The organism is Sterolibacterium denitrificans (assembly GCF_900174485.1).
Classification (GTDB): Bacteria; Pseudomonadota; Gammaproteobacteria; order Burkholderiales; family Rhodocyclaceae; genus Sterolibacterium; species Sterolibacterium denitrificans.
On the sequence record NZ_LT837803.1, the window covers coordinates 400,799 to 1,307,124 of the forward strand.

842 protein-coding genes, 8 tRNA genes and 4 pseudogenes (2 of these 854 running past the window's edge) are annotated in these 906,326 nt (G+C 63.3%); 479 read left to right on the forward strand and 375 right to left on the reverse strand.

The genetic code is table 11. The features are described 5' to 3' along the window. The 7 genes in view from SDENCHOL_RS01740 to SDENCHOL_RS01770 are tightly spaced (at most 19 nt apart) and all read left to right on the forward strand, a layout consistent with a single transcriptional unit that may run on beyond the window. Positions 1–2,226, forward strand: partial view of a hemagglutinin repeat-containing protein gene (locus SDENCHOL_RS01740; RefSeq protein WP_154715762.1) — the 3' end only. Its footprint begins 4,593 nt before the window's first position; the window shows 2,226 of its 6,819 coding nt (coding positions 4,594–6,819); its start codon lies off the left edge, out of view; the stop codon is at positions 2,224–2,226. An 11-nt stretch (positions 2,227–2,237) separates the two neighbouring features. Next, entirely contained in the window at positions 2,238–3,113 is an 876-nt protein-coding gene (locus SDENCHOL_RS01745; protein WP_154715763.1) for a hypothetical protein, read from the forward strand. A 10-nt stretch (positions 3,114–3,123) separates the two neighbouring features. Continuing rightward, positions 3,124–5,001, forward strand: coding sequence for a hemagglutinin repeat-containing protein (locus SDENCHOL_RS01750; RefSeq protein ID WP_154715764.1), 1,878 nt, complete (start codon positions 3,124–3,126; stop codon positions 4,999–5,001). Next, positions 4,998–5,309, forward strand: a complete 312-nt coding sequence (locus SDENCHOL_RS01755; protein ID WP_154715765.1) for a hypothetical protein — start codon at positions 4,998–5,000, stop codon at positions 5,307–5,309. Before SDENCHOL_RS01750 ends, SDENCHOL_RS01755 begins: the two co-directional genes overlap by 4 nt. A 19-nt stretch (positions 5,310–5,328) precedes the next feature. Continuing rightward, a complete protein-coding gene (locus SDENCHOL_RS01760) occupies positions 5,329–5,496 on the forward strand; it encodes a hypothetical protein (protein WP_154715766.1) in 168 nt (55 codons plus the stop codon). Then, positions 5,459–5,692 (forward strand): hypothetical protein, encoded by a 234-nt coding sequence (locus SDENCHOL_RS01765; RefSeq protein WP_154715767.1) that lies wholly within the window; start codon positions 5,459–5,461, stop codon positions 5,690–5,692. Before SDENCHOL_RS01760 ends, SDENCHOL_RS01765 begins: the two co-directional genes overlap by 38 nt. Further along, positions 5,689–6,060, forward strand: coding sequence for a hypothetical protein (locus tag SDENCHOL_RS01770; protein WP_231912887.1), 372 nt, complete (start codon positions 5,689–5,691; stop codon positions 6,058–6,060). Before SDENCHOL_RS01765 ends, SDENCHOL_RS01770 begins: the two co-directional genes overlap by 4 nt. 168 nt (positions 6,061–6,228) lie before the next feature. On the opposite strand, the gene SDENCHOL_RS01775 is transcribed toward SDENCHOL_RS01770, so the two are convergent. Further along, the gene (locus SDENCHOL_RS01775; protein WP_154715768.1) at positions 6,229–6,438 is read right to left on the reverse strand and encodes a hypothetical protein; all 210 of its coding nucleotides are present in this window, start codon (positions 6,436–6,438) and stop codon (positions 6,229–6,231) included. 222 nt (positions 6,439–6,660) lie between these two features. Here SDENCHOL_RS01775 and SDENCHOL_RS01780 point away from each other — a divergent pair, with 222 nt between their 5' ends. Further along, positions 6,661–7,614 carry a LysR family transcriptional regulator gene (locus tag SDENCHOL_RS01780; protein ID WP_172954963.1) on the forward strand — a complete coding sequence of 318 codons (954 nt, stop codon included), beginning with the start codon at positions 6,661–6,663 and terminating at the stop codon, positions 7,612–7,614. A gap of 61 nt (positions 7,615–7,675) precedes the next feature. Here the strand turns inward: SDENCHOL_RS01780 and SDENCHOL_RS01785 are convergent, their stop codons facing one another. Then, on the reverse strand, positions 7,676–10,147 hold the full coding sequence (locus SDENCHOL_RS01785) for a TonB-dependent receptor (protein WP_172954964.1): 2,472 nt from the start codon (positions 10,145–10,147) through the stop codon (positions 7,676–7,678). Positions 10,148–10,301: 154 nt separating this feature from the next. Between SDENCHOL_RS01785 and SDENCHOL_RS01790 the strand changes: the two genes are divergently transcribed. Beyond that, complete coding sequence (locus tag SDENCHOL_RS01790) at positions 10,302–10,508, forward strand: hypothetical protein (protein WP_154715771.1); 207 nt, start codon at positions 10,302–10,304, stop codon at positions 10,506–10,508. 68 nt (positions 10,509–10,576) lie between these two features. Here SDENCHOL_RS01790 and vapC read toward each other — a convergent pair whose 3' ends face one another. From vapC to acnA, 5 genes are all read right to left on the reverse strand, one after another. Further along, positions 10,577–10,987 carry a type II toxin-antitoxin system tRNA(fMet)-specific endonuclease VapC gene (vapC, locus tag SDENCHOL_RS01795; RefSeq protein ID WP_154715772.1) on the reverse strand — a complete coding sequence of 137 codons (411 nt, stop codon included), beginning with the start codon at positions 10,985–10,987 and terminating at the stop codon, positions 10,577–10,579. After that, positions 10,987–11,220 carry a type II toxin-antitoxin system VapB family antitoxin gene (vapB, locus tag SDENCHOL_RS01800; protein WP_154715773.1) on the reverse strand — a complete coding sequence of 78 codons (234 nt, stop codon included), beginning with the start codon at positions 11,218–11,220 and terminating at the stop codon, positions 10,987–10,989. Before vapB ends, vapC begins: the two co-directional genes overlap by 1 nt. A 96-nt stretch (positions 11,221–11,316) precedes the next feature. Beyond that, positions 11,317–12,117, reverse strand: coding sequence for a glycosyltransferase family 2 protein (locus SDENCHOL_RS01805; protein ID WP_154715774.1), 801 nt, complete (start codon positions 12,115–12,117; stop codon positions 11,317–11,319). Further along, positions 12,114–13,253: an O-antigen ligase family protein gene (locus tag SDENCHOL_RS01810; RefSeq protein WP_172954965.1), complete on the reverse strand. Its 1,140-nt coding sequence runs from the start codon at positions 13,251–13,253 to the stop codon at positions 12,114–12,116. The genes SDENCHOL_RS01805 and SDENCHOL_RS01810 overlap by 4 nt, the downstream gene beginning before the upstream one ends. Positions 13,254–13,481: 228 nt before the next feature. Beyond that, positions 13,482–16,223 carry an aconitate hydratase AcnA gene (gene acnA, locus SDENCHOL_RS01815; protein WP_154715776.1) on the reverse strand — a complete coding sequence of 914 codons (2,742 nt, stop codon included), beginning with the start codon at positions 16,221–16,223 and terminating at the stop codon, positions 13,482–13,484. A gap of 267 nt (positions 16,224–16,490) precedes the next feature. On the opposite strand from acnA, the gene SDENCHOL_RS14265 reads away from it, so the two are divergent. The 5 genes from SDENCHOL_RS14265 to SDENCHOL_RS01835 all read left to right on the forward strand — a co-directional run bounded on the left by SDENCHOL_RS14265 (position 16,491) and on the right by SDENCHOL_RS01835 (position 21,548). Continuing rightward, on the forward strand, positions 16,491–16,952 hold the full coding sequence (locus SDENCHOL_RS14265; RefSeq protein WP_197706810.1) for a Zn-ribbon domain-containing OB-fold protein: 462 nt from the start codon (positions 16,491–16,493) through the stop codon (positions 16,950–16,952). Positions 16,953–16,962: 10 nt separating this feature from the next. Continuing rightward, complete coding sequence (locus tag SDENCHOL_RS14270) at positions 16,963–17,496, forward strand: Zn-ribbon domain-containing OB-fold protein (protein ID WP_197706811.1); 534 nt, start codon at positions 16,963–16,965, stop codon at positions 17,494–17,496. Next, complete coding sequence (locus tag SDENCHOL_RS01825) at positions 17,496–18,551, forward strand: thiolase domain-containing protein (RefSeq protein WP_154715777.1); 1,056 nt, start codon at positions 17,496–17,498, stop codon at positions 18,549–18,551. Before SDENCHOL_RS14270 ends, SDENCHOL_RS01825 begins: the two co-directional genes overlap by 1 nt. A gap of 1 nt (position 18,552) precedes the next feature. Continuing rightward, positions 18,553–19,722, forward strand: a complete 1,170-nt coding sequence (locus SDENCHOL_RS01830; RefSeq protein WP_154715778.1) for a thiolase domain-containing protein — start codon at positions 18,553–18,555, stop codon at positions 19,720–19,722. Between the two features lie 170 nt (positions 19,723–19,892). Beyond that, positions 19,893–21,548, forward strand: a complete 1,656-nt coding sequence (locus SDENCHOL_RS01835) for a class I adenylate-forming enzyme family protein (protein ID WP_154715779.1) — start codon at positions 19,893–19,895, stop codon at positions 21,546–21,548. A gap of 1,158 nt (positions 21,549–22,706) precedes the next feature. Here the strand turns inward: SDENCHOL_RS01835 and SDENCHOL_RS01840 are convergent. The 4 genes from SDENCHOL_RS01840 to dnaA form a co-directional block, all read right to left on the reverse strand. After that, positions 22,707–25,091, reverse strand: a complete 2,385-nt coding sequence (locus tag SDENCHOL_RS01840) for a putative bifunctional diguanylate cyclase/phosphodiesterase (RefSeq protein ID WP_172954966.1) — start codon at positions 25,089–25,091, stop codon at positions 22,707–22,709. A 226-nt stretch (positions 25,092–25,317) separates the two neighbouring features. Then, positions 25,318–27,807 carry a DNA topoisomerase (ATP-hydrolyzing) subunit B gene (gene gyrB, locus SDENCHOL_RS01845; RefSeq protein ID WP_154715781.1) on the reverse strand — a complete coding sequence of 830 codons (2,490 nt, stop codon included), beginning with the start codon at positions 27,805–27,807 and terminating at the stop codon, positions 25,318–25,320. A gap of 14 nt (positions 27,808–27,821) precedes the next feature. Beyond that, the gene (dnaN, locus tag SDENCHOL_RS01850) at positions 27,822–28,925 is read right to left on the reverse strand and encodes a DNA polymerase III subunit beta (protein WP_154715782.1); all 1,104 of its coding nucleotides are present in this window, start codon (positions 28,923–28,925) and stop codon (positions 27,822–27,824) included. A 280-nt stretch (positions 28,926–29,205) separates the two neighbouring features. Beyond that, the gene (gene dnaA / locus SDENCHOL_RS01855) at positions 29,206–30,669 is read right to left on the reverse strand and encodes a chromosomal replication initiator protein DnaA (protein ID WP_154715783.1); all 1,464 of its coding nucleotides are present in this window, start codon (positions 30,667–30,669) and stop codon (positions 29,206–29,208) included. A 229-nt stretch (positions 30,670–30,898) separates the two neighbouring features. Here dnaA and rpmH point away from each other — a divergent pair, with 229 nt between their 5' ends. From rpmH to SDENCHOL_RS01970, 23 genes are all read left to right on the forward strand, one after another. After that, positions 30,899–31,033 carry a 50S ribosomal protein L34 gene (gene rpmH, locus SDENCHOL_RS01860; RefSeq protein ID WP_154715784.1) on the forward strand — a complete coding sequence of 45 codons (135 nt, stop codon included), beginning with the start codon at positions 30,899–30,901 and terminating at the stop codon, positions 31,031–31,033. Between the two features lie 100 nt (positions 31,034–31,133). Then, positions 31,134–31,553 carry a ribonuclease P protein component gene (gene rnpA, locus SDENCHOL_RS01865; RefSeq protein WP_154715785.1) on the forward strand — a complete coding sequence of 140 codons (420 nt, stop codon included), beginning with the start codon at positions 31,134–31,136 and terminating at the stop codon, positions 31,551–31,553. A 23-nt stretch (positions 31,554–31,576) separates the two neighbouring features. Next, positions 31,577–31,786: a membrane protein insertion efficiency factor YidD gene (yidD, locus tag SDENCHOL_RS01870; RefSeq protein ID WP_231913000.1), complete on the forward strand. Its 210-nt coding sequence runs from the start codon at positions 31,577–31,579 to the stop codon at positions 31,784–31,786. A 17-nt stretch (positions 31,787–31,803) separates the two neighbouring features. Continuing rightward, a complete protein-coding gene (gene yidC, locus SDENCHOL_RS01875) occupies positions 31,804–33,522 on the forward strand; it encodes a membrane protein insertase YidC (protein WP_154715787.1) in 1,719 nt (572 codons plus the stop codon). Between the two features lie 10 nt (positions 33,523–33,532). Continuing rightward, complete coding sequence (gene mnmE, locus SDENCHOL_RS01880) at positions 33,533–34,888, forward strand: tRNA uridine-5-carboxymethylaminomethyl(34) synthesis GTPase MnmE (protein ID WP_154715788.1); 1,356 nt, start codon at positions 33,533–33,535, stop codon at positions 34,886–34,888. Positions 34,889–35,023: 135 nt separating this feature from the next. After that, entirely contained in the window at positions 35,024–36,937 is a 1,914-nt protein-coding gene (mnmG, locus tag SDENCHOL_RS01885) for a tRNA uridine-5-carboxymethylaminomethyl(34) synthesis enzyme MnmG (protein WP_154715789.1), read from the forward strand. Continuing rightward, positions 36,934–37,596 (forward strand): 16S rRNA (guanine(527)-N(7))-methyltransferase RsmG, encoded by a 663-nt coding sequence (gene rsmG / locus SDENCHOL_RS01890; protein WP_154715790.1) that lies wholly within the window; start codon positions 36,934–36,936, stop codon positions 37,594–37,596. The genes mnmG and rsmG overlap by 4 nt, the downstream gene beginning before the upstream one ends. A 12-nt stretch (positions 37,597–37,608) precedes the next feature. Further along, a complete protein-coding gene (locus SDENCHOL_RS01895) occupies positions 37,609–38,373 on the forward strand; it encodes a ParA family protein (protein WP_154715791.1) in 765 nt (254 codons plus the stop codon). A gap of 29 nt (positions 38,374–38,402) precedes the next feature. After that, positions 38,403–39,260, forward strand: a complete 858-nt coding sequence (locus SDENCHOL_RS01900; RefSeq protein ID WP_154715792.1) for a ParB/RepB/Spo0J family partition protein — start codon at positions 38,403–38,405, stop codon at positions 39,258–39,260. A 151-nt stretch (positions 39,261–39,411) separates the two neighbouring features. Next, a complete protein-coding gene (locus SDENCHOL_RS01905) occupies positions 39,412–39,750 on the forward strand; it encodes an ATP synthase subunit I (RefSeq protein ID WP_154715793.1) in 339 nt (112 codons plus the stop codon). A 10-nt stretch (positions 39,751–39,760) separates the two neighbouring features. Then, positions 39,761–40,597 carry a F0F1 ATP synthase subunit A gene (gene atpB, locus SDENCHOL_RS01910; RefSeq protein WP_154715794.1) on the forward strand — a complete coding sequence of 279 codons (837 nt, stop codon included), beginning with the start codon at positions 39,761–39,763 and terminating at the stop codon, positions 40,595–40,597. Between the two features lie 88 nt (positions 40,598–40,685). Further along, positions 40,686–40,934 (forward strand): F0F1 ATP synthase subunit C, encoded by a 249-nt coding sequence (gene atpE, locus SDENCHOL_RS01915; protein WP_154715795.1) that lies wholly within the window; start codon positions 40,686–40,688, stop codon positions 40,932–40,934. 49 nt (positions 40,935–40,983) lie between these two features. After that, on the forward strand, positions 40,984–41,454 hold the full coding sequence (locus tag SDENCHOL_RS01920; RefSeq protein WP_154715796.1) for a F0F1 ATP synthase subunit B: 471 nt from the start codon (positions 40,984–40,986) through the stop codon (positions 41,452–41,454). A gap of 6 nt (positions 41,455–41,460) precedes the next feature. Beyond that, positions 41,461–42,006, forward strand: a complete 546-nt coding sequence (locus tag SDENCHOL_RS01925; protein ID WP_154715797.1) for a F0F1 ATP synthase subunit delta — start codon at positions 41,461–41,463, stop codon at positions 42,004–42,006. Between the two features lie 10 nt (positions 42,007–42,016). After that, positions 42,017–43,555, forward strand: a complete 1,539-nt coding sequence (gene atpA / locus SDENCHOL_RS01930) for a F0F1 ATP synthase subunit alpha (RefSeq protein WP_154715798.1) — start codon at positions 42,017–42,019, stop codon at positions 43,553–43,555. 24 nt (positions 43,556–43,579) lie between these two features. Then, positions 43,580–44,449 carry a F0F1 ATP synthase subunit gamma gene (gene atpG, locus SDENCHOL_RS01935; protein WP_154715799.1) on the forward strand — a complete coding sequence of 290 codons (870 nt, stop codon included), beginning with the start codon at positions 43,580–43,582 and terminating at the stop codon, positions 44,447–44,449. 47 nt (positions 44,450–44,496) lie between these two features. Then, entirely contained in the window at positions 44,497–45,876 is a 1,380-nt protein-coding gene (gene atpD, locus SDENCHOL_RS01940; RefSeq protein ID WP_154715800.1) for a F0F1 ATP synthase subunit beta, read from the forward strand. Between the two features lie 61 nt (positions 45,877–45,937). Next, positions 45,938–46,360: a F0F1 ATP synthase subunit epsilon gene (locus tag SDENCHOL_RS01945; protein WP_154715801.1), complete on the forward strand. Its 423-nt coding sequence runs from the start codon at positions 45,938–45,940 to the stop codon at positions 46,358–46,360. 311 nt (positions 46,361–46,671) lie between these two features. Next, a complete protein-coding gene (locus SDENCHOL_RS01950; protein ID WP_172954967.1) occupies positions 46,672–47,280 on the forward strand; it encodes a TetR/AcrR family transcriptional regulator in 609 nt (202 codons plus the stop codon). A 60-nt stretch (positions 47,281–47,340) separates the two neighbouring features. Then, positions 47,341–48,504: an efflux RND transporter periplasmic adaptor subunit gene (locus tag SDENCHOL_RS01955; protein ID WP_154715803.1), complete on the forward strand. Its 1,164-nt coding sequence runs from the start codon at positions 47,341–47,343 to the stop codon at positions 48,502–48,504. A gap of 12 nt (positions 48,505–48,516) precedes the next feature. Then, positions 48,517–51,669, forward strand: a complete 3,153-nt coding sequence (locus tag SDENCHOL_RS01960) for an efflux RND transporter permease subunit (protein WP_154715804.1) — start codon at positions 48,517–48,519, stop codon at positions 51,667–51,669. Then, positions 51,662–53,131 (forward strand): efflux transporter outer membrane subunit, encoded by a 1,470-nt coding sequence (locus tag SDENCHOL_RS01965; RefSeq protein WP_231912888.1) that lies wholly within the window; start codon positions 51,662–51,664, stop codon positions 53,129–53,131. The genes SDENCHOL_RS01960 and SDENCHOL_RS01965 overlap by 8 nt, the downstream gene beginning before the upstream one ends. A gap of 26 nt (positions 53,132–53,157) precedes the next feature. Then, positions 53,158–53,976, forward strand: a complete 819-nt coding sequence (locus tag SDENCHOL_RS01970; protein WP_231912889.1) for an ABC transporter ATP-binding protein — start codon at positions 53,158–53,160, stop codon at positions 53,974–53,976. A gap of 18 nt (positions 53,977–53,994) precedes the next feature. Here SDENCHOL_RS01970 and SDENCHOL_RS01975 read toward each other — a convergent pair whose 3' ends face one another. From SDENCHOL_RS01975 to SDENCHOL_RS01995, 5 genes are all read right to left on the reverse strand, one after another. Beyond that, entirely contained in the window at positions 53,995–54,606 is a 612-nt protein-coding gene (locus tag SDENCHOL_RS01975; protein WP_154715805.1) for a response regulator transcription factor, read from the reverse strand. 163 nt (positions 54,607–54,769) lie between these two features. After that, entirely contained in the window at positions 54,770–55,195 is a 426-nt protein-coding gene (locus SDENCHOL_RS01980; protein ID WP_154715806.1) for a type II toxin-antitoxin system VapC family toxin, read from the reverse strand. Next, positions 55,192–55,434 carry a type II toxin-antitoxin system Phd/YefM family antitoxin gene (locus SDENCHOL_RS01985; RefSeq protein ID WP_154715807.1) on the reverse strand — a complete coding sequence of 81 codons (243 nt, stop codon included), beginning with the start codon at positions 55,432–55,434 and terminating at the stop codon, positions 55,192–55,194. The genes SDENCHOL_RS01980 and SDENCHOL_RS01985 overlap by 4 nt, the downstream gene beginning before the upstream one ends. Positions 55,435–56,134: 700 nt before the next feature. Continuing rightward, positions 56,135–57,229 carry a porin gene (locus SDENCHOL_RS01990; RefSeq protein WP_154715808.1) on the reverse strand — a complete coding sequence of 365 codons (1,095 nt, stop codon included), beginning with the start codon at positions 57,227–57,229 and terminating at the stop codon, positions 56,135–56,137. A 329-nt stretch (positions 57,230–57,558) separates the two neighbouring features. After that, a complete protein-coding gene (locus tag SDENCHOL_RS01995; RefSeq protein WP_154715809.1) occupies positions 57,559–58,320 on the reverse strand; it encodes a Fic family protein in 762 nt (253 codons plus the stop codon). Positions 58,321–59,006: 686 nt separating this feature from the next. Here SDENCHOL_RS01995 and argS point away from each other — a divergent pair. Genes argS through SDENCHOL_RS02025 form a run of 6 tightly spaced genes read left to right on the forward strand, consistent with a single transcriptional unit; the run spans position 59,007 to position 63,725 of the window. Next, the gene (argS, locus tag SDENCHOL_RS02000) at positions 59,007–60,782 is read left to right on the forward strand and encodes an arginine--tRNA ligase (protein ID WP_154715810.1); all 1,776 of its coding nucleotides are present in this window, start codon (positions 59,007–59,009) and stop codon (positions 60,780–60,782) included. Position 60,783: 1 nt separating this feature from the next. Further along, positions 60,784–61,422, forward strand: coding sequence for an SPOR domain-containing protein (locus SDENCHOL_RS02005; protein ID WP_154715811.1), 639 nt, complete (start codon positions 60,784–60,786; stop codon positions 61,420–61,422). A 21-nt stretch (positions 61,423–61,443) separates the two neighbouring features. Then, positions 61,444–62,127 (forward strand): thiol:disulfide interchange protein DsbA/DsbL, encoded by a 684-nt coding sequence (locus SDENCHOL_RS02010; protein ID WP_172954968.1) that lies wholly within the window; start codon positions 61,444–61,446, stop codon positions 62,125–62,127. Positions 62,128–62,132: 5 nt separating this feature from the next. After that, positions 62,133–62,924 (forward strand): SDR family oxidoreductase, encoded by a 792-nt coding sequence (locus SDENCHOL_RS02015; protein WP_154715813.1) that lies wholly within the window; start codon positions 62,133–62,135, stop codon positions 62,922–62,924. Between the two features lie 50 nt (positions 62,925–62,974). Continuing rightward, positions 62,975–63,220: a hypothetical protein gene (locus SDENCHOL_RS02020; RefSeq protein WP_154715814.1), complete on the forward strand. Its 246-nt coding sequence runs from the start codon at positions 62,975–62,977 to the stop codon at positions 63,218–63,220. Beyond that, positions 63,201–63,725 (forward strand): hypothetical protein, encoded by a 525-nt coding sequence (locus SDENCHOL_RS02025; RefSeq protein ID WP_154715815.1) that lies wholly within the window; start codon positions 63,201–63,203, stop codon positions 63,723–63,725. The genes SDENCHOL_RS02020 and SDENCHOL_RS02025 overlap by 20 nt, the downstream gene beginning before the upstream one ends. 30 nt (positions 63,726–63,755) lie before the next feature. Here SDENCHOL_RS02025 and SDENCHOL_RS02030 read toward each other — a convergent pair whose 3' ends face one another. The 11 genes from SDENCHOL_RS02030 to SDENCHOL_RS02080 all read right to left on the reverse strand — a co-directional run bounded on the left by SDENCHOL_RS02030 (position 63,756) and on the right by SDENCHOL_RS02080 (position 73,302). Next, positions 63,756–64,223, reverse strand: coding sequence for a putative toxin-antitoxin system toxin component, PIN family (locus SDENCHOL_RS02030; protein ID WP_154715816.1), 468 nt, complete (start codon positions 64,221–64,223; stop codon positions 63,756–63,758). A gap of 31 nt (positions 64,224–64,254) precedes the next feature. Beyond that, the gene (locus tag SDENCHOL_RS02035) at positions 64,255–66,081 is read right to left on the reverse strand and encodes a PHA/PHB synthase family protein (protein WP_154715817.1); all 1,827 of its coding nucleotides are present in this window, start codon (positions 66,079–66,081) and stop codon (positions 64,255–64,257) included. Between the two features lie 63 nt (positions 66,082–66,144). Then, positions 66,145–67,152, reverse strand: coding sequence for an MBL fold metallo-hydrolase (locus tag SDENCHOL_RS02040; protein ID WP_197706813.1), 1,008 nt, complete (start codon positions 67,150–67,152; stop codon positions 66,145–66,147). A gap of 129 nt (positions 67,153–67,281) precedes the next feature. Continuing rightward, the gene (rng, locus tag SDENCHOL_RS02045) at positions 67,282–68,736 is read right to left on the reverse strand and encodes a ribonuclease G (protein ID WP_154715819.1); all 1,455 of its coding nucleotides are present in this window, start codon (positions 68,734–68,736) and stop codon (positions 67,282–67,284) included. Between the two features lie 74 nt (positions 68,737–68,810). Then, positions 68,811–69,434, reverse strand: coding sequence for a Maf family protein (locus SDENCHOL_RS02050; protein ID WP_154715820.1), 624 nt, complete (start codon positions 69,432–69,434; stop codon positions 68,811–68,813). Between the two features lie 81 nt (positions 69,435–69,515). Continuing rightward, complete coding sequence (gene rlmH, locus SDENCHOL_RS02055) at positions 69,516–69,986, reverse strand: 23S rRNA (pseudouridine(1915)-N(3))-methyltransferase RlmH (RefSeq protein ID WP_154715821.1); 471 nt, start codon at positions 69,984–69,986, stop codon at positions 69,516–69,518. Positions 69,987–70,001: 15 nt separating this feature from the next. Further along, a complete protein-coding gene (rsfS, locus tag SDENCHOL_RS02060; RefSeq protein WP_154715822.1) occupies positions 70,002–70,400 on the reverse strand; it encodes a ribosome silencing factor in 399 nt (132 codons plus the stop codon). Between the two features lie 36 nt (positions 70,401–70,436). Continuing rightward, on the reverse strand, positions 70,437–71,099 hold the full coding sequence (gene nadD, locus SDENCHOL_RS02065; RefSeq protein ID WP_154715823.1) for a nicotinate-nucleotide adenylyltransferase: 663 nt from the start codon (positions 71,097–71,099) through the stop codon (positions 70,437–70,439). Beyond that, entirely contained in the window at positions 71,092–71,961 is an 870-nt protein-coding gene (locus SDENCHOL_RS02070; RefSeq protein ID WP_154715824.1) for a BPSS1780 family membrane protein, read from the reverse strand. The genes nadD and SDENCHOL_RS02070 overlap by 8 nt, the downstream gene beginning before the upstream one ends. A gap of 141 nt (positions 71,962–72,102) precedes the next feature. After that, complete coding sequence (locus SDENCHOL_RS02075; RefSeq protein ID WP_154715825.1) at positions 72,103–72,447, reverse strand: DUF2782 domain-containing protein; 345 nt, start codon at positions 72,445–72,447, stop codon at positions 72,103–72,105. Between the two features lie 84 nt (positions 72,448–72,531). Continuing rightward, positions 72,532–73,302, reverse strand: a complete 771-nt coding sequence (locus tag SDENCHOL_RS02080) for a TIGR00730 family Rossman fold protein (protein WP_154715826.1) — start codon at positions 73,300–73,302, stop codon at positions 72,532–72,534. Positions 73,303–73,445: 143 nt separating this feature from the next. Here SDENCHOL_RS02080 and polA point away from each other — a divergent pair, with 143 nt between their 5' ends. Beyond that, positions 73,446–76,259: a DNA polymerase I gene (gene polA / locus SDENCHOL_RS02085; RefSeq protein WP_154715827.1), complete on the forward strand. Its 2,814-nt coding sequence runs from the start codon at positions 73,446–73,448 to the stop codon at positions 76,257–76,259. Positions 76,260–76,266: 7 nt separating this feature from the next. Here the strand turns inward: polA and nhaA are convergent, their stop codons facing one another. The 4 genes from nhaA to SDENCHOL_RS02105 form a co-directional block, all read right to left on the reverse strand. Beyond that, positions 76,267–77,640, reverse strand: a complete 1,374-nt coding sequence (gene nhaA, locus SDENCHOL_RS02090) for a Na+/H+ antiporter NhaA (protein WP_154715828.1) — start codon at positions 77,638–77,640, stop codon at positions 76,267–76,269. 99 nt (positions 77,641–77,739) lie between these two features. Next, on the reverse strand, positions 77,740–78,618 hold the full coding sequence (gene ispE / locus SDENCHOL_RS02095) for a 4-(cytidine 5'-diphospho)-2-C-methyl-D-erythritol kinase (RefSeq protein ID WP_154715829.1): 879 nt from the start codon (positions 78,616–78,618) through the stop codon (positions 77,740–77,742). Continuing rightward, positions 78,615–79,256 (reverse strand): lipoprotein insertase outer membrane protein LolB, encoded by a 642-nt coding sequence (lolB, locus tag SDENCHOL_RS02100; protein ID WP_154715830.1) that lies wholly within the window; start codon positions 79,254–79,256, stop codon positions 78,615–78,617. The genes ispE and lolB overlap by 4 nt, the downstream gene beginning before the upstream one ends. 3 nt (positions 79,257–79,259) lie before the next feature. Next, positions 79,260–81,122 carry a tetratricopeptide repeat protein gene (locus SDENCHOL_RS02105; RefSeq protein ID WP_172954969.1) on the reverse strand — a complete coding sequence of 621 codons (1,863 nt, stop codon included), beginning with the start codon at positions 81,120–81,122 and terminating at the stop codon, positions 79,260–79,262. A 218-nt stretch (positions 81,123–81,340) separates the two neighbouring features. Between SDENCHOL_RS02105 and SDENCHOL_RS02110 the strand changes: the two genes are divergently transcribed. The 3 genes from SDENCHOL_RS02110 to SDENCHOL_RS02120 are packed head-to-tail and all read left to right on the forward strand — an operon-like array spanning position 81,341 to position 82,476. Beyond that, a complete protein-coding gene (locus SDENCHOL_RS02110; protein WP_154715832.1) occupies positions 81,341–81,652 on the forward strand; it encodes a DUF883 family protein in 312 nt (103 codons plus the stop codon). A gap of 22 nt (positions 81,653–81,674) precedes the next feature. Next, positions 81,675–82,112, forward strand: a complete 438-nt coding sequence (locus tag SDENCHOL_RS02115; protein ID WP_154715833.1) for a phage holin family protein — start codon at positions 81,675–81,677, stop codon at positions 82,110–82,112. Next, a complete protein-coding gene (locus SDENCHOL_RS02120; RefSeq protein ID WP_172954970.1) occupies positions 82,102–82,476 on the forward strand; it encodes a YqjK-like family protein in 375 nt (124 codons plus the stop codon). Before SDENCHOL_RS02115 ends, SDENCHOL_RS02120 begins: the two co-directional genes overlap by 11 nt. A gap of 4 nt (positions 82,477–82,480) precedes the next feature. On the opposite strand, the gene SDENCHOL_RS02125 is transcribed toward SDENCHOL_RS02120, so the two are convergent. Then, on the reverse strand, positions 82,481–83,938 hold the full coding sequence (locus tag SDENCHOL_RS02125; protein ID WP_154715835.1) for an NAD-dependent succinate-semialdehyde dehydrogenase: 1,458 nt from the start codon (positions 83,936–83,938) through the stop codon (positions 82,481–82,483). 59 nt (positions 83,939–83,997) lie between these two features. Between SDENCHOL_RS02125 and SDENCHOL_RS02130 the strand changes: the two genes are divergently transcribed. Together SDENCHOL_RS02130 and SDENCHOL_RS02135 are read left to right on the forward strand one after the other, a co-directional pair. Beyond that, on the forward strand, positions 83,998–84,522 hold the full coding sequence (locus SDENCHOL_RS02130; RefSeq protein ID WP_154715836.1) for a C40 family peptidase: 525 nt from the start codon (positions 83,998–84,000) through the stop codon (positions 84,520–84,522). 20 nt (positions 84,523–84,542) lie between these two features. Beyond that, complete coding sequence (locus SDENCHOL_RS02135) at positions 84,543–85,607, forward strand: cobalamin-binding protein (protein WP_154715837.1); 1,065 nt, start codon at positions 84,543–84,545, stop codon at positions 85,605–85,607. Between the two features lie 10 nt (positions 85,608–85,617). On the opposite strand, the gene SDENCHOL_RS02140 is transcribed toward SDENCHOL_RS02135, so the two are convergent. The 4 genes and pseudogenes from SDENCHOL_RS02140 to SDENCHOL_RS14675 all read right to left on the reverse strand — a co-directional run. Continuing rightward, on the reverse strand, positions 85,618–86,646 hold the full coding sequence (locus tag SDENCHOL_RS02140; protein WP_154715838.1) for an AraC family transcriptional regulator: 1,029 nt from the start codon (positions 86,644–86,646) through the stop codon (positions 85,618–85,620). Between the two features lie 215 nt (positions 86,647–86,861). Then, positions 86,862–88,781: a sulfate adenylyltransferase subunit CysN gene (gene cysN, locus SDENCHOL_RS02145; RefSeq protein WP_154715839.1), complete on the reverse strand. Its 1,920-nt coding sequence runs from the start codon at positions 88,779–88,781 to the stop codon at positions 86,862–86,864. An 88-nt stretch (positions 88,782–88,869) separates the two neighbouring features. Continuing rightward, a complete protein-coding gene (gene cysD, locus SDENCHOL_RS14380; protein ID WP_269458643.1) occupies positions 88,870–89,769 on the reverse strand; it encodes a sulfate adenylyltransferase subunit CysD in 900 nt (299 codons plus the stop codon). Between the two features lie 222 nt (positions 89,770–89,991). Next, positions 89,992–90,783 (reverse strand): annotated as a pseudogene (locus SDENCHOL_RS14675) (winged helix-turn-helix domain-containing protein); the annotation flags it as partial. A 95-nt stretch (positions 90,784–90,878) separates the two neighbouring features. Between SDENCHOL_RS14675 and SDENCHOL_RS14275 the strand changes: the two are divergent. From SDENCHOL_RS14275 to SDENCHOL_RS02175, 4 genes are read left to right on the forward strand one after another with little or no spacing between them, the layout of a single operon-like run. Continuing rightward, positions 90,879–93,260 carry a sulfotransferase gene (locus tag SDENCHOL_RS14275; RefSeq protein ID WP_197706814.1) on the forward strand — a complete coding sequence of 794 codons (2,382 nt, stop codon included), beginning with the start codon at positions 90,879–90,881 and terminating at the stop codon, positions 93,258–93,260. Positions 93,261–93,271: 11 nt separating this feature from the next. Beyond that, positions 93,272–94,288, forward strand: coding sequence for an SDR family NAD(P)-dependent oxidoreductase (locus SDENCHOL_RS02165; protein ID WP_172954971.1), 1,017 nt, complete (start codon positions 93,272–93,274; stop codon positions 94,286–94,288). Further along, positions 94,285–95,079, forward strand: a complete 795-nt coding sequence (gene cysQ, locus SDENCHOL_RS02170; protein WP_154715842.1) for a 3'(2'),5'-bisphosphate nucleotidase CysQ — start codon at positions 94,285–94,287, stop codon at positions 95,077–95,079. Before SDENCHOL_RS02165 ends, cysQ begins: the two co-directional genes overlap by 4 nt. Continuing rightward, a complete protein-coding gene (locus tag SDENCHOL_RS02175) occupies positions 95,076–95,861 on the forward strand; it encodes an SDR family NAD(P)-dependent oxidoreductase (RefSeq protein ID WP_154715843.1) in 786 nt (261 codons plus the stop codon). The genes cysQ and SDENCHOL_RS02175 overlap by 4 nt, the downstream gene beginning before the upstream one ends. Here the strand turns inward: SDENCHOL_RS02175 and SDENCHOL_RS02180 are convergent. Then, complete coding sequence (locus tag SDENCHOL_RS02180; protein ID WP_154715844.1) at positions 95,845–96,564, reverse strand: TetR/AcrR family transcriptional regulator; 720 nt, start codon at positions 96,562–96,564, stop codon at positions 95,845–95,847. The two genes, SDENCHOL_RS02175 and SDENCHOL_RS02180, sit on opposite strands and share 17 nt — an antisense overlap. 94 nt (positions 96,565–96,658) lie before the next feature. On the opposite strand from SDENCHOL_RS02180, the gene SDENCHOL_RS02185 reads away from it, so the two are divergent. Genes SDENCHOL_RS02185 through SDENCHOL_RS02210 form a run of 6 tightly spaced genes read left to right on the forward strand, consistent with a single transcriptional unit; the run spans position 96,659 to position 102,219 of the window. Then, complete coding sequence (locus SDENCHOL_RS02185; protein ID WP_154715845.1) at positions 96,659–97,501, forward strand: VOC family protein; 843 nt, start codon at positions 96,659–96,661, stop codon at positions 97,499–97,501. Beyond that, positions 97,494–98,144, forward strand: a complete 651-nt coding sequence (locus tag SDENCHOL_RS02190; RefSeq protein ID WP_154715846.1) for a hypothetical protein — start codon at positions 97,494–97,496, stop codon at positions 98,142–98,144. The genes SDENCHOL_RS02185 and SDENCHOL_RS02190 overlap by 8 nt, the downstream gene beginning before the upstream one ends. Beyond that, on the forward strand, positions 98,141–99,349 hold the full coding sequence (locus tag SDENCHOL_RS02195; RefSeq protein WP_154715847.1) for a sulfotransferase family protein: 1,209 nt from the start codon (positions 98,141–98,143) through the stop codon (positions 99,347–99,349). Before SDENCHOL_RS02190 ends, SDENCHOL_RS02195 begins: the two co-directional genes overlap by 4 nt. Then, on the forward strand, positions 99,346–100,653 hold the full coding sequence (locus SDENCHOL_RS02200) for an aspartate aminotransferase family protein (RefSeq protein ID WP_172954972.1): 1,308 nt from the start codon (positions 99,346–99,348) through the stop codon (positions 100,651–100,653). The genes SDENCHOL_RS02195 and SDENCHOL_RS02200 overlap by 4 nt, the downstream gene beginning before the upstream one ends. Next, positions 100,650–101,720, forward strand: coding sequence for an NAD-dependent epimerase/dehydratase family protein (locus tag SDENCHOL_RS02205; RefSeq protein ID WP_154715849.1), 1,071 nt, complete (start codon positions 100,650–100,652; stop codon positions 101,718–101,720). Before SDENCHOL_RS02200 ends, SDENCHOL_RS02205 begins: the two co-directional genes overlap by 4 nt. 25 nt (positions 101,721–101,745) lie before the next feature. Continuing rightward, positions 101,746–102,219 carry an SRPBCC domain-containing protein gene (locus tag SDENCHOL_RS02210; RefSeq protein WP_172954973.1) on the forward strand — a complete coding sequence of 158 codons (474 nt, stop codon included), beginning with the start codon at positions 101,746–101,748 and terminating at the stop codon, positions 102,217–102,219. On the opposite strand, the gene SDENCHOL_RS02215 is transcribed toward SDENCHOL_RS02210, so the two are convergent. From SDENCHOL_RS02215 to SDENCHOL_RS02225, 3 genes are all read right to left on the reverse strand, one after another. Then, positions 102,165–103,436 carry a sulfotransferase family protein gene (locus SDENCHOL_RS02215; RefSeq protein WP_154715851.1) on the reverse strand — a complete coding sequence of 424 codons (1,272 nt, stop codon included), beginning with the start codon at positions 103,434–103,436 and terminating at the stop codon, positions 102,165–102,167. The genes SDENCHOL_RS02210 and SDENCHOL_RS02215 overlap by 55 nt on opposite strands. Then, positions 103,433–104,626: a DUF1214 domain-containing protein gene (locus SDENCHOL_RS02220; protein WP_154715852.1), complete on the reverse strand. Its 1,194-nt coding sequence runs from the start codon at positions 104,624–104,626 to the stop codon at positions 103,433–103,435. Before SDENCHOL_RS02220 ends, SDENCHOL_RS02215 begins: the two co-directional genes overlap by 4 nt. 102 nt (positions 104,627–104,728) lie before the next feature. Further along, positions 104,729–105,736, reverse strand: a complete 1,008-nt coding sequence (locus SDENCHOL_RS02225; RefSeq protein WP_154715853.1) for an SDR family NAD(P)-dependent oxidoreductase — start codon at positions 105,734–105,736, stop codon at positions 104,729–104,731. Between the two features lie 236 nt (positions 105,737–105,972). Between SDENCHOL_RS02225 and SDENCHOL_RS02230 the strand changes: the two genes are divergently transcribed. The 3 genes from SDENCHOL_RS02230 (at position 105,973) to SDENCHOL_RS02240 (ending at position 108,066) form a co-directional block, all read left to right on the forward strand. After that, entirely contained in the window at positions 105,973–106,416 is a 444-nt protein-coding gene (locus tag SDENCHOL_RS02230; protein WP_172954974.1) for a nitroreductase/quinone reductase family protein, read from the forward strand. Further along, the gene (locus tag SDENCHOL_RS02235; RefSeq protein WP_154715855.1) at positions 106,413–106,895 is read left to right on the forward strand and encodes a nuclear transport factor 2 family protein; all 483 of its coding nucleotides are present in this window, start codon (positions 106,413–106,415) and stop codon (positions 106,893–106,895) included. The genes SDENCHOL_RS02230 and SDENCHOL_RS02235 overlap by 4 nt, the downstream gene beginning before the upstream one ends. 76 nt (positions 106,896–106,971) lie before the next feature. Continuing rightward, positions 106,972–108,066, forward strand: coding sequence for an AraC family transcriptional regulator (locus SDENCHOL_RS02240; RefSeq protein ID WP_154715856.1), 1,095 nt, complete (start codon positions 106,972–106,974; stop codon positions 108,064–108,066). Between the two features lie 8 nt (positions 108,067–108,074). On the opposite strand, the gene SDENCHOL_RS14280 is transcribed toward SDENCHOL_RS02240, so the two are convergent. The 4 genes from SDENCHOL_RS14280 to SDENCHOL_RS02255 form a co-directional block, all read right to left on the reverse strand. After that, positions 108,075–108,287 (reverse strand): type II toxin-antitoxin system HicB family antitoxin, encoded by a 213-nt coding sequence (locus tag SDENCHOL_RS14280; protein WP_197706815.1) that lies wholly within the window; start codon positions 108,285–108,287, stop codon positions 108,075–108,077. Next, positions 108,284–108,415, reverse strand: coding sequence for a hypothetical protein (locus tag SDENCHOL_RS14595; protein ID WP_269458623.1), 132 nt, complete (start codon positions 108,413–108,415; stop codon positions 108,284–108,286). Before SDENCHOL_RS14595 ends, SDENCHOL_RS14280 begins: the two co-directional genes overlap by 4 nt. A 135-nt stretch (positions 108,416–108,550) precedes the next feature. Continuing rightward, positions 108,551–108,712, reverse strand: a complete 162-nt coding sequence (locus tag SDENCHOL_RS02250; RefSeq protein ID WP_154715857.1) for a Txe/YoeB family addiction module toxin — start codon at positions 108,710–108,712, stop codon at positions 108,551–108,553. Positions 108,713–109,233: 521 nt separating this feature from the next. Then, a complete protein-coding gene (locus SDENCHOL_RS02255) occupies positions 109,234–110,106 on the reverse strand; it encodes an alpha/beta hydrolase (protein WP_197706816.1) in 873 nt (290 codons plus the stop codon). 143 nt (positions 110,107–110,249) lie between these two features. Here SDENCHOL_RS02255 and SDENCHOL_RS02260 point away from each other — a divergent pair. After that, a pseudogene (locus tag SDENCHOL_RS02260) lies at positions 110,250–110,470 on the forward strand (IS110 family transposase); the annotation flags it as partial. Positions 110,471–110,928: 458 nt separating this feature from the next. Here the strand turns inward: SDENCHOL_RS02260 and SDENCHOL_RS02265 are convergent. From SDENCHOL_RS02265 to SDENCHOL_RS02280, 4 genes are all read right to left on the reverse strand, one after another. After that, positions 110,929–111,741, reverse strand: a complete 813-nt coding sequence (locus SDENCHOL_RS02265) for a hypothetical protein (RefSeq protein ID WP_154715859.1) — start codon at positions 111,739–111,741, stop codon at positions 110,929–110,931. 117 nt (positions 111,742–111,858) lie between these two features. After that, the gene (locus tag SDENCHOL_RS02270; protein WP_154715860.1) at positions 111,859–112,665 is read right to left on the reverse strand and encodes an NYN domain-containing protein; all 807 of its coding nucleotides are present in this window, start codon (positions 112,663–112,665) and stop codon (positions 111,859–111,861) included. Positions 112,666–112,741: 76 nt separating this feature from the next. Next, entirely contained in the window at positions 112,742–113,680 is a 939-nt protein-coding gene (locus tag SDENCHOL_RS02275; RefSeq protein WP_154715861.1) for a hypothetical protein, read from the reverse strand. A 380-nt stretch (positions 113,681–114,060) separates the two neighbouring features. Then, a complete protein-coding gene (locus SDENCHOL_RS02280; RefSeq protein WP_154715862.1) occupies positions 114,061–114,486 on the reverse strand; it encodes a PH domain-containing protein in 426 nt (141 codons plus the stop codon). Positions 114,487–114,659: 173 nt separating this feature from the next. Between SDENCHOL_RS02280 and SDENCHOL_RS02285 the strand changes: the two genes are divergently transcribed. Continuing rightward, entirely contained in the window at positions 114,660–115,697 is a 1,038-nt protein-coding gene (locus SDENCHOL_RS02285) for an IS110 family transposase (protein ID WP_154715863.1), read from the forward strand. Positions 115,698–116,169: 472 nt separating this feature from the next. Here SDENCHOL_RS02285 and SDENCHOL_RS02290 read toward each other — a convergent pair whose 3' ends face one another. After that, positions 116,170–116,685, reverse strand: coding sequence for an HNH endonuclease (locus SDENCHOL_RS02290; RefSeq protein ID WP_154715864.1), 516 nt, complete (start codon positions 116,683–116,685; stop codon positions 116,170–116,172). 109 nt (positions 116,686–116,794) lie between these two features. On the opposite strand from SDENCHOL_RS02290, the gene SDENCHOL_RS02295 reads away from it, so the two are divergent. From SDENCHOL_RS02295 to SDENCHOL_RS02305, 3 genes are all read left to right on the forward strand, one after another. Next, positions 116,795–117,784 carry an integron integrase gene (locus SDENCHOL_RS02295; RefSeq protein ID WP_154715865.1) on the forward strand — a complete coding sequence of 330 codons (990 nt, stop codon included), beginning with the start codon at positions 116,795–116,797 and terminating at the stop codon, positions 117,782–117,784. A 126-nt stretch (positions 117,785–117,910) separates the two neighbouring features. Further along, complete coding sequence (locus tag SDENCHOL_RS02300) at positions 117,911–118,186, forward strand: YlcI/YnfO family protein (RefSeq protein WP_154715866.1); 276 nt, start codon at positions 117,911–117,913, stop codon at positions 118,184–118,186. After that, positions 118,183–118,491 (forward strand): type II toxin-antitoxin system RelE/ParE family toxin, encoded by a 309-nt coding sequence (locus SDENCHOL_RS02305; RefSeq protein WP_154715867.1) that lies wholly within the window; start codon positions 118,183–118,185, stop codon positions 118,489–118,491. The genes SDENCHOL_RS02300 and SDENCHOL_RS02305 overlap by 4 nt, the downstream gene beginning before the upstream one ends. A gap of 118 nt (positions 118,492–118,609) precedes the next feature. On the opposite strand, the gene SDENCHOL_RS02310 is transcribed toward SDENCHOL_RS02305, so the two are convergent. The 4 genes from SDENCHOL_RS02310 to SDENCHOL_RS02325 all read right to left on the reverse strand — a co-directional run bounded on the left by SDENCHOL_RS02310 (position 118,610) and on the right by SDENCHOL_RS02325 (position 121,801). Further along, positions 118,610–118,900 (reverse strand): type II toxin-antitoxin system PemK/MazF family toxin, encoded by a 291-nt coding sequence (locus tag SDENCHOL_RS02310; protein ID WP_154715868.1) that lies wholly within the window; start codon positions 118,898–118,900, stop codon positions 118,610–118,612. A 36-nt stretch (positions 118,901–118,936) separates the two neighbouring features. Next, positions 118,937–119,182 carry an AbrB/MazE/SpoVT family DNA-binding domain-containing protein gene (locus SDENCHOL_RS02315; RefSeq protein WP_154715869.1) on the reverse strand — a complete coding sequence of 82 codons (246 nt, stop codon included), beginning with the start codon at positions 119,180–119,182 and terminating at the stop codon, positions 118,937–118,939. Positions 119,183–119,278: 96 nt separating this feature from the next. Further along, entirely contained in the window at positions 119,279–120,760 is a 1,482-nt protein-coding gene (locus SDENCHOL_RS02320) for a phytoene desaturase family protein (protein ID WP_154715870.1), read from the reverse strand. A gap of 267 nt (positions 120,761–121,027) precedes the next feature. After that, the gene (locus SDENCHOL_RS02325; RefSeq protein ID WP_197706817.1) at positions 121,028–121,801 is read right to left on the reverse strand and encodes an SDR family oxidoreductase; all 774 of its coding nucleotides are present in this window, start codon (positions 121,799–121,801) and stop codon (positions 121,028–121,030) included. A gap of 192 nt (positions 121,802–121,993) precedes the next feature. On the opposite strand from SDENCHOL_RS02325, the gene SDENCHOL_RS02330 reads away from it, so the two are divergent. Next, a complete protein-coding gene (locus SDENCHOL_RS02330) occupies positions 121,994–122,635 on the forward strand; it encodes an SRPBCC family protein (protein ID WP_154715872.1) in 642 nt (213 codons plus the stop codon). 29 nt (positions 122,636–122,664) lie between these two features. On the opposite strand, the gene SDENCHOL_RS02335 is transcribed toward SDENCHOL_RS02330, so the two are convergent. From SDENCHOL_RS02335 to SDENCHOL_RS02345, 3 genes are all read right to left on the reverse strand, one after another. After that, positions 122,665–124,044 (reverse strand): hemolysin family protein, encoded by a 1,380-nt coding sequence (locus tag SDENCHOL_RS02335; protein ID WP_154715873.1) that lies wholly within the window; start codon positions 124,042–124,044, stop codon positions 122,665–122,667. Positions 124,045–124,269: 225 nt separating this feature from the next. After that, positions 124,270–125,283 (reverse strand): carotenoid biosynthesis protein, encoded by a 1,014-nt coding sequence (locus SDENCHOL_RS02340; protein ID WP_154715874.1) that lies wholly within the window; start codon positions 125,281–125,283, stop codon positions 124,270–124,272. 59 nt (positions 125,284–125,342) lie between these two features. Further along, positions 125,343–125,732, reverse strand: coding sequence for a hypothetical protein (locus SDENCHOL_RS02345; RefSeq protein WP_154715875.1), 390 nt, complete (start codon positions 125,730–125,732; stop codon positions 125,343–125,345). A 125-nt stretch (positions 125,733–125,857) separates the two neighbouring features. On the opposite strand from SDENCHOL_RS02345, the gene SDENCHOL_RS02350 reads away from it, so the two are divergent. The 4 genes from SDENCHOL_RS02350 (at position 125,858) to SDENCHOL_RS02365 (ending at position 129,625) form a co-directional block, all read left to right on the forward strand. Beyond that, positions 125,858–126,307 carry an acyl-CoA thioesterase gene (locus SDENCHOL_RS02350; RefSeq protein ID WP_154715876.1) on the forward strand — a complete coding sequence of 150 codons (450 nt, stop codon included), beginning with the start codon at positions 125,858–125,860 and terminating at the stop codon, positions 126,305–126,307. Positions 126,308–126,396: 89 nt separating this feature from the next. Further along, positions 126,397–127,500, forward strand: coding sequence for a TIGR03857 family LLM class F420-dependent oxidoreductase (locus SDENCHOL_RS02355; RefSeq protein WP_154715877.1), 1,104 nt, complete (start codon positions 126,397–126,399; stop codon positions 127,498–127,500). Positions 127,501–127,559: 59 nt separating this feature from the next. After that, positions 127,560–128,459: a DMT family transporter gene (locus SDENCHOL_RS02360; protein WP_154715878.1), complete on the forward strand. Its 900-nt coding sequence runs from the start codon at positions 127,560–127,562 to the stop codon at positions 128,457–128,459. A gap of 26 nt (positions 128,460–128,485) precedes the next feature. Then, the gene (locus tag SDENCHOL_RS02365; protein ID WP_154715879.1) at positions 128,486–129,625 is read left to right on the forward strand and encodes a Y-family DNA polymerase; all 1,140 of its coding nucleotides are present in this window, start codon (positions 128,486–128,488) and stop codon (positions 129,623–129,625) included. A 39-nt stretch (positions 129,626–129,664) separates the two neighbouring features. Here SDENCHOL_RS02365 and htpX read toward each other — a convergent pair whose 3' ends face one another. The 3 genes from htpX to def all read right to left on the reverse strand — a co-directional run bounded on the left by htpX (position 129,665) and on the right by def (position 132,073). Further along, positions 129,665–130,513 carry a zinc metalloprotease HtpX gene (htpX, locus tag SDENCHOL_RS02370; protein ID WP_154715880.1) on the reverse strand — a complete coding sequence of 283 codons (849 nt, stop codon included), beginning with the start codon at positions 130,511–130,513 and terminating at the stop codon, positions 129,665–129,667. 70 nt (positions 130,514–130,583) lie between these two features. Continuing rightward, positions 130,584–131,552, reverse strand: coding sequence for a methionyl-tRNA formyltransferase (gene fmt, locus SDENCHOL_RS02375; RefSeq protein ID WP_154715881.1), 969 nt, complete (start codon positions 131,550–131,552; stop codon positions 130,584–130,586). Continuing rightward, a complete protein-coding gene (gene def, locus SDENCHOL_RS02380; protein WP_154715882.1) occupies positions 131,552–132,073 on the reverse strand; it encodes a peptide deformylase in 522 nt (173 codons plus the stop codon). The genes fmt and def overlap by 1 nt, the downstream gene beginning before the upstream one ends. Before the next feature lie 214 nt (positions 132,074–132,287). Between def and SDENCHOL_RS02385 the strand changes: the two genes are divergently transcribed. The 4 genes from SDENCHOL_RS02385 to SDENCHOL_RS02400 all read left to right on the forward strand — a co-directional run bounded on the left by SDENCHOL_RS02385 (position 132,288) and on the right by SDENCHOL_RS02400 (position 137,773). Further along, a complete protein-coding gene (locus SDENCHOL_RS02385) occupies positions 132,288–133,373 on the forward strand; it encodes a LysM peptidoglycan-binding domain-containing protein (protein ID WP_197706818.1) in 1,086 nt (361 codons plus the stop codon). A 29-nt stretch (positions 133,374–133,402) separates the two neighbouring features. Further along, a complete protein-coding gene (gene dprA, locus SDENCHOL_RS02390) occupies positions 133,403–134,548 on the forward strand; it encodes a DNA-processing protein DprA (RefSeq protein WP_154715884.1) in 1,146 nt (381 codons plus the stop codon). A 42-nt stretch (positions 134,549–134,590) separates the two neighbouring features. After that, positions 134,591–135,073 (forward strand): DUF494 family protein, encoded by a 483-nt coding sequence (locus SDENCHOL_RS02395; protein ID WP_154715885.1) that lies wholly within the window; start codon positions 134,591–134,593, stop codon positions 135,071–135,073. Between the two features lie 90 nt (positions 135,074–135,163). After that, entirely contained in the window at positions 135,164–137,773 is a 2,610-nt protein-coding gene (locus SDENCHOL_RS02400) for a DNA topoisomerase III (protein ID WP_154715886.1), read from the forward strand. Between the two features lie 570 nt (positions 137,774–138,343). Here the strand turns inward: SDENCHOL_RS02400 and msbA are convergent. Further along, positions 138,344–140,140, reverse strand: a complete 1,797-nt coding sequence (gene msbA / locus SDENCHOL_RS02405; RefSeq protein ID WP_172954975.1) for a lipid A export permease/ATP-binding protein MsbA — start codon at positions 140,138–140,140, stop codon at positions 138,344–138,346. A gap of 196 nt (positions 140,141–140,336) precedes the next feature. On the opposite strand from msbA, the gene SDENCHOL_RS02410 reads away from it, so the two are divergent. Beyond that, on the forward strand, positions 140,337–142,022 hold the full coding sequence (locus SDENCHOL_RS02410; protein ID WP_154715887.1) for an FAD-binding protein: 1,686 nt from the start codon (positions 140,337–140,339) through the stop codon (positions 142,020–142,022). Positions 142,023–142,073: 51 nt separating this feature from the next. On the opposite strand, the gene SDENCHOL_RS02415 is transcribed toward SDENCHOL_RS02410, so the two are convergent. Continuing rightward, the gene (locus SDENCHOL_RS02415; RefSeq protein WP_154715888.1) at positions 142,074–143,147 is read right to left on the reverse strand and encodes a tellurite resistance/C4-dicarboxylate transporter family protein; all 1,074 of its coding nucleotides are present in this window, start codon (positions 143,145–143,147) and stop codon (positions 142,074–142,076) included. 197 nt (positions 143,148–143,344) lie between these two features. On the opposite strand from SDENCHOL_RS02415, the gene SDENCHOL_RS02420 reads away from it, so the two are divergent. Both SDENCHOL_RS02420 and SDENCHOL_RS02425 read left to right on the forward strand, forming a co-directional pair. After that, complete coding sequence (locus SDENCHOL_RS02420; RefSeq protein ID WP_154715889.1) at positions 143,345–143,602, forward strand: hypothetical protein; 258 nt, start codon at positions 143,345–143,347, stop codon at positions 143,600–143,602. A gap of 277 nt (positions 143,603–143,879) precedes the next feature. Further along, positions 143,880–144,767, forward strand: coding sequence for a universal stress protein (locus SDENCHOL_RS02425; RefSeq protein ID WP_154715890.1), 888 nt, complete (start codon positions 143,880–143,882; stop codon positions 144,765–144,767). 21 nt (positions 144,768–144,788) lie between these two features. On the opposite strand, the gene mnhG is transcribed toward SDENCHOL_RS02425, so the two are convergent. From mnhG to SDENCHOL_RS02455, 6 genes are all read right to left on the reverse strand, one after another. Continuing rightward, a complete protein-coding gene (gene mnhG / locus SDENCHOL_RS02430) occupies positions 144,789–145,115 on the reverse strand; it encodes a monovalent cation/H(+) antiporter subunit G (protein WP_154715891.1) in 327 nt (108 codons plus the stop codon). Positions 145,116–145,188: 73 nt separating this feature from the next. Further along, positions 145,189–145,470: a K+/H+ antiporter subunit F gene (locus SDENCHOL_RS02435; RefSeq protein WP_154715892.1), complete on the reverse strand. Its 282-nt coding sequence runs from the start codon at positions 145,468–145,470 to the stop codon at positions 145,189–145,191. After that, positions 145,467–145,955, reverse strand: coding sequence for a Na+/H+ antiporter subunit E (locus SDENCHOL_RS02440; RefSeq protein WP_154715893.1), 489 nt, complete (start codon positions 145,953–145,955; stop codon positions 145,467–145,469). The genes SDENCHOL_RS02435 and SDENCHOL_RS02440 overlap by 4 nt, the downstream gene beginning before the upstream one ends. Further along, positions 145,952–147,595 carry a monovalent cation/H+ antiporter subunit D gene (locus tag SDENCHOL_RS02445; RefSeq protein ID WP_154715894.1) on the reverse strand — a complete coding sequence of 548 codons (1,644 nt, stop codon included), beginning with the start codon at positions 147,593–147,595 and terminating at the stop codon, positions 145,952–145,954. The genes SDENCHOL_RS02440 and SDENCHOL_RS02445 overlap by 4 nt, the downstream gene beginning before the upstream one ends. After that, positions 147,592–147,945, reverse strand: coding sequence for a Na+/H+ antiporter subunit C (locus tag SDENCHOL_RS02450; RefSeq protein WP_154715895.1), 354 nt, complete (start codon positions 147,943–147,945; stop codon positions 147,592–147,594). Before SDENCHOL_RS02450 ends, SDENCHOL_RS02445 begins: the two co-directional genes overlap by 4 nt. Then, on the reverse strand, positions 147,945–150,827 hold the full coding sequence (locus SDENCHOL_RS02455) for a monovalent cation/H+ antiporter subunit A (protein ID WP_154715896.1): 2,883 nt from the start codon (positions 150,825–150,827) through the stop codon (positions 147,945–147,947). The genes SDENCHOL_RS02450 and SDENCHOL_RS02455 overlap by 1 nt, the downstream gene beginning before the upstream one ends. Before the next feature lie 507 nt (positions 150,828–151,334). Here SDENCHOL_RS02455 and SDENCHOL_RS02460 point away from each other — a divergent pair. The 9 genes from SDENCHOL_RS02460 to SDENCHOL_RS02500 all read left to right on the forward strand — a co-directional run bounded on the left by SDENCHOL_RS02460 (position 151,335) and on the right by SDENCHOL_RS02500 (position 166,755). Beyond that, positions 151,335–153,665, forward strand: coding sequence for a hypothetical protein (locus SDENCHOL_RS02460; protein ID WP_154715897.1), 2,331 nt, complete (start codon positions 151,335–151,337; stop codon positions 153,663–153,665). Positions 153,666–153,731: 66 nt separating this feature from the next. Then, complete coding sequence (gluQRS, locus tag SDENCHOL_RS02465; protein ID WP_154715898.1) at positions 153,732–154,724, forward strand: tRNA glutamyl-Q(34) synthetase GluQRS; 993 nt, start codon at positions 153,732–153,734, stop codon at positions 154,722–154,724. Between the two features lie 20 nt (positions 154,725–154,744). Continuing rightward, a complete protein-coding gene (locus SDENCHOL_RS02470) occupies positions 154,745–155,155 on the forward strand; it encodes a CoA-binding protein (protein ID WP_154715899.1) in 411 nt (136 codons plus the stop codon). A gap of 155 nt (positions 155,156–155,310) precedes the next feature. After that, positions 155,311–156,297, forward strand: a complete 987-nt coding sequence (locus SDENCHOL_RS02475) for an ABC transporter substrate binding protein (protein WP_154715900.1) — start codon at positions 155,311–155,313, stop codon at positions 156,295–156,297. Between the two features lie 5 nt (positions 156,298–156,302). After that, positions 156,303–160,904, forward strand: coding sequence for an EAL domain-containing protein (locus SDENCHOL_RS02480; RefSeq protein ID WP_154717325.1), 4,602 nt, complete (start codon positions 156,303–156,305; stop codon positions 160,902–160,904). Positions 160,905–161,125: 221 nt separating this feature from the next. Beyond that, the gene (locus SDENCHOL_RS02485; RefSeq protein ID WP_197706819.1) at positions 161,126–163,000 is read left to right on the forward strand and encodes a thiamine pyrophosphate-binding protein; all 1,875 of its coding nucleotides are present in this window, start codon (positions 161,126–161,128) and stop codon (positions 162,998–163,000) included. Continuing rightward, positions 162,997–163,812 (forward strand): citryl-CoA lyase, encoded by an 816-nt coding sequence (locus tag SDENCHOL_RS02490; RefSeq protein ID WP_154715901.1) that lies wholly within the window; start codon positions 162,997–162,999, stop codon positions 163,810–163,812. Before SDENCHOL_RS02485 ends, SDENCHOL_RS02490 begins: the two co-directional genes overlap by 4 nt. After that, entirely contained in the window at positions 163,809–164,645 is an 837-nt protein-coding gene (locus SDENCHOL_RS02495) for a citryl-CoA lyase (protein WP_154715902.1), read from the forward strand. The genes SDENCHOL_RS02490 and SDENCHOL_RS02495 overlap by 4 nt, the downstream gene beginning before the upstream one ends. Positions 164,646–164,655: 10 nt before the next feature. After that, positions 164,656–166,755, forward strand: coding sequence for a TonB-dependent receptor plug domain-containing protein (locus tag SDENCHOL_RS02500; RefSeq protein WP_197706820.1), 2,100 nt, complete (start codon positions 164,656–164,658; stop codon positions 166,753–166,755). 14 nt (positions 166,756–166,769) lie between these two features. On the opposite strand, the gene clsB is transcribed toward SDENCHOL_RS02500, so the two are convergent. The 4 genes from clsB to SDENCHOL_RS02520 form a co-directional block, all read right to left on the reverse strand. Continuing rightward, positions 166,770–167,924: a cardiolipin synthase ClsB gene (gene clsB, locus SDENCHOL_RS02505; RefSeq protein WP_154715903.1), complete on the reverse strand. Its 1,155-nt coding sequence runs from the start codon at positions 167,922–167,924 to the stop codon at positions 166,770–166,772. A 14-nt stretch (positions 167,925–167,938) separates the two neighbouring features. Next, positions 167,939–168,691, reverse strand: a complete 753-nt coding sequence (locus SDENCHOL_RS02510) for an endonuclease/exonuclease/phosphatase family protein (RefSeq protein ID WP_154715904.1) — start codon at positions 168,689–168,691, stop codon at positions 167,939–167,941. Positions 168,692–168,721: 30 nt separating this feature from the next. After that, a complete protein-coding gene (nadA, locus tag SDENCHOL_RS02515; protein WP_154715905.1) occupies positions 168,722–169,831 on the reverse strand; it encodes a quinolinate synthase NadA in 1,110 nt (369 codons plus the stop codon). A 128-nt stretch (positions 169,832–169,959) separates the two neighbouring features. Continuing rightward, positions 169,960–170,412: a rhodanese-like domain-containing protein gene (locus SDENCHOL_RS02520; protein WP_154715906.1), complete on the reverse strand. Its 453-nt coding sequence runs from the start codon at positions 170,410–170,412 to the stop codon at positions 169,960–169,962. A gap of 137 nt (positions 170,413–170,549) precedes the next feature. On the opposite strand from SDENCHOL_RS02520, the gene SDENCHOL_RS02525 reads away from it, so the two are divergent. From SDENCHOL_RS02525 to SDENCHOL_RS02565, 9 genes are all read left to right on the forward strand, one after another. After that, positions 170,550–171,782 carry a cation diffusion facilitator family transporter gene (locus SDENCHOL_RS02525; RefSeq protein ID WP_154715907.1) on the forward strand — a complete coding sequence of 411 codons (1,233 nt, stop codon included), beginning with the start codon at positions 170,550–170,552 and terminating at the stop codon, positions 171,780–171,782. A 188-nt stretch (positions 171,783–171,970) separates the two neighbouring features. After that, complete coding sequence (gene glnA / locus SDENCHOL_RS02530) at positions 171,971–173,380, forward strand: type I glutamate--ammonia ligase (RefSeq protein ID WP_154715908.1); 1,410 nt, start codon at positions 171,971–171,973, stop codon at positions 173,378–173,380. Beyond that, positions 173,377–173,739 carry an MliC family protein gene (locus SDENCHOL_RS14390; RefSeq protein ID WP_231912890.1) on the forward strand — a complete coding sequence of 121 codons (363 nt, stop codon included), beginning with the start codon at positions 173,377–173,379 and terminating at the stop codon, positions 173,737–173,739. Before glnA ends, SDENCHOL_RS14390 begins: the two co-directional genes overlap by 4 nt. A gap of 203 nt (positions 173,740–173,942) precedes the next feature. Then, positions 173,943–175,418 carry a cytochrome-c oxidase, cbb3-type subunit I gene (gene ccoN, locus SDENCHOL_RS02540; protein ID WP_154717329.1) on the forward strand — a complete coding sequence of 492 codons (1,476 nt, stop codon included), beginning with the start codon at positions 173,943–173,945 and terminating at the stop codon, positions 175,416–175,418. Positions 175,419–175,427: 9 nt separating this feature from the next. Continuing rightward, positions 175,428–176,075, forward strand: a complete 648-nt coding sequence (ccoO, locus tag SDENCHOL_RS02545) for a cytochrome-c oxidase, cbb3-type subunit II (protein ID WP_154715909.1) — start codon at positions 175,428–175,430, stop codon at positions 176,073–176,075. After that, the gene (locus SDENCHOL_RS02550) at positions 176,072–176,317 is read left to right on the forward strand and encodes a cbb3-type cytochrome oxidase subunit 3 (RefSeq protein ID WP_231912891.1); all 246 of its coding nucleotides are present in this window, start codon (positions 176,072–176,074) and stop codon (positions 176,315–176,317) included. Before ccoO ends, SDENCHOL_RS02550 begins: the two co-directional genes overlap by 4 nt. Next, positions 176,310–177,236: a cytochrome-c oxidase, cbb3-type subunit III gene (ccoP, locus tag SDENCHOL_RS02555; RefSeq protein WP_154715910.1), complete on the forward strand. Its 927-nt coding sequence runs from the start codon at positions 176,310–176,312 to the stop codon at positions 177,234–177,236. Before SDENCHOL_RS02550 ends, ccoP begins: the two co-directional genes overlap by 8 nt. Beyond that, complete coding sequence (locus SDENCHOL_RS02560) at positions 177,220–177,492, forward strand: hypothetical protein (RefSeq protein ID WP_197706821.1); 273 nt, start codon at positions 177,220–177,222, stop codon at positions 177,490–177,492. The genes ccoP and SDENCHOL_RS02560 overlap by 17 nt, the downstream gene beginning before the upstream one ends. 118 nt (positions 177,493–177,610) lie before the next feature. Further along, positions 177,611–178,096, forward strand: a complete 486-nt coding sequence (locus SDENCHOL_RS02565) for a DUF4124 domain-containing protein (RefSeq protein WP_154715911.1) — start codon at positions 177,611–177,613, stop codon at positions 178,094–178,096. 289 nt (positions 178,097–178,385) lie between these two features. On the opposite strand, the gene accC is transcribed toward SDENCHOL_RS02565, so the two are convergent. From accC to scpA, 4 genes are all read right to left on the reverse strand, one after another. Beyond that, positions 178,386–180,377, reverse strand: a complete 1,992-nt coding sequence (accC, locus tag SDENCHOL_RS02570) for an acetyl-CoA carboxylase biotin carboxylase subunit (protein WP_154715912.1) — start codon at positions 180,375–180,377, stop codon at positions 178,386–178,388. A gap of 110 nt (positions 180,378–180,487) precedes the next feature. Continuing rightward, positions 180,488–182,020, reverse strand: a complete 1,533-nt coding sequence (locus SDENCHOL_RS02575; protein WP_154715913.1) for an acyl-CoA carboxylase subunit beta — start codon at positions 182,018–182,020, stop codon at positions 180,488–180,490. 71 nt (positions 182,021–182,091) lie between these two features. Continuing rightward, a complete protein-coding gene (gene meaB, locus SDENCHOL_RS02580; RefSeq protein ID WP_154715914.1) occupies positions 182,092–183,096 on the reverse strand; it encodes a methylmalonyl Co-A mutase-associated GTPase MeaB in 1,005 nt (334 codons plus the stop codon). A gap of 35 nt (positions 183,097–183,131) precedes the next feature. Then, on the reverse strand, positions 183,132–185,300 hold the full coding sequence (gene scpA, locus SDENCHOL_RS02585; RefSeq protein WP_154715915.1) for a methylmalonyl-CoA mutase: 2,169 nt from the start codon (positions 185,298–185,300) through the stop codon (positions 183,132–183,134). 350 nt (positions 185,301–185,650) lie between these two features. On the opposite strand from scpA, the gene SDENCHOL_RS02590 reads away from it, so the two are divergent. Next, positions 185,651–186,499: a M48 family metallopeptidase gene (locus SDENCHOL_RS02590; protein ID WP_154715916.1), complete on the forward strand. Its 849-nt coding sequence runs from the start codon at positions 185,651–185,653 to the stop codon at positions 186,497–186,499. A gap of 13 nt (positions 186,500–186,512) precedes the next feature. Continuing rightward, positions 186,513–187,829, forward strand: coding sequence for a hypothetical protein (locus SDENCHOL_RS02595; RefSeq protein WP_154715917.1), 1,317 nt, complete (start codon positions 186,513–186,515; stop codon positions 187,827–187,829). Between the two features lie 68 nt (positions 187,830–187,897). Here the strand turns inward: SDENCHOL_RS02595 and SDENCHOL_RS02600 are convergent, their stop codons facing one another. After that, positions 187,898–189,100, reverse strand: a complete 1,203-nt coding sequence (locus SDENCHOL_RS02600) for an acetyl-CoA C-acyltransferase (RefSeq protein WP_154715918.1) — start codon at positions 189,098–189,100, stop codon at positions 187,898–187,900. 117 nt (positions 189,101–189,217) lie between these two features. On the opposite strand from SDENCHOL_RS02600, the gene SDENCHOL_RS02605 reads away from it, so the two are divergent. Continuing rightward, positions 189,218–190,648 (forward strand): DHA2 family efflux MFS transporter permease subunit, encoded by a 1,431-nt coding sequence (locus tag SDENCHOL_RS02605; RefSeq protein ID WP_172954976.1) that lies wholly within the window; start codon positions 189,218–189,220, stop codon positions 190,646–190,648. A 3-nt stretch (positions 190,649–190,651) separates the two neighbouring features. Here the strand turns inward: SDENCHOL_RS02605 and SDENCHOL_RS02610 are convergent, their stop codons facing one another. From SDENCHOL_RS02610 to metK, 3 genes are all read right to left on the reverse strand, one after another. Then, complete coding sequence (locus tag SDENCHOL_RS02610; RefSeq protein ID WP_154715920.1) at positions 190,652–191,809, reverse strand: GGDEF domain-containing protein; 1,158 nt, start codon at positions 191,807–191,809, stop codon at positions 190,652–190,654. A gap of 106 nt (positions 191,810–191,915) precedes the next feature. Beyond that, a complete protein-coding gene (locus SDENCHOL_RS02615) occupies positions 191,916–192,713 on the reverse strand; it encodes an SDR family oxidoreductase (RefSeq protein WP_154715921.1) in 798 nt (265 codons plus the stop codon). A 21-nt stretch (positions 192,714–192,734) separates the two neighbouring features. Further along, entirely contained in the window at positions 192,735–193,901 is a 1,167-nt protein-coding gene (metK, locus tag SDENCHOL_RS02620) for a methionine adenosyltransferase (RefSeq protein ID WP_154715922.1), read from the reverse strand. A gap of 235 nt (positions 193,902–194,136) precedes the next feature. Between metK and SDENCHOL_RS02625 the strand changes: the two genes are divergently transcribed. The 11 genes from SDENCHOL_RS02625 to SDENCHOL_RS02675 all read left to right on the forward strand — a co-directional run bounded on the left by SDENCHOL_RS02625 (position 194,137) and on the right by SDENCHOL_RS02675 (position 207,990). Continuing rightward, positions 194,137–194,997, forward strand: a complete 861-nt coding sequence (locus SDENCHOL_RS02625; RefSeq protein ID WP_154715923.1) for a lysophospholipid acyltransferase family protein — start codon at positions 194,137–194,139, stop codon at positions 194,995–194,997. Next, the gene (locus SDENCHOL_RS02630; RefSeq protein ID WP_231912892.1) at positions 194,994–195,878 is read left to right on the forward strand and encodes a lipid A biosynthesis acyltransferase; all 885 of its coding nucleotides are present in this window, start codon (positions 194,994–194,996) and stop codon (positions 195,876–195,878) included. The genes SDENCHOL_RS02625 and SDENCHOL_RS02630 overlap by 4 nt, the downstream gene beginning before the upstream one ends. A gap of 78 nt (positions 195,879–195,956) precedes the next feature. Continuing rightward, positions 195,957–196,622, forward strand: coding sequence for a DUF484 family protein (locus SDENCHOL_RS02635; RefSeq protein WP_154715924.1), 666 nt, complete (start codon positions 195,957–195,959; stop codon positions 196,620–196,622). Further along, positions 196,619–197,584 (forward strand): tyrosine recombinase XerC, encoded by a 966-nt coding sequence (locus tag SDENCHOL_RS02640; RefSeq protein WP_154715925.1) that lies wholly within the window; start codon positions 196,619–196,621, stop codon positions 197,582–197,584. The genes SDENCHOL_RS02635 and SDENCHOL_RS02640 overlap by 4 nt, the downstream gene beginning before the upstream one ends. Positions 197,585–197,835: 251 nt before the next feature. Then, a complete protein-coding gene (locus tag SDENCHOL_RS02645) occupies positions 197,836–200,862 on the forward strand; it encodes a molybdopterin-dependent oxidoreductase (protein WP_154715926.1) in 3,027 nt (1,008 codons plus the stop codon). Positions 200,863–200,897: 35 nt separating this feature from the next. Next, positions 200,898–201,935, forward strand: a complete 1,038-nt coding sequence (locus tag SDENCHOL_RS02650) for a 4Fe-4S dicluster domain-containing protein (RefSeq protein ID WP_154715927.1) — start codon at positions 200,898–200,900, stop codon at positions 201,933–201,935. A gap of 23 nt (positions 201,936–201,958) precedes the next feature. Continuing rightward, positions 201,959–202,504, forward strand: a complete 546-nt coding sequence (locus SDENCHOL_RS02655; protein ID WP_154715928.1) for a hypothetical protein — start codon at positions 201,959–201,961, stop codon at positions 202,502–202,504. Between the two features lie 34 nt (positions 202,505–202,538). Beyond that, positions 202,539–203,111, forward strand: coding sequence for a hypothetical protein (locus SDENCHOL_RS02660; protein ID WP_154715929.1), 573 nt, complete (start codon positions 202,539–202,541; stop codon positions 203,109–203,111). A gap of 226 nt (positions 203,112–203,337) precedes the next feature. Continuing rightward, positions 203,338–206,370 (forward strand): molybdopterin-dependent oxidoreductase, encoded by a 3,033-nt coding sequence (locus tag SDENCHOL_RS02665; protein WP_154715930.1) that lies wholly within the window; start codon positions 203,338–203,340, stop codon positions 206,368–206,370. Positions 206,371–206,383: 13 nt separating this feature from the next. Beyond that, positions 206,384–207,421 (forward strand): 4Fe-4S dicluster domain-containing protein, encoded by a 1,038-nt coding sequence (locus tag SDENCHOL_RS02670; RefSeq protein ID WP_154715931.1) that lies wholly within the window; start codon positions 206,384–206,386, stop codon positions 207,419–207,421. A gap of 23 nt (positions 207,422–207,444) precedes the next feature. Continuing rightward, positions 207,445–207,990, forward strand: a complete 546-nt coding sequence (locus SDENCHOL_RS02675) for a hypothetical protein (RefSeq protein WP_154715932.1) — start codon at positions 207,445–207,447, stop codon at positions 207,988–207,990. A gap of 54 nt (positions 207,991–208,044) precedes the next feature. On the opposite strand, the gene SDENCHOL_RS02680 is transcribed toward SDENCHOL_RS02675, so the two are convergent. The 5 genes from SDENCHOL_RS02680 to rplM all read right to left on the reverse strand — a co-directional run bounded on the left by SDENCHOL_RS02680 (position 208,045) and on the right by rplM (position 212,561). Next, entirely contained in the window at positions 208,045–208,800 is a 756-nt protein-coding gene (locus tag SDENCHOL_RS02680) for a hypothetical protein (RefSeq protein ID WP_154715933.1), read from the reverse strand. 93 nt (positions 208,801–208,893) lie between these two features. Further along, positions 208,894–209,568 (reverse strand): response regulator, encoded by a 675-nt coding sequence (locus SDENCHOL_RS02685; protein WP_154715934.1) that lies wholly within the window; start codon positions 209,566–209,568, stop codon positions 208,894–208,896. Between the two features lie 3 nt (positions 209,569–209,571). Further along, positions 209,572–211,515: a type IV pili methyl-accepting chemotaxis transducer N-terminal domain-containing protein gene (locus SDENCHOL_RS02690; protein WP_154715935.1), complete on the reverse strand. Its 1,944-nt coding sequence runs from the start codon at positions 211,513–211,515 to the stop codon at positions 209,572–209,574. Between the two features lie 201 nt (positions 211,516–211,716). Continuing rightward, positions 211,717–212,118 carry a 30S ribosomal protein S9 gene (gene rpsI, locus SDENCHOL_RS02695; RefSeq protein ID WP_154715936.1) on the reverse strand — a complete coding sequence of 134 codons (402 nt, stop codon included), beginning with the start codon at positions 212,116–212,118 and terminating at the stop codon, positions 211,717–211,719. Positions 212,119–212,132: 14 nt separating this feature from the next. Then, positions 212,133–212,561 (reverse strand): 50S ribosomal protein L13, encoded by a 429-nt coding sequence (gene rplM, locus SDENCHOL_RS02700; RefSeq protein WP_154715937.1) that lies wholly within the window; start codon positions 212,559–212,561, stop codon positions 212,133–212,135. A 522-nt stretch (positions 212,562–213,083) separates the two neighbouring features. On the opposite strand from rplM, the gene SDENCHOL_RS02705 reads away from it, so the two are divergent. Then, the gene (locus tag SDENCHOL_RS02705) at positions 213,084–213,500 is read left to right on the forward strand and encodes an OsmC family protein (protein ID WP_154715938.1); all 417 of its coding nucleotides are present in this window, start codon (positions 213,084–213,086) and stop codon (positions 213,498–213,500) included. A gap of 30 nt (positions 213,501–213,530) precedes the next feature. Here the strand turns inward: SDENCHOL_RS02705 and coq7 are convergent, their stop codons facing one another. Together coq7 and SDENCHOL_RS02715 are read right to left on the reverse strand one after the other, a co-directional pair. Continuing rightward, the gene (gene coq7, locus SDENCHOL_RS02710; RefSeq protein ID WP_154715939.1) at positions 213,531–214,166 is read right to left on the reverse strand and encodes a 2-polyprenyl-3-methyl-6-methoxy-1,4-benzoquinone monooxygenase; all 636 of its coding nucleotides are present in this window, start codon (positions 214,164–214,166) and stop codon (positions 213,531–213,533) included. After that, positions 214,163–214,705, reverse strand: a complete 543-nt coding sequence (locus SDENCHOL_RS02715) for an RNA pyrophosphohydrolase (RefSeq protein ID WP_154715940.1) — start codon at positions 214,703–214,705, stop codon at positions 214,163–214,165. Before SDENCHOL_RS02715 ends, coq7 begins: the two co-directional genes overlap by 4 nt. A gap of 160 nt (positions 214,706–214,865) precedes the next feature. On the opposite strand from SDENCHOL_RS02715, the gene SDENCHOL_RS02720 reads away from it, so the two are divergent. Further along, entirely contained in the window at positions 214,866–216,407 is a 1,542-nt protein-coding gene (locus SDENCHOL_RS02720) for a carbonic anhydrase (protein ID WP_154715941.1), read from the forward strand. A 45-nt stretch (positions 216,408–216,452) separates the two neighbouring features. Here SDENCHOL_RS02720 and SDENCHOL_RS02725 read toward each other — a convergent pair whose 3' ends face one another. Genes SDENCHOL_RS02725 through SDENCHOL_RS02735 form a run of 3 tightly spaced genes read right to left on the reverse strand, consistent with a single transcriptional unit; the run spans position 216,453 to position 219,066 of the window. Next, complete coding sequence (locus SDENCHOL_RS02725; protein WP_154715942.1) at positions 216,453–217,226, reverse strand: SDR family NAD(P)-dependent oxidoreductase; 774 nt, start codon at positions 217,224–217,226, stop codon at positions 216,453–216,455. After that, positions 217,223–217,762 carry a flavin reductase family protein gene (locus SDENCHOL_RS02730; RefSeq protein ID WP_231912893.1) on the reverse strand — a complete coding sequence of 180 codons (540 nt, stop codon included), beginning with the start codon at positions 217,760–217,762 and terminating at the stop codon, positions 217,223–217,225. Before SDENCHOL_RS02730 ends, SDENCHOL_RS02725 begins: the two co-directional genes overlap by 4 nt. A gap of 14 nt (positions 217,763–217,776) precedes the next feature. Further along, the gene (locus SDENCHOL_RS02735) at positions 217,777–219,066 is read right to left on the reverse strand and encodes an acyl-CoA dehydrogenase family protein (RefSeq protein WP_154715944.1); all 1,290 of its coding nucleotides are present in this window, start codon (positions 219,064–219,066) and stop codon (positions 217,777–217,779) included. An 80-nt stretch (positions 219,067–219,146) separates the two neighbouring features. Here SDENCHOL_RS02735 and mutY point away from each other — a divergent pair, with 80 nt between their 5' ends. After that, positions 219,147–220,223, forward strand: coding sequence for an A/G-specific adenine glycosylase (gene mutY / locus SDENCHOL_RS02740; protein WP_154715945.1), 1,077 nt, complete (start codon positions 219,147–219,149; stop codon positions 220,221–220,223). 48 nt (positions 220,224–220,271) lie between these two features. After that, entirely contained in the window at positions 220,272–220,910 is a 639-nt protein-coding gene (locus tag SDENCHOL_RS02745; RefSeq protein ID WP_154715946.1) for an MBL fold metallo-hydrolase, read from the forward strand. Between the two features lie 53 nt (positions 220,911–220,963). Here SDENCHOL_RS02745 and mscL read toward each other — a convergent pair whose 3' ends face one another. After that, complete coding sequence (gene mscL, locus SDENCHOL_RS02750) at positions 220,964–221,392, reverse strand: large conductance mechanosensitive channel protein MscL (RefSeq protein WP_154715947.1); 429 nt, start codon at positions 221,390–221,392, stop codon at positions 220,964–220,966. Positions 221,393–221,456: 64 nt separating this feature from the next. On the opposite strand from mscL, the gene SDENCHOL_RS02755 reads away from it, so the two are divergent. Then, complete coding sequence (locus SDENCHOL_RS02755; RefSeq protein WP_231912894.1) at positions 221,457–222,974, forward strand: AsmA family protein; 1,518 nt, start codon at positions 221,457–221,459, stop codon at positions 222,972–222,974. 157 nt (positions 222,975–223,131) lie between these two features. Further along, positions 223,132–223,794 carry a carbonate dehydratase gene (gene can / locus SDENCHOL_RS02760; RefSeq protein WP_154715949.1) on the forward strand — a complete coding sequence of 221 codons (663 nt, stop codon included), beginning with the start codon at positions 223,132–223,134 and terminating at the stop codon, positions 223,792–223,794. Between the two features lie 47 nt (positions 223,795–223,841). Here the strand turns inward: can and SDENCHOL_RS02765 are convergent, their stop codons facing one another. From SDENCHOL_RS02765 to rsmI, 4 genes are read right to left on the reverse strand one after another with little or no spacing between them, the layout of a single operon-like run. After that, entirely contained in the window at positions 223,842–224,744 is a 903-nt protein-coding gene (locus tag SDENCHOL_RS02765; protein ID WP_172954977.1) for a DUF3025 domain-containing protein, read from the reverse strand. Beyond that, complete coding sequence (locus tag SDENCHOL_RS14115) at positions 224,677–225,135, reverse strand: hypothetical protein (RefSeq protein ID WP_172954978.1); 459 nt, start codon at positions 225,133–225,135, stop codon at positions 224,677–224,679. Before SDENCHOL_RS14115 ends, SDENCHOL_RS02765 begins: the two co-directional genes overlap by 68 nt. Continuing rightward, positions 225,132–226,178, reverse strand: a complete 1,047-nt coding sequence (gene pyrC / locus SDENCHOL_RS02770; protein WP_154715951.1) for a dihydroorotase — start codon at positions 226,176–226,178, stop codon at positions 225,132–225,134. The genes SDENCHOL_RS14115 and pyrC overlap by 4 nt, the downstream gene beginning before the upstream one ends. A gap of 10 nt (positions 226,179–226,188) precedes the next feature. Then, positions 226,189–227,052, reverse strand: a complete 864-nt coding sequence (gene rsmI / locus SDENCHOL_RS02775; RefSeq protein WP_154715952.1) for a 16S rRNA (cytidine(1402)-2'-O)-methyltransferase — start codon at positions 227,050–227,052, stop codon at positions 226,189–226,191. 53 nt (positions 227,053–227,105) lie between these two features. On the opposite strand from rsmI, the gene SDENCHOL_RS02780 reads away from it, so the two are divergent. The 5 genes from SDENCHOL_RS02780 (at position 227,106) to rfaE2 (ending at position 229,782) form a co-directional block, all read left to right on the forward strand. Next, complete coding sequence (locus SDENCHOL_RS02780; protein ID WP_154715953.1) at positions 227,106–227,471, forward strand: YraN family protein; 366 nt, start codon at positions 227,106–227,108, stop codon at positions 227,469–227,471. Between the two features lie 46 nt (positions 227,472–227,517). Then, positions 227,518–227,859 (forward strand): HIRAN domain-containing protein, encoded by a 342-nt coding sequence (locus tag SDENCHOL_RS02785; RefSeq protein ID WP_231912895.1) that lies wholly within the window; start codon positions 227,518–227,520, stop codon positions 227,857–227,859. 120 nt (positions 227,860–227,979) lie between these two features. Further along, positions 227,980–228,582 (forward strand): phosphoheptose isomerase, encoded by a 603-nt coding sequence (locus tag SDENCHOL_RS02790; RefSeq protein WP_154715955.1) that lies wholly within the window; start codon positions 227,980–227,982, stop codon positions 228,580–228,582. Next, a complete protein-coding gene (locus SDENCHOL_RS02795; RefSeq protein WP_154715956.1) occupies positions 228,579–229,250 on the forward strand; it encodes a BON domain-containing protein in 672 nt (223 codons plus the stop codon). The genes SDENCHOL_RS02790 and SDENCHOL_RS02795 overlap by 4 nt, the downstream gene beginning before the upstream one ends. A gap of 37 nt (positions 229,251–229,287) precedes the next feature. Continuing rightward, complete coding sequence (rfaE2, locus tag SDENCHOL_RS02800) at positions 229,288–229,782, forward strand: D-glycero-beta-D-manno-heptose 1-phosphate adenylyltransferase (RefSeq protein ID WP_154715957.1); 495 nt, start codon at positions 229,288–229,290, stop codon at positions 229,780–229,782. Between the two features lie 2 nt (positions 229,783–229,784). On the opposite strand, the gene SDENCHOL_RS02805 is transcribed toward rfaE2, so the two are convergent. Further along, the gene (locus SDENCHOL_RS02805) at positions 229,785–230,249 is read right to left on the reverse strand and encodes a hypothetical protein (RefSeq protein WP_154715958.1); all 465 of its coding nucleotides are present in this window, start codon (positions 230,247–230,249) and stop codon (positions 229,785–229,787) included. A 46-nt stretch (positions 230,250–230,295) separates the two neighbouring features. On the opposite strand from SDENCHOL_RS02805, the gene SDENCHOL_RS02810 reads away from it, so the two are divergent. The 10 genes from SDENCHOL_RS02810 (at position 230,296) to SDENCHOL_RS02855 (ending at position 239,356) form a co-directional block, all read left to right on the forward strand. Continuing rightward, positions 230,296–231,003 (forward strand): TonB C-terminal domain-containing protein, encoded by a 708-nt coding sequence (locus SDENCHOL_RS02810; protein WP_154715959.1) that lies wholly within the window; start codon positions 230,296–230,298, stop codon positions 231,001–231,003. 7 nt (positions 231,004–231,010) lie between these two features. Next, entirely contained in the window at positions 231,011–232,885 is a 1,875-nt protein-coding gene (locus SDENCHOL_RS02815; RefSeq protein ID WP_172954979.1) for an ankyrin repeat domain-containing protein, read from the forward strand. A gap of 20 nt (positions 232,886–232,905) precedes the next feature. Beyond that, positions 232,906–233,559 (forward strand): cytochrome c oxidase subunit 3 family protein, encoded by a 654-nt coding sequence (locus SDENCHOL_RS02820; protein WP_231912896.1) that lies wholly within the window; start codon positions 232,906–232,908, stop codon positions 233,557–233,559. Positions 233,560–233,562: 3 nt separating this feature from the next. Next, a complete protein-coding gene (locus SDENCHOL_RS02825; protein ID WP_154715961.1) occupies positions 233,563–233,871 on the forward strand; it encodes a hypothetical protein in 309 nt (102 codons plus the stop codon). A gap of 23 nt (positions 233,872–233,894) precedes the next feature. Then, positions 233,895–234,716, forward strand: coding sequence for an ABC transporter permease (locus SDENCHOL_RS02830; protein ID WP_154715962.1), 822 nt, complete (start codon positions 233,895–233,897; stop codon positions 234,714–234,716). An 11-nt stretch (positions 234,717–234,727) separates the two neighbouring features. Continuing rightward, positions 234,728–235,474, forward strand: a complete 747-nt coding sequence (locus SDENCHOL_RS02835) for an ABC transporter ATP-binding protein (RefSeq protein WP_154715963.1) — start codon at positions 234,728–234,730, stop codon at positions 235,472–235,474. 272 nt (positions 235,475–235,746) lie between these two features. Continuing rightward, positions 235,747–236,544, forward strand: a complete 798-nt coding sequence (locus SDENCHOL_RS02840) for a hypothetical protein (RefSeq protein ID WP_154715964.1) — start codon at positions 235,747–235,749, stop codon at positions 236,542–236,544. Beyond that, positions 236,541–238,229, forward strand: a complete 1,689-nt coding sequence (locus SDENCHOL_RS02845; protein ID WP_154715965.1) for a nucleotidyltransferase family protein — start codon at positions 236,541–236,543, stop codon at positions 238,227–238,229. The genes SDENCHOL_RS02840 and SDENCHOL_RS02845 overlap by 4 nt, the downstream gene beginning before the upstream one ends. Before the next feature lie 21 nt (positions 238,230–238,250). Further along, positions 238,251–238,667 carry a PqqD family protein gene (locus SDENCHOL_RS02850; protein ID WP_154715966.1) on the forward strand — a complete coding sequence of 139 codons (417 nt, stop codon included), beginning with the start codon at positions 238,251–238,253 and terminating at the stop codon, positions 238,665–238,667. After that, positions 238,664–239,356: a glycosyltransferase family 2 protein gene (locus SDENCHOL_RS02855; protein ID WP_154715967.1), complete on the forward strand. Its 693-nt coding sequence runs from the start codon at positions 238,664–238,666 to the stop codon at positions 239,354–239,356. Before SDENCHOL_RS02850 ends, SDENCHOL_RS02855 begins: the two co-directional genes overlap by 4 nt. A 4-nt stretch (positions 239,357–239,360) precedes the next feature. On the opposite strand, the gene SDENCHOL_RS02860 is transcribed toward SDENCHOL_RS02855, so the two are convergent. Genes SDENCHOL_RS02860 through SDENCHOL_RS02890 form a run of 7 tightly spaced genes read right to left on the reverse strand, consistent with a single transcriptional unit; the run spans position 239,361 to position 248,946 of the window. After that, on the reverse strand, positions 239,361–243,083 hold the full coding sequence (locus tag SDENCHOL_RS02860; RefSeq protein WP_154715968.1) for a glycosyltransferase: 3,723 nt from the start codon (positions 243,081–243,083) through the stop codon (positions 239,361–239,363). Further along, positions 243,083–243,364, reverse strand: a complete 282-nt coding sequence (locus SDENCHOL_RS02865) for a hypothetical protein (protein WP_154715969.1) — start codon at positions 243,362–243,364, stop codon at positions 243,083–243,085. Before SDENCHOL_RS02865 ends, SDENCHOL_RS02860 begins: the two co-directional genes overlap by 1 nt. 54 nt (positions 243,365–243,418) lie before the next feature. Beyond that, positions 243,419–245,347 carry a hypothetical protein gene (locus SDENCHOL_RS02870; protein ID WP_231912897.1) on the reverse strand — a complete coding sequence of 643 codons (1,929 nt, stop codon included), beginning with the start codon at positions 245,345–245,347 and terminating at the stop codon, positions 243,419–243,421. After that, positions 245,344–245,940: a hypothetical protein gene (locus tag SDENCHOL_RS02875; RefSeq protein WP_154715971.1), complete on the reverse strand. Its 597-nt coding sequence runs from the start codon at positions 245,938–245,940 to the stop codon at positions 245,344–245,346. The genes SDENCHOL_RS02870 and SDENCHOL_RS02875 overlap by 4 nt, the downstream gene beginning before the upstream one ends. 51 nt (positions 245,941–245,991) lie before the next feature. Next, on the reverse strand, positions 245,992–246,984 hold the full coding sequence (locus SDENCHOL_RS02880; protein ID WP_154715972.1) for a glycosyltransferase: 993 nt from the start codon (positions 246,982–246,984) through the stop codon (positions 245,992–245,994). Further along, entirely contained in the window at positions 246,981–247,928 is a 948-nt protein-coding gene (locus tag SDENCHOL_RS02885) for a UDP-glucuronic acid decarboxylase family protein (protein WP_231912898.1), read from the reverse strand. Before SDENCHOL_RS02885 ends, SDENCHOL_RS02880 begins: the two co-directional genes overlap by 4 nt. Beyond that, a complete protein-coding gene (locus SDENCHOL_RS02890; protein WP_154715974.1) occupies positions 247,918–248,946 on the reverse strand; it encodes a tRNA dihydrouridine synthase in 1,029 nt (342 codons plus the stop codon). Before SDENCHOL_RS02890 ends, SDENCHOL_RS02885 begins: the two co-directional genes overlap by 11 nt. Positions 248,947–249,123: 177 nt before the next feature. On the opposite strand from SDENCHOL_RS02890, the gene SDENCHOL_RS02895 reads away from it, so the two are divergent. The 3 genes from SDENCHOL_RS02895 to SDENCHOL_RS02905 all read left to right on the forward strand — a co-directional run bounded on the left by SDENCHOL_RS02895 (position 249,124) and on the right by SDENCHOL_RS02905 (position 251,986). Further along, on the forward strand, positions 249,124–250,149 hold the full coding sequence (locus SDENCHOL_RS02895; protein ID WP_154715975.1) for an amidohydrolase family protein: 1,026 nt from the start codon (positions 249,124–249,126) through the stop codon (positions 250,147–250,149). 118 nt (positions 250,150–250,267) lie between these two features. Further along, entirely contained in the window at positions 250,268–251,221 is a 954-nt protein-coding gene (locus tag SDENCHOL_RS02900) for an oxidoreductase (RefSeq protein ID WP_154715976.1), read from the forward strand. 3 nt (positions 251,222–251,224) lie between these two features. Further along, positions 251,225–251,986: an SDR family NAD(P)-dependent oxidoreductase gene (locus SDENCHOL_RS02905; RefSeq protein ID WP_197706822.1), complete on the forward strand. Its 762-nt coding sequence runs from the start codon at positions 251,225–251,227 to the stop codon at positions 251,984–251,986. A gap of 13 nt (positions 251,987–251,999) precedes the next feature. On the opposite strand, the gene SDENCHOL_RS02910 is transcribed toward SDENCHOL_RS02905, so the two are convergent. Further along, positions 252,000–252,746 (reverse strand): TetR/AcrR family transcriptional regulator, encoded by a 747-nt coding sequence (locus tag SDENCHOL_RS02910; protein WP_154715977.1) that lies wholly within the window; start codon positions 252,744–252,746, stop codon positions 252,000–252,002. A gap of 214 nt (positions 252,747–252,960) precedes the next feature. Here SDENCHOL_RS02910 and SDENCHOL_RS02915 point away from each other — a divergent pair, with 214 nt between their 5' ends. The 4 genes from SDENCHOL_RS02915 to SDENCHOL_RS02930 all read left to right on the forward strand — a co-directional run bounded on the left by SDENCHOL_RS02915 (position 252,961) and on the right by SDENCHOL_RS02930 (position 257,958). Next, positions 252,961–253,959 carry a GDP-mannose 4,6-dehydratase gene (locus SDENCHOL_RS02915; protein WP_154715978.1) on the forward strand — a complete coding sequence of 333 codons (999 nt, stop codon included), beginning with the start codon at positions 252,961–252,963 and terminating at the stop codon, positions 253,957–253,959. Between the two features lie 75 nt (positions 253,960–254,034). Continuing rightward, complete coding sequence (locus tag SDENCHOL_RS02920) at positions 254,035–255,507, forward strand: mannose-1-phosphate guanylyltransferase/mannose-6-phosphate isomerase (RefSeq protein ID WP_154715979.1); 1,473 nt, start codon at positions 254,035–254,037, stop codon at positions 255,505–255,507. A gap of 138 nt (positions 255,508–255,645) precedes the next feature. Then, on the forward strand, positions 255,646–256,806 hold the full coding sequence (locus SDENCHOL_RS02925; RefSeq protein WP_154715980.1) for a glycosyltransferase family 4 protein: 1,161 nt from the start codon (positions 255,646–255,648) through the stop codon (positions 256,804–256,806). 24 nt (positions 256,807–256,830) lie between these two features. Then, positions 256,831–257,958 (forward strand): glycosyltransferase family 4 protein, encoded by a 1,128-nt coding sequence (locus SDENCHOL_RS02930; protein ID WP_154715981.1) that lies wholly within the window; start codon positions 256,831–256,833, stop codon positions 257,956–257,958. Between the two features lie 64 nt (positions 257,959–258,022). On the opposite strand, the gene SDENCHOL_RS02935 is transcribed toward SDENCHOL_RS02930, so the two are convergent. Continuing rightward, positions 258,023–258,925 carry a TIGR03619 family F420-dependent LLM class oxidoreductase gene (locus tag SDENCHOL_RS02935; protein ID WP_172954980.1) on the reverse strand — a complete coding sequence of 301 codons (903 nt, stop codon included), beginning with the start codon at positions 258,923–258,925 and terminating at the stop codon, positions 258,023–258,025. Between the two features lie 197 nt (positions 258,926–259,122). Here SDENCHOL_RS02935 and SDENCHOL_RS02940 point away from each other — a divergent pair, with 197 nt between their 5' ends. The 8 genes from SDENCHOL_RS02940 (at position 259,123) to npdG (ending at position 267,907) form a co-directional block, all read left to right on the forward strand. Next, positions 259,123–261,129: a (Fe-S)-binding protein gene (locus tag SDENCHOL_RS02940; RefSeq protein ID WP_154715983.1), complete on the forward strand. Its 2,007-nt coding sequence runs from the start codon at positions 259,123–259,125 to the stop codon at positions 261,127–261,129. Between the two features lie 45 nt (positions 261,130–261,174). Continuing rightward, positions 261,175–262,365, forward strand: coding sequence for a CaiB/BaiF CoA transferase family protein (locus SDENCHOL_RS02945; RefSeq protein WP_154715984.1), 1,191 nt, complete (start codon positions 261,175–261,177; stop codon positions 262,363–262,365). Positions 262,366–262,379: 14 nt separating this feature from the next. Beyond that, a complete protein-coding gene (locus SDENCHOL_RS02950) occupies positions 262,380–263,606 on the forward strand; it encodes a CaiB/BaiF CoA transferase family protein (RefSeq protein WP_154715985.1) in 1,227 nt (408 codons plus the stop codon). A 125-nt stretch (positions 263,607–263,731) separates the two neighbouring features. Beyond that, positions 263,732–264,643 (forward strand): enoyl-CoA hydratase-related protein, encoded by a 912-nt coding sequence (locus SDENCHOL_RS02955; RefSeq protein ID WP_154715986.1) that lies wholly within the window; start codon positions 263,732–263,734, stop codon positions 264,641–264,643. 155 nt (positions 264,644–264,798) lie between these two features. Further along, a complete protein-coding gene (locus tag SDENCHOL_RS02960; RefSeq protein WP_154715987.1) occupies positions 264,799–265,962 on the forward strand; it encodes a thiolase C-terminal domain-containing protein in 1,164 nt (387 codons plus the stop codon). A 13-nt stretch (positions 265,963–265,975) separates the two neighbouring features. Further along, on the forward strand, positions 265,976–266,389 hold the full coding sequence (locus SDENCHOL_RS02965) for a Zn-ribbon domain-containing OB-fold protein (protein ID WP_172954981.1): 414 nt from the start codon (positions 265,976–265,978) through the stop codon (positions 266,387–266,389). Positions 266,390–266,416: 27 nt separating this feature from the next. Next, positions 266,417–267,196: an enoyl-CoA hydratase-related protein gene (locus tag SDENCHOL_RS02970; RefSeq protein WP_154715989.1), complete on the forward strand. Its 780-nt coding sequence runs from the start codon at positions 266,417–266,419 to the stop codon at positions 267,194–267,196. 33 nt (positions 267,197–267,229) lie between these two features. Then, positions 267,230–267,907: an NADPH-dependent F420 reductase gene (gene npdG, locus SDENCHOL_RS02975; RefSeq protein ID WP_154715990.1), complete on the forward strand. Its 678-nt coding sequence runs from the start codon at positions 267,230–267,232 to the stop codon at positions 267,905–267,907. 226 nt (positions 267,908–268,133) lie between these two features. Here npdG and SDENCHOL_RS02980 read toward each other — a convergent pair whose 3' ends face one another. Further along, positions 268,134–268,355: a hypothetical protein gene (locus tag SDENCHOL_RS02980; protein WP_154715991.1), complete on the reverse strand. Its 222-nt coding sequence runs from the start codon at positions 268,353–268,355 to the stop codon at positions 268,134–268,136. 119 nt (positions 268,356–268,474) lie between these two features. Between SDENCHOL_RS02980 and SDENCHOL_RS02985 the strand changes: the two genes are divergently transcribed. The 7 genes from SDENCHOL_RS02985 (at position 268,475) to SDENCHOL_RS03015 (ending at position 276,505) form a co-directional block, all read left to right on the forward strand. After that, positions 268,475–268,738 (forward strand): type II toxin-antitoxin system HicA family toxin, encoded by a 264-nt coding sequence (locus SDENCHOL_RS02985; RefSeq protein ID WP_231912899.1) that lies wholly within the window; start codon positions 268,475–268,477, stop codon positions 268,736–268,738. Beyond that, complete coding sequence (locus tag SDENCHOL_RS02990; protein ID WP_231912900.1) at positions 268,735–269,076, forward strand: type II toxin-antitoxin system HicB family antitoxin; 342 nt, start codon at positions 268,735–268,737, stop codon at positions 269,074–269,076. Before SDENCHOL_RS02985 ends, SDENCHOL_RS02990 begins: the two co-directional genes overlap by 4 nt. A 142-nt stretch (positions 269,077–269,218) precedes the next feature. Then, positions 269,219–271,723 carry a 5-amino-6-(D-ribitylamino)uracil--L-tyrosine 4-hydroxyphenyl transferase CofH gene (cofH, locus tag SDENCHOL_RS02995; protein WP_154715992.1) on the forward strand — a complete coding sequence of 835 codons (2,505 nt, stop codon included), beginning with the start codon at positions 269,219–269,221 and terminating at the stop codon, positions 271,721–271,723. 14 nt (positions 271,724–271,737) lie between these two features. Continuing rightward, positions 271,738–272,538, forward strand: coding sequence for an SDR family NAD(P)-dependent oxidoreductase (locus tag SDENCHOL_RS03000; protein WP_154715993.1), 801 nt, complete (start codon positions 271,738–271,740; stop codon positions 272,536–272,538). A 102-nt stretch (positions 272,539–272,640) separates the two neighbouring features. Next, positions 272,641–275,403 (forward strand): cation-transporting P-type ATPase, encoded by a 2,763-nt coding sequence (locus SDENCHOL_RS03005; RefSeq protein ID WP_154715994.1) that lies wholly within the window; start codon positions 272,641–272,643, stop codon positions 275,401–275,403. Positions 275,404–275,472: 69 nt separating this feature from the next. Beyond that, on the forward strand, positions 275,473–276,042 hold the full coding sequence (locus tag SDENCHOL_RS03010; RefSeq protein WP_154715995.1) for a DUF2062 domain-containing protein: 570 nt from the start codon (positions 275,473–275,475) through the stop codon (positions 276,040–276,042). 115 nt (positions 276,043–276,157) lie between these two features. After that, entirely contained in the window at positions 276,158–276,505 is a 348-nt protein-coding gene (locus SDENCHOL_RS03015) for a zinc ribbon domain-containing protein YjdM (RefSeq protein ID WP_154715996.1), read from the forward strand. Between the two features lie 16 nt (positions 276,506–276,521). On the opposite strand, the gene SDENCHOL_RS03020 is transcribed toward SDENCHOL_RS03015, so the two are convergent. Further along, a complete protein-coding gene (locus SDENCHOL_RS03020; RefSeq protein WP_154715997.1) occupies positions 276,522–277,949 on the reverse strand; it encodes a dihydrolipoyl dehydrogenase in 1,428 nt (475 codons plus the stop codon). Between the two features lie 144 nt (positions 277,950–278,093). Between SDENCHOL_RS03020 and SDENCHOL_RS03025 the strand changes: the two genes are divergently transcribed. Further along, positions 278,094–278,924 (forward strand): class I SAM-dependent methyltransferase, encoded by an 831-nt coding sequence (locus SDENCHOL_RS03025; RefSeq protein ID WP_172954982.1) that lies wholly within the window; start codon positions 278,094–278,096, stop codon positions 278,922–278,924. Positions 278,925–278,958: 34 nt separating this feature from the next. Here the strand turns inward: SDENCHOL_RS03025 and SDENCHOL_RS03030 are convergent, their stop codons facing one another. Together SDENCHOL_RS03030 and yghU are read right to left on the reverse strand one after the other, a co-directional pair. Next, the gene (locus SDENCHOL_RS03030) at positions 278,959–279,888 is read right to left on the reverse strand and encodes a DNA-3-methyladenine glycosylase family protein (RefSeq protein ID WP_154715999.1); all 930 of its coding nucleotides are present in this window, start codon (positions 279,886–279,888) and stop codon (positions 278,959–278,961) included. Further along, positions 279,866–280,768, reverse strand: coding sequence for a glutathione-dependent disulfide-bond oxidoreductase (gene yghU, locus SDENCHOL_RS03035; RefSeq protein WP_154716000.1), 903 nt, complete (start codon positions 280,766–280,768; stop codon positions 279,866–279,868). Before yghU ends, SDENCHOL_RS03030 begins: the two co-directional genes overlap by 23 nt. A gap of 199 nt (positions 280,769–280,967) precedes the next feature. Here yghU and SDENCHOL_RS03040 point away from each other — a divergent pair, with 199 nt between their 5' ends. The 8 genes from SDENCHOL_RS03040 to SDENCHOL_RS03080 all read left to right on the forward strand — a co-directional run bounded on the left by SDENCHOL_RS03040 (position 280,968) and on the right by SDENCHOL_RS03080 (position 291,846). Beyond that, positions 280,968–281,981 (forward strand): LLM class F420-dependent oxidoreductase, encoded by a 1,014-nt coding sequence (locus tag SDENCHOL_RS03040; protein WP_154716001.1) that lies wholly within the window; start codon positions 280,968–280,970, stop codon positions 281,979–281,981. Between the two features lie 124 nt (positions 281,982–282,105). Beyond that, on the forward strand, positions 282,106–283,740 hold the full coding sequence (locus SDENCHOL_RS03045; protein ID WP_154716002.1) for an AMP-binding protein: 1,635 nt from the start codon (positions 282,106–282,108) through the stop codon (positions 283,738–283,740). Between the two features lie 97 nt (positions 283,741–283,837). Next, complete coding sequence (locus SDENCHOL_RS14285) at positions 283,838–285,760, forward strand: site-specific DNA-methyltransferase (protein WP_197706823.1); 1,923 nt, start codon at positions 283,838–283,840, stop codon at positions 285,758–285,760. A gap of 7 nt (positions 285,761–285,767) precedes the next feature. Then, complete coding sequence (locus tag SDENCHOL_RS03060) at positions 285,768–286,073, forward strand: adenine methyltransferase (RefSeq protein ID WP_231912901.1); 306 nt, start codon at positions 285,768–285,770, stop codon at positions 286,071–286,073. 11 nt (positions 286,074–286,084) lie between these two features. Next, entirely contained in the window at positions 286,085–287,239 is a 1,155-nt protein-coding gene (locus tag SDENCHOL_RS03065; protein WP_154716003.1) for an AAA family ATPase, read from the forward strand. Further along, a complete protein-coding gene (locus SDENCHOL_RS03070; RefSeq protein ID WP_154716004.1) occupies positions 287,236–287,850 on the forward strand; it encodes a hypothetical protein in 615 nt (204 codons plus the stop codon). Before SDENCHOL_RS03065 ends, SDENCHOL_RS03070 begins: the two co-directional genes overlap by 4 nt. 90 nt (positions 287,851–287,940) lie before the next feature. Next, entirely contained in the window at positions 287,941–290,970 is a 3,030-nt protein-coding gene (locus SDENCHOL_RS03075; protein ID WP_154716005.1) for a type III restriction-modification system endonuclease, read from the forward strand. A gap of 66 nt (positions 290,971–291,036) precedes the next feature. After that, positions 291,037–291,846 carry an enoyl-CoA hydratase gene (locus SDENCHOL_RS03080; protein ID WP_154716006.1) on the forward strand — a complete coding sequence of 270 codons (810 nt, stop codon included), beginning with the start codon at positions 291,037–291,039 and terminating at the stop codon, positions 291,844–291,846. Positions 291,847–291,883: 37 nt separating this feature from the next. Here the strand turns inward: SDENCHOL_RS03080 and SDENCHOL_RS03085 are convergent, their stop codons facing one another. From SDENCHOL_RS03085 to SDENCHOL_RS03110, 6 genes are all read right to left on the reverse strand, one after another. Beyond that, a complete protein-coding gene (locus tag SDENCHOL_RS03085; RefSeq protein WP_154716007.1) occupies positions 291,884–293,053 on the reverse strand; it encodes an acyl-CoA dehydrogenase family protein in 1,170 nt (389 codons plus the stop codon). A 50-nt stretch (positions 293,054–293,103) separates the two neighbouring features. Further along, positions 293,104–293,517 carry a type II toxin-antitoxin system VapC family toxin gene (locus SDENCHOL_RS03090; RefSeq protein WP_154716008.1) on the reverse strand — a complete coding sequence of 138 codons (414 nt, stop codon included), beginning with the start codon at positions 293,515–293,517 and terminating at the stop codon, positions 293,104–293,106. Further along, positions 293,514–293,765 carry a type II toxin-antitoxin system Phd/YefM family antitoxin gene (locus SDENCHOL_RS03095; protein WP_154716009.1) on the reverse strand — a complete coding sequence of 84 codons (252 nt, stop codon included), beginning with the start codon at positions 293,763–293,765 and terminating at the stop codon, positions 293,514–293,516. The genes SDENCHOL_RS03090 and SDENCHOL_RS03095 overlap by 4 nt, the downstream gene beginning before the upstream one ends. 57 nt (positions 293,766–293,822) lie before the next feature. Then, a complete protein-coding gene (locus SDENCHOL_RS03100) occupies positions 293,823–295,007 on the reverse strand; it encodes a CaiB/BaiF CoA transferase family protein (RefSeq protein ID WP_197706824.1) in 1,185 nt (394 codons plus the stop codon). Positions 295,008–295,105: 98 nt separating this feature from the next. Then, positions 295,106–296,008 carry a pirin family protein gene (locus tag SDENCHOL_RS03105; protein ID WP_154716010.1) on the reverse strand — a complete coding sequence of 301 codons (903 nt, stop codon included), beginning with the start codon at positions 296,006–296,008 and terminating at the stop codon, positions 295,106–295,108. A 14-nt stretch (positions 296,009–296,022) separates the two neighbouring features. After that, the gene (locus SDENCHOL_RS03110) at positions 296,023–296,682 is read right to left on the reverse strand and encodes an FMN-dependent NADH-azoreductase (protein WP_154716011.1); all 660 of its coding nucleotides are present in this window, start codon (positions 296,680–296,682) and stop codon (positions 296,023–296,025) included. Positions 296,683–296,794: 112 nt separating this feature from the next. On the opposite strand from SDENCHOL_RS03110, the gene SDENCHOL_RS03115 reads away from it, so the two are divergent. Next, a complete protein-coding gene (locus SDENCHOL_RS03115; protein WP_154716012.1) occupies positions 296,795–297,712 on the forward strand; it encodes a LysR family transcriptional regulator in 918 nt (305 codons plus the stop codon). 25 nt (positions 297,713–297,737) lie between these two features. Here SDENCHOL_RS03115 and SDENCHOL_RS03120 read toward each other — a convergent pair whose 3' ends face one another. The 6 genes from SDENCHOL_RS03120 to SDENCHOL_RS03145 all read right to left on the reverse strand — a co-directional run bounded on the left by SDENCHOL_RS03120 (position 297,738) and on the right by SDENCHOL_RS03145 (position 306,532). After that, the gene (locus tag SDENCHOL_RS03120; protein ID WP_154716013.1) at positions 297,738–298,868 is read right to left on the reverse strand and encodes a nitronate monooxygenase; all 1,131 of its coding nucleotides are present in this window, start codon (positions 298,866–298,868) and stop codon (positions 297,738–297,740) included. A gap of 226 nt (positions 298,869–299,094) precedes the next feature. Continuing rightward, positions 299,095–300,624: an aldehyde dehydrogenase family protein gene (locus tag SDENCHOL_RS03125; protein WP_154716014.1), complete on the reverse strand. Its 1,530-nt coding sequence runs from the start codon at positions 300,622–300,624 to the stop codon at positions 299,095–299,097. Between the two features lie 112 nt (positions 300,625–300,736). Further along, the gene (locus SDENCHOL_RS03130; protein WP_197706825.1) at positions 300,737–301,429 is read right to left on the reverse strand and encodes a nitroreductase; all 693 of its coding nucleotides are present in this window, start codon (positions 301,427–301,429) and stop codon (positions 300,737–300,739) included. Positions 301,430–301,436: 7 nt separating this feature from the next. Further along, positions 301,437–303,080: a GMC family oxidoreductase gene (locus SDENCHOL_RS03135; protein ID WP_154716015.1), complete on the reverse strand. Its 1,644-nt coding sequence runs from the start codon at positions 303,078–303,080 to the stop codon at positions 301,437–301,439. Between the two features lie 32 nt (positions 303,081–303,112). Further along, complete coding sequence (locus SDENCHOL_RS03140; RefSeq protein WP_154716016.1) at positions 303,113–305,296, reverse strand: 3-hydroxyacyl-CoA dehydrogenase NAD-binding domain-containing protein; 2,184 nt, start codon at positions 305,294–305,296, stop codon at positions 303,113–303,115. A gap of 27 nt (positions 305,297–305,323) precedes the next feature. Further along, on the reverse strand, positions 305,324–306,532 hold the full coding sequence (locus SDENCHOL_RS03145) for an acetyl-CoA C-acetyltransferase (protein WP_154716017.1): 1,209 nt from the start codon (positions 306,530–306,532) through the stop codon (positions 305,324–305,326). 68 nt (positions 306,533–306,600) lie between these two features. On the opposite strand from SDENCHOL_RS03145, the gene SDENCHOL_RS03150 reads away from it, so the two are divergent. The 11 genes from SDENCHOL_RS03150 (at position 306,601) to SDENCHOL_RS03200 (ending at position 314,879) form a co-directional block, all read left to right on the forward strand. Continuing rightward, entirely contained in the window at positions 306,601–306,813 is a 213-nt protein-coding gene (locus SDENCHOL_RS03150; RefSeq protein WP_154716018.1) for a hypothetical protein, read from the forward strand. Positions 306,814–306,888: 75 nt separating this feature from the next. After that, entirely contained in the window at positions 306,889–307,674 is a 786-nt protein-coding gene (locus SDENCHOL_RS03155) for a TetR/AcrR family transcriptional regulator (protein WP_154716019.1), read from the forward strand. 133 nt (positions 307,675–307,807) lie between these two features. Further along, positions 307,808–308,128 (forward strand): hypothetical protein, encoded by a 321-nt coding sequence (locus SDENCHOL_RS03160; protein WP_154716020.1) that lies wholly within the window; start codon positions 307,808–307,810, stop codon positions 308,126–308,128. Between the two features lie 66 nt (positions 308,129–308,194). Continuing rightward, positions 308,195–309,586, forward strand: coding sequence for a TonB-dependent receptor (locus SDENCHOL_RS03165; protein ID WP_154716021.1), 1,392 nt, complete (start codon positions 308,195–308,197; stop codon positions 309,584–309,586). A gap of 12 nt (positions 309,587–309,598) precedes the next feature. After that, positions 309,599–310,522 carry a metal ABC transporter substrate-binding protein gene (locus SDENCHOL_RS03170; RefSeq protein WP_154716022.1) on the forward strand — a complete coding sequence of 308 codons (924 nt, stop codon included), beginning with the start codon at positions 309,599–309,601 and terminating at the stop codon, positions 310,520–310,522. Continuing rightward, positions 310,519–311,316 (forward strand): metal ABC transporter permease, encoded by a 798-nt coding sequence (locus tag SDENCHOL_RS03175; RefSeq protein ID WP_154716023.1) that lies wholly within the window; start codon positions 310,519–310,521, stop codon positions 311,314–311,316. Before SDENCHOL_RS03170 ends, SDENCHOL_RS03175 begins: the two co-directional genes overlap by 4 nt. A gap of 38 nt (positions 311,317–311,354) precedes the next feature. After that, positions 311,355–311,918 carry a DUF3617 domain-containing protein gene (locus SDENCHOL_RS03180; protein WP_154716024.1) on the forward strand — a complete coding sequence of 188 codons (564 nt, stop codon included), beginning with the start codon at positions 311,355–311,357 and terminating at the stop codon, positions 311,916–311,918. Positions 311,919–312,132: 214 nt separating this feature from the next. Beyond that, positions 312,133–312,930: a class I SAM-dependent methyltransferase gene (locus SDENCHOL_RS03185; protein ID WP_154716025.1), complete on the forward strand. Its 798-nt coding sequence runs from the start codon at positions 312,133–312,135 to the stop codon at positions 312,928–312,930. A 6-nt stretch (positions 312,931–312,936) separates the two neighbouring features. Beyond that, complete coding sequence (locus SDENCHOL_RS03190) at positions 312,937–313,266, forward strand: DMT family transporter (protein WP_154716026.1); 330 nt, start codon at positions 312,937–312,939, stop codon at positions 313,264–313,266. A gap of 80 nt (positions 313,267–313,346) precedes the next feature. Continuing rightward, entirely contained in the window at positions 313,347–314,402 is a 1,056-nt protein-coding gene (locus SDENCHOL_RS03195; RefSeq protein ID WP_197706826.1) for an alpha/beta hydrolase, read from the forward strand. 45 nt (positions 314,403–314,447) lie between these two features. Further along, positions 314,448–314,879, forward strand: coding sequence for a DUF2784 domain-containing protein (locus SDENCHOL_RS03200; RefSeq protein WP_154716027.1), 432 nt, complete (start codon positions 314,448–314,450; stop codon positions 314,877–314,879). On the opposite strand, the gene SDENCHOL_RS03205 is transcribed toward SDENCHOL_RS03200, so the two are convergent. Then, a complete protein-coding gene (locus tag SDENCHOL_RS03205; protein WP_154716028.1) occupies positions 314,845–316,194 on the reverse strand; it encodes a ferric reductase-like transmembrane domain-containing protein in 1,350 nt (449 codons plus the stop codon). The genes SDENCHOL_RS03200 and SDENCHOL_RS03205 overlap by 35 nt on opposite strands. After that, complete coding sequence (locus tag SDENCHOL_RS03210) at positions 316,191–316,625, reverse strand: PepSY domain-containing protein (RefSeq protein ID WP_154716029.1); 435 nt, start codon at positions 316,623–316,625, stop codon at positions 316,191–316,193. The genes SDENCHOL_RS03205 and SDENCHOL_RS03210 overlap by 4 nt, the downstream gene beginning before the upstream one ends. A 190-nt stretch (positions 316,626–316,815) precedes the next feature. Between SDENCHOL_RS03210 and SDENCHOL_RS03215 the strand changes: the two genes are divergently transcribed. Both SDENCHOL_RS03215 and SDENCHOL_RS03220 read left to right on the forward strand, forming a co-directional pair. Beyond that, positions 316,816–317,175: a PepSY domain-containing protein gene (locus SDENCHOL_RS03215; protein WP_154716030.1), complete on the forward strand. Its 360-nt coding sequence runs from the start codon at positions 316,816–316,818 to the stop codon at positions 317,173–317,175. Then, on the forward strand, positions 317,175–317,840 hold the full coding sequence (locus SDENCHOL_RS03220) for a response regulator transcription factor (RefSeq protein WP_154716031.1): 666 nt from the start codon (positions 317,175–317,177) through the stop codon (positions 317,838–317,840). The genes SDENCHOL_RS03215 and SDENCHOL_RS03220 overlap by 1 nt, the downstream gene beginning before the upstream one ends. Here SDENCHOL_RS03220 and SDENCHOL_RS03225 read toward each other — a convergent pair. Further along, a complete protein-coding gene (locus SDENCHOL_RS03225; RefSeq protein WP_269458624.1) occupies positions 317,837–318,232 on the reverse strand; it encodes a diacylglycerol kinase in 396 nt (131 codons plus the stop codon). The genes SDENCHOL_RS03220 and SDENCHOL_RS03225 overlap by 4 nt on opposite strands. Positions 318,233–318,294: 62 nt before the next feature. Between SDENCHOL_RS03225 and SDENCHOL_RS03230 the strand changes: the two genes are divergently transcribed. The 4 genes from SDENCHOL_RS03230 to SDENCHOL_RS03245 all read left to right on the forward strand — a co-directional run bounded on the left by SDENCHOL_RS03230 (position 318,295) and on the right by SDENCHOL_RS03245 (position 324,544). Beyond that, complete coding sequence (locus tag SDENCHOL_RS03230) at positions 318,295–319,020, forward strand: response regulator transcription factor (RefSeq protein ID WP_154717339.1); 726 nt, start codon at positions 318,295–318,297, stop codon at positions 319,018–319,020. Further along, entirely contained in the window at positions 319,011–320,384 is a 1,374-nt protein-coding gene (locus SDENCHOL_RS03235; protein WP_154716033.1) for an ATP-binding protein, read from the forward strand. Before SDENCHOL_RS03230 ends, SDENCHOL_RS03235 begins: the two co-directional genes overlap by 10 nt. Before the next feature lie 94 nt (positions 320,385–320,478). Then, on the forward strand, positions 320,479–322,923 hold the full coding sequence (locus SDENCHOL_RS03240; protein WP_154716034.1) for a phosphoethanolamine--lipid A transferase: 2,445 nt from the start codon (positions 320,479–320,481) through the stop codon (positions 322,921–322,923). A 208-nt stretch (positions 322,924–323,131) separates the two neighbouring features. Continuing rightward, on the forward strand, positions 323,132–324,544 hold the full coding sequence (locus SDENCHOL_RS03245; RefSeq protein ID WP_154716035.1) for a sensor histidine kinase: 1,413 nt from the start codon (positions 323,132–323,134) through the stop codon (positions 324,542–324,544). Positions 324,545–324,575: 31 nt separating this feature from the next. Here the strand turns inward: SDENCHOL_RS03245 and SDENCHOL_RS03250 are convergent, their stop codons facing one another. The 3 genes from SDENCHOL_RS03250 to SDENCHOL_RS03260 form a co-directional block, all read right to left on the reverse strand. Continuing rightward, positions 324,576–325,817: a helix-turn-helix transcriptional regulator gene (locus SDENCHOL_RS03250; RefSeq protein WP_231912902.1), complete on the reverse strand. Its 1,242-nt coding sequence runs from the start codon at positions 325,815–325,817 to the stop codon at positions 324,576–324,578. A 128-nt stretch (positions 325,818–325,945) separates the two neighbouring features. Then, positions 325,946–326,797 (reverse strand): enoyl-CoA hydratase/isomerase family protein, encoded by an 852-nt coding sequence (locus SDENCHOL_RS03255; protein ID WP_154716036.1) that lies wholly within the window; start codon positions 326,795–326,797, stop codon positions 325,946–325,948. 76 nt (positions 326,798–326,873) lie between these two features. Then, entirely contained in the window at positions 326,874–327,794 is a 921-nt protein-coding gene (locus tag SDENCHOL_RS03260) for a TIGR03619 family F420-dependent LLM class oxidoreductase (protein ID WP_154716037.1), read from the reverse strand. Positions 327,795–328,068: 274 nt separating this feature from the next. Here SDENCHOL_RS03260 and yjjJ point away from each other — a divergent pair, with 274 nt between their 5' ends. Continuing rightward, complete coding sequence (yjjJ, locus tag SDENCHOL_RS03265; RefSeq protein ID WP_154716038.1) at positions 328,069–329,418, forward strand: type II toxin-antitoxin system HipA family toxin YjjJ; 1,350 nt, start codon at positions 328,069–328,071, stop codon at positions 329,416–329,418. Here yjjJ and SDENCHOL_RS03270 read toward each other — a convergent pair. The 11 genes from SDENCHOL_RS03270 to SDENCHOL_RS03320 form a co-directional block, all read right to left on the reverse strand. Next, positions 329,412–330,632, reverse strand: coding sequence for a CaiB/BaiF CoA transferase family protein (locus SDENCHOL_RS03270; protein WP_154716039.1), 1,221 nt, complete (start codon positions 330,630–330,632; stop codon positions 329,412–329,414). The genes yjjJ and SDENCHOL_RS03270 overlap by 7 nt on opposite strands. A 12-nt stretch (positions 330,633–330,644) precedes the next feature. After that, positions 330,645–331,868: a CaiB/BaiF CoA transferase family protein gene (locus SDENCHOL_RS03275; protein WP_154716040.1), complete on the reverse strand. Its 1,224-nt coding sequence runs from the start codon at positions 331,866–331,868 to the stop codon at positions 330,645–330,647. 12 nt (positions 331,869–331,880) lie between these two features. Continuing rightward, positions 331,881–332,690, reverse strand: a complete 810-nt coding sequence (locus SDENCHOL_RS03280; protein WP_154716041.1) for a DUF2889 domain-containing protein — start codon at positions 332,688–332,690, stop codon at positions 331,881–331,883. A gap of 174 nt (positions 332,691–332,864) precedes the next feature. Continuing rightward, positions 332,865–334,028 (reverse strand): acyl-CoA dehydrogenase family protein, encoded by a 1,164-nt coding sequence (locus SDENCHOL_RS03285; protein WP_154716042.1) that lies wholly within the window; start codon positions 334,026–334,028, stop codon positions 332,865–332,867. Between the two features lie 29 nt (positions 334,029–334,057). Continuing rightward, a complete protein-coding gene (locus SDENCHOL_RS03290; protein WP_154716043.1) occupies positions 334,058–334,543 on the reverse strand; it encodes a MaoC/PaaZ C-terminal domain-containing protein in 486 nt (161 codons plus the stop codon). Then, entirely contained in the window at positions 334,540–335,076 is a 537-nt protein-coding gene (locus tag SDENCHOL_RS03295) for an FAS1-like dehydratase domain-containing protein (protein WP_154716044.1), read from the reverse strand. The genes SDENCHOL_RS03290 and SDENCHOL_RS03295 overlap by 4 nt, the downstream gene beginning before the upstream one ends. Positions 335,077–335,086: 10 nt before the next feature. After that, a complete protein-coding gene (locus SDENCHOL_RS03300; RefSeq protein ID WP_154716045.1) occupies positions 335,087–336,247 on the reverse strand; it encodes a CaiB/BaiF CoA transferase family protein in 1,161 nt (386 codons plus the stop codon). A 12-nt stretch (positions 336,248–336,259) separates the two neighbouring features. Beyond that, positions 336,260–337,441: an acyl-CoA dehydrogenase family protein gene (locus SDENCHOL_RS03305; protein ID WP_154716046.1), complete on the reverse strand. Its 1,182-nt coding sequence runs from the start codon at positions 337,439–337,441 to the stop codon at positions 336,260–336,262. A gap of 237 nt (positions 337,442–337,678) precedes the next feature. Beyond that, complete coding sequence (locus tag SDENCHOL_RS03310) at positions 337,679–338,509, reverse strand: TOBE domain-containing protein (RefSeq protein WP_154716047.1); 831 nt, start codon at positions 338,507–338,509, stop codon at positions 337,679–337,681. A 224-nt stretch (positions 338,510–338,733) separates the two neighbouring features. Continuing rightward, on the reverse strand, positions 338,734–339,612 hold the full coding sequence (locus tag SDENCHOL_RS14290) for a molybdopterin-dependent oxidoreductase (RefSeq protein ID WP_197706828.1): 879 nt from the start codon (positions 339,610–339,612) through the stop codon (positions 338,734–338,736). A gap of 167 nt (positions 339,613–339,779) precedes the next feature. Next, a complete protein-coding gene (locus SDENCHOL_RS03320; RefSeq protein WP_154716048.1) occupies positions 339,780–341,843 on the reverse strand; it encodes a TonB-dependent receptor plug domain-containing protein in 2,064 nt (687 codons plus the stop codon). Between the two features lie 272 nt (positions 341,844–342,115). Between SDENCHOL_RS03320 and SDENCHOL_RS03325 the strand changes: the two genes are divergently transcribed. The 7 genes from SDENCHOL_RS03325 (at position 342,116) to SDENCHOL_RS03355 (ending at position 347,604) form a co-directional block, all read left to right on the forward strand. Continuing rightward, a complete protein-coding gene (locus tag SDENCHOL_RS03325; RefSeq protein ID WP_197706829.1) occupies positions 342,116–342,952 on the forward strand; it encodes a biotin--[acetyl-CoA-carboxylase] ligase in 837 nt (278 codons plus the stop codon). Beyond that, the gene (locus SDENCHOL_RS03330) at positions 342,949–343,719 is read left to right on the forward strand and encodes a type III pantothenate kinase (RefSeq protein WP_197706830.1); all 771 of its coding nucleotides are present in this window, start codon (positions 342,949–342,951) and stop codon (positions 343,717–343,719) included. Before SDENCHOL_RS03325 ends, SDENCHOL_RS03330 begins: the two co-directional genes overlap by 4 nt. 58 nt (positions 343,720–343,777) lie before the next feature. Further along, positions 343,778–345,130, forward strand: coding sequence for a TrpB-like pyridoxal phosphate-dependent enzyme (locus SDENCHOL_RS03335; protein ID WP_154716050.1), 1,353 nt, complete (start codon positions 343,778–343,780; stop codon positions 345,128–345,130). 18 nt (positions 345,131–345,148) lie between these two features. Further along, on the forward strand, positions 345,149–345,904 hold the full coding sequence (locus SDENCHOL_RS03340; protein WP_154716051.1) for an SPOR domain-containing protein: 756 nt from the start codon (positions 345,149–345,151) through the stop codon (positions 345,902–345,904). Continuing rightward, positions 345,901–346,551 (forward strand): dephospho-CoA kinase, encoded by a 651-nt coding sequence (coaE, locus tag SDENCHOL_RS03345; RefSeq protein ID WP_154716052.1) that lies wholly within the window; start codon positions 345,901–345,903, stop codon positions 346,549–346,551. The genes SDENCHOL_RS03340 and coaE overlap by 4 nt, the downstream gene beginning before the upstream one ends. A gap of 80 nt (positions 346,552–346,631) precedes the next feature. Continuing rightward, entirely contained in the window at positions 346,632–347,390 is a 759-nt protein-coding gene (zapD, locus tag SDENCHOL_RS03350; protein WP_154716053.1) for a cell division protein ZapD, read from the forward strand. Positions 347,391–347,400: 10 nt separating this feature from the next. Next, the gene (locus tag SDENCHOL_RS03355) at positions 347,401–347,604 is read left to right on the forward strand and encodes a DNA gyrase inhibitor YacG (RefSeq protein WP_154716054.1); all 204 of its coding nucleotides are present in this window, start codon (positions 347,401–347,403) and stop codon (positions 347,602–347,604) included. A 22-nt stretch (positions 347,605–347,626) separates the two neighbouring features. On the opposite strand, the gene SDENCHOL_RS03360 is transcribed toward SDENCHOL_RS03355, so the two are convergent. Both SDENCHOL_RS03360 and SDENCHOL_RS03365 read right to left on the reverse strand, forming a co-directional pair. Continuing rightward, positions 347,627–348,574, reverse strand: a complete 948-nt coding sequence (locus SDENCHOL_RS03360; RefSeq protein ID WP_154716055.1) for a Nudix family hydrolase — start codon at positions 348,572–348,574, stop codon at positions 347,627–347,629. Then, positions 348,571–349,473: an ATP-binding protein gene (locus SDENCHOL_RS03365; protein WP_154716056.1), complete on the reverse strand. Its 903-nt coding sequence runs from the start codon at positions 349,471–349,473 to the stop codon at positions 348,571–348,573. Before SDENCHOL_RS03365 ends, SDENCHOL_RS03360 begins: the two co-directional genes overlap by 4 nt. Positions 349,474–349,544: 71 nt before the next feature. Between SDENCHOL_RS03365 and SDENCHOL_RS03370 the strand changes: the two genes are divergently transcribed. The 9 genes from SDENCHOL_RS03370 (at position 349,545) to SDENCHOL_RS03410 (ending at position 357,992) form a co-directional block, all read left to right on the forward strand. Then, on the forward strand, positions 349,545–350,810 hold the full coding sequence (locus SDENCHOL_RS03370; protein WP_154716057.1) for a murein transglycosylase A: 1,266 nt from the start codon (positions 349,545–349,547) through the stop codon (positions 350,808–350,810). A gap of 200 nt (positions 350,811–351,010) precedes the next feature. Further along, positions 351,011–351,970 (forward strand): electron transfer flavoprotein subunit alpha/FixB family protein, encoded by a 960-nt coding sequence (locus tag SDENCHOL_RS03375; protein ID WP_154716058.1) that lies wholly within the window; start codon positions 351,011–351,013, stop codon positions 351,968–351,970. A 95-nt stretch (positions 351,971–352,065) separates the two neighbouring features. Further along, positions 352,066–352,479 (forward strand): Zn-ribbon domain-containing OB-fold protein, encoded by a 414-nt coding sequence (locus tag SDENCHOL_RS03380; RefSeq protein ID WP_154716059.1) that lies wholly within the window; start codon positions 352,066–352,068, stop codon positions 352,477–352,479. Between the two features lie 21 nt (positions 352,480–352,500). Continuing rightward, positions 352,501–353,697, forward strand: a complete 1,197-nt coding sequence (locus SDENCHOL_RS03385; protein WP_154716060.1) for a thiolase C-terminal domain-containing protein — start codon at positions 352,501–352,503, stop codon at positions 353,695–353,697. A 168-nt stretch (positions 353,698–353,865) separates the two neighbouring features. Continuing rightward, positions 353,866–354,660 carry a hypothetical protein gene (locus tag SDENCHOL_RS03390; RefSeq protein WP_154716061.1) on the forward strand — a complete coding sequence of 265 codons (795 nt, stop codon included), beginning with the start codon at positions 353,866–353,868 and terminating at the stop codon, positions 354,658–354,660. 16 nt (positions 354,661–354,676) lie between these two features. Further along, positions 354,677–354,946, forward strand: a complete 270-nt coding sequence (locus SDENCHOL_RS03395; protein WP_154716062.1) for a hypothetical protein — start codon at positions 354,677–354,679, stop codon at positions 354,944–354,946. Next, entirely contained in the window at positions 354,933–355,451 is a 519-nt protein-coding gene (locus SDENCHOL_RS03400; RefSeq protein ID WP_154716063.1) for a nitroreductase/quinone reductase family protein, read from the forward strand. The genes SDENCHOL_RS03395 and SDENCHOL_RS03400 overlap by 14 nt, the downstream gene beginning before the upstream one ends. A 207-nt stretch (positions 355,452–355,658) precedes the next feature. Further along, positions 355,659–357,647, forward strand: a complete 1,989-nt coding sequence (locus tag SDENCHOL_RS03405; RefSeq protein WP_154716064.1) for an FAD-dependent oxidoreductase — start codon at positions 355,659–355,661, stop codon at positions 357,645–357,647. A 189-nt stretch (positions 357,648–357,836) separates the two neighbouring features. Then, positions 357,837–357,992, forward strand: coding sequence for a hypothetical protein (locus SDENCHOL_RS03410; protein ID WP_154716065.1), 156 nt, complete (start codon positions 357,837–357,839; stop codon positions 357,990–357,992). 41 nt (positions 357,993–358,033) lie between these two features. Here the strand turns inward: SDENCHOL_RS03410 and SDENCHOL_RS03415 are convergent, their stop codons facing one another. Next, the gene (locus SDENCHOL_RS03415) at positions 358,034–358,468 is read right to left on the reverse strand and encodes a YbaN family protein (RefSeq protein ID WP_154716066.1); all 435 of its coding nucleotides are present in this window, start codon (positions 358,466–358,468) and stop codon (positions 358,034–358,036) included. A 156-nt stretch (positions 358,469–358,624) separates the two neighbouring features. Here SDENCHOL_RS03415 and SDENCHOL_RS03420 point away from each other — a divergent pair, with 156 nt between their 5' ends. Further along, positions 358,625–359,104, forward strand: a complete 480-nt coding sequence (locus SDENCHOL_RS03420; RefSeq protein WP_154716067.1) for a DUF456 domain-containing protein — start codon at positions 358,625–358,627, stop codon at positions 359,102–359,104. Positions 359,105–359,136: 32 nt separating this feature from the next. Here the strand turns inward: SDENCHOL_RS03420 and SDENCHOL_RS03425 are convergent, their stop codons facing one another. Beyond that, complete coding sequence (locus SDENCHOL_RS03425) at positions 359,137–360,564, reverse strand: coniferyl aldehyde dehydrogenase (RefSeq protein WP_154716068.1); 1,428 nt, start codon at positions 360,562–360,564, stop codon at positions 359,137–359,139. Between the two features lie 223 nt (positions 360,565–360,787). Between SDENCHOL_RS03425 and rssA the strand changes: the two genes are divergently transcribed. Beyond that, a complete protein-coding gene (gene rssA, locus SDENCHOL_RS03430; RefSeq protein ID WP_154716069.1) occupies positions 360,788–361,792 on the forward strand; it encodes a patatin-like phospholipase RssA in 1,005 nt (334 codons plus the stop codon). 137 nt (positions 361,793–361,929) lie between these two features. Here the strand turns inward: rssA and SDENCHOL_RS03435 are convergent, their stop codons facing one another. The 4 genes from SDENCHOL_RS03435 to SDENCHOL_RS03450 all read right to left on the reverse strand — a co-directional run bounded on the left by SDENCHOL_RS03435 (position 361,930) and on the right by SDENCHOL_RS03450 (position 367,736). Beyond that, positions 361,930–363,321: a DUF1329 domain-containing protein gene (locus SDENCHOL_RS03435; RefSeq protein ID WP_172954983.1), complete on the reverse strand. Its 1,392-nt coding sequence runs from the start codon at positions 363,319–363,321 to the stop codon at positions 361,930–361,932. A gap of 272 nt (positions 363,322–363,593) precedes the next feature. After that, positions 363,594–365,519: an ATP-binding cassette domain-containing protein gene (locus tag SDENCHOL_RS03440; protein ID WP_154716071.1), complete on the reverse strand. Its 1,926-nt coding sequence runs from the start codon at positions 365,517–365,519 to the stop codon at positions 363,594–363,596. Further along, positions 365,516–366,124, reverse strand: coding sequence for a 1-acyl-sn-glycerol-3-phosphate acyltransferase (locus SDENCHOL_RS03445; RefSeq protein ID WP_154716072.1), 609 nt, complete (start codon positions 366,122–366,124; stop codon positions 365,516–365,518). The genes SDENCHOL_RS03440 and SDENCHOL_RS03445 overlap by 4 nt, the downstream gene beginning before the upstream one ends. A gap of 4 nt (positions 366,125–366,128) precedes the next feature. Further along, entirely contained in the window at positions 366,129–367,736 is a 1,608-nt protein-coding gene (locus SDENCHOL_RS03450) for an ABC-F family ATPase (protein ID WP_154716073.1), read from the reverse strand. 261 nt (positions 367,737–367,997) lie between these two features. Between SDENCHOL_RS03450 and dcd the strand changes: the two genes are divergently transcribed. Together dcd and SDENCHOL_RS03460 are read left to right on the forward strand one after the other, a co-directional pair. Then, on the forward strand, positions 367,998–368,564 hold the full coding sequence (dcd, locus tag SDENCHOL_RS03455) for a dCTP deaminase (RefSeq protein WP_154716074.1): 567 nt from the start codon (positions 367,998–368,000) through the stop codon (positions 368,562–368,564). 131 nt (positions 368,565–368,695) lie between these two features. Continuing rightward, on the forward strand, positions 368,696–370,948 hold the full coding sequence (locus tag SDENCHOL_RS03460; RefSeq protein ID WP_154716075.1) for an arginine/lysine/ornithine decarboxylase: 2,253 nt from the start codon (positions 368,696–368,698) through the stop codon (positions 370,946–370,948). A 191-nt stretch (positions 370,949–371,139) separates the two neighbouring features. Here the strand turns inward: SDENCHOL_RS03460 and SDENCHOL_RS03465 are convergent, their stop codons facing one another. Then, positions 371,140–371,637, reverse strand: coding sequence for a dihydrofolate reductase (locus SDENCHOL_RS03465; protein WP_154716076.1), 498 nt, complete (start codon positions 371,635–371,637; stop codon positions 371,140–371,142). Positions 371,638–371,972: 335 nt separating this feature from the next. Here SDENCHOL_RS03465 and SDENCHOL_RS03470 point away from each other — a divergent pair, with 335 nt between their 5' ends. From SDENCHOL_RS03470 to recG, 5 genes are read left to right on the forward strand one after another with little or no spacing between them, the layout of a single operon-like run. Further along, positions 371,973–372,548 carry a DUF2802 domain-containing protein gene (locus tag SDENCHOL_RS03470; RefSeq protein ID WP_231912903.1) on the forward strand — a complete coding sequence of 192 codons (576 nt, stop codon included), beginning with the start codon at positions 371,973–371,975 and terminating at the stop codon, positions 372,546–372,548. Then, complete coding sequence (locus SDENCHOL_RS03475) at positions 372,520–373,323, forward strand: SPOR domain-containing protein (protein WP_154716078.1); 804 nt, start codon at positions 372,520–372,522, stop codon at positions 373,321–373,323. The genes SDENCHOL_RS03470 and SDENCHOL_RS03475 overlap by 29 nt, the downstream gene beginning before the upstream one ends. A gap of 43 nt (positions 373,324–373,366) precedes the next feature. Continuing rightward, positions 373,367–373,816: a flagellar assembly protein FliW gene (gene fliW / locus SDENCHOL_RS03480; protein WP_154716079.1), complete on the forward strand. Its 450-nt coding sequence runs from the start codon at positions 373,367–373,369 to the stop codon at positions 373,814–373,816. A 1-nt stretch (position 373,817) separates the two neighbouring features. Beyond that, positions 373,818–374,204, forward strand: a complete 387-nt coding sequence (locus tag SDENCHOL_RS03485; protein ID WP_154716080.1) for a RidA family protein — start codon at positions 373,818–373,820, stop codon at positions 374,202–374,204. 10 nt (positions 374,205–374,214) lie between these two features. After that, entirely contained in the window at positions 374,215–376,329 is a 2,115-nt protein-coding gene (gene recG / locus SDENCHOL_RS03490; RefSeq protein ID WP_154716081.1) for an ATP-dependent DNA helicase RecG, read from the forward strand. A gap of 790 nt (positions 376,330–377,119) precedes the next feature. Here recG and apaG read toward each other — a convergent pair. Beyond that, entirely contained in the window at positions 377,120–377,503 is a 384-nt protein-coding gene (apaG, locus tag SDENCHOL_RS03495) for a Co2+/Mg2+ efflux protein ApaG (RefSeq protein WP_154716082.1), read from the reverse strand. 152 nt (positions 377,504–377,655) lie between these two features. Between apaG and rpe the strand changes: the two genes are divergently transcribed. The 3 genes from rpe to trpE are packed head-to-tail and all read left to right on the forward strand — an operon-like array spanning position 377,656 to position 380,556. Continuing rightward, positions 377,656–378,354 carry a ribulose-phosphate 3-epimerase gene (rpe, locus tag SDENCHOL_RS03500; RefSeq protein WP_154716083.1) on the forward strand — a complete coding sequence of 233 codons (699 nt, stop codon included), beginning with the start codon at positions 377,656–377,658 and terminating at the stop codon, positions 378,352–378,354. Positions 378,355–378,381: 27 nt separating this feature from the next. Beyond that, positions 378,382–379,059 carry a phosphoglycolate phosphatase gene (locus tag SDENCHOL_RS03505; RefSeq protein WP_154716084.1) on the forward strand — a complete coding sequence of 226 codons (678 nt, stop codon included), beginning with the start codon at positions 378,382–378,384 and terminating at the stop codon, positions 379,057–379,059. A gap of 12 nt (positions 379,060–379,071) precedes the next feature. Continuing rightward, positions 379,072–380,556, forward strand: coding sequence for an anthranilate synthase component I (trpE, locus tag SDENCHOL_RS03510; protein WP_172954985.1), 1,485 nt, complete (start codon positions 379,072–379,074; stop codon positions 380,554–380,556). Between the two features lie 36 nt (positions 380,557–380,592). On the opposite strand, the gene SDENCHOL_RS03515 is transcribed toward trpE, so the two are convergent. The 6 genes from SDENCHOL_RS03515 to SDENCHOL_RS03540 form a co-directional block, all read right to left on the reverse strand. Further along, entirely contained in the window at positions 380,593–380,952 is a 360-nt protein-coding gene (locus tag SDENCHOL_RS03515; RefSeq protein WP_197706831.1) for a c-type cytochrome, read from the reverse strand. Between the two features lie 78 nt (positions 380,953–381,030). Beyond that, positions 381,031–382,275, reverse strand: a complete 1,245-nt coding sequence (hemW, locus tag SDENCHOL_RS03520; protein WP_154716086.1) for a radical SAM family heme chaperone HemW — start codon at positions 382,273–382,275, stop codon at positions 381,031–381,033. Next, positions 382,272–382,865 (reverse strand): RdgB/HAM1 family non-canonical purine NTP pyrophosphatase, encoded by a 594-nt coding sequence (rdgB, locus tag SDENCHOL_RS03525; RefSeq protein WP_154716087.1) that lies wholly within the window; start codon positions 382,863–382,865, stop codon positions 382,272–382,274. Before rdgB ends, hemW begins: the two co-directional genes overlap by 4 nt. Next, entirely contained in the window at positions 382,862–383,611 is a 750-nt protein-coding gene (gene rph, locus SDENCHOL_RS03530) for a ribonuclease PH (RefSeq protein WP_154716088.1), read from the reverse strand. The genes rdgB and rph overlap by 4 nt, the downstream gene beginning before the upstream one ends. 37 nt (positions 383,612–383,648) lie before the next feature. Beyond that, on the reverse strand, positions 383,649–384,440 hold the full coding sequence (locus tag SDENCHOL_RS03535; RefSeq protein WP_154716089.1) for a PP2C family protein-serine/threonine phosphatase: 792 nt from the start codon (positions 384,438–384,440) through the stop codon (positions 383,649–383,651). Further along, positions 384,437–385,390, reverse strand: a complete 954-nt coding sequence (locus SDENCHOL_RS03540; RefSeq protein ID WP_154716090.1) for a serine/threonine protein kinase — start codon at positions 385,388–385,390, stop codon at positions 384,437–384,439. The genes SDENCHOL_RS03535 and SDENCHOL_RS03540 overlap by 4 nt, the downstream gene beginning before the upstream one ends. A gap of 120 nt (positions 385,391–385,510) precedes the next feature. On the opposite strand from SDENCHOL_RS03540, the gene SDENCHOL_RS03545 reads away from it, so the two are divergent. Then, positions 385,511–386,380 (forward strand): YicC/YloC family endoribonuclease, encoded by an 870-nt coding sequence (locus SDENCHOL_RS03545; RefSeq protein ID WP_154716091.1) that lies wholly within the window; start codon positions 385,511–385,513, stop codon positions 386,378–386,380. A gap of 109 nt (positions 386,381–386,489) precedes the next feature. After that, positions 386,490–386,566, forward strand: a tRNA-Arg gene (locus SDENCHOL_RS03550). An 82-nt stretch (positions 386,567–386,648) separates the two neighbouring features. Here the strand turns inward: SDENCHOL_RS03550 and SDENCHOL_RS03555 are convergent. From SDENCHOL_RS03555 to SDENCHOL_RS03570, 4 genes are all read right to left on the reverse strand, one after another. Then, positions 386,649–388,334: a J domain-containing protein gene (locus tag SDENCHOL_RS03555; RefSeq protein ID WP_154716092.1), complete on the reverse strand. Its 1,686-nt coding sequence runs from the start codon at positions 388,332–388,334 to the stop codon at positions 386,649–386,651. Then, the gene (locus SDENCHOL_RS03560; RefSeq protein WP_154716093.1) at positions 388,331–390,619 is read right to left on the reverse strand and encodes a GumC family protein; all 2,289 of its coding nucleotides are present in this window, start codon (positions 390,617–390,619) and stop codon (positions 388,331–388,333) included. Before SDENCHOL_RS03560 ends, SDENCHOL_RS03555 begins: the two co-directional genes overlap by 4 nt. Further along, positions 390,616–391,356 carry a polysaccharide biosynthesis/export family protein gene (locus tag SDENCHOL_RS03565; RefSeq protein WP_154716094.1) on the reverse strand — a complete coding sequence of 247 codons (741 nt, stop codon included), beginning with the start codon at positions 391,354–391,356 and terminating at the stop codon, positions 390,616–390,618. Before SDENCHOL_RS03565 ends, SDENCHOL_RS03560 begins: the two co-directional genes overlap by 4 nt. 148 nt (positions 391,357–391,504) lie before the next feature. Further along, positions 391,505–392,317, reverse strand: coding sequence for a tyrosine-protein phosphatase (locus SDENCHOL_RS03570; RefSeq protein WP_154717344.1), 813 nt, complete (start codon positions 392,315–392,317; stop codon positions 391,505–391,507). Between the two features lie 44 nt (positions 392,318–392,361). Between SDENCHOL_RS03570 and SDENCHOL_RS03575 the strand changes: the two genes are divergently transcribed. From SDENCHOL_RS03575 to SDENCHOL_RS03660, 18 genes are all read left to right on the forward strand, one after another. Beyond that, positions 392,362–393,528 (forward strand): nucleotide sugar dehydrogenase, encoded by a 1,167-nt coding sequence (locus tag SDENCHOL_RS03575; protein WP_154716095.1) that lies wholly within the window; start codon positions 392,362–392,364, stop codon positions 393,526–393,528. Positions 393,529–393,736: 208 nt separating this feature from the next. Beyond that, complete coding sequence (locus tag SDENCHOL_RS03580) at positions 393,737–394,105, forward strand: MarR family EPS-associated transcriptional regulator (RefSeq protein WP_197706833.1); 369 nt, start codon at positions 393,737–393,739, stop codon at positions 394,103–394,105. 1 nt (position 394,106) lies between these two features. After that, entirely contained in the window at positions 394,107–395,261 is a 1,155-nt protein-coding gene (gene wecB / locus SDENCHOL_RS03585) for a non-hydrolyzing UDP-N-acetylglucosamine 2-epimerase (RefSeq protein WP_154716097.1), read from the forward strand. Continuing rightward, entirely contained in the window at positions 395,258–396,544 is a 1,287-nt protein-coding gene (gene wecC, locus SDENCHOL_RS03590; RefSeq protein ID WP_154716098.1) for a UDP-N-acetyl-D-mannosamine dehydrogenase, read from the forward strand. Before wecB ends, wecC begins: the two co-directional genes overlap by 4 nt. A 41-nt stretch (positions 396,545–396,585) precedes the next feature. Further along, positions 396,586–397,899: a hypothetical protein gene (locus SDENCHOL_RS03595; RefSeq protein ID WP_172954986.1), complete on the forward strand. Its 1,314-nt coding sequence runs from the start codon at positions 396,586–396,588 to the stop codon at positions 397,897–397,899. Beyond that, a complete protein-coding gene (locus SDENCHOL_RS03600; RefSeq protein ID WP_154716100.1) occupies positions 397,896–398,918 on the forward strand; it encodes an adenylyltransferase/cytidyltransferase family protein in 1,023 nt (340 codons plus the stop codon). The genes SDENCHOL_RS03595 and SDENCHOL_RS03600 overlap by 4 nt, the downstream gene beginning before the upstream one ends. A gap of 38 nt (positions 398,919–398,956) precedes the next feature. Then, complete coding sequence (locus SDENCHOL_RS03605) at positions 398,957–399,685, forward strand: aspartate/glutamate racemase family protein (protein WP_083522905.1); 729 nt, start codon at positions 398,957–398,959, stop codon at positions 399,683–399,685. Positions 399,686–399,752: 67 nt separating this feature from the next. Beyond that, positions 399,753–400,514 carry a class I SAM-dependent methyltransferase gene (locus tag SDENCHOL_RS03610; RefSeq protein ID WP_160329888.1) on the forward strand — a complete coding sequence of 254 codons (762 nt, stop codon included), beginning with the start codon at positions 399,753–399,755 and terminating at the stop codon, positions 400,512–400,514. Further along, positions 400,515–401,972, forward strand: coding sequence for a lipopolysaccharide biosynthesis protein (locus tag SDENCHOL_RS03615; RefSeq protein ID WP_154716101.1), 1,458 nt, complete (start codon positions 400,515–400,517; stop codon positions 401,970–401,972). Between the two features lie 167 nt (positions 401,973–402,139). Further along, positions 402,140–403,327: a hypothetical protein gene (locus SDENCHOL_RS03620; RefSeq protein WP_153011297.1), complete on the forward strand. Its 1,188-nt coding sequence runs from the start codon at positions 402,140–402,142 to the stop codon at positions 403,325–403,327. 17 nt (positions 403,328–403,344) lie between these two features. Then, complete coding sequence (locus SDENCHOL_RS03625) at positions 403,345–404,439, forward strand: glycosyltransferase family 4 protein (RefSeq protein WP_067171102.1); 1,095 nt, start codon at positions 403,345–403,347, stop codon at positions 404,437–404,439. Continuing rightward, positions 404,436–404,969: an acyltransferase gene (locus tag SDENCHOL_RS03630; RefSeq protein ID WP_197706834.1), complete on the forward strand. Its 534-nt coding sequence runs from the start codon at positions 404,436–404,438 to the stop codon at positions 404,967–404,969. The genes SDENCHOL_RS03625 and SDENCHOL_RS03630 overlap by 4 nt, the downstream gene beginning before the upstream one ends. Next, positions 404,966–406,072, forward strand: coding sequence for a hypothetical protein (locus SDENCHOL_RS03635; protein WP_153011296.1), 1,107 nt, complete (start codon positions 404,966–404,968; stop codon positions 406,070–406,072). The genes SDENCHOL_RS03630 and SDENCHOL_RS03635 overlap by 4 nt, the downstream gene beginning before the upstream one ends. Beyond that, a complete protein-coding gene (gene asnB / locus SDENCHOL_RS03640) occupies positions 406,072–407,946 on the forward strand; it encodes an asparagine synthase (glutamine-hydrolyzing) (RefSeq protein ID WP_067171098.1) in 1,875 nt (624 codons plus the stop codon). The genes SDENCHOL_RS03635 and asnB overlap by 1 nt, the downstream gene beginning before the upstream one ends. Beyond that, positions 407,933–408,676 carry a WecB/TagA/CpsF family glycosyltransferase gene (locus SDENCHOL_RS03645; RefSeq protein ID WP_067171095.1) on the forward strand — a complete coding sequence of 248 codons (744 nt, stop codon included), beginning with the start codon at positions 407,933–407,935 and terminating at the stop codon, positions 408,674–408,676. The genes asnB and SDENCHOL_RS03645 overlap by 14 nt, the downstream gene beginning before the upstream one ends. Positions 408,677–408,846: 170 nt before the next feature. Further along, positions 408,847–409,194, forward strand: a complete 348-nt coding sequence (locus SDENCHOL_RS03650) for a VanZ family protein (RefSeq protein ID WP_197706835.1) — start codon at positions 408,847–408,849, stop codon at positions 409,192–409,194. Between the two features lie 81 nt (positions 409,195–409,275). Next, positions 409,276–410,718, forward strand: a complete 1,443-nt coding sequence (locus tag SDENCHOL_RS03655; protein ID WP_067171093.1) for an undecaprenyl-phosphate glucose phosphotransferase — start codon at positions 409,276–409,278, stop codon at positions 410,716–410,718. A 160-nt stretch (positions 410,719–410,878) separates the two neighbouring features. Continuing rightward, on the forward strand, positions 410,879–412,138 hold the full coding sequence (locus SDENCHOL_RS03660; RefSeq protein WP_067171090.1) for a hypothetical protein: 1,260 nt from the start codon (positions 410,879–410,881) through the stop codon (positions 412,136–412,138). Positions 412,139–412,266: 128 nt separating this feature from the next. On the opposite strand, the gene SDENCHOL_RS14295 is transcribed toward SDENCHOL_RS03660, so the two are convergent. Further along, positions 412,267–412,656 (reverse strand): hypothetical protein, encoded by a 390-nt coding sequence (locus SDENCHOL_RS14295; RefSeq protein ID WP_197706836.1) that lies wholly within the window; start codon positions 412,654–412,656, stop codon positions 412,267–412,269. Between the two features lie 245 nt (positions 412,657–412,901). Here SDENCHOL_RS14295 and SDENCHOL_RS03670 point away from each other — a divergent pair, with 245 nt between their 5' ends. Further along, positions 412,902–413,450 carry a hypothetical protein gene (locus SDENCHOL_RS03670; RefSeq protein WP_067171084.1) on the forward strand — a complete coding sequence of 183 codons (549 nt, stop codon included), beginning with the start codon at positions 412,902–412,904 and terminating at the stop codon, positions 413,448–413,450. A gap of 81 nt (positions 413,451–413,531) precedes the next feature. After that, on the forward strand, positions 413,532–415,136 hold the full coding sequence (locus tag SDENCHOL_RS03675) for an O-antigen ligase family protein (protein ID WP_083522901.1): 1,605 nt from the start codon (positions 413,532–413,534) through the stop codon (positions 415,134–415,136). A 39-nt stretch (positions 415,137–415,175) separates the two neighbouring features. On the opposite strand, the gene lipA is transcribed toward SDENCHOL_RS03675, so the two are convergent. The 11 genes from lipA to SDENCHOL_RS03725 all read right to left on the reverse strand — a co-directional run bounded on the left by lipA (position 415,176) and on the right by SDENCHOL_RS03725 (position 426,131). After that, entirely contained in the window at positions 415,176–416,135 is a 960-nt protein-coding gene (gene lipA, locus SDENCHOL_RS03680) for a lipoyl synthase (RefSeq protein ID WP_067171077.1), read from the reverse strand. After that, the gene (lipB, locus tag SDENCHOL_RS03685) at positions 416,132–416,740 is read right to left on the reverse strand and encodes a lipoyl(octanoyl) transferase LipB (protein ID WP_231912904.1); all 609 of its coding nucleotides are present in this window, start codon (positions 416,738–416,740) and stop codon (positions 416,132–416,134) included. The genes lipA and lipB overlap by 4 nt, the downstream gene beginning before the upstream one ends. Beyond that, on the reverse strand, positions 416,737–417,003 hold the full coding sequence (locus tag SDENCHOL_RS14395; protein ID WP_067171074.1) for a YbeD family protein: 267 nt from the start codon (positions 417,001–417,003) through the stop codon (positions 416,737–416,739). Before SDENCHOL_RS14395 ends, lipB begins: the two co-directional genes overlap by 4 nt. A 12-nt stretch (positions 417,004–417,015) precedes the next feature. Beyond that, positions 417,016–417,891, reverse strand: a complete 876-nt coding sequence (locus SDENCHOL_RS03690; protein ID WP_197706935.1) for a D-amino acid aminotransferase — start codon at positions 417,889–417,891, stop codon at positions 417,016–417,018. A gap of 40 nt (positions 417,892–417,931) precedes the next feature. After that, positions 417,932–419,080 (reverse strand): D-alanyl-D-alanine carboxypeptidase family protein, encoded by a 1,149-nt coding sequence (locus SDENCHOL_RS03695; protein WP_154716102.1) that lies wholly within the window; start codon positions 419,078–419,080, stop codon positions 417,932–417,934. A gap of 134 nt (positions 419,081–419,214) precedes the next feature. Continuing rightward, positions 419,215–420,291, reverse strand: a complete 1,077-nt coding sequence (locus SDENCHOL_RS03700; protein WP_269458625.1) for a septal ring lytic transglycosylase RlpA family protein — start codon at positions 420,289–420,291, stop codon at positions 419,215–419,217. A 74-nt stretch (positions 420,292–420,365) separates the two neighbouring features. After that, positions 420,366–421,463, reverse strand: a complete 1,098-nt coding sequence (rodA, locus tag SDENCHOL_RS03705; RefSeq protein ID WP_067171064.1) for a rod shape-determining protein RodA — start codon at positions 421,461–421,463, stop codon at positions 420,366–420,368. Continuing rightward, on the reverse strand, positions 421,463–423,349 hold the full coding sequence (gene mrdA, locus SDENCHOL_RS03710) for a penicillin-binding protein 2 (RefSeq protein WP_067171060.1): 1,887 nt from the start codon (positions 423,347–423,349) through the stop codon (positions 421,463–421,465). The genes rodA and mrdA overlap by 1 nt, the downstream gene beginning before the upstream one ends. A 106-nt stretch (positions 423,350–423,455) precedes the next feature. Beyond that, positions 423,456–423,980, reverse strand: coding sequence for a rod shape-determining protein MreD (gene mreD, locus SDENCHOL_RS03715; protein ID WP_067171057.1), 525 nt, complete (start codon positions 423,978–423,980; stop codon positions 423,456–423,458). A 1-nt stretch (position 423,981) separates the two neighbouring features. After that, positions 423,982–424,890, reverse strand: a complete 909-nt coding sequence (mreC, locus tag SDENCHOL_RS03720) for a rod shape-determining protein MreC (protein WP_067171054.1) — start codon at positions 424,888–424,890, stop codon at positions 423,982–423,984. Positions 424,891–425,087: 197 nt separating this feature from the next. Continuing rightward, on the reverse strand, positions 425,088–426,131 hold the full coding sequence (locus SDENCHOL_RS03725; RefSeq protein WP_067171050.1) for a rod shape-determining protein: 1,044 nt from the start codon (positions 426,129–426,131) through the stop codon (positions 425,088–425,090). 338 nt (positions 426,132–426,469) lie between these two features. On the opposite strand from SDENCHOL_RS03725, the gene gatC reads away from it, so the two are divergent. The 3 genes from gatC (at position 426,470) to gatB (ending at position 429,746) form a co-directional block, all read left to right on the forward strand. Next, positions 426,470–426,757 (forward strand): Asp-tRNA(Asn)/Glu-tRNA(Gln) amidotransferase subunit GatC, encoded by a 288-nt coding sequence (gene gatC / locus SDENCHOL_RS03730; protein WP_067171048.1) that lies wholly within the window; start codon positions 426,470–426,472, stop codon positions 426,755–426,757. A 65-nt stretch (positions 426,758–426,822) separates the two neighbouring features. Then, positions 426,823–428,295 carry an Asp-tRNA(Asn)/Glu-tRNA(Gln) amidotransferase subunit GatA gene (gene gatA, locus SDENCHOL_RS03735; protein WP_067171045.1) on the forward strand — a complete coding sequence of 491 codons (1,473 nt, stop codon included), beginning with the start codon at positions 426,823–426,825 and terminating at the stop codon, positions 428,293–428,295. Beyond that, complete coding sequence (gene gatB, locus SDENCHOL_RS03740) at positions 428,292–429,746, forward strand: Asp-tRNA(Asn)/Glu-tRNA(Gln) amidotransferase subunit GatB (protein WP_067171042.1); 1,455 nt, start codon at positions 428,292–428,294, stop codon at positions 429,744–429,746. The genes gatA and gatB overlap by 4 nt, the downstream gene beginning before the upstream one ends. Before the next feature lie 81 nt (positions 429,747–429,827). Here the strand turns inward: gatB and SDENCHOL_RS03745 are convergent, their stop codons facing one another. Both SDENCHOL_RS03745 and pyrE read right to left on the reverse strand, forming a co-directional pair. Then, positions 429,828–430,511 carry a hypothetical protein gene (locus tag SDENCHOL_RS03745; protein ID WP_067171038.1) on the reverse strand — a complete coding sequence of 228 codons (684 nt, stop codon included), beginning with the start codon at positions 430,509–430,511 and terminating at the stop codon, positions 429,828–429,830. 9 nt (positions 430,512–430,520) lie between these two features. Further along, a complete protein-coding gene (gene pyrE / locus SDENCHOL_RS03750; RefSeq protein ID WP_067171183.1) occupies positions 430,521–431,174 on the reverse strand; it encodes an orotate phosphoribosyltransferase in 654 nt (217 codons plus the stop codon). A 41-nt stretch (positions 431,175–431,215) separates the two neighbouring features. Here pyrE and SDENCHOL_RS03755 point away from each other — a divergent pair, with 41 nt between their 5' ends. Then, a complete protein-coding gene (locus tag SDENCHOL_RS03755) occupies positions 431,216–431,995 on the forward strand; it encodes an exodeoxyribonuclease III (RefSeq protein ID WP_197706938.1) in 780 nt (259 codons plus the stop codon). A 45-nt stretch (positions 431,996–432,040) separates the two neighbouring features. On the opposite strand, the gene SDENCHOL_RS03760 is transcribed toward SDENCHOL_RS03755, so the two are convergent. The 23 genes from SDENCHOL_RS03760 to SDENCHOL_RS03865 all read right to left on the reverse strand — a co-directional run bounded on the left by SDENCHOL_RS03760 (position 432,041) and on the right by SDENCHOL_RS03865 (position 455,096). Continuing rightward, positions 432,041–433,054, reverse strand: coding sequence for an enoyl-CoA hydratase/isomerase family protein (locus tag SDENCHOL_RS03760; RefSeq protein ID WP_067171180.1), 1,014 nt, complete (start codon positions 433,052–433,054; stop codon positions 432,041–432,043). A 17-nt stretch (positions 433,055–433,071) separates the two neighbouring features. Beyond that, complete coding sequence (locus SDENCHOL_RS03765) at positions 433,072–433,599, reverse strand: nuclear transport factor 2 family protein (RefSeq protein ID WP_067171033.1); 528 nt, start codon at positions 433,597–433,599, stop codon at positions 433,072–433,074. Between the two features lie 89 nt (positions 433,600–433,688). After that, positions 433,689–434,558, reverse strand: coding sequence for a TIGR03619 family F420-dependent LLM class oxidoreductase (locus tag SDENCHOL_RS03770; protein WP_067171030.1), 870 nt, complete (start codon positions 434,556–434,558; stop codon positions 433,689–433,691). Between the two features lie 128 nt (positions 434,559–434,686). Next, positions 434,687–435,922 carry a tetratricopeptide repeat protein gene (locus SDENCHOL_RS03775; protein ID WP_197706837.1) on the reverse strand — a complete coding sequence of 412 codons (1,236 nt, stop codon included), beginning with the start codon at positions 435,920–435,922 and terminating at the stop codon, positions 434,687–434,689. A 20-nt stretch (positions 435,923–435,942) separates the two neighbouring features. Next, entirely contained in the window at positions 435,943–436,374 is a 432-nt protein-coding gene (locus SDENCHOL_RS03780; RefSeq protein WP_172954987.1) for an ExbD/TolR family protein, read from the reverse strand. Positions 436,375–436,389: 15 nt separating this feature from the next. Beyond that, positions 436,390–436,842 (reverse strand): ExbD/TolR family protein, encoded by a 453-nt coding sequence (locus SDENCHOL_RS03785; RefSeq protein WP_067171027.1) that lies wholly within the window; start codon positions 436,840–436,842, stop codon positions 436,390–436,392. Positions 436,843–436,844: 2 nt separating this feature from the next. After that, complete coding sequence (locus SDENCHOL_RS03790) at positions 436,845–437,732, reverse strand: MotA/TolQ/ExbB proton channel family protein (RefSeq protein WP_067171024.1); 888 nt, start codon at positions 437,730–437,732, stop codon at positions 436,845–436,847. 159 nt (positions 437,733–437,891) lie between these two features. Beyond that, positions 437,892–438,533: an energy transducer TonB gene (locus SDENCHOL_RS14600; protein WP_067171020.1), complete on the reverse strand. Its 642-nt coding sequence runs from the start codon at positions 438,531–438,533 to the stop codon at positions 437,892–437,894. 199 nt (positions 438,534–438,732) lie between these two features. Then, on the reverse strand, positions 438,733–439,356 hold the full coding sequence (cofC, locus tag SDENCHOL_RS03800) for a 2-phospho-L-lactate guanylyltransferase (RefSeq protein WP_067171017.1): 624 nt from the start codon (positions 439,354–439,356) through the stop codon (positions 438,733–438,735). After that, positions 439,353–440,336 (reverse strand): 2-phospho-L-lactate transferase, encoded by a 984-nt coding sequence (gene cofD / locus SDENCHOL_RS03805; protein ID WP_154716103.1) that lies wholly within the window; start codon positions 440,334–440,336, stop codon positions 439,353–439,355. Before cofD ends, cofC begins: the two co-directional genes overlap by 4 nt. Next, on the reverse strand, positions 440,333–441,097 hold the full coding sequence (gene cofE / locus SDENCHOL_RS03810) for a coenzyme F420-0:L-glutamate ligase (protein ID WP_067171009.1): 765 nt from the start codon (positions 441,095–441,097) through the stop codon (positions 440,333–440,335). The genes cofD and cofE overlap by 4 nt, the downstream gene beginning before the upstream one ends. Before the next feature lie 93 nt (positions 441,098–441,190). Beyond that, complete coding sequence (locus SDENCHOL_RS03815; protein WP_067171006.1) at positions 441,191–442,738, reverse strand: FadD3 family acyl-CoA ligase; 1,548 nt, start codon at positions 442,736–442,738, stop codon at positions 441,191–441,193. A 98-nt stretch (positions 442,739–442,836) separates the two neighbouring features. Beyond that, positions 442,837–443,220: a nuclear transport factor 2 family protein gene (locus SDENCHOL_RS03820; RefSeq protein ID WP_067171003.1), complete on the reverse strand. Its 384-nt coding sequence runs from the start codon at positions 443,218–443,220 to the stop codon at positions 442,837–442,839. Between the two features lie 53 nt (positions 443,221–443,273). Continuing rightward, positions 443,274–443,729: a MaoC family dehydratase gene (locus tag SDENCHOL_RS03825; protein ID WP_067171000.1), complete on the reverse strand. Its 456-nt coding sequence runs from the start codon at positions 443,727–443,729 to the stop codon at positions 443,274–443,276. Between the two features lie 15 nt (positions 443,730–443,744). Next, positions 443,745–444,530: an SDR family oxidoreductase gene (locus SDENCHOL_RS03830; protein ID WP_067170997.1), complete on the reverse strand. Its 786-nt coding sequence runs from the start codon at positions 444,528–444,530 to the stop codon at positions 443,745–443,747. Positions 444,531–444,689: 159 nt separating this feature from the next. After that, positions 444,690–445,889, reverse strand: coding sequence for an acyl-CoA dehydrogenase family protein (locus SDENCHOL_RS14300; protein ID WP_067170994.1), 1,200 nt, complete (start codon positions 445,887–445,889; stop codon positions 444,690–444,692). A 21-nt stretch (positions 445,890–445,910) separates the two neighbouring features. After that, on the reverse strand, positions 445,911–447,059 hold the full coding sequence (locus SDENCHOL_RS14305; RefSeq protein WP_197706838.1) for an acyl-CoA dehydrogenase family protein: 1,149 nt from the start codon (positions 447,057–447,059) through the stop codon (positions 445,911–445,913). A 133-nt stretch (positions 447,060–447,192) separates the two neighbouring features. Then, positions 447,193–448,071 (reverse strand): SDR family oxidoreductase, encoded by an 879-nt coding sequence (locus SDENCHOL_RS03840; RefSeq protein WP_067170989.1) that lies wholly within the window; start codon positions 448,069–448,071, stop codon positions 447,193–447,195. Between the two features lie 311 nt (positions 448,072–448,382). Then, complete coding sequence (locus SDENCHOL_RS03845) at positions 448,383–449,468, reverse strand: cytochrome-c peroxidase (protein ID WP_197706839.1); 1,086 nt, start codon at positions 449,466–449,468, stop codon at positions 448,383–448,385. 13 nt (positions 449,469–449,481) lie between these two features. Then, complete coding sequence (locus SDENCHOL_RS03850; RefSeq protein ID WP_083522898.1) at positions 449,482–452,331, reverse strand: TonB-dependent receptor; 2,850 nt, start codon at positions 452,329–452,331, stop codon at positions 449,482–449,484. Between the two features lie 168 nt (positions 452,332–452,499). Then, positions 452,500–453,507 (reverse strand): FecR family protein, encoded by a 1,008-nt coding sequence (locus SDENCHOL_RS03855; RefSeq protein WP_083522897.1) that lies wholly within the window; start codon positions 453,505–453,507, stop codon positions 452,500–452,502. Beyond that, a complete protein-coding gene (locus SDENCHOL_RS03860) occupies positions 453,504–454,028 on the reverse strand; it encodes a sigma-70 family RNA polymerase sigma factor (protein ID WP_067170984.1) in 525 nt (174 codons plus the stop codon). The genes SDENCHOL_RS03855 and SDENCHOL_RS03860 overlap by 4 nt, the downstream gene beginning before the upstream one ends. A 291-nt stretch (positions 454,029–454,319) precedes the next feature. After that, a complete protein-coding gene (locus SDENCHOL_RS03865; RefSeq protein ID WP_067170982.1) occupies positions 454,320–455,096 on the reverse strand; it encodes a ferredoxin--NADP reductase in 777 nt (258 codons plus the stop codon). Positions 455,097–455,192: 96 nt separating this feature from the next. Between SDENCHOL_RS03865 and SDENCHOL_RS03870 the strand changes: the two genes are divergently transcribed. Further along, a complete protein-coding gene (locus SDENCHOL_RS03870; protein ID WP_067170979.1) occupies positions 455,193–456,119 on the forward strand; it encodes a LysR family transcriptional regulator in 927 nt (308 codons plus the stop codon). On the opposite strand, the gene SDENCHOL_RS03875 is transcribed toward SDENCHOL_RS03870, so the two are convergent. Genes SDENCHOL_RS03875 through SDENCHOL_RS03890 form a run of 4 tightly spaced genes read right to left on the reverse strand, consistent with a single transcriptional unit; the run spans position 456,107 to position 461,621 of the window. Then, positions 456,107–456,814, reverse strand: a complete 708-nt coding sequence (locus tag SDENCHOL_RS03875; protein WP_067170977.1) for a molecular chaperone TorD family protein — start codon at positions 456,812–456,814, stop codon at positions 456,107–456,109. The two genes, SDENCHOL_RS03870 and SDENCHOL_RS03875, sit on opposite strands and share 13 nt — an antisense overlap. A gap of 16 nt (positions 456,815–456,830) precedes the next feature. Next, entirely contained in the window at positions 456,831–459,821 is a 2,991-nt protein-coding gene (locus SDENCHOL_RS03880; RefSeq protein WP_067170975.1) for a molybdopterin-dependent oxidoreductase, read from the reverse strand. Positions 459,822–459,841: 20 nt separating this feature from the next. Beyond that, the gene (locus tag SDENCHOL_RS03885) at positions 459,842–460,918 is read right to left on the reverse strand and encodes a 4Fe-4S dicluster domain-containing protein (RefSeq protein WP_067170972.1); all 1,077 of its coding nucleotides are present in this window, start codon (positions 460,916–460,918) and stop codon (positions 459,842–459,844) included. 40 nt (positions 460,919–460,958) lie between these two features. Then, positions 460,959–461,621 (reverse strand): ethylbenzene dehydrogenase-related protein, encoded by a 663-nt coding sequence (locus SDENCHOL_RS03890; protein WP_067170970.1) that lies wholly within the window; start codon positions 461,619–461,621, stop codon positions 460,959–460,961. Between the two features lie 139 nt (positions 461,622–461,760). Here SDENCHOL_RS03890 and SDENCHOL_RS03895 point away from each other — a divergent pair, with 139 nt between their 5' ends. Then, the gene (locus tag SDENCHOL_RS03895; RefSeq protein WP_083522895.1) at positions 461,761–462,552 is read left to right on the forward strand and encodes a TetR/AcrR family transcriptional regulator; all 792 of its coding nucleotides are present in this window, start codon (positions 461,761–461,763) and stop codon (positions 462,550–462,552) included. Between the two features lie 49 nt (positions 462,553–462,601). Further along, the gene (locus SDENCHOL_RS03900) at positions 462,602–464,596 is read left to right on the forward strand and encodes a UvrD-helicase domain-containing protein (protein WP_067171164.1); all 1,995 of its coding nucleotides are present in this window, start codon (positions 462,602–462,604) and stop codon (positions 464,594–464,596) included. 74 nt (positions 464,597–464,670) lie between these two features. Here the strand turns inward: SDENCHOL_RS03900 and SDENCHOL_RS03905 are convergent, their stop codons facing one another. Further along, positions 464,671–465,216, reverse strand: coding sequence for a c-type cytochrome (locus SDENCHOL_RS03905; RefSeq protein WP_067170964.1), 546 nt, complete (start codon positions 465,214–465,216; stop codon positions 464,671–464,673). Between the two features lie 165 nt (positions 465,217–465,381). Here SDENCHOL_RS03905 and SDENCHOL_RS03910 point away from each other — a divergent pair. The 5 genes from SDENCHOL_RS03910 to ychF all read left to right on the forward strand — a co-directional run bounded on the left by SDENCHOL_RS03910 (position 465,382) and on the right by ychF (position 468,980). Further along, positions 465,382–465,458: transfer RNA gene (locus SDENCHOL_RS03910), tRNA-Gln, on the forward strand. 131 nt (positions 465,459–465,589) lie between these two features. Next, complete coding sequence (locus SDENCHOL_RS03915) at positions 465,590–466,540, forward strand: ribose-phosphate pyrophosphokinase (RefSeq protein ID WP_067170962.1); 951 nt, start codon at positions 465,590–465,592, stop codon at positions 466,538–466,540. Between the two features lie 59 nt (positions 466,541–466,599). Beyond that, positions 466,600–467,217 carry a 50S ribosomal protein L25/general stress protein Ctc gene (locus tag SDENCHOL_RS03920; protein ID WP_067170959.1) on the forward strand — a complete coding sequence of 206 codons (618 nt, stop codon included), beginning with the start codon at positions 466,600–466,602 and terminating at the stop codon, positions 467,215–467,217. A 32-nt stretch (positions 467,218–467,249) separates the two neighbouring features. After that, a complete protein-coding gene (gene pth / locus SDENCHOL_RS03925; protein WP_067170958.1) occupies positions 467,250–467,852 on the forward strand; it encodes an aminoacyl-tRNA hydrolase in 603 nt (200 codons plus the stop codon). A 33-nt stretch (positions 467,853–467,885) separates the two neighbouring features. Beyond that, positions 467,886–468,980, forward strand: a complete 1,095-nt coding sequence (gene ychF, locus SDENCHOL_RS03930) for a redox-regulated ATPase YchF (protein ID WP_067170955.1) — start codon at positions 467,886–467,888, stop codon at positions 468,978–468,980. A gap of 92 nt (positions 468,981–469,072) precedes the next feature. Here ychF and SDENCHOL_RS03935 read toward each other — a convergent pair whose 3' ends face one another. Both SDENCHOL_RS03935 and SDENCHOL_RS03940 read right to left on the reverse strand, forming a co-directional pair. Further along, positions 469,073–469,687, reverse strand: coding sequence for a porin family protein (locus SDENCHOL_RS03935; protein WP_067170953.1), 615 nt, complete (start codon positions 469,685–469,687; stop codon positions 469,073–469,075). Then, a complete protein-coding gene (locus tag SDENCHOL_RS03940) occupies positions 469,687–470,079 on the reverse strand; it encodes a hypothetical protein (RefSeq protein WP_067170951.1) in 393 nt (130 codons plus the stop codon). Before SDENCHOL_RS03940 ends, SDENCHOL_RS03935 begins: the two co-directional genes overlap by 1 nt. A 371-nt stretch (positions 470,080–470,450) precedes the next feature. Here SDENCHOL_RS03940 and SDENCHOL_RS03945 point away from each other — a divergent pair, with 371 nt between their 5' ends. The 4 genes from SDENCHOL_RS03945 to SDENCHOL_RS03960 all read left to right on the forward strand — a co-directional run bounded on the left by SDENCHOL_RS03945 (position 470,451) and on the right by SDENCHOL_RS03960 (position 474,342). Beyond that, the gene (locus SDENCHOL_RS03945) at positions 470,451–471,566 is read left to right on the forward strand and encodes a DegT/DnrJ/EryC1/StrS family aminotransferase (RefSeq protein ID WP_067170948.1); all 1,116 of its coding nucleotides are present in this window, start codon (positions 470,451–470,453) and stop codon (positions 471,564–471,566) included. 91 nt (positions 471,567–471,657) lie between these two features. After that, the gene (locus SDENCHOL_RS03950) at positions 471,658–472,656 is read left to right on the forward strand and encodes a glycosyltransferase (RefSeq protein WP_067170946.1); all 999 of its coding nucleotides are present in this window, start codon (positions 471,658–471,660) and stop codon (positions 472,654–472,656) included. 72 nt (positions 472,657–472,728) lie between these two features. Continuing rightward, positions 472,729–473,406: an acetyltransferase gene (locus tag SDENCHOL_RS03955; protein WP_154716104.1), complete on the forward strand. Its 678-nt coding sequence runs from the start codon at positions 472,729–472,731 to the stop codon at positions 473,404–473,406. An 18-nt stretch (positions 473,407–473,424) separates the two neighbouring features. After that, on the forward strand, positions 473,425–474,342 hold the full coding sequence (locus tag SDENCHOL_RS03960) for a 3-keto-5-aminohexanoate cleavage protein (protein ID WP_083522894.1): 918 nt from the start codon (positions 473,425–473,427) through the stop codon (positions 474,340–474,342). Between the two features lie 9 nt (positions 474,343–474,351). On the opposite strand, the gene SDENCHOL_RS03965 is transcribed toward SDENCHOL_RS03960, so the two are convergent. The 4 genes from SDENCHOL_RS03965 to glnE all read right to left on the reverse strand — a co-directional run bounded on the left by SDENCHOL_RS03965 (position 474,352) and on the right by glnE (position 482,682). Continuing rightward, entirely contained in the window at positions 474,352–475,290 is a 939-nt protein-coding gene (locus tag SDENCHOL_RS03965; RefSeq protein ID WP_083522893.1) for an NAD-dependent epimerase/dehydratase family protein, read from the reverse strand. Next, positions 475,290–478,544, reverse strand: coding sequence for an AMP-binding protein (locus tag SDENCHOL_RS03970; protein ID WP_154716105.1), 3,255 nt, complete (start codon positions 478,542–478,544; stop codon positions 475,290–475,292). Before SDENCHOL_RS03970 ends, SDENCHOL_RS03965 begins: the two co-directional genes overlap by 1 nt. A gap of 80 nt (positions 478,545–478,624) precedes the next feature. After that, a complete protein-coding gene (gene argJ / locus SDENCHOL_RS03975; protein ID WP_067170935.1) occupies positions 478,625–479,872 on the reverse strand; it encodes a bifunctional glutamate N-acetyltransferase/amino-acid acetyltransferase ArgJ in 1,248 nt (415 codons plus the stop codon). Positions 479,873–479,931: 59 nt separating this feature from the next. Next, positions 479,932–482,682: a bifunctional [glutamate--ammonia ligase]-adenylyl-L-tyrosine phosphorylase/[glutamate--ammonia-ligase] adenylyltransferase gene (gene glnE / locus SDENCHOL_RS03980; RefSeq protein ID WP_067170932.1), complete on the reverse strand. Its 2,751-nt coding sequence runs from the start codon at positions 482,680–482,682 to the stop codon at positions 479,932–479,934. A gap of 121 nt (positions 482,683–482,803) precedes the next feature. Here glnE and SDENCHOL_RS03985 point away from each other — a divergent pair, with 121 nt between their 5' ends. From SDENCHOL_RS03985 to SDENCHOL_RS04000, 4 genes are all read left to right on the forward strand, one after another. Next, positions 482,804–486,859, forward strand: coding sequence for a YhdP family protein (locus SDENCHOL_RS03985; protein WP_172954988.1), 4,056 nt, complete (start codon positions 482,804–482,806; stop codon positions 486,857–486,859). 2 nt (positions 486,860–486,861) lie between these two features. Further along, entirely contained in the window at positions 486,862–487,716 is an 855-nt protein-coding gene (locus SDENCHOL_RS03990; RefSeq protein ID WP_067170927.1) for a carbon-nitrogen hydrolase family protein, read from the forward strand. Between the two features lie 37 nt (positions 487,717–487,753). Beyond that, positions 487,754–489,229 (forward strand): metalloprotease TldD, encoded by a 1,476-nt coding sequence (tldD, locus tag SDENCHOL_RS03995; protein ID WP_408022502.1) that lies wholly within the window; start codon positions 487,754–487,756, stop codon positions 489,227–489,229. Positions 489,230–489,290: 61 nt separating this feature from the next. Then, positions 489,291–489,662, forward strand: coding sequence for a PilZ domain-containing protein (locus tag SDENCHOL_RS04000; RefSeq protein WP_067170925.1), 372 nt, complete (start codon positions 489,291–489,293; stop codon positions 489,660–489,662). Positions 489,663–489,706: 44 nt separating this feature from the next. Here the strand turns inward: SDENCHOL_RS04000 and SDENCHOL_RS04005 are convergent, their stop codons facing one another. From SDENCHOL_RS04005 to SDENCHOL_RS04050, 10 genes are all read right to left on the reverse strand, one after another. Further along, entirely contained in the window at positions 489,707–491,761 is a 2,055-nt protein-coding gene (locus SDENCHOL_RS04005) for a M3 family metallopeptidase (protein WP_172954989.1), read from the reverse strand. Positions 491,762–491,887: 126 nt separating this feature from the next. Further along, positions 491,888–492,778 carry a phosphoribosylaminoimidazolesuccinocarboxamide synthase gene (locus SDENCHOL_RS04010; RefSeq protein ID WP_067170922.1) on the reverse strand — a complete coding sequence of 297 codons (891 nt, stop codon included), beginning with the start codon at positions 492,776–492,778 and terminating at the stop codon, positions 491,888–491,890. Positions 492,779–492,799: 21 nt separating this feature from the next. Then, a complete protein-coding gene (gene fba, locus SDENCHOL_RS04015) occupies positions 492,800–493,864 on the reverse strand; it encodes a class II fructose-bisphosphate aldolase (protein WP_067170920.1) in 1,065 nt (354 codons plus the stop codon). Between the two features lie 26 nt (positions 493,865–493,890). After that, positions 493,891–495,327 (reverse strand): pyruvate kinase, encoded by a 1,437-nt coding sequence (gene pyk, locus SDENCHOL_RS04020; protein ID WP_067170917.1) that lies wholly within the window; start codon positions 495,325–495,327, stop codon positions 493,891–493,893. 44 nt (positions 495,328–495,371) lie between these two features. Beyond that, a complete protein-coding gene (locus SDENCHOL_RS04025) occupies positions 495,372–496,538 on the reverse strand; it encodes a phosphoglycerate kinase (protein WP_067170916.1) in 1,167 nt (388 codons plus the stop codon). Positions 496,539–496,622: 84 nt separating this feature from the next. After that, on the reverse strand, positions 496,623–497,621 hold the full coding sequence (gene gap, locus SDENCHOL_RS04030; protein ID WP_067170913.1) for a type I glyceraldehyde-3-phosphate dehydrogenase: 999 nt from the start codon (positions 497,619–497,621) through the stop codon (positions 496,623–496,625). Positions 497,622–497,752: 131 nt separating this feature from the next. Further along, positions 497,753–499,780 carry a transketolase gene (tkt, locus tag SDENCHOL_RS04035; RefSeq protein ID WP_067170910.1) on the reverse strand — a complete coding sequence of 676 codons (2,028 nt, stop codon included), beginning with the start codon at positions 499,778–499,780 and terminating at the stop codon, positions 497,753–497,755. Between the two features lie 192 nt (positions 499,781–499,972). Continuing rightward, a complete protein-coding gene (locus SDENCHOL_RS04040) occupies positions 499,973–500,827 on the reverse strand; it encodes an SDR family NAD(P)-dependent oxidoreductase (protein ID WP_067170907.1) in 855 nt (284 codons plus the stop codon). A 9-nt stretch (positions 500,828–500,836) separates the two neighbouring features. After that, a complete protein-coding gene (locus tag SDENCHOL_RS04045) occupies positions 500,837–501,709 on the reverse strand; it encodes a phosphoribulokinase (protein ID WP_067170904.1) in 873 nt (290 codons plus the stop codon). A gap of 19 nt (positions 501,710–501,728) precedes the next feature. Continuing rightward, positions 501,729–502,841, reverse strand: coding sequence for a class 1 fructose-bisphosphatase (locus SDENCHOL_RS04050; protein ID WP_154716107.1), 1,113 nt, complete (start codon positions 502,839–502,841; stop codon positions 501,729–501,731). Positions 502,842–502,951: 110 nt separating this feature from the next. Here SDENCHOL_RS04050 and SDENCHOL_RS04055 point away from each other — a divergent pair, with 110 nt between their 5' ends. Beyond that, complete coding sequence (locus tag SDENCHOL_RS04055; protein ID WP_067170898.1) at positions 502,952–504,406, forward strand: HDOD domain-containing protein; 1,455 nt, start codon at positions 502,952–502,954, stop codon at positions 504,404–504,406. Between the two features lie 22 nt (positions 504,407–504,428). Here SDENCHOL_RS04055 and SDENCHOL_RS04060 read toward each other — a convergent pair whose 3' ends face one another. From SDENCHOL_RS04060 to pcm, 10 genes are all read right to left on the reverse strand, one after another. Continuing rightward, positions 504,429–505,148, reverse strand: a complete 720-nt coding sequence (locus tag SDENCHOL_RS04060) for an ABC transporter ATP-binding protein (protein WP_067171152.1) — start codon at positions 505,146–505,148, stop codon at positions 504,429–504,431. After that, positions 505,141–505,938, reverse strand: a complete 798-nt coding sequence (locus SDENCHOL_RS04065) for an ABC transporter ATP-binding protein (protein WP_067170895.1) — start codon at positions 505,936–505,938, stop codon at positions 505,141–505,143. Before SDENCHOL_RS04065 ends, SDENCHOL_RS04060 begins: the two co-directional genes overlap by 8 nt. Next, the gene (locus tag SDENCHOL_RS04070; RefSeq protein ID WP_067170892.1) at positions 505,935–507,011 is read right to left on the reverse strand and encodes an ABC transporter permease subunit; all 1,077 of its coding nucleotides are present in this window, start codon (positions 507,009–507,011) and stop codon (positions 505,935–505,937) included. Before SDENCHOL_RS04070 ends, SDENCHOL_RS04065 begins: the two co-directional genes overlap by 4 nt. An 11-nt stretch (positions 507,012–507,022) precedes the next feature. Further along, positions 507,023–508,009: a branched-chain amino acid ABC transporter permease gene (locus tag SDENCHOL_RS04075; protein WP_067171149.1), complete on the reverse strand. Its 987-nt coding sequence runs from the start codon at positions 508,007–508,009 to the stop codon at positions 507,023–507,025. Between the two features lie 55 nt (positions 508,010–508,064). Further along, positions 508,065–509,318: a branched-chain amino acid ABC transporter substrate-binding protein gene (locus SDENCHOL_RS04080; protein WP_083522891.1), complete on the reverse strand. Its 1,254-nt coding sequence runs from the start codon at positions 509,316–509,318 to the stop codon at positions 508,065–508,067. 230 nt (positions 509,319–509,548) lie between these two features. Further along, entirely contained in the window at positions 509,549–509,878 is a 330-nt protein-coding gene (locus tag SDENCHOL_RS04085) for a c-type cytochrome (RefSeq protein ID WP_067170890.1), read from the reverse strand. Positions 509,879–510,079: 201 nt separating this feature from the next. Next, complete coding sequence (locus SDENCHOL_RS04090; RefSeq protein WP_067170888.1) at positions 510,080–511,618, reverse strand: protein adenylyltransferase SelO; 1,539 nt, start codon at positions 511,616–511,618, stop codon at positions 510,080–510,082. A 65-nt stretch (positions 511,619–511,683) separates the two neighbouring features. After that, positions 511,684–513,048, reverse strand: coding sequence for a TolC family outer membrane protein (locus tag SDENCHOL_RS04095; RefSeq protein ID WP_067170885.1), 1,365 nt, complete (start codon positions 513,046–513,048; stop codon positions 511,684–511,686). 47 nt (positions 513,049–513,095) lie between these two features. Further along, complete coding sequence (locus SDENCHOL_RS04100) at positions 513,096–513,422, reverse strand: rhodanese-like domain-containing protein (protein ID WP_231912905.1); 327 nt, start codon at positions 513,420–513,422, stop codon at positions 513,096–513,098. Positions 513,423–513,436: 14 nt separating this feature from the next. Then, complete coding sequence (gene pcm / locus SDENCHOL_RS04105; protein ID WP_067170882.1) at positions 513,437–514,090, reverse strand: protein-L-isoaspartate O-methyltransferase; 654 nt, start codon at positions 514,088–514,090, stop codon at positions 513,437–513,439. Between the two features lie 323 nt (positions 514,091–514,413). Here pcm and ccmA point away from each other — a divergent pair, with 323 nt between their 5' ends. Genes ccmA through ccmI form a run of 9 tightly spaced genes read left to right on the forward strand, consistent with a single transcriptional unit; the run spans position 514,414 to position 521,541 of the window. Next, positions 514,414–515,028 (forward strand): cytochrome c biogenesis heme-transporting ATPase CcmA, encoded by a 615-nt coding sequence (ccmA, locus tag SDENCHOL_RS04110; RefSeq protein WP_067170879.1) that lies wholly within the window; start codon positions 514,414–514,416, stop codon positions 515,026–515,028. Next, entirely contained in the window at positions 515,028–515,750 is a 723-nt protein-coding gene (ccmB, locus tag SDENCHOL_RS04115; protein ID WP_154716108.1) for a heme exporter protein CcmB, read from the forward strand. The genes ccmA and ccmB overlap by 1 nt, the downstream gene beginning before the upstream one ends. Positions 515,751–515,754: 4 nt before the next feature. Then, on the forward strand, positions 515,755–516,495 hold the full coding sequence (ccmC, locus tag SDENCHOL_RS04120; protein ID WP_067170878.1) for a heme ABC transporter permease CcmC: 741 nt from the start codon (positions 515,755–515,757) through the stop codon (positions 516,493–516,495). Next, complete coding sequence (gene ccmD, locus SDENCHOL_RS04125) at positions 516,482–516,661, forward strand: heme exporter protein CcmD (protein ID WP_067170875.1); 180 nt, start codon at positions 516,482–516,484, stop codon at positions 516,659–516,661. The genes ccmC and ccmD overlap by 14 nt, the downstream gene beginning before the upstream one ends. A 36-nt stretch (positions 516,662–516,697) precedes the next feature. Then, positions 516,698–517,144, forward strand: coding sequence for a cytochrome c maturation protein CcmE (gene ccmE / locus SDENCHOL_RS04130; RefSeq protein ID WP_067170872.1), 447 nt, complete (start codon positions 516,698–516,700; stop codon positions 517,142–517,144). A 41-nt stretch (positions 517,145–517,185) separates the two neighbouring features. After that, positions 517,186–519,159 carry a heme lyase CcmF/NrfE family subunit gene (locus SDENCHOL_RS04135; RefSeq protein WP_067170869.1) on the forward strand — a complete coding sequence of 658 codons (1,974 nt, stop codon included), beginning with the start codon at positions 517,186–517,188 and terminating at the stop codon, positions 519,157–519,159. Beyond that, positions 519,156–519,749 (forward strand): DsbE family thiol:disulfide interchange protein, encoded by a 594-nt coding sequence (locus SDENCHOL_RS04140; protein ID WP_067170866.1) that lies wholly within the window; start codon positions 519,156–519,158, stop codon positions 519,747–519,749. Before SDENCHOL_RS04135 ends, SDENCHOL_RS04140 begins: the two co-directional genes overlap by 4 nt. Then, complete coding sequence (locus tag SDENCHOL_RS04145; protein WP_067170863.1) at positions 519,746–520,246, forward strand: cytochrome c-type biogenesis protein; 501 nt, start codon at positions 519,746–519,748, stop codon at positions 520,244–520,246. Before SDENCHOL_RS04140 ends, SDENCHOL_RS04145 begins: the two co-directional genes overlap by 4 nt. Next, complete coding sequence (ccmI, locus tag SDENCHOL_RS04150) at positions 520,243–521,541, forward strand: c-type cytochrome biogenesis protein CcmI (RefSeq protein ID WP_067170861.1); 1,299 nt, start codon at positions 520,243–520,245, stop codon at positions 521,539–521,541. Before SDENCHOL_RS04145 ends, ccmI begins: the two co-directional genes overlap by 4 nt. A 100-nt stretch (positions 521,542–521,641) precedes the next feature. Here ccmI and SDENCHOL_RS04155 read toward each other — a convergent pair whose 3' ends face one another. From SDENCHOL_RS04155 to SDENCHOL_RS04175, 5 genes are all read right to left on the reverse strand, one after another. Further along, positions 521,642–521,854, reverse strand: a complete 213-nt coding sequence (locus SDENCHOL_RS04155) for a DUF3460 family protein (RefSeq protein WP_067170858.1) — start codon at positions 521,852–521,854, stop codon at positions 521,642–521,644. A 60-nt stretch (positions 521,855–521,914) separates the two neighbouring features. Continuing rightward, entirely contained in the window at positions 521,915–524,128 is a 2,214-nt protein-coding gene (locus tag SDENCHOL_RS04160; RefSeq protein ID WP_083522889.1) for a RelA/SpoT family protein, read from the reverse strand. A 26-nt stretch (positions 524,129–524,154) separates the two neighbouring features. Beyond that, complete coding sequence (rpoZ, locus tag SDENCHOL_RS04165) at positions 524,155–524,361, reverse strand: DNA-directed RNA polymerase subunit omega (RefSeq protein WP_067170855.1); 207 nt, start codon at positions 524,359–524,361, stop codon at positions 524,155–524,157. A 3-nt stretch (positions 524,362–524,364) separates the two neighbouring features. Beyond that, entirely contained in the window at positions 524,365–524,979 is a 615-nt protein-coding gene (gmk, locus tag SDENCHOL_RS04170) for a guanylate kinase (RefSeq protein ID WP_067170853.1), read from the reverse strand. A 96-nt stretch (positions 524,980–525,075) separates the two neighbouring features. Next, positions 525,076–526,347 (reverse strand): adenylate/guanylate cyclase domain-containing protein, encoded by a 1,272-nt coding sequence (locus SDENCHOL_RS04175; protein WP_197706841.1) that lies wholly within the window; start codon positions 526,345–526,347, stop codon positions 525,076–525,078. 260 nt (positions 526,348–526,607) lie between these two features. Between SDENCHOL_RS04175 and gshA the strand changes: the two genes are divergently transcribed. The 11 genes from gshA to SDENCHOL_RS04230 all read left to right on the forward strand — a co-directional run bounded on the left by gshA (position 526,608) and on the right by SDENCHOL_RS04230 (position 536,619). Next, positions 526,608–527,906, forward strand: a complete 1,299-nt coding sequence (gene gshA / locus SDENCHOL_RS04180) for a glutamate--cysteine ligase (RefSeq protein ID WP_067171135.1) — start codon at positions 526,608–526,610, stop codon at positions 527,904–527,906. Between the two features lie 48 nt (positions 527,907–527,954). Further along, positions 527,955–528,911 (forward strand): glutathione synthase, encoded by a 957-nt coding sequence (gene gshB / locus SDENCHOL_RS04185; protein ID WP_067170847.1) that lies wholly within the window; start codon positions 527,955–527,957, stop codon positions 528,909–528,911. Continuing rightward, a complete protein-coding gene (locus SDENCHOL_RS04190; RefSeq protein ID WP_067170844.1) occupies positions 528,908–529,996 on the forward strand; it encodes an FAD:protein FMN transferase in 1,089 nt (362 codons plus the stop codon). The genes gshB and SDENCHOL_RS04190 overlap by 4 nt, the downstream gene beginning before the upstream one ends. Positions 529,997–530,036: 40 nt before the next feature. After that, the gene (locus SDENCHOL_RS04195; protein ID WP_067171132.1) at positions 530,037–530,426 is read left to right on the forward strand and encodes a PTS sugar transporter subunit IIA; all 390 of its coding nucleotides are present in this window, start codon (positions 530,037–530,039) and stop codon (positions 530,424–530,426) included. Between the two features lie 14 nt (positions 530,427–530,440). Next, complete coding sequence (locus SDENCHOL_RS04200; protein WP_067170841.1) at positions 530,441–530,710, forward strand: HPr family phosphocarrier protein; 270 nt, start codon at positions 530,441–530,443, stop codon at positions 530,708–530,710. A gap of 38 nt (positions 530,711–530,748) precedes the next feature. Beyond that, positions 530,749–532,506 (forward strand): phosphoenolpyruvate--protein phosphotransferase, encoded by a 1,758-nt coding sequence (gene ptsP, locus SDENCHOL_RS04205; RefSeq protein WP_067171129.1) that lies wholly within the window; start codon positions 530,749–530,751, stop codon positions 532,504–532,506. 230 nt (positions 532,507–532,736) lie between these two features. Beyond that, a complete protein-coding gene (gene metX / locus SDENCHOL_RS04210) occupies positions 532,737–533,867 on the forward strand; it encodes a homoserine O-succinyltransferase MetX (protein WP_231912906.1) in 1,131 nt (376 codons plus the stop codon). A 2-nt stretch (positions 533,868–533,869) separates the two neighbouring features. Continuing rightward, on the forward strand, positions 533,870–534,508 hold the full coding sequence (metW, locus tag SDENCHOL_RS04215; RefSeq protein ID WP_067171126.1) for a methionine biosynthesis protein MetW: 639 nt from the start codon (positions 533,870–533,872) through the stop codon (positions 534,506–534,508). 38 nt (positions 534,509–534,546) lie between these two features. Next, entirely contained in the window at positions 534,547–535,779 is a 1,233-nt protein-coding gene (locus tag SDENCHOL_RS04220; protein ID WP_231913007.1) for an AmpG family muropeptide MFS transporter, read from the forward strand. Between the two features lie 131 nt (positions 535,780–535,910). Beyond that, the gene (locus SDENCHOL_RS04225; protein ID WP_067170835.1) at positions 535,911–536,120 is read left to right on the forward strand and encodes a hypothetical protein; all 210 of its coding nucleotides are present in this window, start codon (positions 535,911–535,913) and stop codon (positions 536,118–536,120) included. Between the two features lies 1 nt (position 536,121). Then, a complete protein-coding gene (locus tag SDENCHOL_RS04230) occupies positions 536,122–536,619 on the forward strand; it encodes an acyl-CoA thioesterase (protein ID WP_067170832.1) in 498 nt (165 codons plus the stop codon). Positions 536,620–536,640: 21 nt separating this feature from the next. Here SDENCHOL_RS04230 and SDENCHOL_RS04235 read toward each other — a convergent pair whose 3' ends face one another. Further along, a complete protein-coding gene (locus SDENCHOL_RS04235) occupies positions 536,641–537,861 on the reverse strand; it encodes a class I SAM-dependent methyltransferase (RefSeq protein WP_083522888.1) in 1,221 nt (406 codons plus the stop codon). A 55-nt stretch (positions 537,862–537,916) separates the two neighbouring features. Here SDENCHOL_RS04235 and tcdA point away from each other — a divergent pair, with 55 nt between their 5' ends. Beyond that, positions 537,917–538,717: a tRNA cyclic N6-threonylcarbamoyladenosine(37) synthase TcdA gene (tcdA, locus tag SDENCHOL_RS04240; protein ID WP_067170829.1), complete on the forward strand. Its 801-nt coding sequence runs from the start codon at positions 537,917–537,919 to the stop codon at positions 538,715–538,717. A 16-nt stretch (positions 538,718–538,733) separates the two neighbouring features. Here tcdA and SDENCHOL_RS04245 read toward each other — a convergent pair whose 3' ends face one another. The 4 genes from SDENCHOL_RS04245 to thiD are packed head-to-tail and all read right to left on the reverse strand — an operon-like array spanning position 538,734 to position 541,875. Continuing rightward, positions 538,734–539,051, reverse strand: coding sequence for a hypothetical protein (locus SDENCHOL_RS04245; protein ID WP_067170826.1), 318 nt, complete (start codon positions 539,049–539,051; stop codon positions 538,734–538,736). Next, entirely contained in the window at positions 539,048–540,325 is a 1,278-nt protein-coding gene (hemL, locus tag SDENCHOL_RS04250) for a glutamate-1-semialdehyde 2,1-aminomutase (protein ID WP_067170823.1), read from the reverse strand. Before hemL ends, SDENCHOL_RS04245 begins: the two co-directional genes overlap by 4 nt. Further along, a complete protein-coding gene (gene thiE, locus SDENCHOL_RS04255) occupies positions 540,312–540,986 on the reverse strand; it encodes a thiamine phosphate synthase (RefSeq protein WP_067170820.1) in 675 nt (224 codons plus the stop codon). Before thiE ends, hemL begins: the two co-directional genes overlap by 14 nt. Next, on the reverse strand, positions 540,973–541,875 hold the full coding sequence (gene thiD, locus SDENCHOL_RS04260; protein WP_067171120.1) for a bifunctional hydroxymethylpyrimidine kinase/phosphomethylpyrimidine kinase: 903 nt from the start codon (positions 541,873–541,875) through the stop codon (positions 540,973–540,975). Before thiD ends, thiE begins: the two co-directional genes overlap by 14 nt. 241 nt (positions 541,876–542,116) lie before the next feature. On the opposite strand from thiD, the gene SDENCHOL_RS04265 reads away from it, so the two are divergent. The 57 genes from SDENCHOL_RS04265 to rplQ all read left to right on the forward strand — a co-directional run bounded on the left by SDENCHOL_RS04265 (position 542,117) and on the right by rplQ (position 588,739). Beyond that, entirely contained in the window at positions 542,117–542,599 is a 483-nt protein-coding gene (locus tag SDENCHOL_RS04265) for a retropepsin-like aspartic protease family protein (RefSeq protein WP_083522886.1), read from the forward strand. Between the two features lie 192 nt (positions 542,600–542,791). Then, positions 542,792–543,151 (forward strand): response regulator, encoded by a 360-nt coding sequence (locus SDENCHOL_RS04270; RefSeq protein ID WP_067171114.1) that lies wholly within the window; start codon positions 542,792–542,794, stop codon positions 543,149–543,151. A gap of 31 nt (positions 543,152–543,182) precedes the next feature. Next, positions 543,183–543,548, forward strand: coding sequence for a response regulator (locus SDENCHOL_RS04275; protein ID WP_067171111.1), 366 nt, complete (start codon positions 543,183–543,185; stop codon positions 543,546–543,548). 41 nt (positions 543,549–543,589) lie between these two features. Beyond that, on the forward strand, positions 543,590–544,147 hold the full coding sequence (locus SDENCHOL_RS04280; protein ID WP_067170817.1) for a chemotaxis protein CheW: 558 nt from the start codon (positions 543,590–543,592) through the stop codon (positions 544,145–544,147). A 92-nt stretch (positions 544,148–544,239) separates the two neighbouring features. Continuing rightward, positions 544,240–546,525: a methyl-accepting chemotaxis protein gene (locus SDENCHOL_RS04285; RefSeq protein ID WP_083522885.1), complete on the forward strand. Its 2,286-nt coding sequence runs from the start codon at positions 544,240–544,242 to the stop codon at positions 546,523–546,525. Between the two features lie 74 nt (positions 546,526–546,599). Then, positions 546,600–552,092, forward strand: a complete 5,493-nt coding sequence (locus SDENCHOL_RS04290) for an Hpt domain-containing protein (protein WP_154716110.1) — start codon at positions 546,600–546,602, stop codon at positions 552,090–552,092. Between the two features lie 63 nt (positions 552,093–552,155). Next, positions 552,156–553,169 carry a ubiquinone anaerobic biosynthesis protein UbiU gene (gene ubiU / locus SDENCHOL_RS04295; RefSeq protein ID WP_067170812.1) on the forward strand — a complete coding sequence of 338 codons (1,014 nt, stop codon included), beginning with the start codon at positions 552,156–552,158 and terminating at the stop codon, positions 553,167–553,169. A 4-nt stretch (positions 553,170–553,173) separates the two neighbouring features. Beyond that, the gene (locus SDENCHOL_RS04300; protein ID WP_154716111.1) at positions 553,174–554,076 is read left to right on the forward strand and encodes a U32 family peptidase; all 903 of its coding nucleotides are present in this window, start codon (positions 553,174–553,176) and stop codon (positions 554,074–554,076) included. A 40-nt stretch (positions 554,077–554,116) separates the two neighbouring features. Next, positions 554,117–554,635, forward strand: coding sequence for a ubiquinone anaerobic biosynthesis accessory factor UbiT (ubiT, locus tag SDENCHOL_RS04305; RefSeq protein WP_197706842.1), 519 nt, complete (start codon positions 554,117–554,119; stop codon positions 554,633–554,635). Further along, positions 554,632–555,726: a VanZ family protein gene (locus SDENCHOL_RS04310; protein ID WP_197706843.1), complete on the forward strand. Its 1,095-nt coding sequence runs from the start codon at positions 554,632–554,634 to the stop codon at positions 555,724–555,726. The genes ubiT and SDENCHOL_RS04310 overlap by 4 nt, the downstream gene beginning before the upstream one ends. Then, positions 555,723–556,058: a nucleotide pyrophosphohydrolase gene (locus SDENCHOL_RS04315; RefSeq protein WP_154716113.1), complete on the forward strand. Its 336-nt coding sequence runs from the start codon at positions 555,723–555,725 to the stop codon at positions 556,056–556,058. The genes SDENCHOL_RS04310 and SDENCHOL_RS04315 overlap by 4 nt, the downstream gene beginning before the upstream one ends. Positions 556,059–556,183: 125 nt before the next feature. Next, positions 556,184–556,268: transfer RNA gene (locus SDENCHOL_RS04320), tRNA-Tyr, on the forward strand. 90 nt (positions 556,269–556,358) lie between these two features. Continuing rightward, positions 556,359–556,432: transfer RNA gene (locus tag SDENCHOL_RS04325), tRNA-Gly, on the forward strand. A gap of 25 nt (positions 556,433–556,457) precedes the next feature. Next, positions 556,458–556,532, forward strand: a tRNA-Thr gene (locus SDENCHOL_RS04330). 61 nt (positions 556,533–556,593) lie between these two features. After that, entirely contained in the window at positions 556,594–557,784 is a 1,191-nt protein-coding gene (gene tuf, locus SDENCHOL_RS04335) for an elongation factor Tu (protein ID WP_154716114.1), read from the forward strand. A gap of 60 nt (positions 557,785–557,844) precedes the next feature. Continuing rightward, a tRNA-Trp gene (locus SDENCHOL_RS04340) sits at positions 557,845–557,920 on the forward strand. Positions 557,921–557,936: 16 nt separating this feature from the next. Beyond that, positions 557,937–558,287: a preprotein translocase subunit SecE gene (gene secE, locus SDENCHOL_RS04345; RefSeq protein WP_154716115.1), complete on the forward strand. Its 351-nt coding sequence runs from the start codon at positions 557,937–557,939 to the stop codon at positions 558,285–558,287. After that, positions 558,287–558,820 carry a transcription termination/antitermination protein NusG gene (gene nusG, locus SDENCHOL_RS04350; RefSeq protein WP_154717348.1) on the forward strand — a complete coding sequence of 178 codons (534 nt, stop codon included), beginning with the start codon at positions 558,287–558,289 and terminating at the stop codon, positions 558,818–558,820. Before secE ends, nusG begins: the two co-directional genes overlap by 1 nt. 133 nt (positions 558,821–558,953) lie before the next feature. Beyond that, positions 558,954–559,385 (forward strand): 50S ribosomal protein L11, encoded by a 432-nt coding sequence (gene rplK / locus SDENCHOL_RS04355; RefSeq protein ID WP_154716116.1) that lies wholly within the window; start codon positions 558,954–558,956, stop codon positions 559,383–559,385. Position 559,386: 1 nt separating this feature from the next. Further along, the gene (gene rplA, locus SDENCHOL_RS04360) at positions 559,387–560,082 is read left to right on the forward strand and encodes a 50S ribosomal protein L1 (protein ID WP_154716117.1); all 696 of its coding nucleotides are present in this window, start codon (positions 559,387–559,389) and stop codon (positions 560,080–560,082) included. A gap of 319 nt (positions 560,083–560,401) precedes the next feature. Next, positions 560,402–560,926 (forward strand): 50S ribosomal protein L10, encoded by a 525-nt coding sequence (gene rplJ / locus SDENCHOL_RS04365; protein WP_154716118.1) that lies wholly within the window; start codon positions 560,402–560,404, stop codon positions 560,924–560,926. Between the two features lie 66 nt (positions 560,927–560,992). After that, positions 560,993–561,376, forward strand: coding sequence for a 50S ribosomal protein L7/L12 (gene rplL / locus SDENCHOL_RS04370; RefSeq protein WP_154716119.1), 384 nt, complete (start codon positions 560,993–560,995; stop codon positions 561,374–561,376). A gap of 240 nt (positions 561,377–561,616) precedes the next feature. After that, the gene (gene rpoB / locus SDENCHOL_RS04375) at positions 561,617–565,690 is read left to right on the forward strand and encodes a DNA-directed RNA polymerase subunit beta (protein ID WP_154716120.1); all 4,074 of its coding nucleotides are present in this window, start codon (positions 561,617–561,619) and stop codon (positions 565,688–565,690) included. A gap of 41 nt (positions 565,691–565,731) precedes the next feature. Further along, positions 565,732–569,934 carry a DNA-directed RNA polymerase subunit beta' gene (rpoC, locus tag SDENCHOL_RS04380; protein WP_154716121.1) on the forward strand — a complete coding sequence of 1,401 codons (4,203 nt, stop codon included), beginning with the start codon at positions 565,732–565,734 and terminating at the stop codon, positions 569,932–569,934. Between the two features lie 82 nt (positions 569,935–570,016). After that, the gene (rpsL, locus tag SDENCHOL_RS04385; RefSeq protein ID WP_154716122.1) at positions 570,017–570,394 is read left to right on the forward strand and encodes a 30S ribosomal protein S12; all 378 of its coding nucleotides are present in this window, start codon (positions 570,017–570,019) and stop codon (positions 570,392–570,394) included. Between the two features lie 32 nt (positions 570,395–570,426). After that, on the forward strand, positions 570,427–570,897 hold the full coding sequence (rpsG, locus tag SDENCHOL_RS04390; protein WP_154716123.1) for a 30S ribosomal protein S7: 471 nt from the start codon (positions 570,427–570,429) through the stop codon (positions 570,895–570,897). Between the two features lie 110 nt (positions 570,898–571,007). Then, a complete protein-coding gene (gene fusA, locus SDENCHOL_RS04395) occupies positions 571,008–573,101 on the forward strand; it encodes an elongation factor G (RefSeq protein WP_154716124.1) in 2,094 nt (697 codons plus the stop codon). 27 nt (positions 573,102–573,128) lie between these two features. Next, entirely contained in the window at positions 573,129–574,319 is a 1,191-nt protein-coding gene (gene tuf, locus SDENCHOL_RS04400) for an elongation factor Tu (RefSeq protein ID WP_154716114.1), read from the forward strand. A gap of 109 nt (positions 574,320–574,428) precedes the next feature. Beyond that, the gene (gene rpsJ, locus SDENCHOL_RS04405; protein WP_154716125.1) at positions 574,429–574,740 is read left to right on the forward strand and encodes a 30S ribosomal protein S10; all 312 of its coding nucleotides are present in this window, start codon (positions 574,429–574,431) and stop codon (positions 574,738–574,740) included. A gap of 109 nt (positions 574,741–574,849) precedes the next feature. Beyond that, positions 574,850–575,491, forward strand: coding sequence for a 50S ribosomal protein L3 (gene rplC / locus SDENCHOL_RS04410; protein WP_154716126.1), 642 nt, complete (start codon positions 574,850–574,852; stop codon positions 575,489–575,491). Continuing rightward, positions 575,491–576,111, forward strand: a complete 621-nt coding sequence (gene rplD / locus SDENCHOL_RS04415; protein WP_154716127.1) for a 50S ribosomal protein L4 — start codon at positions 575,491–575,493, stop codon at positions 576,109–576,111. Before rplC ends, rplD begins: the two co-directional genes overlap by 1 nt. Then, on the forward strand, positions 576,108–576,419 hold the full coding sequence (gene rplW, locus SDENCHOL_RS04420) for a 50S ribosomal protein L23 (protein ID WP_154716128.1): 312 nt from the start codon (positions 576,108–576,110) through the stop codon (positions 576,417–576,419). Before rplD ends, rplW begins: the two co-directional genes overlap by 4 nt. Next, positions 576,419–577,252, forward strand: a complete 834-nt coding sequence (rplB, locus tag SDENCHOL_RS04425) for a 50S ribosomal protein L2 (protein ID WP_154716129.1) — start codon at positions 576,419–576,421, stop codon at positions 577,250–577,252. The genes rplW and rplB overlap by 1 nt, the downstream gene beginning before the upstream one ends. 3 nt (positions 577,253–577,255) lie before the next feature. Then, positions 577,256–577,537, forward strand: a complete 282-nt coding sequence (gene rpsS, locus SDENCHOL_RS04430; protein ID WP_154716130.1) for a 30S ribosomal protein S19 — start codon at positions 577,256–577,258, stop codon at positions 577,535–577,537. A gap of 9 nt (positions 577,538–577,546) precedes the next feature. Continuing rightward, complete coding sequence (gene rplV, locus SDENCHOL_RS04435) at positions 577,547–577,876, forward strand: 50S ribosomal protein L22 (RefSeq protein ID WP_154716131.1); 330 nt, start codon at positions 577,547–577,549, stop codon at positions 577,874–577,876. 9 nt (positions 577,877–577,885) lie between these two features. Next, positions 577,886–578,788, forward strand: coding sequence for a 30S ribosomal protein S3 (rpsC, locus tag SDENCHOL_RS04440; RefSeq protein ID WP_154716132.1), 903 nt, complete (start codon positions 577,886–577,888; stop codon positions 578,786–578,788). Between the two features lie 3 nt (positions 578,789–578,791). After that, positions 578,792–579,205 (forward strand): 50S ribosomal protein L16, encoded by a 414-nt coding sequence (gene rplP, locus SDENCHOL_RS04445; RefSeq protein WP_154716133.1) that lies wholly within the window; start codon positions 578,792–578,794, stop codon positions 579,203–579,205. A 2-nt stretch (positions 579,206–579,207) separates the two neighbouring features. After that, a complete protein-coding gene (gene rpmC / locus SDENCHOL_RS04450) occupies positions 579,208–579,402 on the forward strand; it encodes a 50S ribosomal protein L29 (RefSeq protein WP_154716134.1) in 195 nt (64 codons plus the stop codon). Further along, complete coding sequence (gene rpsQ, locus SDENCHOL_RS04455; RefSeq protein WP_154716135.1) at positions 579,399–579,668, forward strand: 30S ribosomal protein S17; 270 nt, start codon at positions 579,399–579,401, stop codon at positions 579,666–579,668. The genes rpmC and rpsQ overlap by 4 nt, the downstream gene beginning before the upstream one ends. Before the next feature lie 181 nt (positions 579,669–579,849). Next, positions 579,850–580,218: a 50S ribosomal protein L14 gene (gene rplN / locus SDENCHOL_RS04460; protein WP_154716136.1), complete on the forward strand. Its 369-nt coding sequence runs from the start codon at positions 579,850–579,852 to the stop codon at positions 580,216–580,218. A gap of 8 nt (positions 580,219–580,226) precedes the next feature. After that, positions 580,227–580,544: a 50S ribosomal protein L24 gene (gene rplX / locus SDENCHOL_RS04465; protein WP_154716137.1), complete on the forward strand. Its 318-nt coding sequence runs from the start codon at positions 580,227–580,229 to the stop codon at positions 580,542–580,544. Positions 580,545–580,552: 8 nt separating this feature from the next. Continuing rightward, positions 580,553–581,092, forward strand: coding sequence for a 50S ribosomal protein L5 (rplE, locus tag SDENCHOL_RS04470; protein ID WP_154716138.1), 540 nt, complete (start codon positions 580,553–580,555; stop codon positions 581,090–581,092). Between the two features lie 7 nt (positions 581,093–581,099). Beyond that, complete coding sequence (gene rpsN, locus SDENCHOL_RS04475; protein ID WP_154716139.1) at positions 581,100–581,405, forward strand: 30S ribosomal protein S14; 306 nt, start codon at positions 581,100–581,102, stop codon at positions 581,403–581,405. A 14-nt stretch (positions 581,406–581,419) separates the two neighbouring features. Continuing rightward, positions 581,420–581,815 carry a 30S ribosomal protein S8 gene (gene rpsH, locus SDENCHOL_RS04480; protein WP_154716140.1) on the forward strand — a complete coding sequence of 132 codons (396 nt, stop codon included), beginning with the start codon at positions 581,420–581,422 and terminating at the stop codon, positions 581,813–581,815. Between the two features lie 10 nt (positions 581,816–581,825). Continuing rightward, entirely contained in the window at positions 581,826–582,359 is a 534-nt protein-coding gene (gene rplF, locus SDENCHOL_RS04485; protein ID WP_154716141.1) for a 50S ribosomal protein L6, read from the forward strand. Positions 582,360–582,371: 12 nt separating this feature from the next. After that, complete coding sequence (gene rplR, locus SDENCHOL_RS04490) at positions 582,372–582,725, forward strand: 50S ribosomal protein L18 (RefSeq protein ID WP_154716142.1); 354 nt, start codon at positions 582,372–582,374, stop codon at positions 582,723–582,725. A 44-nt stretch (positions 582,726–582,769) separates the two neighbouring features. Next, a complete protein-coding gene (gene rpsE / locus SDENCHOL_RS04495; protein ID WP_154716143.1) occupies positions 582,770–583,297 on the forward strand; it encodes a 30S ribosomal protein S5 in 528 nt (175 codons plus the stop codon). A 5-nt stretch (positions 583,298–583,302) separates the two neighbouring features. Further along, entirely contained in the window at positions 583,303–583,485 is a 183-nt protein-coding gene (rpmD, locus tag SDENCHOL_RS04500; RefSeq protein ID WP_154716144.1) for a 50S ribosomal protein L30, read from the forward strand. A 4-nt stretch (positions 583,486–583,489) separates the two neighbouring features. Next, positions 583,490–583,927: a 50S ribosomal protein L15 gene (gene rplO, locus SDENCHOL_RS04505; RefSeq protein WP_154716145.1), complete on the forward strand. Its 438-nt coding sequence runs from the start codon at positions 583,490–583,492 to the stop codon at positions 583,925–583,927. 31 nt (positions 583,928–583,958) lie between these two features. Beyond that, complete coding sequence (secY, locus tag SDENCHOL_RS04510) at positions 583,959–585,299, forward strand: preprotein translocase subunit SecY (protein WP_154716146.1); 1,341 nt, start codon at positions 583,959–583,961, stop codon at positions 585,297–585,299. A gap of 5 nt (positions 585,300–585,304) precedes the next feature. Continuing rightward, positions 585,305–585,523 carry a translation initiation factor IF-1 gene (gene infA, locus SDENCHOL_RS04515; RefSeq protein ID WP_154716147.1) on the forward strand — a complete coding sequence of 73 codons (219 nt, stop codon included), beginning with the start codon at positions 585,305–585,307 and terminating at the stop codon, positions 585,521–585,523. 44 nt (positions 585,524–585,567) lie between these two features. Continuing rightward, the gene (rpmJ, locus tag SDENCHOL_RS04520; RefSeq protein ID WP_154716148.1) at positions 585,568–585,681 is read left to right on the forward strand and encodes a 50S ribosomal protein L36; all 114 of its coding nucleotides are present in this window, start codon (positions 585,568–585,570) and stop codon (positions 585,679–585,681) included. Positions 585,682–585,758: 77 nt separating this feature from the next. Further along, entirely contained in the window at positions 585,759–586,124 is a 366-nt protein-coding gene (gene rpsM / locus SDENCHOL_RS04525; RefSeq protein ID WP_154716149.1) for a 30S ribosomal protein S13, read from the forward strand. A gap of 14 nt (positions 586,125–586,138) precedes the next feature. Further along, positions 586,139–586,528 (forward strand): 30S ribosomal protein S11, encoded by a 390-nt coding sequence (gene rpsK, locus SDENCHOL_RS04530; RefSeq protein WP_154716150.1) that lies wholly within the window; start codon positions 586,139–586,141, stop codon positions 586,526–586,528. Positions 586,529–586,576: 48 nt separating this feature from the next. Further along, positions 586,577–587,206: a 30S ribosomal protein S4 gene (gene rpsD, locus SDENCHOL_RS04535; RefSeq protein WP_154716151.1), complete on the forward strand. Its 630-nt coding sequence runs from the start codon at positions 586,577–586,579 to the stop codon at positions 587,204–587,206. An 84-nt stretch (positions 587,207–587,290) separates the two neighbouring features. Then, positions 587,291–588,277 carry a DNA-directed RNA polymerase subunit alpha gene (locus tag SDENCHOL_RS04540; protein ID WP_154716152.1) on the forward strand — a complete coding sequence of 329 codons (987 nt, stop codon included), beginning with the start codon at positions 587,291–587,293 and terminating at the stop codon, positions 588,275–588,277. Positions 588,278–588,352: 75 nt separating this feature from the next. Continuing rightward, a complete protein-coding gene (rplQ, locus tag SDENCHOL_RS04545; protein WP_154716153.1) occupies positions 588,353–588,739 on the forward strand; it encodes a 50S ribosomal protein L17 in 387 nt (128 codons plus the stop codon). A gap of 134 nt (positions 588,740–588,873) precedes the next feature. Here rplQ and SDENCHOL_RS04550 read toward each other — a convergent pair whose 3' ends face one another. The 7 genes from SDENCHOL_RS04550 to SDENCHOL_RS04580 all read right to left on the reverse strand — a co-directional run bounded on the left by SDENCHOL_RS04550 (position 588,874) and on the right by SDENCHOL_RS04580 (position 595,457). Next, a complete protein-coding gene (locus SDENCHOL_RS04550) occupies positions 588,874–589,380 on the reverse strand; it encodes a disulfide bond formation protein B (RefSeq protein ID WP_154716154.1) in 507 nt (168 codons plus the stop codon). An 87-nt stretch (positions 589,381–589,467) separates the two neighbouring features. Beyond that, positions 589,468–590,742: a sulfate adenylyltransferase subunit CysN gene (gene cysN / locus SDENCHOL_RS04555; protein WP_154716155.1), complete on the reverse strand. Its 1,275-nt coding sequence runs from the start codon at positions 590,740–590,742 to the stop codon at positions 589,468–589,470. Further along, the gene (cysD, locus tag SDENCHOL_RS04560) at positions 590,742–591,659 is read right to left on the reverse strand and encodes a sulfate adenylyltransferase subunit CysD (protein WP_154716156.1); all 918 of its coding nucleotides are present in this window, start codon (positions 591,657–591,659) and stop codon (positions 590,742–590,744) included. Before cysD (SDENCHOL_RS04560) ends, cysN (SDENCHOL_RS04555) begins: the two co-directional genes overlap by 1 nt. A 26-nt stretch (positions 591,660–591,685) precedes the next feature. Continuing rightward, the gene (locus tag SDENCHOL_RS04565; protein WP_154716157.1) at positions 591,686–592,414 is read right to left on the reverse strand and encodes a phosphoadenylyl-sulfate reductase; all 729 of its coding nucleotides are present in this window, start codon (positions 592,412–592,414) and stop codon (positions 591,686–591,688) included. 16 nt (positions 592,415–592,430) lie between these two features. Beyond that, the gene (locus SDENCHOL_RS04570) at positions 592,431–592,949 is read right to left on the reverse strand and encodes a DUF934 domain-containing protein (protein WP_154716158.1); all 519 of its coding nucleotides are present in this window, start codon (positions 592,947–592,949) and stop codon (positions 592,431–592,433) included. Further along, positions 592,942–594,636, reverse strand: coding sequence for a nitrite/sulfite reductase (locus SDENCHOL_RS04575; protein WP_154716159.1), 1,695 nt, complete (start codon positions 594,634–594,636; stop codon positions 592,942–592,944). The genes SDENCHOL_RS04570 and SDENCHOL_RS04575 overlap by 8 nt, the downstream gene beginning before the upstream one ends. Positions 594,637–594,677: 41 nt before the next feature. Further along, positions 594,678–595,457: a sulfite exporter TauE/SafE family protein gene (locus SDENCHOL_RS04580; protein ID WP_154716160.1), complete on the reverse strand. Its 780-nt coding sequence runs from the start codon at positions 595,455–595,457 to the stop codon at positions 594,678–594,680. 143 nt (positions 595,458–595,600) lie between these two features. On the opposite strand from SDENCHOL_RS04580, the gene cysB reads away from it, so the two are divergent. After that, positions 595,601–596,545, forward strand: coding sequence for an HTH-type transcriptional regulator CysB (cysB, locus tag SDENCHOL_RS04585; RefSeq protein ID WP_154716161.1), 945 nt, complete (start codon positions 595,601–595,603; stop codon positions 596,543–596,545). A gap of 30 nt (positions 596,546–596,575) precedes the next feature. Here the strand turns inward: cysB and hprK are convergent, their stop codons facing one another. The 13 genes from hprK to ribBA all read right to left on the reverse strand — a co-directional run bounded on the left by hprK (position 596,576) and on the right by ribBA (position 606,713). Then, positions 596,576–597,514 carry an HPr(Ser) kinase/phosphatase gene (gene hprK, locus SDENCHOL_RS04590; protein ID WP_154716162.1) on the reverse strand — a complete coding sequence of 313 codons (939 nt, stop codon included), beginning with the start codon at positions 597,512–597,514 and terminating at the stop codon, positions 596,576–596,578. After that, the gene (gene ptsN, locus SDENCHOL_RS04595) at positions 597,483–597,968 is read right to left on the reverse strand and encodes a PTS IIA-like nitrogen regulatory protein PtsN (protein ID WP_154717349.1); all 486 of its coding nucleotides are present in this window, start codon (positions 597,966–597,968) and stop codon (positions 597,483–597,485) included. Before ptsN ends, hprK begins: the two co-directional genes overlap by 32 nt. 112 nt (positions 597,969–598,080) lie before the next feature. Continuing rightward, entirely contained in the window at positions 598,081–598,401 is a 321-nt protein-coding gene (hpf, locus tag SDENCHOL_RS04600) for a ribosome hibernation-promoting factor, HPF/YfiA family (protein WP_154716163.1), read from the reverse strand. Between the two features lie 81 nt (positions 598,402–598,482). Next, positions 598,483–600,018, reverse strand: a complete 1,536-nt coding sequence (locus SDENCHOL_RS04605; protein ID WP_154716164.1) for an RNA polymerase factor sigma-54 — start codon at positions 600,016–600,018, stop codon at positions 598,483–598,485. A gap of 29 nt (positions 600,019–600,047) precedes the next feature. After that, positions 600,048–600,812, reverse strand: coding sequence for an LPS export ABC transporter ATP-binding protein (lptB, locus tag SDENCHOL_RS04610; protein ID WP_154716165.1), 765 nt, complete (start codon positions 600,810–600,812; stop codon positions 600,048–600,050). After that, on the reverse strand, positions 600,809–601,378 hold the full coding sequence (locus tag SDENCHOL_RS04615; RefSeq protein WP_154716166.1) for a regulatory protein RecX: 570 nt from the start codon (positions 601,376–601,378) through the stop codon (positions 600,809–600,811). Before SDENCHOL_RS04615 ends, lptB begins: the two co-directional genes overlap by 4 nt. Positions 601,379–601,412: 34 nt before the next feature. Further along, entirely contained in the window at positions 601,413–602,468 is a 1,056-nt protein-coding gene (gene recA, locus SDENCHOL_RS04620; protein WP_154717350.1) for a recombinase RecA, read from the reverse strand. A 38-nt stretch (positions 602,469–602,506) separates the two neighbouring features. After that, complete coding sequence (locus SDENCHOL_RS04625) at positions 602,507–603,010, reverse strand: CinA family protein (protein WP_154717351.1); 504 nt, start codon at positions 603,008–603,010, stop codon at positions 602,507–602,509. A gap of 2 nt (positions 603,011–603,012) precedes the next feature. Beyond that, positions 603,013–603,513 carry a phosphatidylglycerophosphatase A gene (locus SDENCHOL_RS04630; protein ID WP_154716167.1) on the reverse strand — a complete coding sequence of 167 codons (501 nt, stop codon included), beginning with the start codon at positions 603,511–603,513 and terminating at the stop codon, positions 603,013–603,015. After that, a complete protein-coding gene (thiL, locus tag SDENCHOL_RS04635) occupies positions 603,510–604,529 on the reverse strand; it encodes a thiamine-phosphate kinase (protein WP_154716168.1) in 1,020 nt (339 codons plus the stop codon). The genes SDENCHOL_RS04630 and thiL overlap by 4 nt, the downstream gene beginning before the upstream one ends. Positions 604,530–604,589: 60 nt before the next feature. Next, positions 604,590–605,030 carry a transcription antitermination factor NusB gene (gene nusB, locus SDENCHOL_RS04640; RefSeq protein ID WP_154716169.1) on the reverse strand — a complete coding sequence of 147 codons (441 nt, stop codon included), beginning with the start codon at positions 605,028–605,030 and terminating at the stop codon, positions 604,590–604,592. Then, entirely contained in the window at positions 605,031–605,501 is a 471-nt protein-coding gene (gene ribH / locus SDENCHOL_RS04645; protein ID WP_154716170.1) for a 6,7-dimethyl-8-ribityllumazine synthase, read from the reverse strand. A 96-nt stretch (positions 605,502–605,597) separates the two neighbouring features. Next, entirely contained in the window at positions 605,598–606,713 is a 1,116-nt protein-coding gene (gene ribBA / locus SDENCHOL_RS04650; protein ID WP_154716171.1) for a bifunctional 3,4-dihydroxy-2-butanone-4-phosphate synthase/GTP cyclohydrolase II, read from the reverse strand. A gap of 117 nt (positions 606,714–606,830) precedes the next feature. Here ribBA and SDENCHOL_RS04655 point away from each other — a divergent pair, with 117 nt between their 5' ends. After that, the gene (locus tag SDENCHOL_RS04655) at positions 606,831–607,616 is read left to right on the forward strand and encodes a DUF1295 domain-containing protein (protein WP_154716172.1); all 786 of its coding nucleotides are present in this window, start codon (positions 606,831–606,833) and stop codon (positions 607,614–607,616) included. Positions 607,617–607,643: 27 nt separating this feature from the next. Here the strand turns inward: SDENCHOL_RS04655 and SDENCHOL_RS04660 are convergent, their stop codons facing one another. Genes SDENCHOL_RS04660 through cutA form a run of 3 tightly spaced genes read right to left on the reverse strand, consistent with a single transcriptional unit; the run spans position 607,644 to position 610,578 of the window. Next, entirely contained in the window at positions 607,644–608,258 is a 615-nt protein-coding gene (locus SDENCHOL_RS04660; RefSeq protein WP_154716173.1) for a riboflavin synthase, read from the reverse strand. Between the two features lie 44 nt (positions 608,259–608,302). After that, positions 608,303–610,231, reverse strand: a complete 1,929-nt coding sequence (dsbD, locus tag SDENCHOL_RS04665) for a protein-disulfide reductase DsbD (RefSeq protein ID WP_197706844.1) — start codon at positions 610,229–610,231, stop codon at positions 608,303–608,305. Next, complete coding sequence (cutA, locus tag SDENCHOL_RS04670; protein ID WP_154716174.1) at positions 610,225–610,578, reverse strand: divalent-cation tolerance protein CutA; 354 nt, start codon at positions 610,576–610,578, stop codon at positions 610,225–610,227. Before cutA ends, dsbD begins: the two co-directional genes overlap by 7 nt. A 261-nt stretch (positions 610,579–610,839) precedes the next feature. On the opposite strand from cutA, the gene SDENCHOL_RS04675 reads away from it, so the two are divergent. From SDENCHOL_RS04675 to SDENCHOL_RS04695, 5 genes are all read left to right on the forward strand, one after another. Next, positions 610,840–611,715, forward strand: coding sequence for a glycosyltransferase family 2 protein (locus SDENCHOL_RS04675; RefSeq protein WP_172954991.1), 876 nt, complete (start codon positions 610,840–610,842; stop codon positions 611,713–611,715). A gap of 65 nt (positions 611,716–611,780) precedes the next feature. Further along, entirely contained in the window at positions 611,781–612,017 is a 237-nt protein-coding gene (locus tag SDENCHOL_RS04680; protein ID WP_154716176.1) for an oligosaccharide flippase family protein, read from the forward strand. 78 nt (positions 612,018–612,095) lie between these two features. After that, complete coding sequence (locus SDENCHOL_RS04685) at positions 612,096–613,418, forward strand: lipopolysaccharide biosynthesis protein (RefSeq protein ID WP_172954992.1); 1,323 nt, start codon at positions 612,096–612,098, stop codon at positions 613,416–613,418. Between the two features lie 9 nt (positions 613,419–613,427). Continuing rightward, on the forward strand, positions 613,428–614,237 hold the full coding sequence (locus SDENCHOL_RS04690; RefSeq protein ID WP_154716178.1) for a class I SAM-dependent methyltransferase: 810 nt from the start codon (positions 613,428–613,430) through the stop codon (positions 614,235–614,237). 124 nt (positions 614,238–614,361) lie between these two features. Next, a complete protein-coding gene (locus SDENCHOL_RS04695; protein ID WP_154716179.1) occupies positions 614,362–615,027 on the forward strand; it encodes an FkbM family methyltransferase in 666 nt (221 codons plus the stop codon). Positions 615,028–615,297: 270 nt separating this feature from the next. On the opposite strand, the gene SDENCHOL_RS14605 is transcribed toward SDENCHOL_RS04695, so the two are convergent. After that, complete coding sequence (locus SDENCHOL_RS14605; protein WP_269458627.1) at positions 615,298–615,420, reverse strand: hypothetical protein; 123 nt, start codon at positions 615,418–615,420, stop codon at positions 615,298–615,300. Between the two features lie 201 nt (positions 615,421–615,621). Here SDENCHOL_RS14605 and SDENCHOL_RS04700 point away from each other — a divergent pair, with 201 nt between their 5' ends. From SDENCHOL_RS04700 to icd, 6 genes are all read left to right on the forward strand, one after another. Then, positions 615,622–616,329 (forward strand): FkbM family methyltransferase, encoded by a 708-nt coding sequence (locus SDENCHOL_RS04700; protein ID WP_197706845.1) that lies wholly within the window; start codon positions 615,622–615,624, stop codon positions 616,327–616,329. 144 nt (positions 616,330–616,473) lie between these two features. Further along, the gene (locus SDENCHOL_RS04705; RefSeq protein ID WP_231912908.1) at positions 616,474–617,565 is read left to right on the forward strand and encodes a CgeB family protein; all 1,092 of its coding nucleotides are present in this window, start codon (positions 616,474–616,476) and stop codon (positions 617,563–617,565) included. A 32-nt stretch (positions 617,566–617,597) separates the two neighbouring features. Continuing rightward, complete coding sequence (locus tag SDENCHOL_RS04710; RefSeq protein WP_197706846.1) at positions 617,598–618,470, forward strand: glycosyltransferase family 2 protein; 873 nt, start codon at positions 617,598–617,600, stop codon at positions 618,468–618,470. Continuing rightward, entirely contained in the window at positions 618,467–619,600 is a 1,134-nt protein-coding gene (locus SDENCHOL_RS04715; protein ID WP_154716182.1) for a glycosyltransferase family 4 protein, read from the forward strand. Before SDENCHOL_RS04710 ends, SDENCHOL_RS04715 begins: the two co-directional genes overlap by 4 nt. 105 nt (positions 619,601–619,705) lie before the next feature. Then, on the forward strand, positions 619,706–620,566 hold the full coding sequence (locus SDENCHOL_RS04720; protein ID WP_154716183.1) for an SDR family oxidoreductase: 861 nt from the start codon (positions 619,706–619,708) through the stop codon (positions 620,564–620,566). Positions 620,567–620,789: 223 nt separating this feature from the next. After that, positions 620,790–622,019 (forward strand): NADP-dependent isocitrate dehydrogenase, encoded by a 1,230-nt coding sequence (gene icd / locus SDENCHOL_RS04725; RefSeq protein ID WP_154716184.1) that lies wholly within the window; start codon positions 620,790–620,792, stop codon positions 622,017–622,019. 220 nt (positions 622,020–622,239) lie between these two features. Here the strand turns inward: icd and SDENCHOL_RS04730 are convergent, their stop codons facing one another. The 8 genes from SDENCHOL_RS04730 to glgC all read right to left on the reverse strand — a co-directional run bounded on the left by SDENCHOL_RS04730 (position 622,240) and on the right by glgC (position 634,917). Further along, the gene (locus SDENCHOL_RS04730; RefSeq protein ID WP_154716185.1) at positions 622,240–622,443 is read right to left on the reverse strand and encodes a cold-shock protein; all 204 of its coding nucleotides are present in this window, start codon (positions 622,441–622,443) and stop codon (positions 622,240–622,242) included. 232 nt (positions 622,444–622,675) lie between these two features. Beyond that, positions 622,676–624,241 carry a glycogen synthase GlgA gene (gene glgA, locus SDENCHOL_RS04735; protein ID WP_154716186.1) on the reverse strand — a complete coding sequence of 522 codons (1,566 nt, stop codon included), beginning with the start codon at positions 624,239–624,241 and terminating at the stop codon, positions 622,676–622,678. 3 nt (positions 624,242–624,244) lie between these two features. Beyond that, positions 624,245–625,864, reverse strand: a complete 1,620-nt coding sequence (gene pgi, locus SDENCHOL_RS04740; RefSeq protein WP_154716187.1) for a glucose-6-phosphate isomerase — start codon at positions 625,862–625,864, stop codon at positions 624,245–624,247. Then, positions 625,861–628,434, reverse strand: coding sequence for an alpha-glucan family phosphorylase (gene glgP / locus SDENCHOL_RS04745; protein WP_154716188.1), 2,574 nt, complete (start codon positions 628,432–628,434; stop codon positions 625,861–625,863). The genes pgi and glgP overlap by 4 nt, the downstream gene beginning before the upstream one ends. A gap of 88 nt (positions 628,435–628,522) precedes the next feature. Then, a complete protein-coding gene (locus SDENCHOL_RS04750) occupies positions 628,523–629,575 on the reverse strand; it encodes a class I fructose-bisphosphate aldolase (RefSeq protein WP_154716189.1) in 1,053 nt (350 codons plus the stop codon). 68 nt (positions 629,576–629,643) lie between these two features. Then, complete coding sequence (locus SDENCHOL_RS04755) at positions 629,644–631,734, reverse strand: alpha-amylase/4-alpha-glucanotransferase domain-containing protein (RefSeq protein WP_154716190.1); 2,091 nt, start codon at positions 631,732–631,734, stop codon at positions 629,644–629,646. Between the two features lie 10 nt (positions 631,735–631,744). Then, on the reverse strand, positions 631,745–633,499 hold the full coding sequence (locus SDENCHOL_RS04760; protein ID WP_154716191.1) for a glycoside hydrolase family 57 protein: 1,755 nt from the start codon (positions 633,497–633,499) through the stop codon (positions 631,745–631,747). 104 nt (positions 633,500–633,603) lie between these two features. Next, positions 633,604–634,917, reverse strand: coding sequence for a glucose-1-phosphate adenylyltransferase (glgC, locus tag SDENCHOL_RS04765; protein WP_154716192.1), 1,314 nt, complete (start codon positions 634,915–634,917; stop codon positions 633,604–633,606). A 58-nt stretch (positions 634,918–634,975) separates the two neighbouring features. Between glgC and glgB the strand changes: the two genes are divergently transcribed. Further along, entirely contained in the window at positions 634,976–637,252 is a 2,277-nt protein-coding gene (gene glgB / locus SDENCHOL_RS04770) for a 1,4-alpha-glucan branching protein GlgB (protein WP_154716193.1), read from the forward strand. A gap of 17 nt (positions 637,253–637,269) precedes the next feature. Here glgB and glk read toward each other — a convergent pair whose 3' ends face one another. Then, on the reverse strand, positions 637,270–638,289 hold the full coding sequence (gene glk / locus SDENCHOL_RS04775; protein WP_154716194.1) for a glucokinase: 1,020 nt from the start codon (positions 638,287–638,289) through the stop codon (positions 637,270–637,272). Positions 638,290–638,313: 24 nt separating this feature from the next. Further along, positions 638,314–639,129, reverse strand: a complete 816-nt coding sequence (locus SDENCHOL_RS04780; protein ID WP_154716195.1) for a thymidylate synthase — start codon at positions 639,127–639,129, stop codon at positions 638,314–638,316. 66 nt (positions 639,130–639,195) lie between these two features. Here SDENCHOL_RS04780 and SDENCHOL_RS04785 point away from each other — a divergent pair, with 66 nt between their 5' ends. After that, entirely contained in the window at positions 639,196–640,818 is a 1,623-nt protein-coding gene (locus tag SDENCHOL_RS04785; RefSeq protein WP_231912910.1) for a M17 family metallopeptidase, read from the forward strand. 152 nt (positions 640,819–640,970) lie between these two features. After that, entirely contained in the window at positions 640,971–642,506 is a 1,536-nt protein-coding gene (locus SDENCHOL_RS04790; protein ID WP_154716197.1) for a hypothetical protein, read from the forward strand. Between the two features lie 128 nt (positions 642,507–642,634). Here the strand turns inward: SDENCHOL_RS04790 and SDENCHOL_RS04795 are convergent, their stop codons facing one another. From SDENCHOL_RS04795 to yjgA, 3 genes are all read right to left on the reverse strand, one after another. Further along, on the reverse strand, positions 642,635–643,360 hold the full coding sequence (locus SDENCHOL_RS04795; RefSeq protein ID WP_154716198.1) for a glycine zipper 2TM domain-containing protein: 726 nt from the start codon (positions 643,358–643,360) through the stop codon (positions 642,635–642,637). Positions 643,361–643,449: 89 nt separating this feature from the next. Continuing rightward, positions 643,450–644,079 (reverse strand): molybdopterin adenylyltransferase, encoded by a 630-nt coding sequence (gene mog / locus SDENCHOL_RS04800; protein ID WP_154716199.1) that lies wholly within the window; start codon positions 644,077–644,079, stop codon positions 643,450–643,452. Further along, on the reverse strand, positions 644,076–644,642 hold the full coding sequence (gene yjgA / locus SDENCHOL_RS04805; protein ID WP_154716200.1) for a ribosome biogenesis factor YjgA: 567 nt from the start codon (positions 644,640–644,642) through the stop codon (positions 644,076–644,078). The genes mog and yjgA overlap by 4 nt, the downstream gene beginning before the upstream one ends. Before the next feature lie 64 nt (positions 644,643–644,706). Between yjgA and pmbA the strand changes: the two genes are divergently transcribed. From pmbA to ribD, 5 genes are all read left to right on the forward strand, one after another. Next, positions 644,707–646,047 (forward strand): metalloprotease PmbA, encoded by a 1,341-nt coding sequence (pmbA, locus tag SDENCHOL_RS04810; RefSeq protein ID WP_154716201.1) that lies wholly within the window; start codon positions 644,707–644,709, stop codon positions 646,045–646,047. Positions 646,048–646,058: 11 nt separating this feature from the next. Next, positions 646,059–646,859, forward strand: a complete 801-nt coding sequence (locus tag SDENCHOL_RS04815; RefSeq protein ID WP_154716202.1) for a hypothetical protein — start codon at positions 646,059–646,061, stop codon at positions 646,857–646,859. A gap of 112 nt (positions 646,860–646,971) precedes the next feature. Continuing rightward, positions 646,972–648,216, forward strand: a complete 1,245-nt coding sequence (gene glyA / locus SDENCHOL_RS04820) for a serine hydroxymethyltransferase (protein ID WP_154716203.1) — start codon at positions 646,972–646,974, stop codon at positions 648,214–648,216. Positions 648,217–648,318: 102 nt separating this feature from the next. Continuing rightward, complete coding sequence (gene nrdR, locus SDENCHOL_RS04825) at positions 648,319–648,816, forward strand: transcriptional regulator NrdR (RefSeq protein ID WP_154716204.1); 498 nt, start codon at positions 648,319–648,321, stop codon at positions 648,814–648,816. 196 nt (positions 648,817–649,012) lie between these two features. Beyond that, entirely contained in the window at positions 649,013–650,149 is a 1,137-nt protein-coding gene (gene ribD, locus SDENCHOL_RS04830; protein WP_197706847.1) for a bifunctional diaminohydroxyphosphoribosylaminopyrimidine deaminase/5-amino-6-(5-phosphoribosylamino)uracil reductase RibD, read from the forward strand. Between the two features lie 48 nt (positions 650,150–650,197). Here ribD and SDENCHOL_RS14695 read toward each other — a convergent pair whose 3' ends face one another. From SDENCHOL_RS14695 to gpmA, 7 genes and pseudogenes are all read right to left on the reverse strand, one after another. After that, complete coding sequence (locus SDENCHOL_RS14695; RefSeq protein ID WP_420031043.1) at positions 650,198–650,686, reverse strand: CZB domain-containing protein; 489 nt, start codon at positions 650,684–650,686, stop codon at positions 650,198–650,200. Continuing rightward, a pseudogene (locus SDENCHOL_RS14700) lies at positions 650,672–650,911 on the reverse strand (methyl-accepting chemotaxis protein); the annotation flags it as partial. The pseudogene SDENCHOL_RS14700 and the gene SDENCHOL_RS14695, both read right to left, overlap by 15 nt. Positions 650,912–651,475: 564 nt before the next feature. After that, on the reverse strand, positions 651,476–652,225 hold the full coding sequence (locus tag SDENCHOL_RS04840) for a HesA/MoeB/ThiF family protein (protein ID WP_154716206.1): 750 nt from the start codon (positions 652,223–652,225) through the stop codon (positions 651,476–651,478). A 30-nt stretch (positions 652,226–652,255) separates the two neighbouring features. Next, the gene (locus tag SDENCHOL_RS04845; protein ID WP_154716207.1) at positions 652,256–652,720 is read right to left on the reverse strand and encodes a hypothetical protein; all 465 of its coding nucleotides are present in this window, start codon (positions 652,718–652,720) and stop codon (positions 652,256–652,258) included. Between the two features lie 32 nt (positions 652,721–652,752). Then, positions 652,753–654,156: a S41 family peptidase gene (locus SDENCHOL_RS04850; RefSeq protein WP_154716208.1), complete on the reverse strand. Its 1,404-nt coding sequence runs from the start codon at positions 654,154–654,156 to the stop codon at positions 652,753–652,755. Between the two features lie 100 nt (positions 654,157–654,256). Beyond that, positions 654,257–655,591: a murein hydrolase activator EnvC family protein gene (locus SDENCHOL_RS04855; RefSeq protein ID WP_154716209.1), complete on the reverse strand. Its 1,335-nt coding sequence runs from the start codon at positions 655,589–655,591 to the stop codon at positions 654,257–654,259. A gap of 39 nt (positions 655,592–655,630) precedes the next feature. Continuing rightward, positions 655,631–656,383: a 2,3-diphosphoglycerate-dependent phosphoglycerate mutase gene (gpmA, locus tag SDENCHOL_RS04860; RefSeq protein WP_154716210.1), complete on the reverse strand. Its 753-nt coding sequence runs from the start codon at positions 656,381–656,383 to the stop codon at positions 655,631–655,633. Positions 656,384–656,515: 132 nt separating this feature from the next. On the opposite strand from gpmA, the gene SDENCHOL_RS04865 reads away from it, so the two are divergent. The 6 genes from SDENCHOL_RS04865 (at position 656,516) to SDENCHOL_RS04890 (ending at position 659,653) form a co-directional block, all read left to right on the forward strand. Further along, the gene (locus SDENCHOL_RS04865; protein ID WP_154716211.1) at positions 656,516–656,839 is read left to right on the forward strand and encodes an ArsR/SmtB family transcription factor; all 324 of its coding nucleotides are present in this window, start codon (positions 656,516–656,518) and stop codon (positions 656,837–656,839) included. 72 nt (positions 656,840–656,911) lie between these two features. Next, a complete protein-coding gene (locus tag SDENCHOL_RS04870) occupies positions 656,912–657,319 on the forward strand; it encodes a rhodanese-like domain-containing protein (RefSeq protein ID WP_154716212.1) in 408 nt (135 codons plus the stop codon). 16 nt (positions 657,320–657,335) lie between these two features. Continuing rightward, positions 657,336–657,599, forward strand: a complete 264-nt coding sequence (grxC, locus tag SDENCHOL_RS04875) for a glutaredoxin 3 (protein WP_154716213.1) — start codon at positions 657,336–657,338, stop codon at positions 657,597–657,599. Positions 657,600–657,683: 84 nt separating this feature from the next. Continuing rightward, positions 657,684–658,148 carry a protein-export chaperone SecB gene (gene secB, locus SDENCHOL_RS04880; protein WP_154716214.1) on the forward strand — a complete coding sequence of 155 codons (465 nt, stop codon included), beginning with the start codon at positions 657,684–657,686 and terminating at the stop codon, positions 658,146–658,148. Between the two features lie 17 nt (positions 658,149–658,165). Then, a complete protein-coding gene (locus SDENCHOL_RS04885) occupies positions 658,166–658,609 on the forward strand; it encodes an SH3 domain-containing protein (RefSeq protein ID WP_154716215.1) in 444 nt (147 codons plus the stop codon). 42 nt (positions 658,610–658,651) lie between these two features. Further along, positions 658,652–659,653: an NAD(P)H-dependent glycerol-3-phosphate dehydrogenase gene (locus SDENCHOL_RS04890; protein ID WP_154716216.1), complete on the forward strand. Its 1,002-nt coding sequence runs from the start codon at positions 658,652–658,654 to the stop codon at positions 659,651–659,653. A 937-nt stretch (positions 659,654–660,590) separates the two neighbouring features. On the opposite strand, the gene SDENCHOL_RS04895 is transcribed toward SDENCHOL_RS04890, so the two are convergent. Next, entirely contained in the window at positions 660,591–661,073 is a 483-nt protein-coding gene (locus SDENCHOL_RS04895) for a tRNA (cytidine(34)-2'-O)-methyltransferase (protein WP_154716217.1), read from the reverse strand. Between the two features lie 92 nt (positions 661,074–661,165). Here SDENCHOL_RS04895 and SDENCHOL_RS04900 point away from each other — a divergent pair, with 92 nt between their 5' ends. The 3 genes from SDENCHOL_RS04900 to SDENCHOL_RS04910 all read left to right on the forward strand — a co-directional run bounded on the left by SDENCHOL_RS04900 (position 661,166) and on the right by SDENCHOL_RS04910 (position 664,705). Beyond that, the gene (locus tag SDENCHOL_RS04900; RefSeq protein WP_154716218.1) at positions 661,166–662,878 is read left to right on the forward strand and encodes a GspE/PulE family protein; all 1,713 of its coding nucleotides are present in this window, start codon (positions 661,166–661,168) and stop codon (positions 662,876–662,878) included. A 9-nt stretch (positions 662,879–662,887) separates the two neighbouring features. Next, positions 662,888–664,180, forward strand: a complete 1,293-nt coding sequence (locus SDENCHOL_RS04905) for a type II secretion system F family protein (protein ID WP_154716219.1) — start codon at positions 662,888–662,890, stop codon at positions 664,178–664,180. A 153-nt stretch (positions 664,181–664,333) separates the two neighbouring features. Beyond that, the gene (locus tag SDENCHOL_RS04910) at positions 664,334–664,705 is read left to right on the forward strand and encodes a prepilin-type N-terminal cleavage/methylation domain-containing protein (protein WP_154716220.1); all 372 of its coding nucleotides are present in this window, start codon (positions 664,334–664,336) and stop codon (positions 664,703–664,705) included. A gap of 131 nt (positions 664,706–664,836) precedes the next feature. Here the strand turns inward: SDENCHOL_RS04910 and SDENCHOL_RS04915 are convergent, their stop codons facing one another. Beyond that, positions 664,837–666,582, reverse strand: coding sequence for a PglL family O-oligosaccharyltransferase (locus SDENCHOL_RS04915; RefSeq protein WP_154716221.1), 1,746 nt, complete (start codon positions 666,580–666,582; stop codon positions 664,837–664,839). A gap of 295 nt (positions 666,583–666,877) precedes the next feature. On the opposite strand from SDENCHOL_RS04915, the gene SDENCHOL_RS04920 reads away from it, so the two are divergent. Then, the gene (locus SDENCHOL_RS04920; RefSeq protein WP_154716222.1) at positions 666,878–667,204 is read left to right on the forward strand and encodes a type II toxin-antitoxin system RelE/ParE family toxin; all 327 of its coding nucleotides are present in this window, start codon (positions 666,878–666,880) and stop codon (positions 667,202–667,204) included. Next, on the forward strand, positions 667,201–667,497 hold the full coding sequence (locus tag SDENCHOL_RS04925) for an addiction module antidote protein (protein WP_154716223.1): 297 nt from the start codon (positions 667,201–667,203) through the stop codon (positions 667,495–667,497). Before SDENCHOL_RS04920 ends, SDENCHOL_RS04925 begins: the two co-directional genes overlap by 4 nt. On the opposite strand, the gene dacB is transcribed toward SDENCHOL_RS04925, so the two are convergent. Beyond that, the gene (gene dacB, locus SDENCHOL_RS04930; RefSeq protein ID WP_231912911.1) at positions 667,472–669,061 is read right to left on the reverse strand and encodes a D-alanyl-D-alanine carboxypeptidase/D-alanyl-D-alanine-endopeptidase; all 1,590 of its coding nucleotides are present in this window, start codon (positions 669,059–669,061) and stop codon (positions 667,472–667,474) included. The genes SDENCHOL_RS04925 and dacB overlap by 26 nt on opposite strands. Before the next feature lie 230 nt (positions 669,062–669,291). On the opposite strand from dacB, the gene SDENCHOL_RS04935 reads away from it, so the two are divergent. The 15 genes and pseudogenes from SDENCHOL_RS04935 (at position 669,292) to SDENCHOL_RS05000 (ending at position 689,979) form a co-directional block, all read left to right on the forward strand. Continuing rightward, positions 669,292–669,552 (forward strand): PP0621 family protein, encoded by a 261-nt coding sequence (locus SDENCHOL_RS04935; RefSeq protein WP_154716224.1) that lies wholly within the window; start codon positions 669,292–669,294, stop codon positions 669,550–669,552. Next, positions 669,527–671,209, forward strand: coding sequence for a sensor histidine kinase (locus SDENCHOL_RS04940; RefSeq protein ID WP_154716225.1), 1,683 nt, complete (start codon positions 669,527–669,529; stop codon positions 671,207–671,209). Before SDENCHOL_RS04935 ends, SDENCHOL_RS04940 begins: the two co-directional genes overlap by 26 nt. Before the next feature lie 10 nt (positions 671,210–671,219). Then, positions 671,220–672,614 (forward strand): sigma-54-dependent transcriptional regulator, encoded by a 1,395-nt coding sequence (locus SDENCHOL_RS04945; RefSeq protein ID WP_154716226.1) that lies wholly within the window; start codon positions 671,220–671,222, stop codon positions 672,612–672,614. Continuing rightward, the gene (gene ampD, locus SDENCHOL_RS04950; protein ID WP_154716227.1) at positions 672,611–673,204 is read left to right on the forward strand and encodes a 1,6-anhydro-N-acetylmuramyl-L-alanine amidase AmpD; all 594 of its coding nucleotides are present in this window, start codon (positions 672,611–672,613) and stop codon (positions 673,202–673,204) included. Before SDENCHOL_RS04945 ends, ampD begins: the two co-directional genes overlap by 4 nt. A gap of 404 nt (positions 673,205–673,608) precedes the next feature. After that, complete coding sequence (locus SDENCHOL_RS04955; RefSeq protein ID WP_154716228.1) at positions 673,609–673,818, forward strand: hypothetical protein; 210 nt, start codon at positions 673,609–673,611, stop codon at positions 673,816–673,818. A 107-nt stretch (positions 673,819–673,925) separates the two neighbouring features. After that, complete coding sequence (locus SDENCHOL_RS04960; protein WP_231912912.1) at positions 673,926–674,642, forward strand: histone H1-like DNA-binding protein; 717 nt, start codon at positions 673,926–673,928, stop codon at positions 674,640–674,642. 554 nt (positions 674,643–675,196) lie between these two features. Beyond that, positions 675,197–675,673, forward strand: a complete 477-nt coding sequence (locus tag SDENCHOL_RS04965) for a GspH/FimT family protein (protein WP_269458628.1) — start codon at positions 675,197–675,199, stop codon at positions 675,671–675,673. Further along, positions 675,663–676,283 carry a type IV pilus modification PilV family protein gene (locus SDENCHOL_RS04970; protein WP_197706849.1) on the forward strand — a complete coding sequence of 207 codons (621 nt, stop codon included), beginning with the start codon at positions 675,663–675,665 and terminating at the stop codon, positions 676,281–676,283. The genes SDENCHOL_RS04965 and SDENCHOL_RS04970 overlap by 11 nt, the downstream gene beginning before the upstream one ends. Before the next feature lie 10 nt (positions 676,284–676,293). Then, complete coding sequence (locus SDENCHOL_RS04975) at positions 676,294–677,244, forward strand: prepilin-type N-terminal cleavage/methylation domain-containing protein (protein ID WP_154716230.1); 951 nt, start codon at positions 676,294–676,296, stop codon at positions 677,242–677,244. Continuing rightward, entirely contained in the window at positions 677,241–677,633 is a 393-nt protein-coding gene (locus tag SDENCHOL_RS04980; RefSeq protein ID WP_154716231.1) for an agglutinin biogenesis protein MshP, read from the forward strand. The genes SDENCHOL_RS04975 and SDENCHOL_RS04980 overlap by 4 nt, the downstream gene beginning before the upstream one ends. Before the next feature lie 209 nt (positions 677,634–677,842). Beyond that, positions 677,843–678,148, forward strand: a pseudogene (locus SDENCHOL_RS14705) (tetratricopeptide repeat protein); the annotation flags it as partial. 180 nt (positions 678,149–678,328) lie between these two features. Further along, positions 678,329–683,800 (forward strand): tetratricopeptide repeat protein, encoded by a 5,472-nt coding sequence (locus SDENCHOL_RS14710; protein WP_420031044.1) that lies wholly within the window; start codon positions 678,329–678,331, stop codon positions 683,798–683,800. A gap of 3 nt (positions 683,801–683,803) precedes the next feature. Next, a complete protein-coding gene (locus SDENCHOL_RS04990) occupies positions 683,804–684,952 on the forward strand; it encodes a DegT/DnrJ/EryC1/StrS family aminotransferase (RefSeq protein ID WP_154716233.1) in 1,149 nt (382 codons plus the stop codon). Then, positions 684,945–685,514, forward strand: coding sequence for a GNAT family N-acetyltransferase (locus tag SDENCHOL_RS04995; protein ID WP_154716234.1), 570 nt, complete (start codon positions 684,945–684,947; stop codon positions 685,512–685,514). The genes SDENCHOL_RS04990 and SDENCHOL_RS04995 overlap by 8 nt, the downstream gene beginning before the upstream one ends. Positions 685,515–686,049: 535 nt before the next feature. Beyond that, the gene (locus SDENCHOL_RS05000; protein ID WP_154716235.1) at positions 686,050–689,979 is read left to right on the forward strand and encodes a DUF6701 domain-containing protein; all 3,930 of its coding nucleotides are present in this window, start codon (positions 686,050–686,052) and stop codon (positions 689,977–689,979) included. A gap of 304 nt (positions 689,980–690,283) precedes the next feature. Here SDENCHOL_RS05000 and SDENCHOL_RS05005 read toward each other — a convergent pair whose 3' ends face one another. After that, positions 690,284–692,134: a phosphoenolpyruvate carboxykinase (GTP) gene (locus SDENCHOL_RS05005; protein ID WP_154716236.1), complete on the reverse strand. Its 1,851-nt coding sequence runs from the start codon at positions 692,132–692,134 to the stop codon at positions 690,284–690,286. A 522-nt stretch (positions 692,135–692,656) separates the two neighbouring features. Between SDENCHOL_RS05005 and SDENCHOL_RS05010 the strand changes: the two genes are divergently transcribed. The 4 genes from SDENCHOL_RS05010 to SDENCHOL_RS05025 are packed head-to-tail and all read left to right on the forward strand — an operon-like array spanning position 692,657 to position 698,479. After that, positions 692,657–694,942 (forward strand): NADP-dependent malic enzyme, encoded by a 2,286-nt coding sequence (locus SDENCHOL_RS05010; RefSeq protein ID WP_154716237.1) that lies wholly within the window; start codon positions 692,657–692,659, stop codon positions 694,940–694,942. Positions 694,943–694,963: 21 nt separating this feature from the next. After that, complete coding sequence (locus SDENCHOL_RS05015; protein WP_154716238.1) at positions 694,964–696,121, forward strand: patatin-like phospholipase family protein; 1,158 nt, start codon at positions 694,964–694,966, stop codon at positions 696,119–696,121. 13 nt (positions 696,122–696,134) lie between these two features. Then, positions 696,135–697,847 carry a tetrathionate reductase family octaheme c-type cytochrome gene (locus tag SDENCHOL_RS05020; RefSeq protein ID WP_231912913.1) on the forward strand — a complete coding sequence of 571 codons (1,713 nt, stop codon included), beginning with the start codon at positions 696,135–696,137 and terminating at the stop codon, positions 697,845–697,847. Further along, positions 697,844–698,479 (forward strand): cytochrome b/b6 domain-containing protein, encoded by a 636-nt coding sequence (locus SDENCHOL_RS05025; RefSeq protein ID WP_154716239.1) that lies wholly within the window; start codon positions 697,844–697,846, stop codon positions 698,477–698,479. Before SDENCHOL_RS05020 ends, SDENCHOL_RS05025 begins: the two co-directional genes overlap by 4 nt. Before the next feature lie 89 nt (positions 698,480–698,568). Here the strand turns inward: SDENCHOL_RS05025 and SDENCHOL_RS05030 are convergent, their stop codons facing one another. From SDENCHOL_RS05030 to SDENCHOL_RS05045, 4 genes are all read right to left on the reverse strand, one after another. Next, the gene (locus tag SDENCHOL_RS05030) at positions 698,569–699,699 is read right to left on the reverse strand and encodes an NAD(P)/FAD-dependent oxidoreductase (RefSeq protein ID WP_154716240.1); all 1,131 of its coding nucleotides are present in this window, start codon (positions 699,697–699,699) and stop codon (positions 698,569–698,571) included. Between the two features lie 73 nt (positions 699,700–699,772). After that, positions 699,773–702,142, reverse strand: a complete 2,370-nt coding sequence (locus tag SDENCHOL_RS05035; protein WP_154716241.1) for a sucrose synthase — start codon at positions 702,140–702,142, stop codon at positions 699,773–699,775. Continuing rightward, positions 702,139–704,292, reverse strand: a complete 2,154-nt coding sequence (locus tag SDENCHOL_RS05040) for an HAD family hydrolase (RefSeq protein ID WP_154716242.1) — start codon at positions 704,290–704,292, stop codon at positions 702,139–702,141. The genes SDENCHOL_RS05035 and SDENCHOL_RS05040 overlap by 4 nt, the downstream gene beginning before the upstream one ends. Then, positions 704,289–705,278, reverse strand: a complete 990-nt coding sequence (locus SDENCHOL_RS05045) for a PfkB family carbohydrate kinase (RefSeq protein ID WP_172954994.1) — start codon at positions 705,276–705,278, stop codon at positions 704,289–704,291. The genes SDENCHOL_RS05040 and SDENCHOL_RS05045 overlap by 4 nt, the downstream gene beginning before the upstream one ends. A 376-nt stretch (positions 705,279–705,654) precedes the next feature. On the opposite strand from SDENCHOL_RS05045, the gene pbpG reads away from it, so the two are divergent. Continuing rightward, positions 705,655–706,545, forward strand: coding sequence for a D-alanyl-D-alanine endopeptidase (gene pbpG / locus SDENCHOL_RS05050; RefSeq protein ID WP_231913010.1), 891 nt, complete (start codon positions 705,655–705,657; stop codon positions 706,543–706,545). 173 nt (positions 706,546–706,718) lie between these two features. Here pbpG and SDENCHOL_RS05055 read toward each other — a convergent pair whose 3' ends face one another. Beyond that, entirely contained in the window at positions 706,719–707,510 is a 792-nt protein-coding gene (locus tag SDENCHOL_RS05055; protein ID WP_231912914.1) for an IclR family transcriptional regulator, read from the reverse strand. Between the two features lie 109 nt (positions 707,511–707,619). On the opposite strand from SDENCHOL_RS05055, the gene SDENCHOL_RS05060 reads away from it, so the two are divergent. The 4 genes from SDENCHOL_RS05060 (at position 707,620) to SDENCHOL_RS05075 (ending at position 711,595) form a co-directional block, all read left to right on the forward strand. Next, entirely contained in the window at positions 707,620–708,354 is a 735-nt protein-coding gene (locus tag SDENCHOL_RS05060) for a (Fe-S)-binding protein (protein ID WP_154716245.1), read from the forward strand. 1 nt (position 708,355) lies between these two features. Continuing rightward, positions 708,356–709,783 carry a LutB/LldF family L-lactate oxidation iron-sulfur protein gene (locus SDENCHOL_RS05065; protein WP_154716246.1) on the forward strand — a complete coding sequence of 476 codons (1,428 nt, stop codon included), beginning with the start codon at positions 708,356–708,358 and terminating at the stop codon, positions 709,781–709,783. Next, positions 709,780–710,445, forward strand: a complete 666-nt coding sequence (locus SDENCHOL_RS05070; protein WP_231912915.1) for a LutC/YkgG family protein — start codon at positions 709,780–709,782, stop codon at positions 710,443–710,445. The genes SDENCHOL_RS05065 and SDENCHOL_RS05070 overlap by 4 nt, the downstream gene beginning before the upstream one ends. Positions 710,446–710,608: 163 nt before the next feature. Beyond that, complete coding sequence (locus tag SDENCHOL_RS05075) at positions 710,609–711,595, forward strand: diaminopimelate dehydrogenase (RefSeq protein ID WP_154716247.1); 987 nt, start codon at positions 710,609–710,611, stop codon at positions 711,593–711,595. A gap of 79 nt (positions 711,596–711,674) precedes the next feature. On the opposite strand, the gene SDENCHOL_RS05080 is transcribed toward SDENCHOL_RS05075, so the two are convergent. The 20 genes from SDENCHOL_RS05080 to thrS form a co-directional block, all read right to left on the reverse strand. Next, positions 711,675–712,340: a prepilin-type N-terminal cleavage/methylation domain-containing protein gene (locus SDENCHOL_RS05080; protein ID WP_154716248.1), complete on the reverse strand. Its 666-nt coding sequence runs from the start codon at positions 712,338–712,340 to the stop codon at positions 711,675–711,677. A gap of 152 nt (positions 712,341–712,492) precedes the next feature. Further along, on the reverse strand, positions 712,493–713,242 hold the full coding sequence (locus SDENCHOL_RS05085) for a prepilin-type N-terminal cleavage/methylation domain-containing protein (protein WP_172954995.1): 750 nt from the start codon (positions 713,240–713,242) through the stop codon (positions 712,493–712,495). Beyond that, a complete protein-coding gene (locus tag SDENCHOL_RS14120; RefSeq protein WP_172954996.1) occupies positions 713,242–715,383 on the reverse strand; it encodes a hypothetical protein in 2,142 nt (713 codons plus the stop codon). Before SDENCHOL_RS14120 ends, SDENCHOL_RS05085 begins: the two co-directional genes overlap by 1 nt. Further along, on the reverse strand, positions 715,380–715,814 hold the full coding sequence (locus SDENCHOL_RS05090) for a hypothetical protein (protein ID WP_154716250.1): 435 nt from the start codon (positions 715,812–715,814) through the stop codon (positions 715,380–715,382). Before SDENCHOL_RS05090 ends, SDENCHOL_RS14120 begins: the two co-directional genes overlap by 4 nt. Then, positions 715,811–716,410, reverse strand: coding sequence for a hypothetical protein (locus tag SDENCHOL_RS05095; RefSeq protein ID WP_154716251.1), 600 nt, complete (start codon positions 716,408–716,410; stop codon positions 715,811–715,813). Before SDENCHOL_RS05095 ends, SDENCHOL_RS05090 begins: the two co-directional genes overlap by 4 nt. Then, a complete protein-coding gene (locus tag SDENCHOL_RS05100) occupies positions 716,407–717,936 on the reverse strand; it encodes a hypothetical protein (RefSeq protein WP_154716252.1) in 1,530 nt (509 codons plus the stop codon). Before SDENCHOL_RS05100 ends, SDENCHOL_RS05095 begins: the two co-directional genes overlap by 4 nt. 10 nt (positions 717,937–717,946) lie before the next feature. Beyond that, complete coding sequence (locus SDENCHOL_RS05105) at positions 717,947–719,155, reverse strand: type II secretion system F family protein (RefSeq protein ID WP_154716253.1); 1,209 nt, start codon at positions 719,153–719,155, stop codon at positions 717,947–717,949. A gap of 12 nt (positions 719,156–719,167) precedes the next feature. Further along, the gene (locus SDENCHOL_RS05110; RefSeq protein WP_172954997.1) at positions 719,168–720,913 is read right to left on the reverse strand and encodes a GspE/PulE family protein; all 1,746 of its coding nucleotides are present in this window, start codon (positions 720,911–720,913) and stop codon (positions 719,168–719,170) included. 54 nt (positions 720,914–720,967) lie between these two features. Further along, positions 720,968–721,627 (reverse strand): tetratricopeptide repeat protein, encoded by a 660-nt coding sequence (locus SDENCHOL_RS05115; protein WP_154716255.1) that lies wholly within the window; start codon positions 721,625–721,627, stop codon positions 720,968–720,970. A gap of 253 nt (positions 721,628–721,880) precedes the next feature. Beyond that, positions 721,881–723,719, reverse strand: coding sequence for a pilus (MSHA type) biogenesis protein MshL (gene mshL, locus SDENCHOL_RS05125; protein ID WP_172954998.1), 1,839 nt, complete (start codon positions 723,717–723,719; stop codon positions 721,881–721,883). A 185-nt stretch (positions 723,720–723,904) separates the two neighbouring features. Continuing rightward, positions 723,905–725,134: a multidrug effflux MFS transporter gene (locus SDENCHOL_RS05130; protein ID WP_231912916.1), complete on the reverse strand. Its 1,230-nt coding sequence runs from the start codon at positions 725,132–725,134 to the stop codon at positions 723,905–723,907. 39 nt (positions 725,135–725,173) lie between these two features. Next, positions 725,174–726,676, reverse strand: a complete 1,503-nt coding sequence (locus tag SDENCHOL_RS05135) for a YifB family Mg chelatase-like AAA ATPase (protein ID WP_154716258.1) — start codon at positions 726,674–726,676, stop codon at positions 725,174–725,176. A 197-nt stretch (positions 726,677–726,873) separates the two neighbouring features. After that, entirely contained in the window at positions 726,874–727,242 is a 369-nt protein-coding gene (locus tag SDENCHOL_RS05140; protein ID WP_154716259.1) for a MerR family transcriptional regulator, read from the reverse strand. After that, positions 727,223–727,537, reverse strand: a complete 315-nt coding sequence (locus SDENCHOL_RS05145) for an integration host factor subunit alpha (protein ID WP_154716260.1) — start codon at positions 727,535–727,537, stop codon at positions 727,223–727,225. Before SDENCHOL_RS05145 ends, SDENCHOL_RS05140 begins: the two co-directional genes overlap by 20 nt. A gap of 84 nt (positions 727,538–727,621) precedes the next feature. Continuing rightward, positions 727,622–730,027, reverse strand: a complete 2,406-nt coding sequence (gene pheT / locus SDENCHOL_RS05150; protein WP_154716261.1) for a phenylalanine--tRNA ligase subunit beta — start codon at positions 730,025–730,027, stop codon at positions 727,622–727,624. Between the two features lie 34 nt (positions 730,028–730,061). Then, positions 730,062–731,093 carry a phenylalanine--tRNA ligase subunit alpha gene (pheS, locus tag SDENCHOL_RS05155; RefSeq protein ID WP_154716262.1) on the reverse strand — a complete coding sequence of 344 codons (1,032 nt, stop codon included), beginning with the start codon at positions 731,091–731,093 and terminating at the stop codon, positions 730,062–730,064. A gap of 70 nt (positions 731,094–731,163) precedes the next feature. Continuing rightward, positions 731,164–731,523, reverse strand: coding sequence for a 50S ribosomal protein L20 (gene rplT, locus SDENCHOL_RS05160; RefSeq protein WP_154716263.1), 360 nt, complete (start codon positions 731,521–731,523; stop codon positions 731,164–731,166). Positions 731,524–731,535: 12 nt separating this feature from the next. Beyond that, positions 731,536–731,733 carry a 50S ribosomal protein L35 gene (gene rpmI, locus SDENCHOL_RS05165; RefSeq protein ID WP_154716264.1) on the reverse strand — a complete coding sequence of 66 codons (198 nt, stop codon included), beginning with the start codon at positions 731,731–731,733 and terminating at the stop codon, positions 731,536–731,538. A gap of 168 nt (positions 731,734–731,901) precedes the next feature. Continuing rightward, positions 731,902–732,432, reverse strand: a complete 531-nt coding sequence (gene infC, locus SDENCHOL_RS05170; RefSeq protein WP_154716265.1) for a translation initiation factor IF-3 — start codon at positions 732,430–732,432, stop codon at positions 731,902–731,904. 85 nt (positions 732,433–732,517) lie between these two features. Continuing rightward, complete coding sequence (gene thrS, locus SDENCHOL_RS05175; RefSeq protein ID WP_154716266.1) at positions 732,518–734,437, reverse strand: threonine--tRNA ligase; 1,920 nt, start codon at positions 734,435–734,437, stop codon at positions 732,518–732,520. 215 nt (positions 734,438–734,652) lie between these two features. Here thrS and SDENCHOL_RS05180 point away from each other — a divergent pair, with 215 nt between their 5' ends. Further along, positions 734,653–734,913, forward strand: coding sequence for a GIY-YIG nuclease family protein (locus tag SDENCHOL_RS05180; RefSeq protein ID WP_154716267.1), 261 nt, complete (start codon positions 734,653–734,655; stop codon positions 734,911–734,913). Between the two features lie 11 nt (positions 734,914–734,924). Further along, positions 734,925–735,332, forward strand: coding sequence for a hypothetical protein (locus tag SDENCHOL_RS05185; protein ID WP_154716268.1), 408 nt, complete (start codon positions 734,925–734,927; stop codon positions 735,330–735,332). A 107-nt stretch (positions 735,333–735,439) separates the two neighbouring features. Here SDENCHOL_RS05185 and SDENCHOL_RS05190 read toward each other — a convergent pair whose 3' ends face one another. From SDENCHOL_RS05190 to SDENCHOL_RS05225, 8 genes are all read right to left on the reverse strand, one after another. Then, on the reverse strand, positions 735,440–735,868 hold the full coding sequence (locus SDENCHOL_RS05190) for a VOC family protein (protein WP_154716269.1): 429 nt from the start codon (positions 735,866–735,868) through the stop codon (positions 735,440–735,442). Positions 735,869–735,914: 46 nt separating this feature from the next. Beyond that, positions 735,915–736,769, reverse strand: a complete 855-nt coding sequence (gene rfbD / locus SDENCHOL_RS05195) for a dTDP-4-dehydrorhamnose reductase (protein WP_154716270.1) — start codon at positions 736,767–736,769, stop codon at positions 735,915–735,917. Continuing rightward, positions 736,766–737,320 carry a dTDP-4-dehydrorhamnose 3,5-epimerase gene (rfbC, locus tag SDENCHOL_RS05200; protein ID WP_154716271.1) on the reverse strand — a complete coding sequence of 185 codons (555 nt, stop codon included), beginning with the start codon at positions 737,318–737,320 and terminating at the stop codon, positions 736,766–736,768. Before rfbC ends, rfbD begins: the two co-directional genes overlap by 4 nt. 22 nt (positions 737,321–737,342) lie before the next feature. Continuing rightward, entirely contained in the window at positions 737,343–738,224 is an 882-nt protein-coding gene (gene rfbA / locus SDENCHOL_RS05205; protein WP_154717362.1) for a glucose-1-phosphate thymidylyltransferase RfbA, read from the reverse strand. A gap of 55 nt (positions 738,225–738,279) precedes the next feature. Then, the gene (gene rfbB, locus SDENCHOL_RS05210; protein WP_154716272.1) at positions 738,280–739,323 is read right to left on the reverse strand and encodes a dTDP-glucose 4,6-dehydratase; all 1,044 of its coding nucleotides are present in this window, start codon (positions 739,321–739,323) and stop codon (positions 738,280–738,282) included. Further along, positions 739,320–741,143 (reverse strand): sensor domain-containing diguanylate cyclase, encoded by a 1,824-nt coding sequence (locus tag SDENCHOL_RS05215; RefSeq protein WP_154716273.1) that lies wholly within the window; start codon positions 741,141–741,143, stop codon positions 739,320–739,322. Before SDENCHOL_RS05215 ends, rfbB begins: the two co-directional genes overlap by 4 nt. Before the next feature lie 61 nt (positions 741,144–741,204). Further along, positions 741,205–741,849 (reverse strand): response regulator transcription factor, encoded by a 645-nt coding sequence (locus SDENCHOL_RS05220; protein WP_154716274.1) that lies wholly within the window; start codon positions 741,847–741,849, stop codon positions 741,205–741,207. A 65-nt stretch (positions 741,850–741,914) separates the two neighbouring features. Then, positions 741,915–743,456, reverse strand: a complete 1,542-nt coding sequence (locus SDENCHOL_RS05225; RefSeq protein ID WP_172954999.1) for a sensor histidine kinase — start codon at positions 743,454–743,456, stop codon at positions 741,915–741,917. A 116-nt stretch (positions 743,457–743,572) separates the two neighbouring features. Here SDENCHOL_RS05225 and SDENCHOL_RS05230 point away from each other — a divergent pair. From SDENCHOL_RS05230 to SDENCHOL_RS05255, 6 genes are all read left to right on the forward strand, one after another. Further along, positions 743,573–743,648: transfer RNA gene (locus SDENCHOL_RS05230), tRNA-Thr, on the forward strand. A 102-nt stretch (positions 743,649–743,750) separates the two neighbouring features. Then, positions 743,751–744,275, forward strand: coding sequence for a pilus assembly FimT family protein (locus SDENCHOL_RS05235; RefSeq protein WP_154716276.1), 525 nt, complete (start codon positions 743,751–743,753; stop codon positions 744,273–744,275). Continuing rightward, the gene (locus SDENCHOL_RS05240; RefSeq protein WP_154716277.1) at positions 744,265–744,939 is read left to right on the forward strand and encodes a type II secretion system protein; all 675 of its coding nucleotides are present in this window, start codon (positions 744,265–744,267) and stop codon (positions 744,937–744,939) included. Before SDENCHOL_RS05235 ends, SDENCHOL_RS05240 begins: the two co-directional genes overlap by 11 nt. Then, a complete protein-coding gene (locus SDENCHOL_RS05245) occupies positions 744,936–745,790 on the forward strand; it encodes a PulJ/GspJ family protein (protein WP_154716278.1) in 855 nt (284 codons plus the stop codon). Before SDENCHOL_RS05240 ends, SDENCHOL_RS05245 begins: the two co-directional genes overlap by 4 nt. Next, positions 745,787–746,269, forward strand: a complete 483-nt coding sequence (locus SDENCHOL_RS05250) for an agglutinin biogenesis protein MshP (protein ID WP_154716279.1) — start codon at positions 745,787–745,789, stop codon at positions 746,267–746,269. Before SDENCHOL_RS05245 ends, SDENCHOL_RS05250 begins: the two co-directional genes overlap by 4 nt. Positions 746,270–746,338: 69 nt before the next feature. Continuing rightward, positions 746,339–748,336, forward strand: coding sequence for a DUF6701 domain-containing protein (locus SDENCHOL_RS05255; RefSeq protein ID WP_154716280.1), 1,998 nt, complete (start codon positions 746,339–746,341; stop codon positions 748,334–748,336). A 4-nt stretch (positions 748,337–748,340) separates the two neighbouring features. Here SDENCHOL_RS05255 and SDENCHOL_RS05260 read toward each other — a convergent pair whose 3' ends face one another. The 6 genes from SDENCHOL_RS05260 to ahpC form a co-directional block, all read right to left on the reverse strand. Continuing rightward, complete coding sequence (locus tag SDENCHOL_RS05260) at positions 748,341–748,655, reverse strand: helix-turn-helix domain-containing protein (RefSeq protein WP_154716281.1); 315 nt, start codon at positions 748,653–748,655, stop codon at positions 748,341–748,343. A gap of 158 nt (positions 748,656–748,813) precedes the next feature. Next, complete coding sequence (locus SDENCHOL_RS05270; RefSeq protein ID WP_154716282.1) at positions 748,814–749,116, reverse strand: helix-turn-helix domain-containing protein; 303 nt, start codon at positions 749,114–749,116, stop codon at positions 748,814–748,816. Continuing rightward, the gene (locus SDENCHOL_RS05275; protein WP_154716283.1) at positions 749,100–749,483 is read right to left on the reverse strand and encodes a type II toxin-antitoxin system RelE/ParE family toxin; all 384 of its coding nucleotides are present in this window, start codon (positions 749,481–749,483) and stop codon (positions 749,100–749,102) included. Before SDENCHOL_RS05275 ends, SDENCHOL_RS05270 begins: the two co-directional genes overlap by 17 nt. Before the next feature lie 385 nt (positions 749,484–749,868). Next, entirely contained in the window at positions 749,869–751,332 is a 1,464-nt protein-coding gene (locus SDENCHOL_RS05280; protein ID WP_154716284.1) for a catalase, read from the reverse strand. 202 nt (positions 751,333–751,534) lie between these two features. Continuing rightward, complete coding sequence (gene ahpF, locus SDENCHOL_RS05285; RefSeq protein ID WP_154716285.1) at positions 751,535–753,130, reverse strand: alkyl hydroperoxide reductase subunit F; 1,596 nt, start codon at positions 753,128–753,130, stop codon at positions 751,535–751,537. 171 nt (positions 753,131–753,301) lie between these two features. After that, the gene (gene ahpC, locus SDENCHOL_RS05290; protein WP_154716286.1) at positions 753,302–753,871 is read right to left on the reverse strand and encodes an alkyl hydroperoxide reductase subunit C; all 570 of its coding nucleotides are present in this window, start codon (positions 753,869–753,871) and stop codon (positions 753,302–753,304) included. 539 nt (positions 753,872–754,410) lie between these two features. Between ahpC and SDENCHOL_RS05295 the strand changes: the two genes are divergently transcribed. Together SDENCHOL_RS05295 and SDENCHOL_RS05300 are read left to right on the forward strand one after the other, a co-directional pair. After that, the gene (locus SDENCHOL_RS05295; RefSeq protein ID WP_154716287.1) at positions 754,411–754,872 is read left to right on the forward strand and encodes a YeeE/YedE family protein; all 462 of its coding nucleotides are present in this window, start codon (positions 754,411–754,413) and stop codon (positions 754,870–754,872) included. A 3-nt stretch (positions 754,873–754,875) separates the two neighbouring features. Next, complete coding sequence (locus SDENCHOL_RS05300; RefSeq protein ID WP_154716288.1) at positions 754,876–755,313, forward strand: DUF6691 family protein; 438 nt, start codon at positions 754,876–754,878, stop codon at positions 755,311–755,313. Positions 755,314–755,388: 75 nt separating this feature from the next. Here SDENCHOL_RS05300 and SDENCHOL_RS05305 read toward each other — a convergent pair whose 3' ends face one another. After that, positions 755,389–756,792, reverse strand: coding sequence for an aspartate ammonia-lyase (locus SDENCHOL_RS05305; protein ID WP_154717363.1), 1,404 nt, complete (start codon positions 756,790–756,792; stop codon positions 755,389–755,391). Positions 756,793–757,171: 379 nt separating this feature from the next. On the opposite strand from SDENCHOL_RS05305, the gene SDENCHOL_RS05310 reads away from it, so the two are divergent. The 9 genes from SDENCHOL_RS05310 (at position 757,172) to SDENCHOL_RS05350 (ending at position 771,206) form a co-directional block, all read left to right on the forward strand. Further along, positions 757,172–757,531 carry a sirohydrochlorin chelatase gene (locus tag SDENCHOL_RS05310; protein ID WP_154716289.1) on the forward strand — a complete coding sequence of 120 codons (360 nt, stop codon included), beginning with the start codon at positions 757,172–757,174 and terminating at the stop codon, positions 757,529–757,531. Between the two features lie 123 nt (positions 757,532–757,654). Beyond that, on the forward strand, positions 757,655–758,572 hold the full coding sequence (locus SDENCHOL_RS05315) for a 5'-nucleotidase (protein WP_154716290.1): 918 nt from the start codon (positions 757,655–757,657) through the stop codon (positions 758,570–758,572). Beyond that, positions 758,565–762,131 carry an exodeoxyribonuclease V subunit gamma gene (gene recC / locus SDENCHOL_RS05320; RefSeq protein WP_154716291.1) on the forward strand — a complete coding sequence of 1,189 codons (3,567 nt, stop codon included), beginning with the start codon at positions 758,565–758,567 and terminating at the stop codon, positions 762,129–762,131. Before SDENCHOL_RS05315 ends, recC begins: the two co-directional genes overlap by 8 nt. Continuing rightward, positions 762,128–765,901, forward strand: a complete 3,774-nt coding sequence (gene recB / locus SDENCHOL_RS05325) for an exodeoxyribonuclease V subunit beta (protein WP_154716292.1) — start codon at positions 762,128–762,130, stop codon at positions 765,899–765,901. Before recC ends, recB begins: the two co-directional genes overlap by 4 nt. Then, positions 765,898–768,063 carry an exodeoxyribonuclease V subunit alpha gene (gene recD / locus SDENCHOL_RS05330; protein WP_154716293.1) on the forward strand — a complete coding sequence of 722 codons (2,166 nt, stop codon included), beginning with the start codon at positions 765,898–765,900 and terminating at the stop codon, positions 768,061–768,063. The genes recB and recD overlap by 4 nt, the downstream gene beginning before the upstream one ends. A 36-nt stretch (positions 768,064–768,099) precedes the next feature. Then, on the forward strand, positions 768,100–769,074 hold the full coding sequence (locus tag SDENCHOL_RS05335) for a helix-turn-helix transcriptional regulator (protein WP_154716294.1): 975 nt from the start codon (positions 768,100–768,102) through the stop codon (positions 769,072–769,074). A gap of 224 nt (positions 769,075–769,298) precedes the next feature. Beyond that, positions 769,299–770,309, forward strand: coding sequence for a restriction endonuclease (locus SDENCHOL_RS05340; RefSeq protein WP_154716295.1), 1,011 nt, complete (start codon positions 769,299–769,301; stop codon positions 770,307–770,309). A 178-nt stretch (positions 770,310–770,487) separates the two neighbouring features. Continuing rightward, the gene (locus SDENCHOL_RS05345; protein ID WP_154716296.1) at positions 770,488–770,751 is read left to right on the forward strand and encodes an AbrB/MazE/SpoVT family DNA-binding domain-containing protein; all 264 of its coding nucleotides are present in this window, start codon (positions 770,488–770,490) and stop codon (positions 770,749–770,751) included. Further along, positions 770,751–771,206 (forward strand): type II toxin-antitoxin system VapC family toxin, encoded by a 456-nt coding sequence (locus SDENCHOL_RS05350; protein ID WP_231913012.1) that lies wholly within the window; start codon positions 770,751–770,753, stop codon positions 771,204–771,206. Before SDENCHOL_RS05345 ends, SDENCHOL_RS05350 begins: the two co-directional genes overlap by 1 nt. A 132-nt stretch (positions 771,207–771,338) precedes the next feature. Here the strand turns inward: SDENCHOL_RS05350 and SDENCHOL_RS05355 are convergent, their stop codons facing one another. Together SDENCHOL_RS05355 and xseA are read right to left on the reverse strand one after the other, a co-directional pair. Then, positions 771,339–771,923 carry a superoxide dismutase gene (locus tag SDENCHOL_RS05355; RefSeq protein ID WP_154716298.1) on the reverse strand — a complete coding sequence of 195 codons (585 nt, stop codon included), beginning with the start codon at positions 771,921–771,923 and terminating at the stop codon, positions 771,339–771,341. A gap of 126 nt (positions 771,924–772,049) precedes the next feature. Continuing rightward, positions 772,050–773,390 (reverse strand): exodeoxyribonuclease VII large subunit, encoded by a 1,341-nt coding sequence (gene xseA, locus SDENCHOL_RS05360; RefSeq protein ID WP_154716299.1) that lies wholly within the window; start codon positions 773,388–773,390, stop codon positions 772,050–772,052. Positions 773,391–773,823: 433 nt separating this feature from the next. On the opposite strand from xseA, the gene SDENCHOL_RS05365 reads away from it, so the two are divergent. Next, entirely contained in the window at positions 773,824–775,917 is a 2,094-nt protein-coding gene (locus SDENCHOL_RS05365) for a tetratricopeptide repeat protein (protein ID WP_154716300.1), read from the forward strand. 203 nt (positions 775,918–776,120) lie between these two features. Here SDENCHOL_RS05365 and ilvD read toward each other — a convergent pair whose 3' ends face one another. Beyond that, positions 776,121–777,980 (reverse strand): dihydroxy-acid dehydratase, encoded by a 1,860-nt coding sequence (gene ilvD / locus SDENCHOL_RS05370; protein ID WP_154716301.1) that lies wholly within the window; start codon positions 777,978–777,980, stop codon positions 776,121–776,123. A gap of 94 nt (positions 777,981–778,074) precedes the next feature. On the opposite strand from ilvD, the gene lgt reads away from it, so the two are divergent. Both lgt and SDENCHOL_RS05380 read left to right on the forward strand, forming a co-directional pair. Beyond that, on the forward strand, positions 778,075–778,860 hold the full coding sequence (lgt, locus tag SDENCHOL_RS05375; RefSeq protein WP_154716302.1) for a prolipoprotein diacylglyceryl transferase: 786 nt from the start codon (positions 778,075–778,077) through the stop codon (positions 778,858–778,860). After that, on the forward strand, positions 778,857–779,339 hold the full coding sequence (locus SDENCHOL_RS05380; RefSeq protein WP_154716303.1) for a VOC family protein: 483 nt from the start codon (positions 778,857–778,859) through the stop codon (positions 779,337–779,339). The genes lgt and SDENCHOL_RS05380 overlap by 4 nt, the downstream gene beginning before the upstream one ends. Positions 779,340–779,399: 60 nt before the next feature. Here the strand turns inward: SDENCHOL_RS05380 and SDENCHOL_RS05385 are convergent, their stop codons facing one another. Both SDENCHOL_RS05385 and SDENCHOL_RS05390 read right to left on the reverse strand, forming a co-directional pair. Further along, on the reverse strand, positions 779,400–781,700 hold the full coding sequence (locus tag SDENCHOL_RS05385) for a Tex family protein (protein WP_154716304.1): 2,301 nt from the start codon (positions 781,698–781,700) through the stop codon (positions 779,400–779,402). A gap of 65 nt (positions 781,701–781,765) precedes the next feature. Beyond that, positions 781,766–782,668 carry an NAD(P)-dependent oxidoreductase gene (locus SDENCHOL_RS05390; RefSeq protein ID WP_154716305.1) on the reverse strand — a complete coding sequence of 301 codons (903 nt, stop codon included), beginning with the start codon at positions 782,666–782,668 and terminating at the stop codon, positions 781,766–781,768. A gap of 171 nt (positions 782,669–782,839) precedes the next feature. Here SDENCHOL_RS05390 and purL point away from each other — a divergent pair, with 171 nt between their 5' ends. The 5 genes from purL to SDENCHOL_RS05415 all read left to right on the forward strand — a co-directional run bounded on the left by purL (position 782,840) and on the right by SDENCHOL_RS05415 (position 791,140). Then, complete coding sequence (purL, locus tag SDENCHOL_RS05395; protein WP_154716306.1) at positions 782,840–786,784, forward strand: phosphoribosylformylglycinamidine synthase; 3,945 nt, start codon at positions 782,840–782,842, stop codon at positions 786,782–786,784. 97 nt (positions 786,785–786,881) lie between these two features. Further along, positions 786,882–787,832: a glycosyltransferase family 2 protein gene (locus SDENCHOL_RS05400; RefSeq protein ID WP_154716307.1), complete on the forward strand. Its 951-nt coding sequence runs from the start codon at positions 786,882–786,884 to the stop codon at positions 787,830–787,832. Further along, positions 787,811–789,022, forward strand: coding sequence for a glycosyltransferase (locus tag SDENCHOL_RS05405; RefSeq protein ID WP_154716308.1), 1,212 nt, complete (start codon positions 787,811–787,813; stop codon positions 789,020–789,022). The genes SDENCHOL_RS05400 and SDENCHOL_RS05405 overlap by 22 nt, the downstream gene beginning before the upstream one ends. Before the next feature lie 10 nt (positions 789,023–789,032). Then, positions 789,033–789,938, forward strand: coding sequence for a glycosyltransferase (locus SDENCHOL_RS05410; RefSeq protein WP_154716309.1), 906 nt, complete (start codon positions 789,033–789,035; stop codon positions 789,936–789,938). Beyond that, positions 789,935–791,140 (forward strand): glycosyltransferase, encoded by a 1,206-nt coding sequence (locus SDENCHOL_RS05415; RefSeq protein WP_154716310.1) that lies wholly within the window; start codon positions 789,935–789,937, stop codon positions 791,138–791,140. Before SDENCHOL_RS05410 ends, SDENCHOL_RS05415 begins: the two co-directional genes overlap by 4 nt. Before the next feature lie 64 nt (positions 791,141–791,204). On the opposite strand, the gene flhC is transcribed toward SDENCHOL_RS05415, so the two are convergent. Both flhC and flhD read right to left on the reverse strand, forming a co-directional pair. Next, complete coding sequence (gene flhC, locus SDENCHOL_RS05420) at positions 791,205–791,747, reverse strand: flagellar transcriptional regulator FlhC (protein ID WP_154716311.1); 543 nt, start codon at positions 791,745–791,747, stop codon at positions 791,205–791,207. 67 nt (positions 791,748–791,814) lie between these two features. Then, complete coding sequence (gene flhD, locus SDENCHOL_RS05425; RefSeq protein WP_154716312.1) at positions 791,815–792,132, reverse strand: flagellar transcriptional regulator FlhD; 318 nt, start codon at positions 792,130–792,132, stop codon at positions 791,815–791,817. Between the two features lie 341 nt (positions 792,133–792,473). Between flhD and SDENCHOL_RS05430 the strand changes: the two genes are divergently transcribed. Continuing rightward, positions 792,474–793,007 carry an NUDIX hydrolase gene (locus SDENCHOL_RS05430; protein WP_154717364.1) on the forward strand — a complete coding sequence of 178 codons (534 nt, stop codon included), beginning with the start codon at positions 792,474–792,476 and terminating at the stop codon, positions 793,005–793,007. Positions 793,008–793,014: 7 nt separating this feature from the next. Here the strand turns inward: SDENCHOL_RS05430 and SDENCHOL_RS05435 are convergent, their stop codons facing one another. Then, positions 793,015–793,821, reverse strand: coding sequence for an energy transducer TonB (locus tag SDENCHOL_RS05435; RefSeq protein ID WP_172955002.1), 807 nt, complete (start codon positions 793,819–793,821; stop codon positions 793,015–793,017). Between SDENCHOL_RS05435 and SDENCHOL_RS05440 the strand changes: the two genes are divergently transcribed. Both SDENCHOL_RS05440 and SDENCHOL_RS05445 read left to right on the forward strand, forming a co-directional pair. Beyond that, positions 793,816–794,457: an HNH endonuclease gene (locus SDENCHOL_RS05440; protein ID WP_231912917.1), complete on the forward strand. Its 642-nt coding sequence runs from the start codon at positions 793,816–793,818 to the stop codon at positions 794,455–794,457. The genes SDENCHOL_RS05435 and SDENCHOL_RS05440 overlap by 6 nt on opposite strands. A gap of 45 nt (positions 794,458–794,502) precedes the next feature. Beyond that, positions 794,503–796,809 (forward strand): YgiQ family radical SAM protein, encoded by a 2,307-nt coding sequence (locus SDENCHOL_RS05445; RefSeq protein WP_154716315.1) that lies wholly within the window; start codon positions 794,503–794,505, stop codon positions 796,807–796,809. Here SDENCHOL_RS05445 and SDENCHOL_RS05450 read toward each other — a convergent pair. The 3 genes from SDENCHOL_RS05450 to aceB are packed head-to-tail and all read right to left on the reverse strand — an operon-like array spanning position 796,793 to position 799,130. Next, positions 796,793–797,014 (reverse strand): hypothetical protein, encoded by a 222-nt coding sequence (locus tag SDENCHOL_RS05450; protein ID WP_154716316.1) that lies wholly within the window; start codon positions 797,012–797,014, stop codon positions 796,793–796,795. The two genes, SDENCHOL_RS05445 and SDENCHOL_RS05450, sit on opposite strands and share 17 nt — an antisense overlap. Next, on the reverse strand, positions 797,011–797,487 hold the full coding sequence (locus tag SDENCHOL_RS14125) for a hypothetical protein (protein ID WP_172955003.1): 477 nt from the start codon (positions 797,485–797,487) through the stop codon (positions 797,011–797,013). The genes SDENCHOL_RS05450 and SDENCHOL_RS14125 overlap by 4 nt, the downstream gene beginning before the upstream one ends. A gap of 50 nt (positions 797,488–797,537) precedes the next feature. Continuing rightward, positions 797,538–799,130, reverse strand: coding sequence for a malate synthase A (gene aceB / locus SDENCHOL_RS05460; RefSeq protein ID WP_154716318.1), 1,593 nt, complete (start codon positions 799,128–799,130; stop codon positions 797,538–797,540). Between the two features lie 192 nt (positions 799,131–799,322). Between aceB and SDENCHOL_RS05465 the strand changes: the two genes are divergently transcribed. Beyond that, positions 799,323–800,228, forward strand: a complete 906-nt coding sequence (locus SDENCHOL_RS05465) for a LysR family transcriptional regulator (protein WP_154716319.1) — start codon at positions 799,323–799,325, stop codon at positions 800,226–800,228. A 1-nt stretch (position 800,229) separates the two neighbouring features. Here the strand turns inward: SDENCHOL_RS05465 and SDENCHOL_RS05470 are convergent, their stop codons facing one another. Together SDENCHOL_RS05470 and fur are read right to left on the reverse strand one after the other, a co-directional pair. Further along, positions 800,230–800,799, reverse strand: coding sequence for a TMEM165/GDT1 family protein (locus SDENCHOL_RS05470; protein WP_154716320.1), 570 nt, complete (start codon positions 800,797–800,799; stop codon positions 800,230–800,232). 112 nt (positions 800,800–800,911) lie between these two features. Beyond that, positions 800,912–801,343, reverse strand: a complete 432-nt coding sequence (fur, locus tag SDENCHOL_RS05475; protein WP_154716321.1) for a ferric iron uptake transcriptional regulator — start codon at positions 801,341–801,343, stop codon at positions 800,912–800,914. A 113-nt stretch (positions 801,344–801,456) separates the two neighbouring features. On the opposite strand from fur, the gene SDENCHOL_RS05480 reads away from it, so the two are divergent. From SDENCHOL_RS05480 to greA, 5 genes are all read left to right on the forward strand, one after another. Beyond that, entirely contained in the window at positions 801,457–801,891 is a 435-nt protein-coding gene (locus SDENCHOL_RS05480; RefSeq protein ID WP_154716322.1) for an outer membrane protein assembly factor BamE, read from the forward strand. Positions 801,892–801,952: 61 nt separating this feature from the next. Further along, positions 801,953–802,759 (forward strand): 4-hydroxy-tetrahydrodipicolinate reductase, encoded by an 807-nt coding sequence (gene dapB / locus SDENCHOL_RS05485; protein WP_154716323.1) that lies wholly within the window; start codon positions 801,953–801,955, stop codon positions 802,757–802,759. Positions 802,760–802,953: 194 nt separating this feature from the next. After that, positions 802,954–804,111 (forward strand): glutamine-hydrolyzing carbamoyl-phosphate synthase small subunit, encoded by a 1,158-nt coding sequence (gene carA / locus SDENCHOL_RS05490; RefSeq protein ID WP_154716324.1) that lies wholly within the window; start codon positions 802,954–802,956, stop codon positions 804,109–804,111. Positions 804,112–804,184: 73 nt separating this feature from the next. Next, positions 804,185–807,424 (forward strand): carbamoyl-phosphate synthase large subunit, encoded by a 3,240-nt coding sequence (gene carB / locus SDENCHOL_RS05495; RefSeq protein ID WP_154716325.1) that lies wholly within the window; start codon positions 804,185–804,187, stop codon positions 807,422–807,424. A gap of 4 nt (positions 807,425–807,428) precedes the next feature. After that, positions 807,429–807,911: a transcription elongation factor GreA gene (gene greA / locus SDENCHOL_RS05500; RefSeq protein WP_154716326.1), complete on the forward strand. Its 483-nt coding sequence runs from the start codon at positions 807,429–807,431 to the stop codon at positions 807,909–807,911. A gap of 202 nt (positions 807,912–808,113) precedes the next feature. Here greA and SDENCHOL_RS05505 read toward each other — a convergent pair whose 3' ends face one another. After that, the gene (locus tag SDENCHOL_RS05505; RefSeq protein WP_154716327.1) at positions 808,114–808,608 is read right to left on the reverse strand and encodes a YhbY family RNA-binding protein; all 495 of its coding nucleotides are present in this window, start codon (positions 808,606–808,608) and stop codon (positions 808,114–808,116) included. A gap of 33 nt (positions 808,609–808,641) precedes the next feature. Here SDENCHOL_RS05505 and SDENCHOL_RS05510 point away from each other — a divergent pair, with 33 nt between their 5' ends. The 24 genes from SDENCHOL_RS05510 (at position 808,642) to SDENCHOL_RS14615 (ending at position 831,708) form a co-directional block, all read left to right on the forward strand. After that, positions 808,642–809,274 (forward strand): RlmE family RNA methyltransferase, encoded by a 633-nt coding sequence (locus SDENCHOL_RS05510; RefSeq protein WP_154716328.1) that lies wholly within the window; start codon positions 808,642–808,644, stop codon positions 809,272–809,274. Positions 809,275–809,370: 96 nt separating this feature from the next. Then, positions 809,371–811,251 carry an ATP-dependent zinc metalloprotease FtsH gene (ftsH, locus tag SDENCHOL_RS05515; protein WP_154716329.1) on the forward strand — a complete coding sequence of 627 codons (1,881 nt, stop codon included), beginning with the start codon at positions 809,371–809,373 and terminating at the stop codon, positions 811,249–811,251. 72 nt (positions 811,252–811,323) lie between these two features. Further along, a complete protein-coding gene (folP, locus tag SDENCHOL_RS05520; protein WP_154716330.1) occupies positions 811,324–812,166 on the forward strand; it encodes a dihydropteroate synthase in 843 nt (280 codons plus the stop codon). A 20-nt stretch (positions 812,167–812,186) separates the two neighbouring features. After that, positions 812,187–813,554 (forward strand): phosphoglucosamine mutase, encoded by a 1,368-nt coding sequence (gene glmM, locus SDENCHOL_RS05525; RefSeq protein ID WP_154716331.1) that lies wholly within the window; start codon positions 812,187–812,189, stop codon positions 813,552–813,554. Between the two features lie 96 nt (positions 813,555–813,650). After that, positions 813,651–814,406, forward strand: a complete 756-nt coding sequence (tpiA, locus tag SDENCHOL_RS05530) for a triose-phosphate isomerase (RefSeq protein WP_154716332.1) — start codon at positions 813,651–813,653, stop codon at positions 814,404–814,406. A 20-nt stretch (positions 814,407–814,426) separates the two neighbouring features. After that, a complete protein-coding gene (gene secG / locus SDENCHOL_RS05535; protein ID WP_154716333.1) occupies positions 814,427–814,804 on the forward strand; it encodes a preprotein translocase subunit SecG in 378 nt (125 codons plus the stop codon). Positions 814,805–814,985: 181 nt separating this feature from the next. Then, positions 814,986–815,070, forward strand: a tRNA-Leu gene (locus SDENCHOL_RS05540). 162 nt (positions 815,071–815,232) lie between these two features. Continuing rightward, entirely contained in the window at positions 815,233–815,607 is a 375-nt protein-coding gene (gene ndhC / locus SDENCHOL_RS05545; protein ID WP_154716334.1) for an NADH-quinone oxidoreductase subunit A, read from the forward strand. Between the two features lie 10 nt (positions 815,608–815,617). Continuing rightward, positions 815,618–816,100 (forward strand): NuoB/complex I 20 kDa subunit family protein, encoded by a 483-nt coding sequence (locus SDENCHOL_RS05550; RefSeq protein ID WP_172955004.1) that lies wholly within the window; start codon positions 815,618–815,620, stop codon positions 816,098–816,100. Between the two features lie 16 nt (positions 816,101–816,116). Further along, positions 816,117–816,731 (forward strand): NADH-quinone oxidoreductase subunit C, encoded by a 615-nt coding sequence (locus SDENCHOL_RS05555; RefSeq protein ID WP_154716336.1) that lies wholly within the window; start codon positions 816,117–816,119, stop codon positions 816,729–816,731. Positions 816,732–816,737: 6 nt separating this feature from the next. Beyond that, a complete protein-coding gene (locus tag SDENCHOL_RS05560) occupies positions 816,738–817,991 on the forward strand; it encodes an NADH-quinone oxidoreductase subunit D (protein ID WP_154716337.1) in 1,254 nt (417 codons plus the stop codon). Position 817,992: 1 nt separating this feature from the next. Then, positions 817,993–818,472: an NADH-quinone oxidoreductase subunit NuoE gene (gene nuoE / locus SDENCHOL_RS05565; protein WP_154716338.1), complete on the forward strand. Its 480-nt coding sequence runs from the start codon at positions 817,993–817,995 to the stop codon at positions 818,470–818,472. Continuing rightward, positions 818,469–819,797 (forward strand): NADH-quinone oxidoreductase subunit NuoF, encoded by a 1,329-nt coding sequence (gene nuoF / locus SDENCHOL_RS05570; RefSeq protein ID WP_172955005.1) that lies wholly within the window; start codon positions 818,469–818,471, stop codon positions 819,795–819,797. The genes nuoE and nuoF overlap by 4 nt, the downstream gene beginning before the upstream one ends. After that, a complete protein-coding gene (nuoG, locus tag SDENCHOL_RS05575; protein ID WP_154716339.1) occupies positions 819,791–822,127 on the forward strand; it encodes an NADH-quinone oxidoreductase subunit NuoG in 2,337 nt (778 codons plus the stop codon). The genes nuoF and nuoG overlap by 7 nt, the downstream gene beginning before the upstream one ends. After that, positions 822,127–823,176: an NADH-quinone oxidoreductase subunit NuoH gene (gene nuoH, locus SDENCHOL_RS05580; protein ID WP_154717366.1), complete on the forward strand. Its 1,050-nt coding sequence runs from the start codon at positions 822,127–822,129 to the stop codon at positions 823,174–823,176. Before nuoG ends, nuoH begins: the two co-directional genes overlap by 1 nt. 4 nt (positions 823,177–823,180) lie before the next feature. Then, positions 823,181–823,669: an NADH-quinone oxidoreductase subunit NuoI gene (gene nuoI / locus SDENCHOL_RS05585; protein WP_154716340.1), complete on the forward strand. Its 489-nt coding sequence runs from the start codon at positions 823,181–823,183 to the stop codon at positions 823,667–823,669. Between the two features lie 58 nt (positions 823,670–823,727). Then, entirely contained in the window at positions 823,728–824,357 is a 630-nt protein-coding gene (locus tag SDENCHOL_RS05590) for an NADH-quinone oxidoreductase subunit J (protein ID WP_154716341.1), read from the forward strand. 10 nt (positions 824,358–824,367) lie between these two features. After that, complete coding sequence (nuoK, locus tag SDENCHOL_RS05595; RefSeq protein WP_154716342.1) at positions 824,368–824,679, forward strand: NADH-quinone oxidoreductase subunit NuoK; 312 nt, start codon at positions 824,368–824,370, stop codon at positions 824,677–824,679. A gap of 9 nt (positions 824,680–824,688) precedes the next feature. Beyond that, on the forward strand, positions 824,689–826,674 hold the full coding sequence (gene nuoL, locus SDENCHOL_RS05600; RefSeq protein ID WP_154716343.1) for an NADH-quinone oxidoreductase subunit L: 1,986 nt from the start codon (positions 824,689–824,691) through the stop codon (positions 826,672–826,674). Positions 826,675–826,746: 72 nt separating this feature from the next. Continuing rightward, positions 826,747–828,240, forward strand: coding sequence for an NADH-quinone oxidoreductase subunit M (locus tag SDENCHOL_RS05605; RefSeq protein ID WP_154716344.1), 1,494 nt, complete (start codon positions 826,747–826,749; stop codon positions 828,238–828,240). A 44-nt stretch (positions 828,241–828,284) separates the two neighbouring features. Then, positions 828,285–829,763 carry an NADH-quinone oxidoreductase subunit NuoN gene (gene nuoN, locus SDENCHOL_RS05610; RefSeq protein WP_154716345.1) on the forward strand — a complete coding sequence of 493 codons (1,479 nt, stop codon included), beginning with the start codon at positions 828,285–828,287 and terminating at the stop codon, positions 829,761–829,763. A gap of 66 nt (positions 829,764–829,829) precedes the next feature. After that, on the forward strand, positions 829,830–830,411 hold the full coding sequence (locus SDENCHOL_RS05615) for an NUDIX domain-containing protein (protein ID WP_420031034.1): 582 nt from the start codon (positions 829,830–829,832) through the stop codon (positions 830,409–830,411). Positions 830,412–830,663: 252 nt separating this feature from the next. Continuing rightward, entirely contained in the window at positions 830,664–831,449 is a 786-nt protein-coding gene (locus SDENCHOL_RS05620) for an alpha/beta fold hydrolase (protein ID WP_154716346.1), read from the forward strand. 130 nt (positions 831,450–831,579) lie between these two features. After that, entirely contained in the window at positions 831,580–831,708 is a 129-nt protein-coding gene (locus tag SDENCHOL_RS14615; protein WP_269458629.1) for a hypothetical protein, read from the forward strand. 79 nt (positions 831,709–831,787) lie between these two features. Here the strand turns inward: SDENCHOL_RS14615 and SDENCHOL_RS05625 are convergent, their stop codons facing one another. After that, a complete protein-coding gene (locus tag SDENCHOL_RS05625) occupies positions 831,788–832,129 on the reverse strand; it encodes a hypothetical protein (protein WP_154716347.1) in 342 nt (113 codons plus the stop codon). A 434-nt stretch (positions 832,130–832,563) separates the two neighbouring features. On the opposite strand from SDENCHOL_RS05625, the gene SDENCHOL_RS05630 reads away from it, so the two are divergent. From SDENCHOL_RS05630 to SDENCHOL_RS05645, 4 genes are all read left to right on the forward strand, one after another. Beyond that, entirely contained in the window at positions 832,564–832,860 is a 297-nt protein-coding gene (locus SDENCHOL_RS05630) for a type II toxin-antitoxin system RelE/ParE family toxin (RefSeq protein WP_154716348.1), read from the forward strand. 5 nt (positions 832,861–832,865) lie between these two features. Then, the gene (locus tag SDENCHOL_RS05635) at positions 832,866–833,165 is read left to right on the forward strand and encodes an addiction module antidote protein (RefSeq protein ID WP_154716349.1); all 300 of its coding nucleotides are present in this window, start codon (positions 832,866–832,868) and stop codon (positions 833,163–833,165) included. Between the two features lie 126 nt (positions 833,166–833,291). After that, positions 833,292–833,711, forward strand: a complete 420-nt coding sequence (locus SDENCHOL_RS05640) for a hypothetical protein (RefSeq protein ID WP_154716350.1) — start codon at positions 833,292–833,294, stop codon at positions 833,709–833,711. 177 nt (positions 833,712–833,888) lie between these two features. After that, positions 833,889–834,536: a hypothetical protein gene (locus SDENCHOL_RS05645; protein ID WP_154716351.1), complete on the forward strand. Its 648-nt coding sequence runs from the start codon at positions 833,889–833,891 to the stop codon at positions 834,534–834,536. A gap of 84 nt (positions 834,537–834,620) precedes the next feature. On the opposite strand, the gene SDENCHOL_RS05650 is transcribed toward SDENCHOL_RS05645, so the two are convergent. Next, on the reverse strand, positions 834,621–835,571 hold the full coding sequence (locus SDENCHOL_RS05650) for an MBL fold metallo-hydrolase (protein ID WP_154716352.1): 951 nt from the start codon (positions 835,569–835,571) through the stop codon (positions 834,621–834,623). Positions 835,572–835,703: 132 nt separating this feature from the next. Here SDENCHOL_RS05650 and ppa point away from each other — a divergent pair, with 132 nt between their 5' ends. Genes ppa through SDENCHOL_RS05685 form a run of 7 tightly spaced genes read left to right on the forward strand, consistent with a single transcriptional unit; the run spans position 835,704 to position 841,632 of the window. Continuing rightward, positions 835,704–836,252: an inorganic diphosphatase gene (ppa, locus tag SDENCHOL_RS05655; protein WP_154716353.1), complete on the forward strand. Its 549-nt coding sequence runs from the start codon at positions 835,704–835,706 to the stop codon at positions 836,250–836,252. Positions 836,253–836,292: 40 nt separating this feature from the next. After that, positions 836,293–837,057 (forward strand): hypothetical protein, encoded by a 765-nt coding sequence (locus SDENCHOL_RS05660; RefSeq protein WP_154716354.1) that lies wholly within the window; start codon positions 836,293–836,295, stop codon positions 837,055–837,057. Beyond that, a complete protein-coding gene (purN, locus tag SDENCHOL_RS05665; RefSeq protein WP_154716355.1) occupies positions 837,054–837,710 on the forward strand; it encodes a phosphoribosylglycinamide formyltransferase in 657 nt (218 codons plus the stop codon). Before SDENCHOL_RS05660 ends, purN begins: the two co-directional genes overlap by 4 nt. Next, on the forward strand, positions 837,707–838,600 hold the full coding sequence (locus tag SDENCHOL_RS05670; RefSeq protein ID WP_154716356.1) for a DUF3108 domain-containing protein: 894 nt from the start codon (positions 837,707–837,709) through the stop codon (positions 838,598–838,600). Before purN ends, SDENCHOL_RS05670 begins: the two co-directional genes overlap by 4 nt. A gap of 15 nt (positions 838,601–838,615) precedes the next feature. After that, positions 838,616–840,013, forward strand: a complete 1,398-nt coding sequence (locus SDENCHOL_RS05675) for an RsmB/NOP family class I SAM-dependent RNA methyltransferase (RefSeq protein WP_154716357.1) — start codon at positions 838,616–838,618, stop codon at positions 840,011–840,013. A 9-nt stretch (positions 840,014–840,022) separates the two neighbouring features. Next, positions 840,023–840,691, forward strand: a complete 669-nt coding sequence (locus SDENCHOL_RS05680; RefSeq protein ID WP_154716358.1) for a phospholipase D family protein — start codon at positions 840,023–840,025, stop codon at positions 840,689–840,691. Continuing rightward, a complete protein-coding gene (locus SDENCHOL_RS05685) occupies positions 840,688–841,632 on the forward strand; it encodes a formylglycine-generating enzyme family protein (protein ID WP_197706850.1) in 945 nt (314 codons plus the stop codon). The genes SDENCHOL_RS05680 and SDENCHOL_RS05685 overlap by 4 nt, the downstream gene beginning before the upstream one ends. A gap of 5 nt (positions 841,633–841,637) precedes the next feature. Here the strand turns inward: SDENCHOL_RS05685 and SDENCHOL_RS05690 are convergent, their stop codons facing one another. The 9 genes from SDENCHOL_RS05690 to SDENCHOL_RS05730 form a co-directional block, all read right to left on the reverse strand. Beyond that, positions 841,638–844,307: a 4Fe-4S binding protein gene (locus tag SDENCHOL_RS05690; RefSeq protein WP_154716359.1), complete on the reverse strand. Its 2,670-nt coding sequence runs from the start codon at positions 844,305–844,307 to the stop codon at positions 841,638–841,640. 111 nt (positions 844,308–844,418) lie between these two features. After that, complete coding sequence (locus SDENCHOL_RS05695) at positions 844,419–845,177, reverse strand: DUF4197 domain-containing protein (protein WP_154716360.1); 759 nt, start codon at positions 845,175–845,177, stop codon at positions 844,419–844,421. Positions 845,178–845,290: 113 nt separating this feature from the next. Beyond that, on the reverse strand, positions 845,291–846,463 hold the full coding sequence (locus SDENCHOL_RS05700) for a vWA domain-containing protein (protein ID WP_154716361.1): 1,173 nt from the start codon (positions 846,461–846,463) through the stop codon (positions 845,291–845,293). A 36-nt stretch (positions 846,464–846,499) separates the two neighbouring features. Then, positions 846,500–848,602, reverse strand: a complete 2,103-nt coding sequence (locus tag SDENCHOL_RS05705; protein ID WP_154716362.1) for a diguanylate cyclase — start codon at positions 848,600–848,602, stop codon at positions 846,500–846,502. Continuing rightward, positions 848,599–849,450 carry an AAA family ATPase gene (locus SDENCHOL_RS05710; RefSeq protein ID WP_154716363.1) on the reverse strand — a complete coding sequence of 284 codons (852 nt, stop codon included), beginning with the start codon at positions 849,448–849,450 and terminating at the stop codon, positions 848,599–848,601. Before SDENCHOL_RS05710 ends, SDENCHOL_RS05705 begins: the two co-directional genes overlap by 4 nt. Positions 849,451–849,537: 87 nt before the next feature. Beyond that, a complete protein-coding gene (locus SDENCHOL_RS05715; RefSeq protein ID WP_154716364.1) occupies positions 849,538–849,996 on the reverse strand; it encodes a DUF1841 family protein in 459 nt (152 codons plus the stop codon). 10 nt (positions 849,997–850,006) lie between these two features. Next, on the reverse strand, positions 850,007–850,666 hold the full coding sequence (nth, locus tag SDENCHOL_RS05720; RefSeq protein WP_154716365.1) for an endonuclease III: 660 nt from the start codon (positions 850,664–850,666) through the stop codon (positions 850,007–850,009). After that, positions 850,663–851,607: a ribosome biogenesis GTPase YlqF gene (gene ylqF, locus SDENCHOL_RS05725; RefSeq protein ID WP_154716366.1), complete on the reverse strand. Its 945-nt coding sequence runs from the start codon at positions 851,605–851,607 to the stop codon at positions 850,663–850,665. Before ylqF ends, nth begins: the two co-directional genes overlap by 4 nt. Position 851,608: 1 nt before the next feature. Further along, entirely contained in the window at positions 851,609–851,848 is a 240-nt protein-coding gene (locus SDENCHOL_RS05730; protein ID WP_154716367.1) for an RNA-binding S4 domain-containing protein, read from the reverse strand. Positions 851,849–851,973: 125 nt separating this feature from the next. Between SDENCHOL_RS05730 and SDENCHOL_RS05735 the strand changes: the two genes are divergently transcribed. Beyond that, positions 851,974–852,840, forward strand: coding sequence for a class I SAM-dependent methyltransferase (locus SDENCHOL_RS05735; protein ID WP_154716368.1), 867 nt, complete (start codon positions 851,974–851,976; stop codon positions 852,838–852,840). A 39-nt stretch (positions 852,841–852,879) separates the two neighbouring features. Here SDENCHOL_RS05735 and SDENCHOL_RS05740 read toward each other — a convergent pair whose 3' ends face one another. The 3 genes from SDENCHOL_RS05740 to SDENCHOL_RS05750 all read right to left on the reverse strand — a co-directional run bounded on the left by SDENCHOL_RS05740 (position 852,880) and on the right by SDENCHOL_RS05750 (position 857,140). Continuing rightward, positions 852,880–853,989 carry a DUF1513 domain-containing protein gene (locus tag SDENCHOL_RS05740; protein ID WP_154716369.1) on the reverse strand — a complete coding sequence of 370 codons (1,110 nt, stop codon included), beginning with the start codon at positions 853,987–853,989 and terminating at the stop codon, positions 852,880–852,882. Positions 853,990–854,028: 39 nt separating this feature from the next. Continuing rightward, a complete protein-coding gene (locus SDENCHOL_RS05745) occupies positions 854,029–856,263 on the reverse strand; it encodes a TonB-dependent receptor (protein ID WP_154716370.1) in 2,235 nt (744 codons plus the stop codon). A 364-nt stretch (positions 856,264–856,627) separates the two neighbouring features. After that, entirely contained in the window at positions 856,628–857,140 is a 513-nt protein-coding gene (locus SDENCHOL_RS05750) for a hypothetical protein (protein ID WP_154716371.1), read from the reverse strand. A gap of 80 nt (positions 857,141–857,220) precedes the next feature. Between SDENCHOL_RS05750 and SDENCHOL_RS05755 the strand changes: the two genes are divergently transcribed. Both SDENCHOL_RS05755 and SDENCHOL_RS05760 read left to right on the forward strand, forming a co-directional pair. After that, a complete protein-coding gene (locus SDENCHOL_RS05755) occupies positions 857,221–858,123 on the forward strand; it encodes a hypothetical protein (RefSeq protein WP_154716372.1) in 903 nt (300 codons plus the stop codon). Between the two features lie 66 nt (positions 858,124–858,189). Further along, the gene (locus SDENCHOL_RS05760) at positions 858,190–858,468 is read left to right on the forward strand and encodes a hypothetical protein (RefSeq protein ID WP_197706851.1); all 279 of its coding nucleotides are present in this window, start codon (positions 858,190–858,192) and stop codon (positions 858,466–858,468) included. 24 nt (positions 858,469–858,492) lie between these two features. Here SDENCHOL_RS05760 and dnaJ read toward each other — a convergent pair whose 3' ends face one another. From dnaJ to hrcA, 7 genes are all read right to left on the reverse strand, one after another. After that, the gene (gene dnaJ, locus SDENCHOL_RS05765; protein ID WP_154716373.1) at positions 858,493–859,617 is read right to left on the reverse strand and encodes a molecular chaperone DnaJ; all 1,125 of its coding nucleotides are present in this window, start codon (positions 859,615–859,617) and stop codon (positions 858,493–858,495) included. A gap of 93 nt (positions 859,618–859,710) precedes the next feature. After that, positions 859,711–861,654: a molecular chaperone DnaK gene (gene dnaK, locus SDENCHOL_RS05770; protein ID WP_154716374.1), complete on the reverse strand. Its 1,944-nt coding sequence runs from the start codon at positions 861,652–861,654 to the stop codon at positions 859,711–859,713. Between the two features lie 144 nt (positions 861,655–861,798). After that, on the reverse strand, positions 861,799–862,344 hold the full coding sequence (gene grpE, locus SDENCHOL_RS05775) for a nucleotide exchange factor GrpE (protein ID WP_154716375.1): 546 nt from the start codon (positions 862,342–862,344) through the stop codon (positions 861,799–861,801). A gap of 141 nt (positions 862,345–862,485) precedes the next feature. Continuing rightward, entirely contained in the window at positions 862,486–863,577 is a 1,092-nt protein-coding gene (locus SDENCHOL_RS05780; RefSeq protein WP_154716376.1) for a hypothetical protein, read from the reverse strand. 80 nt (positions 863,578–863,657) lie between these two features. Continuing rightward, on the reverse strand, positions 863,658–864,095 hold the full coding sequence (trxC, locus tag SDENCHOL_RS05785; protein WP_154716377.1) for a thioredoxin TrxC: 438 nt from the start codon (positions 864,093–864,095) through the stop codon (positions 863,658–863,660). 117 nt (positions 864,096–864,212) lie between these two features. Continuing rightward, a complete protein-coding gene (hemH, locus tag SDENCHOL_RS05790; protein ID WP_154716378.1) occupies positions 864,213–865,250 on the reverse strand; it encodes a ferrochelatase in 1,038 nt (345 codons plus the stop codon). Positions 865,251–865,255: 5 nt separating this feature from the next. Next, entirely contained in the window at positions 865,256–866,275 is a 1,020-nt protein-coding gene (gene hrcA, locus SDENCHOL_RS05795; protein WP_154717370.1) for a heat-inducible transcriptional repressor HrcA, read from the reverse strand. Between the two features lie 120 nt (positions 866,276–866,395). On the opposite strand from hrcA, the gene SDENCHOL_RS05800 reads away from it, so the two are divergent. The 4 genes from SDENCHOL_RS05800 (at position 866,396) to SDENCHOL_RS05815 (ending at position 872,203) form a co-directional block, all read left to right on the forward strand. Then, positions 866,396–867,301 (forward strand): NAD kinase, encoded by a 906-nt coding sequence (locus SDENCHOL_RS05800; RefSeq protein WP_154716379.1) that lies wholly within the window; start codon positions 866,396–866,398, stop codon positions 867,299–867,301. A gap of 19 nt (positions 867,302–867,320) precedes the next feature. Continuing rightward, on the forward strand, positions 867,321–869,021 hold the full coding sequence (gene recN / locus SDENCHOL_RS05805) for a DNA repair protein RecN (RefSeq protein WP_154716380.1): 1,701 nt from the start codon (positions 867,321–867,323) through the stop codon (positions 869,019–869,021). A gap of 224 nt (positions 869,022–869,245) precedes the next feature. Beyond that, the gene (locus SDENCHOL_RS05810) at positions 869,246–870,970 is read left to right on the forward strand and encodes a Na/Pi cotransporter family protein (protein ID WP_172955006.1); all 1,725 of its coding nucleotides are present in this window, start codon (positions 869,246–869,248) and stop codon (positions 870,968–870,970) included. Between the two features lie 138 nt (positions 870,971–871,108). Then, on the forward strand, positions 871,109–872,203 hold the full coding sequence (locus tag SDENCHOL_RS05815; RefSeq protein WP_154716382.1) for an aromatic ring-hydroxylating oxygenase subunit alpha: 1,095 nt from the start codon (positions 871,109–871,111) through the stop codon (positions 872,201–872,203). A gap of 23 nt (positions 872,204–872,226) precedes the next feature. On the opposite strand, the gene SDENCHOL_RS05820 is transcribed toward SDENCHOL_RS05815, so the two are convergent. Next, a complete protein-coding gene (locus SDENCHOL_RS05820; RefSeq protein ID WP_172955007.1) occupies positions 872,227–874,773 on the reverse strand; it encodes a LuxR C-terminal-related transcriptional regulator in 2,547 nt (848 codons plus the stop codon). A gap of 281 nt (positions 874,774–875,054) precedes the next feature. On the opposite strand from SDENCHOL_RS05820, the gene SDENCHOL_RS05825 reads away from it, so the two are divergent. From SDENCHOL_RS05825 to SDENCHOL_RS05845, 5 genes are all read left to right on the forward strand, one after another. Further along, positions 875,055–875,849: a hypothetical protein gene (locus SDENCHOL_RS05825; RefSeq protein WP_154716384.1), complete on the forward strand. Its 795-nt coding sequence runs from the start codon at positions 875,055–875,057 to the stop codon at positions 875,847–875,849. A gap of 36 nt (positions 875,850–875,885) precedes the next feature. Beyond that, the gene (locus tag SDENCHOL_RS05830; RefSeq protein ID WP_154716385.1) at positions 875,886–877,766 is read left to right on the forward strand and encodes an FAD-dependent oxidoreductase; all 1,881 of its coding nucleotides are present in this window, start codon (positions 875,886–875,888) and stop codon (positions 877,764–877,766) included. A 28-nt stretch (positions 877,767–877,794) separates the two neighbouring features. Beyond that, entirely contained in the window at positions 877,795–878,634 is an 840-nt protein-coding gene (locus SDENCHOL_RS05835; protein ID WP_172955008.1) for an acetoacetate decarboxylase family protein, read from the forward strand. Positions 878,635–878,770: 136 nt separating this feature from the next. After that, positions 878,771–879,673 (forward strand): DMT family transporter, encoded by a 903-nt coding sequence (locus SDENCHOL_RS05840; RefSeq protein WP_154716387.1) that lies wholly within the window; start codon positions 878,771–878,773, stop codon positions 879,671–879,673. Continuing rightward, positions 879,670–880,020: an STAS/SEC14 domain-containing protein gene (locus SDENCHOL_RS05845; RefSeq protein ID WP_154716388.1), complete on the forward strand. Its 351-nt coding sequence runs from the start codon at positions 879,670–879,672 to the stop codon at positions 880,018–880,020. The genes SDENCHOL_RS05840 and SDENCHOL_RS05845 overlap by 4 nt, the downstream gene beginning before the upstream one ends. Positions 880,021–880,050: 30 nt before the next feature. Here the strand turns inward: SDENCHOL_RS05845 and SDENCHOL_RS05850 are convergent, their stop codons facing one another. Next, a complete protein-coding gene (locus tag SDENCHOL_RS05850; RefSeq protein WP_154716389.1) occupies positions 880,051–880,791 on the reverse strand; it encodes a ComF family protein in 741 nt (246 codons plus the stop codon). Between the two features lie 168 nt (positions 880,792–880,959). Between SDENCHOL_RS05850 and bioB the strand changes: the two genes are divergently transcribed. The 3 genes from bioB to SDENCHOL_RS14130 are packed head-to-tail and all read left to right on the forward strand — an operon-like array spanning position 880,960 to position 882,982. After that, a complete protein-coding gene (bioB, locus tag SDENCHOL_RS05855; RefSeq protein ID WP_154716390.1) occupies positions 880,960–881,952 on the forward strand; it encodes a biotin synthase BioB in 993 nt (330 codons plus the stop codon). Positions 881,953–881,978: 26 nt separating this feature from the next. Then, positions 881,979–882,821, forward strand: coding sequence for a methyltransferase domain-containing protein (locus tag SDENCHOL_RS05860; RefSeq protein WP_154716391.1), 843 nt, complete (start codon positions 881,979–881,981; stop codon positions 882,819–882,821). Next, on the forward strand, positions 882,818–882,982 hold the full coding sequence (locus SDENCHOL_RS14130) for a hypothetical protein (protein WP_172955009.1): 165 nt from the start codon (positions 882,818–882,820) through the stop codon (positions 882,980–882,982). Before SDENCHOL_RS05860 ends, SDENCHOL_RS14130 begins: the two co-directional genes overlap by 4 nt. Here SDENCHOL_RS14130 and SDENCHOL_RS05865 read toward each other — a convergent pair. Both SDENCHOL_RS05865 and SDENCHOL_RS05870 read right to left on the reverse strand, forming a co-directional pair. Then, positions 882,966–883,679 carry a sulfite oxidase heme-binding subunit YedZ gene (locus tag SDENCHOL_RS05865; RefSeq protein ID WP_154716392.1) on the reverse strand — a complete coding sequence of 238 codons (714 nt, stop codon included), beginning with the start codon at positions 883,677–883,679 and terminating at the stop codon, positions 882,966–882,968. The two genes, SDENCHOL_RS14130 and SDENCHOL_RS05865, sit on opposite strands and share 17 nt — an antisense overlap. A 194-nt stretch (positions 883,680–883,873) precedes the next feature. Further along, positions 883,874–884,551 carry a c-type cytochrome gene (locus tag SDENCHOL_RS05870; protein ID WP_197706852.1) on the reverse strand — a complete coding sequence of 226 codons (678 nt, stop codon included), beginning with the start codon at positions 884,549–884,551 and terminating at the stop codon, positions 883,874–883,876. A 118-nt stretch (positions 884,552–884,669) separates the two neighbouring features. Between SDENCHOL_RS05870 and yihA the strand changes: the two genes are divergently transcribed. Together yihA and hemB are read left to right on the forward strand one after the other, a co-directional pair. After that, positions 884,670–885,428: a ribosome biogenesis GTP-binding protein YihA/YsxC gene (gene yihA / locus SDENCHOL_RS05875; protein WP_154716393.1), complete on the forward strand. Its 759-nt coding sequence runs from the start codon at positions 884,670–884,672 to the stop codon at positions 885,426–885,428. Positions 885,429–885,550: 122 nt separating this feature from the next. Then, complete coding sequence (hemB, locus tag SDENCHOL_RS05880) at positions 885,551–886,564, forward strand: porphobilinogen synthase (RefSeq protein ID WP_231912918.1); 1,014 nt, start codon at positions 885,551–885,553, stop codon at positions 886,562–886,564. Positions 886,565–886,599: 35 nt separating this feature from the next. On the opposite strand, the gene slmA is transcribed toward hemB, so the two are convergent. The 4 genes from slmA to SDENCHOL_RS05900 form a co-directional block, all read right to left on the reverse strand. Next, positions 886,600–887,172: a nucleoid occlusion factor SlmA gene (slmA, locus tag SDENCHOL_RS05885; protein ID WP_154716394.1), complete on the reverse strand. Its 573-nt coding sequence runs from the start codon at positions 887,170–887,172 to the stop codon at positions 886,600–886,602. Positions 887,173–887,211: 39 nt separating this feature from the next. Continuing rightward, a complete protein-coding gene (locus tag SDENCHOL_RS05890; protein ID WP_154716395.1) occupies positions 887,212–887,865 on the reverse strand; it encodes a pyrimidine 5'-nucleotidase in 654 nt (217 codons plus the stop codon). A 23-nt stretch (positions 887,866–887,888) separates the two neighbouring features. Then, positions 887,889–888,776, reverse strand: coding sequence for an acetylglutamate kinase (gene argB / locus SDENCHOL_RS05895; protein WP_154716396.1), 888 nt, complete (start codon positions 888,774–888,776; stop codon positions 887,889–887,891). An 85-nt stretch (positions 888,777–888,861) separates the two neighbouring features. Continuing rightward, entirely contained in the window at positions 888,862–889,608 is a 747-nt protein-coding gene (locus SDENCHOL_RS05900; RefSeq protein WP_154716397.1) for a TetR/AcrR family transcriptional regulator, read from the reverse strand. Positions 889,609–889,780: 172 nt separating this feature from the next. Here SDENCHOL_RS05900 and SDENCHOL_RS05905 point away from each other — a divergent pair, with 172 nt between their 5' ends. The 3 genes from SDENCHOL_RS05905 to SDENCHOL_RS05915 are packed head-to-tail and all read left to right on the forward strand — an operon-like array spanning position 889,781 to position 893,959. Further along, entirely contained in the window at positions 889,781–890,881 is a 1,101-nt protein-coding gene (locus SDENCHOL_RS05905) for an HlyD family secretion protein (protein WP_154716398.1), read from the forward strand. A 40-nt stretch (positions 890,882–890,921) separates the two neighbouring features. Next, positions 890,922–892,463 (forward strand): DHA2 family efflux MFS transporter permease subunit, encoded by a 1,542-nt coding sequence (locus SDENCHOL_RS05910; protein ID WP_197706853.1) that lies wholly within the window; start codon positions 890,922–890,924, stop codon positions 892,461–892,463. Then, on the forward strand, positions 892,463–893,959 hold the full coding sequence (locus SDENCHOL_RS05915; RefSeq protein WP_172955010.1) for an efflux transporter outer membrane subunit: 1,497 nt from the start codon (positions 892,463–892,465) through the stop codon (positions 893,957–893,959). The genes SDENCHOL_RS05910 and SDENCHOL_RS05915 overlap by 1 nt, the downstream gene beginning before the upstream one ends. Here the strand turns inward: SDENCHOL_RS05915 and SDENCHOL_RS05920 are convergent. Beyond that, on the reverse strand, positions 893,956–894,339 hold the full coding sequence (locus SDENCHOL_RS05920; RefSeq protein WP_197706854.1) for a MerR family DNA-binding protein: 384 nt from the start codon (positions 894,337–894,339) through the stop codon (positions 893,956–893,958). The genes SDENCHOL_RS05915 and SDENCHOL_RS05920 overlap by 4 nt on opposite strands. Between SDENCHOL_RS05920 and SDENCHOL_RS05925 the strand changes: the two genes are divergently transcribed. After that, entirely contained in the window at positions 894,274–895,764 is a 1,491-nt protein-coding gene (locus tag SDENCHOL_RS05925) for an NADH:flavin oxidoreductase/NADH oxidase family protein (protein ID WP_197706855.1), read from the forward strand. The genes SDENCHOL_RS05920 and SDENCHOL_RS05925 overlap by 66 nt on opposite strands. Before the next feature lie 62 nt (positions 895,765–895,826). Here the strand turns inward: SDENCHOL_RS05925 and SDENCHOL_RS05930 are convergent, their stop codons facing one another. From SDENCHOL_RS05930 to SDENCHOL_RS05965, 8 genes are all read right to left on the reverse strand, one after another. Then, the gene (locus SDENCHOL_RS05930; RefSeq protein ID WP_154716401.1) at positions 895,827–897,257 is read right to left on the reverse strand and encodes a coniferyl aldehyde dehydrogenase; all 1,431 of its coding nucleotides are present in this window, start codon (positions 897,255–897,257) and stop codon (positions 895,827–895,829) included. Between the two features lie 17 nt (positions 897,258–897,274). Further along, on the reverse strand, positions 897,275–898,906 hold the full coding sequence (locus tag SDENCHOL_RS05935; protein ID WP_154716402.1) for an acyl-CoA synthetase: 1,632 nt from the start codon (positions 898,904–898,906) through the stop codon (positions 897,275–897,277). A gap of 76 nt (positions 898,907–898,982) precedes the next feature. After that, a complete protein-coding gene (locus SDENCHOL_RS05940; RefSeq protein WP_197706856.1) occupies positions 898,983–899,744 on the reverse strand; it encodes an SDR family NAD(P)-dependent oxidoreductase in 762 nt (253 codons plus the stop codon). A 54-nt stretch (positions 899,745–899,798) separates the two neighbouring features. Further along, entirely contained in the window at positions 899,799–900,344 is a 546-nt protein-coding gene (locus SDENCHOL_RS05945; RefSeq protein WP_154716403.1) for a hypothetical protein, read from the reverse strand. Between the two features lie 19 nt (positions 900,345–900,363). Further along, positions 900,364–901,407 carry a 4Fe-4S dicluster domain-containing protein gene (locus SDENCHOL_RS05950; protein ID WP_154716404.1) on the reverse strand — a complete coding sequence of 348 codons (1,044 nt, stop codon included), beginning with the start codon at positions 901,405–901,407 and terminating at the stop codon, positions 900,364–900,366. Positions 901,408–901,420: 13 nt separating this feature from the next. Then, on the reverse strand, positions 901,421–904,435 hold the full coding sequence (locus tag SDENCHOL_RS05955; RefSeq protein WP_154716405.1) for a molybdopterin-dependent oxidoreductase: 3,015 nt from the start codon (positions 904,433–904,435) through the stop codon (positions 901,421–901,423). Positions 904,436–904,457: 22 nt separating this feature from the next. Further along, complete coding sequence (locus SDENCHOL_RS05960; RefSeq protein ID WP_154716406.1) at positions 904,458–905,858, reverse strand: DUF1329 domain-containing protein; 1,401 nt, start codon at positions 905,856–905,858, stop codon at positions 904,458–904,460. 34 nt (positions 905,859–905,892) lie between these two features. Further along, positions 905,893–906,326, reverse strand: partial view of a DUF1302 domain-containing protein gene (locus tag SDENCHOL_RS05965; protein ID WP_154716407.1) — the 3' end only. 1,402 nt of this gene lie beyond the right edge of the window; 434 of the gene's 1,836 nt are visible here — the last part of the coding sequence; its start codon lies off the right edge, out of view; its stop codon occupies positions 905,893–905,895.

Consider the following 906,326-nt stretch of genomic DNA (forward strand, 5'->3'; position numbering starts at 1 on the left):
CTGACCGTCAGCCTCGGCAGTCCGGTGATCTCGGCAGTGCAGACCGTGCAGCAGGTGACCCAGGCCGCCGGTGACACCCGCGATGGTCGCATGCAGGCCCTGGCCGCCGCCAGCGCCGGACTGGCCGGGTATCAGGGCTATCAGGCCGTGGTGGCCGGTCAGGCGGTGGAAGGCGGCAATCTGGCGGATCAGGCCGGCGGCGTATCGCTTGCCGTCAGCCTGGGTTCATCGAAGAGCCAGAGCACGAGCACCCAGACCAGCGATACGGCGGCAGGCAGCACCGTGGCAGCGGGTGGCGACGTGACGATCCTCGCCATGGGCAACGGCGAGAAGAGCGACATCACCGTGCAGGGCAGCAGCGTCTCCGCCGGGCGCAACGTCCATCTGCTCGCCGAGGATGAGATCAAACTGCTGGCCGCGGCCAACACCGGCCACAGCCAATCGAACAGCACGAGCAGCAGCGCGAGCGTGGGCGTAAGCCTCAACCTGGGCGCCCAGACCGGCCTGAGCGTGGGCGTTGCGGCCAGCAAGGGCACGGGCCGGGCCGATGGGCAGGACACGGCATGGACGAACGCACGCCTCAGTGCCGGCGAAACGGCGAGCCTGGCTTCCGGCGGGGACACCACACTCAAGGGCGCGGTCATCGAAGCCCCGCAGGTCATTGCCGACGTCGGCGGCAATCTGACCATCGAAAGCCTCCAGGACACCAGCACCTACGACAGCCAGCAGCACAGCAGCGGATTCAGCATCAGCGTGCCTATTGGCCCAGGCATGGCCAGCGGCTCGATTTCATCCGATAACAGCAAGGCGAAAAATAACTACGCCAGCGTTGCCGAGCAATCGGGCATTTTGGCTGGCGACGGTGGCTTCGACATCACGGTCAAGAGCAACACCGACCTCAAAGGTGCCGCGATTGCCAGTTCGGACAAGGCCATCGAAGAGCAAAAGAATCGTCTGACCACCGCCACGCTAACCACCAGTGACATCGAGAACCGGGCGGAAGCCAGCGCCAGCAGCAGCGGCTTTGGCATCGGCACCGACATGTTGACCCAAGGCAAGTATGGAATCACCAAGGGCATTCTCAGCAACGCACTGAATAACGCCAAGGATTCGGAAAGTAACAGTGGGCAAACCCGTACCGCCGTCAGCGACGCAGCGATCATCCTTACCAATGAGGATGAACAGCTTCAACGCACCGTCAAAAATGCCTGGCAAACTGTTGCCAGCCTCAATCGTGACGTTGCCACGGCTCACACGGCGGCCGAACGGATCGATACAGAAAAGCTGGAAAAAACTGTCGAGGCGGAACGGTCCATCAAGCAGGAAACGATCAAGGCCGTCACCACACTCTCCGATGAGGCTTACCGCTCCCGCTTCCAGCAGAAACCAACTCTGCTCAAGGTTGAATGCCATACTGAAAGCAAAGCCTGCATAAACGACCCAAGCTTGCTGGTTCTCAGCGTGGCAACTGAGGAAGATGTCGCCAATGCGCCGGCCGGGACGATCATCGCGATCAACGGTATCCTCAACGATGAAAAGCGAGGTGCCGAGTTGGCGTATCAGAATACGCTGCCGGACGAAATTACCAAGGAAAAACCAACCACTGTGTACCTGATGCACATTGCGCCAGCGAATAATACGCTTTCGGAACTGATGGGTGTCGCCTATGAAAAAATTACCGCCTCGGCCGATTATGGTCTGACCAACTTTCTGGGGTATACGAACGGGCAGGAACTGTATGCCAACCTACTGCGTAGTCGGGGAGATCTGGAAACCACATCACTCGGGCATAGCCGGGGAACGTTGATTCAGGAAGCCAGTTTCACGATTGTTACGAACCGTCTCGACGAAAATGGCAATTCTTACACCAATCCAAACTTGACGATACGTGGCGTGGCAGGGGCGGCAAATGCCGAAGCATATTCACAGAAAGCCATCCAGGTTGTCGAGGAAAAAAACAAAGACCAAGTTATGTACAACTATTTCAATAACGACCCGGTTTCTGTTACCACTGGCGGCAACGTCGGGTTTACCACTTTGCTCAATTTGTGGGAGGTCTACAAGACGAACAATAGCATGCACAGTTGTATGGGTACTGGAGCAGCGGGTTGCAAGCAAGTAGAAATGCCCGTTCCCGGCGGGCCACAAGGTACACCAGAAGGTAATGCGAAACTGATCGAATACGTCGGAGGAGTACGCAAACCCCAGCCTTCTGTAAAACAATAAAGGAGCTTGCCATGAAACCTTTTTTGATGGCAGTTCTAGTAGCCATGGGCAGTATTGCGGGTTGTAGCGCTGAAAATTTCATCCGCAAAAATGATGACCAATATGCAAAACCAAGCGTAACGGATTCGCCACTCACTGATGTTTACAAAACATATCAATACAAACTGCTGGATAAATATCGGGTAACGCACCAATGGTTGTTTTCTGGGTGCGGTTACAGTGCCTACGAACGTCCCAGTCAGGAACTGGACAAGCATACGTTTTTCTATGATGTTCTTGATATCTACGAAGAGGTAAATATTACGAAGCAACGTGGAAGCACAAAGCATTTCAACAACTTCATCCGCAGCGTCAAACATCAACAGCCCATTTACACACCGACGACCAAGGAAGAAGCGGAAGCCAGTGTCACGGCTGCGTTGGAACGGGCCAGACGCGGCAGTAGGACAGACATCTACGAAAGCCCTCCACCCGACACAAGAAAGCCCATCCGATATGAAGAAATGGAAATCGGGTTTCGCCCTCTCTGCTTTGAATCTTGGTGGACGACAAGTCATTCGTTAAGCCTGCGCTTGCACAAGCTGACGCTAGCAGAATTCGAGGCAATGTTCACCAAGCTCTATCCCGAGAGTCGGTGGTCAACCAAAACTCTCGATGGCAGACTCTGGCGCGTACAGGAAACGGATCGACAGCATCTACGTCCGCGACGTGGCGTTGGTGGTCCCTACCAGACTTGGGTAACGGCTATTGGCGACAGCGGCTACGTCATCGGGCTGGAAATGACGGCCAGTCAGGATTCGCTGACGTATCCGCAATTCTTCGATGCACTTGAGGCGGTTTATCACCATTTGATCAGCTCAGTACGTATCGAACCGTTAATTCCATAATCCTCTTTGGATATTTTCCAGGTCGACTACAGCAAACTTTCACCAGAGCACCCACCATGACCAACACAGCACTGTCGCGGCGGGCAAGGATGTGACCGTCGTGGCGACCGGCGCGGAAGAACGCAGCGACATCACCGTGCAAGGCAGCAGCGTCTCCGCCGGGCGAGACGTCAGTCTGATCGCCGAAGATGAGATCAAACTGCTGGCCGCCGAGAACACGGCCAACCAGCAAAGCAGTAGCCACAGCAGCAGCGCGAGCATCGGCGTGAGCCTCAACCTGGGTGTCCAGACCGGCCTGAGCGTAGGCGTTGCGGCCAGCAAGGGCACGGGCCAGGCCGATGGGCAGGACACGGCATGGACGAACGCACGCCTCAGTGCCGGTGAAACGGCGAGCCTGGCTTCGGGCGGGGACACCACGCTCAAGGGCGCGATCGTCGAAGCCCCGCAGGTCATTGCCGACGTCGGCGGCAACCTGGCCATCGAAAGCCTCCAGGACACCGGCACCTACGACAGCCAGCAGCACAGCAACGGATTCAGCATCAGCGTACCGATCCTCGGCGGCGTACCCGACCTGAAACGGATCGGCGGCAGCATCGGCGGTGGCAAGTCAAACATCGACAGCGACTACGCGAGCGTCAATGAACAGTCCGGCATCCGCGCCGGCGACGAAGGCTTCGACGTGCAAGTCGGAGGGGGTACCACGCTCACCGGCGGCGCCATCACCAGCACGCAGCCGGCCATCGACGAGGGCAAGAACCATTTCGAGACCGGCGGCAAACTCACCCTCGCCGACATCACCAACCAAGCCGAATACGAAGGCAAGGGCGCCAGCATCAATCTCGGCGCGGGCATCAGTCTCGACGGCAAACTCACGCCCCAAGGCACCAGCGCGGGAGTGGGAGAAGACGAAAACAGCGCCGGCAGCATGACGCTGGCCACCATCTCCGACATCGCCGGCAACAAAAACGCCCGAACCGGTGATGCCGAAACCGGCATCGCCCCCATTTTCGATGCGGAGAAGGTGCAGAGGGAAATCGATGCGCAGGTGCAAATCACGCAAACCCTCACCCATCAGGCGCACCAAGTGGTGGATGCCTACGTGCAGACCGAACGCAAATCCCTGCAAGAGCAACTCAAGACCGTCGAGACAGCAGCCGACAAGGCAGTAATTCAGCAGCAACTCGACGATCTGCTCCTGCAGGAGCGGGTGATGAACGTGCTGATCGGCGCCGTGACCGGCATGGGCGGCACGGCGCTGACCAGGGGAACCCTCTCGGCGGCAGCGGATGAGATGCGCAGGATTACCATCGAGAACTCGGAACGCTTCGCGGGCGTGACCGATGGAACAACGAAACTCGACAACATATCGGGAGAAAGCGAGGGGGTGCGAGGAGATGGAGTCAAGACCGGTGGCACGCGGGCCGATCTGGATATCCTGTGCGGGACGGATAACAAGCGATGCGCAACGAATAGTGATGGAAGTTTGAATCTTAATGAGAAGGGACAGGTTGTGTTCTTGCCGTCGGAAGCCGATGGTAAAACCTTGGCAGAGTTTCTCGAAACTGACGAAGGGAAGAAGGCAGCCGGCCTGACCGGCGGTATTCAGGGCTGGAAGGGGACATTCTTCGGTATCCCCTACGCTGCCGGCAGTTGGATGGACAAGCTCGTGGAATCCTTCGGCGGGTCGCATGACTTCCTCGGCGGACAAGTCACAGGGTTGTATGACGAACAGGGGAACATCAAGCGGGATATGAGTGATATCGAAAGAGCCGCCTACAACACTTGGAGTGTGGCCGCAATTGTGCCTTCGGCTCCTTTTGCGATGGCCGAGTTGTTACCGCCACAGGTATGGCAGGCGATTTCCATTTTCCTGAAGGATGCAAAATGAAGCGACAAGTATTGTTCTGGATGTCGATCATGCCCTGCCTTCTGTTGTCTGGTTGCGAGCCGGGGATAGTGCGCATCAGTGAATATCAGAAATCCATCAAACCCTACATCGCCTACTGGACGAAAGAAGGAATGACGGAGGAGGAGCGCCTGAAGGACTGGATGGAGTGCGGTGGTATGGCAAATGGAAGCTACTCAAGTGATGCTCCGCCGGGGGCAACGACAGAGATCATCTTGAAAGCGGCCGCAATTAAGAGAGAGACCATCGGCGAATGCATGAAAGCCAAAGGATACCGTTACGTAAAGTGACGGAGAAGAGGGCGAGAGAATGGCCGGCGATCTGTTCAACGGCGGCACGATTGCCGGACGCCAGCTCGTCGCCATCGACGCGGAGAACCTCCATAACCTGCAGGGCCGCATCCTGGGCAATACGGTTCAGGTGGCCGACCGGCAGTTGGATGGACAAGCTCGTGGAATCCTTCGGAGGGTCGCATGACTTCCTCGGCGGACAAGTCACAGGGTTGTATGACGAACAGGGGAACATCAAGCGGGAGATATCTGGAGCAGAAAGAAAGACTTACGACGCCTGGAGCACGGTAGCTCTCGTGCCTGCTGCACCCTTCGCAATGGCAGAACTCCTGCCGCCGGAAGTCTGGCAGGCCATCTCGATTTTTTTAAAGGTCGCGAAATGAAACCAAATCCCGTTATTGCAGCGATGTTGTTTCTGGCGCTCACACAAGCTGGATGTGGAACGCAGATTGGACTCACTGGTAGCGCCTATGAGGAGTATCAGAAATCCATCAAACCCTACATCACCTACTGGACGAAAGAAGGAATGACGGAGGATGGACGCCTGCGCGATTGGGTGGCATGCGGTGGACAAGAGAACGGCAATTTCTCGCTGGACCGGAAAAAGCGGCTTCAAGGAGAAAGCAGCGATACATTCCGTACTCGGCTGGAACACGACTTCGAGCGCTGCATGCTGCGCAGTGGATACCGCTATACCGGTGACTGCTCCAGTGAACGCATGAAGTCTCAACCTCTCTGCGGCGCGCCATGAAAACGACCGGACTGACAAACGGCATCCAAGGCTGGAAAGAAACACCCTTCGGTATTCCCTGTGTGGGCTGGCAGTTGGGTATCAACTTCTGGCAGGACAGGTCATCACAAACAAAAAAGCCGGTTACCCCGGCTTTTTTGTTGCGCGTGAAGATGAAGACGCGAAGATTTACAGCTTCTTCAGATCTTCGTCGACAGCGGCCAGCATTTCCTTGGTGATCTTGCCGCCGGAGAAGCCGGCGATCATCTTCAGGGACATGCCGCGGGCCATGCCGATTTGCGGGTTGGTGGCCAGTTCCGGCATGTGCTGATCGATGACGGCGCGCGGGCCGGCGTTGTCGAGCAGTTCGCCAACCTTGGAGTCGATGCTGTAACCCATATTGTTTCCTTCCTTGATTTAATTGTGATGAAAGTGACGGGGCGTGGCGGTTGCTTGTTGCTTGCCACCGGTGGTGCTTGCCCCAGCGGCCCGGATTGCCCAGGCTGCGCCAGGGACAGAACCGAATGCCGAATACCTCTAAGCAAAACAGACTGAAAGAGGTTGAGGCAATTGTAGGCCGCCAGTATTATGAGTCAACTGAATTGTCCTCATGGTTGGATTATGAACAATATCGATATCCGGCGCGTCGACCTGAATCTGCTGGTGGTTTTCGAGGCGGTTTACCGTGAGGGCACGGTGACCCGGGCGAGCGAGAAACTGCACCTGACGCAATCTTCCGTCAGCCATGCGCTGGGCCGTCTGCGCAAGCTTTTCGACGATCCGCTGTTCCTGCGCCACCATAACGGCATGACGCCGACGCCGCTGGCGCGCGAGCTTTATCCGCCGGTACTCTCGGCCCTGCGCATTCTCGAAGACACGCTCAACCAGCCGCCGCCGGGCGGCCAGGCGAAGCCGCGCCGCGTCCTCAACATCGGCCTGATCACCACCGATGAGGCGGCCTTCCTGCCGCAACTGATGGCGCGCCAGGGCAGCGCGCCGCAGTACGAGATCGTCACCAGCCTTTACGAGCCGGGGCGTTTCGAAAATCGGCTGGCCACCGGCAAGTTCGATGTCGCCATGCAGCCCTTTGCCTTCTCCTATCCCTCGGCCAATGTACAAAGCCGCTTGCTGACGCGCGAAGGGCTGTCGGTAATGATCCGGCGCAACCACCCGGCATTGCGCCGGGGCGCGCTCGATCTGGATGCCTATCTCAAGCTGCGCCACATCGTCGTCGCGCCACGGCGCATGGAAGCCAACTACCTCGACATGGAGTTCGCCCGCCGCCGCCTCGAACGCGAAGTGGTGCTGCGCTGCCAGGACTACTGGACGGCGGCGCGCATCGTCGCCGAAACCGACTGCATCCTCACCGCGCCGCACCGGCCGATGTCCTCGCTCATCGGCGACATGCGCGCCAACAAACTGGTGCCGCTGCCCGAGGGCCTCAACATGCCGGAGGCCGCCGACATCTACCTCTACTGGCACGCCTCGGCCACCAACGATCCGGACAACCTCTGGCTGCGGCAGAACCTCGTCGAAATCTTTCAGGCGCCACAGGGCAGCCACGGCGGGACATAAAAAAACCGCCCCTGGCGGGGCGGTTTACTTGCCGGATCAACCAAGCTTATCCGGCGCCTTCTCAATAGACGTAGGTCAGGTCGAGACCGACGCTGCGCGGATCGCCCCAGTTGCCGGACATGTCGGTGACCCAGCCGGGGTTGGTCATGGTCAGGTACTTCTTGTTGGCCAGGTTCTTGCCCCACAGGCCCACCGTCACGCGGCCCTCGTCGCCCGGGCCGGCCTTGATCTGGGACAGCGCGATGCGCGCGTTCCAGATGCCGAAGGCCGGCGTGGTCGAGCGCAGGGCGACCGTCGGGATGCTCAGGTTGAGCGGTGTCGACTGGCTGTCGCGGTGAGTGTAGTTGAGATTGGCGTCCAGCTTGCCGGGCAGGCCGAAGTCGGGGAAGCGGTAATCGAGGTTCATCGTGTAGTCGTTCTTCGGCACGATCAGCTTGCGCAGATTGGTGACGTCCACATTGTTCTCGACCCAGCGGTCATACCTGTGGTGCAGACGCGCATAGCTGAAGCCCAGACGCAGGTCGCGGGTGATGGCCGCCGTCAGGTCGAATTCCAGGCCGCGATAGGTGGAACCGCCGACGTTGACCGTCGCCCAGCCGCCCAGGCCGTTGTTGACCGACTTCTGCTCATCCTTGTACTTGCTCTGGAAGATCGCCAGGTTGGTACGCAGGCGACGGTCGAGGAACTCGCCCTTCATGCCCGCCTCGATTGACTTGATCGTCTCGGGGTTGAAGCCGGCGGCGAACTTCGTCGCATCGCCGGGGCCGGCCACCGGATCGAAGCCACCGCTGGTATAGGCCGTCGAGTACTTCAGGTAGGTCATCAGGTTCTGCTGCCAGCGGTAGTTGAACGACAGCGCCGGCGTCATCTTCGACCAGGAGCGGTCACCGACGACGTTGTTGAAGCCAGCACCGATGATTGCGGTGTCTTGTTCATCGACCGTTCCGGGAACAAGGCCAGGTGTTACGTCATAGGCATTGACAAAGCCCATGTTGTAACCCACCACCTTGCGATGATCACGGGTGTAGCGCAGGCCCGGCACGACGTCCAGCTTCTTGTCGAGGATGTTCGGCGTCCAGGTGGCCTGGGCAAAGACCGCCCAGGAGGTACTCTCGGCGGAAGACAGCCCCTTTTGGTCGAGTATCAACAAGTCGTTGCCCGTGGGGGTAAAAGTGGAATCAAATCCAGCGCCAGGCACATACTGGGCAATGTTCGGCCCGGAATGCTGATGGCCTTTCTCAGAGGAATAATAGACGCCCGAGGTATATTTCAGGTCCTGCGAGATGTCGCCGAGGAACTGAAATTCCTGCGACCAGCTCCGGTTGTAGAGCGTGATCGGCTGGCCGAGCTGCAGGGTACCGCCGCCGCTCAGATTGACGGTCAGCGGATAACTGTCGGAGCGGGCGTCGTCGCCGCCGGCATAGGCGCCGTAGTTGTAGTGGTTGAGGGCGTCGACCGTGCGGTAGCCGGTGATCGACTTGATGGTCAGCGACGGCGAGACATCCCAGGCCACGTTCAGGGTATGGGTCTCGGTCTTGTTGCGGTTCTTGCCGAACGGCGAGGAGACATAGAGCTGATCCAGCTTGTCCATGGAGCAGCCGGCAATCAGTTGAGCCGCGCGGGGATCGGTAAGTGCGGCGAATGCCAGCCAGGACTCGGCGGGATCGGCAGGATTGTAGGTGGAGTAAGCCTGCATATAACCCGGAATCAGGCACTGCGGCGGCGTGTCGTAGCTCTTGCTGTCGGTGTGGTCATAGCCGTAATCGACCATCACGTTGCTGGCCGGCTTCCAGCGCACGTCGAAGCGCCAGGCATCGCCTTTCTTCTCGCCGAACTTCACGCCGCCGGGGGCGCTGTTGTGCACGCCGTCGTGATCCTTCTCGTTGTGCAAGTAGGAGATCTTCATCGCCAGATCGTCATTGACCGGCAGGGTGAGGATGCTCTTCGAGATGAACTGGCCGCGATTGGCGAAGCTGAACATCTGCTTGAAGCCGATATGCTCCAGTCCCAGTTCGGGGCGGGCGGTATGGATGTTCACCGCGCCGCCGGTCGCATTACGGCCGGAGAGCACGCCTTGCGGGCCCTTCAGCACCTCGATGCGCTCGAGGTCGGCGGCCGGGTTGGACAGCCCGAACAACTGCGAGAAATAGACCCCGTCCATGTGCACGGCGATGGGGTTGGGCGAGCTGATGAACACGGCATTGGTGGTGATGCCGCGGAAGAAGGGGAAGAAGGCTTCACTGCTGCCCGGATAGGGCGCGAGATTGAGGCCCGGCACTTCGGCACCGATGTCGCCCAGCGCGACGATGTTGTGCTTTTCCAGATCCTTGGCGCCCAGCGCCTGGATGGAAATGGGCACGTCCTGCAGGTTTTCCTTGCGCTTCTGCGCGGTGACGACGACTTCTTCGATGGCGGCACTGTCGGCCTTGGCCTGGCCTTGTTCCTGGGCATGCACCAGCGGAACGGCAACCAACTGGGCCAGTGCGACGGACAGCGTCAATGCGATGGGCTTGCGGGGAAAATTGGGCTTCAAATCGCTCTCCTTGTTTATGGGTTTCCTGCCTAGAAAGAATAGTCAGCAATGTACGCCCCACAGGGATTACCTTTGGCCGTCCCACGGAGACTTTCTTTGGTCGTCATTCCCGCGAAAGCGGGAATCCACTCTCAGCCTGAGGGGCTCACAAGCCATGGATTCCCGCTTTCGCGGGAATGACGAGAACCTATGTGTAGTTCTGCTGACGTTCATTGCTAATCAGGATGGGCTTTATGTGTTGCTGTCGATTTGCTGGTTTGTTTCGATGGCGCGCCAGGGCAGCAAGACTGCGCCATGGTGGGCGCAGTATATGTCAGGGCTGGATACCGTGAAAAGGGGGGGGGAAGACGGGGAGGGTTGATGGAAAAATTCTTCAGATTTCCGGCGCCGCTTGCGCAGCGGCATTCGACATATGGTTCGAGCGCCTGCTCACTGGCTGACGCTGATCCAGTTCTCCACTTCAAGGGCAGGTACGCGCGCGAATTCCGACACGTTGTTGGTCACCAATACCAAGCCTTCGCTGCGTGCATGACCGGCAATGTGCAGATCGTTCACGCCGATGGGCTGGCCCTGCTTCTCCAGGGCTGCGCGAATGGCGCCGTAGTGCTGGGCGGCCTTGGGGCCATAGGGCAGCACATCGAGGCGGCTGCAGAAGTCCTCGATGGCGGACAGGTTCTCGCCGACACGGCTGCTTTTCTCCGCGCCATGCAGAAGTTCAGCCAGGGTGATGGACGAAATCGCCATGCGGCTGGCATTGGCATTGAATACGGGCAGCACCTCGACGGGACGCCGTTTCAGGACATAAATGACGATGTTGGTATCCAGCAGGTAGCGCAGCATCAGAGCGCTTCCCGCTCGGGCTGGTGCTGGCTGGCGCGCTCGGCCATGAAGTCATCGCTGACGCCGGGACCGTCCAGGAAAAAGCTGTCCCAGGACTGACCGAGCGGCGCGATGATGCGTTCATTGCCTCTGGCGCGCACTTCCACTTTGCGAACACCTTCGGGCAAGCGCACATCCAGCGGAAGTCGCACGGCCTGGGTGCGATTGTTGATGAAAACAGTGCCAATGGACATGCCACTCTCCCAGGGAAACAATGTATATCGCAATCGTATATGGCGTCGTGCGCAGCGTCAAGTTTGCCGCAGGGGAGGGTGAGGAAAAGAACCGGCTCAGGCCGCCCGGTTCTTTTCCCGCGCCGCCCACAGGTAGCGCAGGAAGGTGCCGCGGGCGTTCTGGCCGGCGATGATCCAGCCGGCGCGGCCGTCGAGCAGGCCACCGCGCAGCAGGTAGCCGCGCAGCCAGCTCCAACCGCCGTGCAGGCAGGCGCTGAAAAACCCACCCTTGCCGCGGGCGCACAGTTTCGCGGCGCCCAGGCGGGCGTAGCGCTCGGTTTTTTCGCGCAGCTCGGCGAAGGAAGTCATGCTGTCATGCCGCAGATAGCCGGCCAGGGTGGCGGTACGGCCGTCGCAAATCACCCGTTCATGCACCACGTCATCGCTGAAGCGCCCGGCACCGCGCCGGAACAGCCGCAGCACGCGGTCGTTGCGCCAGTCGCCAAAGCGAATCAACTGGCCGCAGTAGAGCGAGCGGCGTTCGATCCAGTAGCCGGCGATGTCCTGCGCCGCATCGGGTGATACGGCCTGCTTTATGGCGGCGGCCAGCGCCGGCGTGACGATTTCGTCGGCGTCGAGGGAAAGGATCCAGCGCCCGCCGGCCAGCGCCACGGCGCGATTCTTCTGCGGCCCGAAGCCCGGCCAGTCGGCGCAGACATGCACCCGGGCGCCATGCGCGGCGGCAATGGTCAAAGTGTCGTCCGTGCTGCCCGAATCGAGCACGACGATTTCATCGGCGAAACCGGCGGCTTCGAGACAGGCGCCGATGCAATGGGCTTCGTTCTTGGTGATGACGACGACGGAAAGTAAGGGGGCGGGGACAGCCTCACCCTGCGAGGCAAGTGGCGATGGCGTCATGTCGGCTCGGTGCGCGCAGCGCGCGGTGGGCAGCCGGCCAGCAGCACGCCCGTCATCCAGACGAACAGCAGGCTTTCCGCGTGGTCGAGAAGGAAGGAGTTGAACAGGTTGCCGACCATCATCACCAGCAGCAGGCCACGCGCGGCGAGTTGCCAGGGTTTGGGCAAGCTGCCGGCGCTGCGCCAGATGGCGTAGAACATCCACAGCAGCATGCCCAGCCCGACGATGCCGTACTGGGCGGCGGTCAGCAGATACTGGTTATGAGGATTGTTCCAGGCGACCTGGCCCGTACCGGCGACCACGGCGGCATAGGCGGCGGTGAAGCCGCCGGTACCCACGCCAAAAAACGGATGTTCGCGAATGATGCTCAGCGTATTGATGTAGAAATCCAGGCGCGCGCCGATCGAGGTTTTATTGGCACCCACGCCCGTCCATTGCCGGTATTCGCCGGCGGCCAGCGCGAAGCGCTCGATCAGCGGCGCCTGCAACTGGTAGGCGATGGCGACCACCACGACCAGTCCCGCCGTGGCCAGCAGCATCCCGCGCCAGCGGAAGCGGTCGATGAAGAAATAGCCGAGCAGACAGGTCAGCGCCAATTGGCCGGTACGGCCTTCGATCATGAACAGCACGTTGAAGGCCGCCAGCAGCGCCGCGCCGGCCAGTAGCAGACGCCAACGGCGTTGCGCGGGATCGAGGTGCAGGGCCGCCACGGCGGCCAGAAAGCTGGCCAGCGCCATGAAAATGCCGTGCGTGATGTGCAGCTTGAAGACCACCGGATTCTCCGCCAGGCGTTCGGCGAGCAGGCCGTCCGGCAGCAGGCCGCGCCAGAGCAACAAGGAGAGCAGCAGGGTGAGCCCCATCGCCGCGCCGAAGGCAGCCAGCGCCCGCAACCGGTCGCGCGGGTCGCGGAACAGCGGCAGCAACAGCAGGATCAGCAGCAGATTGGCGTACTTGCGCAGGAAGCGCAGTGTCTCGGCGTTATCGCTCGGACCGTAGAGGCAGCCGAGCAGAACGATGCCGCACAGCGCCAGCACCACCGGCGTCACCGGATGCCGGCGGATGGCGCTGAACTTTTCCCGCCAGCCGCCGCCCAGCACCCAGGCCAGCAGGAAGACGGCGAGCAGGAGATTGTCCAAAGCGACGGAAATTGGAATCGATGCCCCGAGCAGAATGGCGGCCCAGCGCGCCACCGGGAAGGAGGCAGAGGCAGCCGGGGCGGAAGGCGTAGACGGTGTGGGTGTAGGCGAAAACATTCCGCCAGTATATTCGCAAGGCGACCGGGCATCGGCGCAACAGTGCGCAGCAGTTCCGCTTTCCACGCGGCCATCGGTCAGACGCCGCCGCAAGCAGCCCCGCCCGAGGTTTCAACCGCGCGCCAGCGTCCGCAAGGTGTATTGCAGGATGCCACCGTGGCGGTAGAACTCGCGCTCCTTCGGCGTGAGCAGCATCACCTTGACCTGGAACCGTTTCTTGCCGCCGTCGGCAGCCGTGGCCGTCAGGGTGGCGGTGTGGGCATTGCCGCCGTCCAGGCCCTGGATGTCGAAGACTTCATGTCCCGTCAGACCGTGGCTAACCGCGCTTTCGCCGTCCATGAACTGCAGCGGCAGCACGCCCATGCCAACCAGGTTGGAGCGGTGGATGCGCTCGAAACTTTCGGCCAGCACGGCCTTCACGCCGAGCAGCAAAGTTCCTTTGGCGGCCCAGTCGCGGCTGGAGCCGGTGCCGTATTCCTTGCCGGCGATCACCACCAGCGGCACGCCTGCGGCCTGGTATTTCATCGCCGCATCGTAGATGGCCAGTTGCTCGCCACTCGGGATGTGGCGCGTGTAGCCGCCCTCGACGCCATCGAGCATGCGGTTCCTGAGACGGATGTTGGCAAACGTGCCGCGCACCATCACGTCGTCGTTGCCCCGGCGCGAGCCGTAGGAATTGAACTCCAGCGGCGGCACGCCGCGTCCGATGAGATAGCGGCCGGCCGGTGAATCCTTCTTGATCGAGCCGGCCGGCGAAATGTGGTCAGTGGTGATGGAGTCGCCGAACAGCCCCAGACAACGCGCGCCACGAATGTCCGCGACCGGCGTGAGCGCCATCGTCATGCCGTCGAAATACGGCGGATTCTTGATGTAGGTGGAGGCATCGTCCCAGGTGTAGAGCTTGCCCTCGGGCACTTCGATGGCATTCCAGTCCGGGCCGCCGTCGAAGACTTCGGCGTAGTTGCGGGCGAACATTTCATGATTCACCGCGCTGGCGACGAGAGCGGAAATTTCCTGGTTGCTCGGCCAGATGTCCTTGAGATACACCGCCTGGCCGTTCCGGTCCCTGCCCAGCGGCTGGCGCGTCAGGTCGATATCGATGGTGCCGGCCAGGGCGAAGGCCACCACCAGCGGCGGCGAGGCGAGGTAGTTCATTTTCACTTCGGAGTGGATGCGCCCCTCGAAGTTGCGGTTGCCGGAAAGCACGGAAGCGACGACGTAATCGTGATCGGCGATCTGCTGGCTGACGTCTTCGGGCAGCGGGCCGGAATTGCCGATGCAGGTGGTGCAGCCATAGCCCACCAGATAGAAGCCGAGCTTTTCCAGATCGGACAGCAAGCCGGTCTTTTCCAGATAATCCGTCACCACCTTGGAGCCGGGGGCGAGCGAAGTCTTCACCCAGGGCTTGGCCGTCAAGCCGCGCGCGACCGCCTTGCGCGCCAGCAGGCCGGCGCCGATCATCACATAAGGGTTGGACGTATTGGTGCAGGAGGTGATGGCCGCGATCACCACCGAGCCATGGCCCAGTTGGCAATGCGCATGATCCGGACAGGCGTCGGGGCCATGTTCGTGCTCGCTCTCGGCGTGCCCCACGGCGGTGCTGCCGCCTTCGCCGAGGAAACGCGCCTGCTGCCTGTCCCAGGCGGCATCATCGCCCTTCAGCGTCCGCAGCGCCTGGGCGTAACTCCCGGGCATGTCCGCCAGCGATACGCGATCCTGCGGCCGCTTGGGGCCGGCCAGCGAAGGCTGGACCGTGGCCAGGTCGAGTTCGACGATGGAACTGAAACCGGCCTGGGGACTGCCGGCGTCGTGCCACAGCCCCTGCGCCTTGGCATAGGCTTCGATCAAGGCGATCTGCGCGGCATCGCGGCCGGAGAGTTTCAGGTAGGCGATGGACTCCGCATCGATCGGACAGATCGCGCACGTCGCCCCATATTCCGGCGCCATGTTGCCCAGGGTCGCGCGCGTGGCCAGCGGCAGATGCTGCAGGCCGGGGCCGAAGAACTCGACGAACTTGCCGACCACGCCGTGCCGGCGCAGCAGGTCGGTGACCGTCAGCACCAGATCGGTAGCCGTCGCCCCTTCGGGCAGCGCGCCGGACAGGCGGAAGCCGACCACCTGCGGAATCAGCATCGACGAAGCCTGGCCGAGCATGGCGGCTTCGGCCTCGATGCCGCCCACCCCCCAGCCCAGCACGCCCAGGCCATTGACCATGGTGGTATGCGAATCGGTGCCGAACAGGGTGTCGGGAAACGCCCAGGTCGCGCCATCGATGTCGCGCGTCATTACCGTGCGCGCCAGGTATTCCAGATTCACCTGATGCACGATGCCGGTGGACGGCGGCACCACGCGGAAATCCTGCAGCGCCTTCTGGCCCCAGCGCAGGAAGGCGTAGCGTTCATGGTTGCGCTGGAATTCGATTTCGGCATTGCGCCCCAGGGCATCGGCGCGGCCAAACACATCGACCTGCACCGAGTGGTCGATCACCAGCTCGACCGGCGCCAATGGATTGATCCTGTCCGGATCGCCGCCCAGCGCCTGCATGGCATCGCGCATCGCGGCCAGATCGACGACGCAGGGTACGCCGGTGAAATCCTGCAGCAGCACGCGCGCCGGCAGGAAGGCGATTTCGGTAGCCGGTTCCTTCTGCGGATCCCAGTTCGCCACGGCCTCGATTTCCCGCTGCGTGACATTCACCCCGTCTTCATGGCGCAGCAGGTTTTCCAGCAGGATTTTCATCGAGTAGGGCAGGCGCTGGATGTCGAAACGCTCGCCCAGCGCCGGCAGACTGGCGTAGCTGTAGCTGCGGCCGGCAACTTCGAGGGTTCGACGGGTGACGTAGGAATCGATCATGGCGGGGCTCCCGGGCAAGACGGATGAATCGGTCGTGGCAGCCCGATGCGGCAAAGTCACGCGCCGGCTGCCACAAGTGCGCATAAGCATAATCCGCTGCGCGACAAAGTTCGAGTTTCGCAACCGAACGGCCAACGAACGGCGCTGCGCCAGCGCTGACCGGAACAACGCTTGACCACCCGGGAAAAAGGCGCAATACTCGCCAACTCAAGAATTAATCGTTCAGACAATTAATTATTTTTCAACCAGACGAGCATGGAGACGAGTATGGCTCAAGCAGGAACAGTGCAGGCCGGCGGCGACGTGTTGCGCGCCGGCTTCGAAGTCGGCTATACCTACACCCGCCTGACCGGACCGGTGATCGGCGAATTTCTCGCCGGTCTGCGCGACGGCCAGATCAAGGGCATCAAGGGCAGCAATGGCAAGGTCATCTGCCCGCCGACCGAATACGACCCGGTGACTGCCGAGGAGCTGAGCGAGTTCGTCGCCCTGCCCGATACCGGCACGGTGCAGACCTGGAACTGGGTAAATCAGCCCCGCCCCAAGCATCTGCTGAAAAAACCCTTCGCCTGGGCGCTGATCCGCATCGACGGCGCCGATACGGCGCTCTTGCACATGATCGATGCCGGCGCCGAGGCGAAAATGAAAAGTGGCATGAAGGTCAAGGCGCGCTGGGCTGCCGAGCGCAAGGGTTTCATCACCGACATCGAATGCTTCGAGCCGGCCTGAGGAGCGAGGAATGAGCGAAAAAATCGAAATGATCGAGTGTCCCGTCACCCTCGACTACAACTTCTCCGCTGGCGCCGCCCCGACGCGCTTTCTGCGCGGCATGAAGGAAGGCAAGCTGATCGGCCAGCGCTCGCCGCTGACCGGCAAGGTGATCGTGCCGCCGCGCGGCGCCTGCCCCGAGTCGGGTCTGCCGACCACCGAGGAAGTGCCGCTGCCCGACACCGCCACGGTGATCACCTTCACCATCGTCCATCTGCCGATCCCGACCTCCAAGCTGGATCCCCCGTTCATCGTCGCCAACCTGGTGCTCGACGGCTCCGACCAGACCTTCATCCACCTCGTTTCCGGCTGCGCCAACGAGGACGTGAAGATCGGCATGCGCGTCAAGGCCGTCTGGAAGGACAAGAGCGAGTGGGATTACTCGATGGACAACATCGCCTACTTCGAGCCCACCGGCGAGCCGCCCGTGGATATCGAGGAACTCAAGGCCAAGCGCCTGGCTGAAGCCAAGCGTTTCCAGCAGACGAAAGCGGGGAACAAATAATGCGTGAAGTCGCCATCATCGCCTACGCCCAGACGCCGCTCGTGCGCGACTGCGGCTCGAAGAACGACGTCGAACTGGTCATGGACGTGGTTCATGCCGTGAAGAACCAGGTCGGCTTTACCAACCAGGACATCGACTTCTTCTGCTCGGGTTCCTGCGACTACCTCGGCGGTTCCGCGTTCGCCTTCGTGAATGCGCTCGACGCGCTGGGCGCCGTGCCGCCGATCAACGAGTCGCACGTCGAGATGGACGCGGCCTGGGCGCTCTACGAAGCCTGGCTGAAGATCCAGACCGGCCATGCCGACACCGCGCTGGTGTATGGCTTCGGCAAGTGCTCGCAGGGCGACCTGCCCGACGTGCTGACGCTGCAGCTCGATCCCTACTACAGCCAGCCGCTGTGGCCGGACAGCATCAGCCTGGCCGCGCTGCAGGCGCAAGCCTTGCTCGACGCGGGCAAGATCACCGAGGCCGACATGGCGCGCGTGGTGCAGAAGAGCCGCGCCAACGCCAAGAACAAGCCGACGACGCAGCTCAAGGGCGACGTCACCGTCGAGCAGCTGCTGGCCCAGCCGAAGCTGGTCTCGCCGCTGCGCAAGCACGACTGCCCGCCAGTCACCGACGGCGCTTCGGCGGTGATTCTCGCCACGCGCGAAGTCGCCGAGAAGTTCCACAAGCGCAACGCCTACATCACCGGCATCGACCACCGCATCGAGGCGCACCAGCTCGGTTCGCGCGATCTGCTGAACTCGATGTCGACGAAGATCGCCGGCGAGGCGGCGGGCGTGGGCAAGGGCAAGGTCGACGTCGCCGAACTGCATGCGCCGTTCAGCTACCAGGAGTTGCTGCTCAAGGAGGCGCTGGGCCTCGGCGACGGCACCGCCATCAATCCGTCGGGCGGCGCGCTGGCCGGCAACATCATGATGTCGGCCGGCCTCAGCAACTTCGGCGAGGTGGCGATGCGCATCATCAAGGGCGAGGCGAATCGCGGCGTGGCGCACGCCACCAGCGGTCCGTGCCTGCAACAGAATCTGGTCGCCGTACTGGAGGGCAAATAAGATGGGTAACGCATGTGCAATCGTGGGCATCGGCCAGTCCGAGCGCTACAAGTCCAAGATCAAGAAGTCCATGGCCGGCCTGGTCCGCGAGGCGGCGCAGAACGCGCTCAACGACGCAGGCTGCACCTGGGCTGACATCGATGCCGTGATCATCGGCAAGGCACCCGACTTCTTCGAAGGCGTGGTGATGCCCGAGCTGTACCTGGCCGATGCGCTGGGTTGCGTCGGCAAGCCGATGATGCGCGTCCACACCGCCGGCTCGGTCGGCGGCTCGACCGCCATCGTCGCCGCCAGCCATATCCAGAGCGGCGTGTTCAAGCGCGTGCTGACGCTGGCCTACGAAAAACAATCCGAGTCGAACGCCATGTGGGCGCTGTCGACACGCCAGCCGTTCTCGCCGCACCTGAACGCCGGCGCCGGCGGCTTCTTCGCGCCCATCATCCGCGAATACAAGCGCCGCACCGGCGCGCCGGAAGACATCGGCTGCAAGGTGGCGATCAAGGACCGCACCCACGCGCTGAAGAATCCGCATGCCCACATGCATGAGGATCCGGCCAGCCTGACCGTCGAGAACTACATGGACTCCATGATGCTGTGGGATCCGATCCGCTACTCGGAAGTCTGCCCGTCCTCCGACGGCGCCTGCGCGATGGTGCTGTGCAACGAGGATCTGGCAAAGAAATCGCCGAACAAGCCCGCCTGGGTGCTCGGCACGGCGATGAAGTCCGAGCCGACCATGTATCCGTGGCGCGAGGAAGTGAACCCGCAGGCCGGCATCCTCTGCGCCAAGGAAGTCTATGCCCAGGCCGGCATCGTCAACCCGCGCAAGGATCTGGACATGGCCGAAGTGTATGTGCCGTTCTCGTGGTACGAGCCGATGTGGCTGGAAAACCTCGGCTTCGCCGACGTCGGCGAGGGCTGGAAGCTGACCGAATCGGGCGCCACCTCGCTCGACAAGGGCGGCGACATCCCCTGGAACGTCTCGGGCGGCGTGCTCTCGTCGAACCCGATCGGCGCCTCGGGCATGATCCGCTTCGCCGAAGCCGCGCTGCAGGTGCGCGGCCTGGCCGGCGAGCGCCAGGTGCCGGGCTGCAAGAAGGCGCTGGGCCACGCCTACGGCGGCGGCGCGCAGTTCTTCTCGATGTGGGTGGTCGGCAGCGAAAAACGCTGACACCCGGCTTTCCCTCCCCTTGCCCACAAGGATTACCTGCGGTCACAAGGGGAGGGACGCACGCTGCAGATTCAACCTATCCTTTCCACATCGTCATTCCCGCGCAGGCGGGAATCCATGGGTCCCCGCTTGCGCGGGGACGACACCGATAACCGATTCAGGAAATCGACATGACCGAAACCACCGCCCCCGCCCCGCAATTCGACAACCGCCACTCCAACGAGTACTACACCTTCGCCGGCAAGGACGTGCCCTGGCTGATGAAGCTGTGGGCCGAGCAGACGCCCGACAAGGCCTTCCTGATCTGGGAACCCAAGGAAGGCGAAAGCCAGTCCTGGACCTACCAGCAGTTCTGGCAGGCGGCCAACCGGGTCGCCTGCGGCCTGCTCCAGAAAGGCGTGAAGAAAGGCGACAAGCTGCTGATCCACGCCGAGAACTGCCCGGAAATGATGATCGCCTGGTACGCCTCGGCCATCGTCGGCTCGGTGGCCGTCACCACCAACACGCGCTGCATTGGCGACGAGCTGACCTACTTCGCCGAGCACTCCGGCGCGGTCGGCTGCATCACCCAGCCGAAGTTCATCAAGGAACTCGCCGCCAACGCCAAGAGCATCGGCTGGTTCGTCGTCACCGACGACAACTCGGGCGAAGCGCCCACCGATGATGAAAAGAATCACGGCTATCCATCCTACGCCAGCCTGCTGGGCCACGGCGAGCTGGCCCCGGCGCGCGATCCCGAGCCGATGCTGCCGGTCGGCATCCAATACACCTCCGGCACCACTTCGCGGCCCAAGGCCGTCGTGCATACCCACGCCAATGCGCTGTGGGGCGGCCGCAGCGGCTCGCAGAACCTGCTGATGGACAGTGACGACGTCTACATCGTGTTCCTGCCCTGCTTCCACGTGAATGCACAGAGCTGGAGCTTCTGGACGATGATGTGGGTGGGTGGCACGGTCGTCCTGCAACCGAAGTTCTCGTCGAGCAAGTTCTGGGAAATCTCGATGAAGCACAAGGTGACGCGCGCCTCGATGATCCCCTTCTGCTTCAAGGCCATCGCCATGCAGGAGATTCCCGAGCATCACTACAAGACCTGGTCGACCGGCATCAAGATGCATATGGTCGAGATGCGCTGGAACGTCAAGACCTTCGCCACCTGGGGCATGACCGAGACGGTCACCCACGCGACGCGCTCGGATCTGTTCCAGGATTCGCCCGACATGAACATCGGCGTGCCCTCGCCCGGCTATGAATTCGCCATCATGGACCCGGAAACCGGCAAGTACTGCGAGCCCGGCGTCAATGGCGACCTGTGGGTGCGCGGCACGCGCGGCGTGCAGATGTTCTACGAGTACTACAGGAACCCGGAAGCCATGGCCAAGTCCTTCACCGCCGACGGCTGGTTCAAGACCGGCGACACCGCGCGCCTGGGCACCGACGGCTATTTCTACTTCGCCGACCGCGACAAGGACATCCTCAAGGTCGGCGGCGAGAACGTCTCCGCCCGCCAGGTCGAGGAGTGCATCCACGGCATTCTCGGCATGGGCGTGCTCGACGAACTGGCCGTGGTCGCGCAGAAGCACGACATGCTCGACGAGGTGCCGGTGGTCTTCGCCATCAAGAGCCAATGGACGATGCTCTCCGAGGACGAAATCCGCCAGCAGATCATGGACGGCTGCGCCCGCGACCTGGCCGACTTCAAGCGTCCGCGCAAGGTTTACTTCGTCGAGGAAATGCCGCGCGCCGCGCTGGACAAAGTGGCCAAGAACAAGCTGCGCGAAATGGCCGATGAACTGGCCGATCAGGAGAAGGCAGCGGGCGGGAAATAAAGTCGAATCCGCAGCCGAATCCAAATCAACCCGATCAAGCCCGCAAAAAACCGCGGGCTTTTTCATGTGCGTTCGGCATGGGGGCACTCTTTTGGGTGGGGGGAAAAGCTCGATATTTTCTCGTTTTCTGATGGGGCGCTGAAGCCGATAGTTGTTTTGGTGATTTTTTCTTTTAAAGGCCAGGTTTCGCCCTGGCGGGCGACCTACTTTCTTGTCATGCGACAAGAAAGTAGGCAAAGAAGCGCACCCCGGTGTCTCGGCCCTGCGGGCTGCCCGAGTTTCGCCGCCGCCGAGCGGCCGGTTTCTAAACTCGCTGCGCTCAGACACACGAAACCGGAAAGCCCCGCTCGGCGACGGCGAAACTCGGCGAGACACAGGGGAAAGGGGTGCTACTCAACGCGTGGTGGTTGAAAAACCAAACACCAAACCTGTGTATCGGCTTCGTCATTCCCGCGCGGGTGAGAATCCAGCGGCATGGCCTACCCGACGAAGCGCGCATCGTCGTCATTCCCGCGAAAGCGGGAATCCAGTACGTCCCTGGGTCCCCGCTTTCGCGGGGACGACGAATATGTATCAAGCGTGCAACCCTGCATCAGCTTACCCGACGCAACGCGCCGCGCTCTGTCCGTTGGACTGTGACGCTTTTCCATTCCCCTGTGCGCCGCCGAGCGGAGCTGGCCTCGGACGGGGAAGTCCTGCTTTGCTGTTCGAGCGTAGCGAGTTTGCAAAGCAGGCCGGCCGAGGGTAGCGCAGTGAGGGCAGCCCGGCGACGCCGGGCCGGCAAAGCGGGGCGCGCTTTTTGGTTACTTTTTGCCGCGTGGCAAAAAGTAACTCGCCCGCCGGGGCGAGTCCCGGCTTCAGCGCGCCGGCAGAAAACAACCCGCCAACACCAAATCACAGCTTCGAAAATGCCGCCCCAAGGCGAAACCCGGCAATACCCACGGAGAAAAAGGGCAGGAAGCCCCTGGACTACAGCTTCTGGTTTCTCCAAGGAGGGAGCGAAGCGTCGGGTGCCCGACAAGCCGATGGCAACATTCAGGCAACGGAGACAAACCGCATGCCAGGTAGCGTAGGAGGAGCCCAGTCAGATAAACCGACCACCCCTATCCCGATGTGGTGCCAGCATCCCCGCCGACCAACGAAACCAACGGCTAACGACTAGCAATAGCTGGCCAGCTCATCATTGATGCGCATGGCGATGGTATTGAACTGGCTCATCGGCACGGGCCGGGAGAAGTAATTTCCCTGACCGAAACCGCAGTCGGACTGACGCAGCAGACGGAACTGCTGCTCATCCTCGATCCCTTCGGCAACCACGCCCAGGCCCAGGCTTTTCGCCATGGTGATGATGGCATTGACCAAGGCGAAATCGCTGTTGTCCGCGCTCATGTCACGTACGAAGGAGCGATCGATCTTGACCGTGTCGAGGGCAAAGCGCTTCAGGTAGGACAACGAGGAATAACCCGTGCCAAAGTCATCCATGTAGATGTGCAAACCCATGGCGCGCAGGCTGGCAATCCATTCCTGCGCGATGGTCACATCGTTCATCAGCAGGCTTTCGGTGATCTCGATGGCCAGTGCCTGGGGAGGCAGGCCGTATTGCTCCAGGGTCTTTGCCACCATGCCGGGCGCCAGCTCGTCCGGAATCTGGCGCACCGAGACGTTGACCGACACATACAGATCCAGCTCGACATTGCGCCAGTGCGCGATGTAACGGCAAGCCTCCTTCAATACCCAGCGGCCGATTTCACCGATCAGGCCGATTTGCTCGGCCATCGGCACGAAGGTCTCCGGAGGAACGGCGCCATGCTGTGGATGCGTCCAGCGCAGCAAGGCTTCGCCGCCCACGACGCGCCCCTGGCGCAGATCGACGATGGGCTGGCAATACAGCTCCAGCTCGCCCGTCGCAACCGCAACCCGCAGATCGTCCTCCATGCGCCGCCGATGCTCGACCGCCGCTTCCTGCACGGGATTGAAAAAGATGCAGGTATGGCTGCCGACCGGCACGTTGCCCAGCGCCAGTTCCGCGCGGCGCAGCAAGTGCTGCAGTTCGACGCCATCGTCCGGAAACCGGGCAGCGCCCACGCGCACGCCCAGCACCACGGGAACGCTCCGGTCGTCATCCAGACTCGGATACGGTTGTGCCAGGTGTTCGGCGAGCACGTCGATGCGGTGCGCGATCACCTCGCGGTCGTATTCGCCTTCCAGCACCAAGGCAAACTTGGTGCCACTGATGCGTGCGACGAAGTCGTTGCTTTCCATGGCTGCGCGCAGGCGGCTGGCAACGCTCAACAGCGCCCGGTCGCCCACGGGCACGCCCAGCGCTTCGGTAATCTGGCGGATGCCGTCGAAGTCGATGCGCACCAGAATGAACGGCGTCGTTCTGGATTGAAGCTGGGCGTACGCCTGGTTCAGACCCTCGCGATTGGCGAAGCTGGTCAGCGAATCGGTCACCGCCAGGCGGCGGGCGAAGAGTTCCTCCTGCTTGATCAGCGTGACGTCCGTCACCGTCCCCTGCACGCTGCCGTCGCCAAGCGGCACCACGGTCACGTGCAGCCAGCGCATATCGCCGCGGCGGCCGTCGAGCTGAAAATCGCTTTCATGCGTGGTGCCGTCGAGCAGGCTGGCGACGATCATGGCCAGCAGTTCCATCGGATTGCGCCACTGCGCCTCGGTCAGCCTGCGCCGGCCGCCTTCCTGATCCTCGGCGAGCGGCAACCAGGTCATTTCGGCAAATGCCCGGTTGAAGGAATCGATCCGGCCATCGCTGCGGGCAACGAAAATACCGGCGCTGGAGTTGTCGAACAGATCGTGATACTTGCGCTGGCCGATTTCCTGCCGCTGCCGCAGATCGCGCTCCTGATCGAGCACTTCGACCAGGCGGCCGGTGAGTTGATTGACGTCCTCGACCAGGCGGCCGATCTCGCTGCGCTCATGCCCCTGCGGCACCTTCAATGACTCGCCGCTGGTCACGTCGAGATCATGCATGCGGTCCGAAGTCTGCTTGATGGGCCGCACGATGAACAGGAATATGCTGCCCGTAGTCGCCGCAATCACCAGCAACAGCACGCCGAGCAGCAGCAGATAGGCAAAATTGACTTCTTCCGCCACGCGCGCATCGATCACCTGCTGATCGATTTCCACCTGCACCGTGCCGATGATTTCATTCGCCTTGAAAGGCGAACGCACCTGCCGCAGTTCCACTGCTTCGTCTTTGTACGCAGACACGCCACTGCGGGCAACCTGCGCGATCTCGCGTTCGCTGCCGCGGATCACCACCCTGCGCACTTCGCTGTTGCGCAGCAAGCCCTGGGCGACTTCGTAAGCCAGTCCCTCGTCATTGGTGAAGCATGCCACGCTGACCGTGCTTTCCACGGTATCGAGCAGCTCACCCAGCTTGAGCATGGCCTGGCTCTGCACGCGCTCGCCCACGATGCGGCCAACAGCGATACCGCCCGCACTGCCCATCAACAGGGCAATGCCCGCCATCGCCAGCAAGCTGCGGGCGAGGATGCCATGCCACCAACGCGTCGATAGACTCATGCCGTTACCGCCGAATCCGAAAATGGTGCGAACACCGCAGCGGCCGAGTGTACGCCAATCCGCTGCTTGCGTGCAGGCGAGCATGCGCCAAATTTCGGCTCAGAAAAATTATCATCCGAACGCCTGGTTGAGCGTATTCCTCGCGCTGTTGCAAGGAACACTCGTGGGCATTCAAACTGATGTTGGCGACTACCAACGCGGGGCTCAGATCAAAGTTTCCTAAGGCTTAAACATCGATATTCCGCGCCTGCAGCGCGTGCGTTTCGATGAAGTTTCGCCGCGGTTCGACGTTGTCGCCCATGAGGGTGGTGAAGATTTCATCGGCGGCGATGGCGTCGTCGATCTGTACCTTGAGCAGGCGGCGCACGGTGGGATCCATGGTGGTTTCCCAGAGCTGTTCGGGGTTCATTTCGCCGAGGCCCTTGTAGCGCTGCTTGGACAGACCGCGTTCGACTTCCTTGAACAGCCATTCGATGGCGGCGGCGAAGCTTCTGACGGTTTGCGATTTTTCGCCGCGGCGGATGGTGGCGCCGGCGCTGCTTTCGCCATCGATGAGGCCGGCAATCAGCGCGGCGCTGTGGCGGATCTGCTGATAGTCGCCGGAATGGAGGAATTCTTCGTCGATATGGCCGATCCGCAGGTTGCCGTGGCGCATGCGTTCGATATCGAGCTGCCAGCGTTCGGCCTTGTCGTTGAAGCGGGCGATGACCTTGATTTCCGGCGGTAGGTGCGGCGCGAGACGGGCGACCGATCGGCTGGCTGCATCCTCGCTGGCCAGGTCGATGGCGATGTCGTTGGCCAGCATGGCCTGCAGCACTTCGCCATCGATAAAGTCGCCGATGCGGCGCACGACGGCCTCCGACAACAGATAGCTGCGCGCCAGTTCGGCCAGCGCGTTGCCCTCGATGACGGCCGCCCCTTCCCTTGGCGTGAGCTGCGCGCCGTCGAGCGCCAGGGTGAGCAGGTGCTGGTTGAGGGCCTGGTCGTCCTTGATGTACATCTCGCTCTTGCCGTGCTTGATCTTGTAGAGCGGCGGCTGGGCGATGTAGATGTGGCCGCGCTCGACGAGTTCGGGCATCTGCCGGTAGAAGAAGGTCAGCAGCAGGGTGCGGATGTGGGCGCCGTCGACGTCGGCATCGGTCATGATGATGATGCGGTGGTAGCGCAGCTTGGCGATGTCGAATTCCTGCGCGCCGATGCTGGTGCCCAGCGCGGTGACCAGGGTGACGATCTGCTCGCTGGAGATGAGCTTGTCGAAGCGCGCCTTCTCGACGTTGAGCACCTTGCCGCGCAGCGGCAGGATGGCCTGGAACTTGCGGTCGCGGCCTTGCTTGGCCGAGCCGCCGGCGGAGTCGCCCTCGACGATGTACAGCTCGCACAGCGCCGGATCCTTTTCCTGGCAGTCGGCGAGTTTGCCGGGCAAGCCGATGTTGTCGAGCACGCCCTTGCGGCGGGTGAGTTCGCGCGCCTTGCGCGCGGCTTCGCGGGCACGCGCGGCTTCGACGATCTTGCCGGTGATGATCTTGGCATCGCCCGGCCGTTCGAGGAGGAATTCGGTGAGCTTGGCGGCAACGACTTCCTGCACCGCCGGCTGCGCCTCGGAGGAAACCAGCTTCATCTTGGTCTGCGAGGCGAACTTCGGGTCGGGCATTTTCACCGACAGCACGCAGGCCAGGCCTTCGCGCATGTCGTCGCCGGAAATATCCACCTTGGCCTTCTTGGCGATTTCGTTTTCTTCGATGTACTTGTTGATGACCCGCGTCATCGCCTGGCGCAAGCCGGTCAGGTGCGTACCGCCATCGGCCTGCGGAATGTTGTTGGTGAAGCACAGCACCTGCTCGGCGTAGGAGTCGTTCCACTGCATGGCCACTTCGACACCGATGTTGCCGCCATTCGGCAGGGTCGATTCGCCGCTGGAATAGAACACCGTGGGATGCAGCACGGTCTTGCTGCGATTGATGTAGTCGACGAAGCCCTTGACGCCACCGGAAAAGGCGAAGTCTTCTTCCTTTCCGGCACGCTGGTCGATGAGCTTGATCTTGACGCCGTTGTTGAGGAAGGACAGCTCGCGCAGGCGCTTGGCAAGGATGTCGTAATGAAATTCGACATTGCCGAATATGCTTTCATCGGCCAGGAAATGGACTTCGGTGCCATGTCCCTTGGCTTCGCCCAGCACCTTGAGCGGCGAGACTTCGACGCCGTCGTGCGTCTCGATGATGCGATCGACGACGTGACCGCAGTTGAATTCGATGAAATGCTTCCTGCCATCGCGGCGGATGGTCAGACGCAGCCATTTGGACAGGGCATTCACGCAGGAAACGCCGACGCCATGCAGACCACCGGAAACCTTGTAGGAGTTCTGGTTGAACTTGCCGCCGGAGTGCAGGCCGGTCAGGGCGATTTCGGCAGCCGAGCGCTTGGGCTCGTTCTTGTCGTTGTACTTGATGCCGACCGGAATTCCGCGCCCGTTGTCGATCACGGAGATCGAGTTGTCGGAATGAATGGTGATGACGATGTCGTCGCAATGACCGGCCAGTGCTTCGTCGATGGCGTTATCGACCACTTCGAACACCATGTGATGCAGGCCGGTGCCGTCGGAGGTATCGCCGATGTACATGCCCGGCCGCTTGCGGACGGCTTCAAGGCCCTCGAGTTGCTGGATCGAATCTTCGTTGTAGCCGTCGTTGCCGGCTTGGGGGTTGGTATTTTCAGTCATGCAATTTTCCAGATTCAGATGCGCATCGGCATCACGACGTACTTGAAGTCCTGATTGTCCGGCAATTGGAACAGCGCGCTGCTGCTGGCATCGCCGAGGTGGCATTCGATGTCGTCGCTGCTGGTGTTGTTGAGCACATCGAGCAGATAGTTCACGTTGAAGCCGATGTCGATGGCATCGTTGGCATACTGGATTTCGATCTCTTCCTGAGCTTCTTCGCGTTCGGTGTTGTTGCCGACGATCTTGAGCGTGTTTTCGGCAAAGATCAGGCGGACGCCCGGGGTTTTTTCGTTGGTCAGGATCTTCACGCGCAGCAGCGACTGCAGCAGCGAGGGACGCGACAGTTTGATCAGCTTGTCGTGATTTTTCGGAATCACCCGCTCGTAGTCGGGGAACTTGCCGTCGATGAGCTTGGAGACGAATTCGATGCTGCCGAAGCGGAACTGCGCCTGGGTCGGCGTCAGGACGATTTCCAGCGGTTCGTCCACGTCGTCGAGCTGGCGCGAGAGTTCGAGCACGGTCTTGCGCGGCAGGATCACTTCGATGGACGGCAGCGGCTCTGCCAGCGTTTCCTTGGCATAGGCCAGGCGATGGCCATCGGTGGCCACGACGCAGACTTCATTGCCCTTGACGACCAGCAGCAGGCCATTGAGGTAGTAGCGGATGTCCTGCTGGGCCATGGCGTACTGGACCAGCGCCAACAGGCGGCGAAACTGCTTCTGGCTGAGCTTGAGGCTGGTCTGGTTGCCATCGCTGAGCAGCATGCGCGGAAAATCCTCGGCAGGCAGCGTCTGCAGATTGAAGCGGCTGCGTCCGGCCTTGACCTGCAGACGCTTGTCGTCGAGGGTCAGGCTGACCTCGGCATCCTCGGGCAGGGAACGCAGGATGTCCTGCAGCTTGCGTGCAGCGACGGTGAGGGCGATTTTTTCCGGAGAAACGGTATCCGCGCTGGTCTTGATCTGGATTTCGATGTCCGTCGCCAGCAGGGTCAGCCTGTTTGCCTCGTTTTCGATCAGAACGTTGGAGAGTATGGGCAGGGTATGGCGCTTTTCGACGATGCCGCAAACCGACTGCAGAGGCGCGAGTATCTGATCGCGAGGGCCTTTGAATAAAAGCATTATATGTAAACCTCCTTAAAAGATTATGCTGCGCCAGTATCTGTGAGTAACCATGAAAACTTTAAATTAATCAGTTTGTTATGCTTTTCATAAGGCTCTGGGAAAGTCGCCGGGAAAGTTGTGGATGAATGTGGATGGATTTGGGCAGTGGGGATAATCGCCGACTTATCCACAAACTCTTCAGCGGCCGTACAGCAGTTATACCGCCGGATTTGTCGAGTTCGTTACCGTATCCGGATGGCTGGAAACTGTATCCCGCCGGTCGTCGTTCCATCTTCCATCAGCCTTTCAGCGTCTGCATCAGTACATGCACGTCATTGCCGAGACGTGCTTCCTTGCTGCGCAAGTCGTTGATTGTACGATAGGCGTGCAGCACGGTCGTGTGGTCGCGGCCGCCGAAGGCCTCGCCGATCTCGGGCAGGCTGTGATGCGTCAGCTCGCGCGCCAGCCACATGGCGACCTGGCGCGGCCGGGCGATGGCGCGGCTGCGCTTCTTCGAGTGCATCTCGGTGACCTTGAGCTTGTAGTAGTCGGCGACGGTTTTTTGGATCAGATCCAGGGTGAGCTGGCGGTTGGTGGCGCCGAAGATGTCCTTCAGGGCTTCCTTGGCGACATCCATGTTCACTTCCTTGCCATTGAAATTGACGTAGGCAAGGACCCGGTTGAGCGCGCCTTCGAGCTCGCGGACGTTGGAGCGCAGATTCTTGGCGATCAGGAAGGCGACGTCATCGCCGAGATTGATTTTCGCGGCTTCGGCTTTTTTCTTCAGAATGGCGACGCGCATTTCCGGCTCGGGGGGCTCGATTTGCACCGTCAGGCCCCAGTCGAAGCGCGAAACAAGGCGTTCTTCGAGGCCGGCGATATCCTTCGGGTAAGTGTCGCAGGTGATGACGATTTGCTTCTTGGCCTCGACCAGGGCATTGAAGGCGTAGAAAAACTCTTCCTGGGTGCGGTTCTTGTTGTTGAAGAACTGGATGTCGTCGATCAGCAGCAGGTCGAGCGAGCGGTAATAGCGCTTGAAGACATCGAAGGATTTCTGCTGGTAGGCGCGCACCACATCGGCGAAGTAGTCCTCGGCGTGGACGTAGCGGATCACCATGCTGGGATTGCGTTTCCACACTTCGTTGCCCAGGGCATGCACCAGGTGGGTCTTGCCCAGGCCTACGCCGCCGTAGATGAACAGCGGGTTGTAGGAATTGCCGGGATTCTGCGCGACCTGCTGGGCGGCGGCGCGGGCAAGATCGTTGGCGCGGCCGGTGACGAGGTTGTCGAAGGTGAAATTCGGGTTGAGGCGCGATTTTTCGTAGGCGCTGTTTTCGCTGCGGGTGTTGTCGAGCGTGCTGGCCACGCCGGGGGGCGCAAGGTTGATCGCCGGCGGGGTGAGCAGGGTAGCGAGCGGACCCGAACCCGAATTCGTTTCGTTGCCCGTGCCTGCGGCATTCGTTGCCGGCAGGGAAGATGCGCCGGACGAAGGGTCGACGTCGACCACTCCCAGACTGATGCTGACGGGGGTCTGAAAATAATCGCGGCTCAGGGCCTGTATCTGGCCGAGATAACGTTCGCGCACCCATTTCATGATGAAGAGGTTGGGAGCGATCAGTTGCAGTTCGGCGGGTGCGTCTGCCGTGCTATCGAGACCGGCGCCGTTGCCTTCGAGACGCAGGGGGCGGATCCAGGTGTTGTACTGTTGTGCCGGCAGTTCTTTTTCGAACCGGCCCAGACATGCCGTCCAGAATTCGTTCATTGATACCAAGGGAATCTGCTCGTATCCGTGAAGACGATCAAGCATGGTGATCGCCGTGTTTTTATTAGTGAACCGCGCAAGATCGGAATATCGGCGGCGCACCCTCCTTGAACCGGGCATTCTACGCCGTTTCGAGGAGAGTTATCCACAGCCCGGCAGTAAAAATAGCACTTGACAAAATAACGTCGAAAAGATGTAATCGAGGGTTCTTTTTTAGAGGAATAAAGTCATGAAACGCACTTATCAGCCTTCGGTTGTGCGTCGCAAGCGTACCCACGGTTTTCTCGTACGCATGCGCACACGCGGTGGCCGCGCCGTGATCCGCGCCCGTCGCGCCAAGGGCCGTAGCCGACTGGCTGCCTGAGACGGCAAGCGGTGCCGGCGTGCGGCATGTGGCGTGCTGCGTGCTGCATGGACTGTGACCGATGCGGGTGCATCGGTCCAACAAGAAAAACGGAAGCGGCATGGATGTCCTGAATCCGGAAAACCTGGATTTCAGCTTTCCCGACAAGCGCAGATTGCATGCCGCCGCCGAGTTTTCACAGGTGTTTGCCGCACGACGGGTCTTGCGCGGGAGTTTTTTCAACCTGCATTACCTGGCCGTCCGGCCAACGGCGCTGCCAGCCGGTATCGGTGCGCGGATTGGCCTGGTCGTTGCCAAGAAGCTGGCGCGCCGCGCCGTGCAGCGCAATCTTCTGAAGCGCCTGGCGCGCGAGGCTTTTCGCCATGCGCATGGCGGCCTGCCCCCGTACGATCTGGTATTGCGCCTGTCCAGGCCGGTGGCGGGTAGTCTGCAAGCCGAAACACGGCATGCCTGGCGTGCCGATATCGATCAGTTGCTGGGGCGGCTTGCCGGCCTGGCGCAGCGTCAGGGTCAGAATTAATGCCTGCAGCGATGAAGACATTGATGGTTTATCCACTGCTTGGCCTGGTTCGCTGCTACCGGTATTTCATCAGTCCCTTTTTGGGACGCAGTTGCCGCTTTTATCCAAGTTGTTCCGAATATGCCGACGAGGCCTTGCAGCGCCATGGCGCATGGCGTGGCACATGGCTGGCCCTGCGCCGCGTGTCTCGTTGCCATCCCTGGCATCCGGGCGGTTTCGATCCGGTTCCCTAGTTGAAAGATAGTCGCCGATGGATACCCAACGTCTGATTCTCCTGGTGGTGTTTTCCTTTTCCCTGATCATGCTCTGGGAAGCATGGCAGAAACAGGAACAGCCCGTGGTTGCCTCCGCGCCTGCGGCGGTTGCGGCACATTCGGCGGCCGCGAATGCCGTACCGGCACCGGTGGCCAGCGCGGCGAGCGCCGCGCCCGCGCCGATGGATGCGGCGACAGCGGTTCCGGGAACGGCGGCCGTGGCTGCTGCTGCGGGCGAAGCGTCGGTGCAGGTTGCCCGGCAGGTCATCAAGACCGATCTGTTCATCGCTGAAATTTCCGCCCAGGGTGGCGATCTGACGCGGCTGGAACTGGTCAGGCATCACGCGACCAAGGACAAGGACAAGAACTTCGTGTTGTTCGACAACGGCGAAATGCATTTGTACCAGGCGCAAAGCGGGCTGATCGATGCGGGCGCGAATGCTGCAAATGGCGCGGGATTGCCGAATCACAAGACGCTTTATGCGTTTGCGCCCGGCAGTTTCGAGCTGGAGGATGGCAGGAATGAGCTGAGCGTTCGTTTGCTGGCGCCGGAAGTCGATGGCGTGCGCACGAGCAAGATCTATACTTTCCATCGAAACAGCTATCTCATTGATATAACGTATGAAATCGAGAATGGCGGGGCCGCGCAACTGACGCCGACGGCGTATTTCCATACCTTGCGCGATGGCAAGCCGGGCGAGGCCAGCACCAGCGGTGCTTTCGGCGTCAGTGTGTTCACCGGACCGGCGCTGTATACGAACGAGGGAAAGTACCAGAAGGTCGGTTTCGAGGATATTGCCAAGGGCAAGGCCAAGTACGTGCAACAGGCCGACAACGGCTGGATCGCCATGGTGCAGCATTATTTCGTCTCGGCCTGGCTGCCCCAGAGCAGCAACGAGCGCGAGTTCTACATGGAAAAGCTTGACGGGGACCTGTATCGCGCCGGTCTGAAAATGCCCCTGGCAGGCATTGCGCCGGGCAACACGGGCAAGGTCGCCGTTTCGCTCTACGCCGGGCCGCAGGAGCAGGACAAGCTGGCGAAGATCGCGCCGGGGCTGGATCTGGTCGTCGATTATGGCTGGCTGACGGTGATTGCCGCGCCACTGTTCTGGGTGCTGGAGTTGTGCCACAAGTTGGTCGGCAACTGGGGTTGGGCGATCATCATCCTGACGGTGCTGCTCAAGCTCGTGTTCTATCCGCTGTCGGCAACGAGTTACAAGTCGATGGCCAAAATGAAGCTGGTGGCGCCGAAGCTGACCAAGCTCAAGGAAACCTTCGGCGATGACCGGGCGCGTCTGAACCAGGAAATGATGGAGCTGTACAAGCGTGAGAAAATCAACCCGCTGGGCGGTTGTCTGCCGATCCTGATCCAGATTCCGGTGTTCATCGCCCTTTACTGGGTGCTGCTGGGTTCGGTGGAAATGCGCTATGCGCCGTTCATCGGCTATATCCAGGATCTTTCGGCGAAGGATCCCTATTTCATCCTGCCCATCATCATGGGCGTGACGATGGTGCTGCAGACCCGGCTCAATCCGCCGCCGCCCGATCCGATCCAGGCCAAGGTGATCATGTTCCTGCCCATCGTGTTTACCGGCATGTTCCTGTTCTTTCCCTCCGGTCTGGTGCTGTACTGGATCGTGAATAACATCCTGTCGATTGCCCAGCAGTGGCAGATCAACCGCGTCATCGAGGGTTCCGGCAAGAAGGCTGCCTGATGAGGCTGGCGTGAACGAGGAAACCATTGCCGCCGTTGCCACCGCACCGGGGCGCGGCGGCATTGGCGTGGTGCGTGTTTCCGGGCCGCGGCTGACGGATTTTGCCCGTCGATTGTGCGGCTTGCTCCCGCTGGCGCGCCAGGCGACGCTGACCGATTTTCGCGATGGGCAGGGGCGGACGATCGACCGCGGCATCCTGCTTTATTTTCCGGCGCCGCACTCATTCACCGGCGAGGATGTGCTCGAGCTACAGGGTCATGGCGGCCCGGTGGTGCTGCATCTGCTGCTGCAGCGCTGCCTGGAATTGGGCGCCCGCCTGGCCGAGCCGGGCGAATTCACCCGCCGGGCTTTTCTCAACGACAAGCTCGATCTGGCCCAGGCCGAAGCGGTGGCCGATCTGATCGATGCTTCCAGCGTGCAGGCGGTGCGTTCGGCGCTGCGGTCATTGAGCGGCGAGTTCTCCCGCCAGGTACATGGAATAGTCGATCGGCTGATCGAATTGCGCATGCTGATCGAGGCGACGCTGGATTTCCCCGATGAGGAAATCGACGCGGCAACGCTGCTGCGCGAAGCCAATGTGATGTCGCGCCTGGAACAGTTGCGTGCCGACCTGGCCGGCATGCAGCGCCGGGCGCGGCAGGGCAGTTTGTTGCGCAGCGGTCTGCAGGTCGTGCTGGCCGGTCCGCCGAATGTCGGCAAATCCTCGTTGCTCAACCGTCTGGCCGGCGAGGAGCGCGCCATCGTGACCGAGATTGCCGGCACGACGCGCGATACCGTGCGGGAGCTGATACAGGTCGAAGGCATTCCCCTGCACATCATCGATACGGCCGGTTTGCGCGAGACCGGCGATACGATCGAAAAACTGGGCATAGAGCGCAGTTGGCAGGAAATCGAGCGGGCCGACGTGATTCTGCAGCTGGTCGATGCATGTGATGCACGTCACGGCCTTACCGCCGAGGATGTAGCGATTGCCGGTCAATTGCCGGAGCGCGTCGAGCGCATCGTCATCCACAACAAGTGCGATCTGTCCGGAGAGCCGGCCGGTCGCAGTGAGGAAGGCGGGCAGGTGCATCTGCGGCTTTCCGCCCGCAGCGGCCAGGGAATCGAACTTTTGCACGCCGAGCTGTTGCGCGTAGCCGGCTGGCAGGAACATGGCGAAGATCTGATTCTTGCCCGCGAGCGGCACTTGCAAGCCTTGCAAGCTGCCGATAGCCATCTGGCCGAAGCGCTGATCCGGGGTGATGCGCTGGAATTCTGTGCCGAGGAACTGCGTGGCGCCCAGGAGGCGTTGGGTGAAATTACCGGCAAATTCACGGCCGACGATTTACTGGGTGCCATCTTTTCCCGTTTTTGCATCGGCAAGTAGGTTTCACGTGAAACAATGATTTGCCTGCGGTAGTTGGCGAAGCGATTTGTTTCACGTGAAACGGTTCATGTTTTTGCCGTTGTCGGGTGAGTGGCGTATCATTGCGCCTCTTTTGTTGGACGTTCGGCGGGCCCGATGCTTTTTCCCCGGAAATTTGATGTGATCGTGGTGGGTGGTGGCCATGCCGGCACGGAAGCGGCGCTGGCGGCGGCGCGTGTCGGTGCGCAGACGCTGCTGTTAACCCACAATATCGAGACGCTCGGACAGATGTCCTGCAATCCGTCGATTGGCGGTATCGGCAAGGGGCATCTGGTGAAGGAGGTCGATGCGCTGGGTGGCGCCATGGCGCTGGCGACAGACGAGGCCGGCATCCAGTTCCGCATCCTCAATTCCGGCAAGGGCCCGGCGGTGCGTGCCACGCGGGCGCAAGCCGATCGCCTGCTCTACAAGGCGGCGATACGCCGCCGTCTGGAGAATCAGCCGAACCTGACCTTGTTCCAGCAGGCCGTCGATGATCTGATGCTGCACGGCGACCGCGTGGCGGGCGTGGTCACGCAGTTGGGTATCCGAATCGAGGCGCCGGCCGTGGTGCTGACGGCGGGTACTTTCCTGAATGGCCTGGTGCATGTGGGATTGAGCAATTATCCAGCCGGCCGGGCCGGCGATCCGCCGGCAATCTCGCTATCCATGCGCCTGCGCGAGCTCAAGCTGCCGATCGGCCGCCTGAAAACCGGCACGCCGCCGCGTATCGATGGACGCAGCATCGATTATTCGGTTTGCCAGATCCAGCCGGGCGATGATCCCGCGCCGGTGTTTTCCTATCTCGGCAGGCGCGAACAGCATCCGCGCCAGGTGCCGTGCTGGATCACTTACACCAATCCGCGCACCCACGACATCATCCGCGCCGGGCTGGACCGCTCGCCGATGTTCACCGGCGTCATCGAAGGCGTCGGGCCGCGCTACTGCCCGTCGATCGAAGACAAGATCCACCGTTTCGCCGGCAAGGACAGCCATCAGGTTTTTCTGGAACCGGAAGGGCTGACCACGCACGAGATCTATCCGCAGGGCGTGTCCACCAGCCTGCCTTTCGATGTGCAGCTTGCGCTGGTGCGCAGCCTGCGGGGGCTGGAGCAGGCGCATATCCTGCGTCCCGGCTATGCCATCGAATACGACTATTTCGACCCGCGCAACCTGAAATCCTCGCTGGAAACCAAGTCGATCGCCGGCCTGTTTTTTGCCGGCCAGATCAACGGTACCACCGGCTATGAGGAAGCCGCAGCGCAGGGCCTGCTTGCCGGGGTGAATGCCGCCCGGCAGGTGCGGGGTGCGGCGGCCTGGCGGCCGCGGCGGGATCAGGCCTATCTGGGCGTGCTGGTGGATGATCTGATCACGCGTGGCGTTTCCGAGCCTTACCGGATGTTTACCAGCCGCGCCGAATACCGCCTCAGCTTGCGCGAGGACAATGCCGATCTGCGCCTGACCGAGATCGGCCGCGAGCTGGGTCTGGTGGATGACGAGCGCTGGGAAGCTTACAGCCGCAAACGCGATGCCATCGCTGCCGAAAGCGAGCGTCTCAAAACGACCTGGGTGAATCCGAAGATCGTCAGCGCGGCGGATGCGCTGCGCGTGCTCGGCCAGCCGCTGGAGCGCGAATACCGCTTGTTCGATCTGTTGCGTCGTCCCCAGGTCGCTTATGCGGACCTGGCCAGCTTGCCGGGGTTTGGCGCTGCCGCCGCCGATGTGGCTGCGCTCGGCCCGCAGGTGATCGAGCAGGTCGAGATTCAGGCCAAGTATCAGGGCTATATCGATCGGCAGCAGGAGGATGTGCAGCGCAGTCTGTCCAGCGAGTCGCTGGCTTTGCCTGCCGACCTCGATTACGCCGGCGTGCATGGCCTGTCGATCGAGGTGCGCCAGTTGCTCGAACGGCATCGTCCGGAAACCGTCGGCCAGGCGATGCGCATCCAGGGCATGACGCCGGCGGCGATTTCCCTGCTGCTGGTGCATCTGAAGCGCCATGCCGCCGGCAAGCGGCAGAGGCGGGAGGCATGAACCTGAGTCCGGCGATCGTCGAACACATCCGCAGCGGGTTGCAGCGGTTGGGGCCCGATCCCGCATGGCGCGTGGAGGCGGGCGGCGAGGCGGCCGCTGCGCCGCGTTTCGCCGCATACCTGGCGCTGCTGGTCAAATGGAACCGCGTCTACAATCTGACGGCGGTACGCGATCCACGGCAGATGGTGACGCATCATCTGCTCGATTCGCTGGCCTTGCTGCCGAACTTGGGCGCGCCCGTCAGGCTGGCCGACGTCGGTAGCGGCGCGGGACTGCCCGGCATTCCGCTGGCCATTGCTCGGCCGCAAATGGCCGTGACGCTGATCGAGAGCAATCAGAAGAAAGCCGCCTTTCTGCAGCAGGCCAGAATCGAGCTGAAACTGGACAATGTGAGCATTCACTGTGGCCGAGTCGAAGAATACAGGCCGAATGTGCTTTTTGATGCGGTCGTCTCACGGGCATTTTCCGATCTTGCCCTGTTCGTCCGGGTGGCCGGCCACCTGCTTGCGCCGGGCGCACCCTTGCTGGCCATGAAGGGCGTCGAACCCCGTGATGAAATCGCCGATCTGCCGGCAGGCTGGCGGGTCGGCCGCAGCATACCCATCGTCGTACCTGGTCTGGCAGCGCAGCGCCATCTCATCGTGATTGAACCGTCTTAAAAGGACATTCGTATGCATATTTTCGCCATCGCCAACCAGAAGGGCGGGGTCGGCAAGACCACCACGGCGGTCAATCTGGCTGCTGCCCTCGCCGCCAAGGGGCAGCGCACCTTGCTGGTCGATCTCGATCCCCAGGGCAATGCCACGATGGGCAGCGGCATCGACAAGCGCGCCCTGGAAAAGTCGGTTTATCACCTGCTGGTCGGGCTGGCCGGCATGACGGAGGCGCGCATCACCTGCGAGGCCAAGTACGACGTGCTGCCGGCCAACCGCGATCTGGCCGGCGCCGAGGTCGAGATGGTCGAGCTCGAACGCCGTGAGATGCGCCTGAAGGAAGCACTTGCCGCCCATGCCGCCGATTATGACTTCGTGCTGATCGACTGCCCGCCCTCGCTGTCCATGCTGACGCTGAACGGCCTGTGCGCCGCCCATGGCGTGATCATCCCGATGCAGTGCGAATACTATGCGCTGGAAGGCCTGTCCGACCTGGTGAATACCATCAAGAAGGTGCATGCCAACCTCAACCGCGACCTGAAGATCATCGGCCTGCTGCGCGTGATGTTCGACAGCCGCGCGACGCTGGGTCACCAGGTTTCCGCCGAGCTGGAGCAGCATTTCGGCGACAAGGTATTCAGAACCATCGTGCCGCGCAATGTGCGTCTGGCCGAAGCGCCCAGCTACGGCATTCCCGGCGTGCTGTACGACAAGTCCGCGAAGGGCGCGCAGGCCTATCTGGCGTTTGCCAGCGAAATGGTCGAACGCGTCCAGACCATGTGAACCGCTTTCAGGAAACAGGAGAACGACGCATGAATTCCCCGAAGAAAAAGGGCTTGGGCCGTGGCCTCGGCGCCTTGCTCGATGCCAATAGCGACAGCGCGAGCACCCGTCAGGACAGCCTGCCGGTCGGCCGCCTGCAACCGGGCCGCTACCAGCCGCGAACGCGCATGGACCCGGATTCGCTCAACGAACTGGCGGCCTCGATCAAGGCCCAGGGCATCATGCAGCCCATCCTGGTGCGCCTGATCGGCGACGACAAATACGAAATCATCGCCGGCGAACGGCGCTGGCGCGCGGCCCAACTGGCCGGCATGAGCGAAGTGCCGGTGCTGGTGCGCGAGATTCCCGACGAGGCGACGCTGGCCATGTCGCTGATCGAAAACATCCAGCGCGAGAACCTCAATCCGCTCGAAGAGGCCGCCGGCATTCAGCGCCTGATCGACGAATTCGGTATGAGCCACCAGCAGGCGGCCGATGCGGTCGGCCGCTCGCGGCCGGCCGCATCCAACCTGTTGCGCCTGCTGAACCTGGCCAAGCCGGTGCAGGAATGCCTGTTTTCCGGCGAGCTCGACATGGGCCATGCGCGCGCCCTGCTGCCGCTGGCCAAGCCCGAGCAGGCGCGCCTGGCGGCGCTGGTGGTGCATAAGCGACTGTCCGTGCGCGAGACGGAAAAATTGGTGCAGCGTGAATTGCAGTCGCCGCCGGGCAAGGCCGGCGAGCAGAAAGCCGACCGCGACGTGCTGCGCCTGCAGGAGGAACTTGCCGATATTCTCGGTGCGCCGGTGAAACTGGTCGCCGGCAAAAAGGGCGCCGGCCACCTGACCATCGGCTTCAGCAGCCTGGACCAGTTGGACGGCATCCTCGAGCGTCTGCGCGACAAAAACTGAGTATCCGGCGTGGTCTGGATGGCATTCCGGCGCGACACGCCGTCAAGTTTCCAATCATGCCGATTTCTTTGACTAATCCAGAAAATACCCTTATAATTCTGGGCTTTTCGCACGGTCAGATCAGCACACAGGGCGCTGCGGCGCTGCCGTCATGCACAAGACGCTACTGCTACAAGTAGTTGCGACGCTTCTTGGCGGGGGCATAGGGTTCCTGTTTACAGGGGAAAGAGGCCTGTATTCGGCGTTGCTCGGCGGTCTTGCCTATGCTCTGCCCAACCTGGTTTTTGTCGTGCGATTGAAAATTGCGGCCGCCAGCGGCCGCGCCAGTGGCGTCAGTTTCTTTGCCGGCGAATTCGGCAAGATTGCCGCGACGATAGGAATTTTGGTAGCCGTGCAACAGTGGTATCCCGGTGCGCTCTGGCCGTTTCTGCTGGTCGGGCTGTTCGCGGCGCTCAAGGCAAATTTACTCGCATTCTTGTTGAAGACCTGACTGAACGAATATGGCAACTGGTCACGAAGCGGCAGCGCCCACTGCATCCGAATACATCGTCCATCACCTGGGTCACTACAACACCTCGGGCGAGCCCCAGAAGGCCATCATCGATTTCTCGATGGCCAATCTGGATACCCTGTTCTTTTCCCTGGGCATGGGGCTGTTCACCATCCTGCTGATGTGGTCGGTGGCGCGCAAGGTGACTTCCGGCGTGCCGGGCCGCCTGCAGGCGGCGCTCGAAATCGTCATGGAATGGGTCGATGACCAGGCCAAGTCGATCGTCCATGGCGACCGCACCTTCATCGCGCCGCTGGCGCTGACCGTTTTTCTCTGGGTGTTCTTCATGAATGCCCTCGACCTGCTGCCGGTCGACCTGCTGCCTTTCCTTTGGCAGGGCGCGACGGGCGATTCCCATGCCTATCTGCGCATCGTGCCGACGGCCGACCTGAACGGTCCGCTGGGCATGTCCCTGGGCGTGCTGCTGCTGATGATCTGGTACAGCTTCAAGATCAAGGGGGCCGGTGGTTTCCTCCATGAACTGGTGGCCGCACCCTTCGGCGACAAGATCTTCCTCTACCCGATGAACCTGCTGCTGAACCTGATCGAGTTCGCCGCCAAGGCGCTGTCGCTGGGCATGCGGCTGTTCGGCAACATGTACGCCGGCGAACTGATCTTCATGCTGATCGCGCTGCTGGGCGGCACGCTCACCTGGTGGGGCATCGGCATGCACCTCGCGCTGGGCGCGGTGTGGGCCATTTTCCATATCCTGATCATTACCTTGCAGGCATTCATCTTCATGATGTTGACGCTGGTGTATATCGGTCAGGCGCATGAAGGGCATTGAGTTTTTGGCAGGTCCGGTTTTTTGTCTTTTCCGTTTTTTTAGTCTCACCTGATTCATTCATTTTCATTCATCAAATCAAGGAGTCATCATGGAACACATTCTCGGTTACGTTGCCATCGCCGCCGGTCTGATCATCGGTCTGGGTGCTGTCGGCGCCTGTATCGGCATCGGCATCATGGGTTCGAAGTATCTGGAAGCATCCGCCCGTCAGCCGGAGCTGATGAATGCCCTGCAGACCAAGATGTTCCTGCTGGCCGGTCTGATCGATGCGGCCTTCCTGATCGGCGTGGGTATCGCCATGATGTTCGCCTTCGCCAACCCGTTCGTGCTCCAGTAATCGCGCTTCCTCCAAGTCCCTGATTGAAACGCTTTAAGGAGCGATTACCGTGAATCTGAACGCAACCCTGTTTGCCCAGCTCGGGGTGTTCTTCATTCTGGCGTGGTTCACCATGAAGTTCGTGTGGCCGCCCATCATGAAGGCGCTGGACGAGCGTGCGCAGAAGATCGCTGATGGGCTCGCGGCGGCAGACAAGGCAAAGACCGATCTGGTCAATACCGAAAAAAAGGTCGTCGAGGAAATCCGCAAGGCGCGTGAGTCCGCCACCGAGGTGCGTGCCGGCGCCGAAAAACAGGGCTCCCTGTTGATCGAGGAAGCCCGCGCCGAAGCCGCCCGCATCATCTCCCAGGCTCGCGAGGCCGCCGAGGCCGAAGCCGGCGTGGCTGCCCAGCGCGCCAAGGAAGCCCTGCGCGAACAGGTCGCCCTGCTGGCCGTGGCCGGTGCCGAGCGTATCCTGCGCCGCGAGATCAATGCCGACGTGCATGCCGATCTGCTGGCCAACCTGAAAACGGAGCTTTGATCCGTCATGGCCGAAAACGTCACCATCGCACGACCCTATGCCGAGGCGGCCTTCCGGCTGGCTCGGGAGGGAGAGGATAAGACCGCGCTGGCTGCTTGGGCCGAGGCACTGGAGCGCATGGTGACCATCGCGACCCATCCGGACATGCAAGCCTGCATCGACGATCCGCGTCTGTTGCCCGAGCAGTTGGCGAACCTGTTTCTCGGTGTCGCCGGGAATGACCTGAGTGCGGGTCAACAGAACTTCGTCCGCGTGCTGGTCGAAAACGACCGGCTCGGCGTCCTGCCGGAAATCCGCGATCTTTTCGTGGCTCTCAAGAATGAGCATGAAGGCAGCAAGAAAGCCCTGATCGCCTCCGCCTTCCCGATCGAGGCAGCAACCCAACAACAACTCGTGGCCGATCTCGAGCGCCGGTTCGCCTGCAGGATCCAGGCGTCCGTCAGCGTCGATCCCGAACTGATCGGCGGTGTGTGCATCACCGTCGGTGATCAGGTGATCGATGCTTCGGTGCGAGGCAAGCTCGCCGCCATGGCGACCGCGCTACAGAAATAGGAGCTTTTGAATGAACCTCAACCCCTCTGAAATCAGCGACCTGATCAAGGGCCGCATCCAGAACCTGGATCTGGCCGCCCAGGCCAAGACCGAAGGCACCGTGGTTTCCGTCACTGACGGCATCTGCCGTGTGCATGGTCTGGCCGACGTGATGCAGGGTGAAATGCTGGAGTTTCCCAACAACACCTTCGGCCTGGCGCTCAACCTCGAACGCGACTCGGTTGGCGCGGTGATTCTGGGTGAATACGAGCATATTTCCGAAGGCGATACGGTCAAGTGCACCGGCCGCATCCTGGAAGTGCCGATCGGCCCGGAACTGCTCGGCCGCGTGGTGAACGCCCTGGGCGAACCGATCGACGGCAAGGGTCCGATCAACGCCAAGCTGACCGACAAGATCGAAAAAGTCGCGCCGGGCGTGATCTGGCGCAAGTCGGTCGACCAGCCGGTGCAGACCGGCCTGAAGGCCATCGACGCCATGGTGCCGATCGGCCGTGGCCAGCGCGAGCTGATCATCGGCGACCGCCAGACCGGCAAGACGGCCGTGGCGGTGGATGCGATCATCAACCAGAAGGGCCAGGACATGTTCTGCATCTACGTGGCGATCGGGCAAAAAGCCTCGACCATCGCCAACGTGGTGCGCAAGCTGACCGAAGCCGGCGCGATGGAATACACCGTCATCGTCGCCGCTACCGCTTCGGAATCGGCCGCCATGCAGTTCCTCGCACCCTATTCGGGCTGCACCATGGGCGAATACTTCCGCGACCGCGGCCAGGACGCCCTGATCATTTACGACGATCTGACCAAACAGGCCTGGGCCTATCGCCAGGTCTCGCTGCTGCTGCGCCGTCCGCCCGGCCGCGAAGCCTATCCGGGCGACGTGTTCTACCTGCACAGCCGCCTGCTGGAGCGCGCCGCGCGCGTCAATGAGGATTACGTCGAGAAGTTCACCAACGGCGAAGTCAAGGGCAAGACCGGCTCGCTGACCGCCCTGCCGGTGATCGAAACCCAGGCCGGTGACGTCACCGCCTTCGTGCCGACCAACGTGATCTCGATTACCGACGGCCAGATCTTCCTGGAAACCGACCTCTTCAACGCCGGTATCCGCCCCGCCATCAACGCCGGTATCTCGGTGTCGCGCGTCGGTGGCGCGGCCCAGACCAAGGTCATCAAGAAGCTCGGCGGCGGCGTGCGTCTGGCGCTGGCCCAGTTCCGCGAACTGGCGGCCTTCGCCCAGTTCGCCTCCGACCTCGACGAAGCCACCCGCAAGCAGCTCGAGCGCGGCCGCATGGTCACCGAACTGATGAAGCAGGCGCAGTACTCGCCGATGAGCGTCTCCGAAATGGCCGTCACGCTGTACGCGGTTGACAAGGGTTATTACGACGATCTCGACGTCAAGCGCGCGCTGGCGTTCGAGGCCGGCCTGATGGGCTATCTGAAGCAGGGCCACGTGGCTGTGCTGAACAAGATCGAAACCTCCAAGGAACTCGACGGCGAAACCGAAAAAGCCTTGGCGGCGGCGATCGAATCGTTCAAGAAGACCTGGGCCTAAACCCTAGCCAGCCAGGAGCAGACCATGCCAAGCGGCAAGGAAATACGTAACAAGATCAAGAGCGTACAAAATACGCGCAAGATCACCAAGGCCATGGAAATGGTGGCGGCCTCGAAGATGCGCAAGGCGCAGGAGCGCATGAAGGCGGCCCGCCCCTATGGTGACAAGGTGCGCTGCATCGCAGCCAACCTGGCACGCGCCAATTCGGAGTACAAGCACCCTTTCCTCACCAGGCCTGAAAGCGTCAAGCGTGCCGGCCTGATCGTCGTCACCACCGACAAGGGCCTGTGTGGCGGCCTCAACACCAATATCCTGCGCCAGTCGCTGAACCGCATCAAGGAACTGGAAGGTGCCGGCGTCAAGGATATCCGCGTCACGGCCATCGGCAACAAGGGACTGGGTTTCATGCAGCGCCTGGGCGCCAACGTCGTTTCCAAGGTGGTCGGTTTGGGCGATACGCCGCATCTGGAAAAACTCATCGGGCCGGTGAAAATCATCCTCGATGCCTTCCAGGCCGGCGAGCTGGACATGGTCTACGTCGCCTACACTCGTTTCATCAACACCATGAAGCAGGAGCCGGTGATCGAGCAACTGCTGCCGCTGACGGCCGACAAGCTGCAGGACGAGAAGCAGCACGGCTGGGACTACCTGTACGAGCCGGACAGCCAGACGGTCATCGACGAACTGCTGGTGCGCTACGTCGAAGCGCTGGTGTACCAGGCGGTGGCCGAGAACATGGCCTCCGAGCAGTCGGCGCGCATGGTGGCGATGAAGGCCGCTTCCGACAATGCCGGCAACGTCATCAACGAATTGCAGCTTATCTACAACAAGACGCGCCAGGCGGCGATTACCAAGGAAATCTCGGAAATCGTCGGCGGCGCTGCGGCGGTATAAGCCGCCGCAGGCATCGATTAACGAATTTATTGTTTTGGGGAATGACGATGAGTCAAGGTGAAATCGTTCAGTGCATCGGCGCCGTGGTGGACGTCCAGTTCCAGCGCAACCAGATGCCCAAGGTCTATGACGCGCTCACGATGGACGGCAGCGAGTTGACGCTCGAAGTCCAGCAGCAACTCGGCGACGGCGTGGTGCGCACCATCGCGCTGGGTTCGTCGGACGGCCTGCGCCGCGGCATGATGGTGCAGAACACCGGCAAGCCGATTTCGGTGCCGGTCGGCAAGGCCACGCTGGGCCGCATCATGGACGTGCTCGGCCGGCCGATCGACGAAGCCGGCGCAATCGAGGCCGAAAACCTGCGCTCGATTCACCAGAAGGCGCCGAAGTTCGACGAACTGGCGCCCTCGCAGGAACTGCTGGAAACCGGCATCAAGGTGATCGATCTGGTCTGCCCGTTCGCCAAGGGCGGCAAGGTCGGCCTGTTCGGCGGCGCCGGCGTCGGCAAGACGGTGAACATGATGGAGCTCATCAACAACATCGCCAAGCAGCACGGTGGTTACTCGGTGTTTGCCGGCGTGGGCGAGCGTACCCGCGAGGGCAACGACTTCTACCACGAGATGAAGGATTCCAACGTGCTCGACAAGGTCTCGCTGGTCTACGGCCAGATGAACGAGCCGCCGGGCAACCGTCTGCGCGTCGCCCTGACCGGCCTGACCATGGCCGAAGCCTTCCGCGACGAAGGCCGCGACGTGCTGTTCTTTGTCGACAACATCTACCGCTACACCCTGGCCGGTACCGAAGTCTCCGCGCTGCTCGGCCGCATGCCATCCGCCGTGGGCTACCAGCCGACGCTGGCCGAGGAAATGGGCCGCCTGCAGGAGCGCATCACCTCGACCAAGGTCGGCTCGATCACCTCCGTCCAGGCCGTGTACGTGCCGGCGGACGACTTGACCGACCCGTCGCCGGCCACCACTTTCGGCCACCTGGACGCCACCGTCGTGCTGTCGCGCGACATCGCCGCGCTGGGCATCTACCCGGCCGTCGACCCGCTCGACTCCACCTCGCGCCAGATCGACCCCAACGTCATCGGTGAAGAGCACTACAACACCACCCGCGCCGTGCAGCAGACCCTGCAGCGCTACAAGGAACTGCGCGACATCATCGCGATTCTCGGCATGGACGAACTGGCGCCGGAAGACAAGCTGGCCGTGGCCCGCGCGCGCAAGATCCAGCGCTTCCTGTCGCAGCCCTTCACCGTCGCCGAAGTGTTCACCGGCTCGCCGGGCAAGTACGTGTCGCTCAAGGAAACCATCCGCGGCTTCAGGATGATCATCAACGGCGAATGCGATCACCTGCCGGAGCAGGCCTTCTACATGGTCGGCACCATCGACGAGGCCTTCGAGAAGGCCAAGACGCTGCAATAAGGCGGGAACGGGGCGCGTCTTCCACACTTTCGTACCTGCCCCGCCCATCATGGAGAAGTACATGGCTATGACCATACATGTCGATGTCGTCAGCGCCGAGGAGTCGATCTTCTCGGGCCTGGCCGAATTTGTCGCCCTGCCGGGCGAAGCCGGCGAGCTGGGCATCCTGCCCGGCCACATGCCGCTGCTGACCCGCATCAAGGCGGGCGCGGTGCGTTTGAAGCTGCCGCAGCAGAACGACGAAGAACTGATCTTCGTCGCCGGCGGCATGCTCGAAGTGCAGCCGAACCTCGTCACGGTGCTCGCCGACACGGCGATCCGCGGCAAGGATCTCGACGAAGCCAAGGCGCTCGAGGCCAAGAAGCACGCCGAGGAGGCCATGGTCAATCGCAGTTCCGAACTCGATTACGCCCGCGCCCAGGCCGAGTTGGCCGAGGCGGTCGCTCAACTGGCGGCGATCAAGAAGCTGCGCGGAAGGCATTGATGCGCTGAACGGCAAGGCGCCAGGAAACATGCAAAGGGACGGCTCAGGCCGTCCTTTGCGTTTTTTGGGTACGCCGGCCGGCCTTGGTTGCGCGCGCTGCCGCGTACGTTGGGCACGCCCGATACGCTATCGCGCTGATATCGCACATAAAACAAACCAAAAACCAAACGAAACGGCACTCCGTCTACACGCCATGGGTGTCGCGACAGGGCGGATAGGCTGCACCCTGCAGCAGGATGTGGCAAATTCGGCACCTCTTTTTTTTGATTTTCTATTGGACTGGACTGTCCAGTCCAGCTAAAATCACGCAGATGACATCTGCGACAGAGCCCATTCTTCCCGATACCCGGCTGCGTTTGATCGAAGCGGCGGCGGAGGCGTTTTATACGGGGGGATACAACATCAGCATGGAGACGATCGCGGCGCATGCCGGGGTGGCCAAGCAGACTCTGTACAACCATTTTTCCAGCAAGGAAGCCTTGTTTTCCGAAGTGGTGCGGCGCGACGCCGAGCGCATGACCACGGCGCTGGAGGAAGACGGCGGCGATCTGCGCGCGCGTCTGCTGCGGTTTGCCATTGCTTTCCGCGCCCTGGTCATGGACCAGCGCTGCATTGCCCTGCACCGGACGCTGATTGCCGAATCGCTGCGTTTTCCCGAGATGACGCGCGCCTTCTATGAGTCGGGACCGGCGCATACCTTGCGGGGACTGACGCAATTGTTCGATCAGGAAATGCGCGCCGGGCGTTTGCGCAGTGACGGTGCGGGGGCGGCGGAGTTTGCTGCCGACATGCTGCTGGGCATGCTCAGCGGCGCGGAGCGCACCCGTTACCTGCTCGGCATCGAAGTCCGCCCTGCGGAAAACGATCAGGACCGCGCGGAAAAGATCGTCGATTGTTTTCTGCGCATTTTCGTCAATTGACAGAACAGGCATTTCGCCATGTTCACTGTAAGCAAGCACTGACATACCAGGAGAATCCAGATGGCCAGCCTTCCATCCATCAACAAGCGCGAGCTGCTCGCCAGCCTGCTCGCTCTCGCCGTCGCGGCCTGCGGCGGAGAGGGACCGCCGGGCGCCGGCGGCCCGGGCGCGGGTCCAGGCGCGCCGCCGGCACCTGAAGTCGCGGTGATGATGCCGGCAAGCAGCACGGCAACGTTGACCCAGGATCTGCCGGGACGTTTGCAAGCGGTGCGTACGGCGCAAGTGAGGGCTCGCGTCGAGGGCATCGTCGAAAAACGCCTGTTTGCCGAAGGCAGCGACGTGAAGCAGGGCCAGACCCTGTTTCAGATCGATGATCGCGATTACAAGTCCACGGCGCTTTCGGCCAAGGTCGACGTCGAGGTGATGAAAGCCGCGCTCAAGCGCTATGAGCCGCTGCTGCCGAGCAAGGCGGTGAGCCAGCAGGAATACGACCAGGCCCAGGTCAAGCTGCTGCAGACTCAGGCGGCCCTGACGCGCGCGCAGATCAATCTCGAAAATACCAGGGTGCCGGCCCCCATCGGCGGCCGCATCGGCCGCGCCCTGGTGACCGAAGGCGCACTGGTGGGGCGCGGTGAGCCGACCCATCTGGCGACCATCGAACAGATCGATCCGATCTACGCCAATTTCACCCAGTCGAATGCCGAGCTGCTGCGTCTGCGCCAGGCCATGCAGACCGGCAAGCTGCAGCGCGCCGACCAGACCCGGCTGGAATTGATACTCGAAGATGGCAGCGTCTATCCACTGCCGGGCAAGCTGGAGTTCAGCGATCTGGCCGTCGAGCCGGAGACGGGGGCGGTGAATCTGCGCGCCCTGTTCCCGAATCCCAAACATGAGCTGCTGCCCGGCCAGTATGTGCGCGTGCGCTTCAACCAGGGGCAAATGGAAGGCAGCCTGCGCGTGCCGCAGGCGGCGGTCATGGCCGGCGAACAAGGCCAGTTCGTGCTGATCGTGAACGCCGAGAACAAGGTCGAGCCGCGGCCGATCGAGACGGCCGGCATGAGCGGCCCCGACTGGCTGGTCAGCGGCGGATTGCAGGGCGGCGAGCAAGTCATCGTCAATGGCCTGCAGAAGGTGCGTCCCGGCGCCACCGTCAAGCCGGTGCCCTGGCAGGCGCCCGCGCCTGCCCCGGCCGCCGCACAGCGCGCCACCCCGGCCGCCCACTGACGGAGAAACCACATGCTCGCCCGCTTCTTCATCGACCGCCCGGTATTTGCCTGGGTCATCGCGCTGGCCATCATCCTGGTCGGCATGCTGGCCCTGCGCAACCTGCCCGTGGCCTCCTATCCGTCGGTCGCCCCGCCCGCCCTGGCCATCTCGGTCACCTATCCCGGCGCCTCGTCCAGAGTCATGGAAGAGACCGTCATCGCCCTGGTCGAACAGGAGCTGAACGGCGTCGAACACCTGGCCTATTTCGACTCCAGCAGCGAGCAGGGTACCGGCACCATCAACCTGTCGTTCGAGGCCGGCACCGATCTGGACGTGGCCATGATGGAGACGCAGAACCGCGTCAAGCGCGTGGAAGCCCGCCTGCCCGACGAGGTGCGCCGCATCGGCGTGCAGGTGTACAAATCGGCGCGCAATCACCTGCTGATCTCGGTGCTGTTCTCGCCCGACAAGACCCATGACAACGTGGCCCTGGGCAGCTTTGCCGCCACCCACGTGCTGGACAGCATCCGCCGCGTGCCCGGGGTGGGCGAGGCGATGCTGCTGGGCACCGAATACTCCATGCGCATCTGGCTCAAGCCCGGGCAACTGGAGTCGTTCGGCCTCACCGCCGGCGATGTGGCGCGAGCGGTACGCAGCCAGAACGTTCAGCTGGCCACCGGCGAGCTGGGCCAGTTGCCCTCCGTCGAAGGCCAGCAGCTCAACGCCATCATCACCACCCACAGCCGCCTGACCAGCGTCGAGGAATTCGAGAACATCATCGTGCGCGCCAACCGCGATGGCAGCACGGTGCGCATCAAGGATGTCGCCAAGGTCGAGCTGGGCGCCCAGGACTATTCGGTGCGCGCCCGCTATGACGGCCAGCCGGCCGTCGGCATCGCCGTGCGCACCACGCCGAATGCCAACGCCCTCGATACCGCCCGCGCGGTGCGCGCCAAGCTGACCGAATTGTCGGCCGGCTTCCCGCCCGGGTCGGTGGATTGGGCCATCCCCTACGACACGTCCAAGTTCGTCGAAGTGTCGATCGCCGAAGTGGTGGAGACCCTGATCATCGCCATGGTGCTGGTGTTCGTCGTCATGTTCCTGTTCCTCGAGAACCTGCGCGCCACCCTGATCCCGGCCATCGTCATGCCGATCACCCTGTGCGGTGCGCTGGCCGGCCTGTACCTGTTCGATTACTCGATCAACGTGCTGACCCTGTTCGCCATGGTGCTGGCCATCGGCATCGTCGTCGATGATGCCATCGTCGTCGTCGAGAACGTCGAGCGCATCATGCGCGAGGAAGGTCTGCCCGCGCGCGCGGCCACGCGCAAGGCGATGGACCAGATCGTCGGCGCCATCATCGCCATCACCCTGGTGCTTACCGCGGTGTTCGTGCCCATGGCCTTCTTCAGCGGTTCGGTGGGCGCCATCTATCGCCAGTTCTCGGTGACCCTGGTGCTGGCCATGGGCTTCTCGGCCTTGCTGGCGTTGACGCTGACGCCGGCCTTGTGCGCCACCATGCTCAAGCCCCATCATCAGCAGCCGCTCGAACAGCAGCGCGGCTTCTTCGGCTGGTTCAACCGCTTCTTCGATCGCACCACGCGCGGCTACCAGTCGGGCGTCACCCGCATCCTGCGGCGTACCGGCCTCTACATGCTGATTTATGTGATCCTGCTTGCCGCCGTGGCGACCCTGTTCGTGCGCCTGCCCAGCGGCTTTCTGCCCGACGAGGATCAGGGCTACTACGTCAGCATGATTCAACTGCCCACCGGCGCCAGCCAGGAGCGCGCCCTGGACGTGCTCGGCAAGGTGGAAAAGCTGTATCTGGATCAACCCGAAGTGGCGCACGTCATCGGCGTGGCCGGCTTTTCCTTCATCGGCCGCAGCCAGAACGCCGGCACCACCTTCGTGCCGCTCAAGCCCTGGAGCGAGCGCAAGGGGGCGCACCAGGAGGCGGGTGCGCTGGTCGGCCGCGTGAATGGTCTGCTGCAGCAGATCAAGGAAGCCTTCATCGTCGCCATCAACGTGCCGCCGATTCCCGAACTCGCGGCGGCGGGCGGCTTCGACTTCCGCCTGCAGGATCGCAGCGGCCAGGGGCGTGACAAGCTGCTCGAAGCGCGCAACATGATGCTCGGCATGGCCGCCCAGCATCCGGCGCTTATGGGCGTGCGCCCGGAAGGACAGGAGCCGGGCGCGCAACTGGAAATCGACGTCGATCGCATCAAGGCCCAGGCACTCGGGGTGGATATCGCGCAAATCAACGAAACCCTGCAATCCACACTGGGCATTGCCTACATCAACGACTTCGTGCGTCAGGGCCGTATCCTGCGCGTGCAGATGCAGGCCGAAGCGCGGACACGCAGCAATGTCGATGAAATCATGCGTCTGACGGTACGCAATCAGAATGGCGGCCTGGTGCGTTTGGCCGAAATCGCCGCGCCGCGCTGGGTGGTGGGTTCCTCGCGCCTGGACCGCTACAACGGCCTGCCGGCGATGAAGCTGGCCGGCATGCCGGCGCCCGGCCGCAGTACCGGCGAAGCCTTGCAGGCGATGGAGGAAATCGCCGCCAAACTGCCGCCGGGCTTCGGCTATGAATGGTCGAGCACCTCGCACGAGGAGCGTGTCTCGGGCACCCAGGCCCCCTTCCTGTTCGCCGTCTCGCTGTTCGTCGTCTTCCTCTGCCTGGCCGCGCTCTACGAGAGTTGGACCATTCCGCTGTCGGTGCTGCTGGTGGTGCCGCTGGGCATTCTCGGGGCACTGGCGGCGGTGCATCTGCGCGGCCTGCCCAACGACGTGTATTTCAAGGTCGGTCTGATCGCCATCATCGGCCTGTCATCGAAGAACGCCATTCTGATCATCGAGTTCGCCCGCGAACTGGAAGAGCAGGGCCGCTCGCTGGTCGACGCGACGCTGGAAGCCTGCCGCCTGCGCTTCCGTCCGATCCTGATGACTTCGATCGCCTTCATCTTCGGCGTCCTGCCGCTGGCCATCAGCAGCGGCGCCGGCGCCAACAGCCGCCACGCCCTGGGTACCGGCGTGATGGGTGGCATGATCGCCGCCACCGTATTGGCCGTGTTGCTGGTGCCGGTGTTCTACGTCGTCATCCGGCGCATCTTTCCTGGTCATGCCCGTCATCACCGCGATGCGGCGGCAGACCAGGCGCAGGAGAATCCGCATGCCTAAACTGATCCGTCGGACCAGCCAACTGGTCCTGCTCATGGCCTTGGCCGGCTGTGCCAGTGGGCCTGATTACCAACGTCCCGCGCTGTCGCTTTTGCTGCCGTCGCAATGGTTTGCCAGCGATGCCGCTGTGGCTGGGGCCGCACCTGAGTCGGTTGCCGCGCTGCCCGACTGGCGCGACTATTTCACCGATACGCGCCTGCAGGCATTGATCGACCAGGCGCTCGAACACAACCGCGATCTGCGGATCGCCACGGCGCGGATTGCCGAGGCGCGCGCCATCCACGGCATCGAGCGTGCCGGGCGCTGGCCGCAGCTCGAAGTGCTCGGCCGGCGCGAAGCGGCGCACGTGCCGGGCGACCTCGGCATGACGGGTCAGCCGCAGTTTTCCCAGCGCTACGACGTGGGCGTCGAACTGCTCAACTACGAGCTGGATTTCTGGGGCCGTGTGCGGCGTCTCGATGAAGCCGCGCTGGCCGGCTACCTGGCCAGCGAAGAAGCGCAGCGCGCCTTTCGTCTGGCGCTGATTGCCGATGTCGCGAATGCCTATTACAGCCAGTGCGAGCTGCGCGAGCGGGCAGTGCTGACGCGTGCGCTGGCCGGAAACCGCAGCGAAGTCGCGCAGCTTTCCGACCAGCGCCGCCAGGCCGGGCTGATGGGCTCGATGGAATATCTGCGCGCTGCCGCGGCCGCCGAAGCCGCGCGCAGCGATCTGGCCGCCATCGAGCAGGCCGGCGCGGCGGCCGATCACTGGCTGCAATTGCTGGTCGGTAAGCCGATCCAGGAGACGGCGGACGCTGCCTCGCCGCTGCCGGCGATTCGGCCACTGGCCGAACAGCAACTGACGCCGCTGGCAGCGGATCTGCCGGCCGACGTGTTGCTGCGGCGTCCCGACGTGCTGGCCGCCGAGCAACGCCTGATCGCCGCGAATGCCAACATCGGTGCCGCGCGTGCGGCCTTCCTGCCGAGTCTGACGCTGACCGGCCTGTTGAGCACGGCCAGCTCCGGGCTCTCGAACCTGTTCGACGCCGGCAGCCGCGCCTGGATCTTCAAGCCGCAACTGCGCCTGCCGCTGTTCAACAGCGGGCGCGATGCGGCCAATGTCGACCTGGCCGAAGCGCGCACGCATGTCGCCGTCGCCGAATACGAAAAGACCATCCAGCAGGCTTTCCGCGAAGTCGCCGACCTGCTGGCCGCCCGCGTCCGGCTGGATGAACAGTTGCAGGCGCAGGAAGCCAATCGGCGTATCCAGCAGGAACGTGTGGAACTGTTCGAGGCACGCTACCGGGCGCAGATTTCCCACTACCTTGAAGTGCTCGACGCCCGCCGCGACCTGCAGCTCGCCGACCAGGCCGCGCTGCAGGCGAAGCGCGCCGTGCTGGCCAATGCCGCGCAGTTGTACAAGGCGCTGGCGGGCAGCGGTGCGGCGGCAGGGCAGACAGATCGGGTGGCGGCGGTAGAATAGGCGCTCTTTCGCAGCAGCGTCCTTGCATGCCGATGTCGATCCCCTCTTCCGCAGAAAATTTCGTCGAACTCCGCGACGTGCATTTCGCCTACGGCGAGCGCCGGATCCTGCGCGGCATCGACCTGAGGATTCCGCGCGGCAAGATCGTCGCCATCCTCGGCGTCAGCGGCAGTGGCAAGACCACGCTGCTGCGCCTGATGGGCGGCCAGTTGCGTCCCGCGCAGGGCAGCGTCAAGGTCGCCGGCAGCGAAGTGCCGCAGCTCGACAACGCCGGGCTTTACGCCCTGCGGCGCGACATGGGCATGATGTTCCAGATGGGCGGCCTCTACAGCGACATGTCGGTGTTCGACAACATCGCCTTCCCGATGCGCGAACTGACCGACCTGTCCGAGGAAATCATCCACGACCTGGTGCTGATGAAGCTGCATGCCGTCGGCCTGCGCGGCGCGGCAGGCATGATGACCGGCGAGCTTTCCGGCGGCATGGCGCGTCGCGTCGCCCTGGCGCGCGCCACCGCGCTCGATCCGCAACTGATCATGTACGACGAACCCTTCGCCGGCCTCGATCCGATCTCGCTCAACGTCATCGCCAACCTGATCCGTACCCTCAACGATGCCCTGGGCGTGACTTCCATTGTCGTCACCTACGACATGTCGGAATCATTGAAGGTCGTCGACTACGCCTACTTCATCCACGACGGCGTGGTGGTGGCCGAAGGCGTGGCCGCCGAAATGTTCGATTCCGACAATCCCTTCGTGCACCAGTTCGTGCACGCCAGGCCCGACGGCCCGGTGGCGTTCCACTATCCCGGCCAGCCCTATGCAGGAGATCTCGGGCTGGCTTGAGTCCGGAGTCCGGCCGGTTCAGGAAGCCGCATCGTCCGCTCCCAGGCTGATGCGCACCAACTGGGGAATGTTGTCGGCGTCGAGTTTTGCCATCATGCGGGCCTTGTGCACTTCCACCGTGCGCACGCTGATGCCGAGCAGTGCGGCGATTTCGCGATTGTGACGGCCGGCGATGACCTGTTCCATGACTTCCTGTTCGCGCGGCGTCAGGTTTTTCAGGCGCCGTGAAAACTGTTCCTGGGTCTGACGGGCTGCGGCGCTGGCGCTTTGCCGGCTGAAACTTTCCTCGATGGCCTGCAGCAGACGCGCTTCATCCAGCGGTTTTTCGAGAAAGTCGACGGCGGCGGCACGAAAGGCCTCGCGTGCCGAGGCCACGTCGCCATGTCCGGTGATGATGATGATGGGCAGCGCGCAGCCGCGCGCCTGCAATTCCCTTTGCAAAGCCAGGCCATCCATGCCCGGCATGCGGATGTCGATGATCAGGCAACCCTGCCAGTCGGCTTGCAGGGCGCCCAGCAGGCTGGCGGCATCGGCGAAGACGGTGGTGCGATAGCCATGCAGACTCAACAGCAGACTGAGCGAATCGCGCACGGCGGCATCGTCATCGACTATGAAAACGGTATTGTTCATGAGATTGTCCCGGCTGAGAGGCTGGGTTGGGGGTTCTTGACTTCAGCGCCTGCCTTGTGAGCGCCGAAGCTGGTCTGCTTCTGGTCATCGGCAGAGTTGCAGCCGGTCAGGGGAAGGACGAGCGCTGCAGCGATCACAGCAATCAGAATTCGGGTCTTGGTTTTCAGTTTCCCAAAAATTGCGCCACACCAGCGCGCTTTGCAGCACGCCGCAGGTCATCGTCCAGGGTCGCCAGGGGAAGATCCTCGCGCATGGCGAGTTCGAGGTACGAGGCGTCGTAGGACGACAGGTTGTAGCGCCGGGCCAGTTGCAGGATGCTCGATAGGGCCTGAACCGAGGTTGCACCGTCGATGCTGATGTCCATGCGGTTCAACATGCCAATGAAGGTCTCGGTGCGGGCTTCGGTCGTCAGTCCTTTCGCCTCGGCGCGTGCGAGGACGTTGGCAACCTCCAGACTCCATACGCCCGGCACCAGAACCCCGGCGCTGGTCATGCTGTCAAGGACACGGGATGCGTATTCCAGATCCACCGTGGCGCCGCCACCGAAATACCAGCGCATGACGACGGAGTTGTCGAGCACGAAGTTCATGCGCGGCCTTCCTCGATCAAGCCCTTGATGTCCACGTCCTTGACCGGATTTTTCGCCATGAAGGCCTTCATTTGCTCAACGGCAGCGGCGGTTTCATGGTGTCTGGCAGTCTTGGCCTGGACCAGATCGGCAATGGCCACGCCCCGGTTCGTGATGGTGTATTGCTTGCCTACTTGCACGCCCCGGAGAAGCTCCGGCAACTTGGTTTTTGCCTCGTAGGCGCCAACTTCGATTTTCATGATGCCCTCGGTCATTGATGATATAAATCAGCACATAGACCAGTGTATAGACTAGTTGCTGACAGGTCAAGACTTTTTGTATCAGGTTCGCGTGACTTGAATTGCCCGTGTGTTCACCGCGCATGCGGGGATGAAGTGGTATTTTGAAATTTCGATAGGTTGTTTTCTGACGGCGCGCTGAAGCCGGGACTCGCCCCGGCGGGCGACCTCCTTTCTTGTCGTGCGACAAGAAAGGAGGCAAAGAAGCGCACCCCACCTCTACGGGTGGCTCCGCCCTTCGGGCTCCTGCCGGTGCGCCGGCCCTGCGGGCTTCCCGAGTTTCGCCGCCGCCGAGCGGCCGGTTTCTAAACTCGCTGCGCTCAGACACACGAAACCGGAAAGCCCCGCTCGACGGCGGCGAAACTCGGCGAGACACAGGGGAAAGGGGGAGTATCTCAACGCGTGGTGGTTGAAAAACCAACCATCAAATCATCGGCTTCGTCATGCCCGTGCAGGCGAAAATCCAGCGGCATGGCCTACCCGACGAAGCGCGCATCGTCGTCATTCCCGCGCAGGCGGGAATCCAGTACGTCCCTGGGTCCCCCGCCTGAGCGGGGACGACGAATGGGTGTATCACACCCGGGCGCATGAAAAAACGGCCGCCCCCGTGAGGGAGCGGCCGTTTTGACTGCTTGCAGTCTAAACAGCGTGTTGCGGCTGATTAGAAGCTGTGGCGGATGCCGATCTGCAGGCCGCTGGGATCGATACCAGGAACAGACCAGTTATTACCGGGCTTGCGAACGGGATTGGTGGCAAAGTTGAAGTTGGCGTTATCCTCGTTGTTGAGACGGGCATAGACCACCTTCAGCATGGTGCGCTTGGACAGGCTGTGCTCGTAGCCGATTTCGAACAGCTTGGCGCCGCTGTCAGCGGCCTTGACGCCATTGTATTTTTCATCAGCAGCCTTGTAGAACTGAGCGATCAGCTTGCCGTTCGGCACGACGTTGTAGGTACCACCGATGCCCCAGACGCTCTGCTTGAAGTCGTAGCCAGCGTTGTCCTTTTCTTTGACTTGATCCCAAACCAGACGAATGCTGGCCACACCGAAGTCGTAGGCGCCGGCGACACGGAGGTTGCGGAGCTTGTCATCCCAGGTGTTCTTCTCTTGCCCAGTGACGTAGGCCAGACCGAGCAGGATCGGGCCGTTGTTGTAGTTCAGGCCCAGATCCCAGGCGCTGGAATTGCGCGGGGAGAGAGCGTTGGCACGCTTGTCTTCGCCGGAAACGTAGGCAGCGGCGGCGCTGAAGCCAGCCATGCTCGGCGTGGTGTACTGGACGGCATTGCCTTGGCGGGTATCAAAGCCGGCGCGGTTGAGCAGCGCCTTGTTGTCGCCGATGCCGGTGGAGCCGGCGTTGACGTCCATAGCCGTGCCTAGGGCGCGGGTCGGGGTGGTCAGGGTGCCGAGCTTGACTTCACCGAAGCCGCCGTTCAGGCCGACGAAGCTGTCGCGCGTGGTGCCGTCGCCGAACAGGCTGTTGCCGCCTTGGTTGCCATCTACATTGAGGCCGGTTTCGAGCTGGAACAGTGCCTTCAGGCCGTTGCCCAGATCTTCCGTGCCCTTGAAGCCGATGTAGGAGCCGTTCGAGGAGACGCGGGTGTAAGAACCGACGTTGAGGGCGCCGCCCGGAAAGCCCGAGGACTTGACCACGTCGAAGGACAGGTCGGCCACACCGTAGACGGTGACGGCGGAGGACTGGGCGAAAGCGCCGGTGGACAGCAGGCCGGTAACGGCCAGAGCGATGAGTTTCTTCTGCATTTGATTCTCCTGTTTAAGAACTTGCTGTAACTCGATGTTGAATTTCGAGATTTTGATTCTGCGTTGCCTCCCTGCGGAGGAAACTGAGATGAATTCTGCCGAACTCACCGGCAGCGGACAAGCAAAAAATCCAGTTTGTGTTGCGTACAAGGGATTTTGTTGTTTTTTTGCAACGGCTGGGTGGGCGAGGCGTCAAAAGACGCGAGAGAGGTGGCCGTGGATTGCCGCGTCGCGGTGTTCTTCGCCGTGATGGGGGTTGGATTGGAGGGCTGTGCTGGAATCCTGCAACTGCGTACAGGATGACGACGGCGGGGATGCGGGGAAACGCCTTATCGGGGCGATGCGTCTGCGGTATCCGGGTGGCAGGCCGCGAGGAATGCCATCATTTCGGTTGCATCACGGTTGAGGTAGAAGCGCACCATTTTTTCGTTGAATTCCTGCGCCCTGGCGGCGGGTACGCTGATCGCGTCGATGCCGTGCGACATGAGTACGCCATTCATCATGAAGCGCGAAGTGCGTTTGTTGCCGTCGAAGAAGAACTGCTGCAGGGCGCCGAACAGGAAGAAGGCGGTGGCCTGCTCGAACGGCGGGCAGGCTTGCAGCGCCGTCGTGCCTTCGTGGAATACCCGGTTCAGTTCGGGTGCGCCCGGCAGCGTGGGCAGGGGGGTATGCCGGCCATGCTCGCCGAGTCCTACATCCGGAGTGTAGTTTTGCTCTTGTCCTTCGCCACGGAATACGCCCCATTCCAGGGCTTCGTTGCGGGCAACGATGCCGTTCAGTTCGGTGAATGTCTGTTTGCGGAGTGAAAATTGGTTGGTCTTGACCATCGCCAGCAACCGCCTGGCGCTTTCCGCCAGGTTGAGGATTTGTTCCTGATCGGAAATCCGGCGGCCGCCAATGGTGATGCCATCGAGCAGTGTCTTGACTTCAGGGAAGGTGACCGGATTGCCTTCGAGTACGCCGGCGTCCCAGACGAACTCCGGCAGCATCCTGTGAAAGCGGAAGCAGACGCGCTCAATCGAGTGCACGGGGAGAGCGGCCGGTAGCGCCAGCCTGTTCCAATGGAATCCAAGCGCATCAAACAGCAACATGTTTACTTCATCCACCATCGGGTCAAATCGTCGAATATCGTCAATGCCTGCTTCAGATTGCCAAGGGAAACGCTGATTAAGTCAAATCCGTTCGGGCTGCGCCCTTCGGCGGTGCTCAGGACAGGCCTGTCGAAGCCCTTGTTCTTACATGGAGTGCCCTTCGACAGGCTCAGGGCGAACGGACCAGTATTTCCCAAGGCGTGGGCGCCCGGCATCGCTATAATGCCAGCTTTGCCGCGCAGGCGGTGTCCAGCCGGTGCAGGACAGTCTGCGATTTTTCGATTCTTTTTCCTGATTAGCAATGAACGTCAGCAGAACTACACATAGGTTCTCGTCATTCCCGCGAAAGCGTACTACTGTCCGGAATAATTTCATGCGAAGAGGCCGTCATCCCCGCGAAAGCGGGGATCCATTGACATACTGGATTCCCGCTTTCGCGGGAATGACGACCAAAGAAAGTCTCCGTGGGATGGCCAAAGGTAGTCCCTGTGGGACGTACATTGCTGACTATTCGTTCTAATGGAAACGCTGATTAAATCAAACCCGTTCGGGCTGAGCCCTTCGGCGGTGCTCAGGACAGGCCTGTCGAAGCCCTTGTTTTTACAGGTGGCGTCCTTCGACAAGCTCAGGGCGAACGGAATAAATCAGTGTTTCCCTAATCAGATTCTTTTTTCTTGTTCCGCATCATGACCGTCGATCCGAAATCCCATCTGGCCGAGTTGCTCGGCGTTGCGCTGGCGAGCGTGGCGCCTGAATTGCGCGAGACGGCGATCCTGCTGGAGCGGCCGAAGCAGGCCAGCCATGGCGATTTCGCCAGCAATCTGGCCTTGCAACTGGCGAAGGCGCTGAAGGCGAATCCGCGCGAGATCGCCCAGCGGCTGGTGCGCGAGTTGCCGGTGTCGCCGTGGGTGGACAAGGTCGAGGTGGCGGGCGCGGGCTTTATCAATTTTCATTTGTCGACGGCGCTGCGCAGCCGCGTGGTGGCCGAGGTGCTGGCGCGGGGGGCGGATTTCGGCCGCTGCCGCATCGGCGGCGGGCGCAAGCTGCAGATCGAGTTCGTTTCCGCCAATCCGACCGGGCCGCTGCACGTCGGCCACGGGCGCGGCGCGGCGCTGGGGGCGAGTCTGGCGAATCTGCTGTCCTTCGCCGGCTGGGCGGTGACGCGCGAGTATTACGTGAATGACGCCGGGCGGCAGATGGACATTCTGGCGGTGTCGACCTGGCTGCGTTATCTGGCCTTGTTCGATGCCGGCTGGAACGAGACGTTTCCGCCGAATGCCTATCAGGGCGATTATGTGGCCGCCATGGCGGCGCAGATCCGCGCGGCGCATGGCGAGCGTTTCGTGCAGCCGGTGGCGGCGGTGCTGGCGGAGGTGCCGGTGCCGAAGGATGAAGTCGGCGACGTGTCGAATCTGGAAGAGCGGCTGGATGCGCTGATTGCTGCCGGCAAGCGGCTGCTCGGCGAGGGCTGGGATTACATCCACCAGTATGCGCTGACCGAGCAACTGGCCGACGGCCGCGCCGATCTGGAAGAATTCGGCGTGCATTTCGACGTCTGGTTTTCCGAGCGCTCGCTCTACGATACCGGGATGGTGGCGCGGGCGGTCGAGCGGCTGGAGGCGAATGGCCACATCTATGTGCAGGATGGCGCGAAGTGGTTCCGCTCGACGCAGTTCGGCGACGAGAAGGATCGCGTGGTGCAGCGCGACAACGGCCTGTATACGTATTTCGCTTCCGACATCGCCTATCACTGCAACAAGCTGGAGCGCGGTTTCGAGAAGATCATCGACCTGTGGGGCGCGGATCATCACGGCTACATTCCGCGCGTGCGCGGCGCGCTGCAGGCGATGGGTTGCGACGGCAGGGAGGGCGGCCCGCTCGACGTGCTGCTGGTGCAGTTCGTCGCGCTGTGGCGCGGCAAGGAGAAGCTGGCGATGTCCACCCGCGCCGGCCAGTACGTGACGCTGCGCGATTTGCGCCAGGAAGTCGGCAACGATGCCTGCCGCTTTTTCTACATGCTGCGCAAGGCCGAGCAGGCGCTGGATTTCGATCTGGAACTGGCGAAGTCGCAGAGCAACGACAACCCGGTGTATTACGTGCAGTACGCCCATGCGCGGGTGTGTTCGGTGCTGAACCAGTGGGGTGGCGATGCGGCTGAACTGGCCGGCCTGGCCGGGACCGATCTCGCGCCGCTGGCCGGCGAGCGCGAGCTGGCGCTGTGCGCGCGGCTGGCGACCTTCCCGGAAATCGTCGAGGATGCGGCCGTCAATTACGCGCCGCAGGTGATCGCTTTCTATCTGAAGGATCTGGCCGGCGATTTCCACAGTTATTACAATGCCGAGCGCATCCTGGTCGAGGATGCGGCGCTGCGCGCTGCGCGTCTGGCGCTGGCCGCCGCCGTGCGCCAGGTGCTGAGAAACGGCCTGGGCATCCTTGGTGTTTCGACTCCGGAGAGCATGTGACATGACCCGCAAAATTTCTTCATCTTCGCGCCGGCCGGCGCAGCGGCAGCATCGCGGCGGCACGCTGATCGGCCTGTTCGTTGGCCTGGTGATCGGTCTGCTCTGCGCCTTCGGCGTCGCCTGGTATCTGCAGAAATCGCCGCTGCCCTTCCAGGACAACGGCATGCAGGAGCGCGTTGACGTGACGCAGCCGCCGGGCGCGCCGCTGCAACTGCCGGGCCGGCCCGGACAGAAGCCGGTGAATGGCGGCAAGAACAGCGCAGAAGGGCAGCGCTTCGAGTTTTACAAGATCCTGCCCAGCGGACAGATGACCCCGTCGCCGGCTGGCGAGGCCGGTGCCGGCGCGCCGTCCGCGCCAGCGCCGGACGGTTCCGATGCCTCGGCGGCCGGGACGAATGCCGTCTATCTGCAGGTCGGCGCCTTTCAGAAATCCGCCGATGCCAACAACCAGAAAGCCAAACTGGCGTTGATGGGTTTTGAAACCAGCGTGTTCGAGGTCGAGACGCCCGACAGGGGCACCCTGTACCGCGTGCGCGTCGGCCCCTTCGCCAGCCCCGAGGAAATGAACCTTGCGCGCAACCAGTTGTCGGAAAGCGGCATACCTGCCAGTATCGTGAAGGTCAAGAATCAGCCGCAGTAAATGGAGAGTCTGGAGAATCCCATGCAAAAACCCGCCCGTTTCCTGTTTCGCTTCTTCGCCGCCTTCTGCCTGGCGCTGGGCCTGGGACTTGCCGGCAGCAGCTTCGCCGTCGAGCTTCAGGAAGGCAAGAACTTCGTCACTTTGCCGCAGCCGCAGCCGACCGAGGCGAAGGGCAAGATCGAGGTGACCGAGTTTTTCTGGTACGGCTGCCCGCATTGCTATGAATTCGAGCCGACGCTGAATGCCTGGGTGAAGACCTTGCCGGATGACGTGGTATTCCGCCGCGTGCCGGCGGATTTCGGCCGCTGGACCGGCGGTGTCCGGCTCTATTACACGTTGCAGGCGCTGGGCGTGGAAGAGCGCCTGCATGCGGAACTGTTCAACGCCATCCACCGCGAGCGCCTCAACTTCAACAGCCAGGCGGCAGTGGGCGACTGGCTGGCGAAAAAAGGCGTCGACCGCAAGAGGTTCGATGACGCCTATCGCTCCTTCACCGTGCAGGCGAACATCAGCCGCGCCCAGCAACTGACGCGCAGCCACGGGCTGGACGGCGTGCCGGCCGTCATCGTTGGCGGCAAATACCTGACCAACAACGTGATGGCCGGCGGCTACGAGCCGCTGCCGGCGATCATGAACGCACTCATTGCCCGCTTGCGCGCGGGGGGTGCGCAGGGTACGGCGGCTACGGCGAAAAGCGGCAAATAAGCCCGATGCCGACCGAGGCAGCAGCGTTACGCATTTTCATCACCGGCGCTTCGACGGGTATCGGCGCGGCGCTGGTCAGACAGTATGCGCAGCAGATCGGCAGCGCGGGCGTGCTGGGTCTGGTCGCGCGGCGGCATGATGCGCTGCAGGATCTGGCGGCGAGCCTGCCCTGCCGCTGCCTGCTGTATCCGCTGGACGTGCGCGATGCCAGCGCGCTGGCAGCGGCGGCCGAAGATTTCATGGCGCAGGCCGGTTTGCCGGATGTCGTCATCGCCAATGCCGGCATCAGCGTCGGCACGCTGACCGGGGAAGCGGCGGATTTGCCGGTTTTCGCCCGCGTGCTGGAAGTCAACGTGCTGGGCATGGTGAATACCTTCCATCCTTTCGTCGGCGCCATGCGCGCGGCGCGGCGCGGTCAACTGGTCGGCATCGCTTCGGTGGCGGGCATCCGCGGCCTGCCGGGGGCCAGCGCCTATTGCGCGTCCAAGGCGGCGGCCATCAGCTATCTGGAAGCGTTGCGGGTGGAGCTGCATGGCAGCGGGGTGACGGTGACGACCATCCTGCCCGGCTATGTGGCGACGCGGATGACCGCCACCAATCCCTATCGCATGCCGTTCATTCTGCCGGCCGAGGAAGCCGCGCGGCGCATCGCCCGGCTGGTCGCGCGCAAGGTCAGTTATGCGGTGATGCCCTGGCAGATGGCCATCGTCGCCAAGCTGTTGCGCCTGCTGCCGAACGGCGCATTCGACCGCCTGTTTGCCCGCGCCAAGCACAAGCCCCGGCAGTTGCCGCTGTAGCTCGCCCGGTGATAGATTGGGCCGCCAGAATACGCGGCACGGAGATCGTCATGAAGACAATCGGTCGACGCAAGGAGCGCCCCATCGGACGGTTTGCATCGGGCGCCCTCCTGGCTGAAGGCGCTCGATTCAATGAGGAAATACATCGTTTGCCCACAGGCGGCACGACTTTCGTTCCCAAAGGCATTTATCGCTTCAAGACACTTGAAGAGGCCGATCAGCATCGGCTTGATTGCCTTGCCAGGGGAATGGCAAGAGTAGCGCTGGAGCGAGCCAATGGATGCAATGAACAATGAAAATGAATATTGCCGCCCGGCCTCCCTGGAGGACCTGAAGGCACTGATTGCGTCGTTGAATCGACAACATGTCGATTACCTGCTCATCGGGGGATATGCCCTGTTTGTGCATGGTTACCATCGGGCCACAATGGATATTGACGTACTGGTTCCGGCAACGCTGGAATCGGGTGCCAGAGTCAAGGCGGCATTGATGATTTTGCCTGACCAGGCGGCAAAGGATCTGGAGCCGGCATGGTTTACGGAAGGTGAAAATATCCGGGTTGCCGATAGCTTTCTGGTCGATGTCATGCTGAATGCCTGCGGTGAAACCTACGACACACTCGAACAGTATGCGGTGACCGTAGATCTGGATGGCATTCCTGTTCGTACGCTCAACCTTGAAGGGCTGCTACGTACCAAGCAAACCATGCGTGACAAGGATGTGGCCGACAGGCATGTTCTGGAGCGCGCATTGAGACTGCGCCGGGAACAGGCGGAACAACCTGGGCAATCCGGGGAATAGTCTCGCCAAGAGCGCTTCCGCGCTGCGCTGTCATGTGACGCCGAATTCCGCCAGCAAGTGCTCGGGGGTGAGGATGCGGAAGCGGCCGGCCAGCAGGCGGTGGCGCGCCAGTTTGAGGAGCGCCTTGTCGCTGGTGACCAGCGCGGCGGCCTGGCTGTCGCGGGCGAGTTCGAGAAACTTCTGGTCGTCGCGGTCGCTGCATTTCGGCAGGCGCAGGGGTTCTTCCGCGTCGGTTGCCGACACGGTGGATGCCGCGGATGCCGACGTTTGCAGCCGGTTGCGGTAATCGGCCAGGATGCTTTGCTGCGCGTCCGGCGTCAGCGCGAATTCCGGGTAAGCCAGCACGCGCTCGAACTCGGCCAGGCAGTCGGTACGGCTCAGGGGCAGCAGCGTGCCGGCGTCGATCAGCGCCCGCAAAGGTGCCAGCCGGCTGCCGCCGGGACTGCGGTCGAAGACCCACAGCGACAGCAGGACGTTGGTGTCGAGGACGAGGCGCAGGAGCGGAAGTCCAGGAGCCGGGGATCGGGAATCAGGCGGCTTCGGTCTTGCCCGCCGTGTCGAGGCGGAACTTGACGTAGGCGCCGGGGGCGTCCTCGATGACCTTGAGTTTGCCCTTGGCCGGGTTGCGCGCGGGCACTTTCTCGTCGTTCAACGCGGTCACCCAGGCCTGCCAGTCGTTCCACCACGAACCCGGCTGCTGCTCGGTGATGTCGAACCATTCCTCGGGCGTTTCCGGCAGTTTTTTGGCATCGCTGGTCCAATAGCAATACTTGTTGGCGGCGGGCGGATTGACGATGCCGGCGATGTGGCCGGAGCCGCCGAGGACGAAGCGCACCGGGCCGGCCATGCGTCGCGCGCCCAGGTAGACGCTCTTCCACGGCGCGATGTGGTCCTCGATGGTGGAGATGAAATAGCTCGGCGTCCTGATCTGGTTGACGTCGATCGGCACGCCCGCCAGGGTGATGCCGCCCGGTTCCTTGAGCAGGTTTTTCATGTACATGTTGCGCAGGTAGTAGCTGTGCATCCTGTACGGCATGCGCGTGGAGTCGGAGTTCCAGTAGAGCAGGTCGAAGGGGAAGGGCTGCTTGCCGAGCAGGTAGTTATTCACCACGAAGGACCAGATCAGGTCGTTGGCGCGCAGCATGTTGAAGGTGGTGGCCATCTCGGCGCCTTCGAGATAGCCGCGTTCCTCCATTTTCTTTTCCAGGCTGGAAACCTGCTGCTCGTCGATGAATACGCCCAGTTCGCCGGGCATGGAGAAATCGATCAGGGCGACGAAATAGGTCGCCGAGGCGATGCGTTTGTCCTTGATGGTGTCGAGATAGCCGATGGTCGAGGCCAGCAGGGTGCCGCCCAGGCAATAGCCGACGAGATTCACTTCTTTTTCGCCGGTCTGGCGGCAGACGGCTTCGAGCGCGGTGAGCGCGCCTTCGGTGAGATAGTCGTCGAAGGCTTTCTGCGCCAGCCGCTCGTCCGGATTCACCCAGGAGATGACGAAGATCGTGTGGCCCTGCTCCAGCGCCCACTTGATGAAGGAGTTCGACGGGCGCAGGTCGAGGATGTAGTACTTGTTGATCCACGGCGGGATGATCAGCAGCGGGCGCTTGTAGACTTCCTTGGTGGCCGGCTCGAACTGGATCAGTTGCATCAGTTCGTTCTGGAAAATCACCTTGCCTGGCGTGGTACCGACGTTGCGGCCGACTTCAAAGGCTTCCGGATCGGTCATCTTGACGCGCAACTGGCCATCGCCGGCCTCGATGTCGCGCAGCAGGTTGTTGAAGCCGTTGAGCAGGTTCTGGCCGTGGCTCTTGACGGTTTCGCGCAGCACTTCCGGATTGGTGACGGCGAAGTTGGTCGGCGCGAGGGCGTCGATGAACTGGCGGGTGAAGAAATTCACCTTCTTCTGCGAGTTTTCCGGCAGACCTTCGACGCAGCACACCGTGTCATGGATGTGGCGGGCGGTGATCAGGTAGGACTGCTTCATGAAATCGAAGAGGAAATTGTTTTCCCATTCCTCGTCGTTGAAGCGCTTGTCGCCCTTTTCCGGCGTGACGACCGGCTGGGTGTCCATGCCGGCGAAGCGCAGCATCGAATGCTGCCACAGCGAGAGGTAGTCGCGCACCAGGTTCATCTGCGCCTGGGCGAGTCTGTAGGGATTGGCCAGCAGGTTGGCCATCATGTCCATGAAGGCCTGGGCGATGCCCAGCTCGTCGGCCGGCGAAGCCACGCCTTTCTTGACCTGGCGCTGGATGTGGTCGGTCAGCAGCTTGGAGGCGCGCTGGGCGATTTCGCCATAGATCTTGGCGACTTCCTTGGGATCGGGCAGTTCGGGCTTGGGGGCTTCGGTCTTGCTCATGTCGGTCGGAACTCCGGTGTGGGGATGGTGAGGCGTGGGAAGGCGTGAGAAGGCGCTGCCGTTTCAGGCGGCGCGATAACGCAGCACCCGGCCATCATCCTCGGGCAGCAGGCGCTGCCGGCGGGTGAGGTAATTGATATGGGCGATCGTCTCGCCCATGGCGAACTGCAGTTGATGCGGATCCGAGATGTCGCGGTCGAACAGCGCCGGCAGCAGTTCGGCGGCGGATTTCGGCGCCGGCGTGGCGGCGGCCTTCAGCAACACCTCGCAACGCTGCGCGTGATGCCGTTGCAGTTGCGCGATGCGTTCGTGCAGGCCGCGAAAGGGTTTGCCGTGCGAAGGCAGCACCAGCGTGTCCGGTGGCAGCGGCAGGAAGCGTTCGAGCGAAACCAGATATTCCTGCAGGGCATCGTTTTCCGGCGCGGCGGCGCCGACATGGACATTGGTGGTGATGCGCGGCAGCAGCATGTCGCCGGAAATCAGCACGCGCGATTCGTCGCAGTACAGCGCCGCATGTTCCGGCGAATGGCCACTGCCGGTGATGATGCGCCAGTGGCGGCCGCCGATGAGGATGTCGTCGCCGTCGTGCAGGCGAATGAAGCTGGGCGGCATTTCCGGCACGCCGCGCAGGAAGGCATGGCCGCGCGATTCCAGTGCGGCCAGGCGCGCTTCGTCGAGGCCGTGGCGGGCGTAGAAGGCCACCATGGCCTGATAGCCGAAACCGTCGATCCCCGCGCGCAGCAGGTGGGCGATGGCGAATTCGCCCTGGGTGATCCACAGCCGCGCGCCGCTTTGTTGTTCCAGCCAGGCGGCCAGGCCCAGGTGATCGGGATGGCAATGGGTGACGAACTGGCGCGTCAGGCGGTATTCGCCGAGCAACTGCGTCCAGGTGTCCTTGATGGCATCCAGCGCGATGCCGGTATCCACGGCGGCCCAGCCGTCATCGTCGGCCAGCAGCCAGAGATTGACGTGATCCAGCGCAAACGGCAGCGGCATGCGCAGCCAGCGCACGCCGGCGGCCACTTCAAACGCGGTGCCGGCGGCAGGAAGCTGATCGTAGGGATAGTGCATGCGCATGCAATTGACGGAGCAACGGGCGGGCGAAGGCGCCATTTTACCCGACGCACCAGATTATTGTGCTGTGCACAAAAAAGGTGGCAGGGGAGGCGGTTGCCTGGCGGCGCGGTTACAGCAATACGGTTACATCAGCACGATGTCGTACTGCTCCTGGGTGTAGCCGCTTTCGGCCTTCAGCGAGACGGGTTTGCCGATGAAGTCGGAGAGCATCGCCAGCGCCTGGGATTCTTCGTCGAGGAACAGGTCGACGACCACCGGGGCGGCCAGCACGCGGTATTCGTCGGCGGCGAACTGGCGCGCTTCGCGCAGCAGTTCGCGGAGGATTTCGTAGCAGACGGTGCGCGCGGTCTTCACTTCGCCGCGTCCGCTGCAGGTCGGGCAGGGTTCGCAGAGCACGTGGGCGAGCGATTCGCGGGTGCGTTTGCGGGTCATTTCGACCAGGCCCAGGTTGGTGAAGTCGTTGACCGTGACGCGGGTGCGGTCCAGCGTCAGTTCCTTGTTGAGTTCGGTCAGCACGGCGGCTTTGTGCTGTTCGTTCTCCATGTCGATGAAGTCGGCGATGATGATGCCGCCGAGGTTGCGCAGGCGCAGTTGGCGGGCGATGGCTTGCGCCGCTTCGAGATTGGTCTTGAAGATGGTGTCGTCGAAGTTGCGCGAGCCGACGTAGCCGCCGGTATTCACGTCGATGGTGGTCATCGCCTCGGTCTGGTCGAAGATCAGGTAGCCGCCGCTTTTCAGGTCGACGCGCCGCGCCAGCGCCTTCTGGATTTCATCCTCGACGCCATGCAGGTCGAACAGCGGCCGGGTGCCGATGTAGTGTTCGAGCAGGCTGGCGACCTGGGGCATGTATTCCTGCGAAAAGGCCGAGAGTTTCTGGAAGTTTTCGCGCGAGTCGATGACTACCCGGGCGGTTTCGGCAGTCACCAGATCGCGCAGCACGCGCTGTTCCAGGCGCAGGTCGTGGTGCAGCATTTCCGGCACCCGGGCGTTTTGCGAGCGGTGGAGGATTTCGGTCCACAGGCGGCGCAGGTAATGAATGTCGGCGCGCAGCTCGTCATCGCTGGCGCTGACCGCCATGGTGCGGGCGATGAAGCCGCCGCCGTTTTCTTCCGGCGCCAGGCTCTGGATGCGCGCGCGCAACTGCTCGCGTTCGGCTTCGTCCTCGATGCGCTGCGAGATGCCGATGTGCTTGTCCTGGGCGAGAAACACCAGCAGCCGCCCGGCGATCGACATCTGGGTGGTCAGGCGCGCGCCCTTGGTGCCGATCGGATCCTTCAGCACCTGCACCATCAGGTTCTGTCCTTCACCGAGTATCTTTTCGATGGGCTGCGGCGCAGCGCCGCTGCTGCGGTCGACCCAGATGTCGGCCACGTGCAGGAAAGCGGTGCGCTCCAGGCCGATGTCGACGAAGGCCGACTGCATGCCCGGCAGCACGCGCACGACGCGGCCCAGGTAGATGTTGCCGACGATGCCGAAGCTGGCGCTGCGCTCGATGTGCAGTTCCTGAACCACGCCTTGCTGCATCAGGGCGACGCGGGTTTCCTGCGGGGTGAAGTTGATGAGAAATTCTTCGCTCATGGGATTCGGCTCGATGATGGAATGGGTGGAATGGATGGAATGGAAAATGTTCGCCGCTCCCGGCGCGCCCGCGCCTAGAGCGGATGACCGCAACGGCGCAGCAGCAGCGCGGTTTCGCACAGCGGCAGGCCGACGATGCCGCTGTGCGAGCCGTGGATTTCGGCGACGAACATGCCGGCATGACCCTGAATGGCATAGGCGCCGGCCTTGTCCAGCGGTTCGCCGGAATGGGCATAGCGGCGGATTTCTTCGCCGGCGAGGTCGCGGAAGCGCACCGTGCTGACGTTCAACACGTGCTCGATGCGCTCATGGTCGGTCGTGGCCACGGCCACGGCGGTCAGCACCCGGTGCGTGCGGCCGGACAGGCGCTGGAGGATGTCGATCGCTTCGATTGCATCGCGCGGCTTGCCGATGATTTCGCCGTCGAGATCCAGCGTCGTGTCGGCGGACAGCAACAGCCGCGCCGGCTGACGGCGCTTGCCGACGAGATGGCGGCCGTGCAGCGCCTTGGCGCGGGCGACGCGGATCACGTAGTCCGTCGGCGTTTCGCCGGGCAGCACGGCTTCGTCGACCTCCGGGTCTTCGCGCGGCGGCGCGCGAAACGCCAGCAGCTCGAAGCGCACGCCGATCTGGCGCAGCAATTCGCGCCGGCGCGGGCTGCGTGAAGCAAGATAAACGAGCGGTTCGACCGAGGTCATGGACGGCTGACCGGGAAATGCGGGATGCCCCGGATTATCTCATCGTCTGCGCGGAACAGGCTCTGGCCCTGACCCTAGCCCCTAACCTCTGTGATACGGATGTCCCTTGAGCAGGCTGCTGGCGCGGTAGAGGGCTTCGGCGAGCAGCACGCGCACCAGCGGGTGCGGCAGGGTGAGGCTGGAGAGGCGCAGCGTTTCGTCGGCTTCCTGCTTGATGTTCTCGGCCAGTCCGTCCGGGCCGCCGATGAGGATGGCCACGTCCTCGCCGCCGGCCAGCCATGCTTCCAGGCGCCGGGTGAGTCCTTGAGTGGTCAGGTCGGCGCCGCGTTCGTCGAGGATCACCTTGCGGCAGCGCGTGGGCAGCGCGGCGCGCAGGCGGGCGGCTTCGGCGGCCATCAGTGCCGCGACGGGCTTACCGCCGCTGCGCGGCTCGGGCTTGATTTCCAGCAGCGCCAGCGGCATTTCGCGCGGCATGCGGCGGGCGAAGTCATCATAGGCGGCCTGCACCCAGGCGGGCATGCGCGTGCCCACGGCGAGGATGTGGAGCTTCACCGCGCCGCCAGGGTATCAGTCGTCGTCGGCGGTGTCGGCATCGCCGGCCTCGGCTTCGGTGCTTGCCGCGGCCTTGCCGCGCTTGGGCCGGGTCCGGGTCTGCCAGAGTTCTTCCAGGTTGTAATGCTGGCGCACGGCCGGCTGCATGACATGGACGACGACGTTGTCCAGATCGACCAGCACCCATTCGCCGACTTCCTCGCCTTCCATGCCGATGACTTCGCCGCCGGCTTCCTTGACCTTGTCATGGACGTTGCGCGCCAGCGCCTTGACCTGACGGGTCGAGTCGGCGCTGGCGATGATGATGCGGTCGAACAACGGGCTAAGCTTGCGGGTGTTGATGACTTCGATGTCGCGCCCCTTGATGTCTTCGAGCGCGCCGACGACGATTTTCTGTAGTTTGCGTATATCCATTGAGCGTATCTGTGTGTGGTGGCTGATGACTGATGGTCAGGTTGAATACAGGTGCTGGCGGAAAATATAGTCGAGCACCGGATCGGGGAGCAAATAACGGGCGCTGCGGCCCTCGGCCAGGCTGGCGCGCAGCAGCGTGGCCGAGATGTCCAGCGCGGTGATGGTAAACGGCAGGATGCCGCCGGCCGGACGACCGCCGATTTCGTTGGCATGGTTGCAGCGTCGGGCGGCGAATTCCGCCGCCAGCGCGTCGGGCAGCTTGTCCATGGTCAGCGTGCTGCCGGGCCGCGTCGCCACGGCGATGTGGGCCAGGTCGAACAGCTCGCGCCAGCGGTGCCAATCGGCCAGGCCGAGAAAGGCATCGCTGCCCAGCAGCAGCACCAGCGCTTGCCGGGCGCCGAGTTCGCCGCGCAAACGGGTCAGCGTATCCACGCTGTAGCTTGGCGCGCGGCTGAACGCCTCGCCGGCATCCAGCGCAAAGGCCGGATTGCCGGCAATCGCCAGTTTCACCATGTCCAGCCGCTGCGCCGGCGTGCCGCGCGGCGTGTCGCGATGCGGCGGCTGGCCAGCGGGAATCCAGCGCACCTCGGCCAGTCCAAGTTGCTCGCGGGCCTGCTCGGCCAGGCGCAGATGGCCGTAGTGCACCGGATCGAAGGTGCCGCCGAGGATGCCGATCGGACCGGTCGAGGCTTCAGGCATCGGTGGAAATTCTCGTGCCGCCGCTGCCATTGTCGGCGGGCGCGGCGGGCGCCGTATCGGCCGTGGCAAAGATGTCGCGATAACTGCAGTAGGTGCCGGTGGCCAGTATCGGCGCGCCGACCAGCAGCACCAGCAATTGCAGCACGCTGGAGACGAGGCTGCCGAGTGTTGCGGAAACCAGGCTGAACAGGCTCATCAGCAATGCCGGCAGCAGCACGGCGAGCAGCGCGGCACTCACGGCATAGACGAGGAAGGCGCGCCAGTTGCGCCAGACGGCGACGAGGCTGAAGAAGGCCGATTTGAGCGGTGTTGCGCCGTGCCAGGCGGTCAGCAGCGGCGCGAACCAGAAGGTGGGGAGCACGATCAGGCCGATCACGCCCAGATGCAGGAACAGCTTGCCGAGTTCGCCGGCATCCAGGGCGATGGCTGCGCGTCCGGCTCGATCTGCCGTTTCGGTGGCTTCGGCGGCCTCGCGGACGGTGGCCAGCATGGCCGGGTCGATGCCGGGCAGCAGGCGGTCGGCGAGGACGACCACCAGCATCATGCAGAACGCCTGCAGCAGGCCCAGACGCAGCAACTGGCCGCCGCGTTCGCGCAGATTGCGCGTCAGCATCTGCGGTGCCAGTTGCCGCTGGCCATGGCGTTCGATGGCGACGCAGGCATTGGCGATCAGGGTGATGAACAGCGGCGAGGCGAGGATCAGCAACAGTGGGCCGAACGGCTGCAACTGGCTGCAGAGCAGCGCCAGGATCAGGTTGGCGAAGGTCAGCATGCTCAGCAGCGGCGCATTGCGCCGGTAGAGCAGGAAGCCGGCGGCAAGCCAGAAGGCGCCGCGCAGTGCGGGAAGGGTACGGACCTGCATACGGCAGTCGGGCGCAGAAAAGTCGGCGCGCTCGTTCTGGCTGCGCTTCAGTTGCGGCTCGATCGGCAACTGAAGCGGGCAGCGCAGCAGTTCAGCGTGCCATGGTTCAAAAGGAAAGACGGGGAAAGGCGGCTCAAGGGTTCAAAAGGTGCCGATCACCCACATCGGCACGCGCAGGCCGTGACCGCCGTCGGGGCTTTCCTGGCGCGTCATGCTGCCATCGCCGTGCTCGTCGATCAGGTAATAGCTGCGGCCGTGGGGCGGAGTGACCTTGAGCATGTAGAGCTTGCCATTGACGCGGTATTCCTCGACCTGGTCCTCGCCGCGCTTGGTGATGGTGACCTGCGGTTCGAGCGCCGGGTCGATATCGACGACGCCCGGCGGCGGGGGCGGCGGTTCCGGCAAGGGTTCCAGATCGGTCGGCAGTTGCTGCGCGGCGACCGGCAGCGCCAGCAGCGTGGCGAATAGCAGAAATGTGTGGCGCATGGGGTGATGGTCCTTGGCTGGGAATGGGATGCCCGAGTCGCTTGAGTTGGCTGAGCCGCCGGGATGGGCAGATTGTATCAAAGCTCAAAGATTGAGCAGCAGCTCGTGTTCCTCGGGCAGACGCTCGAAGCCGCGCCGCTCGTAGTACTTGAAGATCGCCGCGACCACTTCGGCGGGTTCGTCGATGACCTGGATCAGGTCCATGTCTTCCGGGCTGATCATGCCCTCGCTCACCAGGTGCGCGCGGAACCAGTCGAGCAGCCCGGCCCAGAATTTGCTGCCGACGAGGATCAGCGGCATGCGCGGCGTCTTGTTGGTCTGGATCAGCGTCAGGGCCTCGAGCAGTTCGTCCAGCGTGCCGAAGCCGCCCGGCGCCACCACGTAGGCCGCGGCATAGCGCACGAACATGTATTTGCGGGCGAAGAAGTGGCGGAAGGTCTGCGAAATGTCCTGATAGGGGTTCGCCGTCTGTTCCATCGGCAACTGGATGTTCAGTCCCACGCTGGGGCTGGAGCCGGCATAGGCGCCCTTGTTGGCCGCTTCCATGATGCCGGGGCCGCCACCGGAAATCACGCTGAAGCCGGCATCGGAAAGCTGGCGGGCGATGCGTTCGGTCAGCGCGTAGTATTCGGAACCCGGCGGCGTGCGCGCGCTGCCGAAGATGCTGACCGCCGGCCGGATGGCCGCCAGGCGGTCGGTGGCCTCGACGAATTCTGACATAATGCCGAACACCCGCCAGGCCTCGCGCGAAGCATAGGGCGCGGCGGCGGATGAGGCGGACGGTTTGGCGGGGATCCAGCTTTTACCGGCACGTGTCGGCGGAAACGGTTTCGGCGTCTTGCTCCAGGCGCTCATGGCAAAACCCTTGCGATCGCATTGCGGGGCGGCAGCGACAGGTGGCTGCGGTTCGTCAGACTCGTCAAATTTGCCGGGCTTGCCAGGCGTTCATTGCTTGCAATCAATTCGGCTCTCAATTCTCACTCCCCTTGCTCTGCGCCATGCCCACGTTATTGCTCGTCGATGGTTCATCATATCTGTATCGTGCATTTCATGCCATGCCCGACCTGCGCAACAAGGCCGGCGAGCCGACCGGCGCGATCTATGGGGTGATCAGCATGCTACGCCGGCTGCTGGCCGACTACAAGGCAGAGCAGCCGCAGGCCGGGGCCTCCGCCGTCTATCGCGCCGTGGTCTTCGATGCCAAGGGCAAGACCTTCCGCGACGACTGGTATCCGCAATACAAGGCGCATCGCCCGCCGATGCCCGACGATCTGGCGCAGCAGATCGAGCCTCTCCATGCCTGCATCCGCGCCGCCGGTTGGCCGCTGCTGATGGTCGACGGCGTCGAGGCCGACGACGTCATCGGCACGCTGGCCGCGCGCGCCACGGCCGCCGGTGTGGATTGCGTGATTTCCACCGGCGACAAGGATCTGGCGCAACTGGTGAATCCGCACGTCACGCTGGTGAATACCATGAGCAATGAAGTGCTCGACGTGGCCGGCGTGGAACGGAAATTCGGCGTGCCGCCCGAACGCATCGTCGATTACCTGGCGCTGACGGGCGATGCCGTCGATGGCGTGCCGGGCGTTGCCAAGGTCGGCCCGAAGACCGCCGTGAAATGGCTGACGCAGTACGGCACGCTCGACAACCTCATTGTCCATGCCGGCGAGATCGGCGGCGTGGTGGGCGAGAACCTGCGCCAGACGCTGGATTTTCTGCCGCTGGGGCGCAAGCTGCTGACCGTCGTTTGCGATCTGCCGCTGCCGCAGGAGGTCAGCGAGCTTACGGCGCAACCCGAGGACCAAGCGCAACTGATCGAACTCTACACGCGGCTGGAGTTCAAGAGCTGGCTGCGCGAACTCGGCGGCGGCAACGACGGCAGCGGCAGCCAGAGCGGCGCGATTGCCGATGATATCGTCGCTGCGCCGGCCGCGCGCGCGCCGAAGCGTGATGGAAATATGGGGGATGCGGGGCATGCAGCCACCGTCTTTGCCGATCGCAGCCGCTATGAAATCCTGCTCACCTGGCCGGATTTCGAGCGCTGGCTGGAGAAGCTCGAACGGGCGGGTCTGACCGCGCTCGATACCGAGACGACGGCGCTCGATCCCTTTGCCGCGCGGCTGGTCGGTTTGTCCTTTGCCGTTGCCGAGCCGGATGGCATCGCTGCCGCCTATCTGCCGCTGGCGCACGACTATGCCGGTGCGCCGGAGCAACTGCCCTGCGCCGAAGCGCTCGCCCGGCTGCGGCCTTGGCTGGAAGCGGCGGCGCGGCCCAAGCTCGGTCAGCACCTCAAGTACGATCGCCATGTCCTGGCCAATCACGGCATCGCGTTGCGCGGCATCCACGACGACACCTTGCTGGCTTCCTATGTGCTGGAAAGCGATCGCCCGCATGATCTGGGCGCGCTGGCGATGCGTCATCTGGGTCTGGCGACGCTGTCCTATGACGACATCACCGGCAAGGGCGCGGCGCGGATTCCCTTCAATCAAGTCGCGCTCGAACAGGCGGCGATCTACGCGGCGGAAGATGCCGACATCACCTTGCGCGTGCATCAGGTCTTCGTGTCGCAGTTCGCCGCCGAGGAAAAACTGGCGCAGCTCTACCGCGAGCTCGAACTGCCGGTGGCGGACGTGCTGTATCGCATGGAGCGCCACGGCGTGCTCATCGACGTTTTCGCCATGGCGCGGCACAGCGAGGAGCTGGGCCGGAGCCTGCTCGATCTGGAGCGCCAGGCCTTCGAGCTGGCCGGCCAGCCGTTCAATCTGAATTCGCCGAAACAGATCCAGGACATCCTGTTTGGACAGCAGGGCCTGCCGGTGCTGAAGAAAACGCCCGCCGGCGTGCCGAGTACCAACGAGGAAGTGTTGAGCGAGCTGGCGCTGGACTATCCGCTGCCCAGGCTGATTCTCGAATACCGCAGCCTGGCCAAGCTCAAGGGCACGTACACCGACAAGCTGCCGCGCATGGTGAATCCGGCGACCGGCCGCGTGCATACGCATTTCTCCCAGGCCACCGCGGTCACCGGCCGGCTGGCCAGTTCCGAGCCCAATCTGCAGAACATTCCGGCGCGCAGCCATGAGGGCCGGCGCATCCGCAGCGCCTTCATCGCGCCGTCCGGCTGCAGTCTGGTGTCGGCCGACTATTCGCAGGTCGAGCTGCGCATCATGGCGCACCTGTCGAGCGATGCGCGTCTGCTCGAAGCCTTTCACCGGGGTGAAGACGTGCATCGCGCCACGGCGGCGGAAATCTTCGGCATCACGCCGCTGGAAGTCGGGCCGGATCAACGGCGTGCCGCCAAAGTCATCAACTTCGGTCTGATCTACGGCATGTCGGCCTTCGGCCTGGCGCGCCAGCTGGGCATCGAACGCGGCGCGGCGGCGGCTTACATGGAGCGCTATTTCGCTCGCTATCCCGGCGTCGCCCGCTACATGGAAGAGACGCGGCAATACGCGCGCGAACACGGCTACGTCGAAACCGTGTTCGGCCGCCGCCTGTGGCTTTCCGACATCCGCGCCTCCCACGCCGGCCGTCGCCAGGCCGCCGAACGCGCCGCCATCAACGCGCCGATGCAGGGCACGGCGGCCGACCTCATCAAGCGTGCCATGCTCGCCGTGCAGGGCTGGCTGGATGCGCAAAATCTGGCCAGCCGGCTGATCCTGCAAGTCCATGACGAACTGGTGCTGGAAGTGCCGGATGCCGAACTGGCGCGGGTGCGTGCCGAGCTGCCGGGCCTGATGAACGGCGTGGCCAGCCTCAAGGTGCCGCTGGTGGTGGATCTCAGCGTGGGGCCGAACTGGGGCGCGAAGTCGTAAACATGGTTCAGCCACGCAGCCGGCGCGCGTAGATCGCGCCCCAGCCCAGCCCTAGCAGCGCCGCCACGAGCGAGCCGAGCAGCACGCCGAGTTTGGCGGCGTCCATCAATTGAGCGTCGGCGAAGGCCAGCATGGAGACGAAGATGGCCATGGTGAAGCCGATGCCGGCGAGCAGGCCGATCAGCAGGATGCCGTCCCAGCCGACGCCCGGCGGCAGCCGGCACCAGCCCAGGCGCACGGCCAGCCAACTGACGAGCAGCACGCCCAGGGGCTTGCCGAGGATCAGGGCCAGCATCACGCCGCTCATCACCCAGCGCGGATCGTCGAGCGCCAGGTCCAGTTCGCCGAGGCTGACGCCGGCATTGGCGAAGGCGAACAGCGGCATGATGCCGAACGCCACCCAGGGGTGGAGCGCCATTTGCACGCGGCTGACCGGCGGCAGCATTTCGCGCTGGGCCAGGCGCAGTTGCTTGAGCGGCTGCGCCAGTTGCCCGGCGTCGCCGATGTGCTTGTCGCTGGTCAGCGTCTGGCCGATGCGCCAGACGGTGTCGGCGGGATGTTCGCGCAGACGGATGGCATGCACCGGCGTCAGCAGGCCGAGCGCCACGCCGGCCAGGCTGGGGTGCGCGCCGGTGAGCAGCAGGCCCAGCCAGACCACGGCGCTGGGCGCGACGTAAGCCCAGGCGTTGCCGATGCCCATGCGGTGCAGGGCGAGTATCCACAGGATGCCCGCGGCGGCAACGAGAAAGCCGCTGTAATCGAGGCCGCCGGAATAGAACAGGGCGATGATCATTACGGCGATGATGTCGTCGGTGATCGCCAGGGTCAGCAGAAAGATGCGGACAGGACTGGGGATGCTGCGCCCGAGCAGGGCCAGCACGCCGACGGCGAAGGCGATGTCGGTGGCCGTCGGCACGGCCCAGCCGTGGCTGCGGCCCGCCTCGTGGTTGAAGAGCAGGTAGATCAGGGCGGGCATCAGCACCCCGCCGAAGGCGGCGGCAATCGGTAGCGCCGCCTCGCGCAGTTGACTCAGCGCGCCTTCATGGATTTCGCGGCGGATTTCCATGCCGACGACCAGGAAGAAGAACGTCATCAGTCCATCGTTCACCCAGAAGTGCAGCGAGCGGGAAAACTCCCATTCGCCCAGCGTCAGCGCCAGCGGCATCTGCCACAGCGCGTGATAACCGGCGGCCTGCGGCGAGTTCGCCCAGAGCAGGGCGATGGCGGCGGCGATCAGCAGGACGATGCCGCTGACGGCTTCGATGTGGAGGAAGTGCTCGAAAGTGAGCAGGGCACGCTCGGTGAGGCGCTGGGCCGGCGGCAGTTCGGCGCAGACGGGATGTCGCGGCGTGTGTTGGGTATGCTGGTTATCGGGGCTCATGAGGGTGGTCAGGAGTAGACGGGAACAGGCTGCGCGGCGGCCCGACCAGCGCAAGAACCTGTCATCCGCAACAAGCTGGATGACACCCAGCGGCGGATTTTAACAGTCTTGGCCCTGCTCTCGCCTCGCCGCATCGGCCAGCGCGTCGAGGGCCGGATTGCGCTCCAGGCCACGGGCGACGAAACCCTGCATGCCAACGGGCAGGGCGGCGTGCGCCTGGCGGGCCGAGGCTGCGGTGCCGAATTCGGCAAACACGCAAGCGCCCGAGCCGCTCATGCGGGCCGGCCCGAACTGGCGCAGCCAGGCGAGATATTCGGCGATGACGGGATACAGTCGACAGGCGACGGGCTGCAGATCGTTGCCGCCCATGCCGGGGCGCCAGTCGGCTGCGGCGATGCGCGGCGTGTCGCGGCGTAGGTCGGCGGCCTGAAAAATCTCCGCCGTCGCGACGCCGATCGGCGGCACCAGCACCAGATACCAGGCGGGCGGCAGGCTGACGGGACTGAATTGCTCGCCCACGCCTTCGGCAAAGGCGGCCTGTCCATGGATGAAGATCGGCACGTCCGCGCCCAGCCCGAGTCCCAGCGCCTGCAGTTGCGCCGAGTCGAGCCCGGCTTGCCACAGGTGGTTCAAGGCCAGCAGCACCGTGGCGGCATCGGCGCTGCCGCCGCCCAGGCCGCCGCCCATCGGCAGGCGTTTTTCGAGATGGATGTCCACGCCCTGGCGGATGCCGGCGTGCTGCTGCAGCAGACGCGCGGCGCGCACGCTCAGATCCTGTTCGGCCGGCACGCCGGGCAGCGGCGTGGCCGGCACGATGCGGCCGTCGGTGCGCGGGCTGAAGTGCAGCGTGTCGCCATGATCGAGAAAGCGAAAAACGGTCTGCAATAGATGCAGACCGTCGGCCCGCCGACCGACGACGTGGAGGAACAGGTTGAGCTTGGCCGGCGCCGGCCAGTCGCGTTGCCAGTCGCGGCTCATGAGGCGTTGCCTGCCGCCGTCGCCGTGACCGCCGCCGCATCGAGTTGCCAGGCGTCGATTTTCAGCCTGACCTCGGTTTCGCCATGGCGCAGTTCGAGCAGGGTCGGCAGCGCCTGGGCGGACGGGCTTTCATAGTCGAGATAGTCGATGCGCCAGCCATCGGCCTGCTGCCATTGCAGGCGTCCGGCGGCGTCGAATGCGCCGTTTTGCAGCGGCACGGCGGCCGGCTGGGCGAGTATCCAGCGCGGCAATGCCGACAGCGGCAGCGCGACGCCCAATAGTTGCTCTGCCAGGGTTTCCCAGTCGGCGGCGTCGAACTGGCGCTGATCGGCCAGTTGCAGGCGCGCGCCATCGGCCGTGCGGCTGAGGCGCGCCACGCCTTGGCCCAGCGGGCCGCTGAGCAGCAGTTCGTCGGCTTCCGGCCGGTGTTGCCAGTAGACATTGACGGCATGGCGCTGCGCTGCATGACGCACGGCAAGCCGCCCCTCGATGCTGAAGGCGGTAATGTCGGCGCGTGCCGGCCGCTCGATGGTCGGCGCGGCATCGAAATCCGTCAGCGTTGCGCAGGCGGACAGCAATCCGGCAGCACAGCAGGCGCAGGCCAGAATGCGTGCTATGGCGGACAGGCGCTGCGCCATGGTTTATTCGGCGACGGGTGCGGGTGGTGCGTTTTGCTCGCCCTGTGGCTGTGGCCCGAGGAATTTCTGCATGGTGTCCTTGAGCAGTTGATTGTCGGGGTTGCTCTTGGCCGACTCCTGCCAGGTTTTCGCCGCTTCTTCCTGCATGCCGCTGATCCACAGCACCTCGCCGAGGTGCGCGGCAATTTCGGCGTCGGGACGCACGTCATAGGCCTTGCGCAGGACTTCCAGGGCGGCCGCTTTCTCGCCGCTCCGGTAGAGCAGCCAGCCTTTGCTGTCGAGGATGAAGGCGTCCTCGGGTGCCAGCGCCAGCCCCTGGTCGATGAGCTGGCGCGCTTCATCCAGACGCAGTCCCTGATCGGCCAGCGAATAGCCGAGCGCGTTGTAGGCGTGGGCATCGTCGGGTTTGAGACGGATCAGCCGGCGCAGGTGGCGCTCCATGATGTCGTAGTGCTTGAGCTTTTCGGCCAGCAGCGCGGTTTCGTAGAGCAGCGTGGGCTGGTCGGGTTCGGCGGCGAGGCGCTGGCTGAGCAGCGCGTAGGCCGCATCGATCTGGCCGTTGCTGGCAAGCAGTTGAGCTTCGGCGATCAGCAGTTGCACGCGTTCCTGCGGGTTGCTTTCGGCGGCCTGGCGCAGCAGCGCGCGTCCGTCCTCCAGGCGCCCTTGTTTCACCAGCAGCGCGGTGGCGCGGCCGAGCGCGGGCAGATATTGCTCGCCCGGCGTGACCTTGGTGTACCAGTCGAGCGCTTCGGTCACCTGCTGGTTTTCCTCGGCGATCTGGCCGAGGTAGTAGCGCAGCAGGTTGATGTTGATGCCGGGTTTTTCATTGCTGAGTTCGAGCAGGCGCTTGAGGTGTTTTTCGGCAGTCGGCAGGTCGTTGAGCTGCATGGACAGCAGCGCCACGGGATACAGCACTTCGGGATTGTCGCGATTCATCTTCAGCAGGGTGCCGAATTCGCGCCGCGCGGCTTCGTAGTGCTTGTCGCCGATCAGGATGCGGGCATAGGCGAGGCGGACTTCGCTGGAGTCCGGGTGGGTGGCGAGAAAATCCTGCAGCGTTTGTCCGGCTTGTTTGCTGCTGATGCGTCGCTGCACCTGCGCCTTGAACAGCACGGCCGGTTCCCAGTCCGGGCGCAGGGCGATGGCGCGGTCGATGGCGGCCAGCGCCCGCGCGTCGTCCTTGGCATCGAGACTGGCCTGGGCGCGGATCAGTTGCGCCTCGGCCAGCGTCGCGTAGCCTGCCGTGAGCTGCTCGATCATGCGCAGGGCGGCGATCTTGTCGGGATAGTGGGCGAGCAGGCGATAGACCTGGTTGAGCCGCGCAAGGCCGCCTGCTTCCACTGCCGTTGCCACGCTGAGCGGCGTTTCGTCGTCGTCGGCAGCGTCGGCGCCGGCCGCAGGCGGCATCTCGATGGTCAGCAATTTGGCCAGATGCGGTAGCGCCGCTTCGGGCTGGCGGGCATTCAACAGCAGGCCGGCAATGGCCTGGCGCGCTTCGGCCGATTCCGGTGCGGTCGCCACCCAGATCTGCGCCGATTCGAGGGCCAGCTCGGTCTGGCGGACATACAGCGCGACTTCGGTGGCGCGCCGGGCGATGCGCGGATCGCGCGTGGCCTTGGCGAGGTCGGCATACAGGTGCGTTGCCAGCGGAATGCTGCCGCGATTGCCGGCAATTTCGGCAAGCAGGATCTGGTACAGCAGTTCCGGCGTCAGTTGCGTGACGGCAGGTTCGGTTTTGACCGCGGCGACTTCCGTTTCCGCTTCCGCGCGCCGTTCGGGCGTGCCGCCATCGCCGGGCATGGCCGGCGCCGCCAGCACGGCCAGCGGCAAACCCAGCCAGGCAAGAAAACCCGCCCTGCAGGACATGCGTGACGGAAAACGGCGAGGCGGGTGCAGGTTCGGGTTCATGGAATGGCGCGGATGCTGCGGCAGGCTCGAATAGAATGAGGTGAGGAATGTTAGCAGGTTCGCGCGATCGCGATCATACCGGCAGCGTATCGGGCATTGATCGGTTGCCTGCCGGCGCGAATGCGACTAGTCTTTCACGGCTGAGCCATTTACTTTCAACTGCCAAGGAGTTTGTCATGGTCGAAACACCGGATGTCACCAAGGAAAAACTGATTGCCGATTTCAAGCTCGTCGTCGCCGATGCCGAGGAGTTGCTGCGCGCCACGGCCGGCCAGGCCGGCGAGCGGGTGGCGGAGCTCCGCAGCCGTGCCCAGGAGAACCTGGCCATTGCCAAGGCCAAGCTGGCCGATGCCGAAGAGGCGGTGATTGCCCGCGCCAAGCAGGCTGGCCGCGCGGCCGACGACTATGTGCACGATCATCCGTGGAGCGCGGTCGGCATCGGTGCCGGCGTGGGCTTTCTGATCGGCCTGCTGATCGGCCGCCGCTGAGCCGTTTGCGGCGCACCCCGCAATGAGCACACCACCCGACGGCGGACTGTTTGCCGCGCTGCGCGGCCTGCTGGCCGATACGCTGGCATTGCTGCGCACGCGCGGCGAATTGCTCGTCGTCGAGATCGAAGAGGAAAAATTACGCGTCTCGCGCATATTGCTGTTCGGCGCGATGGCATTTTTCTTCCTGAGTTTCGGTCTGGTGCTGCTGACCGTGTTTCTCACGGTGCTGTTCTGGGATACGCATCGGCTGCTGGTGATCGGCATCTGCACGACCCTGTTCCTGGCCAGCGGCGCCGGCGCGTTGCTGGCCTTGCGCAATCAGTTGCGCACCGGGCCGCGGCTGTTTGCCGCCAGCTTGCGCGAGCTGGCGCAGGATGCCGAGGCGTTGCAGGGTAGGCAGGATACGCAGGCCATGGCCAGCGGACGCGGCCAGGCCTGCCGGACGCATGGACACTGAACGGCGCATCGCGCTGGCGCTGAGGAAACAGCGCCTGTTGCTGCGCAGCGCCGAACTGCGCGGACGCATCGGCGCTCAGGCGCAACCCTTGCTGCCGCTGTTTGCAGCGGCGGATCGTTTGCGTGCCGGCTGGTCCTGGCTCAGACGCCATCCGGCCGTGCCGGTTGCCGCGTTCGTCGCGCTGCTGGTGGCGCGGCCGTACGGCGTGTTGCGCTGGCTGCGCCGTGGCTGGCTGCTCTGGCAGATGAGCGCCCGCCTGCGTGCCGGTGCGGCATCGGTCGCGACAGGTACATCGGGCGCATCAGTCGCCTCGACCGGCGGTATCCTGCGGCAGTTGGGCAGGTTGCGGCGCTGGCTGAACTAACTCACTAAATCGCAATATTCAGATATTTCAGTTCGAGATATTCCTCGATGCCGTATTTCGAGCCTTCGCGGCCGATGCCGGATTGCTTGATGCCGCCGAACGGGCCGGCTTCGCTGGAAATCGCGCTGGTGTTGGCGCCGATCATGCCGTATTCGAGCGCTTCGGCGACGCGCCAGATGCGGGACAGGTCGCGGCTGTAGAAATAGCCGGCCAGACCGTATTCGGTGTCGTTGGCCAGGCGGATCGCTTCTTCCTCCGTTTCGAAGCGCAGCAATGGCGCCAGCGGGCCGAAGCTTTCGGCGCGGCTGCATTGCATTTGCGGCGTGACGTCGGCCAGCAGGGTCGGCGGGTAGAAGTTGCCGCCCAGGGCGTGGCGCCGGCCGCCGCAGAGCAGGCGCGCGCCGCCGGCCAGGGCGTCGGCGACGTGGCGCTCGATTTTTTCCAGCGCGGTCATGTCGATCAGCGGCCCGATGCTCACGCCGGCATCCATGCCGTTGCCCACTTCGAGCCGGGCGACGGCGGCCGTCAGGCGGGCGGCAAATTCATCGTAGATCCCGGACTGGATCAGCAAGCGGTTGGCGCTGATGCAGGTTTGCCCCGTGTTGCGGAACTTGCAGTGCATCACGCCGGACAGCGCGGCGTCGAGATCCGCGTCGTCGAAGACGATGAAGGGCGCATTGCCGCCGAGTTCCAGTGAAATCTTCTTCACCGTCGGCGCGCATTGCGCCATCAGCAGGCGGCCGACTTCGGTGGAGCCGGTGAAGGAGAGCTTGCGCACCGTCGGGCTGGCGGTTAGTTCGCCGCCGATGCGCGGCGCGTGGGCCGCGCTGCCGGTGACGACATTCAGCACGCCGGGCGGCAGGCCCGCGCGTTGCGCGAGTTCGGCCAGCGCCAGGGCGGTGAGCGGCGTCTGCTCGGCCGGCTTGACGATCACCGTGCAGCCGGCGGCCAGCGCCGGCGCGACCTTGCGGGTGATCATCGCCGCCGGGAAATTCCAGGGCGTGATGGCCGCGCAGACGCCGACCGGCTGCTTCAGCACCAGCATGCGCTTGCCGGCGATCGGGCTGTCGATCACGTCGCCGCAGACGCGGCGCGCCTCTTCGGCAAACCATTCGACGAAGCTGGCGGCGTAGGAAACCTCTCCCCGCGCTTCGAGCAGCGGCTTGCCCTGCTCGGCGGTCATCAGGCGGGCGAGGTCTTCGCCATGCGTTTCGATCAGCTCGAACCAGCGGCGCAACAGGTGGCCGCGCGCCTTGCCGGTCAGCGTGCGCCAGGCTGGCAAGGCGGCCTCGGCGGCGGCGATGGCGCGTTGCGTATCGTCTGCGTCCAGGTCGGCGACCTGCGCCAGCAGCGCGCCGCTGGCCGGGTTATGCACGGCGAAGCGGGTGCCTGCCGCGGCATGGCACCAGATGCCGTCGATGAGCGCCTGCTCGCGCAGCAGGCCGGGATCCTGTAATTGCATGGGCTTTCCTCTTTTGTTCGGTCGATCCGGGGCAGTCTACTTGAACACAATAGCCGACGATGATCCCGATCTTCCGCAAGCTGATATTGCTGCCCATGCTGCCGGCGGTGCTGGTCGGCTGCGGCGCGCTGCCGCCGGCCGGTCCTTCCGGTCCGCCGGCCTTGCACGCCGCGCGGCCGCCGGCCAGCGCGCTGGCGCTGGCGCAGAGCAACAACGTCGTGCTCTATTCGCTGGGACTGGTCGACGTCGGCTACCGCTTTGGCGGCAAGAATCCCGAGGCCGGCTTCGACTGCAGCGGCATGGTCAGCTATATCTTCGCGCAGGCGGCCGGCATGCAGGTCAGCGGCAGTGCCGCCGACATCGCCCGGCGCGGCAAGCCGGTCGACCTGCGGCAGTTGCGGCCCGGCGACCTGGTGTTCTTCAATACCCTGGGGCGGCCGTTTTCGCATGTCGGCATCTACATCGGCGATGACCGCTTCGTGCATGCGCCCTCATCCTCGGGACAGGCCCGGGTGCGCACGGAGAGCCTGAAGAACCGCTACTTCGCCCAGCGCCTCGAAGCGGCGCGCAGCCTGGTCGACTGAACGGCGGAAGGAAAGGCGGGATGCCGACCATTCAGCCCCGTGCATTGCCGCGCCAGAGCCGGATTGCCTGCGCGCTGCTCCTGGGCTTGTGGCTGGGCAGCCCTGCGGCGCAGACGGAGACGGGCAGCGATGCCGCGACCGTGGCAGCGGCCGGCAGGATCGTGGTTACCGACGATGTCGGCCACAGCGTGGCGCTGGCCGCCCCGGCGACCCGCATTGTCAGTCTGGCGCCGCACATCACGGAAAGCCTGTTTGCCGCCGGTGCCGGAGAGCGGGTGGTCGGCGTCAGCGCGGGCAGCGATCATCCCGAGGCTGCCGGCAAGCTGCCGCGCGTCGGCGGGCCGGCAGGTGGAGGCGGAGGCGATATTCGTCCCGGCGGCGCCGGTCGTCCGGAGCAGCGCTTCGATCTTGCCGCGATTGCCGCGCTCAAGCCGGATTTGCTCATCGTCTGGGAAGACGGGGCGGTTTCCAGCCACATCCCGCGCCTGAAGAGACTCGGGGTGCCGCTGTACGTCAGCAAGCCCAGGCGCATCGACGATGTGGCGGCGAACATCGAACGCTATGGCGAACTGGCCGGTACCCAGGAAATCGCGCGCGGCGCGGCGCAGGCTTTCCGTGCGCGCCATGCGGAATTGCGCAAGCGCTACGGCGCCCGTCCGGCAGTGCGGATGTTCTATCAGATCGGTCATCAGATCGGCAGCCAGCCGTTGACGACGGCCAATGGCGAGCAACTGGTCAGCGACGTCATGCGTCTGTGCGGCGCCGAAAATATTTTCGCCGGGCGTCCGCAAGCCTTGCCGGCCGTGACGCTGGAAGAAGTGCTGGTGGCCAATCCGGAGGCGGTGGTGGTCAGCGGCCGCGAGGAGGAGCGCGTGCAAAGGCTGGAGATGTGGCGCCACTGGCCCAGGCTGGACGCCAACTTGCTGAACAACCGCTTTTTCATCGCCACGGAGCTGATCGATCGTCCCGGGCCGCGCATACTCGATGGCGCACGACGCCTGTGCGAGCAGATGGAGCGGGCAAGGGCGCGGCGGGGACAGCAGGAATTACGGGAACAATCGCGGGAACAACAGGAGGCGAACTAGCCCGCCGCAGCTATTGTGGCTGTGGTGACTGTGCTGACTGCGTCGGCTGCGAACCTTCGCGGAAATCGGAAAGTTTCTTGTCCGTCCAGTTCTTGAAGGCGCGGCGGAAGTTGCTCACGCTGCTGTAGCCGAGCATGAAGCCGATCTGCTTGGGGGTCAGCGTGGTGTACTTGAGATACTGGATCGCCAGTTCGCGCCGCGTATCGTCGAGGATCTGCTGGAAGGTGACGTTTTCCCGAACCAGGCGCCGGCGCAGGGTGCGGGCGCCGATGTTGAGATGCTCGGCCATTTCCTCCAGCGTCGGAAACTTGCCGGGATTTTTCACCAGATAGTTGCGGATGCGGTTGGCCAGCAGATCGTCTTCCTCGCTCTTCGTCGCCAGCAACTGGCATTGGCGCTCGCAGAGCTTGAAGACTTCCGCATTGGCCAGGCTGACCGGGTCCTTCAGGCAGTTGATGTCGAAGACGACGATGTTGCGCGGCTGGTTGAAGTGCAGCGGACAGTTGAAGCGTTTCCGGTAGGCCGAAAGGTCGTCCGGCGCCGGATAGGTGAGGAAGATTTCCAGGATCGGAAACGGCTTGTTGGTGATGCTGCCGGTCAGTTCTATGGTGCGGCTGATGAACTCCTCGACGGCAAAGCGCAGCGCATCGCCGCCCAGCATGTAGCTGTCGCGGATTTCCGACCACCAGCGGCCATCGCTGATGTGGTTGATCGACGTGAAAATCTGCTCGTTGAGCGAGTAATACTTGGTGAAGACTTCGCGCGCCTGGCCGAGCGTGGCCGCGCTGAGCGCGGCATAGCCGAGCACGCCCAGGTCGCTGATCTTGAATTCGGCGCCCAGCGCGATGCCCAGATAGGGATCATCGGTCAGCTCGATCATGTTGAGGATGACCTGGCGGTATTGCTGCGGATTGGCGCGGAACGCGTCGCTGTGGATGCGTTCCGCGCTGAGGCTGGTGCCCGCGAGCACCTGCGCTGCCGTATAGCCCCGCGCGGCCATGCGGGACAGGTAGAAGCTCAGTTTGTTGGTCGATTTCACGCGTGCCCGGAATCCATATTCATGGATTTGGAGTGTTCAAAACGGGCCAAGTATAGCGCAAATGTGGACAGCGACCGGCCGGGTCTGCCGCCGGGATGGGCAATCGCATGAGGCCTTGTTTTCTCTTTTCTCTCTGTGGCCCCTCTCCCACAAGGGGAGAGGGGGCGCAGTTCCCGGCCCGTTCATGCGATTCCTGGCCGCCGGGATGGGCGGCTTCACTCGATCATGGCTACGTCGATGATGCCGGCTTCGGCCAGCTTGCGGATGACCTGGTCGGCGGCCTGGTCCGGCGTGCAGCGGGTCGTGTCGATGCGTAGCTCCGGATGCTCGGGCGCCTCGTAAGGCGAGTCGATGCCGGTGAAGTTCTTCAGTTCGCCGCGCCGCGCCTTCTTGTAGAGGCCCTTGGGATCGCGCTCCTCGGCAACGTTGAGCGGCGTATCGACGTGGATCTCGATGAACTCCTCGGCCTCGACCAGACTGCGCGCCATGCGCCGTTCGGCGGCGAAGGGCGAGATGAAGGCGGTGATGACGATCAGGCCGGCGTCGATCATCAGCTTGGCGACTTCGGCGATGCGGCGGATGTTCTCGACGCGGTCGGCTTCGGTGAAACCCAGATCCTTCGACAGGCCGTGGCGCACGTTGTCGCCGTCGAGCAGATAGGTGTGCTTGTCGAGCGCATGCAGCTTCTTTTCCACCAGGTTGGCGATGGTCGATTTGCCCGAGCCGGACAGGCCGGTCAGCCACAGCACGCAGGCCTTCTGCTTCTTCTGCGCCGAGCGCACCGATTTGTCGATGTCGACGTGCTGCATGTGGATGTTGCTGGCGCGGCGCAGGGCGAAGTCGAGCATGCCGGCGGCGATGGTGTTGTTGCTCATCCGGTCGATCAGGATGAAGCCGCCGGTTTCGCGGTTGTCCTTGTAGGGGTCGAAGGCGATCGGCTTGTCGAGACTGAGGTTGCAGACGCCGATTTCATTGAGCTCGAGCCGGGTGGCCGCGAGCTGCTCCAGCGTATTCACATTGACCTTGTGCTTGAGATGGCCGATCTCGGCATTCACCGTGCAGGTGCCGATCTTCAGCAGGTAGCGGCGGCCGGGCAGCATCGCCTCGTCGGTCATCCAGACGATGGTGGCCTCGAACTGGTCGGCCACGCTGGCCGGGCCGTCGATGGAGGAAATCACGTCGCCGCGCGAGATGTCGATCTCGTCGGCGAGCGTCAGGGTGATGGCCTGGCCGGCGACGGCCTGCGCCAGGTCGCCGTCGGCGGTGACGATGCGCGCCACCGTGCTTTCGCGCCCCGAGGGCTGGGTGCGGATGCGTTCGCCCACGCGGATGATGCCGCTGGCCACGGTGCCGGCAAAGCCGCGGAAATCCAGGTTGGGACGATTCACCCACTGCACCGGCAGGCGGAACGATGCGCGCTGCATGCGCTCGGCGTCGATCTCGACCGACTCCAGATAGCCCATCAGCGTCGTGCCGTGATACCAGGGCATGTTCGCGCTCTGGGTGGTGATGTTGTCGCCCTTGTAGGCCGACAGCGGGATGAAGGTGATGTGGCTCAGGCCGATCTTGCCGGCGAACTCCCGGTAATCCTCGACGATGGCGCGGAAAGTGGCTTCCGAGTAATCCACCAGATCCATCTTGTTGATGGCGACGACGATGTGGCGGATGCCCATCAGCGAAACCAGATAGCTGTGGCGGCGCGTCTGGGTGAGGATGCCGCGCCGCGAGTCGACCATCAGGATCGCCACGTCGGCGGTGGAAGCGCCGGTGACCATGTTGCGCGTGTATTGCTCGTGGCCGGGCGTGTCGGCGACGATGAACTTGCGCTGGTCGGTGGAGAAGAAGCGGTAGGCGACGTCGATGGTGATGCCCTGCTCGCGCTCGGCGGCCAGACCGTCGACGAGCAGCGCGAAATCGAGGTTCTCGCCCTGCGTGCCCATCTTCTTCGAGTCGGCCTCGAGCGCGGAGAGCTGATCCTCGAACAGCATCTTCGATTCGTAGAGCAGGCGGCCGATCAGCGTGCTCTTGCCGTCGTCGACGCTGCCGCAGGTGATGAAGCGCAGCAGTTCCTTGGTCTCGTGCGACTTCAGGTATTGCTCGATGTCTTCGGCGATGAGGTTGGAGACGTGCGCCATCAGAAGATCTCCCGAAGGGCCGCCCCGAGGGAGGCCGTAGCCCCCTCGGGGGGCAGCGAAGCGGCAGTGCCGCGAGCGTGGGGGTTCATCAAAAGTATCCTTCCTGCTTTTTCTTTTCCATGGAGCCGGCGGAATCGTGGTCGATGACCCGGCCCTGGCGTTCGGAGGTCGTGGTCAGCAGCATTTCCTGGATGATCGCCGGCAAGGTTTCGGCCTGCGATTCGACCGCGCCGGTCAGCGGGTAGCAGCCCAGGGTGCGGAAGCGCACCTTGCGCATCACCGGCACCTCGCCGGGGCGCAGCGGCATGCGCTCGTCGTCGACCATGATCAGCGTGCCGTCGCGCTCGACCACCGGCCGCTCCTTGGCGTAGTAGAGCGGCACGATGGGGATGTTCTGCAGATGGATGTACTGCCAGATGTCCAGCTCGGTCCAGTTCGACAGCGGGAAGACGCGGATGCTCTCGCCCTTGTGCTTCCTCGCGTTGTAGAGGTGCCAGAGTTCGGGGCGCTGGTTCTTCGGATCCCAGCGGTGCTGCGCCGAGCGGAAGGAGAAGACGCGCTCCTTGGCGCGCGATTTTTCCTCGTCGCGCCGCGCGCCGCCGAAGGCCGCGTCGAAGCCGTACTTGTCGAGCGCCTGTTTCAGACCCTCGGTCTTCATGATGTCGGTGTGGATCGCCGAGCCGTGGGTGAACGGATTGATGTTCATGCGCAGGCCTTCCGGATTCACGTGCACCAGCAGGTCGAGGCCCAGCTTCTGCACCATGGCGTCGCGAAACGTGTACATCTCGCGGAATTTCCAGGTGGTGTCGACGTGCAGCAGCGGGAACGGCGGCTTGGCCGGATAGAAGGCCTTCATCGCCAGATGCAGCATCACGGCGCTGTCCTTGCCGACCGAGTAGAGCATCACCGGATTTTCGGTCTCGGCGACGACCTCGCGCATGATGTGGATGCTCTCGGCTTCGAGGCGTTGCAGGTGGGTCAGGCTCATGGACGGCATATCTCCTCGGGCATTTTTCGCAGCATAGATCGGCGGCTGGGACTGTGTTTCAGCAATTAAATGTTTTATCTGGAGCGCGAGCAGGCTGCCGGTTTGACCCGGGGCCGGGGGCGGCGTCGCCGGCATGGGGCGCGCGTTCGCATTGACATTGCGCGGCGGGCGGGTTTGCGGCGCGTTCTGCTGCGTCGGCAGGCCGCCGGCCTCCGGCAGGTGGAAAGTCAGCAGGCGCTCACCACGCTCGGCGACCCAGTGGCTGAATTCCGCCGCGCGCTGCCAGTGCATGCCGTCGAGGATGGCGAAAGTCCGCCGGCCGCTCTCGCGCAGCAGGCGGTCGAAGAACTCGATCAAGAGCGGCGCCCGCAGCGCGCCCTCGTAAGCCAGCCACAGCAGCTTGCCGCGGTTAGTGACCGCTCGCATCACGCTGAGGCGGCGTCCGTCCTTGATTTTCGTTTCGTCAGTGACCAGGCGCGTTTCGTCCACCCAGTAGATCGCGACATCCTCGGCGCGCGCCCGGGCGCGGATCGCGCGCTGCGTCGTGACGTTCCAGCCGCGCAGGATCTCGCCGCCGGCAGCGATGCGCGCCGCCGGCTTGGCGGCGGCGAAGCCCCAGCGCTGCAGGTACAGCGACACCGTCCGTTCGGGCAACGAGATTCCCGTGCGAGTGGCCACTAACTCCCGGATCGCGCCGCTTTGCCACAGGGCATGGGGCAGGCCGAGCTGGTCCGGCGAGTGGCGGGTGACGAGGCGGAAGATTTCCGCTTCCTGCGCCGGCGCGAGACGCCGCCCATCGCCGGCGCTGCGGCCGCGCGGCCTGGCATCGACCGCCTCCCAGCCGCCGGCCAGATAGGCCTTCCAGGCGCCGATCACCGTCGGCTGGCTGAGTCCGGTCTGCGCCGCCACCGCTCCGGTGCCGACGCCATCGAGGCGCAGGCGCACCGCCATCCGGCGCTTTTCGTTGAGCGCGGCGAGCGGGAGGGTGCGCGCATCGGGGGATTGTTTAACCATTTAATTGCTCAATGACGCCCGCAAGATACTCGACTATTGTTCGATCGGCAACGACAGTCGGCCATCCGGGATAATCATTCGAGAGGAGCGCAGACATGAGCGATGAACTGGAAGCCGCCTTCGACGGGCTGCTGGCCGAACTCAACGGCGTCAAGGCGCGCCTCGAGACCGCCGAGCCGCCGCTCGACGAGCGCGAGCGCGTCGAGGGTTACCGCTGGGCCTTCGCGCTGCTGGAAACCGCGCTCGATGTCTACGTCCGCGCCGATGCGGGCCGGCCGCGCTTCACCGACATCGTCGGCCCCTATCGCAAGTGGGGCGGCGACAATGCCGACGCCTACTACCAGTTCGCTCCGATCGACCCGCAGCGCAGCTACCGCGTGCGCGTGCAGCCCGGCAGCGCCGCCTATTTTTCACTGACCATCTACGGCGGGCCGAACGACGGCCGTTATTCCAACCGCATCGTCGCCAGCGCCAACGACCGGACGCTGCGCGCCGGCCCGGACGGCGTGCGCGAACTCTGGCTGAGTCCCGAGCCGCCGCCCGACGCAGCACTCCACTGGCTCAAGCTCGACGCCGACGCCGTCTGCGCCATCACCCGCGACTATCTGGCCGACCCGCTGCACGGCCAGCGCGCGGTGTGGCGCATCGAAGCCGTCGATCCGCCGCGCGGCAAGACCGACGATGCCGCCACGCTGGCGCGCGGTTTGCGCGCCGCGCGCGTCTGGCTCGCCGAGCAGGCGCGCATGTGCCCGCTGCGCGTCAGTCCCGCCAACAGCGTGCAGGAACCCTATCCGGTGCCGAAGCAGACCTTCGGCTGGTCGGCCGGCGACGCCTCCTATGCCATGGGCAGCTTCGAGCTGGCAGAAGGCCAGGCGCTGCTCATCGAAGGCCGCTCGCCGGCCTGCGCCTTCTGGAACTTGTGCCTGTGGAATCCCTTCCTGCACACCTACGATTACGATTACGACCGCGTCACCATCAACGGCGCGCAAGTGCAGTACGAGGCCGACGGCTCGTGGCAGATCTGGATCGCCGCGGAGGATCCGGGAAAGCCGAACTGGCTGGCGACGCAGGGCCACCCGCGCGGCCTGCTGTGGTTCCGCTGGTTCCTGCCCGAGGCGGCGGTCGAGCGGCCGCGCGCCACGCTGTATGGCGCCGACGGCCAGCCGGTCGCCGCTGCAAACATTACTGGCGAGCGGCCGGCGCCGGTGCGCCTCGACGATCTCGCCGCGCCGCGCTTTCCCGAGGCGATGCAGCCCTTTGTCGACATGCTCGACACACGCGCCGCCGAACTGCGCATCGAGCCGGCAGCGCTCTGCGCCGAGGCGCAGGCGCGCAGCGGACTGGCGAACTGGGGCGATGAAGGTTTCCGCCGCCGCCTCGACGTGCTCTGCCGCGCGCTGCGCGACGAGGCGAACATGTCGGACTTCGGCAAGGTCATGGCTTTTGAATCCATCGCCAAGGCGCTGACCAATCGTCTGCGCATCGAAGACCTGATCGCGCGTCATCCGGAAATCGAGCAGGAACCGCTCGAACGACCGATCATCATCTGCGGCATGCCGCGCACCGGCACGACTCACCTGCACAACCTGATGTCGGCCGACCCGAACCTGCGCCACCTGCCCTACTGGGAGAGCCTGGAGCCGGTGCTGGCGGAAGCCGATCAACCGCCGGCCGGAACACCCGATCCGCGCCTCGGCGCCTGCGCCCAGGCCTGCATGTTCATGGACGGCCTGCTGCCGCATTTCAAGCGCATGCACGAAATGACCGTCGAACATGCCCACGAGGAAATCCAGCTATTGGCCAACGACATCTCCGGCATGCTGTTCGAGACCATGGCGCACGTGCCCGGCTGGCGCGACGACTACAAGGCGCACGATCAGACGTCCTCTTACCGCTACCTGCGCCGCACGCTGCAGGCGCTGTCCTGGCTGGATCGCCAGGCCGGGGATGCAGATCGCGCGCCGCGCCGCTGGGTGCTCAAGAGCCCGCAGCATCTCGAACAGTTCGGCCCGCTGCTGAGCGTGTTTCCCGATGCCACGCTGGTCATCACCCACCGCGATCCGGTGGCGGTGGTCGCCTCGATGGCGACCATGGTGGCCTACACGCGCCGGCTCAACACCGCCTGTCCGGACGTGCCGGCGATCGGCCGCTACTGGGCGGAGCGGGCGGCCGATCTGCTCGACGGCTGCCTCGCCGCCTGCGACCGCCTGCCGGCGGAGCGCACCGTGCATGTGCGCCTCGACGACTTCATGGCCGACGAAATCGGCACGCTCAAGCGCATCTACGCCGCCGCCGGCCAGCCGCTGGAAGCGCTGTCGCTGGCGCGTATGGCCGAATACACGGCGGCCAATCCGCGCGGCCGGCATGGCGCCGTCATCTACGACCTGAAGGCGCTGGGCCTCGATGCCGACGAGTGGCGCCAGCGTACGTGCGCCTATGCCGAACGCTTCGGCCTGCGCGACGAAGGGCTGGCCTGAGCATGGGCGCCATGGGTACGTTGCGTCGATTGTTCGTTCATCCCGCGCTGGCCGCGCCCGTCGACCTGCGCGGCCGGCAGATCGTCGTCACCGGCGCCGGGCCCGATTCCATCGGTGAGGCCACGGCGCGCACGCTCGTCGCCTGGGGCGCGACGGTCGTCGTCACGACGCGCAGCGCCGAGACGGCCGCGAGCGCCGCCGACGCCATCACGCGGGGATTGCCGGCAAACTGCCCCGGCCGCGTCGTCGGCCATGCGCTCGATCTTTGCGACGCGGCGTCGGTGGCCCGCTTCGCCGACGACTATCGCCACACGCAGGGCGAGCGCCTCGATGCGCTGATCAACAATGCCGGCATCCATCTCGATCTGCGTTCGCAATGGCGCGCGCCGCGGCTCACGGCCGACGGCCACGAGATCCACTGGCGCACCAACTACCTCGGCACCCTGCATCTGACGCATCGCCTGCTGCCGCTGCTGCGCGCCACGGCGGGCCGGCAGGGCGAGGCGCGCATCGTCAATGTCGTCTCGATGCTGCACGCGCGCGGCCGCAATGCCGCGCTGTTCGGCGGCCCGTCGGCATTGCAGCCGTACAACTCGTGGGTGGCCTACGGCACGTCCAAGCTCGCGCTGGTGCATGCGACGCGCGAGCTGCAGCGCCGCCATGCGGCTGAAGGCGTGCAGGCGTATTGCCTGCATCCCGGCGCGGTGCTGACGCGCATCGCCGACAAGGGGCTGGCCGGCCAAACGCTGCTTGCCGCCGTGCGCCGCGCTTTCGCGCCCGTCGAAGCCTTCTTCCTGCTGACGCCGGAGGAGGGCGCGCAGACCCAGATCCATTGCGCCACCCGGCCGCTGACCGAACTCGCCGGCGGCCGCTACTACCGCGACTGCCGGCCGGCGCAGGCCAGCGCCGATGCCGGTGACGACGCCGTCGCCGCGCGCCTGTGGGATGAGACGCAGGCCTGGCTCGAGCGCATCGAAAACGAAGCCAACACCAACACTTTCCCCTTGAATGGATGTCCTGCCCAATGACTGACGCGAACCCGAACCAGCAACTGCTCGAACCGCTTTGCGCCATCGCCCGCCGTGCCGGCGCGGCGATCATGGCGATCTACGCCACCGACTTCGCGGTGCGCGACAAGAACGACGCCTCGCCGGTCACCGAGGCCGACGAGAAGGCCGAGGCGGTGATCCTCGCCGAGCTGGCGCGCCTGACGCCGGAGATTCCGGTGATCTCGGAAGAGGCCGCCGCGGCCGGGCGCCTGCCGCAGGTCGGGCAGCGCTTCTGGCTGGTCGATCCGCTCGACGGCACCAAGGAATTCATCAGCCGCAACGGCGAGTTCACGGTGAATATCGCGCTGATCGAGAACGGCGCGCCGGCGCTCGGCGTGGTGCTGGCGCCGGCGCTGGGGAAGCAGGGAAGATTGTTCGCCGGGCAGGTCGGCGGCGCGGCCTTCGTCGAAGACGACGACGGGCGGCGCAGCATCCGCTGCCGCGCCGCGCCGGTCGAAGGCATGACGGTGGTGGCCAGCCGCTCGCACAATGATGCCGCCGCGCTCGATGCCTTCTTCGCCGAGCGCAGGATCGAGGTGGCCTCGCTGGCCTCGGCCGGATCGTCGCTGAAGCTGTGTCTGGTCGCGGCCGGCGAAGCCGATCTGTATCCGCGCCTCGGTCGCACCATGGAGTGGGATATCGCCGCCGGCCACGCCGTGCTCGCCGCCGCCGGCGGCCGCGTGACGACGCTGGCCGGGGACGAACTGCGCTACGCCAAACCCGGCCTCGACAATCCGCATTTCGTGGCGAGCGGGCTGGCGGCCCGATGAACGCCCATGACGGCAAGGTGGCGCTGGTCACCGGTGCCGCCTCGGGCATCGGCTACGCGCTTTGCCGCGAGCTGCATGCGCGTGGCGCGACGGTGCATGCCGCCGACCTGAACGAGGCCGGGCTGGCGCGCCTGCGGCAGGAATGCGGCGACCGGCTCGTGACGACGCGGCTCGACGTCGCCGACGAAGACGCGGTGCGGGACTGGATCGAGCGCGCGGCGGCGGAACGGGGGCGCGTCGACTATCTGTTCAACAACGCCGGCATCGTCGTCGGCGGCGACTTCGAGGCCATGGATCGCGCCGCCTGGCGGAAGATCATCGACATCAACCTGTGGGGCGTCATCCACGGCAGCCAGCACGGCTACGCGCTGATGCGGCGGCAGGGTTGCGGCCACATCGTCAACACGGCGTCGACGGCCGGCGTCATGCCGGTCGCGCGCTCCACCGCCTATGCGACGACCAAGCACGCCGTCGTCGGCCTGTCGACTTCGCTGCGCGAGGAGGGCCGCGCCCATGGCATCCGCGTCAGCGTGGTGATTCCCGGCCTCGTCGACACCAACATCTTCAGCACGGCCACCAACATCGGCGGCCACGACTACGACGCGGCGATCCGCAAGGTGCCGATCGGCAAGATCTCGCCGCAGCGGGCCGCGCGCGCCATCCTCGCTGGCGTCGCCGCCAACCGCCAGTACATCGTCTTCCCGGCCTACAACCGCCTGATCGTCGGCCTGAGCCGGGCGTTTCCCGGCGTCATGGGCTGGCTGATCAACCGCGCGACTTGACGCGGCCCGGCTCCGCCGGCTGCGCGCGCAAGGCACGAAGAAAGTGGCGTTCGAGATAGCCGCGCAACTGCGCTTCGGTCTTGTATTCGGTGGGCGGCAGAAGCAGCAGCGACAGCAGCAGGCGCGCGCCGTAGCCGACGATCTCGTCGAGATCGAGGTCGTCGCGGATTTCGCCGACGCGCCGCGCGACGCGGAAGGACTCGCGGAAAAAGTCGGTCGTCAGTTGCATCGACTCGGGATCGCCGAGGTAGTTGCGGCTGACCCACAGCGCCGCCTGCTCGGAGAACAGGGCTTGATGCAGCGGCGTCTTCGGCGCGTTCTTCAGCGTGAACACCAGGTAGTCGAGCAGGAATTCGCAGAAGGATTCCGCTTCGCCGACCGTGCGCCGGAACTGTTCGAGAAAGTCGCGCGCTTCCTCGCGGAACACGGCGAGCATCACCGCCTCGCGGTTGGGGAAGTAACGGTACAGCGTGGCGCGCGCGACGCGGGCACGGGTGGCGATGTCGGCCATCGTCGTCTGTTCGATCGCCTGCTCGGCATAGCAGGTGCGCGCGGCGAGGATCAGCTTGAGGCGCGCCTCGTCGGGCCTGGCGTTCTGGCCCGCGCCCCAGCGCTGGGTGGCGGTCTTGCGGCGGATGGTCTTGGCGGTAGCCGTGGTACGGGTGGTACTGGTGGTCTTGGCGGTCTGGTTCTTCGTGCTCATCGGCGCATCATATCCGATTCGGTGATCAAAAATATCACACAAAAAACAAAGTGCGTCTTATTATTCGGACAAATAATTCTAATCTGTCTCGTTCATGGAGGACGTCTTGGTGCAGGAATCTTCCGCTTCTTCGCATTTCGGCCCGGTTCGGCAGCTCGGCTACGTCGTTGCCGACCTCGACGCGGAACTCGAATGCTGGCGCCGCCAGCGCGGCGTCGGAACGTGGACCGTGATCCGCAATGTACGCCTCAACAGCCATTATCGCGGTGAACCGAGCAAGCCGCTGATCGACCTCGCCCTGGCCTACCACGGCGAGGTGCAGATCGAACTGATCCAGCAGCGCAACGCGGCGCCGTCGCCCTATCGCGCCTGCATCGAGGCGGGGCGTTACGGTCTGCATCATCTGGCCTTCCTCTGCGCTAACATCGCCGCCGCCGTGCGCCGCGCCGAGGCGCGCGGCTGGCAGGTGGCTTGCGATATCCGCATGACGGGCAGCGGCCGCTACGTGTATCTGCAATCGCCGCGCCTCGGCGCGGATGTCTATATCGAACTTCTCGAAGCGTCTCCGGTGATGCGCCGGATGATCGCCCGGGGCATGGCGGAGACGGCGCAGTGGCAGGGCGCTGGCGCGCCGCTCGAATTCGATCTGTCTTCGCTGTTCTCCACGCTGCGCCAGGCCGCCTGGCTGTGCGGCGCGTCGCTGCGCCGCCCGGCAAGCGATGCGGCAACGGCGCGGCAGTTGCCGCCGCTGCCGCGCGTCGACTATCCGGTCACCGATCTCGCCGCCGCCATCGAGTCATGGCAAGCGCAGTTCGGCATCGGCCCCTGGCAGCGCCCGACGGCCGGCCTGGCCGAGGCGCGCTGCGGCGAGGTGAGCCTGGCGCTCTGCGCTACCGATTCCACATCCCCAACTTCGCGAGGTCATTCCCATGCGTAACATCCTGGCGATGCTCAAGGCATTCGGCATCGAAGTGCAGTGGCTGCGCGCTCGCGTGCGCATTCCGCTGGCGACGCTGGAACAGTGGCTGGCCGGCCGCTTCCCGCGCGCCGCCTTCGCGCTGACGGCGCAAACGCCCGGCATCCACATCCGTGGCAGGATTCCGGCAGTCGGCGCGCGCATACTTTGCGCGGCGCGCCTCGACATCGGCGGCCTGACGGTCGGCGCCGATGCGCGCACGCTGGAAATCCGCATTGGCGCGCCGGAACTCGACGTCGGCGAAGGCTCGGTCGGGCCGCTCGCCGAGGCGATCCGCAAGGGCAGGATCGACCTGGCGCGGCCGGCCGATCTGGTCGGTAACCAGTTGGGCTTGCCGCCGCTGGTGACGCGGGCCAGCGGCGACACGGTGACGCTCGACTTCGCCCGGTTGCCGGCGCTGCGCGAGGGTCGCGCGCGGCGGCGCTTCATGCTCGGCAGCGCGCTGCTCGGCATCTCGCGCATCGAGGCGGCCGATGGCATCCTCGTCGTACAGTTGCGCCTGTTTCCCGCCGGCCTCGGCGGCTTCCTCAAGGCGGTCGTGCGCCATGCGCTGATTCCGGCGCTCGACCGCATGAGCGCCGCCCCGGCGGAGGCGCGCGCGTGAGCCGGGAGATCGCCGCATCACTGCGGCAGGGCGGGCGCTGGGCTTCGCGCGAGCAGGAATTCCACGAAATCGCCATCCGCATGTGCGATGGCTACGACGATTTCGGCGAAACCTCCTACCTCGAAGGTCTGCGCCGGCTGCTGTATTCCTACGACGAGGAAGCGCGCTTCCACACGCTCGGCGCACTGACCATGCGCTACCAGTTGGTCGGCCTGCTCGCCGAGCGCCTGCGCACCAACCGCTGGTTCGCCGCCATGCCGGAATCGGCCGAGATCCGCATCGAACGGCCGCTGGTCATCACCGGCATGGTGCGCACCGGCAGCTCGGCCCTGCTCGACCTGATGGGCGCCAACCCGGATACTCAGTGCCTGCCTTACTGGCTGGGTCTGCATCCGCAGCCGCGGCCGCCGCGCGCGCAGTGGGAGGCGGCCTACGATTTCCAGCACGCGCGCGTCGAACTCGATCTGATGTACCGCGCCGGGCGGAACGTGCTCGAAGCCATCCATTTCCTCAGTCCCGACGGGCCGGACGAGCCGGGCCGCATCATCGGCCAGGGCTTTTCCGACGACCGCTTCGAGGTCGTCAATACCGTGCCGACCTGGTCCGAGTGGTACGCCAATACCATCCACCGCGAGACTTTCCAGCGCTATCGGCGGGTCACGCAACTGATCGGCGCCTACGAGCCGGACAAGCGCTGGCTGATGAAATACCCGGTATTCATCCGCAACCTCGAAGCCTTCCTCGATGCCTTCCCGGATGCCTGCATCCTCTGGACGCATCGCGACCCGGCGCAGGTGCTGCCTTCCTACGTCAGCCTGGTGGCGCATTTTCGCGGCCTGATGGAAAAGGATATCGACCATGCGCGCATCGCCCGCGAGCAGCTCGAAATCTGGGCATCGGCGATGGAATGCGGCATGCGCCTGCGCGAAGGGCGCGAGCACCAGTTCCACGACGTCTACTTCAACGACTTTTATGCCGATCCGCTCGGCGAAATCGCCCGCGCCTACGCGCGCTTCGACCAGTCCTTTCCCGAGGCCGCGCGCGCCGCGATCCAGAAATGGCGCGACGACAATCCGCCCGGCAAGCACGGCGAACATACGTATTCGAAAACCTTCGTCGGCGTCGACCGCGCGGCGATACACGCGCGCTTCGCCGCCTACCTCGCGCGCTTTCCGCGCGTGCTCGAAAAGAGGAACAAGACATGACCCTCCTGCGCAACGAAAAAGAGCGCGGCCTGATCGCCGATGCCGAGCGCCTGCTGCCGACCGGTACGCGCTGCCTGACCTTCGAGGACGAGCTCAACTTCGTCGTCGGCCGCGCCCAGGGCAGCCGCATCTGGGACGTCAGCGGCAACGAATACATCGACTACCTGCTCGGCTCCGGGCCGCACATCCTCGGCCATGCGCATCCGGCGATCACCGGCGCGCTGGCGCACATCGCCGAGAAAGGCACGAGCTACCTCATCATCTGCGAAGAAGCCATCGAGGTGGCGAAGAAAATCGTCGAGCACGTGCCCTGCGCCGAACGCGTGACCTTCCACAGCAGCGGCTCCGAGGCGACCTTCTTCGCCCTGCGTCTGGCCCGCGCTTACCGCCGGCGCGACAAGATCCTCAAGTTCGAGGGCGGCTACCACGGCATGCACGACTACGCGCTGATGAGCAACCAGTGGACCGGCGGCCAGCCGCCGTATCCGACGGCGATCCCGAACAGCCACGGCATTCCCGCCGCGCTGCGCGACGAGGTGCTGATCGCCCCGTTCAACGACCTGGAGGCCACCATCGCGCTGATCGAGCAGCATCACGACGCGCTCGGCGGCATCATCGTCGAGCCGCTGCAAAGGAGCTTCGTGCCGCGTCCCGGCTTCCTCGAAGGCTTGCGCGAGATCACCCGGCATTACGACATTCCGCTGATCTTCGACGAGGTCGTCACCGGCTTCCGTCTCGGCCTCGGCGGTGCGCAGGCGCGCTATGGCGTCACACCCGACCTCTGCGCGCTGGGCAAGTGCATCAGCGGCGGCCTGCCGCTCGGTGTGCTGTGCGGCCGCGAAGACATCATGAGTCTCGCCGATCCGCGCCGGCGCATCCAGATGCTGCCCTTCGTCATGCTCACCGGCACCTTCTCGTCGAATCCCGTCGTCATGAGCGTGGCGCGCGCCATCATCGGCGTGCTGGAACAGCCGGAGACCTACGCCCGCATCGAACGGAACGGCAAGCGCCTGATGCAGGGACTGCAGCAGGCGATGAGTGATGCCGGCGTGCCGGCGCGCGTCTCGGGCGAGCCGAGCACCTTCCAGATCTGGTTCACCGACGCCGAGCCGGTGAATCACCGCTCGATGCACGGCGCCGACGCCTGGCTGAACTTCCGCCTCGGCGACCTGCTGCTGCGCGACGGCGTGCTCAAGGCGGCGGAGAAGTTCTTCGTCTCGGCGGCGCACGACGATGCCGACATCGAGCGCACGCTGGCGGCCTTCCGCCGCGCCGCGCAACGCATCGCGGAGGAGCGGCGATGAAGACGGTGCTCGTCACCGGCGCTTGCGGTGCCATCGGACGGCGCGTCGTCGCCGGCCTCGTCGAGCGCGGCTGCGCGGTGAGCACGCTCGACTTCGACACGTCGGCGAACCGTGCCGCCGCCCGCGATCGCGATGCGCGGGTGCGCAGCCACTTTGGGGATCTCGACGATGCCGCGCCGCTGCGCGCCGCCGTCGCCGGCGTCGCGCATGTGATCCATCTCGCCGAGCTGCGGCCGCCGGATACCGATGCCGACCAGTTCGCCGGCTACCGCGCCAACGTCTGCGCTACGCGCGCCCTGCTGGCGGCGTGCGCGGACCGGGTGACGCCGCCACGCTTCGTCTTCGCCTCAAGCGTCGCCGTGTTCGGCGGTCAACAAACGGATGCCGCGCGGCGCGCCGATGCGCCGGCGATCCTGGCCGCGGCCGACAGCTACGGGCGGCAGAAAGCGGCGGCCGAGGCGCTGGTGCGCGCCAGCGGGCTCGATCATCTCATCCTGCGCCTGGCCCTGACGCCCGATCTGGCACCCGACGCCGGCAGGCCGCATCCCTGGCTGTTCGGATTCCATCCCGACATGCGCGTCGAGTTCCTGCACCCGGCCGACGCGGCGCTGGCGCTGGTCAATGCGCTCGATGCGTTCGGCGTGCTTGATTCACTCGATGGCCAAGCCGTGCGCGGCCGCACGCTGCTGCTCGGCGGCGGCGCGCGCAACCGCTACCGTTATCTCGACTGGCTGAACATGGCGCTCGAAGCGCGCGGCTTGCGTCCGCTGCCGCGCACGGCCTTTGGCCGCGCCGACTACCTGACGGACTGGGTGGATACGGACGAGAGCGAGGCGCTGCTGCGTTACCAGCGCCACGACTATCCGGACTGGTTGCGCGAGCAAGTGGGCGCTGTCCGGCCGCGGTGGCTGGATGCCGGCTCGGCGCCGCTGGCGCGACGTTATCTGCTCGCGCATTCCGCGCATCACGCCGCCGCAAGCGGGCAGCGCCCGCGGCTGCTCGAATTGCGCCGCGCCTGGACGCTGGCGCGGCGCGGTCTGGCGGCCGCGCGCCTCTATCTTTCCTGATTTTCCTGACTTCCGGAGATTGACGATGCCCCGTTACCTTCGCGCCGAGACGCGCATTGCCGCACCCGCGGAAACGATCTACGCGATCCTCACCGACATGCCCGGCTATGCCCGATGGAATCCGTGGATACCGCAGTGCTCGGCCGGCGCAATGAAGGTGGGCGCGATCTACACGCTGACCGTGCTGCTCAACGGGAAGCCGAAGGTCGTCAGCCATGAAGTCACGGCGCTGCGTCCCAACGAGTATTTCGCCTGGCGCGACCTCGGCTGGATCACCTGGTTCGTGCAGGGGTCGCGGTCGCGCACGCTGGTGCCGCTGGCCGACGGACGGGTCGATTGCCGCATCGAGATGCGCCTCGGCGGTTTGCTCGCCTGGCTGGTGCCCCTGCTGTACGGCAGGAGTTTGCAGGAGGGCATGGCGATGGAGCTGGCCGGACTGAAGCGCTACGCCGAGGCCGCCTTGCCGTCATCCTCCGGAATACCGAAGAACTCGCAGTAGCGGCCATAGTCGCGGCGGATCTGCGCCAGGCTCAGGCCGAAGTCCTCCAGCGCGTAGCTGTGCACACCGTGCTTGTTCTGCGGGTTGTCGCGCCGGGTGGCTTCCATGGCGGCAATCGCGTCCGGCGTCAGCGCGAGGCCGGCGAATTCGTAGATGCGCCGCACCTGGGCCATGGGCTCCTCGATCACGTCGTAGTAGGAAACATCGATGAAGGACGCCGGATGCGCGGCGCGTACCTGCAGCGCCGCTTCGACCATGGCGACGTTCTTGCGATGCCAGTGCGCGGCGACCGCATGGGCATCCACCGTGTCGGTGAACACCCCGTGGCCGTGGGCCATCATGCTCGAGTAGGAAGCCGCGGTGCGCGCCGGATCGCGGTGCGTCTGGATGATCTTCGCATCGGGGAAGACCTGCAGAAGTATGTCGAGATGGCCCAGATGCGCCGGCGTCTTCAGTATCCACCGCCGCTTCGATCCCTGCTGCCACTGCATCAGTTGCAGCAGCGACTTCATGTATTCGTAGGCCGGCGTCACGTCCTGCCTTTTCAGCCAGGCCGCGTAGCTCGGCACGTCGGCGAGCGATTCGGCCACGTCGCTGAGGAAGGCGTAATCCAGCAGCAGGATTTCCTCTTCCGGCGCATCGGCGTCGACGGGATGAATGGCGAAGAATTCCGGCGCCATGTAACGCAGCGCCTTCTCCGCCAGGCGCGTGGCCTTGAGACGCGGATCGACCGCGCCTGCGGGATAGGCTTCGGCGATCGGGTTCATCGCTTCGAAGGAGCGCATCGCGCGCAGTTGCGGGTCGGCGGCCAGCAGGCGATGCAGCATGGTCGTGCCGGTGCGCTGCAGGCCGGCGATGACCAGCGGCGCCGTGATCGGCTGCTGGCGGATTTCAGGATGGCGGGTGAACAGTTGCTGCGCCTTGAGGCGCACGACCAGCAGGCCGATCAGCCGCTGGCGCATGATCAGGCGGCCGACCGGATGCAGATGCGCTTCCGTGTCGAGCGAGCGGGTCAGGATTTCCAGGCCGCTGCGGAAGGACTCGTCGCCGAAGTCCTGCAGGCCGGTCTTCTTGCGCGCGGCGGCGATCAGCGAAGCGGCGTCGAGGCTGGCGCGCAGGCCGAGCGCTTCGAGCAGACGGCCGATGCCGTTCAACGCGGCGATGAACTTCGGGCGATAGGGGCGGAAAGCCGGGTTGGAAAATGTGGCAGAGGTCATGGCAATTGGGCAAGTTCGGAGAATTTGACGACGCGGACCTGGGGCGTCGGATGCGATTCGGCGCGGATCCAGCGCCAGGTCATCACGCCGCAGTCATGGCCCACGGTGTTGATCCAGTTGTCTACCCCGGCGCCCGGATCGCTGTGGGCCACCACCACGCGTACCGAACCGTCGGGGCGATAGCGCGCGGTGAATTGATTGACGTGGATGCGGTAGTAGCGATAGTCGAGCGATTCCAGCCAGTGGTTGTCGAGCTGGAAGTTCCAGGCGTCGCACTGCGGCGGCATCACCTCGATGACCAGCGCCTCGTCCGGGGCGAGGCGCCAGTAGTTGTGGTAGTAGCGGATGTTCGGATCGCCGCCGGCGGCGGTCGCCGCGGCCGGGTCGAACAGCGTCAGCATGTTCTCTTCCTGCTGGAAGTCGCGCCCCCATTTGGCGAACAGGAAGGCGGCGCCGGCAACGAAGGTGCTGGCGGTATTCAGGCTCTTGTCGATGTCCGCCGCCGTCACCGGGCTGGGCAGGCCGTCGCCGCCGATGCGTTCTATCCTCAGCTCGGCGATGCGCTCGTTCTGCCGGTCGCCGAAGGTCTGGCGCACGATCACCGCGCTCGACTCGAGCTCCAGCGGCAGCCAGTTCTCGTCGCCGGCCGGCCGGGTACGGCTGAGGATCAGTTCGAACGAGCCATCGGGCTCGATCCTGAACTGCGAGGCATCGACATAGGCCGTCGTCTGCATGCCACCGGCCTGGCCGTACTGCCCCTTCTGCACGCCGAAGCCGAGGTAATGCACCGTGCCGCGCGTGCCATGGATGCGGTAGTCGTATTCGCCGCTGATCACGGCGTTCTGGTAATAGTTGTCCGGATTGTCGGAGCCGAGCTTGACCGTTTCGTTGCACAGCCGCATCAGCACCGGCGCGCGCGGATCGGCGCTTTCGATGAAGGCTTCCAGCCCCGCGCGCACCAGGCGCGTCAGATAGCGGTAGCCCTCGGCCTGGTTGAAGGCATCGCGCGGCGCGCCGGGAAACAGCAGCACGCCGCCCGCCGCCTTCAGCGCATCGCAGAATTCGTTCCACGCCTGGCCGCTGACGATGCGCTGCCCGGCGACGTCCGCCGGCGTCTTGCCGCGCAGCTTGAGCATGAACAACGCGGCATTGCGGTAGGCCGCCAGCAGTTTCATCAGCAAGGCTTTCATTGCGGTTCTCCTCCTATGTTTCTTCTTATTGGAACGACCTACTATATTGCCCGGTCTTGCGTCATTCCCGCGCAGGCGGGAGGTTCCTGGTGGGTCACTGCCTCAAACGCCTTCCATCTCCAGCATCCGCAAACCCGCATTCCACACCTGCCGCCGCAAGGCCGCATCGTCTGTCGGTTCGGCCGGCGCCTTCCGGCTCATCAGATGCAGATAGATGTCGGTGCGTCCCTCGATGGCCTGCGCCGCGGTGAGATACACGACCGGCTCGGCCGCCTTCTCCGGCGAGGCGAACAGCAGGCGCTTGACGACGTTGAGCAGCGGCTTGAATACCGCCGGCGTGCCGCGCGCGATGTTCGAGTCGACCGGGCCGGGGCACAGGTAATGCACCGCCACCTGGATCCGGCCATCCGGCTGCAGGCGCTGCATCAGCTCGCGGCAGAACATCAGCATCGCCAGCTTGCTGTGGCCGTACTGCTGCATGCTGCCCATGGTGCCGTATTCGACGAACTGCCCCAGCGTCGCCAGGTCGAGGGGCGGCGCCGAGCGATGGAGTTCCGAGCCGACGCAGACGATGCGCGGAATGCCGCCTGGCGCGCCTGCATCGGCAAACACCTCGTTCGGGATCGTGCCGTCGCGCAGCAGACCGAGCACGAAGCGCATGTTGCCGAGAAAATGCACGCCGAACATCATTTCAAAGCCCTGCGCCGTGCGTATCGCCTTCGGCGGCACCACGCCGGCATTGAGGATCACGCGGTCGAGCTTGACGCCTCGATCGCGCAGCTCGGCGCAGCAGCGGTCGATCGCCGCGAAATCGGCAAGATCGAGGCGCACCATCTCGATGTGCGGATTGCCGGTCTCGCGCTTCAACAGCTCGGCCGTCTCCGGTATGCCGCTGCGGCACGCCAGAATCAGCCGCGCGCCAAGCCCGGCGAGAATGCGCGCGGTGCCCAGCCCGAGGCCGGAATTCGCGCCGGTAATGAGGCACGTCATGCCGTCGAGCCGATCCTGCGGCGACAATGTGCCGATCGGCGCGCGCGGCCGCAACAGGTCGCGCAGGCCGGCGAATGTTGCCGTCAGGGGATTGCTGGTCTGGGTACGGGTTGGGGTCATGATCGATCACGCAGGAAAGTGGGCGGGAATATCGTCGCGGCAGTTTCACGTCATGCAGCGCATCATACGATGCGGCCAGGCGGTGATGTTGGCAAGCCCGGCCAGTCGATTGACAGAATGCGCCATGCGAATGCCGCCGTCCCCTGGAAAAATCACGCGCACGCTACGAACATTGTCGTTCGGCAGACATCGGGATAGACTCGACCCGTTCCAATCCAGTTTTCATGTGCAAAAACATGAACCTGTTCTACAAAATCCTGAATCCGGCCATCGCCTGCCTCTTGCGCGGCCCGCTGCACGGGATCGTCAGCGGCAACCTGATGCTGATCACCTTCACTGGCCGGAAGAGCGGGAAGACTTATACGACGCCGGTACGCTACGTGAGCAAGGGCGCGGACGTTCTCTGCTTCACTGCTCCTGCCATACCCTGGTGGCGCAACCTGGTCGGCGGCGCCGAAGTCGATCTGCTGATCGGGGGCAAGAGTGGACGCTACGTCGCCACGGCGCTCGTGGATGAGCCGGAGCGGATCAGGGAAAATCTGGACCACTATTTTTCCGTGTTTCCGGGCGATGCGATGTTCTACTACCTGAAACTCGACAGGCAGAAAAAGCTCGGCCCCGATGCGTTGCGAAAGGCGATGAAAAACATGGTGGTCATCGAGGCGAAGAAGCTTCCATGACCTCGTCCTTCGACGCCGACCGCCAGCAGTTGCAGCAGCTCGCCATCGAATACGCCAATGCCATCGATGCGCGCGAGTGGGATCGTCTCGACCGGGTATTCACGCCCGATGCGTGGATCGACTATACGGCGATGGGCGGCATCGCCGGCAGCTATCCGGAAGTGAAGGCCTGGCTGCCGCGTTCGCTGCGTTTCTTCAAGAGCTATATGCACTTCGTCGGCAACTTCCACTGCGAAATCGACGGCGACCGCGCGCGCGGCCAGGTGGCCTGCTTCAATCCGATGGTGGTGCCGGGGCTGCTTCCCGGCCTGCCGCGCACCGTCGCTTTCGGCGTCTGGTACGAGGACGACTACCGGCGCACCGCCGAGGGCTGGCGCATCGCGCGGCGCGGCGAACGCAAATGCTACGCGCTCAACGAGCCGCTCTGGATGAAGCTCGGCGTCTGGTTTTACCGGCGCTTCGGCAGCCGTGCTGCGTAACGGTACGTAACTGGGCGGTGATTGTGGTGATGCGCCGGTTCGTCGACATGCGGGAAACTCCCGAGCGATCCCGCCAATGAAATCAGGCATCGATCCGCTGGCCTCGCCTTCGTCTTCATTTTCATCCTCGCCGGAATCCCTGGCGCTGCTGCCCAGCGCCTATGCGCGCCTGCTTGTCGACTTCCTGCAATCGCGTCAAGGGCGCGAAGAACCCCAACTGGCCAGGCTGGCGGTGCAACTGCCGCGCGTGCGCTGGCTCGAGCTGCTGGCGGAAGTGGCGGCACAACTGCGCGAACCCGAACTGCCGGTCAGGATCGGCGCGGCCCTGCAGGTGCGCCACCTGGGTATCGCCGGGCAGGTCCTGCTGTCCTGCGATACGCTGGGCGAGGCGGCGGAGCAATTCTGCCGCTATTGCCGGCTCGTCGATGACATGGGCTATACGCGCATCCGGCGCGGCGAGCATACGGGCGAGGCGAGCTTTCACTGGGGCGCCGGTGGCGCGGAAGTGCCGCCGCCGGCGATGGAGCAGATCTGGGCCGGCGCGATGCTGGGCTTGAGCCGCTGGCTGACCGGACGCAGCGACCTCGTCTGCGATTTCGACTTCCACCAGCCGCCGCCCGCCGCCGCCGACCTTGCGCCTTTCGAGCGCCTGCTGGGTGGGCGGCTGCGCTTCGGCCGGCCGGCCACGCGCGCGATATTCCCCGCCTGGGTGATGGACTTGCCGGTGGCGACGCACTTCCCCGAGATGCGCCCCATCGTCGAGGCGCAGGCCGAGGCCTCCTTGCGGGCACTGGAGCGGAAAGACGACGCATCGCACGACCCGGCGCAGGCGCTGGTGCGCCGCACTCGCGAACTGATCGCCGAGTATCTGGCCAGAGGCACGGCGACCGCCGAACTGATCGCGCCGCAACTGGCGCTCTCGACGCGCACCCTGAACCGCCGTCTCGCCGAGGCCGGCACCAGCTTCCGCGCCCTCGGCGAAACCGTGCGGCGCCAGCGTGCGGAGCACTTGCTGGCGAACCCCGCCGTCTCGCTGGCCGAAATCAGCTTCATGCTCGGCTACCAGGAGCAGAGTACCTTCCAACGCGCCTTCAAGCGCTGGACCGGCCTGACGCCTGGCGAATTCCGCGCCGACTGCCTGCGGCTACGCCGCGAAACGGCGTCGGCTTGAATGAATTGTTAGCCACCTGGTTGAACTGCATGTTGTAACACCTCGGTAGCCCATTGGTTTAGGCTCTTGCCCGCAGCCTGCGCGGCGACCAGGGCGCGACCGTGAATCTCGGGTGGCACGCGCAGCAGCAACTTTCCAGACGCAGGCTTCTCGGGGTGTATGCCCTCCCGCTTGCAGTCAGCCAGATAGTCTTTGACCGCATGCTCGAATTCGGTCTTCAAAATTCAGTCACCGTCTCGCCATGAAAGCTGATGGTGCCGTGAATGTCGAGAATACGTCCAACAAAAATATTGTCTCGTTCGTCATATTCGACACGAGCGGTATAGCCTTTGTACGTCATGGTGTTCATCGCACTACTCCTGCACGCTCCAACAGTTCCCGCGCCTCTTCCACCTGATAGCGCTTGGCTTTCATGGCTTTTCATTTCCGTAAAACGTGCTTTCGTGCTTGGTCGCCTTGCGGGCGGAAAAGATGCGGATAGCTGCTACCCGTAGTGCGTCCACATGCGCAGCACTTTAACGACGTGCTCGGATTGCACCACCTCATAGACTAGCCGATGCTGAATGTTGATGCGCCTGGAATACGCGCCAGCCAGGTCACCGATAAGCTTTTCGTAAGGCGGTGGATTAGGCTTCAGACAGGGCATACCTTGGCCTGGCTTCCCCACACCTGCGCCCAACCGGTGGAAAGGATCTTCCAACCTGCCCCGGACTTGACGACGATGATCGTTACTGCCTGGCGCCTTGCCTCCTTGCAACCAAGACCCGAGACTTCGTAGTTCCCATTTGGCAGAGGCCTTGGAGAGGAGATCTTTACGACTTCCGGTGTCCACTTTCTGAGTTCATTGAACTGCGAGCGAGACGCTGCTTGAGCCTGTGCCTCCGCAATGGACTGCTTGTAGGCCGAGAAGTCACCCGTGACTAGAGCGGTATGCCACCGCTTGATCGCTGCAAGTTGCGGCGTCGACGGCGACAGAGGGGAGAACTCTTGCGCCGCTCCGACAGACGATAGGAATAGCAAGATACTCGCCAATGGGATTCGAACGCTTCGCATGGTCATGTGACGTAGAGCTCCTGAAGTCTAACGCCAAAACTCAGCCGCGGATTTGCCGGAGCGAAGCGGAGGCAAATACGTCGGCTGGAGTGTCTTGTTGGGCAATATTGCCTGCTATCGGCCTAATTGTCGTAGGAAGCTCAGTTGATGACCGATGTTCACGGAGAATGCAGGCTCGAAGTATGGATCAAAGTGGTTGGCGTCCAGCGTCTCAAGCCTCAAGCAAGGATTGCCAATTGCGCGAATCTTCTTTTCAACGAAAGGGGCCACGGTGTCGCGGGTTGCGCCTATAAGCAGCGTGGGAACCTTGATGTTCGCAAGTGCCTTGAATGGGCGATAAGGCCCCATGGTCAACAAGGAGCGCGCAGCAACCCGGTTGTCATAGGAGATCCCCACCCTTTCGATGTCGCGGTGCAGCGCCGCTTCGGCACCATCCCGATCCATGGATGAGAACGCGCCCTGTGCAGAGATCACCGGAATATAAAGTGGCTTGCCTCCACGCAGAAGATCGAGGCCGGCATAGATGCCAAAACGCAGCAAGCGCGGCAGCGGGGTCGCCAGAACTGCTGCCATACCGTCCAGCATGGGGACTTGCGCGATGATGCCGAGCAGTTCGGGATGCTTGGAGCCTACGCTGACGGCATGTCCTCCACCAAATGAAGTGCCCCACAGCACGATTCGTGCGGCATCAATCTGGGCTTGGGCCTTCAGATGAGACAGCGCCTGCTCGATGTCCTGCTCCCTGCACTGCGGGTCAATGACCTGACGGGGTTGACCTTTGCTCTCGCCCCAGCCGTGGTAATCGAATGTCATTACGGCGAAGCCCGCTTCAAGGAAGCGCGGATAGAAAGGCGTTGTCAGCGCGTCCTGCACGCCGCCCCAGCCATGCGCCATCAAGATTGCAGAGAATGGCGGCTCGCCCGGCGGCAGCCGCAAGGTCGCTGCACAATCAACGCCTTGGCTTTTGAATGTGGACTTCAAAATCACTGAATTCTCCCTTGTGTTGCCCAACGAATGAAAGGGACATCCCCGTCCCAGGCCGGCCGTGCAGAAAGGGCACGGGAACGGCAACGAAGTGCCAAGATGGGGTTTCTGACAACGCTCATCTACCTGACCTGGGAGGGGAAATCATGGAAATCGTAACGCTCGGCACTGATCTTGCCAAGAACATATTGCGCTGCACGGCGTGGATGCCGCAGGGAAGGTCATTTTGCAACGCCCGGCGGTGAAACGGGCCAGGCTGCTGGAGGTGACCGCCAGCTTGCCGCCGTGCCTGATTGGCATGGAAGCCTGTTCCGGTGCGCACCACTGGGCACGTGAGATGACTCGGCAAGGCCATGATGTGCGGCTGTCGTGGGATGGCTGCGTTGATGGGAACAGGTTCAAGACCTGTGCCGGGGAATGCTCGATGAGCTTTAGGAGACTGCCCTCGGGCAGGATGTCCTCGACTAACGAATGGAGCCCCCGGCGTGCGTCTTTCATCAGGGTCTGCGGCAAGAAAGCCGCGTCAATGACCGTTTGTAGTGTCGCCGTCGCGAACCTTGCACCCATAACATGCGCAGTGCCTGCGAAACCGGAGCAGCAACACCGATACGGCCAGTGTGCGCCCTGCGGGCGAGATTCAACGGCACGAACAATTCAACATCCACATCAGTGAAGCGCTGCGCGCTTCAGGAGAAAGGCAACGAAACACCATCAGCAATTTCATCCTTGACCTTCGCGAGGAAGCCCTTGTAGTTTGAGCTCAGGCTGCGGCCCGTCAGGGCCGTCGCGCCTGCAGCGAATGGTTGGGCCTTACCGATGAATGCGCTACGGCGCCTTCCGCATCTCCGCGAGAAGCGGAAACTCCGATTCTGTAACCCACATGTCTTCTGTATCCGACACTCTCTCGAAGCACTCGCCAACCGCGAAGTTATGATAGTGCGAAAGCCAGATGTATTTTGATAGCACCCCATCAAGGCCTTTCTTTCCAGAGACGTTACTCATTATCAATTTCTTACTATTCTCGAAGAACTCTGGAATTCTCTCTGGATTAGTAACATTTCTAGGAAACGCAACGAGATAGTCTACAAAGTAGAGCCCATCGTCGCCCCTCCGAACCTGACTGCGTATGAATTCAATTTCTTCACTTCTGTCGTTATGGAACGAGAACAAGCGCTCATCATTGTGCATATTCTCGATCATCTTTGGATCTAGAACGACCCTAGGATGCTGCGCAAAGGACGACTCAAGCTCATACGCTCGAATGAAGCCAGGACCAAATATAAGTTGATCGTCAAAGGAGATATCCCCAATCGTAATTCCGCCACGAATGGCAACTCCGAAATTCACCAGCTCACCCTGCATGAGAACAATATCGTTCAACTCATGGAAGAGCATTCCATAGGGATATTCCATATTCGCAGTAGCATCAAGTGGCCTGATTCTGATGATTGAGTCAGAAAACTGAACCGTCTTTGGAAGGTATCCGTCGCCATCTTCCTTTTCATCAAGCCCAGAGAACGCTCTGATAGCCTTCAATGATCTCTTTACCTCGCTTGCGCTTTTCGACCTCACCATCTCCTTAAACCCAAGAATATCTATAAAGGTGATGATCGCTTGCCTATAGAGTTCTTGTGCCATGAGTTACCTGCGAAAGGTTGTAGTAAGGCCCAACGTTCAAGCTAACCGGCGCTGCGCGGCTTTATCGCGCAGCGTCCAGTGACCGAAGGGAGCGAGGTTGAGCGCCATGTTAGAAAACTATTTCGCACGAAGATACAGAACTTTTTGTGTTGATCCCGGCGCTTGCCGTTCTTCGGTTATAAAGATTTCTGTCTTAGCTTTAACAAGATCAGAGAGTTTCTTGTAGCCGTAAATCCTGGAGTCAAAATCAGGCTGCAATTTGGTTAGATAGCTGCCGAAAGTTCCTAGATGTGCCCAGCCCGTGTCGTCACTTGATTGCTCAAGTGCGGCCAGTACAAATTTCTTGGGGAATTCTTGTTTTACTTCTGCAGTTTCAGCAGGAGACTGTGATTGGGGGGGAGGGTGATCATTCTCTGCTTTTTGGGGCTGAGCAGTGGGTTCATTTGTGGCACTCGGGCGCAGAACTTCGGTAAACAAAAACTTATGGCAGGCATTACGAAAAGCCTCTGGAGTTTTCTTTTCCCCGAACCCGAGAACGGTAAGGCCCTCTTCGCGTAGACGCATTGCAAGGCCAGTGAAATCGCTGTCACTTGTAATAAGGCAAAAACCATCAAATTTTCTTGTGTAGAGCAAATCCATCGCATCGATGATTAGCGTACTGTCCGTAGCATTTTTGCCTGTTGTATATGCAAACTGCTGGACAGGTTTAATGGCATATTTTTGAAGAACTTTCTTCCAGGAGGCACTTGTCGGAGCTGTGAAGTCACCGTATATGCGTTTTACGGTTGCCTCTCCGAACCGTGCAATCTCGGCAAGCAGTCCTTCAATGACAGCCGCTTGTGCGTTGTCAGCATCAATGAGAACGGCCAAACGAAGAGTCGGTTCTTCTGCTTCAATTTTGGCAACTAATCGCGGAGAGACCATGAAAGCTCCTGTTTTCTAACGTTCAAGGTAACCGGACTTGCGCAGATTTATGCGCGAGGTCCGGTTGACAGAAATGTTATACGCCGACGACAACACGCTTCTTCATCGTAATGAGGCTATCTGTACCAATAGAAAGCTGAAAGTCAATTGTGGCCTCGCCCTTTTTCCCTTTTGGGTAGAAGAGTTTAATAGTCAGATTATTTGCGCTTTGAGGCTCCACCTTATGGTCAAATATATTTCTACCCTCAAAACTTCTTGAGTCATCAGCCTTGTAAGGCCATTCCGAGAGCGCAGTAAGCCGAAGTTCCGCAGCAGACTTATTCACGACCCTAAATTGAATCTCTACAACGTCTCCTTTTCGTTCAACTTTCGTCTGATGAAGCGGGAATTCACCGTCGAGATAGTATTCCCGGAACGCTGAAGCAGAGTAACGATCAAATTCTTTCCACCCCTCCTTGCGGAGATAGTCTAGACGCGCTAATCGGGAAGACGTCAATTCCTCAGCAGCCACTTTTTTCGATTTGTAGTAGTAGTCGATGCCGGCAATAGGGGCGGCCATCAAGGCAAGGAAAGCCACTACCCCAAGTAGCGTTGTACCAGCATTTGGCGGAACACTTTCAATTCCGTTTAGGAGCTTCCCCTTTGTAGATTTCGACGAAATCGTCGATAGGCGCTCCCGAGAAAAATCACCACCCTCGACAAGTAATAGGACGGAAAAGTCATCGCCAGGTGGGATGCGCGGAATTTTGATTGCGGAGGACTCAAGCACACAGGTTGAATCGCTAGACGCGACAATTTCATATTTCAGGCTCGGGTCGAGCGCAATCAGTACGTCTTCTTCGGTGGAGCGTCCCTTATTGTAGGTACGCACCTCTGCGATTTTCCCGTTGGTGGTGAGAACAGAAACAGAGAACAGCCTGGGAATAACCACATAAAGCTGCTTAACACGAAATGCATATACAAGCAGAGTGCCCACAGTGGTAACTGCCAAGCCAATAATCAGTTTTTCAATCATCGCAATGCCAATCTAAAGACGTATAACGCCTGAGTTGAGCACCTTGCAGTCCGTAGGACTGCGAGTGTGCTCGAACGAATCGTTGGACGAGAGTGGGGGCGGGCAGATTATGACCATGTCGTTGCACCAAAACCCGTGAAACAACTGCGTATCTGCTTCTTACCCGAAGTGCTTTCTGGGCGTGTGTATCAACGCTCGCGTTATACAGCCGCTCTGAAATCACTTCGCTATTTAGCATTTTTCAACCACTTTATATAGCCACCCTACTTGTGATAAACCTACATCACTACTCATGCCGTATGTAGCCACCAATCTGGTGCAACGTAGAAGTCACCGGCGCTGCGCGGCTTTATCGCGCAGCGTCCGTGTGGACTGCCGGGTTAGGCTTTTGCTTCGCTCGCACTGTCTTGGGATTCCATAAAAGCGCGGCGGAATGACATTGGGTCGGAGATGCCCGGAATAGGTGCTTGGGGATTCCCGGCACCAGAAATTACCAAGGTTCCAAAGTTGCAAATGCGCCCAAGAATGTCTTGGTTGACCTGAATGCTTTCGACTTTGCTGATATTCAGTTCAATCGTTTGACGGCTGATGAACCCGAATTTTGCAATGACGCGCTTATTGGTAAAAGCAAGCTCGGTCGTTTTGTATTGAATGAAGGCCATGATCCAGAAGATCAAACCAAGCCCAAAGAAAGCTACCGTAAGCAACCCCAGCACGATCAAAGGAGCCAATGACCATAGGCTGATGTGGCCGGTGTAAATCACTTTCTCGTCTTTGATAAGCGCACCTTCAATGTAACTTGCCATTCTGTATTTTCCTTTCAAAAGTTCAGCGATTCAAAGGCATCGCCAAAAGCCTAACGAATGAAAGGGACTTCCCCGTCCCGAGCCGGCCGTGCGGGAAATGCACGGGAACGGCAACGAAGTGCCAAGATGGGGTTTCTGACAACGCTCATCAACTCGACTCGGGAGAGGAAATCATGGAAATCGTAACGCTCGGCATTGATCTTGCCAAGAACATATTCGCACTGCACGGCGTGGATGGCGCCGGCAAGGTGGTATTGCAACGTCCGGCGGTGAAACGGGTCAAGCTGCTGGAGGTGACCGCCAGTCTGGCGCCGTGCCTGATTGGCATGGAAGCCTGTTCCGGTGCGCACCACTGGGCACGTGAGATGACTCGGCAAGGCCATGATGTGCGGCTGATCGCGCCAAAGTTTGTCGCGCCGTATCGCATGTCCGGCAAGCGCGGCAAGAACGATGCCGCCGACGCGGCGGCGATCTGCGAAGCGGTGGCACGTCCGGCCATGCGCTTTGTGCCCGTAAAAACCATCGAGCAGCAAAGCGAACTGTTCCTGCATCGTGCCCGGCAAGGCTACGTCGAGCAGCGCACGGCGCTCATCAACCGCGTGCGCGGCCTGCTTGCGGAGATCGGCATCGTGCTGGCGCAAAAGGCCGACACCGTGCGCCGCGAACTGGTCCATCTGCTCGAAGACCTGCCCGGCTCCTGCAACATCGTCGTCGCCGATGCGATCACCGACCTGGAACGGCTGGACGCGCGTATTGCGGAATACGACCGGCATATCGCCGGGTGCGCCAAGGCCAACGCCGATGCCCGGCGCCTGATGCAACTGTCCGGCATCGGCCCGACCACGGCCAGCGCCTTGGTGGCCACGGTGGGCAATGGTCATGATTTCGCCAGCGGGCGGCAGTTCGCCGCCTGGCTGGGGATGGTGCCGGGGCAATACAGTTCCGGAGGCAAGCAACGGCTTGGCAGGATCACCAAGGCCGGGGATCGTTACCTGCGTACCTTGCTGATCCTGGGCGCCCGTTCCGTCCTGCAAAGTGGCAGGAAGAAGGAAGACGCCATCAGCCGCTGGACGAGGGATGTGGAAGGGCGGCGTGGTTACTGGAAGGCCGTGGTGGCGATGGCGGCGAAGAACGCGCGGTTGGCCTGGGCGGTATTGCGGCGCGGGGACGATTTCCGGTTGTACGGCCAGGAGGCTGCGGCGGGGGCATAGTGCCCGCCGGGATCGATGGCTGAAGGTGTTGTGCCAAGTGACGTGGGATGGCTGCGTTGATGGGAACAGGTTCAAGACCTGCGCTGGGGAATGCTCGATTAATTCAAGGAGTCTGCCTACGTGCAGGATATCCTCGACTAACGAATGGAGCCCCCGGCGTGCGTCTTTCATCAGGGTCTGCGGCAAGAAAGTCGCGTCAATGACCGTTTGTAGTGTCGCCGTCGCGAACCTTGCACCCACAGCATGCGCAGTTCCTGCGAAACCGGAGCAGCAACACCGATACGGCCAGTGTGCGCCCTGCGGGCGAGATTCAACGGCACGAACAATTCAACATCTACATCAGTGAAGCGCTGCGCGCTTCAGGAGAAAGACAACGAAACACCCTCGGCAATTTCATCCTTGACCTTCGCGGGGAAGCCCTTGTAGCCTGAATTAAGCCGCGCCGCGAAGCGGCGTCGGCTTGAATGAATTGTTAGCTGGCAACACGCTCGCCAGCACTTAGCGCAGATAAGAAGTTTGCCTCATATGCTTTACGCACTGACTCCAGCTTCCATTGTACGTCGGAGCGCTTGCGCTCAAGGATTGGCTGTAGCGCGGAAGCTATTTGGCTGACCACCTCAGAAGGACTGCCCATTGATGTGCGAATCAAGTCGCTCATGCTGATGGTGTTGGAGTCTCTGCTGGTTGTTGAGTTGCAAAAACTGCACGCTGTTACCGTATTCACTGCATCAATTTCTTTGGACAAGAACTCGCGTTCCACGCTGTCGAGATCGGGGAAGCGCTCTGCGACAACTAAACGGATTTCTTTGAGATAGCCGCCTTGGCTTTTGCCGATGATGTGTTCCACGGTCATCTGACGCCACAGGTCAAATGTCAGGTTTTCGCCGCCGCACCCGCACAGTTGGCAGGTGCCGCTAGAGCGGATATGAACATCAAAGGAGTAGCCAAACAGCGATTGGCATTGCTTGTAGTTGTACGGTGCGGTCATGTGTCTTTGCCAGCTAACGTGCAGTCTACACCATCCCCGGTGTAGACTTCTTTTCAAAAAGGTGTATAAAAAACAACAACCATTCTAACTGCATGTTTCATATACGCCTGTGAATTCAATCACACCGTCCGCTCCGCCAAACCCACCCAAACTGCTCGACCAGGTGCGCGACCGGCTACGTTTGAAGCACTACAGCATACGCACCGAAACGCAGTACATCCAGTGGGTACGACGTTTTATCATGTTTCATGACAAGCGGCACCCGCGTGAGATGGGGGCGCGGGAGGTCGAGGCGTTTCTGACGCATCTGGCGGTCGAGGGTCGGGTGGCGGCGGCGACGCAGAATCAGGCGCTCTCCGCGCTGTTGTTCTTGTATCGCGAGGTGCTGGAGATCGATCTGCCCTGGCTCGATAACGTGGTGCGGGCGAAGCGTCCGGCGCGCCTGCCGGTGGTGCTGACGCGCAATGAGGTGACGGCGTTGCTCGGCCGGATGGAAGGGACGCATGGTCTGATGGCGCGGTTGCTGTACGGGACGGGCATGCGGCTGATGGAGTGTGTGCGGCTGCGGGTCCAGGATGTGGATTTCGAACGCGCCGAGATTCTGGTGCGCGACGGTAAGGGGGCGAAGGATCGGGTGACGATGTTGCCGCAAACCCTGATTCCTGCCTTGCGCGAGCATGTGCAGCGGCGTCGCTTGTTGTATGAGGACGATCTCGCCCGGGGCATGGCTGCGGTGTATCTGCCGGACGCGCTGGAACGCAAATATCCGAACGCGGCGACGGAATGGCCCTGGCAGTATGTATTTGTGGCGAAGGGGCTGTCCGTCGATCCGCGCAGCGGCATCGAGCGGCGTCATCACATGGATGAGAAGCTGCTGCAGCGCGCGATGAAGAAGGCGGTGCTGGCAGCGGGGCTGACCAAGCCGGCCACACCGCATACGCTGCGTCATTCCTTCGCCACGCATCTGCTGCAGGCGGGTTACGACATCCGCACGGTGCAGGAGTTGCTGGGCCATGCCGATGTGGCGACGACGATGATTTACACCCATGTGCTGAACAAGGGCGGGCGCGGCGTGGTGAGTCCGCTGGATGAGATGTAGCGAGCCTTTGCGATCAGATCGCTTTTAGCGGAAGTTGGGTCTCGGGGCTTTTTGCTGCCGCCACGCTTGCTCGTGAAACAAAATATCGCCATACTGCATCGCAAATGCAACGCATTGGGTACCCAGATGAAAACTGCCACGATTCCTTCCTTGCGGGTTGATCCGGAACTGCGTCGCTGCGCAGAGAGCGTCTTGCACGACGGAGAAAGCCTGTCGAGCTTCGTCGAGCAGGCAATCCGTCAGACCATCGCTTGTCGTCAGGCCGAACAGGAATTCATCGCGCGTGGATTGAGGGCGCGCGATCAGGCCAGGCAGAGCGGACGCTATGTCGAGGCTGCCGCCGTCGTTGATCGGCTCCAGGGGATGCTTGACGAGGCCAGATCCGGCAAATCGCCAGCATGACGTATCGGGTTCGTTTCACCGAGGCAGCCGAGGCCGATCTGGTCAGGCTGTATGAATTCATTCTTGAGCGGGATGCTACGGATTGGGCACTGGCCGAGCGGGCGCTGGCGGCGATTCGCGCGGGCATGTCGATACTGGAGCAGACGCCCTTTAGCTGCCGCAAGGCGGCGACCGATACACCCTTTCTGCGCGAGTTGCTGATTCCGTTTGGCGCGGCGGGCTATGTTGCGCTTTTTGAAATCGATGATGCCGAGACGGTAACGGTGCTGGCGGTGCGCCATCAGCGCGAGAGCGATTACCTTTAATTTCGCTTTCCGCATCGAAAGAGGAAAGGGAGCGGGAAGGGGGAGGAAAACCGGCCAGTCCCGATATTTCGGCGCATCTACAGATCAAGCTTTATCTGCGCCGTTGATGCGGCTCTCGTCAGGCCAGCATTTCCAGCAGGGTCGGGTGCCAGCTTGCGCTGTCGATCTCGCCCATCCGGCCCTGCAGACGAGCTTTGTCCACGCAGCGCAACTGGTCGAGCAGGATACGCGCCTGTTTGCCATCGAAGTGCACTTGCGGACGACAACCCAGCGGCTGCCCCTTGCTGGTCAGGGGGGCGATGATGACGCACGGCAGGGCGGCATTCATGTCGTCTGGCGACACCACCAATCCCGGACGCGTCTTGCGGATTTCCGTGCCGATGGTGGGGTCCAGGTTGATCCAGTACACCTGCCCCGGCGTGTCATGCGTGCAGGCCTCATCCCGTCACCACACCCGTTCGCCGCCATCCGTATCATCGGTATCCACGGCCAGTCCCTCCCAGGCATCAACCTCCTGGGTGGCGTCCAGGGTGTCGAACCAGCCCTCACGGACGCGGCGCACCGGCTCGATCACGATGCGTTTGCCTTCCAGACGCAGATCAATCTCTCCCGTGATGCCACACTCAGCCAGCAGTGGCGCGGGAATCAACACACCTTGCGAGTTTCCGATTCGGTGCAGTGTCGTACGCATGACCACCTCCATGTAATAACCTGATTGTTACATCATGGGTGTAGCAAAATTGCAACCGCCCTCCCCCGGCGCTTCGGGGCAGGGCGGGTTCGGACATCAGCCGCGCAGGGCTTGATTCACTGCCTCGGCGACATTGAAGCCGGACATGATGGCCTGCTGGGTGCCGATGCCGCGGCCGCCGGCGTCGCAGCCGACGAGATAGAGGCCGGCCAGCGGCGTTTCGATCGAAGGCTTGCTCTTGCCGCACTGGCCGACGATCTGCGCCAGGCCGATGGTTTCGCCGCCGGTGCCCGGCATGGTGGCGTCGCGGGTGGCGTTGGAGACGCTGCGGGTGGTGTAGAGATCCTTTTCCTCGACCAGCTCGCGCGCTTCGGGGAACAGGCCGAAGAAGATTTCCTCGCCGGCATCGGCCCAGGCCTGGATGTCTTCCTTGCTCATGTCGGGGTCGGGCGGGCAGAAGGAGCCGGTGACGACGACCTGCTTGCCGTCGGGGGCAGAGCCGGGATCGTAGTTCCCCGGCACTTCGAAGTACAGCACGCCTTCGCGCGAGGCCTTGCCGGCGTGGGCGTCCTTGAGGCGCTGCGTGCTCCACGGGCTGGTCTGCGAGAAGACCACGCCGAAGCCCTTGTCGGTGATCGGCTGCTTGAGGAAGTAGCGGTAGCCGAGCAGGGCTTCCGAGGGCACCAGGTTCTTGACGCGGGCGACATAGTCGGCGGGGAAGTTCGCTTCGCCGGCGAGCTTCAGCACCGTCGGCTGGATGCCGGCATTGCTGATGATGATCGGGGCGCGGAATTGCTGCAGGCCCTCATTGCCCGAGCCATCCTTGCCGTTCACCTCGATGCCGATGGCGCGGCTGTTTTCCACCAGGATGCGATTGACGCGAGTGTGCATCATCACCTGGCCGCCGTTGTTGCGCACCACGTCGAGGCAGGCGTCCGACAGCTTGCCGTAGCCGCCGATGCAGAACAGGCCGCCGCCGCGCAGGAAGATGTCCTGCAGGCTGTAGATCGCCTCGGCCGCGTCGAGCTTGTCCACCGGCACCATGAACATGCCGTCCAGACAGAGGCTGACGATGAAGGCGTAGAGTGATTGCGGCAGCTTGGCGGCCTTGATGAAGCTGTCGAAATCCGTGCCTTCCAGGGCGTCGATCTGTGCCGGCTCCATGCTGATCAGGCCGCCGAAAAAGCCCATGGCGTTTTCGAATTCCTCCATCGGAATGCCCAGCCAGCCGAGCAACGAGACCGGATCGACGCTGCCGTCCATCTTCGGCATGGGTTCGTATTGGCCTGCCGGCGTCTTGTAGTAGCTGCCGGCTTCCGACGGCGTCAGCGTGACGCGCTCCTGCACACCCAGTGCATCGATCAGGCGCTGGCACTGGTTTTCCTGCACGGGCGCGCCCATCACCGGCCAGGCCGAGTAGGTGAAGCCCTTCTTGTTGAGCGTCATCGCCTTGCCGCCGGAAAGATTGTTCTTTTCCACCAGCAATACCTTGCGGCCTTGCTTGGCCAGCAGGGCGGCGCAGGCCGCGCCGCCGAATCCGGCGCCGATCACGATGGCATCATGGGTTTGAGTCGACATCTGCTGCACCTTTCAGAAGAAGTTACAAGGATGTAAAACCAAGCTCGTCAGTTTGCTTGCTCTGCCGACAAAAATAAAACGGGTTTCCCCAGATTGGGTAGGGCTTGCCGCCAAATGTTGGCGCTGGCTAGGTAGTGTTGCACGCTAATTTGTCGTCCCCGCGAAAGCGGGGACCCAGGTATGTACTGGATTCCCGCCTGCGCGGGAATGACGAAGTCAAATAGTTGGCTGTTCCGTCAGGAATGCAGCACGACACTAGCGCCGCAATCAATCCTTATTGACGCTCGCCGCATCGAGAAAAGCCGGTTTTTCGCCACCGCCGTGAATCAGCAGATTGGTGCCGCTGACATAGGCCGCATAGGGCGAGGCCATGAACATGCAGGCGTTGGCGATATCCTCGCCTTCGCCCATGCGGCCGAGCGGGATGGTCGCGGCAACCGAAGCCAGGCCGGCCTCGTCGCCATAGTGCATGCCGGATTTCTCGGTGCGGATCAGGCCGGGGCTGACGGTGACCACGCGCACTTTCGGCGCCCATTCGACGGCCAGGCTGCTGACCAGATTCAGCACGCCGGCCTTGGCCGCGCCGTAGGCGGCGGTGCCGGGCGAAGGGCGCAGCCCCGAGACGCTGCCGATGAATTCGATCACCCCGCCTTCGGCTTGCTTTTGCATGATGGCGTTGGCCAGTTGGGCCATGTAGAGCGGCGCCAGCAGGTTGAGGCGGATGATGCTTTCGTGGAAGCGCGGCGAAGCGGTGGCGGCGTCGGCATTCGGGCTGCCGCCGGCGTTGTTGATCAACACGTCGAGGCGGCCGTACCTGGCCGCGATGTCATCGAAAAAAGCCTTCACCGCATCGTTGTCGCGCACGTCGAGCGCAACGAATTCGGCCGTGGCGCCCGCCGCGCCGACCGGCGTTTCCGGCGGCGTGCGGCCGCAGATGACGACTTTCGCGCCGGCCCGGAGAAAGGCGGCGGTGATGCCGCGGCCGATGCCCTTGCCGCCGCCGGTGACCAGAACCACCCGATTCGAGAAATCAAAAGACATGTCGCGCCTCATAATGCAAGGATATTTGCGATAATCTAAGGGATTCGCTTGCGGTACACGTCGTCTGAACGGACGATGGGCGGTGTGGGTGGCGTAGGTGGTAAAGGGCTGGTAAAGGGCGGCGGTTGCCGCCGACATGCCCGCTGCCTGCATGGGCTGACCTATTTCAAAAATGAATGACGAGGAACTGGCATGGCCATAGAAATGAAGGAATCCTTCCAGGTTGCCGCACCGATCGGGAAGGTATGGGATTTCATGATGAAACCGGAAATGGTCGTCGCCTGCATGCCCGGCGCCGGGCTGAAGGAAATCGTCAGTCCCGAGAAATTCATCGGCACCGTCAAGCTCAAGGTTGGCGCGGTGACCGCGCAGTACGAGGGCACCATCACCTATGCCGAAGTCGATGAAGCGGCGCGGCGCCTCAAGCTGCTGGCCGAAGGCAACGAGCGCGGCGGCGGCACGGCCACCGCCACCATCGCCTGCCAACTGGTGAGCATCGAAGGCGGCACGGACGTGCAGTTCGAGTCCAGCGTCGATCTCACCGGCAAACTGATCCAGGTCGGGCGCGGCATGATCGAAGGCGTGGCCGGGCAGATCGTCAAGAAATACATCGCCAACGTGCGCAAGATGCTGGAGGTGGAGGCCCCGGCTGACGGAGTTGCGCCGGCGTCGGTTTCGGCTGCGGCCTCTTCCGCGGCGGGCGAAGCTACTGCTCAGACCGCGCCCGCCGCCGCACCGCCGCAGGAAGATTCCATCAACATGGGCGCCATCGTCTTCAAGGCGCTGTGGATGAGCATCGTCAACTTCTTCAAGCGCCTGTTCGGACGCGGCTGAAGACGAAGACTGCGGCGAGGATGCCGCGCCTACGGGGCGGCATCTACTGAATTTGCTCCCTTCGCCCCATCGCCACGTCCATTGTGCCCATCGTGTCCGTCGTGTCCATCATGTAGCTGCGTCTGCGGAATGATGCGCACGAGGACGATCTTCGGTCCCGACATCTTTTTGACCACCGCCGAGAACTGCGGAAACTCGATACGCTGACCTTCTTCCGGCAGGTTCTCGAGTTTCTGCATGATCAGACCGCCGATGCTGTCGACGCCGGATTCGTCGATGTCGATGCCCAGCGTGCGCTCCAGCGAGAAGATCGGCAGACTGCCCTTGCCGATCAGCGTGCCGTCATCGAGGCGGAACCATTCGTTGTGCGTCTGGCGGAACTCGTCGCGGATCTCGCCGACCAGGGCGCCGAGCAGATTGTCCAGGGTGATGAAGCCGAGCGGCCGGACATCCCTGTGGGCCACCACCGCAAAATGCGGCGCGCCGCGCTGAAAACGCCGGAACAATTCGGTTGCTGGCAACTGCGGTGAAACCACCTGCACCGGGCGCACCAGTTTGTCCAGCGATGTCAGCGCAGGGTTCTTTTGCAGGGCGAAGAAAACATCCTTCATGTGCAGCACGCCCTTGATGCGGTCTGCCGCATCCAGATAGGGATAGCGGCTGTAACGATGCCGGGCGATTTTTTCCAGGCTGTCTGCCAGCGTGTCGTCCTCGCGCAGCGTGACCGCCTCCTGAAAGGGGCGCATCAGATCGGCGACGTTCAGGCCGCGGAAATCGAGCGACTGGGCCAGCACCCGCCATTCGTCCGCCGTGAAATCCTGGCTGGCGCGGGAGGAGCGCAGGATGAGCTTCAGCTCATCCGCCGAATAGTGGCTGTCGTGGCCCTGCGCGCCATCCAGACGCGTCAGGCGCAGTATCCAGTTGGCACTGTGGTTGAGCGCCCAGATGGCCGGATACATCATCCAGTAGAAGGCGTACAGGGGCGGGGCGGTCCATAGCCCGATGACTTCCGGCCGGCGGATGGCCATCGACTTCGGCGCCAGCTCGCCGACCACGATGTGCAGATAGGAGATGATGAAGAAGGCCACGGCAAAGGCGATGGCATGAATCAATTGCGGATTGCTGATGCCGACGGCTGCCAGCAGGGGCGTGAGCAGATCGGCAAATGCCGGTTCGCCCACCCAGCCCAGGCCCAGCGAAGCCAGCGTGATGCCGAGCTGGCAGGCCGAAAGGTAGGCATCCAGATCCTGATGCACCCTGGCCAGAATGCGGCCGCGCCAGCCGTGAGCCTTGGCAATCGCCTTGACGCGCGTTTGCCGCAGCTTGACCAGGCCAAATTCGGCGGCAACGAAAAAACCATTGAGCAGAACGAGTAACAGAGCAACGATGATGAACAGCAGACTACTCATAGGGTGGGCACGGGGTGAGGGTGCCCTGGGTCCTTTCGGTTACGCGGGGTTGTCATGGTAACGCATTGGCGGGTGGATCAGCGGGATTGGTGGCGTGCGCATCCTGTCTGGCCAGCATTGCCACGGCAATCGTGGCGGGCGCGGCGTCATCCTGCAAAAGCACATCAGGCGCATGGACGCCCCCTGGGCATCGCATGCGCCTGATCGCGGTACGGCGCGGTCAGCTCAGGCCGCCTGCTTTTCCAGGGCCTGGCGGGACATTTCATGCCCCAGCGGATGCGGCTGGTAGCCCTGTTTTTCGAGGAAGATCTTGATCAGCACCAGCAGCACCACGCCGCCGGGGCCGAACAGGCCGAAGACGATCACGTCGTCGCGCTGTTGCATGAGGATTTCCTGCGACATGTAGTTGGTGAACCAGGTCGCGTACAGCGCCAGCGGGATGTAGATGTCGAGATACCTCGAGCGCACGTGGCGCTTGGACGGCGTGGTCTGGAGGATATAGGTCCAGGCGATCATCATGGTGAAGCCGCAAATCCACCAGCCGAGGAAGTTGGTGATCGGCTCGCCGCTGCCGGCCAGCCAGGGATAGACGCCGCCATTCACATGCCAGGTGAAGTTGCCGGCTTCGACCGAGATCGGATCGACGATGAAGTCCAGCACCACGCAGAATAAACCGCCCAACGCCGAGATCAGGGTGATGTTGATGAAGCGCTTGAGCTGCGAAGGCTCGCGACCCATCTGTTCGCTGGGCAGCAGGTAGAGCACCATGTAGAAGGCCGGATAGGCGAAGGATTCCCAGCCCAGCGCCACTACCCAGGGCACGCCGAGGAAGTGGCCGAGCAGCACGGTGTCGCTGTAGTGATAGGGGCCGAAAATGCCGCCACCGGAGAAGTTGGTGCCCAGCCATTCAAAAAACCAGGCGATGGTGAAGCCGACGCCGATGCAGGCGATCGTCCGCGCCCAGCCCTTGACGACGCTGGAATGCCAGATGACGATGCTGATGCCGAAGAAGGTCATCCACAGATTGGTCAGTACCTGGGGCTGGGCCACCGGCGCCTCCTTGGCCGATTCCCACCAGATCTGCATCTGTTCGGGACCATGCAGCAGGCGCAGGCTGAACAGGACCAGGGGGATGCCCAGTGCGCCGAGCAGGGCCAGCCAGAAGACGCGCTTGCCGCGTTCGGCTTGCTCAAGCGAGTAACCGTAAGTCGGTTGCAGTGCGGAAAGTTTGGAAGTCATGATGATCTAATCTATCGTCGGATTGCAGGAAACGGGAAAAGTGAAAGCCGGGCCGCTGCTTACCAGCGCTGGCGCGAAGTGAGCTGGTCGCGTACCAGGGGCGGCGCCGAGACCACCTGCCAGGCGCCGTCCCGCTGCTCGACCACCACGTGCTGCACCTGGCTGACCTTGAGGCCATCCTTGACGTGGCTTTCATCCGGTTCGGTGCGCGCCAGTTGGCCGGTGACCAGGATCTGCGCCGGGTTGTCGGCGGACTTCACCGTGGAGATGACGTGGCGATTGAACAGAAAGCCCTGGTCACGCAGGCTTTTCAGTACCTCGGTGCGCTCGGGCAGGTCGGTGCCGACGGCCGTGGAACATCCTGCCGTGGCGATGACCATGGAACCGGCAATCGCTGCCATAATCAGGCGCAGTTTTCCTTCGCCGCCTTCGCCGGAAAAAACGCTCATTTTTCTGCTCCCCTTTGCAAAAATTCTTGAAAAGCCGGCGATTCTATAGGAAGCGTCAAAGTGAACAAGCAGGAAACTGCCCGATCTGGTGAGGGTTCCGCTGCCGGCATGTCGGAGGTGGCCGCATGAGCGGCGCAAGACACGCCCCCGCCCTGTTGTCGGCACAGTCCTATCCCTTTGCCATGGATATCGTGCCGCGCTATGCCGACATGGACATCCTCCGGCACATCAACAATCTCTCGCTGGCCGAGTATCACGAGGAGGCGCGCACGCGCTTTCTCATGACGCTGTTCGGCGAGGATTTTCTGTTCCGCAAGCGTGAGTACCGCCTGCTGCCGGTGCGAACCACCTACGATTACCTGCGCGAGGCGCATTATCCGCAGCCGCTGGAAGCGCGGGCCGGCGTTGCCCGCATCGGCAATTCCTCCTTCGAGGTGGCCATGGCGCTGTTCCAGAATGAGCAGTGCGTTTGCCTGGCGACGGCGGTGACGGTGCAGGTGATGGATGGCAAGGCCGCCGCGCTGACGGCCGCGCAGCGGGCGTGCCTGGAGCGCGGCCTGTTACGGCGCGGCTGATACCGGCTATCGGTCCGGTTTCGGCTTCTGCCTCGGCGCCGGCTTTCGGCCATAATCCGGCGCTTCAGAGACCGCGCAAGGAGATCGATGTGAGCGATGTGATTGACGTGAGCACTTCCCGCTATCCCGAACTGGGCTGCTACCTGCTGCCCGGCCACACCCGCACGCCGGCCGATCTGCTTGATCAGGTGCGTGCCGCCGAGGCGCTGGGCCTGGGCACGGCGTGGATTTCCGAGCGCGTCGATGTCAAGGAAATGGGCGTGCTGGTCGGCGCGGCGGCCGCCGTCACGCAGCGCATCCGGATCTGCGCCGGGGTGACCAATATCAACACCCGTCATCCCATCATCACCGCCAGCCTGGCCAGCACCGCCAGCCGCCTGTCGGGCGGGCGCTTCGCGCTGGGCGTCGGGCGCGGCATCGGCGTGAGCATGGCCAGTTGGGGCGTGCCGGTGGCGACGAATGCCATGCTGGAGGATTTCGCCGGCCTGATGCGCCGGCTTTGGGCGGGCGAGCGGGTGTTCGGTCATGAAGGCGCATTGGGCAGCTATCCTTACCTGCATCAGGCCGACTGGCTGGATGAAGCCGGGAGGATTCCGCTGCTGCTCGGCGCCTACGGGCCGAAAAGTCTGGAACTGGCCGGGCGTTGCTTCGATGGCGTGATCCTGCCGACCTATTTCTCCGATGCGGCGGTGAGCCGCTCGGTGGAACATGTCCGCCGTGGCGCGGAACTGGCCGGGCGCGATCCGTCCAAGGTGAAAGTCTGGGCGATGGTGGCGACCGTCTGCGATCCGGATGAGGAACGCCGTTTGCGTTCCATCGTCGGGCGCATGGCGACCTATCTGCAAGCCCCCGATCTGGCCGAACTGCTGATCGCCATCAATGGCTGGGATGCGGCCGTGCTCGACGACTTCCGCGCCGCCCCGGTGGTGGCCGGCATGCGCGGCGGTATCGACAGCACGGCCACGCTGGACGAGCTGCGCGAAATCGAAAAACTGATTCCGCCGGAGTGGTTTCCCGCTGCCGTGGGCGATGCCGCCACCTGCGCGCAGCGCTGGCTGGATCAGTTCAAGGCCGGCGCCGATGGCATGATCATCCATGCCAGCACGCCGCAGCAGTTTGAGCGCATCCTGCCCGAGTACGAACGCATCCGCGACACGGCGCACCTCGCCGGGCGCGGCAAGCCGCCGGCCTGAGTCTCTGCCGCTTTCCTCTTTCCTGATTGCACTGCTCGCGGCCGGGCCGTGGCAGCACGATGTCTGCGTATTCATTGATGCGGCACAATCCTTACCTGCAACTGCATCTGTGCGTCCTGCTGTGGGGTTGCACGGCCATACTCGGCAAGCTGATCACGCTGGCGGCGATACCGCTGGTGTTCTGGCGCGTGCTGATCGTCAGCCTTTGTCTGGTGTCGTGGCGGCCGCTGTGGCGCCGTCTGGCCGGCGTCCCGCGGCGCGATCTGTGGTTGGCGGCCGGCAATGGCCTGGTCATCACCGTGCATTGGCTGTTCTTCTACGGCGCGGTGAAGGTGGCGAATGCATCGGTGGCGGCGACCTGCCTGGCCCTGGCGCCGGTGTTTCTGGCCTTGTTCGAGCCGCTGCTGCTGAAGCGGGCGTTTAACCGCCGCAACCTGTTGATCGGCGTGCTGGCGCTGCCTGGCGTGGCGCTGGTAGTGGGCGGCATTCCGCAGGGGATGCTCGCCGGCTTCCTGCTCGGCACGCTGGCGGCATTGCTGGCCGCGCTGTTCAGCAGCCTCAACAAAGGACTGGCCGAGCGCATGCCGGCCCTGCCGCTGACCATGATCCAGATGGCCAGCGGCACGCTGCTGCTGGCGTTGCTGATTCCGCTCTGGCCGCTGTTCGGCGCTGAGTCGGCGTTCCGCTGGCCGGGTCCGGGTGATCTGGGTTGGCTGCTGTTGCTGGCGCTGGCCTGTACCCTGCTGCCCTTTGCCCTGATCGTCATCGTGCTGCGGCGGCTGAGTGCGTTCAGCGTGCAGTTGGCGGTGAATCTCGAGCCGGTCTATGCCATTGCGCTGGCGGCGCTGTTGCTCGATGAAACGGCTGAATTGCACTGGCCGTTCTATCTGGGCGTGGCGCTGATACTCGCCGCGGTGCTGGGGCATGCGGCCTGGCAGCGCCGATGCGCCGAGTGTTGAGTGCCGATTGCTGAGCGCCGGATGGCATGAGCACGCGCTGCATCGCCCATCTCGACATGGATGCCTATTACGCTTCCGTCGAGCTGCTGCGTTACCCGCAATTGCGCGGTCTGCCGGTGGCGGTGGGCGGGCGCGGCGAGCATCGACCGCAGCAGCTGCCCGATGGGCATTGGCAATATGCGCGGCTGCGCGATTACGTCGGCCGCGGCGTGCTGACCACGGCCAGCTATGAAGCCCGCGCGCTGGGTCTGCATTCCGGCATGGGCACCATGAAGGCGGCGCGCCTGGCGCCCGAGGCCATCCTGTTGCCGGCGGATTTCAGCGCCTATCGTCACTACTCGCGGCTGTTCAAGGCGGCGGTGCGGCAGATCGCGCCCTTGATCGAGGATCGCGGCATCGACGAGATCTATATCGATCTGACGGCATTGAGCGCGAGCGAATCCGCCGGATCGTTGGCGCGGCGCATCAAGGCGGCGGTGCGCGAGGCTACCGGCCTGAGCTGTTCGATCGGCATCGCGCCCAACAAGTTGCTGGCCAAGCTCTGTTCCGAGCTGGACAAGCCCGACGGCATTACCTTGCTCGAAATGAGCGAGCTGCCGACACGCATCTGGCCATTGCCGGTCGGGCGCATCAACGGCATCGGGCCGAAAGCGGCGGCGCGTCTGGCCGGGCTGGGCATACAGCGCATCGGGCAACTGGCGGCGGCTGATCCGGCCGGGTTGGTGGCACAGTTTGGCCGCAGCCAGGGGCGCTGGCTGCACGAGGTTGCCAACGGTATCGACGCGCGGCCAGTGCAGACCGAGGGCGAACCCAAGTCGTTCAGCCGCGAAACGACTTTCGAGCGCGATCTGCATGCGCGTGAGGATCGCGGCGAGCTGGGCGCCATCTTCACCGCGCTTTGCCGCCAGCTCGCCGCCGATCTGGCGCGTCATCGGGTGCTTGGCCGCACCGTGGGCATCAAACTGCGTTTCGACGACTTCCGCACGGTGACGCGCGATCTCAGTCTGCCTGTCGCCACCGCCGATGCCGCCGCCATTCGCCAGGCCGCCGGCCTGTGCCTCAAGCGCGTACCGCTGGAGCGCCGGCTGCGGTTGCTGGGGGTGCGCATGGGCAGCCTCCAGTCCACCGACAGGCCGCAGGCCGAGTTGCCGTTGCTGAATGAGTGAGAACGCGTTCCGGAGCGTGCCGGGTACCGGGTGGATCGATCAACGCCCCGGGCGCATCGCCCGCAGTCGCGCCACGCGCTCCTCGGTGGCCGGGTGGGTTGCGAACAGCCCGGCCATGCCGCGTCCGGAGAGCGGATTCATGATCATCATCTGGGCGGTTTCCGGATGGGCTTCGGCGCTCATCATCGGCACGCCGCGCGCATGGGCGTCGATTTTCACCAGCGCATCGGCCAGCGCATCGGGGTCGCCGCAGAATTCGGCGCCGCCGCGATCGGCTTCGAACTCGCGGGCGCGCGAGATCGCCATCTGGATGAGGGCCGCAGCCATGGGCGCGAGCAGGGCGACGAGGAGGCCGACGATGGGGTGCGAGCGGCCTCCCGAGCCGCGGCCGCCGAAGAGCAGGGCGAAGTTGGCAAGCGCTGAAATGGCGCCGGCCATGGTCGCGGCGATGGTGGAAATCAGGATGTCGCGATGCTGGACATGGGCCATTTCATGCGCCATCACGCCGCGCAGCTCGCGCTCGGTGAGCATCTGCAGGATGCCGCGGGTGGCGGCCACGGCCGCATGTCGCGGATTGCGCCCGGTGGCAAAGGCGTTGGGCTGGGCTTCGTCGATGATGTAGACGCGCGGCATCGGCATGCCGGCGCGCTGGGCGATGTCCCTGACGATGCCGTAGAGATAGGGCGAAGTGCCGGCGTCGACTTCCCGGGCCTTGTACATCTTCAGCACCATCTTGTCGGAGAACCAATAGGCGAAGACGTTCATGCCGCCGCCGACGAGCAGCGCCAGCAGCATGCCGGATTGCCCACCGATGGCCGCGCCGATCATGCCGAAGAGGGCGACGATGGCGGCCATCAGGATGGTGGTCTTGAGCCAGTTGCTGAACATTTTTCAGTGCAGTGCAGTGAGGAAGGAGGGACGGCGGTTAGATGGCGTCAGCCGGAGAAAATTCAAGCCGTCAGTCAGTGTCGGCGTGGAAGCGGGCGCCGGGAGGCAGCGCAAAGCCGGCGAGGAATTCGCGCGCGGGCAGGCGTTTGCCGCCGGATTTTTGCAGTTCTTCCAGACGCAGATTGCCGCTCCCGCAGGCCACGACCACGCCGGCGGCGTCCGCGGAAAGGATGCTGCCGGGCGGTGGCTGTTCAGTTGCAGCCGCAGCCGCAACCGTATCGGCGGCCAGCGCTTCGGCGCGCCAGATTTTCAGGGTGCTGTCATCGATCCGGGCAGTGGCTCCCGGAAAAGGATCGAAGGCCCGGATCTGACGCGCGAGGGTTTCCGCCGCTTGCCGCCAGTCGAGCGCGGCTTCGCTTTTCAGGATCTTGGCGGCGTAAGTCACGCCTGCTTCGGGTTGGGGCGTGGGCGCCAGCGCGTCGAGGTCGGCCAGGGCCTGGGTGATGAGCCGGGCGCCTTGCGCGGCGAGCTTGTCATGCAGGCTCGCCGCCGTGTCGTCGGCCGCGATGGGCAGGGATTCGCGCAGCAGCATGGCGCCGGTATCCAGCCCGGCATCCATCTGCATCAGGGTGATGCCGGTTTGCGCATCGCCGGCTTCGATGGCGCGCTGGATGGGGGCTGCGCCGCGCCAGCGCGGCAGCAGCGAGGCATGGATGTTCAGGCAGCCGCGCGGCGGCAGATCGAGCACGGCCGGCGGCAGGATCAGGCCGTAGGCAGCGACCACCATCAGTTCGGCGCCGGCCGCCACCGCCGCGCGGATGGGTTCATGGCTGGCGGGGTCTTTCAGACGCTCGGGCTGGTAGATGCTCAGGCCATGCGCCAGCGCGAGGGTTTTCACCGCACTGGGCGTCGGTTGCATGCCGCGTCCTGCCGGCCGATCGGGCTGAGTGAGCACTAACGTCACTTCATGTCCGGCGGCCAGGATGGCGGTCAGGGCCGCAGCGGCGAACGCCGGCGTGCCGGCGTAGATCAGTTTCATCAGGCGATCACGCGCTCATGGTGCTTGACGCGCTGCTGCTTGTTGAGCCGGGTCTTGATGCGCTCCTGCTTCAAACGCGAGAGATATTCGACGAATACCTTGCCGTCCAGATGATCCAGTTCGTGCTGGATGCACACCGCCAGCAGGCCGTCGGCCGCCAGCTCGAAGGTCTCGCCGGCGAGATTCTGCGCGCGCACGCGCACTTCGGCCGCGCGGACCACCGTCTCATACACGCCGGGCACCGACAGGCAGCCTTCCTCGCCTTCGCATTCGCCGGAACGTTCGAGGATTTCCGGATTGATGAGAGTCAGCAATTGGTTCTTTTCTTCGCTGACGTCGATCACCACCAGACGCACGTGGCGGTCGACCTGGGTGGCGGCCAGGCCGATGCCGGGGGCGGCATACATGGTCTCGGCCATGTCGGCTGCCAACTGACGGATGCCGTCATCAACGCGCTCGATCTGCCGCGCCTTGATGTGCAGGCGCGGATCGGGATAGCTGAGTATGGGAAGAAGTGCCATGGCGAGTCCGTGAAATATTTTCCGATGAGTGTTGCCGAATTAGGCTATTGGATGCAGAATTTAATATGAATCATCAATTGTGCGGTATGCGTGTACGCATATATATGCGTATATATGCGTGCGGCGGGGCATATTGCTCGATCGCGACCTTGGTTCGCGGCTTCTTACGAAGGGTGCCACAATGACTGTGACCACGAAAACAAGAATTATATCTGTGCTGTTACTGGCTTATTCAAGCCTGACCCTCGGTTTGGCCAGCCCGGCGGCGCTGGCGCAGTCTCAATCTCAACTTCAATCTCAATCGGCCGAAGCGGCGGCTGCCACCCAGGGCAATGTGCTGGAGCTTGCCGAGAACGCGCCGGATCGTCATGTCGTGGTGCGGGGCGATACGCTGTGGGGCATCTCCGGCATGTTCCTCAAGCAGCCCTGGCGCTGGCCGGAAATCTGGCGTCTGAACAAGGCGCAGATCAAGGATCCGCACTGGATCTATCCGGGCCAGATCGTCTATCTCGATCGCAGTGGCGACCAGCCGCGGCTGCGCATCGGCACGCCGGTGGCTTCCGGCCCGGCGAAAGTCTCGCCCAAGGTGTATGCGGAAGACAACCTGGCCGCCATTCCGAGCATTCCGCAGAAGATCATCGAGCCCTTTCTGGTCCAGCCCAGGGTGATCGAGGCCGGCCAGCTCGACGGCGCGCCGCGCATCGTCGCCACCCAGGAAGACCGGGTGGTGGTCGGCACGGGCGATCTGGCCTATGTGACGGGATTGCAGAGCAAGCAGCCCAACTGGCTGATCTATCGTCCCGGTCAGGCGCTGATCGATCCGGAAGATGGCCAGGTGCTGGGTTATGAGGCGTTTTATCTCGGCAGCGCGCGACTGGTGCGCGAGGGTGAGCCGGCCACGCTGGAAATCACCCGGGTCGCTCAGGAAATCATGCGCGACGACCGGATCGTGCCGGCTCCGCTGCCCGAACTCATCAATTATGTGCCGCATGCACCGGAGGTGCCAATCAGGAGCCACGTGATGTCGGTATATGGCGGTGTGGCCGAGGGCGCGAGTTATTCCATCGTGACGCTGTCGCGCGGGGCCCTCGAAGGCATGGAAGTAGGGCATGTGCTGGCGCTGTCGCGTACCGGTGCGCGGGTCATGAACCGCTTCCAGGATCAGCAGGAAAGCTACCAGTTGCCGGATGAGCGCTATGGCCTGGCCTTCGTCTTCCGGGTCTTCGAGCACGTTGCCTACGCGCTGGTGATGAACGTCAACCGGCCGGTGATCGTCGGCGATCTGGCGGCCACGCCATAAGGACCGAGACCGCCAGGGCAACAGCAAGCATGACCGCGCCCGACGCGGAACTGGCCGACTGGCTGCGGCTGGCGCTGACGCCGGGCATCGGCGGTGAAACCCAGCGCAGCCTGCTGGCCGCCTTCGGTCTGCCCGCCCATGTCTTTGCCAGCAGCCTGAGCGCCCTGCGGGGTGTCGTCGGCGCGCCGCGCGCCGAGCGCCTGCTGCACAGCGATGCCGGGATCGAGACACAGATCGCCACCGCGCTGGCCTGGGCGACCGAGCCGGGCAATCACATCCTGACGCTGGCCGATGCGGAATATCCGCAAGCCCTGCTCGCCAGCGCCGATCCGCCGATACTGCTGTATGCCAAGGGGCGCTGCGAGCTGCTCAACCGCCCGGCGCTGGCCATCGTCGGCAGTCGCAACGCCACGCCGCAGGGCGAGGCGAATGCCGCCGCCTTTGCCGCCAGCTTCGCGGCCGCCGGTCTGACGGTGGTCAGCGGCATGGCTCTGGGCATCGACCGCGCTGCCCATCAGGGCGCCCTGACGGCCAAGGGAGAGGCTGCCGGCTCGACCATCGCCGTCATCGGCACGGGCGCCGATCGCATCTATCCGGCGCGCAATCGTGAACTGGCGCGGCAGATCGCCGTGGAAGGCCTCATCATCAGCGAGTTTCCGCTCGATACGCCGGCGCTGTCCGGCAACTTTCCGCGTCGCAACCGCATCATCGCCGGTCTTGCCCAGGGCTGTCTGGTGGTCGAGGCGGCGGCACGCAGCGGTTCGCTGATTACCGCGCGGCTGGCGGCCGAGGCCGGGCGCGAGGTGTTCGCCATTCCCGGTTCCATCCATTCGCCGCTGGCCAAGGGCTGTCACCAGTTGATCAAGCAGGGCGCCAAGCTGGTCGAGTCGGCGCAGGATGTGCTTGAGGAACTGGCCTGGCAGACCCAGGCGGCGCCAGTCGCCGTCAGCCCTGCCGCAGTGCCTGAAACGGGCAGCTTGCCGGAGGATGGCGCGGATGCCGCCGCCACGGCAAACCTGCTGGATTGCCTAGGATACGATCCTTGCGCGCTGGACGTCCTGGCCGAGCGCAGCGGCTTGACGGCCGATGCGCTTCTTGCCATGCTGCTGCGACTCGAACTCGACGGCCGGATTGCCAGCCTGCCCGGCGGCCGTTACCAGCGTCTGACGAAATAGCGTTCGCGGCAATACCCATCAATCCTTCGACAAGTCAGAAACATGTTCGACGTCCTCGTGTACCTCTTCGAAATGTATGCCCAGCCTGGCGTCTTTCCGGCTTCGGGCGTGCTGATGCGCAAGCTGTCTGCGGTCGGTTTCGAGCAGAAAGATATTTCGGCGGCCCTCGAATGGCTGTCCGGCCTGGAAAACCTGGCCGAGGAAGATTACCGTCATCATCGTCTGGTCGGCGCGCAGGACGTGCGGCCCATGCGCATCTACTGCGAGCGGGAAATGGCCAGGCTGCCGGCCGAGTGCCGCGGTTTTCTGGGTTTCCTCGAAGATGCCGGCGCGATCGACGGCGTGCTGCGTGAAATGATCATCGAGCGCGCCATGGTCTTGCGCGATCCCGGCGTGCCGCTGGCCAAGCTGAAAATCATCGTGCTGATGGTGCTGTGGCGCCGCCATCCAGCGATGGAATCGCTCGACACCCTGCTGCTCGAAGAGCTGTTGTCCACCGAAGACGGCTTGCCCGTCCTGCACTGACGCGGCGTTGCCTGACGCTGCGGCTTGCCAGTGGCTGTCGGGTGCGCTTATGATGCCGCGCTTCTACCGGCCCGAATTACCACACCGCCCATGAGCAAACAGTTGATCATCGCCGAAAAACCCTCCGTCGCCCAGGACATCGCCCGGGCGCTGGGTGGTTTCACCAAGCAAGGCGAGTACTTCGAAAGCGAGCAGTACGTGCTTTCCTCGGCCATCGGCCATCTGCTCGAACTGACGGTGCCGGAGGAATACGAAGTCAAGCGCGGCAAATGGTCGTTCGCCCATCTGCCGGTGATTCCGCCGCACTTCACGCTGAATCCGATCGAGAAGACGGCCGATCGCCTCAAGCTGCTCACCCGCCTGATCAAGCGCAAGGACGTGACCGGCCTGGTCAACGCCTGCGACGCGGGCCGCGAGGGCGAACTGATCTTCCGCTACGTCGCGCAGCATGCCAAAACCGACAAGCCGGTGCGTCGCCTGTGGCTGCAGTCGATGACCCAGGGCGCGATCCGCGACGGCTTCGCCCACCTGCGCAGCGACCAGGAAATGCTGCCGCTGGCCGACGCCGCGCGCTGCCGTTCCGAGGCCGACTGGCTGATCGGCATCAACGGCACGCGCGCCATGACGGCCTTCAACTCGAAGGAAGGCGGCTTCCACAAGACGCCGGTCGGCCGCGTGCAGACGCCGACGCTGGCCATCCTCGTCGAGCGCGAGGAAAAGATCCGCAACTTCCAGCCGCGCGACTACTGGGAAGTCGAGGGCGAATTCGGCGCCGTCGCCGGCGCCTATCGCGGCCGCTGGTTCGACGAGAAATTCAAGAAAAGCGACGACGAGCACGCCCGCGCCGAGCGCCTGTGGGACAAGGCGCGCGCCGAAGCGATCCGCCAGAAGTGCCTCGGCAAGCACGGCACGGTCGAGGAAGAAAGCAAGCCGGCGACGCAGCTCGCACCCCAGCTCTTCGACCTGACCTCGCTGCAGCGCGAGGCCAACGGCCGTTTCGGCTTTTCCGCCAAGGCCACCCTGGGCCTGGCGCAGGCGCTTTACGAAAAGCACAAGGTGCTGACCTACCCGCGTACCGATTCGCGCTGCCTGCCCGAGGACTACATCGCCAACGTCAAGGAGACGCTGGCGGTCTTCGGCGAGCGCAATTACGCGACGTTTGCCGGGCAGATTCTCCGCAACGGCTGGGTGCATCCGAACAAGCGCATCTTCAACAACGCCAAGATCAGCGACCACTTCGCCATCGTGCCGACGGCGCAGGCGCCCAAGCACCTGTCCGAGCCCGAACAGAAGCTCTACGATCTGGTCGTCAAGCGCTTCCTGGCGATCTTCTATCCGGCCGCCGAATACAACGTCACCACGCGCATCACCCGCGTCGAGGGCGAACCGTTCAAGAGCGAAGGCAAAGTGCTGGTCATACCCGGCTGGCTCGCCGTCTATGGCAAGGAAGCCCAGGTCGATGCCGACGAGAAAGGCGAAAAGGGCGAGAAGGGTGAAAAAAGCGGCGGCCAGCAACTGGTGCCGGTGCAGAAGGGCGAGCGCGTCTGGAGCAACGACGTCGAAGTCAAGGCGCTGGCCACCAAGCCGCCGCCGCGTTTCTCCGAAGCCACGCTGCTCTCCGCCATGGAAGGCGCGGGCAAGCTGGTCGACGACGAGGAACTGCGCGAAGCCATGTCGGCGCGTGGCCTCGGCACGCCGGCGACGCGCGCGGCGACCATCGAAGGTCTGATCCAGGAAGAATACATCCACCGCAACGGCCGCGAACTGCAGCCGACCGCCAAGGCTTTTTCGCTGCTCTTCGTGCTGTCCAGGCTGGGTGTCGACGAACTGCGTTCGCCGGAGCTCACCGGCCATTGGGAATACAAGCTCAAGCAGATGGAAGGCGGTCAGCTTGCGCGCGGCGAGTTCATGAAGCACATCATGGACCAGACGCAGGAAATGGTCGACCGCATCAAGAACGGCGAATTCCCCGACGAAGCCTTCAGCACGCTGAAAGCGCCCTGCCCGAAATGCGGCGGCGTGATCCAGGAAAACTACAAGAAGTTCCAGTGCAAGTCCTGCGACTTTGCGCTGTGGAAGGTCGTCGCCAGCCGCCAGTACGAACCCGAGGAAGTCGAAGAACTGCTGACCAAACGCACCATCGGTCCGCTGCAGGGCTTCCGCAGCAAGATGGGCCGGCCGTTCGCCGCTGTCATCAAGCTGAACGACGAGCATCAGCCTGAATTCGATTTCGGCAACAGCGACGCCGAAGGCGAGGAACCCGATTTCAGCGGGCAGGAGCCACTGGGCGCTTGCCCCAAATGCGCCGGCCGGGTGTTCGAGGGGCCGATGGCCTATGTCTGCGAAAAATCCGTCGGTGCGATGAAAAGCTGCGATTTCCGCTCGGGCAAGATCATCCTGCAGCAACCCATCGAGCGCGAACAGATGCGGAAGCTGCTGGAAACCGGCAGGACCGATCTGCTCAAGGACTTCGTTTCGTCCCGTACCCGCCGCAAGTTTTCGGCCTATCTGGTGCGCGGCAAGGATGGCAAGGTCGGCTTCGAGTTCGAGGCGCGGGCACCGAAGGCAGCAACCGCCAAGACTGCTGCTGCGGCAGCAGTGGATGGTGCAGATGGTGCGGCACCGCCGGCCAAGGCCAAGACGGCTAAGACTGCCAAGGTAGCCAAGACCACCAGAGTGGCTGCCAAGAAGAAAGCCTGAGGATCAGAGTTGTCTTGGTGGAGCGCCGATGCCGGGATTTCGTCTCGGTGGGTGCCCGACGAAGCGCGCATCATCGTCATTCCCGCGAAAGCGGGAATCCAGTACGTTCCTGGGTCCCCGCTTTCGCGGGGACGACGAATATGTATCAAGCGTGCAACCCTGCATCAGCTTCCCCGGCGCTACGCACCACGCTCTGTCCGTTGAGTTACGACGCTTTTCAATTCCCCTCTGCGCCGCCGAACGGAGCTGGCCTCGGACGGGGATGTCCTGCTTTGCTGTTCGAGCGCAGCGAGTTTGCAAAGCAGGCCGGCCGAGGACTGCGCAGTGAGGGCAGCCCGGCTTCGCCGGGCCGGCAAAGCGGCAGGAGCCCGAAGGGCGGAGCCACCCGTAGAGGTGGGGCGCGTTCTTTGGTTACTTTTTGCCGCGCGGCAAAAAGTAACTCGCCCGCCGGGGCGAGTCCCGGCTTCAACGCGCCGTCAGAAAACAACCCGCCAACCCCAAATCACCCACCAAGACGAAATCCCGGCATCATCACACCGCCGAAGAAAACCATCCAGTCCACCGCCAGACTCACCCCTCGACGCAATCACCACCCTCAGCAGCCCTCTCGAACTGCAAACTGTGCAGATGACTGTAGAGTCCGCCTCGCGCCAGCAGCTCGCCGTGGCGCCCCTGTTCGACGATGCGTCCGCGATCCATCACCACGATGCGGTCGGCATGTTCGATGGTGGATAGGCGGTGGGCGATGACCAGGGTAGTGCGGCCCTGGATGAGGTTTTCCAGCGCGGCCTGGATCTGGCGTTCGGATTCGCTGTCCAGCGCCGAGGTGGCTTCGTCGAGGATCAGGATGGGCGCGTTCTTGAGAAAAGCGCGGGCGATGGCGATGCGCTGGCGCTGGCCGCCGGAGAGCTTGACGCCGTTTTCGCCGACGATCGTCTGCAAACCCTGCGGCATCTGGCTGATGAATTCCCAGGCGTTCGCCGCCCGCGCGGCGGCGATGATTTCCTCTTCGGAGGCGGTTGCCGCATCGCCATAGGCGATGTTGGCCGCCACCGTGTCGTTGAACAGCACCACCTCCTGGCTGACCAGGGAGATGGCTGCGCGCAGGCTGGTCAGGGTCATTTCCTGCACGTCGAGGCCGTCGATCAGGATGCGTCCGTCGGTGACGTTGTAGAAGCGCGGCAGGAGCGCGGCCAGCGTGGTCTTGCCGCTGCCCGAAGGGCCGACCAGGGCCACGGTCTGGCCGGCGGGGATGTCGAGGTCGATGTCTTGCAGTGCGGCGCGCGGTGCGCCTTCGTAGCTGAAGCCGACCCGCTCGAAGCGCAGCGCATGGCTGCGGCCGGCCGGCAACTGGCGGGGGCCCTCATCGGCTTCGGGAAGCTGATCGAGCAGGGCAAAGACGTTTTCCGCCGAGGTCAGGCCGCGCTGCAGCGGCGCGTTCATTTCGGTCAGGCGCTTGACCGGCGCCAGCAGCATCAGCATGGCGGTCATGAAGGCGACGAAGCCGCCGACGGTGATGTTGTTTTCCATGGAATGCAGCAGGGCGACATAGATGATCACCGCCAGCGCCGTGGCCGAGGCCACCTGGGTCAGCGGCGAAGTGGCCGAGGCGGCCATGGCTTCGCGCATCGCGGCAACGCGGAATTCGTTGCTGACTTCCTCGAAGCGGGCGGCTTCATAACGCTGTCCGCCGAAGACCTTGACCACCTTATGGGCGCCGAGGGTTTCTTCCAGGATATGCGAAATCTGCGCCATGGCGTTGTAGCCGCGCCGCGTCGCCTTGCGCAGGCGCTTGCCGAAACGGCGCACCACGGCGACGATCAACGGGCCGACGGAAAGCGCGATCAGGGTCAGTTGCCAGTTGTAGTAGAGCATGTAGCCGAGCAGGCCGGCGACGGTCAGCGTATCGCGCACCATGGAGGTCAGCACGGTGGTGGCGGCGCTGGTGAAATCGGTGACGCCATAGGTGACGCGCGAAATCAGCACGCCGGAGGATTGATCATCGTAATAGCGCGTCGGCAGACTCAGCAGCCGCGCGAACATCTGCCGGCGCAGATCCATGATCAGGCGGTTGGTCACCCAGGCCATGGCATAGGACGAGGAATAGGTGAGGATGCCGCGCACGATGAAAATACCGATCAGCGCCAGCGGAATCAGATACAGATCGCTTTTCGCATCGGGCATGAAACCTTTGTCGAGCAGGGGTTTCATCAGCGCCGGGAACAGCGGCTCGGTGAGGGCGGTGAGGGCCATGCCGAGCAGCGCCAGACCGAAGGCGCGGCGATAGGGGCGGACATAGCCGAGCAGGCGCAGATAAAGCGCGCGATTGCCGAGGGGCGAAGGAGGAATGACGACGGGAGCGGTCATGGGCGGGCGGCGGAATGCCGCGTCAGGCGTGCGGATAGACTGGGCCGGGCATTATGCCACGCGGCCGTTAGTCCGTTCAGACGATGAGCCTGCTGCGGCTTGGTGCAACGATTCGCCGGTTTACCGAGCGTGGCCATGCCGCTTTGGCGCATGCCGACTACTTTACCGGCTATCACCAAGAACAACGAGGAGTGACATGAGCATCGAAACCAACACATATGACGTCATCGTCGTCGGCTCCGGCGCCGGCGCCATGCTTGCCGCAGCGCGCGCCCACGATCTCGGCCTGTCGGTGCTGGTGGTGGAAAAAAGCGACAAGTACGGCGGTACCTCGGCGGTTTCCGGCGGCGCGGTGTGGATTCCCAACAACAGCCAGATGCAGATCAAGGACAGCTTCGATGAAGCGCTGACCTACCTCAAGGCCGCGACCCAGGGGCTGGTGGCCGAGGACCGGCTGCTGGCCTACCTGGAAAGCGCGCCGCAGATGGTCGAGTACATCAACGCCAACATGACGCTGCAGTACTTCCCCTGCCATCGCTACCCGGATTATTACCAGCATCTGCCGGGCGCCAAACCGGGCGGGCGCACCATGGAACCCATGCTGTTCGATGCGGCCCTGCTCGGCGATGAGTTCGCCAACCTGCGCATGGCGTACACCGGCACCCTGCTGATGGGCAAGGCCAGCATGACCGCCACCGAAGCCCACGTGATGCTGGCAAAAGAACCCGGCTGGATGTTGCAGGTCATCAAGAGCCTGGGCCGCTATTACCTCGATCTGCCCTGGCGTCTGAAGAGCAGGCACGACCGCAAGCGCGGCCTGGGCAATGCCATGGCCGCCGGCCTGCGCCATGCCCTGCTGGAGCGCAAGGTGCCGTTGTGGCTGAACACGCCTTTCGAATCGCTGATCACCGAGGGCGCCGAAAACAAACGCGTCACCGGCATCGTCGTCAAGCGCAACGGCCAGACGCTCCAGCTCACCGCCCGGCGCGGCGTGGTGCTCGGCGCCGGCGGCTTCGAGCGCAATCAGCAGATGCGCGAGCAGTACCTGCCCAAGCCGACCAATGCCGCCTGGAGCGCGACGCCGCCGCACAACACTGGCGACACCATTCGCGCCGCGATGGACATCGGCGCCAGGGCCGAGCTGATGGACTGGGCCTGGTGGGTGCCGTCGATCCACGTGCCCGGCGAAGCCGCCCAGACCGGCCTGTTCGCCGAGCGCAACCTGCCCGGCTGCATCGTGGTGAATGGCAAGGGCCAGCGTTTCATCAATGAGGCTTCGCCCTATCTCGAATTCGGCGCGGCAATGTATGAAAACCACGCCAGGAGCGGTTCGGCCGTGCCAGCCTGGCTGATCTTCGATGGCAAATTCCGCTACAACTACCCAATGGGGCCGCTGATGCCCGGCCAGATCCAGCCGGATCGCAAAGCCTGGCTGGGCAAGGTGTACTGGAGGGACGACACGCTGGAAGGTCTGGCCAAACAGATCGGCGTCGATGCCGCCGGCCTGAAGCAAAGCGTCGAACTCAACAACCAGTATGCGCAGGACGGCAAGGACAGGGAGTTCGACAAGGGCGGCAACGTCTTCGATCGCTATTACGGCGACTACAACGTCAAGCCCAACCCCTGCCTGGCGCCGATCGGCAAGCCGCCCTACTACGCCATGCGCGTCGATGCCGGCGACATCGGCACCAAGGGCGGCCTGCTCACCGACAAGGACGCGCGCGTGCTGGATGAATCGGATCGGCCGATCGAAGGCTTGTACTGCATCGGCAACAACTCGGCTTCGGTGATGGGCAAGGCCTATCCGGGCGCCGGCGGCACGCTCGGTCCGGCGATGACCTTCGGCTTCCGCGCGGCCAACCATATCGCCGCGAGCAAGTGAGGCGCAGCGCTCGGGGGCGCCGTCCCTGAGCGGGTTTTGCAGTTCACCGTTTCATGTTCCGGCGCTGCAGCGCAAGCCCGTTACGTCCATGATCCGCCGCAGCAGACCCATGAATGCCAGGCTCCAGGCGGCCAGGGCGATATAGAAGAAGATGCCGGGCAGGGGTTCGAGAAATGGGAAATCCATGGCGCGAATCATTTGTTCGGTACTGACCGCATACATGCCCAGTGGGAAGACGGCGCCCCAGTAGAGCGGGTCGTAAGTGAGCGGAAAGCGCCGCGCGATGTAGCGCCAGCAACCCAGGATCAGCAGCATCGGGATCCACCAGCTGCCGGTCGCCCAGTAGAACACGGTGAAGCCCTTGATGAAGGGCAGCAGCGAAGTCAGGAAGGGCGCATCCGGTGCGTTGATGATCAGCAGCGAGCCGGCCAGGGTGGAAATCGCCATGGCGCCCATGTTGATCCAGTAGGGTGGCGCCAGGTCGCCCGGCGAGAAGGCAAAGAACGTATAGCGGTAGAAGATCAGCGACATCATCCAGATGTAGAGCATGCCGCCCCACAGCCACATCGACAGGGCGAGGAAGTTGATTTCCAGGCGCCAGGGCTGGTCGGCGTGGCTGGCGATCAGCGCGCCCAGCACGGCGATCGACTGCGTTGCCACCACTGCCAGCAGCCAGGCGCCGCTGATGCCGTGGGCCAGGTCGGGCTTGTTCTGCTTGATGGTGAAGCCGGCAAAAATCGTGTAGGTCAGCCCCAGCCAGAGCAGGATCGCCAGCCCCCACAGCCAGCCGGCGCTGCGGTAATCCCCCAGCAGCAGGATGAACTGGCAGCCGAGGATGCTGGTGGCGGCCACGCTGGTGAAAAACCCCGGGCCGCGCAGATGATCGATCATGTCGCCGAAGAAGCGTTGCGGATAGCGCAGGGCGCGCCAGCCGGTCATCAGCCAGAGCGTGCCGTAGGCCAGCAGGTTGAGTCCGAACAGCAGCCGGGCCAGGGTGTCGAAAGCCAGTAGCTGGGCGGCCAGCGAGACGATGCCGGTGGCCATCACCAGGCCGAAGTAGGCCGGCGAGAGTTCGCACAGTACCGCCGAAAAATGGCCGCGCAGGGCGGTCGCTTGCTCGGACATGGCAGTCTCCAATCGATTGACTCTGCAAAGGGCAGTTTAGGGCATGTTCCGGGCTGGATACACGTACGATGCACGCCTGTGAAATACGCCACGATGTGATTTACTTCACCGGCTTTAGCCTCTTCCTCCCGTTAAAGTTTCCGCTTTTCCAGTCGTATAAACAGCCATTGCCGGCAGGGAAACCAAGGGAGAATGTCATGCAGCACCTGGCTCTGGCGTTTCATCGAGCAAATGCGAGCGCAACCACCGCGCGTACTGCCGAGCGTCGCAACCTGATTCCGCAATTGCGCGAGCTGGCGAATCAACTGGCCGCCACGATTCGCGAGGGCAGCCCGGCCCAGGCGCGTCGCCTGGCGCATCAGTACATCCTGCCGCCGATTGCCTGGGGCTTTCTGGCCTCCTGCCTGCAACAGCAGAATATTTCCGCCGAGGTCATCGTCGGCGTGTTGTCCTGAGTCGTTCCGCGCATCGATGCCTGATGCTTGATGCCTGATCCGGCAGCGGCCGGGTTTTCCGCCGATTCCGTCTCCTTGCCTTCGTCCCGTGTGCGGGCCGGTGCCATGGCTCGCTTGCGTCGGCGCATTGCCGCCGTTTTGCAAGTCCGCCAATGGCAGGTATGCTTGCGCCGGAACGGCAGCGGCGGCAGGACGTGGCGTGTCTGCCGGTCGGTCGGGCAAGGAGTCGGTGTATGTGGCGCATGCATTGCGACAGGACGGAAAAGAGAGGGCGGCAATGAAAGTCGAACGCATCGTGGCGGCAACGGATTTTTCGCGTTCGGCAGAGGCAGCGGTTCATAGGGCTGCCCTGTTGGCCAAGGCGGCCGGCGCCCGTCTGGATGTGCTGCATGCCATCAACCTGTCGCCGCTGACCGGCGCCTGGCGCAATCTCATCGACGGCGACGGTTTCAGCGAGAGCCGTTTGCGCGAAAGTGCCGGCGCCCGCATGGCGCAGTTTGTCGAGGATCTGGCCCGGCGTACCGGCGTGATGCCGCAGACGCATATCCTGTCCGGCAAACCGGCGCAGGCCGTTGCCAACTGGGCCAAGGAGGCTGCAGCCGATCTGGTGGTCGTCGGTGCGCATGGCGAGCATCTATTGCTCGATCTGTTCATCGGCTCCACCGCACTCAAGCTGCTGCGCCTGGCAAACCAGCCGGTGCTGCTGGCCAAGCAGACGCCGCTGTTCGCTTACGAACGCATCCTCATCGCCACGGATTTCTCGCCAGCCTCGCGCGCGGCGGCCAATCTGGCGGCCAGTCTGCTGGGGGATGCCGAGCTGTACGTCTTTCACGTCTATGAAGTGCCGTTCGAGCGTGAACTGTATTACGCCGGCAGCGATGACGATGCGGTCGATTATTACCGGCGCATCGGACAGAACGAGGCGCGCCGGCAAATGGATGAGTTCATTCTGACGCTGGACGAGCCCGAGCGCTTCATCGGCCGCGTTCGTCATGGTTATGCGCCGGTGCTGGTGAACCAGTATGCCGCCGAGATCAAGGCGGATCTGCTGGTGCTGGGTTCGAACCGCCAGTCGGAACTGGCGGCCACGCTGTTCGGCAGCGTTGCGGCGCATCTGGTGAATGAATCGCGCGGCGATTTGCTGCTGGTGCCTTCAGCGGTCTGAGCGACGGAATTCGACGGAATTTCAGGACTTCTTCCGTTCCTGCCGCTCGCGCAATATCGCCGCCTGCATCAGCATGATCGCGGTGACCGGCGCGGTCAGCAGGATGAACAGGGTGATCAGCAGTTCATGGATCACCAGGCGCTGCGCCAGGGCCGAGGAAACGAGCATCGAGGCAATGATGATGCAGCCCGCGCCCAGGGTGCTGCCCATCGTCGGCGCATGAATCCGGGCAAAAAAGGACTGCAGGCGCAGCAGTCCGAGCGCGCCGACGAGCGTCAGCAGGCCGCCGCAGATCAGCAGCAGGGCGGCGGGCAGCGCGGCCCAGAGTGGAACGTCCGCCACGTTCATGGGTTCTCTTCCTTCCGACCCGTTTCAAGGAGGTGACGGGTGTTCGCCGCTGCGCGGTGCCGCGTCATGGGTTTCATGGTTCGATCACCTCGCCGCGCAGCAGGAACTTCGCCATCGCCGTGGAGCCGACGAAGCCGAACAGCGCGATCAGCAGGGCGATGTCGAAATAAACGGCGGAACCGAAGCCGATGCCGAGCATCAGGATGGTCAGCATGCCGTTGATGTAGAGCGTGTCGAGCGCCAGGATGCGGTCCTGGGCGGCGGGGCCGCGCAGCAGCCGGATCAGGGCGCAGAGGATGGCCAGCGCGAAGCAGGCCAGCGCGAAGTTCACGGCGAAAGGCAGGATGGCGTTCATTCGAAGATCTCCATCAATGGGCGTTCGTAGCGATGCTTGATCGTGCGGATCCAGGCCGCCTCGTCCTGCAGGTCGAGGACGTGCAGCGTGAGCATGCCGCTCGCCGGGTCGTAGCCGGACCAGACCGTGCCCGGCGTGCTGGTGATGATGATGGCAAGCATCGCCAGGCCGTGCGGATCGCGCAGGTCGAGCGGGATGTCCAGAAAGCCGATGGTCGGCTGGCGCTGCGCGGCGCCGAGCACGATGCGCCCGACGCCGATGTTGGAGCGCACGATGTCGAGGAGCACGTGCCAGATCAGGCCGATGGCGACGTGCAGACGGCGCGGCCAGGCCGACAGCGGGCGCAGGCGGGTGACTGCGGCGCTGACCAGCACGGCCAGGATGATGCCGAGCAGGAGGTTGGCGAAATCGAGACTGTCATTGAGCAGCAGCCACACGATCGTCAGCACGACCGGCAGGAGCGGCACCAGGAGCGGACGCTTCATCGCATGTCTCCTGCGGCCGCGCCCGGCAGCACTTCGCCGACATAGAGCGACACATCGTGCAGCGCGCGCGCGGCCGTCTCGAAGTAGGCCATGGCCGGGCCGGCGCCGAAGGCCAGCGCCAGGCACAGCAGCACCAGCCCGCCCACCGGGGCGGCTTCCAGCCATTGCAGGCGCGGCGTCGGACGCTGGCTGTCCCAGAAGACGCGAACTCCCAGGCGCGACAGGGCGATCAAACCGGCCAGTCCCGACAGCAGCAGGGCCGCGAAGAACAAACCCGTGTGCAGCGCCGAGGCCGCGGGCAGGGCGGCGACGGCAGCCTTGAGCAGCGCGAACTTGGCGACGAAGCCGGACAGCGGCGGCAGGCCGGAGAGCACCGCGGCGCAGGAGAAGAAGGCCAGCCCGAGGAAGGCCATCGCCGCCGGGATGGGGGTGCCGGCCTCTTCGCCCAGCGCGTCGGGATGTTCCGATTCGTGCCGGTCCTGCAGGCCGAAGGCCTCGGAGCTGATGGCCAGGAAATCGGCGGTGGCCGCACGGTTGCGCTCGGCCAGTTCGATCAGCATGAAGAAGGCGCCGCTGCCGAGCACCGAACTGGCGAGATAGTAGAGCGCCGGGCCGGTCAGGGTGGTGCCGGTGAAGCCGAAGGCCGCCAGCAGGGTGCCGGAAGAGACGATGACCAGGAAGCCGGCCAGGCGGTCGAGTTTCTGCGCGGCGAGCACGCCCAGGGTACCTGTGGCGATGGTGGCCAGTCCGCAGTAGAACAGCCAGTCGCCTTTGAAGGGCGCCGGGGCGACGTCCTGGCCGAACAGGATGGAAAAGCGCAGCAGCGCATACACGCCGACCTTGGTGAGGATCGCGAAAATGCCGCCCACCGGCGCCGTGGCTGTGGCATAGGTGGCGGGCAGCCAGAAGTTGAGCGGCCAGGCGCCGGCCTTGACGAGGAAGACGATGCCGAGCAGCAGCGCGCCCAGCTCGAACAGCGCGCGCGACTCGGCGTCGAGCCGCGGGACGACGAGCGCCAGCTCGGCCATGTTGAGAGTGCCGGAGACGCCGTAGATCAGCGCGGCGGCGACCAGGAACACCAGCGAGGCGACGAGGTTGACCGCGATGTAGTGCAGGCCCGCCTTCACGCGCGGCGCGCCCGAGCCGTGCAGCGCCAGCCCGTAGGAGGCCGCCAGCAGCACCTCGAAGAAGACGAACAGGTTGAACAGGTCGCCGGCGAGGAAGGCGCCGTTCAGCCCCATCAGCAGGAACTGGAACAGCGGCAGGAAGTGGCTGCCGGCGCGTTCCCAGCGCGCCAGCGCATACACCAGCGCGGCCAGCCCCAGGGTGGCGGTGAGGGTCAGCATGATGGCCGCCAGGCGATCCACCACCAGCACGATGCCGAAGGGCGCGGCCCAGTTGCCGAGCGCGTAGACGCTGATGCCACTGATGCTGACGCCGCTCCCGTCTGCGCCGCTCCAGGGCATGGCGAGCCGGCCGTCGGCGATGGCCAGCAGGGCGAGCGCGACGGCCAGTTGCGCCAGCGTGGCGGCCAGAGCGAACAGGGCGCGCCGGCCGTGGCGCGTTTCGCTGGAGAACAAGAGCAGCGCGCCCGTCAAGAGCGGCAGCAGGATCGGCAGGATGGGCAGGTGCTGCATCATTCCCGCTCCGGCTCGCGGCCGTCCACGTGGTCGGTGCCGGAAAGCCCGCGCGCGGCGAGCAGGACGACGAGGAACAGGGCGGTGACCGCGAAGCCGATGACGATGGCGGTCAGCACCAGCGCCTGCGGCACCGGATCGGCGTAGAGGGCCGGGTTGGCGGCCGCGCCGCGCGTCGCGTCGATCACCGGCGTTGCGCCGACGCGCAGGCGGCCCATGCCGAAGATGAACAGGTTGACCGCGTAGGAGAGCAGCGACAGGCCCATGATGACCTGGAAGGTGCGCGGGCGCAGCAGCAGATAGATGCCGGAAGCGGCCATGAGCCCGATGGCAAGGGAAAAGACGATTTCCATCAGCGTATTTGTGTTTCTTCGCCCGAAGTTTTGTATTGGAGGTTGCGCAGCGACTGGTGGGCGATGGCCACCAGCATCAGCACCGTCGCGCCGACCACCAGCATATAGACGCCCAGGTCGAACAGCAGCACGCTCGACAGGTGCAGCTCGCCGAGCCAGGGCAGTTCGCCATGCCAGGCATAGCTGGTGAGGAAAGGCGTAGCGGCAAACATGGCGCCGAGGCCGGCCACGGCGGCAGCCAGCAGGCCGCTGGCAATCCAGTAGAGCGGACGGATGCGCAGGTGCGATTCCACCCACAGGGTGCCGCCGACCAGGTATTGCAGGATCACCGCCGTCGCCAGCACCAGGCCGCCGACGAAGCCGCCGCCCGGCGCGTTGTGGCCGCGCAGCAGGAAGAACAGCGACACCAGCATGGCCAGCGGCAGCAACAGCCGCACCAGCACGGCGGGCAGCATCATGACGCCGCTGGGCAAGAGGGCGGCCGCGTCGTGGGGCGGGTTGCCGCCGTCCTGCTCGCGCTGCTGGCGCGGCAGGGGCACGCTCTCCGGCGCCGGGCGGAAGCGGCGCAGCAGCGCATACACGGTGAGGGCGACGATGCCCAGCACGGTGATCTCGCCGAAGGTGTCGAAGCCGCGGAAGTCCACCAGGATGACGTTGACCACGTTGAGGCCGCCGCCCTGCGGCAGGGACTGCTGGACGAAGAAGGGCGCGATGCCCTCCACCGCCGGCCGGGTCAGCACGGCGTAGGCGAGCGCGGCGATGCCCAGTCCGCAGCCGCCGGCCAGCAGGCCGTCGCGCAGCCGGTGCAGGCGCGCCGCCGCGCTGCCGCCGGTCCCGGCGATCCGCTCGTCGCGGCGCGGCAGCCAGCGCAGGCCGAGCAGAATCAGCACGGTGGTGACGACCTCGACCGTGAGCTGGGTCAGCGCCAGGTCGGGGGCCGAGAACCAGACGAAAGTCAGGCTGGTGGCCAGGCCCGCGCCACCGGCGAAGACGACGGCGGCGAAGCGGTGGTACGTGGCTTGCCAGGCCACGGCCAGAGCGCAGGTACCGCCGACCACCCAGAGCAGCGCGAAGGCGGGATCGAGCGGCAGCAGCGCTTGCCCGCCCCGGCCGACGCCGGCGCGCAGCGCCAGCGCGAGGGCGCCGCCGAGGGCCACGGCGAAGATCAGCAGCAGTTGCACCTGGAGACGGTTCGAGGACAGCCGCCGCAGCGTCCGCTCGGCGCCGTTCGTCGCCGTCTTCAGCAGCCAGTCGAAGATGTTGCGGCCGTCGATGGCCGCGAGCAGCGGCACTTCCATCGCGTGCCGGCGCAGCGCGACGAAGTAGAGCAGCGCACCGCCGCCGAGGGCTACCAGGCTCATGATGAGGGGCGTATTCAGGCCATGCCAGACCGCCAGGTCGTAGGCCAGCGCGTCGGCGCCGAGGATCGCGTCGGTGGCCGTGTGCAGATAGGGGCCGATGACCTGCGCGGGGAAAATGCCGACCAGCACGCAGGCGGTGACCAGCAGCGCGCTCGGCAGCAGCATCCAGCGGGTCGGCTCGTGCGGGGCATGGGGCAGATCCTCTGCCTGCGGGCCGAAGAAAACCTGGTGGATGAAACGCAGCGAATAGGCCACGCTGAACACGCCGGCCAGCGTGGCCGCCAGCGGCAGGCCGATGCGCTGCCAGTCGGGTCGGTCGAGGAAGACGGTCTCGGCGAAGAACATCTCCTTGGACAGGAAGCCGTTCAACAGCGGCACGCCGGCCATGGCCGCCGCCGCCACCACGGCCAGCGCGGCGGTGATCGGCATGGCGCGGGAGAGGCCGGAAAGGCGGCCAATATCGCGCGTCCCGGTCTCGTGATCCACGATGCCGGCGGCCATGAACAGCGAGGCCTTGAAGGTGGCGTGGTTGACGATGTGGAACACCGCGGCGACCAGCGCCAGATGGCTGTTCATGCCGAGCAGCAGGGTGATCAGGCCGAGATGGCTGATGGTGGAGTAGGCCAGCACGCCCTTCATGTCCTGCTGGAACATCGCCAGGTAGCCGGCGAGCACCAGCGAGCACAGCCCGGCGCCGCCGATGATCCAGAACCAGGCGTCGGTGCCGGCCAGCACCGGCCACAGCCGCGCCAGCAGGAATACGCCGGCCTTCACCATGGTCGCCGAGTGCAGGTAGGCCGATACCGGCGTGGGCGCGGCCATGGCGTGGGGCAGCCAGAAGTGGAAAGGAAACTGCGCGCTCTTGGTCAGCGCGCCCAGCGCGATCAGTACCAGCACGGCCGGATACCAGGGGTGTGCCCGGACTTGCTCGCCGGCGGCCAGCACGGTATCGAGGTCGTAGCCGCCGGCGATGTGGCCGAGCAGCAGCACGCCGCCGAACAGGGCGAGGCCGCCGGTGCCGGTGACGATGAGCGCCATGCGCGCGCCGCGTCGCGCCTCGCCGCGGTGGTGCCAGTAGGCGATGAGCATGAAGGAGGTCAGGCTGGTCATCTCCCAGAACATCACCATCTGGATCAGGTGGCCGGAGAGCACGACGCCGAGCATGGCGCCCATGAAGGCGAGGAAGAAGGAGAAGAAGCGCGGCACCGGATCGTCCGGCGACATGTAGTAGCGCGCATACACCACCACCAGCAGCCCCATGCCGCTGACCAGCAGGGCGAACAGCCAGGCGTAGCCGTCCATGCGCAGGCTTATGTCGAGGCCGAGCACCGGCGCCCAGGGCAGGTCGAAGCGCAGCACGCCTGCGGCGCTTACTTGCGGATACAGGTCGATGATGACGAGCGTGATCGCCAGCGCCACGGCGCCGGCCAGCCAGGCCTCGGCATTGCGTGCGTTTGCCGGCAGGAATGCCGCGCACAGGCTGCCGAGAAAAGGCAGGGAAAGAATCAGGAGAAGCTCCATGCCGGGCATTCTATTCCAGCGATGTCCTCCATATTGCCGTCGGCGGCTGGATCATGCCCGTTCATGGCGCGTGGCAAGCGCCTTGCCGGCATGCCGGAGCCAGCCATGTTTCAACGCCGTGCTCCGCCGGGCCTCATCCTTGCCGTCGGGATCAGCGCAGGCAATCCTGTGGCGTGTAGCGTGTAGCACGCACCAACTTCACGTATGATCAACGAATTACAACAAAATAATTGTGCTATACAATAGACTTTCAAGGGGCGGATGCACACTCTCCGGGCCTGGCGCGACGCTGCTGCGGGTACCTGTGTCCGGTTCTGGTTTTCTGTTTTTGGTGTTTTTGGTTGATTACGACCACCTTCGCGCCCGCACTCATTGTTCGTCACTTGCCACTCGTTAATTCGAGCCAACCTTTCGAATCAATATACCAATATGCGACAGGTACTCCATCAGGCACATAGACTTCCGTCCCGCTACCGTCTCAAGCTGCTCAGCGGGGTGTTCACGCTGATGGCACCGTTGTTCGCAACGGCACTCGAAATCGGGACGCCGCATGGCACGCCGGTGCTCGGCAATTCGCTGCACCTGGAATTTCCCATCGGTCTGTCCGGCAGCAGCGCGCTGCCCGCCAGCAACTGCTTTTACCTGGCACCGCGTCCCGATGATGTCGATGGCGATTTTTTCCTCAAGGACATGCGTTTCACCCTTGAGAAGCGCGGGGTCGGCACCGTGCTGGTCGTAAAGTCCTCGCGCGGCATATCCAGCCCGGTCATCGGTTTTCGTGTGCAGGTCGGCTGCGATGTCGGCGTTTCTCGGGACTTCATGTTCTTCTCGTCGCAGCACGAGATCGTCGCGCCGGCAAAGCCGGCGGCGGTTGTCCAGGCAGCGGCGGCGGTCGTGCCGGCATCGGCATCCGCGGCGGCGGCATCGGCGTCTGCATCCGGCATGGCGGAAATGACGGTTGCGCGCAACACTCGCCTCAACTGGCTGGCTCGCGGGCTGTATCCATCGAGCCGGCCGCTGCGTGACGAATATCGGCGCCTGATGAAGGCAGCCAATCCCGAGCTGTTTGGCCATGCCACCGATCGCGTAGGTTCGGTACACATTCCGGCGGGTACGGTACTGAGAATTCCGCCCAACTTGCCGAAGAAGGACGCGCCAGCCAAACCCGGCGCGGTTCCGCCGCCGGCACCATCGGCACCACCGACACCATTGGCGGCACCGGCAGCCGTGCCGCAGGCCAGCGCCAGCCGCAGCGATGCCGCGCGAGTCGAAACGGCGCCGCAACGCGCCACGCAGAAAACGGATCGGCTGGTCATAGGCAGCGGCCAGGGGCGGGTGCCCTCCCTGTCGGGACAAAACCTCAGGCAGACCCTCGAACGCCTGGAGCAGATGATGACCGAAAAGAGCGAGAGCGATATCGCCATGTCGGAAACGCTGACTTCGCTGGCAGCGAGCTTCGGTGAGGTGAAAACCTATCTGCAGGGTGTCGACGAACGCATCAAGCGCGCCGAGGCCGGGCAACTGCAGGCCCAGACGGAAATCCAGAGCTTGCGTGAGGAGTTGCACAGTTCCTTCAGCCTGGTCGAATTGCTGCTGGCCGTCGTCGGCGGCAGTATCGTCGGCGCGGGACTGATCGCGTTGTTTCAGCGGCGCCGTATTCTGGCTCCGGCTTCGCCTCGGCCGGATGTGTTTCCTCCTCCCGCGCCTCCCGCACCGCCTGCGTCCCCCACGCCTTCGAGCGGCAGGTCGGCAACGGTAAAAACAACCGGCCCGGCAGCAGCGTTGCGCGACGCCACCGAGCGCGTGGATCGTACGGATCGTGCAGAGCGTGCCGAACCCGCCAGTGGACGAGGCAAGGCCGCCCAAACCCGGCAGGAAGCGCCGGCAGCCTCGAAAGCATCGACTGCCGCGGCCGCCAGCGCCGCGCTACCCGATCGCTTCGCCGCACTCAAAAAGACCGATGCGGCATTCCCGGCCGGAAGTGAACGCGACAATCTGGACAACTCGGACAATCCATTCAATTTGTCCACGCCGTCCATCATTACGCCGGCGCCCCAAGCCTCTGCAGGCAAGGCGGCGGAGATGGAATCCGGCCTTGAGTTGCCGGCATCATCGGAAACTTCGGTTGTAGAAGCCTCAGCGCCCGTGACAAGAGAGCCCCTGGAATTCCGGATGGATGCTGAGCCTGACGACGCAGCCAAGGCCACCGGCGATGCCGAGCCGGAGCCGGCACGCAGTTTCGCCGATCCGGTGCTCGAACTCGCCGATGTCATGACCTCGCTGGGCTTGGCCAAGGAGGCTGCGGCTGCGGTCATCGAGCACATCCGCCAGCACCCGGATCAGGATCCGTCTCACTGGTTCAAGGTACTGGAGATCTATCGCAACACCGGCAACCGCGAAGCCTTTGACGCGGCGACGCAGGAATTGCGCCAGAAGCTGAATGTGGCGGTCGATGACTGGGCGAGCGATTCGGGCAAGCAGGAAAAGACCAGCCTGGAGCACTACCCGCATCTTGCGCAGAACCTGCAGGCGTTGTGGCCCCGGCCCGAATGCGAAGAGTTCCTGACGAAACTGCTGGAAGACAATCGTGATGGCAAGCGCCTGGGTTTCCCGCAGGCAGTGGCGGCGGAGATCGTGCTGCTGCGGGCCATGCTGCGCAACTCGCTGCAGATCGACTTTCCCCCGATCGGCAACGTGGCGAATGAGGATGCCGCGGAGAATGCGGCGCCCGTGGAGACGTCCAGGGACAATTCGGACAACACGGACAACACCGGCGGGTTGACGCTTGCCGATCCGGTGGAAGGCACCGCGCCGCGCGAAATTCGCCTGCTGCCGTAGCCGGACGGAAGAAATGAGCGACGTGCCTGCGACCCTTGGCTGTATTGCAGGATGTTCGCGCTAGTCATGCACCTTGCCCGCGCCGCGTTCCGTTATTGCGGTCGTTTCGCGCCGTCGCCGACCGGCCCCCTGCATTTTGGTTCGTTGATCGCCGCCGTCGGCAGCTATCTCGATGCGCGCCATCATGCGGGCCTGTGGCGCTTGCGCATCGAGGATGTGGATCAGCCGCGCTGCCAGGCCGGCGCCAGCGACGACATTCTGCGTTTGCTCGAAGCCTACGGTTTTGAATGGGATGGCGAAGTCATTTACCAAAGCCGCCGCACGGCCGATTACCGCGCCGCGTTCGAGCGCCTGCGGGCCGCCGGACAGGTGTTTCCATGTGCCTGCACGCGCAGTGAACTGGCCGATTCCAGAATCGATCGCCCCGAGTCCGAGTCCGAGTCCGAGCCTGAGCTTGCGTCCGCGCGCCTGGCGAATGACGGTGCCCGTGTTTATCCCGGCACTTGCCGCGATGGACTGCCCGCGGGGCGTGTGCCGCGCGCCTGGCGGCTGCGGGTGGGCGATGCCCGCATCCACTTTGCGGATGCCGTGCAGGGCCGTATCGAACAGGATCTGGCGCGGGATGCGGGCGACTTCATCCTGTTGCGCGCCGACGGCCTGTTCGCCTACCAGCTTGCCGTGGTCGTGGATGATGCCGAGCAGGGGATCAGCCACGTCGTACGCGGCGCCGATCTGCTCGATTCGACGCCGCGCCAGATGCTGCTGCAGCGCTTGCTGAATCTGCCGACGCCGCAATATGCCCACTTGCCGCTGGCCATCGATGCCGGTGGCGAAAAGCTTTCCAAACAGACCCGCGCCAGGCCGTTGATGCGCAGCCAGGCCCGCCCCGCGCTGTTTGCCGCGCTGCAATTCCTCGGTCAGGCGCCATCGCCGGACTTGCGCGATGCCAGCCTGGGTGAGCTATGGCAGTGGGCCATCGGCCACTGGTCCCTGAGCGGGGTTCCACGGCGCAACCGCCTGGCGGCGGATTTGCCCGAGGCGTATTCTTGCTCTTCCTGACTTCCTGAAGGAGTGTGTTCATGATCATCCGCACCGACGACGAGTTGCGCCGCATCCTGCGCGACAACCGGGTCATCGCCGTTGTGGGGCTGTCGGCCAATCCGGCACGGCCAAGCAACGCGGTGGCCAGATACCTGATGGCGCATGGTTACTCCGTCATCCCCGTCAATCCCGCCGAGACCGAGATTCTTGGCCAGCCGTGCTATCCCGATCTGGCCTCGATTCCGCAGCCGGTCGATATCGTCGATTGCTTCCGCAAGTCCGAAGACACGCCGCCCCTGGCCCAGGCCGCAGTCGCGATCGGCGCCAAGGTGCTGTGGCTGCAGTTGGGCGTGAGCAATGAAACCGCCGCGCAGACGGCCTCTGCCGGCGGACTGGCGGTCGTCATGGATCGCTGCGTCGAAATCGAACATGCGCGGTTGCTGAGCTGAGTCTGTGGACGGGATGAGCTGTGCCAATGTGAACACTTGAAAGGTCGCAAGGCTGAAAGGTTGAAAGATGGCTGCGGGAATGGAAAATGGCCTGGCATGAGCATTGAAACCACCCACCAGGTCGGCGATGCCTGGCCGAAAACCTGAGGCGGACCATGCGCCGGCGTCTTGTTTTCGGCGTGCTTCTGCTGACGGCAACGACCGGGTTGCCGCTGTCGCCGTTGGCATTGGCGCTGGCCGCGCCGCAAGCGCCTGATGAACGCAACTCCCCTGCTGCCGGCATTGCCGTGGTCTATCCGGATCTGAGGGAGCCGTATCGCAGTGTGTTTTCCAGAATCATCGAAGGGGTCGAGCTTCAGGCCAGGGTGCGCGTTACCGGCATACCGGTCGGCGCCGGCCAGAGTGCCGCCGACCTGGCCGGCGAGCTGCGGCGCCAGGAGGTCCGCAGCGTCATTGCGCTCGGCCGCAACGGACTGAAGGCGATCAAGAGCGCCGGGGGCATCCCCGACATCGGCATCGTTGTCGGTGGCGTGGTTTCCGTTCCGGAAGCGGAAATCCGCGGCATGTCGGTCCATAGCCTGGCGCCGGATCCGCTGCTGCTTTTCGAGCGCCTGCGCAACATGGCGCCGGGTACGCGGCGCATTTATGTGGCCTATGAGCCGGGGCAGAATGCCTGGCTGATGCGCCTGGCGCGCGAGGCGGCGCGCAATCTCGGCCTTGAGCTGATCACCCAGGAAACCGCGGACGTGAAGAGCGCCCTGCGCTTTTACCGCGATGCCATGGGCAGCATGGATCCGCGCCGGGATGCCCTGTGGCTGCCACAGGACTCGGTTGCCGCGGAAGAATCCGTCGTCCTTCCCCGGGTGCTGCAGGAAGCCTGGGGGCGCAACCTGCTGGTTTTTTCCAGCAGTGTGATGCACGTCAAGCGTGGCGCACTGTTCGCGCTGTATCCGGACAATCTTCAACTCGGCCGCCGCCTTGCCAGCAGCGCGCTGGCTGCGCTGGCGGGCAGCCAGACGGAACGGGGCATGACGCCGCTCAGAGAGGTGCTGGTTGCAGTTAATATACGCACGGCCAGTCATCTTGGTTTGGCGATCAACAGCAACCAGCAGAACTTCGACTTGGTCTTCCCTGAGCCATGACCCCCATGCAGTCATTCCGTCGTCTGTTGCGACGCACTGCCATCAGGCACCAGCTGGCCGCTGTGGTCGGCACTGCCGTTGCGGTCATTGCAATCGTTTCCTCGCTGGCCATTTCATGGCAGACCAGCCGCCAGATCAGCCGCCACCAGATCGAGCAGGGCCGCCAGGTCGCCGAAAACCTGGCGCGCCAGAGCCGGCTGGCGCTGCTCTACGATGCATCCGACAACGCCAGCGATGTTGCCGCGCTCACCCTGGCCTTTCCGGACGTCGTGTCGCTGGCGATCCATCGTGACGACGGTAGCGTGCTGCTCAGCAAAAACAATGCTTCCGATGCCTCGTCCATTGACGACGACAGGGCGCGCCCCATTCCTGCCAGAAGCTATCTGGCGCGGGAAACCGACGATGCCTGGTACTTCGTCGCGCCGGTGAAAATCGGCAGCGAGGAAGCCTCTCCGTTCAGCGTCAGCGAACCCAGCCAGCAGGCGCTCGGCTATGTGAGCGTGGTCAAAAGCAAGGCGACGCTGAGGCGGATGCAGGCGGAAGTCTTCGCCGTCAATTTCTCCGTATCCTTCATCATCGCCCTGATCGTTCTGGCCATCCTGCGTTCCCTGGCGCAGCGCATGACCCGCCCGCTGCTGCGTCTTTCCGACGTCATGGCCCAGGCGGAGGCGGGAACCCGCGGATTGCGCGCCGATACCGCCGGTCCGAAAGACATTGCCGACATGTCGATCGCCTTCAACAAGATGATGCGGGTGCTTGAAGAGCGGGAGACGGAGCTGCGCACGGCGCGCGACAACGCGCTGAAATTCGCGCAACTGAAAGCCGATTTTGCGGCAACCGTCAGCCACGAGATACGCACGCCGCTGAACGGCGTGGTCGGTACCCTCGATATCCTGATGGCGGCCGATCTGCCGCCGAAGCAGCACCAGTTCGTCGAAATTGCCTGGGATTCTTCGCAATATCTGCTCGACCTGATCAACAACATCCTCGATTTCTCGCGGCTGGAGGCCGACAAGGTCGCGCTGGAGAAAACCGACTTCGGCCTCGTCCATCTCGTCGAAGGCGTGCTGGAACTGCTGACTCCGCAGGCGGCGCAGAAAAAACTCGACCTCGGCTATCTGATCGCCGCCGAGGTTCCCGCGCGCATGCTCGGCGACCCGCGCCGCCTGCGCCAGATACTGATCAATCTGATCGGCAATGCCATCAAGTTCACCCAGCAGGGCAGCGTCAGCGTGCGGGTCTCGAAGGCGGCGGATGGCGGCGGCCCGGTCGATGGCGAAACCGTGCTGTCTTTCGAAGTCATCGATACCGGCATCGGTATTTCCAGTGAAGCGCAGGCAAACATCTTCGATTCATTCACCCAGGAAGACACGTCGACGACGCGGCGCTTTGGCGGCTCCGGACTCGGTCTGGCAATTTCCAGGCAACTGGTCGAACTGATGGGCGGCAGCATCGGCGTCGACAGCGCGCCGGGACAGGGCAGCAGATTCTGGTTTTCGATTCCCATGGGCACCACCGTGAGTACCATGAGCACCATGGGGGCGCATCCCGCGATGGAAGACGGGACGGCGGAACAGCCGCGCTGGTCCGGGGTGCGCGCGCTCATCATCGAGGAAAGCGAGCTTGCCCGGCGTTTTCTCCAGCAGACACTTTCCGCATGGGGTCTGGAATGCAAGGCCAGCAGCGATGCCAATGCCGCATTGAGCGAGCTGCACGCGGCGGAGCAGGCCGGCAGGCCGTACCAACTGCTGATCCTCGACACGACTTTTGCGACCGGCGACGGCAGCAGCCTGCCGCTGCGCATCCAGAGTGAACTCCAGCGGCCGCCGCGTCTGATTCTGATGAACCGCTTTGGCGCCGATTACGTGCCGGCGGCCGTGCATGCCGATGGTTATGTGGCCAAGCCCCTGCGTGTCGAACGCCTGCTCGAAACCTTGCGCGGGGTGCTGGGCGATTGCGGCGCGATATCACCTGCGCCTGCGCCCGCCGGCCCGATCCTGCTTCCGCTCCCGGCCGAACGGAAACGCGTCGCTGCCGACGTTCGCGAGGCAGCGCAGCCGGCTGGGGCCGAGGCCGGGCTCGAATGCGAGTGCGAGATCCTCGTGATCGAGGACAACCGTACCAATCAGGCCATCATTCAGGGCTTGCTGGAGGTGCTGGGCTGCAAGGCGGAAATTGCCGAGGACGGTCAGCAGGGGCTGCGCGCCTTCAAGCGCCGGGACTGGAGCCTGATCCTGATGGATTGCTGCATGCCGGAAATGGATGGCTACGAGGTGACGGCGGCGATTCGCGACATCGAACGCAATTCCGGCAAGCACGTTCCCGTCGTTGCGATGACGGCCAATGTGTCGCCGGGCGATATCGAAAAATGCCTCGCTGCCGGCATGGATGATCACCTGGCCAAACCGCTGAATCTGGAAAGCCTCTCCGACAAGCTGCAGCGCTGGATCCCTCGCTATGTCCCTGTGCGCGCCACGCCGCGTCCGGAGGCCAGATTGCACGCGCACGCGAACCGGGAGGCCGAGCCGGAAACCGCCACGATCGACAGCGACAAGCTGGCCAAGCTGCGCGAGCAACTGGGCAGTGCCTTTGGCCAGGCAATCCGTCCCTTTCTCGAAGACATGCCGGTCTATTTCGAGCGCATGGCGCAGGCCATCGAGAGGGACGACGCGGGCGCGCTTCATCGCGCCGCTCACGCGGTCAAGGGCGCTGCCGGCAACCTGGGTTGCGACGGCCTCGCCGAGCTTGCCCGCGAAATGGAGGACGGCGCCGCGGCGCTCGCCGTGGCCGACTTGCTGGAAATGCTCGCCCGGGCCCGGCTCGAATACGGGCTGGTGAAACAGGTTCTGCTCGGCGAATTGCAGACGCTGCCGCTGCTGCCGGCCGAAGACAGCAGCAAGGGGGCGCTGGTTCTGATCGTCGATGATGACCGCAGTACGCGCGCCACCTTGCGCTATGCGCTGCAGCGCAGCGGTTTCAGCGTCGAGGAGGCCGCCGATGGCCAGCGCGCGCTGGCGCTGCTGGATCGCAGCATCCCCGACGTGATACTGATGGATGCCATGATGCCGGTCATGGACGGCTTTGCCACCTGCACCCGGTTGCAGGATCATCCGCGCGGCAAGAACATTCCGGTATTGATGATCACCGCCTTGGAAGACACCCAGTCGATCGAACGCGCTTTCGCCGTCGGCGCCAGCGACTACATTCCGAAACCGCTCAATCTTGCCGTGGTCAGCCAGCGCATCAAGCGCGTGGTCGAGGCGCAGCGCGCCGAGAAGCACGTGCGCCACCTGGTTTTCAACGACAGCCTGACCGGCTTGCCCAACCGCGTCCAGTTCGCCGACTACCTGCATCGCGCCATCGAGCATGCGCGGGGCACCCAGCAGTTGCTGGCCGTGCTGTTTCTCGATCTGGATCGTTTCAAGTTCGTCAATGACACGCTTGGCCATGAGGTCGGCGACCGGCTGATCAAGGCCGTCGCCGGCCGTATCCGCAACTGCGTGCGCGCCAGCGATTGCGTTGCCCGTCTCGGCGGGGACGAGTTCGCCGTGCTGCTCGACGAACTGGACGACCCGGCTTCGGCGCTCAATGCGGCGCAGAAGATTCGCCGTTCCCTGACCTCTGCCTTCGAAATCGATGGTCAGGACATCTTCGTTTCCACCAGTGTCGGCATCGCGCTGTATCCCGCGGACGGTGCCGATGTCAGCACGCTGCTGCGGCGCGCGGATACCGCCATGTTCAGCGCCAAGCGCAGCAATACGGGCGTCGAATTCTACAAGGCGGACATGGAGGCTTCCGTCTCGGAGCAACTCCATCTCGACAGCTCGCTGCGCCGTGCGCTGGAACGCATGGAGTTCGAGGTGTATTACCAGCCCAAGGCGGATGCGCGGTCGGGACAGATCATCGGCATGGAAGCCCTGGTGCGCTGGATGCATCCGGATCGCGGCATGATCTCGCCGCTCGAATTCATTCCGCTGGCCGAGGAAAACGGCCTGATTTCCGCCATCGGCGAAACCGTGCTGCGGACCGCCTGCGGCCAGACCAGGCGCTGGCTGGATGCCGGCGTACCCAGCCTCAATGTGGCTGTCAATCTGTCGGGAGTGCAGTTGCAGGAAAAAGGCTTGAGCGAGCTGATCGAATCGATCCTGGAAGAGACGGGTCTGGATCCTTGCTACCTGACGCTGGAAATTACCGAAAGCATGCTCATGGAGCACAGCGGCGAGATCGTCGACACCCTGACGCGGCTCAAACGCATCGGCTTGCGCATGGATATCGACGACTTCGGCACTGGCTATTCCTCCCTGGCCTATCTCAAGCGCTTCCCGGTCGATGCCTTGAAAGTCGACCGGGCTTTCATCAGCGACATGGCCACCAATCAGGACGATGCCGCCATCGTCAGTGGCATCGTCGCGCTGGCGCATAGCCTGCGCCTCAAGGTGGTTGCCGAAGGCGTGGAAACCAGCGAGCAATTCAACCTGCTGCGGCAGATCGGCTGCGACAGCGTGCAGGGCTATTACCACTCCCAGCCGCTGCCGGCGCACGAGTTCGAACAGCAGATCCTGGTGCCGAATTTCCCCGGCTTTGCTTCTGCGCTGCAAGCCGGCTGAAACGGCCGATTGCTGCGCCGCAATAGACAAAAATACAACACTGCGGTTTGCAATTGGATAAATACCTCCATATTTTCCTTGAGTTATGCGTCGCCATTCAAGTAAAAGATTAGCTTGTCGCAAGCCTTGAATTGTTGGCGGCCTTGCAAAGAAAAAAACAATGCTGCAATGAGCAGCGAGCAAGGCGCCGGTCGCATGAGCATGACTTGAGGAGGAGCGGTGTGAACGACAGAGTCAGCCGCGGTGTGCTGGATCTCGATGTGGCCCTTGCCAGGGCATCCGTTCGGGCTGTCGATGCATCCACTCATCCGGAGCTGGCCGGCGATGCCGCGGATCTATTGGTCGCCTATCTCGAACAGATCGGCATCGAATATGTTTTCGGCGTGCCGGGCGGCGCCATCGAGCCGCTCTACAATGCGCTGGCCAGAAGCGCACGGCGCGGCGGCCTGAAGCACATCCTGGCGCGGCACGAAGCCGGCGCCGCCTACATGGCCGACGGCTACGCGCGCGAAACCGGCAAGCTCGGCGTGTGCTGCTCCACTGCCGGGCCGGGGGCCACCAATCTCATCACGGGCGTTGCCTGCGCGCGCGAAAACGGCATTCCCATGCTGGTGATCACCGGCCAGCCGGCACTGCCGCTGCTGGGCAGGAACGCGCTGCAGGAGTCTTCCTGCACCGGTATCAATACGCTCAGCATGATGCAGCATTGCACGCACTACAACACCATGGTGTCCCATCCGGACCAGATGGAGGCCAAGCTGGTGACGGCCCTGCAGCATGCGATCCGCCCGCCGCGCGGGCCGGTGCATCTCAGCTTTCCCTCGGATGTCTTTCGCACGCCACTGGCCAGCGCGACGCCGTCCTATGACCTGAAGAAACTGCTGCGTCCTTCGTCCCTGATCGACGAGGAGGCGCTCACCGAACTCGTCGATCGGCTCAATGAAGCGCGCAAGATCGTGATTCTGGTCGGCGGCTGGTGTGGTGAAGGCATCGGCGCCATGTTGCAGTTCGCCACCCTGCGCAACGCCGCGGTCGTCACCACGCCGGATGGCAAAGGCCTGCTCAGTCCGCGCCATCCGCTGTTCCGCGGCGTGTTCGGTTTCGGCGGCCACGGCAGCGCCGACGAGGTGCTGCAGGATCCGAGCGTCGATCTGATTCTTGCCGTCGGCGCGCGCATGGGCGAATGGAACAGCGGCGGCTGGAACAAATCCTTGATGAACGAGCGGCTGGTGCATATCGACGAATCGGAAGAACACCTGGCGTTGACGCCGATGGCACGCCTGCACGTGCGCGGCCGCATCGTTTCCATCTTCGACCGGCTCATCGAACAAGCCAACCAGGAATCGCGCTGCGAGTATGAGCAGCAGCGTGCCGAACAGGCGGCGCAAGCGGCGGTCTGGGAACCCGAATCGATACTTGCCGAGCGCGACAAGTGCCTCAGCGACAGCACGCCGATCAAGCCGCAGCGCCTGTTTCATGAGCTGGGCCGGCTCTTTCCGCAGCGCACGCGCTACCTCGCCGATACCGGCAACAGCGTGGCCTGGGCCATCCACTACCTGCAGCCGAGCGACCGTCGCCTCGGCGACCGTCGCCTCGGCGGTGGCATCAAGCGGGTCATCAGCCGCCGCCAGAGCAGTGGCGGCTGGCTGCGCCTGACCATGAACTTCGTGCCCATGGGCTGGGCCATCGGCGGCGCGGTCGGCACGGCCGCGGCCAATCCGGACGGTCCGGTGGTCTGCATCACCGGCGATGGCAGCATGCTGATGAACGGCCAGGAACTTTCCGTTGCCGTTGCCGAGCAACTGACCATCGTTTTCGTCGTCCTTAATGACCAGTCGCTGGGCATGGTGCGGCATGGACAGCGCCTCACCGGCGCGGAACAGCACGCCTGCACGCTGCCGTCCACCGATTTCGCCGCTCTGGCGCGGGCGCTGGGCGCGACGGCGCATACCATCGCCTCGCCGCAGGATTTGCTGAATCTGGATATCGAAACCATCTGCGCGCGCAAGGGGCCGACGCTGCTCGATGTGCGTGTCGCGGCCGATGAGGTGCCACCGATGAGCGTGCGCATGCGCGTGCTGGCCGCATCGCTATGAGCGAGCCGATCGCCGGGCAGCCGATCCACACCCGAATCTGGCAGGAAGAGCCGGAAGCCGACAATCCGTTTGCGACGCGCGTGGCGCGCTGCCATGGCTACGATGTTTATGGCGACATGCTCGGCAAGGCGGGCTGGATCGACATGCTCTACCTGCTGTTTCGCGGCGAGGCGCCGACGTCGCGGGAAGCCCGTCTCTTCGAGGCCCTTGCGGTCGCGCTCGCCAACCCCGGGCCACGCGATGCCTCGGTGCATGCGGCGATGTGCAGCGGAACCTGCGGTTCGCCCGCCGCCGCTGCGCTGATGGCGGCACTCGCCGTTGGCGCCGGCCAGCTCGGCGGAGGACGCGAAATCCTGCTGGCGGTCGACAACTGGCAAGCCTGCGGCACGGATCTCGATGCGTGGCGCTGCCGGTTGCAGGCGCCGCCGGTCGACGAAAAGATCAGCGCCTGGCCCAGGCCGGAACACCCGCCGGGCTTCGATCCGCATGGCGTTCATATTGCCGGCATCGTGGCGGACAGCCTGTCCCGTCTCGCCGCGCTCAGTCCCGGCCGCCATCTGCTCTGGCTTGCCGGCCAGCGTGAAATGCTGGAAGGGATGGCCGGCCTGCCGCTGAGTCTGAGCGGCATCGCCGCCGCCGCATTCGTCGATCTGGGGTTTACCGCGCCTCAGGCGGAAATGGCCTATCTGCTGCTGCGCCTGCCAGGGGCGGCCGTGCATGCACTGGAGCAGCAGGAATACGGCCACAAGCAGTTTCCGTTCTACGATATCGAGTTCGATCGACAACCCGCCACGATGGAAGCCGAATCATGAAGCGAGGGCCGGAGTTTCTCCGGCAACGCGTGGGAAAACTGCAGTCGCGCATGGGCGGCTTCGTTCCCGGCAGCCATGCCTCCTTTCGCGGCCTCGATCTCCATGCCGATCTGAAAGACATGGACTGGATCGAGTTGTACGTGTTCGGGATCACCGGCCGACGCGTATCGCAGCAGCAGTTGCGCATGTTCCACCGGCTATGGACATTCACCTGCTATCCGGATGCCAGGCTCTGGAACAACCGCATTGCCGCGCTGGCCGGCAGCAGCCGCAGCACGGGCAATCTCGCCATGTCGGCAGCCCTTGCCGCGTCGGAAGCCGCCATCTATGGACGGGGCGTCGATCTGCGTGCGATGGCCTTTCTCGTCAATACCAACGCGGCGGTTTCTGCCGGCGGCACGATTGCCGGCTGCGTCCGCGCGGAACTGGACAAATACCGGAGCATCGCCGGCTTCGCGCGCCCCCTGACCGCCCAGGACGAGCGGGTCGAACCCACCCTGGCGCTGGCGCGCGAATTGGGGCTGGATCGGGGGCCTCACCTGCGCTTGGCGCATGAAATCGACGACTATCTCGCCAGGGGCCGCTGGCGCATGCAGATGAACTACGCCGCGCTGGCGGCGGCCTTGATGGCCGATATGGATTTCACGCCGGAAGAATACTACCTGCTTGCTTTCCCAACTTTTCTCGCCGGCATGCAGCCGTGCTATATAGAAGCGCTGGAGAATCCGGCAGGCGCGTTGTTTCCCGTCCCTTGCACGCACGTTCTGTACCAGGGAGAGCCCGCCCGCGCCTGGCGCGAAATGCGCGGGGATGCTTCTGGCGAGAATGGATGAGGAGTCGGCGATGAAAGTCATTCCGGCCAGGATCGCCCTGGCATTGTTCGTCGTGGCCGGATCGGCGCAGGCCGATTTCTCCGATGAGGAGGCGCTTGCGCTCAGTTACGGCGACAAGACGATGGTCAGCATCACCACCGGCATGGCCCAGCCTATCAACCGCGCCCCCGCCGTGGCGACCGTGATCACTGCCGACGACATAGAGGCCATCGGCGCCACGGATCTCGACGAAGTCCTGGAGACCGTCCCCGGCCTGCATGTGTCCCACTCCACGCTGGGCTATGCGCCCATCTACATGATTCGCGGCATTGCCAGCCAATACAATCCCCAGGTTCTGATGCTGACCAATGGCATTCCGATGACCAGCGTGCTGGCGGGTGACCGGGGCACGGTCTGGGGCGGACTGCCCGTCGAGAACATCGCGCGCATAGAGATCATTCGCGGTCCGGGGTCGGCGTTGTATGGCGCCGATGCCTTTGCCGGCGTCATCAACATCGTCACCAAGAATGCAGGCAATATCGATGGCACCCAGGTCGGCGTCAGGTACGGCTCATTTTCGACGCGCGATGCCTGGCTGCTGCATGGCGGCGAGATCGACGGCATGCAGGTGGCGGCCTATCTGCGTGTCGGCGATACCGATGGCGCAAAGGAGCCCGTCCCGGCCGATGCGCAAACCAGGCTGGATGCGCTGTTCGGCACCAATGCCTCGTATGCGCCCGGCGTGACGAACCTGGGCCGCAGGATGCTCGATGGCAGCCTCGATATTGCCCGCGACAAATGGCGTTTCCGCATTGCGCTGAAGCGGCGCAGCGATGGCGAAAACGCCACCGGCCTGGCCCAGGCGCTCGACCCGGCCGGGCGCAGCTTCAGCCAGCGCGTCACCAGCGATCTGACCTGGCAGGACCGCAATTTCGCCCAGGATCTCGATCTCACCGTGCAGGGCAGCTACTACTATCTCAACGAAAAATCCGATCTGGTGCTGTTCCCCCCGGGCGCCACTTTCCCGACGGGCACGTTCCCCGACGGCATGATCGGCAACCCCTATCTGTGGGAACGCCGCTTCCTGTTTTCCGTGTCCGCGTTCTATACCGGCTTCGGCAACCAGCGCATCCGCATCGGCGCCGGACGCGGCAATGACAGTCTCTACAGGGTGCGGGAATCGAGAAACTATACCTATACCTATATTCCGGGCGTCGGCAATCTGCCGACGCCGCTCGGTTCGGTCGTCGATGTTTCCGGCAGCGGCGCCTTCATGAGTCCGCATTCGCGCAGCAACAACTATCTCTACGTCCAGGACGAATGGTCCTTCGCCCGCGACTGGACGCTGACCGGCGGCATCCGCCACGACGACTATTCGGATTTCGGCGGCACCACCAACCCGCGCCTGGCGCTGATCTGGGATGCCGGCTACAACGTCACGGCCAAGCTGCTTGCGGGCCGCGCCTTTCGCACGCCGTCGTTCCAGGAGCTTTACAACATCAACAACCCGGTGGCCACCGGCAACCCGGATCTGAAACCTGAAACCATTTCGACGGCCGAAGCCGCCGTATCCTGGCAGCCGGTCAGCAGCCTGCAGCTCGGCGCAAACATCTTTCACTACAAGATGAGGGACATTCTGCGCTTCGTGCCGAATGCCGATCCGACCACGGGCTCGACCGCGCAGAATACGGGCAGCCAGGCCGGCCACGGCCTTGAGCTCGAGGCGAGTTGGGATGCGAGCAAGACCGTGCGGCTGTCCGGCAACTACGGCTATCAGCGCTCGACCGACAAGGCGACCAGCCGCGATGCCGGCGATGCGCCGCATCACCATCTGTACATGCGCGGCGACTGGCGCTTCATGCCCGACTGGACTGCGAACGCACAGTTGAATTGGGTGATCGGACGCGACCGGATTGCCGGCGATCCACGGCCGAATGTGCCGGACTATCGCACGCTGGACCTGACCCTGCGCAAGGGCAACGCGCGCTATGGCTCATGGGATGTCGCCGTTTCGATCCGCAACCTGTTCGATGCGACCGTGCTGGAGCCCAGCCCGGCGCCGGGCAGCATTCCCTACGACTTTCCGCTGGCGCGGCGCTCGGCCTATATCCAGTTGCGTTACGGCCTGTAGCTGGCGGGCAGCATTCAATGCTCGTCGCCGTAGCCCAGCAGCTCGATCATCAGACGTACCAGGGAATAGGCCAGCCGGTTCGCCAGACGCTGGAATAGCGGCTGGTTATTCCAGCAATCGTCGCAAATTTCACTGGCGCCAGTGTCCATGATCTGCTGCAGGTTGTCATGCAGCTCACCGGCAAAGAGCGCATTCCTGATCACCACATTCGCTTCGCGCGCCAGCAGCAGGCTGAACGGATCGATGTTGGAGGAACCGACCGTCGCCCAGTCGCCGTCGATCACCGCCACCTTGGCGTGCAGGAAGCCGCGGCGGTATTCGTAGATCCGGATACCGGCCGCCAGCAGGGTGTCATAGAGCGCCTGGGTGGCATAGTGCAGCAGGGTGTACTCGACCCGCCCCTGCAACAGCAGCGTGACCCTGACGCCACGTGCCGCCGCCGCCATCAGGGCCTGGCGAAAGCGCCGTCCCGGCAGAAAGTAGGCACTGGCAATCAGCACTTCGCGCTGCGCCGCATTGATGGCGGCCAGGTAGGCGTTCTCGATATCGTAGCGATGCCGCAGGTTGTCGCGGATCAGGAAGGCGGCGGTGACGTTGCCGCGCACATTCGTCACCGGCGCACAGAGACGCTGTGGCTGGACATGCTGGCGAAAGGTCACCCAGCTCACCAGGCTCCACAGCCAGCTCATCGAGGCATGCACCTTGGCCAGCAGCGGGCCTTCGATGCGTACCGCATAGTCGTGGCGCGGCGGCGTGTGGCCGGGCGTGTTCATGTCGTCGATGATGTTGATGCCGCCGACAAAGGCGATGCGCGCATCGATGCTTGCCAGCTTGCGGTGCATTCGGCGCAGACGATGGCGGCGCAGGCGGAAGCGCGCCACTTCGGGACGATAGACCAGCACTTCCACGCCGGCGGCGGTCAGGCGTTCGCCGAATGACGGCATGAAATTCCGCGCGCCGAAGCCATCGACCATGACCCTGACCGACACCTTGCGTTGCGCGGCGCGGATCAGCGCATCGACCACCTGGCGGCCGGCACTGTCGTCCTCGAAAATGTAGGTTTCCAGATGGACTTCGACGGCGGCCGCGTCGATTGCTGCAATCAGTGCCGGAAAGTATTCTTTGCCATTGGTCAGCAGTTCGATGCGATTGCCTGGCAGGAAATACATACCGGCGCCGCGCCTCATTCCACCAGCAGATGGGCGGAGAGTGCGGCGTGATCCGAGATGCGCGCCCACGGCTGGCCGTGGTGCACGCTCATGGATCTGACCGTGAAGCCGCGCACGTAGATGCGATCGAGGCGCAGCATGGGACGCTGGCTGGGGAAGCTGCGCGCCGGTATGCCGCCCGTCTTGCCGAAGGCCTCATGCACGCCGAGGCGGCGGATCAGCATGTCGCTGGCCTTGTTGTTCCAGTCGTTGAAATCGCCGGCGATGATCAGCGGCGCATCGGGCGGCAGGTCGGCTTCGAGGTGTCTGGCGAGGGCGTCCATCTGCCGGCGCCGGGAAAGGCCGAGCAGGGACAGATGCACGCAGACGCAATGCAGCGGCTGGTTCCAGCCGGGCAGCTCGATCGCGCAGTGCAGCATGCCGCGCCGCTCGAAGCGCAGGTGGGTGACGTCCTGATTGTGCGCGCGCAGGATGGGGAAGCGCGACAGGATGGCGTTGCCGTGATGCCCCTGGTCATGGACGACATTGCGGCCATAGGCGGCATCCTGCCAGAACTCGGCGGCGAGGAATTCGTGCTGCGGCTCTTCCGGCCAGTCGTCATGCATCTGCGCATGGCCGAGATGCAGGCCCTGCACTTCCTGCAGAAAGGCGATGTCCGGCGCCAGATCGCGCAGGCGATTGCGCAGTTCGTGCACCATCATGCGCCGGTTGAAGTGCGAAAAACCCTTGTGGATGTTGTAGGTGGCGATGTGCAGCGTCCGCGTCATTGCAGTGCATCCTGTACGGATTCGAGAGGATCAGGAAAGATCGAGCATGCGTTGCAGGGCAACCTTTGCCAGCCTTGCTTCGTGCGGGGGCACGCTGATGTGATTGACCACCCGGCCTTCGGCAAGGTTTTCCAGCGTCCATGCCAGGTGCTGCGGATCGATGCGCTGCATGGTCGAGCACATGCAGATGTTGGTCGCCATGAACTGGACGATCTTGCCTTCCGCCTTGACTTCCTCGGCCAGGCGATCGACGAGATTCAGCTCGGTGCCGACCAGCCAGCGCGTATTCGGCGGGCCGGCCTTGATGGTGTTCAGGATGTATTCCGTCGAGCCGACGTAATCGGAGGCATGGCAGACCTCGAAGGCGCATTCAGGATGCGAAATCACGATGCCCTGCGGATGCTCGCTGCGGAAACGCTGGATGTTGTTCAGTTGGAACATCTGGTGCACCGAGCAGTGTCCGGCCCACAGCAGGATTTTTGCCTTGCGGATCCGCTCCGGCGTCAGGCCGCCCATTTCGAGGTCGGGATTCCATATCTCCATCTCATCGAGCGGGATGCCTTTCTTGAAGCCGCTCCAGCGGCCGAGGTGCTGGTCGGGGAAGAACAGCACCTTGCCGCGTTGGGCAAAGGCCCAGTCGAGGATGGTCGTCGCGTTGCTGGAAGTGCAGACGATGCCGCCATGTTCGCCGCAGAAGGCCTTCAGATCGGCGGCGGAGTTGATGTAGGTGACCGGCGTGATCTCCTCATCGGGATTCAGCACCGTGCCCAGCTCGCGCCAGCAGCGTTCGACCTTGGCCAGGTTGGCCATGTCGGCCATCGAGCAGCCGGCGGCCAGATCCGGCAGGATGGCGATCTGTTCCGGCCGCGAGAGAATGTCTGCGACCTCGGCCATGAAATGCACGCCGCAGAAGACGATGAATTCGGCATCCGACTGCGAGGCCAGGCGCGCCAGCTTGAGCGAGTCGCCGGTCAGGTCGGCGTGGCGATAGACATCGGCGCGCTGATAATGGTGGCACAGCAGCACGGCCCGTTTGCCGAGTCTGGCGCGCGCGGCGACGATGCGCTCGCCGGCCGCCTTGTCGGAGAGGCGATTGAAGGCATCGAAAGCGATGGTCCGGGTGTGATCGGTGGCTTGCATGATTCGGCTTCCATTTACGACGGGGACTGCACGGGTTGCGGCATGACTGAAATCTGCAGTGGTAATTGGTGGACTATCGGAGTGGCCGGCGGGGAAGGAGGTTCCGCTGGTCATCCGGCCCATCAGCCCTAGCCCTGTATCCAGGGCAGGCCGGCGACGCGCCAGCCGCCCAGGGTGTTGCGATGGCCATGGGCATCCTTGTTGCCCTCGAAACCTTCGAGAACATTGTAACAATCGATGAAACCGGCCTCGCTGGCCAGCCGGGCGGCATCGCCGGAGCGGATGCCGCTGCGGCAGATGAACAGCAGCAACGATTCGCTCGATACGGCGTGCTTCAGCTCGCTGAGGAAATGCGGGTTGAGCTGCCGGTCGGGATAATCCTGCCATTCGATTTCGATGGCGCCCGGAATGCGTCCGACCCACTCGAGCTCGGCATGGGTGCGCACGTCGATCAGCTTCGCTCCCGGCGCGTTCTGCCACAGGAACCAGGCCTCGGCCGGCGTCAGCGCGCCTTGATAGGGCAAGCCGAGGTGCTTGCCGCGCTGCTGGGCAAGTTGAAGGATTTCGCTAAGTCTGCCCATGGCGGGAGGGGTACATGCAGGTATGAGGTATGCAAGTGAAAGCGGCAGGTCGGCCAGCCCGGGAAGGCGATAGAATCGCAACCCCGGAAGCCAGGAAGTATACGTCCAAACAGGCCGGATTCAGGATTCCAGATTCCATGCCCAGCAAAGAACCCCTATTGCGCGCCGAGCCGCACCGCGAGCCGCAGCGCTATCGCGAGGTGCGGAAAGTCACCTGGGTCAGCGTGGGCGTCAATCTCGTGCTGACCACGGCGCAGATCTTCATCGGCCTGCTGGCGCATGCGCAGAGCCTGGTGGCGGATGGCTTCCACTCGTTGTCCGATCTGGTGGCCGATCTGATGGTGCTGGTGGGCAATCATCACAGCCGCCATCCGGCCGACGAGCGCCATCCCTACGGTCACCAGCGGATCGAGACGGCGGTTTCGCTGGCGCTGGGCCTGCTGCTGATCGGTACGGGGGCTGCCATCCTGTGGTCTGCGGCGACCCGCTTGCAGCATCTGGATGAGTTGCCGCAGATCGCACCGTACGCCCTGTGGGCCGCGCTGGCCACCCTGGTCGCCAAGGAAGCGCTGTTCCGCTACATGCTGGCGGTGGCCGAAAGGCTGCGTTCGCCGATGCTGGTGGCCAATGCCTGGCATGCGCGTTCCGATGCGGCTTCGTCGCTGGTCGTGGCGGTCGGCCTGGCTGGCAGCATGGCCGGCTATCGCTTTCTCGATCCAGTGGCCGCCATCATCGTCGGCTTCCTGATTCTGCGCATGGGCGCCAAGTTTGCTTACGAAGCCATGCAGGAACTGGTCGATACGGCACTCAGCGACGAGGAAATCCAGCGCATCCGCGACACGCTACAGACTACGCCGGGCGTGATCGGCCTGCATGAATTGCGCACGCGGCGCATGGCGCATCAGGTGCTGGCCGATGCGCACATCCAGGTGGATGCCCGCATCAGCGTCTCGGAAGGCCATCGCATCGCGGAAGCCGCCCGCCAGCGCGTGCTGGCCGCGCATCCCGACGTTCTCGACGTCCTGGTACATGTCGATGTCGAAAAGGACGTCCCGCCGTCTGCCGGCGTTGCTGCGCCGGCGTTGCCGGAACTGCCCGAGCGTGCCGTGCTGCTGCTTCGCTTGCGGCAGGCGCTGGGTGCCGGGGACGCGTCTTTTCCGCCGTTCGAAAAAGCCCTGCTGCATTACCTGGGCAACCAGGTGGACGTCGAGCTGTTCCTGCCGCCGGAATTCTGCGGCGATCCCGCCAGGATGCGGCTTTTCGAGCAGCGTGCCGCCGCCTGTCTCGAAACCCTGCCCTGGTTGCGCGCCATCAGCCTGAATTGCCGGGTGTTTCCCCCCAGGATGCGTAGCCGCGAAATGCGGCAATGAAACGCTGAAACGCTGGAACGTCGATACGGGTTTTTGCGGCAAGACCATGGCCCTGTGGCAAAATGATCCGCTTTTCGGGGGGTTGGGACAGCAGACCGGTTCACGGCATGCGGCGCCATGATTCCGCCGATGCAGCCCCGTCCCGCCTGATCCGTCATTATCGTCATCACCTTCAAGGAGTCCCGCGCATGTCGCCCCAAGACATCGTCAACCTGATCCAGGAAAGGGAAGTCAGATTCGTCGATTTCCGGTTTTCCGACATTCATGGCAAGGAACACCACGTCGGCGTGCCCGCGCACCTGGTCGATCTCGACAAGCTCGAGGAAGGCCATGCCTTCGATGGCTCGTCGATGGGCGGCTGGCGGGGGGTGCAGGCATCCGACATGCAGTTGATTCCGGATGCAGGCAGCGCTTACATCGATCCGTTCATGGACGAAACCACCCTGGTGATCACCTGCGATGTCGTCGAGCCGACCGAAGGCAAGGGTTATGACCGCGATCCACGCTCGATCGCCAAGCGTGCCGAGGCGTATCTGAAGAGCAGCGGCCTGGGGGATGTCGCCTATTTCGGTCCGGAGCCCGAGTTCTTCATTTTCGATTCCGTCGAGTGGCGGGTCGACATGTCGGGAAGCTACTGCAAGGTATTCTCCGAAGAGGCCGCCTGGGCCAGCGCCGACAAGACCGAAGGCGGCAATACCGGCCATCGTCCGGCGGTCAAGGGCGGCTACATGCCGGTGCCGCCGGTCGACAGCCTCAACGATATCCGCGCCGCCATGTGCCTGGCCCTGGAGGATTGCGGCGTGCCGGTGGAAGTGCATCACCACGAAGTGGCCACCGCCGGTCAGTGCGAGATCGGCACCGTCTTCAACACCCTGGTGCGGCGCGCCGACCAGACCCAGATCCTCAAATACATCGTGCGCAACGTCGCGCACAACTACGGCAAGACGGCGACCTTCATGCCCAAGCCCATCGTCGGCGACAATGGCTCCGGCATGCACGTGCATCAGTCGATCTGGAAGGGCGGCAAGAACCTCTTTGCCGGCAATGGCTACGCCGGTCTTTCCGAGTTCGCGCTCCATTACATCGGCGGCATCATCAAGCACGCCCGCGCGCTGAACGCCATCACCAATCCCGGCACCAACTCCTACAAGCGCCTGGTGCCCGGCTTCGAGGCTCCGGTCAAGCTGGCTTACTCGGCGCGCAACCGCTCGGCCTCGATCCGCATCCCGCATGTCCAGTCGGACAAGGCGCGGCGCATCGAAACCCGCTTTCCCGATCCGCTGGCCAATCCCTACCTGTGCTTTGCCGCACTGATGATGGCCGGCCTCGATGGCGTGCAGAACAAGATTCACCCCGGCGATCCGGCCGACAAGAATCTCTACGACCTGCCGCCGGAAGAAGACAAGAAGATTCCCACCGTCTGCTCCAGTCTCGAGCAGGCGCTCGACCATCTCGACCGGGATCGCGAATTCCTCACGCGCGGCGGCGTGTTCAGCGACGACTTCATCGATGCCTACATCGATCTGAAGATGGAGGAAGTCTCGCGTTTCCGCATGACCACGCATCCGCTGGAATACGATATGTACTACAGCCTGTGAAGTTCTTGCTGCCGTACCGTCGCGTCTTGCCGATAGCCGCGCTGGTACTGGCGGTCGCTTGCACCTCGCCGGAGCAGGCGGCGCCGGTCGTCGGCAGCGGTGTTTTCGTGGCGGATTCTGTTACTGGCACCGACGAGATGGTGCATGCCGAATACCGCGCCGATGATACGGTGGTCCTGAAGTTCGCCGATGGCAGGCGCAAGCAGTTGCCGCGGGCGATTTCGGCGTCGGGCGCGCGCTATGCGGCGAACGGCGAGGAATGGTGGGAACACCAGGGTGAGGCGCGGTATTCCGTCAATGACGCCACGGTTTTTGTCGGCCGTCTGCAGCCTCAGCCCCAGTCTCGACGCCAGCCTTGAAGTATTGCGCAGTGGTAAGTCATTCATAAAGCAGTACAAAAAATACAGGATTGCATTCGGGATTTTCCGGGCGTAGGATGCAAAGCCCCGGTTGCCCATGTCGCTGCCATTTTTTTCCGCTTCGTCGCATCGCCGCGAGCACCGCTGGAGCAGCTTCGGCTGCCAGGACAATCGCTCAATCGCTATCGTCACGGGTGCGCATGATGACTTCCGTCGAATACTACAACGACCGTGTGGTACGCCTGTTTCTGTTGGCGGCAGCGGTGTGGGGCATCGTCGGCATGCTGGTGGGGATGTACGCGGCAGCGGAACTGGCCTGGCCGGCGCTCAACTTTGAAATCCCCTGGCTGACCTTCAGCCGCCTGCGCCCCGATCACACTTTCGGGGTGATCTTCGCCTTCGGCGGCTCGGCCCTGATCGGCACCTGTTATTACATCGTCCAGCGTACCGGGCACTGTCGCCTGGCCTGGGATGGCGTGGCGGAATTCACTTTCTGGGGTTGGCAAGCCGTCTGCGTGCTGGCCATGCTGACGATGCCGCTGGGGATGACCCAGGGCAAGGAATACGCCGAGCCGGAATGGTTCGTCGATATCCTGCTGACCATCGTCTGGGTGGCGTTTGGCGCGGTGTTCTTCGCCACCCTGGCGCGGCGACGCATCGCGCACATCTACGTGGCGAACTGGTATTACGGCGCCTTCATCATCGCCGTCGGCCTGCTGCACGTGGTGAATAACCTGGCGCTGCCGGTGTCCTGGAGCAAGTCCTATCCGATCTATGCCGGCGTGGCCGATGCCATGGTGCAGTGGTGGTACGGCCACAATGCGGTGGCGTTTTTCCTCACGGCCGGTTTTCTCGGCATGATGTATTACTTCGTGCCGCGCCAGGCCCGGCAGCCGTTGTGGAGTTACCGCTTTTCCATCGTCAATTTCTGGGCGCTGATTTCCATCTACATGTGGGCCGGCTCGCATCATCTGATGTACACGGCGCTGCCCGACTGGGTGCAGTCGGTGGGCATGGCCTTTTCGCTGGTGCTGCTGATGCCCAGTTGGGGTTCGGCGGCGAATGGCCTGCTGACTTTCAACGGCTCCTGGCATCGGCTGAAGACCGATCCCATCGCCAAGTTCATGGTGCTCTCGCTGATCTTCTATGCGGCCTCGACGTTCGAAGGCACTTCGCTGGCGGTGAAGACGCTGAATTCGTTCTCTCACTACACTGATTGGACGGTGGCCCACGTGCATTCCGGCTCACTCGGCTGGGTGGCGATGATCACCATCGGCTCGCTGTACGCCATGGCGCCGCGGGTGCTGGGGCGTTCGGCCATGCACTCGCATGCGGCCATGGAGCTGCATTTCTGGCTGCATACCGTGGGCGTGCTGCTCTACGTCATCGCCATGTGGAGCTCGGGCGTCACGGCCGGCCTGATGTGGCGCGCCACCGAAGCCGATGGCTCGCTGACCTATGCCTTCATCGACAGCCTGCTGGCGATCAAGCCGTATTACGTGGTGCGCTGGTTCGGCGGGGTGCTGATCTGGCTGGGGATGTGGGTGATGGCCTGGAATCTGTGGCATACGGCAGCCGCTGCGCGGCGCGGCGACATTCAGCCGAATGCCGTGCCTCTGGAAGGGCATGGCGCGGCGGCCGCGTCCATGTCACTCGCCACGGCAACTGCGGTGGCCTGAGAGGGAATCATGGCCTATCGTCATTTTGAGTTCATCGAAAAGCATGCCTGGACGTTGGGCATCCTCACCGCGGTGATGGTGTCGCTGGGCGGGCTGGCCGAGGTCTTGCCGATCTATTTCAAGGCGCAGGTCGTCAGGAACGAGGCGCTGGTGCAGCCCTACGATCCGCTGCGTCTGGCCGGGCGTGACATCTATGTGCGCGAGGGCTGTTATCTGTGTCATTCGCAGATGATCCGCGCGCTGCGTTTCGAGACCCAGCGTTACGGCCCGTATTCGACGGCCGAGGAATCCATCCTCGACCGCCCCTTCCTCTGGGGTTCCAAGCGCACCGGCCCGGATCTGGCGCGTGTGGGCGGCAAATATTCCGATGACTGGCATCGCCTGCACCTGCGCGATCCGCGCGCGGTGGTGCCGGAATCCAACATGCCGGCCTATCCCTGGCTGGCCGGGGCCGCTCTGGACGCCAAGGAGATCACGACGCGCATGCGCGGCCTGCAGAAACTCGGCGATCCCTACACGGAAGCCGATTTTGCCGAGGTGGCCGCGGCGCTGGCCGACAAGACCGAGCTGGATGCCCTGGTGGCCTATCTGCAGGGGCTGGGCATTGCCAATTTGCCGCAAAGCCAGCCCGGCAGCGACGGCGGAGCCCGGCCATGAGCATGCAGCCATGGTGGGGGCATCTGAGCGGCGTCATCATTCTGCTGATGATGGCGGTTTTCATCGGCATCTGGATCTGGGCCTGGCGGCCACGGCACCAGGCCAGCTTCGGCCGGCTGGCGCGTTTGCCGCTGGACGATCTGGCGTCCGGCGTTGGGGCGGTGGATATGGATGCGGATAAAGATACAGATACGCGCCCGTCCGATGCAGCCGGTCAGGCGAAAGGAGCGCGCCATGAGTAACGCCTGGGCGTGGTGGGTGATCCTGCTGATCGTATTCAACCTGGGCCTGACCTTCTTCTTGTTTCTCTGGGCGCCCTGGGCCAGAGTGCCGGTATTGCCGGATGGCACCACCGGGCATAGCTGGGCGCATGGCGCCATCCGCGAAGGGCTGCATCGTTTGCCGGGGTGGTGGCTGTTCCTGTCGTTCGTCATGTTCATCGGCGCTTTTGGCTATTTCGTGCTGTATCCGGGTTTCGGCAACTTTGCCGGCACGCTGGGCTGGACTTCGTCGCAGGAGCATGCTCAGGCCGCGCAGGCGAATGCGGTGCGGCTGGCGCCGGCGATGGCGCGTCTGGCGAAGCTGGAGGTGGCTGCCGTGGCGGCCGATCCGCAGGGCCGGCAACTGGGCGCGCGTCTGTTCATCGACAATTGCGCCGCCTGCCATGGACGCGAAGGGCGCGGCAACATGCGGCTGGGCGCGCCGAATCTGACCGATGGCGATTGGCTCTACGGGGATGCGGACGAAGCCATGGCAAGCTCGATCCGCGACGGACGCAATGGCGTGATGCCGGCCTGGGAATCGCTCGGCGAACAGACCGTGAATCAGTTGACGGCCTATGTGCTGAGTCTTTCAGGCCAGATCCGCGAGACGGACGACGCGCTGGCCGGCAAGACGGTTTTCGCGGGCACCTGCAGCGCCTGCCATGGCCCGGAGGGCAAGGGCAATCCCTTGCTGGGCGCGCCGAATCTGACCGATGACATCTGGCTGCATGGCGGTAGCCGCGAGGCCATTCGCCAGACGATCCGCGACGGGCGCCAGGGCCACATGCCGGCCTGGAGCGGGCGGTTGAACGCGCAGGAAATTCATCTCCTGGCGGGTTATGTTCATCACCTCGCCCATCCGGATCCGGATGAAGCGGATAATGTCGCCCGCCGCTGAAACGGTCGAGGCCGGCGCCTGGTATCGTCAGCCGGTCGTGTGGCTGGGCCTGGTGATCCTGCTGGCCTCGGTGGCGGGTTGCATTGCCTTGATGGTGCTGGGCGCCCGGCATGATCACGATCCGTCATCGGCCGTGCAGGGCGGTTCGGTCTTTGGCGTGCCACTGCATGCCGTGACTGCGGTTGCGGAAGAAGGCCGTGAGCCTCTGTCGCCGCAGCCCATCGCACCGGCCGGGCGTGCGCAGGCGCATCCCTGATGAAACGCAGGCCGGCAGCGTAAATGCATGGCTGCCGGCTTTTTTTCCAGCGCACTTTCGCATAGACTGCAAGGCCCGGGGTTTCCATGTGGCTGCAGCAACGACCATGAAACGCTCTATGAAAATGTTGTTCTCCTGCCTGGCGGGCGGTTGCGTCATGCTCTGCACGAGTGCCGCGAGTGCCGATACGCTGTACAAGTGCATCGATGGCTCGGGCGTCGTCCTGTACACGAATCAGAAGGGTGCCGCCAAGAATTGCACGGTGCTTTCGCGCGACTTGCCCGTGACGACGCTCGGCACCGCCTCGCGCAGTGCCAGTGCGAATGCCGGCAGGTCGTCGCCGTCGAGTTTTCCGCGCGTCAATGACGACCTGCAACGCCGGCGCGACAACGACCGGCGCAGTATCCTCGAACAGGAGTTTTCCATCGAACAGCAGAATCTCGACAAGGCGCGCCAGGCGCTGACCGAGGGCGAGGCCTCGCGTCGGGGCGATGAGCAGAGCTATCAGAAGTATTTGAGCCGGATTCAGGAGTTGCGCAACGACGTCACGCTGCACGAGCGCAACATCGAGGCGCTGAAGCGCGAACTGGCCAATCTCAAGTAGCTCGCAGTTTCATGTCGCCGTACAAAAATGCCGCTTCGGAAGCGGCATTTTTGTTTCTGGTTAGCAATGAACGTCAGCAGAACTACACATAGGTTCTCGTCATTCCCGCGAAAGCGGGAATCCATGGCTTGTGAGCCTCTCGGGTTGAGAGTGGATTCCCGCTTTCGCGGGAATGACGACCAAAGAAAGTCTCCGTGGGATGGTCAAAGGTAGTCCCTGTGGGACGTACATTGCTGACTATTCTTTCTAATCAGGTTTTTGTTTGCTTTGCTGCCGGCGCGCCGGACGTTTACTTGAACTCGATGATCACCTCATCAACCGCCAGGCTGTCACCCACCTTGGCGGCGATTTTGTCGACCACGCCGTCCTGCTCGGCCTTGAGTACGTTTTCCATTTTCATCGCTTCGATGACCGCCAACTTCTCGCCGGCCTTGACCTCCTGACCGGGGGTGACGGCGATTTCCCGCAGCAGGCCGGGCATCGGCGAGAGCAGGAAGCGCGAGAGATCGGGCGGCGCCTTGTGCGGCATCAGCTTCTGGAGTTCGGCGACGCGCGCGGTGACGACCATCAGGTCGGCCTGGCTGCCCCAGTGGGTGATGCGGTAGCGCAGGCCGACGCGTTCGACCTGCAGGCAGATCGGCTGGCCGTTGAAGGTGCCCTGATACAGCAGATCGCCGAACTGCCAGTTGCTGCGCACTTCATGGACTTTCCCGGCGTATTCGATGTCATAACCGCCATCGACGGGCTTGGCATCGACGGGGTGATGCGTGTCGTTGATGATCACGACGAAGCCGTTGCCGGGCAGGTAGGCATGGCCGGGCATCTGGCCGGTGATGGTGGCATTGCCGGCCAGCACGCCGCGCTGGATGGCGGCGCCGACGGCAATCAGAATCTCCGGCGCTTCGTGCTGCAATTCGCTGGCGTTGAAGCCCTTGGGATACTCTTCGCCGATCAGGCCGGTGTTGAAATCGCCCGAGACGAAGCGCGGGTTCTGCATCAGCGCCGATTGAAAGCCGATGTTGGAACTCACGCCGCGGATGACGAATTCGTTGAGCGTTTCGCGCATGCGGGCAATGGCCTGCGCGCGCGTGGCAGCGTGGACGATCAGCTTGGCGATCATCGGATCGTAGTACATCGAGATTTCGCCGCCTTCATAGACGCCGGTATCGACGCGAACCTGGCCGGGAATCTCGCGCGGCGGCAGGTATTTCACCAGACGCCCGGTGGAGGGCAGGAAGTTCCTCAGCGGATCTTCGGCGTTGATGCGGCACTCGATCGACCAGCCGTCGAGCTTGATGTCGCCCTGCGCGAACGGCAGCTTCTCGCCGGCAGCCACGCGGATCATCAGTTCGACCAGATCGAGGCCGGTGATCATTTCGGTGACCGGGTGCTCGACCTGCAGGCGGGTGTTCATCTCCAGGAAGTAGAACTGCTTGTCCTTGCCGCCGACGACGAATTCGACGGTGCCCGCGCTCTGGTAGTTGACCGCCTTGGCCAATGCCACCGCCTGTTCGCCCATCGCCTTGCGCGTGGCCGCGTCGATGAAAGGGCTGGGCGCTTCCTCGACGACTTTCTGGTGGCGGCGCTGCAGCGAGCATTCGCGCTCGCCCAGATAGACGACGTTGCCGTGACCGTCGCCGAGCACCTGGATTTCGATGTGGCGCGGTTCCTCGACGTACTTCTCCATGAACACGCGGTCATCGCCGAAGCTGTTCTTGGCTTCGTTGCGGCAGGAGGAAAATCCCTCGTGGCATTCCTGATCGTTGAAGGCCACGCGCAGCCCCTTGCCGCCGCCGCCTGCCGAGGCCTTGATCATCACCGGATAGCCGATGCCCTGGGCGATCTTGACGGCCTGCTCGGGCGATTCGATCGGATCGTTGTAACCGGGAATGATATTGACCCTGGCTTCCTGGGCCAGCTTCTTCGAGGCGATCTTGTCGCCCATCGCCGCCACCGAATGATGCTTCGGGCCGATAAAGATGATGCCGTTTTCTTCCAGCGTGCGCGAGAACTCCTCGTTCTCGGAGAGGAAGCCGTAGCCCGGATGCACGGCTTCGGCGCCGGTCTGCTTGCAGGCGGCGATGATCTTGTCCATGCACAGGTAGGAGTCCTTCGACGGCGCCGGGCCGATGTGCACGGCCTCGTCCGCCAGTTCCACATGGCGCGCGTAGCGGTCGGCGTCGGAGTACACGGCCACCGTCCGGATGCCCATCTTGCGGGCGGTCTTGATGACGCGACAGGCGATTTCTCCCCGGTTCGCGATCAGAATTTTCTTGAACATGTCATGGTCTCCAAGGGGCTGGGTAGCGAGCGCCAGGGATCAGGGAAAGATGCGTGCGCACGTTGCGCATCCGTAACTTTCACTGGCCGCTGGCTCCCGGCCCCGAAAAATCAAAGAGGAATATTGCCGTGCTTGCGCCAGGGGTTGTCGAGCTTCTTGCCCTTCAGCATGGCCAGCGAACGGCAGATGCGCTTGCGCGTTTCGTTCGGCATGATGACGTCGTCGATGAAGCCACGGCTGCCGGCGATGAAGGGATTGGCGAATTTCTGGCGGTATTCCTCGGTGCGCTCGGCGATTTTCTGCGGGTCGCCGATGTCCTTGCGGAAGATGATCTCGACCGCGCCCTTCGGGCCCATGACGGCGATTTCCGCCGACGGCCAGGCGAAGTTCACGTCGCCGCGCAGATGCTTGGAGGACATCACGTCATACGCGCCGCCGTAGGCCTTGCGGGTGATGACGGTGACCTTGGGCACGGTGCATTCGGCGTAGGCATACAGCAGCTTGGCGCCGTGGGTGATGATGCCGCCGTATTCCTGCGAGGTGCCGGGCATGAAGCCGGGCACGTCGACCAGGGTGATCACCGGAATGTTGAAGGCATCGCAGAAACGCACGAAGCGCGCCGCCTTGATCGAAGACTTGATGTCCAGGCAGCCGGCCAGCACCATCGGCTGGTTGGCGACGATGCCGACGGTTTCGCCGTCCATGCGGGCAAAGCCGATGATGATGTTCTTGGCGTAATCGGGCTGCAGTTCGAAGAAGTCGTTGTCATCGACGATCTTGTAGATCAACTCCTTCATGTCGTAGGGCAGGTTGGGGTTGTCCGGCACCAGGCGGTCGAGCGACGGATCGAGCCGTTCGGCCGGATCGGTGGTGTCGCGGTGCGGCGCCTTCTGCTTGTTGTTGAGCGGCAGATAGTTGAAGAAGCGGCGCAGCATCAGCAAGGCATCGACGTCATTGTCGAAGGCCAGGTCGGCCACGCCCGACTTGGTGTTGTGCGTCACCGCGCCGCCGAGTTCCTCGGCGGTCACTTCCTCGTGCGTCACCGTCTTCACCACGTCCGGCCCGGTGACGAACATGTAGGAGGTGTCCTTGACCATGAAGATGAAATCGGTCATCGCCGGCGAGTACACCGCGCCGCCCGCGCAGGGGCCCATGATCAGCGAAATCTGCGGCACCACGCCGGAGGCCAGCACGTTGCGCTGGAACACGTCGGCATAGCCGCCGAGCGAGGCCACGCCTTCCTGGATGCGCGCGCCGCCCGAGTCGTTGAGGCCGATTACCGGCGCGCCGACCTTCATCGCGTGATCCATCACCTTGCAGATCTTTTCCGCATGCGCTTCCGACAATGCGCCGCCGAACACCGTGAAATCCTGCGAGAAGACGAACACCATGCGGCCGTTGATGGTGCCGTAGCCGATCACCACGCCATCGCCCGGAATCTTGGTGTCGGCCATGTCGAAATCGGTGCAGCGGTGCTCGACGAACATGTCCCATTCCTCGAAGGAACCCGGATCGAGCAGCAGCTCGATGCGTTCGCGGGCAGTCAGCTTGCCTTTGGCGTGCTGGGCGTCGATGCGTTTCTCGCCACCGCCCAGACGTGCTGCCGCACGCTTTTCGTCAAGCTGGCGGATGATGTCGTGCATAAGTTCTACTCCTTGATTTCCCCGCAGGGTTGGCTGATGCGAAAGCGAAAAACCGTGAAACCATAAAACCGTCAATTATGCTGCAAGACCGCGAGCAGACGCCAGGCTGCGGCACCTGGCGTGGTGCGGCCTTCGGCGACGGCCTGGCTGATCTCCGGCAAGCTTGCGCGTATCGTCGGGTGACGATGGAAGTACTGGCGCAGGCCGGCGTCGATCATGCTCCACATCCAGTCCACCGCCTGGCGCTGGCGCCGCGCCGCGAATTCGCCGGAGGACTGGAGGGCGGCGCAGAACTTGTCGACCTGCGCCCAGAATTCGCTGATGCCTTCCTTGTGCAGGGCCGACAGGGTGATCACCGGCGGCGTCCAGTGGGGACTGGCCGGGCGCACGAAGTGCAGCGCCTTTTTCCATTGCGCCTGTGCCACGCGCGTGGCGCGCGGATCGATGTCGGCCTTGTTGATGATCACCATGTCGGCCATTTCGACGATGCCTTTCTTGATCGCCTGCAGATCGTCGCCGGCATTCGGCAGTTGCAGCAGGCAGAACATGTCGACCATCCCCGCCACGGCGGTTTCGCTCTGGCCCACGCCGACCGTCTCGATGATGACCACGTCGTAACCCGCCGCCTCGCAGACCAGCATCGCCTCGCGCGTTTTCTCCGCGACGCCGCCCAGCGAGCCGGCCGAGGGGCTGGGGCGGATGAAGGCTTCCTCGCGCTGGCAGAGCTGTTCCATGCGCGTCTTGTCGCCGAGGATGGAGCCGCCGGAAATCGTCGACGAAGGATCGACGGCCAGCACCGCCACGCGCTTGCCCTGCTGGATCAGCCACAGGCCCAGCGCTTCGATGAAGGTCGACTTGCCCGCCCCCGGCACGCCCGAGATGCCGATGCGGATGGCCTTGCCGCTGTGCGGCAACAGGGTATCGAGCACTTGCTGCGCGCGCGTCTGATGATCGGGGCGCGTCGATTCGAGCAGGGTGATGACTTTCGCCAGTGCGCGGCGCTGCGCTGCGCCAGCGGCCAGGATGGCGTCGACGAGTTGCTGATCGGCGGGGGTGAGGGGCTGAGGCGCGCTCATTCCGGGCAGTCTGATGGCGGCTGCGCGGTCATGGTTCAGGCGCGGCGTGCCTTGCGGATTTCTTCCAGTACGCGCTGCGCCGAATCCTCGATGCGCGTACCCGGGCCGAAGATGGCCTTGGCGCCGGCGGCGTAGAGGGCATCGTAGTCCTGCGCCGGGATGACGCCGCCGGCGAAGACGATGATGTCGTCTGCGCCCTGCGCCTTCAGCGCCTGGATCAGTTGCGGCACCAGGGTCTTGTGGCCGGCGGCCAGCGACGAGCAGCCGACGGCATGCACGTCGTTCTCGATGGCCAGGCGCGCGGCTTCTTCCGGCGTCTGGAAGAGCGGGCCGACGTCGATGTCGAAGCCGAGATCGGCGAAGGCCGTGGCGACGACCTTGGCGCCGCGGTCGTGGCCGTCCTGGCCGAGCTTGGCGATCATCACGCGCGGGCGGCGGCCTTCCTCTTCCTTGAATTTCTCGATGTCGGCCTTGAGTGTTTCCCAGCTTTGCTGTCCTTCCACGACGCCTCCATAGACACCCGAGATGGTCTGATTGTTGGCGCGGAAGCGGCCGAACACCTTTTCCAGCGCATCCGATACTTCGCCCAGCGTGGCGCGCAGGCGCATGGCCTTGACGGTCAGATCGAGCAGGTTGCCTTCGCCCGTTTCGGCGCACTGTGTCAGCGCGTCGAGCGCCGCCTGCACCGCCGCGTTGTCGCGTGTGGCGCGGATCTTCTGGATGCTGGCGATCTGCGCCTCGCGCACGGCGTGGTTGTCGATGTCGAGAATCTCGATCTCGTCTTCCTTGGCGAGCTTGTACTTGTTCACGCCGACGATGACGTCCTTGCCCGAGTCGATGCGCGCCTGCTTGTCGGCGGCGCAGGTCTCGACCTGCATCTTGGCCCAGCCGGATTCGACGGCCTTGGTCATGCCGCCCATCGCCTCGATTTCCTCGATGATGCTCCAGGCCTTGTCGGCCATGTCCTGGGTGAGCTTTTCCATCATGTAGGAGCCGGCCCAGGGATCGACGACGTTGCAGATGTGGGTCTCTTCCTGAATGATGAGCTGCGTGTTGCGGGCGATGCGCGCCGAGAAGTCGGTTGGCAGCGCAATGGCTTCGTCCAGCGCGTTGGTGTGCAGCGATTGGGTGCCGCCGAACACTGCCGCCATCGCTTCGATCGTCGTGCGCACGACGTTGTTGTAGGGATCCTGTTCGGTCAACGACCAGCCTGAAGTCTGGCTGTGCGTGCGCAGCATCATCGACTTCGGGCTCTTGGCGTTGAAGCCGCTCATGATGCGATGCCACAAGAGGCGCGCGGCGCGCATCTTGGCGATTTCGAGATAGAAGTTCATGCCCACCGCCCAGAAGAACGACAGGCGGCCGGCGAAGGTGTCGACGTCCATGCCCGAGGCCACGCCGGTGCGCACGTACTCCATGCCGTCGGCCAGGGTGAAGGCCAGTTCGATCGCCTGGTTCGCGCCGGCTTCCTGGATGTGGTAGCCGGAAATCGAAATCGAGTTGAACTTCGGCATGTGCTGCGCCGTGTAGCCGAAGATGTCGGCGATGATCTTCATCGACGGCTTGGGCGGGTAGATGTAGGTGTTGCGGACCATGAACTCCTTGAGGATGTCGTTCTGGATGGTCCCGGTGAGCTGCTCCTGCGCAACGCCCTGTTCCTCGGCGGCGACGATGTAGCCGGCCAGCACCGGCAGCACGGCGCCGTTCATGGTCATCGAAACGGAAATCTTGTCGAGCGGAATGCCGTTGAACAGTACCTTCATGTCCTCGACCGAGTCGATGGCCACGCCGGCCTTGCCGACGTCGCCGACGACGCGCGGATTATCGGAATCGTAGCCGCGGTGGGTGGCCAGGTCGAAGGCCACCGACACGCCCTGGCCGCCGGCGGCGAGCGCCTTGCGGTAGAAGGCGTTGGAGGCTTCGGCGGTCGAGAAGCCGGCGTACTGGCGGATGGTCCACGGCTTCACCGCGTACATCGTCGCCTGCGGGCCGCGCAGGAAGGGCGCGAAGCCGGGCAGCGTGTCGGCGTAGGGCAGATTTTCGGTGTCCGCCTGGGTGTACAGCGGTTTGACGGTGATGCCTTCGGGCGTGGTCCAGTTGAGCTTGTCCAGATTGCCTTCCGGCGCCGACTTGGCCGCGGCCTTGGCCCAGGTTTCGAGAGAGGGGATCTGGATTTCGGTATGGGTGGCGCTTGGTTTGGTCATGGTGGATTTTTGCGCGAAAGACCCGGGAGGGTCGGCAGGCTCGAACCGTGGATGAAACGGAAGCAACGAAAGCAACGGAAAAAGTGGCCGGGCAGATGCGCGATCTGGACAGTAAAGGAGCGGAATAATAACGTACACACAATGGTCTAGCAATACGCTAAGCCATTGTTTCTCAGGACTGATTCCTCATTTTTGGGGATTCCTCCGGTTGTCTGCAAGCACCCGTCTTCGGTCGGCGGGATATAATTTTCGGCATTCGTTTGTTTTTGCCCATCTGTCGAAATCGTGCCACGAAGCCACGAAAACAGGACAGAACCGAACCGAGAACCAACCGTCTGCCCTTGCTCGCCATGCGAAACGTCCTGTCCAGGCTCTTCCGCCGTTATTCGCTGGCCAGCGCCGGCGTCCTGCTCCTTTCCTGCGGCAGCGGAACGGAGGTCATCTCCCATGTACAGGCCAATGACGGCATCCAGATCGGCAAGCCGTCGAAGTTGCGGCAACTGGTGCCGGCAGAAAGTCTGGAGCGCCAGGCCAGCACCGAATATGCGAAGCTCAAGCAGGAGGCCGCCAGCAAGCGCGCCCTGGCGCCGGACAATCATCCCCAGTTGCTGCGTTTGCGGGCGATTGCCGCGCGCATGACGCCGCTGGCCGCGCAATACAACCCGCGCGCGGCGCAATGGCAGTGGGAAATCAATCTGATCGGCTCGAAGCAGGCCAATGCCTTCTGCATGCCGGGCGGCAAGATCGCCTTCTTCAGCGGCCTGCTCGATGAGCTGCAACTGAGCGATGACGAGGTGGCCATGGTCATGGGCCATGAAATCGCCCACGCCCTGCGCGAGCATGCGCGTGCCCAGACGGCCAAGAGCGGCTTGACCAGCCTCGGCGCCGACCTGCTCGGCCAGCTCATCGGGCAGGGCAAGTTTGCCGGCGCTTTCCGCGTCGGCGGCGATCTGCTCAATCTGCGCTTTTCGCGTGACGATGAAAGCGATGCCGACCTCGTTGGCCTGGACCTTGCCGCCCGCGCCGGTTTCGATCCGCGTGCCGGCATCACGTTGTGGCAGAAGATGGATGCGGCCAGCCGCGGCGCGCCGCCGCAGTGGTTGTCGACCCACCCTTCGGGGCCGAATCGCATCCGCGAAATCGAACAGCATCTGCCGCAGGTGATGCCCCTGTACGAAAGGGCGGCCAGCCGCCGCTGAGTGCGGGGCCACGATGCCACGCTGGGCGCGGCGGGTCGTTTCCTCGCTCGTGTATATTTCCCGCATGACCGCCACCACGCCTGTCCGCAGCACCGTCGCTCTGGCGGCGCTGCCTGCGCTTGCGCCATTGGTCGGCATCGACCGGCCGCTGAGCGTGTCGGAGTATTGCCACGCAGCCGTCGGTCATCATCCGCAGTCGCATCTGCGAGCGCGTGAGGCGGTCGTCGTGCTGGAGGGCTGCGGCACGGTGGATCCGGCCGCCTGGCAGGCGGCGCTCGATCGGGTCGCGGCGGTGAATCCGGGGACGCGCCTGCGTTTGCTCGGCAAGCGCCGGCGCGCGCGCTGGGTCAGCGACGGCCCGCCGCCGCAACTGCGCGTGGTCGACGACTGCGCCTGGGACGGCCGCTGCAGCGCAGGCGCCGAGGCGCTGTTTGCCGGGCGGCTGGCGCTGGAAGCCGGCCAGGTGGCGGAAGTCATCGCCGTTCGCGCCCATCCGCAGGCCGGCGAGATGAAGCTGATCTTCCGCGTCTCGCATGCGGCGATGGACGGCGTCGGCGTCATTCATTTCATGCAGGAGACTTTCCGCGCCCTGCGCGGCGACCCCCTGCTTGGCAGCAATGCAGGCTTTACGGATACGGAACTGATGCTCAGCGCATCGCGGCCGGTCACCTGGCCGCCCAGGGCGCAGCTTGCCCACATGACGGGCGGGGCACAGGGCGATGAGCGCGGCGGCATCTGGCGCCGCATCAGCATCGAGGGGCCGCAGCCCAATCTGTTGCCGCGTTTGGTTGCGCTGCTCGGGGAATATGCCCATCGGCACAGCGACAAAATCGCGCGGATTGTCATGCCGTCCAATCTGCGTCGGCATGCGCCGAAGTTGCTGGCAACGGCGAACTTCGTCAACACGCTGTATTTCGACTTGCCGGCCGGCGCCGATCTGGACGTCGAAGACATCAAGGAACGCTTGCGGGTCTTGCATGACGACAATGCCGACCTGAATTTCCACAGGATGTTCGAGCTGCTGCGCCATCTGCCGTTCGCCTGGCTGGATGGCATGCTGGGCGTCACCGAGAAGAGTTATCGCAGCGGCAGGTTTTTTGAAACCGCCGTGCTGTCGATGTTGGGCTCGTACAAGAAGAGCCAGTTCAGCGGCGGCGGGTTCGCGGCCACGACCCTGTACGTCCTGCCGCAACTGGACAATGTTTTCCTCATGGTTGCCGGGCTGCAGGGCAACTACGAAATTACCGTCGGCATGCGCCGGGTCTTTGCCAGCAACGGCCGGCTGGAGGATTTTCTGGCGTATCTGGAGCAGCGGCTCAAGATGGGTTGAGCGCGGGTTGAGCGCCGTTGCCCGATGGTGTGTCAGGCAACGGCGCGGGATATTTCAGATTTCAGATATCAAATGACCTCGAACAGTCCGGCCGCGCCCATGCCGCCGCCGATGCACATCGAGACGACCGCATAGCGCTCGCCGCGCCGCCGCGCTTCGAGCAGCGCCGTGGCCACCAGGCGCGCGCCCGACATGCCGAAGGGGTGGCCGATGGCAATCGCGCCGCCATTCACGTTCAGGCGGTCGTTGGGAATGCCCAGTTGATCGCGGCAATACACCACTTGGCAGGCGAAGGCTTCGTTGATTTCCCAGATGCCGATGTCGGAGACTTTCAGATTGTGGCGCTGCAGCAGCTTCGGAATGGCGAACACCGGGCCGATGCCCATTTCGTCCGGCTTGCAGCCGACCACGGCGAGGCCGCGATAGGCGCCCAGCGGCTGCAGGCCGCGTTCGCGCGCCATGTCGCGGCTCATCAGGACGGATACCGATGCGCCGTCGGAGAGTTGCGAGGCATTGCCGGCGGTGATGTAGCGGCCTTCCTTGACCCACTTGCCATCCTTCCACACCGTTTTCAGGCTGCTCAGGCTTTCCAGCGTGGTGTCTGCGCGCGCGCCTTCGTCCTTGTCCAGGGTCACGCTCTGCTTTTCGGTGGGATTGCCCTCCTTGTCGAAAAGCTGCTTTTCCACCGTCATCGGCACGATTTCGTCGCCGAACTTGCCGGCCGCGGCCGCGGCGGCGTAACGCTGTTGGCTTTGCAGGGCGTATTCATCCTGGGCGGCGCGCGAGATGTCGTAGCGTTCGGAGACGATCTCGGCGGTTTCGATCATCGGGATGTAGGCCGCCGGCTCGGCGGCGACGGCCGCCTTCGACACCGAGCGGTGGGCGTTCTTGTACTTGTTCTGCACCAGTGAAATGGTCTCCAGGCCGCCGGCCACCAGCACGTCGGCCTCGCCGCAGATGATGGTCTTGGCCGCATCGGCGATGGCGATCATGCCCGAGGAGCACATGCGATCCAGCGCCATGCCCGGCACTTCGCGCGGCAGGCCGGCGACGTAGCCGGCCAGGCGGCCGACGGTATAGCCCTGAGTGCCTTGCTGGGCAGCGATGCCCAGGATCACGTCCTCGACTTCGGCCGGATCGATCCTGGCGCGCTCGACGGCCGCGCGGATCACATGGCCGCCCAGGGCCGGCGCCTCGGTGTCGTTGAAGGCGCCACGATAGGCCTTGCCGATGGCGGTGCGCGCAGTGCTGACGATGACGGCTTCTTTCATGAGCTGACCCCGTTGAAGTGATTGAGTGATGGAACGGCTTAGCATCGCGCAATTTGCCGCAGCCGCAATCGTCCGACAAGACTAAGCATGCCGGCCAGCCGCTATACTGCTCGTTCCATGTCGCAGACAGTCACTCCTCCGCCTGGCCCGCCGCAAACCGACAGCGAACGTCACAAATGGTATGTGATGGCGGTGATCGCGCTTGGCACCATCGGCGCGGTCATCCTCAGCACCAGTTTCAACGTTGCCGTGCCGGCCTTGATGCAGCATTTCCATGTCGGCAACGATGAGGTCCAACTGGCCGTCACCACGTTCATGGTGACCAGCACCATCGCCATGTTGCCCACGCCCTGGCTGATCCAGCGGTTCGGCCTGCGCGCCTCCTTCCTGGGCGCGGTGGCCTTGTTGACGGTGTCCAGCCTGGCCGGCAGTTTCAGTCCGAGTTTCAACCTGCTGCTGCTGGCGCGCAGCGTGCAGGGCATTTGTGCCGGCATCCTCTATCCGCTCGGCACGTTTGCCGTCATGTCGTTGTTTCCGCCCTCCCGGCAGGGACGGGCCTCCGGGCTGCTGGGGTTTTCCATCGTCCTCGCGCCGGCCGTTTCACCCGCCCTGGGCGGCGTGATCATCGATCACTACGGCTGGGAGGCCGTGTTCTACATCAGCATCCCATTCTGTCTGATCGCCCTTTTCGGGGGCTGGCGCCACATGCCGGTGCACGATGCCGCGCGGCATCAGGATTTCGACTGGAGCGGCATGCTGCTGCTGTCCACGATGACGCTGGCTTTCCTTGGCACCATCACCCATTTCCAGGGCAGCGGCGAGGGCGATCTCCTGCTTTATGGCGAGTTGCTGCTGGCGATCGGCACCCTGGCCGGTTTTCTGTATCACGCCAAACACAGTCCGCGCGCGCTGGTCGGCATCGAAATCTTCCGCCGGCCGACGCTGGTGATGGGGCTGGCCATTTCGAGCATCTACGGCTTCGGCATCTATGGTTCGACCTATCTGATCCCGCTGTATCTGCAGACCATCATGGGCCTCAGCGCCACGCATGCCGGGGCGATCCTGGTGCCCGGCGGGATCGGTCTGGCGCTCAGTCTGCCGCTGGCCGGCTGGCTGGCCGATCGCACCTCGCCGCGTTTCGTCGTGCTCGGCGGCCTGATCATGCTGGCCTTGTCATTCGCCGGCATGGCGCTGGTGGCGGCACGGGGCGCGTACGACTTTTTCATCGAACTGACCCTCCTCGGTCGCGTGGGCTCGGGTCTGATCATCGCTTCGCTGAATCAGGCGGCGATGCAGGGATTGCATGGCCCGCTGCTGGCCCAGTCGGCGATGTTCATCGGTTATGTGCGCCAGCTGGGCGGCGTGCTGGGCGTGGCCGCGGTCGCCGTGTATATCGCCTGGCGCAGCATCGAGCTGGGCGGCAGCAGCATGGAAAGCCATGCCCATGTTTTCGCCGAGGCTTTCCTGATCTCCACCGTCATTTTCAGTCTGGCGGCCTTCACTGCCTGGCGCATGCGCCCCAACCGCGACAACGATACTGCGGTTTGATTTTCAGGCCAGTTCGATGCGGTTGCGGCCGTTGCGCTTGGCCTGGTAGAGCGCCTGGTCGGCCAGGGTGTAGAGCCGCGTGGCATCGACATGGCCTGGAGAGGACAGTGCCAGACCGGCCGACAGGGTGCAGTGCAGCGCCGTTCCGTTGGCGCGCGTCAGGGCGTGGGTCTCGACCGCCAGCCGGAAGCGCTCGGCAACTTCGACCAGCGCCTCCGACGTGGTGTCCTCGACGATCAGGGCGAATTCCTCGCCACCGACGCGGGCGAAGAAATCGCTGTCGCGCAGGGTCGATGAAATCGTTGCGGCGACATGCCGCAGCAGCGCATCGCCGACCGTGTGGCCGCAGGTGTCATTGACCCGTTTGAAGAAATCGATGTCGATGACGGCCAGCCCCAGCCGCGTGTTGTTGCGCCGGGTGGCTTCGACGGCGCGGCGCATGGCGGCGTCGAAGGCGCGCCGGTTCGGGATGCCGGTCAGCGTATCGAGCAAGGCCATGTCGCGCAATTCGCGCCGGGTGCGATTGGCGGCCAGCAGCATGAAACCGAAGGTTTGCAGGATGCCGATCATGGCCATCGCGGCCATCGGCTGCACCCAACTCATCCAGCCCAGCACGGCTTCGATTTCGACATCCTTCGAGGCGAGGTAGATCACCAGCAGCAGTGCCGGCCCGAGAAAAATTTCCCAGAACGAGGAAAGCGCCAGCACCAGAATCCCGCTGAGGCCTTCCTGGCGGGCGATGTGCAGTTGCAGCAGAACCAGCAACAGAATGGCCACCACATGGCCGGCAACCAGAATGATGATACCGATATAGGTGTCGGGCATGGTCTGGGCGAAATAGCCCAGGCCGGCCAGAACCAGTGTCAGGGTGATCAGGGAGGTGCGCCGGAGGGGCGGTCGTCCGGCGAATTGGCTGAGTCCGTGTACCGCCAGAAAGTCGCCCAGCACGACGAGAAAATAACCGACCACATTGACCAGCATCACCGGCAGGGGATCGCCGATGGCGATCATGCCGATGCCGAGCATGCGGCTCACCGCCCCGGCTGCCCAGTGGGCCGGGCCGCGCATGTTTTTGTGGATGCGCCAGTTGACCAGTAATACGATCAGCGAAGCTGCCAGCAAAGGCAGCAACGTGAGGGCAAAAATCTGGATCTCGAACATGATTCCGCATCCTATCCCAGATAGGCGTCATCGTTCCGGGTTCTTGGCGTCATCCGATGCGGACCGTCGGCGCGGGTGAGCATCGAGGCATCAACATATCAACGCATCAACGCATGTATTCGCCACCATTGGCATCGAGGCAGGCGCCGGTGATGGCGCGGGCGTAATCCGAGGCCAGCATCAGCGCCGCGCGGGCGCAGTCGTCGTCGGTGACCATCTTGCCCAGCGGGATGTTGGCCTCGATGTCCGACAGCACTGCGGCTTCGCTGCGCTTTTGGTGTTGCGCCAGCATGCGGATGGCTTGCTGCACCGGCACGCCCCACATCCAGCCCATGAAGATGCTGTTCACGCGGATGCCGTGGCGTCCGACCTCCTGGGCAAGATAGCGCGCGGCGGTTTCCTGCGCGGCCTTGGACGCGGCATAAGCGCCTTCACCCGGATAGGGTTTGCGTGTCGCCATGGTGTTGATCATGACGATGGCGCCGCCGTCGTTGCGTTTCATCTGCGCGACGACGGCCTGCGTCAGGCGCAGCGTGCCGACGACGTTGGTGTTGAAAATCCGCTGCCAGCCGTCGAGGTCGCTCTGCGCCACCGGGTCGAAACTGCCGTGCTCGTAAGCGCTGTTGATGAGTACATCGATGCGCCCGCAGCGGCGCACGGTTTCTTCCACCAGCTGTGCGCACTGGGCCGCATCGTTGATGTCCGTCGGCACTTTGAGCACCGTGCAATCCGCTGCCGTCGCGCCCAGTGCGTGAATCGCCGCTTCCGTCGCATCGAGTTTTTCCGGCGTGCGCGCGGCGCAGACCACGGCCCGCGCGCCTTCGCGCGCCGCTTCGACGGCCAGCTTGATACCCAGCCCCGGACCGATGCCGGAGATGATGACGACTTTGTCCTTGAGCAGCATGTGCGGATCGCCTTCAGCGCGTCAAAGTCCGGCGTCGGCCTTCAGGGCGGCGGCCTTGTCGGTCGCTTCCCAGGTGAATTCCGGTTCGTCGCGGCCGAAGTGGCCGTAGGCCGCCGTCTTGCTGTAGATCGGACGCAGCAGGTCGAGCGCCTGGATGATGCCCTTGGGGCGCAGGTCGAAATGGGCGCGGATCAGTTCGACGATCTTTTCATCGCTGATCCTGCCGCTGCCAAAGGTGTTGACCATCAGCGAAACCGGCTTGGCCACGCCGATGGCGTAGGCAATCTGGACTTCGCAGCGTTCGGCCAGGCCGGCGGCGACGATGTTCTTCGCCACGTAGCGGCCGGCGTAGGCGGCCGAGCGGTCGACCTTGGACGGATCCTTGCCGGAGAAGGCGCCGCCGCCGTGACGCGCCGCGCCGCCGTAGGTATCGACGATGATCTTGCGCCCGGTCAGGCCGCAGTCGCCGTGCGGTCCGCCGACGACGAAGCGGCCGGTCGGATTGATCAGGTAGCGGGTATTGCCGTTCAGCAATTCCTGCGGCAGCACGGGCTTGACGATTTCCTCGATGACGGCTTCCGACAGGTGCTCATGCGTGATGCCGGGATCGTGCTGGGTGGAGACCACCACGGTGTCGATGGCGACCGGCTTGCCATCGACATAGCGCACGCTGAGCTGGCTCTTGGCATCGGGACGCAGGCCGGGGAAGCGCCCGTCCTTGCGCACCTCGGCCTGGCGCTGCATGATGCGGTGAGCATAGTAGATGGGCAGCGGCATCAGGCTGGGCGTCTCGTTGCAGGCATAGCCGAACATCAGACCCTGGTCGCCGGCGCCCTGGTCGAGATCCAGCCCCTCGCCTTCATTGACGCCCTGGGCGATGTCGGGCGACTGGCGATTGAGCGCAGTGAGCACGGCGCAGGACTTGTAGTCGAAACCGATTTCGGAATTGTCGTAACCGATGCGGCGCACCACATCGCGGGCAATTTCCATGTAATTGATGTGGGCGGCGGTGGTGATCTCGCCGGAAATGACGATCAAGCCGGTCGATACCAGCGTTTCGCAGGCAACCCGGCCCAGGGTGTCTTCGGCAAGAATGGCGTCGAGGACGGCATCGGAAATCTGGTCGGCGACTTTGTCGGGGTGGCCTTCGGAAACCGATTCCGATGAGAAAAGATAGTCTTGCGACATGTTGCGTGCGTCTCCTGATTGAACTCCCCGGATTCAGCATGACGACATGCGGCTCGCTGCAGGTTCCGGGGGGAGACCAGGCGACGCTTTAGCAGTATTTTGTCCGTCCGCTCACGGAAGTTCGCGGAATCTCCGCCCTGCAAGTTGTCCTGATTAACTCGGCGGAAGCGATAATGCTATCCTCTTTTGCCTTTCACGGTCAAACCGCAGGTTTCCGCCTGCGCATCCTTCAGCAATGTCATTCCTGTTCAGTCTGCTATCCCGTCTGCCGCTATCGATTCTGCACAACCTCGGCGCCCTGCTCGGCTGGATCGTCTATCTGGCCTCGCCGACCTACCGGCGCCATCTGCGCGAGAACACCGCGCAGGCCGGCCCCTGGGCGGTGGCTGCGCGCGCCGCCGCCATTGCCGAAGCCGGCAAGGGATTGCTGGAGTTGCCTTACATCTGGTTGCGCCCGCAGGCGCAGGTGATTGGCCAGGTCATGCGCGTCACGGGCTGGGAGCTGATTGAAGCGGCCTGGCGCGAGGAGCGCGGCATCCTGTTGCTGACGCCTCATCTGGGCTGCTTCGAGATCACCGCGCAATACTACGGTTCGTTCCGGCCGATCACCGTGCTCTACCGGCCGCCCAAGCTGGCCTGGCTGCAGCCGCTGATGGAAAAGGGGCGCGGCACGCATCTCAAGCTGGCGCCGGCGGATCTGGGCGGCGTGCGCAGCCTGATGAAGGCGCTGCGCAGGAAAGAGGCCGTCGGCATGCTGCCCGACCAGGTGCCCGGTCGCGGCGAAGGCATCTGGGCGCCGTTCTTCGGCAAGCCGGCCTATACCATGACGCTGGCGGCGCGCCTCGCCGAGAGTGATGACGTCACGGTGCTGCTCATCCATGCCGAACGGCTGGCCTATGGCGCCGGCTATCACGTGGTGGTGCAACCGCTCGGCGCCCCGCTGGCCGAAACCCTGGAAGCGCGCGTCGCGCAATTCAACGCGGCGCTGGAAAGCCTCATCGAAACCTATCCGGAGCAATATCTCTGGAGCTACAACCGCTACAAGGCGCCGGCCGGCGCCTTGCCGCCGGGGGCGGATGCCGGAGCCGGCGCATGATGACCCGCCTCGCCCTGGTTCTGATGTGGCTGCTGCATTTCCTGCCCCTGCCGCTGCAGGCCACGCTTGGCCGCGGACTGGGTCTGCTGCTGTACTGGCTGGTCGGCAAGCGCCGCCGCATTGCGCTGACCAACCTGCGTCTGTGCTTTCCGCAATTGAGCGAGGCCGAGCGCAACACGCTGGTGCGCCGCCATTTCGCCGTCTTCGGCCGCAGTTTCATCGAGCGCGGCCTGCTCTGGTGGGCCTCGCCGGCACGCCTGCGGCGCATCGTTCGTGTCGAAGGCATGCAGCATCTCGATGCGCAGTCGGGCCGTCCGGTGATCCTGCTGGTGCCGCATTTCGTCGGCCTGGACATGGGCTGGACGCGCCTGACGCTGGAGCGCGACATGGTCAGCATCTATGCCAACCAGAAGAATCTGCTGTTCAATGCCGCGCTGTATCGGGGCCGTTTGCGCTTCGGCAATTCACAGTTGCTGTCGCGCCAGCAGGGCACCCGTCCGGCATTGCGCGCGATGCGCTCCGGCATGCCGTTCTATTACCTGCCCGATATGGATTACGGTGAGCGCGATACCATTTTCGTGCCTTTCTTCGGCGTGCCGGCGGCAACCATCACCGGGCTGTCGCGCCTGGCGCGCATGGGCAAGGCCGTGGTGCTGCCGGTGATCACGCGCATGCTGCCTGGCGGACGGGGCTACGTGGTGGAAATCCAGGCGCCCTGGACGGATTTCCCCGGCGAGAGCATCGAGGCGGATACCCGGCGCATGAATGCCTATATTGAAAACGAGGTGCTCAAGCTGCCGGAGCAGTATTTCTGGCTGCACAAGCGCTTCAAGACCCGCCCGCCCGGCGAGTCCGGCCATTACGAAAAGAAGCGGGATTGACGGCCTAATCGCGCATAGCCGCGGCGGCCGGATCGGTTAGCATCCACCATTCCCCGTACTTTGCGCAGCGCACGAATCATGAAGATTGAACTCGATGCCAATGATGTCGCCGCCTATCTCAAGGCGCATCCCGATTTCTTCAATCTGTATGCCGACCTGCTGGCGCAGATCGTCATCAACGATCCGCACAATGGCCGCGCCGTCTCGATCACCGAGCGACAGCTCGGCGCCCTGCGCGACCGCAACAAGCAATTGGAAGCCAAGCTTGCCGAGCTGATCCGCTTCGGCGAGGAGAATGACGTCATTTCCGAAAAGCTGCACCGGATGACGCTGGCGCTGATTGCGGCGGAGAGCTTTCCCGCCGTCGTCCGCATTCTCCATGAGCATCTGGGCGGCGCTTTCGATGTGCCGCATGTCGCGCTGCGTCTGTGGGAGGTCGGCGGGCTTGACTCGCTGGCCGACTTCTCGCCGGCCGACGAGGATACCAAACGCTTTGCCACCGGACTCAAGCATCCCTATTGCGGTTCGAGCGCCGGTCTGGAGGCGCTCTCCTGGCTTGCCAGCGGGGTGCGCTCGACCGCCCTGGTGCCGCTGCGGCGCGGCGCGGATACCATCGGTCTGCTGATGCTGGGCAGCGAGGAAGCGCAGCGCTTCTATCCGGAAATGGGCACGCTGTTTCTTGCGCGCATCGGCGATTGCGCGGCCGCTGCCGTGCTGCGGACGCTTGAACCGGCGCAGGCATGAGCCGGACGGGCGGCGATGCGCACAGCCTGATCGACGCCTTTCTTGCCGCCCAGGCGCACGAACGGCAGGCCAGCCGCCATACACTCGATGCCTATCGCCGTGATCTTGCCGCGCTGCTGCGCCTGAGCGGCGCGAATTCGGCAGCCGCGCTGCGCGGGTTGGATAGCCATGGGATCCGCCGCTGCGCCATGCAACTGCATGCCGCCGGCAATGCGCCACGCTCCATCGCGCGCAGATTGTCCGCCTGGCGCAGCTTTTATCGCTGGCTGGCGCGCAACGCATCGCCGGAAGCCGGGACTGCCGCCGGGCTGCGCGTCAATCCTTGCGATGGCGTCCGCTCGCCGAAGAAGCGTCAGGCGCTGCCCAAGGCGCTTTCAGTCGAACAAGGGGCAGCGTTGCTGGAGCGTGACGTGGGAGGTGCGGAAGATGCGGCGGATGAAGGACGGCATGCGGCCCTGCTGCGGTTGCGCGATCATGCCATTCTCGAACTCTTTTATTCCTCCGGCCTGCGCTTGGCCGAACTGGCCGCTCTCGACTGCAACGGTGGTCTGGATCTGGTAGCCGGCGAAGTCGGCGTCACCGGCAAGCGCGGCAAGTCGCGGATCGTGCCGCTTGGCCGCCAGGCGCGCGCGGCGCTGCAGTCCTGGCTGGCACGGCGTCATGAGCTGGCGGCGGCCGGCGAGCCGGCGTTGTTCGTCAGCCTGCGCGGCACGCGCCTGGCGCCACGCAGCATCGAGCAGCGCCTGGCACGCTGGGCGCAGGGCAGCGGCATCCGGCTGCATCCGCACATGCTGCGTCACTCCTTTGCCTCGCATGTACTGCAATCCTCCGGCGACCTGCGCGCGGTACAGGAAATGCTCGGTCATGCCAGCATCGCCACCACGCAGGTGTATACGCATCTGGATTATCAACACTTGGCCAAAGTCTATGACGCGGCCCATCCACGGGCACGCAAGCGCTGACTTGGAGCGGGCTCGGACCCGTATCGGACGGGGGTTGCCCAAATTAGGCAAAGGTGCTGATCCGCAGGGGGCGCCCGGGAGGGCAGGCTTGTACAATCCGCCCTGGTTTACGCATAATCACAGGTTCCGTCGGTACGGTCGGCAGGAGCGACCTGCTGACTCGGTCGAGTCGGCTGCGCAGCATCACAGGATGCGGGACGGGATCTGGTTTCTGACGCCAAGTTTCGGCAAGTTATCCGCAGGGGTGATTCATGGGCATACTCGCAACATCCAATCTCGTTTCGGCCAGCCGGCGCAAGTTTCTCGTCATGGCCGGGATGGCCAGCGCGGCCGGCGCCGCAGTCGGCCTGTTCGGCTGCAGCCGGGCGCCGCTGCAGCACTTCAAGGGAACCACGGCCAGCGGTCGTTTCGACCTCGGTCCGCGCACCACGCCCAAGCTCGGTAACTGGCAGGATCTTTACCGCCAGCGCTGGACCTGGGACAAGGTGGCCAAAGGCTCGCACGGCTGGGCCAACTGCCGCTCGGCCTGCGAGTGGGATCTCTACGTCAAGGACGGCGTGGTGGTGCGCGAGGAGCAATCCGCCACCTACGAGGCTTCGGAACCGGGCATTCCCGACTTCAATCCGCGCGGCTGCCAGAAGGGCGCGTGTTATACGGAAGTGATGTACGGGCCGTCGCGCACCACCGTGCCGCTGAAGCGCGTCGGCCCGCGCGGTTCCGGCAAGTGGGAAAAAATCTCCTGGGAACAGGCGCTGAGGGAAATTGCCGTCAAGACCGTCGATGCCGCCGAAAAATGGGGTACCGACACGATCTATCAGGATCTCGGCCCCAACTTCGACTTCGGCGCCAGTACGGCCGGGCGTTTCAAGTTCCAGTTCATGGCCGGCGGCATCTTTGCCGACAACTGGGCGGAAATCGGCGACCTCAACGTCGGCGCTTCGATCACCGTCGGCGCCGCTCACCTGGGCGGTTCCGCCGATGAATGGTTTCTTTCCGACTTCATCGTGGTCTGGATGATGAATCCTTCGGTGACCCAGATTCCCGATGCGCACTTCCTCTACGAGGCGCGCTACAACGGTACCGAACTGTGCGTCATCGATCCGCAGTACTCGGCCACGGCGATCCATGCCGATCAGTGGCTGCCGCTTGAATCCGGCACCGATGCGGCGCTGGGCCTGGCCGTCGCCCGCTACCTGCTGGACACGGGCGCCATCGATCTGCCTTATATCCGCGAGCAGACCGACCTGCCGCTGCTGGCCCGCCTGGATACCGGCCGCTTCCTGCGCGAGTCGGATCTCAAGGCCGGCGGTGATGAAGACCAGCTCTACATGTGGCATCCGCAGAAAAACGCGGCCGTCCCCGCGCCCGGCTGTCTGAAGAACACCACGCGCAGCCTCAAGCTCGACTTCGAGCCGCCCATCGACGGTCAATGGAAAATCAAGCTGGCCAATGGCGAGGAAGTGGTGGTGGTGCCGGTTGGCGCGATGCTGAAGGAACACCTCGATCCGTGGACCTTCGAGCATGCGGCCCAGGTCACCCATCTGCACATCGACCAGATCCGGAAATTCGCCGAAGGCTGGGCCAAGGCCGAGCGGCCGATGGTGCTGTCGTCGTGGGGCTCGAACCGCTATGTCCATTCCGACCTGATGAACCGCACCAAGATGCTGCTGCTGATGCTGAAGGGTGCCCTGGGCAAGAAAGGCGCAGGCTATCAGGCGACCGGCTGGGTGGATCTGGACGGCTTCGGCAATGCCATGCAGATGGAAAAAAGCGGCATGACCGGCCGCCTGGCGGTGATGCTCAATGCCATGCCGCCCAAGGAACTGTTCAACGCCATCGTCGACATCATCAAGAAGCGCAAGACCGAAAACGACGTCGCGCTGGAAGGCGAGAACAACTACCTGCGCAACAAATTGTGTACCAGCGACGTGGTCGAAGTGAACCTGAAATCGGAAGGCTACCGCGCCGCTCTCAGCAAGGAACAGGAAGGGCTTTATCCGCGCGAGCTGTCCGACTACTACGACGAGGCGCACGAGAAAGGCTGGGCACCTGGCCTGCCGCGCAAGAACACGCCGAAAATCTTCTTCAGCGGCGGCTCCAACCTCCTGCGTCGCAACAACCTGCCGCAATACCTGAAGGCGCATATCTGGGATCAGATGGATTGCATCGTCGACGTCAATCCCAAGTATTCCTACACCGGCACCCAGGCCGACTACATCCTGCCGGCGGCCGGCTGGTACGAGAAGACCGGCATCAAGTACACCATGTCCTACATCCCTTACCTGCACTATTGCGATGCGGCCGTGCCGCCGCTGGCGGAAAGCAAGGGCGAATGGGAAATCTACTGGTTGCTGACGCGTGAAATGGAGAACTACGCCAAGGAAAAGAACCAGCCGATCCTGGATGGCTGCGGGCGTGGCACGATCGACATGAAGACCATCCACCAGCGCTACACCAACCAGGGCGACCTGGGGCAGCATGATCAGGACAAGGTCACCGAGGAAATCCTGCGTTCCGAATCGACCAAGGGCATGACCGTCGAAGGCCTGCGCCAGACCGGCATCGCCAAGTACACCGCCACCGGCAAGAACGTCCAGGCCACCGCACTCAACAATCCGGACTGGAAGGGCGAAGGCGTGCTCACCACGCTGACCCGCTTCACGGTGCACAAGGAACCCTGGCCGACCTACAGCGGCCGCATTTCCAGCTTCATCGATCACCCCTGGTTCATCGAAGGGCACGAACAGTTCGCCACCCACAAGGACAGCCCCAAGGCCGGCGGCGACTATCCGTTCATCTTCGTCAGCTGCCACGCGCGCTGGTCGATTCACTCGACCTGGCGCGATACGCCGATGATGCTGCGTCTGCAGCGCGGCGAGCCGCTGGTGTATCTGAATCCCACCGATGCCGCGAAGATCGGCGTCAAGGATTTCGAATACGTCGAGATCTACAACAACTACGGCTCGATCCGCATGCGCCTGAAAGTCACGGCGATGGTGCGTCCGGGCGTGGCCTACTACTACCACGCCTGGGAACCGCATCAGTTCCCGAATCACGAGTCCTACAAGAACCTGATCCCCGGTATCGTGCAGCCCTTGCACTATGCTGGCGGCTACGGGCACATCAACCATGCGCTCAACCGCTTCCAGCCGGGCAGCGCCGTGCAGGACACGCGCATCGGCATCAAGCCCTGGACGGGTCAAGCCACCGGCGTCAAACCCGTGGTGGTGACGGCTGAAGAGGCTGCCATCGCCGAGCGCGCCAACCAGGCCATTTGAGTTTCGGGTACTGAGACGAACAGGAAGAACACGAAATGAGCACACAAACTCCCACCCAACGCCAAGTATCGATGGTGCTGGATTTGAACAAATGCCTGGGCTGCCACACGTGCAGCATCGCCTGCAAGAAGATGTGGAACACGGATCCGGGCACGGACTACACCTACTGGAACAACGTCGAAACCATGCCCGGGAAGGGCTACCCGGCGAACTACCCGCAGATCGGCGGGCGCACCGAGACGGGCGAAGTCAAGCGCGGCCAGATCCCCAACATGGACACCGGCTACGGCCGCGCCTGGAGCTTCAACCACAAGGACGTCCTGGCCTCCACCGGGCAGCCGGTCAAGCTCTGGATCAAGCCCAAGGAAGAAGTCAAATGGGGCCCGAACTTCGACGAAGACGAAGGCACGGGCCACTACCCGCAGGACAACCACTACTTCTACCTGCCGCGGCTGTGCAACCACTGCACCCACCCGGCCTGCCTGGACGCCTGCCCGCGCGGCGCGATCGAAAAGCGCGAGCACGACGGCATCGTCCTGGTCAACCAGGATCGCTGCCACGGCTACCGCTTCTGCGTCGAAGCCTGCCCGTACAAAAAGGTGTACTTCGACCACGTGCGCCAGGTCTCGGCCAAATGCATCTTCTGCGCGCCGCGCGTCGAAGAAGGCGTGGCACCGGCCTGCGCGCGCCAATGTCCGGGCCGCCTGCGCTTCGTGGGCTACCGCGACGACCAGGACGGGCCGATCTGGAAACTGGTCGAAAAATACCAGGTCGCGCTGCCGCTGCACGGCGAATGGGGCCTGGGGCCGAACGTCTTCTACGTCCCGCCGATGAGCCCGTCGAAAATGGACGATCGTGGGCGTCCGACGGGCGAACCGCGCATCCCGCTGGCCTACCTGGAATCGCTGTTCGGCCCGCGCGTCAAGGACGTGCTGAATCTGCTGCACGCGGAGCGTGACAAAAAGAAGCGCGGGGAAAAGAGCGAACTGATGGATCTCTTGATCGCCTACAACTGGAACGACAACTTCAAGCTGGAGCCGCAGCAACGCGAAGTCTTCGGCGAGCGCCACTGAACCGAGCGGGGAAGAACAAAGCCATGAAGAAGACAGTAACCTTGATAGCGGCCCCGACGGCGATCCAGCCGGGTGGCTACATCGCCAAGGCCTACGAAGACCGCACGGTACCGGGCTTGAGCCAGGCCGACCTGGACATCGAAGCCAAGGGCCAGGGCTGGCAAATCACGCTCTCCTGGGCCTGCCCGGCGCCGGTGAAGAGCATCGCCCGGGAGACCGACAAGTTTCTGGATGCCTGCGCCCTGCTGGTGCCGGCGACGGAGAATGCGCAGTGGATCACCATGGGCTCGAAGGAAGACCCGGTCGAAGGGGTGCTGTGGAAGGCCGACCGTGAAAAGCCGTGGCGGATGCAGGCGGAAGGTCTGGGGACGATGATCCGTCAGGAAGCGCCGGTTGACTGGACGGTGGCGGCCGAGCATGCCAATGGCCGCTGGACGGTGCGTTTCGAGATTGGCGCGTGGCCGGTGCTCAGCCAGTACAAGCAACTGGGCTTCGCCATCTGGCTGGGCGAACGGCAGGATCGTGCCGGTCTGAAGTCCGTCAGCCCGGGGTGGTTGGCGGCGGTTTGAGTCATTCTTGCGCAGTCCACCTGGAGGCTCTGTCATGACCGAAGAACTGCCCATCCCGCAGCCGGAAGGAGATCTCACGCCGGCAGCCTTGGCGGATATCGCCGAGCAGTTGCGCCCGCAGACCCTCAACTTCCTCGCCTGGAGCGCGTTGTGGAGCACGCTCACCGAGGATGATCTGCGCGCTGCCGCCTGGGAAGCGCTGGATTTGCCCGGCGACTTCGATGCCGTTCACATCAATTACTGGAACACGTTCCAGGTCGGTATTCCGCAGCCGCCGATCCCGGCGATGATCCATGCCCTGATGAACATCGATGGCGCTGGTGCGCGTGAGGATTTCATGCGTGCCGCCGACCATCTGGGCCTGAGCTGGGGGCATGCCCGCCTGTCCCCCGATCAGCTCGGTCCGGCCTGCGAAATCTTCGCCATGGCCGTCGAACAGGAAGAGCCGGTGATCATCGCTCACCTGTCGAAAACCTATTTTCTGCCCTGGCTCGATCTGGCACAGGATCAGTTGAACGCTTCAGCCAACCCGGAGCTGGCGCAAATGCTGGCCCTGTTCCGCGAGCATCTGCAGGAAGCCATCCGCCTGATGCCGGTGGCGGGTTGAGCTTGGCGGTCCGGCGCAGAAACCTCGAGCATCCAGTCGAGCGCCGGGGCTGATTGAAAGCGGCTCCCTTTCTCCTCACGCCATGTGCTTTGCGATGGCGTGGCATATCCCCTTCTCCGTGCACGCCACAATAAAATGCGGTAGGATGAGCGGCTGATAATTAACACGAGTGTTAGATAGCCTGTCGTCGGGCGTGCTCGTGCAGACAACTACGGGGGAGTGCAACATGGAGCGGAGTTCAGCCAGTTCCACGGTCGGCCTGTCGGTTAGCCGGCGGCAGTTTCTGATCAAGGCCGGTCTGGCCAGCATGGCTGGCGGCACGCTCGCCCTGTTCGGCTGCCATCGGGCGCCTTTGCAGCATTTTCACGGTACGATGGGCGGTCGTTTCGACCTCGGCCCGCGCACCACGCCCAAGCTCGGTAACTGGCAGGATCTTTACCGCCAGCGCTGGACCTGGGACAAGGTGGCCAAAGGCTCGCACGGCTGGGCCAACTGCCGCTCGGCCTGCGAGTGGGATCTCTACGTCAAGGATGGCATCGTCGTCCGCGAGGAACAGAGTGCCACCTACGAGGCTTCCGAACCCGGCGTTCCCGACTTCAATCCGCGCGGCTGCCAGAAGGGCGCGTGTTATACGGAAGTGATGTACGGGCCGTCGCGCACCACCGTGCCGCTGAAGCGTGTCGGCCCGCGCGGTTCCGGCAAGTGGGAAAAAATCTCCTGGGAACAGGCGCTGAGGGAAATCGCCGTCAAGACCGTCGATGCCGTCGAGGAGTACGGTACCGACACGGTCTTCCAGGATCTCGGTCCCAATTTCGATTTCGGTCCCAGCACGGCCGGGCGCTTCAAGTTCATGTACCAGGCCAGCAGCCTGTTTTCCGACATGTGGGGCGAGATCGGCGACCTCAACTTCGGCGCCACCATGGCACTGGGCGCGGCGCAGATCGGCGGTTCGTCGGATGACTGGTTTCTTTCCGACTTCATCGTGGTCTGGATGATGAATCCCTCGGTGACCCAGATTCCCGATGCGCATTTCCTCTATGAAGCGCGCTACAACGGCACCGAATTGTGCGTCATCGATCCGCAGTATTCGGCCACGGCGATCCATGCCGACCAGTGGCTGCCGATCCACACCGGCACCGATGCGGCCTTGGGTCTGGCGGTGGCGCGCCATCTGCTGGAAGTCGGCGCCATCGACCTGCCTTTCATCCGCGAGCAGACCGATTTGCCGCTGCTGGTGCGCATCGACAGCGGACGTTTCCTGCGCGAGGAAGACCTCAAGGACGGTGGCAGTCCGGATCAGTTGTACATGTGGCATCCGCAGAAAAACGCAGCCGTCCCCGCGCCCGGCTGCACCGGCAACACCACGCGCAAGCTGACGCTGGATTTCGAGCCGCCGATCGACGGCCAGTGGACGATCCGGCTCGCCAATGGCCAGGAAGTGCTGGTTGCCCCGGTGGGCGCGCTGCTGAAGGAACATCTGGAGCCGTGGACTTTCGAGCACACGGCCGCAGTCACCAAGCTGCACGTCGAGCAGATCAAGCGCTTCGCCGAAGGCTGGGCCAAAGCGGAACGGCCCAAGGTGCTCTCGTCATGGGGCTCGAACCGTTTCGTCCATTCGGATCTGATGAACCGGGCAAAAATTCTCTGCCTGATGTTGAAAGGCTCATTCGGCAAGAAAGGCTGTGGCTATGAAGCCACGGGCATCGTCGACATGGAAGGCTTCAACAACGCCATGCGCATGGAGCGCGAGGGCATGCGCGGGCGCCTGGGTACACTGATGGGCATGATGACGCCGGGCGAGCTGTTTTCCAACGTGCTGGAGATCGTCAAGAAACGCAAGACCGAAAGCGATTTCATCCTCGAAACCGAGATGAAATACCTCAAGGAACAGTTGTGCAGCAGTGACGTGGTCGAAACCAACTTCAAGTCGCCGGGCTACCGGGCGGCCATCGTCAAGGAACAGGAAGGCATGCAGCCGCGTTCGCTGGAAGAGTACTACCAGGAGGCGCGTGAGAAGAACTGGTCGCAAGGGCTGCCGCGCAAGGCGCCGGTGAAGGTTTACTTTTCCGGCGGCTCCAACATGCTGAGGCGCAACAATCTGCCGCAATATCTGAAGGCGCACATCTGGGACGACATGCACTGCATCGTCGACATCAACCCCAAGTATTCCTTCACCGGCACCTATTCCGACTACATCCTGCCGGCGGCCGGCTGGTATGAAAAGTCCGGCATCAAGTACACCATGTCCTACATCCCCTATCTCCACTACTGCGATGTGGCGGTACCGCCGCTGGCGGAAAGCAAGGGCGAGTGGGAAATCTTCTGGCTGTTGACGCGCGAGATGGAGAACTACGCCAAGGAGAAGGATCTGCCGGTGCTCGATGGCTGCGGGCGCGGCCCGAACGATTTCAAGACCCTGCACCAGCGCTATACCAATCACGGTGCCCTGGGCCAGCATGACGACGACAAGGTGATGAAGGAAATCCTCCATGGTGATGCCACCGAAGGCATGACCATCGAAGGCCTGAAGGAAACCGGCATCGCCAAGTTCACTTCGGCCGGCAAGCCGGTGGCGGCGGATGCCATCAACAACCCGGACTGGAAGGGCGAAGGCGTGATGACCACGCTGACCCGCTTCACCACGCACAAGGAACCCTGGCCGACCTACAGCGGGCGCATCACCAGCTTCATCGACCACCCCTGGTTCATCGAATTCGGTGAACAGTTCACTACCCACAAGGACAGTCCCAAGGCCGGCGGCGATTACCCTTTCCAGTTCGTCAGCTGTCATGCGCGCTGGTCGATCCACTCGACCTGGCGCGATACGCCGATGATGCTGCGCCTGCAGCGCGGCGAGCCGCTGGTGTATCTGAATCCGACGGAGGCAGAGAAACTGGGCGTCAAGGATTTCGAATATGTCGAGATCTACAACAACTACGGCTCGATCCGCATGCGCCTGAAAGTCACGGCGATGGTGCGTCCGGGCGTGGCCTACTACTACCACGCCTGGGAACCGCATCAGTTCCCGAATCACGAATCCTTCAAGTTCCTGATTCCCGGCATCGTCAATCCGCTGCTGATGGCGGGTGGCTATGGCCAGATCAATCACGCCATGAATCGCTATCAGCCGGGCAGCGCCGTGCAGGACACGCGCGTGGGTATCCGCGCCTGGACCGGGCAGGCCACTGGCGCCCATCCGGTCGTCAAGGAAACCGTGGTACAGGCCGCCACCGCTGCCACGGCATCACCCGAAGCATGACAGGGAGACAACGATGAGCACACAAACTCCCACCCAGCGCCAAGTATCGATGGTGCTGGATTTGAACAAATGCCTGGGTTGCCACACGTGCAGCATCGCCTGCAAGAAGATGTGGAACACGGATCCGGGCACGGACTACACCTACTGGAACAACGTCGAGACCATGCCCGGGAAAGGCTACCCGGCGAACTACCCGCAGATCGGCGGGCGCACCGAGACGGGCGAAGTCAAGCGCGGCCAGATTCCCAACATGGACACCGGCTACGGCCGCTCCTGGAGCTTCAACCACAAGGACGTCCTGGCCTCCACCGGCCAGCCGGTCAAACTCTGGATCAAACCCAAGGAAGAAGTCAAATGGGGCCCGAACTTTGACGAAGACGAAGGCACGGGCCACTACCCGCAGGACAACCACTACTTCTACCTGCCGCGGCTGTGCAACCACTGCACCCACCCGGCCTGCCTGGACGCCTGCCCGCGCGGCGCGATCGAAAAGCGCGAGCACGACGGCATCGTCCTGGTCAACCAGGATCGCTGCCACGGCTACCGCTTCTGCGTCGAAGCCTGCCCATACAAAAAGGTGTACTTCGACCACGTGCGCCAGGTCTCGGCCAAATGCATCTTCTGCGCGCCGCGCGTCGAAGAAGGCGTGGCACCGGCCTGCGCGCGCCAATGTCCGGGCCGCCTGCGCTTCGTGGGCTACCGCGACGACCAGGACGGGCCGATCTGGAAACTGGTCGAAAAATACCAGGTCGCGCTGCCGCTGCACGGCGAATGGGGCCTGGGGCCGAACGTCTTCTACGTCCCGCCGATGAGCCCGTCGAAAATGGACGATCGTGGGCGTCCGACGGGCGAACCGCGCATCCCGCTGGCCTACCTGGAATCGCTGTTCGGCCCGCGCGTCAAGGACGTGCTGAATCTGCTGCACGCGGAGCGTGACAAAAAGAAGCGCGGGGAAAAGAGCGAACTGATGGATCTCTTGATCGCCTACAACTGGAACGACAACTTCAAGCTGGAGCCGCAGCAACGCGAAGTCTTCGGCGAGCGCCACTGAACCGAGCGGGGAAGAACAAAGCCATGAAGAAGACAGTAACCTTGATAGCGGCCCCGACGGCGATCCAGCCGGGTGGCTACATCGCCAAGGCCTACGAAGACCGCACGGTACCGGGCTTGAGCCAGGCCGACCTGGACATCGAAGCCAAGGGCCAGGGCTGGCAAATCACGCTCTCCTGGGCCTGCCCGGCGCCGGTGAAGAGCATCGCCCGGGAGACCGACAAGTTTCTGGATGCCTGCGCCCTGCTGGTGCCGGCGACGGAGAATGCGCAGTGGATCACCATGGGCTCGAAGGAAGACCCGGTCGAAGGGGTGCTGTGGAAGGCCGACCGTGAAAAGCCGTGGCGGATGCAGGCGGAAGGTCTGGGGACGATGATCCGTCAGGAAGCGCCGGTTGACTGGACGGTGGCGGCCGAGCATGTCAATGGCCGCTGGACGGTGCGTTTCGAGATTGGCGCGTGGCCGGTGCTCAGCCAGTACAAGCAACTGGGCTTCGCCATCTGGCTGGGCGAACACCAGGATCGCGCCGGCCTGAAGTCCGTCAGCCCGGGGTGGCTGGCGGCGGTTTGAGACGCGGCAATTGGCTTCGGCTTTCGGTTACGGCTTCGGTGATTGCCGCGTGCGTCACTGATTGAGGCTGTCGATGCAGCGTGACAGGGCTTCTTGAGGGTTGCTGCCGCTGATGTTGCAAGTGCCGGGCATGGGTTGTTGAGGAGCGGCAGGCGAGGCTGAGCTCTGGCGGGCGGCGGTTGCCGTCCCGCGCATTCCGCTTTCATTCGCTGCTTCGCCCGGCGTGCTTGATGCGGCAGCGTTGGCGCGTGCGCTGATGCTGGCCCGTATCTGCTCGTCGCGTCGGGTCTTGCCGAACGAGGATAGCCGGCTCAGGTCGCGCTGGGTTTCGAACAGCGCCTTCTGCGTGTCGGTCAGTGCTTTCCGGGTTTCAAACAGCTCGTCGCGATCACGCTGCATGCGCCTGTTTTCCTTTTCGATATCGATCAGGATGACGCGCTGCTGATCGATCTGCTCGGCCTGGTCGTCCAGGCGGGCGGCAAACAATTTATAGGCGACCCAGGCGCCGGCCAGCAGGCCGACGGTCAGCATCAACAGCGCGATGAAAATCGTCCGGGCCAGTGGCGGCGGATCGGCCGGTACGGATACGTACACGATTTCCTTGACGACTTCGCGGTCGCGGGCGCCCGAGGTGCCGCCTGTGCCATCATCGGTATCGCCGTCAGTTGTCTTTCCGAAAAAGCCGGCGAAGCGCTGCCGCAGTTGCTGCAGCCGGATACGCAGCGCCGCACGGAACATGACGAACGGATTGCCCCGGGTGTGCTGCGCTTCTGCCGGTTGCGCATCTTCCGGAGTGTTCTCGGTGCTCATCGTATCCGCATCCTTCCATGGAAAATTCTGCAATACCGCTGCAGCGGGGGACGGATCAAGTGTAGCGCATGCCTCGGCACATTCGTTCAGACTTCATCCATCATCCCGTTCCACCAGACCGTGTTCGATCGCATACACCGCAGCCTGGACGCGCGAGAGCAGGTTGAGCTTCTTGAGAATGTTCTGGACATGGATCTTCACCGTGCTTTCGGCAAGATCCAGACTGCGGGCGATTTCCTTGTTGCTGGCGCCGCGCGTCAGGAAGCCAAGGATCTCGCGCTCGCGCGGTGACAGTCGCTCCTTGTCGGCACCCGCCGGCGAGGGCGCCGCTTGCGGCTCGCTGACGCTCTTCATCAGCTTGCTGGTCATTTGCGGCGACATCACGGATTCGCCATCCACGGCACTGCGTATGGCATTGACCAAAAAATCGGTTTCGATGTTCTTCAGCAGATAGCCGTGCGCTCCCGCGCGCAGTGCCTGCATCAGGTCATCGACATCCTCGGAAACCGTCAGCATCAGGACGCGTGCGTCAGGCGCTTCGTCGATGACCAGGCTGACGGCTTCACGGCCGGCGATGCCGGGCATGTGTATGTCGAGCAGAACCACGTCGGGCCGCAGGATCTTGGCGCGCTTGACGCCTTCCAGCGCATCGCCTGCCTCGCCAACCACTTCGAAGCCGGGCTGGCGCTGCAGCAGTGCCTTGATGCCGCTCCTGAACAGGGTATGGTCATCGATCAGCAGTATGCGGACGTGTTTTTCCTGAGTCATGGGTCAGCCTGTCTCGTGCGGCAAGCGAAGGATCACCGTGGTGCCGGCACCCGGCGCGGATTTTATTGCGAACTGGCCGCCGATGCGATGCGCTCGTTCGCGCATGATCTTGATGCCGACATGCACATCGCCCGCATCGCTGGCCGTAGCGACATCGAAACCATGCCCGTCGTCCTGCACGGAAATCACGCACATGTCGCTTTGTTCGTGGCCATGCTCGTGTTCGATGATCACTTTGACCTGGCTGGCAGCCGCATGTTTGCGGATATTCGACAAGGCCTCCTGCACGATGTGCAGAACCTGGATGGCATTCTGGGCGGGAATCGCCCGCTCGTCACCACGCTTTTCCAGCGTGGCGGCAATGCCGGTCTGGCCCTCGAATTTTTCCAGCGCGCTGGCAATCGCCGTCTCGACATTGCCGGCAACGACGCGGGTACGGAAATGTACCAGTAACTCGCGCACGTCGTCATAGCTTTCCTGGATGCCCTCGCGGATGCGCGCCAGCTCGTCTTCAGCTTCCTGCATGTCGGCGCGCCGCAGCGAATCCTGCAGCATCTGTGCCTGGATATTCAGGAAGGCCAGCGACTGGGCGATGCTGTCATGGAGTTCTTCGGCCAGCAGGTTGCGCTCTTCGGAAACCGCCATTTCCTTTTCGCGTTCGACCAGGCGCTGGTTTTCGATGGCCACGCCGAGATGCTGGCCGATGGTCTCCAGCAGCCGCACTTCGTTATCCCGCAAGGCGCGCGGGCTGTGGAAGAACAGGTTGAAAACGCCGAGCACCTGGTGTTTCGAGGAAATCGGAATGGCCACCATGGAGGCAAAGCCTTCGCGGTCGCGGCAGGCCATGGCGGTATTCAGATGCGGCAGTTGCACCAGTTGCGATGACACGGCCAGTCCGCTGCTGGCAGCACCGCCGCAAAGACAGGCGCCGACGGGTAGACAGCCCTCGCAGTCGAGAAACTCTTCCGAGAGATTGCGATGTACGCCGATGTGCATCTGCTTGCCGCCATCTTCCACGAAACGCACCAGGCCGGCCTGGGCATCGAGCAGCAGCATGACCTTGTCGAGCACCTCGTAGCAGGCAACGTCGCGCGGCACGGGGACGCTCAGATAGGCCGCCACTTCGTAGAGCAGGGTCAGTTCGCGGTGCTTGATTTCTATGTCATGGGTTTTTTCCTGGACACGCTGTTCGAGCTTGCCATAGATGTCCTCGAGACGATCGGCCATGGCGTTGAAGCCTCTGCCGACTTCGCCGAACTCATCATTGCGGCGCACCGGCAGGCGCACGCGAAAATCGGCCTCGGACATGCGCCGGATGCCGCCACGCATCTCCTCGAGCGGGCGGATGACCATGACGAAGAAGAAGGCGATCAGCAGCGTCGTGCCGATCATCGCCAGCACGATCAAGCCGATCTGCAACAGGCGCAGCCAGGTGGCGCTGCGCGTGCCGCTGTGTTCGACCGCGGCGACGAGCTGGTTGACGTGCGAAACGAATTGCTCGACCGCTGCGCGGTATTGCACCAGATGCACGGCCCGCTGTTCCTGCGGCATGTTCAGCATGTTCTCGATGCGTGGGCGCATTTCCTGGTTCCATTCCAGGCGCATCTGTTTGAGCAGGTGGGCGATTTCCGGCTCGTCCTTGGGCAGGAACAGCGGCCGGTTCGGGTCGCCTTGTTCCAGATCGCGCATGATGCGTTCGAAGGTGGCAACCTCCTTGGCGATGGTGGCCTGCATGACCGCCTCTTCATCCGGCGTCTGCATTGCCCGCGACAGCAGGAAAACGATGCGGTAGGTGCGCATGCGCTGACTGCCGGCGTCATTGATCGCGGCGGCATTGCCTTCGAGCTGCCATGAGAGATACAGCGTCAGCCCGATGGCGATCAGGGCAACGAGAAAGAATGCAACCAGGATACCGATGATCCTGGCGCTGAGTTTCTGGAATAACATGGGTGGTCTGTGGCGCTGGAACGACGTGCGGATGAAGCGGAAATCAGGCAGGGCAGCCTGCCATGCTAGCGGATTTCGTGCCCTTTGGTATCCCGGCGGTCCGCAGCGGTTGCTCGTTTTTTCGCTCGATCCAAAAACGAAAAAGCCGCCAGCACCGTGTCTGGCGGCTTTTGTCGAAGTACTGCACGAGAAATGCAGTGTTCAGCGCTTCGAGAATTGCTTGCGACGACGCGCCTTGTGGAAGCCGACTTTCTTGCGTTCGACTTCGCGCGAGTCGCGGGTCACGAAGCCGGCATTCGACAGCGCCGGCTTCAGGGTTTCGTCATAATCGATCAGGGCGCGGGTGATGCCATGACGCACGGCGCCAGCCTGGCCGGACTCACCGCCGCCGACGACATTCACCATGATGTCGAAGGTATCGAGATGCTGCGTCAGTTCAAGCGGCTGGCGCACGACCATGCGGCCGGTTTCACGCGAGAAGAACTCGTCCAGCGGCTTGTCATTGACGATGATCTTGCCGTTGCCCTTCTTCATGAAGACGCGCGCGATCGCGGTCTTGCGACGGCCCGTCCCGTAGTTGTAACTGACTGAATTGACTGCCATGGCTTTCCTAACTTTCAGATGACCAGCGTTTTCGGTTGCTGCGCGGCATGCGGATGTTCGGCGCCGGCGTAGCACTTCATTTTCTTGAGCATTGCGTAACCCAGCGGCCCCTTCGGCAACATGCCCTTGACGGCGTGTTCAAGCACGCGGCCGGGGTGGCGTTGCTGCAGCTTGGTGAAGTTGGTTTCGCGGATGCCACCCGGGAAGCCGGTGTGGCGATAGTACATTTTGTCCTGCGCCTTGTTGCCGGTAACCAGCAGCTTCTCGACATTCACGACGACGATGTAATCACCCGTATCGACGTGCGGCGTGTATTCGGTCTTGTGCTTGCCACGCAGGCGGCGGGCGATTTCGGTGGCCAGACGACCCAGTACCTTGTCGGAAGCATCGACGACGAACCAGTCGCGCTTGACCTCATGCGGCTTGGCAGAAAACGTTTTCATAAAATCCTCGAATCCTTGAATTCCTCGCCTGCGCGCATGGGCGGCAGTCTCATTACGGAAACCGCGCATTATATGTGTGTGAAACTGTGGTTGTCAAACGCTTTTGTGGACGGGATGCGAACGCTCGGTTCGTCGTGGCCGATAGGTAATATAGGGGCCGCGTTTGCCAGCAGCCTCAAGCGTGCGCACGCCTTTGAAGCTGAAAGATGCGCCAAATGAGCGCACAAAAAAACGCGGCCTTGCAAGGCCGCGTCGAAATCCACACCAAAGGAGGAGGGTGGGAGTAGCAGAGGATCGTGAACCGCGGGCTGATGCTTCGCCGTCACGATCAGACAGGGACGATTCTGGAGAAGTTCGGGCGATTGCTCAAGGAATGTCGGTCAGGCTGCGTGATATATGTCACGGCGGGCTCCAGTTGCGCCCGGCGGCAATGCTTCAGGTGGACGGCGCTCGTTACCGATGAGGCTTGCCGGTTCTCCGGCTAGAATTCACGGTTGTTCAATCCGATAGCGAGCAAGCGGCATGGAATGCAAGGTGCGGTGGTTTGACGGCATGAGCTTCGTCGCGGAGACCGGCAGCGGTCATCTGGTGGCGATGGATGGCGCGCCCGAGGCGGGCGGGCGCAATCTGGGGCCGCGTCCGATGGAAATGCTGCTGGTGGGTGCCGGTGGCTGCACTTCGTTCGACGTGGTGATGATCCTCAAGCGCGGCCGGCAGGAAATCACCGATTGCGTGGTCGAGATCGAGGCCGAACGTGCCGCGACCGATCCCAAGGTGTTTACGAAAATTCACATGCACTTCGTCGTGACCGGCAGGAATCTGAAGCCGGAAGCGGTCGAGCGGGCGATCAAGCTGTCGGCGGAAAAATATTGCTCGGCCACCATCATGCTGGGCAAGACGGCCGAGGTCACGCATGACTGGGAAGTCGTCGAGGGCTGAGCGACGTTTGTGACGCTTGCCTCTCGCGGATCAGAGGTAGTACGCCGTCGTCGTCATGACGCGCGAGGCCAGGCGCATGCCGTGCTTGATCGGCGCCGGCAGTTCGTGCGCGCCCAGGCGCAGTGCGGTTTCGGCATGACTGGCTTCGTCGATCCGCATCTGTTCGAGAATGGCCCGCGAGCGACGGTCCTCCGCCGGCAGCCGCGCCTGATGGCTTTCCAGGTGCGCGCCGACCTGGCGCTCGGTTTCGGCGAGGAAGCCGAGATTCCAGGCGTCGCCAAACTTTCCGGCGATGACTCCGATGGCCAGCGCGCCGCCATACCAGAGCGGATTGAGCAGGCTCTTGCGGCCGCCCAGTTCAGCGATGCGCCGTTCGGTCCAGGCCAGATGCTCGGTTTCCTCGCGCCCGGCCTGTTCCAGCGCCTGCTTGATCGAGGCGTCACGCGAAGTCAGGGCCTGTCCCTGATAGAGCGCCTGGGCGCAGATCTCGCCGCAATGATTGACGCGCATCAATGCGGCGGCGTGGGCGCGCGCGGCGGCATCGAGCACGGTTTCGGCCTCGGCTTCCGGCTGATCCGCGCCCGGAACCGGGCGTGCGGTGGGCGCCGGCGCGAAGAGGGTGCGCAAGGCCTTGTCGAATTCGACGATCAAGGGGTCGAGATTCATGACCGAAGCGCCGGCGTTGCTTCTTCGACCATGGATTGCGGCCAGCGCGGTTTGCGGTCGGCAGGATGGGAAAACAGATGGCGCGCCAGTTCGGTCAGCGCCGCCTCGTAGACGCCGCGCTTGAATTCGATGACGGTATCGAGCGGAATCCAGTAATCATGCCAGCGCCAGGCGTCGAACTCGGGGCGTTCGCTGGCGCGCAGGCTGACGTCGCTGTCACGGCCGACCAGGCGCAGCAGATACCAGATCTGTTTCTGGCCACGGTAGGTATTGCGCCATTCGCGGCGCACCCAGTGGCGGGGCACGTCGTAGCGCAGCCAGTCGCGGGTGCGGCCGAGGATGGCGACATGCTCCGGTCGCAACCCGACTTCCTCGTGGAGTTCGCGGTACATCGCCTGTTCGGGCGTTTCGCCCTTGTTGATGCCCCCTTGCGGGAATTGCCAGGAATGTTCGCGGATGCGTTTGCCCCAGAAGACCTCGTTATGGTTGTTGACCAGGATAATGCCGACGTTCGGGCGGTAGCCTTCACGGTCAAGCATGGTGAACCTTCGATCTTGAATTTGACTGACGCTATTTTTTCATAGATCGTCCCTGAATAGAAGCCGCGCGCCGGTTCGGGTCGGCGCAGGAAGCAGCGGACAGGCTAAAGTATTGGACTTGTCCGCCGATATTCCAGGGACGACTTGAAAGGATTCGATCATGCGCGTGCAAACACTCGCGATTCTGCTGGCCCTGTCATCCTTGTCCTCATCCCCCCTGCCGGGATTCTTTGTTTCTTCGGCCCACGCGGCGGCCAAATGGCAAACCGTTGCCAGCCAGGAGGGCAAGCGCATCGAAATCGACAAGGCGCGCATTGCCCGGGTTGGCGCCGGCCAGACCATCGCCTGGAGCCGGCTGGTGCTGGATCGCGAGCTTGCCGTTGACGAGCAGCGCTATAACCGGGTCGAAGTCCTCAATCGCTACGATTGCGCCGGTCAGCACTTTGCCACCGTCAAACGCGTTTATCTGCAGGGTGGCACGCCCGTCAAGGAGGAAGTCATCGGGAGCGGAGCGCAGCGCCAGATCAGCGTCCAGGCGGGCAGTATCGACGCAAAACTGCTTGGCGAAGCCTGCAAGCTGCGCACTGTCGGTGAAATGCAGGCCGTTGCCGAAATCGCTCGCGAAGCGGCCGGCGCTGCATCGCCAGCCGAGGAACAGACGGTCGCCAAGGTGATGCTTGCCGATGTGCGCCAGCTTGCCGCGACGCCCGAGGAGGCGCGGGAAAAGGCCGCGCGGACGCAGACCGTGGCCGAGCAGCGGATCGAGCTGCCGAGCAAGGCTGAACTGGCGGCGAAGGCCGCGGCGGACAAGGCGCTGTTGACCGATATGGCGGCGTCGGAATTGCCGCCCCAGTCCGCTGCGCCGGCCAATGCTGCGGCTTCCGCGGCGCCCGTTGCTCCCGTAGTTTCTCCCATTCCTTCCGCAGCCAGCCTGCGCCGTCCCGTGCCGCGCCGTGTCGTTGCGCGCAGCACTACGCCTGCGCCGACTGCTTCCGCGCCGGTCGAGGCGGCGCCGGTGGCGCGTCCCGTCATTCCATGGAGTTACGAAGGCGAAGGCGCTCCCGCCAACTGGGGCAAGCTGCGCAGCGACTACGTCACCTGCGGCAGCGGCAAGCGCCAGTCGCCGATCGACATTCGCGACAGCATCAACGTCGATCTCGAACAAATCCGGTTCGACTACAAGCCGACCCTGTTCCGCATCATCGACACGGGGCATACGGTCGAGGTGCATGTCGGCGAGGGCAGCACGCTCACCGTCATGGGCAGGCAATACGAACTGGTGCAGCTGCATTTCCACCGGCCGTCGGAAGAGCGCATCAACGGCAAGGTCTACGACATGTCCGTGCATCTGGTGCATCGGAGTCTGGAAGGACAGCTCGCCTATCTTGCCGTGTTGCTGGAAAAAGGCAGCGAGCATCCGCTGATCCAGACCCTGTGGAACAACCTGCCGCTGGAAGTCGGGCAGGAGCTGGTGCCCGAGGTCTCGATCGATCTCAACGGCCTGCTGCCGGAAAACCGCACCTACTGGACTTACATGGGTTCATTGACCACTCCGCCGTGCACCGAGAACGTGCTCTGGCTGGTGCTGAAGCAGCCCTTGCAGGTTTCGCCGGAACAGATCGCGATTTTCTCGCGCCTGTATCGCAACAACGTGCGCCCGCTGCAGCCGGCGAACAACCGCCTGATCAAGGGTTCGCGCTGAGTCGTTGATTGTCTGGCGGGATGTGGATGCGGCGTCGTCTAATACTCAATACGGCCAGGTACTCGATTCGGCGCCGCCATCGACTTCAAGTATCTTGCCGGTGATCCAGCGTGCGGCCGGCGCGGCCAGATACAGCGCGGCCATGGCGATGTCGTTGGGCATGCCCATGGCCCTGAGCGGCGTCAGTTCGATCATTTTCGCCGTCGCTGCCTCATCCAGGAAAGGCGCCAGGGCATCGGTCAGGATGGCGCCGGGCGCGATGGCATTGACGCGGATCTGCGGCGCGAAGTCGGCTGCCAGCAGGCGGGTCATCTGGTTCAGGGCGGCCTTGGCGCTGCCGTAGGCGCTGAAGTGCTTCTGCGCATAGCGCGATGCCGACGAGCTGATGTTGATGATGGCGCCGCCGCCGGCCAGCCGCATGTGCGGCGCGCATTTCGCCGACAGCACGAAAGCCGTCGTGACGTTGAAGTGATGGACGCTGTCGAAACTCTGGCCACTCGTATGCAGCGGATCGTTGGGCCCCGCGCCGCCGGCATTGTTGACCAGCAGGGTGATGCGGCCGAATCTTTCCAGCGTCTGCGCCACCAGCGCATCCAGTTGCGCTTCGTCATTCACGTCGCAGGCGATGGCCAGCGCCTCGCTGCCCAATTGGCGTGCCGCTGCGGCAACGGTTTCGACTTCGGCCAGGCTGCGCGCCGCGCAGACTACGCTGGCGCCGGCCTCGGCATAGGCCAGGGCGATGGCGCGCCCGATGCCGCGCCCGGCGCCGGTGATGATGGCTACCTGATCCTGTAGCGAAAACTGTGTGCCGATGCTCATGAGCGCTGCTCCTCGGGTGATGGGTCCGTTGCCAGATGGCGGTAGCGTCCGCCATGAAACAGCAGCGGCGGACGCTGCCGTTGCGCGCGGCGGAAAGCCTCGACCAGGCCGACGAAAATCAGATGGTCGCCACCGGGATGCCGCGTCTCGTTGCGGCATTCGAACCAAGCGCAGCAGTCGCGCAACAGCGGCGCGCCGCCCGCGCCTTCGTCGAACGCGATACCGGCAAACTTGCCCGCTGCCGTTTCACCCGGCCGCGAGAAGTGCTGCGAATACTCGGTCTGATCGGCGGACAGGATGTTGATGGCGTAATGCGAGCAGTGCTGGAAGGCGGCCAGCGAGGGCGAGTACAGCGACAGGCTCCACAGCACCAGCGGCGGGTCGAGCGAGACCGATGCGAAGGAATTGATCGTCAGCCCCACCGGGCCGCCCTGCGCATCGCGCGCCGTGACGACGGCAACGCCGGTGGCGAAGCAGCCCAGCGCATGGCGAAACTCGCGCGGGTCGAAGCTTGCGGCGGCGGCCTGTCCGGACACTCGGTGCTCAGCAGTCATCGTTCATAGGGAGGCAGATCGGCACTGTGGCCGACGGCAACGCTGCCATACAGCGATGCCGCCGCATCCCAGTTGAGGGTGATGTGGGCGCAGGCGGCACGCATGTCGCGCAGGCTGCGCTGTGCCGGATGCGAGAGATACAGCGCCGCGCCGCCGCAGGCATCGAACAGCAGATCGACGGCCCGTCGGCAAAGCTGCGCGGCGAATGCCGCATCGCGCCGCAAGCGCATTTTTTCGAGCAGCGTCGGCGCGCCGGCATTGTCGGCTGCCGCCATGATGTCGCCGCAATTGCCGAGCAGGATGCGGCGGGCGGCATCGATGCCGGCGGCCGCTTCGGCAACGCGCAGGTGCACCGGCGGATAGTCGGTCATCACGCGTCCGGAATACGAAGCCAGGCGGCCGCGGCTGTCACCGACGAAAAGATCGAGCATGCCCTGGGCGATGCCGAGCGCCACACCGGCAATCACATAGCCGAACGTGGGCAGCAGCGGAATCCGGTAGAGCGGGGCGTGTGCCGCCATGCCGCCGTCGCCCCGGGTTGCTGCCAGGGGCAGGCTGCGATGCGCCGGCACATGGACTGCGGCCACGTTCACTTCATTGCTGCCGCTGCCGCAAAGCCCGGCCGCCTGCCAGGTATCGCGCAGCGCGTAATCGTTGCGCGGCAGAAGGAACAAACGATATTCACCGGCCGCGCCGCTGGTGTTTTCCTCGGCGTAACCGTCGCCGCCGACGATGGCGCCGAGGATCACCCAGGCGCAATCGTCGATGCCGCTGGCGTAGCTCCAGCGACCGCTCAGGCGAAAGCCGCCGTTGCAGGGCTCGGCGCGACCGGCCGGAAAGATCAGCGAGGCGCCGATCAGCGTATCGGCATGCTCGCCCTGCGCTCCCCAGACTTCATCCTGAGCGGCTTGCGGACACATGCCCAGCATCCAGTGATGGCTGGCCAGATTCGCCAGCACCCAGGCCGTCGAAGCGCAGGCGCGGGCCGTTTCGGCGGAGACTTCGACCAGGGCGCCGATCGGCAGTTGACTGCCGCCCACCCTGGCTGGCTGCAGCAGGCGGAACAGGCCGGCGGCATGCAGTTCGGCCAGGGTTGCGGCGGGCAGGCGACGCGCGTTTTCGGCCTCGGCGACACGCTCGGCCAGCCGGGGCCGCAAACCGGCAACGCTGGCAAGGGCTGCATCTATCGCTGGACAGGCTGGGCAGCGGGACAAGGTGGTCTCCATGCGCGCGGTAAGGGTGCGCGTGTCGGCGTGCGTGTCGAAAGGGTCGAAGGCGATTATCATCCGCAACCGCCTTGCCGTCGAGTTCGCTGGCCTGCGGCGGACGGCGCCTCTTTCCAGTTTTTCCGGATTCTCATCAGCCAATGACTGCCGCAACCTTTGCCGACCGCCTGCTCCGCTGGCAGCGCCAGCATGGGCGTCACGACCTGCCCTGGCAGAACACGCGCGATGCCTATCGCATCTGGCTTGCGGAAATCATGCTGCAGCAGACCCAGGTCGCCAGCGTGATTCCCTACTACCAGCGGTTCCTCGCGCATTTCCCCGAGTTGGCCCGGCTGGCCGCCGCGCCATTGGAAGAAGTCATGCCCTTGTGGAGCGGCCTGGGTTATTACGCGCGGGTGCGCAACCTGCATCGCTGCGCGCAGGAGATCATGAGCCGGCATGGCGGCGAGTTTCCGCGCGATCCCGAGGCCATCGCCCGTCTGCCCGGCATCGGCCGCTCGACCGCCAATGCCATCGCCGTCTTCGCTTTCGGCATCCGCGCTCCCATCCTCGACGGCAACGTCAAGCGCGTGCTCTGCCGCAGTCACGGCGTAGACGGTTTCCCCGGCACGGCGGCGGTGGAGCAGCGTCTGTGGCAACTGGCGGAAGAGCTGCTGCCGGCAAGGGCCGCCGATTGCAGCCGCTACATTCAGGCGCAGATGGATCTCGGCGCCACGCTGTGCACGCGCGGCAAGCCGGCGTGCGCCGACTGTCCGCTGAACGATATATGTATCGCCCGGCGCGATGGGCGAGTCAATGAATTACCGCAGCCACGCCCACGCAAGGCGCTGCCGCAGCGCAGCCTGCGCGTGTTGCTGCTGCATGACGGCGAGCGCTGGCTGTTCGAACGGCGTCCGCCGCACGGCATCTGGGGCGGACTGCTGAGTTTGCCCGAAGTGGCTGCCGATGAAGACGTCCAGCAAAAACTGGATGCGCTGGCTTGCGCGGCGGCAGAGCTGCAGGCGCTGGCTCCCTTGCGTCACAGCTTCACGCATTTCCATCTGACCCTGCAGCCACTGCTGGCCGCGGTCAAGCCGCTGCCGCAGCTTGCCGAAAGTGGCCGCTACCGCTGGCTGACGCCGATGGAACTGGCCGATGCCGCCTTGCCGACGCCGATCCGCAAAATCGTCCAGGAGGCATTGGCAACAGCGGCAACAGTGACACAAGGGTGCGACTGATTTCTGTTAGGCTAACCCGTTCCAATTTTGTCGAATTGAATTCTCGCCATGCAATACAAGATCATTCCCGTTACGCCCTTCCAGCAAAACTGCACGCTGCTCTGGTGCGAAGATACCGGGGAGGCTGCCGTCGTCGATCCGGGTGGCGACATCGACTCGATTCTTGCCGCCGTCGAGCGGCAGGGGGTGAAGCTGGTCAAGATCCTGCTGACCCATGGCCATATCGATCATGCCGGCGGCACGGCGGAGCTGGTCGCGCGGCTGGGTTTGCCCGTCGAGGGGCCGCAGGAAGGCGATCAACTCTGGATCGAGCAGTTGGCGCAGCAGGGACGGATGTTCGGTCTGGCTTCGGCCGGCAGTTTCACGCCGGATCGTTGGCTGCAGGATGGCGACCAGGTCGGCTTCGGCAATATCACCCTGGATGTGCTGCATTGCCCGGGCCATACGCCGGGGCATGTGGTGTTTTTTCATGCGCCATCAAAACTGGCGCTGGTGGGCGATGTGTTGTTCCAGGGTTCGATTGGCCGCACCGACCTGCCCGACGGCGACACCCATGCCCTGCTGAATTCCATCCGCAGCAAGCTCTGGCCGCTGGGCAATGAGGTGCGCTTCATCCCCGGCCATGGGCCGATGTCCAGCTTTGGCGACGAGCGTCGCTACAACCCCTTTGTCGGCGACCATGCCTGAGGGCTGAGGCCGCCGGCGCCGGGGAGATGACGACTCGACCGACGGATTTGGATTTACTTCTTCAGCGAATCGCGGATTTCGCGCAGCAGCAGCACGTCTTCGGCAGGTTCTGGGGCGGGTGGCGCTTCGACCGGCGCTTCGCGCTTGAGGCGATTGATCTGCTTGACCATCATGAAAATGATGAAGGCCAGGATCACGAAGTTGAGCGCGATGGTGATGAAGTTGCCATAGGCGAATACCGGGATGCCGGCCTTCTTCACTTCGGCCAGGGTCATTGCCACGTCTGGCGGGACGGCCTTCAGCGCGATGAAATAGTTGCTGAAATCCAGTCCGCCGATGATGACGCCGATCAATGGCATGATCATGTCGGCTACCATCGAATCGACGATCTTGCCGAAGGCGCCGCCGATGATCACCCCGATGGCGAGGTCGACGACGCTGCCCTTGACGGCAAATTCCTTGAATTCCTGTATGACGCTCATGCAGTCTCCCTTGGTTGATAATTCTTGAGCTAAAACTCTCATTCTACGCATCTGCGGTAAAGACGTGACCAAGCCCGACGAATGGAACAGAACAGGTTTCCGGATGATTTTCCGGCGAACCCGTAGCGTCCTTTTCATCGCCATCATCGCTCTGCTGTCATGCACCGCCATCGGTCTGACGGTTGCAGCCGTTTTTCTGGCGCGGATCGACGCTGCCTGGATCGCCGGCGAACTCAACCGCAGCGTGCTGGCCGACAAACGGCGCGTGCTGAAGATCGACGGAGCGCTGACGGTGAATCTGCGCCCGGCGCTCGGTCTGGAATTGTGGCAGATTGCGCTGTCGGAGCAGGACAGCGAGGCAACGTTTGCCAGCCTGGACAGGCTGCGTTTTTCCCTGCAATGGTGGCCGCTGCTGTCGCGCCGTCTGGTCGTCGACAGGCTGGAGCTGGATGGCCTGTCCGTTGCCGGCGAACGCGATGCGCAGGGCCGCTACAATTTTGCCGATCTACTGGAAAGTCAGCCCGGCGGCAAATGGACTTTCGACATCGCCAGCCTGCAACTGACGCAGGGACGGTTGCGCTGGCGCGATCCGGAGCACGCGCAGGGCATCACGCTCGACGAGATCAGCCTGAGTAGTGGGCGGATCGCCAATGACGGCACGCCTTCGGGCGGCCGATTGGCATTGGCTGCCCGGCTGCGCAGCCCGGCCGCACCGCAGGCCGACGTGCAATTGCATGCGTCGATGCAATACACGCTGGACCCGGCCAGGGCGCATTACGGTGCCGATGATCTGGCGCTGCGCCTGACCGGCCGGCTGGCGGAGCAGCCGGATGTGGATATCGATCTGACAGCCAGGAAACTGATGGTCGACTCCAAACCATCCGGCCCTTCGGTACGGCTGCAGGACTTGCAGTTGCAGGCGCGGGCCGCTGCGATTGCTGCGATGTCCCCGGTGGCCTTATCCCTTGCCGCGCCGCAACTGGAGTTTCAGGACAAGCAGTTGCGTGCTGCGACGGCCAGCATGGTGCTGCAGGCCGGTAGCGAAAATGCAAACGCAAACACTGACGCAAACTCAACGCCAATGTCACTGCATGGCCGGCTCGACACCCCGATCGTTGCCGATCTTGCGGCGCGCAGCGTGCAACTGGACAAGCTGGCTGCCGAACTGACCATAGTCGCCGCGCAAAAGCTTGCCAGGCCGGTGCGGCTTACTCTGCAAGGCAGTGCCCGCGCGGATTTGCAACAGCAGCAGGCGGCCGCCCGGCTGGCTGGCAGACTGGACGGCAGCCAGCTCGCCGGCTGGCTGGATGCCACCGGCTTCAGTAGCGCCGGCGCGGCAACGATACGCTTCGGTCTGGATGTCGATCGGTTCAATGTGGATGACTATCTGCGCACAACGGCATCGCCTGCGGCGTCTGCGGGCACGTCGTCAGATGCCGTGTCCAGTCTGCCTCCCGGTCTGGACCTGCAGGGTGAATTGAAAGTGGGCAATTTGCAGGCAGCCGGCGTGACGGCGCGCAATCTGCGCCTGGTCTTCGCCACGCGCGATGGCCGTCTGCACATGCTCACTGCGCCGCAGTGAATTTATCGGCTGGCGTGAATGCCGAATGCCGGCGTGCGGCGCGTTCCACTAAAATGGGCGGGGTGCAACTCTGATTCCGGCACTTTCTGCTTTTCGTATCCCGCATCTTGCTTTCTGGATAGCCGCCCGCAATCTCCAACCAGCCGGACCGTACAACATGCCACTGTCGCATCTGATTGCCAACAATCGCCGCTGGGCCGAGCGGAAGCGCGCCGAAGATCCGGAGTTTTTCAGCCGCCTGGCGGCGCAGCAGAATCCGGAATATCTCTGGATCGGCTGTTCCGACAGCCGCGTGCCGGCCAACCAGATCACCGGCCTGGCGCCGGGCGAAGTCTTCGTCCATCGCAATGTCAGCAATGTCGTGGTGCATACCGATCTGAACTGCCTGTCGGTGATTCACTATGCGGTTGAAGTGCTCAAGGTGCGTCACATCATGGTGGTGGGGCACTATGGTTGCGGCGGTGTGCGCGCCGCGCTCGAAGAACGCAACCATGGGTTGATCGACAACTGGTTGCGTCATGTCCAGGACGTCTACCACAAGCATCGCAGCAATCTGGACGCACTTCCGCTCGATGCCCGGGTGAATCGCCTGTGCGAACTGAACGTCATCGAACAGGTGGTGAATGTCTGTCGCACCACCATCGTGCAGAATGCCTGGGGCAATGGCCAGCGCGTTTCGGTGCATGGCTGGGTGTATGGACTCGATGATGGCCTGCTGCACGAGATGTGCAGTTCCGCTTCCTCGCAGACGGAAACCGAAACCACCTATCGCAAGGCGCTGGAACACATCGGCTGCCGCAGTCGCCGTATCGGGGACTGAGCGATAGCGACAGCAGCGACGGCGACGACTGCGGCGACGCTGCCGGTTCAACTGCCGACGACGCGCAACGGCCGGAACTGCCGCGTGTTGTCGTAATACGCGGGGAATTCGTTGTCGGCCGTCGCGCCGGGGATGCCCAGCAGCGGCAACGGGCGAAAGTCGTGCGGATGGCGGTAACCACTGGGGCTGTCGGCATGAAAACGCCGGGCGATGCGCGCATCGGCATCGGCGATCTGCTCGGCCAGCGGCAGTTCCAGCCATGCGGGATGGACGTGCAGGAAAGCCGCCTTGGCGCACAGGCCGACGTGCGGCTGGCGCAGCAGATCGTAGCTGGCATGGCCGACGACGAAAACGCGCAGTGATGCGCCGACCTGCGCCCGCGCCTCCCAGAACAGCGCTTTCCAGCGATGCCCGCAAATGGCCTGCCACAGCGCCGGGTCGCTGGAGACGACGATGGCGCCGCATTCATCGAACTGTGTCGCGGCATCGCGCAAGGGACCGCGCCGGCCGTCGTGCCCTGCTTCCTGGCGCTGTGCCGTCAGCACCTGGTGATGGCAGTGATTGAGCGCTGCCTTGATGCGCGGGAAACGCAGCCAAGTCAGGGCATTGAAGGCGTCGTGCCAGTTGTCCGGTCGGGTTTCGGCTTCTCCCAGCCACCACACGCGCTCTTCGTAGGACAGGCCGCTGCCGTGCGGCAGGACGAAGCGCAGCGGTTTGCCGCCGCCACTGCGGATGCCGTGCCGGTCGGCCAGCGCATTGAGTTCGCCGAGGGTTGGCGGCGCTGCCGCTGCCATGCTTCGTGCCGTCCGCAAGCCAGCCAGCAGCGATTGCAACGGTGCATACAGTGGCTGCTGGTCGAAGGCGTGCTGCATGCGCTGCCGCTCAGTCGCGGCTTGCCGCAGATGCAGCGCCAGCGGCACCGGCAGCGACGAAGGTGAATTGTTTTTCACGTTCGGCGAATTCGCCGAGCAGATTGCCAGGGGCGGGCGGCGCTTCGGAAAATTGCTGGAAACGGCAATCGGCCATGGCGGCGACGTACCAGTTCTTGTCCTGATGCAGGATAAAGACGCCGCCTGCCGGTTGGTACAGCTCGATGCGGAAATTTTCTTCGGGTACATCCTGCAAGGCATGGCGGCGCTGGCATTGCGAACCATTCGAGGTAACCAGCTTGACCGTCCAGCCGCTGCTCCACGGATAGATCTCGCGCAGGATCGACAGGCTGTTGCGGTTGTCGCCGTCGATGGAATAAAAGGCCGCATCCTGCCGCGCGCAGGCGGCGAGCAGGGGCGAGGCACACAGCAGAATGAATGTGAATGCGAACGGACGAGTCATACGAGTCATGATTGCATCCTCCAGGCTATTTTTGCACCGGCACGCAGGGGCACCAGCGTGTCGCCGTCGAACGGCTGGCTGGCGGGTACGGACCACGCTTCGCGTACCAGGGTGATCCGTTCCTGGTTGCGCGGCAGGCGGTAGAAGTCGGCGCCATGAAAACTGGCGAAGCCTTCCAGTCGGTCGAGCGCATCGGCGGCCTCGAAGACCTCGGCATACAACTCGATGGCGGCGTGCGCCGTGTAGCAGCCGGCGCATCCGCAGGCCGCTTCCTTGGCACCGCGGGCGTGCGGCGCGGAGTCGGTGCCGAGAAAGAACTTCGGATTGCCGGAAATGGCGGCCGCGACCAATGCCTGACGATGCGTTTCGCGCTTCAATACGGGCAGGCAGTAATGATGCGGCTGGATGCCGCCGACAAAAAGCGCGTTGCGATTGAGCAGCAGGTGATGCACGGTGATCGTCGCGGCGACGTTTTCGGCGCTTGCCGCAACGAACTGCACGGCATCGCGCGTCGTGATGTGTTCCAGCACCAGACGTAACGCGGGGAAATCCTTCAGCAGCGGCTGCAGCGTGCGCTCGATGAAGACGGCTTCGCGGTCGAAGACATCCACCACCGGATCGGTGCTTTCGCCATGCACCAGCAGCGGCAGGCCGAGCACTTCCATGCGCGCCAGCGTGGCGCGGCAACGGGCCAGATCGGTGACGCCGGCGTCCGAATTGGTTGTCGCCCCGGCTGGGTAGAGCTTCACCGCATGCACGAAGCCGCTGGCGCGCGCCGCATCGATTTCGCCGGGCGGTGTGTTGTCGGTCAGATACAGCGTCATCAGTGGCTCGAAACGCATGCCTGCCGGCAGGGCGCGGAGGATGCGCTCGCGGTAGGCGGCGGCCTGGGCCACGGTGGTGACCGGCGGCTTCAGGTTGGGCATGACGATGGCACGGGCAAACCGGCGCGCCGTATCGGGCAGGACGGCCGCCAGCGCGGCATCGTCGCGCAGGTGGAGATGCCAGTCGTCGGGGCGGGTCAGCGTGAGCGTGAGTGGTTTCGTCTGCATGATGGGGAAATTATAGTCCCTGGTTTTTCATGGCCAGCGCCGCTTCGTAGAGCGCATTCCTGGCGGTGCCGCTGATTTCGGCCGCCAGTTTGACGGCCTGTTTCAACGGTAATTCGTCGAGCAGCAGGCGCAGGGTGCGCAGTGCTTCGGCGGGCAGCTCCGGCGCGGGGGGCGCTCCGGAAACCAACAGCACGAACTCGCCGCGCTGGCGATTGCCGTCGGCGGCCAGCCAGGCCGGGCCTTCGGCCAATGGCATGCTGGCAATCTGCTCGAACAGCTTGGTGAGCTCGCGGGCGATCACCAGCGTGCGCTGCGGTTCGAGCAGCGCGGCAAGATCGGCAACGGTTTCGTTGATGCGGTGCGGCGCCTCGTAAAACACCAGGGTCGCGGCCAGCGGCCTGAGCGCTTCGATCTGCTGCCGGCGCGCGCCGGCCTTGGCCGGCAGGAAGCCGGCAAACAGAAACTGCGGATCGTCGAGCCCGGCCGCCGAAAGCGCGGTGATGGCGGCATTCGGCCCCGGCAGCGGAATCACCGGAAAGCCGGCGGCACGCACGGCGGCGACGGCGCGCGCGCCCGGATCGGAGATGGCGGGCGTGCCGGCATCGCTGACCAGGGCGATGCGCTTGCCGGTCGTCAGCAGCTCGATCAGTTTCTGCGCTGCCGTTGCCTCGTTGTGCTCGTGCAGGGCAAAGGCTGGCACGCGGATGCCATGGTGGTCGAGTAGATGGCGGGTGTGGCGCGTGTCCTCGCAGGCGACGGCATCGACGCTGCGCAGGGTGTCGAGCGCGCGCTGGGTGATGTCGGCGAGGTTCCCGAGCGGCGTGGCCACCACATATAATGCCGTTGTTCTTTTTTCCCTGTCGGCTGCGTCCATCTCATGTCTCTTCGATTCTTCCAGCAACGCATTGTCCAGCGCGCGCCCCTGCCATGCAAGTGAAGACGAATGCCGGTGCCGCTGCCGAAGCGCTTGCCGCGGCTTTCCTTGCGCGGCACGGCCTGCGCGTGCTGGAGCGCAACTGGCGCGTGCGCGGCGGCGAGATCGACCTGATCTGCAGCGATGGCGCAAGCCTGGTGTTCGTCGAAGTGCGTCTGCGGCGCGAGAGTGGCCATGGCTACGGCTACGGCGGCGCCGCCGCCAGCATCACGCCGGCCAAGCAGCGCCGCATCATTCTTGCGGCGCGCCACTATCTGGCCGGCAAACGCGAGTGCATCTGCCGTTTCGATGCGGTGCTGCTCGATGCCCTGGATCCGCAGCGGATCGAATGGATACGCGATGCGTTTGCGGCGGATTGAACGGATTGAGCGAGCTCTGCTACTGCTGCCGTTCGTCCTGGCGATGATGGCGACGGTCCCATTCCCGGCCCAGGCCCAGACCATTCGCATCCTCGTGCAGAGCTCGCCATTGGCGGGATTCCAGTACCACGCCGGGGCGGACTTCTGGGATGAATTGAAGGCGGGCGACCGGCTGGAACTGCGCCGCGAGCCTGACAACCCGCATGACGCCCTGGCCGTGCGCGTCGAATGGCAGGGCCGGCAACTGGGCTATCTGCCGCGTGCGCAGAACCGGGCGGTGGCTGTCGAGATGGATCGCGGCGCGCGCGTCGAGGCGCGGATCGCCCGTTTGCGGGTACATCGGAACCCTTGGCGGCGAGTGCTGGTCGAAGTCTGGCTGGTGCTCTGAACAACATGGCGATTGCCCCCGTTTTCAGGGCGTGGCCTGGATGACGGGTGGTAAAATCAGCCGTTGCCGGATATTTTTTCGACCCTCTTTTTTCGATCGCCTCGCCGATCATTTTCTTTCATGGATATCGTCCCCCGCATCGCCCGCCAGTTTCAGGACAGCGCCCAGGCCAAGCTGGCTGCCGTCGAAGTGCTGTCCGCGCCGATTGCCGCCGCTGTCGAGCTGATGGTGGCCAGCCTGCATGCCAACGGCAAGATTATGGCTTGCGGCAACGGCGGCTCGGCAGCCGATGCCCAGCATTTTGCCGCCGAACTGCTCAATCGCTTTGAGCACGAACGCCCGCCGCTGGCCGCCGTGGCGCTGACCACCGACAGCTCGACGCTGACTTCGATTGCCAACGACTACTCCTACGAGGAAGTTTTCTCCAAGCAGGTGCGCGCGCTCGGTCAGCCGGCCGACGTGTTGCTGGCGATTTCCACCAGCGGCGATTCACCCAACGTGATCGAGGCGATCAAGGCCGCCCATGAGCGCGAGGTGCGCGTCGTCGCCCTCACCGGCAAGGATGGCGGACGCATGCGCAGCCTGCTCAAGGAAACCGACATCCATATCGGCGTGCCGCGCGACGTTAGCCCGCGCACCGCGCGCATCCAGGAAATCCATCTGCTCGTCCTGCACTGTCTGTGCGACGGTATCGACACCATGCTACTGGGAGAATTCGAATGAAACTTACCCTGTCAGTGCCCAACATCAGGCACATTGCCACCGTCGTCCTGCTTGCCGCGATGACGCCCGTTCTTTCCGGCTGCTTCGGCGCAGCCGTGGTCGGCGTCGGCGCCAGTGCGCTGATGATTGCCGACCGCCGCCCGACCGAAACCTACCTGACCGACGAAGGTATCGAAGTGCGCGCCGTTGCCCGCATCAACGAGCGCTTCGGCGACCGGGTGCATGTCAATGTCACCAGCTATAACCGCAGCGCGCTGCTGACCGGCGAGGTTCCCGACGCGGCAACCCGTGCCGAGGTCGAGAAGCTGGTCAGCCGGGTGCCCAACCTGAAAGCGATCAGCAACGAGCTGCAGATCGCCGGCAACAGCTCGCTTGCCTCGCGCAGCAACGACACCTATCTCACCTCCAAGGTCAAGGCGCGTTTCATCGACTCCAACAAGTTTGCCGTGAATCACGTCAAGGTGATCACCGAAGCCGGCGCGGTTTATTTGGTGGGTCTGGTGACGCAAGCGGAAGCGGATGCCGCCGTCGAAGTGGCGCGCACGACCGGCGGCGTGCAGAAGGTGGTGCGCGTCTTCGAAATCATCAGCGCACAGGAAGCGCAGCGGCTCGACAACCGGCCACGGGAAGCGCAGAACGCGCCGGTGAGCACGGCGAATCCGCAGTGATTCAAGAATTTTCGCAGCGCACAGCGCCGCATTGCTGATGACTGCTCCGGCGCTGCTGCCTGATTTCGAGGCCAAGTGCTGTGCGCCGCAGGATCTGGCCGCGCATCTCGCCGGCCTGCCGCGCCCGCTGGTATTCACCAACGGCTGCTTCGACATCCTCCACCGAGGCCACGTCACTTATCTGGCCCAGGCGCGCGCACTCGGCGCGGCGCTGGTGGTGGCGGTGAATTCCGATGCTTCGGTGCGGCGACTGGGCAAGGGCACCGATCGTCCGGTGAATGCCCTGGTCGACCGCATGGCTCTGCTGGCCGCGCTGGCGTGCGTGGATCTGGTGACCTGGTTCGACGAAGACACCCCCATTGCCCGCATCCTCGACTGCCGGCCCGATATCCTCGTCAAGGGTGGCGACTGGCCGGTGGAGCGGATCGTCGGTGCGCCGGAAGTGCTGGCGCGCGGCGGCCGTGTCGTTTCGATTCCCTTCATCCACCAGCGCTCGACCACGGCACTGCTGGAAAAAATCCGCCGGCTCTGAACTCAGTTCCGGTGTTTCAGCCGCGGGTCGGCCCAGTCCGGCATCGGCGGAATCGGCCCGGTGCTGCCGCCATAGCTGAATTCCGGATTGCTTGAATCGCAGGTGCAGGGCAGCCCGGTCTCCGTGCTTGCCGGCAGCGGGCAATGGCCGGCGCTGGTGATGCAGCGATCGGTCGGATTCTGGATGCGGGCGGGCGGTTGATCATAGACCGTGCCCTGCGCCGCCGGCAGTGGCTGGGTGTTGCGCGGTGGCGGCAGTTTGTAGCGGTCCGACTTGCCGGCGCAGGCGACGAGCGTCAGAGGAAGCAAGGCCATGATCAGGGCAGCACACTGTTTTTGAAGCTGGCTGGATTTCATGTCGGGTTTCTCCTTCTTTCTGGTAGTCACGAAGCCACGAGCAAGTGTGATTTGTGTTTGCGTGGGCCTTGTTCGGATAATATCCGCGGGATGGAGCAGAAGGTCGTTCATGACATGATTTTCGGTACAGCGGAGATCAGCGGCGGAGGGCGTGGTGATGAATGACGAACGGCGCAGCCTGCTGCCCGCATTCGCCATTTCCCTGATCTGTCACGCGCTGCTGCTGTGGTTCATGCCGCATGGGCAGGGTCGCCCGGTGCCGCCCGAACAGCGGACGCCGCTTGCCGTCAGGCTTGCCCCACCAACTGTACCTGCATCCGCACCGTCGCCTTCTCCGCCGCCGGCCGGGCTCATGCCTCAGCCAGTGGCAAAGCCGCCGCCGGCCTCTCCAAGGCGTGCGCCGCTGGCGAAGTCGACGCCGGCGCCGGTGGCCATCGCGCCGGCACCGGCTGTGGAAGAGCCGCCGCAACCGCCGCTGCCATCCCCGCCTCGCCACCAGATGAAGGCCGCCAGCGGCAGATCGGCCAGCGGCAGCCGGGGCGCGTCGCGGCAGAGTGGCGGCAGCAGCAGGATCAGTGTGTATGCGCCGCCGGATTACGCAGAGAAGGTCAAGACGCGGGTGAATGCCGCCATCGTCTATCCGGCCGATGCCAAGCGCTTCCTGCAGCAGTGCTGGGTCGAGTACACGCTGACCGTCGATCGCAACGGCAACATGCTCAATTACCGCATCGAAAACTGCGGCGACGATCGCCTGGATGCCGCCGCGCAGGCGGCGCTGATCAAGGGCGGGCCGTATCCGCCACCACCCGACAGCGGTGCCGCCAGCTATGAAATCCATGGCGCCCTGGTGTTTACCCTGCAGTGAGACGCGCATGATCAGGATATCCAGCCTCATCATCATCCTTGTCGCCTTGACGCTGGCGGCCTGCGCCAAGCCGCGCAAGCCGGCGCCGCCGCCGCAGGTGGTACCGGCACCGAGTTTCGCCTGCGACATGACGGCGCAGGAAATCATGTGCAGCAGCGCGCGTCTGGCCAGACTCGACGGCGAGCTGGTGGACGCCTTCCATGCCGCCCTGCGCCGCAGCGACACGCTCGGCCGCGAACATTTGAATGCCATGCAGAAACGCTGGCTGGCGGGCCGGGCGGGCGCCTGCGGTGTGCCGACCCTGCGCAGCGCCGTCGGCGTGGCGCCGTCGCCTGCATTGAGTGCCTGTCTGCTCGACATCTACGCCGCTCGCGTCGATATGCTGCGCCGCTGGCCGGCGGCCGCGCCAGTTGGCCTGCCTGCCGACGGGCCGCATCCGCTGTCCGCCTATGTCGAATTTCGTCCGGTCGAATCCGCCGATGCGCAGGCCTGCGGCGCGTTGGCGAATGCCTTCAACGGCGCGCTGCGCACCCTGGGAGCGCTCGATATCAACCGCATCTCCGGTCTGAGTGAAATCGCCGGCAGCCATGGCCTGCCGCGCGCCCAGGGCTATGGCGTGGAGTTGCAGGATGCCGGGGCCTACGCCGGTTTTGCCCTGCGCGCGCGCACGCTGCGCGACGGCAGCGGGCAACTGCTGATCGATGCGGCCACGCTCGGTAACTGGGTGCGGCGCTTGCCCAATCACGGCGGGCGGGCCAGCAGCATCGCCACGCAGACCGGCGACTACGAAAGCATCGACGTATTCCGCAGCACGCAGTTCCCGCAGCACGTGCTGGCGCTGCTGGTCGAGCCGTGGGGCAGGTACGCGCCGGGCGCGCAGGGCGAGTGGGCGTATGCCGGCGTCTATCGCCTGGCGCCGGCTTTGGTCGAGCCGCTGTGCCTGTACCGTACCTACATGACGCCGCCGCTGAAGAACGAGTTGATGCGCCTGCCTGCCTACGCGGCACTGCAGAAAACGCTCGAAGAGATCGGTGGCACGAATTCGAGCCCGTCCGAACTGGTCGGCCGCGAGCTGCACGAGGAATATCTGCTGCGCCAGGAGTTGCAGTGGCAGATCCAGAACATGCCGCTCATCGCCAGCGGCGAGGCGCAGCGCCATGGCTGGTGGGGCTGGCTGCGCAAACGCCACGACGGCGTGCATGACGCGCTGTTCGCCTGGTCGGAACGCAGCCTGCGCAACAAGCTCGCCTGGCGCCGTCTGCTGGCGCAACTGGCGCCTGCCGCCGAGGAACTCGCCGCCCTGTGGCAGCGCACCCAGCGCCTGAGCGAGGCCGATGCCCGGCAGGCCGCCCAGCTCACGGTGATGCGCCTGCTCGCCCAGCACGCCAGCGATCTGCCGGGGCTGGCGGTGAATATGCCGAATGCGCCATTTGCCGGCACCTATACGCCGAAATATCCGCCGCTGGCCGGCGAAACCGAGATTCTGGACGGGCGTAGCTACGGCAGCCTGTACAGCGCGGCCCTGAACGGCGCCGATGCGGAAGTGATTGCGGATTTCCTCGACTACGAACTGGCTGCCGCAAAGGCACAGCCTGCGCAACAAACCCGGCTGTCGCGCGGCGCCGAAGGCGAGACGGCGCTGATGGCGGCGGTCGAATCGCCCGACATCGTGCGCCAGTTGCTTGCCGCCGGCCTGGACGTCAATGCAAGCGATGCGCGTGGCCGCACGGCATTGGCGAATGCGATACTGGTCGGCCAGATTGAAAGCGTGCGGCTGCTGCTTGCCGCTGGCGCCAGCGATGCCCGCCAGGCCTGCAATCTCATCAACTCCACTGCGCCTGCCGACAGCAGGGCGCAGCTTGCCGGCATGTTATGCAAATGAGCGAAGCAAACGAATCAGCAATGGCAGTCGCGGCAATCGTACCAACCGTACCAAGCGCATCAAGCCTGCCAGGTACCCCAGGCGCAGACAGGAATGAGCCGTCAGCGCTGCCGGCCAGCAAGGGGCGCGTGCCGGGCAACACCGGCATCTGGGTCGGCATCACCTGTGAATTCGTCGAATTCGCTCTGCTGTTCTGCGTCTATTTCATCGCCCGCGCGCACTTCCCGGAGTCCTTCGAGGAAGGCGCAACCCGGCTGTCGAAACTCGCCGGCACGGTCATCACGCTGCTGATGGTCACCAGCAGCTACTTCATCGCCTGTTCCGTGATCGAGATGCGGCGCGATCGCCGCCGCCGCTCGCTGCTCTGGCTGCTCGGCGGCCTGCTGCTGGCGCTGGGTTATCCGCTGGCCAAGTTCCTCGAATTCCGCTGGAACCTGGCGCACGGCATCACCGGCGAATCGGGAATTTTCTTCACCGTGTATTACTACCTCACCCTGACCCACATGGTGCATGCGATCTGGGGCATCCTCGGCATGCTGTGGGTGATCGTCCGCCACATTCTCGGCATTTACAGCGCCGAGGATTACGGCGGCCTCGAAGCGCTGGCCAGCTACTGGCACGCCACCGACATCATCTGGCTGGTGATTTTTCCATTCTTCTACGTGCTGGTCTGAACCATGGCGACACAAGACGACGCCGTTTCCACTTCCCTCAAACCCCTGACCTGGGCCTGGCTGGCGCTGGTCGCCCTGACCCTGCTGAGCCTGGAGCTCGGCCAATGGCTGCATGGCGTGGCCTGGCTGCAATTCGTGGTGGCGGCGATCATCTGGCTCAAGGGCACGCTGGTTGCCCGCAGCTTCATCGAATCGCACATTGCCCATCCCTTCATCCGCAACGTGCTGCGCGTCTTCATCGCCTTCGCTCCACTGGCGCTGATCCTGATCGTTTTCTTCGGCCGCGAGTTCGCGCGCTGGACGACGCTTTGAATCGAATCGAATCGGACAGGACCATGCACCAAACACATGAAGCCGCCGGACTGAAGCAGGCACGGCAAGCACGGCCACCGCATGACCTGCTTGCCGCCTTCATGGCCTATGAACTCTGGTCGTTCCTCGCCTGGCAGGACATCCGCATCCGCTATCGGCGCTCCAGGATCGGCCCCTTCTGGATCACGCTGAGCACGGCGATTTTTTGCGTGGCGCTCGGCATCGTCTATGGCCGGCTGTTCAAGACGGAAATCTCCGAATTGCTGCCCTTCCTGTCCATCGGCATGGTGGTCTGGAGCTTCGTTTCCACCTGCATCGGCGAAATGCCCAACCTGTTCGTCGAGAACGCGCCCTACATCAAGGACATGCGCATCAACCCGCTGACCATACTGCTGCGGGCCATCGCCAGAAACGCCATCATCTTCGCCCACAACCTGCTGATCGTCGCCGGCATCTACCTTTATTTCGGCATCTGGCCGGGCTGGACCGGCTTGCTGGCGTTGCCCGGCATGCTGCTGGTCATGCTGAATCTGCTGGCCATCGGCGTCATCCTGAGCATCGTCGGCGCCCGCTTTCGCGATCTTGCCCAGATCACGCAAAGCGTTTTGCAAGTCATTTTCTTCATTACGCCCATCTTCTGGCTGCCCAAGCTGTTGCCGGAAGGCAGTTGGGTCATTGCCGCCAATCCGATGGCCTATTTTCTCGACCTGCTGCGCTCGCCCTTGCTGGGCCATGCCCCGGCGGCGGTTTCGTGGGGCGTTTCGTCGCTCATGCTGCTCGTCGGCGCCGCCATTGCCGCCTGGGTCTATCGCAGCAAAAACGCCCGCATCCCCTTCTGGGTGTAGGAAAGACTGCCATGGCCTCGATTCAAGTCTCCCATGCCTGTCTCGACTACCCGCTGGTCGGCACCGGCAACCGCTCGCTGAAAAACCGCCTGCTCGGCGCCGCCACCGGCGGCCGGATTTCCTCTGGTGATGCCATCCCGGTCGTCACGGCGCTGCGGGACATCAACCTCGACCTTCAGGAAGGAGACCGCCTGGGCCTGGTGGGCCACAACGGCGCCGGGAAATCCTCGCTGCTGAAAGTCCTCGCCGGGATCTATCAGCCGACGCGGGGCTCGGTCAGGACGAGCGGCCGCATCGTCTCCACGCTCAACATCTCCCTGGGCATGGAACCGGAAGCCACCGGCATCGAAAACATCGTCATGCGCGGCCTGCTGCTCGGCATGAAGCGCGCGGAGATCGACAGGAAACTGGACGAGATCGCCGCCTTTACCGAACTTGGCGACTACCTCGACATGCCCGTCCGCATCTACTCCACCGGCATGGCGACCCGGCTCGCCTTTGCCACGATCACGGCAATGGATGCCGACATCCTCCTCATGGACGAAGTCATCGGCACGGGCGATGCCACTTTCCTGGACAAGGCGGAACGGCGCCTGAATGCCTTCATGAACCGGAGTCAAATCCTGGTGCTCGCCTCGCACTCGGATCAGGTCATCAAGAAATTCTGCAACAAGACCTTGTTGCTCGAACGCGGCCAAATCATTGCCACAGGTACGCCTGAAGAGGTTTATGCCATTTATCACCAGGAACGCGGGTGAGTTTTGTCTTAACTGAAACAAAGAACATGACCACCATGCCACTTTCTTCACTGATACCCCGGTTGCGCACGGCCTTTCTTTCCGCAGCACACGCAAATCCACAGCAGGTCAGTTTGAACATTGCCGGCCATGCAGCGCAATTGATTTTCGCGGATGAGACACTGCATGACGCTTTCGCACCGTCTTTGCAGGGTTTGATCGAGCCAGCTTCGTCAACCAACGTCAAATCCGGCGGCTTGACCATACACGCCTGGTCAGGTGGCACAGACAACATGCCGTGCCCGGACATCGTTGCCGATCTGGAGCGCTTCCCCGACAAGATTTCGGTGGTGAATGCCGGCAGTCTGCATCTACAGTACAACCCGGAGGGGAAGATCCTGAGCTGCATCGATACCGATCTGGGCGAGGCTTATTACCATGCGGCCGACGTCGGTCAGCTTCCCGACTATGAAATCTGCACGCCGATGCGCATGCTGTTCAACTGGAGCTGTGCGATGCACGGCGTGCTCATGGTGCATGCCGCAGCCGTCGGCAAGCATGGCATCGGGGCGCTGATCGTCGGCAAGAGCGGGGCGGGCAAGTCAACGACCGCGCTGCAATGCCTGTTGAACGGCCTCGACTATCTGGGCGACGACTATGTGGCCGTCAACAGTGACGATGGCACGGTGCATCATCTCTATCGCGGCTGCAAGGTGATGGATGACGCGCTTGAACGCCTGCCGGTGCTGGCGCCGCACGTCATCATGCATAACCGGCCCAATCGGAAGAGCGTCGTCATCCTCGACGATACCCTGGGCGCGCTGGTGCCGTCTTTCCGGCTTGTTGCGATTATCCGCCCCAGGGTGGCGAAAGCTGCCGGCAGCAATTTCAGTCCGCTCTCACCCAGACAGGCCGTCGCGGAATTTGCAGCGAGCACCATTCTGCAAATGCCGGGAACCGGAAGCTACATGCTGCGCGAGTTGTCGAAGCTGTGCGCCAGAGTTTCCGCTTTTGAAATGTCCCTGAGTACGGAGCCGGCCGAGATAGCCCAGGCGCTCGATGATTTCCTGCAGCAATATTCCACTACATGACCATGCTGCTGACCTGCTTCGAGGACATCCCGACAGTGACGCGCAGCCAGCAATTGCTGCTGGATGCCTTGATGGCGGAGCCGCCACGCGACCATGAGTCGTTTGAACGCTGGGTTCGGGAGGTCGATTTCGATCGGCTCGATTATTCTTCCCTGAGGCTCGTGCCTGCGCTGTTCAGAAAATACAGCGAGCATCCCGCATGCGCGCCCTATCGCGCCCGGATGAAGGGCATCTATCGTTATTTTCACTATCGGACCAACCTGATCGCCGCCGATGCGTACCAGGCCATGCACGCCCTGACGGCGGCGGGCGTGGCGTTGATCGTCTTCAAGGGCTTGGCCATCGCCCTCAAATATCATCGGGACATCGCACTGCGGCCGATGGGCGATGTGGACATCCTCATCCGCAAGGAGGATCTCGGCAAGGCCGAAGGCATCCTGCAGGATCTGGATTGGCAGTATCGATACGAGTCGTCCAGGAAGCCGCATGACCTGCATTCCCACGACTACATCAACAAGAACAAGAGTGGTCTGGATTTGCACTGGCATTCGTTGTACGAATCTCCCGTCGCCGGTATCGACGATGGCCTCTGGCAACGAGCCGAAACCCTGGTTTGGCAAGGTTTGTCCATACAGATCATGGGGCCAGAGGATCTCGTTCTGACCGCCATGATCAACGGCATGCGGGATACGCAGTACATGAAGTTCGTATACTGCGGATGGCTTTTCGACGTGGCCGCCATCGTGCGGGACAGCCCCGATTTCGATTTCGATTGGGATCTGGTCTGGGACGAGGCCGGGCGACGCGGGCTGCGCTCCAAAGTGTTTGCTGCCCTGGTGTTGTTGCACCAGCAGCAACCGCAACTTCTTCCCATGGCGACGCTCCAGGGTCTGTTTGCTTCCGATCCGGAGCTGATACGGCAGCTTGTTCTTGAAAACCGGACGTCCTGCCTGAATCCCGCGCGTCGTCGTGAAATAAATGCCCTGCTTGATCCGAGCCCGATCAACCGCTTGCTGCATTGCGTGCAACCCAAGTGGTCGGTCTACCGGCGCCTGGCTCGCGACCCGTCGGCAGCCAAGTACGTGCGCTACACCACGACTGCCGAGGGCTGGGTAGACTCGCTCTACCTCCATCGTCATGCGCTTGCCTGGTTGCCCCAACTGTTCAGATTTACCGATCCCGACAGCCGGGGGGCAGGCATAAGCCACCGGTTGCAGGGCGATGAGGGTTGGGTGACGATCGAACCCGGTGTACTCGCTCTTGCCGATCAGGACGCACTACCCAGCTACGGCGCACGGATCGAATTGCTGTCGCCGTCCGACAAAAATATGCGGCTTCAGGTCGGGGAAACAGGGGAGATCGCACTGCGCATACTGAACGATTCTCCGTACTGCTGGACTGTGCGGGGTGACAGTGAGGCGCTATATGGCGTTTCCTATCACTTGCTGAGTGAGGATGGAGCTCTGCTGTCCTGGGACCAGCCGCGTGCCCATTTCATGAATTCGATGGACAAGTACGTTTCCTTTGTTGCACCTGGCCAGAGGCTCGACTGCCGGTTGCAGGTGCAGGCTCCGGAGCGTCCTGGGCGCTACCGGCTCCAACTGGATGTTGTACAGGAGTTCGTAACGTGGTTTTCGGGCCGGGGTTGCAGTTTCCCCGTCATTGGATTGCAAGTCGATGAATAAACAAAAGGATCGAACAAAATCATGTACCAGGTAAATTCGCCTCGCATCGCTCACGAAACACTGGATGGCGAAACCATCGTCATCGATACCCAGACGGGTTTCTATTACACGCTGGATGGCCATGCCGCAACCATTTGGCAAGCCCTGGCCGGCGGCGTATCTTCAACCGAAGTCATCGGCGCATACGTTCAGGCCGGCCTGTTTCAAGAGGAAGCCATCCGCGAATTCATCGATCGATTGCTGGCTGCCGAACTGCTGCTCAAGTCGGAAAATGCCATGGGCCATAAGGCGTTCTCCTTGCCTGCATTACCTCTGGAAACCCCTCGCATCCTGACGCTCAAGACGCATTCCGATCTTCAGGAACTGATCGAGCTCGATCCGATTCACGAAGTCGATCCAACCCAGGGCTGGCCGATGAAGTCCGCATCAGACCAATGAAAACCGATCATCATCCGGACATCAGCGTCATCATTCCTGCCTACAACGCAGGACGCTACCTGCATGGCGCAATCGGCAGCGTGCTGGCCCAGACGCGTCAGGCCAGCGAAATCATCGTCATTGACGATGGATCATCGGATGATACCGCTCGAATTGCCGCCGGTTTTCTGGGGGTACGGCTCATCGAGACACCCCATGCAGGCGTATCGGCTGCAAGAAATGCCGGCCTGGATGCGGCCCGAGGGCATTATCTGGCTTTCCTGGATGCCGATGATCTGTGGCTTCCGACCAAGCTGGAGCGGCAAATTGCGTTCCTTCTCGACAATCCGGGCGCGAGCGGCGTATTCGGCCATGTCCAGCAGTTCGTAAGCCCCGAGCTTGCCAAGGAGCAGCGCGACCGTTACCAGGCCAACACCGCCCCCATGCCGGGTCTGCTTGCCGGCGCGCTCTTCATCAAACGCGATGAATTTCTTGCCGTCGGCAAGTTCGATGAAGCCTTGGCCGGCGGTGAATTCATCGACTGGATGGCAAGAGCCAAGCGGCTAGGCCTTTCACTGCCAGTGCTTGGAGATACCCTATTGCTGAGGCGAATACATGGCAACAACAGCGTGTTGACCGGCACCGAGGCGCTGCATCATGCCTATCTCCAGCTCATCCGGAAAAAGATAAAGTCGGAAAATGGGAGCTGATTTTTTACTGCCTGTTGCCGAGCAATATGCCGGCCAGATTCTCAGCGCTTTCTTTCCACGTCAACCAGGGCATTTCGTCCGGCTTCGGATGTTTGCCCTGTCGGTATGACGCCAGCCATGACTTGATTGCACGAGCCAGATCTGCGGGATGCTCTGCAATGAAGTAGTCGGCGCAGTCTCCCGCCACTTCCCGAAACACAGGAATATCCCGCGCGATGATGGGCAGTCTGTGTTGCGCCGCTTCGATCAGCGGCAGGCCGAAACCTTCGCCGCAGGAAGCGGCGATCAGGCAGGTGCTGGCAGCATAGACTTTTTCAAGGTATTCGTCGCCGATGCCTGCGAGCCAGAACAGGCGCTTGCCGAGCTCGGGATGGCCGTGCAGTCGCTCGACCAGCGCGTCCACCAGCCAGCCTTGCTTGCCGACGATCGCAAGATTGATATCGACGCCTTCACGCCACAGTTGCTCGAAGGCATCCAGAACCTGGCCGTGGCCCTTGCGCGGTTCCAGCGTGCCGACCATCAGGAAGCCGGGATGAGCGTCGAGCCGGGCGAGGATGGCTTGCACGTCGCCTGACAGTGCGGCGTTGCCGGCTTTGGTGTCCGCGCCGGCGCGCTCGCCAGCACCATTGTGCGACCAGTCGATTTCAAAAGCGTCTTGGTGCCGCGGGTTGTTGAGCCTTATCCAATCTGTCAGTTCATCCGCCACGATTCGGGAAACGCAAACGGCGCCATCCGTTTCCGCAACGACTTCCAGCCAGTGCAAAAAAGCGTCCTTGACGCCGGGCGAGAAAAACTGCGGCATCCGGATGCACAGCAGGTCATGCACCAGGAACTTCACCCTCACGCCCTGGCTGCGCAGGCTGCGGTAGAACCGGCGTTGCGCCGCCTGCACCTCCGGTTGCAAATCGAGGCCGAAAAACATATCGCCGGAAGCGTAGTCGATCGGTTCATCGGCCAGTCCTGCGTGCGGCCAATTCATGAAGTCCGCCGTGAAGCGCCGCGCATAGCGGTAGCCTTGCTCGAGCGTGGCGTAGACCGGCTCGATACGAAAGTCCCTGGGCGGATTGCTCAGCCACTCCTTGAGAATGCTGCGCACGACGCGCTGTATGCCGGCTTTGGCATCCCGCTGCACGAGTTCCGAAATATCCACGAATAGCTGTTTTGCCTTGCGCCTCGGCGGAAAGCTCAAGGCAAGGTTATGCGCAAGTTTTCGCAGATCCCCGTCTTCGGCAGCACCTGCCATGATGCCGGCCAGTTTGGGATAAAGATCAAACAGGACGGGCGGATTGGTTCGGTAGAAGTGCTCGATGCTTTCGGCATAAGACTGGGCGCACCTGCCGGGGTCATGCCTGTCAAGAATGACGTTGCGTGCGTTTTTACCCAGCGCGGTTCGTTTCGCGGGGTTGCGCCACAAGGTTTCCAGCGCCTGAACCAGTTCCGCATCGTCGAACTCATCCGGCAGCATCCAGACTGCGGCTTCATCCAGATCCGCCATGCTGCCATTGGCATTGACGATGGTGGGCAGACCATGATTCATGCAGTCCAGCACCGCTCCCGACGTTTCGCCGCGGGAAAGTGCGCGCAACTGCACGCCGACATCGGCTGCCGCCAGATAGTTTTTGAATGTCTCCGGACTTGCCCAGCCAGTAATCCGAATACGGGCGGCGCAGGATGAACGCTTGATGGCGGACGCCAGTTCGTCGCCGTAGTCTCCATCATGGTTTTTGCCGACGAATACCAGATGGCAGGCGCTGTCTCGAGCCAGATCGGAATCGAGCCAGGCCTGCAGCAGCCGGTGGTTGAGCTTGTGAGGGCCCAGCAGACCGAATGCGCAGACGATGAAATCATCGTCCGCAAAGCCCAGGGTTCGCCGTGCGCTGCCCGCATTCGCATCCGGTACGCGCAAGTGCGGAATGATCTTCAGGGAAGATGTGTCCAGGCCATACCACCGCTGCGCCAGATGCACGGAATTCGGCGAGTGCACTATGGTGCCGACGCTGTTTTCCAGCACGGCCCGGCTTGCCGGATATTTCCAGACGACTTCCGCAATATCTTCGGCCCTGGCCAGATCCTGCAGGGCGGCGTAGCCATGGGACTGATACAGGGCCTGGGTGAAAAATCCCGGCGCATAGCCCGTGGCCTGCATGTGATGCTCGATGTTCGACAGATGGAAGTCATGCAGCACCACGACGCCAGGCACCGCCTGGAGCATGGCGAACATGTGCTGATGGAAGTGCGAGTTGCCGAAATGGTAGAGCACGCGATCGTAAGCGTGCGCATGTTGCATGAACCACGCTACTGAACGAACGGGACAATGCTCACGTATCCACGGGTTGGCAATGTTCTTCTGCTCGACAATGACTTCGATTTGATAGTGCCCGGAAAGTACCGGCAAGAGTTCGGCACTGTAATCCGCTATGCCGGAGCGCTCGGGCGGCAGGGGAGAGACATAGGCCAGCTTTGGTTTCGCCAGGTTTTTTGATGCTGCCGGGTCCTGCCGGATTTTCTCGGCATGCGCCTGTTCCATCGCGGCAATGGCGCGTCGGGCAGTGTCGTCCCAGGAGAATCTTGCGGACTGCCGCCTTGAATTCTCCCGCAAGCGCTTCCGGAATGCCTCGTCGGTCAAGGCGCGCTCCATGAGGCGAGCAATGGCCGTATCGGAATGGGGGTCGAACAAGGCCTCGTCCATGCCCACCACTTCCGGCAGACTGGATAGGTTGGATGCAATCACCGGCGCGCCGCAGCGCATGGCTTCCAGCGCCGGCAGGCCGAAACCTTCGTGCCAGGATGGGAAGACGAACAAGGTGCAGGCGCCATAGAGGCCGATCAGGTCTGCTTCCGGGACAAAGCCGGTCAGGATCAGTTCGCCATCACCCAGGCCTTGTTTCTTCGCCAGCGCCAGCAATTGATGACGGCTGGCGTCGTGGACGGAACAGACGATGGCAAGTTGATGCCGCTGCCGCAATTGTTTCGGCAGCAGGCTGTAAGCGCGAATCAAGCCTTCGATGTTCTTGCGGAAATCGATGCCGCCGGTATACATGACGAAGCCGTTCCGAATACCGTATTTCTGCTTGATTGCCGCCAGCTCGGCCGTCGTTTGTTCGAGCGTGCCGAACTGCGCGTCTGCATCGGTGGAAATATTCAGGCACCGGGTCGAGGGAAACCCCAGGCGCTGTATGCCTTCCTGGCGGGAAGATTCGGATATGGCGAGCCACAGGCCGGCATTTTTCAACTGCTCGATTTTTCCCAGATACCAGTTTCTGGTGTCCGGATTTTCCAGATACGGACTTTGATGAATATAGGGGATCAGGTCGTAGAGTATGACGGCGGTAAGGTGGCGATGCTCGCCAACGTCGATACCCGTTACGGCATCGTCCCCCAGCCCTTCAAACAGGCTCGACACCAGCACCACGTCCGGCGCCAAGGAAGTCAGGAATGCTTCGCGCACGCACTCGCTGATTTGCCGTCTCGGTTTGTTTTCGATTGCGATGAAGGCAGCCGGCGCGAGGGGATGCCAGACCTTGATATTGTCGCCGGGCAGAACGCCGTCGAAAGCTGCACGAATTCTCTCGATGGAATCGGGAAAGGCGCCGTTCAGGGCGAGCAGGATTTCGTGCGTCCTGCAATGCCGTACCATGGCTTTGGCCAGGGCCATGGTATAGCGGCCAATACCCCGGTTCCAGGAGCCATTGGACTGCGCGCCCTGCATGTCGATGACGATGCGCATCAGCGCTGTCCCTTCTGTTGCTCGATGGCCGACTTGAGATCGGCGTAGATCCGGTGCGCGCGTGGCGTGAGCTGAGACAGCTCGGCGGGAATATCAGGTGGTCGGGTGCGTTGCGCAAACGATGCCGATGCGCCCATGACCAGCCGCATCAAGCGCGTCTTCATTCCAGGGAATCGATTCACCAGTGCCACGACCACGCGCCTGAGCCTGGGACGACGATTGACGTAGAGACTGGCGTGCTGCAGAACGACGATTGCACGGGATTTGAGCGCCATTTTCATGAAACGGTTGCGAGGTGAGTTTTGGAAAGTGGGAAGTGGAAACTGGAAAGCGGCTCAATGCGCCTGCAATCGCCACTCATAGCCGGTGATTCGCACCACATCTCCGGTTCCCACATATACCCGAATTTCCACGTCTGGTTCATCACGCGGCAGAGACACCAGTTCATCCACCAGCGCATCCTCCCCTGGCTGCAATGCGAATTGCGCATAACGCAGGTTTCCGCTGCGCGCCACGACATCCGCCCAGGCTGTCCCTGCCTGTTGCACCGTACCGAATATCTGCAGCCGGTACACGCCTTGCGACGCGGCTCGATAGGGGCCATAGAGCAAGAAACCTTCCTCGCCCAGGCTATGTATCCCTTTGAGATCGCCATAGCCCACCTGGCTATAGAGGGAAATCAAATCCGTCCCGCGGTATGTCCAATGCGCCGCCGGTTCCCTGGTCATGGCCGGTGTCGGTGGCATGCCTTGCTCCAGCACGAGATACCAGGCAGGTTTCCGGCCAGCGATCAATCGCGCTTCACGCACGCGCACTGTTTGCTCCGCATAGGCATTGACCTGTTTCAGGCAGCTTTCCACGGTGTCTTGCAAACAGCCCACCTCAAGCCGACCATCCTGCCTCAAGGCTGACGCGATATGCTCGCGGAGCCCCTTTTTGTTGCCCTCTGCGCGGCCGGTCACGCCAAAAGCCGGCTGCCTCTGCAGCATCCCCGCCATTACCGCCGACCAGGTCTGTTCAAACTCGCCCGCATATATCGTCGTCCCCATGCCGACGATCGGCGCCACGCGCTGGGCAAACGCATACTGCTGAAGCGGTACGGGAGCGCGTATCAGTACCGCGATCAGCCATAGAAAAGCCAGCGCAGTCGCCGTCATCCGCCAAAACCCGGGGATGGCTGCCAGCAGCTTCGCCAATTCCAGAGACAGCGCAATGCCGAACGCCAGCCACGCAAAAACGAAGTAGCGATAATGAAAGGCAAACTTCTGCACCCAGGCATTGCCTGCAAACAGCAGCAACCAGCCCAGTGCAAACAGCACTGCCAGGATCTGCACCCACAAGACCTGTACGTTCCAACTGCTCCGGTTTCGCCATGCCTGCCACAGGCGGAGTGTCACCACGACCAACAACAACGCTTCCAGTCTCGGCAGCCAAAGCGCGTTTTGCATGCTGCCAAGCGCCAGCGGCAATCCCTCGCGCAAGGTGGCAAAGGAAAACCCCGCATACTCCGTGCCCGAAGGTCCGGCAACCCGATGCGCAACGAGCCACCACAGCAGAAACAGCACGACGGCCAGCCCAGCGAAGCCCAGATTGCGCATTTCCAGGCGGCGCTGCAGCAACATGCGCCCACCGACCAAAGCCAGGGCAGGAATCACCGTGCTGAAGTTGACTCCCAAGGCCAGGCCCAGCAGCAGCGCGACAACCAGCATGCGCAGCCAGAGCGGCCCCAGGAGGCGGTTTGCTCCGGAAGCGGCAAACCATGTCTCATGAGCCCATAGCAGCAGCAAACAGGCCAGCGGATACTCCACATGCCATACCACCACCTCGTACACCGCATGAGGCTTCAGCACCAGCAGCACGATTGCCGACAGCAGCAAAAACAACTGCCGGGCCCGTCTGGTATTTACCTGGCGATCGCCATCGCTATCCGGCGGTGATACCAATCTCACGGCCACGCCCGCCCAGGCGCGCAGCAGGCCGAAGAAAACCAGCGTGGGGAAAAGGAGATTGGCCCAGAGATTGGCTGCCGGGTCGTGTATCAACGACGTCAGCGCCGGGCCCACGTTCAGCAAGCGGTTTTGCCCCCAGAAAAACAGGGTGACGTTCTGTAGCGACATCACCGAATACAGCATGACGTCGCCACTGACGGGCTCTGGCGCAAAGCGATTCACCGTCGCCGCCGCCAGCGCCAGCAACAGCAGCGCATCCAGCCCCCAATTGCCTCTCCAATTTCGCCAGCGTTGCCGGATTGCAGTCGTATTCAACATTCGTAGCCCGGGCTTGGCCTGTCATGGCGAAAAGGGTCGGTGAGCGCATCCGAATAGTCGCTCATCAGCAAGCGCTGGCGCGGCAGGAAATTCCGTCGGAGGTAGCGACTGAAACTTGCCAGATGCTGACCTCTTTGCGTCAGGCGCACGCAGTTGCCATCCAGCCTTACGGTCCCCGAGGCCAACTGTTCCGTCAGCCGGATCTCCACCAAACGATGTTCCGGCATGTACTCCCGCACGAAGACTTCATCGAGGCGCGCCAACTGGATGCCGCCGCCGCGCTGCTGCAGCTTCTCAAGAATGTAGAACGACAGGGATCGGTCGATGACCGTTGGCACCGAAATTGCAAAACCATAGGCCAGCAGCAGCCAGATCGCCGCCAACTGCAGCTTCTCGAAGCCGCCCAGCATGGCCAGCCAACGCCCGCGCCACAGCACGGCGGCGCTCAGGATGCACGCCAGCACGCCGTCCAATAGCGCGTCGTACAGCACCACGTCCACATGGAAAAACCGCGCATGCACGCCATACACGAGCAGCAACATGGCCACGAAAACCATCGTTGCCGATACGGCGCGCCACAGTTTGTTCATCGTGGTCGCCTCATTCATCGAGGCAGCCTGCCGTTGCGATTGCAGCCCGAATCACCACATTTCCCCGTCAGCATCAACACGGCTCTCCAGCGATATGCCGCCATCCCTGCATTCGACCCGTTCCACGAAACCGCCGTATCTCGGAAGCATGGTTGCCGTGCTGCGCGCCACGCCCGTCAGCATCAGCGTCAACAAGGTCAACGCTCCCGTCTGCAAAAACATCAGCAGCAGAATCCCCAGCGCCACCGAGAACCAGCCTGGCGTGGCAAAACCGGCAAGTTTGAGAAATATCGCCACGCCCATCGCCAGCACCGCCATGCAGGCGACGGACAGACAGGCGATCCCCACGCGCACCAGTACGTCCTCGGCAAATACCATGGTTGCACGGAATCCATGCAATACCAGGCCAACGAAATTCATCTTGCTGCGGCCCGCATAGCGAGGGCCGCGATCCAGCGGACAGGCGGTTGTCCGCAGTTTTGACGCAAGCACCGCGCCCGCCACATGTATCGACAACTCCTGCATGGCGACCAGGCGCTTGACTGCCGCAGGCTTCAGGGCCATGAAATTTCCGAAACTGATCGAGCGCCCGGTCATCAAGCCGAAGAGGCGCTTGTACAGCGCATAGAAGACCTTGAAACGCAGGGTTTCCACCCGGCTCTTGCGTTGCGCGACCACCACATCGGTTTGCGCCGATTCGAGCGGCGCCAGCAGCAAGGGAATGGTGGCGGGCAGATCTTCGCCATCGGAATCCATGACCACTACGCGATGCTCGGGCTGCATGTGCGCGGCCACATAACCCAGGCCAATGGCGATGGCGCGTTGATGTCCGACATTGCGGCGCAGTTTGAGTATCACGCCGGCAACCTCGGCGTGCGCGAGGCTTGCAATTTCCAGGGGTTGATCGACTGAACCGTCATCCACCGCCACCACGAAAACATCCCGGCCAAACTGCGCGGCCAGCTCCTTGAACAAGCGGCTGCTGGCATCGACGTCTTCATACACCGGCGTCACGACAATCAAACGATGCGCGCTGTCGATCATGAGGCCAGCAAGCGCCTGAAATAGTCGATCGTTTTGGACAGCCCATCTTCCAGCCTGATCTTGGGCTGCCAGTCCAGGGTTTGCCTGGCCAGGGCGATATCGGGCTGGCGTTGCCTGGGATCGTCCTGCGGCAAGGGCTGCATGACCAGTGTTGACTTGCCGTCCGTCAGCCTGAGCACGGTCTCGGCCAGTTCGAGGATCGTAAATTCTTCCGGATTGCCCAGGTTGATGGGGCCGGTCACTTCCTGCGGGCTGGCCATCAGACGCACGAAAGCTTCGATCAGGTCATCGACATAGCAAAAGCTGCGTGTCTGGGAACCGTCGCCATAAAGGGTGATGTCCTTGCCCTGCAGCGCCTGAACGATGAAGTTGCTCACGACGCGCCCGTCGCTCGGATGCATGCGTGGCCCATAGGTATTGAAGATGCGCGCGACTTTGATTTCCAGCCGGTGCTGGCGGTGATAATCGAAAAACAGGGTTTCCGCGCAGCGTTTGCCTTCGTCGTAGCAGGAACGCATGCCGATCGGATTGACGCGTCCCCAGTAACTTTCCTGCTGCGGGTGAATCTCGGGATCGCCGTAAACCTCGCTTGTCGATGCCTGAAAAATCCGCGCCTTGGTGCGCTTGGCCAGCCCCAGCATGTTGATGGCGCCATGCACGTTGGTTTTGGTCGTCTGTACCGGGTCCCGCTGGTAATGCACGGGAGATGCCGGGCACGCCAGGTTGTAGATTTCATCGACCTCGATGTAGAGCGGAAAGGTCACATCGTGGCGCAGCAGTTCGAAATGAGGATGGTCGAGCAGGTGAACGATATTGTCCTTGGTGCCGCTATAGAAATTATCGGCACACAGCACGTCGCAACCCTCATTGAGCAGGCGTTCACAGAGATGCGAACCCAGGAAACCGGCGCCGCCGGTCACCAGCACTCTCTTTCTATTCGACACCCGCACCACGCGCTCCAAACGGAATTGACAAGCGGGTATTGTATTCGTGCGGCGCGGGTTGACTATCCCGCCGCGTCATCTCTTGCAGCAATCCCGCGATCACCGGCGGATCATCGACCCGCCGCACGGCGGCCTGCAGGGCCGCGGCTTCAGGCCAGGTGCGTTGCCAGTAGCCGAGCAACAGTTTGAGACGGCCCAGCGCGCGCTGGGCCGTACCGTGATCGTGCAGTCTTTGCCAGTAAGTCCGGATGTGCGGCAGCAGGGCCTGCCAGTCGGCGGACGACGGGCTCGCGGCCATAACGCCGCGGATGCGCAGGCACAGAAAGGGATCGGCGACGGCGCCACGGCCGATCATGACGTCGCTGCAGCCGCTGACTTCACGGCAGCGCTGCCAGTCGGCCAGCGTCCAGATCTCGCCATTGGCAATGACCGGAATGTCGACTGCCTCCCGGATGCGCGCGATCCATTCCCAATGCGCTGGCGGGCGATAGCCTTCGTCGCGGGTGCGGGCATGGACGACGAGCTGGGCGGCGCCGCCGACTGCCAGCGCCTGGGCGCAATCCAGGGCCAGTGCCGTATCGGCGATGCCCAGGCGCATCTTGGCGGTGACGGGGATCGCCGCCGGCACGGCCGCGCGCACGGCCCGCACGATGCGCAGCAACTGCGCCGGATCGCCGAGCAGCATGGCGCCGCCGCCGTGGCGATTCACCAGTTTGGCCGGGCAGCCGAAATTCAGGTCGATGGCGGGCGGCGCGAATTCGGCCGCGCGTGCCGCGTTGCGTGCCAGCCAGTCCGGGTCGCTACCGAGCAATTGAATCGCCACCGGCGTGCCGGCTGGCGTACGGCAGGCATGGTGGATTTCCGGACAGATGCGTTCCCAGCTACGTCGCGGCAGCAGCGAGCCGGTGATGCGGATGAATTCCGAGACCGTGGCATCGTAGCCGCCGATGCGGGTCAGCACGTCGCGCAGGAAGTGATCGGCGAGGCCCTCCATGGGGGCGAGGATGAGACGGGACATGCGCTGATGCTGCGGACGATCGGTGAAGACCGGCAGTGTGCGGCAAAGCTGCCGGCTTGTCGATAAAGCCGGCCTGCAGCCGATATTCCGGCCTGGCACGCGGCCGTGAAATTTCCACTACAATCGACCGTTCAACGAGTTTCACCCACGAACGAATATCAACGAGGAGCGAGCAACATGGCCAAGACCGCCAAGGATTACTTCATTGCGATGACCGAGTTTCATTTCATGAATCTCCAGACCATGTCGGAGATCGACTACTACCCGAACGTGCAGCGCTGGTGGGGCAGCGTGGATGGGGTGATGCGCGCCTGGTCGGGCCGCGACCTGACCGGCGAATGGCCGCAGCCGCTTGCCAGCGCGCTGATCGAGCACATGGACAAGACCAACGTCGACGTCGCCTTCTGCCTGCGCGAGCCGATGATGGACGTCACCGGCGGCGTGGTCTCGCTATCGACCAACGGCTTCATGCTGCAGCAGATCGCGCCGTACCCGGAGCGCATGTACCTGGAAGCCAACGTCGGCCCGGTGATCAAGCGCGGCACCAAGGAAGCCAACTGGGAGCTCGAATACCTGTTCAAGGAAAAGGGCGCCAAGCTATGCAAGCTGTACACGCCGGAAGACGACGGCCCGCTCAACGACAAGCGTCTCTGGCCGTTCTACGAGAAGGCGCAGGAACTGGGCATCACGCTGACGGTGCACACCGGCTTCAGCTACGTCGTGCCGCAGCCCAGCAGCCACTGTCAGGTGGGCCAGCTCGACGACGTGCTGCTCGACTTCCCCGATCTCAAGATCATCGCCTATCACGCCGGCTGGCCGCAGTCGGAAGAGCTGATTGGTCTGTGCGGCAAGCATCGCAATCTCTACATGAGCCTGTCGGGCATCATCGGCTGGTACCAGCGCGCGCCGTATCGCGGCTACCACGCCATCGGCACGGCGCTGCAGTGGATGCCGGCCGACAAGATCGTGCTGGGCTTCGACCTGCCCTTCGACGATCTGGGTCGCGTGGTCGATTACATCGTGAATCTCGACATGCCCGAGGAACTGCAGGAGAAGTGGGGCTATGCGCAGGTGACCGAGGAAGACAAGGCGAAGATCCTCGGCCTGAACCTGGCCAAGCTGACCGGCATCGAGCCGGTGAAGCGCAAGCAGGGCGGCTACAAGATTCCGGCGCCGGCGGCGGGGCACGGTCACGGCCACTGAGTCCGTTTCGTCTGGTTTGATCTGGACTGGCGCACGTTCCCACATTTCGCGAGGGGCGTGCGCCAGTTTTTCATCTGCACGACACGACGTACATCTCACTCTTCCTCGATGGTGAATCATGGCCAAATGGACCGAGAACGACATTCCTGACCTGAGCGGCAAGCGCGCCCTGGTCACCGGCGCGGCCAGCGGCATCGGCTTCGAGGCCGCGCGCGGCCTGGCGCAGCATGGCGCCGAGGTGCTGCTGGTCGATCGCAACGAACAGGCCGGCGCCGAAGCGCTGCGAAGGATTCGCGCGCTACGCGCCGATGCAAAAGTCGAATTCCTGCCGCTGGATCTGTCCAGCCAGGAGAAAGTGCGCGAGTTCGCCGCGAAACTGACGGCGGAAGGCCGGGTGCTCGACATCCTGGTGAACAACGCCGGCATCCAGCCGATCAGCGAGCGGCGCACGACGGGCGACGGCTTCGAGCTGACCTTCGGCATCGGCCATCTCGGCCATTTCACGCTGACCGCCGGATTGTTTCCACTGCTGCTGAAAAGTCCCGCGCCGCGCGTCGTCACCGTATCGAGCCTGGTCCATCGCCTCGGCACCTTCGACTGGGATGACCTGCAGATGGAGCACGGCTACTTTGCCCAGCGCCCCTACAACCAAACCAAGCTGGCCAATCTGCTCTTCGCCCGCGAGTTGCAGCGCCGCGCCGCAGCCAAGGGCCTGAAGCTGCTGAGCCTGGCGGTGCATCCGGGCGTCTCGCGCACCAATATCGGCAATTCGCGCAAGGCGCTGGGCAGCTTTCATTTCATCGACAACCTGATTTCGGTCGTGCTGGGCATCGTCATGTCGCTGTTTGGGCAATCCGCCGAGCGCGGCGGCTGGCCGACGCTGTACGCCTGTACCTCGTCGGAAGTGACGCCGGGCGGTTTCTACGGCCCGGATGGCCTGGGCGAGACGCGCGGCGTGCCGGCGCCGGCGAAAATCCACGAGGCCGGACGCGATGAAGCCAGCGCGCGCAAGCTCTGGCAAGTCAGCGAAGAATTGACCGGCGCACGTTTCGACGAACTGGACGGGGAGTAGACCATGGAGATGCAACGCTTTATCGGCAAGGTGGCGCTGGTGACCGGCGCGGCTTCGGGTATCGGCCTGGCCACGGCCGAGCGACTGGCGCGTGAAGGCGCCCGGGTGCTGGCCTGTGACATCCAGGCGGAGAAATTGCGCGAGGAAGTGGCGCGCCTCACCGCCGACGGCCTCGAGGTAAGCGCCCACTCGCTGGACGTCACCGATGCCGCCGCCTGCAATGCGGCGGTGGCGGCCGTCGTCGCCGCGCATGGCCGCCTCGACGTGCTGTGCAATGTCGCCGGCACGCTGTTCCTGAAGAACTTCACCGAAATCACCGATGACGAATGGCATCGCCAGACCGCCATCAACCTGCATGGCCCGTTCTACCTGTGCCGCGCGGCGATGCCGCATTTGCTGGCAAGTCAGGGCAACATCGTCAGCGTCGCCTCGATCGCCGGCATGGTCGGCGTGCCCTATGGCAGCGTGTATTCGGCGTCGAAGGGCGCATTGCTGATGCTGTCCCGGGCGCTGGCCGTCGAATACGGCTCGCGTGGCGTGCGCGTCAATGCGATCTGTCCCGGCTCGGTGGCAACACCGCTGGTGGCGGGTTTCTCACCGCCGGAAGACGCCGATTTCAACCTGCTGTCGCGCCTGATGCCCTTGCTGCCCGAACACGGCCAGCCGGCAGGCATTGCCGCCACCATCGCCTTCATCGCTTCGGATGAGGCGCGGTTCATGACCGGCTCCGGCGTGGTCATCGACGGCGGGCAGACGGCGATTTGAGCAGTCTCCAGCGCTAACCCGTCACCGCCCTGATGATCAGCATCACGCTGTCGCGGTAGCGCTGTTCGCTGGAAATCGTCGCCAGTTGCGGCGCGAGCACGGCGATGTTGGGAAAGGGTTCCAGCGATACCATTTCAAAACTCAGCTTGCGCGAGCGCTGGCGTTCCTCGCTCGAACCGAAGGCGATGAGACTGCGTTCTTCGTCGTTCATCAACACCACCGAACCGATCATGTTGGCCATCAGCGTGTGGAACAGCAGGGCGGATCGTTCGGCCGTCAAGCCCGCCTTGTTCAGCTCGAAGAGGACGCGATCCATCACCGCCAGCGCCTTGCCGCCTTGATAGGAGGCGTTGTCGAGCAGGGGCATGACGCCGGGATGGGCGCAGAGCGCGGAGCGCATGCCGGCGTAGGTGGTGTATAGCCATTCGCGCCAGTCCGCTTCATCGTGGTTGGTGACGTCGTAATCGCCGACCACCAGATCGACGAGCTGGCGCTCGATTTCGGCCTTGCTCTCGTAATGACGGTAGATCGCCATGGCCGAGACGCCGAGCTGCTCGGCGAGCTTGCGCACGGTCAGGCCGTCAAGGCCGTCGCGGTCGATGATCTCCAGCGAAGTGCGCAGGATCAGTGCCTGCGACAGCAGGCCGCGCGGCGTTGCCGGCTTGGTCCTGGCAGGCTTGCTGGTTTTCGATTTTGCCGATTTGGCGGGGGTTTTGCTGGATGAGCCAGGCATGATGTCGGTGGCCGGCGTGCGGCGCATTTCTCCAATGATGAACGGTGGCGATCGAAGCCATGCCCGCAAGCATGGGCATGGCTTCGATCGCCCGAGGCGTACATTGTAAACGACCGGGCAGCCTTGAGGGCGTCTGCAGCCGGCTGCGGCCGGTTTGCGCGGCTGGCGTGCCGGAACCAGCGGCAAGGCTCCGAGGTCTGAGCACCGTTATAGAATGCCGGGTGGTACGGGAAACATTTCAATGATGAAGCGTCTTTTTCTGACCGGCGAAACCGGTTTCGTTGGCAGGATTTTCCACGGCATGGCCGGAGAAATCGTGCGGAACTACGGTTGGGAATTGATTCCCGCCGGCGGAAAGTACGATTTGCGGGATACCGACTCGCTGAATCGCATCCTGCAGCATGCGCGGCCGGACGGCGTGATCCATCTTGCCGGGCAGAGCTTCATTCCCGACGCCATCGGAAACGCCGCGCAGGTGCTGGAGGTGAACCTGCTCGGCACCCTGCACCTGTTGCAGGCACTCAAGCACAACGGTTTTTGCGGCGACTTTCTCTACGTCAGTTCGGGCGACGTCTATGGCCAGGCTGCGCCGGAAGCCTTGCCGATCCGGGAAACGCATCCGGTGCTGCCGCACAATGCCTATGCCATCAGCAAGATCGGCGCCGAGATGCTGTGCGCCCAATGGAGCGGCGATGCGCCGTGGCGCATCGTCGTGGCGCGGCCATTCAACCACATCGGTCCCGGCCAGCGCCTGCAATTCGTTGCTTCCAGCATCGCGCGGCAGATGGCCCGCATCCGCCTCGGCCTGAGCGAGGCCGTCATCGAAATCGGCGACGTCGACGTGACGCGTGATTTCCTCGATGTGCGCGATGTGGTGCACGCCTATATGGGTCTGCTTGCAGCGGGCGAGCATGGCGGCGTCTACAACGTCTGCTCGAATACGGAGACGAGCATTCGCGAGCTGCTCGATCGGCTGGCCCGCATCGGTGGCGCCGAGCCGGAAATCCGCCAGCTCCAGGCGCTGCGTCGCCCCGCCGGGCAACGCCGGGTGCGTGGCGACAACGGCAAGCTGTGCGCCGCTACCGGGTGGCAGCCGCGCATTCCACTCGATCAGTCGCTGCGCGATGTCCTGGCGCACTGGGAGCGCGTCGAAAGCGCGGCGGCCTTGCCGGCGCCGGCGCGACCTTCTGGAGACGCGGCGTATGGTGGGCATGGCGGGCAGGGTGGCATTCATGCCTGATAATGTCGCTCGATCTTCTGGATGCCGCTGCCGCAACCGGCATGTGAGATACCCAAACAGGAGTTGCCACGCACCATGATCATCCCCGCCATTCCAGTCATCCCCGTCATACTCTCCGGCGGCGCCGGCACCCGTCTCTGGCCGGTGTCGCGCGAAGGCCATCCCAAGCCCTTCATCCGCCTGGCCGACGGCGAATCGCTGCTGCACAAGACCTATCGACGCGCGGCGGCGATCGCCACGCAGGACGAGATCGTGACGGTGACCAACCGCGATCATTATTTCCTGAGCAAGGACGAATTCCTTGCCGCCGGGCTGGGCGAGCAGCGGCCGCATTTCTTGCTCGAACCCTGCGGCCGCAACACCGCGCCGGCCATCGCCGCCGCCGCGCTGGCGCTGCGCGAGCGCTACGGCGATGCGGCGATCATGGTCGTCATGGCCGCCGACCACCTGATCCGCGACGAGGCCGAATTCGCCGAGGCGGCGCGCGCCGCGGCGAAGCTGGCGAGCGAAGGCCACATCGTCACCTTCGGCATCCGCCCGGACAAGCCGGAGACCGGCTTCGGTTACATCGAATGCGGCTCGGCCGTCGGTAGCGGCAAGGACGGCGCGGCGCGCGTGCAGCGCTTCGTCGAGAAGCCCGATGCCGCCACCGCCGCGCAATATCTGACCAGCGGCCGCTACCTGTGGAATTCGGGGATGTTCTGCTTCAGCGTCGGCGTCATTCTCGCCGAACTCGAAAGGCACGCGCCCGACGTGCTCGCCACGGCGCGAACCTGCATTGACGTCAGCCCGTCCGAGGAAGGCGTCGGCGGCCTGCGGCGCGAACTCGACGCGGCGAGTTTTTCGAATGCGCCGGACATTTCCATCGACTATGCGGTGATGGAGCGTTCCGACCGCGTCGTCGTCATTCCCGCCGCCTTCGACTGGAGCGACATCGGTTCGTGGAGCGCGCTGCAGCAGCTCGTCGCGCCGGATGCCGACGGCAATCGCGCGCTCGGCGAAGCGCTGTTCGTCGATTGTGCGAATACCTTCGTGCAAAGTGAAAACCGCCTGATCGCCGCCGTCGGCCTCAAGGATCTGATCCTGATCGACACGCCGGACGCCGTGCTGGCCGTGCATCCCGACCACGTCCAGGACGTCAGGAAAATCGTCCAGCAGTTGAAGACCGCCGGTCATGATGCCTGCAAGCTGCACCGCACCGTGGCGCGCCCCTGGGGTACCTACACGGTGCTGGAGGAAGGCCGGCACTTCAAGATCAAGCGCATCGTCGTCAAGCCCGGCGCTGCGCTGTCGCTGCAACTGCACCACCATCGCAGCGAGCACTGGATCGTCGTCCAGGGCATGGCCAAGGTCACCAACGGCGACAGCGTGCTCTACGTCAATATCAACGAATCGACCTACATTCCTGCCGGCCACAAGCATCGCCTGGAAAACCCCGGCCTGCTCGATCTGGTGATGATCGAAGTGCAGAGCGGCGAATATCTGGGCGAGGACGACATCGTTCGCTTTGCCGATCAATACGGGCGCGGGCAGTCTGTTGCCAACTGATGAATCAGAAAAATCCGATTGCGCGGCTGCTTGTTGAATGTCCCCATGTTTCTGGACTCCCGTATTTGAATACGGGCATGCAGCGTACTGCCGCCCACATCGTTCACATCATCCACACCGCGCGGCGCATGGCCTGAGATGCGTATCGCCTTCAACGCCAGCATCCTGCGCGCGCCGCGCACCGGCATCGGTCAGTACGTCACCGGTCTGGTGACGGCCTTGCAGCAGCGCGAGGATGTCGAGATCAGCCTGTTCCTCGGCCGCCGCTGGAGCCTGACGCTGCCTCTGCCCACCGCGTCGGCGCAGATGGCGCGGGTGATGCAGGTGGCACGCGCGACGAGCCTGCTGCGCGGCATGCCCGGCGCCTACCGCTTGCGCCGCTTCGTCGAGCAACGCGCCTTCGCGGCCGGGGTGCGGCGCCAGCCCGTCGATCTCTATCATGAGCCTTCGCTCTGGCCGTTCGACTCGTTCAATGGTACTGGCCCGTTGGTGATGACCCTGCATGACCTGACGCATGTGCATTATCCGGAAACCCAGCCGCGCGCGCGGCTGGCGGAGATCGAGCGGCACGTCGGCAAGGGTGTGGCCAGAGCGGCGCGCATCCTGGTCGATTCGGCCTATATCGGCCGCGAGGTCGTCAGCCATTTCGGCTTGCCCACCGACAAGGTCGTCGTCGCCCCGCTTGGCTGCGGCGCCGAGTTCCATCCGCGCACCGAGGCGCAGACGCGCGCCGCGCTGCAACCGCTCGGACTCAGGCACGGCAGCTACCTGCTCTGCGTCGGCACGCTGGAGCCGCGCAAGAATCTGTTGCTCACTCTGCGTGCCTATGCGCGCCTGCCCGATGCCCTGCGCAAGCAGTATCCGCTGCTGATCGTCGGCATGGCCGGCTGGGGTGAAGACACGTTCGCCGGCGAGCTGCGCGCCGCGCTCGCCGGCGGCCATGTGCGCCTGGCGGGCTATCTCGGCCAGGCGCGGCTCGCCGAGGTCGTCGCCGGCGCGCGCGCCCTGGTGTATCCGTCGCTCTACGAGGGCTTCGGCCTGCCGGTCGTCGAAGCCATGGCCAGCGGCACGCCGGTCATCGTCTCCGACCGCGCCTCGCTGCCGGAAGTGGCGGGAGCCGCCGGTCTGATCGTCGATGCCGACGATGACGTCGGCCTGGCCGCCGCCATGCAGATGCTGCTGGGGGACGATCCCGAATGGCAGCGGCGCTGCCAGGCCGGCCTGCAACAAGCGGCGCAATTCACCTGGCGCCGTTGCGCCGAGATTACCGTGCAGACCTATCGCGCCGTGCTGGCCTGAGGCGCGATCGGTAGAATCCCGCCGATGCGCATTCTCCATTTCTATCGCACCTATTCGCAGTCCTACGGCGGCATCGAGCAGGTGATCTATCAGCTCTGCGTCGGCGCGCAGCGCCTCGGCGCCGAACCCGAAGTGCTGACGCTCGCCCGCGACCGCCGCGCGGCGGAAGTGAACGTCGACGGCCATCGCGTGGTGCAGGTGCCGCTGGATTTTGAAATTGCCTCGACCGGATTTTCCCGTGCGGCCTTCGGCAAATTTCGCCAGCTCGCCAACCAGGCCGACATCATCCACTACCATTTCCCCTGGCCGTTCATGGACGTCGTGCATTTCGCCTGCGGCATCCCGCGCCTGGGCAAGCCGACCGTCGTCAGCTATCACGCCGACATCGTCCGGCAGAAGCTGCTGCTGCAACTGTACCGTCCGCTGATGCAGCGTTTCCTCGGCAGCGTCGATCGCATCGTCGCTTCCTCGCCCAATTATCTGGCGACCAGTCCGGTGCTGACACAGTTTCGCGACAAGGTGACGGTAATTCCCTACGGCCTCGACAGGAACGGCCCCAACTATCCCGCGCCCGCCGCCGCGCGCCTCGACGCCTGGCGGCAGCGCCTCGGCGGGAAATTCTTCCTGTTCGTCGGCGTGCTGCGCTACTACAAGGGACTGCACGTCCTGCTCGACGCGGCGCGAGCTTGCGACTACCCGATCGTGATCGTCGGCGCCGGGCCGGTCGAAGCGGCGTTGAAGGCGCAGGCCGAGCTCAACCGGCTGCGCAACGTCATTTTTCTCGGCGTGCTGCCCGACGAGGACAAGGTGGCCCTGCTGACGCTGTGCCATGCCGTCGTCTTTCCCTCGCACCTGCGCTCCGAGTCCTTCGGTATCTCGCTGCTCGAAGGCGCGATGTTCGGCAAGCCGATGATCTCCTGCGAAATCGGCAGCGGCACCAGCTACATCAACATCGACGGCGAAACCGGCCGCGTCGTGCCGCCCGGCGATCCCGCCGCCTTCCGCCAGGCGATGGACTTCCTCTGGCAGCATCCGGCGGAAGCCGCGGCCATGGGACATCGCGCGGCCGCGCGCTACGAGGCGCTATTCACCGCCGAGCGGATGTCCGCCGGCTACCTGGCCCTGTACCGCGAATTGCTCGCCGCCCGTTGAAGCGCTTGCAGCGATAAGCGCGAGGGCGGCGGCGAAGGGGATGGGTGGGAACGCCGACGGACGTTCACGCGAACCTGGCAATCACCTCGTCGGCGTAGCGCCGGATCGCGTCTTTCTTCATCTGCAGCGTCGGCTGCTGCTGCATGATCTTGCCCACGCCTTCCTCGGCGGCCATGCCGGGCAGCGCCCAGGGGGTGACTTGCAGATCGGTGATGCCCAGGTCTTCGAGGCGCTTGATGTCGTCGATGGTCGTCGCGTCGGGGCAGTGCAGCATGATGTCGAACGGCTCTTTCTCGCGGCCGCATTCGCGCCGGTAGCGGTTGAGTTCATCGACGATGCCGGGAATCTCCGCCTTGTTGTGGATCACGCTGAGCCAGCCGTCGCCGAGGCGCGCGGCGCGCTGCATGGCCGGGGCGGTGGCGCCGCCGACGTAGATCGGAATCTTCTTTTTCGGCGTCGGCGCCATGATGACGCGGTCGAAGTCGACGTGCTTGCCGTGGAACTCCTGGAAGCCGCCCTGCATCAGCAGGCGGATGGCCTGGATGGCTTCGTCCTGGCGCTTGCCGCGCGTCTTCATGTCGATGTTGAGCCACTTGAATTCCTCGGGCATCCAGGCCAGCCCCACGCCCAGCGCGACGCGGCAGTTGGAAACTTCGGCAACCGAACAGAGGCTCTTGGCTTCGAGCAGCGGCTGGCGGATGGCCAGGCGCAGCACCGAGGGGATGAAGCGGATGCGCTGGGTGACCACGGCCATCGCCGTCATCGCCACCCAGGGGTCGAGCACCGGCATGTCGAGCGGCCAGAAACGCGAGCCGTCCGGCGTGTAGGGGTAGGGCACGGAGACTTTTTCCGGGAAGAACGGCGCATCGGCGACCTGGATGCTGTCCCAACCGTGCGTGTCGGCGGTGCGGGCGATTTCCTGGTGTTCGCAGGGATCGACCATGAACAGGTGAAAGCCGAATCTCATGATGATGTTTCCTCCTTTTATTGGTGTTTTCGACGAGGCGCCGAAGCCCTCCGGATTCACCGCAACGGGAAGCCGCAGGCTTGCAGGCAGGGGCATAAACCGCTATCTTGCCGGATTTCGCGCCAGAGCGGGCGTACTGTTTTGCGCTCGTCCTTCGGCCGCGACTTTACCGAATATCCGGGTCATTCTAGCCGCCGATGTATTCCATATCCGCCATCCATTATGTCTTTCTCGCGCTGCTGCTGACGGCCGCCCTGGTCAGCCTGGGTTTCGGCCTGCGCAAATACTGGCAGCGCATCAGCCACGGCCAGGCCTGGTTCGGCAAGGAGCTCACCAGGGAGGCCGTGTTGGCCAAGGTGAATTGGGCGACCTTCATCCGCCGCGGCCTGTTGCTGGAACGTCTGAAGAAGCGGCCGATTTCCGGTATCGCCCACAATCTGCTGTTCTTTGGCGCGATCATCGAAATCCTCGGCCACAGCGCCTATGGTCTGAGCTTTGTCGGCATCGAGGTTTATCAAAGCGGCTTTGGTCACTACTTCATGGAGCTGGCGCGCGAAATCGCCGGCCTGATGATCCTCGTCGGCATCCTGTTCTTCGCCCTGCGCCGCCTCGCCCCGCCCGAGCGCCTGACCGCCGCCGGCTACACGCGCAAGGGCTTCTCGCCGATGGAAGCGTTGCTGCTGGCCACCGCCCTGCTCGGTTTCATCGCCGAAGGCTTCCGCCTGACCAATCCCGAAGTCCACAGCCAGTTCGAATTCGTCGGCAACTTCATTGCCGGTTTGCTCTCCGGCGGCGAGCCGCAGATTCTTGCCGGCGGCAATCTGGCGCTGTGGTGGCTGCACATGCTGTTCGGCTGCGCTTTCATCGCGCTGATCGGCCATACGCCGATGTCGCACATGGTGCTGGGCCTGACCAATTCGGGGCTGGCCAACAAGCGCGCGGGCATCAATCTGGCACCCATCGACTTCGATGCCGAGCCTGAAGACGGCGAGAAAGAAGCGGAACTGCTGCTGGGCGCCAACAGGATTTCCCAGTTGAGCCAGAAGTACCTGATGGATGCGTCGACCTGCCTGTGGTGCGGCCGCTGTCATGAAGTCTGTCCGGCGGCGCAGACCGGCAAGGCGCTTTCGCCCAAGTCCATCATGGCCACCTGTGCCGAATACATGGCGCAGGGAAAGTTCGATGATGAATCGCTGATCGAGACCATCGGCAAGGAAGCCGTCTTCAATTGCACCACCTGCGCGGCCTGTATCGAGGAATGTCCGGTCAGCAATGCGCCGGCGGAAATCGTCCTGGAACTGCGCCGCAACTTCGTCATGGAGCAGTCGGACATGCCCGACACCATGGCGGCGGCGAATGCCAACCTGGAAAAACGCGGCCACCCCTTCGTCGGCACCTCGGCCAACGTCGAAGACTGGAAGCAGGGACTGCCGTTCGAGGTGCCGCTGTTCGAGCCGGGCAAGACGGAATACCTGTTCTGGCTGGGTTGCGCCGTGACCTACGAGGAACGGGCGCAGAACATCGCCCGCGCCATGGCCCGGCTGCTGGAAGCCGCCGGCATTTCCTGGGGGGTGCTCGAAGGTCCGCACTGCACCGGCGATCCGGCCAAGATGATGGGTAACGAAATGCAGTTCGTCGAGATTGCCCAGGGCAACATCGAGGAATTCCAGGAGTTGCAGATCCACAAGGTGATCACCACCTGCGCCCATTGCTTCAACAGTTTCGACCGCTACTATCCGCAACTGGGCGGCGAATGGCAGACCATTCCGCATGCCGTTTTCATCGACGAGCTGATCAAGACCGGCAAGCTCAAGGTGCGTCAGGATGGCGAGAAGATCACCTTCCACGATCCCTGCTATCTGGCGCGCCACAACGGCATCGTCGATGAGACGCGCAACGTGGTCTCCTCGGTCGGCAAGCTGGTCGAGATGCCGCGCCATGGCAAGAACAGCTTCTGCTGCGGCGCCGGCGGCGGCAACTACTGGGGTGGCCAGGGCGGCACGGCTCGCATCAACGACGTGCGCGCCGAGGAAGCCTTCGCCACCGGCGCTGATAAAATCGCCACTTCCTGCCCGTTCTGCAACCTGATGCTGACTTCCAGCGCAAGCAAGCACAGCGAAGAGCGCAAGGTCTTCGACATCGCCGAGCTGGTGCTGGACAAGCTGGAAAACCGCCCGGCGGCCTGGGATCGGACCTTGGCCTGAGCGCGCAGCAGCATCCATTGAAACCAACCGTAATGAGGATATCCGATGAGCCGCGCACTTGACGACGTCATCGTCGTGGATCTGACACGGCAGTTCTGCGCTGCCCTGTCGGGTGCCTTCCTGGCCGACTTCGGCGCCCGCGTCATCCGTCTCGACCTGCTGCCGGCGGCGCGCGGCCGGCATGCCGGCCATGGCGGCTGGAACCATGAGGCCGACTTGATCCATCGCAACAAGGAAAGCCTGGCGCTCGATCCGCAGAGCAGCGAAGGCAAGGCACTGCTGCAGGAGGTCGTCGCCAAGGCCGATGTGCTGATCACCGACTGGCAGCGCGACGAACTGGCCGCCCTGGGACTGGATTACGCCAGTGTCGCCAAGCGCCGTGCCGACATCATCTACGGCCGCCTTTCCGGTTTCGGCCCGACCGGCCCGGATGCCGATCTGCCGGCCATCGACGAACTGGCCGCCGCGCGTACCGGGATGATGCCCATCCTGCCGCAGCCCGGCCAGCCGCCGGTGTACACGGGTTCCGGCGCCATGCACGCGGGCGTGATGCTGGCTTTCGGCGTGGTCACCGCGCTGGTGCATCGCGTCGATTCCAATGAAGGCCAGGAAGTCGATGTCTCGCTGTTCGGCGCCAACATGTATGGTGCGGCGCTGGACATCCAGGCCTTCCTCGCCATCGGCAAGGGCGACCGCCTGCTCAACCCGATTTCGCGTCTGGACGTCTCCAATCCGATGTCCGGCTCGCTCTACCCGAGCGCCGACGGGCGCTGGGTGACGCTGACCATGCCGGATACCGACCGCTGGTGGCCGACCTTCTCGCAACTGGTCGGCATCGCCACCGACGATCCGCGTTTCGATACCCACGACAAACGTACCGAGAGTAATCGCCTGCTGCTCATCGAGGCCCTGGAGGCCGCCTTCCAGCAGCAGCCCGGCACGTACTGGCGTCAGGCATTCCAGGAGAAGCAGCTTTCCGCCGACGTCATCGAGCAGTTCGACTATCCGGCGAACGACCCGCAAGTGGCGGCCAACCGCTACATCATGGAACTCGATCACCCCAGCCATGGACGGGTGAAGAGCCTGGGCTTCCCGATCTACATGAGCGAGAGCACGGCGCGCCTGGACAAGCTCGCGCCCGCCATCGGCCAGCACAGCCGCGCCGTGCTGCGCGATCTGCTGGGCATCGGCGAAGACCGATTCCACCAACTCAACGCCGCCGGCGTCGTGGCCTGAGCGAGGAGGACAACATGGGCAATATGGACAACATGGCAAAAGCACTCAAAGGCCTGCGCGTCGTCGATCTCACCGTCTGGTTCCAGGGGCCGGTGGCGGCGCAGTACCTGGCCGACTTCGGCGCCGAAGTCATCAAGGTCGAGCGCCCCAACGGCGGCGACCAGGCGCGCGGCGTGCGCTCCATCAAGTCGCTGGAAATCGGCGACTGGAACCAGTACTTCCTGGTCATCAACCGCAACAAGAAAAGCATCGCCATCGACCTGAAGAAGCCCAGCGGGCAGAAAATCTTCTATCGCATGATCGAGAAGGCCGACGTCTTCTTGTCCAACCTCGCGCCGGAACAGCTCGCCGCCTGGAATCTTTCCTACGAGCAACTCAGCGCCGTCAATCCCAGGCTGATCTACGCCACCAATACCGGCTATGGCCGCTATGGCGGCGCTTCCAAGCCTTCGTTCGACATGACCGTGCAGGCGCTCACCGGCGTCATGGCGCGGCTGGGCGAGCCGGGCCAGCCGCCGATCTACATCGGTATGGGCTCGGGCGATGCCTACGGCGGCATCATGTCGGCGCTGGGCATCATGCTGGCGGTGTATCAGCGCAAGCGCACCGGCAAGGGCCAGGCGCTGGATGCCTCGCTGTATGGCGCCCAACTGTATCTGGCCGCGCCGCATCTGCAGGCTTTCCTCGCCGGCGACAGGACTGCGGCGCTGCAGAAATCGCGCAAGCAGGTCGAGAACCCGCTGTGGAACCTCTATCCGACCGCGGGCAAGTGGGTGTATGTCTGCGAAGCCAACGATGATGCCCGCTTCGCCGCGCTGTGCCAGGCGCTGGGTGACGCGGCCCTGACGCAGGATGCGCGTTTCAGGACGGCGGAATTGCGCAAGCAGCACAACGAAGCGCTGATCGAGGTGATCGAGGCGCACACGCTGAAGTTCGACCATGCCGGGCTGCTGGCAGCCTTCAGGCAGGCCGGCATCCTGGCCCAGCCGGTCAACAACCTGGCCGACGTCATCCGCGACGAGCAGGCCTGGCAGAACGACTACTTCATGAAAGCCTATTGCGAGGAAGTGCAGCGCGAGGTCGACGTGCGCGGCCTGCCGGTGACCCTCTCGAAGACGCCGGGCCGGATCGACACCCTGGGGCCGCAACTGGGCCAGGATACCGAGCTCCTGATGATGGACCTGCTCGGCTACGAGTGGGAAGAGATCGAGGCGCTGAAGGCCGAGGGCGCCATTCCGTAAGGGAATGACAATACGGTTTGGTTGCGTCATCCCCGCGCAGGCGGGAATCCACCGAGGCAGCACAACTGGATCCCCGCCTGCGCGGGGATGACGTGCGGTAAAACACGACAGGGAAGGGATCATCAATGAGCTGGACCGACTGGAGCATCGCCGCCGGCGACGGCCTCGACAACTTCAAGGAAATCATCTACGAAAAGAAGCATCATCAGGCGCTGGGCGGCGGCATCGCGCGCATTTCGCTGAACAAGCCCGACCGCATGAACACGCTGACGATCGCCACCGTCGATGAAATGTTCCGCGCCTTCTACGACGCCAACCACGATCCGTCCATCGGCGTGATCATCGTCGCCGGCAAGGGCAAGCACTTCGGCGCCGGCGGCGACGTGGACTGGGAACGCTGGGGCCTGCGCGAAGCCTTCTACAACCGCTATCCGCACAACCGCCTGATGCGCATGTCGCGCAAACCCATCATCGCGCAGGTGCAGGGCTACTGCATCGCCGGCCACAACCACATGGCCTATTGCTGCGACTTCACCATCGCCGCCGACAACGCCGTGTTCGGCCAGGCCGGCCCGCGCGTTTCCTCGCCGGCCGACGGCTTCTTCGTGCCCTATCTCTCCAAGGTCATCGGCACCAAGAAGGCGCGCGAAATGTGGATGCTGTGCCGCAAGTACAAGGCCGACGAAGCCTTGAGCATGGGCTTGGTGAATACCGTCGTGCCGCTCGAACGGCTGGAAGCCGAAGTGGATGCCTGGTGCGAGGAACTGCTCGCCAAGAGCCCCGGCTGCCTGGAAGTGCTGAAAGCCGCTTTCGACCAGGAGATGGATGGCTACAAGGAATCCTGCGTGATTTCCGCCAACATGTACCCGGACTGGTTCGACATGCCCGAAGGCAAGGAAGGCGGTTCCGCCTTCGTCGAAAAGCGCACGCCCGAGTTCTGGAGCATCCGCAGCCGCGAAGCCGCCGCCCAGGAAAAGCTGCTGCAGGAATACGAGGAAATCCAGGCGGCCCGCAAGGCCGGGACCGGGAAGAACTGAGCTTCAATCGGCAGCAGACCGCAACGACGAACGCGCCATTTCCGCGCAGGCGCCCCGAAGGCAGTGCCCCTGGGGCGTGGGAATGAGATCGTCGATTGGCGAAGCATCCGCCTGAACCGCAGTCATTGCTTGGTATCGCAACAACAGGAGAAACAATGCTCAAGGACAAGGCCTGTATCGTCGGCATCGGAGAAACCGGCTACTGCCGCAAGCCCGGCTCCGGCCTTTCGGAAATGGCGCTGCAGCTCAAGGCGGCCGTGGCCGCCATCGAAGACGCCGGATTGAAAGCCAGCCAGATCGACGGCATCCTGCCGTTTCCCAACCTCGGCAAGTCGGAAGCATTCGCCGCCAGCCTGGGCTGCGGCAACCTGCGCTTTGCCGCCACCTTGCACATGGGCGGCGCCTCGCCCGTTGCCGGCTTGCGCGCCGCCGCCCTGGCGGTGACCCAGGGCGCGGCCGACTACGTGCTGGTGCCCGGCGGCTGGAACGGTTTTTCCGGCGCCCGCGTGCGCGAAACCACCACCCAGGACGTCGATTCCATCCCCGGCGGGGCGATTGCGCGCGATTACTACATGCCCTACGGCTTTACCGCGCCGCCGCAATGGTATGCGCTGATGGCGCGGCGCCACATGCACGACTACGGCACGACGCAGGCGCAGCTTGGCGCGGTGGCCATCGCCATGAGAAAGCACGCCAACCTGAATCCGGCCGCGCTGATGCACGGCAAGCCGCTCACCATGGAAGACTATCTGGCTTCGATGATGATCGCCGATCCCTACAAATTGCTCGATTGCTGTCTGGAAACCGATGGCGGCGGCGCCTTCATCGTCACCAGCGTCGAGCGCGCGCGCGACCTCAAGCAAAAGCCGATCTATCTCATGGGTGCCGGCGCCGGTCAACCCTATCCGGCCGACGACATCCCGAACCGCCGCGACATGCACAAGATCGGTCTGACCAATGCCGCGCCGGAAGCCTTCCGCATGGCGGGCGTGACGCCCGCCGACATGGATTTCGCCCAGATCTACGACTGCTTCACCTTCGAAGTCATCCAGCAGATCGAGGAATGCGGCTTCTGCAAGCGCGGCGAGGGCGGTGCCTTCGTCGAGAACGGCGGCATCGAACTGGGCGGCCGCCTGCCGGTGAACACCCACGGCGGCCTGCTCTCGCATGCCCACTCGCTGGGCATCGGCCACCTCATCGAAGCCGTGCGCCAGTTGCGCGGCGAGTGCGGCGCGCGCCAGGTCCAGGATGCCGAAATCGGTGTGGTTACCGGCTGGGGCGATTTCGGCGACGGCAGCATCGCCATCCTGCGCCGCTGACAAGGGGAAGATCATGACAGACACGAGCTACAACAAGCCGCTGCCCCTGATGGAGGGGCTGACCAAGGCGTTCTACGATTTCTGCGCGCAAGGCGAGCTGCGCTTCCAGCGCTGCACCGACTGCGGCGCCTGGCGCCACGTGCCGCGCGAAATCTGCGCCGAATGCAGCTCCTTCAACTGGGAATGGGCCCAGTCCAGCGGCCGAGGCACGGTCTACACCTGGACCGTGGTCGAGCGCGCCCTGCATCCGGCCTTCGGCTCATCCGCCCCTTATGCGCCGGTGGTCGTCGAACTCGAAGGCGGCGTGCGCCTGCTGACGCAACTCAGCGACGTGCCGCCCAGCGAACTGAAGATCGGCATGCCGGTGACGGTGGATTTCAAGGCGGTGACGCCGGAAATCACCTTGCCGTATTTCAAGCGTGCCTGAAACACGAATTTTTTACGAGGAAAGAACATGTCCCTGAATCTGCCCGCCACCTTCACCTACGAAAAGAAGGGCCGCATCGCCCTGATGACCATCAACCGTCCCGATGCCTACAATGCCTTCACCCGCGAAATGCTGGTCGGCATGGACGCCGCCTTCGACGACTTCAACGCCGATCCCGATCTGTGGGTGGCCGTCATCACCGGCGCCGGCAACAAGGCCTTCTGCACCGGCATGGACATCAAGGACGCGCTGCCGGCCATTGCCGCCGGCGACCAGATGGGTTACGACGATCCGGCCAAGCGCCCGTTCCAGAACATCTTCAAGCCCATCATCGCGGCGGTGAACGGTTTCTGCATCGCCGGCGGTCTGGAATTCCTCCAGGGCATGGACATCCGCATCGCCTCCGAGCATGCCCAGTTCGGCCTCGGTGAAGTGAAGTGGGGCGTGATTCCCGCCGGCGGTTCGCACATCCGCCTGCCGCAGCAGATCCCTTGGGCGGTGGCGATGGAACTGCTGCTCACCGGCCAGAACATCGACGCCAAACGCGCCTACGACATCGGCCTGGTGAACAAGGTCGTCCCCGCCGACAAGGTGCTCGAAGAAGCCATGGCCTGGGCCGAGAAGATCTGCGAAAACGGCCCGCTGGCGGTGCGCACCGCCAAGGAAATCGCCGTGCGCGCGCTCAACAACGAGCCGAAGTTCGTGCTGGAGAAAAGCATCGCCCCGCGCGTCTTCAATTCCGAAGACGCCAAGGAAGGCCCGCGCGCCTTCGCCGAAAAGCGCAAGCCGAACTTCACCGGCCGCTGATTCTCGATCAACCCACTTCTCGGAAAGAATCCCATGAGCGAAAAACTCCCCGTCATTGCCATCCTCGGCGGCACCGGCGATCTCGGCACGGGCCTGGCGCGCCGCTGGGCGCAGGCCGGCTATCAAGTCATCATCGGTTCGCGCACCCAGGACAAGGCCGAAGCCGCCGCCGCCGATCTGCAGAAGATCATGGCGGAACGCGGCGTCAAGAACGTCAGCGTGCGCGCCGCCGACAACCTGGCCGCCGCCCAGGCCGCCGACATCGTGGCCATGACCGTGCCCTTCAGCCACCAGAAGAGTACGCTGGAAAGCGTCAAGGACGCCCTGCAGGGCAAGATCCTCATCGACGTCACCGTGCCGTTGGTACCGCCCAAGGTCGCCCGCGTGCAACTGCCGGCGGAAGGCTCGGCCGGCCAGATCGCCCAGGCGCTGCTGGGCGAGAACGTCAAGGTCGTCTCGGCCTTCCAGAACGTCGCCGCCCACCATCTGCAGGAAGGCAAGGGCCTGGATTGCGACGTGCTGGTCTGCGGCGACAGCAAGGACGCGCGCGCCGAAGTCATCAAGCTGGTCGAAGCCGCCGGCATGCGCGGCTTCCACGCCGGCAGCATCGCCAACGCCGCCGCCGTCGAAGCCATGACCTCGGTGCTGATCTTCATCAACAAGCAGTACGACTGCCATGCCGGCATCCGGCTGACGGGCATAGAAGAGTAAGGCTCTCCGGCCGCGCATTACTGCGGCCTCTCCTTTGTCCATGGTGCCAGCTTTACAGGATATAAATAGGCTGGGTCAGGTCTTCACCCCTGAGGTCGAAATGAGCCGGGCTTCGTCTGCGATGGGTGCTTCATCTTCACCCAGCACAGTCTGGAAAACGCGCTGCTGCCGGCGAGCTTTGCCCGTTTTTTGCCCGGACAGCCGGCGCCCGTAACCTGACGGGCTGCTATACCAGCCAATACGCCTCGACGATGTCCCCAGCCTCATCGAGCAGCCACCATTCGCCGCCCTCGTCGGTGTTGGCAAAGTAGAGCGTATAACCGGGGCGATAGTCGTGCGCAATGCTGGCGCGGATGGACTCCGGAATGCGCGCATCGTCGATAGCGAAGTCCAGTCCATACCAAGCGGGATCGCCGCAGCGAATAGGTTTTTTCCAGAACATGCTCATTGGCCGATGGTGGCACGGCCGCCACAATTTCACCAGCACGGACCAGCCGCTGCCCGGTGTAAAAACTTGCCAGTCACGGCTTGAAAAGCCTTGACTTGATACTATTAAATAGTATCATTATGAACATGAAGCGCAAGCACGTCAAAACGCTCGAACTGATCTTCCACCGACCAATATCAGCCAACGTCAAGCACACCGACGCGGTGGCTCTGTTGATTGGGCTGGGTGCTGAAATCGACACGAGTCGCGAAGGTTCTCGCATTGCTGTGACATTATTTGGCGAGGTGCGGGTATTCCACAAACCACATCCAACGCCGAATATGGATAAGGGTGCGGTTGCCGGTTTGCGCGACTGGCTTGAACAAAACGGAGTGACGCCATGACAATGAACACGATGGAGCTGGACGGCTATACGGCAATCATTCGCTATAACCCGGAGACGGACGAGTTTCGCGGCGAGATTCAGGGATTGAACGGCGGTGCAGATTTTTATGGCCGCACGCCTGATGATTTGCGCCGCGAGTTTCGTGCCTCGTTGGATTTCTTTCTGGAGACTTGCGCCAAGCGCGGCATCACACCACGCAAACAGGCCAGCGGAAAATTCGTCGTGCGTCTGCCTGCCGACCTGCATGCCAAGGCCGCGACAGCCGCCAGTGCGGCGGGTATCAGCCTGAATGCGCTGGTCGAAAGAGCCGTGCGTCACGAGTTGCGCGCCGGCTGATTTCTGCCTGCCCACGGTGGTGTCCGGGTGTCACCGGTCTGAAATTCGGTACCCCGGAAATTCCGGCAGTGATTGAAATAGCACGTCGGCGGTGTGCCTTGTAAAATCCCACTTCTGATCAGCCGACCGCAGCGCCCCTTCCATGAACGACCTCGTTGCCAGTAAATTTTTGCTTCCCATTGCTGCCGCGCAGCCACTGGATCGCGCGCAGGCCCTGGCGCTGGCCGAGGTGACGGATACCGCTGCGCTGATGGCGCAGGCGGCTGTCCTGCGCGACCAAGGTTTCGGCGATGTCGTCACCTATTCGCGCAAGGTCTTTCTGCCGCTCACCAAGCTGTGCCGCGATGTTTGTCATTACTGCACGTTTGCCAGCACGCCGCGCGAAGTCGGCAATGCCTACATGTCGCTCGACGAGGTGCTGGAAGCCGCCCGCCAGGCCGCGGCGCTGGGCTGCAAGGAAGCGCTGCTGACGCTCGGCGAGCGTCCCGAGCTGCGCTATCAGGCGGCGCGCGATGCGTTGGCGCGGATGGGCTTCGCGACGACGCTGGAATACGTCGCCCACGTCGCCGGCGAGATTTTCCGGCAGACGGGGCTGCTGCCGCATGTGAACCCCGGCTGCATGGATGCGGCGGAGCTCGCCATGCTGCGCAAGGTCTCGCCGTCGATGGGGCTGATGCTCGAATCGGCGTCCGCGCGCCTGTGCGAAAAAGGCATGCCGCACTACGGTTCGCCCGACAAGCAGCCCGCCCGCCGTCTCGAAACCCTGCGCCTGGCGGGCGAGGCGAAAGTGCCCTTCACCTCGGGCATCCTGATCGGCATCGGCGAGACGCGCCGCGAGCGCATCGAGTCGCTGCTGGCGCTGCGCGAGCTGCACGAACGCTACGGCCACATCCAGGAAATCATCATCCAGAACTTCCGCGCCAAGCCCGACACGCTGATGGCCAGGGCGCCGGAACCCGATCTGGACGATCTGCTGTGGACCATCGCCGTGGCACGCCTGATCTTTGGCGCCGACATGAGCATCCAGGTGCCGCCCAACCTCAATCCCGGCGTGCTGGCCCAACTCGTGGCCGCCGGCATCAACGACTGGGGCGGGGTTTCGCCGCTCACGCCGGATTTCGTCAATCCCGAAGCGCCCTGGCCGCACCTCGATCAATTGGCCAATGAAACGGCCGCCGCCGGCAAGTATCTGCAGGAACGTCTGACCATCTATCCGCAATACGCGCTGGACAACGCCCAGTGGGTGGATGCGGGACTGCGCACCGCCATTCTGCAGTCGATCGACGGCGAAGGCCTGCCGCGCACGGATGACTGGGTGGCCGGCCAGACGCAGCCCATCCCGGCGGAAGAGCGGCGCTGGCTGCAGGCGCCGGTGGACGAAAGCCGCATCGACGCCGACCTGCGCCGGATCGTCGCGCGCGCGGCCGCCGCCGAGGAACTCTCCGAAGCCGAGATCGTCCGCCTGTTCCGCGCCCGCGGCCCGGCGTTCGCCTACGTCTGCCAGGCCGCCGACCGCCTGCGCCGCCAGGTGAATGGCGATGCCGTCAGCTATGTGGTGACGCGCAACATCAATTACACCAACGTCTGCTATTTCAAATGCCAGTTCTGCGCCTTCTCCAAGGGCAAGCTGAGCGAAAACCTGCGCGGCCAGCCTTACGATCTGGAAGAAGCCGAAATCGCCCGCCGCTGCGCCGAAGCCTGGCAGCGCGGCGCGACGGAAGTCTGCCTGCAGGGCGGCATCCATCCCGACTACACCGGCCAGACCTATTTCGACATCCTCGACATCGTCCGCCGCGCCACGCCGCAGATGCACATCCACGCCTACTCGCCGCTGGAAGTCTGGCAGGGCGCGGCCACGCTGGAGATGCCCATCGAAGACTACCTGCGCGAGCTGAAGGCGCGCGGTCTGGGCACGCTGCCGGGCACGGCCGCCGAAGTGCTCGACGACGAAGTGCGCGCCGTGCTCTGCCCCGACAAGATCAACACCCGCCAGTGGATGCAGGTGATCGAGACGGCGCACGTCGTCGGTCTGAAGACCACCGCCACCATCATGTTCGGCCATGTCGACCGCTACCGCCACTGGGCGCGCCATCTGCGCCGGGTGCGCGACATCCAGGTCGGCACCCAGGGCTTCACCGAATTCGTGCCGCTGCCTTTCGTGCCGATGGAAGCGCCGCTCTATCTCAAGGGCCGCGCGCGCAAGGGGCCGACCTTCCGCGAGGTCGTGCTGATGCACGCCGTCGCCCGCCTGGCGCTGCACGGCCAGATCGACAACATCCAGACCTCCTGGGTGAAGATGGGCGACGATGGCGTGGCGCTGGCGCTGAACGCCGGCTGCAACGACCTGGGCGGCACGCTGATGAACGAAACCATCACCCGTTCCGCCGGTGCCACCCACGGCGAAGGCAAGAGTCCGCAGGAACTCGAAGCGCTGATTCTCAGCCTCGGCCGCCAACCGCGCTGCCGCACCACCACCTATGATGCCGCGCCCGGCGAGCGCCAGCAGACCGCGCGCGAGGCGGCACCGCTGGAGCCGGTGGTAAACAACATGGAAATGCGCAACGGCATCGCCCGGCGGCGGCACAAGCTGGTGAGGTTCGCGGTGGAGGTGCCGGCCGGTACGGCTGACGATCAGCACTGCGCCTGACGAAGGAGTTGCAGATGCCGTTGCAGACGCAGATACATTCACATTCACACCCACGCTCCGCGGATCCGGATCCTGGTGTCGCGCTCATCGTCGGCGGCAGCGGCGGCATGGGCGGTGTGATCTGCCGTTACTTCGCCGAACAGGGTTGCGACATCGCCCTGAGTTATCGCCGCAATCGCGCCCGCGCCGAGACCGTGGCGGCCGAAGTGCGGGCCCTGGGGCGGCAGGCCAGCATCCATGGCCTGGATCTGGCGGATGAAGCCAGCGTCGCCGCCGCCATCGGGGAAATCACCGCCAACCGGCGCATCCACACCATCGTCGTCGCCAGCGGCTCCGACATCGATCAGCGCCGCATCGCCGATCTGACGCCGGCAATGTGGCGCAGCGTGATCGAGGCCGACAGCAACGGCTTCTTCAACCTCGTGCACCATACGCTGCCGCATTTGCGCGCGAACGGCGGCGGTTCCTATGTCCATCTGTCCACCTGCGGCATGCAGCGCTGGCCCGATGGCGATGCTCTGTCGGTCGCACCCAAGGCCTGCAACGATGCGCTGCTGCGCGGCATCGCCCGCGAAGAAGGGCGCAACAACATCCGCGCCAATTCGATTGCCGTCGGCGTGATCGAAAGCGGCATCTTCCTGCGTCTGAAGGAACGAGGCCATTTCGACGAACGCTGGCACCGGGCGGTGCAGCGCAACCTGTGCATCAAGCGTTACGGCCAGCCTCGGGAAGTCGCCGAAGCCGCCTGGTATCTGGCCAAGGCCGGCTACGTCACCGGACAGACGATCGCGGTGTCGGGAGGGTATGGCATTTGAGGGCCATTGCATTGCGAACGTGAATGTTCGCAATGCAATGGCGGATGCTGCGGCGCCTTGCGTGAAAGATAAAATTCCGGGGTGGTGCCACAATGGCAGGTCATGAAAACCCAGTCTCGAGCCGACAGAACATTGCAGACATCGCCGCCCGATTTGACGGAACACTACTGGCACGCCCTGAGCTGTGAGGCGGTTGCCGACCGGCTGCAGGCCGATCCTCACGGCCTGAGCGCGGCGGAAGCGCAACGGCGCATCGGCCAGTACGGCAGGAACCAGCTCGCGCCCCCGCCACGGCGAGGGCCGTTGCTGCGCTTCCTCCTGCAATTCCATGATGTCCTGCTCTACGTGATGCTGATCGCCGCAGTCATCACCGCGCTGCTCGGCCACTGGATCGACAGCGGCGTGCTGTTTGCGGCGGCGGCCATCAATGCCCTGATCGGCTTCATCCAGGAAGGCAAGGCCGAAACCGCGCTGGATGCGATCCGCGCCATGCTCTCGCCGCATGCGCAGGTGCTGCGTGACGGTTTTGCCATCGAAATCGACGCGGCCGAGCTGGTGCCCGGTGACCTGGTGCTGCTGGCGACCGGCGATCGCGTGCCGGCCGACCTGCGGCTGATCGACGTCAAGGAGTTGCGCACCGATGAAGCCGCGCTGACGGGCGAATCCCTGCCGGTGGAAAAAAACAACACGGCAGTGGCCATCGATGCGCCGCTGGGCGATCGTTTCGGCATGGCCTATTCGGGCACCCTGGTGGTTCATGGCCAGGCGCGCGGCCTCGTCGTGGCCACCGGCCGGCACAGCGAGCTGGGGCGCATCAACCAGATGCTGACGGACGTGCGTACGCTGAATACGCCGCTGCTGCGTCAGATCAATCATTTCGCGCGCATCCTGACGATGGCCATCATCGCTGTCTCGGCGCTCACCTTCATCCTCGGCACCTACTGGCGCGGCCATGCGGCCAGCGACATGTTCATGATGGTCGTCGCCCTGGTGGCCTCGGCCATTCCCGAAGGGCTGCCGGCCATCATGACCGTCACCCTGGCGCTGGGCGTGCAGCGCATGGCGCGTCGTCACGCCATCATCCGCCGCCTGCCGGCGGTCGAGGCGCTCGGCGCGGTGACGGTGATCTGCTCCGACAAGACCGGCACGCTGACGCGCAACGAAATGACCGTGCAGCGCGTGGTCTGCGCGCATCACGTCATCGACGTCGGCGGCATCGGCTATGCCCCGCAGGGCGATCTGAGCATCGATGGCCGCCACATCGTGCCGGCCCACTATCCGGCGCTGGCGATGGCGGTGCGCGTCGGCGTGCTGTGCAACGATGCGCGGCTCTACGAAGACGAGGGCGCCTGGCAGATCGTTGGCGATCCCACCGAAGCGGCCCTGCTGGTGCTCGGCGCCAAGGCCGGCTTCGATCAGCATGCCGCCGCGCTCGCCTGGTCCCGCCAGGACACGCTGCCCTTTGCTTCGCAACATCGCTACATGGCGACCTGGCATCGCGATGCCGATGAGTCATCCTGGCTGTTCGTCAAGGGCGCGCCGGAGCGCATCCTCGAAATGTGCGCCAGCCAGCTCGAACACGACGGCGAAAAACCGCTGGACGTGGACTACTGGCGGCGCATGGCGACGGATACCGCCGCCCAGGGATTGCGCCTGCTGGCGCTGGCCTGCCGGCGTGCCGAGCCGGCGGCCGGCCACCTGCTGCCGGAAGACGCCAGCCACGGCTACACTTTTCTGGCGCTGGTCGGCATCATCGACCCGCCGCGCGAGGAAGCCATCGCCGCCGTGCGCGACTGCCACCGCGCCGGCATCCGCGTCAAGATGATCACCGGCGACCACGCCGAAACCGCGCGCGCCATCGGCGCCCAGTTGGGCATCGGGATGGAAAGGCCGGTCGTCACCGGCGCCGAGATCGCCCTCATGGACGAGGCCGCCCTGCGTCGCACGGCTATGGAGGTCGATGTCTTCGCCCGCGCCAATCCCGAGCACAAGCTGCGTCTGGTGCAGGCCCTGCAGGAAAGCGGCCAGGTGGTGGCGATGACCGGCGATGGCGTGAATGACGCGCCGGCGCTGAAGCGCGCCGACATCGGCGTGGCGATGGGCCTGAAAGGCACCGAAGCGGCCAAGGAGGCCGCCGACATGGTGCTCGCCGACGACAACTTCGCCACCATCGCTGCCGCCGTGCGCGAAGGCCGTGCCGTCTATGACAACCTGAAGAAATTCATCCTCTTCATGCTGCCGACCAACGGCGGCGAGGTTTTGGTGATCATTGCCGCCATCCTCTTCGAGCTGACCCTGCCGCTCACCCCGGCGCAGGTGCTGTGGGTGAACATGGTCACCTCGGGCGTGCTGGGCCTGGCCCTGGCTTTCGAGCCGGCCGAGCCCGACCTGATGCGCCGCCGTCCGCGTCCGCCCGGCGAAGCGCTGCTCAACGGCTTTTTCCTCTGGCGCGTCCTGCTGATTGCCATCCTCATGATGACCGGCGCCCTCGGCCTGTTCCTCTGGGAACTGCAGCGCGGTACCGACCTGGCCGTCGCCCGCACCATGGCGGTGAATGCCCTGGTCGCCGCCGAAATGTTCTACCTGGTGAACAGCCGCTCCACCTTCGCCTCGGTACTCAACTGGCAGGGACTGACCGGCAACCGCACCATCCTGCTGGCCATCGCCGCCTGCATTCCCCTGCAACTGGCCTACACTTACCTGCCGCTGTTCCAGACGCTCTTCAGTTCCGCCGACCTGAGCCTGCTGGACTGGCTGAAAGTCATCGCCGCCGGCCTGCTGGTCTTCTTCGGCGCCGAACTGGAGAAGGCCTTCATGCGCCGCACGCGCTTTGCTGCCGGGACGACGGCGCATGAGCAAGGATGAACGGAGCGGCGCGCCGCGCCTCAAACATTCCTGCGGCCTCGTTCTCCTGGTCATTCCGGAAACACTTTCATGCTCAAGTTCCTGCGCAGCCGTATCCCGAACCGCGAACAAATCACCCGGAATCGCTGGCTACGCTGGCTGCATCCTTTCCTTGGCCACCCCCGCCTCTGGCATTGGTCGCGCCGCGGCGTCGCGCTTGGCGTGGCCATCGGGATGTTTTTCGGCCTCCTGGCGCCGATCGCGCAAATCCCCTTATCCGCTGCCGCGTCCATCGCCCTGCGTGCCAACATTCCCATTGCCGCCGCCAGTACGCTGGTGACCAATCCGGTCACGTTCGCCCCCATTTACTACGCCGCCTACAAACTGGGCCTCTGGGTGACCGGGGAGCGCGGCACCCTGGAGACTTACGCCGAGAGTCTGCCCGATCCATCTGCGCCACCCGATCTATCCGAACCATCCGCACCATCCGACCCGCAGACCGGCTTCTGGCAGCGCATCGGCAATCTTGGCCTTCCGCTCCTCGTCGGCCTGTCGATCATCGCCACCGTCGTTGGTTTCGCCAGCTACGTCCTGATCAGCCTCGGCTGGTACTTGCACGTCAAGTACAAGCGGCGGCGCAAGCGCGTCGGCAAGCCCTGATCCTGCCCGCCGCCTTGCGCGGCGATGCGGCCCCGGATGCACGGCTGTCAGGCGCAGGCCGCGGCGGCTGGGCTACAATGCCCGTCCCGTTGAATGCACGCCGCAAGGCCTTCCCATGAGCACACTGCCTCCCTGCCCGCACTGCCGATCCGAATTCACCTACGAGGATGTCGGCCTGCTGATCTGCCCCGAGTGCGCGCACGAATGGAGACGGGAGACGGCCGCAGACGCCGCGAGCGGCGAGACGGCGCGCGTCTGGCGCGATGCCCATGGCACGCCGCTCAGCGACGGCGATACCGTCACCCTGATCAAGGATCTGAAAGTCAAAGGTTCTTCCCTGACCATCAAGGTCGGCACCAAGGTCAAGGGCATCCGCCTGGTCGAAGGCGATCACGACATCGATTGCAAAATCGACGGCGTGGGCGCGATGTCGCTGAAATCCGAGTTCGTCAAGAAAGCCTGAGCGAAACGCGCTACGTTCACTCCCCGCCCAGGGCCCAGGCTGCCGGTTCATTGCACAGCGGCAGATCGGGCAGTCGGCGGCGCAGGCCGAGGGCGCGGCGCGCGGCCTGCAGGGCGCTGCGCAGGCCCTCTTCGACGACCGGATGATAGACGGGCAGTTGCAGCACTTCATCGACCGTCAGCCGCTGCTGGATTGCCCAGGCCAGCAGGTGGGCCAGGTGCTCGCCATCGGGCGCGACGATCTGCGCGCCCAGCAGGCGGCCGTCGGAACTGCGCGCATAGACGCGCAGCCGGCCGACATTGCGTCCTTCCATGAGCGCTCGCCCCTGGCGGGCAAAATCCACTTCACCGCTCACGGTCTCCGTCCCTTGCAGTTCATCAGGGTGAGCGCCTACTTGCGCTGCATTCGGCTCGGTGAATACGATTCCCAGCGGGACCCGGCGTCCCAGGCAGGCACTGTCGGCATGCAGCGCGTGGTAGGCGGCAATGCGTCCTTCGTCGGCGGCTTCGTGCAGCAAGGGCCGCATGCCATTCACGTCCCCGGCGATGTAGATGGGCAGGTCGCCCAGTTTCAGGGTCTGCGGGTGGAAGGCCGGCATACCGTACGCATCGAGTGCCACACCCAGGTTTTCCAGGCCGAGGTCTTCCAGATTCGGCCGCCGTCCCAGGCTGGCCAGCACCCAATTGACTTCGAAGCTCTGCTCGCCGGCCTGCACCAGAATGCCCTGCTCGCCGGCGGGTTGCAGCCCGACATCGACGCCGGTGAGCACCTGCATGTCCTGGCGCAGCGCGGCCACCAGGGCATCGGAAATGTCCTGGTCATGCAGGCCGGCCACCGTTTGCGCCCGCGTCAGGCCAACGACTTCCAGCCCCAGTTGCGCCAGCCCTTGGCCCAGCTCGACGCCAATGGCGCCCAGGCCGACCACGGCGACGCGTCGCCCCAGGTTTTCCTGCTCGAAGAAATCGTCGGAAGTCAGTACGCGCCGGCCCAGTTGCTCCCAGGGCACGGGCACGACCGGGCGGCTGCCGGTGGCGATGATGGCTGCCTCGAATTCGATGCGTTCGCCATTCAACTCCAGCGCATGGGCGTCGAGAAAGCGCGGTCTGCCCTGCAGGTTGCGCTCTCCCAGCGCATGCGCCAATTCAATCGAACCGGCAGTGAATCGGTCGCGCAACTGGCGCACGTGGCGCAGCAGGGCCGGCAGATCGACGTTGAGTTGCGACGTGCCGCGAATGCCGGCTTGTTCGAGAAAATGCCGCCGGCCATAGGCATGGGCCGGTCCCAGCAGGGCCTTCGACGGCATGCAGCCGACCCGCGCGCAGGTCGTGCCATACGGGCCGTCGTTGATCAGGAGCAGATTCTGCGTCGTCCGCTGCGCTTCCTTCAGTGCCGTCAATCCGGCGCTGCCCGCGCCGATGATGACCAGACGTGTCTTGCGTACCATGCGCTGCTCCTCGTTGCGAAATCCTGTCCGAGCTTTCGGCCGTGGCTGTGGATGCCGCTCATCCGGCACGGTCTGGCAATATACCCGCTCATGCAAAACCGGCACGGCATTCGGGCCGGGCGAATCGGAGCCTCTATCTCTCCCATGGATCTGCTCAGTTACCACATGGCGGCGCTCGACGACCGTCACACCGATCTGCGGCAAAGCGAACGGAACTGGGATCGGCGCGCCGCCGAAGTCAGCCGGTTCGGCCTGGCCGACGACGACTTCGCGCTGAACTGGCTGGCGCGCCACATCGAGCTGGCCGGCAAGGACGTGCTGGACGTCAGTTTCGGCGCCGGCCGCTATCTGCAGGCTTTCCTGCAGCGCGGCGCGCGGATAGGCGGCGTGGAAATTTCGGCGCGGATGATCGCCCACGCCCGCGCCCGGCTGGATCGGAGCGGCCTGGCCTACGCGCCCGAACGCTTGCTGCACGGTTCATGGGAGGCGCTGGATCTGGTCGCGCAGCACTGGGAAAACGCTTTCGATCTGGTGTTTCTCTATTTCAGTCCGGCCATTTCTTCCGTGGCGATGCTGGAAAAAGTGCTTGCCGCCAGCCGCCAGGGCATTTACGTCAGCCTGTACTGCCAGCGCGAAGACGGCCTGCTGAGCGCATTGCAGGACGAATTCGGCCTGCCGCGCCGTTCCGTCGGCGCGGCGACGGCGGACGATCTGCAGCACATCCAGGGCATTCTGTATCACTGGGGTTATTTCCCGCACCTCGCTTATGAAGAGCCCCGGAAAACCAGTTCGCATGCGGTCGATTACATTTTCGAACGCTATGCCAGCTGGCTGTTCAAGGGACAGGAGGAAAGCCCGCCGCAGCGCGATCGCCTGCGGCAGGCGCTGATGCGGCGCAGTGTGGACGGAAAAATCGCCACCACCAGCCGCGATATCGTCGGTCATCTGTATCTGGACAAGCGCGTGCGGCGTTGACGCCTTGTGCCTTGGGCCCGCGGCCTTCAATGCTTCAATACGCCGCGGCGGACAGCGCCGCCCACAGATGCGCCGCCACCAGCGCGCGCCATGGGCTGAATTGCGCCAGCCAGTCCCGGGCGGTTTTCTCGTCGATTTTTTCTTTCGTGCCGAGCAGCATCTGCAAGCCGCGGCGGACGGCCACATCGCCGTGCAGCGAACCGTCCAGCCAGCCGAAGCCGCGCAGCAGCGCGTAATTGACCGTCCATGGGCCGATGCCGCGGATGTTCAGCAAGCGTTCGCGGATCAGCTCGACACGCTCGGCATCGAGCGACTGCGCCCAGTCATTCAGCGGCAGGTCGCCGGCATCGACCTGCCGGGCCAGCGTCAGCAGACTGCCGGCCTTGGTCGCCGAAAATCCGGCGGCGCGCAAGGTTTCCAGCGGCAGCGCCGCGATCTGCGCGGCATCGGGATGACACAGCAGGCCGCTGGTGTGGCGCAGATTGCAAGCCTGGATCAGCTTGCGGCGCAGGGAAACCGCGACCGGCACGCTGATCTGCTGCCCGGTGATGGCCCAGGCCAGGGCTTCGAAGGGTGTGGCCGTGGCCGGCACGCGCAAGCCGGTCTGGCGGACGATCAACGCCGACAATTGCGGATGATCGGCAAAACGCGCGGCAAAACCGGCGACGTCCTGATCCAGGCCGAGCATGCGCCTGACCATGGCGAGGAGCGCGCGTTCATCGATTTGCCGCTTGCCGGCATCGGCATCCACATCCAGCCTTGCCTGTACCTGCTGCGCCGAGAACTGCAGGGACAGGCACGCCGGCCGACCTTCCCAGAGCAGGCCCTTCTGCAAACCGTTCGCCGCGACCCGTTCGGCAATTTCCCGCGCATCGCGCCGATGGAAATCGAGCGCATCCGTCACCCGGAATCCCGCCGGCAACGCAACCGGCAGGCAGGCGCTATTTGTCGGTTGCGGCGTCATTCAGCTTGTCCGTTTGCAGCTTGTCCTGCGTCCGCGTCCTGAAATCGCTGGCATCGTGCCGTTCGTGCAACTGGTCTGCTAGCGACCCCATCAGGCGATTGACCATGCGGCCGCGGCGCACGGCCGGGCGTTCGGCGATGGTCTTCGCCCAGCGCAGCAAATGGCCGTATGCCTGTACCTGGAGGAATTCGCCGGCCTCGTACAGTTCGCTCAGCGCCAACTGGCCATACCAGGGCCAGATGGCGATGTCGGCGATGCTGTAGCTCTCGCCGCCGATCCAGGGCTGATCGCCCAGGCGGCGATCGAGCACATCCAGTTGACGCTTGGCTTCCATGGCAAAGCGGTTGATGGCGTACTCGATCTTGACGGGCGCGTAAGCATAGAAATGGCCGAAACCGCCGCCCAGCAGCGGCCCGGCGCCCATCTGCCAGAACAGCCAGGACAGGCATTCGGTGCGCGCCGCATGTTCCCGGGGCAGAAAGGCGTCGAACTTCTCGGCCAGATACAGCAGGATGGCGCCGGATTCGAATACCCGCTGCGGGGCGGCCGGATCGCTGCAGTCGAGCAGCGCCGGAATCTTGGAATTCGGATTCACCGCCACGAAGCCGCTGCCGAACTGATCGCCTTCCATGATGCGGATCGGCCAGGCATCGTATTCGGCTCCCGCGTATCCCAGCGCCAGCAGTTCTTCGAGCAGGATGGTGACTTTCACGCCATTCGGCGTGGCCAGCGAATACAACTGCAGCGGATGCCTGCCGCGCGGTAGTTCGCGCTCATGGGTGGCGCCGGAAACCGGCCGGTTGATATTGGCGAACTGCCCGCCGCTGGGCTGTTCCCAGGTCCAGATGCGGGGAGGGGCGTAGCTGCTGCGTTCGTTCATGGCGGGCTCCAGAAGAGGCGGCGGGAAATTCCGGATGATAGGCCAGGTGGTCGTGCATTTCAGCCGGAGGCGGATGTTTACTTTGTATTTTTCCGCCCCATGAGGGCGGCTTTCAAGGCAAAATAAACGGCTTGACGCCTGCGCCGCGCGCAGCTGTCTTCCCCTTCTTTCCTCATCTCCTACTCTCCAAGGACAGCGCATGAAACTCGGTCTGCAATTCGGTTACTGGTATGCCAGCCCTCCGGCGGATGCCAACGTGGAACTCGCCCAGGAGGCGGAGAAGCTCGGCTATGACTCGATCTGGACGGCCGAGTCGTGGGGCAACGACGCCTTTACGCCGCTGGCCTGGCTGGGCGCGCATACCTCGAAGATCAAGCTGGGCACGGCCATCGCCCAGCTCTCGGCGCGCACGCCGACGGCCTGCGCCATGGCGGCGCTCGCGCTCGATCATCTTTCGCACGGCCGCATGATCCTCGGCCTGGGCGTTTCCGGCCCGCAGGTCGTCGAAGGCTGGTATGGCCAGCCCTTCGCCAAGCCGTTGGCGCGCACCCGCGAGTACGTCGACATCATCCGCCAGGTGATGCGCCGCGAAGCGCCGGTCGCCAATGCCGGCGAGCACTATCCGCTGCCCTATGTGGGGCCGGGTTCGACCGGCATGGGCAAGCCGCTGCGCTCGATCACCCACCCGCTGCGCGCCGATCTGCCGATCTATCTGGGCGCCGAAGGGCCGAAGAACGTCACCCAGACCGTCGAGATCGCCGACGGCTGGCTGCCGGTGTATTACAGTCCCTTCCGCCAGGAAGTCTATGCCGACCAGCTCAAGGGCATGAAGCCCGGCTTCGAGATCTGCCCGCTGGTGCAGGTGAATATCGATGACGATCTGGAAACCGCGCTGATCCCGGTGAAAATGACGCTGGCCTTCTACATCGGCGGCATGGGTTCCAAGGAAAAGAACTTCCACAAGGATCTGATGTGCCGCATGGGCTTCGAGGCCGAAGCCAACAAGATTCAGGAACTGTTCTTCGAAGGCAAGCGCGAGGAGGCGATGGCCATGGTGCCGACGCAGTTCGCCGACGAAATCTCGCTGTGCGGCTCGAAGGCGCGCATCAAGGATCGCCTGCAGGCCTGGGAGGATTCGCCGGTGACCACGATGCTGGTGATGGGCAACGGCGGCCTCGACATGGTGCGCACCATGGCCGAGCTGGCGCTGTAACGGGTCTGCCGGATCGTCCGGCAGTCAATCTCACCATTTACCACTCACGCCGTCACGCCCGCCTGCGCGGGAATGACGATGAAAAACAATTCGCTAACCGACACCGTAATTTCTGGAGGCCGTAATGAGCAGCAGGCAGAGAACCTACAACTTGTCCGATTTGTTCCGGATCGTCGTCGAAACCAAGCCGGACGCAGAGGCGCTGGTCTGCGGCGCGCGCCGCCTGAGCTTTCGCCAACTCGAAGAGCGCGCCACGCGCCTGGCGCTGTGGCTGCGCGGCCGGGGCATCGGCGCGGGTGACACCATCGGCATTCATGCCTACAGTTGCGCCGAGTACGTCGAAATCTGCCTGGCCGCCTTCAAGCTGAAGGCGCTACCGGCCAACGTCAATTACCGCTACACCGCCGAGGAGGCGCGCTACATCTACGACAATGCCCAGTTGAAGGCGCTGATCTACAGCGTCGAGCTGGAAGACGTGGTCAGGGACGCGCTGCCTGCCGCGCCGGGAATCACGGCCATCGCCCGCCTGCACGCGGCGGAGGGACAGGCATCCGGTATTCCCGGCGCCGTGGAGTATGAGACGGCGCTGGCGGGCGCGACGGGCTCGCTGGACGACATCGAACTGTCCGACGACGACCAGATCCTGCTCTACACCGGCGGCACCACCGGCATGCCCAAGGGCGTGATCTGGCCGCACAAGGCGTTGTTCTACGCCGGCTTCGGCGGCGGCGGCAACTTCCATCCGGGCGGGCCGATCGCCTCTCCGGAAGAGCTGGCCTCGCGCGTCGAGGAAGGCTTCTACATGAAGCTGCTGCCCACGGCACCCCTGATGCACGGCGCCGGCCTGTGGGCGACGCTGATCGGCCTGTATGCCGGGCATACCGTGCACCTCAACGACCAGGCCGGTTTCGATGCCGAGCACATCCTCGACAAGATCGTCGCCGAGGGCATCAGTTGCATCATGATCGTCGGCGATGCCATGGGCCTGCCGCTGCTGGCCGTCTTGAGGGCTCATCCGGGCCGCTGGGATCTGTCCAGCCTGATGGCGATTTCCTCATCCGGCGCGCTGCTTTCCGATCATGTGCAAAAGGGCCTGGCCGAATTCCTGCCGCCCTACACCCGTCTGGTGATCGCCATGGGTTCCTCGGAAACCGGCCAGTCCGGCACCGGCGCGCGTCCGGCGACCGAAGGCCTGATCAGCCTGCCGAAGAACGCCACCACCGATGTCGCCATCGAGGAAGCGCCGGGACGGTGGCGCTTTGCCAGGCCGGGTGAAATGGGCATCCTGGTGCGCCTGGGTCATCTGCCGCTGGGCTACTTCCGCGATCCGCAGAAGACCGCCGCCACCTTCACCGAAATCGAAGGCCGGCGCTGCTCGATCAGCGGCGACATCGCCCGTCTGGAAGAGGACGACAGCATCACCGTCTTCGGCCGCGATTCGCAGTGCATCAACACCGGCGGCGAGAAGGTGTACACCGAGGAAGTCGAGGAAGCCCTGCGCTCCTACGCCGGCGTGACCGATGCGGTGGTGGTCGGTATTCCCGACGAGCGCTGGGGCAACAAGGTGGTCGGCGTGGTGGCCCTCGATGCGCAACAGACGCCGGATGCCCAGGCGCTGCGCGACCACGCCCGCCAGCACATCGCCGGCTACAAGGTGCCGAAGGACATCGTCTTCGTCGAAAAAGTCTTCCGCAACCCGGTCGGCAAACCCGACTACCGCTGGGCCAAGCGCATCGCTGAAGAGAAGCTGCGCGCCTGAAGGGATCAATGAACGCTGGTACCACTGCCTGCATCCGTCACGCGCCGACAACCTTGAATGATTGCGCCTTGAAGATTGACGATTGGTGGAGAAGCACATGGAAAAACTCACGGCAGCCAGCTCCGAAGCCCAGTCCGCCGATCTGGTGGCGGGCAATATCGCGCAGCTCAAGGCTCTGTTTCCGGAACTCATCACCGAAGGCGCAGGTGGTGCGGCCATCAACGTGGATGTGCTCAAGGCACTGGTGGGCGATGCCACCGTCACCGATGCCGACGAGAAATACGGCCTCAACTGGCACGGCAAGCGCCGCGCCCGGCAACTGGCGCTCACGCCCAGCATCGGCACGCTGCGGCCCTGCCCGGAAGACAGCGTCGACTGGGACACCACCCGGAACCTGATGATCGAGGGCGACAACCTCGAAGTGCTCAAGCTGCTGCAAAAGAGCTATGCCGGCAAGGTCAAACTGATCTACATCGACCCGCCGTACAACACCGGCAAGGATTTTGTCTACCCCGACAACTTCCAGGACAACATCAAGAACTATCTGGAACTGACCGGGCAGGTGGAAGGCGGACAGAAAATCAGCAGCAATACCGAGGCCAGCGGGCGGTTTCATACCGACTGGCTGAATATGATGTATCCGCGGTTGAAGCTGGCGCGCAACCTTCTACGCGACGACGGCCTTATTGTCGTCAATATCGATGACGGAGAGTCTGCAAACCTAAAATCTGTAATGGTAGAGATTTTTGGGGAAGAGAACTTCCTGGCAATGATTTCATGGGAAAAGAGATATACGCGCAGCAACAATGCACGATTGTTTTACTCTCTCAAAGACACGCTAGTAACATTCCGGAAATCGGAATCCGTTAGTATCTTGCGGGAAGCGCGTGGAGAAAAGTCAAAGGAAATTTACTCGAACCCAGACAATGACGCTAGAGGTGTATGGACAAGCTCTTCCTACGTCAATCCGGCAACAAAAGAGCAGAGACCAAATCTCGTTTATACAATCATCAATCATTTTAACGATGAAAAGATTGATCATCCCACGCATGCATGGAAGTATGAGTATTCAGAGCACGAGCGGCACGTTCGAGAAAAGAGACTTTGGTGGGGGCAATCTGGAGATGCAAAATTTCCGCGGCTAAAGAATTTCCTTGCGGAGATGGATGATGGCATGGTTCCTATCGATCTATGGGATTACAAATCCACAGGAACAACCGATGAAGGTGGCCAAGAAGTAAAAGAGCTTTTTGGGCAAGCAGCTTTCGACAACCCAAAACCGACTCGTCTAATTCAAAGGTTGCTTGGGCTGTCGAGTCCCGAAACACATCAATCCTTTGAAGCGCCGATTATTCTTGATTTCTTTGCTGGTTCCGGTACCACTGGCCATGCCGTCATGGCACAAAACGCGGCCGATGGCGGTTCGCGCCGCTATGTACTGGTACAGCTTCCGGAGCCGCTCGATCCGGAAAACAAAGATCAGAAAGTGGCAGTCGAGTTTTGCGATAAGCTCGGCAAGTCCCGCACTATCGCCGAACTGACCAAGGAGCGCCTGCGCCGCGCTGCGCAAAGCATTAAGCAGCGAGCAGCGAGCAGCGAGCAGCGAGCAGCGAGCAGCGAGCAGCGAGCAGCGAGCAGCGAGCAGCGAGCAGCGAGCAGCGAGCAGCGAGCAGCGAGCAGCGAGCAGCGAGCAGCGAGCAGCGAGCAGCGAGCAGCGAGCAGCGAGCAGCGAGCAGCGAGCAGCGAGCAGCGAGCAGCGAGCAGCGAGCAGCGAGCAGCGAGCAGCGAGCAGCGAGCAGCGAGCAGCGAGCAGCGAGCAGCGAGCAGCGAGCAGCGAGCAGCGATTGGATATTATGGAAAACTCGCAAAGTTCCCCGAATTCGGAAAAATATTTGCCGGACCTGGGCTTCCGTGTCTTCAAACTCGACACTTCCAATATCCGCGCCTGGAATTCGAGGCCGAACGATCTGGAAGCCACGCTGTTCGACCATCAGGATCACCTGCTCGAAGGTCGCACTGAAGCCGATGTGCTCTATGAACTTTTGCTCAAGCTCGGCCTTGATCTGTGCGTGCCCATCGAACGGCGCCGCATCGAAGGCATGGACGTTCATGCCGTGGGCGGTGGTGTGCTGATGGCCTGCCTGGCGGAGCAAATTACCCGCGAGCAGGCGGAGCCGCTCGCCTTGGGGCTCATTACCTGGCACAAGGCGCTGGCTCCCGCTGGCGACACCACTTGCGTATTCCGCGACAGCGCCTTCGCCGACGACGTGGCCAAGACCAACCTCGCCGCCATTCTGGAACAGCACGGCATCCAGAACGTGCGCAGCATTTAAGGAGATCAGCGATGCAAGTGACAAGAATCAGGTTGAAGAACTGGCGAAATTTCAGGTCGTTTGATGCGCCGATGCGTGATGTAACTTACATCCTCGGCCCAAACGCTTCCGGCAAATCCAACTTACTGGATGTTTTTCGCTTCCTGCGGGATGTCAGTAAACCAGCAGGGGGTGGGCTGCAGGCAGCGGTGATCGCCAGAGGTGGAATCAGCAAGCTACGCTGTCTTCATGCTCGCCGGGACCCAGAGGTTTGCATTGATGTGGAGCTATCGGACTCTTCGGACGACGAAGTGCCAAACTGGCGTTATGTGCTCGGATTTAAGCCAGAAGGCAAGGGAGCACAACGTATTCTGGTGTCCAAAGAGGAGGTTTGGCACGAAGGCAGGCAGTTGTTTTCGCGACCTGATAAGAAGGATGGCAATGATTCAGTACTGCTGACTCAGACACGGCTTGAACAAATTGCGGCAAATGCTGAGTTCAGGGAGCTTGCGGAGTTCTTCGGCTCGATCACTTATTTACATCTTGTGCCTCAGCTGTTGAAGTTTGCGGATCAGCTGGGGGGTAGGCCTTTGGAAAATGATCCGTTTGGCCAAAGCTTTCTGGAGCGGATCGCAAAAACAACTGAGCGTGTTAGAAACACGCGACTAAAGAAGATTAGTGAAGCGTTGACATTGGCCGTTCCGCAATTCAAGGAACTTCGGTTCGTCAAGGACGATTCTGGCCACCCTCATTTGGAAGCCTTGTACTCCCATCATAGACCCAACGCAGGGTGGCAATCAGAGGAGCATTTTTCTGATGGAACCTTACGGTTGCTTGGATTGTTGTGGGCCTTTCTGGACGGCAACTCCATGCTGCTGCTTGAGGAGCCGGAAATATCACTCAATGATGCGGTAGTGAAAGAAATTCCGCTCATTATTCAGCGCCTGCAAAAGAACAGGAAATCAAAGCGACAAGTGATTATCAGCACTCACAGCGAGGCACTGCTCAGCAATCCGGGAATCGATGGTCGTGGCGTTATTCTGCTGGAAGCGACGACTGATGGCTCAACCGGACGGACATTACAAGAAGAAGAAGCCTCAGCACTTGAAGCTGGGCTTTCGGTGGCCGAGGTGGTTTTACCGAAGACACGGCCCATTTCAGTCAATCAGCTTGGGTTTTGGGAATGACGCCTGTTGCATTGGCTACTGAGGATGAACTCAGTGAAGCGGTAGGCGTGAAGCTGTTATTAGAGCATCCAGTTTTGGCAGAAACCCCGCCGATGTTGCTGAGGAAAAATGGCTTTGGGTACTTGCGCTCACGGATGGATAGCTGGCGGCAGATGGCCAGTCGTCAGGTTGTGATCGTTTTGACCGATTTGGACAGGGTGGCCTGCCCAGTGATTCTGCTGGAGAGTTGGCTGGGTGCTGAGCGGTCACACCCTCAAAATCTATTGTTACGTATTGCGGAGCGCGAGGTTGAGTCATGGCTGCTTGCTGACCACGAGGCGCTTGGAAGTTTGTTTGGTAGTCGGAGGCAGTTTCCGATGCAACCGGACATGTTGCCAGACCCCAAGCAGCATCTGCTTGGACTGGCTCAAAGAGCACCCAGGGCAGTGAGAGACGATTTGGTTGCTAAACAAGGAGTCGTTGCCAGGCAGGGGATTGGCTACAACCGCCTTTTGGTGAACTGGGTGCAAGCCGAGTGGTCTCCGGAAAGGGCCGCCGCTCGCTCACCAAGTCTTTTGCGTGCCAGAAATGCCATGCGCGAGGCTGCCTATAGGTTGATGCAGGCCAGTTAAGCGATTTGTGGAGTCTGATCGCAGAAATAGACTCCACTAAAGCTTTTGTGGAGCTTGGGGGCTCCACTATTTTTCAGGAAATACAGACCCATGAAACTGTACTTTGAGCCCAACCTCGACTACCAGATGCAGGCCATCGAGGCCGTGTGCGATCTGTTCCGTGGGCAGGAGGCTTGCAGTACCGAGTTCACGGTGACCATGAAAGTGTCCGCTGCCGATGACACGGCCACCGGTGCGGCACCGCAGCAGATGATGCTGGGTGTGGCGGAGTCGGATCTGGGGGTTGGCAACCGCCTGACCCTGCTGGACGACGAGCTGCACAGGAATCTGGCGGACATCCAGTTGCGTGGCGGCCTGCCGCCTTCCGGAGCGCTGACCTCCGGCGACTTCACGGTGGAGATGGAAACCGGTACCGGCAAGACCTATGTGTACCTGCGCACGATCTTCGAGCTGAACAAGCGCTACGGCTTCAGCAAGTTCGTGATCGTGGTGCCTTCGGTGGCAATCAAGGAAGGCGTCTACAAGACTCTGCAAATCACTGAGGAGCACTTCAAGGGCCTGTATGCGGGCGTGCCGTTCGACTACTTTCTGTACGACTCCGGCAAGCCGGGGCCGGTGCGCAATTTCGCCACCAGTTCCAACATCCAGATCATGGTGGTGACGGTGGGCGCCATCAACAAGAAGGATGTCAACAACCTCTACAAGGAGAGCGAGAAGACGGGCGGCGAGAAGCCCATCGACCTGATCAAGGCGACCCGGCCGATCCTCATCGTGGATGAGCCGCAAAGCGTGGATGGCGGCCTGGAAGGTCGTGGCAAGGAAGCGCTGGATGCGATGAAACCGCTGTGCACGCTGCGCTATTCCGCCACCCACGTGGACAAGCATCACATGGTGTTCCGCCTGGATGCGGTGGATGCCTACGAGCGCAAGCTGGTCAAGCAGATCGAGGTGGCATCGGCCACGGTGGAGGATGCGCACAACAAACCTTTCGTGCGGCTGGTGAAGGTGGAAAACAAGCGCGGCCGCATCAGTGCCAGGGTCGAGTTGGACAAGCAGGCCCGCAGTGGTGTGCAGCGCGTTGAAGTCACGGTCTGCAATGGGGACGACCTTCAGCAGAGCGCCGCCGGCCGCCCGATCTATGCGGATTTTCGTGTGGGGGAGATCAACACGGCCAAAGGCGCGGAGTTCATGGAGCTGCGCTACCCCGGCGGCGAAGTGTTCCTGAAACCGGGTCAGGCCCACGGTGATGTGGATGCGCTGGCGGTACAGCGTGAAATGATCCGTCGCACGATCAAGGAACACCTGGACAAGGAGATGCGCCTGCGGCCCATGGGCATCAAGGTGTTGAGCCTGTTCTTCATCGACAGCGTGGAGAAATACCGCCAGTACGATGCAGCCGGCCAGCCGGTCAAGGGCGTATATGCCCGCATCTTTGAAGAGGAATACCGCCGTGCCGCCAAGCTGTCGGCCTACCAGAACTCGTTTGCCGAGATCGATCTGGAGACTGCCGCCGAGGTGGTGCACAACGGTTATTTCTCCATCGACAAAAAAGGTGGCTGGACCGACACCGCCGAGAACAATGCGGGCAACCGGGAGAATGCCGAGCGCGCCTACAACCTGATCATGAAGGAGAAGGAGAAGCTGCTGTCCTTCGCCACGCCGCTGAAGTTCATCTTCTCCCATTCGGCCCTCAAGGAAGGCTGGGACAACCCCAACGTGTTCCAGATTTGCACGCTGCGCGACATTCAGACCGAGCGCGAGCGCCGTCAGACCATTGGCCGCGGCCTGCGCCTGTGCGTCAACCAGAAGGGCGAGCGGGTACGCGGTTTCGAGGTCAACACCCTGACCGTGGTGGCCACGGAAAATTACGAGCAGTTTGCCGAGAACCTGCAGAAGGAGATCGAAAAGGATACCGGCATTCGCTTCGGCATCGTCGAGCCGCACCAGTTTGCCGCGATTGCCGTGACAGGCCCTGACGGGCATGCCGCGCCGTTGGGCATGGAGCAATCGAAGGCGCTATGGGAACACCTGAAGGCCGCTGGCCACATCGATGCCAAGGGCAAGGTGCAGGATTCGCTGAAAACGGCACTGAAGAACGGCACTTTGATGCTGCCAGCCGAGTTTGCGGCGCAAAAGGGCCAGATTGCCGAGGTGCTGCGCAAAGTGTCGGGTCGTCTGGACATCAGGAATGCCGACGAGCGCAGACAGGTTCCGCTGCGCAAGGGCAAGGATGGCAAAGCTATTTATCTGAGCGACGAGTTCAAGGCGCTGTGGGACCGCATCAAGTACCAGACCACCTACCGCGTGCAGTTCGACAACGCCAAGTTGGTCGCGGACTGCACCGCGGCTTTGCAGAAGGCCCCGGTGATTGCGAAGGCCCGACTGCAATGGCGCAAGGCCGACATCGCCATCGGCAAGGCAGGCGTTGCTGCGACAGAGAAAGCGGGCGCTGCGACCGTGGTGCTGGACGAGGCAGATATCGAGTTGCCGGACTTGCTGACCGACCTGCAGAACCGCACCCAGCTCACCCGCCGCAGCATCGTCAGCGTCCTGACCGGCAGCGGCCGCCTGGATGACTTCAAGCGCAACCCGCAGCAGTTCATCGAGTTGGCCGCCGAGACCATCAACCGCTGCAAACGGCTGGCCCTGGTCGATGGCATCAAGTACCAGAAGCTGGGCGACCAACATGTTTATGCGCAAGCGCTGTTCGAGAAGGAAGAGCTCACCGGTTATCTCAAGAACATGCTGCTGGATACCCGGAAGTCGATCTACGAGCACGTCGTGTACGACTCAGCCACCGAGTGGGATTTTGCCGACGCGCTGGAGAAGAACGAAGCCATCAAGCTCTACGCCAAGCTGCCGGGCTGGTTCAAGGTGCCTACGCCCCTGGGAAGCTACAACCCCGATTGGGCCGTGCTGGTTGAAGAAGACAGCACGCAGCGCCTGTACTTTGTGGTGGAAACCAAGAGCAGCCTGTTCACCGATGACCTGCGCGACAAGGAACGCGCCAGGATCGAATGCGGCAAGGCGCATTTCGGCGCGTTGGCGGTTGGCGAGAACCCGGCTCGATACGTGGTTTCGAGCTCGGTCGACGGTTTGTTGACCGAGGCGGCAAAGTGATAAGGTAATCTCTCCGGCGCCTTCCCTCGTTTTCTTTACATTCCCACGACTTGCTCCTCACCAAAAATGTCCTTCATCCAGATCGAGAAACCCCGTCCCCACGTCACCCAGATCATTCTCAATCGCCCCGAGCGGATGAATGCGATGGCCTTCGACGTGATGGTGCCGCTGCGCGAGGCGCTCGAAGAAGTCAGTTTCGATAACGACTGCCGGGTGGTGGTCTTGACCGGGGCGGGGAAGGGTTTCTGCTCCGGTGCCGATCTGGTCAATCCGGGCTTCCTGCCGATCTTCGAAGGGCTGACCATGCCGGGCATTTCGCGCCGGGCGATGAAGGTGCTCGACGATGTGATCCTCGCGCTGCGCGACATGCACCAGCCGGTGATCGGCGCCATCAACGGCCCGGCCATCGGCGGCGGCTTCTGTCTGGCGCTGGCCTGCGACATCCGCCTGGCGTCCGACACCGCCTATTTCCGCCCGGCTGGCATCAACAACGGCCTGACGGCGGCCGAGCTGGGCCTGTCCTTCCTCCTGCCGCGCGCCATCGGCGCTTCGCGCGCCTTCGAGATCATGCTCTCCGGCCGCGATGTGAGCGCCGAGGAAGCCGAACGCATCGGCCTGGTCTCGCGCGTGCTGCCCGGCGAGGAACTGCTCGATGCCTGCTACCAACTGGCCGAGCGCATCATCGGCTACAGCCACCTGGGCGTGGAACTGACCAAGCAGATGCTCTGGTCCAGCCTCGAAGCCGGCAGCATGCACGCCCACATGAACCACGAAAGCCACGCCCAGCTTTTCGTGCGCATGACCACGCGCAACTTCGAGGAAGCCATCCGCGCCCGCAAGGAAGGCCGGCCGCCGCAGTTCGAAGACTCGCTGTAGGGCGCACGGCGCGCCCTCACTCCTCACTCAGGCAGCGTCAGGCATAGCCCAACTGGCGCGCGGCGAAGTCGAGGAGGATTTCCTCGGAGCCGCCGCCCACCACGTGGGCGCGCACGTCGCGGTAGATGCGTTCGATCTTCACGCCCTTGATGAAGCTCGCGCCGCCGAGGATCTGCGCGCATTCACGGGCACAGAAATCCAGGGTGCGCGAAGCCTGCACCTTGCACAGCGCGGTGAGGGCGAAGTCCAGCTTGTCCTGCTGATAGGCCCAGACCAGCTGATCCACCAGCGCCTGGCTGGCGCTGACATGGCGCACCATTTCGGCGAACTTGTGGCGGATCACCTGGTTCTTGATCAGCGGCTTGCCGAAGGTCACGCGCTGCTTCGCCCATTCGTGCGCCTCGTCGATGGCGCAGCGGGCAAAGGCCAGCATGCTGGCGGCCATGCCGATGCGCTCGACATTGAGGTTGTGCACCACCGCCAGAAAACCGTTGTCCTCCGGGCCGATGATGTTCTCCAGCGGAATCTCGACATCGTCGAAGTAGAGCGCGGCGGTGTCCGACATGTGCCAGCCCATCTTGTCGAGCTTGGTCTGGGTGAAACCCTTGCGCCCTTTTTCGACCAGGAACAGCGCCAGGCCGTCCGGCCCCGGTCCGCCGGCGCGCGCCACCACGGTGTAGTAGTCGGCGCGCATGCCGCCGCTGATGAACATTTTCGCGCCGTTGAGCACCCAGCGGTCGCCGCGCTTCTCGGCGCGCGTCTGGATCGCCGAAACGTCGGAGCCGCCCGAAGGCTCGGTGATGCAGATCGACATCAGCTTGCGTCCGGCCAGCACGTCGGGCGCGATGCGCTGCTTCATCTCCGCCGTGCCGAGTTTGATGATGGGGGTGAGCGCCACGCTGTGGATCATCAGCGCCGGCTGCAGGCCGCTGGCGCCGGTCTTCGCCAGTTCCTCGGTGGCGACCAGGCCGTGGAACATGTCCACGCCCTGCGAAATGCCGCCGTACTCCTCGGGAAAGCCCTGCTGCAAAAGACCGATTTCGGCGGCCTTGAGATGCACGTCTCGCGGCACTTCGCCGGCCGCTTCCCAGGCCTCGACGTGCGGCGCGATTTCCCTGGCCACGAAGCGGCGCACCGTCTGCGCCCATTCCTCGTGGCTGTCGTTGTAATAGGGCGAATTGGCGCGCCAGTCATCGAACAGTGCCATGGTGATCCTTGTCGTAGAAATAGTGATGAATCGGAGGGAAGTGGCCGGCGTCAGGCTGACCAGGGATTGATGAGATCCACCGGCAAGCCGGCAAAATCCCTGACATTGCGGGTCACCAGCACCAGGTCATGCGCCAGCGCCGTCGCGGCCAGCAGGCTGTCGATGGCAGGTAATGGCCTGCCCGCAGCGGCCAGCAAGCGTCCCCAGCGGTCGGCAACGCGCACATCCACAGGCAGGATGCGATTGTAAAAATAAGCCGACACTTCTGTTTCCAGCCAGTCCAGCAGCGCATAGTGTTTCGCCTCGCCGGGCAGGGACTCGATGCCCTTGCGTATTTCGCCCACGGTCAAGGCGCTGAGGTACAGGGTATCCGCCGGCCGCTGGGTGAACCACGCCACGACGCCCGCATCGGGCCGCTTGCGCCGCAGCTCGGACAGCACGTTGGTATCGATGAGATAACTCAAAACACCACGTTCCGCGTCAAGCTCGTGTCGCGTTCAAACTCAAGGTCATCCAGACCATGCAGCGGCGAATTGCGCATGAAGTCCACCAGCGAGACATCCGTCCGCGCCAACTGGTCATACAGCTCGCGCGAAACCACGACGGCGGTTGGGCGGCCATGCAGCGTAATTTCCTGCGGCCCCTGGCTTTGCGCCTGTTTCACCAATTCGGAAAACTGCGCCTTGGCTTCCTGAATTTGCCATATAGACATTGTTTTCTCCAAAATTCTGACTAGACAGGTCAGATTTTAGTCGCCTTGGGGGAAAAATCAAACCACGCCCTTTGCACGCAGCGCGGCGATTTCCTCCGCGCCGTAACCCAGCGCCGAGAGGATCTCGTCGTTGTGCTCGCCCAGCAGCGGGGGCGGGCAGGCAATGCTGAATTCAAAATCCGTCATCTTCAGCGGGAATGCGTACTGCCGGTATGCGCTGCCGTCTCCATCGGGGCGATGGCCGCTGACGATCATGCCGCGCGCCCGGGTGTGCGGATGCTCGATGACTTCGTCGAGGCGCAGCACCGGCGTGGCGCAGCCGTCGACGTTTTCCAGCAGTGCGCTCCATTCGGCCAGACTGCGGCTTCCGACCAGTTCGGCGATGACGGCCTTGGCGGCCGGCGCCTCGTCGCCCAACGCCCAGCCTTGATCGATCAGATCGGGCCGCCCCGCGGCCGTGCAGAAGTTCTGCCAGAACTGCGGCTCGATGGCGCCCAGCGCCAGATGACGGCCATCGGCGGTTTCATACACGCCATAGCAGGGCAGGCGTCCCGTCGTGTAGTCGTCGCCGCGCGGCAGCGGCCGACCCGCGCCGTAGCTCTCGACGGCGGCGAGCGGCATGATGGCGTGCGCCATGGCGCAGTCGGTCATGGCGACGTCGACGTGGCGTCCGCGGCCGCTGCGCTGCGCGTCGAACAGCGCAGCGAGGATGCCCATCGCCGCCGACAGCACGCCGCCGCCCAGATCCGCTGCCTGGAAGTTGCCCGGCGCTGGCGGGCCGCCGGCCGCGCCGCTCTGTTCGAGGATGCCCGAGTGGCATTGATAGTTGATGTCATGGCCGCCCTTGGCCGCATACGGCCCGTTCTGGCCGTAGCCGGTGATCGAGCAGTAAACGATCTTCGGATTGATGGCGGCGAGCGTTGCGTAGTCCATGCCCAGTCGCGCCATCACGCCGGGGCGGAAGCCCTCGACGACGACGTCGGCATCCTCGGCCAGCTTGTGCACCAGCGCCTGGCCCTCGGGCTGGCGCAGATCGACGGATAGCGAGCGCTTGTTGCGGTTGGCGAGCAGGAACAGCAGCGGCAGCTCGCCGGTCGGCGACGGCCGCGCCGCATCGCCCGTGGCGCGGTTCTCGATCTTCAGCACCTCGGCGCCCATGTCGGCCAGATGCTGGGTGCACAGCGGCCCGGGCAGCAGTTGCGAGAAATCGAGGACGCGAACGCCGGCAAGCGGTTTGCTCATGATGAGTCTGGAGGGATCTGGCAAAGACCGGAAAATAGCCGGAATCAGGGCGAGTGTCACCCCTCACGCTTCACCCTTTATCCTTCACGCATCACTCCTCATCGAGCAAAGCGCCCGGCCCGGTAGTCGGCAAAGGCCTGGCGGATTTCCTCCGCGCTGTTCATGACGAAAGGGCCGTGCTGGACGATGGGTTCGCGCAGCGGCCGGCCGGCGATGAGCAGCAGACGGCTGTCCTGGTCAGGCCGCGCGGCAATGCTCACGCCATCGGCCGCCGGGTCGTTTTCGAGAATGGCCAGTTGCCCGGCTTCCAGGGCGTCTTCGCCTTTGTCTCCGGCCACGCTCACGGCGCCGCGATAGACGTGGAGGAAGGCGTTGTGCGCAGGCGGCAGCGGTTGGCTGTAACTGGCCCCGGCCGGCAGATGCACGTCCAGGTACAGCGGCTCGGTATGCGGGCGCAGCACCGCGCCTTGCAGGCCGTGGCTGCGGCCGGCGACGAGACGCACGCGCGCGCCGTCCGGTGTGGTGAATTCCGGAATTTCGCTGGCGGCGATGTCGCGGTAGCCTGGCGCCGTCAGCTTGTCTCGCGCAGGCAGGTTGAGCCAGAGCTGGAAGCCTTCCATGCGGCCATCTGCCTGCTCGGGCATTTCCGAATGGATCACGCCGCGCCCGGCCGTCATCCATTGCACGCCGCCGCTGTCGAGCAGGCCTTCGTGGCCGGCGCTGTCGCGATGGCGCATGCGGCCCTGGATCATATAAGTGATGGTCTCGAAACCGCGATGCGGATGATCGGGAAAACCGGCGATGTAATCCTGCGGGTCATCGCTGCGAAAGGCATCCAGCAGCAAAAATGGATCGAGGCGCTGCTGCAGATCCTGGGTGAGCAGGCGCTGGATGCGCACGCCGGCGCCGTCCATGACTTCGCGGCCCGGGACGATGCGGGTGATCCGGCGCGAGCGCTCGACGCTGGCCGTGGTGACCGGGACGGTTGCAGGGCTGGTCATGGCAATCTCCAAAATCATGCGGCGGTGGAAATGGCTGCCGGTGAAATCCGTGCAATCCGGAAATGCGGATGGCTGCGGATCTCCGCCAATGCCTGCGCCTGTGCGGCCTGTGCGGCTTCGGCGCCCATGGACTGGGCTTCGGCGTAGAAGCAATGGACGTCCGTCATACCGAGAAAGCCCAGCATGGTTTTCAGCCAGGCGAGCTGGGTATCGTTCTGCGTATCGCGATAGATGCCGCCGCGCGCCAGGGCCAGATGCACCTGCTTGTTTTTCAGCAGCCCTTCCGGCCCTTGTTCGGTATAGCGGAAAGTCGTGCCGGCGCGGGCGACGGCGTCGAACCAGTTTTTCAACTGGCTGGGAATGGCGAAGTTGTACATCGGCACGCCCAGCACCAGCACGTCGGCGGCCTGGACTTCGGCGATCAGCCGGTCGTCGAGCGCGACGCGCGCGGCCTGCTGCGGGCTGCGCTCGGCGGCAGCGGTGGCGAGCGCCAGCAGGGCGCTTTCATCCAGCGCCGGATGGGGCGTTTGCGCCAGGTCGCGCAGGGTCAGGCGGGCTGGCGGCAGACCTTCGGCTTGACGCAGCGCCTGCAGGCGCTCGACGATGGCCGAGGCCAGGCGGCTGGATTGCGACTCGCCGGCGCGAATGCTGGCGTTGATTTGCAGGATGTTCATGTGCGTGTCCTCTGGTGTCGTGGAAAAGACGGTGATGTGTAATGTGTGACGGGACGTACTATGGCTCACGACAAAAATGAACAGAAGCCCGGAAATTGGATAAGATCGTTCCATGAATGAAACAATCGATATCGATGCCAACGATCTGCTGCTGTTTGCCCGCATCGTCGAGGCCGGCAGTCTGAGCCAAGCGGCGGCGCGCCACGGTTTGCCGAAAGCCACCGTTTCGCGCCGCCTGAATGCGCTTGAAAACCGGCTGGGCGAACGCCTGCTGCAACGCACGACGCGTCGCCTGGTGCTGACCGAGTTCGGCAGCCGCCTGCTCGAGCATGGCCGCCAGATCGATGAGGAAGTGGCGGCTGCAGCCGCGCTGGCCGCGCATCGCCAGGCCGCGCCGAGCGGCCGCTTGCGCGTCTCGCTGCCCGGCGACTTCGCCAATCTGGCGCTGACCGGGATGCTGGCGCAGTTCCTTGCCGACTTTCCCGAGGTCAGTCTCGAACTCGACCTGTCGCCGCGCCGCGTCGATCTGCTCGCCGAAAGCTACGATCTGGCGATCCGCATGGGTGAGTTGAACGAGGAAGCGAGTTTGGCCGCGCGGCGGCTGGCCAGTCTGCCGGCCGGCCTGTATGCCGCGCCGGAATATCTCGCCCTGCGGGGTTTGCCGGAGGCGCCGCAGTTCCTGCTGCAGCATGCGGCGCTGACGCTTTCCGGGCGTCAGGGCAGGCCGCTGGCCTGGCAACTGCTGCGCGGCAAGGAGCGCTGGGAAGGCTTGCCGCCGCTGCGCAGTTGCGCCAATTCGCCCGAGTTGCTGGTCAGGCTGGCCAGCGCGGGAGCCGGCATCGCCGCCGCCGTCGAGCTGTTTGCCGCCCCGCTGGTGCGCGAAGGGCGGCTGGTGCGGGTGTTGCCCGAATGGCATCTGCCGCCGGTCAGCGCCTGGGCGGTATTTCCCGGGCGGCGGCTGATGCCGCAGAAGACGCGGGCCTTTCTCGATCGCCTGACGCAAACCCTGGCCCAGCCGCGCGGCTGGTAGCCGCCGCCAGCGGCTGATGTCCGGCTTATGCCTCTGAACTCAAGGCTTCCAGCCGTCCGACGGCATCGGCGTATTCATCGATCAGCCGATAGACCACGTCCTTGCTGGATTCGATCTGCTTGATCTGGCCGATCACCTGGCCGCAGGGATTGAACAACACTTTCTGCGTATCGGCCACGCCGGCGTAGCGGTGGGTGCGGCGGATGGCGTCGGCGCTGACCAGACCCTGCAGCGGCATGCCCAGCGGCTTGGGATTTTCCGGTTGCTCCCAGGCTTCGGTCCAGTCGTTGCGGATCATGCGGCAGGGCTTGCCGGTCCAGGCGCGCGAGCGCACCGTGTCTTCGGAAGTGGCGCGCAGCAGGTCTTCCTTTTGCGCCGGTTCGTTGTCGGCCTCGGTGACGGTGAGCCACAGCGAGCCGGTCCACACCCCGGCGCAGCCGAGCGCCAGCGCGGCGGCCACTTGGCGGCCGTTGCCCACGCCGCCGGCGGCGAGTACCGGCGTGGGCGCCAGCGCATCGACCATCTGCGGCCAGAGCACGATGGAGCCGATTTCGCCGCAGTGGCCGCCGCCTTCGCCGCCCTGGGCGATGACGATGTCCACGCCGGCTTCCTTGTGCCTGATCCCCTGCTTGACCTTGCCGCACAGCGCGGCCACCAGCCGCCCGCTGGCGTGGATTTCATCGATCACTTCCTGCGGCGGCGTGCCCAGCGCATTGGCCACCAGCCTCACTTTGGGATGACGCAGCGCTTCTTCCAGCATCGGCCGCGCCGTGGCTTCGGTCCAGCCGAGCAGCCCCATGTCCGGTTCGCCGGCCGGCCACTCGGGCGTGCCGTGCTCGCGCAGCAGCCTGGCGGCGAAATCGCGATGGCCTTGCGGCACCATGGATTGCAGCATCGCTTCCAGTTGGGCCGGTTCCATGTCGGCATCCATGCCTTCGTATTTCTGCGGAATGACGATGTCGATGCCATACGGCTTGTCGCCGATGCGGGCATCGATCCAGTCGAGTTCTTCCTTGATGCGCTCGGGCGGAAATCCGACCAGGCCCAGCACGCCGAAGCCGCCGGCTTTCGACACTTCGACGACGACATCGCGGCAGTGGGTGAAGGCAAAGATCGGCGCGTCGATGCCGAGCAGGTCGCAGATGGGTGTGCGCATGGCAGGCTCCTGGTGCAAGGAATGAATCACAAGGCGGGACGGGACAGCGCGGCTTTTCCGCCGGGCCGCTTCAAGGAAAAGCGGCACGCGGCGCCAGCCACAACCTGCAACCCACGATCCACAACCAACACGACCCGCCGCGCCGTTGCCGCAGCGCTTCCTGCAATCATCGGGCCGCAGGCGGGCAAGCGGGTTCTTTTCCCTGGGAAGGCCGGGCCGGGCGAGCTTACTTGCCCGGCTTCCAGATGAACTTCATCAGTTTCTTGGTATCCCCGATGGCCTTCGCCGAATAGGGATAGGAGGCCGGCAGCTTCGGCATGTTGAAGCGGTTGAGGATCACCGGGAAAGCGTGGCTGTATTTGCGCAGGCCATCGACGCCATTGACCTGGCCGACGCCGCTGGCCTTGCGGCCGCCGAAAGGCGCTTCGGGGACGCCGTAGGTGACGGCGATGTCGTTCACGCAGACCGAGCCGGTATCCATCTGCAGGGCGATCTGGAAAGCCTTTTCCCGATCCTTGGAAAACACCGTGCCGTTGAGGCCATAGGGCGAATCGTTGGTCAGGCGGATGGCTTCGGCCTCGTCGCGGACTTTCTGCAGGCAGACCAGCGGGCCGAAGTTTTCCTCGCGCATCGCCAGCATGCTGTGATCGCAATCGGCGAGCACCGTCGGCATGAAATAGAGTCCTTCGAGGTCCGGGTTGCGGCCGCCGCCGTGAAGCAGGCGCGCGCCCTTGTCGATGGCGTCCTTGACGTGTTCCTCGATGATGGTGACCTGCTTGTCCCAGAAGACCGCGCCGATGTCCTCGTCCTGGCCGTATTTCTGCCCCTGGCGCAGCGCCTTGGCTTTTTCGGTGACGCGGGCGACGAACTTGTCGTACAGCGACTCGACCACGTAGATGCGCTGGGTACCGCAGCAGTAGTGGCCGGTGTTGATGCAGGAACCATACAGCGCGGCATCGGTGGCCAGCTCGAAGTTGGCATCCGCGCAGATGATCATGGCGTCGGTACCGCCCAGTTCCAGCGAGCAGGGAATCAGGTTGCGGCCGCAGGCTTCGCCCACCTTGCGTCCGGTCGGCACGCTGCCGGTGAAGGAGACTTTCTGGATGTCGGCATCGAGCAGATCGGCGCCGGTCTGGCCATCGCCGTAGACCACGTGCAGCAGTCCTTCGGGCAGGCCGGCTTCCTTGAACACCCTGGCGACCAGTTGCGCCGATTCCGGAGTGACTTCCGAGCCTTTCAGAATGACGCCATTGCCGGCCAGCAGCGCCTGTTGGGTCGGATTCATGCTGAGGATGAACGGGCCGTTCCACGGTGTGATGACGCCGACCACCCCCAGCGGCTTGTAGGCCACGCGCAGCGTCTTAATCATGCTCATCACGCCATGCAGCTTGCGTTTTTCGGTGGCGAGGAATTTCTCGGCATTCTTGGCGTAATAGCTCATCATGTCGCAGGAAGCGAAGATTTCCATGCTCAAGGCATCGGCCGGCGGCTTGCCGGTTTCGCGGATCACCACTTCCATGATCTCGTCCTGGCGCTTCAACACGATGTCGCGCGCCTTCAGGATCACCTTGGCGCGCTGGGCCGGCGTTTTCTTCGCCCATTCTTTTTGTGCCGCATGGGCCGCGGCCACCGCAGCATCGATGTCTTCCTTGGAGGCGCATTCAATTTCGCCCAGAACCTCATAAGTCACCGGACTTTTCAGACGCAGCTTGCGGCGCTGACCGGGGGCTGTTTCCACGCGTTCGAATATGGCCATGCTCTCGCTCCTCCAAGGGATATTTGTATGAATTTACAAAGCTGAAAATTCTAACTCAGGTCGGGTCGGCGGCTGCGGGGAATTCCCTGAAGCGGGGAATCCCCTGTTTTTCCTATAGCCCATGGAAGATCACCGCTTCGTCCAGCGGCGCGCGCTCGGTGCGCAGGCTGTTTACCGGATGCGCCGGATCGGCATGACCGACGGCCATGCCGCAGAAAGGCATCAGCGTATCCGGCAGGCGCAGGAACTCGGCCACCGTCTTGTGCCACAGCGTCCAGAACTCCTGCGCGCAGGTGGCCAGCCCGGCTTCGGTGCACAACAGCATGAAGGTCTGCAGATAGAGCCCCAGATCCACCCATTGGGTCGCGCCCAGGCGGCGGTCGATGCAGACGAACAGGGCCACTGGCGCGCCCCAGAAATCGAAGTTGCCGGAAACGAATTCGATGCGCGCCGGCTTGTCGTCGCGGGCGATGCCCATGGTGGCGTACATGTCCTCGGCGCACTGACCGCGGCGCGCCTTGTAGGGTTCGGCCAGGTGGTCCGGATAAATCGGATATTCCGGCCCTTCGCCGAACACGTTTTCGGCGCGGCGCGCGGCGATCAGCGCCTTGAAGCGCTGCAGCTCGGAACCCGCCAGCACATGCACCACCCAGGGCTGCAGGTTGCCGCCGGAAGGCGCGCGCTGCGCCTTGGTCAGGATTTCGCGCAGCAGCTCGGGAGCGACGGGCGTGTCGAGAAAGGCGCGCGTCGAACGCCGCCGGGCGACGGCATCGCTGACGCTCATGGCAGTGGTGGGGCGGGTCATGCGTCTTTCAGGCCGGCAGCGGCCGTCCCAGGATCAGGTCGGCGGCGCGTTCGGCGATCATCACCGTCGGCGCGTTGGTGTTGCCGGAGGTGATGGCCGGCATGATGGAGGCGTCGATGACGCGCAGGTTTTCGACGCCGCGCACGCGCAGTTCGGGATCGACCACGGAACGCGCGTCATTGCCCATGCGGCAGGTGCCGACCGGATGATGCACGGTGGAGGCGGCGCGGGCGGCGAAATCCAGCAGGGCGGCATCGCTGCTCAGGCTGCTGCCGGGCGCCACCTCGCCTTCGACCAGACCGGCCAGCGGCAGCGCGCTCGCGATGCGCCGCGCCCAGCGCATGCCGGCCAGCAGGATGCGGCGATCTTCCTCGGCGTCCAGGTAGTTCGGCGCGATCCGTGGCGCCGCGAGCGGATCGCCGGATGCAAGACTCACGCTGCCGCGCGACGCGGGGCGCAGCACGCAGGGCGCCATGGTGAAACCGGGCAGGCGTTCCGCCTGTTTCTTTTCGCTTTCGACGTCGCCGCTCACCGGCAGGGCGTGGAACTGGATGTCGGGACGGGCAAGCGTCGGGTCGGATTTGCAGAAGATGCCGACGTCGGCCGCCGGCATGGTCATCGGGCCGCGCTTCATCAGCAGGTATTGCAGCACGCTGCCCAGCATGCCCAGGCCGCGCAGGCGCTGGTTGTAGCTGGGCGCGCCCGGTTTCAGACGCCAGCCCATGGGGATGCACAGATGATCCTGCAGGTTGGCGCCAACCTCGGGGCTGTCGACCAGGGCGTGGATGCCCAGTCGTTGCAGTTGCGCGCCCGGGCCGATACCGGAGAGCATGAGCAGCTGCGGACTGTTGAAGGCGCCGCCGCACAGCAGCACTTCGCGCCGCGCGCGCACTTGCCGGCGTGTCTGGCCACTCTTGTCGCGCTGAAGATATTCGATGCCGACGGCGCGCTGGCCGTCGAACAGGATGCGCGTGGCCTGCGCCTCGTCGATGAGCGTGAGGTTGGGACGGCCGAGCGCCGGCTCCAGATAGGCGCGCGCCATGGAAATGCGCTGGCCGTACTGGATGTGCACCTGGAACAGTCCCGCGCCTTCCTGATTTGCGCCGTTGAAATCGTCGTTGCGCGGAATGCCGGCGGCCGCGCAGGCCTCGATCATCGCCAGACTGACCGGGTTGCGTTCGACCTGATCGCCGACGAAGAGCGGGCCGTCGTTGCCGTGCAGCGGGTCGTTCCTGAGGCGCGCGTTGTTTTCGGCACGCAGGAAATAGGGCAATACCTCGCGCCAGCTCCAGCCGGGCGCGAGGCTCGCCCAGTGATCGTAATCCTCGGCCTGGCCGCGGATGTAGACCATGCCGTTCACGCTGGAGCAGCCGCCGATCAGGCGGCCACGTGGCAGTGCCAGGCGGCGCCGGTTGGCGCGCACTTCCGGTTCCGAGGCGTATAGCCAGCAGTATTTTTCGTCTTCGGTGATCTTGCCCCAGCCAGCGGGCATGTTGACCAGCAGGTCGCGCTGGTTGCGTCCGGCCTCCAGCAGCAGGACGTGTTGGCTGCCGTCTTCCGACAAACGGGCGGCCAGCACGCTGCCGGCCGAGCCGCCGCCGACGATGATGTAATCGTATTCGTCAGCGGCAGACGCGGCCGGTGCGTTCATGGCGCGTGGTGCGTGGTGCGTGTCGCGGACAATCAGCGTTTGGACAGGTCGATGGCCTTGGAACCGTAGAAGGTCTGCCCCTTCTTCGCCATGTCGCGCAGCAGTTGCGGCGCCTTGAACTGCTCGCCATAGGCGGCTTCCAGGCGATTCATTTCCTTGACCACGTTGGCGATGCCGATGGCGTCCATCATGCTGAACGGGCCACCGGTGTAGGGCGGGAAGCCCACGCCGAGAATGCCGCCCAGATCGCCGTCGATCGGCGAGGTCAGCACGCCTTCCTCGATGCACTTGGCGGCATCGACCAACTGCGGGTAAAGCATGCGCGCCTGGACTTCCTTCGCGCTCGGCTGCTCGCTTTGCGGCTTCTGCGGCCAGATTTCGTTGAGGCCGGGCCACAGCGTCTTGTTGCCTTCGGCGTCGTAGTCGAAGAAGCCCTTGCCGTTCTTGCGGCCGTGACGGCCATGCTTCTCGACCAGGGTTTCGACGACCGCCGAAGCGGCGTTCGGCTTGAAGCGGTCGCCCAGATCCTTGGCCTGCTGCTGCGCGGCGTGGTGGGCGACGTCGAGGCCGATCTCGTCGGAAACGGAGAGCGGACCGATCGGCAGGCCGACGATCTTGGCGGCGTTTTCGATGAGCGCGGGGCTCACGCCCTGCATCAGCATGTTCATGGTCTCGGTGATGTAGGCGCCGATGAAGCGGGTGGTGAAGAAGCCGGGGCCGTCATTCACGACGATCGGCGTCTTGCCCATCAATTGGGCCAGATCCAGTGCCTTGGCCAGCGCCGTCGGGTTGCCCTTCTTGCCGCAGATGACTTCGATCAGCGGCATGCGCTCGACCGGCGAGAAGAAGTGCATGCCGATGAAGTTCTCGGGACGCGCGCAGTTCTCGGACAGGTCGTTGATCGGCAGGGCCGAGGTGTTCGAGGCGATGACGGCATCCTTGGGCAGCACTTCTTCCAGCGCCTTGATGACCTTGGCCTTGATGCCGCGATCCTCGAAGACGGCCTCGACGACCAGTTGCGCGTCCTTCAACGCGGCGTAATCGGTGGTCGGGTGGATGCGCGCCAGCGTGGCATCGGCTTCGGCCTGAGTGGCGCGGCCCTTGTCGATGGCCTTCTTGTACTTCTTGGCGGTGTACTCCTTGCCCTTGTCGGCGGCTTCCTGCTTGAGGTCGATCAGCACCACCTCGACGCCTTCCTTGGCGCAGACGTAGGCCACGCCCGCGCCCATCAGGCCCGCGCCGATGACGCCGATCTTCTTGAACTCGGTCTTGGCCACGCCTTCAGGACGGTGCATCAGCTTGTTGGCCTTGCCCATGTTGATGAACAGGGTGCGGATCATGCCGCGCGAAACGTCGCCCTTCATCAGGCCGACCATGTACTTGGCTTCGATGCGCAGCGCGGTGTCCATCGGCAGTTGCGTGCCTTCATAGACCGCCGAGGCGATGGCCTGCGGGGCGGGCATGTTGTGGAAGGTACCCGCTTGCAGCATGGCGTTGCTGACCACCAGCATCTGCGCGACGTTCTGCGACGATGGCCCGGCGCCGCCGGGCACCTGGAAGCCTTTCTTGTCCCACGGCTGCACGGCGTTGGGCGTTTCCATGAGCCACTTCTTTGCTTCGGCCATGAGCTGGTCGGCGGGCACCACCTTGTCGATGAAGCCGGTGGATAGCGCCTTCTTCGGCGTCAGCGACTTGCCCTGCAAGAGTAGCGGCAGGGCTTCCTGGATGCCGATCAGGCGCGGCAGGCGCTGCGTGCCGCCGCCGGCGGGCAAGAGGCCGATCTGCACTTCGGGCAGGCCGAGCTTGATCTTGTCGTCGTCGGCGACGATGCGCGCGTGGCAGGCCAGGGCGATCTCGGTGCCGCCACCGACCGCCGTGCCGTTGATGGCGCAGACGATGGGCTTGCCGCATTTTTCCATGCGGCGGAACTGGCTGGAGAGCGACCAGATCTGCTCGAACATGGTCTTATTGGGCACGTTCGGCGCGTTCTCGGAGCGCTCCTCGATGCCCTTCAGGTCGGCGCCGGCGAGGAAGGCTTCCTTGCCGGAGGTCAGGATCACGCCCTTGATCGCGGCGTCGCTGGAAATGCGGTCGATGCTCTCGGTGAGCTCGTCGATGAACACCTGGTCGATGGTGTTCATGGTGCTGTCCTGCTTGTCGATCAGCAGCGTGGCGATGCCATCGGCATCGACGGTGAGTTGGAAGATCTGATTCATCTGTCTATGTCCTCGATGTCTGGATGCTTAGATGCGTTCGATGATGGTGGCCGTGGCCATGCCGGCGGCTTCGCACAGGGCGACCATGCCGTAGCGCAGGTTGCGGCGTTCGAGCTCGTCGATCACCGTGCCGACCAGCATGCCGCCGGTGGCGCCCAGCGGATGGCCCATGGCGATGGCGCCGCCGTTCACGTTCATCTTGTCGTGCGGCACCTGGAGCTCGTCCATGAACGCCAGCACCACCGAAGCGAAGGCTTCGTTGAGTTCGTAGAGATCGATGTCCTCGGCCTTGAGGCCGGCCTTCTGCAGGCAGCGGCGCGCGGCGGCGGAGGGGCCGTCGAGCATGATGGTCGGCTCGGAGCCGATCGTCGCGGTGGCGACGATGCGCGCGCGCGCCTTCAGACCGGCACGCTCGCCACCGGCCTTGCTGCCGATCAGCACGGCCGAGGCGCCATCGACGATGCCCGAGCTGTTGCCCGGGTGGTGGATGTGGTTGATCTTCTCGATCTCGGGATACTTCTGCATCGCCACGCCGTCGAAGCCGTAGGCCTGGCCGAGCATGACGAAGGCCGGCGCGAGGTTGCCCAGCGTTTCCATGGTGGTGTTGCCGCGCACCGTCTCGTCGCGGTCGAGCAGCACTTCACCGATGATGTCGCGCACCGGGATCACCGACTTGGCGAAGCGGCCCTCTTCCCAGGCCTTGGCGGCGCGCTTCTGGCTTTCGACGGCGTAGGCGTCGACGCGCTCGCGGGTGTGGCCGAGCTTGGACGCCATCAGGTCGGCGGCGATGCCCTGCGTGACGAAATAGGTCTTGAAGGCCACCGCCGGGTCGAGCGCCCAGGAGGCGCCGTCCGAACCCATGGTGACGCGCGACATGCATTCGACGCCGCCGCCGATGGCCAGATCGATCTGGCCGGCGCCGACCTTGGCCGCGGCGAGGTTCACCGCTTCCAGGCCGGAACCGCAGTAGCGGTTGATCTGGATGCCCGGCACGCTCTGCGGGTAATCGGCCACCAGCGCGGCGATGCGGCCGACGTTGCCGCCCTGTTCATGCACCGGCGTGACGCAGCCGAGGATCACGTCCTCGACCAGGCTGGTGTCGAGATCGTTGCGTTCGCGCAGGGCGACGAGCGTCTGTGCGGAAAGGTTGAGCGGCGTCACTTCATGCAGCTTGCCGTCGGCCTTGCCCTTGCCGCGCGGCGTGCGCACGCAGTCGAAAATGTAGGCGTCAGTCATCTGAAACTCCCAAGTCCTGATTGATGATGGATGAATGCGAAATGCAGGGTAAAGATTGAAGAGGTGAAATGGAAAAAGTTGAAGCAGGCGGAAAATCGAAAGCCTGGAAATGCGGGAAGGGGAAACTGGTTCTGCATCCTGCAACGGCTGGAGCCGAGTCCAAAGCCGCGCCGCACCTGCGAGGCGCCCATAGTAAAGGCATTCATTTTACGTCTTCGGAAACGCCGGAATTTCATGAACAATCAGCGCATCACACGATGATGATTGTTCCATCATATTGATATACAACAATATATTTAATATATATAAACTGAACATTATTTACGTAACGGGCTTTCTGGCGGATAATCGCCGCCATGTCCCGCGCCACCCTTCTCCCGTCCGGCAAGGCCACGCACGCCGCTGGTCGTCCACGCGTCGCGCGCGGCCCGCGCCGCAAGGACGCGCTCGCCGCGCCGCCGACGCGGCGCAAGCAGCCGGTGCAGAAGCGCGCCGAATTCACCGTCGCCGCCATCATCGACGCCGCCCGCGAGCTGCTGCTCAAGCATGGCGCCGATGCCGTCACCACGCGCCAGGTCGCCGCCCGCGCCGGCGTGGCCGTCGGCACGCTGTACCAGTACTTTCCCGACCGTGACGCCATCCTCATGCATCTGGCCAGCCAGATCATGGACGAGGAAGTCGATCGCACCACCCACCAGCTCGCCAATCTCTATCGTCATCCGCTGCGCGAGCTGATGGGCGCGCTCTACGAACGTTCCATCGAAGTCGAGCGCCGCATGCAGGCGCTCGACCGCGACTTCCACCGCCGCCACGCGCGCCACCTGAACTTCGGCCTGTCGCTGAAGGACAGGATCAGCATCCAGCCGCAGAACACCGAGACCCTGATCGCCAGCGCGCTGCGCATGATGTCCGACCACCGCGGCGAAGTCCGGGAAACCGACCGCGACCTCGCCTCCTTCATGATCGTCCGCGGCATGCGCAACGTCATGACCACCCTCGTCGAGGAACGCCCCGATCTGCTCGCCTCGCCGTCGCTGGCGCCGATGCTCACGAGGCTGGCGATGGCGATCTTCGATCTCGCCACCGAGCGGGCGGATGATGGGAGGGATGAAGTGGGATTCAGTCCCGCCGCCTCGCCATGAGCATGGCCCAATCTGCAATTCGCAATCCACAATCCTGATTGGGTATACTCGCCGGCACCGATGCGCAGGCGTTCTTCTCCTCATTCATCATTGATCATCGCATCGGTTTCCCTGGACAGGTTTCTCATCTCCGATGTCTTCTGCAGCTTTCCGCGGCTATCCGGCTTTTCTGCGCGGCTTCGTGCTGGTGCTGCTGCTCGTCGTGGCGCAGCTCGGCGCGCTGGCGCACGCGCTCGGCCATTTGCAGGGGGATGACGGTCAGGGGCACGCGCCGGAAACCGTCTGCGCATGGTGCGGCGCCTACGCGCAGAGCGGCAATGCCGTGTCCAGCGCGCCGGCCGCGCCGCATTTCGCCGCGGCATTGCCGCTGCATGAGGTTCTCCTGCCTGCCGCGCGGCTGCGCCAGGCCGTCTTTTACGCCTACCTGAGCCAGGCTCCGCCGCCGCTTTCCTGAAGTCTGCTGATGTGCGCGTCCGCCGTTCGGCGGGTGCGCGATATTCACTTGCCTGAAGGAAAGATCATGAAACGCATCCCCATCCGGGCGCTGGGCGCCCTCATGGCGCTGGCCCTGGCCGCGCCGGGCGCGGCTGGCGCCGAAACTGAAACCGAGCGGCTGCGCGCCGAATTCGAGCAAAAGCTCAAAGCCCTGCAGCAAAGTTACGAGGAGCGTCTGCAGGCGCTCGAAGCGCGTCTGGCGAGCAGTCAGGCGCAAGCCGCGCCCGCCGCAGCGCCGCCGCCTTCGGAGCCGGCCACCGCCACAGCCGCCACCGCTTTCAATCCGGAAATTTCCCTGGTGCTGCAAGGCGCCCTGGCCAAACGGAAGGATGTCGCGGAGCGCCAATTGACCGGCTTTTTCGGCGGCGCCCATGAGCATGGCGGCGGCGATGCGCGCGGCTTCACCCTGGGCGGCACCGAACTGACGCTGTCGGCCAATATCGATCCGTACTTCCGCGGCTACACCAACCTGTCGGTCGTCGACGACGAGATCGAAGTCGAGGAAGCCTGGTTCCAGTCGCTGGGCCTGGGCAACGGCCTGACGCTGAAGGGCGGCCGCTTTCTTTCCGGCGTCGGCTATGCCAACGAGCAGCATGCGCACGCCTGGGATTTCGCCGACCAGAACCTGATGTATCGCGCGCTGTTCGGCGAGCATCTGGTGCAGGACGGCGTGCAGCTCAAGTGGCTGGCGCCGACCGACGTCTGGCTGGAGTTCGGCGCCGAGTTGGGCCGTGGCCAGTTCTTCCCCGGTTCCGATGCCGGCGGCAATCGCAATGGCGCCGGCGCCTGGGCGGCCTTCGCGCACACCGGCGGCGACGTCGGCGATGCGCATAGCTGGCGTGCCGGCATCGGCTACGTGGCGGCGCGGCCGAAGCAGCGCGAGGCGCATCTGGAGGACAGTCTCGATGTCGAGGCGCTGACCGCTTTCAGCGGCGATTCGAAAACCTGGCTCGCCGATTTCGTCTGGAAGTGGGTGCCCAATGGTGGCGATGGCGGCGGCAGCCGGGCGCAGCACTTCAAGCTGCAGGGCGAGCTGTTCCGCCGCGCGGAGGACGGCGTGCTGGGCTGCGCAGATAATCTCGCCGACGGCGGCGCTTGCGCCGGTTACGTCGACACCTACCGCGCGCGCCAGAGCGGCGGCTATCTGCAGGGCGTCTGGCAGTTCATGCCCGGCTGGCGTCTGGGCTACCGCTACGACCGCCTGCATCCCGGCAGCGTCGACTTCGCCGGCCTGCCGTTCACGGCGACAGCCTACCGGCCGCTCAGGCACAGCCTGATGGCCGACTACTCGCCGAGCGAGTTCTCGCGCTTCCGCCTGCAATTCGCGCGGGACAAGGCGCAGCAGGGGCTTGCGGACAACCAGGTGACGCTGCAATACATCTTCAGTCTCGGTGCGCACGGCGCGCACAAGTTCTAGGAGGCGCACGCCATGAACCACATCCGTTCCATCCTGGCGCCATTGCTGCTCGGCGGCCTGATCCTGTTCGCCGGACCGGCCGCCGCCGCGCCCGACGTGCTCAACGTGCTCGCCTGCGAGCCCGAGTGGGCGGCGCTGACGCGCGAGATCGCCGGCGAGCGCGCTGCGGTCGATTCGGCCACCACCGGCATGCAGGATCCGCATCACATCGAGGCGCGTCCGGCGCTGATCGCCCGGGCGCGCCGCGCCGACCTGCTGATATGCACCGGCGCCGAACTGGAGGCCGGCTGGCTGCCGCTGCTGCAGCGCGAATCGGCGAATCCGGCGATCCAGCCGGGGCAGCGGGGCTACTTCGAGGCGGCGCGCTACGTTGCGTTGATCGAGAAGCCTGGCGCGCTCGACCGATCCCAGGGCGACATCCACGCCGCCGGCAATCCGCACCTGCACCTCGATCCGCGCAACCTGCTGCGCGTCGCCGACGCGCTGGCGACGCGCCTGGCCGAGCTCGACCCGGCAGGCGCCTCGGAGTACGCGGCGCGGCACGCCGATTTCGCCGCGCGCCTGAGCGCCGCCATCGCGCGCTGGGAACGGCAGGGCGCCGCGCTCAAGGACGTGCCGGTGCTGGTGCAGCACAAAAGCTGGTCCTACCTGGTCGACTGGCTGGGCCTCGAGGTGGTCGCCGACCTCGAACCGAAGCCGGGCATCGAGCCTTCCGCCGCCCATCTGGCGCAGGTGCTGGCGCGCCAGCAGGCGCGGCCGGCGAAGATGCTGCTGCGCGCCGGTTTCCTCTCGCCCAGGGCCGGCGAGTGGATCGCCGCCAGGACGCCGCTGCGCGTGGTGATCCTGCCGTTCACCGTCGGTTCGTCGGCGCGTGCGCGCGACTTGTTTTCGCTGTATGACGACATCCTCGACCGGTTGACGGAGGTGGCGCGATGAACTTCGACGGTTTGCAGGCCGGCATCCTGCTGCCGGCCTTCGTCGCCGGGTTGCTGGTGCTCGCCACGCACGTGCCGCTCGGCGCCGAGGTGCTGCGCCGCGGCATCATCTTCATGGATCTGGCCATCGCCCAGTTCGCCGGGCTGGGCATCGTCGCCGTGCATGCCTTCGCCGGCGAGGCCGAGGGCGACGATATCTGGCAGGCGCAGGCCGCCGCGGTCGGCGCGGCGCTGCTCGGTGCCTTGCTGCTGCGCTGGACCGAGAAGCGCGCGCCGCAGCGCCAGGAGGCTTTGATCGGCGTTTCCTTCGTCGTCGCCGCCTGCGCCGCGATCCTGCTGCTGGCCAAGGATCCGCACGGCGGCGAGCACATGCAGGCGCTGCTGGTCGGCCAGATCCTCTGGAGCACCTGGCTTGGTCTGCTGCCGCTCACCGGCATCAGCGCGGCGGTGCTGTTGCTGTGGTTCGCGCTGCGCAGCACGCGCGTGGCGCCGCTGGCCTTCTATCTGCTGTTCGCGCTGATCGTCACGGCCTCGGTGCAGGTGGTCGGCGTCTACCTGGTGTTCGCCAGCCTGATCGTGCCGGCGCTGGCCTCGGGCGGCCGGCTGCTGCCGGCCTGGCTCATCGGCGCGGCGGGTTATGCCGTCGGGCTGATCGCCTCGGCGCTGTTCGACCTGCCCGCGGGCGCGGCGATCGTGCTGGCGCTGGCGGGCTGCGCGCTGATTGGTGCCATGTTTCTCTCCCGCGATGCCGTGCGAATGCGATTCGGCAAAACGTGGTGGAGGCGGGAGGGATAAAATAACCAGCCCATATTCCGGCAGAGGAGACGCACATCATGAAAACGCCACTGATCCAGTTGCTTGCCCTGCTGATGCTGGCCGGGATCGGGAGTGTGGGAGGCGTGGGGAGTGCGCATGCGCAGGGCGTGCAGCCCGGTCTGTGGGAATTCAGTCACGACATGAAAATGCCCGGACAGCCCGACATGAACGCACGGATGGCGCAAATGCGCGAGCAGTTGAAGAACCTGCCGCCCGAGGCGCGCAGGATGATGGAGCAGCAGATGTCCGGCATGGGCGTGGGCATCGGTGAGGGCGGGGCGCTGCGCATGTGCATCACCCCGGAAGATGCCAGGGATGACTTCATCCGCGAGGGCCGGACGGAAGGCGATTGCACCTTTACCCAGGTCAAGCGCAGCGGCAACACCTGGCGCGGCCGCATCGTCTGCAAGGCGTCGGCAAGCCAGGGCGATTTCACCACCACCCTGCACGGCCCGACGCATTTTTCGACGGTGGCCAACATGACCAGCAAACAGCATGGCCGCGTCGACATGAAGAGCGAAGCGCGCCGCGTGAGCGGCGATTGCGGCACGCTGGGCAAGGCTGCGGCCAGGCCGCGTTGATTGCTGATCGCTTATCGCCGACCCAGCAGGTCGCCGATCATTCGAGACGGGCCAGACCTGCGCATTGCGCGGATGGCTTCCGCCGGCAGTGTCGTGAGCAAGGCTTGCCCAAAACGGGCGGCAGCCGCGCGGCGTGTCTTGTCCGCAACGCCGGCATGAACTAAATTTGCCCGCTTTCACAGGGATACCAGGGCATACCGAAAGGAGCGCGATCATGAGCAACGGCATCGGCCTCAATGAAGTCAAGGCGGTTTACAACGGCGCTGAAGGCGATCTGTGGGAACTCATCATGGGCCACCAGATTCACATCGGTGGTTTCCAGTCGTCGATGGATTTGTCCGAACGCGCCGGCATCGCGGGCGCTGCGCATGGCGTCGATCTGTGCTGCTGCAACGGGGCGGGGATGCGCTTTCTGACGCGCTTTCGCAATGTCGCCAGGATGACCGGCGTCGATGCCTCGATCACCGTGATCGAGCGCGGCCGCCAGCGCTCGGCCGAGGAAGGGCTGGGCGAGCGCATCGAGTTCGTCCATGCCGATGTCACCCAGAGCGGTTTGCCGGATGGCGGCGCGGATTTCGTCTGGGGCGAGGATGCCTGGTGCTATGTGGTCGACAAGCCGGCGCTGATCCGCGAGGCGGCGCGCCTGGTGAAATCCGGCGGCACCATTGCCTTTACCGACTGGGTGCTGGGCGCCGTGCCGATGAGCGCCGAGGAAAGCCGCCGGTTTCTCGCCTTCATGAAATTTCCGAATGTCGAATCCATTCCCGGCTATGTCGAACTGCTGAAGCAGAACGCCTGCCAGGTGGTCGAAGCCTCCGACACCGGCCGCTTCGATCCTTACGTCGATCTGTATCTGGCGATGGTGGACAAGCAGCTCACTTACGATGCGCTGCGCATCCTCAACTTCGATACCGACATGCTGGGCGCGGTGGCGGCTGAAATGATGTTCCTCAGCCAGTTGGCGAAGGAAGGCAAGATCGCCCAGGGCCGTTTCATCGCCAGAAAGAATTGAGCACCCATGCACTGGGTTTATCTGTTCACGGCGATCGCTTTCGAGGTGGTCGGCACCACCTGCATGAAGCTGTCGGAGGGCTTTACCCGGCCGCTGCCGTCGATCGGCGTCTTCGTGTTTTACTGTTCCAGCATCGTCAGTCTGACGATGGCGGTGAGAACCATGGAAATCAGCATCGCCTACGCCATCTGGTCGGCGGTGGGCGTTGCCCTCATCGCGGCGATCGGCGCCGTATTTTTTCATGAACAATTGACGCCGCCGCGGATTTTCTTTCTGCTCGTCATCATCGTCGGCGTGGTTGGACTCAACCTCAGCGGCCGCCAGGCAGGCGCTTGATTCAGGGCGTGCCGGGCGTTCTCGATTCCAGGTTATTCGTCACGGGAGAAAACATGCGTCCAATGATGCGCCCAATACCAATGATATGGATTGCCATCGTCATTGCCTGTCTGGCCGGCTGCGGGAAGGCCTCGGCGCCGGCGCGCGAAGCGGCTTACGCGACGGTAAGCGTGTTCTTCGCGACGGACCGGAATCAGACCGGGAAGACGAACCCGGGCGAGATGTTCGGGGCCGATCGCGCGAATCTCACCTACGGCACCTGCGAGGTCAGCGTGCCGCGCGACCATCGCATGGGCGAGCTCGAGTCGCCTTCGATCTGGCGGCTGGAGTTCCGCGAAGATCCCGCCAAACACGTCGTGCTGCTGAGGGCGGCGGTCGCCTCGAAAGACCGGTTTTTCGCAGACGTGGCCGAACGCGTGCGCCGATCCCAAGCGGGCAGCGCGTTCGTCTTCGTCCATGGCTACAACGTCACCTTCGAGGATGCGGCGCGGCGCACCGCGCAGATCACCTACGACCTCGGTTTCGACGGCGCGCCCACCTTCTATAGCTGGCCATCGCGGGGGGCAACGCCTGCCTATACCGTCGATGAGCAGAACATCGAATGGGCCCAGGCCAACCTGAGAAACTTTCTCGAGGACTTCTTCACGCGCTCGGATGCCGAGCATGTCTACCTGATCGCGCACAGCATGGGCAACCGCGCGCTGACCCGCGCCGTGGCTTCGCTGCTGGCCGACAAGCCGGCCTTGCGCCGCCGGCTTTCGGAGGTGATCCTGACCGCGCCGGATATCGATGCCGAGGTATTCAGACGTGACATCGCGCCAGCGCTGACGGCCGCGGGGCGGCCGGTGACCTTGTATGCCTCGTCCGCGGACAAGGCGCTGATTGCCTCCAGGAAGGTGCATGGTTACGCGCGGGCAGGGGATTCGGGCAATGGCCTGGTCGTCGTGCCGGGGATCGAGACCGTCGATGCAACGCAGGTCGATACCAGCCTGCTCGGGCACTCGTACTTTGCCGAGACCCGCTCGGTGCTGTCGGACATGTTCTACCTGATCCGCGACAACAAGCGGGCAGACCAGCGCTTCGGCCTGCGTCCCGTCGATGCCCAGGCGGGCCGTTATTGGGAATTCAAGCAATGAAGCCGCGCGCATCGTCGTCCGCCGCGGCCTGAGCCGAGCGCGGCCATGTCGCCGGCGTGCTACCAAGTGTTGGCCAACGCGGTGCTGATCGCGCATTTCCTGTTCGTGATCGGCGTGGTTGGCGGCCTGGTGCTCATCGTCTGGGGCGGCTTCCGCGAATGGGCCTGGGTGCGCAAGCTCTGGCTGCGCCTGGCCCATCTCGCGGGCATCGCATTGGTCGTGCTGGAATCCTGGCTTGGCGTCGCCTGCCCGCTCACCTCCCTGGAGCTATGGCTGCGCGAACTGGCGGGACAAGCCACCTACAGCGGCGACTTCATCGCCTACTGGGTGCGCCAGTTCATGTTCTTCACGGCGCCATCCTGGGTGTTCACCGTCTGCTATACGGCATTCGGCGTGCTCGTGCTGTTGAGCTGGTGGTGGTTTCCACCCAGGCCCGCGCGTCTCAGCGCATTGCAAAAGCCTCCTGCCGGAAGCTGACGCCGACGTCAGTGCGCCGCAGGGCGGCCAGTTCGCGCTGCAGCTTTTCCGCCAGACCAGACGGACCGCAGAACCAGATTTCCGTGCGTTGTCGTGCACGCTCCGCGTCGGTGAGCCGCAACTGTCCGGCGTCGAGCATTTCACCCTGTTTGTCGCCATGCACCCGCAACCGCACCATCGGCAGGTTGGCGCAGAGCGCTTCCAGGCGGGCGACGAAGGGATCGCCCTCGCGATCGCGCGTGCAGTAGTGCAGTTCGGCGGTCGGTGCCTGGGACGGCTGCTGCTGCAATGAGTCCAGCCAGGCCAGGAAGGGCGTGATGCCGATGCCGCCGGCGATCCAGATCTGCCGCGTCTTGCGGTTCACGCGATCGAGCTGGAAGCGTCCGTAGGGGCCTTCGACCTGGACGGCCTGTCCGACCTGCAAGCGATCGGCCAGACCGCGCGTGTAGTCGCCCAGGGCCTTGATCGACAAATCGATGCTCCGGTCGCCCCGATCCGCACTGGCAATGGTGAAGGGATGCGCTCCTTCGCCGGCATCGAAGGTGACGAAGACGAACTGGCCGGGTCGATGGCCGGGCCAGCCGTCGGCGAGCCGGCAGCGCACGCTGACCACCCCGGGCATGGGCTGCTCGATGGCGGCGATGCTGCCGACGACGCGGCGTCTGCGACCGATGGCGCCCTTCAGCGCCAGTACGCTGCCATATATGCCGAAGCCGAACAACAGCGCCAGCAGGAGGCCCAGCGGCTGGCGCCAGTAGGTGCTCGGCGCCCACATCACGGCATGAAAGACCAGCGCCAGATAAAGTATCGGCATGGCCCGGTGCAGCAGGCGCCATGGCCGATAGGGAAAGCGCTGCCACAGGGCCAGCGCCAGCATGGCCAGCAGAATATAGAAGCCCCATTCGCCTACGTCCTTGGCCAGATCGCGCGCCGGCTCCAGCGTGGCCAGTATCGTTTCCTTCGGCGGCTTGCCGGCCCGGCCGATGCTGGCCTTGAGAATGTCGCCGACGACTTCCTTCATCAGCCAGTGACCGAGGGCAAGGATACCGGCCCAGATGCCGGCCCATTTGTGCAGCCGATACATCTGGTCCAGTCCATGCAGCGGCCGCTCCAGCCAGGCCGGCCGGGCGGCCATGAACACCGCCAGCGACATCATGCCGATGGCCAGCAGGCCGCTCAGGTTGAGCAGCTCCTGGCGCAGGATCCACAGCGGATGCGCATTGGCCGTATGGGTCGTGGTGGCCACATGTCCGGCCCAGCCGAGGAATCCGAGCAGGATGACGCTCCCCAGGAGCAGGCGGCCGGCACGATTCATGGCCGGCTTCCCGCGGCTGACGGCAGATCGTCGCGACAACGGCGTTCGTTGCATTCGAGGCCGGCGCCGGATTGTCCGCCCGCCGTGCCGCGCCGGTTCCAGCCGTCCCGTTTGTCTTTTCCATCGCGCGGCCGCACATCGAGGACGACGCCGGTTTGCGGATGGACGTACAGCTTGACGCGCTGGCCATTCTGGTTGGTGGCCTTGACTTCATAAGCACTGCGTTCGCGCTCGATTTCATCGATGTTGCGGTAACCGGCGGCTTCCAGCCGGTTGTAGACCTGCCCGATGGTCAGCCATGGCGCCGATGCGGTCGATGCGTTCGATGTGGCCGGCGTGTTTGCGGTTGCGGATGCGGCCAGGCTCAGCGAGGCCGGCACGGCGATGGCGCTCGCCAGGATGAGGCCGAGGGTCAATGATTTGGTTTTCATGATGCGCTCCTTGAAATTGCAGGGAAGAAAAGTAACGAGGTAACGAGGTAACGAAGCAACGAAACCACGAAACCACGAAATCACAAGTACGTTGCGTCCGTTACGGGATGCACGATAAACAGGCGCTACTGAACCTGGCCTGAAGACTTCGTTCATGCTGCGTTCAGTTTTTCTGCGCTATAAAGAGCCCATGAAAAAACGACTGCTTGCCACTTTCGCCGGTCTCGCCCTGTTGGCGTATGCACACGCGCCCATCCATGCGGATGATTTGCGCGACCACGACCGCGCCCGCCAGGCGTTGCTGGCCGGCGAAATCCTGCCGCTGCGCGCGATCCTCGAACGGATCGAACGCGAGCAGCCGGGGCAGGTGATGGAAGTCGAACTGGAGCGGGAGCATGCCGAGGCCGGCTGGATTTATGAAGTCAAGCTGCTGAAGGCGGAAGGCAGCCTGCTCAAGCTGAAGATCGACGCGCGCACCGGCGAAATCCTCGGCATGAAGGAAAAAACGCCCAAGGCCGCAAACAAAATGCCGCACCGGGAATCCCGTTGATGCGTATCCTGATCGTCGAGGATGAACCCACGCTGGCCAAGCAGTTGAGCGCGGCCGTGACGGCGGCCGGCTATGTCGTCGATCACGCCGGCAATGGCATGGACGCGCGTTTCATGGGCGACACCGAGCCCTATGACGCGGTCGTGCTCGACCTGGGGCTGCCGCAACTGGACGGCCTGACGGTACTGAAGCAATGGCGCGCCGCCGGGCGTCGGATGCCGGTGCTGATCCTCACCGCGCGCGGCAACTGGCACGAGAAAGTGGCCGGCATCGACGCCGGCGCCGATGACTACCTGGCCAAGCCTTTCCACATGGAAGAACTGCTCGCCCGCCTGCGCGCCCTGATCCGGCGCTCCGGCGGCCATGCCACGAGCGAACTGGTCTGCGGCCCGCTATTGCTCGACACGCGCAGCAGCCGGGTCAGCGTGGCGGGCGAGCCGCTCGGTCTGACCAGCCACGAATACCGCGTGTTGGCCTATCTGATGCATCATCCGGGTGAAATCGTCACTCGCGCCGAGCTGACCGAGCACATCTACGCCCAGGATTTCGAACGCGACTCGAACACCGTCGAAGTCTTCATCGGCCGCCTGCGCAAGAAGCTGCCGTCCGGCCTGATCGAAACCGTGCGCGGCCTGGGTTATCGACTGAACGAGAAGGCAAGCTAGCCAAACAGCACCAGCAACCAGACGACCGGCACGTTGAGCAAGGCGATCAGCACCGCCGCGCTGCCCAGATCCTTGGCGCGTTTGGCGAGCGGATGCCGTTCCGTGGAAATGCGATCGACGACGGCTTCGATGGCGGAGTTCAGCAGTTCGACGATCAGCACCAGCAACAGGCTGGCCAGCATCAGCGCCTTGCCCGGGCCGCTGGCCGGTAGCCACAGCGCCAGCGGCAACAGCGGGATGATCAGCAGCAGTTCCTGGCGAAAGGCCGCTTCATGGCGAAAGGCGGCGATCAGCCCGTCGCGCGAATACACGCCCGCCCGCCAGATGCGGCGCAAGCCGCCGATACCGCCGGCCTGGCCGCTCCAGCCCGAGTTGCCGTCGTTCTTTTTCACTGCCGTCGTCCTCTGCCTCCGCATGCGAGAATTCTCGCATGTTTGACCGGCTGGCCACTTCCATGATTGCTGCCCATTCCACCGCTCGCTCCGCGATCAACGCCGACACTGCCGCCTGCCAGTTGCTGGTGGTGGAGGACGACGTGACGATCCTCGCCAATCTGGTCGAATACCTCGAGTTGCAAGGACACCAGGTGGATGTCGCCTACGATGGCCTGGCGGCCCAGCACCGGCTGGCCGCCCGCACCTACGATGTCGTCATCCTCGATCTGGGCCTGCCGCGCGCCGACGGGCAGGCGGTGCTGCAATATTTGCGCAATACCCTGGGGCTGGCCACGCCGGTGCTGGTGCTGACGGCGCGCGATGCCCTGTCCAGCAAGCTGGACACCCTGGCGCTGGGCGCTGACGATTACCTGGTCAAGCCCTATGCCCTGGCCGAGGTGGCCATGCGCGTGCAAGTCCTGCACCGGCGCGCGCGCGGGACGGTGGTCAGCGACCTGCTGCAGGCCGGCACGCTGTGCCTGGACCGGCGCCGGCGTGAGGCGCGCGTGCAGGATCAGGTGTTGCATCTGATGCCGCGCAGCATGCAGATACTCGAAGCCCTGCTGCTCGATCCGGGCCGGGTGGTCACCCGGCGGGCGCTGGAGAACCTGCTCTGGCCGGATGAAGACGTCGGCAGCGACGCCTTGCGCGGCCAGATTCATCTGCTGCGCAAAGCCTTGAGCCAGGCCGGCTATGATGGCCTGGAAACCGTGCATGGCGTCGGTTACCGCCTCAAATGCGCCTGATTCCCGTCCGCATCACGCTGCAGCAGCGCGTCGTCTGGGCCTTGACGCTGCTCGTGGTGTTGTTCGTCGCCTTGCAGGGTGGACTGGCCTATCTGTCGATGGCCGAGCAGGAAGACGATCTGGTCGACGATCTGGTGCAGACCGAAGCCCTGCGTCTGAAGGCGCTCATCGAGGAACGCGGCGCGGAAGCGGCTCGACAGCAATTGCAGTCGCCCGCGCTGGGACAGAATCTGAACGTCTGGCTGGTACCGGCGTCGCCGGGCGTTCCGCCGACCGAGCTGCCGCCCTACCTGCTTCAGCTCGGCGACGGCCCTCACCGCCTGAAGCAGGCGAGCGCCGAGCTGCATGTCTATATATTGGCGACGCCGGCCGGGCGCCTCTATCTGCAGTACGACGCCGCCGTGCATGAAGAGAAGGTGAACGAATTCGGCATCTTCCTGTTGGGTCTGACCCTGCTCTGCAGCGCGTTGGCCATTCTGGCGGCGCGTCAGTTGGCCGCCATCGTGGTCGCTCCCATGGAGCGATTGACGCGCCAGCTCACCGCCTGGGCGCCGGCGACACGAATGGAGGATGGCGAAGAACGCGACGAGGAAGCCCGGTTGCGCGCCGCCTTCCAGCGCGTGCAGGCGCGTTTCGAGGAAGGGCTGGCGCAGGAGCGCGAGTTCATGGCCAATGCCCGCCACGAGATCCGCACGCCGCTGACGGCCTTGCGTACCGATCTGGAAATGCTGGCGCTGCAAGCGGATGCGGCTGCCGGCCCACGCCTGCAACGCGCGCTGGACGGCGTCGATGAAATCGCCGCCGCGCTCGATCTGGCGCAAAGCCTGGCGCAGAAGCGCGCCCTGACGACCGAGCGCATCGATCTGGCCGACTGTGTCGATCATGCCTGGAGCAGCCTGGCCGGCACGCCGCACATCTTGCGGCTGCGGTTCGACAACCGCGTGGCGCGGACGGTGAGCGTCAGCGCCGATCGCCATGCGCTGCTCACCATCCTGCGCAATCTGATCCGCAATGCCGCCGAACACGCGGCGGCCAGCCACTGCAGCGTCAGTTACGGCGCGCGCGGCATCGAGGTGATGGATGACGGCATCGGCATTCCGGCCACGGAACAGCCGCTGCTCTTCGAGCGCCATTACCGTGGGCAGCGGCTGGATGTGGCGGCGAAACCCACGGATGCGTCGGCGGCCTTCATGCCGGCGCCGGCAGCGCTCGCGGCGGGCGAGGATGAGAGCAAGCCTGAGCGCGAACGCGGCATTGGACTGGCCATTGCGCGCCAGCTTGCCGAGCTGCATGGCTGGCAGTTGAGCGTCGAATCCACGGTCGGCGGCGGCAGTTGCTTCATCCTCCAGATGGAACACGGCTGATCGGCCGTTTCGCGTTGACGAAATTTCGACAATACGTCGACGCGAGTTTCACACCCTGCTGCGTAGAGTTCCGGGCTGTTCGAGGACACAGCCCATGTCACTGTCTGCACGGTTCTTCCGTCTCCACTTGCTGCTGATTCCCTGCCTGCTGGCATCGCTGGCCCTGCTGGCCCAGAGGAGTGGCCTGGATTTGACGCTGGCGCGGCTGTTCTACGCCGATGCCGCGCACGGTTTTCCGATGCATGACTGGCCGTGGCTGGAACTCTTCGGTCATCATCTGGCCAAGTCGGCGGTGACGCTGATCTGGCTGTCCCTGCTGGCGATCGCCATCATCAGCCAGTACTGGCGGCAGTGGCAGCCGCGACTGGCAAGCCGGCGGCCGGCGCTTTGGGCGGCCGTCGCCGGCATGGCCCTGGGGCCGTTGCTGGTCGTCTGGCTGAAGGAAATCAACACCCATCACTGCCCCTGGGATCTGGCCGGATTCGGTGGCAGCGCAGCCTTCAGCAGCGACTGGTTCGTCAGCCGCGCCGAAGCCGGGCATTGCTTTCCCGGCGGCCATGCGGCCAGCGGCTTCAGCTTGATCGCCCTGTATTTTCTGGCGCGCGCCCTGGATCTGCCCCAGGCGCGGCGCTGGCTGTGGCTGGCGCTGGGCGCGGGTTGCAGCTTCAGTCTGCTGCGCATGGCCCAGGGCGCCCATTTTCTCAGTCATAACCTGTGGGCGGCGGCGATCTGCTGGGGGCTGGCGGCGTTCAGCTTCAAATGCGCATCCCTGTTCGAACGGGGACGCTTCGCTGCGGCTTATCTGTCCAGGTCGAGCGATGCGCGCCAGCGAATGCTGCTGCGCATCGACGCATTCCTCACCGGCAAGGCGCATGGTCAGCAGACCGAGACCCTGATTTTGCTGACCGTGCTGCTGATCCTGCTGTTTGCCAATGCGCCATTCTGGCAGGGCCTGCTGGCCGGCCGCGACTGGCAGGAATGGGCCACCTGGCGCTTTGCCATCGCCAGCTTCGTCGCCCTGGCCGCGCTGCACTATCTGGTCATCGGCCTGCTGGCCACGCGCCTGTTGCTGCGTCCCTTGCTGGCCGTGCTGCTCATCGTTGCCATGCTGGCCGGCTACCACATCCGCCGCTATGGCGTCGTCATCGACCCGGCCATGCTGCGCAATGTCCTGCAGACGGATTGGCGCGAGGCGCGCGAATTGCTGAATCCGGACCTGTTGCTGTTCATGGCGCTGGCACTCGTGCCGCTCTTCTATCTCTGGCGCGTGCGCCTCGTCGTCCGGCCGCCTCGCCAGGCCGTGCTGGTGCGCGGCGCCAGCCTGCTGCTGGCACTGCTGGCAGGCAGCGCGGCCCTGCTGGTGAGCTTTCAGGACTTCGGCTCGGCGATGCGCAGCCACAAGGCGCTGCGCTATCAACTGACGCCGGGCAACGTGGTCTGGTCGTTGGCCAGGCTGGCCGTTGGCACGGTGCATGCCCAGTCGGTCGCGCCGCTGGCGCCGGTGCGGCGCCAGCCTCGGCCGGCCGGCATGCCGCGCAAACCGATGTTGCTGGTGATGGTGGTCGGCGAAACGCTGCGCGCGGCGAATTTCGGCCTCAACGGCTATGCCCGCATGACCACGCCCGAGCTGGCCGGACTGCCGGTGATCAATTTCCCTCATGTGACCGCCTGCGGCACTTCAACCGCCGTTTCGCTGCCCTGCATGTTTTCCGCTTTTGGCCGCGCGGACTACGATGAGTCGAAAATACGCAGCCATGAATCCCTGTTGCAGTTGCTCGCCCGCGCCGGCTATCGCGTCGGTTGGCTGGATAACCAGAGCGGTTGCAAGGGGGTTTGCGACGGCCTGGAATTCGTCGATCTGGGACAGCGCCGCGACGCCGGGCTGTGCGCGGGCGAACACTGTCTGGATGAAATCCTGCTGACGGGCCTGCGGGAGCAACTGCAAGCGGACGCGGAGGGGCGCCCGATCGTGGATCGCGTGGTGGTGTTGCACCCGCTCGGCAACCACGGCCCGGCCTACCATCGCCGCTACCCGGCGGCATTTGCCCGCTACCGGCCGGCTTGCAACGACGACGATCTGGGTAAATGCACGCGGCAGGAAATCGTCAATGCCTACGACAATGCGGTGCTGTATACCGATCACCTGCTGGCCCGGTTGATTGCTTTTCTGCAAACGCAGGCGGCCGAACGCGACGTGGCCTTGCTGTACGTTTCCGACCATGGCGAATCGCTGGGCGAATACGGCCTCTTTCTGCATGGCGTGCCCCAGGCCATCGCCCCGCGCGAGCAGCTCGAAGTGCCGATGCTGTGGTGGCTGCCCGCTGCCACCGCCCGGCGCCTGCAACTGGACACCGCCTGCCTGCGGGCACGCAGCGCAGGCCGATACAGCCACGACAATCTGTATTCCTCGCTGCTGGGTCTGCTGGAAGTGCAGACGCCCGGTTATCGTCGCGAACGCGACATGCTGGCGGACTGCCGCCGCCCGGGCAGCGTTTCAATATCCTCGGCCGGGCTTGCAGGCGAAGCAGGGCGGCAGTGAACAAGCGACGCTGACGAGAAAACCGCCAGGAGCCGTATGCCGGCGCAGGTTCATGAGGTGGATGAGCGGATCGAAGTCAGCGTGGCGGGCCACAGCCTACAGTGTCATGCGGCCTAGGTCGCGCGCGATTGCGGCGGGCGGCGGCATCGCCGACAGTGTCTGTTGCGCAAAGCTGCATAATTGCAGTTCCGGCATGAAAGGAGCAGGCATGTTGATCTGGCGATACCGCGGCGCAAATGCGGCAAGGCAATCCAGCCGGCCGGACATGCGTTCCCTGCGCCTGCGCCTGCTGCTGGGCACGCTGCTCTGGATCGCGGCTTCCATCATGCTGACCGGCTGGGGATTGGGACGGATGTTCCAGCAGCACGTGGCCCGCCAGTTCCATGCCGAGCTGCAGACCCACCTCGACCAATTGACGGCCCAGCTCGATCTGGATGCCCAGGGGCGGCCCCTGCTCAGGCTGCCGCTCAGCGATCCGCGTTTTCAGCGACCCTATTCCGGCTATTACTGGCAGGTGGATTCGCCGAACGAACGCGGCCTCCTGCGTTCGCGCTCGCTCTGGGACGAGGCGTTGAGCGTGCCGGCGGACCAACTGGCCGCTGGCGAAATGCAGCGCCATCATTTCATTGGCCCGCAGGATCAGGCGGTGGTCGTGGCCGAACGCAAGATCAGCGTCGATGGACGCGAACTGCGGCTCACCGTGGCCGCCGATGCCGAACTGATGAATGCGCCCGTGGCCCGTTTCCAGGGCACGCTCTGGCTGGCCCTGGCGCTGCTGGGCGGTGGCCTGGCCCTGGCGGCCCTGGTGCAGGTCTATGTCGGCCTGGCGCCTTTGCGCCGCTTGCAGGCGGCGCTGGTCCGGGTGCGCCAGGGCGACAGTCCGCAGTTGGCGGGCCGCTTCCCCAGCGAAGTGATGCCGCTGGTCGAGGAATTCAACAGCGTGCTTGGCCAGAATGCGGAAGTCGTCGCCCGCGCCCGCACCCAGGCCGGCAATCTGGCCCATGCGCTGAAAACGCCGCTGACCGTGCTGGGCAATGCCGCCGGCGCGGCGGAAAACCGCGACAGCGAACTGGCCCATCTGGTGAACGATCAGGTCGGCATCGCCCGTCGTCAGGTGGATTACCATCTGGCCCGCGCCCGGGCGGCGGCCACGGCGCGTCTGCCCGGCGCGCGCACGGCGGTGCAGCCGGTGATCGCGGGACTGTTGCGCACCATGCGCCGCCTCCACGCGGAACGCGGGCTGGAACTGCGTTTGCTCGACATGCCGGCCGCGCTGGCCTTTCGTGGCGAGGAGCACGATCTGCAGGAAATGCTCGGCAATCTCCTCGACAACGCCTGCAAATGGGCGCGCAGCCGGGTCGAAGTCGAAGTGCGCGCGGAGGAAACACATGGACAGGGCCGCTTGCTGCTGAGCGTGGCGGACGACGGCCCCGGCGTGCCCGCCGGCCAGCGGGAAATCATCCTGCAGCGAGGCATGCGCGCGGATGAACGAACGCCCGGCAGCGGCCTGGGCCTGGCCATCGTCGTCGACCTGGCGCGACTCTACGGCGGCGAGCTGAGGCTGCAGGAAGCGGCGTCGGGAGGTTTGCAGGCCGTCCTCGAACTGCCGGCCGCGCAGTGAGGCAGCGTGGAGTGTGGAGCGTGGATGCGGCTCAGCTCACCGATGCCACGCTGTTGAGCAACAGGCGCACCAACATGGTCTGGCGCGTCACGCCGGTCTTCGAGAAGATCGAGCGCAGGTGGGCGCGGGCGGTGTTCTTGCGGATGTTGAGTTCGGCGGCGGCTTCGTCCAGCGTCAGGCCGTTGGTGAGCAGCAGGGCCAGGGCGACCTCGGCCGAGGTGAAACCGAACAGGCGGCGCACCAGTTCGTGCGAGGGGGCGGGCTGGTGCTTGGGATCGCGGATGAACACGGCGACCTGCGGCCAGTCGTTGCCTTCGGAGAGATCGTTGCAGGGAATCGAACGCACCAGCACGCCCAGCTTGGGCTGGCCGGAAGGACGCGTCAGAGAAATGGCTTCGGTGATCACCGGCGAGGCGCTGGCGACGTTCGACAGGCCGTTCTTGATCAGGCGCTGCAGCTCGCGGTCTTCCAGGGCGTATTCGGCATGCAGCTTGCCTTTCACGACCTGGATGCCGTCCTTTTCTTCGAGGATGCCGTCGGCCACGCTGTTGCTGCGCACGATCAGCCCCTGTTCGTTGAGCACCACGGTGCCGATCTGCATGCGATCCATGGCGACGGCATACAGGCGGCGTTCCGACTCGATGCCTTCGACGCGCGAACGCAGCTTCACCGAGCGTTTCAGATGCGGCAGCAGGCGCTGGCAGAACGCCTTGTCCTGCTCGCTGAAATTTTTCTCCGTGACGGGTCGGGTGATGCGCAGACGGCATTCGCCGCCGCCTTCGATGCGGATATCGGCGCCGATGATGTAACGGATATTGTTGGGTTCGATGAACTGCTTGTAGAAATCGCCTTCGATCCAGGTGCGGATATCGATCATTTCGTCGATGGCGAGAACCCGGTCGGGCGGCAGGCCGACGAAGGGATCCAGCGAGAAGCCCTGAAACTGGTTGTAGGCCGCGCCGTAGAGATCCTCGCCATGCTCGCCGGCGCGCACCAGGATGGCCTGCTGGCTGATCGAGGCGGGGCGCAGGATCAGCGTGACCCAGTTGGCGCCGAGATACTGGCGCACCAGGCGCATCGCGCTGGCCCAGGGCACGTCTTCCAGCGGGCCTTCGTAGATCTGGCCAACCAGATCGCTGAACTGCTCGAACGACAATGACAGCGGCAGCTGTTCTACGGTCGTAGATGCCGGCTGCGCGGGCAGCGCCGTGGCTACGGACGCTGCCGCAGCCGTAGCCACCTTGGTTCGAGTTGTCCGGGTCGCTTTAGTCACTCGAAGCTATCACCTGCGGCAAAGAGACGAGAATACACCAGGCGGCGGCCAAGTGCGGCAGAGCTGGCTGCGGCGCCACCCGGGCAGCGGGATTCAAGGCGGAACCGGACTCAGGCAAGGCCGGCGGCTCAGACCCCGCGATACACCGGCTTGCGTTTTTCCATGAAGGCCATGGTGCCTTCCTTGGCATCGGCGCTGCCGGCCACGCAGACGCCGATGGCACCCTCGAATTCGAGGATTTCGTCCAGCGTCATGTATTGCGACATGTGGATCAGGCGGCGCGCCGCATCCACCGCCACGCTGGCGCGCTGCGCCAGCATGCGGGCGTATTCGAAGGCCGTTTCGAAATCCTTGCCTTCGGGCACCAGTTCGTCGATCAGCCCCAGTTCCTTGCACTCCTCGGCCTTGAAGACCTTGGCCGTCTCGACCATCATCAGCGCGTTGGAAAAACCGACGATGCGCGGCAGGAAGTAGGACATGCCGCAATCCGGCGCGACGCCGACATTGGTGAAGATCGCCGCCATCTTGGTCGTGCTGTCGGCGAAACGCCGGTCGCAGGCCAGCGCGTAGGCCAGACCGGCGCCGACGGCATGGCCGTGGATCGCGGCGATGACGGGCTTGTCCACCAGCACCAGTTGACGCATCACCTCGAAGAACGGGCCGCCGGGTGACTTGCGCTGCGAACGCGGAATGGGACGGTCGGCAGAGGACGTGCCCGGCATCGGCCGGTCGCCTTCGCCGGAAAGGAAGTCGACGTCGCCGCCGGCGCAGAAGGCGCGGCCTTCGCCGGTCAGCAGGATGGTGCGGACTTCATCCCGATAGCGCAGCTTGAGCAGCAGGGCGGCGAGCTCCTCGGCCAGATCCCAGCTCACCGCGTTGAGTTTGTCGGGGCGGTTCAGGGTGATGATGCCGACGTTGTCTTCGATGCGGAAAGTCAGGTATTTGTAATCTTCGGCCATGATGGGTGCGGGTGTATCCATTCAAATTGAGCAGAGGCAAAAACGCCTGCGGCGCCAGGCTGGCATGGCCAGCATCCGGCGCCACAGGCGACCGTCATCAACGGAATTGCGGAATGATTTCCTTGTCGTACCACTCGATCCATTCGAGGCAGGCCTCGAAGGTCGGTAGGCGCGGCGGGCGCACCTGAACGGAGGTTGCTCCGGCCTTCTTGAGCGACTCGACCTCGCGCAGCACGCTGTCGCGGTCGGCGGAGATGTGGGTCTCGCCCTTGTCGATGTGGGCATCGTTGACGTTGTAGGCGGTGGTGGTGCACATGAATTCGAAGGTGTCCTTCTTCGCCTCGAACTCGGGCAGGCTCTTCATGTACTTGATGCACTCGGGCAGATCCTCGGCGGTGACCAGCCATGGGATCCAGCCGTCGCCGAACTTGGCGGCGCGGCGCATCGCCGGTTTGGAGTTGCCGCCGATGAAGATCGGTGGATGCGGTTTCTGCACCGGCTTCGGTTCGAAGACGAAGTCGCCGAACTTGACGAACTCGCCGTCGAATTTCGGCTTGTCGGAAGTCCAGACTTCCTTCAGCGCGGCAATGTATTCATCGGCCATGGCGCCGCGCTTCTCGAACGGCACGTTGAGGCAGTCGAACTCGTGCTGCAGGTGGCCGACGGCCGTACCCAGGGTGAAGCGGCCGCCAGCGATGAATTCCATCGTGGCGATCTGCTTGGCCAGCAGCAGCGGATGGCGGTAGGGCAGCACCAGCACGAAGGTCAGCATGTGGATGCGCTCGGTCGCGCCCATCAGCACCGAAGCGGCGGTGATGCCTTCGACGAAGCGCGTGCCCATGTGCTCGACCATCGCGTTGGGCATGATCACGTGTTCGGGAATGGTCAGCCAATCCCAGGAGAGGCTGTCGGCCTTCTTGGCATAGCGCAGGATCTCCTCGCGGCCGGCGTGGGGTTCCCACGGGGCCATGGCGGGCGGATAGTTGTCCATGCCGCTAGCGGCGAGTGCGAATTTCATCGTCTAGTTCTCCAGTTGAGCAAAGGAAGGTGCAGGCCAAGGCGAAACAAGCCGGAACGCGTCGCAAAGCCTGTCGGACACCCTGCGAAGTTCGTTACTTTACCGTTAGTTGCCGGTCTTTTCCAGATATAAGTCCGCAGAGCGCAGACAAGCGCGGCAAAACCGGCCGGATTTCCATCCGTGCTTGCATGGACGTCTGTCGGCTAGACCTGATCGGCAGGTAAATGCAGTATGATACCCATTCATATATCCATTCATATAACCATTCTTGAACATGCCGACACATGCCGAAGCCGTCCGGCGTCATCTTGCCAATGGACCATTGGCCGCGCGCCAACTGCTTGAAAAACTGGGGGTCAGCCAGCCAACCATGTCGCGTGCGCTGGCTGATCTTGGGGCAGGTCTCGTGCGCTTTGGCGCGGCAAGATCCATTCAATACGCACTGCGCGACACGGCACGCGGCTTGCCCGACATTCCGGTGTATCAGGTGGATGCCGACGGTCGTGTCGGGCGACTGGGCGTGCTGATTCCGCTCAGTCCGGAAGGCTTTCTCATGCGGCGGGAAGATGGCACGCAACGCTACAGCGCCGGGCTGCCCTGGTGGTTGACGGACATGCGGCCGCAAGGTTATCTCGGCCGCGCCTATGCGGCACGGCATGCCGCTGCGCTCGGCTTGCCGCAGCGCCCGACGCAGTGGAGCGATACGCATGCGCTGCGCGCGTTGCTGGCGCACGGCCACGATGCGATCGGCAATCTGCTATTGGGAGAAACGGCGCGCGGGCAGTTCCTCGATGCGCCACTGCCCGTGGCGATTGCCGCAGCGGAGAAGGCGCAAGCCTATGCCGCTCTGGCACGGGAGGCCGCCCGGGGTGAACAGGCAGGGTCATCGGCTGGCGGCGAACAGCCCAAGTTCACTTGTTACACCACCTGCGACGGTGTGCCGGCGCATGCCATCGTGAAGTTCAGCGAAGCGGAAGCCGGGCCGGTCGGCGAGCGTTGGCGAGATCTGTTGCTGGCCGAGCATCTGGCGCTGGAAACTCTGCGCGCCGCCCGGTTGTCGGCCGCCAGGAGCTGCATCATCGATCATGCCGGGCAGCGTTTTCTGGAAGTACTGCGCTTCGATCGCGTTGGCGCGCTGGGGCGGCGTGCGCTGATTTCACTGAGCGCGCTGGATGCCGAGTTCGTCGGTGCCGGCGGCGAACCCTGGCCCGCCGTCGTGCAGCGTTTGCGCGAGGTCGTACCGCTGCAGCCGGACGCCGTATCCAGCGCCGCTCTGCTGTGGGCCTTCGGCAGTCTGATCGGCAACACCGACATGCACGGCGGCAATCTCTCGTTTATTGCGGAGCACGCCTGCCCGTACGCCCTGGCGCCGGCCTACGACATGTCGCCCATGGCTTTCGCCCCGCGCAGCGGCGGTGGCCTGCCCGATACCCTGCCCACCGCCAGAGTGCACGCCAGCGTGGCCGATGCGCTTTGGCACCAGGCCGAACATCTGGCGCGCGATTACCTGCAGCGGCTCAGGCAGACACCCGGTTTCAGCGCCCGCTTCGCGCCGTGCATTGCCGCTCTGGCGCGACACATCGAGCAGGTGTCCATGCAGACTGCGCGTCTTGCGTCTCAATAGATGATCTGCCGCTTCACCAGGTCGTCATAGCGCTCCGCCGACATGCCGAGGATGTGCTTGAAGACGTGCTCGTTGTCCTGGCCGATCATCGGGCCGGGGCGGACCGTGGGTTGGCTGGCGCTGAATTTCACATAGGGGCCGTAGAGGGTTTCCTTGAAGCCCAGCGGATGGGTCACCTCAACGAAGGTCTGGCGTGCCTGGTAGTGCGGGTCACGCAGCAGGTCCGCCACGTTCAGCACCGGCGCGGCGGCCACGCCATGTTTTTGCAGATGGGCGGCGAGTTCGCGGTCGTCGTGCTGGGCGGTCCAGTCGGCCAGCAGCTTGTGCAGGCTGTCGATGGACTTGAGGCGGCCTTCGCGGGTGGCGAATTCGCTGACCTTGAGCCATTCGGGATGTTCCAGGGCGTTGAGCAACTGCTGCCATTCCTCGTCCGTGCGCACCACGATGCTGATCCAGCGGTCGTCGCCCTTGCAGGGGAAGACGCCATGCGGCGCCACGGTGCCGAGCGGATGCTCGTTGCCCTTGGGCGTGCCGCTGCGGCCGTTGAGCTGGTAATCCATATAGGCCGGGCCGACCATCTGCATCACCGCTTCCTGCTGCGAGAAGTCGATGTGCTGGCCCTCGCCGCTGTTGCGCCGGTGATTGAGCGCCGTGATGATGGCAAAGCTGCCGAAGATGCCGGCATAGGGATCGGAATAGGCGTTTTCCATCGGGATCGGGCCTTCGCCCTTGTAGCCCACCATGCTGTCCAGTCCGGTGGTCGAGGTCAGGCTGAGGCCATAGGAGCGCAAGTCCTTCAGCGGCCCGGTGAGGCCGGCGCCGGGCATGGAAAACAGGATGATGTCCTGCTTGAGCTTCTTCAGTTCCGCATAGCCCAGGCCGAGGCGCTCCATGACGCCGGGGCCGAAGTTTTCGACGACGACATCCGACTCGGCGATCAGCTCCTTGACCAGTTGCAGCGCCTCGGGTTCCTTGAGGTTCAGCGACACCGAACCATTGCCCGCCCAGCAGGCATGATTGGACAGGCTGCGGTTGTGATCGGGGATGCCTTCGGCAAACGGCGGCAGGAAGCGGGTGAGATCCACGCGCGCGCGCGACTCGATCTTGTAGACCTCGGCGCCGAGGAAGGCCAGCGTCTGGCCCACCACGGGGCCGGCCCACACCCAGCCAAAATTGACGACGCGGATGCCCTTCAATGGCAATGCATTGCTCATCTGCTTCACCTCTCAGATCACGCCCTGCGTGCGCAGGTGCTCGATGTCACTGGCCGACAGCCCGAGCAGGCCGCCGTAGATGTCTTCATTGTGCTGGCCCAGCAGCGGTGCCGACTCCACCGGCCCGCCCGGACTGGCCGGCAGCTTGAAGGGCGCGCCTAGATTCTTCAGCTTGCCCAGTTCCGGGTGTTCCATGTCGACGAAGTAGTCACGCGCCTTGAGATGCGGCATCTCGGCGGCCTCGGCGACGGTATATACCGCCGTGATGGGGCAGCCGGCGGCCTGGCACTTTTCCTGGATTTCCATCTTGGTGTGTTCCATCGTCCATTCGAGGAGGAAGGAATAGATCACGTCGGCATTCTCGGCGCGCGTTTTCATGTTCTGGAAGATGTCCAGATCGGCCCATTCGGGGTCGCCCATCACCTTGCGCAGGCCGTTCCACTGGCCCGGCTCCAGCGCCAGCATCCAGACGTGGCCGTCCTTGCAGGGCATGATGGTGGCCGGCGCGCCCTGCGGCATGCCCACGCCGGTGCGTTTGTCGAAGACGCCATCCTGGGCATAGCCGCCGATGTTCTGGCCACCGACGAAGGCCGCCGCAATGGCTTCGGCGCAGGAGACATCCACCTGCTGGCCGCCACCCACCACATTGCGCCCATACACGGCCGCCATGCCCCAGGCGGCCGCCGTGATGGCGCCGAAATACTCGGCGGAAAAGGTGCCATGCTCCAGCGGCATCTCGCCCGGCCGGCCGCAGTAGCGCGAGGATGCGCCGGTCAAATGAAAGGCGTTGAGGTCGTAGCCGTTCCATTCGCTGTAGGGGCCGGTCTGGCCGAACGGTGTGATGGAGATCACCACCAGTTGCGGATTGACGGCCTGGAGCGTGGCGTAATCCAGCCCCCAGGCGCGCATCTGCTGCGGCAGGTTGTTCTCGACCAGCACATCGGCCCACGCCAGCAGGCGCAGGAACTGGCGGCGTCCCTCGGCCGTGCCCACATCGCAGGTGATGCCGCGCTTGTTGGTGTTGTTGATGAAGTAGAGGCCGCTTTTTTCCGGGTGCGGCGCATCGCCAGGAAAGGGGCCGGCGCGGCGCGCGGTATCGCCCGAGGGCAGCTCGACCTTGATGACGTCGGCGCCGTAGTCGCTGAACAGCTTGGCGCAGTAGGGAGCGGAAACCATCTGGCCGAATTCGACCACCTTGATGCCCGCCAGCGCGCCGGGCTTGCTTGCTTCAGTCATTGAACCTCCGTGTCAGTTTTTCTCTTCCTGCGCCTGTCGGACTGTCGGATTGCCGCAGGGCGCCGTGCCATCGAACTGCAGCAGGCGCTCGGCGCTCTTCGAGTAATCGCGTACCGAACCATGGATGCGCAAGGCGCGTTCGACGGCGCCCGTATTGTAGGAGTAACAGGCGCCGACGGTCATGCCATCGCTCCTGGCCGGGTAGCGTTCCACCGGCAGATAGACCGAGCGCCGCGCCTGGGCGACGAAATAGCCGCGCTGCAGCAACTGGGCGGCTTCCAGCGCCAAATCGTTAGTCTCGCCGAACTGCGCCGCCGCCCAGGCATAGAAGCCGCGCATCACCGGCCGGCCGGCCAGCTCGGCGGGCGTTTCGATGACGTGATTGCGGATCGTCCAGGCATGGATCGGTTGTCCATCGCAGGTGATGCGTGCTGCCGTCAGGCCGTCCCGTTCATCGGCCACGGCGATGTCGTAATGCCGCTCCTGTCTCGCAGCGCCGGCATGGCTGGCGGCCAGCAGCGCCATGTCGACCAGGTGGGTGCAGTTCGTCGCCTGCGGCAGGCGGGCGCGCAACCCGGCGGCATCCGCCAGCGCCAGTCCGCTGATCTGCTGCACGTTGCTCACCGCTTCCGGACAGGTGGTGAAGGGATGGCGCACCGGCTCGGCCTCGACCGCCGTGATCTGCCGGCCATCGTGGCGCAGGCGCAGCCTGAAGCCGTGGTTGCTGTCTTCCAGCGCCACCGCCACGCAGCCCGGCGTGGCCTGCCAGTGCAGGCGGCGGCGGAAGACACCCGAACCGTAGTTGGTGTTAGGCGTGCCCATGTATCAGCTCTGCACAACCATGTTGTCAGCACGTCATTCCCGCGCAGGCGGGAATCCACGAGCCAGCATCCCTGGATTCCCGCCTGCGCGGGAATGACGGAGGTATGGCGGCAAGAATGACGGAGGTATGGCAAGCATCATCGCGCGATGGCGAATCGCCAGAGCCGTTCCGGTTTAGACGGTGAAGGGGTCGGGAATGGTGCGCGGCAAGTCGCGGTCGAGGATGTCGGCGGCGATCAGCTCTTCCAGATGGCGCGAATCCCACCAGTTGAGCTGCAACTGCTTGGCGCGGCGGTAGTAGAGCTGGATGTCGTAGTCGAGGGTGAAGCCGATCCCGCCATGCACCTGCTGCGCCATGGAAGTCACGTCGCGGAAGGTCTTGCAGGCGAACAGCTTGGCCATCGGCGCCAGGCGCGCCGTATCCTTGCCCACGCTGTGCGCCCAGGCGGCTTCATACACCAGCATGCGCGCGCCATCGACCGTGGTGGTGGCGTCCGACATGTAGTGCGCCAGGGCCTGGAACTGTCCCAGCGGCTTGTCGAACTGCTTGCGATCCTTGGAATATTGCACGGTGATGTCCAGCGCCTGCTGGGCGCCGCCGGCCGCGAAGGCGGCGAGCAGGATGATGCCGTCGTGCATGCAGGCATTCCAGGCCTGCCAGCCCGAGCCGGCCGCGCCGAGGCGATTCGCCGCCGGCACCTTGACGTTGTCGAAGGTCAGGCGGTATTGCGTGTCGGAAGCCATGCTCAACTGCTGGTCGTAGGTCAGGCCGGCGGCAGCGGCATCGACCAGCAGCAGATCGACGTCCTGCTCGCCGTCGCCGGTGCGCACCAGCACGATCAACTGCTGTGCGGCCCTGGCGCAGAAGACGTGGCGCTTGATGCCGTTGAGCACATAGTCGTTGCCTTCCAGCCGGGCGCGCATCTGCACGCCGGCCGCGCCATAGCCGTTGTCCGGCTCCAGCCAGGCGGGGACGACGATGGCTTCGCCGCTGGCGATCTTCGGCAGCAGCGCCTGCTTCTGTTCGGCGCTGCCGGCGCGGGTCAGCGCCAGCGCGGCCATCACGGAGGAGGAGAAGAACGGACCGGGCGTCAGGGTGCGCCCCATTTCCTCGAGAATCACCGCGCAGTCGAGCATGTTGAGCCCCATGCCGCCGAATTCCTCCGGCACCAGGATGCCCAGCAGGCCGGTTTCCTGCATCTGCGCCCACAGTTCGGTGGGCAGGCCGACCGGATCGTCCTCCATCTTGCGCACCACGTCCATGCCGCTGTAGTCGGCGCAGAGGTTGCGGGTCATGTCGCGGAACATGTTCTGTTCGTCGGTAAACTTGAGATCCATCGTTCGCCTCTCGTCAAATAATTCGTTTTTCAGGGTTTCCAGTCGGCGCCACGGCGCTGCCAGGGATTGTCGGATTCGCTCGTTGGCACGGCCACTCGCGCCTGGCATTCGGTGGCCACCTTGTCGCCGACCGAGACGGCCAGTTCCAGATCCAGCCAGCCGCAGCCGGTATCGTCGATGGCTGCCTTGACGACGTGGCCGCTGAAGCGCATTTCGTCGCCGGGAAAGACCGAGCTTTTCATCTTGAACTTCATCCGTCCCAGGCGGCCCTTGGGGCCCGTCCAGTCGGTGATGTAGCGCTCGAACCAGGCCGCGTTGGTCGGCGTGTTGATGAAGATGTCGCGGATGCCGTTGCGATTCACGGCGAAATCCTTGTCATGGTGCATCGGCCGCCAGTCGCGGCTGGCCAGGGCGCCCAGCACCACGGTGGTGGCGGTGACGGCATGGGTCAGCGGCGGCAGTTCCTCGCCTTCCTTGATCTGCCCATGCAGACGGTTGTTGATCGCTGCGCTCATTGGCCGGGCTTCCTGTAACCGAGGCAGGTATAGGTGTCGGTGCCCACCCACTCGCCGCGTTGATTGACGGTCTCGACGTCGATGGTCCAGAAGCGGCCGCGGCCCAGCTTGGTGTCTTTCAATTCACCCACCGAACGCACGATCTGGCGGATGGTCAGCACGTCGCCCATGCGCACCGGCTCGCCGAACACCGTTTCGTTGCTCGCCACCACCGCTTCGGGCAGGTCGAGCAGACGCTTGAGGTCGAAATGGGTCATCAGCGCGGTGCGTTCTCCGGTCGCCCCCGGCGCCCAATGGTGCGGACGGAACCAGACCGACAGCATGGACGGCGGCGCGATTGGCCCGCCGGTCAGTTCCTCGGCCACTGCCGGCTGCCAGTAGAGCGGATTGCCGTTCTGTACCGAGGCGCAACTGGTCAGCACATAGCCCTGCTCGATCGGGAATTCGGTTTGTTCCTCGTATTGCGGCTGGCCGATCAGCGCCTGCACGGCAGGCGGCAGATCGGTGGCCGACGGCGGATATTCGGTTGCCATCCCGTCCTCCTTATTCCACCGCGCCGCTGGTTTTCAGCGCGGCAATCTCGTCAGCCGAGAAACCGGCACGGGCAAACACGGTATCGCTGTCCGTCGTGCCCGGAGCGGCCACCTGATGCTCGGGTTGCTGGCGCTCGCCGCCGGCGAGCACCGGGCCGAGCTGCTCGAAGGCGCCTTTCTCGGGATGACGCGCATTCATGAAGGTCTGGCGCGCGCGCAGGTGTTCGTTGTGCACCACTTCGGCAATCGACAGCACGGGCGCGGTGCAGGTGTCGGCGCCGGCGAGCAGTGCCACCCACTCGTCACGCGTTTTGGTCTTGAAGCGGGCGGCGAAGGCCGCGCGCATTTCTTCCTGCCTGGCGGCGTCGTACTGGCTGCCGCTGAACTGTTCGAGATCAAGCAGGCGGCAGAGATTCTTGAAGAAATGCCCCTCGATGGCACCCACCGAGATGTGCTGGCCGTCGCCGCAGGTATACACGCCATACCAAGCGTACTTGCCGGTGAGCACGGCATTGTTCGGCCGGGTTTCTTCGCCCGTGGCCAGATACTGGTCCAGATACAGCGACATCAGGTTCAGCACGCCGTCGGTGATCGACACGTCGAGATAGGAGCCGCTGCCGGTCTTCTCGGCATTCAGCAGCGCGGCGATGATGGACAGCGCCGCCTGCATGCCGCCGCCGGCGCTGTCGGCCACCGTGGCGCCGGGGATCGCCGGCTTGCCTTCGGCATCCGTGCCGCTGCAGCCGAGGAAGCCGCCGACCGCCAGATAGTTGATGTCGTGTCCCACCCACTGCGCGTAAGGCCCATCCTGGCCGTAGCCGCTGGTCGAGCAATAGACGATCTTCGGATTGACCTTCTTCAGGTCTGCATAGCCCACGCCCAGACGCGCGGCCACGCCGGGGCGGTAGCTTTCGATCACCACATCGACGCTTTTCGCCAGGCGCAGGATGGCCTCACGGCCGGCATCCGACTTGAGATCGACGCGGATCTTCTGCGTGCCGCGGCCGGCGCCGTAGGCATGGAATACCGGCTCGATCTGCTTGGCGCCCTTGGCGGCGACCGGCGCGACCTTGATGATGTTCATGCCGTAATCGGCGAGGATGCGCGAGGCGCGCGCCGCCGGGCCGACGCTGGCCAGGTCGAGGACGTTGTAACCTTTGAGGAATGACATGAGTCGACCTGCTTAAAAGCTGCGCGGCAGGCCGAGCTTGCGCTGGGCGATGATGTTCTTCTGCACTTCCGAAGCGCCGCCGCCGATGGTGTCGATGACGGTGTAGGTGTAGCAGCTCTCGGCGCGGCCTTTCAGCGGCGCGTCCTGCGTGTGCAGGCACAGTTGCGAGCCGGGGCCGGCGATGTCCATGGTGGCATCGGCCAGACGGCGGGAGAGTTCGGTGGCGTAGAGCTTGTATTCGGAAGCCTCGTTGGACGGCGTCTTGTCGCTGTGCAGCGCCGCATCGACGAACTGCACGCCGAGCACGCGCGCCACTTCGCATTCGGTGGCCAACTGGGCAATCTTCTGGCGGATCACCGGATCGTCCTTGAGCGCCTTGCCGTCCTTTTTGCCGTTCTTCACGTGGTCGGCCAGCAACTCCATGCGGCCGCGGATCGGCGAGAAAGTGAACATCGTGAAGCGCTCGATGTCCAGCGCCTCGGCGATGTACTGGAAGCCCTTGTTGAGTTCGCCGACGCGGTAGTCGTCATGGACGAAGACGTTGTCGAAGAACACCGCGTTGGTGCGCTCCTTGCCCATGGTGTACATCGGGTGGATGGTCAGCCCCGGGTCGTCCATGCGGATCAGGAACAGGGTGATGCCGTGGTGCTTCTTGGCATCCGGATCGGTGCGCGCGCCGACCCAGTACCAGTCGGCGAAGTGGGCCGAGGTGGTGAACACCTTCTGGCCGTTCAACACCCAGCCGTCGCCCTTGCGCTCGGCCTTCAGACGCATGGCGGCGGCGTCCGAGCCGGCTTCGGGTTCGGAATAGCCGACGGCGAATTCGATTTCGGCGTTGAGGATCTTCGGCAGGAATTCCTGCTTGAGCTTCTCCGAGCCGACCTTGATCAGGGTCTTGCCGATGATGCCCACGCCCTTGCCGATCTGCGGCGCGCCGACCGAGGAGAGTTTCTCGTTGAGCAGGAATTCGTAGAAGCCCGCGCCATCCTGGCCGCCGTACTGCTTCGGCCAGGTGATGCCCAGCCAGCCCTTTTTGGCCATCTTCGCGGTGAACTCGCGGCGCTCCGGCGTATCGCAGACCTGCGCCATGTTCTCGCGCGTCACGTCCATGTACTTGACGTCGTTGTTCTCCTTGAAAAACGCATCGACCTCGCGCAGAAACGCCTGCTCTTCCTGGGAAAATTCAAAATCCATCGCTCGACTCCATGTATGTAGGGCTGTGGTAATGGCGATTAACGGGTGCGGGTGGCGGGCACCCAGGGTTGGGGATACCCGGGCCAGCGTTTCATTGTAGTGAGAGAACGCGCCCCGTGTCTCGTCCGGGGGCTTCGCAAGTGGCCTAATTGGATTCTGAAATGTCCACGGCGCCGGCCTGCCCGCGTCGCGGCGTCATTGGTCACTGGTCATCGGCCACTGTGCTGCCGCCCGCGCTCAGGCCGGCACGCCGACGATCACGCTCGATGCCTTGAAGATCGCGCTTGCCGTCTGGCCGACCGCCAGGGCCAGCGCGTGGCAGCTTTCGTTGGTGATGACTGCGGCAATCGATCCGCCGGCCGGTAGTTCGATGATCACTTCGCTGTTCACCGCGCCGATCTGCAGGCGCGAGATGCGGCCGCTGATGCGGTTGCGCGCCGAGAATCCCGCCTTCTGCTCATCGGTGACGACGATGATGGAAGACGCCTTGACGAGGGCGAAGGCTTCGCTGCCGAGGCGCAGATCGAGGCTGTCGCGGCTGGCGTGGGTGAGGATGGCGGTCAGCGTCAGGCCGCCGGGTATGGCCAGTTCGATTTCATCATTGATGCTGCCGGGCCGGATCGCCGTGACCTGGCCGAGAAACTGGTTGCGCGCGCTGGTCTTCATGTTCATCCTGCGGATCAGCAGGAAATCATGGGTGATGCCTTCGGCCTGCCGGCTGAGTTGCTCGATGAACTGGCGGTGCTCGCGTTCGATGATCCTGAAATTGGCGACGAGCCGTTCGCCGCGCTGCGTCAGGCGGGTGCCGCCGCCGCCCTTGCCGCCGGTGAGGCGTTCGACCAGCGGTTCGCCGGCCAGATTGTTCATCGCATCGATGGCGTCCCAGGCGGCCTTGTAGCTCATCTTGATGGATTTGGCGGCCTGGCTGATCGAGCCGTATTCGGCGATGCGCGCGAGCAGATCGACGCGTCCGGCGCCGCCGAAATTCTCGCCGGCCATGGTCAGCCAGATCGAGCCGTGCACGGCGAGATCCTGGCCTTCCTTGTGCTTTGCGCTTGCTTTTCTCATGCTGTGCTTTCCGTATCACCCGAAAGGGAAAGGGGACAAGCATAGCCTGTTTTCGTTGGTATCCCACAGCGGGGGCGGCTGACTCGCACCGTCATGTACCGTCGCGCAAAAGAAAAAGGCCACTGCCCGATCGGACAGTGGCCAAATAGACCCACTCAGGGGAGATGCGGGTTCAGCGGGGTCGTCGATGGCCGCCGTGCGTGTCGCGGCCCATCGGCGATTCCTCAATCGGCGATTTTCTTGACCTCGATGTTTTGCAGCCATTTGACATGGCGCGGGCCGGTGCGGGTGTCCTTGGACGAGACCATGGCGATGCGGCCGTCCGTGTCGCCCAGCGGCTTGCCGTTTTTCTCGAAGAACACCATGACACCCTCGCCCAGCGGCGAGTTGAAGATCTCGTTCCAGGAGAACACCGCCTTGTAGCCGTCGCTGGCGGTGGCGACGATGGCCAGTTTCTTCACGTCGTTGTGGCCCGGGGCGACGATTTCGGCCTTGTTGAGTATGTCGATGAGACGCACGCCCTTGAAATTCTCCAGCTTGCCCCGGTCGGCGCCGCTCTGGCAGACCAGCGGTACTTCGCCGACCTGCTGCGGCGGGAAGCGGCGCAGCGCATCGGGATCGAGCGTCAGCGGGTTCTTCACGACGCCGGTGACGGTGATCTGCTCGGTGACGAACAGGCGCGAAATGTCGGGAATCTCGCCGGTGGTGTTCAGCACCCAGCGCGCCAGCTTGCGCGCGTCGGCAGGCGAGACGTGGTTGGCCGGCATGAAGGGCAGGCTGGCCTTGCCGGCCTGCATCCAGCCCAGGCCGTCCGGCCCGGTGCCTTCGATGATGTGCTTGGCCAGCAGGGCTTCGGCATCCGCCTTGTTGCCGGCATATTTCGCCGCGACGTCCTGGTACGCGGGGCCGTTGCCCTTGCCCGCGCCACGGTGGCAGGCAAGACAGCCGCTCTTCTGGGCGAGTACCGCCGTCGCTGCGGCTTCGTCGCCGCCCGCCGTGGCGGCGTGATGGCCCGCCGCCACGGCGTTGCCGCCCAGCAGCACGAGGGTGGCGGCAGCAGCAGCGGTAAACGACAGGCTCAGGGTGGTTCGCAATGTCTTCATGTCATGCTCCGAAAGGTTTGAATCAGGATCAGGCGACTCCAGGCAGCGTCATTTCCGCGCCTGGATCGTGCCCGGATAGCGTCATCCCCGCGCAGGCGGGGATGACGGATCAGGATGGAGACGCCGTATCAAAGGGTTTCAAAGGGTCTCAAGGGCTCGCCGAGCGCTCAGAACGTATAGACGCCGTTGGCGAACCACATGCGGCCGGGCTGCGGGAAGCCGCTGGAGAACTCGTAGTTCTTGTCGCCGGCATTGTTGACGCCGGCTTCCAGGGTCAGATCCTTCATCGGCCGGTAGGCGACCTTCAGGTTCAGCGTGGTGTAGGCGCCCAGCTCAACCGTATCCGAGACCCAGCGCTTGCTGTTGTTTTCGACGAAGGCGATGAAGTCGAGGTTTTCGGCCGGACGATAGCGTGCATGCACGGTCGCCTTGCGCTTGGGTACGTCGTAGACCTTGGCGCCGCTGCGGCTGTTGGGATTGCTGATGATCTTGGGCTCCGTGTGGGTGTAGTTGCCGCCCAGTTCGAGCTGGGCCGAGACCTGGCCGCGCAAGCCCAATTCGATGCCGCTGTAGCGCACTTCGCCGACGTTGCGCCGCTGGCAGACGTTGCCTACCGGATCCGGTACCGTCGGCGCGGTGCAGTTTTTGCTGGGATCGGGATACCAGTCCTGGATCTTGTTATCGACGGTGCTGTGGAAGATCGCGGCTTCGGCCTTGGCGTTTTGCCACGGCGTGCCCTGGTAGCCGATTTCGTAGTTAACCGACTTTTCCGGCTGCAGGTTGGGGTTCTCGATGTATCTGCCTTGAGCTCCGTTGTAGCGATCCTGCAGCGAGGGCAGGCGCGTCTTCTTCGAGGCGGTGGCGTACAGGCGGGTCGACGACGACCAGTCGTGGAACAGGCCGGCCTGGAAATCGTTGGCCGATTGGCTGCCCGGCAGCGTCAGCGTCAGATTGTCGGACTTGTAGATCTTGTTCGGCTTCAGTTCGTGATGGCTGGCACCCAGGGAGAGCAGCAGGTCGGAACGGATCTGATAGTTGTTCTCGAGAGCGTACGAGACCAGCGTGTCCTCCATGCGGTCATAGCGGGGCGGGATGTATGAGTAGTCGTTCTTGTCGTGGATGTCCTTCTTGTAGAAGGCGAACAGGCGCAGGGTGTTGTCCTTGATGCGCGTCGATTCCAGTTCCACCGAGCCGCCGTAGGTCTTGTCGTTGTAGATGCTGGAGCCGGTGCCGTTGATCGTGGTGAACGTCGCGTTCGTGTACATGTCGATCGCGTTGTCGAAAGTGTCGTGGTAGAGCTTGAACTTCAGCGTCTCGTTTGCACCCAGCGCCGTGCGCGTGGTGAGGTAAACGCTTTCCTTGTTCCAGTAAGGCCAGCGCCAGGTCTGGCCGGTGCCGGCGGTGCTGGTGGGTTGCCCTTTTTCGCCTTCCTGCTTGAGGTAGCTGATCGCGTACTCGTCGGTGGCATTCGGCGTCAGGCCGAACTTGAGCGAGACCTTGCTGTCCTTGCGATAGGAGTTGTTGCGCTCGCCGCCATCCTCGTACAGCGCCGCGCCCGGTTTCGGCACGAAGCTGGAGGACATGCGGAACCAGTCGCTTTCCAGGTACGAGACGCCGCCCTGGATGTACCACAGGCCTTGGTTGCTGCCGACATTCACCGACGCCTTGCGTTCGTTGCCCTCGCCGAAGCCGAGCTGGACGTTGCCTTCGAGCTGCTTCACCGGCTTGCGCGTGACCAGGTTGATCGCGCCGGCCATGGTGTTGGGGCCGTAGGCCACCGAGGTGAAGCCCTTGGCGACCTGGATCGCGGCCAGATCGGCGGTGGTGAAGCGGTTCATGTCCACCGCGCCGTCGAACGGGATATAGACGGGAATGCCGTCGATGAACAGGCCGACCTTGCTCGTCTCGAAGCCGCGGATCGAAACGCGCCGCTCGTTCTTCTGGCCGTGGGAGAGGGTGATGCCGGAAAGCAGGTTCAGTGCGTCGGCAATGTTCTCACGGTTGAATTGCTGGATTTCCTCGCTGGTGACGACCGAGGCGACCTGGTCTTCGGAGATGCCGCCGGATTGCGGCGCCGTCGCGCTCACGACGACCGTGCCCAGCGTGAAGACCGAACCCGACGGGGGGGCGCTCGTTTGCGCCAGAACGCTGCCGGAAGCCAGCGCCGATGCCATGGCAAGGGCGATCAGGGTCGGCCGGGTGTTGGGGAGGGGGTGTGCTTGTGGTTTCATCAATATCTTCCTGGTCGAAATATTAGAGTTGATATAACGAGAGTGTCGAAAATGAAAGGGCTTTACTTTTACCCGCCCCTGAACATGCTGATGTATCAATGGTTTTCAGGAACTGGAGGCGCCGGGAGACAAAGGCGCCGAGTTTGCAGCGGCGCAATATATATTAATGTATATCGCGTGGCAAGCCCCGAATGCCGGGACAGGGCTGATGCGCTCATGCGCGGCCAGGATCGACGATAATGGCGCCCTTGCGATTCCTGTTGCCACTTTCCATGCCTGTTCCCGATGTTTCCGATGTTTCAGTCACGCCGCCCGCAGTCGCGGCGATCGCTGCCGCGCTCGATGCCCGCGCTGGCCTGGCGTGCCGTTTCGATATCGACGTTCTGGCCGAGTGCGATTCCAGCAACAGCCGGTTGATGGCGCGGGCCGAGGCGGGCGCGCCCAGTGGCACGGTGATCGTTGCCGAGCGGCAGACGGCCGGACGTGGCCGGCGGGGCCGCCACTGGACGTCGGCGCCCGGCGACAGCCTGACTTTTTCGCTGCTTTGGCGCTTCCCGCCGGATACCGCGCTGGATGGCCTGTCGCTGGCCGTGGGCGTGGCGCTGGCGCGCGCGCTGGAGGATTTGGGCATCGAGGGTATCCGCCTGAAATGGCCCAACGACGTGCTGCTGCATGGGCGCAAGCTGGCCGGCATCCTCATCGAGCTGGTTTCACCGCCGCGCGCCGCGCAGGGTCCGGCGGCGATCATCGGCGTCGGCCTCAATCTGCGTTTGCCGGCCGATCTGCCTGCCGATGTTCGCGCGGGCGCGGCAGCGCTGGCGGAGGTGACGCCCGCGTTGCCGGATGCGAACCAGTTGCTGGCCGCTCTGCTCGCCGCGCTGCATGCGCAGCTCGAGCCGTTCGCCACGGCGGGGTTCGCGGCGTTGCGCGGCGCCTGGCAGCAGCGCCATGCCTGCGCGGATCTTTCCGTGTGCCTGAGCGATGATTTCAATCCGCCGCGCGTGGGCATCTGCCGCGGCGTCGACGCGGATGGCGCCCTGCTGCTGGAAACCCCGGACGGCCTGCAGCGCATCGTCAGCGGCGAGGTTTCCCTGAGGCCGCAGGCATGAGCGATCGCATGCTGCTGTGCCTGGACTGCGGCAATACCCGCCTCAAGTGGGGCACGTACGATCCGGCGCGGCGCTGCTGGCTGGCGCAGGGCGCGTTGCTGCTGACGGAGATCGGCCGCCTGCCGGCGGAGGTGCGCGCCTCGCCGGGTTACAGCACGCCGGCGGGCATCGTTGGCTGCATCGTCGCCAATCACGAGGCGCGCGCGGCCATCGAACTGGGCGCCGATGCGCTCGGTGCGCCGCTGCGCTGGAACGAAAGCCAGGCCGCGCAATGCGGCGTGACGAACGGTTATGAAGAACCCGCCCAGCTCGGCGCCGACCGCTGGGCGGCGCTGATCGGCGCGCGTCACCTGCAGCCGCAGGCGCCCTGTCTGGTGGTGACGGCGGGCACGGCGACGACCATCGACCGCCTCGATGCCGATGGCAGTTTCCGCGGCGGCCTGATCCTGCCGGGCGTCGATCTGATGCGCACCGCGCTCGCCCACCACACTGCGCGGCTGCCGCTGGCGCAGGGGGACTTCCAGGAATTGCCGTGCAATACGCGGGCGGCGATCGCCAGCGGTTGCCTGCAGGCCACGGCCGGCGCGATCGAACGCATGTTCCGGCCGATCGCCGCCGATCCGGCGGCGATCTGTCTGCTGTCGGGCGGGGCGGCCGGGCACTTTGCCGGGCTGCTGGACATTCCGCTGCGCCACGTCGAAAATCTCGTGCTCGAAGGTCTGGCGCAGATCGCCGTGGCCGTGGCTGTGACCGATTCGACTGCCTGAAATCTGTCTTTGCACTTCACTTTTTTGCACTTACCACTCACATCAGGAGCTGGGCTGAATGGAAAACATCCGGATACAACTCGACGCCTCGGAAATCCCGACCCACTGGTACAACGTCGTGGCCGACATGCCCAAGCCGCCGGCGCCGCCGCTGGGGCCGGATGGACAGCCGGTGGCGGCGGAGAAGATGCTGGAAATCTTCCCGCCCAACCTGCTCGAACAGGAGATGTCCGCCGAGCGCTGGATCGCCATTCCGGAGGAAGTGCGCGAAATCTATCGCCTCTGGCGTCCGGCGCCGCTGTGCCGGGCGACCCGGCTGGAGCAGGCGCTGGGCACGCCGGCGAAGATCTATTACAAGTACGAAGGCGGCTCGCCGGCCGGCTCGCACAAGCCGAACACCGCCATTCCGCAGGCCTGGTATAACCGCCAGGCCGGCATCAAGCGCCTGAGCACCGAAACCGGCGCCGGCCAGTGGGGTTCGTCGATCGCCCTGGCCGGGCAGATGTTCGGCATGGAAGTGCGCGTGTATATGGTCAAGGTCAGCTATGAGCAGAAAGCCGCCCGCCGCTCGCTGATGCGCACCTGGGGCGCCGAGGTGTTCGCCAGTCCGACCTCGCAAACCCAGGCCGGACGCGACATTCTCGCCAAGGATCCCTTCAGCCCCGGTTCGCTGGGCATCGCCATCGCCGAGGCGGTGGAGGAAGCCGCCTCGCGCAAGGACACCAATTACGTGCTCGGCTCGGTGCTCAACCACGTCATCCTGCACCAGACGGTGATCGGCCTGGAAGCGAAGAAGCAGTTCGAGAAGATCGGCGAGTATCCGGACATGATCTTCGCGCCCTGCGGCGGCGGCTCCAACTTCGGCGGCATCGCCTTTCCCTTTCTTGCCGACAAGGCGGCCGGCAGGAACATTCGCCTGGTGGCCGTCGAGCCGAGTTCCTGCCCGACGCTCACGCGCGGCCACTATGCCTACGACTACGGCGATTCCTCCGGCTATACGCCGCTGATGCTGATGTACACCCTGGGCCATGATTTCGTGCCGCCGGGCATCCATGCCGGCGGGCTGCGCTATCACGGCGATTCGCCGCTGGTTTCGCAGCTTTATCACGAAGGTCTGATCGAAGCCGTGGCGGTGAATCAGCTCGCCACCTTCGAGGCCGGCGTGCAGTTCGCCCGCACCGAAGGCATCGTGCCGGCGCCGGAATCCTGTCATGGCATCCGCGCGGTCATCGACGAGGCGCTGCGCTGCAAGGAGACGGGCGAAGCGAAGACGCTGCTGTTCTGCCTGTCCGGCCATGGCCATTTCGACATGACCTCCTACGACCGTTATTTCGCCGGCGAGCTGGAAGACTACGCCTATCCGGCGGAAGCGATCGAGGCCGCGCTGCAGCATCTGCCCAAGGTTGGCTGAGGCCCGGGAGGCGCGACCATGACGCTGTTCTGGCGCATCGTTTTGCTGCTGGCGATTTTCGGCAATCTGCTGTTCTTTGCCTGGAGCCAGGGGTATTTCGGCCGTCTCGAGGATGGCCGCGAACCGCTGCGCATCAAGCATCAACTGGCGCCGGAAAAGCTGCGCATCCTGGCGGCGGCGCCAGAGTCGTCCGCTGCTTCCACTGCCCCGGCATCCGCCGCAGCCGCGCCGGCCGATGAGGCGATCTGCCGCCTCGTCGGCGACAATGCGCTGCCCGCCGCCGATGCCCAGCGCCTGTACGAGCGCGTGCAGGGGGAAGCGACTGTCGCCACCGGATTGCAGGCCGTCGTCAAGCCGATCGAATTGCCGCCGCGCTACTGGGTGCATTTCCCGCCGCTGCCCAGCCGGGAGCTTGTCGACAGGAAGCTGCAGGAGTTGAGAAACCTCGGCATTACCGACGCCATGCCCATGCTCGGCGACGGCGACGATCACTTCGCCATTTCGCTGGGCATGTTCTCCACGCCCGAAGCGGCGGAGACGCATCTTGCAGCGATGCAGCGGCGTGGCGTGCGCACGGCCGTGATCGAAAAGCGCGCCCGCACCGCTGCGGGCACCACGGGCAAGGCCCAGGTCGAGGTGCGCGGGCCGCAGGCGCTCGTGCTGCAACGCCTGCCGGAGTTGCTGAATGAGCTGGGTCTGGCCAGGACGCACGTAGCCGACTGTCCCGAGACCAGCGGCCCGACCAAAGACCCGACTCCTCCTGCATCGCCATGAGCCAACCCATCACCCATGACGGCCGCGTGCTCGGCCTGACCGGCGGCATCGGCAGCGGCAAGAGCGCGGTGGCCGCCATCTTCGGCGAGCTGGGCGTGCCGGTGATCGACGTCGATCGCATCGCCCACGAGTTGACGGCGCCGGGCGGCGCGGCCATCGGAGATATCCGCAAGATTTTCGGCGAAGCGCTGATCGGCGCCGACGGCGCGCTCGACCGCGCCGCGATGCGTCGCCTCGTCTTCGGCGACGTTCAGGCCAAGCATAAGCTGGAAGCCATCCTGCATCCGCTGATCGGCATCGAGAGCCAGCGCCGCTGCCGTGCCGCGCTGGCTTCCGCGCCGTATGCCGTGCTCGAAGTGCCGCTGCTGATCGAGTCCGGCACCTACCGCAACCGCGTGGCGCGCATTGCCGTGGTCGACTGCCGCGAGGAGACCCAGATCGAGCGGGTGATCAGCCGCAGCGGCCTGGGCCGGGAAGATGTCCAGCGCATCATGGCCGCGCAGGCCGGTCGCGCCGAACGTCTCGCGGTGGCGGATGACGTCATCGACAACGAGGGTCCGCCGGCGCATTTGCGCCCGCAGATCGAGGCGCTTCATCGCAAATACCTCGACATGCTGGCGGCAAAAAAATCCCTGGCCGGAGGTTGAGGTTTGCCGGAGAATCGTTCAGAATCGCGCAATCCCGTTCTCCCAACTCCCATGGCCGGCGCCTGACGCGTACTTGAAGCGTGATTACCTACGAGTATCCTCTCAACGAACGCATCCGCACCCTGCTGCGTCTTGAGGATCTGTTCGACAAGTTTCAGCACTTTGCCAATTCCGACGCCGCCGAAAATCACCACGTGGCGTTGCTGACGCTGTTCGAGGTGCTCGAAGTCGCCGCGCGCGCCGATCTCAAGTTCGACCTGATCCAGGAGCTCGAACGCCAGCGTCAAACGCTGCTTGGCTTCCGCAACAATCCGGAAATTTCCGAAGAGGCGCTGTCCGGCGCGCTGTATGAAATCGAGCTGTCCAGCGCCCAGATGCTCGCCATGCACGGCAAGATCGGCCAATACCTGCGCGACAACGACTGGCTGATGGCCATCAAGAATCGCGCGGCGATTCCCGGCGGCGTCTGCGAATTCGATCTGCCCGCCTATCACTATTGGCTGCACCGCGATCCGGCCGTCCGGCGCAATGCGCTCAACGACTGGATTGCGCCGATCCTGCCGATCCGCGCCGGCCTGTCCATCGTCCTGCGCCTGCTGCGCGCTTCCGGCCGTCCCGAACAACAGGTTGCCACGCACGGCGCCTTCCAGTTGATGCTGGCCGGGCGCACGGCCTTGATGCTGCGCCTGCGCGTCGACCACAACGCCCCCTTCATCCCGGAAATCAGCGCCAACAAATATGCGCTGAACATCCGTTTCGTCGCGCCCGACGGCGAAGACCACCGCCCGCGGCAATGCGGCGAGAACGTCCATTTCGAGCTGACGTTCTGCAATCTGTAGCGACGCAGCGATGGTGAGCACGCCCGCGACCGCGCCCCGCCTCGTCGCTTGCCCGACCTGCGGCAAGCCATTGCCGTGGAGCGTGGAAAATCCTTATCGGCCGTTCTGCTCGGAACGCTGCAAGTCCATCGATTTCGGCGCCTGGGCGGCCGAGGAATATCGCGTCCCCGAGACTTCCGAGACCGAAGCGGAACTGCCAGGCGAGTCTGAATAGCCTGATCGCCTGATCTGTCCGGCTACCGCCGTTCCCAGGCCGCGCGGATGGCGGCGATGCCGTGGGCACCGCTGTGCCAGGCGGCGGGCAGATCGTCGCTTGACAGGCCGCCAAGCGCATAGACCGGCAGCGGATAGCCCGCCAGCAAGGCAGCGCAAGCCTTCCAGCCGATGCCCGGTTGGCCGGGATGGCTGGCGGTTTCCCCGATTGCGCCGAGCACGGCAAAGTCCAGTTGCAGATGCGCCGCCTGGGCGAGTTCGGCGGCATCGTGGCAGGAGGCGGCGACGAGCGGAAAATCCGGTCGCTGGTCGAGCGGCATCAACTGGGCTGCCGGTAGGTGCAGGCCGTCGGCGCCGCAACGGCGTGCCAGTTCGGCATCGCCATTCACCAGCAGCCGCGCGCCGTGCCGGCGGCACAGGGCGACGGCGCGCATGGCGAACTCATCGCGCTGCGCCGCGTCGAGCAGCGGCTCGCGCAGTTGCACCAGGCGCAGGCCGCGCGCCAGCGCTGCTTCCAGCGCCGCCAACTGCGCCTCGACGCCGATGCCGCGCGGCCCGCCGGCATGGGTGATGGCGTAAACATCCGGCAGCGCCAGCGCCGCGAGGATGGGCGCATTGGCCGGCAGCAGCGGGGCGACATCGACGGCGCCGGGCTGCTGCCAGGCCAGCGCGTCGTGCTGCAGATCGCGCAGCTCGCCCTGCCAGCGCCGCACGCGGAAGAAGTGGAGGCGGACGTGGGCGTGCTCATAGATGAACTCGCGGACCAGCCATGGATCGGCTTGCCCGACGCGGATGCCGAGCTCCTCGTGCAGCTCGCGGATCAGGGCGTCGCGCGGCGTTTCACCGGCTTCGACCTTGCCGCCGGGAAATTCCCAGTAGCCGGCATACACGCTGCCCGGCGGCCGCCGGCCGAGCAGGAAGGCGCCGTCCTCGCGCAGGATGACGGCGGCGGCGACTTCGGTGATTTTCATGCGCTGCCGTCTTCCATCGTGCGCGCTGCGTCCGCTACGTTGCGCCCGGCGAAATCGCGAGCGAATTGCCAGGCCACCCGGCCGCTGCGCGAGCCGCGCGAAAGCGCCCATTGCAGGGCTTCCTGGCGCAGTTGCTCATCCCACTGGTCGATGCCCGATTCGCGCAGCCAGTGCCGGCAGATGGCCAGGTAGTGGTCCTGATCGAAAGGATAGAAGGACAGCCAGAGGCCGAAGCGCTCGGACAGCGAAATCTTTTCCTCGGTGGTTTCGCCGGGATGAATCTCGTCGCCAAGACGGTGCGTGTCGAGATTCTCGCTCATGTATTCCGGCATCAGGTGGCGGCGGTTGGAGGTGGCGTAGATCAGCAGATTTTCCGGCACGCCGGCGATGGAGCCGTCGAGCACGCTTTTCAGCGCCTTGTAGCCGGGATCGCTGGCTTCGAAGGACAGGTCGTCGCTGAAGACGATGAAGCGTTCCGGCCGGCCGGCCACCAGTTCGACGATTTCCGGCAGGTCGATCAGATCCTGCTTGTCCACCTCGATCAGCCGCAGGCCCTGCGCCGCATAGCGATCGAACATGGCCTTGACCAGCGAGGATTTGCCGGTGCCGCGCGCGCCGGTCAGCAGCACGTTGTTGGCGCTGCGTCCGGCGACGAACTGGCGGGTGTTCCGGTCGATGCGCTGCGCCTGTTCATCGATACCCTGCAGGTTGTCGAGGCGAATCCGGTGCGGTCTGGGCACGGCCAGCAGTTGGCCGTGACGCGCATTGCGCGATCCGCGCAGCCAGCGGAAGGCCACGGCGGCATCCCAGTCGGGCGGCGTTGGCGGCGCCGGCAGCAACGCTTCGATGCGCGCCAGCAAATGCTCGGCGCGGGCAAGAAAATCGGCCAGTTCAGTCATGGATGCGTGCTCGATGAGGTAAGCTTGCGGTTTGCGTTTGCGTAGGCAGAGCTCCGAACTCTAGCAGAACCATGTCCCCACGCCCCAGCCGTTTGCTCGTCGTTGCCGCCCTGTCTTTTACTTTGCTGCTTGCCGGTTGCGCCCTGCGTCCCGAGCTTCGGGAGGGCGAATCCGCCGCTTCCGTTTCGCATGCCGCGCCATGTCCAGTGTGCGAAGTCTGTCCGGTTTGCAAGCCGACGATCGTCGAGCCGCCGCCCGCCGCGCCGCCTTTTGCCGCGGCACGCTGGGATGAGTTGCCCAACTGGCCCGGCAGCGATGGCCTGGGGCCGTCCTTCCAGGCTTTCCTCGCTTCCTGCCAACGCCTGACGCGCGAGCCGGCCTGGCAGGCTGCCTGTGCCGCCGCCGGGCAACTCGATGGCCGCGATGAGGCGACGCTGCGCGCTTGGTTCGAAGCGCATCTGCAGCCCTGGCAACTGGTCAATCCGGATGGCAGCCGCAGCGGCCTGATCACCGGCTATTACGAGCCTTTGCTGAAAGCCAGCCGCGTGCGCAAGGCAGCGTACAGATACCCCATCTATGCGGTGCCGGACGACCTGATCGAAGTCGATCTGGCCGGGCTGTATCCCGAGCTCAGGCACATGCGTCTGCGCGGCCGTCTCGAAGGCAACCGGCTGGTGCCCTACTGGTCGCGCGCCGAGTGGGAGCAGCGCCAGGAAAAACAGCGCGACAACCGGGCCAAGGCGCTGGTCTGGGCGGATGATGCGATCGATGTCTTCTTCCTGCAGATCCAGGGCTCGGGCCAGGTACAGCTCGACGATGGCAGCCGCATCCGCGTGGGCTACGCCAACCAGAACGGCCATCCCTATCGTTCCATCGGTCGCTGGCTGCTCGACCAGGGCGAGCTGAAGCCCGGCCAGGCTTCGATGCAGGGCATCCGCAACTGGGTGAAGAACAACCCGGCGCGCGCGCAGGAGCTGCTCGATACCAATCCCAGCTATGTCTTCTTCCGCGAACTGCCGGTGGTCGGCGACGGGCCGCCGGGGGCGATGGGGCTGGCGCTCACCCCCGAACGCAGCATCGCCATCGATCCGCGCATCACGCCGCTGGGCGTACCGGTCTGGCTGGACACGACCTATCCCAACAGTGAGCAGCCACTGACTCGCCTGATGGTGGCGCAGGATACCGGCGGCGCGATCCGCGGCCCGGTGCGCGCCGACTTCTACTGGGGCAGCGGCCAGGCCGCCGGCGCCCAGGCCGGCAAGATGAGCCAGCAGGGGCGCATGTGGGTGCTGTTGCCGAACGGCATGATGCCGCCCGCGTCTGCGCCGACGCGGTGAGCGGCGGGCTGTCCGCTTTTGAAATGCCGAAGTCCGGATCAGAGTTGGCTCGAAAACTGACGGGGCTTCTCCGGCTCCATTAGAATCGGCCAGTCAATATGGCGGGTGTTGCGTGCAGTGGTGCAACGCGTCTTGTGCGAACGCGCAGGCCCGTCGTCAGATTCGTCGTATGAATTTCAGCAAGAGGAAGGATCCGCATCATGACCGTGGTTCTGTGTACCTGGGGCAATATTCTCGAGGGCGGTAGCCAGGAAGCGCTGACGCTGGCGCGCAAGACGGCTGCCGCAGCCAATCTGCCGCTGCATTGGGTAGTGATCGGTGGCGTGGCCAGCGATGCCGCCGCCATTGCCGCCGACTACGGCGTGCAGGGTCTGGACGTCATCAGCGATGCCAAGCTGGCCGACTTCGGCCCGGATGCGCTGGTCGAGGCCCTGGCCCAATACGTTGCCCAGGCCCGGCCGCAGACCATCCTGTTCAATCAGACTTCCGCTGCCCGCCTGATCGCCCCGCGCCTGGCCGGCAAGCTGGGCGTGCCGGTGGCGATGAACGCCTACGCGATCGAAGTGAGCGGTGCCGGCCTGAACGTCACCGCCACGGCTTTCGGCGGCGATACGCACGTCGTCTATCGGCTCGCCGCGCCGGTGAATGTCATCGGCGTCATCACCACTTCCATCGCCGCCGAAGCCGCCGCTTCGGCCAGCAGCCCGGCGCGCCGCGACATCGCGGTGAATCTGGCGAGCATCGATGAGCGCTTCAAGGTCACCGTGCCGGCCAAGGTCGAAGGCCCGCGCCTGGAAGATGCGCAGATCATCGTCTCCGGTGGCCGCGGCCTGGGCAATGCGCAGAACTACGAGCTGGTCAAGCAACTGGCCGACGCCATGGGCGGCATGTGGGGCGGCTCGCGCCTGATCGTCGATGAAGGCTGGATCACTTCGGCCCGTCAGGTCGGCCTGACCGGCAAGATCACCCGTCCGGGCCTCTATCTGGCGGCCGGCATTTCCGGCGCCAGCCAGCACATGGCCGGCTGCTCGGCGGCGAAGACCATCGTCGCCATCAACAAGGATCAGGACGCTTCGATCTACCGCTATGCCCGCTACGGCATCGTCGCCGACGCGGTGGAAGTGCTGCCCGAACTGATCAAGCTGGCCAAGGCTTCCTAGCCGACCGCCTGCGGATCCCCTCCCGGCCCGCCTGCATCCGTACAGGCGGGATCACCGAGTCGCCCGGCGGCTCTTACAACATGGAGTGAAAGCAAATGAGTGAAACCCGCGTCCCCTGCGTAGCAGGGTTGTTCACGGAAGAAGGCGGCGCCAAGATCCATGGCTCCAAGTGCACGACCTGCGGCACGCCCTACTTCCCGAAGAAAGCCGCCTGTCACAACCCGAACTGCAGCGAGTCGAAGATCGTCGATTGCGATTTCGGCGGCCAGGGCGTGATCTGGAGCTATTCGGTGGCCGACTTCGCGCCGCCGGCCCCGCACAAGCACGACAAGCCGTTCAAGCCCTATGTGATCGGCGTCATCGACATGGAGAACGGCCTGCGCCTGGTCGGCCAGATGGTCGATCCGCTGGAAAAAGTCTCCGTCGGCGCCAAGGTCGAACTGGTCGTCGATGCCCTGTACCACGAGGAGGACAAGACGTTCACCTCCTGGAAGTTCAAACTGGTCTAACGAGAAGCGAGGAGAAAGAACATGCAAGAAGTCGCAGTATTGGGCGTAGGCCTCCACCGCTTCGGCAAGACCGGCGATGACATCGTCGGCACCAAGTCCGTCACCGAACTGTGCCGCGTGGCCGTCGATCAGGCGCTGAAGGACGCCGGCGTGTCCTGGAAGCAGATCCAGGCCGTCGCCGCCGCCAGTTCGCGCTTTTCGGGCGGCAAGGGCTGGGGCCTCAACGGCAACGACGTGGTCGAGGATCTCGGCTCCACCGGCATCCCGGTCTACAACATGTCGGCCGGCTGCGCCGCCGGCGGCAATGCCTTCAACGTCGGCTACTCGCTGGTGGCCGGCGGTGTGTACGACATGGTGCTGGTGGTCGGCGGCGAAGTCATGCCCAAGGGCATGATCCAGACCTCCGGCCTCGAAGATCCGAATGACCCCGAATTCCTCCGCCAGCGCTGCATCGGCTTCCCCGGCCCGTCGTTCTGGGCCACGCTGGCTCGCCGCCGCATGGCCGACTACGGCACCACCGAGGAGCAGTACGCCAAGGTCACCGTCAAGGCGCGCAAGTGCTCGGTCGGCAACCCGTATGCGCGTTTCCAGAAGGAAATCACCCTGGAAGACGTGCTGAAGTCGCCCTACGTCAGCAACCCGCTGCGTCTGTTCGAGATCTGCCCGGTCTCCAACGGTGCCGCCGCGGCGGTGATCTGCTCGAAGGAAATGGCGAAGAAATTCACCAACAATCCGCCGGTCTGGGTCGCCTCCAGCGCCGTCGCCACGATGACTTTCGACGACGCCCTGCCGCGCGGCCTGGCCGGCCCGGTGCCCACGGGCCACAGCTACCACACCGAAGCCAAGGCGGCGGTGCAGAAGGCGTTCGAGAAGGCCGGCATCGGTCCCAAGGACATCAGCTTCACCGAACTGCAGGACAACACCTGCTATTACGAACTGGCCTTCCCCGAAGAATGGGGCCTGTGCCAGCCGGGCGAAGCCGAGAAACTGCTGGAAGCCGGCGAAACCATGCCGACCGGCAAGATGCCGATCAATCCCTCGGGCGGCTTCGTCTCCTTCGGCGAAGCCACCACCGCCATGGGCGTGTTCCAGATCGCCGAGTTGACCTGGCAATTGCGCGGCCAGTCGGGCGCGCGCCAGGTGCCCAATGCCAAGGTCGGCCTGGCGCAGACGCTGGGCCTGGGCGGTAACGCCACGGCGGCGATTCTCAAGCGCTGATACCGAAGCGCGGCAGTCCGCCGAAAATGCGCTCCGGCTTCGGTCGGGGCGCATTTTTTTTTCGGCTGAAAATAGGGTTTGGGGTTGGCAGGCTTCTTGCACTTCAGACCATGACCAGCGCGCGCCGGCAATCCCTGCCGCGGCGTCATGACACGCAAGGAGCGCCCCATGAGCATCACCGCCGCCACGACACAGAACCCGCTCACGCTGAACCAGCGCATGACCTGGCGCCAGACGCCGGACGAAAGATTTTTCACGGCCTATGTGCAGGCTTTTGCCGGCTATGCGGCCGCTGCGGAAAATACGGCCGCCAGCGCAACCGATGCCGCTGCTGCCGCGCCGGTGGCCGAGCGCCTGCTGGCCGTGGCCGATCTGCTCGGTGAAGTCCACACCGCGCTTTCCGCGCGGCGCGGCGTCGGCAGCGCGGATCAGGCCGCCTATGCGGAAATTCTCAACCGCGCCTACGCCGGCGGCGGCATGGCCGACCCTGCGGGTTTTCTCGCGTCGCTCACGCCTGCCGAACTGGCCGTCGTTCAGCGCAATCACTGCCTGGCCGAGCGCATCGATCCTGCGCGCCTGAGCCGCGAGGGTGCTTGCAACCTGTTGCTGCCCGAAGGCTGGCGTGTCGACCTCGACAAGAATGATCTCGTCGAAGTCGGCGCCGCGCGTCTCGTCCAGTTTCCGCCTCTCGACGCGCCGGCGGAATTTCTCGACGCCTGGCGCGTGGCCACGCAGGACATGAATGAAATGGATATCTCCACTTACGGCTTGAAAATGTTCATCGGCATGCACACGCTCGGCGAGCAGCCGCTGCGCCGCATGCCGGCCGAGGCGATGGCTAGCTATCGCCAGCTCGTCGCCGCTTTTCTCGACATGCTCGAACATTTCCGCAGCCAGCTTTCCGCCGAACAATACGCACGTGACCAGGCGTTCTTCGGCCGGCTGCAGGCGCTGCTCGGCTGACGGCCGCGCCACGGGAATGCTGTCGTTTCTGCCGCCGGCATCTGTAGCGGAAAACATTGCAAATTCCAGCAAAAACGGCCAGAATCGCCCGTTCGAGAATCTCGGCCAGAGGGTGATCTGGCGCGCGTATACGATACGTACACCGTGCCTGTACCGTGCCCCCGGCAACGGCAACATGGCCGTTGCACAGGCCCACCCGGCCACTTGGCCACCCGGCCGCCAAGTCACCGACCATAATTCCACCGAACATCATCAAAAGAAAGGCGAAGCACATGGCAACCGATAATCGCGACAAGCTGGTCAAACCCGATTTCCTGACCGAAGAACAATTTCAGGGCCTGCTCGATGCCACCAACTCGCTGGATCGTGTCCGTGGCGACGCCAAGGCGGATGTCGAGCGCTACCGCGCCAATCCCGAAGGCTGGTCCACCGGCAAAGGCTCGCCCTCGGGCCTGCCCACCCTGCTGCTGACCGTTACCGGCCGCAAGTCGGGCGAGCAGCGCACCACGCCGCTGGTCTTCCTGCAGTGGGGCGAGCACATGGTGGTCGTCGGTTCACTGGCCGGCTACGATCAGGATCCGACTTGGTATGTGAACATGAAGACCAACCGCACCTGCTGGGTGCAGAAGGATCATGACAAATACGTTTGCATCGGCCGCGATGTTACCGACGAGGAGCGTGCCGCCCTGTGGCCTCAGCTCGATCAGGTCTTCCCGGCCTGGGGTTACTTCCAGAAGCAGACCGAGCGCAAGTTTCCGATGGTCAGCCTGGAAATCCAGAAGAAGCTCTGAAGTGCGGTGATTTCAGCCCAGGCCCAGGCTCAGACCTGGGCCTGTCGCTTGTGCGCGATGAGTGTGTCCCCAAGGATGCTGTCATTCCCGCGAAAGCGGGAATCCATGAGCGCCCGAACTGCTGGATCCCCGCCTGCGCGGGGATGACGTCCAATAATCATTGCCCGGCATTTGAATGTCCGCCCCACACCTGGAGAAGAATGCAAAATGGCCAACGTGAACTTTGATCACCTGTTCTCGCCGCTGCAGGTCGGCCCGATGACGGTGCCCAACCGCATCTGCGAAACCACCAATACCATCAACTCGTCGATGGCCCCCGGCCTGATCGACGAACATTTCATCGCCCACCACGGCGCCAAGGCCAAGGGCGGTACCGGCTGGATCGGCAGCGAAACCTGGCTGCTGAATTCCCCCTTCCCGCCCGTGACGCCGCCGGAAATCGGCCTGGCCGTGGGCTTCGGCACGCCGTTCGCCAGCTACCAGAATCCGGCCTTCCTCGAAGGCAAGAAGAAGTTCTGCGAGGAAATCCACAAGCAGGGCGCGGTGGTCGTCGTCCAGTTGACCCATCTGAATGCCGTCTGGGCGCCGTCCGCCGTGCCGGTGATCGGCGCGCAGGATTACACCCCGCATGTGCTCGGCGAAGCCGAAATCCAGGCGCATCTGGACATCTATGCCGATGCCGCCGAAGCCGCGCTGAACTGCGGTGCCGATGGCGTCGAAATCCACTGCGCGCATGAAACGCTGGCCTACAGCTTCCTCTCGCCGGTAACCAACCGCCGTACCGACCAATGGGGCGGTGAGCCTGAGAACCGCATCCGCTTCGCCGTCGAAGCGCTCAAACGCATCCGCGCCCGCGTCGGCGACAAGCTGGCGGTCGGCATCCGCATGGCCGGTATGGAGTTCCGCGAAGGCGGCTACGACAACCTGCAGATGCGCGAAATGCTCTACCTGATCGCCGATACCGGCCTGCTCGACTTCGTGGATCTCGACGTCGGCCACTGCTGGGGCGCGCCGTCCTACGTGCCGAATTCCTATTACGGCCACGGCCAGTTCCGCGACGTCGGCAAGGGCGCGCGCGTCGACCTCGATCCGAAGATCAAGGTGCTGTTCACCGGCCGCATCAACGATCCCGTCGTCGCCGAAGAATTGCTCAAGAACGGCTACTGCGACCTGGTCGGCATGGTGCGCGCCGGCATCGCCGATCCGGAATTCGCCATCAAGGCCAAGGAAGGCCGTCTGGACGAAATCCGCCGCTGCATCGCCTGCACGCGCTGCATCGACGAAGCCTCCGAGCCCGCCACCTTCCCATACACGCCGATGTGCTCGATCAACCCGGTGATCGGCAGCGAACTGCGCTGGGAAGAGCAGTTCAAACCCGCCGCGCAGCAGAAGAACGTCGTCGTCGTCGGCGGCGGCCTGGCCGGCTGCGAAGCCGCGCGCATCGCCGCCAAGCGCGGCCACAAGGTCACCCTGCTGGAAAAGAACAAGCGTTTGGGCGGCCAGTTGCTGATTGCCTCCAAGGTCGCCGGCCGCGATTCCTTCGAAGACCAGATCTATTTCGAGGAAAACGAAATGGTGCGCAGCGGCGTCACCGTCCAGCTCGAAGCCAGCGCCGATTTGGCGGCCATCAAGGCGCTCAAGCCGGATGCCGTGGTGATTGCCACGGGTTCGTTGCCGCGCGTGCCGCATGATGTCGAAGGGCTCGACCAGCCGCACGTCGTGCAGGGCTGGGACGTCATGGCCGGCAAGGCGCAGACCGGCCAGCGTGTGGCCGTCATCTCGCAGGAAGATTATTACGAGACGCCCTGCGTGGCCGAGTTTCTTGCCGCCCAAGGCAAGCAGGTCACGGTGTTCCACAAGTCCGTGCACTTGGGTTCGGAGATCGCCCGCTATTCCGTCGGCATGGTGCACAAGCGCATGGAAGAGTTCGACATCGCCGTCAAGACCAACCTGGTGTTGAAGAAGATCGACGGCAAGGCCATCGAACTCGCCTCGTCGTGGGGCGGCAAGACCTACCGCGAGGAAGGCTTCGACAGCGTGGTGCTGGTGTACGCCTCGACGCCGCAGTGCGAGCTGTACGACCAGCTCAAGGCCGACGGCAGCGTGCAGGAACTGTACATCGCCGGCGCCGCCTGGCTGCCGCGCCACATGGCCGAATCGACGCGGCATGGGGCGAATGTCGGGCTGACGATCTAATCTACGACTGAAGTCCTTCCCGGCCCGTTGCTTCATTCAAATGAATGGAGCAGCGGGCCGCGTCGTATCTGTTATCTGTATCCATGGTATCCACTAGGTTCAGGCGATCGTCATGAAGTCTGTTACCTTGCGCAGCAAGGATCAGATCGATATTGATGAACTAAGGAAAATCCAGCAAGAGATGACGCCGTGAGTCTGAGTGCCGAAGAAAACTACCGCCTGCTCTGCGAAATCGAAGCCAATCGCGCCATGCTGCTGCAGGCTTATCGGCAGCTCACCTGCTGGCCCATGCCGAAGAGCGGATACGGCGGATATTTCCTCATGGCGCGATTGAGCAGGCCATGAGGGAAAACCACGGCAGCGAGCAAGTTCTGCCGAATTCGTGATCAGTCTGCGTCTGCCGCTGGCGGGTTCTGGTTTGGATCACGGATTTTCAAGCGCAGCACCACGATCAATCCCGTGACGATGGCCATGGCGACCACGGCCTGCAGCCAGGGGTTGCCGGCGAGAAACCAGACCGAGAAACTGCCGGTCAACAGCATCGAGATCAGGGCGACATTGCGGATGCGGCGCGAAATCGTTCGCTGTTCTTCCCAGGCGCGCAGTGTCGGTCCGAAGCTGGGATGTTGCAGCAGCCAGCGATGGGCGCGCGGCGAGGCGCGCACGAAGCAGGCGGCGGACAGGAGCACGAAGGGCGTGGTCGGCAGGCCGGGCAGGGCGATGCCGATGATGCCGAGGGCCAGGAAAACCGCGCCGCAGATCCAGAGCAGGGCGCGCAGCAGGGAAGAGCGGTGCAGGCGATGATCGCGATGATCGGACATGAGATACGGAAAAAGTCGGGCAGGTCAGTGACAGTTGGCGGTTGGTCGTCGATGCTCGCCCCAGCCTGTTCCGCGCATATTGCCAGAGTGTCCGCCGCAGGGGGACGGTGATGGCAATCGGTTTTCCCTTTCCGGGCGACCGGTAGAATCCACCACATGGAAATCCTGCTGCTGATACTTGCCGTGCTGACGATACTCGGCGGCATCGCCGGTACCATCGTGCCCCTGCTGCCGGGCACGCCGCTGGTGTTTGCCGGGCTGTGGCTGCTGGCTTTTCTCGACGGCTATGCGCATGTCGGCGCGGGAACGTTGTGGCTGCTGGGCCTGCTTGCCCTGCTCGCCTTTGCGGTGGATCATCTGGCGGCGGTCATGGGCGTGCAGCGCGCCGGGGCGAGCCGGCAGGCGATCATCGGCGCCTTGGTCGGCGGCTTGCTGGGTTTTCTCGGCGGCTTGCCGGGCATCATCATCGGTCCGGTGATCGGGGCCATGCTGGGCGAGTGGCTGGCCGGCCGCAGTCACGGCCAGGCTGCTCGCGTCGGTACGGCGGCGGGGCTTTCCTTCATCGTTGCCGTGGCGCTCAAGCTGGGCATCGTGATGGCGATGCTCGGGGCGTTTGCCCTGATGTGGTGGCTGTAGCCGGCAATCAAGACGCAGCAGGATACGGTGATTCAGCCTTTCAGCTTCAGCAACAGTTCGATCAGCGCGAAAGCGCGTTTGCCATAGGGTGGCTGGAACAGCATCTGGACTGCCGAAACCGGCCCTTGGTAGAACACCGGCCGCAGCTTGGAGAAGGTCATGAAGCCTTCGCGACCGTGGTAGTGACCCATGCCGCTGGCGCCCACGCCGCCGAAGGGCAGGTCGTGCTGGCCGACATGCAGCAGCGCGTCATTCACCGAGACGCCGCCCGACATGATGCGGCGAAGGTACCAGTCCTGCAGCTTCCGGTCATGGGTGAAGGGGTAGAAAGCCAATGGGCGCGGGTGCGCATTCACGTAATCGACGACTTCCTGCGGCTGCCGGTAGGTCTTGATCGGCAGGATGGGGCCGAAGATTTCACGCTGCATCAGCTCCATTTCATCGCTGACGTCGAGCACCAGATGCGGCACGAACTTGCGCGCGCCGGCCGCCGGCGTTTGCGCGGGCGCCAGGTTGATCAGGCGCGCGCCTTTCGCCTCCGCGTCCGCCAGCGCGGCGGTCAGGCGCTGGTAGGCGGGTTCGTCGATGATGGCGGTGTAGTCCGGGCTGTCGAGATCGGGATAGCGCGCGGCCACCAGACGCTGCGCCTGGGCGATGAATTCATCCACCTTGCCTGCGGGCAGGAACAGGTAGTCGACCGTGGTGCAGATCTGTCCGGCATTCAGCAGCTTGACCCAGAGGATGCGCTCGGCGGCGGTCTTGAGCGGAAAGTCCGGCGCGACCACGGCGGGCGATTTGCCGCCCAGCTCCAGGGTGACGGGCGTGAGGTTCTGCGCGGCGTTCGCCATGACCGCCTGCCCGGTGCGGCTGGAGCCGGTAAACAGCAGATGGTCGAAAGGCAGTTGCGAAAAGGCCGGGCCGAGCGTGCCGCCGCCATCGTCAACGAAGAACGTCAGTTTGTCTGCGGGAAAATAGTTCGGACTCAGTTCGGCCAGCAGGCGGGCCAGATGCTGCGAGTTTTCCGACATTTTCACCATCGCCCGGTTGCCGGCGGCGAAGATGGCGATCAGCGGGCCGATGGACAGCAGCAGCGGAAAGTTCCACGGCACGATGACGCCGACGACGCCCAGCGGCTGCGGGATCAGCCGGTTGCGCGCGCCGGGGTAGGTGAGCAGATCGGCGTGGCGACGTTGCGGCTTCATCCACTTGCGCAAATGCCGGCGCGTGTCCTTGATTTCGTCGAGGGCAACGAAGAATTCGACGAACAGCGTCTCGAAATGCGAACGGTTGCCGTAATCCCGGTTGATCGCCTCGATCAGCGCCGCGCGGTTTTCCTTCAGCAGGCGCGCCAGTTGGTCGAGATCGGCGCGCCGGGTGGCGTAATCCGGTTCCGGATCGGCCAGATAGGCGGTTCTCTGGTGTTCAAGACAGGTTTTCAAATCGGCGGGAAGCTGAGACATGGCATACCTCGCGGAGCAGGCGGGAAACAGGATGAAAATCCGGCGCAATGAGCACGTGTCGAGCATCGCATGCTAACGCATAAAGCGGCATGCCGGAAGCCATGGGCGCTATGGGCGGCGTGTGATTTGCTGTGAGCAGGGATGACCGGCGGATGCGCAATCGGTTATCCTGAGCGGCTCCACATCGACGCGGGGCAGGCTGCTGCGCAGCGCTTTTTCTATCATGACGAACAAATCGCAAGTCCGCTCCGGCAGACGTCGGCGCAAGCTGGGCATTGCCCTGGGCGGTGGCTCGGCGCGCGGCTGGGCGCATATCGGCGTCCTGCGGGCGCTGGAAGAATTGGGCGTGCGCCCCGATCTGGTCTGCGGCACGTCGATCGGCGCACTGGTGGGTGCTGCCTATGCGGTGGGCGAACTCGATCGCCTGGAAGACTGGGTGCGCGGCATGGGCGTGGGCGATGTCCTGCGCTTCCTGGATTTTCGTCTGTCGGCGGGGTTGCTCAAGGGCGAGCGCCTGACGCAATACTTGCGCGACAACTTCAGCGACCTGCCGATCGAAGACATGCCCATGCCGTTTGCCGCGGTGGCGACGGCCTTGTCGACGGGTGCGGAAATCTGGCTGCGTGAAGGCTCGACCATGGATGCGGTGCGCGCCTCGATTGCCTTGCCGGGCATCTTCACGCCGATCATGAGCGAAGGCCGGGTGCTGGTGGATGGCGGGTTGGTGAATCCCGTGCCGGTATCGCTGGCGCGCGCGATGGGGGCCGACGTGGTGATTGCCGTGGATCTCAACAGCGATGTGCTGGGCCGCTATCTGAATGTGAATGGACCAGCGGCGGATGAAGCCGATGAAATACAGGATGCGATGGCGGCAACGATGGCAACCGAGGCAATCGAGGATGAGCCATCCGACAACGACGATGCGGGCTTTGTCCGGCGGCTGAAGTCCGGCCTGGACAATCTATTGGCGGAGCGTGCCGCCAGCAAGTCCGAAATGCCATCGATGTTCAGCGTGCTGGCTTCCAGCCTGAACATCATGCAGGTGCGCATTTCGCGCAGCCGCATGGCCGGCGATCCGCCGGACGCCTTGATCACTCCCCGGCTTGGCCATATGTCGCTGTACGATTTTCATCGTGGCGCGGAAGCCATCGAAGAAGGCCGTCGCGCGGCCATTGCGGCCCTGCCCCAATTCGTACCGCTGGGTCTGACGCATCAACCGGCAGACTGAAAGGTGAATGGCGGGTGGTGGGCTGTGGGCTCGGCAAGAAAACAAACAAGAAGAACGCAACAAGAAAAACGCCCCGGCCTGTGAAGGTCCGGGGCGCAGGTCTTGCAGGTATCCGCGGTTGATCGTTGGATCGTTGATCAGTAACCGCTGACCTTCATGTTGTCGGTCGAGTAGAACTCGACCTTGGCGTACTCGGCGCCCGGCTGGTCGATGACCAGATGCTTGTCCTTGCCCTGCAGCAGATCGAAGGCCGTGTAGGTGCCGGAAATCAGATCGTGGTAGAAGGCGCTGCCCTGGGCGAACACCTTCGGGCCGGGGGCGTAGAAGTTGTTGATCCAGTTGTAGCGCCACAGATTGCCCTGGGCATCGTAGATGTCGGACATCACGTACAGCCAGGTGTCCTCGTCGGCATACAGCACGCGGGTCGGATAGAGGTGGCGGTAGCCTTCCTTCAGCTTGCCTTCCAGCACATGCACGCGATGCAGTTCCCAGCGCACGAAGTCGGGATTCTCATGGCCGGGCTTGAGCAGGTTGGCGTACTTGTTCTCACCCGCCGCCTTGCCTTCGAGCTTGAAGTTGTTGTATGGGATGTACATCTCCTTCTTGCCCACCAGCTTCCAGTTGTAACGCTCGGCCGAACCGTTGTACATGCGCACTTCATCGACGGTCACGGTGTTGGAGGTCGAAGGAATCGGGCTGTCGAAGCCGAAGCCCGGCGCCTGACGCACGCGACGCACCGCCGGGATGTACTGCCAGGCCAGACGGGCGCCTTCTTCCATGGTGAAGTTGTCCATGGTCTTGACGACGGAGCCCTTGTCGCGCAGCGGCATCAGGGTGAGGAGACGCGTATGCGCCGAGATGCCCTCATGCGGCTTGCCGCGCAGCGCGGGGTCGTTGCGGCGGCAGTACTGCCACATCTGCTGCTGGCCCCAGGTGATGTTGCCGTTCGGATAGACCACGGCGGCATCCTCGTCGCGGAACTCGACGTTGACGATGGTCGGGAACATGCCGTTCCACACCGCCTCAAGCCCGGATTTCGGGAAGGGGAAGGGAATCACGCCCATGCCGTAATTGTTGAGCGTCTTGCCATTGGCGCCAAGCTCGGTCGTGGCGCCGTTCTTGGCAACCGTGGTGCAGACTGAATCCTCCATGCGGAAATCGCGATGCGAGGGATAGACGTGCATCTTGTAGGTGTTCGGGTACTTCTTGAACATCGCCTGCTGGCCGGGCGAGAGCTTGTCGGCGTATTGCGCCAGGTTCTGCGCGGTGATGGTGAACAGCGGCTTCTCGTTGGCATACGGGTCGATCGGATGCTTGCCGATTTCGGTGGTCATGCCGGGGCCCGGGCCGAGCCACTTGCCGGTGAATTCAGCCACGCCGCTGGCCGAGCCAGCTTTTTCGGCACCCATGCAGGTCAGGTCCTTGCCCAGCCGGGCGAGCTCTTCCGGCGTTGCCTTGGCATGGACGGTACCGGCGGCACCCAGCATGGCGGCTACGGAAACTGCGATTTTCAGATACTTGAATTCCATTGTTACTCCCCCGACTTGATTTTGTTGCTTATAAGAAAACAGAAGGAACCAATCTCTTCCCTTGCCAAAGGGCTTCAGCGCTGCTGAACGCATAGAGAGGCACTGGCGTGCCGGATGCCGAAGCTGGCAAGAAAATTATAGCCACAAAAAATTGACCAAGTGAGTAATTTCTTTGTAACACGAGATTTCATGGGTGCAGTCACGCCACAATATACCCGCGCACCCGTGATACCGGATGCGCCTTGCCTGAGCCTGGGCAAGGCCTGGCTTATTTATCCTGCCTCGAGTGCCACTTGTGTTTCCAGCCAGCGTTCTTCCGTTTGCGCAATCGCCGCGCCGAGTTCTCCGCGCCGTTGCTGCAATGCCTGGGCCAATGCCGCATCGCTGCCGGCAGTGTAGAGGGAAGGATCGGCCAGACGCGTTTCCAGCAGCGCCATTTCCGCCTGCCAGGCGGCCAGTTGCCTTTCCAGTTTGTCGGCTTCCTTTTGCAGGGTGCGCTGCTGATTTTGCTGTCGCTGTTGCTCGGCGCGTTTTTCGCGGTTGCCGGGCGCGCCCGCGCCGCTGTTGACGGCAGCAGCGGATTCCCGGGGCGCGCTGCTGGTGGCAGCTCGCTGCGTGGCCAGCCAGCGGGCGTAATCGTCGAGGTCGCCATCGAAGGGATTGGCGGCGCCATCCGCCACCAGCCACAGTTCGTCGGCGGTGGTTTGCAGTAGATGGCGGTCATGCGAGACCAGCACCACGCAGCCTTCGTACTCCTGCAGCGCGAGATTCAGCGCCTCGCGCATTTCCAGGTCGAGGTGGTTGGTCGGCTCGTCGAGCAGCAGCAGGTTGGGGCGTTGCCAGATCAGCATGGCCAGCGCCAGACGCGATTTCTCTCCGCCGGAAAAGCGGCCGCAGGCGGCCGTGGCCTGGTCGCCACGGAAGTCGAAGCTGCCGAGGTAACTGCGCAGCTCCGCTTCGCGCGTTCTCGGGTCGAGGCGGATCATGTGTTGCAGGGGTGTCTCGTCGGGGCGCAATTGTTCGAGCTGATGCTGGGCGAAGTAGCCGATTTTCAAATCCTTGGCCGCCACGCGGGTGCCGGCTTGCGGCGCGAGTTGACCGGCGAGCAGTTTCACCAGCGTCGATTTGCCCGCGCCGTTGCGGCCGAGCAGCGCCAGACGCTGGCCGGGGCGCAGGGTCAGCGTGACCTGGTCGATGATGCGCCGCTCGCCGTAGCCGGCCGCTGCCTTTTCCAGCACCAGCAAGGGATCGGGTGCCGCCTCGGTGTCGCGAAAGCGGAAAGTGAAGGGGGTGTCGACATGCGCTGCCGCCGCGTCTTCCATGCGCGCCAGTGCCTTGATGCGGCTTTGCGCCTGGCGTGCCTTGGTGGCCTTGGCGCGGAAGCGTTCGATGTAGCTGGTCAGGTGCGCTCGCTCGCGCTGCTGCTTCTCGAACATCGCCTGCTGCAGGGCGAGCTGGGCGGCGCGCTGGCGCTCGAAATCGCTGTAGCCGCCGCTGTAGAGTTTGATCTGCCGGTTTTCCAGATGCAATGTGTGATCGACCACCGCATCGAGGAAATCGCGGTCGTGCGAAATCATCAGCAGCGTGCCGGGATAGCTCTTCAACCAGTCTTCCAGCCACAGCACGGCATCCAGGTCGAGGTGGTTGGTCGGCTCGTCGAGCAGCAATAAATCCGAGCGGCACATCAGGGCGCGCGCCAGATTCAGGCGTACCCGCCAGCCGCCGGAAAAATCCGCCACCGGGCGAACGAAGTCGGCGTCCGAAAAACCGAGGCCGTGCAACAGCGCGGCGGCGCGGGCGCGGGCCGCGTAGCCGCCGATTTCGCCGAGGCGGCCATGCAGCTCGCCGATGCGCTGACCGGCGGCCGCGTCGGAACTGGGACTGGAACTGGATTCGAGTGCGGCCAGCTCGGCTTCGATGCGGCGCAGTTCGGCATCGCCGTCGAGCGTGAATTCGAGCGCCGCATCGGGCAGCGCCGGCGTTTCCTGGGCGACATGGGCGACGACCCAGGCGGCAGGGATTTCCAGGTCGCCGCATTCGGCGTGCAGCTCATTGCGCAAGAGCGCCAGGAAGGAGGACTTGCCGCTGCCGTTGGCGCCGATCAGGCCGACTTTCCAGCCCGGATGCAGTTGCAGGTTGGCATCCTCGACCAGCATCCGGCCGCCCCGGGCGAAGCCCAGCTTGCGCAGCAATATCATGCGCCGCCCCGTTCGCGCCAGGCCTGATCCATGTCGATGAAGACGAAGGGGCCTTGCTGGGCAGGAAACTTGCCGCGCCGTTCCGCGTAAGCGGCTTCCAGCGCGGCCAGGTCGGCCGCTTCGTCGCCCGTCGGCTGATAAAAGCCGATGATGCCCACTTCGCGCCGGGCGTAATCGATGCAGCCCAGCGCCAGAGGCACTTCAGCCGTCAAGGCCAGGCGGTAGAAGCCGCTCTTCAGATGATTCACCGTGCCGCGCGTGCCTTCCGGCGTGATCGCCAGATAGAAACGCGCATGGTTTGCATAGGCCTGCACCATTTGCTCGACGAAACCGGTGCGCTCGCGCCGGTTTACCGGCACGCCGCCCAGCGCCCGGAAGAAAGGCCCGGCCAGGCCGGCGAACAGCGTGTCCTTGGCGGCCCAGCGGATCGGCAGGCGCGAAGCAAAACGGAACAGGATGCCGATGATGAAATCCCAGTTCGAGGTATGCGGATAGACCATGATCACCGCCTTGGCCGTGCTCATCGGCGGTTCGATCACGCGCCAGCCAGCCAGGCGCAGCGCCCCGCGGCACAACCAGGAAAAAAGATTCCAGCCCGAGTTCATGCGCTCACTCTATTCCCTGGCTGGCCAGATAGTCCTCGTAGTTGCCGTGGTAGTCGATGATGCCGCCGTCCCTGATTTCGAAAATGCGCGTGGCGATGGAGGAGACGAATTCGCGGTCATGGGAGACGAAGATCAGCGTGCCGGTGTACTTGGCCAGCGCGGTGTTGAGCGATTCGATGGATTCCATGTCGAGGTGGTTGGTCGGCTCGTCCATCAGCAGCACGTTGGGCTGCATCAGGATCAGCTTGCCGAAGAGCATGCGTCCCTGCTCGCCGCCGGAAAGCACTTTGACCGACTTCTTGCCGTCGTCCCCGGTGAACAGCAGGCGGCCCAGGGTGCTGCGCACGATCTGCTCGTCGTCGCCCGCTCGCGCCCAGCGCTGCACCCAGTCGACGAGGGTTTCATCCTGGGCGAAATCCTCCGAATGATCCTGGGCGAAATAGCCCGGCCGCGCCTTTTCCGCCCATTTCACCGTGCCGCTCTGTGGCGTCAGGCCGCCCAGCGCGGGACCGGCCAGGCAGCGCAGCAGCGTGGTCTTGCCGACACCGTTTTCGCCGATGATGGCGACTTTCTCGCCGGCTTCGATGATGGTGCTGAAATCGGCGAACAGGGTCCGGTCGTAGCCGTGGCGCAGGTTCTCGATTTCCACGGCCTGGCGATGCAGTTTTTCCTTGTCGTCGTATTCGAAGCGGATCCACGGATATTGGCGCGAGGACGGCTTGACATCGTCGACCTTGATCTTCTCGATCAGCTTGGCGCGCGAGGTGGCCTGGCGCGCCTTGGACTTGTTGGCCGAGAAGCGGCGGACGAATTCCTGGAGTTCCTGCACCCGCTCCTTGGCCTTGGCGTTGGCCGCCAACTGGCGGCTACGGGCGGCGGTGGAGGCTTCCATGTAGTCGTCGTAATTGCCCGGGTACACCTTCAGCGTGCCGTAATCCAGATCGGCCATGTGGGTGCACACCTGGTTGAGGAAGTGGCGGTCGTGGGAAATGATGATCATCGTGCTCTCGCGTTCGTTGAGCACGTTCTCCAGCCAGCGGATGGTGTTGATGTCGAGGTTGTTGGTCGGTTCGTCGAGCAGCAGGATGTCGGGATTGGCGAACAGCGCCTGGGCCAGCAGCACGCGCAGCTTCCAGCCCGGAGCGACGGCACTCATCGAGCCGAAATGCTGCTCGGTCGGAATGCCCACGCCATGCAGCAGCTCGCCGGCGCGCGCCTCGGCGGTATAGCCGTCGTACTCGGCAAAGCGGCCTTCCAGCTCGGCGGCGTGCAGATAATCCTCTTCGCTGGCTTCGGGATTGGCGTAGATCGCATCCTTTTCCTGCATGCAGGCCCACATTTCCTGGTGACCCTGCAGCACCACGTCGAGCACGCGCTGCTCCTCGTAGGCGAACTGGTCCTGCTTGAGGAAGGCCATGCGTTCGTGGGCGTCGAGCGCGACGTTGCCGGCCGTGGCTTCGAGCGTGCCGGCGAGGATTTTCATCAGCGTGGACTTGCCCGAGCCGTTGGCCCCGATCAGGCCGTAGCGGTTGCCTTCGCCGAACTTGACGGAAATGTTTTCGAACAGGGGCTTGGCCCCGAACTGCATGGTGATGTTGGATGCGACGAGCACGGTATGTGTATCCTGTTTCTATATTCTGTATTCCGCCCGGGATGAGCGGCCGCCAGAGCGCAGGCATGACCCGGCAGCTAGCAGGCGGCATGAAGCCGGACATTTTATCCGGTTTGCCGTGATTACGCGGGATACAGGCGCATTTGCCGGTCGGCCGCGGCGGGTTTTTCCACCCAGGCCGCGCCACTTCGCGCCATTTGCCAAACCCCAACATCCTTTATACTGGGCGCCTCTTTTCCCCTGACCCGATCACCCGCGCGCATGACCATCAAATCCGACAAATGGATTCGCCGCATGGCGGAAACCTACCAGATGATCGAGCCTTTCGAGCCCGGCCAGGTGCGCGAGATCGACGGCCGGCGCATCGTCTCCTATGGCACGTCCAGCTATGGTTACGACATCCGCTGCTCGAACGAATTCAAGCTGTTCACCAACATCAACAGCACCATCGTCGATCCGAAGAACTTCGACCAGAACTCCTTCGTCGAGGTCAATGCCGATCACTGCATCATCCCGCCGAATTCCTTCGCCCTGGCGCGCACCGTCGAGTATTTCCGCATCCCGCGCAATGTGCTGACCGTCTGTCTGGGCAAGAGCACCTACGCGCGCTGCGGCATCATCGTCAATGTCACACCCTTCGAGCCGGAGTGGGAAGGTTACGTGACGCTGGAATTCTCCAACACCACGCCGCTGCCCGCCAAGATCTACGCCGGCGAAGGCTGCGCCCAGGTGCTGTTCTTCGAATCCGACGAAGTCTGCGAGACGTCTTACAAGGATCGCGGCGGCAAGTATCAGGGCCAGGTCGGCGTCACGCTGCCCAAGATATAGTCCTGCAGGGATTTGGGTTTCCTTCGGTCATGAGGGGGTGAGGAACGTACGTTGCGTACTTCCGTATTTCCACACGCGCCGATTCACGATTCGCTTCTTCCACTCACTCCTTACTCCGCACGGAGCCCTCCATGAAATTCCGCTTTCCCGTCGTTATCATCGACGAAGATTTCCGTTCCGAGAATGCTTCCGGTCTGGGTATCCGTGCGCTGGCGAATGCCATCGAGGCGGAGGGCATGGAAGTGCTCGGCGTGACCAGCTATGGTGATCTGGCTTCCTTCGCCCAGCAGCAAAGCCGCGCTTCGGCCTTCATCCTTTCGGTGGATGACGAGGAGCTGGCGCACGAGGAAGAGGAAACGATTGCCGAGTTGCGCGCCTTCGTCAATGAAATCCGTGCCAAGAATGCCGAGATTCCGCTCTTCCTGCACGGCGAGACGCGCACCAGCCGGCACATCCCCAACGACATCCTGCGCGAGCTGCACGGCTTCATCCACATGTACGAGGATACGCCGGAGTTCATCGCGCGCAGCATCAAGCGCGAGGTCAAGGACTATCTCGATTCGCTGCCGCCGCCGTTCTTCCGCGCCCTGGTGAATTACGCCGGTGACGGCTCCTATTCCTGGCATTGCCCGGGGCATTCCGGCGGCGTGGCTTTCCTGAAGAGTCCGGTCGGCCAGATGTTCCACCAGTTCTTCGGCGAGAACATGCTGCGCGCCGACGTCTGCAACGCCGTCGAGGAGCTCGGCCAGTTGCTCGACCATACCGGCCCGGTCGCCGCTTCCGAGCGCAATGCGGCGCGTATCTTCAACTGCGACCATCTCTACTTCGTCACCAACGGCACTTCGACCTCGAACAAGATCGTCTGGCATTCGACGGTCGCGCCCGGCGACATCGTCATCGTCGATCGCAACTGCCACAAGTCCATCCTGCACTCCATCATCATGACCGGCGCGATCCCGGTGTTCCTGATGCCGACGCGCAACAACTACGGCATCATCGGGCCGATTCCGAAGGAAGAGTTCAGTTGGCAGAACATCCAGAGGAAGATCGCCGCCCATCCCTTCGCCAGCCAGGTGCAGGGCAAGCCGCGCGTGCTGACCATCACCCAGAGCACTTACGACGGTATTCTCTACAACGTCGAGGATATCAAGGCGGAGCTCGATGGCAGGATCGACACGCTGCACTTCGACGAAGCCTGGCTGCCGCACGCCGCCTTCCATGATTTTTACGGCGACTACCACGCTATCGGCGCCGACCGGCCGCGCTGCCGGGAGTCGATGGTGTTTTCGACGCAATCGACGCACAAGCTGCTTGCCGGTCTGTCGCAGGCTTCGCAGATCCTCGTCCAGGATGCCGAGAACGGCAAACTCGACCGCGACGTGTTCAATGAGGCCTATCTCATGCACACCTCGACCTCGCCGCAGTATTCGATCATCGCCTCCTGCGACGTCGCCGCGGCAATGATGGAAGCGCCGGGCGGCACCGCGCTGGTCGAGGAGTCGATTGCCGAAGCGCTCAACTTCCGCCGTGCCATGCGCAAGGTCGACAAGGAGTGGGGAACCGACTGGTGGTTCCAGGTGTGGGGGCCGAGCGATCTTTCCGAGGAAGGCATCGAGGAACGCGAAGCCTGGATGCTCAAGGCCGGCGACCGCTGGCATGGTTTCGGCAATCTCGCCAAGGGTTTCAATCTGCTCGATCCGATCAAGGCCACGGTGATCACGCCGGGCCTGGACGTCGGCGGCGATTTCTCCGACGACATCGGCATCCCCGCCGCCATCGTCACCAAATATCTCGCCGAGCATGGAGTGATCGTCGAGAAGTGCGGCCTCTACAGCTTCTTCATCATGTTCACCATCGGCATCACCAAGGGCCGCTGGAATACCCTGGTGACCGCGCTGCAGCAGTTCAAGGACGATTACGACAGCAATCAGCCGCTGTGGCGCGCGCTGCCGGAGTTCGTCACCAAGCATCCGCGCTATGAGCGCGTCGGCCTGAAGGATCTATGCATCCTGATCCATACCGTCTACAAGGGCAACGACGTGGCGCGTCTGACCACCGAAATGTACCTGTCCGACATGGTGCCGGCGATGCGTCCGGCCGATGCCTTTGCCCGCATGGCCCACCGCGAGATCGACCGGGTCGCCATCGACGAACTCGAGGGACGCATCACCAGCGTGCTGCTGACGCCTTATCCGCCCGGCATTCCGCTGCTGATTCCCGGCGAGCGCTTCAACCGCACCATCGTCCGCTACCTGCAGTTCGCCCGCGACTTCAACGAACGCTTCCCCGGCTTCGAGACCGACATCCACGGCCTGGTCAAGGAAGTGGATATGGACAGCGGCAAGGTGAACTACTACGTGGATTGCGTGCGTCAGGACGTCTAGTGTAGTGTTGCGTTGCACGCTGATTGGTGCATAAAGAACCATACATTTGTCGTCCCCGCGAAAGCGGGGACCCAGGTACGTACTGGATTCCCGCCTGCGCGGGAATGACGAAGCTAATATTTATATATTCCGTCAAGAATGCAGCACGACACTAGCAGCGCCGCGCGGCTTTCAATGCTCCGACTGCGGCCTCAACTGCGTTCGTAAGTCACGAAGGCATAGTCGAAACCTGCTTCGGCGCGGTGCCGTTCGCGTGAGGTTTCCCGCCAGATGCGCTGGTCGACGGCCGGGAAACGGGCATCGCCGGCGAAATCCCGGTCGATTTCGGTGAGCTGCAGGCGTTGTGCGAGCGGCAGGGCCAGGCGGTAGATTTCGGCGCCGCCGATGACGAAAATTTCCTGGTCTTCTTCGCGCGCTGCAGCGGCGATGGCCTGTTCCAGCGTGCTGGCCGTCGTCGCGCCGCTGGCGACATACTGCGGATCGCGGCTGATGACGATGTTGCTGCGTCCCGGCAGCGGGCGGCCGAGCGACTCCCAGGTCTTGCGCCCCATGATGACCGGATGGCCGAGGGTCAGCGCCTTGAAGCGCCTGAGGTCTTCGGGCAGGCGCCAGGGCAGGGCGTTGTCGAGGCCGATCACGCCGTTGCGGGCGACGGCGGCGATCAGGGTCAGATGGGGCGAGGGAGGCATGTCGCGGCTCTTGCATGGAGGAGAGCGGCGGATTATCCCATCAAGCCGGTTCCGGAGCGGCAGTCGCCGGGAAACATGGGAGAATTCCGCGGTTGTTCGCCCTATTGCCGGCCGGGTGGCCGGTTATCATCGGCGAGTTTGGCGCATTGTGCGCATCGTGCGAATTGTGCGGGTGTCGTGGGGCGCCCACGGTTCCATGACTGGCGCGGTTGCCAGCGCAGGCCCGGAAACAGAGCAGCGGAAACGCAGAGAACGCGATAAACGGACGACACATTTTGGATCTGGCAAATTTCAGCGCATTCAGCGCGCGGGATGCAGTCATACTGGGGATCGGCGTGGCCGCCGTCTACCTGCTGATCGCGCTGCTGCGTCTGAGCCAGATCCGGCGACCGGGCAAGCGGCCGGCGAATCGGCTTTCGCCTTCGTTTGCGGCAGAGGCCAGGGAGCCTGGCACGGCGGCCAGTCTGCCGGAAGATCCCTGGGGTGGGCCGGTCGAGCCAAAGCCATTCGCTGCATCCGAAGCGACCTACGTCGACAATGTGGACAGCAGCACACCCGGCGTGCCCCTGTTCGAATTCCAGTTGTTCCGCAACCAGATTGAAGCCGAGCTGCTGCAGTTGCGGCAGGAGATTGCCACCTTGCACGAGGCGCTTGCCCAGTTGAGCGTCGCGCGGCGCATTTCGCCGCAATACAACGAAGCCATGCAGCTCGCCCAGCGCGGCGCCTCGGCGCAGATGATTGCAGACCAGTGCGCCATTTCGCTCGGCGAGGCCGAACTGGTCGCCGCCCTCGGCCGCGATCAGCAGAACTACCAGGAATCCCGCGAATATCCGGAGCGGCAGGAATATCAGGAACATCAGGAACATCAGGAGTATCCCAATCATGGCGAGCGATACGAACCCAGACATTGATGCCGCAGGCGACAGGGACGAGGAGGGCGCCAATGATTTCAAGCGCCACCTGTTGCTGCGCGCCGGCATCGCCGCCCTGCTGATTGCCGTGCTGCTGGCCGGCCTGATGCTGTTCGATGAGGCGAATACACCCAAGCCCAAGTCAGCGGACACGGCGGACAATCTCGCCGAGGCGCCGACCCGGCCGACCCGCTCGAACATGCCGCCGCCCTCGACAGCCGGGCTGCAGGTGCCGCCGCTGACCGAGGACGCGGCGGCCGGGGCGGTGGACGTCGAGAAGGCCACGGAGGCCGAGGAAGCCGGGGAAGCCAAGGCAGCGGATGTCGTCGAGGAAACCAGCGCCGCGCCGGAATTCAGCACGCCGCCCGAGCGTCCGCTGACCAAGCCTGCCACGGCGCGGCTGGCTACACTCAGGCCCCAGGCGGCCGGCATGCCCGAGCAAGTCCAGCCCGGTCTGCGCAGTGAGGCGAGCAGGGAGCTCAAGCGTCAGGCGCGGCCGGCGTTGGCGCCAGCTTCGGCCTCCCGTCCGCTGAGCCAGGCCGCCGCGCGCGCGACGACTGCGGGCAAAGGCTACCTGCTGCAACTGGGTGTCTTCAACAACCTGACGCATGCCGAAGAACTACGCGCCAAGCTGGAACTCAACGGCATCCCGGCGCAGATCGAAGCACGCGTACAGGCCGGCCCCTATGCCAGCCGCGAAGAAGCCGAGCAGATGCGCGGCAAGCTGCGTCAGTTGGGCCTGGAAGAAGCCGTGCTGGTAGCTACGAAAAAATGACGATCCATGGATATCTTCCTGAAAGGAAGGAGAGGAAACCCGCATGAACATTGAAAGTCCCCGCTTCGGCACTCTGCAGATCGAGCCCGGCAAGATCATCGACTTTCCACACGGCCTGGCCGGGTTTGAGGACAACCGGCGCTTTTCGCTGTTTCATCCGGAGGAACAGACGCCGCAGTCGAAATATTTCATCCTGCAATCGCTGGACGATCCCGAAATCGCCTTTCAGATCACCGATCCGGCCCGGCTGGGCTTCAGCTACGAGATCGAGCTGAACGACGAGGAAAGCGCGCTGCTCAAGCTCACCGATCCGGGCGAGATTGCCGTTGCCGTCATCGTCTGGCGTGATGCCGAAGTCGACGCCAATCCTCAGGGCACCCTACGTGCCAGCCTGAAGGCGCCGCTGCTGATCAATACGCGCGAGCGGCTTGGTCTGCAGCATGTCTTCACCAGGCTCGATTGCACTTTGCCGAATTCAAATTCGAATTCCTGACATGACCCGAACCATCATCACGACGGCCGATGCACCGGCCGCTATCGGTATTTATTCGCAGGCCGTCCAGGTTGGCGATACGGTGTATCTGTCCGGCCAGATCGGCCTGCATCCGCAGAGCATGCAGCTCGAGGACGGCATCGAAGCGCAGATCAATCGCGTCTTCGAGAACCTCAAGGCCGTGGCCGAGGCGTCATCGAGCAGCCTCGATGACGTCGTCAAACTGAATGTCTATCTCACCGACATGAGCAACTTCGGCAAGGTCAACGAAATCATGGCGCGCTATTTCACCCAGCCTTACCCGGCGCGCGCCGCCGTCGGCGTCAGGGAACTGCCGCGCGGCGCGCTGGTCGAGGCGGATGCGGTACTGGTGAAAAGCCCGAGGTGAGGCGTGAGGCGTGGCAAGTGCGGCAAAGCCCAAATCCAAACCTGAAGCCAAAGCCGCGCATGGCCTGAGCGGCAGGCTCGCCAAACTGGGCATCCGCAGCGATGCCGAATTGATCCTCCATCTGCCGCTGCGCTACGAGGACGAAACTTGCATCACCCCGCTCGACCGGCTCCATGAAGCGCCGCCCGGCGAGCCGATCCAGGTCGAAGTCGAGGTCGTCTCCACCGAAATCGCCTTTCGCCCGCGCCGCCAGTTGATCAGCCGGGTACGCGATGCGCGCGCTGGCGACGGCATGCTTGCCGGCGTGCTCGTCGTGCGTCTGCTGAATTTCTACCCCAGCCAGCAGAAGCAGTACGCGCCCGGCGCCCGGCTGCGCCTGTTCGGCGAAGTGCGCGATGGCTACTTCGGCCCCGAGATGGTGCATCCGCGCGCCGTCGCCGTGACCGACGATACGCCTTTGCCGAGCGCGCTGACGCCCATCTACCCGACCACCGCCGGCCTGGCGCAGGGCACGCTGCGGCGTCTGATCGAGCGCGCCCTGCAACGCGTCGCGCTGACCGATACCCTGCCCGACGAAATACGCGCAGCGCATGGCCTGATGCCCTTTGGCGAGGCCATCCGCATGCTGCACCAGCCGCCCGCCGCACTCTCTGCCGAGGCGCTGGAAGCCAGGAACCGCGCGGCCTGGCGCCGCATCCGCTTCGACGAGCTGCTCGCCCAGCAGATCTCGCTGCGCCGCGCCTACACCACGCGCCGGGCGCACGGCGCGCCGCGGCTGGCCGCGCGGACGGAGCCGGACGCCCTGACCGAACGCTTTCTTGACGCGCTGCCGTTCCGTCTCACCGTCGCCCAGCAACGCGCCTGGCGCGAGATTGCCGCCGATCTCGCCCAGCCGCATCCGATGCAGCGCCTGCTGCAGGGCGACGTGGGCAGCGGCAAGACGGTGATCGCCGCGCTGGCCATGCTGCAGGCGGTAGACAACGGCTGGCAGGGGGCGATGATGGCGCCGACCGAAATTCTTGCCGAACAGCATTACGGCAAACTCAGCCAGTGGCTGGCGTCGCTCGGCGTCGAAGTCGCCTGGCTCGCCGGCAGCCTGAAAAAAGCCCGGAAAACGGCGATGCTGGAAGCCGTGCGCAGCGGTCGCGCCGCCGTGGCCGTGGGCACCCACGCGCTGATCGAAGAGTGCGTCGATTTCGCCCGTCTGGGCGTGGCGGTCGTCGATGAGCAGCATCGTTTCGGCGTGCGCCAGCGCCTGTCCCTGCGGCAGAAGGGCAAAGCGCAGGGCAGCGCCGACAGCCAGGGCGCGCCGCATCAATTGATGATGTCGGCCACGCCGATCCCGCGCAGCCTGGCGATGAGCTACTACGCCGACCTGGATGTCTCGGTGATCGACGAACTGCCACCGGGCCGCACGCCGGTGGCCACCCGCCTGGTTGCCGACGGCCGCCGTGGCGAAGTCGTCAGCCGCGTGCATCTGGCCTGCAGCAAGGGGCGGCAGGCTTACTGGGTGTGCCCGCTGATCGAGGAATCGGAAACCCTGCAATTGCAGACGGCGCTGGATACATACGAGCGTCTTGGCGCCGAACTGCCCGACCTGCGCGTCGGCCTGGTGCATGGCCGCCTCAAGCCGGCGGAAAAATCGGCGGTGATGGCCGCCTTCGTCGCCAACGAAATCCAGGTGCTGGTGGCCACCACGGTGATCGAAGTCGGCGTCGATGTGCCCAACGCCAGCCTGATGGTCATCGAGCACGCCGAGCGTTTCGGCCTGGCCCAACTGCATCAACTGCGCGGCCGGGTCGGCCGTGGTGCCGCCGAATCCACCTGCGTCCTGCTCTACAGCCGGCCGCTCGGCCAAATGGCGCGCGACCGCCTCAAGGTCATTTACGAAAATACCGATGGCTTCGAGATCGCCCGCCAGGACCTGGCCCTGCGCGGCCCCGGCGAATTCATCGGCGCCCGGCAAAGCGGCATGCCGCTGTTGCGCTATGCCGACCTCGACGACGCTGAACTCGTCGAGCGGGCTCGGCAGGTTGCCGAGCAGTTGATGCGCGATCATCCGGTTGCCGAGCGAGCGCATTTGCAGCGGTGGTTGGCGGGGAGGGAGGAGTTGTTGAAGGCCTGAAGGTCGGGATTTCGTTTTCTTCTTGGTGGGTGATTTGGGATTGGCGGGTTGTTTTCTGACGGAGCGCTGAAGCCGGGACTCGCCCCGGCGGGCGACCTACTTTCTTGTCGCGACAAGAAAGTAGGCAAAGAAGCGCCCCCAGTGCGCCGGCCCTTCGGGCTTCCCTCGCTCCGCCAGCGCCGGGCGGCCGGTTTCTAAACTCGCTGCGCTCGAACAACGAAACCGGAAACCCCCGCCCGGCACTGGCTACGCTCGGCGGCGCACAGGGGACTGAGAAGCGTCGTAATTCAACGGACAGAGCGCGGCGCGTTGCGCCGGGTAAGTGGGTGTCGTGTTGCGCGCTACATTCGTCGTCCCCGCGAAAGCGGGGACCCAGGAACGTACTGGATTCCCGCTTTCGCGGGAATGACGAAGTTGCCGATATATTCCAGCCGATTTGGTGTTTGGCTTTTCAACCCCCACGCGTTGAGCAGCACCCCCTTTCCCCTGTGTCTCGCCGAGTTTCACCGCCGCCGAGCGGGGCTTTCCGGTTTCGTGTGTCTGAGCGCAGCGAGTTTAGAAACCGGCCGCTCGACGGCGGCGAAACTCGGGCAGCCCGCAGGGCCGAGACACCGGGGTGCGCTTCTTTGCCTACTTTCTTGTCGCACGACAAGAAAGTAGGTCGCCCGCCGGGGCGAGTCCCGGCTTCAGCGCACCGTAAGAAAATAATCCAGTAAGCCCAAATCATCCACCGCAGCGAAATTCCGGTATCGGTGCTCTCGTCTCCAAGACGAATCCCGTTTCCCCACCCTCAATGCAACACCCTCGGCATCGAAAGCACAAACTCCGCAATCGGTGCCTCGAAACTGGTGCCGTCCTCGGCAGTCATCTGGTAGCTGCCGCGCATGGTGCCGACGGGCGTGGTCAGGGCGCAGCCGCTGGTGTATTCGAAATTCTGCCCCGGTTGCAGCAGCGGCTGGTGGCCGACCACGCCCAGGCCACGCACTTCCTGCACGCCGCCTTCGGCATCGGTGATGATCCAGTGACGGCTGATCAACTGGGCGGCGACGGTGCCGGTGTTGCGGATGTCGATGGTGTAGGCGAAGACATGGCGTCCTGCCGCCGGATCGGATTGTTCGGGCAGGTATTGCGTGTTCACGCTGACGCTGATTTCGTATTTCTTGCTCTCGGCCATGCGTGTATTGCACACGAAAAAACATCGCGGCGAAACAGCTAACTGCAGCGTGAATCCGCTTCAGTTCTGCCGCAATTCTTCGGGCAGGGCGCGGCGGTAAGTTAAAATCCGCAACTCCATGAATTCGTGAATCCATCTTCTGGGACTCTGCCATGAGCGCTACCTATCGCATCGCCCCGAGTCTGCTTTCCGCCAATTTCGCCCGTCTCGGCGAGGAAGTCGAAAACGTCGTCGCCGCCGGCGCCGACTGGATCCATTTCGACGTGATGGATAACCACTATGTCCCCAATCTGACCATCGGCCCGCTGGTTTGCGAGGCGATACGGCCGCTGACGCCGGCGCCGATCGACGTGCATCTGATGGTCAAGCCGGTGGATCGCATCATTCCCGATTTTGCCAAGGCCGGCGCCAACATCATCACGTTTCATCCGGAAGCTTCCGAGCACATCGACCGCTCGCTGGCGCTGATCCGCGACTGCGGTTGCCAGGCCGGGCTGGTCTTCAATCCGGCCACGCCCCTGCATTACATGGATCACGTCATGGACAGGCTCGACCTGGTTCTGCTGATGTCGGTGAACCCCGGCTTCGGCGGCCAGAGCTTCATTCCCGGTACGCTCGACAAGCTGCGCCAGACGCGCGCGAAGATCGACGCCTACACGGCGCGCACGGGGCGGCGCATTCTGTTGGAAATCGACGGCGGCGTGAAGGTCGACAACATCGCCGAAATCGCCCGCGCCGGGGCCGATACCTTCGTCGCCGGTTCGGCCGTGTTCGGCGCCGGCAAGGACGACGATGCGCATCGCTACGACAGCATCATCGGTGCCTTGCGCGGCGAGCTGGGCAAGCTCTGAGCCGGCGTCGGACGGAATGAACGCTGGATGAACGCTGCGCTGCCTCCTTCCTTCCGCGTGCGCGCGGTGCTGATCGACCTCGACGGCACGCTGGTCGATAGCGTGCAGGATCTGGCCGCCGCCGCCAACGCCATGCTGGCCGAGTATGGCCGCGCTGCGCTCGCGGTCGACACGGTACGCAGCTACGTCGGTCGCGGCATTGCCAATCTGGTGCAGCGCTGTTTCGGCAGCGAGCCGGTGCCGGAGGGCGCGCTGGCGGCCTTCCGCCGACATTACCGCCAGACCAATGGCCGGCAGGCGCATGTCTATCCCGGCGTGATCGAAGGTCTGCAGGCCATGCGGGCGCTGGGCCTGCCGCTGGCCTGCGTCACCAACAAGGCAGAGGCTTTCGTGCCGCCGCTGCTGGACGCAATGGGACTGGCCGGATTTTTCGATTTGCTGGTCTGCGGCGACACCGTGCCGCGCGTCAAGCCCGATCCGTTGCCGCTGCTGCACGCCTGCGAACGCTTCGCCGTCGCGCCGCAGGAGGCGCTGATGATCGGCGATTCGCTGAATGACGTGCGCGCCGCGCGGGCGGCCGGCTGTCCGGTGATTTGCGTGCCCTATGGCTACAGCGAAGGCCGCAGCCTCCAGGCGGCCGACTGCGATGCTATAGTCCCGACGCTCGCAGCGGCGGCCCGCCTGCTCGTCCCCGTGCATTCCTGAAACTCATCCATCATGCAAGAAACCGAATTCAAGCGCCTCGCTGCCGCAGGCTACAACCGCATTCCGGTGACGCTGGAAACTTTCGCCGATCTCGATACGCCGCTGTCGATCTATCTCAAGCTGGCCAACCGGCCGAACAGCTTCCTGCTCGAATCGGTGCTCGGCGGCGAACGCTTCGGCCGTTATTCCTTCATCGGCCTGGCCGCCAGCACGCTGCTGCGCGCGCAGGGTTTCAGTGTCGAAGTGCTGTGCGATGGCGTCGTCGTCGAGCGTCACGAGGGCAATCCGCTCGATTTTCTCGCCGAGTATCAGGCGCGCTTCAAGGTTCATGTGCCGGAGGGTTTCCCGCGCTTCTGCGGCGGGCTGGCCGGCTACTTCGGCTATGACGCGATCCGCTATGTCGAAAGCAAACTGGCCGGTTTCGCCAAGCCCGATGAAATCGGCATGCCCGATGTGCTGCTGCTGCAGACCGAGGAGCTTGCCGTCGTCGATACGCTGGCCGGCAAGATTTATCTGATCGTCTATGCCGATCCGGCGCAACCCGATGCCTGGCAGCAGGCGCAGGCGCGCTTGCAGGCATTGGCGGCGCAGTTGCGCAGCCCGCTGGTCATTCCCGAAAGCAAGCCGGCGCCCGGCGGCGAGGCGGTCCGCGATTTCAAGAAAGACGATTATCTGGCCGCCGTGCTGCGCGCCAAGCAGTACATCACCGACGGCGACATGATGCAGGTGCAGATCGGCCAGCGCATCAAGAAACCCTTTGCCGCTTCGCCATTGACGCTGTACCGCGCGCTGCGTTCGCTGAATCCTTCACCCTACATGTACTACTACGACTTCGGCGATTTCCAGGTGGTCGGCGCCTCGCCGGAAATCCTGGTGCGCCAGGAGGCAACAAAGGCCGGCCGCAAGGTCATCATCCGCCCGCTGGCCGGCACGCGCCCGCGCGGCGCCACGCCGGAGCAGGATCGCGCGCTGGCCGAGGAACTGCTGACGGATGAAAAGGAGCGTGCCGAGCACGTCATGCTGATCGACCTGGCGCGCAACGACATCGGCCGCATCGCCCGGACAGGCAGCGTCAAGGTGACAGATCAGATGGTCATCGAGCGCTACTCGCACGTCATGCACATCGTTTCCAACGTCGAGGGCCTGCTCGCGCCGGGCTTCGACAATCTCGACGTGTTTCGTGCCACCTTCCCGGCCGGCACGCTGACCGGCGCGCCCAAGGTGCGCGCGATGGAAATCATCGACGAACTGGAGCCGGTCAAGCGCGGCCTGTATGGCGGCGCCTGCGGTTATCTGAGTTTTTCCGGCGAAATGGATCTGGCGATCGCCATCCGTACCGGCATCGTCAAGAACGGCACGCTCTTCGTTCAGGCCGCTGCCGGCATCGTCGCCGATTCGGTTCCCGAGAGCGAATGGCAGGAAACCGAGAACAAGTCCAAAGCCCTGCTGCGCGCCGCCGAGATGGCCGAAGGCGGACTGGATACGCGGTTTCCTTGAGCGCCGTGTCGCCGCTGTGTCGCTTGTCGCTGCGGCTTATTTCTTCAGGCCGAGGATGTAATCCACCAGTTGTTCGGCTTCGGCCTCGCTGACCGGTACGCGGTCGGCATCGCGCGGCATTTTCAGGTTGCCCCAGTGACGCATCACGCCGGGTCCGGTGGTGCCGGCCTGCACGGCCTTGACGAGGCGGGGACGGGCATCTGCCTGGCCGGCGTAGCGGCGGGCGATGTCCTCGAAGGCGGGGCCGCGTTTCTCGCCCTTGATCTCGTGGCAGTGGAAACACATCTTGTCCGTGGCCAGTTTTTCGATGCTGCTGCTGTCGCCGGCCAGTGCCGGCGTCGCTGCGGCAAAGGCCCATCCCAGTGCGGTGGCTGCCGCTGTCAGGCGCATGTTCATGGAGTCCCCTCGGATTGATTGTTATGAGTTATCGCTGCTTGATGCAGCGAGGCAGTCTTTCATTTATGCCAGACAGTGTCAAGCCGGCAGAAAGAGCGTCAGCAGATCGTTGAGGAAGCGCTGGCCGTGCGGCGTCGGCGCGATGCGCTCATGGTCTACCGTCAGCAATCCCTGCCGGCTCGCGGCAAGCAGGGCATCGGTTTGCGTGGCCAGCGGCAGGCCGGTATGCGCCTCGAACAAGGGCGGCGCAAAGCCCGCGGCAAGGCGCAGGGCGTTCATCATGAATTCGAAGGGGCGCTCGGCGAGGCCGACTGCATGGCGCTCCTGGATGAAGTCTGCGCTGCCGACCGCCGCCAGGTAGTCGCGCGGATGGCGGCGGCGCGCTTCGCGCACGATGCCGCCGGGCGAGGAAATCTTGCCATGCGCGCCGGCGCCGATGCCCAGGTAATCGCCATAGGTCCAGTAATTGAGATTGTGCGCGCAGCGCCGTCCGGCGCGGGCGTAGGCCGAGGTTTCGTAGTGCTCGAAGCCCTGGGCGGCCAGCGTGCTTTCGACCATCTCCTGCATGTCGGCCGCCAGGTCGTCATCGGGCAGCGGCGGCGGCGCGTGATGGAAGGCGGTGTTCGGCTCCAGCGTCAGGTGATAGGCCGACAGATGCGTGCCGCCGTAGCCGGCGGCGCTTTCGATGTCGCGCCGGGCTTCGGCCAGCGTCTGCTGCGGCAGGGCGTACATGAGATCGAGATTGACGTTGTCGAAGTGGCGCAAGGCCAGTTCGATGGCGCGGCGCGCTTCGTCGCCGCTATGGATGCGGCCGAGCGCGGCGAGATGGCGATCGTCGAAACTCTGGATGCCCAGCGACAGCCGGTTGATGCCGGTGGCGCGAAAGGCGGCGAACTTGTCCGCTTCGACGGTGCCGGGGTTGGCTTCCAGGGTGATTTCGGCATCCGCCAGCAGCGGCAGGCGGGCGCGCAGGGCGGCCAGCAGCGCATCGACCGCCTGGGCGGAGAGCAGGCTGGGCGTGCCGCCGCCGATGAACACGCTGACGATGTGGCGTCCCCATATCTGCGGCAGGGCGCTTTCGAGATCCCGGATCAGCGCGGCGAGATATGCCGCCTCGGGAATGCCGCTGCGCGCTTCATGCGAATTGAAATCGCAGTAGGGGCACTTGCGCACGCACCAGGGGTAATGGATGTAGAGCGAGAGCGGCGGCAGCGTGGTCAAGCCGCCGCTGGTGGTCGCGGATGTCGTGGAGGCGGTGGGGGCAGTAGAGACAGCGGAGGCAGCGGTTGCAGCGGCGATGGGGATGAGCGTGCGGCGCTTCATGCGGTGCCGGCGCGCAGGCGCGCGATCAACTGCGCCATGGCCTTGCCGCGATGGCTGAGCCGGTTCTTGCGCGCGGCATCCAGTTCGGCGGCGGTCAGGCCGGTTTCGGGCGCGAGGAACAGGGGATCGTAGCCGAAGCCGCCCTCGCCACGCGCGGCGGCGAGAATTTCGCCATGCCACTCGCCTTCGGCGATCAAGGGTTGCGGATCTTCGGCATGGCGCAGCAGCACCAGTACGCAGACGTAATGGGCGCGCCGGTCGGTCTGGCCGGCCAGCTCATCGAGCAGGTGGGCGTTGTTGCGCGCATCGGATTTCGGCTCGCCGGCGTAGCGCGCCGAATGCACGCCGGGCGCGCCCTGCAGTGCCGATACGCACAGGCCGGAATCGTCGGCCAGCGCTGGCAGGCCGCTGAGACGGCTGGCGTGGCGCGCCTTGGCCAGCGCGTTTTCGACGAAGCTGCAGTGCGGCTCCTCGGCTTCGGCAATGTTCAATGCCGCCTGTGGCAGCACCTCGAAATCGAGCGGCGCCAGCAATTGCGCAAACTCGCGCAGCTTGCCGGCATTGTTGCTGGCGAGGACGATGCGTTTCACGGGCGTGCGGGGCCAGCCAGCGCCGCGCGCTGCAGTTCGATCAGACGCTGGATGCCGTCTTCCGCCAGTTGCAGCAGACGATCCAGTTCGGCGCGGGTAAATGGCGTGCCTTCGGCCGTGCCCTGGACTTCGACGATGCCGCCGCTGCCGGTCATCACCACGTTCATGTCGGTATCGCAACTGGAATCTTCCGGATAGTCCAGGTCGAGCAGCGGCACGCCGTCGACGATGCCCACCGAAACGGCGGCGACGAAATCGCGCAGCGGATTTTCAACCAGCTTGCCGCCGGCAATCAGGCCGCGCACCGCATCGTGCAGCGCCACGCAGGCGCCGGTGATGGCCGCGGTGCGCGTGCCGCCGTCGGCCTGCAGCACGTCGCAATCGAGGGTGATCTGGCGCTCGCCCAGCCGTTTCAGATCCGTGATCGCGCGCAGGCTGCGGCCGATCAGCCGCTGGATTTCCTGGGTGCGGCCGCTCTGCTTGCCTTTCGCCGCCTCGCGCGCCGAGCGGGTGTGGGTGGAGCGCGGCAGCATGCCGTATTCGGCGGTCACCCAGCCTTCGCCCTTGCCGCGTAGAAACGGCGGCACGCTTTCCTCGACGCTGGCGGTGCACAGCACGCGCGTGTCGCCGAATTCGACCAGCACGCTGCCTTCGGCATGGCGGGTGAAATTCCGGGTGATGCGCACGTCGCGCAGTTGATCGGCCTGGCGGCCCGAGGGTCGCGCGGCGGCAGGGTTCTGGTTCATGCGGATTCCTGTGGCGAGGTTGTGGTGGTGAAACGATTCAGGACGGCTTGTCCATATTGCTGGCGCCGGCCAGGCTGCTCGAATCGGCAAGGCTGCTTTCCCATTGCATGGCCAGCAGCGTCAGGTTGTCGCAATGCCTGCCGGCCAGATGTTCGGCCTGATCGAGCAGTTGCGGCACGGCGGCCATCGGCGTATGCGTGGCCAGGGTGCGCACCAGCGCGTCATCGGTGAAGGGCGACCAGACGCCGTCGGTGCACAGCGCGATCACGTCGCCCTTTTGCAGCGGCGTCTTGCGCGAGAACTCGATTTCCGGCGGATTCGGTCCGCCCAGGCAGCTATAGACCAGATTGCGTGCCGGATGGCGGGCGGCTTCCGCCGCGTCGATCTTGCCTTGTTCGAGCAGCATCTTGACGTGCGAATGATCGCGCGTCTGAGCCAGCACGGCAGCGTCGCGAATCACATACAGGCGCGAATCGCCGACATGCGCCCAGTGGGCCGTATTGTTCTGCACCACGCAGGCGATGCAGGTCGTGCGCGGCGCTTCGGACAGACCGTGTTTGCCGGCGTACTGGTTGATCGCCAGATGCGCCTGGCTCAGGCTGCGCGAGAGAAACTGGAAGGGATCGGCGAGCAGCGTGCGGGCCTGGCTTTTGAAGGACTCGCTGAGGGTCTGCACGGCGATCTGCGCGGCCAGCTCGCCGTGCAGATGACCGCCCATGCCATCGGCGACGACCATCAGCAAGGCATCGCGGGTATAGGAATAGTTCATCCGGTCCTGGTTGCTCTTGCGCTTGCCGATGCGGCTTTCCTGGAAGATCGAGAATTTCATGTCTCGTCCTTCCCGGCCTGCCAGGTCGAAGGCGGCGAAGTATCGAACCACGCGGGATCGACGAGATCGAGCAACTCCCCGTTGAGCACTTTCTGCAGGGCGAACACGCTCTGCGGCCGTTCGGCAACCGGCAGCCGCATGCACCAGTCGATCAGCTCCAGCAATTGCAGCGTATAGGCCTTGCGCCAGCGCTGCTGGGCCGGCTCCAGCACTTCGCCCTTGGCGCGCTGCTCGGCGGACAGCGGCGTGCTGCCGGCCAGGCAGGCATACAGGGTGGCGCCAACGGCGTAGATGTCGGTCCATGGTCCCTGCGCCTCGCCCGAGCCGCCGCTGGTCTGCTCCGGCGCGGCATAGCCGGGCGTGTGCACGCTGCCCAGCGCCTGATCGTTGTCGCCCAGTCCCTGGCGCGTGGCGCCGAAATCGAGCAGCACCGGATGACCGTCCATGCGCAGATAGATATTTGCCGGCTTGATGTCCAGATGCAGCAGCTTGCGCATGTGGATTTCGCGCAGGCCGTTGAGCAGGCGGGTGAACACGTTGCGGATGAAAGTCTCGCCGAGCGTGCCCGGATGGCGCTGGATGTGCTCCTGCAGGGTGCGGCCGCGCTCATAGCGCATCACCAGATAGGCGGTTTCATTGGCGCGGAAGAAATTCAGCACGCGCACGACATTTGGATGATCGAGGCCGGCCAGCACCCGGCCCTCCTCGAAAAAACTCTTCATGCCCCGGCGGAAGGAGGCCAGGTTTTCCTCGGCGATGATGGGTACGGGGCTGTCGCCGGTGCGCGTGGCCAGGCGTGCCGGCAGATACTCCTTGATCGCCACCGGCGCGTCGTTGGCGTCGCGGGCCAGATAAACGATGGAGAAACCGCCGTGAGCCAGCTGGCGCTCGATGCGATAGCCGTCGAGCTGAAAGCCGGGCGGCAACGGTTGGATCGGTTGTTGGGACATGGCGCGGGCGTTACACTGTGGCCTGCATTGTCGTAGTCGGAAGCCGCTTTCGTCAAGCCGCAGACCGCAGACCTAGACCTGTTTCCGCATCCACTTTCAGCCCACGGACGAAACCTCGCCATGATCCAAAGCATGACCGGCTACGCAGCCGTGCAACAGGACCTCGGTCCCGTTATCCTCAATCTGGAACTCAAGGGCGTCAATTCGCGCTATCTCGACATCAACTTCCGCGTCGGCGATGAATTGCGCTTTCTCGAAATGCCGCTGCGCGAGATGATCGCCGCGCGGATCGGGCGCGGCAAGCTCGAATGCCGCGGCAGCCTCAGTCCGGCCACCGCCAGTAGCCAGCGCAGCCTGGCGCCGAATCCGGAACTGCTCGCGCAGCTTGCCACACTGCAGGAGCAGGTGCGCCTTACCTTGCCCGCTGCCGCGTCGCTCACGGTGGCCGACATCCTGCGCTGGCCCGGCGTCATCAGCGAACAAACCCTGGCGCAGGACACCCTGCAACGCGAATGCCTCTCCCTTGCCGCGCGCGCCATCGACGAATTCCTCGCCACCCGCGCGCGCGAGGGCCGCAAGCTGGCGGAGATGATCCGCGAGCGCGTCATGCGCATGCGCGAACTGGTGAACGAAGTCGCCCCGCTGCTGCCACGCGCGCTGGCCGATTATCAGGAGCGCCTCGCCACCCGGCTGCGCGAAGCCGTCGCCGCGCTCGACGAAGATCGCATCCGCCAGGAAATCGGCGTCTATGCCGCACGCATCGACGTCGCCGAGGAACTTTCGCGGCTGACCGCTCATCTCGGCGAACTCGAACGCATCCTCGACAAGGGCGGCGCCGTCGGCAAGCGTCTCGATTTCCTGATGCAGGAGCTCAACCGCGAAGCCAACACGCTCGCCTCGAAATCCGTCTCCGCCGACATCACCGCCGCCGCCCTGGAAATGAAGCTCCTCATCGAACAGATGCGTGAGCAGGTGCAGAACCTGGAGTAGATCGAGCGCCGCCTGGCGGCAAATACGCAAGGCACGCTTGATCGCTCCGGTGGCGGCCCGGGTTTGTGTTGTAAAATCCCCCGCGCCGCAGCTTCACGAACCGGCACATGCGCCTGTAGCTCAGTTGGATAGAGTACTGCCCTCCGAAGGCAGGGGTCGGACGTTCGAATCGTCTCAGGCGCGCCATTCCTTGCTGCAGCAAGGAGCCCTGCCAAGCAGGGTACTCACTCCTCTTGCACCTTTTGGCTTCGTCACCGTTTCCGGCGCATTACCCCGTCTTGTGGGAAATTTTGCGGATGAGCAGGGAAGCCGGGGCGGGGCGCTTGAGGATTTCCAGGGTGATGATGCCGTCGTAGATGCGTTGACTCGCAGCGCCTTTGGGCCGCACTTTGGCTTGAAAACCGCCCTGGCCGCGATAGATGTCGCCGTCCTGCACCCAGTTCATGTCGTAGATGTATAGCTTGCGCGCGGCGGTGGTGCGGAACAGGTTGTCGTAATCGTTGCGGATGCGCGTCTTGCCGCCGTTTTCCGCGCGCGCGTTTTCGTCGAACAGGGCGAGAAAGGCTTCCAGGTCGCCCTTTTCATACAGCAGGGTGAATGCGCCCAGCAGGGTGTCCAGGCTTTCCTGGCGGTTGTCGACAGTGGGTTGGGCTTCGGGTGCAGGGGTTGGCGTCGGAGTTGGAGTTACATTCGTCACGATGATCGGGGCTGGCGTGGGCGGCGTTTCAGCGCGCGCGGCAACGGGCGGCGTTGTTGGCGCGACGGGGGCCGCCATTGCCTCCTTGCGGCGCGGTTGCTCTGCGGGCAGTGAGGTTGCGGTGACGGGAAGTCTGGGGAGCGGACTGCTCGCTGTTTGCGGTTTGGCCACAGATGCGGGAGCAGGTGCTGGTGCCGTTGGCCGGGGTGCTGCCAGTGCAGATTTTGCCGATGCGGGCGGTGTGGAGGATGTGGATGCTGTTGGCGGTGCGGAAATGGTAATCGCTTTGGCAGGCAGCGGAATGGTTGCCGTTGTTGTTGCCGCTGCGGCAGTCACGGCGGGAACAGCGGACGGCGCCGTCGCCAGTTTGTCGGCGTCACTCGTTGCAGTCGTGGTTGTTGCCATTGCCATGGCTGGTAATTGCAGGCCACCGGGTGCCTCGGTTGAGGTTTCATCATCCGACCAGGCCGCTGCAAGTTCCTTCAGGCGTTCGATCTGCGGGTTGTCATGCTGTGTCGCCACGGGCGCGGATGTGGCAGGCAGCGCTTGCGCTTGCGAAAAATCATCCCCCATGCCGATGGCGCCCGTCGGCGTCTGGTTGAGATAGACCACGCCAACTGCGGCCATGGCGAGCAGCGCGAAGCCGCCCAGCACGAGTTGCGGCAGGTGCCGGGCCACGCGGGGGGAGAGGATGGGTGTGGCAGGTTCCGGCGCGTGGCGGCGCAGCGTCGGGCGCATCTGCGGCATCTGGATGGCCGCCTGGCGTGCCTGGCGCAATGATAAGTCGTAAGCCGTGCGCGTGGCCGGCTGGCGCAGCGTGGTATAGGCCAGATTGATGCGCGCGGCATGCGCCGCCTTGCGCTCGCTTTCCATTGCCAGCACGCGGCGATCCGGGTGGAACAGGCGCATCAGCAGGCGATGGTTTTCCTTGAGCTCGTCGAGGCTGGCCGTGGGACGCACCCCCAGCACGCGGTAATGGTTTGCATCGTGTGCCAGCAGCACCTGCTCGATGAAGAACAGCGCCGCTTCGCGGACATCCGTCGGGGCGGAGAAGGGCGGCAGTGCCATGCCTTCCGGCAGCGCCGCGCCGCCGGCCAGGCGCAGCAGCAAGCCGATGTCGTCCGGCAGATCGGCCTTGCCGTGCAGCAGCTCGTAAAACTGGCTGGGCGTTTGATGAACGGCAAGCGCGAGCGACAGGCCGTCCGGCAAGCTGCCGTTTCCGTCGCGCCCGCCGTTCATGCCGCTCGTTTCACTCATGCCATCGGGCGTTCCGGCTTGCTTTCGCCGTACTGATAGTAGTAATAGTTATTGTAGTAGCCATAGGAACTGCCGCGCGCGCCCACCTTGGTCAGGATGCCGCCGATCAGCCGGCTGCGCGTGGCGAGCAGCCGCTTCACGGCATTGCGCGCATGATCCCGTCCGGTGCTGCCGGCTTCGACCACCAGCAGCGTGGCCTCGGCCAGACTGCCCAGCAGCGGCGCATCGGCCAGTCCCAGCACCGGCGGCCCGTCGATGAGCACGTGATCGAATTTTTCCGCCGCCAGATTGAGGAATTGCACCATCTTGCTGCTGCCCAGCAGTTCCGCCGGATTGGGCGGCAGCGGCCCGGAAGGCACCAGGAACAGCTTCGGCACATGCGTGGCGCGGGTGATCGCCGCCGGTTGGGCTTCGCCGGCCAGATGATTCGTCAATCCGGTTTCATTGCTGATGGACAGCTTCTTGTGCAGCGAGGCCTTGCGCAAGTCACAGTCGACCAGCAGCACGGTCTTGCCTGCCTGGGCGAAGTGAATGGCCAGGCTCAACGCCGTGGTGCTCTTGCCTTCGCCCATCGAGGTACTCGTCAGCATCAGCACCTTGGGCATGCCTTCCGCCGTGGAGAACTGCAAGGCCGTGCGGATCGAACGGTGTGCCTCGGCAAAGCCCGAGCGGGGATCGGCATTTTCTGTCACCGCCAGTTCCTGACCGTCCGCCGTGCCCTTCACCGCCGGCACGATGCCCAGCACCGGCAGACCGAGCAGCTTCTCCAGATCTTCCGGTTGCTTGATGGTGTCATCCAGATGCTCGAACAGGAAGGCCAGGCCGATGCCGCCGAACAGTCCGAGGAAGGCCGCGATCAGCGCATTGAGCATCACTTTCGGTTTGAACGGCAACAGCGGCACTTCGGCCTTGTCCACCACCGTGATGTTATTCACCCCGACGCCGCCGGCCACGCCGACTTCCTTGTAGCGCTGCAGCAGTCCTTCGTAGAGCTGACGGTTGGTATCCACTTCGCGCTGCAGCAGGTTGTACTGGAAGCTGCGATCCTGCACGTCCAGCACGGTCGATTTGCTCTCCTGCAGCTTGCCGGCAAACAGCGCTTCCTGAGCCAGCGCGGCTTCGTACTTGGCCTTCAGCGCGCCGCGAATGGCGTTGATTTCCTCGTCGATCTTCGCCTGCAGCTCGGCAATCTGCGCTTCTATCTGCTGCATCTTCGGATAGGCCGGCTTGTAGATTTTCAGCCCCTCCTGATAATCGCCCTCCAGTTGGGCCCTGCGCGCCTTGTATTCCTGGATCACCTTGCTTTCCAGCACGGCCGGCAGCGCCGAGGAATCGCCCGCTTGCACCTGTCTGTAGAGCGATTCCGCCTGGATCCGCTCGCCCTGCGCCTTGGCCAGCGCCGTGGTGAACTCCTGCATCGCCTGCGAATCCGGGCTGGGCTGTTTTTCTCCGGGCTTGACGATGCCTTCCTTGCGGGTGAACTCGTTCAGGGCTTTTTCGGAATCCTCCAGTTTCACCTTGATCTGCTGCAGGCGTTCCTGCAGAAACGTCTTGGCATAGGAAGACGCATCCATGCGGCGTTCCAGGTTCAGGTTGATGAACACCGTCGCGACCGTATTCGCCACTCGCGCCGCCAGCCTGGCGTCGGGACTGTCGAAATGCACCTTGACCAGGCGGGAATTGCGCAGCGGCTCGATGGTCAGTTGATCGAGGAAGGTATTCACCAGCTTGGCTTCCGTCTCGCCCTCGACGGTTTCCCGCGCCGGATCGTCCTGGCTGCCGCCCAGCAGCTTGCCCCAGGTTTCCTTCTCCTTTTCGTCTTTCCTGTACAGCGGGTGCTCGGCCAGGTTGAGCTGTTCGATCACCCGCTGGGCGAGCGTGCGGCTCTTCAGCAATTCATACTGCGTCTGGTAGAAATCCTTGCTGCTGCCGCTCGTTTCGCTGGGCGAGACCTCCTCGATCTTCATCACCTTGGCTTCCTGCTGCTCGATCTGCAGGGTCATGCTGGCGCGATAGATCTTGGTCATCAGGAAGGTGGCCGTCAGCACCGCCACCACGGTGATCAGGAAGAACGTCAGCACCGTGCCCTTGCGCTTGACGATGACGTTCCACAACTCGCGCAGGTCGATCGTATCGTCGTCTTCATCATCCTGCCGTCCGCGCGGCTCCTGCAGCAGCAGGGTGGATGGCAGCATGTCGCGACGCTCGACCAGTGCGCCGACACTTTTCGGCTTCTCGTTTTCCGGTTCGGGATTGCTGGCGTTTTGATTCGTTGAATCGGTCATCTCAAGGTTCCATAACTGACGAAGCCGCGGATCGGATCAAGGATGCGGGTGAGCATGGAACGTCCGGCCGATCTTTCGACCACCACGACGTCATCACCCTTGATCATGGGATCTTCGGCACGCCCGTTGCGGATCTGTTCCAGGTCGAAGACCATGATTTCCTTTTCGCCATTCGGCAGCGCCCGGATGATCTTGATCTCGTTTTCATCCGCCAGCGAACCCAGCCCTTCGGCCCGCGCCAAGGCGGAAAGCAGCGTCGTGCGTCCCTGGATCGGATAGCTGCCGGTCTTTCTGACTTCACCCTCGATGATCACGCGCTGGCTGACGTATTCCTTGATGAACACGCTCACTTGCGGATCCTGCAACATGTTTTCGGCGAGCTTGGCCGCCAGCGTGTCCTCCAGCTCCTGCGCCGACAGACCGCCCGCCTGCACGGCGCCGATCATCGGCAGCGTGATCTGGCCGCGCGAGTTCACCCGCACCGAGCGCGAAAGATCCGGTACCTGGAACACCGAAATTTCGAGCAGGTCATGGACGCCGATCCTGTACTCATCGACCTGCTGTCCGAATGTCTGCGCCGGTGCTGGAGTTGGAGCTGGAGTCGAAGCCGGCGCAGCATCTGCGGCCTTATCCACATCCGCGGCCACATTCTGCGGCGCGGTCTCTTCGGCCAGCGCCACGCTGCTGGCCATCAGCCAAAGCGCTGCGCCAAGGCCATAGAAAATCTGCTGTCTCATACGGTCACCTATCGAAGACAGATACGCCACCCGGCATCGGAGATCAGAGTGACGTGAAATGACATGACGTTCGCGTTCGCTTTCGCAGGCCGTGGGCTGAAGGCTGAAAATTCAAAGCGGCGAGGCCGGGCGGGGTGCCCGGACAAGCTCAGGAAGCGGAACGTCCCCACAAACGCGCCCAGAAACCCGATTTTCTGCCGTGCCGACGGCTACCTCGGTTACGCTCCGGCAAAGGCGGCATTTCATCGGGTGCAAGATTGCGCAGTATACCTGCAGGCCGGGTCTCCACCAAGTGAGTCGCCTCCTCCGCGCCCACCCATTTTGCCGCCGCCTCGCGTCCTTCCGTCAGCAGCGGCGGACGGCGCTGCACGCCATGCGAATCCGTCGCCAGCACATGCACCCGGCCCTCGTCCAGCATGCGCTCGCCCCAGTAGCGCGCCTCGCTGCCGAAACGCCCGGTCAGGCTGCCCGAGGTGATCTGCATCCACGCCCCCTGATCGACCAGCGCGCAGAAGGTCGGGTAATGGTCACTGATCCAGGTCAGCCGCTCGGGATGCGTGATCAGCGGCACATAACCCGTCGCCAGCAGATTGAACACGAACTCATCGAAACGCGGCGGCGCGACATGATGCGGCGGCTCCAGCAAAAAATACCGCGTCCCGCCCAGCGTCGGTACATCGCCCGAACGCAGCCGCGCCGGCAGCTCCGGCGCCAGATGCGCATCCGCTCCCGTCGTCAGGCGCAGGGCGATCTCCGCCTCGTCCAGTGCCGCCTGCAGGCGCGCCACGCCGCTGCGGATGATCTCGCCGGTATTCTCGAACACGCCGGGATAAATATGCGACGTACACGCCGTGACCGCGATGCCATCGGCCACCGCCACCCGCGCCATCTCCAGCGAAGTCTCCAGATCCGGCGCGCCATCATCGATGCCCGGCAACATATGGCAATGCAGATCGATCATCGGGCGATAATAAAACAATTCCCCATCATGCGATCCGCCCAGCCATGAAAATCACCATCGCCGGAACCGGCTACGTCGGCCTCTCCAACGCTCTGCTGCTCGCCCAGCACAACGAAGTCGTCGCGCTCGATATCGTTGCCGAAAAGGTCACCCTGCTCAACCGCAGGCAATCCCCCATCGAAGACGCCGAAATCCAGGACTACCTGGCGCGCAGATCCCTCGACTTCCGCGCCACGCTCGACAAGCATGACGCCTATCGGGGCGCCGACTACATCATCATCGCCACGCCCACCGACTACGATCCGGCCAGCAACCACTTCAACACCGCCTCCATCGAAACCGTCATCCGCGACGTCATCGCCATCAACCCGCAGGCGGTGATGGTCATCAAATCCACCGTTCCCGTCGGCTACACCGCCAAAATGCGGCAAACCCTGGGCATCGACAAGCTCATCTTCTCCCCCGAATTCCTGCGCGAAGGCAAGGCGCTCTACGACAACCTCCATCCCTCGCGCATCGTCGTCGGCGAGCGAAGCGAACGTGCGCAAACCTTCGCCCGCCTGCTGCAGCAAGGCGCCATCAAACAAAACATTCCCACGCTGTTTACCGGCAGCGCCGAAGCCGAAGCCATCAAACTCTTCGCCAACACCTACCTCGCCATGCGCGTGGCCTACTTCAACGAACTCGACACCTACGCCGCCAGCCACGGTCTCGATCCCCGCCAGATCATCGAAGGCGTGGGCCTCGACCCGCGCATCGGCAACCACTACAACAACCCCAGCTTCGGCTACGGCGGCTACTGCCTGCCCAAGGACACCAAGCAACTCCTCGCCAACTACCAGCACGTGCCGCAAACCCTCATCCGCGCCATCGTCGACGCCAACACCACGCGAAAGGACTTCATCGCCGAAGACATCCTGCGCCGCAATCCCGAAATGGTGGGTATCTATCGCCTGGCGATGAAAACCGGCAGCGACAACTTCCGCGCCTCGGCCATCCAGGGCGTGATGAAGCGCATCAAGGCCAAGGGCATCGAAGTCATCGTCCACGAACCCGCGCTCAGGGAACACACCTTCTTTCATTCACGTGTGGTCAACGATCTGGACAGCTTCAAGCGCCAGGCCAGCCTCATCGTCGCCAACCGCCAGACCCCAGAACTCGCCGACGTCGCCGACAAGGTCTATACACGTGATCTGTTCGGCAGTGACTGAATCAGTCCGGGTTCGCGAGCGACTGTCCCAGTTCCCAATGGAGCGGGATTTATTCGAAGCTTTTCCTGACTCGTTAATCGCGCTGACCGAACGGTAGGAATAAATATGGAACCGTGATTCTTCTGGACAAGCGCTTGTAACCGCTTGTCCATCCTCCCAAACCCTCATACAATTTTGCTCATTTTTTAACCGACTTGCCCGGTGCCCTGTGACTCCAAAAGAGCAGACCCACTTCAAGATACTGCGTGCCATCGAGCTCAATCCGCAGATCACCCAGCGTGAAATTGCCCGGATGCTGGGCGTCAGCAATGGCAAGGTGCACTACCTGATGAACGCCCTGATTGAAAAAGGGCTGCTCAAGATTGAAAGCTTCAGTAATAACAACGGCAAGGTCGGCAAAGTCGCCTACCTGCTCACGCCGGAAGGTATTCGCAACCGCATGGCCCTCACCAAGGCCTACCTCGCCCGCAAGGAAGCCGAATACGAAGCACTCTGGGTCGAGATCAAGGCACTGCGCCAGGACGCAGACCAGGTAACCGAAACTCACGCTGCAGCACCCGCTCCGGGTGCCCAATAGCATGGTGTCCCCCCTGAAAGTCTTGAGTATCTTCGGTACGCGCCCGGAGGCAATCAAGATGGCACCGCTCGCGCTGGCGCTTGCCGCCGACGGCCGTTTTGATGCCAGGGTCTGCGTCACCGCTCAGCACCGCGAAATGCTCGATCAGGTGCTCGGCCTGTTTGCCCTTACGCCCGACTACGACCTCGACATCATGCAGCCGGGCCAAGACCTGACCGATATCACCAGCGTCATTCTGCAGGGCATGAAAGGCGTACTGTCCGACTGCCAGCCCGACATCGTGCTGGTTCACGGCGATACCGCCACCACCTTTGCCGCCACGCTGGCAGCCTATTACCAACAGATCCCAGTCGCCCATGTCGAAGCCGGCCTGCGTACCGGCAACCTGTATTCACCCTGGCCGGAAGAAGCCAACCGCAAGCTCACCAGTGCACTGGCCGTCCTGCACTTCGCCCCCACCGAGCTATCCAAAGCCAACCTGTTGCGCGAAGGCATCGCTCCGGAAAGTATCGTGGTTACCGGCAACACGGTGATCGATGCACTGCTCGATGTAGTGAACAAGCTTGAGCGGGATGACAACCTGCGCGCCCAGGCCGCCGCGCCCACAGCCTTTCTTGACGCGGCGCGGCGCATCATCCTGGTTACCGGCCACCGCCGTGAAAGCTTTGGCGGCGGCTTCGAGCGCATCTGCCAAGCGCTGATTGAAGTGGCCCGGCAGCACCCGGAGGTGGATATCGTCTATCCAGTGCACCTCAACCCCAACGTGTGCGAGCCGGTCAATCGCCTGCTCAAAGGCATCGCCAACATCCATCTCATTGAACCGCTGGACTACCTGCCCTTCGTCCACCTGATGAGCCGGGCCCACTTCATCCTCACCGACTCCGGCGGCATCCAGGAAGAGGCCCCCTCTCTTGGCAAGCCAGTACTGGTCATGCGCGACACCACCGAGCGCCCGGAAGCCATCGAAGCGGGCACGGTCGAACTGGTCGGCACTCATACTGACGCCATCTGCCAACAGATCAACCGTCTGTTGCAAGACCAGCAGGCTTACAGCAGCATGGCCATGGCGCATAACCCTTATGGCGACGGCAAAGCCTGTGACCGTATCCGGCAAGTACTGATCGACTGGCAAGCAACCCGCAAGGAATACGCATGAGCTTCAACACTATCTCGATGATCGGCCTTGGTTACATCGGCCTGCCCACCGCAGCCGCTTTTGCCTCGCGCAAGGTCAAGGTGATTGGTGTTGATATAAACCAACACGCAGTGGAGACCATCAACAAGGGCCAGATACACATTGTCGAACCCGACCTGGACATGGTGGTGCACGCCGCAGTCAGTGAAGGCTACCTGCGTGCTACGACCACCCCGGAGCCAGCCGAAGCCTTTCTGATTGCCGTGCCCACGCCCTTTATCGACAATGGAAAGCAAACCAACAATCGCGCACCGGATCTGAGTTACATAGCCTCAGCTGCGAAGGCCATCGCTCCGGTACTGCAAAAAGGCAACCTGGTCATCCTCGAATCCACTTCCCCCGTCGGTGCCACCGAACAGTTGGCCGCCTGGCTGGCCGAAGCACGCCCGGACTTGAGCTTCCCGCAAACCCATGGCGAAGCCTCGGATATCCGCATCGCCCACTGCCCCGAGCGTGTCCTGCCTGGCCATGTGCTGCGTGAGCTGGTGCAGAACGACCGGGTAATCGGTGGCATGACGCCCAAGTGCTCGGCAGCGGCAGCACGCCTCTACAAAACCTTTGTGGTGGGCGAATGCGTTATCACCAACGCCCGCACCGCCGAAATGTGCAAGTTGACCGAAAACAGCTTCCGCGACGTCAATATCGCCTTCGCCAACGAACTCTCGATCATCTGCGACAAGCTCGACATCAATGTGTGGGAGCTGATCCGCTTGGCCAACCGCCACCCGCGAGTCAACATCTTGCAACCCGGCCCCGGCGTGGGCGGCCACTGCATCGCCGTCGATCCCTGGTTCATCGTCAGCAAAACGCCGGAACAAGCCCGCCTGATCCGCGCCGCCCGCGAAGTGAACGACAGCAAACCCGAATGGGTCATCAACAAAGTCAAGCTGACCGTAGCCGATTACCTGCAGGCCAACCCAGAAAAGACCGCCAGGGATGTCACCATTGCCTGCTTTGGCTTGGCCTTCAAGGCGGATATTGATGATCTGCGCGAGAGTCCGGCGATGGATATTGTCCAAAGTCTTGCTGATCAACACCCTGGTCCAGTTCTGGCGGTGGAGCCCAACATCAAAGCGAAACCAGCGAGTCTGTCAGACAAGGTAGCGCTTGTTTCTGCCGAAGCAGCCATTCAGAAAATGCAAATTGCCGTTCTTTTGGTGGCGCATAAATCGTTTCGAGAGATACCGAAGAGTAATTGGTCGAATAAGCAATTTATAAAGGCCTGTAGCATTTTGCAGGTGTGACCAGGATACCAGCGCTGCAATTTGTTGAAGGGATAAGCAGCATGTTCCACAGGATCAAAAGGATTGTTCCATCCTCTCTAAAAACCTACCTGGCGCCCCTTTACCAAAAGACGGTAGGTGACAGGTACAAAATATGGCTAGTTCGCCATATGCACAAGAGGCATCAGCGGCTTTTGAAGCTGCTCAATGGAAAGCAGCGTATACGTGTGGTTTTTCTAGTAATCCATAAGAGTATGTGGAAAGTTGACCCGGTATTTCAAAAAATGTTGACTGATCCCTTCTTTGAGCCAATCGTTCTAATTTGCCCTTTTATCGTCCATGGTGAAGAGCAGATGTGGATTGATATGCTTGAGGGGCTTGAGTACTTCAACGGAAAAGGCTACCCGATCTGTTCAGCATATAACAATAATAAAAAGTGTTGGGTTAAACTGAAGGAGATGGCACCAGATATTGTTTTCTTTACAAACCCAAACAGGTTAACTTTCAAAGAATACTATGAAAATGCATATTTGAATTATTTAAGTTGTTATGCTGGCTATGGGATATCCGTAGTGGACTACAATAATGGCCAATCACAATATAACCAGGATTTCCATAACGCCTGCTGGAAGATCTTTGTTCAGAACAAAAATATGTATGACCAATTCTTGAGATATTCGTATCGTGATACAGAAGGTTTACATATTGTTCTCGATGCAATAATAGAAGACTTGTTGGCCTCAAAGGCTGATTGTAAGAGTGCATGGAAAAATTTCAATACACATAAGAAGGTTATTTTTGCACCACATCACACTATAAATAAGGATTCCTCTCTTCAATTAGGCAATTTTCTGGAGTTTGCCGAATTAATGAAGCAGTTGGTTATGGATACAAGAAAAGATATAACATGGTCATTCAAGCCCCACCCTATCTTGAAGTCAAAGCTTTATGCGCATAAAGAATGGGGGGCTGATAGAACCGATGCCTACTATGGTTTCTGGGCAAGTCAACCCAATTCACAACTGGATGAAGGTGGCTACATAGACCTGTTTGTACAGTCAGATGCGTTGATCCACGATAGTGCGGCATTTATTGCTGAATATATATTTACAGATAAGCCAATGCTTTATCTCATGAATAGTCGTACAAGAAAAAACTTAAATGATTTTGGAAATCAGTGTTTGAATACTGCCTCGGAAGCATGGAATGGAAAAGACATCAGGGCTTTCATAAGTGATCTAATGGCAAATTCTGATGGTATGCTGGAGAGTAGGCGGAAATTTATTGCTTGGTATTTAAATGGCCTTGAAGTAAATAAGTCCTCCTCTGCCATTGTTGACATAATAAAAAGCAGTGTAAGGGAATTGAATAAATGAGAGCTATATTTCTAGGTAAGTTCCAGCCGCCGCACTTGGGGCATATCAGAACTATTCTAAAAATATCTAAGGAATTTGATTTTGTAACTGTTGGAATCACCATGGGTGAGCCAAAGGTTATGGAATATAAGGATGTGAAACGTATTCTACAAGAAGTTTTTGAGGCTAATAAAAATATCCTTGTGGAAACAATAGAGGGCACCATAGAGGGTGGCACCTCAAATATAGACAATCTGGATTTTGATGTTGTTGTTTCAGGAAACCAAAAAGTACTGGATATTCTGCAAAGGCGCGGTTATAGAGTCAAGTTCCAATCTCGCACAGAAGGTAAAGGGTATAGCGGGAGTGAGATAAGGAGCCTGATTGAAAGTAAAAGTAGTACATATATCGAGAATCGAACCCAAGGCTATAATTTCAAAATTCTTCCGACTGTTTTATTGAAGCCACTAGAGCTGGTTTATCCATCACATTTTAGGAATATTGAGAAGCTTATTCTTAAGGATGGCGTGATGAAGAGGCCAATAATTATTGATGCAAGATACAATATTGTTCTTGATGGATCGCATCGCTATGCTTTTCTACTCAAGTATGGTTATAAATATGCTCCTGTGATCGTTGTGAACTATGAAGATGATTCAATTTTTGTTGGAAATCATTTAAAGCATAGATATTTAGTTGATGAGAATTTCGTTATTTCAAAGTCTGAAGTTGTATCAAGAGCATTAAATGAGAATCTTTTTAGAGCAAGAACAACCAGGCATTTTTTTCCTTTTAGAAAAATTGATTATCCTGTTTGCTTAGAGCAATTGGAGAAAGCCGAACCTAGAAATATTGATTATCTTATTGAAAACTGTACGCTTGCTGACGAAATAGAAGCGGATAAGCAATATATTAGTGAGTTGGATGAGGAGCTGAGTATAGTAAATGAGTATATAAAGGAACAGAATGGCGTCAAGGAATATCTTTCTTATCAAGTAGTAGAAATGGAAAAGGAAATAAGTAATACCAAGAAGGTTTGAGAGACTTCAGAAGTGTATTGTTTGAAAGGAAGGTATAAATGCCAAAAATAGACCCCATCAATTCTGTACAAACTTGGTCACAAAACGAAAAAACTCTAGGTATAGTAGGAATGTCACCGTTTGCGGTACTTAATTTTCTTAATACCTTTTACAGTCTGATCCCGGCTACAAAAGAATGGCAGTATCCTAGGGTGCTACTAGACATAAATACCAAAATACCAAGTAGAGGTAGGTATTTTGAACTAAATGAAGAGGAGCCTTCTTCATATATAGCTCAAACAATAAAAGAACTGGCTTCAAATGGAGCTGACTGTATTCTTATCCCTTGCAATACAGTGCATATCATCCAAGATAAGTGGAGTGAGGCAAGTCCTGTACCAATTATTAGCATAGTTGATGCTGTTGTAAGCGAAGCAAAGAGACTAGGCGGTAAGATTACAGCCCTTGGAACGATTACGACTACTAGTAGAAGGCTTTATTCTAGTTTGCTAGAAAAAGGTGGCGTTAAAGTCGTAGATATAGAGTTAAAAGAGCAGCAGCTAATAACCTCTATAATTGAGAGTATAAAAAAAAATGGCGGTACTAAGGAGTTAGAAGGGGGATTAATATGTTTTTTAAATGATTTAGAAAGAAAGGGTGTGACAAGTATAATACTGGGTTGTACCGAGCTTTCGCACATTAAAAGCTTTATAGAAAAACAAGGGTTCACTGTAATAGATTCAAATGAAGCTTTGGCAAAAGATGCTATAAAATATATTATGTGCTAAACTCCCGGAAAGGCTTTTACTTTGATAACTGCAGATTTAAATAATGGCTATTGATAGGAAAGTGGGTATGGCTAGAATTTACACGCCTGAAGGTGACAAAGAGACTCCTGTAATAGATCAGGACAGAATTAAACATTTTTTTCTTGAGAGGGCGGATAAGTTAAAAAGAGGAGATGTCTCGTATAAGCAAGCAATTATATATCAAGATAAAAGTGGCGATTTGGCAGAAGAACGGGATTTTGTGGAAAAGTCATTACTTTTACCAAAATTAAAGCTTACACAAGATGACAGGCTTCTAGATGTTGGTTGTGGTACTGGTCGTTGGGCAGAGGCTGTAGCTGATAGTGTAGGTCACTACCATGGTGCCGATTTAGTGGAAGAATTACTTGAAGAGGCCAAGAATAGAATTCCTTCAGAACGTGCAAGGTTCAGCTGTCTGCCATGTACGGATATTTCATTTTCAAATTTAAATGAAACCCTGCCATTTGGCAAAATAATTATCTTTGGGGTTTTTATGTACCTCAATGATGTGGATATACCTAAGGCACTTGGGGGTATATCTGCTGTCGCAGATAAAAGTTGTACCCTTTTGCTTCGAGAGCCTATTGGAGTTGAAAGCCGTTTAACCATAAAGGAGCATTTTTCTGGGGATATGGATCAATTCTACAGTGCAATCTATCGCACAGAGGGTGAGCTGATTTCAGTGTGCATGGATGTCCTTGGTCCTGCTGGGTTTAGACTGGAAGAGTCCGCTGATGTATTTGCTAATGCTGCTCATAATAATCGTATTGAAACAAAGCAAAAGTACTTCCTTTTCAAGCGCAATTAAATGTCTCTTAAATTCAAGGCTGTCAGCGCTTTGAGCTGGAGTCTGGCCGATAAGCTCATCAACCAGTTGGGCTATTTGGCGGTTACGGTGTATCTGGCCCGCCTCATCGGGCCAGAGAGTTTCGGCCTGATTGGCATGCTTGCCATCTTCACGCTGTTGGCCGATAGTGTCGTAAGCAATGGCTTTAGTAATGCCTTGGTTCAGCGCAGCCAGCAATTGACAGAGGATGATGCATGCACGGTGTTCTGGGTCAACCTGGGTTGGGGTACGCTCATATATGCAGTGCTATTTGTAGCTGCGCCATGGATTGCTCAGTTTTATCGCCAGCCTGAGTTGATCGGTGTCGCACGTGTGCTGTTCTTAGTAATTATCATTAATGCCTTTAGTGTAGTGGCACGGGCTAAACTAACAATCGCAGTAGATTTCAAGAGCCAGGCTATTGCCAATACCAGCGCTACTGTGCTCAGCAGCGCTTTGGCAGCGTTGCTCGCGCAGCGTGGGTATGGCTACTGGGCACTGATCTGGCTGATGGTGAGCAAGGCGGTGATAGCATCTCTTGGGGTGTGGTGGTTTTGCCGTTGGCTACCTCGGTGGCGGTTGTCTCGTGCATCCTTTACAACTCTATTTGGTTTTGGCTCCAAGCTGATGTTGGCAGGCTCTATTACTACCGTCGTTGATAATCTCTACGCACCTTTGATAGGCTATTTTTACAATGTATCACAAGTAGGGTTCTTTACTCAGGCAGCCAATCTCAGTAACTATTTGTCTGGCTTTATTTCTTCAAGCCTGCAAGGGGTTTCTTATCCGATAATGACCTCAATCAAGGATGAGCATGAGCGGCTGGTCAGCATTTTCAAACAAATGATCTCTGTGTCCATGCTGGTTTGCCTGCCTCTCCTGAGTGGTTTTGCCGCCGTCGCAAATGATGTTGTCCTTCTACTTCTGGGAGATGCCTGGAGGCCAACTATTCCCATACTGATTGCACTATCCATTGCTCGTACCGTAACGCCTGTAAGCTCCATCAATGCAAATATGGTCAACGTCGTGGGACGATCAGATCTCTTCCTAAAGGTAAGCTTGTCCAAGATACCAATTGCAATTACTGCACTTTTTCTAGCTTTGCCTTATGGTGTCGAGGGGCTCGCCTGGGCTATGGTCTGTAGTTCGTTCATCGCCTTTTTCATCAATGCTTGGTATCCGGGAAAGATATTTGGATTTGGAGGTATCGCGCAGCTGGGTGTCGCGCGCCCATACATCGCTGCGTCCGCTATCATGTTTACTGTCGTATATTTTTTGCCATGGGGCACAAGTTTTGTGGGTCTGGCTGGAAAAATCATATTCGGGACGTTCGTGTATGTGGCCATGGTGTGGGTAATGGGAGACAAGTTTGTGCGGCAGTTGATGCAGTGGGTACCACTAGGAATCAAGGCTCTTCGAGCTTTTGTGTTGTCAAGGTAGTAAGAATAGATGGCAGTATTATTTTTATTTAAGTAAAGGATGGGCTTTGGCTGGCCTGCCTTTATTTCCTCAATATCCTTTATAGGTAAAAATGTGCCTATATTGATATGTTTGTTGCCAGAACTCCCAGCCAACTTATCTAAGATCAAGTACTTGGTAATAGCTAGATGATTATTAGAAAAAAACAGATTAGTAGCCTGGTTTTATGTATTTCGATGCTTTTATTTTTTATAAGTGAGTCCTTTTTATCAATTGGGGATGATATTGCTTTTCAGCTGAAACTACTAGCAACAGTAGCAATTATTTTCACCATATTCCTGGGCCGCTACTTTGATAGGTGGCTATTCTTGGTTCCACTAATTCTTTTATTTCTTTTTGTTAATTATTTTAGAGGTGCGGTAGCTGCTGCAGCTGCAGAAGAACTGTTGAGGTACTTGTTACCCATGCTGATACTGCTGACGCTATACGCCAATAGAAAGTCTATTGACATTTTGGCAAAGGCCTTCATTTGGATAGTGCTTTCTAATGATCTTTATCAGGCCTATGCATACTTTGCCTATTTTAATGGTTTGCCTGTCCTGATACCTATTAGATTTGAAGCTGGATATATTATTAGGGCAGAAGGCTGGGTAGGCTTCTTCTCTCTTTTTGGTTTTATGAATTTCTGTGCTTTGATGATTGTTAGGTACACGGGTCTATATGAGGAGAAGAACAAGAATCTGTTAAGCGCTGTATTCATGGTTTTTTCATTACTCTCGGCCTCATTTAAGCTAGCTTTTGCATATATGGCACTTGTGGTATTTAATGCCAAGAATAAAACGATACCAATATGGGGGGCTATTCTTTTATTATCTATTACTGTATTTGCTCACTCTCAGAAGGATCTGGCTGAAACCTTTCTTGCAGTCGTAGATAGCAAGATTGCATTTTATATTACAGAGCGGAACTCAGCCAGAGCTGAATCATATCGGGTAATGCTTGAATCGTTGGCACAACCAAACTTTACCGGTGAGGGATTGGGGATGTTTGGTGGCCCAGCGTCAACTAAATACGGCTCCCCTTTGTATTCAAAGTACAACTTTGACTGGCACAACACAATCAATCTAACCACAACGGATACATTTTATCCTCACCTGTTTGTAGAGTTAGGTTTGCTAGGCGGTATAATTTACCTGCTTTTTTTGTTTCGTTATGGCCAGAGCAAAAGAACTACACCTTGGATGATTATTTCTATTGCATTACTGGCTGATACCTTTTTCTCTTTTTCAATATTATCTGTTCCTTATTTTCTTTCGGCAGTAATTTGTATGCTTCTGTTCTCACGAGAAAAAACCGATGAGAAACCATCAAGATAACTAGACTATAGTTTTAGATGACGCCTGTTAAACATATTGTTCTGATCGTCCTCGGTACTGACCCCACACAAAAGGCTGGTGGTATTGCTTTTGCTATCCCAGGGCATCTGGCGGCTTATCGGGTGCTCGGTATCGAGCCCGTATTTATTGCGACACATTCTTCCACCGACTTTCTCGGCAAGTGGTTACCTTGGCTCCAGGCCATACCGGTATTGCTGAGGCAACTGCTATCGGCCCAAAAAGCGGCGCGCCGTTCCATCGTCATCTGCCACGTCGGCGGTGGGGCGCTGTCCATGCTGCGCAAATTCGTGCTGGCCTGTCTGGCGAGACTGTCAGGCGGGCAGGTAATCATGCAACTGCACGGACTAGAGGTAGATAATTACCTGGCTTCCGGCTTCGGCCGGCGCATATTCGCAGCGTTGCTGGCGCCGGCAGGCGCGGTTGCGGTCTTGACGCTTTGGTGGCAGTCATGTCTGCAGGGAGCCGGGATTGCCAAGCCTGTATACGTTATTCCCAATCCCCTGCCTGCTGCCTGGGAGGAGCGGGCAACGCGGCCGCGGGCTTGCCACGAGAGTTCGGGGCTCATAAGCATTTTGACCGTAACTCGGCTGGTGCGAGGCAAAGGCGTCGATGATCTGATTGAGGCCATGGCGTTGTTGCCTGAAAACTATAGCCTTGTAATCGCAGGTACCGGAGCGCAGCAGGCGGACTTGGAGAATCGGGTCAAGGCATTGGGTTTGCAACAACGCGTGCACTTTTATGGGTGGGTGTCGGGTGTGGAAAAGCAGGCGTTATTCGATCAGGCCGATATTTTCTGTTTGCCTAGCCGCTATGATTCTTTCGGCATGGGTTATCTGGAAGCGATGGCCAATGGATTGCCAGTTATAGCGTATGACTGGGGACCGATTGCTGATGTTGTAGCCGATAACCGTTGTGGTTATTTGGCTGCGGAGTACACGCCTGCGGCTCTGGCCGAATCCATCAAGCGTATGGAGTCTGCCAACTGTCGAAAAATATTGGGTGAAGCAGCCAGGCTCTGGGTGCTGGACAAATTCGCTGTGTCCCGTGTTGCGCAAAATGTAAAGCGACTTCTGGAGTCTCTGTCTCAATGAAGCGAACCGTCCGTCTTTTCTGCTTGTTGGCCTACCGCTTGGTGGCTATGCATCTTCCCCACAGTTTTTGGCCGGGAGGTGTCTTGTTCAGCACCTTAAGGCGTTATTTTCTGATTGGAATGGGATGTCGGGTTGGCCAGGAGTGTGAACTTGAGCCAGGTATCGATGTCGGTTTTAGGCCAGACCTCTCCATAGGCAATCACTGTCAGATCAATCAGAATACTTCAATTAAATCTGCTCGCATTGGCAATGATGTAATGATCGCACCAGGAGTGGTACTGCTTGATAGGCAGCATAATTTTTCCCGGATTGACATACCGATGACGCAGCAGGGCGCATCCCTGCGTCAGCTTACAGTAATCGGAGATGATGTCTGGCTCGGACAAAATGTCATTGTAATGCCGGGGATTACTATTGGATCGGGAGTGATTGTTGGTGCAGGTTCAGTCGTCACCAGGGATCTGCCTGATTGGAGTGTTGCGGTAGGTGTTCCAGCTAAGGTTATACGTTATCGTAAGGACGCTAAATGAAGTTTTATGATCCCTATGACATCTGGTCAGTGCCTGCCTTAGGTGAATTAAAGAGCAAATGGACGCGTGGACAAAAAGGATCGGCGTTGCTGATCCCATTGATAGGACTTTTGGAGGTTCTGGTTCCCAACCTTTTGCGAAAAGGTCTGAGAGTACAGCCGCATACATTTGCCCATGTTGAGGCCATGCGATATCAGCTTGGTGATCTTTCACCAAGTGAAGCACTACAGGTATTCAGGGTGTCCAGAGTTTGTGGTAGTGCTTGGGGCTTGCCATTTTCCTGGTTTTCAAAGAATGGGGTCTATTCAGCCAATACTCCATACATAACCAATACGCCTTACGTAATGGAAGCCCTGATTTCAATAGCAGGCCAGCCTGAGTACCAAGCTGAGTCGGAACAGCTCTTTGAGCAGACTTGGAGGTTTCTTGAGAGTTTGGAGGTGATGTATTCAACTCATTCGGAACTGGCGCTTTCCTACGCTCCTATCCATGAGCCAAGAAAGGTAAATAATGCGAATAGTTACGCTGCATTTGCCTATGCCTTGCACGCTGAGCATGGAAATGATAAGAACAAAAATATTGCAAGTGCGCGCGCTGGGCGTTTGGTTGCTTGGTTGATAGCCCAACAGCAAGTAGATGGGAGCTGGTTCTATTACGCTGATAATGAGGGTGGGAATTTTATTGATTGTTTTCACTCCTGTTTTGTAATTAAGAACCTCATAAAAGTAAAAAAGCTATTACCCGGATTGGCTGAGAGTATTCAGCCTACAGTTGACAAGGGATGGTCCTATATTCACGACTATTTATATGACTCTCAATATGGTTTGTGCCGGCGCTTCAGTCAGCGTTCCCATCATGATCCATTTCGTTGGGATCTATATGATCAAGCGGAGTACCTGGGGCTTTTGGTCGATTTCTCACTTTATGATGAAGCTCAGCAATTTATTCAGAGGGTGGAGGATAGGTTCTTCAAGAATGGGCATTGGTACTGTCGAATAGATATTCTTGGTCGTCGCTGGGGCAAGAATTTTCTTCGTTGGGGTATCGCTCCATATCTTTATCACAAGCATCGCCTGAAACAGCTTCATACAGGAGCGAATTGATGTGTGGCGTACTGGGGGCCGTTGATCTCCCAATCGACGAGGCGGCATTGTTATTGTTACGGCACCGCGGGCCTGATGGGCAGGGTTTTGAGGCGATACGCTGTGCTGGCCGAACTGTATGGCTGGCGCACGCGCGCTTGTCGATCCTTGATCTTTCCCCTGCGGGCCATCAGCCCATGCAAAGCCGGGACGGCCGCTGGTGGATGGTCTTTAATGGGGAAATTTACAACCACCGGGAACTGCGCAAGGAGTTGACTGGCCCGTTTCGCGGCCACTCGGATACAGAAACCCTGGTCGAGCTGATTGCCGTTCAAGGGGTGGAGTCAGTTCTTCCACGATTGAACGGCATGTTTGCCTTTGCCGCCCTGGACACCTTGACGGGCAAGCTGCATCTGGCCCGTGATCCCTTTGGTATCAAGCCGCTGTATTTTTTCAACAGTGATCAGAAGTTGGTATTTGCTTCGGAAGTGCGGGCAATCAAGGCAGCCCTGCAAGCAGGTGGCTTACCGGCCCTTGGTCTGGATCACTCGGCCTTGCAGCAATTTCTGACGCTCAGGTACACACCATCTCCTCTGACTCTTTGGCAAGGTGTACAGCGGTTGGCGCCGGGGCATGTGCTCAGTGTTAACTTGGCTACGGCTGCTAGTAGTCAGCGTTGCTTTGCCCCGGCAACCAATGAGCGTTTCAGTGGCACTCTGGAAGATGCAATAGCAGCCTACCAAGGCAAGCTCGCTCAGGCGGTCGAACGACAACTGCTGTCCGATGTGCCGGTTGGCATCCTGCTTTCAGGGGGTATCGACTCGGCACTGGTTGCTGCAATGGCCAAGGATGCCGGCGTGGAGGTTCCCTGCTTTACGGTCGGATTTGGTGGTGGGCACTGGGAGTGCGAGATTGAGAATGCCATCTATACCGCAAGCGTTCTGGGGTTCCCGCTCAACAAAGTGCTTATTTCGCCGGAACAGTTGAAGTCGGTTTTACCGTCGATTGTTCGCAGTATCGAGGAGCCTTTGGGAACAACGTCCGTGATGCCCATGTGGGAACTGGTCAAGCGTGCACGGGAAGATGTAACTGTGGTGCTGACTGGCCAGGGTACCGATGAGCCTTGGGGTGGCTATTACCGTTATCAGGTTGAACTACTGCGCAACATTATGGGCATGCCTGCGCTATGGCGAGTTGCCGGGGCGATGCTTTCGCCATGGAAAGGCAAGCCGGAGGCGCTGGAAAGAGGGCTTCGATCGCTCTCGGAGGCACAACCCGCCGAGCAGATGATTGAGGCCGCCTGTTTGTTTACTGCCGCAGAGCGGGAGTCGCTAACGGGGTTGCCCGGCGATGGCGGGGCTAGCGGGCAGTTGCAGCAATGGTTGCAGTGGCTGTCTCCTACCCTCGCACTGAGCGGCGCTGAACGTATGATGCGCATGGATACGCGCATGAATCTGGCCGATGATCTGTTGTTGTATGCAGACAAGATTTCCATGGCTTCCTCTTTGGAAATGCGAGTGCCAATGCTGGATATCGAACTGGTGCAATTCGTTGAATCCTTGCCTATTGAGTACCGTCTGCGTTGGGGCAAGGGAAAGATTGTCCATAAGGCCATGGCTGAGCGCTACCTGCCGGCAGATATTGTTCACCGCCCCAAAAAAGGCTTTCAAGTACCTTTCGGTGCTTGGTCGCGTAATGAATGGCGAGGATGGCTGGAGCCGCTTCTGCTGGATGGCTTAAATGGTCTGTTGCATAGAGAGGGCGTCGAACGTATTTGGCGACAACATCTTGTTTGTAAGCCGGATCGTAGCCGGCAGATTTTTGCCTTGATGATGCTTGCGCTTTGGTACCAAGAGTACTTCTTTGGCTCAGGAGAGGCTGATGCAAAGGATTGATGTCCTTGGCTGCCCCATGGACGTGGCCAGTATGGACGAAACCGTCGATCTGATTGATTCAGCACTGGCCGGGGGCCGCTTTACCCAGCATGTGGTGGTCAATGTTGCCAAGCTGGTGAACATGCGCAAGGACCTGGAACTGGATGCCTCGGTGCGCGAGTGTGACATCATCAATATCGACGGCATGGGGGTCGTATTGGGCGCCCGCCTGTTGGGCCATGATGTGCCGGAGCGGGTGACTGGCGTGGATTTGTTCCATGCCTTGCTGGCCATGAGCGCACGCCGCGGCTATTCGGTGTTTTTGCTCGGAGCCAGGGATGAGGTTGTTGCTGAAACTGCTCGTCGTGTGCAACAGCGTTACTCTGGCCTGCAGCTTGCCGGTTATCACCATGGCTATTTCTGGAATGACGAGCAGGCCATGGTGGAACGCATTCGCGCCTCCGGTGCGCAGTTGCTGTTCGTCGCCATGACCTCACCGAAAAAGGAAAACTTCATCAACCGTTGGCGTGATCAGTTGGGCGTGACTTTTGTGATGGGTGTCGGCGGTACCTTTGATGTGGTCGCCGGCAAGGTCAAGCGCGCGCCGCTCTGGATGCAGCGCTGGGGGCTGGAGTGGCTGTACCGCGTGATTCAGGAGCCAGGCCGGATGTGGAAGCGCTACTTGGTCACCAACAGCAAATTCGCCTGGCTGTTGCTCAAGGAGAAAATCAGGCAACTGCGTGGGCGCTGATTGCCGCGTCGACTGCGCTCCTCGCGATGACGAGGGTTTGAATGGCGGGTTGCAGGCGGCTGAAACGCCGCTTGTACTCTGCGACTTTGCGCAGGGTGACGGCTATGGCTTTGTCTGGCGTGTTAACATTCGCCGCTTAAGCATTGTCGGCAATTTTCAGGATGTTCGTTATGTTTGTATGGCTATTCCGGCTGTTGGTGGTCGGCATCGTCGTTGCGTTGTTTGTCGGCGGTGCGCAGCCGGAGGCGGTGGGGTTGGTGCCCGCGCCTTGGGACAAGCTGGCGCATGTGGGGTGTTTTTTCGTGCTGACCTTGTTGTTGGGACAAGGTTTTTCCTGGCCGCTGGCGGTCGTGGCGCTGGCGGCGGCAGGGGTGGGCGCGATGGATGAGTGGCATCAGTTGGCGTTGCCGGGGCGTTCAGCGAGTGTGACGGATTGGGCGGCGGATTTGCTGGGCGTGAGTCTGGGGTTGTGGACGCTGTGGTGGTTGCGCCGGCGCGGTTTTGCGGTGGCGGGGTGATGCTGGGAAAGCCATTGCAAATGCGCTTCAGCCATCCCATCGGCCAGAGGGCCGGCTTCCTGCAGAAACAAGAAAGTTGATATGGGGTTTCGCGGGGTGCTCAAGGAGCATGCGTCGGTACTGGATGTGCTGCTGCGCATCGGTGATGCGTTGCTGGCCGGGGTGACGGGCTGGCTGGCGCTGCTCATTTATCTGCATGCGGATCCGATGGAGCTCGATGGCTATGATCTGGGTCTGGTGCGCGGGATGTTGCTGGTGCTGGTGGTGTTTCCGCTGTTCGATGTTTACCGTGCCCGTCGCGGCAGTCCGCTGCACAAGGAGCTGTGGGCGGTGTCGCTGGCCTGGTGTGCGGTGTTGACGACGCTGACGTTGATCATGTTTTTGACCAAGCGCGGCGGCGATTTTTCGCGCGGCTGGTTTTTGATCTGGTCGGTGCTGGGATGGCTGACTTTCATACTGGAGCGCGGTGCGTTGCGCTGGTTGCTGCAGGCTTTGCGGCGGCGCGGCTATAACCTGCGGCGGATTGTCATCGTGCACAGCAACCGGCTGGGGGTGGAGGTGGCGCGTGGCCTCGAGGCGGCTCCCTGGACGGGTTTGAAGGTGGCGGCGCTGTTTTGCACGGCGGATGCGGCGAGCTGTCGTGCGGATGAGGAGAAAGCAGATGGCGGGGCGCTGTCCCGGTCGGTGGCGCGTTTCGATGGGCTGACGACGCTGGCGGATTATGTGCGGCGGGAGCCCGTCGATCAGGTGTGGATCGTGCTGCCGCTGAAGGAGGAGGAAACGATCCGCGTGGTGTTGCATGAGTTGCGCCATTCGCCGGTGCCGCTGCGCTATGTGCCGGATATTTCCGGTTTGCGCCTGCTGAATCAGTCGCTCGGCGAGGTGGCGGGTTTCCCCGTGGTGAATCTGGCGAGTACGCCGATGGATGGCGTGAATGGCTTGCTCAAGACCATCGAGGATCGGCTGCTGTCGGCGCTGATCCTGTTGTTGATCAGTCCGTTGCTGCTGCTGATTGCCCTCGGCGTGAAGCTGAGTTCGCCTGGGCCGGTGCTGTTCCGCCAGCAGCGGCTGGGCCTGGGCGGCGAAGAGATCACGGTGCTGAAGTTCCGCAGCATGAAGTTGCACGAGGATGCGCCGGGACAGGTGACGCAGGCGACGAAAAACGATGCGCGGGTGACGCCGTTCGGTGCTTTTCTGCGCCGCACCAGCCTGGATGAATTGCCGCAGTTCTTCAATGTGCTGTGCGGGGAAATGTCCATCGTTGGTCCGCGGCCGCATGCGTTGGCGCACAACGAGCAGTACAAGGAACTGGTGGATCGCTACATGCTGCGCCATCTGATGAAGCCGGGCATCACCGGCTGGGCGCAGATCAACGGTTTTCGCGGCGAAACGGATACGCTGGAGAAGATGGAAAAACGGATCGAGCATGACCTGTACTACATCGAAAACTGGTCGCTGTGGCTGGACCTGAAAATCATCGCCCTGACCATCGTGCGCGGCTTCAGGGATGGGAATGCGTATTGACGCATTCGACGCATTGAACTGGACAGGCGCGGCGAGGCTGTGCTCCTCCGCCGTGGTGTTGCGGGTTTGGATAAAATCCATCGCTTTCGTGGCTGTGTCGCCATTTGTCATGGGCACTTGCCGTTTGTTTTGGAACCGGGTGATTGTCGAGTGATCGAGCATGATGCATGAGGAACGGCGTTTGCCGGTGTGGCTGGCCGGGGTGCTGATGTTTGCCGTGGTCGGCTTGCTGGCCTGGCGGGTGCTGGCGGTCAATGTGGCGGAATATTTTGCCCGGGAGCCGGGGCGTGAAGCGGCGGCCCTGCAGTGGCAGTCGCAGCATCCGCGCGCCCTGTTTCTGCAGGGGATGGCAAGCGCCAAGGCCGGGGCGGCAACGGAAACGACGCTGGAACAGATGCGCGAGGCGCTGCGGGCGAATCCGGCCAGTGGCCGCAGTTATGTGGTGCTGGGCCGTTTGCAGGAAGCGGCGGGAAATCTCCCGGCGGCGCAGGCGGCAATGGAGTCGGCGGCGCTGATGTCGCCACGGCGGACCGATGTGCAGATGGAAGTGGCGTCCTTCTGGATGCGCCGCGGCGATGTGGCGCGCGCGCTGCAGCACTGGGATATCGCGCTGGCCTTCAATGGCGAGGTGCGCAAGACCTTGTTTCCGGGCCTGCTGCAGTTGGCGGAAAATCCGGCGACGCAGCCGGCATTCGCGCCGCTGCTGAAGAAACAGTTGGCGTGGTGGCCGGCGTTTTTTGCTTTTGCCGCCGACCAGGCCAAGCAGGTCGAGACGGTGCATGCGTTGTTCGCACTGCAGCAGAAAGGGCCGAACACGATTACCGAGGCGGCGTTGCGTACCTTCGTCGGTCGTCTGCAGCGCGAGGGGCTGTGGACCGATGCGTACTTCGTCTGGCTAAATAATCTGCCGGGGGATCAGGTCAATTCGGTGGGCAATCTGTTCAACGGCGGTTTTGAGTATCCGCTGAGCAATCTGGGCTTCGACTGGATCGCCAATAAAGTGCCGCAGGTGCAGGTGGAGACGGCGGCGACTTTCGGCAGCACCGGCAGCCGCGCGCTGCATGTGAGCTTTCAGGGTTCGAAGCTGAAATATCGTCATTTGTACCAACATCTGCTGCTGCCCGCCGGGCGCTATACCTTGCGCGGCCGGGTGCGGCCGGAAAGCCTGGAAACCAGCCAGGGTTTGCAGTGGGCAATTTCGTGCCAGGGTGATGCGCAGGCACAGGCACTGGGAACCAGCGAACGCTTTCTTGGCAGTGATCAGTGGCGCTATTTTTCCACGCAGTTCGAGGTGCCCGAGGAGAACTGCGCAGCGCAGACCCTGCGCCTCGAACTCGTCGGGCGCGCGGCGCTGGATCTCGAAGCCCGCGGCGGGATCTGGTTCGATGATCTGGTGATCGAACGGCAAAAACTGGATTGATCGTTGCGGTCATTGCCTTCGCTACCCCCGAATCCCCGGCATGACGGGGCAAGAGGCGGACAGGCTGGGTCAGGGCGTGAAAAAGGGAGGCTGCGGCCTCCCTGATTTCGAGCAGGCTCGAAGCGGAATTACTGGGGCGTGGCAGCAGGCTCACCTGCCGTTTCAGCCTTCTTTTCGGCCTTTTTCTTGCTGTGGTGCTTTTTGGCCTTGGGGGCTGCGGCAGCCGGCGCGGCCGCTTCAGCAGCAGGAGCGGCGGCCGGTGCAGTGGCGGTGGCTGCGGGGGCGGTGGCTTTCGGGGTGTCGGCGGCAAATGCAGCCGTGGCGGCAGTGGCGGCGAAAGCGGTCGCAAGCAGGGTGGTCAGCAGTTTCATTTTCATGCCTTTCGGAGAGTGATCAATGATGGGAGATGGGTGATGGTGCATCGGCAACCACGTCTGTGAAGCAGAAAGTGCCGGGGTGCCAGTGTTGATAACGCTGGATTTTTTATCCAGTTGACGGTGGCCGAGAAATTTTTTCACTGGCTTGTTCCGGCACCAAGGATGGCGCCTTGCCGGTGGCTTGCGTCGCTATGCGCTGTGCAACAAATTGCGATTCAATGCCTCGATGGTTCATCGTGACGTGATTCACGGCGGTTGTCGGAGAATTTCCGAAGTTTGGGTTGACTTGAAACCGGGTGGCAGTAGAATCGCCCCACGTGCCTCTTGCCGGAGGTGTCAGTATTTGCAGTGTGGTTACACGACATAAACAAAAAAGGAATGGCCCAATGAAAAAGACCCTCATCACTACTTCCATCGTTGCCGGCATCTTTGCTGCAGGTATGGTTGGTGCGCAGGCAGCCGGTCAGGCTCAGATCGCCACCTTGTCGGATGTGAATGGCAAGGTGCTGGTCAATAAGGGCAACGGTTATGTATCGGCCAAGTCCGGTACTTCGCTGGGCGAGGGTGACCGGGTGATTTCCCTCAATGGCGCGACGGCTTCCGTGGTTTATCAGGATGGCTGCGTGACCCAGATGCCGGAAAACAGCCTGCTGGCTTTCGACAAGTTCACCGCCTGCGGCAAGGAGCCGTTCAAGGTCGCCTCGGCCAAGCAGCCGGTGCAGTACGCCCAGGCCATCGGCGGCACGATGAACGATGGCAGCCCGGCGGGTGCCGGCGCGACGACCGATCGCGAGGTTCTTTCCGGCGAGACCTTTGCGACCGATCTGCCTGTCACCAATGGTATTTGGGGTTTGGTGGGCTTTGGTGTCGCTGCCGGTGCGGCGGGTGCCTATACTTCCCATAACAGCAATGACACGCCCGTCAGCCCGATGTAATTGTCGGGGTGGTCATGGTGGTTTTTTACCCACAAGTTGATTGATTGCTGTCGTTGTCAGGCTGAAGGCCGTCCACGCGTGATGACTATTCCCCGCCCCGCTTCGCAAGAAGCGGGGTTTGCTTTTCATGGTGCGCCGCTTTTGGCGGTGGTGCTGGTTTTTGCCCCCCTGATCCAGGCGGGCAACCGGCCCATTCCCCTGCTGATTCTCGAGTTGCTGGCGCTGGCCTTGCTGGTGCAGGTGCTCAGCCAGCCTCGGCCGGATTTTCTCCGCCATCTTTCCCGCACCATGCTGGCGGCACTGGCGGCCTTGCTGCTCATGCCGCTGCTGCATCTGCTGCCGTTGCCCGAAGCCGTATGGACGGCGCTGCCGGGCCGTGATTTTTATGCCGGCGCGCTGGCCTCGGCCGATATCGAGCTGGGCATGCGGCCACTCTCGCTGATTCCGCAGATGACGGAGTTTTCCTGGCTGGCGCTGCTGGTGCCGGTGGTGGTGTTCGTGGTGACGGCGGGCCTGCCCGACGCCCGGCTAAAGATGTTGGTGCAGCTTTTCATCGGTATCGCGGTGTTCGAGGCCGTCATCGGACTGGCGCAGTTCGGTACGGGGTCTGCCACCATATTGGGCGCGCAGGGCGGGCTGCATGGCAACAGCGCGATTGGTACCTATGCCAATCGCGATCATCTGGCCGGTCTGCTGGAGATGGCCTTGCCATTGGCCCTGGCGCTGCTGGCGGCGAGTCTTCAAGGCGGCGGGTCGTCCGGCAGTCCCAAGGTGCGTCATCATCACCGTCCGCAGTTGCGCCAGCGTCTGGCGATGCTGTTTTCCCATGAATTCAGGTTCAATCACGCGGCCTTGCTGGGCGCGGCCAGCATCGCCATCCTGCTCGGCCTGGTGTTCACGCGTTCGCGTACCGGCGTGGCGCTGGGCATGCTGGCGATTTTTCTCAGTACCCTGATGTTTGCCCGGCGTATCGGCGGCGGCCGGTCGACCGGGCTGATTTCGTTGATCACGGTCGTTGGCATGATGCTGGCGCTGGAAATCGGCTTGGTTCCCGTGCTGGAGCGCTTCACCGATCAGAGCGTGGCAGAGGATTCGCGCTGGTCGATCTATGCCGGCACGCTGGCCGGCATCGGTGAATTCTTTCCGCTGGGCAGCGGCATCGGTACCTTCCCCGGAGTGTATCGCCGCTTTCAGACCGAAGACATTCCGATGTTCGTCAATCACGCGCACAACGATTATCTGGAATGGCTGTTTGAAGGCGGCCTGGTGGCCGGTGCGCTGATTGCGGTGTTTTTGGCGCTCTACCTCCTGCGCTGGCGCCAGGTGTGGAGCAGCGAAGCCTGGTCGCACCTGCGCTTCGTCCAGGTGGCGGCAGGCATCAGCCTGTTGCTGATGGGGTTGCATGGGCTGATCGATTTCAACCTGCACATTCCGGCCAACGCAATTTTCTTTGCTTTTCTTGCCGGTGTGTTTTTTCACCGTGAAGCGCCTCCGCCGGTACGCAAGCCGAAGCCCGCGCCGATAGCGGCGCAGCCTCACTCTCCCAGTTCCGCAGCCCCCCAGTCCCGAGTGGATGCCGCAGGCGTGCAGGGAACGCCGACGGCAGCGCAAGCGGAACCGGAATTGCCGGTTTCTTCCCCGGCAGCGGCAGCGCAGGCGCCCCAGCACAATCCATTCATGGATTGAGGCGGTTTGCCGGCGGCGCGGGACATTCAGCGCCCGGGGTTACCTTTCACCCTCACCCTTCAACCCTTCGATTCCCGCCCCCTGCGCCTGCAGATCGGCATGGTAGCTCGAGCGCACCAGGGGGCCGCTGGCGGCGTGGGTGAAGCCCATGGCCTGCGCTTCGCGGGCGTACATGGCGAAGATATCGGGATGCACGTAGCGTAGCACCGGCAGGTGGTGGGTCGAAGGCGCGAGGTACTGGCCGATGGTCAGCATGTCGACATCATGGGCGCGCAGGTCGCGCATGACCTGGAGGATTTCCTCGTCGGTTTCACCCAGGCCGACCATCAGGCCGGATTTGGCGGGGATGCCGGGATTGCGTGCCTTGAATTGCTTCAGCAGCAGCAGCGAATGCGCATAGTCGGCGCCGGGGCGGGCCTGCTTGTAGAGGCGCGACACGGTTTCGAGGTTGTGGTTGAAGACGTCGGGCGGCGTGGCGCTGAGGATGTCGATGGCGATCTCCATGCGGCCACGGAAATCCGGCACCAGGATTTCGATGCGGGTGTGCGGCGACTGCGCGCGGATCTGCGCGATGCAGTCGGCAAAGTGCTGGGCGCCGCCGTCGCGCAGATCGTCGCGGTCGACGCTGGTGATGACGACGTACTTCAGCCTGAGCGCGGCGATGGATTCGGCAAGTTTTTGTGGCTCCTGCGGATCGGGCGGCAGCGGCTTGCCGTGGCCGACGTCGCAGAACGGACAGCGCCGCGTGCATAGATCGCCGAGGATCATGAAGGTCGCCGTCCCCTTGCCGAAGCATTCGCCGATGTTGGGGCAGGCGGCCTCCTCGCAGACGGTGTGCAACTGGCGTTCGCGCAGGACGCCTTTCACTTCGTTGTAGCGCGAGGCATCGGTGCCGGCCTTGACGCGGATCCACGACGGTTTCCGGAGCGGTTCGACGGGAACGATCTTGATCGGGATGCGCGCGGTTTTTTCCGCGCCCTTCTGTTTTTCGCGAGTCATGGCAGTTGTGCCTGCAGATGCTGGAGCAGGCGCGCGGCAACGCGCTGCACGTTGGTTTCGTCGCACAGATCGCGCATCTGCGTCACCGCCATGCCGGCGTAACCGCAGGGATTGATGGCGGCGTAGGGCGCGAGATCCATGTCGATGTTGAGGCACAGGCCGTGATAACTGCGCGCGTTGCGGATGCGCAGGCCCAGCGCGGCGATCTTGGCGCCGGCGACATAAACGCCCGGCGCGCCGGCCAGGCGTTCGGCCGCGATGCCGTATTCTTCCAGCAGGTCGATCAGCGCCTGCTCGATGCGTTTCACCAGTTCGCGCACCTTGAGGCCGCGCCGCTGCAGGTCGAGCAGCAGATAGACGACCAGTTGGCCGGGGCCGTGGTAGGTGATCTGCCCGCCCCGGTCGATCTTGACCAGCGGCACGCCGATGTCGCGCAGCAGGTGTTCGGGTTTGCCGGCCTGGCCGAGGGTGAACACCGGCGGATGTTCGCAGAGCCAGATTTCATCGGGCGTTTCGGCCGTGCGGCGGGCCGTGAAATCCTGCATGGCACGCCAAGTGGGCTCAAATTCGACCCGTTCCAGATGCCGGATTTCCAGTTTGTTCAAAGCACCACCTTCACCAGCGGATGCGCGGTGAGTTCCCGATAGAGGTCGTCGAGCTGGATCTTCGAGGTGGCGCGCACGGTGCAGGTCAGGCTGAGATAGTTGCCCTTGGCCGACGGGCGCATTTCCATGCCGGCGGCGTCGTAGTCGGGAAAGTGGCGCAGGACGACTTCGAGCACCGCCTGGGCGTAGTCGTCGCAGCGCGCACCCATGATTTTCAGCGGGAAGTCGCAGGGAAATTCGAGCAGGGTTTCGCCTTGGCTCATGATGCGATGTCCTCATGCATCGACATGGCTGCGCATCACGGCGCGCTTGTAGTCCTGGTACCAGGCCAGCATTTGCGCGTACAGCGGGCCGGGTCGGCCGCCGCCGACGGGTTTGTCGTCGAGGCGAACGATGGGCAGGACTTCCTTGGTCGAGGAGGTCAGCCAGAGTTCGTCGGCCGTGCGCACTTCCTCTTCGAGCACATCGCGCGCCTGGTGCGGCAGGCCGTGCCGGGCGGCCAGTTCGAGGATCACGTCGTAGGTGACGCCGGGCAGCATCAGGTGATTTTTCGGCGGCGCGAGAATCACGTCGTTCTTCACGACAAAGATGTTGGAAGCCGCGCCTTCGGTCAGAAAACCGTCGCGCAGCAGCAGGGTTTCGGCGCAGCCGGCGTCGATGGCGCGCTGGCGCAAAAGACAGTTGGCGAGCAGCGAAGTGGCCTTGATGTCGCAGCGGTGCCAGCGGTTGTCGGCCGCGCTGATGGCCGCAATCCCCTGCGCGCGCTGCGCGGCCGGCGGCGGCAGTAGCGGTTCGCTCATCACGAAGACCGTCGGCTGTATCTCCTTGGGGAAGGCGTGATTGCGCTTGCCGTCGGCGCCGCGCGTCACCTGCAGATAGATCTGCTGATCCTCGCCTTCGTTGGCCGCGATGATCTGCGCGATCAGGGCCGTCCACGCATCGCCGCGCAGCGGATTGGCCAGGCGGATGCCGTCGAGACTGCGCTGCAGGCGGCCCAGGTGTTCGTCCAGACGGAACGGTCGGCGCGAGTAGACGGGAATGACTTCATACACGCCATCGCCGAACAGAAAGCCGCGATCCATCACCGGCACGCGGGCCTCGGCCAGCGGCATGAACTCGCCGTTCAGGTAGATCGTCGGGATCGAGGTCATCGTCGAGTCGGCGTGCGTGCGGCCGGCAGGCAGGCGGGAATCATTCAAACCACAGCCGCAGGGTGTCCCAGGCGCGGCTGAAGATGCCGCCCGTGGGGACGGCTTCGAGGGCGATGACGGGAAACTCGCCGTAGGGCTTCTCGCCCAGCGTCAGCTTCAGCCGCGCCACCTGCTGGCCGGCCGTGACCGGCGCCAGCAAGGGCTGCAGGCTGACCAGCTCTACCTTGAGCTGCCGGCTTTGTCCCGCGGGGACGGAAATCATGAAGTCGTGGCCGAAGCCGGCCTTGACTTTGCGCTGGGCGCCCTTGTAGACCGGCAACTGCGAAATCGCCTGGTTGCCCGTGTAGAGCTTGACGCTGTCGAACGCCTGGAAGCCGAAGTTCAGCAGGCGCTGCGATTCGTTGGCGCGGGCGTTTTCCGAAGCCGTGCCCAGCACCACGGAAATGAGCCGCCGCTCGCCACGTTTTGCCGAGGCGACCAGGCAATAGCCGGCCGCCTTGGTGTGGCCGGTCTTCATGCCGTCGACATGCGGGTCGCTCCACAGCAGACGGTTGCGGTTCGGCTGGGTGATGTTGTTGTAGCGGTATTGCTTGGTCGAATACAGCGGGTAATACTCGGGAAAGTCGCGGATCAGCGCGTTGGCCAGGGCCGCCATGTCGCGCGCCGTCGAGTAATGCTGCGGATCGGGCAGGCCGGTGGCATTGCGGAAGCTGGAGTTCTTCAGGCCCAGGCGCTGCGCTTCGCGGTTCATCATTCTGGCGAAGCCTTCCTCGCTGCCGCCGATCGCCTCGGCCAGCGCGATGCTGGCGTCGTTGCCGGACTGGATGATCATGCCATGCAGCAACTCATCCACCGTAACCGGGGTCTTGGGCTCGATGAACATCCGCGATCCCTCGGCACGCCAGGCATGTTCCGATACCGGCAGGGTCTGATCCAGCTTGAGCTTGCCTTGCTTGACGGCGGCAAAGGCCAGATAGGCCGTCATCAGCTTGGTCAGCGAGGCCGGCTCGATGCGTTCGTCGGGATTGGAACTGGCCAACTCCTGCCCGGAGCCGGCGTCATGCAGGTACCAGGATTTCGCCGCGATATCGATGGATGGCGCCGCCAATTGCGCCCATGCGCCGCCGGACAGCGCCAGCAGCAATGACAATGCGGAGATCAGCGGTAGCAGGGCGGAAGGACGGAACATGGCGAGTACCTGTACCTGTTGCGAAACCGCCGATTATAAAGGCAGTGTCAGCGTGTACCGAATGCCCTGGCGTTTTCTGGACGGGACGGAACGGAACAGGAACACTTCGCCGACTTTCGCCGGCGCCGGCCGGATCATTGCTGTACCAGCAGCGGTTTGATGTCGAAGGTCGCGCGCAGCAGTTCGGCGATGCGCTGGGCTGCGGCGCGGTCCGGCCAGGGGCCGAGTTGCAGGCGGTAGATGCCGGCGCGGGCCTGGACGACGAGTTTGCTGCTCAGATCGCCATTGCCGGTTTGGTTGGATTGATCGGATTGATCAGATTGATTCGCCTGGCCGGGTAGTCCAGTCAGTTCGCGAGCGAGATGGGCCTTCAGGTTCTCGGCGTTGTCGGCATTGCTGAAGGCGCCGAGCTGCAGGAAGATGCCGCGCGATTCCTTGATTTCCGGCAGCAGGCTGGCAGTTGGTGCGCGGGGTAGCGTGGTGTTTTGCTCCGTGCGTCGAATCATTTCGGCCAGCGGGTCTGCCGGAGTGCTGGATGCGCTGGCCAGCAGTCCGGCGCCGGGCAGGATGTTTTCGACTTCCAGTTGCGTGCTGCCGCTACCGATGTAGCCGAGTTTCCAGGCGGCGGCGTATGAGAGGTCGATGAGGCGATCGGCATGGAAGGGGCCGCGATCATTCACGCGCACGACGATAGCGCGGCCGTTGGCCGGATTGGTGACGCGCGCATAGCTGGGAATCGGCAGGGTGGTGTGGGCGGCCGTCATGCCGAACATGTCGTAGATTTCGCCGCTCGAAGTGCGCTGGCCGTGAAACTTGCGCCCGTACCAACTGCCGATGCCCTGCGCCTTGTAGGGGGTGATGGCGGTCATCGGCCGGTATTCGCGGTTGAACACGACATACGGCCGGTTGGCGAAGCGGTGCAGCGGCTCGGCGCGGGGAACCGCGTCGGGAATCGCGGCGAGCGCTTCATCGCTGGGCGGGTTGTCGCCCGGCCCGTCGTCGAGGTAATAACCTCCGCCCCGCTTGGCCGAAGGCGCGGGAGACGGCGAGGGAGAGGCGGGTGCCGGCTTCGCCGCGGGCGCAGGCGCACGCTCGGCCCCTGCTCGGTGAGGCGTACCGGAGCAGGCGGACAGCGTCAGGGTGGTCAGAGCAAACAGCAGTCCTGCCGCCGGGCCGCCCCAAGGCAGGACGGCACGCGCCGATGCCCCCACGACGCGCCCCGTGACAGGCGAGCGTAGCGAGGAAGTGGGCTCCCCCTCTTGAGAGGGAGGCGGGGGGTGTGGTTTCACTTCTGCACCAGCATGCGATGTTTGTGGATGCTCATCAGGATGCCGATGCCGAAGGACAGCGTGACGAGTGCCGTGCCGCCGTAGCTGACGAGGGGCAGCGGCACGCCGACGACGGGCAGGATGCCGCTGACCATGCCCATGTTCACGAAGGCGTAGGTGAAGAAAATCATGGTGATGCTGCCGGCGAGCAGGCGCGAGAACAAGGTCGGCGCATTCGCCGCAATCATCATGCAGCGGCCGATCAGCAGGATGTAGAGGATCAGCAGCAGCGAGTTGCCGATCAGGCCGAACTCCTCGGAAAGCACGGCGAAGATGAAGTCGGTGTGGCGTTCGGGCAGGAATTCGAGCTGCGTCTGGGTACCCTTTCCCCAGCCCTTGCCGAGTATGCCGCCAGAGCCGATGGCGATGGTCGACTGGATGATGTGGAAGCCTTTGCCGAGCGGATCGGCTTCGGGGTTGAGCAGGGTCATGACGCGGTGGCGCTGGTAGTCGTGCAGCACGTAGGTCCAGGCCAGCGGCGCGGCGGCGACGGCGGCGGTGGCGAGGCCGCCGATCACCAGCCAGGGCAGGCCGGCGAAGAAGATGACGAAGAAGCCGGCGGCAAATACCAGAATGGCCGTGCCCAGATCGGGCTGGCGCGCGATCAGGCCGACCGGGATCAGCAGGATCAGCGAGGCGACGGCGTAGTCGCGCAGGCGCAGTTGGGATTCGTGTTTCTGGAAATACCAGGCGAGCATCAGCGGCATGGCGATTTTCATGATTTCCGACGGCTGGAAACGCATGAAGCCGAGGTTGAGCCAGCGCCGCGCGCCCTTGATGATGTCGCCGAACAGCGCCACGGCAAGCAGCAGCAGCACGCCGAGGACGAAGACCGGCAGGGCGAAGCGCATCAGCTTCTGCGGCGGGAATTCGGCGCCGATGCGGATCACCACCAGGGCGATCAGCATGTTCATCAACTGGGCGTTGATGCGTTCTGCGGAAGCACTGCTCACCATCAGCAGCGCATAGCCGAACAGCAGCAGGGTGAACAGCATCAATGGCGGATCGATGGGTTCGATCAAGCGCCGCCAGTGTGCCTTGAGATTCAGTTCCATCAATCCTCCTCCGCCTCGCCTGCCATGTCGGCAGCCATGCCTTGCGGCTCCTTGCCGAGCAGGTAGTAGTCCATCACCATGCGGGCGATCGGTGCGGCGGACTGGGCGCCGAAACCGGCATTTTCCACCAGTACCGCCAGGGCGATCTTCGGTTGATCGACTGGCGCGAAGGCGATGAACAGCGCGTGGTCGCGCAGGCGTTCCTGCACCTTGCCGGCCACGTATTTTTCGCCCCGCAGGCTATAGACCTGCGCCGTACCGGTCTTGCCGGCGGAGACGTATTCGGCACCGGCAAAGGCGCGCGCCGCCGTGCCTTCCCGGTTCACGCCGACCATGGCGTGCTTGATGGTGTCGAGATGTTCGCGCCGCAGCGGAATGGTGCGCAGCGGATGCGGCTCGATGCGGGTGATTTCGCCGCTGCGGCTGTCGGTGATGTGCCGGACCAGATGCGGGCGGAACATCACGCCGTCGTTGGCCAGGGTGGCGGTGGCCTGCGCCAGCTGGATCGGCGTGTAGGCGTTGTAGCCCTGGCCGATGCCGACGGAGATGGTTTCACCGGCATACCAGCGCTGCTGCTCGGGCTTCTTGAAGCGCTGCTTTTTCCAGGCGGGCGAGGGCAGTACGCCGCGCGATTCGCCTTCGATGTCGATGCCTGTCGGACTGCCGAAGCCGAAGGGCGCCATGAAGCCGGCGATGCCGTCGATGCCCAGGTCATTGGCCAGCATGTAGTAATAGGTATTGCAGGATTGGACGATGGATGCGTACATGTCCACGCTGCCATGGCCGCCTTTCTTGTCGTCCATGAAGGTACGGCCGCCGAAGTTGAAGAAGCCCGGATCGGCGAAGGTTTGATATGCCGTGCGCTTGCCCAGGCTGAGCGCGGCCAGCGCCATGAAAGGCTTGAACGTCGAGCCGGGCGGATAGGCGCCGTTGAGGGCGCGGTTGACCAGCGGCCTGTCGGGTGACTCGTTGAGCTCCTGCCAGTCGGCCGAGGTGATGCCGTCGACGAACAGATTGGGGTCATAGCTCGGCACCGAGACCAGGGCGAGAATGCCGCCGGTCGCCGGTTCGATGGCCACCAGGGCGCCGCGTCGATTGCCGAAGGCCTTTTCCGCCATGGCCTGCAGTTTGGCATCGACCGTCAGCGTCAGGTTGTTGCCGACCACCGGCGGCGTGCGCGAGAGCACGCGCACGGCATGGCCGCCGGCATCGACTTCGACCTGCTCGAAGCCGGTCTGGCCGTGCAGGTCGAATTCATAATGGCGCTCCAGCCCCGTCTTGCCGATGTGCTCGGTACCGCGATAGTTGTCTTCCTGCGTCTGGTTTTCGATGCGTTCGATATCGGGCGTGCTGATGCGTCCGATATAGCCGACCAGATGGGCGCCGGATTCGTTATTGGGGTATTGGCGGAACAGCCGGGCCTTGATGTCCACACCGGGAAACTGGAAGCGGCGGGCGATGAAACGGGCGACTTCCTCGTCGGACAGGCGCGTGCGGATCGGCAGCGATTCGAAGTTCTTGCTTTCGCGCAACAGCTTCTTGAAGTGCGCGCGATCCTTGGGGCGGACTTCGATGACTTCGGTCAGGCGGTCGATGGTTTCCTCCAGATTGCCGACCCGCGAAGGCATGATTTCCAGCGTGTAGGCCGAGTAATTGCGCGCCATGATCACCCCGTTGCGATCGACGATCAGCCCGCGATTCGGCTGGATCGGTATCAACGAGATGCGGTTGTTCTCCGCCCGTGTCCGGTAGTACTCATGTTGCATCACCTGCAGCCAGAAAAACCGCGCGAACAGCAGCATGAACGTCAGTAGCACGAGGCCCAGCGCAACCAGCAACCGGATGCGGTAGCGCTTGATTTCCTGCTTGGGGTTCTTGAATTCCACGGGGCCAGGGGTTAGTCGGTAGAGAGATATCGATTGAATTCATCCGCCCAGGGTTCCGCCCGTGACCGCATCCGTTCGGTGGCGCGGAAGGGGATGAGGCGTGTCCTCATATCGGCCGGTTCTCATCCTTTTCCGCCGGCCGGTACTGCGGCAGCAGCAGCAGATAGGTCAGGGGATACCAGAGCAGGGCGGAGACCAGGCTGCCGAGAAAATATTCCAGGCCGGGGAAGTGGGCACCGGCGAGCAGGCGTGCCGCGAGCATGGAGAGCTGCGCCAACAGCAGCAGAGGCAGGATCTGCAGCGCCTGCTGCAGCAGCGGAAACCAGAGGATGCGCCGTGACAGTCTGTTCGCCGCGTAGGCCAGCAGGACATAGGCCAGGGCGTGCTGGCCGATGATGCTGCCATTGGCGACATCCATGGTCAGACCAAGCAGGAAGGCCAGGCCCATGCTGACCTTGAGTGGTTCGCGGATGCACCAGAAGGTCAGGATCAGGGCCGTCCAGTCCGGAATGCCGGGCAGATTGCCGACGGGAATCATGTTGGCGAATATGCTCAGCAGCAGGGTCAGGCCGATGAACCATGGTTTGACCGGGCGCAGGATGCGATTCGAGAAATGGGTGGGTTGCGTCATGTCATTCCCGGTGCTTGCCGACGGGTGGTTCCTTGCTGCCGTCTTCCCAGCCGGTGGGTGGCGGCGGCGGCGCTTCGCGCCGGCCGAGAATCAGCACCATGTCGTGACGCTCGACGCCGGCAATCGGTTCGCAGAGGATGCGGGCAAAGGCATAGCTGGCTTCGCGGCGGACCTGTTTGACGGTGGCGACCGGCAGACCGGGCAGATAGATGCCGTCGAGTCCCGAGGTGACCACGGCATCGCCTTCCTGGACGTCGGCATTGACATCGAGGAAGCGCAGTTCGAGATTGCCGTCGCCGCTGCCGAAGAGCACTGCGCGCAAGCCGTTGCGCACGATCTGTACCGGCACGGCCTGATCCTTGTCGGTGATCAGGGTCAGCTCGGAGAGCAGTGGGTACACGCGGGTGATCTGGCCGACCACGCCGAATTCGTCGACGACGATCTGGCCGGTGCCGACGTCGTGCTGCGAGCCCCGGTTGATGATGACCCGGCGTGAAAACGGATCGCGGGCCGCGTAGAGTATCTCGGCAATCTGGCCGGCGACCGGCTGGCGCTGCTGCATGTCGAGCAGGGAGCGCAGACGCTGGTTTTCCTGTTCGAGATGTTCCTGGCGCAGCAGCAGGTTGGCGGTTTGCAGTTGCTGTTTGCGCAGTTGCTGATTTTCCTGCTGCAGCTTGACCACGCCGGCCAGATAGCCGCCGCCCTCTTCGAGACCTTGCACGGGCGCATAGGCCAGCAATTGCAGGGGATAGGTCGCCACCTCGATGCCGTGACGTACCCATTCGAGCACGTGGAAGCGCAGATCGACGACCAGTATGGTCAGCGCAAGGCTGGCATAGAACACCAGCCGTACCAGCGGTGTCGGGCCGCGCTTGAAGAATGGAGGGGGCGAATGATCGGCGACGGCCATTGGCTCAGTGAGGGATGAGGCGTGAGGGGTGAGGAGCCGGCGCGCAGACACGGCCGGCCGCCATCGTTCTGCTCCCCGGGCGTTGCGTGAGCGATGGCGTGAAGAAAAGCGCGTGATGGGTGAGAGAAAGGCGGCTGTGGCACGGATATGCCTCGTGACCGAAGGGAATCCCTGTGGGACGCCTCACGCCTTACTCCTCACTCGTTGGCAAATATGCTGCCCAGGTGATCCATTTTTTCCAGCGCCAGCCCGGAGCCGCGTACCACGCAGGTCAGCGGATCGTCGGCAACGATCACCGGCAGGCCGGTTTCTTCCATCAGCAGGCGGTCGATGTCGCGCAGCAGCGCGCCGCCACCGGTCAGTACCATGCCCTTTTCGGCAATGTCTGCGCCCAGCTCCGGCGGGGTCTGTTCGAGGCCGGACTTGACGGCGGAGACAATGGCGTTCAGCGGATCGGTCAGCGCTTCGAGAATTTCGTTCGAGGAAATCGTGAAGCTGCGCGGGATGCCCTCGGCGAGGTTGCGGCCCTTGACTTCCATTTCCCTGACTTCGGAGCCGGGGAAGGCGGAGCCGATTTCCTTCTTGATCTGCTCGGCGGTGGTTTCGCCGATCAGCATGCCGTAGTTGCGGCGGATGTAGTTGATGATGGCGTCGTCGAAGCGGTCGCCGCCGACGCGCACGCTGCCGGCATAGACCATGCCGCCCAGCGAAATGACGCCGACTTCGGTGGTGCCGCCGCCGATGTCGACGACCATCGAGCCGGTCGCATCCGACACCGGCATGCCGGCGCCGATCGCCGCCGCCATCGGCTCCTCGATCAGATAGACGTGGCTGGCGCCGGCGCCGAGCGCCGATTCGCGGATCGCGCGGCGCTCGACCTGGGTCGAGCCGCAGGGCACGCAGATGATGATGCGCGGGCTGGGCGAGAACAGACGCGAGTCATGCACTTTCTTGATGAACTGCTTCAGCATCTGCTCGGTGACGGTGAAGTCGGCGATCACCCCGTCCTTCATCGGGCGGATGGCGGTGATGTTGCCGGGCGTCTTGCCGAGCATCTGCTTGGCGGCCATGCCGACGGCCTGGATGGATTTCTTGGCGTTCGGCCCGCCTTCGGTGCGGATCGCCACCACCGAGGGTTCGTTCAGGACGAGCCCCTGGCTGCGCGCATAGATCAGCGTGTTGGCCGTGCCCAGATCGATGGCAAGGTCATTGGAAAAATAGGAACGTAGAAAATTGAGCATCAAGGCTTCCGATCAAGTAGGTATCCAGATATTTCAGAGATTCCGGGTATGCTGCAGATGCGCTGGCGTTTCGCTGGCGCTCGATGGCCCCGACGTACCAGGATGCCCGCTGCGCCTGCGACCCTGGCGGCGCGATGGCGATATCCAGGCACATGTTGCATGCGGCACATGTACGCGCATCCGGGAAGGGCACAGTTGGCACCGAAGCTGAAGGGGGCTGCGAAGCCAAAGGCGCTTATGATACCCTATCGGGCTTGGTAAATTAAGTCTGGAATGAGCCAGAAAAGAGTCGGAAAAGAGCCGGAAATGAGCCAGAAAAGAAGCCCGAAAGTGTCCGCATGTCCTTGAATCCCGAACAGGTGGCGCGTATCGCGCGCCTTGCCCGCATCGAACTGGCGCCGGCTGAAGTCGCCGCCACCGGCGCTCAACTGAATGCCATCCTCGGTCTGATCGAACAGCTTCAGGCCGCCGATACCCAGGGTGTCGCGCCGATGGCCCATGCGCTGGATGGCAGCCAGCGGCTGCGTGAGGACGTGGTCACCGCCAGCGACCGCCGCGCAACCTATCAAGCCATCGCCCCGGAGGTCGAAGCCGGCCTCTATCTGGTGCCCAAAGTCATTGAATAGTGAGGAGTGAGGGGTGAGGGGTGAGGAGTGGTCGTTCGCTCACTCGTTCTGCGCTCCCGACCAAAATGATCCATGCATCCCTGAAACAACTGGGACAGGCGCTGGCGGCAGGGCGCATTTCCGCCGTCGAACTGACCCAGCTTTACCTTGAGCGCATCGAGCGCCATAACACGACGCTGAATGCCTATATCAGCACCGATCCCGAGCGCAGCCTGAGCCAGGCGCGGGCGGCCGATGCGCGCATCGCGGCCGGCGAGGCCGGGCCGCTGACCGGCATTCCGCTGGCGCACAAGGATATTTTCTGCGCCGAGGGCTGGTTGACCACCTGCGCCTCGAAGATGCTTTCCAACTTCGTCAGTCCCTACGATGCCCACGTCGTCGAACGGCTCGATGCCGCCGGCATGGTGACGCTAGGCAAGTGCAACATGGACGAGTTCGCCATGGGGTCGTCGAACGAGACTTCCTGGTACGGCCCGGTCAAGAATCCGTGGGATATGCGCTGCGTCCCCGGCGGCTCTTCCGGCGGTTCGGCAGCGGCAGTGGCCGCGCGCCTGGCGCCGATCGCCACCGGCACCGATACCGGCGGCTCGATCCGTCAGCCGGCGGCCTTCTGCGGCCTGACCGGACTCAAGCCGACCTATGGCGTGGTTTCGCGTTACGGCATGATCGCCTTCGCTTCCTCGCTCGACCAGGCCGGGCCGATGGGCCGCTCGGCGGAGGACTGTGCGCTGCTCCTGAATGCCATGGCCGGTTTCGATGAACGCGATTCGACTTCGCTGGATCGCCCCGCCGAAGATTACCTCCGCGAGCTGGACAAACCGTTGGCCGGCCGGCGCATCGGTCTGCCCAGGGAATTCTTCGCCGCCGGCATGGATGACGACGTGCGCGCGGCCGTCGAAGCCGCGCTGGCCGAATACCGCAAGCTGGGTGCCGTGACGGTGGACATCAGCCTGCCGAATACGGCGCTGTCGGTGCCGGCCTATTACGTGCTGGCCCCCGCTGAAGCCAGCTCCAATCTGAGTCGCTTCGACGGCGTGCGCTACGGCCACCGCGCCGCCGAGTACGGCGATCTCAACGACATGTATGCCAGGACGCGCGCCGAAGGCTTCGGCGACGAAGTCAAGCGCCGCATCCTGATCGGCACCTACGTGCTTTCGCACGGCTACTACGATGCCTACTACCTGCAGGCGCAGAAGATCCGCCGCCTGATCGCCCGCGACTTCGAGGAAGCCTTCAAGCACTGCGACCTCATCGCCGGCCCGACCACGCCGGGCGCGGCCTTTCCTTTCGGCGCCAAGAGCCAGGACCCGGTGCAGATGTACCTGTCCGACATCTATACCATCTCCACCAACCTGGCCGGCCTGCCCGGCATGTCGCTGCCCTGCGGTCTTGCCGCCGGCGCAACGGCGGACAAGCCGCTGCCGGTGGGCCTGCAACTGATCGGCAATTATTTCGACGAGGCGCGCATGCTGAATGTGGCGCATCAGTACCAGCTCGTCACCGACTGGCACGCGCGCATGCCGGAGGAATTCAAATGAGTTGGGAAGTCGTCATCGGTCTGGAAACCCACGTCCAGCTGCAAACCAAATCGAAGATATTTTCCGGCGCGTCGACGGCGTTCGGCGCTGCGCCCAATACCCAGGCGTCGATCGTCGATCTGGCGCTGCCCGGCGTGTTGCCGGTGCTCAACAAGGCAGCGGTCGAATGCGCCATCAAGTTCGGTCTGGCGATCGATGCCGGCATCGCGCCGCGTTCGGTTTTCGCCCGCAAGAATTACTTCTATCCGGACCTGCCCAAGGGCTACCAGATCAGCCAGTTCGAGCTGCCGGTGGTCAGCGGCGGCACGCTGACCATACAGGTGGGACAGGGTAGTGGTAACGCCGAGGCCTACGAAAAAACCGTGCATCTGACGCGCGCTCACCTCGAAGAGGATGCCGGCAAATCGCTGCACGAAGATTTTCACGGCAAGTCGGGCATCGATCTGAACCGCGCCGGCACGCCGCTGCTGGAAATCGTTACCGAGCCGGACATGCGCTCATCGAGCGAGGCGGTGGCCTATGCCAAGGCGCTGCACGCGCTGGTGGTGTGGATCGGCATCTGCGACGGCAACATGCAGGAAGGCTCCTTCCGTTGCGATGCCAACGTTTCGGTGCGTCGTCCCGGCGGGCCGCTGGGCACGCGGCGCGAGATCAAGAATCTCAACTCCTTCCGCTTCCTGCAGCAGGCCATCGACTATGAAATCGGCTGGCAGATCGAGACGCTGGAAGATGGCGGCAAGATCCAGCAGGCCACCGTGCTGTTCGATCCGGCCACGGGTGAAACTCGCGCCATGCGCAGCAAGGAAGACGCCCAGGACTACCGCTATTTCCCCGATCCCGACCTGCTGCCGCTGGAAATTTCCAGTGACTGGATCGCGCGCATCCGTGCCGCCATGCCGGAGTTGCCCAGCGCCATGAAAGCCCGTTTCGAGCGCGATTACGGTCTGTCGGCGTATGACGCCACGACGCTGACGGCCTCTCAAGCCGTGGCGCAGTATTTTGAAAATGCGGTGGCTGCCGCCGGCAAGGCGCAGGCCAAGCTGTGCGCCAACTGGGTGATGGGCGAGCTTGCCGCGCGTCTCAACAAGGAAGAGCGCGAGCTCGACGCCGCGCCGGTAAGTCCTGCGCAACTGGCGCAACTGGTGCAGCGTATCGCCGACAGCACTCTGTCCAGCAAGACCGCCAAGGAAGTTTTCGATGCCCTGTGGTCAGGCGAGGGCCAGGCCGTCGATGCCATCATCGAGGCCCGCGGTCTCAAGCAGATCACCGATGTCGGCGCCATCGAGGCGATCATCGACGAAGTGCTGGCGGCGAACCAGAAATCGGTCGAGGAGTTCCGCGCCGGCAAGGGCAAGGCTTTCAACGCGCTGGTGGGACAGGCGATGAAAGCGACCAAAGGCAAGGCCAATCCGCAGCAGGTGAATGAATTGCTGCGCCGGAAGCTGGGTTGAGCGCAGAGGCTCGGGGTGTACGGCGTGCGGCGCGCAACCCCGCTCGATCCCTGAGTCCGGCTTGACTCTGCTCGACTCCGCTCAATACGTATTGTTTGTCGGAGTTGCGCCGGCACCTTGCCTCAGTTCGGTGTAGCGGCGCTTTTCCTCGGCAAAGCGTTTGATCACCTGCTCCATTTCACGCTTCTTCTCTTCGGTGGCGGCCAGTTGCGCCTGCAGGTCAAGCTCGTTGGCGCGGATACGCTCCTTCAGTGCCTTTGGGGCGGGGCTGGACTGGTAGCTGGCCAGTTCGGCATTCAACTGCTGCCGGCGTTTCAGGGTTTCGTTGTATTTGGCCTGTAGATTCCTGGTGCTGATGCCGATCTGATCGAGCGCGCGATCACGCACGAAATCAATTTCATCCGCGGTGGCGTAGGTGCTGAGCAGCGCCTGGTTGCGGCGTTGTTCATCGCGGGCGGCCGATTCCGCCTGCTTTTTGCGCTTTGCTTCGGCATCGCGTTGCGCGAGCTGTTCCGCGGTCAGCGGCGCCTCGACCTGACGGATGAGGGTACCGCGCGCATTCAGCTCACGATAGGCCCGGCCATGGCACTCCTGCGGCAGGATGTCGCCACAGGCGTTGCGTCCCTGCGCCGTCGTGCAGCAGTAAGTGATTTGCCCGGCGTGCGCCGCCGCGCTGGTCAGGAGGCCGGCGACGAATAATGCGGCGAGGTATTTGCCTGGCAGTGCGTTCGTTTCGTTCGCTGCGTTTGCCGCGTTCGCTGTCATGGTTCACTCCTATCCCTGATTGGCGATGCCCGTGCCGTATTGCATGCGATAGGCCTTGACGGCAGCCAGATGCGCCTGCAATTCCGGCTGGCTACGCAGATAGTTGATCAGATCCTGCAGGCTGGCCACAGCCACGACCGGAATGCCGTAATTCACCTGCACTTCCTGCACGGCGGACAGATCGCCGCTGCCGCATTCCATGCGGTCCAGCGCGATGACCACGCCCGCCGGCGTGGCGCCGGCAGCCTTGATGATGTCCACCGACTCGCGCACCGAAGTGCCGGCGGTGATGACATCATCGATGATCAGCACCCGGCCCTTGAGCGGTGCGCCGACCAGTTGGCCGCCTTCGCCATGATCCTTGGCTTCCTTGCGATTGAAGCAGTAGGGCGTATTGCGGCCGGCCTGCGCCAGGGCGATGGCGGTGCCGGCGGCCAGCGGGATGCCCTTGTAGGCCGGGCCGAACAGGATGTCGAATGCCAGCTTGCTGTCGAGGATGGCGCGCGCGTAGAACTCGCACAGCTTGCCCAGGGCCTCGCCATCGTTGAACAACCCGGCATTGAAGAAATAGGGCGAAGTCCGCCCCGACTTGGTTTGGAATTCACCAAAGCGCAGTACTTCGCGCTGACAGGCGAACTCGATGAAATCCCGGCTAAAATTCACGGCTTCCCCTGGTTCGATCGACACGCCGTCAATTCTACATGCTGCGCATCATATCCCTGAACCTCAACGGCATCCGCTCGGCACAGAAAAAAGGCGTTTTCGACTGGCTGCCCGGCCAGAACGCCGACATCCTTTGCGTGCAGGAACTCAAGGCCCAGGCTGCCGACATGAGCCCGGAAATGCTGGCGCCACCGGGCTATCACGGTTGCTTCCACTACGCCGAGAAGAAAGGCTACAGCGGCGTGGGCATCTACAGCCGCCAGGCGCCCGAGCGCATCATCGAAGGTCTGGGGATAGATGAAATCGATGCCGAAGGGCGCTACCTGGAAGCGCAGTTCGGCAAGCTCTCGGTGATTTCACTGTACCTGCCTTCCGGTTCCAGCGGCGAGCACAGGCAGGCGGCGAAGTTTGCCTTCATGGCGCAATTTCTCCCGCGCTTGGCCGAGTTGCGCCAAAGCGGCCGCGAAATCGTGCTGTGCGGCGACTGGAACATCGCCCATCGTGAAATCGATCTGAAGAACTGGAAATCCAACCAGAAGAATTCCGGCTTCCTGCCCGAGGAGCGCGCCTGGCTGACGAAAGTGCTCGATGAACTCGGCTGGGTCGATGTGTATCGTCGGCTTTACCCGGAGGCGACGGGTGAGGCTTACACCTGGTGGAGTAATCGCGGCCAGGCCTGGGCCAACAACGTCGGCTGGCGCATCGACTATCAGATCGCCACACCCGGCTTCGCGGCCAGCGTCCGCCAGGCCAGCGTCTACAAGGAACAGCGTTTTTCCGACCACGCGCCGCTGGTGATCGATTACGACGGCAGCCTGTAGCCAGGGCCGGCGTCGGAGTTACCACCGCCACCGGCGCAACCGCGTTCAATCATCGACGATGGCGTCGATCAGCCCCCACGCCAGGGCCGTTGCCGCGTTGATGCGCCGCCCCGACAGCGCCAGCCAGGCGGTGCGTTGGCGGCCGATGCGTCGGGGCAGGCTGACGCAGCCGCCGGCGCCGGGGATCAGGCCGAACTTCAGCTCCGGCAACTGAAAGAAGGTTTTCTGCGCAGCCACCACGCGACCGGCGAAAGCCGGCAGCTCGATGCCCGCGCCGATGCAGGCGCCATGCAGACGGAATTCGACGCGTCCGGCGCAGCGGGCGAGCAGCGGCGCGGGCAGGCGCAGGCTGCGGATGGCATGGGCGCTGGCGGGATCGGGCGCGGTGCCGAATTCGTCGAGGTCGCCGCCGATGCTGAAGCAGTCGCCATTGCCGCTGACCGTGGCGGAGGCGATGGTGCCGTCGGCGAGCAGGAGCTGCATGGCCTCGACCAGCGCATTGCGCATCTCGACGGAGATGGCGTTGCGGCGGGTCGGGCGATTCAGGCGGATGTCGAGGTGATCGCCCACGCGCTCGAGCAGCAGGGGCGGGCCGTCGTCGGTCGGCGTGACCGTCCGCGGCGGATGCGCGACCGACCAGGCGCTGAATTCGCGGCCGCCTTGCAGGGCGGCGAAGGCCAGTGATTCGACGGTGAGCGCTGCTGCCACGGGCAGCCCGGCGGTGATGCGCAGGGTCTGTACCAGCACGCTGGCCGCCAGTGGCGCTTGCCGGATGCTGGTGAGCAGAACGCTGGCGGCGGCTTCATCCTCGACCGCGACATCATAGATTTCGCCCCAGGGATCCAGGGCGGTATCGCCGATGGCGATGACCGGGCAGGTCTGACGCAACAGCCAGGCGGCAACGGCTGCGCGGCTGGCCTGGTCGATGGAGGGTTGCGGGGCCGTCCGGATCAGCAGCGCAGGCTGCGCATCGAACGGCGTTGGCGTTGGCGTATAGGGAGAAGCGGCGAGTCCGGCCAGTTGTGCGGCGGAAAGAATCTCCGGGGCGACGGCCGTCATCGTGGGCGTCGCATGGGTCAATATTCAACCTTGCGGCCGTGCTCGGCGAGATAGCGCATGGTGATGTTGGGCATGTGTTCGTCGCCCATTTCGACGATCTCGTAATGGCGCTTGTAGTAGGTGTCGATCAGCCACCATTGGCCGTCTTCCTTGACGTAGCGATCCTGGTAGAACGCCGTGCCCTGCGTCAGCACCTTCAGCTCGAGGTTGTAGAAAATGTCATGCAGATACCAGATGCCGGTGGCCTCGGTTTCGCTGACGATGTCGATCTCGGGATGATGGCCGTTGTGCTGGCAGGCCACGTCGCTGTTGAAGTTCTGGCCGATGGCTTCGAGATATTCGTTGCGTCCGGTGATCTTCCATTCGTACATGCCGCCGATGAAATGCGCCTTCACGTCCCTGTGCAGCAGGCTTGCCAGCAGCTTGAGATCGGCGCTGTCGATGCCGCGGAAATAGGCATGCTTGAGACGCTTGATGGCCTCGATATCCTTGAGGATCTGCACGTCGCGCTTGAGCCGGGCGAACTCGCTTTCGGTAATGCTCATTGCATTCTCCTTGCGTGGTTCATGGTGGGCATCGTCATTCCCGCGCAAGCGGAAATGACGGAGATGCAGTTACATCTACACTTGCACGCCTACACCTTGGCGATCACCTCGTCGCCGAAGCGGCGGATGCTGTCGATCTTGGCCTGCGTGGTGAGGTTTTCCTCGAACGGGTTCCAGCCCATCGCGCACAGGTCGGTCGCACCCATGTCGCGCAGTGGCTTGAAGTCGTCGGCGCTCTGCGCGAACTGGTTGAAGGCATGGATGCGGAAGTCCGGGTGCCTGTCGGTTCTGTATTCACGCCGGTAGCCGTTCAGTTCGTCGATCATCTGCTTGAGCGTATCGGGATCGCTGTTGGCCGAGAACCAGCCGTCGCCCAGTCGCGCGGCGCGCTGCAGGGCCGGCTTGGCGTGGCCGCCGATGATCACCGGAATGGACTGCTTCGGCACCGGGCACAGGCGCAGTGGGCCGAAGTCGTAGTTGGCGCTGTGATGCTCGAAATAGCTGCCTTTCTGGGCTTCGCGGATGATGTCGATGACTTCGTCGAAGCGCTCGCCGCGCTTCTCGAACGGCACGCCGTTGTAGGTGAAGTCTTCCTTCCACGGGCTGATGCCGGCGCCGAAGTCGAGACGCTCGCCGCTCATCACGGCCAGCGAGGTGAGTTGCTTGGCGAGGATCAGCGGCTGGCGCATCGGCACTTTCATGACGCCGCAGCAGAAGCGGATCTTTTTGGTCGCCGCGGCCATGAAGGACATGGCGACGATGGGTTCGATGAACGGCGAGACCTCGAGGAAGCCGCGGATCATGTCGTGGTCGGAGTACGGGTATTCCGATTCGGTCGTCTTCGGGAAAAAGAAGCTGTCGGGCACGCTGATCGTCGCCCAGCCGGCGTCTTCGGCAGCCTGGGCGATGGCGATGTAGTCTTCGTGACCGCCGATGCCGGTCATCAATGTAAAGCGCATGATTCCTCCTGAGATGGTTGGGTTTGTTGTTGTCGTTTGGTCGTTGGTTGTTTGGCCCCAGCGGCGTGCCGGTGCGCAGGGTGAAGCTTACGCAGGATACACTGAGTAACCTGAATAAATGAGTACACTCAGCGCTGCGCCTGCAGTATCCACAGACGTGCCAGATCGGCCGTCCCGTCCGTGCCTTGCACCGTCTGCAGCGTCTGCACGGCCTTGTCCTTCTGGCCGGCGAGCAGGTAGGCGTGGCCCAGGTGCAGCTTGGCATCCTCGGGCCGCTTGAGGCCGCCCTTGGCCAGGCCTTGTTCCATCATTCCCAGGCCCTTGTCGAACTGGCCGTTGAGTACCAGGTTGTAGCCGATATTGACCAGCCCCGTGCCATCCTTGGCGGCATTTGCCTGCCGCTCGCCCTGGGCGAGATTCTTCTGGTCTTCGGCCAGTTGTTTATTGACCAGATCGCGCAGGCGCTTGTGGCGATTGACTTCAGCCGCCGGCCCGGTGCCGAGCAGGTTTTTGGCATAGCCCGCGTCGACGATTTTCCTGGCCTCGGCCGGATAGCCGGCCTGCAGCGCGAGCTGGGCCATTTCCATGTAGTCGCCGGTTCCGCCGAGATTGTCGCTGACGAATTTGAGGCGGGCGAGGTCGAGCGCCAGGCGGTCGGCGAAACCGGACTTGCGTTGCAGGCGATGCAGCAGATCGGCCCAGTATTCCGGTTTGGGATGCCAGGTCACCAGTTTTTCCAGCGCCGTGACATAACCCGTCATGTCGTTCAGTTGCAGATAGCAGCTGGCCAGCATCTGCAGGCTGTCCACGCCGGGCCGGCCGCCGGCTTTTTCCTCGGCCGCGATATCGGCGGAGAGCTGCCTGGCCGCATTCGCGTAATCGCCGTTCAGGTAGTAGGACTGCACCTGCAAGGTGCGCATCTGGCCATCCCTGCCGCCTTCCTTGAAATAGCGCTGGGCCCAGTCGATGGCCTGGGCGTAATTCTTGTTGCGATAGTAGGCCACTGCCACGGCCTGAATGAAGTTGTGCTTCTCGCTGGCGCTCAGCTTGCCCGAAGCCAGCAGCGCGTTGACGGCTTTTGCCGCGCTGTCGGCGTCACCGGCTTCATTCGCGGCCGCCAGACGCATGCGCTCGATGGTGAGGGTTTCATGGGGCGTCTTGCCGGCAACGGCATCGGCATCGCGGATTTTTGCCAGCGCTTCGCGGTATTTCTTCGCCTTGATGAGATCCTGCGCCGCCACCAGCGGCTTGCTGATTTCCGGCCGCAAGGTTTCCTGGGCATGGGCGTTGCCCGCCGTCAGCGACAGGGCCAGCAGGGAGGCCAGCAGTAAGGAAACGATGGGGGATGAGGCGCGCGAGTTCATTGGAATCCCTTGCTCTTGCATCAATTGGCGAACTGCTCGTTGCCCACCAGGCCGATCTTGGTGACGCCCAGCCGTTGTGCCGCGGCCATGACGGCGGCGACGCTGCGATAGGTGACCAGCTTGTTGGGGCGCAGATGGACTTCGGGCTGATCCGCGCGTGCTGCGATGGCACGCAGGCGGTTGTCGAGCACCCGGCTGTCGGGAATGATTTCGCCATCCCAGAGGATGGTGCCGTCGAAATCGATGTCGATGCGGATGACTTCGGGCTCGACGCTGGTCGCTGGCGGGCTGCCGGTCGGCATGTTCATCTTGACGGCGTGCGTCTGGATCGGAATGGTGATGATCAGCATGATCAGGAGCACCAGCATCACGTCGATCAGCGGCGTGGTGTTGATGTCCACCATTTCTTCCGGATCGCCCGAGCCGCCGCCCGTCCCTACATTCATGGCCATGGTGTGTTCCCCGTTTCAGCCGCCGCGTGCCGGCGGCTCGGTGATGAAGGCGATTTTCTGGATGCCGGCGCGCTGGCAGGCGAAGACCACCTTGCCTACCGATTCGTAGCGGCCTTCCTGGTCGCCACGAATGTGCACTTCGGGTTGCGGCAGCATCACGGCCACTTCCTTGAGGCGGTCGACCAGGTTTTCCATGTCGCCGACTTCCTTCAGGTTCCAATACACGTCGCCGTCGCGCGTGACCGAAATGATGATGTTTTCCGGCTTGGTCTGGGTCGGCTGGTTGGTTTCCTGGGGGAGCTCCACTGGTACGGTATGCACCACCACCGGAATGGTGATCAGGAAGATGATCAGCAAGACCAGCATCACGTCGACCAGCGGTGTGGTGTTGATCGTCGAGATCGCTTCGTCCTCATCGCCGGCGGCATTGAAGCTCGGCAGCAAGGTGGCCTTGCGGGTGGTCGCCATGCTCAGGCTCCGTTCTTTCCACGCAGCAGCAGGGTGGTATGCAGCTCACTGCTGAAGCCGCGGATGTCTTCCATCACCAGCTTGTTGCGGCGCACCAGCCAGTTATAGGAGAGTACCGCCGGCACGGCAACCGCCAGGCCGATGGCGGTCATGATCAGCGCTTCGCCCACCGGGCCGGCCACTTTGTCGATCGAGGCCTGGCCGGAAATGCCGATTGCCGTCAGGGCGTGGTAGATGCCCCAGACGGTGCCGAACAGTCCGACGAAGGGCGCGGTCGAACCGACCGTGGCGAGGAAGGACAAGCCATCCTGCATACGGGCCTGCACCGAATCGACGGCGCGCTGGATGGTCATGATGATCCAGGAGTTCAGATCGACTTCCTGGCTGCTGGATTGCTGGAATTTGCCGACCGCATCCCTCGTCGTTTCCGCGATATAGCGGAACGGCCCTTCCTGGCTGAGTCCCGCGATACCCTTTTCGATGGAGCCGGCTGCCCAGAAGGTTTCCTGCATGTGCTTGGCCTGCTGGCGCAGCTTGTATTGTTCGTAGAGCTTGATCGCCAGGATGTACCAGGAACCGAAGGACATGATCAGCAGGATGATCAAGGTTCCTCGCGAGACGAAATCTCCCTGCTTCCACAGGGCGTCGATGCCGTAGGGGTTATCGACGACTTCCTGGTCGGTGACGCTGGCCGCCAGCGGCGCCGGTGCGGGCGCTTCTTCTTCGATGGCGGGCGGTGCGCTGTTTTCGACCGCGTTTTCTGCGTCGCTCCCGACGGCAGCCGCCTGCTCCTGGGCATGGGCCAGGGTAGGCGAAACCAGCGCCGTCACGCCTCCCCCCGTGAGCATGAGGGCGGCAAGCAGGGAGGTCAGATATTTTTTGGTGGCCATGGTTTCTCCGTTGCGTTCAGTTTTCGGTTCTGCAGTTCTGCGCTTCAATGAGTCGGTGAATCAATGATGCGATGAGGTCGATGCCCCGGGTGTTTGATGTGTTGTCGTGCTTGTACGAAAGGTGTTGCTGGTGGTGGATCGGCGGTGGCTATCACTGCATCACTGCTCCAGGCGCCAAGTGTACTTGATGCTGGCCCAGCTCTGCTCGGCTTTGCCATCGACCGTGCCGGGCTTGAATTTGCATTTGCCGAGTGCTGCGCGGGCTGCCTGGTCGAGGCGGGCAAAGCCGCTCGATTTCTCGACCCGGCTGTCGATGACCTTGCCATCGACGTCGATCAGGAAATTCAGCGTCACCGTGCCTTCTTCTTCCAGGCGTTTGGATGCCGGAGGATATTCGGGTTTTTCGCAGGAACGCGCGGCGTCGATCACCGGCGCCGTGCGCACGCTGGGCTGTGCCGGCGCCGGTGCCGGCGGTGGTGGGGCAACCGGCTTGGTCGTCGTAACGACGGTGATGGCATTGCTGGGCGCGCTCGGCTGCACGGCAAGCGTCACCTCGGGCGGCGGAATATAAGGCGGTGGCGGCGGCGCCAGCTTGGGTGGCGGCGGCGGGGGCAGTTCGACCTCCGGCTGCTTTTGCACTTCTTCGATGATCTTGGTTTCGATCGGTGCCCGGACGACCTCGACCACTTTGCGCGCTAGTCCCGTCATCAGGGCATAGGCGGTCACCACATGCAACAGCACGACGATGCTAAAGCCGACTAGATGATTGGTTGGGCCTTTGCGCTGCCCCGTATATTTCATGCTTGCTCCTGAGTTCCTGCTCCGGCCGTATCTGCATGGCGTCGGGCATTCCGGCCCCGCGATCGACATGCCTGCACGAAGACAGGAAGGATGATAAAGGGGTTCAATATTTCGATGCAACCGATATGCCGGGTATAAGTACCGAGTACGTGAAAAATTACTTTCGTAATAGCGGTGTCAGTGTACCCTGCCGTCGCATTCAGCTTTGTTGCAGTGCGCCACGGAGGAAATCGTAGCGTCCGCCGGTTGCCGCCAGCAGCTGCTCGAGGTCGCGCGGCTCATCCACGTCGAAGCTCAATCCCGGCACATCGACGCGCGCCAGGGTTTGCGCATGGGCGGCGGCTTCGGTCTGATGCAGCCGGAAACTGTCGGGACCGAAGTGAAGGCGAAAGTTGAACGCTGCCGAGAGTGGCAGATAGAGCGCATTGCTGCCCTGCCCGGCCTTGTCTGGTGCGATGGCCAGTCCTTGCGCGCGGCCGGCGGCAATGAGCTGGTCGATTTCCGTGCCGCTGGCCAGCGGCAGGTCGGCATGCAGGATCAGCAATTCGTCGACGCCGCGCGCGGCGAGTTCGGCCGCGCCATGCGCCAGCGCGGCATTCAGGCCGTGACCGGGATCGTCGATGCGCATCAGGCTCGCGTCGGCCAGCGTTTCGGCAGTCACTACGGCGATTCCGGCAATCTGGCGCGCGGCGCGCAGGGCGGCCAGCACGTCGGCAAACATTTGCTCGACGAGGCGGCGGCGGGTTGCGGTGTCGAGTGTTTCGGCCAGCCGGCCCTTGGCGGCGGCGGGCGATTTCAGCGCAATCAGCGCCCAGCAGCTCATGCGCGCTTCCCCCGGCGTTTGCCGAGCGTTCGGGCATAGTCCAGCGTTTCGCGGGCCAGGCGCTGGCGGTCGTCGAGGGTTTTCATCAGGGTGTCGGCGACCAGCGTCGGCAGGCCGATGGCCGCGAGTCCGGCTTCGACGTCCGCATCGCGCACGTCGAGCACGAAGCCGTCGAGCAGCTCGCCGTAGTGCTGCGCCACGGCCAGTGGCGAGACCGAGATGCCCAGTTCCCGCATGATCTTGGCCGTCGGCCCTTTCACCGCCGCGCCGCCGATCAGCGGCGAGATGGCGATCACCGGCGCTGCGGCTTGGCGCAGCAGCTCACGCACCCCCGGCAGGGCGAGGATGGGGTCGATGCTCAGATAGGGATTCGACGGGCAGATGATGATGGCATCGACGTCGGGGGCGGTCAGCGTCGCGCAGACTTCCGCCGTCGGCGCAGCGGCTTCGGCGCCGGCAAAGCGCAGGGCGGCGACGCGCGGTTGGCACTGGTGGCGCACGAAGTAGTCCTGGAAGTCGAGCTCGCCGATGTCGGTGGTGACGCGGGTACGTACCGCCGCGTCGGACATCGGCAGCAACTGCGCCTGGATGCCCAGGTGCTGGGCGATGTCGCGGGTCACCCGGGTCAATGTCTGGCCTGCTTTCAGGCGCCGTGTGCGCTCGACGTGCAGCGCCAGATCGCCGTCGCCGAGACGGAACCAGGTTTCGCCGCCGAAGCTTTCCAGCGCCTGCATGAAACTCCAGGTTTCATCGCGGCGGCCCCAGCCGGTTTCGGGGTTGGCGAGGCCGGCCAGCGAATACAGGGCCGTGTCCAGATCGGGCGAGATGTTGAGTCCCAGATGCTCGAAGTCATCGCCGGTATTGACGATCACCGTCAATTGCCCGGACGGCACGACGTGCAGCAGGCCCAGTGCCATCTTGGCCCCGCCCACGCCACCGGAAAGCGCCACGATGCGGCGTGCTGGCGCGGCGGCATTCATTTGAACAGGTCTTCGTCGAGCGGACGGATCAGGCTTTGCGCGTTGCGCTCCGGTGCTTGCCAGGCCAGACCCTGCACCAGCACCAGCGGCGTCCCTTCGGCACCCTCGCCCATCGCCAGGCCGGCAGCGGCGGCGATTGCATCGGCATAGGCGACCTGGGTCACCTCCAGCGTGCGGCCATACATGTCCCGCTCGCCCCGGCGGTCGATCAGCGCCGGCAGACCGGCACTGCCCAGCGCCACATTCACCACGCCATTGCGCCAAGGGCGGCCGAAGCTGTCGCTGATGACGATGCCGATTTCACAGCCGAGCGCGGCGTTGAGTTGCTCGCGCAGCACCGCCGCCGAAGCGTCGGCATCGACGGGCAGCAGCAGCACGCGATCGCCCACGCCACCGTCCACGTTCGAGTGGTCGATGCCGGCGTTCGCCATTACGTAGCCGCAGCGATGGCGCACGATCAGCACGTTGGGAATCGCCCGCAGGATGTCGGTCGATTCGGACAGCACCAGTTCGACGAGGCGCGCATCCTTCTTCACGATCTGCGCCAGTTCCAGGGCATGCGGCGAGGGCTGCACCGAGGATAGATCGACGCTGCGGCCTTCGGCTTTGGAGACGATCTTCTGCGCCAGCACCAGCACGTCGCCGTCGCGTGCCTGCAGCGCGTTGCGGCGCAGGCCGTCCTGCACGATCGCAGCCAGGTCGTCGCCGGGCTGGATGTGCTTGATGCCCTGCAGGGCGGTGTAGGTGATGCCTTGTGCCATGGGCGCTGGATGTTGGAAAGATCGACCCGAAACTATATCAAAGCCGCTGACTTCCCCTTCGCGGGGGAGGAGTTGGGGGAGAGGGAGTACGAATCAGCGCAACTGATACTTGAGCACCTTGCCCGAGGCATTCATCGGCAGCGCCGCGACGATCTCGACATGGCGCGGCACCTTGTAGTTGGCCATGTTGTCGCGCGCCCAGGCGATCAACCCGGCGGCGTCGAGCGTGGCATCCGGGCGCAGTACGACGTAGGCCTTGCCGACCTCGCCCTGGCGCGCGTCGGGCACGCCGATCACCGCCACCTGGGCGATGGCCGGATGCGCCGTGAGGATGCGCTCGACTTCCGCCGGATAGCAGTTGAAGCCGCCGACGATGTACATATCCTTCATGCGATCGGTGATCTTCAGGTTGCCGTTGGCATCGAGGATGCCGATGTCACCGGTGTGCAGCCAGCCATCCTTGATGGTCTCCGCCGTTGCCTCGGGATGGTTGAAATAGCCCTGCATGACGTTGTAGCCGCGCATCACCACTTCGCCTTCGCCGCCGGCCGGCACATCCTTGCCCTCTTCATCGACGCAGCGCAGTTCGATGCCGGGCAAGGCGCGCCCGCTGGTGGTGGCGATGGTCTCGGCGTCGGCATCGCGGTCGCAGATGGTCGCCACGCCGCAGCATTCGGTCAGGCCGTAGGCGGTGACGACGATCTTGAAGCCGAGTTCATCGCGCATGCGGTGAATCATCGACGGCGCGATGGCCGCGGCACCGGTGACGGCCACGCGCAGGCTGGAGAGGTCGAAATCCTTGAGCTTCGGGTGGGCGAGGAAGGAGAGGAACAGCGTCGGCGAACCGGGCAGGAAGCTGATGCGCTCGCGGCCGATCAGCGCCAGCACGCCATCGGTGTCGAACACCGCCAGCGGATAGATGGTGCAGCCGCGCATCAGCGCCGCCAGCCAGCCGGCCTTGTAGCCGAAGGAATGGAAGAACGGGTTGATGATCAGGTAGCGGTCATCGGCCTGCAGATCGACGCAGCGCGCCCACTCGTCGAAGGCGCGGATGTTCTGGCCGTGGCAGGTCATCACGCCCTTGGGCCGGCCGGTGGTGCCGGAGGTGAACATGATGTCGGAGAGGTCTTCCGGCTTTACCGCCGCGGCGCGCTCGCGCGCTGTTGCTTCCGGTGTCTCGTCGGCCAGGGTGAGGAAATCCTGCCAGGTCGTATCCGAGCCGCGCGACTTGCCGAGCACGACGATGCGTTCAAGCTGAGGCAGCTTCTGTCCTTGCAGCATCGCCGGGAAATAGTCGTTGAGAAATTCGCCGACGCAGAACAGCAGGCGCGCGCCGCTCTGTTCGAGGATGTCGGCCGCCTCGACGCCCTTCATGCGCGTGTTGATCGGGATCAGGATCGCCCCGACGCTGTGGATGCCCAGCGCGGCGGCCACCCACTCATGACAGTTCGGCGCCCACACGGCGACGCGGTCGCCGGCCTGGATGCCCGCGCTCATCAGCGCGCGCGCCGCCTGGAGGCGCAGCGCGTCGAGGCCGGCGAAGCTCAGTTCGACGCCCGCCTCGCGGATGGCGATGCGTTGCGGATGATTGCGGGCGGCGGCTTCGATCAGGCCGGGAATGGTTTGCGGCAACGGCGACATGGCGTTTCCTTGCGACGGTGTTTGCTGAATTGGATCGTAGAGGTGTGAGGCGGAACGATGGCGTGACAAGCGCGACGGCTCGGCCAGACAGAGTGTGGTCAGTCCGCCGGCGCCATGTCCTCTGGCCCCCAATAGGCGCGCATCTCGACGATCTTGCCGGCCTCATTGAAGCGCATGGTCTCGATCACTCCGACCTTCATCGTCGGCGCGCCGGGCGGCGCGACCAGTACATCCAGGGCCATGGCGGCCGCATCGCTGGTCGAGCCGCGCTGCGGCCCGACGATGCTGAGCCTGGCGCCACTGGCGATTGCCATGGCGTAGAAGGCGCGCACCGCCTCGGCACCGCTGTGCACGCCCGCGCCCACCGGATCCTCGACCGTGGCATCGTCGGTAAACAGCGCCAGCACGCCTTCGAGATCGGCGGCATTGAGGCGCTCGACGTAGCTGCGCATGGCGGCTTTCATTTCTTCACTGCTGGGCATGGCATTCTCCTGAAAGTGACGACCATTCGTGCCGGCCAGCGGTGCGCGGCAGCTCAGAAATAATACCTGCTGATGGTGTCGACCACGCAACCCGGCTTGGCTTCGCCTTCGATATCGATGGTGATGCGGATGGTCGCCTGCACGCCCTCGCCGGCCTTGTCGACGGCGACGATTTCGCCACGGCCGCGGATGCGCTTGCCGGCTTTCACCGGCGCGGGGAAGCGAACCTTTTCACAACCGTAATTCACGCCCATCTTCATGTTGCGGATTTCGATCAGTTGCGGCAGGAACAGGTTGGCCAGCGACAGGGTGAGATAGCCATGGGCCACGCAGGCGCCGAACGGGCCGTTCTTGGCGCGTACCGGATCGACGTGGATCCACTGGTGGTCGTCGGTGGCGTCGGCAAATTTATTGATGCGCTCCTGGGTCAGTTCGATCCAGTCGGTCGCGCCCAGGTCCGTGCCGGCGGCGGCGAGAACTTCAGCGGCGGAAGAGAAGACGGTGGTCATGTGCATCCTCCTTGATCAGGCGCGCTGGCTGCTGACCGAGACGATTTCGCCGGTCATGTAGGACGAGTAGTCGCTGGCCAGGAACATGATGACGTTGGCGATTTCCCAGACTTCGGCGGCACGGCCGAAGGCCTCGTTGGCGGTGAGTTTCTGCAGCAGTTCCTCGGAGGCCGATTTCTTGAGGAACTCGTGCAGGGCGATGCTCGGCGAGACGGCATTGATGCGCACGCCATGGTCGGCGGCTTCGACCGCGCTGCAGCGGGTCAACGCCATCACGCCGGCCTTGGCGGCGGCGTAGTGCGCCTGCTCCTTCTGCGCGCGCCAGCCGAGCACCGAGGCATTGTTCACGATGACGCCGCGCCCGCGCGGCTGCATGACCTTGAGCATCGCCCGCGTCATGCGGAAGGTGCCGGTCAGGGTGATGTCGATGACCTTGTTCCACTCATCGTCGGTCATCTCGACCAGCAGCTTGGAGCCGCCCAGGCCGGCGTTGTTGATCAGCACGTCGACGCCGCCGAGCTTGTCTTCGGCAAAGTCGATGAGCGCCTGCACCTGCTCTTCCTTGGTGACGTCGCAGAGCTGGCCGAACACGGGACGGTCGCCGGCGATGGCCTTCAGTTTCTCGACCGATTCGCTCAGGCGGCGCTCGTGCATGTCGGAAATCACGATCGCCCGGCAGCCTTCCTCGACGCACTTCTGCGCCGTGGAAAAGCCGATGCCGGCGCCGGCGGCGGCGGTGATCAGGACGGACTTGCCGGTCAGCAGGCCGTGGCCGGGAACGTAGGGGGGAGGTGCTCGCATGATGTGGTCCTTAGTGAAACTTTAGAAACTGGTCATTGATTGGCAGCCAGGCGTATCGTTACTTCCGTCATTCCCGCGCAGGCGGGAATCCAGGGGGCGCGGATACATGGATTCCCGCCTGCGTGGGAATGACGATGTCTGATGCGGTGGCGCCTCTGGTTATTTTTCTCTCGGTTCCTTGGGCATGCCCAGGGCGCGCTCGGAGATGATGTTGAGCTGGATTTCGTTGGTGCCGGCGTAGATGGTGTCGGCGCGGCTGAACATGTAGATGCGCTGCAGGTGGGCGCGCGCGAGGTTGAACGCATCGTCCCGCTCGTCGAGGATCTCGCCCTCGCAGCCGTAGATGTCCATCGCCAGCTTGCCCAGGTCGCGGTGCCAGTTCGACCAGTAGTACTTGTACATCATGCCGGCGCGCGGCAGCGTGCCGTCCTGGGTGCCGGAGAGCATGCGCAGGGCGTTGTAGCGCATCACCTTGAGGCCGCTCCAGGCCGCGGCGATGCGCTGGCGGATCTGCGGATTCTGCGCTGTGCCATTGGCTTTGGCGGCCTGGCAGACCAGTTCGAATTCGTGCAGGAAGTGCATCTGCTGGCCCAGCGTGGAGGCGCCGCGCTCGAAGCCGAGCAGCGCCATCGCCACCTTCCAGCCTTCGCCGGGCTGGCCGATGATGTGGTCGGCCGTGGTGCGCGCGCCGTCGAAGAACACTTCGTTGAATTCGGCGGTGCCGGTGAGCTGGCGGATCGGGCGGATTTCGATGCCCGGCTGGTCCAGCGGCATCAGCAGGAAGACCAGGCCCTTGCTGCCCTGGCTATCCGGATCGCAGCGCGCGACGACGAAGATCCATTGCGACTCGTGGGCCAGCGAAGTCCATACTTTCTGGCCATCGACCACCCAGTCGCCATTGGCTTCCTGACGCGCGCGGGTGCGCACGTTGGCCAGGTCGGAACCCGCGCCCGGCTCGGAATAGCCTTGGCACCACAGCTCCGTGCCGTTTCTGATGCCCGGCAGGAAGCGCTGCTTCTGCGCCTCGGAACCCATGGCGATCAGCGTCGGGCCGATCAGGCCTTCGCCGATATGGCCGACGCGGCCGGGGCCGCCGGCGCGCGCGTATTCCTCATGGAAGATCAGTTGCTGCGCCAAGCTCAAACCGCGTCCGCCGTGCTCCTTGGGCCAGCCGACGCAGGTCCAGCCGCCGGCCGCCAGTTTCTTCTCCCATTCCTTGCGCAGTTCGGGAAAGGCATCCTCATCGCCGGGGCCGCCGCGATGCCTGAGCGGGGCGAATTCGCCGATCAGGTGGGCCTGCATCCAGGCGGCCACTTCCTTGCGGAAGGTCTCGTCGGCTGCTGAAAACTCTATCTGCATGTTTGATCCTTTTCCCGCGATTCAGGCTGCATCCAGCAGTGCGCCGGCAATACGCTCGCGCAGCGCATCGCTGCTGCCCAGCCAGTGCGCGCTGGCCTGGGCGCGCTTGAAGTAGAGCTGGGGATCGTATTCCCAGGTGAAGCCGACGCCGCCATGCAACTGGATCGCCTCGGCGGCGCAGTGGCAGTAGGTGTCCGAGGCCAGCGCCTTGGCGGCCGCCGCTTCGAGCAGGAAGTCGGCAGCCAGCGCGGGATTCTCGGCGACGGCTGCAGCGCCGTAGATCGCCGAGCGCGTCGCTTCGATCTTCACCATCATTTCGGCGCAGCGGTGCTTGATCGCCTGGAACGAGGCGATGGTGCGGCCGAACTGCACGCGCTCCGAGGTGTAGGCCACGGTGAGGTCGAGACACTGCTGGGCGCCGCCGAGCTGCTCGGCGGCCAATGCCAGTTGCGCCTTGGCGACGGCGCGCGGCATGGCCGCGGCCACCTGCTGTGGCGTGGCGATCTGCGCGTCGGCGGGCAACTGGACGTTATTCAGGGTGACGCTGGCGACGCGCCGCGTCAGGTCGAAATTCTTCAGCGGCGTGCGCGTGATGCCCGATAGCGTGGACGGGAAGGCATACAGCGCGACGGCGCCCGTGATGTCGCGCGCCGGCACGATCAGCAGATCGGCCGTGGCGCCGTCGGCGACGATGGCGAAGCTGCCATTGATGACGTTGCCGCCGGCACCGACGCTGATCGCCGCATCGATACCATTGTCACCCCGCGGCTGCCAGTCCATGCCCCGCTTGGCGAGGGCAACGGTGGCCGTCAGCTCGCCGGAAGCGATGGCCGGCAGGTAGCGCTGCTTCGCAGAGTCTTCAGCGACTTCGAGCAGCACCTGCGCGGCGAGGCCGACGGTGGCGTAGAACGGCGCGCACAGCAGGCGGCGGCCCATCTGTTCCATGAGCAATACCAGCTCGACGCTGCCCAGGCCCAAGCCTTCATAGGCCTCGGGAATCGGTGTCGCGCACCAGCCGAGTTCCTGGCCGACCCGGGTCCAGACGGCCGGGTCGAAGCCGGTTGCGGTTTCCATCGCCGCGCGCACGGCGGCGGAAGAACTGGCTTCGGCGAGAAACGCCTCGGCCGTGTCGCGGATCATCTCCTGATCGGAGCTGAGGGCAAAATCCATGAGGGTCCTCTATGCTGGATGAAACCCCGGATTCCCGTCATCCCCGCGCAGGCGGGGATCCATGGATCACCTGAAAAGGCTGGATTCCCGCCTGCGCGGGAATGACACTTCCCGGGGCCTGAGGTACTTCGAATCAGGAACCGTAGACCTTTTGCGGCGGCACGGCTTCCTTGATCAGATCCTGAACCACTTCGGTCAGCTCGCCCGGGTTCCAGCGCGCTTTCTTGTCGCGCGCCGGGCCGAAGCGCCAGCCATCGGCCAGCATCACCTGGCCGCCGGCGACTTCGAAGGTGCGGCCGGTGATGCCCTTGGACAGCGGGCTGCCGAGCCAGACGACGAGCGGCGCGACGTTGGCCGGATCGTAGTAATCGAAGCTGCCGTCTTCAGGTTTCTTCATCATTTCGGCGAACGGGCCTTCGGTCATTAGCGTGCGCGCCGACGGGGCCAGCGCGTTGGCGGTGATGCCGTAGCGGCCGAGTTCGGCAGCCTGCACCAGGGTCAGCGTGGCGATGCCGCCCTTGGCGGCGGAGTAGTTGCTTTGTCCGATGGAGCCCTGCAGGCCGGCGCCGGAGGTAGTGTTGATGATGCGCGCATCCACGGCCTGGCCGGCCTTGGATTGATCGCGCCAGCGCTTGGCGAGAATGTTGGCCAGGCAGAAGTGGCCGCGCAGATGCACGCGCATGACCTGATCCCAGTCGTCCTCGCTAAGGCTGACGAACATGCGGTCGCGCACGATGCCGGCGTTGTTGACGATCACATGCACGTCGCCGAAGGCGGCGACGGCGGCATCGACGATCTTCTGCGCCGTATCCATGCGGGTGATGTCGTCGCAGGTGGCGATGGCCTTGCCGCCGGCCTTGATGATCTCGTCGCGCACGGCCTCGGCCGCTTCGACGCGGATGTCATTGACCACCACGTTGGCGCCCTCGGCGGCGAAGGCCAGCGCGTAGGCCTTGCCCAGGCCGCTGCCGGAGCCGGTGATGATGACGGTACGCTGATCGCAGATTCCCATGTTCCTGTCCTTTAAGAGTTCAAACCATCCTGACGCCAGTGCAGCCGATACCCGGCTGATTTTCGGCAACCGCTCATTTTTTCCACAGGGCGCAATCGGGGCATCGTCCGATGGGACTAAACCCGTGGCATGCCGTGCCGTCTGCGCCGACCATCCCGGCGGGCTTGAAACGTTCGCCATACTTCACCATGCTTGCCATGAAAAACACCCCAAAGGCTGGATCGGCGTCCAGCCGTCGGGGTGCAGTCGAAATCAGGTTTTGGTCGGCAGTCCGAGAGGCGTCGTGGCCTCTCTGTCGCCCCGTTGCTGAACTACAGAACCTTCAGGAAGGCCTCCAGCGCTTCGATTTCATCGGGTCTCAACTGGAGCGGCGCCAGCAGCGGAGACGTCACCGGGAAGCGGGGATCGGCAGCCTGCGCGGCATTGGCCGGCCGGGGACGGAACATGCCGGCGTTATAGGCGTTGAGAATGCCGCGCAGCGAAGGAAACAGGCCGTTGTGCATCCACGGTCCGCTGCGCGAGACGTTGCGCAGCGTCGGTGTCTTGAATTTGCCGACGTCCGCATTGTCGCCGGTCACGCCGTAGCGCCCCAGGTCTTCGTACTTGCGCCCGAAGTAGGTCAGGCCCAGGTTGTGGAACTGGCTGTCGCTGAGCGCCGGGCCATCGTGGCAGGTCATGCAGCGTGCCTTGGTGCGGTACAGGTGCAGGCCGCGCAACTGTTTGTCGTCGAGCGCCTGGGCGTCGCCCTTCAGGAAGGCGTCGAAGGCCGTCGGCGCCGGCGCCAGGGTGCGCTGGTAGGCGGCCAGCGCGGCCTGGATGCGCGGCAGCGAGATTTCCGCATCGCCCCAGGCTGCGGTGAATGCCTCGGCGTAGCCGGATATCGCAGCGAGCTTGTCCGGCAGGCGGTTGATATCCATGGCCATTTCCGCCTGGTCGGCGATCGGGCCGAGCGCCTGCAATTCGAGGCTGGGTGCGCGTCCATCCCAGAACAGGCTCTGCGCATGCCTGACGCCGACCAGGGCCGGCGCATTGCGCCGCCCCTTGCGACCCAGATGTCCCGGCGTGACCGGCTGGGCGTCGGCGTAGGCGTGATCCGGCCGGTGGCAGGAGGCGCAGGCGATCTTGCCGGAAGCGGAGAGCGCCGTATCGAAGAACAGTCGGGTACCCAGGCCCAGCAGCGGTGCGGGCGGTGCCGGCAGATCGGGTGCTGCCGCCGCTGCCATTTCCCGCCAGGCGACCTTGCCTTCGACCTGCGCCGCCGGCCACTGTGTGATCGGCTGCGCGTAAGCCCGGCGCAGGCAGGCGATGTCGCCGCCGTCCGCGGGGCAGTCCGCGGCAGCGGCGGCGGCAAACGACGGCACGGCGAGCAGGACGGCCGGCAGCAGGCGTTTCATCATGGTGCGCATGCCGTCAGAAACGGTAGCCGACTTCCAGCCAGAATTGGCGGCCGACTTCATAGACGGGAATGCCGGTGCTGATGGCCGTGTTGCTGTCGGCTACCGAGACCGCGTCGAGCACGTTGAATACGTCGAGATTGACGAACAGGGCCTGCTTGCGCGCGAGCGGGATTTCCCAACCGAGACGCATATCCCAGGTCAGGGCGTTGCTGAACTTGCGCTTCGACCAGATGGCGACTTTCTGGCCATCATGAACGATGGGTGAACTGGCGGCCGAAGTCGTTTGGGCAATCTTGGAGTAGGCGGCCCGGTAGCGCAGGAAGTTGGTCCAGGTCAGATTCCATTGCGGGATGTTGGTGAGACTCGACAGGCGCAAGGTCCATGGGCGGTTGTAGTTGTCGGCCGGCCGGTCGGCGTAGCGCATGATCTGGCCGTTGTATTGAATGTAGGGGTTGAGTATGTAGTTGGTACTGTCGACGCTGTCATACAGGTAGTCGGGGGCGTTCTGTTTTTTGTCGGTCCAGTCCAGCGCCAGTTGCCCCGTCGTTCGCGTGCCGAGCCAGCGGATTTCCTGCAGGGGCGTCACCGTCAGGGTCACGATGTCGGTTTCGCTCCTGCCGCCGTTGGTGTAGGTGGTGTAGCTGGGGGAGAGCGTCGGGTCGGTCGATGGCTGGCCGATGCTCGTACCCGACACCTGGATGACCTGGTCGCGGCCCTTGCGGTTGACGTACTTGAGGTCGTACTGCGCGCCGAGCCAGCGCTGGCCGATGCCGGCCATCAACTCGTCGTCGTAGGGAATCTCCAGTTCGCTGAATTTGACCAGGTTGGTGGCCTGGGTGCCCAGCGTCCAGGCGTCGTCCAGCGTGGTGCGCTTTTCCGTGTTGTAGCGCAGTTGGTTGCGGCCTTCCTGCAGGCGCCAGCTGGTGATGCTGCGGCCGTAGTAGCGGTTGGCGCCGGCGTTCAGCACCGTGCCGCGATCGGCGAAAACGTCGTACTGCGCCGCAAGGCGCGGGGCGAGCGTGGTCTTGTTCATGTAGTCGTCGCTGTCCAGTCGCAGGCCGGGGCGCAGATTGAGCTTGCCGAAGTCGATCTCATCCTGCAGCCAGGCCGTCTGCTGGTTCGTGGTGAAGTCGAACGCGCCAGTGGCGTAGCGGGTGCGCTGGGTGAAGAACTGGCCGTTCCAGCCAGCCAGCGTCGTGCCTATGTCGCAGGCCACGCTGTCGGTGACGCCGCTGCCGTTGGTGCAGGTGCTGGTCGCTACCGGCGTCACGTAGGTGCTGCTCTCGGTCAGCCGCGCGTAGCGCACGTATTGCCGGGAAAGCTCCAGGCCGGTCTGCAGGCGGTGCGTCGCACCAAGCAGAGAGAAGGATTTCCAGTCGGCGTTGATGCGGTAGGACAGGGTTTTCTGGGCTTGATCGACGTCGCCATAGCCGCCTTCGTTGCTGCTGGTGGTCGCCGTGTTGCCGATGCCCCAGTCCTTGGTCGTGGATTTGCGCCAGGTGAACCAGTCGTCGTAAGCCGAATCACGCGACTGCTCCAGCTTGCCGTAGGACAGGTTGTGCTCGACCTTGGCCAGGTCGCCGTCCCAGCGCGCCTTGAGGTTGAGCTGGGTGCCGCCGGATTGCGTCTCGAAAGACGAATTGGCGGAGTTGCTGCGCCAGTAAATGTTGTTTTCCGGCGCGTAGGCGAGGCTGGATTCGATCTCCAGGCGGTCGGCCGGTTTCCAGAAGGCCTTGACGAAATAATTGTCGATCTCGCGCTTCTGGTCGCGCTTTTCGCTGCCCATGGCGGCGACATTGTTGGACGAATAGAAACTGGTCGGCATGCTCGAACGCTTCTGGCTGATGTTGGCGAGCAGGCCGAAGTTGTCGGTCAGGTGTCCTTCCAGCGTGGCGCGCACGATGGTCTTGTCGAACTCGGGCTGCTCGTTGTAATTGCCCGAATTCTCGAAGCTGTACTGCTGGGCTTCGTCGATGTGGTAGCGCGTCCAGGACGAGCGGGTGCTCTGGTAGGAAATCTTGCCGCTCGGTTCCTTGCTCGGCCTGCGGGTATTCGCCTCGACCACGCCGCCGTTGAAGCGGCCGTAGGCGGCGGGCACGTTGCTGTCGTAGACGACGATGCTTTCGAGCAGGTCGGTGTCGAGCGCCAGGCCCTGGCTGCGGCCCGGCACATCGGCCAGCAGGTTCGGGTTGCTTTGTCCCGGGTCGATGTCGTTGTTCATGTTGACGCCGTCGACGACGAAGGCGTTCTGGTAGAACTTGGCTCCGTTGATGCTGATGTCGGCCGGCGCAATTTCGCCAGGCGTCTTGCTGCTCAGTTGCAGATTGTCGAAGGCTACGCTCGGGTTGATTTTCAGCAGGCTGGTGATGTCGCCGTTGCCGCCAGGCTGGGCCTCTATCGTGTGGCGGTCGATGGTCGATGCGCCCATCCATTCGCGTCCGTCGACGACCAGTACCGGGGCCAGCGCCGTTGCGCTGCCGCTTTCGCCGGAAGCGCCGGTGCGCAGCGCCGGGATGGCGACCAGTATGTAGCCGGAAGCCGTCTGCTCCATGGTGTAGCCGGAACCGCGCAGCAGCGCGGCGAAGCCGCCGGCGATGTCGTAATCGCCGTGCAGGCCGTCGCTGCGCAGTCCCTTCAGTTTTTCGGCGTCGATCGCCAGCGGCACGCCGGTTTGCAGCGCGAAGCGGTTGAGCGTCGCATCCAGCGGGCCGGCGGGAATGTCGTAATGGCGTGCCGTCGGCGTCTGGGCGGCGGCCGGCAGCGCGAACGCCAGGTGGCCGGCGAAGGCCAGGCCGAGCAGCAGGGAGCAGCGGTTTCTGATTGCGGTGGCGCGGATGCGGCAACTGCGGATTTCAGGTTTCATGGTCAGCGGGTTCCATCGAATGGTTGGCGATTGCTCGCGGAAAATCGATGACTGCGGGAACTGGCTAACGCAAGAATGTCCGGCCTGCTTGGCTATCCAACATCGTCCATCGTTCGGGTTGACGAACGAAATTGCCAAAGCGGAACCGGACGGCCAAAAAATCAGGAGTCAGCGCTCTGCCTTCCGGCTGACGACGACGAGGTAAGGCGTCAGGCTGCGTATCCGTAATGCCGGAAAGCTGTTGGCGAGCAATTGCAGCGACCGGTCGGTGTCGGTCAGCGACAGCACGGCGGAGACGCGAATGTTGGCGATTGCCTCGCGGTCGTAGTGGATGTAGCCGTAACGCTGGCGGGCAAGCGCGTCGAGCACCTCGCCCAGCGGGCGGTCACGCACCACCATCTGGTGAGTCTGCCATGCCGCTTCCAGCAGGTCGGCGTCGATCGGCTGAGGGAGCGGGTCTTCGTGGCATGCCGGCCCGAAGGCCAGGCTTTCGCCAGCGCGCACGACTGCAGGAAAACCCGCTGGCGCGGCGCGGACCTCGACGCGTGATTCGCGCATGCCGAGCCGGGTGCAGCCTGCTTCCTTGCTGACCAGGAAACGCGTACCCAGCGCCCGGATGCGGCCATGTTCGGTTTCGACCACGAAAGGCCGGCCTGCCTCGCTGGCGACATTGACCAGGATGGCGCCCTGCAATAGCTTGACGGTGCGCTGCCGGGCGTTGAAATCGAGGCTGACCTCGCTCGCTCCGCCCAGCGACAGGCGGCTACCGTCATCCAGCGTGTGCGAGGCCCATTCGCCGCGTTCGGTGCGCAGATTGGCCAGCATCCGGCCGGCCGGGTCGTCCTGCCAGACCTGCCAGACGGATAGGGATAGCGCCAGCGCGCAGACCAGCAGGATGGCGACCGTGCTGCCCTGGAGGCGCGTCCATGCGGCATCCGGCGCGGCGCGCAAGGCCTTGCGCGCCGTCTCCTGCGTGCCACTGCGCCGGATGTGTTCCAGACCGTCCATCAGTTTCTCCAAGCGTTCGGCGGCAACCGCGTGTCGTGGATCGGCCGCTTGCCAGGCGGCGTAGCCGCTCGCCGCCGCCTGCCGCTCCTGGGGATCGTCGGTACCGAGGCGGACGATCCATTCGGCGGCTTGTTGCGCCACGCCGTCCATCGCTGCCGGAGAATTCATGACGTCATGCCGCTGGGAAGCCCAGGGCTGGCGCACCGAACCAGGCATTGGACCAGGTATTTGCGCACCATGCGCGTGCTGACCTTGAGCCGGGCGGCGACCTCGGCATGGCCCAGTCCGTCCAGATAATGCAGCAGGAAAGCCTCGCCGGCCTTGCGCGGTACCTGTTGCAGCGCATCGCCGATTTGCACGAGCGTCTGCGTGGCGATCAGGAGGTCTTCCGGCGAAGGGTGTCCGGCCACGGCCAGGCTGTTTGCAGCGCCGGCCAGTTCGGCCAGATAGGCTCGTTCGATGGCCGCGCGACGCGTCTGGTCGATGAGCAGGCGGTTCGCCGTGGTCGTCAGATAGGCGCGCGGCGCGCGCATGGCGAACAGGGCATCGCGCGAGGTGATGATGCGCAGGAAAGTGTCTTGCGCCAGATCGGCGGCGCGTTCCGGACAATCGAGCCGGCGGCGCAGCCAGGCGCATAGCCAGCCATGGTGGTTGCGGTAGAGTTCGGCGACGGGGTTGGCGGCAGACACGTCAGGCTCCGGGGAACGGGAAAAATTCTGGCTGACTACCGGGTAGGTGGCTTGCTATTGATAATGATTCTTATTCTCTCATTGATGGTGGAGGCGTGCAATGCCCGGGAGGTGGAGATAAGCGCAATTGGTTGAATGGGCTGGTTTGCCCTTGCCGACTGGCATTGGCGTACCAAAAAAAACAGGCCTGCGAAATCGAATCGCAGGCCTATTCCGCTCTGCCGGACGAGCGTCACTCCCATTTCTTCCGGCGAGTCTTCCGCCCCGCCCCGGCGAGGGCCTGCGAGGCTGTTACTTCTCGACGAAAGCCCGCTCGATCACGTAATCGCCGGCCACGCCGGTGCGCGGCGAGATTTTGAAGCCGCGCGCGTCGAGCAGGGCGCAGGTGTCCTTGAGCATGCTCGGGCTGCCGCAGAGCATGGCGCGGTCGCGCGCCGGGTCGAGCGGCGGCAGGCCGATGTCCTCGAACAGCTTGCCGCTTTCGATCAGGTCGGTCAGGCGGCCGCGGTTGCGGAAGGGTTCGCGCGTCACGGTCGGGTAATAGATCAGTTTGGCGCGCACGTCTTCGCCGAAGAATTCGTGCTCGCGCAATTCGCGGCTGATGAAGTCGGAGTAGGCCAGCTCATTGACCTGACGCACGCCATGCACCAGCACGACCTTCTCGAAGCGCTCATAGGTTGCCGGGTCCTGGATCAGGCTAAGGAAGGGTGCCAGGCCGGTGCCGGTGCCGAATAGGTAGAGGTACTTGCCGGGCAGCAGATCGGGCAGCACCAGGGTGCCGGTCGGTTTCTTGCTGACCATGATGTTCTGTCCCTCTTGCAGGTGCTGCAGGCGCGAGGTGAGCGGGCCGTCCTGCACCTTGATGCTGAAGAATTCCAGATGGTCGGCATGGTTGGCGCTGGCGATGCTGTAGGCGCGCATCAGCGGCTTGCCTTCGACCTCCAGGCCGATCATGACGAATTGTCCATTTTCGAAGCGCAGACTCGGATCGCGGGTCGTGCGGAAGCTGAACAGGGTATCGTTCCAGTGATGGACGCTGAGGACGCGCTCGGTGTTGAGATTGCTCATGGACTCCATTCCTTATAGTGAATGGGGGTAATTCTAGGTAAGCGCCGTTTATCTGTAAAATTGATTTTATTGAGATCATTGTTCTATTTTGTTGATATGAAATTCAGCCTGCGTCAGATCGAGGTTTTCGTTGCCGTGGCTCGCTTGGGCAGCGTCTCGGCGGCGGCCGATGCCATTGCGCTGTCGCAGTCGGCGGTAAGCATGGCGCTGTCCGAATTCGAGCGTCAGTTCGATTGCCGGCTGTTCGAACGCATCGGCAAGAGCCTGCGGATCAATCCGCTGGGCGAGCAGCTTTTGCCCAAGGCGGTCGAACTGCTCGATCGCGCCGCCGAGGTCGAGGCCTTGCTCGAAGGCCGCACCGGACTGGGTTCGCTGCGCATCGGCGCGACGCTGACCATCGGCAACTATCTGGCGACCCTGATCATCGCCGATTTTCTCCAGCGCCATCCCGAGGCGCGGGTGCAGTTGACGGTGCACAACACCGCCACCATCGTCGAGCAGGTGGCGCAATACGAATTGGATCTGGGACTCATCGAGGGCGCCTGCCGGCATCCGAGTCTGGTGACCCAGCCCTGGGTCGAGGACGAGCTGGTGGTTTTCGCCGCGCCCGATCATCCGCTGGCCGGGCAGGGCGTGGTGACGCTGGAACGCCTCATGCAGGAGCGCTGGATCCTGCGCGAGCAGGGTTCGGGCACGCGCGAAGTTCTTGAGCAGGCCTTGCGGCGCCATCACCTCGAACCGTCGATCCGCCTCGAACTCGAACATACCGAGGCCATCAAGCGCGCCGTCGAGTCAGGTCTGGGAATCAGTTGCATTTCGCGCCTGGCGCTGAAGGAGGCTTTCCGGCGCGGCAGCCTGGTTGCCATGGAAACGCCGCAATTGGATCTGCGCCGGCGCTTCCAGTTTCTCTGGCATCGCGACAAATACCAGACCACCGTGCTGCGGGAATTTCTCGCCGCCTGTCAGGCGATGACGGCGGGTGCCGCGCGCAGCGATCTGATCGATCTGCCCTATATCGCCTGAACCGCGTGGATGGTCCGGGTAGACCTGGCCGCCGTTTCCCGGATCACGGTTGCGCCGGTTGCGATTTGCAGCAGCCGGGTTTCGCTGGCGAGGAACGCCGCCAGCAGGCGCGTGACCTCAAGGAAAAAAGCCAGGGCCGATTGCTCGACGAGGCGCGGATGCAGCTGCGGCGCCCAGCGGCCGAGCTGGCGCGCCAGGAAATCGCGCTGGGCGCGCCGGTAGGGGTCGGCATCGCCGCCGGTTTCCAGGGCATCGGCCTCGCGATGGCAGAGGAAATGCATGAATTCGAGTTCGCTGACCAGATGATCGGGCAGTTCGTTCAACTGCGTATTCGGGGCGAGGCCGAAGTGTTCAAAGAAGCGCAGCACTTCTTCCATCACCTGCATGCGCGTGCCGTGGTTGAGGCCGCCGTAGAGCGGGATCGGCCCGGTATCGAAGAGGCGGGTGTATTCGACGGCCAGATCCTCGTCGCTGCCGCCCGCATCGCTCAGTGCGGCGGTATCTGGTTCCGGCTGCAGCGGCGGCTCGCTGTCCAGCGCACTGCACAGCGCCGTCATGCACCGCGCCACCTCGCCGCCGCGGATCGCGGCGACCAAATCCTGATCCGGATAGGCAAACAGGAAGGCGAACAGTGTATATAGCGCACTGCGCGTCCTGGCCTGCTGTGCGTCGGCGATGCGGGGTTGTTCGTTCATTTCAGCGACCTTGGGGTTAGGGTTTGGGTTTGGCAGCGGCAGCGGATTGGCGTGCCGCTGCCGCTGTCCTGGCGCCGATCTTTTCGATTTCCACGCGGGTGTCGCGATCGGTGGGGCCCGGCGTGTTGGCTTCCGGCAGGGGTTGCAGGTGGCCGTAACCGCCGGCCAGCGAGAGCGGATTGAACGGATTCGGCGTCAGCGTGCCGTAGGATTTGTGGTTTTTGTACTGGTAGGGCTCCCAGGCATGGTAGATGATGACCTGGCCGGGACGCAGGCTGGGCACGACCTTCGCCAGCGTTTCGAATGCGCCGATGTCGTTGTAGACGCGCACCCGGTCGTTGTCCTGGATGCCGCGGCTGGCCGCATCCCGCGTGCCCATCCATACCGTCGGCTCGCCGCGCCCGCCCAGGCGCAGCAGGTTCGGATGGTCGCGCCAGGCGGCGTGGATGGACCAGCGCGTGTGGGCGCCGTTGAGGATCAACGGATAGTCGCCGCCGATCGGCGGGCTGTCCTTGTGCGTGGGCAGTTGCTCGCCCTGTTCCAGGTAATAGGGATGATCGATGTAGAACTGGATGCGCCTGGTGAGCGTGGGCCAGGGCTGTTTCTTTTCCGTGTGCCAGGTGTTTGCGGTGATCGTCTCGTTGGGCTTGATGTCGGTGGCATTGCCGATGTTGATGAAGTTCATGCCCAGCCCGGTGATGCGCTCGTAGCCCTTCTGCTTCAGCGTTTTCCAGTCGATGCCGTTGAGCATGGTGGTCTGCGACAGCACATGCTCCAGCAGCGCCTCGGGCTTGTCTTCCGGGAAGCGGCCATTGAAGGTGAATTCGTCATAGACGTTGTCCAGCCGCCGCTGCTTGCCGGTGCGATCATTGAAATGCCTGATGTCGCGCGCCTTGGCACGCTGCTGGATGGCTTTCATCAGCAGGCAGAGGATGGCGTATTCGGCTTTCGACTCACCCAGCGGCTCGATGGCGCGGCTGATGATGTGGATGTAGGGCGACAGCGGCGTGGCCCAGAGGATGTCGTCCTTCTCGTACCAGCCGGCGGCCGGCAGCACATAGTCGCTGTGCAGCGCCGTGTTGCTCATGCGCCAGTCGATGGTCACCAGCAGGTCGAGTTCCTTGACCAGGGTTTTTTCCAGCACGTCGTAGCCGCGCGCGCGGCGCAGGATGTTGCCGCCGAGCTCGAAGAAGATGCGCTGCTTGTTCTGCGGCGGGCGGATCTGCCAGCCTTTTTGATAGGACTCTTCCAGGAAGCTCGCCAGCTCGCGCTTCATGGTCTTGTCGTATTTTTTCGAACTGCCGTAGAGCGCCTGCAGGCCGACGTGGTAATAGAACAGGTTGCCGGCAATGAAGCTGCCCTCGCGGTATTTGTCGGCGACGATGTCGTAGATGATGGCCTCGTCGCTCTTGCCGGCGATCTTGCCCTTGATGAAGGCCGGCGCCGCCCCGGCGGCCACCACCAGCCCGCCGAGGGACGGCGGCAGATTGCCCGGGGCGATCACCGCGCTCTGCGCGCCGTCGATCGACACCGCCGGAAAGCCGGTGATGCCGCTGCCTTTCTTGCCGATGTGGCCGCACAGGGTCAGCACCAGGATCTGGCAGCGCTCCATCTCGATGCCGTGGTAATACTTGGAGAAGGTCGATTGCGTGAGGTAGATGGCCGCGCGGGCCTTGCCGATCATGCGCGCCAGGCGGCGCACGGTGGCTGGCGCCACGCCGGTCGTTGCGGCCGTCTGCTCGGGTTTCCAGCGGCTGTCGAGCTGCTGGCGCAGGCGGGAAAAGACGGTCTGCACGAAGACCTTGCGGCCATCCGGCAGCGTCACCTGATAGCGTCCTTCGAGTGCCGGCCGCAGCTTGCCCAGCGCCAGCGATTTCTGCGGCGCCTGGCGCAGGCTGCGGGTCTTTTCGTCCCAGACGTAGAAGACGTCCTCGCGGCCGTCCTTCTTGAGATCGCGCTGGCGCAGATACTGTTGATTGTCTTCGCGCACCAGCAGCGGCAGGTCGGTCTGCTCGCGGATGAAGTCGGGCTGGTGCAGTTTTTCCTCGATGATGACCTGGGCCAGCGACAGGCCCAGCGCGGCATCGCTGCCGGAATTCACCCCGATCCACAGGTCGGCATGGATCGATGAGGCGTTGTAATCCGGCGCGATGCTGACGACCTTGGCGCCGTTGTAGCGCGCCTCGTTGATGAAATGGGCGTTGGGAATCTGGGTGTATACCGGATTGGCGCCCCAGACCAGGATCAGGTCCGAGTAGAACAGGTCGTCCATGGAGCCGGAGAAGGAAATCTTGCCGACGGTGACCTGGGCGCCCTGGTGGTGGTCGCCGACTTCGGTATTCACGTCGATCATCGGCGTATCGAGGATGAAGCCGAGGCGATAGGGCGCGGTGGACGCGCCGCCGCCGGCATTCGCCGTGCCCGGATCCCAGGTGATGGCGCCGGGGCCGTCCGTGCGCATCACGTCGATCATCCGGTCGGCGATGTCGGCCAGCGCCTCGTCCCAGGAGACGCGCATCCACTTGCCCTCGCCGCGTGCGCCGACGCGCCTGAGCGGATGGGTCAGCCGCCCGGCATCGTACATGCGCTGGCTGTAGCAGGCGCCTTTCTGGCAGCCGCGCGGATTGTAGTCGGGGACGTTGGGATCGACCTGTTCATAGGTCGCCGCCTGTTCCTCGCGCCAGGCGATGCCGTTCTTCACATACACGTTCCAGCTGCAGTTGCGCTGGTACCAGCAGTTGACGAAGTGCGTGCTCTTGGCGACCGAATCCCAGTGCCATTTCTTGCGGTAGAGATCCTCGAAGCTGCGGTATTCCAGCTCGGCCGCCGCTTCAAGGGGACTGAGTTCGGCCGCCGCCTTGTTGCCGTTGCCGTCCTTGCCGGCAGCCTGGGCCATGGCGTTCATCGGCAGCAGTTCGAGATGGCATAGCGACAGCGCCAGCGCGCTGCCGCCGGCCTTGAGGAAGCTGCGCCTGTCCATGCCGATCATGCCGGGTTTCGATTCCATGCCTGGGTTTTTGCCTGGTTTCATTTGGCACGCTCCAGCGTCAGCGGGTCCTTGCCGAAGCCGGGGAAGATGTCCTCCGGCCAGCGATAGACGATCAGGGCATCGAGCAGTTCGGATTTCTCGCCGCGCGCCTTGCGATCCATTTCGCGCTGCAAGGTGGCGAGCACTTCATCCACGCGCGGGCCGAACAGGGAACGCAGGTATTCGATGGGAATGCGCGGCTCGTCGGTGAGGTTGCCTGCGGCGTCGACCTTGGGCGGCGACAGCGGCGGTACGTAATAGACGTTGGGCTGGGTGTGGTATTCGGCGTGCAGCGGCAGGGCGATCTTCCACTTCTCGACCAGTTGATGGATCGGGCCGTCCTGGTCATCCAGATAACCGAAGAAGCGCATGCGTCCCGGACACTGACGCACGCAGGCCGGTGCCACACCTTTTTCCACCCGCGGAAAACAGAAGATGCACTTCTGGCTGAGATCCTGCAGCGGATTGAAATAGATGCGCTTGTAGGGACAGGCTTCGACGCAGAAGCGATAGCCCTTGCAGCGCTTTTCGTTGATGAGCACGATGCCGTCCTTCTCGCGCTTGCTGATGGCGCCGCGCGGGCAGGCTTCGAGGCAGGCCGGATGGGTGCAGTGGTTGCACAGGCGCGGCAGATAGAAGTAATAGGAGTTCGGATACTCGCCGCCGCCGTGATCCTCGTCCCAGTTGGCGCCCCAGGCCGGCGGCTTGCCGGAAGGCGTTTTGGGATGGAAATGCACCGTCTGCGCTTTGCCTTCCTTGAAGACTTCGTCGTGATTGAAGTCCATGTGCTCGCCGTAATCGGTCTTGCGCGGAATCCGCCCGGCGCGCGCGGCGTTCTGGGCATCGAAGCCGCCGCCCATCTGCTCCCAGCCCTTGGGCGAACCTTCGCCGGGCAGGGTGTTTACCAGCGTCCACCACATGTCCTGCTGGCCTTCCTCGCGCGTCCATTGCGTCTTGCAGGCAATCGCGCAGGTGTGGCAGCCCAGGCATTTGTTGAGATCGAAGACCATGGCCAACTGGCGTTTGGGCCTGTGCAGCTTGCCGTCGATCAGGCGGCCGGTGAGATTCTTTGCCATGTGTGCTTCCTCGGATTGAGGGGTGAGGCTGACGTTGATGCTACGCCAGCGCGACGTCCAGCCATTCCGGAGAAAAGGCTTTCAACCCGGCGCGTTCGCCGGCGCTGCCGTCCCAGACGGCGAAGGCGATCCTGTTGCGGCCGCCGGCTTCCAGACGCGTCACGCTGCTGGCCTGCTTGTCATCCGCGATGCCCAGCCGGCGCAGGAAGATCAGATGCCAGCGCCCCCGGCTGTGTTGGGCGCGGGTGAGGATTTCCACGCCGGGGCTGACGCGCGTGCTGCCCAGGCCGCTGGCGACATTGCTGTGCGCCGTCTGCGGCCGGTCGGCGCGCCAGTGCCAGGCATTCACCGGCTGCTCCGGCGAACCCATGGTTACCAGCGGGGCGTCCTCTCCGATGGGAAACATCACCGCCGCGCCATCGGCAAAACTGTCGTTGTCGGTAAGGGTGGCGGTAGGCCGCGGCGCGGCCCAGGACAGGCGCAGGGCGATGGCCTCGCCATTGTGCAGGGCGCTGAAATCGACCGCCTCGATGCGTCCGACGGACTTGTCGCGCCAGACATCGGTGATGTAGGCCGAAGGCTGCAGGGCGACCGGCGTGCCGATCAGGCGGATGCGCCGGCTGGGCGCGTGCTGCCAGATCCGGGCGTCGATCTGCCCAAGCTCGCTGGCGGCAGCGGTGATCCTGGGAATTTGCATATCCATGCCTCGACTAGGGTTTCCGGCACAGAATATACAGCGTACGCGACGCTGTCAAGAATGGATTTGCGCGCGGAATTCCCCGCTTCTTGCCGTCTTGTTTTGCTGTTTGGGGCGCGGCAAATTGGGATAGGATAGCCACGCCATGACCAAGCGCAGCCCGAGACCGAGCAGATCGAGATCGCCAAAAACCGCACTCACCCGCGGCGTGCTGACGCAGGAGCGCATTCTGCAGTCGGCGCTGGAACTCATCGACGAGGAAGGCATCGGCGGCCTGAGTCTGCGCAAGATCGCCACGCGGCTGGGTGCCTCGACGATGTCGCTGTACCGCCACTTCCGCAGCAAGGCCGACATCGAGGTGGCGCTGGTCGATCACGTGGTGGGCTACTACGACGTCACCAACCATGACGAGGCCGACTGGCTGGAGTGGCTGCAACGCACCTTCTCCCGCATGCGCGAGGGACTGTGCGCCCACCCCGGCCTGATGGGCCTGCTCGACAATGCCGCATTCACCACCTCCTATCGCGGCCGCAATGCCTTGCAGGTGATGGATACCATTCTGTGCCGCTTGCGCGCCGCCGGTTTTGCGCCGCAACACGCGGCAGCGCTGTATCACATGCTGATGGCCTATACCATCGGCTCGGTGGTACTGATGAACCAGGAAATGCGGCGGGTTGTTGTCAGTGGCGGTGGCAGCGGCGGCGAGGATGAGCGGCCGGCGGAATACAGCCAGTTGCTCGAGCTCGGCTTGCAGATGGTGGGTGTCCAGCAGTTCAAGGGCGTGGCCGAAATGGCGCCGCAACTGGCCACGCTCTGGGAGCCCGAGGCTTTCCGCGCGGCGGTGCTGCATATCACCCGCTCCTTTCTGGCGACTGCGATGAGTGACGGAAACGACGGCAGCGACGGCAACGACGAAAAAGCGCCGCATCGCGGATAAACTGGCGAGCTTTCCCGCATTTTCCGTCCTCGCCGTTTTCGCGTTTTCGATGTCCGCCAAACTCAATCCCCCGCAGCGCGAAGCCATCCGCCATCTCGACGGCCCCCTGCTGGTGCTGGCGGGCGCGGGTTCCGGCAAGACACGGGTGATCACTCACAAGATTGCCTATCTGATCGAAGAGTGCGAAGTGCAGCCGGCGCACATTGCCGCGATCACTTTCACCAACAAGGCGGCGCGTGAAATGCAGGAGCGCATCGCCAGGCTGATGCCGGGCCGCTCGTTGCAGGGCTTGACGATCAGCACCTTCCATTCGCTCGGCGCGCGGATGCTGCGTCAGGAAGCGAAGCTGTGCGAGCTGAAGCCGGGCTTTTCCATCCTCGACGCTGGCGATTGCCTGGGCATCCTCGGCGAGTTGATGCGCAATGCCGACAAGGCGCAGGTTCGCGCCGCGCAAGGGCGCATCTCGAGGTGGAAAAACGATCTCGTCGATCCGGAACAGGCGCTGGAGAACGCCGGCGAAGCCATCGAGGCGGCGACGGCGCGGCTGTATGCGGAATACGAACGCACGCTGCGCGCCTATCAGGCGGTGGATTTCGACGATCTGATCGGCCTGCCGGTGCGCCTGCTCGACAAGGCGCCGGAGGTGCTGGCGCGTTGGCAGGGACGCCTGCGCCATCTGCTGGTCGATGAATACCAGGACACCAACAAGTGCCAGTACCGCATGCTCAAGCTGCTGGCCGGTCCGCGCGCCGCATTCACCGCGGTGGGCGATGACGACCAGTCGATCTACGCCTGGCGCGGCGCGGACGTGGAAAACCTGCATCTGCTGCAAAAGGATTTCCCGCAGCTCAAGGTCATCAAGCTCGAGCAGAACTACCGTTCGACGGTGCGCATACTCCAGGCCGCCAACAGCCTGATCGCCCACAATCCGAAACTCTTTGAAAAGAAGCTCTGGTCGGAACACGGCCATGGCGATGCCATCCAGGTGCATGCCTGCCGCGACGGCGAGCACGAGGCCGAGCTGGTGGTCATGAAGCTGCAGGCGCACAAGTTCCAGCAGCGCACCCGCTTTGCCGACTACGCCATCCTCTATCGCGGCAACCATCAGGCGCGCGCCTTCGAGCAACAGTTGCGCGACAACCGGATTCCCTACGTCATGTCGGGCGGCCAGTCCTTTTTCGATCGCGCCGAGATCAAGGACATCACCTGCTACCTGCGCCTGATCGCCAACAACGACGACGATCCGGCCTTCATCCGCGCCGTCACCACGCCCAAACGCGGCATCGGCGCTGCCACCATCGAGGCGCTCGGCCGCTATGCCGGGCAGCGGCGCATCAGCCTGTTCGCGGCGGCCTTCGAGGTCGGTGCGGAAAGCCATGTGAATGTCAGGCAGCTTGCCGCGGCGCGTGAATTCGGCGTCTTCATCAATCGCATGGCGTCGCGCGCCGCGCGCGAGCCGGCGGGCGAACTGCTGGAGGAATTGCTCAAGTCGCTCGGCTATGAGAACTGGCTGTTCGAATCCTGCGAACCGCGCGAGGCGGAGAGCAAGTGGGCCAACGTGCGCGACTTCGTCGGCTGGCTCGGCCGCAAGGGCGAGGAGGAGAACAAGAACCTGCTCGAACTGACCCAGTCGGTGGCGCTGATCTCGATGCTCGACAAGAACGACGCGGACGCCGACGCGGTACAGCTCGCCACGCTGCACGCCGCCAAGGGCCTGGAGTTCAAGCACGTCTTCCTGGTCGGTATCGAGGAAGGGCTGCTGCCGCATCGCGATGCCGAAGCCGAAGGACGCATCGCCGAGGAGCGGCGCCTGATGTACGTCGGCATCACCCGCGCCGAGCGCAGCCTGCACCTGAGCTGGTGCCAGCGCCGCAAGCAGGGCAAGGAGTGGCGCAGTTGCGAGCCGTCACGCTTCATCGGCGAGATGGGCGGCGATCTGAAATTCCTCGGCGGCAGCAAGGAGGACACGCCGCAGGACAAGGCCGCGGGCCGCGCCCGGCTGGCGCAGTTCAAGGCGCTGCTGAGCGGCGATCAATCAATATGAATGGCACAAAAAAGAAACGCTGAATTTCTTCAGCGTTTCCGTGGGCGAACGGTGAGTCGGCGTGGAAATACGCGTTATTGCGCCGGTTCCGTCAAGTTGCCGCCGGACTTGTTGGCCATGTAGACAATGGCCCGCGCCAGTTCCAGATCGGTGGCGCTGGAACCGCCCCGGGGCGGCATGGCGTTCAGGCCGCTGATGGCCGACTTCAGCAGGCCATCGAGCCCCTTCGCCAAACGGGGTTGCCAGGCGGCCTTGTCGCCAACCATCGGCGCGCCGGCAGCACCCGTCGCATGGCAGGCGCTGCAGGTGGAGTTGTAGACTTTATCGCCGGGACGCGCGGGCTTGTCCGTGCCGGCAGCCGCAGCGATTGCCTCGTCGGCACCGGCTGCCGCGGTCGCACCAGCCGCTTCCGTTCCTGTCGCGTCGTCGGCAAAAACAACCCGGCCAACCGGCTGGATGCGCGAGGCGATGCCTTCATCGTCATTGGCTTGCGGCTTGTTGCCCATGGCCTGCGCGGCGCCGGCGGCGCAGATCAGGCTCAGGACGCCGGCCAGCGCCAGCGGACGAAGTGAACGGGAAGGCAGGGCGTCACGGAGAGCGGAAATGGCGCGAATGGACATGGGGTTTTCCTCAAACGCAGAATCTGGAAACGGCGAATTCTAACAATATCTTGCCGTCGGGCGCCAAAAATGCGCCAGTGTAATTGACATACCGCGGGAAAGACGGCAGAATGCCCGGCTTTCATCGACGGTCGATGTATTGATGTCCGTAGCCGCCGATCGAGTTGGGGAGTCGCCAAGCTGGTTAAGGCACCGGATTTTGATTCCGGCATGCGAAGGTTCGAATCCTTCCTCCCCAGCCAGCCGTTTTGTGGTTTTGTGTCGTTCTGTGGCTTGTATTTTTGGCCGCCTTGCACACACATTGCGACACTACGCGCTGTAGCCCGCATCCCTCTCATCGCTCCAGTCACACCACACATTCAACGAGCTTCACATGGCCTACGATAGCCTGATGGTGTTCACCGGCAACGCCAATCCCAAGCTGGCAGCCGATGTCGTCAAGCCGCTCAGCATCTCGCTCGGTCGCGCCACCATCGGCCGCTTCTCCGACGGCGAGGTGAATGTCGAAATCCTCGAAAACGTGCGTGGCCGCGACGTATTCGTGCTGCAATCGACCTGCCAGCCGACCAATGACAACCTGATGGAATTGCTCATCATGGTGGATGCGCTGAAGCGCTCGTCGGCCGGCCGCATCACCGCGGTGATTCCCTATTTCGGCTACGCCCGGCAGGACCGCCGCCCGCGCTCGGCGCGCGTGGCGATCACTGCCAAGGTGGTTGCCAACATGCTGCAGGCCGTCGGCGTGCAGCGTCTGCTGACGGTCGACCTGCATGCCGACCAGATCCAGGGCTTCTTCGACATCCCGGTCGACAACATCTACGCCGGCCCGATCCTGCTCGGCGACATCTGGAAGCAGCGCCACGAGGAGCTCCTCGTCGTCTCGCCGGACATCGGCGGCGTGGTGCGCGCCCGCGCGCTGGCCAAGCATCTCGAATCCGATCTGGCGATCATCGACAAGCGCCGTCCGAAAGCCAACGTCTCGGAAGTCATGAACATCATCGGCGAAGTCAAGGGCCGCACCTGCGTCATCATGGATGACATGGTCGACACCGCCGGCACCCTGTGCAAGGCCGCCCAGGCCCTGAAGGAGCGCGGCGCGCTGAAAGTCATCGCCTACTGTACCCACCCGGTGCTTTCCGGCAGCGCCATCGAGCGCATCGCCGCGTCCGAGCTCGACGAACTGGTCGTCACCGATACCATCCCCTTGCGCGAGGACGCGCGCGCCTGCTCACGCATCCGCCAGGTTTCCATCGGCGGCCTGCTGGCCGAAACCATGCTGCGCATCAGCAACGAGGATTCAGTGTCATCGCTTTTCATGGAGTGAGGCGACTCGCTCACAACCCCCACTGCCTGGTCGCGGGCAGTTTTACTTAGGAGCTGCAAATGCTGTTGGAATTCAATGCGCAAGCGCGCACACTGCAGGGCACCGGAGCGAGCCGCCGCCTGCGCAAGTCCGGCCGTGTACCGGGCGTTGTGTATGGTGGTGACAAGGCCGCACAGGCGATCGACATCGATCACAACGAAATCTGGCACAAGCTGCGCCAGGAAGTCTTTCACGCTTCCATCCTCACCCTGAAGCTCGATGGCGCTGCCGAAAGCGTGCTGCTGCGCGACGTGCAGATGCACCCGTTCAAGCGCCAGATCCTGCATCTGGACTTCCAGCGCGTCGATGCCAAGCAGGCCATCCACCTGAAAGTGCCGCTGCACTTCATCAACAGCGAAATCGCGCCGGGCGTCAAGCTGCAGGGCGGCATCGTCTCGCACGTCATCAATGAAGTCGAAGTCAAGTGCCTGCCAGCCGATCTGCCCGACTTCATCGAAGTCGATGTCAAGGATCTGTCTGCCGGCCACTCCATCCATCTTTCCGCCCTGGTGATGCCCAAGGGCGTCGAAGTCGTCGCGCACAAGGGCGAGGATCCGGTGGTCGTGACCATCGTCATTCCGCGTGGTGCCGCCAGCGATGAGGCTGCGGCTGCCGAAGCGCCGGCCGAGAAGAAATAAGCAGCGCGGCGGTTCGAGGGCTTACGATCGGCATGCAAAGACCGCCGCGTCTGATCGTCGGCCTGGGCAACCCCGGCGCCGAATACGCCAAAACCCGGCACAACGCCGGGTTTTGGTTTTGTGAGCGGCTTGCCGCTGACCTCGGCATCCCGCTGGCGAAGGAAACGCGCTTCCACGGCATCGTCGGCAGCGCCCGCGCCGGCGGCAACACGCCGCACGGCCTCTGGCTGCTGCTGCCGCAGACCTTCATGAATCGCTCCGGCCAGGCGGTGCGCGCGCTGGCGCAGTTCTATCGCATCGAAGTCGATGAAATGCTGGTGGTGCACGATGAACTCGATCTGCCGCCGGGCCAACTGCGCCTCAAGTTCGGCGGCGGCCTGGGCGGCCACAACGGCCTCAAGGACATCACCGCCCACCTGGGCACGCAGGACTACTGGCGGCTGCGTGTGGGCATCGGTCATCCGGGCGATCGCAACCAGGTGGTCAATTTCGTCCTCAAGCCGCCACAGAAAGCCGAGCAGGAAGCCATCGACACGGCGCTCGACCGGGCGCTGCTGGCTTGGCCGCTGCTGGCTGGCGGCGACTGGCGGAACGCCATGCAGAAACTCAACGTCAAGCCCGATGCCAGCGCCTGACGCCTCACGCTTCACGTTTCACCGGAGAACACCATGAGCCTCAAATGCGGCATCGTCGGCCTACCCAACGTCGGCAAGTCCACCCTCTTCAACGCCCTCACCAAGGCCGGCATCGAAGCCGCCAACTATCCCTTCTGCACCATTGAGCCGAACATCGGCATCGTCGAAGTGCCCGATCCGCGCCTGGCGCAACTGGCTGAAATCGTCAAGCCGCAGAAGGTGCAGCATGCCATCGTCGAATTCGTGGACATCGCCGGCCTGGTTGCCGGCGCCAGCAAGGGCGAAGGCCTGGGCAACCAGTTCCTCGCCAACATCCGCGAAACCGATGCCATCGTCCATGTCGTGCGCTGCTTTCATGATGACAACGTGGTGCATGTCTCCGGCTCGGTCGACCCGATCCGCGACATCGAAGTCATCGACACCGAACTCGCCCTGGCCGACATGAGCACCGTCGAAAAGGCGCTCGCCCGCTACTCCAAGCAGGCCAGGGCCGGCGGCGACAAGGAAGCCAGGCTGCTGGTCGATGTATTGGAAAAATGCCAGGCCCAGCTCGACCAGGCCAAGCCGGTGCGCGCGCTCGACCTTTCCAGGGAAGAGTGGGCCAATCTCAAACCCTTCTGCCTGATCACCGCCAAGCCGGTACTCTACGCCGCCAACGTCGCCGAAGACGGCTTCGAGAACAATCCCCACCTCGACGCCGTGCGTGATCATGCCGCCAGGGAAGGCGCCGAAGTCGTCGCCCTGTGCGCCGCCATCGAAGCCGAAATCGCCGACCTCGACGACGCCGACAAGCAAGACTTCCTCGAATCCATGGGCCTGGCCGAACCCGGCCTCGACCGCCTGATCCGCGCCGGCTACAAGCTGCTGGGACTACAGACCTACTTCACCGCCGGCGTCAAGGAAGTCCGCGCCTGGACCATCCACGCCGGCGACACCGCGCCGCAGGCGGCCGGCGTCATCCACACCGACTTCGAACGCGGCTTCATCCGCGCCCAGACCATCGCCTTCGACGACTTCATCCGCTACAAGGGCGAAGCCGGCGCCAAGGAAGCCGGCAAGATGCGCGCCGAAGGCAAGGAATACGTGGTCAAGGATGGGGATGTGCTCAATTTCTTGTTCAACGTCTGATCAATCATTTCATGAGAGTGCCCTCGACCTCGATCCTGCCAGGATCGAGGCCGCCATCACGCCGGGCACGTATTGCGACAAGCCAGGCGTCATCAGAAGCGATATTCCAGGCCTACCGACAACAAGTTGGTCTTGATTCCGACGCCATTCGCTTTCGCCTTGTCAAAGGCTTCGTACTCGGCGCGCATGCTCAAATTCTGGTCGATCGCGTATTCCGCGCCCACGCCGTAGGTCGCTACCGTTTTCGAGTGATTCTGGCTGATCGTCCCGCTGTATCCCAACTGCGACCAGTTTTCCCGGTACTTGGCCTGCAGGTTCGCTACGCCCAGCTTGCCCAGCAGTGAGAACCCCGAACCCACGGGCAGTCGACCCACCGCCGCCAGGGAGAAAGCCCGCGCTGCAATCGTCCCCACGCCGCTTTCGTTCGCGTTGTAGCGCCAGTTGAAATTCTCCTTGCCCAGGTCGAGATAGCTTCCTTCCAGGCCGACATGCGGCGTGAAGCGATAGCCCCCGAAAATCTTGTAGCCCGTGTCGCGTGCATCCCGGTTGATCACATAACCGTTGCCCGCCGCATCGTCCTTCACACGGCTGACGCCGACTCCGCCGCCGCCATACCAGCCCGTTCCAGCGTCTGCCGCAAGACTCGAAACGGCGTATAGCGACAAGGACAACACAGCGGCCAGACGCAGGAAATTGGATTGCTTCATTACGACTCCTTTACAAATGAATACGGATTGCTCCGCAGTTGGAAAATCTTTTTCAGGAACATGCTTCGCCTGCTTTCTCCGGATTCTTCGTCTGCCCTATCCGACACCCGCATTGCCATCTTGTCGGGGACGAGTTCGGAGTTGCAGCGGGTTTGCTCGAAAGCCGACTCGGGCAGACGTTCCATGCGCTGAGTCGCTTCGGGTTGTGGCAAGCGCACATCCGGCACGCGCTCCTGCCATTTGCGCAGGGCGGGCGGTACTTGCGCTTCTTGTGTGGCGGCTGCGTCCAGCCAGATTTGCCGGCGGCCAGAGAGAAAGAGAGGACGCGAAACGGCGGTTTGTGTGATTACGCCATCCTGTAGATGGACAGGTTCCTGAGGCACGTCCTGCATACGTCATTCTTCTTGAATACAATTTCATGAAGGACGAATTATGCCGTGGTAGTTACATTGATGACAATGCATTACATTGATGACATTTTTGTGGTATGCCGTTGTGTATGACGCGCGCCAGTTGGTCCGGTCGCAAACCTCCGTTCGGCAGTTCACTGCGGGGCGCTTCCGCCGAAGCGCACATAGAGCGTTGGCGCGGTTTGTAGTCGTCAACATCCAGCCGACCAATCATTTCAGGGAGGCACACGTCTGCCTTGATCTCCCGGCAAGCCATGAGAACCCCGGAATTTCCGGGGTTTTTTCGTTTCTTTGGTTTGCGGCCTTGCTGTAAAAAGCTGAATATGCCTGCCGGGACCGGGCAAGGACAAAGCATGAGCGATCAACCCATCTGCGTCACCCAGCCCTACCTGCCTCCGCTGGAAGAATTCACGCCCTATCTGGAAAAAATCTGGGCCAATAAAATTCTCACCAACGGCGGTCCCTTTCATCAGCAGTTCGAACAAGCCCTGTGCAACCATCTGGGTGTGCCGCACGTCGCGCTGCTCTCCAACGGCACCCTGTCCCTCATCACCGCGCTGCAGGCTCTGCGCGTGACGGGTGAAGTCATCACCACGCCGTATTCCTTCGTCGCTACCGCCCACGCGTTGCTGTGGCATGGCTGCGAACCCGTATTCGTGGATGTGGAGCCGCGCACCCTCAACCTCGACCCCGCCAGGATCGAGGCTGCCATTACTCCGCGCACCACCGCCATCATGCCGGTGCACTGCTACGGCAACCCCTGCGACACCGCGGCTATCCGGAAGATTGCCGACGATTACAAGCTGCGCGTCATCTACGATGCCGCTCATGCCTTTGCCGTGCAGGATGAAGGTGGCAGCGTGCTGCGTCATGGCGATTTGTCGGTGCTGAGTTTTCACGCCACCAAGGTCTTCAACACTTTCGAGGGCGGCGCCATCATTTGCCCCGACGCCGAGACCAAGCAGCGCATCGACCACCTGAAGAACTTCGGTTTCGTCGATGAAACCACCGTCGTCGTTCCCGGCATCAATGCCAAGATGAGCGAAATCAACGCCGCCTTTGGCTTGCTGCAACTGCAGCACATGCCCGGGGTCATGCGGCGCCGCGCCGAGATCGATGCCCGCTACCGCCAGCAGTTGCAAGGCATCGAAGGCATCCACTGCCTGCCGCAGGCCGGGCAGCGCAGCGCCAACCACGCTTACTTCCCGGTGCTGGTGCAGCCCGGCTACCCTTTGGGCCGCGATGCGCTCTACCAAAAGCTCAAAGACCGGGGCATCCACGCAAGGCGCTACTTTTATCCGCTGATTCCCGACTTTCCCATGTACCGGCACCTGCCCTCGGCCGACCGCGCCAATCTGCCGGTGGCGACCCATGCGGCGGCACAGGTGCTGTGCCTGCCGATTTATCCGGCGCTGACCGACGAGCAACAGGAACGCATCGTGGGCGTGATCGTGGAGGCGGCGGCATGAGCGGCGGCGCCATCTTGAAACTGCTCACCTGGGCCTGTCACTGCATGCTGGTGACGATGCGACGGCAGGTCCATTGAGAAGGGTTTGATTCATGAATTCCCCAGCGCAGGTCCTGCAGAACTTTCGCGCATTGCCTCTTCCAATCGAAGAGGAAATCGTCTCGGGTTGGAAAGATTCGGAAGGCAGGCCCGTGGTCAGCATAGCCTGCGTTGCGTACAACCATGAAAACTACATAAGGGATGCCTTGAAGGGATTCCTGATACAGAAGACGGATTTTCCCTTTGAGATCGTCATTCACGATGATGCTTCTACGGACGGAACTGCGGAAATCATCAGGGAATACGAAGCAAGGTACCCGAGAATCATTAAATCGATTTGCCAGAAAGAAAATCGGTTTTCCCAAGGAAGGAAGCCCATCCATTTGATGGAAAGGCACTTTGCGGGTGAGTTCGTGGCATTCTGCGATGGCGATGACTTCTGGTGCGACCGGAATAAATTGTCCATTCAAGCCGGGTTTCTGAGAAGCAACCCTGATGTTTTCATCAGCAGCCACGACGCGTTCGTCATCGATGAAAAAGGCAATATCATCGAAAACTCGCAGTTGCCCGATTTTCAGAAAAGGGATTTCTCCGGCGAAGATCTGGCGCTTGGCAAAGTCTGGCTGTTGACCCTGAACTGGATGTACAGGAATGTTCCAATTGACTTTGCGCCGGAGCAGGAAAAGGTGCTGAATGGCGATACTTTCCGTACCAGCATGTTTGGCGCTTTTGGCGGCAGCCATCACCATGCCGATATAGAAAACTCGGCATACCGTATTCATGCGGGCGGTGTTTGGTCCATGTTGAGCGAAGCAAACAAGATGGACGCGCAGTTGAATACGTGGTTCTGGATGTACAGGTATTACAAGCGTATTGGAAAGCCGGCGTATGCCGATGCCTATTACAGGAAAGTTGTCAGGGCGATACTCGAGCGTGCAGATTGGTTTACCCTGTCGAAAGAATATCTCTTCAAGCTTTTCCAGGTGAAGAAAATCAAAGCCATGGTGCCGGACAATATCAAGACATTCATAAAACTGAAATTGATGAAATAAACGAGATCGATTTTTCTGCTGCGAGTGAAGCGTTAGCCTCGCCACATCCAGCTTTTCAAGAGGAAACCAGCCTTGGCAATTCATTCAGACAAGCCGCTGATATTGTTTGGTAGTTCCATGTTTTCCAGTCTGGCCTGGTACTGCCTGTCGCATGACAGCCCGTACCAGGTTGCCGCATTCACGGTTGACAGAAATTACATGGGGAACGGGGGAACCCACGAGGGATTGCCTGTCGTTCCTTTCGAGGAGCTGGCGCAAAGATACCCGCCTGATTCCTTCGGGGTTTTGCTGCCGCTTGGTTACCATGCCATCAACGGGCTGCGCCGCGATCGCTTTTTGCAGACGCTCGATATGGGTTATGAGGTGGCATCGTATCTGTCGAGCCGGGCCAGCGTCTGGCCGGACCTCGTCATCGGCAGGAACTGCCTGGTCTATGAAGGCGCCGTGATTCAGCCATTTGCCGTCATCGGCGACAATGTGCTGATACGGAGCAATGCGCATGTTTCACACCACTGCAGAATCGAAGACCATGCTTTCATCGCGGCGGGCGCCGTGCTGGGTGGCGGCGTGACCGTCGGCAAACAGGCTTTTGTCGGCTTGGGCGCGGTCATCAGGGATGGTCTGGTCATCGCCGAAAGAAGCTTCATCGGCGCCGGTGCCGTGGTCGTCGCGGATACCGAACCGGATGCCGTTTATGTCGGCAATCCCGCGCGTAAGATCGGGCGCAACTCGCTCGAAGTAACGAAATGACGAAGTAACCATTGACTCATGAATGAAGTAATCCTCAACTTTGCCCCGACCGGCATGCTGCCGGGCAAGTCCGAAACCCCGCATGTGCCGCTGTCGGTCAGCGAGATCGTCGAGGATGTCCTGCGGGCGAATGAGATCGGCATCACCATGGCGCATCTGCATGCGCGCGACGAGATCAGCGGCGTGCCGACTTCCCGGGCGGAGGTGTTCGCCAGCATCATCGAAGGCATACGCGCCTACGCGCCGGAACTCATTCTTTGCGTAACCTGCAGCGGCCGCCATGCCAATACCTTCGAGCAGCGCAGCGCCGTGCTCAGGCTCGATGGATCGGCAAAGCCGGACATGGGCAGTCTGACGTTGAGTTCGCTCAACTTCAGCCACCAGGCCAGCATCAACGCGCCCGACATGATTCAGGCGCTTGCGCAGTTGATGCTGGCGCGCGGGATCCTGCCGGAGCTCGAGGCATTCGATCCCGGCATGATCAACTATGCCCGCTATCTGGAAAAGAAGGGCTTGCTCAAGCCGCCGCACTACTTCAATCTGATCGCCGGAAATATCGCCAGCGCCCAGGCCGATCTGCTGCATATCGGCGTCATGCTTCGCGAGCTGCCGCCCGATGCCTTCTGGAGCCTGGGCGGCATCGGCAATGCCCAACTCGACATGAACCTGCTCGGTATTGCCGCCGGGGGCGGCATTCGCGTCGGTCTGGAAGACAATATCTGGTTCGATCCCGAACGGACGCGCCTGGCAAGCAACGCGGATTGTCTGAAGCGCATGCACGACATCATTCGCGCCCTGGGCAAGCAAGTGATGCCCGCCGCAACCCTGCGCAGGCAGCTTGGTTTGCTGCCCGGCAACGGGCAGTACGGCCGATTGGCGGAAGGCGCCACGGACTTTCCGCCGCCTGACTGCAACTCAACCACTAGCCGCGACTAACTTTCTTGTTCAATGTCCAATGACGAACTCGCAGATATCCGCAATCGTATCTTCGAGCGCTCGCTTCGAAAAACCATTCAAATACTCGGAGAGGGCCGTGACATCCATGCCAAAGTTTCGCGAGTGCAGGGGTGAGGCCTCAACGTCGTATCGCAAGGGCTTGTTGTATTTCATTTCGCAGAATTCGCTCACTACAGCGATCAGTTCCTTGCCCGTCATGTGACTGCCAAGACCAATGTTCAGGACTTTTGGCCAGGTTTTGGGTGGACGAGCCAGAATACAGGTGATAACAGATGCAGCATCTCTGACGTCCATGAAGTCGAACTGTTGCGCGAGAAACTGCTGACTGAGCGAAATTTTCCTTCCTTGGAGCGCAGCATGGACCAGCGCGTGTACCCATTCACCCTGATTCATTCGGAAGCCGCTGCCGGGCCCGATCAGTTTGGGCAGACGCAAAGAAATTCCCGTTAGGTCAGACAGACTTTCCGAGACGGTTTTGACCAACTGTTCTCCAGCCAACTTGCCCCACCCATGAGCCGTTACTGGCGCCAGCGGCGAGCTTTCATGCCAGACAGGCCTGGTCACGCCATAGACCGCCTGTGACGATGCGTAGATGAATCCCCGCACTCCCGCGTTGGCGGCCTTGATCAACAGCAACTGCAAATCCGTCACTGACGATGCCAACTGTGGATCGTCGGGCTTGACCCTTGGCACGCCCAGATGGCAAACAATGTCTACATCACCGAAGTCAAAGCTTCCATGTAGAAGTTCGGCAAATGAAAGGAATTCAACGGATGGGACGGATGGGGCGCTACTCGTCACCTTATGCCGATGAAATGTGGCCGTAATGCGATCAAAGCCCGACGTGCGCTTCGTACGCCTGAGTTCATCAAGCACAGCATGACCGAGATAACCTGTGGCGCCGGTTAGAACGAGATGACCTGCCATCAGTTTGTCCCTCCAGATCCGGCAGAAATTTCAATGGCATGATCGCCGTGCGGTGGCGTGAAAACTCTTCCTGCCAACCGATCGATCCATCCTGGCGTGTGAGAAGAGGGGGCCAACAGGACCAAAGCCTGTACATCCTGGCGCATCAGCAAGGCTCTAACTTTGGTCTCAATGCTGTTGGACGCGATGACACAGGGATGTCCCTTGGAGTCCAGCGTTCTGTGTTCGTCGACCAGATACGCGTCGACCCCTGCGGCCCGCAATTCCTCGTAGTGCGTCTTTCCCTTGAGCCAGGCATCTTTACCACCTGCATACACGTGGATCGGTATCTGCCCGCGGTTCTTGAGAAGCCGCGAAAGGTATTCACCGATGTAGCGCCGCGAAATCTCGCCGCCACCTAGCAGTGGCGCGTAATTGACTTCATTGATGACCGCGCCGTTGGCATGCCATGGTTGCTGAATGTTGCGGCTGATCATGTCCACGCCCGCCACTTCCAGCTCCAGGATCTGCGTGGCGACGATGGCCGCGCTCACGTTGTCGGGGTGAATCGTGTGGGTCACTTCTTCATCCACGCCGCCCCAGGCGGTGGTTTCGATCCGCCGCAGGGCCACGAACTGGCCAGCCTGAGGAACCGCTTCCGGCTGCCAACCTTGACGACGCAGCATGTGCAGCGCCAACTCATCCAAGGGTCGAATACCAGAGCGTTTCCAGGGTGGAATCCGTTGCTGAGCCTCGTATTCGGCGGCCACCAAGGCGCGGATGGTGGAGCGTCCATCGGCATACACGCCAATCGGCAGTCGCTTGACCGCATAAAGCAGCTTGCCCGCCGTGATGAATAGACGGTGGCACACACCCGGTACTTGTTGCTCCACCAGCACCAGTTTGCCGGGCGAGCGTTTATGCGCATCGTTGAACGCAGCCTCGAGATCCTCGGCCCGGACGTCGACGCTCACGCCTTCACCGCGTTCCAGGTCTGCGGGTTTGACCACCACGGGGTATCCGAAGCGTTCTGCGGCCTCCCTCGCCTGCTCGAAGGATTTCACCACGGCATGAGTCGGCCCGGGCAGTCCAGCCTGACGCAGCAATTGAGCCGTCAACAGTTTGTTCTGCGTCCAGTGCATGCCCATGGCGCTGTCCCGGTCCGTCGTGCTGCGATCGATGCGTCGCGCGTGGCGGCCCCAGCCCAATTGGAATGCCCCATTCGGCAATGGCAGGTAAGGTACTCCCAGGCTGTGCGCCACGCGCAGCACTTCAAACGTCGATTTGCCGTTCGGCTGGACTTTCGCAAAGGCGCGCACAACGTCCTTCTCTATCGTCTGGAAGAAGCGTTCCCGGTCGGCAGTGGATTCGACGTCTGCCTTGCTGACCCATGCGGCCAATCGGAAAGCAACTTTGAGCACGCCCTCGAACAGCGGTCGAGCGACCAAGGAGGGATCGGGCACACGGCAGACGGCTTCCCAGTGCTTGCTTTCAGGCGCCGCGCGGCGGCACTGAACAACGTCTATCGGGTCGAACAGGGGAACACGCAAAACGTGTAACAGGCCCCGTGCCAGGGTGAGTACTTGATGCAGCCAGATCTGACCGTCGTCTGCTGCACTTTGGTCCGTGTCTGACAGGTCGACAGGCAACAGTTGGTCGTCCGGTACCTCCAATACCGTCAGCCAGGCATTCAAGGCTCCCGGCTTCCCTCCAGGTGGTCGCCTGAATCCCAAAGTCAATGTGCCCATAGGGAGCGAGGCATTGCTGCCTGTTCTTGTGGCCGGGGTGGCGGCAGGCTTTCCACTCGTTTCCCACTTGGCGCGCACGATCCCGGAGACGACTTTGCGTTGGATCTTGCCTTGCTCATTGCGGGGAATACGTTCCACGAAGACCAGATCGTGGAGCGTATGACGACCGATTTGATTGCGCACATGCTGCACCAATGTCCGGGCGTCGAGAGACACACCAGCTGCCGCGACCACCAGGGCCACCGGCAAGTCCTGCAATTGCCGATGACGCAAAGGGGTTGCGAATGCGTCTGCAACACCGGGAAAGCTGCGCAAGCATTCCTCAATTTCGGCCGGATACACATTCACTCCGCTGACGATCATCATGTCGTCGGTACGACCGCGGTGTACCAGTTGCCCATCCAGTGTGAAGTGACCAATGTCACCGGGGTAGAACCAATCATCCCGAAATACTTTTTGTGTTGCTTCCGGGTCTCCCAGGTAAGCCGTAATCGACGCGGCGGACGACACTCTGATGTGGCCGTCAACACCTGGCGCCACGGGTACACCCTCGTCGTCAACGACCTCAAGCCTGACGCCGGGAAACGGACGTCCCACGCCGCCTTCGGTCACGAAAACTTCATTCAGGCTGGTGATGGTCGCCGTGTGCGACTCGTTCGAACCCCACAGCACGTGAAGCTTGGGCGTCAGCCGTTGGCGAATCTGCTCGCGCAAACGCATTGGCACCACCGACCCACCCACCATCAGGGCTCGCAATCGTCCGTAGTGCAGGTCATGGTCGGCGGGCAGTGAGCGCAAGAGCAGCTCGACGTGGGAGACCGTGCCGTAAATGGCTGTCACCTCGCCGGCAGCCACCTCTTTGCGGTGATCAACGCGCCCTGGCACATCCAGAAAAATCGCGGCGCCCATTGCCAGCGCTTCCAGGCAGCGTTGTTTGGCGGCATAGAAGTGCATGCTGACCAAGGACAGCAAGATATCCTCATCACCATAGGGAAGCCACTGGCGACCCAGCGTGGCGCGGTGCCATTGCGCACGATGCGTTACCGGCATGATCTTCGGCTGCCCGGTTGATCCAGAACCACTCACGAGAATCCATGGACGATCAGCGTCCAGAGCCGGGGCTGCCAGCGCGTTGGGCAAGGCATGCGCCTTCACCTCAGCCCATGACACGGTGCTCAGGTGTGGGCCAGCCGTCGACATCCGGTGTTCGCCATCCACCAGCACCCGCGTGCACTGCGTCAGGTTCAGCAGACGGATCATTTGCGCATCCGCCATCGACCGGGGAATACTGAGTACCGTTGCCCCACGGTGAGCGAGGGCCAAGGTTGCACACCAGTGGTCCAGCGGATCTGCCAATGCAATCGCCATCACATCGCCGGCGGCGATACCGGCGGCTTCCAAACCAGCGCTGGCCTGCAGGACACGCTGAGCGAACTGCTCGTACGTAAAGTCATCGCCCGCATACCTGATTGCCAGCGCATCCGGTTGCTTTTGCGCCTGATGCAAGAGTAAATGCGCGATGTTCATGTGGCGGCCTCCGATACCGATACTCTTTGCCGCAGCCAGTCAACAAACTGGTCTTTACGCATTTGCAATGCCAACCCAGATCAACTGCGATAGTCGGCGTTGATCTTCACGTAGTCGTAGGAGAAATCGCAGGTCCACACCTTGGCCTGAGCCTGGCCGCGGGCCAGGTCGATGCGCATGACGATTTCCGCCGGCGCCATTTCGCGCGCGCCGTCGGCTTCCCGGTAGCTGGCGGCGGGGCCGCCGTTTTCCGCGACCAGGGTCTCGCCCAGCCAGAGCTTCACTTTCGTCACGTCGAGATCGCCGAGCGTGGCGTGCGCCTGGGCGGCGTTGCCGATGGCGGCGAGGATGCGGCCGAGGTTGGGGTCGGACGCGAAGAAAGCGGTTTTCACCAGCGGCGAGTGGGCGATGGCATAGCCGACGGCCTTGCATTCGGCATGGTCGCGGCCGCCGGCGACGGCGATCTCGATGAACTTGGTGGCGCCTTCGCCGTCGCGCACGATGGCCTGGGCGAGTTCGGCGGCGACGGCAGTCACCGCATCGCGCAGCGCGGCGTAGTCCGCCGAGCCGGCATCGGCGATCTCGGCGTTGCCGGCCGCGCCCGTGGCGATCAGCACGAAGGAATCGTTGGTCGAGGTGTCGCCATCGACGCTGATGCAGTTGAAGGAGGCGTCGGCCGCTTCCTTCACCAGGCGTTCCAGCAGCGGTTGCGCAATGGCGGCGTCGCTGGCGATGAAGCCGAGCATGGTCGCCATGTTCGGCTTGATCATGCCCGCGCCCTTCGAGATGCCGGTGACATTGATCGTCTTGCCGCCGATGGCGACTTGCCGCGATGCGGCCTTGGCGACGGTGTCGGTGGTCATGATGGCGTGCGCGGCGTCGTGCCATGCCTGGGCATCGCCGCGCAGCGCGGCCTGGCATTTGGGCAGGCCGGCGGCGAGGCGTTCGGCGGGCAACGGCTCCATGATCACGCCGGTGGAGAAAGGCAGCACCTGGTTTGCCGCGCAGCCGAGTAGTTGCGCCGCCGCTTCGCAAGTGGCGTGCGCTGCCTGGATCCCCGGCTCGCCGGTGCCGGCGTTGGCAATGCCGGTGTTGATGACCAGCGCGCGAATCTCGCCGCCGGCCAGGTGCTGCTTGCAGATTCGCACCGGCGCGGCGCAGAAGCGGTTCTGCGTGAATACGCCGGCGATGCGGCTGCCCGGCGCTAGTTCGATCAGCGTCAGGTCGCGCCGGTTGGCTTTGCGGATGCCGGCTTCGGTGCAGCCGAGGCGGACGCCGGCAACGGGATGGAGCCGGTCGGCGGGGGGCGTGGCGTAATTCACGGGCATGATGCGCTGTTCCTGGATGAATGGATGAGAGAAAGGTGGGAGAGCGGACGAGTGAAGGATTATTCGCTGCCGAAAACCTGCAGCCATAGCGCGCGTACGGCGCTGATGTGGGCGGCAATGTTGTCCGGGGCGACTCGGGCCTTGGCGTTGTTGAGGCGGGCGCCGTGCTGCAGGCGGCGGTAATCGCGATAGGCGTTGCGCACGGCTTCGGCGAGTTCGGGCGGGATCAGGCCGAGTTCGCCGGCGATTTTCAGCAGGGCGATGTTGCCCAGATTGCCGGTGAGTTGCGGATGGTCGTGGGCGTAGCCGAGCACCAGGTACTGGACGATGAATTCGACATCGACCAGGCCGCCGCGATCGTGCTTGAGGTCGAACGTGGTCGCGGCCTGGGCGGCCGGGGTGGCGTGAGCGGCGTGCATTTTATGGCGCATGCCCGATACTTCGCGGCGCAGGGCGGCGCGGTCGCGCGGCTGGCGCAGAATTTCGTCGCGGATGTTCTCGAAGGCCGCGCCGATTTTTCGGTCGCCGGCGGAAAAGCGCGCGCGCGTCAGTGCCTGGTGCTCCCACACCCAGGCCGATTCGAGCTGGTACTGGCGCAAGGCGTCGAGCGAGACCACGGTGAGCCCGGATTCGCCATTCGGCCGCAGGCGCAGGTCGATGTCGAACAGGCTGCCGGCGGTCGTCTGGCTGGAGAGCCAGGTGTTGAGGCGGGTGGCCAGGCGAGCGTAGTTTTCTCCCGCGGCTGGATCGGGATCGTCCATGACGAAAATCAGGTCGAGATCGGAGGCATAGCCCAGTTCCTTGCCGCCCAGCTTGCCGTAGCTGATGATGGCAAAACGCGGGGTGTCGACATGCCGCCTGGCGATCTTGCGCCAAGCGTATTTGAGCGCGAGCTCGAGCATCAGGTCGGCCAGGGCGGAGAGGTGATCGGCGAGTTTTTCCACCGTCAGCACGCCGTCGATGTCCTGTACCAGCAGCCGGAACACCTGGCTGTGATGCGCCTCGCGCAGGAGGTTCATCTGCTGTTCGGTATCCGGCTCGGCGGCTTCCAGCGACAGCTCCAGCGATTGGCGAAATGCCTGCCAGTCGGGCGCGATATCGAGAATGCTCGGGTCGAGCAATTCGTCCAGCAGGATCGGGTGGGTCTTCAGGTATTCCGCCGCCCACAGCGAGGCGGCGGCAAGCTGGGCCAGCTTTTGCAGCGTCAGCGGGTATTGCAGCAGCAGCGACAGATAGGCCGGCCGGCGGCTGACGGCTTCGAGCAGGTCGAGCACGCGGAACAGCGCCGCATCCGGCCGGGTGGTTGCCGCGCAGGTTTCGATGACGTGCGGCATCAGGGCATCGAAGCGCTTGCGCGCCGGACTGGGCATCTGCTGATAGCGATTGCCGGCATGCAGCGCGGCGAGTCGGACGGCCACGCCGGCGCCATCGTGATAGCCCTGCGCCACCAGGCGTTCAGCCGTGCGATGGTTGCCGTCCGGCTGCGCATCCGCCAGGTCGCCGTGCCAGGGACCGTCATCCGTTTCGCGATTGCGGCCGAGGTGCGGATCGGCAAACACGGCGTCGAAATGCCGCGACACGATGGCGCGGTGGCCGTCGAGTTCGGCCAGCAGCGCCGCGTAGTCGGCATGGCCCATGGCGGCGGCAATCAGCGCCTGGTCGGCGGGCGGGTCGGGGAGCTCGTGGGTCTGCGCGTCGTCGAGATATTGCAGGCGGTGTTCGAGGCGGCGCAGAAAGCCATAGGCGGCGGCCAGTTCATCGGCCGATGCCTGGCTCAGTTGGCGGCGTTCGGCGAGCAGCGGCAGCACCTGCAGGGTCGGCCGGATGCGCAGGCGCTCATCGCGGCCGCCGCGGATCAGTTGAAAGGCCTGGGCGATGAATTCGATTTCGCGGATGCCGCCGGGGCCGAGCTTGATGTTGTCGGCCATGTCCTTGCGCGCGACTTCGCGACGGATTTGCACGTGCAATTCGCGCATCGCCTCGATGCTGCCGAAGTCGAGATACTTGCGGAACACGAAGGGCCGGCGCAGATCCTCGAGGGCGCTCATCCAGGCCGGCCAGTGCGGCGATTCGCCGGCGGTCGGCAGCGCCCGCGCCTTGATCCAGGCGTAGCGCTCCCACTCGCGGCCCTGGGTGATGAAATAGTTTTCCAGCATGTCGAAGCAGCAGACCAGCGGACCGGAATCGCCATTCGGCCGCAGGCGCATGTCGACGCGAAAGACCTGGCCATCTTCGGTGATTTCGCCGATGGCGCCGATCAGCCCGCGGCCGAGGCGGGTGAAGAACTCGAAGTTGTCGAGGTGCTTGCCGTTGCTGCCCGTGCCATCGGTCTGGCCGTTTTCCGGGTAGAGGAAAATCAGGTCGATGTCGGAAGAGACGTTCAATTCGCGTCCGCCCAGCTTGCCCATGCCGATGACGATGAGCTGCTGCGGCTCCCCCGCTTCGCTCCGCGGCTGGCCGTAGCGGGCGACGAGTGCCTGCATGAGCACGCGCTGGGCCGTCGCCAGGGCGGTTTCGGCAATCAGCGTCATGCTTTCGGTGACTTCGCCCAGGCTGGCCAGACCCGCCAGATCGCGGGCGGCGAGGCGGGCGTAGGCGCGCTGCTTGAAGTGGCGCAGGGCCGGCTTCAGGCTGTCCTCATCGAGCGTTGCCGGCAGGAAGCCGAGCAGGCCGGCGCTGTCGAGCGGCGCGCTCAGTTGGCTGTCGATTTCATCGACCAGCGCGGGGCGGGCGGCCAGCAGGCGTGCCAGGGCGCGCGACCAGGGCAGTATCCTGTGCAGGATGTCGGCGGGCGTCGGAGTGCTTGGCATTCAGGTAAAATCGGCAGCTTCGGAGCATCGAAGGTCAAGCCGCCATTCTAGTGCCCGGCCAGGGCCTTGGGGCGGCCGGCGTGGCGGCCGCGATCATGCGCCGGCAGCCCGCCGTCACCAGGTGCTTCACCCGTATCGTCAGAAGATTTCTGTCATCAAACCCGCCATTTCCACCATTTCCACGCTGCCTGCGCGCGCCACCAGGTATCTGGGCACACTGCCAGGCGGACTGCTGTCCGCGCGGCTGAAGCGTCTGTTGTGGCGGTTGGCGCTGACCCTGTATTTCGTCTTCGGGCTGCTGATTCTGGTCTTGCGCCATGCGGTGTTTCCGCATATCGAGGACTATCGCGGCAACATCGAGCAGGCCCTGGCCAACTCGCTCAACCTGCCGGTGGCCATCAGCCGCATCGACGCCCGCTGGCGGGGGTTTTCCCCTCACCTGACCCTGCGCGGCATGCAGATCCACGATCAGGCGGGGCGTCCGGCGCTGACTTTCGACAATGTCGAGGCCGAGGTTTCCTGGACTTCGCTGCTCCATTTCGAGCTGCGTTTGAAGCGGCTCGAGATTCTTGCGCCGCACCTGGATATTCGCCGCGACCGCGCCGGGCGCATTTTCATTGCCGGCCTGCAGCTCGACACCCAGGCGGCGGACAGCGAAAACGATTTTCTCGACTGGCTGCTCCTGCAGCATCGCGTCATCGTCCGCGATGCCCGTATCACCTGGCATGACGAGCGGCGCGGGGCGCCGCCGCTGGCGCTGCAGCATTTCAACCTGCAGTTGCAGAACGACGGCCGCCGCCATCGCTTCGGTTTGACCGCCGAACCGCCGAGCGAACTGGCCGCGCGTCTGGACGTGCGCGGCGATTTCAGCGGCCGGAAACTCGACCAGCCGGCAACCTGGAAGGGCGAGGCGTATGCCGAACTCGATTACGTCGATCTTGCCATCTGGCGGCAATGGATCGACTATCCGGTCGATCTGCCGCATGGCAGCGGGGCGCTGCGCCTGTGGCTGAATCTCGAACAGCAACGGCTGGCCGGCATGACGGCGGACATCGCCTTGCGCGACGTCCATGTGCGCATCGACCCGGCGCTGCCTTTCCTCGAATTGCAGAACCTGAGCGGGCGGCTGACGGGCAAGCGCAGCGCGCAGGGCTATCAGTTGAGCGCGCGGCGGCTTTCCTTGCAGACGCAGGACGGCATCGCTTTCGCGCCGATGGATTTCCAGCTGGAATGGAACGAGGCGACCCGCCGCAAGCCGGCCAGCGGCGTCTTCAATGCGGATCGGCTCGACTTCGACGTGCTGGTGCGCTTCGCCGCCTATCTGCCGTTCGATGCCGGCTTGCGCAAGCAGTTGGCCGACTACGCGCCGCGCGGCAAGCTGATCGACCTGAAGACCAGTTGGAGCGGCAAGCTCGACGGGCAGGGCAGGTTCAGCGCGGACAAATACAGCCTGAGCGCGCACTTCGATCGCCTCGGCATGAATGCCTGGGGCGCCTTGCCCGGCTTTGCCGGTTTGACCGGCAGCGTCGCCGGCAACGAGCAGGGCGGCATCTTTCGTCTGGCCAGCCAGGCGGCGGCGCTGGAGTTGCCGGCCGTCTTTGCCGATCCGCGCGTCGAACTCGGCAGCCTGAATGCCGCGCTCGACTGGAAGACGCACAAAGAGGCCATCGAAGTCCGGCTGGAGCGCGCCAGCTTCAAGAATGAGGATGCGGCGGGGAGCATTGTCGGCCGCTATGTCTATCCCCGCGACGAAGCCGGCACGCCCGGCAGGATCGACCTCGACGCGCGCCTGACGCACGGCGAGGGGAACGCGGTCTGGCGTTACATTCCGCTGGCCGTCGATGCGGAGGTGCGCGACTGGTTGCGCACGTCGATCATCGGCGGCAGCGGCAAGGACACGACCCTGCGCCTGCAGGGCGACCTGCGCTCCTTTCCGTTCGAGGACGGTTCGGGCATCTTCGAGATCAAGGGGCGCATCGACGGCGCGACGCTCGATTATGCCGAGGGCTGGCCGCGGATCGACGACATCATGGGTTCGCTGGAATTCGTCGGCAACCGCATGCTGATCCGTGCCGACAGCGCGCGCATCGCCGGCGTGACGCTGAACGAGGTGAGGGCCGAAATCGACGACTTGAGCGCGGACGAGAATCTGCTGCGGATCGAAGGCAAGGCGAATGGACCGACCGGCGATTTCCTGAATTTCATCGATAACAGCCCGGTCGGCGAGAGCATCGATCATTTCACCGAAGACATGAAGGCGCAGGGCAACGGCTTTCTGGATCTCAGGTTGCTGCTGCCGCTGCAGCACCTGGAACAGGCGAAAATCGAGGGCAGCTATCGTTTTGCCGGCAATCGCATCGACGTGGATCCCGATCTGCCCGCGCTGGCCAACGTGTATGGGCAACTGCACTTCACCGGCGACTCGCTGAGCGCCAAGCGCCTGCGCGCCACGCTGCTGGGCATGCCGCTGGCCTTCGATCTCAAAACCATGGGCAATGGCGTGGTGAAGGTGGATGCCGATGGGCAGTTGAACGTCGTCGAGTTGCGCAAGCAGGTGAGCCATCCGCTGCTGGATCATCTTTCCGGCAGCAGCCCGTGGCGCGGCACGGTGCTGGCGCGCAAGAAGAGTTCCGAGGTGGTGCTGGAATCTCGGCTGACGGGCATTGCTTCGAGTCTGCCCGAGCCCTTCAACAAGAGTGCCGGCGATGCCATGCCCCTGCGCTTTGAACGCAAGCCGCTGGCGATGCCGGTGTCGCGCAATGCCGCCGGCAAGTCATCGGCCAATGCCCTGCAGACGATCCCGCGCGACCAGATCGAGCTTGCGCTCGGCCAGGCGCTCAAGGCGCAACTGATCCGGCGCTATGCGAACGAGCCGGCCGGCCGGGCGGTGATCGAACGCGGCGCGATCGCCCTGGGCGAGCCGCTCAACATGCCCGATCGCGGTGTGTTGCTGGCGATCAGCGCGCCGGCGCTGAATGTCGATCGTTGGCGCGGCTTGCTCGGCAGTCCGGCAAACGACGGGAGCGACCGGCGTTCCGAGAATGCCGCGCCGGCCTTTCCCCTCAGCGCATTCACCCTGAAGACGCCGGCGCTGCTGCTGCTCGGCCAGAAGCTCGATGATTTCGCCATGCGTGCCGATCTGGGCCGCGATGGCACCTGGCGCGCCGAAGTGAAAGGCCCCGACGTTGCCGGGGAGCTGCACTGGAAGGATCAAAAGAACAGCCGTCTGGTCGTCCGCCTCAAGCATCTGGCCGTCAAACAGGCGCCGGCGGCCGCGCCCGCCGCGGGGACGGCTGGCGGCGCGGCGAAAGCCGGCGATCTGCCCGACCTCGACGTCGAGATCGAACGCTTCAATCTGCGCGGCAAGGCCCTCGGCAAACTCAAGCTGACGGCCGACAATCGTGACGATGCCTGGGAGGCGAATTTCGACATCGACAATGATGACGGCAAGCTTTCCGGTTCCGGCCAATGGCTGTTCGGTGCGGCGCAGAGCAGCACCGAGCTCAAGTTCACGCTGACTGCGCGCAGCATCGAAAAACTGCTCGGGCGCCTGGGTTATACCGATGCCGTGAAACGCGGCAAGGCGACGCTGGAAGGCCGGCTGACCTGGCAGGCTGCGCCTTCTGCCATCGATTACGCCAGCCTGAGCGGCGAGCTCAAGGTGGATGCGGAGAACGGCCAGTTCAACAAGCTGGAGCCCGGCGTCGGCCGTTTGCTCGGCATATTGAGCCTGCAATCGCTGCCCCGGCGGATCACCCTCGATTTTCGCGATGTGTTCAGCCAGGGTTTTGCCTTCGACAGCATCAGCGGCCAGTTGACCATGCGCAATGGCGTCATGGATACCCAGGGCCTGCAGATTCGCGGCCCGTCGGCCAAGGTGCTGATGACGGGCAGCGTCAACCTGCCGCAGGAGACGCAGAATCTCAAGGTGCGGGTGCAGCCGGCCATCGGTGAATCGCTGGCCGTCGGGGCGATGATCGCCAATCCGGCTGCCGGCGCCATCGCCTGGCTGGCGCAGAAGGCGTTGCGCGATCCGCTGGATCAGGCCTTTGCCTTCGAATACGCGGTGACCGGCGGCTGGGCCGATCCCAAGGTGGAAAAACTGGCCAGCCCGCTGCTGCCGGCATTGACACCGGCACCAGCACATTCCGGCCCGCCAGCCGAGGGAGGCAACTGAGCATGACGAAACTGGCCGCCTTGCAGATGATCTCCGGGCCGGCGGTTGCCGACAATCTCCTTGCCGCCGAGCGCCTGATTGCCCACGCAGCGGCGGAGGGCGCGCGGCTGGTGGCGCTGCCGGAATATTTTCCACTGATCGGCGCGACCGATGCCGTGCGCCGGGCCGCGCGCGAGCCGGATGCCGGCGCCGCGTGCGCGGCCGAGGCGATCGACGCGGCGCAGGCGCCGATCCAGCATTTTCTCGCCACCCAGGCGCGCCGTCACGGCATCTGGCTGGTGGGCGGCTCGCTGCCCCTGCTTGCCGACGAACCGCACAAGCTGCGCAACAGTTGCCTGATCTATGATCCGGCCGGCCGCCAGCGGGCGCGCTACGACAAAATCCATTTGTTCGGCTTCCAGAACTTCCGCAACGGAACGGAAAGCTATGACGAAAGTCTTACGATCGAGGCCGGCAGCCGGGTCGTGAGTTTTCCGGTGGAAGGGTTGGGCGGCATCCGCCGGATCGGTCTGGCGATTTGCTACGATCTGCGTTTCCCCGAACTGTTCCGGGCGCTGGGCGAGGTCGATCTGCTGGTGGTACCGGCGGCCTTCACCGAAACCACCGGCCGCGCGCACTGGGAACTGCTGCTGCGCGCGCGCGCCGTCGAGAACCAGTGCTACGTGTTGGCTGCCGCGCAGGGCGGGGAGCATCCGACGGGACGCCTGACCTACGGCAACAGCATGCTCGTCGATCCCTGGGGCGAGATCGTCGCCCGGCTCGACAAGGGCGTCGGCATGGTGCTCGGCGATTTCGATGCGCAGCGCCTGGTGGAGGTGCGCACCAGCCTGCCGACATTGCGCCACCGCAGGCTTTGACGATGAACGATGAACAATGAATGATGAACGACGAATGATGGATGCCCGGATGATGACCGACACGCAACGCAACTTCCACACCGCGGAGAAATGCCTGTTGACGCCCTACAACCTGACGCCGATGCGTCTCGATGGCGTCTTTTCGCAGATGCTGGCGCATCGCGTGGACTACGCCGATCTGTATTTCCAGTATGCGCGCTCGGAAGGCTGGAGCCTGGAAGAGGGTATCGTCAAATCGGGCAGCTTCAACATCGAACAGGGTGTGGGCGTGCGCGCGGTGAGCGGCGAGAAAACTGCCTTCGCCTATTCCGACGAAATCAGCCTGCCGGCCCTGCAAAGCGCGGCGCAGGCCACGCGCGCCATCGCGGCCCAGGGTGGCCGCGGGCTGGCGCCGTTGTTGCGGCATGGCTCGCGTCTGCCGCCGCTGACCGCGCTGTATGCGCCGCAGGATCCCATCGCGGCGCTGGCGGATACTGAAAAAGTACGCCTGCTCGAAAGGCTGGAAGGCCATGCGCGCGCCGCCGATCCGCGCGTCGCCGAAGTGATGGCCAGCCTGGCCGCGACCTGGGAAGTCGTGCTGGTGGCGCGCAGCGATGGCCACATGGTGGCCGACGTGCGGCCGCTGGTGCGCATGTCGCTGTCCGTCATCATGGTGGATCATGGTCGGCGCGAGATGGGCTCGGCCGGTGGCGGCGGGCGTTTCGATTACGCTTATTTCACGGATGCCGTGCTGCAGGATTACGCCAGGAAAGCCGTGCACCAGGCCAGCACCAATCTGGCAGCCAAACCGGCGCCGGCCGGCGCGATGACCGTGGTGCTGGGGCCGGGCTGGCCCGGCATCCTGCTGCACGAAGCCATCGGCCACGGTCTGGAGGGCGACTTCAACCGCAAGGGCAGCTCGGCATTTTCCGGCCGGGTCGGCGAGCGGGTGGCGGCCAAGGGCGTGACCGTCATCGACGATGGCAGCATCGCCGACCGGCGCGGCTCGCTGTCGGTTGACGACGAAGGCAATCCCACGCAGCGCACCACGCTGATCGAGGACGGCATCCTCGTCGGCTATCTGCAGGACACGCTCAACGCCCGCCTGATGGGTGTCGCGCCCACCGGCAACGGCCGCCGCGAATCTTTCGCCCATCTGCCGCTGCCGCGCATGACCAATACCTGCATGCTCAATGGCCGCCACGATCCGCAGGAGATCATCAAGTCGGTGAAGCAGGGCTTGTACGCCGCCAACTTCGGCGGCGGCCAGGTCGACATCACCAGCGGCAAGTTCGTCTTCTCCGCCGCCGAGGCCTATCTGATCGAGAACGGCCGGATCACCGCGCCGGTCAAGGGTGCCACGCTGATCGGCAACGGCCCCGAGGTGCTGCAGCACGTCAGCATGATCGGCAACGACATGGCGCTCGATCCGGGCGTCGGCACCTGCGGCAAGGAAGGCCAGAGCGTGCCGGTCGGCGTCGGCCAGCCGACGCTGAAGATCGACGGTTTGACGGTGGGCGGCAGTTCGATTTGAATCGGCCGCCGGACTTGCGCAAAATGTGCCGGCAGATCAGCCGCAGCGGAGGAGAAAACAGATGAGCCAAGCACAGGAGCGACGTGATTTCTGGCGTGCGCCGTTTCATTCGCCGGCATGCCTCGTCGATGCCGACGGTGTGGCGCGCGCAGGACGGCTGCACGACCTTTCGCTGAAGGGCGCCCTGCTGGAAATGCCGGACGACTGGCATGGCCAGCCCGGCGAGCGCCATCGCCTGCAGCTCGAACTGGCGCCTGAAGTGACGATCGCCATGCAGACCACGGTGATGCACCGGCATGGATGTCAGGTCGGCCTGCGCTGCGATGAAATCGACCTGGACAGCGTGACCGCCCTGCGGCGCCTGGTGGAACTCAATGCCGACGATCCGGCGCTACTGGAGCGGGAACTGGCGGCGCTGGTGCAAAGGTCGTAGTGCCGCGATTTGTGAAGCGTGAGGCCCTGGTCTTCGTCTTGGCTTTACTCCGTCACCATGCCGTTGTGGCGCAGCAGGGCATCGACGCGGGGTTCGCGGCCACGATAGGCGCGGAAGGAGTCGAGTGCCGGGCGTGAGCCGCCGACGGCGAGGATTTCGCGCCAGAAGCGCGCGCCGACGGTGCTGTCGAGCACCGTGCCCGCCGTTCCCTGGGCCAGCGCGCTTTCCTCGAAGACCGCGTAGGCGTCCGCCGAGAGCACTTCGGCCCATTTGTAGCTGTAGTAGCCGGCCGAGTAGCCGCCGGCGAAGATGTGGGCGAAGCTGTGTGGAAAGCGCTGCCATTCGGGCGGGATCACCACCGCGACTTCGCGCCGGACTTCATCGAGCAGTTGCAGCACGCTCTGGCCTCCCGACGGATCGTATTCACCGTGCAGCAGCAGGTCGAAGAGGGCGAATTCGACCTGGCGCAGCATGGCCATGCCGCTCTGGAAATTCTTCGCCGCCAGCATTTTGTCGAACAGCTCGCGCGGCAGCGGCGCGCCGCTGTCGACGTGGCGCGTCATGTCCTTCAGCACTTCCCATTCCCAGCAGAAGTTTTCCATGAACTGGCTGGGCAACTCGACCGCATCCCATTCCACGCCATGGATGCCGGAGACGGCCAGCTCCTCGACTTCGCTGAGCAGATGATGCAGGCCGTGGCCGCATTCATGGAACAGGGTGATCACTTCGTCGTGGGTGAAGCAGGCGGGCTTGTCGCCGAGGGGGGCCGGAAAGTTGCAGTTGAGATAGGCGACCGGCGTCTGAATGTCGCCGTCAGCCAGGCGGCGACGGGTGATGGCTTCGTCCATCCAGGCGCCGCCGCGCTTTTCGGGCCGCGCATACAGGTCGAGATAGAACTGGCCGACCAGTCGTCCGCTGCGCTGGATGCGGAAGAAGCGCACCGCCGGATGCCAGGCTGGCGCCGTGTCGGACTGGATCTGCACACCGAACAGGCGCTCGATGACGCGGAACAGGCCGGTCAGCACCTGCGGCTCGGGCAGGTATTGCTTGACTTCGTCGTCGGAGAAGGCGTAGCGCGCTTCCTTCAGTTTTTCCGCCGCCCAGGCCAAATCCCAGCTTTCCAGTTGCGCCATGCCCAGTTCGCTGCGGGCGAATGCGCGCAGTTCCTGGATGTCCTTTTCCGCAAAGGGCCGCGCCTTGGCGGCGATTTCACGCAGGAAGCCGGCGACCTGCTGCGGGCTGTCGGCCATTTTCGGCACCAGCGAGACTTCGGCGTAGTTGCGATAGCCGAGCATTTGGGCGGCTTCCCGGCGCAATTCGAGGATGCGCTGGATCAGCGGCGTGTTGTCGAAGCGAGCTTCACCGTGTTCCGAGGCGCGGGTGGCGTAGGCGCGATACATGCGCGCGCGCAGTTCGCGGTTTTCGGCGTACTGCATGACGGGGCCGTAGGAGGGCGCATGCAGGGTGAACTTCCAGCCTGACTTGCCTTCCTGTTCTGCCGCCGCCCGCGCCGCCGCGCGGACGTCGGCGGGAATGCCGGTCAGCCCGGCTTCATCCGTCAGAATTTCGGCCCAGGCATTCGTCGCATCGAGGAGGTTTTCGGAAAACTTCGCTTCCAGTGCCGCCAGTTCTTCCTGGATTGCCTGGAAGCGCGGTTTGTCGGCTTCCGGCAGATCGGCGCCGGAGAGGCGGAAGTTGCGGATGTCGTTATCGACGATGCGCTGGCGAGTGGCCGAGAGCCGGCCGTATTCTTCGCTCGCGCGCAGTTTCTTCAGGCAGGCGAAGAGCGCCTGGTTCTGCCCCAGTTCGGTGTAGAAACGGGTGATTTCCGGCAACCGGGCGTTGTAGGCTTCGCGCCAGGGCGGGATGTCATTCACTCCGTGCAGATGGCCGACGATGCCCCAGGCCCGCGATAGCCGCTCGCCGACGTCGGTCAGCGGCGCCATGAAGCCTTCCCACGTGGCCGGTGTATCCGGCCGGGCCAGCCGCTCGACGACATGGCGGTTTTCCGCCAGCAATTCAGTGATCGCCGGCGCCACATGTTCGGGCTGGATGGCGTCGTAACGGGGCAGGGCGGAAAAATCGAGCAGGGGATTCATGGTGGCTGCGAGGCGTCAGGGGTCGGGAGCGGAGAGTGAATGGTGAAGGGTGAAGGGTGAAGAGTGGATGTTAAATGCAAAAAGGAGACGACCGCGCGGCGGGCATCCCCTTTTTGCGGTTCGGACTCAAGCCTGGCCGGTCAGGCGGCTGAGGGCTTCGCGGTACTTGGCGGTGGTGCGCTCCAGTATTTCGACGGGCAGCTTGGGGCCGGGAGCCTGCTTGTTCCAGTCCAGCGTTTCCAGATAATCGCGCACGAACTGTTTGTCGAAGGAAGGCGGGCTGATGCCGACCTGGTATTCATCGGCCGGCCAGAAGCGCGAGGAATCGGGAGTCAGCGCCTCGTCGATGAGGTACAGGCGGCCGTCCTTGTCGAGTCCGAATTCGAACTTGGTGTCGGCGATGATGATGCCGCGCACCCGCGCATGGGCCGCCGCCTCGCGGTAGAGGCGCAGGGAGACGTCGCGCACCTTGACCGCCAGTTCATGGCCGATCAGGCTTTCCATGGTGGCGAAGTCGATGTTTTCATCATGCTCGCCGATCTCGGCCTTGGTCGCCGGGGTGAAGATCGGCGCGGGCAGTTGCTCGGCCTGTCTGAGACCCGCCGGCAACTGTATGCCGCAGACCGCGCCGGTCTGCTGGTAGTCCTTCCAGCCCGATCCGATCAGGTAGCCGCGCACCACGGCCTCGATGGGCAGCGGCTTGAGGCGTTTCACCACCAGGCTGCGGCCGCGCACCTGGGCGCGCTCTTCCTCGGTCTTCACCACCGTCTCGGGGTCGATGCCGGTGAGCTGGTTGGGCACGATGTGGGAGAGCTTGCCGAACCAGAAATTGGCCACCGAAGTCAGCACTTCGCCCTTGCCGGGGATGGGATCGGGCAGGATCACATCGAAGGCGGAAAGGCGGTCGCTGGTGACGATCAGCAGCAACTCGTCGCTGACGGCGTAGATGTCGCGCACCTTGCCGCGGCCGAGCAGCGGCAGGCTGGCGATGCTGGATTCGAACAGGGGCTGGGTCATGATGAAAGCCTGGGAGGACGGTTATTTGACGATCTGGTCGAGCTCGCCGCTCTTGTAGCGCTCGGCCATCTTTTCCAGCGGGATCGGCTTGATCTGCGCGGCGCGGCCGGCGCAGCCGAAGGCTTCGTAACGCGCCAGACAGATTTTCTTCGCCGCTTCGCGCGCCGGCTTGAGATAGTCGCGCGGGTCGAATTTCGCGGGATGCTCGACGAAGTAGCGGCGGATCGCGCCGGTCATCGCCAGGCGGATGTCGGTGTCGATATTCACCTTGCGCACGCCGTGCTTGATGCCGCGCACGATTTCTTCCACCGGCACGCCGTAGGTTTCCTTCATGTCGCCGCCGAATTCGCGGATTTCGGTGAGCAGTTCCTGCGGCACCGAGCTGGAGCCGTGCATCACCAGATGGGTGTTGGGCAGGCGGGCGTGGATTTCGGCGATGCGGTCGATGGCGAGGATGTCGCCGGTCGGCTTCTTGGTGAACTTGTAGGCGCCGTGCGAGGTGCCGATGGCGATGGCCAGCGCGTCGCAGTTGGTGCGCTTGACGAAATCGGCGGCCTGGTCGACGTCGGTGAGCAGTTGCTCGCGGGTCATCGTGCCTTCGGCGCCGTGGCCGTCTTCCTTGTCGCCCTTCATGGTTTCCAGCGAGCCCAGCACGCCCAGTTCGGCTTCGACGGAAACGCCGATGGCGTGGGCGAATTCGACCACTTTCCGCGAGACGTCGACGTTGTATTCGTAGGAGGCCACGCTCTTGCCGTCGGCTTCCAGCGAGCCGTCCATCATCACCGAGGAAAAGCCCGAGCGAATCGCCGCCATGCACACCGCCGGGCTCTGGCCGTGGTCCTGGTGCATGACGATGGGAATGTGCGGATAGGCTTCCAGGGCGGCCAGAATCTGGTGGCGCAGGAACGGCTCGCCGGCGTATTTGCGCGCGCCGGCCGAGGCCTGCATGATCACCGGCGCGTCGAGCTGGTCGGCGGCTTCCATGATCGCCCAGACCTGTTCCATGTTGTTCACGTTGAAGGCGGGCAGGCCGTAGCCGTTTTCGGCAGCGTGGTCGAGCAACTGACGCATCGAAACTAGAGGCATGTCGAACTCCTGTAAGGGTGGGTGATTCAGTACATGGGCCGGTGTTCGCCGACCTTGATGATTTTCAGCGTGTTGGTGCCGCCCGCCTGGCCGATCGGCTCGCCGATGGTCAGCACGATCAGGTCGCCGGGTTCCACGACGCCGGCGCGGATCAGTTCGTCCTCGGCTTCGCGCAGCAGTTCGTCGCGATCGTGGCTGATGTAGCGTATCAGCAACGGAGAAACGCCGCGGAAGATGCTGACCTTGTAGCGCGTGCGGATATCCGGCGTCATGGCATAGATCGGCACGCCGCTGTTGAGGCGCGACATCCACAGGGCGGTCGAGCCGGATTCGGTCAGCGCGGCGATGGCCTTGACCTTCAGGTGATGGGCGGCAAACAGCGCGGCCATGGCGATCGACTGGTCGATGCGGGTGAACACGCGGTCGAGAAAATCCTTTTGCAGCGAAGCCTTGTCCGACTTTTCCGCTTCGACGCAGATGCGCGCCATGGCTTCGACGGTCTCGACCGGATAGCTGCCGGAGGCCGTTTCCGCCGACAGCATGACCGCATCCGTGCCATCGAGCACCGCGTTGGCGACGTCGGAAACCTCGGCGCGCGTGGGGATCGGGCTGAGGATCATGGATTCCATCATCTGCGTGGCGGTGATGACGAAACGATTCATTTCACGCGCGCTGCGGATGATGCGCTTTTGCAGCGCCGGCACCGCCGCGTCGCCGACTTCGACGGCCAGGTCGCCGCGCGCCACCATGGCGCCGTCGCTGGCGGCGAGGATGTCTTCGAGATGGGTGATGGCCTCGACGCGCTCGATCTTGGCCACCAGCAGGGCTTTCGAGCCGGCCGCCTGCAGCAGTTCGCGCGCTTCGCGCATGTCGTCGCCGGATTTCGGAAAGGAGACGGCAATGAAATCGACGTTGAGACTGGCGGCGACCTTCAGGTCTTCCTTGTCCTTGTCGGTGAGCGCCGGTGCCGACAGGCCGCCGCCCTGCCTGTTGATGCCCTTGTTGTTGGAGAGCTCGCCGCCATGGCGCACGCGGCAATGGATCTCGCTGCCCTTGATGCCCTCGATGTCCATGGTGATGCGGCCATCGTCGAGCAGCAGCACGTCGCCAATCGTGACGTCATCGATCAGTTCGGGATAGTCGAGGCCGACGCAATTGTGATCGCCAAGCGGACATTGGGCGTCGAGAATGAATTTCTGTCCGCCCTTTAGCTGCACCTTGTTGCCGGTAAATTTTCCGATGCGGATCTTCGGCCCCTGCAGGTCGGCCATCACGCCGACGGTGCGCCCCGTTTCCTGTATCGCCTTGCGCAGCAGTGCGACGCGCTGGCGATGATCGTCGGCCGTGCCATGCGAAAAATTCAGGCGCACGACATCCACGCCGGCTTCGACCAGACGCAGCAGGGTGGCTGGATCGGAGGATGCCGGTCCGAGTGTGGCGACGATCTTGGTTGAGCGGAGCATTTGGGGTTGTGAAGCGTGAGGATGAAGGTGAGGGATTCGCTGGTTCAACCGCCGGCGCGCCGTTCGAGGATTTCGACGGCGGGCAGGGTCTTGCCTTCGAGGAATTCGAGGAAGGCGCCGCCGCCCGTCGAGATATAGCCGATGTTCCGGGTGATGCCGTACTTGGCGATGGCTGCCAGGGTGTCGCCGCCGCCGGCGATGGAAAACGCGCCGGAAGCGGCGATGGCGCGCGCCAGGGTTTCCGTGCCGTGGCCGAACTGGTCGAATTCGAAGACGCCGATCGGGCCGTTCCAGACGATGGTGCCCGCCGCCCGGGCGAGCTCGGCGAGCTTCCGTGCCGTCTCGGGGCCGACGTCGAGAATCATGTCGTCGTCCTCGACCTCGGCAATCGGCTTTATCGTCGCCACCGCCGTGGCGGCGAATTCCTTGGCGCAGACGACGTCACTGGGCAGCGGCACATTCACCTTGGCCATCACGGCCCTGGCCGCGTCGACCAGATCGGCTTCGGCCAGCGACTTGCCGATTTTGTGGCCAGCGGCAAGCAGGAAGGTGTTGGCGATGCCGCCGCCGACGATGAGCTGGTCGACCTTGGCCGACAGCGCTTCGAGGATGGTCAGCTTGGTCGACACCTTGGCGCCGGCGACGATGGCCACCAGCGGCCGCGCCGGCGCACCCAGCGCGCGGCCCAGCGCATCCAGTTCGGCGGCCAGCAGCGGCCCGGCGCAAACGACGGGCGCGTACTTGGCGATGCCGTGAGTCGTCGCTTCGGCGCGATGCGCGGTGCCGAAGGCATCATTCACGTAGATGTCGCAGAGCCGGGCCATCTTCTGCGCCAGGGCGTCGTCGTTCTTCTTCTCGCCCTTGTTGACGCGGCAGTTTTCCAGCAGCACCACCTCGCCCGGACGAACCTCGACGCCATCGACCCAGTTCTGCAGCAGGCGCACGTTGCGGCCGAGCAGCTCGCCGAGGCGCCTGGCGATCGGCGCCAGCGAGTCTTCGGGCTTCGGTTCACCCTCGGTCGGCCGGCCCAGGTGCGAAGTCACCATCACTGCCGCGCCACCCTGCAGCGCCATCGCGATAGCCGGGACGGAAGCGCGAATGCGCGTGTCCTCGGTGATGTTGCCGGCATCGTCCTGCGGCACGTTGAGATCGGCACGGATGAAGACGCGCTTGTTGCGCAGATCGAGTTCGGAGAGGCGGGTGAATTTCATGTTGGCCGGGTCGGGAGTGGAGAGTCGGGAGAGAAAAATTCGAAGGGCGCCGCCTCTTGCGAAGCTGCGCCCTTCAGGCACTCCTTACTTCGAAATGACACGTACCATTTCGAGCACCTTGTTCGAATATCCCCACTCGTTGTCGTACCAGGCAACGATCTTGACGAAGGTGCCATCCAGCGCGATGCCGGCTTCGGCATCGAACACCGAGGTGCAGGGCTCGCCGCGGAAGTCGGTGGCGACGACCTTGTCCTCGGTGTAGCCGAGCACGCCCTTCATCGGGCCTTCGGCGGCGGCCTTCATCGCGGCGCAGATGTCCTTGTACGGGGCTTCCTTGTTGAGCTCGACGGTCAGGTCGACCACCGAGACGTCGGAAGTCGGCACGCGGAAGGACATGCCGGTGAGCTTCTTGTTGAGTTCGGGGATCACCACGCCGACGGCCTTGGCCGCACCCGTCGAGGACGGAATGATGTTTTCCAGGATGCCGCGACCGCCGCGCCAGTCCTTGTTGGACGGGCCGTCGACGGTCTTCTGCGTGGCGGTGGCGGCATGCACGGTGGTCATCAGGCCGCGCTTGATGCCCCAGGTGTCGTTGAGCACCTTGGCAACGGGCGCGAGGCAGTTCGTGGTACATGATGCGTTGGAAATGATCGCCTGGCCGGCGTAGGTCTTGTCATTCACGCCGAACACGAACATCGGCGTGTCGTCCTTCGACGGCGCCGACATGATGACCTTCCTGGCGCCCGCGGCGAGATGCTTCTCGGCGCCGGCCTTGTCGAGGAACAGGCCGGTCGATTCGACGACCACGTCGGCGCCGACTTCGTTCCACTTCAGTTCGGCCGGGTCCTTGACGGCGGTCAGGCGGATCTTCTTGCCGTTGACGATCAGGGTATTGCCGTCGACGGCGATGTCGCCCTTGAAGCGGCCATGCACCGAGTCGTACTTGAGCATGTAGGCCAGGTAATCCGGCTCCAGCAGGTCATTGATGCCGACGATCTCGATGTCGGAAAAGTTCTGCGTCGCCGCGCGGAACACCATGCGGCCGATGCGACCGAAACCGTTGATGCCAACCTTGATAGCCATGACTCATTCTCCCAAAAAATTGATAACCAAACTCTGCTGAATCCGTCATTCCCGCGAAAGCGGGAATCCACAAGCCTTTACGTTACCGACATGGATTCCCGCTTTCGCGGGAATGACGTCAGCAACGATCCTTACTGCGTTACTACCGATTCGACGGCACTCACCACGTTGTCCACGGTCAGCCCGAATTCCTTGAACAGCACGCCGGCCGGGGCCGATTCGCCGAAGCGGTCGACGCCGACCACCTTGCCTTCCAGCCCGACGTATTTGTACCAGCCGTCCGTCACGCCCGCCTCGACGGCGACGCGCGGCAGGCCGGCCGGCAGCACCGAGGCGCGCCAGGCGGCGTCCTGGCGGTCGAAGACGTTGGTGCAGGGCATCGAGACGACGCGCACCTGTACGCCCTTCTCGGCAAGCGCCGCTTGCGCCTTCAGCGCCAGGTCGACTTCCGAGCCGGTGGCGATGATGACTGCCTTGGGTTTGCCGTCGGCGGCTTCGGACAGCACGTAGCCACCGCGGCCGATCGCCGCGATGCGCGCATCGTCGCGCTTGACGAAAGGCAGGTTCTGCCGCGACAGGGCCAGGCAGCTCGGGCCGTCGCGCTTTTCGACGGCGGCGACCCAGGCGGCCAGGGTTTCGACGGTGTCGCACGGACGCCAGACGTTCATGTTGGGGATCAGGCGCAGCGTGGCGATCTGCTCGACCGGCTGGTGCGTCGGGCCGTCCTCGCCGAGGCCGATGGAGTCGTGCGTCAGCACGTAGATGACGCGCTGCTTCATCAGCGCCGACATGCGAATCGCATTGCGTGCGTATTCCGAGAACATCAGGAAGGTGCCGCCGAAGGGCAGGATGCCGCCGTGCAGCGCCATGCCGTTCATGATGTGGGCCATGCCGAATTCGCGCACGCCGTAGGAAATGTAGTTGCCCGGCGTCTTGCCGCTGACCGCCTTGCAGCCCGACCAGTTGGTCAGGTTCGAGCCGGTCAGGTCGGCCGAGCCGCCGACGAACTCCGGCAGCGTCGGCGCCAGCGCATTGATCGACAGTTGCGAGGCCTTGCGCGTGGCGACCGTTTCGCCCTTTTCGTTGGCGGCGGCGATGGCTTTCTGCGCAGCCTCGGCCCAGCCGGCAGGCAGTTCGCGCGCCATGCGGCGCTGGTATTCGGCGGCGAGTTCGGGGTGCGCCTGGGCGTAGTGGTCGAACTTGCGCTGCCAGTCGCTTTCCCAGGCGGCGCCCTTCTTCTTCGCGTCCCAGGCCTGATAGACCTCCTGCGGAATCTCGAAGGGGCCGAAGTGCCAGCCAATGTGTGGACGCGCGGCGGCGATTTCGGCATCGCCCAGCGGCGAGCCATGCACGTCGTGGCTGCCGGCCTTGTTCGGGCTGCCGGCGCCGATCACGGTGCGGCAGCAGATCAGCGAGGGCTTGTCGGTGACGGCCTTGGCCGCTTCGATGGCGGCGTGCAGCGCCTCGGGATCGTGGCCATTCACGTTCGGCACCACGTGCCAGCCGTAGGAGGCGAAACGTCCGGGGATGTCCTCGGTGAACCAGCCTTCGACGTGGCCGTCGATGGAAATGCCGTTGTCGTCCCAGAAGGCGGTCAGCTTGCCCAGGCCCCAGGTGCCGGCCAGCGAGCAGACTTCGTGGCTGATGCCTTCCATCAGGCAGCCGTCGCCGAGAAAGACCCAGGTGCGGTGATCGACGATCTCGTGGCCCGGCCGGTTGAACTCGGCGGCCAGCAGCTTCTCCGCCATCGCCATGCCGACGGCGTTGGCAATGCCCTGGCCGAGCGGCCCGGTGGTGGTCTCGACGCCCGGCGTGTAGCCGTATTCCGGATGGCCCGGCGTCTTGCTGTGCAGCTGGCGGAACTGCTTGAGGTCGTCGATGGAAAGATCGTAGCCGGTCAGGTGCAGCAGTGCATAGATCAGCATCGAGCCGTGGCCGTTCGAGAGCACGAAGCGGTCGCGGTCGGCCCAGTGTGGGTTGCCCGGGTTATGGCGCAGGTGGTGGTTCCACAGCACTTCGGCGATTTCCGCCATGCCCATCGGTGCGCCCGGATGGCCGGAATTGGCCTTCTGCACGGCATCCATGGCGAGGGCGCGGATGGCGCTGGTGAGGTTGTTGAACATGGGCGGCTCGAAGTCGCTGAACGTGTGGTTGGACATGAAAAATCCCTGGCCGGAACGGACGTGGCGAAGCCCGCTATTATCGCGGAAACGCCCTCTCTTTGGCTAGGTTGCTGATTCTGAAGGGGAGTTTTGGCCGGCTGAAGGAGCGCTGCCGCCGGCCCGGCCTGGGGCTTGGCAGGCCCATGGATCGGTCTTGGCCGGAAATTCGGCCCCGCGCTTCCGGGACGGTTATTCCACCACCGCCGTCGAGAATGCCGGCGGGTTGCCCAGTGCCTTGCGATAGGACGGCGGCCGGCGGCCGTCGAGGTCGGTGATGCCGTAGTGCTTCGCCAGTTCGGCGACGACCTGGATGCTGCCGCTGCGCGTCTGGCGTTCAGGATCGTTGTAGAGCGCACTGATGACGCGGCCGGGGAATTCCGGCGATTCGGCGACCTGGTAGGCGGTGCCGTATTTGTCCGGCTCGGCGCCGCAGACCTGCTCGGTGCGTTCGGTCTTCACCAGGCCCAGCCACAGCGATACCACGGTGACGCCATGCGGCTTGAAGTCGTGCGCCATGTCGTGGGCCATCTTGTCGGTGCCGGCCTTGCCGGCGCCATAGGCCGGGCCGTGCATGTAGCAGGTGCCGCCGAAGGAGGAAGTGAAGGCGAGCAGGCCGCGGTTTGCGATCAGAAGTGGCGCGGCGTGCCAGGCGGCGACGTAGCCCGAGCGCAGGCCGACATCGATGAGGCTCAATTCGTCGAGCGGTTTTTGCCAGAAAGGCGCGGCTTCGGCCAGCCCGGCCGGCAGGGCGATGGCGTTGTTGACCAGGATGTCGAGACGGCCCCGTTCGCGCGCGACCTGGGCAAAAAGCCGGGCAATCGAAGCGTCATCCGCATGATCGCAGTGCACGGCGATGCCCTGCCCGCCGCGGGCGGTGATTTCGGCGGCCGTCTGCCTGAGCGTGCCGCCCAGGCCCGTTTCGGTGGCGGCATCCAGGCTGCGCCCGGTGACATAGACCGTCGCGCCCTGGGCGCCCAGGGCCAGGGCGATGCCTTTGCCGACACCGCGCGAGGCGCCGGTGACGACACAGATTTTTCCTTGCATGCGTTATTCCTATGCGCGTTTGCGGTTTTCCATCAGCCGCAGCACCATCGGCGTGAAGATCAGTTGCATCGCCAGTTCCATCTTGCCGCCCGGCACCACGATGCTGTTGGCGCGCGACATGAAGGAGCCGGTGATCATCGACAGCAGATAGGGAAAGTCGATGCCATGCGGATTGGCGAAGCGGATCACCACGAAACTTTCGTCGGCGCTGGGTATGTCGCGAGCGACGAAGGGATTCGACGTATCGACGGTCGGCACGCGCTGGAAATTCACGTGGGTGCGGGCAAACTGCGGGGTGATGTAGTTCACGTAATCCGGCATGCGCCGCAGGATGGTGTCGACCACCGCCTCGGTCGAATAACCGCGCGTCGCCTTGTCGCGATGCAGCTTCTGGATCCATTCCAGATTGATGATCGGCACCACCCCGACCAGCAGGTCGACGTGGCGGGCGACATCCACCGTATCGGTGACGACGGCACCGTGCAGGCCCTCGTAGAACAGTAGATCGCTGCCGGGCGGCAGGTCTTCCCAGGGTGTGAACGTGCCTGCGGCCTGGCCACAGGCGGCAGCCTGTTTCTCGTCATGCAGATACTTGCGCATGCGGCCGCTGCCGTCCTGGCCGTAGTTGCAGAACAGCCGTTCCAGTTCCTCCAGCAGGTTGGCATCCGGGCCGAAGTGGCTGAAATGCTGGTTGCCGGCGCGGGCGGCATCGGCCATGGCCTGCTGCATGGCGGCGCGGTCGTAGCGATGGAAGGAATCGCCCTCGATGATCGCCACTTGCAGATTTTCGCGGCGGAAAATGTACTGGAACGTGCGGCGCACCGAACTGGTGCCGGCGCCGGAGGAGCCGGTGATGGCAATGATCGGATGCTTGAGCGACATCGCGGCTGCCGGATCCGGGTTACTGGGCGTCGTTGCGGAACAGCGAGCGCGAGGAGAACAGTGGCGAATCGAAGCCGCTGTCACTGCCGTTGCCGCCACCCTGGTTGCCCTGGTCGAATTCCGCGTGGTAGCGCAGGATGCGTTCGACCTCGTTCTTCGAGCCGAAGATGAACGGCGCGCGCTGATGCAGCGATTCGGGCTGCAGCTCCATGACCCGTCCGCGCCCGGTGATCGCCATGCCGCCGGCCTGCTCGACGATGAAGGAAATCGGGTTGGCTTCGTACATCAGGCGCAGGCGGCTGGGCTTGTTGGGATCCTTGCTGTCGCGCGGGTAGAGAAAAACGCCGCCGCGCGTGAGGATGCGGAAGGTGTCGGCCACCAGCGAGGCCACCCAGCGCATGTTGTAATCCTTGCCGCGCGGCCCGGTCTTGCCGGCCAGATATTCGCCGATGCAGCGCCTGACCGGCGGTTCCCAGAAACGCTCGTTGGAGGTGTTGATGGCGAATTCCCTGGTGTCTTCCGGGATGTGCATTTGCGGATGGGTGAGGATGAAGTCGCCGACGTCGCGATCGAGCGTGAAGCAATCCACTCCGTTGCCCGTGGTCAGCACCAGCATGGTCGATGGGCCGTACAGGGCAAAGCCGGCGCAGACCTGCTGCGTGCCGGGTTGCAGGAAATCCTCGAGCGTCGGCTGCTCGCCGGGGTGTTTGGTGCGCAGGATGGAGAAAATGGTGCCGACGGTGACATTCACGTCGATGTTGGAACTGCCGTCGAGCGGATCGAAGATCAGCAGGTATTTGCCGCGCTGGAAGCGGTCGGGGATCTGGTAGATGTCCTCCATTTCCTCGGAGGCCATGCCGGCGATATGGCCGGACCATTCGTTCTCGTGCAGCATCACGTCGTTGCTGATGACGTCCAGCTTCTTCTGCACTTCACCTTGCACATTCACCGCGTTGCCCTGGGCGGCATTGCCCAGCGCGCCGACCAGGGCGCCGCGCTGGACCTGGTTGGCGATGATCTTGACGGCGGTGGCCAGCGAACTCAGCAGGCCGGAGAAGTCCCCGGAAACGCCGGGGTGCAGATGATCCTGCTCGATGATGTAGCGTGTCAGGGTTTTGTGGCGATCGGGCATGGTTTGTTCCTCACTGACAATCGGGCGATTTTAACAGGGCCGCCGAGCGGATTAGAATCGACCCCCCGGCCATTCGGCTGGGCTGGTGTACCGACGAGGGATATTCAGATATGGGGAATACGCAACCGGAGACGCTGTCCCATCTGCTCAAGCTGATGGATGCCAGCCCGGGGTTTGCCGGGCTCGGGAATGCAGTGCAACTGGTCAGCAGGTTGGCGGACGCCGAGGACGGCGGCACGCGCGACATCGTCGCGGCGATCCTGAGCGATGCCGCATTGACGGCCCGGTTGCTGCGCATTGCCAATTCGAGCCGCAATGCGCGCGGCGGCCGCAATGTGTCGACCATCGACCAGGCCATCGTCATTCTGGGTCTGAGTACCGTCAAGTCGGTCGTGCTCTCGCTGGCGCTGCTCAATACCATGGCGGGCAGTCCGCAGACGCGGCTGCTGAATGCCGAAATCGTGGCCGCCTATTTCTGCGGCAGTTTCTGCGCCGAACTGACTCGTTTCAACGGGGCGCGCTACAGCGCCCAGGAAGCGCAGGTCTGCGGTTTGCTGCAGAACCTCGGGCGAATGATGGTGGGCTATCACCTGCATCCGGAAATCGAGCGCAGCCGCGATTTGCAGGTGGCGAAGAATCTGACCGAGGACGAAGCCGTCATGCAGACGTTGGGGATCGGTTTCGAGGAGATCGGCGCGGGCATCGCCGCGCACTGGAATCTGCCCGACGTCCTGCAGCAAAGCCTGGCCGCACGCAAGGAAAAAGCGCCGCCGCGCAGCATCAATACGCCGATCGAATGGCAGCGTTACGCATCCCTGTTTGCCCGCTGCATCACGGACATTCTGTTCCGCCTGCCGGAAGGCCGCGAGAAGATCGAAATCGCCAATGAAATCGAATACTTCCGCATTGTTCTGCGCCTCAAGGATGGCGAAGTGCGCGAATGGATCGACAAGGCCCTGCAGGAAACCGACCAGCAGCTTGGCGAACTCGCTTTTCCCTGCGATGTCGAGCAGGCGCGGCTGCAGTTGCGCAAGGCTTCCGAGCGCGTGCTCGATCTGCTGTCGGCGCAGGACAGCCTGACCCGGGAGAGCAAGTTTGCCGATGGCAGGAAGCCGGTCGAGATCTTTCAGCAGGTATTGCGCCAGTTTCACGACAAATACGCGTTCGACCGCAGCCTGCTGTGCTTGCCCGACGGTTCTTCGGGGCTCGTGGCAGTGGCCGGCGTGGGCCGCAATGCCGCGGCGATCGCGGCGCGCTTCCGCTGCCAGGGGACGCGGCCCGATATTTTTCGCCTCGTCTTCAACAGGAAGCTCGACCTGTATATCGCCGATACCCAGGCGGAAACCTACGCGAAGCACTTGCCGGAATGGTATGCGGGGCTGGTCGGGGCAAAGTCGATCATGTTGCTGGCCATCGTCGACGGCGGCCAGCCGCTGGCGCTGCTGTACGGTGATCATGCCGATCTCCGGGCGCAGGCGCCGGACGGGATCGCCAGCGATCCCGAGGTCAGGCAGTGGCGCGCGCAGTTGGTGACGGCGCTGCAGGGGCAGGCAGCGAAGAGTTGAGGCTGAGGCAGGCCGTCCGGCTTCACTCGCCCAGGTAGGCCGCGCGCACGCGCGGATCGGCGAGCAGGCTGGCGGCATCGCCGCTCAGGCTGACGCGGCCGCTTTCCATGACATAGCCGCGACTCGCGGTTTCCAGCGCCAGGCGCGCGTTCTGCTCGACCAGCAGGATGCTGACGCCGCTGGCGGCAACATTGCGGATGACTTCGAAAATCTTCTGCACCATCAATGGCGCCAGCCCCATCGACGGCTCGTCGAGCAGCAGCAGGCGCGGCTGGCCCATCAGCGCGCGGCCGAGGGCGAGCATCTGCTGCTCGCCGCCGGAAAGCGTGCCGGCGAGCTGCCGCTCGCGTTCCGCGAGGCGTGGCAACAGGCCGTAGATGCGTTCGAGATCGGCGCGGATGGCCGGTTTGCTCCCGCGGCGCTGGCGGGCATAGGCGCCCATCAGCAGATTCTCGGCCACGCTCAGGCGGGTGAAGATGCCGCGCCCTTCCGGCACCAGGGCCAGTCCACGGGCAATCAGCCGATGCGTCGGCAGCGTGGCCAGATCTTCGCCGCAGAGCCGGACGCGGCCTTGCGTCGTGCCGTCGTGCAGGATGCGCGCGATGGCCTTCAGCGTGCTCGACTTGCCGGCGCCATTGGCGCCGATCAGGGCGACGGTTTCGCCGGCCGCCACCGTCAGGTCGATGCCCTGCACGGCGGCGATGCCGCCGTAATGCACTTCCAGCCCGCGGACTTCAAGCATGGCCGGCGCCATGGCGCTCCCCCACGCTGCCGCCGAGATAGGCTTCGATGACCTGGGGATTGCGCTGCACGGCGGCGGGCACGTCCTCGGCGATTTTCTCGCCATGGTCGAGCACGGCGATGCGATCGCACAGCCCCATCACCAGCTTGACGTCGTGTTCGATCAGCAGAATGGTCAGGCCGTCGTCGCGCAGGCCCTGGACGAGCGTGCGCAAGGCGGCGGTTTCGGTGGCGTTCATTCCGGCGGCGGGCTCGTCGAGCGCCAGCAGGCGCGGCTCGGCGGCCAGGGCGCGGGCGATTTCCAGGCGCCGCTGGTCGCCGTAGGCGAGGTGGCGGGCGAGCTGGCCGGCGCACTCGCCGATGCCGACATAGTGCAGCAGCTCGGCGGCCCGGCGCCTGGTCGCGCTTTCCTCGGCACGCATCGCCCGGCTGCGCAGGATGGCGCCGAACACCCCGCTCCGGGTGCGCAGATGCCGGCCGACCATGACGTTTTCCAGCGCCGTCATGTTGGCGAACAAACGGATGTTCTGAAAGGTGCGGGCAATCCCGGCCGCCGCGATGCGATGCGGCGCGCTGGCGGCAAGGCGCTGGCCGGCGAACTCGAAATGGCCGTCGTCGGCCGGGTAGAGGCCGGTCAATACGTTGAAGAAGCTGGTCTTGCCGGCGCCGTTGGGGCCGATCAGGCCGTAGATTTCGCCTTCGTCGATGGTCAGCGACACGCCGTTCAGTGCGCGCACGCCGCCGAAGCGCTTGTGGATGCCGTGGGCGGCAAGCAGCAGCTTGCCGCTCATTTGCCGCGCGCTTCCGTCATGGCGAACTCGCGCTGCCGCGCGCGCAGCGGCCAGAGGCCGGCCGGACGGAAGCGCATCATCAGCACCAGGGCCAGACCGAACAGCAGCATGCGGATGACTTCCGGCTCGACCAGCAGTTTGCCGAACAGCGCCATCTGCAGCGGTTCGACGGTATAGCGCAGGAGCTCGGGCACGAAGGAGAGCAGCAGCGCGCCGCCGATCACCCCCCAGATGTGGCCCATGCCGCCCAGCACCACCATGGCGAGGATCATGATGGATTCCGTGAGGACGAAGCTCTCCGGACTGATGAAGGTCTGGATCGCCGCGAACATGCCGCCGGCCACGCCGCCGAAGCTGGCGCCCATGGCGAAGGCCAGCAGCTTGATGCGCGAAGTGTCGATGCCGATGGCGCGGGCGGCGAGCTCGTCCTCGCGGATCGCCTCCCAGGCGCGGCCGATGCGCGAGTCCTGCAGGCGCAGGTTGATGACGATGACCAGCAGCAGCAAGGCCAGCAGCAGGTAGTAATACTTCATTGGCCCGCTGAAATCGAGACCGAGCAGACGGTCGCTGCGGGCAAAACTGAAATCGCCGATCTGCACCGGATCGATGCGGCCGATGCCTTGCGGGCCATTGGTGATATTGACGGGGCGCGACAGATTGTTGAGGAAGATGCGCACGATTTCGCCGAAGCCCAGGGTGACGATGGCCAGATAATCGCCGCGCAGCTTCAGCACGGGAAAACCGAGCAGCACGCCGCACAGGGCGGCCGCCAGGGCGCTGACCGGCAGGGTCAGCCAGAACGGCAGATGCAGGCCGAAGTGCGGCGAGGCGAGCAGGGCATGGACATAGGCGCCGACGCCGAAGAAGGCGACATAGCCCAGATCGAGCAGGCCGGCGAAGCCGACCACGATGTTGAGCCCCAGCGAGAGGAAGATGAACAGGATCGCCAGATTGGCGATGCGTACCCAGGCGGTGCCGGCGGCGGACAGCGCGAAAGGCAGGACGATCAGCGCCAGGGCGATCAGCAGCAGACCCAGGCGGGCGGGCAGATGGGGCAGGCGGGGCAAGGTCATGGCGGCTCGGCTCAGGCGCGGTCGGCGACGCGTTCGCCGAGCAGGCCGGAGGGACGGAAGAGCAGGACCAGGATCAGCACGGCGAAGGCAAACACATCCTGGTAATTGCTGCCGAACAGCACCAGGTGGCCGCCATTGGCGCATTGTTCGTCGAACAGGCGGGCCAGCGGCGCATAGCGGCACAGGTCGCTGAAATCGCCGATATAGCCGGTGCCCAGGGCTTCGACCAGACCGAGCAGAATGCCGCCGACCATGGCGCCGGGGATGTTGCCGATGCCGCCGAGCACCGCCGCCGCGAAAGCCTTCATGCCGAGCATCGCGCCCATGGTGTAGTGGGCCACGCCGTAGTACATGCCGACCAGCAGCCCGGCGACGGCAGCCAATGCCGCGCCGATGACGAAGGTCAGGGCGATGACCCGATCCACGTCGATGCCCATCAGGCGCGCGACGTCGGTGTTCTCGGCGGTGGCGCGCATGGCGGTGCCGAGCCGGGTGCGATAGACGATCAGGGCGAGGCCGGCCATCATCGCCAGGCAGATCAGCACGATGGCAATCTGCAGGCTGCTGATGCTGGCGCCGGCGACTTCATGCATCGTCGTCGGCAAAAGCTGCGGAAAGGCCAGCGGACTGCGGCCCCAGAACATCATGGCGACCTGCTGCAGGACGATGGACATGCCGATGGCGGTAATCAGCGGCGCGAGGCGCGGTGCGCGGCGCAGCGGCCGATAGGCGAAGCGTTCGAGAAAATAGCCCAGCGCCATGCAGGCCGGCACCGCCACCGCCAGGCCGCCGAGCACGCTGGGCAGCGCCGGCACGCCCTGGCCGCTCAACAGCATGATGACGCCCAGGGTGATCATCGCGCCCAGCATGACGACTTCGCCATGGGCAAAATTGATCAACTGGATGATGCCGTACACCATGGTGTAACCCAGCGCGACGATGGCATACAGACAGCCCAGGGTCAGGCCGTTGATGATCTGCTGCAGCAGGATGTCCAAAGTGGTCGGGCGCGTGATGTGGCGATGGCGTTCGGGCGGGGCGGTGGATGACGGGTTATCGTTCGGCCGCGGCTTCCTGGCCGCGGCTGCGGGCAATGAACGCTTCGTACCCGATCAGGGCGCCGCTCTTGACGATGGTCAGCGGCACGATCCGGCCCGAGCGGGCGGTGAAGATGGTGATTTCGGCGTCCTTGCGGTCGCCCTTGGCATCGAATTCGATATGGCCGGTCGCGCCGTCATGGCGGATTTGCGCCAGCGCGGGCAGATACTGCGCCGGATCGCTGGAACCCGCCTGCTGCATCGCCGCGATCAACAGGTTTGCCGCGTCATAGGTGAACGGGCCGTAGAGCAGGGGCTCGCCGGCGAAGCGTGCCTGGTAGGCATCGAGAAACGGCTGGCTGGCGGCGCGCACCGGAATGCCGGCCTGCGAGCAGTACATGCCTTCGACGGCCGCGCCGGCCAGTTCGAGCATCTTGTCGGTGCAGCCGCCGTCGCCGAAGCTGAACGGCTGGTTGAGTCCCAGTTCGCGGGCCTGCTTCAACAGCGGGCCGGCGGTATCGTCCATGCCGCCGTAGAACACGGCATCGGGTTTCTTGCCTTTCAGCTTGGTGAGGATGGCCTTCCAGTCCGCCGTCTTGTTGGTTCCCTGTTCGCGCGGCAGTACCTGCACGCCGGCGGCCTTCAGGGTTTTCTCGACTTCATTGGCAAGACCGGCGCCGTAAGCCGTGGCGTCATCGATCACGGCAACGGTTTTCGGCTTGATTTCGGCGAGCAGATAATTCGCCACGGCCGGCCCCTGCTGATCGTCGCGGCCGACGATGCGGAAGACGTGGCGGAAGCTCTGTTCGGTGAGCTGCGGGTTGGTCGACGATCCGGAAATCATCGGGATGCCGGCCTGCTCGTAGAGCGCCGAGGCGGGGATCGTGGTGCCCGAGTTGAGGTGGCCGACGACCCCGGCGATGCCGGCGTCGATGAGCTTCTGGGCGACGGTCGTGCCGATCTTGGGATCGCTCTGGTCATCCTCGCTGAGGAGCTCGAAATGCACCTTGCGGCCGCCGATTTCCACGCCCCGGGCGTTGGCTTCCTCGATCGCCAGACGCACGCCGTTTTCATTGTCCTTGCCCAGATGGGCGCTGCCGCCGGTCAATGGCGAAACCTGGCCGATGCGGATGATGGTCGCGCCATCGGCGGTGGCGCCCGAGGCCGGCGTGGGGGCGGCGGGCTTGCCGCAGGCCGCCAGGCAGAGAATGGCGGAAAGCGCGGCCATCAGGGGCAAGGTGCGCGCGCGGTGCGGGACAGTCGGTTTCATGGGCAAAGACCGGGAAGTAGGCTGGCAAGTGGGGGATTTTTGCCGCAGCACCGGGTGCTGTCAACGTGTCTGCGTGTTTGCGAGTCCGCGTATCCATGTATCCGGGAATCACCGCCACCCGCGAGATCCGGGGGAAGCGGTAGCGCACGATGAAACGGGAAACGTAAGTAAACGCAAAAACCAGCCCGCAGGCTGGTTTTTGCAAAGAGTGGCGCAGGACGCCTGGCTTCTTACTTGGCGCCGTCGAGAATCCACTTGACGAGCTTCTTGACGTCCTCGTCCTTGACGGCAGCGTTGGGAGGCATCGGCGAGCCCATCTTCCAGACTTCACCGCCGGTGGCGCCGGTACCTTTCTTGACGCGATCGAACAGGCGGGCCTCGGCATTCTTGTCGCCGGCGTATTTCTTGGCGATGTCCTTGTAGGCCGGGCCGACCAGCTTCTTTTCCACGTTGTGGCAGGCCAGGCAGTTGCTCTTCTTGGCCAGGGCGGCATCGGCGAAGACGGGGGCGGAGACCAGCACGGCTGCGGCGGTCAGAGCGGCGGTGACGATATGTTTCATGGCTTTCCTCTTGAGTGAAATACAGGGAACGTGTGAAAGAACCGCTGTGATTCTACTTTAAACCAGTGGTTTTTGTGCAGCTTCAAATCCGAAGCGCTGGAGCGGGTGGATGCAATGTGGAGCAGGGGATGCAATGGGATTGGGTCCGCACGCTTCGTCAGGTCTTAACGTGCAGGGCCGAAAAAAGGTTGACTGCGATCCTCAGGTACCGCAGTAGGTTCGATAACGGGCCATGAACCCGGCCGAGGACGGGGTGGCGAAATGGGTCAGGGCCGGATCCGCATCCAGGGAGTCAACGCAGGGCGTTTCAAGCGCGCTCAGCAGTTGCCTGAAGGGAATGAGGTCGTCGCGTTCGGCGGCGGTCAGCGCGGTTTCGACGTGCTGGTTGCGCGGAATCACCAGGGGATTCGCGCGGCGCATGGTCGCGCGGGCAGCGGCACGATTTTCGCTGTTTTCATTGCCGCGCCGCAGTCGCCAGCGCTGCAGCCAGGCGGCCAGGCTGGCCATTTTCTCCATGCCATCCCCGGCCTGCGTGGCGAACAGGTGCTGCAAAGGTTCGTCCCGTCCTTCCAGCGCATCCGCCAGATGATGCCAGGCCAGGGTGAAATCGATGCGGCAGGCGTGCAGCAGTTGCAGCCAGTCTTCGGCAAGGGCGCGGTCGGTGTCGGCGTCAGCATCGGCGTCCTGTGGCCGAGTGTCTGCCGTCAGTCCCAGCTTGGCACGCATGCCGGCCAGCCAGTGGGCGTGGTAGCGCGTGGGGAATTCGGCGATGACGGCAGTGGCCAGCGTGTGGGCTTGCCGTTCTTCGTCCGCCAGCAGAGGCAGCAGGGCTTCGGCGAAGCGGGCCAGGTTCCACTGCGCGATGGCCGGCTGCCGGCCGTAGGCATAGCGGCCATGCTGGTCGATGGAGCTGAATGCGAGGTCGGGATCGTAGGTTTCCATGAAGGCGCAGGGGCCGTAGTCGATGGTTTCCCCGGCGATGCTCATGTTGTCGGTATTCATCACCCCATGAATGAAGCCGACGCACATCCAGCGGGCGATCAGGGCCGCCTGGCGTTCGCAGACCGCGCGGAGGAATTCGAGATGGCGCTTGGCCGCCGGCAGCCCGCAGAGTTGCGGGTCGTGGCGGGCAATCGCATATTCGGCGAGGCGCCGGACGCCCTCCGTATCGCCGCGGGCGGCGAAATATTCGAAGCTGCCGATGCGGATGTGGCTGGCGGCGACGCGCGTCAGCACGGCGCCGGGCAGGGCGCGTTCGCGCTGGATGAGTTCGCCGCTGGCAACCACGGCCAGCGCGCGACTGGTGGGAATGCCCAGCGCATGCATCGCTTCGCCGATCAGCACTTCGCGCAGCATCGGGCCGATGGCGGCCTTGCCGTCGCCGCCGCGCGAGTAGGGCGTGCGGCCGGAACCCTTGAAGGCGATGTCGCGGCGCACGCCCGAGCAGTCGATGAGTTCGCCGATCAGCAGCGCCCGGCCATCACCGAGCTGGGGTGAAAAATGCCCGAACTGATGGCCGGCGTAGACCTGGGCAATCGGCTCCGCGCCGGCGGGCAGGCGGTTGCCGCTGAACAGCTCGGCGAGCTCTGCGCTGCGGCAATCCGCGAGGTCGAGGCCCAGCGCCGCGGCGAGCCCGTGGTTGAGGAACAGCAACCGGGGCGCGGGCACCGTGGCGGGTTGCCAGGCCATGTGGAAGCCCGGCAGTTCGCGGGCGTAGGTGTTGTCGAAGGCGAAGCGCATCCCCGAGGCCTCCTGGCGGTTCAGGCATACGGCGTGCTGGCTGCCGGGCGGCTGCCGTCTTTGGCTTATTCCAGCAGATTGTTGATGGCGACGATGTCTTCTTCGGTCAGCGAGCCGGTTGCCGACTTGAGTTTCAACTGGGCCATGAGGGTTTGCAGGCGGGCCTTGGCCAGATCGCGCCGGGTCGAGTAGAGCTGCTGCTGGGCGTTCAGCACGTCGATATTCACGCGCACGCCGACTTCGTAGCCGAGCTTGTTCGAATCCAGGGAAGACTGGGACGAGACCAGCGCTTGCTCCAGCGCCTTGACCTGGGCGAGACCCGAAGTGACGCCGAGATAGGCCTGGCGGGCGCCGAGGGCGGAGCGGCGGCGGACGTTCTCGAGGTCGGAACGGGCTTTTTCGCGCAGGGCCACGGCTTCGCGGGTCTTCGAGGCGGTCAGGCCGCCGCTGAAGATCGGGAGATTGAGCTGCAGGCCGACGATCGTGGCGTCGCTGTCGGTGCCGCCCAGTCCCGGCCCGAACTGGCTGATCCCGCTGGACTGGCGGCCATGCGAGGCGACCAGATCGACCGTCGGATAATGGCCGCCCCGGTTCCTTTCGATTTCGCGATCGGCAATTTCGAGATTGCTTCTGCCCAGCAATACGTTGAGGTTGCCCTGTTCGGCCGAACCGACCCATTGGCCGATGTCTTCAGGCTGCGGCGGGGTGATTTCAACGCCGCTCCTGAGCCCTTGCAGCGCTTCCGGTTCCTTGCCGATCAGCATGGCGAGCGTCTGGCGCTTGACTTCCAGTTCGTTGTTGGCGGCGATCACGTTGGCGCTGACCAGATCGTAGCGTGCCTGCGCCTCGTGGGTATCGGTGATGGTGGTGATGCCGACTTCGAAATTGCGCTTGGCGGCGGCCAGTTGTTCGGCAATGGCCGTACTCTGCGCTTCGGCCGTCGCCACGTCTTCCTGCGCCATCAGGACGTCGAAATAGGCCTGGGTGACGCGCTCGATCAGATCCTGTTTGGCGAGGGCGTACTGGGTTTCGGCACTGGCGGCAGCCAGTCCGGCTTGTTTGTAGGTCGCCCAGTTCTGCCAGCGGAACAGCGGCTGCGCCAGGCTGACGCCCCAGGAATTGGTGTTGTAGCTGTATGAGGTACGCTCGGGAACGAGGCGGCCCAGCCAGGGGCCGAGGGTGATGGTCGGCGAGACGCGCAGCTTGTTCTTCACGTCGTTCCACTGGGTATCGGCCACGAGATTGATCTGCGGCATCAGGCCGGCCTTGCCCTGCGGCAGCTTTTCCAGACCGGCGTCGCGCGCGGCCCGGGCGGCGGCGTACTGGGCATCGTAGCCGAGGGCATCGCGATATACGCCGAGCAGGTCGGCGGCTTGCGCCGATCCGGAAGCAAAAGCGATACCCAGCAGCAGCGGTAGTAATTTTTTCATGACGACATCCCTTGTTGCGCGCATGGTTTGATGGTTCGATGGCAAATTCAATCTGCGGACATGGCCTGGGCGGCCTGCTGGTTCCAGGCCGCAATCCCGCCGGCGAGGTTGAGCACCTTGCTGAAGCCCTGGCGTTCGAGGAACAGCGCGACCTGCAGGCTGCGCTGGCCGTGATGGCAGATCACCACGGTCGCGGCGTCCCGTGCCATGTCCATGTAGCGTGCCGGCACGCTGTGCATCGGCATGGTGGTCGAGCCGGCGATGTGGCCCGTGGCGAATTCCCCGGGTTCGCGCACGTCGAGCAGCAGCGGCTGCGGACGCTGGGGATCGTCGAGCCAGGCCGCGAGCTGTGGTGCGCTGATCTGTTGCATCATCGCCGCAGCGGCATTCAGAAGCTGAAGCGCTGCGCCGCCTGTGCGCAGGTCAGTGGGGGCACCAGCGTTTCAAAGAGGATTTCGCTCTTGAAGTTGTGCTGGTCGATACGGGTGATGAGCTGCGTTTCCATCAGCGGCGCCTCGCCGACGAAGGCGAGCAGGCGACCGCCGGTCTTGAGCTGGTCGAGCAGCGGCTGCGGCACTTCGGGCAGGGCGCCCGAAACCAGGATGACATCGTAAGGCGCTTGCGCCGGCCAGCCTTGCGAGCCGTCGCCGGTTGCCACGATGACATTGTTGACGCCGCAGCGCTTGAGGTTGGCCTCGGCCAGCTCGGCCAGTTCGGGAACGATTTCGACGCTGACGACCTGGGCCGCGTGCGCTGCCAGCAGTGCCGCCATGTAGCCCGAGCCGGTGCCGATTTCGAGGACGCGTTCGGACTTGCCGATCTTGAGCGCCTGCAGCGCCCGGGCTTCGATTTTCGGCGGCAGCATCGCGGCGCCGTGGCCGAGCGGGACTTCGGTGTCGCTGAAGGCAAGCAGACGATAGGCCGGCGGCACGAATTCTTCGCGTTTGACGACGTAGAGCAGGTCCAGCACCTTCTGATCGAGCACATCCCAGGGGCGCAGTTGCTGCTCGATCATGTTGAAGCGGGCTTGTTCGAGATTCATTCCAGTTCTCCGGGAGACAGAGATGCGAGGTGTGGGATGCGAGATGCACAAAATACAAGGTACCGGGATGGATCATTAGTATACGCTAATACTTGCGCACTGATTGCCATCGCGGCCGATCCCGCGATTGTAAAGGAAGATGCTGTCCATGGCCGGAATTTGCTGCGCGAATCGGGCGGCAGGCAAGTTTCCGGCGGCGGGCGACAGGCCGAAATTGCCGACAGGACGGGGTGGTTCGGGCATAATCCGGCTTTTGCCCTGGATGTCTCCTTGGGCGCGCTTCAGGCGTCTTTCAGGCGCCCTTCAGGTGATGCCCTATCCGCATGCTGACCGTTGCCCGTCTTGCCTGTGTACGCGGTGATCGCCGCCTGTTTTCCGGACTCGAGTTCTCGCTGGAGGCGGGCGGCTGCCTGCATGTCGCGGGCGAGAACGGCGCCGGCAAGACCAGCCTGCTGCGTACCCTGTGCGGCCTGTCGCCGGCGGAGGAAGGCGAGATTCGCTGGCAGGGCAGGCCGATCGGCGAGCTGGGTGATGAATATCGCCAGGCCGTGCTGTATTTCGGCCATCACAATGCCCTCAAGGAAGAATTGACGCCGCTGGAAAATCTGCGCATCGCCGCCACCCTGGGTGGATTGACGCTGGACGAGGAAACGGCCTTCGGGCTGTTGCAGCGGGCCGGTTTGCGCGGTCGCGAGGATCTGCCGGTGCGCGTGCTGTCGCAGGGACAGAAGCGCCGCGCGGCGCTGGCGCGCCTGCTCTGCAGCCGGGCACCTCTGTGGATTCTGGATGAGCCTTTCGTCGCCCTGGACGTGGCCGCGGTGAGCTGGCTGGCCGGCATCATCGGCGCCCACCTGGCCGGCGGCGGCTGTGCCGTGCTGACCAGCCACCAGGAAGTCGCAATTCCCGGCAGCACGGTGCAGACCTTGAGGTTGTCCTGATGAGTGCGAATACTGCGAATGCGCCCGCGTCGTTGCCGTCGCGCGAACCCGGCGCTCTGGCCATCCTGGCCGGCGTGGTGCGCCGCGATCTGCTGCTGGCCATGCGGCGCAAGAGCGAGGTGCTGACTTCGCTGTTCTTCTTCGTCATCGTCGTCAGCCTGTTTCCGTTGGGCATCGGCCCCGAACTCGGCCTGCTGCGGGTGATCGCGCCGGGCGTGCTGTGGGTGGCGGCCCTGCTGGCGGCGATGCTGTCGCTGGCCCGCATGTTTGCGCCGGATCACGCCGACGGCACGCTGGAGCAGATGCTGCTGTCGCCCGCGCCCTTGGGTGTGCTGGTGGCGGGCAAGATTTTCGCCCACTGGCTGGTGTCCGGCTTGCCACTGGTATTGATCGCGCCCCTGCTGGGCGTGCAGTACGATCTGTCGGCCGAGGCGCTGCTGATCCTGATGCTGTCCTTGCTGATCGGCACGCCGCTCCTGAGCCTGATCGGCGCCATCGGCGCGGCGCTGACGCTGGGAGTGCGGGGCGGCGGCGTATTGCTGTCGCTGCTGACCCTGCCGTTGTATATTCCCGCGTTGATCTTCGGCGCCGGTGCCGTCGAAGCGGAGATGTCCGGACTCGGCGCGCACGGGCATCTGTCATTGCTGGTGGCCCTGCTCGTGCTCTGCGGATTTTTTGCGCCGTGGGTCACGACGGCCGCACTGCGCATCGCCCTGGAATGAAGACATGAACGATCGACTCATCCACTGGTTCAAATACGCTTCACCGCAAAGCTTCTATCCGCTGGCCGGGCGCATGATTCCCTGGTTCGCGGCGCTGGCGGTGATCTTCGGCATCGCCGGGCTGTGGGTCGGCTTCTTCGTCGCGCCGACGGATGCGACCCAGAGTGAGGCTTACCGCATCATTTTCATCCACGTGCCGACCTCCTGGCTGTCGATGTTCATCTATCTGATCATGGCGGCCTGGGCCGGCCTCGGCCTGGCGCTCAACACGCGGCTGTCGTCGATGATGGCCAGCGCCCTGGCGCCGACCGGCGCGCTGATGGCTTTCCTCTCGCTATGGACCGGTGCGCTGTGGGGCAAGCCGATGTGGGGCGCCTGGTGGGTCTGGGATGCGCGTCTGACCTCCGAATTGATCCTGCTGTTCCTCTATCTCGGCTTCATCGCCCTGCAGGCGGCGATCGACGATCCGCGCCGCGCCGATCGCGCCGGGGCGGTGCTGGCGCTGGTCGGCGTGGTGAATGTGCCGATCATCTATTTTTCGGTGACGTGGTGGAATACCCTGCACCAGGGTGCCTCGGTGTCGCTGACCAAGGCGCCGAGCATGGCCCAGACCATGCTGAATGGCATGCTGCTGATGTCCATCGCCTGCTGGATGTACGTGATCGCCGTGGTGCTGCTGCGCCTGCGCGCGATCATCCTCGAACGCGAACGCCATACCGAATGGGTGAAACATGCAGTGGAATAGTCTGGCCGAATTTTTCAGCATGGGGGGCTATGCCTTCTACGTCTGGGGCAGCTTCGGCGTCACCGCTCTGGCGCTGCTGGTGGAACCTTTGCTCGTCAAACAACGTCAAAGCCAGGCCGTGCGCGCCATCCGCCGCGAAAAAGCCGCCAGTCGCCACGCGCCTTGAGGCATCGCTTACCCCCTTACATTTCGCTCAATCAAAATGAAACCCCGCCAAAAACGCATCGCCCTGATACTCGGCGGCCTGGCCGTGCTGGTCGTCGCCGCCTATTTCGTCCTCAACGCGCTCAACAGCAACATCGCGCTGTTCTATACGCCGACCCAGGTGGCCGATGGCGAGGCGCCCAAGGAGCGCCTGTTCCGCATCGGCGGCCTGGTCAAGGAAGGTTCGGTGGTGCGCAATGAAATGACCATCCGCTTCGTCGTCACCGATGGCGCCCACGACATTCCCGTCGCCTACACCGGCATCCTCCCCGACCTGTTCAAGGAAGGAAAAGGCGTGGTCACCCAGGGGCGGCTGAATGCCGATGGCCATTTCGAGGCCAGCGAGGTGCTCGCCAAGCATGACGAAAACTACATGCCGCCGGATGCCCAGCATGCGCTGGATCAGGCCGAAGCGGCCAAGGTCGGCGCCAGCCTGCAACAGTAAGTCCGGCAGAAAAACTCAGGAAGTACGGAAAGGCCATTCTCATGATTCCCGAACTCGGTCACTTTGCCTTGATGCTGGCCTTGCCCGTGGCTTTGCTGCAAGGGCTGCTGCCGCTGATCGGCGCGCAGCAGAACCGCCCCGCCTGGATCGCCTTCGCCCGGCCGGCGGCGCAGGCGCAGTGGCTGCTGCTGCTGCTGTCCTTCGCCTGTCTGACCTGGGCTTTCGTCGCCAACGATTTTTCGGTGGCTTACGTCGCCCAGCATTCCAATTCCAAACTGCCGACGATGTACCGCATGGCGGCGGTCTGGGGCGGCCATGAAGGCTCGCTGCTGTTGTGGATCGTCCTGCTGGCGACCTGGACCCTGGCCGTCTCGCTGCTCTCCAACAGCCTGCCGGAAGTCATGGTGGCCCGCGTGCTGGGCGTGCTCGGGTTGGTTTCCTGCGGCATGCTGCTGTTCATCCTGCTGACTTCGACGCCTTTCGAGCGCCTGGGGCCGATGAGCATTCCCGACGATGGCAACGATCTCAATCCGCTGCTGCAGGATCCCGGCCTGATCTTTCATCCGCCGTTGCTCTACATGGGATACGTGGGCTTCTCGGTCGCCTTCGCCTTTGCCGTTGCAGCGCTGCTCTCCGGCCAACTGGATGCGGCCTGGGCGCGCTGGTCGCGGCCATGGACGGTGACCGCCTGGGTGTTTCTGACCCTGGGCATCGCCCTGGGCAGCTGGTGGGCCTATTACGAACTGGGCTGGGGCGGCTGGTGGTTCTGGGATCCGGTGGAAAATGCGTCCTTCATGCCCTGGCTGGTGGGAACCGCCTTGATCCATTCGCTGGCGGTGACCGAGAAGCGCGGCGCCTTCAAGAACTGGACGGTGCTGCTGGCCATCAGCGCGTTCTCGCTGTCGCTGCTGGGCACTTTCCTGGTGCGCTCCGGCGTGCTGACTTCGGTGCATGCTTTTGCCACCGATCCGCGGCGCGGTATTTTCATCCTCATCTTCCTCGCCGTGGTGATCGGCAGCTCGCTGCTGCTGTTCGCCTGGCGCGCGCCCAAGGTCGGTCTGGGTGGGCGTTTCAGTCTGCTCTCGCGGGAAACCCTGCTGCTGGTGAATAACGTGCTGCTGGTGGTCGCCTGCGGGGCGGTGCTGCTGGGTACGCTCTATCCGCTGTTGATCGATGCCCTGGGCCTGGGCAAGCTTTCGGTCGGGCCGCCGTACTTCGAGACGGTTTTCGTGCCCTTGATGGTGCCGCTGTTGTTCCTCATCGCCATCGGTCCGGTGGCGCGCTGGAAGGAAGCGCAGTTCACGGAACTCGCGCGCCGTTTCAAATGGCCTGCGCTGCTGGCCGTGCTGGTGGGCGTCATCCTGCCGCTGCTGCTGGGACGCTGGTCGCCGTTGATCGCCCTGTCCCTGTTTCTGGCGGTCTGGATCGTCGTTGCGGCGGCGCAGGAAATCCGACAGCGCCTGCGCATCAGCCGTCCCACGCGCGCCTGGTGGGGCATGCATCTGGCCCACCTGGGCGTGGCCGTCTTCATCGTCGGCGTGACCCTGGTGCAAGGCTATGAAACCGAGAAGGACGTGCGCATGATGCCGGGCGATAGCGTGGTGATCGGCGACTACACGGTGCGCATGCAGGGCGTGCGCGACGTGACCGGCCCCAACTACACGGCGGCGATGGGTGACTTCGAGCTGCTGCGCGACGGCAAGCCGCTGGCCATGCTGCATCCGGAAAAACGCGCCTATCTGTCCTCGGGCATGCCGATGACCGAAGCCGCCATCCATACCAACCTGTGGCGCGACGTGTATGTCTCGCTGGGCGAGCCGCTGGCCGACGGCGAGCACGCCTGGAGCGTGCGCGTGCATTACAAGCCTTTCGTGGTGTGGATCTGGGGCGGCTGCCTGTTGATGTCGCTGGGGGGATTGCTGGCGATCAGCGACCGGCGTTATCGCATCAAGGCCAGGAGCGCGCGTCCGGCGCTCGATGGCATCGCCCCGCTGGCAGGAGGAGCCAAGACATGAAGCGTTTTCTGATTCCGGTCGTCCTGTTCGTCCTGCTGCTGGGTTTGCTTGCCGTCGGGTTGAACCTCAATCCGCGCGAAGTGCCGTCGCCCCTGGTCGGCAAGCCGGCGCCCGCTTTCCAGCTGGCGCGCCTCGACGACGCGAGCCGGACTTTTTCTCCGGCCGACATGCGCGGCCAGGTCTGGCTGCTCAACGTCTGGGCATCCTGGTGCGTCTCCTGCCGCGCCGAACACCCGCTGCTGGTGAGCTTTGCCAGGCAGGGTCTGGTGCCGGTGGTCGGTCTCAACTACAAGGAAGTGCGCGGCGATGGCGAGCTCGATGCCGGCAGACTCGGCGTCGATGAGGAAAAGCAATTGGTGCGCAGCCGCGCCCAGGCCTGGCTGGATCAGCGCGGCGATCCCTATCGACTGACGGCTCTCGACATCGATGGCCGGGTCGGCATCGACTACGGCGTGTATGGCGTGCCGGAAACCTATGTCATCGACAAGGCCGGCGTGATCCGCTACAAGCAGATCGGCCCGCTGACGCCGGAGGCGCTGGAGCGGAAGATCCTGCCGCTGGTGAAGGAGCTGGAGGCGCTGAAATCATGAGCCTGCGCCGCCTGCTGCTGTCCTGTCTGTTGCTGACTTCCCTGCTGCAGTTGCCGCTGGCCCAGGCCAACGAGGCCGCGCCGCTGGCCGAGGATCCCGTGGTCGAAAAGCGCCTGGTCTCCATTTCCGAGGAGCTGCGCTGCCTGGTCTGCCAGAACGAGTCGCTGGCCGGCTCGCACGCCGAACTGGCGCAGGATCTGCGCCGCGAGATCCGCGGCATGATCAAGGACGGCAGGAGCGATGATGAAATCATGACCTTCATGGTCGATCGTTATGGCGATTTCGTCCGCTACCGTCCACCCATGCGGGCCAGCACCTGGCTGTTGTGGTTCGGTCCATTCGTCCTGCTGATCGGCGGGGTGGCTGGGCTGATGCTGCATTTGCGCCGCCGCGTCGCCAGCAACGCCGTTGCCGGCGAAACGATGCTGAGCGACGAGCAGCGCCGCGCCGCCGAAGCGCTGCTGGATTCCTCCATTGACGAAAACGAGTTGCGATGAACTATTTCCCTTTTGTCGGCGCCGCGACGCTGCTGACGCTGGCCATCCTGCTTTGGCTGCTGTATCCGCTGGTCAGAAACGAGCGTCAGGCGCGGGTCGCGGCCGTAGCCACAAGACGCGCCCTGAATGCGGCGGTCTATCGCGATCAACTGGAAGAAGTCGAACGCGATCGCGCCAGCGGTGAACTGGCCGAGGCGGATTACCTTCAGGTGCGCGACGAATTGCAACGCCGCCTGCTGCAGGACGTGGCGGCGGACGAAGCGCCGGCCGGCGCAATGCACGCAGCCTGGGGCGGTCGTCTGGCGATCATCCTGCTGCTGCCGCTCAGTGCCGTCCTGCTGTACCTCTGGCTGGGCAGTCCGGCTTCGCTGCAGCCGCAGGCAAATTCCGGCGGCCACGAGCAAATCTCCACTGCGCAGGTCGAGGAACTGGTCACCCAGTTGGCAGCGCGCATGGAAGCGCAGCCCGACGATCCCAGAGGCTGGCTGATGCTGGCGCGTTCTTCCAAGGCGCTGCACAAATACGAACAGGCGACCAAGGCATACGAGCGCGTCCTGGCGCTGGGCGCGGGCAACAATGCCGACGTGCTTGCCGATTACGCCGATTTGCTGGCCGTGCAGGCAGGGGGTAGCCTTGAAGGCCGTCCGCGTGAACTGGTTGAACAGGCGCTCAAACTGGAGCCCGATCACATGATGTCCCTCGCCCTGGCCGGCAGCGCGGCCTACACGCGCGATGATTATCCGGCCACCCTGGATTACTGGGGGCGCTTGCAGCAGCTCCTGCCCGCCGATTCGGAAGAAGGCCGTTCGCTGGCCACCGCCCTCGAGGAAGTGCGCGCCAAGGTGGCTGCCGGGTCTGCTGTTGCCAGTCCGAAAAGCCTGAATACGACGACGGTGGCGACGGCGGGGACGGCAACGGCAACGGCAGCGAAAAAAGACGCCGCTGCCGTCATCAAGGGCCAGGTGAGTCTGGCGCCGGCATTGCGCGGCCAGGTGCAGCCGGATGACGTGCTCTACATTTCCGCTCACGCCGCGGCCGGTCCGCGCATGCCACTGGCCGTCCTGCGCGCCCGCGCGGCCGATCTGCCCCTGTCGTTCACGCTCGACGACAGTCTGGCGCTCGATGCGCAACGGAAGCTTTCTTCCGTATCCCAGGTCAGGGTCGAAGCCCGCATCTCGAAATCCGGCGATGCCACGCCCCGGCCGGGGGATCTGCGCGGCGAGAGCGGCAGCATGACGCCGGGTGCGCCGGACGCAGCGCAACTGCAGATCGTCATCGACCGCGTGTTGCCGTAACGCGGTGTGACGCGGCGCGGTTGAGGAAGAGGGCTTGCGTTACCCGCACTGACCGGTGACGCGCACTTCATGATCCCGACGGCCGGCGCCGGGCGGCTGCTCAGGAGGCATTCCAGTCGTAATACACATACGCCTTCTGCGGCACTTTCGATTCCTGGCTGCGGCGCAGGTCGTCGAGATTTCTGGAACCGCGATCCCACCACAGCTTGCGGCCGGCAAGTTTTTCTTCGCGCTGCTCGGGGTGTTTGGCCAGCCATTCGCGCATGAATCCGGTGTGCTCGGATTCGTAGCGCAGGACGATTTTCTTGCTCATGCGTGACTCCTGAAAAGTGCGGGTAGATGTTTGAAGATTGGCTTCGGGCTCGTGCTGCATTCAGTCGCGCGTCCTGGAGATGCGGACGACTTCGGGAAGATGGCGCAGGCTGCGCATGATGCGGGCGAGGTGGACGCGGCTGTTGACCAGCAAGGTGAATTGCAGGGTGGTGCAGACGTCCGGATCGGCGTCGATTTGCAGGTTCAGGATGTCCGAATCGGCGGCGGCGATGGCGGCGGTCATGCGGGCCAGGGCGCCGCGGCGGTTTTCCGCGACGATGCGGACGCTGGTTTCGTAGCTGCCGCTGCTGGCCGGATCCCATTCGACTTCGATCCAATTGTCGCTTTCATGGCGGGCGTGGCCGATGCTGCGGCAGTCGCTGGTATGCACGGTCAGGCCCTGGCCCTTGCGGACGATGCCGATGATGGGATCGCCGGGCAGCGGCCGGCAGCACTTGGCGAGCTGAACGACGACGCCTTCGCCGCCGTGGATGATGATGGGACCGAGGGGTTTGCGTTTTTCGGCGGGCAGCTCGTCCATGCCGGCGGCGGATTCATGTTCGGAGGCCAGGCGGCGGGCAACGATGGCCGGCAGGCGCTTGCCCAGGCCGATGTCGGTCAGCACGTCTTTTTTGCTCTGCGTACCGCTGCCGCGCATGAAGCGTTCCCAGGTGGCTTCGTCGATGGCTTCCAGACCCAGGCCGAAGCCTTGCAGGGACTGGGCGAGCAGGTGGGCGCCGAGATCCGCCGATTCATCGCTTTGGCGCGACTTGAGGAAGTGGCGGATCTGCGAGCGGGCGCGGCTGCTCTTGACGTAGCTCAGCCAGCCCGGATTCGGGTTGGCGTGGGCCGCGCAGATGATTTCCACCTGGTCGCCGTTGCGCAGTTCGGTACGCAGCGGCTTGGGCTCGCCGTTGATGCGGCAGGCCACGCAGCGGTTGCCGATGTCGGTGTGTACGGCATAGGCGAAGTCGACGGCGGTCGCGCCGCGCGGCAGGCCGATGATCTTGCCCTGGGGCGTGAAGACGAAGACTTCGCCGGGGAACAGGTCGACCTTGACGTGTTCGAGGAATTCGGAGGACGTCCCCGAGGTCGATTGCAGTTCGAGCAGCGATTGCAGCCACTTGTGGGTTTTCTGCTGGAATTCGCCGAGCGTCTGCTCGTCCTTGTAAAGCCAGTGCGAGGCCACGCCGGATTCGGCGATGTGGTGCATTTCGTGGGTGCGGATCTGGATTTCCACCGGCGTGCCGTAGGGGCCGATCAGCGTGGTGTGCAGCGACTGGTAGCCGTTGGCCTTGGGGATGGCGATGTAGTCCTTGAACTTGCCGGGGACCGGCTTGTAGATGCTGTGCAGCGCGCCCAGCGCCAGGTAGCAGCTCGGCTGGTCCTTGACGAGGATGCGGAAGCCGTAGATGTCGAAGACCTGGGAGAAGGTCAGGTGCTTCTCGCGCATCTTGCGATAGATGCTGTAGATGTGTTTCTCGCGCCCCATGACTTCCGCTTCGATACCCATCAGCGGCAGTTGGCGGCGCAGGGTTTCGGTGATGCGGCTGACGCCTTCGCGGCGGTTGCCGCGCGCGTTCCTGAGGGCCTTTTCCAGCACGCGATAGCGCATGGGCTGGGCGTTCTGGAAGGAGAGTTCCTGCAGATCGCGGCTCAGGGTGTTGAGGCCGAGGCGATTGGCGATCGGGGCGTAGATGTCGAGGGTTTCGCGCGCGACGCGGCGGCGTTTGTCCGGCCTGAAGGTGCCGAGGGTCTGGATGTTGTGCAGGCGGTCGGCCAGCTTGATGAGGATGACGCGTACGTCGCGTGCCATGGCCAGCAGCATCTTGCGGAAGTTTTCCGCCTGCGCTTCTTCGTAGGACTGGCCTTCGAGGCGACCGATCTTGGAGACGGCATCGACGAGTTCGGCGGTGGGCTTGCCGAAGCGTTCGGCGATTTCCTGCTTGCTGATGGCCGTGTCTTCCATGACGTCATGGAGCAGGGCGGCCATCAGCGCCTGGGCATCGAGGCGCCAGTCGGACAGGGTGCTGGCGACTGCGAGCGGATGGCTGATGTAGGGCTCGCCGCTGCTGCGGAACTGGCCGTCGTGCGCGGCCGCGCCGAAGTGGTAGGCGGCTTCGATGCGGTCGACTTCTGCGGGTTCGAGATAAACGGCGAGTTTGCCGCGCAGGTCGTTCAACGCGGCGGTCAGCTCGGGGGTGGCCGCAACAGCCGCAACGCGCGTGGTTTCACCATCCTGGGTGGAGGGCGGAGTGATGGGCGCGGGCGGCATTGCGATGCGGGGGCAAGCTCAGGCCATCATGCCTGCCCACGGTTGAGCATTTCCAGGCCAACCTTGCCGCCGGCGATTTCGCGCAGGGCGATGACGGTCGGCTTGTCGTTCTGGGTTTCGATCAGCGGGGTGCCGCCCAGGGTGATCTGGCGCGCGCGGTAGGTGGCGGCGAGCGTCAGTTGGAAGCGGTTGGGAATGTTCTTGAGACAGTCATCGACGGTAATGCGGGCCATGATTCAATCCTGGAGAAGTGGGGAAAACAGCTCGGGATGGCGAGCACGCTGGGGTGCCAGGCGCAGGCGCGCGGCGTGTACCACCGCTTGCAGATCGGTGATGGCGGTCTGCAGATCGTCGTTGATTATAACGTAATCAAACTCGGCGACATGGCGCATTTCCGCCAGTGCGGCGTGAATGCGGCGGGCGATCGTGGCTTCGTCGTCGGTGCCGCGACCGCGCAGGCGCTGTTCGAGAATCGCCATCGAGGGTGGCAGGATGAATATGCCTACGGCTTGGCCGAAGGCGCGCCTGACCTGCTGCGCGCCCTGCCAGTCGATTTCGAGGAGCACGTCGCGTCCGGCGGCAAGCTGTCGTTCCAGCCAGCGCAGCGAGGTGCCGTAAAAGTTGCCGTGCACTTCCGCCGATTCGAGAAATTCGCCCCGGCTGCGCATGGCGAGGAATTCATCGACACCGACGAAATTGTAATCGCGGCCCTGGACTTCGCCGCTGCGCGGTTGGCGCGTGGTGCAGGAAACCGACAGTTGCACGCGTCCGTCGCGCTTGAGCAGTTCGCGCACCAGCGTGGTCTTGCCGGCGCCGGAAGGGGCTGAAACGATCAACAAAGTCCCGGGCATGGTGGAAGTCCTCATGTTCCTCTGTTTCCGGCTGCCTGCGATTTCTGAGCCCCGCGCCGGTCGAACAGATGTGCGGCCATTCGGAATTGGAATCGCTCAACTGACGCCCGCGCGTTGCAGGAAATGGCCCAGGTGCAGGTCGCTCTTGGTGGTGTGGTTGATCTGCCAGTCGGCCAGCAGCAGGCGGATGCGGAACAGCAGATAGAGGGGATTGCGCGCGCCGGCCTCGATTTCCCGACGCAGTTCGGCAAAGGCGCGGTCGAAGGCGGCATGCTGCTTCAGGTGGTCCGTGATGAACGGGTAGTTGTAGCGCTGCATCAGGTTTTCCACCGAGCTGTTGAGCAGGGCGTTGTGCTCCGCGAAGCTGTCCAGCGAGGCGCTGGCAGCGGCGCTGTCGCCGGCTTCCACCTGGCGTTCGAGGCGGGCGATGCAACTGAGCTGCTCCTGGTGCAAGGTGTCGATTTCGCGAATGCCGATCGAGTATTCCCGGCGCCAGTCGACCTCTTTTTCCATGGGCAGCTCGTGCTCGCCGGGGCCAAGACGCAGGAAATCCTTGCAGCGCTCCAGATAGACGCGCACTGCGCGGTCGTCCGGGGTGATGCGCAGGCATTCCTGCAGCAGCGGCTGGGCCAGGTCCGCGCGGCCCAGATGGTAGCAGGCCAGCGCTTCTTCAAAGTCGTGCAGGGTGGCCTGCTTGGCCAGGCGCAGCGGTTCGGGATCGGCGTCGAAGACTTCATATACCGCCTGGGACTGGTAGCGGCCCTTGATGCGCAGGCGATCGATGAAGCGGATGTTGTAGACCTCCTGGTCTTCGAGCGCATGCAGGGTATTGGCGCTGATGACCAGCGGCGTGCCGTAGTTCTTGGTCAGCCCTTCGAGGCGCGAAGCGAGGTTGACCGCATCGCCGATCACCGTGCTGTCCATGCGGTTGTGACCGCCGACGGTGCCCATCATCACCAGCCCGGTGTTGATGCCGATGCCGATGCGGATGGGCACGAAGCCGGCGCGCGAGCGCCCGATGTTGTAAGTGGTCAGTTGGTTCAGCATGTCGATGCCCGAGCGCACCGCATCATCTGCCGAGCCGGGAAACAGCGCCATGATGCCATCGCCGATGTACTTGTCGATGATGCCGTTGTGGCGTCCGACGACCGGCTCCATGGTGGAGAGATAGGAATTGATGAAGCGGAAGTTTTCCGCCGGCAGGATGGATTCCGAGAGCGTGGTGAAATCGCGGATGTCGGAGAACAGCAGCGACATTTCCTGCTCGACGTGGTCGCCGAGCTGCACGTCGATGATGCTCGGGCGCTTGAGCAGGCGCAGAAGCTGGTGCGGCACGAAACGGCCATAGGCCATTTCGGTGGCATTCATGACGGCCCGCGGTTCTGCTGATTCGGTGTCGCTCATCGATCAATGTCGGCAGGATTGCAATCGGTCGCCTAGTATAAACACCTTGCCAGACGGCGGATAGGCAGACTGGCCGCGCGCCTGCGCGGGTTGCCGGCTGTAGTAAGATTGCCGCTTCCCGAGATCACGACTCGGCAGAATGCTGCAGAACGGGCGCCAGCCAAGCGCCTGCGCGTGCTACCCTGCAGCCCCGCTGAATTTCTTCCGCGAACCGGATGAACGCCATGGTTCCTCATTTGACGACCGCCCTGACCGGTCCATTGCTCGAACTCGAGCGCTGTTTTCTCGATCGCGAGACGCGCATCGAGCACTGGCTGCGCGCGCAGTGGCAGGAGTACGTCCCGCCTTTCTATACCTCGGTCGACCTGCGCAATGCCGGCTTCAAGCTGGCGCCGGTGGATACGAACCTGTTTCCCGGCGGCTTCAACAACCTCAATCCGGCCTTCCTGCCGCTCTGCGTGCAGGCGGCGATGTCGGCCGTCGAGCGGATCTGTCCCGAGGCGCAGGATCTGCTGCTGATTCCCGAAAGCCACACCCGCAACCAGTTTTATCTGCAGAATGTGGCCCGGCTGGCGAACATCCTGCATCACGCCGGACTCAACGTGCGCATCGGCACGCTGCTGCCGGAGATTACGGTGCCGACGCGCATCGATCTGGCGGACGGCCAGCACCTGATGCTGGAGCCGCTCAAGCGGCTGGGGCCCGATGGCCGCCGCCTGGGTCTGGAAGGCTTCGATCCCTGTGCCGTGCTGCTCAACAATGATTTGTCCGCCGGGGTGCCGGATATGCTCCAGGGCCTGCATGAGCAGTCCGTCATTCCGCCGCTGCATGCCGGTTGGCACGCGCGGCGCAAGTCGCATCACTTCGCGGCCTACAAGCAGGTGGCCAGGGAGTTCGGCGCGGCCATCGGCATCGATCCGTGGCTGATCAATCCTGATTTCGAAGTCTGCGGCAAGATCAGTTTTCACGAACGTACCGGCGAGGAATGCCTGGCCGCCAACGTCGATGCGCTGCTGGCGAAGATCCGCGCCAAGTATCGTGAGTACGGCGTTACCGAACAGCCCTTCGTCATCGTCAAGGCGGATGCGGGCACCTACGGCATGGGCATCATGACCGTGCGCGATGCCAGTGAAGTGAAGGCGCTCAATCGCAAGCAGCGCAACAAGATGGCCGTCGGCAAGGAAGGCTTGCAAGTGACCGAGGTCATCATTCAGGAAGGCGTGCCGACCTTCGAGACGGTGGATGACGGCGTGGCCGAGCCGGTGATCTACATGATCGACCGCTATGTGGTCGGCGGCTTCTATCGCGTGAATACTGCGCGAGGCCGCGACGAGAACCTCAATGCGCCGGGTATGAGCTTCAAGCCGCTGGCCTTCAGTACCGGCTGCAGCTTGCCGGACATGGCCCAGGCGCCCGATGCGCCGACCAACCGTTTCTATGCCTACGGCGTGGTGGCGCGGCTGGCGATGCTGGCCGCGGCCGTGGAGCTGGAGCAGACGGCATCGGATGCAGTGGCGGCATAGCCGCGCGAAAATGCGAAGATGCAGGGAGTAGGAACGCAGGAGGAAGCAATGCACCTGGCCTTTATCGTTGATCCGCTGGATCGCCTGAAACCGCACAAGGACAGCAGCATCGCCATGATGCGCGAGGCGGCGCGGCGCGGCCACGAGGTGCATGCGATTCTGCGCGACAGCCTGTGCTGGCGGGCGGGCGAGGTGACTGCCGTGGCCACGGCGCTGGAGCTGCCGGCGGCAGACGGCATCTGGTACCGGGAACGGGCCGCCGGCCGGCGGCTGCTGACGGATTTCGATGCCGTGCTGATGCGCCAGGATCCGCCTTTCGACTTCGAGTACATCACCGCCACCTGGTTGCTGGAGCGCGCCGCAACCGCCGGCGCGCGCATCTACAACGCGCCGGGCGCCATCCGCGACCACAACGAGAAGCTCGCCATCACCGAGTTTCCGGAATTCACCGCGCCCACCCTGGTGACGCGCGCGGCAGGCGAGCTCGACGCTTTCATCGGCGAGCTGGGCGACGTCATTCTCAAGCCGCTCGATGGCATGGGCGGTAGTTCGATCTTCCGTGTGCGCCGGGATGATCCGAACCGCAATGTGATCGTCGAGACGCTGACCAACCTGGGCAGCCGCACCGTCATGGCGCAGCGCTACCTGCCCGAGATCAGCCGCGGCGACAAACGCATCCTGCTGATCGACGGTCAGCCGGTGCCGTATTGCCTGGCGCGGATTCCCAAGGCCGGCGAGAGCCGCGGCAATCTGGCCGCCGGCGGCAGCGGCGTGGCGCAACCCTTGAGCGCGCGCGACCGCGAGATTGCCGCAGCGCTGGGCCCCATACTCGCCGCGCGCGGCCTGTTGCTGGTTGGTCTGGACGTGATCGGCGATTGCCTGACCGAAATCAACGTCACCAGCCCGACCTGCTTCGTCGAAATTACCGAGCAGACCGGCTGCGATGTGGCCGCGCTGTTCATCGATGCGCTGGAGCGCAAGGTGAGGAGTGAGGAGGCCGGATGAGAGACGGTTTGCGCGCGCTGTTTTGTGCCGTCTGTTTCGTGCTGCTGCTGGCCGGCTGCGGCCGCCAGGACGAGCCGCTGGTGCGGCAGGAATCCTTTGTTTTCGGCACGCGGGTCGAGGTGCTGGTATATGGCCAGACTCCCGAGCGCGGCAATGCGGCGGCTGCCGAAGTGCTGCGGGAGTTCGATCGCCTGCATCGGAGTTTTCATGCCTGGCAGCCTTCGCAACTGACTGCGCTGAATGAAGCCATCGCCGTCGGCAAGTCGCTGGAAGTCAGCAAGGAGCTGGCCGGTTTGATCCGCGATTCGCAGGCAGTGGCCGAACGGGGGGATGGCCTGTTCGATCCGGGCATCGGTCGGCTGATCGCGCTGTGGGGGTTCCAGAATGATGAATTCAAGGCGCAATTGCCGGATCCGGCAAGGCTGGCGGAATGGCAGGCTGCGCGGCCGTCGATCGGCGATTTGCGCCTGAATGGACGCCGCGTCGGCAGCCGCAATCGCATGGTGGCGCTGGACTTTGGCGGCTACCTGAAAGGCGTGGCGCTCGACCATGCGGCAGCACTGCTCAAGGCGCGCGGCGTGCATGATGCGCTGATCAACATCGGCGGCAACGTCATGGCGCTGGGCAGCAAGGGCGGCAAGCCCTGGCGTGTCGGCATCCAGCATCCGCGCGCGCCGGAGCCGCTGGCCTCGCTGGATTTGCGCGACGGCGAGGCGATCGGTACTTCAGGCGATTACCAGCGCTATTTCGAACTCGATGGCCAGCGCTATTGCCACCTGCTCGATCCGCGCACGGGCGCGCCGAGCCGGGATACGCAGGCGGTGACCATCCTGCTGACGCCGGGCGCCGGGGATGAGGGCAGGACCGAAGGCGAAGGCAATATCGGCATGCGCTCCGATGCCTTGTCGAAACCGCTGTTCATTGCCGGCGCGCGCTGGCTGGAGGAAGCGCGCAAGCTGGGCATCGACCAGGCCTTGCGCGTCGATGCGGCCGGCACGGTGTACGTCACGCCGGCATTGCAGGCGCGGCTGAAAATGGAAAAGAGCGACGTGAAGCTGGTGGTGAGCGCCTTGCCGCTAGAATGACGTCGAACGTGATGAACGGCGGATGACGGATGGCACGGCAATGATCGGATTGTTTTTGATTACCCACGGCAGCCTCGGCGAGTCGCTGATCCAGTGCGCCTGCCATGTGCTTGGCCGGCGGCCGCCGCAGATCGTCCAGTTGGGGTTGGCGGCACAGGACGATCCGGCCGAGGCCGTGCCGCTGGCGCGTGAAATGCTCGGCTTGGTCGACAAGGGGGAGGGCGCGCTGATCCTGACCGACATCTATGGCGCGACACCTGCCAATGTGGCCGCGCAGTTGCTCGATCCCGGACGCATCGAAGGCGTGACCGGCGTCAATCTGCCGATGTTGCTGCGTGCCCTGACCTATCGTGGGCAGGGGTTGGAGATCCTGCGGGGCAAGGCCGTTGGCGGTGGCCGTGACGGTGTTTTCAACATGCTGGACAACTGATCAACCGAGACATCATGCCGAAAGCCGAAGTCGAAATCGTCAATAAACTGGGTCTCCATGCGCGTGCCTCGGCCAAGCTGACCATGCTTGCCGGCAGCTTTCCCTGCGAAGTCTGGATGGAGCGCAACGGCCGCCGCATCAATGCCAAAAGCATCATGGGGGTGATGATGCTGGCGGCCGGCAAGAATTCCAAGGTATTCGTCGAAACCGAGGGCGAGCGTGCGGACGAGGCGCTGCAGGCCCTGCAGGCGCTGATTGCCGACAAGTTCGGCGAGGGCGAATGAATGCCGGCCGCGCGCAATCGGGACAGGGAGTGGACGCGTTGACCTTCGCGCTGCATGGTCTGGCCGTTTCCTCGGGCATCGCCATCGGCCATGCCCAACTGATCTCCCATGCCACGCTGGAGGTCGATCAGTATCAACTGCGCGAACGCGAAGTCGCTGCCGAACTGTCGCGCTTCGATGAAGCGCTGGAGACCGTGCGTGCCGAGCTCGGCCAGCTCAAGCTCGAAGCGGAGGCCTCCGTGGGTGCCGCCGTCGAGCTTTCCGCTTTCGTCGATCTGCAACTGATGTTTCTGGATGACCCCCTGCTTGCCGCCGCCTCGCGCGTGCTGATCAAGGAGCGGCGCTGCAATGCCGAATGGGCGCTGGTGCAGCAGATGGAATACCTCGTGGCGCAGTTCGATGAAATGGAAGATGCCTATCTGCGCGAGCGCAAGCAGGACATCGTGCAGGTGGTCGAGCGCATCCTCAAGGTGCTGATGGGCCGGGCGCGCAAGATCGGCAAGCGCAAGGGGCGCGAGGACGTGCCGGCCATCGTCGTCGCCCATGATCTTTCCCCGGCGGATACCATCCAGTTCAAGCGCCTGAGCATCGGCGGCTTCGTCACCGATCTGGGCGGCGCCACCTCGCACACGGCCATCGTCGCGCGCAGTCTGGCGATTCCGGCGGTGGTGGGTCTGCATCATGCCCGCTCGCTGATTCGTGACGATGATCTGCTGATCGTCGATGGCACGCGCGGGGTGCTGATCGTCAATCCCGACGAGCGCGTGCTCGAGGAATATCGTCTGCGCCAGGGTGAGCTGCAGATCGAGCGCAACAAGCTCAAGCGTCTGCGCACGGCGCGCACGCAGACGCTCGATGGCGAGGACGTGCAGCTCTATGCCAACATCGAGCTGCCGCAGGACATCGATCAGGTCAAGGAGGTCGGCGCGGCTGGCGTCGGTTTGTTCCGCACCGAATTCCTCTTCATGAATCGCGACGACCTGCCCAGCGAGGACGAACAATTCGAAGCCTATCGCCGTGTCGTCAAGACGCTGGCCGACAAGCCGGTCACCATCCGTACCCTGGACGTCGGCGCCGACAAGCAGAGCCGCGCCCTGCGAACGTTCAGCCAGACCAGTGGCGGGCGCACGGAACCCAACCCAGCGCTGGGGCGCCGGGCGATCCGTTATTGCCTGGCCGAGCCGCAGATTTTTCTGACGCATTTGCGCGCCATCCTGCGCGCTTCGCAGTACGGCAAGGCGTATATCCTGATCCCGATGCTGGCGCATGCGCACGAAATCGAGCAGACGCTGGAGATGATCGCCCTGGCCAAGCAGCAATTGCGCGATGCGCGCATCAAGTTCGATGACACCATCAAGGTCGGCGGCATGATCGAGATTCCCGCCGCGGCCATGGCGCTGGGCCCCTTTCTCAAGCGCCTGGACTTTCTCTCGATCGGCACCAACGACCTGATCCAGTACACCCTGGCGATCGACCGCAGCGACGAGGCGGTCGCGCATCTTTACGATCCGCTGCATCCGGCCGTGCTGCGTCTGGTGGCGCAGACCATCGAGCGCGGCAACCGCGCCGGTCTGCCGGTGGCGGTCTGCGGCGAAATGGCCGGCGATGTGAACATGACCCGTTTGCTGCTGGGTATGGGCTTGCGCAAATTTTCCCTGCACCCCGCGCAATTGCTGGAGGTCAGGCAGCAAGTCCTGAAAAGCGATGCCGCCGCCCTGCAGGTTGCCGTGACGCGCCTGTTGCGCCTCGACGACAGCGCGCGCATCCGTGAGCAGTTGGCGAAAATCAATGCTTGAGACGGGTGATCGGCGCCATCGTTACGTTTGTCACGTTTGACTTTCCGGCAGCAGCAGAGTAGTTTCCCACCCCGCGCCGATTTGATTTCGACCGATTGCTGCGGTCACTTCAGCTTGCGGGCGCCTGACAAATACGGCTAAAGCGAAAAGGGAAAGCAGAGCAATGAACCCGATCCGCAATGTGCGCAATGTGCAATGGCCGATCGGGTTTTTCTTTTTCTGGTGACAGCTTGAATTCACGGACTCACAGTGTCGGCTTCGTCGAAGCGCAGCACGCCCATTTCGACGAGCCTCTCGTCCTGCGCTGCGGCGCGGTGCTGCCGGCCTACGATCTGGTTTATGAAACCTATGGCACGCTGAATGCGGCCAAATCCAATGCCATTCTCGTTTGCCACGCCTTGTCCGGTCATCATCATCTGGCCGGCTATTACCTCGAACAGCCGGACGACATCGGCTGGTGGGACAACATCATCGGCCCCGGCAAGCCGCTGGATACCGACAGGTTCTTCATCGTCGGCGTAAATAATCTCGGCGGCTGCCACGGCTCGACCGGGCCTTCTTCCATCAATCCAGCCACCGGCAAGCCCTGGGGCGCGGATTTTCCGCTGGTGGCGGTGAACGACTGGGTGCATGCCCAGGCGCGGCTGGCGGATCGGCTCGGCATCGACAGTTGGGCGGCGGTGGTCGGCGGCAGTCTGGGCGGCATGCAGGCGCTGCGCTGGGCGATCACCTGTCCCGAGCGGGTGCGTCATTCCGTGGTGATCGCGGCGGCACCCAAGCTGTCGGCGCAGAACATCGCCTTCAATGATGTCGCTCGCCAGGCCATCCTCACCGATCCGGATTTTCATGGCGGCCACTATTACGAGCATGACGTCCGGCCGGTGCGCGGCCTGCGGCTGGCGCGCATGATCGGCCATATCACCTATCTTTCCGACGACCAGATGGGCGAGAAATTCGGCCGCGTGATGCGCCACGACAGTTTTCGTTACGGTTACGGCATCGAGTTCGAGATCGAGTCCTATCTGCGTTACCAGGGCGACAAGTTTGCCGGCTATTTCGACGCCAACACCTATCTCCTGATGACCAGGGCGCTCGATTATTTCGACCCGGCGCGGGAGTGCAATGGCGATCTGCATGTCACGCTGGCGCGCACGCGGGCCGCCTTCCTGGTGATTTCCTTCCTCACCGATTGGCGCTTCAGTCCGGCGCGGTCGAAGGAGATCGTTGCCGGACTGCTGGCCAACCGGCGCGATGTTTCCTATGCCGAGCTGGACTTGCGCTGGGGCCATGATTCCTTCCTGATGGAAGATCCGCATTACCACGCCGTGCTGAGGACTTATCTGCAGCGGATCAAGCTATGAGCATGTCCAAATCCAGACCCGCGCCCAAAGCCAGCCGCGAATCCAGGCCCAAGCCCCTGGGACGCGCCGATTTTGAAGTCATTGCCGGCTGGGTGCAGCCCGGCGAAAGCGTGCTCGATCTTGGCTGCGGTGATGGTTCGCTGCTGCGCATGCTGATCGATGAACGCGGGGCGCGCGGCTATGGCGTCGAGATCGAGGACGCGAATGTCCTGAAAGCGATCGAGAACGGCGTGAATGTGATCCAGAGCGATCTGGATACGGGGCTGGCGATATTCGTCGATGCTTCCTTCGACCATGTCGTGCTGTCGCGCACCCTGCAGACGGTGCGGCATACTCAGGGCATCCTGCTCGACATGCTGCGCGTCGGGCGCGAGGCGGTGGTGTCGTTCCCGAATTTCGGCTACTGGAAGAATCGCCTGGCCGTCATGGGCGGGCGCATGCCGGTATCCGAGGATCTGCCCTATGAATGGTACGACACGCCCAACATGCGTTTCTTCACCATGCTCGATTTCGAGGATCTCTGCCGCCAGATGAATCTGGTCGTGCGCGATCGCCAGGTGCTGGATGAACAAGGGCAACTCGTCACGGAAGAACACGACTTCCTCGGCAGTCTTGCCGTCTACCGCCTCGCCCGGGAATGAGATTGCCCGACTGGCTTGCCGCGCTGTTCACGCGGCGCATGCTGATTTGCGTGGTCACCGGATTTTCCTCCGGCTTGCCGCTGTATCTGCTGCTCAACCTGATTCCCGCCTGGCTGTTTTCCGAAGGCATCAGCCTCAAGGAGATCGGCGTGATGACGCTGATCCAGTTGCCCTACACCTGGAAATTCATCTGGGCGCCGTTGATGGATCGCTATGCCGTACTCGGCCTGGGCCGGCGGCGCGGCTGGATGCTGCTGACCCAGTTGGGCCTGCTGGCCAGCATCACGGGTTTCGGCTTGTTGCAGCCGCATGTTCAATTGTTTCAGATCGTCGCCCTGGCGCTGTTGCTGACCGTGCTTTCGGCCACTCAAGACATCGCTATCGACGCCTTTCGCCGGGAGATTCTCAGCGATGCCGAGCTTGGGCTGGGCAACTCGGTGCATGTCAATGCCTACCGCATCGCCGGGCTGGTTCCCGGTTCGCTGGCGTTGATCCTGGCGGATCATCTGCCTTGGTCGCAGGTGTTTCTGGTCACGGCCATGTTCATGCTGCCCGGCGTGCTGATGAGCCTGCTGGTGCGCGAGCCGGTCTGTTCCGCCGCCGCGCCGCCGAGTCTGCGGGCGGCGGTGGTCGAACCCTTCAAGGAATTCATCGGCCGCGCCGGACTACGCGAGGCGCTGGCCATCCTGGCCTTCATTTTTCTCTACAAGCTGGGCGACAGCCTGAGCACGGCGCTGGCCACGCCTTTCTATCTGAGCATGGGCTATACCAAGACGCATATCGGTCTGGTGGCCAAGCATGCCGGGTTGTGGCCGGCGGTGATCGGCGGCCTGCTCGGTGGTTTGTGGATGATACGCCTGGGCATCAACCGGGCGCTCTGGTTGTTCGGCGTGGTTCAGCTTCTGTCCATCTTCGGTTTCGCCTGGCTGGCGGCGCGCGGCGCGCAAGCGGCGATCGGTTCCGGCGAACTGTGGATGCTGGCCGTGGTGATCGGTTTCGAGGCGCTCGGTGTCGGTCTCGGCACGGCGGCTTTCGTCGCCTTCATCGCGCGCGCTACCAATCCGCTGTATACCGCGACCCAGTTCGCGCTGTTTACCAGTCTGGCGTCCGTGCCGCGCAGCTTCATCAACGCCAGCGCCGGCTGGCTGGTCGAGCAATTGGGTTGGTTCGCGTTTTTCATGCTGTGCGCGGCGTTGGCCGTGCCGGGCATGCTGCTGTTGTTCAAGGTCGCGCCCTGGCATGCTGCGCGCGAGGGGGACGGCCCTGGCTGAAACAGGGATCGCAGGCCAAGACCAGACCGGCAAAAAATCTTTTCCGGATTCAACTTTTTCCGGATTTATCCGTTAATCTGCTTGCGTGGGCCAAGTGCACCACGCGCTCCAACCACCGACGGGAGGCTGAAATGGTCATCATCATGGACATGGAATCGGGCAGCCACCTTCACGCGGATTCCGGTGCTTCCTGCGAGGAAATGCAGATGCCGCGCCAGCAGCCGCAATCACAATCACGGACGGCATGGTTGGCCGCTCCGCATCAGGCGCTGCCGCAGTGCCATCCGCAGCTTCAACTGGGACTGCAGGAAGTCCTGCCAAGCAGGTATACCCAGCGTTGAGATGAGCGGACGCCAGCAGCCGCTCGCGCAGCGCGAGCGGCGCGGCAGTTATTCGAGGTTCTTCGAGTTTGCCCCGGCAGCTACTGTAGCCGCCGCATTTGCCGTGGAGCCGGCCCGGGCGGACATGGCTGCCTGCATCGCCTGCTTCGAACGCATCATCGACGACTATCTGGCGGCGAATTGTGCGGTGGATGCGGTGGGTGCGGTGGATGAAGTGGGTACAAACAGCGTGCGCTCGCAAAGCTTCGAGGCCTGCTGCCGTTTCCAGCGCGCATTCGAGTTCACGGAGCGGATGGAAGCCGGTCTGCGCGTCGACGAACTGGGTGAATATTCGGTGCGTTTCGGGATCGCGCTGTTTCCGCCGGGCGAGGATGATCGTTGCAGGCCGCTGGCAGCCGGCAGCGTCGTACGCGTCTTCATTGCCAACGCGACGGGCAAACCCGTGCCGCTGACGGCTACTTTGCGCAGCGGTCTGTTGCGGTTGGCTGCCGGGGGATAAAGTCGAAATCCCGCAGAAAGCCTACAGCGTGTGCAGGCGGCTGCCGGACTGAAAGCCGCTGACCGGTTCGCTCAGGTCGCGGCCGAAAGCAATGACCTTGAAGCGCTCGCCCATTTCATGCGGCAGGATCAGTTTTTCGACGCTGCGCGCGGCGGCAAGATAGGCGCGGCTGCGAGTATCGGGAATCTGCGCCAGCAACTCGGTGATGCCGCAGTTGAGCAGAAAGCGTCCTTGCGGGAGATAACCCAGCACATCCAGCCCGGCAGCAAAGCCGGCATCGGCAATGGCGCTGAAATCGACATGCGCGGTGATGTCGTTGAGGCCCGGCCACCACAGCGGATTTTCGTGGGCGTGATGGCGGTAGTGGCACATCAGGGTGCCCTGGCTGCGTTGCGGCAGATAGTATTCGCTGCGCGAGTGGCCGTAGTCGATCAGCAGCAGCGCCCCCCGTTCCAGGCGCTGTCCCCACTCGGCCACCCAGGCCGGGGCGGCGAGAGAGATTTCCGAGAGGTAGGGATAAGGCCCCTGGAGGCCGATCTGCGCGGCTGCCGTTTGCAGCGCCGGTCCGGCCGGCCGGTCGGACCAGCAGAACTGTCCGGCCTCGTCCAGGCTCACGCCGCGCTCCAGCAGCACGCCGGGCTCGGGCCAGACGAGCAGGGCCACCGGCATGGCATCGAGCAGCTCGTTGCCCAGCACCAGCCCGGCAAAATGCGCCGGCAAGGTATCCAGCCAGCTCACCCGGTCGAGCAGGTGGGCCGTCCGCCGGCTCAGGGTCTCGCGCTGGCGGGCGCGCAACTCGCCTGAAAGTTCGAGGATCAGATAGCGCGCCGGCAGGTTGCCGCGGCGTTCCAGTTCGAGCAGCAGTTCGGCGGCCAGCAGGCCGCTGCCGGCGCCGGCTTCGAGTATCTGCGGCGCGCTTTGCGCCATGACCTGGGCCGCCGGCGTGGCCAGGCTGCGGGCGAAGAGCGGCGAGATTTCCGGTGCGGTGATGAAGTCGCCGGCCTCGCCGAATTTCTGCGCGCCGCCACTGTAATAGCCCAACTCCGGCATATACAGGGCCAATTCCATGTAGCGCGAGAACGGCAGCCAGCCGCCGGCCTGGGCGATTTCCTCGCCGATGCGCCGGTACAGTTGCAGGCTGGCGGCCTGGGCGTCGGCCGTCGGTTCGGGCAGGCGGGCACTGCCGGCGCGGGTGTCGAGATGCTTCAGGCGCGTGGCGGTGCCGGGAGGTCTGGTTTCCATGGGATGCGCATTGTGCCATGATGCGCGTCCCGATTTGACCGAACTACTAGGTGTCGTGACCACAGAGCTGGACTTCGAGCGCCGCTTCGGCGGCATCAATCGTCTGTATGGCGAGGACGCGCTGGCGAGGCTGAGCCAGGCCCATGTTTGCGTCGTCGGCATCGGCGGGGTCGGCTCCTGGGCGGCCGAAGCGCTGGCGCGTTGCGGCGTCGGGTATCTGACGCTGATCGATCTCGATCACATTGCCGAGTCCAACACCAATCGCCAGATCCATGCCCTGGAAGGCGCCTACGGCCAGGCCAAGGTGACGGCCATGGCGGCGCGTATCCGGCACATCAACCCGCTGTGCCGGGTGACGGAGATCGACGACTTCATCACCGTGGAGAACGTCGCCCGGTTACTGCCATCCTGCGATGCCGTGCTCGATGCCATCGACGATGGCCGCGCCAAGGCCGCTTTGATCGCGCATTGCCGCGCCCATGACATGCCGCTGGTGACTACCGCCGCCGCCGGTGGCCGGCGCGATCCGACGCGTATCCGGGTGGCCGATCTGGCGCGTACCGAGCACGATCCGCTGGCTGCCCGGCTGCGCGCCCAGTTGCGCAAGGACTACGGTTTTCCGCGCGGCGAGAAACAGAGCTTTGGCGTCGAATGCGTGTTTTCCACCGAATCCATCGTGCGGCCGCAAAAGCCGGCCGCCTGCGCCTCTGACCCTGGTGCCGCGCCCCAGGGTCTCAACTGCGCCGGCTACGGTTCGGCCGTCATGGTCACCGCCAGCTTCGGCATGGTCGCCGCCGGACGGGTGATCGAGCGGTTGCTGGAAGCGGGTGCCGGGGAGCAGGTGGGAGGGAGATGACGCCGCGGCCTTGGCCCTACTCCACTTCAATAGTGCAATCGCAGCCTTGCCCGGCGGCAATGCTGCGATGGAGCCGGTGCCGCAAAGGCTGTTCCAGCCAGCGCGGCAGCCAGCCCAGGTAGTGGCGCGGCTGGCGCAGCAGGCCGCAGACGTAGCGCCGTTGCGGTTCCGGCTGCCATTCCAGCGCCGGGCAGGGCGCGTGGCGAGGCCGCAGCAGCAGAAGCGCCGCGGGACAAAGCCGGGCTGCGCAGCAGACGCCGCAGCCATTGCAGGGCTCGGCCAGACGCGGCTTGGCCGGCGCGTCCCGCTGCAGCGTGATGATGGCCGACTTCAACGCTGGGCGAAGATCTTCCGCGCGGCGGCGATGGTGGCGTCGATGTCGGCCTCCGTATGGGCGGCGGAAACGAAGCCGGCTTCGAAGGCCGAAGGCGCCAGATAGTGGCCGTCCTCCAGCATGGCGTGGAAGAAGCGGTTGAAGGCGGTTTTGTCGCATTCCATCACTGCGGCGTAGTTGCCGGGTATCCGGTCGCGGAAGTAGATGCCGAACATGCCGCCCACGGATTGCGCGCAGAACGCCACCCGATTTTCCTGCGCGGCGGTCGTCAGACCCGCGCACAGGCGCTGGGTGGCTGCCGTCAGCCGGTCATAGAAGCCGGGCGCCTGGATCAGTTTCAATTGCGCCAGCCCGGCGGCCACCGAGAGCGGATTGCCGGACAGCGTGCCGGCCTGATAGACCGGACCCAGCGGGGCGATTTTCTGCATGATCTCGCGCCGGCCGCCGAAGGCGCCCAGCGGCATGCCGCCGCCGATCACCTTGCCGAAGGTGGACAGATCCGGCGTGATGCCGAACAGCCCCTGGGCGCTGGCAAGGCCGACGCGAAAGCCGGTCATCACTTCATCGAAGATCAGGACGCTGCCGTATTGCGTGCACAGTTCGCGCAGGGTCTGCAGGAACTCGGGCGTGGGCCGTATCAGGTTCATGTTGCCGGCCACCGGCTCGATGATCACGCAGGCGATCTGCTCGCCGTGGCGGGCGAAGGCATCGCGCAACTGCTGCGGGTCGTTGTAATCCAGCACCAGGGTGTGTCGGGCGAGATCGGCCGGCACGCCGCTCGAAGACGGGTTGCCGAAAGTCAGCATGCCGCTGCCGGCTTTCACCAGCAGGCTGTCGGAGTGGCCGTGATAGCAGCCCTCGAACTTGATCAGCGCATCGCGGCCGGTATGGCCGCGCGCCAGGCGGATCGCGCTCATCGTCGCTTCGGTGCCGGATGAGACCAGCCGCACCATCTCCAGGCTGGGCAGCAGGCGCAGCAGTTCCTCGGCGAGTTCCACTTCGGCTTCGGTCGGCGCGCCGAAGGACAGTCCGCGCGCGGCGGCGTCCTGTACCGCGCGCACCACTTCGGGATGAGCGTGGCCGACGATCAACGGCCCCCAGGAGCCGACGTAATCGAGATAGCTCCGATCCTCGACATCCCAGACGCGCGGTCCTGCGCCACGGCTGAAGAAGCGCGGCGTGCCGCCGACCGAGCCGAAGGCGCGCACCGGCGAATTGACGCCGCCGGGGATGCTTTGCTGGGCGCGGGAGAACAAGTCTTCATTGCGATTCATGGGAGCCTCGCTGGGAGTGGAAAGAAGTAAACAGAGCGCGGTAGGCGCGCGCGCGGGCAGTGATGTCTGCCGCATCGAAGAGGTCGCTGATCACCGCCAGCATGTCGGCGCCGGCCGCGATGGTTGCCGGCGCATTGTCCAGGGTGATGCCGCCGATGGCGGCAACGGGCAGGCCGCAGCGCCGGGCTTCGCCGAGCAGCGCCAGCGGCGCCGGCGGCGCCTGGGGCTTGGTGGGTGAGGGGTACAGGCTGCCGAAGGCGACGTAGCTGGCGCCGGCCTGGGCGGCGGCTGCGGCGCGGGCGGGATCGGCATAGCAGGAAATGCCGAGGATTTTTCCGGGGCCGAGCGCGGCGCGGGCCACGGCGATGTCCGCGCCGTGATCGTCGCGTCCCAGATGCACGCCATCGGCATTCAGCTCCAGCGCCAGCGGCAAGTCGTCGTTGATGATCAGCAGGGCGTCGTGGGCATGGCACAGGCGCAGCATTTCCGCCGCCTGGGCGCGGCGCAGGGGGGCGGGTGCCGTCTTGTTGCGATACTGCAGCAGGCGCACGCCGCCTTGCAGGGCTGCTTCGACCAGGGTTGAAAGGCGCGGCAGCAGCGGATCTTCGGGGGTGATGGCGTAAAGGCCGCGCAGCCTTGCGGCGGCTTCAGGTTGCGTCATCGGGTTCACCGGCTTCACTGGTTTCATTGCCGCGTGCCCAGAAAAAGCGGTCGGGCAGGGACTGCCCCATGCCGGGACGAAAGCCCGCTGCCAGCGTACGCCAGGTGTATTCCTGGGCGCCGCGCACGGCTTCGACGATATCCATGTCATGCGCCAGATTGGCGGCAATTGCCGAAGCCAGCGTGCAGCCCGAGCCGTGATAGCTGCCGGGCAGGCGCGCCCATTTGTCGCTGCGCACGATGCCGTGCCGGCCGTAGAGGGTATTGCTGACCTGGCCGGGATGCGTATGTTCGTGGGTGCCGGTGATGAGTACCAGTTCGCTGCCGGCGGCGATCAGGCGGCGCGCGCAGTCGGCCAGCGTCATTTCCGCCTCCCCGGCCTGTCCGCTTTCGCCTTCCTCCGTTTCGTCGTCCGGATCCTGCGCCAGGCGTCGCGCTTCCAGGCTGTTCGGGGTGAGGATGGTGGTCTGCGGCAGCAGCAACTGGAGCATGGCATCGACCATGTCTTCATCGACCAGTTGATCGCCCCGCCCCGAGGCCAGCACCGGGTCCAGGATCAGCGGAATATCGGGATAGTCGGCGACGATGCTGGCGATGACGGCAATGTTTTCCAGGCTGCCGAGCACGCCCAGTTTGAAGGCGGCGACGGGCACGTCCTCCAGCAGGGTGCGCGCCTGATCGTCGATCCAGTCGGCGTCGATCGGCAGCATGCCGTCGACCCCGGCGGTATCCTGCACGGTAATGGCGGTGATGACGCTGAGCGGATGACAGCCCAGCGCGCTCAGCGTCATGATGTCGGCCTGGATGCCGGCGCCGCCGGTGGGATCGGAAGCGGCAAAACTCAGGACGATGGGGGGTGTGGGCGACGAGGCGGCAGTGTCCAGGGGCATGGCGGCGAGGTGATGCGGGCGCATCGGAACGGGCGATAGGATGGCGAAGCGACAAGCGGCAAAGCAGCAAGGCGCCGAAGCGCCCATTTTAGCCTGCATCCATGGCCGCCTGATGAGTCGCAGCCTTTTGCGCCCGTGTTTGCGGGAGAGGGATTTGCTATCCTGCGGCTTTGTGGGTCGGCCTGCGGCAGGCCATGTTTTGCAACCTTTTTCGCGACCTTTTCTTCTGCACGATCAAACGATGACGCTCGCCCAGAAACATGTTCTCGCCGTCGTGGTCTGGTGCGCCCTGCTGGGTATCGCGTACCTGGTCATGGACAGCCAGATCAAGCCCAAGGTGGCGCTGGTGGAAGCGGGTGCGAGTGAAATCGTCATTCCCCGCTCGCGTGACGGACATTTTTACGTGGCGGGCCGTATCGGCGATCAGCCGGTCAGCTTCATGGTGGATACCGGCGCCAGCAGCGTGGCGGTCAGCGCTGCCGTTGCCCGCCGCCTGGCGTTGCCGCGCGGCGAGCCGACCCGGGTGGAGACGGCCGGCGGCAAGGTGGCGGCGGAGGAAGTCGCCGGCCAGCAGATCGCCATCGGCGGCATCGTCGTCCCGAATGCGCGCGTGCTGATATTGCCGGGAATGGCTGCGGAAGCGCTGCTGGGGCAGAATGTGCTGCGTTATCTCGAGGTCAGTCAGACGGAGCGGCAGATGATCCTGCGCGCGAAGTCCGATTGACGACGCAGGCGGCATGGCCCGGCGGGCCGTTCCGATGCTGTCGCCGGCGCGCAAAATTCCGCATGCGGCGGTGGTTGCCCGGTTGCAATCCATGACGGACGGACACAGAATGCACGCTTCGATAATGATTGAACGAACGAGGACAGGCGGGTGAGCGAGGCAGGCAGCGGTAGTCTCAATGGCATCAAGGTGATGGTGGTCGATGACTCGAACACCATCCGTAAAAGCGCCGAAATCTTTCTGCTGCAGGCAGGCTGCCAGGTGCTGCTGGCCGAAGACGGTTTCGATGCGCTGGCCAAGATCGCCGACCATCAGCCGGATATCGTGTTCTGCGACATCATGATGCCGCGCCTCGATGGTTATCAGACCTGTTCGCTCATCAAGAAGAATCCGCACTTCAGCCGCACGCCGGTGATCATGCTCTCATCCAAGGATGGCCTGTTCGACCGCGCGCGCGGGCGCATGGTCGGCTCCGAGGAATATCTGACCAAGCCATTCACCAAGGATGCCCTGCTCAAGGCGGTGGCGCATCATGCCAGGATGCCGGCATGATCTGCCGGTACTGGAGCGCGAGGAAATGAACATGCCAGCCAGGAAAATCATGGTGGTGGACGATTCTCCGACGGAACGTCTGGTGCTCGCCGATCTGCTGACCCGCAACGGCTACGTCGTGGTGACTGCCGAAAGCGGCGAACAGGCCATCGCCCTGGCCCGCCAGGAGCTGCCGGACCTGATCTTGATGGATGTCGTCATGCCCGGCGTGAACGGTTTCCAGGCCACGCGCACCATCTCGCGCGAGGAGGCGACGCGCCATATTCCGATCATCATGTGCACCAGCAAGGATCAGGCGACCGACAAGATTTGGGGCATGCGCCAGGGCGCGCAGGATTATCTGGTCAAACCGGCGGATCCGGCCGAGCTGCTGGCCAAGCTGGCGAGCATCGGCTGACGGCGGGCGGCGGGACCGAATCAATGGAAACGGGATAGCCGATGGCAAAACGTCTCAGCTTGCGTGAATTCCAGGCAGGATTGGCCGAGCGCTTGAGCTCTGCCGCACGCGGCGCAGACTCGCGCGCCCTGCTCGGCATCCAGGCGGGAAACGGTTACTGGCTGCTGGGCCTTGCCGATGCCGGCGAGATCGTGCCGCTCGCATCGCTGCCATCGCGGGCGTCATTGACGCCGGTGGCGCTGACCAAGCCCTGGTTCGTCGGTCTGGTGAATATCCGCGGGGTGCTTTACGGGGTGGTGGATTTTTCCCTGTTTCAGGGCGGGGAGCCGACACCACTGAATGACGATGCGCGCTTGCTGCTGATCGGCACTCGTTATGGCAGCAACAGTGCGCTGCTGGTTTCCCGCACGCTGGGTCTGAAAAATCCGGACGGCCTCGAATGCGTTGCCGAGGTGGAGGCGGCCGCAGAGTCAGGGCCGGCGCAGTCGTGGATAGGTGAAACATATTGCGACAGGCAGGATGCCGTCGCGCCGCGCTGGCGCCGGTTGCGCGTCCAGCCGCTGCTCGTCCACCCGGAGTTTCTTGATATCGCCCGCTGACCTGTGCCGGCCCGTTCGGCTGTAGCGGTGATGGTCATTGTTGTCGTTGTTGCTGTCACGGATTCGGCAAATCGGATTTGCAAGGGAAAAATATGGCATTCAATTTGAAACTGCCTTTTGCCAGAAAAAAAACGCCGGCAGATGCCGCGCCGTACGACCCGCTGGGCGAGACCGTCGTCATCGGCCAGGCGCCGCGCGCGGCACCATCGTCATCGCCGGCATCCGGCGTGCTTCAACGCGGGTTGCCGGGCATCGGTGCGGGCAGGTTGTCGACCCTGTGGCAGTTGGTGGTCCTCGGCATGCTGTTGATCCTGCTGTTCGGTTTCGCGGCGTTTTCCCTGTGGTTCAGTGTGCGCGACGCCGGTCATGGCGCCGCTTATGTCGGGGCGACGGGCGAGTTGCAGATGCTGGCGCAGCGTATCGGCGATGCGTTGCCGCGCGCCCTGCAGGGTGAGCCGGCCGCATTCAAGGAACTGGCGCTGGCGCGCGGGAAATATGTGAGCCGGCTCGATGCCCTGCGCCAGGGTGGGGATGTCGGTGTGGCGACCGTGCCGCCGACCCGCTCTGCCAGCGTCGAGCCGCTGCTCGACGAGGTGGCGAAGCGCTGGGCGCGTGTCGACAGGCAGGTCATGCTGCTGCGCGGCCAGGAGAAGGCGCTGGTTGCCTTGGGGCAGGCACTCGGTCTGATCCGGCAGAAAAATATGGAGGCCCAGGCACTGGTCGAAGAATTGGCGAAACCCGGGGCCACTGCCGGCGCGGGCGAATCGCTGATCGTCAGCCGCTTGTCGATGCTTGGCCAGCGGATCGAAAAAAACGCCAATTTCATGGTCATGCCGGTGACGGCGCTGGATGGCTCTGACGATGCCGATGCGGATGCCGCCGACCCGGATGCGCTGCTGCAACTCGACGAAGATCTCGAAACCTTCCGCAATCTGCAGGTTACCTTGCTGGAAAGCGGTGGTGCAGTACGTATGGCACGAGCACGTATAGCCGCCGCTCGCGATGGCGCGCCACGGACGCTGACCGAGTTGGAGGACTTGTTTACACCGCAGCAAGTTGCCTTGAGCACGGTGCTTGACCAGCGGCAGCAGTACGCGGCAGCCAGACAGGCCGTTGCCGCCGCGCTTGCGGACAACCGGCAACTGCTTGCTGCCACCGGGCAGTTGCTCAATGCCTATGGCAAGGAGGCTGCGGCAAGCTCGCTCAACCAGCGGCTGACGCCGACCATCGTGACGACGCTGCTGGCGGTGATTCTGGTGCTGCTGATGGCCAAGGTATATACCGACGATGCCGCGCGGCGCAGGCAGGAGGCGGAACGCCAGCACCGAGAGGCCGAGCGTCAGCGCCGCGACGCCGAGCGTCAGCAGCGCGATGCCGAGGCCGAGCGGAATGCCACGCAGGAGGCGATTCTGCGTCTGATGAATGAAATGGGCGATCTGGCCGATGGCGATTTGACGGTACGCGCCACCGTGACCGAGAGCATCACCGGCGCGATTGCGGATTCGGTGAATTACACCATCGAGGAGCTTTCGGTGCTGGTCAAGCGCATCAACGAGACGGCCGGCGGCGTGGCCCATGCCTCGGACAACGCGCAGAGCATTTCATCGCGCCTGCTGGAAGCCACCGAGCGGCAATCGCACAAGATCACCGAGGCGGGCGATGCCGTGCTGGGCATGGCGGGCTCCATGGACCAGGTGTCCAGCCATGCGCTGGAGTCTTCCCAGGTCGCGCGGCATTCCGTGGAAGCGGCGCAAAAGGGCGCGGCGGCGGTGACCAACTCGATCAAGGGCATGAATGAAATCCGCGATCAGATCCAGGAAACCTCCAAGCGCATCAAGCGGTTGGGCGAGTCCTCGCAGGAGATCGGCGAAATCGTCGAGTTGATTTCCGACATTACCGAGCAGACCAACGTATTGGCGTTGAATGCCGCGATCCAGGCCGCTTCGGCCGGTGAGGCGGGGCGCGGCTTCAGCGTGGTGGCTGAGGAAGTGCAGCGTCTGGCCGAGCGTTCCGGCGAGGCGACCAAGCAGATCGCCGCCATCGTCAAGACGATTCAGACCGACACGCACAATGCGGTACAGGCGATGGAAAACTCGACGCGCAACGTGGTCGAGGGAACCGTCCTCTCCGACGCCGCCGGCCAGGCGCTGACGGAAATTTCACAGGTCTCCGACAACCTGGCAAGGCTGATCGAGGACATCTCCCGGGATACGCAAAAGCAGGCCGATTCGGCAAAACAAGTCGCCGAAAGCATGCAGGAAATTTTGCAGATCACCGAACAGACCACGGCAGGCACCAAGCAGACGGCCAGCTCGATCAGCGAACTTTCGCTGCTCGCCGGCGAGCTGAAGGCTTCGGTGGCCGGCTTCAAGGTCTGACGAGTTCGACTGACGGCAGCCGGCTATGACTTCGTTGCAGGACATGATCGCCCGACGCACCTTGACGCTCACCCATGAATAATTCCGGCGCATTCGACCTCGGCCCATTGACCTGGGTCAAAGGAGAAATCGATCAAGCACTGAATCGGGCCGGCGCGGCGCTGCAGGGCTATGCCGCAGCGCAGGCCGCCGATCCCGCGATGGCCGATGCGGCGCCGTTGCAGGCGGCCCGGAATCATGTGCACCAAGCCAACGGCGCCTTGTCCATCGTCGGCCTGGACGGCGTGACGCAATTCACTGCGGCGATCGAGCAGGTATTGCTGGCGCTGGCGGCGGCGGAACTGCCCTGGTCCGGGCAAGTGGCCGATGTCTGCCAGCGGGCGCTGGCGATGGTGAGCGGCTATCTGGACGAATTGCTTGCGGGAGCACCGGATCGCGCCTTGCGCTTGCTGCCGCTTTACCGGGAGTTGGCCGCCTTGCGCGGCGCGACGCCAGCGCCGGCGGATTTGTTTTATCCCGATCTCGCGGTCTGTCCGCCACGGCGGGAAAAGGAACCGGCCGCCCTTGCGCCCGCGGCATTGACGGCGCGTCTCAAGGCCGCGCGCTTGGGTTTTCAGCGCGGCATGCTGAAATGGCTGAAAGGCGAGGCGCGCGGCCTGACCGAAATGCGCAATTCGCTGGCGGTGATCGAACTGACCCAGGCGCCGCCGGCCGCGCGCGCTTTCTGGTGGGTGGCGCTGGCTTTTCTCGATGCGCTGATCGTCGATGGGCTGGCGGTCGATGCTTCCGTGAAACGGCTTTGCGCGCGGATCGATGCGCAGATTGCCCGTCTGCTCGAAGCCGAGGCAGACCAGGAAGCGCGGCGGGATAAAGGCGAGGCCGATGCGGCCGGCAAGAAGCTGCTGCGTGAAATGCTGTACTGCGTTGCAATTGCCTCGACTGCCGGCGCGACGACGGATCACATCGCCTGCGTGCGGGCGGCGTATCGTCTTGCCGAGCTGATTCCCGAGGCCGATACCGAGGCCGATGCCGCAGCGGCGAACCTGGCAAGCGCGGTTTCGCAGCGGGCGTTGCGCGACACGCTGGAAACGGCCAAGGAAGAATGGAACCGCTATGCCAGCCAGCATCCCGCTGCCCTGGCGCCATTCCAGGCGGCTGCCAGGCGTCTGGCGGAGCAGGGGCGCGATCTCGGCCAGGTCGATCTGGCGCGGCTGGTGGCCAGCATCGGCGCCGTGGCCGACATGTTGGCCAGCCGGTCGACGCAGGAAGTCGATGCGGGTCTGGCGCTGGAAGTGGCCACCGCCTTGCTGCTGGCGGATAGCGCGCTGGAAAACCTCGGCCGGCTGGGCGTCGATTTCGCCCATCAGGTCGATGTGATGGCCGGCCGCCTGACGGTCTTGCTGCGCGGCGAAACGCCAGCGGCGTTGCAGGCGCTGGAAGTGCCGCAGCTCGACGAGATTGCTCGCCGGGCACAGGAGCGTCTGTTGCGCGACCAGGTGGTGCGCGAGATGCTCGGCAATCTTGTCGCGGTCGAACAGAAACTCGATGGCTTCTTCCGCGATCCGGCGGCGCGTGCGGCGGATCTGCCGGCATTGGCCGGGCCGCTCAAGCAGATTGAAGGCGCGCTGACCATGCTGGGCGAAATGCGCGCCGTGGATGTGCTGCGCGAATGCCGGCAGAAGGTGGCGGAATTTGCCGAATTTGCTGAATCCGCCGAATCCACTGAATCCGGGCAACCGGGCCGGCAATTTGCGCAGGCGGATTTCGAGGACGTGGCCAGCAAGCTTTCGGCGCTGGGCTTTTTCGTCGAGAAACTGCGCCATGGCCCGGCGGACCTCGATGCCATATTGCAGCCGCAGTCGCAGCCTCCATCCCGCCCGGCATCCGCTCAGCCCGAGCCGGCGCAGGCTGGGGCTGGGATTGAGGCGGCAACCATATCGGCTACGGCTGATCAGGCCGGGCCTGCAGTGCCTGAAGCCTCTGAAGCGCCGGGGGAAGACCGGCTGCTCATGCCGGTGCTGGAACATCTGCCGGATGCGGATGCCGAGGTGCCGACGCTGATGGCCGAGCAGATTGAACAGCTCGAACAGCTCGAACACCTCGAACACCTCGAACAGCCCGCTGCCGATCTGCCCTCGTTGATTCCGCCAGTGGCAGCGCCTTCTGCCGAGGCGATGCGTCTGGCGGACGCCAGCAGCGAGACGATCGATGCCGAGTTGCTGGGCATCTTTCTCGAAGAAGCGCGCGAGGTGCTGGATACCATCGCCACGCAACTGCCGCAGCTGGCCGCGCAGCCGCATGATCTGGAGACGCTGGCAGTCATGCGCCGGGCTTTTCACACCCTCAAGGGCAGCGGCCGCATGGTCGGGCTGACGGATCTGGGCGAGGCTGCCTGGTCGGTCGAACAGGTGTTGAACCAGTGGCTCAAGCTGGAGCAGGGGGCCAGTCCGGGCCTGCAGGGCATGCTCGAAGCGGCCCATGCGTCGTTCCGCGACTGGACGGCCTGTCTGGAAGCCGGCGCACCGACGCCAACAGCCGAATCGCCGGCGGTCGTCGAGCTGCATGCCGCTTGCCGGCAACTGATGGCGGGAGATGAGCTTGCCAGGGTGGATGAGGACGCCGATACCGGGATGGCGGCAGCGCCTGAACCCGTGCCTGAGCCGGTGTCCGAGGCGGCTGCCGTTCCCGCACCGCAGCCAGCCCATGCCGAGGATCTGGTCGTCATCGGCGAACTGAGCCTCTCCCCGGCGGTGTATGAAATCTATCTGGCGGAAGCGCGCAGCCATCTGGCCGTGCTCATTGCCGAACAAGCGAGCCTGGCGCAGGCGCCGCCGACGCGCGAAATTTTGCGCGCCAGCCATACCCTGGGGGGCGTTTCCGGCACGGTCGGCGTGCGTGCCGTGAATCGCCTCGGCAAGGCGCTGGAATACGCCTTGGAGCGCTTTGCCGATGCGGCCGCGGTGCCGGATGCGCAGCAACAGGCGCTGCTGTCACGTTGCATCGCATCCTTGCAGGACATGGTGGATGATCTCGCCAGCCGTCGTCTGCCCGAGGATGCCGCAGCCTTGCTGGCCGAGCTGGAGGAACTGAAGCCTGAGTCGCAGCCGCTGGCAGAGCCGAGAATGCCAACCGCGCTGGTCGACCAGTCGGAGATGCTCCCGCAGGCGGAGGATGTGGACGTTGTGGGCGATGTGGAGGTGGACGCGGATGCGGATACGGATTCGCCCTTCGTCGATCAGCGCCGCAAGCTGCGCATCCATGATGATCTCGATCCGCAGTTGTTGCCGATCTTCATTGAAGAAGGGAATGACTTGCTGCGCGAGATCGGTGGCGAACTGCGCGTCTGGCGGACAACCCCGGATGATCCGGCCATCGGCCCGCATCTGCAGCGCCTGCTGCACACGCTGAAAGGCAGCGCGCGCATGGCCGGGGCAATGCGCATGGGTGAGCTGGTGCATGGCATCGAGACTCGCTTGATCCAGGCGACGCGCCACGGTACACCGCCGGTTCCGGCTTTCCTTGACGATCTGGAAACCTGTTTCGATCGCGCGCTGGGCATGTTCGATGGGTTGATCCGCATCGAGCGCGGTGATGCCGCTGCAGGAGAAGGCGCGGCCGGAGAAACGCCGGCGACGGCGGCAGAAACGCCAGCGCCCGCTGCCGTGGCAGACGGTGCCGAGGCCATGGCGGAAGTGGCCGAAACGACCAGCCAGCGTACCCAGTTGCGCGTGCGTGCCGAACTGGTCGATGAATTCATCAACGCAGCGGGTGAGATGGCAATTGCGCGTGGGCGCATCGAAGGCGAGATGCGCTCCTTGAAGGGCTCGCTGCTCGAATTGACCGAGAACGTGATTCGTCTGCGCCAGCAACTGCGCGAAATCGAAATCCAGGCCGAGAGCCGGATGCAATCGCAATTGAATCTGCAACAGGAGTCGCAGCAGGCGTTCGATCCGCTGGAAATGGATCGTTTCACGCGCTTCCAGGAACTGACGCGGATGATGGCGGAGAGCGTCAATGACGTCACCACCGTGCAGCACAACCTGCTGCGCAACGTCGATAACGCCAGTGCCGCCATCACCGCCCAGGCACGTCTGAATCGCGATCTGTCGCAGGCATTGATGGGCGTGCGCATGCTGCCGTTCAATGCCATCGTCGACCGGTTGTACCGCGTCGTGCGCCAGGTGGCCAAGGAACTCGGGCGGCGCGTCAATCTCGACATCCGTGGCGGGCAGATCGAGCTGGATCGTTCGGTGCTGGAAAAAATGCAGGGACCGATCGAGCATCTGCTGCGCAACGCCGTCGTCCATGGCATCGAAGACCGCCAGACGCGCCGGGCCGCCGGCAAGCCGGAGATCGGCGAGATCGTCATGACGCTGGCCCAGCAAGGCAACGAAATCGTCATCGAACTGGCGGATGACGGCGCCGGTCTGGATTACGCACGGATCCGCAGCAAGGCGCTCGAACTGGGCATGCTCGGCGCCGATGAGCCGGTTGATGAGCAGCGGTTGGCGCAATTCATTTTTTCTGCGGGCTTCAGTACGGCGCAGCAAGTCAGCGAGGTGGCCGGGCGCGGCGTCGGCATGGACGTGGTGCGCACCGAGGCCATGGCGCTCGGCGGCCGCATCGAAGTGCATTCGGCCAGCGGGCAGGGCACGCGTTTTCGCATCTACCTGCCGCTGACGCTGGCGGTGAGCCAGGCGCTGCTGGTGCGCTCGGGCAATCGCAGCTATGCCCTGCCATCGACCATGGTCGAGCAGGTGATGGAGCTGCGTCCGGAGGCGGCCATGGAAATTCGCGCAGCCGGCGGCACGGATTGGCTGGATACGCATTACCCCTGGTATTCATTGGCGCAGCTCCTGGGCGAGGAGGGCGCAAAAGGAGAAACCGCAGCGCCGCGGCGTCACTGGATTCTCCTGTTGAAAGGGGCCGATCGGCACATCGCGCTCGAGGTCGATGGCGTGGGCGGCAACCAGGAAATCGTCGTCAAGAACATCGGCCCGCAGTTGGCGCGGGTGCCCGGCATTGCCGGGGCGACCGTGCTGAATGATGGCGAAATTGCGCTGATTCTCAATCCGCTGGTGCTTGCCGGCCGCGAGCGCGTACCGGCGGCGGAGGCGGATGCAACAGGGTTGGCAGTCGCCTCTGCCAACCTTGTTGCCGCGCCACCGGCCAGCGTGGCGCCGACCATCATGGTGGTCGATGATTCGCTGACGGTGCGCAAGATCGTCGGCCGCCTGCTGGCGCGCGAAGGCTACCAGGTAGTGACCGCCAAGGACGGCGTCGATGCGCTCGAACAACTGGCCGATTTCGTGCCGACGGCCATGTTGGTGGATATTGAAATGCCGCGCATGGATGGCTTCGAGCTGACGCGCCACGTGCGTGCCGATGCGCGGCTGCGGGCGGTGCCGATCGTCATGATCACTTCGCGGATCGCCGACAAGCATCGCGAGCATGCGCTGGCACTGGGCGTCAACGCCTATCTGGGCAAACCCTACGACGACGAGGCGCTGCTGGGCCTGCTGCGCGACTATGCGGCGCAGCAACAGGTCGCTGCTACGGCGACTTGAGCGGAATCAATCGCATATCCCGGCAGAGGCGCGTATACTGTCGGCTCTTTTTCGGGAGCGTGCATGTCTGCTCAAGCCTCTATGGAGCTCGTCTGTCCGGCGGGCAGTCTGCCGGCGCTGAAGGCGGCCATCGATCATGGCGCCGATTGCGTGTATCTGGGTTTTCGCGACGATACCAATGCGCGCAACTTCAACGGCCTCAATTTTGACGACAAGGCGCTGACCGAGGGTCTGCGCTACGCGCATGCGCGCGGGCGCAAGGTGCTGCTGGCGCTGAACACCTATCCGCAGGCCGGCAACTGGGCGCGCTGGACCGGCGCCATCGATCGCGCCGCGCAGGCCGGCATCGATGCCATCATCCTCGCCGATCCCGGCCTGATGGCTTATGCGCAGCGCACCTGGCCCGATCTGCGCCTGCATCTGTCGGTGCAGGGCTCGGCGACCAGCTACGAGGCCATCAACTTCTATCGCGAGCGTTTCGGCATTCAGCGCGCGGTATTGCCGCGCGTGCTTTCCATGGCCCAGGTGGCTCACGTCGTCGCCAACACCGAGGTCGAGATCGAAGTCTTCGGCTTTGGCGGCCTGTGCGTGATGGTCGAAGGGCGCTGCGCGCTGTCGGCCTATGCCACCGGCACTTCGCCGAACTGCCAGGGCGCCTGTTCGCCGGCCAAGAGCGTGCGCTGGGAACAAACCGATGCCGGCATGGAAACGCGCCTGAACGGCATCCTCATCGACCGCTACGACGAAGGCGAGCGGGCCGGTTATCCGACCTTGTGCAAGGGGCGCTTCGCCGTCGAGGAAGAAACCTATTACGCCATCGAGGAGCCGACCAGCCTGAATACGCTGGAACTGTTGCCGCAGCTCATGGAGATCGGCGTGCGCGCCATGAAGATCGAAGGACGCCAGCGCAGCCCGGCGTATGTCGCGCAGGTGACGCAGGTCTGGCGCGAGGCGATCGACAGTTGCCGCAGCAATCCGGCCGGCTTCGTCGTCAGACCGGCCTGGCTGGCCGAGCTGGGCAAGGTTTCCGAGGGGCAGTCGAATACCCTCGGCGCCTACAATCGTCCGTGGAAGTGAAGTCATGAAATTGTCCCTGGGTCCGATCCTCACCTACTGGCCGCGCGAGCGGGTGTTCGAGTTCTACGAGGAAATGGCCGAGCAGCCGGTCGATATCGTCTATCTCGGCGAGACCGTCTGTTCGCGCCGCCATGAGCTGCGCGTCGACGACTGGATCGCCGTGGCCGGCAAGCTCGCCAATGCCGGCAAGCAGGTGGTGCTGTCCTCGCAGACGCTGATCGAGTCGGAATCCGATCTGAAGATGCTGCGCAAGATCGTCGGCAACGGCAGCTTCACCGTCGAGGCCAATGACATGGGGGCGGTGCACCTGCTCAGTGAACGCAAGCTGCCCTTTGTCGCCGGGCCGACGCTGAATGTCTTCAATGCAGAAACGCTGGGCATCCTGCGTGAGACAGGCGCCCTGCGCTGGGTGATGCCGCCGGAATCCGGCGCTGAAATGTTGACGGCCTTGCTGACGCAAGTCTCGCCCACAGCCGGCATCGAGACCGAAGTGTTCGCCCACGGTCGTCTGCCGCTGGCCTTTTCGGCGCGCTGCTTCACGGCGCGCCGCTTCAATCTGCAGAAGGATAGCTGCGAATTCCGCTGCATCGAGTTTCCCGACGGCATGGCGCTGAAGACGCGCGAGGGCGAAGCCTTTCTGACGCTCAACGGCACCCAGACGCAGTCGGCGAAAATCTATAATCTGCTGCTGGAAATGCCGAGCCTGCAGAAGCTGAACGTTGCCGTCGCGCGCATCAGCCCGCAGTCGCAGCAGACCGCTGCCGTCATCGCGCTGTTCCGTCGCTGCATCGATGGCGCGCTGACGCCGGCGGCGGCCTGGGAGGCGGTGCATGAACTGCTGGATGGTGAGACCTGCAACGGCTTCTGGCATGGCCGTCCGGGCCTGGAACAGATCATGGCCGCCTGAATGCCGGGAATGCCTGGATGCCGAGAACGGAGGAGTGCCGATGAATCTGCCCGATTTCACCCTGCCCGAGCGCGTTGCGCGTCTGGGCGCGCGTCTGCCGCAACTGCCGCCGACATTGTTGCTGACGACCAGCCTGAATCTGGCGCTGGATCGCCTGTTGCCGCGTGAACCACTGGAGCCGCTGATCGGCAAGCGCCTGATGATCCGGGTACGCGATGCCGGATTGTCGCTGCGCTTCACCATGGGACGGCGCAATTTCCATCCCAGCTTCGATCCGCGCACGCCGGATCTTTGCATTACCGCGCGAGCACGCGATTTTCTCGCCCTGATGGCGCGCGAGGAGGATGCGGATACGCTGTTTTTCAGTCGCCGTCTGATCATGGAAGGCGAGACCGAACTGGGTTTGCTGGTAAAGAACACCCTCGATACGGTCGAGTTGCCGCAATTCGATCTGGGCAAGCTGGCACCCGCCCAGGCATTTCAGCAATTGCGCCAGACCTTGCTGAAGCGGAGCACAGGCAGCGCCGATGCCGGCATCAGCGCGTCGAACCCGGGTTGACTTTGACTCGCTTGCAGCAGGGCAGCTCGCTCGCGCATCTGCCGCGTTACCTTGCCGGGGCATATACGCTGTTGGTGGTGTATGCCAGCCTGCATCCGTTTTCGGGCTGGCACGATAACGGCACCCCCTTGTTTGCCTATCTGACGGCGGCATGGCCGCGCTACTGGACGGGCTTCGATATCGCGGCGAATATGCTGGCCTACCTGCCGCTGGGTTTTCTGTGGACGGCGGCGCTCCACCCCCGGCGCGGCAATTTTGTGTCCGTCGTGCTGGCGCTGCTGCTGGGGAGCGCCCTGAGCCTGTCTTTGGAGACAGTCCAGAACTTCCTGCCCAGCCGGGTTGCCTCGAATGTGGATCTGGCAACCAATATTTGCGGCGTCCTGCTCGGCGCGCTGGCCGGATGGCGCTGGGGTGCCGTATTGCTCGATGGCGGGCGTCTGCATGCCTTGGCGCATCGTTTGGTCGGTGACGGCTCACTGGGGCACAGCGGCTTGATACTGCTGGCGATCTGGTTGCTGACGCAGCTGAATCCGGAAATCCTGCTGTTCGGCAATGGCGATTTGCGCAGTTTCCTGGGAGGCCGGGAACCCGCGCTGGCGACCTCCTATACCGTCGAGTATTTCCCCTGGATCGAGGCCGGCGTCACTGCGGGCAATACGCTGGCAGCCGGACTGATCTGCAGTTGTCTGCTGCGCATAGGGCAGCGCGCGTTGACGCTGGCGGTCATCGTTCTGGCGCTGTTGATGAAAAGTCTCTCCCTGACCGTCCTGGCCTCCACGGCAAGCATCGCCTGGGCGACCGCAGGCAGTCTGGCGGGACTGGCTACGGGCTTGCTGCTGTGGCTGCCGGCGAGCTATCTGCCCTATGCCTGGCGCCGGGTACTTGCCGCCCTGGCGCTGATGCTGACGACCATTTTCGTCAATCTGGCGCCTGAAAATCCCTATCTTGCCGCTACGCTGCAGGTCTGGCGGCAGGGACATTTCCTCAATTTCAATGGCCTGACCCGGCTGGCTTCATCGCTCTGGCCGTTTCTTGCCCTGCCGTGGCTGATGCTGTTGCGGCAGGATGCCTCTGGAGGTCGTCGTCGATGAGCCTGGACAACGTAAACCACGGAGAACTGCTGGCCCTGCGCGATACGTTGCGAAGTTTTGCGGCCGCGCGCGGCTGGCAGGCCTATCACACACCAAAAAACCTGGTGATGGCCTTGATTGTCGAGGCGGCCGAGCTGGTCGAGCATTTCCAGTGGCTGAGCGGCGAGGAGAGCCTGACCCTGCCAGCGGAAAAACTGACAGCGGTACGCGAGGAAGTCGCCGACGTATTGATCTACCTGATCGAACTGGCGGATGTGTTGCAGATCGACCTGCATGCCGCTGCGCGCGACAAGATTGCCAGGAATGCACTCAAATACCCGGCGCCCGATTGAAGAACCTGCGCCGCGGCCGGTGTTTCAGACGCGCCGGCAGAAGCCCGCGGATATCGGGAGATGAAATTTAACGGCAGATCATGTTGACTCATGCTGGAGTCACTAGCATAATGTCGCGTTTCGCTGGAGGGGTTCCCGAGCGGTCAAAGGGAGCAGACTGTAAATCTGCCGGCTCAGCCTTCGAAGGTTCGAATCCTTCCCCCTCCACCAAGGTAGCAGCAGTAGATTGGTAGTCGTTACAGTGTTTTGCCGGACGGCTGGAAGCTGTGCAGGGTAGGTAGCCTGGCTGTCGCAGGCAAGGCGGGTGTAGCTCAATGGTAGAGCAGAAGCCTTCCAAGCTTATGACGAGGGTTCGATTCCCTTCACCCGCTCCAGATGTTTCGGGTTCCAGAGTTTTGTGCCCATGTAGCTCAGTGGTAGAGCACTCCCTTGGTAAGGGAGAGGCCACGTGTTCAATCCACGTCATGGGCACCACGGATTTTCAATGGGTTCCGCAGCAGCGGAGTTTTTGTGTTCGTTTTTGGGGTAGATGATTATGGCAAAGGCCAAATTTGAGCGTACGAAGCCGCACGTAAACGTAGGAACGATCGGTCACGTTGACCACGGCAAGACCACTCTGACGGCGGCGATCACCACGGTGCTGTCGAAGAAGTGGGGAGGGGAGGCGCGGGACTACAGCCAGATCGACAATGCTCCGGAAGAAAAGGCGCGCGGCATCACGATCAACACCTCGCACGTTGAATACGAAACCGAGACGCGCCACTACGCGCACGTTGACTGTCCGGGCCACGCCGACTACGTGAAGAACATGATCACGGGCGCGGCGCAGATGGATGGCGCCATTCTGGTCTGCTCGGCCGCGGACGGCCCGATGCCGCAAACGCGCGAGCACATCCTGCTGGCCCGCCAGGTGGGTGTGCCCTACATCGTGGTATTCCTCAACAAGTGCGACATGGTCGACGATGCCGAACTGCTCGAACTGGTCGAAATGGAAGTGCGCGAACTGCTCAGCAAGTATGAATTTCCCGGTGACGACATTCCCATCATCAAGGGCTCGGCGCTGAAAGCGCTGGAAGGCGACCAGAGCGAAATCGGCGAACCGGCCATCTTCAAGCTGGCCGAAGCGCTGGACAACTACATCCCGACGCCGGAACGCGCGGTGGACGGCGCCTTCCTGATGCCGATCGAAGACGTCTTCTCGATTTCCGGCCGCGGCACGGTGGTGACGGGGCGTATCGAGCGCGGCATCGTCAAGGTTGGCGAAGAAATCGAAATCGTCGGCATTCGTGAAACGCAGAAGACCACCTGCACGGGCGTTGAAATGTTCCGCAAGCTGCTGGATCAAGGCCAGGCGGGCGACAACGTCGGGGTGCTGCTGCGCGGCACCAAGCGTGAAGACGTCGAGCGCGGCCAGGTGCTGGCCAAGCCGGGCAGCATCACGCCGCATACCCACTTCACGGCGGAGATCTACGTGCTGTCGAAGGATGAGGGTGGTCGTCACACGCCGTTCTTCAACGGCTATCGTCCGCAGTTCTACTTCCGCACGACGGACGTGACGGGCGCGGTGGATCTGCCGGAAGGCACGGAAATGGTGATGCCTGGCGACAACGTGTCGATCACGGTCAAGCTGATTGCGCCGATCGCCATGGAAGAAGGCCTGCGCTTCGCCATCCGCGAAGGCGGCCGTACCGTCGGCGCCGGCGTGGTGGCAAAGGTGATCGCGTAATTCTGGTTTGTGGTGCAGGCGTTCGCGTTTCGATCCGGGCGCCTGTTTTGTCTCTGCTGCAGGGGCGTAGCTCAATTGGCAGAGCGTCGGTCTCCAAAACCGAAGGTCGGGGGTTCGAGGCCCTCCGCCCCTGCCAAATTTGATTGAAAGAGATGGCTGACAAGCTAAAGTTCGTCGTTGCACTGGGCTTCCTGATCGCAGGCGTCATTGGTTTCTACATGCTCAGTGAGCAGCCGATGATTCTGCGGGTCTTGTCGGTTCTCTTCGGGTTTGGCGCTGGCGTGGCGGTTGCATGGTTTACGGCGCCGGGCCGGACTTTCCTCGTATTCAGCAAGGAATCCTGGCTCGAGACCAAAAAAGTGGTCTGGCCTACGCGCAAGGAGACCATCCAGACCACCGGTATTGTCTTTGCCTTCGTGCTGGTGATGGCGATCGTGCTCTGGGTAACGGACAAGAGCCTGGAGTGGGTGGTCTACGATCTCGTGCTGGGGTGGAAAAAATAATGACTAAACGCTGGTATGTCGTTCACGCCTATTCTGGCTTTGAGAAATCGGTGCAGCGTGCGCTACGCGAGCGGGTGAGCCGCGCGGGTATGCAGGAATTCTTCGGACAGATTCTGGTGCCGGAAGAAGAAGTCGTTGAAATGCGCAGCGGTCAGAAGAGTATTTCCCAGCGTAAATTCTTTCCTGGCTATGTGCTGGTTGAAATGGAAATGAACGACGAGAGCTGGCATCTCGTCAAGAGCACGCCCAAAGTGACGGGTTTCATCGGTGGCACGGCCACCAGGCCGACGCCGATTTCCGACAGGGAAGTCGAGAAGATCATGGCCCAGATTCAGGAGGGTGTGGAGAAGCCGCGCCCCAAGGTGCTTTTCGAAGTGGGCGAGATGGTGCGCATCAAGGATGGCCCGTTTACCGACTTCAACGGCAACGTCGAAGAGGTCAATTACGAGAAAAGCCGGATGCGTGTGGCCGTCACCATTTTCGGGCGGCCGACGCCGGTCGAGTTGCAGTTCGACCAGGTCGAAAAGGTTTGAGTTTGTAGGGTTCAGGATTGCCGGGGCGCTGTCGTGTCGCAGCACGGTGCCTTGGTGGTGGATGCAGCTGCGGCAAGAGGAGCATGACTAGGGAAACCGAAAGTGCGCTATCACTCACTAGAGGAAAACTGAAATGGCCAAGAAAATCGTCGGCTACATCAAGCTGCAAGTGCCGGCCGGCAAGGCGAATCCTTCGCCCCCGATCGGTCCCGCGCTGGGTCAGCGCGGTCTGAACATCATGGAATTCTGCAAGGCCTTCAATGCCCAGACGCAGGGCATGGAGCCGGGTTTGCCGATTCCGGTCGTGATCACGGCGTTTGCCGACAAGAGCTTCACGTTCATCATGAAGTCGCCTCCGGCGACCATCCTGCTGAAGAAAGCTGCCGGCATCCAGAAAGCCAGCGCCAAGCCGCATACCGACAAGGTGGGCAAGGTCACGCGCGCTCAGCTTGAAGAAATCGCCAAGGTGAAAATCAAGGATCTGACCGCTGCCGACATGGATGCCGCCGTGCGTACGCTCGCCGGCAGCGCGCGCAGCATGGGCATTACCACGGAGGGCGTCTGAGATGGCCAAGATATCCAAGCGCGCCAAGGCCTTGCAGGCCAAGGTCGATCGCAGCAAGGCTTACCCGGTGAAGGATGCGCTGACGCTGGTCAAGGAATGCGCCGTTGCGAAGTTCGACGAGTCCGTCGACGTGGCCGTCAATCTGGGCGTCGATGCCCGCAAGTCGGACCAGAACGTGCGTGGCTCGGTGGTGCTGCCGGCGGGTACCGGCAAGACCGTGCGTGTCGCGGTGTTTGCCCAGGGTGACAAGGCGGAAGCCGCCAAGGCGGCGGGTGCCGACATCGTCGGTTTCGACGACCTGGCCGCGACGGTCAAGGCCGGCACGATCGAATTCGATATCTGCATCGCCACGCCGGATGCCATGCGCGTCGTCGGCGCGCTCGGCCAGATACTCGGTCCGCGCGGCCTGATGCCGAACCCGAAGGTCGGTACCGTGACCATGGACGTGGCCACGGCCGTCAAGAACGCCAAGGCGGGTCAAGTGCAGTACCGCACCGACAAGGGCGGCATCATCCAGTGCACCATCGGCCGGGCTTCCTTCGAGGTGGACGCCTTGCAGAAAAACCTGGCTGCCTTGTTGGAAGCGCTGCAAAAAGCCAAGCCGGCCACTTCCAAGGGCCAGTACCTGAGAAAGATTTCCGTCAGCAGCACCATGGGTGTCGGCGTGCGGGTCGATCAGGCCAGCTTGTCGGCATAAGAGAAATGGCGGTCTTGCCATGCGTGCGTGGCAAGACCCAGAACTTTGGGCCGTTCCACCTGCAGCAGGGTGGAGCGGGTTGTCAAAGACCGTAGGGGTGTTTGCCGCAAGGCGAATGCTTAATCGTCGGGGAATCGTATGGTGACGGACAGCATGTTCAGAACGATGCGGCAAACCGCGCCCAACGCAGATGGCGTTGCCCGAACCAGGATGCAAGCTTTGCGGAGTGCAGCACCTGAATGAAGGTCGCCGTATCGGTTTCACGTCGTTCGTGCAGCTCGCGGATGGCTGGAACAGCTTCATTAACTAGGAGTTGACCTTGAGTCTCAATCTCGATGACAAAAAGGCGGTCGTTGCCGAAGTGTCCGCACAAGTTGCGAATGCGCAGTCGATCATCGTCGCTGAGTACCGTGGTCTGAATGTGGTGGATGTCACCGAATTGCGCGCCAATGCGCGCAAGAACGGAGTGTATCTGCGTGTCTTGAAAAATACCTTGGTGCGTCGTGCCGTGGCCGGCACGCCGTTCGAAGGACTCGGCAACCAGATGGTGGGGCCCCTGATGTACGGGATTTCCGCCGATCCGGTGGCGGCTGCCAAGCTGCTCAACGAGTTCGCCAAGACCAACGACAAGCTGATCATCAAGGCCGGTGCGATGCCGAACTACGTCATGGACGTGGACGGTGTCAAGGCGCTGGCCACGATGCCCAGCCGTGAAGAGCTGCTCTCCAAGCTGCTCGGCACGATGCAGGCACCGATCGCCACCTTCGTCCGCACGCTCAACGAGGTCCCGACCAAGTTCGTCCGGGGCCTGGCTGCCGTGCGTGACAGCAAGCAGGCCGCATAAGTATCTCGAACATCGCAACGTCGGTTTCATAGATCGCAATCAATCATTCATTCAGGAGTTTTAATCATGGCTGTCAGCAAACAAGAAATCCTCGACGCAATCGCGAACATGACCGTTCTCGATCTGTCCGAACTGATCAAGGAAATGGAAGAAAAATTTGGCGTTTCCGCTGCCGCTGCCGCGGTTGCCGTTGCCGCCCCGGCCGCTGCCGGCGCGGGTGCCGCCGCTGCTGAAGAGCAGACCGAATTCACGGTGCAACTGCTTGCCGCCGGCGAAAAGAAAGTGGAAGTCATCAAGGTCGTCCGTGCCGCCACCGGCCTGGGCCTCAAGGAAGCCAAGGACCTCGTCGACGGCGCGCCGAAGGCCGTCAAGGAAGGCGTGTCCAAGGCCGATGCCGATGCGCTCAAGAAGCAACTGGAAGAAGCTGGCGCCAAGGTCGAAATCAAATAATTCGCCGAAGCAATGCCGTACGGGCTGACGGTTTCGGCTGTCAGCCCTTTCGTGTTTGTGATCAACAGAATTGCCGGATCGCCTTGTCGGCAACTTGCCAGCAATTCACCAGGAAAGTGCGGTCATAAGAGAGTGTTGTCATTCCTTCGCTGGTGCGCCATGTTCATGGCGCTGCAACAGTTTGGATCTGCACAGCATTGTCTTCTGACCTCAACCGTCTGACCCCGGATCGGAGCCACCATGTCCTACTCATATACCGAGAAGAAACGCATCCGCAAGAGTTTCGCCAAGCGAGCATCAGTGCTCGATGTGCCGTTCCTGCTGGCGACTCAGCTCGAGTCCTACACCCAGTTCCTGCAGGCCGAGATTCCGGTGGCGCTGCGGCAGAACCAGGGTTTGCAGGCGGCATTCACATCCATTTTCCCGATCATTGCGCACTCCGGTTATGCGCGCCTGGAGTTTGTGCATTACATCCTGGGCGAGCCGGTATTCGACGTCAAGGAATGCCAGCAGCGCGGCCTGACTTTCGCTTCGCCGTTGCGTGCCCGCGTGCGCCTGGTGATTCTCGATCGTGAGTCTTCGGTGGAGAAGGTCAAGGAAGTCAAGGAACAGGAAGTCTATATGGGCGAGATTCCGCTCATGACCACCACCGGCTCCTTCGTCATCAATGGCACCGAGCGCGTCATCGTTTCCCAACTGCATCGCTCGCCGGGCGTGTTCTTCGAGCACGATCGCGGCAAGACCCACAGTTCGGGCAAGCTGCTGTTCTCGGCGCGCATCATTCCCTATCGCGGCTCCTGGCTGGACTTCGAGTTCGACCCGAAGGACTTGATGTATTTCCGCGTCGATCGCCGGCGCAAGATGCCGGTCACCATCCTGCTCAAGGCCATCGGCATGACGGCGGAGCAGATTCTGTCGACCTTCTACGAGTTCGACACCTTCACGCTGGGCAAGAAGGGCATCCAGTTTGCCGTCGTGCCGGAGCGCCTGCGTGGCGAGACTGCCCGCTTCGACATACTGGACAAGGCCGGCAAGGTGATCGTCGCCCGGGAAAAGCGCATCACCGTTAAGCACATCCGCGATCTGGCCGAGGCCGGCATCAAGAAGATCACGGTACCCGAGGATTTCGTCATCGGCCGTACGATCGCGCACGACATCATCGATCCGGAAACCGGCGAGATCCTGGCCAGCGCCAATGAGGAAATCACCGAAAACCTGCTGGCCAAGCTGGCGGCCGCAGGTGTCGAAGACCTGCACACGCTGTACATCAACGACCTGGACCGCGGTCCCTACATCTCGACAACGCTGCGCAGCGACGAGACGACGGACACCCTGGCCGCCCGCGTGGCCATCTACCGCATGATGCGCCCCGGCGAGCCGCCGACCGAAGACGCCGTCGAGACGTTGTTCAATGGCCTGTTCTATTCGGAAGAGCGCTACGACCTGTCGGCCGTCGGCCGTATGAAGTTCAACCGTCGCGTCGGGCGTGATGCCGACGAGGGCGCCAATACGCTGTCGAATGAGGATATTGTCGACGTCATTCGCATCCTTGCCGAACTGCGCAATGGCCGCGGCGAGATCGACGACATCGATCACCTCGGCAACCGCCGCGTGCGTTCGGTCGGCGAGCTGGCAGAGAACCAGTTCCGCGCCGGTCTGGTGCGCGTCGAGCGGGCCGTCAGGGAACGTCTGAACCAGGCGGAATCGGACAACCTGATGCCGCACGACCTGATCAACGCCAAGCCGATCTCGGCGGCGATCAAGGAGTTCTTCGGCTCCAGCCAGTTGTCGCAGTTCATGGACCAGACCAACCCGCTGTCCGAGATCACCCACAAGCGCCGCGTCTCGGCGCTGGGCCCGGGCGGCCTGACGCGCGAGCGCGCCGGCTTTGAGGTGCGCGACGTGCATCCGACCCACTATGGCCGCGTCTGCCCGATCGAAACGCCGGAAGGCCCGAACATCGGCCTGATCAATTCGCTGGCGCTGTACGCGCGCACCAACAATTACGGCTTCATGGAAACGCCGTACCGCAAGGTCGAAAACGCTCGCGTCACCGACCAGATCGATTTTCTGTCGGCGATCGAGGAAGGCAATTTCGTCGTCGCTCAGGCGAATGCCGAGCTCGACAAGAAAGGCAATCTCATCGACGAACTGGTGTCCTGCCGTTTCAAGGGCGAATTCGAGTTGAAGGAGCCTTCCGAAGTCCAGTACATGGACGTTGCGCCGGGCCAGATCGTTTCCGTCGCCGCTTCGCTGATTCCCTTCCTTGAACACGACGATGCGAACCGCGCGTTGATGGGTGCCAACATGCAGCGCCAGGCCGTGCCCTGTCTGCGCGCCGAGAAGGCGCTGGTGGGTACCGGCATCGAGCGCACCGTGGCCGTCGACTCGGGTACGGCGGTACAGGCGCTGCGTGGCGGGGTGGTCGATTACATCGATGCCAACCGCATCGTCGTGCGCGTTCATGACGACGAGACCGTGGTCGGCGAAGTGGGCGTCGACATCTACAACCTGATCAAATACACCCGTTCCAACCAGAACACCAACATCAACCAGCGTCCGCTGGTCAAGGTCGGTGACGTGATCGCCAAGGGCGATGTGATTGCCGACGGCGCTTCGACCGACATGGGCGAACTGGCGCTGGGCCAAAATATGCTGGTGGCCTTCATGCCGTGGAACGGCTACAACTTCGAAGATTCGATCATGATTTCGGAGCGCGTCGTCGCCGACGATCGCTTCACTTCGATCCATATCGAAGAACTGACGGCCGTGGCCCGCGACACCAAGCTCGGCGCCGAGGAAATCACCCGCGATATAGCGACTTTGGGTGAAGCGCAACTGGGGCGTCTCGACGAATCCGGCATCGTCTATATCGGCGCCGAAGTCGAGGCAGGCGATGTGCTGGTCGGCAAGGTCACGCCGAAGGGAGAAACCCAGCTGACGCCGGAAGAAAAGCTGCTGCGCGCGATTTTCGGCGAGAAGGCTTCCGACGTGAAGGACACCAGCCTGCGCGTTCCCTCGGGGATGGTCGGCACGGTGATCGACGTGCATGTATTTACCCGCGAAGGCATCGAGCGCGACAAGCGCGCCCAGCAGATCATCGACGACGAGCTGCGCCGCTACAAGACCGACCTGGCCGACCAGATGCGCATCGTCGAGCGCGATACCTTTGCCCGCATCGAGAAGCTGCTGTTGAACAAGGTCGCCAACAAGGGGCCGAAGAAACTTGCCAAGGGCAGCAAGATCACCAAGGCTTATCTCGAATCGATCGATTCGTACCACTGGTTCGACATCGCCCTGGCCGGCGATGATGCGGCCCAGCAGCTCGAGAACCTGCGCGAAAGCCTGGAGCAGACGCGCAAGGACTTCGACGTCGCCTTCGAGGAAAAGAAAAAGAAGCTCACCCAGGGCGACGAACTGCCGCCGGGTGTGCAGAAGATGGTCAAGGTCTATCTGGCCGTCAAGCGGCGTCTGCAGCCGGGCGACAAGATGGCCGGTCGTCACGGCAACAAGGGCGTGGTCTCGCGCATCGTGCCGGTCGAGGATATGCCGCACATGGCCGATGGCACGCCGGTGGACATCGTTCTGAATCCGTTGGGCGTGCCCTCGCGGATGAATATCGGGCAGATTCTCGAAACTCACCTGGGCTGGGCGGCAAAGGGGCTGGGCGATCGCATCAATGAAATGCTCCGCAAGCAGGCGAGTGCCAATGAACTGCGCAAGTTCCTCGACAAGATCTACAACTCCAGCGGCAAGGGCGAGAACATCGCCAGTCTCGATGACGAGGAAATCGGCCAACTGGCGGGCAACCTGACCAAGGGCGTGCCATTCGCCACGCCGGTGTTCGACGGCGCCAACGAAGCCGAGATCAAGCAGATGCTGGATCTGGCCGGCCTGCCGCGCAGCGGCCAGGTGACGCTGTATGACGGCCGTACCGGCGACGAATTCGAGCGCCAGGTGACGGTGGGCTACATGCACGTCCTCAAGTTGCATCACCTGGTCGATGACAAGATGCATGCCCGTTCGACCGGTCCTTACAGCCTGGTTACCCAGCAGCCGCTGGGCGGCAAGGCGCAGTTCGGCGGTCAGCGCTTCGGCGAAATGGAAGTCTGGGCGCTGGAGGCCTATGGCGCGTCCTATGTGCTGCAGGAAATGCTCACGGTCAAGTCCGACGACGTCAATGGCCGTACCAAGGTTTATGAAAGCATCGTCAAGGGCGAGCACAAGATCGATGCCGGCATGCCGGAGTCGTTCAACGTACTGGTCAAGGAAATCCGTTCATTGTGTATCGACATCGATCTGGAACGCTACTGATCTGATCATCGCCCCGTATCCCTAGTCCCTGGGAGTAAAAAATGAAAGCACTACTCGATCTGTTCAAGCAGGTTACGCAGGAAGAAGAGTTTGACGCGATTACCATCGGTCTGGCTTCTCCGGACAAGGTCCGTTCCTGGTCCTACGGCGAAGTCAAGAAGCCGGAAACCATCAACTATCGCACTTTCAAGCCGGAGCGCGACGGCTTGTTCTGCGCCAAGATTTTCGGTCCGGTCAAGGACTACGAATGTCTCTGCGGCAAGTACAAGCGCCTCAAGCATCGCGGCGTGATCTGCGAAAAGTGCGGCGTCGAAGTCACCCAGTCGAAGGTGCGCCGCGAGCGCATGGGCCATATCGAACTGGCTTCGCCGGTGGCGCATATCTGGTTCCTCAAGTCGCTGCCCTCGCGTCTGGGCATGGTTCTCGACATGACCCTGCGCGACATTGAGCGGGTGCTGTACTTTGAAGCCTTCGTCGTCGTCGAACCCGGCATGACGCCGCTCAATCGCGGTCAGTTGCTGACCGAAGACGATTACCTGGCCAAGGTCGAGGAATATGGCGACGACTTCTCGGCAACCATGGGTGCGGAAGGCGTGCGGGAACTGTTGCGTACGCTCGATATCGCCAACGAGATCGACACCATGCGCCAAGAGCTGGAAGTTACCACCTCCGAAGCCAAGATCAAGAAACTTTCCAAGCGTCTCAAGCTGCTCGAGGGCTTCCGTCAGTCGGGCATCAGGCCGGAATGGATGGTGCTGGAAGTCCTGCCGGTGCTGCCGCCCGATCTGCGTCCGCTGGTACCGCTGGATGGCGGCCGCTTCGCGACTTCGGATCTGAACGACCTGTATCGTCGCGTCATCAACCGCAACAATCGCCTGAAGCGCCTGCTCGAACTGAAGGCGCCGGACATCATCGTGCGCAACGAAAAGCGCATGCTGCAGGAGGCCGTCGATTCGCTGCTCGACAACGGCCGCCGCGGCAAGGCCATGACCGGCGCCAACAAGCGCGCGCTGAAGTCGCTGGCCGACATGATCAAGGGCAAGGGCGGCCGCTTCCGCCAGAACCTGCTCGGCAAGCGCGTCGACTACTCGGGCCGTTCGGTCATCGTCGTCGGCCCGCAGCTCAAGTTGCACCAGTGCGGTCTGCCGAAGAAGATGGCGCTGGAGCTGTTCAAGCCTTTCATTTTCGAGCGCCTCGAAAAGATGGGCATCGCCAGCACCATCAAGGCGGCGAAGAAGGAAGTCGAAGCCGAGACGCCGGTGGTCTGGGACATCCTCGAAGAAGTCATCCGCGAGCATCCGGTGATGCTCAACCGCGCGCCGACGCTGCACCGCCTCGGCATCCAGGCATTCGAGCCGATCCTCATCGAAGGTAAGGCGATTCAGTTGCATCCGCTGGTCTGCGTCGCCTTCAACGCCGACTTCGACGGCGACCAGATGGCCGTGCACGTGCCGCTGTCGCTGGAAGCGCAGATGGAAGCGCGCACGCTGATGCTGGCCTCCAACAACATCCTGTCGCCGGCCAACGGCGAACCCATCATCGTGCCCTCGCAGGACGTGGTGCTGGGGCTGTACTACACCACGCGCGAGCGCATCAACGCACGTGGCGAGGGCATGGCTTTCGTCGACGTATCCGAAGTCAAGCGCGCCTATGAGTCCGGCCAGATCGACCTGCATGCCCGCATCAAGGCGCGCATCAGGGAATACGAAGTCGATGAGGCTGGCAATCGCACGGAAAAGATCACGCGCTACGACACGACGGCCGGCCGCGCCATCCTCTCGGAAATCCTGCCGGCAGGCCTGCCGTTTTCGGTGCTCAACAAGCCGCTCAAGAAGAAGGAAATTTCCAAGCTCATCAACGCCTGCTTCCGTCGCTGCGGTCTGCGCGAGACCGTGATCTTCGCCGACAAGCTGCTGCAGGCCGGCTTCAAGCACGCGACGCGTTCGGGCATCTCGATCTGCGTCGATGACATGCTGGTGCCGACGCAGAAGCAGACCATCATGGATGCTGCCGAAAGCGAGGTGAAGGAAATCGAAAAGCAATACACCTCGGGTCTGGTGACCATTGGCGAGCGTTACAACAAGGTGGTGGATATCTGGGGCCGCGCCGGCGACCAGGTGGCCAAGGCGATGATGGATCAGCTTTCCGTGCAGCAGGTCAAGGATAGCGAGGGCAAGACGGTCGACCAGGAATCCTTCAATGCCATCTACATGATGGCCGATTCCGGTGCGCGCGGCTCGGCCGCGCAGATCCGCCAGCTGGCCGGCATGCGCGGCCTGATGGCCAAGCCGGACGGCTCCATCATCGAGACGCCGATTACCTCGAACTTCCGCGAGGGCCTCAACGTTCTGCAGTACTTCATCTCGACGCACGGTGCGCGCAAGGGTCTGGCCGACACTGCATTGAAGACTGCGAACTCGGGTTACCTGACGCGCCGTCTGGTCGATGTGACGCAGGATCTGGTGGTCATCGAAGAGGATTGCGGCACCGACCTGGGTTTCAACATGAAGGCCCTGGTCGAGGGCGGTGAAGTGGTCGAGCCGCTGCGCGAGCGCATTCTTGGCCGCGTGGTGGCCATCGACGTGCTGAATCCCGACACCCAGGACGCGGTTATTCCGGCAGGCACCATGCTGGATGAAGACGCGGTGGAACTGATCGACGCGCTAGGCATCGATGAAGTGCGCGTGCGCACGCCGCTCAACTGCGAAACCCGCTACGGGCTGTGCGCCAAATGCTACGGTCGCGACCTGGGCCGCGGCTCGCTGGTGAATATCGGCGAGGCGGTCGGCGTCATTGCGGCCCAGTCGATCGGCGAGCCGGGAACCCAGCTCACCATGCGTACCTTCCACGTCGGTGGTGCGGCTTCCCGGGCTGCGGCGCAAAGCCAGATCGAGGCGAAGAGCGCTGGCGCGGTACGCTTCCTGGCTTCGATCCGTTACGTCACCAATCCGAAGAACGAAAAGGTGGTCATTTCCCGGTCGGGCGAGTTGATCGTCGTCGACGACAATGGCCGCGAACGCGAGCGCCACAAGGTTCCCTACGGGGCGATCCTGAACGGCGATGACGGCAAGCACGTCAAGGCGGGTGCGGTTCTTGCCACATGGGATCCGCATACGCGTCCGATCGTTACCGAATATGCCGGTACCGTGAAGTTCGAGAACGTTGCCGAAGGCGTGACCGTGGCAAAGCAGATCGACGACGTCACGGGTCTGTCCACCCTGGTGGTGATCGATGCCAAGCGCAGCGGCGGCAAGGCTCAGGCCAAGGGTGTGCGTCCGCAGGTCAAGCTGATCGACGACAATGGCCAGGAAGTGAAGATTCATGGCACCGATCATTCGGTGACGATCACCTTCCAGGTGGGTTCGCTGATTACCGTCAAGGATGGCCAGCAAGTCAGCGTCGGCGACATTCTTGCGCGCATCCCGCAGGAATCCTCGAAGACCCGCGACATTACCGGCGGTCTGCCGCGCGTTGCGGAGCTGTTCGAGGCCCGCTCACCCAAGGATGCCGGTCTGCTCGCCGAAGTCACGGGCACGGTCTCCTTCGGCAAGGATACCAAGGGCAAGCAGCGCCTGGTGATCACCGAGCCAGATGGCACGGCCCATGAATACCTGATCCCCAAGGAAAAACACGTCATGGCGCACGATGGCCAGGTCGTGAACAAGGGCGAGTACATCGTCGATGGCCCTGCCGAACCGCATGACATCCTGCGCCTCAAGGGTGTCGAGGAACTGGCGCGCTACATCATCGACGAAGTGCAGGACGTTTATCGTCTGCAGGGCGTCAAGATCAATGACAAGCACATCGAGGTGATCGTTCGCCAGATGCTGCGGCGCGTGATCATCACCGATCCGGGCGATTCCCACTTCATCCGCGAGGAACAGGTGGAGCGCGCCGAAGTGCTGGCGGCTAACGACAAGCTGATCGCCGATGGCAAGCGTGGCGCGCAGTACGAATATGTGCTGCTCGGCATCACCAAGGCCTCGTTGTCCACCGATTCGTTCATCTCGGCAGCTTCCTTCCAGGAAACCACGCGCGTGTTGACCGAAGCGGCGATCATGGGCAAGCGTGACGAATTGCGCGGTCTGAAGGAAAACGTCATCGTCGGCCGCCTGATTCCTGCCGGTACCGGTCTGGCCTACCACCGCGCGCGGCGCATGCAGGCACTGGGCGAGGATATCGCGCCGGCCGTCATCGCAGATGAAAGCGTCGATGAAGCAGCAGAAAATGTCGAGGCAGGTTGACGCCCATCATCCCGCTTCTATATAATCCACCCTCTTTGCTCCCGGCCAACGGGAGCTGAAATGCTCCAGGAATAGAAAAACTATGCCAACCATCAATCAGCTTGTACGCAAGGGGCGCCAGGCTCCTGTGTCGAAGAGCAAGGTTCCCGCTCTGGAAAATTGCCCTGCCAAGCGGGGCGTGTGCACGCGCGTCTATACGACGACGCCGAAGAAGCCGAACTCCGCCTTGCGCAAGGTTGCCAAGGTTCGTCTGACCAATGGCTTCGAAGTCATTTCCTATATTGGTGGCGAAGGACACAACCTGCAGGAGCACTCGGTGGTGTTGATCCGCGGCGGCCGTGTCAAGGATTTGCCGGGTGTGCGCTATCACATCGTGCGCGGCAGTCTGGATACCCAGGGCGTCAAGGATCGCAAGCAGAGTCGTTCGAAGTATGGTGCCAAGCGCCCGAAGTCCGCTTGACGGTCGTTCGGTAGTCATAGAGAGGAATAAACATGCCACGTCGCAGAGAAGTACCGAAACGTGACATCCTGCCGGATCCAAAGTTCGGCAGCGTCGATGTCTCCAAGTTTGTCAATATTTTGATGACTGCCGGCAAGAAGTCCGTTGCCGAGCGCATCATTTATGGTGCGTTCGACAACATTTCCAGCAAGAGCGGCAAGGATCCGCTGGAAGTCTTCATGCAGGCGGTAAATAACGTCAAGCCGGTGGTCGAGGTGAAGAGTCGTCGCGTCGGCGGTGCCAACTACCAGGTTCCGGTCGAAGTGCGTCCGTCGCGGCGCATGGCGCTGTCGATGCGCTGGTTGCGCGAGGCGGCCCGCAAGCGCAGCGAGAAGTCGATGGGTCAGCGTTTGGCCAATGAGTTGCTCGAGGCTGCGGAAGGACGCGGTTCGGCGATGAAGAAGCGCGACGAGGTGCATCGCATGGCAGAGGCCAACAAGGCCTTCTCGCATTATCGGTTTTAATCAAGCGCCCCATCCATTGTGGATGGGGTATTCGAAGTGATCGCCACCGCCTCGACGCCCCGGGAAACCGGGGGTCCAGGCGGTTTGGCGTAGAAAAGATAGGAATTCAAGTGGCCCGTAAGACTCCCATTGAGCGCTACCGCAATATCGGTATCAGTGCGCATATCGACGCCGGCAAGACCACCACTTCCGAGCGTATCCTGTTCTATACCGGCATGAGCCACAAGCTGGGCGAAGTGCATGACGGCGCGGCCACGACCGACTGGATGGAGCAGGAGCAGGAGCGTGGGATCACGATCACCTCTTCGGCGGTGACCTGTTTCTGGAAGGGCATGGATCTGTTGATGCCCGAGCATCGCATCAACATCATCGATACGCCGGGTCACGTCGACTTCACCATCGAAGTGGAGCGCTCGATGCGCGTCCTCGACGGTGCCTGCATGGTCTATTGCGCTGTCGGTGGTGTGCAGCCGCAATCGGAAACCGTCTGGCGCCAGGCCAACAAGTACAAGGTGCCGCGTCTGGCCTTCGTCAACAAGATGGATCGTACCGGCGCCAACTTCTTCAAGGTGGTCGAGCAGATGCGCACGCGCCTGACGGCCAATCCCGTACCCATCGTGATTCCTATCGGCGCCGAAGACAGCTTCCAGGGCGTGGTCGATCTCATCAAGATGAAGGCCATTCTCTGGGATGAGGCTTCGCAGGGGATGAAATTCAATTACGCAGCCGTTCCTGCCGAGTTGGAGGCGGATGCCAGGAAGTGGCGCGAATCGATGGTCGAAGCGGCCGCCGAGGCTTCCGAGGAGCTGATGAACAAGTACCTCGAGAACGGTGAGCTGTCCGAGGAGGAGATCGTCGCCGGTCTGCGTATCCGCACCATCGCCACCGAGATTCAGCCGATGCTTTGCGGTTCGGCTTTCAAGAACAAGGGCGTGCAGCGCATGCTCGATGCCGTGGTCCAGTTCCTGCCTTCGCCGGTGGATATTCCCGATGTCGAGGGCGAGTCGGAGACGGGTCAGCCGGATACGCGCCCGGCCAACGATGCGGCGCCTTTCTCGGCGCTGGCATTCAAGCTGATGAGCGACCCCTTTGTCGGGCAACTGACTTTCGTGCGCGTCTATTCCGGCGTGCTGAAGAAGGGCGACACGGTTTACAACTCGGTCAAGGGCAAGAAGGAACGCATCGGCCGTATCGTGCAGATGCATGCCAATGAGCGCAATGAAATCGAAGAAATCGTTGCTGGCGACATTGCTGCCTGCATCGGCCTGAAGGATGTGACGACGGGTGAGACGCTGTGCGATATCGAGAAGTCCATCATCCTCGAGCGCATGGAGTTTCCCGATCCGGTGATTCACGTCGCCGTCGAGCCGAAGACCAAGGCCGACCAGGAAAAGATGGGGATTGCGCTGGGTCGTCTGGCACAGGAAGACCCGTCCTTCCGCGTGCGCACCGACGAAGAGTCCGGCCAGACCATCATCTCGGGCATGGGCGAGTTGCACCTCGAGATCATCGTCGATCGCATGAAGCGTGAATTCAACGTCGAGGCCAATGTCGGTGCGCCTCAGGTGGCGTACCGCGAAGCCATCCGCAAGGCGGTCGAGCAGGAAGGCAAGTTTGTCAAGCAGTCCGGCGGTCGCGGCCAGTATGGTCACGTCTGGATCAAGCTCGAACCGAACGAGCAGGGCAAGGGCTATGAGTTTGTCGACGCTATCAAGGGCGGCACGGTGCCGCGTGAATACATTCCGGCCGTCGACAAGGGCTTGCAGGAAACCTTGCCGAATGGCGTGCTCGCCGGCTTCCCGGTCGTCGATGTCAAGGTCACCCTGTTCGATGGTTCCTACCACGACGTCGACTCGAACGAAAACGCCTTCAAGATGGCGGCTTCGATGGCCTTCAAGGACGCCATGCGCAAAGCCAATCCGGTGCTGCTCGAACCGATGATGGCGGTCGAAGTGGAGACGCCGGAAGACTACATGGGCAACGTCATGGGCGATCTGTCGAGCCGTCGCGGCATTGTCCAGGGAATGGAAGACCAGGTCGGCGGCATCAAGCAGATCAAGGCCGAAGTGCCGCTGGCCGAGATGTTCGGTTATGCCACCACCTTGCGCTCGCTTTCCCAGGGACGTGCCACCTACAGCATGGAATTCAAGCATTACGCCGAGGCGCCGAAGAATGTTGCCGAGGCCATCATCAACAAGAAGTAATTTTTCTGTCTTTCTGGAGATTTCACCATGGCAAAGGCCAAATTTGAGCGTACGAAGCCGCACGTAAACGTAGGAACGATCGGTCACGTTGACCACGGCAAGACCACTCTGACGGCGGCGATCACCACGGTGCTGTCGAAGAAGTGGGGAGGCGAGGCGCGGGACTACAGCCAGATTGACAATGCTCCGGAAGAAAAGGCGCGCGGCATCACGATCAACACCTCGCACGTTGAATACGAAACCGAGACGCGCCACTACGCGCACGTTGACTGTCCGGGCCACGCCGACTACGTGAAGAACATGATCACGGGCGCGGCGCAGATGGACGGCGCCATTCTGGTCTGCTCGGCCGCGGACGGCCCGATGCCGCAAACGCGCGAGCACATCCTGCTGGCCCGCCAGGTGGGTGTGCCCTACATCGTGGTATTCCTCAACAAGTGCGACATGGTCGACGATGCCGAACTGCTCGAACTGGTCGAAATGGAAGTGCGCGAACTGCTCAGCAAGTATGAATTTCCCGGTGACGACATTCCCATCATCAAGGGCTCGGCGCTGAAAGCGCTGGAAGGCGACCAGAGCGAAATCGGCGAACCGGCCATCTTCAAGCTGGCCGAAGCGCTGGACAACTACATCCCGACGCCGGAACGCGCGGTGGACGGCGCCTTCCTGATGCCGATCGAAGACGTCTTCTCGATTTCCGGCCGCGGCACGGTGGTGACGGGGCGTATCGAGCGCGGCATCGTCAAGGTTGGCGAAGAAATCGAAATCGTCGGCATTCGTGAAACGCAGAAGACCACCTGCACGGGCGTTGAAATGTTCCGCAAGCTGCTGGATCAAGGCCAGGCGGGCGACAACGTCGGGGTGCTGCTGCGCGGCACCAAGCGTGAAGACGTCGAGCGCGGCCAGGTGCTGGCCAAGCCGGGCAGCATCACGCCGCATACCCACTTCACGGCGGAGATCTACGTGCTGTCGAAGGATGAGGGTGGTCGTCACACGCCGTTCTTCAACGGCTATCGTCCGCAGTTCTACTTCCGCACGACGGACGTGACGGGCGCGGTGGATCTGCCGGAAGGCACGGAAATGGTGATGCCTGGCGACAACGTGTCGATCACGGTCAAGCTGATTGCGCCGATCGCCATGGAAGAAGGCCTGCGCTTCGCCATCCGCGAAGGCGGCCGTACCGTCGGCGCCGGCGTGGTGGCAAAGGTGATCGCGTAAGAAATTTGCTTGTTTGCTTGTGCGAAAGAAGAAAGCGCGTTAGAATTTCGCGCTTTCGTATTTTCACCCCCGAGCCGGGGGTTGCTCTTTAAGACCAACTGGGTGTGACATGCAGAATCAAAAAATCCGTATCCGCCTCAAGGCGTTCGACTATCGCCTGATCGATCAGTCCGCGCTGGAGATCGTGGGCACCGCCAAGCGTACTGGCGCCGTGGTTCATGGCCCCGTGCCGTTGCCGACCCGCATCGAGCGCTACAACGTGTTGCGTTCGCCGCATGTCAACAAGACCTCGCGCGATCAATTCGAAATTCGTACCCATCTGCGCCTAATGGACATCATCGACCCGACCGACAAGACGGTTGATGCCCTGATGAAGCTGGATCTGCCGGCTGGCGTGGATGTGGAAATCAAGTTGCAGTAAATAAGTGTGGAAGGGCGACAGGGCACGCACGGCCGAGGCTGTGTGATGTTTCTGTCTTTGGTGAATGGCCGGCCAATTGTAGTCGGCACCTCTCAAGAGGAAACAATAAATGACTTTAGGCCTATTAGGTCGCAAGGTCGGCATGACGCGGATCTTTGCCGAAGATGGTGCAACCATCCCGGTGACGGTTCTTGACGTGTCGAACAACCGCGTGACCCAGATCAAGACCCCTGAAACCGATGGCTATGCTGCGGTTCAGGTGGCGTTCGGCACGCGCCGTGCCAGCCGTGTCAACAAGGCGGCGGCAGGCCATCTTGCCAAGGCCGGTGTCGAAGCCGGCAGTGTGCTCAGGGAATTTCCCGTCGAGCCGCAAAAGCTCTCCGAGCTCAAGCCGGGGGATGTCATCAGCGTGACGATCTTTTCCGTTGGCCAGAAGGTCGATGTCAGCGGGACTTCGATCGGCAAGGGTTTTTCCGGCGTGATCAAGCGTCACAATTTCTCGTCCAACCGCGCATCGCACGGCAACTCGATTTCGCACAACTCGCCCGGTTCCATCGGCATGGCCCAGGATCCTGGCCGCGTGTTTCCTGGTAAGCGCATGGCGGGCCATTATGGCGATGTCAGGCGCACCCAACAAAACCTTGAAATCGTGCGCGTTGATGAAGCCCGCCAGTTGTTGCTGGTCAAAGGTGCGGTTCCCGGCGCCAATGGTGGCGACGTGATCGTGCGTCCGGCAGTGAAGGGGGCGTAATGGAACTGAAACTCATCAATGATCAAGGCCAATCGTCGGCGACGCTGAACGCTTCCGATGCGTTGTTTGCCCGTGATTACAATGAAGCCCTGGTGCACCAGATCGTCGTCGCCTATCAGGCGAATGCGCGTTCGGGCAATCGTGCGCAGAAGGATCGCGAGCAGGTCAAGCACAGTACCAGGAAGCCGTTCCGCCAGAAGGGTACGGGCCGTGCGCGCGCTGGTATGACCTCCAGCCCGCTGTGGCGTGGCGGCGGACGCATCTTCCCGAATTCCCCCGAGGAAAACTTCACCCAGAAGGTCAATCGCAAGATGTACCGCGCGGGCATTGCTTCGATTCTGTCGCAGCTGGCGCGCGAGGATCGTCTCGTCGTGGCTGAAGACTTCAGCATCGACACGCCGAAGACCAAGCAGTTGGTGCAGAAGCTCAAGGGCATGGGTCTCGACTCCGTTCTCGTGGTGACCGACGCGCTGGAAGAAAATCTTTATCTGGCTTCGCGCAACCTGCCCCGTGTGCTGGTTCTCGAAGTCGCTGAAACCGATCCGCTGTCGCTGATCCGTTTCCCCAAGGTGCTGCTGACCAAGAGCGCAGTCGCCAAGATGGAGGAGATGCTGGGATGAGCAACTTCAATCAAGAACGCCTGCTGCAAGTGCTGCTGGCGCCGCAGATTTCCGAGAAGGCAACCTTCGTTGCCGACAAGAACGAGCAGGTCGTGTTCTTCGTGACCTCGGATGCCACCAAGCCTGAAGTCAAGGCTGCCGTTGAACTGCTGTTCAAGGTACAGGTTGACTCGGTGCAGATCTCCAACCTGAAGGGCAAGGTCAAGCGTTTCGGCCGCAGCATGGGGCGTCGCAAGGATGCCAAGAAGGCTTTCGTCTGCCTCAAGCCCGGCCAGGAAATCAATTTTGCTGAAGGGGGGGCCGCTTAATGGCGCTCGTCAAAATCAAGCCGACGTCACCCGGACGTCGCTCGCTTGTGCGTCTGGTGAATGCCGACTTGCACAAGGGGCGCCCTGTGGCCAGCCTGGTTGAATCCAAGCACAGCAAGGCCGGGCGCAACAACCATGGCCGCATCACCGTGCGTCATCAGGGCGGTGGCCACAAGCAGCACTACCGCGTCGTCGATTTCCGTCGCAACAAGGATGGCATCCCGGCTACGGTCGAGCGTCTGGAATATGATCCCAACCGCTCCGCCAATCTGGCGCTGCTGTGCTATGCCGATGGCGAACGCCGTTACGTGATTGCGCCGCGTGGCGTGGTCGCGGGTGCGCAGTTGCTCAGCGGTTCGGAAGCGCCGATCAAGCCGGGCAATTGTCTGCCGATTCGCAACATTCCGGTGGGTACCACCATCCATTGCATCGAAATGGTGCCGGGCAAGGGGGCGCAGATCGCCCGCGCTGCCGGTTCCTCCGCTCAGTTGATGGCGCGTGAAGGGGCCTATGCGCAGCTGCGTCTGCGTTCGGGCGAGATCCGCCAGGTGCACATCGAATGCCGTGCCACTGTCGGCGAGGTCGGCAATGAAGAGCACGCGCTGAGAGCCATCGGCAAGGCGGGCGCCAAGCGCTGGCTGGGTATTCGCCCGACCGTGCGTGGTGTCGCCATGAACCCGGTCGATCACCCTCACGGTGGTGGTGAAGGTCGTACTGCTGCAGGTATGCACCCGGTCAGCCCGTGGGGCACCAAGACCAAGGGTTACCGTACTCGCAGCAACAAGCGGACGAGTGGCATGATCGTTCAGCGTCGTCAAAACAAGAAGAGGTGATAAATGACTCGTTCGCTCAAGAAGGGACCGTTTGTCGATGCCCATCTGCTGAAGAAAGTGGATACGGTTCGCGAAACCAACGATAAGCGTCCGATCAAGACCTGGTCGCGTCGCTCGACCATCCTTCCGGACTTTGTCGGCCTGACGATAGCCGTGCATAACGGGAAGCAGCATATTCCGGTCTATATCTCGGAAAACATGGTCGGTCACAAACTTGGTGAGTTTTCCTTGACGCGCACCTTCAAGGGCCACACTGGCGGCAAGAAGGCCGCAGTCAAGAGGTAAGGAATGACGATGGAAACCAATGCAATTTTGCGAGGTGTCCGCCTGTCGGCGCAAAAAGGTCGGCTGGTTGCCGATCTGGTGCGTGGCAAGCCGGTAGACCAGGCGCTCAACATTCTGGCCTTCAGTCCGAAAAAGGGCGCAGCCATCATCAAGAAGGTGCTCGAATCGGCGATTGCCAATGCCGAGCACAATGATGGTGCGGATATCGACACGTTGAAAGTCAAGACCATACATGTCGAGAAAGCTGCCGTTCTGAGGCGCTTTGCTGCACGCGCCAAGGGGCGTGGCAATCACATCCTCAAGCAGACGTGCCACGTCTACGTCACGGTCGGAGACTAAGGAAAAACTATGGGACAGAAGATTCATCCGATCGGTTTCCGCCTTGCGGTCAACCGCAACTGGACGTCGCGCTGGTTCGCCAACAGCAAGAATTTTTCAACCATGCTCAACGAGGACATCAAGGTCCGTGAGTATCTGAAGAAAAAACTTGCCCACGCCTCTGTCGGGCGCGTCGTCATCGAGCGGCCGGCAAAGAATGCGCGCATCACCGTCTATAGTGCCCGCCCTGGCGTGGTGATCGGCAAGAAGGGCGAGGACATCGAAAACCTGAAGACCGAGCTGCAGAAGATTCTCGGCGGCCAGGTTCATGTCAATATCGAGGAAATCCGCAAGCCGGAAGTTGACGCGCAGCTCATCGCCGACTCGATTGCCCAGCAACTGGAAAAGCGCATCATGTTCCGTCGTGCCATGAAGCGTGCCATGCAAAATGCCATGCGTCTTGGCGCACAGGGCATCAAGATCATGAGTTCCGGCCGTCTGAACGGTGCCGAAATCGCACGTTGCGAGTGGTATCGTGAAGGCCGCGTGCCACTGCATACCTTGCGTGCCGAAATCGATTACGGCACCTCGGAGGCATTGACCACCTACGGCATCATTGGCGTCAAGGTCTGGGTTTTCAAGGGCGAAACGACCAGCAAGAGCGAACCGGGCCTCCAGCCGGCCGATGTGGCTGGTGAGGAGCCGCGTCGTGCTGCGCCACGCCGTGCCCCGGGTCGTGCAGCTGCTGGTGAAAAGACAGATGCCAAACCAGCTGCGGCTCCGGCTGCCGCCCGCCGTTCGACCCGCAAGGCCGAGCCTGCCGCCGGTGAGGCCGAGAGCAAGCCCGCAGCCGAGGAAGCTGCGACCAAGCCCCCTGTCAAACGCGTCCGCAAGACTGCCGCTGATGCCGATGCCAAAGGCACGAAGGAGTAAAACATGCTGCAACCATCACGTACCAAATTTCGCAAGCAGCACAAGGGACGCAATACAGGCGTCGCTACGCGCGGTGCGAAGGTCAGCTTCGGCGAATTTGGCCTCAAGGCCATCGGTCGCGGCCGCCTGACCGCACGGCAGATCGAGTCTGCACGTCGTGCCATGACTCGCCACATCAAGCGTGGTGGCCGGATCTGGATTCGTATTTTCCCGGACAAGCCGATTTCCAAGAAGCCCTTGGAAGTCCGTATGGGTAACGGCAAGGGGAATCCCGAGTATTGGGTTGCCGAGATTCAGCCCGGCAAAGTTCTGTATGAAATGGACGGCGTTGCCGAGTCGCTGGCGCGCGAGGCATTTCGCCTGGCCGCGGCCAAGCTGCCGATCGAGACGACGTTCGTTACGCGGCAATTGGGGTGATCATGAAAGCGAAAGATTTGAGGCAAAAGGAAACTGCAGCGCTGGAGAAGGAATTGCTTGACCTCCGCAAGGCCCAATTCAGCCTGCGCATGCAGGCGGCGACCCAGCAACTGGCAAACCACAGCCAGATTGGCAAGACGCGCAAAAGTATTGCACGGGTCAAGACCGTTCTCAATGAAAGGGGAGTCGCCAAATGAGCGAAACAGCGGAAAAGATGCATCGCACGCTGACAGGTCGTGTCGTCAGCGACAAGATGCAGAAGACGGTCACCGTTCTGATCGAACGCCGTGTCAAGCATCCGGTCATCGGCAAGATGATGTTGCGCAGCAAGAAATATCATGCGCATGTCGATAACGACGAGGCAAAGAAGGGCGATCTGGTGCAGATCGAGGAATGCGCCCCGATTTCCAAGACGAAGGCATGGCGTGTGACCCAGGTGATCGAGAAGTCCCGTCTGGCCTGAGTTTTACCTGGTCGGCTGAACAAATCATCATCAGCAAGCGTTGACAAAGGGCTTGCTGCCGTACATAATAGCCGACTTTGTTGCAACCAGTGCGCCGCAAGCCTGCGGCGCCTTTTGACCCGGATGGGTTCCAAGACTGATCGCGAAACGCTTGTCTCGCGAATTAAGTTGGAGAAATTTAATGATACAAATGCAAAGCAGGTTGACCGTAGCCGATAACACCGGCGCGCGGTCGGTCCAGTGCATCAAGGTCCTTGGCGGCTCCAAACGTCGCTACGCGGGCATTGGTGACGTCATCAAGGTCAGCATCAAGGATGCTGCGCCGCGTGGCAGGGTCAAGAAAGGTGAAGTGTTTACGGCCGTGGTGGTTCGTACCGCCAAGGGCGTGCGCCGCGCCGATGGCTCGCTGGTCAAGTTCGACGAAAATGCGGCGGTTTTGCTGAACAACAAGCTCGAGCCGATCGGCACGCGCATCTTCGGGCCGGTGACGCGGGAGTTGCGTACCGAGCGCTTCATGAAGATCGTCTCGCTGGCGCCCGAAGTTCTCTGAGGATTGCCATGAACAAGATTCGCAAAGGCGACAACGTTGTTGTCATTGCTGGCAAGGATAAGGGCAAGCGCGGTGTGGTAGTTGCCCGCGTCGATGAGCAGCGAGTGCTCGTCGAGGGGGTCAATCGCGTCAAGAAGCACGCGAAGCCCAATCCCATGAAGGGCCAGCAGGGGGGTATCGTCGAGAAAGAGATGCCCATTCAGGTTTCCAATGTTGCGCTGTTCAATCCGGCCACTCAAAAGGCCGATCGCGTCGGGATCAAGATTCTCGACGACGGTCGCAAGGTCCGGGTGTACAAGTCGAACAGCGAAGTTGTGGACGCGTAAGGACAATCATGGCGCGCTTGCAGGAATACTACAAAAACACAGTGATGGCCGATCTGAAGAGCAAGTTCGGCTACGGTTCGATCATGGAAGTGCCGCGTATCACCAAGATCACCCTGAACATGGGGGTCGGCGAGGCGGTGGCTGACAAAAAGGTGCTGGAGCATGCGGTCGCTGATCTGACCAAGATCGCCGGCCAGAAGCCTGTCGTAACCAAGGCACGCAAGGCAATTGCCGGCTTCAAGATCCGCGAGGGTTATCCGATCGGTTGCATGGTGACATTGCGCGGCGAGCGCATGTACGAATTTCTCGATCGCCTGGTGACGGTTGCGATGCCGCGTATCCGCGATTTTCGCGGGGTTTCCGGCAAGGGCTTCGATGGTCGCGGCAACTATAACGTCGGCGTCAGGGAGCAGATCATTTTTCCCGAGATCGAGTACGACAAGATCGACGCATTGCGCGGGATGAACATCAGCATCACGACAACCGCCAAGACCGACGCTGAAGCCAAGGCGCTTCTCGCGGCATTCAAATTCCCTTTCAAGAACTGAGGGACACATGGCCAAGAAATCTATGATCAATCGCGAACTGAAGCGTGTGCGCACGGCAGCCAAGTATGCCGCCAAGCGTGCCGAGTTGGCCGCGATCTACAACAACGTCAATCTGCCGGCTGAAGAGCGCATGGCGGCACGTTTGAAGTTTCAGCAGTTGCCGCGCAATTCCTCGCCTTCGCGCCAGCGTAATCGCTGCGAAGTCACGGGGCGTCCGCGTGGCGTTTTCCGCAAGTTCGGTCTGTGTCGTAACAAGCTGCGCGATGTCGTGATGCGCGGTGAAGTTCCGGGCGTGACCAAGGCCAGCTGGTAAAAGGAGAGATCACCATGAGTATGACCGATCCTATCGCCGATATGCTGACCCGCATCCGCAATGCACAGGCAGCGCAAAAAAACGCTGTCGTCATGCCTTCGTCCAGGCTGAAGGTGGCGATTGCGAATGTGCTGAAGGATGAGGGCTATATCGATGAATTCGCCGTTCGCGAAAATGACGGAAAGCCCTTGCTCGACATCGCGCTGAAGTATTACGCCGGACGTGCCGTGATCGAACGCATCGAGCGCGTGTCCAAGCCCGGCCTGCGAGTCTATCGCGGCAGGGATGATCTGCCGCAAGTCATGAACGGCCTGGGGGTGGCGATCGTTTCGACGCCGAAGGGCGTGATGACGGATCGCAAGGCGCGCGCCGCGAATGTCGGTGGCGAAGTCCTCTGCATCGTTGCTTAAGGGGATCAGAATGTCACGTATTGCAAAATATCCCGTCGATGTGCCAAAGGGTGTCGAGGTGACGCTGGGCGCTTCGGAAATCAGTGTCAAGGGGCCTTTGGGGTCATTGACGCAGTTCATGCTGCCGGCCGTTACCATCGAGCGCGATGGCGACAGGCTGCTGTGCAAGGCGGTTGCCGGTCAACCGAATGCCGGTGCAATGTCAGGCACGATGCGCGCGTTGCTGAACAACATGGTTACCGGCGTGACCAAGGGTTTCGAGAAGAAACTGACGCTGGTCGGCGTCGGTTTCCGCGCCCAGGCGCAGGGCGACAAGCTCAACCTTTCACTGGGTTTTTCGCATCCGGTCGTTCATGACATGCCCAAGGGCGTGAAGTGCGAGACCCCGACGCAGACCGAGATTCTCATCAAGGGTATCGATCGCCAGCAGGTTGGCCAGGTGGCTGCGGAGATCCGCGCCTACCGTGAGCCGGAGCCTTACAAGGGCAAGGGTGTTCGCTATGCCGATGAGCATGTGGCCATCAAGGAAACCAAGAAGAAATAAGGGCGGACAATCATGGACAAGAAATCGACGCGTTTGCGCAGAGCCCGCAGGACTCGCGCCAGGATTGCCGAACTGAAGGCTGTTCGCCTGAGCGTGCACCGTACCAACCTGCATATTTATGCGCAGGTTTTCTCCAGTTGCGGTACTCGCGTACTCGCGGCAGCCTCGACGGTGGAAGCCGAGGTTCGCGGCAAGGTTCCCAATGGCGGCACCATCAAGGCCGCCGAGCTCGTCGGCAAGCTGATTGCCGAGCGAGCCAAGGCCCAGGGGATCGAAAGCGTGTCTTTCGATCGCGCTGGTTTCCATTACCACGGCCGTGTCAAGGCGCTGGCAGATGCAGCGCGTGAAGGTGGCCTGAAGTTCTGATGTGGCGACAGCTTACATCCAGATGCTAATGAGCGAGACATACAATGGCTAAACCGCAAACCAGAAAGCAGCAACAGGCGCCGGAGAAGATTGACGACGGCATGCGCGAGAAGATGGTCGCCATCAACCGCGTGACCAAGGTCGTGAAGGGTGGCCGCATTCTCGGCTTCGCTGCACTCACCGTGGTCGGCGACGGCGATGGCGGCGTTGGCATGGGCAAGGGCAAGTCGCGTGAAGTGCCCGTTGCCGTACAGAAAGCGATGGAGGAAGCCCGCCGCAAGTTGTCGCGCGTCAGCCTCAAGGATGGCACGCTGCAGCACACCGTCATCGGGCGCCACGGTGCCTGCCGGGTGCTGATGCAGCCGGCCGGTGCAGGTACCGGCATCATTGCCGGCGGTCCGATGCGTGCGGTATTCGAGGTCGCCGGCGTCACCGATGTCGTCGCCAAGATCTACGGTTCCGCTAATCCGTACAACGTCGTGCGTGCCACCATCAATGGTCTGCAGTCGATGAATACGCCTGCCGAGATTGCCGCCAAGCGCGGCAAGAGCGTGCAGGACATCATGGGGTAAGCAACATGGCTGAGAAGAAAATCAAGGTGACACTCGTCAAGAGCCTGATCGGCACCAAGGCCGATCATCGTGCCACCGTGCGTGGCCTGGGCCTGCGCCGCCTCAACAGCAGCGCCGTGCTGGAAGATACGCCGTGCGTGCGCGGCATGATCAACAAAGTCGCCTATCTGGTGAAGTGCGAGGGTTAAGGCAATGCGACTGAATACCATCAAACCGGCTGAGGGTTCGACCCACGCCAAGCGCCGCGTCGGTCGCGGCATCGGTAGCGGTCTGGGCAAGACGGCCGGCCGTGGCCACAAGGGTCAGAAATCGCGTGCCGGCGGCTTCCACAAGGTGGGTTTTGAAGGCGGCCAGATGCCGCTGCAACGTCGTCTGCCGAAACGGGGTTTCGTTTCGCTGACCCGTGACCGCAATGTCGAAGTGCGCCTGTCTGAACTGGAAAAGCTGCCGTTGACGGAAATCGACCTGCTGGCGCTGAAGCAGGCCGGCGTCGTCGCCGCCGACGCCTTGTCTGCCAAGGTGATTCTTTCCGGCAAGCTGACCCGCAAGATTGCGCTGAACGGCATTGGTGTCACGAAGGGCGCCAAGGCTGCGATCGAGGCCGCGGGCGGCAGCATTGCCGGCGCCTGAATATTGACCATCGCATCTGTCGAGAACTCCCTTGGCCACTTCAGCTTCCGCCGCCGTAGGCAAATCCATAGGTAATACCGGCAAGTTCGGTGATCTGTGGCGGCGCCTGTGGTTCCTGTTGGGTGCCATCGTGGTTTATCGCATTGGCGCCCACATTCCCGTTCCGGGTATCGATCCGGTGGCACTGGCACAGCTTTTCGAGGGCCAGAAGGGCGGCATACTCGGGGTATTCAACCTGTTTTCCGGTGGGGCGCTGTCCCGCTTCACGATCTTTGCGCTGGGGATCATGCCCTACATCTCGGCGTCGATCATCATGCAGTTGGTATCGATCGCCTCTCCTCAACTGGAAGCGCTGAAGAAAGAAGGCGAAGCCGGACGGCGCAAGATTACCCAGTACACACGATATGGCACGGTTGCTCTCGCGCTGTTCCAGGGGATCGGCATTGCCATCGCGCTTGAGTCGCAGCAGGGACTGGTGCTGGATCCTGGCTTCACTTTCCGTCTGACGGCGGTGACGACGCTGCTGACCGGCACGATGTTCCTGATGTGGCTGGGTGAGCAGATCACCGAGCGTGGCTTGGGCAACGGCATTTCCATCATCATTTTCGCTGGTATCGTTGCCGGTTTGCCGAATGCGCTGGCTGGCTTGTTCTCGCTGGTCAGTACCGGCAGCATGCATCCCATCACCGCCCTGTTCATCTTCTCCCTGGTGATTCTCGTCACGGGCTTCGTGGTCTTCGTCGAACGTGGGCAGCGCAAGATACTGGTGAACTACGCGAAGCGCCAGGTGGGCAACAAGATCTACGGCGGGCAGAGTTCGCACCTGCCGCTCAAGCTCAACATGTCGGGTGTGATTCCGCCGATCTTTGCCTCCAGTATCATTCTTTTCCCGGCTACGGTGGCCGGCTGGTTTGGTTCCAGTGAAGGCATGAGCTGGCTCAAGGACATCGCGGCAACGCTCTCGCCCGGGCAGCCGCCGTATGTGATCCTGTATGCGGTTGCAATCGTATTTTTCTGCTTCTTCTATACGGCGCTGGTCTTCAATTCCAAGGAGACGGCGGACAATCTGAAGAAGAGCGGCGCTTTCGTTCCGGGTATCCGTCCGGGCGAACAGACATCGCGTTACATAGAGAAGATCCTCATGCGTCTGACGCTGGCCGGTGCCATTTATGTGACCCTGGTCTGCCTGTTGCCGGAATTCCTGATTCTCAAGTGGAATGTTCCCTTCTACTTTGGCGGCACTTCCCTGCTGATCATCGTGGTCGTCACGATGGATTTCATGTCGCAGGTTCAGGCATACATCATGTCGCACCAGTATGAGAGCCTGCTGAAGAAAGCCAATTTCAAGGGCGCCGGTTTTTCGGCAAGGTAAGTGCAATGTCGAAGGAAGACATGATCGAAATGCAGGGTGAGGTGCAGGAGAACCTTCCCAATGCGACATTCAGAGTCAAACTCGAGAACGGCCACATCGTGCTCGGGCATATTTCCGGAAAGATGCGTATGCACTACATCCGCATCCTGCCCGGTGACAAGGTAACGGTGCAGTTGACGCCTTACGACCTGACCAAGGGCCGCATCGTCTTCCGTGCCAAGTGATTCACATTCATCGATAGATATCGATATCGTTCGGAGTAAGCGTCATGAAAGTAATGGCTTCGGTCAAATGCATCTGCCGCAATTGCAAGATCATCCGCCGCAATCGTGTCGTACGCGTCATCTGCAAGGATCCGCGTCACAAGCAGCGCCAGGGTTGATGCTTGAAGTTGCAGGGTAGTTCGTTTATAATTTTCCGTTTCCTCATTTTGAGGGACATAAATTTTAGGGTGAGCCTATGGCCCGTATCGCAGGGATAAACATTCCAAATCATCAGCATACCGTAGTCGCTCTGACGGCGATCTATGGTATCGGCAATACCCGCGCCAGGAAGATCTGCGATGTCGCGAATATCGCGCCATCGACCAAGGTCAAGGATCTGAGCGACGCAGAAATGGAGCGTCTGCGCGAGGAGGTTGGCAAGTTTGCCGTTGAGGGCGATCTGCGCCGTGAAGTCACGATGAGCGTCAAGCGTCTGATGGACCTTGGCTGTTATCGCGGCCTGCGCCACCGGCGCGGTCTGCCCGTGCGTGGCCAGCGTACCCGTACCAATGCCCGCACTCGCAAGGGACCGCGCAAGGCGATTGCCGGCGCCAAGAAGTAATCTAGGAAACTGACATGGCAAAGACCGCAACCAAGGTTCGCAAGAAAATCAAGAAGAACGTTGCCGAGGGCATCGCTCACGTCCACGCGTCCTTCAACAATACCATCATCACCATCACCGACCGCCAGGGCAACGCGCTGTCGTGGGCGACTTCCGGCGGTGCCGGTTTCAAGGGCTCGCGCAAGAGTACCCCGTTCGCTGCCCAGGTGGCCGCCGAAGCGGCTGGCAAGGTTGCCCAGGAATGCGGTATCAAGAATCTGGAAGTCCGCATCAAGGGTCCCGGCCCGGGCCGCGAGTCGGCGGTTCGCGCCCTGAACGCGCTGGGCATCAAGATTTCCAGCATTACCGACATCACCCCGATCCCCCACAATGGTTGCCGGCCGCCGAAGCGCCGCCGCATCTGAGTCGCCGGCTTTGCCGACGATGAATCGCAAGAATCCAAGGAGTCAATAGTGGCCCGCAATCTTGATCCAAAGTGCCGCCAGTGCCGCCGCGAAGGCGAGAAACTGTTTCTGAAGGCCGAGAAATGCTTCACCGACAAATGCCCTGTCGAGCGCCGCGCCTATGCGCCCGGCCAGCACGGCCAGAAGTCGGGGCAGCGTCTTTCCGGCTACGGTACGCAACTGCGTGAAAAGCAGAAGGTACGCCGCATCTACGGCGTGCTCGAACGGCAATTCCGCAAGTCCTTTGCCGAAGCCAACAGGCGCAAGGGGCAGACTGGCGAAAACCTGCTCCAACTGCTCGAGGGTCGCCTGGATGCGGTTGCCTATCGCATGGGCTTTGGCGGTTCGCGCGCCGAGTCGCGCCAGGTCGTGCGCCACAATGGCGTTCTGGTGAATGGCCGCCGTGTCAATATTCCTTCATATACCCTGCGTCCTGGCGATGTCGTTCAACTGACGGATACGGCACGCGTTCAACTGCGCACCAAGGCGGCTCTGGAAGCGGCCGAGTCGCGCGGTTTCCCGGAATGGATCGAAATGGATGTCAAGACCGGCAAGGGTGTCTTCAAGGCTTACCCGCAGCGCAGTGAACTGCCGGCAAGCATTCACGAAGGTCTGATCGTCGAACTTTATTCGCGCTGATAGCGCTTCTCGATGAATGGCAGGGTGTGCAGTATTTCCGTACTTCGCCCCTGCATATTGGGATGCTCATAAAAAGGGATGCAGATGCAAACTAGCGCTCTTCTGAAACCGCGCCACATTGATGTACAAACGCTCTCTCCGGTGCATGCTCGTGTCGTCATGGAACCGTTCGAGCGTGGCTATGGCCACACGCTGGGCAATGCCCTGCGCCGTATCCTGCTCTCGTCGATGGACGGCTATGCGCCGACGGCAGCAAGCATCGAGGGCGTGCTGCACGAGTACTCCACACTGGATGGCGTGCGTGAGGATGTCGTGGATATCCTCCTCAATATCAAGGGCATCGTGCTCAAGCTGCACAACCGCAACGAAGCCACGCTGATGCTCTCCAAAAAGGGCGAGGGTGTGGTGACCGCGGCTGACATCGAGGTCTCTCATGATGTCGAAATCATCAATCCTGATCACGTGATTGCCCACGTCGCCCCCGGCGGCAAGCTGGAAATGCAGATCAAGGTTGAAAAGGGCCGTGGCTACGTGCCTGCGACCATGCGTCCGAGCGACAAGGAAACGCGCGGCATCGGCAACATCATGCTGGACGCTTCGTTCAGCCCGATCCGCCGGGTCAGCTATGCCGTCGAAGCGGCTCGTGTCGAACAACGTACCGACCTCGACAAGCTGGTCATGGACATCGAAACCAATGGTGCCATCGACCCCGAAGAGGCGATCCGTTATGCGGCTCGTGTGCTGGTGGATCAGCTTTCGATCTTTGCCGATCTCGAAGGCACTCCCGTGTCTGCCGAAACACCGAAGCAGACGGTGGTCGATCCCTTGCTGCTGCGTTCCGTCGACGATCTCGAATTGACGGTGCGTTCCGCCAATTGCCTGAAGGCCGAGAACATCTATTACATCGGCGACCTGATTCAGCGTACCGAGCCGGAACTGCTCAAGACGCCGAATCTGGGCCGCAAGTCGCTCAACGAAATCAAGGAAGTCCTTGCTTCGCGCGGCCTGGCTCTCGGCATGAAGCTCGAAAACTGGCCGCCACAAGGTCTCGGTCTCGAAAAGATTTCCTGACCGTTCTCAACCTCTCGATAACGATCAACCGGCTGCCAGCATCGTGCAGCAGCCGCACAAATACGAGGAAGTATCATGCGTCACGGTAACGGCTTGCGAAAGCTAAATCGCACTTCAGCGCATCGCCAGGCGATGCTCCGCAACATGACCAACTCGCTGTTGCGTCATGAAACCATTCAGACCACGCTGCCGAAGGCCAAGGAACTGCGCCGCGTCGTCGAGCCGATGATCACCTTGGGCAAGAAGCCGAGTCTGGCCAATCGCCGCCTGGCGTTCGACCGCCTGCGCGATCGTGAAATGGTCGTCAAGCTGTTCGACGAACTGGGTCCGCGTTTCGCCAATCGCAATGGCGGCTACCTGCGCATTCTGAAAACCGGTTTCCGCGTCGGCGATAACGCGCCGATGGCGTTGGTTCAGTTGCTCGATCAGCCGGAACAAGAGGGCGCGTCTGCTGCCGAATGAGCAGAAGCAGACAATAGGTTTCTTCAGGAAAGAAACAAGAAGGCCGGAGCAAGTCTCCGGCCTTCTTGTTGGTGCGCGCGGTGTCAAGTGTATGTGAGCGCTGAAGTTTGTCGAAGCGCGATGGGCCGCATCCATCAGGCGCGCTGCCGCAGCAGCAGATAAATGCCATACAGCGTCAGTGCGCTGAAGATCAGCAATGAATATTCAGCCAGCGACAGGCCGAACAGCTTCCACGCCGGGTCGGAACACAGGCCGCTGGCCTGAAACAGCAGCGGTGCCTGCTCGCCTGCCCAATCCACGAAGAGCTCCCACCAGGCCGCTTCGCCGCTGCATTGCACGTCGCTTGCGACGCGCTGGATGTAGGTTTGGTAGCCGGCAATCCAGGCGCCGGTGGCGCTGGTGAGGATCATCAGCAGGTTGGCGATGGCGCTGCCGGTTCGACTGCCGGCCAGCGCGATGCCGATGCCTGCCGCAATCATCAGGCCAAGCGAGGCCATGCGCTGCAGGATGCACAGGGGGCAGGCAGCAAGACCGAGCGCTTCGCCAAGATAAACCGCGCCGCCGAACAGGATGCAGCCGATGACGAAAACCGCGCAGTAAGGAAAGCGCGGCGTCTGGATCAGGCGTCGTAGCGTGGGCATGGGTACTGGCGTGGCGGCAAGATGAGGCAAGGGGAGGCAGTGATGAAGCGGCTTGCGCGGCAAGCCGTTGCAACATCGAGGGGCATCTTAGCAGAGGATCATGCCCGCGCCCACGGTATTGTTGCTGGCATCGTCGATGATGATGAAGGCGCCGGTTGCGCGGTTGTCCGCATAGCTGTCGATGCAGACCGGTTGCGCCACCTTGATGGTCAGGCGGGCCAGGTCGTTGGTGGCGAGCTGGCTCGCCGCGTTTTGCGCCAGCGTGTTGATGTCCAGACGATAGGCAATGCCGCCCAGCTTCATCATGGTCTCGCGCGTGGTGTGGCGCAGCAGATACGTGCGGTTCGGATCGAGCGGCGCTTCGCCCAGCCAGCAGACCATGGCCTCGAACTGTTTGACGACGCTTGGCGGCTGGCTGGATTTGACGATCATGTCGCCGCGCGAGACGTCGATTTCGTCTGCCAGCAGCAGGGTGACCGATTGCTCGGCGATGGCGCGTTGCAATACCTGATCGAGGAGGCGGATTTCCTTGACGCGCGTGGTCTGGCCACCCGGCAGGATCGTGATTTCATCGCCAACCGTGATCTCGCCGGACTCGACGCGGCCCATGTAGCCGCGGAAATCGTGAAACTCCCCGGTTTGCGGACGGCACACGTACTGCACGGGAAAGCGTAGACGTTCATCGCTTTCGCTGTGGGCTGCCGGCGCGGATTCCAGGATGTCGAACAGCGTCGGCCCCTGATACCAATCCATTTGCGTTCCGCGTTCGACGATCATGTCGCCATTCAGTGCCGAGATCGGGATGAAGCACGCATCCTGGATCCCCAGTTGCCCGGCAAAGGCCAGAAAATCCGCCTTGATTTCCTCGAAGCGCGCTGCGTCGTGATCGACCAGATCCATCTTGTTGATGGCGACGACGATGTGCGGGATGCCGAGCAAGTGAGCAATGTAGGCGTGGCGCCGCGTTTGCGTCAGCACGCCCTTGCGCGCATCGATCAGGATGATGGCCAGGTTGGCGGTGGAGGCTGCGGTCACCATGTTGCGTGTGTACTGTTCGTGGCCTGGCGCATCGGCCACGATGTATTTGCGCTTGCCAGTGGAGAAGTAGCGATAGGCCACATCGATGGTGATGCCCTGCTCGCGCTCGGCCTGCAGGCCATCGGTCAATAGCGACAGGTCGACGCTGGTCATGCCGCGCCGTTCGGAAGTTTTGGCGATGGTCGTGAGCGTGTCGGCGAGGATGGATTTGCTGTCGTGCAGCAGGCGGCCGATCAAGGTGCTCTTGCCGTCATCCACGCTGCCGCAGGTCAGGAAGCGCAGCAGGCCGTTGTCGATTTCCGGAAGCTGTTCGGGTGCGGACATCAGAAATACCCTTCCTTCTTGCGTTGCTCCATGGCGGCCTCCGAGGCCTGGTCGTCGAGGCGCGTTGCTCCTCGTTCGGTGATCGTCGTGGTCGCCGTTTCGGCAATGATTTTGTCTGTCGTGTCGGCATGCGATTCGACCGGCGCCGTGCAGGGAATATCGCCAACGGTGCGAAAGCGTACCGAAAGATGTTCGACGAGCTCGCCCTCCCTGGCCGGGGTCAGCGCCGTGACCGGCACCAGTTGATCGTTGCGGCGCACGATGGGGCGCGTGTGGGCGAAGTAGATCGAAGGCAATTCCAGTTCTTCGCGGGCGATGTATTGCCAGACATCCAGCTCGGTCCAGTTGGAGATCGGAAAGACGCGGATATTCTCGCCCTTGTGGCTGCGGGCGTTGTAGAGATTCCACAGTTCGGGGCGCTGGTTTTTGGGATCCCAGCCGCCGAATTCGTCGCGGAAGGAGAAGATGCGCTCCTTGGCGCGGGCCTTTTCTTCATCGCGGCGGGCGCCGCCGATGCAGGCGTTGAAGCCAAACTCGGCGATGGCTTCGAGCAGCGTCACCGACTGATGGCGGTTGCGGGATTCGTTCGGCGATTTCAACACCACGCTGCCGCGCGCCATGGAGTCTTCGACTGAACGCACGATCAGGCGCTCACCGAGTTCGGCCGCGCGGCGATCGCGGAATTCGATGACTTCGGGGTAGTTGTGGCCGGTGTCGATGTGCAGCAGCGGGAATGGAAAACGTCCGGGGCGGAAAGCCTTTTCGGCCAGGCGCAGCAGGCACACCGAGTCCTTGCCGCCGGAAAACAGCAGCGCCGGATGGCTGCACTGGCCGGCCACTTCGCGCAGGATGTGGATGGCTTCGGCTTCCAGCCAGTCGAGATGCGAGAGCGCAGGTTTGCTGAGTACGCTGGTCATGATATTCAAATCCTTGTGTATGGCATTCAGGCGCGCTTGACGTGCAGGCCGCATTCCTTGTTTTCCGGATCCTCCCACCACCAGCGGCCAGCCCGCACATCCTCGCCGACGCTGATGGCGCGGGTGCAAGGCGCGCAGCCGATGCTCGGATAATGCCTGTCGTGCAGGGCGTTGTAGGGCACGGCCTGGCTGCGGATGTAGGCCCAGATTTCCTTCTCGCTCCAGTCGGCGAGCGGGTTGAATTTTTCCAGTTTTTGGGCTTCATCGAACTGACGCAGCGGCAGGCTGTCCCGCGTTGCGGCCTGCTGGGCGCGCTGTCCGGTGATCCACGCGGTTTTGCCGGCCAGCGCGCGGCCGAGCGGTTCGACCTTGCGGATGTGGCAGCAGGCCTTGCGCAGTTCCACGGATTCGTAAAAGGCATTGATGCCGTGCGCGCGGGTCCAGGTTTCGATGAGGTCGTGTCGCGGGTAGTAGAGCTTCAGCTTGAGGCCGTAGCGTTTCTGCACTTCGGCCATCAAGTCGTAGGTTTCCGTCGGCAGGCGGCCGGTATCCAGCGAGAAGATTTCGATATCGAGCGTGTCGCGCAGGATCAGATCGGTCAGCACCATGTCCTCGGCGCCGAGGCTGCTGGCGAAGGCGACGGAATTGAAATCACGGACGATTTCGCCGAGCAGCGTCCGGGCTTCGGCTGTGCGGCGGGCAAGCGAGGTCTGCAATGCAGGATCGTTGAGATCGGGATGAATGTTCGGGTTCATGAGGCTTCAGGTGGCTTCAGGTGACAACGCGCCGGCGCAGATCCAGGCCGCTATCGGTGGAATATTGATAGGCGGCGTCGAAGTCCCCGAGGCTCTTCACTGCGGCTTCGATATCGTGGTCGGGACGAATGGCGAAGGCATCGAAGCCGACGCGGCGCTGGTAGAACAACTGGTCACGCTGCACGTCGCCAATCGCCCGCAGTTCGCCCCGGTAGCCATGGCGGTTGCGCAGCAGGTAGGCGGTCGAATAGCCGCGGCCATCGACGAATTTCGGAAAGTCGACGCCGATCACCGCGAAACGCTCGATATCGCCGGCAATCTCGGCGGGCTCATCGGTGGGCGAGAGCCAGATGCCGATCTGTTCCCCGGCTGCCTGGCGAGCCAGCAATTCCCCGCGGCGTGCCTGCCAGACGGGCATCGGCAACAGCAGCGGGCCGGCGGGAATGTCCAGTGTTTCGGCGGTTTCGCCTTCTGCCGGACGCAGGATCTGCCAATTGTCGTCGACGACCGCGCCATGCTTGATGATCCTAGCCATTTGCCACCTTCCTGTTCTGCGCGCCAGCCTGGGCGGCCTCGCCGTAGACGCGCGCCTTGAACGGCTCGATGCCGAGGCGATCGACGCTGTCGATGAAGCGCTCGCCTTCCAGGCGGTTTTCGACATAGACGTCGATGAGCTGTTCGATGACGCGCGGCACATCGACGGCAGCGAACGACGGGCCGAGGATGCTGCCCAGGCGCGTGTCATTGCCCTGGCGGCCGCCGATCGAGATCTGGTACCACTCCTCGCCTTTCTTGTCGACGCCGAGCACGCCGATGTTGCCGACATGGTGATGGCCGCAGGCATTCATGCAGCCGGAGATGTTCAGCGAAACCTCGCCGATGTCGTGCAGGTAATCGAGATCGCCCAGCCGTTCCTGCACCGCCAGGGCGATGGGCGTCGATTTGGCGTTGGCCAGCGCGCAAAGATCGCCGCCGGGGCAGCAGATGATGTCGGTGAGCAGGCCCACGGTCGGCGTGGCCAGCTTGTGGGCGCGCAGTTCCTGCCACAGGTCATGCAGCGCGTGCTTGGGAATGTCGGCGAGGATCACGTTCTGTTCATGCGAGACCCGCGCCTCGCCGAAGCTGTAGCGGTCGGCCAGATCGGCGACGAGCTCCATCTGCTCGGCAGAGATGTTGCCGGTGGGCTGGTCGTAGGATTTCAGCGAGACCGTGACGGCGGCATAGCCGGGTACCTTGTGGCCATGCACGTTGCGCTCCAGCCAGCGGGCGAAGGCCTTGTTCTGCTGGCGCTGCCGTTCGAGTTCCGGCGACTCGTCGGGCAGCGTCTCGTAGGGCGGCGGGACGAAGTGTCTGGCGATGCGTTCGACTTCGGCTTCGCTCAGCGTGGCCGGACCATCCTTGACATGCGCCCACTCCGCTTCCACCTGGCGGGCGAACTCTTCCGGCCCCAGCGCCTTGACGAGAATCTTGATGCGCGCCTTGAAGGAATTGTCGCGCCGGCCATAGCGGTTATAGACGCGCAGGATGGATTCCAGATAGGTGATCAGATGCTGCCAGGGCAGGAACTCACGGATCACGCTGCCGAGGATGGGTGTGCGCCCCAGGCCGCCGCCGACCAGCACGCGGAAGCCGGTGTTGCCCGCCGCATCCAGGCGCAGATCGAGGCCGATGTCATTCACCTGGATCACCGTGCGATCGGTGGCGGCGGCATTCACGGCAATCTTGAACTTGCGCGGCAGATAGGCGAATTCCGGATTGAAGGTGGACCACTGGCGGATCAGTTCGCACCAGGGGCGCGGATCGGCGATTTCGTCGTCCGCCACGCCGGCAAAATGATCCGTGGTGGTGTTGCGCACATCGTTGCCCGAGGTCTGGATCGCGTGCATCTGCACGGTCGCCAGTTCGGCCAGCACGGCCGGCGTCTGTTCCAGCGGAATCCAGTTGTACTGGCAGTTGTGGCGCGTGGTGAAATGCGCATAGCCGCGATCGTAGGTGCGGGCGATGTGGGCCAGCTTGCGCAATTGCCGGCTGCCGAGCATGCCGTAGGGCACGGCGATGCGGAACATCGGCGCGTGGCGCTGGATGTAGAGGCCATTCTGCAGGCGCAGCGGACGCAGATCGTCCATGCTCAGTTCGCCGGCGAAATGCCGCTGCATCTGGTCGGTGAACTGAGCGACGCGCTGGTCGATCATGGCTTGGTCGAAGGCATCGTATTGGTACATATGCGGATACTCCGGGATGGTGCTTGGGTGTATGTTCGTATTTACTGCGCGATCAGCTTGCCGCCGACGAGTACCAACATGCAGGCCAGGGTCGGGCGCAGGATTGTATCGGGAATGCGTGCCGCCAGATGGCTGCCCAGGTAGATGCCCGGCAGCGAGCCCACCAGCAATGCGCCCAGCAGCGACCAGTCGACGCTGCCATACCACCAGTGACCGAGGCCCGCGACCAGCGTGAGCGGCACGGCATGAACGATGTCGCTGCCCACGATACGCAGGGCAGACAGCTTGGGATACAGGAAGAACAGGGCCGTAACCCCCAGTGCGCCGGCGCCGACCGAGGAAATGGTGACCAGCGCGCCCAGCGCAAGCCCGGTGATGATCGTCAGGGTGGCCGTGCGACGCGGATTGGGTTCGGCCGGAAAGTGGGTCAGGGCAAAGGCCTGCAAATGGCGACGGAAAATCAGCGAGGCGGCGGTGAGCAGCAGGGCCACGCCCAGTGCGGCCGTAATCAGTTTGGTGGCGCCACCCAATCCGTCGGGGGCAAAGTGCGCGACCAGAGCCAGGGTCAGGATGGAGGCGGGTACGCTACCGGCCGCCAGCAGACCGACGATGCGCCAATCCACCGAGCCGCGTCGGGCGTGAACGATGCTGCCTCCCGACTTGGTGATGGCGGCATAGAGCAGGTCGGTGCCAACGGCGGTGGCCGGGTGGATGCCGAACAGCAGCACCAGCAACGGCGTCATCAGCGAGCCGCCGCCCACGCCCGTCAGACCGACGACGGCGCCGACGAAGAACCCGGCAAGGCTGTAGGAGAAGTCCATGATGAGGATGGGCGAGTGGGTACGGCGAAAGAGTAGCGCCGGAAACAGGGCAGAATGGCGAAGGGCTGCATCATATCGGCCACTGCTTAAAACTGTAAATACCTTATTTGCACAAATAAATAGCTTTGGGTTATAAATAACCCATGAACCTGCAACAGCTCCGCTACGCCCATGAAGTCGCCAAGCGTGGCCTCAATATCACCGAGGCCGCCGCAGCGCTGTATACCTCGCAGCCGGGCATCAGCAAGCAGATTCGTCTGCTGGAGGAGGAGCTGGGCGTCGATATTTTCGTGCGCCAGGGGCGGCGCCTGACCGACATCACCGCGCCGGGGCGGCAGATCCTCGACATCATCGAAGACGTACTCGGCGGCCTGGCTAATCTCAAGCAGGTGGGCGAGGAATACAGCCAGGCCGATAGCGGCACCCTGACCATCGCCACCACGCACACTCAGGCGCGCTATGCGCTGCCGCCGGTCATCCGGGCCTTCATGGCGCGCTATCCCGGCGTGCGTCTCGAATTGCACCAGGGCAATCCGACGCAGATCTGCGATTGGGTGATTGCCGGCAAGGCCGATTTGGCCATCGCCACCGAGGCCATTGCCGAACAGCACGAATTGGTGATGTTGCCCTGCCAGCAATGGAATCGTTGCGTCATCGCGCCGCCGGGGCATCCCATTCTCGAGGAACGGCCGCTGACCCTGGAGGCGATTGCCCGCTATCCGGTGGTGACCTACGACAGCGCATTTTCCGGCCGCAGCCAGATCAACAAGGCATTTGCTGCGCGCGATCTCAGTCCGAACGTGGTGCTGACCGCCATAGATGCCGATATCATCAAGACCTATGTCAGTCTCGGCCTGGGGATCGGCATCGTTGCCGCCATGGCCTATGACGCCAGCGCCGATACCGGCCTGCGCGCTGTCGATGCTTCCCATCTGTTCGAGTCGAGCATGACGCGCATCGGCATCCGGCGCAACGCCTGGCTGCGTGAATACGCCTATGTGTTCATCGAGCTGTTCGCCCCGCATCTGGCGCGTCCCCTGGTACAGGCGGCCTTGCAGGGCGACAGCAGGGTGGATCCGGGACTGTAGGCGCAAGTCGCAGGCGCGACTGCTGCTTCGTCAATCGTAGTTGTCGCTGCTCAGGGCTTGCTGCTGGCGGTCGAGGAATTCCTGCATGTTGTCGATGCCGCGGAATTGCAGGATGGTCGAGCGCACGGCGGCTTCGAGGAGCACGGCGAGGTTGCGGCCGGCCGCAACGGGAATGACGACCTTGCGTATCGGTATGCCGAGGATGGTTTCGGTCTGGGCGTCGAGCGGCAGACGGGTGGCCTCGGGAACGCCGGGCTGCAGTTTTTGCAAATGCACGATCAGCTTGAGTTTCATCTTGCGGCGACTGGCGGCTTCGCCAAAGATGGTGCGGATGTTCAGCAGGCCCAGGCCGCGCACTTCAAGAAAGTCGCGCAACAGCTCGGGACAGCGGCCTTCGAGCGAATCGGGCCCCAGGCGCGAGACTTCGACGACGTCGTCGGCGACCAGCCCGTGTCCGCGCGAGATCAGTTCCAGCCCCAGCTCGCTCTTGCCGACGCCGGATTCGCCGGTGATCAGCACGCCCATGCCGAGCACGTCCATGAACACGCCGTGCAGGGAGGCCGTTTCGGCGAGTTGGCGCGCCAGATAGAGGCGCAGCGAGTCGATGATCGTGGCAGCCGAAAGCGTGGTGGCGAACAGGGGGATGTTGCCGCGTTCGCACAAGTCACGCAGCATTTCCGGAATGTCGCAGCCGTCGGCGACGATCATGGCCGGCGGTCGGGCGGCAACGATCTCGACCATGTAATGATTGACCTTGTCCGCCTGGCGGCCGTGAGCCCAGCGGATTTCCGGGGTGCCGAGTACCTGGATGCGCCCCGGATGAATGAGGTTGAGATGGCCGACCAGATCGGCCGGCGAGACGTCCGGCTGCCTGACGCTGACGGCATCGTTCATGGATCCGCAGATCCATTCGAGATGCAGCCGCTCGCGATTCAGCTCAAACAGCTGGGCGACGATCAGCTGGGGCATCGGCCTGCCAGTTCAGAAAAAGATTGTGCACCGCCTGGGCATCGGCGGCAGCGGCCAACTGCTCGCGGGATTGGCGGTCGGAAAAAATCTGGGCCAGTTCGGAGAGCAATTGCAGATGGCGTTCGGTCGCGGCTTCGGGGACCAGCAGCACGAACAGCAGGGAGACCGGCTTGCCGTCCGGCGAGTCGAACTGCACCGGCGTGGCCAGGCGCAGGAAGCCGCCCAGCGCATCCTTGAGCCCCTTGATGCGGCCATGCGGGATGGCGATGCCCTGGCCCAGTCCGGTCGAGCCGAGCTTTTCGCGCGCGAACAGGGCGTCATACACCGTGCTGCGCGCGAGGCCGTGGCGGTTTTCGAACAATATTCCGGCCTGCTCGAAAACACGTTTCTTGCTGCCCGCTTCGAGGTCGAGCAGGATGTTTTCAGGCGGCAGGAGTCTGGCGATCTGGTTCATCGGTGACGAGAATGAGCCTTCGTCGGTCGAGGGATGCGAAGTATACCCCTGAATGACCGACGCGTTCTGGTTGTACCTGTCGGGTTGGCGAGTCGTTGGATCGACGACCGGATCAATCGACGATCTGGCGCTTCTGGCTTTCATGCGCGTGGTTGGAAATCTTTTCCTTGTGCTTGACGACCTGGCGATCGAGCTTGTCGACCAGCGTGTCGATGGCGGCATACAGATCGGCCTCGATACTGTCGGCGTGAATGTCCTTGCCCTTGAGGTGCATGGTGATTTCCGCCTTCTGCTGGAGCTTGTCGACGGAGAGGATGACGTTGACGCTGGTCACGTTGTCGAAATGGCGGATCACCCGTTCCAGCTTGGTTTTGACGTAGTCGTTGATGGCAGGGGTTACTTCGACGTTGCGGCCGGTGATATTGAGATTCATGGTGACTCCTTCCCTTGGCGGGTGACTGTGAATTGATGGAACGGGTGAGACAGGCAGGACATGAGGAGGTGCTGGGGTACTTTACAGGGACTTGCGCAGATTGACCGGCGGGATGTTGAGGCCCTCACGGTACTTGGCAATGGTCCGCCTGGCGACGACGATCCCCTGGCGACCGAGGATTTCGGTGATTTTGGCATCGGACAGCGGCTTGCGGCCATCTTCCTCGCTCACCAGTTGCTTGATGAGGGCGCGGATGGCGGTGGACGAGGCCGCGCCGCCGGCATCGGTGGCGACGTGGCTGCCGAAAAAATACTTGAGCTCGAAGATGCCGCGCGGCGTGGCCATGAATTTCTGCGTGGTCACGCGCGAGATGGTCGATTCATGCAGCCCCAGGGTATCGGCGATTTCCCGCAGCGTCAGCGGGCGCATGGCCACTTCGCCATGTTCGAGAAACTGCTGCTGGCGTTCGACGATGGCCTGCGAGACGCGCAGGATGGTGTCGAAGCGCTGTTTCACGTTCTTGATCAGCCATTTCGCTTCCTGCAACTGGCCGGACAGGCCGGCATGCGCAGTCCCGCTGCCGCGCTGCTGCTGCAGGATGTCGGCATACAGCCGGTTGATGCGCAGCAGCGGCATGGCGGCCTGGTTGAGGCTGACGAGCCAGTGGCCGCGCTGTTTGCGCACGACGACGTCGGGGAGGATGTAGCGCGTATCGAGTGGCGAATACTGTGCGCCGGGGCGAGGATTCAGGGAACGAATCAGGGCGTGGGCGGCGCGCAATTCGTCATCATTGCAGCGCAGGGCGCGCTTGAGCTTGGCGAAGTCGCGCGCGGCCAGCAGATCGAGGTGGCTGCGCACCAGCGTCAATGCCAGATTGCGCACGGGCGAGGGCGGCTGGTTTTCCAGTTGCAGCGCCAGACATTCCTGCGGGCTGCGGGCGCCGATACCGGGAGGATCGAGGCTCTGCAGGCGGCGCAGGGCGATATTGAGTTCCTCGAGCAGGGCTTCCCGGTCGCCATCTTCCGGTTTCGCCGCATCGCCGGGCAGACTGCCGAGCAGGACGTCGGCGAGTTCTTCCATCTCCTGTTCGAGATAACCGTCGTCATCGAGCGCCTCGACCAAAAAGCTGACCAGGCTGCGATCGTGCGCGTCGAGCTGCATCAGGCCCAGTTGGGCGCCCAGATGCTCGCGCAATGAAACCTCGGCGCTTTGCAGCTCGCTGTAATCCCCATCATCATCGTTGGCGTCGCGCGGCTGGCGGCTGCGCATCTCGCCGATCCAGTCGCTGTCATTGCCAGCGCCGTAGCCGTCGTCATAGGTATTGCCGGCGTCTGCCGCCCCATCGTTGGCATCGCTGGCATTGCCGGCGACGTTGGCAGGATCGGGGTTGGGGCAAGCCGCCGTATCGGCGGCTTGCGGCATGGTGAGCGCGTCCCTGGCCGGAACGAAGCTGCCTTCGTGCGGTTCGGCGAGTTCGAGCAGGGGATTGTCCTGCAGGAGCTGGTCGATTTCCTGATTCAACTCCTGCGTCGACAACTGCAATAGCCGGATCGACTGTTGCAATTGCGGGGTCAGCGCAAGATGTTGGGAAAGTCTGAGCTGGAGCGTCTGTTTCATGGTCAGGCGGTTGCTCGGCCTGGCGAAAATCACATGCGAAAGTTTTCGCCGAGGTAGATCTTGCGAACGCTCTCATTATAAATGATCTCGTCCGGCCTGCCCGAAGCCAGCACCTCGCCGGCATTGATGATGGTGGCGCGATCGCAGATGCCGAGCGTTTCACGCACATTGTGATCGGTGATGAGCACGCCGATGCCGCGCTCCTTGAGGAAACGGATGATTTTCTGGATGTCGATGACGGCAATCGGGTCGACCCCGGCAAAGGGTTCGTCGAGCAGGATGAAGCGCGGACTGCTGGCCAGGGCGCGGGCGATCTCGACGCGCCGGCGCTCGCCGCCGGACAGCGAGATCGACGGGTTGTTGCGCAGGTGGCTGATGTGCAATTCCTGCAGCAGGGCGTCGAGGCGATTTTCGATTTCATCCCTGCGCAACTTCTGCAATTCCAGCACGGCGCGGATGTTGTCGGCGACGTTGAGCTTGCGGAATACCGAGTTTTCCTGCGGCAGATAGGACAGGCCGAGCCGTGCGCGCCGGTGGATCGGCATGTGGGTGAGGTTGGCGCTGGCCTGTTTGCCATCCATGGCGCTGCCGTCGTCCGCGCTCTCCACGATGCGGATTTCGCCGCCATCCGCCGCCACCAGGCCGACGATCATGTAGAAGCAGGTGGTCTTGCCGGCGCCATTGGGGCCGAGCAGACCGATGACTTCGCCGCTGCCGACATCGAAGGAAACATCCTTGACGACACTGCGCGATTTGTATTGCTTGCGCAGGCCTTCCACCACCAGCCGGGTCATTCCTCTGTCTCCATGTCTTGCGCGTCTTGCGGCAGGTCGCTGGATTTCCCGAGTTCCCTGAGCAGCCTGCGGATGACGTCGACGGCGAAGCCGCGTCCTTGCAGGAACCGCGCCTGGCGTGCCCATTCGCGGGCATCGCGCGGCACGCTGTTGAATTTGCTGCGCCAGACGGCCGCAGCGCGTGTGCGTTCGTCCTCGATTTCTTCCTGCGCCAGGCTGGCGTCGATCAGCTCGGCATCGATACCGCGCATGCGCAGACTGTGGGCGAGCCGGCTCGCGCCGAAGCGGGCGGCATGGCCGCGCACGTAGGCCTGCGCTGCGCGCGTGTCGGAAAGCAGGCCTTGTCGTTCGAGCTGATCGAGCACCTTGTCGATATCCTCGGCGGTCGGCGGCGTTGGCGGTTGCGTCGTTGCCGTGTGGCCGGCCGGAGTTGCGCCTACGCCCATTCTTCCGGCTTTGGCCGCCAGTTTCCTTGCCAGTTCGGCGCGGCTGTGTTCACGCTGCGCCAGCAGTTTGATTGCCAGAGCCCGCAGTGTGACTTGCGGGCTCTGCGGCGGCGTCTTCATGACCGGCGATGCTATCGGCGCTCGTCTCCGGGCTTCATGTCTCGTCGGCCTTGGCCTTGGTCTTGCGTCCCTGGCCTTCGTCGGCGGCCGGTGCCAGCGCCGTTACCCCGACCGCCTCGCGCACGCGATTCTCGATTTCGCGGGCGATCTCGCCATGCTCCTTGAGATATTCGCGCGCATTGTCCTTGCCCTGGCCGATTTTCTCGCCCTTGTAGGAATACCAGGCGCCGGATTTTTCGACGATCTTGTGCTCGACGCCCAGGTCGATGATTTCACCAGCGCGCGAGATGCCTTCTCCGTACAGGATGTCGAAGTGAGCTTCGCGGAACGGAGGCGCAACCTTGTTCTTCACCACCTTGACGCGGGTTTCATTGCCGATCACCTCGTCACCCTTCTTGATTGCGCCGGTGCGGCGGATATCCAGACGCACCGAGGCATAGAACTTGAGGGCATTGCCGCCGGTGGTGGTCTCGGGGCTGCCGAACATGACGCCGATCTTCATGCGGATCTGGTTGATGAAGATCACCAGGGTATTGGTGCGCTTGATGTTGCCGGTCAGCTTCCTCAGCGCCTGGCTCATCAGGCGGGCCTGCAGGCCGGGGAGCTGGTCACCCATCTCGCCCTCGATTTCGGCGCGTGGCACCAGGGCGGCCACCGAGTCGATGACGACGATATCGACGCCGCCCGAGCGCACCAGCATGTCGGCGATTTCCAGCCCCTGCTCGCCGGTGTCGGGCTGGGAAATCAGCATGTCGCCGACATTCACGCCGAGCTTGCCGGCATAGACCGGATCGAGCGCGTTTTCGGCGTCGATGTAGGCGGCGGTGCCGCCGGCCTTCTGGATTTCGGCGACGACATGCAGACACAGGGTGGTCTTGCCGGAAGATTCCGGGCCGTAGATTTCCACCACCCGGCCGCGCGGCAGACCGCCGATGCCCAGTGCCAGGTCGAGGCCCAGCGAGCCGGTGGAGACGGTCTGCAGATCGTTCTCGATCTGTGATTCACCCATCTTCATGATCGAGCCCTTGCCGAACTGCTTTTCGATCTGGGCCAGGGCGGCCTGAAGCGCCTTGCTCTTGTTTTCGTCGATTGCCATTGTCATTTTCCTTCGTCAAAGTCTGTCTTGGATTATGGCACAGTTCCCCGGCTTTCCAGCCGCGTCAGCAGGCCGTTCAGGGCATGAATGGCCGCCTGCTGGCGCACCGCGCCGCGGTTGCCGGGGAAATGTCGCGTTTCTACGCTGATCGTGTCATCCGGCAGCCGCCAGGCGAAGCAGACGGTGCCTACCGGCTTGTCGATGGTGGCGCCCGCGGGGCCGGCAATGCCGCTGATGGCGATCGCCACCTGGGCATGGGCGCGGGCAATGGCGCCTGCCGCCATGGCACGCACGGTGGCCTCGCTGACTGCGCCCTGGCGTTCGAGAAGCGCTGCCGGGACGCCGAGCATTTCCTGCTTGGCGGCATTCGAATAGGTGACGAAGCCGCGCTCGAACCAGGCCGAACTGCCCGCCGTGGCCGTGACGGCTGCGGCCACCAGGCCGCCGGTACAGGATTCGGCGCAGGCGAGCCGCAGCTTGCGGGCGCTCAGGGCCGCGCCGACGGCCGCCGACAGTCGTTCGAGTTCGGTTTCCATGCTCAAGCTAGCGCCACCTTGGCCAGCAGGATGACTGCCAGCGTGTAAGCGGCGGCGACCACGTCGTCCATCATCACGCCGAAGCCGTTCTTCATGTGCCGGTCGAACCAGTTGGCCGGCGGCGGCTTGACGATGTCGAAGAAGCGGAACAGCAGGAAGGCGGCAAGTTGCCAGATGATGCCGGTCGGCGTCAGGAGCAGCACGCACCAGAACGGCACGATTTCATCCCAGACGATGGCGCCGTGGTCGGCCACGCCCAGCGCCTGGCCGGTGCGTTCGCAGGCCAGCACGCCATAGGCCAGGGCGAATGCGAGGCACAGGGCAAACGCGGTGGCGTCGGGCACGACCATGCGCAGCGCGGGATAGGTCAGCCAGGCGAACAAGGTGCCGACCGTGCCCGAGGCCCAGGGCGAAAGACCGCTGCCCAGGCCGCAGGCGATGAAATGGTGCGGCGAGCGGAACAGGAAGGGCCAGGGCGGGGGCGGATTTTTCTTGATCTTCATGTCTTTTTCTCTGCGGTGTCTGTGTCTGCGGTGGCGGGAGCGAAATGATCGTAGCCGCGCCGCGCCGGGCTCATCTCGCGGCCGTCGGCATCGAGCAGGTGGATCCGCCCGGCCGGGCCGGCGGCAACCGTGCCGATGCAGGTCAGCGGGATCTGCAACCGTGCGCCGAGCGCCAGGATGTCCTCATGGCGCGCCGCCGGGGCGGTGAAGGCCAGTTCGTAGTCGTCACCGCCGCCGAGCAGGCAGTCCGTTGCCAGTCGTGCATCGACGTCGTTGCCGCAGTACAGGACGGCAGCCGGCAGGCGGTCGAAATGCAGCGTGGCGGTTGCTTGCGAGCGTTCGAGGATGTGGCCGAGGTCGGCCAGCAGACCATCGGAAACGTCGATGGCCGCATGCGCCAACCCGTCCTGCGCCAGCGCGCGGCCGAGGGCGATGCGTGGCTGGGGCCGGTCGAGGGCGCGCAGGCAGGCGCTGCGCAGCGGTTCCATCAACCGACAGCGCGCCTGCCGTTGCGCCAGGCCCAGCGTGGCGAGGCCGAGCGTGCCGGAAATCCAGATCTCGTCGGCGGGCCGGGCGGCCGAGCGCAGCAGCGCCTGACCGGCGGGAATTTCGCCAAACAGGGTGACGTTGAAAGCCAGTGGGCCGCGCGTGGTGTCGCCGCCGATCAGGTCGACGGCGAACGTGTCGGCGCAGGCGAAAAAACCTTCGGCATAGGCGGCCAGCCAGGCTTCATCGGCGGCTTTGTCGGCCGGCAGGGCCAGGCTGAGCAAGGCCCAGCGCGGCAGCGCGCCCATGGCGGCGAGATCGGAAAGATTCACCGCCAGGGTCTTCCAGCCCAGATCCGCCGGATCGGCGTCGGGCAGGAAATGCGTGCCGGCGACCAGCATGTCGGTCGTCACCACGATTTCCATGCCGGGCGCGGGACGCACGATGGCGGCATCATCGCCGACGCCGAGCACGCTGTGCCGGGCAGGGCGTTTGAAATGGCGTTCGATCAGGGCAAATTCCGACGGCATGGGTTTTTGGAATCCAGGTGCCGGTAGAACGCGGGGCGCGCGAAGATCAGGGACAGGGAATCAAGGACGGGGCGCCTGCCGGGCTTCGTGCGGACGCAGTTCGGCGGCAAGCTTGTCGAGCACGCCGTTGACGAATTTGTGTCCGTCGGTGCCGCCGTAATCCTTGGCCAGATCGATGGCCTCGTTGAGGATGACGCGGTAGGGCGTTTCCGGGAAATGGCTGAACTCGCAGGCGGCCATCAGCAGGATGCCGCGCTCGATCGGCGAGACTTCAGGCCATGGCCGGTCGATGTGGGGCGCCAGTGCGGCTTGCAGACTGGCGGCATGGTCGAGCGTCTGGCCCAGCAGGGCGCGATACAGCGTCAGGTCGGCCTTGTCGAAATTGGTCACGCCCGCGGCGTGGCCTTCGATCGCGGCCTGATCCTGTCCGCCGACCAGGTGCTGGTACAGCCCCTGCAGGACGAACTCGCGGGCGCGGCGGCGCGGTTGCTTGGCGGCCATCTACTTCACCGCCCGCAGCAGATTGGCCATTTCGACGGCGGCCTGGGCGGCTTCGGCGCCCTTCACTGCCATGCGTGCCAGCGCCTGGTCGTCGTCCTCGGTGGTCAGCACCGCATTGGCGATGGGAATGCCGGTATTCAACTGGACATCGAGGATGCCGCGCGCCGATTCGTTGGAAACCACTTCGAAATGATAGGTCTCGCCACGGATCACGCAGCCGATGGCAACCAGCGCATGGTAGCGGCCGCTTTGCGCCATGGTCTGCAGCACCAGCGGCAGCTCCAGCGCGCCGGGCACGCTGGCGAGGGTGACGGCGGCAGCATCCACGCCCAGACGAATCAACTCATCCACGCAGGCTTTGCGCAGGCCGTCACCGATTTCCGGATTGAAGCGGCTGATGACGATGCCGACGCGCAGCCCGGCGCCGGTAAGATCGGGTTCGATTGCGGTGATTTGTTGCGAGAATGACATGGCCTGTCCCAATGAATTCTGAATCCGGTGCTCTGGTGCGTCTGTCCCGCGTGAATTCCCGCTTGCGCGGGAATGGCTGCGGGCTGTCTGGGTGCGTCAGCTGCGCGTGCCGTCCGGCGCCAGATAGCCGCAGACTTCGAGGCCGAAGCCGGTCATGCTGGGCATCTTGCGCGGGCTGGACATCAGGCGCATTTTGCCGACGCCCAGGTCGAGCAGGATCTGCGCGCCGATGCCGTAGATGCGTGGATCCCATTTGACTGCCGGGCGATCGGCCGGCGCTTCCGGGCGCAGCGCAGCGAGCAGTTCCTGGCCGCAGTCCTGGTCCTGGCGTCGGTGCAGCAGAACGATCACGCCGCTGCCCGCAGCGGCGATGGTTTGCAGCGACTGATCGATGCTGAAACCCGGACGCGGGCTTTTGCAGTCGAGAAAATCGAGTAGCGAGGCGGACTCCTGAACCCGTACCAGCGTTTCGCCGTCGCGGTGGATTTCACCGAAAGTCAGCGTCAGGTGCATATCGCCCGTGGTCTTGTCTTCAAAGGCCGCCAACTGGAAGCGGCCGTGGTGGTTGAGGACTTCCTTCTCGGCAACGCGCTCGACCAGTTTTTCGGTCTCGCTGCGATAGTGGATCAGGTCGGCGATGGTGCCGATCTTCAGTCCATGTTCCCTGGCGAATTCGATCAGATCGGGCAGCCGCGCCATGCTGCCGTCTTCCTTGAGGATTTCGCAGATCACGGCCGCCGGTTCGCACCCGGCGATGTGGGCCAGGTCGCAGCCGGCTTCGGTGTGGCCGGCGCGCACCAGCACGCCGCCGGGCTTGGCCGTGATGGGGAAGATATGGCCGGGCTGGACGATGTCGCTGGCCTTGGCGTTTCTGGCTACCGCTGCCTGCACGGTGCGCGCCCGATCATGGGCCGAGATGCCGGTGGTCACGCCTTCGGCGGCTTCGATGGAAACGGTGAAGGCAGTCGAGAACTGGCTGCGGTTGTCGCGCGCCATCGGGGCAAGGCCCAACTGCTGGCAGCGCGCCTCGGTCAGCGTCAGGCAGACCAGCCCACGGCCGAAACGGGCCATGAAATTGATGACTTCGGGCGTGACGTGCTCGGCGGCGATCACCAGATCGCCTTCGTTCTCGCGGTCTTCCTCGTCGACGAGGACCACCATCTTGCCGGCGCGGATGTCGGCGATAATCTCTTTGATCGGGCTGACGCTCATGGCGGTTCGGGTTGGCTGGTCAAATCGAGCGGGAAAAGTGGGGTATTGTAATCGTTTCAGGCAGGGCCGTCTGCCGGCAGCAGGCGGCAAGCCGTACTGCAACTGGAGGAGAGCGCGATGAATTTCGGTGCGGATGATGCCTACTACGCCGCCCTGGCGGGCTTGCTGTTGCTGGGCGTGTTTACGTTTTACGGCACGGTCAAGAACCTGAGTCCTTACGGCCGGCTGCGTGAAGGCGGCAGGGGCGCAACGGAGGCAACGGATGCGACGCTGCCTTCGCCGCTGGCCTGGCTGCTCTTCGAGAGCCCACAGTTGTTCGCTTTCGCCGCCACCTTCTGGCTGCTGGCCGACCATCACTCGGCCACGGCCCTGCTGCTGTTCGCCCTCTGGCAGTCGCACTACCTGTATCGCGGCTTCATCTATCCGCTGCGCCGCAACGACAAAGGCAAGCGCTTTCCGCTGCTGAACGTGATCTTCGGTTTTCTCTTCAACCTGATGAACGGCTACGCCAATGGCTACGCCGTCAGCCACGCCGAGCATCTGGCGAGCAACGACTGGCTGACCACGCCCTGGTTCCTCATCGGCCTGCTGGTTGCCGGGGTGGGCTGGTGGATCAATTTCGATGCCGACAACCGCCTCATTGCCCTGCGCAGCGACGGTTCAAGCGGCTACAAGATCCCGCAGGGCGGCGGCTTCCGCCATGTCTCCGCGGCCAATTACTTCGGTGAAATCCTGCTCTGGAGCGGCTGGGCGCTGATGAGCCTGACCTGGGCCGGGCTGGTCTTCGTGCTGTTCACCCTGGCCAACCTGGTGCCACGCGCACTGGCCAGCCATCGCTGGTATCGCGAGAAATTTCCGGATTATCCGCCCGAGCGCCGGGCGATCATTCCCTATCTGCTATAGGCGACAGAAGGGACCCGGCTTCAGGGTTCATGCGCCGGCAGTTTCCATGCGCTCGACGTAGCGGGCGATCAGGTCGATTTCCAGATTCACCCGGCTGCCCGGCTGGAGATGGCGCAAGGTGGTGACGGCGACGGTGTGCGGAATCAGGTTGATGGAAAAATCCGCGCCGCCGCCGTCAAGCGCGCCGACATCCGTCACGCTGTTGGTGGTCAGGCTGACGCCATTCACCGCAATCGAGCCTTTTCGCGCGATGTAGCGGGCCAGCGCCTGGGGCGCGCGGATCACCAGCAGATGAGACTCGCCGATGGCCTCGAAACGCTGTACCGTGCCCACGCCATCGACGTGGCCGCTGACCAGATGGCCGCCGAGGCGGTCGGCCAGGCGCAGGGCCTTTTCCAGGTTGACTTCGTTCAGGCCGTCCAGGCCGGTGGTGCAATCCAGCGTCTCGCGCGAGACATCGACCTTGTAGCTGCCCGCGCCTTTTTCGATCACCGTCAGGCAGACGCCGTCATGGGCGATGGAATCTCCCAGCGCGACATCCGACAGGTCCAGGCCGGGTGCCGCCACGGTCAGGCGCAGGCCGGCGGCCAGCGGTTCGCTGTGGGTGATTTTGCCGAGAGCGGCGACGATGCCTGTAAACATGGTGAAAGGCCGGACGTTGGGGACTAGGAATGAGGCGGCGAATTTTACAGGGCTTGCTCCAGCGTCTGGCGGAAGCCGGCCGGCGCGACGAAGCCGATGGTGCGCAGATCCGCCAGCTCTTTACCCTGGGCATCGAAGAAAATGATGCCCGGCGGGCCGAACAGTTCGAAGCGTTGCAGCAGCGCGCGGTCGTCCGCGCTGTCGGCGGTGACGTCCACGCGCAGCAGCAGCATCCGGTTCATCAGGGCAGCCACGCTGGGCTCGGCGAAAGTCTGGCGTTCCATCTGCTTGCAGGAAATGCACCAATCGGCATAGAAGTCGAGCAGCACCGGGCGGTCGAGATTCTCCAGGCGCGCTTCGAGTTCGGCGAGCGTACGGATGCGCTCGAAGCGCAGCTCGCCGGCGGGCGCGCCGAACGTACCACGCGCCTGCGCCGAGGCCGACGCGCTGCGCAGGAATTCCAGCGGCTGCAGCGGATCGCGGCTGCCGCCCAGCGCGCCGATCAGCAGTGCCGCGCCCATCAGCAACGAGATCACTCCCAGCCCCTTGCCGAAGCGTTGCCAGCCATGGGCATCGGCCGGCAAGGGATCGAGCGCGTGCAGGTAGATGGCCGGCAGGATCAGCAAGGCTGCCCAGCCCAGCATTTGCACGACGACCGGAATCAGCGGTGAAATCAGCCACAGCGCGACCGCCAGCAACAGCACGCCGAAGAAGCGATTCACCGCGTTCATCCACGGCCCCGGCCTGGGCAGCAGATGGCGGGTCGATGCGCCGATCAGCAGCAGCGGCAGGCCCATGCCGATACCCATGGCAAACAGGGCCAGGCCGCCGAGCGTGGCATCGCCCGTATGCGCGATATACAGCAGGGCGCCGGCCAGCGGGGCGGCGACGCAGGGACCGACGATGGCCGCCGAGATCGCCCCCATCCAGAACACCCCATGCAGACTGCCGCGCGGCTGGCGATTGGCCTCATCGCGGAAACGGCCTTGCAGAAAGCTGGGCATCTGCAGTTCATAGAGACCGAACATCGCCAGGGCCAACACCACGAAAATCAACGCGCCGGCGCCGAGGAACCAGGCGTTCTGCAGCGCGGCGGAAATCAGCGTGCCCGACAGCCCCGCCGCCACGCCGACGATGGCATACACCAGCGCCATCCCCAGCACATAGGCCAGCGACAGGCTGAAGGCGCGTCCCCGGCCAATGTGGTGGCCATGACCGACGATGATGCCGGAGAGGATGGGAATCATCGGGAACATGCAGGGCGTGAATGACAGCGCCAGTCCGGAGCCGAAGAAAAACAGCAGCGCGGCCCCCAGGCTGGCGTCCTTGAGCAGACGGGCGATGCGCGAACTTTCATCGGCGCGTTCAATGGAGGCAGGAGCGGAGGCTGCGCCGGCGCCGGCGCCGGTTGCCGGCGAGGTGGCGAGGTTGGCGTCCGGCGCCACGCTCATCTGCGGCTGTTCACGGGCGAACCAGTCGAGCGGGTTCAGGCTCGGCTTGCCGGCGGAACTGCTGCCTTCCACTGGCGCCGTTGTCGCGCCGGCGCCGGATAGCTGTACCACGGCCTGCTGCGCGAGCGGCGGATAGCAGACGCCCATGTCGGCACAGCCTTGCGAACGCACCTTCAGCGTGACGGCGGAGAGGTTGCCGGAGACTTCGAGCGGCAGGCGGATGGCGACTTCGCCGCGATAGATTTCCACCCGGCCGAAGTTGTCGTCATCGGTGAATTTCCCCGGCGGGAGTTGCGGCGTGCCGAGTTTGGCCTCTGCCGGTTCCACCTCGAAGCGGAACCTGTCGCGATACATGTAGTACTCATCGGCAATCTGCCAGCGCGCTTCCAGCGTATGCGCATCGAGCGCGCGCGCGGAAAACTGGAAGGCGCGCTCCGGCGCCAGCAGCGCCCCCACCGCGCTGGCGGAATTCGTCAGCCAGAAAAGCGCCAGCAACAGGGCGGGCAAAAGTCGGTTCAACATGATGGCGTGTCGGATGGTGTGGTTTCAGCAGCAACCCAGCTCAAGTAAGCCGGCAGGCCCGCAACCAATGGGACTGCCACGATTTCGGGAAGTTCATACGGATGGTTTGTCCGGATCGCCGCTTCCAGCGCCGCGTAGCGCGCCGTCGTCGTCTTGATCAGCAGCGGAATTTCGCTGGCTTCTTCGACCGCGCCTTGCCAATGATAGACCGAGCGGCAAGGCGCAAGCACATTGACGCAGGCGGCCAGCCGCTGTTCGACGAGCAGCGTGGCGAGCACCCGGGCGGCGGCCTCGTCCGGCAGATTGGTCAGCACGACCAGGGTGTCGCAGGTGGCGTCGAGGCTCATCGCGCGATTCTACCGCGGCCGTGGCGTGCCGGTTTTGGTGTTCGGATGCGGGCGCCAATCTCAGAACGGCTCCAGGCGCCATCGTATCGCCGAAACCGGGATGATTTCAGATGAGATCAGGCGGTTCGCTGCTTCGTTATCCAGGGATATGCAATCAACTTGGGCGGCTCCATGTGAAAATGGCAACCGGTCACGGCTGTACGACTGGGCTTGGGGTTTTTAACTGGTTGGCAAAAAACAATTTTTCCAAACGAGAGCAGAGTGCCTGTACTGCAGAAAATATCGACAGAGGACGTTAATGCGCCCTTGATAACCGTCATCGTTGCTGTTTATGACGGTGCGGCAACACTGCAGCGTTGCCTGGACAGTGTCGCGCTTCAGACGTATCCGCACAGGGAATTGATCATCGTGGACGGCGGTTCGCAAGACGGCACGGTTGATCTGCTCGGAAACAACGGAAAGAAAATCAAATGGTGGATTTCCGAACCTGACAAGGGTATCTATGACGCCTGGAACAAGGGTTTGGCTCAAGCAAAGGGCGAGTGGATTTGTTTTCTGGGCGCGGACGATTATTTCTGGGGAGCAGACGTCCTGGAGCGGATGGCAGGGAGGCTGTCTGCATTGCCTGCAGACGTCAATGTGGCCTACGGCCAGGTCATGTTGCTCGGTCTGGAAGGACAGTCGCTGTACGCTGTCGGAAAGCCTTGGCCAGAGATCCGTGAGCGTTTCCAGCAGGTCATGTGCATTCCTCACCCAGGGGCAATGCATCGACGCAGGTTGTTTGAGCGGCACGGCGTTTTTGATCCCTCATTTCACATCTCTGGCGATTACGAGTTGCTATTGCGTGAACTGGGTAGCGGTGGCGAGGCTGTTTTCCTTCCCGGCATCATTACCGCTGGCATGGCGCAAGATGGGGTTAGCAGTCATCCACAAAATTCCTGGATTTCGCTGAACGAAACGCGGCGGGCGCAGAAGATGCATGGCCTGCCTTTCGCGGGTTGGATATGGTTGATGGAGATGTCGCGCCTCTATATCCGCTATTCCATATGGAAATTGTTTGGCGAATATCGGGCACGCCGCCTGCTTGATCTTGGCCGCCGCCTCAGGGGTTTGCCGCCCTATTGGACGCGTACTTGAGATGAATGAAGGCTATGCGGGTGAATGAGCTGTCTTCATTGTTTTCCACTCCTTGAGTCTGCGACATGATAGGTGTCCGTGCGCGCGGTGAGTTGTTCTGGGTGGCTCTGGGCCAGGGTTGCACGCTGCTGCTGGGGGTGTTGACTCTGAAGTTGCTGACGGTACTGCTGGGGCCTGAAGAGTACGGCAGTTTTGTCTTGGCGCTGAGTATCGCCGTGATCTTCGTTTCAGTAGTGGAGGTGATTCTCCGGAGTTCTCAACGCTTTGAAGCAATCCTCCTGGAGGATAATGGTGGCATCTAAGGAAAGATGGCGCGCGGGTTGGATATCAGTTTGCATGTACCTGTTACGTCAGTGCCCCAATTTAAGCAACAGCGCAAAATGTTCCAGCGTCTGATTCAAGGATACGAAGACCAAAAGGCACGAATCCACCGACTGTCTCGAGAAGGGGGCTGGATTGTCGCCGGCCAGGCCGCAAGTGTGCTGGGGGCATTGGTTCTGGTGCGCATGCTCACCGCTTATCTTGATCCCGCTGAATATGGCCAGCTTGCTTTAGGTCTGACGATGGCAACCTTGGTCAATCAGGTCGTCATGGGCGGCCTCATTGCCGGTATCGGACGCTTCTATTCCATTGCGACGGAAAAAGGTGATCTCTGGGGTTACCTGCGTGCAGCGCGACGTATGCTTCTCGTTGCTACGGTCGTGGTGGTGGGGCTTGGTACCATTCTCATTGGCGCGTTAGCGGTAGCTAATATGCATCATTGGTTGTGGTTGGTGACTGCCATCTTGGTTTTATCTATTGTTTCCAGCTATAACAGCGCCTTGACCGGAGTTCAAAACGCTGCGCGCCAGCGGGCTATTGTTGCTCTGCATGGCGGCATGGACGCCTGGCTCAAGATTGGTTTGGTGGTTGGCGTCATGCTCTGGCTGGGTACAGATAGTGCCGCTGTCGCTGTAGGATATGCGCTGTCTGCATTTATAGTCACTGTGTCTCAATTTATCTTTTTCAAACGGCTCATTGCCAAACAAGGTGCATCAAATACTCATGCATCGAGTGAAAATTGGACAGGGCAGATGTGGTTGTTTTCCTGGCCTTTTTCTGTCTGGGGCATTTTTACTTGGGGCCAGCAAGCTTCCGAGCGCTGGGCACTGGAAAGATTTGCGTCCACTTCTGATGTTGGACAATATACAGTTGTTTTTCAGCTCGGATACATGCCTATAACAATACTGTTGGGTTTAATGATGATGCTTATCGGTCCAATCCTGTATCAGCGTTCGGGAGATACAAGCGATTTGATTCGGAATGCGTCTGTACAGAATATCGCATGGAAAGTCACAAAATTCAGCATTACTTTGACGATCTTTGGATTCCTGGCTGCATCGCTATGGCACAAGTGGATTTTCCATTGGCTGGTTGCCGAACCTTTTCGAGAAAGCTCTTTTTTGCTTCCCTGGGTCATGCTGGCCGGTGGGATTTTTTCTTCAGGCCAGATACTTGCTCTAAAAATGATGTCAGAACTCCGGCCCAAGTTATTACTGGTTGCCAAGGTTGCAACGGCAGTACTTGGTATTGTGGCTAATATCGTTGGGGCATGGTTGTATGGTACGGAAGGAGTGGTTGGTGCAAGTTTGTTTTTTTCAGTTAGCTACTTCTGCTGGGTAGCATTTTTAGCCAATCTGCCACCCCAGAAGCAGTTGGTATAGGGAGAAAATATGGTTGAGCTTCAATCATGGGTAAAGGATATCTTTGCCCATCCTGTAACAAAGCGGCCTGCGAGTCCTGAATTATTTCAGGGTGTTGGTGGTGTTATAGATGCAAGGGTGTTCTTGAAAAATACCCAGGGTTATAGCGTATGGGAAGAAGGACAGGTAGGGTATGAAGGGCTGATGAAGAAAGATAGAACCAGTGTGGAAGGCTATAAGGCAGAAATAGGCTATGATCAGCCTGTCTATCAGCACTATAGCCTGCAGGGCCGCATTCTCGATTGTGGCGGAGGAGCAGGTACTGTACGAGAATTTCTGTCTGATGATGTTGAGTTTATTTCAACTGACCCCTGGCTGCACGCACCCTTTGCCAGTAGTTCGGAGCGCAAAGCGGCATATTCCTGCTTAAATCAACCACTGAACTTCATAGCGGCTACCGCAGAATTCCAGCCTTTTCTGGCTGAGTCTTTTGATTGGGTGCATATGCGCTCAATGATTGACCATGTGCAAGTGCCAGACCTGGCCATACTTGAAGCGAAACGAGTGCTGAAGAAAGGTGGCTGTATTTTGATTGGCCTGTCTGTGGAAGGTGGCAAGAGTGGAGTGGTTACATTAAAGGAACACGCAAAGCACTGGGTTAAGGCTGGCTTGTCATCAATTGGAATTGATCGGTGGGAAGACCATCATGTGTGGCATCCCACTTATAAAGAGTTATTGAAATTGATAACAGATAATGGTTTTTTTGTTGAAGACACTTATTGGCAGCCTCACTGGAACGATACTGTCTGTTATATTTGTGCTCTAAAACCAGATAAATAATGGTAGGTTGGTTGCTGTAATAAATGAAGGTGGCTACATGGTTTTCATAAGGTTAATAGATTGATTTTTACGGGAGGTGAAATGGAGTCACACACTCCGGAAATTATTACTGAGGAGGCTTGAAATGGGCCTTGGGCAGAAGATAATTGAAGCTATCGAGGGTTTTCGCGACTCTCAGAGAAAAAAGCAGCCTGGTGTAGTTGGTCAGTTTTGGCGTGATGGAGGGAAGCAGCTTTTATATGATTTGCCTATTGTACCTGGAGGAATGGTAATAGATGCAGGCGGCTATAAGGGTGAGTGGTCTATAGGTATGGTCTCCCGCTATGGATGCAGAAGCTGGATATTTGAGCCTGCACCTGTATTTTTCCAATATTGCCAGGAGTATTTTGGAAAAAATGCCTTGGTTGAGGTTCATAAAGCAGCCCTTGGAGGAGAGAATAGAAAAGCAGCATTTAGCTTTTTTGATAATGGAACTTCCGAGTATGGAGCTGGTAATTCACAATGCTTTGAAGTGGATGTTATTGATGTTGCAAGGGTATTTGATGAGGCAGGTACGAGTATTGCATGCCTGAAACTAAATATTGAGGGAGGGGAATATGAAGTTCTGGAGAGGCTCCTTGAGACCAACCATATTTTGCTATGTGATAGTTTGTTGATTCAATTTCATCGACAGCCTGCTGGCTATAAGGAAAGCTACGAAAATATAGTTGCTGCACTCCAGAAAACCCATGTTCGAGTCTGGTGTTACGAGATGGTTTGGGAGAAGTGGATACGTAAGGATATCCAATAAGCCCTAGGAAGACACTGATTTATTCGGAATTCGTCATTGCGAGCGTAGCGATTGATCCTCGCTTGCCGGTTTCGCAAGGCACGAAGACCTCGGACATGGTCAAGGCGATACGGGACCGGTTGATCCCATCACAACATGCGTGGCGCACACTCTGCCCGTCGCGGTATCTGCACTTCCAGCGTTGCCGCCCGCCGCGACATGTGGGTGTGGTCCGGCTTGCTTCGACCGGTCGGAGGTGAAGGCGTCCAGTTCTCGACAATGCTCGCTTCGTCAAACCGGAGTTGTCAGGTTGCCTCGATTGGCCAGAGTACGGTCGTACTCCGCCCAGTTCTTCACTTGGTAGTGGCATTTCGGCTTCGTTGTGTCCTCGTCGGTCTTGATCTTCGCTGCCATCTGGCCTCCTCGTCTTCATCGAATCCCTGCCAGTCGGCAGGTTATGGCACTATATTGCGCCAATGCCGATCCTGAGGGTGGATTTCATGTGGATATTGGCTTGGATTGCGCAGCGGAACTGGTGGTTCAGGAAGGCTGTCTCGATTATGCGCTTGGGTGCGTTGTGTTCTGTGCCCTCATGAAGCGAACTGAACGGAGCGGATGGTGATGCGTCTGGATTGGATTTTTTATCGACTTGCCGACAAGCTCTTTGGACAAGCGGAAACCGAAGGGCGTCGTGCGTATTCGCAATGTGGCGAAGATCTGATTGTGCGCAACATATTTGACGCCCTGAAAATTCCTGCACCGAGTTATCTCGATATCGGTGCTCACCATCCTTACCGCTTGAGTAACACCTATCTGTTTTATTCGACCGGGTCGCATGGGGTGAATATCGAACCCGATCCTGAGTTGTATGAGCATTTCCACAAGGCGAGGCCGCGAGATACAAACCTGAATATTGGGATTGGCGAACGTTCCGACATGCTCAGGTTTTTTGTCATGAACCCAAGAGCGTTGAATACCTTCTCGCCGGATGAAGCAGAAAAGCTGGTGAAGGAAGGGTTCAGAATCGAACGGGAGCAGGAGATACAGGTGCTCCCGGTGAATTCAATTCTGGAGGAGTATTTTTGCGAGGCTGCACCGGATTTCGTGTCCATCGATGTCGAGGGACTCGATTTGCAGGTTTTGCAAGGCTTCGATTTCACGCGTTGGCGTCCCAAGGTTTTTTGCGTTGAGACCATTACTTACTCCAGCCAGCGGGCAGGGAAGAAAATCCCGGAGATTGCCGAGTTGCTTCATGGCAATGATTATTTTTCCTACGCGGATACCTGGATCAATACGCTGTTCGTCGACCGCCGGATCTGGTAGGACGCCTGATCATCCGGTATGAGAATCCTGTGCGTCTTTGGCCACCATAACTATGGTGATCCCCAACGCGGTGAAGGCTATGAATACTGCAACTTCCTGCCTGCCCTGCGTGCCTTGGGGCATGAGGTTGAGCATTTCGAATCCTTGGATCGTGACGCCTGGAGCGATTTCCCCGAATTGAATCGCAAGTTGCTGGAGAAGGTGGAATCCTTTCGCCCCGACGTGCTGTTTTGTGTGCCGATGCACTATGAGGTCTGGCTGGAAACACTTTCACTTGTTCGTGAAAGCGGCGTTTTTGTTGTGAATTGGGGAACCGATGATTCATGGAAGTATGCGCAGTTTTCGCGTTACATCGCCCCGGCGGTTGATCTGTGTGCGAGCACCTCTCACGAGGCTTTTGCCTCGGCGCGCCGGGAGGGACTGAATTCATTCTGGCTCACGCAATGGGCAGCCAGCGGGAGCCGTACCCTGGAGCCTTTGCCTGCCAGCAAGTGCCGTTATGACGTGAGTTTCGTCGGCTCGGCTTACGGCAATCGCCTGCAATGGGTCGAACGGCTGGCGCGTCGAGGCATTGCCGTGGAATGTTTCGGCCATGGCTGGGCCAACGGCCCGGTGGATGCCGAGCGTATCCCGCAGATTTATCGTGAGTCAGTCATCAGCCTCAATTTCGGGGATTCTGGCGTGCACTGGCGCGGTCTTCGGCCGTATCGCAGCCGGCAGATCAAGGCGCGCGTTTTTGAAGTGCCGGCGGCAGGCGGTTGTCTGCTGACCGAACGGGCGGATCATCTCGATGAATACTATCGCCGTGGTGAGGAAGTCCTGACTTTCGAGGGTGAGGATGATCTGGTCTGGCAGATTCAGGCCCTGCTGAACGATCCTCAGCGTCGTGATGCGCTGGCCTGGGCGGGTTATCGCAGGACACTGGCAGAGCATCTCTACGAAACGCGCTTCAATGATTTGCTATCCATTTTGCTGCAGCGGTCTCAAGGAGAGGGCGGTGCGAACAGGACGCACAGACCCATCGCCTGGCCCGAGTTTGAGCGTGCCGTTGCCTTGCATCGCCCGGCTCCGATGCTACGTGATTTTTTGGCCTGGCCTTTCCGCATGATCTGGGGCGAGCGACGCGGGCCACGCGCGGCGCGACGCTTGTTGTTCGAGCTGAGTTGGCGGTTGGCGGGGCGTCGTACCTATACCTCGTCCGGCTGGCCGGGCCGCTTGTTTTATCGCGAGAGCTGATGGATGAGTGAGCGTTTGTTTGGGCTCTCATTGTGAAGACGCCAGCCATTTCAGTTCTATTGCCTTGCCGCAATGGTTCGGCCACGTTGAGGCCGGCCTTGCGTTCCGTACTGGCTCAAACCTGCGGCGATTTCGAATTGCTTTTTCTGGATGACGGTTCGGAAGACGATTCCGTTGAAATCGCACGTTCGTTCCCGGATGGCCGCATTCGTGTTTTGAGTGACGGCATTGGAAAGGGGTTGCCCAGGCGGCTTAACGAAGGCGTTCAGTTGGCGCGGGGAAAATATATTGCCCGCATGGATGCGGATGACGTTTGTTTCCCGATGCGGTTTGAAAAACAGGTCGCGTTTCTGGAGTCGCATCCGGAGGTGGACTTGCTGGGGTGCCGCGCCGTGGTTTTTCGTGATTCCGGGAAAGCCATGGGGTTATTGCCTTTTGCGAAAGATCACGAGGCCTTGTGCGCCCGGCCATGGCGCAATATCTCCTTGCCTCACCCGAGCTGGATGGGGCGGCGCGAATGGTTCGAGGCACATCCTTACCGGCTGCCTGAAGTACGTCGTGCCGAAGATCAGGAATTGCTGTTGCGTGGGCATCTCGACAGTCGTTACGCCTGTCTCGAGGAAGTCTTGCTGGCCTATAGGCAAGGCCCTTTTCAGTTGAAACGAACGCTCGTGGCGCGGCGATCGTTGTTGGTGGCGCAACTGGATTGGTTTGTTGGCCAGAAAGCCTGGGGCAATGTCTTTCGTGCGCTGGCGCTTTCATCCGTCAAAGTCATGGTGGATGGTCTGGCGGCATTGCCGGGGGGCGAAGCGTTGTTCTTCCGGCGCATGGGGGAGCCGGTTCCCGAGGAGGTGTTTCATGTCTTCCGCCAATGTCTGGCGACCTGGGATGCGCCAGAGAAATGAGACTGTTTTTTCTCATCACTGAAGACTGGTTCTTCTGCTCCCATTTCCTGACGCGCGCGGTGGCCGCGCGTGAGGCCGGATATGAGGTGAGTGTCGTGGCGCGCGAACGGCAGCATGGTGCACGCATCCGCGCGGCGGGGTTGCGTCTGATTCCGCTGCCGTTCGACCGGCGCAGCCTGAATCCGCTGCGCGAGTTGCAGCAATTGTGGATGATCTGGCGTCTCTACCGGCGGGAGCGGCCGGATATCGTTCATCACATTGCCGTCAAGCCGATACTGTATGGCTCGCTGGCGGCGCGCCTGGCGGGAGTGCGCGGCGTCGTCAATGCGCCGGTGGGTATGGGTTACGTATTCAGTTCGCAGGATCGGGGCGCGCGGCTGTTGCGGCCGTTGCTGCGCCTGGGCTATCGGTTGCTGCTGAATCCCCCCGGCAGCCGTGTGATCTTCGAGAATCGCGACGATCTGGAGAGCTTCGTGGCCGAGGGCGCGGTCAGGCGCGAGGCCGCTGTATTGATTCGTGGCGCCGGGGTGGATGTCAGCCGCTTCCAGCCATCGGCCGGCGCGGTAGAGCAGAAAGATTTGCCTGTCGTGATACTGGTGGCGCGCATGCTGCGCGACAAGGGGGTGCTCGAATTTGTTGCTGCGGCACGGCAGTTGCATGCCTCCGGCGTGGCGGCGCGCTTCGTGCTGGTGGGTGATCCCGATCCGGAAAATCCGGCTTCGCTCGACGAGACCAGCCTGCGCGCCTGGCATGGCCATGAGGGCATCGAGTGGTGGGGCCGGCGCGAGGACATGCCGCAGGTGTTCGCTCAGGCCGACATCGTCTGCCTGCCGTCGTACCGCGAGGGTTTGCCCAAGGTGCTGCTGGAGGCTGCGGCCTGTGGGCGGGCGCTGGTGGCGACCGATGTGCCGGGCTGTCGCGAGATCGTGTTCCATGAGCAGAATGGCCTGCGGGTGCCGGCGCGCGATGCCGTCGCCCTGGCGGCGGCGATCCGGCGTTTGCTCGATGATGCCGCGCTGCGCGCACGGTTTGGCCGGGCCGGCCGGGCCATGGTCGAGGCGGCGTTTTCCGATGCGATTGTCGTTGAGCAGACGTTGGCGGTTTATCGCGAGATGTCGGCACGGCAATAGAATGCTGCCTTTCCGGTTTTTCTTGTTCGATCACATGATGTCTGCCGCCACAGCCAATCACAGCTGCGGATCGTCCAGCATCTCGCTTCTGGAGCGGTTCTGACCTTGCGTACCGTCATCGTTTCCGGCGCTTCCAGCCAGATTGGCCGCATGTTGCTGCCGCGTCTGGCGCAGGCCGGATTTCGCGTCATTGCCTTGAGCCGCAAGGGTGAGCCTGCCTGGCAGGAAGGTTGTGCGGGCGAGGTGAGCTGGCTCAGGGCGGATATCAGCGATCCGCAAAGCTTGCAGGGCTTGCCGGCGGCGGACGGGCTGATTCATCTGGCGCCGCTGGCGATCCTGTCCGATGCGCTGGCGGCTTTTGCGGCATCGGGCGTCCGGCGGCTGATTGCGTTCAGTTCGTCGAGCAAGTTCAGCAAGGCGCAATCGCCGGTCGCTGCCGAGCGTGCGTTCGCGGCACGCCTGCAGGCGGCCGAGGATGCCGTCGCCGCGGCGTGTGGCCGGCATGCCATGCATTGGACGATCTTCCGGCCGACGCTGATCTATGGTTGCGGCATGGATCGCAATGTCGCCCTGATCCGCCGCATCATCCACGTGACGGGGTTTTTTCCGCTGCTCGGCGCGGGCAGCGGCTTGCGCCAGCCGGTGCATGCCGACGATCTGGCGGCGGCATGCGTGGCGGTGTTCGACAATCCGGCCGCTTTCGACAAATCCTACGAGCTCAGTGGCGGCGAGTGTCTCAGCTATCGCGCAATGGTCGAGCGGATCTTCGCCAGTCTGCATCTCAAGCCGCGCTTCGTCCGCATTCCCGTTGCCTTGTTCGGTGCGGCGCTGCGTCTGCTGGCGTTCATTCCGCGCTATCGCGATTTCAACGTCGCCATGGCGCAGCGCATGAATGAGGATCTGGTGTATGCGCACGATGACGCGACCCGCGATTTCGGGTATCAGCCACGCAAATTTCAGCCTTGATCGGGGCTTTGCCCGTGGTTTTGCCGCCCGACAAGGGAAAAGCCATGGCAGGAATGCTGGTTTTGGCGCATAATGCGCAGGTTTGCCGCAGCGCAGGCGACGGGATGCCATAAGCACCGTCATTGGGCACCGTCATCGGTACCGTCATCAGCCAGAACCCAGCGCAAGGCCGGCGCCGCAGGCAACGAGGAATTTCACCAACCACTCACGAGATGGAGCAGGCATGAGCACTTCGCTGATCAAGGTCCCCCAGGGCGGTAAGAAAATTGTGGCCGGGCAACCGATTCCCGACAACCCCATCATCCCGTTCATCGAAGGCGACGGCATCGGCATCGACATCACGCCGGTGATGAAGAAGGTCGTCGATTCCGCCGTGGCCAAGGCCTACGGCGGCAAGCGTCAGATCCACTGGATGGAAATCTACTGCGGCGAGAAGTCCACGCGCCTCTACGGCCCGGATGTCTGGCTGCCCGAGGAAACCCTGGCCGCGCTCAAGGAATACGTCATCTCCATCAAGGGCCCGCTGACCACGCCGGTGGGCGGCGGCATCCGTTCGCTCAACGTCGCCCTGCGCCAGGAGCTCGATCTTTACGTCTGTCTGCGCCCGGTGCGCTACTTCCAGGGCGTGCCCTCGCCGCTCAAGGATCCGTCGAAGACCGACATGGTGATCTTCCGCGAGAACACCGAAGACATCTATTGCGGCGTCGAATGGCAGGCCGAGACCGACGGTGCGCGCAAGGTGATCAAATTCCTGCTCGACGACATGGGCGTCAAGAAGATCCGCTTCCCGAACACTTCGGGCATCGGCATCAAGCCGGTTTCGCGCGAAGGCACCGAGCGGCTGGTGCGTCAGGCGATCGAGTACGCCATCGCCAACAAGCGCAAGTCGGTGACGATCGTGCACAAGGGCAACATCATGAAGTACACCGAAGGTGGCTTCCGTGACTGGGCCTATGCGCTGGCCAAGAAAGAGTTCGGCGGCGTCGAGATCGACGGCGGCCCGTGGCTCAAGCTGCCCAACGGCATCGTCGTCAAGGACGCCATCGCCGACGCCTTCCTGCAGCAGATCCTGCTGCGCCCGGCCGAGTACGACGTGATCGCCACGCTCAACCTCAACGGCGACTACATCTCCGACGCGCTGGCCGCGCAGGTCGGCGGCATCGGCATTGCGCCGGGCGCGAACCTGTCGGACAACGTCGGCATGTTCGAGGCCACCCACGGCACGGCGCCGAAGTACGCCGGCCAAGACAAGGTCAACCCGGGCTCGCTGATTCTCTCCGCCGAGATGATGCTGCGCCACATGGGCTGGACCGAGGCGGCCGATCTGATCATTTCGTCGATGGAAGCGGCGATCAAGGACAAGATCGTGACCTACGATTTCGCCCGTCTGATGGAAGGCGCCAAGGAAGTCTCCTGCTCCGCTTTCGGCGAGGCGATGGTTGCGCGCATGTGAGGCGGGGTAAAGCATGAGAGGCGTGAGGCGTCAGTAGCAGGGCATCGCTCACGCATCGTGACTTGACTGACTTGATTGATGACAAGGGCTCCCGCGGGAGCCCTTGTCATTCGTGCGCCAGATGCCGCAGGGTGCGGACAAAAAGATACAAGAAAAAACACAAACAAAAAGCCCGTCGGTACCTGAGGTACCGACGGGCCGAATCTGGTGTGACTTGGGCTTAAGCCTTCTGGATATTGGAAGCCTGCTTGCCTTTCGGGCCCTGCACGACTTCGAACGACACCTTTTCACCTTCCTTCAGCGATTTGAAGCCATTCATGTTGATGGCGGAGAAGTGAGCAAAGAGATCTTCGCTGCCGTCATCCGGAGTGATGAAGCCAAAACCTTTGGCGTCGTTGAACCACTTGACAGTACCTTGTGCCATGAAAAACTATTCCTTAAAAAAAACACAAAACCAGTCCGTCATGAAAACAGACCAGGGTATGTTTGTGCTCCAAGCTCGCAACAGCTGCAGAAATTGTCAGACGGTGATCCGTCCGAGAAGTCCTGAAGGGCTTCTTTCAACACTGCGGTGATCTTGCAAAAACAAACACGTTGGGCTTTTTACGCACTTTAAATCTGCTTGTCAACAAATTTCTATCAGGCAATTTGACGATTCATTTGGCGGTTTTTTCTCGCCTGCGGGCGGGCGATCTGCCTGGTTTTTGCGCCGGGAGCGGCTGAGCCACGCCGCATAGCCGGAAATAGATTTCCGTATAGCGTTGCGCCGGATCGTTCCAGCTCCAGTCGCGCGCCATGCCGTTGCGTTGCAGACGCTGCCAGTCGGCCGGCCGCTGCCAGGTGGCGACGGCATGCTGCAGCGCGGCGAACAGCGCTTCCGCCGTGGCGTGCTCGAAGACGAAGCCGTTGGCGCTGCCGTCGGCCAGCGTTGCCGGATTGCAGTCGATGACCGTATCCGCCAGTCCGCCGGTGCGCCGCACCACGGGTGGCGTGCCGTAGCGCAGGCTGTACATCTGGTTGAGGCCGCAAGGCTCGAAGCGCGAGGGCATCAGGAAAATGTCGGCGCCGGCTTCGATCTGGTGGGCGAGCGCTTCGTCATAGTCGATGCTTACGGCAAACTGGCCGGGATGCCGTTCCGCCATGGCGCGAAAAGCGGCTTCCAGCCTGTGTTCGCCGCTGCCGAGAACCACCAGTTGCGCCGGCAATGCGGCGATGGCTGCGGCCAGTGGCGGCAGCAGGTCGAGGCCTTTCTGTTCGGTCAGGCGGCTGACGACGCCGAGCAGGGGCAGGTCGCTGCGCTCGGCAAGACCCTGCCGCTGCTGCAAGGCGCGTTTGTTGTCGGCCTTGCCGTCCAGCGCGTCCATGGCGTAGGGCGTAGCCAGGTGGGGATCGCCGGCCGGGTTCCAGCAGGCGGTGTCGATGCCGTTGAGGATGCCCGAGAGTCGGGCGCTGCGCCAGCGCAGCAGGCCGTCGAGTCCCATGCCTGCTTCGGGCGTCTGGGTCTGGATTTCCCGCGCGTAGCAGGGGCTGACGGTGTTGATCCAGTCGGCATGCTGCAGGCCGCCCTTGAGGAAGGACAGGTAGCCATGATATTCGACGCCTTCCATGGCCCAGGCGCGCGAGGGCAGGCCCAGCGCGCCGAGCAGATGGGCGCCGAAGATCCCCTGAAAGGCCAGGTTATGGATGGTCAGCAGCGTGGCGGCACGGGGCCGGTCGTCATAGTGCAGATGGCTGGCCGCCAGAGCGGTTTGCCAGTCGTTGCAATGGATCACTTGCGGCTGCCAGGCGAGGGGACAGTCGGCGCTGCCGAGCAGGGCGGCAACGCGCGAGAGCAGGCCGAAGCGCAGGGCATTGTCCGGCCAGTCGTGGCCATCGCCGTTCAGGTAGGGATTGCCGGGGCGGTCGTAAAGAGACGGGCAGTCGAGCAGCAGCAGCGGCACGCCTGTGGGCGTATCTGCTGCAAACAGGCGGGCGGCCGGCAGTTCGCCGCCGAGGGAGGGCAGTTCGGCAATGACGGAGGCGCCGGTGAACGCCCGGCGCAAGCTCGGGTAGGCGGGAACCAGCAGACGCACGTCGAGGCCGGCCGCGCGCAGCGCCGGCGGCAGGGCCGCGGCGACGTCGCCCAGGCCGCCGGTCTTGACCCAGGGGGCGAGTTCGGAGGTGGCGAACAGTACCCGCAGGGCATCGTCGCTGGAGGCTTTGGTCGCCTTGGCGCGCGCCATTGCCTAAGGCTCCAGCACCCAGGCGATCAGGCCGGCGGTGGAGCTGTCGAGGTCGCTCGCCGTGTCGATGGCCTGCCGTCCTGCCGTCAGCGGCAGCAGGCGGGCGGCCAGTTGCTTGCCGTATTCGACGCCCCACTGGTCGAAGGAGTTGATGCCCCAGATGATGCCTTGCACGAACACCTTGTGCTCGTAGAGCGCGAGCAATTGGCCGAGGGTGTACGGTTCGAGGCGCGGCAGCAGCAGCGTGGTCGAGGGCTGATCGCCGGGGAAGGTCTTGAAGGGCGCGAGTTGTTCGCTGCGCTCGGCGGACAGTCCGGCGGCGCGCATTTCGGCCAGTGCCTCGTCGCGGGTTCGGCCGCGCATCAAGGCTTCGCTTTGCGCGAAACAGTTGGCGAGCAGGGCGGCATGATGGCCCGGCAGCACGAAGTCGGCCTGGCGGCAGGCGATGAAATCGCAGGGGATCAGGCGGCCGCCCTGGTGGAGTAACTGGTAGAAAGCGTGCTGGCCATTGGTGCCGGCTTCGCCCCAAAGGACGGGCGCGGTGTCGCAGCTTACCGGCGTGCCGTCGCGGCGCACCTGCTTGCCGTTGCTTTCCATTTCCAGTTGCTGCAGGTAGCGCGGCAGGTGTTCGAGCGATTGGCTGTAGGGCAGGATGGCGAGGCTGTCGGCGCCGAGAAAATTGGTGTTCCAGATGCCCAGCAAGGCCATGATGGCCGGCAGGTTGCGCTCGGCCGGCGCGGTGCAGAAGTGGCGATCCATGGCATGCGCGCCGGCCAGCAGGCGCATGAAGTTTTCGTGGCCGATGGACAGGGCCAGCGGCAGGCCGATGGCCGACCAGAGCGAGAAACGGCCACCCACCCAATCCCAGAATTCAAAGCTGTTGCGCGGGTCGATGCCGAATTCCGCGACGGCCGCCAGATTGGTCGAGACGGCGACGAAATGGCGTGCCACGGCGGCTTCGCCGAGCGCGGCCACCAGCCACTGCCGGGCCGAGCGTGCGTTGCTCATCGTCTCCTGGGTGGTGAAGGTCTTGCTGGCGATGATGAACAGCGTGGTGCCTGGATTCAGTTGCGCCATCGTGGTGGCGAGATGGGCGGCATCCAGATTGGAAACGAAATGCAGCCGCAGATGCGCCTGACGATGGGCAGCCAGCGCCTGGGTGGCCATCTTCGGGCCGAGGTCGGAGCCGCCGATGCCGATATTGACGATGTCGCGGATCGGTTCGCCAGTGGCGCCGCGCCAGTGCGCGCCATGAATTTCTGCGCAGAAGTCGCGCATGTGTTCCAGCACCCGGGCGACTTCGGCGCGCGGCTGCGGTTCGCGCAGGGCGAGGTGGAGCACGGCGCGTCCTTCGCTGCCGTTGATCGCCTCGCCGACGCGCATGCGCGCTATCCAGCCGGGGATGTCGACACTGCGCCAGAGGGCGCAGAGGGCGGCCATGACTTCGCGGCTGACATGCTGCTTCGAGTAGTCGAGCAGGAGCCCGTCGCATTCCAGCGAAAAGTCCGCGAATCGGGCAGGCTCGGCGGCAAAGCGCTCGCGCAAGGTCGGTCCCTCATCGAATTCCCTGCGGGCAAGGTCGGCCAGTTGCAGCCATTCCGGCGTGGTGACGATGCTGCTCATAGCCAGACCATCATGCCCATTTCGAAAGGATGGGTCAGCAGTTCGTGGAAGGGGAAAACGCGGAAGCGGTATTCGATCTTGCCGCACAGGTCCGGCGTCAGTTCGCGCGTGTACAAGTGTTCGCCGTTGTCGAGCGGGCCTGCGTGACGCAGCGTGTAATGCTTGCTCTTGGCTGGGTTGCGCTCGCCGGGACGGGCGAAAACCAGTTCGACGCTGACATCGTCCGGCGCCAGGCCGTTGAGCTGCACCGCCACTTCGACGCGCAGGGTGTCGCCAAACAGCACGTGCTGCTGCGGTGCGTCGATGCGCCGCAGGGCCACGCCCGGCCAGCATTGGCGCACGTGCGTCTTCCATTCGGCAACCTGGCGCGCGCCGCGGAAATCGTCGCGGGCATACTTGCGCCACTGGCCGGCCGCCGGCGCATAGAATTTGTCGACGTATTCCTCCAGCATGCGATGCACGTTGAAGCGCGGCATGATGCTGGCGATCGATTGCTTGGCCATGGCCACCCATTCGGGCGAATAGCCCAGCGAGGTATTACGGTAGTACATGGGAATGATCTTGTCCTGCAGCAGTTCGTGGAGCGTGCGGGCTTCTTCGGCGTCGCGCTGCTCCGCGGTGAGGCTTTCCGCGCCGGGCTTGATTTCCCAGCCGTTGTTTCCATCGTAGCCCTCGCCCCACCAGCCGTCGGCGACGGAGAGATTGATCGCGCCGTTCATCGCCGCCTTCATGCCCGAGGTACCGGAGGCTTCGAGCGGATACACCGGATTGTTGAGCCAGACGTCGACGCCGGCAACCAGGCGGCGCGACAGGTGCAGGTCGTAGCCTTCGAGCAGCAGGATATGGCCCTCGAACTCCGGCAGGCGCGAGAGCTCGGCAATCTGGCGGATCAGTTCCTGGCCCGGTTCGTCGGCCGGATGGGCCTTGCCGGCGAAGATGAAGAGTACCGGCCGTTCGCTGTTGGTGATGATTTCGCGCAGCAGGCCGGGATTGTTGAACAGCAGCGTGGCGCGCTTGTAGGTGGCGAAGCGGCGGGCGAAGCCGATGGTCAGCACGGTGGGGTTGTGCGGATCGGCGAGCTTCAGCATGCGGTCCAGGTGCGCTTCGGAAGCCTGGTTGCGCAGGTGCTGGGCGCGGACACGGTGGCGCACCAGATGCAGCAGGCGCGCCTTCAGGGACTGGCGGATGCTCCAGAAGATCTGATCGGGAATCCGGTGCACGCCCTGCCAGCAGTGCTGGTCGGTGAGCCGCTGCATCCAGCCCAGGCCGAGGTGGCGATCGAAGGTGCCGTGCCAGTCGGCGGCGAGGAAGGAAGCGGCATGCACGCCGTTGGTGATGTAATCGACCGGATTGTCCAGCGGCTCGATCTGCGGCCACATGCCGGCCAGGATGTGCGCCGAGACGCGGCCATGGATGCGCGAGACGCCATTGTGATAGCGCGAGCCGCGTATCGCCAGCGCCGTCATGTTGAAGTCCTGGCTGCCGTCCGTCTGGCCCAGCGCCAGCAGGCGCTCGCTGCCGATGCCGGTTTCCTCGCAGTAGGGGCTGAAGTACTGGCGCATCGTCTCCATGGAAAAGTGGTCGTGGCCGGCCGGCACGGGCGTGTGCGTGGTGAATACGGTATTGGCGGCAACGGCTTCCAGGGCGCAGCCGAAATCCAACGCTGCCAGCGCCGGTTGGCGTTGTCCGGTCAACTGGCGGATGCGTTCGAGAATCAGAAAGGCGGCATGGCCTTCGTTGATGTGCCAGACCGTCGGTTTGATCTTCAGCTCGTGCAGCACGCGCACGCCGCCCACGCCGAGCAGGATTTCCTGTTCGAGGCGGGTGGTGCGGTCGCCGCCGTAGAGGCGGTGGGTGATGTCGCGATCCGCCGCCGTGTTTTCCGCCAGGGCCGTGTCGAGCAGATACAGCGGCGTGTTGCCGGCGGTGGCCAGCCAGACCTTGGCCCATACGCGGCGCTCCGGCAGTTCGACGCTGATGCGCAATTCGCTGCCGTCTTCGCGCAAGACCGGCTTGATCGGCAGGTCGGCGAAATCGGTGTCGTGATAGCGCGGATGCTGGCGGCCGTCGCGGTCGATGGTCTGCTGGAAGTAGCCCTGGCGGTAGAGCAGGCCGACGGCGACGAAAGGCAGGCGCAGATCCGATGCGCCCTTGCAGTGATCGCCGGCAAGGATGCCCAGACCGCCGGAATAGATCGGCAGGCTTTCGTGAAAGCCGAATTCGGCGCAGAAGTAGGCAACCAGATCATCCTGCTGCAGCCGTTTCCTGCCATCGAGGCCGAAGAGCGCCGGCGCGCGGTGGTAGTTGTCGTATGCCGCCAGCACCTGGTTCATGGTGCCGATGAAAATCGGATCGGCGGCCGCTTCGTCGAGACGCCGTTGCGATACCCGTTTCAGAAAGGTTTTTGGACTGTGGTTGACCGCATGCCAGAGCGCCGGATGCATGCGGGCGAACAGCGCGCGGGTGGCGATGTCCCAGCTGTACCAGAGATCGCCGGCAAGTTCTTCGAGGCGCGCAAGCGCTGGCGGAATCTTGGGATTGACTTCGAGCTGAAAGGAATTGCCTGGCATGGTGGTCTCGGCAGTGTGGAAGCAGGGCGAGGTGAAAATCGGATCGGAAAATACGGGACGGTGCGGTAGAAACCAGCAGCGGCCCAGTTTAGGCGATGCTCACGGCCTCTGAAAGGTAAACGTCCTGGATTGCGTTGAGCAATGCGACACCTTCGGCCATCGGTTTCTGGAACGCCTTGCGTCCGGAGATCAGGCCCATGCCGCCGGCGCGCTTGTTGATCACGGCGGTGCGCACCGCCTGCGTCAGGTCGCCCGCGCCCTTCGACTCGCCGCCCGAGTTGATCATGCCGGCGCGTCCCATGTAGCAGTTGGCCACCTGGTAGCGCACCAGATCGATCGGGTGCGGCGTGGTCAGTTCGGAATACACCTTGGGACTGGTCTTGCTGAACTTGACGGCGTTGAAGCCGCCGTTGTTCTCGGCCATCTTCTGCTTGATGATGTCCGCCTCGATGGTCACGCCCAGATGGTTGGCCTGGCCGGTCAGGTCGGCGGCGGTGTGGTAGTCGACGCCGTCGACCTTGAAGGCGCCGTTGCGCAGATAGCACCAGAGCACCGTCGCCATGCCCAGCTCATGGGCGCGCTTGAAGGCTTGCGAGACTTCCCAGATCTGCCGGCGCGACTCGGCCGAGCCGAAGTAGATCGTCGCGCCGACGGCGGCCGCGCCCATGGCGAAGGCTTGCTCCACGTCGGCGAACATGCTCTGGTCGTAGGTGTTTGGGTAGGAGAGGAACTCGTTGTGGTTCAGCTTGACGATGAAGGGAATGCGATGCGCGTAGCGGCGGGCGACGCTGCCGAGCACGCCCAGCGTCGAGGCGACGCCATTGCAGCCGCCTTCGATGGCCAGCCTGACGATGTTCTCCGGATCGAAATAGGCCGGGTTGGGCGCGAACGAGGCGCCGCCGGAATGTTCGACGCCCTGGTCGACCGGCAGGATCGACAGGTAGCCGGTGCCGGCGAGGCGGCCGTGGTTGAACAGCGCGGCGAGATTGCGCAGTACCGCCGGCGAGCGGTCGCCGGCCTGCAGCACGCGGTCGATGAAGTCGGGGCCGGGCAGATGCAGGCGTTCCTTGGAGATGCCGTGGCAGACGTGGGAAAGCAGGCTTTCGGCTTCATCGCCGAGGAGGGTTTGGATGGCGGTCATGATGGTCTCCCGGTTCGAGTTGGAGTGATCGGAGTGGTAGTAGTAGTGGTGGAATGCTGGCAACGAGATCAGCGCGCGTCGTTCGGGACGGTGCCGGAGCCAGAGACGGACAGCGCCAGCCAGAGTTTCTGCTGGCCGGTGGGTGGAGGCTGCCAGCGCAGGGTCAGGCAGACGGATTGCATGATCTTTTCAAACCCCGCTTCGGATTGCGATACCGTGTGATGTGGCCTGGCATCCAGTTGCAAAGGATAGTCGGCGGTCAGACGCAGTGCGCCGCCCAGTTCGTCGTCTTCCAGCGTGAGTTCGTCCATCTCGCCGAGCTGCAGTGTTTCACCGAAGCCGCAAGGCGTGCTGCCATCCTGCAGCCGGTAGCGGCCGGAATAGCCGTCGCAACTGGGCATGGCCAGATCGAGCCGGATTTCCAGGGCGCAGGCCGTGTCCTCGACCGCCTGGGCGGCGCGGGTGAGGACGTATTCCACCGTCAGCAGATGCTCGGCCAGGCGGTAGTGTTTGTCGATGCGTGTACTGCACGTACCGGCGTGCTCGGCAGTGAAATGCAGTTCCCCCGCCGTGGCTGCAACCAGGCGGTAGTTCTGCAGCGCATGTGCCGCGCCATGGCCGTCGATCAGGCTGTCGACGCAGATGCCGCGCGGGCGGATGTCGGGCCGGGCATCCTCGGCGGTGAGGGGATGCTTGAAGGCGATGCGATCGTGCGCCGAGCGTGGCGCGGTGTCGGTTGCGCCATCGCTGCCATTGCCGCCGTCGGTGTGCTGCCGGAAATATTCCTCGATCCTGCGGTGATAGCCCTCGGCGTGGCGGCGCAGCGTGTCGGCAAAGTTGTGGCGTAGCGGATAACTGTCGAACTCGATCAGGCAGGCATCGCCGTCGGCGCGCGCGATGGCTTGCAGCTCGGCATTGGTGAGTCGCGGTTCGGCATGGCCGTCGAGATCGAGATCGGTTTGCTCGCCGGCAGGGCGCGGTCGCAGGTGGTCGAGCGCGGCCTCCAGCGCCAGCAGGTTGTTCCAGACCGCGCGGCGCAGGTGCGGCAGGTAGAGGCCGCCGAACAGGCCGTGCCAGTAGGCGTCGTTGGCCTGGGCACGGTGCAGGTGCTCCTGCAGCACTGCGCGTTGCGGCGCGTCGGCCGGCACGTCTGCCAGGCGCGTCGAGACGGCCAGCATGCGCTTGTGCATCCAGTTCGATTCCGGATAGCGGCTGATGAAGTTGCGCCAGATGCCGCCGCGCAGGAAGGGCTTGTGCCGCTCATAGCGGCCGGCCCGTTTTTCGGCATCCACCAGTTCGTTGAAGCTTGCCGCGGCATGCGGCGGCAGCGTCCATTCATTCATTTCGAAATAGGAGGCGGTCGGCAGATACACGATGCCGCGCGTCGCCGCTTGCGCGTGGTGGTCGGCAAAGGTGCTGGTGCGGATGTGCGGCGAGGCCAGCACGCCTTCGATGAATTGCTCCAGCCAACGTTGTTCATAGACCCATGCGTAGGTTTCCGGCCAGATGCCGAACTTCTCGATGTCGTCGAAGTAAATCGCCGCCTGCCGGCCCTGTTGCGCCAGGGTTTCGAGATGGGCGACGGCCTCGCCGGCGGGGGAGAAAGGCAGGCGGTAGCGCAGCGTTTCGGAAATCGGATAGAGATCCAGCCGCTGGCCGCCTTCCTCGGTGCTGTAGTAGCCGTCGAGTGCCGCCGCCGGCAGGCCGGTGCACAGAAAATTGTAATCATCCACGACGGCATAGCGGATGCCGGTGGCCGCCAATGCCGTGATCACGGAGGATTCCCAGACGCGTTCGGTGAGCCAGGCGCCTTGCGGGCGCCGGCCGTAGTGGCGCGCGATCTTGCCGGAAAGCGTGTCGAGCTGGCTGATGCGGTCGCGCTGCGGAATCGCCGCCAGCACCGGCTCGCAGTCGCCCGAGCCGAACCATTCGACCTGGCCGCGCGCCGTCATGCCGGCGAGCAAGGCCATGTCCGCGGGATGGCGCTCATGCAACTGGTCGAGCAGCCAGCCGGAGAAATGCACGTTGAAGCGGAATTCCGGATAGCGATCGAGCACGCGCAGGAACATGCCGTAGCAGCGCACGTGGGCATCGTCGATGACCGAGGCGAAATTGCCGACGGGCTGATGGGCATGGACACCGAAAAGCAGATCGATCATGGCAGCCCTTTCAGGAGGTGGCGGCATCCTGCGCCCGGCGCATGGCGCCGCTCGCACTGCGGGTATCGTCGCCGGCCGGGTCGGCGCTTTCATGCAGGCCGCGGGAAATCGGTTTCGCCAGTTGCGCGGGCGGCGGCAGTTGCAGCAACTGGTAGAGGTTGGAGAGGTTGCGGCGGAACAGTTGGTCGAAGACGGCAACCGTCGGGGCCGGGTTGTAGTCGCCGAACCACCAGAACCAGTCCGAGCTTTCGCAGATCGCCAACTGGGCGGTCGCCGCGGCGCACTGTTGCGCATCCAGGCGGCCGCTGGCCAGCACCAGGTCGTAGCTCTGCTTGGCGGCGCAAAGCAGATCCCAGGCGTGGTTCTTGTCGGCATCGCCGATCCAGGTCGATAGCGTGCCGAATACCCAACTGCCGGTCAGCAGGCGCGGCAGGGTGGCGACGGGCGCGTCCGCGCGATCGAGCAGGGCGCTGTAGGTGGTGGTGCGTATCCGCGCATGCGATTCGAGCAGGCCGTACAGATCCTCGAAGAAATAATAGGCGTTGTAGGGATAGTGTTCCCAGGCGTTTTCGCCATCCATGATGATGCTGACCACGGCCCGTTCGCCGGGCGGGGTCGCGGCAAGGATCCGCTCCAGGGTATCGACGAAATGCCGCGCGGCATCCTGGCCATGCCACTTCGCGTATTCGAAGCCGATCATGTCGGAGAGGCGCTCGTCGCGGAAAAACAGGGTCAGGCCGGGCGCGCCGCCAAGCTGCCAGGGATGGTAGGGCGCGCGTGCTGATTCCGGTTCCTGCTCCGCTCCCGGCTGCGCCAGACCGCTGGCGTGCAGCGAGGCGCGCAGCACGCCTTCGCCACTGGCGATCCAGCGGCAGCCATGCGCGGCGAGTTGTTCGACATAGGCGGGCGAGATCGCGCCTTCGGCGGGCCACATGCCGGCCGGCGCGGCGCCGAAGCGCTGGATATGGCTGCGGCGCGCGACATCGAGCTGGGCGTCGACCCGGCTGCGTCCGCCCGGATAGTTCGGCATCAGCGGCAGCGCCACCTCCGGCAGGCTGTCGTGAGCGACGTTGAAGTCGAGCAGCAGCGGGGCGAGCGGATGCGTCTGCGGGGTGGTGGACAGCTCGATCTGGCCGCGCTCGGCCAGTGCCCGGTAGCGCGGGATGATGCCGCGCAGGATCTCGCCGATCAGTGCCAGCAGGGACTGGCGTTCGGCAAAGGTATAGCCTTCGCCCTTGCTCATCAGTTCGGCAATCAGGGGCCGGTTGCGCCGTTCGCTTTCACCCGTCCAGGCCAGGTGATACCAGGTGACGAGATCGGCAAAATAGCTGTCCGACAGGTAAGCCATGGCGGAGCCGCCATGCCGCGCCAGTTCGCGATAAACATCGTGCAGCCGCTGGTAGCGCGGGAAAGGCGCGAGCATGGTCAGGTGGTTGCTGCGGAAACAGGCCTGCAGCAGGTAGTCGCGGCTGGTGTGGTCGAGCGGCTCGAGGCTGGGCCGGGCCAGCAGGCGCAGCAGCGGATCGCGGAAATTGCCGCTGTCGAACTGTTCGACGTAATCCTCGATTTGTTCGAGCAGCACCGGCACGAAGTTGATCACCGCATGGATGCCGGGGTGGCGCTCCAGGTGCGCGGCCATGTCGCTGTAATCCTTGATGGCATGCAGATACACCCAGGGCAGGACGAAACGGCTGCCTTCCGCCGTGGCCTGATGGTCGCGGTAGTCGGGTTGATGCATGTGCCAGAGAAAGACCAGGTCGAGCATGGGTAGGGCCGGTGGCTAGCGTGAAACGATGAACGTGAAGCCGGGTGGAATCCGCGGCCGCGGCTGGCTTGCCGATCTGCAGGTGGAGCGGGCGGGCATGCGCGTCAGGGAATGTGGTGGATGTTCTGGCCGAGCATCTCTGGCGTGACCAGCACGATGCCCTTGTCGGTGACGTGGAAGCGCTGGCGGTCGGCCTTTTCATCGTAGCCGATGCTCATGCCGGGCGCTATCCGGCAATGCTTGTCGATGACTGCGCGGCGCACCTTGGCGCTCCGTCCGATATCGGCCTTGGGGAGGATCACCGAGTCCTCGACCGTTGCATAGCTATGCACGCGCACCCGCGAAAACAGCAGTGAGCGGCGCACCGTGGCGCCGCTGATGATGTTGCCGCCGGAGATCAGCGAATCGATGGCCACGCCCCGCCGCTGCGCGTCATCGAAAATGAATTTCGCCGGCGGCAGTTGCTCCTGCCAGGTCCAGATCGGCCAGTCTTCGTCGTACAGATTGAGTTCGGGGGTGATCTTGGTGAGTTCCATGTTGGCTTCCCAGTAGGCATCGATGGTGCCCACGTCGCGCCAGTAGGGAAGGTTGCCGCTCTCGGCGGTCATGCCGACGCAACTGTCGGCGAAGTTGTGGGCATGGACGACGATCTGCGGATCATTCACCGCATGCGGAATCAGATCCTTGCCGAAGTCGTGCGCGGACTGCGGATCGTGGGCATCGCGCTCGAGCGCGGCAATCAGATAATCGGTGTCGAAGACATACACGCCCATGCTGGCCAGGGCGCGATCCGGCCGGCCGGGCATGGCCTGCGGCAGCTGGGGCTTTTCGCTGAAACCCAGAACGCGCTGCGTTTCGTCGATCTGCATGATGCCGAAGGCCTGCGCTTCCTCGATGGGGATGTCGATGCAGGCAACGCTCAATTGGGCCTGGTTGCTGGCGTGTTCGGCCAGCATGCGGCCATAGTCCATCTTGTAGATGTGATCGCCGGAGAGGATCAGGACGTGTTTCGGCCGGGTGCGGCGCAGGTGATCGAGGTTCTGATAAACCGCATCGGCCGTGCCCTGGTACCAGTTCTCGGTAATCTGCTGCTGCGCCGGCAGGAGTTCGATGAATTCGTCGAAGCGCCCATCGAGAAAACTCCAGCCGCGCTGCAGGTGATGGATCAGGCTTTGCGCCTTGTACTGCGTCGCCACGCCGATGCGGCGGATGCCGGAGTTCACGCAGTTCGACAGGGTGAAGTCGATGATGCGGAACTTGCCGCCGAAGGGCACGGCCGGTTTGGCGCGCCAGTCGGTGAGCTGCATCAGGCGGCTGCCCCGGCCGCCGGCCAGGATCATGGCGAAGGTCGAGCGGGTCAGATGGCTGACGAAGCGCGTGTGCGGCGTCTGCGTATTTGCCTCGGGATTGCCCTGCATGGTCTCTCCTTCCTGGGGCTACAATGCGGCCCTCAAAGTCTAATGCGCCGTAGTCTTTATGACCAGACCACCGTTTTCCGCGTTGCTCGAGGCGCGCAGTCATGATCCGTTCGGCACGCTCGGGTTGCGCCGTGACGGTAATGCCTGGCTGCTGCGGGTATTCCAGCCGCATGCGCAGGCGGTGGCTGTCGAATGGCTGGCGGCGGATCGGCCCGGCGTTCCGCCGGACTGCGTCGGCAGCGATTCCCTGCGGCGCGTCGATGCCGCCGGTATCTTCGAGTGGCGCGGCCGGCTGCCCGACGGCCTCACCGCTGCCCGGCCGCAATATGCCCTGCTGATCGACGAAGGAAAGTCCGGCCGGGCGGCGCAGTGCCAGCGCATCCGCGACCCCTACGCCTTTCCTCCGCAGCCGCCGGCGGATGATCTCTATCTGTTCAACGAAGGGCGCAACTGCCAGAGCCATCGCCTGCTCGGCGCGGCCTGCGGGATACGCCACGACGGTGTGGATGACCTCGACGATACGGCCAGCGAGTGGGCGCACGGGGTGCCGGGCGTGACGTTTCGCGTCTGGGCGCCGAATGCCGAACGGGTTTCGGTGATCGGGCCGTTCAATCGCTGGGATGGCCGCGTGCATCAGATGCAATCGCTGGGCGCCAGCGGCATCTGGGAGCTGTTCATTCCGCATCTGGCCGCGGGGACGCTGTACAAATATGAAATACGCAATCGGGGCAGCGGGGCCGTCATCGTCAAGAGCGATCCGTATGCGCGGCAGTTCGAGCATCGTCCGGCGACGGCTTCGCGCGTGGTCGACGAATCCACGCATGTCTGGCGGGACGGCGGCTGGCTGGGACGGCGGGCAATGCGCGACTGGCTGCATGCGCCGCTGTCGATCTATGAAGTGCATGCCGGTTCCTGGATGCGCCATGTCGACGGCAGCTTCTACGGCTACCGGGAACTCTCCGAGCGCCTGATTCCCTATGTGCTGGAGCTGGGCTTCACCCACATCGAATTCATGCCGCTGATGGAACATCCGCTCGACGAGTCGTGGGGCTATCAGAGCACCGGCTACTTCGCGCCGACTTCGCGTTTCGGCACGGCCGACGACCTGCGCTTCCTGATCGACGCATGCCATCGCGCCGGTCTCGGCGTCATTCTCGACTGGGTGCCCGGCCATTTTCCGAACGACGAATTCGCGCTTGCCCATTTCGACGGCAGCCCGCTCTACGAGCACGAGGACCCGCGTCTCAAGTATCAGCCGGACTGGGGCACGCACGTTTTCAACTTCGGCCGCAACGAAGTGAGGAGCTTCCTGCTTTCCAGCGCGCATTACTGGTTGTCCGAGTTCCATGCCGACGGCCTGCGCGTCGATGCCGTCGCTTCGATGCTGTATCTCGACTACTCGCGCAAGGCGGGCGAATGGCTGCCGAATCGCCACGGCGGCCGCGAGAACCTGGAAGCCATCCAGTTTTTCCAGGAACTCAACACCATGGTGCATCGCGAGTTTCCCGGCGCGCTGACGATGGCCGAGGAGTCGACCGCCTGGCCGATGGTCTCGCGTCCGGTGCATCTGGGCGGGCTCGGATTCTCGATGAAGTGGAACATGGGCTGGATGAACGACACCCTCGACTACATGCAGAAGGATCCGGTGCATCGGCGCTTTCATCATCAGCGCCTGACCTTCGGCCAGCTCTATGCCTACAGCGAGAACTTCATCCTGCCGCTGTCGCACGACGAGGTCGTGCATGGCAAGCGCGCGCTGCTCGCCAAGATGCCCGGCGACGACTGGCAGCGCCGCGCCAATCTGCGTCTGCTGCTGGCTTACCAGATGACCATGCCGGGCAAGAAGCTGCTGTTCATGGGCGGTGAATTCGGTGTGCCGCACGAATGGCGCTGCAACGAGGAGCTGCCCTGGCGGCTGCTCGACGATCCCTGTCATGCCGGTTTGCAGGCGCTGATGCGCGATCTCAACCGGCTGCATGTCTCTTGCCCGGCGCTGCACGAACTCGACTTCGAGGCCGGCGGATTTTCCTGGATCGATTGCCACGATAGCGAGCAGTCGGTGATCAGTTGGCTGCGCCATGCGCGCGATGGCCGCTGCCTGGCCGTCGTCTGCAACTTCACCCCGGTGCCGCGCCACGGTTACCGCATCGGCGTGCCGCAGGCCGGTGTCTGGCGCGAAGTGCTGAATACCGACTCGACCTATTACGGCGGCAGCAATCTCGGCAATGGCGGAGTCGGGGGGCTGCAGGCCGTTGGGTCATGGATGGGCCGGCCGGCTTCACTGGTGCTTGATCTGCCGCCTTTGGCGGCGGTGGTGCTGGAGCCCGCTGACTGAGTTGTGCGCCGGCCGTTTCAGTCGTCGTCGGGCGACAGCGCCAGCAGCGCCGCGCCTTTGAGACCGAGGTCGGGATCGGTGACGACATGGAGCGGCATCAGCGCGGCAAGCCGGGCATGCTCGGCCTTGGCGTTGAAGGCGGCAAGAAAGGGGCCGCTGCGCAACAGGGGCAGGATCTGCGCGGCGATGCCGCCGGCGATATATACGCCGCCGCGCGCCAGCAGCAGCAAGGCGAGATCGCCGGCAAAGGCGCCATAGGCGCGGCAGAACAGATCCAGCGCGCGCCGCGCCAGGCTGTGTGGCGCGGTGGCCGCCAGCGCGCTGATGGCCGCTGCCGGGTCGGCGGCGGCGCGTGGGTCGGCCGCATCGGCCGCATGCTGCGTGCGCAGAAAATCATGGATTGCCAGCAAGCCACGCCCGGAAATCACCTCCTCAGCCGTTACCCGGCCAGATGGCAGGCGGGCGGCAAGCCAGTACCACAGCGCGGCCTGTTCTGCATCCGTCGGCGCGAAGGCGCAGTGGCCACCTTCGCCGGGGAGGATCCGATAGCGTCCCCGGCCTTGGCCGTCGTTCTGCCAGACCAGGCTGGCGGTGCCCAGGCCGGTGCCGGCGCCGACGATCACCCGCGGCGCGTGGTCGAGCGGCTGGCCGGCCTGCAGGGTGACCAGCGCGTCGTCGTCCAGCGCGGCGATGCCGGCGGCTGCGGCAACGAAATCATTCACCAGTCGCAGTGGGCCGCAAGCCTGTTGCGCGGCGAGCGCGTCGGCATCGATGCGCCACGGCAGATTGGTCAGGCGGGCGCTGCGGCCCTGCGTTTCGATCGGTCCGGCCACCGCCAGGCAACCGCTGCGGATGGTGTGCGGCGGCTGGCCGGCGGCTGCGGCCGCCGCGATGAAGTCGGCAAACGGCGCGGCGAAGTCGGGATAGTCGCGGGCGAGATAGCGGCGTTGGAAATGGATCCGCAGCCTGCCGTCGGCAGCCTTGTCCGCCAGCGCCAGCAGGGTCTTGGTGCCGCCGATGTCGCCGCAGAGGATCATGACATGGCTGGCCGCGCGCCCCGCCTAGACCGCGACCGGGGCGGCGATGTGCGGCTGCGGCTGGTAGTCGAGCAGGGTGAAGTCCTCGAAGCGGAAGGCGAAGATGTCCTGCACGGCGGGATCGATCTGCAGCGTGGGCAGCGGGCCGGGCGTGCGCGAGAGCTGCAGGCGCGCCTGGTCGAAGTGGTTGTTGTACAGATGCGCATCGCCCAGGGTGTGGACGAACTCGCCCGGCCGGTAGCCGCAGACCTGGGCCAGCATCATGGTCAGCAGGGCGTAGGAGGCGATGTTGAAAGGCACGCCGAGAAAAATGTCGGCACTGCGCTGATAGAGCTGGCAGGACAGGCGGGGGCGCTGGTCCGGCGTTTTCGCCGGGGCGACGTAGAACTGGAACAGCGCGTGGCAGGGCGGCAGCTTCATCTTCGGCACGTCGCCCGGATTCCAGGCCGAAACGATGTGCCGGCGCGAGTCGGGATTGTGCTTGAGCGCGGCGACCAGTTCGACGATCTGGTCGACTTCACCGCCGTCGGCCGTCGGCCAGTGGCGCCATTGGTGGCCATACACCGGGCCGAGATTGCCGTCGGCATCCGCCCATTCGTCCCAGATCGAAACGCCGTTGTCCTTCAGGTAGCGGATGTTGGTTTCACCGCGCAGGAACCAGAGCAGCTCATGGATGATGGAGCGGGTGTGCAGCTTCTTGGTGGTCAGCAGGGGAAAACCCTGCGCCAGATCGAAACGCATCTGCCAACCGAAGACCGAGCGGGTGCCGGTGCCGGTGCGATCGCTTTTGTCATGGCCATGTTCGAGCACATGGCGCATCAGGTCGAGATATTGCTGCATGGCTGGGAACCGGGCTGAGGCTGAGGGGCGGGACTATAATCGCCGGCCATTGTAAAGGAAATGCGCATGTCTCTTGCCCGCCTGGAATGCACGGCCGTACCGTTGAAGAAATCGTTGGACCAGGCGCGGCATGCGCTGATCGTCATGCCGCGGCAGCAGAGCCTGCCGGCGGATTTGCCGGCGGCGGCGCAGCTTGCGGCGGTGCTGCGACGGCGTGACCTGAAGGCGGATGAACTGGCGAAAACGCCTGTTGCCCTGGATTTGCCGCAGGGCGGCCGCTGCGTGTATGCGATGCTCGATGCCGGCCAGGATCGTTTCAGCCAGCTCGCGCATTTGCGCAAGGCGACGATGTTGCTGCTCGATGAGATGCCCGAGGAAGTTTTTCTGGGCGTCGTCGCTGACGATGCGGATGAGGCGGCGCGCCTGGCGCGCGAGGCGCTGTATGTCCTGTGGCTGAATGGCACGCCGCTGCCGGCGCGGAAAAAGAAGCCGGCGCAGGCGGTGAAGCGCCTCGTGCTGCACGGCACGCGCGAGCAGCCGGAAGCGTTTGCCGGCGTTGCCGCTCTGGCGCAGGCCAACCTGCTGGTGCGCGAGTTGACGGCGCTGCCGCCGAACGAGCTGACGCCGGGTAGCTATCGCCGGAAAATCCGCACGCTGGCCAAGGCGCGTGGCTGGGGTATCGAAGAATACGACTATGCCCAATTGCGCAAACTCGGCGCGGGCGCTTTCTGCGCCGTGGCCCAGGGCAGCCATGAGACGGATGCCGCCATCGTGCATCTGAGCTACCGGCCATCTCAGCCATCCCGGCAACTATCCGGCCGGCAGATGCACTGCCGGCACGTCGCGCTGGTCGGCAAGGGAATTTGTTTCGACACCGGCGGCCACAACCTGAAGCCGGCGCGCTACATGGCCGGCATGCACGAGGACATGAACGGCTCGGCCGTGGCCCTGGGGCTGCTGCAGGCCATTGAGGATCTGGGCTTGCCGCTGGCGGTCGATGTCTGGCTGGCGCTGGCGCAGAACCACATCTCCCCGCAAGCCTATCGGCAGAGCGAAATCGTGACCGCGCTCGACGGCACGCACATCGAGATCGTGCATACCGATGCGGAAGGGCGCCTGGTGCTGGCCGATGCGTTGACGCTGGCGACGCGTCCGGAAAAACCGGCGGCTGGACAGCACCGAAAGCGCCAAATCGCGCAGCCCGATCTGGTGATTGATTTCGCCACCCTGACCGGCAGCATGCTGACGGCACTGGGCAATCGTTATGCCGGGATTTTTGCCAGCAGCGACGCGCTTGCCGCACTGGCCGTTGCCGCCGGGCGCCAGGCTGCCGAGCGCGTTTGCGCCTTTCCGCTGGATGCGGATTACGATGCCGCGCTCGACAGCAAGGTGGCCGACGTCAAGCAATGCACGCTGGAAGGCGAGGCCGATCACATCCTGGCGGCGCGCTTCCTCCAGCGTTTCACCCATGAGCGGCCCTGGCTGCACGTCGACCTGTCGGCGGCGAATTGCAGCGGCGGCCTGGGCGCGGTGGCCAGCGACCTGACCGGGTTCGGCGTGGCCTGGGGCGCGGCGCTGCTGTCAGGCTGGCTGGCTGCCGGAGACCAAACAAGCGGGCATGAGCAAGCGGGAATGCACCCGGCAAGCGCGATGCGGTTACCGGGACGGGGGCGGCCTGGGCAGGGTTGAACCGTTCTGCCCAAGGTTGGCATAGTGGTGGCATGGAGCGGCTGCTTTGGTTTATCCTGCCGCAGGCAGGGTAGCGTCGATATGCTGGCATGTCGGCATATCGATATATATGGCGCATATCAATTCCGCAATACTCGATAGGAACCCCTCACATGGGTTGGTTTTCCCTGAAGTCTTCCCATCCGCTCACCGATAGTGTCGAGCTGAAGCGCGTGCTCGAAGCGCTGCCGGGCCTGGAGCCCGCAACGGCGCTCGATGAAACCCGAACCTGGCTGGAGTCCCTGGTGCAGGCCGAGGACATGAAGATCGAGCAATGCCTCGATCTGATCCTGCGTCTCGATGAGGCCACGCTGGGACATGCCCGCCGCTTCGGCCGCGACTACCTGATGGCCCAGGATCTCGGGCGCAGCGAGGAATACCGCCTGTGGAACGGCAACCACAGCTACTGGGCGCAGCTCGTCGCGGCGTACGAATACTGCCTGGCCCGCCATGCCTCCGCGGGCAAGCAGCAGATCAATCCGTTGCTGTTGCTGCTGTTGCAGGCCCGGTTGCTGCATGCCTATGCGGCAGGCATCAAGTGGGCGCAGTTCCGTCATACACCCGCCGTCGGTTACTACTGGCAGGGTGCCGGGCGCATCTATCTGGCGGCCCAGGCGGCCGGTGCGGAGCGCAAGATCATCCCGATCTATCCCAATACGGCAGAGAGCAGCGTCGAGCGGGAATATCTGTTGCTGCTGATGCTGCATTCCTCTTCACTCAGCAACCTGCTGCCGCTGGAGGTCGAGATTGCCGAGCGCCTGGTGGCCTATCTGGCGCCGCAACTGGTCTTTACCGACCAGATGGACCCGGCCAACGTGTACTGGGTCGATGCCGCCAGGCCGCTACCGCCCTCGCGTATCGTTCGTCCGCCGGAGATGACGCCCAGCCTGCGTTTCCTGCGTCCCGGCACGGCGCTCGAGAAGATCGTCGAAATCCGCACACGGATCACCAAGAGCGGCGCGGTGCCCGCCGATCTGCAACTCGGCGGGCAGTTTTCACCGCAGGTCGTGTTGCCGGTACTCGAACATCTGGCGCAAAACTGGCAGTCGCAACTGCCGCAACGCAATCATCAGCGTCACCAGGTGAGGTCGCGTCTGCACGTGATTCACGGATTTGCGGCAATCCATGCGAAGTTGTCCCGGGAGGGTGCTGGCGCTGGCGCCGATAATTCGGCAGAGGAGACCTGGATTGCCGAGGACGTCAGTCTGGGTGGGATGGGCGCCGAGGTGCCGCTGGGCGCCAAGGAATGGATCCGCATCGGCGCCTTGATCGGCGTGCAGCCGGAAGGCGGAGACAACTGGCTGGTCGGCCTGATCCGTCGCTTCAGCCGCGGCGAGGGCGGCGGTTCCGTCGGCATCCAGACCATCGGCAAGGCGCCGCAGGCCGTGGTTGCCGATTGCGGCGGCCTGCCGACGCATCTGGTTCTGCTCGATCTGCCCGCGCTGCCGCCGGCAGAGGTGATTGCCAGCGGCAAGCTGCTGGTGGAGATCATTACCGTCGATGCCGTGCTGGAGAGCAGCAGTTTCGAAGCCGGCATTCCCATGACCACCCTGGTCACTGGACGGGCCTTGCGCCTGCGGCCGCAAACCGTGATCGAACACGGCACGGATTTCGTCATTGCCCGCTTCCAGATCGACATTCTTTCCTGAGTACGGAACTACGATGACGTGATGCGATTCTGTCCGGAATTTTGGACAGGTGGGGCGGGTATCAAAGGCATCAAAAAAAACGGCCCACCCGCGCAAACCGGATGGGCCGTTTTCTGTAGCGCGGCGTTTCAGTAGCGCACGATGCCGTTGTCGGCGCGCTTGACCTTGTCGCCGACGACGAATTTCGGGTCGCTGTCGTATGTGTAGCTGCGCTCTTCGTTGTTCTCGAAGCGCACGCTGACCGACCAGGTCTGGCTGGAAGTCATTTTTTCCTCGATCTTGTGGCCGGCATAGGCGCCGCCCGCCGCTCCGGCGATGGTGGCGATGTCCTTGCCGCGTCCGCCGCCCACCTGATGGCCGAGCACGGCACCCGCTACGCCACCGGCGATCAGGCCGATGGGGCCGCCCTTGCCTTTCGTCTCGCCGACGTTGATGGCAATAACCTTGCCGCATTCATTGCAGATGGCCGCGCTGCTGGCAGCGGCGGCAGTGGCAGCAGCAGCGGCCGGCGCGGCACTGGCTGCGGCAGGGGCAGGCTGTGCCGCGGCCTTTTTCGCTTCATCGCGCTTCTTCTTGGCGGCGGCCAGCGCCTGCTGGTTTTCGTCGTGGGCATCCCGCCGGCACTGCATGCGGATGCTGGAGGTCTTTTCCTCGTCGCAGATTTTTCTGTCGGCGGCGTAGCGGTCGTTCGCTGCCTTCTTGTCGGCGTCGTATTGCTGTTCATAGGCGGGCTTCGCCGCGGCAGGCTTGGCCGCCGTAGTTGCCGTGGTTGCGGCGCTGGCCGTGCCGAAGGCCAGTAACAGGCCGGCGGCGCAGGTGAGCGGCAGATGCTTCATGGGGTTGATGAGGTTCATGGCGATGCTCCAGAGTGGATAGAGGAAGGGTCAGGCTGGGCAACGACAAATGATAGCGCTGCGGCAGACGGACGGCGAATGTTTTGCCGTCATGCCGTGTTTTCCGTGCCGGGCCTGGGGCGGATGGCCGACTTGGGACGAAAGGCCTTGATCACGGCCGGATCGGTTTCGATGTACGGGCCGCCGATCAGTTCGATGCAGTACGGCACGGCGGCGAAGATGCCGTTGACGAGCGTCTTGCCCTCGGCATCCTTGACGCCTTCCAGGGTCTCCCGGATCGACTTGGGTTGGCCGGGCAGGTTGATGATCAGGGAGCGGCCGCGAATCACGGCGGTCTGGCGCGAGAGGATGGCGGTGGGCACGAAGTTCAGACTGATGCGGCGCATCTCCTCGCCGAAGCCCGGCATCACCTTGTGCGCCACGGCCAGCGTGGCTTCCGGCGTGACATCGCGCGGCGCCGGGCCGGTGCCGCCGGTGGTCAGCACCAGATGGCAGCCGGCGTCGTCGCAGAGTTCGATCAGGGTGGCCTCGATCCCGGCCTGCTCGTCGGGAATCAGCCGGGTTTCCATGCGCCAGGGCGTGTCCGGGGCAAGGGCGGCGGAGAACCAGTCGCGTAGCGCCGGGATGCCCTGGTCCTGGTAACTGCCGCTGGCCGCGCGGTCGGAAATGGAAACCAGGCCGATGCGCAGTTCTTCGTTGGCTTCGTTCGGGCTGTTCATGGGTTTTCCTGTTCTGCCGGGGTTTTTTCCTGCGGCTCGCGCGTTTCCTCGAGCGCCTTCAGTACCTGGAAGATTTCGCGGTAGGCGCGTGGCGGCCGGTTCTGCAGTTTTTCCTTCAGCGCGTTGCGGCGCAACTGGCGCAGATGCTGCAGATCGGCATGCGGGTGGCTGGCGGTGATGGCCGCCAGGGCGGCGACTTCGTCATCGAGCAACTGCTCGCGCAGGCGTTCCAGATGATGCAGGCGCTGGTTTTCGGCGACCGAGACACCGGCAATGGCATCGAGTGCGGCGCGGATCGGTGCGACATCTTCCGAGCGCATCAGCTTGCCGATGTACTGCAGCTGGCGGCGGCGGGCTTCGTGCTTGGTCATGCGCTGGGCCTCGCGGATGGCGTCGCGCAGGGCGTCCGACATGGTGATTTTTGCCAGGCGTTCGGGGGACAGGCCAATCAGTTCCTTGCCCAGGTTCTGCAAGGCATCGGAGTCGCGCTTGCGCTGGCTTTTGCTGGGGCGCTCGTGGTGAAGTCCCTCGTCGGGGTGTTGGGCATCGGCGTCGGGCCACATGTCAATTGTCCGGCGAGTCAAAAGGGTATCATTATAGCTTTTGCCCCTCGCCGCTCTTTCTTCTATGTCCGCACCCGAATTCAGTTACAGCCAGCACCAATTGCGCCAGTTCGCCGCCGATGTGTTGCGCCATGCCCGCGAGCTGGGCGCCAGCGCCTGCGAAACCGATGTTTCCGAAGCCTTCGGCCAGTCGGTCAGCGTGCGCAAGGACGCTGTCGATACCATCGAATACAACCGCGACAAGGGCATCGGCGTGACGGTCTATCTGGGCCAGCAGCGCGGCCATGCCAGCACCTCGGACTTTTCGCCGGCGGCGCTGCGGGCGACGGTGGCGGCAGCGCTGTCGATTGCCCGATTCACCGCGCCCGATCCCTGCGCCGGCCTGCCCGAGGAAAAATTGCTGGCCAGAAAGAGCATGGATCTTGATCTTCATCATCCCTGGCCGCTGTCGGTCGAGGAGGCCATCGAGACCGCGCGGCGTTGCGAGCAGGCCGCCTTTGCCGTCAGTCCGCTGGTGAGGAATTCCGAAGGCGCCAGCGTTTCGGTGCAGCAGTCGCAGTTCGTCTCGGCCAACAGCCTGGGCTTCATGGGCGGCTTTCCGACCTCGCGGCATTACATTTCCTGTTCGGTGATCGCCGGTGCGGGCGACAACATGCAGCGCGACGATTGGTATACCTCGAACCGCAATCCAGCCCGCCTGGCGGCACCCGAAGCCGTCGGCGAGTACGCGGCGCGGCGCGCGCTGGCGCGCCTCGGCGCACGGCGCCTGAAGACCCGTGCGGTGCCGGTGCTGTTCGAAGCGCCGCTGGCCGTCGGCCTGATCGGCAGTCTGGTGCAGGCGGTCAGCGGCGGGGCGCTGTATCGCAAATCCAGCTTCCTGCTCGACAGTCTCGGCCAGCAGATCTTTCCGCAGCATGTGCAGATCAGCGAGCGTCCGCATCTCAAGGGCGCGCTGGCCAGCAGCCCGTTCGACGACGACGGCGTGGCGACGCGCGACCGCGAGGTGGTGCAGGATGGCGTGCTGCAGGGTTACTTCCTGTCCACTTATTCGGCGCGCAAGCTGGACATGCAGACGACCGGCAATGCCGGCGGCAGCCACAACCTCATCGTCAAGTCCGGCGCGCTGGATTTCGAGGGACTGCTGCGCCAGATGGATACGGGCCTCCTGGTCACCGAACTGCTCGGCCAGGGCGTGAATTACGTCACCGGCGATTATTCGCGCGGCGCCGCCGGCTACTGGGTGGAAAAGGGCCGGATCGCCTATCCGGTGCAGGAAATCACCATCGCCGGCAATCTGCGCGAAATGTTCAAGGGCATCGTCGCCATCGGTAATGACGTGCTGGTGCGCGGCTCCAAGCAGGTCGGCTCCATACTCATCGACCGCATGACGGTGGCCGGCAACTGAAAGGCAAAGACATGACCCGCATCCAAGCCATCGAACTGGAAGATTACGCCTGGTTTCCCGGCCAGTGGCGCAACTTCATGACGGACTTCTATCACTACCAGATGAAGACCTTCGATCTGTACCGTCCGGCGGCCGGCCTGCTGGCGAATGCGTTGCAGCGCAGCGGCCAGACGCGCATCGTCGATCTGTGCTCGGGCGGCTCGGGGCCGCTGGCGCTGGTGCAGCAGCAATTGCGCGAGCAGCACGGACTGAACGTGCCGGTGCAACTGACCGACAAATATCCAAATCTGCCGGCTTTCGCAAAAATTGCCGACGAGGCACGGGCGCTGGGCGGGGAGATCAGCCATGCGACAGCCTCGGTCGATGCCACGGCCGTGCCGGCGGAACTGACGGGCCTGCGTACCATGTTCTCCTGCTTCCACCATTTTCCGCCGCCGCTGGCAACGCGCATCCTCGCGGATTGCGTGGAGAAGCGGGCGCCGCTGGCCATCTTTGAACTTTCCAACCGCAGCCTGGCGGCTTTCCTCCAGGTATTGCTCGGCGGGCCGCTGTCGATTCCGCTGCTGACGCCGTTCTTCAAGCCGTTCTCCTGGGCGCGGCTGTTCTGGACTTACGTGATCCCGGTGATTCCGTTCTGCGCCGTCTGGGACGGCGTGGCCTCCAATCTGCGCGCCTACGCGCCGGACGAGCTGATGGCGCTGGTCGGCCAGGTGCCGGGGCAGGAAACTTACGATTGGCAGACGGGCATCGCGCCCGGCGGCGTGGCGGGTGTGCGGGTGACTTATCTGATCGGCGTGCCGCGCGCTGTTTGACCAGGCGGGCCGCCAAAATACGCCGGGTGCATCTGCACATCTCCCGGGGCGGCGGTCGGCGATGGTAAAATCCGCCCTTTCCTTTTTTCTCTCTCAGCGGAACCCGACTCTCATGTTTTCCAGACAACACACCCTGGCCAAGACCGATCCCGAACTGTGGCAGGCGATCGAAGGTGAAAACCGTCGCCAGGAAGACCACATCGAACTGATTGCGTCCGAGAATTACGTCTCCTGCGCCGTGCTCGAAGCGCAGGGTTCGCAGCTCACCAACAAGTATGCCGAGGGTTATCCGGGCAAGCGCTATTACGGCGGCTGCGAGTTCGTCGACCAGGCCGAGCAACTGGCCATCGACCGCCTGAAGAAGCTGTTCGGCGCCGATGCCGCCAACGTCCAGGCCAACTCCGGTTCGCAGGCCAATCAGGCGGTGCTGATGGCCTTTGCCAAGCCGGGCGATACCATCATGGGCATGAGCCTGGCCGAAGGCGGGCATCTGACCCACGGCATGCCGCTCAACATGTCGGGCAAGTGGTTCAATGTCGTTGCTTACGGCCTCAACGAGAAGGAAGAAATCGACTATCCGAAGATGGAGGCTCTGGCGCGCGAGCACAAGCCGCGCATCATCATCGCCGGCGCTTCGGCCTATGCGCTGCGCATCGACTTCGAGCGCTTCGCCAGGATCGCCAAGGAAGTCGGCGCAATTTTCTGGGTCGATATGGCGCACTACGCCGGCCTGATCGCTGCCGGCTTCTACCCGAACCCGGTGCCGCATGCCGACGTGGTCACTTCGACCACCCACAAGACCCTGCGCGGCCCGCGCGGCGGCGTCATCCTGATGAAGGCGGAACACGAGAAAGCCCTCAACTCGGCGATTTTCCCCGGCCTGCAGGGCGGACCGCTGATGCACGTCATCGCCGCCAAGGCCGTGGCCTTCAAGGAAGCCGCCACGCCGGAGTTCCGCAACTACCAGGAACAGGTGATCTCGAATGCCCAGGTCATGGCGCGGGTGCTCACGGCGCGCGGTCTGCGCATCGTTTCCGGGCGTACCGAATCGCATGTGTTCCTGCTCGATCTGCGCGCCAAGAACATCACCGGCAAGGATGCCGAGGCCGTGCTGGGCCAGGCGCACATCACGGTGAACAAGAACGCCATTCCCAACGATCCGCAAAAGCCCTTCGTGACTTCCGGCATCCGCATCGGCACGCCGGCGATGACGACGCGCGGCTTCACCGAGATCGAAGCCGAGCAGATCGCCCATCTGATCGCCGACGTGCTCGATGCGCCGAATGACGAAAAGGTGCTCGCCGCCACCCGCATCAAGGCGGGCGAGCTGTGCAAGCGCTTCCCGGTTTATGGCTGATTCGGTAAGGAGCAAGGCTTCGGACGTGCGGCGCGGGGCGTCTCACTCCGCTCGCCTGCGCCGCTGCATTCCGCGCCTCATCCCTCACGCCTCACGCCCGACATGAAGTGTCCCTACTGCACCGAACTCAACACCCAGGTGGTCGACACCCGGATGAACGAGGACGGCGATACCGTGCGCCGCCGGCGGCGCTGTCCGAATTGCGACAAGCGTTTCACCACCTACGAGCGCGTTGAATTGCAGTTGCCGCAGATCGTCAAGAAAAACGGCAGCCGCTGCGATTACGAGCGCGAGAAGTTGCATGCCAGCATGATGCTGGCCCTGCGCAAGCGGCCGGTGACCACCGAGAGCCTCGAATCGGCCATCGACCGCATCGAGGAAAAGCTGGTGACGCTGGGTGAGCGTGAAATCGCCAGCGATCGCATCGGCGAGCTGGTGATGCGCGAGCTGAAGAAGCTCGACAAGATCGCCTATATCCGCTTTGCTTCCGTGTATCGCAATTTTGCGGATGTCGAGGAGTTTTCCGACGCCATCCGCGAAGTGCGCAAGCCGCGCGTCGCGCGTTCGTCACGCATGCCGCGTTCTTCCGGCCGCTCCTGAGCGGGCCGCCTGCCGCGCTGGCCGTCAGATCTCAACTCCTGGTGTAGTGCTGCATTCTTGACGGAATATGTAAATATCGGGTTCGTCATTCCCGCGCAGGCGGGAATCCAGTACGTACCTGGGTTCCTGCTTTCGCAGGGACGACAAATGTGTGGTTTTTTATGTATCAATTAGCGTGCACACTACACTAGCCACCATGAGCGCCACATCCCCATACACGCCGGCAGACCATGCCTACATGGCGCGCGCCCTGCAGTTGGCGCAATCGCCGGGTGTGCTGAACACCACGACGCCGAACCCGCGCGTCGGCTGCGTGCTGGTACGTGAAGGGCGGATCATCGGCGAAGGCTACACCCTGCCGGCCGGCCAGAATCACGCTGAAATCCAGGCGCTGCTTGCCGCGCGCGGACAACATGGCGAGGCAGCGGCGGCGGGCGCGACGGCCTATGTGACGCTGGAGCCCTGCAGCCATCATGGGCGCACGCCGCCCTGTGCCGACGCGCTGATCGCGGCCGGCGTCGCGCGCGTGGTGGCCGCCATGCAGGATCCGAATCCGCAGGTGGCCGGCCAGGGGCTCGCCCGCCTGCAGGCGGCGGGCATCGAGACCTGCTGCGGCCTGATGGCAGCCGAGGCGCGGGAAATCAATATCGGTTTCGTCGCCCGCATGACGCGCGGGCGGCCGTGGCTGCGTCTCAAGCTGGCCGCCAGCCTGGATGGCCGGACTGCGCTGAACAACGGCGCCAGCCAATGGATCACCGGCCCTGCGTCGCGTGCCGATGGGCACCGCTGGCGCGCGCGGGCCTGCGCCATTCTCACCGGCATCGGCACGGTGCTCGAAGACGATCCGCAACTGACGGTGCGCCTGGATGAGCAGGAAGGAAGGCCGCGCCAGCCGCTCAAGGTGATCGTCGATAGCCGGTTGGCAACGCCGCCCACCGCGCGCCTGTTCGACGGCGCGAGTCCAGTGCTGATTGCCTGTGCCGGCTCGACGACGGACGGACAGGCGGCGGCCTTGCGCGCCCGCGGCGCCGAAATCGTGGCCGTGCCCGGCGAACGGGGACAGGTGGATCTTGCCGCCCTGTGCGGCGAGCTGGCGCAACGCGGCATCAACGAAATCCACGCCGAGGCCGGCCACAGGCTGAGCGGCGCCCTGCTGCGCGCCGGGTTGGCCGACGAGTTGCTGCTCTACTATGCGCCGACGCTGCTCGGCGACAGCGCGCGCGGCATGTTCGCCCTCGGCGAGCTGACTGCGCTCGCCGACCGGCGCGACCTGCAGATGATGGATGTCCGGCGGCTGGGTGACGACATCCGGATCCTGGCGCGGCCCCGTTGAATCAAATTACGCTGCCTGGCCCAACGAGGCTGCCCCCATGGTGTTGCTTCAGGCTCCGCTTTCGCTGGCGCGGGTGATGCGATCCAGTTGCAGCATGATCGACATGCTTTCCTTTTCCATGCGCGTCAGCGCATCGGCAGCCAGCGCGAAATCGTTGGCGTGATAGGCATCGAGCGCTTCCTTGCCGGCCGCGTGGAAACTGGCATGCGGCGCTTCGATATCGGCATAGCCGGGCAGATGCGAGAACAATTTCTTGCCCTCGCCCTGGTCGTACCACTTGCCGAGCCGGCAGCCGTGGTGATCGCTGAAGTCGCCGGACTTGCGCGGCGATATTCCCATGACGACGTGATAAATGTCCATCTTGAAGGCGAGATGGTCGACCTTGGCCAGTTCGACGAAACTGCGCAGGGCGGAGGAGGTGACGACCTGCTCCATGTCGTGTGACAGCGCGAGGATGCTGGCGGTCTTTTCGGTCGCCGTCATGCTGCACTGGCCGAACGTTCCGGCGGCTGCGGCATTTTCCTGCATCTGCGTCATGGCGGTGGAAGCTTCGGTCTGGATGGAGGTGACCAGGCTGGAAATTTCCGTGGTGGCCTTGCTGGTGCGCTCGGCCAGCTTGCGGACTTCATCGGCGACGACGGCGAAACCGCGTCCCTGCTCGCCGGCGCGGGCCGCTTCGATGGCGGCATTCAGCGCCAGCAGGTTGGTTTGATCGGCAATCTCGCGGATCAATTGCAGGATGCCGCCGATTTGCGTGGTGCGTTCATTGAGATTGTCCATTTCGCGCGCCGTATCCTGCAGGCGGGCGACCATCTGTTCCAGCGCCGCAGAAATCTGTTCCGTGGCCTGCTGGTTCTCGCGCGAGGTCGCCGCCACCTGGGTGGCGTTGCTGCGTTTTTCATGCAGCGTCGTGGCCAGTTCGGCCAGCGATGTGCGAAATGCCTGGAAAGATTCGGCGTAAGACTGCTGCTGCTGGAATATCTGGAGATGAAACCAGTCGAGTCCTTCACGCGCGGCAGCCTCTGCCTTGAGCGCGGCGAGGCCGGCTTCGCTGGCGGCGAGTGCGCTGCGTGTCGCTTCGAGGGCGTGCTCGCGCTCGGCGAGCTGGGTTCGTAATTCCTCGTTGTCCCGACGCAGTTTCGAGCTGAAGAACATCAGGTGCTTCCTTTTCGATGGGGTTGTAGGAGGGATTGGGGATAAGGGATGGGGATGAAGAGGGGATACCCCGGAATGTCCAAGTGTTATATCGAAGGTTATAACATTGAAAAGCGTAAATGGCGAAGCCGGTGGCGCTGGAGCGGACGCGATGGCGCGGGGCTGTTGCGCTCAGCCGCAGCCACATACGCCGCACTGTGGATCGCGCGGCACGGCGATGCTGCGCCATTCCATGGCCAGGCCGTCGAGCAGCAGCAGGCGGCCGGCCAGTGAAGTGCCGCAGCCGATGATCAGCTTCAGGGCTTCCGCCGCCTGCATGCTGCCGATGATGCCGGTCAATGGGGCGAAGACGCCCATGACGGCGCAGCGCACCTCTTCCACATCCTGAGCTTCGGGAAACAGGCAGTGATAACAGGGCGCCTGGGGCTGGCGTGCGTCGAAGACGGCGATCTGTCCGTCGAAGCGGATGGCGGCGCCGGAAACCAGCGGCTTGCGCCGCGCCACGCAGGCGCGGTTGATGGCATGGCGCGTGGCGAAGTTGTCGGTGCAGTCGAGGACGACATCGGCAAGCGCGGCTTCTGCCAGCAAGCGTTGTTCGTCGAGGCGCTCGTTGAGCGGGATGACCCGGCATTCCGGATTGATTTCATGCAGCCGCAGCCGGCCGGACTCGACCTTGGCCTCGCCCAGCGAGCTTTCCCGATGGAGGATCTGGCGCTGCAGATTGGTGGCATCCACCGTATCGCTATCGGCCAGTACCAGCGTACCGACGCCGGCCGAGGCGAGGTAGAGCGCGGCGGGCGAGCCGAGGCCGCCGGCGCCGACGACCAGCACGCGCGCGGCGAGCAGCCTTTCCTGGCCGGCGACATCGATCTGCGGCAGGAGGATGTGGCGGCTGTAGCGGAGCAGCTGGGCGTCGTTCATGCAGCGTGAGGCGTGAGACGTGAAATGGGGTCAGCGTTCTTCACGCAGTTCGACGGGCGTATCGTCGCGATCGCCATGGGGGTGCTGCTCCCAAGCCTTGACATAGACTTCGTTGGACTTCTTGATCAGGCGTTGCGGCACGCGCATGTTGCGTAGTTGCGTCTCTTCCCAGAAGTGGATCAGGGCGCGTTCGAGCTTGCGATAACGGGATCCCTGAAAGCGGAATCCCTGGCTGATGAGGGCTTTTTCGAGTCCCTTCAGCGTGTATTCGGTCAGGTTGTAGCTCACCCGCAGGCAGTTCGGCGCGACGGTGACGACTTCGAGCCCGTCGATGCCGTCGAGCAACTGGCGTACCTGTTCGGTCTGCTCCGCCAGCAGCGCGTCAAAGCGCAGCAGCCGCGTCTTGGCGGAATCGTACTGGTGCACCAGGCCCTGGTCACGATGACTGCGATGCCGCACGGCATCGCGCAACTTGCGGGCCTGTTCCGGGTTCATGCGCTCATGCCCTCATGTCCCAGCCGCGCATTTCATTGCCGCTTGATGATCTGCCAGGCCTTGAGCAGGCCGAGCGCCTGATTCAACTGGTAGTCGTTCTTCGAGGCGAACTCGACCGGCGCGATCTGCGCTTCCTCGTCGGCCTTGTTCTTGGCGGGCTTCGGTGTCGCCGTGCCGGCTTCGTTTTCCTTGTCGTTTTCGAGATGCCGCTCCAGATCGGCTTCGCGCAGAAACTCGTGGCTCTGGCCATTCATGGTTTCCTCGACGATGACGTCCGGCGTGATGCCCTTGGCCTGTATCGCGCGCCCCGATGGCGTGTAATAGCGTGCCGTGGTCAGCTTGATGGCCGTGTTGTTGGACAACGGCAGCACGCTTTGCACCGAGCCCTTGCCGAAGGTCTGGGTGCCCAGGATGATGGCGCGCTTGTGATCCTGCAGGGCGCCGGCAACGATTTCCGAAGCCGAGGCCGAGCCGCCGTTGACCAGCACCACCAGGGGGATGCTGCGGATTTCGGCGGGCAATCCCTGCAGGGGATCCTTGCGCGTGCCGCGCAGATAATCTTCCGGGCTGGCGATGTATTGACGTTTGGCATCCGCAGTGCGGCCGTCCGTGGAGACGACGGGCGTCTGAGGCGGCAGGAAGGCGGCGGAAATGCCGACCGCGCTGTGCAGCAGGCCGCCCGGATCGTTGCGCAGATCCAGCACCAGGCCGCGCAACGGCTCCTGGGTCTCCTTGCCGTTCTGGTCGGTGGATTTTTCCGGCACGAACAGTTTGTTGATGTGTTTTACGACGTCGGCAACCGTTTCTTCCTGGAACTGGGTGACGCGCAGATAGCCGAAGCCGGGTTCGATGATCTTCGACTTGACGCTCTGTACCTTGATGATCTCGCGCTGCAGTGTGAGGATCAGCGGCTTCGGCACGTTCTTGCGGACGATGGTGAGAACGATGGACGTGCGCGGTTTGCCGCGCATGCGCTTGACGGCCTCGCTGAGCGTCATGCCCTTCACCGGCGTGTCGTCGAGCTTGACGATCAGATCGCCCGATTTGATGCCGGCGCGGAAGGCGGGGGTGTCCTCGATCGGCGAGACCACCTTGACGAAACCGTCCTCCATGCCGACTTCGATACCCAGGCCGCCGAACTCGCCGGCCGTATTGACTTGCAGTTCCTTGAAGGACTCGGCATCGAGATAGGCCGAATGCGGATCGAGGTTGGAGAGCATGCCGCTGATGGCATGAGTGATCAGCTTCTTGTCGTCGATGGTTTCGACATAGCCCTGCTTGATGGCGTTATAGACATCGGCAAAACTGCGTAGCTCTTCGAACGGCAGCGCGGTAGGCGCTTCTTTCTGGGCGCTGGCCGAGAAGTTGAGGCTGATCAACACGCCGGCAACCAATCCGATCGAGATGAGTCCGGCCTGTTTCAGTTTGTTGCCCATGTGCATCGTGCTCCGAGAATTTCGCTGGGGTTTGGTCCGGCCGCGCCGACATCGATCAGCGGCAATACAGCAAGCGCATCTCACCAGATGCGGATGTCGATTACTTGAGGCTGACCCAGTTGAGCGGGTTGATGGCCTGCCCTCGCTGGCGGAGTTCAAAGTATAAACCGGATTCCGGATTGCCACCGCTGTTGCCAACGGCAGCAACGGCATCGCCGGCCTTGACCGTATCGCCAACCTGGCGGAGAAGGGACTGATTGTTGCCATAGACGCTCAGCCAGGCATCGCCATGGTCGATGATCAGCAGATTGCCGAAGCCGCGCAGCCAGTCGGCAAAGACGATGCGTCCCGGCGCCAGCGCCTTGACTTCGCTGCCTTCAGCGGCGCGGATGAACACGCCCCGCCAGGTGGCGCCGCCCTCGGCGCGCGCAGCGCCGAAGCGGTGGATCAGTTCGCCGCGCACCGGCAGGCGCAGTTTGCCCTTGAGGGCGGCGAAATTGCCGACATAGCCGAAGTCCTCGGGTTCGTGCTCGTTACGTTCGGCCTGCCCGGGCGCCGTTGAGGAGGCGCCGGCAGCAGACCCGGTCGATTGTTTCGCGGTCGGCGGCCGGGCCGGTTGCTTGCGCGCCCGCGCTTTCGCCTGACTCGCCGCCTTGCGCGCGAGGTCGTCGATCAAGCGGCTCAGGCGCTGCTCATCCCGCTTCAGGGTACTGATTTCGCGGCGCTGCGATGTCAGTTTGCCGGAAAGCTCCTCCAGTACGGCCTTGCGCTGCTGCTGTTGGCTGAGGAGGAGGTTGTGCTGCTGCTGCCGTTTCTGCTCGATGCGGACGAGCTCCTCGCGTTTGGCGCTCATGGAGGCGCCGAGGCGTTGCTTGTCCTGCAGGGATTGCTGCAGTGTCTCCAGCAGCGTGGCCTTGGCGCGCGACAACTGCGTCGTGTAATACAGGTCGCGCGCTGCCTGGTTGGCATTGCCGCCGGAGAGCAGCAGGCGCAGGGCATCGATGTCGCCATTCAGATACTGGCGGTAGAGCAGGCGGCCGAGTTGCCCTTGCTGGCGGGTAACCTGATTTTCCAGTCGTCGGGCCTGTTGCTGCAGTTCGTCCAGCTCCGCTTCGGCGCTGGCACGCTGCTCGCCGAGTTCGCGCAGTTGGCGGCTGGTATTCGAGATTGCCGACTCGGTTTCCTTGAGCCGGTTGCTGGCCTGGGTACGGCTTTTCTCGGTTTGCGCCAGATTTCGATTGAGTTTCTTGAGTTTGCTCTGGACGGCCTGGAGTTCGCCGCGCTTGCTGTCAACCGGGGCGGAAGCGGCGGCCTTGGGCGCCGCGTTTGCCAGCGTGACCGATGCGGCGAACAGGCATGATCCCAGCAGGAGCGTCCAGCGTGGGATGGATGACGTGAATGGCGTAGATGGCGTGAGTGTGCGTCCCGGAAACATCCGCTGTGCTTCGGTTGTCCTGCAAGCCTGTTGAACCTGTTAAGCCTGTTTCGCCTTGCCCTGATTGGCGACGGCCTGCATGGCGGCTTCGATGGCGGCCGCATCGCCGAGGTAGTAATGGCGGATCGGCTTGAGATCGGCATCCAGCTCATACACCAGCGGCTGCGCCGTCGGGATGTTGAGGCCGACGATGTCGGCATCGGAAACATCGTCGAGATACTTGATCAGGGCACGCAGGCTGTTGCCGTGCGCCGCGATGATGACGTTCTTGCCGGACTTCACCGTGGGGGCGATGGTTTCGTGCCAGTAGGGCAGAAAGCGCTCGACGGTGTCCTTCAGGCATTCGGTGCGCGGCAACTCGCCGGCGGCCAGGTCGGCGTAACGCGGATTGCCGGCTTCCATGCGCGGATCGTCGGCATCCAGCGGCGGTGGCGGAATGTCGTAGGCGCGGCGCCAGACCAGTACCTGCTCCTCGCCGTGCCGGGCGGCGGTTTCGGCTTTGTTGAGCCCCTGCAAGGCACCGTAATGGCGTTCATTGAGGCGCCAGGAGTGATGGACGGGAATCCACATGCGATCCATCTCTTCGAGCACCGTCCACAGCGTCTTGATGGCGCGCTTGAGCACCGAAGTGTAGGCAATGTCGAAAGCGAAGCCTTCCTGCTTCAGCAACCGGCCGGCAGCGCTTGCCTCGGCCAGACCTTTTTCGGTCAGATCGACATCGGTCCAGCCGGTGAAGCGGTTTTCCTTGTTCCAGATCGATTCTCCGTGGCGGATCAAAACGATTTTATGCATGGCTGGGCAGGCGACAGGTATTGAAAATGGAGTATTCTATAGCACTCTCCATTTCACCATGCACTGTGCGGCTTGCACCGCCGACCCGCAGACCATTCTTACGTTCCCACACTCCCATATTCCAGTATTGCCATGAGCGATGCCGTGCTCGATCTGATCGAAAAACAGGAACACATCGAAACTGCCGCACGCGCGCTCAAGGCGATTTCTCATCCATTGCGGCTGAAAATCCTCTGCGTCATCGGTGAGCTGGAAGTCTGCGTGCAGGATATCGTCGATGCGGTGGGCACCTCGCAGAGCAACATCTCGCAGCATCTGGCCATTCTGCGCGAGAAGGAGGTACTGCAGACGCGTAAGGATGCCAACCGGGTCTACTACCGCGTTGCCGATCCGCGCGTGCTGCAGTTGATCGGCCTGATGCGCGAGGTTTTCTGTGGCGTCTCGCCGAATGCGTAACGGCGCAGCGGATAACCAATAACCAATAACTAACACTAACCGATAACGGATAACTGACAGACGGAGCCGGTCTTGGATTTCGTAACCAACAACATCATGTATGTGCTGCTCGCTGTCGTCAGCGGCGGCATGCTGCTGTGGCAGACGCTCAAGGGTACGGGCGGCAGCCAGCTCACGCCGCAGGCCGCCACGCTGCTGATGAATCGCGAGGATGCGCTGGTGCTCGACGTGCGCGATGCGGCCGAATGGGCAAGCGGTCACATCCCCAATGCGCGCCACATTTCCCTGGATCAGCTGGATAAGCACCTGCCCGAAATCAACAAATACAAGACGCGGCCGCTGATCGTCAGTTGCCAGTCGGGCCATCGTTCGAGTGGCGCGTGCGGCAAGCTGAAGAAACAGGGCTTCGAGCAGGTCTATAACCTTGCCGGCGGCATCGCGGCCTGGCGCGATGCGGGCTTGCCGGTGACCACCAAGTAACCGGGCGGCGCACATCATGTCGGTCAAGGTCCAGATGTACAGCACGGCCGTATGCCCCTATTGCGTGCGTGCCGAACAATTGCTGAAAAGCAAGGGCGTTGCGGAAATCGAGAAAATCCGCATCGACCTCGAACCGGAATCGCGCGAACGGATGATGCAGCGTACCGGGCGGCGCACCGTGCCGCAGATCTACATCGGCGAGACCCATGTCGGCGGCTATGACGAACTGGTCGCGCTGGAACGTGCCGGCAAGCTCGATCCATTGCTGGCCGGCGGCTAGAGGCAGGGCGCGTCCTCATCAGCACTTCATACGCCACACTTCACACTTTTTCGTTTTCCTATTTTTTGACGACAGGCAATCCACATGAGCGAACAACAGGCCCCGGTTTTTTCCATCGAGAAAGTCTATGCAAAGGATGTTTCTCTCGAAATTCCCAATGCACCGCAGGTCTTTCTCGAAAGAGAGAACCCCACCATCGAATTGCAGTTGCACGATGGCGCCAGCACCATCGAAGACGGGCTGTATGAAGTCGTGGTCACGGCGACGGTGACTGCGAAGACCGGCGAGAACACGATGTTCCTGGTCGAAGTGGCCCAGGCCGGTGTTTTCCAGATCCGCAATCTGCCGGTGGAAAACATCGAACCCGTCCTCGGCGTGGCTTGCCCGAACATCATTTTCCCGTATCTGCGCGAGACGGTTTCCGATCTCGTCACCCGTGCCGGTTTCCCGCCGGTGCTGCTGGCACCGATCAATTTCGAAGCGCTGTACCAGCAACGCATGCAGGCGCAGCAACAGGTCCAGGCGAACGGCGAACTGCCGATTCAGTGAGTCCGGCAGGAATCCTCATGAAGTCCCCACGCTACTGGCTGGCTACGGTCTTGCTGCTGGTCGCCATGCCGGCAATGGCTCTCGATTACCGTTCGGTAACCGAACCGGCGGTGCTGTACGACGCGCCCTCGCTGAAAGGCAAGCCGCTGTTCGTCATTGCCCGGCAGACGCCGGTCGAGGTGGTGGTGGCGCTGGAAGGCTGGAGCAAGGTGCGCGATGCTTCCGGCGGCCTGGCCTGGATCGAAAAACGCCTGCTCGGCGAACGGCGTACCGTGCAGGTGACGGCCGCCCGCGCGCAGGTGCGCACTGCCGCCAGTGCCGAGGCGCCGCTGGCATTCGAGGCGGAACGGGACGTCGTCCTGGAGTTGACCGATCCGCTGCCCGTCAATGGCTGGGCCAGGGTACGCCATCGCGACGGCCAGAGCGGCTTCGTCCGCGCCGAGCAGGTGTGGGGCCTGTAAGTCGTCCCGGCGCGGGTTGCGGGCGACAGACCTGACTTCATCATGAAAATTGCCGTCATCGGCGCCGGCGCCTGGGGAACCGCGCTGGCCATCGCCTTCGCCCGCGGCGCCTCGCACCAAGTCACACTTTGGGCGCGCGATCCCGCGCTGTGCGCCCGCATGCAGGCGCTGCGCGAGAACGCGCCTTACCTGCCAGGACAGACCTTTCCCGACGCGCTGGTCGTGCGTGACGACTTTCCGGCAACCGTCGATGCGGCCGAACTGCTGCTGTTGGCCACGCCGCTGGCCGGTTTGCGGCCGATCCTGCGGCAATGGCGCGGTACGGCCAATGCCGTTGCACGGCCTTTTTTGTGGCTGTGCAAGGGGCTCGAAGCCGAAACCGGCCTGCTGCCGCACCAGATCGTTGCCGAGGAATTGAACGGCTGGCCGGCCTTGCATGGCGCGCTGACCGGACCGAGCTTTGCCGAAGAAGTGGCGCGCGGCCTGCCGGCAGCGGTCACGCTGGCCAGCGCCGACGCCGGTTTCGCCCGCGCCATGGCGCAGGAACTGTCCGGCGCGCGACTGCGCATCTACGCCAACGACGACGTGATCGGCGCCGAAGTCGGCGGCGCGGTGAAAAATGTCCTGGCCATTGCCAGCGGCATTTCCGATGGCCTGGGACTCGGCCACAACGCTCGCGCCGCCCTGATCACGCGCGGTCTGGCGGAGATCGTTCGTTTCGGTCTGGCGCTCGGCGCGCGCCGCGAAACCCTGATGGGCCTGGCCGGCATGGGCGATCTGATTCTCACCTGCACGGGCGACCTGTCGCGCAACCGGCGCGTCGGCCTGGCGCTGGCGGCCGGCCGCACGCTGGCCGACAGCGTGCGCGAACTCGGCCATGTCGCCGAAGGCGTGTATAGCGCGCGCGCCGTGGCGCGCCGGGCCGCAGAATTGCAGGTTGAAATGCCCATCGTGCAGGCGGTTTGCGCCGTGCTTGATGGGCAGCTATCGGCTGCTGCCGCTGTCGATCGGTTGATGCAGCGGGATCCCAAGGATGAGTGTTGAAGGCCGGGGTTTGTCTTGTCTTGGCGGGTGAAGTTTCAACAACCGGGTTTCGTCTTGAGGGTGAGGTACCGATACCGGGATTTTGTTTCGGTGGGTTGATTTGGTATTGCTGAGTTTTTCCTTGGCGGTGCGCTGAAGCCGGGACTCGCCCCGGCGGGGTTTTCAAAAGCCAGGTTTCGCCGCCGCCGAGCGGCCGGTTTCTAAACTCGCTGCGCTCGGGCAACGAAACCGGAAACCTCTGCCCGGCACTGGCTCCGCTCGGCGGCGCACAGGGGAATGGAAAAGCGTCACAGTCCAACGGACAGAGCGCGGCGCGTTGCGCCGGGTAAGCTGATGCAGGGTTGCACGCTTGATACATATTCATCGTCCCCGCGGAAGCGGGGACCCAGGAACCGAACTTGAGAGAGGCGTGCAGCTTCTCAGATATTCGTCGTCCCCGCGAAAGCGGGGACCCAGGAACGTACTGGATTCCCGCTTTCGCGGGAATGACGAATCCGATATTTATATCTTCCAGCAGGCTTGGTATTTGGCTTTTCAACCCCCACGCGTTGAGCAGCACCCCCATTCCCCTGTGTCTCGCCGAGTTTCGCTGCCGGCGAGCGGGGCTTTCCGGTTTCGTTGTCTGAGCGTAGCGAGTTTAGAAACCGGCCGCTCGGCGGCGGCGAAACTCGGGCAGCCCGAAGGGCCGAGACACCGGGGTGCGTTTCTTTGCCTACTTTCTTGTCGCGCGACAAGAAAGTAGGTCGCCCGCCGGGGCGAGTCCCGGCTTCTGCGCTCCGTCAGAAAACGCCCCGACAAGCCCAAATCACTCACCGCAACAAAATCCTGGTACCGCCGTTCCACTCCACACTCACGACGAATCCTGGCCGTTGAAAAGCCTACCGAGTCGACTCCCGCCAATCCCAAATCCCCCGACACCCTCTCATCTCCTACAAACTCAAACACCACCAACAAAACCCAATTGACGCCAAACTTCGAAAGCCACCACGGCCACGGTGTTAGATAAATTGACGCTGCGGCACTCCGGCCGCATCGGCAGGCGGATGCGCCGTTCCTCGGCGATGCCATCCAGCACCTCGGCCGGCAGGCCGCGTGATTCGGGGCCGAACAGGAAAGCATCGCCGGCCTGGTAGCGTGGTTGATCGTGACGCGTCGTACCGCGCGTGCTCAGGGCGAAGAGGCGTGCCGGGCTGCCGTCGTCGTTGCGTTCCAGGCTGGCGATGCAATTCGGTAAATTCTCATGAATACGCACATCGGCAATTTCGGCATAATCCATGCCGGCGCGCCGCAGTTGCGCCGCGCTCAAGTCGAAGCCGAGCGGCCGCAGCAGATGCAGACGGACGCCGACGTTGGCGCAAAGCCGGATGACGTTGCCGGTATTGGGTGGAATTTCGGGTTGATACAAAATGATGTGAAACATGATGTGCTATAGTCAGAGGCAAATTGCCGAGTCATGTTCCCAGCAGAATCAAACGCTTGGATTGTAAAGCTGAAAACGATTGGAGATACCGTATGTCGCGTCCGGAGAAAATCCGCCTCGGCGATTTTCTGATAGCGCAAGGTCTGTTGACCAATGAGCAGCTGGGACTTGCACTCGAAGAGCAGAAGCGCAGCGGGCGCAAGCTTGGGCGCATTTTCATCGAGGCGGGCTATGTATCCGAAAAGGAAATCACCAAGGCGCTCGGCCGCCAGTTGCGTGCGCCCTTCGTCGATCTGGTCACTTTCAAGCCCAAGCCCGAGCTGATCAATCTGCTCACGGAAGCTGCGGCCCGTCGTTACCGGGCCATCGTTCTCGACAACGAAGAGGACGTCAATATGCTGATGGTCGGTTTTGCCGATCCGACCGACCTGGTGGCGTATGACGAAGTGAGCCGCATCCTGCAGCGCGAGATCATGCTGGCCGTGGTCATGGAAAGCCAGTTGCTGACCACGCTGGACCGCGTGTATCGCCATACCGAGGAAATCTCCGGGCTCACTCAGGAGCTCGCCGAGGACATGCTCGATGGGCAGTTCGACTTCGGCAATCTCGAAGGCGTGCTGACCACGGACGAAGATGCGCCGGTCGTCAAGCTGCTGAATACCGTGTTCGAGGAAGCCATCAAGCAGCGTGCTTCCGACATCCATATCGAGCCGCAGGAAAAGCAGTTGATCATCCGCTTTCGCATCGACGGCGTACTGCATGTGCAGACCGAAGCCCATCCCCGGGTGGCTGCGCCGCTGGTATTGCGCCTGAAGCTGATCTCGGGGCTGGATATTTCCGAAAAGCGTTTGCCGCAGGATGGCCGCTTCAACATCAAGCTGAAGAACTCCGCCGTGGATGTGCGTCTGTCGACGCTGCCGACCCAGTATGGCGAATCTGCCGTCATGCGCCTGCTCAGTCAAAGCAACAACTTTCTGGCGCTCGACAAGATGGGCATGCCGCCCACGCTGCTCGAACGCCTGCGCCATGCCATCCACCGCCCCAGCGGCATGGTGCTGGTGACCGGGCCGACCGGCTCGGGCAAGACCACCACGCTCTATTCGGCGCTGGCCGAACTGAATTCGCCGGAAAAGAAAATCCTCACCGTCGAGGATCCGATCGAATACCGGCTGCCCGGCATCAATCAGACCCAGGTCATGGAGAAAATCGACCTGACCTTCTCGCGCGTGCTGCGCGCTGCCCTGCGCCAGGATCCGGACATCATCCTGGTTGGCGAAATGCGCGACCAGGAAACCGCCGAGATCGGCATGCGCGCGGCGATGACCGGCCACATGGTGCTCTCGACCCTGCACACCAACGATGCCTTGACCACTCCGATCCGCCTGCTCGACATGGGCGTGCCGCGCTTCATGGTGGCGATGTCGCTGCAACTGGTGCTGGCCCAGCGTCTGGTGCGCACCATCTGCGAGCGCTGCGCGGACGAATACAAGCCGACGCCGCAGGAGCTGGCCTGGCTGCGCATGGAACTGGGCGACGAAGCGGACAGCAAGACCTTCTACCGGGGCTACGGTTGCGACAATTGCAACAAGAGCGGCTATACCGGACGCCAGGCGATCTATGAATGCCTGGAGATGACCCAGGTGATGGTCGATGCGGCGAATCATGGCGATCCGCAGGAATTCCTGCGGGCTGGCCGCGAGCAGATGGCCGGCAATACCCTGCGGCGCGATGCCCTGCGGCTGGCCTTGGCCGGGCGCAGCACCATCGAGGAAGTGATGCGCATCAACAACCAGATGGAAGGCTGAGAGGGCTGAATGCCGAATTTCGCCTATCGTGGCCGTGATGCCAATGGCCAGGTGGCCAGTGGCCACATTGATGCAGCCAGCGCCACCGAGGTCGCGGGCCAGCTTCAGTCGCGCGGCATCACGCCCGTTTCGATCACGGCGCAATCGGGTTCGGTCCGGGCCAAATCCAGATCCGCTGCGGCGAAGCCGGCCACGGCCGCAGCCAGTGACGGCAAGGCGGCTGCGGCCAGCTCTCTGGCCAGCAAGGATCTGCTTCCCAAGCCGGTCGATAGCACGGATGTCATGTTTTTCTCGCGGCAACTCTACACCCTGCTCAAGGCCGGGGTGCCGATCATGCGCGCCCTGGCCGGCCTGCAGGAATCCGCGAGCAAGCCGACCGTCATCGAAATGCTGCAGGAACTGCGCGAGAGCCTCGATGCCGGCCGCGAGTTGTCAACCGCCCTGGCCCGCCTGCCGAAAATCTTCACGCCCTTTTACGTGGCCATGGTGCGCGTGGGTGAAATGACCGGGCAAATGGAAACCGTCTTTCTGCGCCTGTATCACCACATGGCTTTCGAGCGCTTCATGAAGGAGCAGGTTTCCTCGGCGACGCGCTATCCCATGTTCGTCATCATCGCCATGGCGATTGCCCTGGTGGTGGTCAACATCTTCGTCATTCCGGCATTCGCCAAGGTGTTCGCCGGCTTCCATGCCGAACTGCCCTTGATGACCAAGATCCTGCTGGGCTTTTCCAGCTTCATGGTCGACACCTGGTACGTGATGCTCGGTGGCGTGGCGTTGGGCATCTTCGCCTTCAGGACGTGGATCCGTACCATACCTGGCCGTTTCCAGTGGGACAAGATTAAGCTGACCCTGCCGATTGCCGGCAAGATCATCAGCAAGGCCACGCTCGCGCGTTTTGCGCGCAGCTACGCGCTGGCCTCGAAGAGCGGCGTGCCCATCATCCAGGCGCTGACCACCGTCTCGCAGACCGTCGGCAACGAATACATCGCTCACAAGATCGACGGCATGCGCGATGGCATTTCGCGCGGCGAGACCGTGCTGCGCGTCGCCGCGCACGCCGGCATCTTCCCGCCGGTGGTGCTGCAGATGATCGCCGTCGGCGAGGAATCCGGCACGCTGGACGATCTCATGCAGGAAATCGCCGAAATGTTCCAGAACGAGATCGAATACGAGCTCAAGACCCTGGCCCAGCAGATCGAGCCCATCCTGATCACCATGCTCGGCGTCATGGTGCTGGTTCTGGCGCTGGGCATCTTCCTGCCGCTCTGGGACATGGGCAGCGTGGTGACGAAAAAATGAGAACGGCAACAAACTAAGCAATGGGCATCAGAAAATAGTGGAATTATTGGTGCGGACTGGTTAAACTGGCGCCGCATCTGCTTGACCGGCGGTATCGGGCTGTACGGGTTCGAGGGAACGAAACCAAACTCATAGTAAAAGGAAAGGGAACTTATGAAACGGAATCAACAAGGCTTCACGCTGATCGAACTGATCATCGTCATCGTGATCCTGGGCATCCTGGCGGCGGTGGCTTTGCCGAAGTTCGTCGATTTGTCGGGTGAGGCGGAGGATGCGGCCGTCAAGGGCGTGGCTGGAGGCATCAGTTCGGGCATGTCCATCAATTACGCTGCGCGTAAGGTGAGTAGTGCCAAGGGGGTTGCGGTTACCGATTGCCAACAGGGAGCGGACGTTCTTGATGGTGGCTTGCCGACGGGTTATACAATTACAGCAGCGGCTGTCGCTGCCAACGCAACTAAGTCGGATTGTGTATTGACCGGACCCAGCACCAAGACAGCTTCTTTTACAGCCATCGGTATTCTCTGATCATTACCCTCAGGTTGTCGAAACCCGAACACCCCGGCCAGTCCGGGGTGTTCTCTTTTGGGCGTTCGGCAGGGAGGAAGAAGCCAGCCAGTCGAACGGAGCGGCGAGCGGCGGGGGTGGCTTACGTGGCGCTACGGCTGCTCCTGGCTTTGCCAGATGCTCTCGATTGCCGCCCTGTCCTCCGCGCTGCGGAAAGCGCGACGAGTCATCTCCAGGAGAGCTTGCGCTTCCGCAGGTCTTCCGGTCATCTGGCGCAGCATGGCGCATTTCGTCATTAATTCGGGTGCGACCCGCAGCGGCATGGCCGCCTCGCAGATCAGCGACTGATCGGCCGCCTTTTGCGGATCGGGGTGCATCAATACCGCCAGGGTGCTGCGCGCGTAGGGGCCCAGGATCGAGTGTTGGGCCAGATCTGCGAAGACGTCCATGCGTCGGCGCCAGTCGGCCTCATCGCCGCGGACTTCGCGCCGCATGATCAGCGCCTGGTCCAGGATGCGGTAATCGTGGAATAGCGTCCCCAGTATCGCCAAGGCCGCCAGGCAGGCGATGAGCAGCAATTGCGGGCGTGGCAGGCGGAAGGATTTGCCTGTGCTGCCCAGCGCGCCGAGCAGGACGGCCGTGAGGCCGAGAAATTCGGCATGCCAGAGCGGGTATTCGAGCTGACTGTGGATGGCGATGAGCATGAGCATGGCGAGTGCCAGTTGCTCGGGAGGGCGCAGCGGGCCGCGCAACACGTGCCGCAGCCAGACGATGGCGAAAATTGCCACTGCCAGGGTCAGCGGCAGGCCAAAGTCGGCGGCGAGTTGCAGCAGAAAGTTATGGGCATGCTCGGCGCCGGCCAGTGTATCGACGCCGGCCGGCGCCTGGGCGGCAGCCTCGACAGTGCGCCAGGCGTAGTTGCCTGTGCCATTGCCCAGCCAGGGATGCGCCTGGATCATGGTCAGGGCGTCGCGCCAGATGAGCAGACGGGAATCACCCGAGACCAGGCCGCTGCGCAGGCGATCGAAAGCGTTGATCTGTCCTGCCGCATGCTGCCAGGGCAGCGTGCGCGAGATTTCGCCGGCGGCGATGAGGCTGACGAGGGTAAACGCGAGCAACAGGAGGCGTTGCCGGCGCAGCTTGCCGGGTGCTTGTGGCACTGTCCGATGCGCCTCATCTTGCTCCGTTGCGGGCAGCGCGGCTCGGCTCGGCCATGGCAGGCCCGCGAGCAGCAGCAGCGCCAGTCCATGCAGCCAGGCCGTGCGCGAAGCGACCAGGCCGCAGGCGCTGGCGAGGATCAGGAGGCCGGCGATGAGCAGCCACGGACGCACCCGGCGGAGTTCATGAAAATAGATCAGGCAGCAAATGCCCAGCCACAGTTGGGTGGTGAGCAGGTTGGGCTGGCCGAGGTTGCCATAGATACGGCCGGAGTTGGGCATGAGAATTTGCCAGGGGACGGGTGTACCCAGGCGTTGCGCGTAGGCCGTCAGCGCACTGGCCAGGGCGCCCGCCAGCAGCGCCAGCGCCAGGACCTGCACTAGCCATGCTGTACCGAAGCGCTCGCGCAGGCTGGCCGACAGGCAGATCAGCGCCATGGCCCAGAGCAGATAGCCGCTCTGAAACAGCCCCAGCATGGGAATCTGGATCATGCCGCCGGCCAGTTGCAGCAAAGTGGCCAGCAGCAACAGTCCCGGCAGCCAGAGGATGGCGGGCAGGGAAATTTTTTCGGGTCGGCTGATGAAGAAGCTCGCCAGCGCCAGCACGCCCAGCAGCAGCGCCAGCCATTCTTCGTAGAACGAAGGAATCGGATGATGATGGATGGGCTGCAGGAAAGGCAGCGCCAGCATCAGACCGAGCAACAGTAACGTCAGACGCTGCGCGATGGGAAATTGGGGCATGACTGAAGATGAAGCGGAAGCGCCTGGTGAATGGGGGAAGGGTCGGATATCTGCACTTGCCATTCAAAGCGGGAAAGTGCTTGCCCTCACTGACCAAAGTTCATGATGCGCCCTCGTGCGCCCATTTTAGCAACACATCCTGCGCTTCCCGCGCCGTTGCGGCTTGCGGATGATTCACCAGAAACACGATGATCTGCCACTGACCACGCCGGCCGCGGACATCGATGTAGGTTGCCAGATCGGCAAGATGTTCATACGCATTTGCAGCACGTAGCTTTTAGGCTACAATCGCACCATGTACGAATTGCGTCACTACCTTGACCCTGAAGGGCGGGACCTCTTTGCTCACTGGCTGGAGCGTCTTCACGACAGAGTGGCTCAGGCACGCGTTGCTGCACGCTTGCTCCGGTTACAGAACGGCAATTTTGGTGACTGCAAGCCTGTGGGTTCAGGCGTATGGGAGTTGCGTGTGGATTGGGGGCCTGGCTACCGGGTCTATTACGCCATGGCAGGCAGACAGGTGATTTTGCTATGTGAGGGTGGCGATAAGCGTAGTCAGGCCGGTGATATCGCGCGGGCGAGACAGCGCTGGAATGACTGGCAAACAAGGAGAAAATCATGAAATCCTGCGTCAAACATGATGATTGGTTGTTGGCACGGCTTGCGGATGCGGAGTTTGCTGCAGAGTATCTGAATGCCGCCAGTGAAGATGATGATCCGGCCAGCTATCTGGCTGCTCTGAGGAAGGTGGTCGAGGCCCGGGGCGGCATGGCGGCGGTGGCGGAGAAAACCCAACTGTCGCGTGAAACCTTGTACCGCACCTTATCCAGCCGGGGAAACCCAACAATTCGTACGCTGCATGCCGTACTCAAGGCAACTGGTTTGAAGTTCAATGTCCTGCCCGGGGCGTGCTGAGCGTATCCCCGTCATACACCCACCGCAGCAACACATCCTGCGCTTCCCGCGCCGTTGCGGCTTGCGGATGATTCACCAGAAACACGATGATCTGCCACTGGCCGTGGCGGTTGCGGATGTAGCCGGCGATGGCGCTTACGCCGTCCAGCGAGCCGGTTTTGATGTGCGCCTGGCCGGCGCCGGGGGCTGAGCCAGTCTGCAGGCGTTTTTTCATCGTGCCGTCGATGCCGGCCAGTGGCAGCGAGGCGATGAATTCCGGCATCAGCGGGTTCTGCCAGGCATGTTGCAGCAATGCGGCCAGGCTGTTGGCGGAGAGCCGTTCCTGGCGCGACAGGCCAGAACCGTTTTCCAGCACCAGTTCGGGGAAGTGCAGTTGCCGTTGCGCCAGCCAGGCAGAGAGTGCGCGGGCGGCGTCGGCGGCGCTGGCCGGGCGCAGGGTCTGATGGAGCCGCTCGTCCTGATCCAGGTTGTTGCGCCTGAGCCATTCCGCGCCCAGCGTCAGATAGAGCTGACGCGCCATGACGTTGTTGCTGTATTTGTTGATGTCGCGAATGATTTCCGCCAGGGGAGGCGATTCGCTGCGGGCCAGCGGATACAGGGGCGCGGGCAGGGGTTTGTCGAGCGCGAGCCTGCCGGAGAACGTGCCGCCGAGTTCCTGCCAGAGCTGGCGGAAGACGCCATGGACGTACTGCGCATGGGACATGGCGCCCAGGTGCCAGGTCTGTTCACCGCAATTGAGCGGATAGTCGCCACTGAGGATGAGCTGGGGGCTGGCGCTGCCCGTATCGCCGTTGCCGGCATCTTCGATGTATTCGGTGTACTCGGCCTGCAGTTGCGCCTTCCAGTCGCCGCAGGCCGTTGCGTTCGTCGTGCGCAGGCGGTTAAGTATGGCCAGGTTGGCAGGCCGAGGTTCGACGAGAAGATCGGGCGCCTGGTTTGCCTTGCCTCCCTGTTCCGCCAATAGCTGCAGGCGTAGTGTCTTGTAGTTCACCAGCAGCGCATCGGGCGTGACGTTGTAGGGACGCAGCGGCTGGTCGTCGAAGGGCGTGGCGGCGGCCGCGGCGATTTTTTCGGCATCAAAGAGGCTGCGGTCGAGCAGCAGGTCGCCGCGTATCTCGCGCACGCCGCGCGCGCGCAATTGGCGCAGCAGTAGCCAGAACTGCTCGAAGCCGAGCTTGGGATCGCCGCCGCCCCTGATGACGAGATCGCCATCGAGCACGCCCGCCACCGGCAGGCGGCTGGCCAGGATTTCGGTTTGCCAGGCGTAGGCCGGGCCGAGCGTGTCGAGCGCGGCATAGGTGGTCAGCAGCTTCATCAGCGAAGCCGGATTGAAGGCTTGCCCGGCATTCAGGCTGACCTGCGCTCGCGTCGCGCCGGCTTCCTGCACCACCACGGCCACGGCCGTTTCGGGTATGCCGGCCTGCTTGAGCGCCCGGGCGACGGCGGGCGGCAGCCGCTCGCTGTATGTTTCTTGCGCCAGTGACGACGCGGGTGCGCAGGGCAGCAGCATCAGGATGCTTACGGCAAGCCGCAGGACGAGGCGGGAAAGGGATGGGCAAGGCATGAGAGGAATGAGGAAGGAAGACGAGTGACAAGTGGCAAGTGAAGCTTCGCGCTTGACGCAATGTGCGCATTCATGATTTTCAGGCGAGTCGCAGGGGTGATTTTCAAATCCTCCGCTGCATGCTCATGATAGCCTGCAGCCACTGATCCGCCGCAGGAAACTGATAGACTGAACGGCGCTTTTATTTGTCAGCCAAGCGCGTATTTCAACTTCCGTCCTGCGGTCGATCCATGTCCAAATTACTTTTGTTCGCCATCCTCGGCCTGGTCGTTTATCTGTTGCTGAAACGCAGTTCGCGACGGCCGGCGCAGCGTCGGCAAGAAACGCCGAATGCTTCCGCGCAGCAGATGGTGTCCTGCGCTCATTGCGGCGTGTATGTGCCGGAAAGCGAAAGCCTGGCGTCCGGGGGGCGGCATTATTGCAGCGAGCCGCATCGCAAACTCGGCGCCACGGGTAGCGCAGGTGATGCAGGTGACGCAGGCAAGCACTGACGCCGGGCAAAGCCTCTGGCGCCGTCTGGCCACCGATCCGCCGGAGACTTTCTGGCGTTCGCTGGTTTACTTCGGCTGGTATCGCTTCGTGGTGGCCCTGGTGTTTTTGGGCAGTCTGCATTTCTTCGGTACGGCGCTCGAACTGGGTTATGAAGGCCCTGCGCGCTTCCGGCTGGTCTGCAGCATTTATCTGCTGCTGGCCGTCGTCTTTCAGCTCATCCTGCGTTTCTGGCGGCGAGGTTTCAGCCTGCAACTGACCGTGCAGGTGATGACGGACATACTGCTGCTGACGCTGCTGATGCATTACAGCGGCGGTTACAAAAGCGGTCTGACTTTCATGATGCTGGTGGTGCTGGCCGGCGCCGGTCTGGTCGGACAGGGACGCCTGAGCCTGTTCTTCGCCGCCATGGCAACCTTTGCCGTGCTGATCGAGCAGGCCCGGCGAGCCTTGGTCTTCGATGCCGATCTGGCGGATTTCATGCATTCGGGCATCGTCGGCATCGGTTTTTTCGCCACGGCGATCACCGCGCGTCTGCTGGCAAAGCGCGTGGTGGCCAACGAAAACCTGGCGCGGCAGCGGGGCCGAGAGCTGGCTGAACAATTGAGCGTCAATGAACGCGTCATCCGTGACATGCAGGATGGCGTGCTGGTGGTCGATGCTGCCGGACGGGTACGCCAGATCAATCCGCAGGCGGAGAGCCTGCTCGGCATCGGTCGCGGGAGTCTGCTGAAAATGACCGCGCTGGCCGAATTTTCACCCGCGCTGAATGCCGGTTTTATCCGCTGGAATCAGCGGGCAAGGGAAACCGTGGAAACCCTGCGGCTGCCGGTGGCCGGTCGCGAGCGCGATTTGCAGGTGCGCTTTCTGCCGGCTGGTGAAGGAGGCAATGCGCTGATCTATCTCGAAGACATGGGGCGCATTCAGGCGCAGGCGCAGCAGCTCAAGCTGGCCGCGCTTGGCCGTCTGACCGCCAACATGGCGCACGAGATCCGCAACCCACTGGCCGCGATCAGCCACGCCGCCGAGCTGCTGGCCGATGAGCAGCGCCTGGCGACGCGGGAGCGGCTGATCCGCATCATCGGCGACAATACCCAGCGCCTGAATCGTCTGGTGGCCGAGGTGCTCGAACTGGGGCGCCGCGATCGGGCGCAGCCGGAGTTGCTGCATCTGCAGAGCTTCGTCGAGGCTTTCGTCGAGGAATATGCCCTGCACGATCCGCGCATCCTCGCATCCATCGTGATGGACATCGATCCCGAGGCCATGCTCTGGTTCGATCGCATGCACCTGAACCGGGTGCTGGCAAACCTGCTGGGCAATGCCTTGCGTCACGGCAGCGGCCAGGCCGGCAGCCTGCGTCTGGAGGCGCGCGGCGTGCCTGTACCCGATGCTTCTTCTTCATCCCGCATACCCGGGGTGGCGGGCGCGGTGATCCGGCGTACCGAGCTGCACGTGATCGACGATGGCCCCGGCATCGACGCGGCCGTGCAGACGCAGATTTTCGAGCCCTTCTACACCACGCACAGCAGCGGCACCGGGCTGGGGCTTTATATTGCGCGCGAACTGTGCGAGGCCAATGATGCCAGGCTGGAGCTTTGCGCCAATGCGGACGGCGGCGCGTCCGGCGCGCATTTCTGCCTGACGGGCCGAGGCGAATGAGGTGAAACGGATGAAAACTGAAAACAGAAGGCGCAACAGAAACACCCGCGTGCTGGTGGTCGATGACGAGCCGGACATCCGCGAACTGCTCGATCTGACGCTGGCGCGCATGGGCCTGGCCTGCGACTGCGCCGGCAGCGTGGCCGAGGCCCGCCGCCTGCTGGCGGAAGGCGGTTATCAACTCTGCCTGACCGACATGCGTCTGCCGGACGGCGAGGGCATCGAACTGGTGCGCCATATCGGCGAGCATTGCCAGGATCTGCCGGTGGCCGTCATCACGGCGCATGGCAGCATGGAAAATGCCGTGTCGGCATTGAAGGCCGGCGCCTTCGATTATCTCGCCAAGCCGGTTTCGCTCGATCAGTTGCGCGTGCTGGTGAAGTCGGCCCTCGACCTGCCGCAGCGTTCGTCTACGCTGGCGGCGGAGGGCGAGGGCGGCGAGGCCGGTGGCAAGGCCGCCGGCCTGTTCGGCAATTCGCCGGCCATCCAGCACGTGCGCGGTATGATCGAGCGCGTCGCGCGCAGTCAGGCGCCGGTTTATATTTCCGGCGAATCTGGCAGCGGCAAGGAGCTGGCGGCCAGCCTGATCCATCGTCTCGGCGCGCGGCGGGGAAAACCCTTCATCGCCGTGAATTGCGGCGCCATCCCGGAGACGCTGATGGAAAGCGAATTCTTCGGTCATCGCAAGGGCGCATTCACCGGCGCCGAGAGCGATCGGGAAGGATTCTTCAAGGCAGCCGATGGCGGCACGCTGTTTCTCGACGAAGTGGCCGACCTGCCGCTGGCCATGCAGGTCAAGCTGCTGCGGGCCATCCAGGAAAAACGCGTGCGCAAGGTGGGGGCGACCAGCGAGGAGCCGGTCGATGTGCGCATCATCTGCGCGACGCATCAGGATTTGAAGGCGCTGGTCGAACAGGGAAAGTTTCGTCAGGATATGTACTATCGGCTGAATGTGATCGGCCTGCGCATGCCGGCCCTGCGCGAATGCCGCGAGGACATTCCGCAACTGGCGGAGCACATCCTGGCGCGGCTGGCGGCGGCAGCCGGCGTGGCGCCGCCGCGGCTGACGCCGGCAGCGCTGCGGGCGCTGTGCGATCACACCTTTCCCGGCAACGTGCGCGAGCTTGAAAATACCCTCGAACGTGCGCTGGCTCTGCTGATCGGCGAGCGCATCGACGTGGCCGATCTGCAACTGACGCCGCAAGCGCACGATGAATCGAGCCTCATCGATCCGCCGGTTGCGGGCCATGCTTCACTCCAGGATCATCTCGATCAGGTGGAGCGCCAGATGATCCTCGATGCCCTGCAGAAGACCCGCTATAACCGCACGGCAGCGGCGAAGCTGCTGGGCGTCACCTTCCGCTCCCTGCGCTATCGCATGGAACGCCTCGGATTGAACGAATGAGCGAATCGCTGCGTGAGGGTGGCCGCCCATGCTCATTCGACGTTCTGGATGCCGCGGGATGGTTGCCTGGCGCAAGCCGGATCCATTCGCCGAATTTCGATGAGCGGCCGGCGGGCGCGTCCGTCGACCTGATCGTCATTCACGCCATCAGCCTGCCGCCGGGAGAATTCGGCGGCGCCGGCATCGTGCAACTGTTCACCAACACGCTCGATCCGGCAGCGCATCCCTATTACGCCGGGATCCACGCGCTGCGCGTGTCGGCGCATTTCCTGATCCGGCGGGACGGTGAGCTGATCCAGTTCGTCTCCTGCGACAAGCGCGCCTGGCATGCCGGCGCGTCATGCTGGCGCGGGCGCGAGCGCTGCAATGATTTTTCGCTGGGCATCGAGCTGGAGGGCTGCGACGATCAGCCATTCGAGGAGGCGCAATACCAGTGCCTGCAGGCGCTGTTGGCGCGGCTGCAGCAGCGCTATCCCGAGGCGGCGATTGCCGGCCATGCCGACATCGCGCCGGGCCGCAAGAGCGATCCCGGTCCTTGCTTCGACTGGACGCGAATCGGCGTGAGCGCAGTGCAGTGCGAAAGAACCTGACGCGCCAAAAAATCGCGAGAAAAATTCAGAGTGTTGCTTTTTTGAGAATCTGCAATCGCGGATCGGAAAAACTTCTTGCATGTTTGAAATCGAAACACTACACTTAGTCGAAAATCTTGACAGCACACTATATCTAGTAGGTCAAGCTTGACGGTACACAGAAACCGAAAGGCAGTCAGAGGAAACGCACGAAGTAGAAACAGTAGAAACGGCCAAGGCTCAAAGGAGAAAGGCTTGATGCGGTTGTCGGTCACACTTGATGTCCCACGAAATCCCCCGCAGTCCTTCTGCACGGCGTCATTCCTTTTCTCTTTCGTTTCCTCCGTTTCTTCCTTTCCCTCATCCTCCTTCGTCACACGATTCGGCAGTGTCCGCTACCGGACGGCCTGCCTACGATCATCAAGATGATCGACGCTGCCAAAATCATCAAGCATCCTTCCCGCTTCTTGCGCAGCAACCCGGTGCGCGGCGTCCCGGCGTCGGTGCTGGTGCCAGTGCCGGACATGCCGGCCTTGCTCTCTCCCCTGTCACATCGTCCGCAGTTTTCCGGCGGCCGCGGTCATCATTGTCGGCCGCTGCCGGCTTGCGCGCGCATGCACGTGCAGGAGCCATGAAGTACGTGGGCTACGCTATCGAATTCGAGGGTGGTGATTCCGTCGTCACCCTGAATAATCCGTTCCGCTCGGGGCGGGTTGCTGTTTGATGTTTCTTTCCTGTTATCTTGTTTAAGGAGATTGATATGGCTGAGGCAAAAACCAAGGCAAAGAAGCCGGCAGCGAAGAAAGCTGCCCCGGCTAAGAAAGCAGCACCAGCGAAGAAGCCTGCCGTGAAGAAGGCGGCACCGGCGAAGAAGCCCGCAGTGAAGAAGGCTGCAGCGAAGAAGCCCGTTGCCAAGAAGGCCGCACCGGCGAAAAAGCCTGCAGTGAAGAAGGCTGCGGCGAAGAAACCGGTTGCCAAGAAGGCGGCACCGGCGAAGAAGCCCGCAGTGAAGAAAGCTGCAGCGAAGAAGCCGGTTGCCAAGAAGGCCGCACCGGCGAAAAAGCCTGCAGTGAAGAAGGCTGCGGCGAAGAAGCCGGTTGCCAAGAAGGCGGCCCCGGCGAAGAAACCCGCAGTGAAGAAGGCTGCTGCAAAGAAGCCGGCTGCCAAGAAAGCCGCACCGGCAAAAAAACCTGCAGTGAAGAAAGCCGCTGCAAAAAAAGCAGCACCTGCAAAAAAAGCAGCACCTGCGAAGAAGCCCGTAGCAAAGAAGGCGGCTGCCAAGCCTGCGGCAAAGAAAGCGACACCGGCAAAAAAACCGGCGGCCAAGCCCGCGGCGAAGAAGCCCGCTGCACCGAAGGCTGCAGCACCGGCGCCTTCGACGGCGGCAGCCCCCGGCCTGAAGTCGTCGCTGAATCCGGCCGCGGCCTGGCCGTTTCCGACGGGTTCGCGTCCTTCCTGAGTCGTACCCCGGACGAGTGCAGGAGTAGAAACATCAAACCGGAATCCCGCCTAGGCGGGATTCCGCGAGCGGCACGCGGTAACTCCTGCACTCTTCCGTCTTCAGTTTGTTGGCGGCAGATGGCCGCCTTTTATTTGCCCGTCAGTTGCCGTTGATTCGGCAGCAATGCTGCTCGCACCGCGCCTGCCGGCTCATTCGCGCCAGAAACGAAAACCGGTTTGTCAATACGTGGGTCGAGTTGATTTGCGGTGTTTTACGTGACGAGTGTGTCGTGGTTCACACAAATGGCCGAATATCCTGTCCGGCCCCACTGGGCCATGGATAAAATGCCGAAGCATTGGAACCGCATGTTTTCGCGGTGGCGCCGAGGCGTCGGGTAGCCGTTCCCGGCCTCGGATTCAACGAAACCTCCGGATGCAATCGATGAAATCCGACGGTTTCTTTCCCTGCAGCCGTCGTTCGTCGTCATTTTGTCGTGGTAACGGGTAACGGCGCCAGGAATTAGGAGTTTCATGGGATCCAGCAGTTCTCGATGTTGCCTCGTTGGTCGGCAGATGACGCGGCAGCGGGGTTTTACGATGATCGAATTGATCGTGGTGCTGATCGTCATCGGCATCGTGGCGGTGGTGGCGGTGGTGCGTTTCGCCATGCTGGACAGTTTTTCCGAAGTGGCTTACAGCAACGAAATCAAGTCGGTACTCTCCTATGCGCGCAAGGTGAGCGTGGCCCGGCGGCGCCATGTTTGCGTGACATTCGATGCACAGAGCGCGGCGCAATTGAGGGCGGAAGTCAGCGCCCCGGAAAATCATGCAGGGAATTGTTCAGGTTATCCTGCACTGAGCACGCCCTCCGGCGCAAGCGGCCTCGTGCCGCCGCGCGACGTGACGATCAGCAGTCCGGCATTGCCGTTCAGCGTCGAATTCAACAGCGATGGCCGCCCCGTCGCCGCGCAAACCATCGTCTTGACCAACGGCAATACGGCCGCCACGGCAACGATCACGCTGGAACAGGAGTCGGGCTATGCGCATTGACGTGCCGTCCTGCTCTGCGCGGACATGCCTGGGCCCGCGCCATGCAGCGGCGCCGGGCAGGCAGCGCGGCGCCAGTCTGCTGGAGTTGATCGTCTTCATCGTCATCGTCGGCACGGCGCTGGCCGGGGTGCTCACGGTGCTGAATGTTTCCGTCCTCCACAGTGCGGATCCGATGGTGCGCAAGCAGATGCTGGCGATTGCCGAATCGCTGCTCGACGAGGTGCAATTGCAGCCGTTCACTTTCTGCGATCCGGCGGCGGTCGAGGCCAAAGCCGCCAGCAGCACGGCGGATTGCGGCGGCCATTTGCCCAGCGTCGGTCCGCCGGGCGGCGGGACGGATCGCAGCCTGTACAACAACGTCAGCAATTATTCCGGTCTGACGCTGGGTACCGCCGGGGATCCAGTCAGCGTCATTTCCGACATGAGCAATGTGCAGAACAACGCCTCGCCGGCCGGCTACTGGGCGACGATCAGCGTGGCGACCGACGGCAATCTGGGCGGCATCGCTGCTGCGGAAGTGCTGCGCATCACGGTCGAAGTGCACTCCGTGCATACCAGCGAAACCGTCGTGCTCGAAGGCTGGCGCAGCCGCTGGGCGCCGAATACGTGAACATGAACGCATGAACATGAAGCCGAAGCCGCAATTGCACCGACGCCCGCGACAGCGGGGCTTCACCCTGATCGAGATGATCATGACCATGGTGATGATGGCCATCCTGGCCGGAATTACGGCGGTCTTCATCAGCGGGCCGGTGAAGGGCTACCTAGACACCGTGAGGCGTGGCGACTTGATGGATACGGCCGATCTGACCCTGCGCCGCCTGGCGGACGAAATCAGAATGACCCTGCCCAACAGCCTGCGGATTACCGAGAATGGCGCGCTGGTTTATATCGAATTCATCCCGACCATTGCCGGCGGCGCTTACCTTGACGAATATTCGCCGCCCACGGCGGGAAGCACGAAACCGCTGGTGTATTCGGATGACACGAGCTGCGCCACCGTGGCGGACAACTGCAAATTCGATGTGGTCGGCGCCATGCCGGCCAATCCGGCCATCGACGCGGGAGATTACATCGTCGTCTACAACCTGGGGCAGGATGCCAATCAAAACCGCTACGCGCCGGCCGATGCCTATGCCACAGGGGACGACTGCAGCGCCTGCAACCGGGCCAAGGTGACCGATGTCACAGGCAAGACCGTTACCCTGGCAGCCAATGTCTTCGCCCAGCAGGCCCCGCCCCTGCCGTCGCCCTATCATCGTTTCAACGTGGTTCCCAAGACCCGGGCCGTGACCTTCGTTTGCCCCGCGACAGGCAACGTGCCCGGCTCGCTCCTGCGCTATACGGACTACGGATTCTTTGCAACGGCAGCCGGTCCGTCCGGCGCCATCGCCGCGCTTGCCGGCAAGACGCCGGCCATCGTCGCCGAGCGCGCCCGGTGCGCCGTCAGCTATACCGCCAGCGCCTCGCAGCGGAACGGCCTGATGAGCATTCGCCTGACCCTGTTCAATGCCGAAGGGGATGAGAGCGTGTCGTTGATGCGCCAGGTCCACCTGGACAACACGCCATGAAGGCCCGCGGCTTCGCCATCGTCACGGCGCTCTTCATCCTGGTGGTGCTGGCGCTGCTGGGCAGTTACGTGGTCAACATCATTACCGGCATGCATCGCGGGCAGACGCTCGACCTGCTCGGCGTCCAGGCCCAGCAGGCCGCCCGCGCCGGCGTCGAATGGGGCCTGTACAAGCAGCAGCGCGACCATAGCTGCACCGGTTCGACCTCGCTCAGCCTGGCCGGCACGACGCTCGCCGATTTTGCCGTGACCGTGCAGTGCGCCGACGTCGATGGCGTGGCCCACATCGTCGCCACCGCCTGCAACCAGCCGCATGGCGGCGCCTGCCCGAATGAAACCAGCCATGGCGACTTCTACGTCGAGCGGCGGCTGGAAGTGTATGTGAGGTAATGCACGCCTTGCCCGGATGTGACAATATGCGCACGGACGAAACTTCCGACGTGACGGGCGCGACATCACGTAAAAACCGTGGCCTGTTTCCCATGACTTTTTAAGCGACGACTGGAAGCCGGGTTGCGGGCGGAGACAAATCAAGATCGCTCCCGTCAAATTGCCGCAAGGCGCAAACCCGGCGAACCCGTTGATGCAATTTCCAGAGCATGGCTTCTAGCATAACGCGCACGCTGAGTCTTGAAGGGGCACTGGAGGAGGCGGCAGCGCATCATCGTGCAGGTCGTCTGGGCGATGCCGAGACGCTTTACAGGGCGATCCTTCAGGCGCAGCCCGCGCATCCGGACGCAAATCACAATCTCGGCGTGGTGGAGATGCAGCGGCAGAATTTTGCTGCCGCATTACCCTGGCTCAAGGCTGCGCTTGCTGCAAATCCGGGCTATGGCCAGTATTGGCTGACCTACATCGAAGCCTTGCTGTTCGCCGGGGATGCCGTTACGGCAGGGCAAGTTTTGGCAGAGGGGCGACCGAGAGGCTTGCAAGGGCCGGAAGTCGATGCATTGGCCGCACGCATCGAAGCAGGCTCCGAAGCCTTGCCTTCCAGCTCCGCTTTTCATGCCGAGGCGTACCGGCAATGCCAACTGGCGGAGTCGCTCAAGGAGCGAGGCCAGAGCGAAAGTGCGATCGCCGGCTTTCTGCGGGCAATCGAGCTTGCGCCCGAGTGGAGCAAACCCCACACTTTTCTTGGCATCATCTTCAATGAACTGGGGCGCCTCGACGAGGCCGCGGCGAGTTTCAGACGAGCGCTGGAGATCGAGCCCGGTCAGGCCGAGGGGCATTACAACCTGGGTATCGTTTTGCACAGGCAAAAACATCTTCCGCAAGCGGAGGCGTGTTTTCAGCAGGCAATACGTCTTCGCGGCGATTATGTGGAAGCCCACGATCACCTGGGAATCGTCCTGCACGCTCAGGGCCGTTTCAGTGAGGCAGAACAGAGCTTCCGGCGCGCGCTGGCCATTCTTCCCGAACGCGCCGAAACCCTGAACAACCTGGGAATAACGCTTGATGAAATGGAGCGCGTCGATGAGGCTCGGCAGTGCTTCGTCCAGGCGATCGGGATCAGACCGGGCTATGCGGAGGCCCATGCCAACCGGGCAGATGCGCTCAAGGTGCTGGGGCGTCTGGATGAGGCGCGCGAAAGCTACGACGAGGCGATCCGGCTGAATCCGGCCTTGGTCGCCGCTTACGTCAATCGCGGCGTCCTGCTTGAAACCATGGGCTTGTTCGCGGATGCCGTAACCAGCCATGACGAGGCGATCCTGCATGCACCGGATGTGTTCGAGGCGTACTGCAATCGAGGCAATGCCTTGCTGGCCCTGGGGCGACTGACGGATGCCGTGGCCAGTTATCGCCAGGCGGTTCGGCTGCAGCCGGAAAATCCGGATATTCGATTGACCTTGGGCAATCTGCTGGGGAAGTCCGGCGACATTCCCGCAGGGCTGGCCGAGATCGAGCAAGCGCTACAGCTTCGGCCCGATTTCATGGACGCGCGCTGGAACATGGCGCACTGGCTGCTGATGCAGGGCGACTACGCAACGGGCTGGCCGGCCTACGAAATTCGCTGGGCGCGATGGATGGCGAACGGAACATGGCCCGTCAGGCAGTATCCGGCACCGCGCTGGCATGGCGATCAGGAACTGGAAGGCCGGAGGATATTGCTGCATGCGGAGCAAGGCCTGGGCGACACTTTGCAGTTCTGCCGCTATGCTCCCCTCGTTGCAGCGCGTGGCGCCAAAGTCTTCCTGCAGGTGCAGGCGCCGCTGGTGGAGCTGCTGCGCAGTCTGAATGGCAGGATCGAGGTCTTTGCCGAAGGGGAAGCACTGCCGACGGTCGATTTTCACTGTCCCCTGATGAGCCTGCCGCTGGAATTCGGGACGACGCTGGAGAGCATTCCCGCAAGTCTGCCCTACTTGTCGGCCGATCCAGGCAAGCGGGCTTCCTGGCAACCTCGTCTTGGGAAAACGGATCGCTTGCGTATCGGCCTGGCCTGGCAATCCGGCGTTCATGCAGGCCATCCCGATCTTCGTAAAGACAATGCCCGTCGCGATATGCCGTTGGCTCAACTGGAAGCGCTTGGAAGATTGCCCGGCGTGGCGTTCTACAGTTTGCAGAAGGATGCGGCGTGCGCCAGGCAATTGCGTGATCTGCAGGACGCGGGCTGGAAAGGCCCCAGAATCGTCGATCTGACGGAGGAGCTTGCCGATTTTTCCGATACGGCCGCATTGATCGACAACCTTGATCTGGTCGTTTCCGTCGATACGGCGGTCGCGCATCTTGCGGGTGCGATGGGCAAGCCGGTGTGGGTGCTGCTGCGTTTTGATGCCTGCTGGCGCTGGCTGCCTGGGCGAACGGACAGCCCGTGGTATCCCACGGCGAGATTGATGCGGCAAGGTGCAATCAATGATTGGGGGCGGGTGCTTGCCGGGTTGTCCCGGGCGCTGGAACATGTTCCCGTTCGGCATGGGACGGCTGAAACGCCACGCAGCCGCAAGGATGACGTGGAGACATATCATCGCCTGGGCTTGCTCAGGCGAGAGGAAGGACGTTTCCCGGAGGCGGCGAAAGCGTTTTCGGCAGCACTCGATATGGATCCGGATGATGTCGAAGCGCATAACGACCTGAGCCTGCTGCTGTTGTCCGCAGGGCGCTGGCGGGAAGCCGAAAACGGATTCCGTCATGCCATCAGGATCAGACCGGACTGCGCCGAGGCGCGCGCCAACCTGGGGGATGCGCTTCTGGAGGCGGGGCGTCTTGCCGAGGCCGAACAGCACTTGCGGGAGTCGTTGGCAGTCTGTCCCGGGCATGCCGAAATCATGAGCGGCCTGGGGCGCGCACTCATGGCGCTGGGCAAGACGGTGGAAGCCGAAGCGTTCTTGCGGCGCGCCATTGCACAGGCTCCCCAAAAAGCGCTTCCTCTGGCCAATGCGCTTTCGTGTCTGGATTATCGACCTGACGATCCGTGCTTCGAACACCTGGAAGCCGCATACGCAAATCGCGGTGAGCTGCCTGTTGCAGAGCGCATTCTCCTGGATTTCGCAATGGCCCGTGCCATGGATTTCACGGGCGATCATGAGCGCGCCTTCGAGGCTTGTGCCGAAGGCAACCGTCTGCATTGCGACTTGTATCCGTACGATGAAAATGCGGACAGGCACTTTCTGGAGAAAGTGCAGACGCTGTACACCGCCGAACTGATCGAGCAAATGGACTCGATGGCTGCCTCCGGGATGAATGCAGACCCGCCGGATTCGCGCGTGCCGGTTTTCATTGTCGGCTTGCCGGATTCGGGCGGACAGCTCGTTGAACGGCTATTGTCGCGCCATCCCGATGTGATTTGCGTTGCGGACCAGCGGGCGGTCGATCATCTTGTGGATTCCGTCGGCGTGCTTGAATTGATGCTGCCCGATGCCTCAAGGTGGGAGTCCAGTTTGAAGTCGCTGCGCAACCTTGGCAGGATGTATCTGGACAGGCTGCAGATTTATGCGGGTGAAGCGAAATTCATGGTCAACACGCTGCCTGACCACTACCGGCACCTGGGCTTGATTCATTTGATGCTGCCCAACGCAAGAATCATCCACGTACTGCGCGACCCGCTGGATACCTGCCTCTCCTGCTATTCCACCTTGTTCAGGGCGGGCTATGGCTACAGCTACGACCTGGGCGCAATGGGGCGACACTATGGTTTTTACCGGGCGCTGATGCGGCACTGGGGCAGCGTCTTGCCGGAAGGCCGCATTCTCGATGTCTGTCATGAAACATACATGGCCGCCCCGGCAGCCCAGGCGCAGCGCTTGCTGTCTTACGTGGGGCTGGACCGTGATGCGACATCTCCGCCGTATTGCGAGGAAGGCTCCGCTGAAAACGCGCATCCCATGTTCCGGCCGGCGCGGCCCTCCTGCCTGGCGTCCATCGCGCGGCAGGCTTGTTTTACGAGTCATTTCGATGAGTTGCGGCGCATCCTCGCCCCCTGGCGAGGGCAGCCCGAGGCGGCGGAACGGCAGCAACTGATTGCCGCCTATGGCCGTGGCGCCTGGCTGCGGGCCGTCGAACTGGCGCGCGGCATGCTGGAAAAACATCCGTGGCATGCGCTGGGCTGGCAGGTGCTGGGGGCCGCGCTGACGCAACTTGGCGAAACGGAAGAGGCCGTGACGACACTGCGGCACGCGCTGTTGCTCGATCCAAACCAGTCTCATGCGCACTACAACCTGGGCGTTGCGTTGCGCAATGCAGGGCGGCTCGAGGAAGCGACTGAATACTTTCAGCGGGCGCTGGAAATGGCGCCCGATCAATTCGAGGCGCATTACAACCTCGGCATCACCCTCAAGGAACTGGAGCGGCTGCCCGAAGCAGAGCGCTGCCTGCGTCAGGCCCTTGAACTCAAACCTGATGATGCCGACGCACTCAACAATCTGGGTATCGTGCTGCATGAACAAGGGCAGCTTGAGCCGGCGGAATCCGTTTTCCTGCAGGTGCTGGCGCGCTATCCAGCGCATGCGGAGGCCCGGAACAATCTGGGTCTGACGCTGGAGCATCTTGGCCGACTGGAAGAGGCGGAGACTGCCTTGCGCAAGAGCATCGAGCAGCGCCGGGACTATTTGCAGGCCTACATCAACCTGGTTGCCCTGCTGATCAGGACAAGGCGTCTGGATGAGGCGGAGCAGTGTCTTCAGCAGGCACTTTCATTTGCCGAAGACGCGCCGGAAATTCACGCTGCCTTGGGCTCCTTGCATCTTGCCCGGGGTGAAACAAGCAGTGCCGTGGCGGACTTCCGGCGGGCGTTGGCGTTTGCGCCGGATTATGCCGCTGCGCGCAGCAGCCTGCTGTTCTGTCTTTGCCACGATGCGGACATCGACAATCCGGGCCTGTTTGCAGAGCATCGTGAATTTGCGCGCATCGTCGAAGCGCCGTGGATTGCGTCCTGGCCGGCGCATGGCCATCAGCGCGATGCCGAGCGCCCATTGCGCATAGGCTTCGTCTCGGCCGATTTGCGTTGTCACCCCGTGGCTGATTTCCTGGAGCCCGTTCTCGCCCACATGGCCGGAAACCATGGCCATGGCCTGAGTCTGCATGCGTATTACAACGAGATGACCGAGGACGGCACCAGCAATCGACTGAAGGGCTATTTCTCCGTCTGGAATCGCGTCGCTCACCTGGCGGACGCCGCGCTCTTCGACAAGATCCGCGCGGACGGCATCGATATCCTGATCGACCTTTCCGGTCACACGGGCAAGAACCGTCTGACCTGTTTTGCCCGCAAGCCCGCGCCGCTGCAGATCAGTTGGCTGGGGTATTCAGGAACGACCGGGCTGGAGGCGATGGACTATTACCTTGCCAGTGAGGATTTTCTTCCCCGCGACCAGTTCGATCATCTATTTACGGAAAAAATCGTTCACCTGCCTGCGCCCGTGCCTTTTTCACCGGATCCTCACGCGCCCGATGTCAGCGCGTTGCCTGCGCTTGAAAATGGCTATTTGACTTTCGGCAGCTTCAACCGCCCGAACAAGATCGGGCGTGCCGTGGTTGCATTGTGGTCGGACTTGCTCCGTAACCTGCCGACTTCACGGCTGATCCTGGTCGGCATGAATGGCATTCGGGATGTCCAGAAGCTCCTGGGCTGGTTTGAGGAAGAGCATATTGCGCCGGAACGGCTGGAGTTCGTGGATCGCTGTTCCTTGCCCGAGTATTTCGCTTATTATCGACGCGTCGATATTTGTCTCGATTCTTTTCCGTTCAACGGCAGCAGTACGACAGGCGATGGACTCTGGATGGGCGTGCCGACGCTCACATTGATGGGCAAGACCTTGCAGAGCCGCGCGGGATGGGCATGGCTGCGGCATTTTGGCCTGGATGATTTCGTTGCCGACAACCCCGCCCGGTTTGTCGAAATCGGGATGGACTGGGCGCAACGCTTGCCCGAGCTGTCCCGGATACGGATGGAATTGCGGGCACGTATCCTGAACACGCGTTCCTGTCGTCCCGAATCGATTGCACGGGCGCTGGAGTTTGCGTTGCGAACGATGTGGCGGCGCTGGTGTGCGGGACAATCTCCGGCATCTTTTGCCGTCCCGGAACGGGCTTGGCATCCATCCCTGGATAGGACGAAGGTTTAGAGCATGATTCAGGTTTTTCGCGCCGTCCTGAGCGAGGAGGCGATTGCCGCCGCCGCGCAATGCATGCGCGAGGGCTGGGTGGGCTACGGCCCTCGTTGCCGCCGCCTGGAACAACATTTCATCGACATGCACGGAGGCTGGGCGCTTGCCACGGGTTCCTGCACTTCAGCCCTGTACTTGAGCGCGCTCTTGCTGGAGCCTGCGCCGGGCGATGAGGTCATCGTTCCGGCGACGACCTTTGTCTCGACGGCCATGGCCTTCCATTGGGCGGGCTGGCGAGTGCGGATTGCGGATGTCGATCCGGATACCTTGCTGCTTACACCCGGCAATGTCGAGGCGGTCGCAACGGAACGTACCCGCGCCGTCGTGGCGGTGCATCTGTACGGTCAGCGGGCGGCAGTTCGTGAGTTGGCTGCCTACTGCGCGCGCCGGGCGTATGTCCTCATCGAAGATGGCGCGCATCGGCTGCCGTTACCGGGCGAGGCGGCGCCCTCGGGAAAGTTCGCCTGCTATAGCTTCAATGCGGTCAAGGAAGCCCCGGCGGGCGAGGGAGGCATGCTCTGGTGCGCGGATGCGGCGCTGGAGCCCGCGGCCCGGCAGATATCCAACCTGGGCCTGGCTCTCGATACCCCGCAACGATGCTCGACGGTGCAACATCGTGACTATGAGTTCAGCCAGCACGGTGGGCTGAAATTGCGCTTGAACGACATTGCGGGTGCGCTGGCGCAGGACGGCATCGATCGGCTTGCCTCGACGCGCCAGCAGCGTCAAGCATTGGCCCGGCGTTACGATCGGGCTTTTGCCGATTTGGCCTTTCCCGATCTCCCGATGCGGCTTCTGCACCGGGAGACCGATGATAGTTGCCTGATGTATGTCGTTCGTGTCGGCAAGGCGCGCCGCAGCGCACTGCGGGAGGCGTTGGCGCATGCCGGGGTGGCGAGCAGCGTGCATTATTCGTCGCTTTCACTGCATCCTCTTTTCCTGGGGCAGACTGAGCTGACCTGTCCGAATGCGGAACTGGCGCAGCAGGAGGTTCTGACCTTGCCGCTGCGGCTGGATCTGACATCGGCAGAACAGGAGAAAATCATCGCCGCCGTGCGTCGCTGGGCCGAGGCTGAAGCGAGGCTGAAGCGAGGCAGGGCGCATGAATGACCTGCCCTTGTGTTCCGGTTGGATCGTCAATCTGCGCCCCGTTCTGCCAGAGGACGTCGATGCGATCGTGCGGCTGCGCAATACGGCGCGCAAATGGTTTCTGGATAGCCGGGAGGTCGATGCCGAGGGTGTGGCGGCATGGCTGGCAGCGATGCGTTTTCCCGATGAAGCCTTGTTGCGGATAGAAACGCAGGCGGGAGATTTTCTGGGCGTGGCGGGCTGGAGCCATTTGTCTCTGGCGTCACGCGATGCGGAAATCGGCCGGCTGATGGTCGATCGAAAAGCCATCGTGCGTGAACTGCCCGATTCCGGGCGCAGCGTTGCGGTGGATGCGGTCAGGGCCATTGGCCGTTATCTGTTCGTCGAGTATGACCTCCATCGCATAAAAACTTCCTTTATCGCCGGCAACCATCTTGCGGCCGGCATAAATCGGCGCTGCGGCATGACGCCTGTGGAAACCCTCAGTCACCTGCAGTCGGGCAAGCCCGTGGAAGTGCAGCTCCTCGAACTCACCAGGAGCCGTTGGCTATCCTTGCAGGATGCCTATGCCCAGGATTGCTGATTCCCGGGAAAGATGAGTGCTTGTGTGACAAATTTGCTTGTTACCCCGCTTTTTGAGGTGCTACCTGCCTGACGGGACGTTATATTCCCGACAAATCGACAAGGTTGATGCAATGCACATGCACCTTGCGGTACGAATAAAAAATTGCAAGCTTGCCATGCGTTTGGCCAATGGCCGGGCCTGAGGGGTATTTATGAGTGCGACGAAGAAGCCATTGACTCATCAGGAGTTGCCGTTTCCACAGACGCGGATTCCTGGCCTGATGAGTGATGCCTGGCCTTCTGTCCTGGCTGTGGGTCTGTTCTCGGCTTCAGGTGGAGCGTTCGCCAATGGCTGGGAACCCACTATTACTGCCACACAGGTTGCACCGGGCGGGACTTTTCGCGTTGACGCGAACTATATATATGATGGGGCTTGCGGCATGCGGTCCAAGGTGCGGTATGTGAGTGGTTCCTGCACGCCAACGGGTGATACGGGCTGGCAAGGTCATACCTCGAATTGTTTTGTCGATGGTACGGCCAACCGAACCTACACCATGAGTGCTTCTCCCACTGCGCCATGCGTGGTTGTCGCCGAGGGTACGGATACGCTAGGACGGAACCCTAGTACAACCTATACCATCAAGGCCACGCAAAGCATCAATGTGACCGCCGTGCCGCCAGCCAGTGCGCAAGGTGGTAACTCTTTCCCGGTGGCGGCGACGGCCAGTTCCGGCTTGTCGGTCAGCGTGAGCGTGTCGGGTAATTGCACTTATGCTGCGCCGAACGTCACCATGACCAAGACCACCGGAAGTTGTACGGTGAACTTCAACCAGGCTGGCAATGCAACCTGGGTGGCGGCACCCGAGGTCGGCTATACCGTCAACGCCACCGGCCTGCCTCAGACCATCACCGTGACCACGCCGGCGCCGGCCAGCGCCAACTACAACTCGAGCTTCACGGTCGCTGCGACCACCAATGCGGGGCGGCCGGTGGCCATCACGACTTCCGGCAGTTGTTCGGGCAGCGGCAGCGGCAGCGCGACCATCACCATGACCAGCGGAACGGGCGTTTGCACGGTCAAGTACAACCAGACTTCCAACGATCCACCTTATGCGCCGGCAGCGGAGGTGACGAATTCGACCACGGCCGTCAAGCTTCCGCAGGCCATCACCTTCCCCGAGCAGGCGACGGCCAGCCGGGTTTTTTCCAACAACAGCACTTTCGCCATCAGTCCGACGGCAACCCGGGGCAGCCCGGATTCCGGCAATGCGATTTCCTACAGCTCACTGAATACGGGCGTGTGTACGGTTTCGGGAACGACGGTCACCATGAAGGGCGTGGGCGATTGTGTGATTGCAGCCGATCAGGCCGGTAATGCCAACTATGCGGCGGCGCCGCAGCAAACCTCTCTCGTGACGCTGACCAAGGCCTTGCAGTCGATCACCGTCACCCAGTCGGCGCCCGCGACCCGGGACAATGGCCAGACGTTCACCGTCAAGGCCAAGGCCGTGCCCTCGAATCTGCCGGTGTATGTCCAGGGCGTGGGTATCTGCAGCGGCAGCGGCAACAGCACCGATACGGCGGTAACGATCACCATGACGGCAGCGGAAGGGATCTGCACGGTGGTCTATACCCAGACGGGGGATGCCAACTATGAAGCGGCGGATCCAAAGACCGAATACGTGTCGGCGGCATCCAGCTCGGGCTGCCTGGGCGAAGGAACCTATACGGGCCTGCGCCTCGGTTCGTCTGGCGGCTATCTGGGCTGGGCCTGCAATGGGGGCGACTATGTTTCTCCGGGAAGTTCGATCAGTTGCAGCCCGGGCAACTGGAATCTTCCCTGGTATCTGCTTTTTGGGATCAACTTGCCCCCCGGGATAGGCTTCAAGGGCCATGTCTTGCAGACTGAATACAACCCCGGCAAGACCTTCAAGATACAACTGGCGCCCGGCAGCACCAATGAGTACAACATCCTCAATGAAACCGACAAGACCTGCTTCGCGTCGGGCAACGGTTCCTATGAGTTCAGCGGCACGCGCAAGGGCGCGAATTCCAGCGCGGGTTATCTGGTCGCCATCCAGGACACGGCCACCATGCCGTCGGGCGCGTATTGCAACTACTCGCATTCGCTGACGAAGTGGAAAGTCAATAATCACGGCGGCTATATCACCCTGTCGAACGTCGGCTATCCCAGTTCGCCGGCCGGCTGCATGGGGTCGGATATCTTCGGGTTGAGCCGTCTCGTGGAATACAAGGCAGGGAAGAATTACGGCCACTGGGGCGATTCCTGGGTACGCAATGCCGCGCCATCCTGTTCCGATTCGGGTGCGCGGTTGACCTGCCAGGGTTATCAGCCGCCGGTGCCGGATCATATTCGCTACGAATTCAATTCAAATAACGCGTATACCTGCCAGCCGCCGGAGGTGACGATCAAGGTCTGCGCCAATTCGATGCCGGAGATGGGCGCTGCCGGCAGTTGCACGGTGTATGGGGGCTATGCGGTGTTGCGGCCGTTGGCGACGAAGGGCAGTTGGAGCGGCCTGACCGCCGCTCCCGTCACCGGCTTCACCGGCGCTTCGTCCGGCGTCAAGCTCTCGCACAGCGTGGCTGGCGAGAGCGTCAATCTGGGCTACAGCAACAAGAGTCTGAGCCTCGTCGATAACACGCTCGAATGCTATGACACCCATACCAACCGGCGCGTCAGTTGCACGGCGGCAATGACCTACAAGTCCTGCCCGCCGTTCGATGCGGTGGAAAAGGGCGCCGACAACGGCACGAATCTTTACACCAAGCTGGCCGGGACGGCGTTCGAGTTCGACGTGGTGGGCGCCCCCGCCTATGCGGACAACATCACGGTGGAACTGGCCGACGTCTCGGCGCAGGGTGCCTGCGACGGCGCTCCGCTGCTGCAGTCGCTGGGCACGGCCGCCTTCAGCGGCGGGCGGAAGACCTACACGGCGACCTATAACAATGCCGCCGCCAAGGTGGGGGTGCGGATCAAGGACAAGGACAACACGTGCTACGCCTCCACGGATCCCTTCAGTATCCGTCCGGCCTATCTTGCGCTGTCGATGACGCCGGCGAGCGGCGTGCAGAAGGCGGGTGAGGATTTCACCATCGAAGCGGCGGCGAAAAATTCCGCGGGCAACACGACGATGGCGTATGCCGGCATTCCGCTGGTCGATGAGCGCTATATCCACGATTGGACCAATCAGTCGATCGCCTTGCCGCCGCAGGCTTCGATCATGGGCGCTTTCACGACGGTTGCGAACGGGGTGGCCAAGGGGCTGACATTTACCTACGGCGATATCGGTACCCTGAGTTTCCTGGCCTATACCGACGACCTGGTGAAGTATTTCGGCAGCGCGGTCGGGGATACCCAATTCACCCAGGCTTCGGATGACCAGCGCAATGGCGATTGCGTGGTGGATTCGTTTTCCACCGTGCTTGAAGACGGCAAGTATGGCTGCAACATCGGTTCGTCCGGGGTGACGTCGGTGCGCTTCACGCCGCATCATTACGAGGTCGAGCATGAGTTCAGCCCGGCCTGCGGCGCCTTCACTTATCTGGGCCAGCAGCCGGCGGCAATCCCGAAAGTGGTGATCAAGGCGCTGAACAAGACCGGTGGACAGTTGGTGCGCTTGCGCTCGGATTATCTGTCGGCATACCGGCCGGGCTTCACCGTCAGCGCCTTGAATGGCGGGGTGACGATCGCGAACCCGGCAACGGCGGCGCCGGTTTCCATGGACTTGACCACGCCGCTGGCCTGGCCGAGCCCAAGCCCGGATGCAGGGAATGCGGACGGGGTGGAGGGCGGCCTTTATCAGAACGCGGCTTCCGGCTTCGTTCCAAGGCCGGCGGACAAGGTCTCGTACGACAATTTCGCCCTGAAAACGACGATTACCGATGGCGACGGCATCACCATCACCAAATGCAACGGCGCGACTCAGGACAGCGATAGCTGCACTTCGCCCGCCACCAAGCTGCGCTTCGGCATTCTGAAGGTCGACAATGCCTATGGTTCGGAGCTGCTGCCGCTGTATGTGCCGGTGACCGCCCTGTACTGGGATGGCACGAGCTGGGCGAAGAATACCGCCGACAACTGCACCAGCCTGAGTGTTGCCACGGGCGGCGCAAGCAGCATGGCGATCGGCAATTACAAGGGCGGACTGGCCAGCGCCGACGTCACGGTGGCGACTTCGACCGTGACGCTGAGTGCGGGTGCCGGCTCGATTCGCGTGAGCGCGCCGGGCAAGCAGGGCAGCGCGGACGTTGCGCTCAACCTGGGTTTGCCGGCAGCCACCAGTGATGCTTCCTGCTTGACCTGGGATACGGGCGCCGGCGCGCCCGGCGCCACGGTGGGCGCGGATCTGAAATATCTGCAGGGCGCCTGGTGCGGGGGGGGGGCTTATGCCAAGGATCCGCATGGGCGCATCAACTTCGGTACCGCCAAGAGTCCTTTCCTGTACAAGCGCCTGCATTGAGCTGGCCGCTGCGGGGGATCGGGGTCTCAGGACCTTGGTCTTGGGGCCTCGATGGCATTCATGCTGGTATTCATGCCATTGACCAGGTAGGGGCGGGTTTCAAACCCGCTCCTGCGTCCTCGTCCTGTATCGGCACCGCGGGGCAGCCCCGATGGCATGCATGCGATGGCCTTGCCTGGCCCGAGGCATGAAAGCAAGAACCCGACTGGCCCCGGTGTGGCGGGATCAGTCGGGTTCTGGATTCTGCTGGTTTTGCGGGTGTGCCGGGAAGTGAGTGGTGCGCCGCTTCCCGCGCGATGGCGCGTCAGTCCACCAGCGCCAGTTCGAACAGTTCGCGCTTCAGCAGCAGCTCGCGCGGCAGGCGCGACTTGAGCTTGTCGAACCATTCGGCATGGAGTTGCAGTTCGGTCTTCCACATTTCGGTGTCGACCCGGGTCAACTCCTCGAACTGTTCGCGAGTCATGCCCTTGAAGTCGGTCCAGTCGATGTCTTCGTACTTGGGCATCCAGCCCAGCGCGGTTTCCTTGGCGGCGGCGCAGCCCTTGACGCGCTCGACGATCCATTTCAGGACGCGCATGTTGTCGCCGAAGCCCGGCCAGATGAAGTCGCCGTTTTCGTTCTGGCGGAACCAGTTGACCGTGAAGATGCGCGGCGCGTGCTCGATGGTATGGCCGATGCGCAGCCAGTGATTGAAGTAATCGCCCATGTGGTAGCCGCAGAACGGCAGCATGGCGAACGGATCGCGGCGAATGATGCCCATTTCGCCCACCGCGGCGGCGGTGGTTTCCGAGCCGAGGGTGGCGGCCATGTAGACGCCGAAGTTCCAGTTGAAGGCTTCATAGACCAGCGGCACGGTGGTCGAGCGGCGGCCGCCGAAGATGAAGGCCGAGATCGGCACGCCGGCGGGATTTTCCCAGTCCTTGTCGATCGACGGGCACTGGCTGGCCGGGGCGGTGAAGCGGGCATTCGGGTGCGCGGCCTTGCGTCCGGTGCTGACGGCGATCTCGGGCGTCCAGTCCTGGCCCTGCCAGTCGATCAGGTGCTGCGGCACTTCCTTGGACATGCCTTCCCACCAGACGTCGCCGTCGTCGGTCAGGGCGACGTTGGTGAAGATGATGTTTTCCTTCAGCGTCGCCATGGCGTTGAAGTTGGTCTTTTCCGAGGTGCCGGGGGCCACGCCGAAGTAGCCGGCTTCCGGGTTGATGGCGTAGAGACGGCCATCCTTGCCCGGCTTGATCCAGGCGATGTCGTCGCCGACCGTGGTGATCTTCCAGCCATCGAAGCTCTTCGGCGGAATCAGCATGGCGAAGTTGGTCTTGCCGCAGGCCGAGGGGAAGGCGGCGGCGACGTAGGTTTTTTCGCCCTGCGGCGATTCGACGCCGAGGATCAGCATGTGTTCGGCCAGCCAGCCTTCGTCGCGCGCCATGGTCGAGGCGATGCGCAGGGCGAAGCACTTCTTGCCGAGCAGGGCGTTGCCGCCGTAACCGGAGCCGAAGGACCAGATTTCGCGCGTCTCGGGGAAATGCACGATGTACTTGGTGCTGTTGCACGGCCAGCGCGCGTCGACCTGGCCCGGTTCGAGCGGCGCGCCGACCGAATGCAGGCAGGGCACGAACTCGCCGGTCTCGCCGAGGGCGTCGATGACCGCGCGGCCCATGCGCGTCATGATGCGCATGTTGGTGACGACGTAGGCGCTGTCGGAAATCTCGACGCCGATGTGGGCGATGGGCGAGCCGATCGGCCCCATCGAGAAGGGGATGACGTACATGGTGCGGCCGCGCATGCAGCCCTTGAACAGGCCGGTCAGCTTTTCCTTCATCTTGGCCGGTTCTTCCCAGTTGTTGTTGGGGCCGGCATCTTCCTTGTTGGCGGAACAGATGTAGGTGCGGTCCTCGACGCGCGCGACGTCGGACGGGTCGGAGCAGGCGAGGAAGGAGTTCGGGCGCTTGGCGGGGTTGAGACGGATCATCTTGCCGGTGTCGACCAGCATGGTGCAAAGACGGTCGTATTCTTCCTGGGAACCATCGCACCAGACGATGCTGTCGGGCTGGGTGAGGGCGGCGACTTCGGCAACCCAGGCTTTCAGCTTGGCGTTGCGGACGTAGTCGGGTGCGTGCGCGGGTGCGGAAGTGGCAAGTGCTGCAGCTTGGGTCATGGTTGCGGAACTCTCCAGAAGATAGGGATGGGAAAGTACCTGAAAGTCGATCGATCGCGCTGGGTGGGTGATCGGTGGGCTTCCAGCTTTCCGTGTTGAGGGGGTATGCCCCGGCACGGAAGGGGTGGAGGCAAATGTGTAACTTGTCTGCTAAACCCGTAGCCGGCGATTCTCGCATTTTCCTGTGTAAAGATCAAGTTAAGCGGTCGAGTGGCGCGGGTATATGCGCGGTTTCAGCAGGCTTTGGAGATTTGCCGGAATGCGGGTTCGACAGGCGCGCAGGCGTGTCTGGGCCAGCGAACGATGCCGGCAATGCGCGCTCGCCGGCAGCAAGGGGGAAGGGTAAAGGGCGATGGCGTGATTGCGCTTTCCGGCAAGAAAGGCGGCGTTCTACTGTCTGTTTCTCAAGCAATGTTTTGTCCGTCACTATAGAATGCGTGCCTGGTTCCGGCCCCGTTTGAAACGGGGTGCAAGACGGCAGATTTGACTGTGCAGGATATTAAATACAGCGGGTAACCCATAATGGATGAAAGATTTCGCGCCGCAGCCCTCGAATACCATTTTCAGCCGAAGCCCGGCAAGATCGCCGTCACACCCATCAAGTCGATGCTCAATCCGCAGGATCTGGCGCTGGCGTATTCGCCGGGCGTGGCCGTGCCCTGCGAGGAAATCCAGAAGGATCCGGACAACGCCGAGAAATACACGGCGCGCGGCAATCTGGTGGCGGTGATCACCAATGGCACGGCGGTGCTGGGCCTGGGCAACATCGGCCCGCTGGCCGGCAAGCCGGTGATGGAAGGCAAGGGCGTGCTGTTCAAGAAGTTCGCCGGCATCGATGTGTTCGATCTCGAGATCGCCGAGAACGATCCGGACAAGCTGGTGGACATCATCGCTTCGCTCGAGCCGACCTTCGGCGGCATCAATCTTGAAGACATCAAGGCGCCGGAATGTTTCCATATCGAGAAGAAACTGCGCGAACGCCTGAAGATCCCGGTTTTTCATGACGATCAGCATGGTACGGCGATCATTGCCGCAGCGGCCGTGCTGAATGGCCTGCGCCTGGTCGGCAAGGACATCGGGAAAATCAAGGTGGCCTGTTCGGGCGCTGGGGCGGCAGCCATCGCCTGCCTCGATCTGCTGGTGAGCCTGGGCGTCAAGGTGGAGAACGTCCATATCACCGACAGCAAGGGCGTGGTTCATGTCGGCCGTGACCCGAACATGGATCCCTCCAAGGCGCGCTACGCACGCCAGACCGATGCCCGCACGCTGGGCGACATCGTGCGCGATGCCGACGTCTTTCTCGGTCTGTCGGCGCCCGGCGTGCTGAAGCCGGAAATGCTCAAGACCATGGCGGCCAACCCCATCGTCCTGGCGATGGCCAATCCGATTCCCGAGATCCTGCCGGAACTGGCCAAGGCCACGCGCCCGGACGTGATCATCGGCACCGGCCGTTCGGATTACCCGAACCAGGTGAATAACGCGCTGTGCTTTCCCTACATGTTCCGCGGTGCGCTGGATGTCGGCGCGACGACGATCAACGAGGAAATGAAAATCGCCGCCGTGCTGGCGATTGCCGATCTGGCCCATGCCGAGCAGCCCGATGTTTCGCCGACGGCCTACAACAAGGTGGATTTCAAGTTCGGCCCCGAGTACCTGATTCCCATGCCTTTCGACTCGCGTCTGGTGATGAAGGTGGCGCCGGCCGTGGCCCAGGCGGCGATGGTTTCCGGCGTGGCCAGACGCCCGCTGGCGGATATCGAGAGTTATCGCGCCCAGCTCTCCGAGTTCGTCTATCACTCCGGCCTGCAGATGCGTCCGGTGTTTACCGCAGCAAAGCAGAATCCGCAGCGCATCGTTTTCTGCGAGGGCGAGGATGAACGCGTGTTGCGCGCCGTGCAGACCGTGGTCGATGAAGGTCTGGCCAAGCCCATCCTGATCGGTCGTCCGGATGTGATCGATGCGCGCGTCGCCAAGTACGGTCTGCGTATCAAGGCCGGCGAGGATTTTGCCCTGGTGAATCCGGATTCCGATCCGCGCTTCCGCGATTTCTGGACGGAGTACCACGAAATCATGCAGCGCAAGGGCGTCAGCGTCGAGTACGCCAAGCGCGAAGCGCGGCGCCGGACGACGCTGATCGGCTCCCTGATGATCAAGAAGGGCTACGCCGACGGCATGGTCTGCGGCACTTATGGCAGTCATTCGCAGCATCTGCGCTACATCAGGAATGTCATCGGCCTGCGCGAGGGCGTCAGGAATTTCTATGCGATGAACATGCTGATCCTGCCCAATCGCGCGCTGTTCATCGGCGATACCTATGTGAATTACGATCCGACGGCGGAGCAGCTCGCCGAGATGACGGTGCTGGCGGCGGATGTCGTGCAGCGTTTCGGTCTGACGCCGAAAATCGCCCTGCTGTCGCACTCCAGCTTCGGCTCGGAAGATACGCCGACCTCGTTGAAGATGCGCGAGGCCTTGCAACTGCTGCAGGAAACCGCGCCCCATCTCGAGGTCGAGGGCGAGATGCACGGCGATGCCGCGCTTTCGGCAGAGATTCGCGATCAGATATTCCCGAATTCGCGTCTCAAGGGGCAGGCCAATCTGCTCGTCATGCCGACGCTGGATGCCGCCAACATTGCCTTCAGCCTGCTGAAAACGGCTGCGGGCGATGGCCTGACGCTGGGCCCCTTGCTGCTGGGAGCGGCCCGGCCGGTACATATCCTGACGCCAACCGCCACCGTGCGGCGGATTGTCAACGTCACCGCGTTGCTGTCCGTCGAAGCGGCGACGCAGACACAGACGCAGCGCTGACCGTTACCGCCGTCCCGTCCGATGTCCGCGAGCCGCTCCAAAACTGCGCTGATACTGACTGGAGGGGGCGCCCGGGCGGCGTATCAGGTCGGCGTGCTGGCGGCGATTCGAGACTTGCTGCCGGATACCAGACAAAATCCCTTCCCGATTCTTTGCGGCACCTCGGCCGGCGCCATCAATGCGGCTTCGCTGGCGACCCAGGCCGATGATTTCGGTTTTGCGGTCAGCCGGCTGGAGGCAATCTGGGGAAATTTCCATGTCCGGCAGGTTTATCGGGCCGATACGCTGGGCATTTCCCTGACGGGAATGCGCTGGCTGGCATCTCTCCTGGGGGGCTGGCTGGTCAAGCAGGTGCCGCGCTCCCTGCTCGATAATGCGCCGTTGCGCGAGCTGTTGCTGCGGCATCTGAATTTCGATCGCATCGAGTCCGCCATTGCCAGCGGGGCGCTGCATTCCGTGAGCATCACTTGTTCGGGCTACGGCTCGGGTCAGAGCGTCAGCTTCTTTCAGGGAGGCTACGCGCTCGAAAGCTGGCAGCGTTCGCAGCGTTTCGGCGTGCATACGCGGCTGAATGTCGATCATTTGATGGCATCGAGCGCGATTCCGTTTGTTTTTCCCGCCGTCCGGATCAACCGCGAGTATTTCGGCGATGGCTCGATGCGCCAGGTCGCGCCCATATCGCCGGCGATCCATCTCGGCGCCGACAAGATCCTGGTGGTTGGCGCCGGTCAGCGAAATGCCGGCGAGAGTTACCGGGAATACGGCTCGCGCTATCCTTCGTTGGCACAGATTGCCGGGCATGCGTTGTCGAGCATTTTTCTCGATAGCCTGTCCGTCGACCTGGAGCGCCTGATGCGCATCAACCGCACGCTCAACCTGATTCCGGAAGATGTACGGCTTGCCCAGGGATTGCCATTGCGCCCCATCGAAGCGCTGGAGATTTCGCCCTCCAAGCGTCTCGATCATATCGCGGCGCGCCACGTCCGCAGCCTGCCCTGGGCGCTGCGCGCCCTGCTCGGGAATATCGGCGCCCTGAACAAGCGCGGCGGCGCGCTGGCCAGCTATCTGCTGTTCGAGGCATCCTATACGCGCGCGCTGATCGAGCTGGGTTACCATGATGCCCAGGAGCGGCGTGACGAAATTCTTGCCTTTCTGGATATTTCACCCAGTACCGGATAAGGGGATCATGCGCATGAGTACACGAAAGCGAAAGTCTTTTTTGCGCTCATGGCTGTTCGGTACACTGATGCTGATCATGGGCGCCGTGGCGGAGACCACCGCGGCATCGACACCCGATGCCGCATCCAAGGCCCCGGTGGCGGCGGAAGAGGAAACTGGCTCTGCCCGGATGATAGCCAGTCTGCCGGTGGTGGCCAGCGGCGGCAAGGCCAGCAGCACGGCGGATCACGGCAAGTTCAAGGAACTGCAAAGAGCCTTCAAGAGCGGGCCGGAAGTCACCCAGGCCTGTTTGACCTGCCATAACGAAGCGGCCCATCAGGTCATGCAGAGCGTGCATTGGACCTGGGAGACGGTCAATCCGCTGATCGACAAGAAACTCGGCAAGCGCCATGCCGCCAATAATTTCTGCGGCTCGCCCCTGTCCAACGAACCGCGCTGCACGAGTTGCCATGCCGGTTATGGCTGGCAGGACAAGAATTACGATTTCACCAATCAGAACAACGTCGATTGCCTGGCTTGCCACGACACCACGGCCACTTACAAAAAGTTTCCGACCGATGCCGGGCATCCGCTGTACGAGCCGCGCGAGCGGGTCAAGGGCAGCGGCAAGTTCGAGCAGCCGCCCGACCTGACCCGGATCGCCCAGGCGGTGGGCAAGTCCGGACGCCATAATTGCGGCGCCTGTCATTTCAACGGTGGCGGTGGCGATGCCGTCAAGCATGGCGATTTGGATTCCTCGCTGATTGCGCCGTCGCCCGGCGTGGACGTGCACATGTCGCCCCAGGGCGGCAACCTGTCCTGCGCGGATTGCCATACCTTCAACGCCCATCAACCCTCGGGCAGCCGCTATGCCGCCATGGCGCGGGATACCCGGGGGCGCGACATGAAGCACGAGGATCACATCCGGGCGACCTGCGAGTCTTGTCATGACCTGCAGCCGCACAAGAATGAGCGGCTCAACCGTCACGGCAAGCGGATTGCCTGCCAGACCTGCCATATCCCCGAGTTCGCGCGTGGCGGCATTGCCACCAAGACGCTGTGGGACTGGTCGACCGCCGGCAAGCGCGATGCGGAGGGCAAGCCGCTGTTCATCAAGGACGACCACGACCGCTTGATCTATTCGGCGGAGAAGGGCGATTTCAGCTATGGCGAAAACCTGCGTCCGACCTACAAGTGGTACAACGGCGTGGTGCGGCAGATCGTGATCGACGAGAAGATCGGCGACAAGCTGGATGACAGGAACATTCTTGAGCTGAACCGCGTCGAGGGTTCGGCCAGGGATCCGAATGCCCGCATCTGGCCCTTCAAGGTCATGGTCGGCAAGCAGCCCTACGATCCGGTGAACCAGACCCTGGTGGTGAATCACGTCTATGGCAACGACGACACGGCGTTCTGGGGCAATTACGACTACGCGAAATCCATCCAGGCCGGCATGGATTACGCCGGCCTGCCCTACAGCGGCAAGTACGATTTCATCGAGACGCGCATGAACTGGTTCATCACCCACATGGTGACGCCCAAGGAACAGGCGCTGCAGTGCCAGGATTGCCACACGCGTTCAGCGGAGGGCCGCCTGAGCGAGATCACCGACATCTATCTGCCGGGCCGCGACCGCAATCACTGGCTGGATCTGCTGGGAGGCGCGGCGGTGCTGGCGGTGATCGCGGCCAGCCTGCTGCATGGTGTCGTCCGCATTCTGAGCCGACGCAGGGAGCATGACGCATGAGCACGCAGCGCATCTACATCTACAAGCGCTACGAGCGCTTCTGGCACTGGTCGCAGGCTTTGTTGATCATCCTGATGATGCTCACCGGCTTCGAGGTGCACGGCAGCTATGCACTACTGGGTTACGGGCAGGCCGTGGATGTCCATACCTATGCCGCCTGGAGCCTGCTGACGCTCTGGGGCTTTACGATTTTCTGGCAATTCACCACCGGCGAGTGGCGCCAGTACATGCCTTCGCTGCGCAATGTGTCGGCGATGCTGCGCTATTACACGGTCGGAATTTTCCGGAATGCGACGCATCCGTTCCGGCCGAGCGCGGTGAAAAAGCACAATCCCCTGCAGCGTCTGACTTACCTGGCCTTGCTGGCTTTCATCCTGCCGCTGATCTGGGTTTCCGGCCTGCTCTATCTGTTCCATGGCGACTGGCAACGGTTGCGGCTGGATCGGCTGCTCAGCCTGGAGAGTGTGGCCCTGGCGCACACGGCCGGCGCCTACATGATCGTGGCCTTCTTCTTTGCCCATGTTTATCTGGCCACCACCGGCCATACGGTCTTTGCTCACCTCAAGGCCATGATCACCGGCTGGGAAGAAGTCGATGATGCGCGGACGGTGGAGGATGGCGGCAAGCGCTGAGCCGCGGCGTACTTGCCGCAACCCGGTTCGAGGATGCTCGCCCCTGCCTGTGACTCGTCGCAAACGAGATCGGCCCGGAGATCGGCTCATTATTTGTTGAGGCTTGCCAGATAGCGTTTTTCAAAAGCCTTTTTCGACCAGTGGAACAGCCGGTTCGCCGGGAATACCATGCTGCGCTGGGGGCTGCGATAGACCATGATGCCGCTGTCCAGGGTGTCGATGATGCACATCAGTTCCGGACGGGGCTGGGCGGTGGGGGCGTGCCCCTGCAGGGCCAGATGCAGGTTCTGCGCGGCGGCCCTGGCCTGGAGTTCGGCCATGTGCGCCTGCTTGGGCAACCAGTCGGGGCCGGGAAAGCTGCCGGCATCGCCGGCGATGAACACGCGCTCGGCGGTTGGCACGCGGCAGTATGCGTCGGCCTGGATGAAGCCGCCCGGCGACAGCGGCAGGCCGGAGTTTTCCGCCCACTGCGGTCCCGTCAGGCCGGGCATGAAGAGGATCAGGTCGGCATCGATCTGGCCGCCTTCGGTGGTGACGCCCTGCGCGGAAAAACTCACCAGCTTGTGGCCAAGATGGGTGGCGATCCGGCGCCGGGCCATTGCGGCCAGGATTTTGCCGACCGCCTTGTCGCCCAGGCGCTTGCCCGGTTCGGTGGCCGGATTGAAAAAGGTCAGCGTGAAGGCCTCGCGACGCTGCTGCTGGCGCAGCATGGTTTCGACGCCGAAGAGCAGTTCGAACATCGGCCCGCCGCGCATGGCCGCCGGCTCCTGAGGATTGCCGCCGAAGCCGAAGGCGATACGGCCGCTCCGCATGGCGGTGAGACGATCACGGATGGCCTCGGCGGCAGCGATGCCTTCGCACAGCGTCAAGGCATGTTCGATGCCCGGCAGCTTGCGGATGAAGCGTCCACCCGTGGCAATGAGCAGGGCGTCATTCTTCAGCTCGCCCCGATCGGTCAGCACCGTGCGCCCTCCGTCCGCCAGTCCGCTGACCTGAGCCTGATGAAACTCCAGACGATGGCGCTGCAGAAAAGGCTGCAGGGGCCGGATGAGGCCGCCGCCCTGGCGCAAATGCGTTGGTATCCAGATCAGGCTGGGCAGGTAGACGAACTCAGGCTTGGGGGCGACCAGGGTAATGCGGGCCTGGGGCTGCAGCCGGCGCAGTTCGCGGGCTGCCGTCACCGCGGCAAAGCCGGCGCCGAGAATGAGAATGTGGGTCATGGCGGCGAGATTCCGTGCGGGGGAAACGACCATCATATATCAGTAAATTTGAATATAGAAGTTTCGCCGTGATTCACGTTGTGATGGCGCGCGCCAACGGCCGCAACTGCAGATGATGGAACATCTGCAGATAGCGCGCGGTTTCTTCGCGTTCCAGCTTGCTGACGAACTTCCAGAAGCCATAGATGCGAGTAAGCGTCATCATCCGTTCGGCATACAGGCGCCAGGTGTAGCGTGCGGCGACCCGCGTCAGGGCGGCGCTGGAAATGCTTCGCCAGTATTCCGGATCGCTGCTGCAGCGTTCCAGAAAGTCCGCCATGGCTGTCGCGGCCTTGCCGCCTTGACCGGGGTCGATGTGGAAGCCCGAAATGCCGTGCTCGATGATTTCCAGCGGGCCGCCATGACGGGTGGCGAAGACCGGCAGTCCGGACGCCATGGCTTCAATCAGGGTGAGGCCGAAGGCTTCAAACAGGGCTGGCTGGACAAAGATGCCCCGGCAATCGGCGATGACCCGATAGATTTCTCCCGTCAGCGCCTTGTCGAGTCGCGCGCCCAGCCAGCGCATCTGGCCGTCCAGTTGATGCTGGTCCATGAGGTCGTGCATGCGCTGTATCTGTTCTTTTTCCTCGGCATCGGAAGAGGCGGCTGGATCGGTATGACCGCCGATGATCAGCAGATTGGCCGCCTGCCGCAGACGCGGTTCGTTGCCGAACCAGTCGACCAGGCCACTGAGATTCTTGATGCGATCCAGGCGGGCCAGCGTGAAGAGCAGGGGCTTGTCCGGGTTGCTGAAGCCCCCGCGCCAGGGAACGCCGGGATCGCTGGCAAACAGCAATCGATCGATCTGTGGCCGCAGCGAGTGCAGGCGCCGCTCTGCATCATGGTATGGGAAAAATACTTCGGCATCGGCACCGGGCGAAACGATGTTGAAGCGCGGATCGAAGGGATCGATGCCGCGCACCACGCGGTACAGTCCAGGCAGGGTCCAGGCCTGGTAGCTTTCGTATTGCCCGACGGTTTCGTGCGTGCCGGCAATTTCCTGCAAGGTGCTGGTGATGACGAAATCCGCACTGTTCATGGCGATCAGGTCGGCGGTGTATTGGCAGGCGAAGTGATGGCTGCCGTCGTTGTCGCGCCAGTACAGCGCCGAGTGCAGATACTTGCTTTGTTCCAGGGCATGGGCGATGTTGCACTGGGTGACGCCCAGGCGTTGCGAGAGCAGGGAGGCAACCAGATTGCCGTCGGAGTAGTTGCCGACGATCAGGTCGGGGCGGCCGCCCAGCTCGGCCAGGGCCGCATGCTCGACATCGACGGCAAAGTCTTCCAGATAGGGCCAGATGTCGAAGCGCGAGATCCAGTGACGCAGCACTTCGCCGCCGGGATGGCGGAAGGGAACCCGCAGGATGACGGCATGTTCGCAGCCATGGATTCTTTCCAGAGCCTGGTCGCAGGTCGTGCCGTCGGCCTCGGGAATCAGACGAGTGACGACCAGGATGCGAGGTTCGACGTTGACGCCCTGTACGGCCAGACGGTGGCGCATTTCCTGTTCCAGGGCGCGCACCTGATCCAGGATGTACACCACCTGCCCGCCGGTGTCCGGCCGGCCGAGTACGCCATCCTGGGCGAACCAGCCGTGTGGAGAAAGAATCAGCAGCCGAGAGACCATCGGGATGCGGGCGAGAAAGGTTTCCAGCGTCTGGGGCGAGGGTGCTTCGAGCAGATCGATGAGCAGGCTCATGGTTTCCGTCATGCGTTGCGCCGTATCGCCCCAGCCGGGTGCGAATCCCAGGCGCCCCATGGGTTCGGCCAGTTCATTCCAGGGCGTTTCTGCCGGTTGCCGCTGCAACAGCGCCTGAGCTTCACGCAGGGCAGCGCGCAGCGCTGGAACACCCTGCAGGAAATCAAACAGCATCAATTGCTGGCCGGCAAGGGCATGCACGTGCAGAAAATCGATCAGGCGGGCCTGCCCTTCCGCGGGGTTCTGGAACATGGCGCTGGCCAGGTGGCGGTTGAGGAAGGACATGCCCTGGCCGATGGAGCGTATTTCCTGCAGGCGTGGAAATTCACGGTTGAAGGGGCCGAAATCGACTTCGAGCATGTCGTTGGCGGTGCATTCATCCACGACCAGACGTTCCTTGAAATGCAGGTACTCGCTGGCGTCGATGCATTCCGGCAGCAGGGTGTCGAGATGCTGGCGCAGATAGTGCCAATGACCGGCATGCTCGCGGATGGCAAAGCAGGCCTGGGGCGGACGCAGTACCGCTTCCTGCATGTGGCGCACGGCTTGGGCCAGCGGATTGCCTTTATCTGCCACGCTGGCCTGGTAGTGTTCCTGAAGATCGGTGTGGAGCAGCAGGGAGCGGCCATCGGCGAAGCAGCTTCGCAGGAAGGCCTGCATGGCATCGCGGTTCTGCGTGGTCCAGGCGCACAGGCTTTCGATCATGTCCTTGCTCCCTCCGTAACGATGAAGCCATAGTGGGCCATGCCTTCAAGGATACCGGCCGCATGGCGATTGCTGGCGAAATAGATTTGTTCGAGGCCGCGAAACTTCTGCAGTTCCGGGCTGTGATTGGCGACGACCACGCCGAGCGTATCGCCCACCAGCATTTCGGCGTCATTGCCGGAGTCGCCGGCCACCAGGAAATTTCGCAATGGCAATCCCCACTTGTAGGCCAGATAGCGTACGGCCTGTCCCTTGGAGGCGCGGATGGGCAAGACGTCGAGATAAGCCTGGTGGGAGTAGATCAGGTTGGCGTGCAGGCCTTCGCCCTGAAGAAGCTTGTAGAGCGCACGCAGTGGAGGCATCGAGGCAGGATCGACCAGATAGCTCAATTTGAATTCGCGCTGGTTTTCCGGTTGCTGCAGGATCAGGCCGGGAATGCCGGTCAACAGATCCGCCAATGCGTCGCGCCGCCAGCGATGGCGAATGTGGCGTATCCAGCCATTGTCCGGCAGCATGGTGCGACCATAGTGAATCTCGCTGCCAACCGAGGTGATCAGCGCATCCGGCCGGGGTACCCGCCACTGACGCAAGATGGACAGCGTGCTTTCCAGGGAACGGCCGGTGGCGACGGCAAATCCCAGTTGCCGCCCGCTGGTGCGCAATACTTCGATGAGCCGGGTCAGCGAGTGGCGGTCGCCGATCAGCGTATTGTCGATGTCACTGACCAGCATGCGTTGCACGAAGGGCAGTGAAGTGGCTGGACCCGGATGCAGATGGGCCGCCAGTTCGCGGCGTATCTGCTTGCGCTCCTTGCGCGCCAGCCGGCGCACCGCTTTCAGATATTTGGCGACATGGGCATCCCAAGTGTAATGATGACTCACGCCGGAAAGCCCGTGCTGCGCCCGCCGGCGCCAGGCACGTGCATCACCCAGAACTTCCAGCAGACCGCGTGCGATGTCGTTGCTGTCGAGTGGATCGATCAGGATGCCATTGTTGCAGTTGGCAATGATGTCGCGAGGGCCGCCGTCGGCTGTGGCCACGATCGGCAGGCCACTGGCGGCCGCTTCGATCAGGGTCAGGCCGAAAGGCTCGGTCAGGGCCGGATTGGCGAAGACGCCATGACGCTGGGCTGCCAGACGGTAAAACTGCGGTATATCTTCCGGCCGATGCCGCTTGGGCAATGCCACCTTGCCCCACAGGTCGAAGCGATCGACGGCCAGCAACAGATCGGTCAGAACCTTCGCCTGGTCCTCGTCCAGATCACGCAGGTCATCGCGCTGTCCGGCGATGATCGCCAGATTGGCACGCTGCCGCAGTTCGTCCGAGTTGCCGTAGGCTTCAACCAGGCGCAAGAGATTTTTGCGGACTTCGGGGCGGCAGATGGCAAGGATCAGTGGCTTGCGCGGCTCGGTGAGAAAGCGATCGAGCATGCCCGGCACTTCGGCTGCCAGTGGCGCCTTGCCGGGTGGCGCAAAACGGGAGGTGTCCGTTCCCGGTGGAATCACCAGGGCGCGACCTGGCTGGTAATTTTCATAGAGGCCGTATTGCTCCTGGGTTTCCTGCGGCGTACTGGCGATGATCAATTGGGCATTGGCCAGTATGGTTTCCTCTGCGGCAATGCGCCTGGCGAAATTGAACTGGCGTTCCAGTGCCAGGGGTTTACGGCCATGTGCCAGCAAGCGCTGGCGTTTGCAGCGCCCCAGTGAGTGGCCGGTGTGGATGAGGGGGATTCCCAGCAGTTGCGAAAGCTGGGTGCCGACATAGCCGGCATCGGCATAGTGGCTGTGTATGACGTCGGGCAGCCGGGCCTGTTGCCTCAAATAATGCACGATGCGGTCGACCAGCAGATCGAGATGATTCCAGAACACTTCCTTGCGCAGATAGCGCCTGGGGCCAAAGGGAAGGCGCACCAGGCGCGCTCCGGGGCCAAGGATTTCCTCTTCCTGCGCATAGTCGGCCGACAGTTGGGGATCGTCGATGAGACGGGTCAGCAAATCGACTCGTTCGACATCATCGTGGCGGCCCAATGCCCGGGCCAGTTCGACGACGTACAGCGTTTGGCCGCCGGTATCGGCATCGCGCCCCAGTTCCAGATCATGACCACGGATCAGGCCATGCAGGCTCAGCATCAGGATATAGAGAGGGTTCATGCCGGTTTCTTCCTTTCCAGTCCCCAGCGCTGACGCCAGGGGAGGTAAAAGTCCGCGTCGGACGGTACGGCGCCACGCAGGCCGCAGACCGCTGCGGCAAACTGGTTGGCGCGCTCCAGGCAGTCGGCTGGCGCCCATTTCAACTGCAAGCCCAGCAGAAAGACGGCACTGAAGGCATCGCCCGCGCCGACGGTGTCGATGATGGGCACTGCGGAAGAGGCCACGACGCTTTCCCGCCAGCCCCGCTCCCGCTCGAACAGCCAGGCGCCTCGCGCACCTCGGGTAACCAGCAGGCAGCGGATCCGGAACTGTCGGGCCAGACGTTCAGCCTGAGCCTGGGGTGCATCGTCTCCCGGGGAGAACAGAGTGGCGAGTTCAGCCAGTTCATCTTCATTGAGCTTGAGCGTGTCTGCCTGGTTCAGCGACCAATGCAGCACATCCTTGCCAACCCATGGCGGACGCAGATTGACATCCAGAAAGCCATTCGTACGGGAGCGGGAAAGCAGCCTTTTCAGGGCTGCGCGGGAGACGTTGTTGCGCTGCGCCAGCGTGCCGAAATAGATCAGCCTGGGCCGATGGGCCAGCAACAGGGCTTCGCAGGCCGCGCCATCGATGAAATCCCAGGCCTGCTGCGGTGGAATGTCGAACCGATGCAGGCCGTTCGTCTGGCTGAATGTCACCTCGACCCGTCCGCTGGGGTGTTGTCCGTCATGCTGTATGCCTTCGCTGGACAGTCCGGCCGCCCGACAGGCTGCGAGCAGGCGGCTGGCTCTGGCGTCCTGGCCAATGCGGGAAATCAGTAGCGGCCGGAGGATCTGCGAACCGGCCAGGCCGCATAGATGATGGGCGACATTGAAGGGAGCGCCGCCGGGTATTTCGCGATCGGGAAAGCAATCGGCGAGCAATTCGCCGAACAGGAAAACGGTGCCCGGAAAATCGGTGCTGGTCGAGGACGGGCTGGCAGGGGAGGTTGGCGCGGCAGTCACCACTGTCGTAACTCCACAGGCAGGTGGCCGAACATGCTGCCAGGACGGTGGGCCGCGCACTCGACCGATGGAGAGAAAGATACTGCGCTGGCCCGAGTCTACTGGATTTTTGCATGGTGCCCGGCTTGCGATACGCCGGGGGGATGCCGATGGCTGCCATCCTGCAGTTCGGGCTGCAAGCGGTAAAAATGCCGGGATGGGAAAAATTTACTGCTGCCGCGAGGTGAGACAGATTTGATAATGCTGCTAAACTTCGTCACCTAACAGGATGAATACACTAAATATCCAGAGTTGTGATTCAGGAAAGAAGAAAGAACAATGAGGGGGGACTATGCATCGTAACAGCAAGGTACTCTTGGCTGCTCTGTTGAGTTTGATGCTGGGTCTGGGTTCGGCGCCGGCACTGGCGGCGGGCAAGCAGGCCAAGCCTGCGACGGTCAAAAAACAGGCGCTCCAGAAGGTATCGGCAAAAAAACGCGCCACGGCCGTCATGGAGGATTATTCGACGCTGCGCCTGTATTCGAATGCAGTGATGGTGCTGGATCAATCGACCGGCAGCGTGCTGTACGAAAAGAACTCGGAAGCGGTACTGCCGATCGCCTCGATCACCAAGCTGATGATGGCCATGGTGGCGCTGGACGCGCCGCCGGATCTCGATGAGATCCTGCAGATTGATGAAGATGACGTCGATACGCTGAAAGGCACCCATTCCCGCCTCAGGGTGGGAACCCGCCTGAGTCGTGAAGAAATGCTGCGCCTGGCGCTGATGTCGTCGGAAAATCGCGCGGCCTTCGCGTTGTCGCGTTACTACCCGGGTGGGCGGCCGGCTTTTGTCGCGGCCATGAATCGCAAGGCCCAGATGCTGGGTTTGCAGGATACCTATTTCTCCGATCCGACCGGCTTGAGTGCGGAGAATGTTTCAAGCGCCCGCGATCTGGCGCGCATGGTCAGCGTTGCCCAGCAATACCCGCTGATCCGCCAGTTTTCCACCACGTCCAATTACGAAGTGGCCTTTGGCGGCCGCACGCATGTCTTCAACAACACCAACAGCCTGGTGAGAAGTTCATCCTGGGATATCGGCCTGTCCAAGACCGGTTTCATCAATGAGGCCGGGCGCTGCCTGGTGATGCAGGCCTGGTTCAACAACAAGCCCACCATCATCGTGTTGCTGGATTCCATCGGCAAGATGACGCGGATCGGCGATGCCAACCGGATCAAGCACTGGGTGGAAAACGGCGCCTCGTCTCTGCGCCATTCGGCAAGCTGAAGCAGGTTTGCCGAAGCGGGATGCGCGGGTGAGAGGGATGCGCGCTGATTGGTACATAAAGAACCACACATTTGTCGTCCCCGCGAAAGCGGGGACCCAGGTACGTACTGGATTCCCGCCTGCGCGGGAATGACGAAGCCGATATTTATTCCCGTCAAGAATGCAGCACTACACTAGCGTCCCTGGCGTATCGGCTTGACGTAGCCGATGGCGGCGGAGATTTCGTCCGCCGTATCGCGGACGATGGCTGCCCAGTCCGGCCTGTGGCGTTCTGCCGGGGCGGAGACTGACAGCCCGGCGACCAGTTCGCCGGCATCGTCCCGCACGGGTGCGGCGATGCAGCGCAGCCCCTGTTCGATTTCCTCGTTGTCGAAGGCCACGCCGTGACGGCGGACGTGGTCGAGTTCCTTTTCCAGCGCGGACAGCGAGGTCAGCGAAGTCGGCGTGAAGCCGGGCAGCCCCGTGCGTCGGGCGTATTCGCGCACCTTGTGGGGGCCGTCTTCGACCAGAAACAGCTTGCCGACGGCGGTGACGTGCAGTGGCGCGCGCGCGCCGACCAGATGCACGACGCGCACCGTCGAGCGGCCGCTGGAGGTGCGTTCGACATAGACGATCTCGTCGCCCTGGCGCACGCCCAGATTCACGCTCTCGCCGATTTCCCGGTGCAGACGCTGCATCAGCGGCATGGCCGAGTCGCGGATGTTGATGCGCGACTTGACCAGGTTGCCCAGTTCCAGCAGGCGGATCCCCAGTTGGTAGGTGCCCGGCCCGGCGCGTTCGACGAAGCCGCTGGCCGCCATGGCGGCGAGGATGCGATGGGTCGTCGACGGGTGCAGGCCGGTTTCCAGCGAGAGTTGCTTGAGGCTCACCGGGTCATGGTGGTATGACAGCACATCGAGCAGTTTCATCATGCGCTCGATGACCTGAATCGGATTCCTGGTTTCCGGCTGGGCGGGAGGAGGCACCAAAAGTCTTTCGTCGCTGTGGGTGATCGAATACTATATCAGATCGTGAAATATCGTCTGCTTTCCCTTGCCATTACTGGCTTTACCTTGCTTGCCCCGGTATGAATCCATGCGCGTCGGCCTTTTCGTGACCTGTCTGGTGGACCTGATGCGGCCGCGCATCGGTTTTGCGGCGCTGGAACTGCTGGAAGCGGCGGGTTGCCAGGTGGTCGTGCCGGCGACGCAGACCTGCTGCGGCCAACCGGCCTGGAACGCGGGCGAGCGGGCGGCGGCGCGGGCGCTGGCCGTCAAGCTGCTGGATGAATTCGAGGACTGCGATTACCTCGTGCTGCCTTCCGGTTCCTGCGCTGCCATGGTGCGCTGCCACTATCCGCAACTGGTGGCCGATGATGCCGCGCTGGCCGCACGCATGGCGGCGCTGGCGGCAAAGACTTTCGAGTTGACGGATTTTCTGGTCAATGTCGCGCGGCTCGAACGCCTGCCGCGGGCGAGCCGGTTCGTCGGCGAAGTGACCTATCACGATTCCTGTTCCGGTCTGCGCGAGCTGGGCATCAAGCAGCAGCCGCGCGCGCTGCTGGGCAAGTGCGCCCATGTGAAGCTGAAGGAAATGCCCGCCGCCGAGGAGTGCTGCGGTTTTGGCGGGGCCTTCTCGGCCAGTTTCGGCGCGCTTTCGGCGGCGATTGCCGAAAAGAAATGCGCCAACATCCAGGCCAGCGGTGCCCCGGTGGTGGTCGGTGGCGATCTGGGCTGCCTGCTCAACATCGAAGGCAAGTTGCGGCGCATGGGCGATGAGACCACGCAGGTGCTGCATATCGCCGAAGTGCTTGCCGGTCGGGGTGATTAGCATGGAAGCGCAGGCGGTGCATTTCAAGGCCCGCGTCGCCGGGAAACTGGCGGATGCGGGGCTGCAACGCAACCTGCGGCGGACGCGCGGCAAGTTTGTCGACAAGCGCGCCCGCGCCGTGGCCGAACTCGACGACTTCGAGGCGCTGCGCAATGCGGCGCAGGGCGTGCGCGACCGCGTGCTGGCGGATCTCGATCTGTGGCTGGAGCGCTTCGAAGCCGAAGCGACGCGGCGCGGCGCGACCGTGCTGTGGGCGAGGGATGGCGCCGAGGTGTGCCGGCTGACCGTGGAAATCGCGCAGCGCCATGGCGTCGACAAGGCGGTCAAGTCGAAGTCCATGCTTTCCGAGGAGGCCGCGCTGAATCAGGCGCTGGCGGCGGCCGGCATCCAGCCGATGGAAACCGATCTGGGCGAATACATCCTGCAGATCAATGGTAATGAGCCGCCCTCGCACATCGTCGCGCCGGTGGTACACAAGAGTAAGGAAGAAATCTCGGCGCTGTTCGCGCGCATCCACGGCCGGCCGGCGACCGGCGACATCCACGAGATGACGCGCGAGGCGCGCGAGATGCTGCGGCCGCACTTCCTGAGCGCCGGCATGGGGATTTCCGGCGGCAACTTTCTCGTCGCCGAAACCGGCTCGCTGGCGCTGGTCACCAACGAAGGGAATGGCCGTCTGGTGACGACCTTGCCCAAGGTGCATGTGGCGATCACCGGCATCGAGAAGATTGTGCCGACGCTGGAAGACCTTGCCACGCTGATGCGCCTGCTGCCGCGTTCGGCGACCGGCCAGTCGATTTCAAACTATTTTTCCGTGCTCACCGGCCCGCGCGCCGCCGGGGAAAGCGATGGGCCGGAGCACATGTATTTCATCCTGGTCGATAACGGTCGCGCCGATCTGGTGGGCAGCGAATACGCCGCCATGCTGCGCTGCATCCGCTGCGGCGCCTGCATGAATCATTGTCCGGTGTATCAGTCGATCGGCGGCCAGGCCTATGGCTGGGTTTATCCGGGGCCGATGGGCTCGGTCCTGACGCCGCTGCTCGGTGATTTCGAGACGGCCAGCGAATTGCCGCAGGCATCGACGCTGTGCGGTCAGTGCGCCGAGGTCTGCCCGGTGAAGATTCCGTTGCCCGGGTTATTGCGCCAACTGCGCGAGGAACGGGTGAAGCGGCATCTGCGCCCGTTCGGCGAACGCCTGATGCTCGGATGCTGGGCCTGGCTGGCGCTGCATCCGCGCCTGTATGCCATCGTGACCCGGCTGGCATCGCGCTATCTGCGATGGCTGGGTGGCAGCGAGCGGCGCATCCGCGTGTTCACGCCGCTGCCGGAATGGACGCTGGCGCGCGACCTGCCGGCGCCGTCGGGACGCAGCTTCCGTGAGCAATATGCAAAATATGCGCGGCGGCGTCCGGACAGGGCTGCATGAAGATGAGAATGGATGCGCGCGAAGAGATTCTCGGCCGCCTGCGCGGCAGGCTGGGACGCGATGCCGGAAATGCCGCGCACGGGCGCGCTGCGATCGAGCGCTGCCTGAGCGAGCGGATTGCCGGGCCGCGTCCGCCGCTGCCCGGCGATTTTCTGGAGCGCTTTCGCGCCAGGGCGCAGGCGCTGGCGACCACGCTGGATGTGGTTGCCGGCCGTCGCGAGGTTGCCGCGGCGGTGGCGCGTTACCTGCGGGCGCAGGCGTTGCCGTTGCAGGCGGTGTGCTGGCCGGCGTTGGCCGATCTCGACTGGGCCGCGCAGGGTGTCGTGACGACTGTACGCCCGGTGCAGGCCGACGATCCGGTCGGCATCACCGGCTGTTTCGCCGCGCTTGCCGAAACCGGGACGCTGGTGCTGTGCTCTTCCGCGAACACGCCGGCAGCAACCAGCCTGCTGCCGGAAACCCACATTGCCGTGCTGTCGGCCAGCCGCATCGTGGCCGATATGGAAATGGCCTGGGCCTTGCTGCGCGATGAATTGGCCGAGTTGCCGCGTGCCGTCAATTTCGTTTCCGGTCCGTCGCGCACCGGCGACATCGAACAGACCATCGTTCTCGGTGCGCACGGGCCGTATCGCGTGCATGTGGTCGTGGTCAACGATCAGTGATCAGCGATTAACGATTCGTAGCCGCGCAGGATGCGCAGCCGGCGTCCGTTCCTCCGTTCCCGCAACTGCCGTCAAACGCGCCGTGCTGACGATTGCGATTGATCAGCGCGCATCTCCCGGGTCCTTTTATAATCCCTCCCCCCTTACAGGAGAGACATGGATCATGAGCGACAGGATCAGAATCGGCATCGCAGGTTACGGCAATCTGGGCCGGGGCGTCGAATTGGCTTTGGCCCAGGCGCCGGACATGGCGCTGGCGGCGGTGTTCACCCGGCGCGATCCCGGCGCGCTGAAGCTGCAGAGTGCCGGCGTGCCGGTGCATGGCATGGACGGCATTGCCGATTTCACGGCGGACATCGATGTGCTCATCCTCTGCGGCGGCTCGCGCACCGATTTGCCCGAGCAGGGGCCGGCGCTTGCGGCCCTGTTCAACACGGTCGATAGCTTCGATACCCATGCGAAGATTCCGGAATACTTTGCCGCAGTGGATGAGGCGGCGCGGCGCGGCAATCGGATCGCCGTGATTTCAGTGGGCTGGGATCCCGGTTTGTTCTCCCTGTATCGCCTGTATGGCGAGGCGCTGCTGCCGGAGGGCGCGGGCGATACCTTCTGGGGCAAGGGCGTCAGCCAAGGGCATTCCGATGCCTTGCGCCGCGTGCCGGGCGTGCAGAATGCGGTGCAGTACACCGTGCCTTCGGCGGAGGCCATGGCGCGCGCGCGCAGTGGTGAATGCGCAAACCTGAGCACGCGCGAGAAACATGTCCGCGACTGCTATGTGGTGCTCGAAGCCGGCGCGGATGCGCAGGCCGTCAGGCAGGCGATCGTCACCATGCCGGATTATTTCGCCGATTACGATACCACCGTGAACTTCATCAGCGCGGCGGAATTGCAGCGCGAGCATGCCGCAATGCCGCATGGCGGTTACGTCATCCGCAGCGGCACGACGGGGGCCGGCACGCGGCAGATGCTGGAATTCGGACTCAAGCTCGAAAGCAATCCGGAGTTCACCGCCAGCGTGCTGGTGGCCTATGCGCGTGCGGCCTACCGGCTCGGCAAGGGCGGCGAGGTAGGCGCCAGAACGGTATTCGACATTGCACCGGGTTTGCTGTCACCCAAGACGGCGGCGGACTTGCGCAAGGAGTTGCTGTAAGAGTGCAAGGGCGGGTTTTGAAACTCGCCCCTGCATGGCGTTGCCGCCATCGAGCAGGGGCGCTGGCCTCCCATACCTCCTATAGCATGCGGCAGACGGTATAGAGTTTCTCGTCGCTGTAGCTTGCGCTTGCCGTGCCAGGGGCGGTGTCGCCTGAGCTGCCGCCTTCCGTTGCGCGGACGCTGCCGGTGTCGCCGTCGCCGTCGTCGAGCTGGGTGTCGAGTTGGCGGGCGGACTTGCCCGGGACTTGCCCCAGACAGACGGTGCTGCCGGTCATGCCGGTGACGCCGCTGCCCACACCCATCAAGCCGTTGAAGGCATTGCGCGGCAGGGCGGCCGTACCCGTTTCGGCCGGGTTGCCGCTGATGAAGCCGGCTGCCCGCAGATGCTGCCAGAAGGCCGTGCCTTCGCCTTCACCCGTAAAAACCTGGCCCTGGGTGATGCCCAGGGCGCTGTTGTTGTCGCCGGCCGCCGTGATGGTTGCCCAGCTTCCGCCACGTGTTTTCAGTGTCTCCAGCGAGCCATCGTCACCCGGAATGCGGCGGTAGCGGTCGATGTAGCTGTTGTAGGCGGCAGAGACGCCGTTCATTTCGTTGATGGCGTTCTTGACCTTGGCGTTTTCGATCATCTCCCGACCTTTCAGCACGCCGCCCAGCAGCAGGCCGATGATGACCAGGACGATGGCGATTTCGACCAGGGTGAAGCCGGATTGGCGGGTTGCGACGGGTGCGGGCAGATTTTTCATGAAGCGCTCCTTTTGCTCGATGGTGAATGATAGTCAGCTTGTAGCCGTTAGGGTAACCGGCGGAATTATGACATTGGAAAGCATGAATTCCAATGCAATGCCGTCGTGCGCTGTGCGCTGTGAATGCCGGATGGCGGGCGGCTCATCGAGCATCACGGCAGGCGGCCGGCCTGCACCAGCCGGCTGTACAGCACATTGCTCGACAGCCAGGTGAGGATGTCGTCGAACTCGCCGTTGGCAGCGCCGCTGGCGCTGGGGGCGTGGCTGACGAAGAAGCGATTGCCGGCAAGATTCGTCGCCTCATCCAGTCCGCTGCCGCCGCTGGCGGCGTTCTTGCCGGGCGCAAGGATGACGGCGACGGCCGTGTTGGTCAGCGCGGTGGCCGCGCCGCAACTGCTGGCCGTCATGCCGCTGGCGCTGCTGCAGACGCTGAGGTTGGGGGTGAATGTGGCCATGCCGGTGTTGCGCATGCCGTCGGTGGTGGTTGCGCTGCTGCCGTGAGCCGTGGTCACGGCATAGCGGATGCGGTTGGCGGGCAGGCTCCAGGCATCGGTCAGGTAGCCCTGGCCATCGACACCCGGCAGACCCAGGGTCACCCCCGGCAGCAGGCCGTCGTAGGGATGCGTGCAGACGCCGCCGCCTTCGGGGCTTTCGATGCCTTGCGAAACCGGACTGGCCGGGCAGGGCAGGCGGCCGTTGGCCATGGCGAAACCGATCAGGCTTTCTCTGGCGTCTTCGAGGATTTTCTGGCTGGCCCGGGTGCGTTGCAGATCAAGCTGCGCGCCAAGCAGCCCCAGGCCGCTGCCCAGCAGCAGGCCGACGACCAGCAGCACGATGGCCATTTCGATCAGGCTGAAACCGCGCTGAGGCCGATGCGGATATGGATGCGGATGAATGCGCATCACTCCACCCCCAGATAGAAGTTGCCGATGCTCACGGCCTGTCGGGGCGCGGCGTTGCCTGTGGCGCCCGCAGGCGCTGGCAGGAAGCCGCCGGTGAAGCCAAAATGGGCCGTTTCCAGTTCGTCCGGCAGCGCGATGCAGCGCGCGAGGCTGGCGGCCTGGCCGGCTGGCAGGTCGGCGCGGATGTCCTGGCATTGCCGGCAGTCGATCCATACCTCGATGCGGGCATGCGAGCGGCCGCCGCTGCCGTGGGCCGCGGGATCGCAGTTGCTGCAATTGCCGTCGCAGCCCGTGTGGATTTCGATGCGCTGGTTGTGCGTGGCCATGGGCGTGTCCTCGAACTTGCTGGCCGGCGTGTGGCGGCAGCCGCTGACGCTGCCGTTGCAGTTGGCACCCAGCGCCGTGTCGTGCGCCAGATCGCCATTCAGCAGGATGGCGCTGTGATTGCCCGGCGGATCGTTGTGCGCGCCGTCCTGGTGGACGTCCGTTTCGATGAGCAGGGAAGATGCGCCGCGCGGATCGGCGGGCCCCAGCACGCCCATGTCGGCCAGTGCGCCGCAGTTGTCCGGCACGCCGCGATCGCCACGCACGATCTGCAGCGTGAAACCCTTGCCGCGATCCGCCGTGGTCTGGTTGGCGGCGGTGGCATGGGTGTCCGAAAGCGCGAAGCGAAAGCTGTAATAAATGCGCCAGCGCCTGCCTGCCAGCGGGAGCGGCTGCGGATGCCACAGGCAGCCTGCGGCCAACCCGTCATTGCTGCTGACAGTGATGCTCGATCTGCCGGAGCGGGTTGCCGGATTCGCGGGTGCGGCGGGCAGGTCCTTTTTCTTCTCGAGGCCGGCGCCAGTGACGAGAAATTCATCGAGGTTGCCGGCCAGGGAAATCTGCTGCATGTGCGGCGGCAGACCGCGTATGCAGCGCAACAGCTCGCGGCTCGGATCGTTGGGCGTGAAGCCGTGCCCGCCGACATACAGGCCGCTGGTGGGGAACAGCGCGGCATTGCCGTCTTCGAGATACATGGCGGGATTGCTTTTCTCACCGTCGTCGGCGCGGCTTTGCCGTGCCGTGCGCATGCCGCCGAACAGCAGGATGGCAGCGCAGCCATCGTAGGCGTTGCCGTCGCTGTGCACCTGCGCGGCGACGGCAGGTCTGGCGTAGAGCAATTGATCTTCCCAGTTGCTGCGGACATTGTTTTCCTGGTCGAGCGCGGCGGGTGGACAGAGCGTTGCCGCATCCAGCAAACCCTTGGCCGTGGCCGATGTGGGCGGCAGGTCGGCCGTGGGCCAGTTGCCGAGGCAGGCCGCGAAGTCGTCGAGCATGACGTCGATGTCGCGGCCGAAGTCGTGGCGCCGCATGATGCGCTGGAAGAGATCGTCGCTGGTGATCCAGGTGGCGGTATCGTTGTTGTGGCTGCTGCCGGCCGCTTCCGGCGCAGCCGGTGTCTGCGCTGTGCTCAGGGTGATCGGCGTGATGTCGATGCCGATGTTGCCCTGCGCGTCGCCGATGCTTTCGAGATAGCTGGCCGCCGAGGCGCTGCCGCCGCATTCCGAAGGTGGGTTGGACGCTGGGGAAGCTGAGGAAGGATTGGGACGAATCTGTCCGCCGCTGGCAAAGCCGGGCGCGAGGATCAGCGCCAGCGGACGTTGATGCGGGCTGGCGCCGGCCAGGATGTTGCCGGCGGCATCGCGCACGATGAATTGGCCGGTGGTGTCCCAGTTGAATACGGTGGTTTTCGGATTGTTCTTGGCGCGTCCGGCGACGGCGTACCAGAGGCATTCGCCGGCATGATCGCGCAGCGCCGGCAGTCCCAGGGTTTTCCAGGGCAGGCGGCCCAGGCTGGACAGGTCGCGCGCGCCGCACGGCGTAGCGGCTTCGCCTTTTTCGTTGGTCAGATCCGGGCAGCGCAGATAGCCGAAGACTTCGTTGGGGTGCGTATCGCGGTAAGTGATGGCCGAGCCGATCACGGCTTCCCTGGCGTGATTGAGCGCGACATGGTCGATGCGCAGCCGTGCATTGCGTTCGGCGAGCGCCGTTCCCTGAAAAAACCGGACGGTGTACGTGACGGCGAACAGCGCCAGGATCAGCAGCATTGCCAGCAGGGCCGCGCCGGATTCGGCTTGCCGGTGCCGCAGTCTCCTCATGGCTGGTGCTGAATCTCGATACTGCCGGGTGGGAGCAGGTCGTCTCGCCGGCCGCTGGTCAGATCACGGATTTCGCCGATGCGCAGGGCGTCGTGCGCCATCGGCTTGCCGAGCAGGAGGCTGGCAGATTCAGTGGTCATGGCCTGGCGATTGAGCCAGACGGTGCTGCTGCCGCTGCTGTGGCGCACCAGGCCGTCGAGTTTGTGAACGCTGCCGCTGGCGGGCGCGGATGCCGTCGTCGGCCGCTCGCTGGCGCGCTGGCGTTGCATGGCCAGGCGCTCTGCCGGGCTGTAGAACAGGCTGCCGAGCACTCTGGTTGCTGGCGTGCCTGCCGGCGCTGCCATGGTCGGCAGAACCAGGCAGAAAAGGCCGCACAGGAAAATCCGGCGGATGAATCGCAGCGTCTGGCTGAGGCGATGAGGTTGGTTCATGGCTGTGGCGCATCCCGTGGCAGCAGACTGAAGAAACGCAGCGTGCATTGCGCGCTCAGGCCTTCCGCCCGGGCCTGCGAAAGACGGCAATGCTGAATGCGGAAGGGTTCGGTGATCGAGCTGCCGAATCGATCGATCAGCGTCAGCAGTTCTGCTTCGTGGATGTTTTCCAGGCTGAACTCCAGCTCGTGCAGCCAGGCGGTGCCGGCCGGGGATGAGGCCGCCGTCGATATATCTGCGGCGGCAGGGCGTGGCGGCGGCAGGGTGTATTTGAGCGTGGGCGGCAGATCGAGCTGGCGATGGGCGGCCAGCAGTTGGCCGATCCAGTGGTCGCGGTCGGGTTCCCGCAGCATGCCCCGCGCGGCCAGGCGCTGGAATGCTTCGGCATGCCGCAGCAGAAAATCCTGCGTCTGCCGCTTGTCCTGCAGGTTGTGCTGCAAGTCGGCAATCCGGTTTTTCTGCTGTTGCTGTTCGCTGCGCAGCGTGTTGACGGCATGGGCGCCGAAGGCCACCGCCAGCAATGTCGTCAGCAGCACGCTGCCGAGCAGGATCAGGCTGCCGCGCGCTGCCGCAAGGATGCCGCGCCAGGGGCTCATGGCTGTTGGTCCGCGGCGTTTGCTGCGTTCGTGTCGCCGGCTTCGGCTGGTTCGAGTGGTTCGCCGGCAACCAGCGCCAGACACCAGTTGGCATGGGGCTCGCGGTTGTCTGCCTGCGTGTCGCCCTGCAGGGTCGCATGGGCGAGCGCGCGGGCCGGATCGACGACGAGGCGGGTGCCGGGCAGACGCGCCAGCCGGCTGGAAATGCCCTGCAGGGTCGCTGCCCTGCTCGATGCGGGCCGGGCTTCGGGCAGTTGCATGGTGATGTTTACTTCGGCCAGGCGTTCCTGATTCGGCGTGTCGGCTGCGGGCATGGACGTGGCGCAGAGACTCGCTTGCCCGTCGGGCAGGCGCCATTCCAGGCGGTTCAGCCTGAGTGGCACCTGGCCGGGTTCGTCGAGGATGGCTGCCAGCGCGTGCAGGTAGCGCGCGAAAGAAGGCGGCGCGGCGAGTTCTCGGGCATGCAGCCGTATGGTCTGGTGGAGCAGCGCGGGGTTTGTCTCAAGGTCGGCGTGCTGCTGATCGAGCATGGCAATCGCCGCGTTCAGTTGCTGCAGCGTGGCTTGCTGTTCGGCGAGGCGCTGCTGCAGTTGGCGATATTCCATGAAGTTGCCGGCGGTGGCGGCCGTGCCTGCCATGGCGAGCAGCAGCGAGGCCGCCAGGGCGGGTTTGCGCAGCCGGGCGGCCAGATGATGGCGGCGGCGCGCGAGCGGGGCCAACTGGCCGAACGGCTGTTTGCGCATGGCCAGGTCGAACAGGGGGCGATCGCTGTTGTCCTGGAGGCGCTGCCAGGCGGCAGGACTTGCAAGGAGGGTGTAATTGGCGGCGGCCAGTGCCGTCTCGAGTTCTGCATGTTCCGCCTGCCTGCCGAGGATCAGCAGCGGCGGCGTGGCTGCAGCCTGCTGATCGCGCGGCAGAATGTGGGCGCTTTCCAGGTGGCGGCAGGTGCGCCCGATTTCTTCGACGAGTGTTTGTGTCTGTGTCTCCGCCTGTGCCTGCCAGGGCGCTAGGCGCGTCAGCAGCGGTCTGTGGTGCTGGAGAAAGACGATGCGCAAGCCGGAGGGTTCGGGCAGCACGATGAACAGTTCGGCAGGCAGTTGCGGATCCTGCCCGATGCCGGCCAGCAGCAGTGAGGTGGCGTTCAGCGCGGCGATGGAAACATTGCGTGCATCGAGTTCCGCATCCAGCTTCTTGCCATCGCTGATGCCGAAGAGGAGGCAGCGCATCGTTGCCATTGGCGCTGCTGGCACGGCGTGGCGCTGGCGGCGTTCTGCCGAGCGAACGCGCAGTGCCGTCCGCCAAGTGGTATCCGGAAAATGCGCTGCCAACTGGCGCTCGATGAGGTCGCGCCGGTCGCGTCCGTGGAGCGGCGGTACTTCAACGTCGACGAAGCTTTCGCCGGCAAGATCGGTCAGCACCCAGACGGGATCGTTCGTCCTCGGCGGCTCGTCGCATGGCTGCCAGCCGTGCTTGCGGTGCTGCCAGTAGCGGGCGCCGTGCATGGTGAAATGCAGCAGGATGCTCATGACGCCGACCTCAGACCTTGATCGACGCAATGGTGTCGTAGATCGGGCCGAGCACGGAGAGCATGATCCAGCCGAGGATCAGTCCCATGACGATGCTCATGACCGGCTCGATCAGGGCCTGCACCCTGGCGATCGAGGCTTCGATGTCGCGGCTGTAGAAGTAATTGATGTTGCCGAGCGCGGTGTCGAGCGCGCCGGTGGTTTCTCCCACTTTCAGCATGCGGATGAACATGGCGGGAAAGAGCGGTTCGGCGGCGAAGCTGGCGGAGATGGCTTCGCCGTTGGCGATGCGCGCGCGTGCCCGGGCAATGGCCTGCTGGAACACCAGGCTGGCGGAAACCTGCTCGCAGCAGGCGAGTCCTTCAAGGACCGGAATGCCGCTGCGATACATCAGGGCGAAGGTGTCGGCCAGACGCGCGAGGATGCTCTTGCCGATGATGCCGCCGACATAAGGCATGGCCAGCACGGCCTGGTGCAGGCGGTAACGCAGGGCGGGCCGGCGGCGTACCAGCGCGGCCAGTCCGAGCGCCATGCCGGCGGGCAGAGCCAGCATGGCCCACCAGTAATCGGCAAGGAGCTGTGAGAGTGCCAGCAGGGCGCGCGTGTGCAGCGGGATTTCACCGCCCATGCTGCGCAGAAAGCCGAGCAGTTGTGGCACCAGATAGGTCATCAGGAAAAATGCCACGGCGCCGATGACGGCCGTGACGAAGAGCGGGTAGATCAGCAGTTTGCGGGTCTTGGACAGCATTTCGTCCTGCCATTTCAGCGAGCGGACGATCTCGCCGAGCACTTCCGGCAGTTGGCCGCTGAGTTCGCCGGCGCGGATCAGGCTGCAGGTGACCGTGGAGAAAACGCCGGGATGTGCCTGCATGGCTTCGGCCAGGGTTGCGCCGCTTTCTATCCTCGTCAGCAGGCTGGCGGCAAGCCGGCGGACTGCCGCCGCTTCGGCAGCGTCGCCCGCGTCGCGCATGTCGGCCAGCGCCGTGCGGATCGGAATGCCGCCGTGCAACTGCATTTCGAGTTGAAACAGGAAGTCGATGAGCGCCCGCGCCGGCAAGCGCGTGCCGGCGCGCTGCCGCGTTCCGTGCGGTGTGGCGCGCATCAGCACGAGGCCGAGGGTTTTCAGCCGGGCTTCGAGATCGGTGTCGTGCAGGGCTTCCATGCGACCCTTGGTGATGCGGCCTCGTGCGTCGCTGGCGCGGTAGCGGTAGTAGGGCATCAGTTTCCCGGTTCAGCCATAGCGGTTTTCGGTCATGGCGATCATTGCGGTCATTGTGGCCATTTCAGTCAGATCGATGACGCGGCCGATTTCCTCCATGGTCGTGATGCCGTCGAGAACGCGCCGCAGCCCGTCCTGGGCCATGCTGGTGAAGCCCAGGCTTGCGGCATGGTCGTTCATGATGCGCAGGCTGGCGCGCCGTGAGATCAGTTCGTCGAAATCGCGATCGATCCTGAGCAGCTCGACGATGGCGGTGCGTCCCTTGTAGCCGGTGAAGCCGCAGCCCGGGCAACCTTGCGGGCGATACACGACAGGCGGTTCATGCGCCGCTGCGCCAAACAGGCGCATTTCTTCCGCCGTTGGCCGATCCGGCTGCTTGCATTGCGGACAGAGCATGCGCACCAGGCGCTGGCCGATGATGCCGATGAGATTGCCGGCCAGCACCTCGGGCGGAATGCCCAGGTCGAACAGGCGCGGGATGGCGCGGACGGCGGAGTTGGTGTGCAGCGTCGAGAACACCTGATGGCCGGTCATCGCCGCCCGCAGCGCCATGCCGGCGGTGTCCCGATCGCGGATTTCGCCGACCAGGATGATGTCGGGATCCTGGCGCAGCAGGGCGCGAACGCCTTCGGCGAAATCCAGCTTGACCGCCTCGGACAGCGAAGTCTGGCGAATGCCCGGCAGCGCGTATTCGACCGGATCTTCGAGGGTCATGATGTTGACCCCGGCGGTGTTCAGATGGCCGAGGATGGAATACAGCGTGGTCGTCTTGCCGGAGCCGGTCGGCCCGGTCATCAGCAGCATGCCTTCCGGGCGGGCCAGCATCCGCTTCAGCAAGGCGAGCTGGCTTGCCGAGAATCCCAGCCGTTCGAACGGCACGATGCCGCGCTGGCGATCGAGGATGCGCAGGACGAAGTTTTCGCCGTGGATGGTCGGTTGCACGGCGCAGCGGAAATCCAGCGGGCTGCCGGCGATGCTCAGGGTGATCCGGCCATCCTGGGGCGCGCGGCTTTCGGCAATGTTCATGCCGGACATCACCTTGAGGCGCACCAGCATGGCCGACCAGTAGCGCAGATGCAGCACGCGCATCTGGCGCAGTACGCCGTCGATGCGATAGCGCAGGCGCAGGAATTGCGCTTCCGGTTCGCAGTGGATGTCCGAGGCGCCGTGCCGCACGGCTTCGGTCAGCAGCGCATCGATCAGACGCACGATGGGGTGGCTGTAGCCCTGGTTGGCCAGGCTCAGACTGGATTCGTCGATATGGCCGGTTTCGAGTTCGTGCAGGATGCCGTCGATGCTCAGTTCGTGATCGTAGAAGTGGTCGATGGCGGCAAGGATCTCCTCGCTGGTGGCGCGCCGCCAGGTCGTCCGGATCCGGCTGCCCAGCAGGGCATGCAATTGATCGGCGGCAACGATGTCTGCGGGATTGGCGCTGGCGACCAGCAGTTCATTGCGGGCGGCGTCATGGCTGACCGGAAACACGCCATGGCGGCGGGCAAATTGCCGTGGAATGCAGGCGAGCGCGTGGGAATCGGCGACCAGGTTCTTCAGGCAGACGGGCTGCTGGCCAAGCCGCTCCGCGAGGATGTCGCGCAGGCTGTCTGCCGCGATGAAGCCGAGGGCGACGAGCACTTCGTCGAGTGTCTGGCCGGCGGCTTGCTGTTCGTGCAGGGCGATGCGCAACTGGTCCTGGCTCAACAGGCCGCGGCTGATCAGCAACTCGCCGAGGCGCGTGGCTTCTTTTCTGCGTGACTCCATGACGTTCATAAGCATGCTTTCTGCCGCGCGGGATTGCGGATGGTGAGAGGGTGATCAAGGTTGGGGCTGGGGCAAGGGCTGTGTCGGCGTTTCTACCGCCGCTGTCCGGGGACGCAGTTGTGCCAGCCGCTGCCGGGCGACGTCCAGCAGGCTGCGGTGTACCAATCCGTACGCTCCGCCCGCGTCGCCCATGCCACTTTGTCCGGCAAGAAAGATCGCCCGTTCGTAATGACTGGCGGCTTGCGCCGGCCGCTGCAGGCGGTCGAGGGCGACCGCCAGGTTGTAGGCATGGATGCCGTCGTTCGGTGCCAGCGTGCTGGCGGCAAGGAATGCCTGCCGGGCTTCGGCGAGCCGTTCCGTGCGTGCCAGTGTCTCGCCCAGCACGGCTTGGGCAGCCGCCGATTGCGGGTGGCGCTCGGCCAGCTCGCGCGCCAGGGCGGCGGCATTTTCCGGCGCGGTGGTCGAGAGCAAGCCGATCAAGCCGGCCTGGGCGGTGAGGTTCTGCGGGTCGTGCCGCAGCACGCGTCGATAGCCTTCCCATGCCGCATCGAGGCGGCCCTGATGGTGGGCGACCGAGGCCAGCCCCAGCCAGGCGTCGCGTTCGTCGGCAGGGTGCTGCAGGGCCTGGCGGTAGGCAGCTTCTGCGGCGAGGTAGTCGCCTCTCATCAGCGCGGCGTAGCCGGTTTCCAGCGCATTCGATGTGGCCGGACGCATGGCGATGACTGGGGCGCGGGATTTTCTTGGGGGAGATTTTTTTCGTCAGGATGGCGGTGCTCTGTGCGGTTTGCGCGGTCTGTGCGGTTCGTGCGCCCTCGGCAGCATGGACGGTATCGATATTCGCGCCGTGGCTGCCGCTTGCACCGGACATGGCGATGCTGAAGGCGACGACGCGGGTGGCGTGACGCAGGTGCCGGCGATATCGGTGTCCGTGGGATTTGGATGATGGAATCATGCGGCCTTCCTGAGGCTAATGACGATGCGGCGCGGCCGGCGCGTCGAAAGCGCTGCGGGCATCGGACAGCAGGTGGCGATGATCGACGAAGTCGCCTTCGAGGCTGGCATTGGCATCATCGAGCACCGTCGGCCGCAGGAAGACCACCAGCTCCGACTTGCGGTTGAGGTTGTCCCTGAACCTGAACAGCTCGCCCACGGCCGGCACGCGGTTGAGGCCGGGCACTTCGTCGCTGCGATCGTTGCGCGCATCCTGCATCAGCCCGCCGAGGATGGCGATGTCGCCGCTGCGCACGCGCATCAGGGATTCCATTTCGCGCGTCTGGATGATGGGAATGGGATTGCTCAGGTTGTTTGCCGCAAGGACGGGATTCGGATCGAGTGCATAGCCGCTGATGCGGCTGATGGTTGGCCGCAGGTTGAGGATGACTTCGCCGCTCGCGCTGATTTGCGGCGTCACGCTCATCAGGAAGCCGATCGGCACGGTATTGACGCTGGTCTGGTAGGTCGGTTCGATGGCTGGCGTGGTGGCGGTGGCGGCGGTGCCGGCCGTGGCGGTGATGGTGAAATAGACTTCGTTATCCACGACCTTGAGCAGACTGCTCTGGCTGTTGAGCACTGAAATCTTCGGGCTCGAGAGGACCCGCAGCGTGCCGAAGGATTCGAGCAGCTTGATGGCGGCGTTGATGTCGCTTCCGCTCCGGGCCTTCTGCCAGTTCAGGGTGGCCAGGCTGCCGACCAGACCGCCGGTTGCCATGCTGCTGGTGTAGGGGCCGTCCGGCTGCAGCGTGATCTGGGAGCCGGCGCTGCTGCCGAGTTTGCGCACGATGCGCCAGTCGATGCCCTGTTGGTAACGCTCGGACAGATCGACCTCGACGATGGTGGCTTCGATCAGCACCTGGCGGCGCGCGCTGCTCATGATGCCGTCGAGAAATTCACGCACTTTCTTGTGCTGGCGCTCCGTGGCGCGCACGCTGACGATGCCGGTTTCCGGATTGGCGATAACCGAGGCGGCTTCGCGAAAGGTCGTGTGGCGGACGACGGAAGTGCCCTGTTGCGTGAGCGTCGCCGGCAGCGGATCGGATCTGGCGGCCGTCTTGTTGCGGTTGCCGGGATTCGGCAGGGCAGCAGCATTTGCGCCGGGCTGCAGGGAGGCGGTCTGCTGGCCGCTTTGTTCGGTCACGGTTTCGCTGGAGCCGGCAGGCAGGATTTTGTCGGTTTCGTGCAGCAGATCGCGCAGGTTGGCGATCATGGTTTCCCAGAAGCGGTTGTTGGCGGCGTTGCTGACCGTGGTCGTCGATGAATTTCCCGCGCCGCTGCCGATATTGCCGGCAGCGCTGCCCGTATTGCCGATGGCCGGACTGCCCGAGGCGCCGAGGCTGGTCGAGGTGCTGACGGTGCTTTGCACATTGCGTTGGATGTTCGGGTAATCCACGCGATAGTTTTTCAGATAGGGGGCGTCTGGCTGGACGGACAGATGCCGATCGCTGATCTTGTAGCGCATGTCCACCTGTTCGGCGATGCGCTCGAGAATTTCCGGCAGGCTCTGGTCGATCGCGTTCATGGTCACCGTACCGCGGATGCCCGGATGGATGTCGGCATTGAGCTTGCCGTCGCGCACCAGGACGAACAGCAGCTCGCGGGCGTCGATGTCGTGCACGGCGATGCTGTAAGTATCGCGTTGCGCCGCCGCGGCAGGTGCTGGCGGCGGTGGCAGGGGCGGTTGACGGATGAAATCCGGCGCCTGCCCCGGCGTTGCCATGGCCGGTTCGAGATGTTGCGGCGAGGGCGCTTGTGGCAGCGGCGCGCAGGCCGCAAGGGGCAGCAGCAGGATCGCGCTGGCGGAGCATGCCATGCGCCGCCATGCCAGTGAACGCGGCGTGGCGGATGCGGGTACGGGTTGCCGATGCTTTGTGCGGGTTGCCGAAGACTGCGGGTGATTGAAGTACTTTGTCATCATTCGATTATCGTCATAACGATAATGATTAGTCAAACGTACTTAAATCGATCCCGGCTGCATCTCCTTTTTTCCGTGTGCGCTCAGGCGCCCTGTTTTTGCGGTGCGCCTATCCTGCAGGCAATCATGAAGGCAAGCAGGCCGCAGACCATGGATGCGGCCATGCCGCCGGCCAGCAGGAGCGGGGTGGCCCAGAGCAGCGGGGCGAGCACGGCGGCGCTGAGGACGATGAGGCTGGTCTGGATCAATCCCTGGCAGCTCGAGGCCAGGCCGCGCCGTTGCGGATGCAGGTCGAGCGCCAGCAGTTGCAGGCTGGGCACGGTCAGGGCCATGCCGATGGTGTAGAGCGGGAGCGGCAGGATCATCCAGGGCAGGCTGGGCGGCAGCAGCAGGTTGATGCCGATGTTGCCCGCGGCGGCCAGGCCCATCAGCAGATAGCCGAGCAGTATGGTGCTGCGGCTGCTGAGGCGACCGGCAAGACGGCCCGAGAAAAAGGAGCCGAGCATCATGCCGGCAACGGAGGGCACGAACAGCCAGGCAAAGTCCTGTGGCGTCAGGTGCAGGTGCTTGATGAGAAATACCGGCGACGACAGCACGTACAGAAACATGCCGTTGAAATTGCAGGCCAGCGCCAGCGAAAGGCCAACGAACACGCGCCCGGAGAAAACTTCGCGATAGGCATGCCAGAGCCTGGCGGGGTGCAGCGGCTGGCGTGCTTCTGCGGGCAGGGTTTCCGGCAGCCGCAGGAAAACCGCCAGCCACAGCGCGCCGCCGAACAGGGCCAGGAAGAAGAAGATGGCTTGCCAGCCGAACAGTCCATGCAGCCAGCCGCCGAGGATGGGGGCCAGCGCCGGGGCGATGGCGAACAGCATGCTGACGTGCGCCATCAGGCGCTGCGCTGCCGCGCCTTCATGCAGGTCGCGCACCACGGCACGGCCGATCACCGTGCCGGCGCCGGCGGAAAGTCCCTGCAGCACCCGGCCCAGCAGCAGTAGCTCGAGCCGGTTGGTCAATGCGCAGAGCAGCGAGGCCAGGCTGTATACGGCGAGTCCGCAGAGGATCACCCGGCGCCGGCCGAGCGCGTCGGCAATCGCGCCATGCCAGAGCATCATCACCGCGAAGGGCAGCAGATAGGCCGTCAGGGTTTGCTGGATCTGCAACGGTGTGGCGCGCAGGCTCCCGGCCATGGCCGGGAAGGCGGGCAGGTAGGTGTCGATGGAGAAGGGGCCGATCATGGCCAGCAAGGCCAGCAGAACGGCGATTCCGGTCATCGACGATGCGTCGCGCGCATCGGGTGCTGCCGGTGTTTTCATGACGCGGGTGAAGCGGGTGAGGCAAGGTAAACCGTGAGTTTACCCGGCGGCGCGGCGGTAGTGTATCGCTTCGGCGATATGCGCTTGAGTGATTTGCTCGCTGCCGGCCAGATCGGCGATGCTGCGCGCCACCTTGAGCACGCGATGGTAGGCGCGGGCGGACAGGGACAGGCGGCTGATCGCCTGCCTGAGCAGATGGCTGCCGGCGGCATCCGGCGTGCAATAGGCGTCGATTTCGGCCGAACCGAGCAGCGCATTGGTCTTGCCCTGGCGTTCGAGCTGGCGCTCACGCGCGGCCATCACGCGCTGGCGGACCGTGGCGCTGCTTTCACTGCTCGCCCGGCTTTGCAGCTCGTCGTCGGAAAGCGCCGGGACTTCGATCAGCAGATCGATGCGATCGAGCAGCGGGCCGGAGAGCTTGCCGCGATATTTCATCACCTGCTCGGGCGTGCAGCGGCACTTGCCGTTGGCGTGACCCAGCCAACCGCACGGGCAGGGATTCATCGCCGCGATCAACTGGAAGCGTGCTGGAAAATCGGCGCGGCGGGCCGCCCGCGAGATGCAGACGTGGCCCGTTTCCAGCGGTTCGCGCAGGGCTTCGAGTACGCGCCGGTCGAATTCGCTGAATTCATCGAGAAACAACACGCCGTTGTGGGCCAGGGAAATTTCGCCGGGCCGCGGCACGCTGCCGCCGCCGACCAGCGCGGCCGTCGAGGCGGAATGGTGCGGCGCGCGAAATGGCCGTTGCCCCCAGTGTTCGACGCGAAAGCGCCCGGCCAGCGAATGCACGGCGGCGCTGGCCAGCGCCTCGGCTTCCGTCAGCGGCGGCAGGATGCCGGGCAAGCGGCTGGCCAGCATCGACTTGCCGGTACCCGGCGGCCCGCTGAACAGCAGGCTGTGCGCGCCGGCGGCGGCGACTTCCAGCGCGCGTCGGGCCTGCTGCTGTCCCTTGACCTCGGTCAGGTCGGCCTCGCTGGATGTGGTGGCCATGGCGGGTGCGCCCAGCGGCGTCAATGGCTGCTGGCCGGCAAGATGGGCGCAGACTTCCAGCAGGCTGCGCGCCGGCAGGATGCTGGCCGATCGCACCAGGGCGGCTTCCGCCGCGCTTGCCGCCGGCAGGATGCAGCTGCGTTGCGTTGCATCGGTTTGGCTGGCCATGGCGGCGACCATCGCCAGGGCGCCGCGCACCGGGCGCAGTTCGCCGCCCAGGGCCAGCTCGCCGGCGAATTCGTGGGCGTCGAGATCCCTTGCCTTGAGCTGGCCCGTGGCAATCAGGATGCCGAGGGCGATCGGCAGGTCGAAACGGCCGGACTCCTTGGGCAGGTCGGCGGGCGCGAGGTTGACCGTGATGCGCCGCTGGGGGAATTCGAAGCGGCAATTCTGGATTGCGGCATGAACCCGGTCCCGTGCTTCCTTGACTTCGGTATCCGGCAGGCCGACCAGCGTGAACCGCGGCAGACCGGCGGCAAGATGCACTTCGACGATGACTTCGGGCGCGTCCATGCCGGAAATGGCGCGCGACCTGAGGACGGCAAGGGACATGGCAAAGGGGCGTGATGAGGACGGCCGATTATAGGCGGATTGCCCGAAATTGCATGCCATGGACGTAATCCTTCGGCATGCGGCCGCGATGCTGCCGTATCCTGGACTATCGCTTGCCGTGATTCAGGCGCGGCTTGCCTGTGCTGATGAGCTTGCCGGGTTTGCGGGGTTTGCCATGGACCGCCGCAGTGCAGCGGTCAGACCTGCAGGGATTCGATGATGCTGGCAAGTTCGGCGCGCAATGCCTGCGCGCTCAGGGGTAGCGCAGGCGCTGATTCGCTGGCAGTGGATTTGCCGACCGGGTCGTCGAGCCGGCTGCGCGCGCCGCTGATGGTGAAGCCTTCCTGGTACAGCAGTTCGCGGATGCGGCGGACCAGCAGGACTTCATGGTGCTGGTAATAGCGACGGTTGCCGCGCCGCTTGACCGGGCGCAACTGGGTGAATTCCTGTTCCCAGTAGCGCAGCACGTGCGGCTTGACGCCGCACAGTTCGCTGACCTCGCCGATGGTGAAATAACGCTTGGCGGGGATGGGCGGCAGAGGTTCGTTAGTGCCAGAGGCTGCCATTGTTTCCCGGTTTCAGGTTTTCGACGGCGTTCTTCAGCTTCTGGCTGGCATGAAAGGTCACGACGCGCCGGGCCGTGATGGGGATTTCCTCGCCGGTCTTGGGATTGCGGCCCGGACGTTGCGGTTTGTCGCGCAACTGGAAATTGCCGAAGCTGGAGAGCTTGACGCTGTCGCCACTTTCCAGGGCGCTGCGGATTTCCTCGAAGAAAGCCTCGACCATGTCTTTTGCCTCGCGCTTGTTCAGGCCGACTTTTTCAAACAGCAAGTCGGCGAGTTCAGCCTTGGTCAGTGTCATGCCTGCTCCCTGAATCTAGTGTGACGGGTGTTTCCGAGTGTGCTACCGGGTATCTGGTTCGTTTGGTCTGGCGGATTCCTGGCATCAGGAACGCAGGGTCGCGGCGAACTGGCGGGTTGCGATATCGATCAGATTTTGTATTGCGGCATCCACTTCCGCATCCGCCAAAGTGCCCTCAGTATCTTGCATAACTATGTGGAAAGCAAGGCTTTTTTGCTCCGGAGCGATACCTTTGCCCTGGTACAGATCGAACAGTTCGATGCGCTGGACGATGGCCGGCGCCGCCGCGCGCAGGGCGTCGATGAGCGGTTGCACGGGCTGATCCTGGGCCATCAGCAGGGCCAGATCGCGCTCGACCGAAGGGTAGCGCGAGACCGGGCGATATTGCGGCAGCGGCTGGCTGCCGAGTGCGTCCAGGTCGATCTCGAAGACGACCGGAGCGCTGCCGAGTTCGTATTTCTGTACCCAGGCCGGATGGATTTCACCCAGCATGCCGACCACCTGGCCGTCGAGCAGTATGTCGGCGGCGCGGCCCGGATGCAGGGCTGGATGAGCCGACTTGGCGAACGACAGCGCGTGGCTGCGGTTGCCGAACAGCGTTTCGACGTCCGCCTTGACGTCGTAGAAGTCCACGGCTCGCGCCTTCTCGCCCCATTGCAGGGGAGCGGCGGGGCCGGTGCAAAGACCGGCAAGGCGTAGCGGTTGGCGGTAGCCGGCCACCTGCTGGCCGTCGTCGGCGGGCAGGAAGCAGCGGCCGATTTCAAAAATGCGCACGCGCTGGATGCGGCGCTTGAGATTGTAGGCCAGCGTGTTGACCAGGCCGGCGATCAGGCTGCTGCGCATCACGTTCATCTGGCTGGCGATCGGATTGGCCAGGGCGATGGGGTTGGTGTTGGCGCAGAAATCGGCTTCCCAGGTGGCATCGATGAAGCTGTAGTTGACGACCTCGAAGTAATCCCGCTCGGCGATCTGGTGACGGATGTGCATCGGCAGACGGCGCGTTTCCGGCAGCGGCCGCATTTCGATGCGGCCGCGCGGGGCCGGCGCCGGGATGTTGTCGTAGCCGTGGAGGCGGGCGATTTCCTCGATCAGGTCGGCTTCGATTTCGATGTCGTAGCGATACGAGGGCGGCGTGACGATGAAGCTGCCGGCATCATCAGCCGCGCGCCGCAGGGGGAAGCCCAGCCGCTGCAGCAGCGCTTCGATCTGCGCGTCGTCGAGCGGAATGCCCAGGACTTTCCGCGCGCGCGCGCCACGCAGGCGGACCGCTGCGCGTTGCGGCAGATGCTCGCCGGCCAGCGCTTCGACGAGCGGGCCGGGTTCGCCGCCGCAAAGATCGAGGATCAGCCGGGTGGCGCGTTCGATGGCGCGGCGCGGCAGGTCGAAATCGACGCCACGCTCGAAGCGGTAGGAGGAGTCGCTGGAGAAGCCCAGCTCACGCGCCTTGCCGGCAATGGCGGCGGGCGTGAAGAAGGCGCTTTCGAGAAATATCTCCGTCGTGGCGTCGGTCACGCCGCTGTCGGCGCCACCCATGATGCCGGCCAGCGCGAGTGCGCGGCCGCCGTTGGCTTCGTCGGCAATCAGTGGCGAATCGGCGGCGGGCGTCACGGTCTGCTCGTTGAGCAGCTTGAGCTGCTCGCCCGGCCGCGGCAGGCGCACGTGGATTGCGCCGTTCAGCCGGGCATTGTCGAAGGCATGCAGCGGCTGGCCGAGTTCGAGCATGACGTAGTTGGTCACATCGACGCTGGCGCTGATGCTGCGGATGCCGCTGCGTTCCAGTGCCCGCACCATCCAGGCCGGCGTCGCGGCACGCGCATCGACGCCCTTGATGATGCGGCCGCAGTAGCGCGGGCAGGCCTGCGGCGCATCGAGAACGATCTGACGCTGCTGGTCGTGCGTGGGCGCGACCGGCTGGATTTCCGGCAGCGTGAGCGGTGCGCCGGTGAGCGCGGCCACTTCGCGGGCAATGCCGGCGAGCGAGAGGCAGTCGGCGCGGTTCGGCGTGAGCTTGAGGGTGAGCAGCCGGTCGTCCAGTTGCAGATGCGCACGGATGTCCTGGCCGACGGGCGCATCGGCAGCCAGCGCCAGCAGGCCGCCCTGGTCTTCCTCGGTCATGCCCAGTTCGCGCGCCGAGCAGAGCATGCCGAAGGACTCGATGCCGCGCACCTTGGCCTTTTTGATGGTGATGCCCGGCAGATTGGCGCCGACGAGGGCGCAGGGGACTTTCATGCCGGCCGCCACATTGGGCGCGCCGCAGACGATCTGCAGCGGTTCGCCCTGGCCGACGGCAACTTTGCACAGCTTGAGCTTGTCGGCATCGGGATGCTTGTCGACGGCAAGCACCTCGGCCACCACGACATTGCCGAAGGCGGGGGCGACGGGGCGGCTTTCCTCGACTTCCAGCCCGGCCATGGTCAGCAGGTGGGCGAGGGCGGCGCCGTCGAGCGGCGGATTGACGAGGCTGCGCAACCAGTTTTCGGAAAATTGCATGATGTCGTCAGGTAATCGTTAGGCTTCGTTGGCTTTAGCTGAACTGCGCGAGGAAGCGCAAATCGCCTTCGAAGAACAGGCGCAGGTCGTTGATGCCGTAGCGCAGCATGGTCAGGCGATCGAGGCCCATGCCGAAGGCGAAGCCGGTGTAGCGCTCCGCGTCGATGCCGCCATTCTTCAGCACCTCGGGATGCACCATGCCGCAGCCGGCGATTTCCAGCCAGCGGCCTTCGAGCGCGCCGCTCATGAAGGCGACGTCGATTTCGGCGGAGGGCTCGGTGAACGGGAAGAAGGACGGGCGGAAGCGCACCTGCAGTTCATCACTTTCGAAGAAGCGGCGCAGGAAATCGGCGATCACGCCCTTGAGATCGGCAAAGCTGATGTCCTCGCCCACCCACAGGCCCTCGACCTGGTGGAACATCGGCGAGTGGGTGGCGTCCGAATCGACGCGATACACCCGTCCCGGCGCGATGATGCGGATTTCCGGCATCGTCGGCAGTGCCTTGTGCTGCGCCACGTGCGCCTGCATGTGGCGGATCTGCACCGGGCTGGTGTGGGTGCGCAGTAGGACGCCGGGCGCGCCGTCGAGATAGAAGGTGTCGTGCATCGAACGTGCCGGATGATTTTCCGGCTGGTTGAGCGCGGTGAAGTTGTACCAGTCTTCCTCGATTTCCGGGCCGTCGGCGACGGCAAAGCCGATCGAGGCAAACAATTGCTCGATACGCTCCAGGGTGCGCATGGTCGGATGCAGGGCGCCACGACCGTGACCGCGTCCCGGCAAGGTGACGTCCAGGGCCTCGGCGGCCAGTTGGCTTGCCAGTGCGGCGCGCTTGATGTCCTCGCGGCGTGCGTTCAGCGCGGTTTCGATGGCGCTCTTGGCGCGATTGATCACGGCACCGGCGCTGCGCTTTTCCTCTGCCGGCAGCTTGCCGAGGTTTTTCAGTTGCTCGGTCAGCAGACCGCTTTTGCCGAGGTAGCGGGCCTTCGCCTGTTCGAGTTGGACGGCATCGTCGATGCCGGCAAACTCGGCAGTCGCCTGCGCGATGAGGTGTTCGATGTTTTGCATGAGCATGGGGCCGAGGGAGCGGACAAGTAAAAAAAGGAGGCACTGCCTCCTTTTTTCGGTGCCTGGAGGATCAGGCCGCCAGCTTGGCCCTGGCCTGGTCGGCCAGCGCGGCGAAAGCCGGCTTGTCGAAGACGGCCAGATCGGCAAGAACCTTGCGATCGATTTCGATGGCGGCTTTCTTCAGGCCGTTCATCAGATTGCTGTAGTTCATGCCCAGTTCGCGCGCGCCGGCGTTGATCCGGGCGATCCACAGGGCGCGGAACTGGCGCTTGCGCTGACGGCGGTCGCGGTAGGCATACTGACCGGCCTTCATCACCGCCTGTTTGGCGACGCGATAGACGTTCTTGCGGCGACCGCGATAGCCCTTGGCCTGGGCGAGAACTTTCTTGTGGCGCGCGCGCGCCGTTACACCACGTTTGACTCGGGACATTTCAAGCTCTCCTTATGCGTAGGGCATCATCGCCCGGACGGATTTCACATCGGCCGCGACGACTGCGGTGACGCCGCGCAACTGGCGCTTGCTCTTGGTCGTCTTCTTGGTCAGGATGTGACGCTTGAACGCCGAGGCGCGTTTGATGGTACCGCCGCTGCGCACTTTGAAGCGCTTCTTGGCACCGCTCTTGGTTTTCATCTTCGGCATCGAAGATCTCCTTTTTAACATGGCGCCGGGTGGCTTTCTCCCTGAAAGCACTTGGATGACCCGAAACCACTTGTCATGCCCGTTGCGACCGACTGCGCCGCAGCGGGTGATTCGGCGCTCCGGCGGGGTTGCCGCAGGAGCGGTTGCTGCTGGTGTTGCCTTGCTGCCTTACTTCTGCTGCTGCTTCTTCTGCGGCGCCAGCACCATGATCAACTGGCGGCCTTCCATTTTCGGAAACTGCTCGACCACGCCGTGTTCCTGCAAATCCGCCTTGATGCGTTCGAGCAGACGGACGCCGAATTCCTGGTGAGCCATCTCGCGGCCGCGAAAACGCAGCGTCACTTTGGTCTTGTCGCCGTCCTGCAGGAACTTGATCAAATTGCGCAGCTTGATCTTGTAGTCACCCTCATCGGTTCCCGGACGGAATTTGACTTCCTTGACCTGGATCTGCTTCTGCTTCAGCTTGGCGTCGTGGGCTCGTTTGGCTTCCTGGTACTTGAACTTGCCGTAATCCATCAGACGGCAGACCGGCGGCTGCGCCATGGGAGCAATTTCGACCAGATCGATTCCGTTTTCCTCGGCCAGATCGAGTGCTGCGCGCAGCGAAACGATTCCGAGTTGTTCAGCATCCATGCCGACGAGACGAATCTCGGGAGCGGTGATTTCGTTGTTGACGCGCTGCGTCTTATCCTGGGCTATGGCCTATTCTCCAAAAAAACAATAACAAGGTCGCTCACGTACCATGTACCACGTACCAAGGTACCGTGTATGCACTGAAATGCCGTCAAACGTCGGAAACGCCACGGATGCCGCGTTCCTGCAGCAGGCGTTCGACCAACGTTTCGGGGGACATTTGCCCGAGATCCCGATTGCCCCGGGCACGTACGGCGACCATCCCGGCGGCCATTTCGTTGTCGCCGACGACAACCTGGTAAGGCCGCTTCAACAAGCTATGCTCGCGGATTTTATAGCCTATCTTCTCGCCGCGCAAATCCGCCTCGACGCGCAGCCCGGCCGCCTGCAGCTTTTCCACCACAGTTTCGGCATAAGCCGTCTGCGCTTCCGAGATGTTCATCACCACTACCTGGACGGGTGAGAGCCACAGCGGAAAGGCGCCGGCGTGATGCTCGATGAGAATGCCGATGAAGCGTTCCAGCGAGCCGAGGATGGCGCGATGCAGCATGACCGGCGTGTGGCGGGCGTTGTCTTCGCCGACGTATTCGGCGCCGAGGCGCACCGGCATGGAGGGGTCGACCTGCACCGTGCCGCATTGCCAGGAGCGGCCCAGCGCATCCTTGATGTGGAATTCGATTTTCGGCCCGTAAAAGGCGCCTTCGCCGGGCAGTTCTTCCCATGCCAGGCCGCTGGCGCGCAGGGCCGAGCGCAGGGCATTTTCCGAGCGATCCCAGTCCTCGTCCGAGCCGACGCGGCTGTCCGGACGCAGCGCCAGCTTGACGGCAATGTCGGTAAAACCGAAGTCGGCATAGACCTTGCGCAACTGGGCGTTGAAGGCGGTGATTTCGGCTTCGATCTGCGCTTCGGTGCAGAAGATGTGGCCGTCGTCCTGGGTGAAGCCGCGCACGCGCATCACGCCGTGCAGCGCGCCGGAAGGCTCGTTGCGGTGGCAGGAGCCGAATTCGCCCAGCCGCAGCGGCAGCTCGCGGTAGGAGCGCAGGCCGTTGTTGAAGATCTGCACGTGACCCGGGCAGTTCATCGGCTTGACCGCGTAGTCGCGGCTTTCCGATTCGGTGATGAACATGTTGTCCTTGTAGTGGCCCCAGTGGCCGGACTTTTCCCACAGGCTGCTGTCGAGAATCTGCGGGCAGCGCACTTCCTGGTAGCCGCTGTCGCGATACACCTGGCGCATGTACTGCTCGATTTCCTGCCAGATGATCCAGCCGTGCGGATGCCAGAACACCAGGCCCGGCGCCTCGTCCTGCAGATGGAACAGGCCGAGCTGCTTGCCCAGTTTGCGGTGATCGCGCTTTTCGGCCTCTTCCAGCATGTGCAGGTAGGCGTCGAGCTCTTCCTTCTTCGCCCAGGCGGTGCCGTAGATGCGCTGCAGTTGTTCGTTCTTCTGGTCGCCGCGCCAGTAGGCGCCGGCCACCTTCATCAGCTTGAAAACCTTGAGCCTGCCGGTGGATGGCACGTGCGGGCCGCGGCACAGGTCGATGAAATCGCCTTCGCGGTAGAGCGAGACTTCCTCGCCGGCGGGAATCGCCTCGATCAGTTCGGCCTTGTAGTGCTCGCCGATCGACTTGAAGAACTCGACCGCCTGGTCGCGCGCCCAGACTTCACGCGTGACGGGGAAATCCTTCTTGGCTAGCTGCGCCATGCGCTGCTCGATCTGCTGCAGGTCTTCCGGCGTGAACGGGCGCGTGTAGGCGAAGTCGTAGTAGAAACCGTTTTCCACCGTCGGGCCGATGGTCACCTGGGCGTCGGGAAACAGTTCCTTGACGGCGTAGGCCAGCAGGTGGGCGGTCGAGTGGCGGATGATTTCCAGGCCGTCGATATCCTTGTCGGTGACGATGGCAAGCTGCGCATCCCGCTCGATGCGGTGGCTGGTGTCCACCAGCCGCTCGTCGACGCGGCCGGCCAGCGCCGCCTTGGCAAGGCCCGCGCCGATCGAGGCGGCCACTTCCGCCACCGTCACCGGCTGCGGAAATTCGCGTTTGGAGCCATCGGGCAGGGTAATTACCGGCATGATCGGGCAAATCCTGTGCGGGAAACGGGCAAGAACTGAAGGGGGCGGAAAATGAGCCCGAAATTATAACAGAGGAAGCCGGCGCAACATTTGCCCGATAAAATGCGTCCCCTGTCCACGGATGGGCAACGGCGGCGCGGCAGAGGCGCGCTTTGAGGGCATCCGGAGCGTTTGGGAACGTTTGGGAGTGTTTCGGAACGCCGGGGAACTTTGCAATGGCTTGGTATCTCTACTTGATTGAGTGTGAAGGTGGCAGCATTTATACTGGCGTCACCACCGACGTGGCGGCACGTTACGCCAAGCATGTCAGCGGCAAGGGAGCGCGATACACGCGTGCGCACCCGCCGATGCGTCTGCTGATGAGCATGGAATTTACCGACAGGTCGTCGGCGCAGAAGGCCGAGTGCCGGGTGAAACGCCTGTCGGCAAGCGAGAAGCGTGCATTCTGCAGGCACTATTGCGCCGGCACCTGTTAAAGGAAACAGCTATGAACAGCGACGATCAGCAAGACCAACAAGGCGGGGCAGGCGGATCGGCAGGGTCGAACGCATCGAGCGCATCGAACGCATCGAACCCGGCCAAGCCGCATCACAACCCGAATGCGCGGTTGCGCGAGTTGCTGTCGATTCCCGAGCGTCTGCGCACCGACGCGCAATGGGACGAGATCATCGAGATCGAAATCAGCATCGGGCCGCGCAAGCCGCCGGTGTTCGCCAAGACGCAGAACCAGAACCCGCAATTCCGCCAGAACGACAATCGTGGCGAGCGGCAGGAGAAGAAGGTCGGCACGAGCGGCAACAAGCACATGCGCAAACGCCACAAGCCGGCGGGGAGCAAACAGGGGAACCCGGGAAACCAGGGGAACCCGGGCGCACAGTCGCAGCAGGGCGGGTGATTGGCGATTTCCCTGTCACGGTCTTCGCCCTTTTCGTCCTGCATCCATCGGCCGGCGATCGCCTGAATCAAGCTGCGCCGTGAAGCGGCGTCGGCTTGAATGAATTGTCAAACCTCGTCCGTGGGCGGCAAATCCGGGTTCCATACCACCTCCCAAAGATGCGAGTCCAAGTCTTGGAAGTACCCTGCATAGCCACCCCAAAAGGTGTCTTGTGCGGGCTTGACGATCTTGGCCCCTGCCGCCTGCGCTTGTGCCATGACGGCGTCAACTTCGGCCCTGGAAGAAACGTTGTGCCCGAGCGAAAAATCTGTGGCACTGGGGGACGCGAGAGCAAGGCCGGCGTCATGGGAAAGGCTTTTTCGGGGCCAGATTGCGAGCTTCAGGCCGTTCTGAAGATCGAAGAATGCAACAGCACCATGCTCGAACGCTTGTCCGACGATACCGTCTGTACTCAGGCCGAGCCCGTCCCGGTAGAACGACAAGGCACGCTCCAGGTCGTCTACACCCAGTGTGATGACCGTGACGCTTGCTTTCACGATGAATGCTCCATTGAGGCCTATGCCTGTTACACCCCTGTTGCGCCTACTGCGCCAGACACAGGGCCAGCGCCTCGCGCCAGTGCGGCAGGGTGATGTCCGCGGCCTGGGTCAGCCTGGCGCAGGACAGGCGCGAATTGGCCGGACGGCGAGCGGGCGCCGGATAGGCGCTGCCGGGAATGCCGATCAGGCGGGGTTCGCGCGTGCGCTGCGCGCGAGTCAGTTCGAGGATGGCGGCGGTGAACCCGTGCCATGAGGTTTCGCTGCTGCTGGCGCAGTGATACAGCCCCTCGACGGGCGTGGGCCGGGCCAGCGCCAGGGCGGTGGCTTCGGCGATCATGCGGCTCCAGGTGGGCGCGCCGATCTGGTCATCGACGACCTTGAGTTCCTCGTGCTCCCGGGCCAGGCGCAGCATGGTCAGCAGGAAATTCCTGCCGCGCAGGCCATACACCCAACTGGTACGCAGGATCAGGTGGCGGCAGCCGCTGGCCTGGATGGCCTGGTCGCCCAGCAGCTTGCTGTGGCCGTAAACATTCAATGGCCCGGCCGGCATGTCCTCGGTGAATGGCGTGTTGCCGCTGCCGTCATAGACATGGTCGGTGGAGTAATGCACCAACAGGGCGCCCATGCTGCGGGTGGTTTCGGCCATGATGGCCGGCGCCGTGGCATTGATGGCCTGCGCCCGCTCGGGCTCGTGCTCGGCCTGATCCACGGTGGTATGGGCGGCGGCATTGACGATGACGTCGGGGCGCAGCGCCTGCAGGGCGTTGTGCAGCGCCGTCTTGTTGGTCAGATCGAGTTCCGGGTAGTCGATGGCCTGTACCTGTCCGAGCGGTGCCAGCGTGCGCTGCAATTCCCAGCCGACCTGACCGTTCTTGCCGATAATGAGGATTTTCTTCATGGGAAAGTGAACGTCTCCGCCTGGCTCAGGGGCAGGCCGGCTTGATCCTTGGCCGCCAGGAGAGGCGCAGCGGAAAGCGGCCAGGGAATGCCGAGGCTGGCATCGTTCCACAGCAAGCAACGCTCATGTTCGGCATGCCGGTAGTCGGTGGTCTTGTAGAGGACTTCGGCGACTGCCGAAGTCACGCAGTAGCCGTGGGCAAAGCCGGGCGGCACCCACATCATGCGCCGGTTTTCGGCGGAGAGGATTTGTCCGGTCCACTGGCCGAACGTGGGCGAAGCGCGGCGCAGGTCGACCGCCACGTCATATACCTCACCCACCACCACGCGCACCAGCTTGCCCTGGGGATGCCGGATCTGGTAGTGCAGGCCGCGCAGCACGTTCTGCGCCGAGCGCGAGTGGTTGTCCTGGACGAATTCCACATCCAGGCGCGGGTCCAGTTCGACCAGCTTGCGCCGGTTGTAGCTTTCCATGAAGAAGCCGCGCGCATCGCCAAAGACTTCCGGCTCGATCAGCAGCACGTCGGGCAGGTTGGTGGGGATGATTCGCATGGAGAGTGAGGGGAGCGCAGGTTCAAAAGACCTTGTGCTTCAGCAGGTCGAGCAGATACTGGCCGTAGCCGTTCCTTGCCAGCGGCTGGGCGAGCTTTTCCAACTGGGCGGCGTCGATCCAGCCGGCGCGCCAGGCGATTTCCTCGGGGCAGGCGAGTTTCAGGCCCTGGCGTTTTTCCAGGGTGGCGATGAATTGCGAAGCATCGAGCAGGGAGTCGTGAGTGCCGGTGTCCAGCCAGGCCATGCCGCGGCCCATGATTTCCACCCGCAGCTTGCCGGCGTCGAGATAGTGACGATTGACGTCGGTGATTTCCAGCTCGCCGCGTGCCGAAGGCTGCATTTGGGCAGCGACGTCCAATACGTTGTTGTCGTAAAAATAGAGGCCGGTGACGGCATAGCGCGACTTGGGCCGGGCGGGTTTTTCCTCGATGCTGATGGCGCGGCCCTGAGCATCGAACTCGACCACGCCATAGCGTTCGGGATCCTGCACGGCATAGGTGAAGACCGTGGCCTGGTCGCTGGCCCGATTGACGCGCCTGAGCTGGGTGGCAAGCTCGTGGCCGTAGAAAATGTTGTCGCCGAGCACCAGCGCCGTCGGCGCATTGCCGACGAAGTCGCGGCCGATGATGAACGCCTGCGCCAGGCCATCCGGCGAGGGCTGGACGGCATATTGCAGATTCAATCCCCACTGGCTGCCATCGCCCAGCAACTGCGCGAAGCGCGGCGTGTCCTGCGGCGTGGAAATCAGCAGAATGTCGCGGATGCCCGCCAGCATCAGGGTGGACAGCGGATAGTAGATCATCGGCTTGTCGTAGATCGGCAGGAGCTGCTTGGAGATGGCCAGCGTGGCCGGATACAGGCGGGTGCCGTCGCCGCCGGCGAGGATGATGGCCTTGCGATTCATGACGGAAGCGGGTTTTTGCTCAGCGTTGGTCATGATGCTTTTCCAATTTCTCCAATCACTGACGGTATTCGCCACTGATGACGTTGTTGACCCAGGCGTTGTTGGCCAGATACCACTCGACGGTTTTTCTTGATCCGGAGTCGAAGTCTTCGCGCGGCGTCCAGCCCAGTTCGCGCTGGATCTTGCCGGCGTCGATGGCATAGCGCCGGTCATGGCCGGGGCGGTCGGCGACGAAGGTCTTCTGTTCCAGATAGGATTTGCCATCGCTGCGCGGGCGCAGCTCGTCGAGCAGCGCGCAGAGTGCGTCGACCACTTCGAGGTTGGTCTTTTCGTTGTGGCCGCCGATATTGTAGGTCTCGCCCGGCTGGCCTCGTTCAAATATCAGACGCAGTGCCCGCGCATGATCGTCGACGTACAGCCAGTCGCGCACGTTGTCGCCCTTGCCGTAGATCGGCAGCGGCTTGCCGGCCAGTGCGTTGAGGATCACCACCGGGATCAGCTTCTCGGGAAATTGATAGGGGCCGTAGTTGTTCGAGCAGTTGGTCACCAGCGTCGGCAGGCCATAGGTGCGTTGCCAGGCACGCACCAGGTGGTCGGACGAGGCCTTCGATGCCGAATAGGGTGAACTGGGATCGTAGGGCGTGGTTTCGCTGAACAGTCCTTCGGTGCCGAGGCTGCCATACACTTCGTCGGTGGAGACGTGGTGGAAGCGGAAACTTTCCTGCTCCGCGGGCGGCAAGCCGTTCCAGTAGCCGCGCGCGGCTTCCAGCAGCGTATAGGTACCGACGATGTTGGTGGCGATGAAATCGGCCGGGCCGTGAATCGAGCGATCGACATGGGATTCGGCGGCCAGGTGGATCACGCCGGCCGGGTGGTACTCGGCGAACAGCCGGTCGAGCGCGGCGCGATCGCCGATGTCGCTGCGGCTGAAGATGTGGCGCGGTTCATCGCGCAGCATCGCCAGCGATTCGAGATTGCCGGCATAGGTGAGCTTGTCGATATTGACGACGCTCCATTCCGTCTCGGCGATCAGTAGGCGCACCAGGGCCGAGCCGATGAAACCGGCGCCGCCGGTGATGAACAGGGTTTGACGCCTCATGCCGCCACGACGCGATTCTTGCCGCCGCGCTTGGCTAGATACATCGCCTGGTCGGCGCGCTGGATGGCCGCTGTGGCGGGTTCGCTGCCGTTCAGTTCGGCAACGCCGGCGCTGAAGGTGATCAGCAGTTTTTCATTGTTGTGCAGGAAAAACCTGCGCGTCAGTTCGCGCTGCAGACGGGTGACTGCCGTGACGGACTCATCGAGCGGCGTGTCGGGCAGCAGCAGGACGAACTCCTCGCCGCCGTAGCGCGCCACGGTATCCTGCGGCCGCAGCGTTTCCTTGATGACCGTGGCCAGATGCACCAGCGCGGCGTCGCCGGCCTGATGTCCCAGCGTGTCGTTGAGGCGCTTGAAGTTGTCGATGTCCAGCACCACGATGCACAGGCTGCCGTGCTGGCGATGGGCGCGCGAGACTTCCCGCTCCATGGCCTCTTCCATGCCCTTGCGGTTGAGCACGTTGGTGAGCGGATCGATGCGCACCATGTCGCTGGCCTGGCTCAGTTCGGCATGCAGCCGTTCGACTTCCTTCTCGGTTTCCGAGACCCGGCGCCGCATCTCCTGCAGTTCGTCGCGTGAACGCTGGGCGTTGAGCTGCATGACGCGGGTAGCCGCCATCACCTCGTCGAGGACTTCGGAAATCTGGCCGATGTCGCCGGCCTGGCTGATTTTCCTCGAGCAAATTTCGATCTTGCCGTGGAAGGTATCGGTTTCATCCGTCAGATTGGCCAGCCGATCGACGAAGGAGATCAGCATGCTCTTGAGCCGGTCCTGCGCTTCGGTGAGCTGCTTCTTCAGCATGCCCTGCTTGAAGATCACATCCTTCATGCGACGCTCGACGTCATCGAGCTGGCGCAGATTCAGCGGCTTGCTGATCAGCTCGCGCAGGGTCTCGACCTGGCCGTGCAGGAGGCGATCGTCGATGACCACTTCGCTGATGTTCTCGATGATCAGGCGCAGCAGATGCAGCAGTGCGGCATGCAGCTCGTTCTGGTCCTCGGCGAGAAACTCCAGGCGGTAGCTGAATTTCTTCAGGCGCGCCGTAAAACCGTCGATGGCATCCGTGGTCGGGCGGATGTGGCGAATCTCGCGGGCCAGTTGGCTTGCTTCGGCGGCCAGCTCGGGAACGTCGGTCAACAGCGTATTGATGCTGTCGTCCAGCAGCGTGGCGAACCACTCGCGCAGGTTGCGGTTGAGCGTCGCACTGCTTACGCTGGCGGATTCCGGCGGGCTGCCGCTTTGGAGTACCGGCGACAGGTCGGCAGCCGGTGCGAGCGCGGCATCGGCAGTGCTGGCAACACCGGCAGCATCGGCAGCCGGATCCTCGACCAGCGCGAATTCTTCGGCCGCCGAGCCCTGGAGCCAGGCGCGCAGCAGCGATTGCAGGCGGGCATGCAGCAACTCGGGCGCCGAGGTGCTCTGCAGCAGATGCTCCAGGCTCTCGCGCTTTCTGCTGCTGGTCAGGTTGGCATGATTGCGTTCGAGTTGGGTCAGCAGATCGCGGATCAGGGGCGACCATTGCAGGGGCTCATTGGTTGCCGGTGCGGCCAGGGCGAGCAGCGCATCCTTGATGCCGTTCCAGCTCTTTTCGGCAACGGCGGCTTCAAACTGGCGCGTGAGCTTCGCCTGTTCGGCGGTGGCGCGCGGCAGCGCGGCAGCCAGCGCCTTCATCGGCTTTTCCGGAAACGCCTCGGCGGCGGCAGTACCGGCAATCTCGTTGTAGAGCGCCGCGTAGTTGTCCGGTGTGGGCAACTGGCGGCGTGCGGCAAGTTGGCGCAGGACTTCGCGGGCGATTTCGGAGGGTGGGGTGGGTTTGCTCATGATGAGTCGGTTAACAACGGAAGCAGGAAGCGCCGGACATTTCGTCCGGGCCGTTTGTATGTCATTCGACGAGACCGTGCTTCACGCCATAACGAATCAGCTCGGCATTGCTTTCCAGCTTCATCTTGTCGAGCATGCGTCTGCGGTATTCGCTGATGGTCTTGACGCTGATGTTGAGCTCCTCGGCAATCTGCGTCAGCGGCCGGCCGGCGGCGATCAGGCAGAGAATCTGGTATTCGCGGTCGGAGAGCATTTCGTGCGGCGGCCGGTCGTTGTTCTCGGCGATGACATCGGCGAGTCTCATCGCCAGCGAAGGGCTGACGTACTTGTGGCCGTCGGCCACCTGGCGGATCGCCGTCACCAGTTGTTCCGGCGCGCTTTGCTTGGTGACATAGCCCGAGGCGCCGGACTTCAGCGCGCGCACGGCATACTGTTCCTCCGGGTGCATGCTGAGGATCAGCACCGGCAGACGCGGGAATTCCTTCCTCAGCATCTTCAGAGTGTCGATGCCGTTGCGGTTGGGCATGGACACGTCGAGCAGAACGACATCCCAGGGCTGTTCGCGTGCCAGATGCATGACATCGACGCCATCGCTGGCCTCGCCGGCCACCAGCAGATCGTCGGTTTCGGAAAGAATCTGGCGCAGTCCCTGGCGGACGATGGCATGGTCATCGGCAATCAGGACGCGAATCTTGTTGTTGCTCATGGATAAGTCAATGTCTCGATCACAAACGGCTCAAATTGCTCGAACGGCTCAAAGGTTGCAACTGCTCAAAACAGGTTCCGCTGGGGCGATTCCTCGGGCGGCGGCGTGGATTCGGCGCGGCGCGCGGTGGGTACGCTCAGCATGATGTGGCTGCCGCCCGGTTCGGCCGGGCCGATGGCGAATTCACCATTCAGGCTGTTGATGCGTTCGCGGATGCCGCGCAGGCCAAAGGAGCGGGGCTTGTTCAGGTCGGCTTCGGAAATCCCTCGGCCATTATCGCGGATTTCCAGAACGATGCAGCCTTTCTCGCGGCGCAGGCGCACGACCACCAGCGAGGCATGGGCGTGCTTGGCCACATTGGTCAGTGCTTCCTGGAAGATGCGGAACAGCGCCACCGACGTCTGTTCGTCGAGTTGCGCGCCCTCGTCGTCGCACTGCACGCGGCAGGCGATGCCGGTGCGCTGCGAAAAATCCTCGGCCTGGCATTCGAGGGCGGCGGACAGGCCGAACTCCTTGAGGATGCCGGGGCGCAGCTCGCGGGCCACGCGGCCGACCGTGCTCATCGCCTGATCGAGCATGCCTTCAATATCACCAGCCATGTCGCGCAGGCCGGGCGGCTGTTCGGGCAATTTGGCGCTGAGCAGGGCGGTCTTGATCTTGATGGCGACCAGCGTGCTGCCGAGTTCGTCGTGGATGTCGCGGGCGATGCGCTCGCGCTCCTCTTCCTTCGCCGCCTCGAGGTGGTAGGAAAGCTCGGAAAGTTGCTCGCGCGAGCGGCGCAGTTTGGCTTCCGCCTCCTTGCTGCGTGAAATGTCGGTGGCGATGCCTTGCCACTGCATGCCGCCGTTGTCCAGGCGCTGCGGCGTCGAGCGCAGGTTGATCCATTTCACCTGGCCGCGCTTGCGGATGCGCCCTTCCCAGTTGAGCATGCTGCAGGTGGCGGCCGAATCCTCCAGCGCCTTGTCGAGCGCGGCGCGATCGGCCGTGTCGACGACTTCCACGAAACGCTGCGGCGCGCTCAACAGCTCATTGGGCTTGAGTCCGATCAGCTTGTCGCAGCCGTCGCTGACATAGGAAAAATGCAGTCCGCTGGCCGGATCGTATTCCAGTTGGAACACCATGCCCGGCAGGTTGGCCGCCAGTACGCGGAAGCGCGTCTCGCTGGCGCGCAGCATCTCCAGCGCCGCGCGGTGATCGGCGCGATGGCGGGCGGCGCGGATTTCGCGGCGGATCGCCGGCAGCAGGCGTTCCAGTTCGCCCCAGGCAAAAACCTCATGCGCCCCGGCCTGCAGGGCGTGCGTCACGGCCTTGTCGTCGAGACTGTCCGCCAGCAGAATGAACGGCAGATCCAGCGCGGCATCCTGCAGCAGGCGCAGGGCGCCCGGCGCGCCGAGTTTTTTCGCGCCTCTCGGCGCAGGGTGAGGCAAGCGGCAGAGCAGCGCATCCCAGGTCGCGTTCCGCAGCGCATCGCGCAGCGCGGCGGCCGTCGCCACCCGCTGTGCCTGCAAGCGCGTGCCGGCCGCAGTCAGGCAGGCCAGCACGCGCGCGGCATCGTTTTCGGCGGCATCGACGAGCAGCAGCCGCAATGCCGCATCCTGGTTTTTCACGGTGACCGCCATGGAGGAAAAGGGATAGTCCAGCCTTGGAAGTGTAGCGGAAAGCGCTACCCGACGGCTATAATCGACGCACTTTGGCGCGCGGGTACGGCACGAACGAAGCAAGGGCCGGCGTAGCTCAGTTGGTAGAGCAGCGCACTTGTAATGCGAAGGTCGGGAGTTCGATTCTTCTCGCCGGCACCATTTGATTCAATGTGATTCAATGCTGCAAACCTGATCAACCCCGATCAGGTCCGATCGAACCCGATCGGGCGGGAGACTGAGGATTGGAGGCAGTTCCTGAACATGCAACGATCGCCGATACGAGCTGGACAGACCGAACGTGCCGAGCGGGCCGAACGCGCTGCGTGGGCCGGCCAGTCCGGTTTCACGCTGATCGAGTTGATCGTGGTCATGATCATCATCGGCGTCATGGGGTATGTGGCCCTCCCGCGTTTTTCCTCGATGATGGGTTTTGCCGACATCGGCTATCGCGACCAGGTCGCGGCGGCCATCGACTATGCCCGCAAGATCGCCGTCGCCCAGCGGCGTCATACCTGCGTCATCATCGCGGCCGGTTCGGTGACGGTCAAAATCGATACCGGCCTGCCCAGCAATCACGTCACCGGCAATTGCCCGACGGCCCTGGCGCTGCCCGCCGGCTCGAGCGTCATCAGCGCGCCCAGCGGCATGAGCGTCTCCCCGGCGGTCAACATCGACTTCGATGCCGAGGGCCGTCCGGTGAGCGGCGCGCCGGCCACCCTTACCTTTACCGGCGCCGGTGGCGCTTCCTCGCTGACGATAGAGGCGGAAAGCGGCTATGTGCATTAGACGCGCCACCGTGCATCCGCCCAGGCATGGCCGCCATGCCGGCGCCACGCTGATCGAACTGATCATGTTCATCATGATCGTCAGCCTGGCGCTGGCCGGCGTGCTCGGCATGCTGAACATGGTGGTCAAGCACAGCGCCGACCCGATGATCCGCAAGCAGATGCTGACCCTGGCCGAAAGCCTGCTCGATGAAGTCGAGCTGATGCCCTTCACCGTCTGCGATCCGTTGACCAACACCAACCCGATGGCGGCCACCACGGCCGAATGTACCGGCAGCGGCGGCGGCCACCAGCAATTCGGTTATCCGACGCTGGGCGTCTCGCCGCGCAGCAATTTCAACAACATCGGCAACTACTGCAGCAATCCCGGGCCTCGCGCAACCAGTTGCACGACCCTGACCCTGGGATCGCCATCGACGCCGATCCCCGACATGAGCGGCAGCACGGCCGCCTCGCCCGTCGGCTACTGGGCGACCATCAACTTAACGCCGGAAACGCTCACTGTGGATTCGGACGGAAAAGTGATATGGATCGTCGATCCCAACCCGACCGCGGAGAACATGATAGCCCTGCGCATCACCGTCACCGTGCACCATGGCGATGACAGCCTGACCCTGGAAAGCTACCGCGCCCGCTGGTGGCCGCTGCCGCTGATCACGCCATGATGACTCCCTTGCGCCAGAGCTTCCGCCGATCCCGCAGCAGCGGTTTCTCGCTGGTCGAAATGATCATGGTGATCGTCATCACCGGCATCATCGCCGGCATGGTGGCGGTGTTCATGTCCGGACCGCTGATGAGCTACGTCAGCGCCAGCCAGCGCGCCGACCTGACCGACACCGCCGACCTGGCCCTGCGCCGCCTGAGCCGCGAAATCCGCCAGGCCCTGCCCAACAGCCTGCGCGTGACCACGGCGGACGGCAATTACTGGATCGAATTCATCGCCACCCGCGGCGGCGGCAGCTATCTGCCCAGCGCGGGATTGTTCAGTGCGGGCGCCTTCAATCTGACGGTCTCCAGCCAGATGCCGAGTAACCCGGCGATCGCCGCCAATGACTACATCGTCATCAACAACACCGGGAATGGCGACCAGAGCGCCTATGGCTGCAGCGGATTGGCCTACTGCAACACCATGAACGTGACGGGCATCGCCGGTCAGCAGTTGGCCCTGACGCCGCTCAATGGCGGCCCGGCCTTCGCCTGGCCCGGTCCTTCGACCACGCGCTTCCAGGTCGTGCCGGCGGGCACCCGGGCGGTGGCCTACAGTTGTCCTGTCGGCACCGCCGGCCCGCTGCGTCGTTACTCGAACTATGGGCTGAACGGCACGCAGGCGGCCGCCATCGCCGCCGCCAAGGCCAGTGGCGGAAACCTCGTCGCCAACAACGCCCGCTGCAATGTGGTCTACCCGCCTTCGTTGCAAAGCTTCGGCGTGCTGGTGGTCACCCTGACCCTGACCGACCGCGCCGGCGACGAAAGCGTGACCCTGATGCGTGAAATCCACATCGACAACGCGCTATGAAACTCCGCCCGCACAACAAGCCTGCGCATTCCGCTCACACCGCGCGCCCTGCCGGTTTCGCCATGATCTCGGCGATCTTCATCCTCGTCGTGCTGGCCGCGCTGGGCGCCTTCGGCGTCGGCATCGCCAGCATGCAGCACATGAGTTCTGCTCTGGATGTAGAGAGTGCACGCATCCTGCATGTGGCGCGTTCCGGCCTGGAAGTGGGCGCCTACCATGTCACACAAAATGGCGAATGTGACTCTCCCTCGTACAACGATACCCTACCGGATACGGCCGATACCATGCAGGGCATTACCGTCACCGTCACTTGCAGCAAATCCGGGATGTATTACCGGCTGCTGTCCACGGCCTGCAATCAGCCGTCTGGCGGCGCCTGCCCCAACACGGTCAATCCCTCGCCAACCTATGTCGAACGGCAGGTGGAAATGACCATCGTGTGTGACAAAGATCAACTGGGCACCTGCCCCGCGCCCTGAGCCTTGGGGTAGGATAAAGACGAGTGGCAGCCGTCGTATGTCGCTGCTTGCAAGAGGAGGCCGCCAAGCATGATGCGCGCTACGCAAATCCAGAAAACGGAAGCTGAGTATCCGGCGCAGCCGGCACAGTCGACACGTACCGGCATCTTCTCCGATCGCCTGTCCCTCATGCTGGCGATACTGGCCGTGCCGTTCGTGCTCAGTGGCTGTCCGGCGGATGTCACAGGTGGGTTTGCCGAGGCCGTCGAGGTAGGCGGCGCGCTGGGCTCGAACATCTACACCAAGGTTGCGGCCCAGTCCTTTACGCTGGAGGTCATCGCAGGCGCCGTAAAGAGCGGCAACAAAGTTCTCTATGTCGATATCACGACCGGTCTGTGGCCTTTTCAAATCACGACGCGTTACTGGGCTCAGGGCGACTCCAAGATCGATCTCGTCGATGTGGAGGGCAAACCGGCTAACTTCTGCGGCACGATCGGTGATGCCAACCAGGTCGCCGGTGCCAGCTTGGCGGGAACTTCAGGCGTTGCCGCCTATGGGGGTGGCAACAGCGGTCGTTATAACTGGACTGGCGGCGAACAAAGCAAGAAGCAATATACTTTCACGGTGCCCAATGCCGTTGCCAATGTGAGAGTGCGCATGTGGGGAAAGGCTTGCGCCGGGGCTAACTGCGCGGAAGGAACCTATTGTTCTGTTGACAGCTTTACCATCCGTCCGGCCAACTTCACCGTCGCCTCGACGCCCACCAGTGCCGCCACCCAGGTGGCGGGCGCCACGTATACGATGACGGTGACCGCCGTCAATTCCAGCGGCGCGACGACGACGAACTACAAGGGCAGCAACGTCAAGCCGAGCATCGACGCCAGCAAGCTCAAGGACTGGACCGGCGGCGCGATTCCGGGCGCCTCCTTTAGCGGGAGTCTCAGCGATGCCGTGAATGGCGTGGCGACGGGCAGCAACTTCGCATATACCGACTTCGGTCAACTGACGATCCCGGCGGGGAGCATCGTCGACAACAGTTTTTCGGGCAAATCCAACGACATCGCCAATAACAACTGCATTGCCGGTTCGAGCTCGAACACGCTGTCCGGTGGCAAGTATGGCTGCAACATCGCCAATCAGGCCGCCGCGAGCACGCCGCGCTTCGTACCGGACCACTACGAAGTCAACCATGTCTTCACGCCGGCCTGCGCCAGCGGCGCCTTCACCTATCTGGGCCAGCCCTTCGGCGCCCTGACCTTGACCGTCGAGGCCAAGAACAGCGCCGGCAACAACATGACGCGCCTGACTGCCGGTGCGCCCAGCAAGCCGACCATCAGTGTCGCCGAGAAAAATTCGGGCACGCTGCTGGGCACCTATACGAAGGATGGTTCCAGCGGTACCGTCCCGGTGACGCTGACCACGCCCGAATGGCCCGTCGACGGTACCACCGGCGGCCGATACGCGAACCTCTCGAAAGCCACCCTGCGGCCGGCGGCGGAAGTCCTGTACGACGACTTTGCCCTGACCACCACCGTGACCGATGCCGATAGCCGCAAGATCGAGAAATGCAATGGCAGCACCGTTGTCGCAACCACCTCCTGCACCTCTGCGCCGACCAAGCTGCGCTATGGCTTGCTCGAACTGAGCGACGGCCTGGGCGCGGCGGGACTGCCTGCCGCCATCCGGGTGCGCGCCCTGTACTGGAACGGCACGGCCTTCGTGCAGAACACGGCGGATTCCTGCACGACCATCGAGAACAACGGCAACACCATCGCCAGCAACCTTGTCGGCAGTACGCTGACCGGTCTGCTGTCGAAGAACGACAGCACCATGTTGACCAACGGGGTCGGCGCGCTGATGATCGGTTCGCAGGATGACAAGACTGGCAGCGCCCCGATTGCCCTCAAGCTCGGCAGCAGCAACAACAATTGCATTTCCGCCACCACCAGCGGCGCCGGCACGCTGAATGCGCTCAGCGATCATCTGGGTAGTTATTCCTGCTGGGGCAGCCTCAGCAAGGATCCGAGCGCGACCGTCAGCTTCGGCACCCTGCGCACGCCCTACATCTACCGCAGCGAGAAGTTCTGAAGCGCTACCTGCCGGCAACGGCAAGTACAGCCTGCGGATTCGTGCTTGCGATCGCCAGCAATGTGCGGACGGTACCGCTCGGTTGCTTGCGGCCTTGCTCCCAGCCTTGCAAGGTGCGAACGGACACGCCAATGAGGGCTGCAAACTGGGACTGGGACAGCCCCGTTTTCTTGCGCGCCTCGATCACCGGCGATGTAACGACACGAACATGACCCGCCTTCATTTCGCGTACCGACTGCAAAAGCTCGGCTGCAAGATCGCGTTTGGCTTCATAGGCTGCCAGTTCGGATTTGGTCAGCGGCTTACTCTTCGAGGACACGGCGAATCTCCTTCAACTTGGGGCCGGTGATGTTGTCGGTTTTCGACTTCGCATACAGCGTGAGTAAAACAACTTCACCTTCTGTGTTGCGAGTGAAATAGATCACCCGCACGCCGCCCAGACTATCTCAAATAGATTTTGAGCAGCCATCTCGCGCATCAGGTGATCGCCTGCAAGCCCTTGTCAGCGATGAGGTTGAGCAGTTTGAGCGCCGGGCCGGTGGGGCGGGTCTCGCCTTGCTCCCACTTGCGCACGGTCGATGCCGACGTATGCAGATGGAGCGCGAATACCGGCTGGCTGAACTTCAAGCCTTCGCGCAGGCGCTTGATGTCGGTAGCGCTGAATTTCCGCACTGGTGGCGGGCAAATCGCGTCGAATTCGCGCATCGTCACCTTGCTGACCGCTCCGGCTTCATGGAGCGCAGCCAGGTCGCTGCGCAATGATTCAATGATCTTGCTCACAATGTACCTCCGTTAAAACGCCTGACTGCAATGCCTGCGATAAGGCTTCACCGGACAGTTCCAGAAACACCCTGCCGGCAAATTGCAGCGCCTTTTTCTCTTCCTGGGTGATGTTCGCCTTGTCGCTCTTGGGAAAACCGTGCAGGAATACATAGCGATCGCCGATCCTGGCTGACAGTAGCGTGCGATAGCCGCCGCTCTTGCCGCTACCTGGGCGAGCTACCCGCTTCTTGTAGAGGAAGCCACCCAAGTCTGCGTCGATCAGACCGTCTTCCATTTCCTTGATCGCTTTGCACAACGCGGTATCGGGCAGATTTTCCCTGGCCTGCCATCGTGCAAAGTCCTTCCGCTTGAGAATATTCGTCATTTCGATCTCAAAACATACCCGAAACGGGCATGTTTTCCAATATATCACCATGATGTCGCCACGAAAAGAGTTCCTGGGAAACGCTGCTCTTCGACAAGCCTGGGACGCGAAGACGCGTATGCCCGGTAAGGTCGAGGCGGGTGGTCGCAAGGCTTTTGGCGTCTGGCGCGCTCTCGAAGCTTCACCTAAAAACCACACATTCGTCGTCCCCGCGAAAGCGGGGGCCCAGGGACGTACTGGATTCCCGCCTACGCGGGAATGACGCCGTATCCGCATCATGCTGAAATAAAAAACCGCCGGACGCTGCAGCCAGCGTCCGGCGGTTTGGATGGTTGGATGGCAGGTTCAGCGGAACGGCATCTTCTGTTTCATCCGTTCCACCGATTTACTTCGCTTGCGGAATCTCGTTGGTCGGGATGCCGCAGGCGTCGGCCACGCCCTTGCCGTAGGCCGGATCGGCCTGCCAGCAGTTGCCGATGTGGCGGATCTTGATTTCGCGCGGCGCATCGCCCAGGGCGCGGGCGGTGTTTTCGAACAGCTGCTTTTGCTGGGCCGGCGTCATCAGGCGGAACAGGGCGCGCGGCTGGCTGTAGTAGTCGGCGTCATCCTCGCGGAAGTTCCAGTGATCCGCCGCGCCGTCGAGTGCCAGCGGCGGCTCGCGGAAGTCGGGCTGTTCCTGCCATTCGCCGTAGCCGTTCGGCTCGTAGCCCAGCGTGCTGCCGTAGTTGCTGTCGACGCGCATGGCGCCGTCGCGATGGTAGCTGTGCACCGGGCAGCGCGCGGCGTTCACCGGGATCAGGCCGTGATTCACTCCCAGACGGTAGCGTTGGGCATCGCCGTAGGAGAACAGCCGGCCCTGCAGCATCTTGTCGGGCGAGAAGCCGATGCCGGGCACCACGTTGGCGGGATTGAAGGCGACCTGTTCGACTTCGGCAAAGTAGTTTGCCGGGTTACGGTTCAGTTCCATGACGCCGACTTCGATCAGCGGGTAGTCCTTGTGCGGCCAGACCTTGGTCAGATCGAAGGGGTGGTAGGGTACCTTGGCGGCATCCTGCTCGGGCATGATCTGCACGTAGAGCGTCCACTTCGGGAATTCACCGCGCTCGATGGCTTCGTACAGATCGCGCTGGTGGGTTTCGCGGCACTGGCCGACGGCGGCGGCCGCTTCTTCGTCGGTCATGTTCTTGATGCCCTGCTGGGTTCTGAAATGGAATTTCACCCAGTGGCGTTCGTTCTTCGCATTGATGAAGCTGAAGGTGTGCGAGCCGAAGCCGTGCATGTGGCGGTAGCTGGCCGGGATGCCGCGATCGGACATGACCACGGTGACCTGGTGCAGGGCTTCGGGCAGCAGGGTCCAGAAATCCCAGTTGTTTTTCGCGCTGCGCAGGTTGGTGCGCGGGTCACGCTTGACGGCATGGTTGAGGTCGGGGAACTTCAGCGGATCGCGCAGGAAGAATACCGGCGTGTTGTTGCCGGCCAGATCCCAGTTGCCTTCCTCGGTGTAGAACTTGATGGCGAAGCCGCGGATGTCGCGCTCGGCGTCGGCCGCGCCGCGCTCGCCGGCAACGGTCGAGAATCGCACGAACAGATCGGTTTTCTTGCCCACCTGGCTGAAGATCTTGGCGCGGGTGTATTTGGTGATGTCGTGCGTCACGGTGAATGTGCCGTAGGCGCCAGAGCCCTTGGCGTGCATGCGCCGCTCGGGGATCACTTCGCGGTCGAAGTGGGCGAGTTTTTCCAGGAACCAGACATCCTGCAGTAGTTGCGGGCCGCGTGGGCCGGCGGTCGTCACGTTCTGATTGTCGACGACCGGACAGCCGGCGGCGGTGGTGAGTTTCTTCTCGGTCATGGCAATGCTCCTCAGGGTTGGAAAAATGAAGGATCGGGATGCGGGAGGGCTGGGTTCGGGGTGCCGTGGCGCGGCCTGCTGCAGTCCGTACAATCCGCACAGTCTATAGTACGGTGCGATATTCTGCCGCGTTGCGCGGAAGCTGCCGGGTGCCGGGCCGGCATGGCGCGATGCGTGCCGTTCCGGCGCATGAACGGGTGCTTCATGCCACCCGTCTTTCTGCGGCAGGCGCTTCCGGCACCGAGCTGCGGATCAGGTGATCGAAGGCCGAGAGGCTGGCCTTCGCGCCTTCGCCCATGGCGATGACGATCTGCTTGTAAGGCACGGTGGTCGCATCGCCGGCGGCAAAAATGCCGGGCAGCGAGGTCTGCCCGCGCGCATCGACTTCGATTTCGCCGCGCGGGCTGAGCGCGACGCTGCCTTTCAGCCAGTCGGTGTTCGGCAGCAGGCCGATCTGCACGAAGATGCCGTCGAGCGCCAGTTTGTGCATGGCGTCGCTGGTGCGATCCTTGTAGATCAGGCCGGTGACCTTGCTGCCGTCGCCCTGGACCTCGCTGGTCAGCGCGCTGGTGATGATGTCCACGTTGGGCAGGCTCTTCAGCTTGTTCTGCAGTACGCTGTCGGCGCGCAACTGAGCGTCGAATTCGATCAGGGTGACGTGGCTGACCACGCCGGCCAGGTCGATGGCCGCCTCGACGCCGGAGTTGCCGCCGCCGATCACCGCCACGCGCTTGCCCTTGAACAGCGGGCCGTCGCAGTGCGGGCAATAGGCCACGCCGCGGCCGCGGTATTCCTGCTCGCCGGGCACGTTCATCTCGCGCCAGCGCGCGCCGGTGGCGAGGATCACGCTACGGCTTTTCAGCGTCGCGCCATTGGCCAGGCGCACCTGCGCCAGACCGTCGGCGCCGGCGGGCACGAGCTTTTCGGCGCGTTGTAGATTCATGATGTCGACTTCATATTCCTTGACGTGCTGTTCGAGTGCCACGGCCAGCTTGGGGCCTTCGGTATGGGTGACCGAAATGAGGTTTTCGATGGCCAGGGTGTCGAGCACCTGGCCGCCGAAACGCTCGGCCACCACGCCGGTGCGGATGCCCTTGCGGGCGGCGTAGATGGCTGCCGCGGCACCGGCCGGGCCGCCGCCGACGACGAGCACGTCGAAGGGCGCCATGGCATCGAGTTTGCCGGCCGCGCGGGCATCGGCGCCGACGTCGAGCTTGGCGAGAATTTCTTCGAGGCTGGTGCGGCCCTGGCAGAAGGCTTCATCCTGGCTGTCGCAGAAGACCATCGGCACGGCCATTACCTGACGGCGTTCGACTTCGTCCTGGAACAGGGCGCCATCGACCATGGTGCTTTCAAAACCGGGGTTCAGCACGGCGATCAGGTTGAGCGCCTGCACCACGTCCGGGCAGTTGTGGCAGGACAGCGAGATGAAGGTTTCAAAGCGCATGCCGCCGGGCAGTTGGCGTATCTGCACGATGAGATCGGCATCGATCCTGGGTGGATGGCCGCCGACCTGCAGCAAGGCCAGCACCAGGGTGGTGAATTCATGGCCGAGCGGAATGGCGGCGAAATGGATGCGCGGCGCCTGGCCCTGACGGGCGACGGAAAACGAGGGGCGGCGGCTGGCGCTGCCATCTTCGCGCAGGCTGACCTTGGGCGAGAGGCTGGCGATATCCAGCAGCAGCTCGCGCAGCTCAAGCGCCTTCGGGCTGTCGTCGAGACTGGCGATCAGTTCGATGGGGTGGACCAGCTTGCCCAGATAGGCTTGCAACTGGTTCTTGAGGTTGGCGTCGAGCATGCGGTTCTCCGTGATTCCGTCGTGTGGTGATGTTGTGATGTGATGTTTTGATCTTGGGGCTGTCGTTTCCGGGTGCCGGGTGTATTTCCGTCGCTGGCGGCGTCGCGTGCTCCCCTCCCGCACTGCCCCCGCAGGCGCAGGGGCAGTGGATGCAGGGAGACGGGACGCGCTTTAGATCTTGCCGACCAGGTCGAGCGAAGGCGCCAGGGTCTTCTCGCCTTCTTCCCACTTGGCCGGGCAGACTTCGCCCGGATGGTTGCGCACGTACTGGGCGGCCTTGATCTTGCGCAGCAGTTCGGCGGCATTGCGGCCGACGCCGCCGGCGTTGACTTCGATGATCTGGATCTTGCCGTCCGGGTCCATGACGAAGGTGCCGCGCTCGGCCAGGCCCTTGCTTTCGATCATCACGCCGAAGTTGCGGGTGACGGCGCCGGTCGGGTCGCCGATCATCGGAAACTGCAGCTTGCCGATGGTTTCCGAAGTGTCGTGCCAGGCCTTGTGGGTGAAATGGGTGTCGGTCGACACGGCGTAGATCTCGACGTCCAGCTTCTGGAATTTGGCGTAGTTGTCGGCCAGGTCGCCCAGCTCGGTCGGGCAGACGAAGGTGAAGTCGGCCGGGTAGAAAAAGACCACCGACCACTTGCCCTTCAGCGTGGCCTCGCTGACGTCCACGAACTTGCCGTTGTGGTAGGCAGTGGCGTTGAAGGGAAGGATTTCGGTGTTGATCAGACTGGCGTTCATCGTGTTCTCCTGTGGAGGGTTGGAAGATGTGTTGGGGTGTTGCTGGAAGGCATATTAAGAAAGTACGGAGATTAGGTCTAATTGATTGTTGGAATGTGGTTGATAGCTGTTGGCTATTAGTTGGCGAAATGGATGCCGGCGGACAGTACAGACGGTGCGCATGGGCGCATGGATGCCATTGCGTGGCCCATTGCGTGGCGGGTTCGTCGATATGCGAGAATTTGCGGCCTTCCACCTTTTCATTGATCACCGGTCAGTCGCTGGCCGCCGGCTGATCATCGACCTTCCTGATTGGCAATGAACGTCAGCAGAACTACAAACCGGTTCTCGTCATTCCCGCGAAAGCGCCCCGTAGGAAGTGCCCTTGGGGTGCGGGAATCCAGTATGTTCATGGATCCCCGCTTTCGCGGGGATGACGGCCAAAGCAAGTCCCCGTGGGATAACAAAAGATAGTCCCCGTGGGATAACAAAAGATAGTCCCTGTGGGACGTACATTGCTGACTATTCTTTCTAATCAGATCGACCTTTGAGCCTTGCATATGCCCGAACAGTTCTTCCCCAATGGCTATTCCGTTTATCTGGTCGGCGGCCTGCTGATGGGGGCCGGCGTGGCGCTGCTGTATGCCACGACCGGGCGGCAGGGCGGGGCGTCGACTTTTTTCAGTTCGGTCTGGTCGTATTTTCTGCGGACGTCGTTCTTTCGCCAGGCCGTCCTGCGCGACAGCCGCGACTGGCGCAGCGTGTATGCGCTGGGGATGCTGCTGGGCGGTCTGCTGTACGCGCTGCTCGGGCTGCCGCAGGAAGCCACCCAGGTGCCGGCGTGGAAGTTCATCGCCGGCGGGTTGCTGATCGGCTTCGGCGCGCGCCTGGGGGGCGGCTGTACCTCGGGGCATGGCATCTGCGGCATGGCTTCGCTTTCCGGCAGCTCGATCCTGATGGTCTGCACTTTTCTCGGCACGGCCATCCTCACCGCGCTGGGCGTATCCGCCCTGGGAGCGTGAGCCATGAAAGCGCTGGATTTCGTCTTTACCCTGGCGGCCGGCCTGTTGTTCGGCTTTGGCCTGGCCTGGTCGACCATGATCCGGCCGGAGGCCGTGCTGGATTTTCTCAACTTCCGTGATCTGGGCTTGCTGCTGGTGCTGGGCGGGGCGGTGGGCGTGAATCTGCTGGTGTTTCAACTGCTGCCGCGCCTGCGTGCGCGTTCCCTGCTGGGTGCGGCATTCCAGCCGCGCCCATTCAGGCTCGACCGGCAGAGCATCCTCGGCGGCGTGCTGTTCGGTCTGGGCTGGGGGCTGTGCGGCGTCTGCCCCGGTCCGGCCCTGGCCGGCTTCGGCGCCGGACTGGCGATCGGCCGCTTCGATCTGCTGGCCGCGCTGGCGAGCATCCTCGTCGGCGCGCTGCTGCACGGGCTGTGGGCCGATCGCCGCGGCGACGTGGAATAACGCGCGTTGCCGTTTGCCGCGGCGAGCGTCGGCGCAGTTACCTGCAGTTACCCGTAGTTACCGCATTCCCCCGCTTTACCTGACGCGCGGCGCGGTCAGCGTTTCGATGCGCAGGGCTTCGTCGAGGGCGGCCGGTTCCATCAGCTTCATTTCCAGCACCAGTTCGGGCACGGCGCGGCCGGTGCCGAGGGCTTCCCTGGCGACTCGGGTGGCGTTTTCATAGCCGATGTAGGGATTCAGGGCGGTGGCCAGACCGGCCGAGCCGCGTACCCGTTCGGCCAGCAGCTCGCGGTTGGCGGTGATGCCGGCGACGCAGTTACGCGCCAGGGTGCGGCAACCGGCGGCAAGGTGCGTCATGCTCTTGAACAGGCTGTGGGCAATGATCGGCTCGAAGGCGTTCAGCTGCAATTGGCCGGCTTCGGCGGCCATGGTGATGGTCATGTCGTTGCCGATCACCTCGAAGGCGATCTGGTTCACCACTTCCGGAATGATCGGGTTGACCTTGCCCGGCATGATGCTGGAGCCGGCGGCGCGGGCCGGCAGGTTGATTTCGTTCAGGCCCGCCTGCGGGCCGCTGGAGAGCAGGCGCAGGTCGCTGCAGGCTTTCGACAGCTTGCAGGCCACGCGCTTGAGCACGCCGGAAAGCTGGATGAAGGCGCCCATGTCCTGGGTGGCTTCGATCAGGTTTTCCGCCTGGATCAGCGGTACGCCGCTGATTTCGACGAGGTGGTGCACGGCCAGGCGGGCATAGCGGGCATCGGTGTTGATGCCGGTGCCGATGGCGGTGGCGCCGAGGTTCACTTCATGCACCAGGTCGATGGCTTCCCCCAGGCGCAGTTCATCCTCGCCGATCATCACGGCATAGGTGGTGAACTCCTGGCCCAGGGTCATCGGCACGGCATCCTGCAACTGGGTGCGGCCCAGCTTGAGGACATCGCGGAATTCGTGCGCCTTGGCGGCAAAGGCCTGGCGCAACTCGGCCATGGCGGCGAGCAGATCGCGCACGGCGAAGCAGGCGGCCAGGCGCAGGGCGGTCGGATAGACGTCGTTGGTACTTTGCGACATGTTGACGTGATTGAGCGGATGCAAGGTGGCGTAGTCGCCGCGCTGGCTGCCCATGAGTTCGAGGGCGCGGTTGCAGATCACTTCGTTGGCATTCATGTTGGTCGAAGTGCCGGCCCCGCCCTGGATGACATCGACGACGAATTGATCATGCAGCGCGCCGCCGGCAATTTCCCGGCAGGCCGCGGTAATCGCGTCTGCCCGTTCGCCGTCGAGCTCGCCCAGATCGCGGTTGGCCTGGGCCGCAGCCTGCTTGACCATGGCGAGGGCGCGGATCAGCTCGGGATATTCGCCGATGGTCTTGCCGGTGATATTGAAGTTTTCCAGCGCCCGCAGGGTGTGGATGCCCCAATAGGCTGCGGCAGGAACCGGGCGTTCTCCCAGCAGGTCGTGTTCGATGCGGATAGTGCTCATCAGGTGCTCCTGTAATGATGTCGCGATGGTTGCGAGCGGCGGATGCGGCATTCAATGCCGGGTTGAGTGAAATCCCGCGGCGCAGATCGAGGCCACGAGGGGAGAGGCAGAAAGGGGAAGGGTGCCGGAATGGTCGGACAGGTCGGTCAACCATGGCTGCGGGCTGCCATACCTGCTTTGGTTTCCTGCTGTTGCAGCGCCATCATCTGCTGCATGGACGCTGCGTTCCTGTTCGGGAACGGGGATGGTAGCAGCATTCGTCACTGGCCGGGACGGGAAAAGCCTCGGGTAGAATCGTCTGACTTTTTCTGCCGACGCATCAGCTTGCGCGATGCTGTGCCTATCGTGTCGCAAATCTGCGGCAGATGACGGGGAACTCTGCATGAAAGCCATCCTGCTGTTTGCTCACGGCGCGCGCAATCCCGAGTGGGCCGGGCCGATTCTGGCCATCCGCGACGCGATGCGCGCGCGGCGGGTGGCGGCGCGCGTCGAATGCGCCTTTCTCGAATTCATCGAGCCTTTGCTGGCCGAGGCCATCGACCGGCTGGTGGCCGAGGGCTGCAATGAGATCGTCGTCGTGCCGATTTTCATGGCCAGCACGGGGCATACCCAGCGCGAGCTGCCGTTACTGCTCGATGCGGCGCGCGTCCGCCATGCGCAGTTGCAGTTGCGGGTCGCAGCGCCGATCGGCGAGGCCGCCAGCGTGATCGACGCCATCGCGCAATATGCCCTGGAGGCCTGAAGGAAAAATCCGCGCGCGTTCCGGCCGTGCTCATTTCCTGAGCCTGCGGCCTCGTATCCTGTCCTGCATCCCTGTCTTCCACATGCCCGGCAACGGCATCGCCAGCACCAACGAGAGCAGATCATGAGCAAGCAACCTCCCGCCAGACTGATCGTGGCCGTGTCCTCGCGGGCACTGTTCGATCTCGAAGAGAGCAACCGCATCTTCGAGGAGGCGGGCGAGGAAGCCTACGCGCGCTATCAGATCGCCAATGAGGAAGTCTGTCTGGCGCCGGGCGTGGCCTATGCCATGGTGCGCAAGCTGCTGGCGCTGAATACCCCGGCGCAGCCGCAGCGCATCGAGGTGGTGCTGACTTCGCGCAACAGCGCGGATACGGGGCTGCGGATTTTCCGCTCCATCGAGGCGCATGGCCTGAGGATCGAGCGCGCGGCATTCACCCGCGGCCGTGCGCCCTGGCGTTATCTGCACGATTTCGGCGCGCAACTGTTTCTCTCGGCGCATGCGGAAGACGTGCGCGAGGCGCTGGCGGCGGGGATCGCGGCGGCCACCATCCTGCCGGATTCGGCCAGCACGCCGCGCCATCCCGAATTGCGCATCGCCTTCGATGGCGATGCGGTGATTTTTTCCGATGAGGCCGAGCGCATCTATCAGGAAAACGGTCTGGGCGAATTCAACCGCAACGAAGTGGCGCGTCGCGATGAGCCGCTGCCCGGCGGTCCGTTCAAGCCTTTTCTGGCGGCGCTGCATGAAATCCAGTCCGACTATGCCGCTGCCGATTCGCCCATCCGCACCGCCCTGGTCACGGCGCGCGGCGCGCCGGCGCACGAGCGGGTGATCCGCACCCTGCGCAGTTGGGGCGTGCGCATCGACGAGGCCCTGTTCCTCGGCGGCAGGGACAAGGGCGCTTTCCTGGAAAGCTTCGGCGCCGACATCTTTTTCGACGACCAGTGGCCTCATTGCGATTCGGCGCGCGGCTTCGTCGGCACGGGGCACGTGCCGTCGGGGATAAAGAATCAGTCCAGGGACGCGGGCCATGCCTGACAGCGAAAGCCCATTGCCCAGCGGCTTCATGGTGGTGCATGGCAACCAGCCCGAGCTGTTGCGGCAGTTGCTGGTGCATTGGTTCCAGGCGCATCCGCTGGCGCCGCTGGAGGATGAAACCGTGCTCGTGCAGAGCAACGGCATCGCCCAGTGGCTCAAGCTGGCGCTGGCTGGGGAGGGCGATGCCGGCGCGGGCTGCGGCATCGCCGCCGCGTTCGACATGCTGCTGCCGTCCCGCTTCGTCTGGCGCGCCTATCGCGCCGTGCTGGGCGCGGATGCCGTGCCCGAGCGTTCCGCCTTCGACAAGGCCCTGCTGGTCTGGCGTCTGCTGCGTCTGTTGCCCGAACTGACGCGGCAAGCGGGCTACGAGCCGTTGCAGCAGTTTCTGGCCGGCGACGCCGATCTGCGCAAGCGCCATCAGTTGGCGGAGAAGATCGCCGATCTGTTTGACCAATACCAGGTGTATCGCGCCGACTGGCTGGATGCCTGGGCCAGGGGGGAGGACGTGCTGATCGACAGCCGCAACGAGGCGCGCCCGCTGGAACCCGGGCAGGTCTGGCAGCCGCTGCTCTGGCGTGCCTTGCTGGTGGACGTGGGCGAGTCCGGTGGCGGTGACGGCAGCAACGGCCGCGCCGCCGTGCATCGGCGTTTTCTCGAAGCGGCCGCCGGGTTGCAGACGCGGCCGGCCGGGCTGCCCCGGCGCATCTCGGTGTTCGGCCTGTCGTCCCTGCCCCGGCAATCGCTGGAAGTGCTGCTGGCCATCTCGCGCTTCAGCCAGGTGATTTTGTGCGTGCACAATCCCTGCGAATATTTCTGGAGCGACCTGCTTGCCGAAAAGGATCATGCGCGGCGCAGCGCGCGCCACAGGCGCAAGGCCGGTCTGCCCGAGGCGCTGGCCACCGAGGACCTGCATCTGCATGTCCATCCGCTGCTCGCCGCCTGGGGACGGCAGGGGCGGGATTACCTGGCCCTGCTCGACGTGCTGGATCAGCCGGAAAGCTACCGCCGGCAGTTCGAGCGCATCGGCGAGCGTATCGACGTGTTCGAAAGCCACGGCGAGACGACGCTGCTGAACCAGTTGCAGGACGACATCCGCCTGTTGCGCAGCGTGGCCGAATCGCGCGCGCGCTGGCCGGCGGTCGATCCTGCGGCGGATCGTTCGCTGCGTTTCCATGTCGCGCACAGCATGCAGCGCGAAGTGGAGATTCTGCACGACCAGTTGCTGGCCGCCTTCGCCGCCGATCCGACGCTGCGCCCGCGCGACGTCATCGTGATGGTGCCGGATGTCGATGCCTTCGCGCCGCACATCGAAGCCGTCTTCGGCCAGATCGAAGCCGGCGATGCGCGTTACCTGCCGTTTTCCATCGCCGACCAGGCGCAGCGCCGGCGGGCGTCGCTGGCCTTCGCCCTGGAGTTTCTGCTGGGCCTGCCGGAGTCGCGCGTGGCGGTCAGCGATCTGCTCGATCTGCTGGACGTGCCGGCCGTGCGCCAGCGCTTCGGTCTGGCGGCAGGCGACCTGCCCCTGCTGCATCGCTGGATACGCCAGAGCAACATCCGCTGGGGACTGAATGCCGAACGGCGCGCGCAATTCATGCCGGGCCTCGCCGCGCACGAGCAGGCGCAGAACACCTGGCAGCACGGACTCGAGCGCATGCTGCTGGGCTATGCTGTGGGCGGCGAGGGCAGTGCCGGCGGATTTTCGGCGGCTGCCTGGCGCGACATCGAGCCGTATGGCGAAGTGAGCGGTTTGAGCGCGGCCCTGGTCGGCCCGCTGGCCTGCCTGCTGCGCCGGCTCGAAGCGCTGGCGCTGGAACTGGCCGCGCCCGCGCTGCCGGCCGTCTGGGTCGAACGCCTGCAGGCGCTGCTGGGCGATTTCTTCCATGCCGAGAGCGCCGAGGACGCGCTGCTGCTCCTGCAGTTGCAGACCAGCCTGGGCGACTGGGTCGATGCCTGCGCCGCCGCCGGATTGAACGAGGAAATTCCGCTGGCCGTCGTGCGCGAGCACTGGCTGGCGCAACTGGATCAAGCCAGCCTGAGCCGGCCGTTCATGGCCGGCCGGCTGACCTTCGCCACGCTGATGCCGATGCGCGCCATTCCGTATCGCATGGTTTGCCTGCTGGGGATGAATGACGGCGAGTTTCCCCGCGCGCGGCCGCCGCTGGATTTCGATCTGATGGCGCGCGACATGCGTCCCGGCGACCGCTCGCGGCGCGAGGATGACCGCTACCTGTTCCTCGAAGCCCTGCTCTCGGCCCGCGAAAGACTGCATATCAGTTGGGTGGGGCGCAGCATCCACGACAACAGCCCGCGTCCGCCCTCGGTGCTGGTCAGCCAGTTGCGCGATCATCTCGTCGCGTGCTGGCGGCTGGCTGGCAACGGCGATGATGCCGACGCGCTGCTGGCCGCGCTCACGGTGGAGCACCGGCTGCAGCCGTTCAGCAGCGATTATTTCGGCGGCGAGCCGCCGACTGCCGCGCTGTTCACCTATGCCCGCGAATGGGAGCGTGGGGAACGCGGAGAAAGAGCGCCGCCAGGCGGCATGCAAGCCGCCGATGCGCCCTTGCCGCCGCCCGGCTTCGATGCCGCCATCACGCTGCGGCAGTTGGCGGCTTTCCTCAAGGATCCGGTCAGGAGTTTTTACCGTGAGCGGCTGGATATCCGCTACGAAACCGACACGCCGGACAGCGAGGATTACGAGCCGTTCAGCGTGGATGGTCTGGCGCAGTGGTCGCTGCAGGATCGCCTGATCCAGGCCCGGCTGGAGGCCGTGGAAGCCGGCCGGGACGAGGCGCAGGCCGTCGCGCGGCAACTGGCGCGCATCCGCCGCTGTGGCGAGCTGCCCATCGGCAGCATGGCGGCGCTGACTGCCGAAGCATTGACCGAGCCGCTCGACCGGATGTTCGAGTTGCGCGCCAGGGCGCTGGCCGACTGGCCGCTGCCGCTGGCGGATCAGCCGTTTGCATACCAGCAAACGCATGCCGGCGGAACGCTGCTCGTCGAAGGGAGCATCACGCACTGCTACGGCAACGCGGCCGGCCAGCCCTGCCGGATCGAACTCAACTCCAGCAATCTGCTGGACGATGAAAAATACCGGCGCGACAAATTGCTGGCGGCCTGGGTGCTGCATCTGGCCGCGCATCTGGCCGAGCCGTTCTTGCCGATGACCAGTTTGATCATCGGCAAGAACGGATTGGTGCAGCTCCAGCCGCTGGCGCCCGAGCTGGCCCGGGAGTATTTCTCGGCGCTGGTCGACGCCTATGTCGGCGGGTTGTGCGAGCCCTTGCCGCTGGCGGCAAAAACCGGCTTTGCCTGGCTGGAGAAGCAGGGCCGGCCTTGTCATGGCCCGCTGGAGGATTGCGCGCAGGCGGCCGTCGGCGCGGCCCGCAGCCGCTACGAGGGTGGCTACAACAGCCATGGCGAGGTCGGACAAAGCGCGTATCTGCAGCAGTGCTATCCGAACTTCGCCCTGCTCTGGTCGAACGGCCGCTTCAGCCAGCTTTGCGCCGATCTTTACGCGCCGCTGATGAGGCATGTCGGCGCTGCGCCGCAGACGACATGAATCTGCCCGATCAAATCATTTCTTCGCTAGCGCCGCTGCGCCTGCCGCTGCGTGGCAGTCATCTGATCGAGGCCAGCGCCGGCACCGGCAAAACCTACACCATCGCCATGCTGTACGTGCGGCTGGTGCTGGGGCATGGCGGCCAGCATGACGAGTCTGCCGGCGCGCTGACGCCGCCGGAAATTCTGGTGGTCACCTTCACCGAGGCGGCGACGCAGGAGCTGCGCGAGCGCATCCGCGCCCGCCTGGCGGAAGCCGCGCGTTGTTTCCGCGAGGAAGCCGAAACCGGCATGCTGGCGGCGCAGCCCGATCTGCTGCGGCAACTGCGTGCCGAATACGCGCCGGCGGCATGGCCGGCCTGCGCGCGCAAGCTGGAACTGGCCGCCGAGTGGATGGATGAGGCGGCGATTTCCACCATCCATGGCTGGTGCAATCGCATGCTGCGCGAGCACGCCTTCGACAGCCAGAGCGACTTCAAGCAGAAGCTGGAGACCGAACAGGACGAATTGCGCGCGGAAGTGGCGCGGGATTACTGGCGCAATTTCTACTATCCGCTGACGCTGGAGGAAAGCCGCCAGGTCATGGCCTGCTGGCGCACGCCCGCCGAGCTGGAGCGGGCCGCCAAGCCCTTGCTCGACCATGTCGCCCTGCTGCCGGCAGCCGAGGCGCCGGCCGTCGTCATCGGCCAGATGGCGGCGGAAAGACGCCAGCGCCTGCAAGAACTCAAGCAACCCTGGGCCGCATGGGTGGACGAATTGCGCCAGATCTTCGACGAGGCCAGGGCGGGCGGTTCGATCAACGGCCAGAAACTGAAAGCGAATCACTACGCCAACTGGCTGGACGAGCTGGCCGCCTGGGCGGCCGATCCGGCCAGCCAGACGCCGAAACTGGGCAAGGGCTGGGAGCGGTTGACGCCCGTGGGCATCGCCGAGGCCTGGAAAAACGGCCAGCCGCCGGCGCATCCGGCCTTCGCCGCAATTGTCCGGCTGCAGCAGGCGCTGGGCGGCTTGCCGGAACCCCGCGCCGCGCTTTTGCAGCATGCCGCCCACTGGATGGCGGATGAATTCGAGCGCGTCCAGCAACGCCGCGCCCTGATCGGTTTCGACGATCTGCTGCGCGGGTTGGACAAGGCGCTCCGCGGGCCGCGGGGCGAGCGGCTGGCCGCGGTGATCCGCCGGCAGTTTCCCGTCGCCCTGATCGATGAATTCCAGGATACCGATCCCGTCCAGTACCGAATCTTCGATCGCATTTACGCGATTGCGCAGAACCGCCAGGATTGCGCGCTGATCCTGATCGGCGACCCCAAGCAGGCGATCTATGCTTTCCGTGGCGCGGATGTTTATACCTATCTCAAGGCCCGCGCGGCCGTCGCCGGGCGGCTGTATACCCTGGGTACAAACTTCCGCTCGACCCGCGCCATGGTCGAGGCGGTCAATCATTGCTTCGGGCGGGTCGAGCAGGCGGCGGGTGCCGGCCCCGGTGCCTTTCTTTTCCGCAGGACGGACGATGCGGGCAATCTCGACAATCCGTTGCCCTTCCTGACAGTCGCCGCCCAGGGGCGCGAGGATGATTTCCAGGTTGCCGACCAGCCGCTGCCCGCCCTGCAACTGGCCGTGGCATCCGCTGCGTCCGATGCCGCGGGTGACTCGAAGGATGCCTGCATCAAGCGCCTGGCAGAGATTTGCGCGACGCAGGTCGTGGCCTGGCTGAACCAGGGTGCGGCCGGCCGGGCCGGCTTTGCCGGGCGTGATGCGGCTGCGCCGCTGCGCGCGCTCAGGCCGGGCGACATCGCCATCCTGGTGAATAACCGCAACGAGGCCGCCAGCATCCGTCAGGCGCTGGCGCGCCGCACCGTGCGCTCGGTGTATCTGTCGGACCGGGAGACGGTATTCGCCACGCCGCAGGCGCTGGAGGTCTATCGCTGGCTGGCGGCCTGCGCCGAGCCGGACGATGCCAATCTGTTGCGCGTCGCGCTATCCACGCCGTCCCTGGGCCTGGACTTTGCCGGACTCGATGCCCTGAATCAGGACGAGCAAGCCTGGGAAGCCCGGGTCGTGCAGTTCAAGGCGTATCGAGAACTGTGGCAGCGCAGCGGGGTGCTGCCCATGCTGCGGCGGATACTGTTCGACTTCGGCTGCGGCGAACGGCTGCTCGGTCAGGACGCGCAGGACGTGCAGGATGAACAGAGCGGCGAGCGCCGCATGACCGACATTCTCCATCTGGCGGAAATCCTGCAGCAGGCCAGCGCCACGCTGGAAGGCGAGCATGCCTTGCTGCGCTTTCTGGCCGAGCGGCTGGCGGCTCCCGAAGGCGAGCAGGAAGGCAGGCGGCTGCGTCTGGAAAGCGATGCCGATCTGGTGCAGGTAGTCACCATCCACAAGTCCAAGGGACTGGAATATCCGCTGGTCTTTTTGCCCTTCATCTGCGCAGCGCGGGCGGTGAAAAATACCGACGTGCCGCTGAAGTGGCATGACGACCGGGGCGAATTGCAGCTCGCCCTGCAGGCGGATGCCGTAGTCCTGCAACGGGCCGAGCGGGAGCGCCTGGCCGAGGACGTGCGCAAACTCTACGTGGCGCTCACCCGCGCCCGCTACCTGACCTGGCTGGGGCTGGCGTCGATCAAGGGCAATGCGCCGAGCGCGATCGGTCATCTGTTCGGCCTGAACGGCGCGCCAGGTCTGACGACTGCGCAGTATTTGCAGCGGTCGCAGGAGATCGCCGCGACGGCGCCGTCCGGCAGTCTGCAGGTGCTGGACGCGCCGCACAGCGACATGACGCATTTTTCAGCGCCGGCACGGCCCGCGCGGACGGCGGCAGCCTGCCGCCTGCAACGCGCCGTTCGCGAATACTGGTGGATCGGCAGCTATTCCGCCTTGCGCATCGACGGCCATGCCGAACCGGCAGGGATGGCGCTGGGCGCGCTGGACGATACGCCGCAGGCGGACAATCTGCTGGAAAGCCTGCGTGAAATTCCGCCGGCGGTCATGCCGGAGCGACGCCCGGCCGCACCCATGCACGGTTTTTTCAAGGGGCCGGACGCGGGCAGTTTCCTGCACGAGCTGCTGGAGTGGGTGGCCCATGCCGGTTTCGGCACGGTGCTGGCGCAGCAGAATGAACAGAATCAACAAAACGAATTGCGCGACATGATCGCCCGGCGCTGCCAGGTGCGCGGCTGGGATGCCTGGATCGAGCCGCTGCTGGACTGGCTGCGGCAACTGCTGACCACGCCGCTGCCGCTGGGCGCATCGGCTGCCGCTTCCCTGCGCCTCGACGGCCTGCGCAGCGTCCGGGCGGAAATGGAATTCTGGCTGCCCGCCCGCCATGTCGATCTGTCGCGTCTGGATGCGCTCGTCATCCGGCAGACTCTGGGCGGCCGGCCGCGCCCCGCGCTCGGCGCGCAGTCGCTGAACGGCATGCTCAAGGGCTACATGGATCTGCTGTTCGAGCATGAGGGGCGCTACTACGTGGCGGACTACAAATCGAACTGGCTGGGCGAGGGCGATGAACACTACACCGCCGCCAACATGGACGAGGCGATTCGCGCCCATCGCTACGACCTGCAGTACGTCATCTATCTGTTCGCCCTGCATCGCCTGCTGCGTTCGCGGCTGCCGGATTACGACTACGAGCGGCACGTCGGCGGGGCGCTGTACCTGTTCGTGCGCGGCATCGGTGCGGCGACGGCGGGCGTGCATTTCGAGCGTCCGCCCGCTACCTTGATGACGGCACTCGACGCCCTGTTCGACGGCGGCAGCGAGGTGGCGGCATGAGCGTCCGGCTGACAGACATGAGTTCGCAGCAGATGCTTGCGCTGCTGGACGACTGGCAGGCGCGCGGCTGGCTGCGCGCGCTGGACGTCGCCCTGGTGCGCTTTCTCGCCGCCGAAGTGCCGGCGATGCCGCCTGCGCTGATGCTGGCGACGGCCCTGGTCAGCCACCAACTGGGGCGCGGCCATGCCTGCCTGGATCTGGGCAATGTGCTGGCCGATCCCTACATGAGCCTGTCGCTGCCGCCGGAGCAGGATGGCTACGCTTTCCTTTCCGCTGCGGAGCAGATACACACGCCGCAGCCGGGCGACCTGCTGGCCGGCCTGAGTCTGGACGACTGGCGCGCGCGGCTGCGGCAGACGGATCTGGTGGAAACGCTCGGCGAGGCGGACGAAGACAACGCCGCCGCAGAAAACGGCACGCCGCTGGTGCTGGTCGGCGAGCGCCTGTACCTGCGCCGCTACTGGCGCTACGAGCGGCAGGTCGAGGCGGCGATCACGCAGCGCATCAGCGGCGGCATGCAGACGGAGATTGCTGGCGCGCTGCCGGAAGTCGAACTGCGTGCGAGCCTGGCGGCCTTGTTCCCGCCCACCCAGACGCAGGCGCCGGCTGCCGACGGCAGCGAAACGCGCACCGACTGGCAGAAAATCGCCTGCGCCGTGGCGGCGCGCAGCGCCTTCAGCATCATCACCGGCGGCCCGGGCACGGGCAAGACGACCACCGTGGTGCGCCTGCTGGCCTTGCTGCAATCGCTCGCGCTGAACGGAACGCAGCGTCCCCTGCGGATCGCCCTGGCCGCGCCCACTGGCAAGGCGGCGGCGCGTCTCAAGGCGTCCATCGCCGGCGCCATCGACCAGTTGCCCGGTTTCGTGCAGGACACCCCGGCGCTGCGCGCGAGCATTCCCGACGAAGTGACGACGCTGCACCGCCTGCTGGGCACGCGGCCTGGGCCGGGCGCAGGCAGCCGGGGCTTCCGCCACGATGCCCGTAATCCGCTGGCGCTGGATCTGCTGGTCGTCGATGAAGCCTCCATGGTCGATCTGGAAATGATGGCGGCGCTGCTGCTCGCCTTGCCGCCGCAGGCCCGCCTGATCATCCTCGGCGACAAGGATCAACTGGCTTCGGTCGAGGCGGGTTCGGTGCTCGGCGAATTGTGCCGCCGCGCCCGGCAAGGCCACTTCCGCCCCGCGACGGCAGACTGGATCGCCGCATTGACCGGCGAAAAGATCGAGTCCTCCTTGCTGGATGAAAACGGCACGGCGCTCGATCAACACATCGTCATGCTGCGCGATAGCCGCCGCTTCGCCGCCGGCAGCGGCATCGGCCGGCTGGCCGCCGCGGTGAATGCCGGCCAGCCGGAAAAAATCCGCGCGGTCTGGACGCAGGCCTGCGCCGACATCCAGCGTCTGGATCTGGGCAGTCTGGAAGACGAACGTCTGGCGGCGCTGTTGCTGGGTGATGGCGGTGACGATGGCGGCATCGCCGGCTATCTGCGCATCGTCCATGACGAACGTCCCGAGCTGACCGCGGATCAGCAGGCGTTCGACGATTGGGCGCGCGCGGCGCTGCGGGCGCAAGGGCGCTTCCAGTTGCTCTGCGCCCTGCGCAGTGGCGCTTACGGCGTCGAGGGCATGAACCGGCGCATCGAAACCCTGCTGGCCAGACGCGGCCTGATCGAACCGTTCAACGCCGCCGCATCTGCCACGCCACTCGACCCCTGGTATCCGGGCCGTCCGGTGCTGGTCACCCGCAATGATCATCGGCTGGGCCTGATGAACGGCGACATCGGCATCACGCTGGCTTGCCCCGTGCGCGACGGGCGCAGCGGCCAGCTCGCATGGGGGCGGCGCGTGGCCTTCCCCAGGGCTGATGGCAGCGGCATTCAATGGGTGCTGCCCAGCCGCCTGCAGGCCGCGGAAACCGTCTTCGCGCTCACGGTGCATAAATCGCAAGGTTCGGAATTCGACCACTGCGCCCTGCTCCTGCCCCCCGGCCGCAGCCCGGTGCTGACGCGCGAACTGCTCTACACCGGCATCACCCGCGGCAAGCGCCGCTTCTCGTTGCTCTGCTGCGGCGGTCAGCGCAGCCTCGATGAAGCCGCCATGCGCACGGTACAGCGCTCGGGCGGGCTGTTTGCCGGGGTGGCGGATGATGCGGATACCTGAAGCGCTAGCGTTTTCCATCATCTGCGTCGCATACCCATGAAAAAAGCCGACCGTATCTACAAGCTGCATCAACTGCTGCAAAGCCGCCGTTGCATCGCCCGCAAGGACTTGCAGGACGCTCTCGAAGTGTCGCGGGCGACCTTGACGCGCGACATCGAATTCCTGCGCAGCCAGTTGCATGCGCCGGTGGTGTATGACGCCGAGTTGGGTGGCTATCGACTCGACAAGCCGACCGGCCTCGCCGGGCAAGGGCAGCACGAGTTGCCGGGGATGTGGTTCAACGCCTCGGAACTGAACGCCCTGCTGAGCATCGAGCATCTGCTGGAATCCATCCAGCCTGGCCTGCTGGGGCCACACATTGCGCCGCTCAGGCAGCGGCTGGAGCGCTTGCTCGGCCAGTCCAGCCACACCCCGGCGGAAATCCGCAAGCGCGTGCGCCTGCTTGCGGCCACGCCGCGCCGGCTGAAGCCCGAACATTTCGAGGCATGCGCCAACGCCACTCTGATGCGCAAACGGCTGCACATCGAGCACCACGACCGCGGGCTGGATGCCATCGTCAGCCGGGAAATTTCGCCCCAGCGCATCGTCAGATACAAGGAGAACTGGTATCTCGATGGCTGGTGCCACTTGCGCGAAGCGATCCGGACGTTTTCCATGGACGCGATCCGCGCCGCGCGCATGCTCGAACAGCCAGCGCGGGAAATCCCCGACGCAGCACTGGATGCCGCACTCGGCGCCGGCTACGGCATCTACGCCGGCCACGCAGTCGAGTGGGCCACGCTCAGATTCACCCCCCGGCAGGCACGCTGGACGGCGCACGAAACCTGGCACGACGAACAAAAATCCCGCTTCGAGGCGGACGGCAGCTACATTCTGGAAATCCCCTACAGCAACGCCGCCGAACTGCTGATGGACATACTGAAATACGGCCCTGAAGTGGAAGTCCTGGCGCCACCCAGCCTGCGCGCACTCATCGCCGAGCGGCTGCAGATGGCGACGGGGAGGTATTGAGGAGAAGCCGGCGCTGTAAGTATTTGTGGGAATCAAGTGCTGAACATGTGGCCTGACATAATCAACGCATTACGTAAATGCAAGCGAGGGGAAATTGAGACACTGTATTCCCGGGGCGGCTTCGGAATGGATGAGTCAAACTTCGATGCCTTCTTGAACGCGCGCCGACAACTGATGGCGCAGAAGATTCGCCATTACTACGAAGGTCTTTGATCGAGTTCGCCATGACACGTCGACGCAGAACTAGAGAAGCTCCCATCGAGACGCTGTTCAAGGCGCCTTGGTGGATCAGCGTTGCTCTCGGGATTTTCGTGCTTGTGGCGCTGAAATGGATCGAGCCGCCCAACGTTGCATCCAGTGCTGCATCCAGCGCCGTATCCAATGCCATCTTGAAGCCGCTGGCCTCGATGCTGTCGGGCTTGGCGTGGCTGCTCTCTGGCGTATTTTTCTTCATCGGCCTGCTGTCGCTGGTTCGCGAAAAGCTTTCTGCGCCGAAGCCGGCGAAACTGGCTGACTGGCAATCAACGAAATCTGCCGCCGGCACCCAAGCGGACGGCGGATGGCAATCCCGGGTTGCGCAGTACGGCGTTCAGGGACGGGCAGAGCCCAAACAGGATCGCGTATTGGAAGCATGGGAGGCTTCGATTGCCGGCGTATCTTCGACCGCAAAGTCTGCCGAATGGAGTATCGAACTGTTGCGCGACCTCGAATGGAAACGTTTCGAGGATGTTTGCCAGAAGTTCTACGCATTGAAGGGCATCAAGAGCGAAACCACACCGCTTGGCCCCGATGGCGGTATCGACATCAGGCTCTATCAGGACAGCGCTGACAAGCCGACTTCGATTGTCCAGTGCAAGGCCTGGGGCGAGCGGAATGTCGGCATCAAGCCCGTGCGCGAACTGCTGGGCGTGATGGCTCACGAGAAGATCGAGAAAGCATGCTTCATGGCCTCTGGCAACTTCACCGAAGAAGCCAAGGCGTTTGCACAAAGCAATCACATCACCCTGATCAATGGCGAAATGTTGCTTGCCATGATTCGGCGCTTGCCCGAGTCTGACCGGCAAACACTACTTGTTTTCGCTACTGACGGGGATTTCCGCACGCCTACATGCCCGTCCTGCGGCATCAAGATGCGGCGTGTGTCTGGCACGAATGGGCGGCCTGATTTCTGGGGCTGCCATAACTACCCGCGCTGCCGGCAGAAGCTGAGAGTGCGTGCCGCTGAACGGTATTGAGAGTGAGTCTCTCCGGCGTCCGTGGTTGCGCCGCCGTGCGAGTGCTCTTGCCGGTCAATGTCATCGGCTTGTTTATTCTGCTGCCGCCGCTGAGGTTTTGCTCATATCCTTGATTCGCGCTCAGTCAGGGCGTACATTCCTACTTTACTGAAATTTTCCAACTTTTTGAGGGGTTGCCATGACGACCACCCGCCTGCGTGAAAAATCGCAAATGACCGTTCCTACCGAAGTGGCCCGCCAGCTTGGTTTGCGCACTGACGAATTGCTCGATATCCGTATCGTTGGCGACGCCTTTGTCGTCTGTTCGCAGCGGGCGACGCGGCTTGATCAGTGCCACCCCATGCACTTCTGGGGGCTGGGACGAGGTGCCGAGACGACCAGCGCAGGCGAGATCGACCGGCATGTCCGGGCATTGCGCGACGAATGGGAACGCCCGGCGTGATGGAGGACGTCCTGTCCCACTACCGGGGGAGTCGGGTCTATTTCGATACCAACTGCTTCATCTACGTCGTCGAAGGTGTCGAGCGTTATCGTCCGGTGCTGGAGCCGCTGATGAACGCTGTTGCGATGGGTGATATCACCGGCGTGACCGGCGAAATCACCCTCGCCGAGGTGCTGGTCAAGCCGCTGCGCGATCAGTTGGCGCAACAAGTGCTGCTTTACAAGCAGATGCTGGCGGATCGTCAGCCATTCATGCTGGTGCCAATTACTCAGGCCACTTGGGAATCGGCCGCCAGTCTGCGTGCCCGATTGTCCGTGCGTCTGCCCGACGCCGTGCATCTGGCTGCAGCTCGCCAGGCCGGCTGCCACCTGTTCGTGACCAACGATGCCGCTTTGCGCTCTCTGCCGGAAATGGAAATCCTGCACCTGGAAACCGCCTTGAGCGGGGGCGCATAGCCGATCCCAAGGCCGAGGCTCAATTCCAGTTCAACATATTTACTATAGAGGCTGGCCACGAAAAAAATGGGCACCCGACGGTGCCCATTTTCAATTACGACTTTATTCTCGCGAAACGAATCCGCAGGATTCTCAGCCGAAGTTCTTCGCCGCGAAATCCCAGTTGACCAGTTTGTCGAGGAAGGTTTCGACGAACTTCGGCCGCAGGTTGCGGTAGTCGATGTAGTAGGCGTGTTCCCAGACGTCGACGCAGAGCAGGGCCTTGTCGCCGGTGGTCAGCGGGGTGCCGGCAGCACCCATGTTGACGATGTCGACCGAACCGTCGGATTTCTTGACCAGCCAAGTCCAGCCGGAGCCGAAGTTGCCGACGGCGCTGGTCTGGAAGGCTTTCTTGAATTCATCGTAGGAGCCCCACTTCTTGTCGATGGCTGCCGCCAGCGCGCCGCTCGGGGCGCCGCCGCCGTTGGGCTTCAGGCAGTTCCAGAAGAAGCTGTGGTTCCAGACCTGGGCGGCATTGTTGTACACGCCGCCGGCCGGGGCCTTCTTGACGATGGCTTCGAGGTCGAGGTTCTCGTATTCGGTGCCCTTGATCAGGTTGTTGAGATTGGTGACGTAGGCTTGGTGGTGCTTGGCGTAGTGGTATTCGAAGGTTTCCTTCGACATGTGCGGCGCCAGGGCGTCCATGGCGAAGGGCAGCGGGGGCAGGGTGTGTTCCATGTGGGTCTCCTTGTGAGGTGGGCGGCGGCGGGTAGCCGCGAAAACTTGACCAGTTTAGTCGGAATAGACTGGTCTGACAAGTACCGGCGGGTTGAATATTTTAAGCCTGAGTATATTGGTTTCGCTTCAATTGGCGTCTCCGTGGCTGATGTCTTCCACCCGGACGGCGGCGTTGCCGCTGGCGAAGTGTAGCGCGATGCGCTCGCCGCTGCGGAGTTGCCGGCTGTCGCGCACCAGACGGCCCTGGCTGTCGCGCGCGATGCTGTAGCCGCGCGCCAGGGTGGCCTGGGGACTGAGCGCGGCGAGGCTGGCGGCGAGCGTGGCCAGTCGCGCCCGGCGGCTGGTCAGGCGGTTCCGGTTGCCGGCCTGCAGGCGCTGGGCGGCTTGTTCGATGCGGCGGCGGGTATCGCTCAGTTCGGGACGGCTGCGGGCCAGCCGCAGGCGCCAGTGTTCGTGCCGGGTGCCGTGCTGCTGCTGGCGCTGTCGCATGGCAGCGCGCAGGCGCGTGGCCAGCAGGGCGAGCTTTTGCCGGTCGTGCGCCAGACGCTGGCCGGGATGGATGAGACGATGGCCGAGCAGGTCGATGCGCTGCATGCGCGCTTCGAGCTGGCGACTCAGGTGCTGGCGCAGGCGTGCGGCCAGCGCATCGAGCCGGGCGGCCGCATCGAACCAGCCGGCGCTGACCAGCTCGGCGGCTGCCGTAGGCGTGGCGGCGCGCTGGTCGGCAACGTAGTCGGCGATGGTGACGTCGGTTTCGTGACCCACGCCGGAGATCACGGGCAGTGGACAGGCGGCGATGGCGCGCGCCACGCATTCCTCGTTGAAGGCCCACAGGTCCTCGATGCTGCCGCCACCCCGCGCGACGATCAGCACGTCGATGCCGTCGGCGGCGGCACGCGTAGCGGCGGTGTCGATGGCGTCGGCCAGCTTCTCGGCGGCACCCTCGCCCTGCACGGGAGATGGATAGAGGATCGCCGGCAGATGCGGTGCGCGTCGCCGCAGCGTGGTGAGGATGTCGTGCAGCGCGGCGGCCTGCGGCGAGCTGACGATGCCGATGCGGCGCGGAAAATCCGGCAGGGCGCGTTTGCGCTCGGCGGTGAAGAGTCCTTCGTTTTCCAGCCGCTCGCGCAGCCGGGCAAAGGCTTCGTAGAGCTTGCCCAGGCCGGCGCGGCGCATGCCTTCGGCATTGAGCTGGAAATCGCCACGGGCTTCGTAGAGCGTCACGCTGGCCTGGACTTCGACCTGCTGGCCGTTTTCCAGCCGCCAGGGGATGAGCTGGGCGCGGCTGCGGAACATCACGCAGCGCACCTGGGCGGCTTCGTCCTTGAGGGAAAAATAGACGTGCCCGGAGGCTGCCCGCGTCAGGTTGGAAATTTCACCGGCCACCCACAGCAGGGGAAAATTCTGCTGCAGCAGCTCGCGGGCGCGACGATTCAGGGCCGTCACGCTGAGTACGTCATCGAACATTGGCAATGAGGATGTGGGAGGACACAAGGAGGACGCCGTTGCTGAAAAAAGGTATTGACAAAGCCTGGATTCGCCGGTCGGATTCAGAAAAAGCCACAGATGCGTGCGGCGTACACCGGGGCTTGACACAAAAAGCCTAGGCAGGATAAGGCTTTGCGATCAACTTATTGATAATTAAAGGTAATTTTGACAGCCTAATTTTTAGGCGATGCAAGAAAAACGCTTATAGCCTGCGAGTTTAGCAATCTTTGCCACGTATCATTCACAAACTTATCCACAGATTTTGTGGATAGTCGCAGCGGTGAAAAAGGCGGGCCGCGAGCGTTGCCGGCGGTCTGGAAAATCAGGGGCCGCGGCGGGTATTTTGGCGGAGCGTCCGTCACCCGCGCAAGCCGAACTCAAACGAATCCAAATTCCGGTAAGCTCGCCTCCCATGCAAAAACGCTCCTCCAGCCGTGCGCTTCGAGTCGCAAGTGCTGCCGCCCAGCCATCCAGCGGATCGGCGGACGCGCTGGTGCCGCTGCGGGCCGGCACGCTGCTCGGCATTTTTCATGCCGCGCTCGACAGCAGCCTGATCGAGCGGGGCGCGGCGCAGGCGGTCGAATTGCTGGGTTCGGTCGATGATTTCTGGCAGGCGCTGGCGCTGCTGGAATTGCAGCGCATGGCGCAGGCCGGCAATCATCAGGCCCAGGCCGAGCTGGCCTGGCGCCATGCCGCCGGTGAAGGCGGCGCGGAAAAATCGCCGGCGCAGGCCGTGCGCTGGGCGACGCTGAGCGCCGAGCACGACTGCGCGGCCGGTGCGGCCGTGCTCGGCTGGCTGCTCTACAACGGTTTCGGCCTGCCTGTGGATTTGCCGGAAGCGGCGCGGCTGTTCGCCTCGGCCGCCGCGCGCGACGACCTGCGCGGCTTGACCTGGCTGGGCTTGTGCCTGCTGCACGGACACGGCGTGGCCGCCGACGGCCGGCAGGCGCTGGCGCTGTTTCACCAGGCGGCGGCCAAGGGCGGGGCGACGGCGCGGCTGGCCCAGTACTGGCTGGGACGCATCCATTACTTCGGGCTGCCCGACGTTGCGCCGCGCGATTTCGATGAGGCGGCGCGCTGGTTGCGCCTGGCGGCCGGGCATGCGCATCTCGGCGCGCACGAATTGCTGGCGCGCTGCCATTTCTTCGGTCGCGGCGTGCAGCGCGATCGGCGCGAAGCCCTGCGCCTGTGGCGCGCGGCGGCGGAGGGCGGCGATGCGCAGGCGATGTATTGCATGGGCATGTGCCTGTATGCCGGCGAGGGCGCGGCGCAGGATGGCGCCGAGGCGATGCGCTGGTTTCGCGCGGCGGCGCGTCAGCAGGTGGCCGGGGCGATGTTCCTGCTCGGTCAGTGCTGTGTGTTTGGCGTCGGCGTGACGCGCGATCTCCAGGCGGGCCTGGGCTGGTATCGGCGCGCGGCCGAGCAGGGCAATCGCGAAGCCGAATACGAGCTGGGCGAGTGGCATGCCTTCGGACGCGGCGGCCTGGCGCAGGACATGAGCGAGGCGATCGGCTGGTACCGCCGGGCGGCGCGGCAGGGGCACGCCCAGGCCCAGCGCAAGCTGGGGCACTGTTACCGGAATGGCGACGGCCTTACCGAAAACAAGGCGCAGGCGCTGGTCTGGTATCGGCGGGCCGCCGCGGGAGGCGACGTGACGGCTCGGGTATGGCTGGGTGAATGCTACGAACAGGGCGAAGGCGTGGCGCAGGATGCCGTCGCCGCGGCCAAGCATTATCGCGCGGCGGCGCAGGCGAACGATCCGCACGGCATGGCGGAATACGGCCGCTGCCTGCTGCGCGGCATCGGCGTGGCGGCGGATTTCGCGCAGGCCGAGCGCTTCCTGCGCGCGGCGGCGGATGCGGGCTGGCAGCCGGCGCTGGGCGAGCTGGAGCGTTACTGTTTTTCCCGCGCCGAGCAGTTGCTGCAGGCGTCGGCCGATGCGCCGTCACGCGCCAGCGAGGCGGCGGACTACTATCGCAAGGCCGGCGAGCTGGGCCACCGCCGCGCGGCCTTCATGCTCGGCGAATGCTATCGCCATGGCCACGGCGTGCCCCGCGACGACCTGCAGGCAATGACCTGGTATCGCAAGGCGGCGCGCCTGTTCGAGGCCAAGATCGCGCTGGGCGATCTGTATTACTTCGGTTACGGGGCGGGGGCGCCTCCCGCCCGGCAGGATCACCGCGAGGCGCTGCGCTGGTACGAGCAGGCGGTCGAGCAGCACGAGGATGCCTATGCCATGTACAGCCTCGGCTACTGCCTGCTGCACGGGCAGGGCTGCGCGGCCGGTGCGCAGAACGCCCGCGAGGGCGCGCGCTGGCTGCGCAAGGCGGCCGCCCTGGGCCATGTCGAGGCGCAATATGAACTGGGCTGCGCCTACCTGCGCGGCACGGGCGTCGCGCGCAGCCCGCGGCTGGCGATGAAATGGCTGCGCAGCGCGGCCCAGCTTGGCCACGCCGCCGCGCAGAGCGGGCTGGCCGAGTTGCCTGAATTGTTTGGGTCGCGTTAGTCCGTTGCGCCGGTAGTTTCTACAGGTGCTAGCGTAGTGTTGCACGCTGATTGACACATGAAAAACCACACATTTGTCGTCCCTGCGCAGGCGGGGACCCAGGTACGTACTGGATTCCCGCTTTCGCGGGAATGACGACGATGCGCTCTTCGTCGGGCAGTAGTCCATGCCGCTGGATTCCCGCCTGCGCGGGAATGACGGCATTAGCGCCAGAGCTTGGGCAACTGGGAGACTTCGCGGGCGGCGCCGGTATCGGCGCTGGTGGTGGTGGCGGCATAGACCTGCAGCGCGGCGGAGACTTCGCGCTGGCGGTCGGCCGGACGCCAGGCGTCGTCGCCTTTCTCATCCATGCGCTGGCGGCGCCGGGCGAGTTCCGCGTCGTCGATCGCCAGATGGATGCGCCGCGCCGGGATGTCGATTTCGATGCGGTCGCCGTTTTCCACCAGGCCGATGGCGCCGCCCGCCGCCGCTTCCGGCGAGACGTGGCCGATCGACAGGCCGGAGGTGCCGCCGGAGAAACGGCCATCGGTGACCAGCGCGCAGGCCGCGCCCAGATGCCGGGATTTGAGATACGAGGTGGGGTAGAGCATTTCCTGCATGCCCGGCCCGCCCTTGGGGCCTTCGTAGCGGATGACCACCACGTCGCCGGCCTTCACTTCGCCGCCGAGGATGCCGGCGACGGCGTCGTCCTGGCTTTCATAGACGCGCGCCGTGCCGGCGAACTGCCAGAGGCTTTCATCGACGCCGGCGGTCTTGACGATGCAGCCCTTCTCGGCGATGTTGCCAAACAGCACGGCCAGCCCGCCTTCCCTGGTGTAGGCGTGCTCGACGTCACGGATGCAGCCTTGCTGGCGGTCGATATCCAGCGTGGGATAGCGCCGCTCCTGCGAGAAGGCGGTCTGCGTCGGAATGCCGCCGGGCGCGGCGCGGAAGAATTCATGCAGCGCGGCATCCTGGTTGCGCTGCACGTCGTAGGTGGCCAGCGCCTCGGCCAGCGTCCTGCTATGCACCGTCGGCAGGTCGGTGCGCAGCAGGCCGCCGCGATCCAGTTCGCCGAGGATGGCCATGATGCCGCCGGCGCGATGCACGTCTTCCATGTGGTAATCCTGCGTGGCCGGCGCCACCTTGGACAGGCAGGGCACCTTGCGCGAGATGCGGTCGATGTCCTTCATGGTGAATTCGACCTGCGCCTCGCGGGCGGCGGCGAGCAGGTGCAGCACGGTGTTGCTGGAGCCGCCCATCGCCACGTCCAGGCTCATGGCGTTTTCAAAGGCCGGGAAGCTGGCGATCGAACGTGGCAGCACGCTGGCATCGTCCTGGTCGTAGTAGCGCCGGCAGAGTTCGACGACGAGGCGGCCGGCCTTGAGAAACAGTTGCTTGCGGTCGGCGTGGGTGGCCAGCAGCGAACCGTTGCCGGGCAGCGACAGCCCCAGCGCCTCGGTCAGACAGTTCATCGAGTTGGCGGTGAACATGCCCGAGCAGGAGCCGCAGGTCGGACAGGCCGAGCGCTCGAAACTGGCGACGTCCTCATCGCTCACCGCATCGTCGGCGGCGTTGATCATGGCGTCGATGAGATCGATGGCGATGGTCTTACCCTGCCAGTTCACCTTGCCGGCCTCCATCGGCCCGCCGGAAACGAAAACGGTGGGAATGTTCAGGCGCATCGCGGCGATCAGCATGCCCGGGGTGATCTTGTCGCAGTTGGAAATGCAGATCATGGCATCGGCGCAATGGGCATTGACCATGTATTCCACCGAGTCGGCGATCAGTTCGCGCGAAGGCAGCGAATACAGCATGCCGGCATGGCCCATGGCGATGCCGTCGTCGATGGCGATGGTGTTGAATTCCTTGGCGATGGCGCCGGCCGCTTCGATCTCGCGCGCCACCAGTTGGCCCATGTCCTTCAGATGCACGTGGCCGGGGACGAACTGGGTGAAGGAATTCACCACGGCGATGATGGGTTTGCCGAAATCGCCTTCCTTGACGCCGGTGGCGCGCCACAGGGCGCGGGCGCCGGCCATGTTGCGGCCGTGGGTGGATGCGCGGGAACGGTATGCGGGCATGACGATCTCCAGAAGGGGGAAACGGCAGCCTGCCATTCAGGCCGGCTGCCGCTCTAAGTTAGAATGGCGATTTTAGCGTACTCGGGTAGCGCCCATGCTCGTCCATCCGCAGTTCGACCCCATCGCCATCCAGCTTGGACCGCTCGCCGTGCACTGGTATGGCCTGATGTATCTGGTGGCTTTCCTGTCCTTCCTGGCGCTGGGCACTTGGCGCGCGAATCATCGGCCGGATCTGGGCATCTCCTCGCAGGATGTCGACGACATGCTGTTCTACGGCGTCTTCGGCGTGATCATCGGCGGCCGGCTGGGGGAAATCCTGTTCTACGAACCGGCTTACTATCTGGCGCATCCCGCCCAGGTCTTCGCCATCTGGCAAGGCGGCATGAGCTTTCACGGCGGCTTCATCGGCGTGATCGCGGCCATGGCGCTGTTCGCCTGGCGCAAGCGGAAGCGCTTCCTGCAGGTCACCGATTTCATCGCGCCGCTCTCGGCCCTGGGCCTGGCCGCCGGGCGCATCGGCAACTTCATCAACGGCGAACTGTGGGGCCGGGCGGCCGATCCTTCATTGCCCTGGGCGATGGTCTTTCCCAACGTCGACAACCTGCCGCGTCATCCCTCGCAGCTTTACCAGGCCGGCCTCGAAGGCATCCTGCTGTTCTGCATCATCTGGTGGTATGCCAGCAAGCCGCGCCGCGACGGCCAGCTCTCCGGCGCTTTCCTGCTGGGCTACGGCGTCATGCGTTCCATCGGCGAATTCTTCCGCGAGCCGGATGCTGGCATCTTCGGCCACAGCTATGTCGTCAGCATGGGTCAATGGCTGAGCGTGCCGATGATCCTGCTCGGCCTTTACTTCCTTTTGCGCAGGAGCAAAACAGCATGAGCAACACGCAACGCCCCTTCAGGATCCTCGGCATCCAGCAGATCGCCGTCGGCGGCCCCTCCAAGGACCGCCTGCGCCGCCTGTGGGTGGACATGTTCGGCCTCACTGTGACCGGCAACTTCGTCAGCGAGAAGGAGAACGTGGACGAGGACATCACCGCCATGGGCAGCGGCCCGTTCAAGGTCGAGGTCGACCTGATGCAGCCGCTCGACCCGGCCAAAAAACCGGCCGTGCATGAGCCGCCGCTGAACCACGTCGGCCTGTGGGTGGACGATCTGCCGGTCGCCGTCGAATGGCTCACCGCGCAAGGCGTGCGCTTCGCGCCGGGCGGCATCCGCAAGGGCGCGGCCGGCTACGACATCACCTTCCTGCATCCGAAGGCCAACGAGCAGTTCCCGATTGCCGGCGAAGGCGTGCTGATCGAACTGGTGCAGGCACCGCCGGAAGTCATCGACGCTTTCGCCAGGCTGGCGGGCTGAAGAAATATCCCTTGATTCCTGCCGCAGTGTCCTGCGGGCGTGCGGCAGGGGAGTCGAACATCAGCGTTTGAGTCTGGCGAAAGCCGCGGCCATCGCGCCGGCTGGTTCCGCTTCACGCTGTTGCGCCCGCGCGGCGGGTTTGCTGCCACCCTTCATCGTTTCACCTCCCGAGGCGGCCCCCTTCGGAGCGTCGGCCAGGCGCATGGTCAGGGCGATGCGTTGGCGCTTGACGTCGATTTCGAGCACCTTGACCTTCACCACGTCGCCGGCTTTGACGACGTCGTGCGGGTCCTTGACGTAGCGGTTGGCGAGCGCGGAGACGTGTACCAGGCCGTCCTGGTGCACGCCGATGTCGACGAAGGCGCCGAAGTTGGCCACATTCGTGACTACGCCTTCGAGCAGCATGCCGGGCTGCAGGTCCTTGATGTCCTCGACGCCGTCGCGGAAGGTCGCGCTCTTGAACTCGGGGCGCGGGTCGCGGCCGGGTTTTTCGAGTTCCTTGAGGATGTCCTGCACCGTTGGTAATCCAAACTTCTCGTCGGTGTATTTGCGCGCGTCGAGTTTCTTCAGCAGCGCGATGTCGCCGATCACGTCGCGCACGCCCTTCCTGATGTCGGCAAGGATGCGCTCGACGACGGGGTAGGCCTCGGGGTGCACGCTCGATGCGTCGAGCGGGTTTTCACTGCCGTTGATGCGCAGGAAGCCGGCCGCTTGCTCAAACGTTTTCTCGCCGAGACGCGGCACCTTCATCAGTGCGGCGCGGCTGGGGAAGGGGCCGTTGGCATCGCGGTAGGCGACGATACCGGCGGCGAGTCCGGTGTTGAGGCCGGAGATGCGCGTGAGCAGCGGCGCCGAGGCGGTATTCACGTCGACGCCGACGGCGTTCACGCAGTCCTCGACGACGGCATCGAGCGCGCGCGCCAGATGCGTCTGCGAGACATCGTGCTGGTACTGGCCCACGCCGATGGACTTCGGATCGATCTTCACCAGTTCGGCCAGCGGGTCCTGCAAACGGCGCGCGATGGAGACGGCGCCGCGCAAGGATACGTCGAGGTCGGGGAATTCCTTCGCCGCGAGTTCCGAGGCGGAATACACCGAGGCGCCGGCTTCGGAGACGACGATCTTGCTGATCTTCTGCTCGGGCAGCAGTTTGATGAGATCGCCGGCGAGCTTGTCGGTTTCGCGTGAGGCGGTGCCGTTGCCGATGCTGATGAGGTCGACGCGGTGCTTCTTCGCCAGTTGCGTCAGCGTATGCAGCGCGCCGTCCCAGTCGCGGCGCGGCTCGTGCGGGTAGACGGTGGCGGTGTCGAGCAGCTTTCCGGTGGCGTCGACGACGGCGACCTTGACGCCGGTGCGGATGCCGGGATCGAGGCCCATCGTCGCGCGCGGGCCGGCGGGTGCGGCGAGCAGCAGGTCGTGCAGGTTGCGCGCGAAGACGCGGATCGCTTCTTCCTCGGCGCGTTCGCGCAGGGCGTTCATCAGTTCGAGTTCGAGGTGCAGCGAGATTTTCACCATCCACGCCCAGCGCGCCGTTTCGAGCAGCCAGCGGTCGGCGGGGCGCTGCTCGTCGCGGATGCCGAAGCGCATGGCGACGCGGCGCTCGCAGGGGCTGGCCAGCGGCGGCTCCTGCAATTCCTCCGGCATTTTCAGCGCGAGGCGCAGCACGTCCTCGTTGCGGCCACGGAACAGCGCCAGCGCGCGGTGCGAAGGGATTTCCCGGATCGCCTCGGAATAGTCGAAGTAATCGCGGAACTTGGCGCCGGCTTCCTCCTTGCCTGCGACGACGGCGGATACCACGATGCCCTCGTCACTCAGGCGCTCGCGCAGCTCGCCGAGGAGTTGCGCGTCCTCGGCGAAGCGCTCCATCAGGATCTGCCGCGCGCCGTCGAGCGCGGCTTTGACGTCGGGCACGCCTTTGTCGGCGTCGATGTACTTCGCCGCCTCGGCATCCGGCGAAAGCTGAGGGTCATCCAGCAGCGCGTCGGCGAGCGGCTCCAGGCCGGCCTCGCGAGCGATCTGCGCCTTGGTACGGCGCTTCTGCTTGTAGGGCAGGTAGAGGTCTTCGAGGCGCTGCTTGGTGTCGGCGTCGAGGATTTCGGCGTGCAGCTCGGGCGTCAGCTTGCCCTGCTCCTCGATGCTGTTGATGACGGCCACGCGCCGCTCTTCCAGTTCGCGCAGGTAGCCGAGGCGCTCTTCGAGCAGTCGCATCTGCGTGTCGTCGAGGCCGCCGGTGGCTTCCTTGCGGTAGCGCGAGATGAAGGGCACCGTGGCGCCCTCGTCGAGCAACTCGACGGCGGCGGCGACTTGTTGGGGGCGGACGTTGAGTTCGGCGGCGAGGCGTTCGGGAATCGGGGGCAGCATGTGAGCGCTATTCCTGCAGTTGTGCAAACAAAGGGCGGGGACATTACCGGAGTGGGTGGCGAAGATCAAGGCGATGGGTCGTTGCCATGATCGCTGTATCCGCTCAGCCGCTCCAGCAGCTTGAGCACGGCGATCGAGTCTTCCTCGCCGCCGCCGCTGCCAACCAGCGCGTTGAATAGCTGCGTCGTCGCTGCCGCGCCAGGCAGCGTGAGGCCCAGGCGCTGCGCTTCTGCCATGACGATGCGCAAGTCCTTCTGGTGCATCCAGGCCTTGAAGCCGGGGCGGAAATTGCGTTCCAGCATGCGCTGGCCATGCGCGTCGAGGATGCGGCTGGCGGCGAAGCCGCCGAGCAGCGCCTCGCGCACCCGTGCCGGATCGACGCCGCTGGCGCGGGCGAAGTTGAAGGCTTCGGCAACCGCCGCGATGCCCATCGCCGTGAGTATCTGGTTGCAGGCCTTGGCCACCTGCCCCGCGCCCGTCGGGCCGATGTGGGTGATGGTTTGCCCCAGGCATTCGAGCAGCGGGCGGGCGCGCTCGAACACGGTTTGCTTGCCGCCGACCATGATGGTCAGCGTCGCGTCGATGGCGCCGGTTTCGCCGCCGGAGACCGGGGCGTCGAGGAATTCGATGCCGCGTTCCTCCAGGCGCCGGCCGATGTCGCGCGCCGCCGCCGGGGCGATGGTGCTCATGTCGATGACGATCAGGCCGGGTCGCGCGCCTTCGGCGAGGCCGCGCGCTCCGAGCGTCACCTGCTCGACATCCGGCGCGTCGGCCACCACGGTGAAGACGAGATCGGCATACCTTGCGACGTCGGCCGCGCTGCCGTGCAGCCTCACGCCTGCCCGGTCGCGCCAGGCTTCGAGCGTTTCGGGGCGGCGCGCCCACAGGTGCAGCGCATGGCCCGCCGCCAGCAGATGCCCGGCCATCGGGCGTCCCATCAAACCGAGACCGATGAATCCGATTTCCATGACCGCTCCTGCAGAAAATTCAGGGAGGGCGACTATGGCATGAAATGGCCGCAGACATGGCCGCGGGATCGTCCGGCGGGCGTTTTCGTCCTGTCTGGCGGCAGGGGCGGCGGGTATAATCTCGCCTTTGCGCAAACGCGCTCTTTGTCTCTCCTTTTGCCTCTCATAGCCATGCCCGACATCCTCAAGCTGCGCGGTGCCGCCGCCTTCACTGCCAGTCGCCTGGCGCGTTTGACCGAGCAGTTGCAGGGCGCTGTCGGCAGCCTCGGGCGGTTGAGCGCCGAACACTGGTATTTCGTCGAGCTGGCAGCGCCCTTGAGCGCGGCCGAGATCGAGCGTCTGGGGCAGTTGCTGGGTGCGCCGGCGCGCTCCGATGCCCTGCCTGCCGGCCAGTTGCTGCTGGTCACGCCGCGTCTGGGGACGATTTCGCCGTGGTCGAGCAAGGCCACGGACATCGCGCGGCAGTGTGGTTTCGCCCAGGTCAGGCGCATCGAGCGCGGTACGGCGTTTCATGCGGACGTGCCGGCCAGCCAGCGCGCGGCCCTGCTGCCCTTGCTGCATGACCGCATGACCGAATCGGTGCTGGCGCAGTTCGACGAGGCCGAGGCGCTGTTCCGCCAACTGCCGCCGCAGCCGCTGACCACGGTGGCGCTGCTCGATCGGGGCCGGCAGGCGCTGGTGGCGGCGAATGCCGAGCTGGGCCTGGCGCTGTCCGAAGACGAGATCGACTATCTGGCGGAAAACTTCACGCGCCTGGGCCGCAATCCCACCGACGTCGAGCTGATGATGTTCGCCCAGGCGAATTCCGAGCATTGCCGCCACAAGATTTTCAATGCTTCCTGGGTGATCGATGGCGAGCAGCGCGAGGAGACGCTGTTCGGCATGATCCGCGAGACGCACAAGGCGCATCCACAGGGCACGGTGGTGGCTTATTCGGATAATGCGGCGATCATCGAAGGGGCGCGGATCGCGCGCTTCTATCCGGATGCGGATGCGAATGCCGGCGGCGAGTATCGCTATCACGATGAATTGACCCACATCCTCGCCAAGGTCGAGACGCACAATCATCCGACGGCGATCTCGCCTTTTCCGGGGGCCGCGACCGGCTCGGGTGGCGAGATCCGCGACGAGGGCGCGACCGGGCGCGGCTCCAGGCCCAAGGCCGGCCTGTGCGGCTTCTCGGTCTCGAACCTGCGCATCCCGGGTTTTGAGCAGCCGTGGGAAGTGCCTTACGGCAAGCCCGAGCGCATCGCTTCCGCGCTGGACATCATGGTCGAGGGACCGATCGGTGCGGCGGCGTTCAACAACGAATTCGGCCGACCCAATCTGACCGGCTACTTCCGCACCTACGAGCAGGCATTCAACGGCGAGGTGCGCGGCTATCACAAGCCGATCATGATCGCCGGCGGGCTGGGCAACATCCAGGCCGAACAATCCTTCAAGATTCAATTTCCGGCCGGCTCGCTGCTGATCCAGCTCGGCGGGCCGGGCATGCTGATCGGCCTGGGCGGCGGCGCGGCTTCGTCGATGACCACCGGCGCCAATACCGCCGATCTCGATTTCGCTTCGGTGCAGCGCGGCAATCCGGAAATCCAGCGCCGCGCCCAGGAGGTCATCGACCGCTGCTGGCAGCAGGGCAGGGACAATCCCATCCTGGCGATTCACGACGTCGGCGCCGGCGGCATTTCCAACGCCATGCCGGAGCTGGCCAACGATGCCGGCTGCGGCGCGCGTTTCGAGTTGCGTGCCATTCCCACCGAAGAATCCGCCATGTCGCCGCGCGAGATCTGGTCGAACGAAGCCCAGGAGCGCTACGTGCTGGCCATCGCGCCCGAGCGTCTGGCGGCGTTCGATGCCATCTGTGTGCGCGAGCGTTGTCCCTTTGCCGTGATTGGCCGCGCCACGGGTGAGCGCCGGTTGGTGGTGCATGACGAACATTTCGGCAATGATGCGGTGGACATGCCGATGGAGGTGCTGCTCGGCAAGCCGCCGCGCATGCTGCGCGATGTACGGCGCGGCAGCGTCACGGCGCCGGACTTCGTGCTCGACGAGGTCGACGTCACCGAGGCGGCCTTGCGCGTGCTGCGTCTGCCGACGGTGGCTGCCAAGAATTTCCTCATCACCATTGGTGATCGCAGTGTCGGCGGCATGACCGCGCGCGATCAGATGGTCGGTCCCTGGCAGGTGCCGGTGGCCGACTGCGCGGTGACCGCGCTGGGTTTCGAGACCACGCTGGGCGAGGCCATGGCCATGGGCGAGCGCAGCCCGCTGGCGCTGCTCGATGCGCCGGCCTCGGGGCGCATGGCGGTGGCCGAGGCCATCACCAACATCGCGGCGGCGGCCATCGCCGGTCTCGGCAGCATCAAGCTGTCGGCCAACTGGATGGCGGCGGCCGGCCATGGCGGCGAGGATGCGGCGCTGTTCGACACGGTGCGGGCCGTGGCGCTGGATTTTTGCCGCGGCCTCGATCTGTCCATTCCGGTGGGCAAGGATTCGCTGTCGATGAAGACGACCTGGCAGGACGGGACGGACGGCAAGCAGGTGGTTGCCCCGCTGTCGCTGATCGTTACCGCCTTCGCGCCCTGCCTGGACGTGCGCCGCACCCTGACGCCGCAGTTGCGCACGGATGCCGGGGAGACCGAGCTGCTGCTGATCGACCTGGGTGCCGGCCAGAACCGCCTGGGCGGCTCGGCGCTGGCCCAGGTGCATGGCGTCACCGGCAATCAGGTGCCCGATGCCGATCCCGAATTGCTGCGGGCTTTCTTCGCCGCCATCCAGCAGTTGTCGCAGGCCGGCTTGCTGCTGGCCTATCACGACCGTTCCGACGGCGGCCTGTTCGCCACGGTTTGCGAAATGGCCTTTGCTGCGCACGTCGGCGTTTCGTTGAATCTCGACGGCCTGTGCTACGACCCGCGGATGAACGACGTCGACGGCATGGAACGGGCGCCGGACGTGCTCGAAGGGCGTCTGTTCGACCGTGTGCTGGCCGCGCTCTTCAGCGAGGAGCTGGGCGCGGTGCTGCAGATCCGCCGCAGCGCGCGCAGTCAGGTGATGGAAGTGCTGCGCGCGGCCGGTCTGGGCTGCGTATCGCATCTGATCGGCGACTTGAACGATGGCGATGAAATCCGCGTCTGGCGCAATGCGCGCAAGGTGTTGAGCCTGCCGCGCGTCGCGCTGCAGCGCGCCTGGTCCGAGACCAGTTACCGGATCGCCCGCCTGCGCGACGATCCGGCCTGCGCCCAGGAGGAATTCGACACGCTGCTGGATGCGGACGATCCGGGGCTGTCGGCCGAGTTGAGCTTTTCACCCGTTGCGCCGCACGTCGCGGAGAGCGCCAAGGCCCGGCCGAAGATCGCCATCCTGCGCGAGCAGGGCGTCAACGGCCACGTCGAAATGGCGGCGGCCTTCGCCCGCGCCGGGTTTGCCGCCCATGACGTGCATATGAGCGACTTGCAAAGCGGACGACTGAGCCTGGCCGATTTCCAGGGCTTTGCCGCCTGCGGCGGATTTTCCTATGGCGACGTGCTCGGCGCCGGCCAGGGCTGGGCCAAGTCCATCCTGTTCAACGGCCGCCTGCATGACGAATTCGCCGCCTTCTTCGCGCGTCCGGACAGTTTTGCCCTGGGGGTGTGCAATGGCTGCCAGATGATGAGTCATCTCGGCGCGATCATTCCCGGCGCGGCGCACTGGCCGAGCTTCCAGCGCAATCGTAGCGAGCAGTTCGAGGCGCGTCTGGTGCAAGTCGAGATTCCGGATTCGAATTCGATCTTCTTCCAGGGCATGGCCGGCAGCCGTCTGCCGGTGATCGTCTCGCACGGCGAAGGCCGCGCCGAATTTGCCGCCGGCCGCGATCCCGCGCAGGCCATCGTGGCGCTGCGCTATGTCGACCATCGCGGCCGCGTGGCCACGAGCTATCCATACAATCCGAACGGTTCGCCCGACGGCCTGGCCGGCGTCACCACGGCGGATGGCCGCTTCAGCATCATGATGCCGCACCCCGAGCGCACTTTCCGCAATGTCCAGCTTTCCTGGCATCCACAGGCGTGGGATGCGCTCTGGGGCGACGATTCGCCGTGGCTCACGATGTTCCGCAACGCCCGGCGCTGGCTGGATTGAACGACTGCCGGCAGGGTATGCGGCGGGTGGTGGCCGTGCGACGGAAGCGACGGAATCCCGATGAATCGGCGGCTTGAGCATGGATGAGGTGTGAGGCATGGGTTTGCGCCGGCTTTCTGCGAGTGAAATCGGTCAGACCGGCTGGGTGCCTGGGGACTCATCCTCGAAATTCCGTTTCTCGCTGGTAATCGCGACGCTCCAGGATGATGGCGAGCTGGAGTGCTGTCTTGCCAGCATGCCCGCGCCGGCGGATGGGCCGGACTTCGAAGTCGTCGTGGTCGACCAGAACGGGGACGGGCGTCTGGATGACGTCGTGCGCCGTCATGCGGAAAACCTCGAGATCGTGCATGTGCGGGTGGATTTCCGCGGCCTGAACCGGGCGCGCAATGTGGGCGCGCGCGTGGCGCGGGGCGAATGGCTGGGGTTTCCCGATGACGATTGCCAGTTGTTTCCGGATACCCTGCTGGCGCTGGAGCGATTGATCGCCGATCCCACGGTCGGCGTCGCGACGGGCAGGACGGTCGATACATCGGGCGCATCGAGCGTGTTGCGCTGGCGGCGCCAGTCTTGCGACTTCGGCCGCTGGACGATGTTCGGCTGCCTGACGGAGGCGGTGTTCTTCGTGCAGCGTTCGGTTTTCATGCGTGCCGGAGGATTCGACGAGCGCTTCGGGCCGGGCGCGGCGTTTCCCGCTGCCGAGGGCATCGAGTTGATGGATCGGCTTTTCGCTCTCATGGAAAATCGCCGCGCCTGCTACGACCCGGCGATACGCATGAGGCATCCGCAGAAAGTTCCGCCCTGGAACCGCTGGGCTGCCGCCAGGTTTCACGCCTATGCGATCGGCGCGGGCGCCGTGGTGGCCAAGCGTCCTTCTCCTCATCTGATCTACTGGGGAGCGCGCATCGTTGCCGGCGCGCTGGCGCGGGCGCTGTTTTCCCGCGGCTGGAAGCGGGCCGCGTATGCCGCCCGGGCGCGCGGCTTCTTCACCGGCCTGTTGCGCGGCACGCGCGTCTTTTACTTCGCGGAATGGCGGAATTGCGCGCGCTGAAATACATTTCATGGGGCGATACCACGGGCTATGCGGTTGCCGCCAAGGCCTACGTCCGCGCGCTCATGGACGCAGGCGTGGCGCTCACCTGGACGCCGATGATCAGAGGCAGGCGTGCGTACGAAGCGTATACGTCGCCGCTCTGGCCATGTGCCAGCCTTGCCCCGGTCTGCAACCGGGCGATGGATTACGACACGGTGCTCATCCATACCGTCCCCGAATATTTTCCCGAGTGGATCGAGCGCGAGCGCAAGCCCGGCCGCCGCATCCTGGGATATACCGTCTGGGAGCTGGAGCGTCTCCCGGATCATTGGCCGGCCATCTTGAATCGTCTGGACGGCGTGATCGTGCCTACTCACTGGAATGCCCAGGCGTTTCGCGACTCGGGCGTCACGGTGCCGGTTTTCGTGGTGCCGCACTTGTCGCAGTTCGAGTATCTCGGAAAGCTTGATTCCGAATCCGGCCAGGGAGGAGACCATGCCGCCCTGAACCGCAGGCTCGGGCCGTTCGGCAACGATCCGGCGCGGTTCATGTTCTATTCGATTGCCTACTGGTCACACCGCAAGGCGCCGTATCTGGTTCTGGAGGCGTACCTGAAGGCTTTCACGCGCCATGATCGGGTGCTGCTGGCGATCAAGACGGGCGAGCAGGATTTCACCCGATGGCGCCGGCATTGGCGCCATGGTTTCCGCCGGCGCCATCCCTCGCCGCAGGACGCGGTGGAGCGGCGGCTGTCCGCTCATCCCGACAGCCCGCCCGTGGCCGTCATCATGGATGAAACGCTGTCCGATGCGGAGATGCTTGCATTGCACGAAAAGGGCGATTGCTACATCGCGCTGCCGCGTGCCGAAGGCTGGGGGCTCGGCGCGTTCGAGGCGGCGCGCCTGGGCAAGCCGGTCATCATGACGGGTTATGGGGGACAGCTCGATTTTCTCGAGCCGGGATTTGCGCATCGGGTCGAGCATCGCATGGTGCCGGCGGTTGATCCGGCATTCCCGGCCAGCCACCGGCCATCCGACCGCTGGGCGGAGCCGTCCGTCGACCAGGCGGCGGCCCACATGCGCTTCGTTTTCGAGCACAGCTCGCATGCGCGCGAATGCGCCGGACGGGTTGCGCAGCGGCTGTCCGGCGATTTTTCCAGGGACGCCGTGACGGCCGCCTTGCTCAGGGCGCTCGAAATGCGGACATGAGGATGCCTCCATGATTCCCAACGTATTCCATTTCGTTTTCGGGCTGCGTGAGCAAAGAGAGCCTTTCCACCTGATGTATTACCTGTGCCTGGCTTCGTGCATCAACGTGAATCGGCCGGATGCCGTGTACTTTCACTACCATCACGAGCCTTGGGGCGAGTGGTGGGAACGGATCAAGCCCGGCTTGATTCTGGAGCGCATCGAGCCGGAACGGACGCTGGCTGAATACCGTTACGCGGATGCGTCGATATCGCCTTATCGCTACGCGCACCTCGCGGATTTCGCGCGGCTCCGGATCCTGCTCGAGCGGGGCGGCATTTATGCGGATATCGACACCTTGTTCCTCCGCCCCATCCCGGCGCATTGGCGCGAGCGCCAGTTCATCCTCGGGCAGGAAAAAGCCCCGCAGGCCGCCGTCGACGGCGGTTCCTTGTGCAATGCCTGGATCGCCTCGGCGCCCGGTGCGGAATTTGGACGTCTCTGGCTGGAGGGTTTTCATGAGGCATTCGACGGCACCTGGAGCAATCATTCGACGTTGCTGCCCTTCCGCCTCTGGCAGAAGCATCCGGCGCTGGTTTGCGTCGAACCGGAAAGCGCTTTTTATGCGCTGGACTGGACTTCGCGAGGCATAGAAAACCTGTTCCTGCACTCGGCCGGGCTGCCCGATGAGGCGTACAGCCTGCACCTGTGGAATCACCTCTGGTTTGCGCGCGAGCGTCTCGACTTCACGCATTTTCATGCGGACATGCTGACGGTCGACTACGTGCTGCATGCCGATACCACCTACGCCAACCACGCGCGCCGGCACCTGCCGGCCGACGCGATCGGCAGCCTGGCGAGTTACAGACGCCAGAGACGCAACTTGCGCTGGCGGTTTCCATTGCGCAGCCTGCGTTCCTGGCTGCGGGCGCCATGAGTTCCGTCCGTCCCGTCGCCTTGCTGGTGACCCCCGTGCTGCCGCAGCCGGGCGGCTCGGGACCCGCCTTGCGTGCCTGGGACTGGCTGCTGGATCTTGCCCGCAGCCATCGGGTGCATGTCGTCGTGACGGGAGACTTGCCGGCGCAGCCCCTGCCCCTGGTCTATCCGGCAGAGGCGGTGCATCGGCTGTCTGCCGGAACGGCGCGGCATCGTTCGGGCCTGCGCGCTTTGGGGTATCTCTTCCCGCTGCTGTGCTTGCCGTACCGCGGGGTCGTTGCCGATTGGCGGATGAGGGCCGGCAGGCGGGCTTTTGCGCAGCTTCGTCCATTGTTGCCCGGACGGGCCGAAGTCGCCAGGATCGTTGCGTTCAGGTTCTACGTGCATGACGTGGCGCTGCAATTCGCCGGATGCTTCCCGGAGGCAGCGCTGGAACTCGATATGGACGATCTGGAGTCGCAGACGCGCATGAGCGTGGCCGGCGCGCTTTGGCGCATGGGGCGCTATGGGCAGGCGTTCCGCTGTGCCGTCACGGCGCTTCAATACGCCCTGCTGGAGATGCGCCTGACGGGGCCTTACGACAAGGTCTGGCTGGCGGCGGATGAGGATCGCCAACATTTGCGCACGCGGCTGTCGAATGTGATTGGTGTCCGTCCCAATCGGATTCCATTGCCGGATTCGAGTGGAGAAACCTTCATGCCGCCAGCGGCGGTGTTGCGGTTGCTGTTTGTCGGCACGTTGAACTACCCGCCCAACGAGGAGGCGGTGCTGGCGCTGGTCAATCTGCATCTGCCGGCATTGAGGCGCCGCTTGGGACGTTCCTTATGCCTGTGCATCGCCGGACGCGGCGCGTCGGCGAGCCTGGCTGAAATGCTGCGGCGGGTGTCGGACGTCAAGTTCGTTCCGGACGCGCCGGATCTCGCCGATCTGTATGCGGAGGCGCATGTGGTCGTCGTGCCCCTGAAAGCCGGCGGCGGCAGCAAGCTCAAAACCCTGGGGGCTTTCGCGCATCGCCGGGCGGTGGTATCCACGGCGCACGGCGCGCGCGGTTTCGATGCGCGCGCGGGCGAGCATTACCTGCTCGCGGAGACGCCGGATGAGTTTGCGGAGGCGATTTGCCGATTGGCGAACGAGCCCTCGCTGGCCAGGCAACTGGCCTCTGCCGGAGAGGCCTTCTGCATTGCGCTGCACCGTGAGCGCTGATGCTTCGCCCGCTGAGGGCCGCCCAGTCCGTGCGCGGAAATCAGCGCCGCGCACGGACAGCGCTTCATGCGTGGGCGGTTTCGGACCCCACGCTGCGCCGCGTCTTGCCGGCGCGCGCCGGGACGTTGCACAGGCCGCAGACGTAGGTCTTGGTCGGGTCGAAGGCATGGGCGACGAATTGGCCGCTGCAGGTCTTGCAGGTGGCCAGCGTCAGCATGTTGGCATCGAAGAAGCGCACCATGGTCCAGGCGCGGGTCAGCGACAGCACCGGCTTCATGTCGTTGCGCTCGACCTGTTCCAGGTAGAGGTGGTAGGACTTGATGATCAGGTTCAGGCCGCGCAACTGGGTGTGGTTGAGCAGGAAGTTGTGATAGGCCATGAATAGCGAGGCATGCATGTTCGGCTGCCAGGTCATGAACCAGTCGGTGGAGAAGGGCAGCAGGCCCTTCGGCGGCGATTCGCCGCGGACTTCCTTGTAAAGCTTGATCAGCCGTTCGCGGCTGAGTTTGGTTTCGGTTTCGAGCAATTGCAGACGGGCACCGAGCTGGATCAGTTCGATGGCCAGCCCGATGTCTCTCGCTTCCGAGATGACGGATTTATTGCGCATGGGAACTCCTGGATGGTGGCGGCGGCAATGTCGGCGGCGCGCAGCGTAGTGTTGCGCAGTGCGTGCTTCAGGCAACGGTTTCGACGGGCTTGCCGGCTGCGAGTATCGTTGCATGCATGTGACCGATGCCGCGTTCGCGGTCATGGTTGGCAAGCAGGTTCAGCAGCAGGGTGTCGTCGAAACGGAAGCTGCACAGCAGCATGTCGGCGCTGGCCATCCTGAGTACTTGACCAGGGGTGAGACGGTCGAGGATGTCTGCGATTTCCTGGCTGATGCCCAGACGGAAAATCGCGCGCTCCCTGTCGGCGCGAATCATGTTCTGCGCCAGCATGAGGTAGGCAAGATTGACTTCCTTTATGTCGTTGTAGGTGTCAGTCATTTTCATGGTGCTCTCCTTTGGTTTTCAGCCTGCGGAATCCGGAAGGCGAGCGGATTATGGTCAATGCTGTCAACCACGAGTAGCGGTGCAATGCTGTTTTTGATGTCAGAACGGCTTCCGGGAGGTTTGTAAGGTTTATTCTTACAATTTTCGTGTAACGCAATGAATTAACGCGGTTTTAATTCTTTTGACCTGTCTTTCGAGCGGCCTTCGCCGTCTGGTATGTCGGGGTTGCGCCGGCAAGCCGCGATTGCGGGTTTGCCGATGGGCTGCTGCCTTTTTCTCTTTGCTTCCGGCTCGGTCGGGATGGCCGGCTGCGTTAAAATCGGCGCCCCATGGAAGCGAAAATCAATTTCTGCAGCACGTGCGGCTCGCCCGTCGCCATGCGGGTTCCGCCGGGCGATGCGCTGCTGCGCGCCGTGTGTGATGCCTGCGGTGCGATTCATTATCAGAACCCCAAGCTGGTCGTCGGCAGCCTGCCGGTCTGGGAGGATCGCGTCCTGCTGTGCCGGCGTGCCATCGAGCCGCGCTACGGCATGTGGACCCTGCCGGCGGGCTTCATGGAAAACAACGAGACGCTGCCGGCCGCGGCGCTGCGCGAGACGCACGAAGAGGCTTGCGCGCGCGTCGAACTGGGCGAGCTATACACGCTGATCAGCGTGCCGCACATCAGCCAGGTGCATGCGATTTATCGGGCGCGTCTGCTCGATCTGGACTTCGCCGCCGGCGTCGAGACGCTGGAGGTTGCGTTGTTCGACGAGTTGCAGATTCCCTGGGACGAGATTGCTTTTCGCACCATCGCCATGACGCTGCGCCATTTTTTCGCCGATCGCAAATTCGGCGCCTGGCGCTTTCACAGCGCCGAATTGCCGCCGCCCTGATGCGTGTTCATTCCGCAGGCGGGTCGGGATCGAACGCCACGGGAATGAGCACGTCGAAAGCGCGACCGCGCAGAGCCGGCGGTACCGCGGTTGCCTGTGCGGCATTTCCGAGCATTTCCAGCGCGGCCGCGTCAAGCAGGGCATTGCCGCTGCTGGAGTGCAGTTCCGCGCCCTGTGACTGGCCGTCGGCAGCGACGACCACGCGTACGCCGGTGATGCCGCCGATGCCTGCGTTACGGGCGGCGGCTGGGTAATTTCGGAAACGTCGTGCCGCCATGGCAAGATCGATGCGGTATTGGCGCAGGTGTTTGCCTTCGCCCTCGCCGTTCACGCTGGCTGGATGGCCGGCATCGGCATTGCCGCTGGCGGCGGTTTCTGCCGTGACGGAAGCCGTGTCGGCGACGGTCGCAGCCATACTCATGCTTGCTCGCGAAGCGTCTGGCGGAGGCGCCTTTCGGGCGTTTTCCTGACGCGGAGCACCTGCCGCCGCTGCCGTGGTTTGCGCAACGGGGGCGGCGGCTTGCTGCGCGTTCGTGCGCAGGCGCGCGGCGAGCGGTCCGGCATGGCGAGCGTGGAGCGGGTCGGTGGCCGGCGTCATATTGATTGACCGATTTTCCTGCAGCAGCAGGAAGGCGTGCAGCGCCAGCGAGATCGCCACTGCCTGGCCCAGAGACTTCGCTGTTTTTCCTGTGCCGTGGTTCATGGTTGTATAGTTGAAGGCCATCGATCGAAGCCGGTGGCCGCGGTCATCGCGTTCCACCGAGGTTCGATGATCTTGACATATCGTCGCAAGGGAATCCATCGCATCATGCAAGCCATCGAAGTTGCCGGGATTGCCGATGCTGTAGCGGTCTGTGAGGCCCGCGCGGCCATGCTGCCGCTGATCCTTACGCTGGACATGAATGGCGCGCCGTATCGCTGGGTGACGTGGCAGCATGCCTGTTTTTATTACGCCAGAAACCTGGTCGCCTGGTCGGCTGGCGATGAAAATCTGACTTTTTACGGTGGCATCAGCCGTGCCACCGGGCGGCGTTCCTCGATCACGACCAACAGCATCATCGCCATCAGGGGGCGGCCGGTGGCGTCGCGGGGGTGGCTGCAGGTGCCGCCGCTCAGCAACCGCGAGTTGTTCCAGCGCGACCGGCATGTGTGCGCCTATTGCGGGAATGGCTACGCCAGCCAGCGTCTGACGCGCGAGCATATCGTGCCGTTGTCGCAGGGCGGCCTCGATCTCTGGATGAACGTCGTCACCGCCTGCCGCGCCTGCAACCAGCGCAAGAGCGGCCGCACGCCGGAGCAGGCCGGCATGCAGTTGCTGTACGCGCCGTATGTGCCGAACAAGGCGGAATATCTGATCCTCAGCAACCGCCGCATCCTGCATGACCAGATGGATTTCCTGGCCAAGCACGTGCCAGTGCGCGAGTCGCGATTGTTGCGCCGGGCATGTTGAGGGCTTGAGAGCGAGCCGCGCGTCGGCAAGCGGTAAAATGCGCGGATGAATACAGCCGCTGCCGCGGCCGGGCCGTTCCAGGCGCCCACGCCGCTGACTTCCTATCGCAAGCATTGGGCGCAGCGTTTCGGACGCGCGCCTTTCCTGCCGATGTCGCGCGCCGAGATGGAGCAACTCGGCTGGGATTCCTGCGACATCATCCTGGTCACCGGCGATGCCTACATCGACCACCCCAGCTTCGGCATGGCGCTGATCGGTCGGCTGCTGGAAGCACAGGGTTTTCGCGTCGGCATCATCAGCCAGCCGGACTGGACGTCGAGCGCGGCCTTCAGGCAACTGGGCAAGCCGAATCTGTTCTTCGGCGTCACCGCCGGCAACATGGATTCGATGGTGAATCGCTACACGGCGGATCGCAAGATCCGCACGGACGATGCCTATACCGCCAACGCCGAGCCCGGCAAGCGTCCCGACCGGGCGGTGGTGGTGTATTCCCAGCGCTGCCGCGAAGCTTATCCGGATCGGCCGATCATCATCGGCAGCATCGAGGCCAGCCTGCGGCGCATCGCCCATTACGATTACTGGTCGGACAAGGTGCGCCGCGCCATCCTGCTCGACGCCAAGGCCGATCTGCTGCTCTACGGCAGCGCCGAGCGGGCTCTCGTCGAGCTGGCGCATCGTCTGGCGCGTGGTGTGCCGGTACGGGAAATTCGCGATTTGCGCGGCACGGCGTTCATGGTGCCGCCCGGCTGGCGGCCTGCCGAAGACTGGACGGAAATCGATTCGACCCAGGTGGATGCGCCGGGTTCGCAGCATTCGTCCCACCCGCCCCACCGGCATCCCGATCCTTATGCCATGACCGCATCGACGCCGGATATGCCGGATGCGGCGGGCTGCGCCGGGCAGGCTGCGGCCGCCGCCGGCGCGGAGGGCGTCAAGCCCATCCGGATCGTTTCCCGCAGTCAGCAAATGGATGAGCGGGTCGAGCGCCTGGCGACGCGCAAGTCGGCGCGTGAGCAGACGGTGATCCGCCTGCCTTCGTATGAGCAGGTCGCCAGCGATCCTTTGCTCTATGCCCATGCCTCGCGCGTTTTTCATCTGGAATCCAACCCCGGCAACGCCCGCGCCCTGGTGCAGGCGCATGGCGAGGGGGCGGGGCGGCGCGATGTCTGGCTGAATCCGCCGCCGATCCCGCTCAGCACGGCGGAGATGGATCATGTCTACGACCAGCCCTATGCGCGCGCGCCGCATCCGTCCTATGGCGAGGCGAAAATTCCGGCCTGGGAGATGATCCGTTTTTCGATCAACATCATGCGCGGCTGCTTCGGCGGCTGTACCTTCTGCTCCATCCACGAGCACGAGGGACGCATCATCCAGAGCCGTTCGGAAGCATCCATCCTCCACGAAATCGAGCAGATCCGCGACAGGACGCCAGGTTTTACCGGCACGATTTCCGACCTCGGCGGGCCGACCGCCAACATGTACCGCCTGGCCTGCAAGGACAAGAAGATCGAGGCCTCCTGCCGGCGTCTGTCCTGTGTCTATCCCGACATCTGCCCGCAGATGGGCACCGATCACGGCCCGCTGGTGCAGCTCTACCGCAAGGCGCGCAAGGTGCCGGGCATCAAGCGCATCAACATCGGCTCCGGCCTGCGCTACGACCTGGCGATCCGCTCGCCCGAGTACATCAAGGAACTGGTGACCCATCACGTCGGCGGCTATCTGAAGATCGCGCCCGAGCACACCGAGGAGGCCACGCTGGCGAAAATGATGAAGCCGTCGATCGCCAACTATGACAAGTTCAAGGTGCTGTTCGACAAATACTCGCGCGAAGCCGGCAAGGAGCAATATCTGATTCCCTACTTCATCGGCGCCCACCCGGGGGCCAGCGACGAGGACATGCTGAATCTGGCGTTGTGGCTGAAGAAGAACCGTTTCCGTCTCGATCAGGTGCAGAACTTCCTGCCCACGCCGCTGGCCATCGCCACGGCGATGTACCACAGCCGGCGCAATCCGCTGCGCAAGCTGAGCGCAAGCAGCGAAGAGGTGTACACCGCTCGCAGTGGGCGTAGCCGGCGCATCCACAAGGCTTTCATGCGTTATCACGATCCGGCCAACTGGCCGCTGCTGCGCGAGGCGCTGCGCCAGATGGGACGGGCGGATCTGATCGGCAACAGCGCCCAGCACCTGGTGCCCGCCTTTCAGCCGCCGGGTTCGGCGGCTGCGCAGCCGGGGAGCGGGCGGCCGCGCGGGCGTGGACAGGGACGCGGGCAGGGGCTCGATACGGCAGCCATTCCGACGGCGCCAGGTAGAGGCGCGCAACCGCCGCGGGGCGGATTCAAGCGAAAACGCTGAAGCGTCGGGGCGTGCCGGCCAGCATGGAGCCAGCACGGAAATAATCACGCGAATGGTATCGATGGCGGGCATCGATGATGTTCCGGCTGATCGCGGCAAAAGACGGTGAGGCGATAAATTGACGGCCGGATTCGATCGATGCCGATGCGGATGAAACTCGGGTGGCCGCTGCCGTTTCCAGGGTGCGCTGCGACGCAACCGTCATGGGTTCTCCATGCAAGGCTCGCCAAGAGGGGCTCCGGATGGTAAGATTTCGGCGTTAACCCCGTTAACGACCGTTCCACGTAATACTGAAAGACTCCTATGGCTGACACCCTTTTCTGCTATCACTGCCGTACGCATCACCCGAAAGAAGAGATGCGCCAGATCGAAACCAAGGGCGGTAAACGTTGGCGCTGCATCAAGAGCATTCAGGCCACCAAGCAAGGGCGCGAGGCGCGCGAGGCGTTTGGGCGGCAAATGTCGGCAAACAATCGAGCCGAAGCCGAGAGCAAGGCTCGACTGGTACTCAACGCCGCCAAGCAGTTTTAAGTTCTGCCTTTTTTCTTCTCCGTCTCCGTCGTTCCTGGCTTTGTGCAGGAATGCTGGAGTGGTGGGATGGCGGGATGGTGGAATGGTGCCTCGGGCCGGTGATGCATGAAACCGGCCGTCGGCCGCCAGAATAAAAAACGGCGCCATGGGGTTTGCCCGTGGCGCCGTGAAATCTTCGCGATTGCGAAGAGGGGTGATCAGTCCATCGCCTCGTACAGCGGTAGCGTCAGGAACTCAGGGTAGTTTTCCGACAGCGACATTTCCTCGAAGATTCCGGCGGCCTGGTCGTAGGTCGCGTCGGGTTCATTGCCGATGGCCGCCTTGACCTTGGCCAGTTCCTCGGGAATCAACGTGCGTACCATCTCGGCGGTGACCTTGCGGCCATCGTCGAGTTTGCCCTTGGGACTGACCACCCACTGCCACACCTGCGAGCGCGAGATTTCGGCGGTGGCGGCGTCTTCCATCAGGTTGTGGATCGGCACGCAGCCGTTGCCTGCCAGCCAGGAACCGAGGTAATGGATGCCGACGTTGATGTTGTTGCGCAGGCCGGCTTCGGTGATCGGCTGCTCGGGCTGGAAATCGAGCCAGTCCTTCGGGCCGAAGCTGCCGCTGACCTGCTTGTCCCATTGGTTGGGACGCTCGCCCAGCACCTTCCTGAATTCTTCCATGGCGATGGACACCAGGCCCGGGTGCGCCACCCAGCCGCCGTCGTAGCCGTCGTTGGCGTCGCGGGTTTTGTCGTGGCGGATGCCGGCCAGCGCCTTTTCGTTGGCGGCCGGATCGTTCTTGATCGGGATCAGCGCGCTCATGCCGCCCATCGCCGGCGCGCCGCGCTTGTGGCAGGCCTGCACCAGCGCCAGCGCGTAGCTGCGCATGAAAGGCACTTCCATGGTGATCGCCGAACGGTTGGCCAGGCAGAAGTCCCAGTTCTTCTTGAATTTCTTGATGCAGGAAAAGATGTAATCCCAGCGTCCGGCGTTGAGCCCCGCCGAATGCTCGCGCAGCTCATAGAGGATTTCTTCCATCTCGAAGGTGGCGAGAATGGTTTCGACCAGCACGGTCGCCTTGATGGTGCCGCGCGGCAGGCCGACGTGCTCCTGGGCCAGGATGAAGATGTCGTTCCACAGGCGCGCTTCGAGGTGGGATTCCATCTTCGGCAGGTAGAAATACGGCCCGGCGCCGCGCGCCAGTTGCTCCTTGGCGTTGTGGAAGAACACCAGGGCGAAGTCGAAGATGCCGCCGGAAACCCGCTGGTCATCGACGGTGACGTGCTTTTCGTCCAGATGCCAGCCACGCGGGCGGATCTGCAGGGTGGCGACCTTCTCGTTCAGCCGGTATTCCTTGCCGGCTTCGTTGGTGTAGCTGATCTGGCGGCGGATCGCGTCGAAGAGATTCACCTGGCCCTGGATCTGGTTGTACCAGTTCGGGCTGTTGGAATCCTCGAAGTCGGTCATGTAGCTGTCCGCGCCCGAGTTGAAGGCGTTGATGATCATCTTGCGTTCGACCGGGCCGGTGATCTCGACGCGGCGGCATTCCAGCGCCTTGGGCAGCGGCGCGATCTTCCAGTCGTTCTCGCGGATGTGGCGGGTTTCGGGCAGGAAGTCGGGCATCTCGCCGGCGTCGATGCGCGCCTGGCGTTCGATACGCGCCTTCAGCAATTCCTGGCGCCGCGATTCGAAGGCGCGATGCAGCCTGGCGACCAGCGCCAGTGCGTCATGCGTGAGGATTTCGTCGAAACGCGGATGCAGCGGGGCGTTGATGGCCATCCCCTGAGGCAGATCGAGTGCCATGAGTGACTCCTGAAGAAACAGGTTGAATGATAGACGGCGCCTGAGCCGACGCTAAGTTTTACTACAAGCATGTTATTCGATAGAAAATAAACTGATAAGCTGGCGATTCTGCAAATCATCTTTTACTTAAAGTATCGATTTGGCCCGGAATCGGTTCCGGTTCCGATCGATCCATCTTTCTGAGCCTGGCGCATGGATCAATTCAAGCAGATTTCCGCTTTCGTTCAGGCCGCCACGCGCGGCAGCCTGTCCGCCGCGGCGCGTGCCGAGGGGGTCACCCCGGCGCTGATCGGCCGGCGTCTCACGGCGCTGGAGGCGCGTCTGGGCGTGCTGCTGCTGACGCGCACCACGCGCAAGCTGACGCTGACTTTCGAGGGCCAGGCCTTCCTCGAAGACTGCCAGCGCCTGCTCAACGATCTGGCGAATGCCGAAGCGGCGGTGGGTCTGGGCAGCCTCAAGGTGCGCGGACATTTGCGGCTGTCGGCGCCGGCCGGCTTCGGTCGCCGGCATGTCGCGCCGCTGGTGCGCGACTATCTCGACGCCAATCCCGAGCTGACGGTGAATCTCGATCTGTCCGACCGCATCGTCGACCTGGTCAACGAAGGCATCGACTGCGCCGTGCGTATCGGCGAGCTGACGGACTCCAGCCTGATCAGCGTGCGTCTGGGCGACATGCGCCGGCTGGTGGTGGCCAGTCCCGAGTATCTGGCGCGCCACGGCGTGCCGCAGTGTCCGGACGATCTGGCCGATCACAGTTGCCTGTCGCTGGGGCAGCAACGCGGCTGGAGTTTTCGCGCAGCCGACGGTCAGGGCAGTCAAACCATCAAGGTGAATGGGCGTTTCGAGTGCAACGACGGGGCGGTACTGCACGATTGGGCGCTGGCCGGGCGCGGCCTGGCCTGGCGTTCCTGGTGGGAGGTGGGGGCGGATGTGGCCAGCGGGCGCCTGGTTTCGGTGCTGGATGATTACGCCGCGCCGCCGCTGGGCATTCATGCCGTGTTTCCGCAACGCCGCCAACTGCCTTTGCGGGTGCGCCTGTTCATCGAGTTTCTGAAAAACGTCTACGGCCAGGCGGGCTACTGGGATCGCGGCTGCTGATTCAGGCGGCCATTCCTGCAGGGGCGAAGAGCGTGAGCAGTCCCGTGGCGATGAATGCCATTGCCGCGACGATGCGGATGGTCTTGAGCGGCAGGCGTTGCGCCAGTTTTTCACCCAGCAGCACGGCGGGGATGTTGGCGATCATCATGCCCAGCGTGGTGCCGAGCAGTACCGCATATAGCGCATCGAAGCGTGCCGCCAGGGAAACGGTGGCGATTTGCGTCTTGTCGCCCATCTCGGCGATGAAAAAGGCGAACAGGGCCGTGACAAAGGCGCCGGCCGGATGCATCCGTGGCGTGCCGTCCAATGAGTCCGGCAGCAGAACCCACAATCCGCAGGCAATGAACACGCCGCCCATGATCCAGGACAGCCAATCGGGTGTGATGATGCTCGTCAGCCAGACGCCGAGCGAGGCGGCGAATGCATGATTGGCAATGGTGGCGAGGAACATCCCGCCAATGATGGCGCCGGGTTTGCGCAGGCGAGCGGCAAGAACGAAGGCAAGCAGCTGCGTCTTGTCACCGATCTCGGCAAGGGTGACGAGCAGGGTTGAAATGAGCAGGGCTTCCATGACGCTGTGGGGTTACGGCCGCTGCTTGACGAATGCCGATGCCGGGCGGCTGGCCGTTTCCACAGCCGCGACTGGCAAAGGCGCACCGAGGATCAGCACCGCATCAGGGCGATTATTTTTCCGGACAGTTCGCCTTGGTGCAGTTGGCGTAGAGGTAGAGGGCGTGAGCGCTGATTTCAAAGCCGCGCTCGCGGGCGATCCGGATTTGCCGCTTTTCGATCTCGCTGTCGTGAAACTCCTCGACCTTGCCGCATTGCAGGCAGACGAGATGGTCGTGGTGGTGCCCCTCGTTGAGCTCGAAAACCGCCTTGCCGGATTCGAAATAATGGCGCTGCACCAGGCCGACCTGCTCGAATTGCGTCAGCACGCGATAGACGGTGGCCAGGCCGATATCCATGTTTTCCGCAAGCAGATGGCGATAGACGTCTTCCGCCGTCATATGGCGGTTTTTGTCCGAGTCATGCTTGCGAAATAGGTCAAGAATCCTGAGGCGTGGCGCGGTCGCCTTCAAGCCGGTGTTCTTCAGGTCTTTGATGTGATCCATTGCTTCGACGTGTCGGAGTGGCAACGAGTGGCTTATGATATAGTTTTCGGCTTGCGCTGGATACGCCCAAGCGTATTTTGTCGCACTTTCCGTTCAACAGGCCCGGATGCCCCATGAATCGCTCTGCATGTTTTGCCTTGCCTCTGCTCGCTGCGCTATCGGCTTGCAGCAGCACCCCGGAGATTCCATCATTGCTGACGCCGTACCGCATCGACGTGCGCCAGGGGAATTACGTGACGCAGGAAATGGTTTCCCAGTTGCAGACCGGCCAGAGCAAGGATCAGGTGCGCTACATACTGGGCACTCCGCTGGTTACCGACATCTTTCACGCCGAGCGCTGGGACTACATCTACCGCTTTCAGCCGGGGCATGGCGAAGCGGAGCAGCGCCGCATCACGGTCATTTTTTCCGATGGCAAACTGGCGCGCATCGAAGGCGACGTGATGAGCGCGGAGTCGTCGATCACTCGGGGCGTCGTGGAAATTGCGCCGGCCTCGACGGAAAGCATGAAGATCGAGACCGGCATGACCTTGCCGGGGAAGCAGTAATCCGGCATCCGGCAAGGCGCCCGGAACGGCAGTCCATCATTCCACTTTTTTCCCAGAAATCATGAACAAGATCCGCATCGCCATTGCCGGCGCTTCTGGCCGCATGGGCCGTACCCTGATCGAAGCCATCCTGCAGACGGATGACGTCGTGCTCGCGGCCGCGCTCGAACAGCCGGGAAGCGCCTGGCTGGGCAGGGATGCGGGCGAGTTCGTCGGTGCATCCTGTGGCGTCAGGATCAGCGACGATATCGAAGCCGCATTGCAGCAATCGGATTGCCTGATCGACTTCACCCGTCCGGAAGGCAGCTTGCGTCATCTCGCGATCTGTCGCCGTCTCGGCGTGCACATGGTGGTTGGCACGACCGGTTTCACCGCCGAAGGCCGGCAGGCCATCCAGGACGCCTCGCGCGACATCCCCATCGTCTTTTCGCCCAACATGGCGGTCGGCGTGAATGCGGTGTTTCGTCTGCTCGACGTCGCCGCGCGCATACTCGACGAAGGTTACGACATCGAAGTGATCGAAGCGCACCACCGCCACAAGGTCGACGCGCCATCGGGAACGGCATTGCGCATGGGCGAGGTGCTGGCAGCGGCGCTGGGCCGTGATCTTGCCGAGTGCGCCGTGTATGGCCGCGAAGGCCACACCGGCGAGCGGCCGGCGACGCAGATCGGTTTTGCCACGGTGCGCGGAGGCGACATCGTCGGCGATCACACCGTGCTGTTCGCCGGTACCGGCGAGCGCATTGAAATAACTCACAAGTCGGCCAGCCGCAAGCCCTATGCCACGGGTTCCCTGCGCGCCGTGCGCTTCATGCGAGACAAGAAATCCGGCTTGTTCGACATGCAGGACGTGCTGGGTTTGCGCTGAGAAAATCTGCGCCGAATCGCTGCATTGCAGCGCCGCGATTCGCGTCCGGGCGTCCGGCCGGCTTGCCTGCTCGAGGCGAGTTGCAGTACAATTTTGAGGTTTGATCTCGGCGGGGTGGGCCATGGGCTGCCCCGCTTTGTGTATCGACGCCCAGCCAAGTTCAAGCCATTCGCCGCCTATTCAGGAGCCCGACCGTGAGCCAGTTTCCGCCCGCCATACTTGCATTAGCCGACGGGACGGTGTTTCGGGGGCGCGGTATCGGCGCTTCGGGCGTCAGTGTCGGCGAGGTGGTGTTCAACACGGCAATGACCGGCTATCAGGAGATCCTCACCGATCCTTCCTATTCCCGCCAGATTACCACGCTGACCTACCCGCACATCGGCAACGTCGGTATCAACAGCGAAGACAGCGAGGGCGGCGTCGCCAATCAGGTCTATGCGGCCGGTCTGGTGATTCGCGATCTGCCGTTGCAGGTTTCCAGTTGGCGTTGCGAACAATCGCTGGATGCCTACCTGCGGGCGCAGAATGTGGTTGCCATTGCCGATGTCGATACCCGCAAGCTGACGCGCATCCTGCGTGAGCAGGGTGCCCAGTCGGGTTGTCTGATGGCCGGCGAGATCGATGAATCCCTCGCCATCGACAAGGCGCGCGGGTTTGCCGGGCTTGCCGGCGTGGATCTGGCCAAGGTGGTGAGTTGCACGCAGCCTTATCCCTGGATCGAGGGCGAGTGGCAGTTGGGCAAGGGCTGCATGCCGCAGGAAAACCTGCAATACCATGTCGTGGCCTACGACTTCGGCGTCAAGCGCAATATTCTGCGGATGCTGGCCAGCCGCGGCTGCCGCCTTACCGTCGTGCCGGCGCAGACCTCGGCTGCCGAGGTGCTGGCACTCAAGCCGGATGGCGTCTTTCTGTCGAACGGCCCGGGCGATCCTGAACCCTGCGACTACGCCATCGCGGCGATTCGCGAGTTCCTTGCGCGCGGCATCCCGACCTTCGGCATCTGCCTGGGGCATCAGTTGCTGGCACTGGCTTCGGGCGCGCGAACCGTCAAGATGAAATTCGGCCATCACGGCGCCAATCATCCCGTCAAGGATCTCGATAGCGGTCAGGTATTGATCACCAGCCAGAACCATGGTTTTGCCGCCGATGCGGCGACGCTGCCGGATAATCTGCGCGTCACCCACGTCTCGCTGTTCGACGGCAGCCTGCAGGGCATCGCGCGTACCGACGTGCCGGCCTTCAGCTTTCAGGGGCATCCGGAGGCCAGTCCGGGACCGAATGACGTCGCGTACCTGTTCGATCGCTTCATTGGAATGCTGGAGAAAAACAGGGGCCAGGCGCCGGGAGGCTAGGGCCGGTTTCCGTGCCTTCGTTTTCCCCTGTCCCCTGATTTCTCGCTCCTAGCCCTAGCCCGGCCTCTAAAAAATGCCCAAACGTACAGACATCAAGAGCATCCTCATCATCGGCGCCGGCCCGATCATCATCGGACAGGCCTGCGAGTTCGATTATTCTGGCGCTCAGGCGTGCAAGGCGCTGCGCGATGAGGGTTACAAGGTCATCCTCGTCAATTCGAATCCGGCGACGATCATGACCGATCCGGGCATGGCCGACGTCACCTACATCGAGCCGATCACCTGGCAGGTCGTCGAGCACATCATCGCCAAGGAGCGTCCCGATGCGTTGCTGCCGACCATGGGTGGCCAGACCGCGCTCAACTGCGCGCTCGATCTGGCGCGGCATGGCGTGCTGCAGAAGTATGGCGTCGAGATGATCGGCGCCTCGCGCGAGGCCATCGACATGGCCGAGGATCGCGAGAAATTCAAGCAGGCGATGACCCGCATCGGCCTCGAGTCGGCGCGTTCCGGGGTGGCTCATTCGATGGAAGAGGCTTTCCAGGTGCAGGCGGTGATCGGCTATCCGGCCATCATCCGGCCGTCTTTCACCATGGGCGGCAGCGGGGGCGGGATTGCCTACAACCAGGAAGAGTTCGTCGAAATCTGCAAGCGCGGCCTGGAGGCTTCGCCGACCAACGAGCTGCTGATCGAAGAGTCGCTGCTCGGCTGGAAAGAATTCGAGATGGAAGTGGTGCGCGATCGCGCCGACAATTGCATCATCGTCTGTTCCATCGAGAACCTCGATCCGATGGGCGTGCACACCGGTGATTCGATCACCGTCGCGCCGGCGCAGACGCTGACCGACAAGGAATACCAGATCATGCGTCAGGCCAGCATCGACGTGCTGCGCGAGATCGGCGTCGATACCGGCGGTTCCAATGTCCAGTTCGCCATCAATCCGCGGGACGGTCGCATGATCGTCATCGAGATGAACCCGCGCGTCTCGCGTTCCTCGGCGCTGGCCTCGAAGGCCACCGGCTTCCCGATCGCCAAGATCGCCGCCAAGCTGGCGGTGGGCTTCACGCTCGATGAATTGAAGAACGACATCACCGGCGGCGCCACTCCGGCGTCCTTCGAGCCGGCGATCGACTACGTGGTCACCAAGGTGCCGCGCTTCGCTTTCGAGAAGTTTCCGCTGGCCGACGATCGCCTGACCACGCAGATGAAGTCGGTGGGCGAGGTCATGGCCATCGGCCGCACTTTCCAGGAGTCCTTTCAAAAGGCCTTGCGCGGTCTCGAAGTCGGCGTCTATGGCCTTGACGAAATCGAAGCCGATGCCGATGAGATCGAGCACGAGTTGGTCAGTCCCGGCTCCGAGCGTATCTGGTATCTCGGCCAGGCCTTCCGCAATGGCATGAGCCAGGATGAAATCTTCCAACTGACCAAAATCGATCCGTGGTTTCTCGCGCAGATCGAGGACATCGTCCGCACCGAACGGAGCCTGGCCGGCCGCGCATTGCAGGCCATCGACACTGAAACGATGCGCATGCTCAAGCGCAAGGGTTTCTCCGACCGGCGGCTTGCCAGGTTGCTGGGCAGCAACGAAACGGCGGTGCGCCAGCATCGTCAGGGGCTGGGCATTCGTCCGGTATACAAGCGCGTCGACACCTGCGCGGCGGAATTCGCCACGGCCACGGCCTACATGTATTCGACCTACGAGGAAGAGTGCGAGGCGCGGCCGACGTCGCGCAAGAAGATCATGGTGCTCGGCGGCGGTCCCAACCGCATCGGCCAGGGCATCGAGTTCGACTACTGCTGCGTGCATGCGGCACTGGCCATGCGCGAGGATGGCTACGAGACCATCATGGTCAACTGCAATCCGGAGACCGTCTCGACGGATTACGATACCTCCGACCGCCTGTACTTCGAGCCGGTGACGCTGGAGGACGTGCTGGAGATCATCCACGTCGAGCAGCCGACCGGCGTCATCGTCCAGTTTGGCGGGCAGACGCCGCTGAAGCGCGCGCGCGAACTGGAGGCCAACGGCGTGCCCATCATCGGCACCACGCCGGACATGATCGACGCCGCCGAAGACCGCGAACGCTTCCAGAAGTTGTTGCAGGGCCTGGGCCTCAAGCAGCCGCCCAACCGCACGGCGCGCACGCCGGAGGAGGCGTTGGCGCTGGCCGCCGAAATCGGCTACCCGCTGGTGGTGCGCCCGAGCTACGTGCTGGGCGGCCGCGCCATGGAAATCGTTCATGAGCAGAAGGATCTCGAGCGCTACATGCGCGAAGCGGTCAAGGTGTCGTTCGATTCGCCGGTGCTGCTCGATCGCTTCCTCAACGATGCCATCGAGGTCGATGTCGACGCGCTGTCCGATGGGCGGCAGGTGATCATCGGCGGCATCATGGAACACGTCGAGGAGGCCGGCGTGCATTCCGGCGATTCGGCCTGCTCGTTGCCGCCCCATTCGTTGTCGCCGGCCATCCAGGATGAGCTGCGCCGGCAAACGGCGATGATGGCCAAGGGGCTGAACGTCGTCGGTCTGATGAATGTGCAGTTTGCCATCCAGAAGAACAAGGATGGCCAGGGGCGGGGCGAGGATGTGGTCTATGTGCTGGAAGTGAATCCACGCGCTTCGCGTACCGTGCCCTTCGTTTCCAAGGCGACGGGACTGCCGCTGGCCAAGATCGCCGCCCGCTGCATGGCCGGTCGCACGCTGGCCGAGCAGGGCGTGGCCGGCGAGGTGATCCCGCCGTATTACTCGGTCAAGGAGGCGGTCTTCCCCTTTGCCAAGTTCCCCGGCGTCGATACCATACTCGGGCCGGAAATGAAGTCCACCGGCGAAGTCATGGGTGTCGGGCGCAGTTTTGCCGAAGCGTTCGTCAAGAGCCAGCTCGCTGCCGGCGCCAAGCTGCCGTCCGGCGGCCGCGCTTTCGTCAGCGTCAAACCGGCCGACCGGCAGAAGGCCGTCGAGATCGCGCGCGAATTGCACGAACTTGGCTTCACCCTGGTGGCCACGCGCGGTACCGGCTCGGCGATCAGCGCGGCGGGTATTCCGGTCAGCATCGTCAACAAGGTGGCCGAAGGCCGTCCGCACATCGTCGATATGATCAAGAACAACGAGATCAGCATGATCGTGAACAGTGTCGAGGAAAAGCGTTCGGCCATCGCCGATTCGTGTTCGATCCGCACCAGCGCCCTGGCCGCGCGCGTCAACGTGTTCACGACGGTCGCGGGAGCGCGTGCCGCCTGTGCCGGCATGCGTCACCTGGCCGATCTGGAAACCTATGCGGTTCAGGAACTGCATGCCGAACTGACGCGAGCCTGAAGCCATGAGCAAGTTTCCCATCACCATCACCGGCGCGGAATTGCTGCGTGCCGAGCTGCAGCGCCTGAAGACCGTTGACCGGCCGAATGTTATTGCCGCGATTGCCGAGGCGCGTTCGCACGGCGATCTGTCGGAAAATGCCGAATATGATGCCGCCAAGGAGCGTCAGGGCTTCATCGAAGGACGCATCAAGGAGATCGAAGGCAAGCTCGGCAATGCGCAGATCATCGATCCGAAGCTGCTGGATGCCGATGGCCGGGTGGTCTTCGGCGCCACGGTGGAAATGGAAGACCTCGAAGGCGAGGGCGGAAAAATCGTCACTTACCAGATCGTCGGCGACGACGAGGCCGACATCAAGCAGGGCAAGGTTTCCGTCAGCTCGCCGGTGGCACGCGCCCTGATCGGCAAGTATGCCGGCGATATCGCCGAAGTGCATACGCCGGGCGGCGTGCGGGAATACGAAGTCATCGACGTCAAGTACATCTGATTCCGGCCGAGTCCGGTTCGACCGGATACGCTGTCCCCCAAGGGGACCTGGGATTTCCGATGGGCGTCGTCAGCGCTTCGCCGTGCAATGGCACTCTCGGCTGTTCTTTGCGTCTCGGCTCGAGTGCGGGTGGAATCGGCAGCTCGGGCGGGCGTAGCAGCGTGGGTTGAGCGTTGCTCAACCCGTCAAAATAACGCTTGGTTCAACGCACCCGCGTCGGTCTTCTCGGCTTGCCTCTTTCGAGTGGACGGGCGCGCGCGGCTTTGTCGGTTTTGGCGGCTGCGGCCTTCTTGGTCAGGCGCGGCGGATTGCGGCGCGGGCGTGCCGGCGCGACGGGTTGGTACTGGGCTTCGGGCTTTTCGCGCCAGATCACCAGCAGTTTGCCGATGTGCTGTACGGGTGCCGCGCCCAGCGCGTTGCATATCTCCGCCAGCAAGCCGTCGCGCGCCTCGCGCTCGACTTCGAAGACGCGGATCTTGATCAGGCCGTGGGCCTTCAGGCAGCGCTCGATTTCGGCGAGGACGGCGGTAGTCAGCCCTTTCTGGCTGATGCTGACGACGGGATTGAGGCTGTGGGCGGCGGCGCGCAACTCGCTGCGCCGCGCCGCGGTGAGTTCAACGGCAGTGGACGTCCGGGCGGCGGTATCGAGCGCGGTTTCGGCTTCGATGAGCCGGGTATCATTGTTGTCGGTATTCATTTGCGCATTTTAATCCACTCCCCGGATTTTCCCGTGAAAAAGCACAAGAGCAACAAGGCCTGGATGCACGAGCACGTCACCGATCCTTTCGTGCAGCGGGCGAAGGCGGAGGGTTGGCGCTCGCGCGCGGTTTTCAAGCTGATGGAGATCGACGAAAAGGACCAGTTGCTCAAGCCGGGCAGGGTGGTCGTCGATCTGGGCGCGGCGCCGGGCAGTTGGTCGCAATATGCGGCGAAGCGCATCCAGCCTGGGGGGCTGCTGTTTGCCCTGGACCTTTTGCCGATGGAGCCGCTGGCAGGCGTCGATTTCATTCAGGGCGATTTTCGCGAGGATGAGGTGTTGCGCCGTTTCGAGGCCGGGCTCGGCGGCCGGCCGGTGGACCTTGTTTTATCGGACATGGCCCCCAACATGTCAGGCGTGCAGTTGGTCGATCAGGCACGGGTCATGGATCTGGCCGAGCTGACGCTGGAATTTGCCCGCGAGCATCTGAAACCGGGGGGCGATATGCTGGTCAAAGTCTTCCAGGGCAGCGGCTACATGGCGTTGCGTGAGGCCATGCGCAAGGTGTTCGAAGTGGTTCAGGTGCGCAAGCCGGCGGCTTCGCGCGATCGCAGTGCGGAGAACTTTCTGCTCGGCCGCCGCAAGCGCGCCGTGCCGCTACCTTGAGGATTCGTCTGGAAGTTTGCGCGGGTTGGTGATCGGTTCTACAATCGACCCTTGGTTTTCACATGTTTCGGTCGTCGTGCCGGAAGGAGTAGTGGCTTGAACAACATGCTTAAAAGCCTGGCCGTCTGGCTGGTGGTCGGCATCGTTTTGATGACGGTGTTCAATCAGTTCGGGGCGCGTCATGAACCGCAATCGGTCATCGATTATTCCCAGTTTCTCGAAGAAGTGAAGCTGGGACATATCGCCAAGGTGGTGATCCAGGGGCGCACCCTCGATGCTTCGACGGTCGATGGCAAGAAAGTCACGACCTACGCGCCACCCGACTTGTGGATGGTCAGCGATCTGCTCAAGTACAACGTCAAGATCGTTGCCAAGGCGGATGAGGAGCAATCCTTGCTGATGAATCTTTTCATCTCCTGGTTCCCGATGCTGTTGCTCATCGGCGTCTGGGTGTTCTTCATGCGCCAGATGCAGGGCGGCGGCAAGGGTGGGGCTTTTTCGTTCGGCAAGAGTCGGGCGCGCCTGCTCGACGATTCGAGCAACCAGGTCACCTTTGCCGACGTCGCCGGCTGCGACGAGGCCAAGGAAGATGTGTCCGAGCTGGTTGATTTTCTGCGCGATCCTTCCAAGTTCCAGAAACTGGGCGGCCGCATTCCGCGCGGCGTGCTGATGGTCGGCAGTCCCGGTACCGGCAAGACCCTGCTGGCCAAGGCCATCGCCGGCGAAGCCAAGGTGCCGTTCTTCTCGATTTCCGGCTCCGACTTCGTCGAAATGTTCGTCGGCGTCGGCGCGGCGCGCGTGCGCGACATGTTCGAGAATGCCAAGAAGAACGCGCCCTGCATCATTTTCATCGACGAAATCGATGCGGTCGGCCGCCAGCGCGGCGCCGGTCTGGGCGGCGGCAACGATGAGCGCGAGCAGACGCTGAACCAGCTGCTCGTTGAAATGGATGGCTTCGAGGGTACGGCCGGCGTCATCGTCATCGCCGCCACCAACCGTCCCGACGTGCTCGATCCGGCGCTGCTGCGCCCGGGCCGCTTCGACCGCCAGGTGGTGGTGCCGCTGCCCGACATCCGCGGCCGCGAGCAGATCCTCATGGTGCATATGCGCAAGGTGCCGATCGCGCCCGACGTCAAGGCCGACATCATCGCGCGTGGCACACCTGGGTTCTCCGGCGCCGATCTGGCCAATCTGGTGAATGAGGCGGCGCTGTTCGCCGCGCGCCTGAACAAGCGCGTGGTGGACATGGAGGATTTCGAGAACGCCAAGGACAAGATCATCATGGGTGCGGCGCGCAAGACCATGGTGATGCCCGAGGAAGAGCGCAAGAACACCGCCTACCACGAGGCCGGCCACGTCGTCGTCGCCAAGCTGCTCAACAAGACGGATCCGGTGCACAAGGTCACCATCATTCCGCGCGGCCGCGCGCTGGGCGTGACCATGCAACTGCCCGAAGAGGATCGCTACAGCCAGGACAAGGAACGCCTGCTGCAGACCATTTCGGTGCTCTTCGGCGGGCGCATTGCCGAGGAAATTTTCATGCATCAGATGACCACCGGCGCTTCCAACGATTTCGAGCGCGCCACCGACATCGCCCGGCGCATGGTGACGCAATGGGGCATGTCCGATGCGCTGGGGCCGATGGTGTATGGCGAGAACGAAGGCGAGGTGTTCCTCGGCCGTTCGGTGACGACGCACAAGAACGTCTCCGAGGCGACGATGCAGAAGGTCGATGCCGAGATACGCTCCATCATCGACCAGCAATATGCCGTGGCGCGCAAGCTGATCGAGGACAACCGCGACAAGATGGAAATCATGGCGCATGCCCTGCTCGAATGGGAAACGCTGGATGCCGAGCAGATCGAAGACATCATGGAAGGCCGCCAGCCGCGTGCGCCGAAGCCGAGCGCGACGCCGCAGAAGCCCACGATCGACGGTACGCCAGGCGCAGCGCCGACTGCCACCGCACCGGCTTGAGGCGGGGCGGCGTCGTACGGACGAAACCACGCAAATGACCAGGGCTGCGCCGCAAGCGCGGCCTTTTTTGCCATGAACTCCCCGCTGCTCCACTGTGGTCGTTTCGAGTTGAGTCTGGCGCGGCCGCTGCTCATGGGCATCGTCAATCTGACCGACGATTCCTTTTCCGGCGACGGCCTGGCGGACGATGCCGCACGTGCCATCGAACACGGCCAGCGGCTGGTTGCCGCCGGCGCGCAGATGCTCGACATCGGGGGCGAGTCTTCGCGCCCGGGCGCTGCGCCGGTGTCCGCTGCGCAGGAACTGGCGCGGGTGCTGCCGGTGCTGGAAGGGCTGCACAGTTGCGGCGTGCCGCTGTCGATCGACAGCGCAAAGCCGGAGGTGATGCGGGCCGCGCTGGCTGCCGGGGCGGACATGATCAACGACATCACCGCCTTGCAGGCGCCCGGCGCGCTGGAAGTCGTCGCGGCGAGTTCGTGCGCGGTTTGTCTGATGCACATGCAGGGCGAGCCGCGCACCATGCAACTGGCGCCGCGGTATGGCGACGTTGTTGCCGAAGTCGCCGATTTCTTTCGCGCGCGCATCGCCACGGCCGATGCCGCGGGCGTGGCGCGCGAGCGTATCGTCCTCGATCCGGGCTTTGGCTTCGGCAAGACCCTGGAACATAATCTGGCCCTGCTGCGGCATCTCGCTGAATTGAGCGTGGATGGCCTGCCCTTGCTGGCTGGACTTTCGCGCAAGTCGATGTTGGGTGCGATCACCGGTCATCCGGCGCACGAGCGCGTGTTCGCCAGCGTGGCGGCCGCGCTGCTGGCCGTGCAGCGTGGGGCGGCCATCGTGCGCGTGCATGATGTGGCCGCGACGCGCGATGCGCTGGCCGTGCTCGATGCGCTCGAACACGGCCGGATACAGTGAAAATCAATGAAGGAACAAGGATGAGCCGCAAGTATTTTGGAACGGATGGCGTGCGTGGCCTGGTTGGACAGATGCCGATCACGCCGGAATTCATCATGCGCCTGGGTTACGCTGCGGGCACGGTACTGGTGGCGGATGATTTGCAGCATGGTACCTTGCCTGCAGGAGAGCGGCCGGCCGTGCTGATCGGCAAGGATACCCGGGTGTCCGGCTACCTGCTGGAAGCGGCGCTGGAGGCGGGATTTGCGGCTGCCGGCGTCGACGTCATGCTCTGCGGGCCGCTGCCCACCCCCGCCGTTGCCTACCTCACGCGCGCGTTGCGCCTGCAGGCCGGGGTGGTGATCTCGGCTTCGCACAACCCGTTTCACGATAACGGCATCAAGTTTTTCTCCGGTCAGGGGAGCAAGCTGCCCGATGCGCTGGAGCATGAAATCGAGGCGCGCCTCGAGCAGCCCATGGGTTGCATGGACTCGGCCCACCTCGGTCGGGCACGCCGCATCAGCGATGCGCAGGGGCGCTACATCGAATTCTGCAAGAGCACGTTTCCCAACGAACTCGATCTGCGCGGCCTGCGGATTGCCGTCGATTGCGCGCATGGCGCGGCGTATCAGGTGGCGCCGGCGGTGTTTCATGAGCTGGGCGCCGAGGTCGTGGCGGTCGGCGTGGCGCCAAACGGTCTCAATATCAATGACGGGGTTGGCGCCACGGCGGGCGACAGCCTGCGCCGCGCCGTGCTCGAACAGCGTGCCGATATCGGCATCGCCCTCGATGGGGATGCCGATCGCCTGCTGATGGCGGATGCGGACGGCACGCTCTACGATGGCGATCGCCTGCTGTACGTCATCGCGCGCAACCGCGGCTTCGGCAAGGCCGAGGGGGTGGTCGGCACGCTGATGAGCAACCTCGGTTTAGAACATGCCCTGGCACGCCACGGCATCGCTTTCGAGCGCGCCAGGGTGGGTGATCGTTACGTGCTGGAAACCCTGAACGAACGCGGCTGGAGCCTGGGTGGCGAGAACTCGGGACACATCATCTGCCTGGATAAGCATACGACCGGCGACGGTATCGTGGCGGCGCTGCAGGTGCTGTCTGCGCTGCGCCGCCAGGGCGTGACGTTGGCCGAGGCCTGCAGCGATCTGACGATGTATCCGCAGCGCCTGGTCAATGTGCGCCTGCCGCAGGGTTTCGACTGGCGCGGTGATCCGGGTATTCAGACGGCCAGTCAGGCGGCGGAAGCTGCCTTGAACGGCCGGGGGCGGGTGCTCCTGCGCCCCTCCGGCACCGAGCCGTTGCTGCGCGTCATGGTCGAAGGTGAAGAGAGCGGTGAAGTCCAGCATTGGGCAGAGCGCATTGCCGAGGCCGTGCGCGAGGCGGCTGCCGCAAACTGAGGCGAGAAGATCCATGGAACGATCCATGGGCCGCTTTGTTTGACCCACCGGGCTACTGGATTTTATAATGGGCGATTGATTTTTCCGGAGCATCCCATGCCTACCGCGCGTACCAAGCTTGTTGCCGGCAACTGGAAAATGCATGGCAACCTGGCGGCCAATCAGGCTTTGCTGCAGGACATCCTGTCCGGGCTCGATGCCTGCCGGACCGAAGTGGCGGTATGCGTGCCGTTTCCCTATCTGGCGCAGGCGCAGATGCTGCTGACGGGAACGCAAGTCGCCTGGGGTGCGCAGACGGTTTCCGAACATGCGCAGGGCGCCTATACCGGAGAGACTGCCGCTGCCATGCTGGCGGATTTCGGCTGCCGTTATGTCCTGGTCGGGCATTCCGAGCGCCGTGCGCTGTATGGCGAGAGCGATGCAGCGGTGGCGGCGAAGTTTGCGGCGGCGCTGCAGGCCGGTCTGACGCCTGTCCTCTGCGTGGGTGAAACGCTGGCCGAACGCGAGGCCGGCGCCACCGGGGCCGTAGTCATTCGGCAGCTCGAAGCGGTGATTGCCTCTTCGGGGGTTCAGGCGCTGGCCCGTGCGGTTGTCGCCTACGAGCCGGTCTGGGCGATCGGCACCGGCAAGACCGCGACACCTCAGCAGGCGCAGGATGTGCATGCGCTGATTCGCGGCAGGGTTGCTGCCGACGACGCGAAGGTGGCAGAGGAATTGCAGATGCTCTATGGTGGCAGTGTCAAACCGGGCAATGCCGCAGAACTGTTTGCCATGCCCGACATCGATGGCGGCCTGATTGGTGGCGCTGCGCTGGTGGCAGTGGATTTTCTGGCGATTTGCGCCGCAGCCTGATTTCAACAAGGAAACCTTAAATGCAAAATTATCTTTATTCATCGGTGTTGACGGTGCATCTGCTGGTCGGCCTGGCAATCATCGGCCTGGTGCTGATGCAGCACGGCAAGGGAGCCGACATGGGCGCCGCATTTGGCAGCGGGGCTTCGGGCAGTTTGTTCGGCGCTTCCGGCTCGGCCAATTTTCTGTCACGCACCACCGCGATTCTGGCGGTGGTGTTCTTTCTGACCAGTCTGGGCCTGAGCTACATGGCAACCAGTCGCACCAAACCGGCCGGCAGTGTGCTCGATGCCACGCATACCCAGACGCAATCCCAGACATTGCCGGGCGATTCCGGCGTGCCTCCGGCCGTGCCGTCCGGTACGGCCGAATCAAAAGCAGGGGATGTGCCGAAGTAAGGCCGGCGCGGTGGCACGAGGCGGATTCGCCGCGTGTGACGAAGACGTGCGAGAGCTGAAATTTCCTGTCCCTTGCATTGAAAAGCCCTATGGGGCTTGTGTATAATTGCGGGATTTGGTTGTGGCCCGATTGCTCTCCATTGCTCTCTGGATCGGACACATATCGGAAGTCATGAGTAACGCCGACGTGGTGAAATTGGTAGACACGCTATCTTGAGGGGGTAGTGACGAAAGTCGTGTGAGTTCGAGTCTCACCGTCGGCACCAGATTCGAGTTGTAAATCGTAAGTCGTATCGTTTGTACGGTTTGCAGGAAGCGGCAAATCGGGGCGCCAGGGGAAGTGGAGTCTGCATCGTCACCGTCTGTGTCGATGCGCCTCGGGTCCGTTGGCTGTAACAAAAACAACAGGCAGCGCAAGCGCGGTGGTCATGCTAGAAAATTACCTTCCTGTTTTTGTGTTCGTCCTCCTTGGTCTGGCAATGGGCGTGCTCCCGGTTCTGCTGGGCTGGCTCCTCGGTCCGCGCCGTCCCTACGCGGAAAAACTTTCTCCTTACGAATGCGGTTTCGAGGCCTTCGAGGATGCGCGCATCAAGTTCGACGTGCGCTACTACCTGGTCGCCATCATCTTCATCATTTTCGATCTGGAAATCGCCTTTCTGTTTCCCTGGGCATCGATCTTCAAGGAGATCGTGGCGACGGATTCGATCAAGCTGTTCGGTTTTCTCGAGATGCTGGTGTTTCTCGGCATTCTCCTGATCGGTTATATCTATGCCTGGGCCAAGGGCGCCCTGGAATGGGAATAAGAGGCGGGTTATGAGCAGTCTGGAAGGCGTCCTGCAGGAAGGTTTCGTTACCACCACCCTCGACAAGCTGATCAACTGGTCGCGTACCGGCTCGATGTGGCCGATGACTTTCGGCCTGGCCTGCTGCGCCATCGAGATGATGCATGCGGCGGCCTCGCGCTATGACATGGATCGCTTCGGCGTGATGTTCCGTCCCAGCCCGCGCCAGTCCGACGTGATGATCGTCGCCGGCACGCTGTGCAACAAGATGGCGCCGGCGCTGCGCAAGGTGTATGACCAGATGTCCGAGCCGCGCTGGGTGATTTCCATGGGTTCCTGCGCCAACGGCGGTGGCTATTACCACTACTCCTATTCCGTGGTGCGCGGCTGTGATCGCATCGTGCCGGTGGATGTCTATGTGCCGGGCTGTCCGCCGACGGCCGAGGCGCTGCTCTACGGCATCCTGCAACTGCAGAACAAGATCCGCCGCACCGAGACCATTGCCCGTAGCTGACCGAGTCGATAACGCCATGAGTGCCAAGCTGGAGAAGCTGAAACAGAGTCTGCAAAACGCGCTGGGCAGCCGCATCGCCGAGTTGCTCGATGTTTGCGATGGCCTGACGCTGGTGGTGAGGGCGGATGATTACCTGGCGGTCGCGCGCACCCTGCGCGATGATCCGAACCTGTCCTTCGAGCAGTTGATCGACCTGTGCGGCGTCGATTATTCGGCCTACGGCGAGGGCACGTCGGCGGCCTGGCGGGGCCGGCGCTATGCCGTGGTCAATCATCTGATGTCGATCAGGCACAACTGGCGTCTGCGTCTGCGGGTGTTTGCCGAAGATGACGATTATCCGCGCGTCGAATCGCTGATCAATGTCTGGAACTGCGCCAACTGGTTCGAGCGCGAGGCTTTCGATCTCTACGGCATACTTTTCAATGGCCACCCGGACCTGCGCCGCATCCTTACCGATTACGGTTTCATCGGCCATCCCTTCCGCAAGGACTTCCCCGTTTCCGGTTATGTCGAAATGATCTACGACACCGAGCAGCAGCGGGTGGTGTACCAGCCGGTGACCATCGAGCGGCGCGAAGTCACGCCGCGCATCATCCGTGAAGAAGCCTATGGCGATGACCCGTTGGGCTGACAGACTATGAGCGACATTCGTAATTACACCCTCAACTTCGGTCCGCAGCACCCGTCCGCGCACGGCGTGCTGCGCCTGGTGCTGGAGCTCGACGGCGAGGTGATCGTGCGCGCCGATCCGCACATCGGCCTGTTGCATCGCGCCACCGAGAAACTGGCCGAGCAGAAGACCTGGGTGCAGGCGCTGCCCTATATGGATCGCCTCGACTACACGCCGGTGCTGATCAACGAGCACCCCTACGTGCTGGCGGTGGAGAAACTGCTGGGAATCGAGGTGCCGCTGCGCGCCCAGTACATCCGCGTGCTGTTCGACGAGATCACCCGCATCCACAACCACCTGTTGAGCATCGGTACCCACGCGCTGGACGTCGGCGCCATGGGCATGGTGCTGTACACCTTCCGCGAGCGCGAAGACATCTTCGACATGATGGAAGCGGCCACCGGCGCGCGCATGCATGGCGCTTATTACCGTCCGGGCGGCGTGTATCGCGATCTACCCGAGGTCATGCCGCGTTATGAAGCCAACCGCTTCAAGAACGCTGCCGAAATCCAGCGCCTGAACGAGGCGCGCAGCGGCTCACTGCTCGATTTCATCGAGGACTTCTGCAACCGCTTCCCGCATTACGTCGACGAGTATGAAACGCTGCTCACCGACAACCGCATCTGGAAGCAGCGCCTGGTCGGCATCGGCGTGGTCTCGCCCGAGCGTGCCATCCAGTTGGGCTTTTCCGGGCCGATGCTGCGCGGCTCGGGCATCGAATGGGATCTGCGTCGCAAGCAGCCCTACGAAGTCTATGACCGGCTGGCGTTCGACATTCCGGTCGGCAAGGAGGGCGACAGCTACGACCGCTACCTGGTGCGCATCGAAGAAATGCGCCAATCGACGCGCATCGTCAAGCAGTGCGTCGAGTGGTTGCGCGCCAATCCGGGGCCGGTGATCACCGACGATTACAAGGTCGCGCCGCCGCCGCGCGAGAAAATGAAGTCGGGGATGGAAGAGCTGATCCATCACTTCAAGCTGTTCAGCGAAGGCATCCATGTGCCGGCGGGGGAAGTGTATGCCGGCATCGAGCATGCCAAGGGCGAGTTCGGCGTGTACCTGATTTCCGACGGGGCGAACAAGCCCTATCGCATGAAGCTGCGGCCGGCCGGTTTCGTGCACCTGGCGGCAATGGACGAACTGGCCAAGGGTCACATGATCGCCGATGCCGTGACCATCATCGGTACGATGGATATCGTGTTTGGTGAAGTGGATAGATAGCATGCTCAGCGAAGACGCAATCAAGAAAATCGATCGCGAGATCGGCAAGTATCCGGAAGGCCAGCGGCAATCCGCCGTGATGGCGGCGCTGGCCATCGTCCAGGAAGAGCGCGGCTGGCTGTCGCAGGAAACTCTGACCGAAGTGGCCGAATACCTGCAGATGGCGCCCATCAGCGTGTATGAAGTGGCGGCTTTCTACAACATGTTCGAGCTGCATCCGGTCGGCAGGCACAAGCTGACGGTCTGCACCAACCTGCCTTGCGCGCTGTCCGGTGGCGTGCACGCGGCGGATTACCTGAAGCAGAAACTGGGGATCGAATTCGGCGAAACCACCACCGACGGCTTGTTCACCCTCAAGGAAGGCGAATGCATGGGGGCTTGCGGTGATGCGCCGGTGCTGCTGCACAACAATCATCGGATGTGCAGTTACATGGACGAAGCGGCCATCGACAACCTGCTGGCCGAGTTGAGGAAGTCATGAGTTTCGAGTCCATCCTCCTGGCCGGCATCGATCCCAAGAGCGGGGATGCAACCTGGCGTCTCGAAGATTACGTCAAGCGCGGCGGCTATGCGGCGCTGAAGAAGATCATCGCCGAGAAAATTTCGCCGGATGCGATCATCGACGAACTGAAGAAATCCTCCCTGCGTGGCCGGGGCGGCGCCGGTTTCCCGACCGGCCTCAAGTGGAGCTTCATGCCCAAGGGCTATACCGGCGAAAAATATCTGTGCTGCAACTCCGATGAAGGCGAGCCGGGAACCTTCAAGGATCGCGACCTGTTGCGCTACAACCCGCATGCGGTGATCGAGGGCATGGTCATCGGCGGCTATGCGATGGGTGCTGCGCGCGGCTACAACTACATCCATGGCGAGATCTTCGCGCTTTACCGGCGTTTCGAGGAGGCGCTGGCCGAAGCGCGCGCCGCGGGCCTGCTGGGCAAGAACATCCTCGGTTCGGATTTCAGCTTCGAGCTGTTTGCCCACCACGGCTATGGCGCCTATATCTGCGGCGAGGAAACCGCCCTGCTCGAATCCATCGAAGGCAAGAAAGGCATGCCGCGCTTCAAGCCGCCTTTCCCGGCCAACGTCGGCCTGTACGGCAAGCCGACGACGATCAACAACACCGAAACCTTTGCTTCCGTTCCCTGGATCATCATCAACGGCGGCGAGAAGTTTCTCGAACTGGGCAAGCCCAACAATGGCGGCAGCAAGCTGTTTTCGGTTTCCGGCCATGTGAACAAGCCCGGCGTGTATGAGATTCCGCTCGGCACGCCGTTCCCGGAACTGCTGGACATGTGCGGCGGCGTGCGTCATGGGCGCAAATTGAAGATGGTGATTCCGGGCGGCTCCTCGGCGCCGGTCTTGCCCGCCGAGATCATGATGGATTGCACCATGGACTATGACTCCATCGCCAAGGCCGGCTCCATGCTCGGTTCGGGCGCGGTCATCGTCATGGATGAGACGGTCTGTGCCGTCAAGGCCCTGCAGCGATTGTCCTATTTCTACTACGAGGAATCCTGCGGCCAATGCACGCCCTGTCGCGAAGGCACGGGCTGGATGTGGCGCGTGGTCGATCGCATCGAAAGCGGCACCGGGCGTCGGGAAGACCTGGATCTGCTGATGAACGTCACCGAGAACATCATGGGCCGCACCATCTGCGCTCTCGGCGATGCCGCCGCCATGCCGGTGCGTGCCTTCATCAAGCATTTCCAGAGCGAATTCGAATATCACATTGAACACAAGAAATGCCTGGTGGCGCCGGAAGTCCAGCGCGAAGGCAGCAAGATCTACGTGAGGCCGTCATGCTAGACATCGAAATCGACGGCGAGGCGCTGCAGGTTGCCGAAGGCAGCACCGTCATCGAAGCCGCGCATCAGCTCGGCGTCTATATTCCGCACTTCTGCTATCACAAGAAACTGTCGATCGCCGCCAGTTGCCGCATGTGCCTGGTCGAAGTCGAGAAGGCGCCCAAGCCGCTGCCGGCCTGCGCCACGCCGGTGACCAATGGCATGAAGGTGTTCACCCACTCGCCGCTGGCCGTCAAGGCGCAGAAGGGGGTGATGGAATTCCTGCTGATCAACCATCCCCTCGATTGCCCGGTCTGCGACCAGGGCGGCGAATGCCAGTTGCAGGATCTCTCGGTCGGCTATGGCTACGACAATTCCCGCTTCATCGAAGCCAAGCGAGTGGTGGTGAACAAGGATCTCGGTTCGCTGATCCGCACCGACATGACGCGCTGCATCCACTGCACCCGCTGCGTGCGTTTCCTCGAGGAAATCGGCGGCCAGATCGAGCTCGGCCAGGCCAATCGCGGCGACCGTTCGGAGATCATGCCCTTCATCGAAGGTTCGATCAAATCCGAACTCTCCGGCAACATCATCGACCTGTGCCCGGTCGGTGCGCTGACCTCCAAGCCGTTCCGTTTCTCCGCCCGCACCTGGGAACTGGCGCGGCGCAAGTCGGTCAGTCCGCACGACGGCCTGGGCAGCAATCTGGCGGTGCAGACCAAGCACGACAAAGTGATGCGCGTGTTGCCGCTGGAAAACGAAGACATCAACGAATGCTGGCTGTCGGACAAGGACCGCTTCTCTTACGAAGCCTTGAATTCCGCGGAGCGCCTGACCAAACCCATGCTCAAGCATGGCGGCGAATGGCATGAAGTGGATTGGGCGCGGGCGCTCGATTATGTCGCCCATGCGCTGAACGACATCGCGCGCAACCAGCCGGCGGGTAGCATCGCCACCCTGGCCAGCCCGCATGCCACGCTGGAAGAACTGTATCTGGCGCAGAAACTCACGCGCGGTCTGGCTGGCGTCATCGACTCGCGCCTGCGCACCAGCGACTTCGGCCTGGATGGCCAGCGTCAGGGCATTCCCTGGCTGGGCATGAAGATTTCCGAAATCAGCCAGCTCGATCGCGTGCTGGTGATCGGCAGCTTCCTGCGCAAGGATCATCCGCTGATCGCCCAGCGCTTGCGTCGCCGCGCCAGGCAGGGTGCCCAGGTTTCCCTGCTGCACGTCACGGCCGATGATCCGCTCATCCGGCTGCATGCCAGCGCCTTTGCCGCGCCGCGTGAGTTGCCGGCGCTGCTGGCTCAGGTCGTCAAGTCGGCCGCCGAACAGAAAGGCGTGTCCGTGGCTGCCGAACTGGCGGCCGTGCAGGTCGGCGAGGATGCGCGGCGGATTGCCGCCAGTCTGCTTTCCGCAGCCAATGGCGCGGTCTTCCTCGGCAACTATGCCGAGCAGCACGCCCAGGCGGCGGTACTGCAGGCGCTGGCGCAGCAATTGGCCGAAATCACCGGCGTGCGCCTGGGTTATCTGGGGGCTGCCGCGAACAGCGTCGGTGCCTATGTCGCCGGCGCCGTGGCCCAAGGCGCGGACGACAATGCCGCGCGATTGCTGGCCACGCCGCGCAAGGCCTATCTGCTGCTGCAGACGGAACCGGAACTCGATTGCGTCAACCCGCGTGCCGCCGTGGCCGCACTGAAGCAGGCCGCAACCGTGGTGGCATTGACCGCCTTCAAGTCGGCCAGCCTCATGGAACATGCCGACGTGTTGCTGCCGGTTGCGCCGTTTACCGAGACTTCGGGCAGTTTCGTGAATGGCGAAGGCCGGCTGCAGAGCTTCAATGCCGTGGTCAAGGCCCAGGGTGAAGCGCGCCCGGCCTGGAAAGTGCTGCGCGTGCTGGGCAACCTCACCGGGCAGGACGGTTTCGATTACGCCAGCAGCGAAGACGTGCGCAACGAATTGCTGCCGGAGGCGCCGGCATTCGTCGCTGGCCTGAACAACCAGGCGCGTGCCGTCTGCAGCGCGGCCGACCTCCAGTCCTCAGGCAAGGGTCTGCAGCGCATTGCCGAAGTGCCGAGCTATTTTGCCGACGCCCTGGTGCGTCGCGCGCCCAGTCTGCAGAAGACGCCGGATGCCGCCCCGCCTGCGGCGCGCATGAGCGCGGCAACCCTGCAGCAGTTGAACCTGACCGCCGGGCAGAACGTGCGCGTGCGCCAGGACGGCGGCGAAGTGCAACTGCCGGCGCAGATCGACGACAGCCTGCCCGATGGCTGCCTGCGCGTGGCGGCAGCCCATGCCAGCACGGCGGCGCTGGGTGCGGCCACCGCTGAAATTACTGTGGAACGTGCATGATGATGGAACTCCTCAAGCCCGTGCAGGACGTCCTCGGCCCCTGGTGGCCGCTGGTCTGGACGCTGGTGAAGATCGTCGGCGTGCTGCTGCCGCTGCTGCTCTGCGTGGCCTACATGACCTATGCCGAACGCAAGGTGCTGGCCTACATGCATGTGCGCATCGGCCCGAACCGCATCGGTCCGGTCGGTCTGCTGCAGCCTTTTGCCGATGCGCTGAAGATGATCTTCAAGGAAGTCATCATCCCCGGCAAGTCGAACAAGGCGCTGTTCATCACCGGCCCGGTACTGGCCTTCGCTCCGGCGCTGGCGATCTGGGCGGCGGTGCCTTTCTCCGACGGTTATGTGCTGGCCAACATCGATGCCGGCGTGCTCTACATCCTGGCGATTTCCTCGCTGGGCGCCTATGGCGCGATCATCGCGGGCTGGGCGTCGAACTCCAAATACGCTTTCCTCGGCGCGATGCGCATGACGGCGCAGATGGTGTCGTATGAAATCGCCATGGGCTTCGCGCTGGTGACCGTGCTGATGATTTCCGGCAGCCTCAACTTGACCGAAATCGTCCATGGCCAGGGGCGCGGCATGCTGGCCGAGACGCCCGTGCAATTCCTTTCCTGGAACTGGTTGCCCTTGCTGCCGATGTTCCTGGTGTATGTGATTTCCGGCGTCGCCGAATGCAACCGCAGCCCTTTCGACGTGGTGGAAGGCGAGTCGGAAGTCGTCGCCGGCCACATGATCGAATATTCCGGCATGGCCTTCGCGCTGTTCTTCCTCGCCGAATACGCCAACATGATCCTCGTCTCGCTGATGACGGCGATCTTCTTCCTCGGCGGCTGGCTTTCGCCGGTCAGCTTCCTGCCGGACGGCTTCGCCTGGCTGGCGCTGAAGACGGCGGCCCTGTTGTTCGGCTTTCTCTGGTATCGCGCCACCTTCCCCCGCTACCGCTACGACCAGATCATGCGTCTGGGTTGGAAGGTGTTCGTGCCGCTGTGCATTGCCTGGATGCTGGTTATCGGCGTCTGGATGATGTCGCCGCTCAACATCTGGAAGTGATGTCATGGGTGCAATGAAACAGTTCATCAACAGTCTGTTCCTCACGGAGTTGCGCGCCGGCATGGCCGTGACCTGGCGGTATCTGTGGAAGCCGAAGATCACCATCCAGTATCCGGAAGAGAAGACCCCGCAGAGCAATCGTTTCCGCGGCCTGCATGCCCTGCGCCGCTATCCGAATGGCGAGGAACGCTGCATTGCCTGCAAGTTGTGCGAAGCCGTCTGCCCGGCGATGGCCATCACCATCGAGTCGGACGAGCGTGACGATGGTTCGCGCCGCACCACGCGCTATGACATCGATCTGACCAAGTGCATCTTCTGCGGCTTCTGCGAGGAAGCCTGTCCGGTCGATGCGGTGGTGCTCACGCGGATTCATGAATACCACGGCGAAGCGCGCGGCGATCTGTACTACACCAAGCAGATGCTGCTGGCGGTGGGCGACAGGAACGAAGCACAGATCGCGAAGGACCGCGAACAGGATGCCCAATTCAGGTAAGGAGTGAAGGGGAGCCGGCTGACTGCCCGTTGCGGCATGCAGATACTCACCGAGAACCATGGACTTCAAAATCGCAATTTTCTATTTCCTTGCTGCCGTGATGGTATTCGCCGCCTTGCGCGTGATCACCGCGCGCAATCCGGTGCATGCCGTCCTCTTTCTGGTGATGGCATTCTTCAATGCCGCCGGTATCTGGCTGCTGCTGCAGGCGGAGTTTCTCGCCATCGTGCTGGTGATGGTGTATGTCGGCGCGGTGATGGTGCTGTTCCTGTTCGTGGTGATGATGATCGACATCAACATCGAGCGGCTGCGTGAAGGCTTCTGGCGCTACTTGCCGCTGGGGGCGCTCATCGGCGGTTTCATGGTGCTGGAAATGGCGCTGGTGCTCGGCGGCAGTTATTTCTCGGCCGGGACCATGCCGGCGCCGGCCGAGCTCGCTGCGGACTTCAGCAATACCAAGCAGCTTGGCCGTCTGTTATTCACCGAATATGTCTATCCGTTCGAACTCGCTTCGGTCGTGCTGCTGGTGGCGATCATTGCCGCCGTGATGATCACGCATCGCCGCCGCAGCGACAGAAAGTCGCAGCGCGTACCGTCACAGGTCGCGGCCAGCAAGAGTGAACGGCTGCGTCTGGTGAACATGCCCAGCGAGCAGGAAAGCCCCGCAGCGGCGGCAGAGAAGGAATAAGGAAACGGATATGGGCAGCCTGTCTCTCTCACACTATCTGATCCTGGGCGCGATTCTTTTCGCGATCAGCGTCGTCGGCATCTTCCTCAACCGCAAGAACCTCATCGTGTTGCTGATGGCGGTGGAATTGATGCTGCTGGCGGTGAACATCAACTTCGTGGCTTTTTCGCACTACTTGGGCGATCCCAACGGCCAGCTTTTCGTCCTCTTCATCCTGACGGTGGCGGCGGCGGAAGCGGCCATCGGCCTGGCGATCCTGGTGGCGCTGTTCCGCAATCTCTCCACCATCCATGTCGATGACCTCGACAGTCTCAAGGGTTAAATCCGAGCGATGGACATGAAAACGCTTTATCTGGTTGTGCCGCTGGCGCCGCTGTTCGGCGCCATTCTCGCGGGCCTGTTTGGCAAGCGCATCGGTCGGGCCGGCGCGCATACCGTGACCATTCTCGGCGTGGCCATCGCCTTCGTCGCCTCGGTGATGATCTTCCTCGACGTGCAGGCCGGCAACACCTTCAACGGCAGCGTCTATCAATGGATGGAGACGGATGGCCTGAAGCTCGAAATCGGCTTCCTGATCGATCCCCTGACCACCATGATGATGCTGGTGGTGACTTTCGTCTCGCTGATGGTGCATATCTACACCATCGGCTACATGCACGACGATCCGGGCTATCAGCGTTTCTTCAGTTACATCTCGCTGTTCACCTTCTCGATGCTGATGCTGGTGATGTCCAACAACTTCCTCCAGTTGTTCTTCGGTTGGGAAGCGGTGGGCCTGGTTTCCTATCTGCTGATCGGCTTCTGGTACACCCGGCCGACGGCGATCTACGCCAACCTCAAGGCTTTTCTGGTCAACCGCGTCGGCGACTTCGGCTTCATCCTCGGCATCGGCCTGATCGCCGCCTATGCCGGCTCGCTGGATTACGCCGAGGTCTTCGCCCAGCGCGAAATGCTGGCCGCGCAGAATATCGAACTCTTTACCGGCACGCCCTGGCTGCTGATCACCGTGATCTGCATCTGCCTGTTCGTCGGCGCGATGGGCAAGTCGGCGCAATTTCCGCTGCACGTCTGGCTGCCCGACTCGATGGAAGGCCCGACGCCGATCTCCGCCCTGATCCACGCCGCCACCATGGTGACGGCTGGCATCTTCATGGTCACGCGCATGTCGCCGCTGTTCGAGCTGTCCGACGCGGCGCTGTCCTTCGTCATGGTGATCGGCGCCATCACCGCGCTGTTCATGGGCTTTCTCGGCATCATCCAGAACGACATCAAGCGCGTCGTCGCCTACTCGACGCTCTCGCAGTTGGGCTACATGACCGTGGCGCTGGGCGCTTCGGCCTATTCGATCGCCGTCTTCCACCTGATGACCCATGCCTTCTTCAAGGCGCTGCTGTTCCTCGGCGCCGGTTCGGTGATCATCGGCTGCCACCACAACCAGGACATCCGCTACATGGGTGGCCTGTGGAAGCACATGAAGATCACCTGGATCACTTCCCTGATCGGCTCGTTGGCACTGATCGGCCTGCCTTTCTTCTCGGGCTTCTATTCCAAGGATTCGATCATCGAGGCCGTGGCCCTGTCCAACCTGCCGGGCTCGGGTTTTGCCTATTTCGCCGTGGTCGCCGGCGTCTTCGTCACCGCCTTCTACTCCTTCCGCATGTACTTCCTGGTCTTCCATGGCAAGGAGCGCTACGACCAGGCGCCGCATGACGATCATCACGATGATCATCATCACGGCGGCACGCCGCACGAGTCTCCCTGGGTGGTCTGGCTGCCGCTGGTGGCGCTGGCGATTCCGTCCATCGTCATCGGTTACATCGCCATCGAACCGATGCTCTATGGCGGCTATTTCGGCGATGCCATCGCCATCGCTCCGGCGCATGCCGCCATGGCGCATCTGAAGAGCGAGTTCCACGGCGCCACCGCCATGGCCTTGCACGGCATGACTCAACTGCCTTTCATCCTGGCCGTTGCCGGGGTCGTGCTGGCCTGGTTCTTCTATCTCAAGCGCCCCGAGATTCCGACCTTCATCATGCAGCGCTGCAAGCCGATCTACACCCTGCTGGAGAACAAATACTATTTCGACAAGATCAACGAAGTGGTGTTTGCCGGCGGCGCCCGCGGTCTCGGCCGTGGCCTGTGGAAGGGCGGCGACCAGATGCTTATCGACGGCCTGCTGGTGAACGGTTCGGCGCGCGTGGTCGGCTGGGTGTCCGCGATTTCACGCCGGCTGCAAACCGGCTACGTCTACCAGTATGCCTTCATGATGATATTCGGCGTCTTCGTCCTGCTGACGCTGTGGATCTTCCGGGCTTGAGTGCGTGAAGCACTTCAACGACGCACGGAATAAACACCAGACAGTACGGATGCTCGACAGGAATCCACCGAGATGATTGCCTCAAACTTTCTAAGCCTAGCGATCTGGGTACCCATCCTTGGGGCCATGGTCGTGCTCCTCGCCGGTTCGGACCGCAACGCCGGACTCACCCGGGGCATCGCACTGATTGCCGCCCTGGCCGGTTTTCTGGTCACCATCCCGCTGTACGTGAATTTCGATACGGCGCAGAGCGCGATGCAGTTCGTCGAACACGCGCTCTGGGTGCCGCAGTACAACATCAACTACTACCTCGGCGTGGATGGCATCTCGGTGCTCTTCATCCTGCTCAACAGTTTCATCACCATCCTGGTGGTGCTGGCCGGCTGGCGGGTGATCCAAAGCCGGGTAGCCCAATACATGGCCGCCTTCCTCGCCATGTCGGGCCTGATGAACGGCATCTTCTGCGCGCTCGATGGCGTGCTGTTCTACGTCTTCTTCGAAGCCTCGCTGATTCCGATGTACATCATCATCGGCGTCTGGGGCGGGCCGAATCGCGTCTATGCGGCCTTCAAGTTCTTCCTCTACACGCTGGCCGGCTCGCTGCTGATGCTGATTTCGCTGCTCTACCTGTTCCTGCAGTCGGGCAGCTTCAACATCCTCGACTGGCACGCGCTGCCGCTGGGCCTGACGGCGCAGACCTGGCTGTTCATCGCCTTCTTCTTCGCCTTTGCCGTCAAGGTGCCGATGTGGCCGGTGCATACCTGGTTGCCGGATGCCCACGTCGAAGCGCCCACTGGCGGCTCGGTGGTGCTGGCCGCGATCATGCTGAAGCTTGGCGCCTACGGCTTCCTGCGCTTCTCGCTGCCGATCCTGCCGGATGCCAGCCAGGAACTCGCCGGCTACATGATCGCGCTGTCGCTGATCGCTGTGATCTACATCGGTTTCGTCGCCATCATCCAGGGCGACATGAAGAAGCTGGTGGCCTACTCTTCGGTTTCGCACATGGGCTTCGTCACCCTGGGCTTCTTCCTCTTTAACCAGATCGGCCTCGAAGGCGCGCTGGTGCAGATGATTTCCCACGGCTTCGTTTCCGGTGCCATGTTCCTTTGCATCGGCGTCATGTACGATCGCCTGCACAGCCGCCAGATCGGCGATTACGGCGGCGTGGTGAACACCATGCCGAAATTCGCCGCCTTCTTCCTGCTGTTCTCCATGGCCAACTCCGGCCTGCCGGCCACCTCCGGTTTCGTCGGCGAATTCATGGTCGTCCTCGGCGCGGTGAAATACAACTTCTGGATCGGTTTCGGAGCGGCGATCTCGCTGATCCTCGGCGCGGCCTATTCGCTGTGGATGTACAAGCGGGTGGTCTTCGGGGGCGTCGGCAACAAGCATGTCGCCGAAATGGCCGACCTCGACCGCCGCGAGTTCTTCATTCTTGGCGTATTGGCGCTGTGTGTACTGGGCATGGGCCTGTATCCCTTCCCCTTCACCGAGGTCATGCACGTTTCGGTCGAGCATCTGCTTGAGCATGTGTCGACCGGCAAGCTGACCCTGGTGGCGCCCTAAACAACTGAGCAACCGAGCAACCGGCTGATCAAAGAGATTCAAATATGAACTTCGTCATACCTGATTTCTATCCTGCGGCTGCGGAGCTCTTTCTCCTGGCGATGGCTTGCGCCATCCTGCTGCTCGACCTGGTCCTGCCGGCAAGCCGGCGCTGGCTGATTCCGCTGGCGACTCAGGCGACGCTGATCGGCTGCGCCCTGATTTCCTACAGCATGCTGCGCGATGGCCAGGTGGTGCTGACTTTCAGCAACATGTTCGTGAATGACGCCTTCGGCAATCTGCTGAAGATCCTCGTCGATATCGTGCTGATCTTCATGATCGTCTACAACCGCCGCTATCTGGCGGAGCGCGGCCTGGAGAAAAGCGAGTATTACCTGCTGCTGCTGTTCGGCGCCCTGGGCATGAAGGTGCTGATTTCGGCCAGCCATCTGCTCAGTATCTACCTGGGCCTCGAACTGCTCTCGCTGACGCTGTATGCCCTGGTGGCGCTGGACCGCGATTCGGCCAAGGCCACCGAGGCGGCGATGAAATATTTCGTCCTCGGCGCTCTGGCCTCGGGTCTGCTGCTGTATGGCATGTCGATGATTTATGGCGCCACGGGCACGCTGGAAATCGGCGGCATCGCCCAGGCGCTGTACCATGGCGCGGTCAACAAGCCGGTACTGCAGTTCGGTCTGGTGTTCCTGGTTGCCGGGCTGGCCTTCAAGCTGGGTGCGGTGCCTTTCCACATGTGGATTCCCGACGTCTATCACGGCGCGCCGACGCCCATCACCCTGCTGATCGGCTCGGCGCCCAAGCTGGCTGCCTTCGCCATGGCGATGCGTCTGCTGGTGTATGGCTTGCTCGATCTGGCCGACCAGTGGCAACTGATGCTGATGATCATGGCCGCGTTGTCGATCGCCATCGGCAATCTCGCCGCCATTGCGCAGACCAACCTCAAGCGCATGCTGGCCTACTCGACGATCTCGCACATGGGCTTCCTGCTGCTGGGTCTGCTCAGCGGCGTGGCGGACGGCGGTGTCGACCCCAACCGCGCCATTGCCGCGTACAGTTCGGCGCTGTATTACGCCATTGCCTACGTGCTGATGAGCCTGGGTGCCTTCGGCATGATCCTGCTGCTCTCGCGCGCCGGGCACGAGGCCGAGAACATCGACGACTTCAAGGGCCTCAACCAGCGCAGCCCGTGGTTTGCCGCGATGATGGCGATCCTGATGTTTTCGATGGCCGGCATACCCTTCTTCATCGGCTTCTGGGCCAAGTTCCTGGTGCTGCTGGCGGTCATCGACGCCGGCCATCTGTGGCTCGCCCTGTTCGCCATCTTCTTCTCGCTGATCGGCGCGTTCTACTACCTGCGCATCGTCAAGCTGATGTATTTCGACGCGCCGACGGACAAATCGCTGATCCAGGCCGGCTTCGACATGCGCATCCTGCTTTCGGTGAACGGCCTCGCCGTCGCCGTGCTCGGCCTGTTCCCGCAGATCGCCATGTATCTCGGCACGATCAGCCTGCTGCGTTCCCTCTGACCACCCATCGCCGGTAGCGTAGTGCCCAAGCCCTGCGCTACCGCCTGACCGGCAGCCGATCCTCGCATGCCCGACATGTCAGACAAGGACGAGTCGCACCTCATCGAAACCTGCATCAGCAGCGAAACCGTGTTCCACGGTCGTCTGCTGCACGTCCAGAGCGACCGCGTACGCCTGCCGGATGGCGGCGAGAGCGTGCGCGAATACATCCGCCACCCCGGCGCGGTGGTCATGCTTGCCACGCTCGACAACGGCAAGCTGCTGTTCGAGCGCCAGTTCCGCTACCCCGTCGGCCAGGTGTTCCTCGAACTACCCGCCGGCAAGATCGACGCCGGCGAACCCATCCTCGACACCGCGCGCCGCGAGCTGCGCGAGGAAACCGGCTACAAGGCTCGCCACTGGCGCCACCTCGGCGTCATGCACCCGTGCATCGGCTACTCCAACGAACGCATCGAAATCTTCCTCGCCCACGGCCTGAGCTTCGTCGGCCACGAACGCGATCACGGCGAGTTCCTCGAAGTCGTCGAACTCTCACTGGCCGACGCCCTGCTGGCCGTGCGCGATGGCGAAATCACCGACGCCAAAACCATCACTGCCCTGTTCTGGGCGGACAAGATTTTTTCCGGAGTCTGGCAGATTCCGGGGTGAGGCAGGCTGTCGCCTTTCTCAACCCAGTTGTTGGCGAGGGCAGATACATCAGCATTCAAGGACTGAATTGGCTCATGTCGAAATTGCAAAACGTTGTGCTGAAGCGTGTTCGTGATATTCAAGCCGATCATAATTGACGCTGCGATACGCAGATTAAAATCAAAGGGGTCGATTTTCCGTTGAAAATATCGCCCCTGCCACTTTTACCTGCGGCAGAACGTGGTCATCTTTGGCTGAAGGGACGCGCACGCCATGTTGAGACAAGGAACGGGTACCCCGCTGGTGCTGCTGCACGGCGTTACGTGCAGTGAGCGTGTCTGGCGACAGGTGATCCCTTTGCTCGCGCCGCACCACGATGTCATCGCCTTGACCGCGCTGGGGCATCGGGGCGGGGTCCCGGCACAGGGGCCCATGGGCATTCAGGACTTGGTTGATGATGTGGAGCGCTCGCTGGATGCCCTGGGCATGCAGCAGGTGCATGTGGCGGGCAATTCCATGGGCGGGTGGATGGCCATCGAGCTGGCCCGCCGGGGGCGTGCCTTGAGCGTGTGCGCCTTGTCGCCCGCCGGTTGTTGGGACCCTTCCGCGCGCAACCATCGACACGCCACCAATATCTTGCGCCGGGTGATGCGCGTCACGGAGCTGACCCGCTGGATGCTGCCGGTGATGGCGCAACTCAAACTGGTGCGGTCCTTGGGAATGCGGGACAACGCCGTGCATGGCGAGCGCATGTCGGCCGATGATCTCATCGACATGGCCGATGATCTGCTGGGCTGCGCAGCCCGCCATGAACTGCTGGACAGTGTTGGGCAACTGGTGGGCCTCGATCCCTTGCCATGTCCTGTGACCCTGGCCTGGGCAGAGTGCGATCGCATCTTCCCGCCTAAGCTGAATGGTACGCTGGCGCGCACCTTGTTACCCCAGGCCCGCTGGCAGTTGATGGCCGGGGTGGGGCATCTGGCCATGATCGACGACCCCAGTCTGGTGGCCGAGGTCATCAGGATGGCAGCATGCCAGGAGCTGATTCCGCAGACTTGATCTGCCAACCCACCGCTCGCCTCGTCCTTGTGGTCATGCCGCCAGACCTGTCATTCAACGCAATTGGACGAAGGACTGCTCTGGGCCGGCACCTGCCTTTCACGGTCCGTGAATCAGCGAGAAACTGTTAATGGCGGCGGGGCCTGCATCGGTATCGGCACTCTGCCAACCGGGCGTGCGACTGGTGGCACACTTCGACATCGACGATGCCGGCATCGAGTGCGTGGCGGATGCGTTTGCCAGGTTTTTCGACAAGTAAAACAATGGCGGAGGGGATCAGAGTGTCCTGATCCCCTCCGCCATTTTGTGCTGTTCCCGCTTGCTTTTTTTGCCGGACTTCAGTTCGATTGCGCAGCTGACGCCGGCCGGTCGGGAAGCTCCGGCTGTGGATTGAACGAGCGGTCCGATCCGGGCATGTTGTAGCCGGCGCCCTTGGCCTTGCGGTCGGGAAGTTCCGGCTGTGGGTTGAACGTGCGGTCCGACCCCGGCGCGCTGTGGCCGGCCGCCTTGCGTGGCGTGTCTGTCCCTCGTATCGACGTTTTCGCCGGCGGCTTGCTCTTGCCGGCCATGACTTCAGGCTGGGCCGTATCGGTGGGCGCCGCATTTGTGGCTCCGGCCACCATCATTGCCCCCGCCAGACAGAACGAGAACGCCAACCCTCTCTTCATTGAATGATTCATCTGCTGTAACTCCTGGTCGGTGATCCCCCCGGGAAAACGCGGATCTTCTGGTCGAACGGGCGCACGCTACCCCGCGCCAAGGATAAAGTCAATACGTTCCGCTGGTGACCCTGCCGGTCATCAGCAACCGTTGCCGGTTCCGTCTTGGCGCCTTTTACTATCAACTTGCGTTTGATATGGCATCGACAATAGAAAAGACATGCCACTAAACAGCTTCGTTCAAACAGTTAACTTCAAGATTTCATGATGTTGTTCTCCAGCATTGCGTTTGAGGAGATGTGTTGCCTATCGGCGGCGCTCTCCTTAACTTCGCGACAAGGGCTTTTCCAAGAGTGTCAAGAGACACTGGTGGTAGCCGTCATTTAGCGATACCTGGAAATACGGCGATTGAGGACGCGATTGACATCGTGTAGCCGAATGGCTACAGTCGCCCCATGATCCAAATCCGGAAAACTGAAGTTTTCGTCCAGTGGCTCGATGCCTTGCGCGACATTCAGGCACGGGCGCGGGTTCAAGCCAGGATCGAACGTCTTGCCGGTGGAAATCCCGGTGATGTCGAGCCTGTTGGCGAAGGCGTTTCCGAGTTGCGCATCAACTACGGCCCCGGTTATCGGGTGTATTTCAAGCAGCGTGGGCGTGAGCTGATCATTCTTCTGGCCGGCGGCGACAAGAGCACACAGGCCAAAGATATCAAGACGGCTTTACGCCTGGCACGAAATCTTTTGGGGTAGCCACCATGACCAAAACCCTTACTACACGCTATGACGTTGCAGAGCATCTGCGCACGCCGGAGGAAATGGCCGCCTACCTTGAGGCCTGTCTGGAAGAAGCGAATGGAGATGCTGCCTTTATTGCCAAGGCACTCGGCGATATTGCTCGTGCCAAAGGCATGTCCCAGGTTGCTCGTGATGCCGGGCTCTCCCGTGAAAGCCTCTACAAGGCGCTGTCCGGGGAACGTAGCCCTGGGTTCGATACGATCCTCAAAGTCATTGGCGCTCTTGGGTTAAAGCTTCATGCAGAGGCAAATCGTGTCTGACAAAAAGTCCAGCCCGCCGCTCCAGGGGACGCTCCGCTTGTCAACGGAGCGTTACCTGGAGCTAGCTGGTTAGATTTCATGGGTACCTCGACACGGCGTCGACTTCTCTGGATAGTTCCAGCGGCCATGGCTCTTGCCATCGGCTTTGTTGCGTGGGACGTATTTCTTCTGCCATCCTCGTTGGACGAGGCGCTTTTTCGTTATCGACTCAGCCGAGCCGTACAGACACAAAAGATAGAAATCAATTTTTCCGAACTGGCTACGTTTGAGTGGGAAGAAGTTTGCGATCATCACCCTTATGACGGCGACTTCAAGCATCCCAAGTACGGTCGCACCTACACCGCTCCGATGAGTGCTGCACACGATGGTGTCTGGGTGCTCCTGTTTATCGAGAAAGACGGTAGCCCAACCTACATTTCGGGGAGTTGTACTCGTGGTGGCGCGAGCATCCGGGAGTTCGGGTGCCTGTCACGAACCAAAGCAGTTTTCCGTCTTGAAAGTTCAGGCTTGTGTCCGCGTTATTCCGCAGCCCCTGACCACAAGTGAAATCCAATCTCTTGGGTAAGGACTGCCTGCAAGCTAGGCTTGCAGGTTCTCTCCGCCGCTTTGCGGCTCCGGTGGCCGGTTACCTCAAACATTGGATATCACAATTCCCAGGCATCTGATCTTTTGCAGGCACACTAATTGCGTGGCCTTGCTGCATTTAGCAAATGGAGGCATGCCATGATCGTCCAGTCCACTTCTGCTTCTTTCTTCGCCGCCCAGATTGCACGTTCGTCATCGCCTCGGCAAAGTCCGACTGCCTCTCCGGCAAATATTGCCGAGACTGTCCGTATTTCTCAAGTGGCGCGAGAGGCGCTCGTCTCCTCGACTGCCTCTTCTTCATCTGCCGCGAACAGCGACAAATCGGTCGAAGCACGGCTTGCTGCGATCAAAGCCAAGGATGGCCCGAGCAGAACGCAGGAAGAGCAGGATTACGTGCGTGCCAACGACAAGCGGCTTGCTGAAATCATCGCGCAAGGCAAGTCTACGGAGAAACTCACTGCCGATGAGCTCGATTACCTGCAAAAGGCGGCGGGGTTTGTGAATACCTTTGCGAACCTCAGTCCGGCGGAAAAAGCGCTATATGACAAGGCCGTTGCCAGCGGCAACACCGAGGCTGCTGCGGGTATCAGCCAGATCGCGTTCGTTCGCATGATGGGGCACACGGCGGGTGGCGCCAACGGCACGACCTACGACCCGCTCAATACGGAAATCACGGCGGCCAACATAGAGAAATACTTCAGCCACAGCATCGTCGATCCAACAGGCAAGGCCCAGTCTCAATTCCAGGCCTTGATCCAGTTCTTGCAGGACAATCCGGTAGCTTGATGCAGTATTGCTGTGACAGGGATGCCCAATAATGGAAGTCATCATGCGCCTACGAGCGGTATGCTGCCCGGTGAATGAGGCTGCCTAGCTGCTGGTATTCAGCCAGTGATCCAGGCCTTGGGCGTTGAGGTCGATGTCCAGTGCCAAAAACTCCAGCAGGGCGTTGCCCTGCAGGCCCCAGTTTTCGTGCCGGGCTTCGGCCAGCAGCAGATTTTCCAGCATTTGTTTTAATTGTGCGTAGCATTGCTCTCCGGCATTCCTGAGCGGGCGGGCGCCGGTGACGATGGCGGCGAGCATGCGTTTCAGGTCGGCGGCCAAGCGCGGTACGTCGGTGATCTGACCGTAATGGGTCAGGTACATCGCCTCGGGCCGGTAGGACAGCAGCAGGTCGATCGAGCGGTGCAATGCCTCCGGATCGAAATGCACCGGCGAGGTGGTCGGGCAGATGAACTGCCGGCCGTCGCGGTCGAGTTCGCGGTAGGACAGGCCAAAGGTGTCGCCGGTGAAGAAGTGTCCGGTTCGTTCGTCGCGAATGCAGATGTGGTGGCGGGCATGGCCGGGGGTGTGGAGCAGGGTCAGCTTGCGGCCGTTGAGGTCGAAGCGCTGCTCGTGCTCGACGGCGACGATGCGTTGCGGGTCGATGGCGGGAATTTCGCCGTAGATTTGCTGGAAGCGTTCCGCGCCGTAGACGGCGATCGAGCCGGCCACCAGTTTTGACGGTTCGGCCATGTGGCGTGCGCCGAGCGGATGCACCAGCAGCCGCGCATTCGGCAGCAGGCGCATGAGGGTGCCGGCGCCGCCGGCGTGATCGAGATGGATGTGGGTGAGGATGATGAAGTCGACCTGCGTCGGCGCGAGTCCGTGTTCGGCCAGCGCCGCCATGACGCGTGGGACGGCAGTGTTGGTGGCGGTGTCGATCAGCGCGGCGTGCCGGCCTTCGGTCATCAGGTGGATTGCCGCGAGTCCGGGACGGATGTAGCCCGAGTCGATGGCAATGATGCCGTTGCCGTAATTTATGGTGGGGTTGGGTTGCATGGCCGGTTCTCCGGGGGTGCGGGCGAATTGGGCAGATTGAAGGGTGATTGCAGAGGAAAAACCCGCGATTTCGCATGAGTTCATGCAGGCGCACCGATATAATAGCGGGCTAACCTTTTTACGGAGAACACCATGGGCCTGGATCGCGTGCCTTCCGGCAGGGATTTGCCGAATGATTTCAATGTGATCATCGAGATTTCGATGCATTCCGATCCGATCAAGTACGAGGTCGACAAGGATTCCGGCGCGATTTTCGTCGATCGTTTCATGTCGACGGCGATGCACTATCCGTGCAACTACGGCTATATCCCCAACACCATCGCTGGCGATGGCGATCCGGTCGATGTGCTGGTCATTTCGCACCTGACCCTGCCGCCGGGCGTGGTGGTGCGTTGCCGGCCGATCGGCATGCTGAAGATGAACGACGAAGCGGGCGATGACGCCAAGGTGCTGGCGGTGCCTGTCGACAAGCTGACTTCCATGTACCGGCAGGTGCGTTCCTATCGCCATATGCCGCAGTTGATGATGGACCAGATTTCGCATTTCTTCGAGCGCTACAAGGATCTCGAAGAGGGCAAGTTCGTCAAGGTGATCGGCTGGGTCGATGTCGATGAAGCCAAGCAGGAGATCCTCAATGGCGTCAAGGCATATGAGGACGCCAAGGTGAAGCCGGCGTTCTGAGCGGCCGCATGGCACGGCGGGCTTTGCGTTATCATGCCGCATGCGTTCGATCGTGCTTTCTGCCGTGATGGTGCTGTCACTGACGGCCTGTTCGACCGCGCCTTCGACGAATCAGCCTGTCTCCGGCGCGACTTCACCCGCCGGCGCATTGTTCGATCCCAATCAACTGGCCAAGTCCGATATCGATCGCGTGGCCGACGCTTATCGCCAGGAAATTTTCCGCAGCCTGCGCGTGCTTGCCGAAAAACTCTACCGGCGCAATCCGGCCGAGTGGCGCAAATCGGGCGCGGCAAATGTTCAGGATGCCGTCGAGCGGGTGATGAATCCGGCCCGTGAGTGGCGCTTTGCCGAGCTTGAGGGACGCTACGGCACCGATGCCGTCCAGTTGGCATTCAACGAGGATTTTCGCGGCGATCGCGTGCTGGCGCTGATTGGCGGACTGGGCGGGATGATGCATCAGGCATTCGAGGGGAAAACGGAGTTCTACATGCTGGATGATCTCGATCCGCAAAAGCTGTACAACAGCGCGCGCAACGTCGAAATTGCCGTCTGGCGCCTGTCGCACAGGCGCATGGCGGACGGCCGCTTGTTTCTGCTGTCGAACGAGGCGGCCAGCAGCGCCGGGGTCGAGGCTGGACAGGCGGCGCAGCCGGCCAATCTGAGTTTCGAGCGCGAGTTCGGCAAGATCATCGGACATTTCGACCTGCTCTCGCGCATCATCGCCGACAAACTGAACCGCACCGTCGTCAAGGTGGTTCAGAGTGTGGCCACCGCAGTCTTTCTTCCCGTCGTGACGCTCAGATGAAATCCAGATCCATCGTCATCCTGATTTCCGGACGCGGCAGCAACATGCGTTCCCTGGTCGAAGCCAATCTGCCGGATTGCCGCATCGCCGTCATCAGCAATCGCCCCGATGCCGCCGGGCTGGCCTATGCGCGCGAGCGCGGCCTGGCGACGGCGGTGGTCGATCACCGCGCCCATGCCACGCGTCCGGCGTTCGATGCGGCGTTGGCCGAGGCTATCGATGCGCATGGGGCGGACCTGGTGGTGCTGGCCGGCTTCATGCGCATCCTCGGCGTAGACTTCGTGGCCCGCTACCAAGGGCGTCTGTTGAACATCCATCCTTCCTTGCTGCCCGCCTTTCCCGGCACGCATACCCATGCCCAGGCGCTGGCTGCGGGGGTCAGGATACATGGTTGCACGGTGCACTTCGTCACGCCGGCGCTCGACAGTGGGCCGATCGTGATCCAGGCCGCCGTGCCGGTGCTGCCGGACGATGATCCCGATACGCTGGCAGCCCGGGTGCTGGCACAGGAGCACGTCATCTATCCGCAGGCGGTGCGCTGGTTTCTGGCAGGGCAGTTGCAGTTGACGGCAGCCGGGCAGGTCAGGCTGAGTGCTGGCGCTGGCCGGGCAGCCACGGCGGCATTGATCGCGCCGCAGACGGACGCGGCATGAGCCGTCATTTGCATGGTCTGGCCCTGCTGGGCGCCTTGCTGTTTGCGCTGCCTGCCTGTGCGGCGGAAGAGCCGGTTGGCGCTGTCGCTATTGCTGCCGCTGGCGGCCCGCCGGCCATGCCGCAAAAGCAGCTTCAGCCGCAACCGGCATCGGCAAACGCGCCGGGCCGTTTGCCGATGCCCGCCCAGGGCCGCCTGCGCTTCGAGCTGACCCGTGGCGATGGCCGCTTCGTGGCGGCGGAGGCGCTGCACGAATGGCGGCACGACGGCAAACAATATGAGCTGCAGAGCGTGACGGAAACCGTCGGGCTGGTTGCCTTCTTCCGTTCCACGCGGATCGTCTGGCGCAGCCGCGGCAACGTGACCGCGCAAGGCTTGCAGCCGCTGGCGTTTCAGGCGGAAAAACGCAGCAAGCCCGAAGGCGGCGCACGCTTCGACTGGACGAGGATGCGCCTCAGCCTGGACGGCGGGCCGCAACGCGAGCTGGCTTTGCTGCCGCGTAGCCAGGATCTGTTGAGCATGTTCTATCAACTGGGCGTGCAGTTGCCGGAACTGCGGCGGCTGGCAAGCAAGCCTGCCAGGCCGGATCGGGACGGGCTGGACGCGGCGCGTGAATTCGTCATGCCGGTGACCAACGGGCGCAAGCTGGAGCGTTATCACTTCGAGCTGCTCGGCGAGGAACCGCTGAATCTGTCGCGTCTGGGCCGGCGGCAGACCCTGCATCTGCGCACCCACGCCGGTGAGCAATTGATCGACATCTGGCTGGACCTGCAGGCGCATGGCCTGCCCGTGAAGATTCGCTACGCGGATGACAAGGGAGATGCCTACGACCAGACGGCGGTGCATATCGACATTTCGGCAGCGGATGAGGCTGCGGCGGGAGCGAGGTAGGTGGAAAAGATGGAAATGAATCGGCGAAAAAACCAGCGGGTCGGCGTTGCGCCATCTGTCCCATCTGCGGCATCCAAAACGCGCCGCCCGGCGCAACGGCGGCCGCATGCCGCGTCTGCAGAAAAGACCGGCGGCGCGATCGATGCCGGTCTGAGCAGCAAAGTGCTGGATCAGGCCGCTATCGCCTTGCGCCGCTTGCTGGCATTCGAGCGGCCGGCCGATGCCGTGTTGTCCGATCATTTTCGCGAGCAGCGCAGCCTGGGGCGGCGCGAGCGCGGCTTCATCGCGGAAACCTGCTATGCCGTGCTGCGCCATCGGCGCCAGCTCGAACGCCTGGTTCAGCCGGAAGTCACGCCCCGGCGCCTGCTGCTGGCCTGTCTGCTGCGCTATTCCGGCTTCGGGTTGCGTCAATTGGCCGGACTGCTGCTTCCCGGGGAGCAGGACTGGCTGCTGGCGCTCAGGAGCGCTGCTGAAACGGACTGCGCGGACTGCAGTCTGGCCGAACGCCTCGATCTGCCGGACTGGCTGACCGAGCGCCTGAGCGCGCGTCACACCGAGGCAGAACTCGTGGAACTGGCGCGTGGCCTGAACCGCAGCGCCCCGCTGGATTTGCGCGTCAATCTTCTGAAAACCACACGCGATGAAGTTTTGCGGCAACTGGCCGCGACAGGCATCAAGGCCAGCGCGTGTCCCTATTCGCCCTGGGGCATCCGCCTGGAAGGCAAGCCGGCCCTGCAGCAGCATCCATTGTTTCTGCAAGGGCACATCGAGGTGCAGGACGAGGGCAGCCAGTTGTTGGGCGCATTGCTGGCGCCACGGCGTGGCGAGATGGTGGTGGATTTTTGCGCCGGCGCCGGCGGCAAGACCCTGCTGCTGGGGGCGATGATGCGTTCCACCGGGCGCCTGTATGCTTTCGACGTGTCGAGCAAGCGGCTCGCCAAGTTGAAGCCGCGAGTGGCCCGCAGCGGCCTGTCGAATGTCCATCCGGTCTGCATCGACAATGAAAACGATGTCCGCGTCAAACGCCTGGCCGGCAAGATCGACCGCGTGCTGGTGGATGCGCCCTGCAGCGGTCTGGGCACCTTGCGCCGCAATCCGGATCTGAAGTGGCGCCAGACGGCGCAGGATGTCGCTGAACTGGTGCGCAAGCAGCAGGACATTCTGGCCGCCGCGGCGCGGCTGGTGAAACCGGGCGGGCGCCTGGTGTATGCCACCTGCAGCATCCTCGACGAGGAAAATGCGGGCGTGGTCGACCATTTCCTGGCCGGGCATGCGGCGTTCCAGCGGCTGGATGCCGCCGCGATTCTTGCCCAGCAGGGCATCCTCATCGATTGCGGCATGGACATGCGCTTGCTGCCGCATGTGCACGGCACGGATGGTTTCTATGCGGCCGTGCTGGAGCGCGGCAAGTGAAATGGTGAGATGGTGAGGTTGCCGCGCTCGCGCCCGTTGTTTCAGTTGCGCCAGTTGCTGCTGCTGGCATTGATGCTGTGCGCGGCCGCGCCGCTCTGGGCGCGCGCGCTGCTGCCGGCAAGCGGGAGCGTCGAAGTGGTGTTCAGTCCATGGGACGATGCCGAGGGCGCCATCATCGGGACGCTGCAGCAGGCGCGGCAGGCGATCCATGTGCAGGCCTATCTGTTCACCAGCCAGCCGCTGGCGCAGGCATTGATCGCGGCGCATCGGCGGGGCGTCAGGGTGGAGGTGCTGGCGGATCAGAAAATGCTGCTGCAGACCGGGAAAAGCCAGATTCCACGGCTGGCCGAGGCGGGCATTCCCGTCTGGCTGGAAACGCGCCATGCCATCGCCCACAACAAGCTCATGCTGATCGATCCTCTGGAGACGCATCCCGCCGTGGTCACCGGCAGCTACAACTTCACCTATTCGGCCCAGGCGCGGAATGCCGAGAATCTGCTGATATTGCGCGACAACCCGGCGCTGGCGCGCGCCTACTTCGACAACTGGCAACGTCATCGCGGTGACGCCGTGCCATATACGGACATGGAAACGGGCGCTGAAACGGAAGCCGCCATGGAAAGCGCCGCCAACATGGGCACGGCGACGGGCGAGGCGGCGCGGGAGACGATGCCGTGACGGCTTTTCCTGCGGCCCCGGCCTGGTGGCCGGCCATCGGCCATGTCTGGCGCAGCGCGGGTGCTTCCACTTCCAGGCCATGGATGGCCGGGATGCTGGCCGCCTTGTTCTGTCTGCCGGTTCATGCCGGAGAATTCGTCAACCACGTTGACATGAGGTTCGTCGATATTCCCGCTGGCAGCTTTTTCATGGGTGCCTGCAAGTTCAGGCCGGATCAGTTGAGCAGCGATGATTCCTGTCCATCCGGCGCGGCGGCCGATGCCGATGCCTACGGGGACGAAACGCCGCAGCATCGCGTGACTATTCGCGCGTTCCAGTTGGGGCGCACGCAGGTGACCTTGCAGCAGTTCAAGCGATTCGCCCTGGAAAGCGGCAACGGGCAACTGCTCGACGAGCCGTTTCTCAAGAGCAATGCAGGGCAGGGCGAGATGACGCCCGTGGTGCATGTCAGTTGGGAGGATGCCCAGGCTTTCGTCGCCTGGCTCAATCGAACCAAACCGCAGACGGATCACGGCCACTACCGTCTGCCCAGCGAGGCCGAGTGGGAGTACGCGGCTCGCGGCGGCACGACGACGCGCTACTATTTCGGCGATGCCAGTGGACATCGACTGGGTTTGCATGCCTGGTACGACAAGAATTCGGGCAACCGGCAACGCGTCGTCGGCAGCCGGCGGCCGAATGCCTATGGCCTGTATGACATGCTGGGCAACGTCTGGGAATGGACGGAAGACTGCTGGAACGAGAGCTACCGGGGCGCGCCGGCGGATGGCAGCGCCTGGCTGCAGGGCGACTGCAGCAAGCGCGTGGTGCGCGGCGGCTCGTGGTTCGATGTGCCGCCGTATCTGCGCGTCACCAGCCGCTTCGGTGACCGGGTGACGCGACGCATCAACTACGATGGTTTCCGCGTGGCGCGCGTGGTGCATACCTCCGCTGCGCCCTGAGGCGCTCAGTTCGGCCAGCCCATTTCCGGCAGATGCTGCAGCAGCGGGCCGAGTCCGGTATCGCTCTGGATGATGAAGAACAGCAGCGAGGCGAGCAGGATGTTCTTGATGCCGACATAGGCGGCCATGTCGGCCCAGCCAGCCTGGCGGAATCGACGCTGCCACCAGGGGCCTTCGCGCACGACCGGCTTGGTCTGCATGCGCACGGCGATTTCATAGGCGCTCCAGGCCAGCCACCAGCCCAGTATCGTCAGATGATCGAGCTTGCCGGCCGCGCCGAGCAGCCAGGCCCAGGTGACCAGCACGGCCAGGATGCTGCCGATGAGGTTGGCGAGGATGTCTTCCTTCTCGATACGGCCACGCCAGGGAAACAGATCGAGCAGTTCGGCGCCCATCCAGCCGGCCACGCTGAGGCGTTGGGGTTTGCCGGATTCGGATTCGGATTTGGATTCGGTGCCTGCCGCCGTCGTTGCTGCCGGCAGGATGGGAATGTAGTAGCCATCGCTGCCTATCCGGGTCAGCGGTTGGCCGGCTTTCAGGCGCTGCTTGCGTTCCTTCGACAGGGGCGGGCAGGCGTGATCGTCGTAATAGAGCACGATGCAATCGAGACAGGCCAGGCATTCGCGCTGATCGATCTGTCCGTTTTTTCGATCGATGGCATGGGATTCGCAGCCCACGGCACAGGCTTTGCAGGGGCCGCACGCCTGCTTGCGCTGCAGTCCCCACCAGCGGAAAGTGGATGGGATCGCCAGGCCGGCGCCCAGCGGGCAGAGATATTTGCAGTAGGGGCGCTCGGTAAATAGTGCCGCGCCGATCAGCACGCTCCAGAACAGCACGAAGGGCCAACTGCGATTCCAGACGCCGACCAGGAACGTGGTTTTGAACGGCTCGACTTCGGCCAGTTGTTCGGCAAATTCCAGCGAATGGAAAGAGGCGACGAGCAGCACGAAAAAGATGACGTACTTGAGCCACTTCAGCTTCTCGTGCAGGGCAGGCGGCAACTGCCTCTGCCAGCGCTTGAGACCGAGCCTGCCGCCGAGCTTGTAAAGCAGCTCGCTCATCGTGCCGTAAGGACACAGCCAGCCGCAGAACAGGCCGCGTCCCCAGAAAAAGACGGTGATGATGATGAACCACCAGAACAGGAAGATGAAGGGGTCGGAGAGGAACAGCGGCCATTCCCACTTGAACAGCAGGGCATGGAGCAGCGTCGTGACCTGGGTGATCGAAGGCTGGGCCATCAGGTAGAAGCCGGTGAAGCCGATGCTGGCCAGCCAGATCGCGTACTTCGGCACGGACACCCAGCGCTTGTCCTTGTGCGAGGCGCGCCGCGACAGCTCGTCGCGCAGGGCATAGACGCCGGCGGCGGCGAGCAGCAGGAGGATGAACAGGACGATTTCCAGCGGGCGTTTTTTCCAGATGCGCAGCCAGGTCGGATCGGGCGGGGTATAGGACGGGTGGCCGCCTTCCAGGTAATGGGTAGGCAGCCAGTAGTCCTGCTCGAAGTTGGTGAAGATCGGCGAGCCGCTCCTGTGGTCACGCTTGCTGGCGCGGAATACCAGGCGCCAGGGATAGGCCGCGGAAAAATTGGCGCTGCGCAGGATGAAGATGGCGGTTTCGGAGAAGGGCGGCGCATGTTCGGCGTGCACCTCGTCCAGCAGCAGGGAGTCGATGTCGCGGAAGGTGAAGGAGTCCAGATCCTGGCCGATCAGGATGCGATCGAAAATGCCGCCATGAACGAAGCCCACGCCCTTGAAGGACTCGGTGCCGTTGGCGACGACGAAAATCGCATGCTCATTTCTTTTCAGGCGCGACATGAGGTTTTCGTAGCCGGCTTCGCCAAGGATGCTGCGCCCGATGTCTGGTGCGTTGAGGTAGCCGAAATACAGATCCATGTAGGGCCGGCCGGTGACCGGCAGGCCCAGGGTGGCTGGTTCCACCGTCAGACGCCGGATGCTGCCTTCCCTGAGCAGGGCCGGCCAGTCATGTCTTGCGCGCGTGGCTGGCGTGAGTCTGGCTGCCGGACGTTCGGTGCTCTTGAGTATGCCGACTTGTTTGGCGATGGCGATACCGGAGTGCAGCACCACCTGGTTCTGGGAAATGACGGTAACCGTGGCGCCGCTGATGGCATCGAGGCCGATGACGCCTTCGTTGGGACGCGATTCGCCGATTTCGAGCTTGTCGCCGACGTACTTGCCGACATACTGATCGATGAAGCCGATCAGGGTGCTTTCCGGAATGCCCGACAGCAGCAGGGGCTCGGAGTGTTTGAGGATGCGAATGCCGGTGATGATGCCCTTGCGGTTCATGCCGATCAGGGTGATCACCGGCTTGCCGGAATAGCCGGGGATATCCACGATGTCGGTGGACAGGAAGACGTAACCGACCAGTTGTTTCCTGTCGCCTTCGCTGCGATAGCCTGCAACATAGGGCGGTCTGCCCGTGCGCGGCGAGAAGCTGTCGGCATCCGGCAGTACCGCGCTGCATGGCGCATAGGCGCACATGTCCGGATCGCTGAACAACTGCTCGGGCAGTACCCTGGCAAACGAGCTTGTCGAATCTGCCAGGGCCTCCTGCGCTGGCAGCAAGCTCAGTTGCAATGCAGTCAGGAGGATGCAGAAAAAGCGGATCAGGGCAGCGCTGTGCAGGATGCGCCGCCCTGTGGTCGGGAAATTCATTTTGCTGCCGGAACGGAACTGCGCTGGAGGTGTTTGCCCATGCCCGTACCCGTCAGGGCACGGGCGGATTCAGGGGAAGAAACGGCGTCGAGTGCCTTGGTGCTCTGGGGGCTAGCCGCCGATTGCGCCGAACACTTTTTGCAGCAGCTTGCTGCCGCTGCCGACCGGATCTTCACGTATCTGTTTTTCCTGCTCGGCGATCATCAGGAACAGGCCGTCCAGCGCCTTGCGGGTGACGTAGCCGTCGAGGTCGGCATCCTTCTCGTCGAGCAGTTTCAGCTTGGCGGCCTTGCCGGCAAAGGCGTTGTATTTTTCCGACAGGCTGACGCGGGTCGTCGCCTGATGCACGATGGGGAGGAATTTTTCGGTGAGCTGATCGCTGGTCGTTTTCTGGAAATACCGGGTGGCCGCATCCGGCGGTCCGCCGAGAATGTCGTACACATCCTTCACCGACATGTTCTTGACCGCGTTGACCAGTAGCGGCTTGGCCTCGACGACGGCCGCTTCGGCGGCATGATTCATGGTGACGACCAGTTCGTCCGCCTGTTTGCTGAGACCCAGCATGCGTCCCAGGCTTTCGACTTTCTGCAGCGGCTCCGGCAAGGGGATCTTTACCTTGCTGTTGCCGAGAAAGCCGTCGGGCTTGCCGAGCTGCGCGACCGCATATTCGGCGCCGCGTACCAGGGCTTCCTTGAGGCCGGCGCCGGCTTCCTTGCTGCCGATGGCGGCAAGGTCCGCCTGCGCGGGCAGCGCAAGCAATGCGACGGCCAGTGTGGCCAGCGCGCCGGCGGCGCGCGCGCGAACGCGGCGCGCAAGTGCGTCGAATGAAGACCGGGGCTGGGGCCAGGATGCGGCGAATATCGTGACCATGATGGACTCCGTGCAGTAAAAGGGAGGCATCTTACGCCGATTCCCACGCTCTGGAACGCTGCTGCGGTCTGTCCGGCCGTTTGGTGCGTGTGCGCTGCGACGCTGCGCGGCGGTTATTTGTTCAACTGACGCATGGCCTGCTCCAGGCCGTCGATGGTCAGTGGAAACATCCGCTCGCCGACGATGCGGCGAATGATCTGGATCGACTGCCGGTAGTCCCACAGATGCCGTGGTTCGGGATTCAGCCAGACGGCATGAGGATATTTTTCGAGCAGGCGGCCCAGCCATACTGCGCCGGACTCATGATTCATGTATTCGATGTTGCCGCCCGGTTGAATGATTTCGTAGGGGCTCATCGTCGCGTCGCCGACGATGACCAGCTTGTAGTCGTCGCCATATTTGTGAAGAACGTCGAGCAGCGGATAGCGTTCGGTCTTGCGCCGCCGGTTGTCCTTCCAGACGTGGTCGTAGATGCAGTTGTGGAAGTAGAAATACTCCAGGTGCTTGAACTCGCTGCGGGCGGCGGAGAACAGTTCTTCGCAGAGCTGGATATGGTCGTCCATCGAGCCGCCGACATCGAGGAACAACAGCACCTTGATCTTGTTGTGGCGCTCCGGACGCATTTTCAGGTCGAGCCAGCCGGCGTTTTGCGCCGTGCCGCGGATGGTGCCGTCGAGATCGAGTTCTTCGGCCGCGCCCTCGCGCGCAAAGCGGCGCAGGCGGCGCAGTGCGACCTTGATGTTGCGCGTGCCCAGTTCGATGGCGTCGTCGAGATTGCGGAAGCTGCGCTCCTCCCAGACCTTGACGGCGGTGCGATTGCCGGCCGATGGGCCGCCGATGCGGATGCCTTCGGGATGGTAGCCGCCGTGGCCGAAGGGGGAGCTGCCGCCGGTGCCGATCCATTTGTTGCCGCCTTCATGGCGTTCCTTCTGTTCGGCCAGGCGTTCCTTGAACTGCTCCATCAGCTTGTCCCAACCGAGTTTTTCCAGGCGGGCCTTTTCCTCGGGCGTCAGATGCTTCTGCGCCATCAGGCGCAGCCAGTCCTCGGGAATTTCCGCCTCCAGACCGGGAAGCTCGGTCACGCCGTGAAAATAACTGCCGAAGGCGCGGTCGAATTTGTCGTAATGCGCCTCGTCCTTGATCAGGCAGGTGCGCGCGAGGAAGTAGAAATCTTCGAGGCTGTAGCCGGCGAGGCGATGCTGCAATGCTTCCAGCAGGGTCAGGAACTCACGCGTCGAGACAGGCAGGCCCGCTGCCTTGAGGTGCAGAAAGAAGTTGGTCAGCATGCTGCTGCGGCTGCCCGTCTTTCAGGCAGCCGGAGTTCAGCCATGAATGGCGGGCGGTCTGCCCGGATCGAAGACGATGGCCCGGTTGCGGCCTTCGCTCTTGGCTACGTACAGCGCCTGGTCGGCATTGTTGGTGAGTTCGTCGGGGTTGCCGCCATGCTGCGGGAAGATGGCAATGCCGATCGACAGCGTCGTGCTGATTTCCGCTTCGCCAAAGGGAACCTTGGTGGCGGCGAATTTCTCGCGCAGCACGTTGGCCCGTTCGATGGCGGTTTCCGTCGGCATCTTGGGCAGCATCAGCATGAACTCCTCGCCGCCATAGCGGCAGGCGACGTCGCCAGCGCGGGCATGGTCGTGCAGCAGACGGGCGAAGGCCTTGAGCACTTCATCGCCAGCCAGGTGGCCATAGGTGTCATTCACTTTCTTGAAGAAATCCAGGTCGATGAGAATCACGCAGAGCGTGTAGCTTTCGCGCTTGGCGCGCGCCAGTTCGCGCTGCAGGGTTTCATCGAGATAACGCCGGTTGTGCAGGCCGGTCAGCGGATCGCGAACCGCCTGTTCACGCAGCTTTTCCTGGAGCCGGGAAATTTCCTCATATTTGTCGCGCAGCTCGATGTTGGCCTTGGTGAGCGCGATTTCCATCTGCTTGCGTTCGGTGATTTCCTGGGTGACGACGGCAAACTTGCCGGGTGCCGGGCTGTAGGAGTCGGTGGCGAACCAGCGGCAGGTTTTCTGGGAGAACTTTTCATAGCGCTTCGGCTGGCCGGTCAGGGCGACCGAGCCGAATTGTTCGAGCCAGTCGTCATCGCCGCTCTGCAGTACCTCCTTGGCGCGTTTGCCGATCAGCTTTTCGCGCGGCATGCCGGAGACTTTTTCGAAGGCCGGATTGACTTCGATGAAGCGGTAGTCGATCGGTTTGCCGTCGTTGTCGCAAATGATTTCATTGAGCGCGAAGCCGTTGTCCATCGAGATGAACAGGCCGCGATAGCGTTCCTCGTTCGCTCTGAGCTGTTCCTGCAGGGCTTCCTGGCGCTGTTTTTCGATGCGCAGGGCGAATTGCGCGCGCGTCAGGCGGAAGGTGACGAGCAGGAACAGGACGATCAGCAGGGCGCCGGCAGCGATCAGGGCCAGCAGTTTGTAGTCGGGCCCCGCTTTTTTCGGCGGCGGGGTCGGATCGAAGATGAAGCCGTCGATCGAGGGCACTTGCTCCAGCTTGCCCATGCCCAGGTAGGCCGCGCCGATTGCCAGCCAGCGCGCGGCAGTCTGGTTGCCGATTTCCGTGCTGTCGAGATCCATCAGCGCCTGCATCTGCCGACCCTGGAAGAGCAGGTGGTCGCGGTCGAGACGCTGCGCGTATTTGTTGCGTATCAGATCGACCATTTCGCTCTGGTGCGCCATGGCGTACTGCCAACCGCGCAGGCTGGCGGCGCGGAAGGCGCGTACCTTGTCGCCTTCTCCGCTGACCATGTGTTCCGAGGTGAACAGAACGTCGCCATAGAAGTCGATGCCGGCATCGCGCGGTGCGTAAATATGGGCAGGAAACTTCGCGCGCTCGAAAAAATAGAGCTCGTTGAGTAGCGAGCCGGACATCGCATCGACCTTGCCCTTGATCAGATCCTGCGGATCGTAGCTGTGCGTGAGTTCGACGAACTGGCCTGCCATGCCTTCATTGGCAAGGAGGGCCAGCACGCTGTCGGCCTGCGTGTCGAGCATGATGCGCTTGCCGGTCAGCGCTTGCATTCCCTGTTCTTTTTGCTCCTTTTGTTCCTTTCCGCGCGGCTGGCCGAACAGGACGTTGGCGGAGTGCTGGCCGATGGCCGCCAGCGCGACGACTGGCTTGTTGGCGGCGCGTGCCAGCAGCAGGCTGCTGTTGCTGACGCCGAATTCCGCCTTGCCGGAATAGACGTCGATCACGGGGTCGATCCCCATCTTGAATTCGACGATGGCGACATCCAGACCGGCTTCGCTGTAATAGCCCTGTTCGAGCGCTGCGTAGTAGCCGGCGTACTGGAACTGGTGATAGCCGTTCAGTTGCAGCGTGACCTTCTCGAGCGCGCTGGCCGGGGCGGAAGCCAGGAGGCCGAGGAACAGTAGAAGGTTGAGGAACTTGGTGAGAGTGTATGTGCGCAGCTTCATCATCGATGATTCCTTGCCATGAATACCAGTCGTTCGAACAGATGCACGTCCTGTTCGTTCTTGAGCAGGGCACCGTGCAGGGGCGGCACGCTGACCTTGTGATTCCTGGAGCGCAGTGCCTCGGGCGGAATGTCTTCCGCCATCAGCAGCTTGAGCCAGTCGAGCAGTTCCGAGGTCGAGGGCTTCTTCTTCAGCCCCGGAATCTCGCGCAGCTCGAAGAAGACTTCCAGCGCTTCGCGCAGCAGCGTCTGCTTGATGCCGGGGAAATGCACGTCGACGATGCTTTGCATGGTTTCCTTGTCGGGAAACTTGATGTAGTGAAAGAAGCAGCGGCGCAGGAAGGCGTCGGGCAGCTCCTTCTCGTTGTTGGAGGTGATGAAGATCAGCGGCCGATGGCGGGCCTGGATCAACTGGCGCGTCTCGTAGACATGGAATTCCATGCGATCCAGTTCGCGCAGCAGATCGTTGGGGAATTCGATGTCGGCCTTGTCGATTTCGTCGATCAGGACGATGCACGGGCGATCCATCTCGAAGGCCTGCCAGAGCACGCCCTTGACGATGTAGTTGCCGATGTCGTGCACCCGCGCGCCGGCTTCGCCACCGAGTTGCGAGTCGCGCAGGCGCGAGACGGCATCGTATTCGTAGAGCCCCTGCTGGGCCTTGGTGGTGGATTTGATGTGCCACTGCAGCAGCGGCATGTCGAGCGCGGCGGCAACTTTTTCGGCCAGCATGGTCTTGCCCGTGCCCGGTTCGCCCTTGAGCAGCAGCGGGCGTTGCAGGGCAATGGCCGCATTGACGGCAAGCTTGAGGTCGGGAGTGGTGATGTAGTTGGAGCTGCCGGTGAAGCGCATGGGCTGTCGTCTGTGGTCAGAAGGTTGGGAAAGCAGGGTTGCAGGGTTGTGGAGTTGCAGGGTTGGGCGGATTTCGCGCCATTCTACTCACACTGCCGCGCGGATTTTCCGCCGCATGCAGTCCAGATAGGCGGCGCCATCGGGGGCGGCCCGATCGCGTTGCGCGCGCCAGACGGTTTCGCCCAGGCACTCCAGCACGTCATGCAGCGCGGCGTGGCGTTCGCCATGCTGTCGGCTCAGTTGCTCGAACAGCCGGCGGATGCCGGGCGGCTGGTCGATCGACAGTTGTTCCTCGATGGCCAGGTGCAGGGACAGATGCAGGAAGGGATTCGCTTCGCCCTGTTCGGGCGTCCATTCGCGGGCCAGCAGCGCGTCGATGTCGGCCTGGGCGTTCTGCGCATCGCCCAGCAGCGCGTGGTATTCGGGATGCAGGGACACGAGGTCGGCGGCGATGAGTTCCAGTTGAGTCATCGGCAAGCCCTGCTGACGCTTGTGCCAGGCTTCGATGAAGAAACGTCGCGCCTGGTCGCGGGAGGGATTGAACATGATGCGGCCGTCAGAGAAGCTTGTCGGGGTACTCGCACAGATCGTTGATCGGGCAGCGCCCGCATTCCGGCTTGCGCGCCTTGCAGATGTAGCGGCCGAGCAGGATCAGCCAGTGATGCGCGTCGAGCATGAATTCGGCAGGCACCGATTCTAGCAGCTTCGCCTCGACCGCCTTGACGTCCTTGCCCGGTGCCAGTCCGGTACGGTTGGACACGCGGAAGATGTGGGTATCCACCGCAATCACGGGTTTGTGGAAGATGGTGTTGAGGACGACGTTGGCGGTCTTGTGGCCCACGCCGGGCAGGGCTTCCAGCGCGGCGGCGTCATCGGGCACTTCACCGGCGTGGCATTCCAGCAGCAGCTGGGAGAGGCCGATGACGTTTTTCGCCTTGGTGCGGTAGAGGCCGATGCTGCCGATCATTTCACGCAGGCGCTCTTCGCCGAGTCCAAGCATGGCGGCCGGCGTGGGCGCCAGTTTGAACAGCGGCCGGGTGGCGATATTCACGCTGCGGTCGGTGGCCTGCGCCGAAAGCACGACGGCGACCAGCAGTTGATAGGGCGTTGCGTATTCGAGCTCGGTTTTCGGCTGGGGATTGGCCTCGCGCAGGCGGCTGAAAATGGCGACGTTGCGCTGCCGTATCCTGGCGGGAAGTGCCGATTTGCGTTTCATTGCTGCGGATTCGGGTTCGATTTCATTCCGCATTCCGGGCCGTCATCGAGCTGCGCCGCGCGCGCGGCCGCCTCGGCCGCCAGCATGGCATGCCGGCCGTCCGGCGTCTCCAGGCTGATGCGGCCGAGCAGGCCGTCGCGGAAATCGGTCAGGAAGATCATCGCCGCCCGCTCCAGATCGAGTTCGCGGCCATGCGCGCTCCCCTTGATGAAGCAGGCACGCTTGCGGGCGATGGCTTCGACGGCAGCGACGGCATCCAGTCCGGCGGTGTCGATGCGGTAGCGCGTGGCGATCGCTGCCGGGTAGCGTTCCAGCAGGATGCCGGCGAGGAAGATGGCGACATCCCCGTCGATCACCGCATTGCGTCCGACGGCATGACAGGCCGCCAGCATCAGGCCGTCGCTGGCATGCTCGATCTTGGGCCAGAGCATGCCGGGCGTGTCGACCACGATCTGGCGCGGGCTGAGTTCGATGCGCTGCTGCGATTTGGTGACTGCCGGCTCATCGCCGACGGCCGCCACGCGCCGCTTGCCCAGGGCGTTGAGCAGCGTCGATTTGCCGACGTTGGGGATGCCCATGATCATCATGCGCAAGGGCTTCAGATTGTCGTCGCGGTGCGGCGCCAGCGCCTGGCACAGCGAGGGAATGCGCGCCACTTCGGCGGCCTTCCTGCAGGAAATGGCGACGGCCTTGATGCCGTCCTGGGCGTTGAAATACGCCAGCCAGGCGCGGGTGATCCGGGGATCGGCCAGGTCGGCCTTGTTGAGCAGCTTCAGGCAGGGGCGCTGCCGATGGCGGCGCAGCTCGTGGATCATCGGGTTGCAACTCGCTTCGGGGATGCGCGCGTCGACCACTTCGATCACCACGTCGGTCTGCGCCATGGTTTCGGCGGCCTTCTTGCGCGCCTGAGTCATGTGCCCGGGAAACCACTGGATTGCCATGTCAGCCTTCTTTGCCTGCGGTCACGACGACGCGCCGGCCCAGGCATTCAACCACCTGGCCGGCGCGGATGCGGGCGGTCTTGCGGGTTTCCGTCCGGCCATCCACCATCACGTCGCCATTGGCCGCCAGCAGTTTGCCCTGGCCACCGCTGGCGGCGATGCCGGTCAGCTTGAGCAGGTCGCAAAGCCGGATGCCGGTTTCGGCCGCGCCGGCGGAAAGATGAAATGCATTGCTGTGCATGGGAAGGCAGGAATCGGAAGTCAGGCTAAAGCGGCAAGACCCGCATGATACCTTGCGGCGGCCGGTATACTTGCCGTTTGCGTCATTTCTGCCATTCGTGCAGTTCAACGATCCGCCTCCCGCACATGAAGAAAGCCGCCACACCCAAGGAGCAGATGTACGAAGTCCGTCCCGGTCAGTCCGTGGAACTGCTCAAGGAACTGCACATCCTGACGCGCGATGGCCGGATGAATCAGGACAGCCGCCGCAAGCTCAAGCAGATCTATCACCTGATGAACTTCATCGAGCCGCTGCTCACGGGAATGCGGCAGCAGCCGGCGGAACTGCAGATCGTCGATCATGGCGCCGGCAAGTCCTATCTCGGCTTCATCATCCACGATCTCTACGTGCGCCTCCATGCGCCGCACAGCCACATACACGGCATCGAGCGGCGCGCCGATCTGGTCGAACGGTCACGCGATCTGGCCGCGCGGCTGGGCTTTGCCGGCATGCGTTTTCATGGCCTTTCAGTGGCCGAGTCCATCGTTTCGCCGCTGCTGCCGGCGCATCCGGATCTGGTCACGGCGCTGCATGCCTGCGATACGGCGACGGACGATGCCATCGACTTCGCCCTGAAGAAACAGGCTCGGGCGCTGGTGATCGTGCCTTGCTGCCAGGCCGAAGTCGCCGCGCATCTGCGCCAGGGCAAGGCGGCCGCGCTGGCGCGTGGGGCAGTTGCCGAACTCTGGCGCCATCCGCTGCACACGCGCGAGTTCGGTAGCCACGTCACCAACGTACTGCGCTGCCTGCAACTGGAAGCGCATGGCTACCAGGTGTCGGTGACCGAGCTGGTCGGCTGGGAGCATTCGCTGAAGAACGAACTGATCGTCGCCCGTCGGCGCGACGATGCGCGGCCGCAGCGACAGGCCGCGCAGCGGCTCGTCGAGTTGCTGCAGATGCTGGGGCTGGCCGAAGTTGATGCCTTGCGTCAGCGTTTCTACCTGCCGGCTTGAACGGAATCGCCGGTTGCCGGCTGCCGGCCAGCGCAGGGCTCAGGCGAGGATCGCCCAGTGATTGCCGGCGGCCATGCCTTGCGGCCAGCGCAGCATGCCGGCAGGTTCGCCCGGATGCCAGCGGGCCAGTCCCAGGTCGCCGCCGATCGCGACGCCGGGCGCGTCCTGCAGTGGCCACAGGCCGCAGGGATTCTGCACATTGCCTATGGTCATCAGTTCGGCGGGCTTTTGTGGCTGCCACAGCATGATGCGATTGGCATGTTGCGCCGTGAGCACGAAGCCGCCATTGGGGCCGGCAGCCACATCGCCGGCGTAGCCATCGGCCACCATGTGACTCGGAATCGTGAGCTCCTGGCCATCCCATACGGCCAGTAATGGGGCTTGCCGGCGCCGCGAGGAATCGTCGTGCTCGGCCTGCAGGCCGATGCCCAGCAGCACGGGGCCGTCTTCCAGCGGGCGGTTCCAGGCGATGTGGTGCGGGCTCAGGCGCTTGTCGCGCAGGCTCCAGACGCCGAGTTGCTCGCCGCTTTCCGCATCCAGATGCACCAGTGTCGGATCCATCCGTTCCAGATTGCGCTTGGCGCCCGTCGGAGTTCGCGGAATGCCACCGTTGGCGATCACCAGCCGCCCCTTGGCGTCCACCAGGATCTGGTGCGGGTCGATGCCCCGGGTGCGATGCTCGGCCACCTTGCGCAGATCGCGCGCATCGCGCACGCCGACCCAACCCTCGCCGCTCTTGCGATCGGTTTCGCCGGTGTACAGCCACTGTCCGTCGTTGCTGGCGATGACGTGGCCGTCGAAGGTCCGCGCATCTCCTTCGTCGGCCATGGACAACTGATTGGCGAGACGCCCCTCGGCATCGACCCGCATCAGCCAGGCGCCGGGCCGCGTGGCGACGGCGAGGAAGCCGCCGCCGGGTTCGGGAACGATGGCATGCGGCAATGTCGGCACCGTGATGGCGTACTGCATGGCCACCGCGTTCTGCTGCCAGTCCACCCGCAGCGCGCCGATCTGATAGTCGCGTTCGTGCATGCGCCAGCCGCCGGCCACGTGCATGATGCCGGCGCTCTCCTGCGCCCTGACCAGGGACGGCAAGGCCGCAACGCCGAGGGCGGCGCTGAGTTGGAGAAGAAAATGACGACGATTCATGATGATCTCCTGTCGCTTCGGTTGTCGATACTTGCGCGCCTAGAACCTGTAGGTCGCGCTGAGTTGCAGGTTGCGGGGAGCGCCTGCCACATAGTGGCCGCGGTAGAGAAAGTCCGCATAAAGCTTGTTGGTGACGTTGGTAACGTTGAGCTTCAGATCCAGGTCGCGCATCAACGCATATTCGGCCATCAGATCGACGGTCAGGTATCCCGGCGCCATGATGCTGGCGGCCTGCTGGGGCGCCATGCTGCTGCGCAGATTGAGGCCGCCGCCCAGCCGCCACTGGTTGCTGGCCTTCCAGGTGGCCCACACGGTGCCGCTGTGCTTGGGCGTCAGGCCGGGGCGCGCGCCCACCATTTCTCCACTCAGCAAGGTCGTCCCATCGGATGCGCCCTTGTCGATGCGCGCGATCGGGATCCAGGCATAGGAAGCGTAGATTTCCCAGTCATGGCCGATGCGCCCGGCCACGTCTACTTCCAGGCCAGCCGCATGGCGCGCACCGGACAACAGGTAGGTCGTCGGCGTGACGGATTCCTCGTCGCGGTTGCGCTCGTTGTACTTGGTCGCGTGGAAGAGGGCGAGGCGCAGGATGCGGTCACCGCTTTCGGAATTGAACTTGGCGCCCAGCTCGATGTTGCGGCTTTTTTCCGCCGGCGTGTTGGAGCCCAGGGCGTCGTACTGGTAGGCATCGCCCGAGGTGTTGAACGACGTGCCGTAGGAGAAGTGGAAAGACGACAGGAAGTCGGGCTGGTAGAGCACCCCGATGCGTTTGCTCCAGAGGTTGTCGGAGCGAGAGCGTTCCCCGGTCATCTGGCCCAGGGTGGCAGGGGCAGTCGAATAGGTGCGGTAGCGGCCTTCAAAGCTGTCCCAGCGCAGACCTCCCAGCAGTTTCCAGTTTTCCGCAATTTGCACCATGTCCTGCGCATAGGCGCCGATGGACGTGGACTCGAAATCGCGATTGACCAGCTTGACGCGCAACGATTCGTCGACGCTCATGCCGTCGTCCGGCGTGCCGATCGTGGTGGGCGGCTTGGGCAGCGTTACGCCGGTCGGCAAGGTCGGCGTGAAGCCGGTGAATTTGTCTTTCCCCAGATCGATGCCGGCCAGCAGCTCATGCTGTTTGTCAAAAGCCTTGAACTTGTCGCTGTAGTCGCTTTGCAGCGTCTGGGTGTCGATGTTCATGGCCTTGTTGGGCGCCCCGCGCGTGAGCACGGTTTCCTCGCCGAGCGATTCTCCTGTCACGGCCAGACCGCCGGGCTGCTGACCTGCGCCGGCGAAGCGGATGGTGCTGGCGCGTTGGTCGCGTTTGAAGCGGCCACTGCGGAAGGCGGTACTGAGTTCGGCTTCGTCGGCAAAGCGGTGAGTGTGGCCGAGCGTGACGTAGCTGGCCGTGCCGGCGTTGTAGTCGCTGGCCATGCCATAGTAGTTCTTTGGATCGACCGGGACCAGCACGCGGGAGGCCGAACCCGGCGACGGTGTCAGCCAGGGCATGCCGTAGTTGATGCCATTGTGGTTGTCGAGGTGGAATACGCCCGCCATGAATTCATCGCTGGTGCCGATGCCGTAGCGGTACATGCCGGCGAAGCCCTTTTTGTCGAGGCCAGCGCCGTAATGGCCAAAGGTGTTCGAGCCCGTCCACATCGTGTTCATCCGTAGCGCGGCGTTATCGCCCGTCTTGAGATTGAAGTCGCCTTCGAGACGCGCATAGCGTCCGCTGCCGATGGTCGCCGTGATTTCATGGCGGTTCAGCAAGCTGGGCTCCTTGCTGACCTGGTTCACCACGCCGCCGGTCGAGCCGCGTCCGAACAGCATCGAAGCCGAGCCGCGCAGGACTTCGAGGCGGTCGTAGTTGAAGGTGTCGCGTTCGTAGAAGGCCGGGTCGCGCATGCCGTCGATGAAGATGTCGCCGCTGGCCTGCAGGGAGAAGCCGCGCAGGCGGATGTCTTCCTCGCCGCCCTCGGCGGCCAGGAAGCTGACGCCGGCGGTGTTGTGAAGGACTTCCTTCATCGTGTCGAGCTTGCGATCGTCGATCAGCCGCTCGGTCACTACCGTCACCGATTGCGGAATGTCCCGCAATTCCTGCTTGCCCTTGCCGATGCGTGTCGTCGTTGCCTGCAATGTTTCCTTGGAAGAGGCTTCCGCGCTGGCTTCGACGCGCACCGTGGGCAGCGTCGCGTCTGCATTCGCATCCGCGAGGACATTGCCCGTGGTGAGCAGGGTGGCGATGGTTCCCACGACAAGCGGCGAAACATGGGGAGGAGGTGTCAGAGACATGATGTTGGCTCCTGTTGATTGAATTCCTGATGCGTTTCTGGTCGTACGAAGCGGCTGCTTTGGCGAGAGACGCTTCGTTCCCGCCATCTGGGGAGGTGGTGTGATAGGTGAAAAATACATCGTCATACGAGAATGCGAATCATTCTTATATAAACGAAAAGCTTTGTCAATGACATTGGGTTTATTTTTGATGAGCCTGGAATACTTTGGCGCGCGAAGTGCGAGCAAAGCAGCGGGAAGGCAGCGCGGCGGTGCCGGCTGCGCAAAGCATCATGTGGGTGCGGGATGGCGCTTGCTGCTGCCCGTCATCGCCGTCCTGGGTACCTTGTCGCCATCCGCAGGACGGCGACAAGGGGCATGGTTCTCAGTCGGTATCGGCAGGTTTGCCGGTACTACGGCTTTCGGGGAAGATGGGCGGTTGTTCGAGCACTTCGGCAAGCTCCTGGGCTGCCGGCAGCAGTTCCTCGATCAGGAGGAGCAGAAAGCGCTGGAAGTGCTTGGCAACTTCGGGCGTCAGGTAGAGATGGCCGCGCTCGTTCTGGCTGACCCAGCCGCGCTCGATCAGGACATTGACCTTGCGCCGCACGGTTTCGCGCGGAATACCGCTGGCATCGCTGATCGACAGGGCATTGCAGGGACGCAGTACGCGCCGATGCTCATTGACATCGCCCAGACGGCTTTCGAAGGTTTTACTATTGCGGCTGGCCTCGTAGAATTGCCCCAGGTTGCGAGTGCCGATTTCGCCAATGACGATATTGAGCAGGATGTCGCCATCGAATTCACGATAGACGCTGCGCATGTAGGGCACCATGAAGCGCGAGAGCAGATAGCTCACGCGGTAGAAATTCTGGTCGAATACCTTGCGGTCTATCGTCATGTTCGTCTCGACAAGCAGTCAAGCAGCCAGTAACCAGCAGCCGGCCAATTATATAGCTTTGATATACCGCTTTCCTGCCCATGCCCGACCTTGCCGATCACGCCACCGAATACCCGCCAGGCGAAGCCGCGGACGCTGCTGCCGGCAACACCAGCCTGGTTTCCCTGCAGACGTTGTTGCAGGCCAGGCTGAACGGGGCGAGCGGTGACCTGGCTACCGAAAAGATCAGCCATCACGGCCAGAGCTACATCGTGAAATACCGCCGGCGCGGCTATGCCCGGCATGTGCGTTCATGGCTGGTCAGTGCCGGCTGCGCCATCCTGTTTGGCCGCTTCGTGCGCCCGGCGCGGCTGCGTGCCGGCGACATTGCCCATGAGGCGCGGCGGCTGCGCCAACTGCACGGCCAGGGCGTGCGCGTGCCGCGCGTTTTTCTGCAGACGGCGGATTATCTGGTGCTGGAATTCTGCGGCGAGGATCTGACACGGCGTTTGCAGACGGTATCTCCGGCGGAGAAGCAGGTGCTGTTGGAGCGGGTGTTTGACGAACTGGCGGCATTTCATCGGGGCGGCCACTGGCATGGCGGGGCGCAGGTGCGCAATCTCACCATGAGCGATGGGCGAAGCGGGCAGATCCATCGCATCGATTTCGAGGAAGCCGCGGGCGAGGCCTTGCCCCTGGCCCTGATGCAGGCCTACGACCTGATCCTGACCCTGCATTCGGTCGTCGATCATCTGGTGGATGGGAGTGATGGTACGAATGACACGAATGGGTTAGCGCAGGGACTGTCGCTGCTGCAAGGCTATTTTCGTCAGGCCCCCTCCGCCGATGTGGCCCAGGCATTGCGTCGGCTGGCAAGGCTGACCGATGGGCTGCTTGGCCTCGAACCCATGCTCCGGCAACAGGCGCAGAAGCACAAGGATATCCGCCGTTCCCTGGCGCTGGCGCAACTGCTGCGCGCGTTTCGTCTGTCTGGCCAGCCATGAAACGGGATGTTCGCGCAGGCCGGGCCGGGCGGTAAAATGTCGCGGTCACACAGTGGAGGGATCATCATGTACAAGCGTGTCATCACCATGTTCGCCCTCGTCCTGCTCGGGGGATGCGCCAACCTGTCTCCGGCCGAGCGATCGGCCGTGATGCAGCAGGAGATCGAGGAAATGATCCAGGTCTATGGTCCGGCCTGCGAGAAGCTGGGTTACCAGGCCGATACCGACGCCTGGCGCGAATGCATCCTCAAGCTCAACAAGACCAAGAGCCTCGAGTATTACAACTCGAGGCGGTCGGCGGAATGCCTGGGCTACCGGGGGTTCTATCGCTGCGAACCGTTCTGAGCCCTGATCCGGCACGTCCGCAATTCAGCTGCCGAAGAAGCTTTTGACCTTGTTCATCCAGGACTGGGCGCGCGGGTTGTGGCGGCCGGTGTCCTGCTGGTTGATGGTCTCGAACTCGCGCAGCAATTCCTTCTGCCGATCGGTCAGATGCACCGGCGTTTCGACGACGACATGACATAGCAGGTCGCCGGGGCTGGTGCTGCGCACGCCCTTGATGCCCTTGCCGCGCAGGCGGAAGACCTTGCCGGTCTGGGTTTCTGCCGGAATCTTCAGGCGCGCGGCACCGTCCAGCGTGGGAATTTCGATTTCCCCGCCGAGCGCGGCGGCGGCGAAACTGATCGGCATTTCGCAATGCAGGTCGTTGTGGTCGCGCTGGAAGACGTTGTGCGGCTTGAGATGTATCTGCACATACAGATCGCCCGCCGGGCCGCCATTCACGCCATGCTCGCCCTCGCCAGAGAGGCGGATGCGATCGCCCTCGTCGATGCCGGCGGGAATCTTGACCGACAGGGTCTTGTGCTTCTTGATTCTTCCCGAGCCCTGGCAGGCGGCACAGGGATCGGCAATGTAGCGCCCGGTGCCGTGGCACTTCGGACAGGTCTGCTGGATCGAGAAGAAGCCCTGTTGCATGCGCACCTGGCCGTGGCCGCCGCAGGTCGGGCAGGGCTTGGGCTCGCTGCCTTTCCTGGCGCCGCTGCCGTGACAGCCGTCGCATTCTTCCATGGTCGGGATGCGGATGCGGGTTTCGGTGCCGCGCGCCGCATCTTCCAGGGAAATTTCCAGGTTGTAGCGCAGATCGGCGCCGCGATAGACGCTGGAACGGCCGCCTCCCCGGCCGCCGCCGAAAATGTCGCCGAAGATATCGGAAAAGGCGTCGCCAAAGCCGCCCATGCCGCCCGGTCCGCCGCCGCCCATGCCTTGCGGGTCGATGCCGGCATGGCCGTACTGGTCATAGGCGGCACGCTTTTGCGCATCCGAGAGCACTTCATAGGCGTTCTTCGCTTCCTTGAAGTGCTCCTCGGCCTTGGGATTGTCCGGATTGCGGTCCGGGTGGTATTTCATGGCCAGCTTGCGGTAGGCCTTCTTGATCTCGTCGTCGGTAGCATCCCGATTGACGCCGAGAATTTCGTAAAAATCGCGTTTGGACATGAGATTCGGCGAGGAGTGAAGTGAGGGGCGAAGAGTGAAGCGTGAGGAATGAAGCCCGAGGGGGAGTCCGCCTCCCCCTCGTTCACTTACGCCTTACTTCTTGTCATTCACCTCTTCGAACTCGGCATCGACGATGTCGGCATCACCGGCCTTGGCTTCCTGGGCGCCCGCCGCCGAGGCGGAGGCGCCTTCCGCCGCACCCGCTGCGCCCTGTTGCTGGGCATACACCGCTTCACCCAGCTTCTGGGCGGCCGTGGCCAGGGCTTCGGTCCGGGCGCTGATGGCGTCCTTGTCGGCATTGGCGTCCTTGAGGATTTCCTCGGCTGCCTTGATCGCCGCTTCGATCTTTTCCTTCTCGTCGGCGGCAACCTTGTCGCCATGTTCGGCCAGCGTCTTCTTCACCGAATGCACCATGGCGTCGCACTGGTTGCGGGCATCGACCAGCTCATGCGCCTTCCTGTCTTCCTCGGCATGGGCTTCGGCATCCTTGACCATGCGCTGGATCTCGTCTTCCGACAGCCCCGAGTTGGCCTTGATGGTGATCTTGTTTTCCTTGCCCGTCGCCTTGTCCTTGGCCGAGACATGCAGAATGCCGTTGGCGTCGATGTCGAAGGTCACCTCGATCTGCGGCATGCCGCGCGGCGAGGACGGGATGTCGGTGAGGTTGAACTGGCCCAGGCTCTTGTTGCCGTGCGCCATTTCACGCTCGCCCTGGAGGACGTGGATGGTCACCGCCGACTGGTTGTCCTCGGCGGTCGAGAAGACCTGGCTCTGCTTGGTCGGGATGGTGGTGTTCTTCGGGATCAGCTTGGTCATCACTTGCCCCAGGGTTTCGATGCCCAGGGACAGCGGCGTGACGTCGAGCAGCAGCACGTCCTTGACATCGCCCTGCAGCACGCCACCCTGGATGCCCGCGCCGATGGCCACGGCTTCATCCGGGTTCACGTCCTTGCGCGGTTCCTTGCCGAAGAATTCCTTCACCTTTTCCTGCACCTTGGGCATGCGGGTCTGGCCGCCGACCAGGATCACGTCGGCGATGTCGCCGACCTTGATGCCGGCATCCTTGATCGCCACGCGGCAAGGCTCGATCGAGCGCTCGATCAGATCCTCGACCAGCGACTCGAACTTGGCGCGGGTGATCTTCTGCGTCAGATGCTTCGGGCCCGAGGCGTCGGCCGTGATGTAGGGCAGGTTGATCTCGGTCTGCTGCGAGCTGGACAGTTCGATCTTGGCCTTTTCGGCGGCTTCCTTGAGACGCTGCAGCGCCAGCACGTCGTTCTTGAGATCGACGCCCTGATCCTTCTTGAACTCGGTGACGATGTAGTCGATCAGCCGCTGGTCGAAGTCCTCGCCGCCGAGGAAGGTGTCGCCATTGGTGGACAGCACCTCGAACTGGTGTTCGCCATCGATTTCGGCGATGTCGATGATGGAGATGTCGAACGTGCCGCCGCCGAGATCGAAGACGGCGATCTTGCGGTCCCCTTCCTGCTTGTCCAGGCCGAAGGAGATCGCCGCCGCGGTCGGCTCGTTGATGATGCGCTTGACCTCCAGGCCGGCGATGCGGCCGGCGTCCTTGGTGGCCTGGCGCTGCGAGTCGTTGAAGTAGGCCGGCACGGTGATGACGGCTTCGGTCACTTCCTCGCCGAGATAGTCTTCGGCGGTCTTCTTCATCTTGCGCAGCACTTCGGCGGAGACCTGCGGCGGCGCCATCTTCTTGCCGCGCACTTCGATCCAGGCGTCGCCGTTGTCGGCCTTGACGATGCTATAGGGCATCAGGTCGATGTCCTTCTGCACTTCCTTCTCGTCGAAGCGGCGGCCGATCAGGCGCTTGGAGGCGAAGACGGTGTTCTTCGGATTGGTGACGGCCTGGCGCTTGGCCGGCGCGCCGCAGAGGATTTCGCCATCCTCGGTGTAAGCGACGATGGACGGCGTGGTGCGCGCGCCTTCCGAGTTTTCGATGACCTTGGGCTTGCCGCCTTCCATCACGGTGACGCAGCTGTTGGTGGTGCCCAGGTCGATGCCGATGATCTTGCCCATGTTCAGATTCCTTTCAAAAGTTGGGTCGGTGAGGTCGCACAGGTGAGTAGATCACCTCGGCCCGTGCGCCCTCCGAGAGATTCATTGCCGCAAGCCTGCAATTCAGATGGGGTTATGCGGCCGGATTTCAAGCGCCGGCCCTGGCTATCCCTTGGCTACCATCACCAGTGCCGGGCGCAGGACGCGGTCATTCAGCGCATAGCCCTTTTGCAGCACCTGCACTACGTGATTGGGTTCCACGCCTTCGGGCGCATCGAGTTGGCCGATGGCCTGATGCCAGTTCGGATCGAACTTTTCGCCGAGCGGGTTGAGTTCGGTCAGATTGGCCTTGTCGAAGGCGGCACAGAGCTGACGCAGCGTCAGCTCGACGCCGCTCTTGAGGTTTTCGAGGCACTGATTGTCGTTGGTCAGCGCCGCCTCCAGGCTATCCTTGACCGTCAGCAAGTCGATGGCGAATTTTTCACTGGCGAACTTGTGCGCCTTGGCAATGTCCTCCTGGGCGCGACGGCGTACGTTTTCGGTTTCCGCCTTGGCGCGCAGCCAGGCATCGTGATGTTCCTGCGATTTCAGTTCGGCGATGCGCAGGGCTTCTTCGAGGCTGGGCATGGTGTCGACTGGAGTGCCGGTTTCCGGCACGGCTGGATCGACTTGCGGTGTCGCCTGGTCGGTGGTCGGGGTGTTTTCCGGCATGGGGACTCCTCACTATCGTGGCGGTTATTCGTGAACAGTCAACCACAATGGGGATACTCCGCCGGCTTTCAAGGGGAGGATCGGAAATAATTTTCCGGCCCCAGCCGGGAGGCCGGCGGCCGGAAATTTTGACCAGCGGCTTCAGACCGTCAGGTCGATTTGCTGCAGCGAGCCGACCTGACCGTTCTCGCTGAGCCAGATGCCGCTGCTGCGCACGCCGCCAAGCGACTGGTTGGCCTGGTCGCGCAACTCGAAAGGCGTGGCCTGGCTGCCCAGGTAAAGGGCGCCAACCTGCTTTTCCCTGAGCGTGGCGAGCTTGCCGCCACCGTCAGCCTCGGGTGTCCAGACGCGCAACTGGTCGTAGATGGCGTCGTTCTCGTCGATCCAGCCGTTGCCATCGTCGTCGTACTGGGCCAGGTCGGCAAAGCCGTTGCCGCTTTCGACGCCGAAGAGTTCCTTGCCCGAGTCGATCTTGCCGTTGCGATCGAGATCCAGCGCCAGATAGCCGCTGTTGGCGCCGAGCAGGGCGATCTGTTCCTGCCTGCCATCGCCTTCGAGGTCGAAGCTGAAGCGCTGGCTTTGCAGTTCGGCGGCGCTGCCATTGAAGTTGATCACCAGCGGATCCTTGCGCACGGGCACGGCATCGCCGCTGCGCAGGCTGACATGGCTTTCCTCATGGTAGCTGCGCTGCATCTGCAGATTCAGTTGAAAATTGATTTCCTTGCCGTCGCTGGTGCGAATGACGCCGGCGGCCTGAAAGGTGGTCTGTTCGGTTTCGCTGCGGATTTCATGGCGCTCGTATTCGATGCCATAGCCGGCCCGCGCAGGCGCCTGGCCGGCTTGCGACGCTGCGCTGATGCTGGCCGTGTCCGTGGCGGTCGTCTGCAAGTCGGCGGCGGAAAACACCTTGATGTCCTCGCCGGTGAGCATTTTCACCATCTGGCGGATCAACAGCAGGCGCGGATCCTTCTCGATGCTTTCGAGGCCGTCGCGCATGGCCTGGGCTTCGCCGCTTTCCGGGATTTGCGCCGTTTGTCTCGCCTGGTCTGCCGCCTGGGCGGCAAGGGCCGCCTCGGAAATGACGGTCACGGCCGCCGTGCGCGGCTGGCGGGCGTTGCCTTCGAAATCGGGACGCTGGTCGCCGCTCCAGGCGCGCAGTGATTCCCTGAGCGTATGGCTGGAGCTGGCTGCGTGCTGACTGGCAAAGTCCAGGCTGTATGAATCGATTTTCATGGGAGTTCCTGCAAGGTCGGGTTGACCGGGTTAACGGCTGCCGGCGCAGGAACTTGAAGAGTGAGGAGTAAAGGGGGATTTCAGGTCACGCTCTGGATCCAGCGCACCAGGCTGCCGGCATCCATGGCGCCCGACTGGCGGGCGATTTCACGGCCATGCTCGAAGACGATCAGCGTCGGGATGCTGCGGATGCCGAAACGTGCGGCCAGCGCTTGTTCTTCTTCGGTATTCAGCTTGGCGAGCCGGACATGGGGTTCGAGTCGAGTGGCCGCCTGCTCGAAGGCCGGTGCCATGGCGCGGCAAGGGCCGCACCAGGGCGCCCAGAAATCGACGACGACCGGCAATTCGCTGCGCTCGACGTGGGCGCCGAAGTTGGCGGTAGTCAGTTCGACCGGGTGGCCGGTGAATAAGGCGCTCTTGCATTTGCCGCAGTTGCCGCCATCGCTCAGGCGCTCTTCGGGAACGCGGTTTGCGGCTGCGCAGTGCGGGCAGACGATGATGCGGGTGCTGGCGGCCATGGCGGGACTCCGACTTCGGGGAACGTGAACATGGTTGCAGATGGGCGCGGCGGCACCGAATTCAAGGGGCAGGAAGTGCGCGGAGCCCCGCAGGGCGATGGGGGCGGCTGCCGGCGCTCAGGCGATAGGCGCTGGCAGCCAGTCGCCAAGCTGCTGCAGGCTCAGGTCGGCGAGCGCTTCGATCCAGTCGGGATTTTCGTTGAGGCAGGGAATGTAATGGAATTCCCTGCCGCCGGCGGCGAGAAAGGCGGCCTTGTTCTCGAGCGCGATTTCTTCCAGCGTTTCCAGGCAGTCGGCAACGAAACCGGGGCAGATCACGTCGACGCGGCGCACGCCGTCGGCCGCCAGTTTTTCCAGCGTCTGCTGGGTGTAGGGCTGCAGCCATTCGGCGCGGCCGAAGCGTGACTGAAAAGTGTGCAGCCACTGGTCTTCCTTGAGATTCAGGGCGGTGGCCAACTGGTGCGCGGTGGCCTCGCATTCGCGCTGGTAGGGGTCGCCGCGCTCGACGCTGCGTTTGGGGATGCCGTGAAAGCTCATGAGCAGCAGGCGGTCTTCGGCCAGCGCGCGGTTTTGCGTCTGCCAGTGCTTGCGCACGCTGGCGGCCAGCGCGGCGATATAGCCAGGGTCGGTTGCGAAGCTGCGCACGTTGCGGATGTTGCAGACGCTGCGGACATCAACGCCGTCGTTGCGCCGCTGCCAGGCGGCAACGGCATCCATGACGCTCGCCGTGGTGCTGTTGGCGTATTGCGGATACAACGGCACGACGAGGATGCGCTGGCAACCTTGTGCGGCCAGGTGGTCGAGCACGCCGTCCAGCGCCGGTTGACCATAGCGCATCGCCCAGGCGATGATGATCTCGCGCTGGCCGCGCATGCCGAGCAGGCCGCGCAGCAGCTTGGCCTGCTTCTCGGTGTGCACCTTGAGCGGCGAGCCTTCCGGCGTCCAGATCTGCGCGTATTTTTCAGCCGACTTGGCGGGGCGGGTGTTGAGGATGATGCCGTGCAGGATCAGCCACCAGGGCAGGCGCGGCAGTTCGACCACGCGCGGATCCCAGAGAAACTCGGCAAGATAGCGGCGCACGGCGGCTGGCGTCGGCTCATCGGGCGAACCGAGATTGACCAGCAGGATGGCGGTCTTGGCGGTGGCTGCCGTCATGCGCGTCAGTTGCTCGACAGCGCGCCGGAAAGCAGCTTGGCGGTGATGTCGACAATGGGAATCATGCGCTCGTAGGCCATGCGCGTCGGGCCGATGACGCCGATCGAGCCGACCACCTGGCCGTCGATTTCGTAGGGCGAGGCGATCACGCTGCATTCGTCGAGCGGTGCGATGCCCGACTCGCCGCCGATGTAGATCTGCACGCCTTCGGCACGGTTGCTGACGTCGAGCAATTGCATCAGGCTGGTCTTCTGCTCGAACAGGGCGAACAGTTCGCGCAGGCGCGTCATGTCCGAGGACAGGTCGGCGACTTCGAGCAGGTTGCGCTCGCCGGAAATCACATACTGCGAGCTGCTCTCGGTGATGGCTTCGCTGCTGGCCGCAAGCGCGGCGTTCATCAGTTCGCTCATGTCGCTGCGCAACTGGCCAAGTTCGCTGTATATCTGTTCGCGTACCTGGCCGAAATCGAGACCGACGCAATTCTGATTGAGATAGTTCGCCGCCTCGGTCAGCTCGGCGGCCGTGTAGCTGTGCTGCGGAATCAGGATGCGGTTCTGTACGTCGCCGCTGGCCGTGACGATGATCAGCAGGATGCGCTTTTCCGACAGGCCGAGGAATTCGATCTGGCGGATGCGTGGCGCCTGGCGGCGCGGCGCGACGACGACGCCGGCAAAGTGCGAGAGCTGCGAGAGCAGTTGCGAGGCCTGGCTGATTACGCGTTGCGGCTGGTCGGGCTGGATCGCGCCCTGGATTTCGTGGATTTCGGCGCGCTCCAGCGGTTTGACGGTCAGCAGCGAATCGACGAACAGCCGGTAGCCGCGCGCCGTCGGTATGCGCCCGGCCGAAGTATGCGGGCTGCTGATGAATCCATGCTCTTCCAGGTCGGACATGACGTTGCGGATCGTTGCCGGCGACAGATCCAGCGTCGAGTGGCGCGAAAGCGTGCGCGAACCGACCGGTTGACCGTCTTCGATATAGCGTTCGATCAGGGTCTTGAGCAGGGTCTGGGCGCGTTTGTCGAGCATGCGGATATTGTACATGGTGCCGTGTGTACCGTGGCCGCCGCAGGCCCGCGCAGCGGGCGCCGTACGGCGCTGCGCTGTGGATTGCGCATGGCTTTGTGGTTTAATTCCGGAATGTCCAATATGTCCAATTCGCCCGGTTCATTCGATTCGCTTGGCGATTTCCGCACCATTGCCCTGATCGGCAAATACCAGAGTCTGGAAATTGCGGATGCGCTGCGCGATCTGGTGGCTTTCCTGCAGGCGCAGGGGCGCGAGGTACTGATCGAGGAAGGGACGGCGGCGGCGGTGGGCTGCCATGGCTGCCGGACAGCCACGTTTTCCCGCATTGGCGAGCAGGCCGATCTGGCGATCGTCGTCGGCGGCGATGGCACCATGCTGAATGCCGCCCGGCGGCTGGCAGCGTATGCGATTCCGCTGGCTGGCGTGAATCAGGGACGCCTGGGGTTCATGACCGACATTGCCAGCCAGTCCATGCTGGAAGGCATCGCCTCCCTGCTGGACGGTGAATTCTCGCCCGAGCAGCGCTTTCTGCTCGATGCCCGGGTCATGCGCGAGGGGGAAACGCTGTTCAGCGCCCTGGCGCTCAACGATGTGGTCATCAACAAGGGCGATATCGGCCGCATGATCGAGGTCGAGGTGCGCGTGGATGGCGAGTTCATCTACATCCTGCGTGCCGACGGCATGATCATCGCCACGCCGACCGGCTCGACGGCCTATGCCCTGTCCGCCAACGGGCCGATTCTGCATCCGGCGGTGCATGGGGTGGCCCTGGTGCCGCTTTGTCCGCACGCCCTGAGCAACCGGCCGATCACCATCAGCGACGAGAGCCGGATCGAAATCCAGTTGCTGGCGCAGTACGACGCCCGGATCCATTTCGACGGACATGAATATTTCGATGCGCGCGCCGGCGATCTGCTGCAGGTGCAGCGCTCGTCCCACGCCATCACCCTGATGCACCCGCCGGGCTACAGCTATTTCGCCATGCTGCGCGAAAAGCTGCACTGGAGCGGGACGCCGCGGCACTGATCGCTTCTGCCAATCCGCCATGCTGCGTCGCCTCTACATCCGCGATTTCGTCATCGTCGATCGTCTCGAACTGGAGTTCGCGGCGGGTTTTTCCGCCCTGACCGGCGAGACGGGCGCCGGCAAGTCCATCCTCATCGACGCGTTGTCGCTGGCGCTGGGCGAGCGCGCCGAGAGTGGCGCCAGCGTCGTGCGCGTCGGCGCGGAGCGTGCCGAAGTCTCAGCCAGCTTCGGGCTGGCGGGCGAGCATGCGCAGAGCGTGCGAGCCTGGCTGGCGGCGCACGATTTCGAGGCCGGCAACGAGAATGAGGATGAATGCCTGTTGCGCCGGGTCGTCGATGCCGGCGGCCGCTCGCGGGCCTACATCAACGGCGCGCCGGCCACGCTCGCCCAGTTGCGCGAGCTGGGCGAATTCTTCTGCGACATCCACGGCCAGCATGCCCACCATTCGTTGTTGCGCAACGAAGCGCAGCGCGAACTGCTCGATGCCCATGCCGGCCTGCTGCCGCTGGCGCGCGAGGTGGCCGGGAAATATCGCGTCTGGCAGCGGCTGCGCGCGGCCTGCAGCAATGCCGAACGCGATGCCAGCGCCGCCCTGCGCGAGCGCGAAGCCCTGGAATGGCAGGTCCAGGAGCTGCGGGCGCTGGCTTTCGACCCGGCGCAGTGGCAGGAGGACAACCAGGAACACCGGCGCCTGTCGCATGCGGCGGCCCTGATTGAAGGCGCCGGTGGCGCACTGATGCAACTGGAAGAGGACGATGGCGGCGGCGCTGGCGCTGCTGCCATTACGCCGCAGCTCGGCCACATTCTGACGCGCCTGCGCGATCTGCTCGAATACGATGCCGACCTGAACGAGGCCGTCGAGCTGCTGGACAATGCGCAGATCCAGTTGCAGGAGGCCGCGCACGCGTTGCGCCACTACCAGCGCAAGCTGGATCTCGAACCACAGCGCCTGGCCGAACTGGAGACGCGGATCGCCACGGTCATGGCGCTGGCGCGCAAGCAGCGCGTCGCGGTCGAAGAACTGCCCGGACTGTTGGCGCAGCAGCAGGCGCGTCTCGAGGAACTGGATCTGCTGGTGGATGTCGCCGCTTTGGCCGAAAAGGCCGCTGCGGCGGAAAAGGACTATCTCGCTGCGGCGAAAAAACTGGGCAAGGGCCGCGCCAAGGCGGCCGCCGAACTCGGTCGCCAGGTCAGCGAGGCCATGCAGCAGTTGGCGATGGCAGGCGGGCGCTTCGAGATTCAGTTGCTGCCGCTGGCCGAAGACGCGGCCCACGGGCTGGAAAGCGTCGAATTTTTCGTTGCCGCGAATGCGGGACAACCACCCAGGCCGCTGGCCAAAGTTGCTTCCGGCGGCGAGCTGTCGCGGATCGGTTTGTCCATCCAGGTGATTGCCAGCCAGGCAGCGCAGACGCCCACGCTGATTTTCGACGAAGTGGATGTCGGTATCGGCGGCCGCGTGGCGGAGATCGTGGGGCGGATGTTGCGTGAGCTGGGCCACGGCCGTCAGGTGCTGTGCGTCACCCATCTGCCGCAGGTGGCCGCCTGCGCCCATCGGCAATGGAGCATCGCCAAGGAAGAGGTCGATGGCGCCGTGTTCTCGCGCGTGATGCCGCTCGACCACGCAGCCCGGATCGAGGAGTTGGCGCGCATGCTGGGCGGCGTGAAAATCACGGCGACGACCCGGCAGCACGCGACGGAAATGCTGGCGGCGGCGCAATAGTCCGGTTGTTCCGTTGCGCCGGCGGTAGTACCGCACTGATATCGTGCTGATGTTTTGAACGCCCGTAGCGCAGGTGTTAGCATAGCCGGCGTATACAAAGGAAGCGGGCGGGCGCCGCATTCGACCCATCGTGCACTGGCGGCATGGGGCATTTCCCGGCAGATATTTGCCGGCTTTTCATCGGGGTGTTGCCGTAACGGATGCGGCAATGAATGGAGGAAACGGTGGGGGTCAGGATACTGCTGGATCTCATAGGCGGCGTGGCGTTGCTCCTGTGGGGTTTGTACATGGTGCAAACCGGCATCGTCCGGGCGTACGGCGCAAGAATCCGGCGGTTTCTCGGCAGGGTGTTGAAAAACAGGTATCACGCCTTTGCCGCCGGGCTGGGGGTGACGGCGATCCTGCAAAGCAGCACCGCCACTTCCTTGATGCTGACTTCGTTTGCCGCCGCGGGTCTGGTGCAGTTGGGCCCGGCACTGGCGGTGATGCTCGGGGCGAATGTCGGCACCACGCTGATCGTGCAGTTGCTGTCCTTCGATTCCTCGATCATTTCTCCGTTGTTGCTGACTACCGGCGTACTTGCCTACAAGCGCGGCGCGCGCACGGTCGTCAAGGATCTCGGCCGGGTGGCCATCGGCCTCGGCCTGATGCTGCTTTCCCTGCATTTGCTGCTCGACAGTCTGGCGCCGGCCGAACACGTGCCGGTGGTGCGCGCGCTGTTCGCGGCGGTGACCAACGAGCCGCTGCTGACGCTGCTGATCGGCGCGGTTCTGGCCTGGGCTTCGCACTCCAGCGTGGCCACCGTGCTCCTGACGATGTCGCTGGTCTCTTCCCATTTCCTGACGCCGTTCGCCGCCCTGGCCCTGGTGCTGGGGGCCAACCTCGGCAGCGCCTTCAATCCATTGCTCGAAGGCATGGGCAGCGGCAATCCGGCGCATCGCCGCATGCCGGTGGGCAACCTGATCAATCGCCTCGTGGGCTGCCTGATCTTCATGCCGTTTCTGGCGCCGATCGTCGAACTGCTGGAATCCTTCTATCAGAATCCGGTGCGGCTGGTCGCCGATTTCCATACCCTGTTCAACCTCATCATGGCCCTGCTCTTCATCCTGCCGCTGAATCTCTATGCGCGGGTGCTGGAGAAGCTGCTGCCCGAGGTGAAGACCACCGATGATTTGACGACCCCGATTTATCTGGATGCGAGCGTCATCGAGACGCCGAGCGTGGCGCTCGCCTGCGCCGCGCGCGAAACCATGCGCATGGGCGACATCATCGATACCATGCTGCAGCAGTCGATGACGGCGATCCTGACCAATGACCGGATGCTGGTGGGCGAAATCAGCGACAAGGACAATGCGGTCGATCGCCTGAACGAGGCCATCAAGCTCTACATCGTCAAGGTGACCCATGGCAGCCTCGACGACGTGGAAGGTCAGCGCGCCATGGAAATCCTCAATCTGGCGATCAACCTGGAGCATATCGGCGACATCATCGACATGAACCTGATGGAACTGGCCGGCAAGAAGATCCGGGGACAACTGGAGTTTTCCGCCGAAGGGGCGGCGGAGCTGGAGGAGTTTCATCGCATCGTGCGCGACAACCTCAAGCTCGCCATGACGGTATTCCTCTCCGGCGACGTCAAGGCGGCACGCCAGTTGCTGGAGGAGAAAAGCCGGATACGCGAGCTCGAGTTTGCTGCCGCCGAGAAACACATGGCGCGGCTGAAAGTGGGACGGGTCGAAAGCATCGAGACCAGCGCCCTGCACATCGACATCCTGCGCGACCTGAAGCGTATTCACTCGCATATCTGTTCTGCCGCCTATCCGGCGCTTGAGGCCGCAGGGCAACTCAATCGGACCCGCCTGAAGCCGCCATCCATCCGGATCGGCAAAAAGAAGCAGTTTTCCATGAATATGAACGGTCGGATTGCGAAAGAGGAAGCTGGAAACTGAAAGCGAAAGTCATGTTCGTTTGCAGAGTGCCCGGCGTTGACGGCATGATTTCCGGTTCGCTATCCATGCTTGCGTTTGCATTTGGTCTACGATCCAAGGATTTTCAAGATATCGGAAGACCGATCCTGGAGGCTGGACATGCCTAACAGCGTTGCGCCGCAATTGCCGGTTTTCTGGTATTTCGACGAAAAGCTGTTCGAGCTGGAGCAGAAGTTTTTGTTCGATGCCGGACCGGGCTATGTCGGCCACGAACTGATGGTGCCGGGTGCGCACGACTATCGCAGTCTCGAATGGCTCGATCATGCGCGTCTGCTGGTGCGCCAGGGCGACGAGCAGGGCGGCGGCATCGAACTGCTGTCCAACGTCTGCCGTCATCGCCAGGCGATCATGCTGCAAGGCTCGGGCAATGCCAAACATATCGTCTGCCCGATCCATCGCTGGACCTACGATACGCAGGGCAGCCTGATCGGCGCGCCGCACTTCCCCGCCAATCCCTGTCTGCATCTCGACAAGCAGCCACTGGAGAACTGGAACGGCCTGCTGTTCAAGGGGCCGCGTTCGGCGCGCGAGGATCTGGCCGGCATGAAGCTCGCCGACCAGGGTATTTTCGACTTCAGCGGCTACAGGCTGGATCGCGTCGAAATGCATCAGTGCAATTACAACTGGAAGACCTTCATCGAGGTCTATCTGGAGGATTACCACGTCGCGCCCTACCATCCCGGGTTGGGAAACTTCGTCACCTGCGACGACCTGACCTGGCAATTCGGCGACTGGTATTCGGTGCAGCGCGTCGGCATCACCTCGCTGCTGAAGTCGGGTTCCAAAGTCTATGAACGCTGGCAGAAGCAGTTGCTCGAATTCAACAACGGCGAGCAGCCGAAACAAGGCGCGGTGTGGCTGACCTATTACCCGAACATCATGGTCGAGTGGTATCCGCACGTGCTGGTGATGTCGTCGCTGATCCCGCAGGATGTGGACAAGACGCTCAACGTCGTCGAGTTCTACTATCCCGAGGAAATCGCCTTGTTCGAGCGCGGGTTCATCGAGGCCCAGCAGGCCGCCTACATGGAAACCGCAATCGAGGATGACGATATCGGCGAACGCATGGATCGCGGCCGTCGTGCGCTGATGAAGCAGGGGCGCAGCGAGACCGGTCCCTATCAGTCGCCGATGGAGGACGGCATGCGGCATTTCCACGAGTTCTATCGCGGCATCGTCGCAGGGGCGCGCTGACGCGAAAGCCGCGCCGGCGGCTTTCAGGGCATCGGAATATTCTCATCGACTCCGCTGGAGGCGAAGGCGGCCGCCTGAGTGCGGTTGCGCACGTTGAGTTTCGAGAAGATGTTCTTCAGGTGGGATTTGATGGTTTCCGGTGTGACGCCCAAGGCCTTGGCCATGACCTTGTTGGATTCTCCGCGGGCCACGCACTGCAGGATCAGACGTTCCTTGACGGTCAGGGCGTGGAGCGGGCTGCCTCTTGCGGGAGCGGGTGCCGCCGTCAGCCGCCAGCGCGCGGGCAGGCTTTCCAGCAAGGCCAGCGCCCCGCTTTGACGCACGGCCGGCTGCCATTCATTGTATTTCCGCTCGGCGGCATCGGTTTGGCCCATGCGGCATAACAGGCCGATCATGGCGATGTGCAGCTCCATCTGGGGGAGCCTCAGTTGCGCGGCGCCCAGCCTGGCGGCGAGCGCTTCGGCTTCTGAGATCAATGCCGTGGGAGGCTCGCCCGTTGCGCTGGCGAGTTCCAGCATGGCCAGCACCCGCGCATGGGCGATGTCGTCCGTTTCCGCGGTTTGGCAATGCTTGCTGCAGAGCTGTTGCAGGCGGAGAACGCAGGCACGGGCTTCTTCCGGCTTGAGTTCCTGTAGGCTGATGCGGCTGCGTTCCAGCAGGGCCTGGGCGAGCAGGCGCGGCCATTGCCGGCGGTGCGCAATGGCCTCGATTTCTTCGACGCGTTGCCGCGCCTGGGCCAATTGGCCTTGGCGGCGCAGAAGGGCCGCGCTGCTGCCCAGACTGGCCATGATGGAATCCAGAAACCCGCCCATTTGCACGAACGCCAGGCTGTCGGCAAGCAAGGCTTCGGCTTCGTTGATGCGCCCCTGCAAAAGCCGGATGCGCGCCAGAAATCCGCTCGGGAAGGCTCTCAGGTTCGGATTGGTTGCGCCGCTTTCGGCCAGCTCGGCAAAGGCGCGTTCGATGTGCGCGGCGGCGCTGGTCAGGTGGGCTTGCTGGATGTCGGCCAGGCTGTCGATGCAATGCTGGTACAGGCGGTTGAATGTGTAGCAGGTGCTGGCCAGCGGCTTGGATTGCAGGGATGGCAGGTCATACAGCGCGTGCCATTGGCTTGCGCGCAACATCGCATAGCGCTGTACGTTGTTCAGGACGTTGAGTATCCAGGGCTGGTCTCCGAAGTGTTGCAGGCAGGCGGCTGCAAGCTGTGCGCCTTCATCCGCCTGTTCGTTCAGGGCCATCAGCATGGCGCGCAACGCGCGGCATTCCCACGGGTCGATGCCGTCCTCGTCCGGGAGGCTTTCCAGCAGGGCTGACGCTTCTTCATGCTGCATGGCGAGCGCCGCGGCCCAGGCCAGTGCCAGGCGTGTCCGGGCCGAGAACGAGCCTGGCTGCGCCTTGAGCTGCCGCTGCCATTGCAGCAGGTTGAGGAAGTCTCCTTGTTCCACCAGATCCATGGCGCACTGCTGTATCCAGACATGCGCCTGATGCGCATCGCCGGCGGCCAGCGCCAGGGAAATCGCCTGGCGCCAGCAGCCTTGCTCGGCCAGCCAGGCGGCGGCCCGCCGCCGGAAGGCGTTGGCGCGTTCCGGATCCTCGTGCTCCAGCAAACGGGTCATATGCTGCCTGAACAGCGGATGCAGGTTGAACCATGAGCGCTCGTCGCCTTGCGCGCCGATGAATAGTTGCCGCTGTTCCAGTGCGTCGATGAAGCGTTCGGGCGCGTGATATCGGCAATGGGCCAGCAGTGGGGCATTGAACGTTTCGAGCAGGCCGAGCGGAAGTAATTGGCGGCGGAAATCGGTATCGAGTTCCGTCAGCATTGCATCGAAAACCATGCTCAGGCGGCGCGATAGCGCGGCGGATCCCCCATGGGAGCGTTTGCGTGCGACAAGAAGATAGGCGCGCAGGGCGGTGCTCCAGCCTGCCGAAGTTTCCTGGATGGTCGTCAGTTCGCTGGCTGTCGGGGTTTGACCGGCGCGCTCCAGCAGGGCTTGCGTTTCGTCGGACGTGAAGCGCAGAGATTCGGCGTCGAGCGCCAGGAGGGGGTGTTCGCGCGCCTGCGACAGCAGATTCGTGGGCAACTGCCGGCGGCTGACGAGCAGCAGGTGGAGTCGTGGCGGCGGGTGGCGCAGCAGTGGCGCCAGCGCTTCCTGCAATGTCGAAGCGCCGGCGTGCTGGCAGTCGTCCAGAACCAGCAGGATGTGGCCGGTGTGACGGTGGAGCGCATTGCTCAAGCAGACGGCCATGGCGTTGACGGAAGGGCTGTGTTCCGGCGCGGGAAGATCGGGCGCCAAGTCCGGGTTCGCGACGCCGAGCGATGTCGCCAGGCCATGCAGCAAACCGGCGGGGCTGTCGTCTGCATGGTCGAGCGTCAGCCACGCCGTCGCGACGCCCTGGGCGGCAAGAATTTCGAGCCAGGCGGCCGCCAGGGTGGTTTTGCCATAGCCGGGCGGCGCCTGAATGATGGCCAGTCCGTGTTCGAGCAGCCTGGGGGCGAGGTCTTCCAGGCGGGGGCGCGACAGCAGGCCGCGTCCCCGGCGCGGCGGGTGCAGGCGGGAGACTTGCAGCACTGATGGCTGTTGTGTCGTGGAATGGGGTGAGGGGTGATCCTCGCTCATTTTGCCTTGTCGTCCTTCCCGATCCCCCGATCGGGGGATGAAAAATGCAAATTATGATTCATATGATGAATCTCATGCATTGTCCATGAGCTTGCAAAGGTTTTGCGCTGCAACTCGGCAATGTGGTCGGAGGACAAAAAGCGCGCCGTGGTAGCGTGGGTGAATGGTCGCAAGAATAAGCGCCATGCATGCAACGGGTTGCTCGTTATTCACAATCAAGCGAGGAGGAGACCATGTCGAACAAGGCAACAGCGCCGCAATACGCGGCTCCACGTCCAACGGAATGGACGCTGATGTACCCCATCTTCAGCAGCCATGTCCGGCGGATCGGCTGGGTGCGCACGTTTGCCGGGGGATTGCCGATGTACCTGTGCATCCCGCTGTTGATCGTGCTGCACGTCACGACGTGCGTGGCCGCCTATCAGTGGCTGTTGCGTCCCCTGTTCGGTATTCCGCGGGTGCGCTGGGCGGATCACGTCATCATCGACCGCCATCGCATCGCAGGCATGGGCTGGTTCGACAAATTCAACTGCATGTTCTGCGGCTATGCCAACGGGCTGGTTACGATGGCCAACATGGAGCTGGATCATCTGGCTCGCGTGCATCGCTCCGTGCCGTTGTGGAAACAGGCCGTGGCGGCCCTGGTCGTACTGCTGCTGTCGCCGCTGGTCGTGATTTTCGAGGCGGGTGTTCAGATCATCTACAACATCCTCGTTTCCCGTCCGCTGGGCATGCATCGCGTTTCCATCGCCGAGGCGAGCCGCGTGATGACGCGTGAGGGCTATGCCGCCCAGTTGCCCTGGTTCGGGCGGCTGCCCCTACGCTGCACCAAGAGCATCGTGTTGCGATTCTCCATGGCGCTGGAACAGATCGAGTCTTCCTGGTGCCCGCTCAAGCATCTCGAAACGCGTGAAGGCATCGTCTATCCGAAGCACCACGACAGGTTCTTCGGTCCGCATGAAATCGAGCGGATGCGGCAGGTGTTGTCGACCGTGGGCACGGTGTCGGATCGCCGTCCGACCTGGTAAGCCTGGCTCGATAACCCTCAAACAGGAAATGCGCTCATGAACGAACGAAAAGAGAAGCTGGATCGTCGCGGTTTCATCAAGGGGGCGGCTGTGGTTGCCGGCGCGGCGGTGGGTTCCGCGGCGTTGGCGATTCCGCTGTCGCGCCAACCCGTGCTGGATGCCGAATATCCCGAGGTGCCGGAGAACAAGGTCGAACTGGCGCCCAATGGCAAGAGTGTGCTCATCATCGGCGGCGGTTTGTCCGGCCTGCAGGCGGGCGTCGAACTGTCGGCGCGCGGCTTCAAGGTCACCATCCTCGAACGTTCGGGTACGCCGGGCGGCAAGCTCAAGTCCTGGCGCGACCGGCATTTTGGCCCGACCGACGATCCCGCCAAAAACGATCCCGCCTTTCCGGGCTACATCCGCGAGCACGGCATCCATGCCGTCTGGGGCTTCTACAACAACCTGCGCGAATTTCTGGGGCGTCACGGTTGGCGTTTGGCGGAGATGCCCAACGAGGCCTCCATCTACAACTTCCTCGACAAGGATGGCACGGAAAGCCACCTGCGCAACTGCAATTGGCCCAAGCCTTACGACAAGATCCAGTTGTTGTTGAATGCGCGCGAGGTGAAGCATCTGCCCGAGTCCGAGCGCAACGATTTCGTTCGCCTCGCGGTGCGCTTGATGAGTTTCGACTACGCCGATCCGCAACAGCGGGCCTACATGGACTCCATGACCTTCCTGGAGTACGGACGCAAGCTGAAAGTGTCCGAGCCGCTGATCCACAAGATCTGCGACAGCCTGCTCGAAATGGCCTACTTCGACAACGTGGATCAGGTCTCCGCATTGACTCTGGCCAACATCTTCCAGCTCGTGGCGGGGGCGACGGATGACATGAAGGTCAATCTCTATGTCAATCCGGTCGGCGAGTCCTTCCTGCAGCCCATGGTGGATTACATTCGCGCGCGCGGCGGCGAGATCCATTACCACACCGAGGTGACCGGCTTCGAGAAGAAGGGGGAACGCATCGACCGCGTGCTGGCCGCCGAGATTCCGGCAGGTTCCGGCAAGGGGCGCGTGCGGCGCTGCTCGATTTGCGGCAACTTGATATTCGATGGCATGGAAGTCGGCCATGAGTGTCCGTTCTGCGGCGCGCATGTCGACATGCTGCGCGACGTGACGGAGGCGGAGCGCAGCACACGCGTCTGGAAGGCCGACTACTACATATCGGCGCTGGACATCCCCGGGGCGAAACGACTGGTGGAAGCCAATCTGGCGACGCTGGGCGATATGCCCTACTTCAGGAACATCCTGGGGCTGCACGCGAAATCCGTGTATGTCACCAACCTCTGGTTCGACGGCAAGGGTCAATGGGAACGCAAGATCCGCGATGCCGACGGGCGGCCGGCGATATGCTTCTTCGCCACGGGCTTTCAGCACCTGGGCATCACCGTCAATCGCTCCCTGCGCGTGCCATTTCCCGATGGCAAGCTGATGTCGTGGTCTGCGGAATATCCGGATCGCGACGTCACCGTGATCGAAACGCAGATTGCCAAGACCGACCTGGTCGCGGGCAAGCCCACCGCTGAAATCGCCGACTTGTGCTACCAGGAACTCAAGTCGGTCATTCCCGATCTGCCGCCGCCGCGCAGCGCGTATGTGAATCGCTGGACGACCTACACGGGCTATCGGGTCGGCGACGAAGGGCGGCGCCCGCCAGTGCAATCGCCGATCGACAACCTGCTGTTCATCGGCGACCTGGCCTTCGTGCCGCACCCGGCAGTATTCATGGAAAAGACCAACGTCACGGCCAAATGGGCGACCAACCTGATCCTGGACAAGGCGGGCATCAAGGAAGGGCGCATCAAGATTCTGGTGTCGGGCACGCCGAGCGTGGTGACGGATCTGATGAAGGCGGCCACTCAGGTACAGGTGTGAGCCGCGCCATTATCGAAGGAGGATGAGGATGACTACAGAAGCGCTGGCCATGGCGGCCATTGACGCTCGTATTGACGAGAGCCGGCAGAAATCCCGCCGGCCCAGCGATTTTCTGCGGGGCATCGTGCAGACCGAGTTCCCGCTGGCGGCGTTCGACCGCATGGGCAAGCTGCCGGTGTTCTACTACGACAACTCGTCGATGACGGCGGTATTCACCGCATCGACCCGGCAGGTGAGGGCCTTGCTGCCGGATGCCCGCATGCATCCGATCGAACTGTTTCCCGGACGCTGCGTCGTTGCTTTCAGCGCCTTCGAGTACCGCGACACCGATATCGATCCCTACAACGAGTTCAGCATATCGTTCCTGATGAGCTACGGCCATCGCACGCTGCCCGGCATCAAGCTGCTGCACGGTCTGATGACGCGCTGCTTCGAGGCCTACGTCTGGAAACTGCCCGTCACCACGGAGATCGCGCGCTGGGGCGGCGTGGAACTCTACGGTTATCCCAAGTTCGTCGCCGACATCGAATTCAGGCGCCCGCCCGGACGCACCTCGTGCCTGCTGTCGGAAGGCGGGCGCAACATCCTGATGCTGGAGGGGCAGGCATTGGCGGGCGCGCCCGCCAAGCCGCTGCGCTACCGCGCCTATTCGATGAAGAACGGAATCCCGTTGTGCGCGAACGTTTATACCCATCCGCTGCAGTATGCCCAGACGATGTCGTCCGATGCAGCCTCCCTGACGCTGGGGGATCATGACATCGCCCGCCAATTGCAGCGTCTGGAATTGTCCGCATCGCCGCTCATGTATCAGTACTGTCCGCTCAACGAGCTGGTCCTGTTCGGTCCCAGGAACCTGATCGACGACTGACCCGGTGTGGCGTCGCCGGATACAGAACGCCGCCCGGCTTGCATTTATTTCGCGGTGAGACGATGATGCGCGACTTTGCCCTGCCTCGCCGTTCGCGCTGATCTTCGCGCACGGCGGGATGCGGGATAACCGACCCATGCCCACCCTCTGGATGATCGCCGCCAGCCTGCTGTTCGCCTGCATGGGCGTTTGCGTCAAGCTTGGCGCCGCACGATTTGCCGCCGCCGAGTTGGTGTTCTACCGGGGCTTCATTGCCCTGCTGTTGATTTACGGCTACGTGCGCTTCCATGGTTTGCGCGTCGCGACACCGAACTGGCGCATGCACCTTACGCGCAGCATTTCGGGTCTCGTCGCCCTGGTCATGTATTTCGTTGCCATCGGCATGATTCCGCTGGCGACGGCCGTGACGCTGAACTACACTTCGCCGCTGTTTCTCGCCGTGCTGCTGGCCGTCTGGCAGCGTGAGCGGGTCGGATTGCCGCTGGTGCTGGCCGTTCTGGCCGGTTTTCTCGGCGTTGTCCTGTTGCTGCGTCCCGCCTGGCATGCCGAGCAGATGCTGGGCGGCCTGTTCGGCCTCGGCTCGGGCATCATCTCCAGCATCGCCTATCTGCACGTGCGCAAGCTCGGTGAAGTCGGAGAGCCGGAATGGCGCACGGTATTCTGGTTTTCCCTGATTTCAACGGTTGCCGGTCTGCCTTGGGTCTTGTCGGCGAATCCGTTCCATGCCGTCGATGGACCCGGTTGGTTGCTGCTGCTGGGCGTCGGCGGCTTCGGGGCTGCGGCCCAGCTCTGCATGACGCGCGCCTACAAACATGGCAAGACCATGGTCGTCGCCAGTTTCGCCTATACGACGGTCGTGTTTTCTTCCTTGTTCGGCTACTGGCTGTGGGGCGAGGAACTGCAGCCCATCGCGCTTGCCGGTATCGGCCTGATCGTTGCCAGTGGCCTGCTGGCAACGTCTTTCTCGCAGATCGTCACGGCGGTGCGGGATTCGGTTATAGTCAAACCTGCCTCTTCCGTTGAGAAAAACCGTACATGATCAATACCGACCACGAAGGCAGCATCGTATCCGTTGCCGTTTTTGGTGAATTCACACTCGCCGATTATCACGAGTTCGAGGAGCTGGTTCGCTACAAGCTCAAGTTCGAGGGGCCGGTCAGCCTGTTCTTCGATCTGCGTCAGATGGCCAGCTTCACCCTGGATGTCGCCTGGGAGGAAATCCGTTTCTCGCGCCAGCACGCGCACGATTTTCGCCGCATTGCCGTGCTGACGGGCAGCCAGTGGGTGAGCTGGACGGCCTGGCTGTCGCAGTTGTTTGTCGAGGCGGATGTGCGCGTGTTCGAGGAAGAGGCCGAGGCACGCGCCTGGCTGGCCGAGATTCAGTAACTTCGATCCTGGCGCATCACTTATCACACGTTACACATCGCGCAGCGCGCGTGCCACGACCCGGTTGCTCACGCGTCGCGCCCCGTGTTTTTTCAGTGTGCGGGCGAATTCGTCGAGTGTCGCGCCCGTGGTCATCACGTCGTCGATTACGATGACGTGCTTGCCGCGCAAATCCATTCCACATTCGAAGGCGCCGCTGATGTTTTTCTGCCGCTCCTTCCAGGGTAGGCTGGCCTGCGGTGGCGTGTCGAGCGATCTCGCATAGCCTGTCGTGAGCAGGGGGATGCCCAGTTGGCGCGCCAATGGTCGGGCGAGTTCCACTGCCTGATTGAAGCCGCGTGCCGCCAGGCGCCGTTCCGATAGCGGCAGCGCGACCAGCAGGTCGGCCGCCGCCGCATCGGCGGTGGGGAGTTGCAGCAAGGCTTCGGCAAGGAAATGCGCAATGGCGAGGTCGTGCCGGTATTTCAGCGCCTGCACCAGGCGATCGACGGGGAAGGCATAGCGGAAGCACGCCTGTGTGGCATCGAAGTGCGGCGCTTTCCTCAGGCAGGCCCCGCAAACCGCGCCGTCGGTTGTCGGCAGCGCGCAGATGGGGCAGGCCGGCCCATCCAGCCGAGGCAGATCGCCGGCGCAGGCCGGACATAGCAAGGTGGCGCCGGCCGGGGCGGTGCACAGAAAACAGTCCTGCGGCAACAAAAGCTGGAGGCCGAGACCGTTCCTGCCACCGCTGCCAGGTGCGGGAGCGCGTTTGATCTGGGTTAAAATCGCCATCGCGTTGCTGCACCTTCCCTTGTTTATTCTTTTCTGGTTCCGCACTGCGCAGCGGCATGCGGAACGTCCGGCAGGACGGGACAAGGCAGTGTTTTCGGCCTGCTTCCAGCCCCTGGCTGCCCGCGATTTTATTCCGATTTCATTTCATTCTTGCAGACGAATTCCCTCATGAGTGCTTCCCTTGCCCTGGACGGTGGCGCGCTTGCCGTTGCACCGACTGCCGCCGTTCGTCATGTCTGGACCCGTGCCGAAGTCGAGGCGCTGTTTGCCTTGCCGTTTGCCGATCTCATGTATCGAGCCCAGCAGGTGCATCGCGCCAACTTCGATGCGAATGCCGTGCAGCGTTCGACCCTGCTGTCGATCAAGACCGGCGGTTGTTCGGAGGACTGCGGCTATTGCTCGCAGTCGGCGCGCTACGCCACCGGCCTGGAGCGCGAAGCCCTGCTGCCGGTTGACGAAGTCCTGGCCGCTGCCCGGGCCGCCAAGGACAAGGGCGCGACGCGCTTTTGCATGGGCGCGGCCTGGCGCGGGCCGAAACAGAAAGATCTGGAGCCGGTCAAGGAGATGATCCGCGCGGTCAAGTCGCTGGGCATGGAAACCTGTACCACCCTGGGTATGCTGCAGCCGGGCCAGGCCGAGGAGTTGAAGGACGCCGGACTGGACTACTACAACCACAACCTCGATACCTCGCCCGAGCATTACGTCAAGATCATTTCCACCCACACCCAGGCCGATCGTTTCGATACGCTCGACAAGGTGCGCGCTGCCGGCATCAAGGTGTGCAGCGGCGGCATCATCGGCATGGGGGAAACCCGGCGCGGCCGCGCCGATCTGCTGTGCGAGCTGGCCAACATGAACCCGCCGCCCGATTCGGTGCCGATCAACAACCTGGTGCCGATCCCCGGCACGCCGCTGGCCGCCGCCGAACCCATCGATCCCTTCGATTTCGTGCGCACCATCGCCTGCGCGCGCATCCTCATGCCGGCCAGCTACGTGCGTCTGTCGGCCGGCCGCCAGCAGATGTCGGACGAACTGCAGGCGCTGTGCTTTCTTGCCGGCGCGAATTCCATTTTCTACGGCGACAAGCTGCTCACCGCAGACAATCCGGAAGCCTCGCGCGATGAGGCGCTGTTCGAGCGGCTGGGTCTGCAGGCGATCTGAATCGTGGTCTGATCGGCCGCTGCGGCATGAATACGAACTTCGCCCGCGCTGCCGCCAGCTATGACGAGGCGGCCGTGCTGGCGCGCGAAACCGGGCGGCGCATGGCCGAGCGCCTGGAATACATCCGCCTGGCGCCCAGCCACGTCGCCGACGTCGGTTGCGCTACCGGGGAGGGTATCCGCACGCTGCAGCGGCGCTACCCGTCGGCCTTGCCCGTGGCCGTCGATCTGGCCCTGCCCATGCTGCAGCGCCTGCCCGGCAATGCGCCCTTGTGGCAGCGTCTGTCGCGCCGCCTGGCGCGGCCCGTCTGCGCCGACGTGCGCGCCCTGCCGCTGGCCGATGGCAGCCAGAGCCTGGTCTGGTCCAACCTGATGCTGCACTGGCTGGCCGATCCCCGGCCTGCATTTGCCGAGCTGCAGCGGGTGCTGAAGGTCGATGGCTTGCTGATGTTTGCCATGCTCGGCCCCGATACCCTCAAGGAGTTGCGCGCCGCCTGCCTGGCCTGCGGCATCGAGCCGCCGCTGCGCAGTTTTCTCGACATGCACGATGTCGGCGACATGCTGCTGGATGCGGGGTTTGCCGATCCGGTGATGGACATGGAAATGCTGACGCTGACCTATGCCCGGCCGCGCGGGTTGCTGCGCGATCAGCGTCATCTGGGCTGCCGCAACGCGCTGCTGGGCGATCTGCCGTGGCGCGACTGGCGTCGCGTGCTGCGGCAGTATGCCGCCAGTGCCGCGCCCGGCCAGCCGCTGGCGGCCAGTTTCGAGATCATCTACGGTCATGCCTGGAAGCCCGAACCGCGCCGCTTGGCCGATGGCCGCGCCATCATCCGCTTTGAAAAGCGCCCGGGGCCGCAGGCGTCATGAAACGCGCCAAACGCGATCGGCGCAGCGCGCTCAAACCGCGCAATCCGTACGTCGCGCCGGCATTGCAGAGAAAGGCCGGCGCTCACCAGCGCAAGGACAAGCGTGCCGAGCGGGCGCGCCAGCACAGCCGCTTGCGGCGCGAACTCAGCGAGGATCGATAGGAATCACCTTGCCGCGCGGCTTGTAGCGGGGAAGCGGCGGCGCGGCGGAGAGCTGCCGCTGCCGTTCCTGCTCGCGCCACCAGGCGCGGATGCCCAGCAGCGCCACGAGTATCACGGCATGCAGCAACGGCTGCAGCGTGTCATGCTCGGCCAGCGACCAGTAATGCACCAGCACGAAAAGGGCGATGAGATAAAGCGAGCGGTGCAACTCCTGCCAGCGCTGTCCGCCCAGCCGTCGCACCATGCGCCTGTTCGAGGTTGCGACCAGCGGCAGCAGCAACAGGAAGGCTGCTGCGCCGAGGGTGATGAGCGGGTGCTTGACGATGTCGCCGGCGATTGCCGTCCAGCGGAAGCCGTGCTCGAGCCAGAGATAGCTCAGCAGATGCAATAGCGCATAGAAAAACACGAACAGGCCCAGCATGCGGCGCAGACGAATCAGCCAGTGCCAGCCGGTGAGCCGGCGCAGGGGCGAGACGGCAAGCGTGAGCAGCAGCATCCTGAATGCCCAGTCACCCAGCATGCGCGCAGTGAATTCGGCGGAGTCGGCATGATGGACAAGCGTTCCCTGCAGCATGCTCCAGGCCAGGCTGGCGGCAGGCAGCAGACAGGCGGCGAACAGCAGGAACTTCAGCAGACCGAGCCAGCGCGGCGCGTGCGGGGACGTGTGGCGACTGGTAGCCTGGGTCGTCGTGTTCATGGACATTCCTTTGCGAATCCGTGTCATGCGTCAGTGTAGCGGATGGGCGGATGGCGGATCGGCATTGCAGGCAGAAACGGGGAAGAAGCCGTGATGGGGTTGGAGAAGGAAAGGGCAAGGGCAAGGGCGAAAAAAAGGGCGGTTGTCACCGCCCCTCGCCTGCGTGTGAAACGCAGAAAGTATTCAGAGTATTTTCAGCGCAATCCGGCGATGTAATCGGCGACCGCCTTGATTTCCTTGTCGGTCATCTTGATTGCAATCATGCGCATCATTTTTTCCGGATCGTTGGTGCGGGCCTCGTCGGAAGGTTCGGCCGCTTCCGCGCCGGTGCGGAAATTGCGCAACTGGGCTTCGAGATAGTCGGCAAACTGGCCGGCGATGCGCGGGTATTGGGCGGGCATGCCTGCGCCGGTGGGACCATGGCAGCCGCTGCAGGCAGGCAGGCCCTTGCTGGCGTCGCCAGCGCGATAGATGCGCTGGCCGAGCTCGATGGTGTCGCGGTTCCGGGCGGTTTCCGGCTTCAGGCGCTGGGAGGCGAAATAGGCGGCGATGTCGCGCATCTGCGCTTCATCGTAAGCGGCGATCATGCCGTTCATGATGGCATTGACGCGGATCGGCGCAGCGCCATCCACGCTCTTGAATTCCTTCATCTGCTTGAAAAGATATTCGGCATGCTGACCGGCAAGCTTGGGGTTTGCCGACATCTCGCTGTTGCCGTCGATGCTGTGGCAGGCGAGGCAGACGGAGGCCACGATCTCCTTGCCCTTGGCCGGATCGGCCTTGGACTTGGCGGCGGCCTGCGCGGCGGCAGAGCCCGGCAGGGCAGCAAGAAGCATGGCAGCAACAGCCATCAGCAACGAAAGGCGTTTCATCGTGGAATTCCTCGAATCTTGAATTGCTAAACCCTGATATTCTATACCATCTTGTCTGCTCAGGTTTTCCCTGCGTACCCCCTGCGTATCCTTTGCGCCTCATGCGCGGCTTGCTGTCATGCCTTCATCCAACCTGTTTCGCCATGCCGTTTTCGAGACATCCGTCGCCAAACCGTGTGGCTTGCCGCCGGCCCTGGCGGATGCGCCGGAAATCGCTTTCGTCGGCCGTTCCAATGCCGGCAAGTCGAGTGCGCTGAATACCCTGGCCGGCCACACGCGGCTGGCTTTCGTCAGCAAGACGCCGGGGCGTACCCAACTGATCAATTTTTTCCGTTTGCCGAATGGCGTGCGTCTGGTCGACTTGCCCGGCTACGGCTATGCGGCGGTGCCCGAGGCCATACGCCGCAGTTGGGCCGGCCTGCTCGAACACTACCTCAAGAAAAGGGAGAACCTGATCGGCCTGGTGATGATCATGGATGCGCGCCGGCCGCTGACCGAACTCGATTTGCAGATGATCGACTGGTTTGCGCCGACGGCCAATCCCATCCATATCCTGTTGAGCAAGGCGGACAAGCTGACGCGCCAGGAATCCGCCAAAACCCTGCGTGAGGTGCGGGCGGCACTGGAAATCTACGGCGGACAGATCAGCGTCCAGTTGTTTTCCAGCCTGAAGAAAACCGGCATCGAGGAAGCCGAGACAGTGGTTGGTGCCTGGCTGGAGGATGGCTTCGGCAATCCCGATCGGCAGGATCCGCCGGCAGATGAAGGCGCCATGGATGCCGCGGCTGCAGCGCCTGTGGCGTTCGCAGGAGAATCAAGCGGGGGAAAAAGAAATGGCTCCCGGTCAAAGGGGAAAAACCGGGAGCCATTGATCTGATTCGCTAGAATGGAACCAGATGACCCGCCCAAGGAGGGAGCGGGGACGGTAGCAACCATCGTCAGGTAGGACGATGGTTACCGGAAAAAGTTCCAGAGATATTTTTGAACAAGGTTAGTGCAATGATTGCAAAGGGATTGTTTCCGAACATCCGGATGCGCCGGATGCGCCGCGATGATTTTTCACGCCGCTTGATGCGCGAGCATGTCCTGACGGCCGACGACCTGATCTATCCGGTATTCGTCCTCGACGGCGCCAGCCGCAGCGAGGCCGTTCCTTCCATGCCCGGCATCGAGCGCATGACGCTGGACCGGCTGCTGCCGGTCGCCGAACGTGCGCTGAAGCTGGGCATCCCGGCGCTGGCGCTGTTCCCGGTGATCGATGCCGGCCTCAAGTCGCCGGGCGCCGAGGAAGCGTGGAATCCCGATGGCCTGGTGGCGCGCACGGTGCAGGCGTTGAAGCGCGAGCTGCCCGAGCTCGGCGTGATCTGCGACGTCGCCCTCGACCCCTACACCAGCCATGGCCAGGACGGCCTGATCGACCCCGACGATCCGCGTGGCTACGTGCTCAACGACGAGACGCTGGAAGCGCTGGCCAAACAGGCGCTGTGCCAGTCCCAGGCCGGCGCCGACGTGGTCGCGCCTTCCGACATGATGGACGGCCGCATCGCGCGCATCCGCGCCGAGCTCGATGCGCACCGGCAGATCCACACGCGCATCCTCGCCTACTCGGCGAAATATGCTTCGTCGTTCTATGGGCCTTTCCGCGATGCCGTCGGCTCGGCCGGCAATCTCGGCGCGGGCAACAAATACACCTATCAGATGGATCCGGCCAATACCGACGAGGCGCTGCGCGAAGTCGCCATGGACATCGAGGAGGGCGCCGACATGGTGATGGTCAAGCCGGGCATGCCCTACCTCGACATCGTGCGCCGCGTGAAGGACGAGTTCGGCGTGCCGACCTATGCCTACCAGGTCAGCGGCGAATACGCCATGCTCAAGGCCGCCGCGCAGAACGGCTGGCTGGACGGTGAAGCGACCATGATGGAAGCCTTGCTGTCGTTCAAGCGCGCCGGCGCCGATGGCATCCTGAGCTATTTCGCGCTTGAAGCCGCCGAGGTACTGCGGCGCGAGTAGTGAACGGGGGGGTGGCGGGACGGCGGCCCGGCCGCTCAGATCAGCAGCGGCGATTGCTGCGGCCAGTTCTCCAGCGGCGCGACCTTGAATCCGCTTTTGACGAACTGATGCCAGCGTCCCAGCGCATGGCAGCGCAGGATGTTGGCGTGGGCCGCGACGTCGTGTCCGGTGGGCAGCGCGCCCTGGCTGACGGCAACGCGCAGCGACTGCTTCAGCGAGGCTTCGACGCGGTCGAGAACCTGGTTGATGCGCGCCTGCAAGCGCGCGTTTTCATTGACCAGGGCATCGCCGATCAGTACGCGGGTGAGGCCGCGATTCTTTTCGGCGAAGCCCAGCAGCAGCGACATGATCATCTGCGCCTGGCGCAGGCCATGGTCTTCTTCGGCGGCGATCCGGTTGATGACGGTGAACAATCCCGATTCGATGAACTCGATCAGTCCCTCGAACATCTGCGCCTTGCTGGCGAAGTGACGGTAGAGCGCGGCTTCGGAAACGTCGAGACGTTTGGCCAGGGCGGCGGTGGTGATTTTCTCGCCGGCCGGATCCTGCAGCATTTCCGCGATGACTTGCAGGATCTGGTGTTTGCGCTCGCCCGGTTTGCTGGCCATGAATTTTCCTTGGATATCGTTTTGGGTTGAATGTCCGGATCAACGAAGCCGGCCCAGGCGGCGCGGCAGTTCCAGCACGGATTTTAGTCGCAGGTCGACCCAGGCGGGGGTTGCCCGGGTCTGCCGATGCGCCGTATTCACCAGCACGGTCTGCATGCCGAGCGACTTGGCGGTACGCAGGTTTTCCGCGCTGTCCTCGATCATCACGCAGCGTTCCGCGGCCAGACTCTCGATCTTCAGCAGGCGCAGAAAACTCCGCACTTCCGGCTTGGGGCGGAAGCGCAGGTGCTCGATGGCATAGATCGCATCGAAGAACTGCGCAACGCCCATGATTGCCAATACTGCTTCCGCATAGTGCTGCGGCGCATTGGTGAACAGGATCTTGCGCCCCGGCAGGCGGCGCAGCATGCCCTTCAGGCTGCGCTCGAACACCACCATGCGTTCGAGCTCGGGAAACTGGTGGGTATGCCGGAGAAAATGATGCGGGTCGGTGCCGTGATGCAGCATCATGCCGGTCAGCGTTGCGCCGTAGCGATGCCAGTAAGTGATGCGCAGGCGGTCGGCTTCGGCGTCGGACAGTTGCAGCGTGCGCGCGACATAGGCCGTCATGTCGCGGTGGATATGCGGGAAGATGTGCGGCGAGGCGTCGTGCAGCGTGTTGTCGAGATCGAACAGCCAGGTGCGTCCGCGCATGGGTGCGTGCAATCGTTCCGGCGCTATTGATTCTTGATCAGCGTGCCGACGCCCGCGTCGGTGAGGATTTCCAGCAACAGCGCATGCTCGACGCGGCCGTCGATGATGTGCACGCTCTTCACGCCCTTGCGCGCGGCATCCAGCGCCGAGCCGATCTTCGGCAGCATGCCGCCGGAGAGCGTGCCGCTGGCGACCATCGCGTCGATGTCCCTGGGCGTGATGCCGGTGAGCAACTGGTTGTTTTCGTCGAGCACGCCGGGCGTATTGGTGAGCAGGATCAGTTTCTCCGCCTTGAGCACTTCGGCGATCTTGCCGGCGACCACGTCGGCATTGATGTTGTAGGTTTCGCCCTCGGCGCCGACGCCGATCGGCGCGATCACCGGGATGAAGGCGCCGCTGTCGAGCAGGGCGATCAACGAGGGATCAATGGCGGTGATGTCGCCCACCTGGCCGATGTCGATGAGTTCGGCGGGCCGATCCTTGTTGGGCATCAGCAGTTTCTGCGCGCGGATGAAGCCGCCATCCTTGCCGGTCAGGCCGACCGCCTTGCCGCCGTGCTGGTTGATCAGATTGACGATCTCCTTGTTGACCTGGCCGCCCAGCACCATCTCCACCACGGCCATGGTTTCGGGATCGGTGATGCGCATGCCCTGGATGAATTCGCCTTTCTTGCCGACGCGCTTGAGCATCTCGTCGATCTGCGGGCCGCCGCCGTGCACTACCACGGGATTCATGCCGACCAGCTTGAGCAGCACCACGTCGCGCGCGAAGCAGTGCTTGAGATGCTCGTCGGTCATGGCGTTGCCGCCATACTTGATGACGATGGTGCGGCCGTGGAAGCGCTTGATGTAGGGCAGAGCTTCGGCGAGGATGTCGGCCTTGACGGAGGGCGGGAGTTTTTCGCGGGTCATGGGGACGGTGCGGACGGAGTGAGGTGAAGGACGAGGGGGAGTGGAAGCGGGAATTTTACCGCCCGCGCTGCCGCGCGGGCCAGGCTCAGGTCGCGCTGGCGGCGGAGGCGGGCTTGCTGGGCGCGAAGATCTTGCCTTCGCTCATGGTGACGAACACCGACATGAGCCTGGTCAGCGACGGCGGCTGCGCGCTGTACGCCTGCGCGCCGTAGTGGAGCAGGCCGACGCCGATCGCGCCGCCGAAGAAGGCGGCGACCAGATCGACGGTGCTCGCCTTGCTGCGAATCTCGCCATTGGCGCGCGCTTCCTCGAAGATCGCCGCCATCGCCCGGTAGGCAATGGTGTTCCGCTCGCGCAGCACTTCGACGAGTTCGGGATGACGGCGCATTTCGAGCGGCATGGCGAAAAGGAATCCGGTGATGTTGCTGTCGCGCGCGTGCGCCGCGCAGGAGCTCATGACGATGCGCTTGAAGCGTTCGCGCAGCGTCTTGCATTCCGCCATGGTCTTCATGAAGTCGGGCAGGAACTCGTTGTGGATGTCCTTCAGCGTCGCCAGGTAGAGCGCGGCCTTGGTGTCGAAATACGAGTAGAGCGCGGTGCGCGTCATGCCGGCGTCGAGGCCGATGTCCTTGAAGGTCGTCGATTCGTAGCCGCGTTCGGCGAAGTGCCTGCGCGCCACCGCGAGGATGATGCCGAGCTGGGCGTCGCGCGTCTTGCCGGGCGGACGGCCGGGTCGCCGCGCCTTCCTGACGGCGGATTTGCGCGGTTGGGCGGGCTTGGCCGGGGCGGTGCCGTCGTGTGGAGTGGCTGTCGTCTTTGCGCTGCGGCGCATGCCGAATACCTGGTGACTTGCGGGATCTGCTGGCGGCGATTATAGCCGCCTCCCTTCACCGGAGGGCACGCAAATAAATTTGCAGTTGCGTCAATTCAGGGCATAATTGACGTATCTGAATATTATTTTGTTGCAGTGTTCTTGCGCCAACGAGCGCGGTGAGTGAATTCACATGACGACGATGGATGAAAGCAGGGAAGGGCAGCCGGGCGAGCTCTCGGCAGCCGCGAAACGCGGGCGCTTGCGGCTGCGCCTGAGCTTGATGCTGCTTGGGGTGGGCGTTGCGGCGGCGATCGCCGCCTATGCCCATTTCGCCAATGCGCATGTCGAGACGACCGATAACGCCTACGTGCAGGCCGCGCGCATCGCCATCAGCGCCGAGATCGGCGGGCGGGTCGCGGAAGTGGCGGTGCGCGACAACCAGGAAGTGCGTCGCGGCGATCTGCTGCTGCGTCTCGATGCCGCGCCGTACCGGATCGCCGTCGAGGCGGCCGTGGCTCGCCTGGCCGCGGCTCGTCTCGAAGTGGATACGCTCAAGGCCCAGTTTCGTCAGCGCCAGGCCGATGTGACGGCTGCCGAGGATGCCTTGAAATATCATCAGGACGAGCATGAGCGCCAGCAGCGCCTGGCCGCCGGCGGCGTGGCGGCGCAGGCGCAGGTCGACCAGACGCAGCAGGCGGCCACAGAGGCGCGCAGCCGGCTGACCGGGGCGCGTCAGCAACTCGCCGCGGTGCTGGCGAAGCTGGCCGGCAATCCCGACATACCTGCGGATCGGCATCCCGACGTGCAGCAGGCGCGGGCGCAACTTGAACGCGCGCAGCTCGATCTTTCCTACACGGCCGTCCATGCGCCCGCGGATGGCGTGGTGACGCGGGTGCCGGCGGTGCAGGTCGGCAGCCATGTCAATGCCGGCGTGCCGCTGTTCGCGTTGATTTCGAGACACGACGTATGGATCGAGGCGAACTTCAAGGAAGACCAGATCGCCCGCATGCGTCCGGGCCAGGCGGCGACGGTGCGCATCGACGCCCGCCGCGATCGCGCGTTGACCGGCAGGCTGGCCAGCATCACGCCGGGTACGGGATCGCAGTTTTCCGTTCTGCCGCCGGAGAATGCCACCGGCAACTGGGTCAAGGTGGTGCAGCGCGTGCCGGTGCGCATCGAGCTCGATCGGCTCGATCCCGAGGTGCCCCTGCATCGCGGCTTGAGCGCCGAGGTCAGCATCGACACCGGCAGTACGCCGGCCACCGCCGGCGCGGACAAGCGGGGCGGGTGAGCGCGTGGCGGCGGAGACAGTTTCGGTTTCGGTTTCGGATTTGGATTCGGCTTCGTCGGAGAAGGCAGCGCCGGGCGCCGAGGCGCCGCATCGCTGGGCGATCACCACGCTGGTGATGCTTGCCTCGCTGATGCAGGCGCTGGACATGACGATCGCCGTCGTCGCCCTGCCGCACATGCAGGGCGCGTTGTCGGCGACGCAGGATCAGATGTCGTGGGTGCTGACCTCCTACATCGTCGCCTCGGCGATCATGATGCCTCTGAGCGGCTGGCTGGCCGGGCGCATCGGGCGCAAGCGCCTGTTCCTCTTCTCGATCGGCGGTTTCACCCTGGCATCGGCGTTTTGCGGCATGGCGCAAACGCTCCCCGAAATCGTCATCGCCCGGCTGCTGCAAGGGCTGTCCGGCGCCGCGCTGTCGCCGATGTCGCAGGCCACGCTGCTCGACATCACGCCGCCGGCGCAGCATGCCCGCACCATGGCGATGTGGATGATGGGGGTGGTGGTCGGGCCGATCGTCGGCCCCATGCTGGGCGGCTGGCTTACCGAGGACTATAGTTGGCGCTGGGTGTTCTACATCAATGTCCCCTTCGGCATCGCCTGCGTGCTCGGCCTGATGGCGTTCATGCGCGAAACGCCGCTGCGCCGGACCAGCTTCGATTTCTTCGGCTTCGTCACGATCAGCGTGGCGGTGGCGGCGCTGCAGTTGATGCTCGACCGCGGCCAGGGCGAGGACTGGTTCGCCTCGCCGGAAATCCGCATCGAGGCGCTGCTGGCCGGCCTCGCGTTCTACCTGTTCATCGTGCACATGCTGACGGGCGACAAGGCCAAATTCATCAGCCCGGCGCTGTTCCGCGATCGCAACTTCGTCGCCGGCAACGTCTTCATCTTCGTCGTCGGCATCGGCCTGTTCGCCACGCTGGCCCTGCTGCCGCCGCTGTTGCAGGTCTTCCTCAATCATCCCGTGTTCGACTCCGGGCTGGTGCTGGCGCCGCGCGGCCTGGGCACCATGGCGGCGAGCTTCATCGTCGGCAGCCTCGCGGGCCGCGTCGATCCCCGGCTGGTCATCGCCTTCGGTCTGCTGGTCAATGCGTTCTCCCTGTGGCTGATGAGCGGACTGACGCTGCAGATGGACGCCAGTCTCATCCTCTGGTCGGGCATCCTGCAAGGATTTGGCATCGGATTTTCGTATGCGCCGCTGGCGGTGCTGGCCTTCGCCACGCTGCCGCCGCAACTGCGCGACGAGGGTACCGCGATGTTCAGCCTGTTGCGCAATCTGGGCAGCAGCATCGGCATCTCGCTGGTCGTCGCCCTGCTGATACGCAATACCCAGATCATGCATGCCCGCCTCGGCGAGCACATCCATCCCTACGGCACCGAACTCAATGGCCTCACGCCCGGCATGCTCGGCGACGGCGAGTCGCTGATGCGGCTGAACGAGCTCGTCACGGCGCAGGCGGCGATGGTGGCCTACAACAACGACTTCGTGTTCCTGATGGTGTTGTCGCTGTGCCTCGTGCCGCTGGTGGTGCTCCTCAAGCCCGTGCATGCGGCGCCGAAGCCGGCGACGGGAGGAGGCAAATGATGGGGTGTCGCTGGAGCGTGCTGGCCGGCTTGCTGCTGTCGGGTTGCGCGGCACTGCCGGGCAACGGCGGGGAGCATCCCGATGCGGCGGAACTGCGCGGACAGGTCGTGCCCTCGCGCTATATCGCGCAAGCGCTCGGCCTGGAAGGCGATGCGGACGATGAGCTGCTTGCAGGTAAACAGCAGGTGGTCGTCGGCGCTGCGCTGGAGGATGCCTGGTGGTCAGTCTTCGGCTCGGCTGACATCGATGCGCTGGTGCGGCGCGCGTTGGCACGCAACCGTTCGCTCAATGCCGCGCGGCACACCCTGGCTCAGGCCGAGGAACTGGTGACGGCGGAACGCGGCCTGCATGCGCCCGAGGTCGATCTGGCCGCCGGCGCCGGCCGCGAACGCTACGGCGCGCAAGCACTCGGCGGTACGCCGCCACGGCCACCGTTCGGCTACGTCAGCGTCGGCCCGCGTGTGCGCTATGCGCTGGATCTCGGCGGCGGCGTCGATCATGCCGTCGAGCGCCAGTTGGCCTTTGCCGAGCGCGAGCGTCAGCAGTTGCGGGCGGCCGCATTGGCCGTGAGCGGCAACACGGTCACGCGGTTGCTGCGCAGCGCTGCGCTGCGCGATGAAATCGCCCTCGTCGAAGGACTCATCGAGCTCGACCGGGAGGAAATCGCGCTGGCGAACGCCGGTCTGGCCGCCGGTGGGTTGACGCGCCTGGACGTCGCCGCCGCGGAAGGCATGCTCGCCGCCGATGCGGCGCGGCTGCCGGATTTGCGTCAGGAGCTCGCCCTCGATCTCGACGCGCTGGCCGTCCTGCTCGGCGAAGCGCCGGCCGATGCCGCGCTGCCGGACATCGGCCTCGCGCAACTGACGCTGCCGCGCCGGCTGCCCTTATCGCTGCCTTCCGAACTGGCGCAGCGCCGTCCCGACATCCGCGCCGCGGAAGCCGAACTGCGCGAGGCGCTGGCGGCCGTTGGCATCGCGCGGGCGAATCTCTATCCGCGCATCACCTTGAGCGCCGGCTATGGTCAGCAGGCAGCTTCTCCCGGCAAACTGTTTTCCGCTGGCGCCAGCGCCTGGTCTCTGGCCGGAGAACTCGTCGCGCCGCTGTTCGATGGCGGGCGCCGCCGCGCCCAGCACCAGGCCAGCGCGATGGGGCTGCGGGCCAGTGCCGCGCGCTACCAGCAGACGGTGCTGGCCGCGTTCGGACAGGTCGCGGATGCGTTGCAGTCGCTCGACTACGGCACTCAGAGGCTGGCCGCGCTGGATGCGGCATGCGCCGCCAGCAGCGAGCAACTCGAACTGATGCGGCGCAGCCAGCGCGAAGGGCAGGCGAGCCGACGCCAGGTGCTGGCCGCCGAACGCAACCAGCGCCTGGCAAGGCTCGCGCAGCAGCGGGCGCTGGGGCAGCGCTACCTCGACAGCGCGCAGGTGATGCTGGCGCTGGGCGGCGGCGATGGCGATGCGCTCGCCGTGACGGCCGATGGCCTGTCTGGCCATTAACGCGCGCGCTTCATCAAGCGTTTCGCGTTTTCCGCGCAATCCATGTTTTCCGGCTTGTTTCTGACATCTTCGATCAAGGCCTGGAGGTTCGCCCTGTTTTGTGCCAGCCGCGCTTCCAGGGCTTCGATCTGGGCTATTTTTCGTTCCAGGCCGACGATCAATTCGTCGTGCTTCCAGCTCGTCAGATCCGCAGGAACCAGGCTGCGAATCTCATCCAGGGTGAAGCCCGCATTCTGCGCGCTGACGATGATCTGCAGCGACAGCAAGGCCTCTTCGGGATACTCGCGATAGCCGTTGGTCTGCCGCGAAACCGCTTGCAGCAAGCCCTGCGACTCATAGAAGCGGATGCGGGATGGCGCCAGCCCGCAGCGTTTCGCCAATTCACCGATCTTGATTTTCTTGCTCCTTCTTTTCTGCTTGACATTGAAGCTGACTTTAATCTTAGCCTTTGCGGGAGGTCAAACGTGCGTCCGTCCGCAGATGCCATCGGCGAACCCCTCTCCCAACAACCCGGGCCAGTACTGGCTTGGATCGAGAAACGAGAAGCGAGAAGCGAGAAGCGAGAAAAGTACATGAAGCTATTCACCCCACTCACGCTGCCGAATGGAGCGATCGTGCCGAATCGCCTTGGCAAGGCGGCCATGGAAGAAAGCATGTCCGATGACGACCATGCGCCGTCGGCGGCGCTGATACGCCTGTACCAGACCTGGGCCGAGGGCGGCGCCGGATTGATGATCACCGGAAACGTCATGGTGGATCGCCGCGCCATGACCGGACCGGAATGCGTCGTTCTGGAGAACGATCGACACCTGGCCGGCTTCCGGCAATGGGCCGGGGTCGCGCGCTCGCATGGCGCGCAAGTCTGGATGCAGATCAGCCATCCCGGCCGGCAGATGCCTGCGATCTTGGGGCAGGAAACCTGGGCGCCGTCATCGGTGGCACTGGACATGGGCAAGCTGTCGAATCAGTTCCGGGTGCCTGGAGAGATGTCGCCCACGGCTATTGCGGAAGTCGTCCAGCGTTTTGCCCGCACGGCGCGACTGGCCGAGCAGGCCGGATTTACCGGGGTGCAGATTCATGCGGCGCACGGTTACCTGTTGAGCCAGTTTCTTTCTCCGCTGACCAATCAGCGTGGCGATGCCTGGGGCGGCGCCGTCGAGAACCGCGCCCGTCTGCTGCTGGAGGTCGCGCGGGCGGTGCGCGAAGCCGTTTCGCCGCAGTTCGTCGTTGCGGTCAAACTGAACTCCGCGGATTTCCAGCGCGGTGGTTTCAGTCCCGACGATGCCAAGTACGTCGTGCAACAACTCAACGGTCTGGTCGATCTCGTTGAATTATCGGGCGGCAGCTACGAAGCTCCCGCCATGCAAGGCGAAGCCCGCGATGGCCGCACGTTGGCGCGCGAAGCCTACTTCCTGGAGTTCGCGCGCGACATGGCCGGCGTGGCAAAAATGCCATTGATGGTCACCGGCGGCATTCGCCGCAAGGCCGTGGCCGAACAAGTCATCGACGGCGGCATCGCCATTGCGGGCATGGGCACGGCGCTGGCGATCGATCCCCACTTGCCGAACGAATGGCGCGACGGCAAGGAGAGCGTTCCAGTCCTGCGCCCGATCCGCTGGAAGAACAAGGTGCTCGGCTCGATGGCCGTCATGGCCGTCGTCAGGTTTCAGTTATGCCGCCTGAGCCGCGGGCGCAAGACCGATCCGAAGGTATCGCCGTTGTGGGCGCTGATCCTGGATCAGCTCCATGCCGTTCGCGGAGCGCGCAAATACCGGCGCTGGATGGCGCAGCAAGCGGCCCGGTGAATCCGCGCCATGAAGCGCCTGGCGTTGCTGATGGTGATGGTGGTGATGATGGTTCGCCGCGTTCAGGGTTTCACTGCCTTTTCCATCATCCGCTCGGTCTTTTGGGTCAGCGGCGGCAGCATGCCGAAGGCGCGGCGCGGATCCCACCAGCCGGCGCGGTAGATGGTGCGGGCATGGCTGAATTCGAGGAAGCCTTCGCGGCCGTGGTAGTGGCCCATGCCCGAGGCGCCGATGCCGCCGAAGGGCGCATCGGTCAGCGCGGCGTGCATCAGCAGCTCGTTGATGCAGACGCCGCCCGAGATCGTGTGGTCTAGCACCTTGCGTTCCTCGGCCTTGTCCTTGCCGAAGTAGTAGAGCGCCAGCGGCCGCGGCCGGCCGTTGATGTCGGCGATCACGTCGTCGAGCCGCTCGTAGGGCAGCACCACCATCGCCGGGCCGAAGATTTCGTTCTGCATGATCGCCGTGTCGCGCGGCGGATCGATGACGAGGCGCAGCGGCAGGCGCTTCTGCTGCGGGCCACGGTAGGGGCCGCCGAAGGTCTCGACGCGCGCGCCGCGCGCTGCCGCTTCGCTCACGTAGCTGTCGACGCGCGCGCAGTGACGCTCGTTGATGATGGTCACCCAGTCGGGATTGTTCTCGTAGCTGCCCGGATAGAGCCGCTCGAAGCTTTGCTTCATCAGGCCGATCAACGTGTCGACGTGCTCCTTCGGCACATACACGACGTCGGCATTGACGCAGACCTGGCCGCTGCCGGCGCCCTTGGCGATCATCACGCGCTCGGCGGTCATTGCCAGATCGGCGCTGCGGCTGACGATGACCGGCGACTTGCCGCCGAGCTCCAGCGTCAGCGGCGTCAGGTTGTCGGCGGCGGCGCGCATCACGGCCTTGCCGACGCTGGTGCCGCCGGTCAGCACGAGGTGGTCGAAGGGCTGCGCGGCGAAGGCCTGGCCGAGTTCGGCGCCGCCGGTGACGACGACGATTTCCACCGGCTTGAAGAACTCGCGCACGGCGGTCGCCATCACCTCGGCAATGCGCGGCGTCAGCTCGGAAGGTTTGAGGATGGCGCGGTTGCCGGCGGCGAGCACGTAGGCCAGCGGCGCCAGCAGGGTGAATACTGGATAGTTCCAGGTGCCCATGATGCCGACGACGCCCTTCGGGTGGTATTCGACGACGCCGCGCGCGCCGAACCAGTTGAAGGGAATCGCGCCCTTGCGCTTCTGCGCCTTCATCCACGGCTCGAAGTCGTCGCGCGCCGCCTTCAGCGAGCCGAGCGAGCCGAGTACGTCGAACATCAGCGTGATCGTGCGCGAGCGGTTGCCGAAGTCGGCGTGCGCGGCCTCGCAGATCGGGTCGCGGTACTTGACGAGCATGTCGATGACGCGCTGGATGCGCGCGCGGCGCACCCCGGCGCCGACCGCGCCTTCCGCGAGACGCGCCGCCTTCTGCGCGGCGAGCAGGGGGGCGAGATGTTCGATCGGCGTTGCGGTGCTCATGGCATGCCCTCGTTCGTTCATTGTTTCAGGGTCTGCTGGGCCGTGTCCTTGGCCCAGACGTAGTCGGCCTTGCCGACCGGCGTGCGCTTGACCGCATCGACGAAGACGATGTCCTTGGGCACCTTGTAGCCGGCCAGATGCTGGCGCACGTGGGCGCGGATCGCTTCGCCGTCCCGCGCGCCGCCTTCGCGCAGGGCGACGACGCCGACGACCCGCTGGCCCCAGCGTTCGTCGGCCACGCCGACGACCACCGCGTCGATGACGTCGGGATGCGAGCGGATGGCCTGCTCGACTTCTTCGGTGAATACCTTCTCGCCGCCGGTGTTGATGCACTGCGAGTCGCGGCCGAATACGGTGATGGTGCCGTCTTCGTTGAGGCGGGCGATGTCGCCGCTGATCGAGCAGCGCTTGCCTTCGATGGTGGCGAAGGTGGCGGCCGTCTTGACCGGATCCTTGAAATAGCCGACCGGCAGGTAGCCCATGCGCACTAGGATGCCGCGCTCACCCGGCTGGGCGAAGCGCTGGACGGGGCCGTCGAGCACGGCGACGTCGCAGGTTTCGTTGCGGGTGAGCTGGATCAGCCCTTCCTTCGGCGCTTCGAGGCTGACGCCGGCCTGGCCGGTTTCCGACGAGCCCATGCTGTTCACCAGGCGAATGTAGGGCGAGATCAGCTCGCGCATGGCCTGCTGGATGTGCTCGGAGAACAGCGCGCTGGCCGAGGAGATCGCCATCAGGCTGGAAAGATCCCAGCGTCCCGGGTTGGCCTTCAGCGCGTCGACCAGCGGAATGCCCATCGCATCGCCGACGATGGTCATGACGTTGACCTGCTCGGTGGCGGCGGTATCGAGCGCGCGCTCGGCATCGAAGCCGGGGAGCGGATCGAGATACACGGTGTTGCCGCCGTAGAGGCCGATCAGCGTGGCCCACAGGCCGGCGCCGTGCATCAGCGGGGCGGTCGGCATCAGGCGGATCTGCATGCCTTCGTTGATGCGGTCGACGAGTTCGTGGGGCGCCTTGATCGGGCCGCTCGGACTGAAGCCGCCGCCGCCGCCGAAGCCGGCGTAGAACAGCGCCTTGTGCGGCCAGATCACGCCCTTGGGCATGCCGGTGGTGCCGCCGGTGTAGAGCAGCATCTGGTCGTCGTCGGACAGCGGGATGTCGTCGAGCGAGGCGTTGGCCGCGCTGACCGCCGTGATCGCCTGTTCGTAGTCGACGGCGTCTTTGATGCCCGGCTGGCCGCTGCCGTTGAGGCGCGCGATGGCGCGCAGGCCCGGCGCGGCGGAGAGGGCGCCGAGGTTCTGCGTTTCGAGTTCGGCTTCGTAGATCAGCGCCTTCAGTTCGGCGTTGTCGTAGAGATAGCGCAGCTCCTCGCTGGTGTAGCGGTAATTGACATTGACCGGAATCGCCTTGAGCTTGAAGGCGGCGAAGCAGGCTTCGACGAACTCGTTGCAGTTGTAGGCATGGATGCCGACGGTATCGCCGGCCTGGATGCCCTTGGCGCGCAGCCAGCGGGCAAGGCCTGTGGCGCGGTCGTCGAGCTGGCGATAGGTCAGGCGGCGCGTGCCGCAGACGATGGCCTCGCGCTCGGGTACCGCCTCGACGACGACGCTGAATAGATCGGCGAGGTTGAAGGTCTTGGCTTTGCTCATGGTGAAGACTCCGGAATGGTGGCGAAACGGAGCATTATCGTCACGCCCGGACTTTTTGGGTTCACGCGATTGCCCGTTACAGGGCGGTCTGGCCGCCGTCCATGACCAGCGCCGCGCCGGTCATGAAGCGCGCGTCATCGGAGGCGAGGAAGGCAATACCCGCCGCGATGTCCTCGGGTTGGCCCATCACGGGCAGCAGCGGCAGCAGCTTGCCGACCAGGTTGAAGTCGGCATCGTCGGGCAGGATGGTGTTCTGGGACAGCGGCGTTGCCACGGCGCCGGGGCAGATCGCATTGACGCGCACGCCCTGGCCGGCGTATTCGACGGCCAGCGCCCGAGAGAACATGATCACCGCGCCCTTGCTTGCCGAATAGGCGGTGCCGTAGGGCACGCCGATGATGCCGGCGATCGAGGCGCAATTCACGATGTTGCCCCGGCTCGCCAGCAGATGCGGCATCGCTGCGTGGCACAGCGAGAAAATGCCGGTGACGTTGATCGCCATCTGGCGCTGCCATTCGGCTTCGCTGATTTCAGCGAAGCGCTTGTTGAGCAGCGTGCCGGCGATGTTGCAGAGCGCGTCGAGCTTGCTGAATCTGGCGACGGCCTCGGCGACGGCGGCCTCGCAGGAAGCGGCGTCGGTGACGTCGAGCACCTGCGCGGTGACGTCCAGCCCTTGCTGCGCCAGACGGTCGGTCTCGTCGCGCAGCAGCGTGGCGTTGATGTCGCAGGCCAGCACGCGCGCGCCTTCGCGCGCCAGGCGTTCGGTCGTGCCGAGGCCGATGCCGGAAGCGGCGCCGGTGACGAGCACGACCTTGTCGGTGAATCGTTGCAGGTTCATGGTCTTCCTTTCAGTGAAGCGTGGGGATCAGGAATGAGCGGCAGGCATGGCGTCTCAAACCGCCGCCAACCACCCCGGGCTGACGGACTTCAGGCCGGCACGATCCTGGCGTTCGCCCAGCCAGATGGCGAAGCCCAGTTGCTTGAATTGAGTGAGCACCGGCCACGCGCCGATCTCGAAACGCACCGTCCAGCGGCCGTTGGCGTGTTCGGCAGCAACCGTCCAGTCCGCCGGCGCTTCGCTGCGGATCATGGTGCCTAGGCCTTCGGCCTGCATCCGCAGGGGCTTTTCCCGGTCGGCCTTCCACAGTACGCCTTCGACCGGATCCTCCTTTGAACCCATGGTGATCCACTGCGCATTCTCCGTCGCCGGCACCAGCAGGGCGCAGGCATCCAGAAACTTGTCGGTCTCCCGGGCGATGCTCTTCACCGGCGCCGGGCAGGCCCAGGAGAGCGTGATTTGCCAGCCCTGGCCCTTGGCTTCGATTTCCAGCTCGGCCTGGCCTAGTCCCGGTACCGTCCGATCCTCGTAGGCCTTGGCGATGTAGCCACCCGGCTGGATCGCCGTCGGGGCCGCTATCAGGGTTACTGTCTTCTTCATGGCTTCTTTCCCGCTCGGTTCAGTGGCGCTCGCCGAAGACTTCGCGTTGCTGCGGCTCCAGCTTGAAGTTGTCGTTCCAGTTGTAGGCGATCAAGAGATCCATCAGTTCGCTCTTTTCCCCGCGCTTCTTTTTGTCACGCTCCGCGTGCAGCAGATTCAGCACGTCCTTGACGCGCGGGCCGAACAGCGATTCCAGGTAGGCCAGCGGGATGCGCGGTTCGCCCGTCGGACGCCCACGATCGTCCATTTTCGACGGGCTCATCGGCGGGACGTAGAAGACGTTCGGCCCCAGGCCCCATTCGCCGTGCAGCGGCAGCGCGACCTGGTATTTTTCGACCAGTTTCCAGATCGGCCCGTCCTGGTCGTCGCGGTAGCCCACGAAGCGCAGGCGGCCCGGACATTGGCGCGCGCAGGCCGGTGCCACGCCTTCTTCGACGCGCGGCGCGCAGAAGATGCATTTGGCCGAGACCTGGCGCACGTGGTCGAAGTACACCTTTTTGTATGGGCAGGCTTCGACGCAGAAGCGGTAGCCGTGGCAGCGATCCTGGTTGACCAGGACGATGCCGTCGTGCTCGCGCTTTTCGATCGCGCCGCGCGGGCAGGCGTCCAGGCAGGCCGGGTGGGTGCAGTGGTTGCACAGCCGCGGCAGGTAGAAGTAGTGGTTGTCCTGCGGGTAGTGGCCCGTGCCTTCGTCTTCGTCGAAGTTCGGGCCCCATTTGACTTCTTCCTTGGGCTTGATCCAGAGCTTGACCGGCTGCCCGGTGGAGGCCAGGACGTCCTTGTGGTTGAAGCTCCAGGAGCGGCCGTAGCCGGTGTCCATGTTGGGAATCTGGCCGCGCTTGACTTTGCCCGTCTCGGTGCGCCCGCCGATCTGCGGGTAGTTCGCCGGGTAGCCTTTCCCGGGCATGGTCTCGACGTTGTTCCAGTAGGTGTAGTCCGTGCCCGGATCCGTGTTCCACATCTTCTTGCAGGCGATGCTGCACGTGTGGCAGCCCAGGCATTTGTTCAAATCCAGCACCATCGATACTTGGCGTTGGGTGAAGGCGGGAAGCTGTGTGCTCATGTGCGCTTTCCTGTCATGCCTGCGGTTGCGGCGCAACTGTGGCCTGTTTCGCTACGGGACGGACTTTCGTCTCCTGGCCGTGCCATGGGCGGATGCCGATGCGCGTGTCCTGCACCGCGCTGCCGGGTTGCCAGTGATTCATGCCTTGATTGATCTGGCCATAGTCGCCGGCCATGTGCAGCGGCTTGACGAGACCTGGGATCAGGTTCTTGTAGGACTCGTGATTCGGGAACTGGTGCGGTTCCCAGGCGTGGTAGTAGTAGGCCACGCCCGGACGCACCATCGCCGTGACTTTCAGGCGCATGCGGATCGAGCCGTAGTTGTTGTAGATCTCGACGTATTCGAAATCCTTGACGCCGATCTTCGCGGCATCGGTGGGATTCAGATACACCAGCGGCTCGCCGCGCTGCAGGCGCAGCATCATCGGCGTATCGCGCCAGGTCGAGTGGATCGACCAGCGCGCATGGCAACTGACGAAGATGAACGGATAGTCGCCGCCGGCCCTGGGACTGTCCTTGTGGATGGGAAACTGTTCGCGCATCTCGATGAACCACGGGTGATCGAGAAAGCTGGTGATGCGGCCGCTGTAGGTCGGCCAGGGTTCCTTGCGCATCGTGAAGCGGGTCAGCGTGGTGAGCACGCCTTCGCCCTTCCAGTCCGGGTTGTGCAGGGCGGTCACCTGGACGTCGTTGCCGGTGGCGGTGTACTTGGCGATGCCGGTCTGCCTGAGTCCTTCGATGGTCATGCCCTTGGTGGCACTGCTCTTGAGGATTTCGGCCATCACCTTGTCTTCGTCGTGCTGACCGAGCGCGCCCTGGTTGGTGTAGCGGCGATGCAGCGTCTTCAGGTCGATTTCGCCGCGTCCGCAGCCGTCGAGCACGGGCTGGTTCTTCTCCCTGGCGTAGCGTTCCATCTCCTGCGTCAGCAGCCAGAAGATTTCCCACTCGCCCTTTGATTCGGCCAGCGGCGGCACGGCCGCATCGCAGTAGTGCAGGTAGGGAATGTAGGACATGGTGTACTTGATGCCGGTCTTCTCGTACCAGCCGGCCGCCGGCAGGATGTAGTCGGCCTGGGTGCCGGTGTAGGCGTATTTCGGGTTGATGTCGACGATGCACTCCATGTCGTCCCAGACATGCGCCTTCAGGTATTGCGGCAGGTTGTTGCGGCGCAGGAGATTGGAGCCGCCGGTGAAGAAAATCTTCGGCGTGGACTTGCGCGGCAGGCCGGGCGACCACTGCTTCCGTTTCGCTTCCTGGTAGTAGCTTTCCAGTGAGCGCGGGAACATGTCGCGCTCTTCGCGGTCGAGCGCGGCGCGGTATTCGGGCGAGGTGAAATTGGTGTTCACCACGTCCGAATAGCAAAGTTTCTTGGTCAGATAATTGCGTTCGCCTTCGAGCGCGACTTCGGCTTCGGTCTTGCGCCGCATGGCGATGTCGAGAATGGCATCGAACAATTCCTTCGGCGACAGCGCGTTGAACATTGCGCCGATGCGCCCGGTGAGACCTTCCTTCTCCATCTGCACGACGTTGCCGAAGCCGTCGAGATCGACCCAGCCGCAGGACTGGTAGCCCGCGCCCTTCTTGCCGAGCGCGCCCTTGAGCATCAGGCACAGCAGCTTGGAGCGGTTCATCAGGTCGGAATGGACATAGCGGTTCGAGCCCCATGACGAGAGCACCATCGGCCGCTCGGCCCTGGCCCAGCCTTCGGCGAACTTGCTGATCTGGTCGACGTGCAGGCCGGTGATCTGCGCGGCGTGCTCGAAGGTCCAGGGTTCCAGGTGTTCCTTGAGCATGGCGCCGATGGGCACCACGGCGACTTCCTCGCCATCCTTGAGCTTGATCGTCCACTGGCCGTCGATCGGCGGCTCGAAATCCAGCGTCAGCTTGCGCGTATGGTTGCCGGTGCAGCCCGGCGCAGGCACCGGCGCGTTTTGCTGCGGATGCCACATGTAGAGCTGATCCGGACTGCCACCGTCCTTGAGATCTTCCTCGCGCAGGAAGCGGCCGGTATCCAGGCGGGCCAGCAGCGGCAGGTCGGTCTGCTCGCGCACGTAGGGCAGGTCGATGGCATTTACCTCGAACAAGTGGCGGGCGACGGCCAGGCCCAGCGCCGCATCGGTGCCGGATTCGAGCGGCAGCCACTGGTCGGCATGGATTGCCGTAGCCGAATACTGCGGATCGACGACGCACAGTTCGGTACCGTTGTAGCGCGCTTCATAGAGAAAGTGCGCATCTGGAATCTGGGTCACCGAAGGATTCATCATCCAGACCACGATGAAGTCGGAGAGAAACCATTCGTCCGAGGAGCCGCCGACGTGGGCCGCGCCCAGCGCGATGTTGGCGCCGATGTTAAGATCGCCGATCTCGGCCCAGTTGTCGGCGAACAGGCCGCCGACCTGGAACTGGAACTTGAAGCGGCCGCCGGTGCTCGGGCCGAAATCGAAATTGGGGCCGAGATCCTGATAGATCGTGTCGGTGCCCCATTTTTCGGCGGCATCGACGGTCTTGACGGCAATTTCCCTCAGCGCCTGTTCCCAGGAAATTTTTTCCCACTTGCCGGAACCACGCGGGCCGACGCGCTTCAGCGGCACGGTGGTGCGCGACGGCCCGTACATCACTTCCGTATAACACGCACCCTTCTGGCAGCCGCGCGGATTGAAGTCGGGAATGCCCGGTTCCGAAGCCTCGTAGGTGGCGGATTGCTCCTCGCGCACCACCACGCCGTCCTTGACGTAGAGATCCCACTCGCAGGCCGAGCGGCAGTTGGCCCAGCCGTGCGAACCTTTGGCCACCTTGTCCCAGGTCCAGCGCTGGCGGTAGAGATCCTGCCAGTTGTTCAGTTTGGGCGTGGTGCGCGGGCCGAGGTCGAAACGGCCATCCACCGTACCGTGAAAATGTTGCAGCGGCATGCGGTTGCAGCCGGGAAGGCCGGTTGCCGCCGCGGCGATGCCGGCCACCGTCGTTTTGCCGGCAAGAATGAGAAAGCGTCGCCGTGCCGGATTCGGTTGCGCTGGGCTGGCTGTGGTCATGTGGCTCACTCCAGAAGGGTCGTCAGTAACCGCTGTTCGACAGGTTCTCGATGGAATAGAACGCGGTATTGGCGTATTCCACGCCGGGGGCGTCGATGACGGCGGTTTTCGGCTTGGCCTGGGTCAGGTCGTAGGCCGTGTAATTGCCCGAGTGCAGATCGTGATAGAAGGCGGTGACCTGGTTGAAGATGTTCGGGCCCGGCAGGTAGTAGGTGTTGATCCAGTTATAGCGCCAGAGATTGCCGCGCGTGTCGAAGATGTCGCTCATCACGTACTGCCAGCTATCCTCGTCCAGGTAGAGAATCCGGGTGGCGTACAGGTGGCGATAGTTCTTCTTGATCTTGCCTTCGAGCACCCAGACGCGATGCAGCTCCCAGCGCACGAAGTCCGGATTCTCATGGTGCGGCGTGAGCAGTTTGGCGTACTTGTTGGAGCCGACGGCCGGGCTTTCCAGCTTGTAGCCGTTGTAGGGGATGTACATCTCCTTCTTGCCGATGAGCTTCCAGTCGTAGCGTTCGTGCGAGCCGTTGAACAGGCGCATCTCGTCGATGGTCAGGGTGCCTCCGGTCGACGGATTGGGCATGTCGAAGCCGAAGTCCGGCGCCTGGCGGACGCGGCGGTTGCCTGGGATGTACTGCCAGGCCAGGCGCGCGCCCTTGCCGAGCGTGAAGTCGTCGATGGTGCGCGTCATGGCGCCTTTCTCGCGTTCGGGCAGCAGGGCGACGATGCGGCCGTAGTTGCCGACGCCTTCGTGCCTGGTGCCGCGCAATTTGGGGTCGTTGTTGCGGTTGAGCGCCCAGAAGAGCTGGGCGCCCCACTGGATGGTGCCGTTCGCATAGACCATCGCCAGGTCGGTGTCGCGGTATTCGACGAAGGCGCGGCTCGGGAAGTTGCCGTTCCAGACGAGTTCGAGGCCGCTCTTCGGAAAGGGGAAGGGCACGCCGCCCTTGTTGGCGGTCGGCGCGCTCGCGCCGTCGGCGGACAGCTCGGCTTCGGCGGCGTTCTTGGCGACGACCTGACAGATACTTTCGTCATAGGCGAAGTCGCGGTGCGAGGGGTAGATGTGCATCTTGTAGGTGTTCGGGTACTTCTTGAACATCGCCTGCTGGCCGGGCGAGAGCTTGTCGGCGTGTTGCGCCATGTTCTGCGCCGTGATGGTCAGCAGCGGCTTCTCGCTGGCATACGGGTCGACCGGATGCTTGCCGGGCTCGGTGGTCATGCCCGGCGCCGCGCCGTTCCACTTGCCGGTGAATTCGGCGACGCCCGATGCCGTGCCGGTCTTTTCCGCGCCGATGCAGGTCAGATCCTTGCCGAGCCGGGCGATCTCCTCCGGACTGGCCTTGGCATGGACGGCGCTGGCGCTGCCCAGGGCCGATAGGGCTGCGATGACGCTCAATGCGAACTTCGACTTGCGATATTGCATGCTGTCCTCCTCTCGTGTCTGTGATTGATTTTGTCTAAAGGTGATATGCCGCCGTGAAGGCGATGAAGTCCCGGTCGGCCCAGACGGCCGATCTGGATGAGTGATTGAAGGGCACCGTGCCGACGTCGAGCTTGCCGCCGTACCAGGCGTACTGGAGGCCGAGTTCGAGGTTCTGCTGGTAGGTGAACTTGATGCCGAGACCGGCCTGGCGGTCGTTCTTGCCACCGAGACCGGAGTTCCAGCCCTGCATCGCCGGGTTGCCGCGCAGTTGCTGCTTGTAGCTGATCGGGACGGCCATGTCCCAGCCGGTGAACAGGTTGTTGTAGGAGAACTGGCCGTTCAGCGCATAGGCCGCGGTGGTGCGGTCATACATCAGCCCCGGCTGGCCCGAGACGGGTACGCTGCCGGGTGGCAGGAAGGCCTGGACCAGGGCGGGGTAGGTACCCGGCTGGCCCGAGGCCGGCGGCG

Coding starts and splice junctions, on each gene's coding strand:
- wecB (WP_154716097.1), top strand. CDS start 394,107: ATGGTGTCCCCCCTGAAAGTCTTGAGTATCTTCGGTACGCGCCCGGAG.
- rplN (WP_154716136.1), top strand. CDS start 579,850: ATGATACAAATGCAAAGCAGGTTGACCGTAGCCGATAACACCGGCGCG.
- SDENCHOL_RS14615 (WP_269458629.1), top strand. CDS start 831,580: ATGGCGGCGGGGCCTGCATCGGTATCGGCACTCTGCCAACCGGGCGTG.
- SDENCHOL_RS03855 (WP_083522897.1), bottom strand. CDS start 453,507: ATGAATTCTCCGGCAGCGATGGACGGCGTGGCGCAACAAGCCGCCGAA.
- SDENCHOL_RS04300 (WP_154716111.1), top strand. CDS start 553,174: ATGAAATTGTCCCTGGGTCCGATCCTCACCTACTGGCCGCGCGAGCGG.
- SDENCHOL_RS02670 (WP_154715931.1), top strand. CDS start 206,384: ATGAGCACACAAACTCCCACCCAGCGCCAAGTATCGATGGTGCTGGAT.
- SDENCHOL_RS03235 (WP_154716033.1), top strand. CDS start 319,011: ATGCGCCTGATTCCCGTCCGCATCACGCTGCAGCAGCGCGTCGTCTGG.
- SDENCHOL_RS05445 (WP_154716315.1), top strand. CDS start 794,503: ATGAATACAGCCGCTGCCGCGGCCGGGCCGTTCCAGGCGCCCACGCCG.
- SDENCHOL_RS14275 (WP_197706814.1), top strand. CDS start 90,879: ATGAGCGATGAACTGGAAGCCGCCTTCGACGGGCTGCTGGCCGAACTC.
- SDENCHOL_RS04730 (WP_154716185.1), bottom strand. CDS start 622,443: ATGGCACAAGGTACTGTCAAGTGGTTCAACGACGCCAAAGGTTTTGGC.
- gshA (WP_067171135.1), top strand. CDS start 526,608: ATGGTTCCTCATTTGACGACCGCCCTGACCGGTCCATTGCTCGAACTC.
- SDENCHOL_RS04715 (WP_154716182.1), top strand. CDS start 618,467: ATGAGACTGTTTTTTCTCATCACTGAAGACTGGTTCTTCTGCTCCCAT.
- SDENCHOL_RS04085 (WP_067170890.1), bottom strand. CDS start 509,878: ATGAAACATATCGTCACCGCCGCTCTGACCGCCGCAGCCGTGCTGGTC.
- SDENCHOL_RS05960 (WP_154716406.1), bottom strand. CDS start 905,858: ATGCAATATCGCAAGTCGAAGTTCGCATTGAGCGTCATCGCAGCCCTA.
- SDENCHOL_RS03280 (WP_154716041.1), bottom strand. CDS start 332,690: ATGGGCACGCCTAACACCAACTACGGTTCGGGTGTCTTCCGCCGCCGC.
- SDENCHOL_RS05405 (WP_154716308.1), top strand. CDS start 787,811: ATGGCGGAATTGCGCGCGCTGAAATACATTTCATGGGGCGATACCACG.
- SDENCHOL_RS05185 (WP_154716268.1), top strand. CDS start 734,925: ATGAACAGCGACGATCAGCAAGACCAACAAGGCGGGGCAGGCGGATCG.
- glyA (WP_154716203.1), top strand. CDS start 646,972: ATGTTTTCCAGACAACACACCCTGGCCAAGACCGATCCCGAACTGTGG.
- SDENCHOL_RS02070 (WP_154715824.1), bottom strand. CDS start 71,961: ATGCAGGTCCGTACCCTTCCCGCACTGCGCGGCGCCTTCTGGCTTGCC.
- SDENCHOL_RS02795 (WP_154715956.1), top strand. CDS start 228,579: ATGAAACTTACCCTGTCAGTGCCCAACATCAGGCACATTGCCACCGTC.
- SDENCHOL_RS02120 (WP_172954970.1), top strand. CDS start 82,102: ATGGACACTGAACGGCGCATCGCGCTGGCGCTGAGGAAACAGCGCCTG.
- SDENCHOL_RS04760 (WP_154716191.1), bottom strand. CDS start 633,499: ATGCTCGACCTGGTCTTTCTCTGGCACATGCATCAACCCGACTACCGC.
- SDENCHOL_RS04935 (WP_154716224.1), top strand. CDS start 669,292: ATGTCCAAATTACTTTTGTTCGCCATCCTCGGCCTGGTCGTTTATCTG.
- SDENCHOL_RS05625 (WP_154716347.1), bottom strand. CDS start 832,129: ATGAATCATTCAATGAAGAGAGGGTTGGCGTTCTCGTTCTGTCTGGCG.
- fur (WP_154716321.1), bottom strand. CDS start 801,343: ATGGATCACATCAAAGACCTGAAGAACACCGGCTTGAAGGCGACCGCG.
- rnpA (WP_154715785.1), top strand. CDS start 31,134: ATGGATGTCCTGAATCCGGAAAACCTGGATTTCAGCTTTCCCGACAAG.
- SDENCHOL_RS03565 (WP_154716094.1), bottom strand. CDS start 391,356: ATGAGACAGCAGATTTTCTATGGCCTTGGCGCAGCGCTTTGGCTGATG.
- SDENCHOL_RS03075 (WP_154716005.1), top strand. CDS start 287,941: ATGAAACTGTACTTTGAGCCCAACCTCGACTACCAGATGCAGGCCATC.
- SDENCHOL_RS04235 (WP_083522888.1), bottom strand. CDS start 537,861: ATGGAAACCAGACCTCCCGGCACCGCCACGCGCCTGAAGCATCTCGAC.
- SDENCHOL_RS03295 (WP_154716044.1), bottom strand. CDS start 335,076: ATGGCAACCGAATATCCGCCGTCGGCCACCGATCTGCCGCCTGCCGTG.
- recC (WP_154716291.1), top strand. CDS start 758,565: ATGCCTGACAGCGAAAGCCCATTGCCCAGCGGCTTCATGGTGGTGCAT.
- glnE (WP_067170932.1), bottom strand. CDS start 482,682: ATGCCAAGCACTCCGACGCCCGCCGACATCCTGCACAGGATACTGCCC.
- rfbD (WP_154716270.1), bottom strand. CDS start 736,769: ATGAAGAAAATCCTCATTATCGGCAAGAACGGTCAGGTCGGCTGGGAA.
- SDENCHOL_RS03790 (WP_067171024.1), bottom strand. CDS start 437,732: ATGGCCACCAAAAAATATCTGACCTCCCTGCTTGCCGCCCTCATGCTC.
- SDENCHOL_RS03485 (WP_154716080.1), top strand. CDS start 373,818: ATGACCCGAACCATCATCACGACGGCCGATGCACCGGCCGCTATCGGT.
- SDENCHOL_RS01995 (WP_154715809.1), bottom strand. CDS start 58,320: ATGTTGCTGTTTGATGCGCTTGGATTCCATTGGAACAGGCTGGCGCTA.
- SDENCHOL_RS03610 (WP_160329888.1), top strand. CDS start 399,753: ATGGCTAGAATTTACACGCCTGAAGGTGACAAAGAGACTCCTGTAATA.
- secE (WP_154716115.1), top strand. CDS start 557,937: ATGGCTGACAAGCTAAAGTTCGTCGTTGCACTGGGCTTCCTGATCGCA.
- lipA (WP_067171077.1), bottom strand. CDS start 416,135: ATGACTCGCGAAAAACAGAAGGGCGCGGAAAAAACCGCGCGCATCCCG.
- SDENCHOL_RS05660 (WP_154716354.1), top strand. CDS start 836,293: ATGCGTTCGATCGTGCTTTCTGCCGTGATGGTGCTGTCACTGACGGCC.
- gatA (WP_067171045.1), top strand. CDS start 426,823: ATGATCCATGCATCCCTGAAACAACTGGGACAGGCGCTGGCGGCAGGG.
- SDENCHOL_RS05635 (WP_154716349.1), top strand. CDS start 832,866: ATGACCAAAACCCTTACTACACGCTATGACGTTGCAGAGCATCTGCGC.
- nuoG (WP_154716339.1), top strand. CDS start 819,791: ATGCTAGACATCGAAATCGACGGCGAGGCGCTGCAGGTTGCCGAAGGC.
- SDENCHOL_RS02605 (WP_172954976.1), top strand. CDS start 189,218: ATGTCGCAGACAGTCACTCCTCCGCCTGGCCCGCCGCAAACCGACAGC.
- meaB (WP_154715914.1), bottom strand. CDS start 183,096: ATGAGCGCGCCTCAGCCCCTCACCCCCGCCGATCAGCAACTCGTCGAC.
- SDENCHOL_RS03830 (WP_067170997.1), bottom strand. CDS start 444,530: ATGCGAGCACCTCCCCCCTACGTTCCCGGCCACGGCCTGCTGACCGGC.
- SDENCHOL_RS14265 (WP_197706810.1), top strand. CDS start 16,491: ATGGCTCAAGCAGGAACAGTGCAGGCCGGCGGCGACGTGTTGCGCGCC.
- SDENCHOL_RS05015 (WP_154716238.1), top strand. CDS start 694,964: ATGTCCGCGAGCCGCTCCAAAACTGCGCTGATACTGACTGGAGGGGGC.
- mscL (WP_154715947.1), bottom strand. CDS start 221,392: ATGAGCGTCATACAGGAATTCAAGGAATTTGCCGTCAAGGGCAGCGTC.
- SDENCHOL_RS02200 (WP_172954972.1), top strand. CDS start 99,346: ATGACCCTCCTGCGCAACGAAAAAGAGCGCGGCCTGATCGCCGATGCC.
- SDENCHOL_RS02645 (WP_154715926.1), top strand. CDS start 197,836: ATGGGCATACTCGCAACATCCAATCTCGTTTCGGCCAGCCGGCGCAAG.
- SDENCHOL_RS01970 (WP_231912889.1), top strand. CDS start 53,158: ATGCCGATGTCGATCCCCTCTTCCGCAGAAAATTTCGTCGAACTCCGC.
- ccmC (WP_067170878.1), top strand. CDS start 515,755: ATGAACGATCGACTCATCCACTGGTTCAAATACGCTTCACCGCAAAGC.
- SDENCHOL_RS02340 (WP_154715874.1), bottom strand. CDS start 125,283: ATGACTTCCAAACTTTCCGCACTGCAACCGACTTACGGTTACTCGCTT.
- SDENCHOL_RS04655 (WP_154716172.1), top strand. CDS start 606,831: ATGAATTTCGGTGCGGATGATGCCTACTACGCCGCCCTGGCGGGCTTG.
- grxC (WP_154716213.1), top strand. CDS start 657,336: ATGTCGGTCAAGGTCCAGATGTACAGCACGGCCGTATGCCCCTATTGC.
- SDENCHOL_RS02180 (WP_154715844.1), bottom strand. CDS start 96,564: ATGAGCACGAAGAACCAGACCGCCAAGACCACCAGTACCACCCGTACC.
- scpA (WP_154715915.1), bottom strand. CDS start 185,300: ATGACCAAACCAAGCGCCACCCATACCGAAATCCAGATCCCCTCTCTC.
- SDENCHOL_RS05940 (WP_197706856.1), bottom strand. CDS start 899,744: ATGAACCTGCAACGATTCACCGACAAGGTCGTGCTCGTCACCGGCGCC.
- mshL (WP_172954998.1), bottom strand. CDS start 723,719: ATGGCATGCTCCGCCAGCGCGATCCTGCTGCTGCCCCTTGCGGCCTGC.
- lolB (WP_154715830.1), bottom strand. CDS start 79,256: ATGGCGCAGCGCCTGTCCGCCATAGCACGCATTCTGGCCTGCGCCTGC.
- SDENCHOL_RS03120 (WP_154716013.1), bottom strand. CDS start 298,868: ATGCGCACACCCATCTGCGACCTGCTCGGCATCGACGCGCCGATCTTT.
- SDENCHOL_RS05825 (WP_154716384.1), top strand. CDS start 875,055: ATGTCGAACAAGGCAACAGCGCCGCAATACGCGGCTCCACGTCCAACG.
- atpG (WP_154715799.1), top strand. CDS start 43,580: ATGCCAAGCGGCAAGGAAATACGTAACAAGATCAAGAGCGTACAAAAT.
- SDENCHOL_RS03745 (WP_067171038.1), bottom strand. CDS start 430,511: ATGACAGCGAACGCGGCAAACGCAGCGAACGAAACGAACGCACTGCCA.
- dnaJ (WP_154716373.1), bottom strand. CDS start 859,617: ATGTCCAAACGCGATTTTTACGAAATTCTCGGCGTCAATCGGGATGCT.
- metW (WP_067171126.1), top strand. CDS start 533,870: ATGTCCAAATCCAGACCCGCGCCCAAAGCCAGCCGCGAATCCAGGCCC.
- SDENCHOL_RS02435 (WP_154715892.1), bottom strand. CDS start 145,470: ATGAACGCCATCCTGCCTTTCGCCGTGAACTTCGCGCTGGCCTGCTTC.
- SDENCHOL_RS02185 (WP_154715845.1), top strand. CDS start 96,659: ATGGAGGACGTCTTGGTGCAGGAATCTTCCGCTTCTTCGCATTTCGGC.
- SDENCHOL_RS05060 (WP_154716245.1), top strand. CDS start 707,620: ATGCGCGTCGGCCTTTTCGTGACCTGTCTGGTGGACCTGATGCGGCCG.
- SDENCHOL_RS02285 (WP_154715863.1), top strand. CDS start 114,660: ATGGAAATCGTAACGCTCGGCATTGATCTTGCCAAGAACATATTCGCA.
- atpE (WP_154715795.1), top strand. CDS start 40,686: ATGGAACACATTCTCGGTTACGTTGCCATCGCCGCCGGTCTGATCATC.
- SDENCHOL_RS03370 (WP_154716057.1), top strand. CDS start 349,545: ATGTCCCCACGCCCCAGCCGTTTGCTCGTCGTTGCCGCCCTGTCTTTT.
- SDENCHOL_RS05830 (WP_154716385.1), top strand. CDS start 875,886: ATGAACGAACGAAAAGAGAAGCTGGATCGTCGCGGTTTCATCAAGGGG.
- SDENCHOL_RS04060 (WP_067171152.1), bottom strand. CDS start 505,148: ATGCTTGAAGTCCGCGGGCTGGAAGTGCATTACGGCGGCATCGCCGCC.
- SDENCHOL_RS02830 (WP_154715962.1), top strand. CDS start 233,895: ATGCACCAAACACATGAAGCCGCCGGACTGAAGCAGGCACGGCAAGCA.
- SDENCHOL_RS03180 (WP_154716024.1), top strand. CDS start 311,355: ATGAAAACGCCACTGATCCAGTTGCTTGCCCTGCTGATGCTGGCCGGG.
- SDENCHOL_RS05140 (WP_154716259.1), bottom strand. CDS start 727,242: ATGGCAGCCTCTGGCACTAACGAACCTCTGCCGCCCATCCCCGCCAAG.
- SDENCHOL_RS05730 (WP_154716367.1), bottom strand. CDS start 851,848: ATGCACAGCAATGCATTTCATCTTTCCGCCGGCGCGGCCGAAACCGGC.
- SDENCHOL_RS03785 (WP_067171027.1), bottom strand. CDS start 436,842: ATGGCGACCACCCGCAAGGCCACCTTGCTGCCGAGCTTCAATGCCGCC.
- glnA (WP_154715908.1), top strand. CDS start 171,971: ATGTCGCCCCAAGACATCGTCAACCTGATCCAGGAAAGGGAAGTCAGA.
- SDENCHOL_RS02685 (WP_154715934.1), bottom strand. CDS start 209,568: ATGACTCAGGAAAAACACGTCCGCATACTGCTGATCGATGACCATACC.
- SDENCHOL_RS05740 (WP_154716369.1), bottom strand. CDS start 853,989: ATGAATCGTCGTCATTTTCTTCTCCAACTCAGCGCCGCCCTCGGCGTT.
- SDENCHOL_RS04140 (WP_067170866.1), top strand. CDS start 519,156: ATGAAGCGTTTTCTGATTCCGGTCGTCCTGTTCGTCCTGCTGCTGGGT.
- can (WP_154715949.1), top strand. CDS start 223,132: ATGCCACTGTCGCATCTGATTGCCAACAATCGCCGCTGGGCCGAGCGG.
- SDENCHOL_RS03195 (WP_197706826.1), top strand. CDS start 313,347: ATGATATGGATTGCCATCGTCATTGCCTGTCTGGCCGGCTGCGGGAAG.
- SDENCHOL_RS04910 (WP_154716220.1), top strand. CDS start 664,334: ATGAAACGGAATCAACAAGGCTTCACGCTGATCGAACTGATCATCGTC.
- SDENCHOL_RS02305 (WP_154715867.1), top strand. CDS start 118,183: ATGACGTATCGGGTTCGTTTCACCGAGGCAGCCGAGGCCGATCTGGTC.
- SDENCHOL_RS04625 (WP_154717351.1), bottom strand. CDS start 603,010: ATGGAAACCGAACTCGAACGACTGTCGGCGGCCGTCGGCGCGGCCCTG.
- SDENCHOL_RS05295 (WP_154716287.1), top strand. CDS start 754,411: ATGCCCGAACAGTTCTTCCCCAATGGCTATTCCGTTTATCTGGTCGGC.
- vapC (WP_154715772.1), bottom strand. CDS start 10,987: ATGCTGCGCTACCTGCTGGATACCAACATCGTCATTTATGTCCTGAAA.
- ubiU (WP_067170812.1), top strand. CDS start 552,156: ATGTCTGCTCAAGCCTCTATGGAGCTCGTCTGTCCGGCGGGCAGTCTG.
- SDENCHOL_RS05040 (WP_154716242.1), bottom strand. CDS start 704,292: ATGAACCCTCTCTATATCCTGATGCTGAGCCTGCATGGCCTGATCCGT.
- rpsM (WP_154716149.1), top strand. CDS start 585,759: ATGGCCCGTATCGCAGGGATAAACATTCCAAATCATCAGCATACCGTA.
- SDENCHOL_RS03355 (WP_154716054.1), top strand. CDS start 347,401: ATGGTGAGCACGCCCGCGACCGCGCCCCGCCTCGTCGCTTGCCCGACC.
- SDENCHOL_RS04885 (WP_154716215.1), top strand. CDS start 658,166: ATGAAGTCCCCACGCTACTGGCTGGCTACGGTCTTGCTGCTGGTCGCC.
- SDENCHOL_RS14600 (WP_067171020.1), bottom strand. CDS start 438,533: ATGAAATATACGGGGCAGCGCAAAGGCCCAACCAATCATCTAGTCGGC.
- SDENCHOL_RS03425 (WP_154716068.1), bottom strand. CDS start 360,564: ATGTCTCAGCTTCCCGCCGATTTGAAAACCTGTCTTGAACACCAGAGA.
- SDENCHOL_RS03310 (WP_154716047.1), bottom strand. CDS start 338,509: ATGAGAAAAGCAAGCGCAAAGCACAAGGAAGGCCAGGATCTCGCCGTG.
- mog (WP_154716199.1), bottom strand. CDS start 644,079: ATGAACAGCCCGAACGAAGCCAACGAAGAACTGCGCATCGGCCTGGTT.
- SDENCHOL_RS03595 (WP_172954986.1), top strand. CDS start 396,586: ATGTTCCACAGGATCAAAAGGATTGTTCCATCCTCTCTAAAAACCTAC.
- SDENCHOL_RS04895 (WP_154716217.1), bottom strand. CDS start 661,073: ATGTTTCACATCATTTTGTATCAACCCGAAATTCCACCCAATACCGGC.
- SDENCHOL_RS02230 (WP_172954974.1), top strand. CDS start 105,973: ATGAACCTGTTCTACAAAATCCTGAATCCGGCCATCGCCTGCCTCTTG.
- SDENCHOL_RS03215 (WP_154716030.1), top strand. CDS start 316,816: ATGAAAAAACGACTGCTTGCCACTTTCGCCGGTCTCGCCCTGTTGGCG.
- nuoE (WP_154716338.1), top strand. CDS start 817,993: ATGCTCAGCGAAGACGCAATCAAGAAAATCGATCGCGAGATCGGCAAG.
- yjjJ (WP_154716038.1), top strand. CDS start 328,069: ATGCCGACACATGCCGAAGCCGTCCGGCGTCATCTTGCCAATGGACCA.
- SDENCHOL_RS03970 (WP_154716105.1), bottom strand. CDS start 478,544: ATGAACATCGCGCATTTACTCTTGCATCAGGCGCAAAAGCAACCGGAT.
- rplD (WP_154716127.1), top strand. CDS start 575,491: ATGGAACTGAAACTCATCAATGATCAAGGCCAATCGTCGGCGACGCTG.
- SDENCHOL_RS05930 (WP_154716401.1), bottom strand. CDS start 897,257: ATGAGCACCGCAACGCCGATCGAACATCTCGCCCCCCTGCTCGCCGCG.
- SDENCHOL_RS05250 (WP_154716279.1), top strand. CDS start 745,787: ATGAAACTCCGCCCGCACAACAAGCCTGCGCATTCCGCTCACACCGCG.
- SDENCHOL_RS05505 (WP_154716327.1), bottom strand. CDS start 808,608: ATGAATACCGACAACAATGATACCCGGCTCATCGAAGCCGAAACCGCG.
- rpe (WP_154716083.1), top strand. CDS start 377,656: ATGAGCGCTACCTATCGCATCGCCCCGAGTCTGCTTTCCGCCAATTTC.
- SDENCHOL_RS02550 (WP_231912891.1), top strand. CDS start 176,072: ATGAGCATGCAGCCATGGTGGGGGCATCTGAGCGGCGTCATCATTCTG.
- atpB (WP_154715794.1), top strand. CDS start 39,761: ATGGCAACTGGTCACGAAGCGGCAGCGCCCACTGCATCCGAATACATC.
- SDENCHOL_RS03965 (WP_083522893.1), bottom strand. CDS start 475,290: ATGGCAGGTCATCTCGTTCTAACCGGCGCCACAGGTTATCTCGGTCAT.
- rsmG (WP_154715790.1), top strand. CDS start 36,934: ATGAACCTGAGTCCGGCGATCGTCGAACACATCCGCAGCGGGTTGCAG.
- SDENCHOL_RS02655 (WP_154715928.1), top strand. CDS start 201,959: ATGAAGAAGACAGTAACCTTGATAGCGGCCCCGACGGCGATCCAGCCG.
- SDENCHOL_RS03115 (WP_154716012.1), top strand. CDS start 296,795: ATGAATGAAACAATCGATATCGATGCCAACGATCTGCTGCTGTTTGCC.
- SDENCHOL_RS03880 (WP_067170975.1), bottom strand. CDS start 459,821: ATGGAATCGAAACCCGGCATGATCGGCATGGACAGGCGCAGCTTCCTC.
- SDENCHOL_RS03285 (WP_154716042.1), bottom strand. CDS start 334,028: ATGGATCTCAAGTTTACCGACGAACAGAACATGTTCCGCGACATGACC.
- SDENCHOL_RS03675 (WP_083522901.1), top strand. CDS start 413,532: ATGACTATTCCCCGCCCCGCTTCGCAAGAAGCGGGGTTTGCTTTTCAT.
- SDENCHOL_RS05735 (WP_154716368.1), top strand. CDS start 851,974: ATGAAGAAAGCCGCCACACCCAAGGAGCAGATGTACGAAGTCCGTCCC.
- nusB (WP_154716169.1), bottom strand. CDS start 605,030: ATGGCCGCCAAGCAACCGCGCCGCCGCGCCCGCGAGTTCGTCCTGCAG.
- SDENCHOL_RS03385 (WP_154716060.1), top strand. CDS start 352,501: ATGCAAGAAGTCGCAGTATTGGGCGTAGGCCTCCACCGCTTCGGCAAG.
- SDENCHOL_RS04195 (WP_067171132.1), top strand. CDS start 530,037: ATGATCGGATTGTTTTTGATTACCCACGGCAGCCTCGGCGAGTCGCTG.
- SDENCHOL_RS03290 (WP_154716043.1), bottom strand. CDS start 334,543: ATGAGCGCAGCGATCAACAACCGTCTGCATGGGCAGATCAAGGAAGGC.
- SDENCHOL_RS02480 (WP_154717325.1), top strand. CDS start 156,303: ATGCAGTCATTCCGTCGTCTGTTGCGACGCACTGCCATCAGGCACCAG.
- rpmC (WP_154716134.1), top strand. CDS start 579,208: ATGAAAGCGAAAGATTTGAGGCAAAAGGAAACTGCAGCGCTGGAGAAG.
- SDENCHOL_RS05215 (WP_154716273.1), bottom strand. CDS start 741,143: ATGAGCAAACCCACCCCACCCTCCGAAATCGCCCGCGAAGTCCTGCGC.
- SDENCHOL_RS01830 (WP_154715778.1), top strand. CDS start 18,553: ATGGGTAACGCATGTGCAATCGTGGGCATCGGCCAGTCCGAGCGCTAC.
- SDENCHOL_RS03185 (WP_154716025.1), top strand. CDS start 312,133: ATGAGCAACGGCATCGGCCTCAATGAAGTCAAGGCGGTTTACAACGGC.
- SDENCHOL_RS03415 (WP_154716066.1), bottom strand. CDS start 358,468: ATGTCCGATCATCGCGATCATCGCCTGCACCGCTCTTCCCTGCTGCGC.
- rpsE (WP_154716143.1), top strand. CDS start 582,770: ATGGCTAAACCGCAAACCAGAAAGCAGCAACAGGCGCCGGAGAAGATT.
- SDENCHOL_RS05345 (WP_154716296.1), top strand. CDS start 770,488: ATGACGACCACCCGCCTGCGTGAAAAATCGCAAATGACCGTTCCTACC.
- rng (WP_154715819.1), bottom strand. CDS start 68,736: ATGAGCGAAGAATTTCTCATCAACTTCACCCCGCAGGAAACCCGCGTC.
- SDENCHOL_RS02335 (WP_154715873.1), bottom strand. CDS start 124,044: ATGAGTAGTCTGCTGTTCATCATCGTTGCTCTGTTACTCGTTCTGCTC.
- SDENCHOL_RS05355 (WP_154716298.1), bottom strand. CDS start 771,923: ATGGAACACACCCTGCCCCCGCTGCCCTTCGCCATGGACGCCCTGGCG.
- SDENCHOL_RS02705 (WP_154715938.1), top strand. CDS start 213,084: ATGGAATGCAAGGTGCGGTGGTTTGACGGCATGAGCTTCGTCGCGGAG.
- SDENCHOL_RS02915 (WP_154715978.1), top strand. CDS start 252,961: ATGATGAAGCGTCTTTTTCTGACCGGCGAAACCGGTTTCGTTGGCAGG.
- recB (WP_154716292.1), top strand. CDS start 762,128: ATGAATCTGCCCGATCAAATCATTTCTTCGCTAGCGCCGCTGCGCCTG.
- SDENCHOL_RS05760 (WP_197706851.1), top strand. CDS start 858,190: ATGTACAAGCGTGTCATCACCATGTTCGCCCTCGTCCTGCTCGGGGGA.
- SDENCHOL_RS05700 (WP_154716361.1), bottom strand. CDS start 846,463: ATGCTGACCAACTTCTTTCTGCACCTCAAGGCAGCGGGCCTGCCTGTC.
- clsB (WP_154715903.1), bottom strand. CDS start 167,924: ATGTATTTCCTGCCAGGCAATCGCATCGAACTGCTGACCAATGGCAAA.
- dapB (WP_154716323.1), top strand. CDS start 801,953: ATGAACAAGATCCGCATCGCCATTGCCGGCGCTTCTGGCCGCATGGGC.
- nuoN (WP_154716345.1), top strand. CDS start 828,285: ATGAACTTCGTCATACCTGATTTCTATCCTGCGGCTGCGGAGCTCTTT.
- recD (WP_154716293.1), top strand. CDS start 765,898: ATGAGCGTCCGGCTGACAGACATGAGTTCGCAGCAGATGCTTGCGCTG.
- SDENCHOL_RS05870 (WP_197706852.1), bottom strand. CDS start 884,551: ATGAAACGCCTTTCGTTGCTGATGGCTGTTGCTGCCATGCTTCTTGCT.
- SDENCHOL_RS04815 (WP_154716202.1), top strand. CDS start 646,059: ATGACCCGCATCCAAGCCATCGAACTGGAAGATTACGCCTGGTTTCCC.
- trxC (WP_154716377.1), bottom strand. CDS start 864,095: ATGGCCGCCAGCACCCGCATCATCGTCTGCCCGCACTGCGCAGCCGCA.
- SDENCHOL_RS03670 (WP_067171084.1), top strand. CDS start 412,902: ATGAAAAAGACCCTCATCACTACTTCCATCGTTGCCGGCATCTTTGCT.
- SDENCHOL_RS02895 (WP_154715975.1), top strand. CDS start 249,124: ATGGCCAAGACCGCCAAGGATTACTTCATTGCGATGACCGAGTTTCAT.
- recN (WP_154716380.1), top strand. CDS start 867,321: ATGCTGCGTCGCCTCTACATCCGCGATTTCGTCATCGTCGATCGTCTC.
- SDENCHOL_RS02450 (WP_154715895.1), bottom strand. CDS start 147,945: ATGGAAATCGTCTTTTCCCTTGCCATCGGGCTCATGGCCGCTTCCGGC.
- yidC (WP_154715787.1), top strand. CDS start 31,804: ATGGATACCCAACGTCTGATTCTCCTGGTGGTGTTTTCCTTTTCCCTG.
- rpmI (WP_154716264.1), bottom strand. CDS start 731,733: ATGCCGAAGATGAAAACCAAGAGCGGTGCCAAGAAGCGCTTCAAAGTG.
- SDENCHOL_RS05690 (WP_154716359.1), bottom strand. CDS start 844,307: ATGAATTTCCCGACCACAGGGCGGCGCATCCTGCACAGCGCTGCCCTG.
- SDENCHOL_RS04865 (WP_154716211.1), top strand. CDS start 656,516: ATGAGCGATGCCGTGCTCGATCTGATCGAAAAACAGGAACACATCGAA.
- hrcA (WP_154717370.1), bottom strand. CDS start 866,275: ATGCTCGACAAACGCGCCCAGACCCTGCTCAAGACCCTGATCGAACGC.
- SDENCHOL_RS02395 (WP_154715885.1), top strand. CDS start 134,591: ATGTTCGACGTCCTCGTGTACCTCTTCGAAATGTATGCCCAGCCTGGC.
- SDENCHOL_RS01955 (WP_154715803.1), top strand. CDS start 47,341: ATGGCCAGCCTTCCATCCATCAACAAGCGCGAGCTGCTCGCCAGCCTG.
- SDENCHOL_RS02790 (WP_154715955.1), top strand. CDS start 227,980: ATGGATATCGTCCCCCGCATCGCCCGCCAGTTTCAGGACAGCGCCCAG.
- SDENCHOL_RS05860 (WP_154716391.1), top strand. CDS start 881,979: ATGAATACGAACTTCGCCCGCGCTGCCGCCAGCTATGACGAGGCGGCC.
- dacB (WP_231912911.1), bottom strand. CDS start 669,061: ATGCCTTGCCCATCCCTTTCCCGCCTCGTCCTGCGGCTTGCCGTAAGC.
- SDENCHOL_RS02615 (WP_154715921.1), bottom strand. CDS start 192,713: ATGCTGCTCAAGGACAAAGTCGTCATCATCTCCGGCATCGGTCCGGGG.
- SDENCHOL_RS04695 (WP_154716179.1), top strand. CDS start 614,362: ATGGGCCTTGGGCAGAAGATAATTGAAGCTATCGAGGGTTTTCGCGAC.
- thrS (WP_154716266.1), bottom strand. CDS start 734,437: ATGCCGGTAATTACCCTGCCCGATGGCTCCAAACGCGAATTTCCGCAG.
- SDENCHOL_RS05900 (WP_154716397.1), bottom strand. CDS start 889,608: ATGCGCCGCAGCGCAAAGACGACAGCCACTCCACACGACGGCACCGCC.
- carB (WP_154716325.1), top strand. CDS start 804,185: ATGCCCAAACGTACAGACATCAAGAGCATCCTCATCATCGGCGCCGGC.
- SDENCHOL_RS03245 (WP_154716035.1), top strand. CDS start 323,132: ATGTTGATCTGGCGATACCGCGGCGCAAATGCGGCAAGGCAATCCAGC.
- SDENCHOL_RS03110 (WP_154716011.1), bottom strand. CDS start 296,682: ATGAACATCCTGCAAATCAACGCCAGCATTCGCGCCGGCGAGTCGCAA.
- ccmI (WP_067170861.1), top strand. CDS start 520,243: ATGAACTATTTCCCTTTTGTCGGCGCCGCGACGCTGCTGACGCTGGCC.
- SDENCHOL_RS02495 (WP_154715902.1), top strand. CDS start 163,809: ATGAAGCGAGGGCCGGAGTTTCTCCGGCAACGCGTGGGAAAACTGCAG.
- SDENCHOL_RS02565 (WP_154715911.1), top strand. CDS start 177,611: ATGAAAATGTTGTTCTCCTGCCTGGCGGGCGGTTGCGTCATGCTCTGC.
- lptB (WP_154716165.1), bottom strand. CDS start 600,812: ATGACCCGGCTGGTGGTGGAAGGCCTGCGCAAGCAATACAAATCGCGC.
- yjgA (WP_154716200.1), bottom strand. CDS start 644,642: ATGTGGCCCGACGCCGATGCCCAACACCCCGACGAGGGACTTCACCAC.
- SDENCHOL_RS01945 (WP_154715801.1), top strand. CDS start 45,938: ATGGCTATGACCATACATGTCGATGTCGTCAGCGCCGAGGAGTCGATC.
- SDENCHOL_RS03010 (WP_154715995.1), top strand. CDS start 275,473: ATGCTCAAGTTCCTGCGCAGCCGTATCCCGAACCGCGAACAAATCACC.
- SDENCHOL_RS05090 (WP_154716250.1), bottom strand. CDS start 715,814: ATGAACCAACCTCATCGCCTCAGCCAGACGCTGCGATTCATCCGCCGG.
- SDENCHOL_RS03465 (WP_154716076.1), bottom strand. CDS start 371,637: ATGCCTCCCTCGCCCCATCTGACCCTGATCGCCGCCGTCGCCCGCAAC.
- SDENCHOL_RS03330 (WP_197706830.1), top strand. CDS start 342,949: ATGAGCGATCGCATGCTGCTGTGCCTGGACTGCGGCAATACCCGCCTC.
- rplA (WP_154716117.1), top strand. CDS start 559,387: ATGGCCAAGATATCCAAGCGCGCCAAGGCCTTGCAGGCCAAGGTCGAT.
- SDENCHOL_RS03690 (WP_197706935.1), bottom strand. CDS start 417,891: ATGACCTCGATCCCGACGATCTACCTGAACGGCGAGTTCATGCCGCTG.
- SDENCHOL_RS05100 (WP_154716252.1), bottom strand. CDS start 717,936: ATGAGCATCCTGCTGCATTTCACCATGCACGGCGCCCGCTACTGGCAG.
- SDENCHOL_RS03085 (WP_154716007.1), bottom strand. CDS start 293,053: ATGGCACTGTTCGATGACTGGCGCGCCAATTCGCCCTATTACAACGAC.
- SDENCHOL_RS04690 (WP_154716178.1), top strand. CDS start 613,428: ATGGTTGAGCTTCAATCATGGGTAAAGGATATCTTTGCCCATCCTGTA.
- SDENCHOL_RS04840 (WP_154716206.1), bottom strand. CDS start 652,225: ATGAACGACGCCCAGCTGCTCCGCTACAGCCGCCACATCCTCCTGCCG.
- hemH (WP_154716378.1), bottom strand. CDS start 865,250: ATGACGGCAGCCACCGCCAAGACCGCCATCCTGCTGGTCAATCTCGGT.
- cysD (WP_269458643.1), bottom strand. CDS start 89,769: ATGAGCCTGACCCACCTGCAACGCCTCGAAGCCGAGAGCATCCACATC.
- gatC (WP_067171048.1), top strand. CDS start 426,470: ATGTCCTTGAATCCCGAACAGGTGGCGCGTATCGCGCGCCTTGCCCGC.
- SDENCHOL_RS03020 (WP_154715997.1), bottom strand. CDS start 277,949: ATGGTACGCAAGACACGTCTGGTCATCATCGGCGCGGGCAGCGCCGGA.
- SDENCHOL_RS01780 (WP_172954963.1), top strand. CDS start 6,661: ATGAACAATATCGATATCCGGCGCGTCGACCTGAATCTGCTGGTGGTT.
- rpoZ (WP_067170855.1), bottom strand. CDS start 524,361: ATGGCCCGCATTACCGTCGATGACTGTCTCAAGAACATTCCCAACCGC.
- SDENCHOL_RS03065 (WP_154716003.1), top strand. CDS start 286,085: ATGCAAGTGACAAGAATCAGGTTGAAGAACTGGCGAAATTTCAGGTCG.
- SDENCHOL_RS03445 (WP_154716072.1), bottom strand. CDS start 366,124: ATGAACTCGGGCTGGAATCTTTTTTCCTGGTTGTGCCGCGGGGCGCTG.
- SDENCHOL_RS04785 (WP_231912910.1), top strand. CDS start 639,196: ATGTCTCTTGCCCGCCTGGAATGCACGGCCGTACCGTTGAAGAAATCG.
- SDENCHOL_RS01925 (WP_154715797.1), top strand. CDS start 41,461: ATGGCCGAAAACGTCACCATCGCACGACCCTATGCCGAGGCGGCCTTC.
- SDENCHOL_RS05030 (WP_154716240.1), bottom strand. CDS start 699,699: ATGACCCACATTCTCATTCTCGGCGCCGGCTTTGCCGCGGTGACGGCA.
- SDENCHOL_RS02125 (WP_154715835.1), bottom strand. CDS start 83,938: ATGCAATTACAGGATCCCGGCCTGCTGCGCGAGCAGGCGCTCATCGAC.
- xseA (WP_154716299.1), bottom strand. CDS start 773,390: ATGTTCGATGACGTACTCAGCGTGACGGCCCTGAATCGTCGCGCCCGC.
- dsbD (WP_197706844.1), bottom strand. CDS start 610,231: ATGTTGAACCGACTTTTGCCCGCCCTGTTGCTGGCGCTTTTCTGGCTG.
- SDENCHOL_RS02470 (WP_154715899.1), top strand. CDS start 154,745: ATGATCATCCGCACCGACGACGAGTTGCGCCGCATCCTGCGCGACAAC.
- dprA (WP_154715884.1), top strand. CDS start 133,403: ATGACCGCGCCCGACGCGGAACTGGCCGACTGGCTGCGGCTGGCGCTG.
- coaE (WP_154716052.1), top strand. CDS start 345,901: ATGAGCCAACCCATCACCCATGACGGCCGCGTGCTCGGCCTGACCGGC.
- SDENCHOL_RS02105 (WP_172954969.1), bottom strand. CDS start 81,122: ATGTCCTGCAGGGCGGGTTTTCTTGCCTGGCTGGGTTTGCCGCTGGCC.
- SDENCHOL_RS02275 (WP_154715861.1), bottom strand. CDS start 113,680: ATGATTGAAAAACTGATTATTGGCTTGGCAGTTACCACTGTGGGCACT.
- SDENCHOL_RS04980 (WP_154716231.1), top strand. CDS start 677,241: ATGAAGGCCCGCGGCTTCGCCATCGTCACGGCGCTCTTCATCCTGGTG.
- SDENCHOL_RS02950 (WP_154715985.1), top strand. CDS start 262,380: ATGGGCAATATGGACAACATGGCAAAAGCACTCAAAGGCCTGCGCGTC.
- ccmB (WP_154716108.1), top strand. CDS start 515,028: ATGAGTGCGAATACTGCGAATGCGCCCGCGTCGTTGCCGTCGCGCGAA.
- SDENCHOL_RS05410 (WP_154716309.1), top strand. CDS start 789,033: ATGATTCCCAACGTATTCCATTTCGTTTTCGGGCTGCGTGAGCAAAGA.
- cysD (WP_154716156.1), bottom strand. CDS start 591,659: ATGACCAGCGTACTCAGCAAACCTGCGCTCTCGCATCTCGACTGGCTG.
- SDENCHOL_RS04175 (WP_197706841.1), bottom strand. CDS start 526,347: ATGAATGCCACCGAAATGGCCTATGGCCGTTTCGTGCCGCACCAGCTT.
- SDENCHOL_RS05695 (WP_154716360.1), bottom strand. CDS start 845,177: ATGGTCACGATATTCGCCGCATCCTGGCCCCAGCCCCGGTCTTCATTC.
- nuoF (WP_172955005.1), top strand. CDS start 818,469: ATGAGTTTCGAGTCCATCCTCCTGGCCGGCATCGATCCCAAGAGCGGG.
- SDENCHOL_RS03920 (WP_067170959.1), top strand. CDS start 466,600: ATGCTGTTGGAATTCAATGCGCAAGCGCGCACACTGCAGGGCACCGGA.
- hemB (WP_231912918.1), top strand. CDS start 885,551: ATGATTGCAAAGGGATTGTTTCCGAACATCCGGATGCGCCGGATGCGC.
- SDENCHOL_RS05745 (WP_154716370.1), bottom strand. CDS start 856,263: ATGTCTCTGACACCTCCTCCCCATGTTTCGCCGCTTGTCGTGGGAACC.
- ylqF (WP_154716366.1), bottom strand. CDS start 851,607: ATGGCAATCCAGTGGTTTCCCGGGCACATGACTCAGGCGCGCAAGAAG.
- SDENCHOL_RS14115 (WP_172954978.1), bottom strand. CDS start 225,135: ATGACTCGTATGACTCGTCCGTTCGCATTCACATTCATTCTGCTGTGT.
- dnaN (WP_154715782.1), bottom strand. CDS start 28,925: ATGCTTTTATTCAAAGGCCCTCGCGATCAGATACTCGCGCCTCTGCAG.
- ccmA (WP_067170879.1), top strand. CDS start 514,414: ATGCTGACCGTTGCCCGTCTTGCCTGTGTACGCGGTGATCGCCGCCTG.
- SDENCHOL_RS02320 (WP_154715870.1), bottom strand. CDS start 120,760: ATGTCGACTCAAACCCATGATGCCATCGTGATCGGCGCCGGATTCGGC.
- SDENCHOL_RS04050 (WP_154716107.1), bottom strand. CDS start 502,841: ATGCCCGATCGCCACAAAACCCTGACACGCTACATCATCGAGCAGGAT.
- SDENCHOL_RS03615 (WP_154716101.1), top strand. CDS start 400,515: ATGTCTCTTAAATTCAAGGCTGTCAGCGCTTTGAGCTGGAGTCTGGCC.
- SDENCHOL_RS14285 (WP_197706823.1), top strand. CDS start 283,838: ATGGAAAAACTCACGGCAGCCAGCTCCGAAGCCCAGTCCGCCGATCTG.
- SDENCHOL_RS02955 (WP_154715986.1), top strand. CDS start 263,732: ATGAGCTGGACCGACTGGAGCATCGCCGCCGGCGACGGCCTCGACAAC.
- SDENCHOL_RS05945 (WP_154716403.1), bottom strand. CDS start 900,344: ATGAAGAAGACAGTAACCCTGATAGCGGCCCCGACGGCGATCCAGCCG.
- ispE (WP_154715829.1), bottom strand. CDS start 78,618: ATGAGCCGCGACTGGCAACGCGACTGGCCGGCGCCGGCCAAGCTCAAC.
- SDENCHOL_RS03540 (WP_154716090.1), bottom strand. CDS start 385,390: ATGTCCCAACAACCGATCCAACCGTTGCCGCCCGGCTTTCAGCTCGAC.
- SDENCHOL_RS03535 (WP_154716089.1), bottom strand. CDS start 384,440: ATGAAATTCTCGATCTTCCAGGAAAGCCGCATCGGCAAGCGCAAGAGC.
- atpD (WP_154715800.1), top strand. CDS start 44,497: ATGAGTCAAGGTGAAATCGTTCAGTGCATCGGCGCCGTGGTGGACGTC.
- SDENCHOL_RS02780 (WP_154715953.1), top strand. CDS start 227,106: ATGCAAGTGAAGACGAATGCCGGTGCCGCTGCCGAAGCGCTTGCCGCG.
- argJ (WP_067170935.1), bottom strand. CDS start 479,872: ATGCCCGTGAATTACGCCACGCCCCCCGCCGACCGGCTCCATCCCGTT.
- SDENCHOL_RS03145 (WP_154716017.1), bottom strand. CDS start 306,532: ATGACTGACGCCTACATTTTCGACTGCGTGCGCACGCCGCGCGGCAAG.
- rplW (WP_154716128.1), top strand. CDS start 576,108: ATGAGCAACTTCAATCAAGAACGCCTGCTGCAAGTGCTGCTGGCGCCG.
- SDENCHOL_RS01770 (WP_231912887.1), top strand. CDS start 5,689: ATGAAACCAAATCCCGTTATTGCAGCGATGTTGTTTCTGGCGCTCACA.
- SDENCHOL_RS02855 (WP_154715967.1), top strand. CDS start 238,664: ATGAAAACCGATCATCATCCGGACATCAGCGTCATCATTCCTGCCTAC.
- SDENCHOL_RS02475 (WP_154715900.1), top strand. CDS start 155,311: ATGCGCCGGCGTCTTGTTTTCGGCGTGCTTCTGCTGACGGCAACGACC.
- gshB (WP_067170847.1), top strand. CDS start 527,955: ATGCACCTGGCCTTTATCGTTGATCCGCTGGATCGCCTGAAACCGCAC.
- SDENCHOL_RS02810 (WP_154715959.1), top strand. CDS start 230,296: ATGAATGACGAACGGCGCAGCCTGCTGCCCGCATTCGCCATTTCCCTG.
- SDENCHOL_RS03400 (WP_154716063.1), top strand. CDS start 354,933: ATGGCAACCGATAATCGCGACAAGCTGGTCAAACCCGATTTCCTGACC.
- SDENCHOL_RS02960 (WP_154715987.1), top strand. CDS start 264,799: ATGCTCAAGGACAAGGCCTGTATCGTCGGCATCGGAGAAACCGGCTAC.
- SDENCHOL_RS02270 (WP_154715860.1), bottom strand. CDS start 112,665: ATGGTCTCTCCGCGATTAGTTGCCAAAATTGAAGCAGAAGAACCGACT.
- SDENCHOL_RS03545 (WP_154716091.1), top strand. CDS start 385,511: ATGATCCAAAGCATGACCGGCTACGCAGCCGTGCAACAGGACCTCGGT.
- SDENCHOL_RS03130 (WP_197706825.1), bottom strand. CDS start 301,429: ATGACCCGCCCCACCACTGCCATGAGCGTCAGCGATGCCGTCGCCCGG.
- SDENCHOL_RS02560 (WP_197706821.1), top strand. CDS start 177,220: ATGTCGCCCGCCGCTGAAACGGTCGAGGCCGGCGCCTGGTATCGTCAG.
- SDENCHOL_RS03170 (WP_154716022.1), top strand. CDS start 309,599: ATGAACCACATCCGTTCCATCCTGGCGCCATTGCTGCTCGGCGGCCTG.
- SDENCHOL_RS01775 (WP_154715768.1), bottom strand. CDS start 6,438: ATGGGTTACAGCATCGACTCCAAGGTTGGCGAACTGCTCGACAACGCC.
- SDENCHOL_RS05470 (WP_154716320.1), bottom strand. CDS start 800,799: ATGGAAGCCCTGCTCATTTCAACCCTGCTCGTCACCCTTGCCGAGATC.
- SDENCHOL_RS03135 (WP_154716015.1), bottom strand. CDS start 303,080: ATGAACGCACCGGCCGCGTCTGCCGCTGACGAATACGATTACATCATC.
- SDENCHOL_RS02860 (WP_154715968.1), bottom strand. CDS start 243,083: ATGCGCATCGTCATCGACATGCAGGGCGCGCAGTCCAATGGCTCCTGG.
- glgB (WP_154716193.1), top strand. CDS start 634,976: ATGACCAGACCACCGTTTTCCGCGTTGCTCGAGGCGCGCAGTCATGAT.
- hpf (WP_154716163.1), bottom strand. CDS start 598,401: ATGAATCTCAATATCACCGGCCGCAACGTCGAAGTAACCCCTGCCATC.
- SDENCHOL_RS05080 (WP_154716248.1), bottom strand. CDS start 712,340: ATGAAAAATCTGCCCGCACCCGTCGCAACCCGCCAATCCGGCTTCACC.
- SDENCHOL_RS05750 (WP_154716371.1), bottom strand. CDS start 857,140: ATGACGATAGACCGCAAGGTATTCGACCAGAATTTCTACCGCGTGAGC.
- pheS (WP_154716262.1), bottom strand. CDS start 731,093: ATGCAAAACATCGAACACCTCATCGCGCAGGCGACTGCCGAGTTTGCC.
- SDENCHOL_RS05105 (WP_154716253.1), bottom strand. CDS start 719,155: ATGCCCTACTACCGCTACCGCGCCAGCGACGCACGAGGCCGCATCACC.
- SDENCHOL_RS05670 (WP_154716356.1), top strand. CDS start 837,707: ATGAGCCGTCATTTGCATGGTCTGGCCCTGCTGGGCGCCTTGCTGTTT.
- SDENCHOL_RS04285 (WP_083522885.1), top strand. CDS start 544,240: ATGGCATTCAATTTGAAACTGCCTTTTGCCAGAAAAAAAACGCCGGCA.
- rodA (WP_067171064.1), bottom strand. CDS start 421,463: ATGGAACTGAATCTCAAGGCACACTGGCGGCGCTTGATCGAACCCATC.
- SDENCHOL_RS14125 (WP_172955003.1), bottom strand. CDS start 797,487: ATGGCGCCGTTTTTTATTCTGGCGGCCGACGGCCGGTTTCATGCATCA.
- cofD (WP_154716103.1), bottom strand. CDS start 440,336: ATGAATGCCGCCGCGCCAGCACGCCGCATCGTGGCGCTTTCCGGTGGC.
- SDENCHOL_RS03940 (WP_067170951.1), bottom strand. CDS start 470,079: ATGCAGGACGTGCCTCAGGAACCTGTCCATCTACAGGATGGCGTAATC.
- cofE (WP_067171009.1), bottom strand. CDS start 441,097: ATGGCACAAGGCATCACCTACACCGCCCTGCAGGGCATCAAGCACATC.
- SDENCHOL_RS04995 (WP_154716234.1), top strand. CDS start 684,945: ATGAATGACCTGCCCTTGTGTTCCGGTTGGATCGTCAATCTGCGCCCC.
- SDENCHOL_RS03275 (WP_154716040.1), bottom strand. CDS start 331,868: ATGACTGAAGCAAGCAAGCCCGGCGCGCTGGCGGGCATCAAGGTGGTC.
- SDENCHOL_RS02490 (WP_154715901.1), top strand. CDS start 162,997: ATGAGCGAGCCGATCGCCGGGCAGCCGATCCACACCCGAATCTGGCAG.
- SDENCHOL_RS02935 (WP_172954980.1), bottom strand. CDS start 258,925: ATGAGATTCGGCTTTCACCTGTTCATGGTCGATCCCTGCGAACACCAG.
- SDENCHOL_RS02080 (WP_154715826.1), bottom strand. CDS start 73,302: ATGAGCGCCTGGAGCAAGACGCCGAAACCGTTTCCGCCGACACGTGCC.
- glgC (WP_154716192.1), bottom strand. CDS start 634,917: ATGCAGGGCAATCCCGAGGCAAATACGCAGACGCCGCACACGCGCTTC.
- SDENCHOL_RS03015 (WP_154715996.1), top strand. CDS start 276,158: ATGAGCACACTGCCTCCCTGCCCGCACTGCCGATCCGAATTCACCTAC.
- rplF (WP_154716141.1), top strand. CDS start 581,826: ATGTCACGTATTGCAAAATATCCCGTCGATGTGCCAAAGGGTGTCGAG.
- SDENCHOL_RS02225 (WP_154715853.1), bottom strand. CDS start 105,736: ATGACCCCAACCCGTACCCAGACCAGCAATCCCCTGACGGCAACATTC.
- SDENCHOL_RS01825 (WP_154715777.1), top strand. CDS start 17,496: ATGCGTGAAGTCGCCATCATCGCCTACGCCCAGACGCCGCTCGTGCGC.
- SDENCHOL_RS02610 (WP_154715920.1), bottom strand. CDS start 191,809: ATGTTCGAGATCCAGATTTTTGCCCTCACGTTGCTGCCTTTGCTGGCA.
- SDENCHOL_RS03320 (WP_154716048.1), bottom strand. CDS start 341,843: ATGAAACCACAAGCACACCCCCTCCCCAACACCCGGCCGACCCTGATC.
- SDENCHOL_RS03945 (WP_067170948.1), top strand. CDS start 470,451: ATGAGCGATCAACCCATCTGCGTCACCCAGCCCTACCTGCCTCCGCTG.
- SDENCHOL_RS05835 (WP_172955008.1), top strand. CDS start 877,795: ATGACTACAGAAGCGCTGGCCATGGCGGCCATTGACGCTCGTATTGAC.
- SDENCHOL_RS03605 (WP_083522905.1), top strand. CDS start 398,957: ATGCCAAAAATAGACCCCATCAATTCTGTACAAACTTGGTCACAAAAC.
- SDENCHOL_RS05675 (WP_154716357.1), top strand. CDS start 838,616: ATGAATCGGCGAAAAAACCAGCGGGTCGGCGTTGCGCCATCTGTCCCA.
- argS (WP_154715810.1), top strand. CDS start 59,007: ATGACCGTCGATCCGAAATCCCATCTGGCCGAGTTGCTCGGCGTTGCG.
- SDENCHOL_RS05615 (WP_420031034.1), top strand. CDS start 829,830: ATGCCCGACATGTCAGACAAGGACGAGTCGCACCTCATCGAAACCTGC.
- rpsH (WP_154716140.1), top strand. CDS start 581,420: ATGAGTATGACCGATCCTATCGCCGATATGCTGACCCGCATCCGCAAT.
- SDENCHOL_RS02415 (WP_154715888.1), bottom strand. CDS start 143,147: ATGTCCGAGCAAGCGACCGCCCTGCGCGGCCATTTTTCGGCGGTACTG.
- SDENCHOL_RS03575 (WP_154716095.1), top strand. CDS start 392,362: ATGAAAATCACCATCGCCGGAACCGGCTACGTCGGCCTCTCCAACGCT.
- SDENCHOL_RS04070 (WP_067170892.1), bottom strand. CDS start 507,011: ATGACCTTGCCCCGCCTGCCCCATCTGCCCGCCCGCCTGGGTCTGCTG.
- mreD (WP_067171057.1), bottom strand. CDS start 423,980: ATGACGCAACCCACCCATTTCTCGAATCGCATCCTGCGCCCGGTCAAA.
- SDENCHOL_RS05350 (WP_231913012.1), top strand. CDS start 770,751: ATGGAGGACGTCCTGTCCCACTACCGGGGGAGTCGGGTCTATTTCGAT.
- SDENCHOL_RS03870 (WP_067170979.1), top strand. CDS start 455,193: ATGAAATTCAGCCTGCGTCAGATCGAGGTTTTCGTTGCCGTGGCTCGC.
- ppa (WP_154716353.1), top strand. CDS start 835,704: ATGGGCCTGGATCGCGTGCCTTCCGGCAGGGATTTGCCGAATGATTTC.
- SDENCHOL_RS05915 (WP_172955010.1), top strand. CDS start 892,463: ATGGGGTGTCGCTGGAGCGTGCTGGCCGGCTTGCTGCTGTCGGGTTGC.
- SDENCHOL_RS02500 (WP_197706820.1), top strand. CDS start 164,656: ATGAAAGTCATTCCGGCCAGGATCGCCCTGGCATTGTTCGTCGTGGCC.
- SDENCHOL_RS04000 (WP_067170925.1), top strand. CDS start 489,291: ATGAGCCAAGCACAGGAGCGACGTGATTTCTGGCGTGCGCCGTTTCAT.
- SDENCHOL_RS03460 (WP_154716075.1), top strand. CDS start 368,696: ATGAAATTCCGCTTTCCCGTCGTTATCATCGACGAAGATTTCCGTTCC.
- SDENCHOL_RS01900 (WP_154715792.1), top strand. CDS start 38,403: ATGAATTCCCCGAAGAAAAAGGGCTTGGGCCGTGGCCTCGGCGCCTTG.
- SDENCHOL_RS05300 (WP_154716288.1), top strand. CDS start 754,876: ATGAAAGCGCTGGATTTCGTCTTTACCCTGGCGGCCGGCCTGTTGTTC.
- SDENCHOL_RS03125 (WP_154716014.1), bottom strand. CDS start 300,624: ATGGCCATATTCGAACGCGTGGAAACAGCCCCCGGTCAGCGCCGCAAG.
- SDENCHOL_RS05465 (WP_154716319.1), top strand. CDS start 799,323: ATGGATCAATTCAAGCAGATTTCCGCTTTCGTTCAGGCCGCCACGCGC.
- SDENCHOL_RS04900 (WP_154716218.1), top strand. CDS start 661,166: ATGTCGCGTCCGGAGAAAATCCGCCTCGGCGATTTTCTGATAGCGCAA.
- ptsN (WP_154717349.1), bottom strand. CDS start 597,968: ATGAACCAGATCGCCAGACTCCTGCCGCCTGAAAACATCCTGCTCGAC.
- purN (WP_154716355.1), top strand. CDS start 837,054: ATGAAATCCAGATCCATCGTCATCCTGATTTCCGGACGCGGCAGCAAC.
- glk (WP_154716194.1), bottom strand. CDS start 638,289: ATGATCCTCTGCGGCGACATCGGCGGCACCAAGACCCTGCTGGCGCTG.
- asnB (WP_067171098.1), top strand. CDS start 406,072: ATGTGTGGCGTACTGGGGGCCGTTGATCTCCCAATCGACGAGGCGGCA.
- SDENCHOL_RS02865 (WP_154715969.1), bottom strand. CDS start 243,364: ATGAAAATGGCGCTCAAATCCCGTGCAATCGTCGTTCTGCAGCACGCC.
- cysB (WP_154716161.1), top strand. CDS start 595,601: ATGAACCTGCAACAGCTCCGCTACGCCCATGAAGTCGCCAAGCGTGGC.
- glgA (WP_154716186.1), bottom strand. CDS start 624,241: ATGGCGCGCGCCAAGGCGACCAAAGCCTCCAGCGACGATGCCCTGCGG.
- fliW (WP_154716079.1), top strand. CDS start 373,367: ATGAACATTGAAAGTCCCCGCTTCGGCACTCTGCAGATCGAGCCCGGC.
- SDENCHOL_RS05245 (WP_154716278.1), top strand. CDS start 744,936: ATGATGACTCCCTTGCGCCAGAGCTTCCGCCGATCCCGCAGCAGCGGT.
- rplM (WP_154715937.1), bottom strand. CDS start 212,561: ATGAAAACGTTTTCTGCCAAGCCGCATGAGGTCAAGCGCGACTGGTTC.
- pgi (WP_154716187.1), bottom strand. CDS start 625,864: ATGAGCAGCATCGTCACCACGCCGGAATGGCTGCAACTGGCCGACCTT.
- SDENCHOL_RS05560 (WP_154716337.1), top strand. CDS start 816,738: ATGAGCGACATTCGTAATTACACCCTCAACTTCGGTCCGCAGCACCCG.
- SDENCHOL_RS02930 (WP_154715981.1), top strand. CDS start 256,831: ATGCGCATTCTCCATTTCTATCGCACCTATTCGCAGTCCTACGGCGGC.
- ampD (WP_154716227.1), top strand. CDS start 672,611: ATGAGCGAATCGCTGCGTGAGGGTGGCCGCCCATGCTCATTCGACGTT.
- cysN (WP_154715839.1), bottom strand. CDS start 88,781: ATGGCGCACGTCTCCAACCTCATCGCCGAAGACATCGAGCAATACCTG.
- SDENCHOL_RS02985 (WP_231912899.1), top strand. CDS start 268,475: ATGAACATGAAGCGCAAGCACGTCAAAACGCTCGAACTGATCTTCCAC.
- ccmE (WP_067170872.1), top strand. CDS start 516,698: ATGAAACCCCGCCAAAAACGCATCGCCCTGATACTCGGCGGCCTGGCC.
- SDENCHOL_RS02005 (WP_154715811.1), top strand. CDS start 60,784: ATGACCCGCAAAATTTCTTCATCTTCGCGCCGGCCGGCGCAGCGGCAG.
- SDENCHOL_RS04700 (WP_197706845.1), top strand. CDS start 615,622: ATGGTGATGCGTCTGGATTGGATTTTTTATCGACTTGCCGACAAGCTC.
- SDENCHOL_RS03875 (WP_067170977.1), bottom strand. CDS start 456,814: ATGAACGAACAACCCCGCATCGCCGACGCACAGCAGGCCAGGACGCGC.
- SDENCHOL_RS01965 (WP_231912888.1), top strand. CDS start 51,662: ATGCCTAAACTGATCCGTCGGACCAGCCAACTGGTCCTGCTCATGGCC.
- SDENCHOL_RS04975 (WP_154716230.1), top strand. CDS start 676,294: ATGAACATGAAGCCGAAGCCGCAATTGCACCGACGCCCGCGACAGCGG.
- SDENCHOL_RS03175 (WP_154716023.1), top strand. CDS start 310,519: ATGAACTTCGACGGTTTGCAGGCCGGCATCCTGCTGCCGGCCTTCGTC.
- SDENCHOL_RS05220 (WP_154716274.1), bottom strand. CDS start 741,849: ATGAGCAACAACAAGATTCGCGTCCTGATTGCCGATGACCATGCCATC.
- SDENCHOL_RS05705 (WP_154716362.1), bottom strand. CDS start 848,602: ATGATGAAGCTGCGCACATACACTCTCACCAAGTTCCTCAACCTTCTA.
- SDENCHOL_RS01980 (WP_154715806.1), bottom strand. CDS start 55,195: ATGAACTTCGTGCTCGACAACTCCGTCGTCATGCGCTGGTATTTCGGT.
- SDENCHOL_RS05010 (WP_154716237.1), top strand. CDS start 692,657: ATGGATGAAAGATTTCGCGCCGCAGCCCTCGAATACCATTTTCAGCCG.
- SDENCHOL_RS03100 (WP_197706824.1), bottom strand. CDS start 295,007: ATGAGCAAACCGCTTGCCGGCGTTCGCGTCCTCGATTTCTCGCAACTG.
- SDENCHOL_RS03650 (WP_197706835.1), top strand. CDS start 408,847: ATGTTTGTATGGCTATTCCGGCTGTTGGTGGTCGGCATCGTCGTTGCG.
- SDENCHOL_RS03150 (WP_154716018.1), top strand. CDS start 306,601: ATGGAAAAAGTTGAAGCAGGCGGAAAATCGAAAGCCTGGAAATGCGGG.
- SDENCHOL_RS04270 (WP_067171114.1), top strand. CDS start 542,792: ATGGTGGTCGATGACTCGAACACCATCCGTAAAAGCGCCGAAATCTTT.
- SDENCHOL_RS04010 (WP_067170922.1), bottom strand. CDS start 492,778: ATGACCCAGCCCCTGTTCGAATCCAGCATCGCCAGCCTGCCGCTGCTC.
- SDENCHOL_RS02315 (WP_154715869.1), bottom strand. CDS start 119,182: ATGCGTACGACACTGCACCGAATCGGAAACTCGCAAGGTGTGTTGATT.
- SDENCHOL_RS02735 (WP_154715944.1), bottom strand. CDS start 219,066: ATGATAATCGCCTTCGACCCTTTCGACACGCACGCCGACACGCGCACC.
- SDENCHOL_RS04890 (WP_154716216.1), top strand. CDS start 658,652: ATGAAAATTGCCGTCATCGGCGCCGGCGCCTGGGGAACCGCGCTGGCC.
- SDENCHOL_RS05135 (WP_154716258.1), bottom strand. CDS start 726,676: ATGTCCCTTGCCGTCCTCAGGTCGCGCGCCATTTCCGGCATGGACGCG.
- SDENCHOL_RS05890 (WP_154716395.1), bottom strand. CDS start 887,865: ATGCGCGGACGCACCTGGCTGTTCGATCTCGACAACACGCTGCACGAC.
- SDENCHOL_RS04990 (WP_154716233.1), top strand. CDS start 683,804: ATGATTCAGGTTTTTCGCGCCGTCCTGAGCGAGGAGGCGATTGCCGCC.
- SDENCHOL_RS05005 (WP_154716236.1), bottom strand. CDS start 692,134: ATGACCCAAGCTGCAGCACTTGCCACTTCCGCACCCGCGCACGCACCC.
- folP (WP_154716330.1), top strand. CDS start 811,324: ATGAACTCCCCGCTGCTCCACTGTGGTCGTTTCGAGTTGAGTCTGGCG.
- SDENCHOL_RS02650 (WP_154715927.1), top strand. CDS start 200,898: ATGAGCACACAAACTCCCACCCAACGCCAAGTATCGATGGTGCTGGAT.
- SDENCHOL_RS02725 (WP_154715942.1), bottom strand. CDS start 217,226: ATGAGCATCGGCACACAGTTTTCGCTACAGGATCAGGTAGCCATCATC.
- nrdR (WP_154716204.1), top strand. CDS start 648,319: ATGAAGTGTCCCTACTGCACCGAACTCAACACCCAGGTGGTCGACACC.
- SDENCHOL_RS05020 (WP_231912913.1), top strand. CDS start 696,135: ATGAGTACACGAAAGCGAAAGTCTTTTTTGCGCTCATGGCTGTTCGGT.
- SDENCHOL_RS04925 (WP_154716223.1), top strand. CDS start 667,201: ATGAAATCCTGCGTCAAACATGATGATTGGTTGTTGGCACGGCTTGCG.
- SDENCHOL_RS02440 (WP_154715893.1), bottom strand. CDS start 145,955: ATGAAGCGTCCGCTCCTGGTGCCGCTCCTGCCGGTCGTGCTGACGATC.
- gap (WP_067170913.1), bottom strand. CDS start 497,621: ATGGCTATCAAGGTTGGCATCAACGGTTTCGGTCGCATCGGCCGCATG.
- SDENCHOL_RS02420 (WP_154715889.1), top strand. CDS start 143,345: ATGCAGCACCTGGCTCTGGCGTTTCATCGAGCAAATGCGAGCGCAACC.
- SDENCHOL_RS03365 (WP_154716056.1), bottom strand. CDS start 349,473: ATGACTGAACTGGCCGATTTTCTTGCCCGCGCCGAGCATTTGCTGGCG.
- SDENCHOL_RS05680 (WP_154716358.1), top strand. CDS start 840,023: ATGGTGAGGTTGCCGCGCTCGCGCCCGTTGTTTCAGTTGCGCCAGTTG.
- SDENCHOL_RS05590 (WP_154716341.1), top strand. CDS start 823,728: ATGGACTTCAAAATCGCAATTTTCTATTTCCTTGCTGCCGTGATGGTA.
- SDENCHOL_RS05840 (WP_154716387.1), top strand. CDS start 878,771: ATGCCCACCCTCTGGATGATCGCCGCCAGCCTGCTGTTCGCCTGCATG.
- SDENCHOL_RS03255 (WP_154716036.1), bottom strand. CDS start 326,797: ATGGATACACCCGCACCCATCATGGCCGAAGATTACAAATACCTGACT.
- SDENCHOL_RS02820 (WP_231912896.1), top strand. CDS start 232,906: ATGGCAGTCGCGGCAATCGTACCAACCGTACCAAGCGCATCAAGCCTG.
- rpsJ (WP_154716125.1), top strand. CDS start 574,429: ATGCAGAATCAAAAAATCCGTATCCGCCTCAAGGCGTTCGACTATCGC.
- SDENCHOL_RS02785 (WP_231912895.1), top strand. CDS start 227,518: ATGGCGACGGTCCCATTCCCGGCCCAGGCCCAGACCATTCGCATCCTC.
- rpsC (WP_154716132.1), top strand. CDS start 577,886: ATGGGACAGAAGATTCATCCGATCGGTTTCCGCCTTGCGGTCAACCGC.
- SDENCHOL_RS05110 (WP_172954997.1), bottom strand. CDS start 720,913: ATGGAGTCACGCAGAAAAGAAGCCACGCGCCTCGGCGAGTTGCTGATC.
- SDENCHOL_RS05000 (WP_154716235.1), top strand. CDS start 686,050: ATGAGTGCTTCTCCCACTGCGCCATGCGTGGTTGTCGCCGAGGGTACG.
- tldD (WP_408022502.1), top strand. CDS start 487,754: ATGGATGCCCGGATGATGACCGACACGCAACGCAACTTCCACACCGCG.
- rpmD (WP_154716144.1), top strand. CDS start 583,303: ATGGCTGAGAAGAAAATCAAGGTGACACTCGTCAAGAGCCTGATCGGC.
- SDENCHOL_RS04100 (WP_231912905.1), bottom strand. CDS start 513,422: ATGATGCAACAGATCAGCGCACCACAGCTCGCGGCCTGGCTCGACGAT.
- SDENCHOL_RS01975 (WP_154715805.1), bottom strand. CDS start 54,606: ATGAACAATACCGTTTTCATAGTCGATGACGATGCCGCCGTGCGCGAT.
- SDENCHOL_RS02850 (WP_154715966.1), top strand. CDS start 238,251: ATGTACCAGGTAAATTCGCCTCGCATCGCTCACGAAACACTGGATGGC.
- SDENCHOL_RS03625 (WP_067171102.1), top strand. CDS start 403,345: ATGACGCCTGTTAAACATATTGTTCTGATCGTCCTCGGTACTGACCCC.
- SDENCHOL_RS03070 (WP_154716004.1), top strand. CDS start 287,236: ATGACGCCTGTTGCATTGGCTACTGAGGATGAACTCAGTGAAGCGGTA.
- rplB (WP_154716129.1), top strand. CDS start 576,419: ATGGCGCTCGTCAAAATCAAGCCGACGTCACCCGGACGTCGCTCGCTT.
- SDENCHOL_RS03390 (WP_154716061.1), top strand. CDS start 353,866: ATGAGCATCACCGCCGCCACGACACAGAACCCGCTCACGCTGAACCAG.
- SDENCHOL_RS01835 (WP_154715779.1), top strand. CDS start 19,893: ATGACCGAAACCACCGCCCCCGCCCCGCAATTCGACAACCGCCACTCC.
- SDENCHOL_RS05035 (WP_154716241.1), bottom strand. CDS start 702,142: ATGATCGAAAGCCTGTGCGCCTGGACCACGCAGAACCGCGATGCCATG.
- thiL (WP_154716168.1), bottom strand. CDS start 604,529: ATGCCGTCGGAATTTGCCCTGATCGAACGCCATTTCAAACGCCCTGCC.
- SDENCHOL_RS03765 (WP_067171033.1), bottom strand. CDS start 433,599: ATGAGCATTACCGAAAGCGAGTTCGCCCGGCTCAAGCGCGACGTGCAG.
- SDENCHOL_RS04780 (WP_154716195.1), bottom strand. CDS start 639,129: ATGCAGCAATATCTCGACCTGATGCGCCATGTGCTCGAACATGGCCAT.
- SDENCHOL_RS04190 (WP_067170844.1), top strand. CDS start 528,908: ATGAGAGACGGTTTGCGCGCGCTGTTTTGTGCCGTCTGTTTCGTGCTG.
- nhaA (WP_154715828.1), bottom strand. CDS start 77,640: ATGAGCCCCGATAACCAGCATACCCAACACACGCCGCGACATCCCGTC.
- SDENCHOL_RS05935 (WP_154716402.1), bottom strand. CDS start 898,906: ATGAGCAAAGCCAAGACCTTCAACCTCGCCGATCTATTCAGCGTCGTC.
- SDENCHOL_RS05255 (WP_154716280.1), top strand. CDS start 746,339: ATGATGCGCGCTACGCAAATCCAGAAAACGGAAGCTGAGTATCCGGCG.
- SDENCHOL_RS04845 (WP_154716207.1), bottom strand. CDS start 652,720: ATGAACCCGGAACAGGCCCGCAAGTTGCGCGATGCCGTGCGGCATCGC.
- SDENCHOL_RS03660 (WP_067171090.1), top strand. CDS start 410,879: ATGATGCATGAGGAACGGCGTTTGCCGGTGTGGCTGGCCGGGGTGCTG.
- nth (WP_154716365.1), bottom strand. CDS start 850,666: ATGAAACGCAAATCGGCACTTCCCGCCAGGATACGGCAGCGCAACGTC.
- SDENCHOL_RS03900 (WP_067171164.1), top strand. CDS start 462,602: ATGTCCGCCAAACTCAATCCCCCGCAGCGCGAAGCCATCCGCCATCTC.
- SDENCHOL_RS03635 (WP_153011296.1), top strand. CDS start 404,966: ATGAAGTTTTATGATCCCTATGACATCTGGTCAGTGCCTGCCTTAGGT.
- SDENCHOL_RS04290 (WP_154716110.1), top strand. CDS start 546,600: ATGAATAATTCCGGCGCATTCGACCTCGGCCCATTGACCTGGGTCAAA.
- SDENCHOL_RS01760 (WP_154715766.1), top strand. CDS start 5,329: ATGGCCGGCGATCTGTTCAACGGCGGCACGATTGCCGGACGCCAGCTC.
- SDENCHOL_RS02600 (WP_154715918.1), bottom strand. CDS start 189,100: ATGAAAGAAGCCGTCATCGTCAGCACTGCGCGCACCGCCATCGGCAAG.
- SDENCHOL_RS14595 (WP_269458623.1), bottom strand. CDS start 108,415: ATGAACACCATGACGTACAAAGGCTATACCGCTCGTGTCGAATATGAC.
- SDENCHOL_RS03825 (WP_067171000.1), bottom strand. CDS start 443,729: ATGACCACCGTCTTCTCTTCCGCCGCTGAAGTTCTCGCCGCCGCCGGC.
- SDENCHOL_RS04570 (WP_154716158.1), bottom strand. CDS start 592,949: ATGGCTAGGATCATCAAGCATGGCGCGGTCGTCGACGACAATTGGCAG.
- SDENCHOL_RS05480 (WP_154716322.1), top strand. CDS start 801,457: ATGAATCGCTCTGCATGTTTTGCCTTGCCTCTGCTCGCTGCGCTATCG.
- SDENCHOL_RS14300 (WP_067170994.1), bottom strand. CDS start 445,889: ATGCAGATAGAGTTTTCAGCAGCCGACGAGACCTTCCGCAAGGAAGTG.
- polA (WP_154715827.1), top strand. CDS start 73,446: ATGCCCACGTTATTGCTCGTCGATGGTTCATCATATCTGTATCGTGCA.
- acnA (WP_154715776.1), bottom strand. CDS start 16,223: ATGATCGATTCCTACGTCACCCGTCGAACCCTCGAAGTTGCCGGCCGC.
- SDENCHOL_RS03190 (WP_154716026.1), top strand. CDS start 312,937: ATGCACTGGGTTTATCTGTTCACGGCGATCGCTTTCGAGGTGGTCGGC.
- SDENCHOL_RS03380 (WP_154716059.1), top strand. CDS start 352,066: ATGAGTGAAACCCGCGTCCCCTGCGTAGCAGGGTTGTTCACGGAAGAA.
- pbpG (WP_231913010.1), top strand. CDS start 705,655: ATGCTGGGTCTGGGTTCGGCGCCGGCACTGGCGGCGGGCAAGCAGGCC.
- cofH (WP_154715992.1), top strand. CDS start 269,219: ATGAACGACCTCGTTGCCAGTAAATTTTTGCTTCCCATTGCTGCCGCG.
- SDENCHOL_RS02215 (WP_154715851.1), bottom strand. CDS start 103,436: ATGACCTCTGCCACATTTTCCAACCCGGCTTTCCGCCCCTATCGCCCG.
- SDENCHOL_RS03335 (WP_154716050.1), top strand. CDS start 343,778: ATGGAAAACATCCGGATACAACTCGACGCCTCGGAAATCCCGACCCAC.
- ribBA (WP_154716171.1), bottom strand. CDS start 606,713: ATGAGCGTCAGCCCGATCAAAGAGATTATCGCCGACATCCGCGCCGGC.
- trpE (WP_172954985.1), top strand. CDS start 379,072: ATGCAAGAAACCGAATTCAAGCGCCTCGCTGCCGCAGGCTACAACCGC.
- secG (WP_154716333.1), top strand. CDS start 814,427: ATGCAAAATTATCTTTATTCATCGGTGTTGACGGTGCATCTGCTGGTC.
- SDENCHOL_RS04025 (WP_067170916.1), bottom strand. CDS start 496,538: ATGAAATTCACCCGCCTCTCCGAACTCGATCTGCGCAACAAGCGCGTC.
- SDENCHOL_RS05905 (WP_154716398.1), top strand. CDS start 889,781: ATGACGACGATGGATGAAAGCAGGGAAGGGCAGCCGGGCGAGCTCTCG.
- SDENCHOL_RS02425 (WP_154715890.1), top strand. CDS start 143,880: ATGAAAGTCGAACGCATCGTGGCGGCAACGGATTTTTCGCGTTCGGCA.
- SDENCHOL_RS03260 (WP_154716037.1), bottom strand. CDS start 327,794: ATGAAATTCGCACTCGCCGCTAGCGGCATGGACAACTATCCGCCCGCC.
- SDENCHOL_RS02025 (WP_154715815.1), top strand. CDS start 63,201: ATGGATGCAATGAACAATGAAAATGAATATTGCCGCCCGGCCTCCCTG.
- SDENCHOL_RS05335 (WP_154716294.1), top strand. CDS start 768,100: ATGAAAAAAGCCGACCGTATCTACAAGCTGCATCAACTGCTGCAAAGC.
- SDENCHOL_RS02210 (WP_172954973.1), top strand. CDS start 101,746: ATGCCCCGTTACCTTCGCGCCGAGACGCGCATTGCCGCACCCGCGGAA.
- lgt (WP_154716302.1), top strand. CDS start 778,075: ATGCTCGTCCATCCGCAGTTCGACCCCATCGCCATCCAGCTTGGACCG.
- SDENCHOL_RS02835 (WP_154715963.1), top strand. CDS start 234,728: ATGGCCTCGATTCAAGTCTCCCATGCCTGTCTCGACTACCCGCTGGTC.
- SDENCHOL_RS05850 (WP_154716389.1), bottom strand. CDS start 880,791: ATGGCGATTTTAACCCAGATCAAACGCGCTCCCGCACCTGGCAGCGGT.
- SDENCHOL_RS03725 (WP_067171050.1), bottom strand. CDS start 426,131: ATGCTCAATTTTCTACGTTCCTATTTTTCCAATGACCTTGCCATCGAT.
- SDENCHOL_RS02900 (WP_154715976.1), top strand. CDS start 250,268: ATGGCCAAATGGACCGAGAACGACATTCCTGACCTGAGCGGCAAGCGC.
- SDENCHOL_RS05115 (WP_154716255.1), bottom strand. CDS start 721,627: ATGCGTCCGGCCACATCGAATGCGCTGGAAACCGGCTACGCCGCGCTG.
- SDENCHOL_RS03300 (WP_154716045.1), bottom strand. CDS start 336,247: ATGTCATTCCTCAAAGGTTACAACGTCCTCGACCTGGCCAGCGTCGGC.
- SDENCHOL_RS03935 (WP_067170953.1), bottom strand. CDS start 469,687: ATGAAGCAATCCAATTTCCTGCGTCTGGCCGCTGTGTTGTCCTTGTCG.
- gatB (WP_067171042.1), top strand. CDS start 428,292: ATGAGTTGGGAAGTCGTCATCGGTCTGGAAACCCACGTCCAGCTGCAA.
- SDENCHOL_RS05390 (WP_154716305.1), bottom strand. CDS start 782,668: ATGGAAATCGGATTCATCGGTCTCGGTTTGATGGGACGCCCGATGGCC.
- SDENCHOL_RS05955 (WP_154716405.1), bottom strand. CDS start 904,435: ATGACCACAGCCAGCCCAGCGCAACCGAATCCGGCACGGCGACGCTTT.
- SDENCHOL_RS03865 (WP_067170982.1), bottom strand. CDS start 455,096: ATGAGCAATCTCAACACCGAGCGCGTCCTCAGCGTCCATCACTGGAAC.
- SDENCHOL_RS04065 (WP_067170895.1), bottom strand. CDS start 505,938: ATGAGCGGCAAGCTGCTGCTTGCCGCCCACGGCATCCACAAGCGCTTC.
- coq7 (WP_154715939.1), bottom strand. CDS start 214,166: ATGAATCTCGACCCCTTGATCGTCGAATTCGACAAGGCCTTGCGCACC.
- SDENCHOL_RS01960 (WP_154715804.1), top strand. CDS start 48,517: ATGCTCGCCCGCTTCTTCATCGACCGCCCGGTATTTGCCTGGGTCATC.
- SDENCHOL_RS04225 (WP_067170835.1), top strand. CDS start 535,911: ATGGTCATCATCATGGACATGGAATCGGGCAGCCACCTTCACGCGGAT.
- ahpC (WP_154716286.1), bottom strand. CDS start 753,871: ATGAACGCCAGTCTGATCAACACCGAAATCCTTCCCTTCAACGCCACT.
- ndhC (WP_154716334.1), top strand. CDS start 815,233: ATGCTAGAAAATTACCTTCCTGTTTTTGTGTTCGTCCTCCTTGGTCTG.
- SDENCHOL_RS03200 (WP_154716027.1), top strand. CDS start 314,448: ATGTCGCCGGCGTGCTACCAAGTGTTGGCCAACGCGGTGCTGATCGCG.
- vapB (WP_154715773.1), bottom strand. CDS start 11,220: ATGTCCATTGGCACTGTTTTCATCAACAATCGCACCCAGGCCGTGCGA.
- rfbB (WP_154716272.1), bottom strand. CDS start 739,323: ATGAGGCGTCAAACCCTGTTCATCACCGGCGGCGCCGGTTTCATCGGC.
- SDENCHOL_RS05710 (WP_154716363.1), bottom strand. CDS start 849,450: ATGCGCTTCACCGGCAGCTCCAACTACATCACCACTCCCGACCTCAAG.
- SDENCHOL_RS02840 (WP_154715964.1), top strand. CDS start 235,747: ATGCCGTGCCCGGACATCGTTGCCGATCTGGAGCGCTTCCCCGACAAG.
- SDENCHOL_RS05315 (WP_154716290.1), top strand. CDS start 757,655: ATGAGCAAGCAACCTCCCGCCAGACTGATCGTGGCCGTGTCCTCGCGG.
- SDENCHOL_RS03270 (WP_154716039.1), bottom strand. CDS start 330,632: ATGAGCAATGCATTGCCATTGAAGGGCATCCGCGTCGTCAATTTTGGC.
- SDENCHOL_RS05365 (WP_154716300.1), top strand. CDS start 773,824: ATGCAAAAACGCTCCTCCAGCCGTGCGCTTCGAGTCGCAAGTGCTGCC.
- rplT (WP_154716263.1), bottom strand. CDS start 731,523: ATGTCCCGAGTCAAACGTGGTGTAACGGCGCGCGCGCGCCACAAGAAA.
- rssA (WP_154716069.1), top strand. CDS start 360,788: ATGACGAACAAATCGCAAGTCCGCTCCGGCAGACGTCGGCGCAAGCTG.
- SDENCHOL_RS02455 (WP_154715896.1), bottom strand. CDS start 150,827: ATGGAGCTTCTCCTGATTCTTTCCCTGCCTTTTCTCGGCAGCCTGTGC.
- SDENCHOL_RS05645 (WP_154716351.1), top strand. CDS start 833,889: ATGATCGTCCAGTCCACTTCTGCTTCTTTCTTCGCCGCCCAGATTGCA.
- rfaE2 (WP_154715957.1), top strand. CDS start 229,288: ATGACTGCTCCGGCGCTGCTGCCTGATTTCGAGGCCAAGTGCTGTGCG.
- rplX (WP_154716137.1), top strand. CDS start 580,227: ATGAACAAGATTCGCAAAGGCGACAACGTTGTTGTCATTGCTGGCAAG.
- htpX (WP_154715880.1), bottom strand. CDS start 130,513: ATGTTCAGCAACTGGCTCAAGACCACCATCCTGATGGCCGCCATCGTC.
- SDENCHOL_RS02920 (WP_154715979.1), top strand. CDS start 254,035: ATGATCATCCCCGCCATTCCAGTCATCCCCGTCATACTCTCCGGCGGC.
- rplO (WP_154716145.1), top strand. CDS start 583,490: ATGCGACTGAATACCATCAAACCGGCTGAGGGTTCGACCCACGCCAAG.
- SDENCHOL_RS02110 (WP_154715832.1), top strand. CDS start 81,341: ATGGTCGAAACACCGGATGTCACCAAGGAAAAACTGATTGCCGATTTC.
- SDENCHOL_RS04660 (WP_154716173.1), bottom strand. CDS start 608,258: ATGTTTACAGGCATCGTCGCCGCTCTCGGCAAAATCACCCACAGCGAA.
- SDENCHOL_RS02590 (WP_154715916.1), top strand. CDS start 185,651: ATGCGAAACGTCCTGTCCAGGCTCTTCCGCCGTTATTCGCTGGCCAGC.
- SDENCHOL_RS03140 (WP_154716016.1), bottom strand. CDS start 305,296: ATGAATCAGATCTTCCAACTCACCGTCGATGCCGATGGCATCGCCACG.
- SDENCHOL_RS03165 (WP_154716021.1), top strand. CDS start 308,195: ATGAAACGCATCCCCATCCGGGCGCTGGGCGCCCTCATGGCGCTGGCC.
- SDENCHOL_RS01905 (WP_154715793.1), top strand. CDS start 39,412: ATGCACAAGACGCTACTGCTACAAGTAGTTGCGACGCTTCTTGGCGGG.
- SDENCHOL_RS03820 (WP_067171003.1), bottom strand. CDS start 443,220: ATGCCCAGCAGTGAAGAAATGAAAGCCGCCATGCGCAGCTACGTCGAG.
- SDENCHOL_RS02400 (WP_154715886.1), top strand. CDS start 135,164: ATGAGCAAACAGTTGATCATCGCCGAAAAACCCTCCGTCGCCCAGGAC.
- SDENCHOL_RS05310 (WP_154716289.1), top strand. CDS start 757,172: ATGAAAGCCATCCTGCTGTTTGCTCACGGCGCGCGCAATCCCGAGTGG.
- SDENCHOL_RS03850 (WP_083522898.1), bottom strand. CDS start 452,331: ATGAAACCTGAAATCCGCAGTTGCCGCATCCGCGCCACCGCAATCAGA.
- SDENCHOL_RS03325 (WP_197706829.1), top strand. CDS start 342,116: ATGCCTGTTCCCGATGTTTCCGATGTTTCAGTCACGCCGCCCGCAGTC.
- SDENCHOL_RS01755 (WP_154715765.1), top strand. CDS start 4,998: ATGAAGCGACAAGTATTGTTCTGGATGTCGATCATGCCCTGCCTTCTG.
- SDENCHOL_RS04045 (WP_067170904.1), bottom strand. CDS start 501,709: ATGTCGCTCAAGCATCCGATCATTGCCATCACCGGCTCCTCCGGCGCC.
- SDENCHOL_RS02265 (WP_154715859.1), bottom strand. CDS start 111,741: ATGGCACAAGAACTCTATAGGCAAGCGATCATCACCTTTATAGATATT.
- SDENCHOL_RS05400 (WP_154716307.1), top strand. CDS start 786,882: ATGGGTTTGCGCCGGCTTTCTGCGAGTGAAATCGGTCAGACCGGCTGG.
- SDENCHOL_RS02805 (WP_154715958.1), bottom strand. CDS start 230,249: ATGAACGACCTTCTGCTCCATCCCGCGGATATTATCCGAACAAGGCCC.
- SDENCHOL_RS14695 (WP_420031043.1), bottom strand. CDS start 650,686: ATGACGCAGATGCAGGAAAATGCCGCAGCCGCCGGAACGTTCGGCCAG.
- SDENCHOL_RS04955 (WP_154716228.1), top strand. CDS start 673,609: ATGATCGACGCTGCCAAAATCATCAAGCATCCTTCCCGCTTCTTGCGC.
- tuf (WP_154716114.1), top strand. CDS start 556,594: ATGGCAAAGGCCAAATTTGAGCGTACGAAGCCGCACGTAAACGTAGGA.
- SDENCHOL_RS03890 (WP_067170970.1), bottom strand. CDS start 461,621: ATGGATATGCAAATTCCCAGGATCACCGCTGCCGCCAGCGAGCTTGGG.
- SDENCHOL_RS05555 (WP_154716336.1), top strand. CDS start 816,117: ATGAGTGCCAAGCTGGAGAAGCTGAAACAGAGTCTGCAAAACGCGCTG.
- SDENCHOL_RS03220 (WP_154716031.1), top strand. CDS start 317,175: ATGCGTATCCTGATCGTCGAGGATGAACCCACGCTGGCCAAGCAGTTG.
- SDENCHOL_RS04145 (WP_067170863.1), top strand. CDS start 519,746: ATGAGCCTGCGCCGCCTGCTGCTGTCCTGTCTGTTGCTGACTTCCCTG.
- SDENCHOL_RS04605 (WP_154716164.1), bottom strand. CDS start 600,018: ATGAAACAGACGCTCCAGCTCAGACTTTCCCAACATCTTGCGCTGACC.
- SDENCHOL_RS01840 (WP_172954966.1), bottom strand. CDS start 25,091: ATGAGTCTATCGACGCGTTGGTGGCATGGCATCCTCGCCCGCAGCTTG.
- SDENCHOL_RS05845 (WP_154716388.1), top strand. CDS start 879,670: ATGATCAATACCGACCACGAAGGCAGCATCGTATCCGTTGCCGTTTTT.
- ccoO (WP_154715909.1), top strand. CDS start 175,428: ATGGCCTATCGTCATTTTGAGTTCATCGAAAAGCATGCCTGGACGTTG.
- pheT (WP_154716261.1), bottom strand. CDS start 730,027: ATGCAATTTTCCGAAAACTGGTTGCGCAGCCTCGTCAATCCGCCGCTC.
- tpiA (WP_154716332.1), top strand. CDS start 813,651: ATGCCTACCGCGCGTACCAAGCTTGTTGCCGGCAACTGGAAAATGCAT.
- rplE (WP_154716138.1), top strand. CDS start 580,553: ATGGCGCGCTTGCAGGAATACTACAAAAACACAGTGATGGCCGATCTG.
- SDENCHOL_RS03420 (WP_154716067.1), top strand. CDS start 358,625: ATGGAAATCCTGCTGCTGATACTTGCCGTGCTGACGATACTCGGCGGC.
- SDENCHOL_RS04945 (WP_154716226.1), top strand. CDS start 671,220: ATGAAAACTGAAAACAGAAGGCGCAACAGAAACACCCGCGTGCTGGTG.
- apaG (WP_154716082.1), bottom strand. CDS start 377,503: ATGGCCGAGAGCAAGAAATACGAAATCAGCGTCAGCGTGAACACGCAA.
- rsfS (WP_154715822.1), bottom strand. CDS start 70,400: ATGGATATACGCAAACTACAGAAAATCGTCGTCGGCGCGCTCGAAGAC.
- SDENCHOL_RS05550 (WP_172955004.1), top strand. CDS start 815,618: ATGAGCAGTCTGGAAGGCGTCCTGCAGGAAGGTTTCGTTACCACCACC.
- mnhG (WP_154715891.1), bottom strand. CDS start 145,115: ATGAACGTGGCGGACGTTCCACTCTGGGCCGCGCTGCCCGCCGCCCTG.
- SDENCHOL_RS03005 (WP_154715994.1), top strand. CDS start 272,641: ATGAAAACCCAGTCTCGAGCCGACAGAACATTGCAGACATCGCCGCCC.
- SDENCHOL_RS02360 (WP_154715878.1), top strand. CDS start 127,560: ATGTCTGCGTATTCATTGATGCGGCACAATCCTTACCTGCAACTGCAT.
- SDENCHOL_RS03990 (WP_067170927.1), top strand. CDS start 486,862: ATGACGAAACTGGCCGCCTTGCAGATGATCTCCGGGCCGGCGGTTGCC.
- SDENCHOL_RS04160 (WP_083522889.1), bottom strand. CDS start 524,128: ATGCCGCCCGCGCCCATCACTCCGCCCTCCACCCAGGATGGTGAAACC.
- SDENCHOL_RS03630 (WP_197706834.1), top strand. CDS start 404,436: ATGAAGCGAACCGTCCGTCTTTTCTGCTTGTTGGCCTACCGCTTGGTG.
- SDENCHOL_RS05415 (WP_154716310.1), top strand. CDS start 789,935: ATGAGTTCCGTCCGTCCCGTCGCCTTGCTGGTGACCCCCGTGCTGCCG.
- SDENCHOL_RS05755 (WP_154716372.1), top strand. CDS start 857,221: ATGCCCGACCTTGCCGATCACGCCACCGAATACCCGCCAGGCGAAGCC.
- SDENCHOL_RS02660 (WP_154715929.1), top strand. CDS start 202,539: ATGACCGAAGAACTGCCCATCCCGCAGCCGGAAGGAGATCTCACGCCG.
- SDENCHOL_RS02205 (WP_154715849.1), top strand. CDS start 100,650: ATGAAGACGGTGCTCGTCACCGGCGCTTGCGGTGCCATCGGACGGCGC.
- SDENCHOL_RS04280 (WP_067170817.1), top strand. CDS start 543,590: ATGGCAAAACGTCTCAGCTTGCGTGAATTCCAGGCAGGATTGGCCGAG.
- gmk (WP_067170853.1), bottom strand. CDS start 524,979: ATGCCCGGGACTTTGTTGATCGTTTCAGCCCCTTCCGGCGCCGGCAAG.
- SDENCHOL_RS03555 (WP_154716092.1), bottom strand. CDS start 388,334: ATGAGTGAAACGAGCGGCATGAACGGCGGGCGCGACGGAAACGGCAGC.
- SDENCHOL_RS03905 (WP_067170964.1), bottom strand. CDS start 465,216: ATGTCCATTCGCGCCATTTCCGCTCTCCGTGACGCCCTGCCTTCCCGT.
- SDENCHOL_RS05865 (WP_154716392.1), bottom strand. CDS start 883,679: ATGAACACGACGACCCAGGCTACCAGTCGCCACACGTCCCCGCACGCG.
- gpmA (WP_154716210.1), bottom strand. CDS start 656,383: ATGCATAAAATCGTTTTGATCCGCCACGGAGAATCGATCTGGAACAAG.
- SDENCHOL_RS04615 (WP_154716166.1), bottom strand. CDS start 601,378: ATGAAGACGCCGCCGCAGAGCCCGCAAGTCACACTGCGGGCTCTGGCA.
- SDENCHOL_RS02220 (WP_154715852.1), bottom strand. CDS start 104,626: ATGAAAGCCTTGCTGATGAAACTGCTGGCGGCCTACCGCAATGCCGCG.
- rplV (WP_154716131.1), top strand. CDS start 577,547: ATGGAAACCAATGCAATTTTGCGAGGTGTCCGCCTGTCGGCGCAAAAA.
- rpoB (WP_154716120.1), top strand. CDS start 561,617: ATGTCCTACTCATATACCGAGAAGAAACGCATCCGCAAGAGTTTCGCC.
- SDENCHOL_RS03570 (WP_154717344.1), bottom strand. CDS start 392,317: ATGATCGATCTGCATTGCCATATGTTGCCGGGCATCGATGATGGCGCG.
- mreC (WP_067171054.1), bottom strand. CDS start 424,890: ATGGCCGTCGCCGATCATTCGCCCCCTCCATTCTTCAAGCGCGGCCCG.
- SDENCHOL_RS01765 (WP_154715767.1), top strand. CDS start 5,459: ATGGACAAGCTCGTGGAATCCTTCGGAGGGTCGCATGACTTCCTCGGC.
- SDENCHOL_RS05640 (WP_154716350.1), top strand. CDS start 833,292: ATGGCTCTTGCCATCGGCTTTGTTGCGTGGGACGTATTTCTTCTGCCA.
- SDENCHOL_RS01805 (WP_154715774.1), bottom strand. CDS start 12,117: ATGACGCCATCGCCACTTGCCTCGCAGGGTGAGGCTGTCCCCGCCCCC.
- rpsN (WP_154716139.1), top strand. CDS start 581,100: ATGGCCAAGAAATCTATGATCAATCGCGAACTGAAGCGTGTGCGCACG.
- SDENCHOL_RS03760 (WP_067171180.1), bottom strand. CDS start 433,054: ATGACGGCCGTCGCCCCGGAGATTCTTTCCGCCGCACAACTGGCCGGA.
- dnaK (WP_154716374.1), bottom strand. CDS start 861,654: ATGGGCAAGATCATCGGCATCGACCTGGGCACCACCAACAGCTGCGTC.
- SDENCHOL_RS04755 (WP_154716190.1), bottom strand. CDS start 631,734: ATGATCGATCTGCTTTTCGGTGTCCATGCCCATCAGCCCGTCGGCAAT.
- SDENCHOL_RS01985 (WP_154715807.1), bottom strand. CDS start 55,434: ATGAAAATCGAAGTTGGCGCCTACGAGGCAAAAACCAAGTTGCCGGAG.
- rplP (WP_154716133.1), top strand. CDS start 578,792: ATGCTGCAACCATCACGTACCAAATTTCGCAAGCAGCACAAGGGACGC.
- infA (WP_154716147.1), top strand. CDS start 585,305: ATGTCGAAGGAAGACATGATCGAAATGCAGGGTGAGGTGCAGGAGAAC.
- SDENCHOL_RS05780 (WP_154716376.1), bottom strand. CDS start 863,577: ATGAAAATCGATTCATACAGCCTGGACTTTGCCAGTCAGCACGCAGCC.
- SDENCHOL_RS04850 (WP_154716208.1), bottom strand. CDS start 654,156: ATGGGCAACAAACTGAAACAGGCCGGACTCATCTCGATCGGATTGGTT.
- SDENCHOL_RS02130 (WP_154715836.1), top strand. CDS start 83,998: ATGATCCCGATCTTCCGCAAGCTGATATTGCTGCCCATGCTGCCGGCG.
- SDENCHOL_RS03080 (WP_154716006.1), top strand. CDS start 291,037: ATGTCCTTCATCCAGATCGAGAAACCCCGTCCCCACGTCACCCAGATC.
- atpA (WP_154715798.1), top strand. CDS start 42,017: ATGAACCTCAACCCCTCTGAAATCAGCGACCTGATCAAGGGCCGCATC.
- SDENCHOL_RS05070 (WP_231912915.1), top strand. CDS start 709,780: ATGAAGATGAGAATGGATGCGCGCGAAGAGATTCTCGGCCGCCTGCGC.
- rpsI (WP_154715936.1), bottom strand. CDS start 212,118: ATGGCAGTCAATTCAGTCAGTTACAACTACGGGACGGGCCGTCGCAAG.
- rpsQ (WP_154716135.1), top strand. CDS start 579,399: ATGAGCGAAACAGCGGAAAAGATGCATCGCACGCTGACAGGTCGTGTC.
- SDENCHOL_RS02890 (WP_154715974.1), bottom strand. CDS start 248,946: ATGTCCCGTCTCATCCTCGCCCCCATGGAGGGCCTCGCCGATCACTTC.
- flhC (WP_154716311.1), bottom strand. CDS start 791,747: ATGCGCAATAAATCCGTCATCTCGGAAGCGAGAGACATCGGGCTGGCC.
- SDENCHOL_RS03360 (WP_154716055.1), bottom strand. CDS start 348,574: ATGAAAATCACCGAAGTCGCCGCCGCCGTCATCCTGCGCGAGGACGGC.
- dnaA (WP_154715783.1), bottom strand. CDS start 30,669: ATGAACGAATTCTGGACGGCATGTCTGGGCCGGTTCGAAAAAGAACTG.
- SDENCHOL_RS02250 (WP_154715857.1), bottom strand. CDS start 108,712: ATGCCCTGTCTGAAGCCTAATCCACCGCCTTACGAAAAGCTTATCGGT.
- SDENCHOL_RS04005 (WP_172954989.1), bottom strand. CDS start 491,761: ATGAATCCCCTGCTCGATTTTTCCGCCCTGCCCCGTTACGACGCCATC.
- SDENCHOL_RS02970 (WP_154715989.1), top strand. CDS start 266,417: ATGTCCCTGAATCTGCCCGCCACCTTCACCTACGAAAAGAAGGGCCGC.
- SDENCHOL_RS03475 (WP_154716078.1), top strand. CDS start 372,520: ATGGCGAGCGATACGAACCCAGACATTGATGCCGCAGGCGACAGGGAC.
- rpsK (WP_154716150.1), top strand. CDS start 586,139: ATGGCAAAGACCGCAACCAAGGTTCGCAAGAAAATCAAGAAGAACGTT.
- SDENCHOL_RS05240 (WP_154716277.1), top strand. CDS start 744,265: ATGTGCATTAGACGCGCCACCGTGCATCCGCCCAGGCATGGCCGCCAT.
- SDENCHOL_RS04905 (WP_154716219.1), top strand. CDS start 662,888: ATGCCGAATTTCGCCTATCGTGGCCGTGATGCCAATGGCCAGGTGGCC.
- SDENCHOL_RS02815 (WP_172954979.1), top strand. CDS start 231,011: ATGATCAGGATATCCAGCCTCATCATCATCCTTGTCGCCTTGACGCTG.
- SDENCHOL_RS14130 (WP_172955009.1), top strand. CDS start 882,818: ATGAAACGCGCCAAACGCGATCGGCGCAGCGCGCTCAAACCGCGCAAT.
- SDENCHOL_RS02980 (WP_154715991.1), bottom strand. CDS start 268,355: ATGAGCATGTTCTGGAAAAAACCTATTCGCTGCGGCGATCCCGCTTGG.
- SDENCHOL_RS04790 (WP_154716197.1), top strand. CDS start 640,971: ATGGGTTGGTTTTCCCTGAAGTCTTCCCATCCGCTCACCGATAGTGTC.
- pyrC (WP_154715951.1), bottom strand. CDS start 226,178: ATGCAGACGAAACCACTCACGCTCACGCTGACCCGCCCCGACGACTGG.
- SDENCHOL_RS02925 (WP_154715980.1), top strand. CDS start 255,646: ATGCGTATCGCCTTCAACGCCAGCATCCTGCGCGCGCCGCGCACCGGC.
- SDENCHOL_RS03780 (WP_172954987.1), bottom strand. CDS start 436,374: ATGGCCATGAATGTAGGGACGGGCGGCGGCTCGGGCGATCCGGAAGAA.
- SDENCHOL_RS04565 (WP_154716157.1), bottom strand. CDS start 592,414: ATGAACCCGAACATTCATCCCGATCTCAACGATCCTGCATTGCAGACC.
- yghU (WP_154716000.1), bottom strand. CDS start 280,768: ATGAACGAACGCAGCAGCTACGCCCCTCCCCGCATCTGGACCTGGGAA.
- fmt (WP_154715881.1), bottom strand. CDS start 131,552: ATGAAACTGATCTACGCCGGCACGCCGGCGTTCGCCGCTGCGGCCCTG.
- thiD (WP_067171120.1), bottom strand. CDS start 541,875: ATGCCCCTGGACACTGCCGCCTCGTCGCCCACACCCCCCATCGTCCTG.
- SDENCHOL_RS03620 (WP_153011297.1), top strand. CDS start 402,140: ATGATTATTAGAAAAAAACAGATTAGTAGCCTGGTTTTATGTATTTCG.
- npdG (WP_154715990.1), top strand. CDS start 267,230: ATGAGCGAAAAACTCCCCGTCATTGCCATCCTCGGCGGCACCGGCGAT.
- ccoN (WP_154717329.1), top strand. CDS start 173,943: ATGACTTCCGTCGAATACTACAACGACCGTGTGGTACGCCTGTTTCTG.
- SDENCHOL_RS02280 (WP_154715862.1), bottom strand. CDS start 114,486: ATGGCAAGTTACATTGAAGGTGCGCTTATCAAAGACGAGAAAGTGATT.
- rpmJ (WP_154716148.1), top strand. CDS start 585,568: ATGAAAGTAATGGCTTCGGTCAAATGCATCTGCCGCAATTGCAAGATC.
- pcm (WP_067170882.1), bottom strand. CDS start 514,090: ATGAATCTCGAACAAGCCCGCTTCAACATGATCGAGCAGCAACTGCGC.
- greA (WP_154716326.1), top strand. CDS start 807,429: ATGAGCAAGTTTCCCATCACCATCACCGGCGCGGAATTGCTGCGTGCC.
- SDENCHOL_RS02825 (WP_154715961.1), top strand. CDS start 233,563: ATGGCGACACAAGACGACGCCGTTTCCACTTCCCTCAAACCCCTGACC.
- hemW (WP_154716086.1), bottom strand. CDS start 382,275: ATGAAGCGCCGCACGCTCATCCCCATCGCCGCTGCAACCGCTGCCTCC.
- SDENCHOL_RS04940 (WP_154716225.1), top strand. CDS start 669,527: ATGCAGGTGACGCAGGCAAGCACTGACGCCGGGCAAAGCCTCTGGCGC.
- SDENCHOL_RS02635 (WP_154715924.1), top strand. CDS start 195,957: ATGAAGATTGAACTCGATGCCAATGATGTCGCCGCCTATCTCAAGGCG.
- SDENCHOL_RS02010 (WP_172954968.1), top strand. CDS start 61,444: ATGCAAAAACCCGCCCGTTTCCTGTTTCGCTTCTTCGCCGCCTTCTGC.
- SDENCHOL_RS03815 (WP_067171006.1), bottom strand. CDS start 442,738: ATGTCGCCGTTGCCGCAAACCATTCCCGGCCTGATCGAAGCCGCCGCC.
- SDENCHOL_RS03160 (WP_154716020.1), top strand. CDS start 307,808: ATGTCTTCTGCAGCTTTCCGCGGCTATCCGGCTTTTCTGCGCGGCTTC.
- SDENCHOL_RS05800 (WP_154716379.1), top strand. CDS start 866,396: ATGTCCAATTCGCCCGGTTCATTCGATTCGCTTGGCGATTTCCGCACC.
- nadD (WP_154715823.1), bottom strand. CDS start 71,099: ATGCCTGAAGCCTCGACCGGTCCGATCGGCATCCTCGGCGGCACCTTC.
- SDENCHOL_RS03095 (WP_154716009.1), bottom strand. CDS start 293,765: ATGTCTATATGGCAAATTCAGGAAGCCAAGGCGCAGTTTTCCGAATTG.
- SDENCHOL_RS02020 (WP_154715814.1), top strand. CDS start 62,975: ATGAAGACAATCGGTCGACGCAAGGAGCGCCCCATCGGACGGTTTGCA.
- SDENCHOL_RS02990 (WP_231912900.1), top strand. CDS start 268,735: ATGACAATGAACACGATGGAGCTGGACGGCTATACGGCAATCATTCGC.
- rpsS (WP_154716130.1), top strand. CDS start 577,256: ATGACTCGTTCGCTCAAGAAGGGACCGTTTGTCGATGCCCATCTGCTG.
- SDENCHOL_RS01990 (WP_154715808.1), bottom strand. CDS start 57,229: ATGCAGAAGAAACTCATCGCTCTGGCCGTTACCGGCCTGCTGTCCACC.
- dcd (WP_154716074.1), top strand. CDS start 367,998: ATGACCATCAAATCCGACAAATGGATTCGCCGCATGGCGGAAACCTAC.
- SDENCHOL_RS02945 (WP_154715984.1), top strand. CDS start 261,175: ATGAGCCGCGCACTTGACGACGTCATCGTCGTGGATCTGACACGGCAG.
- SDENCHOL_RS05025 (WP_154716239.1), top strand. CDS start 697,844: ATGAGCACGCAGCGCATCTACATCTACAAGCGCTACGAGCGCTTCTGG.
- pyk (WP_067170917.1), bottom strand. CDS start 495,327: ATGCTCCGCTCAACCAAGATCGTCGCCACACTCGGACCGGCATCCTCC.
- SDENCHOL_RS02190 (WP_154715846.1), top strand. CDS start 97,494: ATGCGTAACATCCTGGCGATGCTCAAGGCATTCGGCATCGAAGTGCAG.
- SDENCHOL_RS02630 (WP_231912892.1), top strand. CDS start 194,994: ATGATGACCCGCCTCGCCCTGGTTCTGATGTGGCTGCTGCATTTCCTG.
- SDENCHOL_RS02175 (WP_154715843.1), top strand. CDS start 95,076: ATGAACGCCCATGACGGCAAGGTGGCGCTGGTCACCGGTGCCGCCTCG.
- SDENCHOL_RS03960 (WP_083522894.1), top strand. CDS start 473,425: ATGAATGAAGTAATCCTCAACTTTGCCCCGACCGGCATGCTGCCGGGC.
- SDENCHOL_RS03950 (WP_067170946.1), top strand. CDS start 471,658: ATGAATTCCCCAGCGCAGGTCCTGCAGAACTTTCGCGCATTGCCTCTT.
- SDENCHOL_RS04920 (WP_154716222.1), top strand. CDS start 666,878: ATGTACGAATTGCGTCACTACCTTGACCCTGAAGGGCGGGACCTCTTT.
- grpE (WP_154716375.1), bottom strand. CDS start 862,344: ATGCCGGAAAACACCCCGACCACCGACCAGGCGACACCGCAAGTCGAT.
- SDENCHOL_RS03505 (WP_154716084.1), top strand. CDS start 378,382: ATGAACGCTGCGCTGCCTCCTTCCTTCCGCGTGCGCGCGGTGCTGATC.
- SDENCHOL_RS05380 (WP_154716303.1), top strand. CDS start 778,857: ATGAGCAACACGCAACGCCCCTTCAGGATCCTCGGCATCCAGCAGATC.
- yihA (WP_154716393.1), top strand. CDS start 884,670: ATGCCTTCATCCAACCTGTTTCGCCATGCCGTTTTCGAGACATCCGTC.
- ubiT (WP_197706842.1), top strand. CDS start 554,117: ATGAATCTGCCCGATTTCACCCTGCCCGAGCGCGTTGCGCGTCTGGGC.
- SDENCHOL_RS14270 (WP_197706811.1), top strand. CDS start 16,963: ATGAGCGAAAAAATCGAAATGATCGAGTGTCCCGTCACCCTCGACTAC.
- SDENCHOL_RS04080 (WP_083522891.1), bottom strand. CDS start 509,318: ATGAAACCGACTGTCCCGCACCGCGCGCGCACCTTGCCCCTGATGGCC.
- rph (WP_154716088.1), bottom strand. CDS start 383,611: ATGAACCAGAACCCTGCCGCCGCGCGACCCTCGGGCCGCCAGGCCGAT.
- SDENCHOL_RS05075 (WP_154716247.1), top strand. CDS start 710,609: ATGAGCGACAGGATCAGAATCGGCATCGCAGGTTACGGCAATCTGGGC.
- nuoL (WP_154716343.1), top strand. CDS start 824,689: ATGGACATGAAAACGCTTTATCTGGTTGTGCCGCTGGCGCCGCTGTTC.
- SDENCHOL_RS04200 (WP_067170841.1), top strand. CDS start 530,441: ATGCCGAAAGCCGAAGTCGAAATCGTCAATAAACTGGGTCTCCATGCG.
- SDENCHOL_RS02675 (WP_154715932.1), top strand. CDS start 207,445: ATGAAGAAGACAGTAACCTTGATAGCGGCCCCGACGGCGATCCAGCCG.
- SDENCHOL_RS04540 (WP_154716152.1), top strand. CDS start 587,291: ATGCAAACTAGCGCTCTTCTGAAACCGCGCCACATTGATGTACAAACG.
- SDENCHOL_RS03845 (WP_197706839.1), bottom strand. CDS start 449,468: ATGATGAAACGCCTGCTGCCGGCCGTCCTGCTCGCCGTGCCGTCGTTT.
- SDENCHOL_RS03045 (WP_154716002.1), top strand. CDS start 282,106: ATGAGCAGCAGGCAGAGAACCTACAACTTGTCCGATTTGTTCCGGATC.
- SDENCHOL_RS02325 (WP_197706817.1), bottom strand. CDS start 121,801: ATGTCTTTTGATTTCTCGAATCGGGTGGTTCTGGTCACCGGCGGCGGC.
- SDENCHOL_RS04220 (WP_231913007.1), top strand. CDS start 534,547: ATGCTGATTTGCGTGGTCACCGGATTTTCCTCCGGCTTGCCGCTGTAT.
- SDENCHOL_RS02410 (WP_154715887.1), top strand. CDS start 140,337: ATGAGCATCGAAACCAACACATATGACGTCATCGTCGTCGGCTCCGGC.
- wecC (WP_154716098.1), top strand. CDS start 395,258: ATGAGCTTCAACACTATCTCGATGATCGGCCTTGGTTACATCGGCCTG.
- SDENCHOL_RS04680 (WP_154716176.1), top strand. CDS start 611,781: ATGATAGGTGTCCGTGCGCGCGGTGAGTTGTTCTGGGTGGCTCTGGGC.
- SDENCHOL_RS04630 (WP_154716167.1), bottom strand. CDS start 603,513: ATGAAGATCAAGAAAAATCCGCCCCCGCCCTGGCCCTTCCTGTTCCGC.
- SDENCHOL_RS02880 (WP_154715972.1), bottom strand. CDS start 246,984: ATGATCGACAGCGCGCATCGTTTGATTGTCGTGACGCCGGTGTATGAA.
- SDENCHOL_RS05180 (WP_154716267.1), top strand. CDS start 734,653: ATGGCTTGGTATCTCTACTTGATTGAGTGTGAAGGTGGCAGCATTTAT.
- hemL (WP_067170823.1), bottom strand. CDS start 540,325: ATGAATCGCAATGAAGACTTGTTCTCCCGCGCCCAGCAAAGCATCCCC.
- SDENCHOL_RS04055 (WP_067170898.1), top strand. CDS start 502,952: ATGGGGAATACGCAACCGGAGACGCTGTCCCATCTGCTCAAGCTGATG.
- SDENCHOL_RS03885 (WP_067170972.1), bottom strand. CDS start 460,918: ATGGCAAAGAATCTCACCGGCCGCCTGATCGACGGCAAGCTGCACAGG.
- hprK (WP_154716162.1), bottom strand. CDS start 597,514: ATGCCCCAGCTGATCGTCGCCCAGCTGTTTGAGCTGAATCGCGAGCGG.
- SDENCHOL_RS02690 (WP_154715935.1), bottom strand. CDS start 211,515: ATGTTATTCCAGAAACTCAGCGCCAGGATCATCGGTATCCTGGTTGCA.
- SDENCHOL_RS04095 (WP_067170885.1), bottom strand. CDS start 513,048: ATGAAAAAATTACTACCGCTGCTGCTGGGTATCGCTTTTGCTTCCGGA.
- SDENCHOL_RS04580 (WP_154716160.1), bottom strand. CDS start 595,457: ATGGACTTCTCCTACAGCCTTGCCGGGTTCTTCGTCGGCGCCGTCGTC.
- SDENCHOL_RS02050 (WP_154715820.1), bottom strand. CDS start 69,434: ATGACCTCGGTCGAACCGCTCGTTTATCTTGCTTCACGCAGCCCGCGC.
- msbA (WP_172954975.1), bottom strand. CDS start 140,140: ATGACCGCTCCCGTCGTCATTCCTCCTTCGCCCCTCGGCAATCGCGCG.
- SDENCHOL_RS04135 (WP_067170869.1), top strand. CDS start 517,186: ATGATTCCCGAACTCGGTCACTTTGCCTTGATGCTGGCCTTGCCCGTG.
- SDENCHOL_RS02365 (WP_154715879.1), top strand. CDS start 128,486: ATGAGCACGCGCTGCATCGCCCATCTCGACATGGATGCCTATTACGCT.
- SDENCHOL_RS02350 (WP_154715876.1), top strand. CDS start 125,858: ATGAGCGGCGCAAGACACGCCCCCGCCCTGTTGTCGGCACAGTCCTAT.
- SDENCHOL_RS05275 (WP_154716283.1), bottom strand. CDS start 749,483: ATGACGAATATTCTCAAGCGGAAGGACTTTGCACGATGGCAGGCCAGG.
- SDENCHOL_RS14120 (WP_172954996.1), bottom strand. CDS start 715,383: ATGAGGAGACTGCGGCACCGGCAAGCCGAATCCGGCGCGGCCCTGCTG.
- slmA (WP_154716394.1), bottom strand. CDS start 887,172: ATGGCCAGCAAACCGGGCGAGCGCAAACACCAGATCCTGCAAGTCATC.
- SDENCHOL_RS02625 (WP_154715923.1), top strand. CDS start 194,137: ATGTCATTCCTGTTCAGTCTGCTATCCCGTCTGCCGCTATCGATTCTG.
- SDENCHOL_RS04090 (WP_067170888.1), bottom strand. CDS start 511,618: ATGCGCTTCGCCTTCGACAACACCTACGCCCGCGAACTGCCGGGCTTC.
- SDENCHOL_RS03895 (WP_083522895.1), top strand. CDS start 461,761: ATGACCAAGCGCAGCCCGAGACCGAGCAGATCGAGATCGCCAAAAACC.
- SDENCHOL_RS02595 (WP_154715917.1), top strand. CDS start 186,513: ATGCCACGCTGGGCGCGGCGGGTCGTTTCCTCGCTCGTGTATATTTCC.
- SDENCHOL_RS03305 (WP_154716046.1), bottom strand. CDS start 337,441: ATGGATTTTGAATTTTCCCAGGAAGAGCAGGCGTTTCTGCGCGAGGTC.
- SDENCHOL_RS04275 (WP_067171111.1), top strand. CDS start 543,183: ATGCCAGCCAGGAAAATCATGGTGGTGGACGATTCTCCGACGGAACGT.
- ribD (WP_197706847.1), top strand. CDS start 649,013: ATGAGCGCCACATCCCCATACACGCCGGCAGACCATGCCTACATGGCG.
- SDENCHOL_RS04915 (WP_154716221.1), bottom strand. CDS start 666,582: ATGCCCCAATTTCCCATCGCGCAGCGTCTGACGTTACTGTTGCTCGGT.
- metK (WP_154715922.1), bottom strand. CDS start 193,901: ATGTCGCAAGACTATCTTTTCTCATCGGAATCGGTTTCCGAAGGCCAC.
- SDENCHOL_RS14605 (WP_269458627.1), bottom strand. CDS start 615,420: ATGGCAGCGAAGATCAAGACCGACGAGGACACAACGAAGCCGAAATGC.
- SDENCHOL_RS03240 (WP_154716034.1), top strand. CDS start 320,479: ATGTCACTGTCTGCACGGTTCTTCCGTCTCCACTTGCTGCTGATTCCC.
- rsmI (WP_154715952.1), bottom strand. CDS start 227,052: ATGGACGCAGCCGACAGGGAAAAAAGAACAACGGCATTATATGTGGTG.
- SDENCHOL_RS02905 (WP_197706822.1), top strand. CDS start 251,225: ATGGAGATGCAACGCTTTATCGGCAAGGTGGCGCTGGTGACCGGCGCG.
- SDENCHOL_RS03025 (WP_172954982.1), top strand. CDS start 278,094: ATGGATCTGCTCAGTTACCACATGGCGGCGCTCGACGACCGTCACACC.
- mutY (WP_154715945.1), top strand. CDS start 219,147: ATGACTGCCGCAACCTTTGCCGACCGCCTGCTCCGCTGGCAGCGCCAG.
- SDENCHOL_RS01745 (WP_154715763.1), top strand. CDS start 2,238: ATGAAACCTTTTTTGATGGCAGTTCTAGTAGCCATGGGCAGTATTGCG.
- SDENCHOL_RS02240 (WP_154715856.1), top strand. CDS start 106,972: ATGAAATCAGGCATCGATCCGCTGGCCTCGCCTTCGTCTTCATTTTCA.
- SDENCHOL_RS04970 (WP_197706849.1), top strand. CDS start 675,663: ATGCGCATTGACGTGCCGTCCTGCTCTGCGCGGACATGCCTGGGCCCG.
- bioB (WP_154716390.1), top strand. CDS start 880,960: ATGAGTGCTTCCCTTGCCCTGGACGGTGGCGCGCTTGCCGTTGCACCG.
- SDENCHOL_RS03230 (WP_154717339.1), top strand. CDS start 318,295: ATGATTGCTGCCCATTCCACCGCTCGCTCCGCGATCAACGCCGACACT.
- icd (WP_154716184.1), top strand. CDS start 620,790: ATGAGCACTTCGCTGATCAAGGTCCCCCAGGGCGGTAAGAAAATTGTG.
- SDENCHOL_RS02035 (WP_154715817.1), bottom strand. CDS start 66,081: ATGAGCAAGACCGAAGCCCCCAAGCCCGAACTGCCCGATCCCAAGGAA.
- purL (WP_154716306.1), top strand. CDS start 782,840: ATGCCCGACATCCTCAAGCTGCGCGGTGCCGCCGCCTTCACTGCCAGT.
- thiE (WP_067170820.1), bottom strand. CDS start 540,986: ATGACGCAACCTGAAGCCGCCGCAAGGCTGCGCGGCCTTTACGCCATC.
- pth (WP_067170958.1), top strand. CDS start 467,250: ATGCAAAGACCGCCGCGTCTGATCGTCGGCCTGGGCAACCCCGGCGCC.
- cofC (WP_067171017.1), bottom strand. CDS start 439,356: ATGAGCTGCTGGGCGCTGATTGCGCTGAAATCGCCCGCCGCCGCCAAG.
- SDENCHOL_RS03105 (WP_154716010.1), bottom strand. CDS start 296,008: ATGACCAGCCCTGCAACCGTCCCGGTCACCACGGCCAGCGTCGAGCGC.
- SDENCHOL_RS02940 (WP_154715983.1), top strand. CDS start 259,123: ATGTATTCCATATCCGCCATCCATTATGTCTTTCTCGCGCTGCTGCTG.
- rpsG (WP_154716123.1), top strand. CDS start 570,427: ATGCCACGTCGCAGAGAAGTACCGAAACGTGACATCCTGCCGGATCCA.
- SDENCHOL_RS03560 (WP_154716093.1), bottom strand. CDS start 390,619: ATGACCGATTCAACGAATCAAAACGCCAGCAATCCCGAACCGGAAAAC.
- SDENCHOL_RS02910 (WP_154715977.1), bottom strand. CDS start 252,746: ATGCGCCGCACGCCGGCCACCGACATCATGCCTGGCTCATCCAGCAAA.
- SDENCHOL_RS02715 (WP_154715940.1), bottom strand. CDS start 214,705: ATGCTTGACCGTGAAGGCTACCGCCCGAACGTCGGCATTATCCTGGTC.
- SDENCHOL_RS03395 (WP_154716062.1), top strand. CDS start 354,677: ATGCTGTCGTTTCTGCCGCCGGCATCTGTAGCGGAAAACATTGCAAAT.
- ribH (WP_154716170.1), bottom strand. CDS start 605,501: ATGTCATTCTCGCAACAAATCACCGCAATCGAACCCGATCTTACCGGC.
- SDENCHOL_RS02345 (WP_154715875.1), bottom strand. CDS start 125,732: ATGAGCGTTTTTTCCGGCGAAGGCGGCGAAGGAAAACTGCGCCTGATT.
- SDENCHOL_RS02165 (WP_172954971.1), top strand. CDS start 93,272: ATGGGTACGTTGCGTCGATTGTTCGTTCATCCCGCGCTGGCCGCGCCC.
- SDENCHOL_RS02745 (WP_154715946.1), top strand. CDS start 220,272: ATGCAATACAAGATCATTCCCGTTACGCCCTTCCAGCAAAACTGCACG.
- nusG (WP_154717348.1), top strand. CDS start 558,287: ATGACTAAACGCTGGTATGTCGTTCACGCCTATTCTGGCTTTGAGAAA.
- rpmH (WP_154715784.1), top strand. CDS start 30,899: ATGAAACGCACTTATCAGCCTTCGGTTGTGCGTCGCAAGCGTACCCAC.
- SDENCHOL_RS04265 (WP_083522886.1), top strand. CDS start 542,117: ATGACGCTCGCCCAGAAACATGTTCTCGCCGTCGTGGTCTGGTGCGCC.
- SDENCHOL_RS05385 (WP_154716304.1), bottom strand. CDS start 781,700: ATGCTGCCCCCGATTCCCGAACGCCTCGCCGCCGAACTCAACGTCCGC.
- nuoK (WP_154716342.1), top strand. CDS start 824,368: ATGGGCAGCCTGTCTCTCTCACACTATCTGATCCTGGGCGCGATTCTT.
- SDENCHOL_RS02680 (WP_154715933.1), bottom strand. CDS start 208,800: ATGAGCACCGAGAACACTCCGGAAGATGCGCAACCGGCAGAAGCGCAG.
- rplK (WP_154716116.1), top strand. CDS start 558,954: ATGGCCAAGAAAATCGTCGGCTACATCAAGCTGCAAGTGCCGGCCGGC.
- gyrB (WP_154715781.1), bottom strand. CDS start 27,807: ATGACTGAAAATACCAACCCCCAAGCCGGCAACGACGGCTACAACGAA.
- SDENCHOL_RS05340 (WP_154716295.1), top strand. CDS start 769,299: ATGACACGTCGACGCAGAACTAGAGAAGCTCCCATCGAGACGCTGTTC.
- SDENCHOL_RS04795 (WP_154716198.1), bottom strand. CDS start 643,360: ATGAACCTCATCAACCCCATGAAGCATCTGCCGCTCACCTGCGCCGCC.
- SDENCHOL_RS03695 (WP_154716102.1), bottom strand. CDS start 419,080: ATGTTCCGTCCTTCCGCCCTGCTACCGCTGATCTCCGCATTGTCATTG.
- SDENCHOL_RS14395 (WP_067171074.1), bottom strand. CDS start 417,003: ATGAGCCAAGGCGAAACCCTGCTCGAATTTCCCTGCGACTTCCCGCTG.
- tuf (WP_154716114.1), top strand. CDS start 573,129: ATGGCAAAGGCCAAATTTGAGCGTACGAAGCCGCACGTAAACGTAGGA.
- SDENCHOL_RS04965 (WP_269458628.1), top strand. CDS start 675,197: ATGACGCGGCAGCGGGGTTTTACGATGATCGAATTGATCGTGGTGCTG.
- ccmD (WP_067170875.1), top strand. CDS start 516,482: ATGCAGTGGAATAGTCTGGCCGAATTTTTCAGCATGGGGGGCTATGCC.
- SDENCHOL_RS02525 (WP_154715907.1), top strand. CDS start 170,550: ATGCCCAGCAAAGAACCCCTATTGCGCGCCGAGCCGCACCGCGAGCCG.
- SDENCHOL_RS02460 (WP_154715897.1), top strand. CDS start 151,335: ATGGCACCGTTGTTCGCAACGGCACTCGAAATCGGGACGCCGCATGGC.
- SDENCHOL_RS14305 (WP_197706838.1), bottom strand. CDS start 447,059: ATGGATTTTGCCCTCAGCTCCGATCAGGAGATGATCCGCGACACGGCC.
- SDENCHOL_RS02665 (WP_154715930.1), top strand. CDS start 203,338: ATGGAGCGGAGTTCAGCCAGTTCCACGGTCGGCCTGTCGGTTAGCCGG.
- SDENCHOL_RS03775 (WP_197706837.1), bottom strand. CDS start 435,922: ATGAACTCGCGCGCCTCATCCCCCATCGTTTCCTTACTGCTGGCCTCC.
- SDENCHOL_RS04575 (WP_154716159.1), bottom strand. CDS start 594,636: ATGTACCAATACGATGCCTTCGACCAAGCCATGATCGACCAGCGCGTC.
- rplR (WP_154716142.1), top strand. CDS start 582,372: ATGGACAAGAAATCGACGCGTTTGCGCAGAGCCCGCAGGACTCGCGCC.
- SDENCHOL_RS03030 (WP_154715999.1), bottom strand. CDS start 279,888: ATGACGCCGCAACCGACAAATAGCGCCTGCCTGCCGGTTGCGTTGCCG.
- gluQRS (WP_154715898.1), top strand. CDS start 153,732: ATGCACCTTGCCCGCGCCGCGTTCCGTTATTGCGGTCGTTTCGCGCCG.
- cysQ (WP_154715842.1), top strand. CDS start 94,285: ATGACTGACGCGAACCCGAACCAGCAACTGCTCGAACCGCTTTGCGCC.
- SDENCHOL_RS02115 (WP_154715833.1), top strand. CDS start 81,675: ATGAGCACACCACCCGACGGCGGACTGTTTGCCGCGCTGCGCGGCCTG.
- SDENCHOL_RS04230 (WP_067170832.1), top strand. CDS start 536,122: ATGAGCGGACGCCAGCAGCCGCTCGCGCAGCGCGAGCGGCGCGGCAGT.
- accC (WP_154715912.1), bottom strand. CDS start 180,377: ATGTTCAAGAAAATTCTGATCGCGAACCGGGGAGAAATCGCCTGTCGC.
- ilvD (WP_154716301.1), bottom strand. CDS start 777,980: ATGCCCGCATACCGTTCCCGCGCATCCACCCACGGCCGCAACATGGCC.
- SDENCHOL_RS03375 (WP_154716058.1), top strand. CDS start 351,011: ATGACCGTGGTTCTGTGTACCTGGGGCAATATTCTCGAGGGCGGTAGC.
- SDENCHOL_RS05065 (WP_154716246.1), top strand. CDS start 708,356: ATGGAAGCGCAGGCGGTGCATTTCAAGGCCCGCGTCGCCGGGAAACTG.
- SDENCHOL_RS03600 (WP_154716100.1), top strand. CDS start 397,896: ATGAGAGCTATATTTCTAGGTAAGTTCCAGCCGCCGCACTTGGGGCAT.
- SDENCHOL_RS04550 (WP_154716154.1), bottom strand. CDS start 589,380: ATGCCCACGCTACGACGCCTGATCCAGACGCCGCGCTTTCCTTACTGC.
- SDENCHOL_RS02520 (WP_154715906.1), bottom strand. CDS start 170,412: ATGGGCAGACTTAGCGAAATCCTTCAACTTGCCCAGCAGCGCGGCAAG.
- SDENCHOL_RS05630 (WP_154716348.1), top strand. CDS start 832,564: ATGATCCAAATCCGGAAAACTGAAGTTTTCGTCCAGTGGCTCGATGCC.
- rplC (WP_154716126.1), top strand. CDS start 574,850: ATGACTTTAGGCCTATTAGGTCGCAAGGTCGGCATGACGCGGATCTTT.
- cutA (WP_154716174.1), bottom strand. CDS start 610,578: ATGAGCCTCGACGCCACCTGCGACACCCTGGTCGTGCTGACCAATCTG.
- SDENCHOL_RS14290 (WP_197706828.1), bottom strand. CDS start 339,612: ATGAAGACATTGCGAACCACCCTGAGCCTGTCGTTTACCGCTGCTGCT.
- yidD (WP_231913000.1), top strand. CDS start 31,577: ATGGTTTATCCACTGCTTGGCCTGGTTCGCTGCTACCGGTATTTCATC.
- pmbA (WP_154716201.1), top strand. CDS start 644,707: ATGTCCGCACCCGAATTCAGTTACAGCCAGCACCAATTGCGCCAGTTC.
- SDENCHOL_RS02575 (WP_154715913.1), bottom strand. CDS start 182,020: ATGCACGACATCATCCGCCAGCTTGACGAAAAGCGTGCGGCAGCACGT.
- def (WP_154715882.1), bottom strand. CDS start 132,073: ATGGCACTTCTTCCCATACTCAGCTATCCCGATCCGCGCCTGCACATC.
- SDENCHOL_RS02235 (WP_154715855.1), top strand. CDS start 106,413: ATGACCTCGTCCTTCGACGCCGACCGCCAGCAGTTGCAGCAGCTCGCC.
- SDENCHOL_RS02075 (WP_154715825.1), bottom strand. CDS start 72,447: ATGCGCCACACATTTCTGCTATTCGCCACGCTGCTGGCGCTGCCGGTC.
- tkt (WP_067170910.1), bottom strand. CDS start 499,780: ATGTCCAACCACACGTTCAGCGACTTCGAGCCGCCCATGTTCAACAAC.
- SDENCHOL_RS01895 (WP_154715791.1), top strand. CDS start 37,609: ATGCATATTTTCGCCATCGCCAACCAGAAGGGCGGGGTCGGCAAGACC.
- mnmG (WP_154715789.1), top strand. CDS start 35,024: ATGCTTTTTCCCCGGAAATTTGATGTGATCGTGGTGGGTGGTGGCCAT.
- SDENCHOL_RS03515 (WP_197706831.1), bottom strand. CDS start 380,952: ATGAACATGCGCCTGACAGCGGCAGCCACCGCACTGGGATGGGCCTTT.
- SDENCHOL_RS02015 (WP_154715813.1), top strand. CDS start 62,133: ATGCCGACCGAGGCAGCAGCGTTACGCATTTTCATCACCGGCGCTTCG.
- SDENCHOL_RS05145 (WP_154716260.1), bottom strand. CDS start 727,537: ATGACACTGACCAAGGCTGAACTCGCCGACTTGCTGTTTGAAAAAGTC.
- nuoI (WP_154716340.1), top strand. CDS start 823,181: ATGGGTGCAATGAAACAGTTCATCAACAGTCTGTTCCTCACGGAGTTG.
- rpoC (WP_154716121.1), top strand. CDS start 565,732: ATGAAAGCACTACTCGATCTGTTCAAGCAGGTTACGCAGGAAGAAGAG.
- SDENCHOL_RS05715 (WP_154716364.1), bottom strand. CDS start 849,996: ATGTTCAATCCCTCCCGCGACCAGGCGCGACGTTTCTTCATCGAAGCC.
- SDENCHOL_RS03155 (WP_154716019.1), top strand. CDS start 306,889: ATGTCCCGCGCCACCCTTCTCCCGTCCGGCAAGGCCACGCACGCCGCT.
- SDENCHOL_RS05450 (WP_154716316.1), bottom strand. CDS start 797,014: ATGACGGTTGCGTCGCAGCGCACCCTGGAAACGGCAGCGGCCACCCGA.
- fba (WP_067170920.1), bottom strand. CDS start 493,864: ATGCCTCTAGTTTCGATGCGTCAGTTGCTCGACCACGCTGCCGAAAAC.
- SDENCHOL_RS05085 (WP_172954995.1), bottom strand. CDS start 713,242: ATGCGCATTCATCCGCATCCATATCCGCATCGGCCTCAGCGCGGTTTC.
- SDENCHOL_RS05950 (WP_154716404.1), bottom strand. CDS start 901,407: ATGAGCACACAGCTTCCCGCCTTCACCCAACGCCAAGTATCGATGGTG.
- SDENCHOL_RS04685 (WP_172954992.1), top strand. CDS start 612,096: ATGTTCCAGCGTCTGATTCAAGGATACGAAGACCAAAAGGCACGAATC.
- SDENCHOL_RS05130 (WP_231912916.1), bottom strand. CDS start 725,134: ATGAAAACACCGGCAGCACCCGATGCGCGCGACGCATCGTCGATGACC.
- SDENCHOL_RS02445 (WP_154715894.1), bottom strand. CDS start 147,595: ATGATGCAGCACCTGCCCATCCTGCCGATCCTGCTGCCGCTCTTGACG.
- SDENCHOL_RS03040 (WP_154716001.1), top strand. CDS start 280,968: ATGAAACTCGGTCTGCAATTCGGTTACTGGTATGCCAGCCCTCCGGCG.
- SDENCHOL_RS03840 (WP_067170989.1), bottom strand. CDS start 448,071: ATGGGAATCTGCGATCAGCGTACCGTCATCATCACCGGCTCCGGCAGC.
- argB (WP_154716396.1), bottom strand. CDS start 888,776: ATGACCCGCGAAAAACTCCCGCCCTCCGTCAAGGCCGACATCCTCGCC.
- secB (WP_154716214.1), top strand. CDS start 657,684: ATGAGCGAACAACAGGCCCCGGTTTTTTCCATCGAGAAAGTCTATGCA.
- rfbA (WP_154717362.1), bottom strand. CDS start 738,224: ATGAATCGCAAGGCCATCATCCTCGCCGGCGGCGACGGCACCCGCCTG.
- SDENCHOL_RS05620 (WP_154716346.1), top strand. CDS start 830,664: ATGTTGAGACAAGGAACGGGTACCCCGCTGGTGCTGCTGCACGGCGTT.
- SDENCHOL_RS05280 (WP_154716284.1), bottom strand. CDS start 751,332: ATGACCGAGAAGAAACTCACCACCGCCGCCGGCTGTCCGGTCGTCGAC.
- rpsL (WP_154716122.1), top strand. CDS start 570,017: ATGCCAACCATCAATCAGCTTGTACGCAAGGGGCGCCAGGCTCCTGTG.
- ahpF (WP_154716285.1), bottom strand. CDS start 753,130: ATGCTCGACGCCAACCTCAAGAACCAGTTGCAAGCCTATCTGGGCAAG.
- SDENCHOL_RS02720 (WP_154715941.1), top strand. CDS start 214,866: ATGCGCGTGCAAACACTCGCGATTCTGCTGGCCCTGTCATCCTTGTCC.
- SDENCHOL_RS02040 (WP_197706813.1), bottom strand. CDS start 67,152: ATGCACTATCCCTACGATCAGCTTCCTGCCGCCGGCACCGCGTTTGAA.
- SDENCHOL_RS03205 (WP_154716028.1), bottom strand. CDS start 316,194: ATGAATCGTGCCGGCCGCCTGCTCCTGGGGAGCGTCATCCTGCTCGGA.
- SDENCHOL_RS02640 (WP_154715925.1), top strand. CDS start 196,619: ATGAGCCGGACGGGCGGCGATGCGCACAGCCTGATCGACGCCTTTCTT.
- SDENCHOL_RS05235 (WP_154716276.1), top strand. CDS start 743,751: ATGCAACGATCGCCGATACGAGCTGGACAGACCGAACGTGCCGAGCGG.
- glmM (WP_154716331.1), top strand. CDS start 812,187: ATGAGCCGCAAGTATTTTGGAACGGATGGCGTGCGTGGCCTGGTTGGA.
- SDENCHOL_RS03655 (WP_067171093.1), top strand. CDS start 409,276: ATGGGGTTTCGCGGGGTGCTCAAGGAGCATGCGTCGGTACTGGATGTG.
- SDENCHOL_RS02290 (WP_154715864.1), bottom strand. CDS start 116,685: ATGACCGCACCGTACAACTACAAGCAATGCCAATCGCTGTTTGGCTAC.
- rfbC (WP_154716271.1), bottom strand. CDS start 737,320: ATGCGAATCATCCCCACCAACCTGCCCGACGTGCTGCTGATCGAGCCG.
- SDENCHOL_RS03405 (WP_154716064.1), top strand. CDS start 355,659: ATGGCCAACGTGAACTTTGATCACCTGTTCTCGCCGCTGCAGGTCGGC.
- SDENCHOL_RS05605 (WP_154716344.1), top strand. CDS start 826,747: ATGATTGCCTCAAACTTTCTAAGCCTAGCGATCTGGGTACCCATCCTT.
- flhD (WP_154716312.1), bottom strand. CDS start 792,132: ATGAAAATGACTGACACCTACAACGACATAAAGGAAGTCAATCTTGCC.
- SDENCHOL_RS04315 (WP_154716113.1), top strand. CDS start 555,723: ATGAGCCTGGACAACGTAAACCACGGAGAACTGCTGGCCCTGCGCGAT.
- SDENCHOL_RS03915 (WP_067170962.1), top strand. CDS start 465,590: ATGGCCTACGATAGCCTGATGGTGTTCACCGGCAACGCCAATCCCAAG.
- SDENCHOL_RS03770 (WP_067171030.1), bottom strand. CDS start 434,558: ATGCGCTTTACATTGATGACCGGCATCGGCGGTCACGAAGACTACATC.
- SDENCHOL_RS04155 (WP_067170858.1), bottom strand. CDS start 521,854: ATGAGCAAGAAAATCGTCCTGCGCTACGAATCCGAGCACACCGGATTC.
- rplL (WP_154716119.1), top strand. CDS start 560,993: ATGGCTGTCAGCAAACAAGAAATCCTCGACGCAATCGCGAACATGACC.
- ccoP (WP_154715910.1), top strand. CDS start 176,310: ATGAGTAACGCCTGGGCGTGGTGGGTGATCCTGCTGATCGTATTCAAC.
- SDENCHOL_RS01790 (WP_154715771.1), top strand. CDS start 10,302: ATGGATTCCCGCTTTCGCGGGAATGACGAGAACCTATGTGTAGTTCTG.
- SDENCHOL_RS01950 (WP_172954967.1), top strand. CDS start 46,672: ATGACATCTGCGACAGAGCCCATTCTTCCCGATACCCGGCTGCGTTTG.
- SDENCHOL_RS04040 (WP_067170907.1), bottom strand. CDS start 500,827: ATGCAAGGAAAAATCTGTGTCGTCACCGGCGCCTCGCGCGGTGTCGGC.
- SDENCHOL_RS03435 (WP_172954983.1), bottom strand. CDS start 363,321: ATGGAATTCAAGTATCTGAAAATCGCAGTTTCCGTAGCCGCCATGCTG.
- SDENCHOL_RS02510 (WP_154715904.1), bottom strand. CDS start 168,691: ATGACGCGGACGCTGCACATCGCCACCTACAACATCCACAAGGGTTTT.
- ychF (WP_067170955.1), top strand. CDS start 467,886: ATGAGCCTCAAATGCGGCATCGTCGGCCTACCCAACGTCGGCAAGTCC.
- rplQ (WP_154716153.1), top strand. CDS start 588,353: ATGCGTCACGGTAACGGCTTGCGAAAGCTAAATCGCACTTCAGCGCAT.
- SDENCHOL_RS05095 (WP_154716251.1), bottom strand. CDS start 716,410: ATGAGCCCCTGGCGCGGCATCCTTGCGGCAGCGCGCGGCAGCCTGATC.
- SDENCHOL_RS05650 (WP_154716352.1), bottom strand. CDS start 835,571: ATGCAACCCAACCCCACCATAAATTACGGCAACGGCATCATTGCCATC.
- SDENCHOL_RS03645 (WP_067171095.1), top strand. CDS start 407,933: ATGCAAAGGATTGATGTCCTTGGCTGCCCCATGGACGTGGCCAGTATG.
- nadA (WP_154715905.1), bottom strand. CDS start 169,831: ATGCAAGCCACCGATCACACCCGGACCATCGCTTTCGATGCCTTCAAT.
- SDENCHOL_RS03000 (WP_154715993.1), top strand. CDS start 271,738: ATGCCGTTGCAGACGCAGATACATTCACATTCACACCCACGCTCCGCG.
- cysN (WP_154716155.1), bottom strand. CDS start 590,742: ATGTCCGCACCCGAACAGCTTCCGGAAATCGACAACGGCCTGCTGCGC.
- glgP (WP_154716188.1), bottom strand. CDS start 628,434: ATGCCAGGCAATTCCTTTCAGCTCGAAGTCAATCCCAAGATTCCGCCA.
- nuoH (WP_154717366.1), top strand. CDS start 822,127: ATGATGGAACTCCTCAAGCCCGTGCAGGACGTCCTCGGCCCCTGGTGG.
- SDENCHOL_RS02330 (WP_154715872.1), top strand. CDS start 121,994: ATGGCCATAGAAATGAAGGAATCCTTCCAGGTTGCCGCACCGATCGGG.
- SDENCHOL_RS02875 (WP_154715971.1), bottom strand. CDS start 245,940: ATGAACAAACTGTGGCGCGCCGTATCGGCAACGATGGTTTTCGTGGCC.
- SDENCHOL_RS02135 (WP_154715837.1), top strand. CDS start 84,543: ATGCCGACCATTCAGCCCCGTGCATTGCCGCGCCAGAGCCGGATTGCC.
- SDENCHOL_RS05440 (WP_231912917.1), top strand. CDS start 793,816: ATGCAAGCCATCGAAGTTGCCGGGATTGCCGATGCTGTAGCGGTCTGT.
- SDENCHOL_RS04750 (WP_154716189.1), bottom strand. CDS start 629,575: ATGACCGCCATCCAAACCCTCCTCGGCGATGAAGCCGAAAGCCTGCTT.
- SDENCHOL_RS03440 (WP_154716071.1), bottom strand. CDS start 365,519: ATGATATTGCTGCGCAAGCTGGGCTTCGCCCGGGGCGGCCGGATGCTG.
- SDENCHOL_RS03340 (WP_154716051.1), top strand. CDS start 345,149: ATGACGCTGTTCTGGCGCATCGTTTTGCTGCTGGCGATTTTCGGCAAT.
- SDENCHOL_RS03210 (WP_154716029.1), bottom strand. CDS start 316,625: ATGAAAACCAAATCATTGACCCTCGGCCTCATCCTGGCGAGCGCCATC.
- SDENCHOL_RS02300 (WP_154715866.1), top strand. CDS start 117,911: ATGAAAACTGCCACGATTCCTTCCTTGCGGGTTGATCCGGAACTGCGT.
- SDENCHOL_RS02965 (WP_172954981.1), top strand. CDS start 265,976: ATGACAGACACGAGCTACAACAAGCCGCTGCCCCTGATGGAGGGGCTG.
- SDENCHOL_RS05815 (WP_154716382.1), top strand. CDS start 871,109: ATGCCTAACAGCGTTGCGCCGCAATTGCCGGTTTTCTGGTATTTCGAC.
- SDENCHOL_RS02845 (WP_154715965.1), top strand. CDS start 236,541: ATGACCATGCTGCTGACCTGCTTCGAGGACATCCCGACAGTGACGCGC.
- SDENCHOL_RS04855 (WP_154716209.1), bottom strand. CDS start 655,591: ATGTTTCCGGGACGCACACTCACGCCATCTACGCCATTCACGTCATCC.
- aceB (WP_154716318.1), bottom strand. CDS start 799,130: ATGGCACTCGATCTGCCTCAGGGGATGGCCATCAACGCCCCGCTGCAT.